Source organism: Aeromonas bivalvium (assembly GCF_046078285.1).
Taxonomy (GTDB): Bacteria; Pseudomonadota; Gammaproteobacteria; order Enterobacterales; family Aeromonadaceae; genus Aeromonas; species Aeromonas bivalvium.
Genome location: NZ_JBGXBV010000001.1, coordinates 230,378 through 1,140,541 on the forward strand (window position 1 = coordinate 230,378; position 910,164 = coordinate 1,140,541).

The window sequence follows — 910,164 nt, forward strand, 5'->3', positions numbered from 1 at the left end:
ATGTGCAGTTTTTACGTCAGCGATTCGGTGCCGAGCTCCACATGGAGAGTATCGAGCCCCTCAATCGCTGAATCAGGTGCGGGGAGTGCGCTCCCCGCTTGAAATGCCGCTCGGCCGTCCCCATCTAGGACAGACGAGCCTAACGCCCGGCCAGGTGCGCCGGATTTCAACGCGAGAGACGACATATGTTTGGTAAAGGTGGAATGGGTAACCTGATGAAACAGGCCCAACAGATGCAAGAGCGCATGCAGAAGATGCAAGAGCAGCTGGCCCTGATGGAAGTGACGGGTGAAGCGGGCGCTGGCATGGTCAAGGTCACCATGACCGGCAGCCACAGCGTGCGTCGCATCGAGATCGATCCCTCCCTGATGGAAGATGACAAGGAGCTGCTGGAAGATCTGGTGGCCGCCGCCTGCAACGACGCCGTGCGCCGGGTCGAAGAGCAGAACAAGAGCAAGATGGGCGAGCTGACCGGTGGCATGCAACTGCCCCCCGGCATGAAGCTGCCGTTCTAAGGCGCTTGCCAGTCGAGTCAAAGAGGGGCCCCTGTGGCCCCTTTTTCATTGGGCGCCGGCCATCATGGCGGGTGCAATCTGGCGCAGGATGGCTACAATAGCGCCCTCTCATTTTCCCCCTCAGGGAGCCCCTTGTGCTGGCCCAACGCTTCGAACGCCTCGATCACCTGCTGACCGTCTGTCGCCCCTGGTGGCAGTACCAGCCCTATCATCACCTGGCGATCGCCTTTGCCGGCGAGGCTCCCGAGCTGGCGGCCCTGCTCGACGGCCTGAGCCTGGAGGAGCTGAACCGGCTCGATGGCGACATGGCTGCCCTGGCCAGTCTGCTGGCCCCCTGGATCCCCCAGGGCGCCGAGTTGCAGGCCCTGAGCGAGTTGACCCGCTTTGAGGCCGACCCCGTCGAGTGCGGCAAGGCCATGGCATTGCACATGCCGGGTCGCAAGCAGGCCCAGATCGAGGCCTTCACCGGCTGCCTGCCCCCCCATGCGGGGCCCTACCTGGAGTGGTGCGCCGGCAAGGGACACCTGGGTCGGCTGCTCTCGGTTCACCGCCGTGCCGAGGTGACCAGCCTGGAGTGGCAGGGGGCGCTGTGCGAGGAGGGACGCAGGCTCGCCGAGCGGGACGGCGCCCGCATGCGCTTCATCGAGGCCGATGCCTTCGCCGCCGAGTCGGTGGCGCTGATCGCCCCAGAACATCACGCCATGGCGCTCCATGCCTGTGGCGAGCTGCATACCCACCTGCTGGAGGGGGTGGCGGCGCGCGGCGCCCGCGGCGTGACCCTCTCCCCCTGTTGCTATCACCTGATCCGGGGAACCCACTATCGCCCCCTCTCCGGGGCGGCCCGGGCCAGTACCCTGGGGCTGAGCAAGGCAGACTTGCGCCTGCCCCTGCAAGAGACGGTCACCGGCGGCGCCCGCATCGCCCGCTTGCGGGAGCTGGAGGTGGTGTGGCGCCTTGGCTTTGACTGCCTGCAGCGCCAGGTGCGCGGGGTGGATGCGTATCTGCCTGTGCCCAATATGCAAAAGAGCCTGCTCACCGGCAGCTTCGAGGCCTTCTGCCGCTGGGCCGCCGAGCGCAAGGGGATAGCCCTGCCTGCCGGGCTCGACTACGACGGCCTGCTGGCTCGGGGGGAGGCGCGTTATGGGGACGTCGCCCGCATGGAGCTGGTGCGCCACCTGTTTCGCCGTCCTCTGGAGATCTGGCTCGGGCTGGATCGCGCCCTCTTCCTGCAAGAGCAGGGCTACCGGGTGGAGCTTGGCGAGTTCTGCGCCAAGCCCATGACCCCGCGCAACCTGCTGATCCGCGCCGTGCGTGGCTGAGTCTGCCTTGGCCAGGCAGGCGGTGGGGATAGGGTGGCCCCCTGATTTTCTTGGTGTTTATCCCCTTGCCTCGCTCGGTTTAGCAGAGGGAAACCGTGCTGGCGGGGCGGCGCACAGCCTTCTTGCTGACAGAGTGATCAGGCAGTGAGTCGGCTCACAAATTCATCAGATTTCTTATTTTTCCCTGTAAATTTAGTTCTTGACCTGCCTATGCTCGGCTGAGTTTTCATCTGAGACAAGGACGGTTACCCATGTTGAACATCACCCGTTGCGCCTGGCTGGTGGCCGCGGCCTGCGCCCTGCCAGGCCACGCCGCCATGACTATCCAGCCAGATCCCGAGCTGGCCGGGGGCTATGTCATCGCCCAGGCCGATGTCGAGGCGCAGGCCCAGGCCAAGACGGCCAACCCCATGTATGCCCTCTGGTCCAAGGCGCTGGCGACCCGGTCCAACACGATCGTGGAGGCCATTTATCCCAGGGCGGCGAGCAATCCTGACAACGTCAAGCGGGTCGAACGGGTGTTCCCAGAGTCCGAATGGGACTTTCTGACCCAGATGGCGGCGCCGGAATACACCTATGAGCGTTTCTTGCGGGCGGTGGGCAAGTTCCCGGCGTTCTGCGGAGAGTACACGGATGGCCGCGACGCCGATGCCATCTGCAAGAAATCCATCATCACCGCCTTCGCCCACTTTGCCCAGGAGACCGGCGGCCACATCGCCAAGGAGAACGTCTCGGACAACCCTCTGGCCCTGGAGGAGTGGCAACAGGCCCTGGTCCATGTGCGGGAGATGGGCTGGGCCGAGGGGCAACTGGGCTACACCACGGGCTGCGGCCAGAATGACTGGCAGAACAAGAAGTGGCCCTGTGCCAGCGGACAGGGGTATTTTGGCCGCGGTGCGAAACAACTCTCCTATCACTTCAACTACGGCGCCTTCTCCGAGGCCATGTTCGACGGCGATGCCAGCGTGCTGCTGAACAACCCCGGGCTGGTGGCGGACTCCTGGCTGAATCTGGCTTCCGCCATCTGGTTCTTCCTGACCCCGCAGGCCCCCAAACCCGCCATGCTGCACGTGATCGACAGAACCTGGGTGCCTTCCCAGCGCGAGCAGGATGCGGGTATCGGCTACGGCTTTGGCACCACCATCAACGTCATCAACGGCGGCATAGAGTGTGGCGAGCAGAACAAGGACAAGGGGCAGCCGGTCAATCGCATCCGCTACTGGGAAGGGCTGGCCGCTCACTACCAGATCCCGGTCGCGAGCGACGAGAAGAACACCTGCTGGCAGCAGACCCCCTATGGCAGCCTGAACCTCAATGGCGCCACCGACGTGCTCTACACCAACTGGGACGGCAACTGGAAATACTACCCGGACAGACCCGGCGGCTATTCGTTCGAGTGCGAGCTGGTGGGATTCCAGACCGCCTATTCGGCCCTGGTGCCGGGGGATTACCAGAAGTGCGTCACCAACTTCTATGGCTCCCACGCCAACTGGCCCAAGGTGCGCATCGTGGCCGAGCTGACGCCGCCAACCGACCCCTCCACGCCCCCCGTCGGCGGCGTGGCGGCCTGGAGCGCGACCCAGGTCTATGTCGCCGGGGACAAGGTCAGCTTCCAGGGGGCTCTCTACCAGGCCAAGTGGTGGACGCAAGGCAACGAGCCCGGCCAGGGGGATCCCTGGGCCCTGATCCCCGCGAGTTGAATCGAGGGCAGGGGCGCTGCCTTCTCTGCCGTCCTCATGGGGCCGGACTCCGCCGGCAGGGAATGGGTGCCGGGCCCTCAATATGGTCAGTGGCATGGCAGGGGTGGCCATGCTACTCCTCTGTGAACCTGGGCCAGGCAAAGTGCCGGCCCGGATCAACCTCAAGGAGGCGTTATGCAAGGACGTTGTCTGTGCGGCGGGATCACCGTCTCGAGCGATGAACACAAGGAGATCAGCCTGTGCCACTGCACCATGTGCCGGCGCTGGTCAGGGGGGCCCATGTTCGCGGTCCATTGCGGCGGCGGGGTGCAGTTCAAGGGGCTGGCCCCTGTGGCCTACCGCTCCTCCGAGTGGGCGGAGCGCGGCTTCTGCCCCACCTGCGGCACCCATCTTTTCTACCATCTGCTGCCGACGGACGAGTACATCCTGTCCGCCGGTCTGTTCCAGACGCAGCACTTCGAGCTGGCCAGTCAGGTCTTCATCGACGAGAAGCCGGACTTTTATGAGCTCAAGAACGAGACGCCCACCCTGACCGGGCAGCAGGTGTTCGATCTGTTTGCCCCCAAGCCCTGAGCCTGTTGCCGTGTTGGCGCAAACCCCGAGGAGAGCCAGTGATGGATGAACAACAGAAGGTGAGGGGGCCTGCCTCCTATTTTCCCGCCATCGAGCAGGCCTACGGCCAGCCGATCGCCCACTGGCTGGCCCTGCTGGCGGGGCGGGAGGAGCGCAAACACATGGCCCTGGTGGCCTGGCTCAAGGCTGAACATGCCATGGGCCACGGCCATGCCAATGCCCTGGTGGCCCACCATCTGGCGCAGCCCGCAGCGCCTCGCGTGGTGTAACGGCGCGCCAGGATGGAGGCTGAACCCGGGCCTCACCCATAAAAAACCACCGCAGCCTGTCGGTGGTTTTTTCATGGCGCCCGCCCAGGGCAACTCCGGGCGGGGAAGGGGTCACTCCTCGATATCCAGCAGCACCAGGATGGCGCTCTCGCCCCCCCATTCCCGGGGGGCCTGATGGAAGGCTCGCACATTGGGATGCTGGGCCAGCCAGCCCGGGAGTCGCTGCTTCAAGATATGCTTGCCGATGCCGTGCATCACGGAGGCGACGTGAAGGTTCTCTTTTCGGCACAGGGTCAGCAGGGCTGACAGCTCCTGCTTGGCCTGATGCTGGTTCATGCCGTGCAGATCCAGATAAATCTCCGGCGGATAACTGCCGCGCTTGAGCTTTTTCAGCTCGAAGGTCGAGACGTCGGAACGGACGTAGCGGGTCGGGCCATCCTCTTCCAGATGGGGCTGATATTCATCGCTGAAAAAGTGGTCAACCCCAAGCTTTTCGCGGCTCTCACGCAATTCGCGTTTCTGCTTGACCGGGCGCAACTCGGCCCTTAAGGTATCTTGCTTGATTTTCCGGGTACCTTTGATCGCCTCGCGAAACAGCAGGCTCTCCTCGTCTGTGGGTGAGGGCGTTTTTTTCATCAGAGACTCATTTATCAGGTATGCATCTTGCCCACTATACAGGGGCTCGGGCCGGATATTACTCGACTTGGAGGTGGATTTGGACAAGATATTTATCGACGAGGTGGTTGCCGAGATGCACACCATCCAGGACATGTTGCGCTGGGCCATGAGTCGTTTCAACGACGCCGGTATCTTTTACGGCCATGGTACGGACAACGCCTGGGATGAAGCGGTGCAGCTGGTACTGCCTGCGTTGCATCTGCCGCCGGACGTGGATCCGGGCATGCGCCACTCCCGTCTGACCCCGACCGAACGCCATCGCATCGCCGAGCTCATCATCCGCCGGGTGCAGGAGCGGGTGCCCGCCGCCTACCTGACCAACAAGGCCTGGTATGCGGGCTGGGAGTTCTACGTGGACGAGCGGGTGCTCATTCCTCGCTCCCCCATCGCCGAGATGGTGGCCAACCGCTTCGCCCCCTTCCTGAAAGACGAACCGACCCGGATCATGGACTTGTGCACCGGTTCCGGCTGCATCGCCATCATCATGGCCCACGAATTTCCCCACGCGGAAGTGGATGCCATCGACATCAGCGTCGATGCCCTCAACGTGGCCGAGCGCAACATCAACGATCACGGGCTGGAGCAGCAGGTCATCCCCATCCGCTCGGATCTGTTCCGGGATCTGCCGGCCGGTGACAAGTACGATCTCATCGTCTCCAACCCGCCCTATGTGGACTCCGAAGACATGTCGGATCTGCCGGACGAGTTTCGTCACGAGCCGGAGCTGGCCCTGGCGTCGGGCTCAGACGGTCTCAAGCTCACCAAGCGCCTGCTGGCCCATGCGGCCGACTTCTTGAAGGATGACGGCGTGCTGGTGGTCGAGGTGGGCAACAGCATGATCCACCTGGAGGCCCAGTTCCCCGAGGTGCCCTTCACCTGGGTCGAGTTCGAGAACGGCGGCCACGGGGTGTTCGTGATGACCCGCGCCGAGCTGGTGCAGTATCAAGATCATTTCGCCATCTACAAGAACTAAGCAGGAGCAAGCATGGCAGGGAACAGTTTTGGCCAACTCTTTCGGGTCTCCACCTTCGGCGAGAGCCATGGTCCGGCGCTCGGCGCCGTGGTCGACGGCTGCCCGCCGGGGCTCGAGATAAGCGAAGCGGATCTGCAAATCGATCTGGACAGGCGCAAGCCCGGCACCTCCCGCTACACCACCCAGCGCCGCGAGGCGGACGAGGTGAAGATCCTCTCCGGGGTGTTCGAGGGCAAGACCACGGGCACCTCCATCGGCCTGCTCATCGAGAACACAGATCAGCGTTCCAAGGATTACTCGGACATTCAGGATCTGTTTCGTCCGGGTCACGCCGACTACACCTACCACCAGAAGTACGGTCAGCGTGACTATCGCGGCGGCGGCCGCTCCTCGGCCCGCGAGACCGCCATGCGGGTGGCGGCGGGGGCCATTGCCAAGAAGTACTTGAAGCAGGTGCATGGCATCGAGATCGTCGGTTTCCTCTCCCAGCTCGGCCCCATCAAGGCCGAGGCGTTCGAGCAGGATCAGATAGAGCAGAACCCCTTCTTCTTCCCCGATGCGGGCAAGCTGGAGGCGCTGGACGAGTACATGCGGGCCCTGAAAAAAGAGGGCAACAGCATAGGCGCCAAGGTGGCTGTGATCGCCCGCAACGTGCCGGTGGGCTTGGGGGAGCCGGTGTTCGATCGCCTCGACGCCGACATCGCCCACGCCATGATGGGCATCAATGCGGTGAAAGGGGTGGAGATAGGGGACGGCTTCGCCGTGGTGGAGCAAAAAGGCTCCGAGCATCGCGACGAGATGACCCCGGCCGGTTTTGCCAGCAACCATGCCGGCGGCATCCTGGGAGGCATCTCTTCGGGTCAGGATATCCTGGTGAGCATGGCCCTCAAGCCCACGTCCAGCATCACGGTACCGGGCAAGACCATCAATACCAGCGGCGAGGCCACCGAGATGATCACCAAGGGTCGTCACGATCCTTGTGTCGGCATCCGCGCCGTCCCCATCGCCGAGGCCATGCTGGCCCTGGTGCTGATGGATCACCTGCTGCGCCACCGAGCCCAGAATGCCGGGGTGCATACCGCCACGCCGCAGCTGCGCTGATCGCGCAAAGGCTAGGATGAGTGATCACCAGAGACGACAAGGCGACCCCAGGGTCGCCTTTTTCGTGGGACTGTGCCGGCCTCAGGGCGTCGATGGTGCTGGGAGTCGGGTCGCGTCAAGGTGGCAGCGGGGCGGCGCAAAGGCGGGATCCGGTGGGGGCAGGGCGGCGATGGCGGCATCGATGCGGGCGAATGTCTCCTCGCTCACCGCCTCCGTGGCGAACATCAGGCTGACCGGCTGTCGGTGCAACAGCAGCTGGCAGCGGATGAAGTCGTTGGCCCCCAGCTGAGTCAGCCGGTGATGGGCGTATTGCCACTCCATGATGACCCCATCGAGGCGCCGTGCCAGCAGGAGGGCGATCAGCCTGTCGTCCGAGTTGTATTCGCGGGCGGTCCCCAGGGTGGGACAGGGGTCGCCGAGGGGCAGGGGGCGGGTGCCCCTGAGCTTGCCAAGGCGCAACCCTGATTGCCGGCACAGATCCGCGAGGCTTGTTATCCCTTGCCAGGGGTCGGCGGCCTCTGGCGCAGGCTGATGGCCGAGCAGCACGAAATGGGCGCGCCGGTAGGGGATGGAGAAGCGGGCGAAGCGTCGGCGCTCCGGGGTATCCAGGGCCCCCATGGCCACATCCAGCTGACGGCGCTCGATCAGGTGCAGGGTGCGGGCCCAGGGGAGGTTGCGAAATCTAGGCTCAAGACCGGCCTTGCCGAGGATCTGGCGAGTCAGGGTCACGTCCAGGCCGCCGAGCTCGCCGTTGGCATCTATCTGGCTAAGGGGCGGCCAGTGGCTCCAGGCCACCGACAAGGGCTCCCTGGCGCCAAGGGGCAGGCTCAGGGCGAGCAGCAGACCGGGGCCAAGCGCGCGGCCAATGGTGATGTGTATCCCGAACAAGCAGACCTCCCTGTCGCTGTGTGCCTGGGCTCATCGTGGATCCATGGCGACAGTGATCCAATCCCGACGAGTGACATCATGGCCATTCTGTCTCGCCAGGGGCGGCTTTTCCAACCATGCTGGGAGGCCCATCACATTTTTCTCGTGTAACTGCGCCAACTCCGTTAGACTGCGCCTCTATTCTTTCCCCTTTGCTCTGCTCCCCGGGGAAAATCGTTGTTTTCTCAATAGGCCCAGATCTTGTGAGATGGCATCGGCTCGGCAGAGGAGCCCCACCACAAATCCCCGGCGCCCCAAATCCCTAGCAGGTAACTATGAGTTTTACTTCCCTCGGTCTGGCCGAGCCTTTGCTCCGTGCCGTCGCCGAACAAGGCTACGACACCCCGTCCCCCATCCAGCAACAAGCGATCCCGGCCGTCCTGGCTGGCCGTGACCTGATGGCGGCGGCCCAAACCGGGACCGGCAAGACCGCAGGCTTCACCCTGCCCATGCTGCAACGTCTGACCGAGAGCAAGCGCAAGGTTTCTCCGAACCGCATTCGTGCCCTGGTGCTGACGCCGACCCGCGAACTGGCCGCCCAGGTGGGCGAGAGCGTGCGCAACTACGGCAAGCATCTGCCCATTCGCAGCCACGTCGTGTTCGGCGGCGTCAGCATCAACCCGCAGATGATGGCAACCCGCCGTGGTCTGGACGTGCTGGTGGCCTGCCCGGGCCGCCTGATGGATCTCTACAACCAGAACGCCGTCAAGTTCGACGAAGTGGAGATCCTGGTGCTGGACGAAGCGGATCGCATGCTGGACATGGGCTTCATCCGAGACATCCGCCGCATCCTGGCCCTGCTGCCGAAGAAGCGTCAGAACCTGCTCTTCTCCGCCACCTTCGCCGACGAGATCCGCGAGCTGGCCACCGGCCTCTTGGACAACCCGGCGGTGATCGAAGTGGCCCCGCGCAACAGCACCGCCGAGCGTATCGAGCAGCTGGTGCACCCCTGCGACAAGGCCAACAAGATTGGCCTGCTGAGCCACCTGGTCACCAGCAACGACTGGCAGCAGGTGCTGGTATTCACCCGTACCAAGCACATGGCCAACCGAGTCGCCGAGACCCTGGACAAGAACGGCGTCAGCGCCGCCGCCATCCACGGCAACAAGAGCCAGGGTGCCCGTACCCGTGCCCTGGCCGGTTTCAAGGATGGCAGCGTCAAGGTGCTGGTGGCGACCGACATCGCCGCTCGTGGTCTGGATATCGACAAGTTGCCGCAAGTGGTCAACTTCGAGCTGCCCAACGTGGCGGAAGACTATGTGCACCGCATCGGCCGTACCGGCCGTGCCGGCGCCACCGGTCATGCCATCTCCCTGGTGGCGGCCGATGAAGGCAAGCTCATCAAGGCCATCGAGCGTCTGACCAAGCAGAACATTCCGTGCGAGCAGGTGGCTGGCTTCGAAGCTTCCCGCGAGACCCTGGACAACATTGCCCGTGGTATCGGCGCGCCCCTGCGCAAAGAGCCGCGCGATCCGAGCGAGCCGCGCCGTGCGCCCCGCCCGCAGGGTCAGGGCCAGCGTCAGGGTGCCGGCCGAGCCGGTAATGGCGGCGGTCGCTCCGCCGGTGCCGGTGGCCAGCGCTCCGGTAACGGCGCTCGTCCCGACGGCGCCGCTGCCGGCAAGCCGGCCCAGGCCCGTCGTCCCCGCCGCGCCAGCCACAACCAGTAAGCGGCCAGGGAGCCAGGCTCCCCGGCTGTCCGGTTGCTAAAAAAGCCCCGCCAATCTGGCGGGGCTTTTTCATGTCCGGGGCTTATATTCACTCCCCATAGAGCCTGATCTCCAGCACATTGGCGATGGCGCTGCCGTTCCAGTGGTACTCCAGGTGCCGGGTCTGATGGATCTTGGTGATGAGGCGGGGGCGGTAGAGCACGTAGCAGTCGTGGCCGTTGTGGCGCACCGAGCGGTAGTGGATGCCATCCCGGCTCTGTGCCTGCTGCTCCCTGGCAAACGCCTGGGACGGCCCATAGTCGGTAGCGTGATAGAGGGGGGAGGCGAGATAACTCTCTGCCCGGATATCGACGAGGCGGGCGCAGAACTCGGTATGGAGCACCCGCATCTGCAGCTTCTGGGCAGGCTCCCGGGTGTAGCCGAAGATGCGCTCCTGGTGATAGACGGTCTCTTTCACTGCGGTATCGAGCAGTGGGGCGCAGTAGTAACCGCCAAAATCTCCGGTGGTGAAGCGGGCCCCTTCAGGATGCAGGTGGGTGAAGGCGGCCATCACATAGCTGCTGCCGGCCAGCCCCACCAGCCAATCCTCTTTCGGCACCCGATCCAGTTCACCGGCCTCTTCCCGCAACCTGTCGTTGGTGAGGGCTTCCAGGGCCCAGACCGCTTCCAGCTCGTCCGCGTTGGCCACATCCTCATAGAGGCAGATGGGGGGATAGCGGCTTGGAATGATGCGAAAGGCCTGCTGATCGTCAAACTCGCTCAGGGGCGGGGCGGCTGTCATCAGGCCATGCCCCCACGCCAGGCGTGCAAGCGGGTTGCCACCTCATAGAGATCGGCCACCCGCCCTCCCTGCATGACATCCATGGCGCTGCGCCCGGCGAAGAAGGGGTGGCTGCTTGGCTTGCGTACCCAGCCGTAGATGCTCTCATCGATGCTGAACAAGAGGCGCAGGCTCTTGTGGATGTTGAGGATGTAGCTCATCCGCTCCTGCATATCCACACTCAGGCGAATACCGCCGCTCGCCTCCTTGTATTTGTTCAATGTTGAACGAGATGAGATGCCCAGCAGGGTCAGCTGCTCATCGGTCGTGCAGTGCCATTTCTCCAGGATGCGAAACACCACAGGCAGCGCCTTGCTGGGGTCGACTGCGCCATCTTTCACGGGGTGTTGTGCTGCGTGGGCCATATGTCCTCCTCGTTGCAGCCCCTCAACAAGGGCTGGTGCACACTGATTTCAGTGTAGGAGCCTTGCGTCTCAATGTACATATATGGACAGATTTCGCAGATTGGAACATTGATGTTTCAGCGTGCTGGCATGATTGGGGCATGGGGGGACGGGCCTGCTCCGCTCCACTGATGTAAGAAAGCCCCGCCAACGGGGCTGGCGGGGCTTTGTGCGGCTCGCTCGATGTCAGGTTCAATCAAAGGGCTGGCAGCAGGCCCAGGCTGACGCTCACCTGGACGCCGACGATCAGCACCCCCATGGCGCCGGCCAGACCGAGGGCGACCACGCCGCCCGGGGCGCGGTAGTGGTGAGCCTCGGCCTGCTTGCGGCTCTGCCACACCAGGGCCACCGGCAGCAGCACCGCCAGTATGGCCAGGGCGATGGCGGCGTAGCCAAGCGCCATGATGAAGCCTTGCGGGAAGTAGAGGGCAAACAGCAGGGGGGGGACGAAGGTGATGAGCCCGGTTTGCAGGCGCCCGCCGGCATTGTCCTTGCGCCGGGTCACCTTGGCCATGAAGTCAAACAGGCCCAGGGTCACTCCGAGGAAGGAGGTGGCCAGCGCCAGGTCGGCAAAGAGGTGCATCGCCTGATTGAAGGCGGGCCAGTTTACCAGCTTGCCGACGCTTGCCAGCAGGCTGTCCAGGGCGCCGCCGCTCTGGATCAGGCTCTGTTGCCCGAGCAGGCCCAGGATGGCCACCTGCCACAGCACGTAGAGGATGAGGGGCAGGGCCGAGCCCCACACGAACACCCGACGCAGCCGCTTGGGGCAATCCCCCAGGTAGAGCATCACGCTCGGGATGGAGCCATGAAAGCCGAAGGAGGTGAAGATGACCGGCAGGCCTGCCAGCAGCAAACCCTGGCCGAGGGGCAGGGAGAGCAGATGCTGTCCCTCGGCGCGGGGCAAGAGCAGGGCCAGCACCGCCACCATGATCAGCAGTTTCACGGCGAACATCAGCCGGTTGAGGTAGTCCACCTGTCTGGTGCCTACGCACACCATGCCGCCAAACAGCAGGGTGAAGATCCAGGCCGCCTGCTCCTGGCCAAGGTGCATGCCCGCATCCGCCAGGGCCTGGGCCAGCAGGCTGCTGCCGCCACTGATGTAGGCGGAGGCCAGCGAGTAGAACAGCATCAGGATGCAGAAAGAGGCGACCCCCTTGCCCCAGGGGCCGAGCAGTTGATCGGCGAGCTGGTGCAGGTACCACTTGCCGGTGGTGAGGCTGGCTTCCACCTGCAACATGGCGGTGAAGGCCATCAGGGCCCAGAGCCCCAGCATCAGCGCCAGGGTGGCGGGGCCGCCGAGGGAGGAGGAGGCGAGCGGCAGGGCCAGCATGCCTGCCCCTATGGTGGTGCCTGCGATGAGCAGGGTCGCGCCGAGCGTCTTGGTATTCATGGGTCCAGTCCGATATTGATGATAAGGGGGCCGCACGGGCGGCTGTGGCTAAACGGGATGGGGCGCCTCCGGGTCCGTCCGGAGGCTAGCAATATCGCAGCAGACGCATCTGTACTCAAAACCTGTCGTTTGTAAAAGTGAGTTGCCAAGCTAACGGATCAAAAAAGGGGAAACAAGCCCGTGATAGCGGGATATGCCATTTTCTTGCGAGATATCTGGAAATAAATAGTGACAGTCTGGCGCCGTGTGGTGAAAAACTCGGCGACAAGGTGGTCGGGTTGGCGGCGAACCCGCACCCTGCCTGGAGCAGGGGCGGGCGGGAGATCAGCGGCGGGTCTTGAGGCTGCGGCCTATGTAGTGCAGGCCGCACTGATAGTCGCCATGGATGGCTGAAAAGGCGAGCGACAGGGCCAGGGTGGCCAGGGCGTCGTGGCGCTGGGGCAGGGAGTTGATGCCAAAGGGGAGAAAATCGAGCAGGCGGTCATCGCCGAAGGTGGCCATGGCGAGGCGGCTCATGTCGGCCTCTTGCTCCAGCAGGTAGTCGAGCACCCCTTCCATCATGATGTAGGAGGTGGTGATCAGGGCCTGGGGCAGGGTGCCGAGGCGGCGATGCAGCTCGCCAATCAGGCGGTAGCCCTCGGCGCGGGAGAAGTGCTCCCCCTCGCACAGGTGCGGCGTTGCCTCGCTTGCGGCCAGGGCTTGCAGAAACCCCTGACGGCGCTCCTGGCTGATGGTGAGGGCCGGCAGGGCGCTGATCAGGGCGATGTGTGCCAGTCCCGGGCGCAGCAGGGAGGCGGTGAGCGCCTCGCACGCCTTGCGGTTTTCGCTGGCGACGCTGATGAAGCGGTCGGGGTCCATGGTCCGGTCGATGGCGATCACCTGGGTGCCAGCGGCCTGTTTCTCCTGATACCAGGAGTCTCCCCGGGGCAGGCAGCTGGCGACCAGCAGGGCATCCACATGGCGGCTGATCAGCATGTCGCACAGAGCCTTTTCCGTCTGGGGCTCATCTTCCGAGCAGACGATGAGCAACTGGTAGCCCTGGGCACGTGCCCCCTGTTCCAGCCGTTTGGCCAGCTTGGCATAACTGGCGTTCTCCAGATCAGGCAGGATGAAACCCAGGGTGCGGGTCTGGCCGCCGCGCAGGGAGGCGGCGCGGCTGTCGGGGCGATAGTTGTGGGCCTCGACCACCGCCATCACCTTGTCGCGGGTCGCCTGACTGATGCGATATTGGTCGGCCTTGCCGTTGATCACATAACTGGCCGTGGTGCGCGAGACACCGGCGAGGGCGGCGATTTCATCGAGTTTCATCTGGTTGGCCCTGTCTTGTTTGGCGTGCAAAGAGTGCAATATCCCACCCTCCTCATGCGGTCGTGACGCGAAAAGTGTGCGCCGGATCATATCATCGATGCAAGGGAAGTGCGGGGACTTGATCAAATGGCTGAAACGATTCAGTCTGAGTGTAAGTGAAACGATTCAGCTTGTCAGCAAGCAGAGCCAAATGGTTGATAAATCCCACAAAAGGATGCAACCGGGTCTATTGTGAAACAGGCAGGGCAGCACGCCCGGGCAATCATCAGCACCCATTATCATTGAGCGCAATCCAGGGGGCCAAGCGGGCCGCCTCAAGCGGATGGAGAGAGAGTATGTTGAAGTTGGCGCAAGAGCAGATCCTGTTGAACCAGGTCGCTACCAGCAAGGGAGAGGCCATCGCCCTGCTGGCCGGGCAGTTGACCGCGGCCGGTCTGGTGGAGGCGGGTTATGTGGAGGGCATGCTGGCCCGGGAGGCCCAGCACGCCACCTACCTTGGCAGCGGCATCGCCATTCCCCACGGCACCACGGATACCCGCCACCTGGTCAGACAGACGGGGGTGATGGTGGCCCAGTTCCCGCAAGGGATCGAGTGGGATGACGGGCAGATCGCCTATGTGGCCATCGGCATCGCCGCCAAGTCCGACGAGCACTTGGGCATCCTGCGCCAGCTCACCCAGGTCCTGGGTGACGAGCAGGCCGCCCAGTCCCTCAAGGAGGCCGGGGATGCCGCCACCATCATCGACATACTGACCGGGGCGAGTGCCCCGGCCGAGGTGCAGTACCTGACCCTCGCCGACTTCCCCGCCGACGATCTGGATCAGCTGCTGCTGGGGGCGGCCGCCCGCGCCAAGTCTGCCGGTTGGGGTGGCGCCGACATGGTGAGCGCCCTGATGGCGCGCGGCCCCTCGGCGCTGGGCCAGGGGGTCTGGCTGGCCAGCGCAAAGGCGCAGCAGAGTGGCTGGGTGCTGGCGACCCCGACCCGACCCCTCGGTGAGGGCGAACAGACGGTCAAGGCCCTGCTGCTGCTGTGTGGCAAGGATGAATCCCATCTCGCCCAGCTCGACAACCTGGCGGCCCTGGCGGGGGCCGGTCAACTCGATGCCCTGGCGGGCGGCGAGGGGCTGGCCCTGCTGCAAAACGGACCGGCCAAGGGGCTGGCCGACACCTTCACCATCATCAACCCCCATGGTCTGCATGCCCGTCCCGGCGCCATGCTGGTCAAGGTGGCCAAGGAGTATGAGGCCGATATCCGGGTCGCCAACCTGGATGGCAACGGGGAGGCCGTCTCCGCCAAGAGCCTGATGAAGGTCATCGGCCTGGGGGTCAAGTGCGGCCACCGACTCGAATTTCGCGCCGAAGGGGCGGACGCCGAGGCGGCCCTGCGCGGCATAGGCGCAGCCATTGCCGCCGGACTGGGGGAGGGGGCGCACTGATGAAACTCGTCACCATCACCCTCAACCCGGCGCTCGATCTCACCGCCGCCCTGGATCAGCTGCACCCCGGCGAAGTGAACCTGGTGGGGGAGGCTTCCCTGCGGGCCGCGGGCAAGGGCATCAATGTCGCCATTGTCCTGAAGGATCTGGGCCGGGACGTGAGCCTGACCGGCTGGCTCGGCGAGGACAACCAGCAGGCCTTCGTCGACCTGTTTGCCCACAAGGGGCTGGAGGACTGTTTCGTGCGCGTCCCCGGCAGCACTCGCATCAACGTCAAGGTGTCGGAGCGCTCCGGCCGGGTCACGGACCTCAACCTGCCGGGCCTCGCCATCGCCGAGGACGCCATCCTGGCCCTCGATGACGTCATAGAGACGCTGGCCCGCCAGGGGCAGTGGTTCGTGCTGGCAGGCAGCCTGCCCAAGGGGGTGGATACCGCCCTGGTGGCCCGGCTCATCACCGGCCTCAAGGCGCAGGGCAAGCAGGTGATCTTCGATTGCAGCGGCGCGGCCCTCGGGGCCGGGATCGCGGCGGGGCCCACCCTGATCAAGCCCAATCTGGAGGAGCTCAGCCAGTGGGCGGGTCGCCCCATCCTCACCCTAGAGGAGCAGGCCGAGTGTGCCCGCGCCCTGCAGGCCCGGGGAGTGAGCCAGGTGGTGATCTCCAATGGTGCAGAAGGGGTGATCTGGTTTGGGGAAGAGCAAATCTGGCAGGCCAGACCGCCGCGCATGCAGGTGGTCAGCACGGTCGGTGCCGGGGATTCCCTGGTGGCCGGGCTGGCGCACGGCCTCAGCCTGGGCTGGCCCATGGCGCAGACCCTGCGCCTTGCCACCGCCGCCTCCGCCCTGGCGGTGAGCCAGGTGGCGGTCGGCTTTGCCGACCCGGCGGCGCTGGAGCCCATTGCCGAACGAGTGACCATCACGCGGCTGGATGCCGAGGCGCCCCAGGGAGCCCATCAGGCCGATCGCAAGGACATGACATCACACACATCCACAGGAGATGCCCAATGAAAGCTATCTTGGTAACGGCCTGCCCGGCGGGCATCGCCACCAGTTTTCTTGTCGCCAAGCGGCTCACCCAGCAGGCCGAACAGGCCGGCTGGACGCTGATCGGCGACATTCACTCCACCATAGCGGCGCGCACAGTGCCGACGGCGGCCCAGATTGCCGAGGCCGAGCTGGTCATCGTGGTGGCCAGCGCCCCGGTCGACTTGGCCGCCTATGAGGGCAAGCGACTCTACCGCGCCGAGATGGACGCGGCGCTGCAAGATCCCGCCGCCGTGCTGAACGCCGCCGCGGCAGGCGCCAGCCCCTATCGTCACGAGGCGAGCGCCCAGGCACCGGCAACGAGCGGCGCGCGCAAGCGCATCGTCGCGGTCACCGCCTGCCCGACCGGGGTGGCTCACACCTTCATGTCTGCCGAGGCGCTGGAAAATACCGCCAGGCAGCTCGGTTACGAGATCCGCGTCGAGACCCAGGGCTCGGTCGGTGCGCAAAACGCCCTGACCGCCGAGGAGATTGCCGCCGCCGATCTGGTGTTCCTCGCCACCGATATCGAGGTGGACATGGCCCGCTTCGATGGCAAGCCCCTCTACCACACCAGCACAGGCGCTGCGCTCAAGAAGACCAAGAGCGAACTGGACAAGGCGTGGCAGCAGGCCAAGCCGTACCGTCACAGCGGCGGCGCTACCGTCAAGAAAGAGGAGAAGACCGGTCCCTACAAGCACCTGCTGACCGGGGTTTCCTTCATGCTGCCCATGGTGGTGGCCGGTGGCCTCATCATCGCCATCTCCTTCATCTTCGGCATCGAGGCCTTCAAGGAGGAGGGGACCCTGGCGGCGGCCCTGATGAAGATAGGCGGCGCCTCGGCCTTCGCCCTGATGATCCCGGTGCTGGCCGGCTACATCGCTTACTCCATCGCCGACCGGCCGGGCCTGGCGCCCGGCATGATTGGCGGTATGCTGGCCAGCTCGCTCGGGGCCGGTTTCCTCGGTGGCATCGTCGCCGGTTTCCTGGCCGGTTACAGCGCCAAGTTCCTCAGCGACAAGGTGCGTCTGCCGGTGACCCTGGAGGCGCTCAAGCCCATCCTCATCATTCCCCTGGTGGCGAGCCTGTTTACCGGTCTGGTGATGATCTACGTGGTGGGCGGCCCTGTGGCCGGCATCATGAATGCCATGACCGAGTTCCTCAACAACATGGGCTCGGCCAATGCCGTGCTGCTGGGGGTCATCATCGGCGCCATGATGTGCTTCGACATGGGCGGTCCGGTCAACAAGGCGGCCTATGCCTTCGGGGTCGGTCTGCTGGCCTCCAAGGCCTATGCCCCCATGGCGGCCGTGATGGCGGCGGGCATGGTCCCGGCACTGGGCATGGGCATCGCCACCTTCCTGGCGGGCAAGAAGTTCATCAAGACGGAGCAGGAAGCGGGCAAGGCCTCCTTCGTGCTGGGTCTGTGCTTCATCTCCGAGGGGGCCATCCCGTTCGCGGCCAAGGATCCGGTGCGGGTCATCCCGGCTTGCATGGTGGGCGGTGCCCTGACCGGCGCCCTCTCCATGCTGTTCGGCTGTGAGCTGGTGGCGCCCCACGGCGGCCTGTTCGTGCTCTTCATCCCCAATGCCATCAGCCATGTGTGGATGTACATAGTGGCCATCGCCGCAGGCTCATTGCTGACCGGGGTGAGCTACGCCATGCTCAAGCGGGCCGAGGCCCCGGCCAAGCTGGCCACGGCCTGAGCCCTGCGGCGGATGTGACGCCGGCGTAAGCAACGACAAAGGCGACCCTGGGGTCGCCTTTGTTCATCTGGGGGAGGGGAGATCAGAAGTCCCAGCCCGGCTGCTCCTGGGGCGCGGCGGCCTCCTCGGCCTTGCGCTTGGCCGCCAGCACCCGGGCCTTGCGACCCCGGCACAGGCGCATCACCTCCTGCTGCTGGCCCGGGGTCATGGCGAGCCAGTTGAAACGCTCCGCCCGGCTGCGAAAGCACCCCTTGCAATACCCCTTGTTGTTCAACTGACAGACCCCGATACAGGGGCTCTGCAGGGGAAAGATTTCCAGCTGTTCCATGCCCGGATCCTCATGCCTTGTTACCCTGTTATAACCCAGATGATAAGGATTGAAAAAATAGTCTGGCTCCGGGCCCCGGCCGTTTGCTTTCCACGGGTAAATTTGGCATCTTCCACGCCGGATCTGGCACTCGGTGTTAAATGAGGACTTATGAACAGACACGCATACTGGTTGGCCGCAACCGTGCTGGGCCTGGCCGGTTGTGCCGGCGAGCCGCAGCCGGCCCCTCTCCCCAAGCCAAAGGCCGCTGACGAGGCCTGTTTTCTCAACTGTGCCCCGGTGGAAAATCTGGGCAAGCAGTATCTCGATGGCACCCTGCCCAGCGATCTGGTGCACGTCACCCAGGTCAACAGCCAGGCATCCCGCGATTTCAGCCGCTTCCAGGCCCAGAGTCAGCTGGTGACCCAGCGTTCGAGCCGGATGGCGGCACGCTATGGCGAGCTCTATCGCCAGCTGTCGCGCTGGGTCGCCCAGGGGGGGGATCCCGCTCGCATCGGACAATATGGCATCAGCCTGGCCCAGATGGGGGGCGCCGATCGCATGGGCAACATACTGTTCACCGGTTACTACTCCCCTGTGCTGGAGGTGCGCCATCGCCCGGATCGCGAATTCAAGTACCCCCTCTACGCCATGCCCAACTGCGGCGGCCGCTGCCCCTCCCGCGCCCAGATCCACCGGGGCGCCCTGGCCAATCGCGGCCTGGAGCTGGGGTACAGCAAGTCCCTCATCGACAACTTCCTGATGGACGTGCAGGGGTCGGGTTTCGTCCACTACGGGGACGATGATCGCCTGCAATACCTGGGGTACAGCGGCAAGAACGGTCACGGTTACGTCAGCATTGGCCGGGTACTGATCGACAGAGGGGAGGTGGCCAAGGAGAAGATGTCCCTCAAGGCCATCAAGGAGTGGGCCAATGCCCAGCCGGAGGAGAGCGTCAAGGAGCTGGTGGAGCAGAACCCCTCCTATGTCTTCTTCGAGCGCCGCCCCACCAACGACGTGATCGGCTCGGCCGGGATCCCCCTGCTTGCCATGGCTTCGGTCGCCGCCGATCGCACCCTGCTGCCCATGGGCACCCCCATACTGGCGGAAGTGCCCCTGCTGGACGAGGCGGGCAACTGGACCGGCAAGCATCAGCTGCGCCTGCTCATCGCCCTGGATACCGGTGGCGCCGTCAAGCGCGGTCACCTGGATCTCTACCACGGCATGGGGGAGAAGGCCGGTGTGGCCGCCGGCCACTACAAGCACTTTGGCCGGGTCTGGAAGCTGGGTCTGGGCCATGGCCCGACGGCGGCCCCCTGGCTCTGAGCCCCCGGCGTCGCCATGGGGGCCCAACGTAATAGATATGCCATCAAACCGCCGTTTTTCGGCGGTTTTTTTTACCCCGCCGCTGGCAAAGCGGCCCGCCAGGGCTGAGCCTTGCGGGAGGACAGAAGAGGGAGGTGATCGCCATATGAAAATCAAACCTAGGATGGGGCCAGCCTGTCTGCTGCTGGGGCTGCTGACGTGTCCGGCACTGGCCGAGGTGAAGGTGATCACCGTCTTCGAGGCCGAGGCCATGGTGCGCAGCCTGCGGGATCTCTATCCGGCCCTGGGGGTGAGTGCCATGGGCAATCAGCTGGTGCTGAGCGGCACGGCGCAGCAGCTGCAGGAGGCCGAGGCGCTGGTTGCACGGCTCAATCAGCCGCCCGCCATGCTGCTCATCGAGTGGCGGGTGTCCCAGGGCAGCGATACCCGGAGGGCCAGCCTGGGGGCTAGGTCAGGTGGCGATGGGGATTGGCGGGCGGGGGTGGCCCTGGGCCAGGGGCGCGAGCAGGGAGAGCAGGCCTGGCAGGTCCGCGGACTCTCCGGGCGCCCCGTGCTGCTGCAGCTGGGCAGCTATCGCCCCGTCAGCTTCTATCGCTGGCGTGGCGATAGGGTGACGGCCCTGCTGCCCATTATCAGCGGCCTCTATGCCAGCGCCACCCTGGTGGGGGAGCGGGTGCGGATCCAGCTCGCCAGCGAACAGGCGAGCCTGGGTCAGGGTGTGCCTGAGCATGGTCAGAGCGCGACCGAACTGGACGTCGTCCCGGGTCAGTGGATTGAGGTGGGGGCCCTGGCAGACAGCCGGCAGAGTCAAGCCCTGGGGCTGGGGCGCACCCTGGGGGGGAGCCTTGCAGAGGAGGCGCGCCAGCAGACCCTGGCCATTCGGGTGACCCCCCTCGACTGATGTCTCGTCAGGGTGGGGATGGCCTGATCGCCAAGCAAAGAGCCTTCATGATCAGGGCAAGGCCACCCGCGTCAGGCATCCGGGCCATGGGGCCTGTCCGCCGCATATTCTCGCAGCTGACGGCTTCTTAGCAGATACCAGAGGCTCCACAGGCTGGCGATCAGCACCAGGGCGTTGAGCCAGCTGAATTGCCAGCCCAGGCTCATCAGCGCGTGGATCTGCATGGCGAGGCCGCCGAGGGCGGAGACGATCAGCAGCTGGGGGCTCAGGCGCCGCAGCCGCGCCCGCCAGCCATCCGGGCTGGCGAAGGTGCCGCCACAGGCGAGCAGGGCCAGCAGGGCGGGCAGGTCGGTGAGCAGGCTCAGATAGAGGCTCCAGCGTTCGGGGTAGAGCAGGGCCAGCAGTTCGCTGCCCCCCTGGCGGGTGGCGCCGGCCATCAGAAACAGCCAGACGGCGCGGGTCAGCAGCAGGGCGATGGGCCAGAACCAGAGGGGAGGGCGCAGCTGGCCATGGTCATCGTAGCGGTGGTCGGGATAGAGGGTCATGGGACGCCAGTTCGAGCAAGGATGTTGCTGATATGGGGACGACGGTTCGGCTTGCAAGAGGAGGGGGTGAAAAAGCGGGCCGTCTGGGGGCCTGGCAGGGCCGATAAAAACGAAGGGGCCCCTGGCCCCTGTCGCTGCTCATGAAGGGATTGGCGTCAGAGCCAGCCCTTGCGCTTGAAGAAGAGTCCGGTGCCCAGGGATGACATCACCATGAGTACCAGAGACATGGAGTAGCCATATTCCCATTGCAGCTCGGGCATGCGACCGAAGTTCATGCCGTAGATGCTGGCGATCAGGGTCGGCGGCAGGAAGATGACGGCGGCCACCGAGAAGATCTTGATCACCTTGTTCTGCTCCAGGTTGGTCACCCCCATGGCGGCCTCGAGCTGGAAGTTGATCTTGTCGAACAGGAACTGGGTGTGGGGCAGGAGGGACTCCACGTCGTGGAGCATCTCGTCGATCCACTTGTTCTGCTCGTTGCTCATCTTCTGGCGCAGGCTGCGCTTGAGGAAGCGCAAGGCACGCCGGGTATCGTGCAGGGAGAGACGGATCTGGCCGTTGGCCTCTTCCTGGGCCATCAGCTCCTTGAGCATGGGGTTGATCTGGTCGGGCTCGAAGATCTGATCGGCGGTGTTCTCCAGGGTCTTGTAGCCATCTTCGATGAGATCGGAGAGGTATTCGACCTTGAGGTTTTGCACCTCCAGCAGGATATCCAGGGCATCTTCCACCTCCAGCCTGTCCTGGCGCATATAGTGGCGCATCAGCCGCACCAGGCCGATGTCGTCCTCGCGAATGCTGATCAGCAGGTTGTTGCGCAGGGTGAAGGAGACGTGGACCCCCTTGGTGTCACGGCCGATGCGCTGGGGAAACAGGGAGTGGATGTGCAGGCCATCCGTGTCCCAGTAGAAACGGGCGGAGGCCTCGATGTCGTCGAGCTCTTCCTTGTCGGGGACCTCTTCCAGAAAGAGCCCCGTCAACCATTCTCGCTCCGCGCCGTCCGGCTTGTAGGCATCGAGCCAGACAGTGTTGTCGGGCAGGATGTCGTCAGGCCCGAGCGTGACGATGTCGAGCACCTTGTTGTTGAGGATGTAGGCGGTGATCATCTGTCCCCCTTAAAGTCTTGGGTGGGATGGTTGAACAGGTTCATGCGGCGTCGATCACGAGAAGGGGATCGTATGAAGCATAGCGGGGCCGATGGGCAACCTGACTGCGGCGAACTATACAGGCGCTCGCCGTCAATGTCAGGGCCTATTCAGCTGATATTCATCCTGTTTGTCCAAAAAACCGCCCTGGTCGGATCACATGTTGGGGTAGTTGGGACCGGATCCCCCCTGGGGCGGCGTCCAGACGATATTCTGGCTGGGATCCTTGATGTCGCAGGTCTTGCAGTGGATGCAGTTGGCGCTGTTTATCTGGAATCTGGGACGCTGCTCGGTCTCGACTATCTCGAACACCCCGGCCGGACAGTAACGCACCGCGGGCTCGGCCCAGGTGGGCAGGTTGACCTGGATGGGGATGCTGGCGTCCTGCAGCCGAAGGTGGCAGGGCTGATCCTCGTCGTGCTGGGTGTTGGCCAGATAGACGGAAGAGAGCCTGTCAAAGCCGAGCACCCCGTCCGGCTTGGGATAGTCGATGGGCTGGCAGCGATTGGCCGCCTTGAGGGCGCGGTAGTCTTCCTCCTTGTCCAGCAGCCTGAACCCGCCGCTCCCCCGCAGCAGGCGCTGCTCCAGCCAGTTGAAGGCGCCCCCCAGCAGGGGGCCGAATCTGTGCAGGGCGGCGCCGAAGTTGCGGGCGCCCTTGAGATCCTGGCCGAGCCAGCTGGCGGCCAGAGCCTGCTGGTAGTGGGCAAGGCTCAGGCCAGCGGCCATCCCGGGGGCCAGATGGGGGGCCAGGGTCTCGGCCGCCAGCAGACCGCTCTTCATGGCGCCGTGTATCCCCTTGATGCGGGAGAAATCCAGGGTGCCGGCGTCGCAGCCGAGCAGCAGGCCCCCGGGAAAATCCATGCGCGGCAGGGAGTGCCAGCCCCCCTTGGTGATGGCGCGGGCACCATAACCGATGCGCTCGCCGCCGCGCAGGGTGGCGGCGATGAGGGGGTGCTGCTTGAGGCGCTGAAATTCGTCGAACGGACTGAGCCAGGGATTCTGGTAATTGAGATCGACGATGAGTCCCACCGACACCTGCTGGTCCCCCTGATGATAGAGATAGAAGCCGCCATGGCTCTGATCCTGACCGCCGAGGGGCCAGCCACTGCCATGGAGCACCCGCCCGGGATGGGATTGCCCCGCAGGTACCTGCCACAACTCCTTGAAGCCGATGGCATAGTGCTGGGGCTGGAGGTGGCTGGCCAGGTCGAAACGGGCGATCGCCTGCTTGCCGAGGTGGCCACGGGCCCCCTCCGCCAGCAGGGTGTAGCGGCCGAGCAGGGCCATGCCGGGCACATGGTCCCCCTTGGGGTTGCCTGCCCGATCCAGCCCTAGATCCCCGGTGAGCACCCCCTTGACCACTCCGGCCTCCACGATGAGCTCGCTGGCGACGAATCCCGGGTAGATCTCGACTCCGAGGGATTCGGCTTCCCTGGCGAGCCAGCGACAGAGGTTGCCCAGACTGATGATGTGACAGCCCTGGTTGCTCATGCTGGGGGGCAGGGCCCAGTGGGGCAGGCGGCTGGCGCCGTCGGCACTGCGCAGCAGCCAGAGCTGATCATCCTGAACTTGGGTGCCAAGCGGTGCCTCTTGCCAGCGATCCGGCAACAACTCCTTGAGGGCGCGGGGATCGAGCAGGGCGCCGGAGAGGAGATGGGCGCCAACCTCGGCGCCTTTTTCCAGCAGGCAGACACTGCAATCCGGGGCGCGCTGCTTGATGGCGATGGCGGCACTGAGCCCGGCCGGCCCGCCACCGACGATGACCACATCGTATTCCATTGCTTCTCGTTCCATCTTGCCTCTGCTCTCGACTTGGCCTAGGGTAGTTGGTGTTAGTTTACGTAAACGTAAACCTGTCTGTAAACTCTCGGCACGCAATAGTTGATGGGGGGCGTATCTGTCGCCTCCCCGAGGAAACGCGGGATAAGGAGTGTTCGAATGAAGCTGCTGGTAGCAGTCAAACGGGTCGTCGATTACAACGTCAGGATCCGGGTCAAGAGCGATGGCTCCGATGTGGAGCTGGCCAACGTCAAGATGGGGATCAACCCGTTTTGCGAGATAGCGGTGGAGCAGGGAGTCCGGCTGCGCGAAGCCGGGGTGGCGAGCGAGCTGGTGGTGGTGACCCTGGGGCCGGAGGCGGCGGCGGAGCAGCTGCGCCATGCCTTGGCTCTGGGGGCCGATCGGGCGCTGCATTATGTTACCGACGAGCGGCTCGAGCCCCTGACCGTGGCCCGGGCGCTGCAAGGGATCTGCGAGCGGGAGCGGCCGGATCTGGTGCTGCTGGGCAAGCAGTCCATCGATTCCGACAACAACCAGGTCGGCCAGATGCTGGCGGCCCTCAGTGACTGGCCGCTGGCCACCTTCGCCTCGGCCATCGCACTGGACGGGGAGGAGCTGCGGGTGACCCGGGAGGTGGATGGCGGCCTGGAGACCCTCGCCATGGGGCTGCCCGCCGTGGTGACGGTGGACTTGCGTCTGAACGAGCCGCGTTTTGCCTCCCTGCCCAACATCATGAAGGCGAAGCGCAAGCCCCTGGAGAGCCAGCCCTTCTCGGCCCTGGCCATTGCACCCACCGACCATCACAGGCTGCTCGGGGTCATGGCGCCGCCGCCAAGGCGCGCCGGCATCCGGGTCGGCTCGGTGGACGAGCTGGTGGACAAACTCAAGCACGAGGCGAAGGTACTGGGATGAGCACACTGATCATTGCGCAGCAAACACAAGGTTCCCTCATCGCCAGCACGGCGCGTCTGGTGGGGGCTGCCAGCCTCCTGGGGGGAGAGATCCACCTGTTGCTGATTGGCCAGAATCCCGGCCAGGGCGCCGAGGAGGCGGCCCGTCTGCAAGGGGTATCGCGGGTGCTGCTGGCTGAGCTGGCTGAGGCGTGGTGCGACGGCCTGGACGAGCCCCTCGCGGCCCTGGCCCGGGATTATCACCATGTGCTGATGGCGGCGGGCACCGAGGCCAAGGATCTGCTGCCTCGGGTGGCGGCGCGCCTGGGGATGGAGATGCTCTCCGAGGTGACCGCCATCGAGGGAGCCGATACCTTCGTGCGCCCCATCTATGCGGGCAATGCCCTGGCCCGGGTGCAGAGCCGCGCCCCCATCAAGCTGATGACGCTGCGGGCCAGCAGCTTCGGCGCGGCGCAGCAGGGAGCCGAGAGTGCGCCGATTGAGACGCTGCCCCCCCTGGCCATAGCGGCGCGCACCCGGCTCGTCTCCCGTCAGGCGGTGGTGTCGAGCCGTCCCGAGCTCGGCAACGCCCGGGTGGTGGTCTCCGGGGGCAGGGCCCTGGGCTCGAAAGCGCAGTTCGCGCTGATCGAGGCCCTGGCGGACAAACTGGGGGGGGCGGTCGGCGCCTCCCGGGCCGCCGTGGATGCGGGATTCGTCGGCAACGATCTGCAGGTGGGTCAGACCGGCAAGGTGGTCGCCCCCGAGCTCTACATCGCCGTCGGCATCTCGGGGGCCATCCAGCATCTGGCGGGCATGAAGGAGTCCAAAGTGATCGTCGCCATCAACAAGGATGGGGAGGCCCCCATCTTCCAGGTTGCCGATTATGGCCTGGTGGGGGATCTCTTCACCCTGCTGCCCGAGCTGACCGCCAAGATCTAGCCGTCCGGCTATATTGGCCGGGCAAGCTGGGCCCCCTCGGCTCTGCTTGCCCGGCCCCTTGCTCCTCGGTGGGGCGCAGCGTCATGACATTTCATCAACCCGGCCCGGGGCAGGGGGCGCAAACCTTGACCCAGCTCCCAAAAAGCCTTTGCCGAAGGGGCGCTGTTTCGTGTAAAAACGGGGAAGTCTTCCACTCTTTACCACCTCACGGAAAGTGTCATGAGCAAACAGGTTTACAACTTCTGCGCCGGCCCAGCCATGTTGCCGGTCGAAGTCATGGCGCGCGCTCAGCGCGAATTTTGTAATTTCCAGGGATTGGGTGCCTCTGTCATGGAGCTTTCCCACCGTGGCAAACCCTTTATGGCGGTGGCCGAGAAGGCCGAGGCCGACTTGCGCGCGCTGCTCGCCATTCCCGCCAACTACAAGGTGCTCTTCATGCACGGCGGTGGCCGCGGCCAGTTCTCCGCCGTGCCCATGAACCTGCTGGGAGGCGCCAACAAGAAAGCGGATTATCTGCTGACCGGGGTCTGGGCCCAGAGCGCCGTGGACGAAGCCCACAAATATGGCGACATCCTGACCCATGCCGGCGTGGTCAAGACGGCGCAAGGGGTGAGCCAGCTGCTGCCGACCCCGGCGTTTCGCAGCGATGCCGCCTATGTGCACTACTGCCCGAACGAAACCATCGATGGCATAGAGATGTTCGACATCCCGGCCACGGGGGACGTGCCCCTGGTGGCGGATCTCTCCTCCACCATCCTCTCGCGCCCGATGGACGTGAGCCGTTTTGGCGTCATCTATGCCGGTGCCCAGAAGAATATAGGGCCATCGGGCCTGGCCATCGCCATCGTGCGGGACGACTTGCTGGCCCAGGCCAGGAGCGACGTGCCTGCGGTGTTTGACTATGCCCTGACCGCCAAGCACGACTCCATGTTCAACACCCCCCCCACCTATGCCTGGTACCTGGCCGGTCTGGTGTTCGAGTGGCTGCGCGAGCAGGGGGGACTAGAGGAGATCGAGGCGCGCAACCGTGCCAAGGCCGAGCTGCTCTACGGCTACATTGACGACTCCAGCTTCTACGCCAACCAGGTGGATACGGCCTGCCGCTCGCGCATGAATGTGCCGTTCCAGCTCAAGGATGACAGTCTGGACAAGCTGTTCCTGGCCGAGTCTGAGGCTGCCGGTCTGCTGGCGCTCAAGGGACACCGCATCGTCGGCGGCATGCGCGCCAGCCTCTACAACGCCATGCCCCTGGCCGGGGTCGAGGCGCTGGTGAGCTTCATGGAGCGCTTCGCCAAGCAGCACGGTTGAGTGCAAGGGGCATGCCCCTTACCGCCGCGCACCGGGCGCGGCACAGGCCAGTCATATGGGGCGGCGCAGCTCGGGGCGCCGCCTCGTCTCACCTTGAACCTTCCCTGCGGGCCGGCGAGGAGAGGGGCAAGCAAGAGCCTTGCCCTCGCTCTCCTTGGCTGTTAACGTCCGGGCAGGTGTTTTTTGATATCGGTACAGGAAGGCTATGAATTCGTTGCGTTTGGAACCTATTGCTCGGGTCGAGGGGGTGGTCAATCTACCCGGCTCCAAGAGCGTGTCTAACCGGGCCCTGCTGCTGGCGGCGCTGGCGCGGGGCACCACCCGCCTCACCAACCTGCTCGACAGCGATGACATCCGCCACATGCTGGCGGCGCTGACCCAGCTCGGGGTCAAGTACAAGCTCTCCGCCGACAAGACGGTGTGCGAGGTGCAAGGGCTGGGTCGCAGCTTTGCGGTCGCTGAGCCTGTCACCCTGTTTCTCGGCAACGCCGGCACCGCCATGCGCCCCCTGTGCGCCGCCCTGTGCCTGGGATCTGGCGAATACATGCTGACCGGCGAGCCGCGCATGGAAGAGCGCCCCATCGGCCACCTGGTGGATGCCCTGCGCGAGGCCGGTGCCCATGTGCAATACCTCAAGCGCGACGGCTTCCCGCCACTGGCCATCGATGCCAAGGGGCTGTGGGGCGGCGACGTGCACGTCGACGGCTCCGTCTCCAGCCAGTTCCTCACCGCCTTCCTGATGGCGGCCCCCATGGCGGCCGGGGATACCCGCATCCACATCAAGGGTGAGCTGGTTTCCAAGCCCTACATCGACATCACACTGCACATCATGAAGCAGTTTGGCGTGGTGATAGAGCACGACAACTACCAGACCTTCTACATCAAGGGCAACCAGAGCTATGTCAGCCCGGGTGACTTCCTGGTGGAGGGGGATGCCTCCAGCGCCTCCTACTTCCTCGCCGCCGGTGCCATCAAGGGCAAGGTGCGGGTGACCGGGATCGGCAAGCACAGCATCCAGGGCGACATCCACTTCGCCGACGTGCTGGAGAAGATGGGGGCCCGCATCACCTGGGGTGACGACTTCATCGAGGCCGAGCAGGCCCCCCTGCACGGCATCGACATGGACATGAACCAGATCCCGGATGCGGCCATGACCATCGCCACCACGGCCCTGTTTGCCGAAGGGCCCACCGCCATTCGCAACATCTACAACTGGCGGGTGAAGGAGACTGATCGCCTGCACGCCATGGCGACCGAGCTGCGCAAGCTGGGTGTCGAGGTGGAGGAGGGGCACGACTTCATCCAGGTGACGCCGCCAGCCCGCTTGCACCATGCCGAGATCGACACCTACAACGATCACCGTATCGCCATGTGTTTCTCCCTGGTGGCGCTGTCGGATACCCCGGTGACCATCAATGATCCGGGTTGCACCTCCAAGACCTTCCCCGATTATTTCGACAAGCTGGCCAGCATCAGCCAGGATGCCTGAGTCATCCGCTGATTGCGCAGTCTGATCACGACCCGTCGAGGCCCGCACCCTGCGGGCCTTCTTGATCTTGCCCCTCCCTAGCAGCATTCCTGTAACATGCAATCACTGGCCTAAAAATATTTTATCAGGGCATGTAATTTTCTATTTACACTCCCGGGCCCCTCGGGCTAGATTGGTGCAAGCAATGTGTCTAGCCAAGCAGGAAGCCGAAGTATGCAGCATCAAACCGATGACGTTCGTATTAGTGAAATCAAAGAGTTATTACCCCCGGTTGCGGTGCTTGAGAAGTTTCCGGCGACCGAGGCGGCCGTCTCTACCGTATTTGAATCCCGCCAGGCCATCCACCAGATCCTGACTGGTGAAGATCAGCGCCTGCTGGTGGTGATAGGTCCCTGCTCCATCCATGATCCGGTCGCGGCCGTCGAATACGGCAAGCGCCTCAAGGCGCTGCGCGAGCAGTACAAGGATCAGCTGGAGATAGTGATGCGGGTCTACTTCGAGAAGCCGCGCACCACGGTGGGCTGGAAGGGGCTGATCAACGATCCCCATCTGGACAACAGCTTCAAGATCAACGACGGCCTGCGCATCGGTCGCAAGTTGCTGCTCGAGCTCAACGATCTGGGCATGCCGACTGCCTCCGAGTTCCTCGACATGATCACCCCGCAATACGTGGCGGATCTGATGAGCTGGGGCGCCATTGGCGCGCGCACCACCGAATCCCAGGTACACCGTGAGCTGGCCTCCGGTCTCTCCTGCCCGGTGGGCTTCAAGAACGGCACAGACGGCACCATCAAGGTGGCGATTGACGCCATCGGCGCCGCCAGCGCGCCCCACCACTTCCTGTCGGTGACCAAGTACGGTCACTCCGCCATCGTCTCCACCGCCGGCAACCCGGACTGCCACATCATACTGCGCGGCGGCCGTGAGCCGAACTACAGCGCCGCCCATGTCGGCGAGGTGGTGACAGGGCTGGAGAAGGCGGGCCTGCCCCAGAAAGTGATGATCGACTTCAGCCACGCCAACAGCAGCAAGCAGTTCAAGAACCAGATGCGGGTGGCCGAGGATGTGGCGGGCCAGATCCGCGCCGGCAGCAAGGCGGTCTTCGGCGTCATGGTGGAGAGCCACCTGGTGGAAGGGCGCCAGGATCTGGTGGAAGGGTGCCAACTCACCTTCGGTCAGAGCATCACGGATGCCTGCATCGGCTGGGACGACACCGAGACCCTGCTGCGCACCCTGGCAGAGGCGGTGGCCGAGCGCAACGCAGCCTGATGGCAGCCTGGATCCAGTAAAAAAGCGCGACTCGGTCGCGCTTTTTTGTGGGCGTCGTGGCGTGCCAGGGTCCCCGGCCGGATCAGCGACGATAGGTCTTGAGCAGGGCCTCCAGGGTCTGGCACTGGGTGACCAGGCGGGCGCTGGCGAGGCTGGCCTCATGGGCCTGGCCGAGGGTGTCGTTCGAGCGGCTTCTGATCTCATGGACGGCGCCGTCCACCTCCTGGCAGACCCTGTCCTGCTCCTCGGCCGATTGTGCCATCTGGGCATTGAGATCATTGATGCTGGCGATGCGGGTGATGATGGCCTGCATCGCCGTCAGGGTATCCTCCGTCTTGCCTATGCTCTCCTTCGCCTTGACCCTGGCATCCCCTATCACGGCCACCGCGCTCTGGGCCTCTTTTAACAGGGCGGCTATCATGCCGGCAATCTCCTCGCTGGCGGTGCGACTGCGGCTGGAGAGGGCGCGCACCTCCTCCGCCACCACGGCGAAGCCGCGTCCCTGCTCCCCGGCCCGGGCCGCCTCGATGGCGGCGTTCAGGGCCAGCAGATTGGTCTGATCCGCGATCCCCTTGATCACCTCCAGCACCCCGTCCACGGCGAGGCAGCGGCTGTCGAGCTGCTGGATCACGGTATCCACTCTGGCTATCTCGGCCGCCATCTCGTCCATGTCCGTGATGGCATGGCGGGCGAGGCTGCTGGTGTGGGCCGCGTCCTCGTTGGTGAGGGCGGAGAGTTCGGCGCTATGGCGAGCGTGTTCGCGCACCTCGTGGGAGCTGGCGGCCAGCTCGCTCACCGCCGTGGCGACCTGGACCGTCATCAGCTCCTGCTGACGCGCCGCGTGCTCGGTGCGCGTCGCCCCCTCGCGGATCTGATCCGATCCCAGATAGAGCTGGGCGGTGGCCCCCTCTACCTCGGCCAGGCTGTGGCGAAAACCCTGCACCATCTCATCGACCGCCCGAGTCATCTGGCCCAGTTCATCCTGGCTGTGATTGACCAGGGGCAGGGAGAGATCCCGCTCCCTGGCCATCTGCATCATGGTGCGCTGCAACCGGTTGATGGGGCCCTTGACGTGCCGTTGCAGCACCCACCACAGCAGCCCGAACCCCAGGCTGAACACTGCCCCCAGGCAGCCGCTCAGCAGCCAGTTGTTGTGGCGGATCTCGGCAAAGATATGGCTCAGGTCATAGCTGATGCGCACGGCCCCCATGACGGTCCCCTCGGCCACCTGATGGCAGGTGAGGCACTGGGTGCCGCGGTACTCCTTGTAAGCCTTGAAGGGTTTTATCAGGGTGAGCTGGCTGCCTTTTTGCTCGAGGAGCGTCTCCCCCTGCTCAATGGCCCGCTTGTCCCACCCGTCGACTATCTGCTGATCAGCATGGCCCGGGCCAAACAGCGAGCTGACGGCGGGGGCGCGGATCAGGCGGGCCTCAGTGATGCCGGCCTCGCTCTTGATCTTGGTCTGCACCAGGGCCCGATTGGCAATGACCCCGGTCATCATCATGACGTTGAGCTGATCCATGTAGCTGTTGGCGGTACTCTCCACCTTCTCGCCCGCCAGGCGCAGGGCAAGATCCCGCTGCAACCAGGTGGAGAGCTCGAAGCTGAGGGTGAAGCTGGCCCCAATCACCAGGGCAAGGGGGAGGAAGATTTTCCAGTTGAGGGAGAGGTTTTTCATGGGTAACCGGATCCGTGCGGCAGAAAGGGGAGCCGAGCGGGCGGCTTGCCCGTCGGTGATGGTTCTCTATCGGCACACATTACCGCATCTTTAGTAAGGATTCTGTTAACGGGATCCAGCTGTGGCGTTAACCGCGGGTAGCCAGGTGTGGTTATTGATCTTCAGTTGATCTGGCGCAAGTCATTATGTGGTTGATAGTAATTATCATTATCGAAAACACCATGCTGGCAGACCCCTGATGAGACTGACTCCCACCATGACGGGGCTTTCCACCCCGGCCCCCCTCGCATTCGCCTTCACCGCCAAGACCTCGGCCCATGCCAGCCGGGGAGGGGCTGCCCCTCTCATGCTGGACGACGCCGGCTGGCGAGCCTGGTGGCAGCGGCCGAGCCAGGCCCAGGAGCGGGCGCTCTATATCCATGTTCCCTTCTGCCGCAAGCGCTGCAGTTTTTGCAACTTCTTCGAAAACGGCGCCAACCCGGCGCGCATGAGCCGCTACATGGCGGCCCTGTGCGATGACCTGCAACGGGCCGCCGAGTCTCCCTTTGGCCAGAGTCGCCCCTTCTCGGCGGTCTATGTGGGGGGCGGCACCCCGACCGACATGGCGGCGGGCGATCTCTCCCGCCTGGCCAGCGCCATTCGCCGATTTCCCCTGACCGTGGATGCGGAGCTGACCCTGGAGGGGCGGCTCAACGGCTTCGATGACGAGAAGTGGCAGACGGCCCTGGCGGGGGGCTTCAACCGCTTCTCGTTCGGGGTGCAGAGCTTCAACACAGCTGTGCGCCAGCAGGCGGCCCGTTTCGACGACAGAGAGACACTGCTTGCCAGGCTGAGGGCGCTGACCCGCCACGACGAGGCTGTGATCGTGGCGGATCTCATCTTCGGTCTGCCGGGGCAGGATGAGGCCGTGTGGCGCCAGGATATCGCGGATGTGATGGCGAGCGGGGTGCACGGGGTGGATCTCTATCAGCTCATCTCCATGGCGGGCACCAATCTGGAACGGGCGCAGGAGAAGGGCCGGCTCGGCTGGGCCGCCGATGGCCAGCAGCGGACGGCCATGTATGCCTATGGCGCCCACACCCTGGAGCAGGGGGGCTGGCAGCGGCTCTCCTGCAGCCACTGGCGGCGTACCGATGCCGAGCAGAGCCGCTACAACCAGATGGCCAAACGCGGCGCCGAGATCCTCCCCTTCGGCGCGGGGGCGGGGGGCAACATCCATGGCCACGGCCTCATGTATGGCCGGGATCTGGCAGCCTGGCACGAGGCGCTGGCGGCCGGTCAGCGTGCCCCCGGCATGGTGATGAGGCCCAACCCCGATGCCCGTCTCGACGGGCTGCTGCGAGGGGGGCTCGACTCCGGCTGGCTTGCCCTCGGGCGCTTGCCGCCTCCCTTGCGGGCGCATCTGCTGCCGCTCTTTGAACGCTGGCAACAGCACGGCCTGGCCGAGCGGATCGGGGAGACACTGGCGCTGACCCTGGCGGGGCGCTTCTGGAACGTCAATCTGCAGGCGGGTCTGTTCGAGTATCTGCAGTCAAATCCCCTGGGAGGGGAGGCGGCAACCCCTGCCGCTCATCCGGGCGGGGCCCGGCATCACTCGCGGGGGTAGCGGGCAGGGAGCAAAATGAGAAACGAAAGGGGGCCGCTTGATGGCCCCCTTTCGTTATTGGTTGTTCACGTCCTCCACCCGCACCCGCAGAACTCCCTCTGCGAGGGTGGTGACCAGTTGCTGGCCCGGGCTCACCTGGGCGGCGCGGCTGATGACCTCGCCACTGGGGGTGCGGGTGATGGAGTAACCCCGCCCCAGGGTGGCCAGCGGGCTGATCCCGTCGAGGCGGGCTCCCAGCATGGCGAGGCGGTGGCGGGCGAGATCCTGGCGTTTTGCGATGAGGGCATGGAGGCGCTCCTCGGCAAGCTGGTGACGACGTTTGCCGATGGCCAGCAGCTTTTCGGGGCTTCTGGCCTGCAGGCGCATGGCGAGGCCCGCCAGGCGCCGCTCCCCCTGGTGCAGGCGATCACGCAGGTGCTGCTGCAAGCGGCGGTCGAGCTCGTCCAGACGCTGGGACTGCTGCTCCAGCCGGCGCTTGGGATCCTGATGATCGAGCCGTTTTTGCAGCAGCACGAAGCCGTGGCGGGCGGCGGTCTGGCGCCGGGAGATGGCCTGCACCAGGCGCTGCTTGAGGTGCACCAGACGCTGGGCGCGGGTGCTCCTGTCCGGTGCCACCAGCTCGGCGGCGGCGGAGGGGGTGGGGGCGCGCAGATCGGCGGCGAAGTCGCTGATGGTGACGTCCACCTCGTGTCCTACGGCGCTCACCACGGGGATGGTGGAGCCTGCGATGGCCCGGGCCACCGCCTCCTCGTTGAAGCACCAGAGATCTTCGAGCGATCCGCCGCCGCGCCCGACGATGAGCACATCCACCTCGGCGCGGCGGTTGGCAAGCATGATCGCCGAGACGATCTGGGCGGTGGCGGCGCTCCCTTGCACCTGGGTCGGGTAGATGAAGACGGGCAAGTCCGGGGCGCGGCGTTCAAGCACCGTCAGCATGTCGTGCAGGGCGGCGCCGGTGGCGGAGGTGATCAGCCCCACGGCGCGGGGTTCCTGGGGCAAGGGGCGCTTGCGCCCTTCGTCAAAGAGCCCTTCGGCCCCGAGGCGACGCTTGAGCTCCTCGAAGCGCAGGGCCAGCATGCCATCCCCGGCGGGCTGCATGGACTCGATGATGAGCTGGTAGTCGCCGCGGGGTTCATAGAGGGAGACTCGCGCCTGCACCAGCACCTGCATGCCATCCTGGGGACGGAACGGCACCCGGCGGTTGTTGCCCTTGAACATGGCGCAGCGCACCTGGGCGGACATGTCCTTGAGGGAGAAGTACCAGTGGCCGGAACTTGGCATCGCCAGGTTGGAGAGCTCGCCGGTGAGCCACACCAGCCCCAGATCCTGTTCCAGGATCATGCGCACGGCGCTGTTGAGGCGGGTGACGGTAAAGATCTGCTGTTGTCTGCTCTGACTGGCGGGTTCGAGGTGATTCAAGGCTGGCCCTGCTGCTGTGTCCGCCGGGGCGGGAGAAACGATGGGGGTCATCTTACCCCAGTTCGGCCCATCCGCCGAGTCCGTGTCTGTGGCAGCAGCGGTGTCTGGCGCCAGTTTGCCTATACCATCTGCCGAGCCATGGGGCCCTCCAGATGACGCGAAGCCTAGGCTTGCGCCTTTGCCGGCTTGGCGGCCCTGCTCGGGCTCACCACCAGCCAGACCGCGAGGCAGACCACGGCGCCGCCGAACACGAAGCCGCCGGTGAGGGTTTCCCCCAGCACCAGATAGCCCCACAGGATGCCGAAGGGCGGAATGAGGAAGGTGACAGTGAGGCTTCGCAGGGGGCCGATGTCGGCGATCAGCCTGAAATAGAGCAGATAGGCGAAGGCGGTGCAGAGGAAGCCGACCGCCAGCACGCAGGCCCAGACCCCAGGCTGGGTCCAGTCGACGGCGGGGCCGGTCGCCAGGGTGTAGCCGAAGAAGGGAAGCAGGAAGAGGCAGGCACCGAGCTGGCTGCCAAAGGCCACCAGCTTGGCGTCCAGGCCCCCTCGCTCGCTGATCCAGCGCCGGGTGAGGAAGCCGGCGCAGCCATAGCAGGCGGTGGCGATGAGGCAGGCCAGCACCCCGATGGCCAGTTGGCCGCTCAGGTCGACTTCCCCCGTGGTGGTGATGAGGGCTATGCCCACCAGCCCCAGCATGACCCCGGCCCACTTGCGCAAGGTCAGTGCCTCGTGGAAGAAGGAGAAGCCGATGAGGGCCCCCATCAGGGGCGTGGTGGCGTTGAGGATGGCGGAATACCCCGCAGGCAGCCAGAGGGCCGCCACGGCATACATCAGGAAGGGGACGCCTGAGTTGATGATGCCAAGCACCATGATGGATTTGAGCTTGCCCTGAAACTGCATGGGGGTGCGCAGCAGCAACAGCATGGCGGCGAGCCCGACCAGGGCAAAGAAGACCCGCAGGAAGGTGGTGTTGACCGAGCCGAACGCCGGCGCCGCGATGCGCATAAACAAAAAGCTGGCACCCCAGATGGCCGCCAGCGCCAGCAATCTCCCGTAATCCGATGGTCTCATCGTCTCTCCCTGAATGAACCGCCCTGCTACCCGAGATGGCAAGGGGGATTGCATCATGGCGGCAAGCGTCCCCGATGGCAAATACCTCAAGTAAGGAAGCCCTGTCACAGGGTGCAGCGAGTCCGCCTTCGGGCCGGCTTTTTTATTCCGCCATTTGCCTGTGCCTGAATGGATGCCCCATCTTGAGGGGACTCTGGCTGCGGAGGGGCTGGTGGATGGGCAGGCCTGTGGACTAACGACTAACGCCTAGCTACTGGCGGACCCGTGGGAAGGGGGCTAGAGGGAAGGGGAGTGGCGTATCCCGGCGCCCGAGTCACTCCATGCTCTGCTCACAGCAGTGTTCATTGCAGTGAGCAAAGCGGTGCCCATACCGCCTCTGCGCCGCGCCGTAAGACAAACCCACGCCACCAAATTGCTCCACCTTGGTGCAATTGCCCTGAACTGGTGCATGCTATCCACATCCGTTTCTGAAACCCACCCCGAAGAAACACGCCGCATCGCCCCCTGGCTTCCCCCATGACGGGCATCATCCATGCTGCAAAGCAGCATTATGTCGGCATGATCCACCGAATAACCGGGTTAATCAGGGATGACAACGACATGTTTTTTGGTTGACTGGGTAAAGATGCTGAATCGGCCCGAGAGGCTATTCCCGGGTTGGTATGATCTATCTGTTTTTTGATGGTTAAGCGGAATTTAATTTCGATTATTGATTGTAGAGTGGACTCTTGTGTTGATTGGCGCTCTTTTTGCTGTGCCTTGTCATCCCCATGATGGCGACATCAGAGGGCGGGGAAGCGCAAGATTGGGGGGTGGGGACGGCAAGGTGAACGGGCCGCCGCTATCAGCCCCAAAACGGCCTGGTTGTCGGGCAACGGATGCCATCATCACGTCGGATCTAAGGAGTCATATGGAAGGTGAAATGACCATGCAGCCAGCGGCTGCGGGCAGGGGATTGGCCCACTCCGTCAAGGACGATGTCTACGGCATGGTGCTCGGTGTCATGTTTATCGCAGTCGGCCTCAACCTGCTCAAGTGTTCCGGCATGATCACCGGCGGCATCGCGGGCATCGCCCTGCTGCTCGCCCATGTCAGCAGCCTGCCCATCGGCGTGCTCTTCTTCCTGGTGAACCTGCCCTTCATGGTGTTCTGTTACTTCACCATGGGGCGCGCCTTCACCCTCAAGACGCTGATCGTCAACGTCGCCCTCTCGGCGGCCACCCAGGCGGTGCCGCTGCTCCTGACGGTGAGCTATGTCCATCCCCTGTTTGCCGCCCTGGTGGGGGGCACCTTCCTCGGCATGGGGGTCTTGTCTCTGGCGCGGCACAACGCTTCCGTGGGGGGCACAGGGGTGGTGACGCTCTGGTTGCAAAGGCGCACCGGCATCAATGCAGGAAAGAGCCAGATGGTGCTGGATGTGCTGGTGTTTGCGCTCTCCCTGCTCGCCCTGCCGCTTCCCTTGCTGCTCTGGTCTACCTTGAGCGCGCTCGCCATGAACGCCATGCTGATGAATTGGCACAAGCCGGGCCGCTATCAGGGGAATTGACAACAGACAACCGGCCAGGCAGCCGTGACAGGGTTGTCAGTGAAAAATGCTGTTTCAAGAGACTGGCGGCAGAAAGGAGCTCAACGGCAAAAAAGATCATTTTGTCGGGAAAAACGCCATGGTTGCGGTTGTATTGATGGGGTTTTTAGCGGGTTGGCCGTCTAAAAACGGGCTACGCCATCAAAAATTCAAAAATACTTCTTTACCAACCGGGAAACCATGAGTAAAATTTGTCGGCAATATTTTACACCCCCACTCCTCAACGGTGAGATATTGCCATGCTCAGGATTGCCAAAGAAGCGCTGACCTTCGACGATGTACTGTTGGTTCCAGCACACTCCACTGTTCTTCCGAATACCGCCGACCTGCGTACCAAGCTCACGTCTGCTATCTCCCTGAATATCCCGATGATTTCCGCTGCCATGGACACAGTGACCGAAGCCCGTCTGGCTATCGCACTGGCCCAGGAAGGCGGCATCGGCTTCATTCACAAGAACATGTCCATCGAGCAGCAGGCTGCCGAAGTGCGCAAGGTCAAGAAGTACGAGAGCGGCGTGGTCTCCGACCCCGTCACCGTACGCCCTGACATGACCATCGCCCAGATCAAGGAGCTGAGCCACAAGAACGGTTTCGCCGGTTACCCCGTGGTGACTGACGGCAACCAGCTGGTGGGCATCATCACCGGCCGTGATGTGCGCTTCGTGATCGATCTCTCCCAGACCGTTGAACAGATCATGACCCAGAAGGATCGTCTGGTCACCGTGCGTGAAGGGGCCCCTCGCGAAGAGGTGGTTGCCCTGATGCAGAAGCACCGCATCGAGAAGGTGCTGGTGGTCAACGCCGACTTCAAGTTGAAGGGCATGATCACCGTCAAAGACTTCCAGAAAGCCGAGCGCAAGCCGAACGCCTGTAAAGACGAGCGCGGCCGTCTGCGGGTCGGTGCTGCCGTCGGTGCCGGTGCCGGCAACGAAGAGCGCGTCGCCGCCCTGGTGGAAGCCGGTGTGGACGTGCTGCTGATTGACTCCTCCCATGGCCACTCCCAGGGCGTGCTGGATCGCATCAAGGCGACCCGTGAAGCCTACCCTGACCTGCAAATCATCGGCGGCAACGTCGCCACCGCCGCCGGCGCCAAGGCGCTGGTCGCCGCTGGCGTCAACGCGGTCAAGGTCGGTATCGGCCCGGGCTCCATCTGTACTACCCGTATCGTGACCGGTGTGGGCGTGCCCCAGATCACCGCCATCTCCGACGCCGTGGACGCCCTGGAAGGCACCGGCGTGCCTGTGATTGCCGATGGCGGCATCCGCTTCTCCGGTGACGTGGCCAAGGCCATCGCCGCCGGTGCTAGCTGCGTCATGGTGGGCTCCATGTTCGCCGGTACCGAAGAGGCGCCGGGCGAGATCGAGCTCTACCAGGGTCGCTCCTTCAAGTCCTATCGCGGCATGGGCTCCCTCGGTGCCATGTCCAAGGGCTCCAGCGATCGCTACTTCCAGACCGACAACGCTGCAGACAAGCTGGTGCCGGAAGGGATCGAAGGGCGCGTGCCGTACAAGGGCCGCCTGAAAGAAATCATCCACCAGCAGATGGGTGGCCTGCGCTCCTCCATGGGCCTGACCGGCAGCGCCACCATCGACGACATGCGCACCAAGGCCGAGTTCGTGCGCATCTCGGGCGCCGGGATGAAAGAGTCCCACGTCCACGACGTGACCATTACCAAAGAAGCCCCCAACTACCGGATGGGCTGATAAAACGGGGCCCTGCGCCCCGTTTTTCCACCATTTTTTTATCCCGTGCTTTTTGTGACAACATCAGCCTGATGCAGGAATAAAATGACTAAAGACATTCACGCCCACCGTATCCTTATCCTGGATTTTGGTTCCCAGTACACCCAGCTCATCGCCCGTCGCGTCCGTGAAATCGGCGTCTACTGCGAGCTGTGGGCCTGGGACGTAACCGAAGAGCAGATCCGCGAGTTCAATCCGAGCGGAATCATCCTCTCCGGCGGCCCGGAATCCGTGACCGAGGCGGGCAGCCCGCGCGCCCCCGAGTACGTGTTCAACGCTGGCGTGCCGGTGTTCGGCATCTGCTACGGCATGCAGACCATGTCCGAGCAGCTCGGCGGCAAGGTGCAGTCCTCCAACCTGCGTGAATTCGGTTATGCCCAGGTCGAAGTGCTGGGCCACTCCGGCAAGACCAGTGCCCTCTTGCGCAACATCGAAGACGCCATCGCCGACAACGGCAATGCCCTGCTGGATGTCTGGATGAGCCACGGCGACAAGGTCACCGAGATCCCCGCAGGCTTCACCACCATAGCCCAGACCGCGACCTGCCCCCATGCGGCCATGGCCGACGAGGCCAAGCGCTTCTACGGCGTGCAGTTCCACCCGGAAGTGACCCACACCCGTCAGGGTGCCCGCATGCTGGAGCACTTCGTCAAGGATATCTGCGGCTGCGAATGCCTCTGGACCCCGGCCACCATCATCGACGACGCCGTTGCCCGCATTCGCGAGCAGGTGGGTGACGACGAGGTGATCCTGGGCCTCTCCGGCGGCGTGGACTCCTCCGTGGTCGCCATGCTGGTGCACCGCGCCATCGGCGATCGCCTGACCTGCGTCTTCGTGGACAACGGCCTGCTGCGCCTGAACGAAGGCACCCAGGTGATGGACATGTTCGGCGATCACTTCGGCCTGAACATCATCAAGGTCGACGCCGAAGAGCGCTTCCTCTCTGCTCTCGCCGGCATCGACGAGCCGGAAGCCAAGCGCAAGACCATAGGCCGCGTCTTCGTCGAGGTGTTCGACGACGAGTCCAAGAAGCTGAAAAACGCCCGCTGGCTGGCGCAAGGCACCATCTACCCAGACGTCATCGAATCCGCTGCCAGCAAGACCGGCAAGGCCCACGTCATCAAGTCTCACCACAACGTCGGCGGCCTGCCGGAAGAGATGAAGATGGGTCTGGTAGAGCCCCTGCGCGAGCTGTTCAAGGACGAAGTGCGCCGCGTCGGCCTCGAACTCGGCCTGCCCTACGACATGCTCTACCGTCACCCCTTCCCGGGTCCGGGTCTGGGCGTGCGCGTGCTTGGCGAAGTGAAGAAAGAGTACTGCGACTTGCTGCGCAAGGCTGACGCCATCTTCATCGAAGAGCTGCGCAAAGCAGACCTCTACAACCAGGTCAGCCAGGCGTTCGCAGTCTTCCTGCCGGTGCGCTCCGTCGGCGTCATGGGCGATGGTCGCAAGTACGACTGGGTCATTGCGCTGCGCGCCGTCGAAACCATCGACTTCATGACCGCCCACTGGGCTCACCTGCCGTACGACTTCCTGGGGCACGTGTCGAATCGCATCATCAACGAGATCAACGGCATCTCCCGCGTGGTGTACGACGTCTCCGGCAAGCCGCCTGCGACTATCGAATGGGAATAAGCGGCTGACGCTTTCCTGCCGATAACGCAAAACTGTCAAAAAGGCGCCCTTGAGGCGCCTTTTCTTTTTCCAATCGTTTGCGCCTCACTTTTCCCCTCGCTAGCTGCTTTCTCGCCTCCCTGCCTCTGTCATATATGACAGGGGGTGTTTTATGGATCTCGCACTAGGCTCTGCCATGCCAATTGAGACCGACGCTGCGAGGCGGCGGTCGTGGCAGAAGGGGAGGGTGGCGACAGCAACGCCTTTATGTGCGCTGTCGTCATCGGGCATACCGATATCTGGTATGGCTCCCGGTGGAGTCCGGACACCACTTGAATAAACGGGGCGGAACCCGAACAGCCAAACGAGTAGGGATCATAGAGCACGGAGAGTTTGATATGTCAGAACAAGCAGTGTTGGTGGGTGGATGGACCGCATATCACAAGCTGACCGCCAAGGATCAGGCGGTATTTGATCAGGCGCTGAAAGGATTTGTCGGGGTGCAGTACGTACCCTTTGAAGTCTCCACCCAGGTCGTCGCCGGCACCAACTACCGTTTCAAATGCAAAACCACGGTGCCGCTGCCCAACCCCATCCACGGGGAAGCCGTGGTGCAGATCTTCCAATCCCTGGATGGATCGGCCCATATCACCTCCATCACCCCGATCTGATTGGGTTGCGGGTAAGGCGGGGAGGGCGTAGAGCGTCCAACCGGTTGGCCCCAACACCCACCAGTAAGAAAGACGCCTTAGGGCGTCTTTTATTGTTTATAAAACTCTGCACCTTAAAATATTTCACTGGGGTCATAGTCTAATACAATAGCTACACTGTAACGAGCACGAGTTAATGCCACGTATAGCTTAGCACGAGTGGCGGGTTTTAATTTTTCGGGTTGATCTGTGTGGCGAAACCAATCTGCCATATCATCTGTCGGATATATAATTGCACGGTCTACAGTGAGACCTTTAGACTCACCGAAATTCATTGAATCATAGGATTTATCTATTTTTGATGCTGAGTTCCAGCGTAACTGTATTGGCTTATATGTTCTTAAGTATTCAGGGCATAGTTTTTTTGAAACGATGAAGACTCCTTGGTGCTGAATGTTATCTTTACGGCAATCAACACACTCACATGCATCTACAGCAGGGAGTTGAGGGTAAAGTTTTGAGGAGAAATCACATATACTTTGGCAGCAACGATGAGATTTATTTAAAATCGTTTCATCTATCTGACATGTGATACGTTTTCCTAGCATTTTTTCAGATTTAACAAAATCTTTAATGTTTCCATTACTATACTCAGCATGTTTATTCGTATTATGGGTCTGATAAGTAACTTGCCTTGGATCTCCCACTATTATCACTTGGGAATTTGACTTGAAGAGGAGCTTTATTAACTCTAAGTCAAAACCAGCCAGATCTTGAACTTCATCTATGCATATAATGCTATACAGAGATGTAATTCTATTAACTACAGCTTGATTACTGGCTTTATTTGCTTCAAAAGCAAATTTTGAAATCTTGTCAGAATATAGTTTAAAGTCAGAGGTGAAATAATATTTATTGAAGTTGTTTTTATCTGACCAATAAACATTTTGCCCATTCTTATTTGTATACCTTAGTCCTGAACGCTGATTAACTAGAATAAAACCAATGCGTATTTTAGCTAAAGAGCTATTTAGTTGGCACTGGTATGGTCTAACCCAGTGCTTTAGGAGAAATGAAAACCATGTGGTAATAGTTACATTGGGTGGTACTGCGCCAACCTCAGATATGAATTTTCGTTTAATCTCTTGTTCATTTGACTCAGTGTAAGTTGTAATCAAAATTGATTCATTAGGCTTTTTTAACGCAATATCTACCAAATAAGTTGTTTTTCCAGAGCCCGCGGCTGCAATTATAAGACTATTATCTTTCATTGCACCACTCCACTGCGTTAGTGATGTATTGTGGATAATTAAAGGTTATTTTTGATTCGAAAACATTGAGAGCCCAGCTAGTTTTCTGTGTTTGTAGTTTTTCTGATAATAACTCAGCGGTATTAAATTTACCTATATCTAAACTAAGTGCTTTACATAATTCAATTAAATTATTTTTGTTTGCATCAACAAACTGTGGTTCAAGTGTGTTTAGGTGGTTTCGATTGTCTGAAAAGATTTTTATGTGAAGGCTGTCATGATAATCTCGATATTTTTTTATGATTTTCTCATCATGATTACCATCGTTATCTGTTATTACAGCTACGCTTTTGTTTATTTTTTTTGCAATTTCCAAAAAACGCTTGAATGTCAATTTCACAGAAATAACATCAATACCATGCTCAATAGGTAATGATCCAAGGTTTTTATCCATATAGGCTTTTTGAAATATGAGTTCATCTGAATCACCCTCAACAAGCACCGCTCTTCTACAAAGGAGAAGCCTTAATGTTTGGTAACCTGGTAGTTTTTTAAAAAAATCAAAAGTGTCTTTTGATAAATCAGTGAACTTTGTGACCTTGTGATCATTTAATAAAATTAAATTTTCAAGGCCAAGTTTATTGGCTACAAAACTACTGTGTGTTGAAATAATAACTTGTTTGTCAGCTGAGTTATCAACTATTGATTTTAACAAATGATTTAACTTGGAATGTGATAGGTGATTCTCAGGTTCTTCTATTAATAACAGACTAGCCTCTTTTGCTTTTTTGTGAGCTAGAGCAAGATTCGTTTTTATGATGCACTGATACCCTTTGCCTATTTGATGGAAAGGAATATCTCCCAAATAGGTCATTAAACTGGATTCCCAAGCATTTTGAGACCCTAAGTCAACGGAGATACGAAGATGATCACCTTGGACATTTGATTTACCATCAATTTTATTGTTAATTACTTTAACCGCATCATCTTCAGAAAAGCTATCTTTCATCTTCCTATATGCCTGAGATAGCTTAACTTTTTCACTATCGTCTAAGTCATTTTTTATAATTCTTGATATATATATATCAGAACCGTTTTGATACTTACTGGATGTTGAATCTATTAGAACAGATTTAATTGGAATGCTTCTTGATGTAACTGCGTCTCTATCGAAAGATGACCAAGATATTTTATAGTACTCTATTGGCAGTGTATTTATTTTCTCTCCACTGCGTATTAGCTCTGAATACTCATCAGTATAAGTGTCATCAAACTCGACTTTGAATGATACACCACATGCATCACTCCGTTCCTTGTTACCCGTGCCTTGTAATTTTGGTGCGGAAGCCTTTTCAAAAAAAACTTCTATACAAACTTCTGGTAAAAAACTCGGCTCGCGATTGTTAACTTTTTCTAAATATTCGGCAACAGCCTTGTTGTTGAATATATATTGGGTTAGTTCGTTTTTTTAAATACCTACCGTATAATATACCACTCAATGCTAAATGAGCTGCCTCAAGGATTGTTGATTTTCCAGAACCATTGTCACCGACAAGAATATTTACGCCTTTGTTAAAGTCGATTGAGAACTTGCTGTAATAGCATTTGTAGTTATAAATGTTAATCTTTTCTATTTTCATTGAATACTCCTATTTATATAGATATTAATTTGGAGGCTATGTATTTAAATTTGTTAGCCAGTGTACAATTATCCTTGGTGCTTTTTGAAGCACTACATGCTGAGTCTGTGAGGTCACAATACGTAATCCGATAGGAGTAACGTAAATTGCTCCGCGAATTTGATCTTTGGTCTCAGCCCAAAATCCGCTCAGCAAACGGTGCAATGCGCTGCGCTTATTGCACTCTACGTGTTTCGTCAATTCGCTGGGGTGGGGTGGTTAAGCGCCATTCCTCGCCAAAGCAACAAAAGGGGTGATCTGCGCCCCGATTCTTTTAATGCACCCGCTTTATATCACTGCCTGCTCGTTCAGCGTGACCTGATAGTCTGCTGACTCACTACCAATATTCCTGTTTTCCTCATCAGGTCGGGCGGAGAAAGCCACTTTCACTCATACCTCGCCGCTTCCCAGGCGTGTATCGCCTGTTTGCGGGTTTCACCCCAGTGATAGCCGCCGAGTTTGCCGTTTTGCTGGATGACTCTGTGGCAGGGGATCATCAAGGCGACGGGGTTGGCGCCCACCGCCAGCCCCACGGCGCGGGCGGCCTTGGGGTTGCCGATGGCGCTTGCCACCTGGGCGTAGCTCACCACCTTGGCTGGCGGGATCTCGAGCAGTGCCCGCCAGACGCTGATCTGAAAGTTGGTGCCGCTCACGTGCAAGGAGATGGGGCGATCCGGCGCCTTGCTGTCATCGAACATGGTGTGGATGACCCCTTGGGTGCGTGATGGCGCTTCTCGCAGCTCTGCCGCAGGCCAGCGCTGGGCGAGGGCGGCCAGGGGCGCCTCTGGAGCCTGGTCATCGAGAAACGAGAAGTTGCACACCCCCCGAGGGGTCAGGGCGACGAACGCCTGGCCGAAGGGGGTGTCGTGCACCCCGTGATCGATAACCAGCCCGGCCCCGCGCTGCTTGTATTCGCCTGGCGTCACCGCTTCGAGCTGCACGAAGTGATCGTAGAGCCGCGAGCCGCTGCTCAGGCCCAGGGTATCGGCCACCTCCAGCAGGGAGCGCGATTCGTGCAGCAGCGCCTTGGCCCGCTCCAGGGTCAGCACCTGCAGGTAGCGTTTGGGCGTCACCCCGGCCCAGCGGCTGAACAGCCGCTGGAAGTGAAAGGGGCTTAAGTGAACGTGCGCCGCTATCTCGTCCAGGGTGGGCTGGCGCGCCACCTGGCTTGCGATAAAACGGATGGCATCGGCGATGCGGGCGTAATCAGACATAGGGCGGTCTCACGATAAGTTTGCAGCCGCAGGATCTTGGGTGCGACAAGGTCATGTGCGACAAATAGATACCCCACCATCGGCCAGCAGGGCAATGCCGGTGGTAAAGCTGGAGGCATCGGACGCGAGATAGAGGGCCGAGCGGGCGATCTCCTCCGGTTGGGCCAGCCGCTTGAGGGCATGCATATGCTGCACAAAGGCGAGACTTTCCGGCGTATCGGTAAAGGCCCGCCCCATGGGGGTGTCGGTGCCCCCCGGCAGCAGGGCGTTGACCCGCACCCCTTGTGCCCCGAACTCCGCGGCCAGCACCTGGGTCAGGCCGATGAGGCCGGCTTTGCTCGCGGCATAGGCCGCCATGCCGGGCAGCCCCAGAGTATGGCCGACGAAGGTGGAGGTAAAGATAAGGGAGCCGCCCCCGCGCGCCACCATGGCGGGGATCTGGTACTTGGCCCCCACAAAGGCGCTGGTGAGGTTGGTGTCCAGGGTCTCATGCCACTGGATCAGTGCCATCTCCTGTACGCTGCCCGGCGCCCCCGTGGTGCCGGCGTTGTTAAAGGCGACATCGAGCCCGCCGAAACGCCCCACTGCCAGCTCCACCAGGGCGCTGGCGTAAGTCTCGCTTTTCACATCCCCCGCGAGGCTCACCGCCTGGCCCCCGAATTTCCTGATCTCCTCCACCAGGGCATCCAGCTCGGGCTGGCGGCGTGCCCCCAGCACGACGCTGGCCCCCTCCCGTGCAAACAGGATGGCGCTGGCGCGACCGATACCTGAGCTGGCTCCTGTGATGATGGCGATCTTGTTGGTCAGTAATGACATGGCAGTTCCCTCGCGAGATGTGCATGGCGCCAGGTGACGGCGCCCATGCAGGATTGGCAGACAAGTGGACGGGTTCAACCCCCTCCTGGTTCAAACCTCCTTTGGTTCAACCCCTTGAGGGGTCGAAAGCACTTTTGGTTTGAAAGCACTATGGCTGCGAACCTTCGTCACGACGACCCGGATCTTGCTCACTTGTGCCATCGGCGATGGGCCATCACGGCATCAGGAGATATCAGCGTTTTATGAAGGGAGTGGGAAGGAAGTGGGAAGGGAGCGGGGCTGTGGCGCCGCTTTCCCATATGGTGGTGTCATGGGTTTGCAAGGGCAGGGCGTGGAAAACAGTGCCACCGGAGTCGGCGGCACTGACGCAAGGCATGGTGGGATAACGCTCTTTTAGGGGTTATCAGGCCAGGGCGGGGCTGGATGTGGCGGCGCAGGGCAGGGCGGCCAACTGTGCAAGGTGCTCGCCCAGGGAGACACCGGCGCCGGTTGCGTTGACCGTCTCGAAGTAGTCGTGCCAGCCCGATGCGGCTATCCCCTGGACGAGGGCCTCGATGGCCGCGGCATCCGGCCCGCGCCAGATGGCGAAAAAGGGTTGGGATGCGCCATGGAGGGTGGCGGCATGGGTCTCGCCCAGGGCGATGGGCTCCACCCCGAGGGCGGCGAGGTTGGCCATGCCTGCGCCAATGGCCTCGAAGAACTGCTGACGGGCCGCCTGGCTCAGTGCCAGCCAGGCGGGAGTGGGGGTGTAGAGCTCTGCCAGATAGTGGGTCATAGGGGTTCCTTCGGGAGTTGGCCCTTGCGCAAGGTGCGCAAGGCGCGTTGACAAATCCGGGTTGTCGCGGAGCAGGGGCTTTCGCGAGACCAGCGCGCGCAGAGATCAGTGACCCACTGTGGCCTGTCTTTGCTCGCATCGTTCAGCCAGTTGGCGACGGAGTCCTGCACATAGGGGGCGGGATCGGCCTTGAGGGGCTCGAGCAGCACCAGGGCCTGCTCCGGCGCTTGTCGCAAGGACGCAAGATGGGTACACCAGACGCCGCGGGGGCGGGTCGCCTCGCTGGCAAAGCGTCGCAGCCGCTCGGACGGCTCCGCCGTCCAGGGCACCAGGGCGGCAATGGCCGCCTCCAGCTGCGCGGCAATGGTCGTTCGCATTGCGAGCCAGGCCCACTCGCGCACCCCGAAGTGCGGATCATCGGCGAGGGGGCGAATGAGGGCCAGGCGGTCGCTGAGCGACAGCCCCTCGCTCGCGCCCACCATGAAACAGGCCCAGCCCCGCACGGTATCGGAGGGATGACGGCTGAGCGCCGCAAGATCCCTCGTGCCGTTCTCGGTCAGGAGCAGCCTGGCGGCCAGTGCCATGCGCCGGGTAATGCCCTCCCCGGATGCGGCGTGCATCGACGCCAGCGCCAGGGGCCCGAGCGCAGGCAGGGTGCACTGCATCAGGGCGGCAAAATCCACCGCCAGGCATTCGGTCAGGTTGCTTGCCTCGATCTCTCCCCGGTTGAGCTGGGCGAGGCGTGAGGGGGCGATATCCGTGATACGGCTGCGTGTCATGGGTGCTCCTCTGTGGCGGCCTCAGTGCAGCCTGCCCGGGATGAGATGACGTTGAGCCAGGCTCGCTTGAGCAGGGCGCTCAGGGTCTCTCGCTCTGCCTGATCGAACCCGGCAAACAGGGAGCCTATCCACTGGCTGTGCTCATCGAGCAGGTGCTGCGCCAGGGCCTGGCCCTGCTCTGTCAGGCGCACCGAGATCTTTCGCCTGTCCTGGCTGTCGCTGTGGCGAGCCAGCAGGCCGTCCCGTTGCAGCCCGTCGAGCAGGCCGGTGATGGTGGCCCGTGTGACCCCCGCCTTGTCGGCAAGCTCGTGGGGGGCCAGCCCTTGTGGCAGGTCGCGCAGCAAAAACAGCAGCACGAACTTGCCTTCGGAGAGGCGGTGAGGGGCCAGGCGCGCCGCGCACGCCTGATCGATGGCTGCGGCGAGGGTCAACACCTCAAAGCAGACGCGTATGTTTTGGGTGTCCGCGTGTCCGCGGTGCTCTGCATCCTCGAGCAGGGCGAGGTGTTTCTGTTCCAGCGTGATCATGATGGTGAGTCTCGAATGACTTTATATGGCGCCATACTATATGGCGCCAACCAAATGATCAACCTCCCAAGCGCGCGACCCGAATGATCGATGGCAATGGGGCGTGGGTGTGTGGGGATGGGGGGCTTTGCAAGAGAAGGCCTTGCAAGAAAATCGGCCATCTTTGGCCGTCATTCCCTATAATGCCCCTCCTTTGTGGCCTGGGGGGAGTGCCCCGCAGTGAGCCACCGCAAGCCCGAATCTTGATAGAGACGATCCCATGCATACCCTGGAACAGCTGCGCGCGGGCGAACTGCTTGGCGCCCGCCACCTCAAACTTGCTGAAAACCTCGCTGTGTTCCCCCCCGAGATCCTGAGCCTCAAGGAGACCCTGGAGGTGCTGGATCTCACCGGCAACCAGCTGAGCGAGTTGCCTGACGAGCTGGCCGAGTGCAAGAAGCTGCGCATCCTCTTCTGCTCCGAGAACCGCTTCACCGAACTGCCCCAAGTGCTGGGGCGCTGCCCTGCGCTCACCATGGTGGGCTTCAAGGCCAACCGCATCGCGACCGTCTCGGCCGCCTCCCTGCCCGCTAGGCTGCGCTGGCTCATTCTGACCGACAACGAGATTGAGTCGCTGCCCGGCGAATTGGGTCAGTGCATTGATCTGCAAAAGCTGATGCTCTCGGGCAACCGGCTACATGAGCTTCCCGAGACTCTTGCCGGTTGCCACCGTTTGGAGCTTTTGCGCATCGCCGCCAACCGGCTGGAGGCACTGCCCGAGTGGCTGCTCGACTTGCCACGTCTGTCCTGGCTGGCCTTTGCGGGCAACCCCTTCTGTGATGAGCAGGCGTGCCTGAACGGCATATCGGAGTTCACTGCCGAGATCCCCTGGCAGGCGCTCTCACTGGAGGATGTGCTCGGGGAGGGGGCGTCCGGCGTCATTTATCGCGCCGAGTGGGCGAGGGCCGAAGGACCTAGGGCGGTGGCGGTCAAGCTCTTCAAGGGGGCCGTCACCAGCGACGGCCTGCCCCTGAGCGAGATGGGAGCGTCCCTGGCCGCCGGTCGCCATCCAAACCTGGTCGGGGTGATGGGGCGGGTGAGCGATCATCCCTCCGGCATCCCGGCACTGGTGATGCCTCTGATAGATCCCACCTTCGCTACCCTGGCGGGGCCCCCTAGCCTGGACTCCTGCACCCGGGATGTCTATCCAGCGGATCTCAACTTTACCCCGGCCCAGGTGATGGCCATGGGGCAGGGGGTGGCTGCGGCCGCCCGGCACCTGCACGAGCGGGGCATACTGCACGGCGATCTCTACGCCCACAACCTGCTGTACTCCTTGCAGCCCGCGATGCCTCATTCGCCGCAGGAGGCACAGGGGCAGGTGCTGCTCGGGGACTTTGGCGCCGCCTCCTGCTATGACCGCACCGACGGCGAGCTGGCCGGGCGGCTGGAGCGCCTGGAGGTACGGGCCTTTGGCTGCCTGCTGGCCGAGTTGCTGGCGCGCTGTGATGGGGGGGATGCCAATCTGGATGCCCTTCATCGTCTGGCCGGGGAGTGCCTCTTTGAGGCGCCCTCCCGGCGACCCGCCTTCGCGCAAATCCTGACCCGGCTGACAGGGATGGCGACAAGCCAGCCTGGGGTCGTGGCCTGAGGGGGGCCTGCCCGGTGTGAGTCCCGCTGGCTCCTTCCAAGTCTTGTCTTGCACAGGGGCGGGATCATGGGGCTTGCACCACTTAGATGAAGTTGTGATAGTGATGCACCATTGCAGATGACGAGAGGAAGATGATGGAAGCGGCGTTTTGGCACCAGAAGTGGAAAGAGAACCGGATTGGCTTTCATCAGGCAGATTTCAACCGCTGGCTGCAATCCTGGTGGTCGGCCCAGCAAGGGAGCGCCCCCGTGCTGGTGCCCCTTTGTGGCAAGTCCCGGGACATGCTCTGGCTGCGTGAGCAGGGGCATCCGGTGGATGGGTTCGAGCTCTCCGAGCTCGCCATTACCCAGTTTTTTGACGAGAACAAGCTGAGTGCAGAGAGAAGCGAGGTGGGCCCCTATCAGTGCCACCGCCACGAGGATCTACGCATTTATCAGGGGGATTTCTTCGCCGCCCCCGAGCTTGGGCAGCGTTATCGCCTGGTCTATGACAGGGCGGCCCTCATCGCCTTGCCGGGCGCCATGCGCCGCCAGTATGCCGCCCTGATGAGCCGCCTGGTGGAAGCGGGGGGGCAGGTGTTGCTGGTGACCCTCGAGTATCAGCCCGAGCAGCAGCAACAGCCGCCGTTCTCGGTGGGGGAGATGGAGGTGCGCACCCTGTTTGAGCGCGACTTTGGTGTCGAGGTGCTGGGCCGGGCGACGGAGCTGGATCACCCCAGGGTGCTCTCGGGGCAGCTCTCCTATTTCGACGAGGTGGCTTACCGGCTGATCCGCCGGGGCTGAGGGGCGTCTGCGGGTGGCCCCGAACGATGAACGCGCTGCGCGTCAGCCTACAAGAGGTGGAAGCCGTGATCCCGATCGGCAAACGGACAGCTTCCTGGCTCTTTGCTACCTCTTTTGATGTAGATCAACCGGCCTCTGCCGGGAGGGGGTAAGATGGTCTCGTTTCTCAATCACTGCTGGCATCGACCCGGTCGCGTGCCGTCCAGTGTCTGATTTTCACGCTCATGTTCACGTTTGGCGGCTCTTGCCGTCTTTATGGTGGTATTTCCAGCCGGCCTCTTTGGCCGGCTTTTTCTTGGGGGCGCATCAGCCATCGAAGGGCTGAGCGGTGAGGCGAAATGCCCCTGTGTCGTCGATGATCTGCCCTGTGATCCGCTCGTCGTGCTCATGGCCCTGGCCATAGCTGCAGAGGATGAGCCTGTCCGAGGTGCGGGATCTCAGTTGGGTGACAAAGCGCACCAGATCGGCGCGATTGAGCCTGCCCACCTCCTCGCAGACCCTTTCTCGCTGATCAAAGCCCAGATCCTTGTTGCCTATGCTGACCCAGAGCCGCTGACCGCGGCTGCGCAGGTTGGCATCCCGCTCGCTGAGCTGGGCCTGCAGCCCCGCCTTGCTCTCCTGCCATTGCTGCTCGCTGAACTCGAGCATGGCCAGGGGGAAGAGATCGATGAACTGCTCCACCGCATCGAGCAGCACCTGGGGCCCCGCCACCGGCGACTGGATATAAAAGATGAGGCCGGGGTGGCGATTGAGGGGCAGGTTGCCGGCTCCCACCACGTAGCCGAGCTGCTGACGGGTGCGCAACTCGTGAAAGAAGGTAGAGGACATGATGTGGTTGGCCAGGGTGAAGCAGGCGAGATCCCGCGCTCGGGTGGTGCGGGACTGGTAGTAGACCAGCAGCGCCGAGTCTTCGTGCTCGCAGCCGTGCTGGCGAATGAGGGTGCCTCTGTCCTGGATGGAGAGCAGGGGGCGGCGGGTCTCGCTGCCCGGCTGGCTGTAGGGCGCGAGATGGCGCTCGAGCAGGGCGGCCAGGGCCAGGGCTTCGCTCTCCTGCCAGTCGCCGTGCACCAGGGTCTCCACGTGCACCTCCCTGAACAGCTGGGCGACGAAGGCCGGCATCTCGCCAATCTCGACGCCGCGCAGATGGCGCAGCAACTGCTCGAAGGGCGGGTTGTTGGGTTGCAGCAGGCTGGTGAGCTGGTTGAACAGCTGGTTGATGGGACGGGTCTTGGCCTGGTTCTCCCAGTTGCGAACAAGCTGCTGCTTGATGGCCGCGAAGCGGGCCGGATCCGGATAGCCCAGGGTGCGATTGCCAAGGATCATGTCCAGCAGCAGGGCCTGCTTGTCGGAGAAGCCGCTCAGGGTGATGGTAAATCCCCCCTGGTGGGCATACATCTGATAGCCGAGGCCGGCGAGCTCGGCCGGGTAGGTGAGGGCGTTGAGGTGATCGCTAAGCAGCTCCACCGCGAGCCGGGCCATGGCGATGTGGCGCGGACTCTTGACCGCGTGTTCGCTGTCGATGGCGATGTAGAGGTTGCCCTTGGGGACCTTGAACTGGTGTTCATGAAGGTGCCAGAGCCGAAAGCCGGGCCTGTCTATCAGGCAGGCGGGCTGGTCGGCGGCGATCGCGGGTGTCCTGGGTTCCAGGCGACCGGCGATGAAGGGGTTGGGCTCGGGCAGGGCCAGGGCGCTATCGGGCTCGCACTGTTGCCAGCGGATCTTGCTGGCCTCCGGGATGGTGCTCACCTTGTAGGGGGTCTGATACCAGCGGGCGAGGCGATCCGTGACAAGCCCGGGGGCCACCAGGGTGACCCTCAGGTTGTGGGGGATCAGCTTGGCGAGCAGGCGTGCGATCAGGGGCTCGTCATACTCGCGCATCATGTAGTCGCCGTAGAGCAGATCCTCCGGGCGATAGAGAAAGAGGTTGAGCACCAGGCCCGCCACCGTGTCCTGGGCCTTGCCCCGCTCCTGGAAGCGAAACGCCGACTCGAGCACCTGCTGCTTCTCCACGTAGCGCCAGGGGGCGAGCCCCTGGCGCTGGATCAGCTTGAGATAGCCAAACAGCAGGCCGATGATCTCGTCCACATGATCGACCCCTGCCGGGGTCAGGCCGAAGTTGATGCCAAAATCCTTGAAGTTGCTGCCGCTCACGCCCCCACCGGCTGCCAGCTGATTGACCCATCCTTTCTCCTTGAGCAGGGAGAGCAGGCTGCCATTGCCCTCATAGCCGATGAGGTGGCTGAGGAAGGTGAGGGGTTTTCGATCGTAATAGGCATCGACCGGCGGCAGCGGGAAGGTCAGGCTCAGTCGGCGGCTCTCCTTGACCGGTACCAGATCGATGCGCAGCCCCAAATCCTCCTGCCGGTAGAGGGGCTCCGTCAGGGCGGGCTCCCCAAGATTGCGATCGACGATGGGGCCGAAGAAGTGTTCACACCAGGTTAATTGGGTCGCAATAGACTCGGGCGACAGCATCACCAACGCCATGCGATCCGCGCTGTAGTGGCGCTCGTAGAAAGCAACAAGGTCGCCATGCAGGCTGCGCCCCGGCAGATCCGCCAGGGTATCGAGATTGCCGACCGAGAACTTGGTGAAGGGGTGGGCCGGGTTGACCGTCTCCTTGTGTACCTGATAGCTGCGGCGCACATCGTCCATCAGCTTGAGGCGATACTCGGAATCGACCGCGTTGCGCTCCTTGTCGACCCATTCGGGCGCCAGGGTCGGGCAGATGAAGAACTGGGCGAACCGGGCCAGCCCCTGCTCGAAGTAGGCATTGTCGATATCGAAGAAGAAGTTGGTGAACTCGGTACCTGTCCAGGCGTTGTTGCTGCCGCCGTGACGATTCATGAACTGCTGATATTCGCCGGGTTTGGGGAAGGTCCGGGTACCGAGAAACAGCATATGCTCGAGGAAGTGGGCCATGCCCTGGCGATCGGCGGGATCGTCGAAATGGCCGGTATTGACCGCCAGGGAGGCCGCCGATTTGTCGGTCTCAGGGTCGCAAATGAGGAGCACCTTGAGCCGGTTGGCCAGCGTGAGGTAGTGATACTGCCTGTGGTCATTCGGGCTGGCATAGGGGCTCATAGGCGTTGACTCATGTTGGATTTATTTGAATTTAAAGATGATTATCGACCTCGGTTCCCGGTTGGGCAAACCCTTTTCTGAGAGGTCGCGCAATTGTTTCCCCGTGCGGGTCAAGGTAAGATCGCCCCGCCGTCAACGTCCAAACAGGCCCGACAGGGTGAGGTGGGAATGAAGATTTACATCATGCGTCATGGCCAGGCTGGCATGAATGCGAAAACCGATGAACAGCGTCCCTTGACCGAACAGGGGGTGGCAGAATCGCTGCACATGGCGCGTTGGCTCGCCCCCCAGTTGGACAATGGCCTGGGATTGGTGATCCACAGCAACTATCTGCGGGCGCGTCAGACCTGGCAGGGGATAAGCCAGGTGTTGCCGACCCCGAGCCGGGTCGAGGAGAGTGCGGAGATCACCCCTTACGGCGATCCGGCCCTGGTGGCCAGTTATCTCACCGCCCTGGCCGACCAGCACGACAGCATCCTCATGGTCAGCCACCTGCCCCTGGTGGGCTATCTGGTGCAGATGCTGAGCCCGGCGGCCGGTGCCCCCATGTTCGCCACCTCGGGTCTGGCCTGCATCGAGTGGCAGCAGGGTAAAGGCAACTTGCTCTGGCTGACTGGACCTCATACAATACCCATCGAAACAATTTGATAACATTCAGCTTTTTTAATGTTTGACCTTGTTGTTCATGGATGAATATCCAGTTTTCAGGGAACCGTTTCGCAGAAACTGCTGTCATACGGGGACAATGGCAAGAGGTTACAACGATGAGAGTATTTAAAAAATACCTGCCGCTGATGGTGGCAAAGCACGTCAAAACCTTCTTCAAGGGGCGCATTTATATCCATGGCCGTGGCCGCTTCGACTTTCAGTCCGGGCTGCTGCTGATGCCGAACCAGGCCGATCTGCCGCACCGCCAGACGGTGCTCGAGGTCAACGCCCTGATAGGTCGCCTGCACATGGATGCGGCGTAACGACGCCCCCCGCGTTGCCGCCATGCCGTGCCCCAGACCCTCTTCGGAGGGTCTGATTGTTTTGCCCCCGGGATATGGTCCTTGCTCCCGGCACCTGGCCTCCTGCAATGAGCGTTTTTTGCTGCGGATCTCATCCATCATGCCTCCATTGGCGGCGCTCTTTCCCTTCTCCTGCATGGCCTCTGGACCGGCGATGACATCGTCAGCAAGCTCGCGCTGGGGCAGTTCTCACTGGCAGCCATGGCGTGGTCATGCTGGCTGGTGGCCGTCCTCATCCTGACGCCCTTTCTTGCCAGGCGACCCTGACGGCAGCTAGCCCAGTCGATGTCAGATCCATCTTCAGTCGCAAGGGGACGCCCGCTTTCTCGTCCATAGGAAAACGGCCCCGCAATGGGGCCGTCTGTTATCAGGATCCGCCGTCGGGGCCTTACTGGGCGATCAGGTACATGTCCTTGGAATAGACCAGATCCTGGGGGTTGTGGTAGGGGTAGCCCTTCACGAAGGGCTTGAGCAGTCGGGACTTCACGTAGAAGTAGACGGGAGCGATGGGGGCTTCCTTATCGAGGATCTGCTCTGCCGCCTGATAAAGCTGGTTGCGCTCGGCCGGGCTCTGGGCATCGTGGGCCCTGGCGAGCAGGGCGTCATACTCCTTGTTGACCCACTTGCCACTGTTGGCCGAGCTGCTGGAGGTCATGATGTCGAGGAAGGTGGAGGCGTCGTTGTAGTCGCCGTTCCAGGAGTAGCGGCTCACCCCGAAGTCTCCCTCGTTGAGGGCGGAAACCATGGTCTTCCACTCCATGTTGTTGAGCTCGGATTTCACCCCCAGGTTGTGCTTCCACATGGAGGAGATGGCGAGCGCTATCTTCTTGTGGCCTTCGTTGGTGTTGTAGAGGATATCCACGCTCAGGGGCTTGTCCGGGCCATAACCGGCCTCGGCCAGCAGCGCCTTGGCTTCCCGGATACGTTGCTCCTTGCTCATCTGCTGGCTGCGGGAGGGCTTGAGCTCGAAGCCATCGACGATGGGCGGCGTGAAGCTGTAGGCCGAGATCTGCCCCTGGCCCAGGATCTTGCCTGTGATGGTGTCGCGGTCGATGGCCAGAGAGAGCGCCTTGCGCACCCTGGGGTCGTCAAAGGGTTTGCGCTGGGTGTTGAACACATAGTAATAGCTGGCCAGCAGCGGCACGTTGAGCAGTTCGTCCGGCGCCGATTTCTTCAGGACGGCGTATTGCTCCAGGGGATAGCTGGTGTAGTGCAGGCTGCCGGCCCGATAGCGATTGTAGGCGGCGGTGTCGGCCACTATCTCCAGATAGAGCACCTTGTTGATCACCGTATTGGCATTGTCCCAGTAATGGGGATTGCGTTCGGCCACCAGACGCTCGTTGGGGGTCCACTCCTTGAGCACATAGGCACCATTCGAAACGATATTGCCCGGTTTGACCCACTCCTGGCCAAACTTGGCGATGGTTGCCCGTGGCGCCGGGAAGGTGGTGTAGTGGGAGAGGGTCTTGAGGAAGAAGGGGACGGGGGCCTTGAGGCGGATCTGCAGGGTATGGTCATCGAGGGCCTTGATGCCGAGGGTATCCGGGCTTGCCTTGCCCGCCAGCACCTCGCTGGCACCGGTGACCCCGGTCAGCTCGATGAACCAGGCATAGTTCGATGCGGTCTTGGGATCCGCCGCCCGCTGCCAGCCATAGACATAATCTGCCGCCGTCACCGGCTCGCCGTTGGACCACCTGGCGTCGGGCCTGAGGGTGAAGGTGTAGAGGGTGCCGCTGGCATCCACCTCATAACCGATCGCGCCGGCCGGCTGCAGCTTGCCATTGCCGTCCACTGTATAGAGGCCCTCGAACAGATCGTTCACTATCTCGCTGCCCGAACTCTCCTCCACCAGCTGGGGGTCGATGGAGGCGGGCTCTGCTCCTATGTTGCGAATAAAGGTCTGCTGATCGGCGGGGAGCAATGTGGTGCCGGGTGGTACCTGTGCTGCCAGGGCGGGCAGCGCGAACAGGGCCAGCACGGCCCCGGCGATGAGGGTCTTCTTCATTGAATATCCTTATGTTTTTGTATGCTTCCAAAGCGATCCCAGTGTGCTGTATCCGCAAGGAAAGCTCAAGCGCGAGTCCGGCTCCCCCAAGGCATGGGCATCGTCAGGGAGGGGCGCAGGAGGAGGGGAGAGCGGCCTCTGGCGGCTTATCGAAGCGAATTAACTTCTCGAAAGTCCGGGGTGACCTCGGCACATCAAGCGCGAAATGGCCAGTGATGTGACTTTTTTGAACAGAAATTCAATGAGTTAATTCGCTGCAAAAACAAATTTTCAACGTTACATTGGGTTACATAACAACGATGCCGGGTCCGGCACTTTTTTTGTGCCGCCCTGCAAACGTTTTCAACGCCAACGGAAACGCTCAAAGGAAACACCATGAAGAACATGATCACCCTGGGTGAGTACATCGTCAAAAAACAGGCGGACTATCCGACCGCAACCGGCGAACTCAGCTCCTTGCTCAGCTCCATTCGCCTCGCTGCCAAGGTGGTCAACCGGGAGATCAACAAGGCCGGACTGGCCGACATCATGGGATCGGTGGGCTCCTCGAATGTGCAGGGTGAAGAGCAGCAGAAGCTGGATGTCTACGCCAACGAGCGCTTCAAGGCGGCCCTGGAGGCCAGGGGCGAGGTGTGCGGCATGGCCTCCGAGGAGGAGGAGGACTTCGTCGCCTTCGATTCGGCGCTCTCGGCTCACTCCAAGTATGTGGTGCTGATAGATCCCCTCGATGGCTCCTCCAACATCGATGTCAACGTCTCGGTCGGCACCATCTTCTCCATCTATCGCCGGGTCAGCGAGCCGGGCTCGCCGGTGCGCCTGGATGACTTCCTGCAGCCGGGCCACCGTCAGGTTGCCGCCGGCTACGTGGTCTATGGCTCTTCCACCATGCTGGTGTACACCACAGGCTTTGGGGTCAACGGTTTCACCTATGACCCTTCCATCGGCTGCTTCTGCCTCTCCCACGAGAACATCCGCATCCCGGAGGAGGGCAAGATCTACTCCATCAACGAGGGCAACTACATCAAGTTCCCGGACGGGGTGAAGAAATACCTGAAATATTGCCAGGAGCGGGATGAGGCGACCCACAGACCCTATACCTCCCGCTATATCGGCTCCCTGGTATCGGATTTTCACCGCAACCTGCTCAAGGGCGGCATCTATATCTATCCGTCCGGCACCAACTCCCCGAACGGCAAGCTGCGCCTGCTCTATGAGTGCAATCCCATGGCATTCCTGGTGGAGCAGGCGGGGGGCAAGGCCTCTGACGGTTTCCGTCGCATCATGGACATACAACCGACCGCCCTGCATCAGCGCACCCCTTACTTCGTGGGCTCAACCCGGATGGTGGAGCGGGCCGAGGGCTTCATGCGCGAGTTTTCCGCCCATGAAGAGGTGAAGGAGTAAGAGTTCATTCCCTTTCGACAAAAAGCAAAAAGGCCGCACAAGCGGCCTTTTTCCATGCACTCACGGCTCATTTGGCCGCTTGTTTGCTCACCAGTTCCAGCAGTTCGTAGCGAATGCTGGGGGCGTCTGCGGGGGGATTTTCCACCGGATGCTTGGCAATCTTCAACTCGTACAGGTAACCAGGTTCGAAGGTAAAGCCTTGAATTTGGCTGTAAAACAACGTCCAGTCCTGATCCTTGCTCTCCTTGACCTCCATGCACTGCATGGGGCCTACACCTGTGCAGGGCACCAGCTGGGTGTTGATGAAGAGGGTGTCGCCCTTAGGAGCGGGGGCCGGTTGACAGCCAGCGAGCGCCAGGGCGGCAGCGGCAAGGGGTAATTTCATGGGCATGGGCCTCGTTGATGAATTCAAGCGAGGATTAAAACGCGAAAGAAAAAGGCGGTCAATGACCGCCTTCTTGATCACTGTCTTGGCAACGGGCCGATCAGCGCTGTTCGAGCGGAGTGAACTCGCGCTCCGACGCGCCGACATAGAGTTGACGCGGGCGACCTATCTTCTGATCCGGATCGGACAGCATCTCGTTCCAGTGGGCAATCCAGCCGATGGTACGGGACATGGCGAAGATCACGGTGAACATGGAGACGGGGATGCCGATGGCCTTCATGATGATGCCGGAGTAGAAGTCCACGTTCGGGTAGAGTTTCTTCTCGATGAAGTAGGCATCGGACAGCGCGATGCGCTCCAGCTCCATGGCGACGGCCAGCAGCGGATCCTTGATCTGCAGCTCTTCGAGCACCTCGTGGCAGGTCTGACGCATGACCTGGGCACGGGGATCGTGGTTCTTGTAGACCCGGTGACCGAAGCCCATCAGGCGGAAGGGGTCGTTCTTGTCCTTGGCCTTCTCGATGAACTCGGGGATGCGATCCACAGACCCAATCTCCTCGAGCATCTTGAGGCAGGCTTCGTTGGCACCGCCGTGAGCCGGTCCCCACAGGGAGGCGATCCCGGCGGAGATACAGGCAAACGGGTTGGCACCGGAGGAGCCCGCCAGACGCACGGTAGAGGTAGAGGCGTTCTGCTCGTGATCCGCATGCAGGGTGAAGATGCGATCCATGGCCCGCTCGACGATGGGATTGACCTTGTACTCCTCGGTCGGCACGCCAAACATCATGTGCAGGAAGTTGCCGGCATAGGAGAGGCCGTTGCGCGGATGCATGAAGGGTTGACCGACCGAGTATTTGTAACTCATGGCGGCCAGGGTCGGCATCTTGGAGAGCAGGCGGAAGGCGCAGATCTCGCGGTGCTGCTCGTTGTTGATGTCAAGCGCATCGTGGTAGAAGGCGGACAGGGCACCGACCACACCGCACATGATGGCCATGGGGTGGGCGTCACGGCGAAAACCGCGGAAGAAGTAGACGATCTGTTCGTGCACCATGGTATGACGCATCACCATGCGCTCGAACTCGGCGTATTGCGCCTTGGTCGGGGCTTCGCCGTACAGCAGGATGTAGCAGACTTCCAGATAGCTGGCCTGGGTCGCCAACTGGGCGATGGGGTAACCACGGTGCAGCAAGACACCCTGATCGCCATCGATGTAAGTAATGGAGGATTTGCAAGAACCTGTGGCCATGAAGCCGGGATCGAAGGTGAAGTAACCCTGAGCGCCCAGCTTTCTGACATCAATCACATCGGGTCCCAGAGTACCGGACAGGATCGGCAATTCGACCGGCTCTTTTCCGGGTAAGTGTAGGGTGGCTATTTTATCAGCCATAGCACGTCTCCTTTGCTCTTTTATAATTTGTTCCAGTCGTACTCTATTACGAGATTCATGACTCAGGCACAAGGGTTTCTCACCCTTTTCTCACCCAGGGGGGCGGCTGGAGCGCCTTATTTGAACCAGAGTTCCCCACCCTTGTCAATTTTGCTGAATGATCATTAATGACCTGTTAAACAAGATGTGAGATCTGGTTTACGGTTTTGGGTTTTCTTTGTAGCTATTTGATTGTCATTGGTTAAGGCCGCCGATATACTGCGCCTCGTGGGTGATGGCTGTCGGTGTTTGAAACGCTTTCGCAAAGCCGGATGTGATATTGAAAATGTTGTTTTTGGCTTTCCTGAGTTGTTTTGGTAACAAAATCCTAACAAATGCCACTCCGTGCCCTCAATAGTTTGTGAAAACAATAACTAACGTGCTCAATGGAGCTGAGTGGGCAAAGCCGTGAAAAATAAACAGAGACCTGTAAACCTCGACCTACAGACTATCAGCTTTCCTGTCACCGCCATCGCTTCCATCTTGCATCGTGTCTCAGGGGTGATCACCTTTGTGGCGCTTTCCATCTTGCTGTGGATGCTTGGTACTTCCCTTTCCTCTCCCGAGGGTTTCGACACTGTCATGTCCATCCTGGACAACATCCTGGTCAAACTCGTGTTTTGGGGGATCCTGACGGCGCTCGCGTACCACATCGTTGGTGGTATTCGTCACCTGATCATGGACATGGGCTATTGGGAAGAGCTGGAATCCGGCTCACAGAGCGCCCGTGTGGCCTTCGTGATCACCGGTGTCTTGGCGGTATTGGCGGGAGTACTGGTATGGTAACCAATTCTGCAACCTTCGGGCGCAGCGGCGTTCACGATTACATCCTGATCCGTGCCACCGCCCTCATCATGACGTTCTACACCCTCTATCTGGTGGGTTTCATTGCCTTCAACGACATCACCTACCAGGTATGGGTCGGCTTCTTCGCCCAGACCTTTACCAAGGTGTTCACCCTGTTGGCGCTCTTCTGTGTGCTGATCCACGCCTGGATCGGCCTGTGGCAGGTGCTGACCGACTATATCAAGCCGGTTGCCGTACGGGGCTCTCTGCAATTTGCCCTGGTCGTGGTCTTGTTTGTCTATCTGATGACGGGTTTCGTCGTGCTGTGGGGTGTATAAGGTGACTATTCCAACTCGTGAATTTGATGCGGTGGTGATCGGTGCCGGTGGCGCCGGCATGCGTGCCGCACTGCAGATTGCCCAATCCGGCAAGAGCTGTGCTCTGCTGTCCAAGGTATTCCCGACCCGCTCCCATACCGTGTCCGCCCAGGGCGGGATCACGGTCGCCCTGGGCAATGCCCATGACGACAACTGGCAGTGGCACATGTACGACACCGTCAAGGGCTCCGATTACATCGGTGACCAGGAAGCGATCGAATACATGTGCAAGACGGGCCCGGAAGCCGTCTACGAACTGGAGAACATGGGCTTGCCCTTCTCCCGCTTCGACAACGGCCGCGTCTATCAGCGCCCGTTCGGTGGCCAGTCCAAGGATTTTGGCGGTGAGCAGGCGGCGCGTACCGCCGCGGCGGCCGACCGTACCGGTCACGCCCTGCTGCACACCCTGTATCAGCAAAACGTCAAGAGCAAGACCACCGTCTTCTCCGAGTGGTATGCCCTGGATCTGGTGAAGAACCAGGACGGCCACGTGGTGGGTTGTACCGCCATCGACATGGAGAGCGGCGAAGTCGTCTACTTCAAGGCCAAGGCCACCGTGCTTGCCACCGGCGGCGCCGGTCGCATCTACCAGTCCACCACCAACGCGCACATCAATACCGGTGACGGCGTCGGCATGGCGCTGCGCGCCGGTGTGGGCGTGCAGGACATGGAATTCTGGCAGTTCCACCCCACCGGCATCGCCGGGGCAGGGGTGCTGGTGACCGAAGGCTGTCGCGGTGAGGGCGGTTATCTGCTCAACAAGGACGGCGAGCGCTTCATGGAGCGCTATGCGCCCAACGCCAAGGATCTGGCCGGTCGCGATGTGGTGGCCCGCTCCATCATGATCGAGATCCGCGAAGGCCGTGGTTGCGACGGTCCCTGGGGCCCGCACATCAAGCTCAAGCTGGATCACCTGGGCAAGGACGTACTGGAATCGCGCCTGCCGGGCATCTGCGAGCTCTCTCGCACCTTCGCCCACGTGGATCCGGTCAAGGAACCCATCCCCATCATCCCGACCTGCCACTACATGATGGGCGGCGTGCCGACCAGCGTGAACGGCCAGTGCCTGACCCAGGATAAAGACGGCAACGACGTCCCCGTGGTCGGCCTGTTCGCGGTGGGGGAAATCGCCTGCGTCTCCGTGCACGGTGCTAACCGCCTCGGTGGCAACTCCCTGCTGGATCTAGTGGTGTTCGGTCGTGCCGCCGGCATGCACCTGGTCAACACCCTGGGGGAGATGGAGCATGGCCGCGCCGCCTCCGAAGCGGACATCGATGCCGCCCTGGCCCGTTTCAATCGCTGGGAGAACACCCGAGACGGTGAAGACCCGGCCCAGATCCGCCGGGATCTGCAACGCTGCATGCAGAACAACTTCTCCGTGTTCCGTGAAGGTGACGCCATGGCCGAAGGGCTGGCGGAGCTCAAGCTCATCCGCGAGCGCCTGAAGAACGCCCGTCTGGACGACACCTCCAAGGAGTTCAACACCCAGCGCATCGAGTGCCTGGAGCTGGACAACCTGATGGAGACGGCGTTTGCCACCGCGGTGGCGGCCAACTTCCGTACCGAGAGCCGGGGCGCCCACAGCCGCTTCGACTTCCCGGAGCGTGACGACGATAGCTGGTTGTGCCACAGCCTCTATCACCCGGACACCGAGTCCATGACCCGTCGCGCGGTCAACATGTCACCCAAGACCCGTGAGGCGTTCCCGCCCAAGGTCCGGACTTACTGATTGCGGAGCAAAGCACAATGAACGTCACATTCTCGGTATATCGCTATAACCCGGACGTTGATAACGCCCCACATATGAAGGATTATCGTCTTGATATTCCTGAAGGTTCCGACATGATGGTGCTCGATGCGCTGATCCAGCTCAAAGAGCTGGATCCCACGCTCGCCTTCCGTCGCTCCTGCCGTGAAGGGGTCTGTGGCTCGGACGGGATCAACATGAATGGCAAGAACGGTCTTGCCTGCATCACCCCGCTCTCCGATCTCTTGAAGAAGGGCAACAAGGTGGTCATCCGCCCCTTGCCCGGCCTGCCGGTGATCCGCGATCTGGTGATCGACATGACCCAGTTCTACACCCAGTGGGAGAAGGTCAAGCCCTTCCTCATCAACGACGAAAAATTGCCGCCCGTGCGTGAGCACCTGCAATCCCCTGAAGAGCGTGCCAAGCTCGACGGCCTGTACGAATGTATCCTCTGTGCCTGCTGCTCGACCTCTTGCCCCTCCTTCTGGTGGAACCCGGACAAGTTCATCGGCCCCGCCGGTCTGCTTGCCGCCTATCGCTGGCTGGCCGACAGCCGCGACAGCGCCACCACTGAGCGTCTGGGCAACCTGGATGATGCCTTCAGCGTCTTCCGTTGCCACGGCATCATGAACTGTGTGAGCGTCTGTCCTAAGGGCCTCAACCCGACCAAGGCCATCGGCCATATCAAGTCGATGCTGCTCAACCGGGCTGTGTAATACCCAGGGCCCCGCCGCAAGGGCAGGGGCCCGACCTCTGGATGGCCACTCGACCCCTGGAAGGGTGGCCGTTTAACCCCGACAAAGCTGCTTCGTGGCAGTGACAAGAAGTACAAGGGATAGACATGCATAACGGCGTGATGAAGGCCTGGTTGGAGTCATCTCACCTGGCTGGTGCGAATGCAAGCTATATAGAGGATTTGTACGAATCCTTTCTGGACGATCCCGATTCCGTTGCCGAGGAGTGGCGCAGCATCTTTGCTGAACTGCCCCAGGTCAATGGTCACGCGGTAGAACAACCCCACTCCCAGGTCCGCGATTATTTCCGTCGTCTGGCCAAGGACCCCTCCCGTTTCAGTGCCCCCGTTTCCGATCCCCAGGTGGATGCGAAGCAGGTGCGCGTATTGCAACTGATCAACGCCTTCCGTTTTCGTGGTCACCAGAATGCCAAGCTGGATCCCCTCGGTCTCTGGGCCCGTGAAACCGTTGCCGAGCTCGACCCGGCCTTCCACAATCTGCTGGGCGCAGACATGGAGGCCACCTTCAATGTGGGCTCCTATGCCATCGGTCGCGAGACCATGGTGCTCTCCGATCTCTACGCCTCGCTCAAGAAGACCTATTGCGGCTCCATCGGCGCCGACTATATGCACCTCACCTCCACCGAGGAGAAGCGCTGGCTGCAAGACAGGCTCGAGTCCATCGAAGGGAAGGGGACCTACACCCTCGAAGAGAAGACCCGCTTCCTCGAGAACCTGACCGCCGCCGAAGGGCTGGAAAAATACCTGGGGGCCAAGTTCCCCGGCGCCAAGCGCTTCTCCCTGGAAGGGGGCGATGCCATGGTGCCCATGCTGAAAGAATTGATCCGCCGCGCCGGTGAGCAGGGCTGCAAGGAGGCCGTGATCGGCATGGCCCACCGCGGTCGCCTCAACGTGCTGATCAACGTGCTGGGCAAGCGCGCCCAGGATCTGTTCGACGAGTTCGCCGGCAAGCACGGCGAATCCTGGGGCACAGGGGACGTGAAGTACCACATGGGCTTCTCCTCCGACTTCGCCACCCCGGGCGGCAACGTCCACCTGGCGCTCGCCTTCAACCCGTCTCACCTCGAAATCGTCAACCCCGTGGTCATCGGCTCCGTGCGTGCGCGCATGGACCGCCGCGGTGACAAGGACGGCTCCAGCGTCTTGCCCATCACCATCCACGGTGACTCGGCCATCGCGGGGCAGGGTGTCGTTGCCGAGACCTTCAACATGTCCCAGACCCGAGCCTATGGCGTGGGCGGGACGGTGCGCATCGTCATCAACAACCAGGTGGGCTTCACCACCTCCAACATGCGTGACGTGCGCTCCACCGAATATTGCACCGACATCGCCAAGGCGGTGCAGGCCCCCGTGCTGCACGTCAACGGGGATGACCCGGAAGCCGTGGTGCTGGTGACCCAGATAGCGCTGGATTATCGCAACACCTTCAAGCGCGACGTGGTGATCGAGCTGGTCTGCTACCGTCGTCACGGCCACAACGAGGCGGACGAGCCGAGCGCGACCCAGCCCTTGATGTACCAGAAGATCAAGCAGCATCCGACGCCGCGCAAGATCTACGCCGATCAGCTGGTCGCCGAAGGCAGCATCAGCCAGGAGCTGGCCACCGCCCAGGTCAATGAATACCGTGACGCCCTGGACAAGGGGGAGCGGGTGGTCAAGGAGTGGCGCCCCATGGAGCTGCACTCCGTGGACTGGACCCCGTACCTGGGTCACGACTGGGCCATGCACTATGACGCCAGCCTGCCCATGGAGCAGCTCAAGGCCCTGGGCGAGCGCGTCAGCCAGTACCCGGCCTCCCACGTGCTGCAACGTCAGGTGCAGAAGATCTACGAAGACCGCCGCATGATGGCCGCCGGCGACAAGCTGCTGGACTGGGGCTTCGCCGAGACCCTGGCCTACGCCACCCTGGTGGACAAGGGCGCCCGCATCCGTATCACGGGGCAGGATTCCGGCCGCGGCACCTTCTTCCACCGCCATGCCGTGCTGCACAACCAGAACGATGCCAGCACCTACACACCGCTGTGCAACATTCACGAGCAGCAGGGACCGTTCGAAGTCTATGACTCCGTGCTCTCCGAAGAGGCGGTACTGGCGTTCGAATATGGTTACGCCAGCGCCGAGCCAGCCGGCCTCACCATCTGGGAAGCCCAGTTCGGTGACTTCGCCAACGGTGCCCAGGTGGTGATCGACCAGTTCCTCTCCTCCGGCGAACAGAAGTGGGGCCGGATGTGCGGCCTGACCATGCTGCTGCCCCACGGCTACGAGGGACAGGGTCCGGAGCACTCCTCCGCCCGTCTGGAGCGCTATCTGCAGATGTGCGCCGAGCACAACATGCAGGTGTGTGTGCCCTCCACCCCGGCCCAGGTCTATCACATGCTGCGCCGCCAGGTGGTGCGTCCCATGCGTCGTCCGCTCATCGTGATGTCGCCCAAGTCCCTGCTGCGCCATCCGCTGGCGGTGAGCAAGCTCGAGGAACTGGCACAAGGCACCTTCCAGAACGCCATCGGCGAGATCGACGCCCTGGATCCGAAAGCGGTCAAGCGGGTGGTGTTCTGCTCCGGCAAGGTCTACTACGACCTGCTCGATGCCCGTCGCAAGGCCGAGCAGCAAGACGTGGCCCTTGTGCGCATTGAGCAGCTCTATCCCTTCCCCGAGGCGGAAGTGCGCGCCATCCTGGCCGATTATGCCCATGTCACCGATTTCGTCTGGTGTCAGGAAGAGCCGCAGAACCAGGGCGCCTGGTATTGCACTCGCCATCACTATGATGGGGTCCTGCCTGCCGGTGCCACCCTGCGTTATGCCGGTCGTTCGGCCTCCGCCTCACCGGCGGTCGGTTACATGTCCGTCCACGCCAAGCAGCAGAAAGCCCTGGTGGAAGACGCCCTTACTCTGGCCTAAGCCCTGAACAAGAAGTAACAAGGAACTGATTACATGACTATCGAGATCAAGGTACCGGACCTGCCGGAATCAGTGGCCGACGCCACCATCGCGACCTGGCACAAGCAGCCGGGGGATCTGGTTGCCCGTGACGAAGTGCTGGTCGACATCGAGACCGACAAGGTCGTACTGGAAGTGCCGGCGCCGGAAGCAGGCATCCTGGGTGACATTCTGCAGGCCGAAGGCGCCACCGTGCTCTCCCGCCAGCTGATCGCCATGCTCAAGGCCGCTCCGGTCGCGGGCGAAGAGACCAAGGAGAAGCCGGTTGAAGCCGCCGCCGAGAGTGGCGCGGCCGATGATCTGAGCCCCTCGGTGCGCCGTCTGGTGGCCGAGCACGCCATCGACGTGGCCAAGCTGACCGGTACCGGCAAGGGCGGTCGCGTCACCAAGGAAGACGTGGAAGCCTTCCTCAAGGGTGGCAGCAAGCCCGCCGCCGCCCCGGTTGCGGCAGCTCCGGCTGCGCCGATCGCCCCCCTGGCCGGTCGCACCGAGAAGCGGGTGCCCATGACCCGCCTGCGCAAGCGTATCGCCGAACGTCTGCTGGAGGCCAAGAACACCACAGCCATGCTGACCACCTTCAACGAGATCAACATGGCGCCCATCATGAAGCTGCGCAAGCAGTACGGCGAGATCTTCGAGAAGAAGCACGGCATCAAGCTCGGCTTCATGTCCTTCTACGTGAAGGCGGTAGTGGAATCCCTCAAGCGCTACCCGGAAGTGAACGCGGCGCTGGATGGTGACGACATCGTCTATCACAACTACTTCGACGTCAGCATCGCCGTCTCCACCCCCCGCGGTCTGGTGACACCTGTGCTGCGCGATTGCGACAGCATGAGCCTGGCCGACATCGAGAAGGCCATCAAGGAGCTGGCGGGCAAGGGTCGTGACGGCAAACTGACCGTGGACGAACTGACCGGCGGCAACTTCACCATCACCAACGGTGGCGTGTTCGGCTCCCTGATGTCCACTCCCATCATCAACCCGCCGCAGAGCGCCATCCTGGGGATGCACAAGATCCAGGACAGGCCCATGGCGGTGGACGGCAAGGTGGAAATCCTGCCGATGATGTACCTGGCGCTCTCCTACGATCACCGCATCATCGACGGCCGCGAGTCGGTCGGCTTCCTGGTTTCCATCAAGGAGCTGCTGGAAGATCCGACCCGTCTGCTGCTGGACGTCTGATCACCAAGAATATAGGGGCCTGTCCGGGCCCCTATCGCAGGGGCATTGAGAAACACCCCAACGGATATAACGACAACACGGATAGAACATCATGAATTTGCATGAATATCAGGCAAAACAGCTGTTTGCCCAGTATGGCCTGCCGGTCTCCGAAGGTTATGCCTGCGCAACCCCGCAAGAAGCTGCCGAAGCGGCAGACAAGATTGGCGGCAACATGTGGGTCGTCAAGTGCCAGGTGCACGCCGGCGGCCGCGGTAAAGCGGGCGGCGTCAAGCTGGCCAAGAGCAAGGACGAGATCCGTGCCTTCGCCCAGAACTGGCTTGGCAAGAACCTGGTCACCTACCAGACCGACGCCAACGGCCAGCCGGTCACCAAGATCCTGGTGGAATCCTGCACCGACATCGCCAAGGAGCTCTACCTGGGCGCCGTGGTCGATCGCAGCAGCCGCCGCGTGGTCTTCATGGCCTCCACCGAGGGCGGTGTCGAGATCGAGAAAGTCGCCGAAGAGACGCCGCACCTGATCCACAAGGCCGCCATCGATCCCCTGGTGGGCCCCCAGGCCTATCAGGCCCGCGAGCTGGCCTTCAAGCTGGGTCTGGTCGGCGATCAGATCAAGCAGTTCACCAAGATCTTCATGGGTCTGGGCAAGATGTTCCAGGATTGCGACTTCGCCCTGCTGGAGATCAACCCCCTGGTCATCACCGACAAGGGCAACCTGCACTGCCTGGACGGCAAGATCAACATCGATGCCAACGCCATGTACCGCCAACCCAAGCTGCGCGAGATGCACGATCCCTCCCAGGATGACCCCCGCGAGGCGCACGCCGCCCAGTGGGAGCTGAACTATGTGGCCCTCGACGGCAACATCGGCTGCATGGTCAACGGTGCGGGTCTGGCCATGGGCACCATGGACATCGTCAACCTGCATGGCGGCTCACCGGCCAACTTCCTGGACGTCGGCGGTGGCGCCACCAAGGAGCGGGTAACCGAGGCGTTCAAGATCATCCTCTCCGACACCAAGGTGCAGGCCGTGCTGGTCAACATCTTCGGTGGCATAGTGCGCTGCGACATGATCGCGGAAGGCATCATAGGCGCCGTGAAGGAAGTGGGGGTCAAGGTGCCCGTGGTGGTACGTCTGGAAGGCAACAATGCCGACCTGGGTGCCCAGAAACTGGCCGAGAGCGGCCTCAACATCATCGCCGCCAAGAGTCTGACTGACGCAGCTCAGCAAGTGGTTAAAGCAGCGGAGGCCAAATAATGAGCGTTCTGATCAACAAAGATACCAAGGTGATCTGCCAGGGCTTCACCGGCGGCCAGGGTACCTTCCACTCCGAACAGGCCATTGCCTACGGCACCCAGATGGTCGGCGGCGTGTCCCCGGGCAAGGGTGGCACTACCCACCTGGGCCTGCCGGTATTCAACACGGTGCGTGACGCCGTGGAAGCCACCGGTGCCACCGCCTCCGTCATCTATGTGCCGGCGCCCTTCTGCAAGGACGCCATCCTGGAAGCCATCGATGCCGGCATCCAGCTCATCGTCACCATCACCGAAGGCATCCCGACCCTGGACATGCTGGACGTCAAGGTGAAGCTGCAGGAAACCGGCGTGCGCATGATTGGCCCCAACTGCCCGGGCGTCATCACTCCGGGTGAGTGCAAGATCGGCATCATGCCCGGTCACATTCACCAGCCCGGCAAGGTGGGCATCGTCTCCCGCTCCGGCACCCTGACCTATGAAGCGGTCAAGCAGACCACGGACGAAGGCTTCGGCCAGTCCACCTGCGTCGGCATCGGCGGCGACCCCATCCCGGGCTCCAACTTCATCGACATCCTGGAGATGTTCCAGAACGATCCGCAGACCGAAGCCATCGTCATGATCGGCGAGATCGGCGGCAATGCCGAGGAAGAAGCGGCGGCCTACATCAAGGCCAACGTCACCAAGCCGGTGGTCTCCTACATCGCGGGCGTCACCGCGCCTCCGGGCAAGCGCATGGGCCATGCTGGCGCCATCATCGCCGGTGGCAAGGGTACCGCGGCCGAGAAGTTTGCCGCCCTGGAAGATGCCGGTGTGAAAACCGTGCGCTCCCTGGCCGATATCGGCAAGGCCCTGCGGGAAGTGACCGGCTGGTAAGTTAGCCTGTTCTCTCCGATAGCAAGATGCCGCCCCAGGGCGGCATTTTTTATGGCACTTAATCGGTATGGTGAGGGTATTCACCTGACCGTTGCCCTCAACCATTGCCCTCAAAGGGGAGTGGTCATACGGCTTCCAACCGGATGGCAGCATGGTGCCCAGTATGATTGGACCATACAGCCTTCACCTTGAAATATCGGGGGATAAGGGGTATAACCACGCGCTTTCCTGGTGTATTTAGCGAGCCTCTTATGCAAACTCCTTTTTGGCAGGCCAAGACCCTGCAACAGATGACCACGGCCGAGTGGGAGTCCCTGTGCGATGGCTGCGGCAAGTGCTGCCTCAACAAGCTGATCGACGCCGATACCGATGAGCTGGTGTTCACCAATGTGGCCTGCAATCTGCTCAATACCAGGAGCTGCCAGTGCTCCGATTATCACAATCGCTTCAAGCAGGAGCCGGACTGCCTGCAGATCACGGTGGACAAGATTGCCGAGTTCAACTGGCTGCCGTCAAGCTGCGCCTACCGTCTGCTGGCCGAGGGACAGAGCCTGCCGGCCTGGCATCCGCTCATCACCGGCAGCCGCTCCGCCATGCACCAGGCTGGCCAGTCGGTGCGTGGCAAGGTGATACACGAGCGCGAGGCGGGAGAGTGGGAGGATCACATCATCACCTGGGCGAGCTGAGCTGCCCATTGCCCCCTTTAAAAGAGAGCCACCTTGCGTGGCTCTCTTCGTTTCTGACGGGAGGTGAGCCAGTCGAGCCGATGGTGGAAGAACTGAAGGAGAGCCATTTGTGACGAGAGCAGGGGGCCCGAAAGCGCCTCTCTAAACGGTCCGCCTTGATGGTCACAGCCTCCAGGCGTGGAAGATGAGGGAAAAAGATAAGTGCCCGGCAAACCCGGGATAAAAAAAGAGCCGCAGATGCGGCTCTTTTTGGTGACGGGCGTTCCCCCTTAGGGACGACCGGCCGGGCTGTGGGCCTTGTTGACGGCTGCTGTGCTGCCTGCGTGACGACCCGAGCTGGCGACGTCACCGCGCACCAGGGGCGGGTAGTCGACAGGCTCGGCGGCCGGCAGGGCAGGGGCTTCAGCCGGGGTCGCCATGGGGGCGGAGGCTTTGCGGGCCTTGGCCAGCAAGCCACCGGTGGCGCGCGGCGCAGACTTGGCGGCCTCTACCTTGGCGGGGGCGCTGACGTCGGCACTTGGCGCGGCTGCCACCGGGGCCTCGGCGGCAGGGGCGATGGCCTCTGCCTCGGTGACCACGGGAGCGGTGTCGGCCACTGGGGCAGCTTCCACTTCGGTTGCTACCGGCGCCTGGGTCACGTCGGCCTGAGCCGGCTCAACGGGCGCAGCGTCAACCTGAACCAGGTCAACCGGCGCGGCGTCAGCCTGCACAGGGGCCGGGGCCGCTTCCACCACCTGAACGGGGGTATCGGCCTGGGCGGGCGCTTCAACCTTGGGCTCGACCAGGGTCGGCTCAACTGCGGGTTCGGCTGCGGTGACCACGCTGGCCTCTGCCTGCACGCTCGCGACCACAACCGCTTGCTCGACCTTCTGCTCGGCTTGCGGCGCGGAGTCGGCAACCGGAGCAACCGGCTCGCTGACAACCTTGCTGGTGTCGACGAAGGGCACTTCCGGCAGGTGGTGATCGGTATCCACGACGGCATGCTCGACCAGGGCGGCGGAGGCCTGGGTCGCGGCGGCGATGGCTTGCGGGCTCAGAGGGGCAACCAGGGGGGTCACGGGCTCATTGCTCTCGACCTGGGGCTGCTCCTCTTCGCGCTGGTTGCGGGTCTCTTCGTTGATGCGCTTGCGACGCTGACCTTCGCCACGCTGGCCACGGGGATTGCGACGGGAGCGGCGCTGGCCGTCCTGATCGTCACCCTGCTGGACATCGGCGCCTTCGGTGGCCACCACGGCGGCTACCGGCTGCTCGGCCTGGGGGGCGTCGACGCGGATCTGCTTGCGCAGTTGACGACGTTCGCGGCGCTCGGCGACGATCAGCTCCTTCTCCTGGTGAGCCTCGGCTTGAGTCTCTACCTGGGTCGGCAGCGCCTCGGCGGCGACCACGGCCTGCACCTGGGCTTCACGCTCGGCGCGTGGCTCGCGGGGCTGGCGCGGCTCACGCTCGCCACGGGGTTCCCGGGGCTGACGCGGTTCGCGGGGCTGACGGGGCTCACGCTCGGCGCGGGCTTCGTTGGCCTGACGGGGTTCCCGTTCGGTGCGAGGCTGACGGGGCTCGCGCTCGGTGCGCGCCTCGTTGGCCTGACGCGGTTCGCGTTCGGTACGGGGCTCACGTTCCTTGCGCGGGCGACGGGCACGGTTGTCACCCTGCTCGCCACTCTTGGCGTCACGGCGCTGTTCGCCACCTTCGTTGCGGTTGCGGTTGCCCTGACGCGAGCCACGGCGCTCGTCACGCTGATGGCGATGGCTCTCTTCCTTGCGGGCCTCGGTCTGGACCGGGGCGGCCGGTTTGGCCTCGGGAGTGGCTGGGCTCGCGGCGAAGATGCCGGCGATGGCCTTGAAGAACTTGCCGACCAGGCCAGCCTCTGCCACGGGGGCAGGGGTGACCGGAGCGGCAGGCTGAGGCGCAGCGGCCGCAGGCGCAGGCTGGGCCGGCTGGATGAAGCCTTGCAGCAGCGGCTGTTCCCGCTCGATGGCCTGGGCCTGCTTTGGCTGGTAGACGGGCTTGGCTATCTCCGTCTTCAGCTCGTAGCTCACCGCTTCGGGGATCTCATTCTTGCGAATGCGGGTCACCTCGTAGTGGGGCGTCTCCAGGTGCTGGTTCGGGATGATGTAGAGGCGCACGTCGTTGCGCTGCTCGAGGTTGGCGATGGAGCTGCGCTTCTCGTTGAGCAGGTAGGCGGCGACATCCACAGGTACCTGGGCATGGACCTGCTCCGTGTTGTCCTTCAGGGCCTCTTCTTCGATGAGGCGCAGGATGGACAGGGCGAGGGATTCGTTGTCACGGATCACCCCCTGACCCTGGCAACGGGGGCAGATGTGGCTGCTGGACTCGTTGAGGGAGGGGCGCAGGCGCTGGCGAGACATCTCCAGCAGGCCGAAGCGGGAGATCCGTCCCAACTGGATGCGGGCCCTGTCCTGATGCACGGCTTCACGCAGACGGTTTTCCACTTCGCGCTGATGGCGAACCGGGGTCATGTCGATGAAATCGATGACAATCAGGCCACCCAGGTCGCGCAGGCGCAACTGACGGGCAATCTCGTCGGCCGCTTCCAGGTTGGTCTGCAGCGCAGTTTCCTCGATGTCGCCGCCCTTGGTGGCGCGGGAGGAGTTGATGTCGATGGAGGTCAGGGCCTCGGTCGGATCGATGACGATGCTGCCGCCGGAGGGCAGGCGCACTTCCCGCTGGAACGCAGACTCAATCTGGCTCTCGATCTGGAAGTGGTTGAACAGGGCCACGTCCCCCTGGTACAGCTTGACCCGATTGAGGAAATCGGGGCGAACCAGTTCGATGTGCGCCTTGGCGCGCTCGAAGATGACGGGGTTGTCGATCAGGATCTCGCCCACATCGCGACGCAGATAGTCACGAATGGCGCGCACGATCACGTTGCTCTCCTGGTGGATGAGCACGGGGGCGGCACGCTGCTGGGAGGCCTTGTGGATGGAATCCCAGTGATTGAGCAGGACGTTCAGATCCCAGGAGAGCTCCTCGGGGGACTTGCCGACACCGGCGGTACGCACGATGAGCCCCATGCCTTCCGGCACGGTAAGACCCGACAGGGCTTCTTTCAGCTCGGTGCGCTCGTCACCCTCGATGCGGCGGGAAATGCCGCCGGCACGGGGGTTGTTGGGCATCAGCACCAGGTAGCTGCCGGCCAGGCTGATGAAGGTGGTGAGGGCTGCACCTTTGGTGCCACGCTCTTCCTTATCGATCTGGACGATCACTTCCTGGCCCTCGCGGACCACTTCTTTGATGTTGGGACGACCCTGATAGGAGTAACCGGAGGGGAAGTAATTGCGGGCGATCTCCTTTAACGGCAGGAAACCGTGGCGCTCGGCGCCGTAGTCGACAAAAGCAGCTTCGAGACTGGGTTCTACGCGGGTGATTTTGCCCTTGTAAATGTTCGCTTTCTTCTGCTCGTGTCCCGGACTTTCAATATCCAAATCGTAGAGCTGTTGTCCGTCAACCAGCGCTACGCGCAACTCCTCTTCCTGAGTCGCGTTGATTAGCATTCTTTTCATTGAGTTCTCATTATTTTGTCATTTTGATTTCCTCCACTGGATCCTGCCGGCGCCGGCCTCGGGTCTTCAGCATACTGGGGCAACCTCCCGGTTGGGGTATGCATGAGGCGCAAACTAAGGGCGCTCTGGTTCAGCCTTCTCGAGAAGGGATGAATAAAGGATGCCGGAGTGGAGACAAATAGCCGGTTCTGTTTGCGTTCTCCATGCGCTGTACCTCGCACCCGGGAACCGTCATGTTCTTGTATACACGGTGTTTCGGGATTGGGTGGCATACTTTTTGGCCACTTAGTACAAGGCTTGAACACAATGACAAAACCTTGTTTATTATCCCATTTAAACCGCTTTTATAGCAAGGTGCCATTTTTCAACAAAGCATGGAGCCAAGGGGCCCGTGGGGTGTTAAAATCCGCGCCATGACACAGATACATCAACAAGTGCAGCTGCTCACCATCGAAGCTGAGCATGAAGGGCAGCGCATCGACAATTTTCTCAAGACTCAGTTAAAGGGCGTCCCCAAGAGCCTGATCTATCGCATCCTTCGCAAAGGGGAGGTGCGCGTCAACAAGAAGCGCATCAAACCGGAATACAAGCTCTGCCCGGGTGACGAGGTGCGGGTGCCCCCCGTGCGCGTCGCCGAAAAGAATGAATTGCCCTCCGCCAACCTCGGCAGCATCCAGCGTCTGGAGAGCCAGATCCTGTTTGAAGACGAGGCCATGATAGTGCTCAACAAACCGTCCGGCATGGCGGTGCACGGCGGCAGCGGCCTGAGCTTTGGCGTCATCGAGGGGCTGCGGGCCCTGCGTCCGGAAGCCCGCTTCCTCGAGCTGGTTCACCGCCTCGATCGCGACACCTCCGGCGTGCTGCTGGTTGCCAAGAAGCGCAGTGCCCTGCGCAGCCTGCACGAGCAGTTGCGGGTCAAGACCATGCGCAAGCAGTACCTGGCGCTGGTGCGCGGTCAGTGGCAGTCCCACGTCAAGGTGGTCAATGCGCCCCTGCGCAAGAACGATCTGCAATCGGGCGAGCGGGTGGTGCGGGTCAGCAGTGACGGCAAGCCGTCAGAAACCCGCTTCCGGATTGCCCGCCAGTTTGCCGAGGCAACCCTGGTGGAATGCAGCCCCATCACAGGCCGCACCCACCAGATCCGGGTCCACACCCAGCATGCCGGTCATCCCATCGCCTGCGATGATAAATACGGTGAAGCAGCCTTTGATGAGAAAATGCGCAGCCAGGGGCTGAAACGGCTGTTCCTGCATGCCTGGAAGCTCACCTTTACCCATCCGGTGGATGGTCGTGAGGTGTTGATCGAGGCGCCGCTGGCCCCCGAGCTCGATACCTTCCTGAGCAGGCTGGCGCGCTGATGCAGGGCACCCGGCTCGCCATTTTCGACTGGGATGGTACGCTGATGGACTCCATCGGGCGCATCGTCAACTGTGTCGAGCTGGCCGCCGGGGAGTGTGGCCTCTCCCTCCCGACCCGGGAGCAGACCCGGCAGATCATCGGCCTGAGCCTGGAGGTGGGGCTGGCGAACCTGTTTGGATTGACGGCCGGGAGTGCGTCCTGCGCCCGTCTGGTCGCCTCCTATCGTCATCACTATCTTCATGACGATACGCCGAGTCCGCTGTTTGCCGGAGTCGTCGACTTGCTCCATGACTGGCATGGGCGCGGCATCTTGCTGGCTGTGGCGACCGGCAAGTCTCGCCGTGGTCTGGATCGGGTACTGGAGGAGACGGGTCTGGGGCCGCTGTTTGCCGCCAGCCGCGGCGCCGACGAGGCCCGTTCCAAACCCGATCCCCTGATGCTGAGTCAGCTGCTGAACGAGCTGGCAGTGCCGGTCGGCGAGGCGGTGATGATAGGGGATTCTGTCCATGATCTTGGCATGGCCCAGTCGCTGGGGATGGCCCGCATCGGGGTGACCTGGGGCGTGCACGGCAGAGAACGGCTGCTGGCCCATGATCCGGTCGCCATCGTCGATACCATGACCCAGCTAAGACGCAGCCTGGATTAGCGAATCGTTGATAAGGATGACAAAACGGGAGCCTGGGCTCCCGTTTTTTCGTGGCTGGCGTACCAAGGACGTCAGGGCAGATTGAGGCCGTGACGCCCCAGCAGCTCGATGAGGCCGATCAGGGGCAGGCCTATCAGGGCATTGGGATCGCGTCCCTCCAGCGCCTCGAACAACACGATTCCCATCCCTTCACACTTGAAGCTGCCGGCGCAATCGAGCGGTCGCTCTGCCTCGACATAGCGGCGAATGGCCGCTTCATCCAGGGTGCGAAAACAGACCGTGAAGGGCTCGACCAGTCCGTGGCATTGGCCCGTGGCGGCATCCAGCACGGTGAGGCCGGTATAGAAGGTGACGCTGCGCCCTTGTGCGGCCATGAGTTGCGCCACCGCATTGTCCACCGACCCGGGTTTGCCGAGGATCCGACCGTTACAGACACACACCTGATCGGAGCCAATGATCAATCCCCGCTCAACGGCGTCGGCAATGGCTAGTGCCTTGGCATGGGCGAGCCGCGTCACCAGCGCCTCGGCGGATTCGCCGGGCAGAGGGGATTCATCCACCCGGGGGGCCGCACACTCGAAGGGGAGGCCGAGTTTTTCCAGCAGGGCTTTGCGATAGGGGGAGGTGGAGGCGAGGATCAGCGGTGTCGACATCATGATATCCAGGTTCGTAGCAGTCAGCGGCCGATGGTATCGCCGTGCCATCGGCAGGGCAATGGTCGGTTGGGATGCGAGCCCCGCCATGGCATCCGGTATGACCTGGTCATGGCCGGCCGTATCAGGGCCATTGCCACAGGCGAACACTCATCTTGCCCACTGGATGAAGAACGCAGGATGCCATGAGTGGCACCTTGGCGAACATGCGAGGGCGCAAGGGGTGGACAGGATCCTGTGTCGGATCCTCCGCTTTGTGGCATAATCGGTCACCGATGAGCGCAAGCCCCGACATACTGGGGACTTGTGATGTTAAAATCATCGGCGGTAAGGACTTTTTCCTTTGACTATCCCCTGTTGGACCTATAATATTCGCGCCCTATGCAAAAGGTGAAGTTGCCCGTTAAGGTTGATCCAGTCCGTAGTGCCTTGAAGCTACTCGATTATGTCGGGATAGTTGAAAAGTCGCAGATGCCCAGGCTGGAGGCATCAACCGCAGGCTTGCGAAGTGATGTGGATGTGTCACTGCACTTTGGCAAAGATGTCCAGAAGTTGACCGTTATGAAAGGCACTGCCCATGCCGAGGTTGACCTGGTTTGCCAGCGTTGTGGCGAAACGTTCCAACACCTTTGTGAAGCTGAATTTATCTACACTCCGCTGTTCGAGAGAACAAACGAGGAAGAACTGCCGGAAGCTTATGAGCCCATTGAGTTGGACGAAAACGGCGAGATAGATCTTCATCAAATCCTGGAGGATGAACTCATCCTCTCGTTGCCTCAAGTCGCAATGCATCCCATGGATGCCTGCCCGAGAGGAAACATGGAGATGACCTGGGGTGATATCGAACCTGCTGATGAGCGGCCAAATCCCTTTGCAGTTCTTGAAGAGCTTAAACGTAAGTGAATCTAGGAGTTAGCCTACCATGGCCGTACAACAGAACCGTAAAACCCGTGCCAAGCGTGGCATGCGTCGTTCCCACGATGCACTGACCAGCGCTGCCCTGACTGTTGATCAGACCAGTGGCGAAATTCATCGTCGTCACCACGTGACTGCCGATGGTTTCTACCGCGGTAAAAAGGTAATCGCTTAAGGATTGCCTTTGTCTACGCTCAACGTCGCGCTAGACATAATGGGGGGCGATTTCGGTCCCTCGGAAACAGTGCCTGCCGCCGTGCAGGCACTGTCTCTTTTGCCCCAGCTCAATCTGATCCTGGTCGGTAACGAGACCAGCGTCACACCGCTTCTGCGCCAGCATGGCCTGCTCAATCATCCCCGCGTTCGTTTCGTACATGCCTCCCAGGTCGTCGGGATGGGCGACAAGCCGATCGTCGCCTTAAGAACCCTCAAAGACTCCTCCATGCGAGTCGTGCTGGATCTGGTCAAGAGCGGCGCCGCCGATGCCTGCGTCAGCGCGGGCAACACAGGGGCCCTGATGGCCATGGCCAAGTGCGTGCTAAAATCCTTGCCCGGTGTGGACAGGCCGGCCCTTATCAAGGCGCTGCCGACCGTGGCGGGCAAGCGCACCGTCATGCTGGATCTGGGGGCCAATGTCAGTTGCGATGCCGACACCCTGCTGCAATTTGCGGTCATGGGCTCGGTCGTGGCCGAACTGGTGGAGGGCATAGCGTCACCCCGTGTCGCGCTGCTCAACGTGGGGGAGGAGGAAATCAAGGGCAACGATCTGGTGCGCCACAGCGCCGAGCTGCTGCGCCAGTGCCCTGCCATCCACTTCGCCGGCTTCATCGAGGGAGACTGCCTGTTCACCGGCCAGGCGGATGTCATCGTCTGTGATGGCTTCGTAGGCAATGTGGCCCTGAAGACGGCGGAAGGGGTGGTGCGCATGATGGGTCAACTGGCCGGTTATCCGCGAAAAAAGCGCAGTTTTCTTGGGCTGATCGCCGGATTTATGCTCAAACGGCGTTTTTCTTACCTGAACCCCGACCAGTATAACGGTGCAAGTCTGTTAGGATTGCGCGGCATTGTGGTAAAAAGCCATGGGAGGGCCGAACGTCGCGCCCTCTCTACTGCGATCCTGCTGGCCGCGCAAGAGGCCAAGCATCAACTTCCATTGCAAATAGCAGATCGCCTTGAATCTGTCTTTTCCGACAGGGATCTATAAGAACTCTATGCATAGCAAAATTCTGGGTACTGGCAGCTACCTGCCAAGTTCAGTACGCACCAACGCCGATCTCGAACAGATGGTCGAGACCAGTCACGACTGGATCGTGGAGCGCACCGGGATCCATGAGCGCCGTATCGCGGGGGATGGCGAGACTGTCGCCACCCTTTCGCATCAGGCCGCCCTGCGTGCACTGGATGCCGCCGGCCTCCAGGCAAGCGATCTGGACATGATAGTGCTGGCCACCACCAGTGCCGAAAATGCCTTCCCGGCCGCCGCCTGCGAGCTGCAAAACCTGTTGGACGTGCCGGGGATCCCGGCGTTCGACATCGCCGCCGCCTGCGCCGGTTTCACCTATGCCCTCTCCATCGCCGATCAGTTCGTCAAATCGGGGGCGGCCCGCCATGTGCTGGTCGTCGGCGCCGATGTGTTGTCGCGCATGTGCGATCCGCAAGATCGCGGCACCATCATCCTCTTTGGTGACGGGGCAGGGGCTGTGGTCATTGGTGCCAGCGAAACCCCTGGCATCCTCTCCACCCATCTGCATGCCGACGGTCGCTATGGCGATCTGCTCAAGCTGCCTCAGCCCCGTCGCGGCCTGAGCGGCAGCGAGCTCGAAGCCTACATGTATATGAAGGGCAACGATGTGTTCAAGGTCGCGGTGACTCGCCTGAGCGAGATAGTGACCGAGACCCTGGCCGCCGCCAACATAGATCCGAGCGAGCTCGACTGGCTGGTACCGCACCAGGCCAACTACCGCATCATCAACGCCACCGCCAAGAAGCTCGGCATGAGCCTCGACCGCGTGGTGCTGACCCTCGACAAACACGGCAATACCTCGGCTGCCTCCGTTCCCATCGCCTTCGATGAAGGGGTGCGTGACGGTCGTATCCAGCGCGGTCAGCTGGTGCTGCTCGAGGCGTTTGGTGGCGGATTTGCCTGGGGCTCAGCCCTGGTTCGCTTCTAAGCTTTCACCACGAAGGAGCGTGGCCAGCCCTGCGCCAGCCACGTTTCTCATGTCGTTTCGCTTTAAAGGACATCATGATGACCCAATTTGCCATCGCTTTCCCGGGACAAGGTTCCCAGGCTGTCGGCATGCTGGCCGAACTGGCCGAACAGCACGCGATTATCAAGGAGACCTTCGCCGAGGCGAGCCAGGTGCTTGGTTATGATCTGCTGGCGCTGACCCTGCAGGGGCCGGCAGAAGAGCTGGGCAAGACCTGGAAGACCCAACCGGCCCTGCTGGCCGCCTCCGTCGCCCTGTGGCGCCTGTGGCAGCAGCAGGGTGGGGCGACCCCCGTCGTCATGGCCGGCCACAGCCTCGGCGAGTATTCCGCCCTGGTCTGCAGCGGTGCCCTGGCCTTTGCCGATGCCGTCAAGCTGGTCGAACTGCGTGGCCTGGCCATGCAGGAAGCCGTACCGGAAGGCACTGGCGCCATGGCCGCCATCATAGGCCTGGACAACGACACCATCGCCGCCAACTGCGAGAAGGCGGCAGAGGGGCAGGTGGTCTCCCCGGTCAACTTCAACTCCCCGGGCCAGGTGGTGATCGCCGGTCACAAGGAGGCCGTCGAGCGTGCCAACGTGTTGATGAAAGAATCCGGTGCCAAGCGGGCGCTGCCGCTGCCGGTTTCCGTGCCGTCCCACTGTGCCCTGATGAAACCGGCCGCCGAGAAGCTGGCCGCAGCCCTGGATGGGATCGAGATCAAGGTTCCATCCATCGCCGTCATCAATAATGTCGATGTCACCTGTGAACAGGATCCGGCCGCCATCAAGCAGGCGCTGGTGCGTCAGCTGTTCAGCCCGGTGCGTTGGACCGAGACGGTCGAGCGGATGGCCAATGAGGGCATCACCCTCGAGATCGAGATGGGCCCGGGTAAAGTGCTGACCGGTCTCGCCAAGCGTATCGACAAGCGGGTGGAAGGCATTCATGCCAACGATACCGCTTCATTCGAACAGGCGCTGGCCCAGATTAAGTAAACAGGAGTAGAGCATGAGTTTTACCGATAAGGTTGTATTGGTGACCGGCGCCAGCCGTGGCATCGGTCGTGCCATTGCCGAGACGTTCGTGGCCCGTGGCGCGAAAGTCGTGGGTACCGCGACCAGCGAGCGTGGCGCCGAGGCCATCAGCGCCTATCTGGGCGAGCATGGCTGCGGCCTGGCCCTGGACGTGACCAGCCCCGAATCCATCGAAGCCGTCTTTGCCGCCATCAAGGCGCGTTTTGGCGACATCGACATCCTGATCAACAACGCCGGCATCACCCGCGACAACCTGTTGATGCGCATGAAGGATGATGAGTGGAGCGAAATCATCGACACCAACCTCACTTCCCTCTATCGTCTGAGCAAGCCGGTGCTGCGCGCCATGATGAAGAAGCGTCATGGCCGCATCATCAGCATAGGTTCCGTGGTGGGTACCATGGGTAACGCAGGTCAGGTCAACTATGCCGCCGCCAAGGCTGGTCTGGTAGGCTTTACCAAGTCGCTGGCCCGTGAAGTGGCATCCCGTGGTATCACGGTCAACGCGGTGGCTCCTGGTTTCATCGAGACCGACATGACCAAGGCGCTCAATGAAGAGCAGCGGTCAGGTATCATGAACCAGGTGCCCGCAGCCCGTTTGGGTGATCCGAAAGAAATTGCCGCCGCTGTGGTATTCTTGGCATCTGATGACGCCGCTTACATCACTGGCGAAACCCTGCATGTTAACGGCGGGATGTACATGGTGTAATCAATTTGTCGTCAGTTCTGCTCAAATTTGCGATATTACGCCGAAGTTTGGCACATTTCGTGGTTTGACCAGCAGCAAGCTACTTGCAAACCAACGTCAATTGAATAAACTACCCCAACCAGACGCAATAGCGTATTTTTAAAGGAAAATTCAGGTCATGAGCAACATCGAAGAACGCGTAAAGAAAATCATCATCGAACAACTGGGTGTTAAAGAGGAAGACGTTAAGAACGCTGCCTCCTTCGTCGACGACCTGGGCGCTGACTCTTTGGATACCGTTGAACTGGTAATGGCGCTGGAAGAAGAATTCGATACCGAGATTCCGGATGAAGAAGCCGAGAAGATCACCACTGTTCAAGCGGCTATCGACTACATCACCGCTAATCAGGAATAAGTTCCTGTTCTGAAAGAAGCGGCCCAAGGGCCGCTTCTTTTATGTTTACCCCCTTTCAAAATACCTCTCGGAGACTAGCTCAGTGTCAAAACGCAGAGTCGTGGTAACCGGCCTGGGGATGCTTTCCCCTGTGGGCAACACTGCCGAAACCAGCTGGCAAGCCCTGCTCAACGGGCAGAGCGGCATTTCTCTCATCGATCACTTCGATGCCAGCGAATTTGCGACCCGTTTCGCAGGCCTGGTCAAAGAGTTCGATCCCGAACAGTACGGCATCAACCGCAAAGAAGCCCGCAAGATGGATCTCTTCATCCAATACGGCGTGGCGGCGGGGATGCAGGCGTTGGATGATTCCGGCCTCGTCATCAACGAAGAGAATGCGGAGCGGGTCGGCGTGGCCATCGGCTCCGGCATCGGCGGTCTGGGTCTGATTGAACAGAACCACAGCAGCCTTATCAACGGCGGCCCCCGCAAGCTGAGCCCCTTCTTCGTGCCATCCACCATCATCAATATGGTGTCCGGTCATCTCTCCATCATGAAGGGACTGCAGGGCCCGAACATCGCCGTGACCACGGCGTGTACCACGGGCACCCATGCTATCGGCATGGCCGGTCGCATGATTGCCTACGGCGATGCGGACGTGATGATCGCCGGTGGCACCGAGAAAGCTTCCACCCCCATGGGGATGGGCGGCTTCGCGGCGGCCAAGGCACTCTCTACCCGCAACGACGAGCCCACCAAGGCGAGCCGCCCCTGGGACAAGGATCGCGACGGTTTCGTGCTGGGTGACGGTGCCGGGGTGCTGGTGCTGGAAGAGTACGAGCACGCCAAGGCCCGTGGCGCCAAGATTTACGCCGAGCTGGTTGGCTTTGGCATGAGTGGCGACGCCTATCACATGACGGCGCCGCCTTCTGACGGCAACGGTGGCGCGCGCGCCATGAAGAATGCCATCAGGGATGCTGGCATCGCCCCCGAGCAGATCGGCTACATCAATGCCCACGGCACCTCCACCCCCCTGGGTGACGTGGCCGAGCTGCGTGGCATGAAAGAGGTGTTTGGCGACCATGCCAGCGCCCTGATGATCAGTTCAACCAAGTCGATGACGGGTCACCTGCTGGGAGCCGCCGGCGCCATCGAGGCGATCATTACCGTGCTGGCCCTGCGGGATCAGGTGGCACCGCCCACCATCAACCTGGACAATCCGGATGAGGAGTGCGATCTGGATCTGGTGCCCCACGTGGCCAAACCAGGCCAGTTTGAATACGCCCTCTCCAATTCCTTCGGATTTGGCGGCACCAATGGCTCCCTGATCTTCAAACGCGTATAATTCGCACCAGGGCAATGTTCAATAGGCCCGATACGAGCTCGTATCGGGCCTTTTTTATCGGAGGGATCCCGCTTGCTCATCAATGGTGTATCCGCAGAGTCGATATCGGCCCGGGATCGAGGGTTGGCCTATGGCGATGGGCATTTCACCACCCTGCTGATCCAGGAGGGGCGAGCCCGCTACTGGCCCGAGCATCTGGCGCGGCTGCAGCAGGGTTGCATGCGGCTCGCCATCTCGCCACCGTGCTGGACCACCCTGGCGGCCGAGCTCGACACCCTGATCGCCGATCAGGTGCTGGCCGTCGCCAAGATAGTGCTGACCCGAGGGGAGGGGGGGCGCGGCTATGATGGCACTGGCTGCCAGCAGACCAGCCGGATCCTCTCATTGGCGCCCTATCCCATGCACTATCAGGATTGGCAGCGGAGCGGCATCAGCATTGGGGTCTGCCAACAGCGCATTGGTGACAGTCCCATGTTAGCGGGGCTCAAGACCCTCAATCGACTGGAACAAGTTTTGCTTAAAGGCGAACTTGCCAAGCAAGGTGCGGTCGAAGGAATAGTATTGAATTGTCGAGGGTTTCTGGTGGAAGGGGTGAGTGCCAACCTGTTCTGGCGCCGGGGCAGCACCGTCTTTACCCCGGATCTTGGCCATGGTGGCGTGGATGGCATCATGCGTCGACAGGTGATGACGCTGCTGCGCCAGATGGGGATTGAGCTACGTATCGTCGAAGCGCCCCTGGAGTCACTCTGGCAGGCCGAGGAGGTCTGGTTGACCAATACCCTGATGGGCCTGGTACCCGTCACCCGTATCGAGCATAAAGAGTACGACTCACAGCAGGTGGTGCGTCGTCTACAGGAGCGATTGCTAATTGAAGTTTAATCGGCTTTACACCCTGATCGCGGGAGCGGCCCTGAGCGCCGCCCTGGCCGGTGGGTACGTCTATTACAAGTGGTATCAGGTGGATACCTTGACCAACAAGGGACCGACCCGCCTCTACACCGTCGCGAAGGGCTCCCATGCCGCCGGCCTCATCACGGAACTGGCCGACGGCGAGGTCACCCCTTGGGCGCTTCGGCTCTGGCTTCGCAGCCATCCGGAACTGGCTGCCATCAAGTCAGGCACTTACGAGATCCAGGAAGGGGCCCCCTTGAAGGAGACCCTTTCCCTGTTTGCCTCGGGCAAGGAGTTTCACTTAAGCCTGACCTTCGTCGAGGGATCCCGCTTCGAGGATTGGCAGAAGCAGCTCGCCAGCGCCCCATACCTGGAGCGGGTCACCCTGGAGCAGGACGAGACCGAACTGGCCCATGAGCTCGGCATCGACAATGGCAAGCTGGAAGGCTGGTTCCTGCCGGAGACTTACGCCTATACGGTTCATGCCAGCGATCTCTCCGTGTTGCGTCGCGCCCATCAGGAGATGGAGAGCGTCCTGCAAACCGCCTGGGAGAATCGCCAGGAGAACCTGCCCTACAAGACGCCCTATGAAGCCTTGATCATGGCCTCCATCATAGAGAAAGAGACAGGGGTCCCTGAGGAGCGTGCCGAGATTGCCGGCGTCTTTGTCAACCGGCTGCGCCTTGGCATGAAGCTGCAGACGGACCCGACTGTCATCTATGGGGTCAAGGATCGCTACGATGGCAACATTCGCCGCAGCGATCTCACCGATGTGAACCCCTACAACACCTATGTGATCGACGGCCTGCCACCGACTCCCATCGCCATGCCGGGCAAGGCATCCATCGAGGCGGCCCTCAACCCCAAGGCGAGCGATTTTCTCTACTTCGTCGCCAAGGGGGGCGGTGCCCATCACTTCTCCCGAACCCTCGAAGAGCATAACCGTGCGGTTCGCCAATACATTTTGAAGAAATCCTGATGTCCAAATTTATCGTGATCGAAGGGCTGGAAGGGGCGGGCAAGAGTTCCGCCGTCCAGTATGTCACCGACTACCTCAAGGCCCATGGCGTCTCGCGCATCGAGTGTACCCGGGAACCGGGTGGCACCCCATTGGCCGAGCGGATGCGGGCCATCGTCAAGGAGGTGCACGAGGAGCAACTCACCATCCAGGCCGAGCTGCTGCTGATGTACGCCTCCCGGGTGCAACTGGTGGAAACGCGGATCAAACCTGCTTTGCGCGAGGGGACCTGGGTGGTGGGGGACAGGCATGATCTCTCTTCCCAGGCCTATCAAGGGGGCGGGCGCGGCATAGACACCGGGCTCATTCATGCCATCAAGCAGGCGGTGCTCGGCGACTTCAAACCCGACCTCACCCTCTATCTCGACATCGATCCGGCCCTGGGATTGCAGCGGGCTCGCCATCGTGGGGAACTCGACCGGATCGAGCTGGAGCAGCTGAGTTTCTTCGAGCGGACCCGGGCCCGCTATCTCGAGCTGGCCGCCCAGGATGACAGCATCCTGGTGATCGATGCCAGCCAGACGCCGGATCGGGTCAAGGCCGCTATCGAACTCGCCCTGGATAGTCGCATATGTATCCCTGGCTGATCCCGGACTGGCAGGCTCTGAGCCAGAGTGCGGTTGCCGGACGGCTCGGCCATGCCTGGTTGCTGCTGGGGGAGGCCGGCCTTGGCAAAGAGCAGCTGGCGGAGCGGCTGGCACGGCTCCATCTGTGTCACCACCCCCAGCAGGGGGAGCCTTGCGGCCACTGCCATGCCTGCCAGCTGGCGGACAAGGGCAATCATCCTGATCTCTGCATCATCCCAGGTGACAGCAAGACCATAGGGGTGGATGCGGTGCGCGAGCTCGGTTCGCGTCTGCAGCGTTCCGCCCAGCTCGGTCACGGCAAGGTGGTGATCATTCCCGATGCCGAGCGCATGACGGAAGCGGCGGCCAACGCCCTGCTCAAGACCCTGGAGGAGCCGGCCGGCGACAGCCTGCTGCTGCTGATCGCCTCGCAGATCTCCCGTCTCCTGCCCACCATCCGCAGCCGCTGCCACAAACATGTCTGCCACATCCCCCCCGAGCCGGTCACCCTGAACTGGCTGGCCGAGCAGGGCCATCCGGCGACCCAGGCCCAGGTGCGGATCTGCCAGGGGGCGCCGCTGCGGGTGCTCGACTACCTGGCGCAGCAACAGGATAAGGCGCGTCAGGATCTCTTGGGGGGCTTCGTGCAGCTGAGCCAGGAACCGACCCGGATCACCGCCCTCTGCTCCCTGTTGGGGCAGGAGACCCAGACCCGGTTGCACTGGTTGCAACTGCTGCTGTGTGATGCCCTCAAGACCCAGGCTGGCTGCGGCCATCAGCAGTTGGCGATGCCGGATCTGGCCGGGCTCAGTCACGCCCTGGCCGAGGGCCACTCCAGCGAGCGGCTGCTCGATGCCGAGCAACGTCTCGTCAGCCTCAAAGAGGCCTGCCAACCGGGACAGCTCTCCAATCCGACCATACATCTGATGAACTGGCTCAGCCAATGGCTGTGAACAGAGGAAAAGATCCCATGTTATTCGTAGATTCCCATTGCCACCTGGACCGGCTTAGCTATGGCAGCAAGCAGACCGATCTGGCCGATGTGCTGGCCAAGGCGGCGGCGCGCCAGGTGGGCTACTTCCTGTGTGTGAGCGTAACCCAGCAGCAGTTTCCAGAGATGCTGACGGCGATCGCCCCCTATCCCCAGGTGTTTGCCTCCTGCGGGGTACACCCTCTCAACCAGGATCCCGGTGTGGACGCCCCCCTGCTGCTGGAGCAGGCCAAGGATCCCCGGGTGGTTGCCATCGGTGAAACAGGGCTCGATTACTTCTATAGCCCTGAGAATAAAGAGGTGCAGCAGCACTCGTTCCGGGAACATATCCGGGTGGCGAGAGCGCTGAACAAGCCCCTGATCATCCATACCCGGGATGCCCAGGAGGACACCTTGCGGATCATGGCCGAAGAGGGGGCGGATCAGGTGGGCGGGGTACTGCACTGCTTCACCGAATCCCTCGAGATGGCCGAGGCCGCCATGGCCATGGGCTTTTATGTGTCCATCTCCGGCATAGTGACCTTCAAGAGTGCCGCCGCCTTGCAGGAGGTGGTCAAGGCTCTGCCGCTGTCGCGACTGCTGATAGAGACGGACTCTCCCTATCTGGCGCCGGTGCCGCACAGGGGGAGGGAGAACGAACCCGCCTTCGTGGTGGACGTGGCTCAGTTCATCGCCGACCTGCGCCAGATCCCCCTTGCCGAACTGGCGCAAGCCACCAGCGACAACTTCTTCGCACTGTTCAAACTGGCCAGGCAGTGAGTCAGCAGGCCCCATCCAGAGGGGCCTGTTTCATTGAAATCCCCTTACACCCGCTCACATAATTTTAAAATTCACGTCCGTTATCTCTCACTGCACAAGCAATCAAGACAACACATCCAGCCCTGCCAGGCGGCTTGATAAAGCAACGAAAGGTGAGGGTTGAATCGGGTCTTTCTCGGATTTAAAGCTGATGTATCAAGTATCGATAATATTCATTATCGATACTTGATGATGATGCAGGATCCTGTAAGATCCCCTAAACTCCATATGAAATCATAGGGTTACCAGTGACTTCCGCTTTTTTGCCCCAGGCCGCTTCCCAGGGATTGCAGAGCGTCTTCGATGCCAGGCTCAACAGCCGTGCTCGCCGTTTTCTGCGCAGTGCCAAGGCCGATACCACCCTCAATGCCTATCAGGCGGATACCCGTATCTTCGTCCACTGGTGCCAGTTGCAGGGACTGGATCCCCTGGCCTGCAATCATCTCGATATCATGAACTTCCTGGCGGATCAGGCCGATGGGGTACTCGCCCACTGGGTCTGGCTCGACAAGACCCGGGGCAGGGGAGAGCTGCGCAATGGGGAGCCGAGAAAACCGGCCACCCTGGTGCGCCGTCTGGCTGGGATCCGTTACGCCTTTCGTCAGAAGGGGATCGATCCCATGCCCACCGAGCACAGCGAGATCAAGGAGATGATGCGGGGGATAGTGCGTCTGGGTGATACGCGCAAGCGCAAGACTGGGGCCTTGACCCTGCAACCTCTGGCCCGGGTGCTGGAGGCGATCGACACAGATAACCTGGCGGGCCTGCGAGACCATACCTTGTTGCTGCTGATGTTCAGCGGAGCCCTGCGCCGCTCCGAGGCTGCCCGTATCGAGGTCGAGGATCTCGACTTCGTCGGGCGCGGAGTCAGGCTGCGTCTCAAGCCGAGCAAACATCAGCTTCATGAGACTGAGATAGCCCTGATCCCAGGGAGGGAACATTGCCCCATCGCGGCCCTGCGCCACTGGCTGACCATGAGTGGCATCAGCCAAGGGGCCCTGTTTCGCCGCATGACCCGCTGGGGCCAGCTCACCCAGGAACCGCTCGGGCCGCAAGGCATCAACCTGATGATCAAGCGGCGCACCGGCATGGCCATCGACGATCTCTATGTCAGCGGCCACAGCCTGAGAAGGGGGTTCATCACCTCGGCGGTGACGGCCGGCAAGCCGATGAACAAGATCATCGAGGTCACCCGCCACAAGGACATGCGCACCCTGCAGGAGTACTTCGATGACGCCAACAAGTTCGATGACCATGCCCTGCAGGGTCTGCTGTGAGCCATGTGTTGTCACTGCGCGACGCAGTTTTTTATGTTAAATGAGCAAGTGTCATGGGCACAGTGGGGGGGAGTCTCTGCCAAAGTGGCCCTTCCTTCCCATCCCCTCAGCCTTTACCATGGTCGTCGGCTGGCCATGCAGGTGCCCGCCCGTCACTGCTCTGTTCCCCTGGAGAGTGAGTGAGAGATAACGAATGACTTTTCTGGAGAAATCAGCATCCCATGAGCCAACAAGAGAAGCCTGAAAAGCCCCTCGACAATGCCCAGCGCCAGCGCCAGCACGTGAAGCGCAAGCAGGAGAGCCACAGCCGGTTGCAGTGCTGGATCAGTCTGCGCCATGCGAGTCGGCTGGCCGAGCTGGGTCGCCGGCTCGAAGATAGCCAGGCCTCCCTCATCGAGCAGGCGATCGATCTGCTCTATCAACATGAATGCCAGCAAGAGAAAACACCGGAGCCAGAGCCGCGCCAGTCAGCGTCCGAGATAACACATCCACGGCGGGCCTTGGCCGACACTGTGACGGAGTGAGAGATAACGAATTGCTTTGATAAAAAAAGCCAGGTACGAATTCCATGTACCTGGCATAGGGGAATTGGCTCCTTGCAGAGCCGTGCGCTAACTGGTTGCGGATAAAATAAAGCTTAGCCAAGGGGGAAGGCTTTGCAAGATCTGGAAAAATTTTCAACCAGTGTGTAGGTTTTTAAGACTCAAACAAGTTCGTGTCACGGACCAGATCCCGGGGCAGGGCATTCTTGATCCGGCTGCCGACCCACTTGCCGAGCCCCAGGGCATAACCCTGATAACGCAGGATCACCTCGCCCTGACCGCTCTCTCCCGCCGGATGTAGATCCCGGCCCATCATGAATTCCCGCGCCTGATCGCTATCGAGCTCGACCCAGCCCTTGCTGGCCAGGTGGCCCTGGGCCAGTGCCCACTCGTGGGTGAGGCGATAGCCTTTCTTGTGGGTCTGCGCCAGCTTGAGACCGATACGGTCCAGCCGGATCTTGTTCATCAGCCGGGGGGCGAAGGGGAGGGGGAAGAGCCAGATCTCGTCATCGCGCACGAACAGGGCTCCCTCGGGGGCGATCCCATAATCGCGGATCAGCGCGTCTCTGAGGGAGGCTGCGTCGCGCTCCGCCATGGGGGTGAAGGGAAACTTGCCGAGGCGCCCCGGCTTGAACATGGGGTTGGCCACCGAGTGCAGCTTGCGCAACCTGGCGACGAAAAAGCCTTCACTGTCGTAGATCTGGGGCCAAACATGCAGGTATCCCTCCTGGGTACAGGCCTGCTCCGCACCGGGAAAGAGATCCCCCAGGGATTCGAAGCAGAGGGCATCTCCGAAGCGTTCGACCATGAAGCGGCAGATATCCTGGTTCTCTTCATGACTCAGGGTGCAGGTGGAGTAGACGATGACGCCGCCTGGCTTCAAGGCATGAAAGGCGCTCTCCAGCAGGGTGCGCTGCACCTTGGCAATTTCCCCTATGCTGGCCAGGCTCCAGTTGCGAAAGGCATCCTCATCCTTGCGCACCGTCCCTTCCCCCGAGCAGGGAGCATCGAGCAGGATGGCGTCGAAGGTTTCCGGCAACCACTGGCCGAACACCTTGGCATCGAAGTGGCTGAGCCCTATGTTGCTCACCCCGCAGCGCTGGATATTGGCCGCCAGCACCTTGACCCGGCTGCTGGAAAATTCGTTGGCGACCAGCATGCCGCGGTTCCCCATCAGGGCGGATATCTGGGTACTCTTCGAGCCCGGTGCCGCCGCCGCATCGAGCAACAGCTCGGCCTCGCTCACCCCGGCGGCGGCGAACAGGGCCGTCACCGGCAGCATGGAACTCGCCTCCTGGATATAGAAGAGACCGAGCAGGTGCTCCGCCGTGTTGCCAAGGGGCACGGTGTCGTCGGCCCGGGTCAGCCAGAAACCGGTTTCGCACCAGGGCACGGGATCCAGGGTCCAGCCCTTCTCGGCCATGCGGGCCTGAAAGTCGGCAACGGCGATCTTGAGGGTGTTGACCCGTATGCTGCGGCGCAGGGGGCGGCGGCAGCTGGCCACGAACTCCGCCATGGAGAGATGGGCAGGCATGATGGCGGCGATGTGGCTCAAAAACGCGTCGGGAAGTAGGGTATTGTCGTGCACTTGGCATCTCGCTGGCCCAAAAACAGGGGCGATATGTTAGCACATCTTGCCGGCATGGCAGAGCGTCATGGCGCCGCCCTGTCAGGAAAGGAGCGCCAAAAAGCAGCCCGGCACTGGGCCGGGCTGCTCGGAGGATGAGGATGGCTCAAGGGGTGAGCCGCGGACTCCAGCCGAGCCACTCCTCATCGGCCTTCTCATGGAGGGGGAAGCTCTGGCCGTTGCGCACCCTGGCCCCGGTGTTCTGCTCCGGGGTGGTGAAGGCGATCCCCCCCGCCACCAGACTCTGCAAGGTCTCCACCTGTATGGTGCCCCCGGTCAGGCCTATGTCGGCCTTGACCCCGGATACATTCCAGAAGCGGCTGTTGGCGCGCACCAGGTAGGCATAGTCAGGCTCCACCTGCACCTGGATCTGCACCTCGCTGCCATCGGGGGCTAGCGCCACCTGGCTCACGCTGCCCACCACCATCTTGCGAAACAGCAGGGGGCTGCCGACCGCCAGACCATTGAGGGCCGGGCTCTTGAGGGTGAGCATCAAGCCGGAGTGCGGCGACTCATGCAAGGGGAAGCGGGTCTTGCCCGCCCCCTGGCCAGGGGTCGCCTCGATGAAGGCCCCCTTCACCAGGGTATCCAGGTGCGTGACGCCGGCAAAGCCGAGCTTGGCCTGCACCAGGGTGAAGCTGGCCCCGGACTGAAGGAAGCGATCGGCGTACCTGGCCTCGAGTTCGGCCAGGAAGATCACTTGGCCCATGGCCGGATCCAGCGCCACCCCCTTGACCTTGCCTATGGTGACGCCGCGATAGCGGATGGCAGAGCCTTCACCCAGACCGGGATTGCGGGAGGCGACCAGGGTGAAGGGGCGCACCATGGCCTGGGCCTGCTCCCTGTCGTCGAACAGCTTGCCGTTGCCCTGACTGGTGGGGGAGTTGTCAAACTCTATCCCTCCCCGCAGCAGGGTGGCCAGGTTGCCCGCCTTGATGCGTACCCCGTCCAGCCCCACGTGAGTGTCGATGGCCGCCTTCTTCCAGAACTGGGTCTGGCTGCCCACCAGGGGGGCATAGACGGCATCTATCTCCAGGGCGATGCGCACCTCGCCGCCTTTCACCACCAGCTGGGTCACCTTGCCCGCCTGCAATCCCAGGTAAAACACCGGGGTGCCGATGGCGATGCCATCGGCCTGGCTCGCCCTCAGCCACCAGGTCTTGGCCACGGCCTTGGCCGAGCCGAGCAGGGCCAGCTGCTCATCGGGATAGAGCCGATCGATGCGCCCACCCTGACGGGCCTGCACCAGCTTGATGCCACCGGCCAGCCAGCTCGCTGCCGGGCTGGTTTCCACCTTGATGCCGCTGAGGTCGGCCTGGATCTGCAGCGGCGTCGCCCGATAGAAGCGAGCCCGCTCGAGCAGGGCACCATGGTTTCTTTCGATGAACACCCTGACCTTTGCGTTGCCGCCGGCATCCAGGGAGAGGGCGCGAATGCTGCCCACCTGCAATCCCTTGTACCAGACCGGCGCCCCCTCACTCAGGCCGGCGAGATCCTCCGTGGCCAGGGTCAGCTCCCGGCCCTTGGTCTCTGCCTGGGCACTGAGGATCAGGGTCTCGGCCCTGGGGCCCGCCACATAGTCGAGGCGGATGGCGGGGCCGGCCAGCAGACGATCGCCGTGCTCTATCCCCGCCAGGGAGAGCTTGACGCTCTCCCACACCAGACGGCTGTTGCGGGTGATGCGAAACGCCTGCTCAGGACTTATCAGGGCGCTCACCTCCCGCCCCTTGTCGGTCAGGCGAATGGGGTCGAGTCGACCAATCTCTATGCCCTCGTAGAGGATGGGCATCCCCTCCTTGACCGGCAGATCCCCCACCTGCAGCCTCACTCGCTCGCCCCGGGCGGCCTCGGCCAGTCCCTTGTAGAGGACGAAGGTGGCGCCGCGCTCGGCCACGGGCGATTCGGCGGGCGAGTCGAAGGCGATGCCGCCGCTCAGGATGGAGGCCAGGCTGCCCGCCTCCACGCTGACGCCGGCCAGGCTGAAGTTGCCCTTGATGCCGCTGATGTTCCAGAAACGGGTATCGGCCTTCACCAGGTGTTCGAAACGCGGCTCGATCACGATATCCAGCAGCACCTGCTTGTCCTCCTCGCCGAGCCGGGTATTGATGACGCTGCCCACCTCCAGGCCGCGAAAATAGAGCTTGGCCCCTATCCCCACCGAGCCGAGGGAGTCGGCGCTCAGGTGCAGGGTGCGCCCCTGGGCCTGATAACCGGGGGGAGGGCCGTCGAGGGCATCGAACTCGTTGGCGACGGGATTGCTTTCCCGCCCTGGCTGCACATTGATGTAGTTGCCAGAGACCAGGGTATCGAGACCGGAGATCTCGGTCAGCGACGCCTTGGGGCTGACCAGCCAGAAGCCGGTGCCCTTGCGCATCAGGGCCCGGGCCCGACTGTCCACCTTGGCGAGCACGGCAATCTTGCGGCCATCTTCGGCCAGCGCCAGATCCTGCACCACCCCGATGGCCACCCCCTGGTAACGCAGTTGGGTCTTGCCCGGCAAGATGCCGTTCCCCTGCTCGAAGTTGATGCGGATCTGCTCGCCGCTGTTCTGGTATTGCTGATAGAGAAAGCCCGCCGCCAGCAAGAGGGCGATGAGGGGCAGCAACCAGACCGGCGACAACCAGCGATGTTTCTTGATGACGGGTTCAGCCCCGACCATACCGACTCCTTATGGGGCGCTTGCGCGGCCCGCTGATCAGAAACGAAAAGATTAACGGGCCGCCTTGTCCCACAGCAGCCGGGTATCGAGCATGCGGGCCGAGAGCATGGTGAGCACCACCACCCCGGCGAAGGCCGTCGCCCCCGGGCCTGCTTGCACGTTGAGCAGCACGCCCCTATCGACCAGGGCGACCATGAGCGAGATCACAAACAGATCCAGCATGGACCAGCGACCGATGAAATCGATGATGCGATACATCACCAGCTGGCGCCGACGCCGCACCGGCTTGCGCCGCTGCAACTGCCAGCAGATCCAGCCCAGCCCCAGGATCTTCATGATGGGCACCACTATGCTGGCGGTGAGCACTATGGTGGCGATACCGGACATCTTGCTGCGATAAAGCGCCATGATGCCGCTGAAAATGGTGTCCGATTGCAGCAACCCCTTGTTGTAGAAATGGGTGATGGGCAAGAGATTGGCCGGCAGCAGCATGAAGGTCGCCAGGGCCAGCAGTCCCCATGACCAGCGCAGAGAGTGAGGGGTTCGCAGGTGAAGGGCGCCGTGACAGCGGGGACAGAGGCGATGGGGGACGAAGCGCACCAGCAGGCCGCAGTGATGGCAGCGACACATGCCGAGCTCGCGGGCGCTGATCAGCGTCTGCCCCCTTGCCATCTCATCTTCTCGCTCAGTTTCCCTCATCGGGCTCCCCCTCGGCAACCTGGGGATCCAGGGCGACCCGCTCCCAGTAAGGGGCCGGATTGAACAGGATCAGCAGGGTCATGTTGAGCAGCATCAGGATGGAGAGGCTGAGCAGGCCGCCCCCCAGGCGCACGTCGGCGATGTCGACCAGCTTGAACAGGGCGACCAGCAGGCTGACCAGATAGACCTCCAGCATGGCCCAGTGACGAAACACCTCCACCGCCTTGAGGGTCACGGGAATGACGCCAAGCCGGGTCGCCAGGCCAGAGGCCAGCAGCAGGATCCCCAGCAGCAGCCCGGTCGGCGCCAGCACGGCGCACCAGAACACCAGGGCCGAGACCCAGTACTCATGGGCCTGCCACAGCATCTGGATGCCGCGCAGCAACGTCGCCTGGGAGTTCTCGCCAGCCAGGCGCAGATAGAGCAGGGGTTCGAAAAACGCCGAGGGGAGCAGCAGCAGACCAGTGAGGGAGAGCGCCATCAACTGGGAGGGGCGAAACCCGTAACGACCATAGAGGTGCTGGTGGCAGCGGGGGCAATGGGCGTGACGGCGCAGGGGCAATAACTTGCGGGCGATCAGCAAGTCGCAGGCCGGACAGACGATCACGTTATTGGGATCCGACATACGTTTCAACCTGTTGAAGGAGTGGGTGAAATTTACCTTAAAACCGGCTGGCTGTCTTGCCTCTCTCCCCCAGTGCCACGAAAGTATGATTGACGTTAACGTAAAGGTAATATTAGATAATCAGACCCGACAAATGAAAGGAGTCATGATGTCCAGCCCAATCCCCTCGGCCGGTCGCCGTTTTCGCGATGCTCTCACCCAGGAAGCCCCGTTGCAGATCGTGGGCACCATCAATGCCTACATGGCGCTCATGGCAGAGCGCAGCGGTTTTCGTGCCCTCTATCTCTCCGGCGCCGGGGTGGCCAATGCCTCCTACGGCCTGCCGGATCTCGGCATGACCTCGATGAATGACGTGCTGATCGACGCCGAGCGCATCACAGCCGCCACCCGGCTGCCGCTGCTGGTGGACATAGACACTGGCTGGGGCGGTGCCTTCAACATAGCGCGCACCATTCGCGCGTTCGAGCGGGCCGGGGTGGCCGCCGTCCACATGGAGGATCAGGTCGCGCAAAAACGCTGCGGCCACAGGCCCAACAAGGCGGTGGTCAGCCAGGAAGAGATGGTGGACAGGATCAAGGCGGCGGTCGATGCCCGCCAGGACGCAGACTTCGTCATCATGGCCCGCACCGATGCCCTGGCAGTGGAAGGGATAGGGGACGCCCTGGAGCGGGTCGCCGCCTATGTGGCCGCCGGGGCCGACATGATCTTCGCCGAGGCGGTGACCGAGCTTGGCCAATACGATCTGTTTGCCAAGGCCGCCGGGGTGCCCATCCTCGCCAACATGACCGAATTTGGCAAGACAGAGCTGTTTGACAGGTCGCGACTCGCCGAACACGGGGTGGACATGGTGCTCTACCCCTTGAGCGCCAGCCGGGCGGCCAACCAGGCCGCCCTCAATGTCTACCAGCACATTCGCCAGGAGGGCCATCAGCGGGCCGTCGTGGAGAGCATGCAGACCCGGGAGGCCCTCTACGACTTCCTCGGGTATCACCACTACGAGCAGACCCTGGATCGTCTGTTCACCACCAAGGATTAGGAGGTTCGTCATGGGACAAGCAGCGAAAGAGCAAGGGGTGACCAAGCCCCTTGGCGGCGCCGGATTGCGCGGGCAGAGCGCCGGGGAGACCAGCATCTGCACCGTCGGCAAGAGCGGTACCGGGCTCACCTACCGGGGCTATGACATTCAGGAGCTGGCCAGGGAGGCCGAGTTTGAGGAGGTGGCCCATCTGCTGCTCAAGGGCGCACTGCCCAGCGCCGCCGAGCTCGCGGCCTATCAGGCCCGGCTGCGCGCCATGCGCACCCTGCCCGCGGCCCTGCGCGAGGTACTCGAGCTCATTCCCGCCGATGCCCACCCCATGGACGTGCTGCGCACCGGCTGTTCCATGCTGGGGGATCTCGAGCCCGAAGATGGCTTCGAGCACGAACACCATGTGGCCGATCGGCTGCTGGCGGCTTTTCCCGGGATCCTGCTCTACTGGTACAAGTTCAGTCACGAGGGAGTGCGCATCGACACGGATACCTCGGAAACCTGCATCGGCGGCCACTTTCTCGCCCTGCTGCATCAGGCCCCCCCCAGCGAGCTGGCACGCCGGGTCATGAACGTCTCCCTCATCCTCTATGCCGAGCATGAATTCAACGCCTCCACCTTCGCCGCCCGAGTCTGCGCCTCGACCCTGTCGGACATGTTCTCCTGCGTCACCGCCGCCATCGGTACCCTGCGTGGTCCGCTCCACGGCGGTGCCAACGAGGCGGCCATGGCCATGATCGCACCCTGGCAGGACGAGGCACAGGCGCGGCGCGAACTGCTCGCCAAGCTGGCCGCCAAGGAGAAGATCATGGGCTTTGGCCACGCCGTCTACCGCACCTCGGATCCCCGCAATGCCATCATCAAGGAGTGGGCCGCCAAGCTGGCGGAAGCGGCGGGGGATGACAGGCTCTATCGAGTCTCCTGCGAGGCGGAGCGGGTGATGTGGGACGAGAAGGCGCTCTTCCCCAATGCCGACTTCTTCCATGCCAGCGCCTATCACTACCTGGGGATCCCGACCAAGCTGTTCACCCCCATCTTCGTCTGCTCCCGGGTCACCGGCTGGTGCGCCCATATCATGGAGCAGCGCGAGCACAACCGCATCATACGCCCGAGCGCCGACTACATAGGTCCGGCTCCCCGGCATTTTGTCTCCCTGCAGCAACGCTGAGGGGAGGGGAGTACCCACCCGTCTCCCCACTCACCACAACGATAAGGAAATCATGATGTCCGCCAACGTCGACCTCAACCACAGACCCGAACCGGATCCCATCCTGGTCGAGATTGCCGATTACGTCTGTCACCAGCCCATCACCAGCCAGCTGGCCCTCGATACCGCCCGCTACTGCCTGCTCGACACCCTGGGCTGCGGCCTGCTGGCGCTGCGCTTTCCCGAGTGCACCAAGCACCTGGGCCCCATAGTGCCGGGCACCCAGGTGCCGCACGGTGCCCGGGTACCCGGCACCCAACTCTGCCTGGATCCGGTCAAGGGGGCGTTCGATATCGGCACCCTCATCCGCTGGCTCGACTACAACGACACCTGGCTCGCCGCCGAGTGGGGCCACCCCTCCGACAACCTGGGCGCTATTCTGGCCACCGCCGACTGGCTGTCCCGTACCCGGGTCGCCGAGGGCAAGGCGCCCCTCACCATGGCCGAGGTGCTCATCGCCATGGTCAAGGCCCACGAGATCCAGGGCATCCTGGCCCTGGAGAATGCCTTCAACCGGGTCGGACTGGACCATGTGGTGCTGGTCAAGGTGGCGAGCACCGCCGTGGTGACCCGGATGCTGGGGGGAAGCCGGGATCAGGTGATCGACGCCCTCTCCCAGGCCTTCGTCGATGGCCAGAGCCTGCGCACCTATCGCCATGCTCCCAACGCCGGATCCCGCAAGAGCTGGGCCGCCGGCGATGCCACCTCCCGTGCCGTGCGCCTGGCCCTCATCACCATGAGCGGTGAGATGGGCTATCCCGGGGTGCTCAGCGCCCCCAACTGGGGATTCTATGACGTGCTGTTTGGGGGCAACCGCTTCGCCGTCAACCAGCCTTTCGCCAGTTACGTGATGGAGAATGTGCTGTTCAAGATAAGCTACCCGGCCGAATTCCATGCCCAGACCGCGGTGGAATGCGCCCTCAAGCTGCACGCCGAGGTGAAGGACCGCCTCGACGAGATCGACAAGATAGTGCTCACCACCCATGAGTCGGCCATTCGCATCATCAGCAAGGTGGGCCCTCTCAACAACCCGGCGGATCGGGATCACTGCCTGCAATACATGGTGGCGGTGCCCCTCATCTTCGGTCGGCTGGTGGCCGAAGACTACGAGGATGACGTGGCGGCCGATCCCCGCATCGACGCCCTGCGCGCCAGGATGCTGGTGGAGGAAGACAAGGGCTACAGCCGCGACTACCTGGAATCGGACAAGCGATCCATCGCCAACGCCATCCAAATCTTCTTCAAGGATGGCAGCCACACCGCCAGGGTCCACGTCGCCTATCCGGTGGGTCATCAGCGCCGACGGGAGGAGGGGATCCCCCTGCTGCTGGCCAAGTACAGGGCCAATCTGGCGACCCGCTTCCCGGCCAAACGGGTCGAGGCCCTCTATCGTCTCGGCCAGGACAGGGAGGCGCTCGCCGCCATGCCGGTCAATCAGTTCATGGACCTGCTGGTGATCTGACGCCTCATCTTCCAATGCAATGCCCGCCACCCGGCGGGCATTTTGCTATGGGCGCCGCGCCCCCCATGCCCAGATCAGTGCCCGGATTTGCGATACTGTACGTTTATACATATACTTCTGCCATCATCAACAAGGAGGCAATCATGGCCGTTGAAATCAAATATGTCGTCATGCGTGGGGGAGTAGAGAAGATGACCTTTACCAGCAAGAAAGAGGCCGACGCCTATGACAAGCTGCTCGACACCGCCGACGAGCTGCTGCAGTTGCTGGTCGGGGCCCCGGTCGAGCTCGCCCCCGAGCAGCAGGAGAGCCTGGCGTTCTACCTGGCACAGCAGCGGGATCTGCTGCAGACCGTGCTGCGGGGCGGCAAGGCGCAGCCCCTTGTCCCGGAGACAGACAAGGAAGCGAACAAGGAGAAGAGTGCCAAGGAAAAACCCCTCAAGAGCGTGGCCTGAGGCAACCCAAGGGAGGGCAAGGGTCGGCTCGCGGGGCCAGGGGCGCTGCACCGCGCCGTTTGCCCCTTGGGTCTCACCCGTTCTTGTTGCGACAGGCAACACCATGACGGCAAGGCCGAACCATGGGGCTTCTAGTTATTGCGATGGCCACCGTGATGGCGAATGCCCTTGGCGACCTCGGCAATGACGAACTCGCCCTATTCAATCTTCATCCAGCAAACGTCAGTCAGCGGGCTAGGACAGGTTGCCATGGCTGCATCTGAGGTGCATCGAGCAGAGGCAGTGCCAGAGGAAAAACGGCATCTATTCAAACAAAAGCATAAGCAGTCGAATTTGAAAGTATTTCCCCGAGAATTTTCTAATAACAATGAATAATTAAGCAAACACCCGCATAACCAAGATGCATCTGGTACGCCAGGGCGCAACCGGGTGATCGCGGCAATGTGTCTGCGACCTATCATCCACTCCTGGCAATCACTCTATCTCAGGCAATCATCATGCACACCCAGATCCCGCTTCCCCCTGCCATGCCTCTGTTCGACGGACTCGCCCACCTGGAGGCGGGCAATGCCCAGGTCAATCACTACCTGGCTCAGCTCAGCCTAAATCGGGTACCGGATGCGGGCCTGGTGTACGAGCTGGCGGTCGACTGGCTGCTCGAGCAGCGTCACAGCGAGAACAACTACAAGACCTATCGCAGCGAACTCACCACCTTCCTGCATTGGTGTTTTGCCGAGATGGCCATCAGCCCGCAGGATCTGAGTCGCCGCATCATGATGCGCTACCTCGATTACTGCCAGGCACCGCCTCCGTCCCTGATCGCCTATCGCAACGTGGCCCAGTTCATCAGCGACAAGGAGTGGGGAGAGCGTTTGCCCAATCCCCAGTGGCGCCCCTTCCTTGGCAAGCGGGAGCTGGGCCGCGAGCTCCCTTATCGGCTGAGCGATCAGGCCATGAAGACCAAGCTCGCCATCCTCTCGGCCTTCTTCCAGTTCCTCATCCAGGAGGAGTACATGGACAAGAATCCGGCCCTGTTACTGCAACGGGCCAAGCGCCCCCTGGCACAGGAGCAGGATGACCAGGGCAAGGCATTCAGCCAGTTGCAATGGTCCTATGTGATGCAGGCGGCGGATCAGCTGGCCGAGGCACAGCCGAGCCAGCATGAACGCACCCGTTTCCTTGTCTGTCTCATGTATGCCTGTTACCTGCGCATCTCCGAGGTGGCGGCCCGGCCCGGTTTCACCCCCGTCATGAGCCAGTTTCGACGCGATGGCAAGACAGGGGTATGGGGCTATTTCATTCCCCGCAGCAAGGGAGGCAAGCGTCGCACCGTCGCCGTTTCCCAGGATCTGCTCGAGGCATTGACTCGCTACCGGCGCTTCCTCGGTCTCTCGCCGCTGCCGACCCCGGACGAACAGACCCCCTTGTTCGTGCGCCACAAGGCGGCGGCCCATGGTCGTGAGCAGGGAGAGCTCAATGCCAACCTCGGCATTCGCCAGCTGCGGGATCTGGTTGCCCTGGTGATAGAGGCGGGGGCCTCGCTGGCCGAAGCCGACGGTTTTACCCAGGATGGCGCCGAGATGCGGACCCTGACCCCTCACGCCATCCGTCATACCGGCATCACCCACGACATCAATCTCAATGGCCGTCCCCTGTCCCATGTCCAGGCCGATGCCGGCCACGACAGCATAGATACCACCTCGAAATACCTGCACACCGCCAACAGCGAGCGCCATGAGAGTGCCTCAGCCAAACGGCTGGATCCCCTGCTAGGCAGGTGAGAGATAACAGACGAGGGATATCAGGTTGGCTCGCCCATGGGTCTTGCTTTACTGATATCGGCTGAGCGGGTTTGAGAGTGGGCCAGACAGGCCCCCTTGTATCCACTCACCCCAGCAGGCAAGATCTGCCCCATTCATCGGCCGGGTTGTCATGGGGTTCATATGCCGCGTTATGAGAGTCATGGGCTGCACAGCGCACAGATTGTGGGTCAGGTGATCACGAGCAAGCTCAGCGGCTCGTTCAACAGGGAAGGCTGCCTCTCCTGGGTGACCAGGCTCAAGAGCCTCATCGAAGGCCTCGATGGCAGACCATTCTGCCTGCTGATCGATACCCGGGACTACGAGGGCGGGACCGATGAGGCGCTCGCACTCGCAAATGAATTCAACCGCTGGCTCAATACCCAGCCGCTGGTCGCCAAGGCGCATCTGATCACCTCCCAGGTCCTCCATGCCATCGCCGTCGAGCGCGTGCCCCAACTCCAATACCAGACCATCAAGACCTTCAAGTGCATCGACGAGGCCCAGGCCTGGCTCGCCTCCCAGTTGAGCCAGGCCCAAGAAACTTGTGCGGGGACATGGGGATAAAGCCGCCCAGCTCGCCAGGGCAGGGGCACGAGGGCCCATGAAACAGACGCTGCGATAACGAAGACATATTTGGGAGAGGGGAGAGCCAAACCCACCGATGAGCCTGTGGCACGCTGTCCCCCATCGTCATCGATTGGCACCATGACGTACCAGGCCTGAGCGCACTGATTGGCGGGTGGGAGAGGGGACAGGTTCCAGATCACGGGTAGACATCACGCCCGATGACAAGGTCGCCGGGTAGGGCGGAAGAGCGATGGGATGGAAGCGCCAGGGCGATAACGGGGCAGGGCGCCTTGGGCCAGCAGATATACGCCAACGTGTTAGCCCAAGAAAAATTTCCGACGTGCTGCGTGCTGAGTAATACGGGGGTAATTCAATCCTCACATGCTCGATACAGCAACGGGGCAGGGGGTATCTCTTACTTGATGCTTTTTTATCACCATAAGGTTGTTTTGCAACCTAAACCCCCAATATCCATATGGAGCATATAGCTCGAAGAGGGGATATACACATGGCCAAGAATATTCGTGGTAACAAGGATGGGCAGAATGGCGAAAATCAAACTTACACCATTCCTGGGCGGGGGACATTTCCTCGTGAAAAGCTTGTTGAAGAGATAAAGGAAGGAAAGCATCCTGACTTTCATATTTATGAGCGTAACAACGTCGAGTACGTGAGAGCTGATCCAGATAGTAATCAGCAGAACAACGTTGATAAGGACTAGGATTGATGCCGATAACCCTATTTATCGGCGTCTTGTCCCTGAGGAGGAATTTATGAACACTTTTGAGCTTAGGAGGCACGCTAGCGACTTTCGTGTGGCTTTGGAACGTTTAGACTGGGGTTCTATGCCAGCGAATTTCAGACAATTTCCGGCCGGGACGTGTGGGGATATCAGCGACATTCTCGCCGAATACCTTTATAAACAAGGAATTAATGACATCGATTACGTCAGCGGCTCAGCTGATAACCAGCAATCCCATGCTTGGTTAGAGGTCAGTGGATACATAATTGATATCACTGCAGACCAGTTTCCTGATTGTAGTGATCCAGTCATCGTGACTGATAACCACTCATGGCATCAACGCTTTGAAGAATCGACAAGAAGACAGGCTGGTTTTCTAGATGGATTTAAGTCAACCGACAATGTGACCCTGAACATTACTCGTGATCTGAATATCGTCTACAAAGCAACTCTCGCTTACCTCTAATTTTTGTTCTTCCAATGTCTAGATGGGCGGACGAACTTGAATCGCCGCCAGATGTACTGACAATAAGGTGAATGATCTTTAACTGTTGGTGGCATTGGGATCACACTGGGCCAACAGTTCTTCCAGTGTGTAGTTTGGCTGCGAGCACGCTCCACATCGTCAAACGCCGCCGTCAGCAGCGCTGGATCGCCATCTTCAAGAGCTGCTTGCAGATAGGTAACCATGTCGGCCTCAGTGACCAGGCCGTCAGCCGCATCAAAGCGGCTCCATTGTTCAGGTTTCTTCATTCCATCCTCCCGCACCCACCACTGCGCATAATGTATATTATGTTAAATCAGTTATTCCATTTCCTGTCACGCCTATACGAACTGTGTATAATGGCAACAATTGCTCCTCTCTCCGACCGGATGTCTTAAGTGGCTGAATTAACATCAGAACAACTGAAACCCGCTTTTGCGATTGACCTCTTTGCTCCCCTGAGCGAACTCGAACCCATTCCCTTTGCCGCCTTGCAACCCAGAGCCATTTCAGCCATCAAGCGTCTGGCCAGTTTCGACGGCGATTGCCCCGTGATGCTGATCAACGGCTTCCCCGGCGCAGACTACGAACAGGTATGCCGCACCCTGATCGCCGACACCCATGGCAAGGACGGCGATCTGTTTGACCTCTGCTACACCGAGAACCTCAACAATCCGTTCAAGCCCATCTGGCTGCGACTGCAACCTGGCACAGGGTTCGAATTTTGCGAGATGGTTGGCGAGCTGCTCAAGCTGATGAGCCACCATCTGGATGCCGAGCGCCTGGTGACCCGCATCATGCGCAAGCAGAAGGATGACCCCAAGATAGCCGACTTCCTGTCGGATCTGTCGGCCCATGTCGCCCTCGGCCTCGAGTTTCAGCACCCCGTGCTCATCAACCTGCTGATCCACCACGAAGATCAGCAAGCCCCCGTGATCTATGGCCGGGATCTGAACTGGGACACCCTGTTTGGCTCCATCAACTATCAGACCGAGCAAGGTTCGGTCTACGCCAACCAGCACCTGCTGGAGCCGGGTCTGATGCGTCAGGCCAATGGCGGCTATCTCATCTTGCAACTCGATGAGCTGCTGGATCAGCCCCACCTCTGGTTCAAGCTCAAGAACGCCATGCTCAAGGGCGAGCTGGACTGGAACGCCTACCAGGAAGGCAAGACCCTGACCCCCTTCTTCGCCCCGGAGGCGACGCCAATCCGTCTCAAGCTGATCCTGGTCGGCGATCGGTTGGAAGTGGCCGAATTCCAGATGCTCGATCGCGACATGTCGGAGCGGATCTTCCTGCGCGCTGACCTGGTCTCCGAGGTGGAAATTGACGATGAGCTGCCGGACTTTCTTGGCTACCTGGCCTGGATCCGCCAGCGCTGGTCCCTGCTGGATTTCACCCCGGCGGCTCAGGCGGCGCTCTGTCGTCACGCCAGCCGGCTGTGCGACCATCAGGAGTGGCTCTCCCTCTCCGAGGTGCAGCTGACCGCCCTGATGCGGCTGGCAGACAGCCTGGCCCGTGAACTGGAGGCCGACATCATCGATCAGGATCACATCGTCAATGCCCTGGCCGAGCAGGATTTCCGCTTGAATTACCTGGTTGAACAGTCCGATCAGGGGGTGATCGATGGCCAGATCCTGCTGCAGACCGAGGGAGAAGAGATAGGCCAGATCAATGGCCTCTCCGTGATCCAGGTCGCCGGTCACCCCTACGATTTTGGCGAGCCGGTGCGCCTCACCGCCACCGTTCATCTGGGGGATGGCGACGTGGCGGATATCGAGCGCAAGGCGGAGCTGGCCGGTCATATCCATGCCAAGGCGATGATGATCATCCACGGCTATCTCTCCAACAAATTTGGGGCTGAGAACCCCTCGCCCCTGTCGGCCAACCTGGTATTCGAGCAGTCTTATCACGAGATTGATGGTGACAGCGCCTCCCTGACCGGCCTGTGCGCCCTGCTCTCTGCCCTCGCCCGCCAGCCCATCTATCAGCATTTTGCCGTCACCGGCGCCGTCGATCAGTTCGGTAACGTGCAGGCGGTCGGCGGAGTCAACGAGAAGATCGAGGGCTTCTTCCGGGTGTGCCAGATCCACGGCCTCAACGGCAAGCAAGGCATTCTGTTGCCCGGCACCAATGCCCAGCAACTGAACCTCTCCGACGAGGTGATTGTCGCCGTCGAGCAGGGACAGTTCCACATCCACCCGGTGGACCATGTGGAGGAAGCCATCGAGCTGCTGACCGGCTGCGTGGCCGGGGAGCCGGATATGCCGGACACCCTGTTCTACCGGATCCAGCAGCGACTGGACGATCTCAACGGCACCCTGCCCAAAACGGGCATAATGCGCACCATTCTGGGCCGTCTGTTTGGCCATTAACAAGTGATCGGAGTTGTCTAGCGCACAGGTGTACGCTAGATTGGCTCCGCTTTGACTCATATGAAGGATACACAGCGTGACCCAAGATAAAACCGCCTCTGCAGCTCCCCTCTCCCTCTGTGAACAAGGCAAGACCTCGTTCTCCCGCGAGGAGCTGCTCGCCTGCAGCCGTGGTGAACTGTTTGGTGAGGGCAACAGCCAGCTGCCCGCCCCCAACATGCTGATGATGGATCGCATCGTCACCATCAACGATAACGGCGGCGAGCACGGCAAGGGCGAGATCCTGGCAGAGCTCGACATCACGCCGGACCTCTGGTTCTTCGATTGCCACTTCCCGGGCGATCCCGTCATGCCTGGCTGCCTGGGCCTGGATGCCATGTGGCAGCTGGTCGGTTTCTTCCTCGGCTGGAAAGGGGGTCCCGGCAAGGGTCGTGCCCTGGGCGTGGGTGAAGTGAAATTTACCGGCCAGATCCTGCCTACCGCCAAGAAGGTCACCTACAAGATCACCTTCAAGCGGGTCATCAACCGCAAGCTGGTCATGGGGATTGCCGATGGCGTGGTCGAGGTGGATGGTCGCCCCATCTACAGTGCCACCGACCTGAAAGTGGGCCTGTTCAAGGACACCACCAGTTTCTGATCTTGCCATGTCACGGCGAGCATCAACGCAAAGGGGCCTGTCGGGCCCCTTTCCTGTCTTTGAATGGTGATGAAGTGACTACTTCATGAAGAGTCCTGAACTCCGTCCTTCCATGGCTTCACGCCACCCCCCCAGCCATTGGCCGCGGGCGTCCAGACACTGGTACGGACAAGATTCGCTTTGTTTACCGACAACGCCAGCCTGATAACCGCGAGCGCGAGCTCTCTCCAGACGGTCCCGTTTTTGTCTCTTCATATTCAACGACCCTCTTCGTGGAACGAAAAAAGCGACCAGTTTTTCACCGGTCGCTTTCATCATTAACGCAAGGCCAAAGTCAGGTCAAACAAAACTTCCCATGCTAATCGGGCCTTGTGACACAAGGCACTGAACTGCATTACATTTTTATGACCCGCTTTTTTCAGCCACGGCGACGCAGCCAGGCGAAAGGCAGACCCAGCAGAGTCAGCCAGAACAGGCTGCCACCACCACCGCCGCCATCGCCATCCTGACCGGTCTGGTTGACGACCGGGGCATTGGCCACCACACGATTGGCGGCTATGCCTTCGTAGTTGGGACTGTCCGGGCTCAGCTTGACGCTGACCACGGTGGCATTGCTGCGGTTGTTGAGGTCGTTCTCGCTGGCGTAACGATAGGCGGTGGCTGCGACGGTACCGTCCGCGCTGATGCCGCTGGCATAGGCGATGTGGTAGTAGGCGCCATTCTGGCTGCAGCTCTTGCTGCCGGCATCGTTCAGGCCGCAGATGAGGTCGTTGAGATACCAGTTGTTGCCGTTGGCGGCGTTGAGCAGGAAGGCTTCCTGCATGCGGTTGGTCCCGCCGCTCACCGGTTGGGTCTGATGACGGGAGTCGCGCCAGCCGACCACCATGTTGTGATCGTTGATGGCCGCAGCTTCCGAGTTGGCACCGTTGATCGGGCTGTTCTTGAGGGGCACGGCGGCATTGCTGGTCGGGCTGTTCAGGTTGAACACGAACATCTCGACCGGGCGGTTCTGGCCCTTGTTGGTACCAAAACGCTGGTTGCCTATCACATAGCCGTTGGCATTGACGCCGTTGGCCCAGCTGGCACGCAGGCTGGCATCGCTGTCATCGGGCTTGCCGTCGGACAGGGGAATGGCCTTGGTGGCTCCGGCCGTCTTGCCGGTCAGGTCCAGGGTCCAGTAGGCGGCGAGATCCTGGCTGTGCTCCGCATACTCTTCGTCGGTGGCCGAATAACCGACCGCGACCCAGCTGCCATCCTTGAGCTTGGCCGCCTGGAGGGCGGAAGCGGTCTGCACCATGTTGGTGTCATCGTCGTAGTAGTTGGTTGGCTGGAACAGGGTGGCGGCGCCATTGTCCACCAGCCAGAAGGCGGCCTGGGTATCGACCCCCGGGCAGTAACGGTAGTCACCGAAGTTGTCGTCATCACCGCTGTAGCACTCCTTGTACTCGTCGGTGGTGACCTTGCGGTTCTTGCCGGTGGCGGCAGTCCCTGTCACCAGGTACTGGCTGCCACTGATCTGGGCCACGCTGGTGGCGCTGCTCAGCACATTGGTGCCGTTGACCAGGTAGCTGCCTTCCAGGGCGACCTGGTTGCCATTGTTGATCACGGCGAAGCCGGTCCGGCTGTTGGCCAGCCCATTGACCGCATTCTTGGAGGCCTTGTAACCCACATAGGTGCCGTTGTCCGGCCCCATGGCCACCGCCAGACCATCGGTCTCGCTGCCGGAAAGGCCCAGGTTGTCGCGCTGGGAACTGGCATCGAGGAAATCGCGGCGCCACTGGTAGCCAAAGTTGGCATTATCTTCCCAGAAGGCGTCACAGACGTCACCGGAGAGGATGCAATCCTGCTCGAAACGGAATCTGTCTACCAGAAAATCCGAGAAGGGGGCGGAGGAGAAGAAGCTGCCCGCATCGTTCTTCAGTTTCACCGCCAGCACGCTGTTGTCGGCGCTGATCCCGGTCGCATAGCCCTGCCCCACTTCGGTAATGGTGAAGAAGGGGCTCTGTGCCGCCTGCGCATTGAGGCTGGCGCCGACCAGTACGGCCAGTATGGATAATTGCTTTTTCATCTACGTCCTTAGTCCTGATGTTTCAACGCTTCCAACTCCTCCCAACGGGAGAAGGCCTGTTCCAGTGCCGCCTCGGCAGCACTCAGGGCATGTAGCTTCTGCTGTGTCTGCTCGGCACTGAGCGAGAAGAAGCCGGGCTCATTGATTTCGCCCTGCAATGTATCAAGTTCGGCCTCAAGTTGCTCCAATTTTGCGGGCAGAGATTCCAGCTCCAGTTGCAACTTGTAGGAGAGCTTGCGGCTCTTTTTGGCGGGTTCGCTCGTCGTCGCGACCGTCTCTGTCGCCACCTGGGCCTTGTTCGCCGACTTGGCCGACTGCGCTGCCTGCTGGGCGCGGGTCGCCATCATGTCGGCATAGCCCCCCACGTAATCGCTGATCCGCCCATCCCCTTCGAACAGCCAGCAGCCGGTCACCGTATTGTCGATGAAGCGGCGATCGTGGCTGACCAGCAGCAGGGTGCCGGGATAATCGGTGAGCAGCTCTTCCAAAAGTTCCAGGGTTTCGACATCCAGGTCGTTGGTTGGTTCATCCAGAATCAACAAGTTACTGGGCTTCAAGAACAGCTTGGCCAACAGTAGACGGTTTTTCTCGCCCCCTGACAAGGCCTTGACCGGGGTCCGCGCCCGTTTGGGCTCAAACAGGAAGTCCTGCAGGTAGCCCAGGATGTGGCGGGAGCGGCCGCGCACCATGACTTCCTGCTTGCCCTCCCCCACGTTGTCCACCACGGTCTGCTCGGGATCGAGCTGCTCGCGGTACTGATCGAAATAGGCCACTTCCAGGTTGGTGCCGCCCTTGACCCGCCCGCGGCTCGGCTCGAGCTGACCCAGCAGGAGCTTGATGAGGGTGGATTTGCCGCAGCCGTTGGGGCCGACCAGGGCAATCTTGTCGCCCCGCAGCACCTGCAGATCCAGCCCCTGGAACAGGGTGCGATCGCCAAAGTCCAGGCCCAGCCCTTCGGTCTCGAACACCAGCTTGCCGGAGCGGCTGACCTCGTCCAGTTGCAGCTTGGCCTTGCCTTGCAGCTCGCGGCGCTGAGAGCGTTCCCTGCGCATCGCCTCCAGGGCGCGCACCCGACCTTCGTTGCGGGTGCGGCGGGCCTTGATGCCCTGGCGTACCCACACCTCTTCCTGGGCCAGCTTGCGGTCGAACTCGGCATTTTGCAGCTCCTCGACCCGCAGCGCCTCCTCCTTGCCCTGCAGATACTCGTCGTAGTTGCCGGGCCAGGAGGTGATCACGCCGCGATCGAGATCGATGATCCGGGTCGCCAGCTTGTGGATGAACTCCCGGTCGTGGGAGATGAAGACGATGGCGCCGCGAAAGTCCTTGAGGAACTCTTCCAGCCAGTTGATGGCCTCGATGTCCAGGTGGTTGGTCGGCTCGTCCAGCAGCAGCAGATCCGGGTCGCAGGCGAGCGCCCGGGCCAGGGCCACCTTGCGCAGCCAGCCGCCGGAGAGACTGTCGAGGGTCACATCGGGATCCAGTCCCAGCAGGGTCAGCACCTGGCTGATGCGGGTCTCGAACTGCCAGCCGTTCTGATAATCGAGCTGCTCTTGCAACTCGCTCATCTTGCGGATGTTGGCATCCGAGGGATCATGGCCCAGCTCCAGGGAGATGTGGTGATACTGCTTGAGCAGCTCGCCGACACCCGCCAGCCCTTCGGCGGCATAGTCAAACACGGTGATCTCGCTCGAGGCCGGGGGATCCTGCTCGAGGCGGGTCACTTTCAAGTCCTGCTGCAGCACCAGACGACCGTCGTCCAGGGGCAGTTCGCTTGCAATCACCTTCATCAGGGTGGACTTGCCCGCCCCGTTGCGCCCCACCAGACAGAGGCGCTCGCCCCGCTCTATGGTCAGCTCGGCGTTGTCGAGCAGCGGGAAATCACTGAACGACAGCGAGGCGCCGTGCAATGTTAATAAAGCCATGTTCGTTCCTTATTGCGTATGAAAAAACGGGCGCCAGACTCTGCCCCCGATTTTTCGTCAAATCAGCACGACGCCTGACGCCCGGCCCAGGCCGTCAGCTGTGCCAGGGTGAAGGGCCAACCCAGTTCGCGGCCGGCGTCATCCCGCAGCACAGGAATGCGCACCCGGTAGGCTGCAAGCCAGTGCGCATCCTCCATGATGTCGCACTGGCGCGTGCTGGCGGCAAGGCCGGCCTGCTCCACCAGCGCCCAGGCCTGTTCGCACAGGTGGCAGCCGTCGGTGTGAAACAGGGTCAGCATCAGCCTTGCGTCTCGGCGTGGGTGATGATCCAGCAGTTGTGGATGTGCTGGTTGCGCTCGAAATCCTTGGGCCGGGTCTTGCCGGTGATGTTCTGGGCCTTGAGACCCGCGGCCTCGAGACCGGCCAGATCCATCTTGAAGTGGCGCTTGTTGTTGGAGAACACCAGGGTGCCGTCCGCCGCCAGCAGGCGTTTGAGGTGCTGCATCAGCAGCAGGTGATCCCGCTGCACGTCGAAGCTCTCGTCCATCCGCTTGGAGTTGGAGAAGGTGGGCGGATCGATGAAGATGAGATCGTATTGCTCGTCCGCTTCCGACAACCACTTCAGGCAATCGGCCTGGACAAACTTGTGCTGACGGCCCACCAGGGAGTTGAGTCGCATGTTGTCCTGCGCCCAGTTCAGATAGGTGTGGGACATGTCCACCGTGGTGGTTTCGCTCGCCCCGCCAAGGCCCGCGTGCACGGTGGCACTGCCGGTGTAGGCAAACAGGTTCAGGAAGCGCTTGCCGCGGGCCATCTGGCCCAGCATGCGGCGGGTCTGACGGTGATCGAGGAAGAGGCCGGTATCCAGGTAGTCGTAGAGGTTGACCCAAAGCCGCGCCCCGTACTCCTGCACCTCCATCCGGTGCTGCTCTTCGGAGAGCTTCTGGTACTGCTGCTTGCCTTCCTGACGCTCACGCACCTTCAGGATCACCTTCTCGCCGTCCATGCCGGTCACCTTGATGGCGGCCTGCACCATGTCCAGCAGACGCTGGCGGGTCTTCTGGGCGGGGATGTCCTTGGGCGCGGCGTACTCCTGCACCACCAGGTAATCCCGATAGCGGTCGATGGCGGCGTTGTATTCCGGCAGGTCGGCGTCATAGAGGCGATAGCAGTCGATCCCCTCCTTGCTGGCCCACTTCTCGAGGGTCTTCAGATTCTTGCGCAGACGGTTTGCAAAGTCCTGGGCCACCTCTTTCTGGGAGGCCACGGAGTCCAGCGCAATCTGGTAGTTGCGCAGCTGGCACTCCAGGGCCCCGTTGAACAGGCGATACTGCTTGTCGGCCCGCAGGCGCAGGCAGCTCAAAAGCTCAGGAGAGGCAGACAAAATGGTGACCTTCCAGCCCTGGAAGCTGCGGCGCAGGGCATCGCCTAGGGCCTGGTGCACTTCCAGCAGGGCCGGGAATTCCCCCAGACGCTCGCCATAGGGCGGGTTGGAGATGAGCATGCCGACTTGGCGCGCCTCCCCGTCTGCGGCAGGCATCGGCAGCGGGTTCTCGAGCGCGGTGACATCAGCCTGCTTGAAGGTGATGAGGTGGGCCACCCCGGCCGCCTTGGCGTTGTCACGGGCCTTCATCAGGACCCGGGTATCCGCATCGCAACCGAACAGCTTCACCTCGCAGCGCTGCATGCCGCGCTTGGCACGCACCTGGGCTTCCATCATCAGGCTCTGCCACAACTCGCTATCGTGTTGCAGCCAGCGATCGAAACCGAAGCGCTCCCGGCGCAGGGCCGGCGCCATGTCGGCGGCGATGAAGGCCGCTTCGATGAGCAGGGTGCCTGAGCCGCACATGGGGTCCATCATGGGCTCGCCGGCCCAGCCGCTGCGGGCGATCATGGCCGCCGCCAGGTTCTCTTTGAGCGGCGCCTCCCCTGTGCCCTGACGGTAGAAACGCTGGTGCAGCGCCGGGCCGGACAGGTCCAGGGTGATGTTGGCCTTGCCCTTGCCCAGGTGCGCCATGATGCGGATGTCCGGGGATTTCTTGTCCACGTCCGGGCGCACATGGCCACGCTTGGTGAAGCGATCGACGATGGCATCCTTGATCTTGAGCGCGCCGTACTGGGTATTGCGAATAGCGGGGTTGGTACCGGTGAAGTCCACGGCAATGGTGGCGGTACCGGAGAAGTGCTCTTCCCAGGGAATGGTGTGGGCGCCGAGATAGAGATCCAGATCGTCGTTCATCTGGAATTCGGACAGCACCAGCACGATGCGGGAGGCAAAGCGGCTCCACAGGCAGGCCTTGTAGCCGATGGCCAGTTCGCCCTTGAAGTGGACACCGGCCACGGTCTCACGGACCTGCTCCGCGCCCAGGTTGGTCAGCTCGACGGCCAACAGGTTTTCCAGCCCCTTGGGGCAGGTTGCAAAAAATTCTTTCATCACGCTCACGGGGAACCCATAAAAATAGGCCCGCATTATACCCCATTCGCGGCCGTCTTGGCTGCCCCGAACATCACCCACGCCCCTCAATTCACGAGCAAAGGGAGCACGCCGGATAAAAGTGGGGGGTGAACTGTCCCTCGCCCCCGCGATCCTGCCCCGGGATCAGTACCTTCTCTTGAAAAAGGCAGCAGCAATATGGGCGTCGGGAGGGAGAGTCGATGGGACAACGTCGGTCTGCCTGCCGGCAGGCAAGAGAGGGAAGAAAGAGAGTTCTGTGGGGATCAGCCGACCTGGCGCAGCTCGGGAGCGGCCCTGTGGTAGAGGCCGAAGCGGTTGTTCATCACCTTGATCACGGCAAACCTCGGCATCAGCTTGTTACCGCTCAGCATCAGCTCCTCGGTCAGATTGAGGCAGACGCTGGCTTGCTCCCCCGCCTCTATCACCATGAACACCCCTTCACCGTGCTGGGTGTGCATGACCACCAGCTCCCCCCGTTCCGGCATCAGCTGCTGACCCAGTTCAATGAAGAACCAGCTCTGGGGCATCAGGGGTTTATAAAAACGGCTCACCGCGATGGCATTTAATACCAGCTGCACCTGATGAGGAACGCTCCAATTGAGATCGGTGGCGTTGTCCATCAGCTGATAATAGAGGGAAGCATCATCGACACAGAAAGGCTGGGTAGTAAAAGAGGCAGGCACCAGCTGACGCCCTTGATATTCGGTCGCAAATATCATCTCATCGCTCAGTTCCAACATCAGACGGTCGGACTTCGCATCATAATGCCATTGCCATTGATCGTTCGGTTGGAGAAACATGAGACGCCCTTCCTTGCTGCAGTAATTCGACTCTATTCCAAGTCGATAATTTCGGCAACCTTAATTCCGGGCGTCTTTATATTAAATCGACCAGATACGTCAGATATTGGTCACTATCTCTTTCACCAGGGCCGGTCCCTTGTAAATAAAGCCGCTATATATTTGGACCAGAGTGGCACCGGCTTGCAGCTTCTCCCGGGCAGCCATGGCGCTGTCGACGCCCCCGACACCGATAATAGGAATGGCTCCTTTCAGCTCCTGAGCCAATAAACGGATCACCTCGGTGCTCTTGTGCTGAAGGGGTCTGCCGCTCAATCCCCCCGCCTCACCGGCATGGGGCATGTCATAGATCATTTCACGGGCGAGCGTGGTATTGGTGGCAATGACACCATCGATGCCATTTTTCAACAAGGATCCGGCCACCTGTTTAATTTCATCCAGGCTGAGATCCGGGGCGATTTTAATCGCCAGCGGCACATACTTTTTATATTGCGCCGCCAGCACTTGCTGACGCTCTTTGAGGGCGGCCAGCAGTTCGTCCAGTGCGTCCCCATACTGCAGCTGGCGCAGACCCGGGGTATTGGGAGAGGAGATGTTGACGGCGATATAACCGGCATGATCATAAACCTTGTCCATGCAGATCAGATAATCGTCTTTGCCATTCTCGATGGGAGTATCTTTATTCTTGCCGATATTAATGCCGATCACTCCCTGATATTTGGCGGCCTTGACCCGCTCCACCAGATGATCCACCCCAAGGTTGTTGAAGCCCATGCGGTTGATGATCCCCTCGGCCGGTACCACCCGAAACAGGCGAGGCTTGTCGTTGCCGCTCTGGGGCTTGGGAGTCACTGTGCCCACTTCAATGAAGCCGAATCCCATGGCTCCAAAGGCGTCGATGCACTCGCCGTCCTTGTCGAGCCCTGCCGCCAGACCGACCGGATTGGCAAAATTAAGCCCCATGCAGGTGACGGGGCGTTGGGGCAAGGATTGGCGGAAAAAGATATCGAGCGGTGTGCCATGAAGACGGGCGAGTTGCTTGAGGGAGAGCTCGTGAGCCTGCTCCGGATCCAGCTTGAACAATAAATGCCTGGCGAGGGGGTAAAACATCTTTGCTCCTTAAAAAAAGCCCCGGCAACTGGCCGGGGCTTTTGGGGTGATGATGCCACTCGATGTTATATCGAGGTTCGGCAATTCAACTGGAGCAGGTTCAACTCCCGCAAGGCCACCGAGAACTTGGCGAACTCGTGAGTGCTGGTGGTCTTGAAGTCGGCCAGCATATGGGTCCAACGGGACAAGAGTTGCTCATGCTCCGCAATCCAGTCGGCCAGTATGGTATCGCATTCTCCCTGATCTTTGCACCCTTCCAGCACGACGGAAGTGAGGCTGCGTTGCTGCCAGTCCAGATCCTCACGGAAGGAGGCCCTCGCCATCGCCTGCCAGTGGTTGCCCACCGGCTGATGGTTGATCTGCTCCAGGAACCAGTGCAGATCCAGCTTGGCACCGAGGCGATAGTAGACATTGGCCACCCGCAGTATGTCGCTCTGCTGATCCGCCGCAATCTGCGCCAGATCCAGGCAGGAGAAGAGGCTGCTCATGTGGGCCACCTGACGGGCGATGGCCTCTGGCACCTGCTTGTCCATCAGGGCGGCGACCGCCTGGCGGTGTTCGGCCACCTCTCCCTCGTCCATCACCTCGTAGAGGTGCTCGCTCAGGGTCTCGAAGGCGGGGCGGAAGAAGGCGATGTTCTCCCCTATGCTCCAGCCGCGGTTGCGGGCACGCAGGAACCAGCGGGTGGCGCGACGTACGATGCGGCGGCTGGCGAACATCAGCTCGAGCTGGGTCTCGGCGCTCACCCGGTTGTCCAGGGATTCGATGTCGCGCCACAGGGGATCGAAGCCGAACACTTCCCGGGCCATGGCGAAGCAGGCGGCCACCTCGGCCACGGAGGCGCCGGTCTCGTCGCGCATCCGGGTCGCAAAGTTGAGCCCCATGTCGTTGACCAGCATGTTGGCCACCCGGGTCGCGATGATCTCGCCCCGCAGCGGATGCTGGGCCAGAGCCTCGCCGAAGCGTTGCTGCAGCTGCTCGGGGAAGCTGGTGACCAGCATGCGGGCCAGGAAGGGCTCGTCGGTGATCTCGGGGCAGTTGAGCTGCTCCTTGAGCACCATCTTGCCGTAAGCCACCAGCACCGCCAGTTCGGGGCGGGTCAGGCCCTGCCCTGCCGCCATGCGCTCGGAGAGATCCTCGTCGGAGGGGAGGAACTCCAGCGCCCGATCCAGCTTGCCTTCGCGCTCCAGCCCCTGGATGAAACGCTGCTGCTCCTTGAGCTGATCGCCGCCACGGAACTGGGTGACAGAGATGGACTGGGACTGGCGATAGGCGTTGGTCAGCACTATGTCGGCCACGGCGTCTGTCATCTCGTAGAGCATCTGGTTACGCTGCTTGAGGGTCAGTTCCCCTGCGGCCACCAGCTGGTTCAGCAGTATCTTGATGTTGACCTCGTTGTCGGAGCAGTCCACCCCGCCCACGTTGTCGGTGAAGTCGGTGTTGATGCGGCCACCCTGGCTGGCGTACTCGATACGGCCCAGCTGGGTGAAGCCGAGGTTGCCCCCCTCGCCCACGATGCGGGCCCGCAGATCGCGACCGTTGACCCGCAGGGCGTCGTTGCTGCGATCCCCCACCTCGCCGTCGCTCTCCTTGTGGCTCTTGACGTAGGTGCCGATGCCGCCGTTCCAGAGCAGATCCACGTTCAGGCAGAGCAGCGCCTTGATCAGCTCGTTCGGGGCCATGCTGGCCTTGTCGGTGCCGAGCAGGGTCTGGATCTGCGGGCTCAGCTTGATGGACTTGGCAGAGCGCAGGAAGATGCCGCCACCGGCCGAGATAAGCTCACGGTTGTAATCGTCCCAGCTCGATCCCGCCAGCTCGAACAGGCGCTTGCGTTCGGCGAAGGTGCTGGCCGCGTCCGGCGTCGGGTCGATGAAGATGTGCATGTGGTTGAAGGCGCCCACCAGCTGGGTGTGCTCGGAGAGCAGCATGCCGTTGCCGAACACGTCCCCCGCCATGTCCCCTATCCCCACACAGGTGAAGTCGGTGGTCTGGCAGTCGATGTCCAGCTCGCGGAAGTGGCGCTTGACCGACTCCCAGGCGCCGCGCGCCGTGATGCCCATCTTCTTGTGGTCATAACCGACCGAGCCGCCGGAGGCAAAGGCATCGCCCAGCCAATGGCCATATTCCTGGCTTATCTCGTTGGCGATGTCGGAGAAGGTGGCCGTGCCCTTGTCGGCGGCCACCACCAGGTAGTAATCATCCTCGTCGTGACGCACCACGTCCCTGGGCGGGATCACCTCCCCTGCGATGATGTTGTCGGTGACATCGAGCAGGCCCCGGATAAAGAGGCGATAGCAGGCCTTGCCCTCCTCCTGGATCACGGCGCGGGCCGCCCCGGCCGGCATCTGCTTGCAGTAGAAGCCACCCTTGGCGCCGACCGGCACTATGACGGTGTTCTTCACCTGCTGCGCCTTCACCAGACCCAGCACCTCGGTGCGGAAGTCTTCCTTGCGATCGGACCAGCGCAGGCCGCCCCGGGCCACCTTGCCCCAGCGCAGATGCACCCCTTCCACCCGAGGCGAGTAGACGAAGATCTCGAATTTCGGCAGGGGCAGCGGCATGTCGCTGATCCCGGCGGGGGCCAACTTGAAGGAGATGTAGGGCTTGACCTCTCCCTCCTTGTCCAGCTGGTAATAGTTGGTACGCAGGGTCGCCTCTATCATCTCCATGTAGCGGCGGATGATGCGGTCGTCGTCCAGGTTGGCCACCAGATCCAGCTTGGCGGTGAGCTGCTCGTGCAGCTTGACCAGAGCCTTGGCATCCTGTTTGCCAGCCGGGTCCAGGCGCGCCTCGAACAGGGAGAACAGCAGCTGGGCCAGCTCGGGATAACGGGTCAGGGTCTCCTCGATATAGCTCTGGCTGAAGGAGACGCCGGTCTGACGCATGTATTTGGCGTAGGCGCGCAGCACAGAAACCTGACGGCCGGTGAGGCCGGCCCCCAGCACCAGGCGGTTGAAGCCGTCATCTTCCAGGGTCTTGTTCCAGACGGCGGCAAAGGCCTGCTGGAAGCGCTGCTGGCTCTGGGCCAGGCTGAAGGGCTGATCGCCGCGCAGCAGCATGGAGAAGTCGAGGATCCAGAACACGTCGCCGTTGGGGGTCTTGACCTGATACGGGGTCTCGCCGATCACCCTCAGCCCCATGTTTTCCAGCATGGGCAGCACGTCCGAGAGGTGGATGGGTTCGGCTCGGTGGAACAGCTTGAGACGGACCCGGCGATCGTCCTCCTCCTCCTGGGCGCGGTAGAACAACATGCCCAGCGGCTCGGCCTCGCTCAGGTTGTCCAGGGCCATGATGTCGGCCACGGCGGAGCCCGGCAGCACATCTTCTTTATAGGCGCGGGGGAAGGCGTCGTTGAAGCGGCGACCCAGCGCGTTGCCCTTGGCCTCGCCATAATGGGCCAGCAACACGGAGTCCAGGCGATCGTCCCAGCTGCGGGCCGCTTCAATCAGGTTGTTCTGTACTTGGTTCACATCCACATCCACGTTGTTATTGTTCACCCGGACTATGTAGTGAGTCCGGGCCAGCACGCCCTCGGAGAAGTAGACGTTGAATTCCACCTCTTCGCTGCTGCCAAAATATTTCTGCAATATCTCCTGGGTCTTGATCCGCAGCGCCGTGTTGTAGCGCTCCTTGGTGACATAGACCATGCAGGAGAAGAAACGACCATAGACATCCCGGCGCACGAACAGGCGCAGCATGTCCCGCTCCTGCATCGCCAGTACCCCCTGCCCCGTGGCCAGCAGCTCCTCTTCCCGGGCCTGGATCAGCTCGTCGCGGGGATAGGTCTCCAGCACGTTGAGCAGTGCCTTGTAGGCGTGGGAGCCCGTCTCAAAGCCGGAGGCCGCCATGATGTGCTCGAGACGGTGGCTGATGAGGGGGATCTGGGTGGCGCTGGTGTTGTAGATGGAGGAGGCGTAGAGGCCGATGAAACGATCCTCTCCCACCACCTTGCCATGCTCGTCGAAGCGCTTGATGCCGATGTAATCCACATAGGCCGGGCGGTGTACCCGGGACTTGCTGTTGGACTTGGTCAGGATCAGCAGATGGTTGGAGAGGGCGGCGTGACGGGCGCTGGCGGGCATGTTGCCCAGGCGCTGGCCCTCGTCCTTGATGGAGTTCTTCATCAGGCCCAGGCTCGACTCCGGCTGGGGCAGGATCTCGTGATCCCCCTCCACCGCCTTGACGTCGTAGCGACGATAGCCCATCAGGGTGAAGTTGTGGGCGGCGACCCACTTGAGGAAGGCGACGGTGGAGTCCACCTCCTCCTTGCTGACCGGGTTCTTGCGCTTGGGCAGCTCCTCGATGATCTCGTTCAGGCGCGCCAGCATGGGCTGCCAGTCGCCGACCGCCAGCGCCACCTCACCGGCCACCGAGTCGAGCTCGGCGGCCAGGGCCTGCATCTGGCTCTCTTCGGTCAGATGATCGATCTCGATGAGGAAGGCGGTCTCGGCCGATGTCTGCTGCGCCGTGTGCTCCAGATCCAGGATGGCCTCTATCTTGCCATCCTGGCCGCGAATGAGGTGCAGCGGTTGATGCAGCATCATGTGGGCCGTGATGCCCCGGCGCTTGAGCGCCATGCGGATGGAGTCCACCAGGAAGGGAGAATCCTGCAGGATGATCTCGACGATGGTATGGGGCGACTGCCAGCCGTGGCGGGTCAGCTCTGGGTTGTAGACCCGGATGTAGGGCTCGGTGCCGGTGCGCTGGTTGAGGGCGTTCCACAGGCTGAGGGCGGCGCCGTAGAGATCGCTGTCATTGCGATCGTGCAGATCATCGCTCGCCATGTTGCCGTAGAACTTGGCAACGAAGCGCTCGACCAGGGAAGCACTCTTTTGGGGTAACTTTTGATGGATCAGGCTGAGAACGTTTTCGAGCAGAACTGAGGTAGGGGCGTCTTTCAATGCCATTGCTAGTTTCCTTATCGGACCGACATCACCGACAGCGACATCCACCCTGGATGCCCGCTGGTACAGAGTTGTGCGAAGTGTAATGGGTCGGATCCGGGAAGGCGAGCGAAGCTGATAATGAAATGTTAAAAACTAGCGGCAGATCACGGCTCAGGCTGTCATTAATTTTGTCATTTTAGAAAAATGCAGAAAATATCACTGATAAACTCCGTTTTAACCCGATAGTTAGTGATATTAAGCAGATAATTACGCGGTTTGCTGTTTGGTTTTTGTTAATTTATGCGTTCCAGGCCGATGAAGCGGTGATCGTCCCCCGTCTTGAGCAAAAAACGGCCATGGACCCCGCTCTGACCGACGAAAGGACGGATCTTGTCCAGCCCCAGCTCCAGGGTCAGTCCCTGATCGCTGCGCACCACCAGACGGCGGGCATGGCCCTGATACATCAGCAATATCTCGTCACGGGACAGACTCAATCCAAAGGTAAACTGCTTCACTCCCTCTTCTCCTCCTGCAGGCCGCCGACCCGGGCCGGCTGGCATCAATGACAGGGCCGGGCTATCTGCCCGGCCCTGTTTCCCTTCATTGGCGCAAGGTTACTGGGCCAGGGCCTTGCTTACCTTCTCGTAGAGATCCCGGGCCAGGCTCGGCAATCCCTGCAACCTTGCCAGCTCGGCGCGGATCAGCCCCTTGCGTGCCTCGTCCAGCCGCTTGAACTGGATAAGCGGGGTAATGAGCCGCGACGCCACCTGGGGGTTGATGCTGTTGAGCTCGATCAGCAGATCGGTCAGGAAGCGATACCCGGACCCGTCCCTGGCATGGAACTGCACCTGGTTGTTCATGGCGAAGCTGCCCACCAGGGCCCGCAACCGGTTCGGGTTGCGGATGCTGAAGGTGGGATGGCTCATCGCCTGTTTCACCTCATCCAGCACGTCGGCGGCCGGCTTGGCGCCCACCAGCCGCAGCCAGTTGTCCAGCACCAGGCCATCCTGGGCCCATTTGCCTTCAAAGTCCGCCAGCAGCGCGGCGCGGCAAGGCAGCAGATGGCTGTTGGCCACCTGCAGCGCCGCCAGGGTATCGGTCATGTTGTCGGCCGCCCCGTACTGCTCGCGCACCAGGGCATCGGCGCGTTCTGCATCGAGCGCCGCCAGATAACCCAGCACCACGGCCTTGAGGGCCCGCTTGGCCATGTCGGCGTGCACCACCTGATAACCGGTCAGACGCAGGCTGTCATAGGTGGCCGCCAGCCGCGGGCCAAAGGCCTCGGCAAGACGGGTATGAATGGCATCCCGCACCCGATGGATGGCGTCTATGTCCACCACCTCGAACAGCTCGGCCAGGGTCGCCTCCCCCGGCAGCGTCAGGATCTCCGCCTTGAGGGCGGGATCGAGGCTGGCCTCGTCCAGGATGGCGACAAAGGCGGCCAGCAGGGTAGCGGAGAGTTCAACCTCCTGCCCTTGCTGCACCCGGGTGACACCGTCGAACACCGCCTTGTTGATCAGCATCTGGGCCGCATCCCAGCGGGCGAACTCGTTGCGGGCATGGCGCATCAGGAAGGCCAGGGCTTGCTCGCTGTAGTCATAATGCAGCTTGACCGGTGCGCTGAAGTCCCGCAGCAGGGAGGGCACAGGCCTCACCGGCACCCGATCGAACACGAAGGTCTGCTCTGCTTCCAGCACGTCGAGCACATTGCCGATGGCCTGACCCTGGTATTGCAACGGGATGACGGCCCCCTGCTCGTCATAGAGCTCGATGTCGAAGGGGATGTGGAGCGGCAGTTTCTGCGGTTGATCCTGGGTCGGCGGCGTGTGCTGGCGTACGTGCAGGCGATAGACGCCGCTGTCGCCATCGTAGTCGTCGGTCACGGTGAGCTCCGGGGTGCCGGACTGACTGTACCAGCGGCGGAAACGGCCGAGATCCCGACCCGAGGCATCTTCCATCGCCTGCACGAAGTCATCGCAGGTGGCGGCGGAGCCGTCGTGACGCTCGAAGTAGAGGCGCATACCGGCCTGGAAGGCATCTTCACCCAGCAGGGTGTGCAGCATGCGGATCACTTCAGCGCCCTTCTCGTAGACGGTCAGGGTGTAGAAGTTGTTCATCTCTATCACCACATCCGGACGGATGGGGTGGGCCATGGGGCCGGCATCTTCGGCAAACTGCGGGCCGCGCACGGTACGCACATTGTTGATGCGGTTGACGCCGCGCGAACCCAGATCCGAGGAGAACTCCTGATCCCGGAACACGGTCAGCCCCTCTTTGAGGCTTAACTGGAACCAGTCGCGACAGGTGACCCGGTTGCCGGTCCAGTTGTGGAAGTATTCGTGGGCGATGACCCGCTCGATGCCGTGATAGTCGCCATCGGTGGCGGTGGCCGGGTTGGCCAGCACGAACTTGGAGTTGAAGACGTTGAGCCCCTTGTTCTCCATGGCGCCCATGTTGAAGAAATCCACCGCGACGATCATGTAGATGTCGAGGTCATACTCGAGGCCGAAACGCTGCTCGTCCCAGCGCATGGCGTTGACCAGGCTCTCCATGGCGAAACCGGCGCGGTCCAGGTTGCCCTTGTCGACGAAGATCTCGAGGGCCACCTCGCGGCCGCTCTGGGTGGTGTAGTGGCTGCGCTCGACATCGAAGTCACCGGCCACCAGGGCGAACAGGTAGCTCGGCTTGGGGAAGGGATCCTGCCACTGCACGAAGTGGCGGCCACCGTCCAGATCGCCGCTGTCGACCTTGTTGCCGTTGGAGAGCAGGTAGGGATACCTGGCCTTGTCGGCGGTGATGCGGGTGCTGTAACGGGCCAGGATGTCGGGCCTGTCCAGGTAATAGGTGATGCGGCGAAAGCCCTCCGCCTCGCACTGGGTGCAGTAGGCATCACCGGACTTGTAGAGTCCTTCCAGCGCCGTGTTGCCGGCGGCGTCCAGATCCGTGACTATGGTCAGCACGCACTCGGCGGGCAGGTTGCTGAGTCGCAGCTGGTTGTCGGTCAGCTCGTACTGCTCGCACGCGACCCCGTCTATGCTGACGCTCACCAGCTGGAGATGCTCGCCATCGAGCGCCAGTACCTCATTGTGCTCGCCGTTGCGACGCACGCGGGAGATGGCGGTGACACGACAGAGAGGGTCCTGCAGCTGGAAATCGAGATCCAGGCTGTCTATCCAGTAGAGGGGGGCTTGATAATCCTGGCGATATTTGGCCGTCATGGCCTGGGAGTGATCGGTCATTATTATGTGGCTTCCACGCTTGTTATGGGCGTATCGAGGCTGTCACAAGGCCAACCCCGGGTCAAATGGTTTGCATTCAGGCAAGAGAAAGGGCGACTTGCGTCGCCCTTTTGTTCATGACTCGCCGAGCCTCACCTCAGTGGGGTGCCAGCTTGACCAGATCCGCCGTGATGTTGGCGGACTCCAGCAGGTACTCATCAGGCGCCTCAAAGTCGGCAGGCAACTCGTCCAGGCTCTTGATGGCAGGCTTGCCCATCCGCCCCAGGCGTTCGTTGGCCCGCTGCAGGGCCAGGGCATCCTGCTTGTCCTGTTCGGCGCGCCGCTGCGCTTCGTTCAGGGAGAGGGATTTCTTGTCCTTCTCGGCACGATACTCCTCTATGTCCTGCAGCACGTAGGCGAACTCGGGATCCGTCTTGATCCTGGCCTGGTGCGCCGCCTCCAGCTTGGGGATCAGGCTGGTGAAGTTGCCCAGGGTCTGATAATCCGCCGAGGCAATCTTGTCCCAGGGCAGCGCATGGAACTCACGGCTCTCCCCCGTCTCCTCCGGCGTGACCGGGGTCGGGAAGCTGATGTCCGGCGCGACACCCTTGTTCTGGGTACTGCCGCCATTGATGCGGTAGAACTTGGCGATGGTGTACTGCACGTGGCCCAGGGGCTGATCGTAGAAGTCGTACACCTTGGCCAGGCTGCGATGCTGCTGCACAGTGCCCTTGCCAAAGGAGTTTTCCCCCAGGATCAGGGCGCGGCCATAGTCCTGCATGGCGGCGGCGAAGATCTCGGAGGCCGAGGCGCTGTAACGGTCGATCAGCACCGACATGGGCCCGCCGTAGTAGACCTGGCCATCGTCATCGCCATTGACCGAGATCCGGCCCATGTGATCCCGGATCTGCACCACGGGACCACTGGCGAAGAAGAGCCCGCTCAGAGCGGAGGCTTCGGTGAGGGCACCGCCGCCGTTGCTGCGCAGGTCCACCACCAGGCCATCGATCTTCTGCTTGTTGAGGCTGGCCAGCTCCTTGATGACGTCGTCATGGAGGTTGACGTAGAAGCTCGGGATCTCGAGCACCCCAATCTTCTTGCCCTGGGTCTTGATCACCTTGGACTTGGCCGCCCTGTCTTCCAGGCGCACCTTGTCCCGGGTCAGCTCGACCTGTTCGGTCTTGACGCTGGCGCCCTTGCCACGCTGGATCTCGAGGCGCACCTTGCTGCCCTTGGGCCCCTTGATCAGCTCGACCACGTCATCCAGGCGCCAGCCGATCACATCGACTATCTTGCCATCCTCCTGCCCCACGCCGACGATCTTGTCATCGGGCTTGAGGTGGTTGGACTTGGCGGCGGGGCCACCCGGCACCAGGGAGCGGATCACGGTGAAGTCATCTTCCGCCTGCAACACGGCGCCTATCCCTTCCAGCGAGAGGTTCATCTCGGTGTTGAAGCGATCGGCGTTGCGGGGGGAGAGATAGCTGGTGTGAGGCTCGATGGCGCGCGAGAAGGAGTTCATGAAGAGCTGGAACACATCCTCGCTCTCGGTCTGGGACATCCGCTTGATGGCGTTGTTGTAACGCTTGCCGAGCAGCTCCTTGATCTCGGGCCACTCCTTGCCGCTGAGCTTGAGGCTCAGGGCATCGAACTTGACCCGCTGGCGCCACAGCTCGTTGAGCTCGGCTTCATCCCTGGGCCAGGGTGCCCCTTCCCGATCGAAGACATACTGGTCGGGCTGGGTGAAATCGAAAGGGGTATCGAGCAGTTGGAGGGCGTATTCGAACCGCTCATAGCGTCGCTGCTGACTCAGATTGAACATATCGTAAGCGGGCGCCAGACGGCCCCGCTCGAGATCGGTATCGAAGCCATGACGGTATTTTTCGAACCGCTTGATGTCAGAGGCCAAAAACAGGTTGCGGCTGAAGTCCAGATTCTCGAGATACTGATCGAACACCACCTCGGAGAAGGCATCGTCCAGCTTGAACTGCTTGTAGTGGGAGCGGGTAAACAGATTGGCAATTCGCTTGCTGGCCGTAGCATGTTGGCTCTCTTGAGCCAACACAGGCAAATCACTTTCCTTGAGCACCGGCTCGACGGCCTGTGCAAGCCCGGCAAGCGCCAGGCTACAGGCGACGAGGGAAAAACGAATTACGCCATGCTTCAACATTTGTCTCCTTAGAGAACCAGATGCTCGAATTTGACGCGCAGCATCATGCCGGTCTGCAGCTGAACCTGCACATCATCCTTGGTGATTTCCTTGATGGTCGCCGGGACCGGAGACTTGCCCAGCACCACGTTGACGGCTTGTTCCACTTTCAGCTCACCGGCCTGGGCCTGACGATACTGCTTGGGAGCAGCAGCGGCGGCATCCGGTTTGCGCGGGGCAGGACGACGGGGCTTCTTCGGTTTCTCTTCACGCTTGCCAGCGGCATCGGCCTTCACCTCGCCCTTGGACTCTTTCTTGTCGTCCTTGTTGCGACGGTTGGCAAAGACGCGGTCCTTGCTCTCCTTGAGCGCCTGCTTGGCGTGCTCGATGTGCTCTTCGGTCAACAAATCGCCCGGGTTACCATCGAGATCGACGCGAGCCTGGCCGGGCTTGAGGCCGTGCAGGTAACGCCAGCTGGAAGTGTATTGACGCAGGGCGGAACGCAGCATGGTCTTGGAGACCCTGTCATCGTCAGCAAGACGCTCGGCCAGATCCTGGAAGATGCCAATCTTGAGTGGCTTAGCCTCTCCTTCAGCGATGAAGCAGGCCGGGAATTTCTCGACCAGGTAGGCAACGATCTCTTTACTGTTCTTCAGCTTTTCAGTGTTTTCCATGTATAACCTTGGCTTTCATATAAACGCACGGGCAACCCCGAGCACAACAAAGGCCCCATTATAGAGAGCTTGGGACCTTTTGCGAACCATCTCGCACCTAACTTACAGCAGGCGTTCCAATATTTGGACCGTTTCTTCCAGCCCGAGCCGGTCAATCTGGTCAAAACGGTTGAAAACGGGACTGTCGATATCCAGCACCCCTATGATGACGCCATCACGGCGCAGCGGGATCACAATCTCCGAATTGCTGGCTCCGTCGCAGGCGATGTGCCCCTCGAACTGGTGCACATCGTCGATGAGCTGGGTCTGCCCCTCGGCCACCGCCGTGCCGCAGACGCCGCGCCCGACCGGGATGCGCACGCAGGCGGGTTTGCCCTGGAAGGGACCCAGTACCAGTGTCTCCCCCTGCAACAGATAAAAACCGACCCAGTTGATGTCGGTCAGCTCCAGGTTGAGCAGGGCGCTGAGGTTGGCCAACTTGGCGATGAGGTCGGGTTCCCCTTCCAGCAAGGCATGGGCCTGCTGGTTGAGCGTGCGATAAAATGCTTGTTTTTCAATCATGATGAAATGGTCTTGATTCTCAGATAACCAGTGCAAGGTACCGCCCTGCCTGAAAAATTCAAATTAAATTTGCGCCGCCCCCCTCAACGGGTCACCGACAGCGCCACCTGCTGCCGTTCACCATTGTCCCATTCGATGACCAGCAGCCACACCATGCGGTGACTGGTGCAGGCCCCGACCTGGGTGCTGGCCAGCCACTGCCCTTCCCCTTGTCGCTCGAAAAACACCGGGATGCGCCCCATGAACATCTCCTGCCCCTCCAGCCAGCTCTTGCTGGGCACTTGCCCCTGCGCCACCCCGTCAAGGCGTATCTGAAACGCCTGCTCTGCTCGCAGAGGAGGGTCGCTCAGGGCCACAGTGAGCGGCGCCCCCCCGACCAGGATCTGGCAGGGGGTGTGGGACAGATCACAGATCCGATCATTTTTCGCGTCCGCTCCCACCCCGTCCACACCGTCGAACCAGGTCCGATAGGCCATCAATCCGAGCAAAATAGTCAACACGATGAGCAGATGGGCAAATTTGCGTGAAGTGAGTCTCTCTTTCATTAAAAAACAACCTTGTAAGCTGGCTTTTAAATGCCATTTTCGTGATCTTGCGCATGGTAAAAATTGCGCGATGCGCCTGCGCTCGGAGCCAAATATATCACTGTTTATACTGTTATTTTACCTGTCACTTCAGTATCATTCCCATCGAATTTTCATTTAGCTACTTTTTGCTTTTCCTTTCGTTAACAGTCGTTAACAACTGGAAATGCAGTCGCTGATGAATTGAGTTGTCAGTCCCGGCCACCGGGCAAAAATCAAACAACAGCAGCATCGGAAGCGGAATACAACGATGAGCCATACAACAAACCACCCTGAGTACAACTACACGGTTGTCCGTCAGTTCACCATCATGACTATCGTCTGGGGAATTGTCGGCATGTCGGTAGGGGTACTGATCGCAGCCCAATTGATCTGGCCTGCCCTCAACTTCGATACCCCCTGGCTGACCTACAGCCGCCTGCGTCCCCTGCATACCAACGCGGTCATCTTCGCCTTCGGTTGCAGCGCCCTGATGGCGACCTCCTTCTACGTGGCACAGCGCACCTGCCAGACCCGGCTGTTCGGCGGTCCCCTGGTGGGCTTCGTGTTCTGGGGCTGGCAGGCCATCATAGTCGCCGCCGCCATCTCCCTGCCCATGGGATACACCACCTCCAAGGAGTACGCCGAGCTGGAGTGGCCCATCGACATCGCGATCGCCGTGGTCTGGGTCTCTTACGCCATCGTCTTCTTCGGTACCCTGATGAAGCGCACCACTTCCCACATCTATGTGGCGAACTGGTTCTTCGGCGCCTTCATCATCACGGTGGCCGTGTTGCACATCGTCAACAACATGGAAGTGCCGGTCAGCGGCATGAAATCCTACTCCATGTACTCGGGCGCCATGGATGCCATGGTGCAGTGGTGGTATGGCCACAACGCGGTCGGCTTCCTGCTCACCGCCGGCTTCCTGGGGATGATGTACTACTTCGTGCCCAAGCAGGCAGGCCGTCCTGTCTACTCCTACCGTCTCTCCATCGTGCACTTCTGGGCGCTGATCTCTCTCTATATCTGGGCCGGCCCGCACCATCTGCACTACACGGCGCTGCCCGACTGGGCCCAGTCCCTGGGGATGGTGATGTCCCTGATCCTGTTCGTCCCCTCCTGGGGTGGCATGATCAACGGCATCATGACCCTGTCCGGCGCCTGGCACAAACTGCGTTACGATCCGGTACTGCGCTTCCTGATCGTCTCCCTGTCGTTCTACGGCATGTCCACCTTCGAAGGCCCCATGATGGCCATCAAGACGGTCAACGCCCTCTCCCACTACACCGACTGGACAATCGGTCACGTCCATTCAGGTGCCCTGGGCTGGGTTGCCATGATCTCCATCGGCGCCGTCTACCATCTGATCCCGAACCTGTTCAATCAGGGCCGGATGTACAGCGTGCGTCTCATCAACATCCACTTCTGGCTGGCGACCGTGGGCACAGTGCTCTACATCGTTGCCATGTGGATTTCCGGCGTGATGCAGGGTCTGATGTGGCGTGCGGTCAACGACGACGGCACCCTGACCTACAGCTTCGTGGAAGCCTTGCAGGCCTCCTATCCCTTCTACTTCGTGCGCTTCCTGGGTGGCTGCTTCTTCGTCACCGGCATGCTGCTGATGGCCTACAACAGCTATCGCACCATCACTGCGCCCAAGGGTTCCCTCGAACCCGTCGCACAGCCAGCCTGATCTGAAGGGGTTAAAGCATGAGCAACAATAATCGTCACGAAATCTTTGAAAAAAGCGTCCCCATGCTGGTGATTGGCATCATTTTCGCCATCAGCCTGGGGGGCCTGGTCGAGATCACGCCGCTGTTCTTCCAGAAGCAGACCAACGAGCCGGTGGAGGGCCTCAAGGCCTACACCGCCCTGCAGATGGAAGGGCGTGACATCTATATCCGCGAGGGCTGCACCGTCTGCCACAGCCAGATGATCCGCCCGTTCCGAGCCGAGACCGAGCGTTACGGCCATTACTCGGTCGCCGGTGAGAGCGTGTGGGAACACCCCTTCCTGTGGGGTTCCAAGCGTACCGGTCCGGATCTGGCCCGGGTCGGCGGCCGCTATTCCGATGACTGGCACCGCGCTCACCTGATCAACCCGCGCGACGTGGTGCCCGAGTCCAACATGCCCAGCTTCCCCTGGCTCGAGACCAACATCCTGAGCGGCGAGCTGACCGGCAAGAAGCTGGCACTGTTCCGGGATCACTTCGGCGTGCCCTACACGAATGAAGACATCCAGGGTGCCGAGGCGGCAGTGAAAGGCAAGAGCGAGCTCGATGCCCTGGTCGCCTATCTGCAATCACTGGGTCATGCCCTGAAATAAGGAGTCGGGAGATGGATTACGGCACCTTTCGCGGACTCTATACCCTGCTGCTGATGCTGATGATGTTCGGCATCATCGCCTGGGCCTATAGCAAGCGCCGCAAGGCCTCCTTTGACGAGGCCGCCAACCTGGTTTTTGCCGATGACGAGCAACCCAGTGCTGATAACAAGAACGCAGGAGCGAAGCAATAATGAGCACTCTGTTAAGCATTTTTGTGACCTTGGTGTCACTGGGTACCATAGTGGGCTGCTTCCTGCTGCTCATGTGGTGCCGCAAGGACAAGATGGGTGTCGAAGAGGGCCAATCCATGGGCCACTCCTTCGACGGCATCGAGGAGATCAACAATCCGCTGCCCAAGTGGTGGAGCTACATGTTCCTCTTCATGATAGTGATTGGTCTGCTCTACCTGCTCGCCTTCCCGGGCCTTGGCAACTTCAAGGGCCTGCTGGGCTGGCAGAGCTCCCACCAGGACATCCGCTCCCTGGCAGAAGGCAAGGCAGCCATCGAGGCCGCCAGGCAAGAGGGCAGCGCCCCCGAGTATGACCGCGAGCTGGCCAAGGCCGACCAGGTCTATGGTGCCAAGTTCAAGGAGCTCACCTATCAGGCCGATGGCAAGAGCTACAAGGCCATCGAGCAGATTGCCGCCGACAGCGAGGCGCGCAAGGTAGGTCAGCGTCTGTTCCTGCAGAACTGTGCCCAGTGTCATGGTTCGGATGCCCGCGGTGGACGCGGTTTCCCGAACCTGACCGATGCCGAATGGCAATGGGGCGGTCAACCGGATCAGATCAAGACCACCATCATGAACGGCCGCCAGGGGGTGATGGCCGCCTGGGGTGAGGTGCTGGGCAAGGATGGGGTCAAGGAAGTGGCGGCCCATGTGCTGAGCCTGTCCGGCCGCAAGGTCGACATGGTGGAAGCGAAGAAAGGGGAAGCACGCTTTGCGGTGTGCGCCGCCTGTCACGGCCCGGATGCCAAGGGCGGCATCGCCGTCGGTGCGCCGGATCTGACCAACACCACCTGGTTGTACGGTGGCTCCCGTCAGGTCGTCGAGGAGACCATCACCCATGGTCGTCACGGCGTGATGCCCGCCTGGAAGGACATTCTGGGCGAAGACAAGGTTCACCTGCTCGCCGCCTATGTGTACAGCCTCTCCCATGGCGCAGAAGCGGCACAATAACAGCAGTAACATGTGATAAACACGTGATTACTCAGCAAAAAGCCTCGACTCTTCGAGGCTTTTTGTTATCTTGTGTCGCGCTGATTTCTCATTTTCGTTAATCATAGGTTTCACGGTAGTAGCACCATGACTCAACCCTGGTATCGCCAATTCTGGCCCTGGTTTCTCATCGCCCTCCCCGCCACCGTCGTCGTCGCCGCCATCGTCACCGCCATCATTGCCAGCAAGGATGGGGTCAATCTGGTGGCGGAGGACTATTACAAGCAGGGCAAGGAGATCAATCAGGATCTCAGCAAGTTTGACCGTGCCGAGGCGCTCCATATCCGCATCGCACTCCAGCAGCAGGATCAGGTACTGACCCTCAAGCCGGTGAGCGGAGATATGGTGCCCAACCAGGCGCTGCGCCTCTCCCTGTTCCACCCCACACTGGCCGGACGTGACAGCGAGCATCTGCTGACCAGCGATGCCAGCGGCACCTATCGCCTCCATCTGGATCAACCCCTCAGCGGCAAGTGGCACATTCGGGTCGATGCCTTTGACCACGAATGGCGTCTGCAAGAGACGGTGCATTTCCCCCTGGCCGAGCCGGTGGAGCTCGATCCCAAGGGGCGTTGACCCCAGGACGACCGGCGCTCTGCTTGCGGCCGGCCACATTATTACCATCATGCCCCGTTCACGGGCTCCCCCCCAAGGAGGGACATGCCATGTCCGGCTGTTTTCACTGTGGCGAGCCGGTGCTGGCCAACAGCCAGTATGCGTTTGAGATCAAAGGGATACTCAGGCCAATGTGCTGCCCAGGCTGCCAGGCGGTCGCCCAGACCATCATGGAGTGCGGCCTCTCCAGCTACTACGAACACCGCACCGCCCCGGGCGCCAAGGGGGAGATGATCCCCGCCGAGCTGGCCGCCCTCTCCCACTATGATCTGGCCGATGTGCAGCAGGAGTTCGTCACCGACACCGGCGCCCTGCGGGAGATCCAGCTCAGCGTGGAGGGGCTCACCTGCGCCGCCTGCGCCTGGCTCATCGAACGCCACCTCACCACCCTGCCCGGTCTGCGCTACATAGTGGTCAACACCACCACCCACAGGGCCCGCATCAAGTGGGATCCGGCCCTGCTCTCCTTGAGCGAGATCCTCAAGGGGTTCGCCCGCATCGGCTACCGGGCCTACCCCTTCCAGACCCATCAACAGGAGGCCCTCTACGCCCGCGAGGTGCGCCGCTACATGTTCCGGCTCGCCCTGGCGGGGCTCGGCTCCATGCAGGTGATGATGTGCGCCGTGGCGCTTTACATGGATCTCTTCATCAGCGTCGAGGAGGAGTTCATGATCTACTTCAAGTGGATAAGCCTGCTGCTCTCCACTCCCATCATGATCTACTCGGCCCAGCCATTTTACGCGGGGGCCTGGCGCAGCCTGCGCCAGGGCCAGCTATCGATGGATGTGTCGGTGTCGCTGGCACTGCTCGGCGCCTTCGCCGCCTCCATCTGGGCGACCGTCTTCAACACGGGTGAGGTCTATTACGACTCCATCACCATGTTCGTCTTCTTCCTGCTGCTGGGGCGCTTTCTCGAGTTGCGCGCCCGGCGCAAGGCGTCGGAGTCCAGCTCCAACCTGGCGCGGCAGGTGCCCATCATGGCGACCCTGGTCGATGAGCAAGGAGAGCACGAGGTGGCCGCCAAGACCCTCAAGGTGGGGGACAAGGTCCGGGTACTGGCCGGGGCCACCCTGCCCGCGGACGGCATCATCATGCAGGGGCGAGCCAGCCTCAACGAGGCCATGCTGACCGGGGAGCAGCTGCCGCTGATCAAGGGAGAGGGCGACGCCGTCTACGCCGGAACCATCAACACGGATGCACCGCTGCTGGTGCGGGTCAACCAGCCCGTCGCCCACTCGCGCATCGCCCAGATCATGCGCATGCAGGATGAGGCCCTCGCCGACAAGCCCGCCATCGCCGAGCTGGCCGATACCCTGTCGCGCCACTTCATCCTGGTGCTGCTCATCATCGCCGCCGCCGTCTGGACTTTCTGGCACTTCCATCAGCCGGAGCAGGCCTTCTGGGTCACCCTGGCGGTGCTGGTCGCCACCTGCCCCTGCGCCTTGTCCCTCGCCACTCCGACCGCCCTCACCTCGGCCACCGCCCACCTCACCCGCAGCGGCATACTGCTGCGCCGGGGCCATGTGCTCGACATCCTGACCCGGAGCAACCGGGTGGTGATGGACAAGACCGGCACCCTCACCACGGGGGAGATCCAGCTCGGCGCCATCCAGCTGCTGGGGGACATGGAAGAAGCCCAGTGTCTCGCCATTGCCCGGGCGCTGGAATCCCAGTCCGAGCATCCCATCGCCCGTGCCTTTCGTGCCCCCGGCGAAGTGGGTCTGGCCGTGCACGATATCCAGCCGGTCATCGGCCATGGCATCAGGGGCACGGTCGCAGGTCACCCCTATCGCCTCGGCAGCGCCGCCTGGCTCGGCATCGCTCCCGATGACACTCCCGGCCTGACCGTCTATCTCTCGGGGGAGCATGGCCCCCTCGCCCGCTTCCAGCTGGAAGACCGCCTGCGCCCCGACGCCCACGCCCTGATCGACGCCTTCAAGGCCGCCGGTCTCAAGACCACCATACTCACCGGGGATGGCTCGGCCCAGGCCGACGAGATTGCCCGCACCCTCGGGGTGGACGAGCTGATAAAAGGCGCCACTCCGGATGGCAAGCTGGCGTACCTCAAGACCCGGGAGGCGGCCGGGGATATCAGCATCATGGTGGGGGATGGCATCAATGACGCCCCCGTGCTGGCGGGGGCCCATGCCTCCTTTGCCATGGCAGGCGGCACGGATCTGGCCAAGAACAGCGCCGACGCCATCCTGCTGGGCGACAACCTAGCCCGCCTGCTGGAGGCACGCACCCTGGCCCTGCGCACCCGCAGGATCATCAAGGAGAACTTCGCCTGGTCCATCGGCTACAACCTGCTGGTGCTGCCACTCGCGGCCAGCGGCTGGCTGCCCCCCTATCTGGCGGCGGCCGGCATGTCCCTGAGCTCCCTCATCGTCGTCACCAACTCCATGCGCTTGAACCGGGATACCATCACTCGAGCATCCGGGGCGGCCCAGGCTGGCGAGCCTCCGGCAACAGGAAACGGGCATCCGCCGCTCGCCGGGCTATCATGACCCTCTTCACCACAAGGCCAGTGCCATGAACATCATCTTCGTCCTGATCCCCATCGCCATCCTGTTTGTGATCATCGCCGCCGTCGTCTTCTTCTGGGCCATACGCTCGGAGCAGTTCGAGGATCTCGACAGGCAGGGCTCCAACATACTGTTCGATGAAGATGACGCCCCAAGGCAAGGAGACAAGGACAGCAAAGATGATCGGCAACCTTGATCTGCTAGGCGCCCTGCTGGTGGGATTGGCCGGGGCCGGCCACTGCATCGGCATGTGCGGCGGCGTTTCCGCCGCTCTCTCCATGGCCATTCCGCCAGCAAGGCAACACTTCTGGGGACGCCTTGGCTACCTCCTGTACTACAACCTGGGGCGGATCTTGAGTTACGTACTGGCCGGCGCCCTGGTGGGGGGGCTGCTGGCCACCACGGGAGAACTGGGAGCGGGCAAGCACGCCATCGCCGGCCTTCGCCTCCTCGCGGCCCTGCTGATGATAGCCCTGGGCCTCTATCTGGCCGGCTGGTGGCAGGGAATATTGCTGCTGGAGCGGCTGGGGGCCAGAGTCTGGCCCCATATCCAGCCCCTGGCAGGCAAGTGCCTGCCTCTCGACGCGCCCTGGCAGGCCCTCCCCTTTGGCATGGTGTGGGGCTGGCTTCCCTGCGGGCTGGTCTACTCCATGCTGACCTGGAGCGCGGCGGCGGGCTCGGCCGGCAAGGGGGCCCTCATCATGCTTTGCTTTGGTCTCGGCACCCTGCCGACCCTGTTTGCCCTCGGCGGTCTGGCCGACAGACTGCGTTACTGGCTCACCCTGCGCAGCCTGCGTCTGGCGGGGGCTCTGCTGCTGATTGTTTACGGTCTGCATACCCTGGTGGTGGGATTTGCATCCCTTTGAAACCCTATCCAAAACGGATGGGTTGATGGTAGACTTGTTTGATATAAATCAATTATTCCAAATGAGCCTATGATCCCGGACAAGAAACCTGGCAGACGTATTCAGAGCGGTGGCTGTGCAATTCATTGCCAGGATTGCAGCATCAGCCAGCTCTGCATCCCCTTCAGCCTCAATGACAGCGAGCTGGATCAGCTCGACAGCATCATAGAGCGCAAGAAGCCGATCCAGAAAGGCGAAGAGCTGTTCAAGGCGGGCGATGAGTTGAAATCCCTCTACGCCATCCGTTCCGGCACCATCAAGTCTTATACCATCACCGAACAGGGTGACGAGCAGATCACCGCCTTCCACCTGGCTGGCGATCTGGTCGGCTTCGATGCCATCAACAAGCACAGCCACCCCTCCTTCGCCCAGGCGCTGGAGACCGCCATGGTGTGCGAGATCCCGTTCGATGTGCTCGACGAGCTCTCCGGCAAGATGCCCAAGTTGCGCCAGCAGATCATGCGGCTGATGAGCAACGAGATCATGGGGGATCAGGAGATGATCCTGCTGCTTTCCAAGAAAAATGCCGAGGAACGTCTGGCCGCATTTCTCAGCAACCTCTCCCAGCGGTTCAGCGATCGCGGCTTCTCCGCCAAGGAGTTCCGTCTCTCCATGACCCGGGGCGACATAGGCAACTATCTGGGGCTCACCGTCGAGACCATCAGCCGTCTGCTGGGTCGCTTCCAGAAATCGGGCCTCATCGGGGTCAAGGGCAAATACATTACCGTGCTCGATCAGGCCGCCCTCTCCGCCATGGCCGGCATCACCCGTCCCTGCGCCTGACACCTCCCTCCGGGGCCGGATCCCTTGCCCAATAATTTGATCCGGCCCACGTCATTCCCTCTGCTCCTGCGCTAAGCTGTAAAGGCTAAAGGCCTGTCATCATTGGTCTTTTGTCCAAGGAGGAGCACATGGTCAACTACCGAAAAATCCTGGTGGTCATTAACCCGGAGCAAGAGCGCCAAATCGCCCTCGAGCGTGCAGTCAAGGTGGCCGAGCTGGAAACAGACGCAGTGCTTACCCTGTTGCTCACCATCTACGACTTCTCGTACGAGATGACCGCCATGCTCTCGAGCGACGAGCGGGACGAGATGCGCGCCGGCGTCATCAGCCAGCGCCGGGAGTGGCTGGACGAGATCCTCACCCCCTATCGTGCCAGGGGCATGCAGTGCGAGGTCAAGGTCGTCTGGCACAGCCGTCCCTTCGAGTCCGTCATTCAGGAGGTGATCAACGGCAAGCATGATCTGGTGGTCAAGGCGACCCACCATCACAACTTCCTGCAGACCTTCATCTTCACCCCCACGGATTGGCACCTGCTGCGAAAATGCCCCTGCCCCGTCTTGCTGGTCAAGGAAGGGCACTGGCAGCGCGGTGGCAATATCATCGCCGCCATCAACTGCTCGAGCGACGACAAGGAGCAGCAAGGGCTCAACGATCGCATCACGGAAGAGGGGCTGGGGGTGGCCGATCTGCTCGGTGCCAGCCTCTATCTGGTCAATACCTTCCCGGGCACACCGGTCAATGTGGCCATCGAGTTGCCCGAGTTTGATCCCCACGCCTACAACGAGGCGATCCGCAAGCATCATGAATCCCTGCTGCTCAGCCATGCCGAGCGCTACCAGATCAATCCGCTCTGGACCCGGGTTGCCGAAGGCCTGCCGGAGGAGGTGTTGCCGGATCTGGCCGACGAGCTCAAGGCAAGCCTGATGATCATGGGCAGCGTCGGGCGCACCGGGCTCTCAGCGGCCCTGCTTGGCAACACGGCCGAGCAGGTGATAGACCGCCTGCCCTGCGACATCCTGATCCTCAAACCGGCCGACTATCAGTGTCCCGTCGAGGCCAAGTCGACGGAACCGTAACGGCGCCTTGCCCTCCCCCGGGACATGGCTATAATAAGCCGCTTATTTTTGTCCCGGGTTTGAGGTCATGGTGCAAGAGCTGAACGCCAAAGAAAAATACAGTTTCAACAAGCTGCAAAAGCGCCTTCGGCGCAACGTAGGTCAGGCCATCGCCGACTTCAACATGATTGAAGAGGGTGACAAGGTGATGGTCTGCCTCTCCGGTGGCAAGGACAGCTACGGTATGCTCGACATACTGCTGAGCCTGCAGGCCAGTGCCCCCATCCACTTCGATCTCATCGCCGTCAACCTGGATCAGAAGCAGCCGGGCTTCCCCGAGCACGTCTTGCCCGCTTACCTGAGCGAGCTGGGTGTTCCCTTCGAGGTCGTCGAGGAAGATACCTATGCCATCGTCAAGGAGAAGGTCCCCGAAGGCAAGACCACCTGCGCCCTCTGCTCACGGCTGCGTCGCGGCATCCTCTACCGCCGCGCCCAGGAGCTGGGCTGCACCAAGATAGCCCTTGGCCACCACAGGGACGACATCCTCGAGACCCTGTTCCTCAACATGTTCTATGGCGGCAAGCTCAAATCCATGCCCCCCAAGCTGGTGAGCGACGATGGCAAGAACGTGGTGATCCGCCCGCTCGCCTACTGCAAGGAGAAGGATCTGGCCCGCTATGCCGAGGTCAAGGCTTTCCCCATCATCCCCTGCAACCTGTGCGGCTCCCAGGAGAACCTGCAGCGCAAGGCCATCAAGCAGATGATGCAGGACTGGGATCGCCGCTTCCCGGGCCGTATCGAAACAATGTTCACCGCCATTCAGGACGTGGTGCCGAGCCACCTGCTCGATCACCAGCTGTTCGATTTCAAGAGCATCAACCGGGATTCCGGCATCATTGACGGTGGCGACAAGGCGTTCGATCCCCCCGAGCTGCCAAAAGCCCCCCTGCTCGACATCGACGAGATGGACATGCTGGACGTGATCGAAGTGCGCTGATGACGCCTTCGCCATGAAAAAGGAGCGCGCTGCGCTCCTTTTTTGATCTGGCACCCGCCGGGCTGGCGAGCAGGGTTCACCCCTTGTGCAGCCAGGGAGTCAGGCGCACCAGTCGCCCCGCCACCACCAGGGTCCCCCCCTCGAAGTCGGCCAGCTGCTGATTGTCGATGGTCAGGCTGCCCCCTTGCCAGGGCAGTGTCAGCTGCTGCGCCCCCTTGCGCAGGTAGGCATGACCGGACGCAGGCGTGAGGGAGAGCCGCACTCCGGCCTGGTCCGGGAGAAAATGCTTGCCTATCATGCCCGCCATCTTGTCGAGCAGGGCCTGCATCTCTGCCTGGGCCCCCAGCAGATCCGACACCGTCACCGCCCCATCCTCAGCTTGCGCGAGCTCGGCCATCACCTGCACCGAGAGATCGCAACGGCCATGGCGGTCCGCCATCTCCAGCAGCACCTTGCCCTTGTCCAGATAGACCTGCTCGTCAAAGGGCAGGATCAGCCCCCCATCCTCGGCCACGACGGCGGGCCTGTCCCGGTTGTCGCTGTGAATGCGCGCCGACTGGGCCAGACACGGCTCCCCCTTCTCGGGATCCATCAGATAGAAGCCGAGTCGGGCCCGGCCGAAATCGCCCTTCGCCTGGGTCTTCATGTGTCCGTAGAAGGTGCCGTAATCCAGGGCAAGGGGCTGCGCCATCAGGGCCCCCGGCAGCAGGGCGCCGGCCAGGATCAGGGGTTTGTACCAGAGCGTCATGTCACATCCTTATGCATTGAAATGATCCGGTGTCGTCGGCCCTTCGCTGACCTCCACCGCGATGCCGCACAGATCCCGATAGAGGATCCCCTTGCAGTTGAAGTAGAGGGGGGCAACCCAGATCAGCCCCAGTCCCATGGGGATCATGGCCAGCAGGCAGAGCCCCAGCAGTATGCCGTGCAGCAGCACCAGGGAGGGCCAGCCCCGGGCAAAGACCCGCAGCGAGACCAGGATGGCCTGGGCCGGGCTCAGGCCCCGCTCCAGCACCAGGGGCACGGTAAACACCAGCCCCATGCCCACCAGGGCGGAGGGGATGAAGGCGAGCACCACGGGCAGACCCAACAGGGCGAACAGGGGACCAAACAGGCTGGTCAGCAGGCTGCCGAGCAGGCTCAGGGTCCCCAGGCGCAGGAAGTGGCGGAAGAAATCAAAGACCTGACTGGCCCGGGCCCGCAGCCCGATGGCCTGGGCCAGCCCCAGCATGTCCAGGGCCGAACTCATGGGGGCCATGGCCACCGTCAGCAGCAGGCTGACGAACATGGCGCTGTCCACCCCCTCCTCGCTGCTGAGCAAGGGAGCGAGCAGCACATTGCTGAGCAGGATCCAGATCGCCATGACCCCCATGATGGCAAACAACAGGCCGAAGCCGTTGCTGCGCGTCTGTTGCCAGCTCTCCTGCAAGATGGCCCTTACATCGAGCCGATACCCCTTGCTCAGGGACTCCTCGAGGGAGCCGCCTATCCGCATTCTGTTGCTCACTAAATTGCCCACGCCCAGGTGAAAGAGAAATAACAAGGGGCGCATTATAGCGGTTCGAGGGGGGAAACCCAGTCTTTTTGCCTGGGGCCAATAGGGTAAAAAGTCTTTAAATTCATGGCATGGCGACCAAAAGGACCCCGGATTCTGCGCACAGGCCCCAGGCTGTATGGCTGCTCGTCCCACAGGCACCGCTCTTCTGCGCGCCATCACCCCATGCTTTCCCCCGAGGCAAGCGGTGAGCCATGGCAACCCCGGCAATGAGGGCCATCGCCGCTGCCCGGCAAGTCCGGTGCGCCCAGGGGCTTGATTGACCCCACGTCTTGCCCCGACCGCACCAATGTGGGGCTCAAGCTGAGATCGTTTTCACACTTTCGTCACCTGGGCATGGATCTTGGGGGCCCTTGCGCCTATGGTTCACGGCATACGCAACCGGTTGCGTAACCGGTTGCTCATCATGTCATCGGCCAGGATGAAGTGGCTGCATCCCCCGTCAGCGGGATCCAGCTCCCTTCGCCGAAGCGCCAGGAGAGAGAAGTATGAAACGAGGCAAGCTGCTCAACGCCCCCCTGAGTGCCCTGGTGGCACGGATGGGCCACACCGACGAGATCACCGTCTGCGACGCGGGCCTGCCCATCCCGGCCGGCCCCGAGCGCATCGATCTCGCCCTGATGGCGGGCACGCCGAGCCTTGAAACCGTGTTGACCGCCCTGCTCACCGATCTGGTGGTGGAGAAGGTGATCATGGCAAGCGAGATCAAACTGATCAGCCCCGATGCCCATCAGGCGCTGGTGGCGCAGATTGAGGAGCACGCAGCGGCACAGGGCAAGCCCATCGCCATCGAATACTGCCTGCACGAGGCGTTCAAGACCCGCTCCCACCAGAGCAAGGCCATAGTGCGCAGCGGCGAGGTGACCCCCTACGCCAACCTCATTCTCTGCGCCGGTGTGGCGTTCTAAGCCTTCAAGGAAGCTGCCAATGAGCATAACCTCCTCACCCATGCCGCACCTTGCCGGGGGCGCCAATACGCTCCCCTCGCCCATTCTGGCGCTCAGTGGGATCGTCAAGACCTTCCCCGGGGTGCGCGCCCTCGACGAAGCGGGCCTCAAGGTCTACCCGGGCCAGGTGATGGCCCTGCTCGGCGAAAACGGCGCCGGCAAGTCCACCCTGATGAAGGTGCTGACTGGCATCTATCAGGCCGATGCGGGCACCATCAGCTATCGCGGTCAGCCGGTGCACTTCAAGGGGCCCCGCGACTCCCAGGATCAGGGGATCAGCATCATCCATCAGGAGCTGAATCTGCTGCCCGAGCTCTCCATTGCCGCCAACATCTTCCTGGGCCGCGAGCCGCGCACCCGCTTTGGCAACATAGATCACAAGCAGTTGCGCGAGCGGGCAAGCACCCTGCTGGCACGCCTCGGCGTCAGACATGGCCCGGATACCCGGCTCGGGGACTTGTCGATTGGCGAGCAGCAGATGGTGGAGATCGCCAAGGCGCTGTCGTTCGATGCCAGCGTCATCATCATGGACGAGCCCACCGATGCGCTGACCGACACAGAGACAGAGCAGCTCTTCACCGTCATTCGCGAACTGCGCGAGCAGGGCTGCGGCATCGTCTACATCTCCCACCGCTTGAAGGAGATCTTCGAGATCTGCGACCGGGTCACAGTGCTGCGGGACGGCAAGTGGATTGGCGAACAGGCGGTGAGGGAGCTGGATGAAGACAGGATCATCGAGATGATGGTGGGCCGCCGGCTGGAGGAGCAGTACCCGCGCCTGGCGCGCGAGCTCGGCCCCGTCAGCCTGCAGGTGAAAGAGCTGGCCGGCCCCGGCGTGCGCGGGGTGAGCTTCTCCCTGCGTCAGGGGGAGATCCTCGGCTTCAGCGGCCTGATGGGATCCGGCCGCACCGAGCTGATGAAGCTCATCTACGGCGCCAGCCCCATCAGCAGCGGCGCTGTCGAGGTCGATGGCAAGGTACTGGTGCCGCGCACCCCGGCCGACGGTCTGGCCGCGGGCATCGCCTATATCTCCGAGGATCGCAAGGGAGATGGCCTGGTGCTGGAGCTCTCGGTGCGCGAAAACATGAGCCTGTGCGCCCTCGGCGAGTTCATCACTCACGGCAAGATTGACGGCAAGGCCGAGCGCCAGGCGGTGGGGGATTATGTGCGTCTGTTCAACATCAAGACCCCGAGTCAGGATCAGCTCATCAAGCTGCTCTCCGGCGGCAACCAGCAGAAGGTGGCCATCGCCAAGGGGCTGCTGACCCGGCCCAAGGTGCTGATCCTGGACGAGCCGACCCGCGGCGTCGACGTCGGCGCCAAGAAGGAGATCTACCAGCTCATCAACCAGTTCAAGAAGGAGGGGATGAGCATCATCCTGGTCTCCTCCGAGATGCCGGAAGTGCTCGGCATGAGTGACCGCATCCTGGTGATGCACGAAGGGCGCATCAGCGCCGAGTTCAATACCCGGGACGCCAATCAGGAGAAACTGATGGCGGCGGCCGTGGGTAAACAGTGGCAAGCAGAGCAAGAGGCAGCACAATGACAACCCAAACCCTTCCCCGCCGCGGCGTCATGAGCAAGGCATGGTGGATCGAGAACAAGTCCCTGGTGGCCCTGCTGGTGCTGATCGGCGTGGTCTCCTTCCTGAGTCCCAACTTCTTCACCGCCGACAACCTGCTCAACATACTGCGGCAGACCTCGGTCAACGCCATCATGGCGGTGGGCATGACGCTCGTTATTCTGACGGCCGGCATCGATCTGTCGGTGGGCTCCGTGCTGGCCCTGTGCGGCGCCCTGGCCGCCACCATGGTGGCCATGGAGCTGCCCATCGCTCTGGTCATCCCCCTCACCCTGGGGGCCGGCGCCCTGCTCGGCGGCATCAGCGGCCTCATCATCGCCAAGGGCAAGGTGCAAGCCTTCATCGCCACCCTGGTGACCATGACCGCCCTGCGCGGCGTCACCATGGTCTACACCGAGGGGCGCCCCATCTCCACCGGTTTTAGCGAAGGATCCGATCACTTCGCCTGGCTCGGCACCGGCTACCTGCTGGGTCTGCCGGTCCCCATCTGGCTGATGGCCATCGTCTTCCTGCTGGCCTGGTACCTGCTCAACCACACTCGCCTGGGTCGCTACATCTATGCCCTCGGCGGCAACGAATCCGCCACCCGCCTCTCCGGCATCAATGTGGACCGGGTCAAGCTCGCGGTCTACGGTCTGTGCGGCATGCTGTCGGCACTGGCCGGGCTCATCGTCACCTCCCGCCTCTCTTCGGCCCAGCCGACCGCCGGCATGGGATACGAGCTGGATGCCATCGCCGCCGTGGTGCTTGGAGGCACCAGCCTGATGGGGGGCAAGGGCCGCATCATGGGGACCCTCATCGGTGCCCTCATCATCGGCTTCCTCAACAATGCCCTCAACCTGCTCGACGTCAGCTCCTATTACCAGATGATCGCCAAGGCCAGCGTCATTTTGCTCGCCGTGATGATCGACAACAAAAGCAAATAACGACAACCACGCTCACCCATAACAAAGCACAAGGAATGAAACGATGAAAAAGCTCAATACCCTGCTCGCCGCCGCCATCATGTCCGTGCTGGGCACCGCCCAGGCCGCCGATCACTCCCTGGCCATGGTGGTCTCCACCCTCAACAACCCCTTCTTCGTCACCATGAAGGAGGGTGCCGAAGCCAAAGCCAAGGAGCTGGGCTACGAGCTGGTGGTGCTGGACTCCCAGAATGACCCGGCCAAGGAGCTTGCCAACGTGGAAGATCTCACCGTACGCAAGGTGAGTGCCATCCTGATCAACCCCACCGACTCCGACGCCGTGGGCAACGCCATCCGCCTGGCCAACAAGGCGAGCATTCCGGTGCTGACCCTGGACCGCGGCGCGGCCCAGGGTGAGGTCAAGGCTCACATCGCCTCCGACAACGTGGCTGGCGGCAAGCTGGCTGGCGACTTCATCGCCGAGAAACTGGGCAAGGGCGCCAAGGTGATCCAGCTCGAAGGGATCGCCGGTACCTCCGCCGCCCGGGATCGCGGCGAGGGCTTCGCCCTGGCGGTGAAGGCGCACCAGTTCGAGGTGCTGGCCTCCCAGCCCGCCGATTTTGACCGCACCAAGGGGTTGAACGTCATGGAGAACCTGCTGGCCGCCCACGGCGGGGTACAGGCGGTGTTCGCCCAGAACGACGAGATGGCGCTGGGGGCCATCCGCGCCGTGCAGGCGGCCGGCAAAGAGGTGATGATAGTGGGCTTCGATGGCACCGACGATGGCAAAGCCGCCGTGGCCCGTGGCAAACTGGCCGCCACCATCGCCCAGCAACCTGCGCTGATCGGTGCCATCGGTATCGAAACCGCCGACAAGGTGCTCAAGGGTCAGCCGGTGGAGCAGTCCATCCCGGTGCCGCTGCAAGTGGTCAGCCAGTAAACCATAGGGGGAGGTGCGCCTCCCCCTGCCTTTTTCTGCCAGTGCCGCCTGGCCTGGGCCCACCCAGACCAGGATGTACTCAACCAAGGGTGATAGGAATGAATCGTCTCTTAGTCCTCGGCAGCGTCAATGCGGATCACGTGCTGCGCGTCCCCCACTTTCCCCGCCCCGGTGAAACCCTGGCCGGCCACAGCTACCGGGTCGTTCCCGGTGGCAAGGGCGCCAATCAGGCGGTGGCCGCCGCCCGCCTCGGCGCCGCCGTCTCCTTCATCGCCCGCATCGGCGACGACGCCATCGGCCATCAGATGAAAACAGGCTTTGCCCAGGACGGCATCGACGTGAGCGCCGTCGAGCTAGACGACACCCTGCCCACCGGCATCGCCATCATCTATGTGAGCGACGAGGGGGAGAACAGCATAGGCCTCTCCGCCGAAGCCAACGGCGCTCTCACCCCGGCCGTGGTGAAAGGCCACGAGGCGATGATCGCCGACGCCCATACCCTGCTGCTGCAACTGGAAGTGCCGCTGGAGAGCGTGTTCGAGGCCGCCCGCCTGGCGAGATCCCACGGCACCCGGGTGGTGCTCAACCCGGCGCCCGCCCAGCCCCTGCCCGCCGAGCTGCTGGCGCTGGTGGACCTCATCACCCCCAACCAGACCGAGGCCGAGCTGCTGACCGGGGTCAGGGTGACGGACGAAGCCAGCGCCCGGGAGGCGGCCGCCCGCTTCCACCAGATGGGCATAGGTGAGGTGATGATCACCCTGGGGTCCCAGGGGGTCTATTGCAGCAAGGGGCAGCAGCAGGCGCTCATGGCTGGCTTTCGGGTCGAGGCGGTGGATACCACGGCGGCCGGGGACACCTTCAACGGCGCCCTGCTGGCGGCCGATCTGGCCGGCGCCAGCTTCCAGGACGCGGTGCGCTTTGCCCACGGCGCGGCCGCCCTCTCCGTCACCCGCTTCGGTGCCCAGAGCTCCATTCCGACCAGGCAGGAGGTCGACGCCTTCCTCCTTGAACAGACTGCGCAGGGGTACTGATGGCCAATATCAAGGAGGTGGCGGCGCGGGCGGGGGTGTCGACCACCACTGTCTCCCACGTCATCAACGAGACCCGCTTCGTGGCCGAAGAGACCCGTGAGCGGGTGTTCGCCGCCATGCGGGATCTCAACTATGCCCCCAGCCTGGTGGCTCGCAGCCTCAAGGTCAAAGAGACCCACAGCATCGGCATGCTGGTCACCACCTCCAGCAACCCCTTCTTCGCCGAGGTGGTGCGCGGGGTGGAGCGTTACTGCTTCGAGCAGGGTTACAACCTGATGCTGGGCAACACGGAGGGAGAGGCCCAGACGGCGCTCTCCTACCTCAAGATGATGCTCAGAAAACGCGTGGACGGCCTGCTCATCATGTGCAGCGAGGGGCAGCAGGAGGTATTCAACCAGCTCGACTGGCTGGGTACTCTGCCCGTGGTGGTGATGGATTGGGGGCTCGACAGCGACAGGGTCGACCTCATCGCCGACAACTCGCATCTGGGGGGCTATCTGGCCACCCGACACCTGATCGATCTCGGCCACAGGGAGATTGGCTGCATCATGGGGCCCGAGGGGCGCGCCCCCTCCACCCAGCGTCTGGCAGGCTTTCGCCAGGCGATGGCGGAGGCCGCACTCCCGGTGCGGCCCGAGTGGTTGCAGGGAGGGGAATTTGATTGCGCCAGCGGCTTTGCCGCCATGACCCGCCTGCTGGCCATGCCCACCCGGCCGAGCGCCCTCTTCATCTTCAACGACATGATGGCCATGGGGGCCATCAGCGCCGCCCACCAGGCGGGGCTCAGGGTGCCGGAGGATATCTCCCTCATCGGCTATGACAACGTCGAGCTGGCCCAGTACCTCTCCCCTCCCCTCACCACCATCAATCAGCCCAAGGAAGCCCTGGGCCGCCTCGCCGTGACCCGGCTGCTGGCGCGTATCCATGGCGAGCAGATAGCCAATCGCCTGATCACCCAGGAGCCCGATCTGGTGATCCGCCAATCCTGTCGCCGCTACTGAGCAAGGGTTCATCCGCTGCCACCCACGACAAAGAGGGAGCCCAAGGCTCCCTCTTTGTCGCTGGCGCCTGACCGGCGCCGGGTTGGAGCGCCCCCTCAGGCCTGCAAGCCGCTGGCGGGGCGGGTCACCTCTCTGAGCCGGGCCGGCCAGAGGGTGGTGAGCCCCAGAGCCTGCACCAGGGGTTGCAGGGCCGCCGCCTCCTCCTCGCTGGTGCGACAAGGGGTCCAGTAGACCAGGGGCCAGCCGCCCCTGGCCAGGGACATGGTCGCGCTCCCCACTTCCTCCAGCGCCAGCATCAGATCGGCCCGAAGCACCAGCGCCTTGAGCTCGGGATCCTCCTTGGCCAGAAACGGCAGACCGACGATGATGCGCCCGCTCGCCAGGTGGATCAGGGTGCTGCGCAGCAGGCGGGCGAGCTGGGGCTTGCTCATCCCCAGCAGCAGTGGCAGGGGGGTCATGGTGTAGGCCTGGGCCAGCACATGGGCCATCACCTCCTCCAGCAAGCCGGACTCTTCCAGCCAGGCGAGGGGGCAGCTCTCCCCATTGTGCCAGCTGAGGGTGAGTCGCATCGCCAGGGGAGAATGATGGGCCGCGACCATGGGCTCCAGATGTATCGCCAATGGCATGGCGGATCCCTGCTCCAGCCAGCGTTGCAGCCTCCACACCTGCTGATGGCGCTGTTGCAGCTGGCCGAGCATGGCGAGGCTGAACTGGACCAGATCCCCCTGTTGCCCCCCCTTGGCCTGATTGAGCGCCAATATGGTGTGGTCTATCAGGCTGTCACGGGTGTCCCCCTCCTCCGTCAGCGCCAGACCCAGACGGCAGCGCAGCTGAAAGCTGCTCTCCCGGGTGCGAAAATCGAACGCCAGCAGCGCCAGCAACTCCTCTGCCCGGCTGCGGCAGGCATGGGCATCGGGGCAATCCTCGATGACGCAGGCAAACTCGTCCCCTCCGAGCCGAAAGGCGTGGCCATGGGGCCAGCGCGTCAACTTGTCTGCCACTACCTGCAACAGGCGATCTCCCACCTGATAACCCAGTTGATCGTTGACCTGCTTGAACCGCTTGAGATCCAGGATCACCAGGGCCACCAGGCCCCCCCGACCCAGGCAGAGGTCGAGCTGCTCATGCAGGGCGAGCCGGTTGCCAAGCCGGGTCAGGGGATCGGTGCGTGCTTGGCGACGATTGAGCATGTTGGCCCGCACCAGGGCGCCGACCAGCAGCACACCGGCCACCAGCAGGGTCAGCTGCCACACCTGCAACAGCAGCATATTGCGGCGGATCTCGGTCACCGACGCCTCCCGCTCCTCCCCGGTGAGCACCACCCGGCTCACCTGCTCGAGCCGCTTGCTCGCCGCCCCCAGGCGCCGTTGCAGGCGATCGAGCTCGGGCCCCTCCAGCAGCGTCCCCGCATCCATCTGGGGTTCGATGGACTTGAGTTCATCAAACAGCTCATTGGCAATCTCGGCCAGGCCCAGCTGGCCACGCACCACCCGGGTCTCCTCGCTCACCAGGAAGATGTCGATGCGGTTCCAGAACAGATCGTATTCCAGGGAGAGCGCCTCCATGCTCCCGACCCCGCCCCGGTAGAGTTTCAGCTCATAGAGAAAGCGTTGGGAGTCGAGCAGCAGCTGGTGAATGTTCCAGTGAGAGCCGCGGTAGAAGTAATCCACCAGGCGCTCATGCTTTTGCTGCAGCATCAATCCCCACACGGAGGAGCCGATAAACAGCAGGCAGACCCCGATCAGCAGGGCGTTTTGCAGGGCGCGACGCCTCAATCGAGCACCTCTATCCGCACGATCTGCCACACCATGGAGGCCTGCACGTTGGGATCTTCCGCCAGTTTGGGTGCCGAAGAGAAGGGAAACAGCAGCCAGAAGGGGCCCTTGTTGCGGCGGGTCAGGGGCTTGCCATCCTCGCTCATGGCCAGGATCAGGGGGTAGCCTTCATAGTCCGAGAGGCGCACCTCATGGCTGTAGTTGTTCAGGGCGACCGCATTGACCCGACCGGCCTTGGGGCTGATCTGGCGGATCACGTCCCCCAGCAGCGGGCCGCGATAGCCATGCCGGCCCTGGGTCCAGGGGGTGCCCGTTTCGAAAGAGACCTGAGGCAGGGCCTCAAGCTCGCTGCGTTTGAGACTCTTGCTGCTCCCATCTGGCGCAACCAGGGTCAGTATGGTCGCCTCGCTGGCCTGGGCCCATGGCGCCATCAGACCGCCGAGCAAGACAGTGGTGGCAAGCCACCTGGTGATCGTCCGTGTCTGCATCCCTTGCCCCTCTATTGTGATATCCATCAGCACTGTCTCATTCGAGTTTGCTGTCTTATCAGGGAGAGTGCAACTGCCTTGCTCGGCAGGGGGTAGAAAGCGCCGCTATTGTACGCCCATGTGCTCGCTCAGGGGCAGACGACCAAGACTCAATGGCGTTCGCGCATCTCCATCCAGTTCTCCCCCTCCATTGACTTGGGTTGATGCACACCGCAGCGTTGCAGCAGCTCATCCACGAAGGCCGGCACCAGCAGGGAGGCGGGGCCGTAGCGCTTCTCGTCAAACTGGCTGCCGACCTCGCTCGGCTCCAGGTTGAGCTCCAGAGTATGGGCCCCATTGAGACCAGCTTCATGGATGAAACCGGCCGCCGGATAGACGGCCCCCGAGGTCCCGATGGAGATGAAGAGATCGCACTGGGCCAGGGCGCCGTAGATGCGATCCAGCCCCAGCGGCATCTCGCCAAACCAGACCACGTGGGGGCGCAGCGGCTGGGGAAACTGGCAGCAGGAGCAGAGTGCCTCCTGGCTCAGGTCGCCGCGCCACTCGATCACCTGGGCGGAGACGGGGCAGCGGGCCTTGAGCAGCTCGCCGTGCATGTGGATGAGCTGCTTGCTGCCCGCCCGCTCGTGCAGATCGTCGATGTTCTGGGTGATCAGGGTGACCTGGCCCGGATAGAGGCGCTCGAGTCGCGCCAGGGCGTAATGGGCGGGATTGGGATGGACGCTCTCCTGCTGCAGCTGATGACGGCGGGCATTGTAGAACCCCTGCACCAGGGCGGGATCCCTGGCATACCCCTCAGGGGTCGCCACATCCTCCACCCTGTGCTCTTCCCACAGGCCATCGCTGGCGCGAAAGGTCTTGATGCCGGACTCGGCAGAGATGCCGGCTCCGGTCAATATCACTATCTGTTTGGGCGCTTGCATGCACAACTCCTTGACGCAGCCGATGGGGAGACCTTAGCACAGCGCCTGGGAGGGGCCTATTCGCCCTTGGTATTAGGGATGAAGGGGATTTCACAGACAGGGGACACCTGGCTCGCTCCGGGGATAAAAGAGGCCCAAGCGGCCCTTGTTGCCCGGCCGCTCGCGCTGCGGGGTGGCCTATTCCCCTTCGAGATCAGGCGTGGCTGGCACCGCCGTGGCGGCCAGCAGCGGATCCAGGGCAGCGAGATCGAGGCGCACGAAGATGAGTTCGCGGCCGGTGACCAGGGTCAGGGGCAGCCCCAGCCCCTTGAGCAGCCCCAGCATGGGCCTGTTCTGGGCCAGCACCTCGGCGGTCCACTCGCCAATCCCCTCCCCCCGGGCCAGGATGGCCAGAGCCAGCAGCAGCCGACGTCCGGCCCCCTTGTGCTGAAAATGGTCGGCGACGATGCAGGAGAACTCGGCCCGATCCGGGTGCAGGCGGCGCCGAACCGACTGGGCCTGGGCCAGTGGCTCTCCCCCGGCGTCGCACAGCAGCAAGGAGATCTGCCGCTCTCTGGGATAGTCGAGAAAGAAGCTCACCTGCTCCGGGGTCGGGGGCTGCTTGGCTCGCATGAATCTGAGATAGACGCTCTGCTGGCTCAAGCCGGCGAACGCCTGCACGAGGCGCGCCTCATCCCCCGGCCCCAGCTCGTGCAGGGTACAGCGCTCCCCCGCCAGCACCATGGTGAGGGGCAGATCGCCACGGCGCCGGGCCGGCCGCCAGCCGGCCAGGCCACGGCGAAGGCGCGCCTCGTCCTGAGGCCAGCAGAGATAGCGCGCCATCTACCAGCGCCCCGCCGCGCCCAGCAGCCGCCAACGTTCCTCATCCTGCAGGTTGAGGCTGTCATCCAGATAGATGGCGATCCCCAGATCCCGCACCCGCCCCATGAAGCGGTCCAGCAGGGAATCCGCCGGGGCGCTCTCCCACTCCTGGGCCAGTCGCTGCCCCAGCAGCAGGTGCTGGAAGGGCAGGCGCTCGATCAGATCGAACGGCAGGTGTTCGCCATTGTCGAGCAGCAGGGCCAGCTTGACCCCCGCCAGGCTCGCCTGCAGCACCAGGGCAAAGGGCGCCTGGGCCGTGAGCAGCGCATCCCGGCGCTGGATCACCAGGGTCAGCGCCTGGGGAGCGCGCCCCAGCTCCTCGAGCCAGGCCTTCAGCTCGGGCCACTCCTGGCTGAGTCCGGCCAGGGGAAGCCAGAGCTCGCCCCCGGTCGGGGGATTAGACTGCAGGCTCAAGGTGCCCAGGCTCGCCCCCTGCCAGGTACGTATGGTGCGACGCAGCCCGTGGAGGCGACGCCGATGCTGGGGGCCCAGATAGATCACCTTGAGCTGGCGCAGCAGCTCCTCCTCCTGCAGTGGCTTGGCGAGGGCGGCGAGGACGTTGAAACCGGCATCGTGCAGCAGGCGACGGCTGCCGTCGATCAGGGTCTGCTCATGGGCGGAGAGCAGGATGAGGGGCAGCGATTGATATTGGGGGTTGGCCAGCAGAAGGCTGATGGCGTCCTGCTCCGCCAGGCTGAGGTCACACAAGAGCAGGCCTGTGTTGCCCTCGGCCAAGGCCTGCAGGCAGGCGGCCCCATCCTGCACCCAGCGGCACGGCAGACCGAGGGCCCGGAGCTGCAGCTGGAGCTGGGCCCCCTGAAAGGGGTGATCCTCGAGCAGCAGGATCTCAAGACCGGCCAGCCAGTCACCCCACTGCCGATGGCGCAGCGCCAGGGCATCCTGCCAGGGTTCGTCGAGCCGATACACGCCCTCCCCCTGCGACATGGCGGCCAGATAGTCCGCCCCCTGGTGGGCGGCGGGGTCAAACAGGGCGATGGCCCCGTTGGCAAACAGCCCGGCCCACTGCCAGCTGGCATCGGGCCGGGCACGCCACAGCTGGACATGGCTCGGCAGGCCGCTGGCCCTGGCGTGGTGATAGGCCTGGTTATCCAGGGCGTAGAGGGTCACGGCATGAAAGCCTGTGCCCTCCTCGGCCGGGGACTCCAGCAGAGCCATCAGCTCTTCCTCAGTGATGATCATTGTCTCTGTCTCTCGGTCAAGCGGCGCGCCGTCTCATCCAGCGCCAGGCGCAGCAAGGGGATCAGGGCTGGTGCAGGATCCTTGTGCCAATCGTCCATCGCCTGCAACAGGGGGTCAGCCGCCACCATTTTCGCCGCGCCCCGCATCTTGTGCAAATGGCTATTGATCTGGTTGCCGTCCCCTCTGGCCAGCGCCTGGGCCAGGGCCTCTATGTCCCGGCTCGTGCTCTCCACATAGAGGGCGATCAGGGCGTCGCTCAAGGCGGGCATGGTCCAGGGGGCAGACGCCACCTGGGCTGCGGATGGGGACTGGCCCTCCTCCGGGCGGGGGGATGCCCGCCGGATCCGGCGCAGCAAGGCGGCGAGATCCACCAGTCGCAGCGGCTTCTCAAAGCGGCCATCACAGCCGCAGGACGCCAGGCGCCGGGCCGCCAGCTCGCTCACATCGGCGGTGATGACGTAGACGGGCAGTGCACGATAGCTGGGATTGCCCTTCAATTGCTGGCAGAGCTCGGCCCCGTCCATCACCGGCATCTGCAGATCGGTCAGCACCAGATCCACCTCCTGTTCGGCCAGCACCGCCAGCGCCTGCTGCCCCTGGCTGGCGCACCAGACCCGGGCGCCGAGCTGGCCCAGCTGCATCCGTAGCAGGGCCCGGTTCATGTCATGGTCTTCCACCAGCAATACCCGCAGCCCCTCGCCCGCCTGCTGCAAGCGGCCCTGGCCATCGACGCTGCTCTCCTCTTGCAGCAGGCTCACCAGGGTGCCGGGTATCCAGCTCTTGCCCTGCCAGAGCCAGGTCAGCAGCCCCTGCTCATCCTGCTGCTGGGCCAGACAAGGCACCCCGTCCCCGGGCGCAACCAGGACCAGGTTGAGCCGACCGAACCAGGGCTGCAGCCGTGCCAGCTCGCCCTCGGGCAAGCGGGTCGTCAGGGTCGTGGCGGGCAACACCCTGACCGAGTCCGGCATGGAGGTCCCGAGGGGCAAGGTGGCGATGAAGCGACTGCCCCCGCCGGGGTTGGGGCTCACGGCGATGTGACCCCCCATCTGCTCGATCAGCTGGCGACAGATGGCCAGCCCCAGCCCTGTGCCCTGGGCCCTCAGTTGACCGCTCACCTCCCCCTGCTCGAACGGGGCGAACAGCCGGGGCATCAGCTCCTGAGCGATCCCTGGCCCCTCGTCATCGACGCCGATCCGCAGCCGCTTCTCGTCCCCGTCCTCGCGCAGATCTGCCCAGAGGCAGACGCTGCCACGATGGCTGAACTTGATGGCGTTGGAGAGCAGGTTGTGCAGCACCTGCCCCAATCGGTGGGGGTCCAGCTCGAGCTGGGCCGGCAACGAGGCGCAGAGATCCAGCCGCAATTGCAGGCCCTTGTTGCGGGCCTTGGGCCAGTGCACGGCGGCGACCCGCTCGCACAGCAGCACCAGATCCGTGGGCTGGGGAGTCAGGCTCAGCTTGCCGCTCTCGTTGCGGCTGAAATCGAGCACGTCATTGAGCAGCCCCAGCAACTCGTCCCCCGCCTGGCGCACGCTGGTCACGGCCCCCTGCTGCTCGTCGCTGAGGGGGGTGGCGGCGAGCCACTCCAGCCAGCCGAGGATGGCATTCATGGGGGTGCGGATCTCGTGGCTGATGGCAGCCAGGAAGCGCCCCTTGGCCTGCATCGCCTGCTCGGCCCTGGCGTGGGATCGCTGCAGCGCCAGCTCCTGCTCCACCTGCATGGTGGCATCCAGCACCACGCCATAGACACGCCACTCCCCTCCGTCGAGCCGCCGTCCGCGGCCGTGGAACTGCAACCAGCGCAGTCCCAGGGTCGGATGCCGGTAGCGCAGGGCGTGGGAGACCGGCTCCCCCGCCGCCAGCAGCCTGGGCATGCGCACCTGCAAGCGGCGCCGGTCGCCATCGTAGAGAGCGGCCAGGGCCTTGAGGGGCTCGCGCCGCAGCCGGTTGCTCGACACCCCGAGCAGGGCGAAGCTGCCCCGGCTGACGAATTCCATCTCCCCCAGCCTGCCGCCACGCAGCACAAACTGCACCACCATGCCCGGCACCGTATTGGTGAGGGCCCGCAGCCGTCGCTCCGCCTGACGGGAGAAGCGTTCGCGCTCGCGCAGTGAGCTGATGTCGGAGAGGGCGATAAGCTCCCCCGCTGGCCCCCGCTGATCGAGGCGCAGCGGGATCTGGGCATAGGAGAAGACTCGCTCCCCCAGGGTCAGCTCCCCTTCGGTGGCGCCTATCTCGGAGGGAGGCAGGGCGATGGGGCCGGGGTAGCGCGCCTCCAGCCGCTTGCCGCGCTTGTTGCGCTTGATGATGTCGCCATTGCCATCGCGCAGGAAGACCGGAACCGGCAGGGCCTGGAACAGGGATTCACGAAAGCGGCTCTCGATGGCCAGGGCCTGCTCGGCGGCGAGGCGCTGCGCCATCTCCTGGGAGAGCTGCTGGCGGGAGCGCCAGATCAGGGTGATCACAGCGGCACTGATCAGCAGGGCCAGCAGCACGGAACCGAACAGCACCCAATAGCTGACGCCACTCTGCTGGGTGAGGACGAGCCGATGCCAGCGCTGGGTCAGCTCCGTCATCTGCTCGTTGTTGAGGGTCATCAGGCCCTGATCCAGCACGTTGGCCAGCAGCTGGTGCTGCCGGTTGATGGCAAACCCCAGGGCGAATCTGTCATGCAGCTCGGTCACGTTGAGCCCGGCCAGCTGATTGCTGCGCAGGGGATATTGCAGCTGATAGAGCTCGCTGAGCAGCCAATCCGCCTTGCCGCCGCGCAGCTCGGCCAAGCCCTGATCCACATCCCTGACCCGGACCCAGGCCGCATTGCCGTAGCCGGACAACATGTCCGGATCGTAGAGACTGGTGGGCACCAGCACCCGCTCTCCCCTGAGCTCGGCGAGCCGTACAATCTTGCGATCCCTGGGGGAGACGAGGGCGAAGCGGTTCTCGGCGATGGTGCGGCTGAAGGCGAACTCCTGGCCCAGGCGAGGCGACTCGAGCAGACCCGTCATCATGTCCACCTCCCCATGCCTGAGTCTGGCCAGGGCCTCCTCCCGGCTGGCGGCCACCACTATGTCAAAGCGCAGCCCCGTCTGCTGGCCGACCCAGCGCAGCACGTCGCCGCTCCAGCCGGTCAGCTGACCCTGCTCGTCGACGCCGCTGTAGGGCATGAGATCCGGATTGACCGCCAGACGCACCCGGCTGCCCCGCCCCGCCAGCCAGGCCTGCTCCTCGTCGGTGAAATAGACGGGGTTGATGGTCTGCTTGCCATCGGCCAGATAACGCTCCAGATCCTGATAGAGGGCCCCCGGGGTCAGGTAGCGGATGCCGGTGTCGATCAGCCGCTTGAGTTCGGGCCTGTCTTTCATCATCAGGCGGTAGCCTATCACCCAGTCATCGTTGCGCAGCCGATGCAGCCGCAGCCCCTCCGCCGGGTTTTGCCGCATCAGGTGACGCAGTTGCAGGTAGTCGCCGAGATAGGCGCTGCCCTCGCCCGCCTTGAGCGCCTCGAACCAGCGCCCGGGATCGGCGAGGGGCTGCTGCCTCGCCTTGGGGTAGAGTCGGGATAGACGCGCCGACTGCTGCCACAGGGGCGAGGTGAGGAAGACGGCGTCATTGAGCTTGCCACGGTAGAGGATGGCGGACTCGGACTCCAGAACGGGACGACTGTAGAGCCGCCCCAGGGCCGCGGCCGGAGTGGGGCCTATGTGGGGCACCAGATCGCATCGGCCCGATTGCAGCCCCTCCCCGACCGCCTGCCAGTTCGGCAATCGCAGCGCGACCAGGGGCACCGGCAGTGTGCTGGCCAGCCTATCGAGCTGATCCATCAGAAAGCCGCCCTTCTCCTCCAGATAGGGAGGACGCACCAGCGCCGGATAGCAGAAGGTGAATTTGTCGTGGGAGGCCACGTAATGAAGAGTAGAGGGGGGCAGCGGCAGCACTATGGCCTGGGCCGTGCCGGCCAGCAGCCAGAAGCAGAGGGGAAGCAGACGGGTCATGGCATAGCAAAAGCCAGGCGGGTGCCTGGCTTTTCGTTACTCGTTTCAAGACTCATTGGGTTCTACCGTCTCGACCCTGGCCTTGAGTTTCTGGCCGGGGCGGAAGGTGACCACCCGACGGGCGCTGATGGGAATATCCTCGCCCGTCTTGGGGTTGCGGCCTGGACGCTGATTCTTCTCGCGAAGATCAAAATTACCGAAGCCCGAGATCTTGACCTGTTCGCCGCGTTCCAGCGCTTGTCGGATCTCCTCAAAGAAGGCTTCCACCATATCTTTGGCTTCACGCTTGCTCATCCCGAGCTGGGTGAACAGGTGCTCTGCAATATCGGCTTTGGTAAGCGCCATAGATCAATCCCTCAAGGATGCATTCAACTCTTCACCGAGGGCCCGTACGACATTGTCCACGGTCTCGGCAATCTCTTTCTCCTCCAGGGTGCGCTGGGTGTCTTGCAACGTGAGACTGATGGCCAGGCTCTTCTTGTCATCTGCCATACCAGCACCCTGGTACACGTCAAACAAGTTTATTCCAACTAACTGATTTCCGCCAACTTTTTTAATTACTGCCAGCACATCACCTGCCAGAACCTGACGATCTACCACCAAGGCGATATCGCGGCGGTTGGCCGGGAAGCGGGAAATTTCGGCAGCAAGCGGCACCTTGGCCGGCACCAGCTTGTTGAGCTCCAGCTCGAACAGCACGGCGCGGGTCTTGAGGCCCAGTTTCTTTTCCAGGTTCGGGTGGATCACGCCGATGTGGCCGATGGGCTCGCCATTGCGCAGCACCAGAGCGGTCTGACCCGGGTGCAGGGCGCTGTGTTCGCCCCGCTCGAAGCTGAAGCTGCCCCCCTCTGCGGTCAAGTCCAGCACGGCTTCCAGATCGCCCTTCAGATCGAAGAAGTCGGCACCCCGGCTCTTGACGTCCCAGTGCTCGTCGCTCTGATTGCCGGTGATGATGCCAGCCAGCATGGGCTCCTGACGGATGCCGTTCTCGGCATTCTCGTCCTTGATGAAACGCAGTCCCTGCTCGAACAGGCGCACCCGCGGCTGCTGGCGGTTCTGGTTGTACACCACTGCCTGGATGAGGCCGGTGAACAGGGAGACCCGCATCGCCGACATCTCGACTGAGATGGGGTTCGGCAGCACGATGGCATCGCTCTGGGGGAACAGGGTCTGCTGGGTCTTGGGATCGACGAAGCTGTAGGTGATCGCTTCCTGGAAACCTCGGGCAACCAGCAGATCGCGTACCCGCTTGATGGTCACCTGGCCTTCGGCCTGTTCCACCATGGCGAGCGACGCGGCCGGTTTGAGGTTCGGGATATTGTTGTAGCCGTAGATGCGGGCCACTTCCTCGATGAGATCTTCCTCGATGGCGATATCGAAACGCCAGGAGGGGGCCAGGGCGCTCCAGCCGTCGGCCTGGGTGGTCACCTGCATGCCGAGGCGGGTCAGGATCTCGACCACCTGCTCATCGGCGATCTGGATGCCGATCACCTTGTCCAGCTTGGCGCGGCGCAGGGTGATGGGGCTTGCCTTGGGCAGGTGCTCGTCGGATTTGACCTCGATGACCGGGCCGGCTTCGCCGCCGCAGATATCCAGCAGCAGGCGGGTGGCGCGGTCCATCACCTTGTGCTGCAGCTCGGGGTCAACCCCGCGCTCGAAGCGGTGGGACGAGTCGGTGTGCAGGCCATAGGCACGGGCACGGCCCGTGATGGAGAGCGGCGCGAAGAAGGCGCACTCCAGCAGGATGTCGGTCGTGGTCTCGGACACCCCGGTGCGATCGCCGCCGAAGATACCGGCCATGCAGGCAGGGCCTTTGCCATCGGCGATAACGAGCGTGGTCTCTTTGAGCTTCACCTCGTTGCCGTCGAGCAGAGTCATGGGCTCATCGGCATGGGCACGGCGCACCACCAGTTCCCCGTCCAGCTTGGCCAGATCGAAGGCGTGCATCGGCTGGCCGTATTCCAGCAGCAGGTAGTTGGTGATATCGACGATGGCGTCGATGGAACGGATGCCACCACGGCGCAGCTTCTCCTGCATCCAGAGCGGGCTCATGGCTTGCAGGTTCAGCCCCTTGATGACGCGACCGAGATAACGGGGGCAATCGGCCGGTGCTTCAACGCGGATCGGGAAGCTGGCGTCAATGGTGGCGGCAGCCGGGGTCCAGGTCGGTTCGACCACGTCCACGCTGTTGAGTACGCCGATCTCGCGGGCCAGACCCGCGATGCCGAGGCAGTCGGCACGGTTCGGGGTCAGATCCACGTCGATGCTGACGTCATCGAGGTTCAGATATTCGCGAATGTCGGTGCCAACCGGGGCATCCAGCGGCAGCTCTATGATGCCATCGGCTTCCACGTCGATGCCCAGCTCGCTGAAGGAGCAGAGCATGCCGTGGGACGGCTGGCCGCGCAGCTTGGCTTTCTTGATGGTGAAATCCCCCGGCAGGGTCGCCCCCACCTTGGCCACGCATACCTTGAGGCCGGTGCGGCAGTTCGGCGCGCCGCAGACGATGTCCAGCAGCTCGGCCTCGCCCACGTTGACCTTGGTCACCCGCAGCTTGTCGGCATCCGGATGCTGACCACATTCGACCACTTCACCCACGACCACGTTGTTGAACTGGCCAGCCACCGCTTCCACGGCGTCCACTTCCAGACCGGCCATGGTGATCTGTTCGGCCAGTGCATTGTCACTCAACTCGGTGCGGACCCACTCCATCACCCAGGATTTACTGAATTTCATGTTCTCTCGCCCTTACTTGAACTGCTTGAGGAAGCGCAGATCGTTTTCGAAGAAGGCACGCAGGTCATTGACCCCGTAACGCAGCATGGTGAGGCGCTCGACGCCCATGCCAAAGGCAAAACCGGAGTATTTTTCCGGATCGATGCCACCGGCGCGCAGCACGTTCGGATGCACCATGCCGCAGCCCAGCACTTCCAGCCATTTGCCGTTCTTGCCCATCACGTCCACTTCGGCGCTCGGCTCGGTAAACGGGAAGTAGGAGGGACGGAAGCGAATGGTGAGATCTTCCTCGAAGTAGTTGCGCAGGAAGTCGTGCAGTATCCCCTTGAGCTCGGTGAAGCTGGCATGCTCGTCGATCAGCAGGCCTTCGACCTGATGGAACATGGGGGTGTGGGTCATGTCGTAGTCGTTACGATAGACACGACCCGGGGCTATGATGCGAATGGGCGGCTGCTGCTTCTCCATGGTACGGATCTGCACCCCAGAGGTATGAGTGCGCAGCACCAGATCCGGGTTGAAGTAGAAGGTGTCGTGATCGGTACGCGCCGGGTGGTGGGCCGGAATGTTCAGTGCATCGAAGTTGTGGAAGCCATCTTCAATTTCAGGGCCGTGCGCCACCTTGAATCCCATCTCGCCAAACAGGCGTTCGATGCGCTCGATGGTACGGGTCACCGGGTGCAGGCCACCATTCTCGATGCGGCGGCCCGGCAGGCTGATGTCGATGGTCTCGGCCGCCAGCTTCTGGTTGAGCTCCTGGGCAGCCAAGTCATCACGACGGGCATTGAGCGCATCCTGCACCTGCTGTTTGGCCTGGTTGATCACCGCGCCCGCGGCGGGACGCTCCTCAGGGGACAGGGTGCCGAGGGACTTCATTTGCTCGGTAAAAAAGCCTTTCTTACCCAGATATTTGACCCGAATTTCGTCGAGCGTCGCTCCATCGCTGACGCTCTCAATCTCGGCCTTGGCCTGGCCTACCACTTCTTCAAGCTGTTGCATGTCTTCCTCGTCACCACTCCCAACAAGGGAGCCTGTATACGCTAAAAGGGGAAAGAGGAAGATAATACAAAAAAAGCGCAGGTGCTGACCATAGTTATGCCCTGCTTTTCTCCCGCAAAATCATTTTGTTACCCCTCCCCTGCTGCTGATGGGGTCAGAATGGCCCCGGCCATTCCCTCTAGATACAAGTTTGTTGGCATACTACATTCACTCGCTCACGGCCGAGGTGATAAACAGAATGTTGCAAGAGATGCGATGAAGGGGCGAGAGCATACAGCCAAATACCTGCCCCTCATTGATCAGGTATGTCGTCGGTTGGTGGCACCCGTCTCGACCAAGCAGAGAAGCAGAGAAGCAGAGAAGCAGAGAAGCAGAGAAGCAGAGAAGCAGAGAAGCAGAGAAGCAGAGAAGCAGAGAAGCAGAGAAGCCTGCGCCATAACTTGCGTGACGCCAACAAAAAAGGAGGCATGAGCCCCCTTTTCGTTTCATAACAGAACCGGATTAGACCAGTGCTGCTTTAGCCTTTTCAACCAGGGCGGTGAAAGCCACTTTGTCGTGAACGGCGATATCGGACAGGATCTTGCGATCGATCTCGATAGAAGCTTTCTTCAGGCCGTTGATCAGACGGCTGTAGGACAGACCGTTCTGACGGGCTGCCGCGTTGATACGGGCAATCCACAGTTGACGGAACTGACGCTTCTTCTGGCGACGGTCACGGTAGGCGTACTGACCAGCTTTGGTTACCGCTTGTACCGCTACGCGGTAGACACGGGAACGGGCGCCGTAGTAACCCTTGGCGGCTTTCATTACTTTCTTGTGACGAGCGCGAGCGGTCACACCACGTTTAACTCTTGGCATTTTTCACATCCCCCTTATGCGTACGGCAGACAGGCAACAACACGTTTGTGGTCAGCAGCAGAGACCATGAACTTCGGTCCCAGCTTGCGCTTACGCTTGCTGCTCTTCTTGGTCAGGATGTGACGCAGGTGGTTATGCTTGCACTTGAAGCGGCCGGAGCCAGTCTTCTTGAAGCGCTTTGCAGCACCCCGGTTGGTTTTCATCTTCGGCATTTTATACTCCGCATTGTGAGTGACAACAAAATCGCAAGGCGAACCGACTCATGGGACGAACCCATGAGTCAATTTCTTGTGGGCCTTAAGATTTCTTCTTAGGTGCGAGAACCATCACAGCTTGACGGCCTTCGACTTTCGGGAACGACTCGACTACGGCCAGCTCTTCCAGATCGTTCTTGACGCGCTCCAAGACCTTGATACCAAGATCCTGGTGGGCCATTTCACGACCACGGAAGCGCAGGGTGACCTTCGCCTTGTCCCCGTCTTCCAGAAAGCGAACCAGGTTGCGTAGTTTTACCTGATAGTCGCCTTCGTCTGTACCAGGACGGAATTTGATTTCCTTGACCTGGACAACTTTCTGCTTTTTCTTCTGTTCTTTGGTTGTTTTGCTCTTCTCGTAGAGGAATTTGCCGTAATCCATGATTCGGCAAACGGGCGGTTCAGCGTTAGGGCTGATCTCGACCAGATCCACTCCAGCTTCAACGGCTAAGTTCAATGCATCTTGGATACCAACGACACCCAAAGGCTCGCCATCTATACCAGTCAAACGAACTTCTTTCAGACGAATCTCGGTATTGATCCGGTGAGCGCGGGCTTGCGGTTGCTTGCCCAGTTTTTTTCCGCCTTTTATAGCTTATTCCTCCACTTTCTTTTGTCCGCGGGTCTGAACTTCCTGGGTCAACAGAGCAATCAGCTCTTCTACAGGATAAGTGCCCAGGTCAGCCCCTTTACGAGTCCGTACTGCAATCTTGCCAGCTTCAACTTCTTTGTCGCCGCAGACCAGCATGAAAGGTACTCGTTTCAAAGTATGCTCGCGGATTTTAAAGCCAATCTTCTCATTTCTCAAGTCCGCTTTTGCGCGAAGGCCCGCATCATTCAATGCTTTGGCCACTTTCACTGCATAATCGGCCTGATTATCCGTGATATTCATCACCACGGCCTGAGTTGGTGCCAACCAGGTCGGGAACAGTCCGGCGTACTCTTCGGTCAGGATGCCGATGAAGCGCTCGATGGAACCCAGGATGGCGCGATGTATCATCACGGGGACGTGACGCTCGTTGTCTTCGCCTACATAAGTGGCGCCAAGACGGCCCGGCAGGGCGAAATCGAGCTGCACTGTACCACACTGCCAGGCGCGATCCAGGCAATCGTGCAGGGTAAATTCGATCTTGGGTCCGTAGAAGGCCCCCTCACCCGGCTGCAGATCGTACTTCAGGCCGTTCACCTCGAGGGCTTCGGCCAGGGCGGCCTCGGCGCGATCCCAGGCTTCATCGGATCCGATGCGCTGCTCGGGACGGGTGGAGAGCTTGACCACGATGTTTTCGAAGCCGAAGGTACCGTAGACGTCATAGACCATGCGGATACAGGCGGACACCTCTTCCATCACCTGTGCTTCGCTACAGAAGATGTGGGCATCATCCTGGGTAAATCCGCGCACTCGCATCAGACCGTGCAGGGAACCAGACGGCTCGTTGCGGTGGCAGGAGCCAAACTCGGCCATGCGCAGCGGCAGATCACGGTAGGATTTCAGACCCTGGTTGAAGATCTGGACGTGGCCCGGGCAGTTCATCGGCTTGATGGCGTACTCGCGGTTCTCGGACTGGGTAGTGAACATGCCTTGCGCATATTTGTCCCAGTGACCGGATCGCTCCCACAAGACACGATCCATCATGGAGGGACCTTTCACCTCCTGATAGTCATACTCGCGCAATTTGGTGCGCATGAAGCTTTCCAGCTCGCGGAAAATGGTCCAGCCGTCGTTGTGCCAGAACACCATGCCCGGCGCTTCTTCCTGCATGTGATAGAGGTCGAGCTGTTTGCCGATCTTGCGGTGGTCGCGCTTGGCGGCCTCTTCCAGGCGTTGCAGATAGGCCTTGAGCTGCTTCTTGTCGGCCCAGGCGGTGCCGTAGATGCGCTGCAACATCTTGTTGCTGGAGTCGCCACGCCAGTAGGCACCGGACATCTTCTGCAACTTGAAGTGGTGGCAGTGACGCATGTTGGGCACGTGGGGCCCGCGGCACATGTCGATGTACTCTTCGTGATGATAGAGACCGGGCTGGTCATCACGGGCAATATTCTGATCCAGGATCTCGACCTTGTAGGTCTCGCCGCGGGCAGCGAACACGTCGCGTGCCTCCTGCCAGGAGACCTTCTTCTTGATGACGTCGTAATCCTTGCCTGCCAGCTCGAGCATACGCGCTTCGAGCGCAGCCATGTCTTCTTCCGTCAGGGTATGGTCAAGGTCCACATCATAATAGAAACCATTATCGATGACGGGGCCGATAGCCATCTTGGTCTGGGGCCAGAGCTGCTTGATGGCATGACCCAGCAAGTGAGCACAGGAGTGGCGCAGGATCTCCAGACCTTCTTCGTCTTTGGCGGTGATGATGGAGAGCTGCGCATCGGCTTCGATCAGCTCACAGGCATCCACCAGTTCACCGTTTACCCGGCCGGCAATGCACGCCTTGGCGAGACCGGGACCTATGTCCGCGGCCACGTCCATGACGGAAACGGCGTGGGCAAATTGACGTTGACTGCCGTCAGGCAGAGTAATGATTGGCATTGTGTGTTTCCTTATACAGTGGTGCCCCCTACCAAAGGGCACATGTAATAGTAAAAATTCCTTCAGATTCAAGCTCATCCCTCTGGTGTTTCACCGTAAACCAAACGGTTGGTACACAGAGAGATACCCAGGCTGTCGTGGGCCTCATGCTATCGCCTATCAGGATCCACCAGGGATTGTATCAGACGTGACAACTCAGACAAGTTACCCTGCCGATTTTGCATGCCCTGTCGGGCCTGGCGCCGCCGCACATGTGCACTCTGCCGATCGGTGCGCACACGATGACAATGCGCCTCGCTGACGACGGCCTCCTGGCGCCCTCGCCCCCTCCCTGTGCTACTTTCCAGGTAGGGACAGGCCCGAGAAGGAGAGCGCTATGTACACCTATGACGTATCGTTTGTGGAGCATGCGGAGAAGATCATTCACCCTGATCACCTGCTGACGACGCACTGCCCCGTTCATATCGGAGAGCTGGTGATCCTGAGCGATGGCAGTAAGCGGGAGGTATGCAGCATAGTGCACAGCGCCGATCGCAGTACCCTCTATGTCACCGACGTGACCCCAGGCAAGGTCAGCGCCAGTATCTGAGCCCCTAACCGGCACTCAGGAAGGCGTGAGCGTCGAAGTCGAAGGTGCCGCGCCCCTCCTCGGCCAGCGCCAGCTCCTGCAATACCGTGAGTGCCAACTTGTTGCCCTTTTGCGAGGCCTGATAGAGCCACTGCTTGGCCCTGGCCATGTCGACCCGACCGTTGACCCCCATCAGATGCAGCACCCCTACCTTCAGCATGGCGGGGACGTCGCCGTTTTGGGCGGCCTGCTCCATCCAGCGAAATGCCTCATGCAAATCCCGCGTCACCCCGACGCCACGCAGATAGAGCTCCGCCAGCCGATATTGACCAAAGGCATCCCCCGCCTCGGCGGACTGACGATAGAGGCGGATGGCCTGCGTCAGGCTCTGCTCGCTCCCCTGCCCCAGCTCATGGCTCCACCCCATCAGGGCCTGCGCCCTGGGTTGACCCTGCTCGGCCAGTGGCTGCCAGATACCGGTCGCCTGCTCGAAGTGGCCCACCCGCCAGGCGCGATTGGCCGCTGCCAGCTCCTGCTCGGTGGAGAGCGGGATCAGACGCCAGGCGACCAGGGCGATGACGGCGATAAACAGCCAGCGGTAAGTGGTGGGGCTCATGATGATTTCCGTGATCCGGTTCGCATTTTGTCTATGTAAACGAAATGTAGCGACAGTTCAAGCAGGAGATCCCGCTCTTTGGCCGAGTGAAATACGGGAAGGCTGGCCGGACTTGATGTTTGGCACTGTCCAGAGCAGAATAACTGTATGTATAAACAGCATTCGTTGGTGATGTGATGGCAGGACGAGGCGCTACCCACAATATCGAGCACCGCTTCAGCGGCCCGCAGATCGAAACCGTTGACGACGGCTGGAGCCAGAGCGACTGGGGCGCAGCATTTGCCGCCAGCGATCCCCGCACCGAGGTACGGGAGATAGAGGCTCGCAGCATCATCAGCCACAATCACTCGCCGGACGTCCCCTTCGGGCGCTCCATCAATCCCTATCAGGGGTGCGAACATGGCTGCATCTATTGCTATGCCAGACCCAGCCATGCCTACCTCGAACTCTCCCCCGGGCTGGATTTCGAGAGCAAACTGTTTGCCAAGATCAACGCCGCCGAACTGCTGCGCCGGGAGTTTGCCAAACCAGGCTATCAGCCGCAGACCATAATGCTCGGGGCCAATACCGACCCTTATCAGCCCATCGAGCACCACTATCGCCTCACCCGCGAGCTGCTGGAGGTGATGCTTGCCCATCGCCATCCGGTGGGGATCATCACCAAGAGCGCCATGATATTGCGCGATCTCGATCTGCTGACCGAGCTGGCCCGGGAAGGGCTCTGCCAGGTGATGGTGTCGGTCACCACCCTCAATGAAACGCTGAGGCGACAGCTGGAGCCCCGCGCCAGCACGGGGACTGGACGGATCAAGGTGATCGAGAAACTGGCACGGGCTGGGATACCTGCGGGGGTGCTGGCGGCCCCCATGATCCCGCGCCTCAACGAGCCCGAGCTGGAGCAGATCATCAAGGCCGCCGTCGACGCCGGGGCGGGCTGTGCGGATTACATCTTGCTGCGACTGCCCCACGAGCTCACCACCCTCTTTTGCGACTGGCTGGAGGAGCACTACCCTGGCCAGAAGGAGGCCATCTTGAACCAGTTGCGGGCAAGCAGAGGGGGGGCGCTCAACAGCCCCGCCTTCGGGACTCGTATGCGCGGAGAGGGGCAATTCGCCGACTTGCTCGCCCAGCGCTTTCGGCTCATCAGCAGGCGGCTGCAACTGGGCAAGCGCCATACCGCGCTCAACACCTCTGCCTTCATTCGCCCCAACGAGCAGCTGCGCCTGTTCTGAACGTCGCCGTCAGCTTCGTGGTCTTGGCGGACAGGTACTTGCCGGATGGCGCTGTACAATCAGCTCCGTCGGCAGACGCGATGGCTCGTGCGCCACCTCCTCCTCATCCACCCGAAGCCGCGCCTTCTCTTGCGATCCCCACATCCGGCTCCACCAGATCTCCCACATTGCCCAGCTCGTCATAACAGTGCTCCTGGCAGGCGATGCCTGCCTCTGTGGTGGTCTCATCCAACGCAGGCAGCATGGCTGGCCGTCATGACAGGGCCATGACAGCCGAGTGAAGAAACCGTGTTGATGACATGAGGCCATGCCCATCGCAAATCGGTATGGCGCCCTGGCATACCCCCAGACCATGCAAGGCCTGGGAGCTGACAGGTAAAAGGGAGAATGAACACCAGGATGGAGAGCGTCTGCAAGCAGGCGAGCCAATAAAAAGAGCGACCATCAAGGTCGCTCTTTTGCATCGGGTAAGGGGTGCGATTACTCGTCGCCCGCCTCCCCTGCATCGACGGCGCCGGCGTCCGCTGCGGTGTCTGTGCCTTCGGACACTTCACCCTCGGCGGCCAGGGCCTCGTTTTCCTCTTCGTCGCTCTCGGCGATGCGCTGCAGACCGACCACGGTCTCGTCTTCACCGGTACGGATCAGACGGACACCGCCGGTGTTACGGCCAATGACGCTCACCTCGGCAACGCGAGTACGGACCAGGGTGCCGCCGTTGGTGATCAGCATGATCTGGTCGGTATCTTCGACCTGGATCGCATCGATCACCTTGCCGTTGCGCTCGTCCACCTTGATGGAGCGAACGCCCTGGGTACCACGGCTCTTGGTCGGGTATTCGTCCAGTGCGGTACGCTTGCCGTAACCGTTCTCGGTGGCGGTGAGGATGGCACCGACCCCGCGTGGAACGATAAGGGAAACCACCTTGTCACCGGCGGCCAGCTTGATGCCACGGACACCGGCGGCGGTACGACCCATGGGACGCACGCCCTTGAAGGTACCCTTGCTTTCGGTGCCTTCAGTGCCTTCGCCGTTGTCGCTGCCATCATCGTCGTTGCCGGCGTCGTCGTCGGTCTCGACGTCATCGCTGGCATCCGCATCGGCTACATCGGCGCGACCGCTGCCTTCAGCGAAGCGAACCACCTTGCCCGCGTCGGAGAAGAGCATGATCTCGTTGCTGCCGTCGGTGATGTCCACCCCGATCAGCTCATCACCCTCTTTGAGGTTGATGGCACGGATACCGGAGGAGAGCGGACGGCTGAAGTCGGACAGGCTGGTCTTCTTCACGGTGCCGTTGGCGGTGGCGAAGAAGACGTACTTGTCGGCATCATATTCCTTCACCGGCAGTATGGCGGTGATGCGCTCACCCTCTTCCAGCGGCAGCAGGTTGATGATGGGACGACCACGGGCGCCACGGGACGCTTCCGGCAGCTGATAGACCTTGAGCCAGTAGACCTTGCCACGGGTGGAGAAGCACAGAATGGTGTCGTGGGTGTTGGCCACCAGCAGACGCTCCACAAAGTCCTCTTCCTTGATCCGGGTGGCCGACTTGCCACGACCACCGCGGCGCTGGGCCTCGTAGTCGGAGAGCGGCTGATACTTCACATAGCCCTGGTGAGACAGGGTGACGACCACGTCTTCCGGGGTGATCAGATCTTCGATGTTGATCTCGGCACTGGACATGCTGATCTCGGTGCGACGCTCGTCGCCATACTGCTCGCGCACAGCCAGCAGTTCATCGCGGATCACTTCCATCAGGCGTTCCGGGCTTGCCAGGATGAACAGCAGCTCGGCGATGAGATCCAGCAGAGATTGGTACTCTTCCAGGATCTTCTCATGCTCGAGGCCGGTCAGCTTGTGCAGACGCAGGTCAAGGATGGCCTGGGCCTGGATCTCGGTCAGGAAGTACTGCCCTTCACGGATACCGAATTCCGGCTCCAGCCACTCTGGCCGCGCCGCGTCGTCGCCCGCTTTTTCCAGCATGGCGGCCACGTTGCCGAGTTCCCAGCCCTTGGCAATCAGGCCCGCTTTCGCATCCGCCGGGGTCGCACTGTGGCGAATGAGTTCAATGATGGGGTCTATGTTGGCCAGCGCCACCGCCAGACCTTCCAAAATGTGCGCCCGATCCCGCGCCTTGCGCAGTTCGAACACAGTCCGGCGAGTCACCACCTCACGGCGGTGCAGCAGGAAGGCATCCAGGATCTCTTTGAGATTCATCACCTTGGGCTGGTTGTTATCGAGCGCCACCATGTTGATGCCGAACGTGGTCTGCATCTGGGTGTGCTTGTAGAGATTGTTCAGCACAATCTCGCCGGACTCGCCGCGTTTGATCTCGATAACGATGCGCATGCCGTCTTTGTCAGACTCATCGCGCAGGGCACTGATGCCCTCGACCTTCTTCTCTTTGACCAGCTCGGCGATCTTCTCGATCAGTCGAGCCTTGTTCACCTGATAGGGGATCTCGTGAACGATGATGGTCTCGCGACTGGTCTTCTCGTCCACTTCCACTTCAGCCTTGGCCCGCACATAGATGGAGCCACGACCGGTACGGTACGCCTGCACGATGCCGGAACGACCGTTGATAATGCCGCCGGTGGGGAAATCCGGGCCGGTGATGTAGGTCATCAGCTCGTCAATGGTGAGGTCGCCGTTTTCGATCAGCGCCAGGCAGCCATTGACAATCTCGGTGAGGTTGTGAGGCGGAATGTTGGTCGCCATGCCCACCGCGATACCGGAGGAGCCGTTGACCAGCAGGTTAGGAACCTTGGTAGGCATGACCGCCGGGATCATCTCGGTGCCGTCATAGTTCGGCACCCAGTCCACGGTCTCTTTGTCCAGATCAGCCAGCAGCTCGTGGGAGATGCGGGCCATCCGCACTTCGGTATAACGCATCGCCGCGGCGCTGTCGCCGTCGACTGAACCGAAGTTGCCCTGACCATCGACCAGCATGTAACGCATGGAGAAATCCTGCGCCATCCGGACAATGGTGTCATACACAGCGATATCGCCGTGCGGGTGATATTTACCGATTACGTCACCGACCACACGGGCCGATTTTTTATAGGGCTTGTTCCAGTCGTTCCCCAACTCGTTCATAGCAAACAGAACGCGGCGGTGAACCGGTTTCAAGCCATCACGCACATCCGGCAGAGCTCGTCCTACGATCACGCTCATGGCGTAATCAAGATAGGAACTCTTGAGCTCTTCTTCGATGTTGACCGGCGTGATCTCTCTGGCCAGATCGCTCATAGAAAGCCTTATCCCTAATTAGTTGTTCTTTGGCTTAAACAGCGCGACATGGTAACACACTGAGCCAAATACCTTAAGCCACAAATCGGGGATCAGATCGGGCTGGTGTGACAAAGTCCGTCCGTTATAATGCCCGCCAGGACAATAGATTGCGCCCATGACTCAGAAGCGGGCGCCCTGCCACAGGATCTTCGAAAAATGAACAGTGATGCCAATGTCGATCTGACAGAAATCGCCAAGTTTGACGCCATCGCCTCCCGCTGGTGGGACATGGAAGGTGAATTCAAACCCCTGCATCAAATCAATCCGGTACGCCTTGACTGGATCACCGACAAAAGTGGCGGTCTGTTTGGCAAGCGCATTCTCGATATCGGATGTGGTGGCGGCATTCTCTCCGAGAGCATGGCCCGCCGTGGTGCCAAGGTCACCGGCATCGATATGGGCAAGGAGCCCCTCGGCGTCGCCCGCCTGCACGCCCTTGAGCAGGGTGTCGAGCTCGAGTACCGCCAGATCACTGCCGAAGCCCATGCTGCCGAAGTGCCGGGCCAGTATGACGTGGTCACCTGCATGGAGATGCTGGAGCATGTGCCGGACCCCGCCTCCGTGCTGCGCGCCATCGCTACCCTGGTGCGCCCGGGCGGCCGGGTGTTCGTCTCCACCATCAACCGCAACCCCAAATCCTATCTGATGATGATCATCGGGGCCGAATACCTGATGAAGATGGTGCCCAAGGGTACCCACGATCACAAAAAATTCATCACCCCGGCCGAACTGTGTCGCATGGGGGAAGCAGCTGGCCTGCTGGTGCGGGACATGAGCGGCGTCCACTACGCCCCCCTCACCAACCAGTTCAAGCTCGGCAAAAATGTCGACGTCAACTATATGGTGGAGTTTGTCCGCCCGGAGCACGGTTGATGAGTGCCTCTCACCCTCTGCCCCTGCGCGGTGTGCTGTTCGATCTGGACGGCACCCTGCTCGACACAGCCCCGGATCTGGGTGCCGCCGTCAATCATGTGTTAATAAGCGAGGGCTTTGCCCCGCTGCCCGAGGCCATCATCCGCCAGACCACCTCCCACGGGGCGCTCGGGCTGCTCAAGGCGGGCCTGGGGGAGGAACTGCTGGAAGAGCTGGGGGCCACTCGCCTTCGCACCGCCCTGCTCGACCATTACGCAGCCAACCTCTGCGTCGGCACTCGTCCCTATGAGGGGATGCTGGATCTCATCGAATGGCTCGATGAGAAGAAGCTGCCCTGGGGCATAGTCACCAACAAGCCGGGCTTTCTCACCGAGCCGCTCTTGGCCGCCCTGCCGGCGCTGGCCAGCTGCGGGGTGACGGTCAGCGCCGATACCCTGCCGGTGCGCAAGCCAGACCCCGCCCCCATGTTCTTTGCCTGCGAGCGGCTCGGGGTCGAGGCGAGCCACTGCCTCTACGTGGGGGATCACGTGCGTGACATAGAGGCGGGGCGCAACGCCGGCATGCGTACCGCGGTGGCGGGTTGGGGCTATCTGAGCGATGACGAGGATACCGCCGACTGGGGCGCCGATCTGCAGTTCGACACCGTGCAGGCCCTCCACCATTGGCTGCGCTACGAGCTGACCTGAGACATCGCTGTCCGGGCAGGGGGTCATCATCCTCCTCCTGCCACCTCCTCCATCGGGCCCTGACTGCGCACCATCCGCCGCCGCCCCTCAACAACCGGCGATCTCCCCCGTCAGGGGCCCGGGTATGAGCAATTCCCTGCCCCCTGTTGCGATCACTTTTGGCGCGGATCGCACAGGGATTGTGCAAGGATCCGAGGGGCGATGGCGGCTAGTAAAAAGGGTCTGGTTTCGCAAGCAAAAAAAGTTATTTTAATTTTCCATCTTTGATCCCGGGGCACGGATTTCAGGGAGCGGACGAAGGAAAACCCGTTCGCTGTGAGTAGTCACTAACAGTTGCCATGACACCCACAATTTATCCACAGCCCTCTCCCCATCCATGCGTTGCAAAGCGGTGACGACCTCACTATCTTGTAGCTCGCATTCAAAATAACACTACATCTTGTGTCTCACCGCATATCGTCCCACTAGAAAAGAGGGGCGAGTCTGCTTGCTTGTCAAGCTTTGCGATGAGTTTTTCGGGAATCAACAAAAGGTCATCAGCCAATGAACTTGTTTGTGACGAAGCGTAACGGCCACAAAGAACCCATCGATCTGGACAAGATCCACCGCGTGCTCGACTGGGCCGCCGAGGGACTCGACAACGTGTCGGTCTCCCAGGTGGAACTCAAGTCCCACATCCAGTTCTATGACGGCATCCGTACCGCCGACATCCACGAAACCGTCATCAAGGCCGCTGCTGACCTTATCTCCGAGCAGAGCCCGGACTACCAGTACATGGCTGCCCGCCTGGCCATCTTCCATCTGCGCAAGAAAGCCTACGGCCAGTTCGAGCCGCCCCACCTCTACCAGCACGTCGCCAAGCTGGTGGACATGGGCAAGTACGACAAGCATCTGCTGGAGGACTACACCCAGGCCGAGTTCGAGGAGCTCAACGCCCACCTCGACCACTGGCGCGACATGGACTTCTCCTACGCCGCGGTCAAGCAGCTGGAAGGCAAGTACCTGGTGCAGAACCGCGTCACCGGCGAGATCTACGAGAGCCCGCAGTTCCTCTACATCCTGGTGGCGGCCTGCCTCTTCTCCAAGTATCCGAAAGATACCCGTCTGAGCTACATCAAGCGCTTCTACGATGCGGTCTCGACCTTCAAGATCTCCCTGCCCACCCCCATCATGAGCGGTGTGCGCACCCCGACCCGTCAGTTCAGCTCCTGCGTGCTGATCGAGTGCGATGACAGCCTGGATTCCATCAATGCCACCGCCAGCGCCATCGTACGTTACGTCTCCCAGCGTGCCGGCATCGGCATCAACGCCGGTCGCATCCGTGGCCTGGGCAGCCCCATCCGTGGCGGCGAAGCCTTCCACACCGGCTGCATCCCCTTCTACAAGTACTTCCAGACTGCCGTGAAGTGCTGCTCCCAGGGCGGCGTGCGCGGCGGGGCGGCCACCCTGTTCTACCCCCTGTGGCACACCGAGGTGGAGAGCCTGCTGGTACTGAAGAACAACCGCGGCGTGGAAGAGAACCGGGTACGTCACATGGACTACGGGGTGCAGATCAACAAGCTGATGTATCAGCGCCTCATCAAGGGCGGTGACATCACATTGTTCTCCCCCTCCGACGCCCCCGGCCTCTACGATGCCTTCTTCGCGGATCAGGACAAGTTCGAGCAGCTCTACGTCAAGTACGAGCAGGATCCGTCCATTCGCAAGAAGACCCTCAAGGCGGTGGATCTCTTCTCCCTTATGATGCAGGAGCGTGCCGGCACCGGTCGCATCTACATCCAGAACGTGGATCACTGCAACACCCACAGCCCGTTCGATCCGGCCGTGGCGCCGGTGCGCCAGTCCAACCTCTGCCTCGAGATTGCGCTGCCCACCAAGCCCCTCAACAACGTGGATGACGAGAACGGCGAGATTGCCCTGTGCACCCTCTCTGCCTTCAACCTCGGCGCCATCGAGAAGCTGGACGATCTGGAAGAGATGGCGGATCTTGCCGTGCGTGCCCTGGACGCCCTGCTCGACTATCAGGACTACCCGCTCAAGGCCGCCCAGAAAGGCAGCATGAACCGCCGCACCCTGGGCATTGGCGTCATCAACTACGCCTACTACCTGGCGAAAAACGGCGCCCGCTACTCCGACGGCTCCGGTCTGGCACTGACCCACCGCACCTTCGAGGCGATCCAGTACTACCTGCTGAAGGCGTCGGTGCAGCTGGCCCGCGAGTTCGGCCCCTGCCCGGCCTTTGGCGAGACCACCTATGCCCAGGGGATCCTGCCCATCGATACCTATAAAAAGGATCTGGACGCCCTGTGCAACGAGCCGCTGCAACTGGACTGGGAAGCGCTGCGCAACGATATCAAGACCGTGGGTCTGCGCAACTCCACCCTGACCGCCCTGATGCCGAGCGAGACCTCCAGCCAGATCTCCAACGCCACCAACGGCATCGAGCCGCCCCGCGGCCTGGTGTCGGTCAAGGCCTCCAAGGACGGCATCCTCAAGCAGGTGGTGCCCGAGTACGAGCGTCTCAAGGATCAGTACGAACTGCTGTGGAAGCAGCCGAGCGTCGATGGCTACCTGCAGCTGGTCGGCATCATGCAGAAGTTCGTGGATCAGGCGATCTCCGCCAACACCAACTACGACCCGGCCCGTTTCGAAGGCAACAAGGTGCCGATGAAGCAGCTGCTCAAGGACTTGCTGACCGCTTACAAATACGGCCTCAAGACCCTCTACTATCACAACACCCGTGATGGTGCGGACGACACCCAGACCGATCTGCAAGATGACGGTTGTGCGGGTGGGGCTTGCAAGATATAACCGCCAGCAAACATTGATTGACACCGAGCGGGAGCCAAGCCTCCCGCTTCCCCGTTTCTGCCTGTTAAGACATTGGATATCATGGCCTATTCAACTTTTTGCCAAACCCAGAACGACCAGCTCAAGGAACCTATGTTCTTCGGTCAATCGGTCAACGTGGCCCGTTACGATCAGCAAAAATATGACGTGTTCGAACGGCTGATCGAAAAGCAGCTCTCCTTCTTCTGGCGCCCGGAAGAGGTGGACGTCTCCCACGACCGCATCGATTACCAGGCGCTGCCGCCCCACGAGCAGCATATCTTCATCTCCAACCTGAAGTACCAGACCCTGCTGGACTCCATCCAGGGCCGCAGCCCGAACGTGGCCCTGCTGCCCCTGGTCTCCATCCCGGAGCTGGAGACCTGGATCGAGACCTGGGCCTTCTCCGAGACCATCCACTCTCGCTCCTACACCCACATCATCCGCAATATCGTCAACTCCCCTTCCCAGGTGTTTGACGATATCGTGACCAACGAGCAGATCCTGAAACGGGCCGGCTCCATCAGCCATTTCTATGACGATCTGATAGAGGCGACCGCCCTCTACAACCTGCACGGTGAAGGGACCCACACAGTCGCGGGCCGCGAGCTGACCATCAGCCTGCATGAGCTCAAGAAGAAGCTCTATCTGTGCCTGATGAGCGTCAACGCCCTGGAGGCGATCCGCTTCTACGTCAGCTTCGCCTGTTCTTTTGCCTTCGCCGAGCGCGAGCTGATGGAAGGCAACGCCAAGATCATCAAGATGATCGCCCGTGACGAGGCGCTGCACCTGACCGGCACCCAGCACATGCTGAACCTGATGCGCAGCGGCCAGGACGATCCCGAGATGGCCGAGATAGCGCAAGAGTGCGAACAGGCCTGCTTCGACATCTTCAAGGAAGCGGCGGAACAGGAGAAGGAGTGGGCCGAGTACCTGTTCCAGGACGGCTCCATGATCGGCCTGAACAAGGACATCCTCTGCCAGTACGTGGAATACATCACCAATCTGCGCATGGCTGCCGTCGGCCTGCAACCGGCCTTTGCCGGTGCCAAGCAAAACCCTATCCCCTGGATCAACACCTGGTTGTCCTCCGACAACGTCCAGGTCGCCCCGCAGGAAGTGGAAGTGAGTTCCTACCTGGTGGGTCAGATCGACAGCGAAGTGAGTCACGAAGATCTGGGTGACTTCGAGCTGTGAGGGAGTGCCTGCTGGCGCCGGCGCAACCCGGACAACGGAGTGAGGACGAGGCCAGGGGCCCTGCCCTCATCCATAGCCGGCACGGTGCCCTGGCGGCCCGACCGGGGGAGACCCTGCTCGATACCCTGGAGCGCCATGGCCAGCGGGTGGAATTCCAGTGCCGCAGCGGTTATTGCGGTGCCTGCCGCACCCCCCTGCTGGCGGGTCGGGTACACTATCCCGAGCCGCCCCTGGCCTTCGTCCCGCCGGGCCAGTGCCTGCCCTGCTGCTGTCACCCCCAGGGCAACGTCAGCCTGGATCTGGCTCACGGGACTGAGCCATCTTCATGAACCAAGAGCCCTCAGCCGAGGGCTTTCTCTTTTCTCTCTTCTTCTCTCCCCGGCCCCCTTTTAGCCTCGTCCCAGCGGCCCTAGGGTGCGTACACCCGCCATAAAAAATGCCCTCCGAAGAGGGCATGTTCCTTGTCGCACCAAGGGTGCCGAGTGTGGACTCAGACGTTGCGGCTGGTTGCAGGCTGCCCCTGCAGGCTCTCATCCTCGGCCATGCAGGCCGCGGCAGTGAACAGCACGTCGGTGGAGCTGTTGAGGGCCGTCTCGGCGGAGTCTTGCAGCACGCCGATGATGAAGCCGACCGCGACCACCTGCATGGCGACATCGTTGCTGATGCCAAACAGGCTGCAGGCGAGCGGGATCAGCAGCAGGGAGCCGCCAGCCACACCGGAGGCGCCGCAGGCACTGATGGTCGCCACCACGGAGAGCAGCACGGCAGTCGCGATATCCACCTGCAGACCCAGGGTGTGCACGGCCGCCAGGCTCAATACCGTGATGGTGATGGCTGCGCCGGCCATGTTGATGGTGGCTCCGAGCGGGATGGAGACCGCATAGGTGTCTTTGGGCAGCTTGAGCTTCTCGCACAGCGCCATGTTGACCGGGATGTTGGCGGCGGAGCTGCGGGTAAAGAAGGCGGTCACGCCGCTCTCTTTCAGGCAGGTCAGCACCAGGGGATAGGGATTGCGCTTTATCTTCCAGAACACGATGAGCGGGTTCACCACGAAGGCGATGAACAGCATGCAGCCGATCAGCACGGCCAGCAGGTGCGCATAGCCGAGCAGGGCATCGAATCCGGTCTCCGCCAGGGTAGAGGCGACCAGGCCCAGGATGCCGAGCGGGGCGAAGCGGATCACCAGCTTGACGATGGTGGAGATGCCACCAGACAGATCGGAGACCAGGGCCTTGGTGGTGTCACTGGCATGACGCAGCACGACGCCAAGGGCGATGGCCCAGCCCAGGATGCCGATGTAGTTGGCGTCCATCAATGCCTTGACCGGGTTGCTCACCAGGTTGAACAGCAGAGTCTGGAGCACTTCGGTGATGCCACCCGGGGGGGTGATATCGGCCGTGTTGGCGACCAGGTGCAGGCTGGAGGGGAACAGGAAACTGGCCAGCACAGCTACCAGGGCCGCCGCGAAGGTGCCAAACAGGTAGAGGCCCAGCAGCGGGCGAATATTGGTTTTCTGGCCCTGCTTGTGGCCCGTGATGGCGGCGATCACCAGCACGAAGACCAGGATGGGGGCCACGGCCTTGAGGGCTCCGACGAACAGGCCGCCGAGCAGGCCGGCGGATTTGGCCCACTCAGGCGCAAACAGTGCCAGCAGGATACCGGCAATCAGGCCGACCAGGATCTGGCTGACCAGGCTGGTACTATTTACCAAACGAAGGAGGGGGTGTTGTTGTGTCATCTATATAGTCCCTGTACACACGCGGTGTTTGAATCATTGAGTCCTGTGGCGACCATCTTCATTCGGAACTGACCGAACAAACCTCCTGCTGCGGGCAGACCTTCTCTTGATGGGGTCCGTATTCCAGGCGGGGTCGCACCAAGGGAATATCCCATCTACGACAGGTTTTTTCCACACATACACCACGAAAATCCCATTTTACATCACAAAAAACCACAACAATTGAGTAACGCAATATCAACACCCGGATAAAGAAGGCTAAATATTGCCCACTCGGCACCAGGTAGCCCCCGGGTCATGGGTCAGGTGGTATCATGGTCCCTTTACTCAGGATGGCGCCCCATGATCTCCTCTTTGCTGCAACAACACTTCGGTTTCACCCAGCTCAGACCAGGCCAGGAGGCGGTGATGGCGCAGATCCTGGCCGGCCGCAGCGCCGCCGCCATCTTCCCGACCGGCTCCGGCAAGTCCCTCTGCTATCAGCTGCCGGCCCTGGCCCTGCCCCACCTCACCCTGGTGATCTCCCCCCTCATCGCCCTGATGCAGGATCAGCTGACCTTTCTCAAGAGCAAGGGCATAGCAGCGGCGGCACTGGACTCGAGCCTGAGCCCGGCGCAGAGTCGGGAAGTGATGGCCCAGATAGGATCGGGCCAGCTCAAGATCCTGATGATCTCGGTCGAGCGGCTCAAGAACGAGCGCTTTCGCCGCTTCATCGCCACCGTGCCCATCTCCCTGATGGTGGTGGATGAAGCCCACTGCATCTCGGAATGGGGCCACAACTTTCGTCCCGACTACCTCAAGCTGCCCGAGCACAGGCGTGCCCTCAAGATCCCCCAGGTGCTGCTGCTGACCGCCACCGCCACCCGCGCCGTGATGCAGGACATGCAGCGCAAGTTCGACATCGACGATGACGGCCTGGTGGTGACCGGCTTCTATCGTCCCAACCTGGACTTGAATGTCTTGCCCATGGCGCCCGGGGCGCGAGACGCCTGGCTGACGGAGGAGATGGCGCGCGCCCCCTCGGATCCGACCATCGTCTACGTCACCCTGCAGCACACCGCAGAGGCGTGTGCCGACAGGCTGGCCAAAGCCGGCATCCGCGCCCGCGCCTATCACGCCGGACTTGGCGCCGATCTGCGCCAGACGATCCAGCACGACTTCATGAGCGGTCGACTCGACTGCATCGTCGCCACCATCGCCTTTGGCATGGGCATCGACAAGGCCGATATCCGCCGGGTCATTCACTACGACTTGCCCAAATCCATCGAAAACTACAGCCAGGAGATAGGGCGCGCCGGACGGGATGGGCAGCTATCCCGCTGTACCGTGCTGGCCAACCGCACCCAGTTGCCCGTGCTGGAGAACTTCGTCTATGGGGATACGCCGGACAAGGCCGCCATCGCCCAGCTGCTGGCCCAGCTCCCCCCGGCTGGCGAGGCCTGGGAGTTCGTGCTGCTGCGCCTCTCGAACGAGACCAACATCCGCCAGCTTCCCTTGAAGACCCTGCTGGTCTACCTGGAGCTCAATGGCATCTTGAGCCCGGCCTACAGCTACTTTGCCGAGTATCGGTTCAAGTTCATCGCCGACAGGGACGCCATACTCGCCCGCTTCGATCAGGGACGCCGTCACTTCCTCGAGGCCCTGTTCGCCAGCGCCCCCCAGGCCCGCAGCTGGTGCACCATGGATTTCGAGGCGCTCTGGCAGGGTTATCAGGGGGAGCGCGGCCGCGCGGTGACCGCCCTCGACTATCTGCAGCAGCAGGGCCTCATCGAGCTCGAGAGCAAGCAGATGACCGAGGTCTATCAGGTAAAGCGCACGCCCGCCTCCCTGGATGCCCTCGTCGACGAGCTCCATGGGCTGTTCGTGCAAAAAGAGCAGAGCGAGCTGGCCAGGTTGCAGGCCCTGCTCGCCTTCTTTACCTCATCGGCTTGCCTGAGTCAGACCCTGGCCCGCCATTTTGCCGATGAGCAGGCCCCCGCCCGCTGCGGCCACTGCTCGGTTTGCCGCGGTCAGGTGGCCCACTTGCCCCCAGAGCCGATGGCGCCACTGCCCAACGAGGCGGGGATCCGCGCCTGGTGCGATCCCCTGTCGAGCCAGTTGCCAAGCCCCGATCCCAGGATCCTGGCCCGCTTCCTGTGCGGGATCAGCACCCCCCTCACCACCCGCCTCAAGGCGGGCAAACTGGCCGGCTTTGGTCGGCTGGGCGACATCCCCTTCGCCCGGGTGCTCACCCTGGTCGCACAGGCCTATGGGCACCACGGCCCCCACTAGGCGCCACAGTGAGAATGGCGGCCCTCACACACTTGCCCCACCATCTAGCGTCCGCACAGGGCGCGTCTGCGCCATGACATCGATCGTCATCAGCGACACAGGGGATCATAAGAAGGGGGTCTGTGGCGCCCCCTGCATCGGCCTGGAGACGCTGAAAAAATAAGACCCTCGCGGATGCGAGGGTCAAGCCAACGGAAACGTGCTTAAACAGAGCTTTGTTTTCGATACCGAGACACTCTCTTGCTAAAGCGGCTCAGCACCGAACACAGGAGCCAATCTAGAGCAGCGAAAATGTAGCGTCAATGTAAAAATTAGAGCTTTAACACCAATTTACGCACCTTACGCTTACGTTCTCGTAAAGCATATTCCACTACCTAGGCGCCCCGTGCCAGAGCACGCCAGCCCTGGCGTCCTGCGATCCATCTGGGTTTGCCGCTCGTACTTCCCTTGGTAGTCATGCTGAAACATTTATTTTTATCTCTTTGACATTGCCCCGACTAACGTGGCAAAAATAATTTAACAGTCAGTAACATACAGACACCGCTTGCCTGGTGCCGCCCAAGGCGCCGGGATCCGGGCCAACCGATTTAAAGCCGTGCACTGTAATGGATTACTGGGGGCTGTTGACTAGGCTTAAGAGGAAAGCACAACAAGAGTGATAAACCGGTCATTTTAGGGTAAGCGACTATAACGAGGGCTAAGTTATGGGCATCTTCGAGCATTACCAACAACGTTACGAGCAAGCCAGGGAAGAGGAGTACAGCATTCAGGAGTTCCTGGACATGTGCAAACAGGACAAATCCTGCTACGCCTCCGCCGCCGAACGTCTACTGGTTGCCATCGGCGACCCGGAGATGGTTGATACCGCCACCAATCCGAGACTCAGTCGTCTCTTTTCCAACCGGGTCGTCGCCCGTTATCCCGCCTTCAAGGATTTCTACGGCATGGAAGACGCCATCGAGCAGATCGTCTCCTACCTCAAGCACTCCGCCCAGGGCCTGGAAGAGAAGAAGCAGATCCTCTATCTGCTGGGTCCGGTCGGCGGCGGCAAATCGTCTCTGGCCGAGAAGCTCAAATCCTTGATGCAGAAGGTGCCCATCTACCGGATCAAGGGATCCCCGGTCAATGACCACCCCTTCTGTCTGTTCGACATGGAAGAGGACGGCGAGCTGCTGGAGAAAGAGTACGGCATCCCGCGCCGTTATCTGCGCCCCATCATGTCCCCCTGGGCGGCCAAGCGCCTGACCGAATTTGGCGGAGACATCACCAAGTTCAAAGTGGAAAAGGTCAATCCTTCGATATTGCACCAGATCGCCATCGCCAAGACAGAGCCCGGCGATGAGAACAACCAGGACATCTCCTCCCTGGTCGGCAAGGTCGACATCCGCATGCTGGAGCACTATGCCCAGGACGATGCCGATGCCTACTCCTACTCGGGGGCGCTGTGCAAGGCGAACCAGGGCATGATGGAGTTCGTCGAGATGTTCAAGGCCCCCATCAAGGTACTGCACCCGCTGCTGACCGCCACCCAGGAAGGCAACTACAACGGCACAGAGGGGCTCTCCGCCCTCCCCTTCGACGGCATTCTGCTGGCTCACTCCAACGAATCCGAATGGCAGCACTTCAAGAACAACCGCAATAACGAGGCTTTCCTCGACCGTGTCTATATCGTCAAGGTGCCTTATTGCCTGCGGGTCTCGGAAGAGGTGAAGATCTACGAGAAGCTGCTCACCAACAGCGAGCTGACCGAGGCCAAATGTGCCCCGGGCACCCTGGAGCTGCTGGGACAGTTCTCCGTGCTGTCACGACTCAAGGAGCCGGAAAACTCCAGCCTCTACTCCAAGATGCGGGTCTATGATGGCGAAAGCCTCAAGGACACGGATCCCAAGGCCAAGAGCTATCAGGAGTACCGGGACTACGCCGGGGTGGATGAGGGGATGAACGGCCTCTCGACTCGCTTCGCGTTCAAGATATTGTCACGGGTCTTCAACTTCGACCATGCCGAGGTAGCGGCCAACCCGGTTCACCTCTTCTATGTGCTGGAGCAGCAGATAGAGCGCGAACAGTTCCCGCAGGAGATACACGATCGCTACCTGGAGTTCATCAAGGGCTATCTCACCCCGCGCTACGTGGAGTTCATCGGCAAGGAGATCCAGACCGCCTACCTCGAGTCCTACTCCGAATATGGCCAGAACATCTTCGATCGCTACGTCACCTACGCAGACTTCTGGATCCAGGATCAGGAGTACCGGGATCCGGAGACGGGGCAACTGTTTGACCGCGCCTCCCTCAACAGCGAACTGGAAAAGATTGAGAAACCGGCCGGGATCAGCAACCCGAAGGACTTTCGCAACGAAATCGTCAACTTCGTGCTGCGGGCCCGGGCCAACAATGCCGGTCGCAACCCGAACTGGACCAGCTACGAGAAGCTGCGCACCGTCATCGAGAAGAAGATGTTCTCCAACACCGAAGAGCTGTTGCCGGTCATCTCCTTCAACAGCAAGACCTCGGCGGAAGAGCAGAAGAAACACGATAACTTTGTCGAGCGGATGATGGAGAAAGGCTATACCCGCAAACAGGTACGGCTGCTCTCCGAATGGTATCTCAGGGTACGCAAGTCATCCTGATCCTGACGGCTTTGCCAAGGGGGAGTTATGGCGCACTTTATCGACCGCAGGCTCAACGGCAAGAACAAAAGCGCTGTCAATCGGCAGCGCTTCATCCGCCGCTACAAGAAGCAGATCAAACAAGCGGTCTCGGATGCCGTCTCCAAGCGCAGCATCCAGGACGTGGACAAGGGCGAGAGCATCAGTATCCCGACCCGGGACATCGGCGAGCCCCATTTTCATCAGGGGCATGGGGGCAAGCGGGAGATGGTGCATCCCGGCAATGATCAGTTCGTCTCAGGGGACAAGATAGACAGACCCAAGGGAGGCGGCGCCGGTCAGGGGGCGGGAGAAGGACAGGCATCCAACCAGGGGGAAGGGAGCGATGACTTCGTGTTCCAGATCTCCAAGGATGAATACCTGGATCTCCTGTTCGAGGATCTCGAACTGCCCCACCTGCAAAAGACCCAGCTCAACCAGCTGATGGAGATGAAGACCTACCGGGCCGGTTATACCTCCAATGGTGTACCGGCCAACATCAACGTGGTGCGATCCTTGCGCAATTCGCTGGCACGGCGCATGTCGCTGCAAGCCGGCAAGAAGCGCAGCCTGCGGGAGCTGGAGGAGCGGCTCCTGCTGCTGTCGAAAGACCCCAGCGAACACTTCGCCGAGATAGCGCTGCTGGAAAAAGAGATCCGCGACCTGAAAAAACGCATCGAAGCCGTGCCCTTCATCGACACCTTCGATCTCAAGTTCAACAACTTCGTCAAGCGGCCCGTCCCCTCCAGCCAGGCGGTGATGTTCTGTCTGATGGACGTCTCGGGCTCCATGGATCAAGCCACCAAGGAGATGGCCAAACGCTTCTACATCCTGCTCTATCTGTTCCTGAGTCGTACCTACAAGAATGTGGAGGTGGTCTATATCCGCCACCACACCCAGGCCAAGGAGGTGGACGAGCACGAGTTCTTCTACTCCCAGGAGACCGGGGGCACCATCGTCTCCAGCGCCCTCAAGATGATGAGCGACATCATGGATGAGCGTTATCCCACCAACCAGTGGAACATCTATGCCGCCCAGGCCTCAGACGGGGACAACTGGGCCGATGACTCGCCCCAGTGCCGCGAGATCCTGCTGCAGGAGATCATGCCGCGGGTGCGTTACTACTCCTATATCGAGATCACCACCCGGGCCCACCAGACCCTGTGGCACGAATACGAGTCGGTCGCCAGCCAGTATCCCTACTTTGCCATGGAGCACATTCGCAAGGTGGAGGACATCTACCCGGTGTTCCGGGAACTGTTCAAGAAACAAGCGGCCTAGGGGGGCATATGACGGAGACAGCCAACACCTTTGCGCCCTTCGATGACGGGCCTGACTGGAATTTTGACCTGCTGGAGATCTATCACCGGGAAATAGCGCGCGTCGCCAGGCACTACCGGCTCGATACCTACCCCAACCAGATAGAGGTGATCACCGCCGAGCAGATGATGGATGCCTACTCCAGCGTCGGCATGCCCATCGGTTATCAGCACTGGTCATTCGGCAAGCGCTTCATCCACACCGAGCGCAACTACAAACGTGGTCAGATGGGGCTCGCCTACGAAATCGTCATCAACTCGGATCCCTGCATCGCCTATCTGATGGAGGAGAACACCATGCCGATGCAGGCACTGGTGATGGCCCATGCCTGCTATGGCCACAACTCGTTTTTCAAGAACAACTATCTGTTCAAGACCTGGACCGATGCCTCCTCCATCATCGATTACCTGCTGTTTGCCAAGAACTACATCACCGAATGTGAGGAGAAGCACGGCATCGATGCGGTGGAGCGGCTGCTCGACGCCTGCCATGCCCTGATGAACTTCGGGGTCGATCGCTACAAGCGGCCCCAGAAGATCTCCCTGGCCGAGGAGAAGAGGCGCCAGAAAGCCCGGGAAGACTACCTGCAGACCCAGGTCAATGAGCTGTGGCGCACCCTGCCCCGGCAGCACAAGTCCGCCAACGTGGCGGATCGCCGCTATCCGCCAGAGCCCCAGGAGAACCTGCTCTACTTCATCGAGAAGAATGCGCCCCTGCTCGAGCCCTGGCAGCGGGAGGTGGTGCGCATCGTGCGCAAGATCAGCCAGTATTTCTATCCCCAGAAACAGACTCAGGTGATGAATGAAGGCTGGGCCACCTTCTGGCACTACACCATACTCAATCACCTGTATGACGAGGGAAAACTGAGCGATCGCTTCATGATGGAGGTGCTGCACAGCCACACCAATGTGGTCTTTCAACCCCCCTACAACAGCCGCTACTACTCGGGGATCAACCCTTACGCACTCGGTTTTGCCATGTTTGTCGATCTGAGACGCATCTGTGAGCACCCCACCGAGGAGGACAGACGCTGGTTTCCGGACTATGCCGGTACAAACTGGGTCGACACCCTTCACTTTGCCATGCAGAACTTCAAGGATGAGAGCTTCATCAGCCAGTTCCTCAGCCCCAAGGTGATGCGGGACATGAAGCTCTTTGCCATCGACGATGACGATCTGAAGAACTACCTCAAGATAGCCGCCATTCACAACGAGGAGGGCTATCACCTAGTGCGCAATGCCCTGTCATCCCAGTACAACCTCAGCAACCTGGAGCCGAACATCCAGGTCTATGACGTGGCGGTGAAGGGGGATCGCGCCCTGACCCTGCGTTATGTGCCCCATAACCGCATCCCCCTTGGTGACTCCTATCATGAGGTGCTCAAGCACGTGCATCTGCTGTGGGGCTTCGATGTGGTGCTGGAACAGGACAATGGCGAACTGCCAAGCGATCTCATCGGCCGCTGCCCGGAGCGGCGCCCCCTCCCTTGACCCTGCCCATGACGCCATAATGCAAAGAGCGCGCCCGAAGGCGCGCTCTTTATATCCTCTCGCTCTGGGCAGGGCCCGAGTCAGGACGTCATCAGTTATCGCACAGGTTGCTCGGCATGTCGGTGCGCAGACGGGTCCACAGCTTGCCGGACTCTATCCCGTACTGGCGCACCGTCTGGTACACCTCTTCGTGATTCTTGGTCTCGGCCAGTTTCAGCAGTGTCTTGTAGTAGGCATCTGCGGTGGCACGGGCCTGGGTGTCGGAGAAGTAGTAGCGCCCCACTCGACTGTAGAGCCCTTTGAAGCCATTGAGGATCAGGGCGTAGATGGGGTTGCCGGAGGCGAAGGAGAGCTGATGGTGCAGACGGTAGTCAAATTCGGCATAGGCTTCGGCGCTGTTCTCCACCTCGTCGGCACCCCGCAATATCTCTGCCGCCTGCTCCGGGTTGTTGCGGATCGCGCCCCGGATGAAGATGGTGCAGATGTTGGTGCGCGCCGACAGCAGCTGAGCCACCAGATCGGGCACCTTGTCCTGATCCAGGCGAGCCAGCGTCTCCAGAATGTTGAGTCCCGAGGTTTCCCAGAAGTTGTTGACCTTGGTCGGCTTGCCATGCTGTATGGTCAACCAGCCATCCCGGGCCAGACGTTGCAGCACTTCACGCAGCGTTGTGCGGGTCACACCGATTAATTCGGACAGCTCGCGCTCCGCCGGCAGTATGGATCCGGGGGGGAAGCGATTGTTCCAGATGGACTCGATGATATATTCCTCGGCAAACCCGGCTGGGCTCTGCGCTTTTATAACCATGAAGTGACTCGATTCTCGTGCGTAAAAAGGCTCCCGAATAATAGCAAAGCGAGGAGGTCTGGCAAGCAGAAGGTCGGTCCTCTGGTCACATAAACACGCAATTTTGTTACCAAATTGTATGTAAAACCACCAACCATCGAGTTCGAGACTCAGGATTGCCCCTTTTAATCCGCACCAGCCATGGGCAAGGCTCATTATGTAATTTATAGTTAGCCGCCCGTTTGATTAAAATCATGGGGGATCAAGCAAATAAGCGACAGCATCTTGGTATATGCCCACCTCAGGTTGTGGGTATGAACACAGCATCCAACCATAATTACTGAGACCCATTACTATGCCGATTAGTCTAGGGCAGGCCTTTGCGAAGAACTTTTTAGGGCATGCTCCTCACTGGTACAAGAGCGCCATCATTGCCTTCTTGATCATCAATCCCATCGCCTTTCATCTGGATCCCTTCTTTGCCGGCTGGTTATTGGTGGTGGAGTTTATCTTTACCCTGGCCATGGCCCTCAAGTGCTACCCGCTGCAACCGGGTGGCCTGCTCGCCATCGAAGCCGTGCTGATCGGCATGACCTCGGCCGAACAGGTCAAGCATGAGCTGGTGGCCAACATAGAAGTCCTGCTGCTGCTGGTCTTCATGGTGGCAGGCATCTATTTCATGAAGCAGCTGCTGCTCTATGTGTTCACCAAACTGCTGATCCGCATTCGCTCAAAGAGCCTGCTCTCCCTGGCGTTTTGCCTGGTGTCGGCCTTCCTGTCCGCCTTCCTGGATGCCCTGACCGTGATCGCCGTGGTGATCAGCGTCGCCACCGGTTTCTACGCCATCTATCACAAGGTCTCGTCAGGCAAGGAGTTTGGTCACGACCATGACCACACTGACGACCTGACCGTCGCCGAGCTCAACCGCCAGCATCTGGACGATTTTCGCGCCTTTTTGCGCAGCCTCATGATGCATGCCGCCATAGGTACCGCCCTCGGTGGCGTCTGCACCCTGGTCGGCGAGCCCCAGAACCTCATCATAGGGGAGCAGGCTGGCTGGCACTTTGGCGAGTTTGCCACCCGCATGTCGCCCGTGACCATTCCCGTGTTCTTCTGTGGCCTGCTCACCTGCGTACTGGTGGAAAAATGCCGCTGGTTCGGCTATGGCGCCCGCCTGCCCAACACGGTGCGCCGCATCCTGGAGGATTACAGCCGCTACGAAGATGAACGCCGCTCCCCCCAGGAGAAGGCCAAGCTCATCGTCCAGTCCCTCATCGCCGTCTGGTTGATCGTGGGTCTGGCCATGCACCTGGCCGCCGTCGGCCTCATCGGCCTGTCGGTCATCGTGCTGGCCACCTCCCTGACCGGGATCACCGAGGAGCATGCCCTCGGCAAGGCGTTCGAGGAAGCGCTGCCCTTCACCGCCCTGCTCGCCGTCTTCTTCAGCGTGGTGGCCGTCATCATCGATCAGCAGCTGTTCAAGCCTGTGATCCAGATGGTGCTCTCCGCCGATCCTGACGATCAGCTGGCCCTCTTCTATCTGGCCAACGGCCTGCTCTCCATGGTGAGTGACAACGTCTTTGTCGGCACCGTCTATATCAACGAGGTGAAGACGGCCCTGCTCAACAATGCCATCAGCCGGGATCAGTTCGACATGCTGGCGGTCGCCATCAACACAGGGACCAACCTGCCCTCCGTCGCGACCCCCAATGGTCAGGCCGCCTTCCTGTTCCTGCTCACCTCGGCCCTGGCCCCGCTGCTGCGTCTCTCCTACGGCCGCATGGTGTGGATGGCGCTCCCCTACACCCTGGTACTGGGGGGGGTCGGCTTCATCGCGGTGGAGTTCTTGCTCACTCCCCTCACCCACTGGTATTACGAACTGGGGTGGTTGATGCACCACTCCAGCGCCGCCAGCACAGTCCTGCCGCTGGCGCATTGAGCCAAGAGGGCCCCGGTGGGGCCCTTTTCTTTTATGGCTCGCTCTGCTCTAATCCGTTTCACCTTCCCCTTCAGGATCAATCAGATGATTGCATTTCTTCGCCATATCGCCTGCCAGCGCTGGGCCTGGGGGCTGCTCGCCGCCTCCGCCCTTTTCCTCGAGCTGTGCGCCCTTTTCTTCCAGCACATACTGGGACTGCACCCCTGTGTCATGTGCATCTATGAGCGCATCGCCATCCTGGGGGTGCTTGCCGCAGGCCTGACAGGCCTGGTCAATCCGCAGAAGTGGTACCTGCGCTGGAGCGCGCTGCTGCTGTGGGGCTTTAGCGCCGTACGGGGTCTGCAATTGGCGCTGCAACACGTGGATTATCAGCTCAACCCCTCCCCCTTCAACGTCTGCAGCCCCTATGCCGATTTTCCGAGCTGGCTGCCCCTCGACAGCTGGATCCCCTGGCTCTTCTTCCCGGATGGGGACTGCAGCGAGATCAGCTGGCAGTTCCTCGGCTTCTCCATGCCCCAGTGGCTGGTCGCCATCTTCGCCGCCTACCTGCTGGTGGCGACCGTGGTGATCATCGGCAACCTGGCCAGGGGACGCTGCTGCGACTGATGCGGCCACCCATCACCCAACGATGACAAAGAGGCGCCCATGGCGCCTCTTTTCATGGCCTTCCCAAGACCACGCCAGCCCGGTCAGCACCCAATGAAAAGCCGCCCGAAGGCGGCTTTTCATGGCATCCGTTACCCCAACAAGGCGTGGATGAGGACAAAGAGCCCGCCGGACAACAACATGGTCAGCGGCAGAGTCAGCACCCAGGCCATCAATATGGTCTTGATGGTCTGGCTTTGCAGGCCGGAGCGATTGGCCACCATGGTACCCGCCACCGCCGAGGAGAGAATATGGGTGGTGGAGACCGGCATCCCGGTCAGGCTGGCGATCCCTATCGAGGTCGCCGCCGTGATCTGGGCCGCTATCCCCTGGCTGTAGGTCATGCCGCTCGAGCCTATCTTCTCTCCCACCGTGTACACGATGCGCCGCCAGCCCACCATGGTGCCGCAGCCCAGGGCCAGGGCGATGGAGACGATGGCCCAGGTCGGGGCATATTCGGCGGTCGAGGTCAGATCCTTGCGCCACTTGGCGAGATCGGTCAGCTCCTTGGCGGGCAGAGGCAGCTTGGTGGCCTTGCGGGCGGTGTCATCGACGCAGAGCAGCAGACGACGCACCTCGCGCCGCTCCTCCTGGCTCAGGCCATCATAACTGCGCACCTTGCCCAGCCGATCGTCCAGGGTCGCCATCACGGAGAGGGCGGCTCCCGCCTCGCAGTGACTCACGGGGGCATGGTTCACCCGCACGGGGCGCTGGAAGTCGATAAGCCCGGTCAGTACCCCCTGGTTGCGCTGATAGATCTCGGTGATGCGCCTGTTGGCATCCTGGGTCCTGTCTATGTCGTAGGGGCGGCTGCCCATGTCGAGGGCAAAGTAGGCGGGGGCCATGCAGATCAGCACCAGCATCACCAGGCCTATCCCCTTCTGACCATCGTTGGAGCCGTGCACGAAGCTCACGCCCATGGCGGATGCCACCAGGGTCAGCCTTGCCCAGAAAGGCGGGTGTTTCTTGCCATCCACCAGCAACCGCTCCTCCGGGGTCTTGTGGATCTTGCTGCCCAGCCATACCCGCTTGAGGGCGAGCAGCAGACCGGCCGCGATGATGAACCCCAAGGTGGGTGAAACGATGAGCGAAAGCATGATGTCGATGGCCTTGCTCACATTGATCCCCTGGGTCAGGGGCTGATCGTTGATCCAGGCGTAGGCACCGCCCACTCCCAGGATAGAGCCAATCAGAGTGTGGGAGCTGGAGGCCGGGATCCCGAAGAACCAGGTGCCCAGATTCCAGACGATGGCCGAGAACAACAGGGAGAACTCCATGATCAGACCCTGGCTCGAGTCCATGCCCAGCAGCAAGTCGATGGGCAGCAGATGAACGATGGCATAAGCCACCCCCAGGCCGCCGAGCATGACCCCGGCAAAGTTGAACAATCCTGAGGCCACCACCGCCATGTGGGCCGGCATGGCCTTGGTGTAGATCACGGTCGCCACCGCGTTGGCGGTATCGTGAAACCCATTGATGAACTCATACGCCAGCACAAAGAGCACCGCCAGCGCCAGACCGATGAACCACCACACACCCAAACCGTTAATCATTTCCAGCATAAAGACGAACCTGTTGATGAGTTGCGCCGGATTATGCTCAGTTGACTCGGGGGGCAATAGCCATCACTGCAATATTTCAGTCATAAAAATAAAGGGTATTTTCCATAACCGGGCGCGAAACCAGGCGCCACGGGGCTATCAACAACTCGTTAAAAAAGGCCCTACATTGGCCTGTCGGGGCCATCTTTGGATTGTGCGAGCAAGATCGGCGATAGTGGCGCTATCGCGCGACAAAAATCGTAAAAAACCACTACTTTATTGCAAAAAATATCGGCAGGATGCGCTCCTGTTGCCGTCAATCTTCCGCCAGGAGAGACGCCCCCGGACCGGGGCCCCCATGCGCTGGCGAGGAGGCGCCACTGAATGCCTTGGCCTGCAAGGTCAAGTGACAAAAAAGGCGCCACGGGGGCGCCTCGAGCAACACGACAGGGGATCAGTCTTCGCTGATGCGGCTCGCCACCGCCCCCTGCTGGCTCTTGTACTTGGCGTTCTCACGCTTGTTGTAGGGCCGGGCGGCAGGGCCAGAGAGCATCTCGAAGTTGAGTGCCCCTATCTTCATCTTGGGACGCAGCGCCAGCGGCAGCTTGCCGCCGTTGTAGAACTCCAGCACGATGCGGCCGGACCAGCCCGGATCGATCCGGTGCGCGGTCACATGCACCATGAGCCCGAGGCGTGCCAGGGAAGAGCGCCCATCGAGCCAGCCGACGATGTCGGCGGGCAGGGTCACGGATTCATAGGTCACCGCCAGGGCGAGCTGGCCCGGGTGCAGATAGAAGGCCTCGCCATCGGGAATGTGGATCTCGTCGCTCATCACCCGATCGATGGCATCGGCCATCTCGCTGCCCGGGCCGCTCAGATCGATATACGGCGCCGTGTGGTCACGAAACACCCGAAACTCGTTGCCGAGCAGCACATCGACGCTGACTCCACTGATCCGCTCCACCCCGGGCCTGGGCTCGATGACAATCTTGCCCAGGTCCAGATGACGTTCGATATCGGTATCACAAAGACGCATTGCGCGACTCTCCTGACAAAAATGGCATGTAAAAAGAGCCGGGTCGTGACCCGGCTCCCTGATATGTGCTCAACCGACCAGCATGTGGCGGATGCGCGCCTTGAGCATGTCGATGGCGATGCGGTTCTTGCCGCCTCTGGGCACGATCACGTCGGCATATTGCTTGGACGGGTCGATAAACTGCAAGAACATGGGGCGCACCGTCTTCTGGTACTGCTTGAGCACGGAATCCATGGTACGACCCCGCTCCTGCACGTCACGCACCAGGCGACGCACCAGGCAGATGTCGAGGGGGGTATCCATGAAGATGGACGCATCCATCAGCTCACGCAGCCGGCTATCGGTCAGCAGCAATATCCCTTCGAGGATGATCACCTTGCGGGGCGCGAAGTGACGGGTCTCGCTCATCCGGGTGTGTTCGGTGTAGGAGTACTGGGGGATCTCGACGCCACTGCCCTTGATCAGCTGCACCAGATGCTCCACCAACAGGCTGTGATCCATGGCGCTGGGGTGGTCATAGTTGGTCTTGACCCGCTCTTCCATGGTCAGATGGGTCTGATCCTTGTAGTAACAATCTTCGGAGATCACCCCGATCTCACCCGCCCCCAGTTCGGCCACCAGCTCTTCATAGATGGTCTGGGCGATGAGGCTCTTGCCGGACGCGGACGCCCCTGCAATGGCGATGATCACACACGAGTGTTGAGTATCAGACATGACAAATACCTAAAAAAGAAGCGCTGCGGGAAAGGTTTAAACCGATCCATTATATGGAAAAGGGGGGGAGCTGCCCACCCCAAATCCCCACCGAACCGCCAACCGCCGATTATTCATCCACCGCCAGGGTGAACAGGGGGGTCGCAATCGGTTTTCCGCTGAAATAGAGGGCGGACGCCACCCTTCTGGCCAGCTTCATGTAGATCTGTGCCAACTCCCCCTCGGGGGCGAAGAAGACGGTCGGGCAACCATCGTCCAGGTGCTGGCGGATGTCGATGTGCAGGGGAAGCTGGCCAAGCAGCTCCAGGTGATACTGCTCCGCCATCTTCTGGCCACCGCCCGTGCCAAACAGGGGTTCATGATGTCCACAGGCGCTGCACACGTGGTAGCTCATGTTCTCTATGATGCCGAGCACGGGCACATTGACCTTGTTGAACATGGCGATCCCCTTGCGGGCATCGGCCAGGGCCACGTCCTGGGGGGTGGTGACGATGAGGGCCCCCGAGGTTGGCACCTGCTGGGCCAGGGTGAGCTGGATATCCCCTGTGCCCGGCGGCATGTCCACCACCAGATAGTCCAGCTCGCCCCAGCGGGTCTCGTGCAGGATCTGCGCCAGCGCCTTGCTCGCCATGGGGCCGCGCCAGATGGTGGCATCCTGCTCGGCCACCAGATAGCCGATGCTGTTGCTCTTGAGACCGCACGCCTCCACCGGCAACATGGTCTTGCCATCATGGCTGCTGGGGCGCTCCTGGCGCGAACCCAGCATGGTGGGAATGGAGGGGCCATAGATGTCCGCATCCAGGATGGCGACCCGCGCCCCCTCTTTTTGCAGCGCCAGCGCCAGATTGACCGCCGTGGTGGACTTGCCCACCCCCCCCTTGCCGGACGCCACCACCAGTATGTTGCGAATGCCCTGCACCGCATTGAGCTGCTGGGCGCGGGGCATGCTGGCCACCTCGATATCGCACTGCCACTCTATCTGCTGCGCGCCGGTCAGGGTGCGCAGTCTGGCGTCAAACTCTTCCTTGATCTGTTCAAACCAGGAGAGGCCGGCAAAGGGGAGCACCAGCCTGATCTGCAATGTCTGCTCCTGCTCGCTGACGGCGCGCACGAATCCGGCATCCACCAGATCCTTGCCCCACCCCATGGGTTTAAATTCGGCAAGTAGCTGTTTAACTGAATCAATCACCATGAAATCCCCATTCGACTGTCTTTATGCTGAGGGTGGCCAGGGCGCCCGATGCAAAAGGGCCGACCCCGTGCCCATCCAGGGCCACAGACCTAGGCAGGCTGCCCCCAATTCGGGTAACATGCACCGCACTGTATCATCCCAACAGGCACATCAAGAACGTATTATGGCAACTGATCCCCGTACCATGCTGGTAACCTGCGCCCTCCCCTACGCCAATGGCTCCATTCACCTCGGCCACATGCTCGAACACATCCAGGCCGATATCTGGGTTCGTTATCAGCGAATGCGCGGCCATCAGGTGCATTTCATCTGTGCCGATGATGCCCATGGCACCCCCATCATGCTCAAGGCGCAGCAGATGGGCGTGACCCCGGAAGCGATGATCGCGGCCGTCTCCCAGGAGCATCAGACCGATTTTGCCGGTTTCAACATCAGCTTCGACAACTATCACTCCACCCACAGCGACGAGAACCGCGAGCTGGCGGAGCTGATCTACGGTCGTCTGAAGGCGGGTGGCTTCATCAAGGGCCGCACCATCACCCAGTTGTTCGATCCGGAAAAGTCCATGTTCCTGCCGGACAGATTCGTCAAGGGTACCTGCCCCAAGTGCAAGTCCCCCGAGCAATACGGTGACAACTGCGACAGCTGCGGCGCCACCTACAGCCCGACCGAACTGATCGATCCCAAGTCCGCCGTCTCAGGCGCGACCCCTGTGATGAAGGATTCCGAGCACTTCTTCTTCGATCTGCCCCAGTTCGAGCAGTGGCTCTCTGGCTGGGTGCGCAGCTCGGGCGCCATCCAGGAAGAGATGGCCAACAAGATGCAGGAGTGGTTCGAATCCGGCCTGCAGCAGTGGGACATCACCCGTGACGCCCCCTACTTCGGTTTCGAGATCCCCGGAGCACCGGGCAAGTACTTCTACGTCTGGCTCGATGCCCCCATCGGCTATATGGCGTCGTTCAAGAACCTGTGCAACAAGCGCGGCGACATCGACTTTGACAGCTACTGGCGCAAGGACTCCAGCGCCGAGCTCTATCACTTCATCGGCAAGGACATCGCCTACTTCCACTGCCTGTTCTGGCCCTCCATGCTGGAAGGGGCGGGTTTCCGCCAGCCGACCAAGGTGAACGTACACGGCTATGTGACCGTCAACGGCGCCAAGATGTCCAAGTCCAAGGGCACCTTCATCAAGGCCTCCACCTACCTCAATCACCTGGATCCCGAGTGCCTGCGTTACTACTACGCCGCCAAGCTCAACAGCCGCATCGACGATCTGGACCTGAACCTGGATGACTTCGTGGCCCGGGTCAATGCCGACGTGGTCAACAAGCTGGTCAACCTGGCGTCTCGCAATGCCGGCTTCATCGCCAAGCGTTTCGACGGCAAGCTGGCCGCCACCTGCACCGAACCCGAACTCTACGCCGAATTCGCGAGCGCCCGCGCGTCCATCAGCGAAGCCTACGAGACCCGCGAGTTCAGCCGCGCCATCCGCGAGATCATGGCCCTGGCCGACAAGGCCAACCGCTACGTGGACGACAAGGCCCCCTGGGTACTGGCCAAGAAAGAAGGCATGGATGACGAACTGCAGGCGGTCTGCTCCGTCGGCATCAACCTGTTCCGGGTGCTGATGGCCTACCTCAAGCCCGTCATGCCCAAGCTGGCCGAGCGCGCCGAAGCCTTCCTGGGGGAGACCCTCAGCTGGGACGGTATCGCCGCGCCCCTGGTCAACCACACCGTTGCCCCGTTCAAGGCCCTCTTCTCCCGCATCGAACCGGCCAGGATTGAGGCCATGATCGAGGCGTCCAAGGAAGATCTGGCCAAGGAGCAGGCACCGAAAGTGACCGGCCCCCTGGCGGACGACCCCATCAGTGACACCATCAGCTATGAGGATTTTGCCAAGATTGACCTGAGGGTGGCCCTCATCAAGAAGGCAGAAGCGGTACCGGAAGCGGACAAGCTGCTCAAGCTGCAACTCGATCTCGGCGGCGAGACCCGCCAGGTGTTCGCCGGCATCAAGTCCGCCTACAACCCGGAAGATCTGGAAGGCAAGCTGACCGTGATGGTGGCCAACCTGGCGCCGCGCAAGATGCGTTTCGGCATGTCCGAGGGCATGGTGCTGGCGGCGGGCCCGGGCGGCAAGGATCTCTGGATCCTGGAACCCCAGGCTGGCGCCCAGCCTGGCATGCGGGTCAAGTGATCACGCCAGGGCAATAGCCATGAGATGACAAAGCGAGGGGCAGATGCCCCTCGCTTTTTTCATGCTTCCCCACGGCGCGCCCAGCTGGATGGTCGTGGGCCTCCTGTGCTACTCGTCCCCCTTGAGCATCAGCAGGCTGAGCCCCACCAGCTCGCCGCGCTGGCAGGAGAGCCGTTGCAACTGCCAGCGCCCCTTCTTGCGCAGGGCCCGCAACAGGCGCTGCTGCTTGGGGGTGCTCTTCTCCCGGCGCAGCCGCTTGTACCACTGCCGACCATCCTGCAACTGGCCGAGCTGCTCCTGCCAGCGTCCGAGCAGGTCGAGCCACTCGGGATCCCCCGCCCCCATGGCCACCAGCAACTCGGTGCCATAACGAATCTGCTTTATCTCCAGCCTGACCTTGTGCCACTGACGCAGCAGCTTGTCGTTGCTGAGCTTGCGGGATTTGGCGCTCTGCTCATCCTCTATCCGGTTGAGCAGCAGGCTCAGGCGCAGCCCAAGCTGGAGCCGATACCAGGGCAGTGGATCGAAACCGGCCGGCACCTGCGCCACCCCATCGAGCCACTCATCGAGGGAAACCGCCAGCATGGGCACCCTGGGCTGCGCCTGCACCATGGCTTGGGACACCCTGCCCGCCTTGCTCTGCTCCTCGCTCCTGGCGCCGGCCCGCTTGTGGACGAACTGGCTGGCATAGACCTGCTCATCGCGCAGGGCAGAGAGGCGAGTCACCGCCTTTTGCAGCCGACGCTCCAGCCTGGGATCATGGATGAGCGGGCGCCAGAGCGCCAACAGGGCATGGAGTCGACGGGCCGCGATGCGGTAGCCATGCACCTGCTCCATGTCGGCCTGCTGGCGCAGCGCCAGGGTCGAGGCCCAGTAGTGATTGATGAGGGTATGCGCCTGACCGAGCAGCCGCTCCCGCAAGGGGTCATCCATGAATCTCTCCTCTGCTTGTCCATGCTCGCCACCTCATCGGTCGGGATGGCGTCTAGTTGGTATGAAAGCCCGCTCGCACCTCTCCTTCATGGGGTTGGCATGAGATGTGACTCACCTCGGCGGTGCGGGGGCCATGTTCGAGCCAGCCGAGCATCATCTGAACCTGCTCGGCCGGGCCGCACAGCAGGACCTCCACCGACCCATCCTCCAGGTTGTAGGCATGTCCCCTCAGCCCCAGTTGCAGGGCCCGCTCCTGGGTGAAATAGCGAAATCCCACCCCCTGAACCCGCCCAAACACCCGGACGGAAAACGCTTGCTCTCCCATTTATCACACCTTTCGCTTTAGCAATGAGACAGGAGGCCGATAGTGATGGCCGACACTCTCTGTTGTGCAGGATGCAAATACCATTATGAAAGAAGTTAAGTTTCGTTGGGTTGACCGCTATCTCATTCATCTCACCATCAGTGAAAAATTCCTCATCACCTTCTGGTGCCCGCTCATCTTCATCGCCCTGCTCTCCTGGTATCTGCTCAGTCAGGGTCATGACAGCCAGATGGCGCTGCGCCTCGAAGCCCTCAAGAGCCGGGTCGAGACCACGGCGCAACTGGTGAGCCAGCAACCCAGCCTGAGCCTGCCTGCGGACTTGCGCCTTGGCGCGGCCACCGCCCCGGGCCTGAGCGAGCAAGGGGGGGTCTATCAGATCACCGCCAGCGCCGGCCAGGCCGGTTACCTCACCGGGACCCTGGATAGCCACCAGTTCTCCCCCTGGGATAACCAGGGCAGCACCCTCACCATCATAGCCCTGGTCGCCGCCCTGCTGGCCCTGATCACCCACTATCTGATGACCTTCGTCTCCGGTGCCCTCTACTCCACCAACAAGGCGCTGCAGACCGTGGCCGATGGCGACCTGACCCATCGTCTCAACTTCTTCCCGGTGCGGGACGAGTTCTCGGTGTTGGCGGGCAGCATAGACAGGTTCACCGACCGTCAGCACAAGATAGTGCAACTGGTGGAGGAGTCTGCCGAGGCGCTGGGCCTGGCCGCCGACGAGTTTCGCGAGCATGCCAGCGAGGGGGAGTCCCTCGCCATGGCCCAGCGCCAGCACATGGACTCCCTGGCCGCCGCCATGGAGCAGATGTCCGCCGCCATCCGTGAGGTGGCCCGCAACGCCAACGACTCCCTGAGCCAGACCCGCCAATCGAGCGAAGAGGCGGCTCAGGGGGCAGACAGGGTGGCGCGCACCATAGCGGCCATCACCACCCTCGCCACCGAGATTGGCAATGCCTCCGGCGCCGTGGAGCGGTTGACCCACAACGCCAATCGCATCAACGAGGTGATCGCCGTCATCAACGCCATCTCCCAGCAGACCAACCTGCTGGCCCTCAACGCCGCCATCGAGGCCGCCCGTGCCGGGGAGCAGGGCCGTGGCTTCGCCGTGGTCGCCGACGAGGTACGCACCCTGGCCAGCCGTACCCAGCAGGCCACGGTGGAGATCCAGCAGATGATAGAGGAGCTGCAGGGGGGGACCAACGCCCTCAACGACATCATGGAAAAGACGGTGGAGCGGGCCGAGCACAGCCAACGCCTCATCAGCGAGGTGGGGCTGGATATCGACAAGCTCAGCCACCACAGCAGCGCCGTGCTGGAGATGAGCACCCAGATAGCCACCGCCTCCGAGCAGCAGAGCTCGGTAGCAGAAGAGATCACCCGCAACCTGGATCAGGTGCGCCACGAGGCCAGCCGGGTGGAAGAGTCAGCCAGCGCCTCGGTCGCCGGCACCACTGGCCTCAAGGCCACCGCCACCGAACTCGGCCAGGCCATGACGGGCCTGCGGATCTGAACGCTCTGAGTTAGGATGGACCTGCATTCTTTTAACTTGCCCTGAGTCATCAAATTCCCCGATGTTTCGCATCGGGGAATTTTTTTAGCTCCTGCAGCAACCCACAATCCCCCGTATTTCGTTCAGCCGCTCGGCCGAGCGTCTTCAGACGCCTTAGTCGTGAATCTTTGGAGCTCTTGATCGTGGTTGACCACCTGACTAAGCCCACGTTTTGGATATCGCCTCTCACCAAACATTACACTAAGGTCACTGTGCCGCGATCAGGCTCACAACCAGAGCAATACCAATGAGGTTAGGGTATTACAGCTTTTATTCGGCAGAATCAGGACTGCAACAAACTCAGCGCCAATTTGGGGCGGCTATTGGCCTGGCTCAATATGCTGGTACTGGCCTGTTGCATGATTCGGGTCCGAACCATGCGCGCAGACTCACTCGCCATGTCGGCATCCCGGATCCGTGAGCGGGCAGCACTCAGGCTTTCATTGCTCGTGCTCAAATAACGTCCCCTTGCCTCCAGTAAATTGGCCTGAGCACCAATCTGAGAGCGCTGTACACCGAGCTGCTTCATGCCTGCATCCAGTGTCCTGATTGCACGACTGGCGTTGCTCTCGTTCAGTACATCTATGTTGTCGACCGTATACTTCTGCTTGTCTTGCAGGAAAAAGCCAAGGGAACCCAAAGTGTTACCTTCCATATCAATATTTGAATATTGAGTACCCGATGAGATGAGCTCAAGTTGTCCAATATAGGTCGTACTGCTCACATCCGTGAGCAAGGCTGAGAGTGACGGGTTGGCCGAGATAGGTGGAACTGGGGGGGCTGGGGGAGGTGGCTGGGGTGGTTGGGGTGGATGAGTAGTGCCATTCGCCAGAGTAAGACTATTGCCCTGAGAGCTAAAGATAGTGAGCTGATTATTGGCAGGATTGTTGTTATATGAACCACTGACGGAAAATCCAAGACCAGCGGATTGTGCCGCCATGTTGATCCGATGGACAACCGTTGCCATCAACCAACTATTCTCCGATGTCGGGTTCACAGGATCCCAGCCAGTCATGTCGATGCCCGTCGTCAAATCAACCGTCTGTCCTTCGATATCGATATAGGAAGGAAGAGTGGACAGATCGATTGACGACCTTACCGAAAATGGATGCTGTACAGCCTCTACCGGGCCCTGATTATTGGGAAAGCTGGTGCTATTGATGTCAGAGACAAAAGCCTCCAGCGACGGATAGTTCTTGTCAAACGTCACGCCATTGAGCGTGATAGGCTGCGCCCCAAGTTGTAAACCATCAATGCTGTGAGCACCGGGTTTGCTGCTGGCCGGGCTGCGGGACTGCCACACCATTTCGCCGAGATTTTTGGTCTGTGCATTCATATCCGTGATGACCATGTTTTGGCCTGCATAAGCCCCGACGGAAAATATCCCTTTATATGTCCCGGCCAATAGACTCTGTCCGGCAAAGGTCGTCTTGGTCGCGATGCGATCCATTTCCAGGCGCATCTGCTGGAATTCAGCATTGAGTGCGGCGCGGTCATCCGTCGAATTGATGCCACTGCCGGCTTGCAGAGCAAGCGTCCGCATTCGCTGCATGAGATTCATCGATTCATCCATCGCTCCATCGGCTACATTGATCACGGAGATGGCGTCGTTGACATTGCGAATAGCCCCATTGGTACCATTGATTTCGCTTGTCAGACGATTGCTGATCTGAAGTCCCGCCGCATCATCCGCTGCACTGTTGATACGCAGACCCGAGGATAAACGCTTGAATACAGAGTCAAAAGTACCCGATACACCACTGAGATTGCGCTGTGCCGTCATCGCAGAAACATTGGTACGAACAGAGAGTGACATTATGTGCCCACCGGAGAAGATAAGATTCAATTTGGTCTTCAATTACTATCGACATCACCATATGAATCTTTATTAAAAACTGACTGACAAGATGAAAAATGTTAAAAAAGTCCGTACTCTCAAGCACATGACACTCTGAGGCGAGATGAGAGCTGCTCATGACTAGCAGTACTACCCTTGCTGGTACCTTGAAGGATTCCTCACGTATTTTCCTTGCTATTGACCATATGCAATACCCGATCGTTAACCCTGCAAGCAAACTCTGGCTTAGCGAGGCCGTTGCACATAGAATGTGGCCCCTTTTCTTTCGACCATCTGGCAACTCCCATGAGCGCTTCCATCTATCTCGTCAAAGGCCGCGAAAAATCCCTGCTGCGCCGTCACCCCTGGATCTTCTCCAAGGGGATCGACAAGGTGCAGGGCCACCCCATCGATGGCGATACCGTCGAGATCTACTCAAACGATGGCAAGTGGCTCGCCCGGGGCGCCTGGTCCGGCAGCTCCCAGATCCGTGCCCGGGTCTGGACCTTCGACAAGGACGAGACCATCGATCTCGACTTCTTTATCCGTCGCCTCAAATATGCGCAGGAGTCCCGGGATCCGCTGATCAAGCGTCAGGGGCTCACCGGCTATCGCCTGTGCGCCGCCGAGTCCGACGGCCTGCCTGGCCTGACCATAGACCGTTACGCCGACTTCCTGGTGTGCCAAATTCTGTCTGCCGGCGCCGAGTTCCAGCGGGAACTCATCACCCAGGCCCTGCGTACCCTCTACCCCGAGTGCAGCATCTATGAGCGCTCCGACGTGGCGGTGCGCAAGAAAGAGGGGCTCAAAGAGCGCACCGGCGTCATCCATGGCGAGACCCCGACCGAGCCGGTGGTGATCGAGGAGAACGGCGGCGTCAAGATCCTGGTGGACATCCGCAACGGCCACAAGACCGGTTTCTATCTGGATCAGCGTGACAACCGCCAGGCGGCCGCCAAGTACACCGAAGGCAAGCGGGTACTCAACTGCTTCTGCTACACCGGCGGTTTTGGCGTCTATGCCCTCAAGGGCGGCGCCAGGGAAGTGGTCAACGTGGATCTCTCCCAGAATGCGCTGGATATCGCCCGCCAGAACGCCGAGCTGAACGGTCTGGATACCAGCACCACCCAGTTCGTGCGCCACGACGTGTTCAAGCTGCTGCGGGAATACCGCGAGAAGGGCGAGAAGTTCGACGTCATCGTGCTGGATCCGCCGAAATTTGCCGAGAGCAAGGCCCAGCTGCTGGGGGCCTGCCGCGGCTACAAGGACATCAATATGCTGGCGTTCCAGTTGCTGGCGCCGGGTGGCGTGCTGCTCACCTACTCCTGCTCCGGCCTGATGGAGCAGAGCCTGTTCCAGAAGATAGTGGCCGATGCGGCCCTCGATGCCGGTCGCGATGCCCAGATCCTGGAGCTCTTGTCCCAGGCCTCCGATCACCCCATCGGCACCGCCTATCCGGAAGGCTTCTACCTCAAGGGCTTGGTGGTGCGCGCCCGCTAAGGGGCGCCGGCCAAGGCTGGCCGCCCCTTATCCTGTACCAGAACAGGGCCGGGGTCGGCTCCACCGCCATACCATCAAGAGGCCCGCTATCCCTGGCGGGCCTTCTTATTAGGAGCAGCAAGAGAACCAAGGTCACGCATCCAGCCCCCTCATCGCCATCGCCCGCAGCCTGCCTTTAAGCTGGTTCCAGCTCATGGCCATTCACCCAGGGCCTGTGATACTCAATCCACCCGCGGGGAGACACGGGTAAGAAACCCATCGACAACCTCTCGCTGTCAGCTCTTTCCCCTTATCCTGAACCCGGTCATGCCCCCCCATGCCTGCTTGCGACACAACATCCTGGATTGGCCGCCTGTCGGGAACAAGCCGCCAGCAGCCCGGCTCAGTCACGGACCGGCGCCCCCAGGGGGAAGTAGTGGCGGTAGGGCCTCGCCTCATCCACCACCCGGACTATGGAGGGGTGAGCCAGCAGACGGGCACGGTAGGCACGCAGCCTGGTGAGTGAGTGCGGGATCTCATGGGCCCAGTCGGCATAGAAGAGCGAAGGGGCGGCGGCACAATCGGCCAGGGTGAACGCCTCCCCTGCCGCCCAGGTGCGTCCGGCGAGGCGCTCGTCCAGCCAGGGGTAGATCTTGTCCAGCAGCTCCCTGGCCTGGGCGACGCCGTAACCATCGTGATCCCCCGACGGGCGCATCCTGTCCAGCACCACCTTCTGCATCGGCGTCATCACATAGTTGTCGAACAGGCGATCGAGCATGTGAACCTCGATCCCCTCCTCCCCCGCGGGCACCAGACAACGGGGGCCGGGATGCGCGCATTGGAGATATTCGATGATGGTGCTGCTTTCTATCAGGGTGCGCCCCTGATCCACCAGCACGGGAAAGCGCTTGAGGGGCCAGAGGCTGGCGAGTTCCTCCTTCACTGTCGCCGCCTCCAGGTTGAGGTAATCGAAGGGGACATCATTCTCGTAGAGGGCGATCAGCACCTTCTGGCTGTAGGATGAGAAAGGATGGGCATAGAGTTTCATCGGGCGGGCTCCTTGCACTCAGAGGGATGACTTCCCTAGTCTAGATCCCCTCTTCACCTTCGATGCAGCGCTTATTCCGTGCTGGTTTTTGGATGATAAATGCACATTCATGACGAAAATCACACCCATATGACTCTCATTTTGCTACCTTGATCCCGCCTGTGACCGCCACGAGTCGAGGCTGCGGGCCCAGGGCCTGCACAACAACTAAATCGATGTCAGGCCAAGCTGAACATCGCAAGGGTCCCAACATGAATCAATCATTGCCGCTGTTGACGCCGCTGCGGGGCATCGCTGCCCTGATGGTGGTACTGTTCCACGCCCGATTGCTGCTCTTTCCCCAGTGGATGGAGTCCATCGCCGGCCACACCCAGCTCATCGAGAACGGCTACCTCTGGGTCGATCTCTTCTTCATCCTGAGCGGGCTGGTGCTGGCCCACGTCTATGGCAAAACCTTCACAGACTCTCACCGCCGCACCGTCGGCTACGGCCGCTTCCTCTGGCTGCGGTTGACCCGGGTCTATCCCCTCTATCTCGTCACCCTGTTGCTGCTGGTAGGCTGGGAACTTTACAAGGCCCGGCACGGGGTGGGCTTCTACGCCGGCCCCCTGTTCAAGATGTGGGAGTGGGAAGGGATGGCTCCCTTCGGTTCCCCCTTCACCCCAATCGAGGCGCTGCCGAGCGCCTTCCTGCTGTTGCAGGTGGTGACCGATCAGGGGCTGACCTGGAACTTCGCCGCCTGGTCGCTGAGCGTAGAGTGGATAAGCTATCTGCTGTTCCCGCTGCTCATTCCGCTCGCGGTGACCCGCAGCCGCTGGAGTCACCTCGCTCCCCTGCTGGCGCTGACGGTTCTGGCCTTTATCGTGCACAGCCGCGGCACCCTGGATGTCACCAGCGGCGCGCTGGCGGTGGGACGAGGGGTGAGTGAATTCGTGCTCGGACTCTGGCTGCTGCCCAGGGTCAAGACCGCCCGCCAGTGGCCCATGATGCAGCGGGACCTGCCACTGCTGCTCGCCTTTGTGCTGCCCTTCGTGCTGATGCAATTCACCATGACGCCGCCACTGACCCTGCTGCTGATCGGTGCCTACCTGTTGCTCATCTGGATTGCGGCTGCCCAAGGGGAGCGCCAGAGCCCGCTGCTGCGCCTGCTGGACAACCGTTTCACCAACTGGCTGGGAGATCTCTCCTACTCCATCTACCTGCTCCATGCCCTGGTGCTGCTCACCGGTTGTGAACTGATCCACTACCTGGCGCCCGAGTTCACCGCATGGTGGTATGGCCAGACCGACCCGCTGTTGGGGGTGGTGGCGACCCTGCTGATGCTGGGGGTACTGATCGCGCTCTCGGCGGTGAGTTACCACCTCTTTGAGCGGCCACTGCAGCGGCGCCTGCGCCGCGTTGGCCAGGCCCGCCAACCGGCGCTGGAGCAGGCCCTGTGATGGGCTGAGTCCAAACAACCTGGCCGGTTAACGCCGTTTATCCAGGCTGTTCATGACCCAGCCCCCGGGATGCTGGTCAATACCGAGGCGGGGGAGTCATCCACCGCCTCGGTGTTATCCAGCATGCCTCGAATGCTCGACACTGGATGCGTGGGGCGCCTGACTCCCACAAGGGCCTGCTTCCGTCACTGGAGGCAGGCCTCTGCCGTGATGGGATGATTGACCCCGGCATGATGTCCACTCGAACGCCTTGTGATGTGCCATCCATGACCCGTTTCTTGCGATAACCGGGTAGTGTGCCCAGCAATTGGTCATATCTGGCATGAATTCCTGTTCGAACCCCCTATCACCTTTGTGGCATAATGCCCCGTCCTGTGGCCCTTGACGGGGCTGCGCTGGCGCATCTGATCGCCCCCTTCTCCCCGTCCGGCTTGGCAGCCCTGTACGACTGCCTGCGGCGCCGCCTTTATGACAGCCGAGGCCATCCGTTTTTTGCGGTGCATTCCGCCCGTTTATCAAGACGCCCCACCGGGCGCCTGCACAAACAAGGGGTAATCATGTCTTCCATTCGTCTGACCCAGTACAGCCACGGCGCTGGCTGTGGCTGCAAAATCTCCCCCAAGGTGCTCGACACCATTTTGAAGAGCCAGATCCCGGGCTTTGACGATCCGACCCTGGTGGTGGGCAACAGCAGCAAGGATGACGCCGCCGTGGTCGATATCGGCAACGGCCAGGGCATCGTCTCCACCACCGACTTCTTCATGCCCATCGTCGATGACCCCTTCACCTTTGGCCGCATCGCCGCCACCAACGCCATCAGCGATATCTACGCCATGGGTGGCAAGCCCATCGTCGCCATCGCCATCCTCGGCTGGCCCATCAACACGCTGGCACCGGAAGTGGCCCAGCAGGTGATCGACGGCGGCCGCCAGGTGTGCCACGAGGCGGGCATTTCACTGGCTGGCGGTCACAGCATCGATGCCCCCGAGCCCATCTTCGGCCTCGCGGTGACCGGCATAGTGCCCCTGGGTGCCATCAAGCAGAACGACACCGCCCAGGTGGGTGACACCCTCTATCTCACCAAGCCCCTGGGCATCGGCATCCTCACCACGGCCCAGAAGAAGGGCAAGCTCAAACCCGAACACGAACAGCTGGCCCCCGAGGCCATGTGCACCCTCAACAAGATTGGCCAGCAGTTCGCGGCCCTGCCCGGTGTGCACGCCATGACGGACGTCACCGGCTTCGGCCTGGCCGGCCACCTGCTGGAGATGTGCGAAGGCTCGAAGGTGCGTGCCCGCCTCGACTTCCAGGCACTGCCGCTGCTCGATGAAGTGGATTACTACCTGAATGAGGGCTGTGTGCCCGGCGGCACCCTGCGCAACTTCGACTCCTATGGTGACAAGCTCGATGCCATGAGTGATCGCACCCGCAACATACTGTGCGATCCCCAGACCAGCGGCGGCCTGCTGGTGGCCGTCGGCAAGGAGAGCGAAGCCGAGCTGCTTGCCATCGCCCGCGACGCCGGGCTCTCGCTCTCCCCCATCGGCGAGATCCTGGCCCTCGAGGGCAACCGCTTCATCGAGGTCATCCAATGAGTGACTTGCCCCTCGCCACGGATCTTGCCGCCATCTTCCTCGAAGATGTGCCCCTCATCGATCTGCGGGCGCCCATCGAATTCAAGGAGGGCGCCTTCCCCACCGCCACCAGCCTGCCGCTGATGACGGATGAGGAACGTGCCCAGGTGGGGACCTGCTACAAGCAGCAGGGGCAGGCGGCGGCCATTGAACTCGGCCACCAACTGGTGGGGGGCGCCGTGCGCGCCGCCCGCATGGAAGGCTGGCTGGCGCAGATAGCGGCCGAGCCCGATGCCCTGCTCTACTGCTTTCGCGGCGGCCTGCGCTCGCAAACCGTGCAGCAGTGGCTGGCCGAGGCCGGCGTCACCCGCCCTCGGGTAGCCGGCGGCTACAAGGAGCTGCGCCGCTTTCTCATCGACACCCAGGACAAGGCCAGCGCCCAGTGCCACTGGAGCGTGCTGACCGGCATGACAGGCTCCGGCAAGACCCATATGCTGGCCGACATTGCCCAGGCGGTGGATCTGGAAGGACATGCCCACCACAGGGGCTCGTCGTTCGGCCAGCTGCCCGGCGGCCAGCCCAGCAACATCAACTTCGAGAACACATTGGCCATCGAGCTGCTAAAACGCCGCCACCGGGGTGAACAGGCGTTCGTGGTGGAGGACGAGAGCCGTCTCATCGGTCGCTGCTGCCTGCCCCTCTCCCTCTACGAGACCATGGGCCAAGCCCCCCTGGTGGTGGTGGAGGTGCCCCAGCACGATCGCGCCGAGCAGATCCGCGCAGACTATGTGCATGATCTCTGGCTGCGTTACCAGGCCATATTCGGCAGCGAGGCTGGCTGGCCCCTGTTTGCCTCCTACCTCACCGACGCCCTGGCCCGGCTCAAGCGTCGCCTCGGGGATCAAGCCCACCGCGAACTGGACGCCCTGATGCAGACCGCGCTCAAGGAGCAGGCTCTAAACGGTTCGACCGAACTGCATCTGGCCTGGATCCGCCTGCTGCTGACCCGCTATTACGATCCCATGTATCTCTATCAGCTTGGCAACAAGCGCGAGCGCATCGTGTTTCAAGGCGACAAGCAAGCCTGCCTCGACTACTTCGCCGAGCAGCACGCGGCGCAGCAGGCCGGCTGATCGACTCAGTCAATCAAGAGGACTCCCTATGTTGAAATTCGAGGTGATCCCGGTCACCCCTTTCGCCCAGAACTGCTCCCTCATCTGGTGTGACGAGACCCATGAGGCGGCCCTGATCGATCCGGGAGGCGAGGCGGACAAGCTGCTGGCTGCCATCGCCAGGCACGGCTTGACCCTGACTCACATCCTGCTGACCCACGGTCATCTGGATCACGTGGGCGCCGCGGCCGAACTGAGAGACAGAACCGGCGTCACCATCACGGGCCCCCACAGGGAAGATGCCTTCTGGCTCGACATGCTGCCCCAGCAGAGCCAGATGTTCGGCTTTGCCCACACCCCCGCCTTCACCCCGGACTGCTGGCTTGCCCAGGGTGACAAGGTGCAACTGGGCCGATGCGAGCTGGCGGTCTATTTCTGCCCGGGCCATACCCCGGGGCATGTGGTGCTGGTCAGCCATGAGGCCGGTCTCGCCTGGGTGGGGGACGTGTTGTTCGCCGGCAGCATAGGCCGCACCGATTTTCCTCGCGGCGATCATGCCACCCTGATCCGCTCCATTACCGAGACCCTGCTGCCGCTCGGGGACGACATCGTCTTCATCCCGGGTCACGGCCCCAGCTCCACCCTGGGACGGGAGAAGGCAAGCAACCCTTATCTGACCCAACCCATCTGGTAGCCAAGGTCGGCGGCGCATGAAAACAAAGAGGGCGACCCACTGGGTCGCCCTCTCGCATATCTGACCGCTCTTAGCGAAGGCCAGACAGCAAAAAGCCACTCCAAAGAGTGGCTTTTTCTCAACCGGATGGTCCACGATTAGACGCGAACGAAGTCCAGGTGAACCAGCTTCGGCTTAACCGGGTGACGCTGGATAGCCTTCACTTTTACGTTGACTTCTTCACCGTTGACAACCAGGGTCAGCACGGACTCGTAGAACTCCGGCTTGGCCTGGGCGATGATGAATTTGCTGTGGTCAACAGTGATGGATTGAGCTTCTTTGCCGGCACCGTAGATGATGGCAGGAACTTGGTCAGCGTGACGCAGGCGGCGGCTCGCACCTTTCCCCAGGTCAGAACGGACTTCAGCTTGGAATACGAAAGACATAGTAGTTATCTCATATGGATGAATTTATGGTGCTGACTGCGACCGGTCAGCACCTCGCAAAACGAGCGCGGATAGTAGCATGGCTGGCCGGGCAGAGACAAGCGGGTTACAGGCTGCCATCGAGCCGATTGAACAACTGATGTCGCTCCCCCGGGCTCAGCGCCTGATAACGGGCCAGCAGCCGGGGTGGCGGGCAGAGCAGGGCATCCCCCGTCTTGACCTGAGGCCTGGGTCCCAACCGCTGACGATTGACTTCATACAAGGCCAGCACATGGCTGTAGGTATCCCCTCCCTGTCCCTGGGCCAGGGTCGCGGCGATGCGCCACAAGGTCTCGCCGGGAGCCACCCTGTGGCAGATGCCTTCCCCGGACGCCCCGCTCCCCTCCCCTGCGGTAAGAGCCTCGGGCCGCCCCACAGATGCAGTCAGGAGACGCTCATGGACACCGGCAAGCGGCGACAGCAGGCCGTATTGATGGGGCAGACTGAACTCGGGCAACACGGGTACCGGCTGGTTGGGGCCAGCCCCTTGCCCCTCACCGTCGGCCTGGGGGACCAGTTGCACGCTGGCCACCCCATAGGCCATCTCGTCGATGCGCTCCAGCCTGGCCAGATAGGCACGGGAGAGCTGGGCTTCCCCCTCGAACAGATCGAAGGGGGGTACCAGGCGCGCCGGAAACAGGATCTGCCAGTGCCCCTTGTGTTGGCGACGGGCCAGGGGGGGATACTGGTTGCCGTGCCAGGCCGCGAAGATCGCCGGCGGTTCGCGGCGCAGTGGATAGTATTCCGGATTCAGACTGACCCACGTCTGCTCGGCAATGGGCTGATACCCACTGATGTTGACCAGGGCCATCCCTAACCAGAATCCCAGCATGTCTGCTCCTTTTTCTCGCAACGGATCAGGTGACAGCCGAGCCCGCCGGGGCTCGACTGTGTCAGGTTAGCACTGGGCGATGGCGCTCTGCACCCGTTTATCGGAGATGGGATAAGGGGTTCCCAGCTGCTGGGCAAAGAACGACACCCTAAGCTCCTCTATCATCCAGCGGATATTGGCCACCTCGGTGGGGATCGGCTGGGATTTGGGGAGCTTGGCCAGCAGCACCTTGTACTCGGACTCCACGCTGTGCACCTTGAGCATGTAGACCCTGTCCCGGTTGGGATCGATGGCGAGTTTCTCCAGGCGCCGCTCGATGGCCCGCAGGTAGCGCAAGAGATCCGGCAGCCGCTGCCAGCCAGTCTCGGTGACGAACCCCTTGTGGATGAGGTTGCCCAGCTGCTGCTGGATGTCCGACATGGCAAAGGCGGTATCGAGTTGCATCTTGCCCTTGAGGCGCTTCTTGATCTCATGGGACAGCGTCAGCACGGCTTCCACCTGTTTGGCCACCTCCACCACCGCATCGTTGAGCTCGGCGCGGACATACTCCTTGAGCGCCTCGAAACCGGCCTCGTCCCAGGCCATGCCGCCGTGCTGCTCGATGAGCTTGTCGCAGCCACAGGCGATGCAGTCGTCGATGAGATCGCTCACCTTGCCGAAGGGGTTGAAGTAGAGCCCGAGCTTGGCCTTGTTCGGCAGCTTCTCCTGCAGATACTTGATGGGAGACGGCACATTGAGCAGCACCAGCCGGCGCTGACCCGCCCACATCAGCTGCTGCTGGGCCACCGGGCTCTCCACCAGCTGGATGGCGACCGAGTCCTTCTGATCCACCAGGGTCGGATAGGCCTTCACCTCGAAGCCGCTGCGCTTCTGGCTGTACTCCTTCGGCAACTCGCCAAAGCTCCACAGGGTCAGGCCCGACTGCTCGATATCATCGTCCGCCACCTGGGAGAGGGTCTCCTGCACCTTGCCGCGCAGGGACTCTTTCAGTGCCTCCAGATCCTTGCCTTCCGCAATGGGCTTGTGCTTGTCGTCCACCACCCGGAAGGTGAGTTTCAGGTGATCAGGCACCGATGCCCAGTCCCAGGCTTCCCGGGGCACTGTGACACCTGTCATGCGGCGAAGTTGACGCTCCATCTCGTCCAGCAGCGGCCCCTGCTCGGGATTGAGGGTGGCAAGCAGCGCGTCGGCGTAGTTCGGCGCCGGCACGAAGTTCTTGCGCATCGGCTTTGGCATCGACTTGATGAGGGCGACCAGCAGCTCATGACGCAGCCCCGGGATCAGCCACTCGAACCCTTTGACCTCCACCTGGTTCAAGAGCGGCAGCGGGATATGCAGGGTCACACCGTCCGCCGCCTCACCCGGCTCGAACTGGTAGGTCAGCTTGAGCTTGAGGCGCCCCTGCTGCCAGAAGTTGGGGTAGTCGAGATCGCTGATGTGGGCGGCATCCCCCTTCATCAGCATCTCTTTTTCGAAGTTGAGCCGCTCGGGATCCTGCTTTTGCGCCTCCTTCCACCACTTGTCGAAGTGGCGGCTTGATATCACCTCCTCCGGCAGACGGGCATCGTAGAAGCGGAACAAGTCCTCGTCATCCACCAGGATGTCGCGCCGACGGGATTTGTGCTCCAGCGCCTCCACCTCGGCCAGGAGCTTGCGGTTCTCGCCAAAGAAGCGGTGACGGGTCTCGAAATCCCCCTCCACCAGGGCGCGGCGAATGAAGAGCTCGCGGCACTGGGCCGGATCGATGCGGCTGAAGTTGATGGTGCGCTCGGCAACCAGGGTCAGGCCATAAAGCGTCACCTTCTCCTTGGCCATGACGGCGCCGTTTTTCTTCGACCAGTGGGGGTCACTGTGGTGCAGCTTGATGAGGTGCGCCGCCAGCGGCTCCACCCACTCGGGTTCAATCCTGGCGTTGATGCGGGCGTAGAGGCGGGAGGTCTCCACCAACTCTGCGGCCATCACCCACTTGGGCGGCTTCTTGAACAGACCAGAAGCTGGGAAGAGGTGGAAGCGGCCGTTGCGAGCCCCGAGGAACTCGGGCTTCTCCAGATCCTTGTTGCCGATATGGCTCAAGAGGCCGGTCAGCAGGGCGCAGTGCACCGTCTTGAAATCCGCCGGCTCCTGGTTGGCTTTAAAACCAAGCTCTTTCACCGTCTGGCGCAGCTGGAAGTGGATATCCTGCCACTCGCGCACTCGCAGATAGGAGAGAAACTCCTTCTGGCACATGCGGCGGAACGGGTTGCTGCCAAGGAGATCCTGCTGCTCTTTCAGGTAGTTCCACAGATTGACGAAGGCGAGGAAGTCGGAATCCTTGTCCTCGAAGCGCCTGTGCTGCTCGTCGGCGGCCTGTTTTTTCTCCATGGGCCGCTCGCGGGGATCCTGGATACTGAGGCCCGCGGTGATCACCATCACCTCGCTCAGACAGCCGGTTTGCGCCGCACTGATCACCATCTTCGCCAAACGTGGATCGAGCGGAATGCGCGAGAGCTGGCGACCGGTCTCGGTCAGCTGCAACTTGCCCTCGCGATCGCCGGTGGCGGGCAGCTCGCGCACCGCCTCCAGCTCTTTCAAGAGGGTCAGGCCATCCTTGATATGACGCGACTCCGGCGGCTCGACGAAGGGGAATTCTTCCATGTTGCCAAGGCCGAGCGCCAGCATCTGCAAGATGACGGACGCCAGGTTGGTGCGCAGGATCTCGGGGTCGGTGAAGGCCGGACGATTGTTGAAATCCTCCTCGGAGTAGAGGCGGATACAGATACCGTCCGCTACCCGGCCGCAACGCCCCTTGCGCTGGTTGGCACTGGCCTGGGAGACCGGCTCGATGGGCAGGCGCTGCACCTTGGTGCGCCAGGAGTAGCGGCTGATGCGGGCCGTACCCGGATCGATGACGTAACGAATGCCCGGCACCGTCAGCGAGGTCTCCGCCACGTTGGTGGCCAGCACGATGCGCCGTCCGGCGTGTTGCTGGAACACCTTGTTCTGCTCGGCGTTGGAGAGTCGGGCGTAGAGCGGCAGCACCTCGGTGTCCCGCAGGTTGAGCTTGCGCAGGGCATCGGCGGTGTCGCGAATTTCCCGCTCGCCGTTCATGAAGATGAGGATGTCCCCCAGCCCTTCGCGGGCCAGCTCTTCCACCGCATCGAAGATCCCCTGCAGCTCGTCGCGCTCCTCCAACCCCTCGCTCTTGTCGCCGCTCTTTTTATCAGCGAACAGCGGACGATAGCGCACCTCCACCGGGTAGGTGCGCCCTGAGACTTCTATGATGGGCGCCTGGTTGAAGTGACGGGAGAAGCGCTGGGGATCGATGGTGGCCGAGGTGATGATCACCTTGAGATCGGGGCGCCTTGGCAGCAGCTGCTTCAAGTAACCCAGGATGAAATCGATGTTGAGGCTGCGTTCGTGGGCCTCGTCGATGATGATGGTGTCGTACTGGGTCAGCATGCGGTCGTGCTGGATCTCCGCCAGCAGGATACCGTCTGTCATCAGCTTGATGTGGGTCTGCTCGCTCACCTGATCGGTAAAGCGCACCTTGTAGCCCACGTAGTGGCCGAGCTCGGATTCCATCTCTTCGGCGATACGAGCGGCCACCGTGCGGGCCGCGAGGCGCCGCGGCTGGGTGTGGCCGATGTAGCCCTTGACCCCGCGCCCGAGCGAGAGGCAAATCTTGGGGATCTGGGTGGTCTTGCCCGAGCCGGTTTCGCCCGCGATGATCACCACCTGATGCTCTTGAATCGCCTTGGCGATCTCCGCCTGCTTCTGGCTGACCGGCAGATTCTCCGGATAGGTGACCCTGGGCACCCCCGCCAGACGGGACTGGTAGCGCGCCTCGGCCACATCCAGGTCGGCGGCTATGGTCTCGAGCACAGGTCCTTGCTTGCCTTGCGGCAGCTTCTTGACCCCGTGCAGACGGCTGGAGAGACGGCGGGCGTCGAGATTCATGCAGGCAGAAAGACGGCGGCGCAGCGCCTCGATAGAGAGAGACAAGGTAGGCATTCCTTAAAATAAGTGCCCAGAGGGGCCATATCGATAAGCTGGGAGCGATCCTAAAGAGCGAGCGGAGTCGGTGCAAGTATTAACGCCGTCAGCAAAAACAGGGAGAAAGGCAGGGAGACCCCCTGCCGTTTCGGGAGACTCAGGCGTGAGCCTGGGGAATGAAGCAGGTGTCGAGCTGGTTATGGATGGCCTTCATCACGTCGTGGCGACTGATGACCCCCACCAGACGCCCCGCCTCCAGCACGGGATACATCTTGGGCTTTTGCCCGATCATCATCTCGGCCAGCTCCAGGATGCTGGTCTGCGGGCTCACCGTCAGCACATCCTGGCGCATCACATCCTTGACCTGGGCCACCTGCTCGCAGTGATACGCCTCCTTGAGCATGACGGCGATGCAGTCCTGCTCCGACACCCAGCCGATGAGATGACCGTTGGCGTCGATGACGGGCCCGCCCAGTTGATTGCTGTTGACGAACTTGGCCACGGCAGATTGCACCATCATCTCCGCCTTGAAGGTGATGGGCCTCACCTGCATATAGTCCTTGGCAATTAATGCTTTCATCTTGAACCCCCTAAGGAACCTGGTTCAGCCGCCTTATGCTGGCGTCCTCGTTTCAAGCATAGCTCGCCCGCCTCAGGAGATGGATTGCAGCAAGAGCAGCAATTCGCTCTGACTGTGACAATCCGTTTTCTTGAAGACCCCCTTGAGGGTGGAACGCACGGTTTCCACCTTGACGCCGCGCAACTCGGCGATGTCGTTGCTGCTGTAGCCCTTGCTCATCAGCATCAGCAGCTCCTTCTCCCCCACCGTCAGGGGATAGAGGCTGGCCAGGGCTTCAATATCGGGATTGAAGGCGTGCTCGGGGTCACGCAGCACCAGCTCCACGAAACGTTCGTATCGCGTCAATCCGCTCATCAGGGTGCACTGGATCAATAAGGGCCTGAGATTGGCCTGACGGGGTACGCAAAGATAGGCACTGGCTCCCGGCAGCAGATAGGCGAAACCGGCGAGCATCTCTTTAAATTGACGCTGCTGATCCTTGCTCTGCAAGGAAAACAATCCGGACAGGGTACGCAATTCCACATTCTCATCCGTGATGCGGTTAAACGCCGTATTGGAATAATGGATATAGCCCTTGTCATCTATGATGGCGCTGGGTTTATTGTGATTGCGCACCAATTGTTGCAGTTGATAATTCTGGGTTTCCAGGGCCAGTAGATTCCAATAATGCTGACTCCAGGCGGCGAAACCGGCATACATGTCCGCCACCAGGTGTCGCTCTTGCACGGTGAAGTCGCTCTGGGCGCCACTGCGGTAGCCGCACAGGGAGCTCAGGCCATGATCCTTGACCCGGCACACGCCCCCCAGGGCGAACTGGGCACCGAAACTGGCCAGCAGCCCGGCGTTGTCGGAGATCTCATTGGCGCTGACCACCCCCTGGCAACCCTTGTCCAGATAATGATTGAACCAGACATCCTGGCGATGATGCTGCAGATAGAAATGCTGCTGCGCCTCACTCAAGCCACTGGCAAACAGCTTGAGCCCGTCGCTCTTGTCATCATCACGCAATAAAAGCAGGGTTGAACTGCCACCGAGATCGTAGCGAAACTTGTCTACGACCAGCTTAATGTCAGAATCATTAATACCACACTCATATAATTGACTTATATATGGCGATACCCTCTCGCTTACTAATGTTTTCACACCCGAACTCCTAATTCTTATTTTTATTGAGCAGGCATCTTACTCTGCATTGACTACAGCGAAAAGTAGTCAAATGAACAATTACCTTCCCCCTTGCGTCAATATATTCCCCCTTATGCTTGTATCAGAAATTCCTTATTTAATGCCTCGCCATCCTGAGGCGGCAACCCCTCTTCCTCTCCACCCACCTTATTGCTTCCCCATGGTTTCCCAGCCACTTCCGCTTCTGGCGGGCTCGCCTCGCACTGGCAGGCCTCCCATTGATACCGATCAGCCGGGGCAAGGAGCGAGCAGTAGATAAAACAGACAAGAGGGAAATAGTGGCTTTCAGTCGAGTTAACCCAGGCTGAACCGCAAAAATCAGTGTCGATGACAAGATTTGTCGGGCACCGCCCCCATTTCTTGCCCACTAAAACTGCAAAAATGAAAAGAGCGTCATTCAAGACCCATCAATAAACAACACGCCATTAAAGCCTAACGCCATGTTTTAATTGATAAAAAATTAATTTCCACTCGAAATGCTTTCTTGACAAAGCCGGTTAGCTCGCATTTCACTCACCAGTTTTAAAAAATGTCGCGTTGACGCACCAACATCAGAAAATGCGCCATTTATTACAAAATGACCATTGTTTTAATCTCCTTGTATGGTATCTTGTATCCATCAGCCGTCAGCCAGGGAGAAAAAGTATGACTGAGTTCTTAGTTACAGCCGTCTTCACCGTGTTTTTCACTCTGGTCGCAGTTTCTCTGCCTTCACTGTCCCAGTTTTGAGCCATGAGGGGCGCATGCCGCCCCACTGACTGACCAGACAACGACTGTTTTATCGACACCAACTGCGACTTTCTCGCCGTTGGTGTTTTTGTTTGTGGTTTCCCCCAATTTACCCACTCTTTCTCTCTTCCTTGCTGGCCCGGCGCCTCATCACACCGGGGATCTCGGCTGGCTCAGCCCTCCTCAGGCCCCCCTGGTCTCTGCTCTTGTCCTCCTCGAGTTCCCTCATGATCCATGAGCCGCACCCACGCCAGGCCAAAAAAAAGCAGGCAGCCCGAAGGCTGCCTGCTTGCTCAGTGGCGGTCACGCCGGGCGTGGCCAGCTTATCCCAGCACTATCTCGGCCAGGTGGCTGAAGTGGCGGATCTCATGGGTCGGCGCGCACTCCCCCTCCTGACCATGGGGGTTATACCAGCAGGTCGCCAACCCCATGGCGGCCGCACCGGCAATGTCCGTCTTGGGGTTATCCCCCACCATCAGCACCCTGGCAGGATCCGGGCGCCCCATCAAGGCTAGGCTCTGCTCGAAGATGGCGGCGGACGGCTTGGTGACCCTGACCTCGTCCGAGATGATCAGCGGCTCGAACCAATCGTGCCAGCCCAGCTTGGCCAGGCGACCGCGCTGGGGCAGGCTGAAGCCATTGGTGATGATCCCCATGCTCACCCTCTCTTTCAGGCTCAGCAGGGTATCGACCACCCCCTCCAGAGGCTGGCTCAGGGCGATGATCCGGGTGAGAAAGGTGTCATTCATGGCCAGGGGATTGACCCCGGCGGGGGCGAAGGGGGAGAAACGGGTCTGTTGCAGCTGCTCGGCATCGATCTCGCCACTGTTGTACTGACCCCAGAGTCTGTGATTGAGGGCCTGATACTCCTGCATCCGCTCCTCGCTGGCCACTATGCCGTGCAGTTGCAGGGTCTGCTCCAGGGCGCGGCTCACCGGGAAATCAACCAGAGTCTCATCGAGGTCAAACAGGACCCAGTCATAGCGTGGCGTCTTCATATCACTCCTTTACTGCATGAAAAACCCGAGGCGGCCCGCCCATATGGCGGACGGGACGCCATTATCGGTCAGGCGGGCGACGGGATCCAGTCAGGCATCCAGCTCGCCAGTCTGCCAACGGGCCAGCAAGCGCAGGGTAAAACGCACCCCGAAACCCGTCACCTCGCTGCCCACGACCCCATTGCCCCCCTTGTTGCGATAACCGGACAAATCCAGGTGCAACCAGGGCGTCGTGGCAGGCACGAAGCGACCGAGGAAGCGGGTCGCGTCTATGTGATCCGGCGAGGCCCCGGGGGCACACTGCAACAGATCCGCCCACTCGCTCGTCAGGTTGTCGTCATAATCCTCGTCATGGGGGAAGGGCCAGACCCGCTCCCCGCTCTCCTGTCCCAGGGCGATGAGGGGGAGCAGCCAGGCAGGCTGATTGGTGAAGGCGCCGCTGTAGCCACTGCCCAGCGCCCGCTTGCACGCCCCGGTCAGGGTGGCGTAATCGATGATGAGGGAGGGCTGGTCCCGGGCCGCCAGGGCCAGGGCGTCAGCCAGCACCATGCGCCCCTCGGCGTCCGTGTCCACCACCTCTATGGTGGTGCCATTGCAGGCGGTGACCACCTCTCCGGGACGATAAGCCCTGGGGCCTATGTGGTTCTCGGCGATGGCAAGCCAGCAGTACACCCGGACAGGCAGACGGGCACGGCTGATGGCAAGCAGGGTGCCCAGGGCCACCGCACTGCCCCCCATGTCCAGGTGCATGCCATACATGGATCCCCCCACCTTGAGGTTGTAGCCACCCGAGTCATGGCAGATCCCCTTGCCCACCAGGGCCAGGGTGCGCTCGGCAACGGCGGGTTCATAGCTCAGCTTGACGATGGCGCTCTGACCATCCTCGGATCCCCGGCTCACCGCAAGAAAAGCCCCGGCCCCCAGCGCCTGCAATGCGGCCTCATCATATTCCTGACACTGCCACCCCTCTTGTCGGGCCAGCGTTCGCACCCGCTGGCGATAACCAGGGGCATCGAGCACGGAGGCAGGCAAGACCCCCAGATGGCGAGCCAGGGCATTGCCCTCGGCCTCGGCGCACAGGCGCGCCACATCCAGAGGAAAGGCAGGCGAGCTGACGAGCCGCTCATAGGCGCACACCGCTTTGGCCTCCCGTTTCTGGCTCGGCAGGCTGACGTTGGCGGCCAGCAGACTGGCCAGCAGCGCCTCGCCAAGGCGGGCCGTCTCGTCGTCATCGAATCCTTCCAGATGCAGGGCCAGCAGAGTGCTCTGGTATGGCGCCAGGGGGGCAATCCACTGCCGGATCCGGCGATAGCGTCCATGGCCTTCGCCCAGGGCATCGCTGAATACCAGCAGCAGCAGCCCCTGCTCATCGGGAGAACCGATGATCGGGCACAGATAAGGGCCCTCCTGCCCCAGGGCCGACTGCAGGGCCGCCGGGGCCAGCTCGGGTCGCGCGAGCAGGGTCGCCTTGACACTCTGGTGGCAGATCAACAACTTGAGGGGGGCATTCAGCCCCATGAACTGATCAAGATCCCGGGGAACATTCTCTATCCCGGGGGCCTGGTAGCAAAAATCGAGCATGATGGCGCAGCCTCATCCATGAATACACAGCGAAGAAAACAGGAAGGCGAGATGATACTACCGAGGGAAAGGGATCACCATGGCGCCCTGCCATTCGGGTCGGCGGCGATGCACACAACCTGAGGCAAGGGCCCGCAGTTCAAGAGGCGACTGGGGTGATCAGATCGGGAGATAGAGAAAGAGAGAAAGCAGGATAACGAAAGGGAAAAGCAAAGTGGTTGCGGGGGCTGGATTTGAACCAACGACCTTCGGGTTATGAGCCCGACGAGCTACCGAGCTGCTCCACCCCGCGTCCGAATTGTCCCGATATGGCAGAGCAGATGCCATCCCGGGTGCGTCTTCCTGTTCACGGATGAACAGCAAGACTGTATGTGGTTGCGGGGGCTGGATTTGAACCAACGACCTTCGGGTTATGAGCCCGACGAGCTACCGAGCTGCTCCACCCCGCGTCCGAACTGTCCCGATATGGCAGAGCAGTTGCCATCCCGGGTGCGCCTTCCTGTTCACGGATGAACAGCAAGACTGTATGTGGTTGCGGGGGCTGGATTTGAACCAACGACCTTCGGGTTATGAGCCCGACGAGCTACCGAGCTGCTCCACCCCGCGTCCGAATTGTCCCGATATGGCAGAGCAGTTGCCATCCCGGGTGCGCCTCCCTGTTCACGGATGAACAACAAGACTGTATGTGGTTGCGGGGGCTGGATTTGAACCAACGACCTTCGGGTTATGAGCCCGACGAGCTACCGAGCTGCTCCACCCCGCGTCCGAATTGTGCCAACGAGACAGAGCAGTTGTCTGGTTGGGTACTGCCAGTATCAAGTTGCCATCGCCTTGCGATAATCATCTTGAATATCAGATGGTTGCGGGGGCCGGATTTGAACCGACGACCTTCGGGTTATGAGCCCGACGAGCTACCGGGCTGCTCCACCCCGCGTCTGAGGTCGCCAATAATAGGCGCCAGCGCAAATATTGCAAGCAAAAATCTTGATAAAGTTGAGTTTGTAGATTAATGCGGCGCTATCCGTCCCTTTTACCAGCAGGGCGATGGATTTTTATGCGATGAAACAATCCCTTGCCGTCTCTGCCAAGCCAATCCGGATGCAAGAAGGGCCCCACAGGGCCCTTCTTTAGTACGCGATGAAGCTGCCGACTCACAGCACCAGTCGTTGCAGCGCCCCCGTGGCCGCGATCTCGGCGATCAGCAGGCCGCACAGGGTGACCGAGAGCACCACGGGCGCCGTCTCCTGCTGACGATAGAGGGGGCTGAACCAGAGCAGCAGGGTGGCGATCAGCAAGCCGGCCTGGGTCAGGATCCAGGGCAGGAGATCTGCCAGCACGGCCTCGCTCGGCGAATGCACCAGCATCAAGGCGGCAAACCAGAGCAGGCTGGCCATGGCCGCCCCCAGCCCCGCCATGGGCAACAGGGTATTGAACGCCTGCAACCGATGGCGGGCGCGCAGCAGCATCAGGTGGGCGAAGGCGGCGCCCAGCAGCACCATTTGCAGCAGGCCGCTCACCCAACCGGTGCGCGTCAGCAAGCTCACCCCATACAGAGCCAGGGGCAAGGCCGGCAACCAGAGCCAGTGACCCGGGATGGCGCGTTTGCCCTCCAGCCTTGATTGCAGCAGGGAGACGCCGATGCCGAGCACCAGGGCGGCACCACCGAGCCAGATCTGCCACTGGGGCGCCTTGGCCTCCACCGCCAGCATGACGGAGAGCCCGGTGATGACCCAGACCGAGAAGCTCTGCTGGGTGATGCGCGAACGCTGACCCGGGCAGAGGTCGCCACGCCAGAGCACCAGAGCCAGCCAGGCCAGGGCGCCGAGGGCCATCAGGCCGCTCAGGGGATAGAGCCATAGGGGTAGTTGGGAAAACATGCACGCCTCCTGTGATAAAGGCGCCGAGTATACCCGCCCCGGGATCCAAACGCCTAGTCCTGCCCCGGCGGGCGATTCAGCCCTGCCCGCGCGCCTGGGCGACCACCCGCTTGAACATCTGGCGGATCACCAGGGGGATGTGCTCGCGCCCCAGCCGCTCCGCCTCCTCCACCACGGCCAGCGCCATGCCGGGCTTGCTGCGATGATGGATCGCCTTGTTGATGATGCGACTGGCGCTCAGGGAGGAGCGCCCACCCACCCCGGCCTCGCGCCGGTACACGGCCTCGAAGCCGTTGCGGTACAGGTAATGCTCTATGTCGGCGGCGGGCAGCTGGGTCAGCCGCTCCTGCTCGCGCTCCCCCTTGAGCAGGGAGCGGGCCGAGCTGGCGTACTTGGCACCGGCCTCGTCCCCATCGGTAAGCAGGTGCCACTCTATGCCAAAGTCCCGCGCCACCTTGATGAGGGGGGCATGACCGCACTGGGCGAACTCTATGATGCGCACCCCCTCCGCCCGCAGGCTGTAGCCGCAGATCTGGGCCAGCTCCGAGAGCAGCCAGATCTCCGTCTCCCCCTCCACCAGCAGCCAGCAGCGGGCGAACAGCGACATGGGTCGGTTGATGCGCACATGAAAGGCAATCTTGCGCAGATCCTCGCTGCTGTACCGCTCCCCGCCGAGCTGATGGCAGAGGATGTCCTGCTGGCGGCGCACCAGGCGACGTACCTGATTGAGGGGCAGGGAGGAGAGCAGATCCCCCGAATTGGTGGTGAGCAGCTTCTGGCCAGGCAGCTGCTCGAGCAGGCCCCAGGCCAGGGAGAGCATGGTGGGATGGAGCCGGCTCTCCGGATCCTCCAGTATCATGATGGGCCTGGCCCCCTGCTCCAGCTCCCGGTTGCCCCGGGCGTTGAGCAGGGCCCCGGCCATGCCAGCCATGGCCAGCTGCAACGCCCGGTTGTCGGCCCCGCGCAGCAGGCTTTGCAGGTTGCCGGGATTGCGCAGCGTCATGGGCCGGTTGATGATCTCCCGCTGGCTGCGCGGCTTGTACTTGATGGGGGCCAGGGCCTTGAAGTAGTGATCCGTGAGCTGACGCACGGCGCTGAGGGCCTCCTTGAGCTCCTCCTCGCCAATGCGCTGGGGCTCGTCCCCCAGCTTGGTCATCAGCTCGTCGAGGCGATGCTCGCTCAGCTCCTGCCAGGGCACCGCCTCCTGGCCGGTGCGGGCACTGCGGGCATCCCGCAGCCGAAACACAGGATTCATGGTGATAAGCAGACTCACCAGAGCCTTGCTGTCCACCCCCTCCAGCACCTTGCCGATGCCATCGAGAAAATCGTGACGACTCTGCACAGAGCCATCCTCTTGCAGCTCGGCGCTGGCGCGGTAGTGGATGCGGTGAAACTTGTCCTTGTGCCCGATCCAGACCGGGGCGAGCCGGGCCAGACGCTGGGAGCGCAGGCACATTTCCGGCCTGTGTTCGCTGAAGGTGAGCACCAGTTGCAGACTGCTGGCGGGGGCCAGCTCCGGATCCTCCGGCCGGTGAAAATCATCGGTGCCGAACTGATAGGGCTCCGCCTCCTGACCCAGCAGACACCAGAGCGCCCGCAGCAGGCTCGACTTGCCCCAGGCGTTCTCGCCGATGAGCACTATGGTGTTGTCCAGGCTGAGGGAGAGGCGATTGATGCCGCGAAAGCCTTTTATCTCAATACGTTCCAGAAACATAGTGCCCCATGACAGCAGTAAACGACTGAGGTCATAGTGGCAAAATTGACGCAAACTTCCTATGGCGGACGAGCAGATTTCAGCGGGAACTGTGAGGCACTGCGGGTTCGGGGGTGGCGGGAGCGGGGACAAACCAGCGGGGGGCGTTCCAGTGACTGAACCAGAGGTGGCGGCTGCGGGCCTGACGTTTGCTTTGTTTCAAGGGAGCTCCTTGGCTTGGGGTGACGGGATAACGGGATGAAATGCGCCCGTCGCAGTCGGGCGCATCCTCACTATCCCTGCCCCTCATGACACTCAGATGACAGTCGGCTGCGCCACTGCCCCGGGCTCAGTCCGAACTGGCCGCGAAAGCGGTTGCCAAGGTGCGCCGCCGACGAGAAGCCGCATTGGTTCGCCGCCTCCCCCAGGGAGGCACCGGCTGCCAGCAGCGCCTTGGCGCGGCGCAGCCTCAGTCCCAGCAGATAACGGTGGGGCGAGGTGCCCAGGGTCTGGCTGAACATGCGGCTGAAGTGAAACTCGCTCAGGCTGGCCTCGGCCGCCAACTCCCCCAGCAGCACAGGCTCGGCGAGGCGGGCGACCATGTAGTCATGGACTCGGCGGGCCACCGCCGGCGCCAGTCCCCCCTTGGGCAGCACCAGGGCGGGGGCCTCCCGGGTGTGGCGGGCGAAGGTGTGCAACAGCAGGGCGTTGCACAGCTCCCCCAGGGCCAGCCGGTTGCCCTCCTCCTGCCAGTCGAGGCGCGCCAGCCGGTTGGCCAGGGTCATCAGCACGGCGTCGTCGATGAAGGTCTTGTCGTCGAGGGCGAGGTGGCGCCCCTCCCTGTCACACCCCTCCTCGGCGATGCGCGTCAGGTGAGCCGGGCTGAAGTAGAGGTGGAAGAAGCGAAACTCCTCGCGCACCAGCCACTCCGAGCCGTGATGATCCGGCATCAGGCAGATCTTGCCCGCCCCGCCGTGGCCGCCAGGGCCGTCGAGGCGCTCGGTCTGCTCGCCCCCCTCCAGGTAGACGCTCAGGGTGTGGTGGCCTGGCCTGTGATAACGGGTCTGATCGAAACAGTTGCGCCAGCTCGCCAACCCGAGCCCGGGTTCGAGCCAGCGGCTCGCCTCGAGTCGCGCCCCCGTGCTCACCAGTGCCTCGAATACCCCTGCCGTCATCTCGCCTCCTCCATGTTGCCTCTTCCCTGCCGGGGGCCTAGGTGCAGCCCTTGTCCCGCTGTCCCAGTCTACCCCCGGCCCGGGCCAGATGGCAGCAACCACGCCGCCCCCAGACAAAAAAACCGCAAGATCCTGTAACCCCAGAGCCGAGGGAGGCGGTCATGCTAGGACCATCGGGTGCCGAGTCGCCCCGAGCACCCGCTTCTCTTTGTCGCTTCGAGGAACACATGATGAATCTGACGCTCTACCTCGCCACCGTGCTCATCTGGGGCAGCACCTGGATCGCCATCGCCTGGCAGCTCGGCCCCGTCCCCATCGAGGTCTCTGTGCTCTACCGCTTCGCCCTGGCGGCGCTGGCCCTGTTTGCCCTGCTCACGGTGAGCGGCAAGTTTCCCCGCCTGCCGAGGCAGGGACAGGGTTACGCCGCCCTGCTGGGGGCCCTGCTCTTTTCCACCAACTTCCTCTGTTTTTATCATGCCACCCAATATATCCCGAGCGGCCTCTCGGCCGTGGTATTCGCCTGCGCCAGCATCTTCAACGGCCTCAATCTCTGGCTGTTCGAGGGGCAAAAACCGAGCCGTCAATGGCTGCACGGCTCCCTGATGGGGCTGGTCGGCACCCTGCTGCTGTTCTGGCCCTCCCTGGCCTCGAGCGAGCTGGGGGCCCAGGCCTGGAAGGGGCTCGCCTTGGCCTGCGCCGGTACCCTCTGCTTTTCCCTCGGCAACCTGGTCTCGGCCCGGGGCCAGCGCCGCGGCTTCACCGTGCTGCAGATGGTGCCCTGGGGCATGGTGTACGGGGTCGTGCTGCTGCTGGGCTGGGTGCAGCTGCTGGGGCAGGAGCTGGTGTGGCCCCAGGATGGCCGCTACTGGGGCGCCCTCCTCTATCTGGCACTGTTTGGTTCCGTCATCGCCTTCACCGCCTATCTGACCCTGGTGGGACGCATTGGGGCCAGCAAGGCGGCCTATGCCACTGTGCTCTTCCCCCTGGTGGCACTGGGGCTCTCCACCCTGTTCGAGGGATTTGTCTGGCAACCCGTCTCCATGGTCGGCATGGCGGTCTGCCTGCTGGGCAACCTGGTGATCTTCGGCCTCCCCAGACGCCTTGGGCCACAAGCGGCCTGAGGTCCTTGCCTCCCGCGCCGCGAGTCCCTAAGGTGGGGACCACGGATCTTCGGGAGGCACCACATCATGTTACTGGAAGGGCTGGATACCCTGTTTCTGCTGGCGAGCGAGGGCACCATGGGCAAGGTGGCCAGCCGCCTCTATATCAGTCAGTCGGCGGTGAGCAAGCGCATCCATCAGCTGGAGCTGCGCCTTGGCAAGAAGCTGATCGAACCCGATGGCCGCCAGACGCGGCTCACCCCCCAGGCCCACGAGTTGCTGGCGCGTCTGGGCCCCACCCTGGCCGAGATGAAGGGGCTGCTGGCGGACAGCCAGACCCTGACCGATGCCCATCCCCTGCCCATCGCCTGCTCGGAGACGCTGCTGGCCGGTTATCTGGCTCCCTTCATGGCCGCCTATCTGCGCCAGGATCCCTATCTGCAGATCTCCACCCACCACACCCCGGTGATCCTGGCCCGGGTACGGGCCGGTGAGGCCCTGCTCGGCATCTGCGCCGGACGCCTGCCCCCCGGTCATGGCCTGTGCGCCGAGCTGCTGCGGGACGAACCCTTCTATCTGGTGGGGGATGAGGCGCCGGCCGGGCCCGGGGCCAGCCTGCTCACCATGGATCTGGAGAACCCGGTCAACCGCTACCTGGTGGCGCCTCTGGCCGAACTCGGCCTGACGCCCCGCATGCAGCTCGACTCCTACCTGGCCCTGATCGAGCTGGCCAGGGCGGGCATGGGGCCTGTGATGCTGCCCCAGGGGCTGCTGGCCCTGGTCGGCGAGCAGGGCCGGCGGGCCAAGCCACTGCCCGGCATCAGCCGCCCCCTTCACCTTATCTATCGCCCCAGCAGTCTGAAACGGGAGCGGGCCACCCGGCTGGTGCAGGCCCTGCTTCATCACTTCGCCGCCCTGGCCCCGCCCAGCCCATGAGCCGCCCCCTTCACCTTATCTATCGCCCCAGCAGTCTGAAACGGGAGCGGGCCACTCGGCTGGTGCAGGCCCTGCTCCATCACTTCGCCGCCATGGCCCCGCCCAGCCCATGAGCCGCCCCCTTCACCTTATCTATCCCCCCAGCAGTCTGAAACAGGAGCGGGCCACCCGGCTGGTGCAGGCCCTGCTCCATCACTTCGCCGCCCTGGCCCCGCCCGGCCCATGAGCCGGCTTCTGACCACCCAGCACAGGAGACGGGCCTAAGGGCAGGATCACCCTCAGGGCAGCCAGGCAAACAGCGCGGGGTACTGGCTCCACACCAGCTTGGCGGACATCAGCAGGGAGACGGTGACCAGCAGGGGCTTGATCAGCTTGACTCCCTTGGCCAGCACCAGCCGGGAGCCGACCCGGGCGCCGATGAACTGGCCCAGGGCCATGGACAGGCCGACGCTCCACACCACCTTGCCGCCGAGGGCGAAGAACAGCAGGGAGGCGATGTTGGAGGTGAAGTTGAGCAGCTTGGTGTGGGCCGTGGCCCGCGCCATGCCAAACCCGGCCAGGGCGACGAAGCCGATGGCGAAAAACGAGCCGGTACCCGGGCCGAAGAAGCCGTCATAGAAACCGACCCCGCCCCCCACCAGCAGGGCAAATGGCAGAGCAGAGAGTCTGCGCTGGCTCTCGGCATCGCTCACCCTGGGGGAGAAATAGAAGTAGCAGGCAAAGGCCATCAGCAGGAAGGGGAGCAGCCGCTCCAGGATGGCGGCGTCTATGGTCTGCACCGCCAGGGAGCCGATCGCCGCCCCGATGAAGGTACAGATCACCGCGGGCCAGATGATGGGCCACTCGATGAGCCCGCGACGGGCGTAGAACCAGGTGGCGGAGAAGGAGCCGAAACTGCTCTGCAACTTGTTGGTGCCGAGCACCAGGGCGGGGGGCATGCCGGTGGCCAGCAGGGCCGGTACCGTCAGCAGGCCGCCGCCACCGGCGATGGCATCGATGAAACCGGCGATCAGGGCGACGCCAAACAGCAGGATCAGGGTGGTGAGCTCAAACTCCATTTGTACCTCGGGCAGACAGAAAAGTGCTGTGCCCCTGCCCCCCGCGAAGGGAAGGCAGGAGCCGGATGCAGCTATCCTAAGGGGGAGTCACTCATTCGCATAACGAAACAATGGCAGTCAATCAATTCCCGATTTTCATCATTCCCGTTTCTGCCATGGCCAGCTTCGCCATGGGCCACCCCGGTAGCCATCAGCCTGTCTGCGCCGACGGCTCCGCCTGGGTTGATTCCTCCTTTTCATCATTTTCCGTACCACGGCAGAGGAAGGGCAGCAGCGCCCCTTGCAGGGCGGCATCCTCCTCCCCCGGCCAGCGATTGACTCGCCCGGCCATGTAACGGCTGCTGAACAGGTTGAACCAGAGCTGCAGCCCCAGGCCAGCCTGGGCCTCCCCCGCCACCTCCAGTACGCAGGCCGCCACCTCGGCGGTGCAGAGCTGATGCTCCCTGGGGGCCACCCGCATGCCGTAGGTGGAGAGGCTTTCGGGGCGCACCGCCAGCACGGGCAGGCCATCGAGATAAGGGCTCTTGTTGAACATCTTGCGCGCCTCGGGCCAGGTGCCGTCCAGCAGGATGAAGAGGGGGCGCTTGCCCGGCGCGGGCAGGAGCTGCTCGGTCAGGCGCGCCGGCGCCTTCTCGCAGGCGGGGAAGACCACATAGGGCTGCCAGGCGGGATCGGCCAGGAGCGCCAGCAACTCGGCGTGGGGTTCGGTGCGGGACCAGAGATAGGCCCAGGTGTTGCGGGGCAGCACGTCGGCGATGAGGCGCCCTGTGTTGGAGGGCTTCATGGGCTCGCTGTCATACATCAGCAGGCAGAACCCCGCCTCGGCCTTGAGCTCGGGGCGCCAGTGACAGGCGCACCAGTCCCGGCGCAGCTGGCAGGCCTCGCAGCGGGGCACGCTGCCGCCGCGGGCGAGGAAGGGGCGAGTGGAGACGCTCTTGCGCCACACCCGCAGGCGATTGACGGCGTGATCGGGGATTGGCTTCATGGGGACTCGGGACGGTTAGGCGCATTGGGGGCCGAGATTGTAGCGAGGGGGCCGCAAGGCGGCAAGGGCTCCCGGGTACCCCGAAAGCCCCTCTCTATACTCAGGGACGCGGCCGCCCCTCGGCGGCCCCTGGACAGGAGCAGGAGATGACGGAACAACGCAATGAGGAGGCCAGGGCCCACGCCCTGGCCGAAGGGTCCACCTTCACCTGGCACGAGCTCTATGTGGCCGACGGCGAGGCCGCCGTGCGCTTTTACGCCCAGGTGCTCGACTGGGAGAGCCAGCACCTGGAGATGGAAGGGGGCAGCTACCCCATGCTGGTGGCCAATGGCCGCCCCATCGCCGGGGTGCAAGCCACCCGGGACAACCCCCAGATGGCTGGTGTGCCGCCCCACTGGGCCATCTATGTCGCCGTGGATGACGTGGATGCCAGGCTCGCCAGGGTGACGGAGCACGGCGGCAGCATAGTGGTGCCCGCCATGGACATCCCCACCGTCGGGCGCATGGCGCTCATCGCCGACCCGCAGGGAGCCCACCTCTGGCTGTTCACTCCCTTTCCCGGGAAGTGCCAGCAAGCCTGAGAACGACAGAGGGGCCCACAGGGCCCCTCGCTTGTCGATGTGCCGGGTTGGCACTCCTCAGACGGGGCGCAGATTCTGCTCGAGGAAGGTCGCGAAGCTGTGACCGTGATGGGCCAGCAGTTTCGGGAACATGGAGATGGAGGTCATGCCCGGGAAGGTGTTGATCTCGTTGAGCAATATCTCGCCCTCTTCGGTCAGGAAGAAGTCGATACGCGACAGATGGGTCAGTTTCAGCTGACGAAACGCCTTGAGGGAGTATGCCTGGATGGCATCGGCCTGGGCCTGGGTCAGCCCCTCGGCACGCAGCGCAGTCTCGGTATGGCTGGCGGCGCTGTATTTCTCCTCATAGGTGTAGAACTTGTCCTGGGGCACGCAGATCTCCCCGGGATAGGTGGCCACCAGCTCGTCGCCATACTGGTAGACCGCCACTTCCAGCTCGCGGGGCCTGACCGCCTTTTCGATCAATACCTGCTCGGAGTAACCGAAGGCATCCTTGATCCCCTGCTCCAGCTCGGCGTCGTTGCTGGCGGCATAGCAGCCCACCGACGAGCCCTGGCAGGCCGCCTTGATGAAGACCTTGCCCCACTTGGCCAGCGCGGCTCTCGCCTCGCTCATGGCTGCCTCGCCCTGCTCGGTCAGGAACAGATAGGGGGTATTGGGGATGCCGATGGCGGAGAGCCACAGCTTGGTGCTGATCTTGTTGAAGCAGATTTTGCTCGCCTCGGCGTCGCAACCAAGATAAGGCAGCCCCGCCAGCTCGAGGAAGGATTGCAGATCGCCGGTCTCGCCCGGGTAACCGTGGATGCAGGGCACCACGTAATCCACCGGCCGCGCCACGCTGTCGAACGAGAGCAGCTTGTCCAGCCCCAGCTTGCACTCGCGGCCGTCGGCACTGAGCCAGCGGTCGGCAAACATCTCGACCCGGGTCACCTCGACCCCAGGCAAGAGACCAAGCTGTTGTTCGAGGAAATTGGCACTGCGCAGAGAGACTTCGTGCTCGGCGCCACCGCCGCCGCACAGCAGCAAGACATGCATCTTCTTCATTGATTGGGATCCCTTGGGAGAAGCGGCCCCGTCATCCTCGGTGGCGAACAGGAAACCAGCCACCGGACGTAAGCCAAGTGCGGCCAGTGTAGCAAGGGGGATCCCGCCTTGTCAGCTGATGGCAGGCCCCTTCCCCCACTGGGACCCGAAAAAAGGGTCCCCTGTGACAGATCTTTGAACAAAGGCCTCAGCGAGGGGGATCGACCCGACCCAGGCCGGTGCCATTGACCCGAAACCAGCCGGCGATACTGTAGCGCTCCTCCCGGGCGGGGAGCACCTCGTGGGGGAACTCCTCAGACAGAAACAGCACCAGGCGCCCCCCCATCGGCGAGACATCCATCAGGTGCTGCTCACCGTCGTCATAGACCCGCAGCAAGCCGCCATCGGCGGGCTGCCAATCCTGGTTGAGGTAGAAGACTGAGGTGAGGCGACGGTTGGATCGCCCGGCGAAGGCATCCCTGTGGGTGGCGTAGAAATCCCCGGGCCGGTAGCGGGCAAAATGGGCCTCATAGTCGAACAGCCCCAGCATCAACAGGCGATTGGCGGCGATACGCAGGGACTCCATGCGCGCCAGATAATCCGCCACCGGCGCCCCCAGCTCGGCATCGAGCCAATGGATCTGATCCCGGCGAATGTCGGCATTGCCCTGATGCAGCCCCTCACGACCGATCCCGGCCGGTTGCCATGCCGCCGGCAGGCAGGCCCGCAGGGCCGCCACCTCAGCGGGGGAGAGAAAATCATCCACTATCGCCCAGCCCCGGGCGTAGATGGCATCCATGACGGCGTTGTGATCCAAGGAAGTGGCTCGAAAAAGGGTGGTGGCGCTTTTTATCTGCTTTCAAGAGGGCCCACAAACCGGATTGCAACTCGATACGAGCCCCTGCATCGATATTGCCACCCCCTCCCCTTGCCCTGCCCTGCCGACTCGGCTAGCGTTGCCTCAAGGCCCTGCCGTGCATCGCCTGTCACTTGTCACTCATCATCCATGTCCCACCAAGAGCGAGCCCCATGACCCTGACCACACTGCGCCTCACCCGCCTCGACGGTACCGAGTACCCCCATGACCTGCTGCAAGACAGGGTCATTCTGGTGGTCAACGTCGCCAGTCGCTGCGGCTTTACGCCCCAATACACTGGCCTTGAGGCGCTTCATCGCGAATTTGGCCCCAGGGGGCTCACCATCCTCGGCTTCCCCTGCAACCAGTTTGGCGCCCAGGAGCCCGGGGACGCCCAGGAGATAGCCCGCTTCTGCTCCCTGGACTACCCGGTCAGCTTCCCCATCATGGCCAAGTGCGAGGTCAACGGTCCCCAGGCCCACCCCCTCTACCGCTGGCTCAAGGCCGAACAGCCGGGCTTGCTCGGCTCCGAGGCCATCAAGTGGAACTTCACCAAGTTTCTCATCAACCGTCAGGGGCAGGTGGTGGCCCGCTACGCCCCCCAGACCCGGCCCCAGGCCCTGGCAGCCGACATCCAGGCCCTGCTCTGAGCACAGCGCCTCCCCTTGCCCCGGCCCCTGACGCCCCCTTGTCGGCCGGGCGCCGTGATGGCGGCTGCCCTTGGCCGTGATTTCTGCTATATTGTTCGCCCACACAGGCCCGAGCCCCCAGGCTCCGGCCCTTTGTGTTTCTCGGTGGCTCATCTCACGGCGTCACCGTCATTGCCGTTTCTTCGGGGTAGATGGCGCGCCGCGCCGATCGCACCCCTTGAGCCAAGGCTCAATGCCAGGAGTTTCTCTCGAACATGTCATTCAATGAACTGGGTCTGTCACCGCACATACTGCGGGCCGTCAAGGAGCTGGGTTACGAACAGCCCACCCCCATCCAGCAGCAAGCCATCCCGGCCATCCTGGCCGGTCAGGATGTGCTGGGCGGCGCCCAGACAGGCACAGGCAAGACGGCCGGTTTCACCCTGCCCATGCTCCATCGGCTGCTGGCCAACCACGGCCGCGGCGGTCGCCGCCAAGTGCGCGCCCTGGTGCTGACCCCGACCCGGGAGCTGGCCGCCCAGGTGGGCGAGAGCATCATCAAATATGCCCACCACCTGCCGTTTCGCACCCTGATCGCCTACGGCGGTGTCAGCATCAAGCCGAACCTGGACGCCATCAAGCTCGGCGTCGACATCCTGGTCGCCACCCCGGGCCGTTTGCTGGATCTGCTGACCCAGGGGGCCCTGACCCTGACCCAGCTGGAAGTGCTGGTACTGGACGAAGCGGATCGCATGCTCGACATGGGCTTTATCACCGACATTCGCCGCATCATGAAGGCGCTGCCGGACACCCGCCAGACCCTGCTCTTCTCCGCCACCTTCTCAAGCGACATCAAGGCGCTGGCGGACGATTTACTCAGGGAGCCCACCCTCATCGAGGTGGATCCCAGCAACACGGCCGCCGATCAGGTGACCCAGCGCATCATCCAGGTCGATCGGGAACGTCGCCGCGAGCTGCTCTCCCACATGATTGGCCGCGGCAACTGGCAGCGGGTGCTGGTGTTCGTGCGCACCAAGCAGATTGCCGACAGGCTCGCCCAGCAGATGCAGAAGGATGGTCTCAATACGGTGGCCATTCACGGTGACAAGAGCCAGGGTGCCCGCAACCGGGCGCTGGCGGATTTTCGTGAGGGCAAGGTGCGGGTGCTGGTCGCCACCGACATCGCCGCTCGCGGCCTGGACATCGATCAACTGCCCCATGTGATCAACTTCGAGCTGCCCCAGATGGCGGAGGATTACATCCACCGCATTGGCCGTACCGGCCGTGCCGGCCGTGGCGGCGAGGCCATCTCCCTGGTGAGCCAGGACGAGCTGGGCCAGCTCAAGGATATCGAGGCGCTGATCGGCCAATCTCTGCAGGTGGAGATCCTGGACGGGTACGAGCCGAGCGGCAAGCCGAGCCGCCAGACCCTGCCAGGCAGCAAGCCGGTGCAAAACCCGCCCCGCGCTCGCGGCCATGCCAACGCCAAGGGGGGCAAGGGCAAACCCGCCGCCGGCAAGGGCAAGAGCGAAGGCAGCAAGAAGCCAGCCCCAGCCCGCAAGCGGGAAGTGGTGGGCGAAGACATCGGCTTCACCCCCATGCGCCGCCTGCCTAAGGCCCAGCGCGGCGACTTTCAGGACAACTCCAACGAGGAGTGAGACGGCGCGAGCCCTGCGTCCTGAACAACAAAAAACCGCCCGAGGGCGGTTTTTTTACTGGGCCTGTGTCACTGGCCTGTCAGTGCCATATGCAGCAACGGATAGGGCTTGCCCTGCCCGTCTTGCGCCGAGCGGCCCACCACCTCGAAGCCCAGGCGGCGATAAAAGCCGAGGGCCGGCTCATTTTGCTCGTTGACGTCCACCCGGCTCGCCCCCAGACGGTGGACGGCATCGGCCACCAGCAGGCGACCAATCCCGCGCCCTTGCGCCTCGGGGTCGACGAAGAGCATCTCGATATTGCCCTCGTGCACCCCGCAAAAACCGGTTATCCCCTCCCTGTCACGGGCGCAGGTGAGGGTCACCGCATCGAAGTAGTGGGCCAGGATAAGCTCGCGCAGGCTCGCTATCTCCTCCTCTGGCAAGAAATGGTGAGTGGCGCGCACCGACGCCTCCCAAAGCGCGATCAGGGTCGGGTAATCCCCGCGCCCTGCCTGTTCCAGTCTCATCGTCTGTTCACTCTATGGCTCCATGGTGCAGAGCCTGTCCAGCCGCCATGGCGTCGGCCTGCTTGATGACAAAACCCTTCTCGATGCCCGCCTTGAAGCCCAGCTTTTCATAGAGGCGGTGGGCCTCGTCTCGCCCCTCTCCCGACAGCAGCATCACCTTGTAGCAATCCAGCGACCAGGCCAGGGAGAGCGCCTGTTCAAGCACCTTCTGGCTCAACCCCTGGCGCCGAAACGCAGAGGCCGTCACCACATGCTCTATGATGGCGAAGGGCCTGCCGCCGTTGGTCAGGGTCGGGATCACCCCGAGCTGGCAGGTGGCGGCGAGCTGGCCCGCCACCTCGGCCACCAGGATCCGCACCCCGGGCGCGGCCAGCAGCTGACTGAGCGCCGTCCTCGCCACCGATGCCGTCAACACGGGATCCCGGGGCCTGAGCTCGGCGTAAAGGGTGAGCAAGCCCGCCAGATCCTGCTCCCTGCACTCTCTGATCACCACCATGGCAATCCTCCTGATCTTCTGGCCCCTCGCCCTATGCGGATCTGGGGGCAAACATGATGATGGCCATGCCGAGCAAGGCCACCCCGGAACCGACCCAGTCCCAGAGGGTGGGTCTGATGCCATCCACCGCCCAGAGCCAGAGGATGGCGACGAAGACATAGACGCCGCCATAGGCGGCATAGACACGGCCGGCGGCGGTGGGATGCAGGGAGAGCAGCCAGGCAAAGAGGGCCAGGCTCAATCCCGCCGGCAGCAGCAGCCAGACGCTGCGCCCCTGGGTCAGCCACAGGTAGGGCAGATAGCAGCCGACGATCTCGGCCACTGCTGTGATCAGAAACAGGCCGATCGTTTTGAACTCCAGCATCATGGGTCTCTAGCAAGGGGGCGACAAGGGCTGAATGTTAAAACAACTCATGGGGTTATGTCAGCACGGCGACGGCGCAGGCCAGGAGGAAGGAGATCCTTCCCCCACGGGCGCGGGGGAAGGGAGGCGTCAACGGACCCTGACCGCCTGCAGCAAGGCGGAGACATCCGGGCCAAAGGTTCGGCTGCCAATGGCCTCGCGAATATCCGCTTCCCCGTAACGGCTGGCGGGGTAGACCAGCACGCAGGCGGTGTCGCCGGGCATGAGGAAGTGAGTCTCGCCGAAGGGGGTGTAGCGGGTGGCGCCTATGCTGATGAGGGCGTGGGCCGGGCGCCCCGCCTGGGCCAGCAGCCCCTGGATATGCTCGGCCGGGCCTTCGTCCTGCTGATGGTTGAACCTGTCGATGGCCCAGTCGAGCAACTGCCGATGGAAGTAGCTGTAGTCCACCGCGGCGCTGTCGACGCCATAGGGGTGCAGCTCCCCATCGCGCTCCAGATAGCAGGCGATGCGGTAGTCATCAAGCTCGCAACCCGGGGCAAAGTGGGTCAGGGGCAGCAGTTTGGGGGCCAGTCCCTTGCTCTGCTCCCCCCAGTTCTTCTTCTCGCTGATCTTTTTGGCGTTGGGGCGACGGATGGAGCAGTCGTTGTAGGCGCCGAACGCCCTGGGATGGATGGCCACCACCTGCTCCCCCGCGTACTCCAGCTCGCACCAGAGCGCCACCTCGGGTTCAATCTGCACCTTCTCGTCCCCGCTCACCGCCGCCTCCGGCAGCAAGATGGCCTCGCCGCTCAAGGGAAAGACCCCGAGCTGGCCCGGATGGTTCGGCACATAGAAGGGGAACAGCGCCTTGGGGGCGACCTTGTCGTCAACCTTGACGGCGACGAAGTCCGCCGCCTCGCCGGCCTGCTCCAGATGGCCGGCGAAGTTGCCCGCCACCCCGAGTCCGATGAACTTGCTCTGTGCTGTGACTCGCATCTCTCTACATCCTCTCTTGTCGCACCCGGGAAATTCACGACCATGACGCCGGGCAACTACCGCTAAAGTGGCAGGAATTAAACCACAGCAGCCGGGCCCCGCCCAGTGCGGGGGCCCCATCCTGTGCGCCAGGGCGAACTTTGGGCACTCTCCGGCGGCGCCCCCTGCCCGGAAACACACTGTTTCCAGCCGGCCCCCGTCTTCCCCTTGGGCCGGTGCGCCAACTTTGTTAGGCTGCCCCTCATCCCCTGCCCCCATGGGCATCATGACTCAAGAGGAGAAGACCATGACCCAGATAGACAAGCTCGCCTGGTTGGCAATCCGGGATCGCCGCTTGCTGTGCGTGCGCTCCCACGGCAAGACGCTCTTTTATATCCCGGGCGGCAAGCGCGACCCCGGCGAGAGCGATCAGGCGGCGCTGCTGCGGGAGATCACCGAGGAGCTGACCGTGCGCCTCGCCCCCGCCTCCCTGCGCCTGGCAGGGGATTTCGAGGCCCAGGCCGATGGCAAGCAGGCGGGCGTCAGGGTGCGGCTGCGCTGCTTCTTTGGCGAAGGAGAGGGCACGCCCACCCCGGCCGCCGAGATTGCCGAGCTGGCCTGGCTCACGAGCCAGGATAGCCATCGCCTCTCCCCCTCCGCCGCCCTGGTGATGGCCTGGTTGCGGCAGCAGGATCTGATCGACTGACCTTGACCGCCCATCCTGGGCAAGGGCGCGCCTCCCTCGACAAGGGGAAGAGTGGCTTGTTATAACTGGCGTTTCCCGACGCGGCGCGCCATTGCGCGCCCCCAGCCACCACAGCCACCACAGCCACCACAGCCACCACAGCCACCACAGCCAAGGAGAGCATGGATGCCCGACCCCTCCTCAACCAGGACGATGCCTGCCCGGCATAGCCACCCGGCCGCACCCTGCCGCTGCGTGCCCCTGACCACCCTGACCGAATACGAGCCCGCCCTGATCCGGCTGCTGCAGGAGGTGGTCGCCGATGGCGCCTCCATCGGCTTTCTGCCGCCCCTGTCCGAGCAAGCAGCCAGGCGCTATTGGCAAGGGGTCGAGCAGGATCTGCAAGGGGGGCGTCGGCTCTGGCTGGCCCTGGCAGCGGCCGAGCAGGGAGGCGCCGTGCTCGGCACGGTTCAGCTCTCCCTGTGCACCAAGGCCAACGGCCGCCACAGGGCCGAGGTGGAGAAGCTCATGGTCTCCCCCACGGCCCGGGGGCTGGGGACAGGCCGCGCCCTGATGGCCGCCATGGAACAAGGTGCCCGGGAGGCCGGGCGCACCCTGCTGGTGCTGGACACCCGGGTCGGCGACATCGCCTCCCACCTCTACCGCAAGCTGGGCTACCTGGCGGCGGGACAGATCCCGGATTTTGCCATCAATGACGATGGCAGCCTGGCGGCGACCCAGTTCTTCTACAAGCCGCTCTGAGGGGCGAGAAGCCCAAAGGCCCGACGCAACAAGGCCAGCCCCAAGGCTGGCCTTGTGTATTGGCGCACTCACTGCTCAAATGACCCCTTCATCCGAAGACGGCAAGGAGCCCTCATGATATTGGAAGTCGCCCCGCTGCAGATCATCCCGGGCCAGGCTGCCGCCTTCGAGCTGGCATTCGCGCAGGCCCAGCGCATCATCAGCACCCTGCCCGGTTACGCCGGCCACCAGCTGCAACGCTCACTGACCGACTCACACCGCTACCTGCTGCTGGTCAACTGGCAACGGCTCGAGGATCATACCCAGGGCTTTCGCGGCTCCCCCCAGTACCAGGAGTGGAAGGCGCTGCTCCATCACTTCTACGATCCCTTCCCCACCGTGGAGCATTTTCAGGCGGTACAACCTTGATCAGCCAAGGATGAGCTTGGCCGATCACGGATGCCGCATCAGGCCAGCTCGCCAGCCAGGCGCTCGGCCTTGTGGACTATCCGGGGGTCGGTGAAAGCCTCCTGGGCCGCGATCAGCTGCAACTCGTAGGCATCCGCCTGCCAGGTCTGGCGCAGCACCGCATCGACCGCGGCATTGGTGCGCTCGAAGGCGACCACCGCATCAAACCCCGCCTGCAGGTTGGCCAGCATCAGGGCGCTGATGAGATCCCCCACCCCCACCGGCTGGCGGGCAAACTCGTAGAGCGGCCGGGCGATGAGATAATCCCCCTCGGGGGTGGCCAGCAGCATCTCGAAACGGCCGGGATCACTGGCGGCGCGCCCCAGGTGCTTGACCAGCACCATCTTCACCCCCTTGTCCAGCAACTGGTGGGCGGCGGCCCGGGTCTGGGCCAGGGTCGTCAGGCGGCAATCGCACAGGGTTTCCAGCTCCAGCAGGTTGGGGGCCAGGATGTCCGCCACCGGCAGCGCCTGCTCGGTGAGAAAACGGGTCACGCCGGGGGCGACGATGCATCCCTTCTCCGGGTGGCCCATCACGGGATCGCAAAAATAGATGGCCGCCGGATTGGCCGCCTTGACGGCCGCGACCACCGCCAGGATCTCGCTCCCCTGCTCCGCCGATCCCAGGTAGCCGCTCAGTACCGCATCGCAGTGCCCCAGCACCTCGATATCCATCAGCCCCTGGCAAAGGGCGCTGATATGGCCGGCGGGCATCGCCATCCCCTGCCACCCCGCCGCGTACTGGGTGTGATTGGAAAACTGCACCGTATTGACGGGCCAGACCTCCATGCCGAGACGGCGCATGGGAAAGACGGCGGCGCTGTTGCCGGCACAGCCAAATACCACGTGGGACTGGATAGAGAGAATTCGCTTCATGGCAAGACTCGAAGAGAGAGAAGAAGAGGGCGCAATATAACGGATGCAGGGTGCCTGCGGCCAGGGTCTGCGTGCCCGCCAGGGGACGCTCTTGTCTCTGGCGACTATTTATGAGGGCCCGACTCTGTGGTTTAATGGCGCCGCGCGCCCCGGGCGCCCCCTTACCGTCATCAATCGGAACGCTTATGTCCACACAGCAACACAGTGTCGAAACCCTGCTCAATACCGCCCTCGAACTCTTCATGGAGCTCGCCTCCGACAACCTGCCCGAGCACGAGATAGCCCTGTTCAATCAGGCGTTCAACGAGCGCGGCCTGCTGGCCGAGACCGAGCCCGGCGACGACTGGGACGGGGATGTTGGCTTCGAGGTGACGGACGCCGACTACGCCGAGATCTGGGTGGGTCTGGAGAACAGCGAGCAGGAGGTCGAGCACCTGTTCGCCCGCATGCTGATCGCCCGCGCCGTGGACGAGAAGTTCTGCCACATCGAATGGCTGCCTGACTGAGCTCTGGATGAAGCCTCCTCTCTCCCCTGACGCGAGCCTGCCATGCTGAGCTGGTTGTGGCGCATCCTGCTTGGCGCCCTGCTGCTGTCGGTGGCCCTGGTGGCCCTGCTGGGGTGGGTCGATCCCCCCACCTGGAGCTGGCGTATCCAGCGCGCCATCTCGCCGCCGGCCCCCATCAAGCAGGTGATGCACCAATGGGTCAGCCTGGACGCCATCTCCCCCCAACTGCAGCTGGCGGTGGTGGCGGCCGAAGATCAGCATTTTCCCGATCACAACGGCTTTGACATGGCCGCCATCAGCGCGGCCTGGCAGCACAACGAGCAGGGGGGGCGGGTGCGCGGCGCCAGCACCCTCAGCCAGCAGACCGCCAAGAACCTCTTCATGTGGGACGATCGCAGTTTCGTGCGCAAGGGGCTGGAGGCCTGGTTCACCCTGTTGATGGAGCTGGGTTGGGACAAGGCCCGCATCCTGGAGGTCTATCTCAACATCGTCGAGTTCGGCCCCGGCATCTATGGCGCCGAGGCCGCCGCCAGACACTACTTTGGCAAGCCTGCCATACGCCTCACCCGCTATGAGGCCTCCCTGCTGGCGGCGGCGCTGCCCAACCCCTGGCGTTATCGGGTCTCGCCCCCCTCCCCCTATGTGGCCAAGCGGGCGACCTGGATCCGTCGCCAGATGAGTCAGCTGGGTCAGGTCACCCTGAACCGGGTACACGAGGCGAACTGACTTCCCCCGGGGTCGGCTGCGCCGGGCTGGCCGGGCCCAGATGACCACCCACCGTATCCCGATGCAAGGGCAGATAGTGCCACCACCAGGTCTCTCGCCGCCGTCGGACACGCAACCGCTGACTTCGTCTCTTCATCATGCCGCTCCCGAGGGACACATTCTCCGGCTATTACCATAGCGCCAGGGCGACGCGGCAACCAGCATACCGCTGGTCGCCGCCATCTCGCCGCGTCATCATGGCCCCCTTGCCGATGTTCACGCCAACCCGGCGGGCCGCCCATCACAGCCCTGGCGCACTCGCCGCCAGCGCCATTCCTTGTTACAGTAGCGGGTCTCAAGCATCTGGAGTGATCTCATGGAACAACGTACCCCGGATCAGCTGGTCGAATGGGCCTATGATCAGTTTCTCGAACAGGCGGCCGACATGCTGGCCCCCGAACAGATCGTCGACATTACCCTGGAGTTCGAAAAGCGCGGCGCCGTGGAGGCCACACTGCCCAATGCCGACTGGTCCCGCGAGCTGGGGGTACCGGTGGATCTGGAGCGCTGGGCCGAGGTGTGGATAGGGCTGCTCGATCATCAGGAGGAGTTCGAGGTGATCTACGCCAGCTACCTGCTGCCTCGTCAACAGGACGAGCATGAGGTGCATGTGCGCTGGTTTCGTCACGAGCAGGCCTGATCTCCTCCCCTCGGGATCGAAAAAGGGCGCCGCAAGGCGCCCTTTTTGGCTCAGGGGACAGCAAGCCGCCGCTCAGCGAGCGTCTCTGGCCTCGATGGCCCTGACCAGGCAGGCCCGGCACCAACAGGCCGGGGCCTCGCTCATGGCGATCGCGGGCAACTGGCTGCACCAGCAATCGCCGATCCCCTGGCCCGCCGACAGGGCGCAATAGGCGGCTTCCCCGCACCCTGGACACAGATGGGTGCTCGCGGGCAGACCAGTCTCTGTGGATACCTCTGCTTGCGCACCTGTTCCTTGCGTCTGCGGCACCACCCTCATCACCCCCTGGCCTGTCGGCCGGGTCGCCAGGGTGGCCATGATGGCCAGCTGCTGCGCCTGGGTCAGGGTGGACCAGCTCGCTATCTCAGCGAGAGTGCGGCCACAGCCGAGGCAGCTATCTCCCTCCAGCTGGCAGCGTCCCACGCAGGGGCTGGCCATCTCAGTCCTGCTCGCCTTGGGGGGCGGGCTCACCGCTCTGGGCCCCGCCGACCAGCCGGATGCAGTTGGGTTCTATCTCGATCAGTCCCTGCTTGTAGAGGCCACCGATCGCCTTCTTGAAGGTGCCCTTGCTCATGGCCAACAGCTTGTAGATGAGCTCGGGTTCGCTCTTGTCCCCCAGGGCCAGCTCGCCGCCCTGCTTGCGCAGCCGCGCCAGAATGGCAGTGCCGGCATCGTCCATCCGCTCGGTGATCCCCGGCTTTTGCAGGGTCAGATCCAGCTTGCCATCGTCGCGCACCTGCTTGACCCAGGCAGTCTGGGGACGCCCCGTCATCACCCGGCCGAACACCTCGTTCTTGAACAGCATGCCGGGGTAGCGATCGTTGACCACCACCTTGATGCCAAGGGGGGTGTGCTCGCCGGGCAGAGCCGTCACCTGATCACCGACCTGGAAAGGGGGCCGCTCCTGGGAGAGGAAGCGTTCGATGCGGCTGGTCCCCACCATGCGCCCCTCGTTGTCGAGCATCAGGTAGACCAGGTAGACATGGCCCACCAGCATCGGCTTGTTCTGCTCCCGGGTCGGCACGAACAGATCTTTCTTCATGCCCCAGTCGAGGAAGGCGCCGATCTTGTTGGCATTGACCACCTTGAGACCGGCCAGTTGGCCCACCATGGCAAACGGCTTGTCGGTGGTGATCACCGGCTCGCAATCGGCATCCAGATAGAGGAAGACGGCCACCTCATCCCCCTCGGCCACCCCTTCCGGCAGTTGACGCTTGGGCAGCAGCAACTCGCCATACTCGTCCCCGGCGGCGAGCCAGGCGCCCCTCTCTTCGAGTTCGATCACGGTGAGGGTGTTCATCTTGCCAATCTGTATCATGGTGCTCTCTTGTCTCTCGTGTTCACGGACAGTCTGTCCCCGGACCGCGTCCGGCTGGGGACGCATCTTACCGCAAAGGGGCTCCCCCGGCCTAGTCTCTTGCGGGATCAAGGCGCCTTTCTTGCCTTGCCGAAGATACCCTCATCACAGTCGGGATCGTCATGGACATCGCCGCCAAATTGCCGAACATGGCGACCGTTAACCCCACACTTGCTGCATCTGACCCTCTTTTTGGTTAGACTGCGCCGCTATTTTCAGTCGCAACCGGTCCCTGGTACTCAGCCCAGCGGGCCTTTACGCCATCGTCAGAGGAGCCGTGATGAACCCAGCCAACCGCACCCGCCAACTCAATCTCTGGTTGCAGCAACACAGTGGCGAGGAGCTCAGCTACCCGGCCCTGCACGGCTTCCTCTGCGCCCGACTGGTGGGACCGGATGGCCCCGACTGGCAGGCTCCCCTGGTCGGCCTTCTGCCCCGGGATCCCGCGCTGGACGAGCGCAGCGCACAGGCACTGCACCATCTGATCGCCGAGCTGGAAGCCCAGGCAGACGAGGCCCAGCTGGCCCTGCCGAGCCAGTGCCGTCTCCCGAACGAGCAACCCGAGCAGGTGTTCGACATTCACCACCCCCTGGGCCAGTGGAGCCACGGTTTCAGCCTGGGGCTGGCCTGCTGGCCCAAGCCGAAGGATTTGAACGATCCCCTCACCCAGCGCCGCCTGCGCCTGGCCGCCGAGCTCTGCCTGTTTCGGGACTTGCCCCTGGCGCGCATGCTGCATCAGGCGTCGGCGAGCGAGCTGCCCTTCTTCGATTTTTGCAAGCGCCAGCGCCAGCAGATGAAGGGAGCGCTCAATGATCTGCTGCGGATCGAGGGCTGGACGCCACCCGGGGAGGCGCCACAAGAGCAGGAGAGCGAACAGGCCGCCCGCTGGCGGGGCTGGTTCGAACAGGCCAACGCCAGTCGCAGCCCGGGGGAGCGGTTGGTCTGGTTCGAACGTATCATCCAGGATGCCGAGCCGCTGTTCGATGCCCCCTTCTGGCAAGCACTGGATGGCCACGGCTGGAGCGCCAGCGAGGTCCGTCCCCTGCTCGCGGCCAGGGCGGGACGCGCCGATGCCCTGTTCGAGCTGGGGCAACTGCCCCAGGCCCGCCGCGAGTACGAGGCCCTGCTGACCCTGTGCCGCCAGGATGAGCCGGGTTGCCGCTACCCCCTGGCCAGTCTTTACGCCATCTGCCGGGAGTGGGATGCCCTCGCGGCGCTCCTCGCCCGCTTCGACGAAGCCTCCTGCGCCCTGCTCTACAGCCGTGCCCTGCTGCTGTTTGTCCGCCAGGGGGCTGAAGAGGCTGGGCCGGCCCTCGCGGCGGCCCTGGCCTGCAATGCCCATGTCCCGGCCTACCTGCTTGGTCAGCGCAAATTGCCAAGGCAGGCCCCCGGCTACTGGCAGAGCGGCAGCCGGGACGAGGCCGCCAGCTATGCCCTGCAGGGGCGCGCCGCCTGGCTCGCCGAGGGAGCCCTGCTCTGGCTGCGCAAGCGTTGAAGATCCAGGTGGCGCAAGGGGGACATGGCGGGATCCGCCATGGTCGGCAGATGGGACTAACCTTGCAGGAGAAGATTCCCGTTTGAGACGCTAACTCGGGAGGCGGGCCTGTCCGGTCGTGCGCCAGTGCACATTTTTCGGACCCTTGTTCAGACAAAGCTCCTTGAGTTACGTATCATCAGGTTAAAGTATCAAGAGAAACTGCATCCGATGCAGGACAACAGCAGGAGTTCATATGCAAAAACTCATCGGTCTGCTTGCACACTACCCCCCCTATCAGCTGGTGCACGCCGCCGAGATGGTGCGGGAGACCTTCGAGCAGTTCTATCAGGCCCGCTATCAGCTGACCGTACCTCAATGGCGCCTGATGATGGTGCTGGGGCCCAACTACCCCATCAGCCAGAAAGAGCTGGTGGAGGCGAGCGGCATGGACAAGGTGCGCATCTCCCGGGAGATCCATCGCCTCAGCGAGAAAGGCATACTCCAGGCCCAGAGCAGCGAGCAGGACAAGCGGGTCAGCCTGGTTTCCCTCACCGAGCAGGGCGAGGCCCTGTTCGCCCAGCTCAAGAGCGAGGCGAGCAGCTGGCAGCATACCCTGACCGACTATCTGCCTAGCGAGGCGCGCCAAAGCATACGCCAGCATCTGCGGAGCGTGAGCGAGGCCATGGAGCAGCTGCACAAGCTCGACCAGGAGCAACAGCCATGAACCTGCAACGCTTCGAGACCATGGACGTCAACATGCTGCTGAGCCTGGTCAACATGCAGCTGCGGGATCACTACCATGATCTGGACGATCTCTGCCGGGCCCAGGATATCGACAGAGGCGCCCTTGAAGCCCGTCTGGCCAGCGGCGATTTTCACTATCAGCCCCAGCAGAGGCAGTTCCGCTGATAAGGCCCCTTGCTCGCGCGGGCAAACCAGCTCCGCAGGGCGATCGGGATCACAGCCCTGAACGAGCGCAGATCCTGGCGCGAAAAAACTGCTAGGATGAGGCTCTCGTGGGCAGGCCTTCTGGAGGCCATGCCCGAACCGGCGCCATGCGGCTCGATGCACGGAAGCATCAAACTGTCATCTGCGGCGATTAACCTCATTCCTGTCCCACAAGGAGGTACCCCATGATCCCGACCCGACAGGCGAGCCTGATCACCCTCTGTGCCCTGCTGATGATCAGCCTGTTTACCCCCATTCTTCCCGACAGCACGGAGCAGTGGCTCAGCCTGCTGCTCATCGGCTCCCTGGCCGTGGTGCTCCTGCTGGTGGTGGGAGGGTGCCGCCGCTTCATCCTGGAGTAGCCCGCGCCAGCTCGCCCGCTCAGACATCCACACCATGCAGACAAAAAACGCAGCCAGAAGGCTGCGTTTTCGTCATGGGAGCGGGGCGCTGGCTGATCAGCTGGCCAGGGCATCGAGCTGGGACCTGGCCTCTTCGATCCCCTTGGCCTGGGCTTCCGGACCCATGCCCATGCCTTCGGCATAGATGAAGTCCACTTCCTTGATGCCGATGAAGCCGAGCACGGTACGCATGTAGGGGGTCACCAGGTCGGTGGCATTGCCCACGTGCATGCCGCCACGGGGGCTGACCACCAGGGCGCGGGTGTTCTCCACCAGGCCGACCGGACCGGTCTCGGTGTAGCGGAAGGTGACACCGGCACGGGCAATCAGGTCAATCCAGTTCTTCAGCTGGGTCGGAATGTTGAAGTTGTACATGGGGGCCGCGATGATCACCAGGTCGCTCCCCTTGAGCTCGGCGATCAGTTCGTCGGACTGGGCCAGCACGGCCAGCTGACGCTCGTTCAGGTTCTCGCCGCCGCGCAGGCCCATGGCCAGCTCGCCGTCCAGCACCGGCAGGTTCAGGGTCGCCAGGTCACGTACCGTGACGCTGTCACCCTGGCGCTCGGCTAGGTAGCCGTCGATCAGGGCGTTGGATTGGGAATACTGGCCCAGGATGCTGGACTTGAGAACGAGGATATTGGCCATGGTACACTCCATTTGCTTGTTAGTTGAACAGCCAGGCTGTCGATGGAGGTCACTATAAACACTGCGTTTGGGGCCTGATAGCGAAAATAGATGCTCAAGTCATTCAAAATTTTTGATGCCTGTGCATTTCCTCGGCACAAAGGGTCTCATCAAACTCCACGCCCTTGGCATGACAAACGATTGCCGTTATGATCCGCCGCACTTTTTGTACGTGATCCGGATCCCATGTCCTCTTCCCGCAGGCACTCCCCCTTTGCCGGCGCCGTCTGGATGATGGTGGCAGGCCTCTGCTTCGCCGCCGTCAACAGCCTGAGCCAGTATGTCAGCTTCACGCTTGGCCTTCCCTCGACCCAGGTCGCCTTTCACCAGTATCTGATCGCCCTGGTCTGCCTGCTGCCCTGGCTCGTTCGCCACGGTCTGCGCCAGTCCCTGATGACCAACCAGTTGCGCCTGCACCTGCTGCGGGTCGCCCTGGCGGTCATCGGCATCCAGTTCTGGCTCTGGGCCCTGGCGGTCCCCGTCCCCATCTGGCAGGGGATAGCGCTTTTGATGACCTCCCCCCTGTTTGCCACCCTGGGCTCTGCCCTCTTTCTCAAAGAGCAGGTGAGCCGGGCCCGCATCCTCGCCACCCTGGCGGGCTTTGTCGGCGCCATGCTGATCCTGGCCCCCTGGACCGATGACTTCAGCTGGGCCTCATTGCTGCCGGTGGCGGCCGCCCTCTTCTGGGCAGGCTACTCCCTGCTGGTGCGCTATCAGGCGGCGAGCGAGTCGTCCCACACCATCGTCGTCTACCTGCTCATCTTCAGCACCCCGTTCAACGCCATGCTGGCGATCCCCGAATGGCAGTGGCCGAGCGAAACCCAATGGCTGCTGGTGGCGGCCTCGGGCGTGCTGTCGGCCCTGGCCCAGATGTCCATCGCCCGCGCCTACAGCGTGGCGGAGGCCTCCTTCGTCCAACCCTTCGATTTTGCCAAGCTGCCCATGAACGTGCTGGCCGGCTGGCTGGTATTTGGCTGGGCGCCCCCCGGCCGATTGTGGCTGGGGGCCGCCATCATCATAGGCGCCATCACCCTGCTCACCCATCTGGAGCAGCGCGCCCACAAACCCGTTTCCTGAGGTACGCCATGCGTGCCTCTTTTTTTGCTCACCCGGATCAGCCCTGCTGACCACCGACCTCAGGAGAGATCAGATGTTTGGAACCGCCACCCGCCCCACTGCGACCCGTGCCCTGCTGCTGGGCTCAGGCGAACTCGGCAAGGAGGTCGCCATCGAGCTGCAGCGGCTCGGTATCGAGGTGATCGCCGCCGACCGCTACCCCCATGCTCCCGCCATGCAGGTGGCCCACCAGGCCCGCGTGCTGGACATGCTCGATGGCGCCGCCCTGCGCGCCCTGGTGACCGAGATCAAGCCCGACCTCATCATCCCCGAGATTGAAGCCATCGCCACCGATACCCTGGCAGAGCTTGAGCAGGAAGGGGTCAGGGTGGTGCCCAATGCCCGTGCTACCCAGCTCACCATGAACCGGGAGGGGATCCGTCGTCTCGCCGCCGAAGAGCTGGGCCTTCCCACCTCTGCCTACCGCTTTGCCCAGAGCAAGGAGGAGTTTGTGGCCGCCGTCGAGGCCATCGGCCTGCCCTGCGTGGTGAAACCCGTGATGAGCTCGTCGGGCAAGGGGCAGAGCCTTCTGCGCGATCTTGCCAGGCTGGACGAGAGCTGGACCTATGCCCAGGAGGGGGGCCGCGCCGGCCGTGGCAAGGTGATTGTCGAGGGGTTCGTACCTTTCGAATACGAGATCACCCTGCTCACGGTGCGCGCCGTCGATGGCATCCACTTCTGCGAGCCTATCGGCCATCGCCAGGAGGATGGCGACTACCGCGAATCCTGGCAGCCCCAGGTCATGAGCGAGCTGGCCCTGGCCCGTGCCAAGGAGGTGGCGGCCAAGGTGGTCGAGGCCCTTGGCGGCTACGGTTTGTTCGGGGTCGAGCTCTTCATCCGGGGTGACGAGGTGTGGTTCAGCGAAGTCTCTCCCCGCCCCCATGACACCGGCATGGTGACCCTGATCTCCCAGGATCTCTCCGAGTTCGCCCTGCACGTGCGTGCCATCCTGGGGCTGCCCGTCGGCACCATCACCCAGTACGGCCCGAGCGCCTCTGCCGTGGTGTTGCAAGAAGGCCACAGCCAGAACATCCGCTATCAGGGGATTGGCGAGGCACTGGCCCTGGTGCCGGGCGCCCAGCTGCGCCTCTTCGGCAAGCCGGAGATCGCAGGTCGCCGTCGTCTCGGGGTGGCGCTCGCCCGTGGGCTGGATTGCCAGGAAGCCGTGGAGCAGGCCAAGACGGTGGCAGCCCGGGTCGAGGTACTCTTCTAGGCAATCCGCTTTACCACGCAAAAACAAACGTTTATCTGCGTGATCCGGCGCAAGGGGCAGGTGACTGCCCCTTTCCCATGGAAGCGCCGGGCTTATAATCCCCCCTTCACCTATGTCAGGAGTACAAGATGTTAACTGCCGTGATCTTCGATATGGATGGTGTTCTGATCGACTCGGAACCCTTCTGGCAACGGGCCCAGATGGCCGTCTTCGCCGAGCTGGGCCACTTCCACACCGAGGAAGACTGCAACTCCACCATAGGGGTGCGCATCGATCAGCTGGTGGCCCACTGGTACCGGATCCGCCCCTGGAGCAGCCCGACCCAGGAAGAGGTGGTACAGCGCATTCTGGTTCAGGTGATAGCGCTCATCCTGCAAGAGGGGCAGCCCAAGGCCGGGGTGCTGGAAGCCCTCGACCTCATCGAGGCCCGTGGCCTCAAGATTGGCCTGGCCACCTCCTCCCCCTTTGCCATGGTGGAGGCGGTGCTCGGCAAACTCGGCATCCAGGATCGCTTCATGGCGGTGCACTCCGCCGAGGTGGAGCGCTTTGGCAAGCCCCACCCGGATGTCTATATCCACGCCGCCGAGAAGCTCGGCGTCGAGCCTGTACACTGTCTGGCCATCGAGGACAGCTTCACCGGCCTGCTGGCGGCCAAGGCGGCCTCCATGCAGGCGCTGATCGTGCCGGACCCGGCTCTGGTGGGCGATCCCCGTCTGGCCATCGCCGATCACCAGCTGCGCTCTCTTGCCGAGCTGGATGCGGACATGCTGGCCCGCTGGCTCAAATAGACAAGCAACCACCGCTCGCTCCATCAATCCGCCCGGCAGGCGATCCCCGTCTGGCCATCAGCGCCCTGGCGCGAGCGCAGCCCCTTGTCGGCCTGGCCCTGCGCAAAGGTGCGCTGGCTCCCGGTATGATGACGTCACACTAGCTAGACTCTGGGATATGGCCATGTACCCTTGGCCTTCGGGAGGTCACCATGATCGACTACATCAGCAAGCGTATCGTCTGCCCCCACTGCGGCCACCACACCCGGGTCGAGCTGGATGCGAGCCAGGGGGATCAGGAGTTTTACGAGGACTGCATGGCCTGTTGCAACCCCATCCATCTGAGATTGCACCGGGACGAGGTGCGCGACTGTCTGCAGCTGTTTGTGGATGCCGACGACGAGCAGATGTTCTGAATCGCCCTGCCCAGACACAGACAAAAACAAGCGGGACCCACAGGGTCCCGCTTGTTTTTGTGCCATCGTCAGCTTGGGTCACCCCTCCCTCAAACACGCCGCATTCGCCGACGTCACGGTCGGAACAAACTCCACCACCTGATAGTCGGCCGCCTCTGCCTGCTTGAAGGGATCCTCTGCCAGTATCGCCTCCAGGGCGTCTCGGCTCACTCCCTGCGCCAGTATGACGCCCCCGACCCGGGGTACCCGACGCCCGGACGCCAGAAAATGGCCTGCGGCATACTGCCGCTCCAGCCACGCAATGTGGGCCGGTATCAGGGCATCGATCTCATCCAGTGGTTTTACATAGGTCAATGTCACGACAAACATAGGGAAGTCTCCAAGGCTCAAAGGCGGTGCCTCTTCCACAAGAGGGCGCCTTTCCCGTGATGCCGCCCTCCTCTTCGTACCCTGGAGGCAGCGCTCAGGTGGTTACTGGCGCGCCGCCAGCACCCGCTCCACGGTGTCGACGATGGCCTGGGTCTGGGGATCGATCTCGATGTTGGTGTGCCAGCCGGCCTTGACCCAGCCCAGGTTGGTGCGGGCCAGGGTCTCGGGAATGAGGTTGACGCAAAACTCGTTGCCGCGCACCTCGCCCACGGTGAGGCTGATGCCGTCGATGCCGATGTAGCCCTTGGTCAGCACGTATTTCATGAGCTCGGGGGCGAGGCGATACCACACCTGGCGGTTGTTGGGGGTGTCGATGACAGAGGTCACCTCGGCCGTGCCCATGATGTGGCCGGACATGGCGTGACCGCCAATCTCGTCGCCAAAGCGGGCGGCCCGCTCCACGTTGACCTTGTCCCCCACCACAAGTTGCCCGAGGTTGGTGAGGCGCAGGGTCTCCTGCATCAGATCGAAGCTGACCCTATCCCCCTCCACCCGGGTGACGGTCAGGCAGCAGCCGTTGTGGGCCACCGAGGCCCCCAGCGCCAGCCCCTCGCCCCAGGCCGGGCTCGGCATACGGATCACATGGGTGCGAAAGTTGGGCAGATCTTCGATGGCCACCAGTTCGGCGGTCCCCTGTACTATACCGGTGAACATGGGTCTCTCCAGGCTGTGAAAATTGTCGGCAGGTTACCCCCGGCCACCTTGCAAGACAAGGGCGGCGGCTGACAAGGAGACCCCAGCTCGCTATAGTGACGCCATTCCAACCTGGCTTAACGAGGAAATAAAAATGCTGGTATATCAATGCTGTGAAGCCATTCGCATCGCCTACAACCAGATAGGGTCCGGGGAGCAGGGCTATGTGCCTCAGGCCATCGCCGCCAGCATCCGGGCCCTCGATGCGGTGGCCCGGGACGAGCGGGTACCCAGCGAGCTGCGCGAGCAGGCCGCCTACGCCGCCGCCAATCTCTTGATCAGCGACCACGAGGACAGCGAGATCAAAGGGTAAGCAACCCCATTGGGGGGCAAGGCGCACGCTATCGTTTCGTTTGTCTGGCCATTACGGCTAGAATGACTCCCTCGGTGCCCCGTTCTGGTGCACCGACCTTCTCTTTATCCATGTCATCATGCCAACCCTGGCTGTTCCCACCGGAGGTGTCAGTGCAACGTTATTGGTCCGAGGCGAGGCAACTCATTCGTCTTGCCAGCCCTATCCTGGTGGCGCAAGTCGCACAGATCGCGATGAACTTCGTCGATACCGTGATGGCCGGTCAGGTCAGCGCGGTCGATCTCGCCGCCGTGTCGGTCGCCTCCAGCTTCTGGCTGCCGGTGATCCTGCTGGTACAGGGGATCATCATGGCGCTCACCCCCATCGTCTCCCAGCTCAACGGGGCCCGCAAACGGGACCAGGTGCGCCCGGCGGTGCACCAGGGCTTCTGGCTGGCGCTCATGGTGACCCCCATCGCCATGGGGGCCCTCTATGTCAGCCCGCTGGCCTTGCAATTCATGGACGTGGATCCCGTGATGGCGGACAAGACCGCCGGCTACCTGCACGCCATCCTGTGGGGACTGCCCGCCTTCGTACTTTTCCAGGTGCTGCGCAACTTCAGCGAGGGGCTCTCCCACACCATGCCCACCATGGTGATCGGCTTCGTGGGGCTGGCGGTCAATATCCCGGCGAACTACATCTTCATCCATGGCCACTTCGGCATGCCCAAACTCGGCGGTGTCGGCTGCGGCGTGGCCACCGCCATCGTGCTCTGGGCCATGCTGCTGGCGATGATCCTCTATGTGAAGGTCTCCACCCACTTCAAGGAGATCGGGCTGTTCAGCCAGCTTGCCCGCCCCAACGGCAGCCGGATCTGGCGCCTGTTTCGCCTGGGGTTCCCCATCGCCATGGCCATCTTCTGCGAGGTGACCCTGTTCACCGTGGTGGCCCTGATGCTGGCGCCGTTTGGCGCGGAGACGGTGGCGAGCCACCAGATAGCGCTCAACTTCTCCAGCCTGGTGTTCATGCTGCCGCTGTCCATTGGCGTCGGCGTGACCATCCGGGTCGGCCACAGCATAGGGGAAGGCTTGCCTGATCATGCCAGGGTCGCGGCCCGCACCGGCCTGATGCTGGGCATCGCGGTCGCCGCCTGCACCGCCGCCCTGACCGTGCTGCTGCGCGAGCAGATCGCCGCCATCTACACCGATGATCTCCAGGTGATCACCCTCGCGGCCATCTTGCTGTTCTTCGCCGCCATCTACCAGATCTCCGATTCGGTGCAGGTGGTGGCCGCCGCCGCCCTGCGCGGCTACAAGGACACCCAGGCCATCTTCTACATCACCATCGTCGCCTACTGGGGACTGGGGCTGCCAAGCGGCATGATCCTGGGATTGACCGACTGGATTGTGCCCCGCATGGGGCCCCAGGGCTTCTGGATCGGCTTCATCGTCGGCCTGACCGGCGCCGCCCTGATGCTGGGTGCCAGACTCAGGGTGATCTACGGCCGCTTCGCCACCCGCTGAGGGGGGCGGGCAATCCATTGACCCGGGCGCAGGCAGCGCCAGCAAGGAGAGCGCGGATGGCAGTCAGAGGCACTGCCCTGGCCATGGTGCTGGCGACCACCCTGCTCGCCGGCTGCGAGCCCGGGCCCCAGTCGCAGTTTGATACCTATCAGACCCGGGTCTCCTCCGTGCTGGAGCGACCCGCCCCCGCCGCCGTGCCCGTCACCCCCATCCCCTTCCCGCCCCAGCGGGACCTGCAGCTGACCATCCCGGACCTGCGGGTCGGTCTGCTCGACATGCTGACCCTCAACCGATGCGGCCTCGGCGCCCTGGTGGCCGAGCGCAACAGCCCCCTGGGCCGCAGCGCCGACCACTTCAGCCGCCTCGATTACGAGTGGCAGCTGATCCAGCGACTCGATGCCTGTCACAGCGAGGACCCGCAGACCCGGCTCTGGCTCGCGGATCTCGCCAGGCAAAAACGCGCCGTGCTCAGCGCCAGGTTCTGGAATGCCCTGGTGAGCAGCCAGGAGCTGCGCCGCGCCCTCTCCCCCCGCCCAGCCCCCCTGGCGCCGGATGCCAGCCTGGTCGAGACCCGGCAGGCCCTGCTCACCCTGCTGCAGTGGCGAGATGGGGTGCTGGCGGCCGAGACGCCGCGGTCTAGCAAGGCGCTGCCATCCCTGCCGCCCCTGACCCCGGCCCTGGAGAGTCTCTACCGGGATCGGGGACTGGCGCGCCTGCTCTACTCCCTCGAACTCGCCACGGCCCGCCTCAACCAGAGCGCACAACAGATAGAGCAAGCCAGCCTGGATGACGCCTGCCCGGCCACGGACTCGAACCGGGCGGTGCGGCTGCGCGGTGCCCTTGGTCACTACTATGGCGGGGCGATCCAGCCCTGGCTCACCGGGCTGGATCGCCAGTTTCGCGCTACCGCTCCCCTGCTTGAACGCCTGCTGACCCCATTGACACCCCAACCCGCCCTCTCCCCCTGGCGCCAGCGCTATGGTCTGGGTCTGCAGAGCCAGGCCTGGCTGGCGTTTCGCGCCGCCAGCCTGCGCCACGCCCATGGCTGGCAGCGGATCCTGGCCGCCTGCGCCGCCCGCCACCCGGCCCCCTGACGAGGAGGCCGCCACCCCGACCGGCGGGGGCCAGAGCGCAGCTTTTGAACCGTCATGCCTGCAAAATCAACAGGCTGCGCAAGAACTGGGCAAACAGTCTCCTTTGTGCATGTCCCTTGTTGACAGCCTTGGGGGCCATGGGTAGTATGCCGTCCACGTCAGCACAGCTGGCGTGGTGAAGTGGGTTTGTCGCTCGGTTGGTCAGAGCATGACCTTGGCACGGTGAAGATTGTGTCGTCGGTTCGAATTCAACTCATCGAGTGGGTTTATAGCTCAGTTGGTTAGAGCACTACCTTGACATGGTAGGGGTCGTTGGTTCGAATCCAATTAAACCCACCACTTTCTGATATGCGATGCGTCCTTAGCTCAGCTGGTTAGAGCACCACCTTGACATGGTGGGGGTCGGTGGTTCGAATCCACTAGGACGCACCATTCAGCACACAGTTTTCGCGTCCTTAGCTCAGCTGGTTAGAGCACCACCTTGACATGGTGGGGGTCGGTGGTTCGAATCCACTAGGACGCACCATATTACTGCGATAGCAGCCGTGGGTTTATAGCTCAGTTGGTTAGAGCACTACCTTGACATGGTAGGGGTCGTTGGTTCGAATCCAATTAAACCCACCACATTTTGATGAAGATGCGTCCTTAGCTCAGCTGGTTAGAGCACCACCTTGACATGGTGGGGGTCGGTGGTTCGAATCCACTAGGACGCACCATTTATTCAGGATCCCGCCTCGTGCGGGATTTTTTGCTTTCCGCTCCCCGTGACCGCACTCCCCTGCCGCCGCCCGTGCCCTGTCCCAGCCAGGGCCAGGCGCCTTGACGCCCCGGGGATGGCCCCTTATTGTCCCTTGTCATCAGGCTGACATCTGAATGTCATCCAATGGGGCCGTCAGGGGCCGACCAGCCCCTCGGCTCATCGCCTTCGTCTCCCTTGCCTTCATCACAGGATCAGCCATGCACAGCCCGGCTCTTCATTATCAGATCATCAGTCAATCCATCGAGCAGGAGATCCTGGCCGGCCGCATCCAGGCCCAGGGCAAGCTGCCCGCCGAACGCCAGCTGGCCGACACCTTCGCCACCACCCGGGTCACCCTGCGCGAGGCGCTGGCACTGCTCGAGGGCAAGGGGCTCATCTATCGGGAGAATCGCCGCGGCTGGTATGTCTCCCCCCCCAGGTTGCGCTACAACCCGACCGAGCGCGCCAGCTTCAACGAGCTGGTGACGGCCCAGGGGCGCCTCGGTCATACCCGGCTGCTCGCCAGCCAGCTCGCCTACCCGAGCCCAGAGGCGGCCCAGACCATGGGGCTGCCCGCCTTCACCAAGAGCTGGAACCTGCAACGCCTGCGCAGCCTGGACGGACGCGTCGTGCTGCTCGAGGAGAACCATGTCTGCGCCAGCTGCTGCCCGGATCTCGGCCGCCACGACCTGAGCCAGTCCCTGACCCGCTTGTTCGAGGAGCACTACCAGTTGCACCTGGCGCGCACCCAGATCCAGTTCTATCCCGTCATCCTGGAGGGGGAGCGCGCCAGCCTGCTCGGCCTCACCCCCGGCTCTTCCGCCCTCTTCATCCGCCGCCTCAACTTCGATGAGGCTGGCCGCCTCTATGAACTCGATCACGAATACTGGCGCCATGACGCCCTGGTCATCGAGCTGGAGCGCATCAGCGCCCCCCCAGCCCGGCAGCCCTGAGCCGGGCCGCCCCCTTAGCCCACCGCTCTCCCGCTTGCCATCAGGCTGTCACCCTGGCGTCATGGCAACGTCATGGACGGCCCCCATACTGGCGCCTTTTGGTATAGACCAACAGGCGACCCATGACCCAAGAGACACTTCCCTTCTGGCTGGCCGAGGCCCTGGCCCGGGAACAACCGGCCGACCCCATCCCCCTCGGGCAACACATCGAGGCCGACATCGCCATCGTCGGTGGCGGCTACACAGGCCTGTGGAGCGCCATCAAATTGAAGCAGCAGGATCCGGCGCTGCGAGTGGTTATCATAGAGCGGGCCCTGTGCGGCATTGGCGCCTCCGGACGCAATGGCGGCTGCCTGCTCACCTGGTCCACCAAGTACCCCTCCCTGCGCCGCCTGTTTGGCGAGCAGGAGGCGACGCGTCTGGTACAGGCGTCCGAGCAGGCGGTCTTTGCCATCCGCGATTTTTGCCAGCATCACGGCATCGAGGCGCAGCTGCGCCTCGATGGCACCCTCTACACCGCCACCAGCCCGGCCCAGCAAGGGGGCATGGCCCCCGCCCTCGTCGCCCTCGAGCAGGCAGGGATCAGCCGCTGGCAATCCCTGTCCCCGGAAGAGGTGCAGGCCCGCGCCGGCTCCAAGGCTCACCTGGCGGGCCACTTCAGCCCGGCGGCGGGCAGCGTGCAACCCGCCCTGCTGGTGCGCGGATTGCGCCGGGTCGCCCTGGCCCTCGGCATTGTCATCCATGAACAGACCCCCATGACCCGGCTGGTGCACGGCGCCAGGCCCCTGCTCGAGACCCCCCTTGGCAGCGTCGGGGCCGACAAGGTGATCCTCGCCATCAACGCCTGGCTGCCGCGCCAGTGCCGCCAGCTCTCCCGCAACCTGATCCTGGTCTCCTCCGACATGGTGATCACGGATCCCGCCCCCGAGCGCCTGGATGCACTGGGACTGAGGGATGGGATCAGCGTGGTGGATGGCCGCACCTTCGTGCACTATTACCGCCGTACCCCGGCCGGTCGCCTCATGCTGGGCAAGGGGGGCAACCGCTTTGCGTTTGCCAACCGCCTCCACCCCTGGTTCGATCGCCCCAGCGCCTTCGCCGCCGATCTGCGCCGCCGCCTCGACGGCTTCTTTCCCTCCCTCGCGGATCTGCCCATCGCCGCCAGCTGGACCGGACCTTCTGATCGCAGCGCCACCGGTCTGCCCTTCTTCGGCCATCTCGAGGATCACCCCAATGTCCTCTATGGCGCCGGGTATTCGGGCAACGGCGTGGTGCAAAGCTGGATGGGCGGGGAGATCCTCGCCGCCCTGGCGCTGGAGCTCGACAACGAGTGGCGCCACTGCCCCCTGGCAAGGGGCCCCCGGGGCCAGTTCCCACCGGAGCCAATACGCTGGCTCGGCGCCAACCTGGTGCGCCGCGCCATCCTTCGCAAGGAGCAGGCCGAGGACGAGGGGCGCCCCGTGCCCTCCTGGGCTCGCCACCTTGCCCGCCTCGCCGATGCCGCCGGCAAGGCGGACAAGGGCTGAGTTCGCGCCACTCCCCCTTGGCGCCACCCCGCTTTGCCGGGGTGGCGCCTGGGCCCATGTCGGATGCAGGCAACAGCACGATGAGGTCGAGAAGCGGCTCTCAGGTGTCCATGGATTGCTTGTTTTCATCAGCCAGGATTAGTGTTTGCCCTTTCATACCGGCTCGCCCTTGCCCCCCTGTCATTGACAGCTCACCTCTTGTCTCGCCTCTGCAACCCAGCACTGCGGCTCCCTCTTCTGGCTCTGCTCCACTCGCGCCTCGCTGACCCGCAATAAACGCGGCGATCCTTTCGCCCTCGCCCCGCCCTGTCGACGGCCTGCTGCTGCGAGGTAGCAGGGTGCGGATCCTTGACTGACGATTCTTGTTTGATGGCATATGTGATGATTTTTCACTCCAGCAACCGCGTATCCCGGCGCTGATGCCCCTGATAGGGGACCAGGGCACTGCGCCCAAGGCCCATGGTGCGTGCGAAGAGAGCATGAGCGAGGGAAGAGAAGCCCGGCAAGGCGCCTGACATCGGATAGATTGGAAACAGAGCATCAAGCCCATGAGGGAGTGTGAGTCGCAGCCGGGCGCCCACAGGGCCAAGTCACGGGACGCAGCGGCCTGCTTGCATGCACGGCATCCGCAGACCGCCAGTTTGTCCCTCAGACGGTGAGGCCCGCAGCGCGGGCCTCTTGTCGTATGTGACGTGCTGACGGAACTGTGGCTCAGGGCTTCTCCCCCGCCTCCAGGCGGCGATTGATCTCGGCCACCACGGCGGGCAGGGAGGCCAGGGTGTCGATCAGATAGTGGGCCCCCGCCTGTTGCAACCTGGGAGCCGCCTTGGCGCGGCAAGCCGCCAGGGTCGCCGGGCTGGCGGCCTGATACTCGGCCAGGGTGAGGCCCGCCTCGTTGCCCGAGAGAGTCAGGCCGACCGTCCACATGCCGGCGTTGATCCCCTCCTCTATGCCGGGGGCCGCATCGTCCACCTTGATGCAGGCCTGCACCGAGCCCACCCCAAGGGCATTGACGTTGGCCAGCGCCATCCAGGGACCGGGCCTGCCCCCTGCGGGCAGATCGTCGGTGGCCACCACATGGTCCGGGCGATAACCCGCGTCCCTGGCGGCGGGCAGCAGGGCCTCCATCACGGTTCTCGGGTAGCCGGAGCAGGAGCCTATCTTGATGCCTCGCCCCCTCAACCAGGCGATGGTGGCCAGGGCTCCCGGGATGGGCTCGGCGAACTCGGCCACCTTGGCCCGCTGCAACGGCATGAAGGTGTGATAGAGGGTATCGACCTCGGCCTCGCTCATGGAATGGCCGAAGCGGGCGCGCCAGCGCGCATCCACCTCGGGCAGGCGACCCAGGGCCTGGATATGGTCCCACTTGCCAAGGCCCATGGGCACCCTGGCCTCGGCCAGGGTCACCTCGAATTCATAGGCGCGGGCGAACGCCTCGACGAAGATGCTGGTGGGGGCGAAGGAGCCGAAATCGACCACGGTACCGGCCCAGTCGAGGATCACGGCTTCCACTTGCTTGTTCACTGACTGCTTGTTCATTGTGCTCTCCTGGCAAGGGTGACCTTGCCGTCGTCATGGATGGATGCCCGGGCTGCGGGCACGCGAGGGATGGCAACCGCCGGCCCGCTCAGGCTTGCCAGTCGCTGTGGGCGGCCACGGCAGCCAGCAGGCGGTCCATGTCAGCGGGATAGACCTCCCCTATGTTGCCGATGCGAAAACAGTCGGCCCGGGAGACCTTGCCCGGATAGATGACAAACCCAGCCCCCTTGAGCCGCTCATAGAAGCGTTTGAAGTCGTAACCCGGCGCCGTTGGTGCCAGGAAGGAGGTGATGATGGGGGACATCAGCGCCTCATCGAGCAGGGGCTCAAAGCCCAGGGCCACCATGCCTGCCACCAGGCGGCGCTGGTTCTGGCAATAGCGGGCATGACGGACGGCGACGCCCCCCTCCTGCTCCAGCTCCAGCAGTGCCTGATGAAAGGCGCGCACCACATGGGTCGGGCTGGTGAAGCGCCACTTGCCGCCCCCCTGCTCCATCACCCGCCATTGATCGAACAGATCCAGGGAGAGGGAGCGGGCCTGCCCCTCGCAGGCCAGCAGGCGGCTGCGCCTGGCCAGCACCAGGCCAAAACCGGGCACACCCTGGATGCACTTGTTGGCCGAGCTGATCAGAAAGTCGATGCCGGCGCGCTGAAAATCGATGGGAATGCCGCCAAAGCTCGACATGGCATCGACGATGAAGCAGCGCCCCGCCTGCTGCACCACCCGGCCAACGGCCTCCAGGGGGTTGAGCAGGCCTGTGGTGGTCTCGCAGTGCACCATGGCCACATGGCTGATGGTGTCATCCTCGGCCAGCAGGCGGGCCAGCTCCTCGGGATCGGCCGGCTGGCACTCGTCCAGCTGGTAGACCCGATGGAGTATGTTGAGCCTGCGGGCTATCTCCACCATGCGGGCACCATAGGCGCCGTTGTCGACGATCAGCAGCTTGTGGTTCTGGCCGATCACGCTGCCCAGGCACGCCTCGACGCTGGCGGTGCCCGACCCCTGCATCAAGACGCTGCTGTAGAGATCCGGGTAGCCGGTCAGCGCCTCCAGCCGGGCACGGATGGCCTGCACCACCCCCAAGTTGTAGTCGTCATCCCAGGTACACCAATCCTTGAGCATGGCTTCACGCACGGTGCGGGAGGTAGAGAGCGGACCCGGGGTCAGCAGCAGATAGGGGTTGTCCTTGTTCATATGGCCTCATCGTCGGCAGCTAGGAGAGTGGTTATCGACACTGGTCTATACCATTTAGCGCCATGGTATGGGGCCCATCTGCGGGGGTAAAGCACCCGCCGCCAATCTTCATCAAAGCTTCACATAGCCCGCACACCATCCTTTTTCGGCGACAGACAAGGGTCACAGGATTGCCATGATGCCGTCATCCAACCGTCATTTTCCCTTCCTAGCATGCCAATCCAACCATCTGGTATGAACCAGATTGGCGGATCGGGTCTCCCGCTCCTGTCTCCCCACTCCACCGCAATAGGGAAAGTTCGATGAAGATGACCAAGCTCGCCGCCCTGCTGGGCATGATGACCCTCGCCACGACCGCCCACGCCAAGGAGGTGTTGACCGTCTACACGGCGTTTGAGACCGACATCATGGGGCCCTATCAGCAGGCCTTCGAACAGGCCCACCCCGACATCGAGATCAAGTGGGTGCGCGACTCCACCGGGGTCATCACCGCCAAGTTGCTGGCCGAGAAGGCAAGGCCCCAGGCCGATGTGGTGTGGGGACTGGCGGGATCCTCCCTCGCCCTGCTCAAGCAGGAAGGGGTGATCAAGCCCTACCTGCCCGCCGGTGCCGAGGCCCTGGATCCGGGTCTGCGCGACCCGCAGGCGAACCCGGCCTGGTATGGCAACGACGCCTTCTTCAACGCCGTCTGCTTCAACGAGGCCATGGGCAAGTCCCTCGGCATCCCGGCCCCCACCAGCTGGGAGGATCTGCTCAAGCCCGAGTTCAAGGGGAGGATCGCCATGCCCAACCCCGCCTCTTCCGGCACCGGCTTCATGATGGTCGCGGCCTGGTTGCAGAGCCTGGGGGATGACAAGGGCTGGGCCTACATGGAAAAACTGCACGGCAACATAGCCCAGTACACCCACTCTGGCTCCAAGCCCTGCGTGCAGGCGGCCCAGGGCGAGGTGCTGGCGGGCATCTCCATGAGCCTGCGGGGCGCCAAACTCAAGACCCAGGGGGCCCCCATCAGCGTGATCCTGCCCAAGGGCGGCATCGGCTGGGACACCGAATCCGTGGCCCTGGTCAACGAAGGATCCGCCGCCGCCAAGACCCTGGTGGACTGGTCCATCGGCGAGAGCGCCAACCACCTCTACAGCCAGAACTACCCCGTGGTGGGCATAGCAGCCCTGAGCAAACCTGTGCCCAACTACCCGGACGTGAAGCAGGCGATGATCCCCCTCGATTTCGCCAAGATGGCCAGGGAGCGCGCTCAGATCCTCGCCGACTGGAGCAGCCGCTTCGACGGCAAGTCCGAGGCCCAGTGATCCAAACTGCGGGCGGCACAACGCCCGCAGCCAGGACACAGCAAGAGCGGCGCCCAGGGGCGCCGCTCTTTTTATTTCGGCGGGCTCTTTTTCGCCCCGCCACCTCATTGTCATCAAGCTGCAACCTGGCGACGGGACAATCTGGTCTACACCAAGAAGGAGTCCTCTGATGAGCGCCTATCTGCAACTCGAACATATCTCCAAACACTTCGATGGCTTCACCGCCGTCAACCCCCTCTCTCTTTCCATCGAGGCGGGGGAGTTCGTCTGCTTCCTCGGCCCCTCCGGCTGCGGCAAGACCACCATGCTGCGGATGATCGCCGGGCTGGAGACCCCGAGCAGCGGCAGCATCCGCCAGGGAGGCCAGGATGTCACCCTGCTCCCCCCAGAGGCTCGCGACTTTGGCATCGTCTTCCAGTCCTATGCCCTGTTCCCCAACCTGACGGTGGCCGAGAACATCGCCATCGGCCTGCGCCAGCAGAAGCTGCCGAGCCGGACCATCGCCGCCCGGGTCGACGAGTGGCTGACCCTGGTCCATCTGGAGGCAGCCAAGGCGAAGTACCCGGCCCAGCTCTCCGGCGGCCAGCAGCAGCGAGTCGCCCTGGCCCGGGCACTGATCCTCTCCCCCGGCCTCTTGCTGCTCGACGAGCCCCTCTCGGCCCTGGATGCCAAGGTGCGGGTCCATCTGCGCGACGAGATCAAGCGCCTGCAGCGGCGCCTTGGCATCACCACCATCATGGTGACCCATGATCAGGAGGAGGCGCTCACCATGGCCGATCGCATCCTGGTGATGAACGCCGGGCGCATCGAACAGTTCGGCACCCCGGAGGAGATCTACCGGGCCCCGGCCAGTCGCTTCGTCGCCAACTTCGTCGGTCAGATGAACTTCCTGCCAGGCCAGCTCGCCTGCCCGGGGGAAGGGATAGGCGGCGAGCTCGGCATTCGCCCGGAGGCGCTGCGCCTCTCATCTTTGGGGGGACAACTGCCGGTCGAGGTCTCGGATTGCGCCTTCCAGGGCAATCACGTGCGGGTCGCCTGCCACCACGCGGCCCTGGCCGAGCCGCTGCAGGTCAATGTGCCTCTGCGGGAGGTGGCGGCGCTGGATCTCGCCCCAGGTCGCCGCCTGCATCTGGAGATCCCCCGGGATCAGCTGCACCATTTTCGCCCGGAGCCCACATGCCACGCCTGAATTCCCCTCGCCCCCAGTCTGAGCCTTTGCGCCTGTTCGGAGTCCCCATGCCGACCCTCTTCCTGTCCGAGCGCGCCCAGTGGCGTGCGGATCGCCTGCTGGCCCTGGTGCTCTTGCTCGCGGTCAGCCTCTTCCTGCTGCTGGGGCTGGCCGCCCCCTTGCTGGCCATGCTGCAAAAGAGCGTGCAGGATGCCGGCGGCCAGTTCGTCGGCCTGGCCAACTTTCAGCACTATCTCGCCGCCCCCCAGCTGCGCGCCTCCGCCGGTCACACCCTGCTGATCGGGCTCGCGGTGAGCGTCGGGGTGGTGGTGCTCGCCTTCGGCTACGCCTTCGCCCTGACCCGCAGCTGCATGCCGGGGCGGCGATGGTTTCGTCTCTTGGCCAACCTGCCGATCCTGGCCCCTTCCCTGCTGCCCGCCATCAGCCTCATCTATCTGTTCGGCAACCAGGGCATGCTTAAATCCTGGCTGATGGGGGAGTCCATCTATGGCCCCATCGGCATACTGCTCGGCCTGGGTTTCTGGTGTTTTCCCCATGCCCTCATGCTGCTCTGCACCACCCTGGGCACAGCGGATGCGCGCCTCTACGAGGCCGCACGGGTGCTCAAGCTGCCGAGCTGGCGCCGTTTCGTGCTCATCACCCTGGCCAATGCCCGTTACGGCATCCTCAGCGCCCTGGTACTGGTGTTCACCCTGGCGGTGTGCGACTTTGCCGTTGCCAAGGTGATCGGGGGTCAATATTCCCTGCTCGCCACCGACATCTTCAAGCAGGTGGTCGGCCAGCAGAACTTCACCATGGGCGCGGTCACCAGCGTCTTCCTGCTGCTGCCCGCCCTGCTCGCCTTCGGCCTGGATCGCTGGCTCGCCCGTCGCCAGCGGGGGCAGCTGGCCAGCAACGCCGTCATTTACCGCCCCGTCCCCCATGCCCTGCGGGATGGCTGCTGCCTGGTGTTCTGCTCCCTCATCGCCCTCTTCATCGTCACCCTGATAGGGGTCGCCATCTATGGCTCCCTGGTCAGCTTCTGGCCCTGGGATCTGGGGCTCAGCCTGCGTCATTATGATTTTGCCAGCACCACCCCCTATGGCTGGCAACCCTGGTTCAACTCCCTCACCCTGGCGGCCGGGGTCGCCCTGTTTGGCAGTGCCCTGGTGATGCTGGGCAGTTACCTGGTGGAGAAGGTGGACGGCTTTGGCTGGCTGCGCCGCCTCATCAGCCTGCTGGGACTGCTGCCCATGGCGGTGCCCGGCATGGTGCTGGGGCTGGGCTATATCTTCTTCTTCAACCAGCCAGGCAATCCCCTCTCCCTGCTCTACGGCACCATGACCCTGCTGGTCATCAACTCCCTGTGCCACTACTACACGGTCGGCCAGATGACGATGCAGGCCGCCCTCAAGCAGCTGCCGAGCGAGATAGAGACGGTGGCCAGCTCCCTCAAGCTGCCCCGCTACCTCACCTTCTGGCGCATCACGCTGCCGGTGTGCAGTCCGGCCCTGCTCGACGTCGCCATCTATCTGTTCGTCAATGCCCTGACCACCACCTCGGCCCTGGTCTTCCTCTACGCCCCCGATACCCTGCCCGCCGCCATCGCCATCCTCAACCTGGACGATGCGGGCCAGACCGGCAGCGCCGCCGCCATGGCCGTGCTCCTGCTGTTCACCGCCATGGCGGCCAAGGGGGTCTATTTCCTGCTGGCCCACCTCCTTGGGCTGCGCACCCAGCGCTGGCGTCAGCGTTGAATCAATGGCAAGCAAGAGACAGGGCCAGTTGGCCCTGTCCGTATCACTGAGTACATTGGAGTCCTATGTCCCCCCTCGTCTTCAGTCTGGTGCTCGGCTCGGCCCTGCTCCACGTGGGTTGGAATGCCCTGATCAAGGGCGCCCGCGACAAAAGCGCCATGACGCTGCTGGTCAGCCAGGGCTGCGCCCTCATCGCCCTGCCCCTGCTGCCCTGGCTGCCCCCGCCCGCCCCGGCCGCCTGGCCCTTTCTGCTGGTCTCGGCCCTGCTCCACGTCGGCTATTACCAGCTGCTGGCCCGCGCCTATGGGGCGGGATCCCTGGCCCAGCGTTATACCCTGATGCGCGGCGGCGCCATCCTGCTGCTGTTCATCCCCTCGCTGCTGCTCGAAGGCATGCCGCAGGGTACGGCCCTGGCGGGCATCGCCCTCATCGCCGCCGCCCTCATCCTGCTCGGCCTCAAGGGGATGGACAGGCAGGATCCCAGCGCCTGGCTGTGCGCCGGCCTCATCGCCTGCTACACCCTGGTCGATGGCATGGGGGCACGGGCCAGCGGCGATCAGCCGGTGGCCTATGTGCTCTGGTTGGTGGTGCTGGAGGGAGGCCTGATGCTGGCGCTGGCGCGCCGCGCCCTCGGGGTGGCGATCTGGCCGGTACTGAGGCGGGGCTGGCGCCTCGCCCTGCTGGGGGGCGCCTGCTCGACCCTGGCTTACGCCATCGTGGTGTGGGCCATGACCCAGGCGCCCCTGGCCCAGGTCAGCGCCCTGCGCGAGAGCGGCATACTCATCTCTTTCCTGATTGGCGCGGTCTGCTTTCAGGAGCGCCTCGGCCGTGGCAAATGGCTGGCTGCCCTCGCCCTGCTTGGCGGCGTCTTGCTGCTGCGGCTGGGCTGAAGACTAGGGCGAGCCTTGCACACAGCGTTGTGCGATCTGATAGCTGAGCGCATTGATTTGAGCTTGAGAGAAGAGCAAGGAACCCAGTCTCGGCAAGGTGGTCACCAACTGCTTGTGACTGATAACAGGAAAAGGCGGCCGGGATTGCAGCTTGATATACCAGCCAGGGAATACCAGTACAGGAGTCACTGGAATGGCCGAACCGACCGCCTTGCTCAACCATTGATGCACCCAGCAGGCCTGACGTTCGGCCTGACTCAGTGGTTCCGTCTCATACCAGGATGGAAACTGCAATCGCCCATCCCGAAACACTATCTCGTGATTCTTGCCACGCTGCCTGGCATCCCTCAGCCACTTGTGGCGCCCCTTGGTTTCGATGGCAAATACACCGTTGGCGCCAACCACCAGATGGTCAATGTTGAAGCCGTCGGCCTGAATATCATGAAAAACCTGATAACCCATCCCTTGCAAACGCAGCAACTCGGCAGCGGTTGCCAGCTCGGCGACATAACCGAGCCGATAGCGATTCAGCTGCTGCAAATTTTTCCAGGCTCTCAGGCAACAGCTGAGCAGACAAAGCAAGATCGCCAGCAAAATGAAATAAGGGGGCGTCTCTCTGGCCAACAGCGCCTTGGCCCCCACTCCGGCAAACGGCGCCGTGGTGATCAACACCGCCAGCAGCAGATAGCCGATCACATCCATCTGTCGATCTGATATCTGCTGCTGCAAGCCATAGCCCGGCAGCCTTAACAAGGCATCTCTATCGATAGGGAGCTTGACCGTTTGATCCCGGCGCTTCAACCAAAGCCAGAGAGTGGCGACAATGCCCCCCATCCCCAATAGCGGCAAGACCAGGATCCAGACCCCATCGATAATACCCTCCAGCAACCCCTGTATCACTGTCATGATGCCACCCTGCAGATCGTTTGAGTCTATCCAGCTTAGCCAGAAATCCTCAGCCAGTAGCAAGGGGCGGCTGGGTTAGCCGGTCAGGGAACGAAGTGGTAGACCCACCCCTCGTCCCGGGGGAAGTCGGCCGGAGGGGCCAGCAGGGGCGGCAGCGCGCCCACCGCCCCGTCCGCCGCATATTGCAGCGCCATCAGGGCGCACAGAGCGGCATCATAGGGATCCGTACCCGGGATGAGGGACGCCGGCAGATGGGGCTGCAGTGCGGGCCGCACCGCAGAGGCCTTGCCCCCCACCTTGGCAAGGGCGGGATAGACCTCCAGCACCGCGCGTTTGGCCTCCCTCACCTGCCTTGGCACCAGTTGCAGATCCCCGAGGCGCGGCAGCATGGAGAGGGCCAGGGTGGCGTTGTTGCCGAGCCGATCGAAAGTGGCCGAGAGCGGCTTCTTGCCATAACGCTCATGGAGCCAGCGCTCGCAATCCCGGTAGGCATAAGGATTGTCTATCTCCCGCTGGGGCACGGGAAAGTCGCTCCCCTGCCCCCCCAGCAACTCGGCGAGGGCGCGGGGAAAGGCCAGCGGCGCGTCGATGCCAAGCGCCAGTCGCGGGCAGGCCAGCACCTGCATCAGCGCCACCTCGTCTTGCAGGGCCGGGCGCAGCAGGGCATCCAGATCCGGCGCCACCCGGGAGCTCAGCCGAAATAGGGGGGAGATCCCGAGCCAGTGCAACTGCTGCGTGCGGGCCTGCCAGCCCACCACGGCCACCGCCTGGGCATTGCCCTGCCAACCCCTCACGTCCCAGCCGATGCCGATGGCGTCCATGTGTTCCCCTGTCATGCTCCTGTTACCTCTGTGCAGCCTTGATGGAGCACAGGGTACTGGCTGCCCCTCCTAAAGCAAGGGCAAGGTGACCCCTAGAAGGATTTCTTGAAGTTGATGAGGGGCAGTATGGGGAAGATGCCGTTCTCGGCGTAGTTGGCCAGACCTATCTGCAGGCCATCCAGGTGCTTGGTGGCATTGACGAAACCAATCTGGAAGCTGGTGCGCTCGGCATAGTTGACGAAGCCGACGTTGGCCAGGGCATTGCCACGGGCGATGTTGACCGCCCCCCAGTTGAGCCCCTGCACATTGTTGGTCAGGTTGACGAAGCCCAGGTTCACCCCTCTGTCCTGGCCGTCGTGCCAGTTGACGGCATTGATGGCAACCCCCTGGAACTGATCACGCACCCGGCCCGCGCCAAAGAAGATCCCCAGCTGCAGGCCGGTGAAACTGTTGACGTCCGAGAGGGCGAACACCGGCAGATCGATGCCCTTGACCTGGCCGGTGCGGCCATAGAGGAAGGAGGCCCGTGCCCCTTCCACCTGATTGGACGAGGGCAGATTGACCCCGGGCAGGGAGATCTGGATCGGGGTGCTGGCGTGGGCGATGCCGGCGAGGGCCAGGGAGGAGCAACCGAGCAGCAGGGCGAGAGGTTTCATCGGGGGATTCCTTGGGCGGTCTGAGAGAGGATATCAGCCTACCAGTGCACGGATCGGGAGACGAGGGCGTCCAGGATCCCGTGCGTCACCTCCCGTCCCTCCCGGCTGGCAGGCCTCTGTCATACGGAAAAATTCAAACAGAAATTAACATTTATGTCATTTACATCTGGTCGCCCTTGGTTGCAGAATGCTCAAACACGCGTTTGAACAGAGCCGATGACGCGTGAACAGGGATGATTCGCGGTACCCGACAAAGAGCCCAGGCTCGCAACGACACAGTTCCGCCAACATGGAGACGCATATGAACATAGATATCCTCAAGAGCTTTACCGAGCAGATGCAAGGCTTCGCCGCCCCCCTCACCCGCTACAACCAGCTGCTGGCCAGCAATATCGAGCAGTTGACCCGGTTGCAGCTGGCCTCCGCCAACGCCTACGCCGAACTGGGCCTCAACCAGCTGCAGGCCGTGAGCAAGGTGCAGGATGCCCAGAGCCTGGCGGCCCTCGGCACGGTGCAGCTGGAGACCGCCAGCCAGCTCTCCCGCCAGATGCTGGATGACATCCAGCAGCTGAGCGCCCTCGGCCAGCAGTTCAAGGAAGAGCTGGACACCCTGACCGCAGACGCCGTGAAGAAGAGCACGGGCAAGGCCTGATAACCCCTGGCTGCCCGGCCGGGCAGCCACATCTCCCCACGACTCGACGGTGCGGGCGCGTTCCCGCCCCGGGTGTGGGTGAAGGAGAGCACATGAGCCAACCATCTTATGGCCCGCTGTTCGAGGCCCTGGCCCACTACAACGACAAGCTGCTGGCCATGGCCAAGGCCCAGACAGAGCGCACCGCCCAGGCCCTGCTGCAGACCAATCTGGACGATCTGGGCCAGGTGCTGGAGCAGGGCAGCCAGCAACCCTGGCAACTGATCCAGGCCCAGATGAACTGGTGGCAGGATCAGCTCAAGCTGATGCAGCACACCCTGCTCAAGAGCGCAGGCCAGCAGAGCGAGCCGGTGATCACCCCGGAGCGCAGCGATCGCCGCTTCAAGGCCGAGGCCTGGAGCGAGCAACCCCTTTTCGATTACCTCAAGCAGTCCTACCTGCTCACCGCCAGGCACCTGCTGGCCTCGGTGGATGCCCTGGAGGGCGTCCCTGAAAAAAGCCGGGAGCGGCTGCGTTTCTTCACCCGTCAGTATGTCAACGCCATGGCCCCCAGCAACTTCCTGGCCACCAACCCTGAGCTGCTCAAGCTGACCCTGGAGTCCGACGGCCAGAACCTGGTGCGCGGGCTGGCCCTGCTGGCCGAGGATCTGGAGCGCAGCGCCGATCAGCTCAACATCCGCCTGACCGACGAATCCGCCTTCGAGCTCGGCCGGGATCTGGCGACCACCCCGGGGCGGGTGGTGCAGCGCACCGAGCTCTTTGAGCTCATCCAGTACAGCCCGACCACGGAGACGGTGGCCAGGACGCCGGTACTGATCGTGCCTCCCTTCATCAACAAGTACTACATCATGGACATGCGGCCCCAGAACTCCCTGGTGGCCTGGCTGGTCGCCCAGGGGCAGACGGTATTCATGATCTCCTGGCGCAACCCGGGGGTGGAGCAGGCCAACATCGACCTCGACGACTACGTGGTGGACGGCGTCATCGCCGCCCTGGACGCCGTGGAGGCGGCCACCGGCGAGCGGGAGGTGCACGGCATCGGCTACTGCATCGGCGGCACTGCCCTCTCCTTGGCCATGGGCTGGCTGGCGGCGCGGCGCCAGAAGCAGCGGGTGCGCTCTGCCACCCTGTTCACCACCCTGCTGGATTTCTCCCAGCCCGGAGAGCTTGGCATCTTCATCCACGAGCCCATCATAGCGGCGCTCGAGGCGCAAAATGAGGCCAAGGGCATCATGGACGGGCGCCAGCTGGCGGTCTCCTTCAGCCTGCTGCGGGAGAACAGCCTCTACTGGAACTACTACATCGACAGCTACCTCAAGGGCCAAAGCCCGGTGGCCTTCGATCTGCTGCACTGGAACAGCGACAGCACCCATGTGGCGGGCAAGACCCACAACAGCCTGCTGCGCCGTCTCTACCTGGAGAACCAGCTGGTGAAGGGGGAGCTCAGGATCCGCAACACCCGCATCGATCTCGCCAAGGTGAAGACCCCTGTGCTGCTGGTCTCCGCCGTGGACGATCACATCGCCCTCTGGCAGGGCACCTGGCAGGGCATGACGCTGTTTGGCGGCGAGCGGCGCTTCATCCTGGCGGAATCGGGCCACATCGCCGGCATCATCAACCCGCCTACCGCCAACAAGTACGGCTTCTGGCAGAGCGAGGCCGGGGCCGAGAGCCCGGAGCAGTGGCTGGCTGGGGCGACCCACCAGAGCGGCTCCTGGTGGCCCGAGATGATGGGCTTTATCCAGAGCCGTGACGAAGGGGTGGACCCTGTCCCCGCGCGAGTACCGGAGGAGGGGCTGGCCCCCGCTCCCGGCCACTATGTCAAGGTGCGGCTCAACCCTGTGTTTGCCCGCGCCACAGAGGAGGAACCTGCATGAGCGTACAACCCCTTGCCGTGGGCCAGAAGGCGAGCCTGACCAAGTGCTTCGGCCCGGCCGAGGTGGCGGCCTTCGCCGACCTGTCGGAGGATTTCAACCCCCTGCACCTGGATCCGGCCTTCGCCGCCACGACTGTGTTCGAGCGCCCCATCGTCCACGGCATGCTGCTGGCCAGCCTCTTCTCCGGGCTGCTGGGGCAACAGTTGCCCGGGAAAGGGAGCATCTACCTGGGCCAGAGCCTCAGCTTCAAGCAGCCGGTCTTTGTCGGGGACGAGGTGACGGCGGAGGTGGAGGTGATTGCCCTGCGAGATGACAAGCCCATCGCCACCCTGGCCACCCGCATCTTCACCCAGAGCGGCGCCCTCGCCGTGACGGGGGAGGCGGTGGTCAAGCTGCCCTGAGGGAAGGAGGCGCACAATCATAATCAGCCCGGCCCTGCCGGGCTGATGTTTTCCCCGCTCCTCTCGCCCCTTTTTCGGAGCAATTGGGCCCAGGCCCTTTCCCTGCCCTGGCTAACTGCCTAAAATGACCGCCCTGCCGTGTAGGCATTCATCCAGCTAGAGGATTTCCCATGGAGACGTTTTTGCTCGAAGGTCACCCCTTCGTTGCCTTGTGTGACCTGATCAAGCATCAGGGTTGGGCCGATTGTGGCGGCGCCGCCAAGGCGCTGGTGGCCGAGGGCCTGGTGGAAGTGGACGGTCAGGTCGAGACCCGCAAGCGCTGCAAGATAGTGGCCGAGCAGGTGGTCAACTTCAACGGCATGAAGGTCGTGGTGAAAGAAGGCGTCAGCCCCGAGATCCTCTAAGCCCGACACTCTGCCACGCAAGCGCTACCCAGCACAGTGACCGAGCAAGTGGTCAACTTCAACGGCATGAAGGTCGTAGTGAAGGAAGGCGTCAGCCCCGAGATCCTCTAAGCCCGAGATCTGCCTCCCAAGCTGCAAGCTGCCCAACACAGTCGCCGGGGAGTAGTAAAGGAAGGGCCCACCCCCGAGATCCGCGGACCCTTGCCCCCGCCCTGCCAGCACACTGTGGCGGGCTAGCTGGCCTTGATGGAGAGGGTCAGCACGAAGCGGGCCATGGCCTCATCCCCGTTGCGCGACGGACAGGTGGCCACCACCTGGATGGGGCGGTTGATACGCTGCCCCGTCGCCAGGGACTCGTCTATCATGGCGTCGATAAGCTCCCCCGCTTCGCAATCGAACTGCACGTCCCCCTCCGGGCGTTTCAAAAACTCCCCCTGCACATCCTTGAAGGCAAAATGCACCTTCTTGCGCCGCGCCCGCCCCTTCTCCATCACCAGCAGGCCCCCCACCAGATCGGCGCCGGTGGCGAGTGCCCCGAAGTACATGCTGCCCAGGTGGTTGCGGGTGCGCCAGCCCAGCGGAATGCGGATGCGCAGCGCCCTGGCGTTCATCTGCTCGATGACAGGGGCGCAAAAACCGATGACGGGGATATGGCGCCAGGCAAAGAGGCGCAGTGCCAGATTGGCTTTGAAGCGTTGCAGGTCCATTGCAAACTGATCCGATGAGTGAATGTAGCCGAAATGTTGCCAGCCCCCTGCCCAATAGACAAGCTCTCTTTTCCGCCTGCCATGAGGGATCACCCAGGCCGATGGCAGACTCACGCCCCAAGTAGCGAATCGACGTCGACCGCCACCACGGCAAGTTCAGCTCCGCCTGTGCCAGGGTCGAATTCGTCGACATCGACTTCAACTCCCCGTACGCCGCCAACGTGTTCGACTACGAGGCCCTCAACGACCCCGTCATCAAGCAGGCGTTCGGCGCCGTCATCCGAAGCCGCGCAAGGCGCAGAGCGAGGAGGCGGATACCTTCTTCAACGATGACTTCCCGCCCCAGCAGCCCAAGCTGATCGCACGGCACAAGGCCGCGGTCTGAGGCGCATCCCGATAAGAAAACAGCCAGCATCTGCCGGCTGTTGTCATGGGTTCAGGCTCAGGCCCGCTTCTCCTCCAGCCAGGCCCCCTGGCTCTGCATCTCGAACAGCTGGGCGTAATGCCCCTGCTCGGCCATCAGGCCCTGGTGCGAGCCCCGTTCGATCACCTGGCCGCGGGAGAGCAGCAGGATCTCGTCCGCATCGACGATGGTGGAGAGGCGGTGGGCAATGGCGATGGTGGTGCGACCGCGACGCGCCGCCGAGAGCGCCTGGGAGAGTGCGAGCTCGGTCTGGGAGTCCACGCTCGCGGTCGCCTCGTCCAGGATGAGGATGCGGGGATCCCCCACCAGGGCGCGAGCAAACGAAAGCAACTGGCGCTGGCCGGCGGAGAGGTTCTTGCCCCCCTCCTCCATCAGGGTATCCAGGCCATCGGGCAGGGAGCGTACAAACCGGGCCAGCTGCACCTCGTCGAGCGCCTGCCAGAGCTGGGCATCCATGATGCCCTCGCGTCCCAGGCGCAGGTTTTCCGCCAAGGTCCCGACGAAGATGAAGGGATCCTGCTGCACCAGACCTATGCTGCGGCGCACCGCGCTCAAGGAGAGGGTCGAGAGGGGGCGCTCATCGAAGCGTATCTCGCCGCCATCGATGGGATAGAACCCCATCAGCAGACTGATGATGGTGGATTTGCCGCTGCCGGTATGGCCCACCAGGGCCAGCATCTGGCCGGGTGCCACGTCGAAGCTCACCCCTTGCAGCACCGGCTGCTCCCCGTCGTAGGAGAAGTTCACCCCCTGGAAGCTGACCCGGCCGGCCAGCTCGGCACTGGCGCCCCGGGTGCTCTCGCGCGCCTCGTCTTGCAGGGCGAACACCCGCTCCCCCGCCACCATGGCCTGCTGCAACTGGTTGAGCTGGTTGGTCATCTCGATGAGGGGCTCTATCATGCGCCCCAGGTAGCTGATGAAGGCGTAGAGCACCCCCACCTGGATGGCGCCGCCCGTGCTCAGCCCCTCGTGGGCGAACAGGGCGAGCAGGCCGATGAGCACCATCATGTAGAAGAGATCGATGAGGGGGCGCAGCAGTATGCCGTTGATCTTCAGGCTCTTGAGCCGGGCGCGCCAGTGCTGCTGGTTCACCTCGGCAAAGGCATTGGCGAAGCGCACCTCCTGCACCATGGCCTGGATCACCGGCATCCCCTGCAGGGATTCGTTGAGCCGGCTGTTGATGTCCGAGAGCAGGCTGCGGGTCTCCCGCACCACGGGCACGCTCAGCTTCTGGTAGAGCCACATCACGGCGCCCACCGCCGGGATCAGGGCGGCGCACACCAGCATCAGGCGCACATCCAGCAGCGCCATGGAGACGAGGATGCCGCACAAGAGCACCAGCTTTTGCACCAGGAGCCCTATCACCTGGACATAGAGGTTCATGATCGCCTCTGTGTCGTTGGTGATGCGAGAGATGAGGGAACCCGAGCGATGCTGGTCGAAATAGCGGGCGGGCAGCCGGATGGCGGTGGCGAACACCTGCTCGCGCAGGCGCTGCACCACCGCCTGGGCGATGCGGTTGAAGCGCAGGGATTGCAGGTAGAAACCGGCGGCAGAGAGCACCTGCAACCCCAAATAACCGGCGGCCAGGGCGGCGATCACCGGCCAGTCCAGGTGGCGCGGCGCCAGATAGTCATCGATGAAGAGCTTGATGAGCAGGGGACCCGCCACCTCGGCCCCTGTGGCCAGCAGCAGGCAGACACCGGCCTGCACCAGCCAGACCGGGTAGTCGGCACAATAGGCAAGCAGTCGTTTGATCGTCGGGTTCACAGACTCACCTCACTGCCTGTTTCACTGAGAGACAAGGCGCACAACAGGCCACCCCATAACCGCTTGATAGTCGGGTTCACAGAGTCACCTCACTGCCTGTTTCACTGAGAGACAAGGCGCACAGCAGGCCACCCCATAACCGTTTGATAGTCGGGTTCACAGGCTCTCCTCCACGTCTTGTTCCAGGCGCTGGTAACGGACCATGTCCGCATACCAGCCCTGGTGAGCCATCAGGGTCTGATGATTGCCCCGCTCGGCGATCCGCCCCTGGGCCAGCACCAGGATCTCGTCGGCCTGCTCTACCGCCGTCATGCGGTGGCTCACCAGGATCAGGGTCCGTCTGTGCCCCTTGAGCGCCAGCAGTATCTGTTGCTCGGTATGGGCATCCACGGCGGAGAGAGCATCGTCAAGCACCAGTATGGGAGCCCCCAGCAGCAGGGCCCGGGCGATGGCAATCCGCTGTTTCTGGCCGCCGGAGAGGGTCACCCCCTTCTCCCCCACCTCGGTCTCATACCCCTTGGGGAAACGAACGATGTCATCGTGCACGCAGGCGATGCGGGCCACCCGCTCTATCTCCTGCTGGCTCGCCTGCGGACTGCCCAGGGCGATGTTGGCGGCGATGGTGGTGGAAAACAGGAACGGCTCCTGGGGCACGTAGGCAAACTGACGCCTGAGATCCCCGAGGGCCAGGGTCTCGATGGCCTGCTCCCCCATCCAGATACCCCCTGCCCCCGGATTGGTCAGGCGCATCAGCAGCTTGAGCAGGCTGCTCTTGCCGGCGCCGGTGCGCCCCACTATGCCGAGCATGGCCCCCTTGGCCAGGGTGAAGTCGATCTCCGCCAGCAGGGTGCGCCCCTGCTGGCCATAGCCCAGCCCCTGCACCCGCAGCGGCAAGGGGGTGACGAGGGGGGCGGGAGCCTCGGGTTCGCGGATCTCGCCGTGTTCGCCGAGCAGGTGCTCGATGCGCGAATAGGCGGCGCTGCCCCGCTCTATGATGTTGAACAGCCAGGCGATGGCGAACATGGGCCAGATGAGCTGGCCCAGATACATGGTGAAGCTGGTGAGCTGCCCCAGGGTCAGCTCATCCTGGAGCACCAGGGCGCTGCCGCCGGCCACCGCCAGGAAGTAGGAGCAGCCGATGCACAGGTAAATCACGGGGTCGAACTTGGCATCGATGCGAGCCACCGCCATGTTGCGCTCCCCCGCCTCCCGGGTCAGGGCGGCAAAACCCTGATCTTCCAGGGACTCCACCGCATAGGACTTGAGCACCCGCACCCCGGAGAGGGCCTCCTGGGTCTTGTTGTTGAGGCGGGAGAAGGCCCCCTGGGCCCCCTTGAACGCCTTGTAGATCTGCTTGCCGAAACGGTTCATGAAGTAGGCCATCACCGGCAGGGGCAGCAGGGAGAGCAGAGTCAGCTGCCAGGAGTACTGGCTGCACATGATGGTGAGCACCAGGGCCCCTACCATGATGGAGTCCACCAGGGTCAGCACCCCTTCCCCCGCCGTCATCTCCACCGCCTGGATGTCGTTGGTGGCGTGGGCCATCAGATCCCCGGTGCGATGGCGCTGGTAAAAATCCGGACTCATGCGGGTGAAGTGGGTGAACAGGCGGTTGCGCAACACATAGGCGAGCCGGTAGGAGGCCCCAAACAGCATGACCCGCCAGACGTAGCGCAGCAGATAGATGGTGATGCCAAGGGCGAGCAGGCCGAGCAGATACGTGGTCAGGCTGGCCTGATCGAGCCGGCCGCTGCCGATGCCATCGACCACCCAGCCCACGATTTTCGGGGGGATGGCCGTCAGCACGGCCACCAGCGCCAGCAGGGAGATGGCGATGAGATAACGCCGCCACTGCTCCTTGAAAAACCAACCCAGACGAAGAAATACGCTCACGCAAGATCCTTGATGATGAAGGCGGTGCCACAGGCAAGGGCCCGCTCGACGGGCAGAGAAGGTGCCCGAACGGGCATGGTCACAGCGCCAGCATGATAGCGCGAAGTGGTGACCATGAGAATAATTGCCATTTGATGTCCCCCCCTGCAACCGTCTCCAGATGAAAACAGGGAGGGGCCTGTCGGCCCCTCCCTGGCATTGACGGCCACTATGGCCGGGGCGATCGCCCCTCGTCCGCCTCCGACCTCTCCCTGTCATCTGCCACCAGCAGGCAGTGCGACACCCGCTCCCGGGTCTGGTTGAAGATGTGCTGCAACCGGGTCAGATCCGCTTCGCTCAGTGCCTCTGCCTGATGCAGTCGCCACTCTAGCTCGGCCGCCATCATGTGGAGACGGCGGGCCGAGAGGTTGGCCGAGACGCCCTTGAGGGTGTGCAGCAGCCGTATCGCCGCCTGCGGCTCCTGGCGGCGCAGGGCGCTGCGGATCTCCCACAGGTCATCCTTGTGTTCGGACATGAACAGCTTGAACAGGATATGCAGCGCCTCCCTGTCCTGATCGAGCCGGTGCAGGGCATCGGCCAGATCCAGCAGATCCATGGCCTCGGGGGGCTTGACCGTCACCATCTGCTCGCCCGGTGCCTGCTTGAGCCACTGGAGCAGGTTGTTGTAGAGATCCAGCTTGCTGACCGGCTTGGTCACATAGCCGTTCATGCCGACCCCCAGGCAACGCTCCCTGTCCCCCGGCATGGCGCTGGCGGTGAGGGCGATGATGGGCACGTCGTGCTTGTCCACCATCTTGCGGATCTGGCGGGTGGCATCCAGCCCGTCCAGCACCGGCATCTGCAAGTCCATCAGGATGACGTCGAACGGCTGCTCGGCGACCCGCTCCACCGCCTCACGGCCATTGGTGACCACGGTCACCTGCACTTCGACCCGCTTGAGGTATTCGATGATGAGCTGCTGGTTGACCCTGTTGTCTTCCGCCAGCAGCACCCGGGTGCCCCGCAGCAGTTCGTGGAAATTCTGCTGATCCCCCTGGGCCTCTGCCTGGCGCAGGTGGGCATCGAAGGAGCTGCCATTGAGCAGCTCATCCACCTTGGCCAGCAGGGCGTTCTCCGTCATGGGCTTGGCGAGGAAGTGGTGCAGGCCCATGCTCTCCATGCGCGCCTGCAATCCCTCCTTCGCCCAGGCACTGGTCATCATAAGGGGGATGAGCCGCCACTGGCTGTGCTGGCTCATCTCCAGCGCCAGATCCAGGCCATCCTCCTGGCCCATGCGCCAGTCGAAGATGGCCAGCTTGAGGTTGATCCCCTCCTCCCGCAGCACCTCGCGGGCGCGCGAGACGCTGTTGACCCCTATCACCCTGGCGCCGGAGCGGCTCAGCATGTCGCCGATGAGCTCCAGCACCAGCTCGTTGTCGTCCATGACCAGGATGAGGGGCTGCTGCTCGAAGAAGACCCGCCGTCCCGAGACGCCATACACCGCCTTGTTCATGGGGATCTCGAACTGGAACAGGGAGCCTACCCCTGGCTTGCTCTGCACCGAGATCTTGCCCCCCATCAGCTCCACCAGACGCTGGGAGATGTTGAGCCCAAGCCCCGAGCCGCCATATTTGCGGGTGTTGCCCGCCTCCAGCTGGGTGAAGGGCTGGAACAGCTGCGCCTGCTTCTCCTCGGCGATGCCGATCCCCGTGTCCCGCACGCTGAACCGCACCCGCATGGGGTCGGCGCTGGCCAGGGTGATGGCCACCTCCACCTCGCCGCGCTCGGTGAACTTGATGGCATTGTTGACCAGATTGACCAGCACCTGACCGAGGCGCAGGGGATCCCCGCGCAGAAAGTCGGGCACGGCGGGAGACTTGTTGATGATCACCTCGACCTGCTTGCGCTCGGCCAGATCGGCAAACATGCCCGCCAGGGAGTCTATCTGCTCGGCCAGGTCAAAATCGATCTCCTCCAGGCTGAGCTTGCCGGACTCGACCTTGGTCAAGTCCAGGATGTCATTGATGAGCAGCAGCAGGGTGTCCGAGGAGGACTTGATCTTGCCGAGGTAGTCCCGTTGCTGCTGGCTGAGAGGGGTCTGCAACGCCAGGGTGCTGAAGCCGATGATGGCATTCATGGGGGTGCGGATCTCGTGGCTCATGTTGGCCAGAAAGTCGCTCTTGGCCTGGGCCAGCAGGCCGGTCTCCCGAGAGAGCTCGCTCAGTTTCAGGTTACGGCGCCACAGGGTCAGGGCCACCAGGGAGAAGCAGATCAGGGCGCCGGCCAGCACCAACAGGAAGAAGCGGCTCTTGAGCTCGGACGCCTGCTGGATCTTGCTCTGTTTCCAGGCCACCAGGGCGTCGAGCTCGTGCATGTCGATCACCTGATTGCGCAGCTCATGGTAGCTGGCGACCTGCTCGCTCACGTCCTGGCTGAGCGCAATGAGGCTGCGCAGCGCCGGCACCCGCGCCGCCGAGCCGTTCAACTGCTGCAACAGCCGCTCAACGGCCTGACCGTCCGCCTGATCCCAGTTGCGCTTGAGGTAGTGCAGCCGCTGGGCCAGGGTACGTACCTGCCCCATCAGCTCGGCATCCGCTTGGTGATCCGTCAACACGGTTTTCAGCTGCTGCTGGAAGGGTTTTTCTATGTATTCGAGCCCCATCTCCATGGAGGAGAGACGGGTCAGGTCGTGCAGATAGCGTTCGATGTCATGGAGCAGGGTCTGGGCATGGGGGTTGGCGGCGGAGTCCGGATCCTGGCGCACCTTGCGCACGAACCGGTCCAGATTGGCGGAGAGCTGCTCCAGACGCTGCTGTACCTGTTCGTCATTGGCCTGCTCGCGCCCGAGCAGATAGACGGTGTCGGTATTGACCCGATTGAGGATGAGTTCCGCCGCCACACTCAGGTCGAAGGCCCGTTGCTGCTGGCTGAGCAGGCGCCAGCAATAGCCACTGAACAGCAGCAGAGTGACCATGACCAGACACAAGATCAGGCGGTTGGACCCTGTGTTATTATTCATCCCGTTTTCACTCCCATCTATGACGTACTCCCGCAAGACCCAAGGTATCAAGGTGCGCCCATGTTAGCGCCAGCGAGCCCTGAAAGTGAAATGGATGTGATAAATCAACGCATAACCGATGAAAGAGCGCCCAATGACCCTTATCACCACCTATTGTAGCCAGTGCCTGACCCGCAATCGGCTGCCCAGTGAGAAATTGCAGGCCGACGCCAAATGCGGCCGTTGTGGCCAGGCCCTGTTCGCCATTACCCCCGTCGAGGGCGATGCGGCCCGGTTCGAGCGCCTGATCCAGTCCGATCTGCCGGTGGTGGTCGACTGCTGGGCCAGCTGGTGCGGCCCCTGCCAGCAGTTCGCCCCCATCTTTGCCGAGGTGGCCCGGGAACTCGAGCCTGGTGTGCGCTTCATCAAGCTCGATACCGAGCAGGCCCCCGAGATCGCCGCCCGTTACGGCATCCGCAGCATCCCGACCCTGCTGCTGTTTCGCCGTGGGGAGCTTGTCGCCCGCCAATCCGGGTCCCTGCCCAAGATGGTATTCAGGCAGTGGCTGGCCCAGCATGGTGCGCCGAGTTGATAACAGCTTGTTTCATCTATGTTTCATTTTGGTGAGGGAGGCAAACAGCTCTGTGAGCCTCCCCAAAATTTGCGGATCTGCCCCTGTTTGAAACGCCATAACAGTCGTAACCTCGGCAACACAACAACAACCATAAATTAACCGAGACTACCCTATGCAACCCAATGTCGTCCCCGAGATCACCCCCGGGCACTCCCCCTCGCCACGCTGGTTCGATATCAAATCCGGCATCGTCATCGCCAACATAGTGCTGCTGGCAGCCATGCTCGCCTGGCTCCCGTTCGATCCCATGGTCAACAAGGGGCTCGGCATCCTGGTCTTCATCGCCATTCTCTGGCTGACCGAGGCGCTCCATGTCACCGTCACGGCCCTGCTCATCCCCCTGCTCGCCACCCTGCTCGGGGTGTTTGACATGGCCAAGTCCCTCACCGATTTTGCCAACCCCATCCTCTTCCTCTTCTTCGGCGGGTTTGCCCTGGCCGCCGCCCTCTCCAAGCAGGGGCTGGATCGGCTGATGGCCGCCAAGGTGATGCAGCTGGCCCGAGGTCATCTGATCTGGGGCGCCATCTTGCTGTTCACCATCACGGCGGCCATGTCCATGTGGATCAGCAACACGGCCACCGCCGCCATGATGCTGCCCCTGGGCATCGGTCTGCTGGCCCAGCTCGACAGCCAGCGGGATCGCCGCACCTTCGTGTTCGTGCTGCTGGGTATCGCCTACAGCGCCAGCATCGGCGGCATAGGTACCCTGGTCGGCAGCCCGCCCAATGCCATCGCCGCCGCCCAGATGGGGATCAGCTTCACCGACTGGATGAAGTTTGGCATGCCAGTGGTACTGATCCTGATGCCCTGCGGCATCGCCCTGCTCTATCTGGTCACCCGTCCCGACTTGAGCCACAGGGTCGAGAGCCAGCATGTCACCATTCACTGGAGCCGGGATCGCAAGGCCACCCTGGCCATCTTCCTGGTCACCGTCGTGCTCTGGATAGGCTCCCAGCCCATCTCCAAGGCCCTCGGCGGCATTCCCCAGTTCGACAGCCTGATCGCCATCGGCGCCATCATCGCCATCGCCATCAGCCGGGTCGCCAGCTGGGATGACATCAACCAGAACACAGACTGGGGCGTGCTGATGCTGTTCGGGGGTGGCCTGACCTTGAGCGCCATTCTCAAGGCGACGGGCACCAGCGCCTTCCTGGCCGAGCACCTCTCCGCCGTACTGGCCAATGCCAACCTCTTCATCATGCTGCTGATCCTCGCCGCCTTCGTGGTGTTCCTGACCGAGCTGGTCTCCAACACCGCCACCGCCGCCCTGCTGATCCCGCTGTTTGCCGGGGTGGCCGAGGCACTGGGGGTCTCTCCCGTGGTGATGTCGGTGCTGATCGCCATCGGCGCCTCCTGCGCCTTCATGCTGCCGGTCGCCACCCCGCCCAACGCCATCGTCTTCGCCAGCGGCCATATCCAGCAGCGGGAGATGATGCGCGCCGGCCTGGCCCTGAACCTGGTGTTCACCCTGCTGCTGGCCATTCTGGCCTTTTTCGTCGGCGACATCCTCTGAGTCGTCGCCGATCCGGCCCACCCAGGCCCCCGCCTCGCGGGGGCTTTTTTCGCGCGCCGCCAGCCATCCCTGCCGGGATCCTGCACCGGCGGACAGCCGCCAGTCTCATCCTGCGCCTTCCAGGACAGGGGGCTCCTCAGGCCCGGTTCCCGGTCGCAGCACACCGCCCAGGCCGCTCCGGCCCCCTGCTTCCGGCCAGCCCCCTCCACTGTCGGCTCCCACGCCGCCTGTGGCCTGGATGGCATCCCTTTCTTCTCTCTGACCTGGTTCCCACGGCAGGGCCTGGTTCAGCTCGCCCCGCCCAGGACGATCCCGACTCGCGCCCTCGCCAGGCGAGAGGCACAAAAAAGCCCCCGGGATGCGGGGGCCTGCGACATAGGGCGGTATCAAGCCACCTTGCAACGCTCGAGCTTCCAGATCCGCTCGACATAATCCTGGATGGAACGGTCCGAGTTGAACTTGCCCATGGTGGCCGAGTTGATGATGGCCTTCCTGGCCCACAGGGCCGGGTCGCGATACCAGGTGTCCACCAGCTTGTGCGCCTCGGAGTAGGACTCGAAGTCCGCCAGGGTCAGGTAGGGATCCCCCCCTTCCAGCAGGGAGCGCTTGATGGAGGAGAGTTCCCCCGGCTTGCCCGGCGTGAAGTAGTCGGTATCAAACCAGTCCAGCACCGCCTTGAGCTCCGAGTTGCCGTAGTAGAAGTCATAGGGGTTGTAGCCGCGCGCCTTGAGGGCTTTCACCTCGTCCACGGTCAGCCCGAAGATGGCGCAGTTGTCGGCCCCCGCCTCTTCGGCGATCTCGATGTTGGCCCCATCCAGGGTGCCTATGGTAATGGCGCCGTTCAGAGCCAGTTTCATGTTGCCGGTACCCGAGGCCTCGTAGCCTGCGGTGGAGATCTGCTCGGAGACATCCGCCGCCGGGATCAGTTTCTCCGCCAGGCTCACCCGATAGTTCGGCATGAACACCACTTTCAGCTTGCCCTGGATGCGGGCGTCGTTGTTGACCCGCTCCGCCAGCTTGTTGATGGCGTAGATGATGTCCTTGGCCAGCTTGTAACCGGGCGCCGCCTTGGAGCCGAAGATGAACACCCGCGGGTGCATGTCATAGTCCGGGTTCGCCAGCAGACGACGGTAGAGTGCCATGATGTGGATGAGGTTGAGCTGCTGGCGCTTGTACTCGTGCAGACGCTTGATCTGGATATCGAAGATGGCATTGGCATCCACGTCGATCCCGGTCTCGGCCTTGATCACCTTGACCAGCTTCTCCTTGTTGTGGCGCTTGATGGTCATGAACTGCTGCTGGAATGCCTTGTCATCGGCAAACTGGGTGACGGCACGCAGCTTGTCCAGTTGCAGCGGCCACTCCTTGCCCACCACCTCGTTGTAGAGGGCGGCCAGCTCGGGGTTGCAGGCCAGCAGCCAGCGGCGGGGGGTGACCCCGTTGGTGACGTTGCACATCTTCTCGGGCCAGAGGGCGGCAAATTCCGGGAAGAGATCCTCTTTCACCAGCTTGGAGTGGATCTCGGCCACGCCGTTGACCCTGGAGGAGCCGATGACGCACAGGTTGCCCATGCGCACCTTGCGCACATCCCCTTCTTCGATGATGGAGAGCTTGGCCTTGATGGCGTTGTCTCCCGGCCACTTGGGTTCCACCAGATCGCCGAGGAAGCGGGCGTTGATCTCGTAGATGATCTCCAGATGGCGGGGCAGCACCTTCTCGAACAGGCTGACATTCCACTTCTCCAGCGCTTCCGGCAGCAGGGTGTGGTTGGTGTAGGAGAAGACCTGATAGCAGATGGCCCAGGCGGCATCCCAGTGCAAGTCTTCCTCGTCCACCAGCACCCGCATCAGCTCGGGGATGGCCACGGTCGGGTGGGTATCGTTGAGCTGGATGGCAATCTGGGCGGCAAACTTGCCAAAATCGCTGCCGTGGACCCGCTTGTAGCGGCGCATGATGTCCTTGATGGAGCAGGCGCAGAAGAAGTACTGCTGGATCAGGCGCAGCTCTTTGCCTGCATCCGTCTCGTCATTGGGGTAGAGCACCTTGGAGATGGTCTCGGCCTGGGCCTTCTCGGCCTGGGAGTCGACATAGCCCCCGGCGTTGAACACGTCCCAGTCGAAGAATTCGGAGGCGCGGGACTCCCACAGCCGCAGTATGTTGACGGTGTGACCGCCAAAGCCCACCACGGGGATATCCCAGGGCACCCCTTTGATCTTGCGACCGGCATGCCACACCTTCTTGAGGGCGCCGCTCTCGCAGAAACGGGTCTCCACATAGCCATACAGGGGGATCTCCTGCACGGACTCGGGACGGCAGATCTCCCAGGGATTGCCATATTCACGCCAGGAGTCCGGACGCTCTATCTGGCGGCCATCCTGGATCTCCTGGCGAAACAGACCGTGCTCATAGTGCAGGCCATACCCCACCGCCGGGTAGTTCAGGGTCGCCAGGGAGTCGATGAAGCAGGCCGCCAGGCGACCCAGACCACCGTTGCCGAGGGCCATGTCCGGCTCCTGCTCGCACAGGTCGGTCAGCTCGATGCCAAGCTCGGCCAACGCCTCTTCGCACAGGGTATAGAGGGAGAGGTTGTGCAGGTTGTTGGAGGTCAGCCGCCCCATCAGAAACTCGGCAGAGAAATAGTGGATAGCCCGGGTATCCTCGCTGAAGTGGGTCTGCTGGGTACGGGTCAGGCGCTCGTATACCTGTTCGTTGACGGCGGCGGCCGTGGCCTTCCACCAGGCCTGGGGCGAGGCCTTCTGCTCGCTGGTACCCAGGGTGGAGCGCAGATGACGCACTATGCTCGCCTTGAGTTGGTCCTTGTTCAGTTGCAGATCCAGCTCTGTCTTCTTCTTGCTAGCCATAACGCTGTTTCCTTCGTTACTTAAATATTTTGATTACCCGCCAGGGGCCGATTTTTTTAGTTATCTGAGATTGGTATTCCGGCGGGGGAATATTAACTAATGCTGCAAACGTAAAAGTTAACTCACGTCACAGTTTAAGGTATGAAAGTGACAGTTTAACAATGAAAACCCTTTCCTGTCATCAGAGAGCAAAACCCATAAAAATCAGTCACTTTAAGTCTACAATCGTTATTTCCCCTCCTTGTTACACGGGAATGTGGTTTCACATTGAACCTGCTGAAGGCCTGGCTTGAAAATATCTGAAAATAAACCAAAAAATTGAAATCGTTTTCAAATACCAGTCATTCACAACGCAACAAAACAGCCGCCCATCGAGCGGCTGCTTTTCATCATCCAGCGTTAAAACAGACTCATAGCTGCCTGGATTTAAACTGATTGCTCACCCCATCGTACTGATAACCGATCTGTTCAAGGCGGGTCGCCAGCTGATCCTCGCTCATGTCGTAGTAGGCGAGCAGTTCATCGAGATTGTCACACTCCAGCCTCAGCTTCTCGTTGACGATTCCCAGCAAGATGTTGGCGTCCAATCGCTGCAAAGTCGTGGCATCCATGACATGGCTCCTCCTGTTAAACCCTGTATAACCATGGCCTCCCTGCCGGGTTTTGTCCATTTATCGGGCGACAAGCGTTCGAAGCCATGATGAAGAAACCAGCTAGGTATCAATGAGATGGCGTTTATCTTGGTTAGCTGCGTCACATTTTTGAGCAAAAACGACTTGTCGAATGCACTGGATAGAACTACTGTATGCCTATACAGCATGGTCATTCATACAGGAAACAGCAGATGAACCAGCCAATGAGCCGCCCCCTTGCCTCCCTGACCGCCGGGTTGACCCAACCCTGGCCGACTCGTCATCTGACACGCCGTCCAGGCGCATCCGCCATGACAATAGGCGATGGGGCCCAGCTGCTCGGCGCCCTGGGAGAGATAAGCCAAGCCAAGCGAGGCTGGATCCTGCTGATTGCGCCCCCCGGCCTGCCGGTCGCCGCCCAGCTGCGGGCCCATGGCATAGATCCGGCCCACGTGCTGGTGGTCCATGGCCACAAGATCAAGAACTGGCAGCGCACCCTGGAGCTGGCACTCGACCGCAGCCACTGCGCCGCCGTCGTCACCTGGTTGCCCGAGTCCATCAGCCTGGATACCGAACGCCTGTTGCGGCTGACCCAGGGCAAGGAGATGCTGACCCACTACTTCCAGCGCGAGACGAGCCAGGGGCCAGCCGTGAACTATGGCAACCAGGACGTCTACCTCAATCATTGAATCCGAGCCGCCGCTCACCCACGAGGGCGTGAGGATGTCGAGACATTGGAAAGGATTGAGCAGCTGGAGAGCTTGAAAGGCTTGCGTACCCTGAAAAGCCTGAGCGGTTTCAGCGGTTTGCCAGCTTGATCCCCCTGCCCCGCTCGCGCAAGGCACTGATCTGGCAAGAGCTCGGCAAGACGGCTGTTCAGCTCAAATGACTCAAATGAAGAGATACGCCAAAACAGAGCGGCGGCCCGAGGGCCGCCGCTTGTGATAACAGGGGGCAAGCGCCCCCGCCTGCTGGCTCAGGAGGAGAGCTTGCCATCGAGCTCGGCAATCTTGGCGGACCAGATGGCCGGGCCCGTCTCGTGGATATTGTTGCCCTGGGAGTCGACCGCCACTGTCACTGGCATGTCTTCCACCTCGAACTCGTAGATGGCTTCCATCCCCAGATCGGCAAAGGCCACCACCCGCGACTTCTTGATCGCCTTGGCCACCAGATAGGCGGCGCCCCCCACGGCCATCAGATAGACGGCCTGGTGCTGGCGGATGCTCTCGACGGTTTTCGGGCCGCGCTCTGACTTGCCTATCATGCCGATGAGGCCGGTGTCCCCCAGCATCATGTCGGTGAACTTGTCCATCCGGGTGGAGGTGGTGGGACCGGCCGGGCCGACCACCTCATCGCGCACCGCATCGACCGGGCCGACGTAATAGATGAAGCGGTTGGTGAAATCGACCCCTTCCGGCAGGCCCTCGCCATTTTTCAGCATGTCGGCGATGCGCTTGTGGGCGGCGTCGCGACCGGTGAGGATCTTGCCCGAAAGCAGCACGGTATCGCCACTCTTCCAGCTGGCGAGCTCGGCCTTGGTGATGCCGTCGACATTGACCCGGCGCACATTGCCACCGGACTCGCGGGTGATCTCCGGCCAGTCTTCCAGCCTCGGCGGAGTCAGCTCCGCCGGGCCTGAGCCATCGAGCTCGAAGTGGACGTGGCGGGTGGCCGCGCAGTTGGGGATCATCACCACGGGCTTGGAGGCGGCATGGGTCGGCGCCGATTTGACCTTCACGTCCAGCACAGTGGTGAGGCCGCCCAGACCCTGGGCACCTATCCCCAGCTTGTTGACCTGGTCATAGAGCGCGACTCGCAGCTTCTCTTCTGTGGTCTCGGGTCCGCGGGCGATCAGCTCCTGAATGTCGATGTGCTCCATCAGGGCTTCCTTGGCCAGCACGGCCGCCTTCTCTGCGGTGCCGCCGATGCCGATGCCCAGCATGCCGGGCGGGCACCAGCCAGCGCCCATGGTGGGCACCGTCTTCAAGACCCACTCGACTATGTCATCGGAGGGGTTGAGCATCGCCATCTTGGATTTATTCTCGGATCCGCCCCCCTTGGCCGCGATGCTCACCTCCACCTTGTTGCCGGGGACCATGTCGATGTGCACCACGGCCGGGGTATTGTCCCTGGTGTTCTTGCGGCTGCCGGCCGGATCGGCGAGCACGCTGGCTCGCAGCGGGTTGTCCGGGTTGGTGTAGGCACGACGCACCCCTTCGTCCACCATCTGCTGCACTGTGAGATCCGAGTCCCACTGCACCTGCATGCCGATCTTGACGAAGCAGGTGACGATGCCGGTATCCTGGCACAGAGGGCGATGGCCTTCGGCAGACATGCGGGAGTTGATCAGGATCTGGGCCAGGGCATCCTTGGCGGCCGGGTTGATCTCGCGGTCATAGGCGGCCTTGGCGGCCTGGACGAAATCGAGGGGGTGGTAGTAGGAGATGTACTGCAGGGCGCCTTCGACGGAATCGATAAAATCCTGTTTTCTTATGATGCTCATATCATCCTCACTGGTCCTTGTCTTTGCGAACGTCGGCAAAGCAAGGGCTTCCATGTTGGCCACGCCAGAGAGGGAAAGAGAGGGGCATGCAAGTCCCTTCCAACGTCAGGGCGCGGCGTGTTTTTTCTAACATTCGCGGCCACTATGATACCCTTGCCACCCCATACCGGCTAGGGACCAGCGCGCAAACTGTTGCCTGTGTAACAAAAAATGAAACCATCTCTGCACATTCATCCTCTCCCGGACACCGGCAGCGCGGCGACCCTGTTTGCCCGGCTGCAACACCTGCCCTGGGCCATGCTGCTCGAATCCATGGGACCCCTTGGCCAGGACAATCGCTTCGACATCATCACGGCCGATCCCCTGGCGACCCTCGCCACCGAAGGGGAGCTGACCCGGCTCTGCCAGGCAGGCGAGGAACAGCACCTGAGCGGGGATCCCCTCACCCTGCTGGCCGAGACCCAGCGCCGCCTGCTCGGCGAAACGCAGGCCTGCGACCACGACCTGCCCTTCATCGGCGGGGCGCTCGGGCTGTTTGGCTACGATCTGGGGCGCCGCTTCGAGCGTCTGCCGGTACAGGCCCAGGCGGATGTGGCCATCCCCGACATGGCGGTCGGCCTCTATGACTGGGCCCTCATCCATGACAAGGAGCAAGGGGGTTGGCAGCTGGTGCACTGGGGCCATGCCCCCGGGCTGGCTCGCCGCCTCGCCTGGTGGCAGGCCCAGGGGGAAGTGGCGCCCAGGGCGTTTCGCCTGCTCGGCCCCTGGCAGAGCAACATGAGCCGCGAACAGTATGCCGACAAGTTTGCCCGTATCCAGGCCTATCTGGCGGCGGGAGACTGCTACCAGATCAACCTGACCCAGCGCTTCCAGGCCCCCTACCAGGGGGACGAGTGGGCCGCCTATCTGCGGCTGCGCGCCGCCAATGGTGCCCCTTTCTCCGCCTTCCTGCGCCTGCCTGGCAGCGCCGTGCTGAGCCTCTCCCCCGAGCGCTTCCTGTTGCTGGACGGGCGCCATATCGAGACCAAGCCCATCAAGGGCACCCGCCCCCGCGCCGCCGATCCCCGCCAGGACGAGGCCAGAGCCCGCGAGTTGGCGAGCGCCGACAAGGACAGATCGGAGAATCTGATGATCGTGGATCTGCTGCGCAACGACATAGGCCGGGTGAGCCGGCCTGGCACGGTCAGCGTCCCCCAGTTGTTTGCGGTCGAATCCTTTCCCGCCGTCCATCACCTGGTCTCCACCATCCATGGCGAGCTGGATGCCCCCTGGCAGGGGGTGGATCTGCTGCGGGCCTGCTTCCCGGGGGGCTCCATCACAGGGGCACCCAAGATCCGGGCGATGGCGATCATCGAGGAGCTCGAACCCCACAGACGCAACGGCTATTGCGGCAGCATTGGTTACCTGAGCCAGCATGGGCGCATGGACACCAGCATCTGCATCCGGACCCTGCTGGCGGCCAGGGGGCAGCTCTACTGCTGGGCCGGTGGCGGCATCATCGCCGACTCCCGGGTAGAAGAAGAGTATCAGGAGACCTTCGACAAGCTGGCGCGGATCCTGCCACTGCTGGAGAACGAGCACCCATGACCCATGGCGACCTGTTGACCCGCTTCCTGCTGCAACTGCCAAGCCCCGCCCTGGTGCGCCCGAGCCGCCCCGGCCTTCATCCTGCCGCCGTGCTGATGCCCCTGGTGGCGCGCGCCGACGGCCTGCACCTGCTGCTGACCGAGCGCAGCCGCCACCTGCGCCACCACGCCGGGGAGATAAGCTTCCCCGGGGGGCGCCAGGATCCGGAGGATGAGAGCCTCTACCGGACGGCGCTGCGGGAAACCGAGGAGGAGATAGGGGTGCCCGCCAGCCAGATCCGCCTGCTCGGCCATCTGCCCAGGCTGCCGACCGTATCGCAATTCGAGGTGCTGCCCGTGCTCGGCCTGCTGGATCCGCACTACCGGCTCGGGCTCAACGAGAATGAGGTCAGCGCCGCCTTCGAGGTGCCCCTTCATCACCTGCTGGATCCTGCCCGCTACATCAGCATGACCCTGCAGCGTCAGGGGCGCCGCGATACCCTGTACTGGATCCCCTGGCAACACAGATACATCTGGGGCGCGACCGCCAGCATGATCCGGCAACTGGCCGCCCAGATCGCCATTTAACAGTGGCGTTACATTTTTGCGGGTGAAAATCGGGATTTAACATTCAAATAACACTGGAAATGATAAACAAAAATTGAAATTTTATTCTTTTGATCACGTTTCCATAAAAAAGTGCGGGTTTTGACGGTAAAAAAGTGAATTTGATCAACAAATTCACCCGCAAAGACAGTATCCTTGCGCCGGATTTATAAAAACCACACATCTGGGGTCAGACACATGTCAAATACCGTCACTCACGCACAGGACGCTGCGGTCACCAAGGAGCAAGGAACAAGCTCCGTTCAATCCCGTGGTTGGGGCAAACAGGATACTACCTGGGTCATCAGCCTGTTTGGTACCGCCGTCGGCGCAGGGATCCTGTTCCTGCCCATCAATGCCGGCATGGGTGGCTTCTGGCCGCTGGTCTGCATGGCGCTGCTGGTCGGCCCCATGACCTATCTGGCCCACCGCGGCCTGGCCCGCTTCGTGCTGTCTTCCAAGCAGCCGAACGCGGACATCACCGAGGTGGTGGAAGAGCACTTCGGCGTCGGCGCCGGCAAGCTCATCACCCTGCTCTACTTCTTTGCCATCTACCCCATCGTCCTCATCTACGGTGTCGGCATCACCAACACGGTCGAGAGCTTCATCGTCAACCAGTTGCAGATGACCGCCCCCCCGCGCTGGATCCTCTCCATCGTGCTGATCATGGGCATGATGTCCGTGATGCTGGCCGGTGAGAAGCTGATGCTCAAGGTGACCCAGTTCCTGGTCTACCCCCTGATCGCCGTCCTGGCGGGCATCTCCCTCTACCTGATCCCGGACTGGACCGGTGCCGCCCTGGCCCAGGTTCCCTCCGGCAAGGACTTTGCCACTACCCTGTGGCTGACCATCCCTGTGTTGGTGTTCTCCTTCAACCACAGCCCGGCCATCTCCAGCTTCGCCCTGGCCCAGCGCCGTGACCATGGCGACCAGGCCGTGGCCAAGTCCGATGCCATCCTGAAGCGCACCGCCATGCTACTGCTGGGCTTCGTGATGTTCTTCGTCTTCTCCTGCGTCATGAGCCTGACCCCGGCCCAGCTGGCGGAAGCCAAGGCCCAGAACATCGCCGTACTCTCCTATCTGGCCAACCAGCACGAGAGCCCGCTCATCTCCTACTTCGGCCCCCTGGTCGCCTTCGTGGCCATCGTATCCTCCTTCTTCGGTCACTATCTGGGTGCCCGTGAAGGTCTCAAGGGCCTGATCGTCCAGCAGATTCGCAGCGCCAACAAGGAGCCGAACCACAAGCTGATCGAGATGATCATCATCGGCTTCTTCATCCTTACCCTCTGGGTCGTCGCCGTGGTCAACCCCTCCATTCTGGGCATGATCGAATCCCTGGGTGGCCCCATCATCGCCACCATACTCTTCATCATGCCGATGTACGCCATCAAGCGCGTGCCCGCCATGGCCAAGTATCAGGGCCAGATCAGCAACGTCTTCGTGACCACCATGGGCCTGGTTGCCATCTCCGCCATCCTGTATCAGCTGTTCGGCTAAGCCGGACCGGATACCAACCCGCAAAGGGCTGCTTCGGCAGCCCTTTTTCATGGCGCCATCACATCCCTCACCTCCCCCCCTTCCCAACGACTACAAAAAATTTACAATGTTTAGACAAAACCCATAAGCGGAGTGATGTCATGATCAGCGTCTTCGACCTGTTTTCCATCGGAATAGGCCCCTCATCCTCCCACACGGTCGGCCCCATGCGGGCGGCTCACGCCTTCGTGACCCAGCTCAAGGCGCAGGATCTGCTGGCACGCACCCACAGGGTCGAGACCGAGTGCTACGGCTCCCTCGGCCAGACCGGCAAGGGGCACGGCACCGGCAAGGCGATCATCCTGGGGCTGGCGGGATTCGAGCCCGATACCGTCGATATCGAAGGGATCCCCGCCTTCCTCGCCGACGTGGAGCGCAGCCAGACCCTCACCCTGGCCGGCGAGCAATCGAGCGCCTTCCCCCGCAGTGGCGCCATCATCTTCAACCGCCGCAAGACCCTGCCCGCCCACTCCAACGGCATGACCCTGCGCGCCTATGAGGGGAGCGAGCTGCTGCTGGCCCAGACCTACTACTCCATCGGCGGCGGCTTCATCATAGAGGAGAGCCACTTCGCCAGCGCCCGGGAAGAGGCGGCAGCCTTCGAGGCGGCGCACCCCATCCCCTACCCGTTCGAGAGCGGCGCCCAGCTGCTGGCCCACTGCCAGGAGAGCGGTCTCTCGGTGTCCGGCTTGATGCTGGCCAACGAGAAGGTGTTTCGCAGCGAGCAGGAGATAGTGGCGGGGCTGCGCAAGATCTGGCACGCCATGCAGGGCTGTGTGACCCGGGGCTGCCAGAGCGAAGGGGTGCTGCCCGGCGGGCTCAAGGTGCGCAGACGGGCCCCCGCCCTGTTCCGTCAGCTCAGCTGCGAGACCAACTTCAACAAGGATCCCCTGATGGTGATGGAGTGGGTCGACCTGTTCGCCCTGGCCGTCAACGAGGAGAATGCCGCCGGGGGCCGGGTGGTCACGGCACCGACCAACGGCGCCGCCGGCATCATCCCCGCCGTGCTGCACTACTATGATCGCTTCGTGCGCACCGTGGATGACGAGCTGCTGGTGCGCTACTTCCTCACCGCCGCCGCCATCGGTATCCTCTACAAGAAGAATGCCTCCCTCTCCGGGGCCGAGGTGGGCTGCCAGGGCGAGGTGGGCGTGGCCTGCTCCATGGCGGCGGGGGCCCTGGCCGAGCTGCTCGGCGCCAGCCCCGCCATCGTCGAGAATGCCGCCGAGATCGGCATGGAGCACAACCTGGGGCTCACCTGCGATCCGGTCGGCGGCCTGGTGCAAGTGCCTTGCATCGAGCGCAACGCCATGGGGGCGGTCAAGGCGATCAACGCCGCCCGCCTCGCCCTGCGGGGTACCGGCGAGCACAAGGTCTCCCTGGACAAGGTGATCAAGACCATGTGGGAGACCGGCAACGACATGAAGACCAAGTACAAGGAGACGGCCCGAGGGGGTCTGGCGGTGAACATCACCGAGTGTTGACTCCCCAGAGCCAGCCCTTGCCAGGGAGACGCAAGGGGAGCGGCCCAGGGCTGGCGTGATGCGCACAGGCCATACGAATCCTATTTCTCCTCCAATACCCGGCCTCGCCGGGTATTTTTTCGCGAAACGTTTGCCAAACGATTAACAAAATGGATAAGCATCAAAATAAATTTTATACTCGCGGCCTTTGGTTCAACAAAAATAGACCTGTTTCAACTTTTTTTAAGGCAGACCGCGTTACACTGTCGTTACCAGGTCCAGGACCTTAGGGCGATGTCACGACGCAAGCGCCATGGATCACCCCCTTTTGCAAGCCGGCAAGGCGCCGGCTTCTACCCAGAGGTAACTACTAGATGATCAGCGTTTTTGATATTTTCAAAATCGGTGTTGGCCCCTCCTCCTCCCACACTGTGGGCCCGATGAAAGCGGCCAAGCAGTTCGTGGACGAGCTGCGAGCGAGCGGCAAGATCCGTGACATCACCCGGATCCAGGTCGATGTCTATGGCTCCCTCTCCTGGACCGGCAAGGGTCACCATACCGACACCGCCATCATCATGGGCCTGGCGGGCAACCTGCCGGAAAATGTCGATATCGACGGCATCCCCGAGTTCATCTCCCGGGTCGAGCAGACCGGTCGCCTGCCCATCGGCCTGCACTGCCACACCGTCAGCTTCCCGCGCGATGCCATGGTGTTCCATGACGAGGCCCTGCCCCTGCATGAAAACGGCATGACTCTGACCGCCTTCATCGAAGATGCCAAGGCCTACAGCAAGACCTACTACTCCATCGGCGGTGGCTTCATCGTCGACGAGGAGAACTTCGGCAAGGCCGACAGCGGCGACATGGCGGTCAACTACCCGTTCAAGAGCGCCGCCGAGCTCATCGCCCATTGCAGCCAGACCGGTCTCTCCATCTCCTCCCTGATGATGGAGAACGAGAAGTGCTTCAACACCCCGGAAGAGATCTACAAGAAGCTCGGCAAGATCTGGACCACCATGCGGGAAGGGATAGAGCGCGGCTGCCGCACCGAGGGTGTGCTCTCCGGGCCGCTGCGTGTACCCCGTCGCGCCGCCCCCCTCTATCGCCAGCTCACCACCAACGAGAGCCTGTCGAGCGACCCCATGAACATCATCGACTGGGTCAACATGTTCGCCCTGGCGGTGAGTGAAGAGAACGCCGCCGGTGGCCGCGTGGTCACGGCACCGACCAACGGCGCCGCCGGCATCATCCCCGCCGTGCTGGCCTACTACGACAAGTTCATCCAGCCGGTGGGCCGCGAAGAGTACACCCGCTTCTACCTGGCCGCCGCCGCCGTCGGCATGCTCTACAAGATGAACGCCTCCATCTCGGGGGCCGAAGTGGGCTGCCAGGGCGAGGTGGGCGTCTCCTGCTCCATGGCCGCTGCCGGCCTGACCGAACTGATGGGCGGCAGCCCGGAGCACGTCTGCGAAGCCGCCGAAATCGGCATGGAGCACAACCTGGGTCTGACCTGTGATCCGGTCGGTGGCCAGGTGCAGGTGCCCTGCATCGAGCGCAACGCCATCGCCTCCATGAAGGCGATCAACGCCTCGCGCATGGCCCTGCGCCGCACCTCCAAGCCGCGCGTGTCGCTGGACAAGGTGATCGAGACCATGTACATCACCGGCAAGGACATGGACTCCAAGTACCGCGAGACCTCCCGCGGCGGCCTGGCCATCAAGGTGATGCAGGTCGCCTGCGAATAAGCGGCAACGCCGTGTGGCAATGAAAAAGGCGGGATTTCCCGCCTTTTTGCTGCCCGCCTTTCGCTCGCCTCCCCGCCAGGCTGCGCCCCCTCCCTCCTCGCCTGCCCGGCGCCCCATGACGGGCATGCCCCTTGCCGCGCGCTTTCGCTACGCCCCAGGAGCCGGGTACTCAATCGCGCTCCCGCCATGCCTCTGGCATCCGGCGTCTCAATAAAGAACAGGGATGACACCTGTATATTTATACAAGTCTATCGCCGTTTGAAAATATATTTTCAAGGCTCATTCGAAGGCGAAAGACATTATCGTTCGCGGCAGATGGGGTATTTATCCAGGCCATGGCTGTCAGCCGGATAATTAGGGCAGGAAGGTGAGGCAATATGGGGGAAACAACCGAAGCCCGGGATGAAGGCGCCCCGGGGAGGGGCGACAGGGGGCGTCCGATAATATCAGGGGGCCTTGCGCCGGGTTTGCGCCAGCTTGTGCTGCTCGAGCAGGTTCTCCACCGGCGGCGGCACCTGCAGATAGAAGCCCTGCTGGCGCAGCGCCTCCATCACCCGGCTCACGCTCGCCATGCCCAGGGGCTTGTCCGGGGTGAGCCTGGTCATCAGCACCAGTTGCGGGGTGCCGAAGGTCTGCATCAGGGGAGATGGAACCCGGGAAAAATCATCTCTTTTTTCGACAAAGAGATAGGTGTCCGCTTTTTTGCGACTTTTATAGACTGCACACAACATGGAAATTGATATAATCCGCTGAGTTTATTGCCTCGGAAGTGGGCAAACTATAACATCAGGCAATCAATAACAATAACGGATTACCGTCTCTGTCTCGGGGAAAGTCATGGTTGAGCGCGATAACGAATTGAAAGGGACCACCTTCACTATTTCTGTGTTGCATATCAACGATGCCGCGCCGGACAAGATACGCCAGTTATTGGCCGCCAAGGTGGCGCTGGCGCCCCGTTTTTTCAATTGTGCCCCCCTGGTGCTCAATGTGGAAAAGCTCGCGCAGCAACCGGATTTTGACGAGCTCAAGGCCCTGGTCGAAGCGGAAGACTTCGTGCTGGTCGGCATCACTGGGACCAAGGATGAGGCCATGAAGACAGCCGCCAAGGCGGCGGGTCTGGCAGTGATGGCCTCGGGACGCAGCCGCAAGGCCGATGCCGAGCCAGCCGCCGAGATAACCCTGCCCGAGACCGCCACCGAGCTACCGCTGCCCACCCCTCTGCTCGCCAGCAAGGTCCATGTCGGCCCGGTGCGTTCCGGCCAGCAGATCTACGCGGCCGGCACCTCCCTGGTGGTGCTCGGCTCGGTGAGCCCGGGTGCCGAAGTCCTGGCCGATGACAGCATTCATATCTACGGGGCCCTGCGGGGCCGGGCAATAGCCGGGGCGCGCGGTAATGGCGATGCCCGCATCTATTGCCAGCAATTGCAGGCCGAGCTCCTCTCCATCGCGGGCACCTTTCAGCTCAGCGATGCACTGCCAGCCGGCCTGATACAGCAACCGGTCCATGTCCGGTTGGATAATGAACAACTCCGAATAGACCGCATCAAATAGAGTTACAAGGAAGCGAGAATGGCGCGAATCATAGTCGTTACGTCCGGCAAAGGTGGCGTTGGCAAGACCACAACCAGCGCGGCATTGAGTACGGGACTGGCCCAGCGGGGCCACAAGACGGTGGTCATCGATTTCGATATTGGCCTGAGAAATCTTGACCTCATCATGGGGTGCGAGCGGCGCGTGGTGTATGACTTCGTCAACGTCATCAATGGCGAGGCGAACCTCAACCAGGCCCTGATCAAGGACAAGCGCAGCGAGCACCTCTTCATCCTGCCCGCCTCCCAGACCCGGGACAAGGACGCCCTCACCAAGGAGGGGGTCGAGAAGATACTGGATCAACTGGCAGAGATGGGCTTTGAGTACATCGTCTGCGACTCCCCCGCCGGTATCGAGTCCGGCGCCCTGATGGCGCTCTATTTCGCCGACGAGGCCATCGTCACCACCAACCCGGAAGTCTCTTCCGTGCGCGACTCGGACCGGATCCTCGGCATCCTGGCCTCCAAGTCCCGCCGGGCCGAGCGCGGCGAGGATCCCATCAAGGAGCACCTGCTGCTCACCCGCTACTGTCCGACCCGGGTCAGCCGTGGCGACATGCTGAGCGTGCAGGACGTGCAGGAGATCCTGGCCATCCCGCTGCTCGGTGTCATTCCCGAGTCCCAGGCGGTGCTGCGCGCCTCCAACTCGGGCGAACCCGTCATCCTGGATAAAGAATCCGATGCGGGCAAGGCCTATGAAGACGCCGTTTCCCGTCTGATGGGAGACGCCACCGAGTTCCGTTTCCTGCAAGAAGAGAAGAAGGGCTTCTTCAGCCGTCTGTTCGGGAGTTAAGCATGTCTATTTTTGATTATTTTCGTTCCACCAAGAAGCAGACGACGGCCCAGACCGCCAAGGAGCGGCTGCAGATCATCGTCGCCCATGAGCGCTCGTCCAGAGGGGGGCCGGATTACCTGCCCCAGCTCAAGCAGGATATCCTGGACGTCATTCGCAAGTACGTGCAGATAGATCCCGAGAAGGTGACGGTGCAACTGGATCAGAAGAGTGATGAGCTGTCGGTGCTCGAACTCAACATCACCTTCGCCGATGACAAGAAGGGATGAGCCAGGCGCCCTATGCGTGACCCTTTCCCCCAATGAGACCGGATCCTGCCCCAGGATCCGGTTCTTTTTTGCCGCTGTTTTGCCCCGCTATGTCGCTTACACACGCCTGCCGATGCGTCAGACCAGCTCCCGCGCCTGCTTGCCGTGCAACACCTGGGGATCCAGGGTCACCTCGGCCTCGCCGTTGCTGATCCAGAGCTGACCGTCCGAGATGGTGCAGGTGAGCTGCATGGTGCGCTGGATCAGGGCCGCCAGCGGCAGGGTCTGGCTGTCGCTGAGCTCTATGATGCTGAGGTTGTCGTGGGCGGTGAGCTTGCCCTGGTTCTGTTTCCACCAGACGCTGGTGCCGCGCCCGCCGTACAGATAGAGCACCACCTGGCGCGAGCGGTTGCACGCCTTCTTGAGGCGGCGCTCGTCAGGCTGACCCAGTTCAATCCAGAGCTCAATCTCGTCGGAATAGTTCTTGCGCCACAGCTCTGGCTCATCGTCCGCCGACAGCCCCTTGGTGAATTCGAGTCGCTCGGCGGCATGCCAGGCAAAGGCGGCGAGGCGGATCATCATGCGCTCGTCGGTTTCGGAGGGGTGACGGGCCAGGGTGAGGGAGAAGTCCTGATAGAGCCCCCTGTCCATGTCGGAGAGGGAGATCTGAGCCTTGAATACGGTTGCCTTGAGAGCCATGAGAAACCTTATGGGAGACGAAACGGGAGGCCCGACGCGGGCTGGGCGCCAGTGTAATCAAATTTGCGGGCAGCTTCGAGCCCCTTGCACACCCCGCCCCGTATCAGGGGGGCCTACAACGAACAATGCCGGTCCTGGGACCGGCATGGCACAAGAGACGGGGGATGAGGGCCCTTGGCTCCGCGTCAGCCCCCTGGCCTCACTTCTCGGCGGATTGCACCCCGAACGCATTGAGCAACACGCAACAGGTCACCGCCACCGCCACGAAGCCGCTCAGGAAGATGAAGGGCATGACGCCATAGCCCAATACGGTCCAGATGGTTTGTTCAAGAAAGCTCATGATGTGTCCTTTGTCCATGGCGCGCCCCTGGCGCGACACACTGTCCTGGCCCAGGCTGCGCTGGGGTTCACTGTCGTTTCTATTGGAACCTAACTGGCCAGCCAAGCCTATGCCACCAAAGGAATATATAGGGGGCCACTTTGCGCCAGATCAATTTTTTGCGACAAATAATCCAGCCCGCCCACCAACAGCAGAGGCGACCCAGGGTCGCCTCTGCAGATCATCATGTCATGGCGCCAGCTCAGTAGAAGCTCAGCCCCTCTGCCGCCATCGCCTTGAGCCTGGCACAGGGGGCGTAGCGCTCACCCAGACGCTGCTGGTAGTGCTCCAGACGCGCCACCAGCTCGCCAATGCCGAGGCGATCCATGTAACGGAACGGGCCGCCGAGGAAGGGGGGGAAGCCGATGCCGAAGATGGCACCTATGTCGCCATCCCGGGCCGAGGCCACCACGCCGCCATCGAGCGCCATGGCCGCCTCGTTGAGCATAAGCAGCACGCAGCGCTCCACCAGCTCCCGCTTGGCGAGTCTGGCCTGGGGCTTGACCCCGAGCAGGGCATAGACGCTCTCGTCCACCGTCTTCTTGCCCTCCTTGCCGGTGAGGCGGTTGCGGGGCGCCGCCTTGCCGTAGAGGTAGAAGCCCTTGCCGTTCTTGCGCCCCTTGCGATCGTCTTGCAGCAGCTTGTCAAAGGCCTTGGGGGCCTGGAACTGCTCGCCGCCGAGCTCTTGCTCGAGGATGGGGGAGATCTTGGCCCCCACGTCGATCCCCACCTCGTCGAGCAAGGTGATGGGGCCCACCGGGAAGCCGAAGTCCTGCAGGGCGCCATCAAGCACCTCCACCGGTTCCCCTTCCAGCACCAGGCGCGCCGCCTCGTTCATGTAGGGGGCCAGGATGCGGTTCACATAGAAGCCCGCCTCGTCTTTCACCACGATGGGCGTCTTGCCCTGGGCCCGGGCGAAGGCCAGGGTGGTGGCCACCGTCTCGGCGCTGGTGCCGGCATGGGGGATGACTTCCGCCAGCGGCATCTTGTCCACCGGGCTGAAGTAGTGCAGACCCACGATCTTGTCCGGGCGGGCGGCCCCTTGCGCAATCTGGTGAATCGGCAGGGAGGAGGTGTTGGAGGCAAAGACGGTGTGTTCACCGCACTCGCGCTCCACGTCCTGCACCATCTGGTGCTTGAGGTTGATATCCTCGAACACCGCCTCCACCACCAGGTCCACCCGGTGGAAGCCGGAGTAGTCCAGGGTGCCGGTCAGCCGGCTCATCTGCTTTTCCAGCTCGCTGCGCAGGATCTGGCGGCGCTTGAGCCGCTTGGCCAGCAGATCATGGCTGTAGCGCATGGCGTTGCCGATGCCGGCGCTCGCCACGTCCTTGATCCGCACCGGCACCCCCGCCTTGGTGGCGGTGACATAGGCGATGCCGCCTCCCATCAGGCCCCCCCCCAGCACGGCGACATGGCTCACCTTGCGCGGCTCGGCCCCCTGATAGCTCACCTCCTTCTTCATCTGGGTAGTGGCGAAGAAGAGGGAGCGCAGGGCGGCGGATTCCGCCGTCATCACCAGCTCGCCAAAATGGCGGGATTCGGCGGCAAGGCCGGCCTGGATCCCCTCCTCCATGCCGATGCGCACCACGTCCAGGATGCGCTCCGGCGCCGGATAGTTGCCACGGGTCTTGGCCATGACCCCCTTGCGGGCCTGGTCGAACAGCACCTTGCGCCCCACCCCGCTGGTCTCCAGCAGCTTGCCCTGCAGATCCCGCTTCAGGCTGTGACGGGGCTTGCCCTTGTGGGCCAGCTTGATGGCGGCATCGAGCAGGATGGATGGGGGCACCACCTCGTCCACCAGCCCCAGTTTGCCCGCCTGCTTGGGCCTGACCTGCTTGCCGGTCAGCATCAGATCCAGCGCCTTGGCCACCCCGATGAGGCGTGGCAGACGCTGGGTGCCGCCGGATCCCGGCAGCAGGCCGAGCTGTACTTCCGGCACCCCCAGCACCGTCTTGCCATGGTCACTCGCCACCCGGCCATGGCAGGCGAGCGCCAGCTCCAGCCCTCCGCCGAGACAGGGGCCATGGATGGCGGCGATCACCGGGATGTCGAGCTGCTCGATCTCGGCGAATACCTCCTGCCCTTCCCGTGACAGGATCTGGGCATCCTGGGCGCTGGTGCAGGCATCCAGCATGCTGATATCGGCCCCGGCGATGAAGGAGTCCGGCTTGCCTGAGACGATCACCAGACCGATCAGATCCTTGTTGGCCCGCACCTGGGCCAGCACGGCGCGGATCTCGTCGGCGAAGGCCGCCTTGAGCGTGTTCATGCTCTCACCGGGCACGTCCATGGTGAGGATGCCGATGCCGTCTTTGCGAATATCCAGAGAAAATGTGTGCTCGTTCATCATTCCACCTCCAACACCATGGCCACACCCAGTCCACCCGCCGCGCAGGCGGTGTTGAGCCCCAATCCCCCACCCCGGCGGCGCAGCTCATGGAGCGTCTGGGTGATCATGCGCGCGCCGGTCGCGGCGAAGGGGTGACCATAGGCCAATGAGCCCCCCAGCACGTTGAACTTGTCCATGTCGATCTCGCCGATGGCGCCGTCACGGCCCAGCTTGTCCCGGGCAAATTCCGGGCTGGCAAACATCTTGATGTTGGCCAGGGTCTGGGCGGCGAAAGCCTCGTGCATGTCGATGAGCGTCAGATCGGCCAGGGTGATCCCGGCCCGATCCAGGGCGATGGGGGTCGCATAGGAGGGCCCCATCAACATGTCCTGCCACACGTCGATGGCGGAGAAGGCGAAGCTGCGGATGTAACCAAGCGGCTCCAGGCCGAGCTCCCTGGCCCGCCCCTCGCGCATCAGCAGCACGGCGGCGGCGCCGTCGGTGAGCGGGGTGGCGTTGGCGGCGGTGACAGAACCATGAACCCGGTCAAACACCGGCTTGAGCTTGGCGTAGCTCGCCAGATCCGAGCCTTCGCGGATGTTGTTGTCCCGCTCGAGCGGCGACTTGTAGGGGGGCACATGGGCGGTGAACACCTCGCCGCTCAGCTTGCCTTGTGCCCAGGCCTCTGCCGCCAGGGTGTGGGAGCGGTGCGCCAGGGCATCCTGCGCCTCGCGGCTGATCTGGTGGCTCTTGGCCATCTGCTCGGCGGTCTGACCCATGGAGAGGCCGGTGGAGTACTCGGCCACCGCCGGCGGTACCGGCAGCAGATCCCGGGCACCGAGCCGGCGCAGTATGGCAAATTTTTGCGCAAAGGTGCGCGCCTTGTTGAGATCGACCAGGGCGCGGGCCAGTTTCTTGCTCACCCCGATGGGCAATACGGAGGAGGAGTCGGCCCCGCCGGCGATGGCGATGTCCACCGTGCCGGCCATGATGGATTCGGTGACATTGGCCACCGCCTGGAAACTGGTGGCGCAGGCGCGCGACACGCTGTAGGCATCGGTGTGAACGCTCATGCCGGTGCCAAGCACTATCTCCCGGGCGATATTGGGGGCTTCCGGCATCTGCACCACCTGGCCGAACACCAGCTGATCGATGAGGGTGGGATCGAGATCCGTGCGGGCGAGCATCTCGCTCACCACCAGCTTGCCGAGATCCACCGCAGGCACGCCGTGAAAGGCGGTGGCCTGCTTGGCAAAGGGGGTTCGCAGCCCCGCCACGACGGCAATCCGTTCGCCCTGGCGAGTCGTCAGTTGTAAAGGCTGTTTCATCCTGGCTCCTTGGGTCAATGGGAAGAGGTCAGACCTCATCGCGCCACATCTTAACAATCCACTCACAAGTTTCATACAGCTGATTGAAACTAAATCCGCGACGGGCGGACTCGGTTCTCGCACCTTGCGGTCATCTGGAGTATAAAAAGATCAACTTCTATTAAAACAATAGGTTTATCCCATGGCCCTGGCCGAATTTCGACAAGTACGCGACCACATGACCAGCCAGATCCTGGGGCAGGGCGAACTCATCGACGGCCTGCTCATCGCCCTGTTATGTGAAGGCCATGTGTTGATCGAAGGCGCCCCCGGCCTCGCCAAGACCCGGGCGGTCAAAGTACTGGCCAGTGCCATCGAAGGGCGCTTCGCCCGCATCCAGTTCACCCCGGATCTGCTGCCCGCCGATCTCACCGGCAGCGAGGTGTTCCACCCCCAGGATGCCAGCTTTCAGTTCCAACCGGGCCCACTTTTTAACCACCTGGTGCTGGCAGACGAGATCAACCGCGCCCCGGCCAAGGTGCAATCCGCCCTGCTCGAGGCCATGGCCGAGCGCCAGATCACCGTGGGCAAGAAGAGCTGGCGTCTGCCCGGCCTCTTTATGGTGGCTGCCACGCAAAACCCGATAGAACAGGAGGGCACCTACCCCCTGCCCGAGGCCCAGCTCGATCGCTTCCTGTTCAAGCTGGAGGTCGGCTACCCGGGCCCGGCCCTGGAACTGGCCATCCTGCAGCTGGGGGAGCAGGGGGAGACCCTCCCCCCCTCGCCCTGCCTCATCGATCCCCAGACCCTGCAAGGGGCCCGCGATGCCGTACTGAAGGTGATGATGCAGCCCAGATTGGCCCACTACCTGGTGCAGCTGATCTGCGCCACCCGCCCCGGCAGCGGCATCGCCCCCGAGCTCGACCCCCTGATCGCCTTTGGCGCCAGCCCCAGGGCCACCCTGGGGCTGGCCCGCGCCGCCCGGGCCCGCGCCTGGCTGGCGGGACGGGACTATGTACTGCCCGACGACATCCAGCTGCTGGCCCCGGCGGTGTTGCGCCATCGGCTGTTGCCCAGTTACCAGGCCCAGGCCGAGGGGATCCCCACGGACGCCATCATCCAGCGCCTGCTGGAGTGGGTGCCATGCCCCTGAGAGGCGCCACGCCCGGGGGCACGACCACAGGGGAGCCGGCCACCCCCTGGCCCCCCGAGCTACATCTGCCCCTCGCCGACCTCATCGCCACCCGGCTGCTGGCCTCCCTGCCGCGACCACGCCGCCACGGCACCGCCGAGGGCGGCGCCCGTCGCCGCCAGCCTGGCCTCGACTTTCGCGAGCTACGCCCCTATCAGGCTGGCGACGAGGTGCGCCACATCGACTGGCGGGTGACGGCCCGGCTCGGTCGCCCCGTCACCCGCCTCTACGAAGAGGAGCAGGAGCAGCACCACTGGCTGCTGCTCGATCTCTCCCCGGCCCTCTATTTCGGTTCGGGCGACAGGCTCAAGGCCAGGCTCGCCTGCGAGCTGGCCGCCGCCCTGCTCTGGCAAGGGGCGCGCCACCCCCAGACCCTGCAGATCCATGGTCTCACGCCGCAGATCCTGAACCAGAAGGGGCCCCCCTTGCCCCTGCTGCACCAGATCTGCCGGCACTACCACGCCGGGCTGGCCCGTGCCCCCCTGCACGGGACCCTGACCGAGGCCGTGACCCTGCTGCGCGCTCGCCTCCCGGCCGGCGCCCGGCTCACCCTGATTGGCGATCATCAGGTCCCGCCGGATCCCCTCTGCCAGGCCCTCACCGCCCTCGCCGGGGCGCACCCCATCGACTACTGGCAGATCCGCGATCCCCTGGAAGCCGGGATCTGGGGTCAGGAGCGGTTGCCGGTGACGAGCCAGCAGGGCCCCGGCTGGCTCGATGCCATGAGCCCCTCCTTTAACCGTCGCTACCGGGAGGCAGCCGCCCGGCAGCACGCCCTCTGCCAGGCCTGGCTGCTGCCCCTGGTGCGGCGTCTGACCCTGCTCGATGGCAGCCAGTCCCTGCAGGCCCAGTGGGAGGCGTCATGAGTCAGGCCGCCACCCTCGCCCGCCAGATCCGCGACATCCACCCCGGCCCCCCGCTGCTGGACGACTGGCTGGATCCCCGCCTCCAGGCCCTGCTGCTATTGGCCCTGGCCCTGACGACCCTCATCCTCGTCGCCTGGCTGGGGCGACGGCTGTGGCGCTACGGTTGCTGGTGCCGGGCCCTGAGCCCGCCGGATAGAGGGGATCCGGCCCTCTGGCTGGATCGGCTGCACGATCGGCTGCGCCAGGAGAGCCTGACCCGCTGGCCCCACTGCCGATCCCTGCGAGGTGAACCCTGGCTCGGCTGGCTCGACCAGCAGGGCCAGACCGATTTTCGCCGCTGGCACCCCCAATGGGATGGCTGGCTCTATGGCGGCCAGCAACCGACCCTGACCCAGCGCCGCGCCCTCTATGCCGATTACCTGCGTCTGGGACGCCGCCTGCTGCTCGGTCGCCTCCTGGCGGGCAAGGCGACCCCATGAGCCTGGCCTGGCCCTGGTTCGCCCTCGCCCTGGTGCTGCCCCTGCTGGTGCGCTCCCTGCCGCCCCTGCGCCGTCACCGCCTGCACCACGATGGCTTCCCCCTGCTGGGGCCCCAGGGGGGCCTGCCCCTCTGGTACGGGATCCTGCTGTGGTGCACCCTGATCCTGGCCCTGTGTCGCCCCCAGCTGGTGGGCGAGCCCATCACCCAGTACCAGGGTAGCCGGGACCTGCTGCTGGCGGTGGATCTCTCCGACAGCATGCGCACCCCGGACATGTTCGATGGCAGCCAGCAGCAAGACAGGCTGACGGCGGTGCGCCAGCAAGTGAAGGCGCTCATTCTTGCCCGTCGGGGGGACAGGATTGGCCTCATCGTCTTTGCCGATCACGCCTACCTGCTCGCCCCCTTGAGCGAAGAGACCCAGGCGCTGCTGACCCTGGCCGACGAGCTGGATTTCGACCTGGTCGGGCGCACCACGGCGCTTGGCGAGGCCATCGCCCTGGCCCGCCGCCACCGGGATCCGGACCGTGAGACGGCCCTGCTGCTCATCACCGATGGTCGCAACACGGCCGGCAGTGCCGATCCCCTCACCCAGGCCAGGGCCGCCCGGGCCGAAGGCATCACCCTGTTTACCCTGGGGGTCGGCGCCGACCCCGGCAGCCAGGTGCTGACCCCGGCCCGGCCCGATCCCAGCGCCGAGCTCGACGAGCCCCTGCTCACCCAGTTGGCGGCCATCGGCCAGGGACGCTATTTTCGCGCCCGCACCCAGCGCGATCTCGTCGCCATGAACCGGGCCCTCGATACCCTGGCGCCGGGAGCCAGGCCGCTGCACAGTTACCGGCCCGTGACCGAGCTCTACCCCTGGCCCCTGGCCCTCTCGCTCCTGCTGCTCCTGCTGCCTGGGCTGATGGCGGCGGCAAGCCCATGGCGGCGACCCTGATGGAGCTCATGCTGCTGCGCCCCTGGTGGCTGCTCGCCCTGCTCCCCTGGCTCTGGCTCGGCTGGCGACAGCGCCGGCAAGCCCCCCTGCTCAGCCCCCTGATGCGCCGCTATCTGCTGCCGCGAAAGGGGACCACAGTGCCCTGGCGCTGGTGGGCGGCCCTGCCCGCCATCCTGGCCCTCTGCGGCCCCGTGCTGGAGCAGGGACAAGGGAGCCGGGTCGCCCCGCCTCTGGATATCTGGCTGCTGGATCTCTCCCGCTCCATGGCGGCGCCGGATCTGGCGCCGGATCGCGCCACCCGGGCGCGCCTGCTGCTCCAGGATCTGCTGGCCCAGAGCCAGGGGCGGCGCATCGCCCTCATCCTGTTTGCCGCGGATGCCTATCTCGCCATGCCCGCCACCCGCGACCGGGAGGCCATTGCCCGCCTGCTGCCGGACGTACGTCCCGACATCATGCCGCTGCAAGGTTCCAACCCTGTCCGCGCCCTGGCCCTGGGGCTGGCCCAGATCCCGCCGGGCCAGCGGGCGCGCCTGCTGCTGGTCAGCGACGGCCTGACGGCGCGCCAGGCCGAGGACATCGCCGCGCTCTGGCCCTGTCAGGGACGCTGGCAGTGTCTGCGCCAACCCGGGGCACCTCGCCTCGATATCCTGCTCGCCGCGACCCAGGCCCAGGTTCCCCTCGGCGGCGAGCTGGCGCTGGCCCTGGGACGAGCCAGCCTGCCACCGCCGGATCTTGCCCTGATGGCCGGGCTCGCCCGCCGCCTCGGCGGTCAGTTGCAGCCCCTGGGCGAGGGCCTGCCCACCTTTGCTCCCCTGCCCACGGATCTGGCGCCGGATCCCGCCGGGCGCCAGGAGCTCGGTCCCTGGCTGCTGCTGCCCCTGCTGCTGCTCTGCCTGCTGGCCCGGCGCGGCGCCCTCTGGCTGGCGCTGCTGCTCTGCCTGCCGCCCCAGATGCCGCTCCAGGCCGCCCAATACGATCCGGCCGCGGCGCTGCAGGCCTATGGCGATGGCGACTACCTCAAGGCAGCGCGGCTGTTTCAAGACCCGATCTGGCGCGGCAATGCCTGGTACCGGGCCGGCGACTTCGAGCGGGCCCTGGCCGCCTATGGGGAACAGTCAGGACCCACAGCTCACTACAATCGCGGCAATGCCCTGGTACAGCTGGGACGCATCGAGGAGGCCAGACTCGCCTACCTCGCCTGCCTGGCCCAGGATCCGGCCCATCAGGACGCCCGCTACAACCTGGCCCTGCTCGAACAAAGCGCCCCGCCTCCCCCCATGGGCGGGGCCCCCTCCTCGGACGAGACCAAGGCCAGTCCCCAGGGCACGGCGGATCCGGCCCCCCCCGTCATCCTGCTCAAGGAGCGCCTGCGCAAGGAGGCGCTGCGCCGGGGTCTGCTGGCCCGCCCGGAGGATCCGGGATGAGCCGGCGCCATCGCCAGCTGGCCCCCCCCTGGCTGCCGTGGTTGCTGGTGGCGCTGACCGCAGCCGGTTCGGCCCTGGGGACCGAGCCTTCCCTCCCCCGGCAGAAGGGGGGGCAGGGGGACGGGGCCATGATCTCTTCGCACCAGGCATCCCCGCCCCCCAGGGTCGAGATCCTGGCCGCTGAGCGGCCCGATGAGTGGCGCCTGATCATAGAGGCACCGGGGCGCTGGCCCGCCGGGGCCCTGATCATCACCCCCTTGCTGCGCCAGTTCGCGGTGGGGCGGGTCTCCCTGCAGCAGGGCATGGGCGAGGATGGCCCCTCGACTCGCTGGCTGATCCCGCTTCACGGTCAGCCCGCCCCCCTGCCCCCCCTGCCCCCCCTGCGCCTCGCCAACTGGTCCATCCCCCTGCCCCCCTTTCCCGCGAGGGAGGCGGACACGGCGCCACCTCCCCCCAGGGTGACGCAGCGGGCCAGACTCGCCCATGAAGGGCCCCTCTACCCGGGCCAACCCTTCGTCTATGCCCTGCACATCACTCTGCCAGACCCAGTCCGCCAGCCAGGGCTGGAGGAGCCCGCGCACCCGGACTTCACCATACGTCGCCTCGGGGAGGATGAGTGGCGCCCCGGTGCCCGCGCCGGCGAGCCCGGGGTGCTGATCCGCCGCTGGCTGTTCCAGGCCAGGAGGGCCGGGGATTTCACCCTGACCGCCCCCAGGTTGCAGGCCAGCTATCTGCTGGGGGACAGGCCCCAGCCTCTGGCCGGGCGGGCGGGCCCCCTCTCCCTGCATGTGGATGAGGCCCCAGTGCCCCTGGTGGCGCGCCGCCTCACCCTCAGCCAGCAGTTCACCAGCCGCCAGGCCACCCTGGGCGAGCCCATCATCCGCACCCTTCGCCTGCGTCTGGAGGATGGGGATGGCAGCCAGGTGAGCCTGCCCGAGGTGCACGTGGCCGGGCTCAGGGTGCAGGGCGACGGCAGCCAGCGCCGCGAGCGCTTCCTCGCCAATGGCCGGCTGCTGTACGAGCAGGAGTGGCGCCAGGCCCTGCGTGCCACCCAGCCCGGCGACTATCTGCTGCCCGAGATCCGCCTGCCCTGGCTCAACACCCGAAACGGGCGCATCGAGCAGCTGATCCTGCCCGGCCAGCGAGTGAGCTTCGCCCCCGATCCCGCAAGCCCGTCGGCCTCGGCGGCCCCCTCCGGCCCCCGCGTCCCTCTGCTCATCTGGGCCCTGCTGCCTCTCCTGCTGGTGCCCTGCCGCCCTCGCCTGGGTCGCTGGCTCGCCTTCTATCGCCTGCAACAGGCCCTGCGGCGGGGCGATGCCGAGGACAGTCGCCACGCCCTGCTGCACTGGCGACGCCGGCGCTGGCCCGGCCCCCTCTCTCCTGCCATCCTTTGGCCAGGGGAGATCCCCGTTTCGGCACCAATGGCGGCCGCCCTCGATACCCTGCAGGCGGCCTGCTTTGGTACACTGACTCACTTTGACGGCGCTCCCCTCGCCCTTGCCCTGTGCGCCTATGAGACGAGGGGGATCGCCGGCTTGCTCAGACGAGTCGCCTGGTTGGACGGCACTTATCGCCACAAGGATCACCACAAGGAGACTCAGTGATGGGGTTTTCGCTGTTTCGCAAGAAAACGGGAAAGGAACCTGTGCCATCCCCGGTCAATGAGGGTATGGCAGATAAACAGAAAAAATATGAAGCCCTGGTCCATGCCCTGCATGGGGACATCTATCGCTACGCCTACTGGTTGTGCCGGGATCCCCATGTGGCAGAGGATCTGGTGCAGGAGACCTACCTGCGCGCCTGGCGGGCCATCGACAGCCTGGTCGACGACAAGGCGGCCAAGCCCTGGCTCATCACCATACTGCGGCGGGAAAATGCCCGCCGCTTCGAGCGCAAGCGCTTCGATCTCATCGATCTGGACGAGTTTCCCCAAAGCGATGACGAGGCGCTGCACAGCGAGCAGGAGATGGAGCACGAGTGGCTGCGCCGCCATATCGCCAGATTGCCGGAGGAGTACCAGGAGCCCCTGCTGCTGCAAGTCATCGGTGGCTTCAGCGGCGAAGAGATAGCCCAGCAGCTGGGCCTGAATAAGAACACTGTGATGACCCGGCTGTTTCGGGCACGCAACCAGATCCGAGAGGCCATGGCGTCAACCGCACAACAGAGAGGACACGGGAATGGATGAGCTGGAGTTTCGCCGCCGGGCTGTCATCGATCCTCATGATACCCAGGACGCCTTCACCGACATGGCCAAGGCGTCCCCCGCCAACCGCAAGTGGCTCGAGGAGATGAAGCAGTTCGATCACAGGCTCAGCCAGGGGATGAAAGTGGACGTCCCCCCCGGACTCGCCGAGCGGCTGCTGCTCAGGCAGGCCATCGGCGCCGAATCGCCGCCGAGCCGCCCCCCGGCGCCCCGGGCATCGGGCTGGAAGCCTCTGGCCATCGCCGCCTCGGTCGCCTTCCTGATCGGGGTCAGCACCCGCTGGCTGCCCTGGCCGAGCAGCCCGCCAGCGCAGGCCTCTCTGGCCCAGGTGGCGCTGGCTCACGTCTATGGGGAAGAGCCCTTCATCGCCGGGGTCGACGAGCAGGTGTCGCTTCAGACCATCAACGCCAAGATGGAGAAGTACGGCGCCACCCTGATGAACATGCAGGACATGGCCAGGATCACCTATGTCAATCACTGTGCCTTCTATCAGGGCCCTGCACTGCACATGGTGCTGCAAGGCAAGATGGGGCCCGTCACCCTCTTCATGGTGCCCAAGCATGTGCCCCTGCGCCTGGACCCACGATTCGATGATGGCCGGCTCAAGGGGGAGGTGATCCCGCTCAAGGGGGCCAACCTGGTGTTGATCGGCGAGATGGACGAACCGCTTGATCCCCTCTCCAGGCAAATTGAGTCCCGCTTGCACTGGTCCATCTAGACCCCTTTTTAACGACGCCCCCACCCAGAGCTTGTCATGCTCTGTGTGGGGCTTCCCCCATTTTTCCGTCCGTTTCTCGCCCATTCCCGGCCGTTTCTCGTCAGCACACCAAAAAACTTCTCTGTCGCTTCAGGCCCTCAATGGCTGATTAATTAAACAATAAAGCCCGAATGCGCTCGTTTTTGCGCCGACATCAAACAAACCATTAACACAATAGAAACTTTTATGTATTCTGCTCTCACTGGTCTGATTTCTTACCTCCTACCAGATCCATAGAATCACGCCAGAAATCATTGGGAAGATGCGAACATAACAACAGATCTTGTCAGCTTTTGCGGCGATTACGCCGGGATAGCGCGGCAAAAAATCTGCCAAATAAAGAGAGAACACCATGACGACTGCCTTTTTCAAGAAGAGCCTGATTGCCGCTGCCATCACCCTGGCCAGCACCCAAACCTTCGCTGCAGCTTTCCAGCTCAACGAACATTCAGCCTCAGGCCTGGGCCGCGCCTTCGCCGGTGAAGCCGCCATTGCCGACAACGCCTCTGTGCTGGCCCGCAACCCGGCCGCCATGACTCGCTTTGACAAGATGGCGATCTCGGTCGCTGGCAGCTACATCCACCCGAGCGTGGACGTGGACGGCAAGATTGCCGGCGCCTATGACTCCAGCGAGAACAACATAGCCCCGGACGCCTTCGTGCCTGCCGCCTACTTCATCCAGCCCATCAACGAGCAGTGGGCCTGGGGCCTGGCCATGTTCTCCAACTACGGCCTCTCCACCGAATACTCGGACAACTTCTCCGGCGGCGCCGTCGCGGGCAACACCGAGTTGATGACCATCAACCTCAACCCCAACATCGCCTACCGCATCGACTCCCAGTGGAGCCTGGGCGCCGGTCTGAACCTGGTCTACGCCAAGGCGGAACTGAACCGCCGCGCCGGTGTCCTGGCCCCTGCGGTCAGCCAGCAGCTCGGCACCCAGGTCAGCCCGGACACCAAGCTTGCCCACCTGAAAGGGGATGACTGGGGCTGGGGCTGGAACCTGGGCGCCATGTATGAAGTGAACGAAGATCACCGCTTCGCCCTGACCTATCGCTCCCAGGTCGACATCACCTTCGAGGGGGACTATCAAGGGACCTCGTCGCGCATGCAGAAGGTGGATGGCAAGCTCCCCCTCGATCTGCCGGCCCAGGCCGAGTTCGCCGGTTACCACCGCCTGAACCCGCAATTCGCCGTGCACTACTCGGTCAACTGGACCGACTGGAGCGCCTTCAAGGAGCTCAACGCCACCAGCGACAGCTGTGTCAGCGCCGACGGTGCCGGGGTCTGCCTCTACAAGCCCGAGGAGTTCAAGGACTCGATGCGCTATGCCATCGGCGGCACCTGGTACGTCAATCCGTCCTGGGAAGCCCGCGTCGGCCTCGCCTATGACAACACCCCCATCGAGGCGGAATACCGCAGCCTGAGCATCCCTGACTCCGACCGTGTCTGGTACAGCGCCGGTGCCACCTACCACATCAATCCGGACATGAGCGTCGACTTCGGCATGACCTATATCGATGGCAAGTCCGTCGATGTCAACGAAGGCCTGACCGGCCACGACAGCCAGCTGCGCTGGAAGGGCACCTCCCACGGCGATGCCTTCCTGGCCGCTGCCCAGTTCAACATGATGTTCTGATCACCGCCTCACTGTGAGGGCGCCTGCGGGCGCCCTTTTTTTATACGACCGGCCAACTCCGCGTACAGCTGTAGCACACAGCTGTACGCTTTTCTTTCTTTATCAATCTGTTAGCCCACCCTTTGCCAGCATATCCTCCTCTTTTGCCTCCCCGCCGCCGCCATGGATTGCATTGCTGGTCGTACCATATAAAATCCCGCTCCCACTACAAAACCAAATAAAAATGCTGACATGAGTGTAAAAAATAGCGTGCGCCCCCACTTTTCCCTCGGACTGCTGCCCCTGCTGCTCTGCCCCACCCTGGTACAGGCGGCCGGCTTCCAGCTGGCGGAACAATCTGCCACCGGCATGGGCCGTGCCTTCGCGGGGGAGGCGGCCATCGCCGACAACGCCAGCGTGCTGTCACGCAACGCCGCCGCCATGACGCGCTTCGACGAGATCGCCCTCTCTGCCGGCGTCATCTATGTGCGCCCCGACGTCAACATAGAGGGGGAGACCCAGGTGCCGACCGCCCGTGGTCCCGTCACCCTGGATGCCAGTGCCCACGACATTGCCAACGCCGCCTGGGTACCCAACCTAGCCCTCATCATGCCCCTGGGGGAGGAGTGGCGTCTGGGCCTGTCGGCCGGATCCTACTTTGGCCTGGGGGTCGAGATGCCGGGCCGCTACAACGCCGGCCAGTTTGGCAATGTCTCCGACATCCGCACCCTGGATCTGGGGCTCTCCCTGGCGTATCGGCTCAACCGACACTGGTCGTTCGGCGCCGGCGTCAATGCCATCCAGGGCGAGGGGGAAGTGGGGGGCACCTTCCCCGCCAACGACATGGTCGCCAAGCATCTCAAGGGGGATGGCTGGGCCTTCGGCTGGAACCTGGGGACCCTGTATGAGCATTCAGAACAGACCCGGGTCGGCCTCGCCTACCGTCACGACGTGACCCTCACCCTGGCGGGAGATGCCATCGGCATCGACGAGCAGGGGCGCCCCTTCCAGGATAAGGGCGAACTGGACTTGATCCTGCCCGCCAGCGCCGAGCTGGCCCTGTTCCACCAGCTCACCCCGGCCCTTGCCCTCCATTCGAGCATCAACTGGACCAACTGGAGTCGCTTCACCCAGCTCGAGGCTCAACTGGACAAGCACGGCACCATGCACATCAAGGATGAGCAGTGGCGAGACAGCTGGCGCTATGCCCTGGGGCTCACCTACCGGCTCAGCCCGGACTGGCAGCTGAGATCCGGCATGGCCTACGACAAGAGCCCGGTGCCGACAGAGCGGCGCACCATCTCCATCCCTGACTCGGATCGCATCTGGTACAGTCTGGGCACGGGTTATCGCATCAGCCAGGCACTGAGCCTGGATCTGGGGCTCACCTTCATCGACGGCAAGCAGGCGGCGGTGCACGAGACCATGGAGCTCAGACCCGGTGTTGCGGCGACCCGCTCCACCTTCACGGGCAGCTCGGAAGGGGATGCCTGGCTCGCGGGGATGCAGCTTAACTACCTGTTCTGATGTGCCCACCAGGGCACGCAAGATTTACCACGGCGGCCCTGACCGGGGCCGTTTCAGCCCACGACGCCCGTAAACCAGCCAGATATTGACCATTCGGTCCCGATGACGGCCGCTTATTGTCCCCACCCACCCGGGTGAACTGGCATAGTGGCTCCCTTCGCCATACTATCAAGCCAATCTTCATCACGGAGCACGACATGTATTCCTACGTGGCCAGGCAACCCATACTCGACAGCAGCCTGCAAACTCATGCCTATGAGCTGCTGTTTCGCGATAGCCTGGAGAATGTCTTCCCCTCCATCTCGTCCCGGCAGGCCACCTCCCGCCTGGTGGTCGAACAGTTCTTGCAGCAGAACATCGACCAGTTGCTGGGCGGTCGCCCCTGCTTCATCAACTTTCCCCACGATGTGCTGCTGGAGGGGCTGGCGGAGTGCCTGCCTCCCAAGCAGGTGGTGATCGAGATCCTCGAGGATGCCCTCCCGGACGATGCCCTGCTGGCCAAGGTCCAGGAACTGCACCAGCTCGGCTATCGCCTGGCCCTTGACGATTTCACCATGTCCTCGGCCTGGGAGCGATTCCTGCCCTGGATCCACATCATCAAGTTCGACCTGCGCCTGAGCCCCCTGCCCAAGATAGCCTCCTTCATCCAGCGCCATCGCCACCTGCGCCTCACCTACCTGGCCGAGAAGGTGGAGAGCAAGCAGGAGTTCGAGCAGACCCAGGCCCTGGGCATCAGCCTGTTTCAGGGCTTTTTCTTCAGTCGCCCCGAGATGGTCAAGCGCGCCACCATGCAGCCGGCCCAGATGGTGGTGATCCAGCTGCTCAACGAGGTGAACCAGTCCGAGCCCAACCTGGTGCGCATCGAGCAACTGCTCGGCCAGGATGTCTCCCTCTCCCTCAAGCTGTTGCGCTATGTCAACAACCTCAAGGGGCGCAGCAAGCCCATCTCCTCCTTTCGCCAGGCGGCGATCTACCTGGGCCACACCCAGCTCAGGCGCTTCGTCACCCTGATCGCCACCAGCGGCGCCGGCCAGGGCAAAAGTGCCGAGCTCTACCAGATGTCCCTGATCCGGGCCCGCTTCTGCGAGCTGCTGGCCCTGGCCCATGCCTCCACCGCCCAGAGCCAGCAAGCCTTCATCGTCGGCCTCTTCTCCTTGCTCGATGTCTTGATGGAGCAACCCATGGCGACCCTGCTCGGCAGCGTGCCCATCACGGACGAGATCCGCCGGGCCCTGCTGGCGAAAGAGGGCAAACTCGGCTTCTATCTGACATTTTGTGAGGATTACGAGGCGGCGAACTGGCCCAGGGTGGCGATGCACACCGCCCGCCTGGGCCTGAATGAAGAGAAGGTCAGTCAGCTCTACCTGAGCGCCACCGCCTGGGTGAGCGAGCAGCTCAACGCCATGGATCAGCCCTAGATCAGCTCCAGCGCCAGGGCCGTGGCCTCCCCGCCCCCGATGCACAGGGCCGCCACTCCCCGCTTCAAGCCGTGGGCCCGCAAGGCATGGACCAGGGTCACCAGGATCCGGGCCCCGCTCGCGCCGAGGGGGTGTCCCAATGCACAGGCTCCCCCATGGACGTTGAGCCGCTCCGCCGGAATGGCACACCCCGTCATCGCCAGCATGCTCACCATGGCGAACGCCTCGTTCACCTCATAGAGATCCACCTGGTCGCTGCGCCAGCCCAGGCTCGCCAGCAGACGGTTGATGGCGGCCACCGGGGCCGAGACAAATTCGGCGGGCACGCCGGCATGGCTCACATAGCCCCGGATCCGGGCCAACGGCACCAGGCCTTCGGCCAGGGCCGTCTCTTCACGCATCAGCAGCAGGGCCGCGGCGCCGTCCGAGATGGAGCTGCTGTTGGCCGCCGTGATGGTGCCATCGGGGCGAAAGGCGGGCCTGAGGGTGGGGATCTTCTCCATGCGGGCCTTGCCGGGTTGCTCATCCTCGGCCAGCAGCACCCTGTCGCCCTGGCGCACCTCGGTCAGCTCCGCGGCGAAGCGCCCCTCTCGCTGCGCCCGCAAGGCCCGCTCCAGCGATCCCATGGCAAATGCATCCATCCCGGCCCGGCTGATCTGGGCCCTGTCGGCACTCGCCTGGGCATGGACCCCCATCAGCTGGCCATCGTAGGCATCTTGCAGACCATCGAGAAAGAGGCTGTCCTGGATCTGCTGGTGGCCCATGCGATAGCCGCCCCGCGCCTTGTCCAGCAGATAGGGGGCCCGGCTCATGCTCTCCATTCCCCCCGCCAGTATCATCTCCCCCTGCCCCAGGCGCAGGCTGTCGGCGGCCAGCATCACCGCCTTCATGCCAGAGCCACACACCTTGTTGACCGTGGTGCAAGGCACGCTCACCGGCAAGCCGGCCCCCAGCGCCGCCTGACGCGCCGGCGCCTGTCCCATGCCCGCCGCCAGCACATTGCCCATCAGCACCTCCTGGATCCTGTCCGGGCTTACCCCGACCTCATCGAGGGTGGCGGCCAGGGCGCATGCCCCCAGCTCGGCGGCGCTCAAGGTGGCGAGGGCCCCCTGAAAGGCCCCCATGGGGGTGCGTTTGGCCGCAACTATGACGATATCCATCTCTTTGCCTCTCCTGGTTACATATCGGTAACATAAGGTGCCAGGCCTTGAAGGACAAGCACTTGCGAGCAGGCAACGCTTTGGGTAAGGTGCCAGCCAGGATTGACAGCCAAGATGACAACCAGATGCCCTCCAAGGACGACACCCGCAGCTACAGCATCAGTGAGCTGGCCAAAGAGTTTGACGTGACCACCCGCAGCATCCGTTTCTATGAAGATCAGGGGCTGCTCACCCCCACCCGCCAGGGGCAGACCCGCATCTACAGTCGCCAGGACAGGGTGCGCCTCAAGCTGACCCTGCGCGGCAAACGGCTGGGGTTCAGCCTGGCGGACATTCGCGAGCTATTTGACCTCTATGATGCCGACAAGAGCAGCCGTACCCAGCTGAGCAGCATGCTCTCCCTCATCGAAGAGAAGCGCGAGACCCTGCATCAGCAGCTCGAAGACATAGAGATGGTGCTGCTGGAGCTGGACGCCGCCAAGCAGCGCTGCCAGCAGGCGCTGCACCAGCTGGCGGACGGTCGCACTACCCGGGAAGCGTAATGCCCCCGGAAAAACCATGAATAAAAAGAGGGGCCATATCGGCCCCTCTTGCTTGGCTGGGTGAGCAGGGCGCTATGCCTTGCCCACTCCCCGCTTATTTCTGCCAGCGGGCAGCATCGTAGTCCGGGCTGAACCTGTCCACTATGATGGCGCAGGCCGCATCCCCGGTGATGTTGAGGGCGGTACGGATCATGTCGAACAGACGATCCAGGGCGAACAGCAAAGGCAGCCCCTCGATGGGGATCCCGGCAGCCAGCAGCACGGCCACCACCAGGAAGCTCGGCCCCGGCACCCCGGCCTGGCCGATGGCGCCCAGGGTGGAGGTCAGTATGATGGCGACCCAGGCACCCAGGGAGAGATCAATGTTGAACACCTGGGCGAAGAAGATGGCGACCAGACCGTAATAGATGGCGTTGCCGCTCATGTTGATGGTCGCCCCCAGGGGCAGCACGAAGGCGGCGGTGCTGTTGCTGACTTTCAGCTCCTTCTCGCACACTTCCATGGTGACCGGCAGGGTCGCCATGGAAGAGGCGGTGGAGAAGGCCACGACCTGGGCCTTCTTCATGGCCGACAGGTACTTGAGCACAGGGGTATTGGAGAAGACGGCGATCAGCAGCGGATAGACGATGAAGCCGAACACCAGGATGGCGGCCACGTACACGGCAAACAGATTGAATACCAGGGAGAGGACATCGAAGCCGTAGGTACCGATGGCATCGGCCATCAGGCCAAAGACGCCAAACGGCGCTACCAGCATCACCTTGTTGATCATCCAGACGAAGGCGTCGACCAGGGTGTTGAGGCCATCCACCAGCGGCTTGGCACGGGCGGCCGGCTGCTTGGCCAGGGCGATGCCGAGGAACAGGCAGAACACCAGGATCTGCAGAATGTTCGCCTCGTTGAGGGACTGGAAGACGTTGGTCGGGATCATGCCAAGCAGGGTGGCGATGGCATCGGGCAGTTCACCCTTGTCGGCATACTCGCCGGAGAAGAGGGATTTCATCGAGCTGAGATCGACGCCGGCTCCCGGCTGGAACACCTGCCCCATCACCAGGGCCAGGAAAACGGCCAGGGCGGAGGTACCGAGGAAGAACAGCAGGGTGCTGCCCCCTATCTTGCCCGCCGCCGGGCTGGCACCCAGGTTGGCGGCACCCGAGATGATGGCCACCGCCACCAGGGGGATCACCAGCATCTTGATGAGCTGGATAAACAGACTGCCGAGGGGGGCAAACATGGCGGCTTGCTCGCCCATGAGCACACCGACCAACGCCCCCAGCAGCATGGCAACCACGACCTGGAAGCCAATGTTCTTAATGAGTCCTTTAGTTAACACAAAATGTTCCTTTCGCGAATAAATGTCACACTTTCCCAGTGCAATTAGCCAGACAGGGGAATGAACGCCTGCTCATTCCCCTGCCGGGCGGATTTATCTCATATTTATCTGCTGTTTTGAATCGCTAATTCATGACGCAGATATATTGATAAGTTTGCAATAAAGTTAAGATTCAAAAGAAACACGCCTAAAAAACACCATTTTGCTATGCACATAGACTGAATTCTGTGCTAGCTTGACCCGGTAACCGCATAAACAGGGATAGAAAGATGCTGAAAGTAAACGAGTATTTTGACGGAAATGTAAAATCCATCGGCTTTGATCAAAATGGTGAGCAATCCACGGTGGGAGTCATGGCCGCGGGGGATTACCTGTTCAACACCGGCGCCCCCGAGCGCATGACGGTGATCAAGGGCAACCTGACCATACAGCTGGCCGGATCCAGCGACTGGCAAAGCTATGATCAGGGGCAATCCTTCGAGGTGCCCGGCAACTCCTCCTTCTCCCTCAAGGTGAGCAGCCCCAGCGCCTATCTGTGCGAATTCCTCGGCTGAGCCGGCGCACCAGCACCCTGATATCGCGAGGGGCCATGGCCCCTCCTGTCATGACAAGCTCCCTGCCCCTTCTCTTTGCCCCCTTCCTTGGTTAAGCTGTCAGGCCGATACAAGGATTCAAACGAACGTCATGAGCATCCAGATCCGTTCCATCTCGCCACAGGATTGGCCCCAGATCATGGCCATTCAGGCCGAGTGCTATCACCAGCTGACCCCCGAGCCCCTCAGTGTCATGAGCAACAAGGCCGAGCTGGCCCCAGACTGCTGCTGGGTTGCTGAGTACCAGGGTCGGGTGCGCGGCTACCTGCTCTGCCACCCCTGGCGCGCCAACCAGCCGCCGTCACTCTCCGTCACCATGACAGCGCTGGCCGGGGCACAGGAGTTCTATCTGCACGATCTCGCCGTCTCGGCCGAGGTGCGCGGCATGGGGGTGGGCCAGCGGCTGCTCGCCACCGCCCTCACCTTTGCCAGCAACAAGGGGTACCAGCATGCCGGGCTGGTGGCGGTGCAGGATGCCCCGACCTTCTGGCGCAAGCAGGGCTTTGTCCCCTCTGCCACCGCAAAATCCCTGGCGGAGTATGGGGAAGGCGCCGTCTACATGCGCCTGTCCCTGACCGAGCCGGCCTGATCCCGCCCCGGTACCGGGAGTCATCAGCAGAGCCCAATAAAAAAGGCGCCTTTCGGCGCCTTTTTCTATGTCAATCCGGTGAGCATCAAGCCTTGAACTTGCTGAACACCAGGGAGGCGTTGGTACCGCCAAAGCCGAAGCTGTTGGACATGACGGTATTGAGATCGGCGGCTTCGCACTCGCGTACGATGGGCAGGCCCACGGCCTTCTCGTCCAGGTTCTCGATGTTGATGCTGGGGGCGATGAAGCCGTGTTCCATCATCAGCAGGGAGTAGACGGCCTCGTGCACGCCGGCAGCGCCCAGAGCATGACCCGTCATGGCCTTGGTGGCGGAGAGCTTGGGTGCCTTGCTGCCGAACAGGGTCTGGATCGCCTCCAGCTCCTTGGTATCACCGACCGGGGTGGAGGTGCCATGGGTGTTGATGTAGTCCACGGAGCCGACACCCTGCATCGCCATCTTCATGCAACGCACCGCGCCTTCACCGCTCGGGGCGACCATGTCGTAGCCATCGGAGGTGGCACCGTAACCTGTGATCTCGGCGTAGATGTGGGCGCCGCGGGCCAGGGCATGTTCCAGCTCCTCGACCACCAGGATGCCGCCGCCACCTGATATGACGAAGCCGTCGCGATCCGCATCATAGGTGCGGGAGGCTTTTTCCGGGTTGTCGTTGTACTTGGTGGAGAGTGCGCCCATGGCATCGAACTGGATGGTGGAAGACCAGTCCAGCTCCTCGCCGCCGCCGGCGAAGACGATGTCCTGTTTGCCCAGCTGGATCAGTTCCAGGGCGTGACCGATGCAGTGGGCAGAGGTGGCACAGGCGGAGCTGATGGTGTAGTTGACACCCTTGATCTTGAACGGGGTGGCCAGGCAGGCGGAGGTGGTGGAGGACATGGTGCGCGGCACCATGTAGGGACCCACGCGCTTGACCCCTTTCTCGCGGGCGATGTCCGCAGACTCGGAGGTGTTCTTGCCGGAGGCGCCGCCGGAGCCGACCACGATGCCGGTACGCTCGTTGGAGACCTGATCTTCGGGCAGGCCGGCGTCGGCGATGGCCTGCTCCATGGAGAGATAGGCGTAGGCCGCGGCGTCACCCATGAAGCGCATGACCTTGCGGTCGATCAGTTCGGACGGATCGAGTTTGATGTTACCCCAGACACGGCTGCGCAGGTTGTATTGTTCAAACTGCTCGGAATAGGTGATGCCGGATTTACCTGCTTTCAGGGAGGCCAGCACTTCTTCCTTGTTGTTGCCGATACTGGAGATGACGCCGATACCGGTGATCACTGCTCTTCTCATTAATTCATCTCGTCTGGAAAAACTGGCGCCAAGTCTACCCGCTTTCGGCTGCCAAACTGGTCTGCTTTCACGTAGAATGCCCGCGATTTGGTGACGCGAGCAGAGGAAAACGTGAGTCAAACATCCTTACATCATGCCCGATTGGACTGGAATGAAGCGGGAACTCCGGTTTCCAGCGACTTCGGGGATGTCTACTTTTCCAATGATAACGGTCTAAGTGAAAGCCGCTACGTCTTTTTGCTGCAAAATGGGCTACCGGCACGATTCTGCCACCACGACAGTGACAGTTTTGTGGTGGGTGAAACAGGTTTTGGCACCGGCCTTAACTTTCTCGCCACAATGGCTGCGTTTCTGGAACATGCCCCCCAACACGGCAACGGTTCCCGCCTGCACTTCATCAGCGTCGAAAAATTCCCCCTCACCCAGGCCGACCTTGGCAAGGCCCTGGCGGCCTGGCCCGAGCTGGCCCCCTTGAGCGCCGAGCTCATCGCCCAGTGGCCGCTGGCGGTCGCCGGCTGCCATCGGCTGCTGTTCGCCGCGGGCCGGGTGCGGCTCGATCTCTGGCTCGGCGACATCGAAGATGCCTTGCCCCAGTGGCCCTGCCCCGCCGAGGGCCTGGTCGACGCCTGGTATCTGGATGGCTTCTCCCCCGCCAAGAACCCCGAGATGTGGACCCAGGGGCTGTTTGACCATCTGGCCCGTCTCGCCCGCCCCAGCGCCAGCGTCGCCACCTTTACCTGTGCCGGCTTCGTGCGCCGGGGCCTCATCGCCGCCGGTTTCAGCATGGCCAAGGTGAAAGGCCACGGCAGCAAGCGGGAGATGCTGGCGGGCCATCGCCAGGACAAGCAGGCGGATGCCAGCCTGGCCCCCGCCTATCCACGCCCGGCGGGGCGTCCCGGCGAAGTGCTCATCATAGGCGGGGGCATCGCCTCGGCCATGACGGCCCTCTCCCTGGTGGAGCGGGGCCGCCAGGTTCGGCTGCTGTGCGAGGAGGGCGAGCCTGCCTGCGGCGCCTCTGGCAATCGCCAGGGGGCCCTCTATCCCCTGCTCAATGGCGAGCACGATGCCCTGTCGCGTTTCTATTCCCTCGCCTTCGGCTTTGCCCGTCAGCGGCTGCTGCACCTGGCCAAGCGACACCCCGTCGCCTTCGACTTGTGCGGCGTCACCCAGCTCGGCTACGACCACAAATCGGCCCAAAAACTGGAGAAGATGGCCCTGGGCCCCTTCCCCCCCGCGTTGATGCACCCACTCTCTGCCTCGGACGTTGAGCAGGTGGTCGGCCTGCCCTGCGGCCATGGTGGCGTCAGCTACCCCCTGGGGGGCTGGCTCTGCCCGGCGGATCTCACCCGCGCCGCCTTCGACGAGGCCCAGGCCAGCGGCCTGCTGCAGCTTGAGTACCACGCGCCGGTGAGCACCATCAGCGAGCTGGCGGACGGCTGGCGGGTGGAGAGCCAGGATGGCCGCCACTGGCAGGCCCCCAACCTGGTGGTGGCCGCCGGGCATCAGTTGCCCGCGCTGTTGCCCTTCGCCGAACTGCCGCTCTATCCGGTGCGCGGCCAGGTGAGCCATGTCCCCACCACGGCTAGCCTAAGCCAGCTGAAAACCGTGATCTGCTACGATGGCTACCTCACCCCGGCTCACGACGGCGCGCACTGCATCGGTGCCAGCTATGGCCGCAATCAGAGCAGCCTCGCATTCAATGCCGAGGAGCAGGCCCAGAACCGGGCACGGCTGCAAGCCTGCCTGCAGGAGCAGTCCTGGCCTGCCGAGGTGGATGTGAGCGGCGACCAGGCCCGCGTCGGCGTGCGCTGCGCCAGCCGGGACCATCTGCCCGTGGTGGGGCCCATCGTCCGGCTCGACGCCCTGCGCGCGCTGGATCAGCAGCCCCTCAAGGCGCGTCCGGCGCAGCCCCTGGCCACCTATCCCGGCCTCTTTGTGTTGGGGGCCCTGGGCTCCAGGGGGCTCTGCTCGGCGCCCCTGTGCGGCGAGCTGCTCGCCAGCGAGATAGTGGGCGATCCCCTGCCCCTGGCCTGGGATCTGCTGGCTGCCCTGCATCCCGCCCGCTACTGGGTGCGCAAATGGCTCAAGGGCAAGCCGGTCAGCTGAGCCGCGAGAGGCCAGGGCCTATAACGAGACGCCGCCAGTGGCTTGCCCCTGGCGGCGTCTTGCATTCATTGCCTCGCGTCGGCCGACGGAGGACCCTGCTCAAGGGGAGAGCGGCCAGCTCAGCCCCAGTTTGCGGCCATGATCCGTCTGCTCGGCGAGGCGGGCGAAGCGGGATTTGGCTTGCGCCAGCAGGGCACGCCCCTGCAGATCCCCCTGATGGCGCAAGGCGGCGCAGTCATTGCTTGGGGGAAGCTGGGCGAGCTTGTAGCCGATGGCGCTGGCGGTCTCCTGCACTATGTCCTTGTGGCGGCTCTCATAGTCGAGCATGGCGCCGAGCATGATGTTCCAGTTCTGCTGCTCCGCCACGCTCGCCCCTGACTTGTTGACCCACTCGGGCACCATCACCTTGATCCGGGTCCTGACCCTGACCTCCTTGAGGTCGCAGCGCCCCGCCAGGGGATAGGCCAGCATGGTCCAGTCGAGCCGGTAGCTGGCCATGCCGAGCCCCTGCTGACCGACGCTCCCCTTGGGACCGAGCCGCGCAGCCTGGGCCAGGGCGGCCTGCATGCTGGTCCCCTTCACCTTGTAGAACTGGAAGTCGACCCGGATATCCGGCTCTATCTTGACCCCGACGTAATGGGTCGGAGCGGCGCCGACCGCGGCGGCCCACAGCAGACTCACTCCCCAACCCAGGTTACCCAACTTGCCCATGGTGCTCTACGCCGCCTTATCGTTGTCATCTGACCGGTGAATGTCATGAATAATCAATATATTAATTAACTGACGCCCTGCGCAAGTCTCATCATGATACCCGGCGCGCATCTGCGCAAGTCGCCATGGCCCGGCGCGCAACCAGCATGGTCAGGGTCGGGGGGCCAGGGGCCTGCTTCTGGCCAGTCAGTCCCGCGCCTTCGCCTCGCCACCCCATGATTTGCTGACCTTAATCAAATCAACAGACCAATTTGCTGGTTACATTAGCATCCATCGCATAAATGGCTGCCGCAGCGCGAGCCAGCCCCACCGACTCTCCCTTGACCCACAGGATCCTGAATATGGTTGAACTCACGATTGGCACCCTGGTTACCCTCATAGTGGGTCGCTGCATCTTCAAGGGCTATTCGGCCACCGGCATACTGCTCAGCGGCGGCCTGCTGCTGCTGGCCATCACGGCGCTGCTCGGCAAGCCGGTGCTGCCAGAGAGCGTCCCCACCACGGGCAACGTGGTGACCGACATCTTCGAATACGTGCGCTTCCTGCTCAACAGCCGGGGCGGCGGTCTGGGCATGCTGATCATGGTGCTGTGCGGATTCGCCGGCTACATGAGTCACATCGGCGCCAACACCATGCTGGTCAAGCTCGCCAGCAAGCCCCTTGGCGTCATCAAGTCTCCCTACGTGCTGCTGGTGGCCGCCTATCTGGTAGCCTGCGCCATGTCGCTGGCGGTGAGCTCGGCCACGGGCCTCGGGGTCTTGCTGATGGCGACCCTGTTCCCCCTCATGGTCAACATGGGGATCTCCCGCGGCGCCGCGGCGGCGGTGTGCGCCTCCCCGGCCGCCATCATCCTCTCTCCCACCTCCGGGGACGTGGTGATGGCCGCCCAGGCCGCCAACATGGAGCTCATCGACTTTGCCTTCAAGCTGACCCTGCCCATCTCCCTGACCGCCATCGCCGCCATGGCCGTCACCCACTTCTTCTGGCAGCGTTATCTGGACAAGCGCTCCGGCGAGGTGAACGAGCGGGTCGCGGCAGGGGATCTCATCACCACTGCCCCCGCCTATTACGCCATACTGCCGTTTACCCCTATCATCGGGGTGCTGATCTTCGACGGCAAGCTGGGCCCCCAGCTCGATATCGTCACCATCATCGTCATGTGCCTGACCCTGAGTGCCCTGCTGGAGCTGGCCCGTCATCGGGATGGCAAGGGGCTGCTCGACGGTCTGCAGGTGTGCTGGCGCAACATGGCCGACGCCTTCGCCGGCGTGGTCATGCTGCTGGTAGGCGCCGGCGTGTTCGCCCAGGGGCTGATGACCATCGGCTTCATCGATACCCTGCTCGCCCACGCCCAGGATCTTGGCAGCGGCGGCGCCATCATGATGCTCTCCCTGGTGGTGATCACCACCCTGGCCGCCTTCACCACGGGTTCGGGCAATGCCCCCTTCTATGCCTTCGTGGAGCTGATCCCCAACCTGGCCAGCTCCCTGGGCATCAACCCCGCCTATCTGGTGATCCCCATGTTGCAGGCCTCGAATCTCGGCCGCACCATCTCCCCGGTCTCCGGGGTGGTGGTTGCCTGTTCCGGCATGGCCAACCTCTCGCCGTTCGAGGTGGTCAAGCGCACCTCGCTGCCGGTGGCCGTCGGCCTGGCCGTGGTGTTGATCGCCACCCAGATCATGGTTCCCGCCTGACGCACCTCCCCCGGCCTGGCCATGGGCCGGGCTGGTATCCCCGCCCGAACCTGAGGTAGACTCTTCGCCTTCTTTCCCCTAAAGGAGGACCGATATGAGTACGACGGTTCAACTTGCCCATTTCAGTGACTGTCACTCCCATTTCGATGGTGCCCAGGTGCGTTTTTCCCCCCCCGGCGAGACCCAATGGCTCTGCCAGAGCGGTGGTTATGCCCGCCTGATGACCCGTGTCCGTCAGCTCAGGGCCGAGGCGGCCGCGGCCGGCACCCCTTTCCTGCTGCTCCATGGGGGCGACACCTTCCAGGGCTCCCTCTACTTCAACCGTTTCAAGGGGCGCGCCAACGCGGATCTGCTGCGCCTGCTGGCCCCCGATGCCATGGTGCTCGGCAACCATGAGTTCGATCTGGGCAACGGCCCCCTGGTGGAGTTTCTGCGCCAGATTGATTTTCCCGTGCTCGCCGCCAACCTGGACAGCAGCCAGGAGCCCGTCGATACCCCCCTGCCCCTGCGGGGCCTGCCCGGGCTCCATGATGCCAGCCAGCCCTGGCTGGTGCGCACGCTGGGGAACGTGCGCTTTGCCCTGCTCGGCATCACACTGCCCCAGATGGCGGACATCGCCAACCCGGACGAGCACACCCGTTTTCATGGCGTGAGCCAGACCCTGACCCGCCAGCTGGACCAGATCCGCGCCGCCGGCATCCGCCACATCATACTGCTCAGCCACCTGGGGCTGGAGCAGGACAAGCTGCTGGCCGAGCGCTTCCCCGAGCTCAGCCTCATCATCGGCGGCCACACCCACAGCCTGCTCGGCGACCTTTCCCCCCTGGGGCTGCAAAGCGAAGGGAGCTATCCCCTGATGGTCAATCGGGTCGCCATTCTCCACGCGGGTCACAGCGCCCAGAGCCTGGGGGTGTGCGAGCTCGACTTCGATGAACAGGGCCGGGTCAGTCAGGGCCGGGGCCGCATCGAGTGGTTCCCCTGGCAACCCTGGCCCTATGCCAGCCCCGCCCCCGCCAACCTCCATTTCTGCGCGCCGGATCCCCTCATCGAGGATCACATGGCGCGCCGTTATCGCCCCGCCCTCGAGGAGATGGCCGCCAGGACGGTGACCCGGCTGCCCGAGCCGCTGCTGCACCAGCGGATCCCGGACGCCAGGTTGCCCCACGGCAGCCAGGTGGCGCCCCTGGTCGCAGCCGCCATGCTGGCCGGGGCCCGCGAGCAGGTGGGGCGGGTCGATTTCGCCCTGCACAATGGCGGCGGCGTGCGCTGCTCCCTCGAGCCCGGCCCCCTCACCGAGGCGGACATCGCCGGGCAGCTGCTCCCCTTCGCCATTCCCCTCACCCTCTATCGGGTGCATGGTCATGAGCTGGCAGAGGCCCTGGAAGGCGCCATCGACAACGCCACCGACAACGGGGTGACAGGCAATGGCAGCGGCAGCTTCCCCTACACCGCCGGGGTGCGCTTTCACTATCTGGCCGAACTTCCCAAGGGGCAGCGCATCCGCCAGCTGGAGTGGGAAGCCAGCCCGGGTCACTGGCAGCCGGTGGAGAAGGAGGGGGTCTATCGCGGCGTCTCCAGCGCCTATACCGCCTCCGGCAAGGAGGGATACACCGCCCTCACCCGCACCCTGACCCAGCACAACCAGGAGCTCGGCATCACCCTGGCCGATGCCTTCATCCGCTGGGCGCGCCAGCACCCGACCCTGCCGGCCCCCGCGCCCCTGATCCACTACCGGCCTCATCCCGGAGCTTGAATCGGCAAGCCTGGGGATGGCCGCCCCGTCGGGGGAGCGGCACTGCTTCGCGACAGGGGCGATAAGTGGCTGTTTTCAGTCCGGGAATAGCCCTGTGAGGGGCGCAGGGCGGGAATATTTGCATCCCGCCCTGCGCCCCCATTGCATCAAAGGCCCAGGCTCGGCAAGATAGGCCCGCTTTCGCATGCTCAGGCACAGGATCAGGCTTCATGAATCACTCCATCCGTTTCTCCTCTTCGCGCAACAATCCGCCGCTGCGTCCCCTTGCCATCCTGTTGACCGGCCTCATCGCCTGCCTGTTTTGCCTGCGCAATCCGCTCTTCTACGGCATGGCTCCCGGCTTCGATGCCTCCCTGTTCGCCGTCATGGGCAAGATGTGGTACGAGGGGGGGGTGCTCTATCGCGACATGATCGACATCAAGGGCCCCATGATTTTCGCCCTCGATGCCCTGGGTTACTGGCTGGACGGTTTTCGCGGCATCTGGCTGCTGGAGCTGCTGCTGTGCTGGCTCGGCCTGCTGGCGAGCTGGCAGGCCTTCAATCAGCTCGCCCTCTCCTTTCGCGCCCGCCTCGGCGCCATGCTGGCGGTGCTGGCCCTGTACGGCACCCGTTACTACTACGGCAACATGACGGAGGACTGGACGTTTCATCTGGCCCTGATCGCCCAGTGGGCCTTCATCACCCTGTTGCTGGACAAGGAGTTTCGCTGGTGGCCGGCCCTGGTGGCCGGGCTCGGCTTCGCCATCGTCGCCTGGATGCGCACCAACAACGGCGCCCTCTGGGGGGCCTGGTATCTGGTGCTCTTCTGCCAGTGGTGCCTGCGCGAGCAGTGGCGCGATGCCCTGCTGCTGCTGCTCTCCAGCCTGCTGGGTCTGGCCCTGATTGGCGGCCCCCTCTATGGCTATTTCCAGCACCATGGGCTGCTGGCCGAATTCAAGTACTACGCCTTCGACATCTTCTTCGAGGGGAGCTATGGCAATGGCTTCTCCGTCTATGTGGGGGCGGTCGGCCTGCTGCGCACCGGCCTCGTCATGCTGCTCCCCCCTTTCATCCTCCTGATGCTGAGCCGACGCCAGGAGTGGTATCTGCCCGCCCTGATCGCCACCCTGCTGGGGGTGCTGTTCACCCTGATTGCCAACTCGGTGTCGGGCCATGTGTTCGATCACTATGATGTGCTCTACCTGCCGCTGGGGCTGCTGCCGCTGACCTGCCTGCTCGATCGCAGCGAGCGCCAGAGCGATCTCATGGGCCTGTTTTGCATCTCCCTGGTAGTGCTCACCGCCAGCTGGCTGCTGGCCCAGCAGCTGATCTTTGGCTGGAGCAACAAGGAGTGGAGCCTGGAGCGGGTAAGCGAGGTGCTGGGGACCAGCCTGCTGTGGGCCTTGCCCGTGCTGATCCTGCTGCCCCTGTGGCGGGCCTGGGATGTGCGATCCGCCACCCCCTGGCTCGCCACCTTGGCCATGCTGGCCCTGATGATCAACAACGCCTGGGATGGCACCCAGAAGGGACGCCCTTTCAATGCCGCCGCCCAGGTGCGCGTCGATCGCATCCTGGCCGAGACCACCCCGAGCGACAGGATCTGGGTCGATGCCATCCAGCCCCAATATTATCTGTGGACCGATCGCCAGCCCGCCTCGGCCTATCTGTTCTTCGCCAACGTCAATCCCCCCTATGATGTGCGCGAGCGGGTGCTGCAGGATCTGCAGCGCCAGCCCCCCAAGTTCATCATCGCCAAGGCGGAGAAGGTCGCCCTGGGACGCCAGCCGTCCACCCCCCCCTCCACCCAGGCCTTCTACCGCTACCTGGAGACCCACTATCGGGAGGTCGAGCCCGGTCTCTACCGCCGGCAGTGATCCCGCCGTGGCCGCGAGCCCCGGCAAGACCCGGATATAAATCAGGCCCCTCATTGGCTACAATGAGGGGCCTCTTCGTTTCATCCCTTTTCATCCGGCAGGAGTCCCATGACGGCATTGACCTATCTCGGCGGCTATCCCGAGCCCCTCAAGGCCCAGGTGTTGCAGCTGATCGCCCACGGCAAACTCGGTGAATTTCTCGCCAAACGCTACCCGGACAGCCACCTCATTCAGAGCGACAAGGCCCTGCTCGCCTACACCCAGGAGCTCAAGAGCCGCTACCTCAAGAGCTCGGCCCCCCTCTCCAAGGTGATCTTCGATGGCAAGATCAACGTGATCAAGGATGCCCTTGGCCTGCACACCTATGTCAGCCGGGTGCAGGGCAACAAGCTCAAGGCCAAGAACGAGATCCGCATCGCCGCCCTGTTCAAGGCCGCTCCCCCGGCGTTTCTCAGGATGATAGTGGTCCATGAGCTGGCCCATATCCGGGAGAAGGAGCATAACAAGGCCTTCTATCAGCTCTGCCAGCACATGGAGCCGGATTACCACCAGCTGGAGTTCGATCTGCGGCTCTGGCTCACCTGGCGAGACCTGGAGAAGAGCGCGGGGTGAGGCTGCTCGCCTGTCTGCTGCTCCTGCCCGCCATGGCCGCCCAGGCCCGGGCGCACTGGCAGGAGGATGCCTATCTGATGGAAAGCTTCCAGCGAGTGGCCCTCGGGCGGGAATACAGGGATGCCGGGCCGGTCCGTTTCAACCGCTGGCGCGACCCCGTCAGGATCCACCTCGTCAACGAGGTGGGGGACAAGCCGCTGCAGGCCGAGGTGGTGCAGATCCAGGCGGCCCACCTGACCCGGATCACCGGCCACCCGGTCACCCTGGCCAAGGGCGCGGCGGGGGCCAACCTCACCCTGGTGATGACCCGCCGTGCCAAGGTGGCGCAATGGGCCGAGCGATTGATGGGCAAGAGCCCGAGTGTGAGCGCCGCCCTGGCCGATGGACTCTGCCTGGCCAACTTTGGCACAGACAAGGAGGGGGTCATTCGCCGGGCCAGCATCATCATCCCGGTGGACGCCAGCCGGGACAAGGGCCGCTTTCTCGATTGCGTGGTGGAGGAGCTGACCCAGGTGATGGGGCTGCCCAACGACTCGGATGCCGTCTTTCCCTCCGTGTTCAATGATCGCAGCACGGACAGCTTCCTGACCGGGCTCGACTACCTGCTGCTCAAGATGGCCTACCACCCGGCCCTGCATCCGGGCATGAGCCAGGCCGAGGTGGCCGCCGCCCTGCCCAGTGTGCTGCGGGATCTCAAGGCCGATGGCGAGATCCGCGCCGCCAGTCGCCGGGTCCAGACCCTCAGCCTCAAATCCTGGGCCGGGCTCTGAGCCGGCGAGATGACGCAAGGGCAAGCGGGCCCACCTCCCCTGACTCTGCGTGGGGGCATGGCCGCCCAAGGGGATGTTGGCGCCCATGCTGGCGCAGCCAACCCTTGTCAGGCGACGCTCGACTCCGGCATCCAGCTCTCGGCGTTCTCCCACACCTCCTGCACCAGCTCCTCCAGCAGCTCTTTTTCCTCCTTGCTGGCCCGGGTGATGTTCAGGGCCATGTTGCTGCCCCCCGCCACCCGTACCTGGATATCGGGGAAACGGCGACCCAGCTGCTTGAGCAGCTCCTGCTCCAGGGCCGCCATGATGTCGGGGGAGACCTGTTTTTTCCTGTCGATGATGATTTCCAGACGCATACGCACCTCCGCTGTTGATACTGTAATTTTATACAGTATTTTTATTCCCTGTAAAGGGGGCGAGCGGAAAAGTCAGCGCAGGGGCTGGACGCTGTTGCACAACCACTCATGGACCCTGTGTACCCCGGCTCGCTGACTGTCGGGGCGCATCAAGAGGGCATATTCGTGATCCGTGCTGAGCACGGGGGCGAAAGGGGCCACCAGCACGCCGCTCTCCAGCTCTTCGGCCACTATGGTGGGATCCCCGAGGGAGATGCCAAACCCCTGCAAGGCGGCATTCATCGCAAGATCCAGGGTATCGAACAGCTGGCCCCCCCTGGGGAGCCAAGGGGTTTCGACGAAGGCGGCGAACCAGTTGCGCCAGTCCCGACGATCCGCACTGGCATGGAGCAGCGGCAGCGTCAGCAGATCCGTGATGGGGCGCTCGAACAGTGCGTGTCTGGCGGCGAAGGCGGGGGCGCAGATGGGGGTGAGGCGCTCGCGAAACAGGGGCTGACTGTGGGGGGCTCGCCCCTGGCAGGGCTGGTAGACGATGGCGAGATCGAAGGGCTCCCGGGAAAAATCGATGCCGTGGCTGTGGCTGCCGCGCACCTCAACCGCCTCTCCCTCGCACGCCTGCAGCTGGCGCAGCAGCCAGCGGCTGGCGCAGGAGGGCACCTTGATGCTGATGGCCTGCTGCTGGGGCAGGGCTTGCAGGGCACTGAGCCCCTCCCCCATGCGGGCCAGTCCTTCGCTGACATAGGGCAACAGCTGCTCGGCGGCCGGGGTCAGGGCGAGGCAGCGGGTACCGCGCAAGAAGAGGGGGTGACCGAGGCGCGCCTCCAGCTGGGCGATCTGCTTGCTCACCGCGCCCGGGCTCACGCACAGCTCATCGGCCGCCAGGGTGAAGCTCAGGTGGCGGGCGGCGCACTCGAATACCTGCAGGCCGTACAGGGGCAATTGACTGCGAGGGGGGGACCATATCATGCAAGCCTCCATGCTTGAGATAAACTCACGCATACCATGCCGAATAATCCGTTGTCCGGCAAGGGTGCGAGGACTAAAAAGGGACATCATTCACACACATAGGTGATGGCCCCATGTCCTCTCCCCGCATCGTCAGCAAACTGCCCCAGGTGGGCACCACCATCTTCAGCGTGATCGGGGATCTGGCCGCCCGCCATCCCAGCATCAACCTCTCCCAGGGGGCGCCGAGCTTCCCCTGCGATCCCGAGCTCATCCGGGTGACCCACGAGGCCATGCTGGCGGGGGAGAACCAGTATGCCCCCATGACGGGGCTGCCCGCCCTGCGCGAGCAGCTGGCGGCCAAGATAGCGACCAGCTACGGCCATCACTATGACGCGGGCGAGGAGGTCACCATCACCGCCAGCGCCAGCGAAGCCCTGTTCTGCGCCATCACCGCCCTGGTTCACCCCGGCGACGAGGTGATCATGTTCGAGCCGGCGTTCGACAGCTACCGCCCCATGATCCAGCTGCAGGGAGCCACTCCTGTGGTGATCGCCCTCAAGGCGCCGGATTTTGCCATCCCCTGGGAGGAGGTGGCCGCACGCATCACCCCCCGCACCCGCATGATAGTGCTCAACACCCCCCACAACCCCACCGGCACCGTCTGGCAGGCAGGGGATCAGGAGCGCCTCGCCCGCCTGGTGCGCGGCACCGACATCCTGATCCTCTCGGACGAGGTGTACGAACACGTGGTGTTCGACGGCGCTCTGCACCAGAGCGTCATCCGCTATCCGGAGCTGGTGGAGCGCTCCGTCGCCGTCTTCTCCTTCGGCAAGACCTTCCACGTCACCGGCTGGCGGGTGGGCTACTGCGTGGCGCCCCGCCCCCTGATGGAGGAGATCCGCAAGGTGCACCAGTTCGCCATGTTCGCCGCCGACACCCCCATGCAGTACGGCTTCGCCCACCTGTTGCAGCAACCGGCCCACTATCAGGGGCTGGCGGCCTTCTACCAGCGCAAGCGCGACCTGCTGACCTCGGCCCTGGCGGATTCGCGCCTCACCCTGCTCCCCTCGGCGGGCAGCTTCTTCATGCTGGCGAGCTACGAGCGCATCAGCGACGAGCCGGACAGCCTGTTCGTGCAGCGGCTCATTCGCGATCACGGGGTCGCCACCATTCCGGTCTCCGCCTTCTATCACGACGGCACGGATCAGCGGGTCATCCGCCTCTCCTTCTCCAAGGATGACGACACCCTGCTGGCGGGCGCCGAGCGCCTGTGCGGCGTCTAGGAGGCACCATGGATTCACTGCGCGTTGCCGTCCTGCAGATGGTCTCCGGGGATGACCTCGACCACAACCTGGCCCAGGCCGAAGCCCTGCTGCGTCAAGCGGCGGCCGAGGGGGCCGAGCTGGCCCTGCTGCCCGAATACTTCTACCTGATGCCGGAAAATGAGCGGGCGCGAGTGGCCCTGGCCGCTCCCGTGAACAGTCACCCCCTGCTGGCCTGGGCCCGGAAGCTGGCCCGTGAGCTCGGAGTCTGGCTGCTGGCCGGCACACTGCCCCTTGAGAGCGACGAACCCGGCAAGATGCACAACAGCAGCCTGCTCATCGACCCCAACGGGGAGCTGGCGAGCCGCTACGACAAGCTGCACCTGTTTGGCTTTTGCACCGGACAGGAGCAGTATGACGAGGCCGCGACCATGAGCCCGGGCCAGGAGGTGGTGAGCCATCCCCTGCCCTGGGGCATGCTGCGCGTCGGGATCTGCTACGACCTGCGCTTCCCCGAGCTGTTTCGACTCGATCCAGCCCCCGACTTCATCGCCCTGCCCGCGGCCTTCACCCACACCACGGGGCTCGCGCACTGGGAGCTGCTGCTGCGGGCACGGGCGGTGGAGAACCTGGCCTTCGTGTTCGCCAGTGCCCAGGGGGGAGAGCACCCCGGCGGGCGGCGCACCTTCGGCCACAGCATGATCATCGATCCCTGGGGCCGGGTGCTGGCCCAGGTAGAGGAGGGTCAGGGTCTGGCCATCGCCACCCTGGATCTGGCGGCCCAGCGCACGGTGCGCAGCCAGCTGCCCGCCCTCACCCATCGCAAGATAGCCGTCGGCCCTTGAGGCCGGCACCCTTTAGCACGCTAGGAATGACACCACAACTCAAGGGACTGACCATGAAACTCAACACACTGATGATGCTGATGGCCCTGGCCACCGCCGGCCAGGCCGCCGCCAAACCCCTGGTGATCGCCACCGATGCCACCTATCCCCCGTTCGAGATGATCGACAGCAGCGGCAAGCTCGGCGGCTTCGAGGTCGATCTCGCCTATGCCCTGTGCGCGGCCATGAAGGCTGAGTGCGAGGTGATCAACCAGCCCTGGGATGCCCTGCTGCCCGGTTTGCAGGTGCGCAAGTACGACGCCATCATGTCCTCCATGAACATCACCGACGAGCGACGCCAGAAGGTCGCCTTCAGCCAGGTCTACTACATGATGCAGAACCGCTTCGTGGGGCGCAGCGACAAGGCGGGCGACTTTGCCGACACCCCTGAGCACTTCAAGGGCAAGGTGATCGCGGTGCAGGAGGGCACCCCCCAGGACAACTTCGTCACCGCCCGCTACGGTGAGGTGGCCAAGATCAAGCGCTACGTCAATGCCCAGTCCCCCATGCTGGATCTGCAGTCCAGCCGCGCCGACTACACCTTCGGCAACATGGTGCAGTTGAAGGTGGGCTTCCTCGACAAGGAGATGGGCAAGCAGTTCGCCTTCGTCGGTCCCCAGTTCAACGGCACCCAGGACAAGATCCTGGGAGAAGGGGTGGCGGTGGCCCTGCGCAAGAACGATGACAAGCTCAAGAGCCGGTTCGATGCCGCCATCGAGAGCGTCAAAGCCGATGGCACCTTCGACACCCTGCTCAAGAAATACCAGCTCGAAGACCTGCTCTGAGTCGGGACGGAGCAGCCATCATAGAAGAGGGGGCGATCGGATCGCCCCCTCTTCATGTATACCAGAACAGGTTACCCCTGGCGCGCCTTGAAACGCGGGTTGCTCTTGCAGATGACGAACAGCTTGCCGCGCCGACGCACCAGCTGACAGTCTGGATGGCGTGTCTTGGCGGATTTGAGAGAGGCGAGTACCTTCATGCCACCCCCTGCTTGCCGAGAAACGCGCCGAAACGCTGACCAAAGCGGGCCACCTGACCTTCACTGCCTACCTGCTTCTGCTTGCCGGTATAGAAGGGATGAGAGGCACTGGAAACATCCAGGGTCAGATAGGGGTACTCCTTGCCGTCCTGCTCCCACACCTGGGTGCGATCCGTCTTGAGGGTGGATCCCACCAGGAAATAGGTATTGGCCGTCACATCGTGGAACAGCACCTGACGGTAATCGGGATGGAGATCGGGTTTCATTATGGCCTCTAATGTTATGTTATAACTAAACTTAGGTTATCCCAATCAAGAACCATTATCAATAGCAGAACCGAAGTGGCGACAAGGCTACCTGCATGGGCCCTGCTCGCCCACGGATACGCGCACCAGATGGGCAACGCGTCGGCGTGAGGATTCGGCATGGCGAGAACAGTGGACATGGTGGGCAAGCAGTCAAGCGGAGGGCACCACAGGGGCAACGGATGCAAAAAGGCCCGTCATGGACGGGCCTTTTCGTGCCGGAGACTCCGGCTTGTCATCAGACATGGTGCGGAAGGAGAGACTCGAACTCTCACGCCTGGGCGCCAGAACCTAAATCTGGTGCGTCTACCAATTTCGCCACTTCCGCAAAGAGGTTCACTGCTCGCCACCGGCCAGCGGACCAGGCAAACAGAAAGAGATAATGGGGTGGCTGATGGGGCTCGAACCCACGACAACCGGAATCACAATCCGGGACTCTACCAACTGAGCTACAGCCACCACTGAAAAACACGAGTACCATGCTTGGCAAAGCAAGATGGCGCGCCCTGCAGGATTCGAACCTGCGACCCACGGCTTAGAAGGCCGTTGCTCTATCCAACTGAGCTAAGGGCGCATTTATCCAAGGATTTCATATCCACCGGGCTTGCCCTAGTGCCATGAAATGCATCGGTAAAATGGTCGGTGATAAAGGATTCGAACCTTTGACCCTCTGGTCCCAAACCAGATGCGCTACCGGGCTGCGCTAATCACCGAAATACATGTGCAAGGTTGCCAACAGCTTATCCGCGATAGGGCGGATGGGCAACGGGCGGGCATCATACCCAAGCGCCAAAGCCAGCGTCAACGAATTTTTCCGCCAATAAATTCAAGTGCCTACTTCTTGCCCGCCCGTGTCACGCCGCTAACACCCTGGCTAAAAAAATGCGACAATACGCACAGTTGAACCCATGGTGAGTGAAGAACGATGTCTGCCAAAATCATTGACGGAAAACAGGTTGCGCAAACGATTCGCAGCCAGGTGGCGAAAGAAGTCCAGCAGCGACTGGCCGCAGGAGAGCGTGCCCCCGGGCTCGCGGTGATCCTGGTGGGCGCGGATCCCGCGTCCCAGGTCTATGTCGGCAGCAAGCGCCGCGCCTGTGAGGAGGTGGGATTTGTCTCCCGCTCCTATGATCTCAGCGCCGAGGCGAGCCAGGCGGAGTTGCTGGCCCTGATCGACCAGCTGAACCAGGATGGGGACGTCGACGGCATTCTGGTACAACTGCCCCTGCCCGCCCACTTCGACACCACCCAGGTGCTGGAGCGGATCCGTCCCGACAAGGACGTCGATGGCTTCCACCCCTACAACGTCGGCCGTCTGGCCCAGCGTATCCCGGCCCTGCGTCCCTGCACTCCCAAGGGGATCATGACCCTGATCGAGGCCACCGGCGTCAAGACCCACGGCCTGCACGCCGTCGTGGTCGGCGCCTCCAACATCGTCGGTCGTCCCATGACCCTGGAGCTGCTGCTGGCCGGCTGCACCACCACCACCTGTCACCGCTTTACCCAGGATCTGGAAGCCCAGGTGCGCCGTGCCGATCTGCTGGTGGTCGCGGTGGGCAAGCCCAACTTCATCCCGGGCGAGTGGGTCAAGCCTGGCGCCCTGGTGATCGATGTCGGCATCAACCGCCTCGCCGATGGCTCCCTGGTGGGGGATGTGGAGTTCGAAACCGCCCGCAGCCATGCCGCCTTCATCACCCCGGTGCCGGGTGGCGTCGGCCCCATGACGGTCGCCAGCCTGATGGAAAATACCCTGATCGCCTGTCGCGATTACCACGGCTGATCCCGTCTGCCGCCATCAACCCACAAGGCAGGCTCAGGCCTGCCTTCTCGTTCTATCTCCTCCCCCTTTCCATGTTCGCCCCACAGCACCGCTCATCCCGGCCGTGACTGACGCCCACGCCCTCCCTGACCAAAATAGTCCTGCAACGCCGTCAACACCCGACGTACTTTCTGGGAAACCTCTCGCTCCGGGGTGATGGCATGGATAGCCATGGGGGCCATCCGGTAGGCGGGCAGCACCTCCTGCAAGCGCCCCAGGGCCAGATCCTCGCTCACCTCCGCCTCCGGCAGCAGGGCTATCCCCTGCCCTGCCAGGGCAAACTGGCGCAGGGGCAGCACATTGTTGCAGATGACCCGCCCCACGAGCGTCAGCCCGTGGGGCTCTCCCTTCTCGTCCCTCAGCCACAGGGCGCCATCAAGGGAGTCGGTCAGCAGCCAGTCATTGTCCGGCAATTCGGCCAGCTGCCTGGGTATCCCTCGCCTGGCCAGATAGGCGGGAGAGGCGCACAGCAGCATGGAGACCTCCCCGAGCCGGCGCGCCACCAGGCTGGAGTCAGCCAGGGTGCCGACCCGCAGCGCCACATCGATCCGCTCCTTGAGCAGATCCCGCTTGCCGTCATCGGCGATGATGGCGAAATGCAGCCCGGGGTGGGCCGAGAGCAAGGGGGCGAGCGCCTGGGCCAGCGGCAGCCCCGCCATGCCCACCGGCGCCGTGATCCGCACCTCCCCCACCAGGCTGTCGCGCAACTCACCGAGGCGCAGATCGATCTGATCCAGGGTCTGGCGCAATGTTTGGCACCCCTGCCAGACCAGCTCCCCCGCCTCGGTCAGGCTGAGGCGACGGGTAGAGCGATGCAGCAGGGTCAGGCCGAGCAGCTCTTCCAGCTGGCCGATATGTTGACTGACGGCGGAAGGGGTCATGCCAAGGGCCTTGGCGGCCCCCGTCATGGTGCCCGCCTCCACCACGGCGGCGAAGATGGCGTAACGCCTGAGCGGTTCCATTATTAAATCCAGCTTACAAGTGAATGTATTTTATGATGGATTATTAAATCACATCCGGGGGCGTAGGATGGCCCCATTCCCACAGTGAAGGAGAAGTCCCCATGAAAATAGCCCTGATCGGTGCCAGCGGTTTCGTCGGATCCGCCATCCTGAGCGAGGCCATCGGCCGTGGCCATCACGTCACCGCCATCGTCCGCGACGTCAGCAAGCTGGCCCCTCACCCGCAGGTCATCGCCGTCGCCGTGGATGCGCAGGATCCCCAGGCCCTGGCCGCCGTGCTCAAGGGGCACGACCGGGTGATCAGCGCCTACAACCCTGGCTGGAGTGCGCCGGACATCTACGACCAGTACCTCAAAGGGGCAAAAGCCATAGTCGCGGCGGCCGTGACCGCCCACAGCTGGTTGCTGGTGGTCGGTGGTGCCGGCAGTCTGGAAATCGCCCCCGGCGTGCAGCTGGTGGATACCCCGGACTTTCCGGCCGAATGGAAGCAGGGCGCCCTGGCGGCCCGCGACGGTCTGACGGCCCTTCGCCGTGAAACCGGCCTGGACTGGCGATTCGTCTCTCCTCCCGTGTTTCTGGAGCCCGGCGAGAAACGCGGCGGTTATCGTCTCGGTGGGGATCAGGTGCTGTTCCATGGCGACAAGCCCGCCGGGATCCGGGTCGGCGATCTGGCGGACGGGATACTCGCCGAGGTGGAACACCCGACCCACCTGCGCCAGCGTTTCACCCTGGGTTACTGATCCCCCCACAGCAAGCAGGGAGGCCATGGCCTCCCTGCTTGCTGACATCAGGCCAGGGGCGCCCAGCACCAGCGATGGCGTCCCTCCTGCTTGGCGCGATAGAGGGCGAGATCCGCATCGGCCAGCAGCTCGCTCAGGGTCTGCGCGCCCTGGGCCCGCCTCAAGCCGCCGCTGACCGTGATCCTCATCCCCTCCATCAGATGGGGCTCCGCCACCCCCTGGATCAGGCGTTCGGCCTGGGCCTGCAGCGCCTGCGGCTCCCCCGTCGGCAGCCAGACGGCAAACTCCTCTCCCCCCATGCGGCCGAGCAGGGCCCGGGGCGGCAACAGGGTCTCCAGTCGTCGGCAGAGCCTTATCAGCACCGTATCCCCGGTTGGGTGGCCGAACTCATCATTGATCTTCTTGAAATGATCCACGTCGATCAACAGCAGGGCGCCACCATGGCGGGCCATCCGTTGCTCGGCCTGCTCACAGAAGGCACCACGATTGAGCACCCCGGTCAGGTAGTCATGACTCGCCACCTGTTGCAGGCGCGCGAACAGCTGATCCCGCTCGGCCACGGCGCAGGCGGTGGTGATGGCGCTCAGCGCCAATATGGTGATGCCGGCCCGAAACGAATAGACGGTGGCCGCATCCTTGCTCCATTGGTGCAGCAGCTGCTCATCGAGCACGGTGAACATGTAGAGAGAGGCGGCACTGGTCGCCAGACAGGTGAAGAAGCGGTTGCCGGAGAGCGCCAGCCAGATGAGGGCGGGTACCGGCAGCACCAGCAGGCCCGGGCCACTCAGATACTGATGGAGCAGCGGCACCAGCAGGAGCAAGACCAAGGCAGGACCCAGATAATGGCGATCTCGCCACAGCGACTGGCGGCACTGGCGCCAGGAGTCCGGCAGGGTCAGCAGGGAGGGCAGCAAGACGGAGAAGTTAATCAGCTCGGCCAGATACCACATGATGGTGCTCTTCAGGCCGCTCGCGCCCCCCAGCCAGACCACGGCGGCACCGCCACACAGGGCACCGGCCAGGAGGGCGGGCTGGCAGCGCAGCATGAGCTTGGGAATGGCGGTGGCACTGATCAGCCCCTCTGGCCCCAGGCCCTGACGGCGCAGACTGAGCCAGGCGATGGCGACCGTGAGGATATTGGCACCATTGAGCAGCAGACTCTTGCGCCAGGGGGTGCCGTAACAGGCATCCACCAGCAGGAAACCCAGCAGGGCGATCAGCAGATGAAGCAGACCCGCCCTCGGGTAGAAACGCAGCAGTATCCCCACCAGGGCGGCGTTGGCGGGCCAGAGCAGAGAGAAGCTGGCACCGCTGCGCGCCACCACCCCGAGCCAGGTGAGCAAGACGCTGACAAGCAGCAGGCAGGCCAGAGAGGCGAGGAGTGGACCCACGCCCGGGTCGGTCTGGGATGAGGGGCCAGTGGCCCCAGGATCGAGAGTCAAAACAGTCTCCATGCGCAACAAATGAGCCTCGATAGTAAGGGAGTGACTCCCCCACTCCAAGTCCGGCGTGCCCCAATCTGGCTAACAGACAGAAAATGGACACAAAAATCGAACACTATTTCGATATTTATCTATAAGTAAGAATTATTTGTTGTTTTGATATATTTGTCCGAATGAATACTATTGCAGCCCATTCAGATGGCGGCCAACGGCGCCCCGGTGCCAGGAGGCGTCCCGCCGTGAGCCCCCTGGCGGCGAGCGCCCTCCCTGTGCCCTCTCCCCCTATGGTTGACCGCCACCGGGCAAGGGAGCGCCCCCAGTGTCCCCCGGCGCATCCCGCCCCAGGGGCATCCCCCATAACGATGAAGGGCCTATCGAATGGCCATGATGGAGACACGATGAAATTCAAGACCATGAGCGTACACAGCGGCCAACGGATCGATCCCCAGACCGGCGCCCTCACCACCCCGCTCTACCAGAGCAGCACCTTCAGCTACGTCAATGCCCAGGCGGGCAAGGAGCGCTTCGCAGGCCAGGCCCCGGGCTTTATCTACAGCCGCTTCGGCAACCCCACCACCGCCGAGCTGGAGCAGAAGCTGGCGGCGCTGGAAGGCGCCGACGAGGCGCTGGTGGTGGCAAGCGGCATGGCGGCGGTGAGCGCCATCCTGTATGCCCTGGCGGACAGCGGCGATGAAGTGGCCTATGTCGGCCCCCTCTACGGCGGTACCGATGCGTTCTTGAAGCAGACCTTCAGCCGCGCCGGCATCCGAGTCACCGGCTACCAGAGCGACCAGGATCTGCTGGCCAACATCAACCCGGCCACCAAGCTGGTGCTGTTCGAGACGCTGACCAACCCCACCCTCAAGGTGGTGGATCCGCGGGTAGTAGTGGAGGCGGCCCGCAAGGTGGGCGCCATCAGCGTGTGTGACAACACCTTCCTCACCCCCTATCTGCTGCGCCCCCTGGAGCTCGGGGTCGATCTGGTGATGCACAGCGGCACCAAGTATCTCGGTGGTCACGGCGACATCATCGCCGGGGTGGTGGCGGGTCGTCATGAGCTGATGAAAACGGTGCGCACCGTGGCCCTCAAGCACATCGGCTCCCCCATAGGCCCCCAGGAGGCCTACCTGCTGCAGCGCGGGGTCAAGACATTACCCCTGCGCATGGATGCCCACCTGCACAACGCCCAGAAGGTGGCCGAGTTCCTGGCCGCCCATCCGGCGGTGAAGCAGGTGATCTACCCGGGCCTTGCCAGCCATCCGGGCCATGATGCCCTCGGCGCCTTCGCCAGCGGCTTTGGCGCCATGGTGAGCATAGAGCTGGAAGGAGGCTTTGCGCGCTGTGCCACCCTGCTCGACAACCTGCAACTGTTCGTGCAGGCGGTGAGCCTCGGCGATCTCGAGAGCCTGGCCTGCCACCCGGCCAGCACCACCCACGCCGCCATGGACGAGGCGAGCCGCCTCGCCGCCGGGGTCAATGACGATCTCATCCGCCTCAGCATAGGGGTGGAAGACGCCGACGATCTCATCGCCGATCTGGCGGCGGCACTGGCCCTGATCTGAGGGCCAGCCTCCCGGCGCAGACGGCCTGGGCAGCAAAAAGGGAAGGCAGATGCCTTCCCTTTTTCGTTATCCGCCCCGTGCGCCGTTGATCGCAAGGGGCACGATAGAGGCACCAGGCCCCAGTGTCGACGAGCCCCCTGGCTCAACCCCGGGCCAGCAGGATGCGCAGCATGCGGCGCAGCGGCTCGGCGGCACCCCACAGCAGCTGGTCACCCACGGTGAAGGCCGCCAGGTACTCGGGGCCCATGTTGAGCTTGCGCAGGCGACCCACGGGGATATTGAGGGTGCCGGTCACCGCGGCCGGGGTCAGTTCCCGGGCGCTGATGTCGCGCTCGTTGGGGATCACCTTGACCCAATCGTTGTGGGCGGCCAGCAGGGCTTCGATCTCCGCCAGCGGCACGTCTTTTTTCAGCTTGATGGTGAAGGCCTGGCTGTGGCAGCGCAGGGCGCCGATGCGCACGCACAGGCCATCCACCGGAATGGCGGCGCCGTCGATCCCCAGGATCTTGTTGGTCTCCGCCTGTCCCTTCCACTCTTCCCGGCTCTGGCCATTGTCGAGCCGGGTGTCAATCCAGGGGATCAGGCTGCCGGCGAGCGGCACGCCGAAGTTGTCCACCGGCAGGGTGCCGGAGCGGGTCTTCTCGGTCACCTTGCGCTCGATATCCAGGATGGCGGAGGCGGGATCCGCCAGCTCCACCGCCACCTCATCGCGCAACATGCCCATCTGGGTCACCAATTCCCGCATGTGACGAGCGCCGCCGCCGGAGGCCGCCTGATAGGTGGCCACGCTCACCCACTCCACCAGATCGGCCTTGAACAGGCCGCCCAGGGCCAGCAACATCAGGCTGACGGTGCAGTTGCCGCCGACGAAGGTCTTGACCCCCTCGTTCAGGGCCTGCTCGATCACCTCGCCATTGACCGGATCCAGGATGATGACGGCGTCCTGCTCCATGCGCAGGGAGGAGGCGGCATCGATCCAGTACCCCTGCCAGCCGGCGGCTTTCAGGCGCGGATAGACATCCTTGGTGTAATCGCCCCCCTGGGCGGTGATGATGATCTCCTGCTCGGCCAGGGCCTCGATATTGAAGGCATCCTTGAGCAGACCGGCATCGACACCGAAGTTGGGGGCGGCCTCACCGGCCTGGGAGGTGGTGAAGAAGGTGGGCTGAATGTGCGCAAAGTCCTGCTCTTCCTGCATCCGGCTCATCAGCACGGAACCCACCATGCCACGCCAACCGACCAAACCTACTTTTTTCATAATGTCCTACCCTGGATAGCTGCTAAATAGTGCGGATCCTCTACCCATCCGGCCCGGGAGGGCCACCGCCACATGGCGAAGCCCGGGGCCTGACGGGTAAAATTCTGCTGCGAAAAATGTGTCTATCCACATTACGGATTGTGGCGAATGGCGCAAGTCGATTTATGCAATATTCTCTGCCAGTTGCTGCAATACCCGCCAACGGGGCCGGACAGACCCCCTGGCAGGGCCAATCCTGTTCTGGCAAGATGGCGCGACACGGCCCTTGGCCCGGCGGGGACGACCCCGTTGCCCACCACCTCGCAGGGACGACCCTGCCCCGTCTGGATGCACATCATGTCCTGGATCCTGCTACTCGTCGCCGGCCTGTTCGAGGTCGCCTGGGCCATTGGCCTCAAATATACCGAGGGTTTCAGCCGTCCCCTCCCCACCCTGCTGACCCTGGGCGCCATGGGGGTGAGCGTGCTGCTGCTCGCCATGGCGGTGAAACAGCTGCCCCTTGGCACCGCCTACGCGGTCTGGACCGGCATAGGCGCGGTCGGCACAGTGCTGATGGGGATCTGGCTGTTCAACGAACCGGCCACCCTGGCCCGGGTGCTTTGCCTGCTGCTGATCATCGGCGGTATCCTGGGGCTCAAGTTGATCGGCTGATAGTGATGGGGAGTGCCGCCACGGCACTCCCCATCACTGCGTATAAAAGCGGCCACCCAAGGTGGCCGCTGCGTCGTCTCATGAGCCTCCTGGGCTGGCTAGCAGTGCGCTCTCTATCCGGGCTGCCGGCATCATCTGCCTTAAGCCGTCCATCAGCCGATCCCCGGCCTCCTGCAGCGCCGCCAGCGGCATCTCGGGCAAGCTCTCCAAAATGAACCACATCTGCCCGGACTCGGCGCTGAGCCGGGTTCGGATCCCCTGGCGCCAATTCCAGCGCCGACAGGTCACGCCTCTGTCATCACACCAGACCACCTCGCCGGGCTCCGGGCGCTCCTGGCCAGGCACCCCTTCCTTCATGGTGTCAAACAGCTCGGTGCCATCGGCGATGATGAGGCGCGGCGCCCCCTCATAGGCGGCAAGATCCTCGCCACCGACCGGGATGGCGTATTCGACGCTGATGGCGTTGTAGAGATCGACCACGGGGTCGATGCTGGGCAGGCTTCCCTCCCGCAGCACCCGCTTGCGCAGCGCCTGTGCCGAGCAGGGGGTGCGCGATGGTTTGGCTCCGAAGCGCTTGAACACCTGGTCCCAGGCGGACAGATGCGCCTGCGCCCAGGGGGCCCCGCCCGCCGCCACGGACTGGCAGGCCCGGGCCAACGCTTGCGTGCCGACCCTGCGATCGACGATGGCGGCCCCCTCGACCCGGATGCTCAGGGCCCGAAATCCCGGGGCCAGGGCGACAACCCTGGGGTCAATCTGTGGTGTCATGAAGGGCATGGTCGCTCCTTGAGGGTGAATCGTGGCGACGGCGGAGGCGAGCAGGTGGCCATGGCCGACATGCGGGCATGGGCGCCTGCTCGCCCGCAGCCGTCAGAGCGGCCCATGATGGGCGATGGTCTGTGATAAAAAAATCTACTTTTTCTTAAGTCTGTTAAGAAAAACTGATGCTCCACTCCCTCCACGCCCGCAGGCCGCCCCCGGAGCGGGATTGTCCTGGCCGCTTTCCCCGCCACTCATGCTATTATCTGCGGCCGAACATGAGCCAATAAACATCAGGACATTGTGATGACCGACCACACTTTTATTCCCGGCAAGGACGCGGCACTGGAAGACTCCATCGAGCGGTTCCAGACCAAGTTGCAGGCCCTGGGCTTTGACATCGAGGAGGCCTCCTGGCTCAACCCGGTGCCCAACGTCTGGTCCGTGCACATCCGGGACAAGGAGTGCGCCCTCTGCTTCACCAACGGCAAGGGCGCCAGCAAGAAGGCGGCCCTGGCGTCCGCCCTGGGGGAGTATTTCGAGCGTCTCTCCACCAACTACTTCTTCGCCGACTTCTATCTGGGTGAACAGCTGGCGAACGGCGACTTCGTCCACTACCCGAACGAGAAGTGGTTCCCCATCGAGGGAGATCAGCTGCCGGCCGGTCTGCTCGACCCCTTCACCCGCAAGTTCTACAACCCGGACGGTGAAGTGACCGCCGACATGCTGGTGGATCTGCAGTCCGGCAACGAGGAGCGCGGCATCGTCGCCCTGCCCTTCGAGCGCCAGTCCGACCATCAGACCGTCTACATCCCGATGAACATCATCGGCAACCTTTATGTCTCCAACGGCATGAGCGCCGGCAACACCAAGACCGAGGCCCGCACCCAGGCACTGTCCGAGGTGTTCGAGCGCCACGTGAAGAACAAGATCATCGCCGAGGCCATCAGCCTGCCCGAGATCCCGAGCGAGGTGATCGCCCGCTACCCCGGCATTGCCGCCTCCATCGCCGCGCTGGAGGCCGAAGGCTTCCCCATCTACAGCTTCGATGCCTCCCTCGGCGGCCGCTATCCGGTCATCTGCGTGGTGCTGCTCAACCCGAACAACGGTACCTGCTTTGCCTCCTTCGGCGCCCACCCGCGCTTCGAGGTCGCCTTCGAGCGCACCGTCACCGAGCTGCTGCAGGGCCGTGGCCTCAAGGATCTGGATGTGTTCGTGCCGCCGTCATTCGACAACGAGCAGGTGGCGGATCACCACAACCTGGAGACCCACTTCATCGACTCGTCCGGCCTCATCAGCTGGGATCTGTTCAAGCAGGAGTCCGACTTCGAATTTGCCGACTGGGATTTTCGTGGCACCTCCCAGCAGGAGTTCGACCACCTGCTCGGCATCTTCCACGAGCTGGAGCAACCGGTCTACATCGCCGACTACGAGCACCTGGGCGTCTACGCCTGCCGCATCCTGGTGCCGGGCATGTCCGACATCTACCCGGCCGAGGACTTGCTGCTGGCCAACAACACCATGGGCGCCCACCTGAGGGAAACCATACTGGCCCTGCCCTCCCTGGAATGGGACGCAGAGCAGTACATGGCCTTCTATGACCAGCTGGAAGAGGAAGGGCACGACGAGCGTACCCGGGTGCGCGAGCTGCTCGGCATCGCCGCCGCCAAGGGCACCGCCCTGCACACCCTGCGGATCGGCGAGCTGAAAGCCATGCTGGCCCTGGCCGCCGGCGAGCTGGAAACGGCGCTGGATCTCATCAACTGGACCATGGAGTACAACCAGTCGGTATTCCCGGCCGATCGCGCCAACTACTATCGCGCCCTCAAGAGCTGTGTCGAGCTGTTCCTGGACACGGATCGCGACCCCGAGCAGTACCGCGCCGTCTTCACCCGCATGTATGGCGAGCAGACCCTGGCGCAGGCGTGGGCCCACGCCAGCGGCGAGGCCCGCTTCCACGGGCTGTCGAGCGCGGATCAATCCCTCAGCCAGTTCCCGCTGCACCAGAAGCTGCTGGCCGCCTATGAGAAGCTGCAAGTGGCCAAGGGTGCCGCCAATTGGCAGTAACCCTGAGGCAAACAAAAACCGGACCCACTATGGGTCCGGTTTTTTTATGGCCGGAGGATGGGCCGCGCTATTTCGACCTAGTCTGCTGCGCGATGGCCTGGCGCACCTTGGCCGGCAGGCAGGACTCCCACCCCCAGATGAGCCAGGCGAACAGGGTCAGATCGTCGAGCCAGCCGAACAGGGGGATGACGTCCGGCACCAGATCCAGGGGGCTGATGCCGTAGACCAGCACCAGCAGCGCCAGTCCCTTGGCCCAGAGGGGCGTATCCGGGTGGCGAAAGCCCAGATAGAGGCGGCGCAGTCTGGGCCCAATCCCCAGCAGGGTGCGCAGCGGCCTCAACTCTCGATCAACTCGCTGCGCAGCCGCTGGATCTGATCCCGCAGGGCGGCCGCCTGTTCGAACTCCAGATCCCGGGCATGCTGGAACATCTGCTCTTCCAGCCGCTTGATCTCCTTGGCGATCTCGTTGGCAGAGCGGGCATGGTACGCCTCTTGCGGCTCGGCAGCCTTGCGACTCCCCTTGCCAGCCTTGCCCGCCGTGCGGCTGCCCCCCATGTCCATCACATCGCCGATGGACTTGTTGAGCCCCTTGGGCACTATGCCGTGTTCCAGGTTGTGGGCATGCTGCAGGGCGCGGCGCCGCTCTGTCTCCTCGATGGCCACCTTCATGGAGTTGGTGATGGTGTCGCCGTAGAGGATGACCCGGCCGTTGAGGTTGCGCGCCGCCCGGCCAATGGTCTGGATCAGCGAACGGGTGGAGCGCAGGAAGCCCTCCTTGTCCGCATCCAGGATGGCCACCAGGGAGACCTCCGGCATGTCGAGCCCTTCCCGCAGCAGGTTGATCCCCACCAGCACATCGAACTTGCCAAGACGCAGATCCCGGATGATCTCCACCCGCTCCACGGTATCGATGTCCGAGTGCAGGTAACGCACCCGCACCTCGTGATCGGCCAGGTATTCGGTCAAGTCCTCCGCCATCCGCTTGGTCAGGGTGGTGACCAGCACCCGCTCCTCCACCGCCACCCGCTTGCGGATCTCCGAGAGCAGATCGTCCACCTGGGTGCTGACCGGACGCACCTCGATCTCGGGATCCAGCAGGCCGGTCGGGCGCACCACCTGCTGCACCACGTCGCCGCCGGATTTCTCCAGCTCGTAGGGGCCGGGGGTCGCCGACACAAACACCGTCTGGGGCATCAGGGCCTCGAACTCGTCGAACTTCAGCGGTCTGTTGTCGAGCGCGGAAGGAAGCCTGAAACCGTACTCCACCAGGGTCTCCTTGCGGGATCTGTCCCCTTTGAACATGGCGCCTATCTGGGGCACGGTGACGTGGGACTCGTCGATGATGAGCAAGCCATCCCCAGGCAGGTAGTCAAACAGGGTGGGGGGCGGCTCGCCAGGGGCGCGCCCCGAAAGGTAGCGGCTGTAGTTCTCGATGCCCGAGCAATAGCCCAGCTCCTGCATCATCTCGATGTCGAACTGGGTGCGCTGGCTGATGCGCTGCTCCTCCACCAGCTTGTTGAGGGAGAGCAGCTGCTCGCGGCGTCCCTTGAGCTCTTCCTTGATGTGATCGATGGCCCCGAGGATGGTCTCCCGCGGCGTGGCGTAGTGGGTCTTGGGGTAGATGGTGTAGCGCACCACCGTCTGCTCGATGGCACCGGTCAGGGGATCGAACTGGGAGAGCCGCTCTATCTCTTCATCAAACAGCTCCACCCGCAGGGCCAGCTTGTCCGATTCGGCCGGGTAGATATCGATCACCTCCCCCCGCACCCGGAAGGTGCCGCGCTGGAAGGCCATGTCGTTGCGGGTATATTGCAGCTCGGCGAGGCGGCGCAGGATATCCCGCTGGTTGATCAGAGCCCCCACCTTCAGGTGCAGCATCATGCTGAGATAGGCCTGGGGATCCCCCAGGCCATAGATGGCCGATACCGAGGCGACGATCACCACGTCTCGCCGCTCCAGCAGCGCCTTGGTGGCCGACAGCCGCATCTGCTCGATGTGATCGTTGATGGAGGCATCCTTCTCGATGAAGGTGTCCGTGGTCGGCACATAGGCTTCCGGCTGGTAGTAGTCGTAGTAGGAGACGAAATACTCCACCGCGTTGTCGGGGAAGAACTCCTTCATCTCGCCGTAGAGCTGGGCTGCCAGGGTCTTGTTCGGAGCCAATATCATGGTGGGTCGGTTGAGGGTGGCGATCACGTTGGCCATGGTGAAGGTCTTGCCCGACCCCGTCACCCCGAGCAGGGTCTGGTGGGCTAGACCGGACTCAATCCCCTCGAGCAGCTGACCGATGGCGGCGGGTTGATCCCCCGCGGGTGCAAATTGGCTGACGAGTTGAAACGACTTGCTCATGGCGACTCCGGACAAGAAAAGCAAAGCGCAAGTGTACCCCGACTTTCCCCGTGACGGGTATCGCTCTCCACCCCCGGGCGGCTATTGACCCGACGTGGCGCTATCTGTATAGTGCTCCTCCTTGCCTGATGTTCCCCCGTAGTTCAGTCGGTAGAACGGCGGACTGTTAATCCGTATGTCACTGGTTCGAGTCCAGTCGGGGGAGCCAATTCCTCACCATCTCGGTGCAAGTTATCCACTTTAGTGCCCCCCTCTGCCAAATTTAATGCACAAGTCATCTTGACTCGCGTTTCACTCCCCTTGCATCCCTTGCTCCCCCGTCAGTATTTTGTGCTGCCGCCATTAACTATTTGATTTTTATAGAAACATATTTTAGCCGGTATTTTTTGAACAGGGCTTCCAGGCCAGTAGCAGCAAGGGCTAGCGCCCCTTTTTCAATTTTCACGCACAGGGTTATCCACAGAATCTGTGGGTAAGTGCCCCAAGCCCAGACGGCGCCTGCGTTTGGCCCATTCAGGCCCTGCTTCCCCTCCCCCTCCCGGGTCAACCCGATTTTCTGCTGTTTTGCCGCCAGAGGCTGCGCGAGCAGAATGGCCTGGCTGCTCCACTTTTTTTGATGCCTGATTGGCGAGCCCAGATGCCATGGGTCAGCAGGGCATGGGGCCAGGTGGCCACGCCGCCCAGGGGGCGCTCCCCTGTGCCAATCCGGCAGCATCATGCTCTGTTATGGGGACGAAATCGCGCCCCGGGCAGCATTCTCTAAACGCCGCCTCGACCTGCGTCTCGCCGGGGGCCAGACAGCACGAATCACTCATTGACAGCGGCTCTGACAGACGGAAAAACTCGCTCTCTCACCCGAGAGGGTGAAAACCCCATGCCCCCGAACGGGGCACCCGCCCGAGATGCCGATTTGTCCCATCCGGCGCTTCTTTATTGGCGAGGGATCCGGCACAATACCGGCCCCACTTTTTTCCTCGGTTATTCCGGGCATGACCATAGATTTCGTGACACTGCTACACCAAAGCGACTCCCTGCTGCTGTTCGTGGTACTGGCCTTCGGCCTGCTGCTGGGCAAGGTGCGGGTCGGCAACTTCCAGATAGGCAACACCATAGGGGTGCTCTTCACCGCCCTGCTGTTCGGGCAGATGGGTTTCCAGTTCTCCGCCACCACGGAAAACCTCGGCTTCATGCTGTTCATCTTCTGCGTCGGCATCGAGGCGGGACCGCACTTTTTCAGCGTCTTCCTGCGCGACGGCATCCATTACATCACCCTGACCCTGGTGATCCTGCTGACCGCCCTGCTGCTCACCGTGGGGCTGGCCAAGTTCTTCAACCTGGGGCCCGGCATGGCCGCCGGCATCCTGGCGGGATCCCTCACCTCCACACCGGCGCTGGTTGGCGCCCAGGATGCCCTGCGCAGCGGATTGCTCAACCTGCCCCATGAGACCGACATGCGCGCCGTGCTCGACAACATGGGTATCGGCTATGCGCTGACCTATCTGGTGGGGCTGGTGGGGCTGATGCTGGTGGTGCGCTACCTCCCCGCCATGGCACGGCTCGATCTCAGCACCGAGGCCCAGAAGATCGCCCGCGAGCGGGGCCTGTCGGACAGCGAGAATCGCAAGACCTACCTGCCCATCATCCGCGCCTATCGGGTCGGCCCCGAGCTCGCCGCCTGGATAGGTGGCCGTACCCTGCGGGAAACCGGTATCTATCCCCACACCGGCTGCTATGTGGAGCGCATTCGCCGCAACGGCATACTGGCCAGCCCCGATGGGGACGCCGTCATTCAGGAAGGGGACGAGATCGCCCTGGTGGGCTATCCCGAGAGTCACGAGAAGCTGGACGTCAACTACCGCAACGGCAAGGAGGTGTTCGATCGCAACCTGCTTGACCTGCAGATCGTCACCGAAGAGATCGTGGTGAAGAACGATGCCGTGGTGGGCCGCCATCTGGTGGAGCTCAATCTCACCGAGAAGGGCTGCTTCCTCAACCGGGTGGTGCGCTCCCAGATAGAGATGCCGTTCGATCGCAACATCATGCTGCAAAAGGGCGACGTGCTGCAGATCAGCGGCGAGAAGCAGAGGGTCAAGCAGCTGGCCAACAAGATAGGCTTCATCAGCATCCACAGCCAGACCACGGATCTGGTGGCCTTCGCCACCTTCTTCGTGCTTGGCCTGCTCATCGGCTCCGTCTCCCTGGTGTTCGGCCAGATTGAATTTGGTCTGGGCAACGCCGTCGGCCTGCTGCTGGCGGGGATCCTGATGGGCTACCTGCGCGCCAACCACCCCACGGTCGGCTATGTGCCGCCGGGCGCCCTGCGCCTGGCCAAGGATCTGGGCCTCGCCGTCTTCATGGTGAGCACGGGCTTGAAGGCGGGAAGCGGCATCCTGGATCACCTGAGCCAGGTGGGGGCCGTGGTGCTCTTCTCCGGCATGCTGGTGACCACCTTGCCGGTGCTGGTGGGTTACCTGTTCGGGGTCTGGGTGCTCAAGATGAACCCGGCCCTGCTGCTGGGGGCCATCACCGGGGCCCGCACCTGCGCCCCGGCCATGGACGTGGTCAACGAGGCGGCCAACAGCTCGATCCCGGCGCTCGGCTACGCGGGCACCTATGCGGTGGCCAACGTCATGCTGACCCTGGCGGGCTCCTTTATCATCGGCTTCTGGTTCTAGCGCCCCGTGCCATCACGTCTCCCCAGGGAGACGTGTTCCTCTGCGGCGTCTCCTTGCGCGCCATGACAACAAAAAGGCCGCCCACGGGCGGCCTGTTGCCAGCTGGCGACTCAGCACATCTGCCATGCGACCCGCCCGGTCAACCGGGTCACCAGCTCGTAGGGAATGGTGCCTATGTGCTCGGCTACCCGCTCGACCGGCAACCCCTCCCCCCACAGCACCACCTCATCCCCCACCCGATCGGTCGCCGCCGGGCCGAGATCCACGGTCAGCATGTCCATCGAGACCCGCCCGACGATCGGCACCTCGCGACCATTGATGAGCATGGGCGTCCCGGTCGGCGCCAGCCTGGGATAACCGTCCCCGTAGCCGGTCGCCACCACCCCGAGCCGGGTGGCCCGGGGGGCATGCCAGTGGGCACCATAGCCAACGGGCGCCCCGGCCGGACAGTCGCGCACCGCCATCAGCCGGCTCTTGAGGGTCATGACGGGACGTAGCCCGCGATCCCGTCCGCTCTCACCGGCGAAGGGGGAGATGCCATAGAGCGCGAGCCCGGGCCGCACCCAGTCCCCCAGCGCATCGGCCCAGCCCAGTAGCCCGGCCGAGTTGGCCAGGGCCTTCTCCCCCGGCAGGTGGCGGGTCAGGGCATGAAAACGGGTGATCTGCTCGGCCGTCGCCTCGCAGTCAAGCTCGTCGGCGCGGCCAAAATGGGTCATCTGCCGCACCGGCTGCGTCACCCCAGGGCAGCGCGCGAGGCGCGCCAGCACAGCGGCCAGCTCCTCACCCCGGATCCCGAGCCGGTTCATCCCCGTGTCTATCTTGAGCCAGAGGGTGACGGGGCGGCTCGGCGCCGCCTGCTCCAGCAGCGTCACCTGTTCGTGGCAGTGCAGGGTCGTCTGCAATTCCCACTCGGCCATCTGGGCCAGCTGCTGCCCATCATGGAAACCGCCCAGCACCAGGATGGGCTGCCTGATGCCATGGCGGCGCAGCTGGACCCCCTCATCGACACGGGCCACGGCAAACGCCGGGGCCTCGGCCAGCGCCTGCGCCATCTGCACCATGCCGTGCCCATAGGCGTTGGCCTTGAGCACCGCCATGATCCGGCGATCCCCCGCCTGGGCCTGCAATACCTTCACGTTGTGCCGTAGCGCCGCGACGCTGATCTCCGCTCTCACTGGAACCTCCTGTTCACTCGCCGCTACCCGCGGCGATATCGGGCAAAACAACGCCGTTTCGCGATCCCTGTGGTTCGCAAAATTGGGAGACGGCTGATGATGGATCCCCGGCCTGCCAGGCTGGACGAAGGTTCGCCAGTGGGCCGGTTCACGATGGAGGCAGTATACGATAGGGGTTACAGCTTTTTTCGCTCTTTTAACAAGAAAAAAACATAATCAACAAAATAACAAACTACAAAAATGACATGTGATAGATATCATTACTGGTCATTCCATGCATATGTAAAACAATACCCCGCAAACAGCGCCACTACGCAGTCCATCGCGCTGCCATTGTGCTCCCCACCTGTCTTCCGCCATGAAAAAACCCCGCATGGCGGGGCTTTCGGAGAATAACGCGGCGGGAGGGATCAGGATTCCCACACCACGTTGCGATCGGCCGGCCACTGCTCCCCCAGCTCGGCATATTTCTGTTCCAGCAGATGACGGCGGATCTTCATGGTCGGCGTCAGCACCCCGTTTTCTATGTTCCAGGGGGTCTTGACCACCAGGATGCCCCTCAGCCTGGCATGGGCCTCCAGCTGGCCGTTGACCCGTTGCCGCGCCGCCTCCAGCTGAGCCTCTATCTCGGCATGCTCTCCCTGCATGGCCCGCTCGGCCAGCTGCACCAGAGCGATGGGCTGGGGCATGCCGTAACCGATGACACACAGCTGCTCTATGATGGGATCCTGTCCGAGCAGCCCCTCGATGGGCACCGGAGCCACGTACTTGCCCTTGGCGGTCTTGAACACATCCTTCATCCGCCCCGTGATGGTGAGATAGCCCTCGCTGTCGAGCTTGCCCATGTCCCCCGTGTGCAACCAGCCTTCGGTGTCGATGGCTTCACTGCTGTGCTCGGGATCCTTGTAGTAGCCCAGCATCATGCCCTCGCAGCGACAGAGGATCTCTCCTTCCGGGGAGATCTGGATGCGCACCCCGGGCCCCGCCTTGCCGACCGTGCCTATCTTGTCGGCCCGAAACGGGTAGTTGAGGGTGGCGTAGGCATGGTTCTCCGTCATGCCCCAGGCCTCTGTGATGTTGAGGCCTATGCTGTGGTACCAGGCCAGCAGTGCCGGGGCCACCGGAGCCGAGCCGCAGCCCAGCACCCTGGCCTGATCCAGCCCCAGTCCCTGTTGCAGCTTGCGCTTGATGAGGCCGGAAACGAGGGGGATCTTGAGCAGCAGCGCCAGCTTCTTCTGGGGCAGCTTCTCGTGGATCTTGATGCGGAACATGGCCCACAGACGGGGCACAGAGATGAAGACGGTGGGACGACAGCGTTTGACGTCGTCGATGAAGGTGTCGAGGGACTCGGGGAAGCTGATTTCGGCGCCGCTGAACAGGCTGCCGCCATAGATGTAGACCCGCTCCGTGATGTGGGCCAGGGGCAGGTAGGAGAAGCCGCGATCCTGCTCCCTCAGCCCCACCGCCTCCACCAGTTTCTCGCAGGACCAGGCGTAACGCTCGACGCTGAGCATGGCGCCCTTGGGCTTGCCGGTGCTGCCTGAGGTGTAGACCAGGCTCAGCAGATCCTCGCCACGCTGGGCAGGCAGATCCCGGGCCGGCTCGTGACTGGCCAGCAGGGCATCCCACTGATGCTGGGCCGGCATGGTGTCATAGGGCATGGCGATGCGCGGCAGATCCGCTGGCAGACCCGGCTCCTGGCTGCGCCAGTCGTCCAGCTTGCCGACGAACACGGCCCTGGCCTCGCTGTGACGCAGCACATATTCGATGGTATCGACGTTGGCGGTGGGATAGATGGGCACGCTGACATACTGGCCCATCTGCATCGCCAGATCGGCGATGAACCACTGGGCGCAGTTCTTGGAGAGCAGGGCAATCTTGTCCCCCGGCTCGAACCCCATGGCGCGCAGGGCCGTCACCAGGCGACGGGCCTCATCGGCCACCCTGGCCCAGCTGAAGTCGTGGTACTGACGGTTGATGGTCTGACGAAGGTAGATCCGATCCGGACAGTGCTGCTCCCAGTGATAGAGCATGTCGAGGGGCAATCGCTGGGCGATGGTGGAGGCGCTGGTCATGGTGCTTTCCCTGAAACAGATGAGGTTATTTATTATTAACCTTTTGTTAACTTTCGGGAAAGCGCCAATCTTAAACTTGTGTTTGAATTGTGTCTGGGATCAAGCTTCTGCCTGCAGTTGCAGCCGTTTCCACATACCCTGCACCAGGGTCTCATCCTGCTCCGACAGCTCCCCCTGCAGGATCGCCTCGTTGAGACTGCGCAGCACATAGCTCTTCACATCCCGCACCAGGGTCTTGCCTTCCAGCTCGGCCCGGGCCACCGCCAGCGAAATATGGCCTCGCAGATAGCCCCCGGCAAACAGCTCGTCATCGGTCGCCGTGGCCACCATGCTGTCTATCAGTTCCAACAACTTGTGCTCAAAATCATGAATCGTCATTTAACGCAGCCTCATTCGCCGGGGTGGCCGGCAAGATAACGTTGGGGTGGAGCCCAGGTCCGGTTGACCGGGCGCCACGGGGTCAGCCGCATCCTTGCAGTGCTATTGCGGGTTGGCCACCGGATAGATGACCTGATCCCGATATCCTGTGATGATGCGCCGATAACCACACAGCGCCCGATCCAGCGCCTCGTCACCGGTATCCACCAGCAGGGGGCGTCCGTCGAGCAGGGCCAGCTTGCGTTTGCTGGCCACTATCTGGATGTTGTCCAGACCGACCGCCCGGATCACCTCCGGGCTGAGCTGCTGATTACCGCGGCCAAACAGGTGTCCCTGACCGCCGATCAGGGTCACGATCAGCTGGCAGCGACGGCCCTGGATCCGGGTCAGGATCTCGCGGGCGCCCAGATCCTGCCCGATCAGCCGGCCATTTTCCACCAGATCCACACCGAGCAAGCTATTTTCCAGGCCAAGGTGCGCCATGCAGGCGGCAACCGTGCCCCCCGAGCCCATCAGGTAGAGGGTATCGGGTACCATCTGCTCCACTATCTCGGCGGCGATCTCCTCGAGCACCAGCTCCTCGCTCTCCCGGCCCCCCTGCTTGACCGCCTGCACGTAGCGCAGATCCCCCGGCACCTTGAGCTGGCCATAGTGGCGGGCACGCACCCTCCCCTCGCGAAAGGCCGCCTCGTCGATGTCCATCACTTCCCCCTCCATGAGGCTGAGCAGCTCCCCCTCTATCATGCGGGCAGCCACCCGGCCGCTGGCCTGGGGGGTCACGCCGTAGACACCGGAGTGGATCTTGCAACCGGCGGGGATGCCGAGCACATGGAGCCGCTCCCCCACCTCGGCGCAGATGTCCCGCGCCGTGCCATCCCCACCGGCGAACAGCAGCAGATCCACACCGGTCTCCAGCATACGCCGCGCCGCCGCCCGGGTATCCTCCGGGGTGGTCTGGGGGGCCGCTGGCCGATAGATGATGGTGTGGCTCAGGCCAAGCTCGGTCACCAGGCGCTCCCCCATCTCGCCGGCCACGGTCACCACCTCGAACGGGCGCGACAGTGCCAGCAGGGGTTGCAGTGCCAGGCGGGCCCGTTCATTGGCCCTCGGCACGGCCCCCCGGGCCAGGGCCTCGGCCAGCATGCCGTCGCTCCCCTTGAGGGCAACCTGACCCCCTATGCCGGCGACCGGGTTGATGATCACTCCTAGCCGAAACATGGCTCTTCTCCCTGCATCCTGTCCGATAGTGGCCGCTATTCTAACCAGCGCCCGCCCGGGCACAAGGGGCAAAAGCGCAGGCTCCTCCTGCTCGTCAACGACAAGAGGGGCGCCCCTGGGCACCCCTCTCTTGCATCACACACCGGCGCCCGGGCGCCACGGCCCCCGGTTACTGGCTGGGGACGACGATGGAGACTCGCCGGTTCTGGGCACGCCCCTCCCGGGTCTTGTTGTCGGCGATGGGCTCGACCTCTCCCCGCCCCTGGATGATCAGATCCCCGGGCTTCATGCCGGCGGCCACCATGACGTCCGCCACTGACTGGGCCCGGGTGAGGGAGAGCCGCTGGTTATAATCCGCCGGACCATTGGTATCGGTATGGCCCTCGATCCGCACCCGGTTCAGCCCCACCAGCTGCAGGCTGTCGGCCAGCTTCTCGACCGTGCCCCTGGTCTGGTCGCTGAGCCGGCCCACGTCATTGGCAAACAGGACACGATTGGAGAGATCCAGGGTCCAGCCCTCCTCAGTCAATCGAAACCCCTGCTCCTTGAGCATGGCGATCTGCTCGGCGCTCAGCCCTGTCTGGGCCGCGCAGCCACCAAGCAGCGCCAGCAGGACCCCGGCCAGGGCGGTGCGAATAACCATCTTCATTGCTTCTTTTCCTTTGTGGGTGTGTGAACCTTCTGTTGTCGGGCACGCCGTGCCTTGTCCTGACGCTTGGCCAGGTACATGGCGTGATCCGCATGTTGCAGCAGGGCCTCGGCCGTCTGGCCATCGGCAGGAAAATAGGCCGCCCCTATGCTGAGGGTGCAATCGAGGCGGTGACCATCGCTCAGGGCGACGGGTTCGACCATGGCCTGGCGGATCCGCATCATGATGTCGCTGACCTCCTGATCCGCCGAGATGGCGCTGAGCAGCACCACGAACTCGTCGCCCCCCAGGCGCGCCACCAGATCCTGGGGCCTGAGCTGGTGCTGCACCCGGCGGGCAATGGCCACCAGCACCTCATCCCCTGCGCCATGACCCAGGGTATCGTTGATCGGTTTGAAGTTGTCGCAATCGAGGTAGAGCAAGGCGAAGCGCTCGTCATGGCGCAGCCCCGCCAGCACCGCCTGCTGCAAACGGGCCTCGAACAGTGCCCGATTGGGCAACTCGGTCAGCTTGTCGTGGGTCGCCTGGTGCAGCAGGCTGGCGTTCTCCCGCTGCTGATGGGCCTGCCAGGCCTCCAGCTCGTCGAGCAGGGAGTTGAAGTCCTGACCCAGGGTATCGAGCTCGGTGATGCTCGCCGCCGGCACCCGCAGGGCGAGGGAGCGCTCCCGGCTCACCCCGTGCGCCACCCGCGCCAGGGAGCGCAAGGGGCTGGTGATGGAGCGCTGCATCAGGCGGGCGATGTAGAGGGCGCCCAAGGTACTGAGCAGCATGCAGATGAGCATGGCCGCCAGCACCTGGACCAGAAAGCTGAGCAGATACTGGCCATGGCCCACCAGCTTGATGGTGGCTATCTCGCGGCCGTTGTGGGCCATGGGCAAGATGATGGGACCGGGCAGCACCAGTTCCGCCAGCTGCCGCTCCAGGGCAAACCAGGGCTGGGAGGCGTGTCGGGTCCAGGTCGCCAGCACCTCTCCCGAGCTGAGCACTATGCTCACCTCGGCGACATCTTCCCGGGAGGCGATGTTCTGCAGCGCTTCGCGCGCCGCCTCGCCATCTTCGAACACCACGGCGGCTTCCGTGGTGTAACTGATGGCGCGGGCCACCAGGTCCAGGTTGTGATCCGTGTAGAAACGCAGGGAGAGCAGGGCCACGCAGGTGAGCAGGCCGCCAACCAGGCAGACCCCGGTCAGGGAAACCATCAGATGGGTACGGTCCAGGCTCTGACGCAGGGAGAGCCGCTGCTTGCCGAGCCGAAAGAAGGCGATCATGGCAGGCCCCCGGACCGGCCCAGCTTGAGCACGGCAGGATGAACCTTGACCCCGCTCAGGGCCAGAGCATCCAGATTGACGTTGAAGCGCACCCGATCGTCACTCACCCGCAGGCAGAAGACGCTGTTGGCAGCGTTGGCACCGCCCTGCTCGCTGACGCTGAGGATGGCGTACTCCCGCAGACGGGCGAACAGGGTCAGGCGCTCCTCCTCGGTCAGGGTGCCCAGGTAGAGCACATCGCACTGGGCCGGGATCAGGGGATCCCCGGCGCTGTAACGGCGCACGCTCACCACACGGCCATTGGCCTGGTGGCTGATCTGAAACAGGCCGTCGGCATATTCGGTGGGGCCCACCACACACATGCGCAAGACCGCAGGCTCCACCGGCCAGCGGGTATAGCTGAGGATGTCGAGCACCGTCTGGCGCACATGGTCAACCCGCAGCTCGGCCTGGTTGGCGATGCGATGGGAGGGCTGGGTGTCGGCCAGTGCCAGCGAACTCGCCAGCAGACAGAGGCCCCCCAGCAGCTGGAGCAGATAGGATAGATGCATAAAGTTGTTCATGTTAATAGCCGAACAGATCCTAACACGGCCCCGCAAGAGAGAGTTAGCCTGACGAAACCGCAGCCGGTCACCTTCTGTCAAATTTTCACCGCTTCCGCCGGCAAAAATGGTGGCCTCGCGGCTCCCGAGACTCTCCCGACCCAGGCCGGAGCAGACAAGACAAGGGGCCATGACGGCCCCTCTTCCTGTTTCCTGTCCACCCGGCGACGCGGCGCTATTTCTTGCCGATGCCATACTCCCGCAGCTTGTTGGCAATGGCGGTATGGGAGACCCCGAGCCGCTTGGCCAGCTGGCGGGTCGAGGGGAAGGCCGGGTAGAGGCGTGCCAGCAAGCGGCTCTCGAAGCGCTTGACCGCCTCGTCCAAGTCTCCCTCGAACCACTCGTCAATGAGCGGCATGGCCTCCTGGGCCACCGGCAGATCGATCTGCTCCGGGCCAATCTCGTCCCCTTCCAGCAGGGTCATGGCGCGGTAGAGGCAGTTGCGCAGCTGGCGCACGTTGCCGGGCCAGCGGTAGGCGGTGAGATACTCGGCCATGTTGCGGGTGAAACGCGGCTTGGGGCGCTGCAACTCGCTGGCGAAGCGGGCCACGAACTGCTGGGCCAGGGCCATGATGTCGGCCTTGCGCTCGCGCAGGGGCGGCAACCCCAGGCTCAGCACGTTGAGGCGATAGTAGAGATCTTCGCGAAACCTGCCTTCCGCCACAAGATCTAGCAGCTGCTTCTGGGTGGTGCAGATGAAACGCACATTGACCTTCACCTCCTGCTCGTCGCCGACCCGGCGAAACACCCCGTCTTGCAGCACCCGCAGGAACTTGGTCTGCAGATGGGGGGACATGTCGCCAATCTCGTCGAGCATCAGGGTGCCGCCACTGGCGAGCTCCAGCACGCCACGCTTGCCCTCGGTGTTGTTGCCAAAGGCGCCGGGGGCATAGCCGAACAGCTCGCTCTCGGCCACGTTATCGGGCATGGCGGCGCAGTTGAGGGCCATGAAGGGGTGGCTGGATCTCAGGCTGGCGCCGTGGCAGGCGCGGGCCAGCAGCTCCTTGCCGGTGCCGGTCTCGCCGACGATGAGCAAGGGGGCATCCTGCATCGCCAGCTTGCTGGCCTGGGCCAGCACCTGCTTCATCTTGGGGCTCTCGGCCTGAAGATGCTCGAAGCCCCCCACCTCGATGGCATGGAGGGCACTGAAATGCAGGCCGACCCGGCGGGCGGATTTCAGCACCACCACGGCGCCGGCCAGAGCCTGTCTGCCCTTCTCCTCGGCCACGAACAGCGGCATCAGATCCGCCAGGTACTCCTCTCCCCCCAGGCTCAGCTTGCAGGTCTGGGGCTTGATGTCCGCCGATTCCAGCCAGCGGGTGAAGGCAAACCCCTTGAGCAGGGAGCCCAGCGGCTGTCCCTTGACCTCCGCCAGCGGCAGATTGAGGGTGGTCAGGGCCGACTGGTTCACCTGGGTGATGCGGCCACGGCTGTCGAGGGAGAACACCAGATCCGGCAACGCCTTGAGCAGGGCGCGGATCTCGTGATGCTCCCGCTCCGAGGGCAGATAGGGGATGGTCTTGACGTCGTGCACCCCGGGGATGCGACGGATCTCCGGCATCAGATGCTGAAAGTCGCGAAACTCCAGCTCGGGGAAGTTGAGGTAGATGATGCCTGTGGTATCGATTTCGATGCCGCGCAGATCGATGTTGTGCTCCACCAGACGATCGAGCAATTCCCGGGTCAACCCCAGGCGGTCTTCACAGCTGACTTCAAGACGCATTCGAGACACACTTCCTGGCTAACTTCATGATGGGCGTGATAATAACGTCTCGCCCCCGCCAGCGCGAGACTTGCCCGGCAAAAATGCGGGCCCGCCCCGATTTGCTCCGGGCGGGCCCGCCGTCATGACGCCGCGGCACCGGGGCACGGCCCCGGCGACCTGGCCCTAGTCAAGCAGCGCGTCGGTGCGTGCCGCCATGATGAAGTCGTTGCGATGCAGGCCATGGATCTTGTGGGTCCACCAGCTCACCGTCACCTTGCCCCATTCGGTCAGTATGCCGGGGTGGTGAAATTCCGCCTCGGCCAGCTCGCCGACCCGGTTGGTGAAGGCCAGCGCCTCCTTGAAGTTGCCGAAGGTGAACTCCCGGCGCAGTTGCAGCGCCCCTTGCTCGCTCACCGGCTGCCAGTCGGGCAGGGCGCGCATCAACTCAGCCAGCTCCTCCTCGCTCACCCTGGGGGCATCGGCGCGGCATGCCTCGCAGTGCTGGTTTGCCAATTGGGACATCTTTCTCTCCTGTTTGCTATGACGAATACGACGTGACGGGGCGGCCCTAGCCGGCGGCCCTGCTCGGTTTGGGGGGATAGGCGGGGGCGAACAGCCCCAGCGCCCTCGCCTGCACCAGATTGGCCAGTATCTCCTCCCGGGTCAGCTGGTAGAGGCTGTCCAGGCTCGGCAGCACATAATAGATCGGCTGCATGATGTCGATGCGATAGGGGGTGCGCAGCACGTCCAGCAGCCGGAAAGGTACGAGGCGCGGCGCGCCTGACAGGGCATAGCTGGTCTCGCCGATGGAGGAGAGGATGCCGCCCCCATAGATGCGCAGTCCCTCCGGGCTCTGGAGCAGACCGAACTCCACGGTGAACCAGTAGAGCCGCGCCAGGAAGACCCGCTCCTCCTTGCTGGCCGCCAGTCCCAGCTGGCCATAGGTGTGGGTGAAGTCGGCGAAGGCGGGGTTGGTCAGCATGGCGCAGTGGCCGAAGATCTCGTGGAAGATGTCCGGCTCTTGCAGGTAGTCCAGCTCCTCCCGGCGCCGGATGAAGGTGGCCACCGGAAACTGGCGATGGGCGAGCAGTTCGAAGAAGCGATCAAACGAGATGAGCGCAGGCACCGCCACCACGGACCAGCCGGTGCAGGGGGTGAGCACGGCATTGATCTCGCCGAGCTGGGGAATGCGATCCCGGGGCAAGTCGAGCAGGCTCAGTCCGTCCTGGTACTCGGCACAGGCGCGCCCGGCGAGACAGGGCAGCTGGCGCTCGATCAGGGTCTGCCAGGTGGCATGCTCCTCCTGACTGTAATCGATAAACCCCCGGCCATCTGGCTGGTGGGCGCGGTAGTGAGTTCCCATGCTGGCATCCTGCTGCATCTGTGGCCATGGTGCCTCTCCCCCCCTACCTTCCTTGGCGCCGACTGGGTTATAGCGAGGGGGCGAAAGCGACACCTCATGGGATCACTGTAACGATTTGCCTCCTGAAAAAGCAGCCGACCCCAGGTCGACTGACCGCACCTGAATGTAAAGAAAATGTGACAGGGCGGTCTGTCAGGGGGCGGAGCGCTCGCCGTTGAGGTAACCCGCCAGCTTGCGCACCAGCCCCTTGCGCATCTCGGAGAGCCTGGGCTTCTCGTGCGCGCACCAGGGCAGCGGGCGGCAGGCCTCCATGGTGCGCAGGCCGAGCCTTGCCGTCAGCAGACCCGCCCCCACCCCCTGCGCCGCCCGGGCGGAGAGCTTGGCGGTGAGCTCGGCCCCCAGCAGATCCATGCCCACCTCGGTCACCAGCTCGGTGGCGCCGGCATAGAGCATGTTGCGAAATACCTGACGGATGAGGCGAATGCGGCTCCAGTAGCCCAGTTCGATGGCGTAGACATCGGCGATGTCCTCGATCATCCGCAGGTTGCGCCACAGCATCAGCATCATGTCGACGGTGGCGAGCGGGCTCAGGGCCACCAGCACGGCGGCTTCCCCCGACCACTTGGCGACCCGCGCCTGGGCCAGCTTGTCGCGCTCGGTCAGCACCAGCTGGCTGTAGAGGGTCAGCACCTCCCGATCGCTGTGGCTCTCGTCCTGCTGGGCCAGCCAGGTCTGATAGCCCTCCCGCCCCTTGTCGCCACTCTTTGCGGCCAGGGCCTCGCAGAAGGCCAGCCCCTGCCCCACCCCCTGGTGGGCCAGCAGATCCTCGGCCCTGGAGCGCACATCCTGGCGCCGCTTGAGCCTGCGCAGCCGCAGCCACTCGCGCCCCGCCACGGTGGCGGTGCCCGCCAGCACCAGGCCGGAGGCCAGCAGCCAGGCCCCGCCCCAGAAGGGGGAACTCAGAAAGCTGTCGTAGAGAAAGCGGCCAAACTGACCCAGGGACAACAGGCCGACCGCCCCCAGCCCCCAGGCCAGCAAGCGGTGACGACGGCGGGGCCGCACCGTCAGCGCGGGTGCCACTTCGGTCAGGGGATCCAGGGTTTCCAGGGCCTCGAAACTCTCCTCTTCCAGCAGGCGAGCCCGGGCCAGGGGCGCAGGTTCGGGGGAGGAGAGGCTCTCCTCCAGCACGACCCGGCCCTGCAATCCGGGCTTGTGGCTAGGTTCACTCATGATGATTCTCCTCGTGCCGCCTGGGACTCAGGGGCATGGATCCGGGGCGCCTTGCCCTGTCTATTCCAGCTTGTCGCCAAGCAGAAACTCCAGGGCGGCATCCAGTCGAATGTGGGGCATGGCCTGATGGGGGCTCATCGCCAGGGGGCGAAATGCCTGAAAGTCGAACTGCTGTCCCTGCCACCAGCCTGCGGACGGGATCTGGGCCGGCACCTCGCCCGGGAAGAGCAGCAGCGGCTCACCGGCCAGGCTGGTGCCCTTGATGGCGGGAAACTCGCGCCCGCCCGCCATGCCCCTGCCCGCCTCGGTCGCCTTGATGGACGCCAGGGCCAGACACTCGGTCGTGATCCCTTCGAAGCGGGCCTGGCCGCGCCCCTGCTGCACCAGGTGCTGCAACAGGGAGACCAGGGGGCCATGCTGCTCGGGGGTAACATGATCGGCCTTGCTCGCCACGAACAGCAGCTTGTCGATGCGCGGGGCGAACAGGCGCCGCCACCAGTTACTCTTGCCGTAAGCGAAGCTCTCCATGATGCGGGCGATGGACTGCTGCATGTCGGCGAAGCTCTCGGCCCCGGCGTTGAGGGGCGCCAGGCAATCCACCAGCACGATCTGGCGATCGAAGCCGGCAAAATGCTGCTCATAAAACCCCTGCACCAGATGCTGCTTGTACTGCTCGAAGCGGCGGCCCAGGGTGGCATAGAGGCTATCCTCGGCCGGGGTGCCCACGGGGGGATCCCAGACCCAGGGCACGAACTGGAGCATGGGCGCCCCCTGGTATTCGCCGGGCAGCACGAAGCGCCCCGGCTGAATGAGGTGCAGGCCAAGTTCGTCCTTGCAGGCATGAAGATAGGCGGTATAGCGCTCGGCCAGACGCGCCACCTCCCCCTCGTCGAAGGGGCGATCCGGGCGCCAGGGCTCCCCCTGCTCGGTCAGCTGCCAGGGGGCTGCCAGCGCCGCCAGGGCGGGACGCGTGAGCTGCTCGCGCACCTGCTGGCTCCACTGGTGATAGTTCAGCGCCAGCAGGGGCAGGTCCAGCAGCCATTCGCCGGGGTAATCCACCAGATCCAGGTAGAGGGTCGACACCTCGCCCAGGTGGCGACGCAGGGGATGGCGGGTGCGATAACGCAGCTCGAGACGCACCTCGGCCACGCCGCGGGTTGCCTCTGGCCAGGCCGGCGGCTCGGCGAACAGGGCGCCCAGGCCCCGTTCATAGGCAAAGGTGGGGATCTGGGGATTTTGCTGGGGAACCCGGCGGGCCCCCAGCAGCCGCCCCTGGCGGGCGGCATCCCACAGGGGCAGGCGGCCATCGATGGCGGCCCGCTCCAGCTGATGGACCAGGGCCGTGATGAAGGCGGTCTTGCCGCTGCGCGACAGCCCGGTCACCGCGAGTCGCAGGTGGCGGTCGCGTACCCGGTTGACCGCATCCTCGGCCTTGTGCTGCAAGGCCGAGAGCTTTCTCTCCAGTGTGCGTATCAAAGTTTGTTGAATTCTCGCTGCAGGGTGAACTCCTTGGAGGTCACCAGTTTCTCGATCTGCTGGACCCTGGGTTCGAGGGCGGCCAGCTCGCGACTCACCTTCTCTATGGCCTGGAGCGGCGTCATCCCCGCCTCCCAGCTATGGGATTTCATCCGGCTCTCCATGGGCGCCGGCTCCTGGGTCAGCAGCACAGGTTTCTTGTCGAGCAGGAACCAGGCCGCGATGTAGGCGGTGAAGGTGATGAAACCGGCGAAGATGAGGCCGCTGATGGCAAGCAGCCGCACTATCCAGATCTCGACCCCGAAATAGTCGGCAAGGCCGGCACAGATCCCGGCGATCCGCCCCTTCTGGGGGTCACGATAGAGGTTGCGGCGCTGTTCCTGTCCGAACGAATGGCTCATACCCGATTCCTCCAGCCGGGCACTTCGGCATCCAGAATGGACTCCAGTGCACCGACCCGCTCCTGCATCTTGTCTGCCGTTTGCAGCAGACCCTGCAACTGTTCGCGCTCGTTATCGGCAAGGCCGACCCCGATCCGCCCCTTGGCCCGGTAGTGCAGCACCAGCCAGATGGGCGCCACCACCACCATGAAGACGATGATGGGCGTCACGAATACCCCTAGAATGTCTTCCATCCATTACTCTCCCTGCTTGCCGTCACTGCCCTGGCCCATCTTCTGGCGCAGGGCTTCCAGTTCACGGCTGATCTGATCGTCCACTTCCAGCTCGGCAAACTGACTGGCCAGGGTCTTGTCGGACTGGCCCAGATCGGCCCGCGCCTCCATCTCGTCGATGCGGCGCTCCATGCGCTCGAACTTGTCGACCACTCCCTGGCTGCCGCCCCGGGCGACCTGGCTCTGCACGTTCAACCGGCTGCTGGCCGCCTCGCCACGGATCGCCATGGCTTTCTGACGGGCGCGGGCATCTTCGAGCTTGGCCTCGAGCTGGCGGATCTCCTCCCCCAGTTTCTCGATGCCGGCATCCACGGCCTCGCGCTCGCGATCCAGGTTGTCGCCAAGCTCTGCCTGCTTTTTCTTCTCGATGAGGGCGGCGCGAGCCAAATCTTCACGCCCCTTGGAGAGGGCCAGTTCGGCCTTGCCCTGCCACTCGTCGACCCGCTCCTGATGGCGGGCGACCTGGCGACCTATCTCTTTCTGCTCGGCCAGGAAGCGGGCCAGGTTGGAGCGCTCCTTGACCAGTTCGTCTTCCATCTCCTGGATGATGAGGCGCACCATCTTCTGGGGATCTTCCGCCTTGTCCAGCAGTGCCGTCAGGTTGGAGTTGATGATGTCGGCCAACCGGGAAAAAATGCTCATGATGAGACTCCTGTGATTGCATGAGTGAGTTACCAAGGGAATACAGCAACCATCATGCCAATCTTTTGAATCAAGTTAACTATATGATTTATATCGGCATACTATGTTACACCGACTCGAATGCAAACGGATAGGTGATAAAAATAGCCAACTCTTGGTAAGATTGACCAGCTTTTATCAATCACAGGGATCATCATGACCACGGCCACGGAAAGCCTGCTCGGCGTGTCGAACGCCTTCCTCGAGATCATCGAACAGACCTCGCGCCTGGCGCCCCTGCGCAAGCCCGTGCTCATCATAGGGGAGCGGGGCACCGGCAAGGAGCTGATCGCGCACCGCCTACATTATCTCTCGGCGCGTTGGGATCAAAGTTTTGTCACCATCAACTGCGCCACCTTGAGCGAGAGCCTGCTGGAAACCGAGCTGTTCGGCCACGAGGCGGGCTCCTTCACCGGCGCCGCCAAGCGCCATCAGGGCCGTTTCGAGCGTGCCGATGGCGGCACCCTCTTCCTCGACGAGCTGGCCACCACCAGCGCCCGGGTGCAGGAGAAGCTGCTGCGGGTCATCGAATATGGCGAGTTCGAACGAGTGGGCGGCGCCAAGGCGCTCAAGGTGGACGTACGGCTGGTGTGCGCCACCAACGAGGATCTGCCCGCCCTGGCCGAGCGCGGCGATTTTCGCCATGACCTGCTCGATCGGCTGGCCTTCGACGTCATCACCCTGCCCCCCCTGCGCGAGCGGCAGGATGACATACTGCTGCTGGCGGAACATTTTGCCCACGGCATGACCCGGGAGCTCGGCTACGAGCTGTTTGCCGGTTTCTCCCGGGAAGTGAAGGCCCTGCTGCACGACTACCCCTGGCCCGGCAACGTGCGCGAGCTCAAGAACGTGATCGAGCGCAGCATCTATCGTCAGGGCAACCCCAGGCTGGCCCTGGCCGAGCTGGTGCTCAACCCCTTCGACTCCCCCTGGCGTCCCGGGCGCGATCGCAAGCCCGCCGCCCCCCAGGCAAGCCCGGGATGGGAGACGGGTGAAGCGGAGACAAAAGAGCCCCATGATGCCGGGCTGCCGACCCTGCCTTGCGATCTGAAAACCCAGGTGGCGCGGGTCGAGATGGATTTACTCAAGCAAGCGATGCGACAATCCCAGTATAATCAGCGCAAAGCCGCCCAACTGCTGACCCTGAGTTACCACCAGTTTCGCGGCATGCTGCGCAAATACCAGCTGCTGGACGGGGACAATGACCCCGCCTGAGAGGCCGATGATCCCGGGTCATCCGCTTCACTAACCTGCTAACGACATGGTTTCATAATGAGAATGCTCACACCACTGCTGCTCGCCAGTCTCGTGCTGCTCGGCGGGTGCCAGAAACAGACGGAGGCCTCCAGGACGGGGCTCATCTACTGTAGCGAAGGGGCCCCCCAGACCTTCAACCCCCAGCTGGCCAATTCCGGGGCAACCCTGGATGCCAGCGCCCGCCCCCTCTACGATCGGCTGCTGGAGTCGGATCCCGCGACCCTGACCCTGCGCGGTGGCCTGGCGCTCGACTGGGCCGTGAGCGAGGATGGGCTCACCTATACCCTGAACCTGCGCCAGGATGTCTTGTTCCATCACACCGCCTGGTTCTCCCCCAGCCGCCCCTTCAATGCCGACGATGTGGTCTTCACCTGGCAGCGACTGCTCGACAACCTGCATCCCTATCACCACGTCTCCGGCGGCCAGTATCCCTATTTTTCCAGCCTCGGGCTGGATCAGCTGCTGCGCCAGGTTCGCGCCAATGGCCCCCATCAGGTGGTATTCGAGCTCAACCGCCCCGATGCCTCCTTCCTCGCCACCCTGGCGAGCGACTATGCCGTGGTGCTCTCCGCCGAATATGGCCAGGCCATGCTGGCCGCCGGGACCCCGGCCCTGCTCGACAGTCGTCCCATCGGCACGGGACCGTTTCGCTTCAAGGCCTATCGCCACAACGAATTCATCCGCTTCGAGCGCCATCCCGGCTACTGGCGGGGCCCGGCTCCCCTCGAGCAGCTGGTCTACGACATCACCCCCAAATCCTCCAAGCGCCTCGCCAAGCTGCTCACCGGCGAGTGCGACGTGATGAGCTACCCCTCCGCCAGCCAGCTGTCGGTGATCCAGCAGCATGATGATCTCACCCTGGCGGTGCAGCCCGGCATGAACGTGGCCTTCCTGGCCCTCAACACCCGCAAGCCCCCCTTCAACAAGGTGCAGGTGCGCCAGGCCATCGCCAGTGCCATCAATGTGCCCAACCTGTTGCAGGCGGTCTATTTCGGCACGGGCCAGGGCGCCAACAGCTTGCTGCCGCCGCGCTCCTGGGGATACGATCCCAGCTCCCCTGTCCGCAAGCAGGATCTGGCCCGCGCCCGCACCCTGCTGGAGGAGGCAGGCCTGCCGCAAGGCTTCGACATGCAGGTGCTGGTGGGGCCGGGCTCGCGCCCCTACAACCCGGATGCCTTGAAGACGGCCCAGCTTATCCGCAACGATCTGGCGGAGGTAGGCATACGGCTGCGCATCGTGCAGCAGGAGGATCCCGTGATCGAGCAACGCCTGCGCCGGGGAAACTACGACAGCCTGCTGTCGGGCTGGATGGCCGACAACGCCGACCCGGACAACTTCTTTCGCCAGCTGCTCAGCTGCAACGCCGTGGCCCAGGGCAACAACGACAGCCGCTGGTGCAACCCCGCCTTCGATCAGCTGCTCGATGACGCGGTAGGCAGCGGCCAGCTCTCGTTTCGGCTGCGCAACTACTATTACGCCCAGCGCATGCTCAACGAGCAGTTGCCGCTCATCCCCCTGGCCCACGCCCTGCGTATCCAGGCCAGCCGCAAGGATGTGCTGGGGCTGGAGTTGATGCCCTTTGGCGGCACCTCGTTCAACCAGGTGCACAGGAAATGACCATGGCCCTCTCTTGCCGCGCGCCGGGCTCCCCGCCCCGGTTCGCATGCTCCATCATCATCCACAGGCGGAGGGTCTAGCATGCTGCTCTACATAGTGCGCCGCATCAATCTGCTGCTCATCACCCTGCTGGCGCTGACCCTGGTCGCCTACCTGCTCGACTATCGCCTGCTCGGTCAGCAGCCCGGTTTCTGGGGGGGCTACCCCGACTTCCTGCGCCACATCTTCGCCGGGGATCTGGGGGTCTCCAGCGTCTCTGGGCGCCCCGTGCTCGACGAGATCTACCACTACTTCCCGGCCACCCTGAGCCTGTGCGTCGCCGCGTTCGCCATTTCCCTGCTGGTGGGCATTCCCCTCGGCACCCTGGCCGCCCTCTATCAGGGGCGCGGGCTGGATCTCTCCATCATGACCGCCGGCCTCATCGGTTATGCGGTGCCCGTGTTCTGGCTGGCCCTGCTGATGGTGATGTTCTTCTCCCTGGATCTGGGCTGGCTGCCCGCCTCCGGTCAGCTCAGCCTGCTCTATGACGTGCCGTCTATTACCGGGGTGGCCCTGGTCGATGTGCTGCTGAGCCAGGCGCCCTGGCGCGAGGCGGCGCTGCACGACGCCCTGCGCCACATGATACTGCCCTCCCTGGTGCTGGCCGTGGTGCCCACCACAGAGGTGATCCGCCACGTGCGCAGCTCCCTCATCGACGTGATGAAGCAGAACTACATCAAGGCCGCCGCCAGCCGCGGCCTCTCCCGCCGTCAGATCGTCTGGCGCCACGGCCTGAAAAACGCCCTGCCCCCCGTGCTGCCCCTGCTCGGACTGCAGCTGGGCAGCGTGCTCACCTCCGCCATGATCACCGAGGTGGTGTTCGACTGGCACGGGATCGGCCGCTGGCTCATCAACAGCATCGCCCTGCAGGATTATGCCGCCATCCGGGGAGCCACCCTGGTGGTCGCCGGTTTCGTCATCTTCATCAGCGTCAGCACAGATCTGCTGACCACGCTCATCTACCCGGCGCGGCGCAAGGAACTCTATGCAAAACAAGACTGAACGCGATCATGGCATGAGCTGGAGCGCCCTATCCCATGCAAGATAAAGCCAACCTCTACCCCGAGCTCAGGATCCTCTCGCCCCTGGCGCAGACCTGGGTCTCCTATCGGCGCAACCCCCTGGCCATGGCCGGGCTCTGGTGTTTCGCCGCCCTGCTGCTGCTCACCCTGATAGGGCCCCTGCTGGTGCCCTACGGCATGGATGAGCAACACAGCGAGCACCTGCTGCTGGCCCCCTCCTGGGCCAGCAGCGGCAACATCGACTATTTCCTCGGCACCGACGATCTGGGGCGCGACATACTGTCACGGCTGGTGATTGGCGCCCGACTCACCTTCGGTTATGCCCTGGGGGTGGTGGTGATCGCCATGGTGGTCGGCACCCTGATCGGCATGCTGGCCGGCATGAGCAAGGGGCTCAAATCGAGCGTGCTCCATCATCTGCTCGATACCCTGCTCTCCATTCCCTCCCTGCTGCTGGCCATCATCATGGTGGCCATCCTGGGGCCCGGCCTCGGCAACACCCTGATCGCCATCACGCTCGCCTTGATACCGCCTTTCATCCGTGCCACCTACAACGCGGTGCACACCGAGATGCAGAAGGAGTACATCATCGCCAGCCGCCTCGACGGCTCGCCCCCCTGGCGCATCATGCGTCTGGCGGTGCTGCCCAACATAGTCGAGACCCTGGTGGCCCAGACCACCCGTACCCTCTCCGCCGCCATTCTGGACATTTCGGCAGTGGGCTTTCTCGGGCTGGGCGCCCAGTCACCCCAGCCGGAATGGGGGGCCATGCTGGCCGATTCCAGCGATCTCATCTATCTCGCCCCCTGGACAGTGACCCTGCCCGGCATGGCCATCCTGTTCAGCGTGCTCATCACCAACCTGGTGGGGGAAGGGATCCGCGAAGCGCTCAAAGAGGGGAATGACTGATGATGTCCCTGCTCGATACCCACCCGCTCGCCCCGGCATGGAACCCGTGCCTGGCGGCGAGCCGCCATGAGGAGCACCACTGATGCCCCTGCTCGATATTCGCAACCTCACCATCGAGATAGACACCCCCCAGGGCAAGGTGAGGGCGGTGGACAAGGTGAGCCTCACCCTGAGCGAGGGGGAGATCCGCGGCCTGGTGGGGGAATCGGGTTCTGGCAAGAGCCTGGTGGCCAAGGTGATCGTCGGCATCCAGAAGGACAACTGGGTGGTGCGCGCCGATCGGATGCGGTTCAATGACATGGATCTGCTGACCATGGAGCCGAGGGAGCGGCGGCGCATCATGGGCCGCGAGATCGCCATGATCTTCCAGGATCCCACCAGCTGCCTCGACCCGTCCGAAGTGATCGGCACCCAGCTGGAGGAAGCCATCCCCACCAGCGCCTTCAAGGGCAAGTTCTGGCAGCGCTTCCAGTGGCGCAAGAAGCAGGCCATCGCCCTGCTGCACCGGGTCGGCGTCAAGGATCACCGCAAGGTGATGCGCGCCTACCCCCACGAGCTGTCCGACGGCATGTGCCAGAAGGTGATGATCGCCATGGCGATTGCCAACCAGCCACGCCTGCTGGTGGCGGACGAGCCCACCAGTGCCATGGAGTCCACCACCCAGTCCCAGATCCTGCGGCTGCTGGACAAGATGAACAAGCTGGGCAACACCACCATCCTCATCATCAGCAATGACATCGCCGCCATCGCCAACCTGACGGACAACATCAACGTCATGTATTGCGGTCAGATGGTGGAGGTGGGGACCCGGGAGCAGATCCTCACCTCTCCCCACCACCCCTATACCCATGCCCTGCTGCAATCGATCCCCGATTTTGACAAGCTGGTGCACCACAAGTCGCGGCTCGAGACCCTGCCTGGGGTCATTCCCCCCTTGCAGCACCTGCCCATCGGTTGCCGGCTGGGCCCGCGCTGCCCCCATGCCCAGAAGCTGTGCGTGCAGACCCCCTTGATGAGCAAGGTCAAGGGCCATCAGTTCAGCTGTCACTTCCCCCTCAACATGGAAGAGCCGAAGAAATGACGGGCCATCATGATCTGACTACCCCCGGGTTGCCCCCCTTTACTCCAGGGTGGGGAACCTGTCCCCGCCCTTATTGCCGACTTCGGAGTCATCGCCGTGCTGACTGAGCCCACTCATCCCCCCTCACTGCTCCAGGTCAGGTCGCTGAGCAAGACCTACCAGAACCGGACCGGTCTGTTTCGCTCCCGCGCCGTGCAGGCCGTCAAGCCGCTGTCGTTCGATCTCGAGGTCGGCCAGACCCTGGCCATCGTCGGCGAGGCAGGCTCGGGCAAGAGCACCCTAGCGCGGATCCTGGCGGGCATGATTGAACCCTCCAGTGGCGAGATCCACATCGAGGGCCAGCTGATGCGCCACGGGGATTACCAGACGCGCTGCAAGCTGCTGCGCATGATCTTCCAGGACCCCAACTCCTCCCTCAACCGCAAGATACGGGTGGGCCAGATCCTGGAGACACCGCTGCGGCTGAACACCGAGATGAGCGAGGAGGAGCGCCAGGAGAAGGTGATGCAGACCCTGCGCATGGTGGGCATGCTGGCGGATCACGCCTTCTTCTATCCGCAGATGTTGTCGGCGGGGCAGCAGCAGCGGGTCGCCCTGGCCCGGGCGCTGATCCTCAATCCCAAAATCGTGGTGGCCGATGAGGCCCTCTCGACCCTGGACATCTCGGTGCGCTCCCAGATCATCAACCTGCTGCTGGAGATGCAGGAGACCATGGGCCTGAGCTATGTGCTGGTGGCCAACGATCTCGGGGTGGTGAGCCACATCAGCGACGAGGTGCTGGTGATGCACGACGGCCAGGTGGTGGAGCGGGGCAAGACCCTCAAGGTCTTTGCCGATCCCCAGCACGAGGTGACCAAGAAGCTTATCCAGAACTACAACAACGAATATCGCCGCTGACCCCTGCCGCCCACCGCGGGCGGCGAACCCTTCCAAGTTTTTCCCCAAAAAAATCCCGGCACAGTGGCCGGGAATTGCGCTCAAAACTGCATGTGTCGCTCGTCGTAAGGAACCTTTGCAAGCATAGAGGGGCCTAGCAGGCAGCACCACTGTCAAGTCTGACAGGCAGGCCGCTGTGAAAGCGGAACTGCGAGTCGGGAGAGCGGATGAGATCCGCCTCCAGGGCGCCGAAGAAGGCGATGCGCTCATCTATGTTCTCCCCCGCGTATTGCTCGGCCAGGGCCAGATAATCCTGATAGTGACGGGCCTCGGAGCGCAGCAGCGAGGTATAGAAGCGGCCAAGCTCCTCGTCCAGGTGAGGGGCCAGCTTGGCGAAACGCTCGCAGGAGCGCGCCTCGATGAAGGCCCCTATGATGAGCTTGTCGACCACGGCGGCAGGCTCGTGGTGGCGCACATGCTGCATCAGGCCCCGTGCGTAGCGGGAAGCGGTGACAGGGCCATAATGAATGCCCCGCGCCGCCATCAGCTCGAGCACCTGCTCGAAATGGTGCAGCTCCTCCTGGATGAGACGCACCATCTTCACCAGCAAGTCGTTGCGCTCGAGCTCCTCGAACACTGTCCGCTCCTCCTCCCCCATGGTGCGCTTGCCCAGGATCTGCGCCTTCTCCGGCAAGGCATCGAGCTCGCGATAGAAATCAAGCTTGGGCAGCAGGTGGCGCTTGCCCTTGGGCAGGCAGTAACGGCGCACCAGGCTGTGGGCCGTCAGGGCGGCCTTGTTCTCGCAGTTGGCATGGTCGATGAGCAGGGTCGGCAGATGAGCGGGATCCCGTGCCACGGCAATCCACTCATCCGGGGTTTCACAGTGCAGAAATTGGCGAACTGGCGCGAGCAGGGCGTCCATCAAATGGCCTCGAAACGGGATGGGGGCGCCATGTTACCGGATCTTGGCGGCGAACTCGAGTCCGGCCCCCGCCTTGACGATTAACCGATCATTAACAATAACTAATGGCAAGGCAAACCAGCCGGGGTTCGCCATATTTAGGGGTAAATACCATGATCCTGAACCACATATGGGGGCTCTACGCCCACCCGAAAGATGAGTGGCACGACATAGACGACCACCAGGAAACCGTTAGTCACAGCCTCACCCATGTCGCCCTGATGGCGCTGATCCCCGCCCTCTGCTGCTACTTCTCGGCCGTGCATCTGGGCTGGCAGGTGGGGAACGGCGAGCCCATCATGCTGACCATGCGCAGCGGCATCTGGATGGCGAGCGCCATGTATCTGGCCCTCATCGTCGCCGTCGTCCTGCTGGCGGTGCTGGCCCTGTGGATGGCCCGCACCTTCGGCGCCGACCCCAACATGTCCCAGACCCTGGAGCTGGCGGCCTACACCGCCACCCCCCTGTTCATGACCGGCTTCGCCGCCCTCTATCCCGTGATGTGGTTCATCATGCTGGTGGGGCTGCTCGGCCTCGCCTGGTCCATCTATCTGCTCTACACCGGCATCCCCATACTGATGCACATCCCGGAGGAGCAAGGCTTCATCTACGCCAGTTCCATGGTGACCTGCGGTCTGGTGCTGCTGGTCTGCCTGATGGCAGGCACGGTACTGGTCTGGGACTGGGGGCTGGGGCCCGTCTTCACCAGCTAGTGTGACGGGACAGCCATAAAAAAACGGAGGCCATCGGCCTCCGTTCTCATTCATGCGCCGGGCGCAACCGGTAAAACGTTTAACTGCCTTCGTTAAAAATTTCCAGGTTGTTGGTCTCTTCATTCCACTCACGCACCGCCTTGCTGTCGTCGTTGCGCAGGGAATTGAGGTGATCCAGGTAGACCTGATCCACATCGGCGGTCACATAGTTGCCATTGAAGACCGAGGTCTCGAAGTGGCGCAGTTCGGGGTTGAGCTCGCGCACCGCCTCTTCCAGATCTTCCAGATCCTGGAAAATCAGGCCATCGGCGCCGATGAGCTTGCACACCTCTTCCACTTCACGGCCGTGAGCGATCAGCTCGTTGGCGGTGGGCATGTCGATGCCGTAGACGTTGGGGAAGCGGATCTCGGGGGCGGCGGAGGCGAAGTAGACCTTGGCGGCGCCGGCTTCCCGTGCCATCTGGATGATCTGCTCCGAGGTGGTGCCACGGACGATGGAGTCATCCACCAGCAACACCTTCTTGCCCTTGAATTCCGAGCTGATGGCGTTGAGCTTGCGGCGGACCGACTTCTTGCGCTGGGTCTGGCCCGGCATGATGAAGGTGCGACCTATGTAGCGGTTCTTCACGAAGCCCTGACGGTACGGCAACCCCAGGGTATGGGCGATTTCCAGCGCCACGTCGCAGGAGGTTTCCGGAATGGGGATGACCACATCCACGTCCAGATCGTCCCATTCCCGGGCAATCTTCTTGCCCAGCTTGCGACCCATGTTGAGGCGGGCGGCATAGACGGAGACCTTGTCGATGCAAGAGTCCGGGCGGGCGAAGTAGACATACTCGAAGATGCAGGGGTTGATCTGGGGGGCATCGCTGCACTGCTCGGAGAAGAGCTGGCCCTGCTCCGTGATGTAGATGGCCTCACCCGGGGCGACGTCGCGCACCGTCTCGAACCCGATGGCATCAAGGGCCACGCTCTCGGAGGCGAGCATGTACTCCAGCTGGCCCTGCTCGTCGACCCGGCGACCCAGGATCAGCGGGCGAATGCCGTTGGGGTCACGAAAACCGATGAGACCGTGGCCAATCACCAGGGAGACCACGGCGTAGGCACCACGGACCTGCTGATGGGTCTTGCGCACCGCGGCGAAGATGTCTTCCGGCCCCAGCGCCATCTTGTCGCACAGGTCCAGCTCGTGGGCCAGCACGTTCAGCAGCACTTCGGAGTCCGAGGTGGTGTTGATGTGGCGGCGGGCCACCTTGAACTGCTGCTCTTTCAGATCCTTGGCGTTGGTGAGGTTGCCGTTGTGGGCCAGCACCATGCCGTAGGGGGAGTTGACGTAAAAAGGCTGGGCTTCCGCGGCACTGGAGCTGCCTGCGGTGGGATATCTGACATGACCTATGCCGATATGCCCTTTCAGTCGCTGCATGTGACGCACTTCAAACACGTCCTTCACCAGGCCGTTGGCCTTGCGTTGCCGGAAGTTCCCACTGTCAATGGTCACGATCCCGGCGGCGTCCTGGCCCCTGTGCTGCAACACCGTCAAGGCGTCGTAGAGGGCCTGATTGACGGGGGTGGTGCCAACTATACCGACAATACCACACATGTCCTTGCTACCTCGAAGTCACTGTACCTGTTTAAGAAAACTCGATGAGTTCTGCATGAAATCAAAGAACCACTGGATGACCAACCCGAATTCGGGGATCAACCGGGACCCGGTCCACCAGTCCGCCTGGGGCAGGCTGGTGAAGGTATCCATAAAAAACAGCAGGGCGCTGACGATGAGCGCCCCGCGCAGGGCGCCGAAACAGACGCCGAGCACCCGATCCGTGCCGGAGAGCCCCGTCTTGCTGACCAGCTCCCCCACCACATAGTTGACGATGGCCCCCAGGATCAGGGTCGCCACGAACAAGGCGGCGATGGCCAGGCCATTGCGCAGCAGTTGATCCGTGATGGAGGTGAAGAAGACGGCGAGATCGGAGTAGAAGTTGCTGGCGATGAAGAAGGCAACAAACCAGGTGACGAGGGACATGGCTTCCTTGACGAAACCACGCACCAGGCTTATCAGTGCGGAGAGGGCCACTATGCCCAGAATTGCATAATCAATCCAAACCATGAGTCGTTCGTGTGTCCTGCAAAATTGCGGCGAAGTCTAACAAAAACGATTGCGAATTGCTTGGGAAACTTCTCGCCTCCCCCGCCAAAAGACGAAGGGGCGCCCAGTTGGCGCCCCTTCTTCCTTAACCTCCCACCGGGTAGAGGGTGGCCGCCCCCGGGCCCACCGGCAGGCCCAGCACGAACACCCAGCAGTAGAACAGCAGGCTCCAGCCCACCAGGAACACCAGGGTATAGGGCAGCATGGTGGCGATCAGCGTCCCTATGCCGAGGGATTTCTGATAGCGCACCGCCACCGCCAGGATCAGGCCGAAGTAGCTCATCATGGGGGTGATGATGTTGGTCACGGAATCACCGATGCGGTACGCCGCCTGGATCACCTCGGGAGAGTAGCCAATCAGCATCAGCATGGGCACGAAGATAGGCGCCGTGACGGCCCACTGAGCCGAGGCCGACCCTATCATCAGGTTGATGACGGCGCACATCAAGATGAAGCCGAAGAAGAGACCCGGGCCGGTCAGGCCCAGGGCCTGCAGGGCCCCTGCCCCCTTGACTGCAAACACGGTGCCGAAGTTGGTCCAGGAGAAATAGGCCACGAACTGGGCGGCGAAGAACACCAGCACTATGTACATGCCCATGGTGCTCATGCTGCTGGACATCGCCTGGATCACCTCCTTGTCGCTCTTCATGGTGCCCACCACCTTGCCGTAGACGAAGCCCGGCACGGCGAAGAAGACGAAGATGAAGGCGACGATGCCATGCAGGAAGGGAGAGCCCGCGATGGCCCCCGTCTCGGGATGACGCAGGATGCCATCCTCCGGTACCACCGTCAGGGCCAGCAGGCCGCTCACCACCAGCACGGCCACCAGGGCCGACCAGAGTCCGCGCTTCTCCCGGGCACTCAGGGCCTCGGCCTGCTGATCCAGCACCACGCTCGCCTCGCTGGGATCATATTTGCCGAGCTTGGGTTCGACGATCTTCTCGGTGACCCAGGCGCCAAGACCCGTGATGAGGAAGGTGCTGACAAACATAAAGTACCAGTTCACCTCGGGGCCAACCACATAGCCGGGATCTATGATGCGGGCGGCAATCTGGGTGATGCCCGCGAGCAAAGGATCCACGGTTCCGAGCAGCAGGTTGGCGGAGTAGCCGCCGGACACGCCGGCAAAGGCTGCCGCCAGCCCCGCCAGAGGGTGGCGTCCCAGGGAGTGGAAGATCATGGCAGCCAGCGGGATCAACACCACGTAGCCGAGCTCGGCCGCCGTGTTGGACATGATCCCGGCAAAGACGATGGTCAGCGTGACCATGCGGCGGGAGGCGCTCATCACCATGCCACGCATGGCGGCACTGAGCAGACCCGAGTGTTCGGCAATGCCGACCCCGAGCAGGGCCACCAGCACGGTCCCCAGGGGGGCGAAGCCGGTGAAGTTGGTCACCAGGTTGGAGACGATCCGTTGCAAACCTTCGGCGCTGAGCAGGCTGACCACAGTGATCATGCCGTCCGCACTGCGACCGGGCGCCCCTTCCGGGCGCGGATCCACCACGCTGACGCCGAACCAGGCGGCGATGCCGGAGGCCAGGATCAGGGTGAGGGAGAACAGGGCAAACAGGGTGATGGGGTGCGGCAGCAGGTTCCCGAGCCACTCAACACCGCTGAGAAAGCGGTTGAACAGACCTGGGCGTGCGGGTGCCAGCTGTGTCGTCCTCGACGTCATTCATTACTCCTTATCCATTTGAAACATGCTGTCGGCCGGTGCAGCCGATGCGCCTGCGTTTCTGATGAACTTGAGCAAGGACGGAGTGCACACCCTGATCACCGGACCGAGCCAATCCCTGATGAATTGACCGCGAGCCTTTTACCGTCAGTTAACTGAATGGAATATGAATGGGAATAGGAATAACAAAAAAGCCATGGCGAGCCATGGCTTTTAACATTCAATTGAGGCCAATCAGCCGATATGGGTCAGACCGCCCATGTAGGAGTGCAGCGCCTTGGGGATGGCGATGCGGCCATCGGCCTGCTGGTAGTTCTCGATGACCGCCACCAGGGTGCGCCCCACCGCCAGGCCAGAGCCGTTGAGGGTGTGGATCAGCTGGGGCTTGCCGTCGATGCGCACCCGCGCCTGCATGCGGCGGGCCTGGAAGTCGGTGCAGTTGGAGACGGACGAAATCTCGCGGTAGGTATCCTGGGCCGGCAGCCACACTTCCAGATCGTAGGTCTTGGCGGCGGCAAAGCCCATGTCACCGGTGCACAGCGCCATCACGCGATAGGGCAGTTCCAGCAGCTGCAGCACCTTCTCGGCGTGGCCCACCATCTCTTCCAGGGCATCCCAGGACTTCTCGGGGTGAACCAGCTGCACCATCTCGACCTTGTCGAACTGGTGCATGCGGATGAGGCCCTTGGTATCGCGACCGTAGGAGCCCGCCTCGGAGCGGAAGCAGGGGCTGTGGGCCGTCATCTTGATGGGCAGTTCCTGCTCGTCGAAGATCTCGTCGCGAGCCATGTTGGTCAGCGGCACTTCCGAGGTCGGGATCAGGGAGAGCTTGCGCTCCTTGCTGCCCTCTTCGGCGTCGGAGACGATGCCGGTGTTGAACAGATCCTCGGAGAATTTCGGCAGCTGGGTGGTGCCATAGAGGCTGTCCGGGTTCACCAGATAGGGCACATAGCACTCGGTGTAACCGTGCTGCTGGGTGTGCAAGTCCAGCATGAACTGCGCCAGGGCGCGGTGCAGGCGGGCAATCTGGCCCTTCATCACCACGAAGCGCGAACCGGACAGCTTGACGCCATTCTTGAAGTCCAGCCCCTTGATGGCTTCACCCAGATCCACATGATCGCGCACCTGGAAGTCAAACCCGCGCGGCGTGCCCCAGCGGCGCACTTCGACGTTGTCGTTCTCGTCACGGCCCACCGGGGTGGTGTCGCTCGGCAGGTTCGGCATGCCGTCGGCGATCTCCTTGATATCCCGCAACAGCGTCTCGAGCTCGACCTTGCTGGTTTCCAGCTCGTCGTTGATCTTGGTCACCTCGGCCTTGAGCGGCGCCACGTCTTCACCCCGACGCGCAGCCTCGCCGATGGACTTGGAGCGGGCGTTGCGCTCGGCCTGCAGCTCCTGGGTACGGGACTGCAGATCCTTGCGCTTCTCTTCCAGAGCATTGACCGCCGCTACGTCCAGGACGTAGCCACGTGTCGCCAGACGAGCGGCAGCGTCGTCAATCTCGCCGCGCAGATATTTGGGATCCAGCATGGTTTACCTACTTTTTTAAAATGGGATCTGGGCCCGGGTCATCATGATGGGGCAAAAACACAGATCCGGGAGTGAACATCGGTTGGCGCACCCCTATCGTCTTCACCATCGGGCATCGACATCGGCCCAAGAAATCAAGAAGATGGCGCAAGACCGAGACAAGCGGGGCCAGGGAGGCAGTGTATCAGACCGCCCCCCCGCCCGAACAGGGACTATTTGTGCCGTTTACGGGGGCTCTGTCGATCCAGCCCCTGCAAATACGCGAGTTTTTGCGCTATCTGCTTCTCAAGGCCACGCTCGGTCGGCTGGTAGTAACGCCTCCCGGCCAGCTCGGTGGGGAAATACTCCTCCCCGGCGGCATAAGCCCCCTCCTCGTCATGGGCGTAACGGTACTCGGCGCCGTAACCCAGCTCGCTCATCAGCCTGGTGGGGGCATTGCGCAGGTGCGGCGGCACCTCGAAGTCCGGCAGGTTCTTGGCGTCGTGAAGCGCCGCCTTCCAGGCGGTGTAGACCGCATTGCTCTTGGGGGCGCAGGCGAGGTAGACGATGGCCTGGGCGATGGCCCGCTCCCCTTCCGCCGGGCCGACGCGGTGGAAACAGTCCCAGGCCGAGAGCGCCACCTGCATGGCACGGGGATCGGCGTTGCCCACGTCTTCCGAGGCAATGGCCAGCAGGCGGCGGGCGATGTAGAGGGGATCGCAACCGGCACTCACCATGCGGGCATACCAGTAGAGGGCCGCATCCGGCGCCGAGCCACGGATGGACTTGTGCACCGCCGAGATGAGGTCGTAGAAGTGATCCCCCCCCTTATCGAAGCGCGCCACGTGCTCCCCCACCACGGCGGCGAGCAGGGCGCTGTCGATCACCTTCTCCCCTGCCCCATTGGCCTCGGCCATGTCGGCCAGCAGCTCCAGGTAGTTGAGGGATTTGCGCCCGTCCCCATCCACGGCTTTGGCCAGCGCCTCCTTCACCCCGGGGGCAAAGGTGAGGCTGGGGTCATTGAGACCGCGGGGGTCGGTCATCGCCTGATCGATCATGGCGAGGATGTCGCTCTCCTCCAGCCGCTTGAGCAGATAGACCCGGGCCCGGGAGAGCAGTGCGTTGTTGAGCTCGAACGAGGGGTTCTCTGTGGTGGCGCCGATGAAGGTGATGGTGCCGTCTTCGATATGGGGCAGAAACACGTCCTGCTGGCTCTTGTTGAAGCGGTGCACCTCATCGACGAAGAGGATGGTGCGCACCCCGCGCCAGCTGTTCTCTTTGGCCTTGTCGATGGCGGCGCGGATCTCCTTGATGCCGGAGGTGACCGCCGAGAGTCGCTCCACCTCTGCCTGGCAGTAGTGGGCCATCAGCTCGGCCAGCGTGGTCTTGCCGGTGCCGGGCGGCCCCCACAGGATCATGGAGTGGCAGTGCCCCGCCAGGACAGCCTTGCGCAGGGGTTTGTCGGGCCCCAGGATATGCTGCTGGCCTATGTACTGCTCCAGGGTTTGCGGCCGCATCCGGGCCGCCAGCGGACGAAAGTCCGACGAGAAATCCAGGGACAAGTTGCTCATCTGCATCGACCGCTCTGGGGTATGGCGACCGCCCACCCGGGGCGGCCTGACGAGGAATCCGCTGCCAGGCGGCCCATCAGCGTTGGTCGTCCAGCTGGGCCCCCTTGGGCATCTTGAACACGAACTCGCTCCCCTTGAGCGCCGGCTTGCGGTTGAAGCTGGTGAGAGTGAATTCGCTCCACTGCCCCTGGGCCTCTTTCACGTCGAAGCGATCTATGTTGTCCTGCCGATCGAAGCTGACCCGAAAGGAGGCGATCAGCTCATCCTGATTGCGGCTGGTGACGGTGAACACATTGCCCTGGCGCACCACGTCGTAGTGCTTCCAGTACTTGTCATCGCCGCTGGCGATCAGGATGAAGGGGGTATTGACCACGGCGTCCTGCAGCTTGAGGGCGGTGACCTGCTCGACGAAGGGATCATAGATCCAGACGTCCTTGCCGTCCGCCACGATCAGGCTCTCGTCCGGGCGCTGGGTATGCCAGTTGAAACGATTGGGCCGGGACACCAGCAGATCGCCGCTCGCTTTTTGCAGCTCCTTGCCCTTGCTGTCATAGACGGTCTGCTGGAATCGGGCGGAAAAAAGATTGACCGCCGCCAGCTTCTGCTTGAGATCGCTGGCCGCATCGGCCCAGGCCTGGCCGCTGGCGATGAGCAGCACAGTGCCCATCAGTAAGGTTTTTTTCATAGGGTCTCTCGCTAAAAGGCCACGCCCCGAGGGCATGGCCAGAATACCACTGCGGTTAATCGCGCACCGGGGGCGGTGCCAGCACGTCGCGCTGGCCGTTGCCGCCTGGGCTGCTGACGATGCCCTGGTTCTCCATCTGCTCGATGAGACGGGCCGCCCGGTTGTAACCTATCTTGAACTTGCGCTGCACGCTGGAGGTGGAGCCACGGCGGGATTCCACCACGAAGGCCACCGCCTCGTCGAACAGGGGATCCAGTTCCTCGTCGCCGCCGCCGTAGTCGCCACCACCGCTGCCCCCCTCTTCCGACTCGCCGGAGAGGATCTCGTCGATGTAGTTCGGCTCGCCCCGCAGTTTCCAGTCCGCCACCACCTTGTGCACCTCGTGGTCATCGACGAAGGCACCGTGGACCCGGGTCGGGTTGGAGGTGCCGGCCGGCATGTAGAGCATGTCCCCCATGCCGAGCAGGGATTCGGCGCCACCCTGATCCAATATGGTGCGGGAATCTATCTTGCTCGACACCTGGAACGAGATCCGGGTCGGGATGTTGGCCTTGATGAGGCCGGTAATGACATCCACCGACGGACGCTGGGTGGCGAGGATGAGGTGAATGCCGGCGGCCCGCGCCTTCTGGGCAATGCGGGCGATCAGCTCTTCCACCTTCTTGCCGACGATCATCATCATGTCGGCAAACTCGTCCACCACCACCACTATGTGGGGCAGTTTTTCCAGCTCCGGCGGCATCTGATCCATGGAGTCGCCCGGACGCCACAACGGATCGAGCAGGGGATCCCCCGCCTCGATGGCGGCCAGCACCTTGTCGTTGTACCCCTTGAGGTTGCGCACCCCGATCGCCGACATCAGCTTGTAGCGGCGCTCCATCTCGCCCACGCACCAGCGCAGGGCGTTGGCGGCATCCTTCATGTCGGTGACCACCTCGGTCAGCAGATGGGGGATCCCTTCGTAGACCGAGAGTTCCAGCATCTTGGGGTCGATCATGATGAAGCGCAGATCCTCGGGGGAGGATTTGTAGAGCATGGAGATGATCATGGTGTTCACCCCCACCGACTTGCCCGAGCCCGTGGTACCGGCCACCAGCAGGTGCGGCATCTTGGCCAGGTTCACCACCACGGGTTCCCCGGCGATGTCCTGGCCCAGCCCCATGGTGAGCGGATTGTGGCTGGCCGAGAAGGCCTCGCAATCCAGGGTCTCCCGCAGGTAGACGGTCTGGCGCACCCGGTTGGGCAGCTCGATGCCGACATAGGTCTTGCCCGGGATCACCTCTACCACCCGCACACTGCTGGCGGACAGCGAACGGGCGAGATCCCGCGACAGGTTGGTTATCTTGCTCGCCTTCATGCCAGGAGCCAGATCCAGCTCGAAGCGGGTGATGACCGGGCCCGGATAGACACCGACCACCTTGGCCTGCACGTTGTAGTCCGCCAGCTTGGCCTCCACCAGGCGCGCCATGCGCTCCAGCTCATCCGGGCTCATGGACTGGGTCTTGACCGGGGGACGATCGAGCAGTTCCAGGCTCGGCAACGGCGCCATGCCAGCCATGGCGGTGCGCCGGGAGACGGGGCGGGCGGCGGGGGCAGGACTCGGCGCCTCGTCCCCATTGTCCGCCCAGGGCAGATCCATCTCCTCTTCCCTGGCCATGACCACGGGCTGGCGGGCACGCGGGGCGCGCCTGGGCGGGGCCGGCCGATCGTCCTCGTCATCGAAATCGGGATCGAACTGGAAGGTATCCTCGTCGAGCTCGGGGAGCCAGTCATCGGACTTGGCCGCCTTGCTCCCCTTCGCCGGTCGGGACGCCTTGGTACGGCGCACCCAGCCGCCATGGGGCTCATCCTCCTCATCCTCCAGCGCCAGGGCGCCGGCGCTGCCTTCCAGCAAGGGGTCCGGCCCCTCAAAACGGGGCTGACGCCAACCACCGTTCAGCCAGTTGCCAAGGGTGGTGGGCAGGTGATAGAGCGCGGAAACAGCGCCGGTACAGGCACTGCCGAGCCGCTCGACGATGGTGAGCCAGGACCAGCCGGTAAACAGGGTGATGCCGGTGGCCACGAAGCAGAGCAGCATCAGGTTGGCCCCCACGCCGCCAAACAGCGGGATCACCGCGGAGGCGATCACATCGCCGACCAGGCCGCCGGCGGAGAAGTTCTGCATGTCGTTGAAATTCATGCTGGCAATGGCCGACATGCCAAGTACGGTCAGCAGGAAGCCGACGATGCGCACCGACAGGGTCAGGTAGTCCACGTCCAGCAGCCGGCTCGGCCGCCAGAACAGGCTCCAGCCCAGCAGCACCATCAGGGGGGGCACCAGATAGGAGAAAGCTCCGAAGGTGAACATGGTGATATCGGCAATCCAGGCGCCGGCGCTGCCCGCCAGATTCTTCACCTCCCCTTGCCAGGAGGTCTGGGACCAACCGGGATCGGCAGGGTGATAGGTGAGCAGGGCAAGCAAGAGGTAGGCGGCCAACAGCGTGATGGCGATCAAGACGGCTTCGAAGATCCGTTGGGTGCCTGATAATGGAGTAAACAGCTTTTTCTCGGCCAAACTCCGGCTCCTTTCTGAAAACATGGTAACGCATGGGACAAGGGGGCCCAGTATCCCTGAAAATCCTATCGCTTGTCAGCCTGCGTGCCCATTGACGCGACAAGTCCGACAAGCAGAAACGAGCGGACCTGCCGCTCGTTTCTGACGTTTATGATGCATCAATCGCTCGCTACATCACAGCACAAAATACTCTATCGGGTGCTGATCACCAGACGACTACTCTGTTTCACTTCCTCCATCACCACATAGGTGCGGGTATCGTTGACACCCGGCAGGCGCAGCAGGGTTTCCCCCAGCAGGCGGCGATAGGCGGACATGTCGCTGACGCGGGTCTTGAGCAGATAGTCGAAATCGCCGGAGACCAGATGGCACTCCTGGATCTCCTCGAGCACCTGAACAGCCTTGTTGAACTGCTCAAACACATCGGGGGCGCCACGATTGAGGGTAATTTCCACAAACACCAGCAGAGACGCGTCCAGATAATGAGGGTTCAGAATGGCGGCATACCCTTCGATATACCCTTGCCGCTCGAGGCGACGAACCCGTTCCAGACACGGTGTGGGACTCAGGCCAACTCGTTTGGACAACTCAACGTTCGAAATCCTGCCATCCTTTTGCAGTTCATTCAGAATGTTGCGGTCAATCCTGTCCAAATCCTTTAGCCGACTCTTAGCTTCCATCATTTAATTCCATCCTTTGGCTATTTTTTGGTAAGAATCACCAGTCATTTTATAATTATGGTCACAAATCCTGTCAATGCCTGAATAAAGAAGGTGCAAATGCCGCACTACATCAGGGCGACATGAAACACCGATCAATAGACGAGGGATAGCATGATTATCGGTGTACCTGAAGAAATAAAAAACCATGAATATCGCGTAGGCATGGTTGTGGCCAGTGTACGTGAACTGACAGCATGAAACCATACCGTTTTCGCCCAAAGCGGGTCGGGAAGCCCTGCAGGCTTCATCGGCGCAGATTATCACGCTGTCGCTGGCGCGATCCCGGCCTTCTCTGCCTATGTTTTCGCCATCCTTAGGGGCAACCATGATCGGGCAATGAAAGGCACCATGCCGCACCGTTCGCCCACCCGACCTTGGGCCCCAGAGGCCGGCGGCGGCGCCATCACCCTCGGGTCAGAGGCAGGGATCTGTCATCGGGGTGGCCTCGCCCTGCGGGACTCCCTCACCCGAAGCCGCGCGCATGTCTATGCAAATGGCCATCCACCGGCCAGCCCCTCATCAAAGAGCAATATGCTGGCTGGCACGCCCCAGGCCCCATGGCCTGAGTATCGAGGCCCCGCAAACCGTCTCTGGCCACTGCGTCGGCAGGCGCCTTGCCAGCCCGGGCGGCACTGCGCCAGGAGTTGTCATCCGTGCCCGGATCAGCGCCAGGGTACAATCCCATGGCACAGCTCAGGGCGGCCAAGGGAAGCCCCAATGAGTGCGCCGCCATATGGTCACGCTTCATTCCCCTCGCACGGCGCAGGCCATGGCGATACCGCCAAGCAGGGACACAGACGAGCGGCCCCCACCCGTTGACAGGCGGCCCCATTTCCATTGCGCCATAAGAGGGGCAACTCCCTGATCTTGAACCCGCCCCTCCCCTCTTCCCGGCAGTGCGAGAGCCCGAGGGCAACCGAGTCGGCAAGGATGCCGTCCGGGCGATTGGGACAATCGGCACGCCGCCCTTTGACCCCGGATCACGAATTCCCTACAATCGCGCAAACTCATTACCTCTCGGAAATCACACCATGAGCGAAGTCATTCACAGCAAATTGCTGATCCTGGGTTCAGGCCCCGCGGGCTACACGGCCGCCGTCTACGCCGCCCGTGCCAACCTCAATCCACTGCTCATCACCGGCATGCAACAGGGTGGCCAGCTGACCACCACCACGGAAGTGGAGAACTGGCCGGGTGATCCGGAAGGGCTGACCGGTCCGGCACTGATGGAGCGCATGAAGGAGCACGCGGAGAAGTTCGAGACCCGCATCTTGTTCGATCATATCAATGAGGTCTCCCTGACCCAGCGTCCGTTCCGCCTCAAGGGTGACAGTGGTGAATACAGCTGCGATGCCCTGATCATCGCCACCGGCGCTTCCGCCAAGTACCTGGGGCTGCCCTCGGAAGAGGCGTTCAAGGGCCGCGGCGTCTCCGCCTGCGCCACCTGCGACGGCTTCTTCTATCGCAACCAGGAAGTGGCCGTGGTCGGCGGCGGCAACACCGCCGTGGAAGAGGCGCTTTACCTGGCCAACATCGCCAAGAAGGTACATCTGATCCACCGCCGCGACGAGTTCCGCGCCGAGAAGATCCTGATCAAGCGCCTCAACGACAAGGTTGAGAGCGGCAATATCGTGCTGCACACCCACCAGACCCTGGACGAAGTGCTGGGTGACGACATGGGTGTCACCGGGGTTCGCCTGCGCAGCACCCGGGACGAGAGTACCTCCGAACTGCCGCTGATGGGGGTCTTCATCGCCATCGGCCATCAGCCGAACACCCAGATCTTCGAAGGCCAGCTGGCCATGGAGAACGGTTATCTCCAGGTGCGTGGCGGCCTGCAAGGCTTCGCCACCCAGACCAGCATCGAGGGGGTCTTTGCCGCCGGCGACGTGGCCGACCATGTCTACCGTCAGGCCATCACCTCGGCCGGGACAGGCTGCATGGCCGCTCTGGATGCCGAACGTTTCCTCGACGCCCAATAAGCGCGAGGTGATAAAGGGCATGCCAATTGGCATGCCCTTTTTCTTGGAAGTCCGATAAAGCGAAGAGAAGCAGGTGGCCTGGCTGGAGGTCGGGTGATGGACTATGTGATGCAGGTTCCACACCCTGCAAGATACCGTCGCTCCGGCGCATCGCCTCTACCTCAACCAGGGGATCGAAGTGCTGGCACTGGCTGATCCGCGCACCTCGCGACCGAAAGCAGCAACTCCCATCATCGTCATCCCGGTATCGAACAAGCACGGCCTCTCTAGCCTGCCTCAGACAGCGGGGACAATCACTTTCTCAACCGCTCTTTGAAGCAGAAGAGCTGCTGTGCAGAGCCAGCCACCATCTGAAGGCCCTTCCCACAGCCATGTCGTGTAGTGCAGCCCGTCACCCCTTGCGGCGGCAGCCGGGTAATTCTTCCCTCACAGCCTGCCTGTCTCTCTCTGCTTGCCCCGTCAGTAGGTCTTGTCGACCCGCACACCGTCATCAAAATAGAGGATCCGCACCTTGTCCCCCTGGGCGAAGACCATGGCCGAGTCAAAATCCTGGATCACATTGACCAGCGCCCCCTGATCGCTGCGAATGAGCAGCTCCACCAGCTTGTTTTCAACCACTTCGCCGCCGGACTGGTAATATTGCGCGGCCCCGGCGCCCGCCAACGCCCCCACTGCGGTGGCAATCTCCCGACCATGACCGCCGCCAAACTGGTTGCCAATCAGGCCGCCGATCAAGGCACCGCCCAATGTCTTCCAGCCCGACTGCGCCGACTCGATCACCTGGCGCTGGGTGATGTTGCGCATCGTCTCCACCTGGCCAAATACCACCTGGTTGACCGGCCGCGCCGTATTGCGCTGGTACACCTCGGCACCGGTCTGCGCCGTGACAAAGCACAGCAGGCTGGATACTATCAGGATAATGGCCTTCATCTACGAAACCCCTCGATGCTATGTCTTGCTACCTGACCCAACTGGATGATGAGCCGAACCGGTTCCCCCACCCCAAACACGCGCTGGATGAGCCCAACGGCCTGCTGGCGATCGGGGGGGATCTGTCCGCTCCCCGTCTGCTCGCAGCTTATCACAACGGGATCTTCCCTTGGAATGAACCCCATCAGGCCCTGCTCTGGTGGTCACCGGATCCCCGCGGGGTCCTGATCCCATCACGCCTGCATGTCGGTCGCAGTCTGCAGAAATTTTTACGCCGCCACACCTTCGATATTTCCATCAATCGTGCCTTTAATGAGGTGATCACGGCCTGCGCCGCCCCCAGGCCCGGCGCCAGTGGCACCTGGATAAGCGATGAGATGATCGCCGCCTATCAGACACTCCACCGCCTGGGCCACGCCCACTCGGTGGAGGTGTGGCAAGATGGTCAACTGCAAGCTGGCCTCTACGGCATCGCCGTCGGGCGTCTCTTCTGCGGTGAATCCATGTTCAGCCGGATCGACAACGGCGCCAAAGTCGCCATGTGGGCACTGTGTCGTCATTTCGAGTGCCATGATGGCGCCCTCATCGACTGCCAGATGCAAAACCACTTCCTGGCCACGCTGGGCATTGAGGAGTGGCCTCGCAGCCACTTCCTCTCGGCACTGGCGACGCTGCGACAACAAGCGCTCCGTGAGGGGTGCTGGCAAGCGAGGTTCATCAACCTATGACAGAAGAAGTGATCCTCAAGGTCGGCCTGACCCCCAAGCATGCCTGCAGCTATCTCGAACATCAGCAGGAGCAGTTGCTGGTGCTGATGGATAATGAACTGCTCAACGCCAATGGCTACGAGCGCCTGCTCACCGCCGGTTTTCGGCGCAGCGGCAACGACATCTATCGCCCCCATTGCCCCAGTTGCAGTGCCTGCCAGTCGCTACGCATCCACAGCGAGCAGTTTGTCCCCAGCCGCAGCCAGAAACGAATCTCGCAACAGAATCAGGATCTCAACCTGGTGCTGAGCTATGACGACAAGCCCGAGTATTACCAGCTGTACGAGCGCTATATCCGCCAGCGTCACCGGGATGGCAGCATGTATCCTCCCAGCCGCAGCCAATACAAGGGGTTCCTGCATTGCGACTGGATGCCACCCCTCTACCTGGAGATTCGTCTGGACAACCGCCTGATCGGGGTCGCCGTCACCGATCTCCTGCCCCACTCCCTGAGCGCCATGTACACCTTCTTCGATCCCGAATTTGCCGATCGCTCCCTCGGTACTTTTGCCATCCTGAGTCAACTGGATCTGGGGCGTAGAACCGGGCGCCACTGGCTCTACCTGGGGTACCAAGTGGAAAAATGCCGCAAGATGAAATACAAGAGCCGCTTCCTTCCCCATGAGCGTCTCATCCAGGGTGAATGGAAAAATATCGTCACCAGGCCCGAGTAAACTTTACACATTGGCTTAAATCCGGCATGATCCAGCGGATTTTTGTTGTGGCTTATCAAGAGGATTCAATGGCTAAAGAAGACAGTATTGAGATGCAGGGCACTATCTTGGAAACCCTGCCCAATACCATGTTCCGTGTGGAACTGGAGAATGGTCACGTGGTTATCGCTCATATTTCCGGCAAGATGCGCAAAAACTACATTCGTATCCTGACTGGAGACAAGGTGACAGTCGCTCTGACTCCCTACGATCTCTCCAAGGGTCGTATTGTTTTCCGCTCTCGCTAAGCCAGGAATTCAGCAAAAAACCCCAACCTGATGGTTGGGGTTTTTTGTCGTTTCATGGCGTTTGATCAGTGGGACACGGCTTCAACATCGACCTGAAAATCGAAGCTGAGGCTATCATTTACCCTCTCAACCTTGACGATACCCCCATCGACCAGTGAGCCAAACAGGATCTCATTGGCCAGGGGTTTCTTGAGGTGTTCCTGAATCACCCGGCCCATGGGTCTGGCTCCCATCGCCCTGTCATAGCCCTTCTCGGCCAGCCAGTGACGGGCTCCCTCCGAAATCTCCAGAGACACGCCCTTGGCATCCAGCTGGACCTGCAATTCAACAATGAACTTGTCGACGACCTGGTAGATCACCGCCATATCCAGGTGATTGAACCAGATGGTATGGTCGAGTCGATTGCGAAACTCGGGGCTGAAGGTCTTGTTGATCACCTCCATGGCATCATGACTGAGATCCTGCTGTTGGAAGCCGATGGACTTGCGCTGGGTCTCCTGTACGCCGGCATTGGTGGTCATCACCAGAATGATGTTGCGAAAATCGGCTTTTCGACCGTTGTTATCGGTCAGGGTCCCGTTGTCCATCACCTGCAGCAGCAGATTAAACACATCCGGGTGCGCCTTCTCTATCTCATCAAGCAGCAAGACCGCATGGGGATGCTTGATCACAGCGTCGGTCAGCAGCCCCCCCTGCTCAAAACCAACGTAACCGGGAGGAGCCCCGATCAGGCGTGACACCGTGTGCCGCTCCATGTATTCGGACATATCGAAACGCAACATCTCTACCCCGAGCGCCTTGCCCAGCTGCTGGGTCACTTCCGTCTTGCCCACACCGGTCGGGCCGGCAAACAGGAAACAGCCAACAGGGCGGTGTTCATTGCCCAGGCCGGAGCGAGCGAGGCGAATGGAGTCCGTCAACACAGAGATAGCCTTGTCCTGGCCGAACACCACCATCTTGAGGTTACGTTCCAGATTCTTGAGCACCTCTTTATCGGAAGAGGAGACCGATTTCTCCGGGATCCGCGCAATTTTTGCCACGATAGCCTCAATTTCGGCCACATTGATCACTTTTTTACGCTTGCTCGCCGGCAGCAGCCGCTGACCCGCCCCCGCTTCGTCGATCACGTCGATGGCTTTGTCAGGCAAGTGACGATCGTTGATATATTTCGCCGAAAGCTCGGCCGCCGCGCGAATGGCCTTGGCGGTATAACGGACGCTATGATGCGCCTCATAGCGACTCTTGAGCCCCATCAAGATACGGGTGGTGTCATCTATCGTGGGCTCGACGATATCGATCTTCTGGAAACGGCGCGCCAGTGCGCGATCCTTTTCAAATATCTGGGCATATTCCTGATAGGTGGTCGACCCCACGCAGCGCAACAAACCATTGGATAGCAAGGGCTTGATGAGGTTGGCCGCGTCCAGCTGGCCACCGGAGGCAGCTCCCGCCCCTATGATGGTGTGGATCTCGTCGATAAACAGGATGGCCCCTTCCTGGCGCTCGATCTGCTTGAGCAATACCTTGAGGCGCTTCTCGAAATCACCGCGATACTTGGTACCCGCCAGCAAAGAGCCCATGTCCAGGGAATAGATGGTGCTGTCGGCAATGACCTCGGGCACATCTCCCTTGACGATGCGATAGGCCAAGCCTTCGGCTATGGCCGTCTTGCCGACACCCGCCTCTCCGACCAGCAGGGGATTGTTCTTGCGACGACGGCACAATACCTGGATGGTGCGGCTCAGTTCCTGATCCCGACCGATGAGAGGATCGATCCTCCCCTCCAGTACCAGCTGGTTGAGATTGGTGGCAAAACTTTCAATCTGGGCGGCAGAGACCTCGTCGTCCGACTCGGCACTATTGGGCGGAGAGTCAGGCTTGCTGTCCTTACGGACCCCATGGGAGAGAAAGTTGACGACATCCAGCCGGCTGATGTCGGCTTTCTTCAGGAAATAAGCGGCTTGGGATTCCTGCTCGCTGAAGATGGCGACCAATACGTTGGCACCACTGACCTCGGTATGGCCCGAGGATTGCACATGGAATACAGCACGTTGCAGTACACGTTGGAAGCCCAGGGTGGGTTGGGTCTCCCGATCCTCGTCATCGGCAGCGATCAGCGGGGTCGTCTGGCTGATAAAGGCACCGATCTCCTTGCGCATCTGTTCCACATCCGCACCACATGAACTCAAGGCCTCATGGGCTGAGCTGTTATCCAGCAGGGCTAACAACAGGTGCTCGACGGTCATGAATTCGTGACGCTCATCTCGAGCGAGCTTGAAAGCCTCGTTCAGCGTCTTCTCTAACTCTTTGTTCAACATAGGCACCTCCCCTCAGTACAGCAACAATGTGGTGTCGTCTTGTCATCACGTCATGTCGTTTAGGCCTTTTCCATCGTACATAGCAGTGGATGTTCGTTATTACGTGAATAGGTGTTGACCTGGACCACCTTGGTCTCCGCTATCTCGGCGGTGAAGGTGCCACAGATCCCTTTACCACTATAATGCACACTCAACATGATCTGGGTTGCCTTCTCCAGATCCATCCGGAAGAACCGCTGCAACACCTCGACCACAAACTCCATCGGGGTGTAATCGTCGTTATTGAGCAGCACCTTGTACATGGGCGGTGGCTGCAACTTGGTCTTCTCAGACTCGGCAATCTCTTCATTAACAAAGAGTTCTTTTTGCTTACTCATGGCTGTGCTTGGGTACCTCTAGATTACTACCGTCCGCCGTCATGCTGTCAATAGAGTTGTTAACTGGATCACAGGGCTTGTTAACAACTTCTTGACTCGACTCTCAGTTGGACTAAATTGGTTACTTGCTAATCGGCGCCCCACCATTATTGGGTAGATATAGCTAGTTATAATGGGCTGGCGCAGGTTACTCAACGACTTCAGGGTAATCAATAAAAGGATGTAGAAGTATGGCAACCGGAACAGTCAAGTGGTTCAACAACGCAAAAGGATTTGGGTTTATCTGTCCGGAAGGGGGCGGTGACGATATCTTCGCCCACTACTCCACCATTCAAATGGAAGGTTATAAGACGTTGAAGGCGGGCCAGGCCGTGCAGTTTGAACTGCAGCAGGGTCCGAAGGGGAATCATGCCGCTGTTATTGTGCCAAACGAAGCGCAAAACATCTGAGTCAGGATGGATAAATAAAAAATCCGGCCTCATATCAGGCCGGATTTTTTATTTATTACCATGAAGAGCCTCAATAAGGTCCTCTTGTGCGAGTGACATCCCTCTTCCTGCCTGTTCTGGGTCTATGGCTGTTGCCACTGCGCACACAAGTGCTGCAGATAGCAAAAAACCGACCCTGAGGTCGGTTTTTCAAATTTGGCGGTGAGGGAGGGATTCGAACCCTCGATACGTTGCCGTATACACACTTTCCAGGCGTGCTCCTTCAGCCACTCGGACACCTCACCAAATTTTGGCCTGTGGTTTAACGTGTTCAGCCAACACGGTATTCACTGCGCTGTTGCGCTGGAACGGGGCGTAATTTAGGGGAAAGCCGCGCGCCCGTCAACGGCTTTCTGCCCACCTGACGACTGACCGCCCGATTAATGTACAGAGCCAGGTTCAACCACCATCTCCGGCAGATTGAGGAAGCCCAGGCGCTCGCACTCGGCAACCACTTCATGGGTGGCGGCGATGGTGCTTTGGACAAACAGGATGAACTGCTCGACGGTGAGACCCGCCTTGGTAAACACGGTATGCCCCACCACCAGGCGCGGCAGGTTGTCATCTATGATGTCGAGAAACACCTTGAGGGACGGGTACTGCATGTTGAGCCGACCGAGTTCGGCCACCAGAGGCAACAGGGCCGAGGGGCGAACTTCCAGCTCGGAGGAGAACAGCAGCCCCTCCTCCTCGACGAAGACGCGGCTCTCCTGAATGCCCTCCACGGACTGCAGGGAGACGATGTGGATGCCATGGCATTGATCGCAGACATAATGTTCAATGCGAGCCTGCTGCAACCAACGCATTATCATTTCGGAGCTGGGTGTATTCATCATGACGTTTCGAAACTCTGGATAGCGAGGGGCGCAGTCTAAACCAATTTGTGGCCAACCTGAAGCAGAGGCCCTCCCCTGCTGTGTTTGCGCTTCTTTTTGACACGAACAGTACCTTATACTCAGCCCACCCAAACGCCCGCCCTCCACCGAGTCACCATGACCATCCAAGAGAAATATCGCCTGCACCTCAAGTCGCTCTCCGACGAGCTGCTGGTGCTGCAAAAGCCGATCCGCATCTTGGACGCGATCAAGTGGCCTCATCGTATTGGCCATGACTTCCTGGCCAAGGGAGGGAAAACCCTGCCCGCCATTGACGCCGACTTCTATCAGCGGCTGGCCCTCGGTTTCGATCCGCGCAACAAGTACCTGGAGCTCAAGGAGCTCAGAGACAGGATCCGCAGGAAACTCGGCCCCCATGACGAGCTTGGCCGCATCCTCCAGGCCAACGTCGATCAATACATGGTGGTGATAGAGATGCTGCGCCAGCGCGGCCAACCTGACTTTTTGCGCTACAGCCAGCACCTCTATGGCTCGGCCCGCGACCACCTTCGCGGCGATCGCAAGACCCTGCGTGAGCTGGGGGAGCGATTGTGCGACATCTTCTCCCTGCCCGGCGCACGCCACCTGGTGCGCCCCTATCCCAAGGAGTTCGAGGGGCAAGCAGCCGTCGATCGGCTGCAAGAGAAGCTGTCCGGTTATTTTCGCGACGGCCAGGTGCAGGTCAAGCTGAGCGATGGCATCGTCTCGGACGCCGCCGCCGGGGGTGACTACATCAAGCTCAGCAGCCATGCCCGCTTCTCCGAGCTGGACTTGCAAGTGCTCGAGGTCCACGAGGGCTGGGTGCATGTCGGCACCACCCTCAATGGCCGCCAGCAACCCTATGCTACCTGGCTGAGCGCCGGCTCGCCGCGCATCACCGCCTGTCAGGAAGGGTTGGCTGTGCTGATCGAGACGCTCACCTTTAGCTCTTTCCCGGATCGGGCCAAACGCATCTCGGATCGGGTCATGGCCATCGACATGGCCGAGAATGGCGCCGATTTCATCGAACTCTATCGCCACTTCCTGGACAAGGGAGCAAGCGAGCATGATGCCTACAAAATCACCCAGCGAGTGTTTCGAGGCGGCATGGTGACTGGTGGCGCCTGCTTCACCAAGGATCTCTCCTACGTGAAGGGCTATGTGGAAACGGTCAACTTCATCCGCAGCGCCGTGCTGGAAGGGGTCCCCGAGATACTGCCCATGCTGTTTGTGGGCAAGGTGACCCTGGACGACATTCCTGTGCTCTATCAGCACTATCTGGAGGGACTGATCGCCGCCCCCCGATACCTGCCCCCCATGTTTCGCGATCTGACCGGTCTCTACGTCTGGTTCGGCTTCGCCTCCGGCATGTCGCTGGTCGACATCGGCCGGGTCCAGCAACACTTTCGGCAGCTGTTCCACCGCCTGCCGGTGGCGGATCCCATCATCACCCCGGTCGATTGCGAATTTGATTGAGCCAAGCTGGCCAAATCATCGGGCGCCCGCGCAATAAAAAAGGCCCAATAGGGCCTTCTTTACCTTGTCGCGTCGAGCGCCTCAGCGAAACGCCTGGCCAATCAGATAATGCTTGCGGCACAGGGAGACGTAGCGGGCATTGCCCCCAATTTCCACCTGGGCGCCGTCCCGCGCCACCTGGCCATCGGCATTGACCCTGGCATTCATGTGCGCCTTGTTGCCGCACCAGCAGATGCTCTTGAGCTCCTCCACCTTGTCCGCCAGACAGAGCAGATGGTACGAACCGGGGAACAGCTCGGCACGAAAATCTGTCTTGAGCCCGTAGGCGATCACGGGGATGTCCGCCTCGTCCACCACCCGTGCCAGCTGATAGACCTGCTCCTTGGTGAGAAACTGCGCCTCGTCGACGATGAACACATCGATGGGCTGTTCGGCATGACGTGCCTTGACCATCTCGAACAGATCGCAGCTGTCGCTGAACACTTCTACCTTCAACTCCAGACCGACCCGGGCGCTGATCACCCCGAGCCCGAACCTGTCATCGATGGCCGGCGTCATGGCGAGCGGGTGCATGCCGCGTTCGAGATAGTTGAAGTGCGCCTGGATCAGCTGGGTGGACTTGCCCGAGTTCATCGCGGCGAATTTGTAGTGTAATGAGGCCATGCTTGCTCCGATGCCAATTGATGGCGCGCATGCTAACGCAGGGAAGCGTCAAAAACAAAGGGGCCCGCAGGCCCCTCGTCATGCATCAGACGGTGACAGCCGTCTTCTGGTTTGCTCTGAGATAGAACAGGGTCACCCCGATGAACCAGGCGCAGCTGACCACCAGGCCGACGCCAACCGATTCAGTCATCCCCAGCGCCAGATAACCGGCGGCAGCCCCGACGGCGATGGTCAGCGCATAAGGCAGCTGGGTCATCACGTGATCGATGTGATGGCAACCGGCACCGGTGGAGGAGAGGATGGTGGTGTCCGAGATAGGGGAGCAGTGATCCCCAAACACGGCACCGGCCAATACCGCAGAGAGCATGGGCAGCATCATGCCGATCTCGCTGGCGGCGGCCATGTCACCGGCCAGGGGCAACATGATGCCGAAGGTACCCCAGCTGGTGCCGGTGGCGAACGCCATGGCGCCGGAGAGGCAGAACATCACCACAGGCAGCAAAGAGATGGGCAGGCCGCTCTGGGCCAGTGAGGCAAGATACTTGCCCGTCTCCACATCGCGGATCACGGCGCCAATGGCCCAGGCAAACACCAGAATGTAGATGGCGGGCAGCATGGCCATGACGCCGTGCTTGATGACCTCGAGCCAGGTGCGCAGGGCCAGGCCCATGCGCAGGGTCAGCACCACGGCCACCCCGAGGCCGCACAGGCCGCCATTGACCAAAGACGCCCCGACATCGGTATTTTCAAACGCGCCCAGCACCCCGAATGGCAGCCCCTTTTCTGTCAGGGCGGCGGCGCCGGAGGCCATCATGAAATAGACGGTCGACGCGGTCAGGGTCAGGATGGGCAGCACCAGATCGAGCACCCGACCACGGCTGGAGACGGGCAAATCCCCACTGCTGCCAGGCGGCACGCCCTTGGCCGGATCCCACAGCTGCCCCTCGAGCGCCCGTTGCTCATGACGACGCATGGGACCAATGTCGAGCTGGAACGCGATCACCACCAGCACCATGGCCAGGGTGAACAGGGCATAGAAGTTCATCGGTATCATCTGCACGAAGGCGGAAATGGGGCTCTGATCCTGGATGCCATGGGCCGTCAGAATGCCGCCGATGAGGGCGATGATATAAGCCCCCCAGGACGAGATGGGCATCAGCACGCAGACGGGAGCCGCCGTGGAATCCAGCAGATAAGCCAGCTTCGCGCGGGAAATATTGAAGCGATCGGTCAAGGGGCGGCAGATGGTCCCCACCGACAGGCTGTGGAAATAGTCATCGATGAAAAACAGGAATACCAGCAGCCCGGTCAGCAGCTTGGCGCCCCGCCGGTCTTTGATGCGTGCGGCGGCCCATTCGGCGAACGCCAGGGTCGCCCCCGAGACCGTCAGCAGGCTGATGATGCCTCCCAGCAATAGCAGGAACAGCAGTATGTTGACGTTCCAGCCATTGAGTGCGCCGTCAGACCAGACGATCCCCTTGGCAACCTGACCCAGGTACTGGGCGCTGGCCAGGGGGGCAAACTGGTTGACCAACAGGCAGCCCAGCACGATACCCACTCCGAGGGAGAGCAGCACCTTGCGGGTGGTCACGGCCAGCGCGACGGCCGCCAGGGGGGGAATGAGGGACCACGCCGAATCGGCGTAATGGGTAATGTCCATGATCTCTTGGCACCTATAACGAATAAGGTGGAGATCTACCGAGAGGATAAAGAAGAAAACGAGCCCGTGAGGGGTGACTCCTCCGCCCCTTCAGTAGCGCTCCATAGTGATTGACTATGGCAGTACTGCACCTGTTCGATGCAATCCCAGCGACCCTGCATGATGGCGTGATCACTTCGGCGCTGACTCCTTTCTCCATGCGTCGCAGGCATCACCCTCGGCATGAATAGTTATAGGCAGCGCGCCTCTACTTAAAAGGTATTCGGCGGGTATTTTATCGTGCCGCTATTTTATATCAAGTTTTTTGATTAAATACTCATTCGAATCGATATCTCCCCAGCAAAACCAGTACAAGACTTCATCCTGGTGTCGAGTGGCGAGATTTTAGTCTGATGACTCCTCCTTCAGGCCCCTGCAGCCAATTAACACAGCGACAGAGAGAGAAAATAATGTTCCAGAACCTTATGACTTGATTATTAATTATCGCAGCTTGACTTAATGACACCCTGACGTATAAATTACCTGAAAATAGCTATTCATATTTATCCCTTTTCTTGCTCGCATGGTAACCACTATGACTGAATTTTTGAAAGTATTGCTGAATATCCGTAGCCTGCGTGCCGCTTGCCGTGAGCTGACTCTGGAACAACTGGAAGAAGGGTTGGAGAAATTCTCCGCCATCGTTGCCGAACGTCAGGAAGATGAGGCTGCAGATCGTCAGGCTCGCGAAGAGCGTCAGCGTAAAATCAATGAATATACCGAAATGCTGAAAGCCGCAGGCATAGACCCGGCGGAATTGGTCAGCGCGGCCCCCAGCGCAGAGCCGGCAAAAGGCAGCAAGCGTGCGCCGCGCCCTCCCAAGTACCGTTATGATGACAACGGGGTTGAAAAAACCTGGACCGGTCAGGGCCGTATGCCTTCCGCCATCGCCAAAGCCATCGAAGAAGGTAAATCCCTGACGGATTTCGCCATCTGATAGGGTCAGGCCAAATCATTAAAAAAACCCTCGCGATGCGAGGGTTTTTTATTGGTCACGGCAGCAACATATCCCTACCCTATTACCTGTCCGCAGCCTTGACCCAGCACACTTCGGCCCTGCCCTCCTGGCGCAGCACGAAGCGTGCCAGGGTAAAGAACCAGTCACTGAGCCGGTTGACATATGGGATGACGGCAGGGTTTATCTGCTCCTGTTCGCTCAAGGTCAGCAATTGCCGCTCGCAGCGACGGGTCAGGGTGCGCACCACATGAGCCTGGGCCGCCGCCTCCGAGCCGCCGGGTAAAATAAACTGGCGCAAGGGAGGCAACTGCGCACTGTAATGGTCTATCTGGGATTCCAGCCGCGCGGTCCAGCCCTCATTGACTTGCCAAATAGCGCTCGACTGCGCCTCGCTCGAAAATGCCAGTTCTCCCCCAAGATCAAATAACTCCTGCTGAATAAGGGTCAGATCGGCTAATAGTTCAGGATGTGAATCGGCTATTTTTGCAGCGAGCAGACCTATATGAGAATTTAATTCATCTATATCGCCATAACTGGCCACGCGCTGATGATTTTTGGCGATGCGGGTCGCGTCAGCCAGACGGGTCATCCCCTTGTCCCCTTGCCGGGTATATATTCTCATCCTGATATCCTGTCGATGATGGGCACTATCATGGTTTCGAGCCCATTTAATTTGATTTCATAGGCCAATGCCAGGGATTGGCCCAGTGAACCGGCCGGGAACCCGCTCCTGGCCATCCATACCAGATAGGGCTCGGGTAAATCGATGATCCGCCTGCCACGATATTTCCCGTAGGGCATGGAATTGGCAAGGGTCAGCAATATCTGCTCGTCGGCCAGGGGGGTCATTTAATCGATATCCAGATATTTATGAGTCTGAATAGAGAGGCGCCAATTACGCTCGATGCAGACCGCCATGGCCAGCTCGGTTGCCCTGGGTTTCTGGCTGATGGGTTGCAGGGCAATGACCACATCTTCCCGCAAGCTGGCGCTGGCCAGCAAGGCGTCCAGCTCCTCCACATGGCGCATCATGGCCACGGGATGCTTGATCTCGTTGGCCCGTGCCAGGGCGCCAGGCAAGACACTCAGACCACCCTGCATGCCGATCTTGGGCGAGACAGTCACCCAGGTGGCCGGATGGGTCAGCACCTCGCTGGTGCCGCTGGTCTCGATCTGGAGCTGATATCCGGCCTGATGCAGGGTCTCGCTCAGCTCGGTGAGATCATAGAGACAGGGCTCCCCTCCCGTGATCACCACGTGTCTGGCCTTGTAGCCAAGCTCGGCAAAGCTGGCCACTATCTGGGCACTGCTCATTCCACTCCAACCATCGGACTCATTAGAACAATTGAGTACCTGGCTGATGGGCACCTCTCGCGCCGGATCGACCACCCAGGTGTGGCGTGTATCGCACCAGGGACAGCCAACCGGGCAGCCTTGCAGCCGCACGAAGATGGCGGGCAGGCCGGTGAAGACCCCCTCCCCCTGGATGGTTTGAAAAATCTCGTTTATCGGGTAGTGCATCATAAAACGACGGTTACCAATGGCTGTGACCCCGTTCGGGGTGAGAGGGGCTCAACGCCCCCGTTTGTGCTCGAGGCGCTGACGAACGCCCACCCGATCGGTCAGATACTGCTCCAGCCCGCGGCGACGCAGGATACAGGCGGGGCAGGTGCCGCAACCGTCACCGATCAGACCGTTGTAACAGGTGAGGGTCTGCTCGCGCACCAGTGCCAGCTGACCGAACTCGTCGGCCAGCGCCCAGGTCTCGGCCTTGTCGAGCCACATCAAGGGCGTCTCAAAGCGCAGCCCGCGATCCAGCCCGAGGGCCACCGCATGATTGAGCGCCTTGACGAACTCGTCGCGGCAATCGGGATAGCCGGAAAAATCGGTCTCGCACACCCCTGTGATCACCGCCTCGGCCCCGACCTGATAGGCATAGATGGCCGCCAGGGTCAGAAACAGTATGTTGCGCCCCGGCACGAAGGTATTGGGCAGGCCATTGTCCTGCAGCTCGGTACTGACCGGAATATGATCCCGGGTCAGGGCCGACACCGCCAGCTCTCCCAACAGGGTGACATCCATCACCTTGTGGGCCGCCACCCCCAATTGCGTGGCGAGGGCCCGGGCCGTCGCGATTTCGGCCAGATGACGCTGACCATAATCGAAGGTGATGGCGTGCACCTCATCATAATGGGCCTGGGCCTGCACCAGACAGGTGGTGCTGTCCTGGCCGCCACTGAACACGACAACTGCTTTTCTCACTGGATAGATCCTCTTAGGGGCGCCGCGACTCTGGCGTGCGCGTCGAATAGGAGAGCCACTGCTCGTTGAGACGATGGAAGAGGCTCAGCAAGGGGGCGTATCTGACGGCGTCGCCCTCCCATTGCGATAACAGATGATAGCCCGCCTCCAGGGTCGAGAGCGCCGTGGAGAAGGGCTTCTTGCGGATGAGGTACTGCCCCTCGGCCGTGGCGAGGGAGAGCCTTGGCAGGGCGGCGAGCGCCGGATTGAGGCGCAGCATCTTGTAGGCCTTGCGCCAGGTGCCGTCGAGCAGCACGAAGCAGGGCGGTGCCTCTGCATCATCGGGCAGACTGGCGCGCAGGCTGGCGAGCGATTGTGCCTGCTCATCTGGCCAAAGCAGATAGCAGCGCCGCTGTGCCAGCCAGCGGGCCAGTACGGCGTCTTCGCGAAAGTCCTCCCCGACCCGGATCTCGACATGGGCCAGGCTGGCTGCCAGCAGGGCCGCCGTTCCCTTGGGATGACCCACTTCGCCTGGATGTTGCAAGATGAGCAGGGGCACCCGATTGATAACGGGGTGAATATATTCACATAGACAGGCTTTGAGGGCGCGGGTACAGCGTGTACAGTAGCGACTGTCTTGATCGTTGGGTTGTTTCATGTCGTCAGTCACATCCGGGCTATTCTGGCTTATCACGCTCTCACTCGCCTGCCTGATCCTCTTCTTCACAGTGCCAAATGACCTCATCTCCTTCAACCGGGTCCTGATTGACCAGGGAGAAGGGTGGCGCATCATAACAGGCAATCTGGCTCACACCAATCTGTGGCACCTACTGCTCAATCTCTCGGGCCTGCTGGTACTCTACGCCCTGTTCTGCGATTACCTGCAGGATTGGGGCTTCCCGCTCCTGCTGGCACTGCTCGCCATCGCAGTCGGCCTCGGCATCTGGCTCTACTATCCGCACACCCAGTGGTACATGGGTCTCTCCGGCGTGCTGCATGGTCTCTTCGTCTGGGGCGCCATGGCGGATATCCGCCACCGCCGCCATTCCGGCTGGCTCATGTTGCTGGGGATTGCCATCAAGTTGTGGCTGGATCACTACACGGGGGGAGACAGCCCGGCCGCCATGCTGATCGGAGCCAGGGTTCACACGGGATCGCACCTGATTGGGGCGGGAGCAGGCCTGGTGCTCGGCCTGCTCACCGTTGTCATCAGCGGTTGGCGAGTTCGTCGTTGATTTCGCCAAGGGTCAGGGCCGGATCGGTCGCCTGGGTGATCGGACGACCAATGACCAGGTAATCGGCTCCCGCCGCCACCGCTTCGCTCGGAGTCATGACCCTGCGCTGATCGCCCTGGGCGGCGCCGGTCGGGCGGATCCCCGGAGTCACCAGCAAGAAAGCCTCCCCCAGCGCCCCCTTGAGCTCGCTCGCCTCGTTGGCGGAGCAGACCACACCGTCGAGTCCGGCATCCTTGGTCAGTCGGGCCAGACGCAGCACCTGCTCGGCCGGGCTGATATCCAGGCCGATCCCGGACAGATCCCCTTGCTCCATGCTGGTCAGCACCGTCACCCCGATGAGCAGCGGCGCCTTGTCACCATAAGGCAGCAGCGCCTCCCTGGCGGCCCGCATCATCCGCTCACCGCCACTGGCATGCACGTTTACCATCCAGACCCCCAGCTCGGCACTCGCCGCCACCGCCTTGGCAACCGTATTGGGGATGTCGTGGAATTTCAGATCCAGGAAGACATCGAAGCCCTTGGCCACCAGCTGGCGCACGAACTGGGGACCAAACAGGGTGAACATCTCCTTCCCGACCTTGAGGCGGCACTGGGAGGGGGAGACCCGGTCCACGAAGGCCAGGGCATCGGCTTCACGCTGGTAATCGAGCGCGACCAAGACTTTGGGATCTAACATCTCTCTTCCTATAGGTTATTCACCGTCCAGACCACGGATCGGCTTGATGGATCCCCACTGTCGACAGGAGGGGCATTGCCAGAACAGAGAGTGCGTGGCAAAGCCGCACTGACGACACTTGTGGGTGGATTTTATCTTGATCTGTTCACCAACCAGCTGCTGCAGCAGCTCCAGGCTCTCCTTGGCCGGGCCAGGCTCGGCACTGGCGAGCTGGAAGCCCACCAGCTGGTAGAACCCCTTCATCGAGGGGTGGCGACGCAGCTGGCGCAACACCAGGGTTCTGGCCTGGCTCAGACCATCGCGCTCCTCCACCAGCCTGGCCAGCGCCAGGGTCACACTCACCCCCGCATTCCCCTCCACCGCCTTTTCAAGCAGCGGGATCAGCTCCTGGCTGCGACCCAGCGCTTGATAGCACTGGTCCAGCAGCGGCATGGCCTCGGAGGCAAAATCGATATCCTGTTCGAATACCCGCAGCAGCTCTCGGCTCGCTTGCAGATACTCCCCTTGTGCCATCGCCAGGGTCGCCAGACGCAAGGACGCACGGGCACAGCTGGGATTGACCCCCAGCGCCTTCTTGAGCCGAGCCAGGGCCTCTGCCTCGTTGCCGTCCATCAGGGCCAACTCGGCCAGCTCGCAGTGAAAGTGTGAGATGGGCTCGGCCAGCTTCTTGCCGGGGAATTTTTGCAGGCGCTGGGCCACCAGGATGGCTTGCTGCCAATCACGCAGCTGTTGATGAATGATCAGCAACTGGGTCAGCGCCGTCTCCTCGAAATCCGCATCTTCGCAGAGCTCGACCCAGATGGCCTCGGCCCGATCGAGCAGACCGGCCGCCAGAAAATCCCGCGCCAGCTCCTGCAGGGCCAGCTGGCGTTGCTCTCGGGTCAGCTTACGGCTGACCAGATTCTGATGGATCTTGATGGCACGATCGACCTCGCCCCGTTGACGGAACAGATTGCCGAGGGAGAGGTGAGTTTCAATCGTATCGCTGTCAACTTCGAGCAGCTGGATGAAGAGATCGACGGCCTTGTCAGACTCGTCGGAGAGCAAATAGTTGAGCCCCGCCACGTACTGGCGGGAAAACTGATTGCTCTGTTTCTGGGTGTCCTGGCGAACACTCCTGCGCCCCATGTACCAGCCATAACCAGCGGCGATGGGCAACAGCAGGAAAAGCAGTTCAAGCATAGAGGAACGTTATTCCTTACCGGACTCCTTGTCCGATGCTGTGGCCAATTCCAGCTGGCGGGATTGCCGGCGCACGGTGCGATTCAGTGTACGATTTTGCAGCTTTATCCGCAGATAGAGCAGGCCGAATACCAGCCAGCCGAGGAGGAAACCCGTACCGAAGAAGAGACCCAGCAGCAGGGAGAGCGAGAACTCGCCTTGGGCAATCAAATAGTTGAATTGCACCAGCTGACCATTTTGTGATCCGAGGGCCAGGGTGAAGATAAAGACCAGTACCAGAGGGATAAGAGCCAAGACACGCTTCATGGGATCTTCCTGTCAGTATCGAAGAGACCCAGTGATTATCCTTAAAATCAGCCACAGACTCTAGAGAGAAAGGGAAAAGACTTTCAGAAACAGGCTAATTGACGCAATAGGGCGAGCAAAAACAAAAAAGGCATACTCAGGTATGCCGTTTTCTGCATTATTCAGCGAGATTGACACGCTCTCGCAATTCCTTGCCTGGTTTGAAGTGCGGCACATATTTGCCCGTCAGCTCCACTTTATCGCCAGTCTTGGGATTACGGCCTACGCGGGGTGCGCGATAGTGCAGAGAAAAGCTGCCAAAACCGCGAATTTCAATCCGATCGCCGTTTTGCAGAGTCGATGCCATCTGCTCAAGGATCTCCTTGATGGCGGCCTCAACATCCTTGGCCGGCATATGCATGCGGCTCGCAGCCAATTGTTCGATGAGATCTGATTTGGTCATAAGGTTAAATCTCCTTCCCCGATCACATGCAATATTCATTTTGCCAGGATAAAAAAGGGCGGCGTGAAGCCGCCCTTTTCTTGCATCAAGGATTACTCACCCTTGGCGGCTTTGAACGCTTCAGCCATGGCATTGCTGAACACAACTTCTTCTTGCTGGTTCAGAGAATCGATAGCAACACGCTCGTCAGCTTCGTCCTTGGCACGGACGGACAGGCTCACGGTGCGGTTCTTACGATCAACACCCATGAACTTGGCTTCCACTTCGTCACCAACAGACAGCACCAGAGTGGCGTCTTCTACGCGGTCACGGGCAGCATCGGAGGCACGCAGGTAGCCTTCAACACCGTCAGCCAGTTCGATCACGGCACCTTTGGCATCAACCTCGGTAACCTTACCCTTCACGATAGCACCTTTCTTGTTGTCAGACAGGTACTTGTTGAACGGGTCTTCTTCGATCTGCTTGACGCCCAGGGAGATGCGCTCACGCTCCGGATCCACTTGCAGAACAACGGCTTCGATCTCGTCGCCTTTCTTGAATTCACGCACGGCTTCTTCGCCCTGGTTGTTCCAAGAGATGTCAGACAGGTGAACCAGGCCGTCGATGCCGCCATCCAGACCGATGAAGATACCGAAGTCGGTGATGGACTTGATCTTGCCGGAAACACGGTCGCCTTTGGCGTGAGTTTCGGCAAACAGCTGCCACGGGTTGGATTTGCACTGCTTCAGACCCAGGGAGATACGACGACGCTCTTCGTCGATGTCCAGGACCATGACATCTACCAGGTCGCCAACGTTGACAACTTTGGACGGGTGGATGTTCTTGTTGGTCCAATCCATCTCGGAAACGTGTACCAGGCCTTCAACGCCTTCTTCGATTTCAACGAAGCAGCCGTAGTCGGTCAGGTTGGTCACGCGGCCAGACAGACGGGTGGTCTCCGGGTAACGCTTGGCGATAGCAACCCAGGGATCTTCGCCCAGCTGCTTCAGGCCCAAGGAGACACGGGTACGCTCGCGGTCGAACTTCAGTACCTTGACGGAGATCTCGTCGCCAACGTTGACGATTTCGGAAGGATGCTTAACGCGCTTCCACGCCATGTCGGTGATGTGCAGCAGGCCGTCAACACCGCCCAGATCTACGAATGCACCGTAGTCGGTCAGGTTCTTGACGATACCCTTGACTTCTTGACCTTCTTGCAGGTTAGCCAGCAGGCTTTCACGCTCGGAGGTGTTCTCGGTCTCGATCACGGCACGACGGGAAACGACAACGTTGTTGCGCTTCTGGTCCAGCTTGATGACCTTGAATTCGAGTTCTTTGTTTTCCAGGTGAGCGGTGTCACGGATCGGACGCACGTCAACCAGAGAACCCGGCAGGAAGGCACGGATGCCATTCAGTTCAACGGTGAAACCACCCTTGACCTTGCCGTTGATGATACCGATAACGGTAGCTTGCTCTTCGTAAGCCTTTTCAAGCTGCAGCCAGGCTTCGTGGCGCTTGGCTTTTTCGCGGGACAGCTTGGTTTCGCCGAAACCATCTTCGATAGAGTCCAGAGCTACGTCGACAGTGTCACCTACGTTGATTTCCAGCTCGCCCAGGGCGTTCTTGAATTCTTCGGCAGGAATGGCAGACTCGGATTTCAGGCCGGCGTCAACCAGAACGAAACCGTTCTCGATGGCAACGACGGTACCCTTGACGATGGAACCTTGACGGGTTTCAACGGAGTTCAGGGACTCTTCAAAGAGTTGAGCAAAAGATTCGATCATTGTTTGTGTCACAAATGAAACATCCACTAGCAATCCGGCACCAGCGGGGCTGTTTGAAATAATCTGCTCCATCCTTGGCGCAGACGACCGATGTCAGCGCGAGCCAACATCATTGAGTTGTTGCTTCGCATAGGATAGTACCGTTGCCAGCACTTCATCTATGGTCAGCGCGGTGGAATCCACCACCAGGGCATCTTCGGCCGGTTTCAAGGGGGCAACGGCACGATTGCGATCGCGATCGTCACGCTCCTGAATCTCGGTCAAAAGACGCTCAAAGTTAACATCAAAGCCCTTATCTTGCAACTGCTTATAGCGGCGCTGGGCCCGCTCCTCGGCGCTGGCGTCAAGGAAAATTTTGATCTCGGCATCGGGGAAAACCACTGTGCCCATGTCGCGGCCATCGGCGATGAGACCCGGGGTCTGGCGAAACGCGCGCTGACGGCGCAGCAGGGCCTCGCGCACACGGGGGAAGACGGCGACCTTGCTGGCGGCATCGCTCACATCCTGGGAGCGGATGGTACGGGAGACATCTTCCCCTTCCAGCACCACCTTTACCTGTTCGCTGTCGACCTGGAACTGCACATCCAGATTGGCGGCCAGGGGCACCAGGGCCGCTTCGGAATCGAGCTCCACATCATGGTGCAACGCAGCCAGGGCCAGCACCCGGTAGATGGCGCCGGAATCGAGCAGGTGCCAACCCAGCTCTGCGGCCAGCAGCTGGCACAAGGTGCCTTTACCGGCACCACTCGGGCCATCAATTGTCATCACGGGGGCCATATGGGGCATAAAATATCTCCTGCACTTGATGTTGCGCATCATCCCGATGGGATGAGGTAATGGCCGCAGAGTATACCCAAATGTGCCAAGCCTGGCAGTCGTCACCGCACAGTTCCGTACAAAAGCCGTCGTGAGTGGTTCTTTTGCGTACAGCCCCCCGCCCACCATGGCGCCGTGCATGACGGGTTCTGATGGTCGCAGAGGCCGAGGCGCGCTAAACTGGCCCCCTTTTTCGAGTCCTTGTCGTTAAGGAGTACCCCCATGAGTAGCATTACTCTCGTGGCCAAGTCCCAGTTGCCGACCCCCTGGGGCACCTTTACCCTGGTCGGTTTTCAGGAAGTTGGCACGGGGAAAGACCACGCCGCCCTGGTCATGGGCGATGTCAGCGGGGATGAGCCCGTCCTCGGCCGCATTCATTCCGAGTGTCTCACCGGCGATGCCCTGTTCAGCTTGCGTTGCGACTGTGGTTTCCAGCTGCAGGCCGCCCTGCAGCACATCGCCGCCGCCGGGCGCGGCGTCTTGCTGTATGTCCGTCAAGAGGGGCGTGGAATAGGCCTGCTCAACAAGATCCGGGCCTATCACCTGCAAGATCAGGGCGCCGACACCGTCGAGGCCAACGTGGCGCTGGGCTTTGCCGCCGACATGCGCGACTACACCATCTGCGCCGACATGCTCAAGGCGCTCGACATCAAGAGCCTGCGCCTGATGACCAACAACCCGCGCAAGGTCAAGGCGATGGAGAGTTTCGGCATCCCGGTGGCCGAGCGGGTACCCCTGCAAGAAGGGCGCAATCCCCACAACGAGTTCTATCTCTCCACCAAGGCGAGCAAGCTCGACCATATGCTGAAGAAATGAGTCGGTTGCGCCCATGAAAAACGCCTCCCATCGGGAGGCGTTTTTCGTTGTGGATGTACGGGGTTGCGTGTCGGTACCGTCCCCCGCATGCCATGGCGGCGGAGTCCCGCTTCCTCAGCGGATCGGCAGCTCTATGTCGGCAAACATGGCGTCCACGTCGTCGCTCGAGCGCATGGCGATGGCTTTTTCCACCACATCCCGCGTCAGATGCGGGGCAAAACGGGTCATGAAGTCATACATGTAGGTTCGCAGGAACGACCCCTTGCGAAACCCTATCTTGGTGGTGCTGTGGGCGAACAGATGACTGGCGTCCAGCGCCACCAGATCCGTGTCGGTCTGCTTGTCCAGCGCCATGGTGGCCATCACGCCGATGCCGACGCCAAGGCGCACATAGGTCTTGATCACATCCGCATCCGTGGCGGTGAAGACGATGTTGGGCTCGAAACCGGCGCGATTGAAGGCGGTATCGAGCTCGGAGCGACCGGTAAAACCGAACACATAGGTGACCAGGGGGAAGTGGGCAATGTCGGCGATGGAGAGCTTGCTGACCTGGGTCAGCGGGTGACCCCGCGGCACGATCACGCTGCGGTTCCAGTGATAGCAAGGCAGCATGATGAGATCTTCATAGAGGTGCAGCGCCTCGGTGGCGATGGCAAAATCCGCCATCCCCTTGACCACGGCCTCGCTGATCTGGGTCGGTGTGCCCTGGTGCATGTGCAGGGAGACCTTGGGAAAGCGCTTGATGAACCCCTTGATCACCTCGGGCAGGGCATAACGGGCCTGGGTGTGGGTGGTGGCGATGTGCAGGGTTCCCTGCTCCGGATGAGTATGCTGGCTCGCCACCGACTTGATGCCCTCCACCTTGCCGAGGATCTCGTTGGCTATCTTGATCACGTCGCGCCCGGCCGGGGTGATCTGGGTCAGATGCTTGCCACTGCGCTCAAATATCTGAATTCCCAGCTCATCTTCGAGCATGCGAACCTGTTTGCTGATCCCGGGTTGAGAGGTATACAGGCTCTCCGCCGTCGCCGACACGTTCAATCTGTGGTTGGCAACTTCCACGATATAACGCAATTGTTGGAGTTTCATGGTGTTAGGCTCTAAAGACGACTTCAACTAATACTAACAAACTTTTAGTTATTAGCCCTCGCTTCTTGCCGTTTCTGCCATGGGCTGCGCCAGCAGGAAATCCCGCAGTGCCCGATTGGCCAAGGAGAGGGGATCGCCACGGCGCCAGGCGACGCAAAGATCGAGAAAAATGGGCGGGTCGAACGGGATCCCCGCCAGGGCCTTGTCTTCTTCGACCACCATGCGTAGGAAGGTGCTGACCGCAAACCCCTGACGCACCACCGCCTTGAGCAGCGGGATGAGATTGCTCTCGAAGGCGATGGAGGGCTCGATGCCGAGCCCCTGGGCCAAGGTCTCCATGTGTTCCCTGTGATAGAAACCGCGGCGAAACACCGCCAGCTCCTGGCGAAAATACTCGGCCAGGGTGACCCGCTTCGCCCCGTAGAGGGGATGCTCCTCCCCCACCACCATCAGCATCTCTTCCCGCAGCAGCTGACCCCCTTCCAGGGCGGGGGGCAGGTCACTGGTGATCAGGATGGCCAAGTCCAGTTCTCCCGCCACCATGCGACTGAGCAGCTCCCGGGTGCCCGCCTCCTCGACCCGGATCTTCAGCCCCGGATACCTGTGCTTGAACGCCATCAGTATGGGGGGAAAGTAGTAAGAGCCCATCATGTAGGGGATCCCGATCCGCACTTCCCCCCGCTCCAACCCCTTGAGCTCGGCCATCTCCGCCTCCGCCTGGTGCATCTGCAACAACAGTCGCTCGGCATGGCGACAGAGCACCTCCCCCTCCGGAGTGAGACGCACCGACTTGTCCTGGCGATCGAACAGGCGCAGCGCCAGCCCCTGCTCCAGCTTGGCGATGGCCATGCTGACCGCGGGCTGGGCCACATGGAGCTGCTGGGCGGCCCGGGTGAAGGAGCCTGTGTCCCGCACCGCCAGCAGATAGCCGAGTTGCTTGAGGTCCATATCAATCCCAGTTATGAGTTGGATAACTTAAATATATTATATTTATGGACATGGGCCCACTACCCTAAGGAAAACCCTGGAGCATCCCATGATCGAAGTAGGAAGTCGCCCCTGGCTACGTGCCACCCTGGCCCTGAGCCTGGGCTCATTTCTGGTCTTTTTGAATCTCTACCAGAGCCATCCCCTGCTGCCCATGCTGGCGAATGAGTTCGCCATCAGTTCCCTCCACTCCGGCTGGACCCTGACGGGCTGCACCGCGGGGCTCGCCTTCGCCTTGCTGATCTGCGCCAGGCTGGCCGATCGCTTCGGCCGCCGCCGGGTCATGTTGTGGACCCTGACCGGCGCCATACTGCTCTCTCTGGTCGCGAGCGGGGTCGAGCAATTCGGTTCCCTGCTGGCCCTGCGCATCCTGCAGGGCATGCTGCTGGCGGGCCTGCCCGCCACCGCCATCGCCTACATGGGGGAGGAGTTCACGCGCCGCGCCCTCATCTCGGCAGTAGGTATCTATATCGCCGCCAACTCCCTGGGGGGGATCGCCGGCCGGGTGCTGGGCGGTCTGCTGGCCGGCTGGTTCGACAGCTGGCATGCCACCTTCCTCGGCATAGGCCTCATCAGCCTGCTGCTCCTGCCCCTGGTGGTCTGGCTGCTGCCGACCCAGCGCAACTTCACCCCCAGCCAGGCGAGCCCGGGCCAGCTCAGGCAGGCACTGGGAAGCCATCTGCGCAATCCCCTGCTGGTGGGGGCCTACCTCATCGGTGGCCTCAACTTCATGGTGTTTCTCAACCAGTTCAGCTACCTCACTTTCCTGCTCTCGGCCGAGCCCTTCTCCCTGCCGCCCCAATGGCTCGGCATGCTGTTTCTGACCTATCTGTCGGGCACCCTCGCCTCCTCCATCAGCGGGCGCTGCGCCCAGCATCTGGGGGCTGAGCGGCTGCTGCTCGTGGGGATCGCCTTGATGGCCCTGGGGGCCCTTCTGCTACTGGGGGCGAACCTGGCCGCCATCCTGGCGGGGCTGCTGGTGTCCAGCTTCGGCTTCTTCCTCGCCCATGCCTGCGCCAGTGCCTGGGTCGGCCAGCACGTGACCCACGACAGGGCACTGGCCTCGTCCCTCTATCTGGTGGCCTATTACCTGGGGGCGAGCCTGGGGGGATTTTATCTGCACCCCTTCTGGGTAGAGGGGCAGCTGGCGGGCATGGTGCTGGGGATCGAGCTGGTACTGCTGGTCACGGCCGCCCTCTCCCTCTGGCTGGCGCGCCAGAAGGCCCATCGCCAGCAGCCGCTGACCATATGAACGGGCCCCTGTCAGGGGCCCGGATTCAAGATTGGCGCGAGAAATAATCGGCCGGCACGGGCACCACGGCGTCGGTGGCCAGCTCCTCCTCGATGACGGCAGACAGGGGGCGCAGATGAAACTTCACCTGACCCGATGCCAGCATCAGGGCCACATCCGGGTTGCGAAGGCTCGCCATGTTGCCCGTCTTGAACGGGAGGGCGGGGTGCGCCGCCACCAGGGCCGCCAGATCGGCCACCACCAGCTCGATATGCTCAAGCCCCGCCTTGTGGCTGCGTCCCGGCTTGGGGGCCGCCAGCTCGATGCAGGGCACGCTGAGCGGCTCGCCCCGCCAGGCAAAGCAGAGGGGCTGGGCAAAGCGATAGGTGGCGATGGGGCGGCCCCCTATCATGCCCTCCACCAGCAGGCTGCCCGCCTCGGCCAGGATGCCGCGCAGGGCCAGGTATTCCTCCTGGCTGGCGGCGCGGTAGCAGAGGTGGTCGATCTCGGGCCGCGCCAGAGGGATGTCCAGGGCAGCGAGCTCATCGAGCAGGCCAATGGCAAAAGGGGCCATGGGCCCCAGTATGTCGTCCAGAGGATGGGTCATATCACCACTTCTTCTTGGGTTGGAACAGGACGTCGAGTTCGTCGGTCTCCTTGTCCTTGATGTTTTGCAGCTCGGATTCGCTCTGCTGGGCCAGGTGCTCGTCCAGGGATTTGAGCCCCTGACGCATCTCCTCTTCCCGGGCCAGCAGGTAGGCATCCTTGTCACTGATGTTGCCCACCGCCGCCAGTCCCTTGGTAAACAGCTGGCGACAGGTACCGTACTGCCCCTGGATCTGGGCATCCATGGCCCGCTTGAGCAGGTTGGCAATGTTGATCTTGAGCTGCATCAGCTCGAGGCGGCGATCCTCCTGGGCGAACCCCTGCGGATCTATCTTGCCCTTGTTGTGCTCGACCCGCAGCACGGCACGCATCTTCTTGACCAGCTGCAGCATCTGGATCGCCTGGCGATCGGACTCCGGGGTCTTGAAGTGCCCCTCATCGTGGGGGCTGTAGTTGTCCTGCACATTCTTGATCTGAGTCTGCACATCCTGGATCCGCTGCCGGATCTGGCCATTGCCCGGCATCACCTGGGCGATGGCGCGATAGGCATCCAGGATCCTGTGTTGCAGCAAGAGCACCAGGTTCTTGGAGAAGGGGACCAGGTTGACGTTGAGCAGCATCTCCTCCGTCTCATCGGCGATGGACTTGTGCTTGGCGATGGCCTGGCGCTTGTCGGCTTCCGCCTTCTGCTTATATTGCTGCACCACGTTGTAGGCGATCACCAGAAACAGGAGCGCGCCGATAGACAGCAATATCAGTGTTAAAATCATAGGCTTTATCCGTTCCTTCCCTATCCAATATCCTGATCCTACAGCAGCTTACCACCGGGGGATAGCCTGCAGGGCTCACACTCTCATCACGTCGTCACCCAGGGGACAGACCCTATCATATCGCCCGCCATCGCCATTTCTTGAATCGGGCCGACCACCTGGGTCGGCCTCCCCTCACTTCAGATTGAACCCCTGGGATTGCAGGAAGGCATCCATGAAGGGACGCGCCTCCTTGCCGAGGGTCCCCGCTATCTGGCTGCTCCAGGTTTGCACCTTGTTGTTGCTGCTGCGGGCCTGGTAATAGTCCTGGATCTGGCGATCGTAATCGGCCAGCAGCGCCTCGTCGAGCCGCTCGGGGTAGCGATTCTCGTGAACCACCATGGCCTGGGGCAGACGCGGCTTCTGCTCGGGTTGCTGGCTCGGGTGGCCCAGGCACAGACCAAACAGGGGGATCACGTGCCTGGGCAGGCCGAGCAGGGCCACCACCTCGGCGGGGTGGTTGCGAATGCCACCGATATAGACGCCGCCAAGGCCGAGGGACTGGGCCGCCAGCAGGGCATTCTGTGCCATCAGGGCGCCATCGATGGCCCCTATCAGCAGCTGCTCGACGAACCCGGTGTGCGCCGCCGGCACTATCTGCCGATGGCGATGGAAGTCGGCGCAGAACACCAGAAACTCGGCGGCCTGCGCCACATAGGGCTGGGGCCCCGCCAGCTCGGCGAGTTGCTGGCGGATCAGGGGATCCGTGACCCGCATGATGCTGTTGGCCTGCAGGAAGCTGGAGCTGGCCGCCGCCTGGGCGGCCTGCAAGATGAGGTCGAGCTGCTGGGGCTCGATGGGATCGTGTGTGAACTGGCGAATGGAGCGGTGGGAAAGAATGAGATCTATGGTCTGGTTCATGCTGCCTCCTGATGAGCAGGCCACTCTACCCCAAAAACGCGGCGGGCCCCAAGACCCGGCTAAGGGGATCCGTGACGCGGGAGCGTGAACTCCCCCACCTGGCTGTAGAGGGTGAAAGGGTTCTCCTCTATCTCGGCCACCGTCATCGGCCTGCCGAACAGGAAGCCCTGAAACACGTGGCATCCCTGGGCCCGCAGCGCCACCAGCTCATGCTCCTCCTCGACCCCCTCCGCCATGATGCCGAGGCCAAGCCCCGTCGCCATGGCGACCGTGGCGCGGATCACCGGCAGATTGAGTCCCACCACGAAGGAGCGATCCAGCTTGATGGTGTCGATGGGCAGCCGGTTGAGGTAGGCCAGGGAAGAGTAGCCGGTACCGAAGTCGTCGATGGCGATCTTGATCCCCTGCTCGCTCAGGCGATCCAGGATGCCGATGCAGCCGTTCATGTCGAGCATCAGCACCGTCTCCGTCAGCTCCAGGGTCAGCAGATGAGGCTCCACCCCGTGCTCCCTGAGGGAGGCGGCGACCTGTTCTGGCAAGGAGGGGGTAAGCTGAAAACCGGACAGGTTGACCGAGACCGGCACCTTGACCGCGAACTGGCGCTGCCACAGGGCCATCTGGGCCAGGGCCGTGTCCAGCACCCAGCCCCCTATCTCGCGGATGAGACCCATCTCCTCGGCCAGGGGGATGAACTCCCCCGGCGAGACCTGGCCAAGCACAGGATTGTGCCAGCGGATCAGCGCCTCGAACCCCAGCAGCTGCCGGCTTGCGGCATCGACCTGGGGCTGATAGCAGAGGCTGAGCTCCTGGCGACCGATGGCCTTGGCCAGAAACTGCTTGAGGGTCAGCTTGCGGTGCAGATTCTGCTGCATGCTGGGGGTGAAGCGCTGCCAGCGCAGGCGCCCCATCTGCTTGGCCTGGTACATGGCCATGTCGGCGCGGGTGATGAGGTTGTCCCCGTCATCGGCGTCGTCCGGGTAGACGGCGATGCCTATGCTGCCCCCTATGGTCACCTCGGGCAGGCCGCTCAGCTGCAGCGGCTTGCTCATCTGGGAGAGCATGAGGTCGGCGACCTCCTCGGCCCGCACGCTGCCGTGGTTCAGGGGCACCAGGGCGGTAAATTCGTCGCCGCCGAGGCGGGCCAGCTCCACGTCCCGGGGGCAGACCTGCTTGAGGCGACCGGCCACCCGCTCCAGCAGACGATCCCCAGCCTTGTGGCCATAGTTGTCATTGACCAGCTTGAAATTGTCCAGGTCCATGAACACCAGGGCGAAACGCCCCCCCATGCCACAATAGGCCTCGAGCGACTTCATCAGGCCATAGCGGTTGAGCAGGCCGGTGAGGGAGTCGTGCCAGGCGAGGTGGCGATGCTCCAGCTCCTCGAGCTTGCGATCCGTGATGTCCCGCATGGTGAGCAGGATCCGCTCCCCCTGCTGGATATGGCGGAACTGATACTGAAACCAGCGCATCCCTTTGCGGGTCAGACACTCCCCCTCGGTCACCACCTCGTCAAGCCGGGAGAGCCGCTGAAAGAAGGCGTCGTCGTTGCCGGAGAAGATCTGAGCCAGGGTGACGATCCCCGTACCGAAACAGGATTCGAAGTGGTGGTTGCCACTGACCAGCAGACCGCTGTCATCAAACAGGCAGGCCAGGGTATCCCCGGTGGCGAGGGAAGATTGCTGATGCAGGCTGTCGGCGTCGATCACCGCCTCCGTCATCATCATCAGGCGACCGGCCAGCTGTACCCCGGACAGGCGAAGATAGACCTGCTTCTTCACCCCCTTGGGGGAGAGGCTCCACCATTCGTTGTAGCTGCGCCCCTGCTGGAAGTCGCCAAGGTAGCGCTGAAGCAGCAGACTGATGGCGTCAGCCATGTCGGCCCCGAAGTCGCGCCCCTTGAGCTCGGTGAGGGAATCCGCCTCCCAGAGGGCGAGTGCGGCCTCATTGGCCCAGAAGATGCGATGATGGAGGATGTCATAGATCCAGATAGGCGTGTGCAGCACTTCGAAGTTGTCGAGGGTGCATTCGTCGAGTGTGTTCATCTGTTATGGCAATTCATCAGCATGTTCCTTGAGTGTGAGGAACGAGCGCCATCCACACCATATCTGCCTGACTGCAACACATCTTGATATGGGGCTTAGACTGAAAGAACAGGAAGAGCGGCAAGGTCATCCTCATATGCAAACACTTCACGTACAGCCCATGGTCAGAAGAAACGGACTCACTCTAGTATTGCTTGGCTCAATAATAACCATTGCCATGATTTCTATACTTTTTTTACTCGGTGAACAACCACTAATCCCCATCTACTGCGGGTTGCTGGCGGGGCTGATGACCCTCTTCATCGGCACCTTGAAGCTCAGAGAGCCTCATTTTAGTCTCTCTTTATGTCACGACTGTTTGCAATATCACCACAAGCATGGCGGCTGGGTGCTCAAATGGGTAAATATTCAGCGGATTGACCACCCGCGTATCCATATGGGGTGGGATCTGGTGGAGATCCCCTTCATCGGCTTGCGGATAAAAGATTACGACAGTTTTTTGACATTGATCACACCCCGGCTGGCGGTAGGGATACTGACGGAGCAGCGCGCCGTGCTGATGCAGGTGTTGCAAAGCGAGCAGACGGACTGCCCCACCGGCACCTGTGCCAGCCAGTTCGACGACCTGTTCGAGGAGAGCCACTATCGCTCCCGGGAGGGGGCCCAGTACGAAGGGGTGATCGCCATGCTGGCCAATCGCATGGCGAGGCTGAGAAGCCTCCTCGGCTACGATCTGCTGGTCCCCGTCGGCAGCCTGGACAGGGATCCCGCCGACTTCATCCGCCTGCTGCATCAATACCAGCGGGAGTCGAACCTAATCCAGATCAATTAAAGGCGTGATTGCCCTTGCCAAGGGGAGGCCCGCTTCTTAAGGTCACGGTTTGCCTCGAGTGCCACGCCTCCTATGAAGTACATCGAAGAGTTCTATCTATTCGTCAAGGTGGTACAGGAGGGGGGCTTCTCCCATGCCGCCAGCGCACTGGGCATGCCCACCGCCACCATCAGCCGCCGCATCTCCCATCTGGAAGAGATCCTGGGCCACCCTCTGCTGCACAGATCCACCCGCAAGATCCGCCTCACCGACGAGGGGCTGCGCTACTACGAGCGCCTCTGCACGCCCCTGGCCGACATAGAGCAGGCCACCGGCGAGATCCAGGGCAAAGAGGCCGATCTGGCGGGAGTGATCCGGCTGGCGGCCCCCGTCTCCCTCTCCAGTACCCTGCTCATCGACATGGTGACGGCCTTCTCCCTGCACCACGACGAGGTGCAATTTGACATCAGCCAGACCAACGACCACCAGCAGTTGCTCGAGGGAGACAGGGATCTGGTGTTCTTCAACGGCGAGCTGCCCCAGACCCAGCCCCACACCACCCTGCTCGGCCAGGTGAGATACGGGCTGTTCGCCTCCCCCCTCTATCTGGCGAAACGGGGATGCCCCGCCCACCCGGCCGCCCTCGACGAGCAGGATCTCATCTACTGCTGGCCCCACCAGCACTGGCAGCTCAGCAACCGGGAGGGAGAGAGCGCCAGGATCTGTCCCCAGGCCAAGCTGACCGTCAGCCAGGCCCAGGCTGCGCTGCGCGCCGCCGAGCAACACCTGGGCATCATCAATGTCCCCCGCTACCTGGTGCAGCAAGCGCTCCGGGAAGGACGGCTTCAACCGGTTCTGCCTGACTGGCAGACCCCGAGCCGTCCCTTCTATATGCAGCTGACCCAACCCAATTTTGCGCCGCTGCGTGTTAAGCTGTTCGCCGAGTTTGTCGAGAAATACTCGGAACCTTACCGGCAGGATCGCCCAGCCCCATAGCCCAGGCCGGCCGTGGTGGCGTACCGGACAGGCCGAGCCACACTTGTCTCCATGAAGCATTGAGAGGGCGGCCCCATGAATGTGTTGATCTGCGATGATTCGGGTTTTGCCCGCAAGCAACTGGCCCGGGCATTGCCCCGGGAATGGGACATTCGGCTGCATGAAGCCGGCGATGGCCAGGAGGGACTGGAGCAGATCCTTATGGGTCACGGCGATCTGGTGCTGCTCGATCTCACCATGCCCAGGATGGATGGTTATGACGTGCTCGAGACCCTGCAACGGGAAGGGATCCGCAGCAAGGTGCTGGTGGTCTCGGGGGACATACAACCCGAGGCCCACGCCAGGGTGATGGCGCTGGGAGCGCTGGATTTCATCAAGAAACCCGCCTCCCCCGAGACCCTGCACGCCTTCTTGCGCCAGCATGGTTTCTGGCAGCCCAGGGAAGAGAGCGTCACAGAGCCCCAGGCAAGCCCTGCGCCGGCTCCACAGCACGCCCCCCCGTCCGGCCCGCTGCTGACGCCCCAGTCCCGGGATCTCTATCAGGAGCTGGCCAACGTCGCCATGGGCCAGGCCGCCGATCTGCTGGCCCGCCTGCTCGGCGCCTTCGTGGTACTGCCCATTCCCAACGTCAATGTGCTCGAGGTCTCAGAGCTGCACATGGCCCTCTCCGCCGCCGCCGAGTCCGATACCCTCTCCGCCGTGTGCCAGGGGTTCATCGGAGCCGGGATCGCCGGGGAGGCCCTGCTCCTGTTCCATGACGCCAGCTTCGCCGAGCTGGCCCGGCTGATGAAACATGAGGGGGAACTCGACAGGGCCGCCGAGCTGGAGCTGCTGATGGACACGGCCAACGTGCTGATCGGCGCCTTCCTGCGCGGCTTCAGTGCCCAGCTCGACACCCACTTCAGCCAGGGGCATCCGGTGCTGCTGGGCCAGCACAGGCCCATCCACCAGCTGATCCAGACCAACCAGAGCCGCTGGCGGCGCACCCTGGCCATCGAGATCAACTACCGGCTGCAGGGCCACAAGGTGCAGTGCGATCTGCTGCTGCTGTTTACCGAAGATTCCATCGCCACCATGGATCACAAGGTTCAACATCTGCTCTAGGAGTGCACATGGAAATACGGGAATTTCACTGGCTGATGAACATAGTCCAGAACCTGGACGTGGGTCTCTTCGTGCTGGATCGCCAGTTCAGGATCCAGGTCTGGAACGGGTTCATGGAGAGCCACAGCGGTCGTCAGGCCGCCACAGTGCGCGATCGGGTGTTGTTCGAGCTGTTTGACGAGCTGGATCGGGCCTGGTTCGAGCGCAAGGCCAATCAGGTCTTCACCCTCAACAACCGCGCCTTCAGCACCTGGGAGCAGCGCCCCTATCTGCTGCGCTTTGACAACTACAGACCCATCACGGGGTCGGCCCCCTTCATGTACCAGAACCTGACCCTGGTCCCCCTGGCCGATTTCAGCGGCCAGGTCAGCCACCTCGGAGTCATGATCTACGACGCCACCGACGAGGCCATCCTGCTCGGCCAGGTCCGCGCCAGCCAGCAGGCCAGTGCCGGGACACCCGACTAGCGCCGCCATGCCCGAACTCCCCAGACGAAACAGCCCCCGCGATGCGGGGGCTGTGCCATGTGGCCAACAGGCTTATGACGCATCCGGCTGGCGTTCCGGCGCCGCCCTGACGAAGGCCTGCAACTGCTCGCAGTTGGCGACGATGCGTTGGATGGTGGGATACTCCTCCAGGCTCATCTGATAGCGGCGAGCGTTGTAGACCTGGGGTACCAGCATGCAGTCCGCCAGGGTCACCTCGTTGCCGACGCTGTAGACGCCGGCCGTGGTCATCAACAGCGGCTCCAGGGCCCGGAACGTCTCGTCAATCCAGTGACGATACCAGGCCTCCCTGCGGGGCTGATCCACCCCCAGCGCCTGCTCCAGATAGTTGAGCACCCGCAGGTTGTTGAGGGGGTGAGTATCGCAGGCAATCATGTTGACCACCTGACGCACCCGGGCCCGCGCCTGGGCGGACGAGGGCATCAGCGGATAGGCGGGGTAGGCCTCGTCGAGGTACTCCATGATGGCCACCGACTGACCCAGCTGCACATCCCCGTCGATGAGAAACGGCACCAGCCCCTGGGGATTGATCCGGTGAAACCCCTTCTCATGCTGCTCGCCCAGCCTCAAGTTGACCGGGTGGAACTCATAGTCGAGCCCCTTGAGCTGCATCAGGATCCGCACCCGATAGCTGGCCGACGACCGCCAATATCCAAACAACTGCAACATAATCTGTCCCTGTTCTGGCGAGCCTGTCTCCCCGCCGCTGCCCTACTCCGCCTGGGTTACCCGCTGAGAAATGGTCCCAAACAGTGCCAATCCGTTGCGATCCTGCATCGCGATGGACACTGTATCACCAAAGCGCAGAAAGGGTGTAGTGGCTTGACCTGACTCGATAATTTCCAACATCCGTCGCTCGGCGAGGCAGGAGGATCCCCGGCTTCTGTCGTAGTTGGAGACGGTGCCCGACCCTATGATGGTGCCGGCGGCCAGCGGCCTCGTCCTCGCGGCGTGGGCCATCAGCTCGAAAAAGTTGAAGGTCATGTCCACCCCCGCATCCGGCTCCCCGAACAGAGTGCCATTGAGGCGGGTCACCAGGGGCAGGTGCACCTTGCCATCCTGCCACGCCTCCCCCAGTTCGTCCGGGGTGATGGCCACCGGCGAGAAGGCGCTCGACGGCTTGGACTGGAAGAAGCCAAAGCCCTTGGCCAGCTCCCCGGGAATGAGGTTGCGCAGGCTCACATCGTTGACCAGCATCAACAGCTTTACGTGGCCCTCGGCCTCCCCGGAGTCGGTGCCCATGGGTACGTCGTCCGTGATGATGGCCAGCTCGGATTCAAAATCGATGCCCCACTCCTCGGAGCCCATCACGATGGGGCCATGGGGGGCGAGGAAGCTGTCCGAGCCCCCCTGATACATCAGGGGATCGTGCCAGAAGCTTTCCGGCATCTCGGCGCCGCGGGCCTTGCGCACCAACTCCACGTGGTTGACGTAGGCGCTGCCATCGAGCCACTGATAGGCGCGGGGCAGCGGCGAGAGGCAGGCGCCCTCATCGAAGGGGAAGGCGTCGGGGCAGGCGCCGTCGTTGAGGGCCTGATAGACGGCGGTCAGTCGGGGGGCGAGCTCGGCCCAGTCGTCCAGCGCCCCTTGCAGGGTGGGGGCTATGTCGGCCACGGCCACCGCCCGGCTCAGATCCCGGCTGACCACCACCAGGGCGCCATCGCGCCTGCCATTGTTCAAGGTTGCCAATTTCATGTCGAATTCCTTATTTGCCTGGGGTGGCGTCTGGCCGCTGCCAGCTGGACACATAACGGGGATCTTCTATCCCCTCGCAGATCTGGCCGACGCCCAGGGCATCCCGGGTGTCGAGCATCACGGCCACCTCGTCGGTGAAGGTCTTGGCATGGGCCTGGCCCGCCGCAAAGGCCTTGGGATGAGGGCCGTGGGTGAAGCCGGCGGGGTGGAAGGTGACCATGCCCCGCTCGATATTGTCCCGGCTGAAGAAGTCCCCGGCGTGGTAGAAGAGCACCTCGTCAAAATCATCGTTGCTGTGGTAGAAGGGCACCCGCAAGGCTCCGGGATCACTCTCTATGGGGCGCGGCACGAAGGTGCAGATGACGAAGCGGCTCGCCACGAAGGTGGAGTGGGCCGAGGGCGGCAGATGGTAGCGGTGGCTCATCAGGGGGCGAATGTCGCGCCAGTTGAGGCGCACCACGCACAAGTCCCCGTGCCAGCCCTGGGCATCCAGGGGGTTGAAGGGCCAGGTGATAACGGAGACCCGATCGTGGCGTTTGATCTGCAGTGACCAGGGGTTCTCGTCCTGCTGGGCCAGGAAGCGCTCGTTGATGGCGGGCACGTCCAGGGCCGCCGGATCGAAGATGGCGTGGTTGCCCACCAACCCCTTGTCCGGCAGCTGATAGCTGTCCTCGGTCGCCTCTATCATCAGGATGAACAGGGGCGCGGTGGGCTCGATGCGCCACATGGTGCCCCGGGGGATCACCACATAGTCGCCGTCCCGCAGGGTCAGATGGCCGTAGTCGCAGTAAAACTCGCCACTCCCCTCGTGGATGAAGAGCAGCTCGTCGCCGTCGGCGTTGCGCACCAGAAACGGCATCTTGTCCGCCAGGCGCCACATCCGGTAGCGGCAGTGGGGATTGCTGAGCAGATCCGGCATCACCCAGGGGGAGAGGGAGCTCACCTCCTCGCCGAGGGCGTTGAGATCGAACAGGCGTGGGCGCAGCGACCCCTCCCAGTTGACCCAGTCGGTGGGGGCATGCTTGTGGTGCATGTGGGTGGCCGGCCCGAAGAAACCGGAGCGGCCCAGTTCGCGCTCATAGATGGCCTGCTCGGGCAGGTCCGCATGGGCCTGGCGGGAGTGGGTCCCCTCCCGGTGGGGGAAACGTATCCAGTTACGCATGGCAGCCTCCTGCCCGAGGGAGAATAGGATGGTTACGCATCGTGCAGCTCCCCGTCCTTCTCGCCGTGGAGCACGCCGCGGCGGATCTGATCCAGCTCGATGGATTCGAACAGTGCCTGGAAGTTGCCCTCGCCAAAGCCTTCATTGCCCTTGCGCTGGATGATCTCGAAAAACACCGGGCCTATGACGGTGTCGGTGAAGATCTGCAGCAGGATGCCATCTTTCGTCGGCGAGCCGTCGATGAGGATGCGCAGCTCTTTCAGTGCCGCCAGATCCTCCTGATGTCCCTCGACCCGGCTGTCGACCTGCTCGTAGTAGGTGTCCGGCGTGGGCATAAAGCCGGTGCCGCGACCACGCAGGGTACGGATGGTCTGGTAGATGTCGCTTGAAGCGAGGGCTATGTGCTGGATCCCCTCCCCCTTGTACTGGCGCAGGTACTCCTCTATCTGGGACTTGTCATCGGAGGACTCGTTGATGGGAATGCGAATCTTGCCGCAGGGAGCCGTCATGGCACGGGAATGCAGCCCGGTCAGCTTGCCTTCGATGTCGAAGTAGCGAATTTCCCGGAAGTTGCCGATCCGCTCGTAGAAGTTGGACCAGACATCCATGTTGCCGCGCTGGACGTTGTGGGTCAGGTGATCGATCTCAAGGAGCCCCGCATCCACCTCGGCCATGCGCGCCTGCCAGTCGGGGTAGAAGAGGAAGTCCACGTCATAGATGGAGCCCCGCTCGCCGTAACGGTCGACAAAGGAGAGGGTGCTCTCGCCGATGCCGTAGATGGCGGGGATGTTGAGCTCCATGGGCCCTATCTTGCCGACGAACGGCTTGGCCCCCTTGGCGATGGCGTATTGCTGGGCACGGCCCGCATCGCTCACCCGAAATGCCATGCCGCACACGCTCGGGCCATGGTCGCTGGCAAACTGCTCCGCCTGGGAGTGGGGTTCGGCATTGACCACGAAGTTGATGTCCCCCTGGCGGTAGAGCCAGCACAGCTTGTGCTTGTGACGGGCCACCTCGGCAAAGCCCAGGGAGACAAACAGCGCCTTGAGGGCATCGATGCCGGCGGCGGTCGGCGCCGTGTATTCGACGAACTCGAAGCCGTCGGTGCCGAGGGGGTTGTGGGTCTGGGTCGTCGCCATGGTGCACTCCTTTGCATGAAATCAGGTTGAATGAAGGTGTTAACAACTTGTTTCATTAGATGCGTGGCGCGACGGGAAGAAAAGAGTCTGGGCCGAGATGGGCCTGGGCCAACGCGGCCCGGAAGATGTAAATGAAATGTGACATCACCATGACAGCTTCGGGGGACGGGCCTCCTTGCCCCCGGGGCTGTCCGTTTTTCGTTACAACCGGCAAAGGCCGGGCGACGCCGTCAGGGAGCGAGCCGGGCGATGGCCTGGGCCAGCTCGGGCGGGGTGAAGGCCTCCCCGAGATCCGGTGCCGGCTCGAAGGTGAAGGGATCGCCCCACAGGGTAAACGCCAAGCGCCAGGCATGCAGATAGCCGCGATCCGCCGCCGTGCCGCCGTAGCGCTCATCCCCCAGGATGGGCGCCCCTATGCTCTTCATGGCGACCCGGATCTGATGGGTCTTGCCGGTCTGGGGCTTGATGCGATAGAGCCGCAGTCCCTCGCGCACCGGGGTGGAATCAAACCAGCTGATGGCCGGGTTCTCCTGGCTACGGGCCAGCAACCAGCTGCCGCCGCGCCCCTTTTGCATGTCGCCCTTGATCCAGCCCTGCTTCTTCTTGGGCTTGCGATCCGACAGCGCCAGATATTGCTTGGCCACGGCCCGCTCGGCGAATCCCATGCTCAGGGCCCGGTTCGCCTCCGGAGTGCACGCCAGCAGCAGGAGCCCGGAGGTCATCTTGTCGAGGCGATGTACTGGGTAGAGGGCGAGCCCGGTCTCGGCACGCACCAGGCTCACCAGACCCGGCTCCCCTCCCTCGTCGTGCATGCCAATACCGGGCCCCTTGTCGATAACAAGGAAGTGTTCGTTCTGTGACAGGATGCGATACTTTGGCAACATTTTGGCGTATTCTCACGGTCAATGGCACTCAAATGTGCCCGAATAAACACCCCATCCCGGCTAACCAATGTGAAGACTCGCACGGATGATGAGATGCTTGATTTGCTTGTTCTTGTTCTGCCTTGACGTCATCGGCCAGGCTCAGGCTGGCGAAGAGGCCCCCCCGGGCGCGGACCGCGTCGTGCTGCAACTGCGCTGGCTGCATCAGCCCCAGTTCGTGGGCTATCACATGGCCAAGGCCAAGGGCTATTACGCCGAGGCGGGGCTGGATGTGGAGATCCTCCCCGGTGGCAAGGGGTTGAGTCCGGTGGCCGAGGTGCTGAGCGGGCGCGCCGATTTTGGCGTCGGCAATACCGAGGTGCTGACCCAGTTCGCCGAAGGCCAGCCCCTGCTGGCGCTGGCGGCCATCTTCCAGCACTCCCCTTCCGTCTTCCTCGCCCGGCGCGACAGCAATATTCTCACCCTTGCCGACATGCGGGGCAAACGGATCATGATGTTCCCTGGCCACCAGGATGCCGAGCTGCTGGCCACCCTCTTCTATCAGGGGATCCGCGAAGACGAGCTGATCCCGCTGCAGACCTCGGTCAACATCCACGATCTGCTGGAGCGGCGGGTCGACATCTTCAACGCCTACCTCAGCAACGAGCCCTTCTATCTGGAGGAGCTGGGGGTGCCCGTCTCCGTCATCAGCCCGCGCAACTACGGGGTGGATTTTTACAGCGACATCCTGTTCACCACCCAGGCCAATCAGGCCAAACACCCGGATCGGGTCGAACGCTTTCGCGCCGCCAGCCTGCGGGGCTGGCAATATGCCCTGGCCCATCCCCAGGAGGCGATCAGCCTGCTGCGCGAGCAATACGGGGTCAACCGCACTCAGGCCCACATGGAGTACGAGCTCCAGGTGAGCAAGGAGATGATACAGCCGCTTTATGTGGAGATTGGCTACATGAACCCGGCCCGCTTCGAGCACATCCTCAACCAGCTGGTGGAGATAGGCCTCATCAAGCGCAATGTCTCCCTGGCCAGCTTTCTCTACCATGTCCCCTCGGCGCAATGGGTATTCTGGCGCCCCTGGTTCATGCTGAGCCTGGCCGCCACCGCCCTGATCCTGGTGCTGGCCCTCTACCTCTGGCTGTGCAACGAGCGCCTGAGCCGGGAAGTTGCCCTGCGCAAGCAGCGCGAGCAGGAGATCCTGCAGCTCGCCCAGCGCGATCCCCTCACGGGTCTGCCCAATCGCCTCAGCCTGATGAACAAGCTGCGCCAGCAGATAGCCCAGCCCTCCCCCGGCTGCCTGCTGTTTTGCGATCTCGATGACTTCAAACGCATCAATGACAGCTTCGGCCACAGCCAGGGGGATGCCATCCTCTGTCAGCTAGCTCGCCGGATCAACGACGCCATCGCCCATCAGTGCTTCTTCGCCCGCCTGGCAGGGGACGAATTCATCCTGCTGCTGCCGGGCTACAACCTCAAGCAGGCCCATGACATGGCCGAACTGCTGCGGTTGGCCATGTCGGCCCCATTCGATCTGGATGGCCATCCCATCCAAGTGGGGATCAGCATAGGCGTCAGCCACTATCAGCGCGGCTGGAGCGCGGAGCAATGGCTCATCCAGGCCGATAGAGCCATGTATTGCGACAAGGGCGGCGCCATCACAGCCCTGGCCGAGCCCTCGGGCTGAGGCCGCGCCTTCGCCCCCTCGTTCATGCACAATACATGTTTGCCTTGCAATAGTGGGACCCGACACGGGTGGGGGGCCTTGAAATCAGCGCTCGTCATCCACACATTCAGTGCATACAATGCGTTAACGAAGCACAACCGATCGCTTCACCCCGGAACTCAAGAGGACATCAAGATGGATACCCGTTCTATCTACACCGGCACCCAGGGTGCCGTGCGCGACACCAACAAGGTGCTGCGCAATACCTATATGCTGCTCTCCCTCACTCTTGGCTTCTCTGCCGTGGTGGCCGGGGTTGCCACCGTCATGAACATGCCGCCCCTGCACTGGGCCATCTTCCTGGTCGGCGTCTATGGTCTGATGTTTCTGACCGAGAAGAACCGTGACAACGGCATGGGGCTGGTGTTCACCTTCGCCCTGACCGGCCTGATGGGCTACAGCCTGGGCCCCATCATCAACATGTACATGAACAACGGCGGCGGCGAGATAGTGATGACGGCCCTTGGCGGCACTGCCCTCACCTTCTTCGGTCTGTCGGCCTATGCCCTGACCACCAAGCGGGATCTCTCCTTCATCGGCGGCATGCTGTTCGTCGGTTTCTGGGTGCTGCTGGTGGCCATGGTCGCCAACATCTTCCTGCAGATGAGCGCCCTGAGCCTGGCCCTGTCCGCCATGTTCATGCTGTTCTCCTCCGGTGCCATCCTGCTGACCACCCAGCAGATAGTGCGCGGCGGCGAGACCAACTACATCTCCGCCACCGTCACCCTGTATGTCTCCATCTACAACATCTTCCTGAGTCTGCTGAGCCTGCTGGGCGGCAACCGCAACTAACTCAACAACCCCGCTTCGGCGGGGTTTTTTATGACTTGCCGGTGCGCGCCCTGATCCAAATCAGGGCCATTTGGTCACCGCTCCGGTACACTGACTGCCTCGACCGCCACAGAGACCGCTTCACCCCATGCCAGTGGAATATTCCGGCCTGCTGCGCCGCCTGCTCACCGACAGCCATGTCTACTTCGCCCTCAAGGTGCTCATCGCCATGGTGGGCCTGCTCGCCACCGCCCTCGGCACCGGCGATATCCAGCTCACCGTGCTGCTCTCCCTCGGGGTGGTGGCCGGAGCCATCGCCGAGACAGACGACAGCCTGTGGGGCCGGGTCAAGAACCTGGCCATGACGCTGGTCTGTTTCCTGTTTGCCTCCTTGTGCGTGCAGTACCTCTTTCCCACCCCCTGGCTGTTCGCCCTCGGACTGGCCAGCTCTACCTTCCTCTTCGTGATGGTGGGGGCGCTCGGACAACGTTACGCCACCATCAGCTTCGGCTCCCTGCTCGTCGCCATCTACACCATGCTGGGGGCCGCCAAGGCGCCGGATCTCTTCTACCAGCCCCTGGCGCTCGGTGCCGGCGCCCTCTGGTACGGGCTGGTGTCGCTGCTCTGGCTCTGGCTGCTGCCCTACAAGACCCTGCACGAGCAGCTCGCCCAGAGCTACTTCGCCCTCTCCCGCTATCTGGAGGAGAAATCCCGCTTCTTCCCGGCCGACGAGCACGGTGCCCAGGCCATCCGCCACAATCTGGCCCAGCTCAACATCAACCTGGTCGGCTCCCTGAATCTGGCCAAGACGGCGCTCAATGCCCGTCTCCATAGCCAGCGGGCCCAGGCCGCCCCCGAGCTGGCCGGTCTGCTGCGCCTCTATCTGCTGGCCCTGGAGATCCAAGAGCGGGCCACCTCCAGCCACTACCCCTACAGCCGGCTCGAGGCCGATCTCAAGCAAGGCAGAGTCATCGCAGGCTTTCAGGAGGTGTTGCAGCAGCTGGCCCAGGCGTGCCGGCAACTGGGTTACGCCATCCTGGTCCATGAGCCCTACCATCACCCCAAACGCATCCGCTGGGCCCTGGAGGCTCTGGAGGATCAGCTCGAATTCACCCACCTCAAGCAGCACTACCCCCAGAGCCTGCTGACGCCGATGAAGTTCCTGCGCCGCAACCTGGCCAGCATCAACGGGCTGCTGGCGAGCGCCGAGGAGCTGCAAAACCCGGCGACGGTGCCAATGCCGCTACCGCCCCTGGCCCGGCCGGCGCCCAGGCCCCTGCTGGCCCTGCTGCGCCAGCATCTGAGCCTGGACTCCATGGTGTTTCGCCACGCCCTGCGCCTCTCTTTGGGACTGGTGGTGGGCTACGGCATCTTGCAGACGTTCGAGCTGGACAAGGGCTACTGGATCCTGCTGACCGTGCTGTTCGTCTGCCAGCCCAGCTACAGCGCGACCCGGCGCCGCCTGATGCAGCGGATGCTCGGCACCTTCATCGGCCTGCTGATCGGGGTACCCGTGCTCTGGCTGCTGCCCAGCCTGCACGGCCAGCTGGTGGTGATGGGGCTCGCCGCCTTCCTCTTCTTCACCCAGGTGCGCAGCAACTACAGCGCCGCCGTCTGCTTCATCACCCTCTATGTGCTGATGGCCTTCAACCTGCTGGACGGTATCGGCTTCGCCATCCTGGGGCCGCGCCTGCTCGATACCCTGCTCGGCTGCCTGCTCTCCTACGCCCTGGTGGCCTGGCTGTGGCCGGATTGGCAATACAAGCGCCTGCCCCAGCTCATCGCCAACTCCCTGTCGGCCAACGCCAGGTATCTCTCGGCGGTGCTCGCCAGCCTGCACCTGCGCCGCGATGAGTCCCTGGCCTATCGCATCGCCCGCAAGGAGGCCCATCTGGCCGACAGCGAGCTGGCCATGGCCTGGCAGAGCATGCTGGTGGAGCCGAGCAAGCGCCGCCGCTTCCTCGACCTCTGTTTCACCCTCACCTGGCGCAACCACGCCCTGCTCTCCTACATCTCGGCGCTGGGCGCCCACCGGGATCAGCTTGAGCCCATCACAGGGCTGGCGCAGATCAGTCGCCACCTGAGTCATACCCTGACCCAGGCGGCGGGACAGCTGGCCGGGGAGGCCCCCCAGGAGGAGCAGGGCCCCTGCCCCCTGCCCGCTCCGGACAGCACGGAGGAGCAGCTGATGCTGAGCCAGCAGCTCACCCTCATCAGCCAGCTGGCGGACGAGCTGCTCGCCCTGGCCAACCAGAGCCGGTTGCTCACGGCGACCCAAGGCGCTACCATGCCGACCCCATCCTGAGTTGCCCCAAGGAGGCATCATGGCTGACAATCCGGTGCTGATTTTTGACGGGCGCACCATCGCGACCGATGCCAAGGGCTATCTGCTCAATGTGGACGACTGGAGCGAGGCGCTGGCGCCTGTGCTGGCCGAGCAGGAAGGCATAGTGCTGGAGGAGCCCCACTGGGAGGTGGTGCGCTTCGTGCGGGCCTTCTACCTGGAGTTCAACACCTCCCCCGCCATCCGCGCCCTGGTCAAGGCGATGGAGAAGCAGTATGGCCCCCAGAAGGGCAACAGCCGCTACCTCTACAAGCTGTTTCCGCAAGGACCCGCCAAGCAGGCCACCAAGATTGCCGGCCTGCCCAAGCCGGTGAAGTGCATCTGATGGGCTGACCGCCATGAAAAAGACCGCGCCAGGGCGCGGTCTTTTTCATGCAAAGCGAGGCGATTCAGGGGTTGTAGGCCACCACAGAACCGCTCAGCCCGGTCAACTGGCTCACCTTGCTCTGTATCCCCTGCAACTTGGCCCTGGAGACATCCGGCCCGATGAAGACCCGGTTGATCTGCCCCTGCACCGGGGTACGGGGCACTGTGTGGGCCGAATAACCCGCCGCCCTCAGCTTGCCCACCAGGGCATTGACGCTGTCCTTGTTGCGAAAGGCGCCGAGCTGGAGGATCCAGCTGCCCTGGGCCGGCTCGGGGGCCTTGGCCACCAGCTGCTTGCTCTGCAGCAGATCGTCCATGGTCTTGATCTGACCGGCCTGGCTCGCGGGCTTGGATTCCGGCTTGACTGCGGGCTTGGCGGCTGGTTTGGGCTCAGGCTTGACCGCGGGCTTGGGCTCCGGCTGCTTCGCCACCACCACGGGGGCGACGGCCTTGGTCTGGGTCTCGGGGGCTGCCGTTGATGACTGCCCCAGGGTGACTGTGTCCGGCACCTCCTCCACCTGCCACTGCTCGGCTTCGGCCGCCTGCTGCTGGCTCGCCGCGTGCTGCTCGGGCAAGGTGCTGGCAGCGGAGACCTGCAGAGCTGGCTTGGCGGGCTCGAGCTCGGGGCGCAGCGGTATGGTGGCGAACGATTCATCCTTCTGGGCAATCTTCTGGCCATCGAGCATGTCCGGCAAGAAGATCACCACCAGGGCCACCAGGATCACAGTGCCCACCAATCTGTTTTGGAACTTGGAAGCCAAACCTTACTCCTACCCTTGTGTTGCTGTCCGGTGCGTCGCCCTGGGGCGCTCAAACCGGCTGTATCGCCAAAATATCGGCGACAGTGTAAAACGAACCAAAGACAATGACCATATCACTGGGACTCGCGTCGGCCAGGGCCTTTCGGTAAGCCTCTGATACTGCATCATATTGCGCAGCTCCCGCCTGCCCCAGGGCATCGGCAAGCAGGGCCGCCGTCGCCCCGCGCGGGCCGCTCAGGCTAGCCAGATACCAGCGGTCGATGAGGCCATCGAGCTCGGCGAGCGATCCCGCCATGTCCTTGTCCTTGAGCATGCCGACCACGGCCAGGCGCCGCCCCTGACAGGGGATCTGGCGCAGCTGGCTGGCCAGGTAGGCCGCCGAGTGAGGATTGTGGGCCACATCGACGATGACCAGCGGCTCGTTTTGCAGCCGCTGCATCCGCCCCGCCAGCCTGGCGTTTGCCAGCCCTTCGCGGATGGCGGACTCGGGCAGCGGCAAGCCGAGGGACTCCAGGGCCGCCAGCACGGTCACCGCATTCATCAGCGGCAAGGTGGGTTTGGGCAGATCCCGCCACTGGTACAGACCCTGGTAATCCCAGCTGGTCTCATGCTCTTTGCCAGAGAAATCGACACCCACCTGACGCAAGCAGGCACCTATGCGCGCCGCTTCGCTCGCAATGGTCGACGGAGGCTTGGGCTCGCCGCTGATGGCGGGTTTGCCCGCCCGATAGACGCCGGCTTTTTCCACCGCCACCGCTTCGCGGGTATCCCCCAGCCAGTCGCAGTGATCCAGGGCGATGGAGGTGATCATGGCCACATCGGACTCCACCACATTGGTGGCATCGAGCCGGCCTCCCAGCCCCACTTCCAGCAGTACCACATCGGGGGCATGGCGGCGAAACAGCCAGAGAGCGGCCAGGGTGGCGAACTCGAAGAAGGTGAGGGCAATCTCGCCCCGGGCCGCTTCCACCTCGGCGAAGGCGGCGCAGTGCTCCTCCTCGGGCAGTTCGGCGCCATCGAGGCGAACCCGCTCGGTGAAGCGCAGCAGGTGGGGCGAAGAGTAGACCCCCACCCGGTAGCCCGCGGCCATCAGTATGCTGGCGGCCATGGCGCAGGAGGACCCCTTGCCGTTGGTGCCCGCCACAGTGAGCACCTTGCCGGGCAGCCGGGTCAAGCCCATGCGCCGCGCCACCTCACCGACCCGTGTCAGACCCATGTCGATGTTGACCGGATGGATCTGCTCCAAATAAGAAAGCCAGTCGACCAGCGACCGGCTTTGAGATTGTTGCATGTGCGAACTCATGTTCAGTCTTCGATGACCTGGGTGTTCATCAGCTTGGCCAGCAAGCTGGCCAGACGGTCCCGCATCTCGCGCCTGTCTACGATCATGTCGATGGCGCCCTTCTCCAGCAGGAATTCGGAACGCTGGAAGCCTTCCGGCAGCTTCTCGCGCACTGTCTGCTCGATGACGCGGGGGCCGGCGAAGCCGATCAGCGCCTTGGGCTCGCCCACGTTGATGTCACCCAGCATGGCCAGGCTGGCGGAGACGCCGCCCATGGTGGGGTCGGTCAGTACCGAGATGTAGGGCAGGCCCGCCTTGGTGAGCCTGTCGAGCGCCGCACTGGTCTTGGCCATCTGCATCAGGGAGAACAGGGCTTCCTGCATCCGCGCTCCACCCGAGGTGGAGAAGCAGACCAGGCCGCGGCCCTCCTTGATGCTCTCCTCGACGGCGCGCACGAAGCGGGCACCGACCACGGAGGACATGGAGCCGCCGATGAAGGAAAACTCGAACGAACAGGCGACGACCGGCACCCCCTTGAGGGTTCCCTTCATCACCACCAGCGCATCCTTCTCCCCCGTCTCTTTCTGGGCGGTGGACAAACGATCCTTGTAGCGCTTGGAATCCTTGAACTTCAATATGTCTTGCGGCTCCAGCTCGGCGCCGACTTCACTGCGACCTTCTACGTCGAGGAAACACTCGAGGCGGGCACGGGCGCTGATGCGCATGTGATGATTACACTTGGGGCACACCTCGAGGTTGCGCTCCAGCTCTGCCCGGTAGAGCACCTGTTCACAAGATCCGCACTTGGTCCACACCCCTTCCGGAATGTTGTGACGACGGGGGGTAGTGATCTTGCTCTTGGGAAGGATCTTCTCAAGCCAGCTCATGGAATTCCTTAATGCTTTTGTGCCTGACAAAACGCACCGAGCCTTGATTGTTCAATGACTTATCGGCTCGGTGGCAATAAACGACGGATCATTAAACCACAATTTTTCGGGCGCAGTTACTAAAAACTGGTCGTACCCGGTGCCGAGTCCGGCAGCCAGAGCGGGCCGAGCGGCAGCCGGGGCAGGCCCTGTTCGGCGGGATAATCGACGTCCACCAGATAGAGGCCGCCCGCCTTGGCGGTGGGCCCCGCCAGGTTGCGATCCTTGGCGGCCAGCACCTCGGCAATCCACTCCACGGGTTTTTGCCCCTGCCCCACCAGCAGCAGGGAGCCGGTGATGTTGCGCACCATGTGGTGCAAGAAGGCGTTGGCCTTGATGTCGAGCACGATATAGGGACCGGAGCGGCTGACACACAGGTGGGTCACGTTGCGCCAGGGACTCTTGGACTGGCACCCCACGGCGCGAAACGAGCTGAAGTCCCGCTCCCCGAGCAGGCTCTGCCCCGCCAGGTGCATCAGGTCGGCGTCCAGGGTCTCGTGGTAGTGGCTGACGCCGCTGCCGAGGATGGCGGGACGATAGTTGTGGTTGTAGATGACGTAACGGTAGCGACGGGCGGTGGCGCTGAAACGGGCATGGAACCCTTGGTCCACCTCCTTGACCCAGCGTACCCCTATGTCCGGGGGCAGGTTGGAGTTCATGCCCAGGGTCCAGGCGGATTCGCTGCGAACGGCATGGGTATCGAAATGGATCACCTGGCCGGTGGCGTGGACACCGGCATCGGTGCGCCCGGCGCACTGTATGGCCACCTCGTGGTTGGCGATGCGGCTGAGGGCCTTCTCCAGCTCCTGCTGGACGCTGATCACTTCTCGTTGGCGCTGCCAGCCAAAATACCGGCTGCCGTCATATTCAATACCTAGGGCAATTCGCATGGGTCACACTGTCTTTGAGAGAAAACGCGGCGAATTATACGCACACAGGGACAAATGTCCCAAAAAGAAGGGCGACCCCGGGGTCGCCCTGTTGGCATCCGGCGATCAGGCCAGCCGCTTGAGCAGCTTCTCGGCCTCGCTGCGCTGGTGATCGTTGCCCTGCTCGGCCGCCTCCACCAGCAGCTCGCGGGCACTCTCCTTGTCGTCGATCTCGAGATAGGCCCGGGCCAGATCCAGCTTGGCCCCCACCCCGCCGTCGTCGGCATCCACGTCGAAGCCACCAGACTCGGGCAACACCTCGGGGAAGCCATCCAGTCCCACGTCCAGGGAGAACCCCTGATAGGGCTCCTGCTCGCTCTGGTTCGCCTCGGCCTCCGCCAGCAGGCTGTCTATCTCGACGAAGTCATCGGCGGCTGCCTCGGCGCGGGGCTTGAGGGGTTGGCTAGGCTCGACATCGTCGAACGCATCCTCAAAGTCCGCCAGGGCCAGCTCGTTGGGATCCTTGGCAGGCGCTGGGGTATCCGCCGTCTCGGGGGCCATGCCCCACTCGGCCAGCAGCTCCTCCGCGCTGGGGGACGGCTTGTGCTCGCTCGGCGCCGGCTCGTCGTCCAGGCTGGTGTCGAAATCGCTGAAGTCGAGCTCGGGCAGGCTGTCATCCTCATCCCGCCCGGCCTCATCCCTGGCGCGGCGATCGTCTTCCCCATCGAGTTCGGCATTGAGATCGGCGAACAGGGCCGCCTGCAGCTCCTCCTCGCTCATCAGTGCCTCATCGGCGGCGGGGTTGAACTCGCCGGCCAGATCCATCTCTGGACGCTGGGGCCGCTCAAAGCGCTCGTCGGCGGCGAGATCCAGCTCGGGCACCAGATCCGGATCCCGCAGATCCCGCGCCTGCTCTCCCTCGTCGCTGAAGACCAGCTCCAGATCGTCCGGCATTTCGGTATCGGGGACGGAGGCGGGCGCAGGCTCGGGGCGGCTCAGCGGCTCTTCGTCGATGTCGGCGCCGATCAGCTGATCGAACTCGCTCGTCTCCTGGCCCATCACTACAGAGGTGGTCTCCGCCAGATTCTTCTCCTGCTCCTCCAGCTCCCGCCGCGCCCGGGCCCGCAGCCAGAGCGTCACCAGGGCCAGCACCAGCAGCACGGGCAGCAGGATGATCATGGCCAGATTGAGCGGAGAGGCGAGCAGGTCGGTCAGCCAGTTGCGGGGGGCGGGCGGCGCCACCACGGGGGGCACGGGATTGGCCCTGAGCTCGGCCACCTCTTTTTGCAGGGCCAGCTGATCTTGCAGCTGGGCCTTGAGGGTTTCCACCTCTTCGGTGAGGGATTGCAGCCGCAGCTTGAGCCTGTGGTTCATCTCGGTCACCTGACCGAGCTGGGCATTGGCATCTTCCAGGGCCAGGGCCATCTCGGTGCCCGGCTTGGCCTGCACCGTCTCGGTGGCCACCGGCAGGGGAGCCGGGGCGCTGCTGGCGGCGCTGGCCAGTACGGGGGCCGCCGCCAGGGCCGCTCCCGCAGCCTTGGCGGGAGTGTCGGTGGCCTTGGTCGGGGCTGCGCTCGGCAGCGGGGCGGCCTGCGCTGCGGGAGCCTTGGTGGCCGCCACGGCCTTGGCCGCGGCAACCTGCTGGGGAGCGGCCTTCACCACCGGCTTGCTGGCCGGTTTGGCGGGGACCGCGGGCTGGGCACTCTGTTTGCTGGCCAGATATTTGGGGCTCAGCCCCTTCCAGCTGGCGTTGTCACTGTTGAAGCGTTGCCGGGCCTGGGCATCCGTGTGGCGGCGCGCCTCGGCTTCGCTGGGCAGCGTGATGCTCGACCCCACCAGTATGTGGTTGATGTTGCCATCGGCGAAACTGGTCGGGTTCTTGTCATAGATGGCCACCATGGTCTGGTAGACGCTGACCCGGCTGCTGGGCCTGTGCCTGCTGGCGAGGCTCCAGAGGGTGTCGGTGGGACGGACCGGACCGTAACGCCGCCCGCTCTGCGTCTGGGCGGCCACGGGTTGCGGCTGACGCACCGGCTGGGACTGGGGCAAGGCCCTGGGGACGGGCTGGCTCGGCGATACGGGCTGGCTGACGGGTTCGTCAGGGCCCCTGAGTTCCACGAAGAAGGGATCCCGGCCTGCCTCCTCGGCAGTCGCAGAGGCGGTATTGAGCAGACCCAACGCAAGCAGCGTCGCCAGTGTTATGCGGGATTGTCCCATGTTCGTTCCTTCGTATGACGGCCTATCACATTGAAAAATCTGGATAGTTGCCTCAAAACAGTCGGTTCAATATAAATCAGGCTTGGGCGCCAAGCCAGTCATCCGACGCAATTAGCCCCAAAACGCCCCGAGTGTAAGGGCAAAGTTAATTAATTGATATTAAGGGGGAATGTCGGAGCCACTTCCTGCCACTCCGATCACACTCGGCCCCCCTTGTCGGGAGACCGAGCATCAATAGGAACTTACAGGTAGTCGCGGATCAGCAGCTCTGCGATCTGCACGCTGTTGGTCGCCGCGCCCTTACGAACGTTATCGGCCACGATCCACATATTTATACCGCTGGGGTGAGAAATATCCTGGCGGATGCGCCCCACCATCACCTCGTCCTGGCCGGTGGCGTCGCCAACCGGGGTCGGGTAGCCCTCCTCCTCGTCGAACAGACGCACCCCGGGGGCGGCCCGCAGCAGATCCTTGACCTGCTCGGCATCCAGGGGCTGGTGCAGCTCGACGTGCAGCGCCTCGGCGTGACCGTAGAAGACGGGGACCCGCACGCAGGTGGGGTTCACGGCAATGCTGGCATCCCCCAGGATCTTCTGGGTCTCCCACACCATCTTCATCTCTTCCCGGGTGTAGCCGTTGTCGGTGAACTCGTCGATCTGCGGGATGAGATTGAAGGCGATCTGCTGCGGGTAGAGGCTCGGCTCCACCGGCAGGCCGTTGAGCAGTTTGGCGGTCTGGCCGGCCAGCTCGCTCACCCCTTCCTTGCCGGAGCCCGAGACCGACTGATAGGTCGCCACATTGATGCGGGCAATGCCCACCTCGTCGTGCAGGGGCTTGAGGGCCACCAGCATCTGTATGGTGGAACAGTTGGGGTTGGCGATGATGTTGCGATTGCGAAAATCGGCCAGAGCATGGGGGTTCACCTCGGGGATCACCAGGGGTACATCCTCCTCGTAGCGGAAGCAGGAGGTGTTGTCGATGACGATGCAGCCGTGCTCGGCGGCAATCGGCGCCCACTTGGCGGAGACCTCGGCCCCGGCGGAGAAGAGGGCCAGCTCGACCCGGCTCCAGTCAAACTCCTCCACATCCAGGATGTCGAGGTTCTTGCCGCCAAAGCGCACCACATCACCGGCACTGCGGCTGGAGGCCAGGGGATAGAGGCTGGCCACCGGGAAGTTGCGCTCCTCCAGGATCTCGATCATGGCCTGGCCCACGGCGCCGCTTGCGCCCAATACCGCTACGTTGAACTGCTGACTCATTGCTCTCTCCTGTCAAAGGGGTAGGCGCCCCCGAAGGCACGCCCGTCGCAGGGATGATCCTGCCTGTTTCGTTAATCGTTGAGGGCCGCCCCTGGCATCAGGCCTGGGTGCGAAACCCCAGGGCCGCCAGGGCCGGATCCTCGCCAAAGGGGCCCGTCAGGCGCAGGGAGGAGAGCTCGCGCCGCTCCGGATATCCTTTGCGCTGCTCGTCGAAGCTGCCCGGGATGGCGAGGCGCGCCCGAAAGCGGGCATCGTCGCGGCGCACATCATAGATGAGGTGGACCAGCTGCTTGATCAGCGCCTGATCCGCCGCCCGCCCCGGGCTGAGCTCGGTCACGTCCGGCGCGGGCAGCAGCCGTTCCAGCTCGGCCCGGGGTTGGCGCCCCTCCTGCTGGCAGAGGGCCTGATAGAGCATCCAGGTGCCGCGCGCCTTGCCCTCCAGGCTGTAACCGGCGATGTGGGGGGTGGCCAGCTCGGTGTGGGGCACCAGGGCGGCCAGCACCTCGGGCTCCTTCTCCCACACGTCCATCACCAGTCGCAACGGAGCTGCCCCCTGCTGGCGGGCGAGCAGGGCCTCATTGTCCCACACCTCGCCACGGGAGGCGTTGATGAGGATCTGCCCCGCGGGACACCGGGCGATCTCCTTCGCCCCCAGCAGGTGGAAGCTGGCATCCTGCCCCTGCTCCGTGATGGGCACGTGGAAGCTGACGATGTCGGCCGAGAGCGCCGTCTGGTAATCGACAAAACCACTGGCCCCCTCCTGACGCGCCCGCGGCGGATCGCAGCGCAGCACCCGCATGCCGAGCGCCTGCGCCTTGCCCGCCACGCACTCCCCGGTATTGCCGGCACCGATGACGGCCAGGCTCATCCGGCCAAGGTCGAGCTCATGGCGCTCCGCCAGCACCAGCAGGGCGGAGAGGACATAATCCCCCACCGACACCTTGTTGCAGCCGGGGGCGCTGAAAAAGGGGATGCCGCGCTCGGCCAGCAGTGCCTGGTCCACATGGTCCGTGCCTATGGTGGCGGTGCCCACGAAGCGCAGCCTGGGGCAGTCGGCGAGCAGGGCCCTGTCCACCCGGGTGATGGAACGCACCATGAGGGCGTCCACCTCCTTGAGATCCGCCGCGCAGATCTGCCGTCCCGCCAGGGGGATCACCTCGCCAAATTCGGCAAACAGCGCCTGGGCATGGGGCATGTTTTCGTCGACCACTATGCGCATGGGAATTCGCATGGAACTTCTCCTGACTCTCACTCTCGATGGACCGCGGACACGGGCCCGCCCGGCGGGTCGGCCATTCTAGCCCAAAGCGCGTCAAGAGTTCAGCCCGATCTGCGCCCCGGGGCAGACGACGCCCCGCATTCGCTGCGGGCAGAGGCCTCGGCAACGGCAAGGGGGATGCCCTGACTGCCCGAAAAACTGTAACGGGAGATGACAAATGCCCCCGGCGCCTTGATCCTGATGCGTCGGCTGGCACAATGCCCCTTCACGGCAAGCCCGGGCGCAGATGCCGGCTCGCCCCCATGCCGCCCGCAGTGACGCGGGCAGGCCAGCCCACCTGACGCCGGTCCTTCGCCCATGCCCCATGCCTCCCTCTCCCCTCGCGCCGCACCGCCTTCATCCGGCCTCTGCCGCCGTGCCCTGCTCGGCCATGGCGCTCTCCTCTTCCTGCCCTTGCTGCTGCTGTGCGCCCTGCCGCCACTCTTCATGAGCAATACCCTGAGCGCCCCCTGGCTGCAACTGCCCTACTGGCTGAGCCGCAGCGTCGATCTGCCGGGCCTGGGGCTGACCCTGACGGGACTGCTGCTCATCAGCCGGCGCAAGCTCGCCCTCTCCCCCCCTGCCATGCTGGCCCTGGTCGCGGCGCTGCTGGCGGTGCTTGGCGCCGACTTCGCCCTCAAGAGCGGCCTCAAGCTCCTGACCCAGGAGCCGCGCCCCTACCTCATCTGGCTCCACGAACAGGGGTTGATCCCCGCCATGAGCCACTTCTACGGCGCCGATCAGGGGACCCGCGCCGAGCAGGTCTTCGCCGCCAGCCAGTGGCTGGCCCTGCCCGACTGGCTGGCCCGGCACTGGCGCCACGAGGTCAACTACGCCTTCCCCTCGGGGCATACCATAGCGGCCATGAGCCTGGCCCAGTTCTTCGGCCTCCTCTGGCTGGCTCGGGCGCCGCGCCTGGCCTGGCTGCTGCCGCTCTGGGCCCTGGCGGTCGCGCTCTCGCGCCTGTTGCTGGGCATGCACTGGCCCAGAGACCTGCTGGCCAGCGCCCTGCTCGGCGGCCTCACCGCCCTGCCGGCCGCCTGCTGGTGGTTGCGCCGTCATCCGCTCGTGGCCAGGGCCGCGCAATAGAAACGGGCACCCTGGGGTGCCCGTTCTCATCTTGCCCGCGCCAGCGCGGCGCTCACCCCTTGGCGGGAACCTGCCAGCCTTCGGGATACTTGTAGCCGACGAAACGCTTGGCGGCATAGGCCTTGAACTCGGGGGAGTTGTAGGCCGCCGCCACATCCTTGGCGAACGGCTTGTCCGCGTCGGCACTCTTGACCACCACCCAGTTGATGAAGTCATAGCTGCGCTCGAGGAAGAGCCCCTCGCTGAAGGGGATGCCACTGGACGCGGCATAGTTGCCGTTGATCACGGTGAAGTCCACGTCTTCGCGCGAGCGCGGCAGTTGCGCCGCCTCCAGCAACACCAGCTTGATGTCATGCGGGTTCTTCACCACATCGAATTCGCTCGCCTTGAGGGGGTTGATCCCCTCTTTGAGGGTGATCCAGCCCAGATCCTGCAACATCAGCAGGGCGCGGGCCTGGTTGCTGGGGTCGTTGGGAATGGCGACCGTGCTCCCCTCTTTCAGGGCCTTGAGATCCCCCAGCTTGCCGGCATAGAGTCCCATGGGACCGGTCGGCACCTGGGTGATGGGGGCCAGGGAGAGGCCCCGGTCTTTGGCGAAGCTCTCCAGATAGGGCTTGTGCTGGAAGCAATTCACGTCAAGCGAACCATCGGCCAGGGCGATGTTGGGGCTGACATAATCGGTGAACTCCACCAGTTTGACCTGGTAGCCCTTGGCTTCGAGCTGCGGCTTGATGGCGTCGGTCACCATGTCGGCAAAGTCGCCGACCGTGGTGCCGATGACGATCTCTTTCTTGGCCTCATCGATGGCAAAGGCGGACAACGGCAGGCTGCTGGCAAGCAGGGCAAGGGCGGAGAGGGTGAAGAAGGAACGACGCTGCATAGAAACTCCCTGTCAACATGATCATCAAAGCGGTGGGGCTGAGGATGTCATCCTGAAAGGTGACACTACAACCATCTAGCCATCCAAACGGCCAACTGAAGCCACCATAACAGAGCCTGGCGCCTTCGCCAAGCAGCAAAATAGGGCAAGCTTGGCCAAAAAGAGGCAAAGCCCATCCGCCCCCTGAATGAGAAATCTTTGACGGAGCACGCAGTTATGCGGCTTGCCCTCTCCCCGCTTGATGCAAAACCGGCTTATTGTGGTCATTCGATACCCATCTTCACGGGATCCCGTAAGGGTGCCGAGAGCCTGCTCAGCCCCCAGACAGCACAAGGAGTAGCCGTGTTCGATCATGTTGAAATCAAGGTTGTGCGCGTCGACGACTGCCGACGCTTCTATGAAACCGTGCTGGCCCCCCTCTTGATAGCACTCAAATGGGCAGACAAAGACGCCGCAGGTTTCGGCCGGGTTGGTCACGACAAGGTGGGCTTCCTGATAGAGCGGGGCCAGCAGGGTGCCCCCTGCCATCTCGCCTTCGCGGCAAGCAGCGCGGCGCAGGTGGATGAGTTTCACCAGGCTGGCGTCAGGGCCGGCTTTGCCTGCAACGGGCAGCCGGGGCTGCGCCCCCACTATGCCCCCAATTACTACGCCGCCTTCCTGCTCGATCCGGATGGCAACAACATAGAGGCACTGGCCTGTCTTGAGCCCTCCGAGATAGCGGACATATAGAGGCAATGTGCTACCCAGCAAAAGGCCCCGCATTTGGTCATGCGGGGCCTGAAAACTGCACGTAATGAGCCGAATTGGCTTATTCTTCGACCGCCCTGCTGGCATTCTCCATCGCCTGTTTTTGGGCGGTAGCACGGATGGCGGTCTGGCGATTCTGCTCTACCTGATAACAGGTGTCCCTGCTGATCCCCTGTGCCCGGCACTCGGCCATGCGTTGTGCCGGACTGGAGCAACCGGCGAGGAGACCGGCGAGCGAGACAAACAGAATTATCTTCTTCATGGTAATACCCATCGTTAATGAAAAGTCGTCCAACTAGGGTGAGTGGGCGTTCCCAGCACTGCTGGTGCTTTTATTGCCATATAGACTGCATGGGAACTGGGCTTCACGGCGCGCATCCTAACAATCCCCCAACCAGTCTGTCAGCCCATAATTTGTATCAAGATGTACGAGATAATGGCTCTCAAGATGACCCCATTTCTCATCCGCAACACAACAAGGAGAACACGATGCTGGACTATCACACCGGCCTGTTGGTCGTCGATATCCAGGGCAAGCTGGCCCGCCTGGTGGAGGGGAGCGAATCGCTCATCGCCAACACGGCCCGGCTGGTGCAGGGAGCCAAGGCGCTGGGCCTGCCCGTGCTCTGGCTGGAGCAGAACCCGGACAAGCTCGGGGCCACCGTGCCCGAGTTGCAGCCATTGCAGGGGGGTTATCCCGTGCTGACCAAGTACAGCTTCGGCGCCCTGGGGGAGCCGACGGTCGCCGATGCCCTGGCCGAGACCGGGGTCAGTCACTGGCTGGTGTGCGGCATCGAGGCCCATATCTGCGTCTACCAGAGCGTGCTGGGACTGCTGGCCAGCGGCGCCCGTGTCTCCCTGGTGGTGGATGCGGTGTCGTCCCGCAGCGCCGCCAACCGGGATCTCGCCATCGGCCAGCTGGCAGCCAGGGGCGCGGCCCTCACCTCGGTGGAGATGTGCCTCTACGAGCTGCTGGGGGATTGCCGCCATCCGGCGTTTCGGGAGATCCTGGCCCTGGTGAAATGAGGGCCAGGCAGCACTTATTAATCTCTGAATAAAAAGTTTGATGGCCCCCACAGATCCTGACGATGCTGCTTTTATGCACACCCCTCTCCATCTATCTTCATTTGGCGCCCATTTACTGGGCGTCAAATGGCAGCGATGGTGGCGTATGCCCGACCGGTTCCCATCGTGCACGGGAGCGGATCCGGTATCTGGACTCTCCCTGCCGCACCTAGCCAACACACAGCACAGGGATCAGCATGAAGACAGTGAAAGGACTCCTCCTGCTCGCCGCCATGGGGCTGGCCGCCGAGGCGCAGGCAGCCAGGATCGAAGCCACGGATCATCGCCTCAACTATGAGGGGCGCGTGGTGCGGGACTGGGTCAATCAGGATGTGCAATTCAACTGGCCGGCAACCCGGCTCTCCTTCCTCTTTCAGGGGCGTGAGCTGGCGATCGCCATGGATGGCCAGCAGAGCCAGTTCGATCTGCTGATCGATGGCCGGTTGCACGGCGTCATCAAGACCGGGCTCGGCATGCACACCTATCCCCTGCTCAGCCTCCCCACCTCCAGCACACTGCACGTCGAGCTGGTCAAACGCACCGAGAGCTATGACACCATGCTGACCCTGGATGCCCTGATCACCGACGGCGTGGTCAGTGGCCTCTGGCCCCACAAGCCCCACCTGCTGTTTATCGGCGACTCCATCAGCGCCGGCATGGGCAGCGAGTCGAACAAGCGGGACTGTACCTGGGAGGAGAACGTCAACAGCTCCAATGCCAGGCTCGCCTTCCCGGCCCAGACGGCAGCCCTGCTCGGTGCGACCCATACCCAGGTTTCTTACTCCGGGCTGGGACTGCTGCGCAACTGGGACGGCAACCAGCCCCATCATGCCCTGCCCCACTATCTGGACAAGGCGGGCGCCGTCTATCAGGGCGGCACGGATTTCGAGAGTCAGCATCCTGCCCTGGTGGTCATCGAGCTGGGCACCAATGATTTCAGCTCCGAGCTGCAACCCCATGAGCCCTGGCCGGATCAGGAGGCATTCCAGCAGGCCTGGGTCGATGGCTATGTGACCCTGCTGCGCGAGGTGCGCCAGCGCTACGACAACCCCCCCATCATCGTCATGGGCCAGTACCTCTGGCCCCACGACAGGCTCAACCTGGCCATCGAACGCCTGCAGCAGCAGCTGACCCTGCTGGGGGAGCCCCCCGTGCTGGTGGAGCGGATGCAGGCCGAGAACTCAGGCTGCCTCTGGCACCCGACGGCCGCCGAGCATGAGGGGATCGCTCGCAGCCTGGCCGGGCTCATCCGCCAGCAAGGGCTATTGCCTGAATAGGGGCAGCCTGCGACATCTCGTCAAGCAGACATAAAAACGGCGCCATGTGGCGCCGATTGGCTCACTGCACATGGATGAATAGCCGCCTAACCGGTATCACCCCTCCCCCAGCGATTGCTGCACATAATCATAACCGCCCCGATCATTTGCCACGAAGCTCAGCCGATGGCTGAGACCGGGGGGCGCATCCTCGGGATGGTGGGAGACGAACAGCAGCTGGGTGCCTTCCCCTATGAGGCGCACCACCATCTCCCGCACCAGATGGCGGTTGAGGGGATCCAGCCCCTGCAGGGGCTCGTCCAGAATGAGCAGCGGCGGGTGCTTGACCAGGGCCCTGGCGATCAGCACCAGGCGCTGCTGGCCAAAGGAGAGGGAATGAAACGGCTGCGTTCCCCGTCCCTCTAGCCCCAGCAAGGCCAGCCACTGGTCGGCGAGCACCCGCTGGCGATCCCCCGGGCGGGTATATAGCCCGATGGAGTCGTAGAAGCCCGAGAGGATCACCGTCTGCACCGAACAATGCACCCGATAGTCCAGGTGCAGCGCCGGGCTCACCAGGCCGATGTGGCGCTTGATCTCCCAGATGCTCTCGCCACTGCCCCGCTTTCTCCCGAACAAGTGAAGATCATTGCTGTACCCTTGCGGGTGATCTCCGGTGATGAGAGAGAGCAGGGTCGACTTTCCGGCGCCGTTGGGGCCCACCAGCTGCCAGTGCTCTCCCGCCGCTATGGTCCAGTCCAGCCCGTCGATCACCACCTGCTCCCCATAGGCGATCCTCAACTTGCGCATCTGCACGCGGGGGCCGACGGGCAGGGGCGCGGGCGCCTGGAGCGGGGGTGGCAGCTGTGGACTCTGCCCCTCGGCCCTGGCCAGCTGGGCCACCTCCTGGCTCCCCAGCACGGCATCGCGCTCCCCCGCCAGCAGCAGACGACACTCGCCGAGCAGGCCGAGGTGAGTGGCGAAGGGGGGAATTTCGTCGAAGCGGTTGACGATCACCACCAGCCGCGCGCCCTCGGCCATCAGGTTGGCCAGCAGGGACATCAGATCGGCGCGAGCGCCCTGATCCAGACCATCGAACGGCTCGTCCAGCACCAGCAGCTCGGGTTGCCCCAGCAGGGCGCGGGCCAGCAGCAACTTGCGCCCCTCCCCGCTCGACAGGTAACGGTAGGGGCGATCCCACAAGCCTTCGATGCCAAAGCGAGCCAGCAGCGAGCGGGCCTGCGCCTCCTCGCCCCCGGCCTCCAGCATCAGGGTCGACACCCGATAGCCCGCCTCCTCCTCTTCCCCCAGCATGTCGGTATTGCGCCGCCGCCAGTCCAGCTCCCCCAGTTGCTGCTGTGACTCGAACGAGAGACGCTCGGCCCTCACCCGGCCCGTCACCACGCCGCCGCGCACCGCCAGCTCGCCGCACAGTGCCGAGGCCAGCGCCGTCTTGCCGCTGCCGTTGCTGCCGACGAAGGCCCAGCACGCCAGGGGCGCCAGGCTGAGGTCGGGGATGAAAAGTGTCTGGTCGCCGTGAAGAGCCAAGCTGGCTGATTGCCACTGCAAAAGCGTCATGGGGTCGTCCTGAGTGCTGTCTTGCCCTTACCTTAACAGGGATTGCGACCAGCGGCAGCTAGGACAGGGGGTGAAGGACGCTTGACAACAAGCCTGCCTATAGACAAAAAGATCATTAGCAGTGAATGCGAATAACTCTCAATAAAACATCTAATTCCCCCCATTGATACCCCCATATGGGCTCAAATGAGATTTTTTTGAGCCCCTTCTCAACTCCGAATTGAGAGCCTTTTGAATCGTCTTTTCTCATGTATAGATGCCCGTCGCACCTCGGACGGTGCGCCCTTAAGATGGAGTCTATCAATGAGAAAAACATCGTCAGCATTGGCAATCACGGCCCTGCTCTCGGCCCTGCCTGTGGTCTCGGCTCAGGCTACCGAGCATTGCACCCCCCTCAGCGGCAAAGAGGTCGACATGGATACCGGTCGCACCAGCGCACAGCGCTGCCTGCCCGGCATCAACCCCTTGCAGGATCAGCAGTGGCACCTGCTCAACAGTGGCCAGCACGCCTTCAGTGCCCGTGGCGGCGCGGCAGGCAATGATCTCAATCTCTGGTGGGCTCATCGCACCGCCGTGCTCGGCCAGGGGATCAATGTGGCCGTGGTGGATGATGGCCTGGCCATCGCCCACCCGGATCTGGTGGACAATGTGCGACCGGGTTCGAAGAACGTGGTGACCGGCAGCAGCGACCCCACCCCAACCGCCCCCGACAGCGCCCACGGCACCTCGGTGGCGGGCATCATAGCGGCGGTTGACAACGGCATCGGCACCCTGGGCGTCGCCCCGGCGGCACAGTTGCAAGGCTTCAACCTGCTGGATCCTGCCAGCCAGCAACGGCAGCAAGACTGGCTCTATGCCCTGGGGGGCAACCGCGCCAGTGCCGACAACCGGGTCTTCAACCAGAGCTATGGCATGAGCCTGATAGCACCGCGCAGCAGCGATGATCTCAATCGGCGCCAGCTCGATGCCCTCTTCGAGCAGCAAACCCAGAAAGATCAGGGCGCTGCCTATATCAAGGCGGCGGGCAACGGCTTCAACCGGATAGCCTCGGGCAACTACCTCCTTAGCCGCACCGGCAACCGTCCCGCCCTGCCGTTTGAGAACAGCAACCTGGACCCGTCCAACAGCAACTTCTGGAACCTGGTGGTCAGCGCCAGCAACGCCGATGGCGTGCGTTCCTCCTACTCCAGTGTCGGCAGCAACGTCTTCCTCACCGCCCCCGGCGGCGAATATGGCACCGACTCGCCCGCCATGGTGACCACCGACTTGCCCGGTTGCGATCTGGGTTACAATCGCACGGCCCGCCAGGCCAGCAACCAGTTACACGGCAACCCGTTACTGGACGCAAGTTGTGACTACAACGGCACCATGAACGGCACCTCCTCGGCCACCCCCAACACCAGTGGCGCCATGGCGCTCCTGATGTCCGCCTATCCGGATCTCTCGGTGCGGGATCTGCGGGATCTACTGGCCAGAAACGCGACCCGGGTGGATGCCGGGCAAGGGCCTGTGACCCTGAGCTATACCGCGGACAATGGCCAGCTGCAGCAGCTGATCGGTCTGGAAGGCTGGGAGCGCAACGCCGCCGGTCTCTGGTTCAGTCCCACCTATGGCTTCGGCCTGGTGGATGTGAACAAGACGCTCGCCGCGGCGGCCACCCATACGCCCCTGCCACCGCTCGAACAACTGCCCTGGCAGCAGATCCGGGTAGATGCGGCCGCCGGTCTCGTTGCGGACGCAGGCAGCCGCCCAACCACCTCCAGCACCCAGGTCGATCAGCCCCTCACAGTGGAAGCCGTGCAGGTGAAGATCAACCTCAATCACCAGCGTCTCTCTGACCTGATGATCGCGCTGATCTCCCCGTCCGGTACCCGCAGCGTGCTGCTCACCCCCCACAACAGCCTGGTTGGCCAGGCGATGGAGAGACAGCAGTTCGGAGTGGTACGCACCCAGGGACTGAGCAACATGCGCATGCTCTCCCACAAGTTCTATGGCGAGCCGGCCCAGGGAGAGTGGCGACTGGAAGTGACCGATGTGGCCAGTGGCACCCGCCAGGTCGCCTTGGTGCATCGCAGCACAGGTGCCCGCTCCACCCTGACCGAACGCAACAATGCTCATCCGGGGCAACTGCTTGACTGGTCCCTGCGGGTCATCGGTCACCAACCCGCCCGCTCTTAATTTCACAGGAGTCACGACATGAAACATCTTCTATCCGGCCTCGCCCTGACTGGCCTGCTCTTCACCCTGCCTGCGCTGGCAACCGAGTCGGTGACCATTGACGGCAAGCAGTACCGCGCCGTCGAGGTGAACGGCCAGATCTATTTCACCCCGGACAACGGCAGCAAGAAGCGGGTTGCCCGCAGCCTGGATGCCCCCTCGGTCCAACCTGCCCTGCGCAGTGGCGACATCTTGCTGCAAGGCGCGGCCAGCCCCGAGCTCACCGTCAGCGGCATCCTGCTGGTGGCGGCCGATGACGCCAGCGCCAAAGCCCTGGCCAGGCGCCACGGCCTACTCTTCAAGCAAGGCAGTGGCGGTATCGCCTTGCTGGAAGCCCAGCCGGGTAGCGATCTCAACGCCATCGCCACCCGGCTCAAACAGGAAGGGATCGAGGTGCAGGTGGAGCTGGCGGGCGCCGAACAGCAACCAAGATAGCGCGCCAGGCCAGACAGATCATCATCAAGGGGCCCATGGCCCCTTTTCATTTGCCCTGCGCTTGCTCAGTTCCGCTGTCGGGGCCATTGGCGCAGGCCATGGACGTCGCCATGAAAAAGCGGCGCCCAAGGGCGCCGCGTGTCTCTTTCCTGCCAAGGGAGGCCACTCAGCCTGCCTTGTGCTGCTCGGCCAGATAGAGCCAGGTGTCGACCACGGTATCCGGGTTGAGCGACACCGAGTCGATGCCCTGCTCCACCAGCCAGGCGGCGAAGTCCGGATGATCCGACGGGCCCTGGCCGCAGATCCCCACGTACTTGCCCGCCTTGCGGGCGGCGGCGATGGCCATGGCCAAGAGCGCCTTGACCGCCTCGTTACGCTCGTCGAACAGGTGGGCGATGAGGCCCGAATCCCGGTCAAGGCCCAGGGTCAGCTGGGTCATGTCGTTGGAGCCGATGGAGAAGCCGTCGAAGTGCTCGAGGAACTTGTCCGCCAGCAGGGCGTTGGAGGGCAGCTCGCACATCATGATGACTTTCAGCCCGCGCTCGCCACGGCGCAGGCCGTTCTCCGCCAGGATCTCGATCACCTGCTCCGCCTCACCGACCGTGCGCACGAAGGGGATCATCACCTCGACGTTGGTCAGCCCCATCACATCCCGCACCCGCTTCATCGCCTCGCACTCGAGGGCAAAGCAGGGGCGGAAGCTGTCGGCGATGTAGCGCGACGCGCCACGGAAACCGATCATGGGGTTCTCCTCGTGAGGCTCGTAACCACGGCCCCCCACCAGGTTGGCGTACTCGTTGGACTTGAAGTCCGACATCCGCACTATGACCCGCTCCGGCCAGAAGGCGGCGGCCAGGGTGGCGATCCCCTCGGTCAGCTTGGCCACATAGTATTCCCGCGGGCTCTCGTAGCCGGCAATCATCTTGGTGATGGTGGCCTTGAGCTCCGGGCTCTGCTGGTCAAACTCCAGCAAGGCCTTGGGGTGCACCCCTATCATGCGGTTGATGATGAACTCGAGTCGCGCCAGGCCCACACCGGCGTTGGGCAGCTGGGCGAAGTCGAAGGCCCTGTCCGGGTTGCCCACGTTCATCATCACCTTGATGGGCAGGCGCGGCATGTTGCCCACCTCGGTCACCGCCACGTCAAAATCGAGCTTGCCGTCGTAGATGAAGCCGGTATCTCCTTCCGCGCAGGAGACGGTGATGAGCTGGCCCGGCGCTATGTGGTCGGTGGCATCGCCACAGCCCACCACGGCCGGGATGCCGAGCTCCCGGGCGATGATGGCGGCGTGGCAGGTGCGGCCACCTCGGTTGGTGACGATGGCGGAAGCCCGCTTCATGATGGGCTCCCAGTCCGGATCCGTCATGTCGGTGACCAGCACGTCGCCGGGCTGCACTTCGTCCATCTGGCTGATGGAAGAGATGACCCGGGCGGGGCCCGCACCAATCTTGTGGCCGATGGCGCGCCCCTCGATCAGCACCTTGCCCGATTGCTTGAGGGCAAAACGCTCGAGGGTGTTGGCCTCCTGGCGGCTGCGCACGGTTTCCGGTCGCGCCTGGACTATGTAGAGCCTGCCATCCTGACCGTCCTTGGCCCACTCGATATCCATGGGGCGGCCGTAGTGCTGCTCTATGATGAGGGCCTGCTTGGCCAGCTCCATCACCTCGTCGTTGCTGATGCAGAACTGGTTGCGCTCGGCATCCGAGGTGTCGACTATCTTCACCTGACGACCGTGACCGGCGTCATCCGAGTAGGTCATCTTGATGAGCTTGGAGCCGAGCGTCTTGCGCACCACGGCGGGACGCCCCGCTTTCAGGGTCGGCTTGTGAACATAGAACTCGTCCGGGTTGACCGCGCCCTGCACCACCATCTCCCCCAGCCCCTGGCTGCCGGTGATGAAGACCACGTCGTTGAAGCCGGACTCGGTATCCAGGGTGAACATGACGCCGGAGGCGGCCAGGTCGGAGCGCACCATGCGCTGGATGCCGGCAGAGAGGGCCACCCCCTTGTGGTCATAGCCCTGGTGCACCCGATAGGAGATGGCGCGATCGTTGAAGAGCGACGCGAACACGTGCTTGACCGCCGTCATGACGGCATCGATGCCGCGCACGTTGAGGAAGGTCTCCTGCTGGCCGGCGAAGGAGGCGTCCGGCATGTCTTCGGCGGTGGCGGAGGAGCGCACCGCGAACGACGCCTCGAGACCCGCGCTCAGGGTGTCATAGGCGGTGCGAATGGCCTGCTCCAGCTCCGGCTGGAAGGGGGCATCGATCACCCACTGGCGGATCTGGTTGCCGGCGGCGCCGAGGGCCGCGATGTCATCCACATTCAGGCTGTCGAGCAAGTCATGGATCTTGTCGTTGAGCCCGCTGCGGTCCAGAAACTCATTAAAAGCAAACGCCGTGGTGGCAAAGCCACCTGGCACGGATACGCCCGCTCCCGAGAGCTGGCTGATCATTTCACCGAGGGATGCGTTTTTGCCGCCAACTCGTTCTACATCTTGCATTCCGAGTTGCTCGTACCAGAGTACGTATTGTTGCACTTGCATGTCTCCAGGTTGGTGGGCATGGGGGCCGGGGCACCCTCTGCGCCTTGTTGTGTGCTTTTTGTTGGTTTGTTCCGTCGCCGCCCGCCGAGAAAACGTTTTCTCCTCCCGGTCAAAAAAATCCCCACGCAAGATTTGGGGATAGGCCGAATGACACAGTCATTCTACAATGCCAACACAAAAAGGTAACGATTCAGGTTTGCAACCTGGTTCACAACTTGGCAACGGCAGATCGGTTGACAATGGCCGTTTGGTATCGAGCGAAACTTTCTTCGCATCAAGCAAAAAGGGAGAAGGACGTGCACACGGTTTTTTATGTTTCAGATGGCACCGCCATTACCGCCGAGGTATTTGGTCACGCCGTGCTCAGCCAGTTCCCCATGATCTTCGAGCAGATCACCATTCCCTTCGTGGAGACCCTGGAGAAGGCGCGTCTGGTGCGGCAGCGCATCGACGAACAGTTCCGCCAGACCGGGGTGCGCCCCATCCTGTTCCACACCATCGTCGACCCCATGGTGCGGGAAGAGGTACTCAAGGCCCATGCCAGCAGCCACGATTTTCTCAACACCTTCGTCAGCCCCCTGGAGCAGGAGCTGGGGATCAAGGCCACCCCCCGCCTGCATCGCACCCACGGCATGGAGAATCGCAAGCTCTATGACGATCGCATCGAGGCGGTCAACTTCGCCCTTGCCAACGATGACGGCATCACCACCAAGGAGTATGACGAGGCGGACATCATCCTCATCGGGGTCTCCCGCTGTGGCAAGACCCCCACCAGCCTCTATCTGGCGCTGCAGTTTGGCATTCGCGCCGCCAACTACCCCTTCATCGAGCAGGACATGCAGGGTCTGACGCTGCCCAGCGCCCTCAAGGCCAATCGCCATAAGCTGTTCGGCCTCACCATCACCCCGGAGCGGCTGCACGAGATCCGCAACCAGCGCCGCGCCAACAGCCGCTACTCCTCCCTGGAGCAGTGCCAACAGGAGCTGGCGGCGGTGGAACGCCTCTATCGCCAGGAGGCGATCCGCTTCCTCGACACCAGCGCCCACTCGGTGGAGGAGATCAGCGCCAAGATCCTCGAAGGCACCGGCATGCGGCGCCAGCTCTACTGACCCCCGGTTTCTGGCCCCGGCCCGTGCCTGGGATATCGGCAAGGCGCCCCCATCGCCAAGAGCGGGACGCCTTGCTCCTGGACTGAAAATGGCAAGAGGGCGCCCGTCAGGGGCGCCCCTTATGCTCCCCGGCCGTCAAGCTCGCGGTTGCTCATCAGCTTGCCGTAGAAGGAGACCAAGCCATGACCATGGCGCACCCGCTCCGCCAGCCAGGCGCCCAGGAGCAGGCCCATGGCGCCCGCCCCCGCCATCACCCAGCCCCAATACGCCTGCGCCAGCAGCCCCAGACACAGGGCCGCCCCCAGGGCCAGCAGCAACAGCAGGGGAGCCAGACACAGCATCCCCCATAGCAGGGCCTGTATGACCCAGGCCACTATCTTCATCATTCCTGACTCCACTCTGTCCAACATGATGGGAGGGGCGCACCTGGAGGATGACAGTCCCCTCTCCTCTCAACGCACATCATGACACCCCATGGCCGCGCAGGGCCTCTCCCTCACAGCCCATCCCCTGGTGCCACGAATCGCCAACAGAGCCTCCTATGAGGCCCACCAGCATCAGGTCACGAACGGAATGAAAGGTCAAGCCAGCCCGATTCAGGCGAACAGATATTGAACAATTACTGGTGAAAGTGAGAAGAACATCAAGAAAAGGCTGCAAAATGGCGAAAAAGCCAGCGAATGATAGCAAAAACAGGTGCATTGCGGGTCGATTATCACTATTCTGCTGCGGTTGGTAGTCATTACAAAAAACAGTAAATGACACCCTGTAACGAAATAAGTACGGATTTTGTCACGTTTTCGGCACGACATGCCAAGCCATGGCACAGGAAGTGTCCTGGCCAACGGGGCGAGAGACGAGTGAACTCAGCGACGTAAGGAAGGAAGCATGGATCTTCAACAAGAGGGCCAGGAGCTCAAGCGCGGACTCAAGAACCGCCATATTCAGCTCATCGCCCTGGGCGGTGCCATCGGTACCGGCCTGTTTCTCGGCATCGCCCAGACCATCAAGATGGCCGGCCCCTCGGTGCTGCTCGGCTATGCCATCGGCGGCTTCATCGCCTTTCTCATCATGCGCCAGCTGGGCGAAATGGTGGTGGAAGAGCCGGTTGCCGGTTCGTTCAGCCATTTTGCCTACAAGTACTGGGGTGACTTTGCCGGTTTCGCCTCCGGCTGGAACTACTGGGTGCTCTATGTGCTGGTGAGCATGGCCGAGCTGACGGCGGTGGGCATCTATGTCCAGTACTGGTGGCCCGAGATCCCGACCTGGATGTCGGCGGCTTTCTTCTTCGTGCTGATCAACGCCATCAACCTCACCAACGTCAAGGCGTTTGGCGAGATGGAATTCTGGTTCGCCATCATCAAGGTGGTCGCCATCGTCGGCATGATAGGTTTTGGCGGCTACCTGCTGGCAAGCGGCAGCGGCGGCCCGGATGCCAGCATCAGCAACCTCTGGGATCAGGGAGGCTTCTTCCCCAATGGCATCAGCGGTCTGGTGATGGCCATGGCGGTGATCATGTTCTCCTTCGGCGGCCTGGAGCTGGTCGGCATCACGGCGGCGGAAGCGGATGATCCCCAGAAGAGCATCCCCAAGGCCACCAACCAGGTGATCTACCGCATCCTGATCTTCTACATCGGCGCCCTGGCCGTGCTGATGTCCCTCTATCCCTGGGGTAAGGTGGTGGAAGGGGGCAGCCCGTTCGTGATGATCTTCCACGCCCTGGACAGCAACCTGGTGGCGACCGTGCTCAACATGGTGGTGCTGACCGCCGCCCTCTCGGTCTACAACAGCTGTGTCTATTGCAACAGCCGCATGCTGTTCGGCCTGGCCAAGCAGGGCAATGGTCCCAAGGCCCTGCTCAAGACCAGCAAGAGCGGCGTGCCCGTGGCGGCCATCTCCGTCTCTGCCGCCGCCACCCTGCTGTGCGTGCTGATCAACTACCTGATCCCGGGCAAGGCATTCGAGCTGCTGATGGCCCTGGTGGTCTCGGCCCTGGTGATCAACTGGGCCATGATAAGCCTGGCCCACCTCAAGTTTCGCAAGGCCAAGCAGGCCGAAGGGGTGACCCCCAGGTTCAAGGCGTTCTGGCACCCGGTGGGCAACTACCTCTGCCTCGCCTTCATGGCCGCCATCCTGGTGATCATGTACCTGACCCCGGGCATCCAGATCTCGGTGCTGCTCATCCCGGTCTGGATAGTGGTACTGGCCATCGGCTACCAGTTCAAACGCAAGCGCCTGCTCGCCGCCGCGACGCAGACTGCCTGACGGATACGCACCAGGCCCGCCAAGAGGCCGAGTCAAACCTTAAGCAAAGAGGCGCCCCCGGGGCGCCTCTTTTTTATCCGTCTATCCGGATGGGGCCAGCCCCATCCACCTATTCATCGACCGGGGTAATGGCAAAGATCACCCGGCGCTTGGAGATCAGGGAGCTGCATCCCTGGCAGAAGTAGTCGACCGCGCCGCACGCCTGCAAGCGCTCCAGCGGCGCCCCGCAATCGGGACAGCTTGCCTCGAACCTCAGCTCGGCATGACAGCCAGGGCAACGCTGCTCGCCGTGGCGAGGATCCAGCGCTGCCGCGCAGAGGGGGCAGCAGGGGGTGGAATCATTCATGACATGGGTCCTCATTGGATGGCGTCGGCCCGGGCCGGCGCGCTGGTTCACCGCTATCAGCATGGGGGTGACGGCTGGCCCGGGTCAAGGTAACAGGGGCCAGGCCCCCGAACCTTGACCCCCATCAAGATAAAACGGCTGCCCTGAGGCAGCCGTTGTCATCACTTCTTCTTCATCTTGAGCAGGCGCTTGCGTTGGCGCTCCTGACTCAGGGTGAGGTTGTTCTTCTTGCCCTCGAACGGGTTGACCGACTCCTGGAACTCGACCCGGATCGGGGTGCCCATGATCTTGAGGGACTTGCGGAAGTAGTTGATGAGATAGCGCTTGTAGGAATCCGGCAAGTCGTTGAGCTGGTTGCCGTGGATCACGATGCGCGGCGGGTTGTAGCCACCGGCGTGGGCATACTTCAGCTTGACCCGGCGACCGTTCACCATGGGCGGCTGGTGATCTTCCTGGGCCATCTGCATGATGCGGGTCAGCATGGCGGTGCTGGTGCGACGGGTCGCGGACTGGTACGCCTCCTGGATGGATTCGAACAGGTGGCCGACACCGCTGCCGTGCAGGGCGGAGATGAAGTGGACCCGGGCGAAATCGATGAAGCCCAGACGACGGTCCAGCTCGTTCTTGACGTCCTCTTTCACCTTCTGATCCAGACCGTCCCACTTGTTCACCACCAGTACCACGGAGCGGCCAGTGTTGAGCACGAAGCCGAGGATGCTGAGATCCTGATCCGTGATGGTCTCGCGGGCGTCGATCACCAGCAGGCAGACGTTGGCATCTTCAATCGCCTTGAGGGTCTTGATGACGGAGAACTTCTCCACCGTCTCGTGCACCTTGCCGCGACGACGCACGCCGGCGGTGTCTATGATGACGTACTTCTGCTCGTCACGCTCCATGGGGATGTAGATGGAGTCCCGGGTGGTGCCCGGCATGTCGTAGACGATGACCCTATCTTCCCCCAGCATGCGGTTGGTCAGGGTGGACTTGCCGACGTTGGGGCGACCGACGATGGCAAACTTGATGGGCAGGTCGGCGAACGGGGTCTCCTTGGTGTCTTCCCGGGTGTCGAGATCACCGGCGGCCACCATGCGCAGCAGGGCCTCTTCGTCGAAGTCCTCTTCTTCCTCCACCTCTTCTTCGGCTTCGGAGGCGGCCTCGACCAGCTCCTCCAGATGGGGGGCCAGGGCCAGCTCCAGCAGGCTCAGTACACCACGACCGTGGGCGGCGGCGATCTGGTAAACCTCCCCCAGCGCCAGGGAGTAGAACTCGGACACGGCGGAGTCACCGTCGATGCCGTCGGTCTTGTTGGCGACCAGGAACACCTTCTTCTGGGACTTGCGCAGGTGTTCGGCGATGGCCTGATCCGCGGCGGTCAAACCCGCGCGCGCATCCACCATGAAGAGCACCACATCGGCCTCATCGATGGCTTGCAGGGACTGCTCGGCCATCTTCAGCTCGATCCCCTCCTCGGTGCCATCGATACCGCCGGTATCGACCACGATAAATTCCAGCTCGCCCAGCTTCGCCTGGCCGTACTTGCGGTCCCGGGTCAGGCCGGGGAAGTCTGCCACCAGGGCATCCCGGGTACGGGTCAGGCGGTTGAACAGGGTGGATTTCCCCACGTTGGGGCGGCCCACCAGGGCTACTACAGGAGTCATAAAAGCCTCATTCTCAAGACGACAAAGGCTCCGGGTCCGAAGACCAGGAGCCGGATAATCATAATGTCGGACGATCAGGGACGCTTCAGGGCGTACAACTTGCCGTCACGGCTCTGCACATACAGGGTATCACCGTCCACCAGGGGGGCGGCGTAGAGACCACTGCTGTCGAGCTGTTGCATCGCCTGTATGGTGCCGTCGCTACGATCCAGCCAATACAGGTAACCTTCCACATCGCCGACCACCACATAGTCACCGAAGATGACGGGGGCCGTGACGCTGCGATTTTCGAGCAGGGTGTTGGACCACAGCTCCAGACCGTTGCGACGGTCGATGGCAAACAGGTGGCTGCGGCTGTCGGTCAGCACGATGGCATTGCCGGTCACCGCCATGTCGCGATAGCCGGAATACTTGCGCTTCCACACCTCGTCACCCGTCATCAGCTTGCGGGCCATCAGCTGGCCATTGTAAGCGATGGCGTAGAGTTCATCGCCGGCGATGAGGGGAGCGGCATCCACGTCCACCATGCGATCCAGCTCGGTGGCGCCGCGCGGGTCGGCCACCTTGGACTGGCGCACCGGCTGGCCGTTGCTCAGCAGGGCGATGCCCACCTTGCCATCGGCACGGCCGTACAGCACGGCGCCATTGGTGATCACCGGTGCCCCCGTGCTGCGCAGGGTCAGCGGCGGCTGCTCCTCCGCCAGGGTCCATTGCAGCTTGCCCTCGTCGGTATCGAGCGCCACCAGGCGGCCCGAGGTGGTCAGCACCACCACGCGGCCATCCTCGACGGCGGGACTCGCCACCACTTCACCGGGCACATTGGTCTGCCACAGCACCTCGCCATTCTCCTCGGAGAGGGCGTAGACCTGACCGTTCTCGGAGCCGAGGAACAGCTTGCCGTAACGGGAGACCAGGCCGCCGGAGAGGCGGGCGCTGCGCTTGTCGGCGTTGACCGGCAGGTCCGCCAGATCCACGCTCCACAGCTCCTTGCCGCTGCTGCGCTCGAAGGCGGTGACATCCCCGTCGCGGGCGGCGGCATAGATGACATCATCCTCGACCGCGGGACGCAGCTGGGAGTAGAAGTTGCCTATGCCATCCCCGACCGAGCTGCGCCACAGGGTATCGGCCTGGAAGCTGGACTCCACCTTGGGCAGAGGCGCCATGGGGTTGAGATCTTCATCCTTGCTGAACAAGGAGCAGCCCTGCAGCACCACGGCGATGGCGGTGGCGAGCGCGACGCGCCTGAGGCCGCGCTGCGAAGTCAGATCACGCATCCGGAGCTCCTGCAGTGGCGGCGGCCGGCAGCGCCAGGTCGTCCATCTTCAGCTTGAGTTCCGGGCTTGCCTGCAGGCCGCCGGCATCGGCCGCCGCCTGATAGGCATCCCGCGCCTCTTCCGGCTTGCCCTGTTTGAGCAGCAGGTCGCCACGCACTTCCGCCACCTGGGCCTTGAAGGCGTCGTTGCTGATCTTGCCAAGCTGGGCCAGGGCCTCGTCAAACTTGCCCTGATCCCCCAGGATCCGGGCCAGACGCAGGGCGGCGATGGGCTGCACGCTCTCGTCCCCCTCGGCCACGACCTGACCCAGCTGGGCGACCGCCAGATCCAGCTTGCCCGCCTTGACGGCGGCGGCAGCCAGTTGCAGGGCGGCCAGCTCGCTGTAGGACTCGCCCTTGTGGTCGGCGATGAAGGTCTGGGCCTGGGCAAAGGCAGCATCGTCACCCTTGGCCAGGGTCTGGGTCAGCTGGTTGTAGGCCTGGGAGGCTGCCTCCTGGCTCGACTGCTGGTGTTCGTTGTAATAGCGCCAGCCAAACAGGGCCACCAGACCGATGACGGTCCCGGCGATGACCGAGGTGCCGTTCTCTTTCCACCAGTTCTTGATGACCTCAACCTGTTGTTCTTCGGTGGTATACACTTCCACGGCTTACTCTCCTTTGTCTGCCAGCAGGGCAATGACGGCATCGACCGGGGCGGTCTGTTGTTCCCCCTGGCCACGCAGATACTTGATGGTCACCTCGCCGTTCTGCGCCTCGGACTCGCCGAGGATCAGGGCGATGGCCGCGCCGCTCTTGTCGGCACGCTTGAGCTGTTTCTTGAAGTTGCCGCCGCCGCAATGGCTCATCAGGCGCAAGGAAGGCAGCGCATCGCGCAGCCGCTCCGCCAGGGCAAAACCGGCCGCTTCCACCCCCTCGCCCACCATGGCCAGGTAGACATCCACCGCAGGGTGGATGTCCCCATTGAGCTCCAGGGTCTCGAGCATCAGCACCAGTCGCTCCATGCCCATGGCGAAACCCACCGCCGGGGTGGCTTGACCGCCCAGCTGTTCCACCAGGCCATCGTAGCGGCCACCGGCCAGGACTGTGCCCTGGGCCCCCAGGCTGCTCGTCACCCACTCGAATACGGTGAGGTTGTAATAATCGAGACCGCGCACCAGCCGCTCGTTCACCTCGAACCGGATGCCGGCCGCGGTGAGCAGGCGCTTGAGCCCCTCGAAGTGAGCCAGGCTCTCCTCCCCCAGGTGATCGAACAGGCGCGGCGCCCCCACCAGGATCTCCTGCACCCGCGCGTTCTTGGAGTCGAGCACCCGCAGCGGGTTGCTGTACATGCGGCGCTGGCTGTCTTCGTCCAGCTCCTCCTTGTACTGCTCCAGGTAGGCGACCAGGGCATCGCGATAGGCGGCGCGCTCCTCGCTCTGACCCAGGGTATTGAGCTGCAGGGTGACGTGATCCTGGATACCGAACAGGCGCCACAGGCGGTGGGTCAGCATGATGAGCTCGGCGTCTATGTCCGGCCCATGGATGCCGAACAGCTCGACCCCGAACTGATGGAACTGGCGATAGCGCCCCTTCTGGGGACGCTCGTGGCGGAACATGGGGCCCATGTACCACATGCGGCGCTCCTGGTTGTAGAGCAGACCATGCTCGATACCGGCGCGCACGCAGCTGGCGGTGCCTTCGGGGCGCAGGGTCAGGCTGTCGCCATTGCGATCCTCGAAGGTATACATCTCTTTTTCGACCACGTCGGTCACTTCACCGATGGCACGCTTGAACAGATGGGTCTGCTCGACGATGGGCATGCGCACCTCGCTGTAGCCATAACTGGCGACAACCTGACGCAGGATCTGTTCCACTTTCTGCCATACCGGGCTCTGCTCCGGCAGGCAGTCATTCATACCGCGAATCGCTTGAATCTGTTTTGCCACGTTGCTACTCGAGAAAAGACGTGAAATTTGGCCGCATTATAGGGATTTTCGACCCCGAGGTAAAATCAGGGTGCCCGGATGCGGGATGTAAAATCAATAACCTAAAGCCGGGGCCACCCCAGGTGGCCCCGCTCTGGTCGAACCTTTACCGGTTCAACCCTTGTCTATCTGGATCTGGTTGGCGGGATCCAGCATGGCGGCGCGGGCACGGATGCGTCGCTCCAGGGTCGGCACCAGATCCTTGTTGTCGAGCCGGTCGACCCGCAGCCCCCCCTCGTAGAAGGCGCTCTTGTTGGCGGCGCCGGCGAGGCCGAGATCGGAGACCAGGGCCTCGCCCGGGCCGTTGACCACACAGCCTATGATGGAGACATCCATGGGAGTGATGATGTCTTCGAGTCGCTCTTCCAGGGCGTTGACCGTCCCTATCACGTCGAACTCCTGACGGGAGCAGGAGGGACAGGCGATGAAGTTGATGCCACGGGAGCGAATGCGCAGGGACTTGAGGATATCGAAGCCCACCTTCACCTCCTCCACCGGATCGGCGGCCAGGGAGATGCGCAGCGTGTCCCCTATTCCCTCGGTGAGCAGCATGCCAAGGCCGATGGCGGATTTCACCGCGCCGGCTCGGAACCCGCCCGCCTCCGTGATGCCCAGGTGCAGGGGCTGGTCTATCTGCCTGGCCAGCAGGCGATAGGCACCGACCGCCAGGAAGACATCGGACGCCTTGACGCTCACCTTGAAGTTGTCGAAGTTGAGGCGATCCAGGTAATCCACGTGACGCATGGCCGATTCGAGCAGGGCTTCCGGGGTCGGCTCGCCATACTTTTCCTGGATGTCCCGCTCCAGGGAGCCGCCGTTGACGCCGATGCGGATCGGAATGTTGTAATGACGGGCACAGTCGACCACGGCGCGCACCCGCTCTTCGTTGCCTATGTTGCCCGGGTTGATGCGCAGGCAGTCGGCCCCATACTCGGCCACTTTCAGGGCGATGCGGTAATCGAAATGGATGTCGGCAACGATGGGGATCCGGGTCTGCTGCTTGATGAGGCGAAAGGCTTCCGCCGCCTCCATGGTGGGCACAGAGACCCGGACGATATCGGCACCGACCCGCTCGATCCGCTGGATCTGCTCGACGGTGGCGGCCACATCCGTGGTCTTGGTATTGGTCATGGTCTGGACCGTGATGGGGGCATCGCCTCCCACCGGTACCTTACCCACCATGATCTGCTTGGACTTGCGACGAATGATCGGGGATACATGAGCGGACATGGGTACAACTTACTCCTGCGGCAACGCGAACTTGGCGGTCCGGCCGTTATTGTAACGGCTCATGTCGATGGACTGGCCTTCGAACTCAATCCGGACGGCCATGGGCGCGCCTACGATGAACTTCAGCGGTGCCGTTCCGTTCAGAACCAGCTCGTCATTGGCCTTCTTCAAGCCGCTGAACAGGGTCTTGCCGGTGGCGTCCTTCACGTCGAGCCAGCAGTCGGCGGTGAAGTTGAGCTTGAGCTGGGGCACGCTGACCGGCTCGGCGGCGGGCTCTGGCTGCGTGGCCACGGCCTCGCTGACCACGGGCTCCTCGGTCGGGGCCGTGGAGATGGCGGCGCTCGCGGCAGGCTCCTCGCTCACTGGCGCGGCGGCTTGTTCCGCCTCGGCCAGGGGCGCGGGTGCAACCAGGGAGAGCTCGCCTTCGGTGGTCTCACTCACCTCGGGGGAGGCAGAGGCGCCTATCTCGCTGGCGGCGAGGGCCTCCTCCCCGGCGGATCGCTTGGCCGTGCTCTGCCACCACCAGGCGACCGACAGGCCGATCAGGGCCAGGATCACCAGCCAGGTCACCAGCTTGAGGCGGCTGTCACTGGCCTGCTGACGGGAGCGACGGGAGAAGCTCTGCATGTCGATGTTGTCCGGGGGGGTCAGCCCCAGCCGGGTATAGGCGGCAAGCACAGTCTCCTCGGGCACCCCCACCAGCTTGGCGTAGGTGCGCAGGTAACCCCGGATGAAGGTATGAGAGGTGTGCTTGTCGTAAGTATCTGATTCGATAGCCGCAATCAGGGTAAGACGAAGATGAAGGCGTGACGCTACCTGCTCACGGGTCCAGCCAAGCTGTTCGCGAGCGGCGCGCAGCAGCTGGCCTGGGCCCGCTGCCTGAGATTCGTCTTGAGAGTCGTGTTGCTGTTCAATAGTCATTGGCTAAGTAACGCTTGGCTTGTGGCGAAGAGGGAAAGCGCTGTACCAGCTCAGTCCCGAATTGGTGAAGTAATGCCGGTTTGTCCATCGACTGGGCGAGACGCAGTCTCAGCCAGAGGCTCTGCTCGTTCTCCTCGGCCACGGCCGCATAACGAACGAGATAGTCCTGCGCATCGGTCAGCTTGTCATCTTTCATGGAAAGCTCGGCCAAGTCCAGCAATAACCCTGGATCGCGGGGATTATACCCCAAGGCCAGATGATAGTATTCGCTCGCCTTGTCTTTTCTGTTGTCTTGCAACGCACAGAGCGCCGCATTCTCGTAGGTGTCGGCGATCTTGACGTAGTCTGGCTGGGCGATGGCCTGGTTGAAGGCCTGGTCGGCTTCATCGAAACGGCCACGATTGCAGAGGAAGGCGCCGTAGTTGTTCATGGCGTCAGCATTGGTCGGATCCATGGCCAGGGCCTTACGATAGCTCGCCTCGGCCGCCTTGAAATCCTGCACCTGCTGGAAGAAATAGGCAAAACCTATCTGGATCTGGGGGTTGCCCGGGTCATATTGCAGCGCCTTGTCCAGATTGAACTTGGCCTGCTCGGCATTGCCCTGGCGCAGATATTGGATGCCCAGATCCAGTCTGGTCTGGGCAGCGGCCTTCAGATCGGGACCGACTTCCCGCTGTGTCGAGTTCGGGCCAACGTAGCTAGTCTCGGTCACGCAGCCGGACAGCGCACAGAGCGCTGCCACCATAATCAATTTACGTGTATCCATTTCCCTGACTATACAATGGCTTAGCGGTTACACCATTTTGACGGAAATCCCATCCTGTTGCATCCGCTTTTTCATGGTGCGTTTAGTGCGATCGATCACATCTCCGACCAACTGACCGCAAGCGGCATCGATGTCGTCCCCGCGGGTCTTGCGCACTATCACGGTCAGGCCGTATTCCATCAGCACCTTGGAGAAGCGGTCGATGCGACTGTTGCTCGGTTTGCCAAACGGGTTGCCCGGGAAGGGGTTGAAGGGGATCAGGTTGATCTTGCTCGGGGTATCTTTCAGCACCTGAGCCAGCTCGTGGGCATGCTGCATGTCGTCGTTGATATGATCGAGCAGCACATATTCCACCGTGACCCGGCCACCGTTGGCGTTGGACTTGGCCAGATAACGACGCACACCGGCGAGGAAATCCTCGATGTTGTACTTGTCGTTGATGGGCATGATCTCGGAGCGAAGCGCATCGTTGGGCGCATGCAGCGAGATGGCCAGGGCCACGTCTATCTGGTCCCCCAGCATGTCCAGGGCCGGCACCACACCGGAGGTGGAGATAGTCACCCGGCGCTTGGAGATGCCATAGCCGAAATCGTCCATCATCAGCCGCATGGCCGGGATCACGTTGGAGAGGTTGAGCAGGGGTTCGCCCATGCCCATCATCACCACGTTGGTGATGGGGCGCTTGCCACCGACCACCTTGGCGGCGCGCCACACCTGGCCGATGATCTCGGAGACCTTCAGGTTTCTGTTGAAGCCTTGCTGGGCGGTGGAGCAGAAGGTACAGGCCAGGGCGCAGCCGACCTGGGAGGAGACGCACAGGGTGGCGCGGTCCGCTTCCGGGATGTAGACGGTCTCGACTTCCTGATCCCCGACCTGCAGGGCCCACTTGATGGTGCCATCGGAGGAGCGCTGTTCGCGGCTCACTTCCGGGGCGCGGATCTCGGCGACCGCCTTGAGCCGCTCGCGCAGCACCTTGTTGACATTGTTCATCTGATCGAAATCGTCACAACCGAAGTGATAGATCCACTTCATCACCTGATCCGCCCGGAATGGCTTCTCGCCCAGTTCGACGAAGAAGGCACGCATGGCATCCCGATCAAGATCCAGCAGGTTGGTTTTTGTTTCGCTCATCAAAGGCCTCAGTCCACACACTACGAAATGATTGCTGACAGTCGTCAGGGGGCGGCATTGTACAAATAATGTGTCTGCCTTGCTACCCGCAGCATACGGAGTTATCCGGCTTTTCGCCAAATAACGAAAGGGAGCCGAGGCTCCCTTTGCTGGTGTTCACTGCCGGCGTCATCAGGCGCGCGGGCAGATCTCGTCATCGCCGAAGAAGTAGGCGATTTCACGGGCGGCAGAGGCCGGGGCATCGGAGCCGTGTACCGCGTTGCGATCTATGCTGTCGGCGAAGCAGGCGCGCAGGGTACCGGCCAGGGCATCGGCAGGATTGGTGGCGCCCATGATTTCGCGGTTGCGACGGATGGCGTCTTCGCCCTCCAGCACCTGCACCATGACCGGACCCGAGGTCATGAAAGCGACCAGGGCATCATAGAAGGGGCGTCCTTCGTGCTCGGCGTAGAAGCCGGCAGCCTGCTCGCGGCTCATGTGGATCATCTTGGCTGCGACGATGCGCAGGCCCGCGCTCTCAAAGCGGTTGTAGATGGCACCGATCAAGTTCTTGCTGACAGCATCCGGCTTGACGATAGAGAAGGTACGTTCGATAGCCATTAGATCTTCCTTAAACTACTGAGAATTAGGGTAAGAATTCATGTTCGGCGGCGATTATACGTAAACAAAAAGCGAAACAACATACAAAAAGGCAACTTTTTGTTAAACAAAGTCATCGTTAAAACAACATGCCAGCTCACCTTGCCGTAGCCTAACCCAAAAAAACGTGCGCTTGCCCACGTTTTTCTTATCAAATGCATGAAAATCAAGCTCTCCTCCCTCGCTCGAGCGGTTGCCTTGCGGCGGGAGATCGCCCGCCAGTGCGGATCTTGGCCATGAAAAAGGCGCCATCAGGCGCCTTCCTTGTTGCAATGGGATGAGCGCTTATCGCGTCTCGTCCAGCAGGGTGCGGGCCAGGGTACGCATTCCCAGGGTATTGGCCCCAGGAGCCCACAGGCTGTCGCCGTTCTCGCTGAAACAGGAGGCAAGATCCACATGCAACCAGCCCTGCCCTTCGTTGGCGACGAAGCGGGAGAGGAAACCGGCCGCGTTGGAGGCGCCCCCCGGGCCGCCACCCGGCACGGGACGGCTGTTGGCGGTATCGGCATAGTGGGACGGGCACTGGGTACGGTGCCAGGGCTCGAGGGGCAGCGGCCAGGCCGGCTCCTGCTCTGCCTCGGCGTAGGTCATGGCCCGACTCACCAGTCCCTTGTCCAGGCCGAACAGGGCGTTGTAACGTCCCCCCAGTGCCATCACGGCCGCCCCGGTCAGGGTGGCGGCATCCAGGATGAGGGGCGCGCCGCTGGCACAGGCCAGTTGCAGGCCATCGGCCAGTACCAGACGCCCCTCGGCGTCGGTGTTGACTATCTCCACCGTGGTGCCGTTCTTGTACGTGAGGATGTCACCCAGCTTGTAGGCGTGACCCGAGACCAGGTTCTCGGCGCAGCAGAGGATGAGCTTGACCCGCTTGTCCAGGCCCCGCAGCATGGCCAGCGCCAGGGCGCCGGTGACGATGGCGGCGCCCCCCATGTCATGCTTCATGGTCAGCATGCCCTGGGAGGTCTTCATGGAGTAGCCGCCGGAGTCGAAGGTGATGCCCTTGCCCACCAGGGCCGCGGCGACGGGGGCCTTGGGATCCTTGCCCGGATTGAAGTCCAGCTCCAGCATGACCGGCTCGCGATCGCTGCCCCGACCCACCTGATAGAGCCCCACCCAGCCCGCCTGGGCCAGGGCCTCGCCCTTGAGGATGCGGTGGCTCACCTTGTCCGGCGCCAGCTCGGTGATGAAGGCCGCCGCCTCCACCGCCAGATCCAGCGGTCCCAGCTGCTCCGGCGTGGCATTGGTCATCTCGCGCACCCAGCGCCCGCACAGCCAGCGCCCTTCCAGCTCGGCCCTGTCCTCCTCGCTGCAGGTGGCCCATTGCAGCTCCACCTCCACCTTGGGGGTTTGCAGCCCCTGGGCGAAGGCCCACTGCTGCTCCCTGTCCCAGTGACCGGCCAGGCTCACCCTGTGGATCCCCTGGCTGCAGAGGCGACGCGCCGCCTGCTGGATATCCTGCAGTGGACTCGCACTCACCAGATGGATCAGGGCGCCGTCGGCGCGATGGGATAACAGGGCGCCCTCCCCCCACTCAGGGGCGGCAAATTCACGACTCAGCCAGACATTCATACAGACACCTCTTCGAGACAGATCGCAATGGGGCCCCCCACGGCTAACACCAGGTAGCCGTGGTCATGATCCCCCTGTTTCAGGCAGGCGTTCATGCCGTCACCTCCTCGAGCCAGCGCGCGATGGTACGCAGGCCATGGCCCTTGGCCCCGGTGGCCCACAGCTCGTTGCCCGCCTTCTGGTAGGCACCGGCCAAGTCCATGTGCAGCCAGCCCCGCCCCTCGTCACGGACGAAGCGCGACAGGAAGGCGGCGGCCGTGGTGGCGCCGGCCGTGCCTTCGGCCGTGGCCACGTTGCTCATGTCGGCAAACGAGGAACCGAGCTGGCCCTGATGCCAGGTCTCCAGCGGCAGGACCCAGGCCTTCTCGTTTTCCGCCTTGGCGGCGGCCAGGCCACGGGCCTGCTCGGCCTCGTCCAGGGCGAACAGGGCATTGTAGTCACGGCCCAGGGCCATCTTGGCGGCACCGGTCAGGGTGGCGGCATCCAGTATGTAGGGAGCGCCGCTCTCGCTGGCCGTCAGCAGGCCGTCCGCCAGTACCAGGCGTCCCTCGGCGTCCGTGTTCTGGATCTCGACGCTGATGCCATTGCGATAGGTGAGGATGTCGCCGAGCTTGAAGGCATGGCCCGAGACCAGGTTTTCGGCGCAGCAGAGGATGAGCTTGACCCGCTTGTCCAGGCCGCGGGCGATGGCCAGGGCCAGGCCACCGGTCACCATGGCGGCGCCCCCCATGTCGGATTTCATCGGCAACATGCCATCGGACGATTTCATGCTGTAGCCGCCGGAATCGAAGGTGATCCCCTTGCCCACCAGGGCGGCGGCCACAGGGGCATCCGGGTTGCCGCTCGGGTTGTAATCGAGCTCCAGCAGCACGGGCTCGCGCTCGCTGCCACGACCCACCGACCAGATGCCGATGTGGCCCGCTTCCTTCAAGGCTTCGCCACTGGTGATGCGGGCGCTGACCTTGTCACCGGCCAGGCCGCGGATGAGCAGCAGGGCAGACTCCGCCAGGCTCATGGGGTAGATCTCTTCCGGACAGGCGTTGGTCACGTCCCGTACCCAGGCACTGGCCTTGAGCAGACCATCGAGGGCCTTGGCGTCCTGGGGCGACTGCTCGCCAAACGTCAGTGTCCGCTCTCCCTTGGCGGCATAGAAGCCCTGGGCAAAGGCGAAACGACGCTCCAGATCCCAGCCCTCACCGGCCAACCGCACCCGTTTGATGCCGGAGGACTCCAGGCGGCGGGCGGCCCGCTGGATGGCGCGCAGGGGCTCCTGATCAAGATGTACCCGGGCCTCGTCACCGTTGAAACTCAGCAGGGCATTTTCACCCCAGTGGGGGGCGGCGCCCTGGGTGGACAACACTACATTCATCATCTCAGCCATCTCTTCTTGCTTCCTTTTCTTTTTGGCAATGGGTCGGTCGGGGAATGGCGGCCATAAAAAAGGCCGTCTCCCTCTCGGGTCACGGCCTTCACCATATCACTTTTGCATCTGCACTGACTGCATGCTCGTTTGAACCGGCGCGGATCAGTGGCGCTCGGAGGCGAGGTTGAGGGTGTACTTGGGCAGCTCCACCACCAGGTCCTCGTCCGCCAGGCGCGCCTGGCAGCTCAGCCGGGATTCCGGCTCCAGGCCCCAGGCCTTGTCCAGCATGTCGTCTTCCAGCTCGTCGCTCGGCTCGAGGGAATCAAAGCCTTCCCGTACCACGCAGTGGCAGGTGGTGCAGGCGCAGGATTTCTCGCAGGCATGCTCTATCTCGATGCCGTTGCGCAGGGCGATGTCCAGTATGGTCTCACCGCTCGCCCCTTCCAGGGCCGCGCCCTCCGGGCAGAGTTCGGGATGGGGCAAAATGATCAGTTTCGGCATATCACACCTTGTTAACGTCTTGGCCGGTCAGCACCTTGCGGATGGAGGCATCCATGCGACGGGCGGCAAACTCGCCACTGGCAGCATCCGCCGCCTCGATGGCATCTTTGATTTGATTGGTCGAACCGGCCAGGCGCATCTGGGCGAGATGGGCGATGGCGGTATCGAGTTCGGCCCGCTCGGCGGCGCTCAGCAAGGTCTCGCCATCGGCGGCCAGGGCGGCATTGAGGCTCTCGATGACCCGATCCGCCTCCACCTGCTGCTCCGCCAGCATGCGGGCGGCCATGTCCTGCTCCGCATGTTCGATGGAGGAGGTCAGCATGGAGAGGATCTCCTCCTCGGCCAGGCCATAGGAAGGCTTGACCTGGATCTCGGCCTGCACCCCGGAGGACTTCTCCATGGCGCTGACCGAGAGCAGGCCATCGGCATCCACCTGGAAGGTGACCCGGATGTGGGCAGCCCCCGCCGCCATGGGCGGAATGCCGGTCAGGGTGAAGCGGGCCAGGGAGCGGCAATCCGCCACCAGCTCGCGTTCTCCTTGCACCACATGGATTGCCATGGCGGTCTGGCCATCCTTGAAGGTGGTGAACTCCTGGGCACGGGCCACCGGAATGGTGGTGTTGCGCGGGATCACCTTCTCGGCGAGGCCCCCCATGGTCTCAAGACCCAGGGAGAGCGGGATCACGTCCAGCAGCAGCATCTCGGCATCGGGCTTGTTGCCCACCAGGATGTCGGCCTGGATGGCAGCGCCTATGGCCACCACCTTGTCGGGATCTATGCTGGTGAGCGGGGTGCGGCCGAAGAAGTCGCCCACCTGATCCCGCACCAGAGGCACCCGGGTCGAGCCGCCGACCATCACCACCTCCAGCACCTCGTCGGCACCGAGTCCGGCATCTTTCAGGGCGCGGCGGCAGGCCAGCAGGGTGCGTTTGACCAGAGGCAGGATGAGGGCATCAAACCGGGCACGACTCACCTCCCCCTGCCAGCCGGCAAAGGTGCAGGGCACAGTATCGGCCTCGGTCAGGCCATGCTTGACCGCGGCCGCCGTGTCCAGCAACTCCCGTTGCAGGCGGGCATCGAGGGCGCCGGCCAGACCGGCCTGCTCCTTGATCCAGTCCGCCAGCAGATGATCGAAGTCATCGCCGCCCAGGGCCGAGTCGCCGCCGGTAGCCATCACCTCGAACACGCCGCGATGCAGGCGCAGGATGGAGATATCGAAGGTGCCGCCGCCCAGATCGTACACGGCGATCACCCCTTCCTGGCCCGAATCCAGACCGTAGGCGATGGCGGCGGCCGTGGGTTCGTTGAGCAGACGCAGCACGTGCAGACCGGCCAGACGGGCCGCATCCTTGGTGCCCTGGCGCTGGGCGTCGTCAAAATAGGCGGGCACAGTGATGACGACACCATCGAGATCGCCCCCCAGGGTAGCGGCACCGCGCTCGGCCAGGCTCTTGAGGATCTCGGCCGACACCTGCACCGGATTGACCAGCCCCTGACGGGTCAGGATCTGGGGCGAGCCGTTGTCACTGGCCACAAACTCGTAAGGCTGCTGGCGGGTGTCTATGTCCGCCAGGGCCTTGCCCATCATGCGTTTGACCGAAATGATGGTGTTGCGGGGATCGAGGGCGGCCTCGCGCTTGGCGTCAAACCCGACCCGGATGGCGTCGGTCTGGTAGTGCACGGCGGAAGGCAGCAGCACCCGCCCCTGACTGTCGCTGAGGGTATCGGCCTGGCCGCTGCGCACAGCGGCAACCAGCGAATTGGTGGTACCCAGATCGATGCCGACGGCACGTTTATGCTGATGAGGCGCGGCGCTCTGGCCGGGCTCGGCGATTTGCAGTAATGCCATGGGAGTGAAAATTCCAGCGTTAAGGGATCAAGACTCGAACAGCGAGTCTTCGAAACGTTCCAGCTCATCGAGCAGCTTGTCGACAAACTTGAGTTTGCGCACGCAATCGGCGGCCTTGAGATCGTCGCCAGCGGCGAGACTGTCGATCAGCAATTGCATCAGATGGCGGTGATCCTGCCCTATCTCCTGGCGAAAATCCGCGATGGCCGCCTCAGGTTGGGGATCGGACTTGAGATCCGCCAGCCGCTCGCGCCACTCCAGTTGCTGCATCAGGAAGGCGGTGTCTTGCAGGGTCTGCTGTTCGCCGCGGATCTCGGTGCCCCGCAAAGAGAGCAGGTATTCGGCACGGCGCAGGGGCGCCTTGAGGGTGGCGAACGCATCGTTGATGCGGGCCGCCTGCTGCACGGACGCCAGCCGCTCCCGTTCGGGAGCGGTGGCAAAACGGTCTGGATGGAACTGGGTTTGCAGCTGGCGGTAGGTCTCCCCCAGCTGGCGGGTATCGAGCTCGAACCCTGGTACCAGTCCAAACAGCTCGAAATGGTTCATGAGGTCCCCTTACACACTGAAGCTTTCGCCGCAACCACACTCGCCCTTGGCATTCGGGTTGTTGAACTGGAAGCCCTCGTTGAGGCCCTCCTTGACGAAATCCAGCTCGGTGCCATCCAGGTGGGCCAGGCTCTTGGCGTCGACGATGATCTTGACGCCCTGTTGCTCAAAAACCCGATCGCCGTCGCTGAGCTCGTCAACGAACTCCAGCACATAGGCGAGACCCGAGCAGCCGGTGGTCTTGACGCCGAGGCGCAGGCCCAGGCCCTTGCCGCGGTTGCTCAGGAAATTGGATACCCGCTCGGCCGCGGCTGCTGTCATGGTAATGGCCATACTGCTCTCCGAACCTTAAACGAGACCTTTCTTCTGCTTGTAGTCGGCGATGGCTGCCTTGATGGCATCCTCAGCCAGGATGGAGCAGTGGATCTTGACCGGCGGCAGCGCCAGCTCTTCGGCGATATCCGTGTTCTTGATACCGGCCGCTTCGTCCAGGGTCTTGCCCTTGACCCACTCGGTCACCAGGGAGCTGGAGGCAATGGCGGAGCCACAACCATAGGTCTTGAACTTGGCATCTTCGATGATGCCGGCGTCGCTGATCTTCAGCTGCAGCTTCATGACGTCGCCGCAGGCCGGCGCACCGACCATACCGGTGGCGATGCTGGGGTCGTTCTTGTCGAAACCGCCGACGTTACGGGGGTTTTCGTAGTGGTCTATTACTTTTTCGCTGTAAGCCATGATTAACTCCTGCTAATTCCGTTGTCGCCGCTGATCCTCAGTGATCAGTGGTGTGCCCATTCGACCGTGTTCAGATCGACGCCGTCCTTGTACATCTCCCACAGGGGAGACATCTCGCGCAGACGACCGATGGAGTCACGGATAAGCTTGATTGCGTAATCGATCTCTTCTTCCGTGGTGAAGCGACCCATGCTGAAGCGAATGGAGCTGTGTGCCAGCTCGTCGTTCAGGCCGAGGGCGCGCAGCACATAGGAAGGCTCCAGGCTGGCAGAGGTACAGGCCGAACCGGAGGAGACCGCCAGATCCTTGAGCGCCATGATGAGGGATTCCCCTTCCACATAGGCAAAGCTGACGTTGAGGTTGCCCGGCACGCGCTGATCCAGATCCCCGTTGACGTAGACGGCTTCGATGTCTTTCACCCCGTCCCACAGACGCTGGCGCAGGGCCATCATTCGCTGGCTCTCGCTCGCCATCTCTTCCTTGGCGATGCGGAACGCCTCCCCCATGCCGACGATCTGGTGGGTCGGCAGGGTGCCGGATCGCATGCCACGCTCGTGGCCGCCGCCGTGCATCTGGGCTTCCAGACGAACCCGGGGCTTGCGACGCACGTAGAGGGCGCCGATCCCTTTGGGGCCATAGACCTTGTGGGCGGACACGGAGAGCAGGTCCACCTTGAGGGCTTCAACATCCACCGGGATCTTGCCGGCGCTCTGGACCGCATCGACGTGCAGGAAGATTTTGCGCGAACGGCACAGGTTGCCGATGGCGGCGATGTCTTGCACCACACCGATCTCGTTGTTGACGTGCATGATGCTCACCAGCACGGTGTCATCGCGCAGGGCGCCTTCGATCTGCTCCAGGGTGAACAGGCCGTTGGGCATGGGCTCGAGGTAGGTCACCTCATAGCCTTCGCGCTCCAGCTGGCGGCAGGTGTCGAGCACCGCCTTGTGTTCGGTCTTGGAGGTGACGATGTGCTTGCCCTTGCTGGCGTAGAAGTGGGCTATGCCCTTGATGGCCAGGTTGTTGGACTCGGTCGCACCGGAAGTGAACACGATCTCGCGGGGATCGGCACCGATGAGCTCTGCCACTTGATTTCGGGCCAGATCGACCGCCTCTTCGGCCTGCCAGCCGAAACGGTGGGAACGGGAGGCAGGGTTGCCAAACAGACCATCCATGGTGAGGCACTGCATCATCTTCTCCGCGACCCTGGGGTCGACGGGGCAGGTTGCCGAATAATCAAGGTATATAGGCAGTTTCATCTTTTTCTCCGTTACAGACCGACCACACATCGGTTGGCTGTGGAAAGCACGTTTATAGTTGGACTTTCAGGCTCACATCGCCGCGTTCCGCCCGGTCAACCAGGGACAACACGGTTTTCATCTGTTCATCCTGCTTGTCGGCAATCCGGCGGACATCCGCCTGCCCGACCAGCTCGGCCAGGGTGATATCGCCAAGGAAGCTGGAGATACGTTCACTCAGATCGCGCCACAGGGAGTGGGTCAGACACTGGGTGCCGCCATGGCAGCCCCCTTTGCCGAGGCATTTGGTGGCATCGACCGACTCGTCGACGGCCGTGATCACCTGGCCGACCGAGATGGCAGCCGGGTCCAGGCCGAGGCGATAGCCGCCGCCGGGACCGCGCACGCTGCTCACCAGGCCATGCTTGCGCAGGCGGGCAAACAGCTGCTCAAGGTAGGACAGAGAGATGCCCTGGCGTTCGGAAATATCAGCCAGGGGCACGGGCCCTTGCTCGGCATGTAACGCCACGTCGAGCATGGCGGTTACTGCATAACGTCCTTTCGAGGTCAGTCTCATATCCGTTACCGTCTTGCGAACCAATTGGCAATTATGGTCACATACCCGACTAAAACAGTCAAGTTTATGGTTGACTGTTTTAGTCGGGATTAATCCTGGGGTCTCGGCTTCTGTACCGAGGTCAGAATGCCGCGCAAGATGTTGAGTTCCACCGCTTCTGGCCGGGCCCGGTTGAACAGGCGGCGCAGCTTGTTCATCACCTGTCCCGGGTGCTCCTCGCTGATGAAACCTGTCTTGAGCAGGGTCTGCTCCAGGTGCTGATAGAAACCATCGAGCTGAGCGGCGCTCGGGTAGACAGCCTCGTCTGCGGGCTCGGGGGACGGTTCCTGCTGCGCCAGCCAGTGCATGCGCACCTCGTAGCAGAGGGTCTGCACCGCCATGGCGAGATTGAGGGAGCTGTATTCGGGATTGGCCGGGATGGCCACATGAAAATGGCACTTCTGCAGCTCTTCATTGGTCAGGCCGGTACGCTCGCGGCCAAATACCAGGGCGACCGGGTGCCGGGCAGTCTCCTCCACCAGCCTGGCTCCCGCTTCGCGCGAGTCCAGCATCGGCCAGCTCAGGGTGCGTGAGCGGGCACTGGTGCCGATCACCAGACCACAATCGGCGATCGCCTCATCCAGGGTAGAAACGATACGGGCATTGGCCAGGATATCGCTGGCACCGGCGGCCAGGGCGATGGCGTTGCCATCGGGCAGCGCCTGGGGGTCAACCAGTACCATCTGGCTCAGGCCCATGGTTTTCATGGCCCGGGCGGCCGAGCCCATGTTGCCGGTGTGAGAGGTGTTTACCAAGACGATACGAATCTTATCCAACATGCCCGGTCAGTCTTTCGTGAAAAATGGCGCGCAATTGTAACATAGCCAATGCCCCTTTTGGCATCGTAAATGCCGATCCATTTCGAGGAAGCAGGGAACTTATTGGCCCATGCCCCGGGACTAACAAGATAGGTACCCCACACAGGTTGATGGCATGTTGCCACTCTGGTTGTATGAAAGCCTGCCCGCCGCCTCTCTGGGCGGGGGCCTCCTGTTGCTGCACCTTGGTGCTCACCCGCTCCTGCTGATGGGCGGCGCCCTGCTGTTTGGCTGTGGTGCCCTGCTCTGGATGATGCGCTCCAGCTATCGACGCACCGATCTGGTGGTCTATCCCAACCACTGGTGGTTTCGCCCCGAATGGTTCTATGAGGCGCAGCCCTTCCTCTGGCTGGGATTGGCTGCGGCCCTTGGCCGACTCGAGCAGGGCACTTGGCCGGCCCTGCTTGCCAGCGGGTGGGCCCTGCGCTGCCTCTGGGCCAGACACAGGCATCGCCATCATGCCGACGGCCTGGCGTCTCAGTTAAAGCGCAGCACCCTGCGCCGTCGCCACCGGCTGCTCTGATGCCTGTCCCTGCTCGATGAGGTGCGCCAGATCCAGCAACGGATATCTGAGCAGTGCAGGCAGGGCGGCCAGATCCAGGCTGTCTATCAGGTTCTTGAGCGCCAGCCCGAGTTCGGTGTCCCCTTCGATCTTGAGGCGACGCTGAAAGAAGAGGGTGTCGGGATCCTCCTTGCGTGCCGAGATGAGAATGAGATCGCTGCCGCTGCCGCTGAAGCTGACATCGACTCTGGGGGCGGCGTCGCTCACCAGCAGCGCCCCCTCCCGCTGACTGATGAACCAGCACAGTCCCAGATCCGTCACCTCCACCTTCAGCCACTTGTCCGCCAGAAAATCGAGATCCCCGTCCGCGATGGCCTCTCGGAACACCCGGGCCAGCAAGGGCTCCATCAGTCGACGTTGCAGGGCAAAGGGCACCATCCCCAGGGGACGGCGCAGCAGCTGGGGGGCCTGGGCGACCAGACGACGCTGTAGTGGTTGAAACACGGTACTCTCCTCCTCGGGTTTTGCGGCATTCAAGCACAGGCCGGCAAGACGGATCCTGTTGAAAATCAAACTTGTGCGCGGTTAACCCTTGCTGGGTAAAGCCACCGAAAACTGCCTCAGGTCAAAAAGCGCGGCCGCCGCCCTGCATACAATCGGGGCTCTTTTGCGTTATCGGAGCACAACCGATGGAATTACTCTGCCCGGCGGGGAGCCTGCCGGCTCTGAAAAGCGCCGTGGATAACGGCGCCGATGCCGTCTATATCGGCTTCAAGGACGACACCAATGCCCGTCACTTCGCCGGTCTCAACTTCGATGGCGGCAAGCTGGAGAAGGCAGTCGACTATGTGCACCAGCATGGTCGCAAGCTGCACATCGCCATCAACACCTTTGCTCACCCGGGCGGTGATGCCAGGTGGCAGCAAGCGGTGGACAAGGGGGTAGCCCTGGGCGCCGATGCCCTCATCGTCGCCGATCTCGCCGTGCTCGATTACGCCAGTCGCCGCCATCCCGAGATGGAGCTCCATGTGTCGGTGCAGGCCAGTGCCACCAATGCCGCCGCCATCCGCTTCTACCAACAGCACTTCAACGTCGGCCGTGTGGTGCTGCCGCGGGTGCTCTCCATGCATCAGGTCAGACAGCTGGCGCGGGAGACGGACGTCGGCCTCGAAGTGTTCGCCTTTGGCAGCCTCTGCATCATGGCCGAGGGGCGTTGCTACCTCTCCTCCTACCTGACCGGGGAGAGCCCCAACACGGTCGGGGCCTGCTCCCCCGCCAGGTTCGTCCGCTGGGAGGAGACCCAGCACGGGCTCGAATCTCGCCTCAACGAGGTGCTGATCGACCGTTACGGCCCGGGGGAAAACGCCGGCTACCCGACCCTGTGCAAGGGGCGCTTCGAGGTGGATGGCCAGACCTATCACGCCCTCGAGGAGCCCACCAGTCTCAACACGCTCGGCTTGTTGCCCGAGCTGTTTCAAAGCGGGATCCAGTCGGTCAAGATAGAGGGCCGCCAGCGCAGCCCCGCCTATGTGGAGCAGGTGACCCGGGTGTGGCGCGCCGCCATCGACAGCTACCTCGCCTCCCCCGAACGCTATGGCGTCAAACCCGAGTGGGATGCCCAGCTCGCCCGCGTCTCCGAGGGCAGCCAGACCACCCTCGGCGCCTATCACCGCAAGTGGCAATAAAAGGAACACATATGCAATTTTCTCTCGGGCCCCTGCTGTTCTACTGGCCCAAGGCCCAGACCCGTGCCTTCTACGAGGCGGCGGCCCAAAGCGAGGCCGATATCGTCTATCTGGGGGAAACCGTCTGTGCCAAGCGGCGCGAACTCAAGGTCGATGAGTGGATGGATCTCGCCAAGGCGATCGCGGCGAGCGGCAGGCAGGCGGTGCTCTCCACCCTGGCCCTCATCTCGGCGCCGTCGGAGCTCAAAGAGCTCAAGCGCCTCGTCGACAATGGCGAGCTGATGATAGAGGCCAACGATCTGGGGGCGGTCCAGCTCGCCCGGGAGGCGGGGGTGCCCTTCGTCTGCGGCCCCGCCATCAATGCCTACAACGCCGAGGTGCTGCGCCTGCTGCTCAAGCAAGGGATGCAGCGCTGGGTGATGCCGGTGGAGCTGTCGCGCGACTGGCTGGTGCAGCTGGCACAGGATCTGGGCAAGGAGCGTCAGCAGTTCGAGGTGGAAGTCTTCGCCTACGGCTATCTGCCCCTGGCCTACTCGGCGCGCTGCTTCACCGCCCGCTCCCTGGACAAACCCAAGGATGGCTGCGAGCTGGCCTGCATCCACTACCCTACCGGACGTCAGGCCCTGAGCCGGGAAGGGCAGCCCCTGTTCAACCTCAATGGCATCCAGACCCAGTCCGGCTACTGCTATAACCTCGGTAACGAACTGGCGGGAATGCAGGATCTGGTGGATGTGGTGCGCCTCTCCCCCCAGGGGATGGAGACCCTGGAGATGCTGGGCCGATTTCGGGCCAATCAGGAGGGGCTGGCGCCCCTGCCCCTCTCGGCGGAGCGCGAATGCAACGGCTACTGGCGCCAGATCCCGGGCATCCGGCTGGCGCAGTAACGGGCGTCCCCGCCAGAGACAAGAAAGGCCTCGCGATGAGGCCTTTTTCAGGGGAGAAAGGATCCCAGATCAGATGGCGGGCTGCTTGCCGTCCTGCTCGCGCCTGACCTCACCCCCCGGCTGCGCCGCCTTTCTCGCCATCAGCTCCAGCTCCAGCAGGGCGTACCTGTGCTCGATGAAGTCATAGACATTGTTCGCCAGCGCCAGCTTGAAGTAGCTGATCGCCTCCTTGCGGTTGCCCTTGGCCAGCTCGAACTTGCCCAGGTAGAAGTAGGCTTCGCACAGGCGCTCGGCCAGCTCGCGGTTGTCCTTCACCCCGGTCACCACGCTGGCCATCAGCTGGGTCGGCGTGAGGGTGCCGCTGTAAAGACGCACCAGATCCCAGTTCCAGGCGCTGTCACCGTGCTGGCGCAGGTGCTCGCGCAGATGGCTCATGGCACTCGCCTCGTCGAGCTTGCGCTCGGCCAGGTAGAGCCAGAGCACCCGGTAGGGATCTTCGGGCTGGGCATCGTAGAAACGCTTCATGTCCGAGACCGACAGGGAGGCCCGGTTGCCGTAATAGAGGGCGATGCCGCGGTTGAGGTAGGCATAGTCGTAATCCGGGGCCAGCTCCAGCGCCGAGTCGAACGCCTCGTAGGCCTCGTCATAGTTCTGCTGCTGTACCAGATAGACGCCGATGAAGTTGTACGCCTCGGCAAAGTCCGGCTTCTCCCGCAGGGCACGGTTGAAATCGAGCCTGGCGAGGGAGCGCAGCCCGACCCGGTCAAACACCACGGCGCGCTCGTAAAACAGCTCGGCCCGCTGCTCCGGGGTCAACTCCATCTCCCCCAGCATCTGGCCGAGACGGGCCAACGCCAGCTCACTCTGGTAAGAAACCTGCAAGGGGGTCGCCAGCACCAGCGAGGTGGGCTGTGGCACTACTTTAGGGGGCTCTACCTGACTACGACTGCTGCATCCCGACAGGGGCAGCAATACCAGGACACCGAGCAGGTATCCCATCCCTTTACTGACGCTCAATGAACACTCCGACGCAGACCCTTGACTGGCATATGGTAAAGAGGAAGTCCGCCTTTGTCATGTGGCTGACCCCTTTCCCGACAAATAAATCAGGATTCGACAGGGTATCCAGCATCGAGCCAGCCCCTAAAGCCCCCATCGACGCTGATCACATGCCGGTATCCCATCTGGCGCAGGGCATCCGCCGCCAGAATGGAGCGAAAACCGCCGCCACAATAGAGATAGAGCTGGGTATCCAGATCCGGGTAGTTGACCTCTATGTCCCGCTCTATGATCCCCTTGCCGAGGTAGCGAGCCCCCGGCAGGTGGCCACGGGCCCATTCGCTCTCCTCGCGGATGTCGATGAGGTGAAAGTGACGCCCCTCATCCTGCCATCCCTTGATCTGATGAACGTCCGTCTCTTCAACCCGGCCACGGGTTGCCTCGATCAGGGCCAGAAAGCGGGGACTGTGTTGCATGTGATGCTCCTTGTCTTGGGACGAATGGGCGAGGAAATGATTGCTGCGCAGTGACGATACGGGGTCTCGCCCCCTTTGTCACCCTGCCTGACGATGCCTGGCGATGCAAAACAAGAGAGCGCCCACAGGCGCTCTCTTCATTTCAGGATCAGGGGTGCCGATCAGGGCAGTACATCGGGCTGATCCGCCCCTTCCTTCTCGACCTGGGTCGGCATCATGTGCTCGCGCTTGATGCCGATGAACATGGCGAAGGCGCTCGCCACATAGACCGAGGAGTAAGTACCAAAGCCGATGCCGATCAGCAGGGCCGTCGCGAAGCCGTGGATCAGGGTGCCCCCCTTGAGGAACAGGGCCACCACCACCACCAGGGTCGTGCCTGAGGTTATCAGGGTCCGGCTCAGGGTCTCGGTCATGGAGGCATCCAGGATCTCGGCGGTATCGCCACGGCGCAGCTTGCGGAAGTTCTCCCGCACCCGGTCAAACACCACTATGGTGTCGTTCAGGGAGTAGCCCACCACCGTCATCACGGCCGCCAGCACCGTCAGGTCAAACTCCCACTGGAAGAAGGAGAAGAAACCCAGGGTGACGATGACGTCGTGAGCCAGCGCCAGCACGGCACCGGCCGAGAGTCGCCACTCGAAGCGGAAGCTGATGTAGGCGAGGATGCAGAGCAGGGCTACCAGGATGGCAAGCCCCCCCTGCTCGGCCAGCTCCTGACCGACCGCGGGACCGACGAACTCGACCCGCTTGATCTGGGCGCTGCCCAGGGTCTTGACCGCGGTCAGCACCTTGTCGCCCTGCTGCTGGGCCTGCAGCCCCTCTTCCGGTGCCAGGCGGATCAGCACGTCGCGGCTGGAACCGAAGTTCTGCACGGTCGCGCCCTCTATCCCCTGGCTCTCCAGCACCTCGCGAACCTTGGGCAGCTCGACGGTCTGCTCGAAGCCCACTTCGATGATGGTGCCGCCGGTGAAGTCCAGGCCCCAGTTCAGTCCCTTGGTGAACAGGCTGGCAAAGGCCAGGATCACGAACAGGATGGAGAGGGCGGAGGCCGGTTTGGCAAAGCGCATGAAGGGAATGGCTTTGTCGGTTTTCAATAACTCATGCATGGCGCTTCCCTCAGATCGGCAGCTTGTCGAGACGCTTGCCGCCCCAGGCCAGGTTCACGATGGCGCGTGTTCCCGTGATGGCGGTAAACATCGAGGCCAGGATACCGATGGCCAGGGTCAGGGCGAAGCCCTTGATGGCGCCGGTCCCGACCGCGAACAGTATGATACAGGTGATCAGGGTGGTGATGTTGGAGTCGGCAATGGTGCCAAACGCCTTCTCGTAACCCAGGTTGATGGCCTGCTGCACACCGCGTCCCGCCCGCAGCTCCTCACGAATACGCTCGAAGATCAAGACGTTCGCATCCACCGCCATGCCCATGGTCAACACGATGCCGGCGATGCCGGGCAGTGTCATGGTGGCACCCGGGATCATGGACATCAGCCCGATGATCAGCACCACGTTGACCACCAGCGCCAGATTGGCCACCAGGCCGAACTTGCGATAGTAGATGGCCATGAAGATGACGATGGCGAGCATGCCATAGCCCATGGCCTGCATGCCGGAATCTATGTTCTGCTGTCCCAGGCTCGGGCCTATGGTGCGCTCCTCCACGATCTGGATGGGCGCAATCAGGGCACCGGCACGCAGCAAGAGCGCCAGGTTGTGGGCCTCGTTGGCGTTGTCGATCCCCGTGATGCGGAACTGGCTGCCAAGGCGCGACTGTATGGTCGCAACGTTGATCACCTCTTCCTGCTTGCGGAACTTGCGCTTGCCATCGGGGCCGGGTTCACCGACCGGCTTGTACTCGATGAAGACGGTGGCCATGCCCTTGCCGACATTGTCCTTGGTAAAGTTGGCCATCTTGTTGCCACCCTGGCCATCGAGCTTGATGTTGACCTGGGGACGGCTGTACTCATCGAAACCGGACTGGGCACCCACTATGTGGTCACCGGTGAGTATGATGCGCTTTTGCAGCACCACGGGGCGGCCGTTGCGATCGGTATAGACCTTGGAGCTCGGCGGCACCCGCCCATTGGCGGCGGCCTGGAGATCGGCGGTCTCATCGACCATGTGGAACTCCAGGGTCGCGGTGGCCCCCAGGATCTCCTTGGCACGGGCGGTGTCCTGGATGCCGGGCAGCTCGACCACGATGCGCTCGGCACCCTGCTGCTGCACCAGCGGCTCGGCCACACCCAGCTCGTTGACCCGGTTGCGGATGATGGTGATGTTCTGCTCGAGGGCGTACTTCTTCACCTCCTTGACCTTGGCTTCGCTCAGGGAGGCCAGTACCAGGAAGTCATCCCCTTTCTGCTCGCTGTTGAACACCAGATCGGCATTCTGGCGGCGCAGATGGGCAAGCGCCTGCTCCTGATCCGCCTCGTCACGAAACAGGATCTCGACCCGATCGCCACTGCGACGTACGCCGGAGTAACGGATCTTCTGGGTGCGCAGCTCGGTGCGGAAATCCTGCACCATCTGCTCCTGCTGCTTGGTCAGCGCCTCGGCCATGTCCACTTCCATCAGGAAGTGCACACCACCGCGCAGGTCGAGACCCAGCTTGAGGGGATTGGCACCGATGGCCTCGAGCCAGGCCGGGGTGGAGGGGGCCAGGTTCAGCGCGGTGACATAATCGTCACCCAGCTTGGTCGCGACCAGATCGCGGGCCTTGAGCTGATCTTCGGTATTGGTGAAACGCACCAGGATCTGGCCGTGTTCGAAGGCGGCATGTTTGACCGGAATGGCGGCCTCATCCAGGATCGCTTTGACCTGGTCCAGCGTCTTGAGCTGAACCTCGGCACCGCGACTGGCGGAGACTTGCAGAGCCGGATCCTCACCGTACAGGTTGGGGGCTGCATATAGAAAACCGATGGCGATCACCAGGATCACCATCAGGTATTTCCACAGCGGATAGCGGTTTAACACGCTGTGCTCCTTGGGAGATTAAAGGGACTGGATAGAACCCTTGGGCAGAACGGCGGTGACGAAATCACGCTTGATGGTGACCTGGGTCTGCTCGTTCAGGGCCAGCACCAGGTAGTCGTTCTCGGTGGAGACCTTGACTATCTTGCCAACCAGACCGCCGGAGGTGAGCACTTCGTCACCCTTGGCCAATGAGCTCATCAGATTCTTGTGTTCCTTCACGCGCTTGGCTTGCGGACGGTAGATCATGAAGTAGAAGATGAGGCCAAACACGGCCAGCATGATGATCATTTCCATGCCGCCACCCTGGGGGGCCGCTTCACCGGCAGCATACGCTTTAGAGATAATGCTCATTTAACAACCTCTTATTGATGTAGATACAAGACACAACGCGCTGATACGTTGTTGTTATTACACGTTTTCTTCAGCTAATGGAGGCACGGCCTTCCCTTGCCGACGATAAAACTCAGTCACAAAGTCGTCTAATTTACCCTGCTCGATCGCGTCCCGCAAACCCTGCATCACCCGCTGGTAATAACGCAGGTTGTGAATGGTGTTCAAACGGGCACCCAGGATCTCGTTGCACTTGTCCAGATGGTACAGATAGCTGCGGGTGTAATTCTTGCAGGTGTAGCAGTCGCAGTCCGCATCCAGGGTGCTGGTGTCCTCGCGATACTTGGCGTTGCGGATCTTGACCACGCCGTCCGTGGTGAACAGATGGCCGTTGCGGGCGTTGCGGGTCGGCATGACACAGTCGAACATGTCGATGCCACGGCGCACCCCTTCCACCAGATCTTCGGGCTTGCCCACCCCCATCAGGTAGCGGGGCTTGTCGGCCGGGATTTTCGGGCAGACGTGATCCAGGATGCGGTGCATGTCCTCCTTGGGTTCACCCACCGCCAGACCGCCGACCGCATAGCCGTCAAAGCCGATCTCCAGCAGGCCGTCCAGTGACACGTCACGCAGCGGCTCGTAGACCGAGCCCTGAATGATGCCAAACAGGGCATTCTTGTTGCCCAGGGCATCGAACTTGTCGCGGGAACGCTTGGCCCAGCGCAGGGACATCTCCATGGACTTGCGCGCTTCTTCGTAGGTAGCCGGGTACGGAGTGCACTCGTCGAAGATCATTACGATGTCGGAGCCGAGATCGTACTGGATCTCCATGGACTTCTCGGGGTCGAGGAAGATCTTCTCGCCGTTGATGGGATGGCGAAAATGCACCCCCTCCTCGGTAATCTTGCGGATGTGACCCAGGCTGAACACTTGGAAACCGCCGGAGTCGGTCAGGATGGGTCCCTGCCAGTTCATGAAGTCATGGAGATCGCCGTGGGCGCGCATCACTTCCTGGCCCGGGCGCAACCAGAGGTGGAAGGTGTTGCCGAGCAGGATCTGGGCGCCGCTCTCGCGCACCTCTTCCGGGGTCATCCCTTTGACGGTGCCATAGGTGCCGACCGGCATGAAGGCCGGGGTCTGTACCGTGCCGCGCTCGAACACCAGCTGGCCGCGACGGGCGCGCCCATCTGTGGTTTTCAGTTCAAATTTCATTGCTACCTCTAATCAGTCAGAGAAACAGTCTGACAACAAAGGGCCCCACGGGCCCGGTAATGAAGAAGCCGGCCGGCATACTGACAAGCAGACCCTGAACGGCTTCTGAAGGGGCAGGCTCAAGCCTGTGCCCGGCGACGGGTGACGAACATGGCGTCCCCGTAGCTGAAGAAACGGTACTGTTCGGCCACCGCCACCCGGTAGGCCGCCATCACGTGATCGTACCCGGCGAAGGCACTGACCAGCATGATCAGGGTCGATTCGGGCAGGTGGAAGTTGGTGATCATGGCATCGACCAGCTGGAACTCGTAGCCCGGGAAGATGAAGATGTCGGTGTCGCTGAAAAACGGTGCCAGCGGCTTGCCCTGGGCCAGGGTCACCCTGGCGGCGCTCTCGAGGGATCGTACCGAGGTGGTGCCCACGGCAATCACACGACCGCCCCGGGCACGGGTCGCGGCAATGGCGTCAACCACCTCCTGGGGCACCTCGGCGTATTCCGAGTGCATGTGATGATCTTCAATCTTGTCCACCCGCACCGGCTGGAAGGTGCCCGCCCCCACGTGCAGGGTGACAAACGCCAGCTCCACCCCCTTGGCCCGGATCTGCTCGAGCAGGGCTTCATCGAAGTGCAGGCCGGCGGTGGGCGCCGCCACCGCGCCTGGTTTGGCGTTGTAGACGGTCTGGTAACGCTCTTTGTCCGCGTCCTCGTCGGGCCTGTCGATATAGGGGGGCAACGGCATGTGGCCGATGGCCTCCAGGATCTCCAGCACCGGGCGGGGGTCTTGGAAGTGGATCTCGAACAGGGCATCGTGGCGGGCGCGCATCTCGGCTTCCACCTTCTCCCCGTCGGGGCCGCCCTCCAGGATGAGGCGGGTACCTGGCTTGGGGGACTTGGAGGAGCGCACGTGGGCCAGCACGCTGTGCTCGTCCAGGATGCGCTCCACCAGCACCTCCAGCTTGCCGCCGCTGGCCTTCTGGCCAAACATGCGAGCCGGAATGACCCGGGTGTTGTTGAACACCAGCAGATCCCCTGGGTGGAGTCTATCCAGGAGGTCGACAAATTGGCCGTGGCGCAGGGCGCCGCTGTCGCCATCGAGTTGCAGCAGACGGCTGGCACTGCGCTCGCTCATGGGATAGCGGGCGATCAGGGCGTCAGGCAGCTCAAAGGAAAAATCGGATACTTGCATCGTGACTACTTGGCTTGGCAATAGGATCGGCGGCTAGTCTAGTTATCCCCCACAGGCATGGCAACCGAAAAGGCCAAAAACACAAGGGATACAAGGGGTAGAGGCCTGCCTGGCGCGGCGGTCCCCCTCAGCCGGCTATCCCCTTTCCCCTTGACCCCGATCATGTTGCAACCCGGGCCCCTGGGCTAGGGTGAACTCAGGCACATGACATCAGCCATTGGAGGCGCCCATGATGACCCTGAGCGAGATAATGACAGAGCAGCCCTTCACCCTGGGGCCGGACAACAGCGTCAAGCAGGCGATGGATCTGATGCAGCAGGAGCGGATCCGCCACATCCCCATCGTCGATGAACAGCAACAGCTGCTGGGGTTGGTGACCCTCACCGATATCCTGGCGACCCGGGAGTCCAAGTTGCTGCTGATAGACCCGGAGCGGGAGGCCGAGTTCACCGACAGCGTCCGCCTCGAGGAGATCATGACCCGCAAGGTGGCCAGCGTCAGCCCCCATGCCGGCATCAAGGAGGCGGCCCTCTATCTGCAACGCCACAAATACGGCTGCCTGCCGGTACAGGACAAGGGGGTGCTGATAGGCATAGTGACAGAGTCGGATCTCATCGCCGTGGCCATCAATTTGCTGGAACTGATGGAAGAGCGCGAGCCACCGACCTCGGACAGCCTGGATGAGGGCGAGTGGAACCGGACCTGAACAAAGTAATAAAATTACAGAAATAACCATAAAAAGGTCACTTAATCACCACCCCCCCCTGTTTATCGGCCTGTTATGGTAACAAAACAACAAAACAGGGTTGCAATGTGACCTTCGTCACACTATCATCCCCCCTGCAAAATTGCCGAGGGGATGCTGTGGTGTGTGCAGCCAATCAGCCTCCTCTCATCATCCGCACGTTTGCACACCCCAAGTCTTTATTTTTATTGCCATTCCTTGTTTTGATAGCCCGGCCCCTGCGCCGGGATTTTTTTATCTGCCACCCCCTCACCCCCTGCCCCCCTGATACGCTTCCCCCTTGCAACCGACCCCTAGCCACGAGCAGTATGTCTCTGGTTCCTCACCCGTCCCAGGCGAGCAAGGGTCTTCCTGCTTGCGGGGGAAAAGAGGGATGCAATATCTAGCTTATCTTTGTAAAACATATGTTTATTCATAATTGATCGGTATATTCATCCTGGGTACAGGCAGGATGGTTAATCTAAAAAACAGATTTGTCCGATTCATAATTGCCGCTTTAATCGATTGGGACATGCCCCTATCATGGCCCAAGTCAACTAACCCGGGGTCGCAAATCGTTGCACCAGGGATTCACAGGAGCAAATAGATGTCTACCTATATCAATACCGAGATCAAGCCGTTCACCGCTACCGCCTACCACAATGGCAAATTCGTTGAGGTTTCCGAACGTGACCTGAAAGACAAGTGGTCCGTGGTCTTCTTCTACCCGGCTGACTTCACCTTCGTTTGCCCGACCGAACTGGGTGACCTGGCCGACAACTACGCCGAATTCCAGAAGCTGGGCGTCGAGATCTACGCCGTATCCACCGACACCCACTTCACTCACAAGGCGTGGCACGATACCTCCGACACCATCAACAAGATCCAGTACCCGATGATCGGCGACCCGACCGGTGCCATCACCCGCAACTTCGGCGTCATGATCGAAGAAGCTGGCCTGGCTGACCGCGGCACCTTCGTCATCGACCCGAAAGGCGTCATCCAGATCGTCGAGATCAACGCTGGCGGCATCGGCCGTGACGCCCTGGAGCTGCTGCGCAAAGTCAAGGCTGCCCAGTACGTTGCCTCCCACCCGGGTGAAGTGTGCCCGGCCAAGTGGAAAGAAGGCGACGCCACCCTGGCCCCGTCCCTGGATCTGGTAGGCAAAATCTAAGCCTCCCGCTCCCAAGACCGGCCCGTTCAAGGGCCGGTCTGCTTTCTGGTCCTCTGTTTTCTGTATCCGTTCATAGTGCCGACCCGCATTCAGCAAGAAGGAATTCGACCATGTTAGATACCAACCTCAAACAACAACTCAACGGTTACTTGCAGTACATCGTCAATCCCATCGAGATCAGCGTGTCCGGCAATGACAGCGACAAATCCGCCGAGCTCCTGGCCTTGGCCAGCGAGATAGCCGAAATGTCCCCCAAGATTGCCATGACTGATGGCAGCAATGTCCGCAAGCCTTCCATGAGCATCGCGCCCCAGGGCCAGGCCCCGCGTGTGCACTTTGCCGGCATTCCCATGGGTCATGAATTTACCTCCCTGGTGCTCGCCCTGCTGCAAAGCGGCGGCCATCCCTCCAAGGCCGATCCGGCCGTGCTGGAGCAGGTGAAGAACCTCAAGGGCGAGTTCCACTTCGAGACCTATATCTCCCTCTCCTGCCACAACTGCCCGGACGTGGTACAGGCCCTGAACCTGATGGCCACCCTGAACCCCGGCATCAGTCACACCATGATCGACGGTGCCCTGTTCCAGGACGAGGTGAACGAGCGTCAAATCATGGCGGTCCCGAACGTCTATCTGAACGGTCAGCCGTTCAGCCAGGGTCGCACCTCCCTCGAAGAGATAGTGGCCAAGCTCGACACAGGCGCGGCCGAGCGCAAGGCGCAAGAGCTGAGCGAAAAGGCACCCTACGACGTGCTGGTGGTGGGCGGTGGCCCGGCCGGCGCCGCCGCCGCCATCTATGCCGCCCGCAAAGGCATTCGCACCGCCATCGTCGCCGAGCGCTTCGGCGGCCAGGTGATGGACACCGTCGGCATCGAGAACTTCATCTCCGTGCCCTACACCGAGGGCCCCAAGCTGGCCGCCAGCCTGGAGCAGCACGTCAAGCAGTACGGCGTGGAAGTGATCACCGAGCAGCGCGCCGCGGCCATCAGCAAGGATGGTTACGTCAACGTGGATCTCGCCTCCGGTGCCACCCTCAAGAGCCGCGCCGTGATCCTGGCGACCGGTGCCCGCTGGCGCGATCTCAACGTGCCGGGTGAACTCGAATACCGCACCAAGGGCGTGGCCTACTGCCCCCACTGTGACGGACCCTTCTTCAAGGGCAAGCGGGTGGCGGTGATCGGTGGCGGTAACTCCGGCATAGAAGCGGCCATCGATCTGGCCGGCATCGTCGAGCACGTCACAGTAGTGGAGTTCGCCGATACCCTGCGCGCCGACGAGGTGCTGCAGAAGAAGGCTCGCTCCATGGCCAACATCGACATCATCATGAGCGCCCGTACCACGGAAGTCATCGGCGACGGCAGCAAGGTGGTGGGCATGGACTACGAGGATCGCACCACAGGCGAGATCAAGCACCTGGCGGTGGCCGGTATCTTCGTCCAGATAGGCCTGGTACCGAACACCGAGTTCCTCAAAGGCAGCGAAATTGCCCTGACCCGCTTTGGCGAGATCGAGATCGACACCAAGGGTGCCACTTCCCTGCCCGGCGTCTACGCCGCAGGGGATGCCACCACTGTGCCATTCAAGCAGATCATCATCTCCATGGGGGCAGGTGCCACCGCCGCCCTGGGGGCGTTCGATTACCTCATTCGCACCCCTGAGCCCAGCCAGGTGGCGAGCGCGGAACCGGCCCTGGCCTGATCCCTCCCCCTCGATCGAAAACCGGTGCCCAGGCACCGGTTTTTTTATTGTCTTGCTGGCAGGGCGACCCCCACTCGCCCCCTTGTCAGGGCCCACTCCCCTGGCTCATGACCCGCCACCCGGTCTGCATGACGACCTCTTTATCTGGATGCTTCACGCGCCCGTCCCCCACCCCACCTATGTTGCCAAGGCCATCCGAGGCCTGTCACTGCTACAGGATCAGCTCGCCTCGCCCTGTGCCTGGGTCAGCTCAACATCGGGTCTGGGCTCCAGCTCGGCGGTCATGGGGGTGTTCGGGGGCACAGGGATGAACTGCTGATGCTCGGCCAGGGGCACCGGCGCCCGCACCCGCTGACGCCAGATCAGAAACAGGGTCAACAGCGCCCCGCACAGGCAGAAGTAGGCGAACAGGCCCTGAGGGCCGAACAGCTGGATGGCACTCGGCGCCAGCACAGGCCCTACCATGGCCCCCAGGCTGTAGGCGAGCAGCAGCCCCTGGTTGGCCCCCAGCACCTGATCCGGCTTGAGCTCGTCGCAGGCGTGGCTGAGGCTCAGGGGGTAGATGGAGAAGGCCAGGCCGCCAAACAGGAAGATGAGGCCCGTCGCCAGCCAGTCGGGCTGGGGCGCCGGCAGGATCACCATCAGCAGGGAGACCAGAGCAAGCAGCGCGCTCAGCAGGCCGATGACCAGGCGCCTGTCGAGGCGATCCGACACTCGCCCTATGGGGTATTGCAGGCACATGCCCCCCAGGATCACCACGGCCATCATGTTGGCGACCCGCTCCAGGCCATAGCCGTTGTCGGTGAAATAGAGGGGCAGCAGACCATAGATGGCCCCCAGGATGAGCCCTGAGCTCAGGCTGCTCCACATCCCGGCCGGAGTGAGGCGAAACAGCTCGAGGAAGCCCACCTGCTGGGGCTGGATCATGGTGGGCATGGCCACCCGGGAGAGGGCCAGGGGGATCACGGAGAGGGAGGCGGCCATGGCGCACAGGGCGAAGGGCGCCAGCACCATGGGATCGATCACCTTGAGCAGTAGCTGGCCGGCGGCCAGGGCCCCGTAGAGCAGTATCATGTAGAGGGACATCAGCTTGCCCCTGTCCCGCGGCGTGCTGGAGACCAGCATCCAGGATTCGAGCACCACGAACAGGCCCCCGGTGGCAAAGCCCCCCAGCAGGCGCAGCCCGGCCCAGACCCAGGGATCGACGACGAGGCCGTGGAGCAGGGTCAGGGTGCAGATGAGGGAGGCATAGGCCGCGTAGGCGCGGATATGGCCCACCTGTACGATGAGGCGCGCATTGACGAAGGAGCCGAGCACCAGACCGGCGAAATAGGTGCCAGAGACCAGCCCGATGGCCTGGGCATCCACCTGCTCGGCCGAGAGCCGCACCGTCAGCAGGGTACTCATCAGACCGTGACCCAGGATGAAGATCACCAGACTCATCAGCGGGGAGGCCACCCCTTGCCATCTCGTCGCCACCATATCCCGCTCCCTTTCTGCCGTGCCAAAACCATACAGGCTACGGACAAATGGCGGTGGCTTCAACCCGAAGCGGCCGCCACCGGGATCCGAGTGTCTGGCCACATCCGGGGCTTGCGCGCGACATCAATAAAAAAGGCCGCTCGATGAGCGGCCTCTTGGCAAGGGTATTAAGGCTTAGCTGTCGCGGCGCTTGCCACCGAACTTGCGATCCTTGTTGAAACCGCCTTCACGGCGATCCTTGTTGAAGGGGCGATCGCCGCCGGGACGACGGTCCTTGTTGAAGGGACGGTCATTGCGGTACGGACGCGGAGCCCCAGTGCTGCCACCGGCAGGCACTTCGGTGTAGCGGGTGATCTGCAGCGGACGCTGGCAGACCCGGGCCTTCTTGATCACTTCCAGCACGTCGGCAGTCATGCCCTTGGGCAGGTCGACGGTGGAGAAGTCATCGGCGATGTCGATGTTGCCGATGAAGCGGCTCTCGATGTTCGCCTCGTTGGCGATGGCACCGACGATCTGGCCCGGCTTGACGCCGTGATGGGCACCCACGTCGACGCGGTAGCGCTCCATCTCCACGTCCGGGTTGTCCTTGAGCGGACGCGGCTCCAGGGACGGCATGCGACGGGCCGGACGATCGCCACGGTCACCGAAGTCACGGCCACCGCGGTCGTTGAAGTCACGACGCTCGAAGCCACCGCGATCGTTGCCGGCGTTGAACACCGGATCCGGGATGGAGTCATCCAGCAGCAGCGGTTGGTCGCCCTGTACCAGCTTGGCCAGTGCAGCAGCCAGCTCCAGCGGATCGGCAGAATCTTCTTCGATCAGCTCGTTCACCAGGTTGTGGTAGATCTCGAGCTCTTCACCCATCATGGTTTCGCGGATGCGCTCCTTGAACTTGGCCAGACGGTGCTGGTTGATGTCCTCGGTGCTCGGCATCTTCATCGGCTCGATGGCCTGACGGGTGGCGTGCTCGATGGCGCGCAGCATGCGGCGCTCGCGCGGTGCCACGAACAGGATGGCTTCGCCCTTGCGACCGGCACGGCCGGTACGGCCGATACGGTGAACGTAGGATTCGGTGTCGTAGGGAATGTCGTAGTTCACCACGTGGGTGATGCGCTCGACGTCCAGACCGCGAGCGACCACGTCGGTGGCGATCAGGATGTCCAGCTGGCCCTGACGCAGCTTGTCAACGGTACGCTCACGCAGCTTCTGCGGAATGTCGCCGTGCAGCGCTTCACAGGCGTGACCACGGGCGGCCAGTTTGCCTGCCAGCTCTTCGGCCGCGTTCTTGGTACGTACGAACACCAGCAGGGCTTCGTAGGATTCCACTTCCAGCAGACGGGTCATGGCGTCCAGCTTGTGCAGACCGGTCACCTGCCAGTAACGCTGGCGGATGGTGGTCGCGGTCGCGGTCTTGGAGGCAATCTTAATCTCTTTGGGCTGCTTCAGGTGCTTCTGGGCAACACGACGGATCTGCTCCGGCATGGTGGCAGAGAACAGGGCAACCTGACGACCGGCCGGGCACTGATCCATGATCCAGTCCACGTCGTCGATGAAGCCCATGCGCAGCATTTCGTCCGCTTCGTCCAACACCAGGGCTTTCAGACCGGAGAGATCCAGGTTCTTGCGACGGATCAGGTCCATCACGCGGCCCGGGGTACCCACGACAACCTGGGCACCGCGACGCAGGGCGCGGGTCTGGGTTTCGTAGGAGGCGCCGCCGTAGATGGGCAGCACGTGGAAATCGGGCATGTGGTGGGCATAGCGTTGGCACGCCTCGGCCACCTGCAGGGCCAGTTCGCGGGTCGGCGCCAGCACCAGGATCTGGGTGTTGCGGTTACCGGCTTCCAGACGAGACAACAGAGGCAAGGCAAAAGCAGCGGTCTTCCCTGTACCGGTTTGCGCCTGCCCCAGCAGATCGTGTCCCGCCATCAGGTGGGGAATTGCTGCGGCCTGGATGGGGGACGGGCGCTCATAGCCCACGTCCTGCAGCGCTTTCAATACGGGCGCGGCCAGTCCAAGCTCACTAAAAAGGGGCAGTTGTTCGGTATCAGACATAGATTCTTCCAGATTAAGGCAGGCGGCTAAACACCGCGGAATAGCAAAAGGCGGCGATTATAGCGCCACTTTGTTCTGCTGTCTTGAAAAATGTGATAGGTGTCTCAAGACGTTGGCAATTATAGAGGGATCTCGCGACTATGGCTTGCTTATTTTTCACTCATGGTGCGTGATGGCGAGTCGGGCAGCGCCTTAACCCTTGTCCCGCTTGTGTTTGAGCACCGCCATGGTGAGTCGGCTGCTACAGAGCAAACGGCTTCGTTCGTCTCTTATTTCTATCTGCCACACCTGGGTGGTCGCCCCCAGATGGAGCGGCGTGCAGCGCCCCGTCACCACCCCTTCCCGCTTGGCCCTCAGGTGGTTGGCATTGACCTCCAGCCCCACACAATAGCTCTCCTCCCCCACCGCCATGTTGGCCGCCAGCGATCCCAGCGTCTCCGCCAGCACCACGGAGGCGCCGCCGTGCAACATGCCCAGCGGCTGATGGGTGCGGTGATCCACCGGCATGGTGGCCTCCAGCCAGTCGGGGCCAAAGGCGGTGTAGACGATATCGAGGTGGGCCATCAGGGTATTGCGGGAGCTGGCGTTGAGCCCCTCCAGGCTCATGGGCTTGCGCCAGATGGGGGCGTTTTCTTGATTCATGACGGGAAGACTCCTTCTTTGAACAATGGGTTATCAGGGGCCATGTCGCTTAAACAGCCGTGTCGGCGAGAAAGGTCGGAAAAAAGATGCCCACACAGGGCATCTTGTCTTGGAGTGAGGCTCACCAGGGGTAGGTCACCCCGGGCCACTCCATCCAGGGGACATCACGCCCCGGCAGACGCGGCTCGGACCAGCGCCACACCTTGCCAAGCCAGGCCCGCAGCTCGGCCTCCAGCTCGGCATCCGTGATGGGGGCCTCGGCCTGTTTCCAGAAGAAGAGCTCCACCTCCACCTCCGGCAGCACCGAAGGGTAGAGGTAGACGCCGCCCCAGAATTCGGGCTCCCTGTCCGGACTCCAGAGGCCATAGGCAAAGGATCGTTTGGCCAGAAACTCGGAGCGCTGCCACGCCAGATCGTCCTCGTGCTGGCTCAGGCTGAAACTATTGGAGGGCCAGAGGTCATCGGGTCGAAACAGCTGATGGAGCTGCTCCCGCTCGCGCAGCATGGCGACGAACTCCACCACCGCCTGACTCGGGCTGGCAGGCAGCAGCAGAAAGTGCGGGTGCCGATAGGCCTTTGGCACCCGAAATCCCTTGGGGAAACGCAGCATCAGAGCAGTTCCAGCAGGGCCTGCAGCGGGTGCTTGAGCTTCTCCCCCTCCATCCGCTTGACCTGGCTGCGGCACGAATAGCCGGTGGCCAGGCAGCGAGCCTTGGGCAGGCGTGCAAGAGGCTCGGCCCAGCTTAAGGAGTAGATCCCCTTGGAGTTCTCCACCTGCTTGGCGTCGTGGCCATAGGTGCCCGCCATGCCGCAGCAGCCCACCGACACCGGCTGCAAACGCGCACCGAAACGGCCGAACAGGGTGCTCCAGTCGCCGTGGGTAGTGGGCTTGGCAGTCTTCTCGGTGCAGTGGGCAAACAGATACCAGGGCTCTGCCTCGGCCTGCTCGACGGTGTCCCCCCTGGGGGCCGGCAGTGTTTCTGCTGGTACAGAGAGCAGCCACTCCTGGGGCAGCAGCACCTGGAAATCGCCGCGGGCGGGGCCCAGCGCCTTCACGTACTCGTCCCGGTAACAGAGCACCAGGGAGGGATCGACCCCCACCATGGGGATGCCCAGCGCCGCCACCTTGTTGAGGAACTGGGCGCTGCTGGCGGCGGTGCGGGCGAAGGCGCGCAGGAAGCCCTTCACGTGCTGGGGCTTGCCGTTGGGTTTGAAGGGCAGCAGGTAGGGCTGATAGCCCAGCTTGCTGGCCAGTTTCACCAGGTCACGCACCACAGGGGCGTCGTAGTAGCTGGTGAAGGGATCCTGCACGATGAGCACCACTTTTTGGCGCTGCTCTGGGCTCATGGCCTCCAGGCCCGGCAGATCGAAATAGCGGGCGCGGTGGTCGCGCAGCTCCTCGGCCAGGGTCGGCACTGAGAGCAGCGGCACATCCACCATGCCGATGCTCTTCTCGGTCGCCTTCTGGGCCCACTCTTTTTCGAGGAAGAAGTTGACCAGCTTGGGGGCCTTGGCCAGCAAGGGTGCATAGCTTTCCACCGTGCCGACGAAGTAATCCTTGGGTCCGCGCAGATAGCGGCTGTGATAGAGCTGCATGAAGCGGGCGCGGAAGGTGGGTACATCCACCTTGATGGGGCACTGGCTGGTGCATGCCTTGCACGCAAGGCACCCTTCCATCGCCTCCATCACCTCGTGGGAGAAGTCATACTGGCCGCGAGCGCGGGCCACCGTATTGCGGAACTTGTCGACTATCTGCTTGAAGCGCACACCACCGCTTTGCAGCGCCACCTCTTCTGCAAGAGGGTCGAAGCCCTGCTCCGACAACTGGCGCAGCCATTCACGCATCAATCCGGCCCGCCCCTTGGGGGAATGACGGCGATCGCGGCTTATCTTGACCGAGGGACACATGGGGGAGTCGGTCTCGAAGGTGAAGCACAGACCATTGCCGTTGCAATCCAGCGCCCGGGTGTAGCTTTCGCGCACCGCAATGGGGATCTGGCGGTCAAACTTGCCGCGCTTGGGCCCGTCCACCGACACCAGTTCGGCGCCGCTGCCGTAAGGCATGCAGATCTTGCCCGGGTTGATGCGATTGCCCGGATCGAACGCCCCCTTGACCCGTTGCAGCTCTTCCCACAATTCGCCAAAAAAAGCGGGGCTGTATTCGGAGCGAAAGCCCTTGCCGTGCTCCCCCCACATCAGGCCGCCATATTTGGCGGTCAGCGCCACCACCTGATCCGAGATGCGACGCAGCAGCACCTCCTGCTCCGGGTCACACAAATCGAGCGCCGGGCGCACATGCAGCACTCCGGCATCGACGTGGCCGAACATGCCGTAGTCGAGGCCGTGGCCGTCCAGCAGGGCGCGAAACTCCATTATGAAATCCGCCAGGGATTCCGGCGGCACGGCGGTATCTTCGGTGAAGGCCACCGGCTTCTTGCGCCCCTCGGCGTTGCCGAGCAGCCCCACCGACTTCTTGCGCATGCCATAGATGGTCTCGATGCTCGGCAGGTGGTCACACACCTGATAGCCGATGATCCCCGCCTCGCCCCTCGCCAGCAGGCCGTCGATGCGCCGGCACAGCTCGGTCACCTTGGCCTTGTGCGCAGCCTCGTCGGTGTCGGCAAACTCGACGATGTTGAGTCCCTGCAGATCCTTGCCCGGCACATCCTGGATGAGATCCTTCACCGAGTGCCAGATGATGTCGGCGCGGGCCAGCCCCAGCACCCGGGAGTCCACCGTCTCCACCGACAGGGCGTGGGCCTCCACCATAAAGGGGGCGTTGCGCAAGGCGGAGGGGAAGCTGTCGTACTTGACGTTGACCAGGGTGCGATAGCGCGGGATGGGGGTGATGTTGAGGCGAGCCTCGGTGATGAAGCCCAAAGAGCCTTCCGAGCCGCACAGCACCCGGCTCACGTCCAGGGTGTCGTTCTCTGGAATATAAAGATGCTTGAGATCGTAACCGGTCAAAAAGCGGTTGAGCTTGGGGAAGGTGGCCTCTATGTCGGCGCGCCGCTCGCGGCCGATGCGATAGAGGGTGCGGTAGATCTCCCCCTCGCGGCTCTCGAGGGCCAGCTTGTCCGCCAGGCGCTGGCCGGTCACCGGCTCGGTCGCCATGATGTCGCCGTTCTCCAGCACGGCCTTGAGCCCCAGCACGTGATCCGAGGTCTTGCCGTACACCAGGGATCCCTGCCCCGAGGCATCGGTGTTGACCATGCCGCCCAGGGTGGCGCGGTTGGAGGTGGAGAGATCCGGCGAGAAGAAGTAGCCGTGGGGTTTGAGGTAGGCGTTGAGCTGATCCTTCACCACCCCGGCCTGGGCCCGCACCCAACCCTCTTCCAGATTAATTTCCATGATCTGGTTCATATGGCGGGAGAGATCGACGATAATGCCGCCGCCCAAGGATTGACCATTGGTGCCGGTACCGCCGCCGCGAGGGAAGAAACTCAAGGTCGCGTACTCGGGCCCCTGGGCCAGCTTGAGCATCACCGCTATGTCATCCGCGCTGCGCGGATAGAGAACCGCCTGAGGTACGACCTGATAGACGCTGTTATCCGTCGCCATCGCCAACCGGCTTGCATAAGACTTTTCGATATCACCACGAAATGCTGATCGCGCCAGCAACTCAAGAAACTGCAGGGTTGTAGGTGACAAACTGTCCTGGTAATCGAGTCTCGGGATCATGAATCCTTGTTCCCATCCTTTGCTTGATGCCGGCATTCCGGCGACAACGACTGTTCGGGGCTGCCTCTTTGCGGGTGTCCGAACCAGTCCGCTCACATGTGAGCGGGCAGTATATCAGCTAGAAAACCGCTTGCGCGTTCAATCTTCACCATTTGAAAGGAGGACTTTTATGGCTCATTACAGCCATGTTATCAGTACGCTGGTTCGCACCGAAAAACAGGCGCTGACCCTGTCGCTGTTTGGTTGCATCACCTTTGCCATCTTCGGCATCGGCTATGGCCTGTTCGTCGGTTCCAACGCCATCATGCTGGACGGCATCTTCACCCTGTTCAGCATGGGCATGACGGGCCTGGGGCTCATCACCGCCTACCTGGTCACCCGCCCTTCCGATACCCGTTTTCAATACGGCTACGCCCACTTCGAACCCATCGCCAACGTCATCAACGGCGCCATCATACTGCTGCTCTGCCTCGGCGCCCTCTATGGCGGCATCACCTCCCTGCTCGAAGGGGGACGGGAGATAGACCTCGGCCACGCCCTCATCTATGCCGCCGTCTGCACCTTCTTTTGCGGCCTCATCTATCTCATCGAGGCTGACGTGGCCGAGCGGGTCAACTCCGAGCTGGTGCGGGTGGACTCCAAGGAGTGGCTGGTGGATACCCTGCTCAGCGCCACCCTGCTCGTCGGCTTTCTGGTCGCCATCGGCCTCGATGCCCTGGGTTACGGCCAGTACAACCGCTACATAGACCCTGTGCTGGTCTCTCTCCTGGCCCTGTGCGCCACTCTCATTCCCATCAAGGTGCTCGGTCGCAATCTGCGGGAAGTGCTGAAAATTGCCCCCAAGGGAGATGTCTCCCGGCTGGTGGCCAGCGAGGTCGAGGCCCTGCGTCAGCGCCATGGCATCGAGTGCTACAGTCATCTGGCGAAAAGCGGCCGCCGCTTCGATCTCGAACTCAACATTCTGGTGGCCCCCGGCCAGGAGTGGCCCGTCGAACGCCAGGATGCCCTGCGCCAGGAGCTCTGGTCCCGCCTCGGCGATACCCTGGGGGATGCCTGGCTCTCGGTCTGCTTCACCCGGGAAAAACGCTGGCTCTGATCCGGCACCTGCCATCCTGATGCAACGCGGGGCCCCGTCGCCCCGCGTGACAAGGGCTCCAGGCAAAGCCCCGGCAACCCGCCTGCCAGCTCCCCCTGCGTCACTCTTGCTGTCACTCTTGCTGTCATTCTCGCCGTCCCTCCCCTGCCCGTTATTTCTCTGCTTTTTTTAATCTTTAAACCATGGACAGGGAAAACCGTTTGCCGAGTCCCTTGAATCAATAACCATTTTCAACGGCACAAAACGTTACGAAAAATTCGTTGCTAAAATTAAGTCGGCCGGCTATTTGTTTTCGTCAAGGACAGACGGCAGACTGAGCGCCGAAATACAGTGATGTTGTTATTCAACGGACAATACAAACAAATGCACTTATTCCATTTTGTTAAACAGTTAAGGCAAGTCCCATGAAAAAGGTGTTGATCACAGTATTTGCATTGACCATGGCGGGCACGGCCAGTGCTGCCCTTCCCCAGCTGAATTACGAGTGCCCGGGCCGGATCCAGATGCACAGCGATGAGGGAGGTCCCGTCTATATCAATGGCAAGGAGGCCAAGCTCAAGCAGTTCAACGACAACTACTACGAAGCCAAGGGGGCTGGTGTCACCCTCTCCATCAGCAACACAGGGGGCCAGTACGATGTCTCCTACACCAGCAAGCAAGGCTCGGGCGTCTGCCACCCGGCAGCCACGTCAGCAGCGCCTGCGGCCTCGGCAAGCCCTGCCAGCCCTGTGGAGAAAGCCTGTCTGAAGGCGGTCTCAGAAAAGACGAACGTGCCCCAGGCCCAGCTTCAGGTCACTGACGTCATGGACTCCGAAGCCGGGGTCGGCGTCACCATCAAGGTGCCGGGTGCCGATGCGCCCTGGTCCTGCCTCAGTGACAAGCAGGGTCATGTCCAGGGCGCCGCCTACACGGGGCAATGACGCCAATCGCCCCATCACCCCAGCCAGTAACAGGGAGGAAAATACCTCCCTGCTTTATTTTCCTCGGTCGTCCATGACAGAGGGCGAAACATGGCGCGAAAAACGAAATGACGATTAAATCATTCCGTTTTATTTACAACGCCTCTTTTTATTTAACCTCGCACTCATCTTGTTTAATTGTCCCTCTCGTCTGTCGTGACAGGAAACACATGAAAGAGACGACAGCCGAGGAGATATTCTCCCCTCCCTGCTCCACATCAGCATATTGATAAACCAGCATGTTTCATCCCGGCCCGCCTCTGCTTCTGCCCATTGTTGTCATGAGCGCAGCACTCTTATGCAAATCCCTCCATTTATCTCAATGATGTCTGGCGCTAGAGTCGCACCATTCACCCGATGAGGAGTTCCATCATGAACCACGATCCCCTGTTCTGCCCGCTGCGCCTTGGCCAGCTGCACCTTGCCAACCGCATCGTCATGCCCCCCATGACCCGCTCCCGCGCCAGCCAGCCCGGGGACGTGGCCAACGCCATGATGGCGACCTACTACGCCCAGCGTGCCGGGGCCGGTCTCATCATCAGCGAGGGCACGCAAGTCGACCCCATGGGCAAGGGCTACGCCTGGACGCCGGGGATCCACAGCGCCGAGCAGGTGGCTGGCTGGAAGCAGGTGACCGACGCCGTCCACACCCAGGGGGGCATCATGTTTGCCCAGCTCTGGCATGTGGGCCGGGTCACCCATCCTGACAACATCGGTGGCGCCCAGCCCCTCTCCTCCTCCGCCATCCAGGCCAAAGGGGTGAAGGTGTTTGTCGACAATGGCAGCGATGCCCCGGGCTTTGTGGAGACGGCCACCCCGCGCGCCATGACCCAGGCCGACATCGACGCCGTGGTGGGGCAGTTCCGCCAGGCGGCCCGCAACGCCATGGAGGCGGGATTTGACGGCATCGAGCTGCACGCCGCCAACGGCTACCTCATCAACCAGTTCCTCGACTCCGAGTCCAATGCCCGCACCGACGGCTACGGCGGCGCCCTTGAGAACCGGCTGCGCTTCCTGAAAGAGGTGACCGAGGCGGTCAGTAGCGAAATTGGCGCCGACCGGGTCGGGGTGCGCCTCGCGCCGCTCACTACCCTCAACGGCACCGTCGATGCCAACCCCCAGGAAACCTATCTGGCCGCCGCCAGCATGCTCGGCAGCCTGGGCATCGTCTATCTGCACGTGGCCGAAGCGGACTGGGATGACGCCCCCCTGATGGCAGAGAGCTTCAAGCAGGGGCTGCGGGATGCCTTCCCCAATACCCTCATCTATGCAGGCAAGTACGATGGGGAGCGGGCCAGAGCCGCGCTGCAGGCGGGCTGGGCCGACCTGATTGGTTTCGGTCGCCCCTTCGTGGCCAACCCGGATCTGCCGAACCGGCTGCGCCACGGCTATCCGCTGGCCCCCCACGATCCCGCCACCCTGTTTGGCGGCGGCGAGAAAGGGCTGACCGACTACCCGAGCTATCAGGGGTCAAAAGAGCCGCAATCGGCCTGAGACCCGGCTAGAACGCCAACGCCCGCCATCTCTGGCGGGCGTTGGCGTATCATGTCGCCCGGCGCTAGGAGAGGACGACGCCGTGACAGGCGGCATGGCTTCGAATTTCCCGGGTCAGCCGCGCCTTGTCCGCCAGACTCAGCCAGCTCGCTTCGACGGCATTGAGTGACAAACGGCAGAGTTGGCTCATGGAGGCCCCCAGTTCATGAGCCAGGGCCTGGAAGTTGGCGTTCATGTAGCCGCCGAAATAGGCGGGATCGTCGGAGTTGATGGTGACGCACAGCCCCTGCTCCAGCAAATTCAGTACGTTGTGGTGGGCCATCTGGTCAAACACCTTGAGGCGGGTGTTGGAGAGGGGGCAGACGGTGAGGGGCAACCGGGTGTCGGCCAGATAACACAGCAATTCGGGATCCTCGGCGCAGCGTACCCCATGGTCGATGCGGCGCACCTGCAGCTCCCGGATGGCCTGCCATATGTAGTCCGCCGGCCCCTCTTCGCCGGCGTGGGCCACCACAGGCAACCCCAGCTCGCGGCAGCGGGCAAACACCCGGACAAACTTGGCGGGGGGGTTCCCCCTCTCCCCCGAGTCGAGGCCGATGCCATGGATGCGATCGAGCAAGGGCATGGCCTGCTCCAGGGTGGCGAAGGCTTCCTCCTCGCTCAGGTGACGCAAGAAGCTCATGATGAGGCGCCAGCTGATGCCAAGCTCCTTCTCCCCGGTCTGCAGCGCCCGTTCTATGCCGCCAAGCACGGTGGCGAAGGGAATGCCGCGGGCGGTATGGGTCTGCGGATCGAAGAAGATCTCCACATGGACCACCCCCTCCGCCGCGCAGCGCGTCAGATAGGCCCGGGTGAGGTCGAAGAAATCCTGCTCGGTAACCAGCACGCTGGCCCCCAGGTAGTAGAGCTCGAGAAACGATTGCAGGCCGTCAAACTCGTAGGCGGTGCGCACGCTCTTCTCATCGGCCCAGGGCAGCGATATGCCGTTGCGCGCGGCCAGGCGCAGCATCAGATCCGGCTCCAACGTACCCTCGATATGCAGGTGCAGCTCCAGCTTGGGCAGCCCAGCGATAAACTCGTCCATGATCGACTCCTTCTCTCTCTGCCTCAGCGCCTCGGCAAGGCCGACGCCCTGGCCGCGCCAGGCGCGAGGGGCTGTTTGACTCGATTGCTGTCACACCTTGTCATCAAAGGGGCATATAATGGCGCCACAAAAAACATAACCGATTGAAGACATGCAAGAATGTCTCTGCCTCATCCCTGCCCCTGAAGGAGTTTCCATGAAGAAAAACGTCATCTGTGACATCGACGGCGTCATTTTGCACAACAACGATCTCATCCCTGGGGCCGATCACTTCGTCCATCGCCTGCTGGAACAGGGGAGCAAGCTGTTGTTTCTCACCAACTATCCGGCCCAGACCCAGAAAGATCTGCAAAACCGCTTTCGCGCCGCCGGGATAACGGTGCCGGAGGAGAGCTTCTACACCTCCGCCATGGGCACCGCCGATTTCCTCAAGCGCCAGGATGGCAAGAAGGCCTACGTGATAGGGGAAGGAGCCCTGACCCACGAGCTCTACAAGGCCGGCTTCACCATCACCGACATAGACCCCGACTTCGTGGTGGTGGGGGAAACCCGCAACTACAACTGGTCCATGATGCAGCTGGGGGCCAAGTTTGTCGCCCAGGGCGCCCGCTTCATCGCCACCAATCCGGACACCCACGGCCCCATGATGTACCCGGCCTGCGGTGCCCTGTGCGCCCCCATCGAGCGGATGACCGGCAAAAAGCCGTTCTACGTGGGCAAGCCGAGCGCCTGGATCATTCGTGCGGCGCTCAACCGGATGGAGGCTCACTCCGACAACACCCTCATCATAGGTGACAACCTGCGCACCGACATCCTCGCGGGTTTCCAGGCCGGCCTGGAAACCGTGCTGGTGCTCTCAGGGGTGAGCAAGGTGGCCGACATAGAGCAGATGCCCTTTAGCCCCAACCACATCTTCAATTCCGTGGTCGATATCGACATCGTCTAGGTCGGCCGATGGCGGTGCGGCCCCTGCGGGCCGCCCATCCCTCATGTGTTGCGGGCCAAGGCCCGGAAGATGGTAATTGTATGGAACCTGTACTGATCGCCGTGGCGTTCGTCTGCGGCATGCTGGTCAACCTGATTGGCCTGCCCCCCCTGCTCGGCTTCCTCGCCGCCGGCTTCCTCCTCAATGGCATGGGGTATGAGAATACCCCTGCCCTGGCAGAGCTGGCGGATCTCGGGGTCACCCTACTGCTGTTCACCATAGGGCTCAAGCTGGATGTGCGCACCCTGCTGCGCCGGGATGTGTGGGGCACCGCCAGCCTGCACATGCTGCTCTCCACCCTGCTGTTTACCCTGGTGCTCCTGGTGTGCAAGGGGCTCGGCATGACGCTGGCCATGTCCCTGGGCTGGCAGCTCGCCGTGCTGCTGGGATTTGCCCTCTCTTTCTCCAGCACTGTCTTCGCGGTCAAGGTGCTCGAGGAGCGCAGCGACATGAATGCCCTCTATGCGCGCCTCGCCATCGGGGTGCTGGTGATGCAGGATATCTTCGCCGTCGCCTTTCTCGCCATCTCCAGCGGCAAGCTGCCGAGCATCTGGGCGCTCTGGATCCTGGGTCTGCCCCTCCTGCGCCCCCTGCTGTGCCGGCTGCTCGAACGGGCCGGCCACGGGGAGTTGCAGGTGCTGTTCGGGGTCTTCCTGGCCCTGGTGGTGGGGGCCGCCGGGTTCGAGGTGGTGGGGCTCAAACCGGATCTGGGGGCCCTCATCATCGGCATGATGCTGGCCTCCCACCCCGCCGCCGCCGGGCTGGCCAAGGCGCTGTTCACCCTCAAGGATCTCTTCCTCATCTGCTTCTTCCTGACCATAGGGCTCAACGGCCTGCCGACCCAGGATGCCATGTGGATAGCCCTGGCCCTGGTGCTGGCGCTGCCGTTCAAGAGCGCGCTCTATTATCTGGTTTACAGCGGCGCCCACCTGAGGGTGCGCACCGTGCTGCTCTCCACCCTGGCGCTGAGCAACTTCTCCGAGTTCGGCCTCATCGTCGCCGCCATCGCCGCCAAGGCGGGCTGGCTCTCCCATGAGTGGCTGGTGGCCCTCTCCCTGGCGCTGGCGGCCAGCTTCATGATCTCGGCTCCCCTCAATGGCCAGAGCGAACGGATCTACCACAGGTTCGGCAACTGGTTGCGCGGCCTGCAGGCCCGCGAGCTGCACCCGGAAGACAGGCCCATCGAGCTGGGCGACGCCAAGGTGATCATCCTCGGCATGGGCCGCATCGGCCAGGGCGCCTATTTCGAGCTGGAGCACAAGTACGGCCCCGTCATCCTGGGGGTGGAGAACGACCACGGCAAGCTGCCCGGGCTGCGCGAGCGCAACATGAACGTGATCGAGGGGGACGCAACCGATACCGACTTCTGGGACAAGGTGCTCATCTCCAACCAGATAGATCTGGTGCTGCTGGCCATGCCCCACCACTCCGGCAACCTCTATGCCATCGAGAAGCTGCGCAGCCACGGCTTCACCGGCAAGATAGCCGCCATCGTCCGCTTCGAGGACGACATCGACTCCCTGCGCGAGCAGGGGGTGGACGCCGTGTTCAACGTCTATGACGAGGCGGGCAGCGGCTTCGCCCGCCACGTGATCAGGGGGATGGAGGGGCGCGATGCCCTTGGCAAGACGGGGACAATCGTTTAGCGTATCTTGCTAGTCGTCAATTAAATCAAACAGGGCGCCATCGACTACCAGGAGGGAAGTCGATCCGCCCCTGGCCCCACTCCCCTGCCATGGAGGCATCATGCTGACACTCAAAGACTGGACCCTGCTCGACCGCCAGACGGTCACCCCCTCGCCACTCACCCCGGCCCCGGAGCGGATCCTGGCGGGCAACCCGACCCAGAGCGTCTGGAACCACTACTCGGACCCGAGCCAGCAGTTTCATGTCGGCTTCTGGCGCTGCGAGCCGGGGCGCTGGGCGGTGCACTACACGGAGCACGAATATTGCCAGCTGCTGGAGGGGGAGGTCTGCATCCACGATGACACGGGGAACCAGCTGCACCTCGGCCCCGGGGATCGCTTCGTCATCCCGGCGGGCTTCAGCGGGCAGTGGGAGACCCTCACCCCCTGTCACAAGCTCTATGTGATCTTCGAACCCAGTGCCGAGCCCGAGACGAGATGAGGCGGGGTGCGCCTGGCCCCATGACGCCCGCGTCAAGCTGCTTGACGCGGGCGTCATGGTTTTGAGCAAACAGGCTTAGGCCCAAGGGCCCGATTTTGTGCCATGTTGCCGCTTGCAAAAGGGGGTCGCGCTAGGCATTGTGAATGGCGAGGAATGTAAATGGAATTTCGAGCCCAAACGTGGGGGGCTCAATAAAAATTAAAGAGGATTTACATCAATGTGCTCAATTTTCGGCATTCTGGACATTAAATCTGACGCGGCAAGCCTGCGCAAATCGGCGCTCGAGATGTCCAAGCGACTGCGCCACCGCGGGCCTGACTGGTCCGGCGTCTACAGCTCTGACAAGGCCATTCTGGTCCACGAGCGCCTGGCCATCGTCGATCCGGGCAATGGCGCCCAGCCCCTCTACAACCCGGAACGCACCCACGTGCTGGCGGTCAACGGCGAGATCTACAACCACAAGGAGCTGGAGAAGACCCTGGCGGTGGACTTCCAGTTCCAGACCAAATCCGACTGCGAGGTGCTGCTCGCCCTCTACAAGGAGAAAGGGCCCGCCTTCCTGGATGATCTCAACGGCATCTTCGCCTTCATCCTCTATGACGCCGAGCAGGACGCCTATCTGATTGGCCGCGACCACATGGGCATCATCCCCCTCTACACCGGGCGTGACGAGCATGGCAACCTCTATGTCGCCTCCGAGATGAAGGCCCTGGTGCCGGTATGCAAGAGCGTGGAAGAGTTCCCGCCCGGACACTACCTGTGGAGCAAGGACGGGGTCCTGACCCACTACTACCAGCGGGACTGGCGCGAGTTTGACGCCGTCAAGGACAACCCCGCCTCGGTCGAGGAGCTGCGCGCCGCCCTCGAGGCCGCGGTCAAGCGTCAGCTGATGTGCGACGTGCCCTACGGCGTGCTGCTCTCCGGCGGCCTGGATTCGTCCGTCATCTCCGCCATCACCAAGATCTATGCCGCCCGTCGCATCGAAGACGATGGCAAGAGCGAGGCCTGGTGGCCCCAGCTCCACTCCTTCGCCGTGGGGCTGGAGGGATCGCCGGATCTCGCCGCCGCCCAGAAGGTGGCCGATCACCTGGGCACAGTCCATCACCAGATCCACTTCACGGTGCAAGAGGGCCTCGATGCCCTGCGGGACGTCATCTATCACCTCGAGACCTATGACGTCACCACCATACGCGCCTCGACCCCCATGTACCTGATGGCACGCTACATCAAGGCGATGGGGATCAAGATGGTGCTCTCGGGCGAGGGCTCGGACGAGCTGTTTGGCGGCTACCTCTACTTCCACAAGGCGCCGAGCGCCAAGGATTTCCACGAGGAGACGGTGCGCAAGCTCGACGCCCTGCACCTCTACGACTGCCTGCGGGCCAACAAATCCATGGCCGCCTGGGGAGTGGAGGGCCGGGTGCCCTTCCTCGACAAGGAGTTCATGGACGTGGCGATGCGCCTCAACCCTGCCGCCAAGATGTGCGGCAACGGCAAGATAGAGAAGCACATCCTGCGAGAAGCCTTCGAGGCCCTGCTGCCCCACGAGGTGGCTTGGCGCCAGAAGGAGCAGTTCTCAGACGGCGTGGGTTACTCCTGGATAGACAGCCTCAAGGCCATGGTCGAGGTCGAGGTGACGGATCAGATGTTCGAGGCGGCCTCCTTCCGCTTCCCCGTCAATACGCCCCTCACCAAGGAGGCCTACTTCTATCGCGCCATCTTCGAGGAGCACTTCCCGCTGGAATCCGCCGCCCGCTGCGTGCCCTACGGCAAATCGGTCGCCTGCTCCACCCCCACGGCGCTGGAGTGGGATGCCAAGTTCAAGGAGATGGCCGATCCGTCCGGTCGCGCCGTGCTGGACGTGCATCAACAGGCCTACTGAGCTGCGGATTTACCCGCCCCGATAACGCAAAAGCGCAGCCCAGGCTGCGCTTTTTGTTTGCTTGTTTGCTGGCGCCCGATTGGCGGGGCCCGCCTCCATGGCCGGAAGCTAGCGCCCCTGGCAGTATTCGGCAAAGGCGTCGATCACCTCGGCCACGTCATCGTCGGTGATCTGCAAGTGGGTGACCAGCCGCATCTCCCCATAACCGGAGAAGAGGATGCCCCGCTCCTTCATGAAGGCCAGCAGATCGCCGCTCTCCCCCTCGTCGAGCGTCAGGAACAGCATATTGGTCTGCACCTGCGCCAGGCTCAGCGTGATCCCCGGCAGGGCGGCCAGCCCTTCGGCCAGGCGGCGGGCCCGGCGATGGTCGTCCGCCAGTCGCTCGAACTGGTGCTCCAGAGCAAATTGCGCGGCGGCGGCGAGGAAGCCGGCCTGGCGCATGCCACCCCCCACCATCTTGCGCAGCCGTCTGGCCCGGGCAATGGTGGCGCCATCCCCCACCAGCACGGATCCTACCGGCGCCCCCAGCCCCTTGGAGAGGCAGAGGGAGACGCTGTCGAAGGGGGCGGCAATCTCCGCCAGGGAGACCCCGCTCGCCACGGCGGCGTTGGCGACCCGGGCTCCGTCCAGGTGCAGCTTGAGCCCGTGCTCATCGGCGAAGGTGCGCGCCTGGCGCAGATACGCGAGGGGCAGCACCTTGCCGCCGTGGGTGTTCTCCAGGCAGAGCAGGCGGGCCTGGGCGAAATGGGGGTCATCGGGCTTGATGGCCGCCGCGAGATCGGCAAAGGCCAGGGTGCCGTCGGCCTGCATGGGCACGGGATTGAGGGCCACCGAGCCCAGCACGGCGCTGCCCATGGCCTCGTAGCGGAAGATGTGGGCCCCCTGGCCGAGCAGCGCCTCCTCGCCGCGCTGGCAATGGGCCAGCACCCCCAGCAGGTTGGACATGGTGCCCGAGGGAACAAAGAGGGCGGCCTCCTTGCCCAGGCGCCCGGCGGCATAAGCCTCGAGGGCATTGACCGCGGGGTCTTCCCCGTACACATCATCCCCCACCTGGGCATGGAGCATCACCTGACGCATGGCGTCCGTGGGTTGGGTTACCGTATCACTTCTCAAATCGATGTAGCGCATCCTGTCCCTCCAATGGCAAGAGCCTGACGGTAAGCCAGCAGCCCCACCCTTGGCAAGGATCAGATGCGCCTGGCGCGCGGGGGCTCGCTCCCAGACCCGCGCAAGGGAGGCCGCGGCGCTTCAGGCCTCATCCAGGTGCTTGCCGAACTGGCGGGCCATGGCCAGATCGAGAAAGCCGTCGGCCCGCTTGTGGCTGCGCAGGAACTGGTAATAGGCGAGCAGCTTCACCAGGGTCTCCTCATCGGGCAGCACGGTGGCGGGCGCCTGTTCACGCAGCAATTCGCTCGCCCCCTGCAACGCGGCCCGATCCACCACCTCCGCCTGTCGATAGAGATAGCCGCAGCCGGTGGCGAGCCACTCCAGGGAGCAGTTGGCGGCCATGGCGATCTGATTTGCCTTGGCAAAGCCGGGCTCGGCGCCCTTGAGGTATTTGCGGATCAGCGCCTCACCCAGGCCCACCTTGCGGGCGAAGGCGCTCACGCTCATCTCCCCCATCAATATCCGCAGCCGCGTGGCAAACCCAGCGTCCATATGCCCTCCATCAGAACCAAAGTACGAATTGCACGGGGCGCCAATATTGCCTTAGCCGGGAGCAGGGGCCAAGATAGGCCCAGCATTTATTCCAAGGAGTGAGTTATGACCGTATCCCGCCTGCCTCTGCACCCCCAGGGTCCAGAGTTCTCCCGCCTCATCATGGGTTACTGGCGCCTGATGGAGTGGCAGCTCAGCCCGACGGCCCTGCTGGATCTCATCAAGTACCACCTGGACCTTGGCATCACCACCATAGACCACGCCGACATCTATGGCGGCTATCAGTGCGAGGAGGCCTTCGGCCGAGCCCTGCGCCTGGAGCCCGCCCTGCGCAGCCGCATGGAGCTGGTCAGCAAGTGCGGCATCGCCCTCACCGCCAAGCCCGAGCACGCCCTCAATCACTACAACACCAGCAAGGGGCACATCATCGCCAGCGCCGAGGCCTCCTTGCAAAAGCTCGGCACCGATCACCTGGATCTGCTGCTGATCCACCGCCCGGATCCCCTGATGGATGCCGACGAGGTGGCCGAGGCCTTCATCGCCCTCCGCCAGGCAGGCAAGATCCGACATGCCGGCGTCTCCAACTTCACCGCGCGCCAATTCGAGCTGTTGCAGTCGCGCCTGCCCTTCCCCCTGGTCACCAACCAGCTGGAGATCTCTCCCCTCAATCAGGATCTCACCCTGGATGGCACCCTGGATCAGTGCCAGCAGCTGCGTATCAAGCCCATGGCCTGGTCTTGTCTCGGCGGTGGCAGCCTGTTCCATGATGCCCGCCACGAGGGGCTTCGCCACGAGCTGGCGCGGATCCGTGAAGAGGTGGGGGCCCAGACCCTGGAGCAGGTGGTCTACGCCTGGGTCATGATGCTGCCGAGCCAGCCGCTGCCCATCATAGGCTCGGGCAAGCGCGAGCGGATCGCCAGCGCCGTCGCCTCCGAGCAGGTGCAGCTCAATCGCCAGCAGTGGTTTCGCATCCGCAAGGCGGCCCTGGGCTACGACGTGCCCTGAGCCCGGCCCAATGGGCCCGTTGGCACAAACAGAAACGGCATGGGAGAACCCATGCCGTTTTGCGTTAGCGAGGCCCCTTAACGATGACGCTGGGGGCGACCACGGGGTGCATCTGTCTTGGGCTTGGCCTGATTGACCGTGATGGTGCGGCCACCAATCTCGGTGCCGTGCAGCTCGGCGATCGCCTTCTCGGCGTCGCCATTGACCGGCATTTCAATAAAACCGAATCCCTTGGACTGACCTGTGTCGCGGTCGATGATGATATCGACCTTGTCCACCTGTCCAAACTGGCTGAATACGGTTGTCAGTTCGTCGGCCGTCATCCGGTACGACAGATTACCTACGTAAATCTTCATGCCATCCACTCTCGAGTCAGGGTGCCTTCACTATGCAATCACCGGCGCCGCAGCAAGGGCACAACCACCACGCCGGATTGACCCGGGCATCATGCCAGGGGCCTCCTCGCCTCACAGCCCAAGCCATTGATCTCTTGGACAAGTCAGGCGACAAGTTCAATGCGAATAACTGGCAGTATCTGAGCTTGCCCCCGGCTTGTCTAGAAATTAATCAGCTCGTGGTGGTACCAATTGCGTCAGCAATGCCCCCAGGGCGCGTCGACTGTGCCAGGCCCGTTTAAAGCCGAAGCGGTAGACGCCCGGGCTCACTTCATGGACGGGTTCCTCCCCCAGCCCCAGCAGCTCGACCACCTGGGTCAGCTCATCCTGGCCCAGGGCGAGGTCCAGGCTGAACTCGAGCCACTCTCCGTTGTGGCCGACCCGCCGCTCGCGGCCCACCTCCACCAGGGCGGACCGAGGCAGCGCCCTGACGCTGTCCTGCTGGCCGTTGACGAGATAGAGATGGTCCCTGTCCCAGGCGAGCTCCGCCATGCGCCAGGGCTGCCAGTGGCGGGGCACCAGCATCATCAGCAGCACTATGCCGCCAAAGATGACGCCGACCCAGGGCAGGAGCCCCATCTGGGGATACCCTTGCCAGAGCGACGCCCCGACCGCCACCAGACTCAGCACCAGCAGAGTGCCCATGGCGACATAGAAGCGCCCGGCCGGCGGTTGCAGCCAGCAGACCCCCGCCTTGCCGACCAGCTCACTCGCTTTCATCATCCTCTTCCCCTGTTCAGATACCATTGAGGGGCGCATTGTGGCAACAAGGCGGCGCCGGGCGCAAGGGCAAGCCAGGTGCTGGTCTCGCCCCCCGCTCTGTTGCTATGCTGGTGGCGCTCAAAAGACACCCTTTATCCCTGTTCGAGGCACATCATGCTTATCGCCACCCTGCTCTTGCTCGGCGCCACAGCACAACCCGAGGCCATCGGCGGTTACGCCGGCGGCTGCCTGAAGAATGGCATGGCCCTGCCCCTGAGCGGCCCTGGCTATCAGGTGATCCGCAGCAAGCGACTGCGCTACTACGGTCACCCCGACCTCATCGACTATCTCAAGGGGTTGGCAAGCCGCACCCGGATGGCCGGGCTGCCGGATCTCTACATCGCCGATCTCGCCATGAGCCGTGGCGGCCCCTTCCGCTCGGGACACCGCAGCCACCAGACCGGGCTCGACGCCGACATCTGGTTTCGCATGGCCAACCAGCCCATCCAGCGCTGGGAGCAGGATGCCCCCAAGGAGTGGGCCCTCATCGACGAGCCCAGCTATCGGGTGCTGCCGGGGCGATTCGGCCCCCAGCAGCTGACCCTGCTGCGCCTCGCCGCCCAGCCGGCGGAGGTGACCCGCATCTTCATCAACCCTGCCCTCAAGGCGGAGGTGTGCAAACGCAGCCCGGACGAGCCCTGGGTCGGCAAGCTCAGGCCCTGGGTCGGCCACTTCAGCCACTTCCATGTGCGGCTGCGCTGCCCGGCCGGCAGCCCTGACTGTCAGCCCCAGGCCCCCATACCACCGGGCAATGGCTGCGGCGCCGAACTCGCCTCCTGGCTCAAGGACAAGCCGCAGTTGCCCAGGGTCTCCGTCACCTATCGCAACCTGCCCCCGCTGCCTCGCCGTTGTGAGGGCTGAGCACAAGGGGTATGGTGTGCGGGCAAATATTGAAAATTCACTGGAGAACAACGAGATGGCAACGAGTATCTGGCGCCCCTTCACCCGGGCCTGCCTGCTGGCTTCCCTGCTGCTGACCCTGACCGGCTGCGGCATGAACACGATCCCGACCCTGGACGAACAGGTCAAGGCGAGCTGGGGCCAGGTGGAGAACCAGTATCAGCGCCGCGCCGATCTGGTCCCCAACCTGGTTGCCACCGTCAAGGGCTATGCCAGCCACGAGCAGGAGACCCTCAAGGCGGTCACCGATGCCAGGGCCCGGGTCGGCAGCCTGCAGGTGAGCGATCCCGCCCAGCTCAAGCAGTTCGAGGCGGCCCAGAACCAGCTCAGCAGCGCCCTCTCCCGCCTCATGGTGGTGGTGGAACGCTACCCGGATCTGAAAGCGGATCAGCAGTTTCTCACCCTGCAGGCCCAGCTCGAGGGCACGGAGAACCGCATTTCGGTGGCTCGCCGTGACTACATAGAGGCGGTGCGCCAGTTCAATACCGAGCTGCGCACCTTCCCAGGGGTCATCTGGGCCAAGCTGCTCTACTCGGATCTCGAGCCCAAGCCGAGCTTCAGTGCCAAACCCGGTGCCGACGAGGCGCCCAAGGTCGAATTTTGATGCCTCTACTCATTCGGCCCTGGCTGTTGCTGCTGGGGCTGCTCTGCTCCTTTTCCCTGCTGGCCGCCCCCCAGTTTCCGGCCCTGAGCGGGCGCGTGGTCGATGAGGCGCACCTGCTGAGCCCGGAGCAGGCCAGTCGCCTCACCCGCACGCTCGCGGCCTTCGAACAAGGGAGCGGCGTCCAGCTGGTGGTCGTCTCCCTCACCAGCCTGGAGGGAGAGACCATAGAGGAGTACGGCTACCAGCTCGGCCGTCACTGGGGCATTGGCCAGCAGGGCAAGAACAATGGCGTGCTGCTGATCATCTCCCCCGAGGATCGCAAGGTGCGCATCGAGGTGGGCTACGGCCTGGAGGGGGTGCTGCCCGACGCCATCGCCGCCAACATCATCCAGACCCGGATCCTGCCCGAATTTCGTCGGGGTGACATGGCCGCCGGTATTCTGGGCGGCAGCCAGGCCATCATGCAGGCCCTGGCCGGCGAGTATCAGGCCAAGGCTCCTCCCAAGAAGGACAAGGTCAACGGCCTGCTCATCTTCATCATCATGGTGATTGCCATGATAGTGCTGCACAACCTGCGCGGTGGTGGCGGAGGGGGAGGCGGCGGCCGGGGCCGCAGAGGCGCCATCTATACCGCCGGCGGATTCGGTGCCGGACGCTCGGGTGGCGGTTTTGGCGGCGGCAGCTTCGGCGGCGGTGGTGGCAGCTTCGGTGGCGGCGGCGCCTCCGGTGGCTGGTGATCCCGATACCTATTGAGATAAAGAGATGATATCAAAACAGTTTTTCCACACTCTCCAGGCCAGGGTCAAGCAGGCCGAGCAGGCCACTGACGCCGAACTGGTGACGGTACTGGCCCCGGCCAGCGACAGCTATCGCTACATCCCCACCCTGTGGGCGGCCCTGCTCGCCATGCTCACCCCCCTGCTGGTGTTCGAGCTGGGCTTCTGGCTCGGCTGGTACGAGATCCTGCTGACCCAGTGGGCGGTCTGGCTCGCCCTGACCCTGCTGTTTCACTGGACCCCCATCAAGATGCTGCTCATACCCAAAAAGGTGCGTCGCCACCGGGCGGCCCTGATGGCACGGCTGCAGTTTGTCGAGCAGGGACTGCACCGCACCCACGACCGGCTGGGGGTGCTGATCTTCGTCTCGGTGGCGGAGCACTATGTGGAGATCCTGGTCGATGACGGGGTCGCCCGGCACATAGAGAACGCCCAGTGGCAGGCGATCATCGACGACTTCACCGCCCGGATCCGCAAGGGTGAGGTGGAGCCCGGCTTCATCGAGTGCGTGACCCGCACCGGCGCCATCCTGGCCGATGCCTTCCCCCCCACCCATGACAAGAACGAGTTGCCCGACAGCCTGATCATGCTGGACACGCCATGAGGCGATAAAAGCGCCAGAGTCGGCACAAAAGCTGCGCAAACGGAAAAAGATATGAAAAACAAGGGGAAAAAAGGTTGACCCGTCACCGGCTTTCCCCTAAATTACGCCCCGTTCCAGCGCAACAGCGCAGTGAACACAGTGTTGGCTGAACACGTTAAACCACAGGCCAAAATTTGGTGAGGTGTCCGAATGGCTGCCCACCGACGAAGTCGGCAAGATGCGCGCGCAGCGTGCTCCGAAAGCCACTTCAAGAAGTAAAAATTTGGTGAGGTGTCCGAGTGGCTGAAGGAGCACGCCTGGAAAGTGTGTATACGGCAACGTATCGAGGGTTCGAATCCCTCCCTCACCGCCAAATTAAAAGAAACCGACCTAATGGTCGGTTTTTTTGCATCTGAAGCAGCACGCTACTCAGATGCCAATGGAGGGAGGGTGAGAACCCTCGTCCGGGTTCGAGCAGAGCAGCTTGCTGCGATGAACGGCCAAGGGCCGCCCCGAAGGAGTGAGCCACGCAGTGGCGAATCATCCCTCCCTCACCGCCAAATTGAAAAGAAACCGACCTCTGGGTCGGTTTCTTGCTTTTCGTCATGCCGCGCCTCCCTGCCCCCCTCCTCTTGTCTCTCACCCCTTGCCCGATCTCTTTCAGAGGACGCTGACCAGCGATCCCGCGCCTCCTGGGCCGGAGGGCCTTCGCCACTGCCAACGCCGCGCTCGGCCTCATTGGGCAGGCAGGGTCATAGCTCCTGTTTTGCGAATAAAAAAACCGGCCACATGGGCCGGTTTTCGCATGATGGGGTTGCCTGCATCAGCCGAGGCGAACCCGGGCGTTTCTGAACATGCGCATCCAGGCACCGTCCTCGCCCCAGTTGTCCGGGTGCCAGGAGTTGGCCACGGTGCGGAACACCCGCTCCGGGTGCGGCATCATGATGGTGGCGCGGCCGTCCCTGGTGGTCACGGCCGTGATGCCGTCCGGGGAACCGTTCGGGTTGGCCGGGTAGCCTTCGGTCACCTGACCCCGGTTGTCCACGAAACGCAGCCCCACCAGACCGCTGGCTTGCAGCGCGGCAAGGTGCGCGGCGTCCTGCACTTCCACCCGTCCTTCCCCGTGGGAGACGGCGATGGGCATCACCGAGCCCGCCATGCCGGCGAAGAAGGCGGAGGGGGACTCCTGTACCTGCACCAGGCTGAAGCGCGCCTCGAAGCGCTCGGAGCGGTTGCGCACGAAGCGCGGCCACAAGTCGGCCCCCGGGATGAGCTCGCGCAGGTTGGACATCATCTGACAGCCGTTGCACACCCCCAGGGAGAGGGTATCGCCACGCTCGAAGAAGCGCTGGAACTGCTCGCGGGCGTTGTCGTTGAACAGGATGGACTTGGCCCAGCCCTCCCCTGCCCCCAGCACGTCGCCGTAGGAGAAGCCGCCACAGGCCACCAGGGTCTGGAACTGGCCAAGCTCGATGCGGCCGCTGAGGATGTCGCTCATGTGCACGTCCACCGCGGTAAAGCCGGCACGGTCAAACGCCGCCGCCATCTCGACGTGGGAGTTGACCCCCTGCTCGCGCAGCACCGCCAGACGGGGGGACACCCCGCGGGCGATGTAAGGGGCGGCCACATCCTCGGACGGGTTGTAGCTCAGGCTGGCGTGCAGGCCCGGGTCGGTGGCGTCCTGGCGGGCGGCATGTTCCTGATCCGCGCACTCCGGGTTGTCCCGCAGGCGCTGCATCTGCCAGCTGGTCTCGCCCCAGAGGGTACGCAAGGCGGTGCGACTGGCGCGATAGACCTCCTGGCCGACCCGCTTCATCACCAGATCATCGCCGTCGTTGACGGTACCTATCACATGGGCGCAAGCCGCCAGGCCATGGCCCGCCAGCAGGGTCATCACGGCTTCCTTGTCCTCGCGGCGCACCTGGATGACGGCCCCCAGCTCCTCGTTGAACAGGGCCGGCAGCAGCTCGCCACCGACGCGGTCGAGCTGGATGTCGAGGCCGCAGTGGCCGGCGAAGGCCATCTCGGCCAGGGTCACGAACAGGCCGCCATCGGAGCGGTCGTGGTAGGCGATCAGCTTGCTGTCCGCCACCAGGGCCTGAATGGCGTTGAAGAAGCCCTTGAGCTGGGTCGGGTTGTCCAGATCCGGCGCGCTGTCACCGAGCTGGCGATAGACCTGGGCCAGGGCGGAGGCGCCCAGGCGCTGCTTGCCGTTGCCAAGGTCGATGAGGATAAGGTCGGTCTCACCCAGATCGGTGCGCAGCTGCGGGGTGACGGTATTGCGCACATCCTCGACCCGGGCGAAGGCGGTGATGAGCAGGGAGAGCGGCGAGGTGACGCTGCGCTCCTCGCCATCTTGCTGCCAGCGGGTCTTCATGGACATGGAGTCCTTGCCCACCGGGATGGTGAGGCCGAGTTCGGGGCAGAGCTCCTCCCCCACCGCCTTCACGGCGTCGTAGAGGCCGGCATCTTCTCCCGGGTGACCGGCGGCGGACATCCAGTTGGCGGAGAGCTTGACCCGCTTGATGGAACCGATATGGGCCGGCGCCAGGTTGGTCAGGGCCTCGGCCACCGCCATGCGGGCAGAAGCGGCGTGGGAGAGCAGGGCCACCGGGGTGCGCTCCCCCATGGACATGGCTTCGCCGTGATAGCTGTCGTAGGTGGTGGCGGTGACGGCGCAATCGGCCACCGGGATCTGCCAGGGACCGACCATCTGGTCGCGGTTGACCAGACCGGTCACGGTGCGATCGCCGATGGTGATGAGGAAGGATTTCTCCGCCACGGTCGGCAGACGCAGCACCCGCTCGGCCGCATCATTCAGGGTGATGCCGTCCAGTTGCAGCGCCTTGCCCTGGGCGGGCAGGCTCTGCACGTCCCGGTGCATCTTGGGCGCCTTGCCCAGCAGCACGTCGAGCGGCAGGTCGATGGGCTGGTTGTCAAAATGGGCATCGGAGAGGGTGAGGTGTTTCTCTTCGGTGGCGGTGCCGATGACGGCATAAGGGGCGCGCTCGCGCTCGCACAGGGCCTGGAACAGCGCCAGCTTCTCCTGGGGCACCGCCAGCACGTAACGCTCCTGGGATTCGTTGCACCAGATCTCCAGCGGGCTCATGCCCGGCTCGTCGCTGGCGATGGCGCGCAAGTCGAAGCGACCACCGCGCTCGCCGTCGTTGACCAATTCGGGCATGGCATTGGAGAGACCACCGGCACCCACGTCGTGGATGAAGGCGATGGGGTTGTCATCGCCCAGCTGCCAGCAGCGATCGATCACCTCCTGGCAGCGGCGCTCCATCTCGGGGTTGTCCCGCTGCACCGAGGCGAAATCGAGGTCTTCGGCAGACTGGCCGGAGGCCATGGAGGAGGCGGCGCCGCCCCCCAGGCCAATGTTCATGGCCGGGCCGCCCAGCACGATCAGGGCCGCGCCGACCGGGATCTCGCCCTTTTGCACGTGTTCGCTGCGGATGTTGCCAAGGCCGCCCGCCAGCATGATGGGCTTGTGATAGCCGCGCACCTCGACGCCGTTGTGGCTCGGCACCTTCTCTTCGAAGGTACGGAAGTAGCCGAGCAGGGCCGGACGGCCGAATTCGTTGTTGAACGCCGCGCCGCCGAGCGGGCCTTCCTGCATGATGTCAAAGGCGCTGACGATGCGGCTCGGCTTGCCGAAATCCTGCTCCCAGGGCTGTTCGAAGCCGGGGATGCGCAGGTTGGAGACGGAGAAGCCCACCAGACCCGCCTTGGGTTTGGCGCCACGACCGGTCGCACCCTCGTCGCGAATTTCGCCGCCGGAGCCGGTGGCCGCCCCCGGGAAGGGGGAGATGGCGGTCGGGTGGTTGTGGGTCTCCACCTTCATCAGGATGTCGACCCGCTCCTGGTGATACTGGTACTCCCCCTTGCTGCTCGGGAAGAAGCGGCCAGCCTCGCTGCCCTCCATCACGGCGGCGTTGTCTTTATAGGCGGACAGGACATGGTCCGGGGTCTGTTCGAAGGTGTTCTTGATCATCTTGAACAGGGACTTGGGCTGGGGTTGCCCGTCTATGGTCCAGTCGGCGTTGAAGATCTTGTGACGGCAGTGCTCGGAGTTCGCCTGGGCGAACATGTAGAGTTCGATGTCGTTGGGGTTGCGACCAAGGCGGGTGAAGTTCTCCACCAGGTAGTCGATTTCGTCATCGGCCAGGGCCAGGCCCAGGGCCACGTTGGCCTCGGCCAGGGCGGCGCGGCCACCGCCGAGCACGTCCACCTGGGTGAAGGGGCGCGGTTCATGGTGAGCAAACAGGGCGCTCGCCTGCTCGGGAGCCGAGAAGACGGTCTCCATCATGCGATCGTGCAGCAGGGCGGCCACTTCCGCGCGCTGGTCGGCGGTCAGCTCGCCTTCCACATAGTAGGCAAGGCCGCGCTCGAGCCGCTTGACCTGGGTCAGGCCGCAGTTGTGGGCGATGTCGCTTGCTTTGGAAGACCAGGGGGAGATGGTGCCGGGACGGGGGGTAACGAGGAAGAGCTGGCCGCTGGGGGCATGTTCCTGGATGGTCGGGCCGTAGCGCAGCAACCGTTCCAGTGTCGTTCGCTCGCCATCGGAGAGCGGCGCAGTCAATTCGGCAAAATGCACGTATTCGGCGTAGATACTGCTTATCTCGAGTCCTCTGTGCGCGAAGCTTTGCAGCAACTTGTTGATACGAAACTCAGACAGTGCAGGCGCACCTCGCAAGATTTCCATATGACCTTTCTCACCAAGTTTTAATGTGTGGGGGGATTTGAGACGCGCGTATTATAGGGATCCCGCCCCTGCCGGACAAACGTTTTTATCCTCGCCATCGATGTGACTCGCCTCCGACTCTCTGGTATAAAGAGGCCTGTTTCCCGACGATCGTCGATATTTTCAACAAGGGTATTCACCTACTTGCGCCCCATTGTTCGACTGCTGCTCGCCGTGACCATGACCCTGGCCCTCGCCAGTTGTGACTTTCACACCCCCTCCAGCCAGCTGGAACAGATCCGCCAACGGGGCGAGATCCGGGTCGGCACCCTGTACGGTCCCACCTCCTATTACCAGCGGGACGACACGGCCCTGGGCTACGATTACGAGCTGGCCCAGTCCTTCGCCGACTGGCTCGGGGTCAAGCTGACCATAGTGCCGGTCAACACCAGCGCCGAGCTGGTGGGCCTGCTGGAGCGGGGCAAGCTGGATCTCGCCGCCGCCGCCATCGTCGTCACCCCGGAGCGCCGCGCCCTGTTTCGTTTCGGCCCCGGCTTCTATCAGGTCTCCCCCAAGCTGGTCTATCGCAACGGCACCCGCCGCCCCCGCAGCCTGGCGGACATCGACGGCCAGTTGGTGGTGGCCCAGGGCTCCACCGGGGATGACCTGCTCAAGGCCTATGGCAAGCAGCACCCGACCCTGAGCTGGCGCGCGGACGCCAGGATGGACACGGAGGACTTGCTCAAGGCCGTGGCCAAGGGCGAGATCGACTACACCATAGTGCAGGACACAGTGCTGGCCCGCACCCAGCGCTACTACCCGGAGCTGGCCGAGGCGCTCACCCTCTCCGACAACCAGACGGTGGCCTGGGCCATGAACCGGCTGCCCGATGACAGCCTCTATGCCAGCGTCATCGACTTCTTCGGCCAGCGCTTCATGGATGGCGCCATTGCCAAGCTCGACGAGAAGTACTTCGGCCATGTGCAGAACTTCGACTTCGTCGATACCCGCACCTTCCTGCGCCGGGCCAAGGAGCGGCTGCCCAGGTACCAGTCCCTGTTCAAGCAGCACGCCCTGGACATCGACTGGCGCCTGCTGGCCGCCATCAGCTATCAGGAGTCCCACTGGGACCCCAATGCCCGCTCCTACACAGGGGTGCGCGGCATGATGATGCTGACGGAGAACACCGCCAAGGCCATGGGGGTGAAGGACAGGACCCACCCGGAGGAGAGCATCGAGGGGGGCGCCCGCTACCTCAAGCTGATGATGGACAAGGTGCCGGACTCTGTCCCTGAGGATGAAAAAGTGTGGTTCGCCCTCACCGCCTACAACATCGGCTATGGCCACATGATGGATGCCCGCCGCCTCACCAAGCTGCTTGGCAAGGATCCCGACAGCTGGGGGGACGTCAAGGAGGTGCTGCCGCTGCTGCAGCAATCCAGATGGCACAGCAAGGTACGCTACGGCTACGCCCGGGGCGGCGAGGCCCGCAATTATGTCAACAATGTGCGCCAGTATTACCAGAGCCTGCTCTGGCTCGACAACGAGCAGCAGAAGGCGCGCCGCCTCGAGGCCCTGGACGAGGATGACAGCGAACCGGTGAGCCAGGCGGCCCCCAGCCCCATCGCGGAGGCCGTGAGCCGGATCACGGGTGCCGAACAAGGCTGATATTCGCCCCTGTCTTAGCGCCAGCCGCCCTGCTATGATGCCGACACAGCGGATCCTGTCCGACACTGCGCCATTGCCCGGCAACCGGGCCCGCCATGGTCAATGGCAGTGTCAGCAGTGCCCCACCTTGAGTACCCATATGCAACATGAGGATCCCCCGGCTCGAGCGAGCAAGGGGGCAGGAGACCAAGATGCAAAAACGTAGAAGAATACGTCTGGTCAAGGCGACAAGGAGCGGCTGGAGCCCCAGACGCAAACTCAAGCTCAATGACACCAAACGCAAGATCTGGCGCCGCAACCGTTCCTATATCCTGCTCATCGCAGAGTAAGAGGGCAGTGCCAGTCACAACAAAGGCGCCATCGGGCGCCTTTGTTGTTTTCACCGTCGCCTGGGGCTATCACCACCAGCCGAGCAGATTGCGTCCCACCAGGGCGCCCCACACCAGCAGATTCAGCGCCAGGGCGATGAAGACGGCCGCCGAGCCCAGATCCTTGGCTCGCCCGGACAGCTCGTGGTGTTCGGATCCGATGCGATCCACCACCGCCTCCACCGCCGAGTTGAGGATCTCGACGATCACCACCAGCCAGCTCACCGCAATCAGCAGCAGGATCTGATCCAGGGAGTCGCCAATCCAGAAGGCGAGCGGCATCAACAGCAGGATCAGGATCAGCTCTTGCCGAAAGGCGGCCTCGTTGAGCCAGGCGGATCTCAGACCCTTGATGCTGTAACCGGTTGCCTTGATGATGCGGGTCAGGCCGGTCGCGCCAGGTTTTGCCACAAAAACTACCTCGGGTAGGGATAAAACGGGCTCACATCCTAGCAGAGCCAGCCAAGGTTTCAATCGACAGGATTTTGCTTTATTTTATCCCTTTGCTTTTTTTCGCCGCCTGTGGCCATGCCACCCACTCGAGACTTGAGTTTCTTATGTCCATTCACACCGATGAATTGCGCACCCGTCGCCTGGAGTCCCTCATCACCCCAAGCGAACTCGCCAGCGCCTTCCCCATTACCGACACGATCGCCCAGAACCTGCTCGATGCCCGCCGCGAAGTGGAAGCCATACTGACCGGTGAGGATCAGCGCCTGCTGGTCATCATTGGCCCCTGCTCCATCCACGATCCGGTCGCCGCCCTCGACTACGCCACCCGCCTCAATGTCCTGCGCGAGCAGTACAAGGAGAGCCTGTGCATCGTCATGCGCACCTATTTCGAGAAGCCGCGCACCATCGTCGGCTGGAAGGGGCTCATCAATGATCCCCGCCTCGACGGCAGCTTCGACGTCAACCAGGGTCTGCAGCTGGCCCGCAAGCTGCTGGCGGACATCAATGCCCTGGGCATGCCCACCGCCACCGAGTTCCTCGATATGGTGACCGGTCAGTATATCAGCGACCTCATCACCTGGGGCGCCATCGGCGCGCGCACCACCGAATCCCAGGTCCACCGCGAGATGGCCTCCGCCCTCTCCTGCCCGGTCGGCTTCAAGAACGGCACGGACGGCAACACCCGCATCGCCATCGATGCGGTGCGCGCCGCCCGCCACAGCCACATCTTCTATTCCCCGGACAAGGACGGCAAGATGACCATCTACCGCACCGCCGGCAACCCCTTCGGCCACGTGATCCTGCGCGGCGGTCACAGGCCCAACTACGACACCGCCAGCATCGACGAGGCGTGCGAAGCCCTCGCCCAAGTGGGCCTGCCCGAGCGGCTGGTGGTGGACTTCAGCCATGGCAACAGCATGAAGGATCACCGTCGTCAGCTGCTGGTGGCCCAAGACATCTGCGATCAGCTGCGCCGCGGCCGCACCGGTATCGCCGGCATCATGGCCGAGAGCTTCCTGGTGGAAGGTCGCCAGGAGGTGGAGAACGGCTGCGCCGCCACCTTCGGCCAAAGCATCACGGATGCCTGCCTGTCCTGGGAAGACACAGAGACCCTGCTGGCCATGCTGGCCGACGCCGCCCAGGTGCGCCTTGCCAAGCAGCAGGCCTGAGTGCTGATGACGAAGGCCGGCTGGCGGATAGTGCCCCTCGACGAGACACTGCTGGCGCAGTGGGCAACCCTGCGCCAGCAGCTGTGGCCGCACCACAAAATGGCGGCCCATCAGCAGGAAGGGGCCGAGCTGCTGGCCGCTGCCCATCTCAACGCATTTCTGGTGCTGGATGAGCAGAGCCAGGCGGTGGCCTTCGCCGATGCGGCCCTGCGCCACGATTACGTGAACGGCTGCGAGAGCAGCCCTGTGGTCTATCTGGAAGGGATCTATGTGCAGCCGGCCTCGCGCCGGCGCGGGTTGGCCCAGGCCTTGATTGCCCGAGTGGCCCAGTGGGGCCGTGAGCTCGGTTGTCGCGAGCTGGCCTCCGATGCCGCCATCGACAACCTTGCCTCCCAGCAACTGCACCAGCGACTCGGCTTTGCCGAAACGGAGCGGGTCGTCTTCTTCAAAAAGGCCCTCGGCTGACGCCAGGGCCTTGTTTGTCTCTCACAGGCTCGGCATAAACCAGACCCGGCCGCCCGCCTCGATCCGCGTCGTCTTGATCTGGAACACCCGCTCGAGCAGCGCCTCGTCGATGCTGTCGACGCCCCCCTCGCACACCAGCTTGCCCCCTTGCAGACAGAGCATGCGATCCGCCCAGTCGATGGCCAGATTGATGTCGTGGATGGCCATCACCACCAGCAGCCCCTGACGGCTGACCGACTTGAGCAGCCGCAGCAGCGCCAGCTGATGGTGCAGATCCAGCCCGGCCAAAGGTTCATCCAGCAGCAGCAGACGCCCCGCCGGATTGAGGCCGGGCCACACCTGGAGCAGGGTACGGGCGATCAGCACCCGCTGCTGCTCCCCGCCGGAGAGGCGACTGAAATCCCGGGCCAGCAGCGCATCGAGCTCCAGGGCCTGGCAGAGGGTCGCCATGGCGGCCCTGGCCGCCGGGCTCCCGGGGTCGCCCCCCCCCAGCCCCAGGGCCAGCACGGCGAAGACGGGGGTATGAAACAGATGGGGCTGACGCTGGGGCAGCATGGCGCGGCGCGCCGCCAACGCCTCCAGGCTCAGGGCGGCGATCTCCTCTTCCTCCAGCAGGACTTTGCCGCGGGCGGGCAACAGGCCGGCCAGGGAGGCGAGCAGGGTCGATTTGCCGCTGCCGTTCGGACCCAGCAGCGCCACCAGCTGGCCCCCGGACCAGCTCAGGTCGAGGGGGGCCAGGCGCTGGGCCAGGCTCAGATCACGGGCGCAGAGCCGCGCCTTGTCATCAATGGGGCTGGTCATGGGATTGCCTGAGCAGGAGATAGATAAACAGGGGAGCCCCCACCGAGGCGGTCACCACCCCGATGGGCAGCTCTCCCGCCGCCAGCAGGGTGCGGGCGCAAAGATCCGCCCCCAGCAGCAGGGCGCCGCCCCCCAGGGCCGAGGCGGGCAGCAAGAAGCGCTGATCGCTCACCCCGCACAGGCGCAGCAGATGGGGCACCACCAGACCGACGAAGCCGATGACACCGCACAGGGCCACCGCCAGCCCGGTGAGCAGGCAGACCGCCAGCACCAGTCGCACCCGCAGCCGCTGCACGTCCAGCCCCATCAATCTGGCCTGGGACTCCCCCAACAGCAGCTGTTGCAGCCCCCGTCCCTGGCGGATGAGCCAGAGCAGGGTCAGGGGCATGATCAGCCACCACCAGCCAAATTGCTGACTGCCATAGGCCAGACTGCCCATCATCCAGAACATGAATTCGCGCACCGAGCCGTCGTCGGCGAAATACATCAGCCAGGTCATGGCCGCATTGGTGAGGATGCCGATGGCCACCCCCAGCAGCAGCAGACGGGCGCTGCCCAGATGGGCGCGGCGGGCGGCCAGCAGCAGCAAGAGGGTCACCAGCAGGGCACCGGCGAAGGCGGCCAGGGAGAGGGCCCAGCCCGGCAACGCCATGTCGGCTCCCCTGGCCAGGGCCATGGCCACCATGGCGGCCAATCCGGCCCCGCTCGAGACGCCGAGCAGGCCGGGCTCGGCCACCGGATTGTGCAGCATGATCTGCAGCACGGCGCCGCCGCAGGCCAGAGCCGCCCCCGCCAGCAGGGCGAGCAGGGCCCGGGGCAGGCGCAGCTCCAGCAGGATCTGCTGCTCCAGGGGGCCAAGGGGCTGCCAGGGCAGCACCATGAAGGCGCCGACACTCAGGGAGAGCAGCAGCAGAAGCAGGGTCAGACAGAGCAGGCCGAGCAGCAGGCGGCGCTGCAGGCGGCGCTGGCGGGCGATCAGTGTGGTGAACAAGGCATGTCCCGAGCAAAGACCCTTGGGTCGAGATGAGAAGGGGCCAATGATAGCAAGGGAGGGGGTCATATGGTCAAGGCGCCGGGTCAGGAGAGCGGGTCCGTGCCCGGCGGCCGGGCTCAGGGGCTGGCGGGCCGGTAGTGCGCCGCCAGCCGCTCCACCTCGCCGCTGCTCACCAGCTCGGCCAGGGCCTGCTCCAGTCGCGCCTTGTACGCCTGGCCCGGTGACTGCTTGCTCATGCCAAGGTAGAGGGTGACCGCCTGATCCGGGCGATAGTGGGTCTTGATGAGCCCGGCCGGATTGGCGCGGCTCAGGGCATAATCGACCTGGCAGTCCGTGCCTATCATCAGCGGCAGATAGCCCCGCGCCATCATGCCCAGCAGCTGCCCCTCGGTGGCCACCCCATGCTTGTCGAGCCTGGCGTCCTCATCGAAGGGGGAGAAATAGACGGACTTGAGCACATACCCCACCTCATGGGGCAGCAGGTCCTGATAGCGGCGGATCTGGCTGGCGAGCAGGGGTTCGCCATAGAAGGCGGGGCGACACTGGTAGTAGGCCGGTTGCAGATAGTCGATATAGGCGGCGCGATCCCCGGTGCGCGCGAGCCCTATCATGAGATCGACCTGACCGCTCTGCATCCGGTGCAGCGCCCGTCCCCAGGGGTAGCGCTGCACGACAAGACGGATGCCGGTGCGCGCCTGCAAGGCGGCCAGGATATCCATATCCAGCCCGGTAAAACGGCCATCGGCCTGCAAGATGCGAAATGGCGGCCAGACATCGGTGGCCACCGTCAGGCGGATATCCTGCCCCTCTCCCCCCCTCGCCAGACAGCTCCACAACAGGACGATGGACAGCCAGCTCCACTTGAACATTCCCTGTTTTCCTCCTGGTCTCGGTCGGCTAAAAATACCTTGAAGAAGGGGTTCTGGATACGGTTTGACTGAGATATAACAGCAGCCTTCGACCAAGGAGCCGCTCATGACACCCTTTTTCCCCTCACCCGGATCCCTTCCCTCTTGCCACAAGGCGTCGCGGATGACACGCGCTTTCACTGACCCCAATCCCTTCCCCCTTGCCACAAGGCGTCGCGGATGACACGCGCTTTCACTGACCCCAATCCCTTTCCCCTTGCCACAAGGAGTCAAGCATGAACCCCATTTTCGTCAGCGTGGGCCTGCTGGTGTGCAGCAACGTCTTCATGACCTTCGCCTGGTATGCCCACCTCAAGGAGATGAACCACAAGCCCTGGATCATCGCCGCCCTGGTGAGCTGGGGTATCGCCCTGTTCGAGTACCTGTTGCAGGTGCCCGCCAACCGCATCGGCCACACCGTCATGACGGTGGCACAGCTCAAGATAGTGCAGGAGGTGATCACCCTCACCGTCTTCGTCCCCTTCGCCGTCTTCTACCTCAAGGAGGAGCTGAAGTGGGACTACCTCTGGGCGGCCCTGTGCATCATGGGGGCGGTGTTTTTTGTGTTTCGCGAGAAACTGGTCGGCGGATAAGGGGTACACTCTTCTCCATTCCCTGTTCACCATAAAACGAGGCCCATCATGGAGCTGCAAGCGATGCTGACCATACTGGCGAGCCAGGATGGCTCCGACCTCTATCTCTCCACCGGCGCCCCCCCTTGCGCCAAGTTTCAGGGGGCGCTGCGCACCCTCACCGACACCCCCCTCGCGCCGGGGGAAGTGGCCGCCATCGCCGCCGACATCATGGACGAGGAGCAGCGCCAGCAGTTCGACAAGGAGCTGGAGATGAACCTCGCCATCTCCCTGCCCCAGATTGGCCGCTTTCGGGTCAACATCTTCAAGCAGCGCAACGAGGTCTCCCTGGTGGCGCGCAACATCAAGACAGAGATCCCCCGCTTCGAGGACTTGAAGCTCCCCCCCGTGCTGCTCGACACCATCATGGAAAAACGCGGTCTGGTGCTGTTCGTCGGCGGCACCGGCTCTGGCAAGTCCACCTCGCTCGCGGCCCTCATCGACCATCGCAACCGCAACAGCGGCGGCCACATCATCACCATCGAGGATCCGGTGGAGTTCGTCCATCGCCACCAGAAGAGCATCATCAACCAGCGGGAAGTGGGGGTGGACACCCGCAGCTTCCATGCCGCCCTGAAAAATACCCTGCGCCAGGCGCCGGACGTCATCCTCATCGGTGAAATCCGCGACCGGGAGACCATGGAGCATGCCCTGGCCTTCGCCGAGACGGGTCACCTGGCCATCTCCACCCTGCACGCCAACAACGCCAACCAGGCGCTGGATCGCATCATCAACTTCTTCCCCGAGGAGCGCAGGCCCCAGCTGCTCAACGACCTTGGCAACAACCTCAAGGCCTTCGTCTCCCAGCGGCTGGTGAAGACCACGGACGGCGGGCGCCGGGCGGCGGTGGAGGTGATGCTCGGCACCCACACCATTCGCGACCTCATCAAGCGCGGCGAGTTTGGCGGCCTCAAGGAGGTGATGGAGAAGTCCCGGGCCCTTGGCATGGTCACCTTCGACGAGGCCCTGTTCGATCTGGTGGTGGAAGGGGTGATAGAGGATGAAGAAGCGGTGAAGAACGCCGATTCCCAGACCAACCTGCGCCTCAGGATAAAACTCTGGCGCGACAAGGGACAGATTGCCGCCAGCAGCGATGCCAGCGGCTGGAGCCTGGAACCCACCAGGGACCAGGGGGGGGATCCCTTCTAGGCGCTCCGGCTCATCACGGCGAAAAAAGGGAACCCGAGGGTTCCCTGCTTGTTGCCGTTCAGCCGCGCTGCACCAGCCCTATCCGGCCGGGTTCGCACCACTCGAACATCACCTCCTGACTCTTGCCGCAGCAACCGCCGCCGCACACCTGGCTCTCCCGCTTGGCGACCCGGCCCTTACGCATCCAGACCCCCAGCATGGCCTCGACGGCGTCCTCCGAGGTGTGGAAGTGGCGGGCCAGATCCCGCCGGCTCACCCTGCCTCGCTCGGCCAGATAGGCCCCCAGCTCCCGCAATATCATGGTGCTATCTCCTCTTGATATACCTTCGCCACCGTCACAGGGCCACCACCTTGCGAGCGGCGATGTCGCCACGGCGACGGCCGACCCACCACAGCAGCGCCAGGGAGAGGCCATAGCTCGCCACCCAGAGCAGGCTCTGCTCGGGATGGTCGGCGAAGGTGGCCAGCTGGTAGAAGAGGGTGGCACACAGGAAGGCCATGTAGTTGCACCAGGCGGCGGTCAGCAGGGCCCACTGGCGACCGGTTTCCCGCACCAGGGCGCCCATGGCGGCGGCGCAGGGCATGTAGAGCAGTACGAACAGCAGGTAGGCGAAGGCGCCGGCGGCCCCGTCGAAGTGGCTCTGCATGTTGCCGTAGGTTGACACGTCCACCTCCTGGGCGGCGGCGGCGGCTTGTCTGTCATCCAGCTCGCCGACCTGGATCCCCATGGGATCGGCGGGATCTATGGCGGCCAGATTGGCGGCCACGGCGTCGATGGCCTCATGGAAGCTGGCCACCAGGGAGAAGGTGCCCTCCTCTTCCTCCCCCGCCCCGCCTGCGTAGAGGCTGTTGAGGGTGCCGACCACCGCCTCCTTGGCGAAGATGCCGGTCACGATGCCGACCGTGGCCTGCCAGTTGTCGTCGCGCACCCCGATGGGATGCAGCACAGGGGTCACCGCCTGGCTCAGCTTGCTCAGCACGGAGCTCTCCTGCTCCTGATGGCCGAAGCTGCCGTCGGTGCCGAGGGAATTGAGTACGCTCAGCACGGCCACCACCAGCACTATGGTCTTGCCCGCGCCAAGGACGAAGGACTTGAGCTTCTGCCAGGTCTTGATCCCGACATCGATAGGGCGCGGCCATTCATAGTCCGGCATCTCCATCACCATGGCATCGCTCTTGCCCGGCAGCAGGGTACTGCGCAGCAACAGGCCGGTGAGCACCGCCACCAGGATGCCGATGAGGTAGAGGCCAAACACCAGGTTCTGGCCGGAAGCCGGGAAAAACGCCACTGCAAACAGGGCGTAGACCGGCAGGCGGGCACCGCACGACATGAAGGGGGCCATGGCCGAGGTCATCAGCCGTTCGCGCTCGGAATTGAGGGTACGGGTCGCCATCACAGAGGGCACTGTGCAGCCAAAGCCCATCAGCATGGGCACGAACGCCTTGCCCGGCAGGCCGAGGCGGCGCATCAGGGCATCCACCACGAAGGCGGCGCGGGCCAGATAGCCCGAACTCTCCAGCACGGCGAGGAACAGATAGAGGCAACCTATCACCGGGATGAAGGTGGCCACGGTCTGCAGGCCCACCCCGAAGCCGTCCGCCACAATGGCGCCGAGCCAGTCCGGCGCCTGGATCAGGCCCAGCACATGGTGCACCCCATCGACGAACAGGGCCCCCCCCATGATGTCGAAGAAGTCGATGAAGGCGCTGCCCACATTGATGGCGAACAGGAACATCAGGTACATCACCAGCAGGAAGAAGGGGATGCCAATCCAGCGGTTGAGCAGCGCCCTGTCCAGCCACTCGCTCTGGGCCAGGGTGAGCTTGCCCTTGTGCTGGCGCACCTGGCTCCCCCAGTGATGGATGTAGCCGTAGCGAACATCGGCCAGTTGCAGGTCGACATCCTGGGTCTGATGCGCACGGGCGACCAGGTTGGCGGCCGCCGCCCCTTGACCCGGCAGCAGGGTCTCCTCCATCGCCTCATCCTCTTCCAGCAGGCGCAGGGCCCGGCCGCGGGCGCTGAGGTGATGGGGGGCGAGCAGGGTCTCAAGTTCCGCCAGATCCTGCTCGAGGGGCTGGCCATAATCGAGGCGCAGGGCAGGCTGGTGCTGGCCTGTCAGGGCGGGGATCCGGCGCTTGAAGTCGGCCACCTGCTGGCGATTGTGGGCACAGAGGGCCACCACGGGGCAACCCAGCGCCTCGGCCAGCAGGGCTTCGTCTATCACTTCCCGCCGCTTTTGCAAGATGTCCATCTTGTTAAGCACCACCACCATGGGCAGCCCCAGCTCCCGCAGTTGCAGGGTCAGATAGAGGGATCGCTCCAGGTTGGCGGCGTCGATGACGTTGAGCACCAGATCCGGCTGCTGGCCCAGGGCAAAGCGGCTGGCGATCTGCTCGTCCAGGCTGCCATCCTCACCGGCCAGGCTATAGATACCGGGCAAGTCCATCAGCTTGCACTCATGATCGCCCGCCCGAAACGCGCCCATCTTCTTGTCGACCGTGACCCCGCTCCAGTTGCCCACCTGCTGGCGGGCCCCGGTGAGGGCGTTGAACAGCGAGGTCTTGCCGCTGTTGGGGTTGCCGACGGTAACCAGGGAGTAGTTCATACCGGTTTCACCTCTGTGTGCCCTTGGGCCGGGCGATGGTGTTGTGACAAGGCCTTCATGCCGGCTCCACTTCTATCTGCCGGGCGAGACTCTTTTGCATGGAGAGGCAGATCCCCTGGCACTGGATCTGGAGCGGATCCCCGAGGGGGGCGGCCCGCAGATAGAGGATCTCGGCCTGGGGCAACAGGCCCATCACCATCAGCTTGCGTCGCAGGCTGCGCTCAAGCTGGTTCATGTTTGTGATGCGAGCACTCTGCCCCGGCGACAACTGCGTGAGTACCATGACGGGCTCCTGAGGTTAAACAAGAATAATTCGCTTTTAGTGGGAGGATTATAAGCTGTGCCCCCAACATTAATTTGCGTAAAATCAAACTCCCCTCAGCTAATCCACAAAGAAAGACCATGACTCCAGACAACAACAGCCGCCTGGTTTACAGCACGGATGGCGGCCTCATCAAGGAACAGGCCAGTCCCCAGAGCGCCTCCCCCTTCCCCGCCGACGGTGTGGTGCGCATTCGCCGCGAGACCAAGGGGCGCAAGGGCGCCGGCGTCATCAGCATCCATGGCGTCCCCGCCGATCAGCAGAAGACCATCGCCACCCTGCTCAAGAAAAAATGCGGCACCGGCGGCGGCCTCAAGGAGGGGGTGATCGAAATCCAGGGGGACAAACGGGACCTTATCAAGGCCGAGCTGGAGAAGGCGGGCTTCATCGTCAAGCAGGTCGGCGGCTAGCCAACCCGCCCTTGCGCCTTGAAATGCCAAGGGAAGTTCCCTAGAATGCCCGCTCCCATCGAGGGGGAGTAGTCTCTGACGGGCGCAACAGCCCGCAGACCCTGATCAACATACTTGGTGCCAACTCACCATGGTCAGGGTGATCCGCAAGAGCAATGCCGGATTTGACAAGACCTTTGACGGGCCAGTGCCAATACCGGGGACGGATGGCGCAGGCTTGTCTCTGGTTTATAACAATTCCGTCCCCCGGTAATCTTTATGGAAGCCCTGTTAACCTCCACCCTGAGCGTGGCCATCGCCGAGATCGGCGACAAGACCCAGCTGCTCGCACTCCTGCTTGTCTGCCGTTTTCGCAAACCCTGGCCCATCATCGCCGGCATGCTGGCCGCCACCCTGCTCAACCACGCCGCCGCCGCCTGGATTGGCGAACTGGTCAGCCGCTGGCTCGACCCCAGGCTGATGGCCTATCTGGTGGCGGGTGCCTTCATCGCCATGGCGGTCTGGATCCTGGTGCCGGACAAGCTGGACGACGAGGAGAGTTCGCTGGACAAATACGGCCCCTTCCTCGCCACCTTCGTGCTCTTCTTCATCGCCGAAATGGGTGACAAGACCCAGATAGCGACCGTGCTGCTGGCCGCCAAGTACGACTCCCTCACCCAGGTGATCGCCGGTACCACCCTCGGCATGATGCTGGCCAACGTGCCCGTGGTGCTGCTCGGCAAGCTGGGGGCGGACAAGCTGCCCCTCAAGGGGATCCGCATCGGCTGCGCCATCCTGTTCGCCACCCTGGGCATCAGCACCCTGATCGTCACCCCCTGACCCCATCGCCGCCATGTCTCCTAGGCCCCCTCCCCGCGAGGGGGCCTGCCTTTATCTGACCCAGCCCGGCGCCATGGCCATTGCCTTGTTCACCCTGCGCCATGCCATGGCGCCGCCAAACGGCCCGGTACCGCAGCCAGAGCCCAGTTGCCTTGTTGACCCTGTGCTATGCCATAATGCGGCAAACTGCCCGGAGCCCGCCCATGCACCATCACGCCCGCCGCCCTCTGCTCGACTGGATCAAGCAAGGCCGACTCGCCCCCGACCGGCTCGCCGATGCCCTGCGTCTGGCCGAGCTGCCCCCCGCCCCCGACCGCTGGCGCCAGCTGTTCGATCGCCTGCTGCTGCTGCTCGGCTGCCTCTGCCTCGGGGCCGGCATCATCTTCTTCGTCGCCTTCAACTGGCAGGGGCTGGGGCGCCTGCCGCGCCTTGGCCTGGTCGAGCTGCCCCTGCTGGCCATGCTGCTGGTGCTGTGGCGCGTTCCCCTGAGCGAGGGGGCCCGCCAGGGGCTGCTGCTCTTGTGCGCCCTCAACCTCGGCGCCCTGCTCGCCCTGGTGGGCCAGACCTATCAGACCGGGGCCGATCCCTGGCAGCTGTTCGCGCTCTGGGCCCTGCTGCTGCTGCCCTGGGCCTTCCTGGGTCAGAGCCCCCTGCTCTGGACCCTGAGCTGGCTGCTGGGCCAGCTCGCCCTGGTGCTCTACTGGCGCCTTGGCATGTTCGACCTCTTCTTCTCCTTCGACGAGGAGGGGCTGGCCTGGTGCCTCGCCCTGCTCAACGCCCTGCTCTGGCTGCTGCTGTGGCGCCTGCCGGAACGCTACCGGCTGATGCCCGCCTACCTGCCGGCCCTGGCCGCCGGGCTCGGGGTCACCCTGCTGGTCCTGCTCAGCCTGTTCGATGCCGCCTCCCCCTGGGCCTGGCCCGCTTGGCTGCTCTGGCTCGGCGCCGCCTATGGCTGCTGGCACCACAGCTTCATCACCGGGCTCGCCATGGGGTGTCTGAGCGTCATCGCCGTGCTGCTGGCGGCGCTCGGCAAGTGGATGGAGCCCGACGTGAACGGCTTTCTGCTGCTCTGCATCATCGCCATCGGCCTGTCGGTGGCGGCGAGCCACTGGCTGCAACACCAGCGCCGGGAGGCCCGCCATGACAGCTGATACCCCTCACCACCACGCCGGGAGCCCCCATGTCCTCATCCTCTGATCTCTGGCAAACCCTGCGCTCGGCCTCCCTGGTCGAGGGGGAGATGCCCCAACACCAGGAGCCCCACTGGGCCACCCGTTTCATGCTGGGGGTGGTCGGCTGGCTCGCCGCCCTCTTCCTGCTGTTCTTCCTGTTTCTGAGCTTTGGGGATCTGGCCCGCAGCCCGGACCAGGCCCTGGCCATGGGGGCGGCCCTGCTGGCCGTCGCCCTGGTGCTCAACCGCCGCGCCCGCAGGAGCGATCTGTGGGATCAGTTTGTGCTGGCCCTGACCCTGGCGGCCGACGCCTGGCTCATCGCCGGGCTGGTGGATCGGATGGATCTGCACTCCTTCGCCGCCTGGGCCGGGCTGTGCGCCCTGGCCTTCGCCATCGCCTTCCTGTTCGAGCACTGGCTGATCCGGCTGTTTCATGCCCTGGCCGCCGCCCTGCTGCTGACCCTGGCCCTCGCCTGCCTCGGCTGGCAGGCCCTGGCCATGCCCCTGGTGATGGGGCTGCTCGCTGGCTGCTGGTTCTGGGCCGAGCGCAGAGCGCACCAGCATGATCGCTACGAGGCCATGGCCTTTGGCCTGGCGCTCTCCCTGCTGCTGCTCGGCCACCTGCATCAGCCCCTGCTCGGGGAGGTAAGCCTGCTCGAGGAGCTGGGCCAGCCGCGCCTGCCCCACTGGCTCAACCCCCTGCTGTGCGCGGCCGTGCTGCTGGCCTTGCTGCATCGGCTGCGCCTGCCCTGGCGTCAGGGGATCCTTGCCCTGCCCCTGGTGCTGCTGGCGGCCCTGATCCCCGGCATGGGGGCCGGGGCCCTGGTGCTCCTGCTCGGCTTCTATGCGGGGAGCCTGGGCATGATGGCCCTGGCCGCCCTGCTGCTGCTCGGCTTTGGCTCCCTCTATTACTACGATCTGGCGCTGCCGCTGATGACCAAGTCCTGGTTGCTGCTGGGCTCGGGCGCCCTGTTGCTGTTGATCCGCGCCCTCTTGCTACGCGTACGGAGCGTCTCATGAGAACCCTTGCCATCCTGCTCTGCGGCCTCGCCATCCTGCTGGGGGTCAATGTCGGCGTCTGGCGTGTCGAACAGGCCATCGAGACGGGGGAACCCGTGCTGCTGCGTCTGGCTCCGGTCGATCCCCGCTCCCTGATGCAGGGGGACTATATGCGGCTCAACTATGAACTGGCGCGGCACTGGGCCCAGGCCCATCCCGCCCCTGCCCGGGGGCGGCACACCCTGGTGGTCCGCCTCGACCAGCAGGGGGTGGCCCACTGGCAAGGGGAGCGGGATGACGCCAGGCTGGCGCCGGACGAGCGGCGGCTCATCCTCACCCGGGAAGAGGGGCAGTTGAGGATTGGGCCGGATGCCTACTTCTTCGAGGAGGGTCAGGGAGATCGCTTCAGCGCCGCCACCTATGGCGAGTTTCGCCTGCAACAGGATGGCGACGTGCTGCTGGTGGGGCTGCGGGACGCAGACCTGCGCCCCCTCGGTCCGATCCGGGGTCGCTGGTAGGGCTCGGGCGGATACACGGGGCCTGAGTCACTGGCGAAATCCCGCGCCTTGACAACACTCAAGGCTGACCGCAACGAGAGGAGAAGGCAGATGAGATCATGGATTGTCACCCTGAGCCTGCTGTTGACCATCATCATGCCAGCCGCCCAGGCCAACCCGGCCCTGGCGCAATTGCACTATCTGAGCGAGGAGTATCGCCCCTTCAACTACAGCGATGAGGCGGGCCAGCCCACCGGGCTCGCGGTCGAGCTGCTGCAACAGGTGTGGCAGCAGACCCAGACGCCCCCGCAGCCCGTCAGCATACTGCCCTGGGCCCGGGGCTACTACCTGCTGACCCAAAAGCCCAACGTGGTTCTGTTTGCCACCGCCCGCACCGAGGCGCGGGATCCCCTGTTCAAATGGGCCTGCCCCATCGGCTATGCCGAAATCGTGCTGCTGGGTCTGGCCAGCCGCAAGCTGAGCCTGCGACGGCTGGAAGAGGCCCAGCAATACACCATAGGGGCGGTGCGGGCCGACGTGGGGGAGCAGCTGCTGCTCAATCACGGCTTCGACGAGGGGAAGATCATGACCGCCAACCGCCTCGCCCAGACCCTCAAGATGCTGAGCTCGGGGCGGGTCGATCTGGTCTCCACCAACAAGACCACCTTCATGAGCCTGATTGCCGCACAGCAGCTCGAGCCTGCCGACTACCAGGTGGCCTGGACCCTGAGTTCGGAGCAGTTCTGCTTCGCCTTCAGCCAGGGGGTCGATGACGGCACCGTCAAGGCGTTCCAGGACGGCCTCACCCGGGTGCTGGCCAGCAGCGAATACCAGCAGATCCAGCGCAAGTACCTCCCCGCCCCCTGATCTCCCGGGCAAGGACCGCTACCCGGCCCTTGCCCGCCGCCGCACGCCTCCCCCTGACGAACCCGACGCTCGGCACAGGGGCATGGCAGGGCCTGCCCCCTTCCTCCTGCTCGCGCCAGGGCCATCGAGGTGCGCTGGCGCACGAAATCCACTTTATTTCACGCCCCCGGCCAATCAAGGGATGACGCGGACCGCCATGGGTCCGTAAGATGGCCGAGGGTGCCTGTTGGCCCTCCTGGCAGAGAGTCAGCAGCGCACTGTGGTAGCGACAGCCAGGGGCGGTAGCGTCCCTGGCGGATGCCCCCTCACCCAACACCTGTTTCACCAGGTCAGGATCGAGATGCACAACCTTGTCAAAGCCATGGCGGGCATGGCCCTCTGTGCCCTGCTGAGCGGCGGCGACAAGACCACGGGTCAGGCCTGTCTTGGGGCCAACCATGACACACTGGAGGAGGGTCTGCAGGGTCAGTACAAGGCAGGGGATGCCATTGCCACCAAGCATCCGGCCTACTTCTGCGATGTCAATGACGCCATCGCCGACAACGACTACCACTCGGCGTTCTGCATCTATGCCGGCACCCTCAAGACAGAAAGGGTCAAGGGCAAATCATGAGCGGCGCCGCCGTCTGGCGCGCAAGATCGCTGGTCGCAGCCTGGCTTGCAGCGCCAGGAGCGGCCAGAGAAACGGGCCGACCCGGCTATTTGACCCGCATCAGCCGATGGCTGGCGTCTCCCAACTCCAGCTGGATGACCTGGGAGCGGCCCATGGCCTCGACCCGGGCCAGCATCTCGGCGCTGTAGCCCTTGCGATGCATCCACTGCATGGGCTGCTCGAAGCTGCCTTCGTTGACGATAAAGGTATCCGTGTAGGTGTCGTTCACTATGCTGACCACCCAGATCCGCTGCTGAAACTCGCACAGAGCACCCACCCTGGCCGCGAGCCAGCGCCCTGCCTGCCCTGCTCTGTGTACTATCCGCTTGCTGTGACTGCTGACCAACCGGTTTGCCATGGCGACGCCTGATGTGATGGGGAAAGGCTGGCATCCTAGCATCCCGGGGGATGGGGCACCAAACGGCGGGAGAGTTCCCCTCCCCCTTCGGGCGAGACGTTGGAAGCAATAGGCACGTAGGGTGCAATAAGCGCAGCGCATTGCACCACGGCAACCATTCCCCCTCCCCTTGCGGGAGAAAGGCAGGGTGCCAATAAGCGTGTAGGGTCGATTAGCGAAGCGTAATCGTCCGCGGTAACAGTGCCCTCTCCCCTTGCGGGAGAGGCGTAGGGTGCAATAAGCGCAGCGCATTGCACCAAGGTAACCATTCCCTCTCCCCTTGTGGGAGAGGGTTAGGGTGAGGGGTCGGTAACGTCATTGCCTCGCGAATGCCGCCCCACGCCTCAATGGCACGGCTTCGCCGCGCAGGACACGAGGACTCCGTCCTCGACGGGGTTTCGCCGCCGCTGCGCGGCTTGGCGAGTGACTTTTCTTTGCGTGGCCAAAGAAAAGTCACCAAAAGAAAGGCCACCCCCACTTGTTCGCCCTCCTGCGTCGGGTGCCCTCTGCTCACCCGTTTGTCCTACGGCACGCGCCGATGGGCCATCCTTGGCCCAGCGGCGCTCGCTCGGCGTCCTGCCTCGCGGCCTGGACAAACGGGCTCACCTCGGCGAACAACAGGGGGCATAGCCCGGCCCGCAGCACCGAGGCCAGTTTGGTGTTTGCGGGGTAACGATCGGGGGGGTTGTTATCTCTGATCCAGCCCCTCCCCCACCCCATCGCGAGAGCAAATTGTCGCACCTATGCAACAGTTACCATCAACACGGTTGCATTGATGAAAAAATCATGGCGGTACAGCAGCAAGTAGCATACATCTCTATCCAGAAACGGCTTTATATTGAAGGCCCGATAGTGAATATTTCACTGTAATAAAATCTTATTTCTCGAATGTCCGATTACGCTTCGCTAATCGAACCTACAGCACTAATCAAGCATATATATTTTGGACATGAGTTTTAACATTGGAGGTATTGTGATAACGGATGATAAAGAATGGGGATGCAAACATAATAGGCTTCCAACAAGTGGAAATATAAAATCATGTTTAATAACTGTAAACGACCTAAGATGCATAGCCCAAAAACTAACTGAATCTGTTCTAGATACTTCATGGATGCTTTCCATGGACAAGGGAACAAAACGTTCTTATAGCTATACAGCTAATGATACTGCAGAAGCACTTGTCGCTATATTTAAAAAATTTCAAGACAGCAATGAAATTGGTTCTGAATTTGGTGAGGTAATGATCTCGATAGGTTCATCACGGGCCTTAGAGATAGTGTTTGAACACAAAGCATTACCTATAGCTGAAATTTGGAAGCCACAGAGAAAACAAAATGAAGGTTTCGACTTTCATACAGAATGTCCAGAAAACCTTATTAATTTTGGAGAGGCAAAATATTCTGGCTCAATCAACTCCCATATAAAAGCGATTCCACAAATAGAACGCTTTATAAATGAAGAGAAACATTTCAGAGATAGAGTTCACCTAAAAAATCTAGCAAGTGCTGAATCAATAAATAATTTGGATGATGATAACTTTGGTGTAATTGCTGCATTCTCGATAAATTCTGACAACCATGAATCTATAATGGACAATGCTCTTAATAGTATCTGTAACTCAAGTTTAGCCAAAGGTGCCACTGCAATATATTTAGTAGGTGTGATATGTTCAGCATAAAAAATATTAAAGAGTCAAGCAGTCCAGAAGATGACCTGCTTAAATTGATTGGGAAATTACACTCTGATGGCCCCATAGATAACAACATAATAGAAAACATAACTTACTATAAAATTTTCCACCCAGATACATTCACATTTTACGAAGAGAAAATAATTTCTACCCTAGGCCTATTTTATAAAAACACAGAGCCAAAAAACTTATACTCCTTCATCCTATCTAGCATTGGACATAACCACAAAAAAAGATTTGGTGAATACCTTACTCCCGTTCAAGCTAGTGTTAGAACAGCAGTAGAAAGAAAACAGTTTGTGTCTATATCTGCACCAACAAGTGCAGGAAAATCATTTTCTGTTCGAGATTATATTTTTGATCTTCAAGGTGACTGTGTCATTATCGTTCCATCTCGTGCATTAATTGCAGAATATATAAAAACAATGCGAGATAAGTTTAAAGATGATAAGAGTGTTATGATTTCATCTTTTGTTGATTATGTATTTACAAAAAGACAGCTAAGGCGAATATTCATTTTAACTCCTGAAAGAGCTAGGGAATTATTTACATCAAATATGAACCTAAATATATCCTTATTCTTTTTTGATGAAGCTCAAGTTTCAGAAGAAAAAGAACGGGGAGTTATATTTGATGTATTAGTGAGACGGATACAAAAGCATTATCCAGAGGCAAAATTAATTTTTGCACATCCATTTGTTGATAATCCAGAAGCTCAATTCAAAAAACACTCTATAAATGAAATAAGTTCATACTCAAGATCTTACCCTCACAACACCGTAGGGAAAATATTTGTTTTTGGCCATAAAAACCGCAAAGACTATTATTTTTCACCTTACATAGAAAAAGGTCATCGTCTAAATAATTGCATTGAGTTGGATAGTGATTTTGAAAGATTTGCATTTGATGGTAAAAAATCAGTTCTAGTCTTTGTATCGAAAGCATCTCTTTATCGTGGAGACTTCCTTGATAGCTTTAAGAAATTTGTTGACCACTACGATAAAATAACAAATAAAAGAGCGTTGGAAATAATTAAGGAGGTAGAAAATGTTCTGGGAGCAAATGACAACAATCATAAATCCAAGCTGGTTGAATTATTAAGGATTGGGGTTGTTATTCATCATGGTTCAGTTCCACTGAATGTAAGATTCTTGATTGAAGATTTCATTAGGGAAGGATTTGCTAAAATTTGTTTCGCGACTAGTACCTTAGCTCAAGGTATAAACATGCCATTTGATATTGTCTGGTTAGATAATATGAGGATGCAAGGTGAATCTGAAGAAGACAAATCTTTAGCATTCAAGAACCTAATTGGCAGAAGTGGCAGACTTTCAAAAAAACCTACTTTTGACTTTGGCTTTGTTTATACAAACAATGCCAAACTCTTATCTTCTAGAGTTAACAGCTCTTACCATCTATCAGAAACCTCTCTATTGGAATCAGATGCTGACGAATTTACAGATGAAAAAGAGCTGGTCTCATCAATAATCGACGGAACTTTCAATGAAGATATTAATCTACCTCAAACAAAGATAGAGCGACTATCTAATGAACATACTTTCAATATAATCAAACAAATTCTCGATTTAATTTATGGTGATGAGTTTGGTAAAAAAATATTTGGTCATGATAACAAAGAAAACCGAGACATCGTCAGAAAAAACCTACTCCTCATATATGAAGCCTCACTAGGGAGAGAATTATTTGACGGTGAGCTCAATGTATTTAACACAGCCATAGTGATTTTCTTTAACGTGATTAGAGGCCGGCCTTTCAAGGAAATAGTTGGGCTCCGGTATAACGATATATCTAACCGCGATGGTGATAGGAATGCATTTGCAAAATTTACACAGCCAGCGAATAAGTTACCAGACAGCACCTTAACAAAGGCATATTCATTGTTTCAAAACGGTACCAAGGCAAAAGATGTAAGCTATGATGCGATAGTTTTCGATACTTACGACTATCTCGATACGGTCATTGCATTCTCTCTATCGGATGTACTAATAGGTGCATTTTATATTTATCATAGTGCAACAAAAGATAGTAACGCATTGAAAATGATTGAGTTATTAAAGTATGGAACAAATAATACTACTCACACACTATTAATAAGATATGGGTTTCCACCAGATGATCTAAAAGAAATATCAGAGTATATCGATAAAATTTCTGAAGAAAATATATTGTTTAAGCCAGATGTGATTTTTAGTTCGCCACATATACAAGAATTAGTTGAGTGGTATTTACCTTAGCCATCTAAATAGCATACTTAAATCCTAATTACTACCCCCTTAAAATCCCACATTTATCTCAATAAAAAAACCGCAGCCTCGGCTGCGGTTTTTTTATTCCTGATTTCTATTTCCCCAACCCCTTGCACTGCTTTCCCCCTGCGGCGGGATAGGCGGCGCGCAGGCTGCCGGATTGGCAGAAAACGCAATTGCCGCCGGCGTCGATATCGGTGATGCGGGGGCCTTGCGCCTCCTTCACCAGATAGGTGCTGATAAAACGGTAGGTGCCACTGACGGCCTCGACCAAAACTGCGGCCGGAATCATCGGGACAAGAGCCGACATGAACCAACAACTTACCCTCATGGTTTCACCTCCTTCTGATGTCTTAGCCGCCAGCTACCCGAAGAGGTGTAGAGGCAATGACACAGCAGTCTGTGCAAACCGATCACTTCGTGCAAGCCTCTCAGGTAATCCTCGTTTGGAGATACATTGCAGTCTGTACTAGAATGCCGCCCTTCGATACCAAGCGCTTCAAGTGAAACCTGATTGGTCTCTGCATCATCGATATCCATGGTGGGCAGATGAACAATGCCAGACCTGAAGCAATCGGCTTTTCACCAAGAGACAAGGGAGTGGTTATGCGTGTGTTGGCTTGGGTGGTCTTGTGTCTGTCTCTCAGTGGATGTGCAACGATCACATCGAGAATGGGTGAAGATTCAACCTGGGGTCACCCCTACTCCAGTGTTCAGACTGCAGCAGATAATGGCGCCGAGTGCATAGTAGTGTCCGTACTTGGGGCTCCACCCCTGCTGCTCTTTGCCATCCCGATCACACTGGTGGATATGGGCAGCGCCTTGGTCGTCGACACCGTCATGCTGCCTATCGATCTGGCGATGACCCCCGATGATCCCGATCTTAAGACCCCTCGTTCCCTTGTGTGCCACTACGACTACAAAATCTGAGTCTGGGTGACCTATGACTGTGATGGCACACTCGCATTGCCTTGTAGTACAAGGGGTTGATGATCTAGTGATGAGGATCCCCCATTGAAACACCTTTATGCCCTGCTGCTGCTGACAACGACGATCACCCAGGCCAGCGAGGATTGCCGCGATCCTGTGACCCAGTCAGCCATGAACATCTGTGCGTTTCAGGATTACCAGCAGGCCGATGCCGCGCTCAATGCTGCCTACAAAAAGCGGGTTGCCACCCTGGACAAGGCGCAACTGGAGAGGCTGAGAACCGCGCAGCGCGCCTGGATCACCTTTCGCGATGCCCAATGCCGTTACGAGGCCGGCGTCTATGAAGGGGGCTCCATGGCGCCCCTGGTACACAGCAGTTGCCTCACCCTGTTGACCGAGCAGCGCACCAAAGATCTGATCGCACCGCTGGATCAGCCATAAGCAAGAGGCGCCAACCAGGTCAGGTACGAACCGGAGGGCAAGCAACAGACGGGCCGACACTCCGCTGGGAAATGACGTTAGCCCCCCTCACCCTGGCCCTCTCCCGCAAGGGGCGAGGGGATCAGAGCGCAGGCCACCGGGGCTAAAGCAGAGCCCGAGGCTAAGAGGCGTCGAAGGAAAAGGCACAAACAAAAACCGCAGCCCAAAGGCTGCGGTTTTTTTTATTGGCTCAACCGGTTGGCGCGAGCAGCGCCACCGGCCTTAGGCACGGCGCCAACTGGTCTTGCCGGCGCTGTCTTCCAGCACTATGCCCATCTCGGTGAGACGGTTGCGGGCGGCATCCGCCGCGGCCCAGTTCTTGTCGGCACGGGCCTGGTTGCGCTGGGCGATCAGTTGCTCGATTTCGGCCACTTCGTCGTCCGCTTCATTGCCCTTCAAGAAAGCATCCGGATCCTGTTGCAGGATACCGAGCACGGCGCCGAGTTCGCGCAGGCGGGCACCCAGGCCAGCGGCGACAGAGATGTCTTCGGCCTTCTGGCGGTTGATCTCGCGCACCAGATCGAACAGGGCGGAGTAGGCTTCCGGGGTGTTGAAGTCGTCGTCCATGGCATCCTTGAAGCGAGCCACCTGCTCCTCGCCACCGGCGGCGGCCGCCACCGGCAGATCGCGCAATGCGGTGTACATGCGCTCCAGGGCGGCGCGGGCCTGCTTCAAGTTGTCTTCCGAGTAGTTGAGCTGGCTGCGGTAGTGGCCGGACATCAAGAAGTAGCGCACGGTTTCGGCGTCGTAATGGGCCAAGACGTCGCGGATGGTGAAGAAGTTGCCGAGGGATTTGGACATTTTCTCTTTATCCACCATCACCATGCCGCTGTGCATCCAGGTGTTGACGTAGTCGCCACCGTGGGCGCAGCAGGACTGGGCTATTTCGTTCTCGTGGTGGGGGAACTGCAGATCCGAGCCGCCGCCGTGGATGTCGAAGTGGTTGCCAAGGTGCTTGGCGTTCATGGCGGAGCACTCGATGTGCCAGCCGGGGCGACCCGGGCCCCAGGGGCTGTCCCAGGTCGGCTCGCCGGGCTTGGACATCTTCCACAGCACGAAGTCCAGAGGGTTGCGCTTGGCATCCACCACCCCGACCCGGGCGCCGGCTTGCAGCTGCTCCAGATCCTGGCCCGAGAGCCTGCCGTAGTCGGCGTAGGAGTCGACGATGAACATGACGTCGCCGTTGTCCGCCACGTAGGCGTGATCCCGGGCGATCAGCTCCTCCACCATCTCGATGATTTCATGGATGTGCTGGGTGGCGCGGGGCTCTACATCCGGGCGTACCATGCCGAGGGCGTCGAAGTCCTGGTGCATGTCGCCGATCAGGCGCTCGGTCAGATCGTCGCAAGTCACGTGAGTTTCGGCGGCGCGCTTGATGATCTTGTCATCCACGTCGGTGACGTTGCGCACATAGTTGAGCTCATAGCCGCTGTAGCGCAGGTAACGGGCCACCACGTCGAAGGCGACGAAGGTGCGGCCGTGGCCGATGTGACAGTGATCATAGATGGTGACGCCACACACATACATGCCCACCTTGCCCGGGTGGATGGGTTTGAATTCTTCTTTTTGACGAGTGAGTGTGTTGTATATCTTCAGCATCGATGAACCACTGCCTGTGAGTGAAATGGCCTGACATTCTAACCGCATCCCCGCCAGAAAACGAGCCGGTTAAGCCCCTCGCCCGGCCCCTGTCATCAGGTGGGGGTCAGGTTCGCGGTTTGCCTCCTGCGGCGGCGCTGCGCCGCGTTTATCGCACCGATTGGCAAGCTGCCCTGACGCCACCGGGTCATGGCGCACTTTTTCGCCAATGGGCCCGGCGCGTCGGCAAAGTCGGTCTATCTCGCCCCGCGGCTTTGCCCGGCGGCGCCGATACGCTAGAATTGCCGCCATTGCCCGTATCACAGCCGCCATCGCGCGCTCGGGCTCGCTCCGGCACATGCCCCAGGTTTCACCCAAGAGAATGAAAGGACATATCATGGTCACTCTGCACACCAATCACGGCGACATCACCCTTACCCTGAATGCCGAAAAAGCGCCGCAAACCGTGGCCAACTTCCTGCAATACTGCCGTGACGGCCACTACGATGGCACCATCTTCCACCGCGTCATCGACGGCTTCATGATCCAGGGCGGCGGCTATGCCCCGGGCTTCGAAGAGAAAGAGACCCGCGCCCCCATTCAGAACGAAGCGGCCAACGGCCTCTCCAACAAGGTGGGCACCATCGCCATGGCCCGCACCATGGAGCCGCACTCCGCCAGCGCCCAGTTCTTCATCAACGTCAGCAACAACGACTTCCTCGACTTCAAATCCGCCACCACCCAGGGCTTTGGCTACTGCGTGTTCGGTGAAGTGACCGCCGGCATGGACGTGGTCAACAAGATCAAGGGCGTCAAGACCGGCAACTCAGGCCGCATGCACCAGGACGTACCGGTAGAAGACGTGGTGATCACCAAGGTGACCCTTGCCGACTGAGGCGAGTCCCCTGACCGATGAACTGACTGCGGCCCCGGCCGCAGTTTTTCCATCTGGCCATGATTGGCGCCGCCTGGACTATCTGGCCCTGGGCAACGGGCGGCAACGCTCGGCCCATGCCCTGCTGACGACGGCGCCCCTGTGGCGGCAGTTGCAGGGGCTGTGCCTGGACGTGGCGCTGGTGAGCACGGTCGCCATCGGCCTGGATCGGCCCGGCAGCGACCTCGATATCCTCTGCCAGCACCCGGATCCCGCCCGCCTCGCCGCTCTTCTCGGCGCGCAAGGCTGGGCAACCCGGGCCAGGGGAGACGGCGTCTGGCTGATGGAATACACCCTGACGGGCCCTGACCATCAGTGCTGGCCGGTGGAGCTGTACGTCACTCCCGCGCCCCTTGAGACCCTCAACGGCTGGCGCCATCTCACTCTGATGGCCGCTCTGCTGGCGCACCTTGGCGATGACTTTTACCGGGCGGTGCGCCGTCTTCGCCTCCTGCAAGGACTCAAGGGGGAAGCGGCCATCTGCCAGTTGCTGGCCCTGCCGGGGGACCCCTATCAGGCGCTGCTGGCCCTGGAGGGGACGGATTTCGCTCTGCTCCCTTGGCCGCCCCGTTCCGCTTCATCCCTTGACCCCATTTCTGCCAACGACAGGGCCCCATGAGCACCCTTTTTATCAGCGACATTCACCTCAGTGAGGCCCGTCCCGACATGACGGCCGCCCTGCTCCACTTCCTGCAACAAGAGGCCCCCGGGGCCGATGCCCTCTATGTGCTCGGCGATCTGTTCGAGTTCTGGATTGGGGACGACGACCCCAATCCCCTGCACCAGGAGGTGGCCGATGCCTTCCTGGCCCTCAGCAGGCGGGGCGTGCCCCTCTATTTCATCCACGGCAACCGCGACTTCCTGCTCGGCCAGGACTTTGCCAGGCGCGCCGGCATGACCCTGCTGCCCGACCCCTGCATCATCGATCTCTACGGCACCCGCACCCTGCTCAGCCATGGCGATCTGCTCTGCACCCGGGATCTGGGTTATCAGAAGTTTCGCCGCATCACCCAGCTCGGGTGGCTGCGCTGGATCTTCCTGCGCCTGCCCCTGGCCCGGCGCCGCAAGATAGCCGGCAAGCTGCGCGGCCAGAGCCAGCAGCAGAACGCCTACAAGGCCCAGGCCATCATGGACGTGACCCCGCAGGCGGTGGACGAGATGCTGCGCCAGCACGGCTGCCGCCTGATGATCCACGGCCACACCCACAGGCCCGCCATCCACGATGTCACCCTGGATGGGCGCGCGGCGCGGCGCATCGTGCTGGGGGACTGGTTCGAGCAGGGCTCCATCCTGATCTGCACCCCGGGCGGCCAGCGCCTCGAACAGCGCTCACTGCCCAGCGCGCCCCAGCCCATGGACTAGGCTCTCTAGGGGGATGAGTCCGACGATTTCTGGCTCACGCCCCCCTGACGGCCCTGTGCCAGGGTGGCATTCGGGCCTATAGTCTGACGTCCAATCATTGATGAGGGTTTCTCCATGGGTTTCTTCTCCTGGATAGTGCTGGGTCTGATCGTGGGCATACTGGCGAAGTGGATCATGCCGGGCAAGGATGGCGGCGGTTTCATCATGACGGTGGTGCTGGGGGGGGTCGGCGCCATGGTGGGGGGCTATCTCAGCACCCTGTTGGGCATGGGCACAGTGACCGGCTTCAATCTCTCCAGCCTGATCATCGCCGTGGCCGGCGCCCTGCTGGTGCTGTTTGTCTACAAGAAGATGCGCAGTTGAGCACGCTTCCCTGACCGACACGAGGGCGCCGCTGGCGCCCTCGCTCTTTCTTGCGCCCTGTTTCATCCCGGGCTTGCATCATTTCTAGATGGGGCGTCTAATAAGCCCCATGCAAACCAGTGACTCTCTTCCCCGTCGTCCCCGTGGCCGCCCCGCCCAGCACGGACAATCCTATGCCGATACCCGGGATCTGCTGATCCGCCGCGGCATGGAGCTGCTCACCGAGCAGGGCATCGCCGCCACTTCCATCGAACGGGTGCTGCAATCGACCCGGATCCCCAAGGGCTCCTTCTATCACTATTTCGCCAACAAGCATGACTTCACCCTGGCGGTCATGGATGCCTATCACCACTACTTTTGCCGCAAGCTGACGCGCCATCTGGGGGATGCCAGCCTGCCTCCCCTGGCGCGCCTGGGCGCCTTCGTCGAGAGCGCCTGCCGGGGCATGACCCGCTATGGGTTCCAGCGCGGCTGCCTGGTGGGCAACCTGGGTCAGGAGGTGGTACAGCTGACCCCGGCGCTGCGCCTTCGCCTCGAGCAGATCCTCTGCGATTGGGAAGCCCTGCTGGCCCTGTGTCTGGAAGAGGCGGTGGCGGCGGGGGAGCTGCCCCCGAGCTGCGACTGCCCCGCCCTCGCCCATCAGTTCTGGATCGGCTGGGAGGGGGCCGTGCTGCGGGCAAGGTTGGTGGGCAGTACCGAGCCCATGCTCTCTTTTCTTAACTTTTTCATGATGTTAGCCAGGTAATTTTTTCTACGCTTATTAATAATCAACCAGTCCAATTATTGGAGGAGACAAGATGTTCAAGGGTATCCTGATCGAAAAAGACGAGGCGGGTTATCGCGCCGCGTACCAGAGCATCCCGGAGGAGATACTGCCGGAGGGGGATGTGACCGTGGCGGTGGAGTGGTCATCCCTCAACTACAAGGACGGTCTGGCCCTCACCGGCGCCGCCCCCGTGGTGCGCCGCTTCCCCCTGATCCCCGGCATCGATTTTGCCGGCACTGTGCTGGACAGTCAGCACCCCGACTGGCGCCCCGGCGACAAGGTGGTGCTCAACGGCTGGGGCGTGGGTGAGACCCACAGCGGCGGGCTGGCCGAACGAGCAAGGATCAAGGGGGACTGGCTGGTCCCCCTGCCCGAGCGCTTCAGCGCCCGGGACGCCATGGCCATCGGCACCGCCGGTTACACCGCCATGCTCTGCGTGATGGCCCTGGAAAAACACGGCCTGCTCCCCGGGGATGGCGACATACTGGTGACCGGCGCCAACGGCGGCGTCGGCAGCGTGGCGATCGCCCTCCTGGCCAAGCTGGGCTACCGGGTCGTGGCCGCCACGGGACGCCTGAACGAGGCCGACTACCTCAGGTCCCTCGGCGCCGCCGAGGTGATCGATCGCGCCGAGCTGGCTGAGCCGGGTCGCCCGCTGGGCAAGGAGCGCTGGGCCGGGGTCATCGACACCGTCGGCAGCCATACCCTGGCCAATGCCTGCGCCACCACCCGCTACGGCGGCGCCGTGGCCGCCTGCGGTCTGGCGGGGGGCATGGATTTCCCCTCCACCGTCATGCCCTTCATCCTGCGTGGCGTCACCCTCTATGGCATCGACAGCGTGATGGCGCCACGCCCGCTGCGCCAGCAAGCCTGGCGCCGACTGGCCGAGGATCTCGATCTGAGCCGCCTTGGCCTCATCACCCGGGAGGTGCCCCTCTCGGAGGTCGTGGCCCTGGGGGATGCCTTCCTGGCAGGCCAGGTGCGCGGCCGGATCCTGGTCAACATCCAGGGAGAAGGCTGACGCCCCCTGAGCCAACGAGCCTCCCATTCCGAGGCGATCCCTCTGCGGCCATCCCCAGGCCGTCAGCTTAGCAAGGCCCCGATGGGGCCTTTTCTTCCTCTGCTCCCCACCGGGCAAGCCGCTTCCCTGGCGAAACGCTCGTGACAACCCCCTTTACCCCAGCGATCGGTGGCCGCAATCCGTGGGATCCCATGCAGCAAAGGAGGATGAGGGGTCAGCCCGCGACCCAGAACTCTGCGACGGCGCCCTCGAGGGACCCCTTGATATGGCGGCAGCGCAAGACTTCGGAGGATTGGCGGCGTTTCTGCGGTGTGCAGCGGAACATGAAACGCGGGCGGGAAGTTTTGCAGAGTCAAGACGTCGTTGCTGGCGGGAGTGGCTGAATAGAGAACCGCTGTCCCATCGAGCCCACAGGCCGGGCTGAGCCATCGGCCAGACCTCGGCGAGCTGCTGGCCGGGTGCCCGCCTTCTCGTTCAGCCATCTTGCCCAAGCAGGACGGCCCCCTTGCTGCGTCTGCCTGCCGCCACATAGATGAGTGCGCCTGTACTAAACTCAGCCTTGCCTCGTCCAGTTCGACCGACTTGTTCAGCCAGGCCGCTGGGCAAGGTGAAGCAGTAGAGGACATAGCAATGAGCACATGGAAAGTTTGTCTGATCACGGCCCAGCTGTTGCTGGCCGCCTGTGCGTCACCCGGGGGATCGAGCCCTCCCCCCACCGGGGATGGTGGCAGTAACCAAGGCGGTAGCAGCGGCGGAGGCGGGAGTCGCTACTTTACCCATTAGTCCCGTGAAATTGAGGGGGCGCCCGCTGTCAGCCGGCGCCCCCTGCCTTGTCCCAAACGTTACCCTTGTCAGAGCGGATCCCATCGCGAGACCAATACCGATGGCCAGCGGCCTTCTTGCTCATGGCACACCCGCGCTCGCCTTGCTTCGCCCCTTCCCACAAGGCCATTCTGCCAAAAAACAAAAAGGCCACTATTGCTAGTGGCCTTCGTAAGTCTTTGATTTATATGGTGCCCGAGGCCGGAATCGAACCGGCACGCCTCGAAAAGCGAGGGATTTTAAATCCCTTGTGTCTACCGATTTCACCACTCGGGCACCGCAATCGGTATCAAGCCCGCGAGGCGGGCTGGTCAATATGGAGGCACGTTCCGGAGTCGAACCGGACTAAACGGATTTGCAATCCGCTGCATAACCGCTTTGCTAACGCGCCATGCAAAAAAGAGACTGGGTACTCTCTCTTTCACTGCTCTGAACGAGCAAGAAACTGGAGCGGGAAACGAGACTCGAACTCGCGACCCCGACCTTGGCAAGGTCGTGCTCTACCAACTGAGCTATTCCCGCATTGGTCCGGCTGAGTGCCTGACTACGAGGACGCATTCTAGCGATGCTGGCCCGTCAGTCAACCCAAATTATTTAATACTCTGATCGTTCGACCGTTTTTTATGCTTTTTGTCTTTTTTCAGCGCTTGTTGCCCATCTGGCAAAGCAACCTGGGAAACCGTCACTCTTGCCCTCGCCCCGGTTCGAGCGAGGGCTCTCCCCTCAGAAGCGGGAATGGTAGCTCAGATCGCCCCAGGCCGCGCGCAGATACTGGAACATGGACCAGAAGGTGAGCACTGTGGCCACGTAGAGCAGCAGGTAGGAGCACCACACCATCCAGATGTCATATTGCCAGATGAGGCCGGTGAGCGAGGCCATCTGGATCATGGTCTTCCATTTGCCAATCCAGCTCACCGCCACGGCGGAACGCTTGCCAAGCTCCGCCATCCATTCGCGCAAGGCGGAGATGATGATCTCGCGCCCTATCATGGTCATGGCGGGGATGGTGACCCAGACGGTGTTGTAGTGCTCGACGATGACCACCAGGGCGGCAGCCACCATGATCTTGTCGGCAACCGGATCGAGGAAGGCGCCAAAGGCGGTGGACTGGTTCAGCTTGCGGGCGAGGTAGCCATCGAACCAGTCGGTGGCGGCGGCCAGGAAGAAGACGATGGCCGCGGCCAGATAGGACCACTGGTAGGGCAGATAGAACAGGACGACGAAGACGGGGATCAGCAATATCCGGAAAAACGTCAGTAAATTAGGAATATTTGTCATTATTTTCAGCCACTTCTTGTATACCGCTAGATGGTAGCCCCAGCCAGGTTGGCGTTGCAACCGGGCTGGCACCCGCCTTGGTTCATGAATCCATCAATAATCCTCAAAAGCCCGGGCATTATGGCATTTCGGCCCCCTCCCCGTCACGGCCCTTGTGCGGCAAAGCCCTCAATGACCGTGCAGGGACTCGAAGATGTGCTGGGCCAGCTCCTGGCTGATGCCGGGTACCCGGGCCAGCTCGTCCACGCTCGCCTTCTTGACCTCCTGCAGGCCGCCCAGGTATTTGAGCAGGGCCTGGCGACGCTTGGGCCCGACCCCCTGGATCTCTTCCAGGCTGCTGCTGGTGCGGGCCTTCGCCCGTCTTGCGCGGTGGCCCGTGATGGCGAAGCGGTGGGATTCGTCGCGGATGTGCTGGATGAGGTGCAGGGCCGGCATGTCCGCCGGCAGGTGCATCTCTTCGTGACTCTCACCCAGGATGAGCGTCTCCAGCCCCGCCTTGCGGGTCACCCCCTTGGCGATGCCCACCAGCAGCGGATGCTTGCCGCCGAGGAACTCCAGCTGGCGCGCCAGTATCTCCTCGGCGCGGCGCAACTGGCCGAGGCCGCCGTCGATGAAGAGCACGTCCGGCACCTTGTCCGGGGTCTGCTGCTTGCCAAAGCGGCGGGCCAGCGCCTGCTCCATGGCGGCGTAGTCATCGCCGCCCGTGATCCCCTCGATGTTGAAGCGGCGATACTCGGCGCTGAAGGGCCCCTCCCGGTTGAACACCACACAAGAGGCCACGGTGCGCTCCCCCATGGTGTGGGAGATGTCGAAACACTCCATGCGGGTGATGGGGGTGTCGAGCTCCAGCAGCTCCTCGAGCTGGGCCAGGCGGGCCGCCATGGTGCTCTTGTGGGCCAGGCGCGAGCGCAGCGCACTCTCGGCATTGATGGCGGCAAGTTTGATGAAGCGGGCCCGCTCGGCCCGGGTGCGACTCTGCACCCGCACCTTGTAACCTGCGGTCTGGCTCAGGGTGTCGGCGATGACGCTCTCATCTTCGAGCGCCACGTCCAGCAGCACCTCGCTCGGGATCTGCCGGCCCCCCTGGCCCGACAGGTAGAACTGTAGCAGGAAGGATTGCACCACTTCGTCGAGCGGGGTATCGGCGGGGACTTTCGGGAAGTAGCTGCGCGAGCCCAGCACCTTGCCCTGGCGGATGAAGAGCACATGGATGCAGGCGGTGCCCTGTTCGAACGCCACGCCGACCACGTCCAGTTCGTCCAGCACGTTGCCGCTCACCGACTGCTGCTCGGTGACCTTGCGCAGCGCCAGGATCTGATCCCGGTAGCGGGCAGCCTCCTCGAAGCGCAGATCGCCGCTGGCAGACTCCATCTTGCCCACCAGCTCCCCTATCACCTGCTGGTTCTTGCCCGCCAGAAACAGTCGGGCCAGCTCCACCTGCTGGGCATACTCGGCCTCGCTCACCAGCCCGGCCACACAGGGCCCGGCACAGCGCTTGAGCTGATATAGCAGGCAGGGGCGACTGCGGTTGGCATAGACGGCGTCCTCGCACTGGCGCACCGGGAAGATCTTCTGCATCAGGTGCAGGCTCTCGCGCACCGCCCCGCCCGAGGGGTAAGGACCGAAGTAGTCGCCCTTTATCTTGCGGGCGCCACGGTGGACGCCGATGCGGGGATGCTGATGGGCGGTGATGACGATCCAGGGATAGGACTTGTCGTCCCGCAGCAACACGTTGTAGCGCGGCTGGTACTGCTTGATGAGGTTGTGCTCGAGGATCAGCGCCTCTGTCTCGGTGTGGGTCACCGTCACCTGGATGTCGGCTATCTGGCGCACCAGGGTACGGGTCTTGATGCTGTCGACGTGGGTGCGAAAGTAGGAGGCGAGCCGTTTCTTCAGATCCTTGGCCTTGCCCACATAGATGACGGTGCCGCCGCTGTCGTACATGCGGTAGACGCCGCTCTGGTGGCTGACGGCACTCAAGAAGGCTTTGCTGTCAAAAAGGGGCTCGGGGGAGAGGGTCATCGGCAACTCGACTCAACGGATGAATGCAAAAAGACGGGGAGATCATACTGCGCTCGCTGCTTGAAAAGCAAAAGGCGGCACAGGCCGCCTTTGATGGCTTCGCGAGCCCGTCTACAGGGTATCCGCATCCAGCATGCCATAGCGAATGGCCAGATGGGTCAGTTCCACATCCCCATTGATGTCCAGCTTGCTGAACAGGCGATAGCGGTAGCTGTTGACCGTCTTCGGACTCAGATTGAGCTGCTCGGAGATCTCGTTCACCTTCTGCCCCTTGGTGATCATCATCATGATCTGCAGCTCCCGCTCGGAGAGGGACTTGAAGGGGTTCTCATCCGCCGACGCGAACTGGCTCAGGGCCATCTGCTGGGCGATCTCGGGGGAGATGTAACGCTGGCCCGAGTGCACCAGGCGAATGGCGTGGATCATCTCTTCCGGGGCGGCGCCCTTGGTCAGGTAACCGGCGGCGCCCGCCTGCATCACCTTGGTCGGGAAGGGATTTTCAGAATGAATGGTCAGCACTATGATGCGCACATCGGGGCGCAGCCGCAGGATCTTGCGGGTCGCCTCCAGCCCGCCGATGCCAGGCATGTTCATGTCCATCAGGATCACATCCGGGTGATGTTGACGGCAGAAGGTGACAGCCAATTCGCCACTCTGTGCCTCGCCCACCACCTTGATACCACGGACGTCTTCCAGAATGCGTCTTATCCCTGTACGCACCAACTCATGATCATCGACCAGGAATACATTTATCACCCAAACACCCCGTTTCTTATCTCGTTATGTGCCAGTTAGGGTTAACACGGCGTCTTGCATCATAACCAAACTGATCGATTTGGCAAATCATGGTGGGGAAAAGTTTGAAACAGCTTATAAATAAGCTTATTAATCAACAAATTATATAGAATTTAAATAAAAAACGGCGTCCTGAGACGCCGTTTTGACCGGATCCATCGCCATCAGGGACGCACCAGCAGGGCCCGCACCTTGTCGAGATCGGCCTGGGTATCCACCCCGACCGGGGGGGCCGCCAGGGCCTGGGCGACGTGGATCTTCTCCCCGTACCAGAGCACCCGCAACTGCTCGAGACATTCCACCTGCTCGAGCTGACTCGGCGCCCAGGTCACATAACGCTCGATGAAGCCGGCGCGATAGGCATAGATGCCGATGTGACGCTGGAACCAGGGGCCTATCTGCTCGCGGGAGACGGCGAAGCTGTCCCGCTCCCAGGGGATGGGGGCGCGGCTGAAGTAGAGGGCATAGCCATCCTTGTCGGTCACCACCTTGACCGCATTGGGGTTGAACGCCTCTTCCGCATCCAGGATGGGCACCGACAGGGTGGCCATGGGGGCGCTGGCCGCCGCCAGGTTGTCCGCCACCTGGCGGATGATGGCGGGAGGGATCAGGGGTTCATCCCCCTGCACGTTCACTATGATGGTATCGCTGGCGAAGCCGTAGTGACGGCACACCTCGGCCAGACGCTCGGTACCGGACTGATGATCCGGTGAGGTCATGCACACCTCGGCGCCGCTCGTCGCCGCAAACGGCGCCAGGGCCGCGCGCACCCGCTCGTCGTCGGTGGCGACGATGACCCGATCCGCGCCCGATTGCAGGGCCTTCTCCACCACGTGCTGCACCATGGGCCGACCCGCGATGTCGGCAAGGGGCTTGCCCGGCAGGCGGGTCGAGGCGTAGCGAGCCGGAATGACCACCACGAAGCTCATGAGGGCAGCTCGTCGCTGGTCAAGGTGCGGGCCCGGTTCTCAAGCAGTACCGGTATCCCCTCCTCCAGCGGATAGGCCAGCTTGTCGAAGCGGCAGATGAGCTCGCCCGCTTCCTTGTGGTATTGCAGTTTGCCCTTGCAGACGGGGCAGGCAATGATGTCGAGCAGCTTAATGTCCAGTGCCAAAACGAGACTCCTTCAGGGATTGCAACAGGGTGTCGAGCAGTGCCTGGGGCAGCTCGGCACTGACCGGCAGATACCACCAATCGGGCTGCGCGAAGGCGCGGCACTTGACGGCATCTTTCTCGGTCATTAACAGGGGACGATCGGCGAAGCGGGCGATCAGCTCGTCGCGATCGAAGGGGTGATGATCCGCATAACCCTGAGCCTGGCGCAGCCGGTAGCCCATCTCCCTCAGGGTCGCAAAGAAACGGGGGGGATGGCCTATGCCGGCGAGGGCATCCACCTCGGGCCCGATGGGCGCCTCGGCGATGGCGTCGTCCAGCACACGGCGCGGCGCGGCCGCCACCAGCGCCATGGCATATTCCCCGGGGCCGGGCTCGCCGCCGTTGCAGAGCACTGCATCGACCCCGGCGAGCCGGGAGAGAGGCTCGCGCAGCGGCCCCATGGGCAGCAGGCAGCGGTTGCCGAAGCGGCGCACACCATCCACCACCACCAGCTCGATGTCCCGCGCCAGGGCATAGTGCTGCAGGCCATCGTCTGTGATGATGATGTCGACCTCGCCACTGGCCTCCAGCAGGCGCACCGCCTCGCTTCGCACCGGCGCCACCACCACGGGACAGCGGCAGCGGTTGAAGATGAGCACGGGCTCATCGCCGGCCTCGGCCGTGGTGCTGGCCTCATCGAGACGATAGGGGTAACCGGGCGCCTTGCCGCCATAGCCGCGACTCACCACCCCGGGACGCCAGCCCCGGGCCTGCAGCTGTTCCACCAGCCAGACCACGACCGGGGTCTTGCCATTGCCACCCACAGAGAGGTTGCCCACCACGGCCACCGGCAGGCTGGCGCGATAGGCCTGCAGCCAGCCCCGGCGATAGGCCAGGCGGCGCAGGCCGCTGATGAGACCAAACAGCAGGGCGAAGGGGGCCAGCCACCAGCGCCAGCCACTCTGACCGTACCAGATACGCTCCAGCATCAAGCCGGGTCGCTCACGGGGGCATGATCCGGGTGGCCAAACTGGATGGCCCTCAGCTGGGCATAAGTGCCCCCATGTGCCATCAGGGTGCCATGGTCGCCACGCTCGACGATGCGTCCCTCATCGATCACCAAGATCTCGTCCGCCTTCTCGATGGTGGAGAGGCGGTGGGCGATGACCAGGGAGGTACGGGCCTTGCACAGCTCGTCGATGGCCGCCTGGATGTGGCGCTCGGACTCGGTATCCAGGGCCGAGGTGGCTTCGTCCAGCAACAGCACGGGGGCATCGCGCAGCATGGCGCGGGCGATGGCGATCCGCTGGCGCTGACCGCCGGACAGGGAGGCGCCATTCTCCCCCACCAGGGTGTCGTAGCCGTCGCTCATCTTGCTGACGAACTCATCGGCATGGGCCACGATGGCGGCATGGCGGATCTGCTCGCGATCGTAGCGATCCTCGGCGGCGTAGGCGATGTTGCTGGCGACCGTGTCGTTGAACAGGTGCACCTGCTGGGAGACCAGGGCGAACTGCTTGCGCAGCTCGCTCAGGCGGTACTCGCGGATGTTGACCCCGTCGAGCAGTATCTCCCCCTCGTCGATGTCGTAGAAGCGGGTCAAGAGGCTCGCGATGGTGCTCTTGCCGGAGCCGGAGCGCCCCACCAGGGCCACGGACTTGCCCGCCTCGACCTTGAAGCTGACGTTGTGCAGCGCCGGGGTCTGCTTGGTCGGATAGGTGAAGGTGACGTTGCGAAACTCGATCTCGCCCCGGGCCCTGTCCAGGGTGCGGGTGCCCGTGTCCTGTTCGGGGGCGCTGTCGAGCAGGCCGAACAGGCTCTGGCAGGCGGTGATCCCTTTCTGGAACTGGTTGTTGATGTCGGTCAGGCTTTTCAGCGGCTTGAGCAGCATCATCATGGAGGTGATCATGACGGTGAAGGTACCCGCGGTCAGGGTCTCGCGCACCCCGTCGATGGTCGCCACATAGAGGAACACCGCCAGGGCGATGGAGGCCACCGTCTGCACCACTGGGGTACCGATGGCATTGGCCGCCACCATCTTCATGTTCTGCTGGCGCATGTGGTTGCTGACCCGGAAGAAGCGCTTGGACTCCACCTCCTGGCCACCGAACATCAGCACCTCCTTGTGTCCCTTGAGCATCTGCTCGGTGGAGGTGGTGATATTGCCCATCGCCTTCTGGATCTGGCGACTGATGGTACGGAAACGGCGGCTGATGAAGCTGATCAGTACCCCCACCACTGGGCCCACCACCAGGAAGATGATGGAGAGCTGCCAGGAGTGCCAGAACATCAGGCCGAGCAGGCCGATGACGGTCGCCCCTTCCCGCACGATGGAGACCAGGGTGGAGCTGGCGGCAGAGGAGACCTGGCTCGCGTCATAGGTCACCTTGGAGAGCAGGGCGCCGGTATTTTGCCGGTCGAAGAAGCTCATGGGCATGGCCATCAGGTGGTTGAACACCTCCTGTTGCAGCTTGAGCACCACATGGTTGCCGACCCAGGCCATGCAGAAGTTGGAGAGGAAGGTGGCGACGCCGCGCAGGGCGACGATGCCCAGCACGAAGAAGGGCATCCAGGTCAGCACCGTCTTGTCGTTGCCATTGATGCCCTGATCGATGAGGGGCTTGATGGAATAGACGAAAGTGGTATCGACCGCCGCGTAACCCAGCATGCCGATGATGCCGCCGACCAGGCCCAGCTTGCGATCGCGGACATAGCCGAGCAACCGCTTGAACACAGGCCAGCTCTCTTGAGAGGTATCTTGTTGCATGAATCGCCGTTATAAATGGGAAATGACGGGCTATTCTAGCCAAAGCTGCGGTTTCCACCAAGCGCCGGCGCGTCTATACCAGGGGCCGGTCTCCCGCTCGGCCCGAACAACAAATCCATTTGACCCCACATCAAAGCGGATGGCCCCCGACACCCCGGTCTGCCACTGGCTGGGCGCCGAGGGTGCCTGATCATAGCGGGCGACCACCTCGGGGCGGGGAAATCCCCATCGATTCAGGAAGCCCGCACTGTGCACCACCCCCCTTGGCGCCACCGCGGCGACAAAACCCGGCGTCGAGGAGGTCTTGCTGCCGTGGTGCGGGCTGATCAGCAAGGTGCTCCGCAGCCCCTCCCCCTCCAGCGCCAGCAGGCGCGCCTCGGCCTCTTTCTCGATGTCGGCCGCCAGCAACACGCTCACCCGACCATCGCTGATGTGGAGCACGCAGCCATCGTTGTTGCGCCCGCCGCCGCTGCGCTCTGGCCAGAGCATGCGCAGGGACAGCCCCTGCCACTGCCACGTCTGGCCACGCCGGCACAACTGGGTACTGGAAGAAAAGGGGTAGGAGGAGATCTCCCGGGCCGTGGGCAGGGCCGCCAGCAGGGCCTCACGGTTGCCCGCATGGTCCCTGTCCCTGTGACTCAGGATCAGCATGTCCAGCTCGGCGATGGCGAGGCGGCGCAGCAGAGGCAGGATGACCGCATCGGCCATGTTGTAACCACCGGGATAACGGTCCCCGGTGTCATAGAGGAGGGCCCTCTCCCCCCGGGTCACCAGCACCGCCAACCCCTGCCCCACATCCAGCACCCGCACCTGCCAGCCGGGGGGCGCCGGCCAGCAGGCCAGCAGCGCCACCGCGAGCAGGGGCAGTCCCAGCCAGCGTCCGGCGGGCAGGCGCCAGGCGAGCCAGATCAGCAACAACAGGGCACTGGCGGGCAGGGCCCAGCCCGGCAGCGGCCACCAGAGCGACCACTGGCTGTCGAGCCAGGCAAGGGCCCCCAGCAACTGGCCGAGGGCGCCATCGGCCAGCCAGAGCAGGCCGTGCCCCAGGGGAAGGGAGAAGAGACTCGCCAGCACACCGAGCAGGGCCAGGGGAATGATGAAGAGGCAAAAGAGCGGCAGGGCCAGCAGGTTGATGAGCAGGGCCAGGGGCGCCACCCCCTCGAACAGGGCCAGTTGCAGCGGCAACAGGCCGAGCAGCAAGATCCCCTGCAACCGCAGCAGGCTGGGTCGCCCGTACAGATAGCTGGCTCCCATCAGCAACGCCACCGCCAGGAAGGAGAGCCAAAAACCGGCGGCAAACAGCGCAAAGGGATCCCAGAGCACGATGGCGACAAAGGCCAGCAGCCAGATGCGATAGGGGGGCCAATCCCGGCGCCAGAGCCGCAGCAGACTCCAGATCAGCACCATGATCAGGGCGCGCTCGGTCGCCACCGCGAACCCCGCAAGCCAGCTGTAGGTGGCGGCAAACAGCAGGGAAACCAGCAGGGCTCCGCGCTGCCCGGCAAGGCGCCCCAGCCACCAGCCCAGCACGGCCACCAGGGCGATGTGCTGCCCCGAGATGGCGATGATGTGGCTCAGTCCGGCGCCGCGAAACAGATCCCACTGGCGATCCGTGATCCCCCCCTGTTCGCCGAAGGTGAGGGCCGCCAGCAGCGGTGCCTGGGCCAATCCCTGCCAGGCCTCGCCGGCCCGGGTCAGCCAGCGCGCCCGCAAGCCCGGGGGCGCGGGCGCCACCTCGATGATCCGCCTCAGATTGCCGGTGGCGCTGATCCCCTTGCCCAGCAGCTGGCGCCTGCCATCCATGCCCGCCTCGTTCGCCAGGCCGTGGGCCGGTTTGAGGGAGGTCACCAGGGTCAGGGTCGAGCCCGCCGTCAGCGCGGGCAACGCCTGGTAAGCATTGATGCGCACCAGAGGGGAGAGGGGCAGGCTGGCGCCGTTCAGTGTGATGATCTTGAGCCGCAGCCGCGTAAATTTATCGTCTTGAGGCTCTGCACTTTGCAGCTGTGCGGTTATGATGTGGCTCGCCTGCTCACCCAGGGCGTCCAGCCAGGAGAGCCGAGCCTGCATGTTGAGCTGCATCCAGAGGATACCCAGCACCAGAAACAGCAGCCGCCAGGCACGCATATAACAGAAGGGGATCAGCAAGGACAGCCATAATCCCCCCCATTGGAATGAAGGCAACCATGGCCAGAGCAGACAAGAGCTTGCCCCCAGGGCAAACGACAAGAGACGCAGATCCATGGAGCAAGTATTTAGCAAGGTTTCATTATGCCCAAACATCTCATTAAACGCTGGATGCCGGATCATAAAACGCTCAAGGAACACAAGCACTTACGCCTTTTTGGCGACCTGTTGCTCGATGGCAACCTCTGGCACCTGAATCGCCGATCCGCCGCCGGCGCCTTCGCCGTCGGCCTCTTCATGGCCTGGATCCCCGTCCCCTTCCAGATGCTGCTGGCCGCCGGTGGTGCCATCTTCTGCCGGGTCAATCTGCCGCTGTCGGTTGCCCTGGTCTGGCTCACCAATCCCATCACCATGCCGCCGCTGTTTTACGCCGCCTATGTGGTGGGCTGCCACCTGCTCGGTCGCCCTCATCAACACGTGGAGATAGAGTTTACCTGGACCTGGCTGGTTTCGGTGTTCGAGACCATAGCCCCGCCTCTGCTGCTGGGTTCCCTGGTGCTGGCCATCATCAGCTCCGTCACCGGTTATGTGGTGGTGCGCAGCCTGTGGCGCCTGAGCATAGTGCGCCAATGGCGCAATCGGGGTGCGGGCAAGTCATGATCCCCCCTTGGCGCAGCCGACTGCGGCTGACCCCGGAGCAGCTGCGCCAGCAGAAATGGTTCTCCCTGTTTGGCGATCGCCTGCTCGCCCCGGCGCTGTGGCAGTCCAGCCCCCGCGCCCTCTGCGGCGCCTGCGCCGCCGGCCTGTTCGCCGCCTGGATCCCCCTGCCCATGCACAGCCTGGTCGCCGTCGGCCTGGCGCTGCTGTTTGGCTTCAACCTGCCCCTGGCCCTGCTGGCGGTCTGGTTCAACAACCCCCTCACCCTGCCCCTGATGTATCTGTGGGCCTATCGCACCGGTTGTGTCCTCCTGCACCAGACTCCCCTCCCCTTCCATCCCGAATGGTCTCTGGCCTGGTTCGAGCAGGAGGCGCAGAGCCTGCTGCCCCCCTTTCTGCTCGGCAGCCTGCTGCTCGGCCTGCTCAGCGCCTTGCTGGGAGCCCTGATCTGCGCCCTGATCGTGCGCTGCTGGCCCCGCGTCCGCTGATCACTGCCCGCCTCCCCCACGCCCTTGTCAGCGGGCGACCTTGACGCCACACTGAGTACAATCAATCAGTTGCTACCCGAACCCGTCGCAAGGAGTCCCCATGGCCCATCCCATCATCCTCGCCTATGCCGGCAACGATCCTCTCTCGCTGCTCCCCGCCAAGGCCAACCGCCACGGCCTCATCACGGGGGCGACCGGGACCGGCAAGACGGTCACCCTGCAGGTAATGGCGGAAGGCTTCTCCAAGCTGGGGGTCCCCGTCTTTCTGGCCGATGTGAAAGGGGATCTGAGCGGCCTGGGCGCCCCGGGTACCTCTTCGGCCAAGCTGGAGGAGCGCCTCGGCCAGATGGGCATTGAGGCCCCCACCTTTTGCGCCAGTCCCGTGGTGTTCTGGGATCTCTATGGCGAGCAGGGCCACCCGGTGCGCGCCACCATCTCCGACATGGGCCCCCTGCTGCTCTCCCGCCTGCTCGGTCTCAACGACACCCAGAGCGGCGTGCTGGAGCTGGTGTTCAAGGTGGCGGACGACGAGGGGCTCTTGCTGCTCGATCTCAAGGACCTGCGCGCCATGGTGCAGTTTGTCGGGGAACACGCCAAGACCCTCACCACCCGCTACGGCAATGTCTCCAGCGCCTCGGTGGGGGCCATACTGCGCAACCTGCTGACCCTGGAGCGGGCCGGGGCCGATCACTTCTTCGGCGAGCCCATGCTCGACATCCAGGATCTGCTGCAGACCGACGAGCAGGGGCGCGGCCACATCAACATACTGGCGGCAGACAAGCTGACCCAGTCGAGCCGGCTCTACGCCTGCTTCCTGCTCTGGCTGCTCTCCGAGCTGTTCGAGCAGCTGCCCGAGGTGGGGGATCCGGACAAGCCCAAGCTGGTGTTCTTCTTCGACGAGGCCCACCTGCTGTTCAACGACACCCCCAAGGCGCTGCTGGAGAAGATAGAGCTGGTGGTGCGCCTCATCCGCTCCAAGGGGGTGGGGGTCTACTTCGTCACCCAGAGTCCGGCGGACATTCCCGCCAGCGTGCTGGGCCAACTGGGCAACCGGGTGCAGCATGCGCTGCGCGCCTTCACCCCCCAGGATCAGAAGGCGGTGCGCATCGCCGCCGACACCCTGAGGGCCAATCCGGCCTTCGACGCCGCCGGCGTCATCACAGAACTTGGTGTCGGCGAGGCCCTGGTCTCCACCCTGGACGAGAAGGGGCGCCCGAACGTGGTAGAGCGGGCCCTGATGGCCCCCCCCGCCAGCCGGATAGGCCCCCTCTCGGCGACCGAGCGCCAGGCCCTGATCCAGGGGTCCCTGCTGTTTGGCCAATACGAACAGATCCTGGACAGGGAGTCCGCCTTCGAACGGCTGCAAGGAGCACCAGACGCGGACCAGGACGCTCCCGCCGCCCCGGGCAAGGGGGCCAAGGGCAGCACACAGGCGGAGGATGAGGGCGGCCTGCTTGGATCCCTAAGTGAGATACTGTTCGGTCGCACCGGCCCCAGGGGCGGCCAGCATGATGGGGTGGTGCAGACGGCGGCCAAGAGCGTGGCCCGCACCCTGGGCAGCGAGGTGGGGCGTCAGCTGGTGCGCGGGGTGCTCGGCTCCCTGCTCGGCGGCAGCAAGCGCCGCCGCTAGGGTGAGAGACCATATGAAGAGGGGCCCGCCATGGCGGGCCCCTCGCATTTCAGGGCTGGACGCGGCAGGCCGCGCCAGGCAACCGGGCTCAGAGCACCCTGGCGATGGCCTCGCACAGGGGATCTATGTTGGCATGGGTGATCCCCGCCACGCTGATGCGGCCAGACCCCACGATATAGATGCCGAACTCCTGCTTGAGCCGCTCCACCTGGGCCTTGTCCAGCCCGGAGAAGGAGAACATGCCGTTCTGCTCGCGAATGAAACCGAAGTCCTGGGCCACGCCCAGGGCCGCCAACTTCTCCACCAGCAGCTCGCGCATCTCGCGAATGCGTACCCGCATCTCTGCCACCTCGTCCACCCACTCGGCGTACAGCGCAGGATCCTGCACTATGGTGGTCACCACGGCGGCGCCATGGGAAGGGGGGTTGGAGTAGTTGGCACGGATCACCGTCTTGACCTGGGTAAAGGCCACGTCGGCTATCGCCTTGCTGGCACACACCAAGGTGAAGGCGCCGACCCGCTCGTTGTAGAGGCCGAAGTTCTTGGAAAACGAGCTGGCCACCAGCAACTCGTCATGGCAGGCGGCGAAGATGCGCAGCCCCTCGGCATCTTCCTCGATGCCACGGGCAAAGCCCTGATAGGCGAAGTCGAACAGCGGCAACCAGCCGGCGGCCACGCTCTGCTCGGCCAGGGCCAGCCACTGCTCCCGGGTAGGGTCGATGCCGGTCGGGTTGTGACAGCAACCATGGAGCAGCACCAGATCCCCCGCCTTCGCCTCACAGAGGGATGCCTGCATGGCGGCAAAATCCAGTCCCTTGCTGGCCGGATCATAGTACTTGTACCACTTCACCTCGAGGCCGGCGGCCTGGAAAACGCTGACGTGGTTGGCCCAGGTCGGATCCGAAATCCAGACGGTCTTGCTGAGGTTGTTGCGCGCCACAAACTCGGCGGCGATGCGCAGGGCACCCGTGCCCCCCGGTGCCTGGGCCGTCTTGACCCGGCCGCTGTTGATGATCTCGGCGCCCTTGCCAAACAGCAATTGCTGCACGATGGCGCCGTAGGCGGCCGTGCCTTCGATGCCGAGGTAGTTCTTGCTCAGCTCATCGCCGAGCAGGCGCTGTTCTGCCTTCTTGACACTGCGCAGAATAGGAGTGGCACCAGATTCATCCTTGTAGATCCCGACCCCGAGATTGATCTTGTCGGTACGAGGATCGGCGCGGAAGGCTTCGGTCAGGCCCAGAATCGGATCCGCTGGGGCGGCAACAACCTTTTCAAACATGGTTTTCCCTGTGTTCCATTGATTTTATTGGGGGGCGTCCTGGATGGTAAACACCGCGCCCCTTGGGCGGCGCGGCGCCTTCCTTTATACCACCCGTCATCTTGTGGGAAAACCGCTTTTTCGCCTCCCGTTTCACCGGGTCAACCGAGCGCCTGCCACGTCAGCGCCAGGGCCATCACCTCGGCCCCCAGCCCTTGCTGCGCGGCGATCAGAGGATGGCAGGCGCGGCACAGTGCCTGGGGCAGCTGACTCGGCTCCCAGCCGCGATGATCGGCCAGCGAAGTGGCATAGGTCGCCATGAAAGGCGCCAGATCCCGGGGCAACCACCAGCTGGCTGGGCGAGCGAAACGCGCCGCCAGGGCCTGCACCCGGGCGGCGCCGGCGGGGTCCAGATCCGTCACATGATGCCAGCTCACCCCGGGGGGCAAGGCGGCCAGCAAGGGCGCAAGCAGATGAAGCGCCTCGCACGGAGCCCACGCCAGCAAGGCATCGTCGGGCAGGGCCAGTTCGGCAAACACCCCGAGGCACTCGGTGGTGATGAGGCGGGCAGGCTCATCGCCGGGCCAGATCAGCTTGCCAAGCCCGGTCAGGCTGCGCTCGGGCAGGCTCACCTCCCCGAGGGTCTGCAACCAGGGGCCGGCATCGAGCAGCTGTCCACCCTGCAGAAACAGGCTGAAGGGGCGACTAGCCCTCAGCCTGAGTGCGGCATCGGCGCACAGCCCTACCCCCTTGTCTTCGAAATCGATCTGCTCGGCCGCGCTGAAGGGCTGACCCCCCTTGCGATAGAGGGCGGCGAGCACATCCCGATTGACCCTCTCCTTGAGCTGCCAGCCCTGGCCGTGGATCCACTCCTCCGGACTCGGCGGGGCGCAGGCCAGGCTGGCCAGGGTCAGCTCCCGCTGCAGGTAGCGCCGTCCCGCCGGGGTGAGCTCGACCTGCTGGCCGCCAAGGGAGTGAAGCAGTTGATTGTCCCGAAGCAGGGCGACCAGAGGCTGAAGATTGCGATCGCGCACCCGCACCCGCGCTTGCGCCAGCAGCTCTCTTGCGAATGCCTGCCATGCAGGATGAGTGAAATCAATCAAGGCCCGCTCCTTCCCTGTCGGGGCAACAAGCTGATTAATCTAACGAATATCGATGGCGATACCAAGCCGATGAGGTTGGCAATGTGATGCGGCGCAGGCCGCCAGGGGCAGGGCAGAAAAGCACAACGGCCAAGCAAGCTTGGCCGTTTCATCAACTCTTTCAAACGTCCCTACGAGAGGGAGGCGTGATTAGAAGTTGTATTGCAGGGCAACAGTCCACTCGTCGTCGCGGTCGTCGATACCCTGGATCTTGTACTCGGTGTAGGCCTTGAACTTGGAAGTGAAGTTGTACTGAACGCCCAGCAGGGTTTCGTCAACTTGATCTTCGTAGCTGCTGCCGTTGGCCTTGGTTTCGGTGAAGTTGTAGCCAGCCAGGAAGGTCCAGGCGTCTACGTTGTAGGAAGCAGCCAGCTCGTAGCCACGACCCCTGCCATCCCAACCGGTGTTGTCGTTGTCAACTTTACCCTGGGTGTACATACCGGCAAAGTAGAAGCCGTTGATGGCGTAGTTGGCACCGATGGCCCACTCGTCCTTGTCACCCTTGTCACCGGTGGTTTTGTTTTCCAGCTCGGAGGTGGAGTAGGCGGCGTCGAAGCCCAGACCGAAGTCGAAGTCGTAACCGGCAGCGGCGGCGAAGCCGTAGTTGCGCTTGACTTCCGGACCAAACAGGTCGGTCTCTTTGATGCCACCACCGACGTCGGTCACTTTCACAGCAACGTCATCGTTGGTCTGGTAGGACAGCTTGCCGGAGAAACCACCGAAGCTGTTGGAGTAGATGATCTGGCCTTCCTGACGACCGTCGTAGAAGTTACCTACGTCACCCCATTCGTTGAAGATATCGGTCGCTTCCAGAGCGTCGTAGAAAGCGGTGTCGGTCTGACCGAAGATGATCTTACCGTACTGGCTGCCGTCCAGACCTACGTAGATGTGACGGGAGTTGAATTTGTTGTCGGAGTTCTCGGCAGAAACCTGCCACTCGGTCTTGGCGATACCAGACCAGGTGTCGTTCAGGGCAACTTTACCGGACCAACCCAGACGGGAAGAACCAACCAGCTCACCATCGGCGTCATCGTGCTCACCGTAGTAGTTAGCCTGAACACGGCCGTAAACGTCAAAAGAGGTACCGTCTTTGTCATAGATGACAGCAGCGTTAGCGGCGGATGCGAACAGAGCCGGGATAGCAATAGCCAGAATTGTCTTTTTCATAGTTTCCAATGCCTACTGTAATTAAACACTAAGTTGTTGTTATTCCCTGTGTTAGCGATGTTCTTTGCATCACTATGGGGCCCGAGACTAGCACCGGGTTTTGCAATCCGCAATGAAAAAACTTGGAACTTTCTGGCGGATCCATAGTCATAGGGGAAAAAATGTGATCCTCCTCTCATCTCTTTCCCCTTGCCAAGGGAAAACGTTTACAGCGAAAAACGCTGCTTTTTTATGCTCGCTGAGGGGAGTCGTCCACCCCCAACCGCTGTGTTGGCATATTTGGCGGCAGCCATGGCAAGGGGGTCTCATCCCTGCCTCGACCCGGGCGCCGGGTTGCGGGTATCCTGTCACCCCAACCCCAGCCATGATCTGCCAATCCATGTTATCGACCCGTCTCAAAGCCAGTATTCGCGCCACCTATCGCCAGATAGCCGACGGCCTGCCCGGCTTTATGCCCCGCAGGGAGCAGAACTTCCTGGTGGCCGAGATAGCCAAGACCCTCACCGGGGAGTACGACAGGTCTCGCCGCATCCTGGTGGCCGAAGCGGGCACCGGGATAGGCAAATCCCTCTCCTATGCCCAGGGCGCCATCCCGGTGGCGCGGCTCACCCAGAAGAAGCTCATCATTTCCACCGCCACTGTGGCGTTGCAAGAGCAGCTGATCCACAAGGATCTGCCCTTCTATCATCGCCACAGCGAGCTGCCGTTTCGCTTCATGCTGGTCAAGGGGCGCCAGCGTTACTGCTGCGAGCACCTGCTGGAGCAGGCGGCCAGCGGCGCCGACATGAGCAACTTCGAGTTCGACTTCGAGGCCTTGAGCAAACACAAGCCAAGTGCCGGAGATCAGCGCCTCTACCAGGCCCTGTGGCAGGCCTACACCGACGGCAAGTGGGACGGAGACAGGGACAACTGGCCAGACCCCATTCCGGATCCGGGCTGGCTGCGCATCGCCGCCGACCGCCACACCTGCAACAAGGCGCTGAGTCACCATCAGCACTGCCCGTTTCATCGCGCCAGGAACGACATGGAGGCGGCCGATGTGCTGGTGGTCAATCATGCCCTGCTGCTTTCCGACCTCACCATGGGAGGGGGCATCATTCTGCCGAGCCCGGACGAGTGCCTCTATGTGCTCGACGAGGCCCATCACCTGCCCACCATAGCCCGGGATCACGGCGCCGCCAGCGCCAACATCAAGGGATCCCGCCGCTGGCTGGAGAAGCTGGCCCAGAGCAGCGGCAAGCTGGCCCGGGCCCTCAACAAGGAGAGCCTGCTCGATCCCCAGCTCAAGCTGCAAGACGCGCTCGCTTCCCTGCAACCGGATCTCAAGGCCCTCGAGCAGTGGCTCGCCGCCCACGAGGGCTTGCTGAGCACGGAGGGACAGCACAGGTTCGAGGGCGGGATACTGCCCGATCCGCTGCCCATGCTGGCCGAAAACCTGAAAGAGGCGAGCAAGAAGGCGTTGCGGGCGCTGGACAGGATGCAGGGCGCCATCGGCGAGGCCCTCAAAGATGGCGAGATCCGCCGCAAGGAGGCCGAACCCCTGCTGGCCGAGACCGGCTTTCACCTGCAGCGGCTGGAGAGTTTCACCGCCCTGTGGGAGATGCTGGGTCGCCATGTTCCCGAGGGCAAGACCCCCCTGGCCCGCTGGATGGTCAGAGGCGAAGATGGGGACACCTGGCTGCACGCCTCCCCCATCGAGGTCGGCTATCTGCTGGAGGAGTGGCTCTGGTCCCGCTGCATCGGCGCCGTGCTGGTCTCGGCCACTCTCACCGCCCTCTCCTCTTTCAGCTACTTTCGTCATCAGGTGGGGCTCAAGGAGCACGACGGCACCCGCTACCTGCGCCTGCGCTCTCCCTTCGACTACCAGAGGGCGGAGCTCTACCTGCCCAGGATGGCCAATGACCCTGGCGCCCCCGGCTTCACCCAGGAGCTTGTCGAGGTGTTACCTCGGCTGGTGGCCGGCAAGGAGGCGAGCCTGGTGCTGTTTTCCTCCTACCGGCAGATGAACGAGGTCGCCCAGGGGGTGAGGGCCAAGGGGCTCTCTTTGCTGGTGCAGGGGGAGGCGTCGCGCCATGCCCTGCTGACCCTGCACAAGCAGAAATGCGACGGCGGCCAGGCCAGCATCTTGTTCGGCACCGGCAGCTTCTCGGAAGGGCTGGACCTGCCCGGCCATTACCTCACCAACCTGGTGATCACCAAGCTCCCGTTTGCGGTGCCCAACTCCCCGGTGGAAGAGGCGACCGCCGAATGGGTCGAGCAGCGCGGCGGCAACCCCTTCCTCCAGCTGACAGTGCCGGAGGCGTCCCGCAAGCTGATCCAGGCCTGCGGCCGTCTCATCCGCAAGGAGACGGATCTGGGCCGGGTGACCATTCTCGATCGCCGCCTGCTCACCAAGCGTTACGGCAAGGGGCTGCTCGATGCCCTGCCGCCCTTCACCCGCCGCATCGAGTGACGGCGGCCGCCCCGCTATTGAGAAACAGAGGAATAGAGGAGGCCCGGCCCGGGCTCGAATCGGCACCCCTTGGCTATTGCCGCCCACGGCCAAACCTGTAAAAATGGCCCCTGTTTTCAGCAGGCCATCGCCTGACTGTTCAAGGAGAAGAAATGAAACTGACTGTTCTGGTGCCGGCTCTGGCTGGTCTGTTGTGGGCCGGCAGCGCCCTGGCCAATGTCCAATTGGAAGTCACCCCACCCTATGTGGTGCAGTTGATCGATGGCGCCTCTATCAATCCCAAACTGCTCGACAAATCCAACAGCTTCCCGCTTGAGGCGGGGGATCATCAGCTGGTGGTCGCCTTCGAAGGCAACTACTCCAGCCGCAGCGACACCAAGTTCGTGACCGCAGAGCCCCTGGTCATCAACTTCACCGCCGAAGACAACCAGCGCCTGACCCTGGACTACAAGAAGCCGCGCAACGAAGCCGAAGCGCAGCAGTTCATCAAGACCCAGCAAGTGGTACTCAAGGACAAGGTGAGCGGTCAGCCCGTCAAGAGCGAGCAGTTCGTGCTGCCCAAGGTTGAAGGGTTCCAACTGACCCGTGACTATCAGCAGGAGCTGATCGCCATGGGCAAGGCCTTCAACCAGCCGACCACGGTCGCCGTCTCCACCGCCGCCGTCATGGCCGCCGCCAGCGCCCCTGTCCAGGTGGCCCCGAGCAAGGCCCTGAGCAACCCGGAAGCCCTGACCCAGCTGCAAAGCTGGTACAACAAGGCTGACGCAGAGACGCGCAAAGCCTTCCAGATCTGGGTGATCCAGCAGCAATAAGGGCGCAGCGCGTCGCTTTATGCAAGAGTCGCTTTATGAAAAAAGGGGAGCCAGGCTCCCCTTTTTTCATTTCAGTTCAGGCCGATAACCATGTCCCTGCGCATCTTCTACCACCCCCATTACTCCTCCCTGACGCTGCCCGAGCGTCACCGCTTCCCCCTGGCCAAGTACCAGGCGCTCTACCAGCATCTGGCAGCACTGGGCTATCCGCTGGCAGAGGCCCCTGCCGCGAGCCGCGAGCAGATAACACGGGTCCACGACGCCGACTATGTGGCAGCGGCCCTTGCCGGCACCCTGGATGAGGGTGCCATCCGAAGACTCGGCTTCCCCTGGTCACCCATGCTGATTGAGCGCACCTTGCGCTCGGTCGGGGCCACCCTGGCCGCCAGCCGCCACGCCCTCGAGCAGGGCTGCGGCCTGCAGATCTCCGGCGGCTATCACCACGCCCATCGGGACTTTGGCAGCGGCTTCTGCCTGTTCAACGATCTGGTGATCGCGGCCAGGGCCTGCCTCGACGAGGGGCGCTGCGAGCAGGTGCTCATCGTGGATCTCGATGTCCATCAAGGGGATGGCAGCGCCGCCCTGTGCACGGGAAACCGGGACATCATCACCCTCTCCCTGCACGGCGAGCACAACTTCCCCCACCACAAGCCCGCCTCCCACCTGGACTTTGCCCTGCCAAGCGGCATGGAGGACGACGCCTACCTCGAGACCCTGGCCCAGGCGCTCTCTCTGGCACTGCGCCTCTACCGCCCCGACCTCATCCTCTATCAGGCCGGGGTCGACGTGCACCAGGCCGACGAGCTCGGCTACCTCTCCCTGAGCGACGCCGGGGTGCGCCAGCGGGACGCCATGGTGTTTGACTGTGCGATAAGCCACGGCCTGCCCATCGCCGCCGTCCCGGGAGGCGGTTATCGCCGTGACTGGCGGCAGTTGATCCCGTTGCACCTCTCCCTGTTCGAAGAGGCGAAAAAACGCCATGGCTAGCGCCTTCCCCCTCGCCAGCCCCAGATAACAACAAGGCGGCCCCGGGGCCGCCTTGTTGTTATCTGGCACCATCAGGCCATTCGAAGCCGATCACCTGAGCCCCGTCAGGACATGGGCCTTCGCCTGTTCATCAGACATGGGCCACCGGCGTCGGATGTTCCCCCATGGGGCGCCGCAGCATCAGCAGATAGATGAAGGAGACGCTGGCGATCATGATAAACAGCAGATGGTCCGAGTAGTGTTGCATCAAGAGCGCGGTATAGGCAGGGCCGAGCAGGCTGCCCAGGGTGTAGCTCAGCAGCAGCGCCTGATTCATCGCCACCAGTTGATGTTGCTCGACCTTCTCGCAGGCCCAGGCCATGGCCACCGGATAGAGGGTAAAACCGGCGGCGCCCAGGATGAAGAGCGCCGGGCCCATCCCGACAGCGCCGAGCATCGCCAAGGCGCCCAGAATGACCACCAGCACCTGCATCCGCAGTACCGGCAAGCGGCCGAACCTGTCCGCCAGACGGCCGGCGGGCCACTGCCCCAGGATGCCGGCGCTCACCATCACCGCCATCCAGTAGCCGATACCGGCATCACTGACCCCCTGATGGTTCAGGTAGAGCGGCATCAGACCATAGAGCGATCCCAGCACTATGCCGGAGATGATGCAGCCATTGACCCCAAGGCGTGCCTGACGCAGGCGCAGCATGGACCACACCCGGGTTTCCCCCTGTACCTCACCCTGCACGTTGGCAATCCTGGTGAACAGCAGCGGCAGGATGGCAGCCGCGACCAGGCCAGTCACCCAGGGCAGCACATCCATCAGACCGGTCGGCAACGTGCTGACCAGCAGTTGCCCGAGCACAGTCCCCAGGTAATAGACCATCATGTAGGCGGCGAGCAGGCGCCCCCGGTTGCGCGCATTGCCGCTGCACATCAGCGCACTCTCCACCACCACCCAGATCATGGCGCAGCCGATACCTGCGATGAAGCGCCAGCCGAGCCAGCTCCAGAATCCCAGGGTGAGTCCTAGTCCGACACAGGCGGCGGCAAAGAGGGCTGACGCCAGGTAGTAGCTGCGGTTGAACCCGGCGCGCCTGATCAGCGCTCCCGCCAGCAGGGTCCCCAGCAGGTTGCCGCAAAAATAGGCGGAGCCGACCATGCCCACCTGCCAGGTCGGCAGCTTGTCATGGGCGAGCCAGAGCGGCACCAGGGTATTCAACACTGCGATGGCCAGGATCAACAGCAGCAGGCCACAGAGCAATGACAGCACTGGCCGGGAGTATGTGGTCATGGATAAAACCGTGGGGAGAGTCAAAATGCGAGCGCATCATGCCACCGCCAAAGCCATTGTCAATCGGCGCTGAACGAACCGCTGCCAGGTTTTGCTTGGCACAGCCCTGGCGCCGCGGTACTGCCCCCTGCAGCGCCTGCCCGGCAACAGGATGAAGCCACGGACCAAGCGGGCCTTGGACTAGCAGGGATAGAGCCGGATGGGGATCTTCATCCCGCTGTGAGCGACGTCATCAAGGTGACCCGGGGCTTCTCCCCCTCTTCTGGATGCGCGACTCTTTGCCTCACCCCGGCCATCAAGGCCATAACTGAAGAGGCGACCCCGGGGTCGCCTCTTCTTGATGCCTGGCACAATGCCGGTTATTTCTGACGCTTTTTGGCATACTTGCGACGGGCCCGCGCCTGGCGCTCCTCTTCCCGCTCGGCCTTCTCCCTGGCCTTCTGCTCCGCCTCTTCGGCCGCCGCCACTATCTCCTCGCTCACCATCTCCGGGGTCTCCAGGGTGATGCGGCCAAGCAGGCCTGAGCGGAACTCGTTGACCAGGATCTCCGAGGCCTTGTGCAGATCCGCCAGGCCCCCTTTGCGCACGAAGGCGCGCTGGCGGGCGATGAGCTCCAGCAGCTCGATCTCGGTCTCGGGCAGATCGCTAATCTGATAGCGGGCCTTGATGCGCTCCGGGTAGGCCTTGATGAAATAATCGGCGGCGAACATGGCGATGTCGGCGTAGTCGAAGACGGTGTCCTTGATGGCCGCTGTGATGGCCAGCCGGTAGCCGCAGGAAGGGGGGTTGAGCTTGGGCCAGAGGAAGCCAGGGGTATCGGTCAGGATGACGTTGTTGTCGAGCTTGATCCGCTGCTGGGACTTGGTCACCCCCGCCTCGTTGCCGGTCCGGGCTATGGTACGCCCCGCCAGGGTATTGATCAGGGTGGACTTGCCCACGTTGGGGATGCCCATGATCATGGCGCGCACCCCGCGCAGGTCGAAGTTGCGCTCCGGCAGCATCTGGTGGCACAGGGTCAGCAGGCTCTTGATCTCGTCGGGCTGCTGCTGGGTCAGGGGCAGCGCCTTGATCCCCTTCTCCTGCTCCATGTGGGCCACCCAACGCGCCGTGATCTCGGGATCGGCGAGATCCGCCTTGTTGAGCACCTTGATGACGGGGGTGTCACCCCGCAATTCCGGCACCAGGGGGTTCTCGCTGGAGAAGGGGATCCGGGCATCGAGCATCTCTATGATGACATCGACCTGGGGCATGACCTCGGCGATCTCTTTACGGGCCTTGTGCATGTGACCGGGGAACCAGTTAATCGACATTCTCTCTCACCTTCTCTGCTCGGAACGGGGCGCATTTTACCTGCTTTTCCCCACATTGACAGACTCTTGTCTCACCGGGGGCCACTCTCCCTCCCATCGGCACCCCCTGGCACGGCACCACAATATTAACCACATGATTGATAAACGGATTTTCCACCGGTTTAACACTAGTGTCATCTGGGTTCATTCAAACCGTCATCTTGACTCCTTAGCCTTCACCTCGGTTTTACAAGGAGCGAACCCATGAAAAAAATGACGGGAATGGCACTCATGATCAGTGCCGCCCTGGCCGCCGGCTGCCATTCCAGCAACGACGACAACAGCAGCAGTGACAAGGGCGAGGCCAACACCCGCGCCAAGAACGTGATCTTCTTCCTCGGCGATGGCATGGGGATCAACACCCTGACCGCCGCCCGCATCTACGGGGTGGGCGAGGAGGGGGAGCTCACCATGGACACATTGCCAGAGACGGCCTTCATCAAGACCTTCTCCCACGACGCCCAGGTGACCGACTCGGCGCCTTCCATGGCGGCCTACATGACGGGGGTCAAGAGCAACAACGGCGTCATCAGCATGGATGGCGAGGCAACCCAGCAGGACGACTGCAGCAAGAGTGCCGGCAAGCCGGTCACCACCTTGCTGGAGCTGGCCAAGGCCGATGGCCGCGGCACCGGCGTGGTCACCACCACCCGCATCACCCACGCCACCCCGGCCGATACCTATGCCCACCTCTGCAACCGGGATCTGGAAGCGGACATCGCCGTGCAACTGGTACCGGGCGGCGCCGGCTACAACCCTGCCCTCAAGGATGGCATCGACGTGGTGCTCGGCGGCGGCAGCAGCTTCTTCCTGCCCACCGCCGACAAGGGCAAGCGGGAGGATGGCCGCAACCTCATCGAGGAGATGAAGGGCCAGGGCTACCAGTTCGCCAGCACCCTGGGCGAGTTGCAGGGAGCCGAGGCAGGCAAGCCACTGCTGGGTCTGTTTGGCGCCAGCCACATGAAGTACGAGCTCGACAGGCCCGCCAGCGAGCCCTCCCTCACCGACATGACCCTGGCCGCCATCAAGCAGCTCAAGGACAAGGAGCAGGGCTACTTCCTGATGGTGGAAGGGGGGCGCATCGACCACGCCCTGCATGACACCAATGCCAAGCGCGCCCTGCAAGACACCCTAGCCTTCGACAACGCCATCCAGGCCGCCATCCTTGAGGTGAAGAAAACCGATCCCGAGCTGAAAAACACCCTGATAGTAGTGACCGCCGACCATGACCATACGCTAGTGCTGAACGGTTATGCCAAGCGCACCGGCAAGACCACGGACAGCAACCCCGGGGTGCTGGGGCTGGCGAAGAACTATGTCAGCGGCGACAACCTGCTCGACAGCGACGGCATGCCCTACACCATCATCGGCTTTGGCAACGGCTACAACCGGGTCGACGGTTCACGGGCCAGCGTGGCACCGCTTGACGATGCCACCGTCTCCGCCGACGACTATCACCAGGAGGTGGTGGTCAAGGTGGGTGAACTCGGCAGCGAGACCCACGGCGGCACCGATGTGTTCCTCGGCGCCATCGGTCAGGGAGCGGATGGTTTCCATGGCTCTCTGGATAACACCGCCGTGTTCGGCAAGATCAAGGCTGCGGCCCAGCTCTAAGGAATGGCACCATGAAGACTCGATTCAAGACCTCACAGATCTGCACCGCCCTGACCCTGGCCACCCTGACCCTGGCCTCCCAGGCCCAGGCCAGCGACGCCAAGAACGTCATCCTCTTCATCGGCGACGGCATGGGCCCCACCGTGCTCACCGCCACCCGGCTGTTCAAGGTGGGAGAAGAGGGCAATCTGGAGATGATGAAACTGCCGCGCACGGCCCGCATCAAGACCTTCTCGAACGATGCCCAGACCACGGACTCGGCCCCCTCCATGGCGGCCTACACCACGGGCGTCAAGATGAACAACGAAGTGATCGCCATGAGCAGCGACACCCAGGCCGTCGCGCCGTCCAAGGACGCCAACGGCAACAAGGGCATCAACAACTGCAGCGCCGACAACGGCACCCCTGTGCCCACCCTCCTCGAGCTGGCCAAGGCGGCGGGCAAGTCGGTGGGGGCCGTCACCACCACCGAGCTGACCCACGCCACCCCGGCGGCCACCTACTCCCACATCTGCCACCGGGATGCCGCCTACGCCATCGCGGCCCAGGCAGTGCCGGGCGGCGCCGGGTTCAACAGCGCGCTGGGGGACGGAGTGGACGTGCTGATGGGTGGGGGTGCCAACCACTGGACCCCTTACGACAGCGCCAGCAACAAGGGAGGCCGGGCCGATGGCCGTGACCTCACCGCCGAGCTCGGTGCCAAGGGCTATCAGTACGTCACCACCCAAAGCGATCTCGCCAAGGTCGAGAGCGGCAAGGTGCTGGGCCTGTTCAGTGCCAAGTCCCACCTCGACTACGAGCTGGATCGCGTCGCCAAGGGCGCCGCCAATACCCAGCCGTCCCTGTCCGAGATGACGGCCAAGGCCATCGATCTGCTCAGCCAGAACGGTCAGGGTTACTTCCTGATGGTGGAAGGGGGCCGCATCGACCATGCACTCCATGGCACCAATGCCAAGCGGGCCCTCACCGATGCGGTCGCCCTGGACGACGCGGTCAAGACGGCCCTGGGCAAGGTCGATTTGAACGAGACCCTGATCGTGGTCACCGCCGACCATGACCACACCATGACCATCAACGGCTATGCCGCCAAGGGCAATCCCGTGCTGGATCTGGTGAAAAATGGCGACGGCTCGACCCAGACCGACGTGGATGGCAAGCCCTTCACCACGCTGGTGTTCGGCAATGGTCCGAACCGGGCCGATGTGCGCCCCACCCTCACCAGCACAGAAGTGATGGCGGATGACTACCTGCAGGAGACCGGCATCAAGCTCGGCTCCGAGACCCATGGCGGCGGCGATGTCATGCTGTTTGCCGATGGCGCCGGCAGCAGCCGCTTCAAGGGTACCCTGGATAACACCCGGGTATTTGGCAAGATAAAAGAGGCTCTGGGCCTCTGACTCGCCCTCAGGGAGAGGGTCCCGGGCCGGGGCCCTCTCCTCCCTTTCTATTCCTGCCGGGCGAGCCCCGGCAGACCAGCCCAGACAGAGACCCCATGAGAGAGACGCCCCTTCCCCTGCCCGCCCGGATCAGCGGGCCCCGTACCCTGGCCCCCGCCGGTCTCCTGCTGACCCTGCTCGGCCTTGCCCTGTTCTGCTCCCCCCGGGCCCTGGCCCTTGAGGCCGAGGCGCCGGATCTCGCCGCCCGCATCCAGTACGAGGACCGCAGCACGGGCGCCGACGGCGTGGTGCGCGAGAGCCGCTGGCAGGAGCGCTGGCAGCGCCGTGGCGATCACATCTGGAGCGAGCGGCTCATCCCGCTGCCCATTGCCCGCGCCTACCACCTGCGCCACGACAATCAGCCCGGCCACAAGCACTTCACCCACCAGATGGCGGCCCGCTGGGTCAGCCTGGCGCCCGGGGATCTGCAACTGCGCTACGCCGACCGCTACCACAACCAGCTGGTGAGCGTGCCCCCCGAGGAGTATGGCCAGGTCGCCTTCACCCCCAACCCGGCCAAGGTGCGCTTCCTCATCGATCCCGCGCTGCTGGCCACCATGGATCCCCTCGATGACGAGGCGCCAGCGGGGGCCCGCTGGTATGCACACCAGAGCCCCCATGAGCGCACCCGCATCCTCTGGTCCGAGCGCCTGCAGGTGCCCCTGAGCGTGGAATCCGGCTCCCTGGACGGCTATCGCAGCTATCGCATGACCCTCACCCCCACCCGGCTCGCGGCCAGGGCCCCCTGGCTCGATCTTGCCGGCTATCAGCAGCGGGACATTCGCGACTTCTTTGACTGAGCAGGGCCTGGCTGCGGCGAAGATGATACACTTGACGCCTTCGCCACCCAGATGAAGCGCCATGCCCCTGATCCTGTGCCTGCTGCTCGCCCTGCCCAGTCCCTTCGCCCTGGCCGTCACCCTGCTGGCGGCCGAGGTGCCCCCCTATGTGATCCGCGCCCAGCAAGGGGCGCCGACCGGCATGGCGGTGGAAGTGGTCGAAGAGGCGGCCCGTCGGCTGCGCGAACCCCTCACCATAGAGCTCATGCCCTTCGCCCGTGCCCTCGTGGAGGCCCAGCACAGGTCCGGGGTCTTGTTGCTGCCCCCGGTGCGCAGCCAGGATCGCGAGACACGCTTGCAATGGATAGCCCCCCTGCTCGAGGAGTCCTTCGTGCTTGCCAGCGATCGGCGCCATCACGACGAGCCGCTCACCCTGGCCGAGGCGAGGCGGCTCAAGATTGGCGTGCTGCGCCACTCCCTCAGCCACAGCCTGCTGCAGGCCAGGGGCATGCCCGAGCTGGAGAGCGTCGGAGCCGAGCGCGGCAACGCCGACAAGCTGGCGCGGGGGCGGATCCAGGCCTGGGCCGCCGCCTGGAATACCATGCGCTACGCCCAGCAGGAGGCCGGCCTCCCCCTCACTCGCCTGATCAAGGGGGAGACCCTGGCCAGGGTGCCGCTCTATCTGGCCGCCAACCTGGATTTTCCCGCCGAGGAGGCGGCGCGCTGGCGCCACACCCTAGCCGAGATGGCGGCCGACGGCAGCCTGGATCGCATCCTGCTGCAATACGACTACCAGGCTCCCTGAGTCCGGGTCAGCGATTGCCAAGCCAGGGCAGAATGGTTATGGTATCCCCATGAAAACCAATCTGATTTTCCCCATCCTGCTCACACCCAGCTGAGCCCCCGCCCGCGTCTCGTCCCGAGTCGCCCGGGGGCCGCACGCACCTGTATCCGTTTTATCCGCTATTCAACCCGGCCCCTGTGGCCCAGTTCATCCCATTGCATGAGGATCTATGCCATGACAGCACCCCATCTCATCATCTCCAGCCTGGATCTGGACCGTATTGAACCCCTGCTGGGCCACTCGCCCCAGCACAAGGCCCTGCAGGAGGAGCTGGATCGCGCCGAAATCCGCGAGCCCGCCGACATGCCGCCGGACGTGGTCACCATGAACAGCACGGTGCGCTTCAAGATGCAAAACAGCGATGCCCCCTTCTGCCTGACCCTGGTCTATCCCAAGGATGTGCAAGGGGATGAGTCCAGGATATCTGTGCTGGCCCCCGTGGGCAGCGCCCTGCTGGGGCTCAAGGTGGGAGACAGCATCAACTGGCCGGGCCCGGCCGGTCGCAACATCGCCGTCGAAATTCTGGAGGTGGTCTATCAGCCCGAGCGCGCGGGCGAACTGCACCGCTGACGCCGCCACGACCCGGATCGCCCGGGTCGAGGGCCGCCCCGCCCCATCAAGGGAGGCTCACAGGCGGGACGACTCCCGGGTCTCTTGCCAGACACAGACCCGGTTCTTCCCCTCCCGCTTGGCGCGATAGAGGGCCCCGTCGGCCCGGTGCAGTGCCTGCTCCAACCCCTCGCCGGGCCAGAGCCAGTCCAGTCCCATGCTGATGGTGATGCGGATCCCGTCCACCTCCAGGGCCGCTATCTCCCGGCGCAGCTGCTCGCACCGCTCATGAGCCTGACTCTGCTGCCAATTGGCCAGCAAGACGAACTCCTCGCCGCCAAAGCGCCCCACCAGCAGATCCGGCTGATCCTTCAGGTAGCGCCCCACCTCCCTGAGCACCCTGTCCCCCATCTCATGGCCGAAGCCGTCATTGATCTGCTTGAAGTCGTCAAGGTCGACCATGGCCAGCAAGACAGGCCCCTTGCCGAGCAAGGGGGCCAGGTGGTGATGCAGCCCGCGCCGATTGTAGACCCCGGTCAGGGGATCCTGGGTAGCCAGCTGGCGCAGGGCCAGGGCACGGTACTGGGTACAGAGCAGCAGCACCCCGAAGGTGGAGAGGTAGTTGCCCATCAGCATGGAGAGAAAGGGCAGCACATTGACCACGTGCTGATCCATCAGCACCCGTACCTCGCCGTCCAGCAGGGCCGCCATCCGCACCAGATTGAAGCCGTAGAGCAGTATGTTGACCACGGTAAACACCAGCACGGCGGGCAGGTAGGCCGGATAGCCGTGCCGCCAGACGAGAAAGACGATCACCGCCCCCAGCACCATGTAGCTCAGACAGGCCAGCAGTACCCGAGGCGCCATCTCGTCGTTGAACAGCACGCTCCAGCAGAGCAGCAACAGGTAGATCAGCATGAAGAGGGCGAAGGCGCGCCAGCTTGGCGGCTCCCCGAAGAAACGCTGCAAGGCCAGCGGCATCAGCGCAATGCAGAAGGTGATGAGCAGGTTGGCCAGCCAGATCCCGGCGATGTGGGGGGAGAACGCCTGCAGGAAGAAGAGCGACTGGGCCGCCAGGGCGCACAGACTGGACCACCACCAGAACCCGAGACCGGGGATCTCCCTGTGGGTCGACCAGATGATGGAGAGGGTGATGAAACCCAGGCTGTAGCCTCCGAGGGCCATCAGCATCAGGGTGAATACATCCAGATTGAGCAGTATTGAGGTGTCCATACCCGAGCCTTGCTGTGGGGATGGCTGAGTATATGGGAAGGCCATGACAAGACACAGAGGGAGCCCTCTGTCGTACTCAAATATTTCCCCGCCCCGGCCGCAGCCAGCCTCTTCTGCCCTGCGTTGCCGAAAAAAGCGCCGCCTGAGCCCGGATTATCTGTGCAGGTGACGGCAACATGCCTGCCGAATATTTTTGCACTTGAACCCACGCCATTAGATAGATATGTTGTTTTCTTGTGGTTTTATGAGCAAGGCCGCGAGGAAAAAGTCCCACTAACTTATTGAGTCTTCTGGCACAATCAACTTTTGGTACATTTTTCACTCAAGTTGCCATTCATAGAATCTCATATGGGGCTTTCGCCCCGACCAAGACAATAATCCTGTCTTGCCTGCTGCCGGATGCAGCAGTCTCTTGTGCCATGGAGTCGCACGGGAGCAGGTTCAAGGCCGAACACACTTACGACAGAGACGTCACCTATGATAAAAAAATTGATCCTTTCCACCCTGCTGGCCTGCGGGCTGGCCAACGCGGCCCCCACTGCCTCTCCCTCCACCCTGGATGCCATCCTGGATCGCGGCGTGCTGCGGGTCGGCTTCGATGCCGGCTATCAACCCTTCGAGATGACCAACAAGCAGGGCAACTACATCGGCTTTGATGTGGATCTCGCCAAGATGGTGGCCAAGGAGATGGGCGTGAAGGTGGAGTTCGTCAACACCGCCTGGGATGGCATCATCCCCGCGCTCTTGACCGACAAGTTCGACGTCATCATGGGCGGCATGACGGTCACCCCCCAGCGCAACCTGCGCGTCAACTTCGCCGATCCCTACATCGTCGTCGGCCAGACCATAGTGCTGCGCAAGGAGCTGGCGGGTGCCATCAAGTCCTATCAAGATCTGAACGATCCCAAGTACAAGATCGCGGTCAAGCTCGGCACCACGGGCGAGCAGGCCGTCAAGCGCATGATCCCCAAAGCCACCCTGCTGCAGTATGAGACCCAGGACGACGCCAAGCTGGAAGTGGTCAACGGCAAGGTCGATGCCTTCATCTATGACCTGCCCTACAACGCCATCTTCGCCTCCGAAAACAAGGCGGCCGTGGTGCACCTGGCGACGCCCTTCACCTTCGAACCCCTGGCCTGGGCCATTCGCAAGGGGGATCAGGACACCCTCAACTGGATGAACAACTACCTGCGCCAGATCAAGGGCGACGGCAGCTACGATCGCCTCTATCAGAAGTGGTTCGAGTCCAACGACTGGTTGAAACAGCTCAAGTAAACCTCCCGAGGGCGCGGCCAGACCGCGCCCCTCACGCAGACCCCACACAATAATGAAAGAGGTTGTCGACTGTGCTCAATCCGAGACCCATCAAGCAGATGGAAAAACAGCCCAGCTCACTACTCTGGCACGGCATTTTCGTGCTGATGATGCTGCTCGCCGTATTCGGCATCTACAAGGCCGTGCAATCGGTCGATTACACCTGGCGCTGGGAACGCATCCCCCAGTACATCGTCTATCAGGCCCAGCAACACAACTACGCCGAGTTTGACGGCACCGTCGTGGCCGAACAGGGCACCCTGGTGCTGCAAGACGATCTGGACGCCAGCCATCGCCAGGCCATCGCCGCCACCGGCTCCAACCTGAGCGAAGGGGACACCGTCTTTCGCGGCGATGTGCTAGATACCCAGCTGAAGTGGACCCCGGGTCCCATCGCCTTCGGCATCTGGGTCACCATCAAGCTCTCCCTGGTGGCCGGGGTGTTCGCCATCCTGCTGGGCACCCTGGCGGGCCTGGCCCGTCTCTCCCCCAACCCGGCCCTGCGCAATCTCGCCGGCTGCTATGTGGAGCTCATTCGCGGCACGCCGCTGCTGGTGCAGATCTTCATCGTCTACTTCTTCATCGGGACCGTGCTCAACCTCGACAGGTTCACCGCCGGGGTGGCGGCGCTGGCCGTCTTCACCGGCGCCTACGTGGCCGAAATCGTGCGCGCCGGCATCGACTCCATCCACAAGGGGCAGATGGAGGCGGGCAGAAGCCTTGGCCTCACTTCGGCCCAGACCATGCGCTACATCATACTGCCCCAGGCGTTCAAGCGGGTGCTGCCGCCCCTGGCCGGCCAGTTCATCAACCTCATCAAGGACTCTTCCCTGGTCTCGGTCATCTCCATCACGGATCTCACCAAGGCGGGGCGCGAGGTGGTCAGCTCCACCTTCAGCCCGTTCGAGGTCTGGTTCACCGTGGCCCTGCTCTATCTGGTGCTGACCGGTACCCTCTCCTTCCTGGTGCGACGTCTGGAGGTGAAATATGCGCGCAGCAACTGATCCCATTATCAAGTCGCAACCGAGGTCGAGCAGTTCTGCCATCATCGGTACCCCCTGCCCCTTCCCGGTGCGTCGTCTGGAGGTGAAATATGCGCGCAGCAACTGATCCCATTATCAAAGCGAGCGGCGTGGAGAAGTTCTACGGCACCCAGGTGCACGCCCTCAAGAACGTCAGCACAGAGGTGGCCGAAGGGGAAGTGGTGGTGATCGTGGGCCCGAGCGGCTCGGGCAAATCCACCTTCCTGCGCACCCTCAACCAGCTCGAGACCATCAACGACGGCCAGATCCTGGTCGATGGCATCAGCCTCACCGAGCCCGGGGATGTCAACAAGCTGCGGGAAGAGGTGGGCATGGTGTTCCAGTCCTTCAACCTCTTCCCCCACCTCAGCGTGCTGGACAACATCTCTCTCGCCCCCCAGAAGGTGCGCGGCCTGCCCCGCCAGGAGGCCGAGGAGCGGGCCAAGGCCCTGCTGCTGAAAGTGGGCCTCTCTGACAAGGCCCAGAGCTACCCGTCCCAGCTTTCCGGCGGCCAGCAGCAACGGGTGGCCATCGCCCGGGCGCTGGCCATGCAGCCGCGCATCATGCTGTTTGACGAGCCCACCAGCGCCCTGGACCCCGAGATGGTAGGGGAGGTGCTGGATGTCATGAAGGGGCTGGCGCGCGAGGGAATGACCATGGTGGTGGTGACCCACGAGATGGGCTTTGCCCGGGAAGTGGCGGACCGGGTGCTGTTCATGGAGCGCGGCGAGCTGCTGGTGGATGACAAGCCCGCCGATTTCTTCGACAACCCCGCCTCCCCCCGTCTGCGCCAGTTCCTGAGCCAGGTGCTCTAGCGCGAGGAGGCCCATCGGATAGCGAAAAAGGGGAGCCATTACGGCCCCCCTTTATCTTATCGCTTGGCGTGGGCCTGGCCCCTCTCCCGTCAAATCTGGTGGGTGAAGGACCAGAGCGCCGGTACCAGGGCCACCAGGGTGACACCGGCCAGCAGCCGTTCGCGCCCGCTGAGCCGCTGATCCGCCCCGAGCTGACGGCGGCTGTAGAGAAACAGCAGCAGACCCGGCCCGTAAAGCAACAAGGAGAGCAGCAGGTACTCCACCCCGGCGGCGTAGAGCAGCCAGAGACCGTAACCGCTCGATACCAGGGCCACCGCCCGCACCCGACCATTGCCCTCTCCACTCAAGGAGAGCTTGAGCAGGAACAGGCCGATGAACAGATAGGGCACCAGGATCATGGAGGTGGAGATGAGCAGCAGGTTGGTGTACCCCTTGCCGAGCAGCCACACCAGCAGCAGACAGCCCTGCACCGTCAGGCTGGTGAGCCAGAGGGACGCTATGGGGGTGCCGCTACGGTTCTGGCGCCGGAAGATGACCGGGAAGGCGCCGTGGCGCGCCGCGCTGAACGGCACCTCGGCCGAGAACAGGGTCCAGCTCACGTAGGAGGCGAGCACAGAGACGATGAGGCCGACGCTGATGAGCACCTTGCCCCAGGAGCCCGTCATCTGGGCCATCAACCCCGCCATGGAGGGGTTGGGCAGGGCCGCGAGCTCGGGGCGACTCAATATCCCGAGCGCCAGCACAGAGATGAGCACATAGAGCAGCAGCGCCAGCACCACGCCGAGCACTGTGGCCGTGCCCACGTCCCGCCTGTTTCTGGCCCGGGCCGAGAGCACAGCCGCCCCCTCGATGCCGGTGAAGACCCAGAGGGTGATGAGCATGGTGTTGCGCACCTGCTCGGAGACCGGCACCGCCAGGGTGCTGCCCTGCTGATCCGCCGCGAAGGTGACAGGATCGAACCAGTAGCAGGCGAACAGGATGAACAGCAGCAGCGGCAGGCTCTTGGCCAGGGTCGCCACCAGGTTGAACAGGGCCGCCTGCTGCACGCCGCGGGCCACCAGCAGGTGCACCGCCCAGAGGATGCAGGACTCGCCGACAAAAGCCGCCAATGTGTTGCCGTCACCAAACCAGACATTGTCAGGGGTGTCGACGAAACTGCCCAGCGCCGCGAAGGCGATCACCAGATAGCCCACCACGCCGATGGTGGCGCAGAGCCAATAGCCCCAGGCGGAGAAGAAGCCCACCAGATCGCCAAAGCCGGCGCGGGCATAGCTGTAGATGCCGCCGTCGAGCTCGGGTTTAAGCCGCGACAGATAGAGAAAACTCATGGCGAGCGCCAGGATGCCTACTCCGGTCACGCCCCAGCCGATCAGCACGGCGCGGGCCCCGGCCACCTCGGCCATGTTCTGGGGCAGGCTGAAAATGCCGGCCCCCACCATGGAGCTGAACACCAGGGCGGTAAGGGACCAGAACCCTATCTTGCTCTCTTTCATGGGCTCTCCCTAACGCAGCCGGTTGGCCAGCGCCTCGATGTGTTCCGGGCCTATGCCGCAGCAGCCGCCGATGAGAGAGGCCCCGGCCGCGCGCCAGCGCTCGGCCCAGCCGAGGTAATCCAGCGGCCCCAGATCGCCACGGATCTCGTCCAGGCCGTCGTTGGCGGTGGCCTCCTTGGGCTGGGGCGGGAAGGCGTTGGCATAGGCGCCGAGGCGAATGCCGCTGCGCCCCAGGGCCTGCAAGCCGGCGCTCGCCACCTTGAGCGCCCCTTCAATCACCTCGGGCTGGCAGCAGTTGAACAGGATGGCGTCCACCCCGGCCGACGCCAACGCGGTCACGGCATCGGCCACCCGCTCCCCGGAGCGCAGTCTGGGCTCGCTGCCCGGCGCCTCGTCTTCCAGGGTGAAGGAGACCCAGAACGGCTTGCCGTCCTCGGGCAGCAGGGCCTTGAGGGCCAGGGGCTCGGCGATGAGGCTCATGGTTTCGGCCAGCCAGAGATCCACATGGGGTGACAGGGCCCGGACAAGCGGGGTCGCCAGCTCGCTCACCCGATCGGCTTGATAGAGATCCGCGCGATAGGAGCCAAAGAGCGGTGGCAAGGAGCCGGCCACCTTGACGGCCCTCTTCTGTTCGTCGGCCACCTCCCGCGCCAGTTGCCCGGCCAGGGCCGCAAGTCGCTCGCCATCCGCGGCGAAGCGTGCGTCACCGATATGAAACGGCACCAGGGCATAGCTGTTGGTGGTGATGACCCGGGCACCGCTCGCCGCGAAGGCCCGGTGCACCTCGCGCACCGTCTCTGGCGCCTCCATCAGGGCCAGGGCCGACCACTCCGGCTGGCGAAAGGGTGCACCACGGCGCGCCAGCTCGCGGCCCATGCCGCCATCCAGTACCCACAAATCCTGTTTTTCCATCTCTGTCTCTCTGCGTGTCCCCGTCATGGCGGGTGTTTATTGTGTGAAGTCACATTAAAGCCATCAAAACATCTAGACGGCTAGAAATCCGTGACATCATGCCCCAAAGCACAGAGGGACGCAATCGGGAGCGACGAACAAATCCGGGCAAACGCAAGATGAGGGCGGTAAAGGACGGCGCACAGAGCGAGTCCTCGTCATGGAAAGGCCAGAATGGCAAGAGGCCACCCCAGGGGGTGACCTCTTGCCTTGCATGGTGGGTGAATGGCCCGGGCTCAACGCCCCGCCAGCACCCGCTTGAGCTGCTTGCTCCAGTCGGATACCCGGCCCTGGCGCGGCAGCCCCTGCCAGATCCCCTGCCAGCGGGCCTGGCTCAAGGGATGGCCGAGACGGCGCTCGACCCCGGCTCTCAGGTAGTCATGGGCCAGCTTGCTGGCCTGGGGAGAGCCGAGGAACTTGGACACGGGATCGCTCATGCGCACGTCGCGCATGCCGAGCAGGGGATAATCGGTCTGCACCGCCGCCAGCATGGTTTCACGCATGGCGGATTCGATGTAGCCACGGGCGAACAGGGCCGTCACCGACTCCAGCGACCCCTGATCCGGGCCATGGTACTCCTCGTCAAAGGTAGGGGCAGGCTGAGCGGCATCGCTCTGCACCACGGCATCGGGATCCGGTTGCGGCGCTACCACCGCCGCCTTGGGGGTCACCGGCTTGGGGGCGACAACCGGCTTGCGAGGGGCGCTCTGGCTGCAGGCCCCCAGCGCCAGGGCGAGGACCAAGCAAGCGAACGCACGAGAATAAGACGGCATCTTCATGACTCCTGATGAACTCCTTTACGATTCCTGGGCGGGCTTCTCGGCCGGTGCGGCCTCTACCCGGGTGACCAGCAGTTGATCAATCTTGTAGCTGTCGATGTCGACGACTTCGAACTTGTATCCGGCGTATTTGACCGAGTCGGTCCGCTTGGGGATCTTGCGCAGCATGAACATGATGAAACCGGCGATGGTCTCGTAGTTCTGGCTCTCCGGGAACTCCTCGATGTCGAAGGCCCGCATCACGTCCGAGATGGGAGTGACGCCGTCCACCAGCCAGGAGTTCTCGTCCCGCTGGACTATCTGCTCTTCCACCACGTGGGTGGCCCACTCCCCCATGACGGTGCTCATCAGATCGTTCATGGTGACGATACCCACCACCAGGGCGTACTCGTTCATCACCACGGCGAAATCGCCACGATGATTCTTGAAGTACTCCATGGCCTCGTAGAGGTTCAGGGTATCCGGGATGATGATGACGTTCTGCACCAGGTTGCCGCCGATGAGGTCTATGCTCTGGCCGCCGATGACGCGGATCAGCAGCTCCTTGGCATCGACGAAGCCCTTGATGCTGTCGAGGTTGTGGTCGCACACCAGGAACTTGTTGTGGGGATGCTCGGCTATCTTGGCCTTGATGCTCTCTTCGCTCTCTTGCAGGGTGAAGTAGATGAGGCTTTCGCGCGCCGTCATGGCGGAGGTGACGCCGAGGGACTGGAGCTCGAACACGTTCTCGATGAGTTGATGCTCCTCGCGCTGCAACACGCCGGCAGCGGCCCCCGCGTCCATCACCGCATAGATGTCGTCCGAGGTGATCTCGTCGTTGCGCACCATGGAGACCCGCAGCAGGCGGAACAGGGCATTGGCCATGCCGTTGAAGAACCACACCAGGGGCATCCACAGCACCACGAACAGCATCATGGGGCGCACCACCACCACGGCGATCCGTTCGGGCATGGTCATGGCCAGGCGCTTGGGCATCAGATCCGCCAGCAGAATGAACATGCCGGTGACAAAGACGAAGGAGGCGATGGAGCTGATTTCCCCGAGCCAGGGCCCCTGATAGATGGCGGCGATCAGCCCCTTGATGGCGGGATTGAGGGCGGACTCGCCCAATATGCCGCCCAGAATGGCGACGGTATTGAGGCCTATCTGCACCACGGTAAAGAAGTTACCCGGCTGGGCCTGCAAGGCCAGCACCTTGGCGGCCTGGCGGTTGCCCTCGTCGGCCATCACCTGCAATTTTATCTTGCGGGAAGCGGCGAGGGAGATCTCGGAGAGGGAAAAGAACACGCTGCCGGCAACCAGCAGCAGCAGTAAAAACAGACTATCGGCAAAACTCATGATTGACCTATTGCTACAGCCGCCTTGACACAAGACGGCAAACTGGGCCCGGGAAACCGGACCGTGAGTCCATCCGGGACTCACACAGGGGCCGTATTCTAGCAGAAAAGCGCCCCTTTGGGCGCGCTATCTCAACTTGTCGCGCAATGCAATAAAAAAGGCGCTCAGCGCGCCTTTTTATTCATTTCATCAGGGTTTGCCCAGCAGGTCGTTGATCTCGTCCACCTTGGTGTGGCGCACGTCCTTGCCCTTGACGAAGTAGATGATGTATTCGCAGATGTGCTGGCAGCGGTCCCCCACCCGCTCGATGGCCCGCGCCGCCCACAGCACGTTGAGTACCTGGGGGATGGTGCGGGGATCTTCCATCATGTAGGTCATCAGCTCGCGGATGATGGACTCGTACTCCCGGTCGACCTTGTCATCTTCCTTGTAGACAGTGATGGCCGCCTCCAGATCCATGCGGGCGAAGGCATCGAGCACGTCGTGCAGCATCTTGATGGTGCGACGGCCCATGTTTTCAAGCGACACCAGGGGCGGCTGCGGCTTGTTGGCGTTGTCGGTGAGCATGCGGGCTATCTTGTCCGCCACATCGCCGATGCGCTCCAGATCCGTGATGGTCTTGATGATGGCCATCACCAGGCGCAGATCGGAGGCTGCCGGCTGACGCTTGGCGATGATGCGGGTGCACTCCTCGTCGATGGCCACTTCCATGGCGTTGACCTTGTGGTCGTTGGCCACTATCTTGCGCGCCGCCTCCAGATCCTGACCATGAATGGCGGCGATGGCGTCGGTCAGCTGCTGCTCCACCAGGCCACCCATCACCAGCACCTGATTGCGCACGCTCTCGAGCTCGGCATTGAACTGACCGGAGATGTGTTTGTTGAGATTCATATTGTCCATACCAATAATCCTTGTTGCTCCGATTATGCCTTAGCCGTTGAACCGACCGCCAATCTGTTTATTGATGCTCATCTTGTTCATACCAATGATCCTTGTTGCACCAAGCATGCCTTAGCCGTAACGACCCGTGATGTAATCTTCGGTCTTCTTCTTGGCCGGGGTGGTGAAGATGGTGTTGGTGTCGGCGTATTCGATGAGCTCGCCCATGTACATGAAGGCGGTCTGGTCCGATACCCGCGCCGCCTGCTGCATGTTGTGGGTGACGATAACCACGGTGAACTGGCTCTTGAGCTCGTTGATCAGCTCCTCGATGGTGAGGGTCGAGATGGGGTCCAGCGCCGAGGTCGGCTCATCGAGCAGCAGCACTTCCGGCTCGATGGCGATGGCCCGGGCGATCACCAGCCGCTGCTGCTGACCGCCGGAGAGGCCGAACGCATTGTCATGCAGGCGATCCTTCACCTCGTCCCACAGGGCCGCGCCGCGCAAGGAGCGCTCGGCCGCCTCGTCCAGCTGGCGCCTGTCGTTGATCCCCTGCAGACGCAGGCCATAGACCACGTTCTCGTAGATGGACTTGGGGAAGGGGTTCGGGCGCTGGAACACCATGCCGACCCGGCGACGCAGGGCGGAGACATCCACGCTCTTGTCATAGATGTTGTGGCCATGCAGCTGGATTTCCCCCTCGATGCGGCAGATCTCCACCAGATCGTTCATCCGGTTGATGCAGCGCAGCAGGGTGGATTTACCGCAACCGGACGGGCCGATGAAGGCGGTCACCTGGCCTTTGGGGATCTTCATGTTGACGTTGAACAGCGCCTGTTTGCTGCCGTAGTACAGGTTGAGATCCTTGACCTCGAGTGCGGTCTGCTCCGGGGTCAGCTTGTTCAGATCCAGGGACTTGTGCAGGGTCGGAGTCGGCGTCACGTTGATCATCTGTTACCTCTAAATCTTGTCTGGGGTGGCCGGGCGCTTGCCAGCGACCCTCATGTCATTGGTGCAGAAGATGGCGACCCCTCTCGGGCCGCGCATCTGCTACCTCACTCTTGTCTCTCTGGCCAGCCGTATCAAGGTGCCAGAGAGCGGCATGTCTCACGCAGGTGGTTGCGAATACCTGTGATGTCGGTCGGCTTGATGTCGTTCATATCTTGTCTCGACATCAGTCCAGGCCGCCGCATCAATGTTCCAAAGAGCGGAATTCCTCACGCAGGTGGTTGCGGATACCTGTGATGTCGGTCGGCTTGATGCCGTTCATATCTTGTCTCGACATCAGTCCAGACCGCCGTATCAATGTTCCAAAGAGCGGAATTTCTCGCGCAGGTGGTTGCGAATACCGATGGCCGTCAGGTTGAGGCCGACGATCACCGTCACCAGCAGGAAGGAGGTGGCATAGACCAGGGGCCGCGCCGCCTCCACGTTCGGGCTCTGGAAGCCCACATCATAGATGTGGAAACCCAGGTGCATGAACTTGCGCTCCACGTGTAGATAGGGGAAGTTGCCATCCATCGGCAACGTGGGAGCAAGCTTCACCACCCCCACCAGCATCAGGGGCGCCACTTCACCTGCCGCACGCGCTATCGCCAGGATGAGGCCGGTCATGATGGCCGGGCTCGCCATGGGCAGCACGATGCGCCACAGGGTCTCGGCCTGGGTGGCCCCCAGGGCCAGGGAGCCCTGGCGTACCGTGCTCGGGATCCGGGCCAGCCCCTCCTCGGTGGAGACGATCACCACCGGCAGGGTCAGGATGGCCAGGGTCAGCGCGGACCAGATGACGCCAGGGGAGCCAAAGGTCGGGCTCGGCAGCGCTTCCGGGTAGAACAGCTGATCCAGCGAACCACCGAGCGTATAGACGAAGAAGCCCAGGCCGAACACGCCGTAGACGATGGAGGGCACACCCGCCAGGTTGATCACCGCGATGCGAATGAGCTTGGTCAGGCCGTTCTTGCCCGCGTACTCGTGCAGGTAGACGGCGGCAACCACCCCGAGCGGGGTCACTATGATGGCCATCAGTATCACCATGAAGACGGTGCCGAAGATGGCCGGGAAGACGCCGCCCTCGGTGTTGGCCTCACGGGGTTCGCCACTGACGAACTTGCCTATCTGATGGAACCAGTGACCTATCTTGCCCAGCAGGCTCATGTCGTTGGGCCAGACCACATCCAGCACCCTGGACATGGGCATGGTCACCTGCTCGCCACGCATATCCTTGACCGTGATGGCGTCACGATCCGCCTGGCGCCTCAGCTCAAACAGCTCTTTTTCCAGCACCTGATAGTCGGCGTTGAGGGCATCCCGCTGGCGGGCGAGATCCGCCTTGACCTCATCGGTCAGCTCATCGTCCAGCTCGGCCTTGCGCTCCTTGAGGCGCAGCTTCTCGAGCTGATAGTTGATGCTGCCTATCTTGCCCTTTTGCAGATCATTGGCCTGCTCGGAGAGCCGGTTGCTGCGATCCAGCATCCGCGCCACGACCTGATGCAGATCCTGGTCTATGACCTTGCCATCCTCGCGCACCGAGCTGATGTAGCCATAGAAGTTGCCATTGGTGCTGCGCTCGAGCACCGCCAGCTCCTTGGGCTGGCTGCGGGAGAGGATGTCGGTCTCCAGCAACCAGCGAAAATCCAGCCCCACGAACTCGCGGTTGCCGGTCTTGACCAGATAGCGAGTCAGATCGGTGCGCTCCTCGCCGGCCAGGGCCAGGCCGGAGGCGCGCAGACGCTCCACCGGCACCAGCTCGCGATCGTTGATCTCGCCGATCAGCACGCTCTTGCTGCCGTCGGCACCCTGCACCTGCCACTCATAGATGGGGTGCGGCCAGAAGTAGACCAGACCACGCCAGCCGATGAGCAACAACAGACCCAACACGGCGACCAGACTCAGGCTGACGGCACCGCCCGTCATCCAGATCCAGGGGGCCCCTGATTTAAACCACTTACCCATTGTCGATTCCTTCACTACAGGGAACTGTATTTTTCACGCAGACGCTGGCGGACGAACTCGGCCAGGGTATTGACGAGAAAAGTGAACACAAACAGCACGAAGGCCGCGAGGAAGAGCACCCGATAGTGGGAACTGCCCACTTCCGACTCCGGCATCTCCACCGCTATGTTGGCCGCCAGGGTGCGCAGCCCCTGGAACATGGAGAAGTCCATGATGGGGGTATTGCCGGTGGCCATCAGCACTATCATGGTCTCGCCCACGGCGCGGCCAAGGCCCATCATCACCGCCGAGAAGATGCCCGGACTCGCGGTCAGGATCACCACCCGGGTCAGGGTCTGCCAGGGGGTGGCCCCGAGCGCCAGGGATCCCTGGGTGAGATGCTTGGGCACAGAGAAGACAGCGTCTTCGGCGATGGAGAAGATGGTCGGGATGACCGCAAAGCCCATGGCGATGCCAACCACCAGGGAGTTGCGCTGGTCAAACTTGATGCCCATCTCGTTGGTGAGCCAGCTGCGGGTATCGCCACCGAAGAAGGCATGCTCCACCGCCGGGCTCAGGGTCAGGGCCAGCCAGCCGATGAAGAGCACCACAGGAATGAGCAATACCGCCTGGCTCCCTTCCGGCACGCACTGCTTGAGCTTGCCCGGCAACCCATGCCAGGCCAGGGCGGTCAGCAGCATGCCCAGGGGCAGCATGATGAGCATCATGAAGATGCCGGGCAGATAATCCTCGACGATGGGGGCGAGCCACAGACCGGCCAGGAAGCCCAGGATCACGGTGGGCAACGCCTCCATGATCTCCACCGTCGGCTTGACGAACTTGCGCATGCCGGCGGACATGAAGTAGGCGGTATAGATGGCCCCCGCGATCCCGAGCGGCACCGCGAACAGCATGGCGTAGAAGGCCGCCTTCAGGGTACCGAACGAGATGGGGATCAGGCTCAGCTTGGGCTCGAAGTCGTTGCTGGCGGAGGTGGACTGCCAGACATACATGGGCTCGGGATAGCCTTCGTACCACACCTCCTGCCACAGGGCGGACCAGGTCACCTCGGGGTGCTCGTTCTCGACCGAGAAGGTCTTGATCTTATTGCCCTGTTGCAGCAGCAACAGGTTGTTGCGGGGGGAGATCGCCAGGCCGTTGAAGGCACCGCCGTCAATCTTCTCGCCGAGCAACCTGGATTCACCGGTGGCGTGGAAGAAGTTGATGGCGCCATCCTGGCTGCCGGCGACAAACCCCTTGCGAAACAGCTCGGGGGTGAGCTGCGCCACGGCGCCGTCACTCTTGAAGTCGCGGATGTAGGTGAACTCGCGCTTGCCCCCCTTGGCCACCTCGAACCACTGGGAGATGACGCCGTTGTCATTGCCCACCAGGATGGAGGAGGCCCCCGCCAGCAGCGCCAGCTGGGTGACGTTGGCATCCGGGGCATTGATGTCGAGCACGCTGCGCAGCTGGATGTCATTGAGGTTCTGGATGTCATAGACGGAGAGACGGTTGCCCGAGCGCACCAGCAGGATGCGCAGGTTGGGGGTCAACAGCATCTGATCCACCTGACGGGGCAGCGCCGGGATCGGGTAGCTCTGGCTGGTCCACTCCACCTCGCCCGAGATGAAGTTCTCCTCGCCGCTCAGCACCGCCATCACGCCACGGCCATCCTGGGTCAGTGCGGCCGCCACCATCTTGTCCTTGGCTGCCTCGAACACCAGCTGGCTCAGGGGCTTGCCCTCGGGATCCACCGTGATGGGCGCCTCACCGAACGGATAGGAGAGCTGAGGCTCAATCAGCCGCACGTCCCCCGGGTAGCTCACCTTGAACCTGGGCTCCACCACCAGGGCCTTGCCATCGCTGAAACCATAGGCGAGGTAGGCCTTGCCCGGGGTCGGGATCGCCACCGCGCTGATCTCGCCCGGCACCTGGGCCTGAGCGATGGCCTGCCCCACCTTGAAGCGGGCATCGTCTTGCAGCGCGAAGAAGTTGACCTCCCCCTTGTCGCTGAAGCGATAGCCTATCTCGTTTTGCTCCTCGACCCCAATCCAGGCGGTCTTGTCCTTGACGGGCAAGGAGAAAGTGGCGAGCGGCTCCATGGAGGCACCATTGAAGATGGGTTTCACCACATAGAGCAGATAAAAGAAGATGAGCAAGAGCGCCACCAGGACCAGGGTTCCCCCCGTGGTGACGCCATATTTGGCCAATGTGTCCTTGATCCGGCGCTTTCTGCTGCCCGCCATGATCAGGTGAATCGATTCCGATGACATGCAAAACCTCAATGTGAGCTAGGCTTGGCGGCATTATATGGCGGTTGCATGACAGTTTTGTTACATTGGGCGGGAGTTTATTGCGGCTGGAAAGCCGAGAGTGAAACGGTCAACTGGCTGAATAACAACATGAAATTGATGTTTCCTCCCCGATGACCACCCAGGGAGGAAAGCAGATGAGCCCCTCACCCCTGCCCGGGGGGGAGCCCTTCGACAGAGGGCCGGCTCCTTGCCGCCTTCTGCTCGGCGCGGCGGCGCTTGAAGAAGGCGGAGAGCTGGGCGGAACACGCCTCGGCCAGTACGCCACCGCACAGCGCCACCCTGTGGTTGTGGCGGGGGTCTTGCAATATGTTGAACACGGATCCCGCCGCCCCCGTCTTGGGATCCGTCGCCCCGAACACCACCCGCTTGACTCGGCTGTGGATGAGGGCGCCGGCGCACATGCAGCAGGGCTCCAGGGTCACATAGAGGGTGGTATCGAGCAGACGATAATTTTGCAGCCGCACGCCGGCAGCCCGGATCGCCATGATTTCGGCATGGGCGCAGGCATCGTGGCCGGTGATGGAGCCATTCCACCCCTCTCCCACCACCTCATCCCCCAGCACCAGTACGGCGCCGACCGGGATCTCCCCCATCTCCTCCGCCCTGGTGGCCAGGGCCATGGCGTGTCTCATCCAGATTTCATCCTGTGCAGACATCTCGGCGTCCAACGTCGCTCCCCTTTTTGAAAACAGCCAGTGTGAAAAAGATTGCTCGACAACCGGTCCGCAAGGCCGGTTGAAATGGGGGGCGATTATGCCAAATCCCCCCGGATTGCCCAAGAAACATCTGGGTTGCGCAATAAAGAAGCAGTCGGCATCTCTCTGATAAAAAAGGACTTGCGCCGAAAGGACCATCTCATTAGACTTCACCTCCGTCAGCCAAGGTTGACGCAGTCGGCGTGTAGCGCAGCCAGGTAGCGCACTGTCATGGGGTGTCAGGGGTCGGAGGTTCGAATCCTCTCACGCCGACCATCATTCCCCGAAAATAGCCCAGTCTCGCGACTGGGCTATTTTTTTGCCCGCATCAACGCGCCTCGATGAGCCGGAGCCACACCCGTAATACGGTGATCACTTCCCCCTTAGTGGATAGTCGCATCAAGGTCGGGCCACTTTTTGTACAGAACCGCTTGAGCCTTTGCCAATTAGCCGCTAGGATATGCGCCTTTGTGCCGGCACGCGCTGCAGGGATGCGGAAAAATTCGGGGTAAGGAAGCTCCCCACCGGCTTGCAATCTACCCAGAGGCAAGCAGACATGACCACCCAGCATCCCCCCCATACCCCCGCCCAGGAACCCGATGATGAACAGGTCGTTCGCCTCGACATCATAGATCTCGCCGAGCCCGATGAAGAGTATTGAGGGGACACGCCATCTCCCTTCACCCCCTTCTCGCCCCCCATTGCGGGGGTGCCCTTAAAAAAGTGTTATCTGTTGCATTAACGTGAAATAACAGTTCATCCTACTGATGCCGCCGTGCCTGGGCCCAAGACGTCCTCGCTGGCATCCGATACAAACCTACGTTATTGCGCTCCAATTCCGGACTTGTCCCAACGTCGGCTCCACCCGAGCGTCTTCCCCTCCCCCAGTTTTAAACAGAGCCTGTTTTCCCTTGCCAGACAAGCCCCTGGTCGGCCCGTGCCCGAGGCGACCCCATTCATACAGCCGTTTACTTTCAGCCTGGAGTCGAGTCGGGATCTCCCCTTGCATATGTAATAAAATTACGTAATTAGCAACAAAATCACCTTGACCAGGCACCCCAGCAGAGCAGTCGGCAACCGCCCCTCTCGCGAGAGCATATCCATCTAGCTTGAGCTTTTGCTCAACTCATTCAATCCCATAAAAAACATCAACTTAACCACCACATGAAAACATGCGTTTAAAAAAACAAGTTGACGTTACTGATTATTTTCAGCACCGTAACATCCATGTTACTTGCCTCTCTCGCAAGAACACTGAACAGGGATTCGACTTTAGTCGTAGTTATTGAGTTCTAAATGTAACTTTTCACAGGAGTGACCCCATGTCGGCACCGGCCCAGCCCCTCTGCAGCGATCGCCTTCGCATCCAAGGCCCCATGCAACCCGAGTATGCACAGATAGTGACGCCGGAAGCGGTGGCCCTGGTGTCGGAGCTGGTGGAACATTTCGCTCCCCAGCGTGAGGCCCTGCTCAAGCAACGCATCGCCCGCCAGGCCCGTATCGATGGTGGCGAGTTGCCTGACTTTTTGCCCGAAACCGCCCATATTCGCGATGGCGACTGGACGGTGCGCAGCATTCCCGCCGATCTGCAGGACCGCCGCGTCGAGATCACGGGGCCGGTCGAGCGCAAGATGGTGATCAACGCCCTCAACGCCAACGTCAAGGTGTTCATGGCCGACTTCGAGGACTCCCTGGCACCGGCATGGAACAAGGTGATCGAGGGTCAGATCAACCTGCGCGATGCGGTCAATGGCACCATTGCCTACCAGAGCCCGGAGGGGAAATCCTATACCCTGAACCCCAATCCCGCCGTGCTCATCTGCCGGGTCCGTGGTCTGCATCTGCCGGAGAAGCACGTCACCTTCGACGGTGAGCCCATCCCCGGCGGCCTGTTCGACTTCGCCCTCTATTTCCTGCACAACCACAAGGCGCTGCTGGCCAAGGGTTCCGGTCCCTACTTCTACATACCCAAGCTGCAGAGCCATCTGGAGGGGCGCTGGTGGAGCGAGGTGTTCGCCTGGACCGAAGACAGGTTCGGTCTGCCCCGCGGCACCATCAAGGCCACCGTCCTCATCGAGACCCTGCCGGCGGTATTCGAGATGGACGAGCTGCTCTATCAGATGAAGGATCACATAGTCGCGCTGAACTGCGGCCGCTGGGACTACATCTTCAGCTACATCAAGACCTTGAAGAACCATCCTGACCGGGTGCTGCCGGATCGCCAGGTGGTCACCATGGACAAGCCGTTCCTCTCCGCCTACTCGCGCCTGCTCATCAAGACCTGTCACAAGCGCGGCGCCCTGGCGATGGGGGGCATGGCCGCCTTTATTCCGGCCAAGGATCCTGCGGTGAATGAACAGGTATTTGCCAAGGTGAAGGCTGACAAGCAGCGTGAGGCCGACAACGGCCACGACGGCACCTGGGTGGCCCACCCCGGTCTGGCCGATACCGCCATGGCGGTGTTCAACGCCGCCATGGCGGTGGGCGCCAGCAACCAGATCGGCGTGCTGCGCGAGCAGGATGCCCCCATCACGGCCGCCGATCTGCTGGCCCCCTGCGAGGGGGAGCGCACCGAGGCGGGCATGCGTACCAATATCCGGGTCGCCCTGCAATACCTGGAAGCCTGGATAGGCGGCAACGGCTGCGTGCCCATCTACGGCCTGATGGAAGACGCCGCCACCGCCGAGATCTCCCGTACCTCCATCTGGCAGTGGATCCGCCACGGCAAGACCCTCTCCAACGGCCAGGCGGTCACCAAGGCGCTGTTCCGCCAGATGCTGGCCGAGGAGCAGGAGGTGGTCAGACGCGAAGTGGGCGAAGCCCGCTGGCAGGCCGGGCGCTTCTTGGAAGCGAGCGAGCTGATGGAAGAGATCACCTGCGCCGATACCCTGATCGATTTTCTGACGCTGCCCGGTTACGAGCGGCTCTGAATCACGGGCCCCGGAGGGGGCTCGCCAATAACAAGTCAATGGACACGTGAAATCAATGAAAGAGGGAACTGATATGGCACTGACCCGTGAGCAACAGATCCAGGCTATCGAGAAAGACTGGGCAGAGAACCCCCGCTGGAAAGGGATCAAACGCGGCTACAGCGCCGAGGACGTGGTGAACCTGCGCGGCAGCTTGCAACCGGCGCACACCCTGGCCCAGCGCGGCGCCGACAAGCTGTGGGAGCTGATCAACGGCGGCGCCAAGAAGGGCTATGTCAACTGTCTCGGCGCCCTGACCGGCGGCCAGGCGGTGCAGCAGGCCAAGGCCGGCATCGAAGCCATCTACCTCTCCGGCTGGCAGGTGGCGGCGGACAACAACCTCTCCTCCACCATGTACCCGGATCAGTCCCTCTACCCGGCCAACTCGGTCCCCTCGGTGGTGGAGCGCATCAACAACTCCTTCGCCCGCGCCGACCAGATCCAGTGGGCCAACAAGGTGGGGCCAGAGGACAAGGGCTTCATCGACTACTTCCTGCCCATCGTCGCGGATGCGGAAGCCGGTTTCGGCGGCGTGCTGAACGCCTTCGAGCTGATGAAGGGGATGATTGAAGCGGGCGCCGCCGGCGTACACTTCGAAGATCAGCTCGCCTCGGTGAAAAAATGCGGCCACATGGGCGGCAAGGTGCTGGTACCGACCCAGGAGGCGGTGCAAAAACTCGTCGCGGCGCGCCTGGCGGCTGACGTCTGCGGCACCACCACCCTGGTGATCGCCCGCACCGATGCCAACGCGGCGGATCTGCTGACCACGGATGCGGACCCCTACGATGCCGGCTTCCTGACCGGCGAGCGCACCAGCGAGGGCTTCTACAAGGTGCAGGCCGGCATCGAGCAGGCCATCTCCCGTGGCCTGGCCTACGCCCCCTATGCCGACATGGTGTGGTGCGAGACCGCCAAACCGGATCTGGACGAGGCGCGCAAGTTTGCCGAGGCCATCAAGGCCCAGTACCCGGACAAGATCCTGGCCTACAACTGCTCGCCGAGCTTCAACTGGAAGAAGAACCTGGACGATGCCACCATCGCCCGCTTCCAGCAGGAGCTGTCCGACATGGGCTACAAGTACCAGTTCATCACCCTGGCGGGCATCCACAACATGTGGTTCCACATGTACGAGCTGGCCTACCAGTACGCCCGCGGCGAGGGGATGAAGCACTACGTCGAGATGGTGCAGCAGCCGGAGTTCGCCGCTGCCGAGCGGGGCTACACCTTCGTGGCGCACCAGCAGGAGGTGGGGACCGGTTACTTCGACAAGGTGACCACCGTCATCCAGGGCGGCCAGTCCTCGGTGACCGCGCTGACCGGCTCCACCGAAGAAGACCAGTTCCACTAAGGTGATGGCTGGAGTGGTGTCGACAAGGTGACCCCTTCAGCCAGCGATCCAGGGCGGTTAGTCCTCGGTGACCGCATTAACGGGTTCCACCGAAGAAGACCAGTTCCACTGATCGCCCCATGACGCGAGCCATCTCGCTCGAGCAAAAACCCCGGCCTGGTGCCGGGGTTTCTTTTTGCTCGCCCCTCAAGGAGACGACACAGACAGGTAATCACCGTGGGCTCAGAGTTCGAGGATCTCTTTGACAAAGGGGATGGTGAGCTTGCGCTTGGCGCGAAAGGAGGCATTGTCGAGCTGATTGAGGGTGGTGAGCAGGGTGCGCATGTCCCGGGACAGGCGATTGAGCAGAAAACGGCCCACGTCGATGGGCAGTTTGAAGCCACGCAGCTCGGCCCGCAGTTGCAGGGCACTGAGCTTGCCTTCGTCGTCGAGCTCGTCGAGGTGGAAACTCACCCCCCAATCGAGGCGGGAGGCGAGATCCGGCAGTTGCAGCCCCAGCTTGCGCGGTGCGCTGCAGCCGGTGACCACCAGGGTTCCTTCCCCCTTCTCCTGCCAGCGATTGTAAAAATCGAACAGGGCCCGCTCCCACAGCGCGTTGCCGGCGATGGCCTCCAGACTGTCGAGGCAGACCAGGGGCAGGCTTTCCAGGGCATCGAGCATGCTGGGGTCGAGTTGCTCGAACTGGTCGAGGGAGAGGTAGGCGGCGGCGGCATCCCGGGCATTGACCTCGGCGCAGGTGGCATGGAGCAGGTGAGAGCGGCCCGACCCCTTGGCGCCCCAGAAATAGAGGAAAGGCGCACCCTGACCGATGGCGGCATTCTTGAGGGCCGTGATCAGATGGGCGTTGTTGCCGGGATAGAAACTGACGAAGGTTTCATCATCCGGGAGTTGTACGGCTAAAGACAGTTGGGCCGGTTGCTTCACTCGTTGGGCTTTGACTGTGACATTTGCGGGCTAGTGTAACATTGCCCGGCCCGATAGAGAACCGCCGGGCCCACGTCCGGCGGCCTCTGGGTCAGCGCTGCGACCATTGGTAGCGCAGGCTTCCCTCGGCAGGCAGAGGCTGCAACCTGGGCTCCAGCTCCAGGCTGCGGACGAGATCGGCCTGCTCCCCCTGCAAGGTGAGGGAGAAGTTCACCTTGTCCCCATCGAGCTGGCCTATGGTGACCTGGCTGACACTGGCCATGCCCTGCAGCAGCTTCTGCAGGCTGATCATCTCATCTATGCCCTGCACCCCTTCCACCAGCAGGGTCTGGGTCGAGCTGGTCGCCCCCAGGCGAGCGCCGTACTGCTCTACCAGCCAGGCAGCCAGGCCGTCGACAAGCTGGCTGGCCACCTCCTCCCGGGAGCCTTGCGCCTCCCCCCGGGTCAAGGGTTCGGCCGCGCCCGACTTGGGACCATAGAGGGTCCAGCTCAGGCTCCACCCCTCCTCCCTGGCCACCAGCTGGCCCAGCAACACCATCTCGGCGCCGTAACGCTGGCTGGCCTTGAGGATGGGACCGGCGAAGCGGCCCCAGACATCGGTGGCACTGACCGCCATGCTGTCATCCAGATCCATCAGCGGAATGCTGACCGGCAGTCCCAGCATCCGGGCCTGGCTGCGCAGCGCCGTTGACCAGCCATCGCCGGACTGATCCGAGATGATGCGCCGCTCGGCGCCATCTTCCACCAGCCAGAGCGCCAGCTGCGGCCGGGCCGGGCCCAGCAGGGCGTAGTCGCTGGCCGCGATCAGGGCATTGACCTTGGCCGGGATGAAGCTTGCCTTGAGCAGCTTCACCTCCCCCTCGTCCTGATAGCCATAGCGCTGCACGAAGGCCTTGGGATCCGCCAGCGCCTTGACCACCTCGGGCTTGTCCACTATGTCACGCTTGCCGCTCACCTTGATCAGCACCTGGGCCAGGGCCTGACCCTGAGCCGCCTGCATGTCGCCGCTGGTGGGCGCCACTCCCTGATAGAGATCATCGAGCTGGGCGGCCCCCACGGCGCAGGCAAACAGGGCACCACAACAGGCGAGCAGGAATTTGAACATGGGCAAGGACTCTCTGGCAAAGATGGAATAGCGCCATGGTAGCGGCAAGCCACGCCTGCCAGCAAGTCGGGCGCCCGCAATGAGACCGGCAAGACGCTCAAGAACGCGCCGCAAACGACGAAGCCGACCCAGGGGTCGGCTTCGCAATTGGCACGGGAATGCGCCTGGGCTTACTTGGTACCGAAGATCTTGTCCCCGGCATCCCCCAGACCCGGGACGATATAGCCCTTCTCGTTCAGGCCATCATCGATGGCGGCGCAGTAGACCTCCACGTCCGGGTGGGCCGCTTCCAGGGCCTTGAGCCCTTCCGGGGCGGCGACCAGCACCAGCACCTTGATGGAGTGGCAGCCCTTCTTCTTGAGCAGGTCGATGGTGGCGATCATGGAACCGCCGGTGGCCAGCATGGGGTCGATGACCAGGGCCAGACGCTCCTCGATGTTGCTGACGATCTTCTCGAAGTAGGGCACCGGCTGCAGGGTCTCTTCGTCGCGGTAGATGCCGACCACGCTGACCCGGGCGCTCGGCATGTGCTCGAGCACGCCGTCCATCATGCCCAGACCGGCACGCAGGATGGGCACGACTGTCACTTTCTTGCCCTTGATCTGGTCAACTTCCACCGGACCATTCCAGCCGTCGATGGTGACCTTCTCGGTTTCAAAGTCAGAGGTGGCTTCATAAGTCAGCAGGCTGCCGACCTCCTTGGCCAATTCACGGAAGCGTTTGGTGCTGATGTCGCCTTCGCGCATCAGACCAATCTTGTGTTTGACCAGGGGGTGCTTGGCTTCGATGACCTTCATTATTATCTCCTCTAACTGCCGCAAGAAAAATCGCGGAATCATACAACAAAAAGCGCCATCTGTAGAGCATTTCCCGGCAAAAACGCGCAAACGATTTCCTTTCAGGTTTTCGGCACCGGCTGGTAGAATACGCCCCGAATTTTACCCTCCACCTCTATACATGACGGGGACTACTCGCGTGACTGACAAAACCTCACTGAGCTACAAGGATGCTGGCGTTGATATCGATGCCGGCAACGCACTGGTTGAACGCATCAAGGGCGTGTCCAAGCGCACTCGTCGTCCTGAAGTCCTTGGTGGTCTTGGCGGCTTTGGGGCCCTGTGTCAAATTCCTGCGGGCTACAAGGAGCCGGTACTGGTCTCAGGTACCGACGGGGTGGGCACCAAGCTGCGCCTGGCCATCGATCTCAAGAAGCACGATACCGTGGGCATCGATCTGGTGGCCATGTGCGTCAATGACCTGATAGTGCAAGGCGCCGAACCCCTCTTCTTCCTCGACTACTATGCCACCGGCAAGCTGGACGTGGACACGGCCGCGGCCGTGGTCACAGGCATCGGCACCGGCTGCGAACAGTCAGGCTGTGCCCTGGTGGGCGGCGAGACCGCCGAGATGCCGGGCATGTATGAAGGGGAAGACTACGACATCGCCGGTTTCTGCGTCGGTGTGGTGGAGAAGAGCGAGATCATCGACGGCAGCAAGGTCGGCGAAGGGGATGCCCTGATCGCCCTGGCCGCCAGCGGCCCCCACTCCAACGGTTTCTCCCTGATTCGCAAAATCCTGGAAGTCTCCCAGGCCGACGTGCATCAGCCCCTGGGTGACACCACCCTGGCCAACGCCCTGCTGGAGCCGACCCGCATCTACGTCAAGCCCGTGCTCAAGCTCATCAAGGAGTGCGAGATCCACGCCCTGTCCCACATCACCGGCGGCGGCTTCTGGGAGAACATCCCCCGCGTGCTGCCTGCCAATACCCAGGCGGTGATCGACGAGCAGAGCTGGCAATGGCCGGCGGTGTTCAGCTGGCTGCAGCAGGCCGGCAACGTCACCCGCCACGAGATGTACCGGACCTTCAACTGCGGCGTCGGCATGATCATTGCCCTGCCCGCCAGCGAGCTGGACAAGGCACTGACCCTGCTCAAGGCAGAGGGCGAGCACGCCTGGCACATCGGCCACATCGCCAAGGCGGCCGATGGTGAGGAGCAGGTCATCATCCGATGAGCCGTCCCATGACCCGTATTCTGGTGCTGATCTCCGGCAGCGGCAGCAACCTGCAGGCCATCCTGGATGGCTGCGCCCAGGGCAGGATCGACGGCCAGGTTGTGGCCGTCATCAGCAACAAGGCCGATGCCTATGGTCTGGTACGGGCCGAGCAGGCCGGGGTGGCAACCGAGGTGCTGTCCCACCAGGGCTTCGACAGCCGAGAGGCCTATGATGCCGCCCTGATGGCCCGCATCGACAGCCACCAGCCCGATCTCATCGTGCTGGCCGGCTTTATGCGGATCCTGACCGGGGACCTGGTGCGTCACTATCAGGGGCGGATGCTCAACATCCATCCCTCGTTGCTGCCGAAATACCAGGGATTGCACACCCACCAGCGCGCCATCGATGCCGGTGATGACGAGCACGGTGCCAGCGTCCACTTCGTCACCGAAGAGCTGGATGGCGGCCCCGTGGTATTGCAGGCCCGGGTGCCCATCTTCCCGGAAGACGAGGCGGCGGATGTCGCTGCCCGGGTCCAGACCCAGGAGCACAGCCTCTACCCCCTGGTGGTGCAGTGGTTCTGTCAGGGACGGCTGCGCTGCGATGGCGAGGGCGCCTGGCTCGATGACGCCCTGCTGGGCCCGGCTGGCCATGCCAGCGACGAGGTCTGAGCCGCGCGCAGGCAGCAGGAAAGCAAGAGGGAGGCCCATGGGCCTCCCTCTTTTATTGGGTGACGTTTTACCTGGCGCCCTCAGACGATGCCGGCACCGCCCCGTGACACCAGCTCGCCGAGACGGAACAGGCAATGCTCCCCCGCCACCATGGGTTGCCAGGATTCGTTGCCGGTCAGGGGCCGGGTCGCAATCAGGGTGACCACATCGTTGGGCGTGGTTTCGCTCTGAAAGTCGATGGCCACGTCCTCGTCGAGCAGGCGCGCCTCGCCGAAGGGAGCCCGCCGGGTGAGCCAGTGCAGATTGTTGCTGCAATAGGTCATCACGTACTCCCCATCGGAGAGCAGCATGTTGAACACCCCCAGGGCGCGCAGCTCGTCGCACAGGCTTGCCAGATGGCGGAACATGGCCGGGAAGTTGGCGGGGCGACGGGGGTATTTGTGCTCCAGCCTGTCGAGCAGCCAGCAGAAGGCGTGCTCGCTGTCGGTGTCGCCAATGGGCCTGTGTCGCCCGGTCGCCAGCTTCTTGTAGCCGGTGAGCTGGCCGTTGTGGGCGAAGGTCCAGTTGCGGCCCCACAGCTCCCGGGTAAAGGGATGGGTGTTCTCCAGCGAGACGCAGCCCCGGTTCGCCTGACGGATATGGCTCACCACGGCGCGGCTCTTGATGGGCAGCGCCTGTACCAGCCTGGCGATGGGGGACTCTGCGCTGGGCTGCGGATCCTTGAAGGTGCGACACCCCTTGCCCTCGTAGAAGGTGATGCCCCAGCCATCCTTGTGGGGCCCCGTCTTGCCGCCCCTCAGCATCAGCCCGGTGAAGCTGAAGCAGATATCGGTCGGCACATTGGCACTCATGCCGAGCAGTTCACACATGTTCTTCCCCTCTCCACCCGGGCAACGTCGGACTCAGCGGTCGTGGCATGGCGTCCGCCCTTACTCGGCCATCTCTTTTTCGACCAGCTGGATCAGGATGTGGATCACCTTGATATGGATCTCCTGAATGCGGTCGGCGTAGCCGAAATGGGGCACCCGGATCTCGACATCGGCCAGGCCCGCCATCTTGCCGCCATCCTTGCCGGTCAGGGCGATTACCTTCATGCCCTTGGCATGGGCCGCCTCGATGGCCTTGAGGATGTTGCCGGAGTTGCCGCTGGTGGAGATGCCGAGCAGCACATCGCCACGACGGCCGACCGCCTCCACATAGCGGGAGAAGACATGGTCATAGCCAAAGTCGTTGGAGACGCAGGAGAGGTGGCTGGGATCCGAGATGGCGATGCCGGGATAACCGGGACGATTCTCGCGGTAGCGGCCGGTCAGCTCCTCGGCAAAGTGCATGGCATCGCAATGGGAGCCACCGTTGCCACAGGAGAGCACCTTGCCCTCTTGCTTGAAGGAGTCAGCCAGCAAGCGGGCGGCCGCCTCGATATTTTTCAGATTCTGCTCATCGGCCAGGAATGCCTGCAGCACACCAGCCGCCTCGGTCAGTTCATTGCGGATCAAGTCTTGGTACATGATATCTCTTCCAAAATGTCGTCGCGGCCATTCTCGCACAAGCAGGGCAAGGAGTCGCCCCCGGCCAGGCAGTGGCTGCGTCAAATTGCGTTATGGCGCTCACATCGCCAAGGTAACAAGCTTGTAAACGGCTTGATAATTTTTTGCCCATGGATTACAACAGAGGCCATATCCAACAGGTCAGACCTCTGGATGAGTTAAGCCAATTTGGCATTACATCACGCAAGGAGCAAGCAATGACGACGACCCTCACTCTGCTTGGGGTGATCCTGGTTATCGGCGCCCTGGCTTATCGCCGGGTGTCCCTGTTTATCTCGACCCTGACAACCCTGGCCGCCCTGGTGCTCGGCACCCTGTTTGGTCATGTGCCCCTGCTGGTCTGGGCCCTGTTCGCCCTGATAGCCCTGCCCCTCAATCTGGTGGATTTTCGCCGAAGCCAGCTGACCAAACCGCTGTTTCGACTCTATAAATCCATCATGCCTGAGATGTCCCGCACCGAGAAGGAAGCCATCGAAGCGGGCACCACCTGGTGGGAAGCGGACTTGTTTGCCGGCAACCCGAACTGGAAGAAACTGCACGCCATTCCGGTCAGCACTCTGTCCGCCGAAGAGCAGGCCTTCATGGACGGCCCGGTGGAAGAAGTGTGCCGCATGGTCGATGACTGGGAAGTGACCCACGAGCGGGCGGATCTCTCCCCCGAGGTGTGGCAGTACCTCAAGGACCACAAGTTCTTCGCCATGATCATCAAGAAGAAGTACGGTGGCCTGGAGTTCTCCGCCTACGCCCAGTCCTGCGTGCTGCAAAAGCTGTGCGGCGCCAGCGCCGTGCTCGCCTCCACCGTCGGCGTGCCCAACTCCTTAGGGCCGGGCGAGCTGCTGCAACACTACGGCACCGAAGAGCAGAAAGACCACTACCTGCCCCGCCTGGCGGTCGGCAAGGAGATCCCCTGCTTCGCCCTGACCAGCCCGGAAGCGGGCTCGGACGCGGGCTCCATCCCCGACTTCGGCATCGTTTGCAAGGGCGAATGGGAAGGGGAAGAGGTGCTCGGCATGCGCCTGACCTGGAACAAGCGCTACATCACCCTCGCCCCCATCGCCACCGTGCTGGGGCTGGCCTTCAAGCTGCGCGACCCGGATCACCTGCTGGGCGAGGAAGAGGAGCTCGGCATCACCTGCGCCCTGATCCCCACCGACATCGACGGGGTCGAGATAGGCCGTCGCCACTTCCCCCTCAATGTGCCGTTCCAGAACGGTCCGACCCGGGGCAAGGATGTGTTCGTGCCGCTGGACTTCATCATCGGCGGCCCGGCCATGGCCGGTCAGGGCTGGCGCATGCTGGTGGAGTGCCTGTCGGTCGGTCGCGGCATCACCCTGCCCTCCAACAGCACGGGCGGCGTCAAGATGCTGGCCCTGGCCACCGGTGCCTACAGCCGCATCCGTCGCCAGTTCAAGCTGCCCATCGGCAAGATGGAAGGCATCGAAGAGCCCCTGGCTCGCCTGGGGGGCAACGCCTACATCATGGGCGCCGCCGCCAAACTGACGGTGACCGGCATCGATCTCGGCGAGAAGCCGTCTGTCATCTCCGCCATCGTCAAGTATCACCTCACCGACCGCGCCCAGAAGTGCATCATAGATGCCATGGACATCCACGGCGGCAAGGCCATCTGCATGGGCCCGAACAACTACCTGGCCCGCGGCTACCAGGGTGCCCCCATCGCAGTGACGGTGGAAGGGGCCAATATCCTGACCCGCAGCATGATCATCTACGGTCAGGGCGCCATCCGCTGCCACCCTTACGTCCTGCCCGAGATGCTGGCCGCCAGCCATCCGGACAAGGAGCAGGGACTCAAGGACTTCGACAAGGCGATGTTCCGCCACGTCGGTTTCGCGGTCAGCAACCTGGTGCGCAGCTTCAGCCTGGGCATCACGGGAGCACGCATCGCCGGCGCCCCCTTCAAGGACGCCACCCGCGGCTACTATCAGCAGCTGACCCGGCTCTCCGCCAACCTGGCCTTCCTGTCCGACATGGCCATGGGGACCCTGGGGGGCGAGCTCAAGCGCAAGGAGCGGGTCTCCGCGCGTCTTGGCGACGTATTGAGCCAGCTCTATCTCGCCTCCAGCGCCCTCAAGCGCTTCGATGACGAGGGTCGCCAGCAGGCGGATCTGCCGCTGCTGCACTGGGCGCTGCAAGATGCCCTGTTCAAGGCGCAAGAGGCCATCGACGAGTTGCTGCGCAACTTCCCGAACCGCTGGATTGGCCTGGCCCTGCGCGTCATCGTGTTGCCGCTTGGCCGCGACCTGAAGCGCCCCTCCGACAAGCTCGACAGCCAGGTGGCCCGTCTGCTGCAAGTGCCGAGCGCCACCCGCAGCCGTCTGGCCGAAGGCCAGTACCTTACCCGCGAAGAGGGCAACCCCTTCGGGCTGCTGGAGCAGGCCCTAGACGACGTGCTGGCCGCCGAGCCGCTGTTTGACAAGGTGTGCAAGGCAGAGGGCAGCAAGCGCCCCTTCACCCAGCTCGACCAGGTGGCGGACGCCGGCCTGGCACTGGGGGTCATCAACCAGAGCGAGGCCGACCTGCTGCGCCGCGCCGAGGCGAGCCGTCTGCGCACCATCAACGTCGATGACTTCGATCCCATCGAACTGGTGGCCAACAAGGCGCTGTTCGAGGCATCCGCCTATCACAGGGCGGCATGAGCCGGCAGCTGACACCCACGCCTCCCATCGGGAGGCGTTTTTTTTATCCCCATTGCGGCCCCTCGCCCCCGGCCTGTCCTTCTCCCCCATCACGGGCCCAGTCCGCCCCGCCCGGCCGAAGCCGATCGAGTTCGCTATTTGTATTTCAATGAGTTTCCTAACCCAGGCGAAGCGGTTAAGGTAGGCAGAAGGTGAAACACAGGATCCGGATATGGATGATGACATCCTGATTATCGATGACGAGCTGATGCCTCTTCAGGATAAACAGCAGACAGGCTGGAAGGTGATGATAGTAGACGACGAACCGGAAGTTCATCGCATCACCAAGCTCACCCTGAACAAATTTGAGTTCGATGGCAAACCCATCGCCTTCCTGGATGCCTACTCGGCCGCCGACGCCAAGAGCCTGCTCGATCAGCACCCGGACGTGGCCCTGCTGCTGCTGGACGTGGTGATGGAAGCGGACGACGCCGGCCTGGAGGTGGTGCGCTACGCCCGCGAGGTGTGCCACAACAAGCTGGTGCGCATCGTGCTTCGCACCGGCCAGCCGGGCCAGGCGCCGGAAGATGACGTGGTCAACAACTACGACATCAACGATTACAAGGACAAGACGGAGCTCACCTCCCAGAAGCTGCGCACCCTGCTGCGCGCCAGCCTGCGCTCCTATCGCGACATCTGCGCCCTCGAGAGCCATCGCCAGGGGTTGGAGAAGGTCATCCAGGCCTCCAAGGGCATCTTCGACAAGCTGGCCCTGCGCCAGTTCGTCGAGGGGGCCCAGGCCCAGCTCTGCACCCTGCTCAACCTGGAAGAGTCGCAGATCTACAACGTCAGACAGTCCACCTATGAGCTCAAGGATCAGATGCTGGTGCCGCTCTTGCCCGGCAAGGAGCCGATACGGCTGCACGACGCGCCCGCCATTTTGCAGGAGGCCATGAGCCGTTCGGCCAACATCTACCAGGGCCACGAGATGGTGCTCTATTGCCAGAATCGCAGCCATCACCTGCTGTTTCACATCGAGGCCCACCGGCCCTTGAGCCAGATGGACACGGGCCTGCTCAGCCTGTTTACCGAAAACATCATAGTGGCGCTGGAAAACATCCGGCTCAACGAGCTGCTCGCCGACAACGAACGCGAGATCATCTACCGCATCGGTGAACTGGTGGAATCGCGCTCCAAGGAGTCGGGCCTGCACGTCAAGCGGGTGGCCCTCTATACCGAGCTGTTCTGTCAGCTGCTGGGCATGGATGAGGAGCAGAGCGAACTCATCAAGCGTGCCTCCCCCCTGCACGACATCGGCAAGGTCGGCATTCCCGATGCCATCTTGCACAAGCCAGGCAAGCTGGAGCCGGCGGAGTGGGAGATCATGAAGACCCATGCCCAGCTCGGCCACGACATGCTGAGCAGCAGCAAGCTGGCCCTGTTCCAGATTGGCGCCACCATCGCCGGCAACCATCATGAGAAGTGGAACGGCAGCGGCTATCCCAGGGGCCTGGCCGGGGACGCCATCCCCCTGGTGGGGCGCATCGTCGCCCTGGCGGACGTGTTCGATGCCTTGGGTTCGGATCGCTGCTACAAGCAGGCCTGGCCGCTGGATGAGGTGCTCGCGCTCATCCGCCGGGAGCGGGGGGAGCATTTCGATCCTCAGCTGGTCGATCTGATGATGGCCAACCTTGACGGCTTCCTGGCCATTCGCGACGCCTACCGGGATCCCTTCATCGGCGCCCGTTAGCCAGGGCCGCCATGCCCATGACAACGAAGCCGCCGTCCCCAGGGGACGGCGGCTTCGTCTTTGCTGCAAGGGGCCGGGCTTTACTGTTCGGGCAGATTGAGATCCAGCACGGGCTCTGGCTTGCTCTCGGCCGCCTGCTGGGCCGCCATGGCCCGCTTGAACGCCCGCCGCTTCTGCCACAACATGAAGCCCATCCCGGCCAGCACCAGGGCCAGGGTCCCGAGACCTGCGCTCAGCCAGACCCACAGGGGGGTGCCAGGATCCTCTTCAAATGCCGGGGCGGCCACCGCCTCGCTCACCACAGGGGCAAGGGGCTCGGGGGCCAGGGCCGGATAGATGTCAAACGACTTCTCCGGCAGGGCGATGCGCAGCTCGCGGCCGCTGCGGCTGGTGGCAAACAGCTCGGCGCTGATCCTGTATTTGCCCACCTGGGTCAGCCGGGAGAGATCCACCTTCAACTCCCCTTCCCCTCCCTGACCCGTGAAGGGGGTGTGGGCTCCGGTGTTGCTGGTCACCTCCCCCCTGATGGCGACGCTGGCCGGATCCAGCTCATCCTCGTCTATCTGCAATACCAGACTCGGGCCCTGTCGCTCCCCCTGGCTCTGCACCCGGTATCCCACCGGCAGCGGATAGAGCAGCACCTCCTGGCCCCGCGCCCGCACGAACACCTGATTGCCCGTGCTGATGAGGGCCCGATACTTGCCTGCGGGGGCATCCAGCTTCGCCTCGGCGGTGAGCATCCCATCGGCAGGCACCTCGTCGAGCCCCTTGCCATCGTCGAGGTAACGACCGAGCTCGGTCTCGAACACCGGCTCCCCCTGCTGCTGCGGATCGTTGAACGCCTGCAGACGCACCGTCATGCCAAGGTCGGTCAGATAGTAAGAGCGGTCTGGCACGGCGCCATCGATGCGCAGCCGGGCCCCGAGCTTGAGGTACTCTCCCTGATAGAGCCGCTGCGGCAGGGGCTGCATCTCCAGCTGCACGTCGCTGAGCAGCCGCACCCGATTGGCGGGATCCACCGCGCCTATGGCCTGCCAGGGCCCCGCCATGGGGTGGCGTATGGTGATCACATCCTGATCGTCGAGGGAGAGCCAGCCCACCTCGGGCGACTGCACCCGACCGGCATAGAGCTTGCTGCCATCGGGGCGCACCAGGATCACCGAAGGCGTGCCGGGTTGGCGCTTGATGATGAAGGAGATCTCCTTTACCCCGTAATCGATGCGAAAGCGATTATCGAGCAAGGGCACATCGGAGGGGCCAAACACCTCGCTGGCCTGGGCGCTGAACGGCATGGCGCCCGCCAGCAGCCAGAGCGCCACGCCGATCCCGACTCCGCTTCTCACTGACGCCACAGGCAGCTGCCTCCCTTTTTCTGCACCAGATCCAGCCGGCTTTCATGGCACTCCTGGGTCTCGGCACTCGCCCGGATCACCTTGAGAGCAGGCCGGTTGCTGTCGAGCCGACGAATGCCGGTGTCCTTGTTGTTGTCATCCCCGCTCTCGGCCGCCAGATTGAGCTTGGTCTGACCGCCCGTCATCAGCAGGTAGACGTCCGCCAGTATCTCCGCATCGAGCAAGGCGCCGTGCAGTGTCCGATGAGAGTTGTCTATGCCGTAGCGATCGCACAGGGTATCGAGGTTGTTGCGCTTGCCGGGAAAGAGATCCCGCGCCAGCGCCAGGGTATCCGTGATGGTGCAGATGTCCGCGGTCTTGAGGGAGAGACCCAGCTTGCTGAACTCGTAATCCATGAAGCCCACGTCGAAGGGGGCATTGTGGGCCACCAGTTCGGCGCCGCGAATAAAGTCGATGAACTCGTCCGCCACCTGGCTGAACATGGGCTTGTCCGCCAGGAAGGCGTCCGTGATGCCATGAACCCGGATGGCCTCGGGGTCCACCAGCCGATCCGGCTTGAGGTAGACATGATAGTGATTGCCGGTCAGACGGCGGTTGATCACCTCCACGCAGCCGATCTCTATGATGCGGTGACCCAGATAGTGCGGGCCGCCGCCAAAGTTCATGCCGGTGGTTTCAGTATCCAGAATGATCTGGCGGTTGGCTTGGGCTGTGTTCATGTTCCAATCTATGTCAAACTTCGGTTTTGCTCGCTAGTTTACCCCAAGCCTCATGTTAAAACAGATTGATTGCTCATGTTGAAACAGATTGATTTATATACGGATGGTTCCTGCCTCGGTAATCCGGGCCCGGGCGGCTATGGCGCCGTCATGGTTTATGGCAAGCACCGCAAGGAGCTGGCGGGCGGTTATCGCCTGACCACCAACAACCGCATGGAGCTGATGGCCGCCATCGTCGGGCTGCGCACCCTGAGCGAGCCCTGCCAGGTACGACTCACCACCGACAGTCAGTATGTGCGCCAGGGCATCACCCAGTGGATCATCGGCTGGAAGAAGAAGGGCTGGATGACCGCCAGCCGTCAGCCGGTCAAGAATGTGGACCTGTGGAAACAGCTCGATGCCGAGGTGGCTCGCCATCAGATAGAGTGGCTCTGGGTCAAGGGACACTCGGGTCACCCGGAGAACGAACGCTGCGACGAGCTGGCCCGGGATGCCGCCAGCGGCAAGCAACTGGCCGAAGACACTGGCTACCAGCCCTGACGGGCCATGCCGGACGCCGTCACCTGCCTGGTCAAGGACCAGGATTGACGCACCGGGATCAAGGGGAAGCGCCGCTTGCGAGCGGCGATCACATAGACGGAGGCGAACGGGCGCAGGTGATCCCGGCCCAGGCTCTCCCGCCACCAGCCGATGCGGCTGCGCGGCCCCATCATGGCATAGCCAAACCTGTCATCATGCATCACCTCAAACCCCAGCAGCTGCAGCCAGTCGGTGACCCTGGCCGGACTGAACATGCGCGCCGACCAGGGCAGCCTGCGCCGGTACCAGGGCAGCAGATGACCCAGCCCTGCCAGGCTCAGGGGATTGTAACCGCTCAGGATCAGCCAGCCATCGTCGGTCAGCACTCGCTCGGCCTCACGCAGCACCTGATGGGGATCCGGACTGAAGTCGAGCACATGGGCCAGCAGGCAGGCATCGACGCAGTTCTCCCTGACAGGCAACGCCAGAGGATCCCCGATGCAGTCGAGCAGCCGTCCCGCCCGGGCCAGACCAATCTGATGACGGATGCGGGAGTGGCCGCAGGAGAGTTCGGCGCTCAGGCTGCCTATCTTGAGCAGGTGATAGCCGAACAGCTGGGGGCACCAGCTGTCGAGTCGCTCCTGTATTTCGGCAGCGACCCAGTCCCCCAGCGGGATCTCGGCCCAACTGGTCGGGATCGCAAGCTGTTGTTCGGTACGGGCCAGCTGCATAATAGGACTCAACCTCGGGAACATGGGTGACACGCCCTCCAGTTATATAAGATCCCCTTCATTAAGAGAACATAAAGAGGCCTGTGCCATGTATCCAGTGATCACGATACCCGCTTTCAATGACAACTATATATGGTTGATCCGACACGAAAACCATTGCCTGGTGGTCGACCCGGGTGATGCGGCCCCCGTGCAGACCCGCCTCGACGAGCTGGGGCTCGAGCTCGATGCCATCCTGCTCACCCATCACCATCACGACCATGTCGGCGGGGTCGATGCCCTGCTCAAACGCTACCCCAAGGCACGGCTTTATGGTCCCAAGCTGAACCCTCTGCCCGATCAGCACGGCCAGTGGCTCGACGAAGGGGACAAGATAGGCTGGCACGGTCTCACCCTCACCGTCATGCATGTGCCCGGCCACACCCTGGGTCATATCGCCTACCATGGCGACGGCATGCTGTTTTGTGGCGACACCCTCTTCTCCGCTGGCTGTGGTCGCATGTTCGAAGGAACCCCGGCCCAGATGCACGACTCCCTGATGCGTCTGGCGGCATTGCCAGATGACACTCAAGTCTATTGCGCCCATGAATATACCCTGGCCAACCTGCGTTTTTGCCTGGCGGTGGAGCCAGACAACCCGGCGCTGCACGCGCGGATAGGTCAGGTCAGCAAGCTGCGCCAGCAGGGCCTTCCGAGTCTGCCAACCCGCCTCGGCGACGAGCGGGCATTCAACGTTTTTCTGCGCTGCGATGAGCCAAACGTAAAATTTTCTGCTGAAAAGCACGGGATGAAATGCTTGGAAAATCCAGTAGATACCTTCGCCGTGCTCAGGCGCTGGAAGGACACTTTTTGAACAAACCTTGATCGGTCTGATTTTGCCGCATATGATGCGTGCTGATTTTCTACCAAGATGACCTGCGTGAGATGAAGTTACGAACGGCCTTATTGGCGACGCTGATCCTCAGTGGATGCCAAAACCTGAGCCATCAGGATGACCGGGCGCTAACGGCAAGTGAGCCGATCAAGTCCCCACAAGTCAGCAAAAAACTGCATAAAAAGCATGCCTCCCGTTTTCTGTTCAATGATGATCAGCTGGACGAGAGCACTGATACGGGCAACCTCTGGGTGCGTATCAGCGATGACATGCAACTGGATTTCCCCGATAACCAGCGCATCCGCCAACAGCGGGCAACGATTTTACGCAGTGACAATCATCTGGCCACCATTGCCAGTCGTGCTGAACCCTACCTCTACCTTATCGTCGAGGAGATCGAACGGCGCGGGCTGCCAATGGAGCTGGTGACCATCCCTATGATAGAGAGCATGTTCGATCCCCATGCCCGCTCGCGCAGCAACGCGGTCGGCCTGTGGCAGTTCGTGCCCCAGACGGGTCGTAACTTCGGCCTGCGTCATGACAGCTGGTATGACGGGCGCCGCGACGTGCTCGCCTCCACCAATGCCGCCCTCGACTACTTCGAATATCTGAACCGTTTCTTCGACGGTGACTGGTTGCAGACCATCGCTGCCTACAACGCAGGCGAAGGTCGGGTGCGCAATGCCATATTGCGCAACCAGAAGCGGGGACGTCCCACCGATTACTGGTCGCTGGATCTGCCCCGCGAGACCCGCATGTATGTGCCCAAGGTGCTCGCCATGGCCGATGTGCTGAGCAACCCCGAGAAGTACAACGTGACCCTGCCCACCCTGGCCAACGAGCCCAAGCTGCGGGTCGTCAATACCGAGGGGCAGATAGATCTCCACGTGGCGGCCCAGCTCGCCGGCCTGCGTCCGGCCGATCTCAAGGAGGTCAATCCGGCCCTGAGCCGTTGGACCACTTCCCCCAGGGGGCCTTACCGCCTGCTGGTGCCGGTGGAGTACGCCGACAGCCTGGAGCTGGCCCTGGCAGACCTGCCCAAGCGTGAGCGCATCCCGACTCGCTCCTATCGGGTGGTCTCTGGTGACACCCTGTCACGGATCGCCATGCAGAACGGGGTCAGCGTCAACCAGCTCAAGGTGGCCAACAACCTGCGCGGCAATACCCTGCGCCGTGGTCAGACCCTGGCGATCCCAAGCGATGGCAAGCCGGTGGCTGCCGCCCCGGCCGTGCGCCAGCCCCAGAGCAAACCGACCCGGATCGCCGCCACCACTGGCAGCAAGCGCCACTACAAGGTGCGTTCGGGAGACACCCTCTGGAACATCAGCCGCGCCCATGGGGTGACCCATGGCGAACTGGCAAAGTGGAACGGCCTCAATGCCAAGTCGGCCCTCAAGCCTGGCATGCAGCTGGTGATCTGGCCCAAGAGCGCTGCCAGCCGCGACAAGTCCATGGTCTATCAGGTGCGTCGGGGCGACTCCCTCTCCTCCATCGCCGCCCGGTTCCAGGTCGCCGTGGTGGATGTGATGCGCTGGAATCAGCTCGACAAGAGCGGCTATATCAAGCCGGGCCAGGAGCTGACCCTGTTCGTGAACAACAACAGCTAAGCCAGATACCGGATACAAAAAAACCACCCGCAAGGGTGGTTTTTTTTATCCGATGACGGCCCGTGGGGATGTCGCCATCGCCTAGACCGGCAAGCCCAGGCTCGCCGTGCTCAAGGGGTCAGGGTCTGGGCGGCGAAACGGGCCATGATGGGGTTATGATCCGAGGCCTGCGTGGCCGGGCTCGTCACCTCGACCAGATCCAGATCTCGATAGTAGAGGTGATCCAGAGGACGGCCGAAGGCACGACGGCGCAGATCCGGTGACGGGATCGCCTCCTGCAGCCCCAACTCCTCCACCAGCTTACCGAGCCAGTACTCGCGCTTCTCGCTCCAGGTATTGAAATCACCGGCCAGGATCACGGGGCCCTGATGACGGTGTACCAGGGCGGTCAGATCGTTGAGCTGCTCCCGGAAGGTGGCCATGCCGAGCTCGAAGTTGACCGCATGCAGGTTCACCACCAGGACACCGTCGGGATCCCCCTGCAGGGGGTAGAGGCTCACCAGCCCGGACTTGGGAATGCGCACCAGCGGCTCGGGGGAGCGCACGCCGCAGACGAAGGCCTGGGGCGTCTTGGCCACCGTCATCACCCCGAACGAGACGCCGCCCTGGGTGAAGGCTTGCAGCTGCTGCCACTGGAAGCGACCTGCCTGCAACCAGGCAAGCATCTCGGGACGGGTCGCAGACTCTTGCAGCAGCAGCAGATCCTGATCCCTGGCGAAGGCATCCATCCCCTCGCGCCATTGCTTGCGCTGGCCCTTGTAGAGATTCCAGACGGTGACGCCGAATTCCCTGGGCAGCGCCTCGGCGGCCAGTGCCACCAAGGGCGGTTGATGACAGCTCAGATTGGGCACTATGCCTTGGGCCGTCACCAGGTGATCCTTGGACGGCACCTCGAAACAGCCAACCAACCCCAGGGTCAGCAGTGAGGTTCCCAGAATGCGGTAACTATTTTTCATTGATTAACAACCATCTGCCTTTTCTTTGCATACAGCTTCAACAAAACATCACGGCTGCCGACTAGGCTGAACATTCGCGCCCAAAACCGAGCAACAGCGGAGAGCAGCATGTCCAGACAACAGCAATACCGAGTGACCTTCTACGATCAGCAGGGCAATTGCCATCAGGTTGAGTTGTCCACCCGATATCAGATCAGGCGAGACCCGCAGTGCGATCTCTGTGTGTTCGACACGAACCAGTGCGTGGGGTCTGAGGAGATGCTGGAGAGCATGATACGGCAAAAAACCGGGTTTGAGCAGGAAATCTCCATCATCAACGCCCGGCTGATCTGATGCCCGATCACACGGGGACGGCGCGCGGCTTGCCCTGATCGTCGATGGCGACGTAGGTAAATACCCCTTCGGTGACGCAGTAGCGCTGGGCATCATTCTCCCGCAGCACCGGCTTGACCCAGACCTCCAGCTTGAGGCGCATCGAGCTGCGCCCCACCTTCAGACAGGTGCCGTAACAGCAGACCACGTCGCCCACCTTGACCGGACTGTGGAAGGTCATGCCCTCCACCGAGACGGTACAGATCCGTCCCTTCGCCAGCTCCTTGGCCATGATGCCGCCCCCTATATCCATTTGGGACATGATCCAGCCACCAAAGATATCCCCGTTGGGGTTGGTGTCTGCCGGCATGGCCAGGGTGCGCAGCAAGAGCTCTCCCTCGGGGTGACGCTCACTGGCGGTATGTCTGGCGGCGGGCTTGGCGGTATTGGTATCGACCATCATTACGACTCTCTATGACTGGAATGGCGGCATGATAGGGGCCAGCCCCGCCCTTGGCAAACCCAATGGCGGTTCGCCGTCCCCTGACGCCCCCGCCTCAGGCCAGGGCACCCGCCTCGCTCGCCAGCCAGGCCAGGGGATCCGGCACCCCGTAGACGAACCCCAGTTCACGGCAGATGCGCTCCCCATGCAGGGGGAGAAACTCGCCGTCCGGCTCGACAAAGCAGGGAGCCGCCAGGCCAAGACGCAGGGCCGCCGCCCGGTAAAACGCGCCTCGGGAGGGGTGACCCGGGGCACTCAGGGTGTAACACTGACCCCCTTCCCCTCTGGCCAGCAACAGCTGGCAGGCGGCCACCAGATCCTGCTGATGCACCAGGTTGACCGCCTGGGCCGCGCCGCTGACCGTCTTGCCGGCGAGGAAGCGACCCGGGTGACGCCCAGGACCATAGAGGCCTGCCGGGCGCACTACCAGCGTGCTCTCTATGCCGGCGGCCAGCACGGCCCGCTCCGCCGCCAGCATCCGCAGCCCTCGCTCGCTCCGGGGCGCCGCCGCTTCTTCTTCCCCCTGGCCCGGCCCCCATACCGAGGTGGCACTGACAAACAGCAGGCGCCGCACTCCCCCTGCCTTCGCCAGGGCGCACAGGCTGGCCATGGCGGCCGGATAATCATCCACCTTGCCTGGCGGCACACAGACCACCAGCGCTTCGACCCGCAGGGGCCAGGGGGCATCCATCTGCGCCGAGATCAGCAGCGGATGGGCGTCCAGCCCCTCCCCCGTCAATCGATCGCACTTCTCCTGACTGGTCGCCGTCACGGCCACCTCCCACCCTTCCTCCCGCCAGGCGCGGGCCAGGGGCAGACCGAGCCAGCCGGCCCCCACTATGCCAATCCTGGCGCTCTTACCTTGCTGTCGTGGCATGTACTCTGTCATCGATCACCTCTGCTGGCCCAATGGTACCCCGCCACCTCCTGGGTCGGCGGTGAAAAAGGCAAAAAAAAACGGCCATCCATGATGACCGTCGAAAGTAACGAAGGAAATAGCTGGATAACCAGTCATCTCCCACAGCGGGAAAATCGGGAGCCGAGGCCCCTAATTCGTGGAGCCCATGCTAGTGATCTGCCGTGTAAAAAGCTATGAAGCAGATCACAGTTGAAAGGGATTTCTGAAAACGCTTTCAATTTTGAGAGGAAGAATGGCCCACATGGGGCCATTTTACCGCTCGATCAGGCGACCGACTCCCGGGGGATCAATTCCGCCTCGAACTTGAGGGTCAGCCCGGTGACGGGCTTGTGATCCAGCAGGCTGAGAGCCAGTTCCGCGGCCCTGCCCCCCATGGCCTCTATCGGATAACGCACCGTGGTGAGCTTGGGATAGATGTAGCGGGCATAGGGGATGTCATCGAAGCCGACCACGGAGATCTGCTGGGGGATCTTGTAGCCCCGCTCCAGCAGGCAGGAGATGGCGCCCGCCACCATGGCATCGTTGAACCCCAGCACGGCGGTGAAGTCGACACCCCGGCCCAGCAGCTCCGTCATGGCCACATAGCCGCCGTTCTCGTCGGCGAAGGCGCGGCCAATCAGGTCGGGATTGACCTCGATCCCCGCCCGCTGCAGGGCATGGGTATAGCCCGCCATCCGCTGCTGGCCGTCGACGAAGGCCTCGTCGTCGGAGGTAACGAAGGCAATCTTGCGGTGACCCGCATCCAGCAGGTGCTGACAGGCGGTGGTGATGCCTGCCTGGTTGTCCAGCCAGACGCAGCGATCCTCCGCCCCCGGCACCTGGCGGTTGATGAAGACCACCGGGGTCGGCCCCGCCACCAGCTCGCTCAGCTCCTCGTCGGGGAGCGCCTTGCTGTGCAGGATCAGGGCGTCGCACTGGCGCTGCAGCAGCGCCTGGATGGCGTGGCGCTCCCGCGCCGCATCGTGGTTGCCCGACATCACTATGGTGAACTTGTCGGCACGGTCGACCACGGTTTCGATGCCGCGCATCATCTGGGCGAAGAAGGGACCGCCGCAAAGATCCCCCACCAGAACGCCGACACAATTGGAACGTTTGCTCACCAGGGCCTGAGCAAAGCTGTTGGGGCGAAAATTCAGCTCCTTCATGGCCGCCAGCACCGCCTCCTTCTTGTCGGGGGCGACCTGAGCCGTGCTGTTGATGACACGGGACACAGTCGAGATGGAGACATTGGCCAATCGGGAAACGTCTTTAATCGTTGCCACTCTCAATTCCTTTCTTTGGGGGGTTCACCGCGCAGGGCCCGCCATTATAGCGGTTCGCTCAATCCACGTTGCTGCGCCCGATCACCTGGCAGGTATCTATTTGTAACAAAAGGTTGCCCCATGATACCCCCATCCAGGGCGGATGGGGATCCCATCTCCCTCCTCGGTCAATATTGATGGCGCAGCTCACGCTCCGACAGGAACCTCAGGGGCTGCCTGAGTCTGTGCTGATAGATGAGGTCGAACGACAGCACGTTCTGCACATAGTTGCGGGTCTCCCGATAGGGAATGCTCTCGACCCAGACATCCATCGGCTTGTCGGTGTGGGCATCGCGCCAACGTTTGACCCGACCGGGTCCGGCGTTGTAGGCGGCAGCGGCCAGGATGCGGTTGCCGTCATACACGTCCAGCAAGCGCTTGAGGTAGGCGCTGCCGAGGCGAATGTTGAGCTGGGGATCGAACAGCTGCTGGGGATCCCGGTAAGGCACCCCCAGCTTGCCGGCGGTCTCCTTGGCCGTGGCCGGCATCAGCTGCATCAGGCCCCGCGCCCCCACCGGCGACTGGGCCAGCGGATAGAGGGCGCTCTCCTGGCGGGAGATGGCATAGAGCAGGCTGGTGTCCATGGTGCGCTCGCGCGCCATCTGGGAGAAGGTGCGTTGCAGCGGCAGCGGGAAGCGCAGATCCAGGGCATCCCAGGCCTCGGCCCGGATACTGGCGAGGATCGCCAGTTCGTGCCAGCCCTGATTGAGGGCGACGTGGCCAAATTCGATACGCTGGGCCACGGGGTTGCGATCCATGTTATGGATCCACTCGGCGCGCGCCGCCGCCACCTCGTTCATGGCGAGCAGCTCCTTGACCCGGGAGAGGAAGGGCCAGCGCCGGGCCGCACTGCGCCAATCCGGGGCCCTCATCTGTGGCTCGTTCTTGAGGCGATAGGGCACACCGCTGCGCTGGGCAGCCAGGAAACCATAGAAACCTCGCAGCCCTGCGGTCTCACGATAGAGGGTTTGCGCCGGTTGCTGCTGACCCTGCGCCTCCTGGGCCCGGGCCAGCCAGTAACGCCAGCGATCCTCTTTTTGCAGCGCCATCGGCATCTGTTTGATCCAGCCGGACAGGCCACGCCAATCCTGCTCCCAGACCGCGAGGCGCGCCCTCAGCTCCACCAGATCCGGCTGCGCCTTCACCTGAGTGTCGACCCAGGCCCGCTGCTGCGGGGCCCTGTCCAGCAGGTAACGGCGGGCGATGGCATGCTCCACCGGCCTGAGTTCCTGTGCGGTCAACCCGAAACGGCTGCGGTAGCTGGTCAATGTCCCCAGCACCCGATCCGGCTCGCTGTTGGCATAACGGGCCAGCCCCAGCAGCAGCAACTGGCGCGAGTGGCGTTCACCATTGAAATAGACGGGGTTCATCACCTTGGCTGGCTGACTCAGCAGGCTCGCCATCAGGGTGCCATGGGGCTTGAGTCCGGTCCCCAGCTGGTTGGCAAGATGGGTCACCAGGCTGCCATTGCCGGCCTCGAAGGCGAGCATCATCCGTGACCAGACCGCCTCCTGGGTGCGCAGTCCGGCCCCTTGCCAGAGGCTGAACAGGGGATCGCAGGCATCCGGGCGCGACTCGCCGCTCTGCCACAGCTTGCCCGCTTCACGCAGCGCCTCGTCACGATGGCCCGTGTAGTAGCGCGCCTGATAGTGCATGCAGCGCAGATCGGTGGAGTTGGGCAGCTTGGGATAGAACTGCAGGAAGCGGGACCACTGACCGCTCTGGGCAAGATGGGTCAGATAGCTGCGCTCGAGCCGGTTGGACTGGGGGGTATCGCCATGGTCACGGATGAAACGGGTCACCTCGCCATAATCGGCCCCCCCCGGGCGAAACGCGAGCCGGTAGTAGTCCAGATAGGGCAGCAAGGGGTAGTGGCCAAGCTGGCTTCTCAGGGTCTGGAAGCGGGCCATGTCGTTGGCACGAACCGCGTCATAGGCCTGGCGATAGCGCAACTGATCCATGGTCTGCGCCATGGCCCCCGGCACCAGGAGGGCGGATAGCAGGATTCCCCAGACGACTCTCACTCGATTTCTCCCTAAAATCGGGCGCCCAATGGCGCCCTGACGAACCCTCATTCTACCCCTAAACCAGACGGGCTACAGCTCCGGGATCAGGGTATTTCTCACCTCGTGGCGCCCGCCCACCCGCCGGACATAACGCTCCAGATAGGGCACAGGCAGCGGCTTGGAGGCCAGATAGCCCTGATAGAAGTGGCACCCCTGTGCCCGCAGAAACTCCAGTTGCTGGCGCGACTCCACCCCTTCCGCCGTCACGTTGAACCCCATGTGGCGCGCCATGGCGATCACCGCCTCGACGATGGCCATGTTGTCGCCATCCCGGGGAATGTCCTGGATGAAGGAGCGGTCTATCTTCAGCTCGTCGGCAGGCAGGCGCTTGAGGTAGCTCAGGGAAGAGTACCCGGCGCCGAAATCGTCGATGGCGAAGCTGATGCCCAGCTGCTTGAGCTCGGCCATCTTGTTGATGGTGTCCTCCGCATGGCCCAGCACCACGGACTCGGTGATCTCCAGGTTCAGGCATGCCGGATCCATGCCTGTCTTCTCCAGCACATCATGGATGCACTCGACGAAGTCGTGGGCGTGAAACTGCTTGGCACTGACGTTGACCGACAGCTGGGGAATGTGGATGCCGCTCTCCTCCCAGCTCACATACTGGCTGCACGCCTCATGGAGCACCCAGTTGCCGATGTCGACGATAAGATCCGTCTCCTCGGCGATGGGGATGAACTCGGCGGGGGAGACCAGGGCTCGCCCGGGCGGCTGCCAGCGGATCAGGGCCTCGACCCCGATGAGCTCGCCCCCGGCCACCAGATGCTGGGGCTGGTAGTGCAGGGTCAGTTCCCCTCCCGTCAGGGCGCTGCGCAACTCGTTGTGGATGAGCAGGCGCCTGTCCGCCTGATGCTGCATGGCGGCATCGAAGAAGCGGCGGGTCTTGCGACCGGCCGACTTGGCCTGGTACATGGCGGTGTCCGCCTGCTTGAGCAGATCATCCACCCCCTGATCCCGTCCCGGGAACAGGGTGATGCCGACGCTGGCACCTATGTGCAGCACCTGGCCTCCCTGATGGTAGGGGGCGGCAATCTCGCCGATCAGCCGCTCGGCGATGAGATCGGCCTGCATCTCCGCCTGGGGCGGGCTACTGGAGAGGGCCGGTAGCAGCAGCACGAACTCGTCCCCCCCGAGGCGGGCCAGGCAATCCCCCTGGCGCACCAGGCGCCGCAGCCTGGTCGCCACCTCCTTGAGCAGCCAGTCTCCGCTGGCGTGGCCGAGGGAGTCGTTGATGGTCTTGAAGTGATCGAGATCGATGAACAGCAGGGCGCCGACCAGGTGATCCCGGTTCGCCTGACTGAAGGCCTGGCTGAGGGTCTCATGCAGCTGACGCCGGTTTGGCAGGCCGGTCAGCTCGTCGTAATAGGCGAGATCCTGGATGCGGCGCTCGGCGGCCTTGCGCTCGGAGATATCCTCGAAACAGATGACGAAATGGCTGATCCGCCCCTTGTCATCCTGGACCGGGGTGACTATCTCCCACTGGGGATAACCATGGCCACGGGCGTGGCGACGCTGGGTCTCTCCCTGCCAGCGGCTCAGGTTGTCGAGCTCATAGCCCAGCCCCCCCTGGCTCGGCCACAGATCCCCCAGCCGCTTGCCAAGCACGGCCTGGCTGTCAAAACCGGTGATCTGGCCGAAGGCGTGGTTGACCCGCAGGATCTTGTAGTCGGGATCCGTGATGATGATGCCTTCGTGGGTCTCGAACGCCACGGCAGAGAGCCGCAGCTGGGCTTCGCTCTTGAGCCGTTCCAGCTCGGCCACCATGCGCACCGAGAAAATGGTCAGCACGGCGGCCAGGTTCGGGATGGCGACGGAGCCGGAGAAGAGCAGGGCCAGATGCCCCAGGATCTGGCCATGGCGATCGCACAGGGGATGGCCGTGGTAGGTCTGTCCCGCCGCCAACCAGGGGTGTGCCGGCAGCGGCGCCTCGAGCACCCGGGTACAAGCCCGGCGCGTTTCGTAGAGATGCCGGCATGGCATCTCCTCCAGCCGGTAATGACCCAGGGTGGCGCCATGGCTGGCGATCACCCTCAGCTGCTGCAGCTCGCCCAGCTCCGCCAGCCAGACCGCATCGGCGTCGAGGATCTCGGCCAGTTCGTGGGTTAGGGTGTCAAAAAAGTCCATCCCCGTCTTGGCGGAGAGAGCCTGGGCCAGCTGGGCCAATAGGGGGTCTTGCACCAGCAGGGGGGAGCGTTCGCCATTGAGCCGCACCGGAAGAGAGGGCTGGCTGGCAACCTCGATGGGGCTGACCCAGCCGCAGCAGAGGCCCTGATCCGCCAGATACTGGCCGCGCCAGAGGAAATGATGGGCCTGGCCTGACTCGTCGTGGAGGTGGCCGATGAACTGCCCCGGCTTGTCGCCCTGTTGCAAGGTGTCGACGAACCGGGCGAAACCCGCCTCGTCGGCAGGATCCAGATTATCGCTCCAGGGGTGGGCCCCCTCCCCTTGCCAAAGCTGGTTGGAGGCATGATCCGAGACCCGCCACTGGCCCTGGGCCGGCTCATAAAACCACATCATCTGAGTGGCCTGCTGCTTCATGTACGACTCCACCTGTAGTCCCTGTCCCGAGTCTGTCAGGATACCGAGATCACCCTCGCCTTCCCGATACTAGCGGCAAACAAGAAGAAAGGAGGGGAGACAATGGGTGAAACCTGATTTCAAATCGACAGACTGCGCTGCCAGAAGGGACAGATACGATCCAATTCGCCCATACTGCCTGCCCACTTCACACAGCTCAAGTGCTTTTTGGTGCAGAAGCCGAAAAGATCACAATTTACCGTGTGATGAACAACAAAGGGTCGTTAATGTGATCCAGATCACGTTAATGGCCCTCCCCATGGGTATTCTGGAGGTGAAGAGACAAGCAAGACGACCCGAAGGGGGCCTATATGAAAATTGAAATCACCAGTAAAATCATTGAGATCACCCCGGCAATCCGCGAGCGCATCGAATCTCGCTTCAACAAGCTCGAACGTCTGCAGGTGCCGCTCATCACTCCCCATGTGATCGTCTCCAAGGAAAGGTTGATGTTCAACATCGAAGCCACGGCAGGTATTCCCAACGGCAAGTTGTTTGCCCAGGCCGAGCATGAGGACCTCTACGCCGCCATCAATGATCTGGGACAGAAACTCGAGCGCCAGCTCAATCGTCACACAGAAAAACCGCTGGCTCGCCGCGCGCAGTCTCCCCTCAGGGAGCAGGCCGAGCCCCAGGAGGCAGATGCGGAAGTTGACGCTTGATATGACAAAATAGTCAGTTGGAGAGAAAAAGGCGGCTTGACCGCCTTTTTCTATGGTTATCATTTAGCATTTCCCTGAGGAGCCGTGCCTGGCGTCCCTCAGCTCTGCCAGTGCAGAGCCGCATCCACCCCCTCGGCCAGCCGGTCGAGCAGAGGCAGCATCACCAGGGGCCGGGCCTCGCGCCCCTTGTTTGGCAATGACCACCCGGCCTGCAGCCGCTCGCGCCCCAGGGCACTCAGGTTGTCGTACACCGCCGGATCCAGCAGCGGTCGCCGACCCGCCAGCGGCTGGGGATGGAGGGCGAGCCAGAGTCTGGCATCCGCCATGCTTCCCCCCTGTTGCAACCGCTCGGTGAGGTGGGCACTGCTCGCCGGCGTGTCGCTGTGCAGGGGGGTGGCCGGTGCCAGGCCGAGCCGGGCCCGCCAGTCAATCTCCTCCCTGGGGAGGCTATCGGCCTCATCGAACCAGGGCTGCTCCTCCACCGCCTCGGTGAGCAGGGCCAGGTGCAGGCGAAAGTCGGCGCGATCGCCGCGCAGCAGATCCTGATTGAGGCGCTGATCGAGCTGGCTCTCATCGACCAGCAGACGTTCACGGATGGCGTTGGGTAACATGGCGCGTCAGGCAAGGGACAGGTTCCCTGTTATCGGCCCGCCCTGGCCAAAGTTGAGAAGAGATGACCGGCGCGTCGGACCATGCCCGCAGTCCGGCCCCCCGAGGCAAGAGTGCCACAGACAAGAGGGGAGGCCCTGGCCTCCCCTCTTGTCATCCTGGCTCCCTGGTTAGAGGGTGAAGCGGTAGAAGATATCCACCGCCTGGGCCACCCCGCTCATGGCCTGCAGATAGAGCCTCGGCAGCACCTCGTAGCGCAGCTTGAATTCGGCGATGGGGCTGAACACCCCGACGCCGTACTGGAACTGCAGACCGGGCAGCAGGTAGGCCGAGAGCGTGACCTGGGTGTCATCGCCGCTCCCCTCGGTATCCAGGGAGACATCGCTCATGCCCAGCGATTCGCCGATATCGGAGACCACACCGCCCACCTGGCCGACCGCCCCCGCCACCAGCAGGCCATTGAAGCCGCCATCCTCGCCGCCGGTCTGCAGCCCCTTGCCCCGCAACAGGTAGGAGAGCTGCTCGGACTGAGGCATCTGGGGCTCTGAATAGACGGCTATCTTCGGCTTGGCCGCCGGTCCCGTCACCCGGACCCCCACGGTGACATTGTCCTCGATGGTATCCGGATCCCGGTAGGTCTCGATATTGAGATAGGGCTTGTCCAGCGGCCCGGAGAAGATGATGCGCCCCTCCTTGATGATCAGATTCTGGCCATAGGCCTTGAAACGACCCTCCTTGAGTTCCAGCTGCCCGTTGCCAGACAGGGGCTTCTCCGGCTCCTGATTGAGATTGATGCCGCCGGTGACCCGGGTCTTGAGTCCCATGGCCTCGAGGCGAATGTCATCGCCGAGCACCACGGCCACCTTCATCTCGAGGGGTAAGGCCGTCGGCTCCACCGGCGGCGCCAGCTCGTCATAGATGATGGTGACGTCGTCCGAGCGCGCCACCGCACTCTCCGGCAGGTTCTTCACCAGGATCCGCGCCCAGGGAATGGTGATCTTGCCGGTCACCCGGGTCTGCTCTCCCAGGCTGATGGCGAGATCCGGCGTGACCCGCACCCGGCCCATGCCGGGGTACTGCGCCTCCAGATCCTTGCCCTGTATGGTCAGGCTGCCCTCGATGGGCGCCTTGGCCCAGCTCAGCCAGCCCCCCAGGGCGAGCGGCCCCTTGCCCACCAGCATGCTGCCATCGAGCTCGGCCCGGTTGCCCTCGATCTTGAGGCGGGTCTTGAGTTGTTTGAGGGTCACCATGTCGGTGTGGGTCTGCACCTCCCCCTCCACCAGATTGAGCTGACCAAACAGCAAGGGGGTCTTCAGGGTGCCATCGAAGCGGGCATCGGCGCTGATCACCCCTTGCAGGGAGCGCACCTCCGGGATCAGCGGCGCGAACGGGCTCAGCTTCAGTCCGTTGAACTTGAGCTGACCGGACAAGGCGCCACGACCGCTGGGATCCAGGATGACGAGATCCGTGTCTATGGTGCCTATGTCGGCGGAGACGAAATCGAGGCGCAGATTGGCCTGTCTGGGCTCAAGGTCGAAACCGACGGCGAGCTGCTGATAGGAGGTCTTGACGGCATCGGCGACGAAGGTGCCCGGGGTGGTACGCAGGGTGGCATGCACCCTGGGTTGATCCCCCTTCCAGCTGGCACGCCCGTCGGCCGACAGCACCGCCTGCCACTTGAAGTTGTCCGGCAGCCAGGGACGCAGGCGCTTGAGGTCGAACTCGGTCAAGGCAAACGCCAGTTCCCCCTGGGCGGCCGAGACCTGGCTGCCCTTGACGCACAGGCTCGCCTGCTGGGAGCCGAGGCAGAGATCGCTCATGGCCAGCCGCTGCTTGTCGAGGTCGAGATCCAGGTTCCAGGGTGCCTTGAGCTGCCAGCGCTTCATGGGTGTTCTGATGTTGAGCTCGGTCAGTGCGCCGCGCCAGTGGGTCTGCTGCACGCCGCCATTGAGCCGCAGCCTGGCCGCCAGGGGATCGCCCTTGCTGTCGAAGGAGAGCTGGTGACGGCTGAGGTCCCCATCGAGATCCAGCTTGAGGGCCTTGAGGAGGGTGCTGCCCTGGGTCAGGGTGGCCACCGTCAGGGCCAGCTTGCCGGAGGGCACCTCGCCTATCACTGCGTTGCCGTTGAGGGCGATCTCCTTGAGATCCGTCCCCTCGAAGAAGAGACGGTTCGAGCTCAGGGCCGCGCTGATCCTGGGGACCTGCTGGTTGCCCCCCAGCGCCAGGGTGCCGCGAAGATCCCCGCGCAGGCCGGGGTAAATGCCGGAGAGATCCGGGGCGGCCAGGCGGGCGTCGAGCTGCCACAGGGCCTGGCTGAGCTTGCCCCTGGCCTGCAACTGGTTGGGGCCGGTCTGCAGCGCGAAGGCGGGGATCTGCCAGTTCATGGCGTCATCACCGCTGAGCTGGCCTGTGATGGCGAGGGGATACTTGTTGATCTTGCCGTCCACCTTGAGGGCAGGCACCTTGAGCTGCCAGTGTCCGTCGTCCCCCAGCGCAAATTCGCTCTCCACCCGGCCGGCCAGGGAGCCTTTGATCTCGGGCACCAGCTCGGCGGGGTCAATCCCCTTGAAGCTGGTCACCCCCTGCCACTGTACGCCCTTGCGCCAGGCGAGCTTGCCATCGAGCTTGAGCTCCCCCTGCAGGGCATTGAGCAGCAGGTCGATGTTGCTGAGCTGCTCCAGGTTGCCCTTGCCCTTGAGGGCCAGCTTGAAGGGAGGCACATCCGTCCCCTGGCCCGAGGTATTCAAGGCAAACTGGTAGCCAGACAAGGCCCCCTTGGCCGTCAGACTCCCCTTCTTCAACTGGTAACTGGGTTCGTCTTCCGCCGGCTTGTGTAAGGGCCACTTGAGGCCTGGCCAGTTCAGCTTCACATCGAAGGGCAGGTCCGGATCCAGGGCCTGCAGTGTCCCCTTGAGGGTGGCCGCCACCGGCCCCTTGGCATTGAGCGCCAGGGCCAGCTTGCCCACCGAGCCCCCCAGGGTCAGGGTCGCCTGCTCCCCCTTGAGCTGGTTGTCGAGCAGGGCCTTGCGCGCCTTGGCGGTCAGGGTCAGGTCGAGGGGATAATCATCTTGCAGGCTGATCTGGCCCTTGAGATCGAGATCGGCCATGGCATGGCGCAGGAAGAACTGCTCGATCTCGATGCGCTCCCCCTCCCCCGAGACCGAGAGCTGCAACTTGTCGATGGCCTCCTTGAGCTCCCCTTGCCGGTAACTGAAGTCGGTGAGCAGCAGCCCCTCGAGGCGCAGGGGGAAGGGCAGGGAGATCTTGGGCAGTTCGATGGCGATGTCGCCCTGGGGCGAGCTGGCCACCAGGGTGGTGCTGTCGGAGGCCGGCTCGGGCGCCGCGCCCTTGGCAGCAACCTGCTCGCCCGGCGCCGGCGGGGGCGCATCGGCCAGGGTGATGGCCACGCCGTCCAGCACTGGGCCGCGCACCGTCAGACCCTGCCGGTCCAATCTGGCGCCGATATCGAGATCCTTGAGTGCCAGCTTGAGCCCTGGCACGTCCACATCCAGGGCGCTGACCTTGAGGGCGTCTATCTGGATGCGCAGGGGCAGCGGGCGCCAGACGAAGGGCTCGCCGGGCGGCTCGTCACTGGGCGCCGACTCGACCACCTTGACCACGGGGTGAGTCAGGGTCAGGGAGCGGATCCAGAGCTGGCCTTGCAGCAGCTTGCCCAGATCCCAGTCGAGCACGGCGCGCTCGACCCTGGCATCCACCAGCTCGTCCTGCCAGCCGACCCCTTCCAGGGTCCAGCCGTAACCGAGCTGGCCCGATACCAGCTCCCCCTTGAGGGCAGGCAAGGCCGCCCTGGCCTGCTGCCAGATCCATTTGTTGCCCTGATGGGTGAAACCGAGCAGGCTGATGCCGATCAGCAGCAGGAAGATGAGCCCCATCAACCAGAGGAAGAGTCGCTTTAACCAGATCATAATTCAGGCCCCAGGGCAAAGTGCAGGCGCAGGGGTTTGTCCTCCTCCGAGATGCCCACCGCCAGATCCAGCCTGACCTGACCGATGGGGGTGACCCAGCGCACCCCGACCCCGGTGCCTATCTTCCAGGCCTCCTGGTAGTCGTCGGTGGCGGTGCCGCCATCCACGAACAGGGCCCCCAGCCACTTGTCGCTGAAGCGGTAATTGTATTCGCCGCTGACGGCCGTGGTGTAGCGTCCCCCCAGCAACTTGCCGTCCGCATCCCGCGGGCCTATCTCTTCGTAGCCATAGCCACGCACCGTCTGATCGCCGCCGGTGAAGAAACGCAGGGAAGGCGGCACCAGGGAGAAGTCATCCCCTATGATGGCCCCCTGCTCGGCCCGAAACAGGAAACGGTTGTTCTCCCCCAGGGTACGCAGCCACTTGGTGCGTCCCCAGGCGCGCATGAAGCGGATATCCGAGCCCCAGGTGGGATCGGAGAACTCCAGGGTCAGCTGTTGCCTGTCCCCCCAGTCCGGCACCAGGTTGCCACGCAGCCGCAGCCGCGACCAGGAGACCCCGGGGATCAGCAGCAGGCTGTTGCCCGCATCCGAGCCCTGCTCGTAGCGTTCGTTCTCCAGACGCACGAACACGTCCCTGTCCCAGGCGTCCGGGCGCCGCTTCCAGCGGTGAACCCCGAAGGTGGTCAGGTCGGAGCGGGTGTCGTTGTTGTTGGTGTAGCGATAACCGGCCTGCAGCGAGTAGTAATCTTGCAGCGGATTCTTGCCAATGACGGGGATCTGGTAATCGAAGCTGAGGTCGGCCTGGGGCGCTGACACGTTGGCGGTGGCGTTGAGGCGGTGGCCGTAGCGGTTGATCCAGGGCTTCTCCCAGGTGGCGCTCACCCTGGGGCCCACGTCGGTGGCATAGCCTATCCCCGTCTCTATCTCGTGCTGGGTGCGCGGCGCCAGCGTCACCTGAATGGGGACCTGGTTGCCCTCTGCCTCGCTGATCAGGGGCTTGAGATCCACCTGCTTGAACAGCTTGGTCGAGGAGATGTCCTGGGAGGTCTCCGCCATCTTGATGGCGAGGTAGGGGTCGCCGCGCTTGATGCTGACCAGGGGCTTGATGAGGCGCAGCTCCTCCGGGGTGGCGCTGTAGCGCACCTCGCCGAAGTGGTAGCGGGTGCCGGAGCGAAACACTATGTAGATCTCGGCGGTGCCCTTCTCGGGATAGACCCGGACCTGGCTCCTGCTGATGCGGGCGTTGAAGTAGCCCCGGGCCAGCGCCAGGCTGCCCAGATCCGCCTTGATGGATTCATATTTGCCGTGATGGAGCGGCTCGCCCTCCTTGAGGGGCAGCTTGTCCAGCAGCTCGCTGTAGATCTCGTCGCTGCCCGCATCCCCCTCCAGCAGAACATCCAGCCGGGAGATGAGCACGGGCTCTCCCGCCTCCACCGTCACCGTCACCTTGGAGGGGGTCTTCTTGTCCCGGCTCAACTTGACCTTGGGCTGGTAATAGCCGTAGACCTGCAGCGCCTGCTCGGTACTCTCGATGATCTTGGCCCTAGCGGGTCTGTATTGCCGCTCCTGATAGACGGGCAGGGCGTTGAGATAGGCTTCGACGTTCTCTTTATTGTCGCCCTTGAGCCCCTTGACCTGGTAGGTCAGCTTGGCCGCCATGGCGGGAGAGGCCAGGCAGCCGAGGCAGAGCGTCAGCCAGAGCCAGGCACGCACCCGGCGGCACGGCTGCGATTTACCCGCAGGTATGGGCAGATTGCATCCTGTCAAACGTCAACTTCCCCGAATTCATGCTCAAGCGAACGATGCTGGTCTCATCGCGGTGATCGTGGCCGCGCCGAGGGCGAGGCGCAGCCATCCTACCATAGTCGTTGGCGGGATTCAGACCCATCAGCGACCTGGATTTGCCATAAAACAGAGCCCTTTGGCGATAAATTAACCCCGAGTGATGAAATTGACACCTCATCTGACCAATTGCTGCGCAGCCTGGCGTCATTCGCGCATGGGTCGATACGACAGAAACTGTCGGCGTCAACAGGCGCAATATTGAGTCCTCATCTGGCCATGATGTCCCGGGCAGAAAAGCAAGCCATGGCTGGCCTCCCCTCCCCCTCCCTCAGTCTGGTCGCCCCCAGTGAATGATGATTTAACCATTGTTAATCAATTGGTTATAAAACAGAAACGAGGCACTCGCTCGCCCTAATCTATTTATCCCGCTCACTCGCCACCCTGGATTGCGCCACACTGCCCCCATCATCCATGAGGAGTCACCCCATGACAGCACGCAGCGAACAACTGGCCGACCACATCGCCGAGCGACTCGAGTTCATCACCTTCCTCGCCTGCTGCAGCGCCCTGCTGGCCCTGTTGTGCGGCATGACGGGGCAGCAGGCCCTCGCCTTCACCGCCCTGAACCTCCCCTTTGGCCTCGCCATCCTGCTCGGCAGCGCCCTGCTGGCTCCCCTGGCCCCCCACTGGCGCCTGCCGCTCACGGCGGCGCTGCTGCTCGGCTGCGCCCTCACCAGCCTGCAGCTGGGGGGCGAATGGCTCGATCCCGTGGCGCTCTGGAGCCTGCACGGCCTGCTCGGCCTCGAGCTGCTGTGGCAGTCCCGCCACCCCAGAGCCAGGATCCCGGCTGACGAGGGGCAGCAATTGCGCTAATCTTGCGCCCCAGCCGGCCGGGCCCCTGAGCCATCCCAGGTGAGACTCACCCCGGCCGCCCCGCAAGATGCAACGAGGAGAACCCATGAACAAGGCATGCGCCCAACACATTCTGGTCAAGACGGAAAAGGAGTGCCTGGAGATCAAGAGCAAGATCGACAAGGGCGCCGACTTTGGCCAGATGGCCAAGCGCCACTCCACCTGCCCCTCCGGCAAGCGCGGCGGCGATCTGGGGGAGTTCAACAAGGGGGACATGGTCAAGGCGTTCGATGATGCGGTGTTCAAGGGGGAGCTGCTCAAGGTGCTCGGCCCCATCCGCACCAAGTTCGGCTTCCACCTCATCAAGGTGCTCTACCGCAGCTGACGCCCCAGGGGCGGCTCCCCCGTCGCCCCTTCTCTCCCTTATCCTGTCCGCTAAATCTAAAAATAAATTAACCTTATCAGTTAATTAGGTTTATCCTTTGGCCAGTTTTCCAAGGGTTATCCCATGCTGCCCCTCCCACTGCTTCCCCTGCTGGCCTGGTTGCTGCCACTCTCTGGCGCCCTGGGCAGCCGTGTCGCCCTCTGGCCCTGGTGGGTCGGCTTCCTCCTCTGCCTGGCCGGGGCCCTCGTCGCCCTCTGGCTGCTGCTACGCCTGCCCTGGCATCCCAGACGATACTGGGCCGCCGTCGGTGCCCTGCCCCTGCTGCTGCCCGTCGGATTCCTGACCCTGGCGCTGCGCGCCCCCTTGCTCAACGACGTCAGCACGGACCCCCTCCATCCCCCCAGGCTCGACTGGGCGCACCAGCTGCGCAGCGACGCCGATCTGCCCGTCAATGAGGCTCCCCTGAAATTTTCCGGCGACAACCCCGCTCCTATCTATACCCGGGCCAGCCGGGAGCGGGTGCTCACCGAGGCAGCCAGCCTGATGCAGGCATCGGGCTGGCAGATCAGGGCGAGCCAGGAGGGACTGGAGGCCGTGGTGACCAGCCCCTGGTTCGGCTTTCAAGACGATGTGGCGCTGCGCCTGTTCGAGGGGCCCAGGGAGCTGCGCATCGACATGCGATCCGCCTCCCGCCAGGGCCGATCCGATCTGGGAGCGAATCGGGCCCGGATCCAGACGTTCCTCGCCCGGCTGCAAGCCCGCCTGGCGGCCCCCTGATCCCACAAAGAGACGCCACGCCCCATGGCGCGGCAAGAGCAGCAGAGGAGCAGTATGCGCATCCAGCTCAAAGCAGACCGGGACTATGCCTGGTTCATCAAACCCTTCTTCTGGTTGCAGCGACGCAACTATGGCCAGGTACTGATCCCGGGCAAGTGCTGGGGCCGATCCCCCCGTCTGTTCGCCGCCGTTGCCACCCTGTACGGGGTCATCAACCGCAAGCGCTCCCCCATAGACCCCGTGCTGCGCTCCCTGGTCACGGTGCGGGTCTCCCAGCTCAACTGGTGCCGCTTTTGCGTCGACATCAATGCCATGACCCTGGTCAAGCGGGCCGGCTCCGGCGAGAAGGTGGAGGCCCTGGCCCAGTGGCGCACCAGCCCCTTGTTCGATGCCCGCGAGCAGGCGGTGCTCGATTACACCGAGGCCATGACCGGGCTCGACGGGGTGAGGGACGAGCAGGTTGCGCGCCTCAAGACCTGGTTCGATGACGATGCCCTGGTGGAGCTGACCGGTCTCATCGCCTTTCAGAACATGTCGGCCAAGTTCAATGCCGCCCTCGACGTGCCCGCCCAGGGCTTTTGCCAGCTCCCGGTCCAGCCGGACGCCGGCGACCCACCCCCCCGGGAGGAGAACCCCTCATGAGACGCACCAAGCTGGGATTGCTGCTGCTGATGGCCCTGCTCATCGGCGCCTTCTTCGCCCTGGATCTGGATAGCTACCTGACCCTCTCCGCCCTGCAGGCGCGCCAGAGCGCGCTCGAGGGCTGGGTGGACGCTCACTTCTGGCAGGCCAGCGCTCTCTTCTTCGCCGTCTATGTGCTGAGCACAGCCCTCTCCCTGCCCGGGGCCAGCCTGCTGACCCTGTTTGGCAGCGCCATCTTCGGGGTCGGCTGGGGGCTGCTGCTGGTCTCGTTTGCCAGCACCCTGGGCGCCAGCCTCGCCTTTCTCAGCGCCCGCTTCCTGCTGCGGGACTGGGTCCTGCGCCGCTTTGGCGACAAGCTGTCGCTGGTGGATGCGGGCATGGCCAAGGATGGCCCCTTCTACCTGCTGAGCCTGCGCCTCATCCCCCTGTTCCCCTTCTTTCTCATCAACTTGCTGATGGGGCTGACCGCCCTGCCCCTGCGCACCTTCTACTGGGTGAGCCAGCTCGGCATGCTGCCCGGCACCCTGGTCTATGTGCTGGCGGGCAGCCAGCTGGCCCAGCTCACCAGCACGGGCAACATCCTCTCCCCCGGGCTCATCGCGGCGCTCTGTCTGCTCGGGCTGCTGCCCTGGCTGGCCCGCGCCGGCCAGGGCCTGCTCGCCCGGCACAGGCTCCATGCCCGGTTTCGTCGGCCCGACCACTTCGACTACAACCTGGTGGTGATCGGCGCCGGGGCCGGTGGCCTGGTGACCAGCTATATCGCCGCCGCCGTCAAGGCGCGGGTGGCTCTCATCGAGCAGCACAAGATGGGGGGGGACTGTCTCAACACCGGCTGTGTCCCCTCCAAGGCGCTGATCCGAAGCGCCCGCTTCGCCGCGCAGCAGCGCCAGGGAGCGGAGCTTGGCTTTCGCGAGAGCCAGGCCCGTGCCGATTTCGCCGCCGTGATGGCGCGGGTGGCCCGGGTGATCACCGAGGTGGCGCCCCACGACTCGGTCGAGCGCTACGAGGCCCTGGGGGTGGAGTGCATCCAGGGAGAGGCGCGCCTCGTCTCCCCCTGGGAGGTGGAGGTGGGCGGCAGGCGCCTTGCCAGCCGCCATATCGTGCTCGCCACCGGCGCCAGGCCCCTGGTGCCCGATCTGCCGGGGCTCTCCGAGGTGCCCTATCTCACCTCGGATAATCTGTGGCAGCTGCGCGAGCCCCCCCGCCACCTGCTGGTGCTCGGCGGTGGCCCCATCGGCTGCGAGCTGGCCCAGAGCCTGGCCCAGCTCGGCATCCGGGTTTCCCTGATCGAGCTGGCGGATCAGCTGCTGCCCCGGGAAGAGGCCGAGGTCGCCGCCCTGCTGCAGCAGCAGATGACCGAGGATGGGGTCCATCTGCTGCTCGGCTGGCACGCCGAGCGGGTGGAGCCCCTGGCGCAGGATCAGATCCGCCTGCACCTGCGCCGGGGGGATGAGACCTGCCGGCTAGAGGGCGATCGACTGCTGCTGGCTCTGGGCCGGGTCGCCAATGTCGGCGGCTTTGGTCTGGAGGACTTAGGGGTCGAGCTCACGGCGCGGGGCACGGTCGCCGTGGATGGCTTCCTCGCCACCAACTACCCCAGCATACTGGCGGTGGGGGACGTGGCCGGCCCCTACCAGTTCACCCACTTCGCCGCCCATCAGGCCTGGTACGCCGCGGTCAATGCCCTGTTCGGCCAGTTCAAGCGATTCAAGGCGGACTATCGGGTGATCCCGGCCGCCACCTACACCAGCCCCGAGGTGGCCAGGGTCGGCCTCAATCGCAAGGAGGCAGAGGCCCAGAGCATCCCCTTCGAGGCGACCCGCTTCGAGCTCAAGAAGCTGGACAGGGCCATCGCCGACGGCGAGACCCAGGGCTTCATCGAGGTGCTGACCCCGCCAGGCAAGGACAGGATCCTCGGCGCCACCATCGTCGGCCCCCACGCCGGGGAGCGCATCGCCGAATTCACCCTCGCCATGCGCCATCGACTCGGCCTTGGCAAGGTGCTCGCCACCCTTCACGCCTACCCCACCCTGATGGAGGGCAACAAGTACGTGGCCGGCCAATGGCGCCAGGCCCACCAGCCCAAGGCCCTGCTGCCCTGGCTGGCGCGCTACCACCACTGGCGCCGCCGTGGCAAACTGGAGGCCAGACAGCATCCGCTGCAAACGGGTCCCGCCGCTAACCCTCACAAGGAGTCATGATGCCCATTCGCCACCTCCCTGCCCTGGCCGTCACCCTGCTCCTGCTCTGGGGCGGCCAGGCCCGGGCCGAGAGCCCGTCCCCCTGGCAGGCGATCCAGGCCGAGGCCAGGGGAGAAACCGTCTACTTCAACGCCTGGGGCGGCAGCCCCGAGATCAATCGCTACCTCGCCTGGGCGGCCGGAGAGCTGGCCCGTGACCATGGCGTCACCCTGGTCCAGGTGAAGGTGGATGACATCGCCCAGAGCGTCAGCCAGCTGCTCGCCAACAAGCAGGCGGGAAAGCGCCAGGGGGGCCCCATCGACCTGCTCTGGGTCAATGGCGAGAACTTCAAGGCCCTCAAGGACAAGGGCCTGCTCGGCGCCCCCTTCAGCCAGGGGTTGCCGAACATGGCCCTGGTGGACCTGAGCCTGCCGGTGAGTGAGGACTTCACAGTGCCGGTGGAGGGGCTGGAGGCCCCCTGGGGGCTGGGCCAGCTCAACTTCATGGTCGATAAGGCCCAGGTGGCCGCGCCGCCACGCTCGGCCCAGGCGCTGCTGGCCTGGGCCCGGGCCAACCCGGGCCGCTTCAGCTACCCCAAGCCGCCCCAGTTTCATGGCTCCAGCTTCCTCAAGCAGATGCTGCTGGAGTTGACCCCGGATTCTGCCCCCCTCTACCAGGCGGCGGATCAGGCCGCGTTCGATCGGGTCACGGCGCCGCTCTGGGCCTGGCTCAATGCCCTGCATCCCCACCTGTGGCGTCAGGGGCGGGCCTTCCCCGCCAGCGCCGCCGAGACCCGGCAGCTGCTCGACGATGGCGAGCTGGCCATGGCCATCAGCTTCAATCCCCAGGAGGCCATGGGGGCGGTGGCCAATGGCAGCCTGCCCGCCTCCGTCACCGCCATCGCCATGGAGAAGGGGGCGCTCACCAACAGCCACTTCCTCGCCATCCCCTTCAATGCCAATGCCCGGGCCGGGGCCCAGGTGGTGGTCAACTTCCTGCTGAGCCCGGCCGCCCAGGCCCGCAAGGCCGATCCCGCCTTCTGGGGCGATCCCAGCGTGCTCAGGCAGGAGAGCCTGCCGCAGGGCACGGCGCCAGCCCTGCGCTTCAAGGCTAGGCCTGAGCCCCATCCCAGCTGGCAGCTGATGCTGGAAACGGCCTGGGCCGAGCGTTACGGCCACTAGATGCACCGGCTGATCCTGACAGTGACGGGGCTGCTGCTCTGGCTTCCCCTGCTCGCCGGCCTGCTGCTCCTGCTGGGCCAGGGGCTGACCCCGGCCCCCTGGCTTCGACTCCTTGCCCAGCCCGGGCTCTGGACCTCCATCGGCCTCAGCCTCTGGACCGCCCTCGCCTCCAGCCTGATCAGCCTGCTCCTGGTCGCCCTCCTGCTGGCCCACGGCGAGGGGCGCGGCCTTGCCCTGCTGCGCCGCCTGCTCTCGCCGCTGCTGGCCATGCCCCACGTCGCCTTCGCCATCGGCTTTGCCTTCCTCATCGCCCCCTCCGGCTGGTTGCTGCGGCTTATCTCCCCCGCCCTCACCGGTTTTGTGCTGCCGCCGGACTGGCAGACCCTGCACGACCCCTGGGGCCTGGGTCTCATCGCCCTGCTGGTGCTCAAAGAGACTCCCTTCTTGCTGCTGATGGCCCTCGGCGCCCTCGATCCTGCCCTGACCGCCCGCCAGCAGTGGCTGGGGCAGAGCCTGGGGTTTCGGCCGCCCCAGATCTGGTGGCGCCTGATCCTGCCCAGCCTCTGGCCCAGCCTGCGCCTGCCCCTCTACGCGGTGGCGGCCTATGGCCTGGCGGTGGTGGATCTGGCCCTGCTGCTCGGCCCGACCCAGCCCGCCCCCCTGGCGGTGCGACTCTGGCGCTGGTATCAGGACCCGGATCTCCATTGGCGACCCCTGGCCAACCATGGCGCCCTGCTGCTGTTTGGCCTCAATCTGCTGCTGCTCGCCCTCCTGCGCGCCCTGGAGTGGGCGCATCTGCACTGGGGCAAGGGGCTCATGCTCGATGGCCGGCGCCAGACCAGTCCTTCCCGGCTGGCCCCCGCCCTGGCCCTGGTCCTGACCACCCTGCTGCTGGCGACAAACCTGCTGGTGCTGGCGGCCCTGCTGCTCTGGTCCCTCACCCGGCGCTGGCCCTTTCCCGCCCCCTGGCCCAGCCAGTGGAGCGGCCACCACTGGCAGCAGGCCATGGCAGAGCTGGCCCAGCCCCTTACCCACAGCGCCTGGCTCGCCCTGCTCAGCGCCCTGCTGGCCCTGGTGCTGGTGGTGCTCGCCCTGGAGGCCCAGCGGGGTCGCCGCCCCTGGCCACTCTGGCTCATCTGTCTGCCACTGCTGCTGCCCCAGGCCAGCCTGCTGTTCGGCGTCAGGCTCGGGGCAGACTGGCTCGGGCTGCCGGTGGGCATGGGGCTGGTGTTCTGGAGCCAGCTGCTGTTCGTCTACCCCTATGTCTACCTCTGCCTGTACGGGCCCTATCGCCAGTTCGACGATCGCCTGACCCAGGCGGCGGCCACCCTGGGCGCCCGTCCCTGGCAGGCCTGGTGGCGGGTCAAGGGACCCCTGCTGCTGCGCCCCCTCGCCTTCGCCTGCGCCGTGGGGGCCACCGTCAGCCTGGCCCAATACCTGCCCACCCTGCTGTTTGGCGCCGGGCGCGTCATCACCCTCACCACGGAGGCGGTGGCCATCGGCTCCGGCCTCAACCGCCGTCTCGCCAGCCTCTACGGCCTGCTGCAACTGGCACTGCCGCTGCTGATCTACGCCCTGGCGCTCTGGCTGCCCCACAGGGCCGAACGCGCCTCCCATCAACTGGAGCCAACCCCATGACGGAGCCCCTGCACCTGGCCCCTCTCACCCTCAGCCTGCATGGCAGGCCCTTGCTGCAACTGCCCCCCTGCCACATCGCCCCCGGCGAGGTGCTGACCCTGATGGGGCCAAGCGGCTGCGGCAAGAGCTCGCTGCTGGCCGGAATAGCCGGGGTGCTGCCCAAAGGCGGCCCCCTCGCCCTGCACGGGGAGATCCGCCAGGGCGAGCGGCTGCTCTCGCCCCTGCCCGCCTACCAGAGACGCGTCGGCATCCTGTTTCAGGAGGATCTGCTGTTTGCCCATCTGACGGTGGCCGAGAACCTGATGTTTGGCATGCCCGCCCACATCAGGGGGAAGGAGCGCCGCGCCCGGGCCCTGGTGGCGCTGGCCAGGGTCGAGCTGGCGGGCTTTGCCGAACGCCATCCCGCCGCCCTCTCCGGGGGGCAGAAGGCAAGGATCAGCCTGCTGCGGGCCCTGCTGGCCGAGCCCGCCGCCATCTTGCTCGACGAGCCCTTCGCCCGGCTGGACAAGCCGCTGCGAGCCGCCTTTCGCGCCCTGGTGTTCGGCGAGATAGCGGCCCGCGCCATCCCGGCCATCCTGGTCAGCCACGACGAGGAGGATGCCCCCGCCGCCATACTGGATCTCGGCGCCCTGGCGGCGGATGCGGGCAGGGGCAGTCCTTGCTGATCCGCCGCCTTATGATCCCTGTGTTCCCTGATCCTGAAAGGAGGATCCCTTGCTAGATCGCTACGCCATCGTGCTGATCCGTCGCCCCCTCAACGCCCTCGCCAGCCCCCTGGCCCGTCTGGGGGTCAGTGCCAACCAGATCAGCATCACCGGCTTTGTCATCGGCATGCTGAGCCTGCCCCTGCTCGCCCTTGGCCAGTTCGAGGCGGCCCTGGTCTGCATCTTGCTCAATCGCATCATGGATGGTCTGGATGGCGCCATCGCCCGCCTCAAGGGCATCACGGATTGCGGCGGCTTTCTCGACATCACGCTGGACTTTATCTTCTATGCCGCCGTGGTGCTGGGCTTCGCCCTGGCCGATCCCGCCAACCATGCCCTGGCCGCCGCCACCCTGCTGTTCGCCTTCATGGGCACGGGCTCGAGCTTCCTGGCCTTCGCCATCATGGCGGGCAAGCGGGGCATAGAGAACCCCGTCTATCACCACAAGTCCCTCTATTACCTGGGCGGCCTGACCGAAGGCAGCGAGACCATAGGGGTGTTCGTGCTGATGTGCCTGTGGCCCCACTGGTTTGCCCCCCTGGCCTACGGTTTTGCCGCCCTGTGCCTGATCACGGTACTGACCCGGCTCTGGAGCGGTTACCACACCCTCAAGTCCTGATCCGGGCCATGGTGGTGCTTGCGCATCGCCATGGATCCACTACCATGGCGGCATCCCGTTTTTGTGCCGTTGGAAGCCCTATGCATCGTTTCATCCCCCTTGTCCTTCTCCTCCCCCTGATCTCCGGGTGCAGCAGCGCCGCCAACACGCCGGCACAGGCGCCAGCCCCCAAGGCAAAAAGCGGCGGCAGTTTCCTCATCACGCCCCCGCCCAAGCAGACGGCCGGGGTGCTGGCGGGGGATTTCGCCACCAATCCGGCAGTGGATCAGTTCATCGCCATGATGGTCAGCAAGCATGGTTTCGACCGTGCCGAGCTGCACCGGGTGCTCTCCCAGGCCTCTCGCGAGCAGTGGATCATCAACCTGATGGATCGTCAGGCCCCGGTCTCGACCGCACCAAGCGGCCCGAACGGCGCCTGGAACCGCTACCGTGCCAAGTTCATCACCCCGGACAATGTGCAAAACGGTGTCAACTTCTGGCGCGAGTATGAGACCGAGCTCAATCGTGCCTCTGCCCAGTACGGTGTCCCCCCCGAGATCATCGTCGGCATCATAGGGGTGGAGACCCGCTGGGGTCGGGTGATGGGCAAGACCCCCATTCTGGATGCCCTGGCGACCCTGGCGTTCGACTACCCGCGCCGTGCCACCTTCTTTCGCGGCGAGCTGGAGCAGTTCCTGATCATGACCCGCAACGAGGGAATAGACCCGAGCGAGCCGACCGGCTCCTATGCTGGCGCCATGGGCTATGGCCAGTTCATGCCGTCCAGCTTCCACGGCTATGCGGTGGATTTTGATGGCAACGGCCACACCAACCTCTGGGATCCGGTGGATGCCATCGGCAGCGTGGCCAACTACTTCAAGGCCCATGGCTGGCGCAAGGGGGATCAGGTGGCGGTGCGGGCCCAGGGCCAGGCGCCCGGCTTCGAGACCGGCTTCCAGACCAGCTATAGCCTGGATACCCTGCGCCGGGCCGGCCTCTCCCCCATCGCGCCCCTCGGCGCCCACAGCAAGGCCAGCCTGCTGCGCCTGGACGTGGGCAAGAGCTACCAGTACTGGTACGGTCTGCCGAACTTCTACACCATCACCCGCTACAACCACAGCACCCATTACGCCATGGCGGTGTGGCAGCTGGGGCTGGCGGTCAAGGCCGCCCGCGGCTACTGAGTGCTCTCTGCCAATGCAAAACGGGCCCGACGGGCCCGTTTTGCTATTCGTTTTCCAGCAGCCAGCGTTTGAGCAAGGCGGCCAGCTGCCCCTGCTCGGCCTGGGTCAGCGGGGCCAGCAGGCGCCGCTCGTTGGCCACGTGGCGCTCCACCGCATGGTCCACCAGCTCCCGCCCCGGCTCCGTCAGGCAGACCAAGAGGCTTCGCCTGTCATCGGGGGCCGCCTGCCGCACGATGAGGCCGCGCTGCTCCAGCTTGTCGAGCCGGGCCGTCATGGCCCCCGAGCTCAGCATGGCGGATTGATAGAGGGCGGTCGGGGTCAGCGGCTCGCCGGCCCGGCGCAGGGTCGCCAGTATGTCGAAGTCCGAGCCCAGCAGGCCGCACGCCTTGAGCTCTTCGCTCACCTCGCGCCCGGCGATCACCGCCATGCGCGCCACCCGCCCCAGCACCCCCATGGGGGAGCAGTCGAGATCCGGTCGCTGCCGCGCCCACTGGGCCAGCAAGAGGTCTACATGATCACTATCCATTCCGGCTCCATTATCTTTACGAAAAGATACTTGATAATAAACCAACTCGCGGCTAAGTTATCTTTACTTGAAGATACTTTATTGCGAGACAACCATGCCACTGCTGATCGCCCTGCTCGCCCCCCTGCTCTGGGGCAGTACCTATGCCGTCGTCAGCCTCTATCTGACTGACTACTCCCCCTACTGGGTGGCCGTGTGGCGCGCCCTGCCAGCCGGGCTCCTGCTGCTGCTGTGCCATCCCCGCAGGCCACCGCTCACCTGGAACCGGCAGTTCCTGCTGGCGTTTTGCAACATCACCGCCTTCTTCGCCCTGCTGTTCGTGGCGGCCTATCGCCTGCCGGGCGCCGTGGCGGGCACCCTGGGCGCCACCCTGCCCCTCGTCCTGATGGGACTGGCCTGGGTGCAGGACGGCGTCAGGCCGACCCTCAAGTGGCTGCTGCTGGGGCTGATGGGACTCGCCGGTGTGCTCCTGCTGCTCAACCCCTCCGCCAACCTGGATCCCGTCGGCGTGGCGTGCGCCCTGCTGGCCACCCTGCTCATCGGTCAGTCCAGCCGCTGGATGCAGCGCTGGCCGGTGAGCGATCTGCTGGCGCTGACCGCCTGGCAGCTGCTGCTGGGGGGCCTGATGCTGATCCCGCTGGCCTGGTGGCTGGCAGGCCCCATGCCGCTGCCGCAGCCGGCTAGTGCCCCCGGGCTCATCTGGCTTGTCCTGCTCAACACGGCACTGGCCTACTGGGCCTGGCTGTGGGGGCTCAAGCGCCACGGCCCCGAGGTGATGGGCATGCTGGCCCTCACCAACCCCATGGTGGCGGTCTCCTTCGGTGTGCTGCTGGTGGGAGAGGCCCTGGACGGCCGCCAGTGGCTCGGCATCGCCGTGATCCTGCTCTCCCTGTTCCTGATGAAGCTGCCGACCCGGCCCCTCTTCAAGGACAGGCAGACAGCCAAGGCTTGCCCCGACCAGCCGGGAAATGGCTGATCGGGCACCAGATCCCCGCCAGGCACACAGCAAAAAGGAGCCAATATGGCTCCTTTTTCTGCGCTGCGGTGACGGGTATCAGGCTCAGACGCCAGCCTTGGCCAGGGCCGCGGAGACGATCTGCTGGGCCTCCTGCTGAATCAGATCCAGGTGCGCCTCGCCCTTGAAGCTCTCCATGTAGATCTTGTAGATGGATTCGGTACCCGAGGGGCGCGCCGCGAACCAGCCGTTCTCGGTCACCACCTTGAGGCCGCCGATGGCGGCGTCGTTGCCGGGAGCCCTGGTCAGCTTGGCAAGGATGGGCTCGCCGGCGAGCGTTGAGGCTTCCACCAGGGCCGGATCCAGCTTGGAGAGCACCGCCTTCTGGGCGCTGTTGGCGGGAGCGTCGATGCGACGGTAGCTGGAGCGACCGAACCTGGCTTCCAGGGCATCGTAGTGGGCCTGGGGATCCTTGCCGGTCACGGCCAGGATCTCGGCGGCCAGCAGCGCCAGGATGAAGCCATCCTTGTCTGTGGTCCAGACGGTGCCGTCCTTGCGCAGGAAGGAGGCGCCCGCGCTCTCCTCGCCGCCAAAGCCGAACTCGCCGCTGAAAAGACCATCCACGAACCACTTGAAGCCGACCGGCACCTCTTTCAGGGTGCGGCCGATCTCGCCGGCAACCCGGTCGATCATGGACGAGGAGACCAGCGTCTTGCCGACGGCGGCCGTCTTGGGCCAGCCGGTTCTGTGGGTGAACAGATACTGGATGGCCACCGCCAGGTAGTGGTTCGGGTTCATCAGCCCCGCCTTGGTGACGATGCCGTGACGGTCGTAGTCAGGGTCGTTGCCAAGGGCGATGTCGAACTTGTCTTTCAGGGCAATCAGGCCCGCCATGGCGAAGGGGCTGGAGCAATCCATCCGGATCTTGCCATCCTTGTCCAGGGTCATGAAGGAGAAGGTCGGGTCGACCTTGTAGTTCACCACCTCTATGTCCAGACCATATGTCTTGGCGATCACGTCCCAATAGGCCACGCCTGAGCCGCCCAGGGGATCGACACCAATCTTGATGCCGGCGCGCTTGATGGCCGCCAGGTCCAGCACGTTCTCAAGATCGTCCACATAGGGGGTGACATAGTCGTGCTCGACCACGAACTCACTGGCCAGGGCCTCGGCGAACGGCATCCGCTTCACGCCGGCCAGACCGGCTTCCAGAATGGCGTTGGCTCTGTCTTCCACCCACTTGGTGATCTCCCCTTCGGCAGGACCGCCGTGGGGGGGGTTGTACTTGAAGCCACCGTCTTCCGGCGGGTTGTGGGACGGGGTGATCACCACGCCGTCCGCCAGGGCCGCCGGCTTGCCGGCGTTGTGGCGCAGGATGGCGTGGGAGATGACCGGGGTCGGCGTGAAGCCGAGGCCTGCCTGGATGCGGGTCTCGACGCCATTGGCCGCCAGCACTTCCACCGCGCTGGAGAAGGCGGATTCAGAGAGGGCATGGGTATCCATGCCCACAAACAGCGGGCCCGTGATGCCGGCCTGCTGGCGATACTCCACCAGCGCCTGGGTCACCGCCAGGATGTGGGATTCGGTGAAGGCGTTGTGCAGGGCGCTGCCCCGGTGGCCGGAGGTGCCAAAGGCTACCCGCTGCTCGGGGCGGCTCATGTCCGGCTTGTTGAGGTAGTAGGCGCTGACCAGACGGGGAATGTTGGTCAGGTCACTTAAACGAGCCGGCTGACCGGCGTGAGCATGCTGTGCCATGGCGTATTCCTTGCTTGCTAACTGCTTGACGAAACAGGCCCGGGTGAGGGCCCCGCGCATTCAAAGATCAGAATCCATTGAGCCCATGGCTCCTCATCACACCAGGGCGCAGGCCTCTGCAATCAGGGCCTCGTCATAGCCCATGCTGGCCATCAGCTGGGCCACCATGTTCTGCTTGCGGCTGGTATTGGTATTGGTGATGACCCAGAAGGGGGTCTCGGGCACCGGCTTGGGTTTGGTGGTGCTGCCGCTGGCGCGCAGGGCTTCCGGATCCTGGGAGAAATAGACGCGCTTGCGCCCCTTTATCTCGGTAGCCTGGGTGAAGCCCGCCGGATCGTCCCGGTAGAGGGTGCTGAGCAGCAGCATGAAACGATTGATGGACTTCTCCTCCTGCTGCAATGCACCCGAGGCCAGCAGGCGCGTCAGCGCCTCGCTCCCGGCGGCCACGGGCTGCGGATCGGCGGGGGTGACATCGGCCAGGGCGGATGCTGGCGGTATCGCCTTGATGCGGGCGGGCTGCTCCAGCAGGCGGCGCAATATGTCGGAGGCACTCTCACCTATGTGGCGGGTCTGGCTGGCGATATAGAAGTAGAGATCGTCATCAAGTTCGATGGTTTTCATAGGGTTGGCGCTGGACTCACGGAAAGTGGGATGGGGCGATTATACATAGCCAGACCCGACGGCCCAAGCGGCCCGTCAGATGTGCATGAAACTCCACGAGAATACGGCATAATGGCGGGCCAAGTGTGTGATCCCCCGCACTGAGTAGCCTATTCGGGGCCATTTTTTTGGAAAAAAACCACAAAAAAATCCCCACCAAGGAATGAAATCCTTTTCTTTCAGTGCATTAAAAAACAGGCGAAACAGCCCACGACCGACAAGGTGTCATTTTGCAACAACACTCATTATTGAACTTCAAGGAGCAGGGCCAGGGCCCGGCCGTGGTGCTGATCCATGGCCTGTTCGGCAGCCTGGACAACCTGGGCCTGCTGGCCCGCCCCCTCGGCGAGCAATACAGGGTCATCAGCCTGGATCTGCGCAACCACGGCGCCTCCTTTCACTCAGACGAGATGAGCTACCCACAGCAGGCGGCGGACGTGCTCGCCCTGCTGGATCATCTGGCGCTGGACAAGGCAGCCCTGATCGGCCACTCCATGGGGGGCAAGGTGGCCATGCAGGTTGCCAAGCTGGCTCCCCACAGGGTCAACCAGCTGGTGGTGGCCGACATGGCCCCGGTGGCCTATCCCCATGCCCGCCACCAGAACGTGTTCGCCGGCCTGAACGCCACGCTCACGCGCGCCCCCCAAAGCCGCAGCGAGGCAGAAGCCATCCTGGCCGAACATATCGAGATCGCCGGCGTGCGCCAGTTCCTGCTCAAGTCTTTTGCCAAAACCGAGACGGGCTGGGGCTGGCGCTTCAACGTGCCGGCCCTTGAGCGCAACTACGCCAACATCATGGGTTGGCCCGATGCCGACGCCCGTTTCGAGGGGCCGACCCTGTTCATCAAGGGCGGCGAGTCGGACTATATGCTGCCCGCCTATACCGAGACAGTGATGGCGCAATTCCCCGCCGCAAAGGCCCGGGTCATCGCCGGAACCGGCCACTGGCTCCACGCCGAGAAGCCGGTTTTGTTCAACAAACTGGTTGTGGATTTCCTGTCTACAGGCGGTTAACAGTTTCAAATCCTTTGTGATATAGTGCCGCCCGTCATAAGGAGTGTGCGCAATCCATGTTGAGCCAACATATTGAACTGATCGAGAGTCTGGGCCTGAAACTGTTTTTCGTGGCCGTTTTTCTGTTGATTGGTCTGGCTATCCAGGACGTACTCAAACGCGGCAATGTGCCCCGTTTCGGTCGCTTCATCGTCTGGCTGGTACTGTTTTTAGGTTGCGCGGGTTTTGTCGCCAAGGGGCTGATCGAACTGAGCTGGGAAGGCTCGGGTCTCGGCTAACTGCTCATAGATGAAGTATGGCCAAACAGCAAACTGATCGAACAACACTGGATCTGTTCGCAAATGAGAAGCGCCCCGGCAGGCCAAAGACCAACCCACTCCCCCGCGAGACCCAGCTCAAGATCAACAAGCGCAATCAGCTCAAGCGCGATCGGGAGAATGGACTGAAGCGGGTAGAGTTAAAGGTGGAGGCCGAGTTGCTGGAGCGCCTGAACCAACTTGCGCTGCAACAGAACGTCAGCCGCGCCGAGCTGATCCAATCTATCCTGAAGCAACAGATCGACTCTGCCCTCGTGGCGGGTCAGCTGATCTGACCGTTAAGCATCAACACCAAATACGGGTAACTAAACACTATGGCAAGTGTAGGTCTGTTTTTCGGCAGCGATACCGGTAATACCGAAGCTGTCGCCAAGATGATCCAGAAAGAGCTGGGCAAACAACTGATTGAAGTCCGTGACATCGCCAAGAGCAGCAAGGCCGACATCGACAGCTTCAGTCTGCTGATGTTCGGCATCCCGACTTGGTACTACGGCGAAGCCCAAGCCGATTGGGACGACTTCTTCCCGGAACTCGAAGAGATCGACTTCACCGACAAGCTGGTCGCCATCTTCGGTTGCGGCGATCAGGAAGACTATTCCGAGTACTTCCTCGACGCCATGGGCACCCTGCGTGACATCGTCGAGGCCAAGGGCGCCATCATCATAGGCCACTGGCCAACCGCAGGTTACGACTTCGAGGCCTCCAAGGCCCTGGTCGATGACAAGCACTTCGTCGGTCTGGGGATCGATGAGGATCGCCAGCCCGAGCTGACCGCCGAGCGCGTCAAGGGCTGGTGCAAGCAGATCCATGAAGAGATGTGCCTCGCCGAACTGGAGTGAGACATGTCTGTTGAAAAACGGCCCGATCGGGCCGTTTTTTTATGGCATTTTTCTGTCGGCAGACGCCGTCATGCCCCCTGACGCCCCTGTGTTCCCGTTTCCCTGTGCTCCTTGCGCTGGCGCACATAGAGGGTGCGCCTGATCTCGGCCACCAGCTCGCCCTTCTGATCCAGGACCAGCACATCGAACTCGGGAAAATGCTTGTCCCCCTGGCGCGTCGCCGCCGCTATCTCGGTCAGCTTGGCCTCGGTCAGATTGAACTCGGCGATGAGCTTGCCCTTGCCCGGCTTGATGTAGTTGATGCTGCCCGCCTTGTCCCAGACGTAGTAGTGGTTCTTGAAATACCCCATCAGCATCAGCGGGTAGATGGGATCCGTCATGGCGAACATGCTGCCGCCAAACTGGGTCCGGTTGGCATTCTTGTTCCACCAGCGGGACTTCAAGGTCACCCGGCAGAACCGGAAGTCATCGCTCAGGGTTTCTATCTTGATGCCGGCACCCCAGAAAGGAGGCCAGGCGTTGAGGGCGCGGCGCACCCAGGCCGCATTGTCAAAAAGCCAATCCATGGATCTCATCCGACCAGATAAACAGGTGTTACATCTTAACAACAATTCGAAGGCAGGCAAGGGGAGCAAAATAATCCAATCCCAGTCTTTCGACGGAAAATAGATGCTAAACCCTTTGAATTACTGGGTTTATTTTATGTGACCGTACGACCTATAATGACATTGGATCTGAGTTCAAGGTTGCCATTCCCGCGCCAGTCACTCAGAATAACCCCACCTTCGAGAATGCGAATAAGTTGAATATGCCAGACAATAATCAAGCGTTAAAAAAGGCCGGGCTCAAAATCACCCTGCCGCGCGTCAAGATCCTCGAGATCCTGCAGCAGCCGGAATGCCAGCACACCAGTGCCGAAGACCTCTACAAACGACTGATCGATCATGGTGAAGAGATTGGTCTGGCGACCGTGTACCGCGTTCTCAACCAGTTTGATGATGCTGGCATCGTCACCCGTCACCACTTCGAGGGCGGCAAGTCCGTGTTTGAGCTGTCGACCCAGGAGCACCACGACCACCTGGTCTGCCTCGACTGTGGCAAGGTGATCGAGTTCTCCGATGAAGTGATCGAACAACGTCAGCGCGACATCGCCAAGCATCACAACATCCGCCTGACCAACCACAGCCTCTATCTGTATGGCCACTGTGCCAACGGGGACTGCAAGCACGACGAATAACGCCGCCGACCGCGAGCAGCCATGAAAAAGCCAGCATGACGCTGGCTTTTTTTGTGTCCGCAATCCGGACCAGAGTGGCAGGGTCTCCCCTGCCCTCTGCCGCCAAAGGCGATTTGTCAGGCTTCGGCCTTGCCCCAGACGTCACGCAGGGCGACGGTGCGGTTGAACACCAGGTGCTCAGGGCTGGAGAGCTTGCTGTCGGCACAAAAATAGCCTTCGCGCTCGAACTGGTAGGCAAACTCCGGCTTGGCGTCCTTGAGGGAAGCCTCGACCCGGGCCCCTTCGATGACAACCAGAGACTCTGGATTGAGGGCCCCTTCGAAGTCGTCCTCGGCACCCGGGTTCGGTACCTTGAACAGACGGTCATAGAGACGCACTTCGGCCGGCAGGGAGTGGGTGGCGCTGACCCAGTGGATCACCCCTTTCACCTTGCGACCGTCGGCCGGATCCTTGCCCAGGGTCTCGGGATCGTAGGAGCAGTAGATGCAGGTAACCTTGCCGTCCGCATCCTTCTCGACTCGCTCGGCCTTGATGACGTAGGCGTTGCGCAGGCGCACTTCCTTGCCCAGTACCAGACGCTTGAACTGCTTGTTGGCTTCCTCTTTGAAGTCCGCCTCGTCGATGAAGATTTCGCGGGTGAAGTTCAACTCGCGGGTGCCCATCTCGGCATTGTTCGGGTGAGCCGATGCGGTCAGCACCTCGTCGGCCGCCAGATTCTCGATGACCACCTTCACCGGATGCAGCACCGCCATGGCGCGGGGAGCGTGCTCGTTGAGGTCATCGCGAATGCAGGCTTCCAGCATGCTCATCTCGACGATGTTGTCCTGCTTGGTCACGCCGATGCGCTTGCAGAACTCGCGGATGGACGCCGGGGTATAGCCACGGCGGCGCAGCCCGGAGACGGTCAGCATGCGCGGATCATCCCAGCCATTGACGTGCCCCTCGGTCACCAGCAGGTTCAGCTTGCGCTTGGACATGACGGTGTATTCGAGGTTCAGGCGGGAGAACTCGTACTGACGGGGGTGGCAGTCGATGCTGATGTTGTCCAGCACCCAGTCATACAGGCGGCGGTTGTCCTGGAACTCCAGGGTGCACAGGGAGTGGGTGATCCCCTCCAGGGCGTCCGAGATGCAGTGGGTAAAATCATACATGGGGTAGATGCACCACTGGTCACCTGTCTGGTGATGGTGGGCAAACTTGATGCGATAGATGACGGGGTCGCGCATCACCATGAAGGGGGATGCCATGTCGATCTTGGCACGCAGGCAGGCGCTGCCCTCGGCAAATTCGCCGTTCTTCATCTTGGCGAACAGGGCCAGGTTCTCTTCCACGCTGCGATCGCGGAACGGGCTGTTCTTGCCCGGCGCGGTCAGGGTGCCGCGGTACTCGCGCATCTGCTCGGCAGAGAGCTCGTCCACATAGGCCAGCCCCTTCTCGATGAGCTCGACGGCGTAGCCGTGCAGCTTGTCGAAATAGTCGGAGGAGTAGCGGATCTCGCCGCTCCACTGGAAGCCCAGCCACTGCACGTCCCGCTTGATGGACTCGACGTACTCTATGTCTTCCTTGACCGGGTTGGTGTCATCGAAACGCAGGTTGCACTGGCCCTGGTAGTCACGGGCGATGCCGAAGTTCAGGCAGATGGACTTGGCATGGCCGATATGGAGATAACCGTTCGGCTCGGGAGGAAAACGGGTCTGCACGCTCTTGTGCTTACCGCTGGCCAGATCCTCATCGATGATCTGACGAATAAAGTTGCTCGGGCTGTTCGCCTCAGTCATGGCTCACCTCAAAATGCGCGTCACTGGCGAGGGGCGAGCCACTGGCTTCGATCCCCCGCCGTCAAGCCGGGTATGATCCCCTATTCGGGCGCGCGCCTCAACCGGAATTTTGTCCCTTTCGGCCCAGGTGGCGGCCATGATGGACAAAGCGGCGTCAGGGAGGGTGGGCACCCGGCCCCGCTCCCCTGTCGCGGGGACCGTCTCGGCCGCCAGGGGGACAAGGTTGCGCCCCCGTGCTGCCCTGCAGACAAAAAAAGACCCCGCACCAGGCGGGGTTGAAGGTGATGACAACATCAAAACAGACTCACACACAACAAAGGTTCACACGCAGAGTCAACCTTTCCCAAGGCTGGCGACGCCGGCCTTGGGAAAGGCGGGTCTTGCGACCCACCTTGCGTTATCAATCGCGAGCCATCAGTTCAGCTCGGTGACGCGGCTGGTGCGCTTGCCATCGAAGCTGGTGGTACGCAGCCAGACCTTGCCGTTGACGGTCGGCTTGGCCGCCGCGTCATAGGCGGTCCAGGTGGTGCCGTCCAGGCTGTACTGGATGGGCAGACCCGGCAAGTCCACGTTCGCTTCCAGCTTGCCGTTCACCACCTTGGCGCCCGGCACCGAGAGACGGTACTCGACACCGGCCTGATCCAGCTTGGGCAACTGGCGCTGGGCCAGGGCGTTGGCAAACTGGTTCCACTCCTGGTTCAGGGTGGCCTTGTTGACGTGCTTGGTGGTGCCTGAGAACTCGCGGCCCTTCACGTAGTCGAGCTCGAAGCCGCCCTTGTGCCAGGCGCGCTCGGCCACGGAGAAGATGCGCGGATAGACCATGTACTCGTACTGGGCATCGGTGCGCACGGTTTCGCTCCACAGCTGGCCTGAGATCCCCTTGAACTTGACCGGTTCCTGGTCGCCCTTGGCCACGAAGGCATTGCCATCACGGTCCACCGAAGTCTCGGCGTTCTGAGGCAGGTTCTCCGGGGCGAAGGCGAACACCTTGCGGGTGTCGTTGAAGCGGGTCGCCCAGTAGTAGCCGCGCTCGGCCGGATGCACCTCGTTCGGGAAGTCGAAGTAGAGGTAATCGGGGTTGGAGAGCACCACCTCATAGCCCTTGTGCGCCCACTTCATCGCCTCGTTGAAGCCACCCCAGTAGAGGGTCTCCCAGAAGTTGACCCGGGTGTTGTCGGTGGCGAAGTCCTTGGCGCCGCTGGCGTATTTCAGACCATCTTCCCAGGCTTGCAGGGTGGAGAAGCCGTGGCCCTTGACCATCTCGCTCACTTCCTTGGCAAAGTACACAGGCAACTCGCCCACTTCCTTGATCTTGCCCTCGTCGATCATCTTCTGGCACAGGGGGGACTTGCCGAACGGCTTGTCCTGCTTGCTGGAGTCGACGTTGCCCTTCCAGGCGACCAGATCGGCGGCCGGGGTAACGGCCGGATCCTGATAGCCGCCGCCCTGCATGATGTTCTTCGCCTCGTCACCACCGTAGTGCCAGGCGGTCAGGGGCTGACCGGCGGCCTGGTGCATCTGGGCCACTTCGTCCATGACCTTGGCCACGAAGGTGGCGGCGCCCGGCTGGCAGGGGTTGATGAAGGACATCTTGTCGTAGAACTGCACCGAGGTGACGTTGGAGGTATCATCCGGGTCGGTCAAACGGAACTGGTTGGCTTCCGCTTCTTTGCCTTCCGCCATCAGACGCTGGTAGCGCGCCTCCATGGAGACCACGGCGGCACGGGCGTGGGCCGGCATGTTGATCTCGGGGATCACGGTCACGCCGCGAGCCTTGGCATAGCGCACCAGATCGATGTAATCCGCCTTGCTGTAGAAGCCGGAGCCCTGGTTGTCGCTGCCAGGACCTGAGCCCAGTTGCGGCATCAGGCACTGGGTCTCGGACTCGTCATGGCAACGCTGGCTGCCCACCTCGGTCAGCTCCGGCAGACCCGGGATCGCCAGGCGCCAGCCCTCATCGTTGGTCAATCCCAGGTGCAGCACGTTGAGCTTGGTGGCGGACATCTGGTCAACCAGCTTCTTCAGGGTCTCGGGGCTTCTGAAGTGACGGGCCACGTCGGTCTGCATGCCGCGGTATTCGAAGCGCGGCGCATCCTCGACGCTCATCTGGCTCACCCGCTTGTCATCCACCCCCAGGAGGGAGATCAGGGACTGGGCACCCCAGAAGGCGCCAGCGATGTCGCGACCCTGAATGACGGTGCCCTTCTGGCCTATGGTCATATCGTAGCCTTCGGCCTGCTTGACCTTGCTGCCGAGCTTGATGGTGACCGGATAGCCGGTGTCGGAGAGGGTAACACCCAGCCTGGTCAGTTGCGCCTTGATGGCATCGGCACGGTCGGTCGGCAGGTCGAGGGCATCGAGCTTGATGGTGGAGAGATCCACCTGGGGGCCCGCCTTGACCACCTGCTTGAGTGGGGTCGGCAGGATCTTGCTGTCCACCTTGGCCGCCGGCAGCAAGGTGCTGGTCTGGTTGGCGGCGAAGCGGGTTTCGCTGTTCATCAGGACGTTGTTGTCGTCCTTGGTGCGCTTCCAGCCGTCAGCCGGCATCGGCTTCTCGTAGCTGCTGGCATCGTCGATGTTGCTCATGCTGGCGATCACCTTGGGCTCGGCACCCTTGGCGGAGACATACCAGTTCGGCATGATGTCAGATTCGAACAATACCCAATACTCCACCACTAGGGGCACCTCGACCGTGGCATCCTTGGCAAAGCCCTGGAACTTGTCGGTCGGGGTCAGGCGATAGAGGTCACCGGTCAGGTGGGTGATGACGAACTGATCGTTGTCCACCCGCTGGATGCGGCGAATGGAGGAGACATAGATGCTCCAGTCCTTGGACGTCACGTCTGCACCGGTATTGGTCAGGTGCAGCTTGGCAACGCCGCAGCTCGCCCACTCGGCGCCCAGCGCCTGACAGTCGAGGCCGGCGCCGGCACCGTCGTTGGTGACGACTTCGTACTTGACGACGAGGTTGCTGGCGAGGGAATCGACCACGGCTTGTTTGGCGGCATCGGCGGCCAGTGCAGGGCCTGCGAAAACGGTAGACATGGCAATGGCTAACAGAGAATGTTTCAAGTTCATAACTGCTGCTCTCGTTTGAAGTAAAGGTTGGATTTTCTTGGCTTTTTTTATATGGGGCCCCAAGGCGGGGCCCTCAGTTATGTCAACAATGGACTTAGGCTTGAACGGACGGGCAGGGACAGACGCCCGTCCGGGTAACACTTAACGCAGGGCTTTCATCTCACCGGCAATGATCTCGGCCAGGGGGCCAAGGATGACTTGCAGGTTCTGCTCACCCAGCTTGACCACACCGGCGGCGCCCAGGGCCTTGAGCTGGCGCTCGTCGACGATGCTGCGGTCTTTCAGGGTCAGACGCAGGCGGGTGATGCAGGCATCGATGGTGACCAGGTTGTCATGACCACCCAGCACTTCCAGGTACTGCTTGGCCAGCTCGGTACGGTCGGTGGTTTGAGCCTGAGCCGGTACAGCCTCGTCATCTTCACGACCCGGGGTTTTCAGACCCAGTTTGGCAATGACGGCGCGGAAGACCACGTAGTAGAGGCCGAAGAACACCAGACCCTGCGGGATCAGCATGTACCAGTTAGTCGCCAGCGGGTTGCGGCTGGAGAGCACCATATCCACCAGGCCTGCACTGAAGCCGAAACCAGCCATCCAGTGCATGCTGGCGGCGATGAACACGGAGATACCGGTCAGGAACGCGTGGATGACGTACAGTACCGGCGCCACGAACATGAAGGAGAACTCGAGCGGCTCGGTCACCCCGGTAAAGAAGGAGGCAAAGGCGGCGGCGATCATGATGGACGCAACCTTGTCCTTGTTCTCTTTCTTGGCAGAGTGGTAGATGGCCAGTGCGGCACCCGGCAGACCGAACATCATGATCGGGAAGAAGCCGGCCTGGTACATGCCGGTCACACCGGCGACAGCCTTGCCGGCGTCGATGGAGGACTGACCGCCCAGGAAGTTCGGGATGTCGTTGATGCCGGCCACGTCGAACCAGAACACGGAGTTCAGGGCGTGGTGCAGACCAATCGGGATCAGCAGACGGTTGAAGAAAGCGTAGATGCCGGCGCCGGTGGAACCCAGGTTGACGATGGATTCACCAAAGCTCACCAGACCACCGTAAATGACCGGCCAGACGGCCATCAGCACGAAGGCGACCACGATCATCACCACGGAGGTCACGATCGGCACCAGACGACGGCCGGAGAAGAAGGCCAGCGCCTTGTGCAGTTCCACACTGCTGAAGCGGTTATAGAGCTCGGCCGCGATCACACCGGTCAAGATACCGATGAACTGGTTCTCAATCTTGCCAAACGCAGCAGGCACCTGGTCCAGCGGGATCTGCTGGATTTGGGATACCGCGCCCGGGCTCAGCAAGGTGGTCACCACCAGATAACCGACCAGACCGGCCAGCGCGGCAGAACCGTCTTTGTCTTTGGACATGCCATAGGCAACACCCACGGCAAACAGGATGGCCATCTTGTCGATGATGGCGGAACCCGCCTTGATCAGGAAGGCGGCCAGCGCGCTGTCACCACCCCAACCGTTCGGGTCAATCCAGTAACCAATCCCCATCAGGATCGCTGCGGCAGGTAAGACCGCTACCGGCACCATCAGGGCACGGCCGATCTTCTGTAAATAACCGAGAATGTTCACGGCTCCTCTCCTTAGTTAATGTTTTGCTAGAAATTAAGTGCTTATTACGTTTGACGCATAAGCCATCAAGGCTTGATTGGCAGTCTAGGTCTTTTATTTCGCTGCGCAAATTAATAAAGCCACAATCGTGATCATTGTCACCCAAATGAGATAAAGGCAGTCGATACATGTGGCTTAGTTCGCAATCTTTATTTACGCTATAAAACAACTAGGAACCCGCTACCGCGCCCATGCCGGTAACAACCGAATAGAGGTACTCGAAATGCGCCTGATCCCCCTCAAGTCTGCCAACCAGGTCGGTCTGTGGTCTGCCCGTTACATCGTCGACCGCATCAACGCCTTCCAGCCGACTGCCGAGCGCCCCTTCGTGTTGGGCCTGCCCACCGGCGGCACCCCGCTCAACACCTACAAGCGCCTGATTGAGCTGCATAAGGCCGGTGAAGTGAGCTTCGAGCACGTGGTGACCTTCAACATGGACGAGTACGTCGGCCTGGCCGAGAACCATCCTGAGTCCTACCACAGCTTCATGTACAACAACTTCTTCAATCACGTCGACATTCGCCCGGAAAACATCAACATCCTCAACGGCAACGCCGAGGACCTGGTGGCAGAGTGCAAGCGTTATGAGGACAAGATCAAGTCCTACGGCAAGATCCACCTGTTCATGGGCGGGGTCGGCAACGACGGTCACATCGCCTTCAACGAGCCGGCCTCTTCCCTGGCCTCCCGCACCCGGGTCAAGACCCTGACCGAGGACACCCGCATCGCCAACTCCCGCTTCTTCGGCGGCGATATGGAACAGGTGCCCAAGCTGGCACTGACCGTGGGCGTCGGCACCCTGATGGATGCCGAGGAGATACTGATCCTGGTCACGGGTCACGGCAAGGCGCTGGCCCTGCAGGCGGCGGTGGAAGGCTGCGTCAACCACATGTGGACCATCTCCACCCTGCAGCTGCATCCGAAGGGACTCATGGTATGTGACGAACCCTCCACCATGGAGCTGAAGGTCAAGACGGTGCGCTACTTCCAGCAGCTGGAAGCCGACAACATCGGCCGTCTGTAAGGAGGCAACATGTACGCATTGACCAACTGCACCCTCTACACCGGCAGCGATGTGTTGACCGGGCACGGGGTGCTCATCGATGGCGACCGGATCGTCGCCATCAAACCCCTGGCGGACTTGCCCCGGGACGTGGCTCGCCACGACCTGAACGGTGCCAACCTGAGTGCCGGTTTCATCGACCTGCAGCTCAACGGCTGTGGCGGCGTCATGTTCAACTCGGCGATCACGGTCGAAACCCTGGCCACCATGCAGGCGGCCAACCTCAAATCCGGTACCACCAGCTTCCTGCCGACCCTGATCACCAGCCCGGATGCAGACATGAAGCAGGCGGTCGCCGTGACCCGCAGCTACATGCAGGCCCGCGCCAACGAGGTGCTGGGGGTGCATCTGGAAGGGCCCTACACCAACCTCAAGCGCAAGGGCATACACCCGGCGGATCAGATCCGCCAGCCCGCCGACGAGATGATCGACTTCTTCTGCGCCAACGGTGACGCCATCGCCAAGATCACCCTGGCCCCCGAGCGCAACAACCCGGAGCACATCCGTCGCCTGGTGGAGGCCGGCATCCTGGTCTCAGCGGGTCACACCGCCGCCAGCTACGAGCAGGCCATGGCCGGGTTTGACAGCGGCATGCGCTTTGCCACCCACCTCTACAACGCCATGACGCCGACCGTCAATGGCCGCGAGCCGGGCGTGGTCGGTGCCATCTACGACAGGGATGACGTCTATACCGGGGTCATCGTCGATGGTCATCATGTGCACTGGGCCAATGTGCGCCTCGCCCACAAGGTGCTGGGGGAGCGACTGGTGCTGGTGACCGATGCCACCGCCCCTGCCGGTGCACCGGAAGGCTTTGAGAAATTTGATTTTTGTGGCGCCACCGTCTATTTCCGTGATGGTCAGTGCGTCGATGAGAATGGTACACTCGGCGGTTCTGCCCTCACCATGATCGAAGGGGTGGAGAATCTGGTCAAACAGGTGGGGCTGCCCCTCGCCGAAGCGCTGAGAATGGCCACCCTATACCCTGCACGCGCCATTGGATGGGACTCACGTCTCGGTAGTATCCAGGTCGGCAAGATAGCCAACCTCACCGTCTTTGATCAGGACTTCAGGGTCCTCGGGACCGTGGTTAACGGACACTACACACAACAGTGACATCATGACTGGCGGACAAATAGCAAACGTAGATCTCATCAAGCAGGTAAACAGCGCGGCCGTGTATCGGCTCATCGACCTGCAAGGCCCCATCTCCCGGGTCAAGATTGCCGAATTGAGTCACCTGGCCCCGGCCAGCGTGACCAAGATCACCCGGCAACTGATCGAGCATGGCCTGATCAAGGAGACCTCGCCCCAGGCCTCGACCGGCGGACGGCGCGCCATCTCCCTGACCACCATCAAGAGTCGGTTCCAGTTTGTGTCCGCCAAGTTGGGTCGGGGCTACCTGCACCTCTCCTTGTACGATCTCGACGGCAAGGAGCTCGATCAGCACATCACGGAGGTGACCGAGATCGACCAGCAACCCGTGGTCGACATGCTGCTGCGGGAGATTGGCGCCTTCATCGATGCCCATCAGGAGCGCAATCGCAACCTCATCAGCATCGCGCTCACCATGCCGGGCCTGGTCAACCCGGAATCGGGCATGGTCATCTACACCCCCAAGTACCAGATCCGCAACCTGGCCCTGGCCAAGCTGCTGGAAAACCACTTCAACCTGCCCTGCTACGTCGGCAACGACACCCGCTCCCTGGCACTGGCCGAGCACTTCTTCGGCGAATCCCGTGACTGCATGGACTCCATTCTGGTGAGCGTTCACCAGGGGGCGGGTTCTGGCATCATCACCAAGGGCAAGGTGTTCCTCGGCCAGAACCGCAACGTCGGCGAGATTGGTCACATCCAGGTGGAGCCGCTCGGCAAGCGCTGCCACTGCGGCAACTTCGGCTGCCTGGAGACCATTGCCTCCAACGAGGCCATCGTCGACAAGGTGAAGGAGCTCATCAGCCGCGGCCACCAGAGCAGCCTGCAGGACAAGTACATCAGCATCCAGGAGGTCTGCAAGGCCGCCCTGGCCGGGGATGAGCTGGCCCGCAGCGTGATCGAGAACGTGGGGGAACATCTGGGACGGGCGGTGGCCATCACGGTCAACCTGTTCAACCCCCAGAAGGTGCTGATCGCAGGCGAAATCACCGAGGCCGAGGAGATACTCTTCCCCGCCATCCGCCGCTGCGTCGAGCATCAGTCCCTGCCAAGCTTCCACCGTGGCCTGCCCATCGTGAAAGCCCGCTTCCAGAACCAGCCCACCATAGGCGGCTTCGCCCTGGTGAAGCGGGCCTTGCTGGAAGGGGATCTGCTGCAGATCATCATGGAGCAGAAGTAAGGCCAGGGCCTTGCGAGACAACAACGGCAGCCACTGGCTGCCGTTTTTTATGCTCTTTTTGCCGGATTACCCCGCCCGGCACGGCTTGAACCGCTCCAGCTTGCCGTCATAGGCCTGGGTCTGCACGTCCATAATGCCGAGCATGGCGCGGGGCAACGGGTTGTCGCCTTCCATCAATCCGACTCACCCCGCCCCGCACTGTTTGAGCAGATCCAGCTTGCCGTCATAGACGGTCTGCACATCCATGATGCCGAGCATGGTGCGGGGCAACGGGTTGTCGCCTTCCATCAATCCGGCTCACCCCGCCCCGCACTGTTTGAACAGACCCAGCTTGCCGTCATAGACCTGGGTCTGCATATCCATGATGCCGAGCATGGCGCGGGGCAACGGGTTGTCGCCTTCCATCAATCCGACTCACCCCGCCCTGCACGGCTTGAACAGGTCAAGCTTGCCGTCATAGACCTGGGTCTGCACGTCCATGATGCCCAGCATCGAGTGGAACAGGTTGTCGTGGGAGAAACGCTTGCTGGCCGCCTCCTGCTGCAGGCAATCCAGATTGAGCTGGCGATCCGCCTGCAACTGGGGAGAGAACCAGGTCAGCAGCGGCACCCGGGTCTGATCGTCCGGGGCGAACTTGTAGGGGGTGCCGTGCAGATAGAGCCCCATGGCGCCGAGGGATTCGCCGTGATCCGACAGATAGACCAGCCCCACGTTGTACTGGCTCTCCAGGCTCTTGAGCTTGTCGATGAGCCGGGCCAGCACCTTGTCGGTGTAGCGAATGGTGTTGTCATAGGTGTTCACCAGCTCTTCGTTGCTGCAATTCTCGATGTCGCTGCGCGGGCAGTCCGGCAGGAAGACGCGATCGGCGGCCGGATAGCGGCGATAGTAGGTCGGGCCATGGCTGCCCATCAGGTGGAAGGCCACCAGCTTGCTCCCCTCCCGGCTCTGCATCCCGGCGATCTGCTGATCCAGCCCCTGCAACAGCACCTCGTCATGGCAGGCATCGCCCGAGCAGTATGCAGGGAACGCCTTGGGCTTGATCTCGATGGTGGGGACGTTTTTGCACACTCCCTTGCAACCGCCGTCGTTCTCCTTCCAGAGTACCGATATCCCGGCATGCTGCAGCACATCCAGCAAGCCGTCCTGGGAGTGGGCCCTGGCCTCGTCATAGCCGCGCCGGGTCAGGTTGGAGAACATGCAGGGCACGGAGAGCGCGGTGGCGGTGCCGCAGGAGCGCACGTTCCTGAACGAGACGACATTGGCCTCCTGCTCGGTGAAGCCGTTGGTCTGCTTCTGGTAGCCGTTGAGGGAGTAGTTCTGGCTGCGAGCCGTCTCCCCCACTACCAGGAACATCAGGGTCGGCTTCTCATGCTGGCCGACCACCCTGGCATCGGTGCCGATCTGCTGGTAGGGGATGGGGGTGGCGAAGACCACATCCCGGGCGTACTTGTAGAGCCCGTGCACATAGTTGGCGGGCACTATCTCCTTGCCGAGGGACTTGTTGTTGCGCCCCACGGAGGCGTAATCCTGGTAATAGAGGGCGGCTGTCCCCACCAGGAACAGCAAGGAGAGGGCGATGGATCCGAGCCGCAGGCCCAGCCCCTTGTACCAGGGAGCCGGGTACTCCACCTTGATCCAGAGCAGGGCACACACCGGCAGCACGGCGGTGAGCAGGAACCAGAGCACCACTGAGCCGTTGAGATAGGAGCCCGCCTCCCCGCTGTTGGTCTCGAAGATGTTCTGCACCATGCCCACATCGAAGATGATGCCGTATTTGAGCATGGCGTAGCTCGCCAGGGAGCCGGTCATGATGAGCAATATGAAGAAGGGCTTGAGCAGATAGCGGAAGGTAAAGGGCAGGAACACCGCGTTGAGGGCGGCCACCAGCACCAGGGGGATGGAGAGGACAAACCCCGCCTTCACATGCTCGAGCGCGGTGAGAATACGATAAAAGTGCAGGAAAATGGGCCAGTTGAACACCAGTGCAAACAGCAGCACCAGCAACAGATTGACCTTCATCACTCCCAGAGTGAGGCGCATAGAGAGACTCCGACAAACCAGTGGAACTGAAACCTGCCAGCAGGCTTCGAGGTGACCATCCCGGCGCTCGGCCCTGAAAAACAGGACAAGAGCCAGGGAGGTCCAGATACGGGTCATCCTAGGACGGCAAACTTAAGCGGACATTAAGAGAGGGCATAGAACCACAAGGGGGAAGGGGCACGACCTGGCAGATAAAAAAACGGCAGCCTGGGCTGCCGTTTTTGCGGGGGCGAACAGAGCGTCGCCACCTGTGTGTTCACGGACCTGGTGAGGGTCGCCGCGCGCTCGACGGAGCCGGGGGAAGAGGACCCTTGTGGTCGCCCTCCCCTTTGCCCTGGTAGATCACAGGGTCGCGGCAATCTCGTCGGAGCCGGAGAAGAGGACTCTTGTGGTCGCCCTTGCTCTGGGAGATCACAGGGTCGCGGCAATCTCGTCGGAGATGGAGCCGTTGTGGTACACCTCCTGCACGTCGTCCAGATCTTCCAGCATGTCGATGAGGCGCATCAGCTTGGGCGCGGTCTCGGCATCCAGCTCCGCCTCGGTGGAGGGGATCATGGTCACTTCGGCGCTCTCGGGCTTGAAGCCGGCCGCTTCCAGACCGTCCAGCACGGTACCGAAGTCGTTCGGGGTGGTGTAGACCTCGATGGTGCCATCCTCTTCGGTCACCACGTCGTCGGCCCCCGCTTCCAGGGCAGCGTCCATCAGGGCGTCTTCATCGGCGCCCACGAAGGTCAGTACCCCTTTCTTGGTGAACAGATAGGCCACGGAGCCGTCGGTCCCCAGGTTGCCGCCGCACTTGCTGAAGGCGTGACGCACTTCGGCCACGGTACGGTTGCGGTTGTCGGTCAGGCACTCCACCATGACGGCGGAACCGGCCGGGCCGTACCCTTCGTAGACTATGGTCTCGAGCTGTTCGCCGTCACCGCCGCCAGCCCCACGGGCGATGGCGCGGTTGATGGTGTCACGGGTCATGTTGCTGGTCAGGGCCGCCGTCACCGCCGCACGCAGGCGCGGGTTGTTGGCAGGATCCGCATCACCCAGACGCGCGGAGGTGGTGATTTCGCGGATCAGCTTGGTGAAGATCTTGCCACGCTTGGCGTCTTGCGCCGCCTTGCGGTGTTTGATGTTGGCCCATTTACTGTGACCTGCCATAAAAACTCTCCGTTATATTTTTAATATCAATAAGATAACACCATGATGGGCGCGAGGCTCAGGGCCCCGCCCCTCTTCATCAGGCTTCCCCTTGGGCCTCGGCCTTGGCAACGGTGGCGATGGCCAGCTCACCCAGCTGGGCCGGGTTGGCAAAGCTCGGGGCATCTGTCATCAGACAGGCGGCCGCCGTGGTTTTCGGGAAGGCGATGACATCCCGGATGTTGTCGGTGCCGGTCAGCAGCATGCTGAGGCGGTCCAGACCGAACGCCAGACCGGCGTGGGGCGGGGTGCCGTATTTCAGGGCATCCAGCAGGAAGCCGAACTTGAGGCGCTGCTCGTCCGCCGTGATCCCCAGGATGTCGAACACGGTGGACTGCATCTCGCTGTTGTGGATACGCACAGAGCCGCCACCCACTTCGTAGCCGTTGATCACCATGTCGTAGGCGTTGGCGTAGGCACCCAGAGGGTTGGCCTTGAGCTCGCCCGGGCCCAGGTTGCTCGGTGCGGTGAAGGGGTGGTGCATGGCGGCCAGACCGCCTTCGCCATCTTCCTCGAACATGGGGAAGTCGATGACCCAGAGCGGCTTCCAGACGTTCTCCACCAGGCCCAGATCGCGGCCCACCTTCAGGCGCAGGGCGCCCATGGCGTCGCACACCACCTTCTTGGAGTCGGCGCCGAAGAAGAGGATGTCGCCGTCGGCGGCGCCGGTGCGGGCCAGGATCTCGCGCACGATCTCGTCAGAGAGGAACTTGGCCACCGGGGACTGTACCCCTTCGATGCCGTTGGCCGCATCGTTGACCTTCATCCAGGCCAGGCCCTTGGCACCGTAGATGCCGACGAACTTGGTGTACTCGTCGATCTGCTTGCGGGAGAGTTCGGCGCCGCCCGGCACCTTCAGGGCCGCCACGCGGCCTTTGGGGTCGTTGGCGGGGCCGGCGAACACGGCGAATTCCACCGCGGTCAGCAGGTCTGCCACATCCACCAGCTCCATGGGCAGGCGCAGGTCCGGCTTGTCGGAGCCGAAGCGGCGCATGGCTTCGTCGAAGGTCATGATGGGGAAATCCCCCAGATCCACGTTCAGGATGTGCAGCCAGAGCTTGCGGATCATCTCCTCCATGATTTCACGCACCTGGGGCGCGGTCATGAAGGAGGTCTCCACGTCGATCTGGGTGAATTCCGGCTGGCGGTCGGCACGCAGGTCTTCGTCGCGGAAGCACTTGACGATCTGGTAGTAGCGATCGAAGCCGGACATCATCAGCAACTGCTTGAACAGCTGCGGGGACTGCGGCAGGGCGTAGAACTTGCCCTTGTGCACCCGGCTCGGCACCAGGTAGTCGCGGGCCCCTTCCGGGGTCGCCTTGGTCAGCATGGGGGTCTCGATGTCGAGGAAGCCCTGCTCGTCCATGAAGCGGCGCACGAAGGCACTGGCCTTGGCGCGGGTCTTCAGGTACCTGGCCATCTCGGGGCGACGCAGATCCAGGTAGCGGTACTTGAGGCTCACCTCTTCGCTGTTGACCTGGTTGAAGTCCAGCGGCAGCGGCTCGGCACGGTTGATGATGGTGAGCTCGTGGGCGAACACCTCGATGGCGCCAGTGGCCATGTCGCTGTTGCGCTGTGAGTCCGGACGGGTACGCACCACGCCGGTCACCTGGATGCAGAACTCGCCGCGCAGCTCGGAGGCCAGGGCGAAGGCGTCCGGCTTGTCCGGATCGAAGAACACCTGCACGATGCCCTCGCGGTCGCGCATGTCGATAAAGATGAGGCCGCCCAGATCGCGACGACGATGGACCCAACCGCACAATGTAATGGTCTGCCCGGCATGGGCCTCATTGACCTGTCCGCAATAGATAGAGCGCATGGACTTCTTCCTTCGAAATTGTATGAGAGACGGTTTACCTTGAGTCGCCGGGCACGATTGGCAAGCACCGTCTGTCTCGCAGCTGGCCATATTCTCGTTCTTACCCGGTGTGAAATCAGTCTCGTACCATCCGGCCCCCTGGCGCCGGAAGCGTGCCGCCGATCCAGGCGTGCGACGGCCAGGCAGTCGGTCGGCGGAGCATCGGAGAGCACTCGCAGTCTTGCCAATTGATGATATCCGCACTGGCGCCCTCGGCGTCATCCTGTGCTGTCATCAAAAATTGAAAAACAAAAGGGCTGGCATTATAGAGGAAAACTCCCATACGGGTAAAATGACCTGCCCCCTCCTTTGCCCTGTTTTTTAGCTCCCGGGACAAAAAAGGGGGCCAAACGCGAGAAATCTGTCGACAGGAAGCCTCATGAGCCTCTATTTGGGCCTGCCCCAATGGTCCCACCCCGTCTGGCCCGGCCAATTACTCGGCCAGGGCGCCAAACCCGCCGAGCACCTGGCTCACTATGCCAGCGTGTTCAATACGGTGGAGGGCAACACCACCTTCTACGCCCTGCCGACCCAGGAGACGGTGCGGCGCTGGCGCGCCGCCGTGCCCGACGGATTTCGTTTCGCCTTCAAGTTTCCGCAGACCATCAGCCACCAGAGCGATCTGGTGAGCGTGGATCGGCAGGTGACGGACTTCATCGCCCTGCTCGAACCCCTGCACGACACCCTGGGGCTGCTCAAGCTGCAACTGCCCGCCCGCTTCGGTCCCGACGGTCTGCCCCGCCTGCAGGCCTTCCTCCAGCGGCTGCCGAAGGATTTCTGCTATGGCCTCGAGGTTCGCCATCCCGACTTCTTCGCCAAGGGGGAGGCGGAGCGGGCCCTCAACCGGATGCTGATGGCGCTGGGGGTGAACCGCATCATGCTCGACAGCCGGCCGCTGTTCTCGGTGCCCGCCACCTCAGCAGCCCTCATCGATGCCCAGGGCAAGAAGCCGAGGCTCCCGGTGCACCTGCTGGCCACGGGGGACGCCCCCGTGGTTCGCCTGATAGGTCTTCCTCACCCCGAGGACAACCACCCCTTCCTGCCGCCCTGGCTGCCCCGCTGGCAACAGTGGCTCGCCGAGGGCAAGGATCTCTATCTCTTCATTCACACCGCCGACAACACCCTGGCCCCGGAACTGGCGCGTCAGGTCAGCCGCCTGCTCGGTCAGGCGATGGCCCCCTGGCCGGGGGAGAAGGACCGCGCCCGCCAAGGGGTGCTGATGTTTTAGTCAGCAGAAAAAAAAGCCGAAAATTTGCAGCCCCCCGCCTGCCCCGTTCAAGACAAATGAGCGGCAATCCTCTACACTAGCGCCCCAATGACGGGTCAGCAGGATGGCCCGTGCGAGCGGCCCGACCATCAGGAGTTTCCTGGTCCTTGTCGCCGTTCGTCAGTCGATGGCATCCGGCACCCTCCGGCCGCCATCCAACACCTACATTGAACAACACAGGGGCATGCTCTCCCCTGCCGGGTTGCACCACATATGCATGATCAGATCTTTGCCGCCCCCATCGCCCAACTGGGCGATTTTTGCTTTGACGAGCAGGTCGTCGATGTCTTTCCGGACATGATCCAGCGCTCCGTGCCTGGCTACAGCAACATCATCTCCGCCATCGGCATGATGGCCGCCCGCTACGCCCAGCCCCACAGCCGCCTCTACGATCTCGGCTGCTCCCTGGGGGCGGCGACCCAGGCGATGCGTCGCAGCCTGACGCAGCCGGGCTGCCAGATCACGGCGGTGGATCTCTCCCGCCCCATGATAGAGCGCGCCCGCGCCCACCTCTCGGGCTTCAAGTCCGAGGTACCGGTGGCGCTGGTGGAGGCGGACATCTGCGACGTCAGTATCGAGAACGCCTCCGTGGTGGTGCTCAACTTCACCCTGCAGTTCGTCGACCCCGAGAAACGGGCAGCCCTCATCGCGCGCATCCATGATGGCCTGCGCCCCGGCGGCATCCTCATCCTGAGCGAGAAGTTTCGCTTCGAGGACGAGCAGGTCAACGAACTGCTCATCGACTTGCATCTCGACTTCAAGCGGGCCAACGGCTACAGCGAACTGGAGATCAGCCAGAAGCGCACGGCGCTGGAGAACGTGATGCGCACCGACACCCTGGCGGTGCACAAGGCGCGCCTGCGGGACGCCGGTTTCGCCCATCAGGATCTCTGGTTCCAGTGCTTCAACTTCGGCTCCATGATCGCCATCAAATCAAGCGAGCCCGCCCAGCCATGATCGACTTCGCCAATTTTTACCAGCTGATCGCCAAGAATCGCCTCAGCCACTGGCTGCACACCCTGCCCGCCCAGCTGCACGCCTGGCAGCATGACAACCTGCACGGCGACCTGCCGCGCTGGAGCCGGGCCCTGGGCAAGCTGCCGGCAGTCGCCCCCGACAAGGTCGAGCTCAAGAGCCGGGTCGAGATAGGCTCGGCCGAGAGCCTCGGCGAAGGGGAGCGCAAGAAGACCGAGAGCCTGCTGCGCCAATTCATGCCCTGGCGCAAGGGGCCTTTCACGGTACACGGCATCCACATCGACACCGAGTGGCGCTCCGACTGGAAGTGGGATCGGGTGCTGCCCCACATCAGCCCCCTCGAGGGACGCTACGTGCTGGACGTGGGCTGCGGCAGCGGCTATCACCTCTGGCGCATGGTGGGGGAAGGAACCCGGCTCGCGGTGGGCATAGACCCGAGCCCGCTGTTTCTGTGCCAGTTCGAGGCCATTCGCCACTTCGCAGGCAACGACCAGCGCGCTCACCTGCTGCCCCTTGGCATCCAGGAGCTGCCTTGCCTGCGCGCCTTTGACACCGTCTTCTCCATGGGCGTGCTCTATCACCGCAAGTCCCCCATCGAGCACATAGAGCAGCTGCGCAACCAGCTGCGCGATGGCGGCGAGCTGGTGCTGGAGACGCTAGTGGTCGACGGCGATGTCAATCAGGTGCTGGTGCCGGAGGATCGCTACGGCAAGATGCGCAACGTCTGGTTCATCCCCTCAAGCCTGGCCCTCAAACGCTGGGTGGAACGCTGCGGCTTTACCGATGTCAGGATCGTTGATGAAAATGTCACCAGCACCGACGAACAGCGTCGTACCGACTGGATGGTCAACGAATCCTTGTCCGATTATCTAGACTCGTCCGATCCCACGTTGACCGTGGAGGGGCTGCCAGCCCCCAAACGCGCCGTCCTGATTGCGACCAAGGCCAAGGACTAGCCGGGGGCAGCCCAGGAAGTTACACTGATTCAATTCCAGGAAGCACAGCTAAATGAATGACATGAAAAGCAAATTGAAAGGAATGACCCTGCTCTCTCTGCTCAGCCTCGGCGGGTGTGCCCAGTTGGAACCGGCACCCGTGGTGCCGCCCCTGACCCTGGCCGATCTGCGGACCGAGTTGAGCCTGAACGAGCAGAAGGTTCAACTCGCCATGGCGCAACAAGAGCGCCAGGCCGCGCAGCAACAACAACTGTTGACCCAGCTCAACGCCGATGTCGCCAAGATGAAAGATTCCGTGAAGAAAGTTGATAGCAAGCTGGCGACACTGCCCGCAGAGCCGCCCAAGCCCATGGCCATCCCGACCGAGCAGTGTGCCGCTCCGGAGGCGGGTCACACCGTCGACGGCAAGCTGCTGGTAGGTGAAGCCGAATGGCTCTGGGTCGATGCGGCCAATGACGCCTTCCAGGCCCGGGTCGATACCGGCGCCACCACCTCCTCCATCAGCGCCCAGGAGATCACCATCTTCGAGCGCAACGGCAAGAACTGGGTGCGCTTCTTCCTGAGCCATCAGGACTTGGATGACAAGATCCAGATAGAGGCGCCCCTGGTGCGCCACGTGCGGGTGCGTCAGGCCTCCGCCGACGATCTGGACCGCCGCCCCGTGGTGCGCCTCGCCGTGCGCATCGGCGACATGACGGAGAAGGCCGAATTTACCTTGAAAGATCGCAGCGACATGACCTTCCCCGTGCTGCTGGGTCGTGAATTCTTGAAAGATATCGCCGTGGTCGACGTGGCCCGCGAATATATCCAACCCAAACCCAAGCTCAAGGATGTGAAATAATCCATGGTTTCCCGTAAGCCGTTCTATTTGCTGGTTGCCCTGCTGTTCATCGTCGGCATGGGGATGACCATCTATCACCATATCGCCCTGGACGTGCCCTTCACCCCGGGGGAGAAGCGCCAGATCTGGTCCATCGAGGCCAAGCTTGAGTTCGATGCGAGCGGGGAACCCGTCATCGCCTCCCTGGCCATCCCGGGTACCCAGCCGGGTTACACCCTGATGAACGAGAATGCGGCGAGCCCGGGCTATGGCCTGTCGTTCGTGGAGAAGAACGGGGATGCCCGCGCCGAGTGGTCCATTCGCACCGCCACCGGCCGTCAGGAGCTCTACTACCGGGTCGACATGATGGCCGATGCCCATGCCAAGCCGGCTGCCTTGGCCCAGCCCCCCGCCATCGAGAAACAGATCGAGAGCGAGCCCTATGCCACCGCCATGAAGCAGATCCTGGAACGCGCCCAGGAGCGTTCCGCCGACGGCTACACCCTGACCCGCGAGATCATCAAGGAGATCGAGAAACAGGAGCAGAACGCCGAGCTGCTCAAATCCCACAAGAGCCGCGCCAACCTGATCGCCGAGCTGCTGAGCAACGCCGATGTGCCGGCCCGGGTAGTCCATGCCCTGAGCCTGGAAGATGGTCGCCGCCGCCAGGAGCTGGTGGATTACCTTCAGGTGTTCAACAGCCCCACCGACTATCAGCTGTTCAATCCCCAGACAGGGGAACAGGGCCGTCCGGCCAACCTGCTGCTGTGGGAGTACAACTCCGGCGCCCTGCTGGACGTGACCGGCGGCCACAACTCCAAGGTCACCTTCTCGATGATCGCCCAGGAGCAACCGGTGAGCGTGGCCCTGGCGCAGAAGTTCGAGCAGTCCGACATGATGAACTTCTCCATCCACGGCCTGCCCCTGGAAGAACAGGCCCTGTTCAAGGGGCTGCTGCTCATCCCCATCGGCGTGCTCATGGTGGTGTTCCTGCGGGTCATGGTGGGCATCAAGACCTCGGGTACCTTCATGCCGGTGCTGATCGCGGTCGCCTTCATCCAGACCCAGCTCATTACCGGCCTGGTCGGCTTCCTGCTCATCGTCGGCACCGGCCTCATCATCCGCTCTTACCTCTCGAGGCTGAACCTGCTGCTGGTGGCCCGCATCTCGGCGATCATCATCATGGTGATCTCGATGATCGGCCTCTTCTCCGCGCTGGCGTTCAAGCTGGGGCTGACCAGTGGCATGAAGATCACCTTCTTCCCGATGATCATCCTCTCCTGGACCATAGAGCGGATGTCGATCCTGTGGGAGGAAGAGGGCTCCAAGGAGGTGTTCCGTCAGGGTGGCGGCTCCCTGCTGGTGGCGGTCATCGCCTACCTGGCCATGGACAACGAGCTCATTCGTCATCTCACCTTCAACTTCCTCGGCCTGCAGCTGGTGCTGATGGCCACCGTGCTGGTGATGGGCAACTACACGGGTTACAAGCTGAGCGAGCTCAAGCGCTTCAAGCCGCTGGTGGACGAGATGAAGTCCGGTGTCACCATGGGTAAGGACAAGTAACAGATGTGGTTCTGGGAAAAATACACCAGCCCGTGGAGCCTGGCCCAGTCAGGCATCCTCGGCATGAACAAGCGCAACCACTCCTATATCAGCCGCTACAACCCGCGCAACCTCTATCCCCTGGTGGATGACAAGTTGCAGACCAAGAAGATAGCGCTCGATGCCGGCGTCACCGTGCCCGATCTCATCGGCACCATCCGCGAGCAGCACGACGTGACCCGCATCGCCGAGATGGTCAGGGAGTGGCCGGGCTTTTGCATCAAGCCGGCCCGGGGCTCGGGGGGCAAGGGGATCCTGGTGATCCTGCGTCAGGAGGATGGCCTCTTCTACAAGCCCAACGGCAGCGCCTCGACCGTGCAGGATCTGGAGCGCCATGTCTCCAACATCCTCGCCGGTCTCTACTCCCTTGGCGGCAAGCCCGACGTCGCCCTGGTAGAGGGGCTCATCAACTTCGATGACGTGTTCGACGGCTACTCCTTCGAAGGGGTGCCCGATTCCCGGGTGATCATCTTCAAGGGCTTCCCTGTGATGGCCATGATGCGCCTCTCCACCGCTGCCTCGGACGGCAAGGCGAACCTGCACCAGGGCGCCGTGGGGGTGGGATTGTGCCTGCGCACCGGCCGCGCCCTGCGGGCGGTACAGTTTGGCACCCCCATCCGTCACCACCCGGATACCGGCCTGGACCTGTACGATCTCAAGGTGCCCCACTGGGATACCCTGCTGACCCTGGCGGCCTCCTGCTACGAGATGTCGGGTCTGGGCTACATAGGCACCGACATGGTGCTGGACAAGTTCCGCGGCCCCATGCTGCTGGAACTCAACGCCCGCCCGGGCCTCGCCATCCAGATCGCCAACGGCCGCGGCCTGGTGCCCAATCTCAAGACCATAGAGAAGCTGGGTCAGGTCAAGATGACGGTGGCCCAGCGGGTCGCCTTCTCCAAGGAGCACTTCGGCATCTTCGAAGAGTGACGGCGCGCCAAAACGCGACTCAACAGCGCGCCTTCGGGCGCGTTTTTTTATGCCAACGCCAAGCCCCTGACCCAGTCCCAGCCCCCTTGCGCCGTTTTATTAGAGCGACAAGCCAGGGGGGCGATGTTAGATTACTCAAATCAAATTAAGTAGATAGAAGGGATCAGGTCTTCCTATGCAACGCTGGCCCAGCCTGAAACAGCTCCAATATCTGATAGCGCTCGACGAGCACAAGAACTTCAATCGCGCCGCCAAGGCCTGCCATGTCAGCCAGTCCACCCTGAGTACCGGGATCCAGACCCTGGAGGACATGATGAATCTGCAGCTGGTGGAACGCGACCACAAGAGCTTCATCATGACCCCCATCGGCCTGGAAGTGGTCGAGCGGGCCCGCAACCTGCTCTCCGACGCCCGGGATCTGATGGAACTGGGCCAGCAGCAGGGGGGCGCCATGCAGGGCACGGTGCGCCTGGGCTGCATCCCCACCATAGCCCCCTTCCTGCTGAGCCAGCTGGTGCAAAGCTGTGCCCAGACCTATCCCGAGCTGGAGCTGCTGCTGCGGGAAGACACCACCACCAATCTGCTCAAGCAGCTGGAACAGGGGCAGCTCGATCTGCTGATCCTCGCGCTGCCCATCGAGATCGGCGGCTTCCACTGCAAGGCAGTGGGCCAGGATCCCTTCCACATGGTGATGCCCAGCACCATGGCGGCCGGACTGCACATGCCGTTCGACTACAAGGAGCTGCCCAGCCAGAGCATCTTCCTGCTGGAGCGGGAGCACTGCCTGACCGAACATGCGGTGAGCGCCTGCCGGTTGCGGGACAAGAGCAAGATCAACCCCTTCGCCGCCACCAGCCTGCATACCCTGGTGCAGATGGTGGGCGCCGGGCTCGGCACCACCTTCCTGCCCCAGATGGCCATAGAGGCCGGGATCCTGGACAACACGGATCTGGTGGCTATCCCCCTGCCCGGGGAGCAGGCCTACCGGGAGATAGGCCTGGTGTGGCGCCCCAGCACCACCCGGGTACAGACCTTCTACAAGATTGCCGAGCTGCTGACGCCGCTCATCAACCCCAAGCCTGCGGGGTGATCCCGGTGGCCGCCCCCCATATCGGGGCCTGGCCACCCGTCAATGCCTTCGTCATTCAGGTTCCAGGCAGGATCATCGTCTATGATGAACCCCGTGCCCTATCAAGGAGTTGAGATGTTTCGCACCTTGCTGACGCCCCTGCTGGCCCTACTGCTGGCCGCCTGCTCCAGCACGCCGGAGCCCCCACCCCCCTCGCCGCCGAGCACGGCGTTCGACGGCTTCTTCCAGCAATGGCGCGGCGTGCCTTATCGCATGGGCGGCAGCAGCCGGGCGGGCCTCGACTGCTCCGCCTTCACCCAGCTCGCCTACAGCCAGGTACTGGGCTTTGACCTGCCCCGCACCACGCAATCCCAGGCCAGTCTGGGCACCTCGGTGCCGCGCAGCGAGCTGCGCCACGGGGATCTGGTGTTCTTCAAGACCGGCTGGCAGCAATACCACGTCGGGGTCTATACCGGGGCCGGGGAGTTCATCCACGCCTCCACCAGCAAGGGGGTGATCCGCTCGCGGCTCGACAACGTCTACTGGAACAGCCGCTACTGGCAGGCCCGCAGGCTGATCCAGTAGCAGAACCCGTCACATCAAAACGAAAAGGCCCCGCGGGGCCTTTTCGTCATCCACACCTCAGTGCTTGCGGTGCCAGCGGGGGGAGGTGGCGCGCTCCCCCCAGGGGGTCACGCAGGGCAGCAAGGCCCCCTCGATGACGCCGTCATGGCTCGCCAGCGCCAGGGCTATCTTCTCGTGAAGCAGGCGCAGCAGGTTCTGCTCCTGATCTGCCAGGGAGTGGCCCGCGGCGAAATACTCCCGCTGATGCTGCAGTGCCAGCTTCTGGGCAAACTCATAGGTGGTGAAGCTGTCCGGCATGCGTGCGATGACGTCATCCAGCCGGGCCAGCAGGCTGTGCAATTCCCTGGTCATGTGCGGTTCTCCCTCCGAGTCGATGGGTCACAATTACCCCTTATTGGATACAAGACCAATCCGGATGCCCCAGAAATGGGAGCCCGAGCACAGTTCCGGGCAACACCTCTCACCTCAAGCTTCCCTGAGCCAGCGCCTTGTTTACAAGCTGATAACGAGTCGCTAGATTTGGACCGACCAATCAGTCGGTTGTTTTTTGTGCGGAGCCCATCATGGATACCACCTTCCCCCCAGCGGACAAGTTCTCCCTGCCCGATCAGCTGATCCGCCTCAGGCAGACTTGCCAGGCACACCCCATGCCAAGCCTGGCACAGCGCCGCAGCGGCCTCACCCAACTCAAGGGCGCCCTGCTCGGCCACAAGCAGGACCTGTGCGATGCCCTGGCCCGGGACTATGGCCAGCGCAGCGACTACGACAGTCTGATTGCCGACATACTGCCCTGCGTCATGCAGATCAACTACACCCTGAAGCGGCTCAAGGGCTGGATGAAACCGGAGCGCCGTCATTCCGGCCTGCTGCTGGCCCCCGCCAGGGTCGAGGTGCACTACCAGCCCCTCGGCGTGGTCGGCATCATGGTGCCCTGGAACTTCCCGGTGATGCTGAGCCTCGGCCCCCTCATCGGCGCCCTCGCCGCCGGCAATCGCGCCATGATCAAGCTCTCCGAGTTCACCCCTCACACCAACGCCGTGCTGCGCACCCTGCTCGATGAGGCCCTCGGCGGTGACGAGGTGGTGGTCCTTGAGGGGGACGCCGAGCTCGCGGCCGCCTTCAGCGCCCTTCCCTTCGATCACCTGGTGTTCACCGGCTCCACGGCGGTGGGTCGGCTGGTAATGGCTGCCGCCGCCCCCCAGCTCACGCCGCTGACCCTGGAGCTCGGCGGCAAGAGCCCCTGCCTCATCGCCCCCGACATGCCCCTGGCCCTGGCGGTGGAGCGGATGATCTTCGCCAAGAGCCTCAACGCCGGCCAGATCTGCGTGGCCCCGGACTATGTGCTGCTGCCGCGAGGACAGGAGCAGGCCTTTATCGAGGCCTATCAGGCCCATTTTCGCCGCCTCTACCCCCAGGGACTCGAGAGCCCGGATTATGGCGCCATCATCAACCCCCCCCAGTACCAGCGGCTCACCGCCTGGCTCGACGAGGCCAGAGAGGCCGGCGCCCAGATCCACCCCTGCGGCACGCCCGCCCGAAATGACGCCACCCGCAAGCTGGTGCCCCACCTGCTGACCGAGGTGCCCGGCCACTGCCAGCTGATGCAGCAGGAGATCTTCGGCCCCCTGCTGCCCCTGGTGCCCTATGACGACATAGAGGAGGCCCTGGCCTATGTGGCGGCCCGGCCGCGCCCCCTGGCGCTCTATCTGATGAGCCTGGACGAGCCCCTGCAGCGCCGCCTCATCCGGGAGACCCACGCCGGAGGCATGGCCATCAACGAAAGCCTGTTCCAGGTGGCGGCGGACGATGCCCCCTTCGGCGGCATCGGTCCCTCCGGCATGGGCCACTATCACGGCCGCGAGGGCTTTCTCGCCTTCTCCAAGGCGAAAACCGTGCTGCGCCGCGGGCGCTTCAGCACAGGCGCCCTCATTCACCCCCCCTATCGACGCTGGTACCAGCGGCTGATGATGGCCCTGTTCCTGCGCTAGGAGGCGAGATGCGAGAGACCATGACCGACAAACGCCGCCAGATCCTGGATGCCGCCCTGGCCCTGTGCGCCGAGGATGGCCTGCAAGGCGCCGCCACCGCCCGCATCGCCAAGGCGGCCGGGGTGGCCAATGGCACCCTGTTTCACCACTTTCCCAGCAAGGAGCTGCTGATCCAGAGCCTCTATCAGGAGATCAAGGCGCGCCTGGGGGCCGCCATCAGCGAGGCGGACCCCGCGATCCCCCTCGAGGTGCAGGCCCGCCACTACTGGCACCAGGCGATGGGCTGGATGCAGGCCCACCCCCGTGAGCTCAGGTTCGTGCTGGGCTTTTTCCACTCCCCCCTGCTGGCCCGCCCCCTGCGCAGCCAGATCCTGGCGGAGACCTTGCCTTTTCTGCCGAGCCTGCTCGCCCGGGGCCAGACCAGCGGCGAGTTGATGTCGGCCCCGCCAGCCCTGATGCTGGAGGTGTGCCAGGGCCAGTTCCTGGCCTGCGCCTCCCTCTTTGTCGATCAGCCCGAGCTTGGGGAAGACCCCCACTGGCAGGAGAGCGCCTTCGCCCTGTTCTGGTCCGCCATCAGCGGAGGTCCCCATGCGCCCTGACCCCCTGCTTGCCACCGGCAGGCGCCTCTGGATTGGCAGCCTGCTCTGGATCATCGGCCGCACCCTGTGCCGCGCCGCCCGGGTCGACGAGGCGGTGCGCCGCGAGCTGGCCCCCCTGCCGGACGGCCTCACCATCAGGCTGGCGGTGAATGGCCTGGCGGGCGGGCTGACGCTGCACAAGACGGCTGGACGCTGGCGCACTGGCGCGGCCCCCGAGCCGCGCCCGGGGGAAGCCGCTTCCCATTCGCTGCGGGTGCACTTCAAGCACCCCGCCGTCGCCTTTCGCGCCCTCAGCTTTCGCCTCGGCATCAACCAGGCCTTTTGCGAAAACCGGCTGCTGGTGGAGGGGGATCTCGACGCTGCCATGCACCTGGTGCGGGCGCTTGAGCAGTTGCAGAGCCTGATCCTGCCCGCCTTCATCGCGCGGCCCCTGCTGCGCCACTATCCCGACCCGCATCGCAAGCTCGCGCGGGCCTGCCACATCTATCTGGGTCTGCTGACCGGTTGAACACGAGGAGAACGCGATGAGCCGTTATTACGATTTTTTCTGCCCGGTCAAGCTGATGGCGGGGGAGCAGGCACTGGAGCAGTTGCCGGATGCCTTGAGGGGATTGGGGGCTAGCCGCCCGCTGCTGCTCACCGACAAGGGGGTCAGCGGCAGCGGGCTCGCCACCCTGCTGGCCGATGTGATGGCCGAGGGGGCCTTGCCGGTCGCCGCCATCTGGGACGAGATCCCGGCGGACTCCTCCACCGCCGTGGTGGAGCGGATCGCCCGCCACTACCGGGCGCTGGGCTGTGACAGCCTGCTGGCCCTTGGCGGCGGCTCCGTCATCGACACCGCCAAGGCGGTGAACATACTGGCGACCCTGGGGGGCGAGCGGCTGCTCGACTATGCCGGAGCGGATTGCCTGACCCGTCCCCTCAACCCCCTGGCGGTGGTGCCCACCACGGCGGGGACCGGCTCCGAAGTGACCCTGGTGGCGGTCATCAAGGACGAAGGGAGCGGGCGCAAGGTGCCCTTCACCTCCCCCTTCCTGCTGCCCCGGCTGGCGGTGCTGGATCCCCGCCTCACCCTGGGGCTGCCGCTGCCCATCACCGCCGCCACCGCCATGGATGCCATGACCCACGCCATCGAGGCCTTTATCGGCAACGGCAAGAACCCGATCAGCGACGCCCTGGCCCTGATGGCGGTGGAGAAGATCGCCAGCGCCCTGCCCAGGGTGCTGCTGGCCCCCGAGGACAAGCACCTGCGGCTGCAACTGGCGGAGGGCTCCACCCTGGCGGGCATGGCGTTTTCCAACTCCATGGTGGGGCTGGTGCACGCCCTGGGCCACAGCCTGGGGGCCCGCTGCCACCTGCCCCACGGCCTCTGTATGAACCTCTTCCTGCCCGCGGTGCTCGACTACAACCGGCCCGGCATCGACCCCGAGCTGGCCCGCCTGCTGCTGCCCCTGGTGGGGCCGGAGCGCTTTGCCGCGACCCCGGCCGAGGGGCGACCCCAGGCCGCCATCGAGGCGTTGCAGGCACTGCGCGATACCCTGTGGCAGACGGTCAAGCTGCCCCGCACCCTGCGAGAGGCGGGCCTCAGCGACAAGGCGCTGCTGCCCGGGATCCGGGATCTCGCCATCAACGACGGCGCCCTGCTCTACAACCGCAAGGATGCGGACAGGGCGCAACTGTTGGCACTGCTGGAGCGGGTGTGGGAATAGCGGGCCGCAGGACCCGCCCGGGCGTCAGGAAGCCGGGTCGAAGACCCCGGTGGAGAGGTAGCGATCCCCGCGATCGCAGATGATGGCCACCACCACTCCCCGCTCCAGCTCGGCCGCTATGCGCAAGGCACCGGCCACCGCGCCCCCCGAGCTCACGCCGCAGCAGATCCCCTCCTCCCGGGCCAGACGGCGCATGGTGCTGAGCGCCTCCTCCTGGGTCACATCCAGCACCCGATCGACCCGCGCGGGTTCGAAGATGGCGGGCAGGTAGGCGGCGGGCCAGCGGCGAATACCGGGGATCTGGCTCCCCTCGGCCGGTTGCAGGCCAATCACCTGCACCGCCGGGTTCTGCTCCTTGAGGTAGCGGGAGACCCCCATGATGGTGCCCGTGGTGCCCATGGCCGAGACGAAGTGAGTGACCGCCCCCTCGCTCTGGCGCCAGATCTCGGGGCCCGTGCTCTGATAGTGGGCATCCGGGTTGGCAGGATTGTTGAACTGATCCAGCACCAGCCCCTCCCCCCGCGCCTGCATGGCCAGGGCAAGGTCTCGGGCCCCCTCCATGCCATCGTCGACCAGTACCAGCTCGGCCCCATAGGCCTGCATGGCGACGCGTCGCTCCTGGCTCATGTTGCTCGGCATGATGAGGCGCATCCGGTATCCCCGGCTGGCCGCCACCATGGCGAGCGCGATGCCGGTATTACCCGAGGTGGCCTCGATGAGACGGGCCCCGGGAGCGAGGTGACCGCTCGCCTCTGCGTGCCTGATGAGGTTCAGGGCCGGTCTGTCCTTGACCGAACCTGCCGGGTTGTTGCCCTCCAGCTTGACCAGCAGGGTCACGGCGGGGTTGGGATTGAGGCGCTTGAGGCGTACCAGCGGGGTGTTGCCTATCAGATCGTCTAGGGTGGCAAAGGCCATCTTGGCTTCCTGTGCAAATGCGCGGATGAGTTGGCGCGGCTAACGTGGCATCATGGCGGGAGGCCAAGGCACGGCCCTCGGCCCTGTCCCGTCACGGGATGGCCAGTGTAAGCGAGCCATGACCACAGGCAAAGGGACACAGGACCCGACGGCCCATTTTGCGAACAGGAGTTGCCATGACAGACATCATTCATGATCCCCAGCAGCAGGCTTTCCTCTGTGTGGTGGACGGCCACGAGGCGCGCCTGCGCTACCGGGTACTCGATCAGCATCAGGTCGATGCCTACAGCACCTTCGTCCCCGGAGAGCTGCGCGGCCAGGGGCTGGCGGACAAGCTGGCCCGGGCCTTCTTCGACTGGACCCAGGCCCGGGGTCTGACAATCATCCCGAGTTGCAGCTATATAGAGACCTGGTTGCGCCGCCATGCCGGTTGACCCCGCACGCGAGGCCAGATGGTCTCTCACTGACACGGCTGCTGAGTCCCCCTCCCGGGTGGCCCTGCACGCGAGGCCAGATTGGCGCACTGGCCGCGGCTGCGCATCCCGGACTCGGCCATCCAGCCCTGCCACACCCTCGGAAAAACGATAAAAAGCCGCTATGGCACAATAACTTAACTAAAGTGACTGATATAAAGTGGCTTTCATAATACGAGTTTCATGATGCGCGACTTCTTCTCCCTCGAGCGCTGGCTGCCCGGTTTGGCGGCCCTGTTGCACTATCAGCGAGCCTGGCTGATGCCCGATGTGCGGGCCGGGCTGTCGGTGGCCGCGGTCGCCCTGCCGGTCGCCATCGCCTACGCCGAGCTGACCGGGGTCGGCGCCATCGTCGGCCTCTACTCCTGCATACTGCCCATGATGGTCTATGCCCTGTTTGGCACCTCGCGCCAGCTCATCGTCGGCCCGGACGCCGCCACCTGCGCCGTCATCGCCGCCGTGGTGACGCCGCTCGCCGCGGGGGATGCCACGCGCCACTGGCAGCTGGTGATGACCATGACCGCCATGACCGGTTTCTGGTGCCTCATTGCCAGCCGCTTCAAGCTGGGGGTGTTTGCCGATTTCCTCTCCCGCCCCATCCTGATGGGGCTGCTCAACGGGGTGGCCATCACCATCATGGTGGGTCAGCTCTCCAAGATCCTCGGCTTCACCTTCGACGAGCGTTACCTCATCGAGCGGGTGCTCAGCGGCAGCAACTACCTGGCCCAGACCCATCTGCCCACCCTGGCCATGAGCCTGTTCACCCTGCTGGTCCTGCTGCTGAGCCGGCGCTACCGGCCGGGTTGGCCCTCCTCCATGGTGGCCATGGTGCTCACCGCCGCCCTGGTCTGGATCTTTGGCCTGGACCGGTTCGAGATAGCAACCCTGGGAGCCATCGGCTCCGGCCTGCCCGCCTTCCAGGTGCCGGAATTTCCCCCCGGCCTGCTGCGCGAACTGGTGCTGCCCGCTTTGAACCTGGCCATGGTGAGCTTCGTCTCCATGATGCTCACCGCCCGCAGCTTCGCCGCCAAGAATGGCTACGAGATCGATGCCGACAACGAGTTCCGGGCCCTGGGCATGGCCAACCTGGCCTCGGCCGTCTCCCAGGGGTTCGCCATCAGCGGCGCCGATTCGCGCACCGCGGTCAACGATGCCAATGGCGGCAAGAGCCAGCTGGTCTCCATCATCGCCGCCGTCATCATCGGCTTCATCGCCTTCTACCTGACGGCGCCGCTGCAGTTCATCCCCACCGCCGCCCTCGGGGTGGTGCTGGTGATGGCCTCCTTCTCCCTGCTCGACCTCAAGGGACTGTGGGGGTTGAAAGACTCGGATCGCGCCGCCTTCTGGCTCGCCCTCGTCACCTTCGTCAGCGTGCTGGCCATGGGGGTGATCCCCGGCATCACCCTCGCCGTCTTGCTGGGCCTGTTCCAGTTCCTGCGCAACGTGATGCGCCCCACCGATCAATTGCTCGGCATGGACGGGGACGGGGTGGTGCGCACCCTGGGGGACAACGAGCAGGCCAAGGCGATCCCGGGGATCCTGGTCTATCGCTTCAACTCGCCGCTCACCTACTTCAACGCGCCCTATTTCAAGCGGCGGGTATTGGCGCTGCTGGTGCAAGACCCCCACAGTCCCAAGTGCCTGGTGGTGGATGCGGTCGCCTGCTTCACCCATCAGGACATCAGCGTGATGAGCATGGTGGGCGAGCTGCACCGGGAGCTGCGCCGACGAGGCATCCACATGGTGATGGCGGGTCGCCACGGCCAGCTCAGCCACTGGTTCCGCCAGGCGGGGATCCGGGTGGGCGACGAGGGCATCATCCTCTGCCCCGACATGTACCAGGCCCTGCGCATGACCCGCTGCTACCGGGAGCCCCTGTTCAAGGACGAGGCGCCCGAGCCGCAAGCCATGGCGCCAGGCGAGAGCGAGCAGGAGGCCAGCGGCGCAATTGCGTGAAGGGGGCGCTTGGTGTTAAATGCCACTCCTGCGGCGACCCCAGGGCCGCCTCCCTCTGTCGTTGCTGGACATGTCACTCATGCACACTCAAGCCCAAGCGGGGCCAGGTTCCCTCTTCTCCCTGACCTGGCCGCTGTTTATCGACCTGGCCCTGCACTTTCTGACCGGGGCCCTCAACACCTTCATGGTGGGACACGTCTCCTATCAGGGGGTGGCGGCGCTGGCGGTGGGCAACCAGGTGTTCGATCTGGCCATCACCCTGTTCAGCTTCGTCAGCATAGGCACCAGCGTGGTGATCACCCAGTACCTGGGGGCCGGCGATAGGGAGAAGGCCCGCGTGGTCATTCACACCGCCATCGGCTTCAACCTGCTGGTGGGGCTGGTGGCCGCCGTCGGGGTCATGGCCGGGGCCGGCACCATGCTGGCGCTGATGAACCTACCCGACCACCTGATGGGGGACGCCAGACTCTACCTGCAGATCATCGGGCTCTGCCTGCTGCCGGAGGCAGCGGCCCTCTGCCTGGCCGCCACCCTACGCGCCCACGGCCACACCCGTCAGGCCATGTACGTGACCCTCATCGTCAACCTCATCACCTTCGCCGGCAACCTGCTGCTGCTCTACGGCTGGTTCGGCCTGCCCCAGCTCGGGGTGGCCGGGGTCGCCATCAGCACGGTGGCGGGCCGGGTCGTCGGCGTGGTGCTGCTGGTGGGCCTGGTGGCGCGCAAGACCGGCATCCGGTTGCGCCTGCCCGAGATAGTCCGTCCCAGCAAGCCGATGCTGGGCAAGGTGCTGCACATAGGCCTGCCGGCGGCGGGGGAGAACCTCTCCTGGATGCTGCAATTCATGGTGGTGACGGCGTTTGTCGGTCTGCTGGGCGACAAGGCGCTGGCAACCCAGAGCTACTTCTTCCAGATCTGCCTGTTCATCCTGCTGTTCGGCCTCTCCATAGGCCTTGGCAACGAGATCATCATCGGCCACCTGGCCGGGGCGCGCCGTTTCGATCAGGCCTATGCCCAGCTGCTGCGCAGCCTGAAACTCGGCCTCATCGTCACCGCCCTGATCGCGGTGGCCGTGGCCATCAACGGCCGGTCGATCATCAGCCTGTTCACCACGGATGGCGACATCATCGACATGGTGGCCCAGCTGTTTCTCATCAGCCTGATCCTCGAGCCCGGCCGCACCTTCAATCTGGTGGTCATCAACGCCCTGCGCGCCACCGGGGATGCCCGTTTCCCGCTCTACATGGCACTCCTGTCCATGTGGGGCATCGCCGTTCCCCTTTCCTATTACCTTGGTATCATGCAAGGCTATGGACTGGTCGGCATCTGGCTGGCGCTGGCCTGCGACGAGTGGGTCCGCGGCCTGGCCATGTTCTGGCGCTGGCGCAGTCGTCGCTGGCAACACAAAATTCTTGTCGAAACATAAGCGGAATCACAATGAAGAAAATCGGACTCTTGCTGGCGGCCATCCTGCTCAGCCCCCTGGCACAGGCACAAACCGCCCCGGCGGCCCCCAAGGCACAAGCCCCCCAGACCTGGTATGTGGCCCCCATCGTCATCGACGAGACCAGCGAGGCGCAGAAGGCCCTGACCAAGCAATTCATGGCCCAGATGATCAAGACCATCAAGATCAACGAGTACCAGACCGGCAAGGCCCTGGGCAAGACCCAGGATCCCAAGTGGCTGATCCGCACCAGGCTGATGCCCGCAAGCACCGAGCCCCTGGTCGGCAAGAAGCACCCCCAGGGGCTGACCTACGGCAAGGGGATCCCCACCCAGGAGATCGTCGGCGAGCTCATCATGGATGGCACGCTTGTGGCTCATGTGGGTCAGGGTTGGCGTGAGCCCATCGTCCCGGGTACTCCGGTGGCCGAGAAGCTCTCCATCACCAACTACCGCTATGCCATCGGCAACGAGGCCAAGGCGGGGGATCTGGAGGAGCTGGCTGCCCAGATTGGCTTCGAGGTGGGCAAGGTGATCGCCAGAGGCGGCAAGCCCCTGCCCGAGAAGGTCACGAAGAAGAAGTGAGCCGGGCGGCACGCCTGCCATGGGAAGGGGCCTTCGGGCCCCTTCTGCTTTTCGCTCCCCCGCCCCCGATTTGTGACGCCAGTCGCATTTAGCACCAAACTCCCCGCGCCACGAAATAAAGACCACGCCAATTCAGCCACTTATGACGGCTTCATGACGACGTGGCGAGCGGGGACGATAAGTGGGATCCCGATCACATCTCTCCCGCGTCCCAGGGTGTAGCTTGAGAGGTGTCGGCACACCCAAGCGCAACAAGGAGGCGACATTACATGTTCCCAGAGTACAGAGACCTCATCTCGCAACTGAAGAGCAGTGATGACCATTTCCACGAGAAGTTTGCCTTACACAACGAGCTGGACGGGACCATCAGAAAACTGGAAAAACATCATGCCAGCGACTTCAGTCCTGAGTTGAGAGATCTGAAAAAACAGAAACTTAAACTCAAAGAGGAGATATACGACATCCTCAAACAACATCAGCCTCATTGATTGCCCAGAACATTGACTGCGTTAACGCACGGATAAGCAATTTATCCCCCAGCCCGGCTCAAAGCCGGGCTTTTCATTACCTGCTCATGACGGCGCGGCGCAGGCCACTCCCGGCCTGCGCCGAAACTCGCTCGGCGTCTGGCCGGTATGGCGACGAAAGGCGGTATTGAAGGTGGACTTGCTGTTGAATCCCGCCTGATAGCAAACGCTGGCCACCGTCTCGTCGCTCTCCTGCAGCAGGCGCTTGGCCTCCTCCACCCGATGGCGATTGAGCCAGTCATAGAAATTTCCCCCCGAACACCCATTGATGGCACTGGAGGCCTGATGGGTACTGAGGCCGCACAGCTGTGCCAGCTTGCCAAGGGAGAGGGCGGGATCCCGGAAGGCGCCCCGCGCCAGGGCGCGCTCCAGCTCCTCGAACAGCGGTTGCAGCGAATCATCCCGCATCGGCTCTGCTACCCTGTCGGCGGCTTGCCCAGACGCCTCCCCCCTGCGCCCCTGCTGCGGCAACCGGGCGTGAGCCAGCACCAGCAGCAACAGATAGGCGGTGACGGGGGCCTGCAGATAGACGGCGGAGAGGGACCAGCCAAACCCGCTCAGGGCGATACGCCCCAGCAGCAGGGCAACCAGCAGTTGCAGGCCCTGCAACCGGGTGACCCAGGTTCGCAGCGCCGGTTTGCGGCTTTCAAGGCCGGTTCTGTGTTGTTGCCACCAGTAGACCAGCCCAAGCAGGGCGATACAGGCGAGATAGCGGTTGCCATAGAGGGTCATGCCGGGCCAGAGCGCCTCCCCCTGCTTGCCAAGCAGGATCCAGCGCACCTTCTCATCCCCCGGCAACAGCCAGTAAGGCATGGCCAGGGCGGCCACCAGCAGCAGGGGCAAGCCGTGTACCAGGGCCGCGCGCCAGCTGCCGAGCACCTTCTCCCCCTGCAATGCCCGGATGTAGCCGTAGAGACAGAAGGGCAGCATCACCACCAGGGGATCCGCCAGCTTGAGCAGGTGGGGCCAGGCCAGAAACCACTGCTGCTGATGATAGAGATACTCCAGCGCCTGCAAGCCGCTCAGGGCGAGCAGGGCCAGCAGATAACCGGCGGCCCCGTCCCGGCGCGAGCGTCGCAGCCAGCCGATGGTCGCCAACACCAGCATGCCGGCCAGGCCCAGGCTGAGCACGGCGGCCACATCTTCCCACTGCATACCACTTCCTCCTGCGGGTACGGCTCCATCGAGACATACCTTTTCATCCTTGTTTTTATTGCACTTTTAGTTCCATGACCGACTCCATCCAGTCGGGCGACCCCAGATGTTCGCTGGGATTGAATATCGTCTGCACCGGCCAGACGGCAACAAAACCATAACAAATCACCCTCACAGAAGGAACCAAGATGCGAACACCTCTTCCCCTTTACCTTGCCCTGTTCGGCAGCCTGGCGCTGGCCGGTTGTCAGGAAAATGACAGCGAGCCGGATCCCGCCAGCCACTACGACGTCACCCTCACCTACACGGAGCAGGGGGTTCCCCACATCAAGGCGGCCGACTACGTCAGCCTGGGCTTCGGGGTGGGTTATGCCCACGGCGAGGAGAACCTCTGCACCCTGAGCGAGCAGATCATGAAACTGCAAGGCGACAAATCCCGTTGGCTGGGGGCGGGTGAACAGCAGCGCAACCTGCTCTCCGATCTGGGGTATCGCTCCCTGGATCTGCCCGGCCAGGCCGCCAGCCTCTATGACAAGCTGACGCCGGAGGCTCGCGATCTCATCGAAGGCTATGTGGCGGGCTTCAACCACTCCCTCGCCGGGCGGACCAGTCCGGCGGACTACCCCTCCCCCTGCCGCGAAGCCGAGTGGGTCGAACCCATCACCCCGGTCCAGCTGCTGGCCTATCACCTGGATCTTGCCCAGCTTGCCAGCGGCCGCAGCTTCATCAGCGCCATGGCCAGTGCCCAGCCCCCCACAAACGGGACGCTGGCCCGCGCCGCCCTGCCCGCCCCCGAGCTGGATCCCGTCTCACTGCTCACCTCGGAGGGGATCGGCAGCAACGGCTGGGCGCTGGGGGCGGATCGCAGCAGCAACGCCAACAGCCTGCTGCTCGGCAACCCCCACTTCCCCTGGGATGGCGAGCTCAGATTTTTTGAACAGCACCTGCAGATCCCGGGCAAGCTCAACGTGACCGGCGCCACCATGATGGGCTTTCCCGCCATCCTGATCGGCTTCAACGAGCGGCTGGGCTGGACCCACACCGTCTCCCAGTCCAAGCGCTTCACCCTCTATCAGCTCACGCTGGATCCTGACAACCCCTTGCGTTACCGCTATGGCGACCAGTGGCGGGAGATGAGCCAGAAGGAGATCACAGTGCAGGTGCGCCAGGCCGACGGCAGCCTGCAGCCCCATGTCCAGACCCTCTATGGCAGCCACTTCGGCCCCCTGGTCAACCTCGCCTCCCTCTCGCCAACCCTGGGCTGGACCCGCAACAGTGCCATCAGCCTGCGCGACGCCAACGCCGGCAACTACCGGATGCTGGAGCAGTGGCTGGCCATGGCCAAGGCCCAGAGCACCCCGGCCTTCTTCAATGCCCTGGCCGCACATCAGGGGGTGCCCTGGGTCAATACCCTGCTCGTCGACAAGAGTGGCCAGGCCAGCTACGTGGATGCCACCCAGGTGCCCCGCCTCGGCGCCAGGGCCGAGGCCTGGTGGCGGGCCGCCTCCCAGACCCCGCAGCTGGCACCCATCTGGCAAGATGGCGAGGGCAGCGTGCTGCTGCCGGGCAATGACCCCGATTTCGAGTGGATGGACAGCGGCCAGACCCGCACCCCGGGCCTGGTCCCCCTGAGCCAGGCCCCCCGCCAGATCCGCAGCGACTACGTCTACAACGCCAACAGCAGCCACTGGCTCACCAACCTGGCCGCGCCGCTGGAGGGCTACTCCATCCTCTACGGCCCGGAGCAGACGGTGCGCAGCCCCCGTACCCGCTACAACGCCCAGCTCATCAGCACCCCCGATGCCATGGGGCTGACCGGGGCCGATCGCCGCTTCACCCTGCAGACATTGCAACAGGTACTGACCCACAACGGCTCCCTGTTTGCCCGTGAGCTCAGAGAGCCCCTGCTGGCACGCTGCGAGGCCCATCCGCAGATCCTGCTGACCGGCGGCCCGCTGGACTTGACCCCGAGCTGCAACGCCCTCGCCAACTGGGATGGCGAATATCAGCTTGAAAGCCAGGGGGCCCACCTGATGCGCGAGTGGCTGACGGCGTTTCGCACCAGCGGCCACAGAGACATCAAGGATGAACTGTTCGCCATCCCCTTCAATCCGGCTCAGGCAGCCACCACCCCGAACGGGCTGGCGCCCTGGCGCGGCGCACCGGATCAAGACCCGGCCCTGCTGGCACTGGCCCAGGCCCAGCAGCGCTTGCAGGCGGCCGGTATCGCGCCGGATGCCGCACTCGGCACTCTCCAGTTCGTGCAAAAAGCGGCCGGGCTCAGCCCCATACCGCTGCCGGGGGGCCACTCCTTCGAGGGGCTGTTCAACATGGTGCAGACCAACCTGCCCTCGCGCAGCACCTCGAGTCTCGCCAATATCGTGACCGGCAAGGCCGTGCCAGGCACCACGCTGCGCAGCCTGGATGACGACGGTGACGGCCAGGCCGAGCTGCGCTATCGCGCCAACTACGGCTCCAGCTTCGTGCTGGCCCTGCAGTTCGATCCCAACGGCCCCAGGGCGGAGCGCTTCCTGAGCTATGGCCAGTCCCACGACCCAGAGAGTCCCCACTTCACCGATCAGACCGAGCTGTTCGCCCGCCAGCAGTGGCAGCCGATGCGCTTCACCGACGAGGAGATAGCGGCCCATCGGGAGCGTACCCTGCACCTCAAGGTGCCGCGCGTGGCCCGGCCCTGATCCCGGCGGCAGGGATTGTCATCATGAAGACGCGGGCCGAGAGGCCCGCGTTGTCATCTGGTCGCTGGGTGCCTTTGTGACGGGATCGGCGCTGTCCCCACCACGGCTTCGGGCTGACCCTTTCTGTTCCCCCCATCGTGAAGAGGGCAGGCATTCCCCCCATCATGGGGGGCAGGCAGACATTGCCGCCCGCGGCAGGAATCGTTATCTTCCCCTCTTCACAGGAAACGCCACAGCACAAGGACCCGGACATGCCGACCCTCGCCAGCATACATCTCTATCCCATCAAATCGACGGCGGGCATGGCGCCAACCCGCGCCAGGGTGACCCTGGAGGGGCTCGCCGGGGATCGCCGCTACATGGTGGTCAAACCCGACGGCACCTTCATCACAGCCCGCACTCACCCCCAGTTGCAGCAGGTGGTGGCCACCCCGGTGGAGGGCGGCCTGCAACTGCGTTACCCGGGCCAGGAGATGCTCACCCTGCAGCCGCAGGATTTCAGCCTGATCCCCCAGAGCACGGGCGTCTGGGGTGACAGCTTCCATGCCCTGCGCACCCATGAGCAGGCGGATCTGTGGCTGAGCTGGGTGGCGGGGGAGCCGGTTCGCCTGCTCTGGCTGGGGGAGGAGTCCAACCGCTTTCGGGAAAAGACAGGCACCCGGGTCAGCTTTGCCGACGGCTATCCCCTGCTGCTCATCAGCCAGGCCTCCCTTGCGGATCTCAACCTGAGATCCGACGCCCTGCACCAGATGAGCCAGTTTCGCACCAACCTGGTGGCAAGCGGCACCCGCCCCTTCGAGGAGGACGGCTGGAAACGCATTCGCATCGGCGAGGTGGAATTTCTGGTGGCCAAGCCGTGCAGCCGCTGCATCATGACCACGGTGGAGCCCGGCACCAGCCGCTTCAATGCCCTCAAGGAGCCGCTCGCCACCCTGGCTCGCTACCGGCGCGGCGAGGACGGCGATGTCTACTTTGGCCAGAATCTGGTGGCCCTGAACGAAGGCTGGATCGAGGCGGGCAGCGAGATAGAGGTGCTGGAGCGGGTGCGCCCCCTCGTCTATGGCAATGGCGCCCCGAAGAAGCGGGCGCTGGTGTGCGTGGCCCGGGGATCCCTGGCCCGGGATCTGGAGACCTTCTGGTTCGAGGCCGAGGATGGCGAGCCCCTGCCCGACTATCAGCCGGGCCAGCACCTGCCCCTCTTCGTGGACATCAAGGGCGAGCGGGTGCAGCGCCGCTACACCCTCTGCTCCAGCCCGGATGAAGCGGGCCGCTACGCCATCTCGGTCAAGCGTCAGGCCGATGGTCGCCTCTCCTCCTGGCTGCACCGCCACCTCAAGGTAGGGGATCGGGTGCTGGCGGCCGACCCCGCCGGCGAGTTCCAGCTTGGTCGCGAGCGCCGCCTGCTGCTGCTCTCGGCGGGATCCGGCGTCACCCCCATGCTCGCCATCGTCCGCACCCTGGCCCTGCGCGGCGAGCTTGGCGAGGTTCACTTCATGCACCAGTGCCGCAGCCAGGCCGACATCCCCGCCCCCGAGGAACTCCACGCCCTGACCCGGCAAGGCATGCAGCTGACCCTTATCCTGAGCCAGGCCGACGAGAGCTGGCAGGGGCTGCGCGGCCGACTCGGCAAGGATCACCTCGACCGTGTCAGCGGCCTTGGCGAGCGGGAAGTCTTCCTCTGCGGCCCCCAGGGGTTCATGGCCGCGGCCATCGCCCTGCTCGGCGCAGCCGGGGTGAGCCGGATCCGCCAGGAGAGTTTTGGCGGCGCCCCCCTCATCACCGACCGGCCCCATCAGGCCCTGGCCCTGAGCATCGCGGGCAAGCGCTTCGCCGGCAACAATCAGGGCACCATCCTCGATCAGGCCAGCAAACAGGGGATTGAGCTGCCCTGGAGCTGCCGCGCCGGGATCTGCGGCAGCTGCAAGCAGACCCTGAGCGCGGGGGAAGTGGACCAGCCTGATGCCCCCGCCCTCAGCGAGGCCGAGCGGGCCCAGGGCAAGATCCTCACCTGCTGCGCCGTGCCCCTGACCGACATAGAGATAGCCTGAGCAGGGACAGTCCGGGTTTACCACGAACAGAGATAAAAAAAACGGCTGCCGAGGCAGCCGTTTTCAATGGTCTCTCATCAGCCCTGACGCAGCGCCTGGATGCGCTGTTCGATGGGCGGGTGGCTCATGAACAGCTCGCTCACCGAGCGCTTGCCGTTGATGCCAAAGGCCATCATGGCCCCTTCCATCTGCGGCTCGGCACCACGGGAGAGGCGCTGCAGCGCCGCTATCATCTTGTCGCGGCCAGCCAGCTTGGCGGCGCCCGCATCGGCGCGGAACTCGCGCTGGCGGCTGAACCACATGACGATGATGGAGGCCAGCACCCCGAAGATCATCTCCAGCACGAACACGGTGATCATGTAGGCGAAACCACCCGAGCTGCTGCTCTCCTCGTCGCTGTTTGAGCTGAAGACATTGCTGATGACCCCGGCCACGATGCGGGCGAAGAACATCACGAAGGTGTTCACCACCCCCTGGATCAGGGTCAGGGTCACCATGTCGCCGTTGGCCACGTGGCTCACCTCGTGGGCCAGCACGGCTTCCGCCTCGTCCCGGCTCATGCTGTAGAGCAGGCCGGACGACACGGCGACGAGGGAGTCGTCGCGGCGGGCACCGGTGGCGAAGGCGTTCATATCGGAAGACTCATAGATGCCCACTTCCGGCATCTTGATCCCGGCCTCGCGGGCCTGACGGGCCACGGTACTGACCAGCCAGTGCTCGGTCTCGTTGCGGGGTTGCTCGATGACCTGGACACCATAGCTGCGCTTGGCCATCCATTTGGACATCAGCAAGGAGATAAAGGAGCCCCCAAAACCGAACACGGCGCAGAAGATCAGCAAGCCAGAGATACTGGACTTGTTGATGCCAAGCACCGAGAACAGGATATTGAGTACCACCCCCAGCACCAGCATGACGGCCAGGTTGGTCACCAGGAATAGCATGATTCGCTTCATATAGACTCCTTGTGAGAATGAAAGGGGCCCGTGCCGGTCAACCGACCCACGCCCACCTGCCACACATAGTAGCGGTTATCTATGAATGCTCCCTGAATACCTGGCCCGGCGCAACAGTGAAATATTGATATATTCCCGTAAGTTAGCGCTGTCTGGGTCACTCAGGGTCGGAATTTCACCCAGCAGGGGAGCGGGCAGACGCTGGCGCAGGGTCGCCAGATTCTCCTCGTAGCAACTCATGCCACAGGGCAGCCGGTTCATCACCCAGCCCGCCAGGGACAGGCCCGCCTGCTCGATGGCAGCCAGGGTGAGCAGGGCATGGTTGAGACACCCCAGCTTGGCCCCCACCACCAGCACCACAGGCAGGCGCTGCTGCGCCACCCAGTCCGAAAGCAGCCTGTGCTCGTTGAGGGGCAGGTGCCAGCCCCCCGCCCCTTCCACCAGCACCCAGTCGGCACCGCTGCCCTCGAGACGGCGCAGACCGGCCGTGATCCCCGCCTCATCGATGGGCTGCCCCGCCTGGGTCGCCGCTATGTGGGGCGCAATGGGGGGGGCATAGGCGAAGGGGTTGACCCACTCATAGGGCAGCGCGACGCTGGCCGCCTGTTGCAGCAGCAGGGCATCCCTGTTGCGCAGCCCCTCTGGGGTCGACTCACAGCCCGCCGACACCGGCTTGTAGCCGGCGCATGCCAGCCCCTCGGCGCTCAGCCCCTGCAACAGGGCGCGGGTGACCAGCGTCTTGCCCACATCCGTGTCCGTGCCCGTAATAAAGAAAGTCGCCATCTCAGCTCCTCGTCGGATGATTGTTCGCCCTGTCAGCGCCGGGCTCAGGCCCGCTGCAGCTGCACCAGGGCCACGCGGTAGCTCGCCTCGAGCAGGCCATCGCCACGGCGAAAGCGCTCATAGGCCTGGGTGAGGCGCACCAGCCGGGCCCGGCCCCCCAGGCCCTCCTGTCCCCCTTCGTTGACCTGGCTCGCCCCTATCCCCTTGAGATCGCGCAGCAGTTCGGCCAGCTGGCCATACCCCAGGTGCCAGGGGCGCACCTCGATAATTGGGGTCTCAAAGCCTGACTTTTCAAGGGCCTCCCTGAGCCGGGTTTGTCCGAGGAAGCGATTGATGTGGGGTTTGCCATCCACCGCCTGCCAGGCCTGGGCCAGTTGCCAGAGCGAGCCATCCAGCAGGGTGGAGAAGAGGACCCGCCCCCCCGGTCTCAGCACCCGGTGCAATTCGGCAAAGGCCTGCTGCGGGCATTCGCACCACTGCAGGGCCAGGCTGGAGAAGACCAGATCCAGACTGGCATCGGCCAGGGGCAGGGCCTCGGCATCGCCACACAGCAGGCGGGCGCCGCTGCCCCGCCTCGCCGCCTGGGCCAGCATGCCGGGGGCGAGATCCAGCCCGTGCAACTGCTGGCAGCGCGAGGCCAGCGCCGGCAGAAAGAAGCCGGTGCCGCACCCCAGATCCAGGGCATCTCCCCACTGCCCCTGGGGCAACTGGGCCAACAGCGCCTGCCCCACCTCCTGCTGGAAACGGGCGTGGGCGTCGTAGTGGCGGGCCGCCGCCCCGAAGCGACGGGCGAGCTGCGCCTTGTCCACCGCCTGAAAACGCTCATGGAGCATGGGCGCCTCCTCTCTCGTCAGTGGATGGGCGAGGCCCCAGGGCCTCGAGCAGGCGATCCACGTCAGCTTCGCCGTGGGCGGCGCACAGGGTGATGCGAAGGCGCGCCGTGCCGACCGGCACAGTGGGCGGGCGGATGGCGCTCACCCAGACACCGCGATCGCGCAGCCGTTCGGCCAGTTGCAAGGCCGCACTGCTCTCCCCCACCAGCAGGGGCTGGATGGGGGTAGCGCTTGCGCCCAGCGTCCAGCCGAGCGCCTGTGCCCCCTGGCGAAAACGGGCGACGAGCTCGGCAAGATGGGCACGGGCCTCGTCGGCGGCGCGCACCAGCTCGATACTCTTGCTCACCGCGCACGCCTGCGCCGCCGGCATATGGGTGCTGTAGACATAGTGGCGGGCAAAATTGACCAGATACTCCACCAGCTCGCGGCTGCCCCCCACAAACGCGCCAGCCACCCCGAGCGCCTTGCCAAAGGTGCCCATCTGGATGTGTACGCTGGCAGGAGCAACCCCTTGCGCCGCCAGGGTGCCGCGCCCTTGTGGCCCCAGCACGCCGATGCCGTGGGCATCGTCGAGCATCAGCCAGTTGCCGCTCTGGGCGGCCAGTTGGCTCAGCTCGCGCCAGGGGCCCTGATCCCCGTCCATGCTGAACACCCCTTCCGAGACGATCAGGCCCCGGTTTGGCTCAAGCAGCCGTTCAAGGGCTTCCATGTCGTTGTGGCCAAAGCGCCTCATCCTGCAGGGGAGCTGGCTGCCCATCTCCTGCAGGGAGGCGTGGTTGAGCCTGTCCTGCCACAGCAGGTGATCCTTGCCAAGCAGGGCCTTGAGCACCGCCTGATTGGCCGAAAAGCCGCAGTTGAACAGCAGTACCGCCTCCAGCCCGAGCCACTCGGCAAGCGTCTCTTCCAACTGCTGGTGAGCGCGGCTGTAGCCGGTCACCAGGGGCGAGGCGCCAGCGCCCGTGCCATGGAGGTCGATCCCCTCCTTGAAGGCGGCCTTGATGGCGGGATGCTCGGCGAGCCCCAGGTAATCGTTGCCGGAGAGGTTGAGGTAGTCGCGTCCCCCGACCCGGATCCGCCCGCCGCTCGCCACATCCACAGGGGTGCGGCGGCGCAGCAGGGCGGCCTGCTCACGTTCGGCCAGGGCCTCCCCCAGGGCGAAGGGGGAGTTCATCGTCCGGCCTTGGGCTGGCTGGCATCATAGAAGAGATCGCCCCCCACCGGCTGGCTGGCCACCCGTGCCAAGAGCTCCTCTTCTTGCACCTGATCCGGCTTCTGGGCCCGCTGGGCGGGACGAATGCCGAGGCGCTTGAACAGCTGCATGTCGCTGTTCTCGTCCGGGTTCGGGGTGGTCAGCAGCTTGCAGCCGTAAAAAATCGAGTTGGCCCCCGCCATGAAGCACATGGCCTGCATCTGCTCGTTCATCTTCTCCCGCCCGGCGGAGAGGCGCACGTGGGAAGCAGGCATCATGATGCGCGCCACGGCTATGGTGCGGATAAACTCGAACGGGTCCAGGTTCTCCTGGTTTTCCATGGGCGTCCCCTTCACCTTGACCAGCATGTTGATGGGCACGCTCTCCGGGTGGCGCGGCAGGTTGGCGAGCGCCATCAGCAGGCCCGCCCGATCCTTTGCCTGCTCCCCCATGCCGACGATGCCGCCGGAGCAGACCTTCATGCCGGCGCCGCGCACGTGCTCCAGGGTGTCCAGGCGGTCCTGATAGGTGCGGGTGGTGATGATGTCGCCGTAGAACTCCGGCGAGGTGTCGAGGTTGTGGTTGTAGTAATCGAGGCCGGCGGCACCCAGACGCGCCGCCTGATCCGCAGTCAGCATCCCTAGCGTCATGCAGGTCTCCATGCCGAGCCCGCGCACCTCCTCGACCATGCGCAGGATATAGGGCATGTCCCTCTCTTTCGGGTTGCGCCAGGCGGCCCCCATGCAGAAGCGGGACGAGCCGTTGGCCTTGGCCTCGCGGGCCCGCTCCAGCACCTTTTCCACCTCCATCAGCCGCTCGGTCTCGAGCCCGGTGTGGTAACGGGCGCTCTGGGGGCAGTATTTGCAATCCTCCGGGCAGGCGCCGGTCTTGATGGAGAGCAGGGTGCTCACCTGCACCTCGTTCGGGTCGAAATGGGCGCGGTGTACCGTCTGGGCCTGGAACAGCAGATCGTTGAATGGCAGGGCAAAGAGAGCCTGCACCTCGGCGAGGGTCCAGTCGTGGCGAAGGGCGTGAGCGCCCGCGGTGAGAGCATTCATACATGGCTTCCGGTTGTGATAGGTGGGATCCTGCGCCGCGCTCATCGAGAGATGGCGGCAAGACCCGCCAGCTGGACCCTGCGACGCCAGGGCGTACGCGAAGCCAAGTGGCTGAAATGGTTGGCTAGTGTAGAGAGCGCGCGTAGACTGTCAACACCGACCAGATCAAATCAATTGACAACAGAACATAAAATGACCAACCAAGAATTCGACCTGCACCACGTCTGGCACCCCTATACCTCCCTCACCCATCCCCTGCCCTGCTATGAAGTGGCCAGCGCCAAGGGGGTGACCCTCACCCTCAGCGACGGCCGCGAGCTGGTGGACGGCATGAGCTCCTGGTGGGCCTGCGTCCACGGTTATCAGGTGCCGGAACTCGATGCCGCCGCCACCGCCCAGCTCGGCAAGATGTCCCACGTGATGTTTGGCGGCCTGACCCATGCTCCTGCGGTGGCGCTGTGCCGCAAGCTGGTGGAGATCACGCCAGAGGGACTGGATCGGGTCTTTCTGGCGGATTCCGGCTCGGTGGCGGTGGAGGTAGCCCTCAAGATGGCCCAGCAGTACTGGCACGCCAAGGGTACGCCTCGCGCCAAGTTCGTCTCCCTTAGGGGCGGCTATCACGGGGACACCTTCGGCGCCATGAGCGTCTGCGATCCCGATGGCGGCATGCACGAGCTCTACCAGGGCTTCCTGCCGGAACACTTTTTCGTCACCGCCCCCAGCTGCCGCTTCCATGCCCAGTGGGACGAGAGCTGCGTGGTGGAGCTGGCGACCCTGGTGGCGGATCATCACGAGGAAATCGCCGCCATCGTGCTCGAACCCATCGTCCAGGGGGCGGGGGGCATGCGCTTCTACCACCCCCGCTACCTGCAGTGGGTGCGCGCCCTGTGCGACGAGTTCGGTCTGCTGCTGATTGCCGACGAGATCGCCACCGGCTTTGGCCGCACCGGCCAGCTGTTTGCCTGCGACTGGGCGGGGATCAGCCCCGACATCATGTGTCTGGGCAAGGCGCTCACCGGGGGTTACCTGACGCTGTCGGCGACCCTGACTACCGAGCATGTGGCTCGCACCATCTGTGACGGCAAGGCGGGGGTCTTTATGCATGGCCCCACCTTCATGGGCAACCCGCTTGCCTGCGCCGTGGCCAACGCCTCCATCGAGCTGCTGCTGGCCTCACCCTGGCAGGAACGGGTGCAGGCCATCGAGCATCAGCTGCGCACCGAGCTGGTGGAGCTGACCCTGCACCCGGCGGTTGCCGACGTGCGGGTGCTCGGCGCCATCGGGGTGGTGGAGATGAAGGAGCGGGTGGACGTGGCGCGCATCCAGCGCAAGTTCGTGGAACTGGGGGCCTGGATCCGCCCGTTCGGCAAGCTCATCTACCTGATGCCCCCCTTCGTCATCACGCCCGAAGAACTGCGGGTATTGACCGGCGCCATCCACGAGGCCATCACCAGCGGCGAATTCTGAGTCTCGATGAATAGGTCCTGCATGAGAACGCAGGGCCTTTTGGCGTTTTTTCGCCAGAATGTGAGCAAGACACCAAAACCCGTCCGGCGAGGAGAGTAGACTGCGCGGGTTTTACCCAACAGATGTACCTTTCCCATGCGCCTCTCCATTGCCGCCAAATTCAACTTCTTCCTGCTGTTCATCTTCTCCATGGTGTTGGTGTTCTCGGCGTCCTATCAGGCGGTGCGCGAGCGCGACCTCATCCTGACCCTCATCAAGGAGCAGAGCCGCGAGCAGACCGAGGCCTACTTCGACGGTCTCAACATGCTGATGCTGACCAACAAGATGGCGGCCCGCGACACCCTGAGAAACAAGTTTCTCGACCACGCCCATGTGGAGGATGCCCGCATCGTGCGCGGCGAGGCGGTGAACAGCCAGTTCGGCCCAGGCTATGACAACGAGCAGCCCAGGGACGAGTTCGACAGGCTGGCGCTGGCGGGCAAGGGCAGCATTGAGGTGGTACACGACGGTCAGCACAGCCGGCTGGTGGTGACCCGTCCCCTGCTGGCCCAGCGCAACTTTCGCGGCACAGACTGCACCAGCTGTCACCTGGTGCCGGAGAACAGCGTGCTGGGGGCGGTGCGCTTTGACTACTCCCTCGACTCCCTCTTTACCCGGGTGGAGCAGAACATCCTCACCTCGGCCCTGAGCCTCACCCTCATCTTCGGCCTGGGGCTCCTGCTCACCCTCTGGGTCATCCGCACCTGGATTGTCAGTCCCCTCAACCGACTGACCCGCGCCATGGAGGAGGCCACCGACCGACGCGACTTCGGCCACCGGCTGGAGGGGGATGAGGGGGACGAGATAGGCCGGGTGGCGCTGGCCTACAACCAGATGCTCGACAGCGTGGAGCGCCAGCTCGGCAAGCGCAGGGGCAAAGAGCCTGAGTCGCGTCAGCCGAAATAACGGAGCCAGGGCTGGCTCGCAGCGACCGACGCAGCACGGCAGCAAACCTCAGAGGCCGGACAGCCGACATAGCACAACACAAGGCTGGTTCGGCGCGACAGACTCTTCAGGGGCCGGATCAGCCGAAGTAGAACAGCAGCAGGCTGGCGGTCAGGATCAGCAGCAGCAGGATCAGGGAGGCGCCATAGCCATCTTCTTCCCGGCGACTGCGCCGGTATTGCAGTGCCAGTACCAGCAGGGTGAAGGCGGCGCAGCCCCACAGGCTCTGCTCCAGCCAGGGGGTGAGCGCCGGATCCCAGTGCTCGCGCACCTCGATGCCGCCGTAACGCAGGAAGCCGTAGGCTATCTCGGGCCTGGCATAGTGATAGAGGGTGAGCAGCACCAGGACACAGGCCCAGCAGAGGAGAGCCAGCCAGTGCAGCAGCACTATCCATCCATCCGGTCCGCGTCGTCGCTCCATCCCGCTTCGCCCCTCATGTCGATCGGCCCTTGCTCCCCCAGCGTCTGACATTTTTGCTTGTTTATCAAACCTGCGCGGGTAAGATTGACGGCTTAGTCTGCCATGGTGGGCCATCTGTGCCCGGGTCAGACCCCTAGTGTTGCAAATAGCGCTGCAAGAACAAGCTGGAGACAATATTTCGATGACGCACGCATCCGTAGTTGATGTGCTGGCCGGTAAGTATTCGGTTGGCACCACCCAGACAGTGAAAGGGTGGATCCGGACCCGCCGCGATTCCAAGGCGGGGATCTCATTTTTGGCCATATCCGATGGCTCCTGTTTCCATCCGGTGCAGGCCGTCGTTCCCAATACCCTGGCCAATTACGAGAATGAAGTGCTGCGTCTGACCACCGCCTGCTCCGTGGAGGTGACCGGTGTGGTCGCCGCCTCCCAGGGCAGCGGCCAGGCGTTCGAGCTGCAGGCCACCGAGGTCAAGGTCGTCGGCTGGGTCGAAGACCCGGACACCTACCCCATGGCCGCCAAGCGCCACAGCATCGAATACCTGCGTGAACAGGCCCACCTGCGCCCGCGCACCAACATCGTCGGCGCCGTGACCCGGGTGCGCAACTGCCTGGCCCAGGCCATCCACCGCTTCTTCCATGAAGAGGGCTATCTGTGGATTGCCGCCCCCCTCATCACCGCCTCCGACACCGAAGGGGCCGGCGAGATGTTCCGCGTCTCCACCCTGGATCTGGAAAACCTGCCGCGTACCGACGCCGGCAAGGTGGACTACGACAAGGACTTCTTCGGCAAGGAGACCTTCCTGACCGTCTCCGGCCAGCTCAACGTCGAGACCTATGCCTGCGCCCTGTCCAAGGTCTACACCTTCGGGCCCACCTTCCGCGCCGAAAACTCCAACACCAGCCGCCATCTGGCGGAGTTCTGGATGGTGGAGCCGGAAATCGCCTTCGCCAATCTGGAAGACAACGCCGCCCTGGCCGAAGCCATGCTCAAATACGTCTTCAACGCCGTGCTGGCGGAGCGCCGCGACGATCTGGAGTTCTTCGCCCAGCACGTGGACAAGGATGCCATCGGCCGTCTGGAGCGCTTCGTTGCCTCCGACTTCGCCCAGATTGACTACACGGATGCCATCGAGATCCTGAAGAACTGCGGCAAGAAGTTCGAGTTCCCTGTCTCCTGGGGTATCGACCTCTCCTCCGAACACGAGCGTTATCTGGCCGAGGAGCACTTCAAGTCTCCCGTGGTGGTGAAGAACTACCCCAAAGACATCAAGGCCTTCTACATGCGCCTCAACGACGACGGCAAGACAGTTGCCGCCATGGACGTGCTGGCCCCGGGGATCGGCGAGATCATCGGCGGTGCCCAGCGTGAGGAGCGCCTCGAGGTGCTGGATCAGCGCATGGCCGAGATGGGCCTGAACAAGGAAGATTACTGGTGGTACCGCGACCTGCGTCGCTACGGTACAGTGCCCCACGCAGGCTTCGGCCTGGGCTTCGAGCGCCTGGTGGTCTATGTGACCGGCATGGGCAACGTGCGCGACGTCATTCCCTTCCCGCGCACCCCCCGCACCGCCGAGTTTTAAGGCGACAGCCTGCTCGCACCGTGCAAAAGCCGACCCTTGGGTCGGCTTTTTTGTTTGCCGCCTCTGCTGCGCACACTCCTCGGCCACTCCCTCGCCCGCCTCCCCTTGCCGCCCTGTCCAGAGGCACAGCCGTAGTTTTTATGCACTTAAATCGGAAAAGAGCCCGTTATTGAACCACCTCAATTTTTTACCCCTTTAGGGGTGTAAGAATACCCGCTGACCCATTAGGGGCAAATAACCACAACAGATGCTCCCGGGCCCCAGGGCCAGTGCGGACATGGATTCAATCACACGAGGTAATGGAATGATCTTGATGGAGTTTTTGGTGGTGCTCGGCTGCTTGCTGCTGGGGACCCGATTTGGAGGCATGGGGCTTGGCCTCATCAGTGGCATAGGTCTGTTCCTGCTGACCTTCGTGTTCGGACTGACCCCGGGCGAGCCCCCGGTGCAGGTGATGCTGACCATACTGGCGGTGATAGGGTGCGCCTCCGTGCTCCAGACCGCCGGCGGCCTCAACCTGATGATGCAGATAGCCGAGCGCCTGCTGCGCCGCCATCCCCAGTACATCACCATACTGGCCCCCCTCACCACCTGGACCCTCACCTTCCTGTGCGGCACCGGCCACGTGGTCTACACCATGTTCCCCATCATCAGTGACATAGCGCTGCAGAAGAACATACGTCCGGAGCGGCCCATGGCGGTGGCCTCCGTCGCCTCCCAGATGGCGATCTGCTCCTCCCCCGTCTCGGTGGCCGTGGTCTCCCTGGTCTCCATCCTGGCGGCCGGTCACGGCATAGGCGAGGCCTACGGCCTGCTCGACATCCTGATGATCTCCATCCCGGCCTCCCTGTGCGGCGTGCTGGTGGCGGCCCTGTGGAGCCTGCGCCGTGGCAAGGATCTGGACAAGGACGAGGAGTTCCAGGCCAGATTGCAGGATCCGGAGCAGCGCGCCTTCATCTATGGCGGCAACCAGACCCTGCTCGATCACGCGTTCCCGAAAGAAGCCTACTGGTCCACCTGGATCTTCTTCGCCGCCATCGCCGCCGTGGTGGTGCTGGGGGCCAACGAGGGACTGCGACCCGTGTTCGAGATCAAGGGCAAGACGGGTCCCCTCTCCATGAACCTGGTGATCCAGATGATGATGCTGATCGCCGGCGCCATCATACTGATGCGCTGCAAGGTCAAGCCGAGCGAGATCTCGAACGGCCCCGTGTTCAAGGCGGGCATGGTCGCCATCTTCTCGGTGTTCGGGGTGGCCTGGATGAGCGACACCTTCTTCATCAGCCACATGGATGCCCTCAAGGAGAGCCTCTCCCACGTGGTGCAGTCCCAGCCCTGGACCTATGCCCTGGTGCTGTTCCTCATCTCCAAGCTGGTGAACAGCCAGGCGGCGGCGCTCACCGCCATCGCCCCCATGGGGCTGGCCCTGGGGGTGGAGCCCAAGCTGCTGATCGCCTTCCTGCCGGCGAGCTACGGCTACTTCGTGCTGCCGACCTACCCGAGCGATCTGGCCTGCATCGGTTTCGACCGCTCCGGCACCACCCGGATTGGCAAGTTCATCATCAACCACAGCTTCATCCTGCCCGGGCTCATCGGGGTGGGTACCGCCTGTACCCTGGGCTACCTGCTGACCAGCCTGCTGCTCTGAGACGGGCAAGCCAGACCATAAAAAAAGCGGGAGGCCATCGGCCTCCCATGTCATCTGCCCGGGCCGCACCCGGGGTGAACCTTTCCCGCAGCCGCATCATGGGCGCGGCCATCCGGCCCGCGGCGCCAGAGGCTCATACGCCACCAGCCCTGCCTAATTGCCTGCAAACATCATAAAATCATCAAAAACCAACAGTAATCACTGAAAATTAAATAAAATTAAGTTTTTTAAACTAACGCCGACGTTCTAGAATTCCCGCCGATAGACAGGGGGAGATTAATGACCCGCTTTTTGCGTTGGATCAAGACTCGCCACGACCAAGCTGCCAAGATCGGCACCGATACCCAGCGACCATTTCGCACCGGAGAGAGCTATGACAAACCAGGCCACCGCAAGCATGACAACCTGCGACTACAAGCTGTGGGATATTCTCGTCGCGTCGGCAAAGGAACGCTCAACCATTCGTTACTCCAAGCTGGCCAAGATGGCCGGGCTGGAGACTTGCCAGGATGAGCTGCGCACCCTGCTGCAACGCATCCGCATGTACTGCACCGAGCACCAGCTGCCCGTGCTCTCCACCATAGTGGTGGACGATGTGGGCAAGTACGCCGGGCTCAGCTCCGGCCTGCCGGAAGCCCCCTGGGAGCGGGCACGGGTCTTCGATTATCAATGGCCCGTCGCTCCCTGACTCCCTTCCCGCAAGATAAAACGCGCCTCGATGGCGCGTTTCGTCTATCTGGCCCGTGACCTTGCCAAAAAAAACCCGCCATGATGGCGGGCAGACAAGCAAGCAACACTCTGGTTGGCAGAGTCAAAACGTGCTCGCGTCGTCGCCACCCCTGGCACCACGCGAAGAGGGCGGCGGATGGCACTGGCCATGACCGGCGCCGACATGGACGCGAGACGGCCAGCAGACTAGAGCAAAGACTCTTTCCAAGGAAATGTTTTGTTGCCATTGCATGATGGCCCATGATGCATGCCCTGCATTGGGGCTCTTCCCTTCAGCCACCACGGGCTCGGCCTGCCTGGCGCCAGCAAGAGATGGCCCAGGTCGTTGCCTTGCAACGGCCACAATGCCAGAATCTGGCCTTCGTTGAATTCAGGGCCCAGGCCCGCAGACAAGAGACAAGGACCCCCCATGGCCGTCACCCTCTATGGCATCAAGAACTGCGACACCATCAAGAAGGCGCGCAAGTGGCTCGCCGACGCCGGCGTCGATTACCGCTTCCACGACCACAGGGCCGATGGCCTGGATCCGGCCCAACTGGATGGCTGGCTGGCACAACTGGGCTGGGAGGCGCTGCTCAACAGCCGCGGCACCAGCTTCCGCGCCCTGCCGGAGGAGGCCAAACAAGGGCTCGACACCGCCAAAGCCCGCGCCCTGCTGCTGGAGCACCCCGCCATGATCAAGCGCCCCCTGCTGGATCTGGACGGCGAGCTGCACCTGGGTTTCAAGGCAGACCAGTATCAATCCCTCTTCCCCCGTTAACCTCTTCTTTTAAGGAATGCCGATGTCGGATGTCATCGCACTGGCCAAGGATCTGATCCGCCGCCCCTCCGTTACGCCGCAAGATGAAGGGTGCCAGACCCTGATGGCGGAGCGCCTCGCGCGCCTGGGCTTCGTCATCGAGCCCATGGTGTTTGAAGACACCACCAACCTCTGGGCGCGCCGCGGCAGCGAGGGCCCCCTGTTCTGCTTCGCCGGTCACACCGACGTGGTGCCCGCCGGGCCGCTGGACAAATGGCACACCCCGCCGTTCGAGCCGACCATCCAGGATGGCATCCTCTATGGCCGCGGCGCCGCCGACATGAAGGGGTCGCTGGCCGCCATGGTGGTGGCCACCGAACGCTTCGTGGCCGCCCACCCGGATCACTCCGGCTCCATCGCCTTTCTCATCACCTCCGACGAAGAGGGCCCCTTCATCAACGGCACCACCCGGGTGATCGACACCCTGGAGGCGCGCAACGAGAAGATTCGCTGGTGCATCGTCGGCGAGCCCTCCTCCACCACCGAAGTGGGAGACGTGGTGAAGAACGGCCGCCGCGGCTCCATCACCGGCGATCTGCTGGTGCGCGGAGTGCAGGGCCACGTGGCCTACCCCCATCTGGCGGACAACCCCATTCACAAGGCGGCGCCGGCCCTGAGCGAGCTGGCCGCAACCGTGTGGGATCAGGGCAACGCCTTCTTCCCTCCCACCAGCTTCCAGATAGCCAATATCCAGGGGGGCACTGGCGCCTCCAACGTCATCCCCGGCGAATTGCACGTCCAGTTCAACTTCCGCTTCAGCACCGAGCTCACCGATCTGGCCATCCGCGAGCGGGTCGAGGCACTGCTGGACAGGCACGGTCTGGACTACGAGCTCAAGTGGACCCTCTCCGGCCAGCCCTTCCTGACCGATACCGGCGCCCTGCTGGAGGCCACCGTCGCCGCCGTGGCCGAGGTCAACGGCCAGCGGCCTGCCCTGCTCACCACGGGGGGCACCTCGGACGGCCGTTTCATCGCCCCCACCGGGGCCGAGGTGATCGAGCTCGGGCCCGTCAACGCCACCATCCACAAGGTGAACGAGTGCGTGAAAGCCGGCGATCTGGATCTGCTGGCGGACATGTATCAGGGTGTGCTGACCCGTTTGCTGCCATGAAGCCTGCTGCGGGAGGAGACACAGTGCTGACCCAGACACAACTGCTTGGCCAGGATGAGGGGCACCTCAGGGTGCTCGGGACCGGGCCTCATCGCCTCACCCCGGCCGCCGCCGACGCCTTTCACGCCATGCAGCTGGCCGCCGCCGCCGCGGGCCACAATCTGCAGCCCGCCTCCAGCTGGCGCAGCTTCGAGCGTCAGCTGGCCATCTGGAATGGCAAGTGGCGCGGCGAGCGGCCGCTGCAAGATGGCGACGGTCAGCCCCTGGATGCCTTGCTGCTCAGCGAGGTCGACCGGCTCCATGCCATCCTGCGCTGGAGCGCCCTGCCGGGCACCAGCCGCCACCACTGGGGCACGGATCTGGACGTCTATGATCCGGACTGCCTGCCCGCCGGTACCCGGCTGGCCCTGGAGCCCTGGGAGTATGCCGCGGGAGGCTGGTTTGCCGAGCTGGCGGGCTGGCTCGACGCCCATATGGGCGACTTCGGGTTTTTCCTGCCCTATGACCGGCATGATGGCCAACCCCTGGGCAGGGAGGTCGCCTTCGAACCCTGGCACCTGAGCTTTGCCCCCCAGGCACAACATCAGCGGCTCGATGCCGGGGCGCTGGCGCTTTGCCTGCAACAGGCGGATATTGAAGGTAAGCAGACGATCCTGACCCACCTCGACGAGATACTGGCCCGCTACGTCTTACCCCAGCGCACAGACCATGACAGCGTCCATGACATCAATAGGAGCACCCCATGAGTCTCTGGTTGTTAATCGGTTTGCCACTCCTGTTTCTGCTTGGTGTATTTCTTAATGCGATCAAGGACATGAAACGGATCGAGAAAGAGTTGCCCAAGTACAAGGACAAGATCCGCGAAGTCAAGGATGACGAGGACGACTACTGACAAAAAAAGCCCCGAAAGGGGCTTTTTTTCATCCGACGCCGCCGGTTTCTTTCCCCTCCTCCCCCCTGGCCATGACCCGCTGGCAGCGATGGCCGCCCGTGACGCAAGATGTCGTAAATTGCAAAATAATGCACAAATAGCCCACACAAGCAGGGGGTAAATGCATATAATGTGCCTGATTTGCGTTTTGACAGAAGGAGTTCGCCATTGGATGCAGTGACCATCAACAGTTTCTTTCTTATCGGTGCCCTGTTGGTGGGAGCCAGTGTCCTGTTAAGCGCACTCTCGTCCCGGCTCGGGATCCCCATTCTGGTGATCTTCCTCGCGGTCGGCATGCTGGCGGGGGAAGATGGCCCCGGCGGCATTCACTTCGCCGATTACTCGGTCGCCTACCTGGTGGGCAACCTGGCGCTGGCCATCATATTGCTCGATGGCGGCATGCGCACCCGGGTCTCCTCGTTTCGGGTCGCACTCTGGCCCGCCCTCTCCCTGGCCACGCTGGGGGTAGCCATCACCACGGGCCTGACCGGGTTGATGGCGGCCTGGCTGTTTGACCTCAATCTGATGCAGGGCATGTTGATCGGCGCCATCGTCGGCTCCACCGATGCCGCGGCAGTCTTCTCCCTGCTTGGCGGGCGCAGCCTCAACGAGCGTGTCGGCGCCACCCTGGAGATAGAGTCGGGCAGCAATGACCCCATGGCGGTCTTCCTCACCATCACCCTGATCGAGGTGCTGGCCACCGGCCAGCAGGGGCTGGACTGGTCCTTCCTGCTCCAGCTGCTGCAACAGTTCGGCCTGGGGGCGGGCCTTGGGCTGGGGGCCGGCTGGTTGTTGTGGAAGCTCATCAACACGGCCCGCCTGGCGCCCGGACTCTACCCCCTGCTCACCGTCAGCGGCGGCCTGCTCATCTTCGCCCTCACCACGGCGCTGGGGGGCAGCGGCATCCTCGCCATCTACCTGACCGGCCTCTTGCTGGGCAACCGGGTGATCCGCAGCCGCAGCACCACCCTCTCCGTGCTGGACGGACTCACCTGGCTGAGCCAGATAGGCATGTTCCTGGTGCTGGGCCTGCTGGCCACCCCGAGCAACCTCATGCCCATCGCCTTGCCGGGCCTGGCCCTGGCCATGTGGATGATACTGATAGCCCGCCCGCTGTCGGTCTGGATCGGGCTGCTGCCCTTCAAGAACTTCGCCCCCCGCGAGCGCTGGTTCATCTCCTGGGTGGGCTTGCGCGGCGCCGTGCCCATCATACTGGCGGTCTTCCCCATGATGGCCGGGCTGCCCAATGCCCAGCTCTATTTCAATGTCGCCTTCTTCGTGGTGCTGGTCTCCCTGATCCTGCAGGGCAGCTCGCTGCCGCTGGCCTCACGCCTGGCGCGGGTGGAGGTGCCGGCGCCCCCCTCCCCCATCAACCGCGCCGGGCTGGAGATCGATCTCGACAGCCAGTGGGAGACCTTCGTCTATCGGCTCGGCTCGGAGAAGTGGTGCATCGGCTCCCCGCTGCGGGATCTCAAGATGCCGGCGGGCACCCGGGTCTGTGCCCTGTTTCGCGGCCAGGATCTGCTCCACCCCTCCGGCAGTACCTGCCTGCAGGCCGATGATATTCTCTGCGTCATCGGCCACGAACACGACCTCACCGCCCTCGGCCAGCTGTTCAGCCAGGCCCCGGAGCAGGATCTGGGCCCCCGCTTCTTCGGGGACTTCCTGCTCGATGCCTCGGCCCGCCTGATCGATCTCGCCCCCCTCTATGGCCTGGATCTTGGCGAGCTGGACGAGCCGGAGCAGAGCCTGGGCGACTTCCTTGCGGGGCGCTTGGGCGATAATCTGGTAGTGGGTGACCAGTACCCATGGCAGGGCATGATCTGGACCGTGGCCGAGATGGATGAAGACGAGGCGAGCAAGATAGGCGTGCGCTTCCTCGACGAAGACCCGGTCTGATCGCCCCTTGACGGAGCAATACATTATGTCTGAGCACAGCCTGATGGCGGGCATCGGCGCCCCCAACCCCCACCTCGGTCTCATCGAGGGCTTCTTTGGCAAGGGCTGGAGCTGGGACGCCCGCGCCCGCTACGCCCAGTGGCTGCCCCGCCACGGCTATGGCTTCTACCTCTACGCCCCGAAAGAGGATGGCTATCTGCGCAAGCACTGGGCCCTGCCCTGGCCCGAGGATCAGCTGAACGCCCTGCGCCAGTTTGCCGGGCAGTGCCGCGCCAATGGCCTGGATTTTGGCATCGGTCTGAGCCCCATGGGCGCCCATCACGACTACGAACGCCAGCGCCCCGCCCTGCTCGAGAAGCTGAAGGTCATCGATGCCGAGCTGGCCCCGGACATGCTGGCCGTCCTGTTCGATGACATGGTGGGCGACAGCCCCGAGCTCGCCCCCCTGCAGATCCGGATCGCCCACGACATCGCGGCCCACAGCCGCGCCCGCCGCCTGCTGTTCTGCCCCAGCTACTACAGTACGGATCCCGTGCTGGAGAAGGTGTTCGGCGCCATGCCGGCCAACTACCTCCAGGATCTGGGCCAGGGACTGGATCGGCGCTTCGACATCTTCTGGACCGGCCCCAGGGTCTGCTCCACCGAATACCCGGCCGCACACCTCGAGCAGGCTGCCGACTGGCTGCAACGCAAGCCCTTCCTCTGGGACAACTACCCGGTCAACGACGGCAGCAAGGCGAGCAGCTTCCTGCACCTGCGCGCCTTCGAGAACCGGCCGGCCGAGCTTGCGGCACTCACCTCGGGCCACGGCGTCAACCCCATGAAGCAGGCGGCGCTCTCGGCCCTGCCGCTGGCCTCCCTGCCCATGAGTTATCGCCTCGGCAAGCGTTACGATCCGGACAAGGCGCTGCACGACGCCCTCCATGCCACCTGCGGCCCCCAGATCGCCGCCATGATTGGAGCCGATCTGCCGCTGTTTCAGGACATTGGCCTGGCCCAGCTCACGCCGGAACAGATCGGCACCTTGCGACGCCGTTACCTGCCGTTTCGGGATCAAGCCTGCGTCGACGAGATAGTGCGCTGGCTCGATGGCGAATACGCATTCGACCCCGACTGCCTCACCGACTGAGGGGAGCATCATGGAGACGACCCTGCTCTACCAGAACCTGGCCATCCTCGCCGCCTTCCTGCTGATCTACAGCCTGATAGCGGGTCGATTTGAATCCAAGCTCATCAATGGCCCCCTGCTGTTCCTGCTGGCAGGAGCCCTGCTCGGCCCGGGCGGGGTCGGCCTGCTCAGCCTGGAGATAAATCACGAGGGGATCCGGCTGCTGGCCGAGCTCACCCTGGTGATAGTGCTGTTCACCGATGCCGCCAACACCGACTGGCGGGTGCTGCTGGCCAACCGCAGCCTGCCGATCCGCCTGCTGCTGATCGGCCTGCCACTCACCCTGGTGCTGGGTACCCTGTTCGGTCGCTGGCTGTTTCCACAATTGCCCCTGCTCGAACTCGCCATCCTCGCCACCATTCTCGCCCCGACGGACGCCGCGCTGGGCAAGGCCGTGGTCAGCAACCCCGCCGTGCCCGCCCCCATTCGCGAGGGGCTCAACCAGGAGAGCGGACTCAACGACGGCATCTGCGTGCCCGTGCTCTTGCTGCTGCTGGCCCTCATCGCCCCGACCGAGCAGCATCAGGGCACGGGCGCCCTGGCCCTGACCCTGATGCTCGAAGAGATTGGCATAGGGATCGCGGTGGCCCTGGCCCTGAGCCAGGTCACCCTCTGGCTCCTCAGACGCTCCTATCTCAATGGCTGGCAGCTGCCGCTCTGGCGTCAGCTCACCCTGCCGGGGCTCGCCCTGCTCTGCTTCGCCCTGGCCCAGACCCTGGGGGGCAGCGGCTTCATCGCCGCCTTCGTCGGCGGGCTCTTGATAGGCCACCGCTTCGGCGAGCACAAGCATGAGTACCTCGACAGCTGCGAGGGATATGGCGACCTGCTCTCCGTGGTCATCTGGATGGTGTTTGGCGCCACCCTGCTCCCTGTGCTGCCGGATCTGCTGCACTGGCAATACTGGCTCTATGCCCTCGCCAGCCTCACCCTGCTGCGCATGGTGCCGGTCTGGCTCTGCCTGGTCGGCTCCGGGCTCAGGCCCGAGCTCAGGCTGTTCGTCGGCTGGTTCGGGCCCCGCGGCCTGGCCAGCATCGTCTTCGCCGTCATGGTGCTGCAACACAGGCCGGCCCTGCTCGGTCAGGGGCCCATCATCAAGACGGTGCTCTGCACCATACTGCTCAGCGTGATCCTGCACGGCATCAGCGCCAACCCCTGGGTCAGGCGCTTCAAATCCAGCTAATCCCGACGTACCCCCATAAAAAATGCCACCCCCTGTGCAGGGGGTGGCATGTTTGCCCGACCCAGGCGCTCAGCCCAAGGCCAGCCAGACCCCGACAAACAGCATGAGCGAACCGGCGATGCGGTTCATCAGGGCCACGTTGCCGCTCTTGGCAAGGAAATGGCGCAGGGTGCGGCCACCGCTCGCATAGAGCAGCATGCAGGCGAACTCGATGAGCAGGATCAGGGTCACCAGGGCGCCTATCTGCGGCGTCATCGGCTTGGCGGCATTGATGAAGGGGGGCAGCAGGGAGACCATGAAGGCCCACCCCTTGGGATTGGCGATGGCGGTGACAAACCCCTGCATGGCCAGCCCCATGGCGCTGGTCTGCTGGCCGGCCGAGAGATCCGCCGGGATCGCCATCTTGCCCTTGGCCTGCCACATCTGGATGCCGAGCCAGATGAGGTAAGCGCCCCCCACGTACTTGAAGGCCGAGAACAGGGCCGGGTAGTTGAGCATGACGGCCGCCACCCCCACCACAGAGAGCACGGAGACCAGCCCCACCCCAATCAGCTCTCCCCACATCATGGAGAGGGTGCGACGCACCCCCAGACTCATGCCCAGGGTCATCGCCAGGGTCATGCACATGCCAGGGGTCACGGAGACAAAGAAAAACGTGGGAATAAACAGCGCCAAGATGGCGGGATCAATCCAGTCGGACACACTACACCTCCAGGGTTACAGGCAGACGATCTTGCCTATCACACTCTTTTAACACAAGAAAAACCATTTCCTTCAGCAAGATTTCAGCATTAAAAACCCTGTGACAAGAGTTGTCGCGCCTGTGTAAGATGCCGCCTCACTCCTCTTCCGGGCCAAGATCTTTCATGTCGTTGAATAACCTCTCCATTCGTCTGCAAGTGCTCATCCCCCTCCTGCTGGCCAGCCTGCTGATGCTGCTGATGGCCGTGATCAGCAAGCAGGAGATAGACGGTGCCATCTCGGACATGAACGAATCCACCGCCAGCGTCACCCGCCACAAGGACGACATTGCCGCCCTGATCCACGCCAGCTACCGGCTGCGCACCAACGCCATCTATGGCCTCTACGATGAGGCCCGCTTCGCCGAGCTGCCCGCCACCCTCAACGGGGCCGAACAGGAGCTGGGAACCATCTTGTCCCGGCTGGCCATCCCCGGTGCCGAGCAGGACAACCGCCAGGTGGCGGCGGCCCTGCAGGCCTACTTCACCCATACCCGCGCCACCATGCTGCCGCTCTTGTCCCAGCGCTTTGCCGGCAGCGGCGATCCCGTCGCCTACGAACAGGCCAGGCTGCACTTTCGCGACCTGGGGGAGCGGCTGATCAAGCAGATCGACACCCTCTCTGCCCAAATCAACCGACTGAGCCAGCAGGAGATAGCCCAGGAGCAGGCCCACTATCGCGCCACCCTGCTGCAGACCCTGCTGCTGATGAGTGCCACCCTGGTGGCGGCCCTTTGTGGTGGCTGGTGGCTCTCCGGTCGCATCGTCCAGCCCATCGGTCAGTTGCAGGAGGTGATGCACGCCGTCGCGAAGGGTCGCTTCAACGTGCGCGCCAAGGCCGAAGGCAGCAACGAACTGGGCCAGCTCGCCAAGGACATCAACCTGACCCTGACCCAGCTGGGCAGCACCCTTCATGCCCTGACCGGCATCAGCGGCAACGTGGCCTCCGCCGCCACCGAACTGGCCGCCGTCATGACCCAGTCCGAGGCCAACGCCCAGCAGCAGCGCAGCGAGACCGAGCAGGTTGCCTCCGCCGTCACCGAGCTGGCCAGTACCGCCGACAACGTCAACCACAACGCAGCCCTGGCCGACGAGCTGGCGCGGGACGCCCACAGCCGGGTCGAGCAGGGGCTGACCCTGTTTGCCGAGAGCATCCAGGCCAACGATCGCATGGCGGGCAGCCTGGAGAGCGCCGCCAGCGTGGTGGCGAGGCTCAAGTCCCAGTCAGAGCAGATCGGCAAGGTGATCGAGGTGATCCAGAGCATCTCGGAGCAGACCAACCTGCTGGCCCTCAACGCCGCCATCGAGGCCGCCCGCGCCGGGGAAACCGGCCGCGGCTTTGCGGTGGTAGCGGACGAGGTACGCCTGCTGGCGGCGCGCACCCAGGACTCCACCAAGGAGATCCAGGTCATCATCGAGCAGCTGCAGAGCCAGAGCCAGTCCGCCAACGACGGCGTGCAGGAGACCCTGGAGATCCTCGGCCGCAACCAGCGCCTCTCCGCCGAGGTACAGGATCTGCTGGGGGGCATCACGGCGGCGGTCACCCAGATCAATGGCGCCAATGCCCAGGTGGCCACCGCCGCCGAGGAGCAATCCTGCGTCACCGCCGACATCAACCGCAACCTCACCAACATCTACGAGATAGTGCACCAAAACGCCGCCGGCATCAGCCAGAGCGCCGCCGCCAGTCACGAGCTGTCACAGCTCGCCGAGCAGCAGCGCAGGCAACTGGCCCAGTTCCAGTTGTGATCCCCGACCTCCCGGCCGGACGAGAGGCCCCGCCTGCGCGGTCTCTCGTCCGATACAGGGCGTCATTGGTCATTGTTTTAAACGACCTTTTTACAATCTGGCTTCATTGGGGGCTGTGCCTGACCGGCAAATATGGGTATGGTAGAGGCACGCCAACTCCCCCCTTATGAGAGCACCATGAATCTGAAGCTCAGGAAACCCGCCTTCATCACCCTGGGATTGATCGCCCTGCTGTCCGCCATCTGGCTCGACTACTACCTGCCCGAACACACCATCGCCACCATCACAGGGGTGGAGGTGAAGCGCACCGACAAGGATGGCCCCATCAGCAAGAACAACCCCGCCGACGGGCCCACCACCGATGTCTATTACATCTATACCGAGCGCCCCGGCGAGAAGATCCGGGTATTTCGCAACGAAGACACCGGCTGGGGTTTTCCCTTCTACTTCAAGTTTGATGCCGCCGACGTCCAGGCCAAGGCCAAGTCCATGGAGTTCGAGAAGAAGCTGGCCATCATCACCTCCTACGGCTGGCGCGTGAACATGTTCTCCCTGTTCCCGAACGTCACCAAGATCAAGACCACGGAGGCGGATGCCTCCAGCTGGAGCTTCTTTCGCTGGTTCTGGTTCGGCATCTGGGCCCTGGTGATGGGCAAGGCCGCCATCGCCCTGTGGCGCTACTTCGAGCGTATCGAGGACGAAATATGAGCAAGGCGCAGGCGCCGGGGATCAGCAAGACCCGCACCAGCTTCTACCGCCGTCTCTATCTCGCTCACCTGATCGACAGCGGCACCAACACGGTGGCGGCCATCATGGCCGCCACCGGCATGCCAAGGCGCACCGCCCAGGATACCCTGGCCGCCCTGGCCGAACTGGATCTGGTGTGTGAATTCGAGCAGACCCCGGGGGCGCGCCACCAGCAGGGCGGCTATCGCATCAGCGACTGGGGCCCCATAGACCCGGCCTGGGTCGCCCGGCATATCAACGAGATACGAGAGACCCTCGGCTACCCCTAGGCTGCCCCTCCCCTGCTCCTGCCGCTCACTCCTCCCCCTCGTATGCCTCTGGCGTCTCCTGCTCGCTCCCGTCGTCCCGGGTACAATCGAGGATGGAGCGCTTGGGGTTGTTGGGGTCGCGCAGCAGCAGCGGCGCCTCGCCCGCCTGGTGGCGCGCCTCATCGGAGAAGTCATCGCCATAGCGCTCCAGCAACAGCTGGCGGGCGTTGGCGATGGGGGCATCGATGAAGAGGGCATGGACCTCGAAGGTCGAGGTCGGGATCAGGAAGCCGCTGATAGGCAGCTCCCCCAGCTGGGTGCGGGTACGATACCAGGCAAAGCCATTGTTCACCTTGTAGGGGGTGAAGCCGGCCAGGTCGGGATGGCCCGGCTTGAGAGTGTCGGCATCGAGCGAGAGTCCGTCGAACTGGCACTCGGCCACCCCTGCCCACAGTCGCTCGAACGGGGTGCTGCACCCGGCAAGGGGCAGACAGAGCAGCAACAGCATTGGCATCCGGCGCATCACTGCCCTCCTTACGGGTCAAACCGCCGGGCTCATCCGGGCAGGTGTCATCCCATACCTTAGCAAGGGATGCGGAGGCTATCCCCCATATCGGTCACAGGATTGACCAGGGCGCGCTCCGCCTCCCCTGCCAGGGTCAGGATCCGACGCAAGGCAGAGCGCGGCCGGACGTGCCTGAGACGGCGCCCGGGTGTATCATGCCCACCCCATTCGACCCGAGCCCTCGCCGCCCCATGCAGCCCAGTCCAGATGAGTTCATCGCTCCCCCGTGCCAGGCATCGATCCGCATCCTCTACGAGGATGAGGCCCTGTTGCTGATCGACAAGCCCTCCGGCCTGCTCAGCCTCTCCGGCAAACATCCGCAGAACCTGGATTCGGTCCATCATCGACTGGTGCAGGATTTCCCCGGCTGCACCCTGGTCCATCGCCTCGACTTTGGCACCTCGGGCCTGATGCTGGTCGCCCGCAACAAGGCGGTCAACGCCGCCCTCTGCCGCCAGTTCAGCGAACGCACCGTCGGCAAGGAATATCTGGCGCTGCTGCTGGGTCATCTGGCGGAGGATGAGGGGGTGATGGACTTTCCCATCGCCAAGGATCCCCCCAACTTCCCCCTGATGAAGATCTGTGACCGGGAGGGCAAGCCCGCCCGCTCCCGCTATCGGGTCCTGGCGCGGGAACAGTGGCCCCATGGCGCAGGGAGCCTGGCCGTCAGCCGGGTGTCGCTGCGGCCGGAGTCGGGACGCACCCATCAGCTGCGCATCCACAGCCAGCGACTGGGTTACCCCATGCTGGGGTGCGATCTCTATGGCGGGCAGGCCCATGCCCTGGCCGGGCGCCTGATGCTCCACGCCCATCGCCTCGACTTCCATCATCCCCAGAGCGGCAAGCCCATGGCGGCGGTGTGCGACTGCCCCTTCTAGGGCGCGGACAAAAAGATGGGGGCCGCGCTTTCGCAACGGCCCCCACCCCCCACTCTTTGTGGTGCTATCAGATCAGCTTGCGGGCGGCGCCCAGCACTATCTTGATGGCATCAGATTCGGTTCTCGCCATGGTTTCGGCGTTTGGGATTTCCTGCTGGGTACGGTTGACGATGACACCGGCCACCATGCCGGCGCGCAGGCCCTGGCTGGAGCACATGGTCAGCAGGGTGGCGGACTCCATCTCGTAGTTCAGCACGCCCATGGCTTGCCACTCTTTCATGGAACCCTGGAAACGGCTCACCACACGGCCTGAGACGGTGTCGTAACGCTCCTGACCCGGGTAGAAGGTATCGGAAGAGGCAGTCACCCCTACGTGCAGGGTGGAGCCCAGCTCCTTGGCGGTGTTGACCAGCGCCGTGGTGCAGTCGAAGTCGGCCACGGCCGGGAATTCCATCGGCGCGAAGTGCAGGCTGGCACCGTCGAGACGCACGGAACCGGTTGTCACGATCACGTCGCCCACGTTCAGGTGCGGCTGGATGGCGCCCGTGGTGCCGATGCGCAGGAAGGTGCGGATACCCAGCTGGGCCAGCTCTTCCACCGCGATGGAGGTGGACGGGCCACCGATACCGGTGGAGCAGATGATCACGGCCTTGCCGTCCATCTCGCCACGCCAGGTAGTGAATTCACGATGGCTGGCCAGGTGCACCGGGTTGTCCAGCAGCTCTGCGATGCGCTTCACGCGCTCGGGGTCACCGGGAACGATCGCCAGGGTGGCGCCCTGCAGATCCGCTTTTTTCAAACCCAAGTGGAAAACATCAGACATAGTGGACTCCTGGTTGCGCCCCGCCGCCGGACGGCCGAGTGCAGTTAAGGTGATTCTTCAGGGTACTTTCAAGCATGGATCCCCTCATTCGGGGAGGCGCCAACTATGGTCGAAAGCGCTTTCCAATTCCTTGATGCGCCTCACACTTCCACGCATCAAGTGCGGTGAAAAAACCGCGAAACGTTTGCTAACCCGATGAATTTCCTGAAAAACGTTTTTCTCCACCTGGAGCGCTTCCCGCCCTTGTCAAGGGGAAAACCCCCTCGTTTGAGTGGTACGTGATCGAGTCCATAAAGTTGTAAAACAGATACCTTTGACCCCTTTTCCTCCCCGCCGGGAGTGCTATGTTGGCACTCGAGTACCACTTAATGGTTAATCATACGGAGTCCATCATGGCGACATTCAAGTTCTACATTCCCGCAATCAACCTGATGGGGGCCGGCTGCCTGCAAGAAGCGGCGGCCGATATCCAGGGTCATGGCTATCGCAAGGCGCTGATCGTCACCGACAAGGTATTGAACCAGATAGGCGTGGTCGCCCGGCTCAGCGCCCTCTTGGCCGAGCATGGCATCGAGAGTCTGGTGTTCGATGAAACCCGGCCCAATCCCACCATGGGCAACGTCGAAGCAGGCCTGGCGATGATCAAGGCCCACGGCTGCGACTGCGTCATTTCGCTCGGTGGCGGCTCCCCCCACGACTGCGCCAAGGGGATCGCCCTGGTGGCCGCCAACGGCGGCAGCATCCAGGATTACGAAGGCGTCGATCGCTCCGCCAGGCCGCAGCTGCCCCTCATCGCCATCAATACCACCGCCGGCACCGCCTCCGAGATGACCCGCTTTTGCATCATCACCGACGAGGCTCGCCACGTGAAGATGGCCATCATCGACAAGCATGTCACCCCGCTGATGTCGGTCAACGACCCCGAGCTGATGCTGGCCAAACCCGCCGGTCTCACCGCCGCCACCGGCATGGACGCCCTGACCCACGCCATCGAGGCCTATGTCTCCACCGCCGCCACCCCGGTGACCGATGCCAGCGCCGTGATGGCGATCCAGCTCATCGCCAAACACCTGCGCACCGCCGTCAATCAGGGGGATGATCTGCACGCCCGCGAGCAGATGGCCTATGCCCAGTTCCTGGCCGGCATGGCCTTCAACAACGCAAGCCTGGGTTACGTGCACGCCATGGCGCACCAGCTCGGCGGTTTCTACGATCTGCCCCACGGGGTCTGCAACGCCGTGCTGCTGCCCCATGTGCAGGCCTACAACGCCCGGGTGTGCGCTGGCCGTCTCAAGGATGTGGCCCGTCACATGGGGGTGGACGTGAGTGCCATGAGCGACGTGCAGGGGGCCGAGGCGGCGATTGCCGCCATCAAGCAGCTGGCGCTGGATGTGAAGATCCCGGCCGGTCTGGAGCAGCTCGGGGTCAAGGCCGATGATTTCGACGTGCTGGCCAAGAACGCCCTGAAAGATGCCTGCGGCTTCACCAATCCGGTCCAGGCGAGCCATGCCGAGATAGTCGCCATCTTCCGCGCCGCCATGTGAGGGCGCAATCTTTGTCGGGGCCGCCATGCGGCCCTTTTTATTGGCAGGAGGATCAATGGTTTTTTACTTCCGCACGGGGAGTGGGTATGATTTGCCGAGCTAAAAAAGACTGTATGGATGACTTGAACCCGATATGCGGATGAAACACCTGATTGCCGCGGCGCTGACCGCCCTCACCCTCTCTGGTTGCAGCCTGGTCTATCGCATCGATATTCCCCAGGGCAACTATGTGGAACAAAAACAGGTCGACAAGCTGCGTCAGGGCATGACCCGCGAGCAGGTCGAGTTCGTGCTGGGCTCCCCCATGATGCGCGACAGCTTCGATCCCGACACCTGGTACTATCTGTATGAGTTCCAACCTGGCCGTGGCGACAAGGAGCGCAAGGAGCTGACCGTCAAGTTTCTCGGCGACAGGCTGAGCACGGCCAGTGGCGACTTCCCGCTGCCTGCGGCCTTCACCACCCCGCTCTGATCCCCTCCACAAAACCGGCCTTGGGCCGGTTTTGTCTTATCTCCTTCAGCCACAGAGGCGCCTGGCAGATGGACGACCCTTGTCCGATGCTGAAATGCGTCCAATGCCATGACACAGGGAGAGCCTCATGAGCAGGATCCTGATAGCCGGTGCCACCGGCCTCGTCGGCCGCCAGCTGCTGCGGCAATTGCCCGCAGAGCATGAGCTGCTCCTGCTCTGCCGCACACCGGACGTCGAGCAGCCTGCCCGGCACTGGCTACCGGTCGATTTTGATGATCTGGCCAGCGTCACCTTGCCCCAGCCAGTCACCCTCGCCTTCTGCTGCCTCGGCACCACCCGCAGGGAGGCAGGCTCGGCTGCCGCATTTCGCCGGGTCGATCTGGATTATGTGCTCGCCTTCGCCGAGCTGGCCCGTCGCCATGGCTGCCGACGGCTGGTGGTGATCTCCAGCATGGGGGCCAATGCCGCCTCTCCCCTGCTCTACCCCCGCACCAAGGGCGAGATGGAACTGGGCCTGCAAGCCCATGACTGGCAGCGCCTGGCCATACTGCGTCCCGCCATGCTGCTCGGCCATCGCCAGTCGCCACGCCTCTCGGAGCAGTGCTTTCAAGGGATCTACCCGCTGCTGCGCCCCCTGCTGCTGGGCAAGTTGCGCCGCTGGCACGCCATAGAGGCGAGCCAGGTGGCCAGCGCCATGGTGCTCCTGAGCGAGGGGGATGGGGTCGAGGTGGTGGAAAACGAGCGGCTGCTTGACCTGTAAACGGGCCCCATACGCAGAAGAGGCGCCATGGCGCCTCTTCTGGTATCGAGTCTTGATGGCTGCGCCGAGGGCGACTGGTCGCCGCCTTCAGCTCCCCTCAGCCTCGTCGCGCTTGCGACTGGCATTGGGACGACCCCCTGTGACCACATCGGCACGGCCCTCCTCCTTGGCCTTCTCCGCTCGCTTCTTGCGCATCTCCTTGGGATCGGCGGTAAGCGGGCGGTAGATCTCGATGCGATCCCCGTCCTGAAGCAGATCAGTCGCCTTGGCCAGGCGGCTGTAGATGCCGAACTTGTTCACCGAGAGATCGATCTCGGGATGCCTGGCCAGGATGCCGGACTGCTCGATGGCCGCCTGCACGCTGGTGCCTGCCCCGACCCTCAGCGTCAACACCGTCTGGCGATCCGGCAGGGCGTAGACCACCTCTATCGTCAAGGAATCAGGCACCGTAGACCTCCTTGGCCCGGTTGGAGAAGGCGAGCACCATGGAACCCACCAGATCCCGGAAGATCTGGCCAAAGGCCAGCTCGATCAGCTTGGAGGTAAATTCGAAGTCCAGATCGAACTCCACCTTGCAGGCGTCCACATCCAGGGGGGTAAAGGTCCACCAGCCGGCCAGCTTGCGAAACGGGCCATCGACCAGTTCCATCCTGATCTGACGGTTGGCATCGAGCTGGTTGCGGGTGGTGAAGGTCTTGGCGATGCCCGCCTTGGCCACATCCACCGACGCGGTCATGAAGTCGTCGCCACTCTCGTGGACCCGACTGCCGACACAGCCGGGCAGGAACTCGGGGTAGGCATGAACATCGTTGACCAGCCGGAACATCTGTTCCGCGCTGAACATCACCAGGGCACTGCGGGTAATACGGGGCATGGGGTTTCCTCATCCAATCCCCGGGATTTTATCACCATATCCCCGAAAATCACCGCCGAAACTGCTCACAAAGTCGCCACTCGAACGACTGCGCGTTTTACAGCCGCCGCCACCCACGTATAATGCGCCTTCCACGTCATCGCCGAAGGCGCCCGTCATGAGCAAAAAAAACAGTAAAAACAAAGCCGGGTCCAGCACCATTGCCCTCAACCGAGCCGCGCGCCACGAATACTTCATCGAAGAGAAGGTCGAAGCGGGCCTGGCGCTGCAAGGGTGGGAAGTCAAATCCCTGCGGGCGGGCAAGGCCAACATCAGCGAAGCCTATGTCATCTTCTTGCAGGGAGAGGCCTTCCTGTTCGGCGCCAGCTTCCTGCCGCTCAATGCCGCCTCCAGCCATGTGGTGTGCGACCCGACCCGTACCCGCAAGCTGCTGCTGAGCCGCCGCGAGATAGACAGGCTCGAGAGCCTGACCGCCCGTCAGGGCTACACCATAGTGCCCCTCTCCCTCTACTGGAAACAGTGCTGGGTCAAGGTCGAAATCGGCCTGGTGAAGGGCAAGAAAGAGCACGACAAGCGGGAAGACACCAAGGCCCGCGAATGGGACCGCGAGAAGTCCCGCATCATGAAGAACAAGCGCCTGGGCTGATTGCCCTGCCCAGGTCAGCGCCTTGCTGCCACGCCGGACCTTGGGTCCGGCGTGCTGCTTTTGGCGCCGCGCCATGAGAGACGGGGGTTCCACTCCCCCCCAGCACGGCCCGGACCCGCCATAGCGAATAATAAATCGGCAAACGACCGGCCAATTTGGCTCATTGCCGGCCAACGCCTTGCCATAGCTGGTTTTTTGCGTACAATCCCTCTTAACAACTTGGGGCTGATTCTGGATTCGACAAGATTCACGAAACCCAAGGTGCATGCCGAGGTGCGGTAGGCCTCGTTAATAAACCGCAAAAAAATAGTCGCAAACGACGAAAACTACGCACTCGCAGCTTAATAACCTGCGCTGAGCCCTTCTACCCTAGCTTGCCTGTGTCCTAGGGAATCGGAAGGTCATCCTTCACAGGATCGTGTGGAAGTCCTGCTCGGGGCGGAAGCATTAAAACCAATCGAGCTAGTTGATTCGTGGCGTGTCTCTCCGCAGCGGGTTGGCGAATGTAAAGAGTGACTAAGCATGTAGTGCCGAGGATGTAGTAATTTTGGACGGGGGTTCAAATCCCCCCAGCTCCACCAAACAATGTTCCGGCCGGGAACGAAGAAGTACAGAAACCCGCAAGATTCAACGTCTTGCGGGTTTTTTGTTGTCCGCAGTAGTCCGAGCAAGTCGCCTAAATCCAGCCATAAGAGTAACATCTACGGTCACATTGGTTTTGTAACACCGGTTTTGGTGTTACTACTGGGGGGATGTGCCGTGAGTAAAGACAAGCTGACCGACTCAAAGCTGAGAACCGCCAAGCCTGAAGCCAAGGAATACAGCTTGGGTGACGGTGACGGGCTTTACCTAAGGGTTAAGCCGAATGGTGCGAGGCTCTGGGTGTTCAACTACTACAGGCCGAGCGACAAGAAGCGCGCCAACATCAGTTTTGGCCCCTACCCTGATGTTACTCTTGCCGCAGCTCGAGAACGGCGGCGAGAGGCTCGTGCCCTATTGGCTCAAGCAATTGACCCCAAACGCCATAAAGAAGAGCAGATCGCCATCGTTCAGGCTCAGCAAGAGGCCTGCTCCAACACGTTCGAACGAATGGCTGCCAAGTGGCTGGAACTGAAACGGCACGACGTAAGCGAAGCCTATGCCGCCGATTCGTGGCGCTCCCTTGAGCTGTATGTGCTGCCTTTCATCGGCTCCATGCCCATCGACCAGATACGCGCCCCCCTGGTGATCGAACTACTTCGCCCTATTGAGGCAGATGGCAAGCTGGAGACAGTGCGCCGGCTGTGTCAGCGGATAAACGAGATCCTCGACTACACCGTTAACCACGGCCTGCTTGATGCCAACCCCTGCTCCGCCATTCGCAAAGTGTTCAAGAAGCCCGCCAAGAAGCATATGCCTACGCTCAAGCCGGAGGAGTTACCACTGCTGATGTCCGACATTGCCAACGGTAGGCTAGACCACACTACCCGCTGTCAGATTGAATGGAGCCTGCACACCCTGGTTCGTCCTGGTGAGTCAGCGGGCACCCGCTGGGATGAGATAGACATGGAGGCCAAGGTTTGGAACATCCCCGCTGACCGGATGAAGATGGAGCGCCCCCACCGGGTTCCGCTGACCCCACAAGCGTTGGCCCTGCTGGAGCGGATGAAGCCGATCAGCGGCCACCGCCCCTTCGTGTTCCCCGGCTACCGTGATCCGCTCGGCCATATCAACGACCAGAGCGCGAATGCTGCCCTTAAGCGGCTGGGCTACGGCGGACGACTGGTGGCCCACGGCTTGCGCTCGCTCGGCAGTACCACCCTCAACGAACAAGGGTTCAATCCTGACGCCATTGAAGCGGCGCTGTCTCACGCCGACGATAACGAGATCCGCCGCGCCTATAACCGCAGCGACTACTACGAGCAGCGGGTGATCATGATGAGCTGGTGGAGCAACCACATAGAGCAGGCCAGCCAGGGGAACCTGTCTCTGGCTAGCGGCTTTAAAGCATTGAAGGTGGTGGGAGAATAACCCCAGCCTAACGACTTGCCGGGCCTATCTCGACGGAGAGAAAAGTGGGATACCTTGCCTGCCTGACCCGGCATCAATTCAAGGAGCGTGAGAAGGTGACGCATGAAACCCAAGGCTGCTTTTACCCAATACGCGGTTCAGAAGGAGTTGACTCTTCAAACCGCAGCCCATCTGTTGTGCGGGTTGCTACCTAGCAGCCCCTTAGATTCCGAAGAGTTCTGTTCTATCCAGACCGTCGTTTTCGCTCTTTGTGAATCGATTGAGAGCGGCCACTTATTTGCGAGTGGTTTCAAATCTCCAAAAAATGGATGGTGGGAAGCTGAAGGCATGATCAGTAATACTGATCTCAGCCAATGGGCAAAAGTCAGAAACTTCTGTTGGCCACCAGTCGGCGGTGCGTCCGATAACCAATGGCTTGTAAAGTGCCTTGCGTCTGTGAGCCCTACAGAACGGATGAACACACTCCAAGAGCCGGGATATTTGAAAAGTCAGAAGGATGTGGATCTAGCCAAGCATGCTGCAGAACTATCAAAACAACTGCTGCAAGCTGAAGTAGAAATCAGCGCCCTCAAGTTAAAGGCCCCTGCCTTTCGTCACATGACCCCATTACTTGAGCTAGTGGCCGAAGTGCAAGAGCGGTATTGGGGAGAAAACTGGGATCGGAATGATCCCGACACAACAACCAAACAAGATGACATTATCGAGTGGGTTAGAAGAGATCCGCGCTGTAGCTCTAAGAAGAGAGCTGAAATAGTCGCGATAGCTGCTCGCCCTGTAATTTAGCTCACAGCTAGACAACCCCATCCCCAGATAGGGCCTGCACCCTATCCCCCTCGACTAAGACTTTACCCTAAGGGTATTCAGCCCTGTATTGGCGCGGCTTTCAGGAACCCTGAGGGTATTCAAAAACCGGAACCCTCAGGCTTGAGGGTATTGCCCTGAGGGTTGGCCACCGTGTTTCCATTGCCCCGTCAACAACGACCGAGGCAAACCAATATGGAACAACATTTTTCCTCCTCAACCCCCGCACTGCGCTTTATTCGAGTACGGGAGGCGATCAAGAAAACCGGCCTGAGCAAGTCCAGTATTTACGACCTGATGGCCCAGGGCCAATTCCCACAAACCATACGTCTGGGTGGGCGTTCAGTGGCATTCGTCGAGGCAGAAGTTGATGCCTGGATGGCAGAGCGTATCGCAGCTCGCAACGTGGCAGCATAGGGGGGTGGGTATGCAAAAAGAAAAAGGCCGTACCGCGAACGGCACGACCCAGCTTGAGCAGGGTCAGAATATCACCAAGTACGAATTGGTCGCCACCCACCTGCTGGAGCAGGGAGCCCTGGGCGTCAGCGCCTTGTCTGGCCTGGCTGGGCTCCATGACCTCAACTTGCGCAACAGCATTGGCCTGCTCCGCCGAAACCATGGGGTAGCTATCACAGATGCTTTTTTTGAGCACCAGCATAGCGGTGGTGGGACCACTCGCTTCAAGCGCTATTGGCTGGCCGACCGTGAGCAAGCCCATAAGCTGGTGGCTCTGATCAACCACTGGCGACACCAGCGCCAGGCTGCCCCACTGGCAGATGACTACGCCGCCATTCTGTGCGCTCGCACGCCGGCAGTCACTCCCCTCCCTCCCGCCGCCTAACCCCGAGGTATGCCATGAAAGAACAATATGGGCTCACTGCCCAGGGCGAAGCCTTGCCCAAATTCCAAGGGGTGGGCTTGTCCCACAACGTCCAACAGAGTACGATTCTTCTCGCAACGGCAAAATCCGCTGCCGAGATTGGCGTCTCGATATTCAGACTGGAGCCGACCCACGCTCTCGCGTGGTTTTTTGTCGGTACTCGATCCCCATTTCTTGGGGCGCTGCTGGCCTACCTGGTTGGCGGTGCCTGCCGTGTTATGGCGGTTCGGGCGAGGGCTCCGCAAGGGGCGCTGGGTTCCTTTCTGACCAGTTACGCCAACCTCGTCCGGGCTGCCACCAGTTGGAGATTGGCGTCTTCCTGTGGCAGAGACAATCTGACCAGAAAGGAGGCTGCCATCATGGCTACTGTCCCCACCCCTGCTTTACCCAAAATCTTCACCTTCCTGATCCAGCGTACTCGCACTTGCCGCCTGGCCGAGCTTCGGCGTATCCGCACTATCACCATCATCGCCAATAGCGAGGCTCAAGCCCGCGCCAACTTGCCTGGCTTGTCGTTGGTGTTTATGTCCCGCACCCCTAGCAAGGGGGTGGTCGCATGACCCAGTCCACTCCATCCCGCCTAGAGGCACTGCTCGAGCAGTTTGCTGACGCCCTGGAACAAACCGACCTGTGCCTGCAAGAGCGGGCGCAGTTCAACGCTTTGCTCGATGCCCTACGCATAGAGATAAGGCTCTGCCAGGAGGTGCTGGCATGACCTATTTCGCATGGGCCAACGGCAGCGAGCCGACCACCTTCATTGGCCCCACTCACCCCCGTACCGGGCAACGTTCACAGCAGGGCAGCCTCAGCGCTTTCCTGTGGCGAAGCGATCGGGACCGTTTCATTGCACAGACCAAGGGCGCCGCGGTGGCCGTTACCGCCAAGGAAGCTCGAGAGCTGAAAGCCGGATTGGATGATCGGGCGTTCAAGGAGCTGGTTGCCGTTCTGCTGGGAGGGACACGCCATGAGTAATCGACTGATCAACACCCTGAATGGCCGCATGTGGCGCGAGCTATCACGCAATCCACTGCGCCCCGCGGTACTGCGGGAACTCTTCAAGCGGGTGACCAAGACCCAGAAACAACCAGGCGAGCGCAATGCAACAGGGGGTTGCCATGACCGAGATAAATAAGCTGGTGGAGCTGTTAGCCCAGGCCTACTTGGCCGCCCGGGGCAATGTGTTTACTCACCTGGGGATCCAGCTTCCCCTTGCTGCTGAGTCACTGACGATGGCCATTCATAACAGCATCGTGGGCGCTCACCTCGAAAACGCCGGGGCGCAGCAGGGGCAGGCCGATGCCTTGCTCATGCTGCGGCACATGGTGGTGAACGGGACTTTGACCCCTCTGGGCGCCTTGGTGGTGGATCAGATGTATTGCGCCTTCTGCGCCGATGTTCACCAGATGCTCGAAGAGGGAAAGGATCCCGTGGTTGAGCTGGCGAGTGAGAGCAAGCGGAGGGCGATGCAATGACAGCGATACACCAAGGGGCAGCAGGCCCCGGTCATCAAAGCAGCCCGCCATCCCGGGCCGGCGCCTTCATCAAGTTTGCGGACCTGGACAATCTGCAGGTGGTCGTGATCCACACCGGCGAGCAAGCAAGTCGGGATGCCGGCATCAGGGCTACCCTGCAGCGCGCACACAACGAGGCGGTGGCCACAGACAACCCGATTGACCCAGAGGTGGAACCAGAACAGGCGCTGTATGTGGGGCCCACTCAGTTGGATGACGGCGCCAGGCTCTACAAGATGGCCGATCGGGATGCCACCAAGAGGGTCATCGTTCACCAGTTCGGCAACCTCGCCCCCGAGAAGGCCAAGCGGCTGATCGTGGCTCTGCGCAAGCAAGCCCCCAAGGCCGAGCTCTACCGCGGCAACCCTGGCCATAATGCCGAACCCTGGCAGTTGGTGGATGTGGTGGCCTTCGAGCAGACACTGGCGGCAGACACCACACCGGGCGAGGCGCCCTGGCCAGACAATGTGGCTCCGCTCCATCTGGTGAAAAGCAGCCCAGAGGAAGGGCCAGAGCTACCGGCAGGGTTCGAGGTGCGGGGCTCGCGCCTGTGCGCCCTGATGACAGTGGGCCGGGGTGAGGATGCCCGGCAAGAGTGGGTACCCATTGCCAGCCCAGTTCATGTGTTGGCAGAGACCGCTGACGAGCAGGGCCGAGGCTATGGCCGCTTGTTGGAGTGGCGGGACAGCGCCGGGCGGGTGCGCCAGTGGGCCATGCCGGTGCGTTCCCTGGTCCCGCGCAACGGTGAGGAGGTGTTTGCCGCGCTGCTGGATGCGGGGCTGCCCTTTATCGAGCTGAGCCATAAACGCAGGCTGGCGGCCTACCTGATGAGCTGCCAGCCCAAGCGCCGTATCACCTGTGTCGAGCGCACAGGGTGGCATGGCCATGCCTATGTGCTGCCCGGTGGGTCCATTGGGCCGGATGCCGAGGGGGTCATTCTGCAGACCGCTGGCTACACCGCCAGCGACTTTACCGAGCGAGGTACCCTGGCCGGCTGGCAACAGGGGGTTGCAGGACTGGCCGTGGGCAACTCTCGGCTTTGCTTTGCGCTGTCCCTCGCCTTTGCCGCTCCCCTGCTTTCTCTGGTAGGCATGGAGGGTGGTGGCTTCCATCTCAAGGGTGAGAGTACCGACGGCAAAACCACGGTGATGAAGGTGGCTGCCAGTGTCTATGGTCACCCGGACCGCTATGCCCAAACCTGGCGCGCCACCGGTAATGCCATCGAGGGGATCGCCAGCCGGCGCAATGATGCCCTGCTCTGTCTGGATGAACTGGGCGAGCTGGACGGCCGGGAGGCAGGGCAGACCGCCTACATGCTGGCCAACGGTCAAGGCAAGGGGCGCAGTAAACAGGATGGCGAGCTGAGAGAGCGCAAGGCCTGGCGGTTGCTGTTCCTCTCCACTGGTGAGTTGAGCCTCGAGGATCATGCCGCCAGTGCCGGGAAGAGTACCCAGGCCGGGATGGAGGTAAGGACAATCCAGATCCCCAGCGATACCGGACACCATGGCGCCTTTGAGTGGCTGCATGGCATGGATGGAGGCCGCAGCTTTGCCGATGCCCTGAAAATCAACTCAGAAGCACATCACGGCGTCGCTTTTCGCACCTATGCCCAAGCCCTGACTCAGACCATGGATGAGCAGAGAGAGCGGCTAAGGGCTGAGATTAAGCAATTGGCAGCCGAATTGACTCCTAAGGGCGCGGGTAATCAGGTTGGCCGAGCTATCAACCGGTTTGCGCTGGTGGCCGCAGCCGGGGAGCTGGCCACCCGATTGGGGGTGACCGGCTGGCCAGAGGGGGAAGCCATCAGGGCGGTGAGGGTTTGCCTCAAAGCTTGGCTGGCAGAACGGGGGCACCTGGGCAACCAGGAGGACGCAGCCACCTTGATGCAGGTACGTGGATTTGTCTTTGCCCACCAGTTCACACGCTTTGCCGACTGGTTCGACTCTAGCCATCGTCCTGCCAACATGGTGGGCTTTCGCAAGGTGGAGTCGGATGGGGTGAGCTTCTTTGTGCTGCCCCAGGGCTGGCTTGAGATCACCAAGGGGCGTGATCCCAAGCGAGCGGCCATCTTGTGCCTTGAGGCTGGCTATTTGCTGACAGGCAAAGACAAGAAGCGGCTCCAGCGACAGGTCAGATTGCCAGGCATGGGTAAGGGGATGAGGGTCTATGTGCTGGGTGAGCGAGTATTGGGTGATGAAGGGGATGGCTTGGAGGATGAATAACCTCAGCCAACAGGAACCAGAGGGCCACCGAGTGTGGCCCTTGCCTTTTCTGCCTCAGGCGCGCGCGTGAAAGAAGAAACAAAAATGGTGGCTACAGTGGCTACACCACAACGAAACACCTCTGCAGGCCTTATGTATCAAAGGATAGAGGTGTAGCCACTAGGCTGATTTTTAGTGGCTACACATTGGCTACAGTGGCTACAAAAGGGGGCTGTAGCCACCGAGTAAGGGGTGTGTAGCCACCTGTAGCCACCACCTTTTTGGGTAGTGGCTACACGACAAACCCAGCAATGGCGCGGTCTAGAGGGGAGTTGTAGCCGCGTAGCCGCTGTAGCCACCGTTTTTTTCATATATAGAGTGCAGACAGCCGATCGAGATCACACTTTTACTGCAACAGGGGGTTGCCTTGAGATTGACCAACGAACAACGAGAGCAGGTGCTCGAACTGCGCCGCCGTCATTCACTGAGTGAGGTTGCCGAGATAACCGGTCTGCCATTGGGTACCGTGAAGTCCATCATCAGCCGGTCGGGGCTGTTTGCCGATAACCCAAGGCTCCGGGCCATGTTCACCCTGCCTCCACGACAAAGCTGCAGGGAGACCTTGCCGGCGGCTCCTGAGCTGCCACCCCAGCAGGTGGTGACCGGAGATAAGGAGATTGATGCCCTTCTCTGGCTGCGCCAGGTGATTGAGACTGGTGACCCGGGCCGCATTGAACAAGCCAAGGAGGCGGCATGCCGGATATCCACCTCACTCGATGAACTGGAAACGCGCTACGGTAAGTGGCTGGTGGCCAGTGCCGGGCATATCATGGCGGGCCTTGGCAGCATCGGCTTTGCCAATCTTGATAGCCTAGTTGAGCGCATCATCAAACGACGAGCCCGGGAGGCCGAGGCGATCGGGCGCTTTGGGGATGAACTGTGGGATGACACGCCGGCGGAGATATTTTGTCTGGAGAGTCTGCGAACAGTTGAGCGGGTGAAATGGGACTACCCGCCGGAACAAGTGGCCGATCGGTTCAAAGCTCTGCCCGAACTGATGCCGCACACTTTGAGTGACTGCCTTCACGAGCTGGCCTACTGGAATGACCTTCACTACCTGCGAAAGGCCTGTGATACCAGTGGCGATTACGAGCACCGCATGGAGTCGTCTGCCCGAGACTGGTTCATCTTCGGTCAGCTGGCAGAGCTACGGCCGCGGACCCGGGATGAAGCCAAGGACACCCTCCGCTACCTGACGGTCAGCGATCGCCAAGGTATGCCAGAGGCGGACCGGATCCTGGAAAACCTCGTCAGCTAGTGGGGGTCAGTAATGCTTGGGGACCATGTCGTCCCAAGGCGTCTCAATTAGTATCCTTAATGAGTCCAAGATCAACCAAATTTGGCTGATTCTATGAGATGATTTCGACTAATTCTGTCCCGTATACGGAAATCACTCATGGCCGAGATCAACAAGGCAACCCTCACCGAAGCCGACATCATCTCCAAATACCTGTTGCCTGCTATCAAGGCCGCGGGTTGGGATGACCTGACCCAGATCCGCCAGGAGGTGAAACTGCGGGACGGTAAAGTGGTGGTACGAGGCCAGATGGCGGCCCGCAAGAAGGTGAAATCGGCCGATATCGTGCTCTATCACAAGATGGGCTTGCCATTGGCGGTTATCGAGGCCAAAGCCAACAAGCATGAGATCGGTAAGGGCATGCAACAGGGGCTCGACTATGCCCGCATGCTGGATGTGCCCTTTGTCTTTGCCAGCAACGGTGACGGTTTCATTTTCCATGACAAAACTAATGGTCAGCAGCTGGAGACAGAGGTCTCGCTAGTTGATTTCCCCACCCCCGATCAGTTGTGGGACAAGTTCTGTTCCTGGAAAGGTTACACATCAGCTCAACTACCCATGATCAGCCAGGATTATTACTCGGATGGTAGCGACAAGAGCCCCCGTTACTATCAACTGCAGGCTATAAACAAAACCATAGAGGCTATCTCTGCCGGCGAGGATAGAGTGCTGTTGGTGATGGCTACCGGTACCGGCAAGACCTATACCGCGTTTCAAATTATCTGGCGCTTGTGGAAGGCCAAAGCCAAGAAGCGCATCCTTTTCCTTGCAGACCGTAATATCCTGGTGGATCAGACTAAGCAGAACGATTTTCAGCCCTTTGGCTCAGCGATGACCAAGGTGACGGGTCGCACCGTCGATCCAGCTTTTGAAATTCATCTTGCCCTCTACCAAGCGCTGACTGGACCAGAAGAGGCGCAGAAAGCTTTCAAACAAGTCTCTCCGGATTTCTTCGATCTCATCATCATCGACGAGTGTCACCGCGGCAGTGCTGCCGAGGATAGTGCCTGGCGCGAGATCCTAGAGTACTTCTCATCGGCCACACAGATTGGCCTGACAGCCACGCCCAAAGAAACCGAGACCGTCTCCAGCACCGATTACTTCGGTGACCCCGTCTATACCTATTCTCTGAAAGAAGGGATTGAGGATGGTTTTCTTGCCCCTTACAAGGTGGTGCGGGTCGATATCGACGTGGACCTGCAGGGGTGGCGGCCCACTAAGGGGCAGTTGGATAAACAGGGTAACGAGATAGTAGATCGCATCTACAACCAGAAGGACTTTGACCGTACCCTGGTGATCGATGAGCGTACTCAGCTGGTGGCCGAGACCATAACGAACTACCTCAAGAAAACCGATCCGATGGCAAAGACCATTGTCTTCTGTAACGACATCGATCATGCCGACAGGATGCGACGGGCGTTGGTCAATCTCAATCCAGAGCAGATGGCCAAGGACGAGCGCTACGTGATGAAAATCACCGGTGATGATGATCTTGGCAAGGCCCAGCTCGATAACTTCATCAACCCCAAGAGGGCATATCCTGTCATCGCCACGACTTCCGAGCTGATGAGCACAGGGGTGGATGCCAAAACGTGTAAGCTGGTAGTGCTGGATCAGAACATTCAGTCCATGACTAAGTTCAAGCAGATTATTGGCCGTGGAACCCGCATAGACGATAAGTACGGCAAGCTCTGGTTCACCATCCTCGACTTCAAGAAGGCCACGGAGCTGTTTGCCGATCCTCGTTTTGATGGTGATCCTGTACGAGTCATCGTTACCAAGCCGGAAGCCATTAATGACCCAGATGATGGCCTTAGTGACATCATCGATGGTGCAGACCCCTTACCAGCAGATGAGGGAGGTGATGGAAGTGAGCCGGGAGCGGCTGGCAATACTGGGGAAGGAGAAGGAACCTATACCACAGGTAGCGCGGGTGGTAGCCAGGGTGGCCCCTTTGACCCGACAGGCGATCCTCAGTCGGAAGTCCGCAAGTTTTTTGTCAATGGGGTTCCTGTCAGTATCATTGCCGAGCGGGTGCAGTATTACGATGCCGATGGCAAGCTGGTGACCGAGTCGTTCAAGGATTACACCCGTAAGACCCTGCTCAAGGAGTGCGCCACCCTTGATGACTTCACTAGACGTTGGCAGGCTGCTGAGCGCAAGCAGGCCATCATGGATGAGCTGGCCCAGGCTGGGGTGTTGTGGGAAGTCCTGAGTGCCGAAGTGGGTCAAGAGCTCGACCCGTTCGACCTTATCTGCCATGTGGTATACGATCAGCCGCCGCTGACCCGCCGCGAGCGGGCCGACAACGTCAAAAAGCGTAACTACTTCACCAAGTACAACGAGACCGCTCAGCAAGTGCTGACCAATCTGCTCGACAAGTATGCTGACCAAGGTGTTACCGAAATCGAAACTAAGGACGCGCTCAAAGTCGCCCCCTTTACCGAGCTGGGGCGCCCGCTGGAGTTGGCCAAGAAAGGCTTTGGTGGTCCCCAGCAATTTGAGCAGGCCATCACTGAGCTGGAACAAGAGATCTACCGCGAGCAGCAACGCGCCTGACGATCTCCCGGCAATAGAACCGTAACCCGAGTGGCCATACAGACTATGGCCACTCGTTTTTATCGATGTTTCTGACGTCTTCGCAAGAAAGAGAAAACCATGTCATCCATCAGCTCTGTCATCAAATCTATCCAGGACATCATGCGCAAGGACGCCGGTATCGACGGCGATGCCCAGCGCCTAGGCCAGCTCTCCTGGCTGCTGTTTCTTAAAATCTTCGATGCCCAAGAAGAGGAGTTGGAATTTGAACAGGGCAGTGAATATCGCCACCCCATTCCCGAGCGCTTCTTATGGCGCAACTGGGCAGCCGATGGTGAAGGGATCACTGGTGATGAACTGCTCGACTTCATCAACGACGATCTGTTTGATAGCCTGAAAAACCTGCCTGTCAGCATCAAACTCAATCCCCGTGGCTTTGTGGTGAAAGAGGCGTTTTCTGACGCTTTCAACTACATGAAGAACGGCACTCTGCTGCGCCAGGTGATCAACAAGCTCAACGAAATCGACTTTACCGACAGCAGTGAGCGCCACCTGTTTGGTGATATCTACGAGCAGATCCTGCGTGACCTTCAGAGCGCTGGTAACTCCGGTGAGTTTTACACCCCACGCGCAGTGACCCGCTTTATGGTCAACCGTATCGACCCCAAACTGGGGGAGAGGATCATGGACCCGGCTTGCGGTACCGGCGGTTTCCTGGCTTGTGCGTTTGACCATGTAAAAGAGCGTTACGTTCAGTCGGTCGGCGACCACCAAACTCTGCAGCAACAGATCCTGGGGGTGGAGAAGAAGCAACTGCCACACCTGCTTTGCACCACCAATATGCTGCTGCATGGAATTGAGGTGCCGGTTCAGGTCCGACATGGTAATACCCTCAACCAACCGCTCTCCAGTTGGGACAGTGACATCGATGTCATCCTGAGTAACCCACCATTCGGTGGCACAGAAGAGGATGGCATCGAGCAGAACTTCCCTGCAGACATGCGCACCCGTGAGACTGCCGACCTCTTCTTACAACTCATCATCGAGGTACTGAAACAAGGCGGCCGCGCCGCCGTGGTGCTGCCCGATGGCACCCTGTTTGGCGAAGGGGTCAAGACCAAGATCAAGCAACTGCTCACCAGCGAGTGCAACCTGCACACCATAGTGCGCCTACCCAACGGCGTGTTTGCCCCCTATACCGGCATCAAGACCAATATCCTATTCTTCACCAAGGGCCAGCCAACCAAAGATATCTGGTTCTATGAGCATCCCTACCCGGCCGGGGCCAAAAGCTACAGCAAGACCAAGCCGATGAAATTTGAGGAGTTTGAGACCGAGATCGCTTGGTGGGGTGACGAGGCAAATGGCTTTGCTGCCCGAGTAGAGACCGAGCAGGCCTGGAAGGTCAGTATCGACACCATCATCGAGCGCAACTTCAACCTCGATATCAAAAACCCCCATGTCGGTGAGCAGGTCAGCCACGATCCGGATGAGTTGTTGGCCAGCTATGCCAGCCAACAGGCTGATATCCAGACCCTGCGCGACCAGCTAAAAGCCATCCTGAGCGAAGCGCTGGGCAAGGGCGCGGCCAAACAGGGGGAGCAGGCGTAATGGCGATCGAGAACTTGATTACCGACCACCTGGACCTATGGACCTCCGCCGTACGCCCCAAGAGCAGTGCCGGCCGTGGCAGTAACAGCAAGCTAGAACTCACCGGCATCAAAAAGCTGCGTGAGCTGATTCTGGAGCTGGCCGTGCGCGGCAAGCTGGTGCCGCAAGACCCCAATGATGAACCGGCCTCGGTGCTGCTGGCGCGCATTGCCGCCGACAAAGCACAGTTGGTAAAAGCAGGAAAAATTAAAAAGGAGAAACAGTACTCAGCGATCACGAAAACTGAGCTGCCTTCTCACATGCCTAATGGATGGGTCTTCGAACGCTTCGGAAATGTTCTAATAAACCGAGATTTCGAACGTATCCCACTTGCTGTTTCTGATAGAGAGAAAAGAAAAGGACCATATGATTACTATGGTGCTTCAGGAGTCATTGACCATATTGATGAGTACCTATTTGATAAACCATTGCTATTGATAGGTGAGGATGGCGCTAACCTTATTAATAGGTCTACTCCAATAGCATTCATGGCGCGAGGGAAGTACTGGGTCAATAATCATGCCCACGTTTTAGATGGGTTAAATGAAGAGCTATTGTTGTATGTTTGTTTGCATATTAATGCCATCTCTTTGGAACCATATATTACTGGTACTGCTCAGCCAAAAATGAATCAAGCCAAGATGAATGAAATCATACTTGGTATTCCGCCAGCCTCCGAACAACACCGCATTGTTGCCAAAGTCGATGAGTTAATGGCCCTCTGCGATCAGTTGGAACAGCACAGCGAATCACAGCTGGCGGCCCATCAGACTTTGGTGGAGGCATTGCTCGCTACGCTTACAGATAGCGTAGATGCCGAGGAACTGGCGCAAAACTGGGCGCGGTTAAGCACTCACTTCGATACTCTCTTTACCACCGAGGCGAGCATAGACGCCCTCAAAAAGACCATCCTACAACTAGCGGTGATGGGTAAGTTGGTACCGCAAGATCCCAGCAATGAGCCAGCGTCTACTCTGCTGGAGCGTATTGCCGCCGAAAAATCACGGCTGGCCAAAGAGAAAAAAATCAAGAAAGAGAAACTATTGCCTGCTATTAGCCAAGAGGAAAAACAATTTGAATTGCCCCAAGGCTGGGGTTGGTTCAGACTCTGTGAACTAGGTGTTTTTTTTGGTGGAAAAACACCTAGTAAAATGAAACCTGAATATTGGGGTGGAGATATTCCTTGGGTGACACCAAAGGATATGAAAGTTGACTACATAATTAATTCAGAGGATTACGTAACAGAACTGGCAATTTCAGATGGATTGACTTTGGTAGAAAGAGGTTCGTTGTTGTTTGTTGCAAGAAGTGGGATTTTGAGAAGGAAATTTCCAGTTGCAATTGCTACAGTTACATGTACTGTCAATCAAGATTTAAAGGTCTTGCGGCCAATTGATGATAGGCTGACACCGTATATTCATTTAATGATGAAGGGATTTGAAGAGTACATTTTGAAAAACTTAACGAAAGTTGGAACTACCGTGGAAAGTTTAGTTTTTGATGAATTTTCAATACATCCATTTATGTTACCTCCGCTATTTGAACAAAACAGTATCGTAGCCAAAGTTGATGAACTGATGATCCTCTGTGACCAACTTAAATCTTGCCTCCAAACTAGCCAGCAGACCCAGCTTGCCCTGACAGAGTCGCTGGTGGAGGGCGCCCTGGCCTGACCGCTGGCATTGCGCCTACTCTCTCATGTCGCCCAATGCGGCAGTCATCAAACAACAACCCCGGCGTAAGTTGCAAGCAACCAAGCGGCCGGGGTCATGTTGTGGGCAACCATAGAGCGAAGTTCCAAATCCAGTCAAATATTTTGCCCCATTTTGTGACGGATCAGCTGGTAGTCGTGTGGGTATTCAAGCAGGATCTCGAAGGCTTTTCTCCGTGGAGAGAGCCTGCCTGAAATATCGATATGACAAGGAGTTGAGATGCTGCATGCCATTTTGCATGGCAAGGCCGGGAGAGTTGAACAAGGTGGCCAGTCTCTCCGCTGGCGTGAGCTGTTCAAGCGCAATGAAGACCTGCTCACAGCCACCTTCTTTGGGCGACTCCCCTACTTATCAAATGATGCTTTCGAAGCCGTGCTGGGTTGCCTGATTGGAGTTGAGCAGGCAAAGCGGCTAGCACCTACCTTCATTGAAATTGAACTCTGGTCTCGCCTCACCGAGTGGGAAGAGCGTGGCTATGTCGAGCCCGATGTGATTCTGCGTTTTGAGAATGAGCTGGTGATGATTGAGGTCAAGCCTCCTTTCGGCGGTGGCCAGTACCAAGACCAGTGGCAGGCACAGATGACGGCGTTAAGTGTCGAAACTGAGTATCTGGAATACGAGCAGATTCACTTCGTTGCTCTCGGCAATACCCTGCCAGTCCCTTTGCCCATAGATGAACACCCCAAGCGCTTTACCCCTATGACTCAACTGGAGTGGAACGATCTTCGTCGCTTACTGCAGAACAACTCTATGTTTACCAGTTGCCGGCAAGACGAAGCGATCTGTCAGGACTGGATGGAGGCTTTCAGCCTATTTGGCATGTTGCCATCTGCTCCAAGTTGGCAACCCCTATTGGATTATGCCAGTGCGCCCTCATTGGACCTGGCCGTCGCCTGTCAGCAGTTGTCATTGAGCGTCAAGATGCCAGCTCAGGATAACTGGGCTCCCCTGATGAGCTTCGCCAACGGTTTGACTTTGGATCACCACCTGCTGGCCGCCAGTATTCAATAAGTTGCTTTCACTATCACAGGTCAGATTGACCGATTAAGGATTTTCGGATGACTCATGAAATAGCCCAGGCAGAACGATTGGTCGAACAGTTGGGGCAAGCCCACCGCCTGGCGGCCGGTTTCTACCAGCGGATCTTGCCGCTGTTTGATCAGATTGCCCAAGAGTCTATTGATGCCACATTCTGGTATTGGAAACCCAGTGAGAATGGCCGCCCTTGTTCAGGCAGCTCCAGGCCTTCCAGTTCCTGGGTATGGGACTACATCCCGCTGTTTGCCTCCACTCATGGTTACCGTACTTGGGATGGTGATAAGGCCCGTGCTGGTGATATGACTTTGGCACTGCGGCTCTATATTGATGACGCCTTCAAGAAGGGCTCATCTCAGAGAGGGAATAGCAAAGGCATGCCAGATCCCTTGGAGCTGAAAATGGGGAAGGCTGTAGTGGAGGTGAACCTGTTCCGTTGTACTCAGGATAGTGAGCTTCATTTCGATGAGCTGTGGAGCGATATTCCTTGGCCTGAGCCAACAGAACAGTGGACTACCGCAGCCCAGCACCAAGAGGTTGAGTATTGCGTGCGCCATGTGTCACTAGCTGAGCTGTTGGCCGACCCAGCAGTGGTTACTGGGTGGCTCAAGGGTCGGTTGGGCTAGCCCCCCTGTAGGACTGCAGCCCTTTATGTAATGAGCCCAGAGGGTCAGATAAGGCTGAAGTTCATCGGCCAGCACAATTGAGGAAGAATACTTCAGCCAAATTCGGCTATGCTCCCTTCCGCCACCTGGTGGGCTCCGTTCTTGCGGCGCAATTCCCTGGCCATTAGCTGTGCTCACCAGGTGGCTCTCTGAATCGGCTGTGTCGTGGTTTCCCTAATACGGCCATGCTCCACCGCTCCGATAGCGGTAACTCCGCACCTAACTCGACGGGGCTCCGTTACACCCGGCACCGCCACTGGCCACACACTCCTCGGCTAAGCCTGTAGAAAGCCAAGGGGGTGATGGAGCGCTCCTGCCACGGCAGTTGAAGCAATGCCCCACTGCTACCGGATGAACCATCCCGCCTGGGCCGGCCACTTGCCCCTATCAGTACCTGCGCAATCCCCTCTGAACTGCGCACTACAAACTGCGCAAATTGCGCACTTCTCTGCGCACAAGCCGCTGTGCAAAATCGAAAAACAATGGTGATGAAATATTGGAGGAGCCAGGTTTGGTAAGGGCTGGAGGAGTAGGTGGAAGCTTGGAGAGTGCGCAATTGCGCAGAAATGCGCAAAACGAATTACATCGGCGCGAAGAACAACACGGTGAGTATGAATCGTGGGATCCGGGTCATAGGGATTTGAACCCGCATCCCGAAAAGTGCGTCGCGAGCGCTCGAAGTAGCCGGAGACCTGGCCGGCTTTTTCGCGGGGTAGACCGGTACGCCTCAATGGCAAAAATGTGGGGTGGCTTATTCACCAGTAACACCAATAGCAACACCGCCGCCCAGGTACATACAATTAAATCATTTAAAATCAACAACATGATTTATTGATTCAGACTCCCCCAGCCCACCACATACCGGTCCAACAGTGACCAACGAAGTCCAAAAAACCCGCATAGCATAAGGCTTTGCGGGTTTTTTGTTGCCTTGTGCTGTCCAATGGGGTGCGTTGCCATCCAGCCCTTTTAGGCATATCGTTAGGCATATCATTTTGTATGCCTTCCGGAGCGTATGCCTATGCCTCGTATCACCCGCCCCTTGTCCCCAACCGAGATCAAAGCAGCCAAGCCCAAAGAGAAGGAATACACCCTCTGTGACGGGGCTGGTCTTGAGCTCGTCATCAAGCCCAATGGCTCCAAGTTGTGGCGCCTCCGTTACTACCGTCCCCTAACTAAACAGCGAAACATGATCAGCTTTGGCTCATGGCCGGAGATGTCGTTGGCTGACGCGAGAGAGAAGCGCTCCGAAGCTAAAACGTTGCTGCAACAAAACATCGATCCCCAACACCATCGTGACGAGCAGGCATCCGCCGCGTTATCGCTGAGCGAGCATACTTTTGAGGCTGTCGCCAAGCGCTGGTTTGATGTCAAACGCTCTTCCGTCACCCCAGCCTATGCCGAAGATCTCTGGCGTTCGCTCGAAATGTATCTGTTCCCCGAGATCGGCACTGTGCCCGTGATGGAGATAAAGGCGCAGAGAGCTATCAAGATCATCGAGCCAATCGCTGCTGCTGGAAAACTTGAAACCGTGCGTCGCCTCACCCAGCGGGTGAACGAGATCATGACCTTTGCCGTTAACTCCGGCCTGATCGATGCCAACCCTTGCTCGGGGATCAGCAAGGTGTTTCAACGGCCAGCCAAACAGCACATGCCTAGGCTGTGTTCTTAAAGTGATGAAGATATAATCTCACCCCTTCTCAACAGCTTAAGACCTATGTAGTGTCCCGTCGCTATCAGTTAACCGATGCACAATGGGGGCTTATCGAGCCCTTGTTTCCACATCACCGCATAAGCGGACGCCCTACTCGTGAGCCACGCCAAATGCTTGATGGCATTCTCTGGATACTTCACACCGGTGCACCTTGGCGAGATCTGCCAGAACGTTTCGGCCCATGGAACTCGGTCTACAACTCCTTTCGACGTTGGCAAAGCACAGGCCGCATCGATGCCATCCTTGCGGCGCTGCAACTGCATCTCAATGAAGAAGGGCTTATCGACTTCGACCTGTGCTGCATTGACGGCTCCAATGTCAGGGCATCCAAAGATGCTGCCGGAGCGCGTAAAAAAACACTCCGGTGAATCAAGCTCTTGGTCGCTCTCGTGGTGGTTTTGGCAGCAAAATTCATTTGGTCACTGATGGTAATGGTTTACCGCTGGGGTTCTGCCTTTCGCCGGGGCAATCAGCGGAAATCAGATATGCGACAAGTGCGTTGACCATGGCAAGGATCCCGACTTCATCAGGCCGTTATCGCACGCGGCCAACGCATCTGGCCGCAGATAAGGCTTATAGCAGCAGGGCTCTGCGGGCAGAACTCCGACGTAGAAAGATAAAAGCGGTTATCCCGCAACGCAGCGACCAGCAACGGCACCATAAGGGACGTCCACTGGTGTTAGACAAAGCTCGTTATCGTAGGAGAAATGTGGTCGAACGGTGCTTCGGATGGCTGAAGAAGTTTCGCCGATTCTCAACGAGGTATGAAAAACTGGCGGGAAGTTTTGCAGCCTTTATCAAGCTGGCTTTCTGCCTTCGTTACTTACGGGAACTATTGGTGGACAGAAAACCAGCATTTTGAGAACACAGCCTAGCTTATGCGGTCGGCATCGTCGCACACAATCTTGTGACATATAAGCCTGATTATGAAATCGTGAAGCATATTGTCGATAAATCAATCAGCGTGCTTTACAAAAAATAACCATCGAAGGGCCATACCGGAACCATCGTGTTGACGATGGGCGAGACCCTATCCCCCAACCATCACCGACCCATCGAGGAGGCATTTGCCTCCTCTTTTCATTTCTGCCATTCACCCACTCTTGAAGGAGATACACTATGCCCCCCTGTATTCCCCCCGAATGCGAGCCGTTCGATCACCAAGGCTTTTGGCACAAACTCTGGGTCTTTGCCAAACGTGCCGGTCGGCCCTTTATCGAGACCTGCTTGCTGCTCTACTACACCAGCCAGAAGGATGATCTGCCGCTTTGGGCCAAACTGCTGATCTACAGTGCGCTGGCTTACTTTATCTCACCGATTGATGCGATCCCGGATGTGTTGCCGATGGGACTCACCGATGACATCGCGGCACTGAGTGCAGCTCTCGCCAGCATTGCCGCCTTTATTGATGAACAGATCCGTGCCCGTGTGGCCAGAAAAATGCGCGAGCTGTTTGGCCAAGATTAACCCCCACAAGGAGAACACCATGACCATTCCCTTTTTCCGGGACGGCTTTGCCCTGCCCGTAGCCCAAGCATTGTTAGTTCTGCTCAACCAGGAAATCGCTAAAACCGAGCTCAATATCGAGCGCTTAACCCAACTGACCTTCAACTTTCGCAACCCCGGCTACAGTGCCGAGCAAGGCGGCGTGCACCCAGTCGAGATCCGGCTGATCCGTGGGCTCGATGGCTGGATGTTCGATTACGTCACCGACTTCAGTTATCAAGGGCTGGGGCTGGATGCCGAGCTCTGCAAGGAGCTCGATTTCAACTTCCTCGATGGCGAACACACCATGTTGGGCTGGGGACCGCTAAGGCTGGCTGAGGCGCGGGAGTTGTTCGACATCTGGCAGAGCAACTTCATTGCCTACTGCCGCTTGGAATGCTTCAGCGTCACGGTCGCAGGAGATTAGGAGGACACGATGCCCCATGAATTAGCTCTCTCCCACTACTCACGCCAGTGGCTGGGACGAATCGCCACCAGCGCCAAGCTAACCCCCACTCGCAGTGGTCAGCGTTGGCTGCTGCACCTGACACCGGATAGCCCACCAGCCCGCACAGTCACCTTACAAGTGCGCTGGTTTGGTGTGCAGTGGCAACTGCTCTCCATCACCAATGCCGATGACTGGCGCACCATGAGCCAAACGGTGGATGAGATCTGTGTGGACCCCAAACGTCGCTGTTTCTGGCGCAGTCAAGCAGGCCCCGTGCCACTCACCGAGCAACCCCGCGTGCTGGCAAGCTTTCTGGCTGACCTGCAGCGTACCTGCATTAATCGCGGCTATGCCGTGGAGAGTGACCACATCCCCGACAAGGAGATTGAAGATGATTAATGCTGTGCTCGCCATCGAGCTAGAGGCTTACCTTGAACGTAATGGCCTGGTTGAAGCAGTGCATGACCAAGGCTAACCAGTGGACGGTTATGCCCTCTGCCTGCGCTCTGAAAATGAACGGTGCGATGCGCTGCCGCAATGGCTATGCGACAACTCGGATCACCACTGACCCACCCAGCTAGGCACCCTGCTAGCAACCAGTTACCACATTCCACTGCACGACTACCCCCCGCACACCTTGGCGGCCTGAACACCGCCAACCAAGCCTGCGGTCACACCCCATACAGTAACCTATTAACCAACTACCTCGCCTACCCTGCCGCGTCCAACGCGGTGGGGCGATGGCGTATGGAGCCTAATCATGTTGCATCACAAACTGATCGCCGGGGAGATCCCCGGCACCTATCTCGTCACCGAGCTGATTAACGAAGAGGACCTGTTGGCTATCGCCAACCAGATTGCTCGTCAGAAGCTAGCCAAAGGAGAAGCTATTACTGACAAATACTTGGCTCAAAAGGCACTACAAGCAATATTGCAGACCAGGGAACGAGAAGTGTTTGTCGCTCTTTTTCTCGATAACCAGCATCGACTGCTGGCTTACGAAGAGCTATTTTTGGGCACGTTAGGTGCTGCGACTGTACATCCCAGAGAAGTTCTTAAAAGCGCACTCAAACATAATTCAGCTGCAGTACTACTGGCTCACAACCATCCTTCCGGCTACGCGGAGCCCAGCTCAGCCGACCTGCAGATCACCGAGCAGTTAAAAGGCGTATTACAGCTAGTGGAGATACGCCTGTTAGATCATGTGATCATCACCGCACATACATGTGTGTCGCTCGCAGAGCGTGGGTGCTGTTGAGCACCATCAGACCACGGCAAGGATACTTGCCGTGGTACCCTTCAAGCTTGTTTTTTTGATTGAACACACGAGTTTTACACGCTCACAGTTGGAACCCGCAGACAGCTGTGTGAAACTAACAGACCTATCTATTGACCACACAGATCCCCTATTCATGACAGCCAAAGCCGACTCTTTGCGACAAAAAGTTAATGCCATCCTCACAGGAAAAAAATTACACGATCATCAACGTATCGCAGCACAAAAAACATTCGATGCACTGAGTGGTAATGTCCGAGCAGTTATCACTGCGGCAGAGATGCAAGCTGGTAAGTCTGGTGTGGCACTCGCTCTTTGTTGTTTGCAGCGTCTGTCACTGACTGATGCAGATATCTGCGACCGAACTAAGCTCAAAGACACTCTATATTTGGTAACCATGCCTGACGTTGCCTTGTTAGAGCAGGCAGAAATAGATCTGACTGATGCCAAAAATGTTGTTGTGAGTAACTTTATTCGATTCGACCAAGATTTAGAACGAAGCTTTAAAGGCAATCCGCCCAAACTGATCCTGATCGACGAGTGTCACTATGGCTCAAATGCGGCAGCTATTCGGTACTGCAAGGTTTTTGATTACCTCGAAACAGAAAATAAAGATTGCAAAGTAGTGTTTATCTCTGCGACGCCATTTGGGGCTCTCTATGCGGCAGAGACTGAATATGATGTTGCCAAGCACGAAGAAGAAATAGCAAAGCATAATCACAGAGAAAAAGAGGCTATCGAAGCTGCAGCAGCAGCCGAAGAGGCAGCTCGCAACTCAATTTTACGGCGTGATTTTAATACCAAATTGGTATTCCATCGCACCAGTAACGAATACTACGGTGTTCGGGAAATGCTGCGCTACAATAAAGTCACAGGATTGGATTCTGACTCGAGGAATATTCTCAATGATTCGCCTGCTAAAGAAAAACTACTGAGCTTACTTGAACAACATGAAGGTGCTGGATGGGTTTTGGTTAGGGTGCCACCAGGTGCCGCAATGGAGGCAAAAAATGGTTTTATTCAAGCAGGATTTTCAGATCAGAATGTTCACATTCTTGGGAAAGATCTCAGTGGTGTCCCAGAAGACCAATTAACTACCATCGAGCGATTTAAAAAAGAGTTCGATGAGTGCATCGACTTTGATGAAAAGCTTATTGCTATTACTGTAGCAGGCTGTCGCGCAGGGATTAATTTTGGTCAAGATATGAAACAGCGGCTAATTGCCACCTGGGACAGTACAGTAACCAGTGTCGCAGCAGTGGTACAAGCTAACATTGGCAGAGCCTGTGGGTACCATGACAATCGAGAAGCACATCACTTCACAAGTCTTAATGCGGCACAAGCCTATGGGGCAATCCTGGATTACCTTGATAAACATACCAGTGAACACGCCGCTTCTGATTTTTATGGTCTCAAAGAATTTTTTGAAGATGTATGCCAAGAATTTAATGTCAATGGTTTGGATGTCGGATTAACCGTCAAAAACAAGCGGCGTCGACCCATAGGTGATGTTGAAACATACATGACCGATAGCTACGTTGCCGTGCCAGCCAAGCTGATTGAGCCTGATTACGACTTCACACAACACACAGAGGATAAATTAATCCTGCAGGCCATAGCATTGCTACGTGAAGAGCTACTCAGAGATTCTGGTCCTTCGGTAAAGTCGTCTCGTGCCATGCGTGGCGCCAAGAAGAACTGGGTGAAAGCACAATGGGTCAATGGCGATACTTATGATAATAAAGAAAAAGCCCTAAAAGAGGGTACGATGAAAGCAAGGACTCTAAAGTTCACGAAACAACTAGATGATAAATCACCACTAGAGTTCAATACTATTGTCATGCCCGGTTCTGGTGAATACACAGAGCAAAAGCTCGTCACAGCAACCATATTTAGTATTTATAACATGTCTCGACGCAACAATGTCAGCAAATGGGTCATGACTGAAGATGATGTTCACGAAATGTGTGATCATTTTGGTATAGAGCACGATGACACCATGTTCGTACTCTATAAGCGTGGGGAATATAATGCCGAGGCAAGCCGTATGAAGGCTGCCGCTAATGAACTGCCAGAAAATGAAACAATCATCCATGATGAATCGCAATTTTCTGAGCAACAGCGCAACGTTTCAGTGAGTTAAACAATCACATGAACAATCAGGTAACACGGCATAGAGAAAAAGTTGCATCAGTACTATCTGGTAATACCTTCTCACATCAGATAAATGCGGCGCAGCGTGCTTTTCGTCATTTCGATAATGGATCAAGAGCTGTCGTTATCGCGGCAGAGATGCAATCAGGAAAGTCTGGTATTGCCTTAGCACTTAGTTGTCTGCAGCGGAATTCATTATCTGACAGTGATTTATGTGATCGTCGCAAGTTAAAGGATACCTTGTACTTGGTCACGATGGCTGACCTTGCGCTGTTAGAGCAGGCCAAATCTGACTTCGCTGCATGCCCCAACATGGTCGTGAGTAATTTCACGAATTTCCGGCTTACCCTGGCATCCGAGTTTAAGCATCAACAGCCACAATTGATCATCATTGATGAGTGCCATTACGGCACTCATCAAGATGGCGTTCGCTACAGTGATGTATTCAATTACCTTGATAGTGAAAATAGTGCTTGTAAGATTGCATTTATCTCTGCAACTCCTTTTAGCGCTCTCTATGCCGCTGGCGCTGACTCAATTCTAAAACATCAGTACCACACTCAACTGGTATTTCACAAAACAAGCTCCGACTACCACGGTATTCGGAGCATGCACAAGCATCATCAGATCGTGAAGCTCGATCCGACACAGAGAGATTTTTGCCAAGACTCGCTATTGCGAAGACGATTTATCAGACAATTTCTTGAACATCAAGGCCCAGGTTGGAGCCTCGTTAGGGTACAAAGTGGCGCAGCTGCTTCAGTAAAGGCCATACTGCTTGAGCAAGGCATTGCAGAAGATCAAATTTTTATTATTGGCCAAAAACTAGCTGGCGTCGAAGAACATGAAATTAGCTCGATTCATGACTTCAAATACGCTTATGATGGCGCCAGCCTCTTTGATGATAAACTCATTGCTATTACTGTTGCTGGCTTTCGAGCAGGAATAAACTTCGGTTCAAAAATGAAAGAGGAGCTGATTAACAGCTGGGACAGCACCATTTCAAATATAGCGGCAATCGTCCAAGCAAATATTGGTCGAGCATGTGGCTACCATAATAACATCAAAGCAATTCATTATACTAACCTTGATGCGATAGGTGCATATAGTGAATTACTTGATCATCTTGAGTCTCAATCTGAGCACTGTGACTTTTCAGCCTTACACGCTCAGTTTGAACATATCTGCCAACGCTATGATGTCGCAGGTTTTGACCGTGGTCTCACCATTGGCAGTAGTGTCGAGCACTCCGTAAAAACCACTATCCAGCCAGACCAATTTATCTATTTAACTGATCGTTATCGCATAGTCCCAGCAAAACTGCATGAAATTGAGCCAGACTTTAGCGACTACAAACTCGATAACGATGAATTAGAAGCTATCAGACTTATTCGAGATGAGTATCTTAAAGACGGCGGACCGTTTATAAAAAGTGGCCGGGCTTTACGAGGGGAACATCAAAACTGGATCAAGGCACAGTGGGTCAATGGAGCCACCTACAATGACTTTACCGATAGTTGTGCCAAAGCACGAACTTTATCATTTATTAGAACTATTGATCAGGATGAGCCATTAGTATTTAACCAGGTCGTCAATCCTGGTGGCGGTGAGAGTACAGATAGTAAGCGATTGATGGCGACAATTTTCAGTGTATATAACTTATCACGGCAACAGAGTGCCTATAAGCGCACCATGGATGAAGATGACCTTATTGAATTATCTGCGTCCCTAGAGATTGACTATGATGATACCATCATCGTTTTGTTTAAGCGGGGAGAAATTCAAGATGCAAGCGATGGAAACAAAAATAGTAATATCACTGAGTCACGAATAACCAACCAATCAATCTTTAGATAAAATTAGGCAGAGAGCTATCTCTGCCCTCTTAAATATCATGTTTTGCAGCATCTTTTATATTTTTTACCTGAACCACATGGACATGAATCATTTACACCAATCTTTCGCCCCCCCACAAAACCAGCGAACTTACTACCAGTCAAAGATCCTTTGCTTAATATATCTAGAATGTTACTAAATTCATCAGCCAATATTTTAGGAAGATCGTTTTCTATAAACATTTTGCTATATGTAGTCGCTTGTTTATCCCCCATCTTTGTTGCTTTTTTTATCAATTCATTGCCTTTTATCTTATCTGGCTTTACATTATTCCCTTCGATTAAATTCCTACCATAGGCATACATCGTCTGAGTACATCCGAGTTCAATTGCCTTCTCAGCATACTCAGTTGCCAATATCATATCTTTAGGGCAGGCCTTGCCTTCACTATAATAAAAATATAGTTGTCTCAATGCCAACAAGTCACCATCTAGACTTGCTGGCTTTAGTAAATCGAAGGATTCAACATAAGCCCCAGAATTGTATAAAAGAGCCCCGAGTAACGCTTGAGAAGGTTGATGATTTCTCCTTGCAGCAGACCTTAGTGCGCTGAATGCTCTCTGCTTATAGGGGTCATCATCCGGCCTGTCGGCAACTAACAACGCAAATTCATAGTTGTATTCAGACCTTGCTCTAGCATGAACCAGCTCTTCTCTTTCTTTTTGGTTACACCACAAATTGACTGACACTTTATCTAATTCGGCATCCAGTTCAATCGCAGCCAAATACAATTGCAAGGCAATTTCATCATGACTCGAAAGATGAATGTTTTGACGTTCAGTTACAAACGTAGTGGGTAGCTTTTGAAAGTATACATCATGAAGAGCACTTATTGCCTTCCCACCTAAAAACTTATCTTTTGCATTGTCAGAAAAAAATGCCTTATATATTACTTCTTTTTCCTCAACAGCTCTTAATTCACCCTCAATAATTACCACGTTAGTTGGAGAAGATGAGAGTAATGCAGATAAGTCCGTTAACAATGAACTAAAAAATGATCTTGCCTGAACGAATGCCGATATTAGTTCATTACGTTGCCTATCATGCGGCAACTCTTTATTAGCATGCACTGCATTATTTGCTAATTGCCTTACCTTATGTAGCTTATCCTTTATTTCTCGAGTAAAGATGCGCTCACTGTACAGAAAGTCGATAAAGTCACGTAGTGTTAAATCGTCTGTTCCATTGAGATTGTTCTTCTTCGCTAGTTCTGCGCACCACAGCTCCAAAATTTGCCTGAAACGCGTCAGAGACACGTCTGGCAGTACCCGTTGATACTCAATAGCCTCCTTATAAAGGTTTGCAATCTTAGTACCAAAGACAGAGACAAAGTCCGTATCAAAAACCGTATTGCACTCTTTGTTCATAAAATCCCTTTGTCTCTGTTCATTGTTATTTATTGTTGTTAGATACCATAAGCTCTGGCGTTAAACACTCCTGCAGACTCACACCGCCGTGATTGTAGTAATCCCCCGCCTGGAACAAACTGATCCCGGGGGCCATCACTACTCGCACGGCGGGGTTCCAATGCCAGGGGCATTGCAGGTAGTCACTCTGGCCATTACCTTTCAAAATGGCGCAGCGTGGCGTGCGCAGCTCCGTCATGTGTTTGGTCAGCTCAGCTTTAGGTAGCTTCTCTGGGCTCCATAACCAACCGTGGTCAGTGACCACATGTACCCTCGCCCACCCGGCATCCAACAGACTTACGATTCGCTCAACCACCCCCTTTAAGGCATGATCGATAAATTTCGGCAAGCTCTGCTGACGCTCGTGTCCAAGATTATCCAGGTCACCACACTGTACCCAAGCCTTACCTTGTTCTGGCTCACCACAGTCGTGCCCTTCCAGATATTGCCAACCCGCTTGGTCTAGCCCTTTCTTGAAATGATGGCTAGAAAAAACCGCGCCACCGTCAGAAAATTGCGGCACAAAATCGTCGTTTTCAAGATGACCAGTCAACAGTGGGCTAAGAGGCGTCACTGCCGCTTTCGCTGTCGCCGTCAGACTAGGGAGTGCGCTCCAGCGGGTTTTCAAGCTGGCATGGAGGTTAGCCTGCGCCAAAAGATGCATAAGACGATGGCCCATATCAAGACGCAACCCATCGACAAAAAAGAGTACGGTACTGGCCCCCTGGTATGCTCCGACCGGCTCTTGCACCCCCTGGCCACCCGGATAACCCTGGTTCTTCACCAAGTGCTGGAAGTGCAGGGTCACAGCTTCCAACCAAGGGGTATAGAGTTTGCCAAGCAGCGCGGCGGCTACCTGCTCCATAGCGCTATCACTCGCCAAGGCCATCACTTGCAGGGCAAGATCATCGGTCTGCCATACCTTCTCCTGGTAATAGCTGGCCATGGTCTCGATATCCGGCCCACCCAGTGGCTGTCGTGTCAGTTCACTCAGCTGGCTTAACGGATCAAGCAACATTGCCCAGGGTGAGAGCCCGAGCCCAGCCCACAACCACTCACGCCGGGCTGCATGCTCAACGTTAAGCGACGCCAGGTGGGTACGAATGGTTGCTACCTCCTCGTTAACCAAGGTGGTGAGCGTCTGCGCCAGCCGTTGCTCTTCATGCTCATTGCAAAAGGGGTAGCGGGCTGGCTCAGAGAGCAATTCGCTGGGCTGCACCTGATACAGTGCCTTAATCAATGAAGAGTGGTGTGCGGCGGTGTCGCTAAAACGCTCCCACACCGCTTGCCAGGGCCCCTGTGCATCGCACAGCAGCGGCAACAACGACGAGATCTCAGCATTGGCAGGGTCAACACCAAACGCATCTTGGCTCTGACCACAGAAGTGCTGCCAGCGGTTGCTCTGCTGCCACTCCTTTTGGATGGCCTCAGGCTCATTGAGCCAAGCCAGCATATTGCGGATTGGGTCGCCCCCCGCCAACGCATAGAGATCGCTAGTTTCTAACCGTTTGCCCTGCAAACTAACGGCCTGGGCTTCAAGCAGATCAGGCAACACCTCTAGCAACGCTTGCTGGGTTTTACCATCTTTGGCGACATCAAGCTGCAACCCCACTTTAGGATTACTTAAAAAAGAGCCCACGCTCCAATCCCGACCGGCAGTGTTATAGGCCCACCAGCAGCCGCGATACTGCAACTCGGCAAGGGGTTGCAGGGCAAGCGAGCATTGGTCGATGGCCCGCAGATCTTTGCGACTGACCCCGGGCAAATAGAGGATCGGGATGGCATCAGCAGGGAGGGATTGCTCTGGCGTAGTGCCTGCGACAGTACCTGCAATCATGCACTTTAGCCAAATGGCAGGACCGGTACGCTCAGTGGGTCGATACTCCCCCAGCTCGAGTAGCTCGGGTAAATAGCGCTTGATAATCGGCATCGCAGCTTGCCACTGCCGGGTTTCATCGGTCCAGAGCACCACTGCGGGCGGTACCTGCACCTGAGAGTTATAACGCGCGCTGTCGCGCAATTGAGTAACCAGATAGTCGATAACTTGCATGGAATTCTCGATTCTGTTTCGCGCCTTAAGGCTTAAGCCAACCCCTGGCGGATCAGCTCGCCATGAACAAACGGAGAGTGGCGTTGTAAAAAAGCGAGCGAACAGTCATTTTTCAAGTAGTTGTCATAATGCCGGGCGCGCATCTGATTATGCTCCGGGCTATCGAGCTTGAGACGGGTAATGGTCTCGGCGGCGGCATCGGCATGCGGTGTTCCGGCAGGATAGCGCGCATGGTTGACCGCTATCTCGCCATTGGCAAAGTTGATGATAAAGGTCTCAGGGGCCAAACCGATGGGGTCTAGCACATCATCAAACTTATTCTTATTGCGGTTCGGACCAAGGGCGCTTAAACGGTAGTTATCCCACTCATAGGCATCCCCGGCATTCTGTGATTTGGCCACAAAGTGATCGGTTGAGGCCGCGCCAATCACCCACTCAAAATAGATCGCCAGATAGGCGCAAACACCACTGTAGGTATCCCACAACTGCTTGTTAGAGCGTGTCCAATAGTTAGGTAACTTGGATGCATCCGGCGGTGGAGCATTGAGCGCTATGCCATTTGTGGCTAACCAATCGAGCCCTGGCTGGCGCACTCTGTCATCAAAATCGGCAGGCTCAGGTTGCAATGGCACCGGGATCATAACGGCCAGCCCTTCTTATCGCAGATAGCACGCCAGCGAAACAGGAACTCATCGGTCGGCTTTAACGCGAGCAGCAAATTCTGATACATGGCAGCGAGCGCCTGGGGATCCGGAGCCGCTTGTCCCAAGAGCGCCGATGCCTGCTTGATCAACTGTTCGTACTCTTTGGGTCGCCCACTGGGTAAGTCAAAGGCATCGCTGGTTAACCAACTGGTGACATCCCCCTGCTTTTCAAAATCGCGCCGGGTGAGCGTCACCTCGCCTTGGGCCAAATCCAGATCAAACCAGGCATCTTGGCTGGCATCAAACAGCGGCTCAACCGATGCCATTACCAAGGGGGAATGGGTCGCGGTGATCAACTGCACTTTGGCCTGTTTATCAAGCAACCCCATGACGCCGAGCAAGGTGGGCACTATGCTGCGCTGCCAGCTGGGGTGCAGGTGAGATTCAATCTCGTCGATCAAGAAGGTGATCTGGGGGGTCACCGGTTCACCCAGTTGCTTGGCCGCCTGCTGATGCTCTTGCCAGGCCCACACCAACAGATAGGCCAGGGCAAGAATACGCCGCATCCCTGATGAGGCATGCACCACCGGAACATCTTTTTGGTACGGCATGCGGATGGTCGGGATATCCCGCGCATCATCCAGGCTGATCCGGGTCAACTCCCCCAGGGTCAGGATCTCATCAGGAGAAGGGGAGAGCGCCTTAAGTACCGCTTTCAGGTGTTTAAATGCGGCCCCTTTCTCTTTTTGCCAGCTGGCTAGATCGCGAATAAGGCCATTACACAACCAACTGCCATCGCCACTGGCCAGGCCATCCCATACTTCACTGGGGCTTAAGACATAGGCGGGCAGACGCTCTTGAATATCGAGCTCTCCCTGGGTGCGCCAGTAGTTACGGTGCGGATCCCACAGCGCGAAACTCCCGTCAGCCATGGCATAGAGCACCAGGCCAGGGTTGGCAGGCCGCCCGGGGCGGCCGGTCCAGCTCTGTTCACGGCGGGCAAAGGTACTCTGGTACTCTTCACGTTTACTCTTGGCGGTAAATGAAAAGCTGATGCTCGCCTCCCCAACCTCACTGGGCAGGGCTTTACGCCCTGTGGTGAGCTTAGGGTTGATCTCAGCTGGCCAGCGGCGAGTCAGCGCCCACCAGGCGATATCCAGCAAAAAGCTCTTACCCAAGCCATTATCGCCGGTGAGCAGATTGAGCCGCTGGCCAAAGGCCAGCGACAAGGTAGGGGCAGGGCCAACATTGACCGTCTTGAGCGTATCGATCATAGGGCTTCCATCATTTGGGTTGGTTTGCTCTGGCGGCGCGTTTGTCTTCTAGCGACAAGTGGTGATCGTTAATACGCGCGCCCTCTTTTTCGCCATATTGCAGGCCCAGAGTGTACCAAGGGGCTAAGGCAACGTCGTTACCGCGATCCTTGTTCCAGTTGATATTCGGCTTAAAGCGCAGGATACCGGCGCCTTTTTTGCCGACATCGGCCGCTTTGAGGAAGGGACGAATATTGAGGCGCACACCATCGTTAAGGTCCGGCTCCCAACCGATGGGTTGTTCGGCCAGGGGCTTCCAGCGTACAAAGATATCGAGCCCTTTTTCACCGGCCAAGATGGCCTCGAGGCGCTGTTGCAGGTTTTTGGCGGCGGTGAGGCGCTCTTCGGCACCATCACGCGCTTCTTTTACTCCCTGCTCCTGGATACGGATCCAGTCACCCAGGTAGGTGTAGATCAGGCGCTCCAGCCCAGAGCGGTCGAGCTTGTGGTAGTTGACCAGGGCAGAGAAGCCATCTTTTAGGCCGTCCCAGATATGCCAGATAAAGGGTCTATGTTGGAACAGTTTGCAGTGCTGCTCGAAGAACTTATCGCGCAGCCAAAGCTCCAGACTCTTGCTGCCCACGGCAGTCAGCAGCTTATCCAGGGCACCGTTTTTCCAGTCATCCTCGTAAGCCGCCACCAACAATTTTTCCAACCGGGTATGGGCCGGAGCTTCACCGCGCACGGCAGGGAGGCAAACGATGCCATCTTCATCGGCAAAGGCGTTAAGCTTGGCAACCTCATCGACCAGCTGACGCTGTTCATCGGCCAGCTCCATCTCTTTGTCCAGCTCGGCGGGCCACTGATAGCCCAGCAAGCGCACTACCGCCACTTGCAGTACAGTCTCATCAAAGCGTACCGGCCCCTCTTTGGTCCATTTGCTCTCTTCGTCCCACACGACTGAGGCGCAGGGGTGACCATGGAAGATCCATTGAGTGGGGTCATTGGTGTAAGGTTTGGGGAGTCCTTGGGGGTATTGTTCTGCGGCAACCTTTTGCCAATACTGTAGATCAAATGGAACTTTAACTAGTGTTGCATTAGTCACTTTTAGTGACTGATCTACTTTACGAACTTCCTCACCAAATACATCTGAAGAACAAAATGCCCAGATTGCCTCCAGGTATTCCTGCCCTTTAGGAATAATTGTCGCTACGTTCTGATGGAAACGCTCTTGACTGTAGTGGTATGCAAATAATTGCCCCATGCGATGAACTGCAATCCCATCGATACCAACAGCCTTTAAACCTTTGGAAGGGTATGCTGTGGGTGATGCATGCAAATGCCCCTTTCCTTGCTCCCAACGAACGAGCCAAGACTGACCATCGAACCTTGCAAACTTGTCAGGAGTAGCTTGCAAGTACTCCCATACTTTTTTGTCTATTTCTTCAACTTCCCAAAACCCAGCCATGTACATCGGATCATCACTGCTTTGCATTCCGACCAATCCATCGGCATATTCACTTAACAAGCTAAAATTGCTCTCTTGCCCTAAGGAAATCCTTGCATCAGGATTCTCTAGCTGCTTCGCTTGCGTCACACTCTTTGGCGGCTCTATAAGCAGTTGTGCGACTTTGTCTGCGGCAGTTTTCAGGCCGGAGACATCAAGGCTATGGAGCAAAGCTCCGGGTGCAGCCTCGCCTTTGCTGAGAGTGATTAATATGGCTTGCACCACCTCACCGGAGATAGTTTCAAAGGCTCTAGGCCCAAGACGCGCAATCAGGTTCCAGGTTTGCTCAGCTAATAATTTTTCGCGGAATTTCTTATAGCTGGTCAGAAATAGCCAGTTCTGCGGTAAGACAATAGTTGCGCTGCCACCCTGAGGATTAAAGTCGAGACAGCGCTCTAAAAAGACGATAGCCAGATCGGCTTTGGCTTCCGGGTAGTACTCGTCACAAAAATCTTGCAGCTCGGCGCACTGCTTACCGCGCCCCAAGTAAGGCACGTTGGTGGCCACTAGATGATAACTCCCCGCCAGCAACTTAGCTGCCAGGGCCAAGCCTTGGGCAGCGACGCTGGCATCTTTACTTTCATCATCACTTTGGGCTTGGGCATCGAGCAGTTGCTGCCAGGGGGCCGGTGCACCGTCGCCCTTGCCTTCATAGTGTGCACGTTTGATATCAATAAGGCTGCCGAGCACTGGGGCATCGCTAAACTGTCGCATCAACCAAGCAAGGGCGTGCTCAAGCTCCGGATTTTGTTTGGCGAGCTGCTGCCACTCATTGCTGGCGGCCAGCACATCTTGCCCAGAGCAGGCGAGCTGCAAGGTAGGCAATGGCCGATAACCACCGGCATTGGGGAAGCGCCAGGCTTCCAGCGCTAGGGTAAAGGCGGCGATCTCGATACAGCGGCCATCGAGCTCCAGGCCATGCAGGTTTTGGGTGATCACCCGCTCGATGGCGGTATTGGCATCACACCCTTCCAGCTGCATGCGCATCGGCACCAGCATCAAAAAGAGCGCCACCAGGAAGTGGCCAGAGCCGCAGCAAGGGTCGAGGGTTTTTAGCTCGCTGATATCTTCAGGCCAGGCGTCATACCAACCACCGGCCGGTTGCCAGCGCTCCCCTTGGGTATCCGTCACTTTAACAAAGCGCAGGTAAGTAAGCGGCACGCCGTCGATGGCAGCGCGCTCACGTAATTCCTGCTCATCGCTGGCATGACGCAGGTGATCATCGGTGAGACGACGTTTGGCCCACCAGGCACCCAGGGCGTTATCCAAGAGGAACGAGACCATATAGGGTTCGGTAAAGAGCTGGGTGACCGGGCTCAGCTCATCGGCCCCGATGGGCACGCCGGACTTGTTGACCTCCTCTTTACGCTTACTTTGCCAGAACTGATAACACCAACCCAGACTGTCTTGTGCCTCGAACACCGCCGGTGACACGGCCATGATCAAGCCTTCTAGGGTGCGCTGATGGTTGATGGGCATGCGTACCGCCAGCACGGGGGAATCCACCCTAAACACCTGGGGTAACATCTTGGCCGCCAGGCGCCCCGCCAACTCCCAGGCGCTGGCGCAGTCGGGCTCTTCTTCTAACAGCTCTGCGCACTCATCCAGGGTGACCGGGGTATAAGCGTCATACATCAACAGGTTGTTTTGCTCGAGAAAACGGGCAAACAGCATGCGGTGCCACTGCTCGTAGGCCATCTCGGCCAGCAGGTGAGCTGTCTCTTGCTTGCCATTATCGTGAAGCGGGTCGCCCAGTTGGCGAGCGTGGGCTCGCAGGCGGTTACGCAGCTTGCGCTGAGCGTCGTTAAGAAAGGCAGGCACTGTGGCATCAGCCACCCCTAAGCGCTCAATCTCTTCCCGGCAGGCGGTTTCAACTACCTCACGGGCGGCAAGGACGGTGCTTTCCAGCTGGGTTCTGAGAGTCTTATCCAGGGCTTGTCTCATGGTGTTAGCTCGATATGTGGAAGATGGGTGACCCCATGTTCCTTAAATAGAATGCAGGGATTGGGCTAAGCGCCGATGCGGCAAGTCTGCCGCATCGGCCTTATTGTTTCTCTTTTGTTCAGCGCACTAGCTGACGCGTACCGGGTTACCTTGGGCCAGTTCGCTGCGCACCTGATCTTCTACCTGGGCCAGCCAGGCTTTCAGATCTTGTTCTGATTCAATCAGCGGCTTGGGCAGCGAAATATGGCGTACCTTGGGTTTAAGCTGCGACACTGCATCATTGAGTGCCTTGGCAAAGTAAGAGGGCAAGGCGGCAATGCGATCGTTCCACCCCTGCCAGGAGCAGTTATCCAGGCTCTGTTGCACCTCTTGCAAGCTACCCAGTTTGAGTGCTGGCAACTTGGCAATACCGTGCTTGGTGAGCAGTTGGCTCTGCTGATCGCCGGTGAGCTTGGCCCAGCTGGGGTCACTGTCGAGTTCCCGGTAGCAGGCCTGGTACTCCTGCTCATAGCGGTCACAGTGCGCCATGATGGCATTACGCAACGCATCTATGGCTTTGTTGAGTAGCTGCTTCACCGGGGAAGGGCTTTGCAGCAGGGTACGACCGACACGCAGGGCCTCGCACTCTTGATTCAGCTCGCCAGAGACCGCAAGTTCACGGCAGTAGGGCAGCAGACCTTGCAGGTTGTTCCACTGTTCTTTGCGCTCGGCTACCAGCTCAAGCTGCGCTTTCCAGCTCTCGTATTCTGCTTGCAGCGCCTCTTTGCCTTCAAAGGCGGCGAGCAGTTGATCATTGCCCGAGAGAATGAGCAGCTCATCGAGTCGCTGGGTTGAGGGGGGGAGTGGCAAGGGCGCATCGCCCCCCAGACTGCGAGCCAGCGCCTTGGCCTGTTGTAGTGCGTCGGCAAGCTTGCTGCTCTCCTCCCCGGCGTTACAACTCACCCCCAAGCTGTTGATCAGGCTGCGCACCTTGATCAGTTGAACTTTACCGATGGTGGCCGTTTCGGGGCGGAACTGGGTCGGGCCGACCTGGGCGCGCTCCAGGCTGCGCGCATCAGTGGCATTAAGCTTGGCATCGCTGGCTTTGAGTACGCCAGCAGCCAACATGGCAAACAGTGCGCCATCGATGGCGTCGCGGGACCAGCCGTAAGGGGCTTTACCAAAGTGTTCGCGCACTTCGCTGCCGGTTTTCATCACCCCGATAAACTTTCTGATCTCACGGCAAACCGGGTGGTTTTGTGCCTCGCCCTGGTGGCCAATGGCTTCTAGCGCATCGGCATCCCCCTGGCTGGCACGGGTGTAGACCTTGGCCCACTCCTTGTGATCGGCCATATCGAAGTTGCGATAAAGGCGCACGCAGGCCGTTTCTGCCCCAGCTTGCAGTTGCGCCACCAAGGTATCGCCCCCCACTTCACTGCCACCGGAGAGGCGCAGCCACATCATTCCTTCCATCTCAGCGGTCAGGCGTTTGACCTCAGCTTCGGCATTGCGCTGGCTCGACATCATGGCTGCGCGCGCCTCTTTGCCCGCTTCGGTCATCACCGCATTTTGTTTGACGTCCAGGGTCATGGTCGCCGCCTGTTTATCAACGATGGCGGCGTTTAGCGCGCTCTTGCGATCAGAGGGGATGTAAAGGTAAAGGGTCCCATTATCTGCGCTATCGGCACGCGCCAGCTCTTGGAGCTGCCGCTCTGGCAAGGCTGGTGCCCAGACATAGAGCTTCTCTTGTGCATCTTTAGGCAACTCATCATCGAACGCGACATTCAGGGTACGCCCCTCTGCCACCTGGCCTTGGGTAAGGCGCACTTGGCTGACCAACTTGCGCACTATGGTGTGCACCAGTTGATTACGCAGGCCATCGAGCCTGGCTGGATCGGCACGGAGCTCCGCTTGCTGCTGACGATACATGTCATACCAAGCCTGGCTCTCGGCCGTTTGCAGGCGATACTCAACGCCACTTGCAGACTGCACCGCCATGATCAGCGAAGCCTTTTCCAACGCCTGCAGCGCCGCATTGACTCGTGGCCGCAGATCGTGCTTCTCATTCTCCAAATCTTCGATCAGCAAGTCAGCTAGGGTTTCTGCACTGGCGTGAATGCCGTAGTCAATTTCGCTTGGCAATTTGCTGACCATCAGGATGAGGGAGAGGATCCGCCCCTGCAGTATCTCTTCGGGCGAGCCATCTTTGAGCTTGCCAATTGCGGCATAGATCTCTTGTCCCACCACGCCACTATTAACCAGATCGTTAACGATTTGATCGTAAATAAAATCGGCAGGGATCAGACAGCCCAACGGCTTTTCTGCCCCGTAGCGGGTTGCCTCATGGGTGATACGCAGCTGGTTACGTAGCTGTGAGCCGGTGCCTGTTTTATCCAAGGCGGGCAGTAACTTTTCCCAGAAACGGCGGCGCACCGGCAGCAGTGGATAGTCGGCCACCATCCACTGTTCGTCATCGCGCTGATGTTCAAACGTGGAACCACGCAGATGACGGCTAATCTCACCCAGGTTTTTCTGGATCAGATCCCCGACAGCGCCCTTGGCACTCTCTTTTTTCTGCAGGATCACTTTGCGAATAACAGCATCTACATCGTTCTCTTGTAGTTGCACCTTGATCACAAAACGCCCCATCAAACGTTGCAGGTTCGGGATATCACTGAGAGCACTTTGTCCCGTGGCTACGAACAGCATCTTCGATTTAAAAGCACTGTTCGTACAGCAGGTTTCAATGACCTCCTGTACTACATGGGCTCGCTCTTCATCGCTACCAATAAACTGCTGAACTTCATCGAGCACGATCAGAGTCAGCGGCAATTTCCCGTTCTGAGCCAAAGCATCCATAACCGCATCAACCATCTCACCATTTGTGATGGTTGAGACATTGGGGTATTGGGCACTCAGGGTTTTCCCTACTTCGGCAGCTGACGGCGCCAGATTAGGAAAAACCTGCAGCAAAGCCGAAGCCAAGATCGGCGAAACATATAGATTTCGAAGCTCTTTTAGCCATGGGTCTTGTCCGCCAGTGGACTTGGAATGCTGGCGGACATACTCTTGCACCTGTTTCAATACACCTTCTGCTTTTAACCAAATAACAAAACGCGCTAGATGGTACTGCTCCGGTAGGCCGACTGACTTGAAGATAATGGACAAGAACGCCAGACGTACATCACCACGCATGCCCGCCCCCAGGGTACCAGAGACAGCATGCAAGCCATGATTATGTTGGGAAAGCTGATCAAGCTTGGCAAACTGCTCGCGGATGCCTGCAGGGAGATCGGCCAGGCTCAAGGGATCTGCACCATCAGAGAAGCGTTGATTGGTCCAGAAGGTGCGCAACATCTTGGCCAAGTGAGATTTACCCGATCCGTAGAAACCGCTGATCCAGACCCCTGACTGCTCAACCTTGGCTTCTAGCTTACTCAGATAGGCCGCGAGAATTTTCTGCATACCCGCCTCATAGGCGCCATCACAGACAAAGGTTTTAAGCTCATAACGCAGAGTGGCGAAGGACTCGGCACTCCTGTCATCGTTGACGACTGCCACACCGTTGTTGGCCAACTCAGATTGCAGCGGATCGTTGCTGTAAATCTCTCTATTTAGCATCCCGTAATTCCTTGTTGTTATTCGTTATGGTGACAGATGGCGGTTGCGTGGTATCCCCACCCATCCTTGGCATCTAACAGACTAAAGTTGTTGTCGTGATATTCGCCGGGGAAGAAGACCACCAGCTTGCCCTTTACCACAGGAGAAAGCGCCTTCACCAGCTCAGAGACAGAGGCAAAACCAAACAACGTGCCAGTACCCAGCAGGGCCACTACATCGTTGCTTCCCAGGGTTTTATCGATCTCCTCTTTCAGGCGCTCGGCCAGCTCCTCGGCAAAAAATTCATAACTGCCCACCAGCAGCTCAGGCTCTGCGAAATAGGCTTCTGAATAATCGTGCTCACCCATCCACTTGGGGAATGCATCTGTGATATCCAGCAACTGCCAGCGGTGGCCATGTTGTTCTACCGCCAGTTGGAACTCTGGCACGCGGGCACGCAGCTTGAGCTCATCCTCTTTGTGATACACAACGAAGACGGCACGTTCTTCGGCGGATAGCACGGAACGCCAGGGCACCGATATATAAGTGGTAAAACGCTTAATCAGTTTTGAGAGGCGATCACTCATGCCCTCGTTCTCCTCAAGATGCTGGTGCTATTGACCAGAGGGGGAAGCGGATTTCGACAATGCCACTAGCCTGCTTGTAGCTAATTACGCCATGCAGCGATGCCATGTAGGCCAACTCATACCCCTCTGCCGGATCCAGGCCTAGCAGTTGAAACCAGGGAGTCTGAAACAGCCCTTGCCCGGCCCGCCCTTCACAGTGACCGAGAAAGAGTGCAAATGCCGCGTTGACATAGGTCACTACCGGACTGGTTCTCACCTTTTTGTATTTGCCTTGCAGGAACCCGGCGCGCGTCCAACTGCCGTTGATATTCTGGGCAAACGAGCGCAGGGAAGCCGGGCTGAAACGGTCAGGGTCGGGGGCGGCTAAAACGTGTTCCACCTGTTCACGTTCCAGTACGTCTCCCAACGGGGTCGTACTAATCAACGACTGGGTCTGCCTTAATAACGGGTCCCTGGCCAGCGCAAGTTGCAGGGTCAACAGAGGTTGAGCCTCTTCACTTCGCTCCCATAGCTGGCGAAACACGTGAAACAAAGGGATCTCAGGGGAGATACCATACAGATCGACCAGGTGTCGGAACGTCAACTTGCGGGCATTGTCGCTGCTTTTATGCAGCACATTGTAAAGCTCGATATCTTGCTGATAGTCATGCCGGGTTGCCTGCTCAGGGCGACCATCCAGCAGCGTTTTTAGCTCGCTATACATCAAGCTTCTAGCCGAGTGGGCCCCATTTTTACCAAATTTAAAGCCCAGCTGAACCAGGTGTTCTTCGCTACTCATAAATGCTCTATTGACCCTAACGGCGCTCAGTTCATGCTATCAAAGGAGCGTCATTCTACCCCTCAGAGGGCAATTGCTCTATGAAGCCAGGTCACCAAAATCACTTATTTCTATTGTTCGACCAAAATGCATCCAACAGGCAGGTTTCCAGCTAAACCTCGCGCAAATAGAGTGATCATTTCCCCATCAACAACGGTGGAGGTCTGCTATCACCGGTACACTTCAGACGCGCCAACGCATCGACTCTGCAAACTGTGCCGTCGGACGCTCGCAGATTACCGAGGCTATTCTCACGCCAAGTTACTCGCTCACCGGTTTTGAGGTTGCTGCCGCGTACATTGCCCAAAGTGTCTTCACGGTAGGTCGTGCCATCACTCCCTTTGAGGTTACCCAAGGAATCGGTGCGCCAGGTGATGCCCGTGATCGAATCTTTGATATTGCCGAGCGCATCCTCACGCAAGGAGCCCTGCTTGCCATCGTTACACTGATAGCGGGTATGGCCCAACGCATCTGCCCGATAGATGCAGTCGGCAGCAAATGCAGTTGATTGCAGCAGGCCCAGCAGCAGAGCAGCCAGCGGCCATTGGCGTACTGCTACCCGAAACCCGGTTCGGTTACTCATCGAATACTCTCTCTGATGTGAGCTCGACTGACTATACCGGGCCTGCCGCGCAGCTTCGATACTGAGGTTTTGAACATGTCGTGTTTTCAGGCAGGAATGCGACTCACCATCTCCATTCAGGTCTTGAAGTGAGATCGTGAATGGTGGTGATCTGCCCATCAACCTCGGTAAAGGGGTAACCGGTCTCCAGATCCATGCCCAGCGCATAAACATCGCAACACGGACAGATCGCATAAACATCCCTGCCCTTTGCCAGTACACTTGCAGGAATTGATTTAATCGATGGGTGAAGCTCACGTTGAATCTCGAGTAGAGTGGACTGCCCCCCACGACAGTAGATATTTCCTACCGGGGGATTGGCTGCCCTGACCCGAAGGCACAAGTACCGACTGCTTTGGCTTGCGCCGTCAGACAGCCATCAATAGTACATCAACCGCCAAGCCTGCATTCATGCGTGGCTTCATCGCCCAACAGACGATCTGGCGAGAGAACAGGTCGAGTACCATCGCCAAGTAGAGCTACCCTTCTTGAGTGCGGAATACCATCTCCATACATGGGCGTGAATGTCCGTTTTAGTAATCCCCCTGAAAACAGAGGGACTAGCCCATTTAAATGACACTAAATAAACCATTATAAATCAGCTGTTGTTAACAGCTGCAACATGGCATCATCATAGCTTTCAGTCTCAGACAGGCGAATCGCCTGCTTCAATAACATAGACTCAAATAAATTTCTGGCAAGACGGCCATTTGCGAACTTGTCGGTGGAATTTCTGCAATTTGAAAACTTATCAAGCAATGCTATTTCCAGCTCTTTCTCTATTAAATAGTCATTTTTTTCAGCCATTACCTTGACTATTCTGACTAATTCCTCGTCATTGTAATCATCGAACTCAATGAAAAAGTTGAACCGAGACTTAAGGCCAGGGTTCATATTCAAAAACTGCTCCATTTCGTCTTTATAACCTGCAACAATAATCACAATATCGTCACGATACTTCTCCATGGCAACCATGAGAGTTTCAATTACGACCTTGCCGAAGTCATTCTTTTCGCCAGCTAAAGCATATGCTTCATCAATGAAGAGAACCCCGCCCTTGGCTTCTTCCAGAATTTTACTGGTAGTTTTTTCTGATTCTCCAATGTATTCTCCGACGAGATCTGAACGCTTAACCTCTCTGAATCCTCCTTGGCTCACCAATCCATAAGCTTTGAATAACCTGCCAATAATTCCAGCTACTGTTGTTTTTCCTGTTCCTGGGTTACCCGTGAAAACGATATGTCTACCAACTGAAACCGACTCCAGACCCAAATTTTTTCTTTTCTGTTGAATAGCACTGAAGGCAATGAGTTCTTTTATTTTACCTTTAACGCCAGCCAAACCGACAATATCATTTAACTCATTCTTAATTGATGATATTTCATCATGTACAAAATCGGCAACCTTATTTGTATCAGATGATGCGCCACATAAATTACAGAGTGCTGTTATAGATGCCTGTTTGCCCTGATACCTTATATTGAAAAATGAGCACAAGGTTTTAACATCAGTAAAGGTTAGGCTATTTAAAGCTTGCGACAGAGATAGCGAACTGAGCACTCGATCAATTAATTCATGCTTATTTCCGGTACCAGTGAAGCCATTCGCCCTAAGAATAAATTGCAGGTCAGATTTATGGAGTTGCTCTAACAGTTCAAAAGAAACCATATAACTTCCTTATTTGTGAATGTGATTACATAGAAGTCGAGATGTACGCATATTTATCAGGTCCAATTGGCATACATTACTGCTCATGGTATCGTTTTTCAATAACAGTAAAAAAACATTTAAATATCTAAGAATGAACGCTTTGGTTGACATTTTTTCTAACTGAGAGGCAGCAAGCAGAGCGTGCCCACTTGCCCCATGTCAAGATTGGTTTAGCCTTGGCAAACCATCGAACTACCCTGCAAAAAGCCTATCGGCTTGGCATTACCACGCTCTCGGCCTGCGATCAGTTTCTTCAGGATCCGCAGAATTTCGGCTGCTCCCAGCTTGCGCCTTTGCAGGCGCTGGCGGCGCTTGAGAACGGCTATATCACCGAGGGTCACGGCCCCCAGACCGGGCAGGGATGAGCCGATCTCGCGCAGGGTCGCTTTATCGACACAGCCTTCCAGTGCGCCATGGAGTTGGGCCGGCAGCAGCGGACAGAGTTCAAGCTGGTAGTCAAAGCGCCGGGCAACCGCCGTATCGAGACGGTCGAGAAAGTTGCTTGCCACCACCAGCATGCCGTCGAAGTGCTCAATCTGCTGCAACAGCTCGTTGACCTGACTGGTTTCCCAGCCCTGGTGATGGCTGCGGCGGTCCGTCAACAGGCTGTCTACCTCATCGAGAAACAAGATGGCGTTACGCTCTCTGGCCTCGGCAAATGCCTGCGCCATCGCCTGTTCGGATTCACCCACATATTTGTGTAGCAGTTCCGACCCCAGCCTCTGTACCACCTCGCAGCCAAGCTGTTTGCCCAGGTGATGAACCAGCGCCGTTTTGCCGGTGCCCGGCAGGCCGTGCAACAAGATCCTGCCCTCTCTTGACTGTTTGAGTGATGCCATCAGCTCGGCGATATCGATATCCTGCTGGAGCTGGCCGTCACGCCCTCGCAGGTTGAGCAGTCCTGCGTCAAATTCGCCCTCCATCCGGTAAGCGCAAGCCGCCTCTTTTGTCTGAGATTTTCCCCCTGCCCTTTTGCCAATCGGATTGCCAGGACACTCATCCGACTCGATGTTAAAGGCCCGCTCACGCTGATCCAGCCAGTGCTCAATGGCATCTGCGGCATCCTTGCGCTTGAGCCCGAGACTGCGCATCAGACTGGCCACTCTCTGGATATCGGCCTGTGACAACCAGGTACGCTCAGCCCAGTGCGCGATCTGCTGCCGGGTGATCCCGAGGCCCCGCACTGCCTTGGTAAACAGGCGGATGCGGGTGTCAGGATTTGGAAACTCGAATTGCTGCAACCAGTTGAAGCGGCGCAGACAGGCGGCATCAATACTCGCCACATCATTGGTGGTCCAGATAACCGGGACCGGGTTATCTTCCAGCAATTGGTGGCGCCTGTTTTTGGCGATGGTGCCGCTCATCAGGAGATCGTCTCCCTCATCGACCAGCAACATGCAGCTACCATTGCGCCCAAGCAGGCGCTGCGCCAGCAACAGTTCACTCACCCGGCTCTGCATACCGTTTCGGCGAAAGGTGTTGGCATCCTCTTCGCTGCGCAACGTGTAGAGTGTCAGGTTGGCCAGCCCTGCCAGTAGACAGGCAAGCTGCGTCTTGCCGGTGCCCGGTTTTCCCCATAACAGGGCATTCCAGCCTGACAGCATCTGCTATTCGAGCACACTGGTATGCTCGACAAGAGCGCCAAGCTGCATATGGCCGTAATCGTCCAGCGTCAGCTGGCTGGGGGGCATCTCCTCGAGCACATCGGAGATCAACTCAACCGGTTTTTCCAGCGTCTGGGTCAGCAGCTTTTCGGCCAACAGCAGATCCATGTTGATACTCACCCCCAACAAAGAGTCCGCCTCATGATGGAAAAAGGCGATCTCTCGCATCCAGTTGGCACCGCTGAGGTAGTGACGCAGTGCCTCTGGCGAAAAGCCTATCATCGCCGCCAGCAGCGGCAAGCGGCTACCCTGCCTGTCGGCATCACCAGCCTCTTCAATCATCTGCTGCAGACCAGGATGCAAGGTGTAAATAGCGATAAAGCGCAAGAGGGCCAGGCTGAGGGGCGAATTTTCACCGACCTGCCGATCGAGCAACTCGCAGTTGTGCCAGAGACAGACGGGTTTGGGAGCGGCGGCACGGGTCTTGAGCAACTTCAGCAGAGCCTGCCGGCTGGCGAGATCCTGGGGGCTCAGCTCAAACTGCTCAAGTTGGCGGGGCTCCATCTCGCGCATCTGCGGATACACGGAGGGAATGGTGCGCAGCAGTTGCCACAGATACCCGCACGCAGCCCCATTTAAGGCCGAACTTTTTTTGATTGCTGTCATGATATGCCTCTTTCACCAACCGACGCTGCCAGATGACCGCTCTGGTGCCCATTAAAGCGCGCACCAGGGCAATGGACGATACTGAACGTATAAACATGTAACAAAAACAGGCACATCCCTCGTTTGCATCTGCAATCGGGGCCTTGACCTATTCAGGGGGCGGGTATCAAGCCCGCAGGCTTAAGGGGTGAGTCGAAAGATGGCGATACAAGCGGCGCACCCAGTAGCGGGACACCCGCCCCACCTTGGGGCCTGTGACCTCAATCAAGGCAGTGAACGCAGGTTGATCGGGGGCGGGTTGCGCAAGCGATAGTCGCACCCAGCAAAGCGTTTTCTTCCGCCGAGGCGAACAGAGCCGAAACAGCGCCTGCCGTCCACGCAAGATGTCATTGAGCATGGTCAGCGACCAGAGTTCGCATCTGCGCGGGTTCATTCGTGCGCAGGCAGCATCCAGCTCTGGCCAACTCGCCACCTGCTGTAACCAGGGCGTTTGCAAGTGGCTCAGTCGCTTGGCGGCGTTTGGCAAAGGGTGCTGTTCGTCCAGCTTGAGTCGCTCACACAGATACTGAAACTGGCGAGATCTATCATCTGCCTGCTCCACCTTCAGGATCGTAGCTGCAACCTCTGTCAGATCCGCCATATTCCGCAACGCCTGCCAGTCGCCAGGAAAGCGCCCCGCTCGAGCCAACGCTAGGGCTGGGTTGAGCGGGTCGAGTAGACGACTGAGCCATAACCCACCGTCATCATGATGTGGTAACGAGCGGATCAGTACGCTGCCGGTAAGCTCAGGCGCATGAAATAGCAGGAACAGCTGCACGGGGCCAATTCTCGGCTCATGACGCAGGGCCAGATAGGCCTCGGGTTCCTCATATAGAAAGAGCCGTAGATAATCACGCTGCCATTCGATGGCAAGATTGAGCCGCAGGCGGTCAAGAAAACGGAGCAAACTGCGGCGCGGCGCCAACCCCATAGCGTGCAACAACGCACGCTGCCCACAGGCTGCGTGTTTCACGATGGGTAAATTGTCTTGCGGCCAATATAGCGCCGCCAAAAACAGCAAGATGGGCCTGAGTTTGAGCAGCTCAGCACAAGACGCATGCTGTCGTGCCAACGACAAGAGCCGCAAGGCCAGCTCGCCATAAGGGGCTGCCGCCCCCTTTAGCTCATCGGGTATGCCGGCCAGAAAATGATCTGGTAGATGGGAGAGTGGCAGCGGCAGATGGGCATCCTGATATTCCGCATTTCCTGCACTCTGGCTGAGGCAGCGCAGCCCCGCCTGCCAGTTTTCGACCAACAAGCTGGTACCAATTTCCTGAATTTCATATCGCAATTCCATACGCCCCCCTCCCTTTCCTCACCCGAAACAACCACCTTGTCGCGTATCCACTCATACCCGGCCTTTGAAGCCAGTTCGATTGCCAATAATGATGTCAGTCACCCTCAAACAAGGTTGGTGGTGTGCTCTGCACATCACACCTGAGAAGACCCTGGGAGTTGGTGCGGCAAACGGTGCCATCAGAAGCGCGCAGAGTCCCGAAGCTGTCTTTGCACCAAGTGATGCCGATGCCAGAGTCTTTGATATTGCCGAACGCATTCTCGCGCTAGGCACCGCGCTTGCCATCGTCACACTGATAACGAGTATTGCCCAATGCATCTTCCCGATAGGTGCAACTGGCTGCCAGCACCGCCAGGGGCAATAGCCCGAGCCGCAGCGCCACCAACAATACCCGGCGCACAGCTCCCGGTAAGCAAGTTTGACCGTTCATCATCCAACTCCTCCCTTAGGTGGAGGAAGTCAGCTTGACTATACCCATCCCCCCTGGCTGCTTCGATACTGGGATTTTGCACATGTCGTGTTTTCAGGCAGGCGCTATACCTCGTTAAGATCTGTGAGAACAGCGACACTCATCAAGATTCAGGCATGGTATGCTGGACCAAAATGGAACTTGTTTTAGTTTGAGGAATGCCATGCCAATTCCCCCGCCTCCGACGACATTTCGCTGCCCTCAATGCGGCTGGCACAAGACGGTTGCCCCCAAGAGTGACGTACTGGTACGCGGCCATAGCTGGTTCGAAACATGCCCCGAGTGTAACCATGCACCACCTGAGCAAGCGCCGGCCACCCTGGTGGATCTGACCATCGCTAAGCTGAAGGATGTCATCCGAAAGTAACCGCTGTTATTACCCCTTGCTATTCCAGCCAGTTCGTCACAAGCCCGTTGAGGTCGCAGAGATGCCGTGTGCTGGGGTCATGGTTACAGAAGCTAGCTATTCATCTGATTGAGAAGGAGATCGTCATTGAATTTTGAACAGTTGAAAACTCGTCACCGGGCGCTGCGTGAACACTCACCTGCCAACCTAAAGTTGCGTGTGCATCGCGCATTGAGCTGGCTGCAGCGGGCGGAGATGGCAGAAGATGAAGATGGCCGCTTCATCTTTCTCTGGATTGCGTTCAACGCCGCTTATGCTACCGAAATCGATGACAATCGCCGCTTGTCAGAGCAGGAAACCTTCAAAGGCTTTCTGGAAAAACTGTGCGAGCTGGATGAGCACAGGCAGATCGAGCAGCTCGTGTGGCAGGAGTTTTCTGGGAGTATCCGTATTTTGCTGGATACCCCTTTTGTACTACAAGGCTTCTGGGATTTTCACAGTGGCAAGATAAGCGAAACACTGTGGAAGGAACGACTGGCACTGGGCAAGAAAATGGCATCCCAGGCACTGGCAAGCGGCAATACACCGCAGTTGCTGGGTGTCGTTTTTAACCGTCTCTATACTCTGCGCAATCAATTAATGCATGGCGGCGCCACCTGGAATAGTTCGGTCAATCGCAAGCAACTTAAAGATTGTGCAAACCTGTTAGGCAAGCTTATCCCGGTGATCATCGCGCTGATGATGGCCCATCCACAAACCCTGTGGGGGGACGCCTGTTATCCAGTGGTGGAAATGACGAATTAATCCGTCACTAAGGGGTTACGGAGCTTGGCCTAATCCGCCAGGTAAAAGGCCCCCGCCAACATGCCATAAACAACACGCACTCGGATATCTGCACCCAGCAGTGCACCAAGCAGGGCTTCGCCATCTTGCAGGGTGTCGCTATGCCAAAAACACCAGAGCGCCGCTTCGACCACATCGAGCCAATTGCCTCGGCCAAGCTGATTACGTGATTTTCGGCGCCAGCTCCCCCGCACCACAGCACCGGTGTTAGGGGACTGGGCGGCCAGCGCTCTTTGCTCCATCACACTGAGGGTTAACCCGTCCAGTTTGGCCTGTGCGCTGCCACGGCCTCCCCTCAACAGCTTGTCGAGCTGCAATGCCAGTAACCGCATGGCATCACCACATGCAAGCGTCATATCGTCATCCAGCAATGCGGCGGCCCCTGCCATGAGTTGCTCCCGCCCTTGATAGATGGGCAGAACCGTGCGGTCCAACCGATGCCGATCAATATGCAAAGCCAAACGTGCCAATCTGCGCAGTTCAGTACAGGGACGCGATCCCCCGGTTTCCTTCAATGGCACAGCACCCAACCGACCCTGTTCTTCTGCGATCAGGGTAGCAAGTTCGCCCGCCTGCCCGGCTGGCAACAGGCAACAGATCCCTTTGATCAGCGGCATGGCCGACTGACCCGATATCAGCGTTGAATTCATAGAACCTCAGTGACGATTGCGTTTGAAATGAGTCATGCCGTTGCTGACACACCACCCGGCAGCTCAGGTAGTGGCAATGCTGGCATTAGCACGTTGGGGGTATCAGATAACCTTCTGTTTGCTGCTGCCTGGACGCTGTGGGCTCGAACGGTTGAAGTAACCAGCCATGAGCAGGGCGCCTTTGGCTGTGGCGACAATCCCCCTCAATGGCATATGGCACATGGCACATGGCACATGGCACAAGGATTGACACGGATAGGTGATAACCTGCTTGCCATTCATGACATACTCTCTTGACGCCGTTTTATATGGACTCATTATATGTAGCCTGTATACTCATGCCGATACTGGTTACATACACATGTCGCATTTTGGAGCACATATGGCACCCAAAGAGCTCACCTGGGATCAAACCCTGCGTTTTCGTCTGCTGGAAATCGTGTTGCAGTGGGAGGGACGGCTGACCACCAATCATTTGATGACCGCCTTCAGTATCGGCCGCCAACAGGCATCACGGGATATCAACCACTACCTGACCCACTACTCGCCGGAGGGGTTGGTCTATGACAAAAGCCTGAGGGGATATAAACCCACTGAGCAATTTGTGCCCCGCTTTAGTGAAGGCAAAGTGAATGAGTATCTGATGCTGCTGCACCGGGAGAAGCAATATCAGCGCCAGCACGAATCAGGGGTTCTGACCCTACCCTTGATGGACCTGCGCTACGGCCACATAGAGATCCTGGATGTGCCAAACCGCCATATTGACCCGAAGATCGTACGTGGTTTGGTACAAGCGGCTCGAGGCCAGTTACGAGTAGATGTGGACTATGTCTCACTGAGTTCAGAAGAGCAGAGCGGCCGCAATATCGTGCCTCACACCCTGGTCTATGACGGGATCCGCTGGCATGTGCGGGCCTACTGCGAGAAGAAAGGGGAATATCTGGATTTTGTGATGAGCCGTTTTCGCGGAGAACCGGATCTGCTTGATGCCTCTCCTCACGGCCGTGATCAGGACATAGAGTGGAATACCCGAGTCACTGCAGTGGTCATCCCCAACCCAGGTCTCAGCGAAGGGCAGCAGGCCATCATTGCCAAAGACTATGCAATGACCGGGTACAAGCTGTTGATCAACCAACGCATACCCTTAGCACATTACGCGCTGGAGCGAATGCAGGTGAGCTACAACGGCGAGCATGAGCTCCATCCCCTACTTTACCCACTGGTGCTGGCAAATCGGGATGAGCTCATCCAGCAAGGCTGTACCTTCAAGCTCAAGAGTGCGGATCTGCAGGTATTGCCACGTTAGCCCTGGCACCGGGATTCCCAGACATCCGCATATTCGGCAAAGATAGATGTAAATAAGAAAGGCTCCCGGCATGGCGGGAGCCTTGACTCAATGATCCAACCCAAAATGTCAGGATCTGGTGAATAACATGAACAACCAGGATTGAGGAACCACAGGATATCACGGCACCTCACTCCCTATTCAGCTTGTCATCAACCCAGTATCCAAATCGAGCTTTTGATGAGCAATAGTATTGTTCGGCAGCGCCGACTCATCCTGTGCGGCGGCCAGCTCTATGATTCCGGGCTGGAGCGCTCGCACAAAAATCTTGGCGCCAAGTGGTGCAGCAGGAAAATCAATACGCCTAGTCATCAGCTCGGGATCCCCCTCGGCCATCCCGCCCCTAGCCCGCGGGCTCTGGCTATAACAAAGCTTGAACACCTTTTGGGGCATAGCCCCCAATAATGTCCAACCTTCCCGGTCACAGGTAGGGGTAAGCTTGGCATCAAACTGTCCGCGGCGAACCCCACCGACATAATAGCGAAAGGGTGCCTCATCACTGCAGGATGATCGAACTCGGTCTATCAGCTTGACCCCCTCACCGGGGCACAGACGCAGCAAGCCGAGGGCTACCCCGGTTTTGGCCGTGGGTGAGTGGTGATCCTTTTCATTGATAGGCAGTGGTGGGTGGATCTCAAGCGTGGGCGGCATCTCACCAAACACGTCAACCAGCAGCAATTGCAACACATTCACTTCGAGCAGTTTGGCAAGATGACGGGAACGGCTACCATTACCGGCCAGCAATACATGCACTGTCTTACCGGTAAACTGATCGACAACATGCGCCAGCTCTTGCAGAAAGGCTCTTAGGCCTCGAACGATGCGCTCCGCCAGTAACAAGTCCAGCTTCTTTTTATCAAGAATCAACTCACATTGCCGTGGTTGGCCATCCACATCCAGCAACTTAATCTTCAACTGATCTTTGAGCTCGCCATCCCCCCCTTCCATAAAGGGGCGCAGCTCAGCGGCCAGCATCACTGTATTGGTCTGTGCAGCCTGGGTCGGTTGAACAAAAGCTTCATCCCCCGCAAAGCGCTCACCATCCAAGGGGCGGGTGAAGTGGATCTTGTGTGTGCGGCATATATCCAGATTTTGCTGGAAGGTGGTATAGACCAAATGCTCCAGCAGGTTCTCCCCACCGAGGAAGTTGTCGCCAGAAGAGTGGAGCGACTCAAACACCTGCTCATAACCCTCAGCCTCCTCCTCTTCATTGGCCCAGCGCCAAAGACCAAAGTCAAAGTCGGTGGTGCCGCCGCCAAAGTCAAACACCGCATAGGCGATCCCCTCATCGTCGAGCGTCAACTCGAGCTGGGGCAGCGCGGCAGCGGCATAGGCCGCAGGTTCTGAGGCCAGCTCGCGCACCTCAAAGTGCCGCAAGATCTCGGTCTGGTTGACCATCGTGTTCGGCAGACTGCGCTGCAGACCGCGCCGAAAGCTGGCGAGGATCTTGTCTTTGGTGGCACGCTCGTACTTGGCCGGGAAGGTCATATGGTACTTGAGGTAGAGGCCGCGTTCGCGCCAGTTGATGGCCATCCCCAGATACCAGGCATAGAGCTCGACCGGGTCAAAGGGGTATTGTTCATTGACCTGCATCACTTCGCCCGCGACCGGATTACGCTCGGTGAGGGCCGGTAGCACCATTTCCCGCCCCTGATAGTCACTCAGGCGCAACCGCTCCTTCTCCGAACGCATCGCCCATTGTTTGATACGCGGCAAAATACTAGCAATTACCCGCGTGTCGCCGGGGTTGCTTCTAAAGCTCTCCCTCGCCTCGTGGGATGCGCGCAGCCAGCTCCAATCCAGTGCCGGGCGATAGGCCTGCTGTTGCCATATAGCAATAAACTGCTGATAGTCGAGGAGTTCCAGCACGGTCGGATTCTCGTAGTGACTCGCTTCAGGCACCTGATAAAAGTCCCGCACCCCGATCCGCAATAATTGGCGGGCGCCGTGTTCGTCACAATAAGCAACCACAGTGCTGCTGGTGCCAAAGTCGATAGCCACATTGTGCAGCTTGATATCGCGAGCAGGGTCGCGCGCCACCAGCCCTATGGTATCGAGTTCTGACTTGTCCACCCCCCAAAGCTCCCAGAGCCCCTTATTGGGGTCTGACAGGCGCGGTGTTTCCAGCTCAGGCAAACGGCATGGCGTCCAGTCCAGTCGATAGAGTTCGTTAATGGGATGACTGAACTGTTTTTGGATATCCACCCCTTTCAGGCTGAATTCCTCGTCATAAATCGCACGCAGCAGCGCCTCATGGCTCAACGACTGCCAACTCTTATCTGCGGTCGGTGCAAAATAAGTATTGGTATTTGGGGTTTGTAGACAATGTTGCAAACTGACCAAAGCAGCCATCACTTTGGCTGTTGATAGTTGCGGCCACTGGTCACAACAAGAATAGACTCTACCCTCAGCCCAGTTGACATTCCTTTGTGCCCAGTCATCTAGATCAATGTAATATTCAGTAGTAAACCAACCATACAGGCTATGTAAACGATTCCCAGTTCGATGCGGATTGCCAGGCCGTGCCCAGAAGGCTTTAAACTCTTCTGTTGATGGTATCTTCCAGTCGCTTAATCCCAACGCTTTATTTTTTTTTATCTTCTCACTGAGTGTTGAATACTGTGAAGCTTGATCATCATAGTGCCAAAGCAAACGACTTTTCGCTTCAAAGGTCGCCACCAGCTTCCGCTGATGATCGATCACTAATAAAAATGGAGCATTATTGCTCTTGATAAAGGCTTCCAGCTGATGCAGTGGCGGATATTTTAGCCCGGTTTCGGCATCAAATAGGCCGCAAGGCTCTTCACTGTTTAGCGGGCAGATATGCCAGAAGCGATGTCGGCCGAGCGAGTTGGTAAAATCGACAAGCACATCTTGATAGTGCGCAATAAAGTCAGGCTGATGCCTAGACGGGGTAGTCACATCGTTGTTCATAGTGATTGATATCGCATAACGTTAAATGGATGAGTTAAATGCGGGGCCGTTAGCCGGTGACCACCAGCGCTTTTTTTTGCATACGGCCGGCGTGATCACTGATGCCGGGTAACCAGACCCCGCGCAGTGACTCACCAGAAGGGGGCGTGCCCAGCGCGCGCTGCGCTTTATTAAAGTCAAAACCGCTAGCCAAGGCTGGCTGATAGAGCTGATAGGGTTTTTGCCGCCAGTTGTGGTTATGCCATGCTAGGGCACTGCCAAGCAGCGCCAGCTCACCATCGCTGGCAGGGCGCAACTGCTGTTCGCAACGCGCTTTTAGCAGATCCCAGAGCTGCCTGATGGTGTCGAGCTGCGAGAGCACGGCAACACAGCGCACCAGGTCGGCACTCCCATCCGCCCCCATGCCATCGAGCCCCAGGTCAGTGGCCAGGCTGACATCCTGACAGAGCAACGTGACTACGGGAGATTGCCCCGACTGGCGCAGCGCATCCAGCTCGGCATGATGGCGTTGCTGTTGCTGTTGCAATTGCTGCAGTGTCTGCTCTAGTCGCTGGCATTGCTGCTGCGAGTGCGACAGGTGGCTGGTAGCGTCACTGAGTTTGTTTTCGAGCTGGGTTCGCAGGTCACGTTCCTGTTGCAACAGTGCCGCCAACTCATCCCGTTGATCCGGATTAACAGATGTAGCTTCTTGGGCTAGGGATAGGGTTTCATCGCCATAAGCGGTTGATACAGGCTGCCTGACGTCCGTTTGCACAGGATCCCCACTTACGGTCAGCTGGCGGATCAGTTGTTGCAATGGTGCGAAATGCTGTAGCAACAAATGCAAATCACTAAGGCTGAAACCACTAAAAATACCTTTGCATTCAGCTTCCCAATCTTTAGCTAACTCATCCAACCGTTTTTGTTGTTTGCCAGATAAGCCTGGTTTAGCCATAGGATTAGCTTCTTCCATTTAGTACCTCGTTCTCCAGTTCATGCACCAGCACCCGCATCTCTGCACGAGGCCTTAAAAGTTGTCGCTGCGGTAATCCGGCCATAAATTCGACAATCTGTGCTTGCTGTTCATGGGGAAGCGCCCTGAATTTGCGCTGCAATACGAAGAGGCTCTCTTCACTGGGCTCTGGATAAGGGTTGGGTAGCGCATAAGGCTCTATGCGTCCGGTCAACAGGGCCAGATCCCGGCCATTGAGCACACTAAACACACGAGGGAAAAGTGCTGGCAGAAAGGTGATCAAACGCTCGGCATCGACAGTTCGTAATGCAGCTATCTGTCTTCGCAGGATTTCGTTCTCTCGCTCCAGGCTCTGTCGCTCCTGCTGCATTTGCTCACTCAGTGACTCATGCTGATGACGGGTGACCTCTTGCAGGCGCTCACGCTCATTAACGTCATCAGCCGCCAGCAACATGGGCAGCAGTTGCTCAGCAATCCAGTCGCGGGGTGGCAAAGCAGCTTCTGGCTGGCTGATAGCAAAACGTTTGCGCAACTTGTCATATGAGACGACCTGCCAATTACGCCCTTTGAGCTGAGAGACCAACTGAGGCAACGCCGCTTCCAGCATGGGCTGGCTGACTGCATCGTAAATCAACAGCAGGGGGAGTTGGCACCCGATCCGTTCATCCAGATCGGCAAGTGACTGGGGCAAGCTGTTGGCCCGGGCATGGGTTGGCAACCAGTTTTTCTCCCCTTCAATCGGTAGATCGTGCACGGGTTCTTGCGGCACGGCCTGCCAGGCCGCCAAATGGTGCTGCAGCAACAACAACACCAAGGTGCCCGTAGCGGGGCTGTTATTTGACATCATGCTTATCGTTTCCAATGGTCGGCAAAGAGGAGAGCTCAATCTCCTCCTGTTCAATACCAGCTTCGAGATCAAAAGATTTCAAGCGAGCAACGGTCTCGTCGAAGTCACTAAAGAAGGCCTCTTCTTCACTGATAAGAGGGGGATCAGGCCGACGTTGCAAGATAGATATCACCTCGCTAGTTGTTAGGTCGGGCTGACGTAGCAAGTTAGATAAAGCCTCAACGTAAGGTGATACTGGTGACTTGAATCCCATCGTTAACCCCCTATTTTTCGTTTTTTTGTGCCAGTTTAGCCTGAATATCAGCCCAACCATCACAGGCTTGGTCAAGGGCTTGGAACAACGTCTGCTTATCTCCATTACCACCTGCATTCGCCAGTGCGGTTTCGAAGCGATGACCCTCGCCCACGCTGAGACGACGCTCCAGATAGGCATGGATATCCCCACTAAATTTTCCCCCTCTCACCAGATCCCCCACCCGTGCAGCGGTAAAATATTCCGGGTTGGCAAGCGGCAGTAACCAGATGCCATTGAGGGAGCCCGGTTCCAGCTCAAACTTTTTCTCAAGTGCAACAGTGCCAACGCCAATGCCCGCAGACAGCTTTTCTGCACGGCTACGCTTGTCCGCTTTATCCGGATCCAGCTCAAAGCTGCGCAAGGCGGCCACATAGTCATCGAAGTCGTCGAATTTATCGGCCGTGATCCCCTGCTCTGCCGCCTGCAAGGCTCTTTCTCCTTGCTCCTCGATGTCTTCATCAGGTTTGAGGATACCCAGCCCCTTCAGCAAAGCATTGGCAAACTGACCAAGAGCCTCACCCAATTTCGGTAAAGCGCTGCTGATAGCCCCGATCACGGCGCTGATCCCGTTGGCAAACGAGGAGAGCGCGCTACCCAGACTGCTGAGCCCTGAGGCAAATGAACTCACTACGCTACTTACAAAACTCCAAACCATACGATTTTCCTTTTAAGACTGATTACTGATAAAAACGAAGCACATCAAGCATCTTGCTCAAGTCACGCGAAGAGGTTTTATTCAGCTGGGTCACAAACTCATTCGCATTGCTTTTGGCAAGCAGTTCAAATAACTCATCGAGTGCAGCGCACCAGAATGGCATTTCATCCCGTGGAAAAGGCCAGGGCATCTCAATTTTGGCGTTGGTGCGGACAAGGGGATTGGCATCTTGCATCACCGCCAGCATCATGGCGGTTAAGGGTTGACCAGGTTTGACGCACTGCCCCCACTTATCCCACTGTTCGTCAGTGACAGGGCGGTTGATGGCCAGAGGTTGCCAATATTCGAGCCAATGCTTGAACGCCCTAACCTTATATTGCTGCTGGAGAGGCATCTGTTTCCCGGCTGTCATCACCTTCGGATTCACAGAGAGCAGCAGTTGGAACGCCTTGCGCGTTGATCGCGCAAAGTCGGCAAAAAGTACCTTGTCTTCCTCACGATTCAACCAACCCAGGTGGGTCAAGCTTGGGTAATACCTGGCCCGCTCACGCCACAGCAGATCAATCGCAAGTACTTCCACATCCTCATCAGACAGTAGCTGTCCATCAGTCTGAGCCAAGTCGGCACGGATCATCGCGTGGGTCGGGCCATGCCAACCACCACAGAAAATGACGGCTTCGCCGGTGGCAAGATTGGGCAGATAGTCACGTTGATCATCATCCATCATCATCGCCTCACCCATGGCGCGGCGGTCATCTTCGGCAAAGAGACGATGGACGATCTTGGTGTGGGTATTCTTGATAACATCGGGCACCAGCTTGGCCGGGATCTGATCTGCGATGATCAATCCTTCACCGTATTTGCGTACCTCTGCCAGCAGATCAGAGAATGCATCGACCGCCATGGCGCGAGCCTTGTCGCCAGGTTCGGGACGAGAGAGCAACCGGTGAGCCTCTTCGACCAGAGTCAAATGGCGAAAGGCACTCTCTTTGCCATGACGATAGCGAATGGCCTCACTGATAGAGCCAAGCAACAGCGCCATCATCAAGGCCTTGCCTTCACCATCTTTGATCTCCTCCAGCTCGACCACCACGTTACGCGTCAGCAGATCCTCGAAATCTAGCGATTGTGGTACATCGAGAATATCGCCCAACACGCCATGGGTCAGACTGGTCAGCCGCGATACCAGCGAACCGCGATACTTCTCTTCAAACTCTTTGCCCATTCCCTGTTCCGGGATCAGCGTATCGAGTTGACGGATCATGTCACTCATGGTCGGCCAGGCACGCAGGGCGGGATCAAACGGATTGTCTCCCAACAGACAGCTGTTATCGGACAGATCCCACCCTTTCTCTTCATAGGCGCGCAAAATGGCTTGCTCGACCAGATAGGGCATGGAAGCCTCCATCGGGAACACTGCGGCAAAAACATTGCGCAAAAAAGAGGCGTGACTTTTGATTTTCTGTTTCGGATGAACCAGTGCAAAGGGATTGAGCCGCAGGCAACGGTGTTCATCACCATTCGGACGGTAGTAATCAACCTTGCGAGGCATGTATTGATGCAGCGCTCGGTACTCTGTCTTGGCAGGCTCGATTACCAAGAAAGGCAATGCCGACTCAATCAACAAGTTTAAACAGGTTGTGGTTTTACCGGCCCCCGTCACACCGGTGACAAAGATATGCTTGTTGAAATCGGCCTTGTTAAGGCTTACACGGTTGGTGCGTTGTCTGCGCCCCCGGTCGATCACTTCACCCAGGTCGAGGGCATCACTGGTATTGATACGAGGTAGATCAACGATGAATTCCACCGTTTTGCGCCGCCGCAGACCCGGTAATTCATGACGTGGCAAACCGGCAATCAGCGCCAACTCATCTGTGGTCAGCAGGTTGCCAAATGGTGTTGATTTACTTCCATTCACGCTGTGAAACAGCGCCGCTTTAGGATCGATATCCTCTGCCAAGTGCGGTAATTGCAGCATCTGTGCTGCACTGGCCGACTTTAGATCAAGCACCTCTAGCGGACTGACTGTGATTTTCCCCCCTTGATATGTCGCACACAGCGTGTTTTTTAGGCGACGATAGGTTGAGGCGGTATCCGCCGTCACATAGATAGCTGAACTAAACAACCCTTTGGTCACCCCTTTTTGCAAGCGGGGGATCAAGGACTTTTCGATATGGTCCAACAGATGCTGAGCGCGTTTGTCGGTGACCTCTTTCGTCACCCCCAGATTGTTGCCTGAGGTGTAATTCAGGCTGTGCGAGTCATTTTGCGTGGAGGAAGAGCTAGTGCCGACTGTCTTGGTTACGCTGGTATTGCTACCCCAATTTTTGCCTTCTGCTTTGCTACTATTGGTACCTGAAGAGCTGGAAGATGAGTTTGTACCAATATTTTTACCGTAAGTTCTCGTATCAGATGCTCCTTCACTTTTACCTTGGGTATCGGTGCGCCCCGTATTGGTGCCCTCCGTCGTTCCAACGCTAGTACTCACCCCTTTCTGCTCGCTATTATTGCTACCTGCCTGCACACTGGTTTTGACCAACAGAGAAAGTTCGCTGGCAAGATCATAAGCACCGTCCAGATAGGTACGAGCCATATCGCGGGTCAGCGGCTGAGTGACGACCGCCATCTGCCAACGAGCCGAATTCTGTGTATCAGATTTGCTACCAACCAGAAGAGTACGCACCAGTCGTTCGATCCCTTGAAAATCCTCTTCTTGCTGACCTTGTTCTTCAGAATGTCCTGTTGGTATACCAAGCACTACCCCTTGGTAACGACTCTGTTGTAGACGTTCAATAAGGCAATCATGGTTAGTCAGGCTGGATAGATTGATGCCAGGCAATTGACCCTCCAGCGCACCTCTGAAGTTTTTCAATGCCTCATGACCATCAGCATTTTGCTGTAACTGACTGACACCAAAATAGAGTGATACTCCGTCCAAGCTGCAATCCAGCAGATAAACAAACTGAATTCCCTGCTCATACTCAAGAGTCGCATAAACATTTGCCAATGCACTGCGATAGGCGCTGGTCTTCTCGTCGTTGATCTCTTCGACCCTCATCAAGCGCAGATTAGGTAGCAATAATGGGATTTGTGCCAAAGCTGGTGCGGATAGCGACTTGATGTCCTGCAATAAGTAGCTTCCTGAGCCAAGAATAACATCCGTCATTTTCATCATGGTCTCTTGAGACATGCGATTACCTTTTTTGAAACCTCAGACAGAGAAATCTGCAAAATAGCCTCATCATGAATGAGCTACTCACGAACAACTGCGTGTCGCTATCACTTTTCGATAACCCAAAAAGCGTCTAGTGGAACCATCATACAGAGGATGCCTGCCCCTTTTAAGGGTGTATAAATTCACATGTCACATTTTCAGGCAGAAGTTGGCCAAACGTACCACTACGATATCTGGGTGAGTAATACGCCAGCAAATCTGAGCCTGTGCCACGCCACTCAATGGGGGTCAAATCCAAAAACCATCACCTGCAGGTGATGGTTTCCTAGGCTCGTAGGATAGGCAAATTTGGATGGGAAACTTTTTTCCAATCGAGGAACTGATACAACAGAGGGCGCCAACTTTCGCAAGAGGCAGTTACCTTTTGAGAAAGGTAAGAGTTAAAATTTCCTTCACTGCCAATGGGCCATTCCAGCCCAGATAACACTATGTTACTGCAGAAGTTCTGATGTTAGGCATACGCTTAGGCATATTGAAATTTTCTGAATTGGTAGTTTTTATTTAAAATCAAATAACTAACCGTCAGATTCAACATCCCCCAGCCCAAACGTTTGGAAAGGGCCGCTTCGCAAGAAGTGGCCCTTTTTCTATGGCGCCATGCCTATGATGCTGAGGCTATGGGTGCGCTGACCCCACAAAAAAAGAGGGAGGCCAGGCCTCCCTCTCTTGCATCTGCTATTCACGGCTTCACGCGCCGGCTCACGCCTGCTTGCTCGCTCTGGGCAGGGTCTCGCCCTCTTCATCCTTTTTCTGCTTGGTGAAATAGCGCATCACCAGCACGAAGAACAGCGGGACGAAGAAGATGGCGAGCACGGTGGCACTGATCATGCCGCCCATGACGCCGGTGCCGATGGCGTTGCGGCTGCTCGCCCCCGCCCCGCTGCTAATGACCAGCGGCAGTACCCCGAGGATGAAGGCCAGGGAGGTCATCAAGATGGGCCGCAAGCGCAGGCGCGCCGCCTCGACCACGGCTTCACCCAGCCCCATCCCCTTGTCATACAGCTCCTTGGCGAACTCGACGATGAGGATGGCGTTCTTGGCCGACAGCCCGATCGTAGTGAGCAGGCCCACCTGGAAGTAGACGTCGTTTTCCAGACCCCGCAGGGTGGCGGCCAGAATGGCCCCCAGCACCCCGAGCGGCACCACCAGCATGACGGAGAACGGAATGCTCCAGCTCTCGTACAAGGCCGCCAGACACAGGAACACTACCAGCAGCGAGATGGCATAGAGTGCCGGCGCCTGGGAGCCAGCCTGGCGCTCCTGGAAGGAGAGTCCGGTCCACTCGATGCCGATCCCCTCCGGCAGCTGGGCCACCATGGCCTCGATGGCCGCCATGGCGTCACCGGTACTCTTGCCGGGGGCCGCCTCACCGACGATCTCCATGGCGGGGACGCCGTTGTAACGCTCCAGACGGGGTGAACCATAGCTCCACCGGGTGGTGGCGAAGGCCGAGAAGGGCACCATCTTGCCCTCGCCGTTGCGCACGTACCACAGCTTGAGATCTTCGGGGTTCATCCGAAACGGCGCATCCGCCTGCATGTAGACCTTCTTGACCCGGTTGCGATCCATGAAGTCGTTCACATAGGACGAGCCCCAGGCCGCCGACAGGGTGTTGTTGATGTCGCTGATGGAGAGCCCCTGGGCCAGCGCCTTCTCGTAGTCGATCTGGATGTCGAGCTGGGGGGTATCTTCCATCCCGTTCGGGCGCACCCGCACCAGATTGGGATCCTGCGCCGCCATGCCGAGCAACTGGTTGCGGGCTTCCATCAGCTTCTCGTGCCCCAGACCACCGCGGTCTTGCAGGAAGAAGTCAAAGCCGGTGGCCGTGCCCAGCTCAGGGATGGGAGGCAGGTTGAAGGCGAAGACCTGGGCCTCCTTGATGCTGAACAGGTAGCCCATGGCGCGGCCTATGATGGCATTGGCGCTGCGCGCCTCCCCCTGACGCTCGTCCCAGTCTTTCAACTTGATGAAGGCCATGCCGCTGTTCTGGCCGCTGCCGGCGAAGCTGAATCCCGCCACCGTCAGCACGGACTCCACGTTCTCCTTCTCGGTCTCGAGGAAGTAGTCGCGCATCTCGGCCAGCACCGCCTCGGTGCGCTGTTTGGTCGCACCGACCGGCAGCTGCACCATGGACATGATCACACCCTGATCCTCTTCCGGCAGGAAGGAGGTGGGCAGGCGCAGGAACAGGACGGCGAGCACCGCCAGCATCCCCAGATAGATGATGCCGTAGCGAACTCCCTGCTTGATCACCTTGCCCACGCCGCGGCGATAACGCTCGGCACTGGCGTCGAACATGCGGTTGAACCAGCCGAACAGGCCACGATGGCTGGCGTGTTCGCCGTGCTTCATCGGCTTGAGCAGGGTGGCGCACAGGGCCGGGGTCAGGATCAGGGCCACCAGCACAGAGAGCACCATGGCCGAGACGATGGTCAGGGAGAACTGGCGATAGATGGCGCCGGTAGAGCCGCCGAAGAAGGCCATGGGCACGAACACGGCGGAGAGCACCAGGGCGATGCCCACCAGGGCCCCGGTGATCTGATCCATGGACTTGCGGGTCGCCTCCAGGGGGGAGAGCCCCTCCTCGCTCATCAGGCGCTCCACGTTCTCCACCACCACGATGGCGTCATCCACCAAGAGGCCGATGGCCAGCACCATGCCGAACATGGTGAGGGTGTTGATGGAGAAGCCGAACGCCGCCATGATGCCGAAGGTACCGAGCAGCACCACGGGCACGGCGATGGTCGGGATCAGGGTCGCGCGGAAGTTCTGCAAGAACAGATACATGACGCAGAACACCAGGAAGATCGCCTCGACCAGGGTCTGCACCACCTCCTCGATGGAGATCTGCACGAACGGCGTGGTGTCGTAGGGATAGACCACCTTCATGTTGCTCGGGAAGTAGCGGGAGAGCTCCTCTATCTTGCCCTTCACCTCTGCGGCGGTATCCAGGGCGTTGGCGCCGGTCGCCAGCTTGATGGCGACCGCCGAGGTGGGCTGACCGTTGTAGAGCGCGTCGGCGTCATAGTTTTCGCCCCCCAGCTCGACCCGGGCCACGTCCTTGAGCAGCACCTTGGAGCCGTCCTGGTTGACCCGCAGCAGTATGTCGTTGAACTGCTCCACGGTGGAGAGCCGGGTCTGGCCCATGATGGTGGCGGTAAATTGCTGATCGCTCACCGAAGGGGTGCCCCCCAGCTTGCCGAAGGCCACCTGGGCGTTCTGGCTCTGGATCGCCGCCTTCACGTCGGTCGGGGTCAATTGCACCCGGTTGAGGCGATGGGGGTCCAGCCAGACCCGCATGGAGTACTGGCTGCCGAACAGGGTGATGTCCCCTACCCCGTCCAGGCGGCTCAGAGGCTCCTTGATGTTGGAGACCACATAGTCGGAGAGGTCATCGTTGCTCATCTTGCCGTCGGTGGAGATGAAGCCCGCCACCATCAGGAAGCTGCTGGAGGTCTTCTGCACCCGTATGCCTTGCTGTTGCACCTCTTGCGGCAGCAGCGAGGTGGCCTGTTGCAGCTTGTTTTGCACCTGCACCTGGGCGATGTCCGGATCCGTGCCCGGCTTGAAGGTCAGGGTGACCGACACATTGCCGGCAGAGTCGGACTGGGACGACATGTAGAGCAGGTGATCCAGCCCCGTCATGTTCTGCTCGATGATCTGGGTGACCGAGTCTTCCACCGTCTTGGCGGAGGCGCCGGGGTAACTGGCAGAGATACCCACCGCAGGCGGCGCTATGGTGGGGTACTGGGAGACCGGCAGCGTCAGGATTGCCAGGCCCCCCGCCAGCATGATCACCAAGGCGATCACCCAGGCAAATATGGGTCTATCTATGAAAAATCGTGCCATGAGGCGACTACTCCATCCTACTTGTTGGCCGGGGCGACTTGCGCCTGCACCGGTTGCTCGCTGGGGGCGACATCGGCGCCGGGTCTGACCTTCTGCAAGCCGGCGACGATCACCCGTTCACCCGCCTTGAGACCGGACTCCACCACCCAGTTGCTGCCGATGATGCGGCTGATCTGGATGTCCCGCAGTTCCACCTTGTTATCCGCCGTCACCACCATCACATTGGCACCGCCATTGGGGGTGCGGGTCACCGCAGTCTGCGGCACCAGCAGGCCCTGGCTGCGCTCCCCCTCTTTGAGGGTGGCACGCATGAACATGCCGGGCAGCAACAGCTGATCCGGGTTCGGCACTATCACCCTCAGGGCCACCATGCCGGTGGTCTCGTCCACGCTGACGTCGGAGAACTGCAGCTCGCCGGATTCGCCATAGCGGCTGCCATCCTCGAGCTGGAAGCTCACCCTGGCGTCATCGGACTGGCCGGCGCTCAGCTTGCCCGCCGCCACCTGGCGCTTGAGGCGCAGCAGATCGGCGGTGGATTGGCGCACATCCACATACATGGGGTCGAGCTGCTGTATGGTGGTCAGGGCGCTGGCCTGCTGGGCCGTCACCAGGGCCCCCTCGGTCACCGCTGAGGTGCCGATACGGCCGCTGATGGGCGCCGTGATCCGGGTATAACCCAGGTTGATCTCTGCGGTGCGCTGGGCGGCCTTGGCGGCCATCACCTCTGCCTGGGTCTGCTTCCAGCTGGCCAGGGCATCGTCATAGTCCTGACGGCTGATGGACTTGACCTTGAGCAGGGATTCGTAGCGCTTGGCCTTGAGCTGGGCGGTGCGTTCATTGGCCTGAGCCTTGGCGACATTGGCGCGGGCGGAGGCCAGCTCGGCCTCATACAGGGAGGGATCTATCTGGTAGAGCAGATCGCCGGCCTTGACGTCGGATCCCTCGGTGAAAAGACGCTTGAGCACTATGCCGTTCACCTGGGGCCTCACCTCGGCCACCCGCAGCGGTGCGGTGCGACCGGTCAGCTCTGTGGTGAGTTGCAACGGGCCCGTGTGCAGGGTAACCACCTCGACCGAGGTCGGAGGCATCTGCCCCGGCGCCTCGGCAACCCCCTTCTCACCACAGCCCGCCAGCATGGCGGCGGCCAATAAGGCTAGCCCGACTGAACGGGCGATTTTATTTTTATGCATGGAGCACCTGATCCTCTGTCTGCTTGCGAATAACCAGGGGGCAACGCGGGGTCCCCTTGGTAAAATGGGCTAAGTTGGGGCAATATACATACATTCACGAATGTATGTATATTGGTTTTTGTTATTAACATCACTCTTTTGGAACTGAGCGAAACGAGATGGTCAGACGCACCAAAGAAGAAGCCCAGCAGACCCGCTGCCACATCATGAACACGGCACTGGATCTGTTCTGCCGCCAGGGGCTGGCCAAGACCAGCCTCACCGACATCGCCCGGGTGGCGGACTTGACCCGGGGTGCCATCTATTGGCACTTCAAGAACAAGGAGGAGCTGTTTATCGCCCTGTGGGAAGAGCTGTGCGCCCCCCTCTCCCACCAGCTCGATGCCAGCCTGGATCCCCAGGAGCCCGACCCCCTGGGACGATTGCGTACCTTCCTGCACAGCGCCCTGATCAAGATCACCCGGGATCCCGGCCATCGCCAGATGTTTGCCATCATGTTCAGCCTGGAGACCATAGAGGGAGAGGCCCTCTTCCTGCGCGAGCACACCCGCCAGCAGTCCCAGGGGTTCACCCAGGATCTGGAGCGCTCCCTCGCCAACGCCGTGCGCCGCGGCCAGCTCCCGGCCAGCCTGGATCTGGCACGGGCCGCCACCCTGCTCCACTGCACTCTGGATGGCTATATCCTCAACTGGCTGCATTTTCCCGAACGCATCGACCTGGCCGGTGAGGCCGATTATCTGCTCGACTGTCTGTTCATCCAGCTGCGCCACATGCCCCCCACCCGCCCGCGTGACGCCGGGTGACAACCCCCTCTGGCATGGCCGCCCCCGGCCTTGCTAACATGCGTCCCCGCCTCCAGCCCAGGATCCCACAGATGCCCATGCCAGACGTCGCCGACCTCCACGCCCTCAGCACCGCGCGCGCCCCCCTCTATCGCGCCTTCCTGGCCGAGCTCCCGCCCGGGGCCCATCTGCTGGATGCGGGCTGCGGCGAGGGGCAGGATGCCCGCCATTTTCAGCAGGAGGGCCATGTGGTCAGCGCCATCGAGCGGGATCTGGCCGCTGCCCGGCGCGCCTCCCGCCATGGCGGGCTGCCGGTGCGGGTCGGCGACATCCTGACCCTGACCACGGTCGTGCCCTTCGACGGCATCTGGGCCTGCGACCTGCTGCCAGGCGGTGAGCACGAGCCGGCGCTGCTGGCGCAACTGGGCGCCCTGCTCAAGGTGGGCGGCCTGCTCTACTGCAACCTCCCGGCGCCCCTCGGCCCGGATGAGAACCTGCCCCGGTTTGCCGCCCATGGCCTTTACCAGACGCGCCGCTGGCTGGCGCCCCTGCCCCGTCTGACCTCTCCCGCCCCCGGCTCGCCGCAGGCACCCTGGCTGCATCTGCTGCTGCGAAAAACCGCCCTCTGATCGTTCGAGTCGACGCGCCACTCCCTTGCCCACCCTGCTGATGGCGGCGCGCCAGGGCCTGCCCTGCCGGAGGGCGGGCGGCGCCACACAATATTTAACACTGAGATAACAAGGCGTAGACAGACATAACGCTGAATATGTGTTAAAAAGCCGCACTAAATTCAGAATAAGATAACAAATCAGACACTCACACCGGATCTGCCCCATGAAACTCGTGCTCAAACTCCTCGCCGGCATCCTCGCCGGCCTGCTGCTCGGCCTCTATGCCCCGGAATGGGTCGCCCGCCTGCTGTTCACCGCCAAGACGGTGATCGGTCAGCTGATTGGCTTCACCATCCCCCTCATCATCCTGTTCTTCATCACCAGCGGCATCGCCAGCCTGCCGAAGAACTCCGGCAAGCTGCTGGGCAAGACGGTGGCCCTGGCCTATGGCTCCACCATTCTGGCGGGCACCTTCGCCTTCACCCTGGCCCGCCAGCTGATCCCGACCCTGACCGAGGCCGCCAGCGCCAGCGCGGATCCCGCCAGCAAGCTGGTCTCCTACATCGGCATGGAGATACCGCCGCTGTTCGGGGTCATGTCGGCCCTGGCCGCCGCCTTCATCTTCGGCATCGGCATCAGCGCCAACGAGGCCACTGACCTGCGCCGCATCGCCGATCAGGGTCGCGACATCATCGACCGTCTGCTGGCCCGGGTGATCATTCCCCTGCTGCCCATCTACATCGCCGGTGTCTTCATCGAGATGACGGTGGAGGGCACCGTCTTCGCCACCCTCAAGACCTTCGGGGTGGTGCTGGTGATGGCCATCGTCATGCACTGGATCTGGCTGTGCCTGCTCTTCCTCGGCACAGGGCTGGCGCTCGGCCGCTCGCCGCTCCTGCTGCTGAAGAACATGCTGCCCGCCTATTTTACCGCCCTGGGCACCATGTCCAGCGCCGCCACCATACCGGTCGCCCTGCGCGCCAGCCGCCAGAACGGGGTGAGCGAGGGGATCGCCAACTTCACCGTGCCCCTGTGTGCCACCATCCATCTGTGCGGCTCCACCATCACGCTAGTGACCTGCACCACCGCCGTCATGTATCTCTCCGAGCACCTGGCCATCCCGGGCTACGGCACCATGCTGCCCTTCATCATGATGCTCGGCGTCATCATGATAGCGGCGCCCGGCGCCCCGGGGGGCGGCGTCATGTCGGCCCTCGGCCTGCTCACCTCCATGCTGGGGTTCGGCGAAGCCTCCATCGCCCTGATGATCGCCCTCTACCTGGCCCAGGACAGCTTTGGCACCGCCTGCAACGTCACCGGGGACGGCGTCATCGCCCTGTGGGCCGATCGCTTCGCCCAGGGGGAGCAAACCCAGCTCGTCTCCGAGCGTAAAACGGCCTGATCGCCGACCTCGAAAAACAAAACGGGAGCCAGTGGCTCCCGTTTTTCATGGCTGACATCCGACCTCAAGTGCGGCGACGGATCACACCTTCTTGGGCCGTGCTCGCCACCAGCACGCCGTCACGGGTGAAGAACTGACCGCGTACCAGGCCGCGCCCTGCGCTGGCGCTCGGGCTGTCCACCACGTAGAGCAGCCAGTCATCGAGCCGGAACTCCCGGTGGAACCACATGGAGTGGTCTATGGTGGCCACCTGCATGTCCGGCTCCCAGTACGACACCCCGTGGGGCTGCAGGGCGGTAAACAGGAAGTGGAAATCCGAGGCGTAGGCCAGCAGGTACTTGTGGACCCGCTGATCGTCGGGCATCTGGCCGTTGGCCTTGAACCAGACGTGGCGCAGGGGCTGGTGCACATCGGGACGTATGGGGTCGACCAGGGTCACCGGGCGGATCTCGATGGGCTTCTCGCACAGGATCTTGTCCCGCAAAGCCGGCGGGATCTGCTGCTCGTAGGGACGCACCAGCTCCAGCTCGCTCTTGAGCTGCTCGGGGGGCAGGATCCCCGCCGGCATGGCAATCTGGTGCTCGAAACCCTCGGCCTCCACCTGGAAGGAGGCATTGAGGTAGAAGATGGGCTTGCCGCCCTGGATGGCCTTGACCCGGCGGGTGGAGACGGTCTGGCCGTCGCGGATGTTCTCCACGTCATAGATGATGGGGCGATTGGCATCGCCGGGACGCAGGAAATAGGAGTGGAAACTGTGCACCTGGCGATCGCTGGCCACCGTCTGCTTGGCGGCCGACAGGGCCTGCCCCATCACCTGCCCGCCAAACACGGCCCGCAGGCCGAGATCCTGGCTCTGGCCCCGAAACAGGCCCTCCTCGATTTTTTCGAGCGCCAGCAGTGCCAGCAGCTCATCCAGTACCTTGCTCATTGGTTTCTCCTGTATCAATGTCGCTGAGGCTAACAAGGAGGCCTGGCCGAGGCAACCATTGCCACGCCCTCAGTGGGTCGTTCCCCCGGAGATCCGCAGGTCCCGCTCGTGATGCAGCGCCGCATCGAGGCCGACCTCCAAGCCGCGCACTATCTGGCTCAGGCTCATCGAGGGCGTGCCCGCCGGATGGCGCGCCGCCTGCTCGGGCAGATAGGGAATGTGCAGGAAACCGCCCCGGCAGCCCGGCCTGCCCCGCCCTATCTCGTGCATCAGGCCGTAGAAGAGGTGGTTGCAGACATAGGTACCGGCGCTGTGGGAGACGGCGGCGGGCAGGCCCGCCTCACGCAGGGCCGCCACCATGGCCTTGATGGGCAGGGTGGTGAAATAGGCCGCAGGGCCATCCGCCACTATGGGGCTGTCGATGGGCTGTGCCCCGGCGTTGTCAGGGATGCGGGCGTCATCGAGATTGATGGCGATCCGCTCCAGGCTGAGCTCGCTGCGTCCCCCCGCCTGACCCACCGCCAGCACCAGCACCGGCTGGTGCTGCGCCAGCGCCGCCTCAAGCTCCGTCAGGGCCTGGCCGAAGGCGCAGCTCAGCCGCACCGCCCGGATCTGATGATCGCCACGGCGCTGGCCATCGAGTTGCCGCACGGCCTCCCAGGAGGGGTTGAGCGGCTCGCCGCCAAAGGGTTCGAAACCTGTCAGTAAAATGGTCTTCATGGCCATCTCCTTCTGTTTATCCCGACGCGCGGCCAGCGGGTACGGGGAGGGGCGAGGGCAGGCCCAGGCGGGCTACCCCCGTCATGACCACATCAGCGAAACGCCAGGAAGTACATCAGCAAGATGTTGCAGACCAGCATCATGAGCGCGGTGGGGATCTGCACCAGGATGACCTGATACTTGTTGTCCAGCTCCAGCAGGGCGGCGGGCACTATGTTGAAGTTCGCCCCCATGGGGGTCATCAGGGTGCCGCAATAGCCCGACAGCATGCCGATGGCCACCACGGCGGCGGGATTGCCATGGGCTCCCATGATAAGAAACGGGATGGCGATCCCCGCCGTCATCACCGGGAAGGCCGCAAACGCATTGCCCATGATCATGGTGAACAGCGCCATGCCCACGCAGTAGATCACCACCATCAGGAACAGGTTGTCGGGGGTGACGAACAAGTCCACCACCGCCTTCACCGACTCCCCGGTCTGGGCGACCACGAAGACCCCGCCCAGCATGGCGAGCATCTGCGGCAAGATGGCGGCCCAGCCGATGGCATCCACCAGACGTCTCGACTCGCGCACCGCCTGCAAGGGGGTGCCGCCGGTCAGCTTCCAGCCCAGCAGCAGGGCCGCCAGGGTGCCGATGGCCAGGGAGGTCAGGGTGACGTTCTTCTGATCCAGCACGAAGTAATCCCCCAGGCTGGCATGGCCCAGCAACAGGGTGCTGAGCACGGTCGCCACCGGGATCATGACCGCCGGCAGGAACAGGCGGTTGCCCAGTTTGGCCGCCGACCCTTGCCGCTCGGCGTCGCTGCGCTGGGCGTAACGTCCCATCGCCAGCTGACCGGTGCCGGCCAGCAGGGCCATCAGGATCACCAGGCCTCCCACGATCCGGTAGGCCATCTGGCTGCCCAGCTGGCTGACCAGCAGATCGCCGAACAGGAAGATGGCGCCAAAGCAGCACCAGAACAGGGCCGTCGTGAGGCGCTTGGGGTTATGGCGGTCAGAGAGCGTCATGCCCACCAGCAGCATGACGACGAGGCCGATGAGGTAATAGATGTCGTTGATGGTGATCAGACTGTTCATCATGCACGCTCCAGTACGGCTTGGTCGGCCGCTCCGGCCTGCTCCCTTGCCTGCCAGGCGGCAAGGTCACGGCCGATGCTGGCATCCAGCATGAGCAGACGCCCCATGTGGATCAGCAGGGCGCACAGAGCGGTCGGAATGCCCCACAGGCCGATGTAGAGCGGTTCGATATCGGTGATCCCGTTCTCCTGCAGGAAGGCACTCATCAGCAAGACGGCCCCGAAGGCGAGGAAGACGTCTTCGCCGAAGAACACCGCCACATTGTCACAGGCGGCCGCATGGGCCCGGATCTTGTCGCGGATTGGCTTGGGCAGATCCCCGTGGCGATGCACCGCGGCCCCCTCCGCCATGGGGGCGATCAGCGGACGCACCGTCTGGGCGTGGCCCCCCAGGCTCAGCAAGCCCAGCATGGCCGTGCCCTGGCGCAGCACGAAATAGAGCATCAGGATGCGCGCCGAGGTCGCCTTGCGGATGCTGGCGATCCAGCTCTGGGCCCGCTCCTTGAGCCCGTACTGCTCCAACAGGCCGATCACCGGCAGGATCAGGATAAAGGTGGCCAGCTGCCGGCTGTTGAGAAACTTCTCGCCGAAGGTCTCCAGCAGCGCGACCAGCGACATGCCGCTCGCCAGACCGGTCGCCAGCCCCGCCGTCGTCACCACCAGCAGCGGGTTGAACCTGAGCGCAAACCCCAGCACCACCACGGGGATCCCTATCAGGGGCAATAACAGACTTACATCCATATGAGCTTCTCCATTCCATGTGAAGGCCGCGCGGCCTGAATTCGCCCCTTCAATGAGGCCTTATCGATATCCCGTTTGCGATCAGGGCCTCCCGCAGGCGCCGGGCAAAGGCGACGGCATGGGCGCCATCCCCGTGCAGGCAGATGCTCTGGGGGAGCAGCGCCAGCCGTTGTCCGTCCAGAGTCTGCACCTCTCCCCGCGTCACCAGGCTCAGGGTCTGGCTCAGCGCCCTGGCCTCGTCGTCGATGACGGCGCCCGGCTGGCCCCGCGGTGCCAGGGAGCCGTCGGCCAGATAGGCGCGATCGGCGAAGACCTCCGCGATGGGGGTCAGACCATGGCGCCGGGCGGCGGCAATCAGCTCGCTGCCCGCCAGACCCATCAGCTTGAGGGAAGGATCCAGGCTGGCGACGGCACTGGCGATGCCATCGGCCAGGGCGCCATCCCGGGCGGCCTGGTTGTAGAGGGCGCCGTGGGGCTTGACGTGGGCCAGCCTGCCACCGGCCGCCTTGGCCAGGGCGGCCAGGGCCCCCACCTGATAGAGCACGTCGGCATAGACCCTGGCCGGCTCCCGCGCCATGGGCGCCCGCCCGAAGTGCTCCCGATCCGGGAAGCTGGGGTGGGCACCGATGGCAACCCCCTTGGCCAGCGCCAGTCGGACCGTCTCGACCATCAGGGACGCATCCCCGGCGTGCCAGCCACAGGCGATGTTGGCGGAACTGACAAGGTCCAGCAGCAGGGCATCCGAGTCGTAGCCCTCCCCCAGATCGGCGTTGAGATCAATGTGTCTTTCCATAAGCCATCCATTCGAAACGATAGAGGTGTTGCTGCCATTCGCGCCGCGCCGCCAGGGCCTGCTCCCGCGTCACGGGGGAGAAACGCAGCCGCGTCCCCGGCCGCAACTGGGCCAGCTTCCAGAGATCCGCGTCGATGACGCAGCCGATGCGCGGGTAGCCGCCCGTGGTCTGGCCATCGGCCAGCAGCACGATGGGCTGGCCGCCAGGGGGCACCTGGATGACGCCGGGCAGGACGCCGTGGGAGGCCAGCTCCCGGCCATGGCTGCGCACCAGCGTCGGCCCGTCGAGGCGAGCCCCCATCCGGTTGCTGGCGGGGTTGAGCCGCCACTCCCCCTGCCAGAGCGCCGCCACGGCGGCCGGTTCGAACTCGTCAAGCTCGGGGCCGGGCAAGACGCGCAGACAGGCGTCGGACTCGCGCAGCCGGGCGCCGAGGGGGCCGTCATGGGCCAGCGGTGCCCCCAGGGGCAGGCGATCACCGGCCAGCAGGGCTCGCCCCTGATGGCCCCCGAAGCCGGCCTGCAACTCGGTGGCGCGCGATCCCATCACAGGGGCCACGGCCAGGCCCCCATCCAGCGCGAGATAGGTGCGCATGCCATGGCGGGGGGCCGACAGGCGCAGGTGCTGACCCCGGCGCACCCGCCAGCGCCAGCCATGCCAGACAGGTTCACCGTCCAGGGTGGCGGCGCAGTCGGCACCGGTCAGCGCCAGCCAGCCATCGCGCAGCAGGCGAAACTCGGCCGCCCCCAGCACCAGCTCTATCCCCGCCGCCCCGGCGGGGTTGCCCACCAGGCGATTGGCCAGGATCAGCGCCTCCCTGTCGAGGGCGCCCCCCTGGGCGATACCCAGATGGCGCACACCGGCGCGGCCGAGATCCTGGACTGTGCTCTGGAGCCCGGGGCGGATGACCTCTAGCATGGGGAACCTCCCAGGGGGACGAAGCGCACCCGATCGCCGGGCAGCAGATAGGAGGGCTCGTCACGCCTTGGGTCGAACAGCGTCAGATCCGTGCGCCCGATGAGCTGCCAGCCGCCGGGGCTCGCCGCCGGGTAGATGCCGGTCTGGGCCCCACCGATGCCGACGCTGCCGGCGGGGACCTTCAGCCTGGGCTCCCTGCGCCGCGGCACGGCCAGCGCCGGCGCCAGCCCCCCCAGATAGGCGAAGCCGGGCTGGAAACCGAGGAAGTAGACCCGGTAATCGCCGCCGCTGTGACCCGCCACCAGCTCGGCCGGTGTCAGGCCGCAGTGGCGGGCGGCTTCCTCCAGATCGGGGCCCCATTCACCGCCGTAGTGCACCGGGATCTCCCGCTCCCGCGGCCGGTAGTCGAGCTCCTCCCCCTGGCGCCACAACTCGGTCAGCCACAACCCGAGAGAGGTGGGGTCCGTTACCTCGGGATCGAACACCAGGGTCAGGTTGTTCATCCCCGGCACTATCTCCTCCAACCGCTCGCCCCCGCCCTGCTCGCGCAGACGCTGTGCCAGCCACCAGACTCGCCGCTGGCCGATCAGATCGGCCCCCAGACCCGTCTCCAGCACCAGGGCCCGCTCTCCCAGCGGGTAGAGGCGACACTCACTCGATCCCATACAGCCCCCAAAGCAAAAACATTTGATTAACATACAGCAAAGATATCAACAAAACATCGATAATTTATCTACAATACGTCATCACAGGACACGCCGGCCGTCTCGCTGGCCTCTCATCAGGAAAGGAGTCTCCATGACCAAGTCCCCCTCCATCGTCTCATCGGCCCACCTCGTCTCGGCTCAGGCCCCCGCCCTCTCGGAGCTGGAGTTCGGCCTGACCGTGCTCAACAACTCCTTCCACCGCTGGGTCGTGCGCTGCATGGGGGCCGCCGGCGAGAAGGGGCTGACCGCGCTGGAGGTATTGCTCATCCACCACATCAACCACAGGGATCGTCCCAAGCGGCTCGCCGATATCTGTTTCGTGCTCAACATCGAGGATACCCATGTCGCCACCTATGCCCTGAAGAAGCTGGTGACCCTGGGGTATGCGGCGCGCACCAAGGTGGGCAAGGAGGTGCATTTCAGCACCACGCCGACCGGCGCCGCCCTGTGCCACCAATACAGCGAGATCCGCGAACAGTGTCTGATCCAGGTGATAGTGGAGAGCGGTCTGGCCGGAGCGAACGCCTCGGCCGCGGAAATCGCGCAGCAGCTGCGACTGTTTGCCAGCCTCTATGATCAGGCGTCTCGCGCCGCCGCCTCCCTGTAGTGGCGAAGGCCCAATAAAAAGAGCCTGCCCCTTGCGGGGCAGGCTCTTTGGCGATGACGACCGGAATTACTTGCTGCCGGTTCCGGAATTGCGGGTGGAGGAGGTCGGCTTGCGACGGGCGCTCGCACTGCGGGCGCGGGGCTCCTTGCCCTGCATCTCCTTGTGGCGCTTGACGGCGCGACGGATCTGGGCGGCCTGCTTGTGGCGGCTGCTCTTGCCATCCTGCTGCAGATCCACCTTGGATTCGGTCTCGTTGTTCAAGTTCACCAGGCCGCGCAGGTAGTTCACCTCGGGCAGTTTCAGCTCCATCCAGCCACCGCGGGGAATGGTGCGGTCCAGCTTGACGTCGCCGTAGCGGATGCGCATCAGACGGCTCACCTGCACTTCCTGGGATTCCCACAGGCGGCGCACCTCGCGGTTGCGTCCCTCGGTCAGGGTGACGTTGAACCATTGGTTCAGCCCCTCGCCGCCGGCGGGCTTGATCTTGTTGAACTTGGCCATGCCGTCTTCCAGCTGCACGCCCTTGCGCAGGCGCTGCAGCATGGCTTCGGTGATCTCGCCAAAGACCCGCACCGCGTATTCCCGCTCCACCTGATGGCTCGGGTGCATCAGGCGGTTGGCCAGCTCGCCGTCCGTGGTGAACAGCAGCAGGCCGGAGGTGTTGACGTCCAGGCGCCCCACCGCTATCCAGCGGGCCCCTTCCATCTTGGGCAGGCGATCAAACACGGTGGGACGGCCTTCGGGATCATGACGGGTACACATCTCCCCTTCCGGCTTGTGATAGGCCAGTACGCGGCAGATCTGCTCTTCTGCGGCACGGGTCTTGACCTGGTGGCCATCCACCCGGATCACGGCGTTCACTTCGACGCGATCCCCCAGTGTGGCGACCTTGCCATCCACACTGACCCGACCTGCGGTGATCAGGGCCTCCATCTCACGACGGGAGCCGTGACCCGCGCGGGCCAACACTTTTTGCAGTTTTTCACTCATCGGGGTTACCTGATTGTTGATCCCTGCCCGGCACCCCGGGCAAGGGTAACGACGGCGGGGAGCCCGATTCGGGCCCCGCCATCATGATTGAGGTGCCATCCCGTCACGGGGGCACTCATGGATTGTCCTGACCCTCGCCCGCCATGGCCGGCAAGGGGGATTGCAGTAACGTGTCCAGCTCGGGGAGCTGCTCCAGGCTCTGCAAGTTAAAGTAATCGAGAAATTCACGGGTGGTGGCGAGCAGCTCGGGGCGACCCACCACCTCCTTGTGGCCTATGCTGCGCACCCAGCCACGTTCTTTCAGGGTATTCACTATCTGGCTCGAGACCGCCACCCCGCGGATCGCTTCGATCTCGGCCCGGGTGATGGGTTGACGGTAGGCAATCAGCGTCAGGGTCTCCAGCACGGCCCGCGAATAGCGGGGCGCCCGCTCGCTCCACAGGCGAGAGAGTTCTTCGGCATACTCCTGGCGGGCCTGGAAGCGCCAGCCGGAGGCAACCTCCTTGAGCTCCACTCCCCGCTCGCTGTAATCCTGCCGGATCTCCGCCAGCAGCAGCTGGACGTAGCGGCTGGTGACGGGATAATCCGCCAGCACGCTCCCCTTGAGCTCGCTCACCGTCAGCGGGCGCCCGGCGACAAACAGCGCCGCCTCGAGCAGGGTCTTGAGCCGCTCAGCGGGCAGGGCCATGGCTCACCTCCTGCGCGCCCGCAACCAGGATCCGGCCGGGCCGGCACCCTGGCTCAAAATCGCGGGGCGCAGCATACCACAAGTTCGCTGGCGAATTAATGAACTCACGCCCTTTGCACGCGCAAGGGGCACTGGTGTCACTGGACATGGGGGGGCGTCTCCTCTGTCTGGCTGGCCAGGGCGAAGTGGATGGGTCCCAGGGGCTCGGCCTGCAGGATCCAGATCAGCTGCTCCTTGCACAGCTCGAGCAGGGCCAGGAAGGTGACCAGCACCCCCATGCGCCCTTCCTCGGCCCGCAGCACCTGCTCAAGGCGCAGGGTCTGCCCCAGGGAGAGCAGGGCGAGGATCTCCGCCATCCGCACCCGGGTCGGGATCTGCTCGCGGCGGATCTGGTGATGTTCAAAATGCGTCGCGCGTTTTACCACACTTTGCATATAGAGGGCGAGCTCCACCAGGGAAACATCGGGGGAGAGCGGCTTGAGGGCACCGAAATCCGGCGGCAAGGCGCTGGCGACGAAGATCTCCCGCTCCAGCCTGGGCAGCGCGTCCATCTGCTCGGCGCCGACCTTGTAGCGCTCGTACTCCTGCAGGCGGCGAATGAGGGTGACGCGTGGGTCTTCCCCCTCCTCTTCCTCCGCCAGCTCGGGGGACTTGGGCAGCAGCATCCGGGATTTTATCTCGGCGAGCCAGGCCGCCATCAGCAGGTATTCGGCCGCCAGCTCCAGGTTGAGCTCCTGCATCAGCTCCACATAGCCCATGTACTGGGTGGTGATCTGCAAGATAGGCAGGTTGAGGATGTCGAGTTGCTGGCGCCGGATGAGATAGAGCAACAGATCCAGCGGCCCCTCGAAGGTCTCGAGGAACACCTCGAGTGCATCGGGGGGGATGAAGAGATCCTGGGGCAGCTCATGATAGGGCTGCCCCAGCACGGTGGCGATGGGCGCGGCCATCACCGTCATCGTCTCCATCTCGCGAGATGGCGTGCCGACCTCACTCAAACGGCGTGGGGTCCCCGGCGCCGCGGCGACGCACCACGGGCTCGTCATCGGAGAAATCCACCACAGTGGTCGGCTGCTCGCCCAGATAACCGCCGTTGAGCACCAGATCCAGCTGTTTGCCCAGCTTGTCGGCGATCTCTTCGGGGTCGAACTCCGCCATCTCGGAACCCGGCAGGATCAGGGTGGTGGAGAGCAGGGGCTCCCCCAGGGTTTCGAGCAGGGCCAGAGCAATCTTGTTGTCCGGCACTCGGATGCCTATGGTCTTCTTCTTCTCGTTCATCAGGCGACGGGGCACCTCCTTGGTCGCCTTGAAGATGAAGGTATAGGCCCCTGGGGTATTGCTCTTGAGCAGGCGAAACGCCGTGTTGTCGACCTTGGCATAGGTGGAGATCTCGGAGAGATCCCGGCACACCAGGGTGAAGTCATGATTCGGGTCGATGCGGCGGATGCGGCAGATGCGCTCCAGGGCGCCCTTGTCGCCCATCTGGCAGCCCAGGGCATAGCCGGAATCGGTGGGATAGACGATGACGCCACCGTTTTGAATGATCTGCACCGCCTGATTGATGAGACGGGCCTGGGGATTGTCTGGGTGTACGTAGAAATGCTGACTCATATATTCCTCCCGGAATAGGGCAGGCTCATCCTGCCATCAAAACAATAGCCACTTTACTACAGGCACGGGGACCTGTGCGGACGCCGCATCAGCCTGCACGGCTGGCAAGCAGGGTCTGATGTTCCTCGCGGCTGAGGCCAAAATGGTCGGGATGGGCCAGCCAGAGCGGCATCCCCTCCTTGGGCAGCCAGAGATGGCGGCCCAGCTCGGTCCAGCTGGACGGGAAGTGAAAATCCGATCCCACCGAGATGCAGAGGTCGTGCTCCCTGGCCCACTGACCCAGGTTGGCCCGCTCCTGGGGGCTCTGCTGGGGCAACGAGACCTCCATGGCGTCACCACCGGCCGCCTTGAAGGCCACCAGCAGCCGCTTGATCCACTTTGCCGTGAGGTCATAGCGGCTGGGATGGGCCAGCACCGCCAGCCCGCCGGCGGCGTGAATGGCGCTGATGGCCTCCCCCATCTCTGGCCACTCGGCCGGAGCATACCCCTTGTTGCCACGGCTCAGGTACTTTTTGAATACCTTCTGCATGGTGTCGGCCACCCCGCGCGCCATCAGCACCCGGGCAAAATGGGCCCGGGTCACGGCGGCATCGCCGGCCAGGGCCTTGGCCTCTTCATAGGTGCCCGGGATCTGGCACTTCTCCAGACGGCGGCCAATTTCCAGGGCGCGGGCCTCCCGGCGGGCCCGCTGACCGGCCAAAAAGGCCACCAGCTGCGGATTTTTTTCATCCACCCCCAGGGCCACTATGTGGATCTCGTGGTGCTCCCAGCCGGTGGAGATCTCGACCCCGCTCACCAGGCGCAGCGGCAACTGCTCGGCGCGGATGGTGGCTCTCACCTCGTCAAGCCCGTCGAGGGTGTCGTGGTCAGTGACCGCCAACACCTCCACCCCTTTCTCGGCGGCGCGGCGCACCAGCTCCCCGGGTGTCAGCACACCGTCCGAGGCGGTGGTATGGCAGTGCAGATCGAATCGCATCGGTATCTCGCTCGCATGGTTCAGGGCGAATTGGCAAAAAGCGACTTGACTTGGCAGCCGCTTTATCGTTTTCTGTAGGCACTTCATTGCAAACAGCTTTTTACAGGACTCAATCATGCAAACGACTTCCATCCTGACCATCTGGTGGTGGCACACTCCCTGACATGCGGGCGTGTGGTCGTTGCTGTACCTGTAATCTGACAGCAAATTAAGAACCCAAAGAAAAAGCCCGCTGACCCCAGCGGGCTTTTTTATTATCCGGCAAATGGACCCGTGATGAAACCGAGAATTCAGATAAGGGCGCAGACATGGCGATGGCAACCCCATCGACCCGGCCAACACCCATTCATATTCAAGAGATACAACATCATGAACATCGGTAATTTCCATCACATGCAAGGGACAGCATCATGACAGGCAGCACCACCCCCTTATCCCTTGGCGAATTTGATGCGATCGCGCTCAACGCCCCCTATGTGGCCGATCCTCTGGCCCTGTTCACCCGGCTTTGCCAGGATCGCGCCAACACCCTGTTGCTCGAGTCCGTGGAGATCGACTCCAAGGCGGGCACCCAGAGCCTGCTGCTGGTGGATGCCTGCCTGCGCATCGAGTGCCGCGGTCGCACCGTGCGGGTGCGCCCCCTCACCGACAATGGTCTGGCCCTGCTGGCCCTGCTGCGGGCTCGCCTGCCTGCCGCCATCGAGCGCCACGACGAGCAAGCCGAGCTGGTACTGACGGTGCCCGCCTCGGACAGGGCGCTCGATGAAGACAGCCGCCTCAAGGGCTGTGGCGTGCTGGACGTGCTGCGCACCCTGCAGCGGGAGCTGCAATGCCAGGCGGGCAAGGCAGCCCTGTTCATGGCCGGCACCTTCGCCTATGACCTGATCGCCTCGTTCGAAGACTTGCCCGAGGTGCCGGATGGGAGCAACGACTGTCCCGACTACTGCTTCTACGTGGCCGAGACCCTGATCACCATAGATCACATCAAGCAGAGCACTCAGCTCAGCGCCTGCCTGTTCGGTGGCGAAGGAGACCTGGACGAGCGCTGTGCCCGGCTGACCGACCGCTTGGCGGCTCTCAAGCTGGCCTGCCAGCAGGACCTCGCCGTCACGCTGCCCGCCCCTGTGCTGACGACAGGCATGAGCGTGGACAAGGGAGACAAGCAATTCTGCGCCGAGGTGGAAAAACTCAAGGGCTTCATCCGCCGGGGCGACATCTTCCAGGTGGTGCCGTCCCGCAGCTTCTCCCTGCCCTGCCCGAGCCCGCTCGCCGCCTATCGCCGCCTCAAGCAGACCAACCCCAGCCCCTACATGTTCTATGTGCAGGACGAGGGCTTCACCCTGTTTGGCGCCTCCCCCGAGAGCGCGGTCAAGTTCTGTGCCAGGAGCCGGGAGGTGGAGATGTACCCCATCGCCGGCACCCGCCGCCGTGGCCTCAACCCGGACGGCAGCATCAACCTGGATCTCGATGGCCGCATCGAGCTGGAACTGCGCCAGGACGAGAAGGAGGTGGCCGAGCATCTGATGCTGGTGGATCTGGGTCGCAACGACATCGCCCGCATCTCCGAACCCGGCACCCGCTATGTCAAAGATCTGCTGAAAGTGGATCGCTACAGCCATGTGATGCACCTGGTCTCCCGGGTGGTGGGTACCCTGCGCTCGGATCTGGATGCCCTGCACGCCTACCAGGCCTGCATGAACATGGGCACCCTGACCGGCGCCCCCAAGCTGCGGGCCAGCGAGCTCATTCGCGAGGTGGAAGGGCGCAGACGGGGCAGCTATGGCGGCGCCGTGGGCTATCTGAACGGCGCAGGGGAGATGGATACCTGCATCGTCATCCGCTCCGCCTTCGTGAAGAACGGCATCGCCCATGTCCAGGCCGGTGCCGGCGTGGTCTATGACTCCAAACCCCAGGCCGAGGCGGACGAGACCCGTGCCAAGGCGGCCGCCGTGCTGGCCGCCATCGCCGCCAGCCATGGCACCTCTTTGCAGGCCCTCAGCGCCCAGCAGGAGCAACATAAGGACGTGCGCCCATGAGTACCGCATCAACAGCCACTAACATCTTCCTGCTCGACAACTTCGATTCATTTACCTACAACCTCGTCGACCAGTTCCGCTCCCTCGGCTACCCGGTGCGCATCTATCGCAACAGCCTGCCGGCGAGCCGCATCATGGCGCAAATCGAGTCCTGCGGCGGCGATGCCGTGCTGGTGCTCTCCCCCGGGCCCGGCGCCCCGGTCGATGCGGGCTGCCTCATCGATCTCATCAAGCTGGCCCGGGGCCGGGTGCCCATCCTCGGCATCTGCCTCGGTCATCAGGCCCTGTGTGAAGCCTATGGCGGCACCGTCGGGGCGGCGGGGGAAATCGTCCACGGCAAACGCTCTCTCATCGAGCACAACGGCCACGGCGCCTTCGCCGGCCTGCCGAGCCCGCTGCCGGTGGCTCGCTACCACTCCCTGGTGGCCACCTATGTGCCACAAGAGCTGACTGTGATTGCCCACTATCAGGGCATGCCCATGGCCGTCGAGCAGGGGGACGATCGCGTGCTGGGATTCCAGTTCCATCCGGAATCCATCATGACCAGCGAAGGGGCCCGCCTGCTGACCCAGGCCCTCGCCCACATCACCCGTCCCGAAAGCCACGTGCGTTAAGGTAAGGAGACCCCATGCATCATCATCTCAACACCCTCTATCAGGGACAGTCTCTCACCCGCGACGCCGCCCGCGATGCCTTCGGCCAGGTGGTGCGCGGCGAAGTGGACCCCATAGTGCTGTCCAGCCTGCTCACCGCCCTCAAGCTCAAGGGCGAGACCCCGGAGGAGATAGCCGGCGCCGCCGAGGCCCTCCTGGCCGAAGCGCGCGACTTCCCGCGCCCGGACTATGCCTTCTGCGACATCGTCGGCACAGGGGGCGATGGCCTCAACACCATCAATGTCTCCACCACCTCGGCCCTGGTGGCCGCCGCCTGCGGCCTGAAAGTGGCCAAGCACGGCAACCGCTCGGTATCGAGCAAGTCGGGTTCCAGCGATCTGCTGGACAAGATGGGGATCAGGCTCGACATGAGCCCGGCCCAGGCCCGCCGCTGTCTGGACGAGCTCGGCATCTGCTTCCTGTTCGCCCCCCAGTACCACGCCGGGGTGCGCCACGCCATGCCGGTGCGCCAGGCCTTGAAAACCAGGACGCTATTTAACGTCTTGGGGCCACTCATCAACCCCGCTCGTCCCAGCTATCAGCTGATGGGAGTCTATGCCCCCGAGCTGGTGCGCCCCATCGCAGAAACCCTGCTGGCGCTGGGTCTGAAAACCGGTATGGTGGTACACGGCGCGGGCCTGGACGAGATCGCCATTCACGGACCGACCCAGGTGGCCGAGATCCGCGACGGCGAAATTCGCGAGTACTTGCTCACCCCGGCGGACTTTGGTCTGCCGACCTACCCGGTCAGTGCCATCCAGGGCGGTGAGCCGGAAGAGAACCGCGCCATCACCGCCGCCATCCTGGCCGGAGAAGGCACCCCGGCCCACAACGCCGCCATCGCCGCCAACGTGGCGCCGCTGCTGGTGATGGCGGGCAAGGCCCCGGACTTCAAGCAGGCGGCCGCCCAGGTGCTGACGGTGCTCGCCAGCGGCGAGACAGCTCGCCTCGCCCGGGATCTCGCCGCCCTGAGCCATCAGGAGGCATGATGTCAGCCACCACCCAAGACAGTACCCAGCTTCGCAAGGATAACGAGATGTCAGAGCTCATTGCCCCTCACCCCTTTCTGAACATGGCCTCCCTCAGCCAGACCATTCTCGGCAAGATCGTGGCCGCCAAGCAGGCGTGGGTGGCGGCCCGCAAGCTGGCCCAGCCCCTGGAAAGCTTCCAGGGCGCGCTCACTCCAAGCGATCGGGATTTCGAGGGGGAGCTGCGGGCAGGCTCCACCCGCTTCATTCTCGAATGCAAGAAGGCCTCTCCCTCCAAGGGCTTGATCCGGGACGACTTCAGCCCGGAGGCCATCGCCGACGTCTATGGCCACTACGCCACCGCCATCTCTGTGCTGACCGACGAGCCGTTCTTTCAGGGGGATTTCGCCTTTTTGCCGCGGGTGCGCAGCCGGGTCCGGCAACCGGTGCTGTGCAAGGATTTCATGATTGACCCCTATCAGGTCTATCTGGCCCGCCACTATCAGGCGGACGCCATCCTGCTGATGCTCTCCGTGCTCACCGACGAGGGCTATCGCGCCCTGTTCAAGGTGGCCAAAGAGCTGGGTCTAGGGGTGCTCACCGAGGTGAGCAACGAAGAGGAGCGGGATCGCGCCATTGCGCTCGGCGCCCCCGTGATTGGCATCAACAACCGGGATCTGCGGGATTTGAGCGTCGATCTCGCTCGCACCCAGCAGCTGGCGGCCGACATTCCCGCCGATCGGGTGGTGATCAGCGAGTCCGGCATCAAGCACCGTGCCCAGGTCGCCGAACTGCGCCAGCATGCCAAGGGCTTCCTGGTGGGCTCCTCCCTCATGGGTGAGCCGGATCTGGAGGCCGCAGTGCGCAAGCTTGTGCTGGGCCAGAACAAGGTATGCGGCCTGACCCGGGCCGAGGATGCCGCCGCCGCGCACCGCGCCGGCGCCGTGTTCGGCGGCCTCATCTTCGTGGCGAAGAGCCCGCGCTACGTGGATATCCCGAGTGCCCGCGCCCTGATGGCGGGGGCGCCGCTCTCCTATGTTGGGGTGTTTCGCAACGCTCAGCCCCAAACCATCGCCAAGACGGTGGCGGCGCTCGGCCTTGCCGCCGTGCAGCTGCACGGGGAGGAGGACGCCGCCTATATCGAGACCCTGCGCCCCCTGCTGCCAGCGGGCTGCCACGTCTGGAAGGCGGTCGGCATGACGCTCGGCGAGCCCCTGCCCTCTCTCGACTACCCGGCGGATCGCCTGCTGCTCGATACGAAAGTGGGCAGCCAGAGCGGCGGCACCGGCCAGGCGTTCGACTGGGCCCTGCTGGCCGGGCTCGACAAGTCCCGCCTGATGCTGGCCGGGGGCCTCAACCCCGACAACGCCTTGCAGGCCGCCCGGGTCGGTTGCCTCGGCCTTGATTTCAATTCAGGGGTGGAAAGCGCCCCGGGCCAGAAGGATGCCCACAAGCTGGCGGCCGCCTTTGGCGCCTTGCGCCAACTGTGAGAGTGCCAGTGACTCATTCAACAAATTAATGAACTGCGTTTGCACATCAGCACAAGGAATAATGTATGACCCTGCTCAACCCGTTTATTGGTGAATTTCGTCGATGACATGTATGTGCCCCAGCCATACGCCTCAGCCCGCCAAGGCTCATACCTGAACTCAATTGCAGAATGTAAAGGAAGATAACCATGACCCTGCTCAACCCGTTTTTTGGTGAATTTGGCGGCATGTATGTGCCCCAGATCCTGATGCCCGCCCTGCTCCAGCTGGAGAAGGCCTTCGTCGATGCCAGGGAGGATGCCGCCTTCGTAGCCGAGTTCCAGACCCTGCTGACCGAGTATGCGGGCCGCCCCACCCCGCTCACCCTGACCCGCAATCTGACCAAGGGCACCAGGACCCGCCTCTATCTCAAGCGTGAAGACCTGCTGCACGGCGGCGCCCACAAGACCAACCAGGTGCTGGGCCAGGCCCTGCTCGCCAAGCGCATGGGCAAGCACGAGATCATCGCCGAGACCGGCGCCGGTCAGCACGGCGTGGCCACGGCGCTGGCCTGCGCCCTGCTCGGCCTCAAGTGCCGGGTCTACATGGGCGCCAAGGATTGCGAGCGCCAGAAGCCCAACGTGTTTCGCATGAAGCTGATGGGCGCCGAGGTGATACCGGTGCATTCCGGCTCCAGCACTCTGAAAGATGCCTGCAACGAGGCGCTGCGCGACTGGGCCGCCAACTACGAGACCGCCCACTACCTGCTCGGCACCGCCGCCGGCCCCCACCCCTTCCCCACTATCGTGCGGGAGTTCCAGAAGATGATCGGGGAAGAGGCCAAGGTGCAGTGCTTCGAGAAGGAAGAGCGCCTGCCGGATGCGGTGATCGCCTGCGTCGGCGGCGGCTCGAACGCCATCGGCATGTTTGCCGACTTCATCCCGGATGAGGGGGTGCGCCTCATCGGCGTCGAGCCCGGTGGCCACGGCATCGAGAGTGGCGAGCACGGTGCGCCGCTCGGTCACGGCAGCAAGGGGGTCTTCTTTGGCATGCACTCCTACCTGATGCAGGACAAGCAGGGGCAAATTCAGGAGTCCTACTCCGTCTCGGCGGGTCTGGACTTCCCCTCCGTCGGCCCCCAGCACGCCCACCTGGCCGCCATTGGCCGCGCCGAGTATGTCTCCATCACCGACAAGGAGGCCCTGGACGCGTTCCAGGAGCTGGCCAGAAGCGAGGGCATCATACCAGCGCTGGAATCCTCCCACGCCCTGGCTCACGCCCTCAAGATGGCCCGCAGCGAGCCGGAAAAGGAGCAGGTGCTGATCGTCAACCTCTCCGGCCGTGGCGACAAGGACATCTTCACCGTTGCCGATATTTTGGAAACAGAGAGCTTCGAAAAAGAAGGAACCCGCAAATGAATCGCTACGCACAACTGTTTTCCCGTCTGGAACACGCCAAGCAGGGCGCCTTCGTCCCCTTCGTGATGCTGGGTGACCCCACTCCCGAGTTGTCGCTCGCCATCGTCGATGCCCTGGTCGAGGGGGGCGCCGATGCCCTGGAGCTCGGCATTCCCTTCTCCGATCCGGTCGCCGACGGTCCCACCATCCAGGGGGCCGCGCTGCGGGCCTTTGCCAGCGGCACCACCCCGGATGGCTGCTTCCAGCTGCTGACCCGCATTCGGGCCAAGTATCCCCAGATGCCCATTGGCCTGCTGGTCTACGCCAACCTGGTCTATGTGCGCCACATCGACGGCTTTTATGAAAAATGCCAGCAAGCCGGGGTGGACTCGGTGCTGGTGGCGGACGTGCCGGTGCAGATGTGTGCCCCCTACAAGGCGGCCGCCGACAAGTTCGGCATCGACAGCATCTTCATCGCCCCGCCCAACGGTGACGCCGAGACCCTCAAAGCCGTGGCCGAGCTGGGCTCTGGCTATACCTACCTGGTGAGCCGCGCAGGGGTGACCGGCGCCGAGACCAAGGCGGGCATGCCGGTGGAGGGATTGATCAATACCCTCAACGAATTCAAGGCCCCCCCTGCCCTGCTCGGCTTTGGCATCAGCGATCCCCAGCAGGTGAAGGAGGCCATCAAGGCGGGCGCCGCCGGCGCCATCTCCGGCTCCGCCGTGGTCAAGATCATCGAGACCCATCAGCAGGATCCCGACCGCATGCTCATTCGCCTGAAGGAGTTTGTGCAAGGGATGAAGGCGGCGACCAATAAGTAGGGGCAGGTATAGGGTCACATGCCGTTGACCCTGACCAGCCAGCCAGCCAGCCAGCCAGCCAGCCAGCCAGCCAGCCAGCCAGCATAAAGGGAGCCCACTTGGGCTCCCTTTTCTATTTATCTCTTTTGCTTCCTATATCTTTATCCCCTCTCCCTTCGGGAGAGGGCCAGGGTGAGGGGAGTTTTCGCACTCTCTATCAGCCCTGAGCCCACTAAAAGCAGCGGTTGCTCACTAATTGGTTGAACCCGCTCAGGTTTTTATCATCCTCCTCTTCCCATGCCTCAATCAGGCCCCTTATGATAGCCAAACGACAATCAACCTCTGGGGAGAGCGTCATGGCAGCGATGGATGCTATCTCGCAGGTGAAAAGCAGCGAACTGGGGGCTGTAACTCAGGGGCGGTAGCTTTGCTGGAATTTGCCGTAGCCGGCCCATGAACTGTTTCTTTATAGAGAGAGGGGCAATGGTAGCTTTAAACGAGGACGCCAAGCGAATACATCCAAGTATCAGAGGTAGACGGGTAATATTTTTATTTAATTTGTTTTTTCGTGGCAACTATCAGGGCAGAGCAGAGTTCTATGGAAAGCTCTGCTATCGGATTAGCACCGCCTTCTGTCTAATCACGGTTGAAGGCCTATGCGGTAACTAAAATAAAAATAGCAATGGAAGATATAGATTTTTATTCACTCGAAGATGATCTGAAAGTGTTAATGCTTTCAGAAACTTTAAAAGGCGACACAGTATGCGTGGCAAAAACGTCTGGTATGGCTGGAGATATTTACATTTTCGATCAAGGTAAAAATGTGGTACCTAGGTATGTGTGCATTAAAGCCCCCAAATTAAGAAAAGGAATATCTAAGGATGAAATTGCCAAGCGATTTATTCAAGAGCTTGAGAATCAACTTGATTACTACCATAACTCACTTGTAAATTGGGCGTTTAATTTCAAGGTAGTAATGGGTGTTCCAGTAGCACTATTTCGTTATTGGGGTAGTGACTTAGATAAAGTTATAAAATGTGGTGCAACGTCAGAAATAGAAAAACTGTCTTTGGTATATTACATATGTCTTGGTTTAACGCACTGCTATGAAAATGGACTAATCTGCCATCAAGACCTGAAGCCGGGAAATATTTTTATCAGAGACCTCAGAGAGAGCCTTCGTCTTCCTCCAAATTTAGACGTCTATAAATTTGCAATGGTAGCTGATTTTGGGTTAGCAAATGCATTTATAAAACATAGTTATTTTGAAGGTACAAGGCCTTATATAGCACCAGAACAGTGGAATAAAGAAGCCTTGTCACCAAAAACTGATGTGTTTGCATTGGGGGTTATATTCTATGAGTTACTTAGTAATGGTTGTCACCCTGTGGGAATCAAACTAGCTGATTACTGGCCTGAACCTTTGGAAGGGAATAGTAAAAAATGGTTAAGAAGTAATGACTGGAAGGCATGGGTTCATAGCGGATGTCAGATTAAGGGCGAAAATGAAAATGTGAGTGAAGAGTTTAAGATTTTTATACAAAGAATGCTTTCTATCACTCCATCCGAGCGACCAGATGTTCACGAAGTAGAATCTTTCCTGCTTGAGAAGATTAAAGAAAGGTGTGTAGATAGCCACTCTCAAATTATAGCTATTAAGCGTCGACTAGGATCTTCTGGGAAATGTGAACCCCTAGAGTCATTCCATCCACAGTTACACAATGTTTGGACAAGTTTCAAGTCTAGGTTTGATGAACTCTCTGGAAAGGGAATTTAACAAACCAAAAATAATTGGGACATCCACCATTTTGAACAGGCCTTGGTGTGACTGGCTGTGGTTGCTGTGATGGCACCCTGATTGAGGGCTTGTGGCCAGGATGGAGGAAAGCTCGAGATTTTGGCTTGAAAAGCAGGTATAACAAGCGCCTCAGAGGGACTGTCAACCCGTGGCGTTTCCCGTCCCATTGAGCCGTAGTGGTTACGGTTGTTTTGCTTGAGTTAGCGTTATGCGCTGTCAGCCCTTTAGGTGGGCGTTATACCTCACAAGGAATCAGAAAGTGTACGAAAGTAAAGAACTGGAATTTAAGTTTAAAAAGCCATCAAGCAAAGAAGAATACTTAGCTGCACTTTACGAAGAGATTTCCGAGAACGAAAAGTCAAACAGTGGTGTTAACACATTAAAAACTTACGTTTATGAAATTCTTGAACGGCAGAGGGAGGAAGATTGGAAACGAAAGAATGAATCAGAACAAAAAGACTTCAATCTTAGCTGGTCGCTTGGCTTATTGGCATTTGTAGCACTAGTGCTAATTATCAACGGCTCCAGAGAAAGTCATGACTTTAATTGGTTGCAACAAAATAGCTTTACCATAAAAATTTGGGGTATTTTTCTAGCTACATTGTACATTGGGGTATCAATTGAAAATTTTTCAATTTTTCGTAATCTGTGGCAATTTGGATTTACTAAGCTAGTTGCATCAGTTGCAATTTCAGGGCTAATTGTCTTTTCTACAGGAAAAGCAGCTGGCTCTATAAATTCTGTATTTGGCGTTGATGCATCAGCATTTCCGTTTACTTTAACTTTTACATCTGGTTTGTTTTTCTTTCATTACGTACTCCCATTCCTAGCCTTAGTGGGCATCGTTGCGATATTTTTTGCATTCGATGCCATTGGTTACATTAAGTCTAAGTTCAGCAATGACAGGAACTACAAGTTACCCCCCGTTCATTCATTTGCATTTCCTATATTGGCAACTATATTGTTAGTAGTCTTCTGGGGGTGGTCGAATAACGACCTAAGTGAGGAGGTTTTACCATCGAAGATATACAAACTGGCTCACATGTTAGACTTCAACAATAAAAATGAATGCGCCAACATTCGCTCAGGGGTGCCGGTTGTTTACTTGGGACCATCACAATCAACAGTGCTGGCAGATATAAAAGCTACAAGTGTAGAAAATCTAAAGTCTTTTTTTGAAAGGGAGGTTGAGGTTCCACAAAAATTCTATCGTTTAAGCTGCGAGTTATCGGAATATCAGAGTAAATAGGTATAACAAAGCGCTACGCGCGGATAAATTACTCGCTACGCTAATGATTTATCGGTGAGCGCAGCGTTAGGGAAAATTCAGAAAAAATTATTGGGACATCCACCATTTTGAGCAGGCCTTGGTGTGACTGGCTGTGGTTGCCGTGATGGCACCATGATTGAGGGCTTTGGGCCAGGAAGGAGGAAAGCTCGAGATTTTGGCTTGAGAAACGGCTTTTCAGCCAGCACCAGCAAAGCTCTCTAGCATCTGTATATTCTTACAATCAACGAGTGTCAGGCGGAGCTAGACCAGCCTCCGTAATTGAGGACGCAAAGGTCATAAATCTCAAAGCATCAGAATTTGTTGCGGTTTACGAAGCCTTTGTTCGTTTATGCCGCACAAAACTCAGCTCCAACCTCTAACAACTGGTTCAAACCGTTCGCTTCGCTCTCTGGGACGGGCTAAAGCCCGCCCCTTAACCAAACGTTATGTGTTTTGATATCGAACAAGGAAGTCAGCATGAGCAAAGTGAAAACTTTTAGTGGGTCATGCCACTGTGGAGCGGTTCAATTCGAGATCGATACCGATCTTCCTGAATTAACTACTTGTGATTGCTCTATTTGTGCCCGTAAAAACGCTTTAATGGTTAAAGTTCATGAAACCTCTATGAGAGTTTTGTCTGGTATGGAGTCATTAACAACATATCAATTCCATACAAACACCGCACAGCACTATTTTTGTAGTGTTTGTGGCATTTATCCATTTCATCGAAAACGTGTTACGCCAGATTATTTTGGCGTTAATGTGTTTTGCTTAGATAATTTTGATCCAACGGGTATTCCCGTTCGTGCCACAGTCGGTGCGGGCATGAAATAATAGTGCACTGAGTTAACACATAACAAAGCGTTCAAGAGGGACTCCTAACGCTTGGTTTTTTTTGTTTGAATTAGTTTTAGTGTTTACGGCGCAATGGCTGCGCTTGGGCGGTTTAGCGTAGTCGCCCCTTAACGCGGCGTTATGCCTTACCATGAGGAAAGAGCGCCTATGTTCAAATTAGAAACCGAGCATTTGATCCTGCGTGATATGAGACTCAGTGATGAAAATGCTTTTGTGGCGATGTCCCAAGATAATAAGTATCAGCGTTTTTACAGTGAGTCAGATTGTGATTCTGACAAGTATCGTCAATTGATAAAGCTGTTTGTAGAGCAAGCACATGAAGTTCCGCGCAAGTTTTATCAGTTGGCAATAGAAAGTAAATTGACGGGTGAGTTTATCGGTACCGTTTGTCTGCGTCTTGAACCTGATAATCAAGCATCGATGGGCTGTGGCATTGAGCGGAAATCTCAAGGTCAAGGCTTGATAGAGGAAGCGGTTAGAGAACTAGCGGATTTTGGCTTTAATGAACTGGATGTGCATCGCATCTATGCCGAAACCATAAGCAAAAACCTGGCTGCGATAAAACTTTGCAAGTCGTTGGGAATGAGGCAAGAAGGGTATTTTCGTGAACATCGCTTTTTTAAAGGGCAATGGTGGGATACGGTCGTCTTGGCTATTCTGCGCAGTGAATGGCCACTGGCATAACAAACGCCTCAGAGGGACTGTCAACCCGTGGCGTTTCCCGTCCCATTGAGTCGTAATGGTTACGGTTGTGTTGGTTTAGCTTTGTGTTAATACGCTGCCAGCCCCTTGGGCGGGCTTTAGACATAAGAATGGAGGATGCGTGTCGAAAGAGTTATTTTCCCCAGTCATTGAAACCGAGCGGCTAACCATCAGAGCCTTGATGGCCCATGATGCTGAGAGCCTGCTAGAGATATTTTCTGATCCTGAGGTCATGCGTTACTGGAATACGGCGCCGTGGACTTCCATTGAAGACGCCCTGGACTTCATTGCACAGAGCAGCGGTGCGATGCAACGTCAAGAAGCCATCATCCTCGGCATGTATCTGAAGTCCACAGGCAAGCTGGCTGGAAAATGCATGCTCTTTAGCTACGACAGCGCATCCAGGCGTGCCGAGATCGGCTTTGGCTTGAGTCGCGCTTGCTGGGGAAAGGGTTATATCAATGAGGCAGGGGAGGCCTTGATCCAGTACGGCTTCAATGTATTGGGATTGAGACGAATCGAAGCAGAGATAGACCCAGACAACCAGTCGTCAGCGAAAGCATTAGAGAAACTCGGATTTTCCCGAGAGGGACTGCTAAGGCAGCGTTGGGAAGTGAATGGCACTGTCTCCGATTCAGCCATGTATGGACGACTGGTCAGTGACCATCCAGCGCAGCATGGCCAGCACCCAGAAAGCTGAGCCTAATGCCTGAGAGTAAGGTAATGGTATATAGACGCTTTGAAGAAACCGATTTTGAGTGGTACTCAGATTGGTATAAGCATGCTGCCATCAGCAAATGGCTTGGCCCTGTGTTAGACCCGAATTGGTTGACCTGTGTACTGAGTGATGATTCTCCAGCATATGTGTTGCACAGTGAAGGCACGCCTATTTGTGTCATTGGCATTCAACTTGATGATGGCATCCATGGTTTTAATGTGATCACCGACATCGCCGTGAATCCACACCATCAAAAGATGGGTCATGGGAGAAGAGTCATCTATGACGTCGTATCAGGGAATTTCCCTATCAAAAGGGCCAAATGGGCTGTGTTTGTCGACAATGAAAACGACATGGCCAAGGCTTTGTTTTCTCATTATGCAACCAGCATATCAAGCAATAGCGACAACATGACCGAGTACCATATTGACTCAATCATGTAAACACCTGGTGCCGAGGTGGTATTCAATCACTTGCGAGCATACAAAATTTGGTGCGATGGATGAGCTGTAAATTCAGTCCCCACCTTGCTGATCTCGTCTGCATCATCAATAGATAAAGGCAGATACCTCTGTGTATACACACTTGCCCCATCAAAAAACAATCCATGGAGAAAGAATGCATTTTCACAAGGCGTTTCAATATAAGAAATGGGCAAACAATGAGCTGCTTGATTTGGGAGAAAGGCAGTTTTCACAACTACCCGAAAGCGATGCCACCTTTTTCATTCGGATTTTAAATCACACCACGGTAGTTGACAGTCTTTTCATTAGCCGTATTTCAGGTGAGCCGGAGAAATACAGTGGGGACAATACCCTTGACACGCCATCATTATCGACATTACGCCAGACGATGGAACAGCACGACGCCTGGCTTGTTGATTTCACGCAAGCCGTGACCGCTGACGAGCTACAGCGTAATGTGACGTTTCGATTTATCGATGGTGGTATTGGGCAGCTGAGCGTAGAGGAGATTTTGCTGCACTTGCTGACCCATGGCAGCAATCATCGTGGCATGGCCTCAAGAGTGCTGGCAGAACATGGTCTTGAACGCCCGAAAGACACGTTTACCCGTTACTTACACGAAACAGAGCCGACAAGAAGAGAGAACATCGGCATCTGACCATCGGTTAAAGACAGAAATTAGGACACCCACCTTTCTGAGCAAGACGCTACATAGCCAAGCCACAAAAAGGTGGGGATCCCAATGTTATTATTTAAACATTATGAGTAAGAAAGTTATCATGACAGGACCGTTATTCATTTCCACATTACTACTCTATAGTGCTGTCAGCTATGCTGAACAGCAAGAAACTACATCTAAAAACATCGAGAATATAATTCTAGGTGAATGGGAAGCTCACGTTTCAGGAACTAAGTGCTATGAGAGACATAATTTCAAGCCTGATGGCATTTTATATTCCCATGCATCGGAGCAAGTTTTAACATCGAAATACAATATCACCTCCACACCATCTCCATCCGGTTTTTACACTTTAGAGGAACATATTCTAACTGACAATGGTGGCACTGATTGCCTTGGTATGCCAATGCCAGACATGAGTGACTATACGTTTCATTTAGTATTTTCATCATCTGGAAACGAACTTTTAATGTGCTTGGAGGAAAAGTATGACTCATGTATTGGCCCCTATACTAGAGTGTTGAATAGAGAAAAATAAGAGTAATAAAAGAGCACAACAAAGATATTTATCTTCGCTCGGTCATTACATTCTCTATAGGCATCAGGAAATTATGTCCCCTACCTTTTTGATATCGTCACTGCATAGCCAAGCCACAAAAGTGCGGGTGTCCCAGTACTTTCTCCATCTGACCCTGGCGGAATGACAAATATCAACCTAAAAACAAAACGATTGGCCATCCTTTGCACCTTCCTGTTTCTGATCCGACTCGCATTTCGTGCCTTTGGCTATGACCTGCTTTATCACAATCCGAATGATCCCTACGGTATATCGGATTTGATTGAAGTGGCGTTAGCCCTCACATATCTGGTGAGCCTGGGTCTCTGCATAGTGCATGCGTTGCGGATATTGCTACTGCACTGGGATCAAGGTGTCTTGGGGGCATTAGCCTTGCTCTCTCTCTGTACCGTGCAGTGGCACAGTTATGACTATCTTCACCACCTGGCCGCCAGTCTCAGCATCCACTGAAGCAACAAATCAGGACACCCACCTTTCTGAGCAAGACGCTGCATAGCCAGCACACCAAAGTGTGGGTATCCCAGTGTTGGATTTTTCACTCGCGGGAATGGACTAAAGCCTACCCCTTAACCAAACCTCATGCACATACAAGGAGTTTTTCGTGATCACAAAATACTTATACATCGCAGGCTGTATACCATTCCTTGTACTTGGTATTCTGCATACGGTCTACACAATCACCGACACATTTAACCCCAAGAAATTAATACCATATCAATCTGATGTGATGGGGCTTATGAAATCGTCATCCCTGGCCATCACAAAAGAAACAAATATGTGGCGTGCATGGGTTGGATTTAACATCAGTCACGGTATTGGCATGCTGTTTTTCTCCGTCACTTATTTATACTTATCCACTTTCTATATACCCTTCCTGGAAGCTTCTGTCTTTTTCATGAGTGCGGCGCCAATCATTGCATTGATCTATCTTGCATTGTCTAAAAAATATTGGTTTAGCATTCCCACCATAGGGTCAACGATCGGTCTGCTGTGTTTCGTTGCAGGGACATTGGCACAGTTATATAAATAGCAAGTGGTTCAGGCCGTTCGCTTCGTTCACTCGTAACAGGCTAAACCCGCCTCTTAACCAGACGTTATCATTCAAGCCAGAAACAGGAACGCCTCATATATGGAAGTCAGCTGTAGCTCACTGAATGAAGTCCGCGAGCATATCGACAAGATAGATAGTGAAATCGTGGCATTGCTTGCAAGGCGCGGCGCCTTTGTCGCCAAGGCCGCGCCCTTCAAGAAGACGACAGAGGAAGTAAAAGCCCCCAACCGGGTAGAGCAGGTCATCGCCAAAGTCATCTCCCTTGCACAAGAACAAGGCGCCAATCCAGAGGTGGTGGAAAGGGTTTATCGCGCCATGATTGCTGCCTTCATCGACGCTGAACTTAACGAGCATTCACGGCTTAAGGAAAATAACGTAAAGCCCTGACAACTAGTTCAAATCGCTCGCTCTACTTATTGGGACTGACTAAAGCCAGCCCCTTAATGCGAACGGCATATCCAGTCGTCAGCGCGGGACGCAGCCCAGCCTTGAGCCCATGGCGGGCATTGCCTACAATGACCCACTTTTTATCACACTCAGGTAAATAAAATGAGCGACAACAAACCGGCACTGCCCGACCGTCTGGCGGCCAACCCGCGCAGCCCGCACCATGTGGCGGAGTGCTTCGAGCACGAGATCGGCATTCGCGTGAACGGCAAGGAGCGTACCAATGTCGAGGAGTACTGCATCAGCGAAGGCTGGGTGAAGATCCCCTCCCCCAAGGCCAAGGATCGCTACGGCAACCCCATGCTGATCACCGTCAAGGGCACCGTCGAAGCCTTCTACGCCTAAGCAGCGTATGGCCGCGATGCCCCGAGCAGGGGCGCGACCCTGTTAATTCAAAGCACCGGCCTTGCGCCGGTGTTCTGCTTTTGAGGGCGACCCAGGATTACAGGCGGCCTCTCTTTCTTTGTTCTCCTTTGCCTTCCTTTTTCTTCCTTTTCCTTTCCTTCGCCTTTCCCTTCCGCCAGGGCCCTGATCTGGCTGGCCGTTGCCGTCAAGACAAGGGCGGCGCGCTTGTCACCCGTCTCTGGGTGTCGCCACGCCAGTGCCCCTCATGGCGTGGGGCGCGCCTTGCCGGCCTGCCAGCGTTGCAGCGCGGCCCCTGTCAGCACCAGCAGGATGCCAAGCAGATCGCTCGCGGCCAGCCGTCCGGCCAGGGCATCGAGCAGGGCGCCTCCCGCCAGCTGGCCCGTGACGATGAGCAGGGCGCAGGCCAGGGCGCCGACCCGGCCGATGGCCCAGCTGCTGATGGCGACGAAGAGCGCCCCCAGCACGCCGCCGAGCAGCAACCAGGGATCGAGCCCGGCGAGCCGCTCCCAGGGGGCCCCTTTGAGGATGAGCAGGGCGCCGAGCAGCGCGAAGCCGAGCAGGTGGTTGGCGAGCGACGCCGTCATGGCGCCACGGGCGCTGGCGAGGCGGCCATTGAGGGTGCGCGACAGGCTCACCGCCACGCCGTTGAGCAGTCCCAGCAGGATCAATAGGGTCATGGTGTTTCTCCTAACCAAGTACGATAAGCAGGGCGCCGGCCAGCACCAGCAAGGCGGCGAGCGCGTCCATACCCGAGGGGCGGCGCCGGGCCAGCCCGAGCCAGCCGAGGCCGTCGCACAGGGCACCAAACAGCAGCTGGCCGAGCAGCAGCAGGGCCAGGGTGCCCGCCATACCCAGGGGGGAGTTGAGGCACAGGGCCGCCAGCACCACGGTGAGCGCCCCCGGCAGGCCGCCAAGCCAGGCCCATCGCGGGGCCGCCTCCGGCGTCGGGGACCTTGGGGAGAGCCACCACAGGAGCGCGGCCACCAGGCTGCCGACCCCGTGGGCCAGCCAGCTCGCGAGCCAGGGGTCGGTGGCGCGGGCCAGGGCGCCGTTCTGGGCGATCATCAGCGCCAACAACAGGCCGGCAACGAAGGCGGCCAGGGCGCCTATGCTCTGGCCGAGTGCCTGGCCGAGGGCGAGGCGGCCGGGGCTGCGGTCAACAAGAGGGGGGATCATGGCTTGCTCCTTGGTTGAACTGACGAGCAGGGTAAATTGTTTTTGATTTGCGGATAATCTACCCTTTTGGAACAACATTGCTTCCACATTAAGAACAGCATGAACCAGGATGCCTTCGCCCTGCTCCCCGCCTTCGTCGCCGTGGTGGAGTCGGGCAGTTTCTCCGGCGCAGCCCGCCAGCTCGGCCTCAGCAAGTCGGTGCTGAGCAAGAAGGTGAGCCAGCTCGAACAGGCCCTCGGCTGCCAGCTCCTCTATCGCACCACCCGCTCCCTCACCCTCACCGAGGCGGGGGAGCGCTACTTCGAGACGGTGCGCCATGCGGTGCGTCTGGCCAGCGACGGGGAAGATGCCATCGGCGCCCTGCAATCGGCGCCGCGCGGCCTGCTGCGGGTGACTGTGCCCATGGTCTATGGCCGGCGCCACATCGCCCCCCTCATCCCCGAGTTTCTCGCCCGCCACCCGGAGGTGCAGTTGCAGCTCGAGATGAGCGACGCCCAGCAGGATCTGGTGGCCGAGGGGTTCGACGTGGCGCTGCGCATCGGCGAGCTGGAGGATTCGAGCCTGATCGCCCGCCGCCTCGCCCCCTGTCACAGCACATTGTGCGCCGCCCCCGCCTATCTGGCGCGGGCTGGTACGCCCCGCACCCCGGCCGATCTCGAGCGCCACAACTGTCTCTTCTACTCCCTGTTTCGCGGCGGCACCCGGTGGCGGCTGCACGGGCCCGAGGGGGAGGTGGCCATCACCCCCAGGGGCAATTTCGAGGTCAACAACAGCGACGCCATCCACACGGCGCTGCTGGCGGGGCTCGGTATCGGCAACATGCCTGACTTCATCGTGGGCGAGGATCTCGCCGCAGGCCGCCTGCTGCCCCTGCTGCCGGGCCATGCCCTGCCCGAGCACGGCGTCTGGTGCGTCTATCCCCGCCGACGCCACCTGCCCGCCAAGGTGCAGGCCTGGCTGGCGTTTCTTGACGAGCGCCTGGGCCAGGCCGGAGGCGAGCCATCCCGATAGTCGAAACGGTTCATGTTTTTCCAGCGGGAAGGGGAAGAGTCAGGACAGACCAGGCATCCGCTTTTAATGAAAACGCGCTCTGGTAACCTGCCATGACGGGTGCCCCTCACCCCAGGAGGAACGCCATGATGATGAAGAAAACCGCGATTGCCCCGACCCTCACCAGCCTGCTGGCGCTGCCAGCCTGCACTGCCCGATCGTCTGGCGGCCAACCCGCGCAGCCCGCACCCTGTGGCCGAGAGCTTCGAGCACAAGAGCGGCATTGGCGTGAATGGCAAGGCGCGCACCAATGTCGAGGAGCACTGCATCCGCGAAGGCTGGGTGACGATCCCCTCCCCCAATGCCAGGGAGTGCTACGGCAACCCCATGCAGATCACCGTCAAGGGCACGGTCGGGGCGTTTTACGCCTGAGACCCAGGGCCGCCGCCCCCGATCCGGGGCGAAGCCTTGGGGCAGCTCTCGTTATGCCAAGACACCGGCCTCGCGCCGGTGTCTCCGTTTTTCGGCTGGCAAACGCCCGGGCGCTGCGCCGCCCTCTGCGCATTTTCTTCCCTGATTTGTTCCCCTGCTCGACTCCCCCGAGGGGCTTGCCATTGGTTCCCGGGCTCGGCATGATCGCTGCATTTGGCGTCGTTTGAACACAGGAATACCATGAAAACACGGATCTGGCTCCTCGCCTTGCTGCTACCTGGCGTGCTGCCTGGGCATGCACTCGCACAAGCGGCCAGGGCCACCGCGCAGGACCCCCTCGATTTCATTCCTGAAGGCTATGTGCTCTTTGAGAAGATGGAGGGGGATCTCAATCGGGATGGCCAGGCGGATACTGTCCTCATCATCAAGGGCACGGATCCGGGCAAGCGGCTGGTGGACGAATACCGTGGCGCGCTGGATCGCAACCGGCGGGGCCTCATCATTGCGTTCAAGCAGGGGGATCACTACGCCTTGGCGCTGGAAAACCTGGCCTGCTTCTCCTCGGAGCAGGAGGATGGCGGCGTCTATTTTGCCCCCGAGCTCTGGCTGTCCATCGACAAGGGGATATTGCACATTCACTACGGTCACGGGCGCTATGGTGACTGGTCCTACAAATTCAGGTATCAGGACGCCGGCTTCACCCTGATTGGGTACGACGACAGTGATAACCGGGGCCCCCTGATCGAGCGGATGACCAGCATCAACTTCTCGACCCGCAAGGTGCTGATCCGGGAAAACATCAACCGGGATGCGCAGGGAAATGGCGATGAAGTCTTCAGGGAGACCTGGCAAGGCTTCACTCTGCCGGCCCCCTTGCGGCTCGATGCCATCGCGGATTTTGATGGTTTCTATCACGACAAGCTGTATCCGCTGATCCAGTAACAATGGAGGCTGTGGATGGCGATACGCGCAAGCAGCCTGTGCCGAGGCAGGCGGTGTGCTTGCCGACCATGCTGACCGAGTGCATCACCGCGCGGTCTCCCCCGGCAAGGGGCGCTCGACAACAAGATTCCCTGACCGAAAATGGCCAGCATCGGCGCGCGCAATGGCTATCATGGCGCTTTCACTCGACAGGATGTTGCCATGAATACCGACTTCATCATCCAGGCTCTCGACAAGGGTCTGTTTGCCCGCTTCATGAACATGGAGGAGAAGGCGCTCGACGCCGTCAATGGCCGCTGGCTCGTCGCCGACGCCAGCCCGGGCTATCCCTGCCGGGTCTCCCTGCGAGAAGCCAGTGTGGGGGAAAGGGTGCTGCTCATCCCCTTCCCCTATCACGACGTCGACTCCCCCTATCGCGCTTGTGGCCCCGTGTTCGTGCGCCAGCAGGCCGATACCGCCGAGCTGGACGTCAATGAGATACCCGACATCTTGCCGGGACGGCTGCTCTCTGTCCGGGCCTATGACAGTGCGCACATGATGATCCATGCACAGACCATCCAGGGCACCCAGTTCGAGCAGGCGGTGCGCAGCCAGTTTTCAAGCGAGGCGGTGAGCTACCTGCAGATCCACAATGCCAACCCCGGCTGTTTCAGCTGCTCCGTCCACCGCGCCAATGCCCGCACCTGAAAAAGAGAGGCCCACCAGATGGCGGGCCTCTCTTTTATTCAAGGGTGCGTCAATCAGCCGTTGAGTTCGAGCACAGGGCTGAAGCCGCCGAAGATCATGCGGGCACCATCGAAGGGCATGACCTGATTGGCCGGGTTGCCCGGATCCATCCTGGGATCTTCCATCATTCTGGCCATGGCCTGATCCCGGGTGGCCTTGTCCGGCCACTCCACCCAGGAGAAGACCACGGTTTCATCCTCCTTCGCCGCCACCGCCCGGTAAAAGTCGGTCTGCTTGCCGTGGGGCACGTCGTCCCCCCAGCACTCCAGCACCCGGGTGGCGCCATATTCGAGAAAGATGGGATCGAACTGGCGGGCATGTTCGATCAGGGCCTGCTTGTTGGCCGTGGGCACGGCGAGCACGAATCCGTCCACATATGACATGAGACTCTCCTCCTTGGTTGAGGAGTTCAGCATAGCAAACCCGTGTCGATGGCTCCGTCATGCCAACCCAGCAGGTCAGCTGGCCACCAGCTGCTCCAGATCGCTGCGCTTGATGCGCCGGGAGTCCACCTTGACGTAGAGGGAGCGCTCGGCGCCGTCCAGCAGCACATCGCTCACCCCCTCCCGGGCCCGTACTTTTTGCTCAAGAGCCGGGGTGGCCTCCACCCCTGCCGGCAGCAGGATGCGCAGGCTGCTGACATAGGGCGGCTCTTTCATGGTGAGGCTGAGCCCGAGCCAGAGCAGCGCCAGCAGGGCGCAGCTGCCAAACACCAGGGCCGCCCCCCCCTCGCCATAGAGGAACCCCCCCAGGCTGCCGCCGATGGCCACGCCGAGGAACTGGCTGGTGGAGTAGACCCCCATGGCGGTGCCCTTGTAACCCGGCGACGACTCCTTGCTGATGAGAGACGGCAGCAGTGCCTCCATCAGGTTGAAGCCGATGAAGAACAGCTGCAAACCGGCCAGTATGCCCCACAGCTGCAAGCCCGATTTCCACAGCACCACCTCGGCCCCGAGCATGGCCAGCACGCAGAGCTGGAACACCCGCTTCATGCGCCTGCGTTTCTCGGCATAGATGATGACGGGCACCACGCTCACGAAGGCGATCAGCATGGTGTAGAGGAACGCCTGCCACTGCTGGTCCCGGGGCAGACCCGCTTGTTCCAGCAAGGGGGGCAGCGCCACGAAACTCGACATCAGCAGGGTGTGGACACAGAAGATGCCGACGTTGAGCTTGAGCAGACGGGGGTTGCCCAGCACCCGCTTGAAGCCCCCCTTCACCATGCCGGATTCGCGATTGAGCAGGTGCGCCTCGGGCGCCGGCACCCACCACAGCAGGATGGCGATGCCCCCGAGCGCCAGCAGGGCGATGAGCCAGAACAGGCCTGAGAGGCCGATGGCCTGGGTGATCAGGGGGCCGGTCACCATGGCGATGGCGAAGGTGATGCCAAAGCTGATGCCGATGAAGGCCATCGCCTTGGTGCGGTTCTGCTCCCGGGTGAGATCCGACAGGAGCGCCATGATGGCGGCCGAGATGGCGCCGCTGCCTTGCAGGGCACGCCCCAGGATCACCCCCCAGATGGAGTGGGTCAGGGCCGCAATCCCGCTGCCCAGGGCAAACAGCAGCAGGCCGCCGACGATGAGGGGCTTTCTGCCGATGCGATCCGAGAGCAGGCCGAACGGGATCTGCAGCAGGGCCTGGGTCAGGCCATAGATGCCGATGGCAAGGCCGATGAGCGCCTCGGTGGCGCCGGCCAGGGACATGCCGTAGGTGGTCAATACCGGCAGCACCATGAACATGCCGAGCATGCGCAGGGAGAAGAGGGAACCGAGCGCCCAGGTGGCGCGCAGCTCGCCCCGGGTCATCTTGAAATCATGCATGACGGCCTCAGTGCGATAGAAACGGAGTGAAAAGAGTGGGGCACGAAGGGCCTTGGCAGGCGAAGCGCCCGGGTGGTATCCGGAAAGCCTCTTCGGCGCACCGGCTCAGATGGCAACAGAGCCGGGACTGTGCCCGGCTCTGGATTTTACGCATTTTCGGGGCGAGATGAAGCCGCCGAGTCCCAAACCCTGAGCCAGCCCCCATCTTGGCGGGCCTGGCTCGGGCAATAGGGCCATCAGGGCAACATGCTGACCAGCACTGCGGAAGCCACATCCGGCTGCCCATCCACCGACATCATCACGCTCAGACAGGTGATGGTGACAATCGAGAACATGAACAGCTTGCGGGCCCAGAGGGAGTCATCCACCGCCTGCTTGTAACCGGACAGCGCCATCCCCAGCCACCAGACGCTGACCGCCGTGGCCACCACCAGGTACTTGTAACCGGCGTAGCCGCCGAGAAACAGCATCATGGTCGGCACCATGAAGGCCAGGATGTAGAGGGTGATGTGGTGCTTGGCCACCGAAATCCCCTTCACCACCGGCAGCACGGGAATGCCCGCCGCCTGGTAGTCCTTGAAGCGGAAGATGGCGATCGCATAGGAGTGCGGCATCTGCCACAGGCTGAAGATCGCCAGCAGGATAAGCGCGCCCGAGTCGAACTGACCGCTCACCGCGCAGTAGCCGATGACCGGCGGCGCGGCGCCGGAGAGGCTGCCTATCAGGGTGCCGTAGACCGAGTGACGCTTCATGTAGAGGCTGTAGACCCCCACGTACACGATGAAGCCGAGCACCGCCAGCAGCGCCGCCAGGGGGTTGGCGGCAAAGTAGAGCAGCGCCACCCCGGCAAGGCCCAGGGCCGTCGCATACCAGAGGGAGACGCCGGGGGCGATGAGCCCCCTCACCAGGGCGCGGTGCTTGGTGCGCTCCATGATGCAGTCGATGTCCCGGTCGATGTAGTTGTTGAACACGCAACCGGACGCCACCACCAGGGAGACCCCCACCATGGTCAGGATGAAGAGGGGCAGATCCAGGTTCCCCTTGGCGGCCAGCAGAAAACCGCCGATCACCGAGATGAGGTTGCCGAAGATGATGCCCGGCTTGGTCACTTGCAGGTATTGCTTCATCATCACGCCGCTCAACTTGGCATCATGTTGATGTTGAGGTTGTACATGATCCACAGGGATCCCCCCACCACGATGGCGATGATGAGCACGGTAAACACCAGGGCCACCAGGTTCCAGCGCTCCTCGGACGAGGTGTTCATGTGCAGGAAGTAGGCCAGGTGCACGAAGATCTGCACCACGGCAGTGGCGACCACGGCCCCCAGGATGACGCCATGGGAGGCGGTGCCCTCCATCACCAGCCAGAACGGGATGGCGGTCAGGATCACCGACAGCACGAAGCCAATCAGATAGCTCTTGGCGCTGCCGTGGCTGGCACCGTGATTGTCAACGGAATGAGTGCTCATTTACATGACCCCCTTCAGATAGGTTCTGACACTGTCGTGGCTGGCACAGTCAATATTGTCAACAGAATGACTCATTTACATGACCCCCATCAGATAGACCACGGTAAACACACAGATCCAGACCACGTCCAGGAAGTGCCAGAACAGGCTCAGGCACATCAGGCGGGTACGGTTGCGCTCGTTGAGCCCCTTCTTGGATATCAGCACCATCATGACGATGATCCAGATAAGACCACTGGTGACGTGGATACCGTGGGTGCCGACCAGGGTGAAGAAGGCGGAGAGGAAACCGCTGCGCTGGGGACCGAAGCCTTCGGCGATCAGATGATGGAACTCGTAGATCTCCATGGCGATGAAGCCGGCGCCCAGCAAGAAGGTCACCAGCAGCCAGGTGTTGACCGACGCCACCTTGTCCTTGTTCATGGCCAGCATGGCAAAGCCGAAGGTGATGCTGCTAAAGAGCAGCAGCATGGTCTCGGCAAACACGAACGGCAGTTCGAAAATGTCCTTGCCGGTGGGGCCGCCCGCGGTGCCGGTCACCAGTACCGCATAGGTGGCAAACAGGCAGGCGAACAGGATGCAGTCACTCATCAGGTAGATCCAGAAGCCGAACACCTTGTTGGCGCCGGCATCATGGTGCCCGTCGTGGGCACCCTGATGGTGGGAGTGTTGCAGAATATCAGTAGCCATATCGGTTCTCATGCCACCTTGCTGATGTTGTCGAAATGCTGACCTTCGATGCGCTCGATCTCGTCGACCTGCACGTAGTAGTCCACATCATCGTTGAAACTGTGAATGATCCAGGTCCCTATCATGCCGACGAAGCCGACCAGGGCCATCCACCAGATGTGCCAGATCATGGCAAAGCCAAACACCACGCTGAAGGCGGCAATGATGACGCCGGCCCCCGAGTTCTTGGGCATGTGGATGGGGGCATACTTGGCCGGCTGCTTGTAAGCGCTGCCGTCAGCCTTGGCTTCCCAGAACGCATCCAGGCTCTTGATCGTCGGCTCGATGGCAAAGTTGTAGAAGGGCGGCGGCGAGGAGGTGGCCCACTCCAGGGTACGGCCACCCCAGGGGTCACCGGTCAGATCCCGGTTCTTCTCCCGATCGCGAATGCTCACTACCACCTGGACGAGCTGGCACAGCACCCCCAGGGCGATGAGGCCGGCACCGACCGCCGCCACCACCAGCCAGGGGTGGAAGGCGGGATCAATCTGCTGGCTGACGCGACGGGTCATGCCCATGAAGCCCAGCACGTAGAGCGGCATGAAGGCGACGAAGAAGCCGACGATCCAGCACCAGAAGGCACGCTTGCCCCAGGTCTCGTCCAGGGTGAAGCCAAACGCCTTCGGGAACCAGTAGGTGATGCCGGCGAAGCAGCCGAACACCACGCCGCCGATGATGACGTTGTGGAAGTGGGCGATGAGGAACAGGCTGTTGTGCAGCACGAAGTTCGCCGCCGGCACCGAGAGCAGCACCCCTGTCATGCCCCCTATGGTGAAGGTGATGATGAAACCGACGGTCCACAGCATGGGCGAGGTGAACGCGATGCGACCCCGGTACATGGTGAACAGCCAGTTGAAGATCTTCACCCCGGTCGGGATCGAGATGATCATGGTGGTGATGCCGAAGAAGGCATTGACGTTGGCGCCCGAGCCCATGGTGAAGAAGTGGTGCAGCCAGACGATGAAGGAGAGCACGGTAATGGCCACGGTCGCCCACACCAGGGAGGTGTAGCCAAACAGCTTCTTCTTGCTGAAGGTGGCGACCACCTCGGAGAAGATGCCAAACACCGGCAGCACCAGGATATACACCTCGGGGTGACCCCAGGCCCAGATCAGGTTGATGTACATCATCATGTTGCCACCCATGTCATTGGTAAAGAAATGGGTACCCAGGTAGCGGTCTGCGGTGAGCAGGGCGATGGTGACGGTCAGGATCGGGAAGGAGGCGATGATCAGGATGTTGGCGCACAGGGCGGTCCAGGTGAACACCGGCAGGCGCATCATGGTCATGCCAGGGGCCCGCATCTTGATGATGGTGGCGAAGAAGTTCACCCCGGTCAGCAGGGTGCCCAGCCCCGATATCTGCAGGCTCCAGATCCAGTAATCCACCCCGACGCCCGGGCTGTACTCCAGACCCGACAGGGGCGGATAGGCCAGCCAGCCGGTCTGGGCGAACTCACCCACGGCGAGGGAGACGTTGATCAGCACCACGGCAGCGGCGGTAAACCAGAAGCTCAGGTTGTTCAAGAAGGGGAAGGCCACATCACGGGCACCGATTTGCAGCGGCACCACTATGTTCATCAGGCCGATCACCAGGGGCATGGCCACGAAGAAGATCATGATGACGCCGTGGGCGGTGAAGATCTGATCGTAGTGATGGGGCGGCAGCACCCCTTCCCCACCGGCCGAGGCCATCACCTGCTGGGTCCGCATCATGACCGCATCGGCGAAGCCGCGCAGCAGCATCACCATCCCCAGGATGAGATACATGATCCCGAGGCGCTTGTGATCCACCGAGGTGAACCACTCCTGCCACAGGTATTGCCACTTGCCGTAGTAGGTGATGAGGGCGGCGATCGCAAGCCCGCCCAGAATGATGGCCGCCACCGTCACCATGATGATCGGCTCATGGTATGGGATGGCGTCGAGCGTTAATTTTCCAAACATCAGTTATTCCTCGGATCCCGCGTTCACAGAGTGGTCACCCATCGGCATATGCCCGGCATGATCCCCTTGGCTGTCATGGGCCATGGCGGCATGGTTCATGGCCTGGTGCTCTCCCTCCTGGCCAGGGGTCGCGCCGTGCGCCATCCCTGCATGACTCCCGTGGTTCATGTCACCCATGAACTTGTTGATCACCTTGGTGAACAGCACGGGGTCGGCCGCGGAGAAATACTCCACCGGATGGTATTGGGTCGGCTTGGCCAGGGCGTCGAACTCTGCCATGGTGGTCAACACCTTGGGCGCGGCTTTCACCTTGGCAACCCAGGCGTCGAAACCGGCTTGATCCTGGGTCGCGATGGCCTTGAATTTCATGCCCGAGAAACCGGCGCCGCTGTAGCTGCTGGAGATGCCGTCATACTGCCCCGCCTCATTGGCGATGAGGTGCAGCTTGGTCTGCATCCCGGCCATGGCATAGATCTGTCCACCCAGACGCGGAATGAAGAAGGAGTTCATGACCGAATCCGAGGTGATGCGGAAATTGACCGGTGTATGGGCAGGGAAGGCCAATTCATTGACCGAGGCGATGCCCAGCTCGGGATAGACAAACAGCCATTTCCAGTCGAGCGAAATCACATCGACCTGGATCGGTTTGACATCGGAGGTGAGCGGCTTGTAGGGATCAAGCTCGTGGGAGGTCTTCCAGGTGATCACGGCCAGAATGGCGATGATAATCACCGGCACTGTCCAGACCACGACTTCAATCTTGTTGGAGTGGGCCCAATCCGGTGCATAGGTCGCACTGGTATTGGAGGCTCGATATTTACGGGCAAATACCACGGCCATGATAATGACCGGGATCACCACGATTAACATTAAATAAAGCGCAGTTAATATCAGCGACTTCTCTTCCAGACCAATCTGGCCCTTGGGATTCATTAATGCCATATCGCAGCCACTCAACAAGCCAGTGACGGCGATTAATAACAAAGCTCCCAAGCCCCTCTTATAGTCAAAAGGTCTCATGCTACTTCCTTTCTCTTGCAAGGCGTAAAGCTATAAATAAAACGCATCATTCTGGGCAAGAGACACCCGGCTAAACAACATGAAAAATTAATCCCGGCAGAGGGTTGGGTGTTGGGGATGGGACTGGGGGCTCACACTAATCAATCCCGGTCTGATACCAATTAATTAACAGCCTCATACAAGACCAATAAAAAGCCGTCATCAAGTAGAATGAACAATTCCTGAACGCATAACATTAATAAATAGAGGGGTAATGGCATGGGGTCGTCGGGCGGGAAATAAGGGCAAGGCCGCGGCCAGCGGGCATTTCCTGATATGATTAATTATATTTTATACACTCAGGTACCTGAAGAAATTCCAATGGCGCCATGCATTAACAATACATTTACATTATTTAAAAATAAATAACCAGAACAGCCAGCCAAGGCAACAAATAAGGGCAGTGGCCTGGCCCCTGCCCTGACAACACCGCTTTCTAGCCTGCCGCTCCATCCCCTCGGGGGTCAGGAGTGCCCATGCTCCATCCGGGTGGCGACCGCGATCCGGTTCCAGGCATTGATGGTGACTATCTGCATCAGGCATTGGGCCAGCAGGGTCTCGCCCAGCAGCCCCAGGGCCCGCTGGTAGGTCTCCTCGCTGAGCCCTTGCTCGTCGAGCCGCGTCACCTCGTCGGTGAGGGCCAGCACGGCGCGCTCCCGCTCATCAAATAGCGGGGATTCACGCCAGGCGGCCAGGGCCAGCAGACGCTGGGGACTCTCCTGCTCGGCCATGGCGGCCTCGGCGTGCATCTCGATGCAGTAGGCACAGCCATTGATCATGGAGGCCCGCAACTTGATGAGCTCCTTGAGGATGAAGGGGATGTCCGTGCCACCGAGATAGGACTCGAGGCCCATCATGGCCTTGACGGCGGTGGGAACCAGGTTGGCCAGTTGGATACGTGCTGACATGGGATGCTCCTGTGCAAGAAACGCCCGGCTTGGGCAAGAACCTCATTGTTCATCTTCGCAACCGAAAATAGAATACCGCCGTAAACTGCAACAGTTTTGCATTTATCGCAAAGGAGTATCCATGCTGGATCGCATTCGTATCCTGGCCCAGGTGGTGGAGTCGGGCAGCTTCTCCCGCGCCGCCCGCGCCCTCAGCCTGGCCCCCTCCTCGGTGACCCGCACCATCGACAGCCTGGAGGCCCAGCTGGGGGTGCCCCTGTTCAAGCGCAGTACCCGTCAGCTGGTGCTCACCGAGCAGGGGGACTATTTTCTCGCCCGCTCGGTGCGCCTGCTGGAGGAGGCCGATCAGCTGGTGCAATCCCTCCAGCCACTCCATGAGGCGCCAAGCGGCCCGCTGCGCGTATCGGTCTTCGAGAGCTTCGGCGCCGCCTGCCTCTCGCCCCTGCTGCCCGAGTTCCTGGCCCGCTACCCGGGGATACGGCTCGAGATAGGGTTCGACAACCACCTGGTCGATCTCGATGCCGACAACGTGGATGTGGCGATCCGCATCGGACGCCCGACCGACAGCGGCCTTCATGCCCGCACCCTGCTGACCAACCGCTCCCTGCTGGTCGCCTCCCCCGCCTATCTGGCCCGCCATGGCGTGCCCGGGACGCCGGAGGAGATCGCCGGCCACAACTGCCTCATCCGCGGCCAGGGTCGTCAGCGCCAGCACTGGTACTTTCGGCAAGGGGCGCAGCAGCGCGTCCGGGTTCCGGTGCAGGGCAATCTCACCTCCATTGGCGGCACCCCGCTGCTGGAGGCGGCCCGGGCCGGTTGCGGCCTGCTGCTGCTCTCGAGCTGGATGGTGCAGTCCAGTCTGGATGAGGGGAGCCTGCTGCCCGTGCTGCCCCTGTGGCGAGCCTCCCCCTACGAGCACAGCGACGACCAGATCCTGGTGGTGTTTCGCGGTGGCCGTTTCCTGAAGCCCCAGAGCCGCGCCTTCATCGACTTCCTGGTCGAGCGGATCCCGCCCCTGCAAACCCGAGAGCCCGGCTGGCCGGAATAGGGGCGACGCCCGCAACAAAAGCCAGTAACAGCAAGGCCCGCCGGGAGGGCGGGCCTTGTCATGTCAGCTGGCCTTGGGATCTTCCCCGAAGCGGTTGGGGCCCGCCTGTCCCTCGCACACCATGAAGTAGAGGAAGACCAGGGTGCCGACGATGGGGATCAGGTTGATGAGCAGCCACCAGCCGCTGCGATCCGTGTCGTGCAGGCGCCGGGCCCCCACCGCCAGGCTCGGCAGCAAGACCAGCAGGGAGTAGAGGTTGGCGATCTGCTCCTTGAGCCCGATCAACTGGCCAAGCAGACCCAGCAGCAGGGCTATCCCCAGGTTGCAGAGCACGAACATCCAGTACTCCTTGCGCCTCGCCCGCCCGGCAAAGACGGCATATTTCCTCATCACGGCCAGATACCACTCCATATCGACTCCTTATCAACAATGAAATAAATGAGATGAATCCAGGATCCCCGCGCTAGTCGCTCCCCTTGCCCCAGGCCACCAGGGTGTCCCGATAGAGGGCCAGCAGGGCCTGATCCCGCACCGCCACCCCGACCCGCTGCGCCGGGCAGCCTGCCCACCCGTCATGGGGATGGCGTCTGTCGTCAAACTTCTGCAGGGTGTGGCCGATGGCGGGGCCGTCCGTGACGACCCGCACCGGCCCCTCTCTCAGGGTAAACAGGGTCGGATCGATCACATAGGCGATGGCGGAGGGATCGTGCACATGGCAGCCATCCAGGCCGATACGCTCGGAATAGAACCTCAGATAGAAGCGGCTGACATCCCACAGGAAGCGGCCGGGCTCCCCCGCCTCGTCTCGCAGGGCATCGAGGTAGGCGCCGCTGAAGAAGCTCTGCTGAGTCACGTCCAGCCCGATGATCACCAGAGGCCAGGGGGCGGTGAAGACCCTGTCCGCCGCCTCGGGATCGTCGTGAATGTTGGCCTCGGCATAGGGGGTCACGTTGCCGCGATGGCCATTGACGCCAAAGGCGCCCCCCATCACCACCACCTGCTTGACCTGGGTGACTATCTCGGGGGCATGCGCCAGCGCCAGGGCCAGGTTGGTGAGCGGCCCTATGGTCACCAGGGTGATCTCGCCGGGGTTGGCCTGCACCGTCTCGACCAGGTATTGCCAGGCCGGACGGGGATCCGGCGCCAGGGTCACCTCCCCCGCCGCCACATCGCCCAGCCCGCTCGGGCCGTGCACCACTGTGGTCGGCCCCACGGGCTCGCGCACCAGGGGCGCGGCGGCCCCCATGGCCACGTCGGCCCTCATGCCATATTTTTGCTTGAGCCAGAGGGCATTGCGGGTGCCGTTCTCTATGGTGGCATTGCCAAAGACGGTGGTGATCCCCACCAGATCGATGTCGGGGTGTGCCTCGGCGAAGAGGATGGCCATGGCATCGTCGATGCCGGGATCCGTGTCCAGGATGATCTTGCTGGTCATGATAAGGTTCCATTGAGAACGAAAAGCCAGTGTAGCGCGTTGCCGCCCCTGCGTCAGGATCCCCTTCACAGGATGAGTCCGGGGAGGCATTTCCAGACCCGATCCCGTTTTTATCGCCCCCGGCCTGTTATAGTCGACAGGGCGTGGCGCCGGTTTGATGACGGGCAGCCCCAGGCTAAAGCCGACTCTCTTTCTCCCAATCAGGTGAACAGCTTATGGATACCAGACTCTCCCTCGCCGCCCTGCTCACCCTCTCCCTGCTCTGTCCGGTCCAGAGCTGGGCCGTGCCGGTGCGCAGCCTGCAATCTGAATCGGATTACGGCCAGCTCATCAGCAAGCGCCAGGTGGTGGATCAGCTGCTCGGTGAAGCCAGGCAGATCTATGACTCCCCCGCCCGCGTCTCGGATGCCGGCTTCACCGCCAAGATGCCGAGCAACATGGAGCTCGTCACCTCCCGGCTGCTGGAGGCCTATCAGCTCGAGCCCTATCGCACCGATCTGCTCATCTCGGCCGCCAATGCCCAGATCTACAACGGCAAGCTGGACAGGGCCATCGCCCTGCTCAACCAGGCCCTGACCGCCGCCCCCGATGATGTGGATCTGCTCTCCTATCTGGCGGTCTGGCTGCGCGTCAAGGGCGACGAGGGGGGGTCGAGCCAGTATCTCGACCGGGTCAAGGCCCGCAACCCGGGGCGAGAGGCCGATCTGCGCCGCCTCTTTGCCACCATAGACAGGGTGGTCACGACGCCGCTCAAGGAGCGGGCAGGGCGGGATCAGGACAAGACGGGGCGGCGCGCCATCGTCACCCTGGGCTATGCCCTGAACCCCGATGGTTCCATGAGCGACATACTGCTGGGGCGACTCGACACCACCCGAGCCCTGGCCAAGGCCGATCCCCAGGCCCTCATCATAGTGAGCGGCGGCGTGCCCCAGAATCGCAAGACAGAAGCCAGTGTCATGGCCGACTGGCTGGTGAGCAAGGGGATCAGCCGATCGCGGATCATAGAGGACAACTATGCCACCAGCACGGTGGAAAACGCCCTCAACACCGCCTGGGTGCTGGCCCGTCACCAGATAGACAAGGCCACCCTGGTCAGCTCGGCCAGCCATGTGCGCCGTGGTCAGACCCTGCTCGAGATTGCCTGCTGGCAAACCGGTCCGGCCAACATTCGCATCGACAGCGTCAGCTACCCGGACAAGCCCGTCTCCAGCCTGGCCCGGGTCGAGGCGGGCGAGCTGCTCGGCATCTATCGCGATGCCCTGCGCACCTATGGCATGTGGAGCTATCGCTCCCCTCCCCTGCTGGCACGCTGATGCCCCACCCACCAAGGAGGCGTCCCCGGCAGCGGGGGCGCCTTCTTGTCATGGGGCGGGATCAGCGGCGCCTGTGGCCCGAAGGCGGGCCAGGCTGCTGGCCGCGATAGTCGGCGTAAGGGAAGACGTTGCGCACCCGTTGGGCGATGGGCTCTGGGATGGAGCGGGAGAAGACCAGGCGCACCCCCTTGCCATCCCGCAGCCCCTGGATGCGGCCGCGCACCGGCTCGTGCTTGAGGATCTGCCGCACCTGTTCGATGAAGGCGGGGGGCAGGCTGCCCCTTTGCACCACCAGCTTGCCCGGGGCAAGCCGGATCTCGAACAGGGGGCCGCGCCCCAGCTTCAGCAACCACCAGATGAGGGCCACCCCCACCAGCAAGGATATCCAGGCCATCGTCGCTCTCCTTGACGTCATTGATGCCCTTGAGCATCACTCCGGCAGCATAGCGCCATCCGGGATGCTTGCCACACGCCAGTAGGCCGCACTTTATTTTAGAAGAGAATCAAATCATTCGATTCATCACCAAAACCATGATGCGTGTCTCATACAGCACCAAAAAATGCAAAAAGGATCTCACTCGGAACTCATTTATGAAAATGACGGCTACTCTTTGTTCGCTTTGATAATTAACCAACGACAAGGAGAAGTGAAGCATGACCCACAAGCTGTCTCTGCTGGCGAGCGCCCTCGCCCTGGCGCTGAGCACGCCCGCTCTGGCGATGACCCAGTCCCAGCTCGATGCCCTGGGAGCCGGCATCGCGCTCGGCTACCAGGTGGTCGACAACAGTCAGGACGAGTGGCGCACCTTTCGCGGCCAGATAAGCCTCACCAACCAGGGAGCCGTGCCCTTGCCCGCCACCGGCTGGGCCATCTGGTTCAGCCATATCCGGGACATCAAGGCGCTGGATACGCCCCAGTTCAAGGTGACCCACGTCAATGGCGACATCTTCAAGCTCGAACCCACCGCCAGCTTCGTGCCCCTCAATCCGGGGGAGAGTCTCAGTTTCCAGTTTGACGGGGATGCCTGGCAAGTCTCCAAGAGCGACGTGATGCCGAACTGGTATTTCGCCTCGACCCATCAGGGCCAGCCCATCTCGGCGCTGATCCAGAGCACCAGCAACCGGATCCAGGGTGCCGTGCCGACCGCCCCCTCGGACGAGTTGCCGTTTGTGGCTGACTTCACCTCCCCTTCCCAGTGGAAACGCTATGACAGCCCGGCCCTGACCGATCACTATGACCCCTTCACGGCAGCGGATCGCTACGCCCGCAATCAGGGCCTGGCCCCCCTGCCTCACCCCGTCGGCGTGATCCCGACTCCGGCCGAACAGACCCTGGGGCAAGGCAGCGTCCAGCTTGGCAGCGACTGGACCGTGGTCTATGACAATGGCTATCAGGAGCAGGCCCAATACCTCGCCGCCCAGCTCGGCCTGGCCGCCGCGCCCTGGAGCCCCAGTACCAGCAAGGTGATCAAGGTCGGCTGGGGACCAGTCAGCCTGGATGGACAGTCAAAATGGCAGGAGGCCTATCGCCTCAAGGTCGATCCGGCCCTCGACCTCATCACCCTGGCCGCCGTCGACCAGGCAGGGGCCTTCTATGGCGCTCAATCCCTGCTGCAACTGCGCCAAGGCAGCCAGGTACCCGCCATCGAGATCACCGATGCCCCCCGTTTCGCCTATCGCGGTTTCTCCCTCGATGCGGTGCGCAACTTTCGCAGCAAGGATGCCGTGCTGGCCCTGCTCGACCAGATGGCTCGCCTCAAGTTGAACAAGCTGCACTTGCGGCTGGCCGACGATGAGGGCTGGCGCATCGAGATTGCCGCCCTGCCGGAGCTGACCGAAGTTGGCGCCAGACGTTGCCATGACCCCGACGAACGCAGCTGTCTGCTGCCCTTCCTGGGGGCGGGCCCCGATGGCACCCCGGAATCGGACGGTTATTACACTGCCAGCGACTATGGCGCCATCCTGGCCCACGCCCAGCGGCTCAATATCGAGGTGATCCCCGAGATAGACATGCCGGGTCATGCGCACGCCGCCATCAAGGCGATGGAGGCCCGATATCACAAGCTGATGGCGGCAGGCCAGCCGCAGCAGGCCCAGGAGTACCTATTGTCGGATCTGGCGGATCAGAGCGATTACCTGTCGGTGCAGATGTTCAAGGACAATGCCATCAACGTCTGCATGGCATCGAGCTTCCACTTCATCGACACCGTCATCGCCTCCCTGGTCGACCTGCACGCCGCGACCCAGCCCCTCACCCGTTTCCATTTCGGCGGTGACGAGGTGGCGGGGGCCTGGCGCGATTCACCCGCTTGCCAGCAATTTTTTGCCAGCAATACCCAGGGCATCACGGACCCATCCCAGCTCAGCCAGTATTTCGTGGAGCGGGTGGCCAGCCTGAGCTCGGCCCGCGGTCTCAACCTGGGGGGCTGGGAAGATGGCCTGATGCACAACAACCTGGTCTACCCCAGGGCCAACCTGGCCAACGCCAGCGTCTCGGGCAACGCCTGGCAGAATATCTGGGAGTGGGGAGTGGCGGATCGGGCCTACAACCTGGCCAACAGCGGGTATCAGGTGATCTACAACCAGGCGACCCACCTCTATTTCGATCATCCGTATGAGCCAGACCCGAACGAGCGCGGCTACTACTGGGCGCCGCGCTTCACCGATACCCGCAAGACCTTCGGCTTCATGCCCGATGATCTGTTCGCCAATGCCGATTACACCCGGGCGGGGGCCCCCATCAGCAAGGAGCAGGTGCTGGCCGGTGCCGGGGTCAAATCCCTGGAGCGGCCGGAGAATGTGCTGGGGCTGCAGGGATCCCTCTGGTCAGAAACCGTGCGTACCGACGATCAGTTCGAGGGCATGGTCTTCCCCCGGGTGATAGCCCTGGCGGAGCGCGCCTGGCACAAAGCGGGCTGGGAGGCCGACGACGCCAGCGCCAAGCCCCTGGATGAGACGGCGCGCACCCAGGATTACAACCGCTTCGCCAACCTGCTCGGCCAGCGCCTGCTCCCGGCACTGGAGCAAGATGGCATCGCCTTCAACCTGCCGGTACCGGGCGCCATGCTGGAGGCGGGGGTATTGCGCGCCAACATCAGCCTGCCAGGGCTCACCATCCAGTATTCGCAGGATGGCGGCGCCAGCTGGCAAACCTATGATGACGCCAACCCGCCCTCGGTCTCGGGTCAGGCACTGGTGCGCAGCGTCTCGGGCCTGCGCGCCAGTCGCAGTGCCAGCGTGCAGTGACCACATCACCAGGACCGCAGCGCTCGTCATGAGTCTGCGGGCCTGGTGAAACCAGGAGGCCTGATCTGGCTCCATTCGCCCCAGGCCCTGGCCTGGGGCACTCTTTTGCGGCCAGGGGCCAGGCCCGCCCCCTGGCAACAAGCGCTGGAAAAAGCCGCACTCGCACCAGGCGGGCTTGTCCTCAGGGCGGGGGGAGTGGTATCTCTGGGGCCAGACTCACCATGAGGGAACCCAGTGTACCAACTCATCACAGTGGCCCAGCAGCGCCAGATGCCCTGGAAAAATGGCAAGGGCAGCACCGCCGAGATAGTGATTGCCCCGGCGGGCAGCACCCTGGCCAGGCTCGATTTCGACTACCGCCTGAGCTCTGCCCCCATCAAGGAGGCGGGCCCCTTCTCCCGCTTCCCCGGCTATGACCGCATCCTGCTCCCCATCGGCGGGGCCGGTTTCGTGCTCAACGGCCACCCCTACGCCACCTTCGAGGCGGCCCATTTCAAGGGGGACGACGAGACCCACTGCGAGCTGCTCAAGAAAGAGGTGACGGATCTTGGCCTCATCTATGACCCCGACAGACTCGGTGCCAACGTGCGGGTGCTGACCCTGCCCTTCTCCCTCTCTCTCACCCTCATCCCGGCCCACACCTATCTCATCACCCTGCTGGAGGGGAGCCTGACGGTGGCCCAGCATGCACTCGCCCGGGGAGATACCCTGGTGGTCACGGCCGAGGAGGACATCCGATTCGAATGCAGCAAGAAGGCCAGCATCGCCTTCTTTACCCTGCAATCCAGATAGGCACCAGGCGCACGGGCCCGATCCGATTCAGCGCTTCGGGGCGCGGCCCCCGCTGGCGAGGCAGGCCTGCATGGTGTCGTAGGGGATGTAGTGCTTGGTGCGACTGTAGTAGGTACCGCCCTTGGGATGGCAGATGCCGTTGCGGCTCTTCTTCACCGGGGGTTCTGCCGCCAGTGCGACGGCGCACATCAGCAGCAGGCAGACAGTGACTCCCCATTTCACTATGTTCATCACGGCGTTTCATTCCTCTCGATCGAGGCAGCAAGGTTCAAAAGACGCCTATTCTATTGTCTCGTCACACCGCTCACCCGGCGCTGGATCATGAAACGAGGGGATCCCTTGCCGCCCCATGACTGCGGGCCACAAAAAAGCCGGGCATGCCCGGCTTTTTCATCTTTTGATCGTCGAGATCAACCGACCTTGAAGCTGCCCTTCATCATGGCCCAGTGGCCGGGGAAGGAGCAGAAGAAGGTGAGATCCTTGCCCGCCAGCCCCTCGATCGGGAAGCTGATACTGGTGGTTTCACCGCCGCCGATGAGCTTGGTGTGAGCCAGTACCCGGGCATCATCCTTGGGCAGATAGTTGTTGTCCGGGCCCGCCCCCATGCCGGCGGTCGCCACGTCCTGGAAATCGGCCGTGCTGGTCAGCACCCAGTTGTGGCCCATGGCAGCGACCGGCAGCTTGCCGGTGTGGGTCAGGGTGAGGGTCACCTCCTTGCAGGTCGCGGGCACGCTCAACGCCTTGGTGTTGAACTGCATGGCATCGTTCGCCTCGACCGTCAGGGTGCACTCATCGGCGAAGGCGGGGGCCGCCAGGGCGCTCAGAAACAACAGGGACATTACCTTTTTCATCATCCTCTCCTATGGGTTGCCAGGGTTGGCGACAGGATTGTCTGGCCCGCAGCCGCGAGCCAGACAAAGGTGCTATTTGAATCGACCTTATTGTACTCATATGCGCTCGGTCAACCAGGGTTTACGGCCAAGCCTGCGGGCCAGATCACTCCCTTTCCGATGCCAGCCCCCCTGAGGCCGGCCTGGCGCCCCCCTTTGCCAATTGCCTGATCCCGAACTTTGGTGGCACACTGGCGCATCGATGCCCCAAGACCCAGAGCCATGCCGACCCAGGATCCCGCCCTCCCCTCTGCCGCTGGCGATGCCGCCCCCAAGCCTGCCCCCGTCAAGCCGCTGCGCCTGCTGCTGGTCGATGATCAGCGCGCCTTTCAGGTGATGATGAAGGCCATGCTGCAAAACATCGGCATCAACCGCATCAACTTTGCCAACAGTGCCGAGGAGGCCCGTCGCCGCTGCCAGAAGGAGAGCTTCGATGTCTATCTGTTCGATTACGATCTGGGCGGAGGGGAGAACGGCCGCCAGCTGCTGGAGAGCCTGAGGGACAAGGGGCTGATCCCGCCCCTGAGCGTGGTGATCATGGTCAGCAGCGACAACTCCCGCGCCATGGTGTTGAGCGCCCTGGAAGTGGAGCCGGACGAGTACCTGATGAAGCCCTTCTCCCAGGAGCAGTTCAAGTTTCGGCTGCGCCGGGCCCTGGCTCGCCGCCGGGCCCTGGAGAGCGTGTTCCGGGCCCTGGCCGAGGACAAGCCCGAGCAGCTGATCCACGCCTGCGCCGAGCGGGCCGACGCCATCCCGCGCTTTGCCAACTTCTGCCGCTGTCTGCAGGCCGACACCCAGCTCAAACTGGGTCAGGCCAAGGAGGCCCGCAGCCTGATGCGCCAGCTGCTGGCGGGCCAGGAGAACGGCTGGGCCCGGCTCACCCTGGGCAAGGCGTGCCATACCCTGGGACTGAACGAGGAGGCGGTGAGCCACCTGCAGGCGACCCTCAAGCACAACCCCCTGATGGTGGAGGCCCACCGCTGGCTGGCCGAAGCCCAGCTGGCCCTGGGGGAAGAGGAGACGGCCCAGCGCGAGCTCAAGCGGGCGGTGGAGATCTCTCCCCAGTCGGTGCTGCTGTCGCGCCGCCTGGCGGAGGTGTGCCTGCAGCGCCACGACTATGCCCAGGCCAGGGATGTGCTCCTCTCCCTCATCGAGCTGGCGCGCAACTCCATCCACCGGACTCCCCACTACCTGGGGGCCTATATCCAGTGTCTCACTCTCTACGCCCTCAACAGCAATGACGGTTATCACATCGCCAACCTGCAAAAACAGGTCAACTCGGCCCTGTCGCGCATTCGCGACTCCCTGATGGTGAGCGAGTTCAATTACCCCGTGTTCGAGCAGATCTGCCAGGCCAGGGTGCAGATCGCCCTGGGCCAGCTGCTCAAGGGCAAGAAGATGCTCTATCGCGCCAACCAGCCCTGGCTGGATCAACCGGCCAGCATGCCGGGCACCCTGCTCGGCGAGACGGTGCTGGCCCTCTACCAGCTCGGGGAGTTCGAGTATGCCGAGAGCCTGCAGGAGCACCTGACCGAAGATGGGGACAGGCTGCTCACCATCTGCATCCAGGCGACCCGCAACGACAAGACGGTGCAGGAGCGGCGCCAGCGCTATCAGCAGCTCAACGAGCTCGGCATCAAGGCCTATGAGGGGGGCCAGCTCGAGCAGGCCCTCACCCACTTTCGCGAGGCCCTGCGCCGCGCCCCCGCCAACACGGGGGCGGCGCTCAACAAGATCCAGGTGCTGCTCAAGCTCATCGAGAAGCATCGCAAGAACCCGGACTTTCCGAGCGAATGCAAGGAGACCCTGGCCATACTGGAGGGGATCCCCCTCAATCCGGCCCAGCAGGAGCGCTTTCGCAAGCTGCGCCAGGAGTTCAGCCAGAGCCAATGAGCCTGCGGCTTGCATCGACCCGGGATTCCTAGTCCAATAGCCACCTATAAAAACGACATGAGCACATCGACATGAAGATCATCTCTTTCAATATCAACGGCCTGCGCGCCCGTCTTCATCAGTTGCAAGCCATCATCGACAAGCACCAGCCGGACGTGATCGGCCTGCAGGAGATCAAGGTCCACGACGAAGCCTTCCCCCTGGCGGACGTGGAGGCCATGGGCTATCACGTCGAGTTCCACGGTCAGAAGGCCCACTACGGGGTGGCCATCATGAGCAAGAACAAGCCCCTCGAGGTGCAAAAGGGCTTCCCCACGGATCCCGAGGACGCCCAGCGCCGCATGATCATGGCCAGTTTCCAGCGCGAAGACGGCTCCGTCATCAAGGTGATGAACGGCTACTTCCCGCAAGGGGAAAACCAGGATCACGAGACCAAGTTCCCGGCCAAGCAGAAGTTTTACGAGGACTTGCAGCACTACCTCGAGACCCACCACAGCCCGGACGACCAGATTGCGCTGATCGGGGACATGAACATCTCTCCCACGGATCTCGACATCGGCATCGGCGAGGCGAACCGCAAGCGCTGGCTGCGGGATGGCAAGTGCTCCTTCCTGCCCATCGAACGGGAATGGATGGCCCGTCTGGAAGGGTTTGGCCTGACCGACACCTTCCGCGCCGCCAACCCCACCGAGTGCGAGCGCTTCTCCTGGTTCGACTACCGCTCCAGGGGCTTTGACGAGAACCGGGGTCTGCGCATCGACCTCATCATGGCGTCCAATGCTCTCAAGGACAAGGTGACCGAGACCGGCATCGACTACGAGCTGCGCGGCATCGACAAGCCCTCGGATCACGCCCCCATCTGGACCTGCTTCGCCTGATCCCGGCGCCAGGCTCGCCCTCGCAAAGAGACCCGGCCCCCGCCCATGCGGGGGCTTTTTTTGTTCACTGCCCCGCCCTTTCTTAATCCATGTCAATTCGCCAGCAGACGGCCCTTGCCAGGCCTTGACCTTCTCCTTTCGGCAAGGTTTACATTCGGCCCATCCGTCACAGGGAAACCGCCCATGCTCTCATCGAGATTGCCCACAGTGCTCATCGCCCGGCTGTTGCTGGCGCTGCTGCTCGCCTGCAATCTCAGCCTCTGCCTCGGCTGGCTGGGCAGCCATGCCATGGCATCCCCCCAGGCCGCGCACCACGGCGCAACCGCAATGGGTCATGGAGAGATGGATGCCGCCGCCATGCAGGTGCTCTCCTGCCACGATGGTGGTGGCAGTGCTGCCACCGACCTCCATCAGGACGAGTGCCAGATGCACGGCGGTCTCACCTCGTCCACCGGCGTCGGTCTGCCGCTGCTGGCCGCCCTGCTGACCCTGCTCGCCCTGCCCCTGTTGCTGCTGCCCCCAGGGACGACCGGCAGCACACTGGACAACTGGCTGCGGGACCCCTTCCTGCGATCCCGCGGTGCTCACCCTCCCTCCTGGCCACGTCGACACCTGATGCTGTCGGTGCTGCGCCACTAGAAAGCCCTTCTCTCACGGCGGCGGCAAGTCTTGGCTTGCCCGTTTCCTGCCGCCTTGCCTGACCCTGCGCCCTGGCCAAACCGGCCCGCTCGCAGGGGGCCGTGCGCACGCTGACCATTCAGCCGCGCCCCGTTTGCCGCCCGCCCGTGATGCCCTGCCCATCACCCGCCCGGCGGCCTGCACAAGAGAAGACGTACCATGTCACTTGCCCATTTTTCTCCCGCCAGGGTTGCCGCCTTCGCGGGCGCCCTGTCCTCCAGCCCTGCCCGCGCCGGAGGCTTGTCATGAACAAGACGCTGCTGATGTCCGCCCTGCTGCTGGCCCTCGGCGCCGGTGGCGGCTACTGGGCCGCCAAACAGACTGGCGACGGTGCAACCGCCAAAGAGAAGACGCCCCTCTACTGGGTCAACCCCATGGATCCTCGCGACAAGCGCGATGGCCCCGCCAAGGACAACATGGGGATGGACTTCATTCCCGTCTATGAGGAGCAAAAAAGCGGCTCGCCGGGTACCGTCACCATCAGCCCCGAGATCCAGCAGAACCTGGGGGTGCGGCTCGCCAAGGTAGAGAAACTCTCCGTCCACCAGCAGATCGAGACGGTGGGCTATGTCGGCTATGACGAGGACAGGCTGGAGGCGGTCAACGCCCGCATGGCGGGCTGGATCCGCACCCTCGCCATCAAGAGCGAGGGGCAGCAGGTGGCCAAAGGCGCCCTGCTCTACGAGCTCTATGCCCCGGATCTTGTCAACGCCCAGCACGAGTATCTGCTGGCGCTCAACACCGCCAACCCGCTGCTGCTGCGCGCCGCCGAGGGCAAGCTCAAATCCTTGCAGGTGCCATCAGATCAGATTGCGGCCCTCAAACGCAGCCGTCAGGTGCGCGAAACCATTGGCATCTATGCCCCCAGCAGCGGTTATGTGTCAGAGCTGAAAGTGCGCGAGGGCCAGTATGTTGAGCCCGCCGCCGCCCTGTTCAACATCGGCACCCTCAAGCAGGTGTGGGTGAGCGCCGAGGTGTTCGAGCGCCAGGCCGCCCAGCTCAAGGTGGGGGATCCTGTCACCATGACCCTGGACTACGCCCCCGGCCGCAGTTGGCAAGGTAAGGTGGATTACCTCTACCCGACCCTGGATGCCGCCACCCGCACCCTCAAGGTGCGCCTGCGCTTCGCCAACCCGGACGAGTTTTTGAAACCCAACATGTTCGCCAAGGTGAGCATTCGCACCGGACAGGGGGAACCCCGGCTGGTGGTGCCGAGCGAAGCGGTGATCCGCACCGGCAGCCAGGACAGGCTGGTGCTGGCGCTGGGGGATGGCAGCTTCAAGTCGGTGGCCGTCACCCTGGGCCCCCAGTTTGGCGACAAGGTGGCCATCAGGGAGGGAGTCGAAGCGGGGGACAGCATAGTCCGCTCGGCCCAGTTCCTGCTCGATTCGGAATCGGCCATCGATTCTGACTTCCAGCGCATGACGGCGGTGCGCCCCGCCCAGGTGTGGACTCAGGGCGAGGTTGAAAGCATCGATCTGGCCAACCGCACCCTGACGGTCTCCCACCAGCCCATCCCAGAGTGGCAGTGGCCCGCCATGGAGATGGAGTTCACCGTGGCGGACGGGGTGGACATGAGCAAGCTGACGGAGGGGCAGACCCTCCATCTGCAAGTAATGCAGGAGGGTGACGAGTACCGCATCACCAGCATCCATCAGGAGAAGGCACCCGCTACTGACGGCGACGCCAAGCCTGCGGCGGATGAGATGGGGAAGATGGAAGGCATGGACCCTAGCCAGCACGATATGGGAGCCAAGCCATGATCCCTTCCATCATTCGCTGCCTAGCAGGCAACCGCTCTTCACTCTCTGCACTGCATGAGCAAGGAGCCAGATCATGATCCCTGCCATCATTCGCTGGTCCGTGGGCAACCGCTTTCTGGTACTGCTGTTGACCCTCATGCTTACCGCCTGGGGGCTCTGGTCGGTCAAGCAAACCCCGGTGGATGCCCTACCGGATCTCTCCGACGTGCAGGTGATCATCAAGACGGCCTATCCGGGCCAGGCGCCCCAGGTTGTGGAGGATCAGGTGACCTACCCGCTCACCACCGCCATGCTGGCGGTGCCGGGGGCCACCACGGTGCGCGGCTACTCCTTCTTCGGCGACTCCTTCGTCTACGTGCTGTTTGACGACAGCACGGATCTTTACTGGGCCCGCGCCCGGGTGCTGGAGTATTTGAGCCAGGTGACCCCCAACCTGCCCGCCTCCGCCCGCCCCCAGCTCGGCCCCGATGCCACCGGGGTGGGCTGGGTCTACCAGTACGCCCTGGTAGACAGAAGCGGCAAGCATGACCTCAGCCAGCTCACCTCCCTGCAGAACTGGTTTCTGAAATACGAGTTGCAGACGGTGGAGGGGGTCTCCGAGGTCGCCACCGTCGGCGGCATGGTGCGCCAGTACCAGGTACGGGTCGATCCGGACAAGCTGCGCGCCTACGGCATCCCGCTCTCCCTCATCGAGACCGCCATTCAGCAGGGCAATCAGGAGACCGGCGCCTCCGTCATCGAGATGGCGGAAGCGGAGTACATGGTGCGCTCCAACGGCTATCTGAAAAGCGTGGAGGACTTAAAACAGATCCCGCTTGGCACCAATGTGCGCGGCGCGCCCCTGTTGCTGGGTGACGTGGCGGATGTGGTAACCGGCCCCCAGAGTCGACGCGGCGTCGCCGAGCTCAACGGCGAAGGGGAAGTGGTGGGCGGCATCATAGTGATGCGCTACGGCGAGAATGCCCAGCACACCATAGACGGGGTCAAGGCGCGGCTAGCGGAGCTCAAAAGCAGCCTGCCGGAGGGGGTGGAGATCGTCACCGTCTACGATCGATCCGATCTTATCGCCCGCGCCATCGACAACCTCTTCGGCAAGCTGGTGGAGGAGTTCGCCGTGGTGGTGCTGGTGTGTCTGGCCTTCCTGTTCCACCTGCGCTCGTCCCTGGTGGTGGTCATCACACTCCCTATCGCGATTCTGACCGCCTTTATCGTGATGCATCTGCAGGGGATCAACGCCAACATCATGTCGCTGGGGGGCATCGCCATCGCCATCGGCGCCATGGTGGATGGTGCCATCGTGATGATAGAGAACGTCCACAAGCATATGGAGCGGGAGGCGCTCACCGACAAAAACCGCTGGCGCATCATCACAGAGGCGAGCATAGAAGTGGGGCCCGCCATCTTCTTCTCCCTGCTCATCATCACCATCAGCTTTTTGCCGGTGTTCGCCCTGGAGGCGCAGGAGGGACGGATGTTCCACCCCCTCGCCTACACCAAGACCTACGCCATGGCTGCTGCGGCCGCGCTCGCCATCACGCTGGTGCCGGTGATCATGGGCTACTTCATCCGTGGCAAGGTGCTGGCCGAACAGGCCAACCCGCTCAACCGCTGGCTAAGCCAGGGTTATGTGCCGTTGCTCAAGGCCGTCTTGGCCCGTCCGAAAACCACGCTCGCCGCCGCACTGCTGGTGACGGTGGCGGGCTTCTGGCCGCTCAAGTACCTGGGATCCGAGTTCATACCGCCGCTCGATGAAGGGGACATCATGTACATGCCCACCACGGCGGCCAACATCTCGGTGGGCAAGGCGCGAGAGATCTTGCAGCAGACCGACAAGCTCATCCGCACCGTCCCCGAGGTGCAGAACGTGTTCGGCAAGGCGGGGCGCGCCGACACCGCCACCGATCCCGCCGATCTGGTGATGATGGAGACCAGCATACAGCTCAAGCCCCGGGATCAGTGGCGCCCCGGCATGACCCCGGAGAAGCTCAAAGAGGAGCTAGACTCCCTCATCCGCTTCCCCGGCCTCACCAACGCCTGGGTGCCCCCCATCAAGACCCGCATCGACATGCTGGCCACCGGCATCAAGACCCCGGTGGGCATCAAGATAGCGGGGCCCGATCTCAAGGTCATTCAACAACTTGGCAAGCAGCTGGAGCAGATCATCGGCAAGGTGGAAGGCGCCTCATCGGTCTACGCCGAGCGGGTGGCCGGTGGCCGCTACGTCAAGGTGGATATCGACCGGCTCAAGGCGGCCCGCTACGGCCTCAATATCGCCGACGTGCAAGGAGTGCTCGCCACCGCGGTGGGCGGCATGGAGGTGGGCCAGACCATAGAGGGGCGCGAGCGCTACCCCATCAACCTGCGCTATCCCCAGAGCTATCGCGACTCGGTGGCCAGCCTCGAGCTGCTGCCCCTGGTCACCCCAGGCGGTGCGCGCATCGCCCTGGCGGACGTGGCCCGGGTCTACATCAGCGACGAGGCCCCCATGCTCAGAAGCGAGAACGCGCGGCTCAATGGCCTGGTCTACATCGACATTCGCGATCGGGACATCGGCTCTTTTGTGGCGCAGGCCAAGGCCGAGGTGGCCAAGCAGCTGGTGCTGCCGCCGGGCTATGCCCTCAGCTGGTCCGGTCAGTTCGAATACATGGAGCGGGCCAAGGCGCGTCTGGCCTACGTGGTGCCATTGACCGTCGCCATTATCGTGCTGCTGCTCTATCTGGCGTTTCGCCGCGTCCAGGAGGTGCTGCTCATCCTCACCACTCTGCCGCTCGCGGTAGTGGGCGGGATCTGGACCCTCTGGCTGCTCGACTTCAACCTCTCGGTGGCGGTGGGGGTGGGCTTTATCGCCCTGGCCGGGGTAGCGGTGGAGACCGGCGTCCTGATGCTGGTCTACCTCAACCACGCCTGGGATGACCTGGTGGCCAGCGGCAAGCCGGACAAGGCGGGCCTGCACCGGGCAGTGATCCACGGCGCCGCCCTGCGCCTGCGCCCCAAGATGATGACGGTGGTGACCATCATCGCGGGCCTGCTGCCCATCATGTGGAGCCAGGGCACGGGTTCTGAAGTGATGCAGCGCATCGCCGCCCCCATGATTGGCGGCATGGTCAGTGCCCTGGTGCTGACCCTGCTGGTGCTGCCCGCCGCCTTCTATCTGTGGAAAAGCCGTGCCCTGAAGACCCTCGACCACACGACTGCGCAGACGGATATCCCAACTGCACCCTGATCAACCGGACAACCCAAACAAGGAAACCAAGATGAACTACAAGACACTCACTTTGACCCTGCTGCTGGGCCTTGCCACCCACACCAGCCTGCAAGCTGAAGAGATGATGAGCCATGAAGGCCATGACATGAACCAGATGGGTGACATGCAGCAGATGGAGGGGATGAAGGAGGGGGTGATGACCAAGGGGATTATCACCCGCATCGACGAGGCCAACGGCAAGGTGGGCATCAAGCACGAGGCCATCGCGAACCTCAAGATGCCCCCCATGACCATGGTGTTTCGGGTGGCCGACCCGGCCCTGCTCAAGGATCTGAAGGTGGGGGATGCGGTGCGCTTTCACGCCGAGAACCCGGCTGGCAAGCTCACAGTGACCGCCATCCAGCGGGGATAAGGGGCTCAGGCGGCAAGAAAACGGCGGGACAATCCCGCCGTTTCACGTTCGGCGCCGTCGGGCACCATGCGCAAGCATGGCCGCCCCCATCATCCCATCAGCGCAGCGCCCCCTGCAACCAACAGGAGAGCTCATCGAGCTCGGCGTGCCGGGCCGGGAAGTCGCCCTTCAACTGCCCCAGCAGCGCGGCGATGGCGTCACTGCGATAGGCCACGCCCACCAGCCTCTGGGCCAGGGTATCCAGGGGCGCCGGATCCAGGCTGTCGCTGAAGATCTGCGCCCGCCCTATCACGCCCTTCTCCACATCGAAGTGCAGCTCCACCCCGCCCCAGCCGAAACGCTCGTCCAGCTGATGGCTGAACGCAGGGGCATGGCCGAAGTTCCACTCCCAGCTGCGCTGGCGGGCGAAGGTCTCGGCAAAGCCCGGCAGGGCGGGCAATTGGGCCGGCGAGATATGCTCGGGGGAGACGCGCGCGCCGTAGTGGGCAAAGAAGGCCTCCACGAGGGCGTCATTCACCTGCTGATGATCTATCCCCGGCAGGAGATCGCACAGGTTCGCGACCCGGCTGCGTACCGAGCTGATCCCCTTGGCCGCCAGCTTCTTGGGATCGGGGTTGAGGTAGTGAGCGAGGCGACCGAGGTCGGCGTCCAGCAGCAGGGTGCCATGATGAAAACCGCGATCCTGGGTCTCCCGATAGGCCGAGCCCGACACCTTGCGATCCCCGTCCGCCGTGGCCACCAGCAGATCGTTGCGCCCCGAGGCAAAGGCACTCACCCCGAGCCGCACCAGGGCATTGAGCACGATGGAGGTGGAGACGCTCTTGTCATAGCCGGGCTTGCCCGCCATGAAGGTGAAGCAGCTGTTGCCAAGGTCGTGAAACACGGCGCCGCCTCCGCTGCTGCGCCGGGCGAGCGTCACCCCGTCCTCTTCCATGCGGCGGGTGTTGCACTCCTTCCAGGGATTCTGGGCCCGACCTATCACCACCGTATTGGCGTTTCGCCACAGGAACAGCACCCGCTGGGTCGGGTCCATCTGGCGGAAGATGCACTCCTCCACCGCCAGGTTGAACAGGGGATCGTGGGAGTCGGAGACGAGCAGGCGCAAGGGAGACATGGCAGGACCTCATGGTGGACGCAAGAGAGCACAATACCATTCCTGGGACCGAGTCTCATGGGGGGACTCAAAAAAGAGCAACCATGAGCAGGAGGCAGAGGCACAAGGGCGGGGATCATGGCGGGAGGCGGGGCCCACCCTGACGGTCAGCCCCGGGCCACGCCCCTCCTGGGCTCAGGCGGCATGAGGGGAGCGAATCTTGTCCCGCCACCGGACCCAGACCCTGTCCACCAGCAGGATCCCGGCCACCATGGCCGCGATGAAGAGCAATATCATGGGCTGACCGCTGGATATCAGGCTCAAGGCCGGCCCCGGGCAGATGCCCACCAGTCCCCAGCCGATGCCGAACAGGGCGGCGCCCCCCAGCAGGGGTCTATCCAGCACGGAGGGCGGCACGGCGACGATGGGCTCACCCAGCAGGCTCCGACTGCGGGGCTTCACCAACAAAAAATAACCCGGCATGAAGACCACCAGGGCGCCCCCCATCACGAAGGCGAGGCTGGGATCCCAGGCGCCGGCCAGATCGAGAAAACCGGTGACCCGGGCGGGGTCTATCATGCCGGAGATGGCCATCCCCAGCCCGAACAGCAGACCCGCGAGCAAACTTGTCAGCAATCTCATGGCAATCACCCCGTCAGAGAATGTGGTGAGTGAAAAAGACGGTGATGAAACCCACCGCCATAAAGGTCAGGGTGGCGGCGATGGATCGCACCGAGAGCCGCCCCATGCCGCAGATGCCGTGACCGCTGGTGCAGCCATTGCCAAGGCGGGTGCCTATGCCCACCAGCAAGCCGGCCAGCAGCACCACAGGCCAACCGGGCAAGGTGGTCAATGCGGGCATGCTGGCCCAACCCAGGGTCAGCGCCAGCCAGGCGCCCGTCCCCAGCCCCAGCAGAAACAGCAGCCGCCAGGGTGCTTTCTGTTGCAGGGCGCCGGCCAGAATGCCGCTGATCCCGGCCACCCGGCCGTTGAACAGCATCAGGATCAGGGCCGACAGCCCCACCAGCATGCCGCCCCCGAGGGAGAGCAGCCATTGGCTTTCCATCATCGAATTTCCTCATCTGAGTGACAAAAATGGGTTTGCAGCCCCAGGGCCCAGCGGTTTGTCCCGTCGACCCGATACAGGGATAAATTAGCAACTCCTGATATTAACGTCATTGTATGAAATGACATTAAATTAGCAACATCTAAATAAAGATGGGGAAGCGCAGTGGCCGCGACGCGAGGCGGGAGCCGTTCACCGGCGTCTGTCCCGCCGCCATGCTCGGGCGGATGGGCCCGGCATCACCCAGGCCTGCTCATCAAACGGGGGCCATTGGCAGCATATTGGAAAAATCTCATATTGTTTCAATATTTTGCTGTCAGGGCGCCAAGGTTTACCCCGATCGCCGCATCGGCTACCATGTCGCCTCTTTATCACTAGCGGAGACCATAGGTGGGCAACTCATCAAGTGACAGACGCACGCCGACCCTCGTCGTCGGCACCCAGGTCGCGAGCTAGCCGCAGCTATTTTTCTGCCGCGACTCGCCACCCGGCGAGAAGTGGATCCCTCTTCTTCCCCGCTTTTCACACTTGACGTCAGGTGACGCGGACTCATCCCCGGCACCTTGCCTGCATAGTTTCTGCTTCCCACAAGGAGGCTGCTATGCGCTTGATTTCAAACAACCCTGTCGCTGACAAATCCCCTTCCCTGCTGAGCAGACTGGGACGGAGCCTGCGACCGCTCTGGCAAGGCGGCAGACGACGTCAGCACCTCTATCGGCTGCACATCCGCTGCGAGGACAGAGCCGACATGGAGCAGGTGCTGGCGGCGGTGAGCCACACCCTGCAACCGGCCGGACTCAGCCCCATGCAGGCCATGAAGCCCGGGCGCGGTGAAAGGCGTGTGCTGGTACTGAGCCTCTACTGCACGCCGCCCCAGCGCCGCTATCTGGTGCAGTTCATCCACCTGGTAGCGGTTGTGCGCCCGGTACGCTGGGAGCTGCGCCCCCGCGCCGGGGACGACGCCACCAGCCATTGACCCTCGAACGAGGCGAGGTCCTTCCCGGGCCACCGTGAAGGGCCTGCTCCCTGTTTGCACCGTCCCGCCCCGTCAGGAGGCGGGTCGCGCCCCTGCATTCACCAGGATGCCGACCTTGTCCCGTCTCTCACGCAAGCCGGGGGGCGAGGGCCGGCCGGCATCCCCAGAAGGAGTCACCCATGAGAATGTGGCAACAACTCGATTTTCTCGCCCTGGCGGACACCCTGGCCAGCCTGCTGCTCGCCTTCGTGCTGGGCAGTCTGGTCGGGCTGGAGCGCCAGTACCGCCAGCGCACCGCCGGCCTTCGCACCAACGTGCTGGTCGCCGTGGGGGCGGCACTCTTCGTCAACCTGGCCCAGCGCATCTATGACCTGCACGGCGGCAGTTACGGCGTGGTCCACGTGGTGGCCTACATCGTCTCCGGCATCGGTTTTCTCGGCGCCGGCGTCATCATGCGGGAATCCGGCAACATCCGCGGCATCAACACAGCCGCCACCCTGTGGGGTGTGGCCGCGGTCGGGGCCGCCTGCGGCGCCGGGTTCGCCCTGGAAGCCATCCTCGGCGCCCTCTTCGTGCTGGCCGCCAACACCCTGCTGCGCCCCCTGGTCAACCAGATAAACCGTGATCCGGTGGACAATATGGACACCGAAGTGACCTATCACGTGACCGCCCTCATCGGCCGCGCTCACCAGAAGGAGGTGCTGCCCTGGCTCGAGCAGATGCTGGAGCAGGCCCACTACCCCCTGAGCGAGCTCGACATCACCCCCTTCGGCGATCAGGATCTCGAGATCTCGGCGGCGCTGCTCGCCAGCGCCATCGATGGCACCAAGCTCGATGCCCTGATGAACACGCTCGGAGAGCATCCCCACATCAAGCAGATCTTCTGGCGAGCCAGCATTACCGATTGACGCCCTCGCCCCGGGCGCAGCACAAAAAGCCCCGCCGGATCCGGCGGGGCTTTTTCACAGGAAAGGGAACCGCGTGCCTAGCGGCGGCTGCGCCAGCGCACCCTGGGGTTAATCACCTGGGCGGTCTGGGCAGGGGGATTGCCCGCAATGAGCTGCTGCATCAGCTCGAAGGCGGCCCGGGCCAGGGCCGGGCAATCCTGGGCCACGGAATCGATGCGCATGGGGATGCAGTCGAGCAGATCGTGATCGTCGAAGGTACACAGGCGCATGCCGGTCTCCATCAGCCCCGCCTCGTTGAGGTAGCGCAGCACCCCCTCCAGCAGGGTGAAAGAGGCGGTAAACAACCCCTTCGGCGGCGCCCCCAGCTCGGCCACCAGCTCGGCCATCAGCTGATAGCCGGAGCTTGGCTGATAGTCGCGATGGCGTACCTGACTCTCTGGCGCCTCCAGCCCGGCCCGATGCAGCCCGAGCTCGTAACCCGCCAGCCGGTGGCGGCTGGGGGAGAGATCCAGCAGGCCGCCGAAGTAGTAGATCTCCTCGCCGCACTCGCGGGCCATGTCCTGCACCAGCTCGGCGGTGGCCTTGCAGGCGTCCGAGATCACCATGGGCAGGCGCGACTCCCCGATGTGGCGGTCGAGCTGCACCACGGGCAGACGGTCGTGGATGCGGGCATAGATGTCGTCGCTATGGCCACTGGAGGCGACGATGAGGCCATCCACCTGACGACTGATGAGGTTGTCCACCACCCGCTGCTCCAGGGTGGGGTCATCTTCTGAACAGGCGATCAGCAGCTGGATCCCCGCCTCCCGACAGCGGGCCTCCAGGGCACGGGCGATGCTGGCGAAACCGAAGTTGGTGAGGTCGGGGATCACCAGCCCCCAGGTGTAGCTGCGGCTCTCGCGCAGGGAGCGGGCATGGATGCTGGGCTGATAGTGGCACTCGTCCGCCACCGCCTGGATCCGCTTGCGGGTATCGTCGGCGATGCGGTATTCCGCACTCTTGCCGTTGAGTACCAGGCTGGCGGTGGCCTTGGAGACCCCCGCGAGCTCGGCTATCTGGGCAATCGTGATCCGTTTCTTCTTCTCCACCTGACCTCCCGGCACACTGAGACCGGGCTATTGTACTAGGCAGGTCGCCAGCGGCCAGTGATCCAGGCAAATTTTGCTGCCATCAGCGCCCTTACCCGATGAAAGTTGAGGCTTTTCACCGGGGAAGTAGCGGGTCGACAGGCTCTGGCGCCCGCCATCGACGAAGCACTCCAGACTGGAGCGATCGCACAGGACGGTGATCTTGCCTCCAAGCCAGGGGCAGCATCGCTCCTCCCAGGCCCCGCTCTGCCAGTTCTGGCGCCGCAGGACAAGGCGCCCCGGCTGCCACACCAGCTCGGCCACGGCCCCGAACCAGAGGCTCCCCTCCCCGCTCAAGGCCAGATCGAGCCAGGCCGAGTCGATGGCCAGCCCCGGAAACTCACCGAGCCCCCCCTCGAAGCGGGTCTGCTCCCCCTTGAGGGCGACCAGCTCTGCCACCGGCCGCTGGCAGAGCCAGTCGCCTTGCCAGAACAGCTCCCGCGGGCAGCTCATCTGGTGGATCCAGCCATAGGGGATGGTGGGCTGGCTCATCTCGTTCTCCTCCGGCAGCCCCAGCCAGCCAAACAGCAGGCGCCGCCCCTGGCGGTCCTGGGTGGTTTGCGGCGCATAGAACTCGAAGCCCCAGTCCAGCTCGTGGAAAGCCCCGTGCTCGAAGCGCATCCCGTCGAAGTTGCCCGCCAACCAGCCGCACTGATAGAGGTTGCGATAATCGTCCCCCAGCGGAGCAATCCCCTGGGGACAGCTGATGAGCACATGACTATCCCCCAGGGGGAAGAGGTCCGGGCACTCCCACATATAGCCAAAGTCCCCCAGCCCCCCGCGCCCGCTACCGGCGATGGGGCCCACCAGCGTCCAGGCATCCAGGGTGTCACCGCGATAGAGCAGCACTTCTCCCTTGTCATCCAGGGTGCGGGCTCCCAGCACCATCAGCCACTGTCGACCGTCGTGCCACACCTTGGGGTCGCGCACATGGCCGCTGTAGCCTTGGGGCAGATCCAGCACAGGCCCCAGCTTGGCAAAACCGCCCTCACCGTCGGCGCGGGCCAGACACTGGTAGGCGGTGCGGCTGCCGTCCGGGTATTTGACGTTGCCGGTGTAGATAAGGGTCAGACGCCCCTGCTCGTCGCTCACCGCCGAGCCCGAATAGCAGCCGTGGCTCTCATAGGCCTCGGTGGGCAGCAGCGCCACCGGCTCGTGCTGCCAGTGCAGCAGATCGGTGGAGGTGACATGCCCCCAGCCCTTGTTGCGGTGCTCGCAACCGAGCGGGTTCCACTGGTAGAAAAGATGGTAGCGCCCGTCGTGCTCGATAAAGCCGTTGGGATCGTTGAGCAGCCCCACCGGGGCTGCCAGATGCCAGCGGGGCCGATGGGGATCGGCCGCCGCCTTGAGCTGTCCGGCCAGCAGGGACCGGACAACCAGGTTCAGGAGATGGCTTTCCTTCATCACTCCACCTTGTACTTGAGCAGGTAGGAGGCGGCGAAAGCGGCGCCAAAGGCGATCACCAGACCGATGACATAGTGGATGAGGCTCATGGGCTGGACGATGGCCATGCCCGGGATGCCGGTCAGGCCCACCGCCGTCATGCCGACCTTGGCCGCCACCACGTAGGCGCCGCCGCAGGCCCCGCCGAACAGACCGGCCAGGAAGGGCTTGATGTAGCGCAGGTTGACCCCGAAGATTGCCGCCTCGGTGATGCCGAGCAGGCAGGACATGGCCGCCGGCACCGTGATGGCCTTGATCTTCACGTCCCGGGTCTTGAAGTAGACCGCGAGGCAAGCCCCGCCCTGGGCCACGTTGGCCATGGCCCAGATGGGCAGCAGGAAGTTGACGCCGATGGCAGGGTTGGCCAGCAGCCCCGCCTCGATGGCGTGGAAGCTGTGGTGGATGCCGGTGATGACGATAAGGGAATAAGTCCCGCCAAACACCAGACCCGCCAGCCAGCCTGCCTGCTCATAGAGGGCGCTCAGACCGAACGAGATGCCATCCCCCAGCACCCGCCCGGCGGGGCCGATGAAGAGCAGCGCCACGAAGCCGGTGATGATGACGGTCAAAAACGGGGTGAGGATGAGATCCAGGGCATCCGGGATGCGCCTTCTCAGCTGTTTCTCCAGGTGGGACATGAACCAGACCGCCAAGAGCACCGGGAAGACGGTGCCCTGGTAGCCGATCATGGCCACGTCCAGCCCGAAGAAGTCCATGGTCTTGAAGCCACCCGCCACGCCCCAGGCGTTGGTCAGGGCCGGGTGGGTGAGAATGCCGCCCAGGGTCGCTCCGAGGTAGGGGTTGCCGCCAAACTCCCGCGCCGCCGTGAAGCCGATGAGGATCGGCAGTATGATGAAGGCCGCCGAGCTGAACATGTCGAGCATGACGAACAGGGCGCTGTCGGCGTTGACCCAGCCGTAGGTGCGCACCATGCCGAGCAGCCCCATCAGCAGGCCGGACGCGACGATGGCCGGAATGATGGGCACGAAAATGTTGGAGAGGGTCCGCGCCAGGCGCTGGGCCACATTGAGCTTGGCCGTCGCCATGTCGGTCAGCTCCGCCTTGCTGGCGGTGCCTGTCCCGGTCAGGGTGACGAACTCCGCATAGACCTTGTTGACCAGGCCAGTGCCGAAGATCACCTGAATTTGGCCGGCATTGCTGAAGCACCCCTTGACCCCCTCCAGCTTGTCGATGGCGGCCTTGTTCACCTTGCTGTCGTCCGCCAGCACCAGCCGCAGCCGGGTGGCGCAGTGGGCGGCGCTGACGATGTTCTCCCTGCCCCCGAGCAGGGGCACCAGATCCTGGGCTATCGCACTGATATTCATAATCTTCCTCTTATGACCCGCCAGCTGGCGGGCCCTTGTCACATGAGAGTAGGGGCTGTCGAGCCGGGCTTCTAGCCGCAGATCAACGGCCGCTTGCGCCCGATCGCAAAAATTCATCCAGCCGGGTGCGGGTGGGCAGCGCCGTCATGGCCCCCTTGGCGGTGGTGGCGAGCGCCCCGCAGCCGTGGGCCCGGGCCAGGATGGCGGGCAGCTCATTCAGAGCGGGCAGCGAGGTCCGTTCGGCCAAGGCCGCCAGCAGACCGGCGACGAAGGCATCCCCCGCCCCCGTGGTGTCGATGGGCGTCACTTTGGGCCCCACCCACTCCAGTTGCTCGCCCCCCAGACGGGCCACCACACCGGCCGCCCCCCGGGTCACCAGCACCAGTGCCGGCCCTGAAAGGGTGGCAAGCCCCGCGGCCAGATCGTCCAGACCGCTCAGCAGTTGCAGCTCCTCCACCGAGAGCTTGACCACGTCCGCCTGCCCGATGGCCTCGCGCACCACGGGCAGCATCTCGGCGGGATTGCCCCACACCTCGGGCCTCAGGTTGGGGTCGAAGCAGACCCGTCCCCCGACGGCCCGGATGGTCGCCATGGCTTGCAGGCAACTGCCGCGCACCGGCTCGTTGGCAAGCGCAATGGAGCAGGTGAGCAGCCACTGCCCGGCCTGGAAGACCGGCAGATCGGCGGGGCTCAGGAACTGGTCGGCACTGGGGCGCACCATGAAGGTGAAGCTGCGCTCCCCCTCGGCGTCGAGTTCCACCAGCACCGTGCTGGTTCGGTGGGCGGGATCCGTCCGCAGACAAGCGGTATCCACCCCTTCCCTTGCCAGGGTATCGGCCATAAAGCGGCCAAAGGGATCCGCGCCGACCCGGCCGATAAAGGCCGACTCACCGCCAAGCCGGGCAACGCCTACCGCCACATTGGCCGGTGCTCCCCCCGGACACCTGAGGTAGTGCCGCTCCCCTTCCGGGATGAGATCCACCACCGCATCCCCCATTACCCACACACGATTCCCCACCTTGCTACTCCACTGCTGCACAGGATTTGCCGGAGCCAGGCTCCGAGTTCTTGGTCCGCATTATCAGCTAAACCGTTTTAGCTAACCAAGAGATCCCGAGATCGGCTGCCATTTTTGTGATCGGGATAACGAACTAGAACCAGGTTTCCATCTGCACGCCAAAGTTCCACTCGCCACCGGCGGTGAAGTCGCTCTGGCCCATGGCATCGGTACTGGCGTAGTTGTCGAGATCGGAGGACCAGTCCATCCAGGTGGCGAATACCCGCAACTCCGGCCGCTCGAAGAAGCCGACGGTCTGCGCCTTGAAGGTGGGGGCGAAGGTGAGCTTGGCAAAGTCGCCACTCGCCGCCTGACGGCCTTTGTAGCCCTTGGGATCGAGATCCATGTACTGCCAGGTGGCCTCGTAGATCAGCTCGACGTTCTGGCTCAGCACCTGGGCCACCCGGGTGTTGAGGGTCAGCCACTGATACTCGTCCCCCTTCACGTAGCGATCCTGGCTGTGCTCGGCCAGCAGGGCCGGGGCGATACGCCAGCGCGGAGTGATATCGGTGGCGCCAAACACGGCGATGCGTACCGCGTCCGCATCCGGCAGCAGCTCGCTGTCGGATCCCAGTCCCTTGAGCTCGGCCCCCAGGCCATGGCCGTACAGCACGGCCGCCTTGGAGAAGCCGGGGTTGATGCCAAAGAAGCTGTCCGCGTGGTAGGCCAGCAGGGTGTGCACCCCCTTGTTTGCCGCTTCGCTGCCCGCGCCGCCGTCGTTGATGCGCGCCTCGTTGTCCTTGGCAGACAGACCGTTCAGCATCCACTGCCAGTTGCCGACGCGGTTGTTCATGGTGAGGATGTAGCTCTCGATGTCGGACAGACCGCTGGCGCTGATGTCGCCGTAGTCGCGCCCGTAGAGGGAGAAGTTCGCCTTCCAGCTGTCGGCCAGCTGCACGTCGTAGACGCCGCCGCCGGTGCCGGCCAGGAAGACCACGTCCGAGTCGAGCCAGTGGATGTCGAAGTTGTCCCTATCGAAGCGCTTGCCCGCCCAGAGCACCGAGTGCTGGAAGGGGCCGCCAAAGCTCGCCAGATCGCCGATTTCGGCAAACACCTGGCGGGTGTTGAGGCTGGAATCGCTGGCGGTCCAGTCGTTGCTGGTCTCCACCCCGTCCGCCAGCATCAGCTTGTAGCGGGCCCAGCTGCCATCGTCGAAGGTCTGGGTCTTCAGCAGGTTGGCCTCCATGTAGGTGTCGTCTTCGTTGCCAAGGCGCCCCACGGCGCCGCCCACAGAGCCGGCCGGGGTGATGTAGGGGCCACCGCGCCCGCCGTTGCCATTGCCGTTGACCAGAAGGCCGGAGCGGGCATAGCCGTGGAACTCGAAGCCCTGGGCGCCGGCGGTCTGCTTGTCCACCTTCTCGCTCCGGGCCTTGGCCACCACGGCGGTCTCCCGGGCCTCGCTCGCCTTGCTCTGGGCCTCATCGGCCCGCGCTTCGGCGGCGGCGGCGCGCGCCTCTGCCGCCTGCACCCGCGCCTCCAGCGCCGCCAGACGGGCCTCTATACCGCCCTCGGCCGCCCACAGTGGGCTGCTCATCCCCAATCCCAGCGCCACGGCCAGCGCCAACTTGCTCTTGAACATCGTCATCTTCCTCACCTGTCATCTGCCGCCCGTCCGGGCGCTGTTGTTATGGACGAGCAGAGCATAGCTAAACCGCTTTAGCTAACTCAATATGCCAGCTAAACCGTTTCAGCTACTCTGTGAGCGAGGTAGCATTTGCGCAGCAAGCCTTGCTGGAAGTTGTGAAGCGGATCCCTCATCGGGATCCACTCAATAGGGCGAGTCCGGGCCGAACGACAGGCAAAAAAAGAGCCGGCACAAGGCCGGCTCTGTCTATCTGGGTCGCAAAAATCAGCTGGTCAGATCGTCGAAGAAGCGTTTCACCCCTTCGAAGAAGCCTTCGGATTTCGGCTTGTGGGTCTTGGCGGCGGCGCCGCTGAAGGAGTCGTCCAGCTGGCGCAGCAGATCCTTCTGGGTCTCGGTCAGCTTGACCGGTGTCTCGATCACCACCTTGCACATCAGATCCCCCACCTGGCCGGAGCGCACGGACTTGACGCCCTTGCCGCGCATGCGGAACATCTTGCCGGTCTGGGTCTCGGGGGTCACCTTGAGCTTGACCCGGCCATCCAGGGTCGGCACTTCGATTTCGCCACCCAGGGCCGCCGCGGTGAAGCTGATGGGCACCTCGCAGTAGAGGTTGTTGCCGTCACGCACGAAGATCTCGTGCTCCTTGACGTGCACCTGTACGTAGAGATCCCCGGCCGGCGCGCCGGCCTCCCCCGCTTCCCCTTCGCCGGAGAGACGGATGCGATCCCCGGTGTCGACGCCCGCCGGAATTTTCACCGACAGCGTCTTGGTCTTCTGGTAGCGGCCCTCGCCATGACACTTGCGGCACGGATCCTTGATGATCTTGCCGCGACCGTGACAGTGGGGACAGGCTTGCTGCACCGCGAAGAAGCCCTGACGCATCTGCACCTGACCGGCGCCATGGCAGGTCGGGCAGGTCTGGGCAGAGCTGCCGGTGTGGGCACCGGAGCCGTTGCAGACCTCGCAGTGGACCAGGGTCGGCACCTTGATCTCCTTGGAGACACCGCGCACAGCCTCTTCCAGGGTCAGCTCCATGGTGTAGCGCAGGTCGGAGCCCCGGGCCGGGCCGCGACGACCGCCGCCACGGCTGCCACCGAAGATGTCACCGAACACGTCACCGAAGATGTCACCGAAATCGGCACCACCGCCGAAGCCGCCGTGACCGCCGCCCTGGCTCTGATCCACCCCGGCATGACCGTACTGATCGTAACGGGCGCGCAGGTTCTCGTCGGTCAGGACCTCGTAGGCCTCCTTGACCTCTTTGAACTTCTCTTCGGAGGCGGCATCACCCTGGTTGCGGTCCGGGTGATACTTCATGGCCAGACGCTTGTACGCCTTCTTGATCTCGCGCTCGTCGGCACCCTTGGCCACCCCGAGCACTTCATAGAAATCGCGCTTCGACATACTCATCCTATTGGGTTTTCAGCAGTTATGCAGACGGGCGTTGGTTACCCAACGCCCGTGAATTCATAGACTCAAGCCGATGGGCGAAGGGAACTTCGCCCATCTGGGTAAGGCTTACTTCTTGTCGTCTTTCACTTCTTCGAACTCGGCATCGACCACGTCGTCGTCCGCCTTGGCAGAAGAGGAGGACTGACCGGCATCGGCACCGGCGCCTTGCGCCTGAGCCTGCTGCTGGGCAATTTCCATCAGCTTCTGGGAGGCTTCCATCAGCGCCTGTTGCTTGGCTTCGATGGCGGCCTTGTCGTCGCCCTTGATGGCGGCTTCCAGCTCGGACAGTGCAGTCTCGATCTTGGTCTTGTCGTCGGCAGGCAGGGCGTCACCGGCTTCGGTGACCTGCTTGCGTACCGAGTGGACCAGACCGTCAGCCTGGTTGCGGGTCTGCACCAGCTCTTCGAACTTCTTGTCCTCGGCCGCGTTGGCTTCCGCCTCGCGTACCATGCGTTCGATCTCCTCATCAGACAGACCGGAAGAGGCCTGGATGGTGATCTTCTGCTCCTTGTTGGTCTCCTTGTCTTTGGCGGAGACGTGCAGGATGCCGTTGGCGTCGATGTCGAAGGTCACTTCGATCTGCGGCAGACCGCGCGGCGCCGGACGGATGCCTTCCAGGTTGAACTGGCCCAGGGACTTGTTGTCGCTGGCGCGCTTGCGCTCACCCTGCAGCACGTGAATGGTCACGGCAGACTGGTTGTCTTCGGCAGTGGAGAACACCTGGGACTTCTTGGTCGGGATGGTGGTGTTCTTCTCGATGAGCGCAGTCATCACGCTGCCCATGGTCTCGATACCCAGAGAGAGCGGGGTCACGTCCAGCAGCAGTACGTCTGTCTTGTCACCGGACAGGACGGCACCCTGGATGGCGGCACCCATGGCCACGGCTTCGTCCGGGTTGACGTCTTTGCGCGGCTCTTTGCCGAAGAACTCGGCAACAGTCTTCTGCACCAGCGGCATACGGGTCTGACCGCCCACCAGAATCACGTCGTCGATCTCGCCAACCGCCAGACCGGAGTCTTTCAGAGCGACACGGACCGGCTCCAGGGAGTCTTTCACCATGTCTTCCACCAGGGATTCCAGCTTGGCGCGGGTCACCTTGATGTTCATGTGCTTGGGACCGGTGGCATCTGCGGTGATGTACGGCAGGTTCACGTCGGTCTGCTGGGCAGAAGAGAGCTCGATCTTGGCCTTCTCGGCGGCATCTTTCAGACGCTGCAGGGCCAGCTGGTCGTTGCGCAGGTCAATGCCCTGCTCACGCTTGAACTCTTCAACCAGGTAGTTGATGACGCGGTTGTCGAAGTCTTCACCACCCAAGTGGGTGTTACCGTTGGTCGCCAGCACTTCGAAGGTGGTTTCCCCTTCCACTTCGTCGATCTCGATGATGGAGATATCGAAGGTACCGCCACCCAGGTCATAGACGGCAACCTTGCGCTCACCCTTGACCTTGTTCACGCCGTAAGCGAAAGCAGCCGCGGTCGGTTCGTTGATGATGCGTTTTACATCCAGACCGGCGATGCGACCGGCATCCTTGGTAGCCTGACGCTGGGCGTCGTTGAAGTAGGCCGGAACAGTGATGACGGCTTCGGTTACCGGCTCGCCCAGGTAATCCTCGGCGGTCTTCTTCATCTTTTTCAGCACTTCGGCAGAGATCTGCGGCGGTGCCATCTTCTTGCCCTTCACTTCAACCCAGGCGTCGCCGTTGTCGGCCTTGGCGATGGCGTACGGCATGATCTTCAGGTCACGCTGCACTTCTTCATCTTCGAAGCGACGGCCGATCAGACGCTTGATGGCGAACAGGGTGTTCTTCGGGTTGGTGATGGCCTGACGCTTGGCAGGCTGACCAACCAGGATCTCGCCATCATCGGCATAGGCAATGATGGACGGAGTAGTACGGTCGCCCTCTGCGTTCTCGATCACGCGAGCAGTGTCGCCATCCAGAATGGCGACGCAGGAGTTGGTAGTACCCAGGTCAATACCGATGATTTTACCCATTTGACGAATCTCCAAATACTTAGATTAAACAGGCGAATCGCTCGCCTTAATGCGTTAACGGCTAGGTGGGGGCTTCGCGAGTCGCTTTCAAGCTCCCGACAGTAAATTTTTACTGCCACCGTGCCTTGTCACCTATATGGGGCCGGGCCAGATGGCTTCAAGGGCACCATGCAAAAAACGCGGGGTTTTGTTGCACGCCGGCCCGAAAAAACGCCACCTCGACCAACAAAAAGCCCGCCGAGCGGCGGGCTCAGCACTGGGATGGGGCTCAGGCCGGTGCCTTGGAGACCATCACCATGGCCGGACGAATGACGCGGCCGTTGAGCTCGTAGCCCTTCTGCATCACGGCGATGACGGTGTTCGGGGCCACCTCGGCGCTCGGCACCATGCTCATGGCCTGATGGGCATTGGGGTCGAACGGCTGGTTGGTGGGGTCCAGGGCCACCAGGCCAAACTTGGCGACACCGCTCTGCATGGATTTGAGGGTCAGCTCCACCCCTTCGATCATGGGCTTGAGGGCTTCGCTCTCCTTGTCGGCCAGTTCGATGGCACGCTCCAGATTGTCCAGCACCGGCAGCAGTTCGCCTGCGAACTTCTCCAGGGCGAACTTGTGGGCCTTCTCCACGTCCTGAGCGGCGCGGCGACGCAGGTTTTCCATCTCGGCGACGGCACGCACGGCACGCTCGCGCTCTTCCTGGCATGCCAGCAGGGCGGCCTCCAGCTGCGCCTCCAGCTCGGCGATACGCACCTGCTCGGCTGTCACTTCACTGTCTACATCGGTCGGCTCGACTGGCTGGACTTCCACTTGCTCCATCGCTTCAACCTTTTGCTCTTCGTGGTTCATGACATCTCCAATGTTCAGGGTTGCTTGTAAGGGGTTGCTGAGGCTCAGGCAGGGGACGACGCCTCAGCAGCCCCTGTGTTGGCGCTATTATGGGGACGCAGCCCCGGCTTTCAAGGGGAAAAGCCCATGTCGTGGGCAATGGTGCCTGCCAACCGGCCATTTTGCCGCGCTTCAGAGCCGATTGCGCCAACTGCCATGGAGACAGACAAATCCCCGGCAAAGCGCGGTATACTCCCCCCAATACTCACCCAGACCCGATAAGCCATGGATTCTCCGTTCAAAACCGTCGCCCTGATTGGCAAACCCCATCACGAAGGGGCCAACCAGACTCTGACCGGCTTGCACCACTACCTGACCACCCGGGGTTTCCGGGTGCTGGTGGAGAGCCGGGTCGCCCATACCCTCGGCATCCTGGATGAAAACGTGATGGATCTGGTGCAGCTGGGCGAGCAGGCGGATCTCGCCATCGTGGTCGGCGGGGATGGCAACATGCTGGGGGCGGCCCGGGTGCTGTCACGGTTCGATGTGGCCGTGATAGGGGTGAACCGGGGCAACCTCGGCTTTCTCACCGATCTCTCGCCCCAGGATTACCTGATGCCCCTGGAGCAGGTGCTCTCCGGCCACTTCAAGAGCGAACACAGATTCTTGCTGGAGGCCGCCGTCTATCGCCATGGCGAGCGCAAGGCGAGCAATCTGGCGGTGAACGAGGCGGTGCTGCACCCGGGCAAGATAGCCCACATGATAGAGTTCGAGGTCTATATCGATGGCAGCTTCATGTACAGCCAGCGGGCGGACGGCATCATAGTGGCCACCCCCACCGGCTCCACCGCCTATTCCCTCTCGGCCGGTGGCGCCATCCTCACCCCCAAGCTCAACGCCATCACCCTGGTGCCCATGTTTCCGCACACCCTGAGCAGCCGTCCCATCGTACTGGACGCCGACAGCGAGGTGCGGCTGCTGGTCTCCCCGGACAACCAGGACGATGCCATGCAGGTGAGCTGCGATGGTCAGGTCACCCTGGCGGTGCACCCGGGGGACGAGATCCTCATCAAGAAGAGCCAGCACAAGCTGCACCTGGTGCACCCGCTCGATTACAGCTACTTCCACGTGCTGCGCAACAAGCTCGGCTGGGGCAGCAAGCTGTTCTAGCCCAGATCCCGGACAAGAGGCCCTTCTGGTCAGCGGCAGGCGCTAACCGGAACAGGGAACAGGCTAAATCTCGCCCCCTTCGACCAGCCGCAGCGGCTCGGAGTCGGGCTGGAAATGGATGCCGTTTCGCCCCGCTGCCTTCACCCGGTACATGGCCTCGTCGGCCCGGGTCAGCAACTGCGCCAGCCCGGATCCCCCCCGGGCGCAGATCCCCCCCACGCTGACCGTCACCCCCTCGCACGGCGGACAGGCACCCTCGCGGGTGCCTGTCTCTATCTGGCGGCGGATCCGGTCGCAAATGGAGTGCGCCATCTCGCCGCTCACCCCCTCCATGATGATGGCGAACTCCTCGCCACCGATGCGCCCCACCAGATCGTCCTTGCGCACCTCTGTCACCAGCACCCTGGCCACGTAGCGGATCACCTCGTCACCGCAGCCGTGACCGAATCTGTCATTGACGCGCTTGAAGTGGTCTATGTCGAGCACCACCACGCAGCGCATCTGCCCCGGCAGCGCCCGCTCCCCCAGCCTGAACAGGCCGCGCCGGTTGAGCACCCCGGTGAGGGGATCCCGCTCCGAAAGCGCCAACAGCGCCTGCTCCGTCTCCACATAGGCCACCAGGGGCAACAGCAATACCGAGCCTATGGTCAGCACCATGTGCATGAAGAAGATGCCGTCCAGCAGCCAGTGCCCCTGCGCCTTGGCCAGCAACAACACCCCCTGGCTCAGCAGGATCGCGAAATGAAGCAGGTAGATGACAGAAACCGTATAGAGCACCCGCTTCTGGTGCTGGCTGAGGGAGACGATGAGACAAGCGCACCAGAGGTAGAGCGCGGATTCCATCAGCGCCAACACCAGCCGCACGTCCACCAGGCTCGACAGCCCCAGATAGGCAAGCAGCAACAGGGCAACCCCTGCCCACAGGGGGCGGGGTCGCCATGGCAGACCATAGAGGGCATAAAAACCGGCCAGCAACAGCAATATGCTCATGAGGGAGACCAGACCACCGACCCGCATGCCCAGGGCCGGGTGCCCGGCCAACACCCCCAGACTGAGCAGCAAGATGGAGAGGGAGAAGAGAAAGGCCGACAGGGACCAGAGCAGGAAATTGCGCCGACCGGGCTTGAGGGTGTGGATGAACAGCATGAGCAGCGCCGACATCAGATTGATTGCCAGGGAGATCAACAGCAGGGTCGGGGTGTGGATCATCTTGACGCATCCTTGGTGAGGGCAGAAGAGCCTGCCCCGGCTCAACCTGAGCCAGGCCTGTCTCGAGTGTGTCTCAGCCACCCCGACTCCACAAGGTCCCCCCTCGACAAGCCCCGCAGGAGGCGAGCGATCCCGAGCCAGGACCCCTTCCTTTGCGCCCCTCTCCCGGCTCATCGCGCTCTTTGTCCGGAAAAATCTCTCTCGGCATACTTTACTGTATATAAGACCAGTATATACTGGATGCATACACAGTAATGTTGACCCATACAGGATGAGACCATGCTGACCCAGCTGACCGTCAACAACTTCGCCATCGTCAAGTTTCTCGAGCTCGATCTGCAACCCGGCATGACCTGCATCACGGGTGAGACCGGGGCGGGCAAGTCCATCGCCATCGACGCCCTCGGCCTGTGCCTCGGCGAGCGGGCCGAGGCCGCCATGGTGCGCCCAGGCAGCGACAAGACTGAGGTGAGCGCCCGCTTCCTGCTCGACGGCAATCCCCTGGCCCGCGCCTGGCTCGCCGGCAATGAACTCGAGAGCGAAGGGGAGTGCATAGTGCGGCGCGTGGTCTCGGCGGAAGGGCGATCCCGCAGCTATGTCAACGGTGTCCCCGTCCCTCTGACCCAGTTGCGCAACCTGGGGCAGCTGCTGGTCAACGTCCACGGCCAGCACGCCCACCAGCTGTTGCTCAAGCCCGACTATCAGCTCGCCCTGCTGGACGGCTACGCCGGCCACCATCTGCTGCTGGCGGACGTGCGCCAGCACTATCAGCAGTGGCGTCAACTGCAAAACGAGCTCAACCGCCTCAAGGCCGAGCAGCAACAGCGGGAGGCCCGCCGCCAGCTCATCGAATATCAGGTGCAGGAGCTTGACGAATTTGCGCTGCAACCGGGCGAGTTCGAGGCCATCGAAGAGGAGCACCAGCGCCTGGCCAACGGCACCGAGCTGATGCAGGAGTGCGGCTTCTGCCTCGACCTGCTCCATGACAACGAAGAGACCACCATCGCCGGCCTGCTCCAGGTGGCGGTGGACAGGGCGGAAGGGCTGGTCGCCATGGATGCCCGCCTCGCCCCCGTGCTGGAGATGCTGAACGAATCCCTGATAGGGGTGCAGGAGAGCCACAGCGAGCTGCGCAGCTACCTGGATCGGCTGGAGCTCGACCCCGAGCGCTTCAACGAGCTGGAGGCCCGTCTATCCAAGGCGATCAACCTGGCCCGCAAGCACCATGTCAAACCCGCCGAACTGGCCCAGTTCCACCAGGATCTGGCCAGCGATCTCGCCCGCCTGCACTCAGATGAGGAGCGCCTCGAGGGGATGGAGAGCGAGCTGGCCCAGGCCCGCACCGCCTTCCTGCAGGCTGCCGAGGCCCTGAGCCAGAGCCGGCAACGCTACGGCGCCGAACTGGCCACCCAGGTCACCGCCAGCATGCAGGAGCTCTCCATGGCCGATGGCCGCTTCGCCATCGAGATCAAGCCGGATGCCAATGCCAGCCTCTCCCCCCTCGGCATCGATCGGGTGGAGTTCATGGTCACCACCAACCCGGGCCAGCCCATGCAGCCGCTGGGCAAGGTCGCCTCCGGCGGCGAGTTGTCTCGCATCAGCCTGGCCATAGTGGTGATCAGCGCCCGCAAGGTCGCCACCCCCACCCTGATCTTCGACGAGGTGGATGTGGGGATCAGCGGCCCCACCGCCGCCGTGGTGGGCCGCCTCTTGCGCCAGCTCGGCGAATCGACCCAGGTGATGGTGGTCACCCACCTGCCCCAGGTGGCGGGCAATGGCCACCAGCACCTGGTGGTGAGCAAACACACGGACGGCAAGACAACCGAGACCCGCATGAGCGCGCTTGACGACAGGGCCCGTCTCAATGAACTCGCCCGCTTGCTCGGCGGCGACCAGATAACCGACAACACCCTGGCCAACGCCCGCGAACTGTTGCAAGCCTGATCCGAAGCCAGGGGCTGGCGGTGAAACAAGCGGCCACCCTGCTGCGCAGCCCCGAGCGGGCGCGACGATAGAGGCAAGCAGCCACAGTGCCGATCTGTCTCCATACGCCGCCGCAACCGGGTGTGAAGCAAAGAGCCGGACCAGCCGCCGCCGGCTGCCCTAGCCGACGGGATGGCAAGTCCGGGCCTTGGCGACGGCAGGCGGCAAGCAGCAAGCAGCAAGCAGCCATCCAAGGAGAACACGCCCTCAGCCGCCACCCATGGTGCGCCAAGCGAGGCAGATAAACCGCCGCCCTGCATGCAGGCCAGTGCCCATACGCTTTCGCAACAGGGCGCGAGGCGGCTAGACCGCCAGAGCCCCTCAGGCCCCGGCTCCTCGGGCTCCAGCCCAATATGCCCTCGACGCCTCTCTCTGGCCCCTGTGTCCCCGGCCAGGCCCGGTATTCCCTGCCCTGGCACACAGACTCTCTGCCCCCTGAACCCCGCAATAATGAGTCCCCATCGCTTGCCTCGGCTGTTATGCTGATGCCCCTGCATCCCGTGCCCGACCCATCTCATCCGGAGGCCTTCATGATCCACGTATTCGGTCATCGCAATCCAGACTGCGACAGCATCTGCTGCGCCCTGGTGCTGGCGGACTGGCTCAATGGCCAGGGTCGCCCCGCCACCCCCTGGCGCCTGGGAGAGCTGCGCACCGAGACCCGCTTCATTCTCGCCCGTGCCGGCGTGGCGCCCCCCGCTCTGCTGGCGCGGGAGGTCAGCGGGCTGGACGTCTGGTTGGTGGATTTCAGCGAGCTAGAGCAGGGGCCAGAGGGACTGGCCAGGGCCAACGTCATCGGCCTGGTGGATCACCACAGACTGGGTTCCCTGCGCACCGAGGCGCCGCTCGATGCCTGGATCCGCGCCGTGGGCAGCTCGGCCACCATAGTGCTGGATCTCATCGGCGAGCCGACCCGCGCCCAGGCCCGCCTGCTGCTCGGCGCCATCCTGAGCGACACCCTCTGCCTCCGCTCCCCCACCACCACGGCCCAGGACGAGACGGCCTGCCAGCGGCTCGCCCCCCTGGCCGGGCTCGACCTGGCCGAATTTGGCCAGCAGTTGCTGGCGGCCAAGACGGATCTCGATGGACTGGACGCCGCCCAGCTGCTGCGCCAGGACGAGAAGGGCTACCAGCTGGCGGGGCGCAACCTGGTGATGAGCCAGATAGAGGTGGCCGGCCTGGGGCAGATAACCCCCCTGCTGGCGGCCCTCGAGGCCGAGATGGCGCGCCGGGTTCGGGAGGAGAACCTGGATGCCTATGTGCTGATGGTGACGGACCTTGGCGCGAAGGAGAGCCGGATCTCGGCCTGCACCCACCCGGATCGCCCGGATCCCCGCCTGCCGTGCCAGCCCGTGACCCTGGCCGGCGTGGTGAGTCGCAAGAAGCAGGGGCTGCCCTGGCTCGGCGCCCAGCTGACCCGGGAGTGACCCGGGCGCCCCGGTCGAAGGGCCGCGAGCGGACCAGGGCGACAAACTTTGTTACACCTTGGCGGCTGTCTTTTGGCCGCCATTTACTGCAGGATATTTCCTTTTGTCTCTTCCTCTTGTGTGGATGTCAGCAAAATCATGAAGATGCCCCTTACTCCCAGGCTGCGCTGGCTGCTCGCCGCCCTGCTGCTGGCCCTGACTGTCTGGCTGCTCTGGCCGGCCAAGGCCCCCTCCCCCCAGCTCAGTGCCCCCGTGACCCGTGAGGACATAGAAGATGCGGTGCTCGCCAGCGGCGTGCTGGAGGCGGTGGAGCAGGTCGATGTAGGCGCCCAGGTCTCGGGCCAGGTGACCCGCCTGCTGGTGGAGAATGGCCAACGGGTCAAGCAGGGAGAACTGCTGGCCGAGATAGATCCCCTCATCGCCCAGAACGACCTCAAGACGGCCCAGGCCGAACTCGCCAGCAGCCAGGCCCAGCTCAAGATCAAGCTGGCCCAGCTCACGCAGTTCGAACTCGCCTGGCGCCGCCAGCAGCAGATGTTCAGCCAGCAGGCAAGCTCGAGGGCCGATCTCGAGAGCGCCGAGGCCCAGCTCGCGGTGACCCGGGCCGAGGTGCAAAATGCCCAGGCCAACATCGACAGCGCTACCATCAAGGTCGAGCGTGCCCGCACCCAGCTCGGCTACACCAAGATCCTGGCCCCCATGGATGGCACCGTCATCGCCATCGTCACCCGTCAGGGTCAGACCCTGGCCGCCACCCAGACGGTGCCCACCCTGCTCAAGCTCGCGAACCTGGACACCATGACGGTCAAGGCCCAGATCTCCGAGGCCGATGTCAGCAAGGTCCATGCCGGCATGCCGGTCTATTTCACCCTGATAGGGGATCCCGACACCCGCTACCAGGCCAGGCTGCGCACCGTGGAGCTGGCCCCCACCAACATCAACGATCAGACCACCAGCACCAGCGGCACCAATGTTGCCGTCTACTACTATGCCCTGTTCGACGTGGCCAACCCCGACCATGCCCTGCGGGTCGCCATGACCACCCAGGTCACCATAGTGCGCGACCGGCGCCAGGGGGTCCTCACCATCCCCAGAACCGCCCTCGGCAAACGGCTGGGGCCGGGGGAATACCAGGTGCAACGGCTCACTGGGGACGTCCCCCAGACCCTCACCATCAAGACCGGGCTCCAGGACGAGATCAAGGTCGAGGTGCTGGCCGGGCTCGAGGAGGGTGACCGGGTGGTGATAGGCCAGGCACCGGCGGGCAATGGCGCCCCGGATGAGGCTGACGAGGACGAGCCGTCATGAACCAGGCCTCTATCGACGCCCCCCTCATCGAACTCGAGGGAGTCAGTCGCCGTTACCTGAGCGGGGAGCAGGAGGTGACTGTGCTGCACCCCCTGAACCTTGCCATCCAGGCCGGGGAGATGGTGGCCATCGTCGGCGCCTCGGGCTCGGGCAAGTCCACCCTGATGAATCTGCTGGGCTGCCTGGACAGGCCGAGCGAGGGTCACTACCGCTTTCGCGGCCAGGAGACGGCAAGCCTGGACGCCCTGGCCCTGGCCAGGCTACGCTGCCACCACTTCGGCTTCATCTTTCAGCGCTATCACCTGCTGCCGCACCTGGATGCCGCCGCCAACGTGGAGATCCCCGCCGTCTATGCCGGCATGGCCAAGGCGGATCGCCATGCCCGCTCCCGGGCCCTGCTCACCCGACTGGGTTTGAGTGATCGCAGCCACCACACCCCGGGTCAGCTCTCCGGTGGCCAGCAACAAAGGGTCAGCATCGCCCGGGCCCTGGCCAATGGCGGCGAAGTGATCCTGGCCGACGAGCCGACCGGCGCCCTCGACAGCCAGAGCGGCAAGGAGGTGATGGCCATCTTGAAGGAGCTCCATGGCCTGGGCCACACTATCATACTGGTGACCCACGACATGGCGGTGGCGGACCATGCCGACCGCATCATCACCCTCAAGGATGGCCGGGTGCAGAGCGACAGCGGCAGCCCCGCCTCTCTACCTCCGCCACCGACCCCTGCCGCCATCCCCAAGGGCAGCCAGGGGCTGGATCGCTACCGCGAGGCCGCGCGCATGGCGCTGCACGCCATGCTGGCCCATCGCATGCGCACCTTCCTCACCATGCTCGGCATCATCATCGGCATCGCCGCCGTGGTGAGCGTGGTGGCGCTGGGCCAGGGGGCCCGCGCCAAGGTGATAGGCGAGATCAATGCCATGGGCACCAACACCATCGACATCTTCCCCGGCAAGGACTGGGGCGACGAGAAGGCCGCCAGCATCCGCACCCTGAACGAGGGAGATCTGCGTGCCCTCCAGGGCCAACCCTATCTGGAGGGGGCCAGCCCCCAGCTCTCCACCTCGGCGCAGCTGCGCTATCGCAACCAGACCAAGAGCGGCACCGTGAACGGGGTGAGCAGCGACTTCTTCCGGGTCAAGGGGATGACCCTGGTCGGCGGTCGCCTGTTCAGCGAGCGGGACAGCCTGGATCGGGCCCCCCTGGCCGTGGTCGACGCCGACAGCATCAAGGGGCTGCTCGGCGACGAGGATCCCATCGGCAAGGTGCTGCTCATCGGCACCCTGCCGGTGCGGATCATCGGCCTCATCAAGGAGGAGACCGGCTTTCGCCAGCCGAGCCAGTCGGTGAGCGTCTGGCTGCCCTACCGCGCCGTGATGAGCCGCCTCATCTCCCAGAGCCACTTCAACCAGATAACCCTGAGGGTGCGCGATGGCGTCCAGCCGGCCCTGGCGGAGCGAGAGGTCATCGCCCTGCTGCGCCAGCGCCACGGCAGCAAGGATTTCTTCACCTTCAGCAGCGACAAGATATTGCAGTCGGTGGAGAAGACCACCGCCACCCTGACCCTGCTGGTCTCCGCCATCGCGGTGATCTCCCTCATCGTCGGCGGCGTCGGGGTCATGAACATCATGCTGGTCTCGGTGGTGGAGCGCACCCGGGAGATAGGGATCCGCATCGCGGTCGGCGCCCGCCAGTCCGACATCTTGCAGCAGTTTCTGATCGAAGCCGTGATGGTCAGCCTGCTGGGGGGCGTACTCGGGGTCGGGCTCGCCCTCCTCATCGGCCTGCTGTTCTCCTCCCTGGTCGATGCGATGCAGATGCAGTTCTCCCTCTTCTCCATCCTGATGGCGTTTGCCTGCTCCACCCTGATCGGCATCCTGTTTGGTTACCTGCCCGCCCGCAACGCCGCCCGCCTCGACCCCGTGGTCGCCCTGGCCAGGGAGTGATGATGAGACTCGCAATGGTGAACATGAAAAGACTCAGACTGCCCTGGTTCGGCCTCGCCCTGCTCCTCGGGGCCTGCGCCCAGCCAAGCCCCTATCACAGGGAAGATTATGCCCTGCCCGCCCAGTGGCAACAGCAAGATGCCCTGGCCGCGGCCCCGTCGTCCGGTCCCTGGTGGCGAGGCTTTCACGACCCGGCCCTCGACGCCCTGGTCGAGGCGGTGCTCGCCGCCAACACGGATCTCCACGTGGCGGGACTCAGGCTCAGGGGAGCACGCCTCGCCGCCGATCAGGCCGACACCAACCTGACCCCAGGGGTCAATGCCAGTCTGGATGCCAACGGCAACAAGAACCTCAAGAGCGGCGTCAGCAGCCACAGCATGGGCCCCACCCTGACCGTCAGCTATGAGCTGGACTTGTGGGGCAAGCTGGCGGCGGTGCGGGATCAGGCAAGCTGGGAGGCAGCCGCCAGCGCCGAGGATCTCGCCGCCACCCGCCAGAGCCTGATCCGCCAGGCCCTGCAGCAATACTGGCAACTCGGTTATCTCAATAGCGCCATCACCCTGGGGGAGCGTCAGCTCGCCAATCTCAGCGAGACACTGCGCCTGACCCGCGTCAAGTATGAGGCGGGCGCCGTGCCGCGCCTGGATCTGGTGCAGGCCAGCGCACAGCTCGCCGGCAAGCAGGCGGCCCAGGCCAGCCTGCGCAGCCAGAGGGTCGCGGCCAGCAATGCCCTGCTGCAGCTGCTCGGTCGCAACCGCGGGCCGGTGCCGTTCGAGCCAAATGGCCTGCCCCTGACCCCGATCCCGGCCATCGCCGTCGGCATCCCGGCCGATCTGCTGGCCCGACGCCCGGACGTGAAGGCCGCCGAGCTGCGCCTGCGCAAGACCCTCGCCAGGGGGGATGAGGTGCGCACCAGCTTCTACCCGGCCCTGACCCTGACCGGCAGCGCCAGCACCGCCTCGGACAGGCTGGCCCAGGTGCTGGAAAATCCGGTAGGCAGCCTGGGGGCCGCCCTGACCCTCCCCTTCCTCGAGTACAACAACAACCGGATCGCCGTCGCCAGCAGCGAGAACGACTACCAGATAGCCCAGGCCGAGTTTCGCCAGCGACTGTTCGATGCCCTGTTCGAGGTGGAGAACGCCCTGGCCGCCCGCCGCTATGGCGAGGCCCAGCTGACCCGTCTCACCCAGCAGCAAGGCTACGCCATCGAGGCGGATCGCCTGGCCCGGGTGCGCTACGAGGCGGGCAACAGCCCGGGACAGGAGTGGCTGGACGAGCAGAATCGCCGCTGGGATGCCGAGCTGGCCCTGCTCGCCCAGCAGCAGAGCCAGCTCAACACCATGGCGGATCTCTACCTGGCCCTGGGGGGGCGCGATGACCCCGCCAGGGACGCCACCGCTCAGGCGCAGGCGGCCACCCCCTGACCGTGGCGGCTCGGCCCTCAGGGATCAGCCTCTGTGCCTCAGCGCCTCGAGCAGCAGCGAAAACGCGGGGGATGCCTGCAATCGGCTGGTGTAGTAGAGGTGATAACCGGGATGCACCATGTTGTATCCGGCCAGCACCTCCTCCAGCCTTCCCGCCTGCAGATGGGGCTCGGCCATGCTCTGGGGGACATAGGCCAGCCCGTAGCCAGCCAGGGCGGCGTCCAGCACATTGCCTATGCTGTTGAACACCAGTGGCCCCTCCCCCCTGATCTTGAGCTCCCGCCCGCTCTCCATGAAGCTCCACGAGAAGAAGCCGCCATGGGTGGGCAGCCGCAGATTGATGCACTGGTGATGATTGGCCAGCTCCTGGGGTCGCTTGGGATGGCCCCTGAGTTGCAGGTAGTGAGGTGCCCCCACCACCATCATCTTGATGTCACCGCTGATGGGGATGGCAATCATGTCCCTGGCGATGAGCCCGCCCCGCCGGACACCGGCGTCGTAGCGCTCCGCGACTATGTCTACCCGGCCATAGTCCGTGGTCAGCTCAATCCGGATATCCGGATATTGATGCAGGAAGCCTTTGATCTTTGGCCAGAGCACCGCATTGATGGCGTACTCGTCCGCCGTGATGCGTATGGTCCCTGCCGGCTTGTCTCGCAACGCGGCAATCTGGGCCAGGCCGGCATCGAGCTGCTCCAGGGCCGGCCCCACCAGAGCCATCAGGCGTTCACCGGTTTCGGTGGGGGTGACGCTGCGGGTGGTGCGGGAGAGCAACTTGAGCCCCAACCGCTGTTCCAGGTTTTTCACCGTTTGACTGATCGCCGACTGGGAGGTATTCAGCTTGCCTGCGGCCCGGGTGAAACTCTGCTCCCGTGCGACCGCCATGAAGGCGGCCAGTTCATTGAGGTTTTCTTTCATGATTGATAAGAAATGAAGATAGAAGACTTCTGATTATATCCATCAACCGATTCATCACCGCACTCTGAAGCGCGGTGCAATGGCCCGGGCCAGTCCCCAACAACCTCTCCATATCCGAACCAGCTCCCCCTGCCCCCGATTGCCTGACGCCAAAAGCACGGGACATCTGCGCTATCGCGCGCCTCACCGGCGAGGACCATGCCATCATTGATAAGAAATCAGTATTAAAGCATTCAGATTATCCTGGCTAATCAGATCACCCTCGGGGGGATATGCTCCCTTCACTGCCAATCGATGGCGTTTTGTCCACCCGAGGAAAAACTGATGCATGCAGTCCGCTTTGCCAATCCCCCGCTCGTCATGGCCGGTCATCTCCATATGCCAGCCAGCCTTCAGCCCGGTGTCCGCTACCCGGCCATCGTCTGCGTCCACCCCTCTGGCGGCGTCAAGGAGCAGACGGCCGGGCTTTACGCCGCCAGGCTGGCCGAGGCCGGTTTCATTGCCCTGGCCTTCGACGCCAGCTACCAGGGTGAAAGCGGCGGTGAGCCAAGGCAACTTGAAAATCCCTATGCCCGCGTCGAAGACATCAGCGCGGCCGTCGATTACCTCACGACGCTGGAGTGGGTCGACAGCGGCCGCATCGGGGTCATGGGCATCTGCGCCGGTGGGGGCTATGCCGCCCACGCCGCCATGATGGATACCCGCATCCAGGCCATCGGCACTGTCAGCGCAGTGAACTACGGCCAGATGTACCGACAGGGCTGGGAAAACAGCGCCAAGCCACAGGAGTGCCTGGCGCTGCGCGACCTGGCGATGGCGGCCCGCACCGCAGAGGCCAATGGTGAAGCGATCCAGTATCTGCCCACCACGCCCGAGCGCCCCGAGGATGCCCCGCACCCCGATCTCGCCGAAGCGTTCGACTACTACCGCACCGACCGTGCCCGACACGGCAATGCGCCCAGCAAGCTGCCCACCCGCAGCCTGGCACAACTGGTGACCTACGATGCCTTCAGCAAGGTGGAGCTGTTCCTCACCCAGCCACTGCTGGTCATCGCCGGCAGTGACGCAGGCACCCGCTGGATGAGTGAAGCGCTGCACCAAAGGGCCGCCAGCCAGGAGAAGGAGCTGCTGATTGTCGAGGGCGGTACCCACATCGGCATGTACGACCTGCCGCACCTGGTCGAGGCTGCCATGGACAAACTGGCGCCTTTCTACAAGACACACCTGTAACCCCATATCCCTGAGAGGAGAACCCCATGACGACGATGCAATCCGTTACGTTCAAGAACCGCACCTGGGATCTGGCCGCCACCCTGCGCCTGCCCGAGGACTTCGATGCCGGCAAGCAGTATGCGGCCATCATCTGCGCCCACCCCATCAGCAGTTGCAAGGAGCAAACCGCTGGCGCCATCTATGGCGAAGCACTCAGCAAGGCGGGTTTCATTACCCTGGCGTTTGATGCTTCCACCCAGGGCGCCAGCGGCGGCGAGCCGCGCTTTAGCGAAGACCCCGCCACCCGCGTCGAAGACTTTCGCTGCGCGGTGGACTACCTGGTTACCCTGCCCTACGTCGATGAGGAGAGGATCGGCGTACTGGGGGTGTGCGGCGGCGGCGCCTATGCGGCCAATGTCGCCATGACAGAGAAACGCATCAAGGCCGTGGGCACTGTGGTTGCCACCAACTACGGCCGCATGATGCGTGACGGCGACACTTCACCCGATGCCGCCCTCAAGACCTTGGCGCTCATCGGCAAGCAGCGCACCGCCGAGGCGCGCGGCGCCGACCCCCTGATAGTGGGTTACATCCCCTTCGCCAACCGGGGGGAGTGCGAGCGGGCAGGCATCAAGGACGTGGACATGCTGCAAGCCATCGACTACTACCTGACGCCGCGCGGCCAGCAGCCGGGCTCCCCCAACAAGCTGCGCCTCACCAGTGCGGGTGCTGCCCTGGGCTGGGATGCCTTCCACCTGGCCGAAGTGCTGCTGACCCAGCCCCTGCACGTGGTCTTTGGCGCCGTGCCTGGTGCCTTCGGCTCTTATGCCGATGGCCAGGAGCTGTATCGCCGCGCCCGCTCGGCGCACAAGACGATGCAGATGGTGCCCGGGGCCAGCCATTACGATCTGTACGACCAGCCCGAGGCCACCGGTCAGGCCCTGGCGCAACTGGTGCCCTTCTTCCAGCAGCATCTGGGCGCGTGATAGGGTGGCCGCCCGAGTCCTGTTCTGGACCATGTAGACAGGCGTGCTGATCTTGAGCCGTCATATCCTGTTGCCCCCATCGTTTGGGGGCGACAGATCTCGCCCTGGCGTTCGACGGGCGCTTTCACAATCCGCGCCCTGCTGGCCCGGGCGGCATGTCACGAGGCGGTTCAATCAACGGCAGGAGATGAACGAATGGCCGTCCAGACCAGACAGCGGCTGGCTCCTCAGACGGGTCTGCACATCAGGTTGCCATTTAGCACTTGATGCTGTTGGCGCTTAGTGATAGTTAAATAATCAGAAAAATCAATCATGTCGGACACATGACCACGCCAGCGACCTCGATGCCGAGCGGCAGGGGAGCACCATCCCGGACACAGGCAAGCCGCCAGAGCCGGGGTGATACAGGATCAAGGAGCGATCAGTGAGGGAGAGGCGTTATCAGGGCGGGTTGCCGCGCAGGGTCATGACATGCTTGTTATCCGCCCTCTGGGGGGGGCTCTTGTGCATCGCCACCCTGGCCCATGCCGCAGCGGAGCCGGCCAGCCCAGGTCAGCTCCCTCGGCTGGCCGCCAAGGCCGAGGGCTATGCCGCCGAGGCGAGCTGCCTTGGCTGTCACGACAGCCAGGTGGCCCAATGGAAGGGGTCCGACCATGCCTGGGCCATGCGCCACGCCACCCCTGACAACGTACTGGGGGATTTCAACGACGCCCATTTCGACGAGGCTGACGTCAAGGCCCGCTTCTTTCGCAAGGGAGAGGACTATTTCGTCAATCTCGAGGGGGAAGATGGCAAGCCGGTTGACGTCAAAATCCTCTACACCTTCGGCCATGATCCCTTGCAGCAATACCTGGTCGCCCTCTCCCGCGGCCGCCTGCAAGCCCTGACCCTGGCCTGGGACAGCCGCCCGAAGGAGGAAGGCGGACAACGCTGGTTCTCCCTCTATCCCGGCCAGCGCTTTGCCACCAGCGATCCCCTGCACTGGACTGGCCGCTACCAGAACTGGAACGCCATGTGCGCGGATTGCCACTCCACCGCCCTCGACAAGGGCTACGACGACAAGAGCGACAGCTTCACCACCACCTGGCACGAGCAGACCGTCGGCTGCCAGGCCTGCCACGGCCCGAGCCAGAGCCATGTGACCTGGGCCAATCAGCACAAGGCGGGCGGCAGCGCCAAGGCACCGGATGATCACTATGGTCTCGGCGTCGACACCAGAGCGCTCGACAGCAAGGGGCAGGTGGAGCAGTGCGCCTTCTGCCACAGCCGGCGTCAAGGGCTGGGGACCGGTCAGCAGCCGGGTCATCCGCAACTGGATCAGAGCCTGCCCACCACGCTGCGGGCCTCCCTCTATCATGCGGATGGCCAGATAGATGGCGAGGTTTACGAGTTTGACTCCTTCGTGCAGAGCAAGATGTCCGCCGCCGGGGTGGGCTGCACCGATTGCCACAATCCCCACACCACCAAGATCAAGCTGGAGGGTAACGGCCTCTGCCTCCAGTGCCACAACCCCCAGCCCCCGGCGAGCCGCTTCCCGAGCCTGCAGGCCAGGGAGTACGACAGCAAGGCCCACCATCACCATGAGCCAGGCAGCGCCGGGGCACAGTGCGTCAACTGCCACATGCCGACCAAGACCTACATGGTGGTCGACCCGCGCCGTGACCACAGCCTGCGCATCCCCCGCCCCGATCTGGCGGCCAGGACAGGAAGCCCGGATGCCTGTACCGCCTGTCATCAGGACAAGGAGCCCGCCTGGGCGGCCAAGGCCATCGACACCTGGTATGGCAAACCCAAACGCCCACCCCACTACGGGGAGAGCTTCCATGCCGTGCGTAGCGGCCAGGGCTCCCCCCTTGCCCTGCTCCCTCCCTTGCTGGCGGACAAGAGCAAACCTGCCATAGTGCGGGCCACCGCGGCCGAGCAGCTGGCCGATCTCGGCTTGCCTGCCATCCCTGAGCTGCGTCTCGCCCTCAAGGACGACAGTGCCCTGGTGCGGGCCTATGCCGTCTCTGGCTTTGCCAACACGCCCCCCATGGCGCGACTCGACGACCTCCTGCCCTTGCTGCGGGACCCGACCCTGGCGGTGCGGGACGAGGCCATTCGGGCTCTCGCCGACATACCGCCGGAGCGCTTGCCCGAGGCCGAGCGGGCAGGATTCCAGCACCTGCTTGCCGACTATGAGCGGCGCCTGCGTGGCAATGCGGATCTGCCGGGTGGTCGCCTCAATCTGGCGGTGCTGCTCTCGCGCCAGGGGCGCCAGCAGGAGGCGATGGACGAGTATCGCCAGGCCCTTAGGATGGATCCCTACTTCGTGCCGGCCCGGGTCAATCTGGTGACCCTCGCCAGCGCGGCCCAGCAGCTGGATGAAGCGGAAACCCTGCTGCGCGACGGCGTCGCCCTGGACAAGATGCCGGTCGCCGACCATGGCAATCTCGCCTACATGCTGGCGCTGCTGCTGGTGGAGCGGGGCAAGGCCGAAGAGGCGGTCGACTGGCTGGACAAGGCCGCCGCCGAACTGCCTGGCAACGTGCGGATCCGCTACAACCAGGGTCTGCTGCTCTCCCAGCTGAACCGGCGCGAGGAGGCGCTGGCAGCCCTGCGGGCGGGGCTGGCGCAGGCGCCGGACGATCCCGACTTGCTCTACACCCTGATCTACCTCCATGCCATTGCCGGTGAACAGGAGGAAGCCTTCGGATACGTCAAGCGGATGCGCAAGGCAGCCCCGCAGGATCCCAGGCTGCTGGCCATCGAACCCTACTGGACCAAATGATCCTCGAAATGGGGAGCATTCGTACCCCATTTCGCGCCCCCCTGGCGACCTGGCCTGGCGCAAACCAGGCATCTGCGTCAGCACTTGGCGTCACAAATGGGTAATTGAGAAACGGTAATGTTCTCACTACGATAGCGCCGAGATGCTGTGTTATGGTTGTTCAGTTGTTAACAAAAAGCTTGTTAGTCTGGATCTGACGGATCATCGCGCCGCCCCATGGGGATGCCGTCGATGAGCGAACCTCACTCTGCCAAGGAATGCAATGGTGACGACACGCGAACAGATTGCCCAGCTGGAGGCCAATGTCGCCGAGCTGGTATTCGGCCAGGCCGATACCATACGCCACGTGCTGCTTGGGCTCCTGGCCAACGGCCATGTGTTGCTGGAGAGCCTGCCCGGGCTCGCCAAGACCCGCACCGTCAAGGCACTGGCGACCCACCTTGATGCGCAGATGAGCCGCATCCAGTTCACCCCGGATCTGCTGCCCTCTGACATCACAGGGGGCGAAATCCTCCAGCAAACCCCCAGCGGCAACCAGATCCGCTTCCAGCAGGGCCCCTTGTTTGGCAACGTCATCCTGGCCGACGAGATCAACCGCGCCCCCGCCAAGGTGCAGGCCGCCCTGCTCGAAGCCATGGAGGAGCGCCAGATCACGGTGGCGGGGCATAGCTACCCCATGCCTTCTCTGTTCATGGTGCTGGCCACCCAGAACCCCATAGAGCAGGAGGGTACCTATCCGTTGCCGGAGGCCCAGATGGACCGCTTCCTGATGAAGCTGCAACTGGACTATCCGAAGGTGGAGGACGAGATCCGCATCCTGCGCCTGATCCGGGGCGAGGATCGGCAGCAGGCGGGGGAACATCCCCAACCGAGCCACCTGCCCCAGGAGGTCATCTTCGCGGCGAGGCGCGAGGTGGCAGCCATCCATGTCTCCGAGGCCATCGACACCTACCTGATGGCCCTCATCAATGCCACTCGCCACCCGGCCGAGGTGGATGCCGACCTCGCCCGCTGGATCGCCATCGGCGCCAGCCCGCGGGGCGGGATCAGCCTGGACAGGGTCGCCCGGGCGCAAGCCTGGCTGTCAGGGCGCGACTTCGTCTCGCCCGATGACGTTCGCGCCGTGGTGCACCCTGTGCTGCGCCACCGGCTGCAGCTCTCCTACGATGCCATCGCCGACGGGGTCAACGGGGATGATGTCATCGACCGACTGCTCGACAAGGTGGCCATTCCGGCCTAGGGAGCACCATGACAGCAGAGACGGACCTGCGCTCGCCAGATGGCTTCGTATATGCCTCCCTTCCCCAGCTAATGGCGCTGGAGCACCACAGCCGCGGGCTCAGCTTCCTCTCCCGCCAGCCCCTGTCGAGCATTCTCTCGGGTGCCCATGCCTCCCGCCTGCGGGGGCGCGGTCTGAGCTTCGACGAGCTGCGCAACTACACCCCGGGGGATGATCTTCGTCACCTGGACGCACGCGCCACCCTGCGTTACGGCAAACCCTTCGTGCGCACCTTTACCGAGGAGCGCGACCGCCCGACCCTGCTGCTGGTGGATCAGCGGATGAACATGTATTTCGGCTCCCGTCACTGCTTCAAGTCGGTGGCGGCGGCCCAGCTGGCCTCCCTCTGCGCCTGGATGGCATTTCATGCCGGCGACAGGGTCGGCGGCCTGGTCTTTGGCGATGAGACCCTGGAGCATATCCGCCCCCAGCGCAGCCGCGCCCGCATCGAAGCCCTGTGCGCCGCCGTGATCCGTGCCAATCACGCCCTCCATGCCGCCCTGCCGGAGGCCGGCCAGCCGGACAGGCTAGATACGGTATTGCGCCACTGCCTCGCCAGTGCCGGCCACGACCACCTCATCTGCATCATCAGCGACTTCGCCGGTGCCGGCGATCAGACCTTGCAGCTGCTGCGCCAGCTCAGCGCCCACAACGACGTGATCGCCATGCAGGTCTATGACCCCATCGCCCTGCAATTCCCCGACAAGGGCAGGATCACCATCACCCAGGGCTCGGTACAACGGGAGCTGCAGGTGGACAAGCGCCAGGTGCACGGGCCGCTCGGCGACTTCCTCTCCGGTCGCCTGCGGGACGTGGCAGAGCTGCTGCGTCGCAGTCGGGTGCCCCTGATGATGTTCAGCACGGGGGAGGAGGTGCTGGGGCAATTGCGCCTGGAGCTCGGCCGCCTGACCGGGAGCGCGCGATGACGGCCCAGATCCCCAGCATCAGTCAACTCAAGGAGCTGGCCATCCCCACGCCCCCGGTCAGCTATCTGCCCCAGACCTGGGGCTGGCTGCTGTTGCTGCTGATCGTCCTCTCCCTGCTCCTGCTCTGGGGAGGGCGCCGCTGGTGGCAATGGCGGCGCGATCGCTACCGCCGGGAGGCGCAGGCACGGCTAGAGGCGCTGCGTCTTTCCCTCGCCGACCCCCAATCCCGCCTGGCGGCCCTGCGGGCACTGCCCGGTCTGCTCAAGCGGGTGGCGATCTCCATGCCCGGCGGCGAGGGCGCCCGGCCGCTCGGTGGCGACGCCTGGATGGCATTCCTGACCCGCAGCGCCCCCTTCCCCCTGCCCTCCCAATTTGCAGAGGATCTGTTTACCCTGGCCTATGCCCCGTCCAGCCGGGTGCTGGACATCCCCCACGGCCGCATCGATGAGATCTTCCAGCTCAGCCGACGCTGGATAGGAGAGCATCATGTGGCAGTTTGACGCCCCCTGGGCACTGCTCCTGCTGCCCCTGCCCTGGCTGGCCTACCGCTATCTGCCCCCCTATCGCGCCGCCCGCAGTGCCCTGCGCGTGCCCTTCTTCGCCGCCATGGATCAGGCCCTTGGCCAGTCTCCCCGCACCCTGGGCGGGGGACGCTGGCAGCTTGGTCTCAACCTGCTGGTCTGGGCGCTGCTGGTGACGGCCTGCGCCCGCCCCGTGCTGATCGAGCCCCCCATTCGCCATGACAGCCCCACCCGCGACATCATGCTGGCCATCGACATCTCCCAGTCCATGGAGACCCGGGATTACACCACCCCGGATGGCCGCCAGAGCGATCGCCTGAGCGCGGTGAAGGGGGCGGTGCAGGACTTCATCCAGCGCCGCAAGGAGGATCGCCTCGGCCTCATCGTCTTTGGCACCGGCGCCTACCCCCAGGCGCCGCTGACCCTGGATCACGCCAGCCTGCAACTGCTGCTCGATGAGGTCGGCATCGGCATGGCGGGCCCCAATACGGCGCTCGGGGATGCCATTGGCCTGGCCATCAAGCTGCTGGAGAAGACCCGGGAGCAAGAGAAGGTGCTGATCCTGCTGACGGACGGCAATGACACCGGCAGCGCCATCACCCCGGTCCACGCCGCCCAGCTGGCCCGCGACCGGGGGATCAGGGTGCACACCATTGGCATAGGCGATCCGGCGGCCAGCGGCGATGCCAAGGTCGACTTGCAGGTGCTGATGGAGATCGCCAACACCACGGGCGGGCGTTTCTTCAGGGCCGACGATCGCCAGGCACTGCACGCTGTCTATGCCGCCCTGGACGAGCTGACCCCCCATAGGGTGAAGACCTTCAGCCACCAGCCCAAGCGCGACCTGTTCTGGTGGCCCCTGGGGGCCAGCCTGCTGTTGCTGCTGGTGTGCCACCTCCTGGCCGCCCTGCTCGGCAGGCGCATGCCCCCCTCCCGTATCGAGGAGGAGTCATGACAATCGATCTGGCGGCCTTCCATTTCCTGCGCCCCCTCTGGCTGCTGCTGATGGTGCCGGGGATAGTGCTGCCGCTGCTCTGGCTGCGTCGCCACGACATCAAGCGGCAGCTGCGCGGCATCATAGCCCCCCATCTGGTGGCATCCCTGGTCATCACCCCGGCAAGGGAGCGTACCCTGCACCCCATACACCTGCTGGCCAGCCTGCTGGTACTGGGGGGGCTGGCCGCCGCCGGCCCCACCTGGCAACAAGATATCCCCGATTTCCTCGACGATCGGGCCCCGCTCATCCTCGCCGTGGATCTCTCCGCCTCCATGGATGCCGATGACGTACCGCCGACCCGGCTCGCCGCCATCCGCCACAAGCTGCACGACCTCATCCAGCGCCGGGCCGGTGCCCGCACCGCCCTCATCGCCTATGCCGGCAGCGCTCACCTGGTGTTGCCCGCGACCGAGGATCCCGCCCTGCTGGACACCTTCGTCCAGGCGCTGGCCACCGATCTGATGCCCAGTCCCGGCAAGGACGTGCTGGGGGTGATCGATGAGGCCCAGCGCTTGCTGGCCGCCGAGCACTCCCCCGGCACCCTGGTCCTGCTGACCGATGGCGCCGACCCCAGCCAGTTTGATGCCATCGGCAAGCGCCTCGCGGGCAGCCAGCTTCAGGTGCTGGTCCTGGCGGTGGGCAGCCAGGATGGCACCCTGCTCCGCGATGCGAAGGGTCAGCCCCGCACAGGGCCTGACGGCCGCCCCCTGGTGAGCCGCTTCGACGAGGCCGCCCTCAAGGGGCTGGCCAGCGCCGCCAATGCCCCCCTGGGCAGCCTGACCCTAGGCGATGACGATCTCGACTGGATTGGGCTGCACGCCCAGCAGCATTTTCAGGCGGCCCAGGGAGATGATCAGCAGATCCACTGGCAGGATGCCGGTTACTGGCTGTGCTGGCCCCTGGCACTGATCGCCCTGTGCTGCGTGCGCCGGGGCTGGCAGGTGCACTGGCTGGGGGGCGTGTTGCTGATGCTGCTCCTGGGCGCAGCCCCGGCGCCAGCGCACGCCAACGCCCTGGCCGACGCTTTCTTCACCCCGGATCAACAGGGCCGCTGGGCCTTCGAGCAGGGCCACTACCCCGAGGCGGCGGCCCATTTCAAGGACCCCTACTGGAAAGGGCTCTCGGCCTACCTGGCCGCCGACTTCGATCTCGCCCAGGCCAGCCTCGCCCGGCTGGACACGGCCAATGCCTATTTCTACCTCGGCAACACCTATGTAAAGCTGTTCAAGTTCCCGGAGGCGATCCTCGCCTATCAGCAGGCCCTGAAGCAGCAACCCGACTTCCCCGAGGCCAAGGCCAACCTGGCGTTGGCCCGGGCGCTCCAGCAGGATCACCAGGATCAGCAGGAGGCCGGCACGCCGGATGAGAAGGCCGACCAGACCCTGGAGGACCAGACCCCTTCCAAGGGCGGCAAGGCGCAACAGCAGCAGACCCCCCAGGCCAGCTCGGATCAGCTCTGGCTCGACAACCTCAGCACCTCGCCGGCCCAGTTCCTCAGGCGCAAGTTCCTGCTGCAGGATGCGGCCAGCACGCGCACGCCGGAGCCTGCCCCATGAGAGCCCTGCTGATCATCCTGCTGCTCGGCCTCGGTGCCCTTGCCCAGGCAGCCGAGCCCGAGGTCCGCATTCGGAGCAGGCTGGTGCCCGCCGACGGCGTGAGCGTGGGCGGCACCCTCAAGCTTGAAGTGGATCTGCTGGTGGACACCTGGTTTACCGCCGCCCCCGTGCTGGCCCCCCTCCAGCTGGCGGGGGCCGTGGTTGCTCCCCCCAGCAGCGAGGCCAGCCATCTGACCGAGCAGATCGATGGCAAGACCTTCTTTGGCATGAGGTTCACCTACCGCATCACCCCTCAGCTTGCCCAGACATTCGAGATACCCCCCCTGCAGTTCCAGGTTCAGCCCGGGCAGGGCACGGGGCCGGTCAGCCTCGGCAGCCCCGCCCTGAGCTTCCAGGCCAGGGCCCTGCCTCATGGGGGCAAGACACCCCAGCTGGTCGCCAACGAGGTGCGCTTCACCCAGCAGATCCAGCGCTCTCACACCCCGCTGCGGGTGGGTGACAGCGTGCAGCGTCAGCTGCGCATCGAAGCGGAGGGGGCCCAGGCCATGTTGCTGCCGGTGCCGCACTTCGCGGCGGTGAAGGGGCTCAGGCGTTATGTGCAGACCCCCAGTGTGATGGCCATGGACGACGGGCGCGGGACCACCACGGGGGGCGTGCGCGAGGACAAGGCCACCTATGTGGTCGAGCAGAGCGGCCACTTCACCCTGCCCCCCATCCGGCTTATCTGGTGGGATGCAGGCAGCGGCCAGTCCCGGGAGCTGACGATCCCCGAGGTCGCCCTGAGCGCGGCGGCGGGCACCTATCAGGCCCCCTTCTCCATCAGCGAGGATCTGCACGCCCTGGGGCAACAGGCCCGCATCACCCTGGCCGGTCAGGGAGCGCTGCTCGCTGGCCTGGGTCTGATGGCGGTCGCCCTCCTCTGGCTGGGGCGGCCCCGGCTGCAAGTATTGTGGCACCGCCTCCAGACATGGCGAACACATCGCCGGCTCGCCTGGCTCGACTCCCCCGACTACGCACTGCGCCTCGCACGCACCCAGTTGCGGCAGCAACCCGCCGAGCTGGGCGGACTCTATCTCTGGGTGAGGCGGCGCAGCGGGCTGCTGGCCATTGCCCCCTTGCTGAAGAGCGGCCCGACGAGTCGCCTCCACCCTGTGCTAGCCTTCTTCAGACTCAACTACGGCCTTGACAACAAGCCCTCGGGAGTGGACGCCACCGCCGACCTCGCCGAGCAGATAGTGCCGGCCCTCGAAGGGGCCATGATGGAAGCAACCGATCGCCGATCCCGGCCCCATGCCTTGCAACCACTGAATCCTGGGCTGGATGAACCGGATCATCGTCGTCATACAAGGAGGTCATAATGCGTCATCCCCCCATGCTGTCGTTCATGCGCTGGTGTGCCTTGCTGCTGCTCGTACTGCCCTTGCTGGCACGGGCCGCCGATCCGCTCCCCTCCTGGCAGGATGGCCCCTCGCGCCAGGCCATCGAGGCCTTCGTCACCGCGGTGACGACGGAAGGGGGCAAGGATTATGTGGCCCCCGCCGAGCGGATCGCCGTGTTCGACAATGACGGCACCCTGTGGAGCGAGCAGCCCGCCTATTTCCAGGTGCTGTTTGCCCTGTCCGAGCTCAAGCGGATGGCGCCTGAGCACCCGGAATGGAAACAACAGCAGCCCTTCAAGGCCGCCCTGGAGGGGGATCAGCAGACCCTGGCCAAGAGCGGCATGGCGGGCCTGCTCCAGATAGTGCTCGCCACCCACAGCGGCATGAGCTCGGCGCAGTTCATCCAGAATGCCCGGCATTGGCTCGACACCGCCCGCCACCCCACCACGGGGCGCCGTTTCACCGAGATGGTGTTCCAGCCCATGCTGGAGCTGCTCGATTACCTGCGGGCCAACGGCTTCAAGACCTACATAGTGTCGGGGGGCGAGGTGGTCTTCATGCGCGCCTTCGCCGAGGAGGTGTACGGCATCCCCCCCGAGCAGGTGATAGGCACCACCCTCGGCAGCCGCTTCGAGGAGAAGGCGGGTCGCCTCAGCATCCAGCGTCTGCCCAAGCTGGTGCACAACGACGATGGGGTCGGCAAGCCGGAGAGCATAGACCGCATCATAGGTCGCCGCCCCCTCTTCGCCTTTGGCAACTCGGATGGCGACCTGCAGATGCTGCAATGGACCATGGCGGGGCCAGGCAAGCGCTTCGCCGGTCTGGTGCATCACACCGATGCCAAACGGGAATGGGCCTATGACAGGAACAGCAAGGTTGGACGCCTGGACAAGGCGTTGAGTGCAGCGAACAGGGGTAACTGGACCGTCGTGGACATGGCCAGAGAGTGGCGCCGTGTCTATCCGTTCGAGTCGCCCAGGTAGCGTAAGGAAGTGCAAGCAGAAAGGGCCGCAGGATGTCTCGGGATGACACGCCGTCATCAGCTTTCCGGCACTCGCCGTCGCGGACAAGGAATGTAGCGTGATATGGAGAAACAACTATGACATTTGCAAGAAAATGGATGCCCGGGCTGGCACTGTCCATCGCGACGGCCCTGGGGGCCTCGGCCGCCATGGCGGCAGACAAGCCCAACATCCTGGTGATCTTCGGTGACGACGTTGGTCAGACCAACATCAGCGCCTATGGCAAGGGGGTCGTCGGTTATCAGACTCCCAACATCGACCGCATCGCCAAGGAAGGCATGATGTTCACCGACTATTACGCGGAGAACAGCTGCACGGCGGGACGCTCGACCTTCATCACGGGTCAGACCATCTTCCGGACCGGTCTGTCCAAGGTGGGTCTGCCCGGCGTGCCTGTCGGATTGCAGGCCCGTGATGTCACCATAGCCCAGGCCCTCAAGTCCCACGGCTACGCTACCGGCCAGTTCGGCAAGAACCACCTGGGGGATCGTGACGAGTACCTGCCGACCGCCCATGGCTTCGACGAGTTCTTCGGCAACCTCTACCACCTCAATGCCGAGGAAGAGCCGGAGCGCGAGTGGTGGCCAAAGGATGACGAAAAATTCGTCAAGAGCGCCTCGCCGCGTGGGGTCATCCACTCCACCGCGGACGGCAAGATCGAGGACACGGGTCCGCTGAACAAGAAGCGCATGGAGACCATAGACGACGAAACCACCCAGGCCGCCATCAACTTCATGGAGAAGCAGGTCAAGGCCGACAAGCCCTTCTTCGTCTGGATGAACACCACCCGCATGCACCTCTTCACCCATGTCCGGGACTCCATGAAGGGGCAGAGCGGCATGCCGGGCAACGAGTATGCCGACGGCATGATCGAGCACGATGGCCATGTGGGGCAGATCCTCAAGGCGGTGGACGACCTGAAGATCGCGGACAACACCATAGTGGTGTACACCACGGACAACGGGCCGAACCAGTTCTCCTGGCCGGATGCCGCCACCACGCCGTTCCGCAACGAGAAGAACTCCAACTGGGAAGGGGCCTACCGGGTACCCGCCATGGTGCGCTGGCCGGGCCACATCAAGCCGGACACTGTCTCTACCGAGATGTTCTCCGGTCTTGACTGGTTCCCGACCCTGCTGGCCGCTGTGGGTGACACCGACATCAAGGAGAGACTGCTCAAGGGTACCGATCTCGGTGGCAAGAACTTCAAGGTGCACCTGGACGGCTTCAACCAGCTGGATTACATCACCGGCAAGGCCGACAAGGGGGCTCGCGACGAGTTCTACTACTTCAACGACGATACCGACCTGGTGGCCATGCGCTTTGGCAACTGGAAGGTGGTGTTCTGCGAGCAGCGCATCCCGGGCGGCATGAGGGTATGGAGCGAGCCTTTCGTCTGCCTGCGCTTGCCGAAGATCTTCAACCTGCGCATGGATCCGTACGAGCGGGCCGACATCGTCTCCGATCAGTACTATGACATGCTGACCAAGAACGTCTTCATCACGGAACAGGCGACCCAGCGGGCCGCGGCCTTCCTGCAGACCTTCGTGGACTACCCGCCCAGCCAGCGTCCTGCCAGCTTCAGCATCGACCAGATCCGCGCCAATGTGGACAAGCAGATCGAAGCCAAGATGAACCAAAAACAATAAGTATCGTGCCAGGTGCCCGCCCCGGCGGGCACCTTTTTCTCTCTTCTGCTCGTGCGGAATAGTCCCGCCCGATAAGGCTCATTCGATGTCCAAAGCCGCCCATTCCCCCGTTGCCAACCGCCGTGACAAGGTGGAAGTCTCCTCCCGTCAACGGGCCTCTTTGAAAATGCTGCTTCCCGCCGCTCTCCTGTTCGCCTCCGGCGGTGCGGCCCTGATTTACCAGGTACTCTGGGTCAAACAACTCTCTCTGGTGGTGGGGGTGGAGGTCTATGCCGTCACCACCGGCATCAGTGCCTTTTTTGCCGGCCTTGCCCTCGGTGGTCTCTATTTCGGTCGCAGAGCCGACCGGCTGCAGGATCCGGTGCGCCTCTACGCCTGGCTCGAGCTGACCGTGGCGCTGCTCGGCGTTGGAGCCACCTTGGCCCTCTCCCACGTGGCCGAGCCGTTCGCTCGCCTGGAAGCGAGTCTGGGCCTGCTCGCCTGGGTGCTGCCCTTCGTGCTGGTCGGCCTGCCCGCCGTGCTGATGGGGGGTACCCTGCCGGTCCTGGTGCGTGCCCTGACCCCTGCCAGTGACAGGGTGGCGAGCGCCGGGGGCGGCCTCTATGCGGCCAACACCGCAGGGGCCATCCTCGGCACCCTGCTGACCGCCTTCCTGCTGCTGCCCTGGCTCGGTGTCCATGGCAGCGCCTTCGCCGCCGCCACCCTGAATCTGCTGGCCGCCCTCGGGGCCTGGCTCTGGTGTCGCAAGGCGCGCTCGCCCCTCCCCCTCGCCCCGCCCCAGGACAGCCCCTCACCCCGGGCCAGAGTGGCCATCGCCCTCTATTGCGTGGCCGGGGGCATAGCCCTGGGCTACGAGGTGGTCTGGAGCCAGTCCATAGTGCAGTTCATGAGCACCCGCACCTTTGCGTTCGCCGTGGTTCTGGCCACCTATCTCACCGGCCTGATGCTCGGCAGCGCCCTCTATGCGAGGCGAGCCGAGCGCATCCAGAACCCCTGGGGCCTGTTTGGCCTGCTGATCACCGCGGCCGGCCTGCTGGCGCTGTTGCAGGTGGCCGGCCTCGGCCGCTGGCTCGTGATGGCCCAATCCCAGATGGAGCTCTGGGCCCTGCAAGTGACCGGCAACGAGCTGGCCGGCATGTGTGCCCGCTTCCTCACCGTGGCCCTCTCCACCGTCTTCCTCCCCACCACACTGCTCGGCGCCGCCTTTCCACTGGCCCTGCGGCTGGCGGCCACCAGCTCGCAGATAGGGCGGGACGTGGGCACCCTGGTGGCCCTCAACACCCTGGGGGGCATCGCCGGGGTCGCCCTGACCGGCTTCCTGCTCATCCCGAGCCTTGGTCTGGTGCGCACCCTGGCACTCCTGGCCGTGCTGGCGGCCCTGCTTGGCTGCATTGCGACCTGGCAGAGCCCGGCTCCTCGCCGCTACCTGGCCGGGGCCACACTGGCCATGACGCTGATGACGATCCTCCTCGGCGCGCTCACACCACCACAGCGGCTGGCCGAGCTGTTGCCCGGGGCCAGAAACGGACACCTTGCCTACTACCATGAGGGCAAGGGGGGCACTGTGGCCGTCGTCACCCAGGGGCAGGGGGATCGCCGCTTCCAGCGTCTCTACATTCAGGGGGTCTCGAACACCGGGGATGCCATGCCCTCGCTGCGCTACATGCGGCTGCAAGCCTTGCTGCCGCTGCTGATCCACGGCCAGCAGCCGGATTCGGCCCTGGTCATCGGGTTTGGCACCGGCATCACGGCCGGCGCCATGCTGCGCGACCCCGGCCTAACCCGCCCCGTGGTGGCCGAGCTGCTGCCTGAGGTGCTGGAAGCCGCCCCCATCTTCAAGGGCAACTACGATGCCGTCCATGATCCGCGCCTCGACATCAGGCTGCGGGACGGGCGACGGGAGCTGCTGCGCAGCGACGAGCAGTACGATCTCATCACCCTGGAGCCGCCACCCCCCTCGGCGGCCGGGGTGGTGAACCTCTACTCCCGTGACTTCTATCAGCTGGCCGCCCGGCGCCTGCATCGGGGGGGCATGGTGGCCCAGTGGTTGCCGCTGCCCACCCAGAACAGCGAGGAGAGTCGCTCCCTGGTGCGCAGCTTCGTGGAGGTCTTTCCTCACGCCACCCTGTGGACGACCGAGTTTCACGAGATGCTGTTGATAGGATCCCTCGACCCGCTGGCGCTGGATGTCCCCCGGATAAGGGCGCGCTTCGCCGAGCCCGGGGTGACCGCGGCCCTGGCCGACGTCGGCATAGACACACCCGCCGCCCTGCTGGCCACCTGGGTCACGGACAGGGATGGCCTGCTGCGCTTTGCCGGTGATGCCCTGCCGGTCACCGATGACTGGCCGCGCATCGAATACGCCCCCTGGGTCAGGCGCAACGAGATCACCCGGGTGCTGCCCGAACTGCTGGCGCTGCGCTCACCGCCCCCGCTACAGCAGGCAGATGCGGCCTTCAAGGGAGAGGTCGAGCGCCAGTGGCAGTCGCTGGATCACTTCTACTCGGTGGCCTTCTATGCCTATCAGGGAGACAGGGGCGCCTGGGCGCGCGGGGTCGGCCAGATGACCCCAGAGGAGCGGGCCAACCCCTACTACCGCTGGTTTATCGGTCACTGACCCTCAGGCCAGTCCGTCGGGCTGGCCTGCTCTGGACACAGCCCTGCCTGACCCTGTGCGGCCCGATCAGGGCGCCGGATCAGCCTCGTTTTTTGTGATGGTGACGACACGACAACCCCGGCCATGGCGTAGCCTGGAGAGTCGCTGCAGCCGCGTAGCGCACCATAGCCACCTCTTCTTTGATACGGACGGTTCAACCGGCCGATCGAGGTTACGCTTTGGCTGCGATGGGGGTTGCCCTGAGACTGGCCAACAAGCAGCAGGTGCTTGACGTGCACACTGTCACTGCGCAGACACGAGACACGACGGTGATCCCATGCTGGAGTGGCAAGGCCCGGGAAGAGGGGGCGCTCTGAACCGGTGTGGAGGCTCAGATGAATTTCGCTGCTGTGTCACATTGGAGCAGGGCATATCCTTGTATATTCAGCATATTCCCTTCACAACGCGCCTGATTGGACAACTGCGGTGAGCCATCCCAGTGACCTGTCGGCATGGAGCATGTCACATGAACATCACCCCTATCGCCATCGCATTGCTGGCGGCCAGTTCGGCCCATGCCGCCAGCCCAGCCAACTCCACCGCCCAGACCATTTATCTCGGTGGCGATATCGTTACCGTCAATGATGCGGCGCCGACGGCGCAGGCGCTGGCCATCAGGGATGGCCGCATTCTGGCGCTGGGCAGCGAGCGCGACATCCTCACGCTGCGTGATGGCGAAACCCGGGTAGTCGACCTGCAGGGCAAGACCCTGATCCCGGGCTTTATCGATGCCCATGGTCACGTGTTCAACACCGGGATCCAGGCGCTCTCCGCCAATCTGCTGGCCCCGCCGGATGGAGCAGTGACCAGCATTGCGACCCTGCAACAATCGCTGCGAAACTGGGTCGCCAAACCGCAAAACAGGGAGCACGGGATCATTCTGGGTTTCGGTTATGACGACTCCCAGCTCAAGGAGGGGCGCCACCCCACCCGTCAGGAGCTCGATGCCGTGTCGCAAGAGCTCCCGGTGCTCATCATCCATCAGTCTGGCCACCTTGCCACCCTCAACAGCAAGGCACTGGCGCTGGCCGGATTCGGGCCCGACAGCCAGGATCCAGAAGGGGGCAAGATCCGCCGTGAAGCGGACGGCAAGACGCCCAATGGGGTACTGGAGGAGACGGCCTTCTTTGGCACCTTGCTGCCGATGTTCGCCAACTTGAACGACAGGGAAAACGAGGCGATTTTCAAGGCAGGCATGACACTCTATGCCAGCTTCGGTTACACCACGGCCCAGGAGGGGCGCGCCTCCACCTCAGCGGTCAAGACCATGTACCAGCTGGCCCAGAAAGCCAGGCTGCCCCTGGATGTCGCGGCCTATCCCGATATCCAGATTGCGCGGGATGTCATCGCCCCGCCCTACTACTCCAGCCACTACCTGAACGGGTTCCGGGTCGCGGGAGCCAAGCTCAACCTCGATGGCTCCCCTCAGGACAAGACCGCCTGGCTGACCCAGCCCTATTTCGTGCCCCCTGCCGGACAAAAGGCCGATTACAAGGGCTATCCCAGCATGAGCGACGAACAGGCAGCCCACTACATCGAACTGGCCCAGCGCAACGGTTGGCAGCTGCTCACCCACGTCAACGGTGATGCGGCCATCGATCAGCTGCTCAAGGGGATTGAGGCCAGCGAGAAGCAACATGGCAAGCCGGATCGCGGCTTTGTCGCCATCCATGCCCAGACCGCCCGCAAGGATCAGGTCGCCTCGTTCCAGCGACTCGGCATCTTCCCCTCCTTCTTTCCGATGCATACCTTCTACTGGGGGGATTGGCACAGTGACTCCGTGCTTGGCAAGGAGCGGGCACAGCATATCTCTCCCACCGGATGGGCGCGCGAACTGGGGATGATCTTCACCTCGCACCACGACTCCCCCGTGGCGTTGCCTGATGCCATGCGGGTCTATTATTCGACCGTCAACCGGATCAGCCGTACCGGACGCCCCATCGGGCCGGATCAACGGGTCTCCGCCCTGGATGGACTGAAGGCCCAGACCCTGTGGGCGGCGACCCAATACAAGGAGGAGCACGACAAGGGGTCGCTGGAAGTCGGCAAGCTGGCGGACATGGTGGTGCTCTCGGCCAATCCGCTCAAGGTCAAGCCCGAGACTTTGGCCGATATCCGGATCGAAGAGACGATAAAGGAGGGGGTCTCCATCTACCAACGTGACGGGCAGAGCGCTCAGGAATCGACCGCCTGCACGGATTCCACTCGCTGCAGCGCTGTCGCTACCACTGCCATGGTGGCCGCAGGCCTATTGCATCATCAGCCACACTAGGCCGGAGCATGGCCTGATGCTCAGATACGCTGGGCCATGGCTTGGCCAAGCCAGAGCAAGAAATGCAAAAGGCCCGGTCGAGTCATCGACCGGGCCTTTTCAAAAGATGGCGGAGAGACAGGGATTCGAACCCTGGGTGGCATTGCTGCCACAATTGATTTCGAGTCAATCCCGTTCGGCCACTCCGGCATCTCTCCGTGGCGGCTATTCTGACTCACTCCCGGCGCGAAGATCAATCTCAATCTCTTTGAAGATCAACCGACTGGATAGAAATACGCCATCCTGGGCGGCTCGCTGCGCCAGGGCCTCTTCCCTCGCCAGACGACAAGCTTGACCTGACTGGCTCCCAACTCGGCCCGGGCAGGGGCGCCCCCTCCCCGCCTCGACTGCCGGGCTGGCTTTCACGGCCCGATTGGTTGACAATTTCGACCTCAATTTCCCCTCCCAGAGGGACCCGTTTCGACGACTTGGACTCATGATGCTCAACTTGCGTATTCTGCTGCCGCTCCTGACCGCCTGCTGGGCAGGCTCTGCCCTCGCCACCCGTTATCCCCTGCCCGAGGCCAACAGCCGCCTCATCGGCGCCCCCGAAGACTACATAGTGCAACAGGGGGATCACCTGGAATTGATCGGGGCACGCACCCAGACAGGTTTCCTCGCTCTGCTGGAGGCCAATCCCGGGGTCGACCCCTATCTGCCCAAGCCAGGCACCCGCCTGACCCTGCCGACCCAGATGCTGCTGCCGGACGTACCGCGGGAGGGGATCGTCATCAACCTGCCGGAACTGCGGCTCTATTACTTCCCCAAGGGCAAGGCAGAGGTAGTGGTGCTGCCCATCGGCATAGGCGACATAGGCCGCGAAACCCCGGAAATGACCACCACAGTCATCGCCAAAAACCCGAATCCCACCTGGACCCCCGGCCCCATGGTGCGCAAGTCCTGGCTGGAGCAAAAGGGCATAGACCTGCCCGCCGTGGTGCCCCCCGGCCCGGACAATCCCCTTGGCAAATTCGCCATGCGATTGGGGTATGGCAACAAGGACTACCTCATCCACGGCACCAACAAGGCGTTCGGCGTGGGGTTGAGGGTCAGCGCCGGCTGCATCCGGCTGCGTCCCGATGACATCGAGTCCCTGTTTGCCATGGTGCCGCTCGGTACCCAGGTTCGCGTCATCAACCAGCCGGTCAAGGGTGCCATCGAGCCCGACGGCAGCCGCTGGCTGGAGGTGCACTCCCCCCTGTCTCGCACCGAACTCGAGCTGGAGCAAGGCGCCCCCCTGGTGCTGAGCCCGGCGGTCAAGGGCTTTATCGACGCCCCCGAGGTCGATGCGGGTCAGGCCAGCCTGGCGCTGGAACGCAAGATCGGCATGCCGCTGCTGGTGGGTGGCTGAGCCGCGCCATGATGAACTCTGTGACCCGGCTGCGGCCCCTGCTCATTCTCTGCCTCCTGCTGGGGGCCTGCCCGCTCCATGGCGCCGACATCCTCTGGATGCACAACGGCGATCGCCTGAGCGGCAAGGTCGAGGAGATGACCGACAAGATGGTGCGCATCAAGCTGCCCTATGGCCAGCCCCTCACCATAGAGCGCAGCGCCATCATGCGCTGGCGGCTCGACAAGCCCTACAAGCCCAAGCCGACCGCCAAGGGGGGGATAGACTTCAGCCCCCTCGGGAATGCCGAGCGCACCTGGCACATGACGGGCAACGGCGACGTCAACATCAAGCTCAAGAGCAACACCAGCAGGAGCAATGACGTCAACCTCAAGGGCAATCTGGAGGTCGCCAACATGGATTGGCGTTACACCCTGGAGGGGGAATACAACTACGAAACCACGGACGGCAAGACCGACAACCATGACTACCAGCTCAAGCCCATCGTCGATGTTTTCTTCGATCAGAACTGGTTCTGGCGCAGCTCGCTGGATTACGAGTACGACCTGATCGACACCAACTACCTCTCTCTGGACCTTGGTTCTGGCCCGGGCTACCGCTTCTGGAACGACAAGAAGCGCCGCCTCGAACTCATCGCCCAGGGCGGGGTACGTCACGCCTATTGGAGTGATGACAACGACGCCATCATGGAACTGTTTGGCAAGCTGCACGCCTCCTACCCCTTCGCCAACCTCGGCTGGGACTATCGCCAACCTGTCTGGAACGAGCAGGTCGAACTGTTTAGCAAGGGCACCTATATCAAGTACCTGGATCAGGACACGCCGCTGTTTACCCTCAACCAGAGCGTCAACGGCAGCATCGGCATGCGCTACTACTTCAACGACAACGTGCGCCTCTCCTGGTCCAGCGAGCTCGACTGGGACGACGCCTGGTTCAATGGGCCCGATGGCCGGATTGGCATAGATGGCAAGGAGTGGCGGCAATACATCAGCCTGGGGGCCAGCTTCTAGGGGCGCCGCCCCTCATCCGGGCAGCCGCCATGAACCTCTGTGGTCGAGACGGCGCGCGTGCCGAGCTCGCCCCAGACGTTGTGCTCAGCCGGTCTTGACCCAGGTCTGGATGAAGCGCCGTTGGCCGCTCCCGCCAGCCTCGGCCCCCCATCCAGACAGGCTGGCTTCCCCTTCTCTCCCGCCTAGCGGGATCTGCAAAAAACGCCAATGTTAGTTTTATCAGTAGCGAGATGCAATTCGGCTGGATAGATTCTGGGGCGTGGCCGTAAACCGGGTGGTGTATCAGACGAGCCCCCCAGATCAAGCGTCCACGCCCCTTATCATTTCTGGCTGGAGAGACACTATGAGTAGCTTTGCCTTAACCCTGAATGACATGCGCGATCACTACAAAAGCAATATCAAGGCGGGTCGGCAGTCTCGCTACCATCCGAAGCAAGAGCACGTAGTCTTCTTCCAAAGCCAGGCCAGGACGAGCCTCAGCGACAACGGCCAGGACGTGGTGCAAGGGCTCGAACGCTATGCCCAAAGCCTGGGCCAGGAAGAGTGCGCAACCATAGAGACCGGCATTACCGCCGAGACCCAGACCCTGAAAAATGACAAGGTCTCCACCGCCGCCCAGGATGCCTTCAGGGCTGCCCTTGAGAGAAAAAGGATCGAGGCCAAGGAGCAGGCGGCCAAGAACGTCGATCGGATCTACGATGAGGCGCTGCGTATCGGCGAGGCCCACCCCGAGGCTCAGGGGGCCATCCTCGGCGTGCTGGAATCCGTCGGCACCTTCTTCCAGGCGCTGTTCGACAAGATAGTGACCTTCATCTCGAAGATCGTCGCAAACATACTCGAATGGGTAAAAAATGCCTGGGAGAGCATCAAGAGCACCTTCAATGCCATCAGCGCCTGGGTATCGGGCTGGTTTGGCTGATAGCGCCGAGCCGGGAAGCCAGTCGCGCGCCCTCGTGGCCGCCATCACCACCATCCCCCGACCTGGGGGATGGTCTTTTTATGCCATACCCTCGCCCGCCAGCCCCACCGCCATCCATGGGTTTTGCCGTTGGTTCGCCTCCCCATGGTGGCTGAACATGTCAGTCACATGGCGATGGACGGCCTGAGCAGGGCGGCACTCTCCCGTCACCAGAATGAGACAGACCCCGCAAGACGGGGTCTGTGGCTGGAGGATGACGCTCATCGTCAGCGGCGCACGGCCTGGCCCAAGGCGTCGGACTGACCCAGGGGCAGGAAGAACATCAGGTAGCGCAGCGCCACGTAACCCACCACCAGGGTGGCCACCCCCAGCTCCAGATAGGCCAGTTGATGGAGCTGCTCGGCATAGCGGGCCGCCTCTGGCCACTGCGACAGCAGCTGGCTCACCTTGAACAGGGCGGTGGCGCCGATCACCAGGGGGAAGGTGAAGGCGGCATAACCCGGCGAGAACGGCAGGCGCAGCAGCTTGATGAAGGCCAGGTAGATGATGCCGGTCATCAGCACGGCGATCCCCAGCAGCACCGCCACCAGCAGCAGGGAGGGATCCTGGCTCACGGTGAGGTAGCCGGCCAGTGACAGGCTGGCCGGGGCCGCCAGGATGGCGATGGTGGGCTTGGCGGCATCCGGCACCTCGTGACTGAAGATGAGGCGATAGAGCATCAACGGCAGCATCAGGCCGTAGCAGGCCATGCCGAACCAGAGCAGGCCATTGGCCAGGGCCGCGAAGGGACCGCCCGGGTAGGCGACGTCCGCCACTATGATCCCCACCGGTGGCACGAACCAGCTCGGCACCATGTGGTGAATTTCAAACGCCTTGGCCCTGTGCCAGACGAAGGTGGCGAGGAATACCAGGTGAATGGCCACCGCAAACAGCCAGAGCCCCTGCCCCAGGGTCGGGACCAGCAGCCCCACCGCCTTGGAGACCACCATGGTCCCCATGGCATAGGTGGGCACCACGCTGCCCACCACGGGGTGGGCGAGATCCTGCCACAGCAGACGCGGGTGCAGCAGGAACTTGAAGGTGAGGACGAGGAGCAGCACGGCGGCGATGGCGGCCCCCAGCAGTTGCAGGCGGCCATCGAACTGACCGGCATTTTCCCAACACCAGCCGAGGCTGGCGATCCCGAGTGCCAGACCGGCCATGGGGGTCGGGGCGGCGGCCAGGGAGCGACGGGTGCGTGCGATCATGACGGATACCCTCTTGTTGATGACGATGTGTATAGGATAAAGAGGGTCTATCGTTTACGATATCTAAATGAATTGAACTAAGCGTTTAGGAAAATCAAACGACATGAAGCTGACCCTGCAACAACTCAAGGTGTTCGCCACCATAGCCCGCCACGGCAACCTGGGGGGCGCGGCGAGCGAGCTCTGCCTCAGCAAGGGGGCCGTCTCCCAGTCGTTGCAGGAGCTGGAGCGCCAGCTCGCCACCCCGCTGTTCGATCGGGTGCATCCCAGGCTCCAGCTCAACGGCGAGGGACGCCTGCTGCAACCGGCCGCCGAAGAGTTGCTGACCCGGATGCAGGAGATAGAGCAGCTGTTTCGCCCTGACGCCGAGCCGAGCGGCAAGCTGCGCCTGGGGGCCAGCCAGACCATAGGCAACTACCTGTTGCCCACCCTGCTGGCGGGGAGTGCCCAGGCCCTGGGCGCCGCCCCCAGGGTCACCATCGCCAACACCCATCTCTTGTGCCATGCCCTGGCCCACTTCGAACTGGATCTGGCCCTCATCGAGGGGGAGAACCACCACCCGGATCTGGTGAGCGAGCCCTGGCTCGAAGACGAGATGCTGATCATCGCCCCCCACCACCACCCCCTGGCGGGGCAGCGGGAGTTGCCCCTTTCCCTGCTCGCCGATGAGACCTGGGTGCTGCGCGAAGCGCAGTCAGGCAGCCGAGAGCAGTTCGAGCAGCAGCTCCAGCCCCACCTGCCGCGCTGGCAGGCGGGGCTCGAGCTCAACACCCTGGAGGCGGTGATGCTGGCGGTGGAGAAGGGGCTCGGCATCTCCTTCATCTCCCGCCTCGCGGTCTCCGATCGCCTGCACAGCGGCCGTCTGGTGGCACTCACCCCGAGCCAGAGCTTCCCCCGCCAGCTCTTTCTCGCCTGGCACAAGCAGAAGTTCCACTCCGCCGCCCTGCGCCGCTTCCTCACCTTCTGCCGCGCCCAGTCCCTGCCCGCCCCCTGAACCGGGCAAACCGGGGCAGCATCACCCTGCTCGGCGACAGCCCCCAGGCAGAGGTGATCGCGCATATCTGCGCCATCAACAAACCACATCCCGCTTGCCTGTCAGTGCGCGCCGTGTCTCGCCGTCACCGAAAGCTTGAAAGGGGGTAGCCAACGTCTGATTTGACAAACAACTCCCCCTCTTTTGCGCACATGGCCCTATAGTGTCTTGAGTCCCACTACCCCAAGGTGTCCCATGACCGCACCCCGCCCCCCCAGATGTACCCTGTCATTGCCCATCTTCATTCCCGGCCTGCTGTTCATCCTGGCGCTGCTGGCCGTCTGTTCCCTGGCGCCGGAGGCGGCCGCCCGCTTCTTCGGCGACGGCCAGAGCTGGATAGCCCAGCACTTCAGCTGGTTCTATGTGCTGGTGGTCGGCATGTTCCTGATCCTGCTGCTGGTGCTGGCTTTCAGCAGCTACGGCAACATACGGCTCGGACCGGACGACGCGCGCCCCGAGTTCAGCTTCACCTCCTGGCTCGCCATGCTGTTTGCCGCCGGCATGGGGATAGGGCTCATGTACTTCGGGGTGGGCGAGCCCATGACCCACTTCGTCTCGCCGCCCCAGGCGACGCCCCTGACCCCGGTGGCCGCCCGCGAGGCCATGGTCACCACCTTCTTCCACTGGGGCTTTCACGCCTGGGCCATCTACGCCATCGTCGGCCTGGTGCTGGCCTATTTCGGCTTTCGCTACAACCTGCCCCTGACCATACGCTCGGGTCTCTACCCCATCTTCAAGGAGAGGATCCACGGGCCGCTCGGCCACGCCGTGGACGTGTTCGCCCTGGTGGGCACCATCTTCGGCATCGCCACCACCCTCGGTTACGGGGTCTTGCAACTGTCGGCGGGGATCACCCGGCTCACCGGGATGGACACCTCGGGGGAGCTGTTTCGCTTCGGCCTCATCGGCGTCGTCATCGCCCTCGCCGGCATCTCTGCGGTGACCGGGCTCGACAAGGGGGTCAAACGCCTCTCAGAGCTCAACCTCTTCCTCGCCATCGTGCTGCTGCTGTTCGTGCTGGTGGCCGGCCCCACCCAGTACCTGCTGGGGGCCCTGTCCGAGAACATAGGCAACTATGTCTCCTCTTTAAGCCAGCTCACCTTCCGCACCTTCACCTACAGCGAGACCCGCCAGGCGGGCTGGTTTGGCAACTGGACCCTGCTCTACTGGGCCTGGTGGATCTCCTGGTCCCCCTTCGTCGGCCTCTTCATCGCCCGCATCTCCCGCGGGCGCACCCTGCGCGAGTTCATCCTCGGCGTCCTGTTCGTGCCCACCGCCTTCAACCTGCTGTGGATGACGGTGTTCGGCAACGCCGCCATCTGGGCCAGCCAGCAGGCGGGGGGTCAGACCCTCATCGACTCGGTCGGCAACATAGACACCCTGCTGTTCAACTTCTTTGACCTCTTGCCGGGGGCCGACATCACCTCGGCGCTGGCGGTGATCCTCATCAGCGTCTTCTTCGTCACCTCCGCCGACTCGGGGGCCTTCGTCATCGACAACATCGCCACCCAGGGCAAGGCGCACTCCCCCATCTGGCAGCGTCTGTTCTGGGCCCTGCTGCTCGGGGTCACCGCCGGCACCCTGATGAGCACCGGGGGCCTGGCGGCGCTGCAATCCATGACCCTCATCGCCGCCCTGCCGTTCGCCCTCATCATGGTGCTGCTCTGCCTCGGCCTGGTGCGCGGCCTCATCGCGGACAAGGAGCACTCGGCCAGGCGCCTCTCCCCCGCCACCGATTTCTGGAACGGCAAGCAGTGGCGCACCCGCATGGATCACCTGCTGCGCCCCTCCACCGAAGAGGAGGCCAGCAACTTCCTGCGCGACATAGCACTGCCCGCCCTCACCGCCCTGTGCCGGGAGTTCGAGACCCGTGGCCTCGCCAGCCGGGTCGAGCAGGATGCGCAGCAGTGCCACCTGCTGGTGCCCCAGGAAGGACGGCGCGACTTCTGCTACGGGGTACGCATCGAAGCCCGCCCCGCCCCCGCCTTCAACCCCCTGGAGGCGGCCCACAACCATGATCCCGAGGCCCGCATCTTCGAGCCCATCACCTTCTTCGCCGATGGCCGCGCCGGGTATGACGTTCAGTACCTGACCCGGGACGAACTGAGCGCCGATGTGCTGCGCCAGTACGAACGCTATCTGATGCTGAGCCAGGATCAGGGGCAGGATCTGCTGAGCGGCGCCCCCGAGCATACCCCGCCCGAAACCGGGGCCTGATGGCCCGTCGGGTGGCCTGCCAGGCCGCCCTTGCAAAAGAGAAAGGGGCCCATGGCCCCTTTCTCATCACTGCCTCAACCGGCGCTTGTTTCTCTGCCGAAACCGGCTCAGGTGGTTTTCACGCACTTCTGGATAAAGCTGTTCCTGGCTGCCCCGGCGAGCTTTTTATCCGCCGCCGCCTGCTCGCACTGGCTCGCCTTGTCGGCGGCCCCATCCGTCTTCAGGCACTTTTGCACGAAGCTGTTCTTGGCCGCCCCCGCCAGCTTCTTGTCGGCCGCCGCTTTCTCACACTGACTCGCCTTGGCACTGGCGGAGGCATCCTTGACGCACTTGCCCACAAAGCTGGTCTTGGCAGCGCCCGCCAGCTTTTTGGCCGCGGCCTGGGCCTCGCACGCCTGCTGCGCCCCAGAGCCATCGCTCGCCATCGTCGCGCTCTGGGCCACCCCCATGCCCATCCCCATCACAGTCGCACACAGACTCAACACCATCAGGATCCGCTTCATATGTCACACTCCCATCCATCTCTATCCATTGTGGTTAGCCCCCACTCACGCGGGTCAAACGAGGCACCCTCGCCTCGCTGCACTATAGTCCCCCTGTTCACTCCCACACAGCCCCACCAGGAGACGAGATTGGTGAGCTGGCGCAAAAAACGCAGAACTTCCTGATAGTTGCGTCACTTTTTGACTGGTGAGACCAGATTCGATTGGCTTAACATAGCAATCCGGTGCCTATTCATCAGTGATGGGCTGCTGCCCTCGCTGGTTAATGGAGCATATTGGAAGCTGTAATCCACGGGCGGTAGCGTGGGCCTTAAACAGTGATTGATGCAATTCGTAGGTTGGCGCTGAGCGCAGCCCAGCAAATGGGAAATATAATTTCCAAAACAAGCTGAATTTTGATCATATAAAATAAACAACCAAATAAAATTAGCTTCCACGGTAAACTTTGGGTTTTACTTTGTTAAACACCAACCTCGAACTCTAACCCAACATACGCGATTCTTCAGCAATAACTTACAGAAATTAGAACAACATAAGAGATGGATAGTTTAGATGAATAGTATTGACAGGAAGGTTATTGTTGTAGCGTCCAAAAGTGGGCTTATAAAAATGATCTCTAAGGCATATGCAAAATCAACTGTGCACAATATTTTACCTATACCTTTTTTTAAAACAGACACAATAATTAAACAATTTCTAGACGTTTATTATAAAAATAAAAGCCTTGATGAGGTTGCCAGCGACCTCTATAGAATCATAGATTTAGACACAGAAATAAAATTGTTTAGCCCGCGTGATGCAGTTAATTACTTTAAATTTAATGTAGGTCTAACTCCACCAGATGGCTCTATATACATACAGCATCCAATACAACAACAGCGATATATAGTGCCAGAGGAATTTAGTATTGTACTATCAAGAGAAAAAGAAGCTGCTTTTAGACTACTTGCCTCCTCTTTAGGTGCAAAGAAATTATCGTTAATTCATGCCGAGGTTAGAACAAAAAGAGGGATAATGGGGGGAACAATACCAATTTCAGAAGCTGCAAGTGAAATCGGTATCAAAGCGTCATTTGGCAACTCAAACAGTATAACAAGGAGTGTATATTCAGAGTTTGGATTACCTAGGCACCCTCCTCACGTACCAGAAGATCTAAAACCATGGGTTGAAATGGACCCAGACCTTAGAACTATGGCCCATGATAGAGTTAATGGTAATCTTCTGAAAAACATTATTAAATTAGAGTTTAAAGAGGACTTGGGAATAGGGGGGAACATAGCATCAAAAATTTCAAGCTATGACATTAACTCGTCAATAAAATACAAAGCTCTTAGTCACAGCATATGGTCATTCGAAGTGGAATATCACCCTATAAACATCTAACAAAATTCTCTTCTCCACCTCACTTTTGCTTGCCATGGCTAAAAATACGAATATCTTGGACACCCACATTTCTGAGCCAGCCATTACCCGGCTGGCTACATCTCCCATCACACACGGCTCCTCCAAGAACCCGCTAGGTGTGATCTCTCTGTAGGTTGTTCACTCGGAGCATTCCCGGAGAATTGGAGGCGCCAACCAAACCAATCATCCGAGGTGCCCGAGTGAACAAAATCTAGGACACCCACCTTTCTGAGCCAGCCGTTACCTGGCTGGCTATATCTCTCATCACATACTGATCTTCCTGGAACCCGATAAATATCTTGTACACCAGCGACATTTACCCGGTGGGGTCGCGTGTTCAGACATGGCAATGCCTGACACCAAACAAATGCCAAGGGAGTAAAACGAGATCTATCGGATTAAAGAACATCTAGGACACCCACCTTTCTGAGCCAGCCATTACTCGGCTCAAGAATCTGGGACACCCACCTTTCTGTGCCAGCCATTACTCGGCTGGCTAACTCTCTCATAAAATCTGGGACACCCACCTTTCTGAGCCAGCCATTACCTGGCTGGCTATCTCTCTCATCACACATATTTCCTCCAAGAACCCGCTAGAGATTGGGTAAGCAAGCGATTTTTACCTGGTGGCCGCGCGTTCAGACGTGGTAATGCCTGACACCACACAAATGCCAAGGAAAACCTGGGACACCCACCTTTCTGTGCCAGCCATTGCTCGGCTGGCTATCTCTCTCATCACACATATTTCCCCCAAGAACCCGCTAGAGATCGGACAAGTAGAAATCTAGGACATCCACCTTTCTGAGCCAGCCACTGCTCGGCTGGCCATCTCTGCAATCATGAATACTGACCCCAGGAAAACAGTAACAGTTGGGCCAGCGAGCTGGTTTTTACCTGACAAACCGTTTGTGCAAACGTGGTAATGCCTGGCACAGGAACATATGCCTAAAAAAATCTAGGACACCCACCTTTCTGAGCCAGCCATTACTCGGCTGGCTAACTCTCTCATCACACACATTTCCTCCAAGAACCCGCTAGAGATTGGGTAAGCAAGCAATTTTTACCTGGCGGGCCGCGTGTTCAGACGTGGTAATGTCTGACACCACACAAATGCCAAGGGGGGTAAAACGGGATCTAACGGATTAACAAGGTGGCTGATGGCATCGTCGCTGGCCGCAGTGCCAGGCAAACTGCTGGCAGTGGTCTTTGTCACCCACCACTCTGATGCCCTGGCGCCTGAAGAGTGTCACTTGTTTCAACCAACGGGCACCATCAAGGCCCAATCGCGCCAGAATGGGAGCCAGGTGAGCAGGAATATAGCCCCGCTTGTCAGCTCTTATCGCGCGACCTGTCCAATCCACCAGCATTAGATAATCGGTAAAGGCATAAGGCAGGCCCTCCGGTTGGGCTTGGCTTGCGAATGGCAGCAATAAAGGTGGCAATGGCGCGTCTGGTTGCTCTCCCTCAAAGCGTTGCTTGATGCTGGTGTAATCGCTCTCCTCAGGTCGCTCAGCCAATGCCGCCCGTATAGGGTTGAGGTCAACGTAGGCCATGCAGGCCAGCAGGGCTGGCTCGGTGAGCAGAGCCTGACTCTTGAAGCGCCCTTCCCAGAAATGGCCCTTGCAGCCATCTTCCCGATTCGCCTGCCGTGCCAGGTTTTCATTGAGCAGCCGCACAAACCAGCTGATGGAATGAAGCCTCTCCCGCCACTGCTCTATCAGTTGTTGCACCACAGTCCGCTCGGGCTCAATCAGGGATTCCCCCTGATACCAGCGCCGCACCAACAGCGGCCACTGGAACAACGCAGCCCAACGTTCGGCCACCTCCCGCTCGCTCCAACTGGCGGCGGTATCCGGCTCGACCTTGAGCACCAGGTGATAGTGATTGCTCATCACCGCATAGGCACAAACACCGATGGCAAACAGTCGCGACAATTGGCCCAACTTGTCCACCACCCACTGGCGCCGATGCTCGTAACTCTGGCCGGAATGGGCATCTTCCCCGCACAGAAACGCCCGCCGCACACAGCGACTGACCACGTGGTAGTAAGGCGTATCCTGCAAACTGATTTGACGTGAACGGGCAATGGTCATGGCTCACCCCCTGGGCAGTGACACCTCAAGCCAAGTACAGGGCTACGTCGCTGTCAAAAAGGTGGGTGTCCCGATTTAGGGTGTCCCGCCATCAGGCCACGTGCGGGGTGAGCAAGTCATGGCTGCGCAAGTGCTGATGCCCCCAGAAAGCCATCAGCAGTACTAGGGCACCGGCACATATAGCAACGAAGAAACCGGCCCGGACGCCCCCTTCATCCACGACCTGACCAGATACCGCCGCCCCCAGGGCAACCCCGACGTTCAGTCCGGCCAGCAGCCAAGTCATGCCCTCGGTCAGACGATGCTCAGGGACCAGACGTTCGACCAGGGACATCGCCACTATCATGGTGGGGGCAAAAAACAGTCCGGCGATCAGCACGGCAACCGCCAGCGCGGGAATGCTGCCCACCAGCAGCAGCGGCAGCGTGGTGATGGACGTCGCCAACCCGCCCAACAGCAGCAGGCGATGCAACGGGGTTTGCAGCTTGAGTGCCCCAAACAGCAGCCCCGCCAGACAAGAGCCTATGGCATAGACCGACAGCACCAGACTGGCCGCCGCCGGTTGACCCCGTTGCTCTGCAAAGGCCACGCTGACGATGTCCACTGTGCCGACGATGACCCCCATCGCCATCATCAGCAACACCAGCAAGCGCACACTCACCAGCCGGATCACTGTGCCCGAATCTTCGGTGGTGGCGCCTTGCACCTCGATCGGCGGCTCGGTTTCGCGCTGCACGACCAGGGCGGAGACCCCCAGCATCAACAGCAGCGCCGCCGCCAGCGGGCCAGCCTGAGGGAACAAGATCACGCAAAGCCCCACCGACAATGGTGGCCCGGCGATGAAGGTGACTTCATCAAGTACGGTTTCCAGCGCATAGGCGGTCTGCAAGCTCGGCTGTTCCCGGTAGATGGCCGTCCAGCGTGCCCGTATCATGGCCGACATGCTTGGCATGAAGCCGGCAAGCAAAGCGCCGATGAACAGGGTCCAGTAGGGGGCTTGCCACCATGCGCTGACGAGCAGGAGCAACAAGCCGATGACGCTGATGGCAGTGGTCACAGGCAGCACCCGACCCTGCCCAAGCCTGTCCACCAGCCGTGAAATCTGCGGCGATAACAGGGCATAAGTCAGCACAAACGCCGCCGACACGGCCCCCGCCAAGGCATAGCTGCCACGCAGTTGCGCCAGCATGGTGATGATGCCGATACCTGTCATGGGCAATGGCAGCCGGGCCAGCAAGCCCGCCAGGGCAAAGCCCTTGCTACCGGGGGCGGTAAAAAGGGTGCGATAAGGGTTGGTCATCTCGATTTCTCCATAGGGTTCTGCTTGTCACGGCATCGCTGTGCCGTGACAATACATACATTGCGTATGAATAAAAACATACATACGCACTGAATGTAAACAAAGATACGCATCGTATGTAAGGAGAAGACTATGGCTCGTCGCACCCGCGCCGACATGGAAGCAACCCGCGCCACCTTGCTGGCGACGGCCCGCAAGGTGTTCAGCGAACATGGCTATGCCAGCACTTCGATGGACGATCTCACCGCACAGGCCAATCTCACCCGAGGTGCGCTCTATCATCATTTCGGCGACAAGAAAGGATTGCTGGCGGCGGTCGTTGTGCAGATCGATGCCGAGATGGATGCCCGCCTGCAGTCCATCTCAGATAGCGCCGAGGATCCCTGGGACGGCTTCTGTGCACGCTGCCGAGCCTATCTGGAAATGGCACTGGAGCCCGAGATCCAGCGCATAGTGCTGCGTGATGCCAAAGCGGTGCTGGGGGGAACCACACCGGAAGCGCAGCGCCACTGCATCGCCTCGATGCAGCAGCTAATCCACCGATTGATCCAGCAAGATGTGGTGGTCGAAGCCGACCCTGAGGCGCTGGCATCGCTGATCTACGGCAGTCTGGAGGAGGCGGCGTGCTGGATTGCCGAAAGTGAAGAAGGCAGTGTGCGCCTGGCTCGAAGCGTGGCAGCCCTGGAGTTGCTGCTACGCGGGTTGCGGGTCAGGCAGGGATCTGGGACACACAGCTTTGTCAGTGTCAAAAATGTGGGTGTCCCAACTAACCCCTCCTCCTCCAACTTATCCTTCCCAACTTCCCCCTAATCGTTTGCAGGCCGATCGCCGGGCTGCTGCGCCGCCAGCAGCGTGGTGCCGTAGGAGTTGTCTATGGTGCAGCGCCACTGCCCATCCGCCTCCTTGCGAAACACATAGGTAGCGCGTCTGTTTTCATCGGTCCAGCCGCCTTGCCCGTCCGGGTAGCGCAGCCGGGTTTCCATGATCACCAGGGCGTTGTCGGCCCCCTCTATCACCTCCATGGCCCCCTGGGTCACCTCAAGCTGGCCGTCAAAATAATCGGAAATGGCGGTGAAGGCGCGGCGGATGGCGGGAATGCCGCGCGCCACCATGCCGGGTTTGACCACCAGGGCGGCGTCCTCGGCATAGAAGGCCATCAGGGCCTCGAAGTCGCGCCGGGAGATGGCGGCGTCGCAGGTCTCGATCAATGTGCGAAGGGGATGCTGGCTCATGCCGTGCTCCTTGTTTCAGGGGGATCATCCAGGGCGGGGTTTCCCGCCTTATGCCGGACATAAAAAATCCCCCGCTTTCAATATAAAAGCGGGGGATCGTCAGCGCCTCATGGCGGCTTAACCGAGCAGGAAGGCCTTGAGGCGGCCAAAGTCTGCGGGCAGATCGTGGGAGAGCAGCGGCAGCGCGGCGTGCTTGGCGAGCGGGCCGGGCAGCGGCACATCCAGACTCAGGATCTCGTCCACCGACTCCTTGAACTTGGCAGGATGGGCGGTGCAGAGGAACACCCCCACTTCATCTTCTGCCAGCTGCTCGTTCAGCAGATCCCAGGCGATGGCGCCGTGGGGCTCGCACAGGTAATCGAGCTGATGCAGGCGCTGCAACGCATCGCGAGTCTGGGCATCGTCACGCATGCCGGACCCCAGGGTCTCCAGCGCCCAACCGTTGCGACGGCACAGCTCCTCTACCCGCGGCCAGTTGTTGGGGCGGCTCACGTCCATGGCATTCGACAGAGTTGCCACCGTCTGGTGCGGCTCCCACTGGCCGGTTTTCAGGTAGCGCGGCACTGTGTCGTTGGCGTTGGTGGCGGCGATAAAGCGCTTCACCGGCAGCCCCAGCGCCTTGGCGATAAGGCCCGCGGTGAGGTTGCCGAAGTTGCCGGACGGCACGCTGATGACCGCCTTGGCACGATCGGCTTTCGGCAACTGGGCCACGGCCTCGAAGTAGTAGCAGACCTGGGCCAGCAGGCGGCTGATATTGATGGAGTTGGCGGAGTTAAGGCCAATCGCCTTCTTCAGCGCCTCGTCGTCGAAGGCATCTTTGACCAGCGCCTGGCAGGCATCGAAGTCGCCGTCGATGGCGATGGTGCGGATGTTGCCGCCCAGGGTGCAGAACAGCGCCTCCTGCAACGGGCTTATCTTGCCCTTGGGGTAGAGGATAACCACCTCAATCCCCTCCAGGCCGTAGAAGGCGTGGGCCACGGCGGCGCCGGTGTCGCCCGAGGTGGCGGTGAGTATAGTGATCTTGTCGTTGGTCCTGAACGCAGCGAGGCACTGGGCCATGAAGCGGCCGCCGAAGTCCTTGAACGCCAGGGTCGGGCCGTGGAACAGCTCGAGGGCATAGGTGCCGTCTTTCAATTTGACCAGGGGCGCAGGGAAGGTGAAGGCGGCGTCGATAAGCTCGCTCACCTTAGGCTTGGGCACTTCGTCACCCAGCAGGTGGCTGATGATGCGCGCCGAACGCTCGGCCAGCGGCAGCGCCAGCAGGGCGTCCACGTCGGCCAGCGGCTCGAGCTGCTCGGGGAAGAAGAGCCCCTGCTCGCGGCCCAGACCCTGACGCACCGCCTGGGCGAAGCTCACCTGTTCACTCTTGTCCTTGATGTTGTAAAGATTCATAGCTCGCTTCCTGTTACCCGTGCCCCGGCCATGTCCAGTTTGCAGACCCGGGCAAATCCATCTTCATTGCGCACTAAGTGCGCCTCCATCCACTCTTTCATGCGTTCGGCCTGGGCCAGATCCTTCATCACCACGAACACGGTGGGACCGGACCCCGAGATGCCGGTGGCCAGCGCCCCGTTCTGGGCCCCCTGGGTCCGCACCTCGTTGAAGCCTTCAATCAGGGCCGCGCGGTAAGGCTCGGCGATCACGTCTTTCAGCACGCTGGCGGCCAATCCCTCCTGACCCGTGTAACTGGCGTGCACAAACGCAGCCAGCCGACGGCCATAGGTGAGGCAGTCCTGGCGGCGATACTGGGCCGGCAGGATAGCGCGGGCGGCGGCGGTAGAGACCACAGTGCCCGGGTAGCAGACTACCCAGTACCACTGCTCGAACACAGGTATGCCCTGGCTGATGACGCCCCCCTCCTCCAGCACCAGCTGCATGCCCCCCAGATAACAGGGGGCCACGTTGTCGTAATGGACGGAGCCGGAGATCTTGCCTTCCATCTCCCCCATCAGGAGCAGCAGGTCGTGTTCATTGAGAGGAGCGCCGTGGAAGGCGTTGAGGCCTTCGAGTGCCGCCACCACGCTACAGGCACTGGAGCCGAGACCCGAGCCCACCGGCAGGTTCTTCTCAAGCACCATCTCCAGCGGCTTGAGTGTCAGGCCGCGCTTCTCCAGGGCCTCGCCGTAGACGAGCCAGCAGTCATAAAGGATGTTCTTCTTCGGATCGTCCGGCAGCTTGTGGGCATAGCGGCCCACACAGGAGAGGGCAAAAGGCACATCGGCCGCCTTTACCTGGACGCGATCCCCAAGCAGGGAGCCATCCACGGGGGCGAGCGCCGCCCCCAGTACATCGAAGCCCACACTCAGGTTGGCGCTGGAGGCCGGGGCATAGGCGACCACACTGCCGCCCTGCGCCATGGCATCTTGTTCAAAATCGGGGTTCATCGCTGAACTCATGTTACAGCTCCTGCTTCCAGTTCTGGGTGCGCAACACGTCGGCGAAAACGCCGGCGGCAGTCACTTCGGTTCCTGCGCCGTAGCCGCGCAGCACCAGCGGAATGGGCTGGTAATAGGTGGAGAAGAAGGCGAGCGCGTTCTCCCCGTCTTTGACCTTGAACAGGGGCTCGTCAGCGCCGACCGCCTTGATGGCGACCTTGCACTTGCCACCCTCGATGGAGCCGACGTAGCGCAGCACCTTGCCCTCACGCTGCGCAGCCGCAAACTGGTCGCGGAACCAGCCATCGGCCTCGGGCAGGCGGGCCATGAAGGCATCCACATCACCGCTGACATCAAAGCCCGGCGGCAGCGCCTGCTCCACCTCCACGTCGGATAGCTCCAACGCCATGCCGGCCTCCCGGGCCAGGATGAGCAGCTTGCGGGCCACGTCCATGCCGTTGAGATCGTCGCGGGGATCCGGCTCGGTGAAGCCGTTGCCGCGGGCAATGCCGGTAGCCTCGCTAAACGACATGCCCTCGTCCAGCTTGCCGAAGATAAAGGAGAGGGATCCGGACAGGACGCCGTCGAAGGCACGCAGCTTGTCACCGGCCTTGATGAGATTCTGCAGGTTCTCGATGACCGGCAGGCCCGCGCCCACGTTGGTCTCGTACAGGAACTTGCGGCGGGTCTGGCGGGCGGTGCGGCGCAGCGCCTTGTAGTAATCCAGCGACCCGGTGTTGGCCTTCTTGTTCGGGGTGACCACGTGGAAGCCGGCAGCCAGGAAGTCAGCATACTGGACGGCGACCGCCTCGCTCGAGGTACAATCGACGATCACCGGGTTGATGAGGTGACTCTCTTCCACCAGCTTTTTGACCGCCTCCAGGCTGAAGCTGCCTTGCGCTTCCACCAGTTGTTCACGCCAGTTGGCGAGGCTCAGGCCATCCTTGTTGGCAACCATCTGGCGGCTGTTGGCGATGCCGACCACCCGCAGGCCGGTGCCCTGCTCCGCCAGTACCGGTTGCTGGCGAGCAATCTGATCCACCAGGGCCGCACCGACGCCGCCCACCCCGACCACGAAGAGATCGATGAACTGCTGGCTGCCGAAGAAGTTCTGATGGCACGCCTTGATGGCCTCAGCCACCTTGCCAGAGCGCACGACCGCGGAGATGGATCGCTCGCTCGAGCCCTGCGCGATGGCGACTATGTTGATGGAGGCCTGAGCCAGAGAGGTAAAGAAGCGGGCGGCCATCCCCTTGGCCGTGCGCATGCCATCGCCGATGAGGGAGATGATGGCGAGATCCTGCATGATCTCGAGCGGGTCCAGCAGCTGGTTCTTGAATTCCAGTTCGAACTCGCGCTCCAGCACCTTGCGGGTCTTGTCGCAGTCATAGCTGTGGATACAGAAGCTGACGCTGTACTCGGAAGATGACTGGGTGATGAGGACGATACTGACCCCGGCGCGGGAGACGGCGGAAAAAATGCGACCCGCCATGCCGACCATGCCCTTCATGCCGGGGCCGGAGACGTTGACCATGCACATGCCGGACAAGTCCGAGATGGCCTTCACCTTCAGATCATCATCCCCCTGCTCGGCGCCGATGAGGGTGCCCGGCCCCTGGGGATTGAAGCTGTTCTTGATGAGACAGGGGATGTGGAACTGGGCCACGGGGGCGATGGTTTTCGGGTGCAGCACCTTGGCACCGAAATAGGAGAGCTCCATCGCCTCTTTATAGGAGAGGGTTTTGAGCAGGTAGGCATCCGGCACCAGGCGCGGGTCGCAGTTGTAGCAACCTTCCACGTCGGTCCAGATCTCGCAGCATTCGGCATCCACGCAGGCAGCCAGCACGGCGGCGGAGTAATCGGAGCCGTTACGGCCCAGCAGCACGGTTTCGCCCTTGTCGCTGCCGCCGGTGAAGCCCGGCATCAGGTAGAGACAGTCGGTACGCAATCCCTTGGCGGCGAAACGCACCCGGGAGGCCTCGATGTCAACATGGGCTTCCAGGTAGCCGCCGTCGGTCACCAGCAGCTGCTCCGGCACGATGAGATCCAGCTCGAGATCGCGCACCCGCAGCAGCTCGTGCATGAAGGCGATGGAGAGGTTCTCGCCACGGCTCAGGATATGGGCCTGGACATTGTCCGGACACTGGCCCAGCAAACGGATGCCCTGCATCAGTCGCTCCACCCGATCCAGTTCGGCGGTGAGGCGAGCCTGCAGCGCCTTGTCATCCAGCGCCGGCCAGGCTGCCTTCAAGCCCGCCAGCAGGCGGGAGAAGATGCCGTTGATCTCGAACAGGGTATTGCTGGCATCCATGCCGCGGCTGGTCTGCTCCACCAGGGCCACCAGGTGATTGGTCACCTTGGCCGGAGCCGACAGCACCAGGGCCACCTGGGACTGACCATGGGTATTGACCGCGATATCGGCTACCCGCAAGAAACGCTCTGCATCGGCCAGTGACGACCCGCCAAACTTCAACACTCTCATTGCTTTCTCTCCCTGTAAATTGCGCAACAAAAAGGCCCGTACTGGGTGGGTACGGGCCTTTTTCTGATTTCTGTGCTTGTTCGTCAGCGCATCAACCGGCCCCAGTCCCACCTGTGGTGGTACCGGTAATAATGGTGGTGGTGATGACGTTGGTGAATAGCGGCATGACGAACACTCTTGAACGAAGCTGGCTTTTAGCAATACCCCGCCGGGCCTTGAGCTGTCAACCTAAACCTCACGACTCCTTGCGTTCAAACCGGCGAACGAGGTCTTTGCAGAGCAGATGCAGCATATTCAAATCCCGTTGCGGCAGCATAGGTACCCGGTCCATCACCCATTGGTGCAGCTTTTCATCCTGAGAAACACCGAGTTCTTCAAGTATTTCTGCTGTTTTGCTCTTTAGCACTCGAACCTGACCACTGCTATCAATATTTTCTGCTACCGCTTCGGGCTCGTCGAGCAGGGGACTCAGTTCGTAGGCATACAGCATGATCGCCTGTCCCAGGTTCAAGGAGGGATAACTCACCTTGAGGGGCAGATAACTGAGCAGGTCGGCCTGGGCGAGCTGCTCGTTGGAGAGGCCCGACTCCTCGCAGCCAAACAGGATGGCCACCTTCTCAAGGGAGGGCTTGGCGCGGATCTGATCCCGCACCTCCCCCGGGGTGAGGTAGTGCTGGTAGCGGCCACGCTGGCGCGCCGTGGTGGCGATCACCAGATCCATGTCCGCCAGGGCCTCTGGCAAGGTATCGAACGCCTCGGCATTGGCCAGGATCTCCTGAGCGCCGTGGGCGACCCAGCTCGCCTCCTCCTCCTGATGGACACGGCTCGCCACGACCCGCATGGCGTCAAAGCCCATGGTCTTCATGGCGCGGGCGGCCGCCCCGACATTCTGTGGGCGGGCGGGCGCCATCAGGACAAAATAGAGCTTCATGGGTACTTCCTCGCGGGCAGGGCTGCAAAGGGGCGAAATCTACCGCTTATCCCCGAAAAATGCCACTTGAACAGATGTTTTAATGTTGCCATAGTGGCCGTGAACGTCGGTGAAATCAGGGGCAGATGGGGCCGAACAACCACAAGGAAGGTGGCAATGGAAACAACATTGGGACAGGCGGTGGCGGAGACCATACTGCAGCGGTTCGAATCATTTTACAGCCGGTTTCTCGAGATAACCCAGGGCAGCAAGAGCCGCTTCGAGAACGGGGACTGGCTCGGCGTCCAGCTCGCGGGGCGCGAGCGCATCCGCCTCTATGATCACCATGTCGGCGCCACCACGGCGCAGATCAAACAGATGATGGGAGAGCAGTTGCCGACCCAGGCCCTGCTCAAGCAGGTGAAGGGGGCCTTCAGCGATCTGCTGCCGGGCTGCGCCAACTTCGAGGTGGCGGAGTCCTTCTTCAACTCCGTCTACCGGCGCATCTTCCGCCATCGCAACATCCGCGACGAAAATCTCTACATACACCCGTTTCGCAGTCGCGGCGAGCACCCGGATCTGTCGGCCCTTCTGCGGATTTATCCCAGCAGCCAGGCAGAGCTGCCCCAGACCCTGCGTCAGCTGTTTGCCGATTACCCCTTCACCCTACCCTTTGAGGACAAGGAGCGCGACCTCGGTGACATCTGTCGCCATCTCCACGACCATGGCCCGGCACAGATGCGCGAGGGCCCCTTCACCCTGGAGCTGCTGCGCGAGGTGTTCTATCGCAACAAGGGGGCCTATCTGGTGGGGCTCGTCAGGGCCGGGGATCGAGTGTTTCCCTTCATACTGCCCCTGCTGAGCACGGGGCAGAGCATCTATGTGGACACCGTCATCTTCGAGCCCGAGCTCGCTTCCATCGTATTTGGCTTCGCCCGCGCCTACTTCATGGTCTATGCCCCTGAGCCTGCGCTGGTCGTCGCCTTCTTGCGCCAGATCCTGCCCCACAAGCCGGACTATGAACTCTACAACGCCATCGGCTGCCAGAAGCACGGCAAGACGGAGTTCTATCGCCATTACCGCCAGCATCTGGCCATGAGCCGGGATAGCTTCGTCATCGCGCCTGGCATCAAGGGGATGGTGATGAGCGTGTTCACCCTCCCCTCCTACGACGTGGTATTCAAGGTGATCAAGGACGAGTTTACTCCCCCCAAGGATGTGAGCCACGAGCAGGTCAAGGCGAAGTACCGGCTGGTCAAACAGCACGACAGGGTCGGCCGCATGGCCGATACCCAGGAGTTCACCAACTTCGAGTTTCCCCTGGAGAGGATTTCCCCCGAACTGCTGGGCGAGTTGCAACGGGTTGCACCTTCAGCACTGACCCTCACCGCCGACAAGCTGGTGATCAAGCACCTCTACACGGAGCGCAAGATGATCCCCCTCAATCTCTATCTGGATCAGGCGGACGAGCAGCAGACCCGACTGGCCCTTGAGGAGTACGGCAACGCCATCCGCCAGCTGGCGGCGGCCAACATCTTCCCCGGCGACATGCTGTTCAAGAACTTCGGAGTGACCCGCCACGGCCGGGTAGTCTTCTACGACTACGACGAGATCTGCTACATGACGGAGTGCAACTTTCGCCAGATCCCGCCGCCACGCTACCCGGAAGATGAACTCAGCGCCGAGCCCTGGTATTCGGTGGCCCCCAACGACATCTTTCCCGAAGAATTCGCCACCTTCCTGCTGCAAAAACCCCAGGTGAGAAGCATCATGATGTCGCTGCACAAGGAGCTGTTCGATGCCAGCTACTGGCAAGGGCTGCAACGCAACATCCAGGGGGGGGCCTTCGAGGATGTCTACCCCTATCGGCGCAAGAAGCGCTTTCGCTACCAGCAAGGAGAGGGTGAGCCAGCGGCGGAGCCATCCAGAACGGGGGCTGCCAAGCCCTGAGCCCGAAAATGCAGAGGGGCGCCGCGGCGCCCCTCTCTTTTGCTCAGGCAAAAGTCAACCCTGAGCCATGAAAGCATCAGACCAGGTAGCGGACGCGACAGACTCTGACCCGCCACGGCGTGTCACTGAGCCGGTCTGGCCTCGAAGGTGAGCAGGGTCGTCTGGCTCGCATCCTTGAGCACCAGCTGATTGGCGCTGACCTGGTAGCTGGCAACCTGGCTCAGCTTCTGGAAATAATCCCCCTCCCTGGCCATCAGATCCCCCGGACACATCATGCGGGTTGCTCCCATGCCCGTCAGGGTCAGGGCCTGCTCATCGAGCTGGGTGATCCCGCCAAAGTAGCGGTTGCACCCGCCCTTGCCGGCGACCTTGCCTTCGGAGACCTGCAGGGTAAAACCATCGCCATCGGCCCCTTGCAGCTGCCAGGGGTGTGCCTGCAGTTGTGCCGTGTTGGAGCCGGATGTCATGGCGCAGCCTCCCAGGGCCAGGGCGGCCAGCAGTATCAGATTCTTGTTCATGGGATCCCCTCTCGGTTGTGTGCAATAAAATGGACGGCTCTGTTTACCATGCTGAACGCGCAAAGCAAACCCCTTCAATTTTGAATGAGTCCCTTTACAGCATGCTGGCATGTGCCATGCTTGTGATCCTGTTCGGGACCCATGGAGGGGGAATGAATGGCTAACTCACTCATCTGTCTGCTGTTATCTGCTTGTAGCCTCAACTGCATCGCCGCCGACTGGGATCTGCTCGACCAGGACCCCGGTGAGGGGGAGGTCTATCTGAGGAGCTATTCGGGAATACTGCAAGACCCCAGAGGAGATGGCAGAGCAGATCCCTTCGATACCTGGCTTATCAACACGGGTTACCAGTACAACATCATGGATGATGTCACTCTCTTCATGGAAGGAGGGCCGGCCGGCTCGACCGATACCCGTAAGGCCGGGTTCAACCTGGCCTCGGGATTACGTTACCAGCTAAGCCCGCAACTCCATGTCGGCAGCCAGCTCAGCCAGCGTGAGCTGGGCAGCGCCACCACCCAGCTCGAACTCAACAGCCGACTGCAGCTCCCCTACCTGGCGCTGACCGCCAACTATGGCATCAGCCCCCTCACGGCCGAGCAGTCGCTGAGCATCGGCATGGGGTTTCATTTCTGATGATCAGATGAGGCGACTGGCACTGACCACGACGCCATTGAGATCCGCATAGACGAAATCCCCAGGCGATATTGTGACCCCGGCGAAATGCAGGACAGCCCCTTCCGTACCCATGCCACGTTTCTCGGTTTTGACCGGACAGGCCGCCAGCGCCTTGACGCCGAGGGCCAGTGTGTTGAGGGTAGCCACATCCCGCACGGCGCCATGAATGATAAACCCGGCCCACCCGGAGTCGACCGCCTTGATGGCAAGCTGATCCCCTAGCAGGGCACGCCGCACCGAACCACCGCCATCGATGACCATGACGCGGCCATGGCCGGGCCGGGCCACCAGATCCCGCACCAGGCTGTTGTCCTCGAAGCAGGAGAGGGTCACCGCCTCACCATAGAAGATGGCGTTGGCGCCAAAGTGTTGAAACAGGGGCTCTGCCACTTGCAAGGCATCGCCATGCTCGTCGCAAAGATCCGGCAGCAGATCCAGCATGATTCACTCCTCTCCTTGGATATGGTGTTGCTCATTGTTTCATCAAGCTCAGGTATGAACAAGACTGAACGAGTCTCCTCGCAGCGCACTCCTGCTGGCGATCCCCTGCTGGCGAAGAGCCCCGCCATTCATCTCCCTGGCGCTGTCATCGCACTCTGGCGCCAGAATGAGCCTATCTCCCCCAGGCAGACGGCGGGTCCGTCCAGCAAGACGGGTTGCAACCAGAGTTGGCCCTGCTCGACCCGATAGAGCGCATTCTGACCGAAACGCGCCGCCAGGGCATGTCCCTCCTCGGCGGAACATACCAGGGCCAGCGACCACTCCTGCCAGTGCATCTCGGGATCACCGGCCTGGATCGGAAAACGATGTTCCCATCCGGTGACGGCCCGCAGCAGAGCGCGGGTGCGCCGCCCATTGCGCCTCTCCCCCACCGCCAGGCTGGCGGGGTTGCAAGCGGTCAAAATGGTGTAACCAGGCCAGGTTGGCGCGGAAAACGGGGCGATAAAGCAGATATTTCTGTAGTTTTCCCACAAAATCATGTCAATCATATGTTACATTTCATTACATAAATAAGTGGCGAAAAGCGGGTGCAGCCCCACTATTATGCTGCCAGGTCAGGGTTTGACCTATATCAAACCAGAGTTAAAAAGTTGCTATCTGACAGCAAAGACTGTTGTTATGCGCCTGTTAACTGATAAAATGCGGCAACTTTACGTAATGGACTACCTTTCCGGCTTCTCTCTCCCGCCAGGGTTGAGAGCCTTCAGATGGCGCAGGGATGTTGGCCAGCATTGATACCAAATTCGTGATTACCCGATCCTAAGCTCATACCCAGGATGACGTAATAAATTTTCAGGCTCCGTCCTAGACGGCTCGGGTAACGCCAAAAGTGTTAAAATTTAGCTAATTAACTGATAAGAATCTGGGAAAACTCATGCAAACACCACATATTCTGATCGTCGAAGACGAGCTGGTTACCCGCAATACCCTCAAAAGCATCTTCGAAGCTGAAGGCTACGTCGTGCTGGAAGCCAATAACGGTGACGAGATGCACCAGGCCCTGACCAGCCACACCATCAATCTGGTGATCATGGACATCAACCTGCCGGGCAAAAATGGTCTGCTGCTGGCCCGCGAATTGCGCGAGGATGACAACATTGCCCTGATGTTCCTGACGGGTCGGGATAACGAGGTGGACAAGATCCTGGGGCTGGAGATTGGCGCTGACGACTATATTACCAAGCCGTTCAACCCCCGCGAGCTGACCATACGGGCACGCAATCTGCTGAGCCGCACCATGAATGTGCTGCCCGGTGGTGAAGACAAGAAGCAGGTCGAACGCTACCTGTTCAACGGCTGGGCTCTGGACATCAACAGCCGGGCCTTGGTCAGCCCGACCGGCGACATGTTCAAGCTGCCCCGCTCCGAGTTTCGCGCCATGCTGCACTTCTGTGAAAACCCGGGCCAGATCCAGACCCGTGCCGAGCTGCTCAAGAAGATGACAGGCCGCGAGCTCAAGCCCCACGACCGCACCGTGGACGTGACCATACGCCGCATCCGCAAGCACTTCGAGAGCGTGGGGGATACCCCAGAGATCATCGCCACCATCCATGGCGAAGGCTACCGCTTCTGCGGCGAGCTCGAGCAGGAATAAGCGAGCAGACGGATAAGGAAGAGGCGCCACCCAGGCGCCTTTTTGCTGCCCGGGCGCGAGGCAGGACGGACCTGGGTTCGCGATTCAGGCCAGGCAAGCAGACAACAAAAAGCCCACTCGCAGGAGTGGGCTTTTTGCATGAAAGCTGGAGCGGGCAGCGGGAATCGAACCCGCATCATCAGCTTGGAAGGCTGAGGTAATAGCCATTATACGATGCCCGCCTGGCATCAGAGAGAACGGTGCATCTGTCGATGTCACCACGGCCTGGAAGCGCTTGGCTCCACATGCCTTGAATGTGGAGCGGGTGATGGGAATCGAACCCACGTATGCAGCTTGGGAAGCTACCGTTCTACCATTGAACTACACCCGCGTCAGGGCCTCTACTATATGCATTTTGTCGCCAAGCGCAATGGCACATTTCCCCTTTTTTACAGTAAATCAAGCTGTTCGACCAACGAATGAGCAGGTCGTTGCTTTTTACAGCACCTCGCCTCATCTCCCGAGATCGACAAGGTTGCCAAGGCCAGGGGCCGAGGATAGTCTTGCGCCACTCGAAGCGAGGAAGCTGGTAATGGATAAGAAAACCCAAACACGTCTTTATGGCTGGTTGCGCAAGCAGTCGAGTCACGGCCGCCGCTGGATCGGTCTCTCCATTTTGTGCGGACTGGGTCAAGGGAGCCTGATGGTGGCTCAGGCCTGGCTGCTGGCCACCCTGTTGCACGGCTTCATCATGGCGGGGATCCGACCCGAGCAGCAGATCCCCCTGTTCATCGCCCTGCTGCTGGTCACCCTGGGCAAGGCGCTGCTCGCCTATGGCCGGGAGGTGACCAGCTTCAAGGCCGGCGCCGCCGTGCGCCAGACCATCAGGGCAGTGGTGCTGACCCGATTGAGCCGCCTTGGCCCCGCCTATATCCAGCGCCGACCGGCGGGGAGCTGGGCCAGCCTGTTGCTCGAGCAGATAGAGAACATGCAGGAGTTCTTCTCGCGCTACCTGCCACAGATGGCCATCGCCGTCTTCATCCCCGTGCTGATCCTGGTGGCCGTCTTCCCGATCAACTGGGCCGCCGGCATCATACTGCTCGGTACCGCCCCCCTGATCCCGCTGTTCATGATCCTGGTAGGGGTGGGCGCCGCCGACGCCAACCGGCGCAACTTCCATGCCCTGGCCCGCCTCTCGGGTCATTTCCTCGATCGCCTCAAGGGGCTGCGCACCCTGCAACTCTTCATGCGCACCCAGGCCGAGGGCAAAGAGATTGAGGAGGCGTCGGAAGATTTTCGGGTGCGCACCATGGAGGTGCTGCGTCTAGCCTTCCTGAGCACGGCGGTGCTGGAGTTTTTCGCCGCCCTGTCGGTGGCGCTGGTGGCGGTCTACTTCGGCTTCTCCTATATCGATCACCTCAACTTTGGCAGCTACGGCGTCAAGGTCACCCTGTTTACCGGCCTGTTCGTGCTGTTTCTCGCTCCCGAGTTCTATGCCCCGCTGCGGGAGCTGGGCGCCCACTATCACGCCAAGGCCCAGGCCATCGGCGCCGCCGAGCAGCTGCTCGAATTTCTGGAGGCCGAGGTCGCCGAGCCCGCCAGCGGCAACCAGCCCTTTGCGGCCACCCGCCCGATCCGGGTCGAGGCCCGGGGCCTGGAGGTGCTGAGCGCCGAGGGCAAGGTGCTGGTCGGCCCCCTCGATTTCACCCTGGCGCCCGGCTCGCGCACCGCCCTGGTCGGGGTCAGCGGGGCGGGCAAGAGCTCCCTGGTCAACGCCCTGCTCGGTTTCGCCCCCTATCGCGGCGAGCTCAAGGTCGATGGCCAGGAGCTGGCCAGCCTGGACATGAGTCAATGGCGTCTGAGCCTGGGCTGGCTCTCCCAGAATCCGCAACTGTTTCATGCCTCCTTGCGCGACAACCTGTTGCTGGCCAGACCGACGGCCAGCGACCGCGAGCTGGAAGAGGCCCTCAAGGGCGCCCAGGCCTGGGAATTTGCCAGGGAAAAGGGGCTCGACTATCCCCTCGGCGATCAGGCCGGTGGTCTCTCCGTCGGTCAGGCCCAACGCCTGGCCCTGGCCCGCACCCTGCTCAAGTCCACCCAGCTGATGGTGCTGGATGAGCCCACCGCCAGCCTGGACCGGCTTTCGGAGCGGGCCATCATGGCGAGCCTGGAGCAAGCGATGGCGGATCAGACCCTGCTGATGATCACCCACAGACTCGATCAGCTCAGCACCATGGATCAGATCCTGGTGCTGGCCGATGGCAACTTGGTCGAGCAGGGTCACTATCACACCCTGAGCGAGGGGCAGGGTCCCTTCGCCCAGCTCTTGTCCCAACGCGCCGGGGGATCTCTCGATGACTGATTTATTGCCGTTTCTGCGTCTCTATCGCCAGCACTGGCTGAGCCTCTCCCTGGGCTTGCTGCTCGCCCTGGTCACCCTGGTGGCCGGCATGGGGCTGCTCTCCCTCTCCGGCTGGTTCCTCTCTGCCGCCGCCGTGGCCGGCATGGCAGTCGCCAGCCGCGATACCTTCAACTACATGACCCCGGCCGGGGGAGTACGTTTTTTCTCCATCGTCCGTACCGCGGGCCGCTGGGGGGAGCGAGTGGTCAGCCATGATGCCACCTTCCGGGTGCTGACCCGGCTGCGGGTCTGGTTCTGGCAAAAGCTCTCCCCGCTCTCCACCGGCGCCCTGGCCGGTTTTCGTCAGGCGGATCTGCTCAACCGACTGGTGGCCGACATCGACGCCATGGACCACGTCTACCTGCGCCTGCTCACCCCCATAGGGGCTGCTCTGCTCAGCACAGCCGGTCTGGTCTTCTTCCTGTCGTTCTTTGACGGGCGCCTCGCCCTGATCCTGGGTGCCATCCTGCTGTTTGGCATGCTGGCCCTGCCCCTGGTCTTCTATTTTGCCGGGCGCGCGCCGGGCCGCCAGCTCATCGCCGAGAAGTCCAACCTGCGTACCCGCATGGTGGACTATCTGGACGGCCAGGCCGAGTTGCAGATGTTCGCCGCCGCCCCCCAGTCCCTCGCCGAGCTGCAAGAGGCCGAGCAGGCCCTGATCCGCGCCCAGGCCCGCATGGCCCGGGTGAGCGGCCTGGCCAATGCCTCCGTGCAGCTGCTCAGCGGCTGGACCCTGACCCTGATGCTCTGGCTCGCCGGCCATGGGGTGGGGGGCGCGGTGCCGGATCCCAAGACGGCCCTGATGGTGTTCGCGACCCTGGCAAGCTTCGAGGCTCTGCTGCCCCTGGCCGGTGCCTTCCAGCACCTATCCACCAGCCTGGCCTCGGCCCGCCGCCTCAACGAGATACTGCAAGATGCCCGCCCCCCCGTCTGGGGGTCGCACACCCGGCGCGCCGAAGGGGGAGCCTTGCAGCTGAGCGAGCTCCACTTCGCCTATCCTGGCAACCCCCAGCCCGTGCTGCACGGCTGCTCCCTCACCTTGCAGGCCGGCGAGAAGCTGGCGTTGCTGGGTCAGACGGGTTGCGGCAAATCCACCCTGATGGGACTGCTGACCCGGGAGTGGACGCCCCAGTCCGGCCAGATCCTGCTGGCCGGGATCCCGCTCACCGACTACAGCGAGGAGGCCCTGCGCGCCTCCCTCTCTGTGGTAAGCCAGCGGGTGCATCTGTTTGCCGCCACCTTGCGAGACAACCTCACCCTGGCGGCGCCCGATGCCAGCGATGCACGGCTCACCGAGGTGCTGCAACAGGTCGGGCTCGATGCCCTGCTCAGGGATGAAGCCGGGCTGGATGCCTGGCTCGGGGATGGCGGTCGTCCGCTCTCCGGTGGGGAGCGCCGCCGGATCGGCATCGCCCGCGCCCTGCTGCACGATGCCCCGCTCTGGCTGCTGGACGAGCCCACCGAGGGCCTCGACAGCCGGACCGAGCGCGATATCATGGCGCTGCTGATGAGGTTGGGGTCCGATCGGGCCATATTGCTCATCTCCCACCGCCTGACGGGTCTGGAGCAGATGGACAGGATAGCCCTGATGGAGCAGGGCCAGATCCGGCTTTGCGCCCCTCACCAGGCGCTGCTGGCCGACGATTACTACCAGAGTCTGTATCGGCGGCTGGCCCCGGCCTGATCGCCATCCGCCATGGCCCGGCTCCCCGGGCCGCCAGATAAAATAGGGGCTGGTCGCCGGTGGCGACTGGCCCCTATAATGTTGCCCTCACTGATCAACAAGATGCCGATATGAAACCCCTGATCCTGATGATGCCCCTGCTCGCCTCCGGCTGTGCCAACTTCGCCTTCAACAGCAACCTGGACAAGGAGAACTTCGATGAGTACTTCAAGCCGGGCCGTGTGACCATCTATGATCAGGCCGACCTGGCCGAGCTCAACTACCTCTACCTCGGCACAGTGGAAGGGGAATCTTGCCAGAGCGATGCCAACCAGCCGGTCCCCAATGCCGGGGAGGCCCGTACCCTGGCCCGGCGCCGGGCGGCCGACATGGGGGGCAACGGCATCACCATCGACAAGTGCGCCGAGTACAGCGATGTCCCTGGCTGCCTCAAGCAGATCATCTGCTACGGTCAGGCCCTCAAGGTCGCCGAACAAAAATAAGTCCCGACCCCGGCCTGGCCGGGGTGCTTGTTTCTGCCTCCCCCCGTACCAGACCCGTCGCCCCGGTTGACCCGCCCCCTCTGCCGGGGGCAGGATGAGGACAACCCGTCCCATGTCCGTCATCAGGAGGCAAGATGAGCATTCATATCGTGCGCCTCGGCAGCCCGCGCCAGCCGGGAGAGGGGCTGCGCATCGGCACGGTACGCCGCCCGCCCCGCGGCGTGCCCAGGCAGGCGTTTGCCAGCCAGGATTGGTATGACGTCTGGTATCCCGACCTCGCCCCCAGCAACGACACCATGAAGCTGGGTCGGGGAGCCACCAGTCAGGCCCAGTGGGCGCACTTCGTGCGTCAATACAAGAAAGAGATGAACAGCCCCCAGGCGAGACACAGCCTGGCCCTGCTCGCGGCCCTCTCCCACCATACGGATATCGCCATCGGCTGCTACTGCGAGCAGGAGGCCCACTGCCACCGCGCCGTGCTGCGCCAGCTGCTCGTCGAGCTGGGGGCCAACCTGGCCTGATACCGTGCCTACCAGAGATCGATCAGGGTCAGCAGCAAGATCCCCAGGGCCGCCCCCAGCATGCTGGTGAAGGTGAGCACCATGCCCAGGATCCGGAACCTGAACTCCTCTTTGGGCTGACTGATGCCATAGGCATGCAGGCTGCGGCCACACAGCAGAAGAAGTGACAGCCCGTGCACCAGGGGGATGGGGCCGCCCAGACCGTCGAAGAAGAGGATGAGCAGCAGGCACAGGGGCACGTATTCTGCGAAGTTGCCATGGGCACGGATGGCGCGGGTGAGCCGCGGCTCCTGCCTGTCCCCCACCGCCACCTGAAGCTGGCGACGCAGACGCACCACCCTCAGGCTCAGATAGACAAACAGGCAGGCCAGCAGGGCGGCATAGGGGGCGACTATCATAGGGATTCCTCCAGATGGGCGGGGACGATCAGTGGCAGCACTATAGCCGCACCGCTCTCCCCTGGCGATGGCGTCCGCCTCGGCCCGCTCATGCCTTTTGCAGGGAACTGTGCTAGATTGCCCCCGATTTTCTACCCTCTCCATTCTGCTTGGGCCGCGCCGCGTGAAATTCGACATCGATACCCTGGGGGTGATCCACTCCCCCTACAAGGAGAAGTTTGCCATCCCTCGCCAGCCCGGTCTGGTCACCGCCAGCCGCGCCCGGCTCGAGTTGCTGCCCCCCTACGATCAGCCCGACGTGCTGCGGGGCATAGAGCAATTTTCCCACCTCTGGCTCAGCTTCGTGTTTCACCAGACCATGGAACAGGGCTGGCACCCGACGGTGCGCCCGCCGCGCCTGGGTGGCAACGAGCGGGTCGGCGTGTTCGCCACCCGCTCCACCTTTCGCCCCAACCCGCTGGGTCTGTCGGTGGTGGAACTGCTCGGCGTCGGCCGCGAGCGTGGCAAGTTGTGGCTGGATCTGGGTGCCGTGGATCTGCTGGACGGCACCCCTGTCGTCGACATCAAGCCCTACATCCCCTACGCCGACAGCCTGCCCCACGCCCGGGGTGGCTTCGCCCCCCAGGCCCCCACCCCGCCGCTCACCGTGCGTTTCAGCCCAGAGGCGGAGCAGCAGCTGCAACCCTGGCACCAGGCCCACCCCGAGCTGCGTCAGCTGGTGAGCGAGGTGCTGGCCCAGGATCCTCGCCCCGCCTACAAGCAGGGCAAGCCGGACGACAAGGTCTACGGGGTTCGCCTGTTCGACCTCAATGTGCGCTTTCGCATCCGGGAGCCCGAGTGCGAGGTGCTGGCCATAGAGCCCGCCTGACTCGGCCGTACCGAGGCAGTGGCGTCCCATCCTGTCGCCAACAAAAAAAGGGCTCATTAAGATCCCTTTTTGCTGACTTGCTCCCGACGGCAAGAGGTCGCTTCACCCTCGCTCGAGCAGCAGGCTGCCGATGGAATAACCGGCCCCGAACGAGCAGAGCACGCCGCGAGCACCGCTCGGCAGATCCTGTTGATGCAGATGGAAGGCGATGATGGAACCGGCCGAGCTGGTGTTGCCGTAACGGTCCAGGATCACCGGGGCCTCCTCCTGGCTGGCGTCGTGGCCCAGCAGCTTGCGGGCGATGAACTGGTTCATGGTGAGGTTCGCCTGATGCAGCCAGAGCCGGCTCAAGCCATCGACGCCCCAGCCCTGGGCGGCCAGCTGATCGGCTATCTGGTCGCACACCAGGGGCAGCACCTCCTTGAACACCTTGCGTCCCTGCTGGCGAAACAGCTTGTCGTCGGCAAAGCGGGTGCGGGGGCTGAGCCGGTTGAGGAAGCCGAAGTTGTTGCGAATGTTGTTGGAGTATTGGGTCGTCAGCTTGCTGGCCACCAGATGCCAGGGCTTGGCCACCTTGCAATCCTCAGCACGCTCCAGCAGCACGGCGGTACAGGCGTCGCCGAAGATGAAGTGGCTGTCCCTGTCACGAAAATTGAGATGGCCCGAGCAGATCTCGGGGTTCACCACCAGCGCCAGTTTCGCCGTACCCGCCGCCAGCAGGTCCGCCGCCGTCTTGATGCCGAAGGTGGCGGATGAGCAGGCCACGTTCATGTCAAACGCCATGCCGGCCGCCCCCAGATAGTGCTGCAGTTCGATGGCCAGCGCCGGATAGGGACGGGGCATGTTGGAGGCCGCGACCATGACCAGATCGATCTCCTCGGGCCTGCGCCCGGCCGCGAGCAGCGCCTGCTCGGCGGCGGCGACCGCCATCTCCACCATGATGCTGGGCTGCTCGTCGGGGCGCTCCGCCAGCAGTGGCTGCATGATATCCGGATCCAGCACCCCCTCCTTGCTCATCAGATAGCGACTCTTGATGCCGGATGCCTTCTCGATGAAATCGCTGCTGGAGTGCTGCCTGGCCGCGAGCTGACCGGCATCGATGGCGGAAGCATTCTCCTCGTTGTAGAGGTCCACATACTGGTTGAAGGCATCCACCAGCTCCTGGTTGCTGACGGCAAAAGGCGGGGTATAGAGGCCACTGCCGCTGATCACTATCTGGGTCATCTTTGCTCCTGTGCCGGGTTGGTTCCCGGCTTATCGGGGGTCGAGGCGGACGGGACGGCGACAGGCGAGTCGCAGGCCCGCCCCGGCGCCGCCGTGGCCCAAGGGGTCGTTATAACCGGGCACCCGGTGTGGGTCGGCGATTAATTCAGACGAGAGGGTATAAACCCTATATCTTGTAATAACATATTGTTATAACAAAACGTCACTTCTCATTCAGGAATCTCAGAGTAATCTTGTTTCATCGCCGTAACAAACAGGGATAGCACCATGAGCAAGATTTTTGAGGACAACAGCCAGACCATAGGTCAGACCCCGCTGGTTCGTCTCAACCGTGTTACCAAGGGCCGCGTGCTGGCCAAGATCGAGAGCCGCAACCCCAGCTTCAGCGTCAAGTGCCGCATCGGCGCCAACCTGATCTGGGATGCCGAGAAGCGCGGCGTCCTGACCCAGGGCAAGGAGATCATCGAACCCACCAGTGGTAACACCGGCATTGCTCTGGCCTTCGTGGCGGCCGCTCGTGGCTATCCCATCACCCTGACCATGCCGGCCACCATGAGCCTGGAGCGTCGCAAGCTGCTCAAGGCGCTCGGTGCCAACTTGGTGCTGACCGAAGGGCCGCTGGGCATGAAGGGTGCCATCGCCAAGGCCAACGAGATCCTCGAATCCGAGCCGGGCAAGTATGTGCTGCTGCAACAGTTTGAAAACCCCGCCAACCCCGAAATTCACGAGCAGACCACGGGTCCCGAGATCTGGGACGCCACCGACGGTGACGTGGACGTGTTCGTGGCAGGCGTTGGCACCGGCGGCACCATCACAGGGGTCTCCCGCTACATCAAGCAGACCAAGGGCAAGGCCATTGTCTCCGTGGCGGTCGAACCCTCCGAGTCCCCCGTCATCAGCCAGAAACTGGCGGGTGAAGAGATAAAGCCCGGCCCCCACAAGATCCAGGGCATAGGCGCCGGCTTCATTCCGGGCAACCTGGACCTGACCCTGCTGGACAGGGTCGAGCAGGTGAGCAGCGATGAGGCCATCGAGATGGCTCGCCGCCTGATGGAAGAGGAAGGCATCCTGGCCGGTATCAGCTCGGGCGCCGCCGTGGTGGCTGCCGCCCGTCTGGCCGAGCTGCCGGAGTTCGCAGACAAGACCATAGTCGTCGTGCTGCCGAGCGCCGCCGAACGCTACCTCTCCAGCGCCCTGTTCGCCGGCGTATTCAGCGAGCAGGAACTGCAACAGTAAGTGATGCTGGTTTCCGTAAAAATGGCGCCCCGGGTGGGCGCCGTTTTTTTTTACGCTAAACTTGTCGCCAAACAGTGCCAGTCGACCCCCTTATTTTTTGGGGTAAAATAACAAGGAGTGCTGCCACAAAAAAAGCAGACATTCTGTGATAAATCTCATATCCTGTGCGGCGTAACGCACCTTTTGCGGGTCAGGTATCACAAAGTAACAAAGTGTTATTTTTCGTTATAAAATAACGAAGAGCCAGATACAGCGCGGCTTGCGACACTTTGTTTCGGGAAATCTGACAGAGACTGCAAATACTGAACAGAAAGTTGACCTGGATTAAGCTCTTGCGGGTCTGATTTCGTTACTTTACAACATATGCATACTTAAACGGTCGAATAGCGCGGCGTCAAAGCGGCCTGATTGACCATAAAATATCAATAATATGGGGTGAACCATGTACGAGAAGTCTGTTGTTATCACTGCTGAAAACGGCCTGCACACCCGTCCGGCAGCGCAATTCGTAAAAGAAGCCAAAGAATTCCAAAGCGAGATCACTGTGGTCTCCGGTGGCAAGTCCGCCAGCGCCAAGAGCCTGTTCAAGCTGCAGACCCTGGGCCTGACCAAGGGCACCAACGTCACCATCCAGGCCGATGGCCCGGATGCCAAGCAAGCCGTTGACAAGCTGGTTGCCCTGATGGACGAGCTGGAGTAATCCGGCTCACACTCCTCCCCCACAGTCGTTTTAATAGGAAGGATTATGATATCTGGCATTCTTGCGTCCCCCGGTATCGCATTCGGTAAGGCGCTTCTTCTGAAAGAAGATGAAATCGTTATCAATCAGGGCAAGATTTCTGTTGACCAGATTGACGCCGAGATCAACCGCTTCCTCGAAGCGCGCACCAAGTCAGCCGCTCAGCTGGAAGCCATCAAAGAGATGGCCGGTCGCACCTTCGGTGAAGAAAAAGAGGCCATCTTCGAAGGCCACATCATGCTGCTCGAAGATGAGGAGCTGGAAGGGGATATCAGATCCTTCATCAAGGACAACAAGGCCACCGCTGACAAGGCCATCTATGAGGTCATCGAGCAATACGCCAAGATGATGGCCGACCTGGATGATCCCTATCTGCGGGAGCGCGCCACCGATTTTCGTGATATCGGCACCCGTCTGGTGAAGAACGCGCTGGGCATCGCAGTGGTCAATCTGAGCACCATAGACGAAGAAGTCATCCTGGTCGCCAACGACCTGACTCCGTCCGAAACAGCTCAGATCAACCTGAAATACGTGCTGGGTTTCGTCACCGACATCGGTGGCCGCACCTCTCACACCTCCATCATGGCCCGCTCCCTGGAGCTGCCGGCCATCGTGGGCACCAACGACATCACTCGCCGTGTCAACAATGGCGATCTGCTGTTGCTGGATGCGATCAACAACCAGGTCGTCATCAATCCGAGCCCCGAGCAGCTGGCCAAGTTCAAAGAACTCCAGGCCCAGTTCCAGGCCGAGAAAGACGAGCTGGCCAAGCTCAAGGATCTGCCCGCCATCACCCTGGATGGCCATCAGGTCGAGGTGTGCGCCAACATAGGTACCGTCAAGGATACTGAAGGTGCCATCCGCAACGGCGCTGAAGGCGTGGGTCTGTACCGTACCGAGTTCCTGTTCATGGACCGCGATGCGCTGCCGACCGAAGACGAGCAGTTCAAGGCCTACAAAGAAGTGGCAGAGGCCATGCCGGATCAGCCGATCATCGTCCGCACCATGGACATCGGCGGCGACAAAGAACTGCCCTACATGAATTTCCCGAAAGAGATGAACCCCTTCCTGGGCTGGCGTGCCGTGCGTATTTTCTTCGATCGCGAAGACATCATGCACGCCCAGCTGAAGGCCATCCTGCGTGCGTCTGCCTTCGGCAAACTGCGCATCATGTTCCCGATGATCATCTCCGTCGAAGAGTTCCGCAGCCTCAAGGCCACAGTGGAGCAACTCAAGGCTGAACTGCGCGCCGAAGGTAAAGCCTTTGATGAATCCATCGAAGTGGGTATCATGATCGAGACCCCGGCCGCCGCCGTGATGGCTCATCATCTGGCCAAGGAAGTGGATTTCTTCAGTATCGGTACCAATGACCTGACCCAGTACACCCTGGCGGTCGACCGTGGTAACGAGATGATTTCCGCCATGTACAACCCGCTGTCACCCTCCGTCCTGACCCTGATCAAGATGGTGATCGATGCGTCCCATGCCGAAGGCAAGTGGACCGGCATGTGTGGTGAACTGGCTGGTGACGAACGCGCCACCCTGTTGCTGCTGGGCATGGGTCTGGATGAATTCTCCATGAGCGCCATCTCTGTGCCGCGCATCAAGAAACTCATTCGCAACACCAACTTCGAAGATGTGAAGGCCATGGCCGAGCAAGCATTGAGCTATGCCACCGCCGCCGAAATCGAAGCCTGTGTAGATAACTTTATAAAGCAGAAAGCAGTCTGCTAAGATCGGCTGCAAACAGCGACAATCATCTTTAGGAGCTTTTACTATGGGTCTGTTCGATAAACTGAAGAAGCTAGTTTCCGATGACAGCTCTGACACCGGCGGCATCGAAATCTTTGCCCCCCTGTCTGGCGAAATCGTCCCCATCGAAGATGTGCCTGACGTGGTATTCGCCGAGAAGATCGTGGGTGATGGCATCGCCATCAAGCCGGCTGGCAACAAGATGGTCGCACCGTGCGACGGCACCATCGGCAAGATCTTCGAGACCAACCACGCGTTCTCGCTGGAATCTGACACTGGCATCGAGCTGTTCGTTCACTTCGGTATCGACACCGTCGAACTGAAAGGCGAAGGCTTCACCCGTATCGCTCAGGAAGGCCAACAGGTCAAGAAAGGCGACACCATCATCGAGTTCGATCTGGCCCTGCTGGAAGAGAAAGCCAAGTCTACCCTGACCCCGGTTGTCATCTCCAACATGGATGAGATCAAGGAGCTGATCAAGATGACCGGCGCCGTGACCGTGGGCGAGACCCCGGTGATCCGCATCAAGAAATAAGACGCCTCTGGCCCTGTGCCAGTGACCGCGATAAAAAACCGAAGCCTGGTGCTTCGGTTTTTTTATGGGCAACACCTTAGGTCCACCTGCTCTCAACCATCAGGGGCTGGCTAGTTCCCTGACCGGACAAGGGCACTCCGATGCAAAAGCGCGGTCGAGATCAAGGCATTGCCCGACAAGCCTTGTAGCATGGGTGTGGAGACCACGGGATCCCGGCGCCGTGCGTGACGGGATGGACCAGGGCGATGCAACGCGCCCTCCGGAAGGAGATAAAGATGCTGCAGAATACGGAACAAGGTTATGGCAGCCTGAGCATAGGGTTGCACTGGCTGACCCTGCTGCTGATAGTGGCCGTCTATGGGCTGATGGAGTTCAGGGATATTTTTCCCAAGGGCTCGGCCGGACGCGATCTGATGAAGGAGTACCACTTCATGGTGGGCTTGCTCATTCTGGCGCTGGTGATGGTGCGCCTGCTGGTGCGCTTTGGCAGCCCCTCACCGCGCATAGTGCCCGCCCCCTCGCCCCTGATGCTCAAGCTCGGCCACCTCGCCCATCTGGCCCTGTACGGCTTTTTGATCCTGACGCCGCTGCTAGGATGGCTGCTGCTGAGCGCGGGTGGCAAGCCCATCCCCTTCTTCGGATTTGAGTTGCCCGCGCTGATAGGACCGGATGATGGCCTGAAAGGGACCATCAAGGATCTGCACGAAACGCTGGCCAACCTGGGTTATACCCTGATTGCCCTGCACGCAGGGGCCGCTCTCTATCACCACCATGTGCTCAGGGACAGCACCCTGACCAATATGTTGCCCGAGCGAAAATAAGCACCCGCCTTGAACACGCCAACAAAAGGCCCCTTTGAAGGGGCCGTTGTCATGACTCAATCGATACCATCAGGGCAATACCACCCGGCTCTCCCCCCCGCCGAGGGCCTCGACCCTTATTTGCACACCGATCCGCTCCACCAGGGTCTGCACGTGGGAAATGACCCCGATCTGGCGGCCCGCCGCCTGCAGGGAATCGAGGCTGGCGAGCGCCAGATCCAGGCTGTCGGGATCCAGGGTGCCAAAGCCCTCGTCGATGAAGAGCGACTCTACCTGGGTCTGGCGCGACGACAGACTGGAGAGAGCCAGAGCCAGGGCCAGGGAGACCAGGAAACTCTCGCCGCCGGAGAGGGAGTCCACGGAACGCACCTCGTCCCCCATGTCGAGATCCACCACCTGCAGCGCCAGATCCGTGCCGGGCACCCGCTCCAGCCGATAGCGCGGCGACAACTCGGCGAGCTGGGCATTGGCCTCCAACAATAGACGTTCGAGCGTGAGGCTCTGGGCGAAGGTGCGCAGCTTGGCGCCGCTGGCGGAACCAATCAGATCGGACAGGCGCTGCCAGTGATCCGCCACCCCTTGCTGGGCGATCAGCGCCTCCTGCAGCGCTCCCGCCTTGAGGGCCGCCGCCTCGGCCTGCGCCAGGGTGCTCTTGCACTGGAACAGCTGCTCGTCGAGGGCCCGGCAGCGTGACTCGCAGTCGTCCAGCGCCACGGCAAGGGCCTCGACCGTGAGGGCGCTCAGGGCCTCATGATGTTCCCGATAGTGCGCCAGCTTGCTCTGCTCCTGGGCCAGCGCCCGCTGCCGCTCGGTCAGCCGGGTGCGGGCCTCGGCCAGGGCATCGTCCAGCCCCTGCAGGGCGGCGCGACGAGCCCTGAGCTCGTCCGGTGTGATGGCCAGCAGACGGCGCAGATCATACTCGGCGATCCCGAGCGCAGTGACGTGCGCCGCCCAGCGCGCCAGCGCCTCGCGCCGCCCCTGGCTGCTCCTCTGCCGCTCCTGGTCAAGGTGAGTCAAACGGGCCTTTAGTTCGGTCTGCTGCTCCCTCGCCGTGGCCAGGGCCGCCACGGCCTCCTCGTACTGGCTGGCGGCCAGCTGCAGCCGTTGCTGCCACTCCTGTTCGACCTGGGCGACGGCTCGGCCTCCGAGGCAGGCCTCCCGACTGGCCAGCAGCCTCTGACGCTGCTGCTCGGCCTCCTTGTACTCCTGCTCGAGGCGTTGCAGCTGCGCATTCTGGCTCTGCACCCGCGCCTCCTGGGCGCTCAAGGCGGGAGTCAGGCTGGCTAGCTCGTTGCCAAGCTGCTCCCACTCACTCTGGCCACGCAGATAGTCTTCGCAGATCTGCTGCCACTCCTGCCACTGCCGGCTACCGAGCCACTGGCGCCAGTGCTCGGCCCCCATCTGCTCGTCGAGGCGGGCCTCCCCCTGTGCCAGACGCTGGCGCAGGGCGGTCTCCTGTTCGGCCAGCGCCTTGAGCTCCGCCTCCCAGGCTATCTGCTGGCGCTCGGCCTCCTGCCACTGCTGCTCGCCCTGCTGCTGGCGGGTGGTCAGCTCCCCCAACTGCTCCCGCAGCGCCATCAAGGCCTGCATCCCCTGCTGGGCCTGCTGCAACTGCCGCGCACCGACCGCCAGCGCCTGCTCCAGCGCCTCCCCTTGCGCCACCAGCTGTGTCAGCAGGCCGGTCCACTGTGCCGGCGCCTGCTGCAAGGGCAGCCCCTGACCCAGCAGGCTCTCCCCCCCCAGCTGCGACCAGCGTAGGGCAAGCTGCTCGGATCTGGCCTCCAGATCGGGAATATGCTGCTGGCGAATGGCCAACTGACGGCTCAGTTCGGCCCGCTCCCCCTCCCCTTGAATGTGTTGATGATTGAGCCGCTCCCACTCCAGATCCAGCTGGCTGACCCGCTCGGCCAGTTGCGTCAGGATGCCGGCCACCTGGGGCTGATGCCGGGTGTAGGGATGCTCCTCGGCGCCGCACAGCGGGCACGGGCAGCCCTCTTGCAGCTCGTGGCGATACTGCGCCAGGCTGGCCACGGCCCGGGCCTGCTCCAACCCATGGCGCGCCTCGTTTCGCTGAAGCACAAGGCGCTCGAGTGCCGGGACCAGCGTCTCATGTTGTTCGGTGAGCCGGGCAAGCTGCTGCGCAAGCTGCGCCATCTCCTGCTGCAACCGCGCCTGCTGCTCGCCGTGGTTGCGGCCCGCCTGGGCCAGCTCAAGGAGCTGACCCAGGCGGGCGAGTTGCTCTGTCCGGGCCTGGCGCAGCTCCTGCTCCCTGGCGACCTCGGCGTCCCACTCCTGAGCCTGCAACTCGTCGTGCCGCTGTTGCAGGCGTGCGCGGGCCTGCTGCAAGGCGTCGCGCTCCTGCCGCCCCTTTGCCAGGCGGCCATTGAGATCCTCCAGGGCATGGCCCTTGTGTTCGCGGCTTTGCAGTACGCGTTGCAACAGCTCCCCGTCCGCGGCCCAATCCTGCATGGCCGTCAGCAAGGGCTGCCACTGACGTGCCAGCGGGGCCAGTGCCTTGTGCTGCTCGAGCCAGAGCGCCCACTGCTGGCGGCGCGCCATCAGTGCCGCCACCTTGTCGGCCTGCTGCTGCCACGCCTGCTGCAGCGCCAGTTGCGCCGTGCGGGCCTGGGTCCCCTGCTGCTGGATCTCTTGC

821 protein-coding genes, 24 tRNA genes, 2 other RNA genes, 3 pseudogenes, 1 riboswitch and 1 other annotated feature (2 of these 852 only partly in view) are annotated in these 910,164 nt (G+C 62.2%); of the genes and pseudogenes, 448 read left to right on the forward strand and 402 right to left on the reverse strand.

Annotated features, from left to right (window positions below; translation table 11 throughout):
* The 6 genes from dnaX to ACEUCR_RS00965 all read left to right on the forward strand — a co-directional run.
* Positions 1-71 carry the 3' portion of a DNA polymerase III subunit gamma/tau gene (gene dnaX, locus ACEUCR_RS00940; RefSeq protein WP_408787549.1) on the forward strand. The gene continues 2,599 nt to the left of window position 1, outside the view, so only the last 71 of its 2,670 coding nucleotides appear in the window; its start codon lies off the left edge, out of view; the stop codon is at positions 69-71.
* A gap of 114 nt (positions 72-185) precedes the next feature.
* Positions 186-515 carry a YbaB/EbfC family nucleoid-associated protein gene (locus tag ACEUCR_RS00945; protein ID WP_041997156.1) on the forward strand — a complete coding sequence of 110 codons (330 nt, stop codon included), beginning with the start codon at positions 186-188 and terminating at the stop codon, positions 513-515.
* 134 nt (positions 516-649) lie between these two features.
* On the forward strand, positions 650-1,834 hold the full coding sequence (locus ACEUCR_RS00950; protein ID WP_408787551.1) for a methyltransferase: 1,185 nt from the start codon (positions 650-652) through the stop codon (positions 1,832-1,834).
* 251 nt (positions 1,835-2,085) lie between these two features.
* Positions 2,086-3,534 (forward strand): chitinase, encoded by a 1,449-nt coding sequence (locus ACEUCR_RS00955; RefSeq protein WP_408787553.1) that lies wholly within the window; start codon positions 2,086-2,088, stop codon positions 3,532-3,534.
* Between the two features lie 174 nt (positions 3,535-3,708).
* A complete protein-coding gene (locus ACEUCR_RS00960) occupies positions 3,709-4,107 on the forward strand; it encodes a GFA family protein (protein ID WP_041997163.1) in 399 nt (132 codons plus the stop codon).
* Positions 4,108-4,148: 41 nt separating this feature from the next.
* The gene (locus ACEUCR_RS00965) at positions 4,149-4,376 is read left to right on the forward strand and encodes a DUF4287 domain-containing protein (protein WP_408746662.1); all 228 of its coding nucleotides are present in this window, start codon (positions 4,149-4,151) and stop codon (positions 4,374-4,376) included.
* 111 nt (positions 4,377-4,487) lie between these two features.
* Here the strand turns inward: ACEUCR_RS00965 and smrB are convergent, their stop codons facing one another.
* Positions 4,488-5,012: an endonuclease SmrB gene (gene smrB, locus ACEUCR_RS00970; RefSeq protein WP_041997169.1), complete on the reverse strand. Its 525-nt coding sequence runs from the start codon at positions 5,010-5,012 to the stop codon at positions 4,488-4,490.
* Positions 5,013-5,091: 79 nt separating this feature from the next.
* Here smrB and prmB point away from each other — a divergent pair, with 79 nt between their 5' ends.
* Complete coding sequence (prmB, locus tag ACEUCR_RS00975) at positions 5,092-6,027, forward strand: 50S ribosomal protein L3 N(5)-glutamine methyltransferase (protein WP_041997246.1); 936 nt, start codon at positions 5,092-5,094, stop codon at positions 6,025-6,027.
* Positions 6,028-6,039: 12 nt separating this feature from the next.
* A complete protein-coding gene (gene aroC, locus ACEUCR_RS00980) occupies positions 6,040-7,128 on the forward strand; it encodes a chorismate synthase (protein ID WP_111872680.1) in 1,089 nt (362 codons plus the stop codon).
* Positions 7,129-7,209: 81 nt separating this feature from the next.
* Here aroC and ACEUCR_RS00985 read toward each other — a convergent pair whose 3' ends face one another.
* Complete coding sequence (locus ACEUCR_RS00985) at positions 7,210-8,016, reverse strand: substrate-binding periplasmic protein (protein ID WP_408787555.1); 807 nt, start codon at positions 8,014-8,016, stop codon at positions 7,210-7,212.
* A 314-nt stretch (positions 8,017-8,330) separates the two neighbouring features.
* Between ACEUCR_RS00985 and ACEUCR_RS00990 the strand changes: the two genes are divergently transcribed.
* A complete protein-coding gene (locus ACEUCR_RS00990) occupies positions 8,331-9,722 on the forward strand; it encodes a DEAD/DEAH box helicase (RefSeq protein ID WP_111872682.1) in 1,392 nt (463 codons plus the stop codon).
* 88 nt (positions 9,723-9,810) lie between these two features.
* Here the strand turns inward: ACEUCR_RS00990 and ACEUCR_RS00995 are convergent, their stop codons facing one another.
* The 4 genes from ACEUCR_RS00995 to cra all read right to left on the reverse strand — a co-directional run bounded on the left by ACEUCR_RS00995 (position 9,811) and on the right by cra (position 13,644).
* Positions 9,811-10,503 carry an RES family NAD+ phosphorylase gene (locus ACEUCR_RS00995; RefSeq protein ID WP_041998161.1) on the reverse strand — a complete coding sequence of 231 codons (693 nt, stop codon included), beginning with the start codon at positions 10,501-10,503 and terminating at the stop codon, positions 9,811-9,813.
* Positions 10,503-10,907 (reverse strand): MbcA/ParS/Xre antitoxin family protein, encoded by a 405-nt coding sequence (locus ACEUCR_RS01000; RefSeq protein WP_041998159.1) that lies wholly within the window; start codon positions 10,905-10,907, stop codon positions 10,503-10,505. Before ACEUCR_RS01000 ends, ACEUCR_RS00995 begins: the two co-directional genes overlap by 1 nt.
* A 235-nt stretch (positions 10,908-11,142) precedes the next feature.
* Positions 11,143-12,336, reverse strand: a complete 1,194-nt coding sequence (locus tag ACEUCR_RS01005) for an aromatic amino acid transport family protein (RefSeq protein ID WP_041998157.1) — start codon at positions 12,334-12,336, stop codon at positions 11,143-11,145.
* Positions 12,337-12,660: 324 nt separating this feature from the next.
* On the reverse strand, positions 12,661-13,644 hold the full coding sequence (gene cra, locus ACEUCR_RS01010; RefSeq protein ID WP_408787557.1) for a catabolite repressor/activator: 984 nt from the start codon (positions 13,642-13,644) through the stop codon (positions 12,661-12,663).
* A 335-nt stretch (positions 13,645-13,979) separates the two neighbouring features.
* Here cra and fruB point away from each other — a divergent pair, with 335 nt between their 5' ends.
* From fruB to fruA, 3 genes are read left to right on the forward strand one after another with little or no spacing between them, the layout of a single operon-like run.
* Positions 13,980-15,080 carry a fused PTS fructose transporter subunit IIA/HPr protein gene (gene fruB, locus ACEUCR_RS01015; protein WP_408787559.1) on the forward strand — a complete coding sequence of 367 codons (1,101 nt, stop codon included), beginning with the start codon at positions 13,980-13,982 and terminating at the stop codon, positions 15,078-15,080.
* Positions 15,080-16,087, forward strand: a complete 1,008-nt coding sequence (pfkB, locus tag ACEUCR_RS01020; RefSeq protein WP_408787561.1) for a 1-phosphofructokinase — start codon at positions 15,080-15,082, stop codon at positions 16,085-16,087. Before fruB ends, pfkB begins: the two co-directional genes overlap by 1 nt.
* The gene (fruA, locus tag ACEUCR_RS01025; RefSeq protein ID WP_111872686.1) at positions 16,084-17,808 is read left to right on the forward strand and encodes a PTS fructose transporter subunit IIBC; all 1,725 of its coding nucleotides are present in this window, start codon (positions 16,084-16,086) and stop codon (positions 17,806-17,808) included. Before pfkB ends, fruA begins: the two co-directional genes overlap by 4 nt.
* 82 nt (positions 17,809-17,890) lie before the next feature.
* Here the strand turns inward: fruA and ACEUCR_RS01030 are convergent, their stop codons facing one another.
* Positions 17,891-18,136, reverse strand: coding sequence for a DUF1289 domain-containing protein (locus tag ACEUCR_RS01030; protein ID WP_392441014.1), 246 nt, complete (start codon positions 18,134-18,136; stop codon positions 17,891-17,893).
* A gap of 150 nt (positions 18,137-18,286) precedes the next feature.
* Between ACEUCR_RS01030 and mltA the strand changes: the two genes are divergently transcribed.
* On the forward strand, positions 18,287-19,441 hold the full coding sequence (mltA, locus tag ACEUCR_RS01035) for a murein transglycosylase A (RefSeq protein WP_408774594.1): 1,155 nt from the start codon (positions 18,287-18,289) through the stop codon (positions 19,439-19,441).
* Between the two features lie 145 nt (positions 19,442-19,586).
* A complete protein-coding gene (locus ACEUCR_RS01040) occupies positions 19,587-20,342 on the forward strand; it encodes a hypothetical protein (RefSeq protein WP_408787564.1) in 756 nt (251 codons plus the stop codon).
* A gap of 71 nt (positions 20,343-20,413) precedes the next feature.
* Here ACEUCR_RS01040 and ACEUCR_RS01045 read toward each other — a convergent pair whose 3' ends face one another.
* The 3 genes from ACEUCR_RS01045 to ACEUCR_RS01055 form a co-directional block, all read right to left on the reverse strand.
* Positions 20,414-20,887 carry a DUF2919 domain-containing protein gene (locus ACEUCR_RS01045; RefSeq protein ID WP_041992174.1) on the reverse strand — a complete coding sequence of 158 codons (474 nt, stop codon included), beginning with the start codon at positions 20,885-20,887 and terminating at the stop codon, positions 20,414-20,416.
* Positions 20,888-21,042: 155 nt separating this feature from the next.
* Positions 21,043-21,990: a magnesium/cobalt transporter CorA gene (gene corA / locus ACEUCR_RS01050; RefSeq protein WP_041992177.1), complete on the reverse strand. Its 948-nt coding sequence runs from the start codon at positions 21,988-21,990 to the stop codon at positions 21,043-21,045.
* Positions 21,991-22,185: 195 nt separating this feature from the next.
* A complete protein-coding gene (locus ACEUCR_RS01055) occupies positions 22,186-23,823 on the reverse strand; it encodes an electron transfer flavoprotein-ubiquinone oxidoreductase (RefSeq protein ID WP_041992180.1) in 1,638 nt (545 codons plus the stop codon).
* Between the two features lie 144 nt (positions 23,824-23,967).
* Here ACEUCR_RS01055 and ACEUCR_RS01060 point away from each other — a divergent pair, with 144 nt between their 5' ends.
* The 5 genes from ACEUCR_RS01060 to aroG all read left to right on the forward strand — a co-directional run bounded on the left by ACEUCR_RS01060 (position 23,968) and on the right by aroG (position 29,703).
* Positions 23,968-24,720 carry an electron transfer flavoprotein subunit beta/FixA family protein gene (locus ACEUCR_RS01060; RefSeq protein WP_408774599.1) on the forward strand — a complete coding sequence of 251 codons (753 nt, stop codon included), beginning with the start codon at positions 23,968-23,970 and terminating at the stop codon, positions 24,718-24,720.
* Positions 24,717-25,637, forward strand: coding sequence for an electron transfer flavoprotein subunit alpha/FixB family protein (locus tag ACEUCR_RS01065; protein WP_408787566.1), 921 nt, complete (start codon positions 24,717-24,719; stop codon positions 25,635-25,637). Before ACEUCR_RS01060 ends, ACEUCR_RS01065 begins: the two co-directional genes overlap by 4 nt.
* Positions 25,638-25,856: 219 nt before the next feature.
* Complete coding sequence (gene serC, locus ACEUCR_RS01070) at positions 25,857-26,945, forward strand: 3-phosphoserine/phosphohydroxythreonine transaminase (RefSeq protein WP_041992189.1); 1,089 nt, start codon at positions 25,857-25,859, stop codon at positions 26,943-26,945.
* 205 nt (positions 26,946-27,150) lie between these two features.
* A complete protein-coding gene (gene aroA / locus ACEUCR_RS01075; RefSeq protein WP_392441032.1) occupies positions 27,151-28,434 on the forward strand; it encodes a 3-phosphoshikimate 1-carboxyvinyltransferase in 1,284 nt (427 codons plus the stop codon).
* Positions 28,435-28,647: 213 nt separating this feature from the next.
* Positions 28,648-29,703: a 3-deoxy-7-phosphoheptulonate synthase AroG gene (gene aroG, locus ACEUCR_RS01080; RefSeq protein ID WP_111872695.1), complete on the forward strand. Its 1,056-nt coding sequence runs from the start codon at positions 28,648-28,650 to the stop codon at positions 29,701-29,703.
* An 82-nt stretch (positions 29,704-29,785) separates the two neighbouring features.
* Here aroG and ACEUCR_RS01085 read toward each other — a convergent pair whose 3' ends face one another.
* The gene (locus ACEUCR_RS01085; RefSeq protein ID WP_408787568.1) at positions 29,786-31,381 is read right to left on the reverse strand and encodes a methyl-accepting chemotaxis protein; all 1,596 of its coding nucleotides are present in this window, start codon (positions 31,379-31,381) and stop codon (positions 29,786-29,788) included.
* 238 nt (positions 31,382-31,619) lie between these two features.
* Here ACEUCR_RS01085 and hutW point away from each other — a divergent pair, with 238 nt between their 5' ends.
* Positions 31,620-32,987, forward strand: coding sequence for a heme anaerobic degradation radical SAM methyltransferase ChuW/HutW (gene hutW, locus ACEUCR_RS01090; protein WP_408787570.1), 1,368 nt, complete (start codon positions 31,620-31,622; stop codon positions 32,985-32,987).
* Between the two features lie 54 nt (positions 32,988-33,041).
* Here the strand turns inward: hutW and xseA are convergent, their stop codons facing one another.
* Positions 33,042-34,406: an exodeoxyribonuclease VII large subunit gene (gene xseA, locus ACEUCR_RS01095; protein WP_408787572.1), complete on the reverse strand. Its 1,365-nt coding sequence runs from the start codon at positions 34,404-34,406 to the stop codon at positions 33,042-33,044.
* A gap of 164 nt (positions 34,407-34,570) precedes the next feature.
* Positions 34,571-35,479 carry a DMT family transporter gene (locus ACEUCR_RS01100; protein WP_408787574.1) on the reverse strand — a complete coding sequence of 303 codons (909 nt, stop codon included), beginning with the start codon at positions 35,477-35,479 and terminating at the stop codon, positions 34,571-34,573.
* 910 nt (positions 35,480-36,389) lie between these two features.
* On the opposite strand from ACEUCR_RS01100, the gene ACEUCR_RS01105 reads away from it, so the two are divergent.
* From ACEUCR_RS01105 to ACEUCR_RS01125, 5 genes are all read left to right on the forward strand, one after another.
* Positions 36,390-37,025 (forward strand): YitT family protein, encoded by a 636-nt coding sequence (locus ACEUCR_RS01105; RefSeq protein ID WP_408787576.1) that lies wholly within the window; start codon positions 36,390-36,392, stop codon positions 37,023-37,025.
* Between the two features lie 46 nt (positions 37,026-37,071).
* Entirely contained in the window at positions 37,072-37,248 is a 177-nt protein-coding gene (locus tag ACEUCR_RS01110; protein ID WP_408787578.1) for a hypothetical protein, read from the forward strand.
* 55 nt (positions 37,249-37,303) lie between these two features.
* Positions 37,304-38,767, forward strand: coding sequence for an IMP dehydrogenase (guaB, locus tag ACEUCR_RS01115; RefSeq protein WP_041992212.1), 1,464 nt, complete (start codon positions 37,304-37,306; stop codon positions 38,765-38,767).
* 84 nt (positions 38,768-38,851) lie between these two features.
* The gene (gene guaA, locus ACEUCR_RS01120) at positions 38,852-40,441 is read left to right on the forward strand and encodes a glutamine-hydrolyzing GMP synthase (protein ID WP_408787580.1); all 1,590 of its coding nucleotides are present in this window, start codon (positions 38,852-38,854) and stop codon (positions 40,439-40,441) included.
* Between the two features lie 377 nt (positions 40,442-40,818).
* Positions 40,819-41,091 carry a hypothetical protein gene (locus ACEUCR_RS01125; protein ID WP_111872701.1) on the forward strand — a complete coding sequence of 91 codons (273 nt, stop codon included), beginning with the start codon at positions 40,819-40,821 and terminating at the stop codon, positions 41,089-41,091.
* A 113-nt stretch (positions 41,092-41,204) separates the two neighbouring features.
* Here the strand turns inward: ACEUCR_RS01125 and ACEUCR_RS01130 are convergent, their stop codons facing one another.
* The 8 genes from ACEUCR_RS01130 to ACEUCR_RS01165 all read right to left on the reverse strand — a co-directional run bounded on the left by ACEUCR_RS01130 (position 41,205) and on the right by ACEUCR_RS01165 (position 48,110).
* On the reverse strand, positions 41,205-42,341 hold the full coding sequence (locus ACEUCR_RS01130; protein ID WP_408787582.1) for a UvrD-helicase domain-containing protein: 1,137 nt from the start codon (positions 42,339-42,341) through the stop codon (positions 41,205-41,207).
* On the reverse strand, positions 42,331-43,767 hold the full coding sequence (locus ACEUCR_RS01135; protein ID WP_408788998.1) for an ATP-dependent nuclease: 1,437 nt from the start codon (positions 43,765-43,767) through the stop codon (positions 42,331-42,333). The genes ACEUCR_RS01130 and ACEUCR_RS01135 overlap by 11 nt, the downstream gene beginning before the upstream one ends.
* A complete protein-coding gene (locus ACEUCR_RS01140; RefSeq protein ID WP_408787584.1) occupies positions 43,724-43,960 on the reverse strand; it encodes an AAA family ATPase in 237 nt (78 codons plus the stop codon). Before ACEUCR_RS01140 ends, ACEUCR_RS01135 begins: the two co-directional genes overlap by 44 nt.
* A gap of 425 nt (positions 43,961-44,385) precedes the next feature.
* On the reverse strand, positions 44,386-45,213 hold the full coding sequence (locus ACEUCR_RS01145; RefSeq protein WP_408787586.1) for a bifunctional transcriptional activator/DNA repair enzyme AdaA: 828 nt from the start codon (positions 45,211-45,213) through the stop codon (positions 44,386-44,388).
* Positions 45,214-45,264: 51 nt separating this feature from the next.
* Complete coding sequence (locus ACEUCR_RS01150) at positions 45,265-46,029, reverse strand: SDR family oxidoreductase (protein ID WP_408787588.1); 765 nt, start codon at positions 46,027-46,029, stop codon at positions 45,265-45,267.
* A 403-nt stretch (positions 46,030-46,432) separates the two neighbouring features.
* Positions 46,433-46,804, reverse strand: a complete 372-nt coding sequence (locus ACEUCR_RS01155; RefSeq protein WP_408787590.1) for a DUF6616 family protein — start codon at positions 46,802-46,804, stop codon at positions 46,433-46,435.
* Positions 46,801-47,583: a HEAT repeat domain-containing protein gene (locus ACEUCR_RS01160; protein WP_408787592.1), complete on the reverse strand. Its 783-nt coding sequence runs from the start codon at positions 47,581-47,583 to the stop codon at positions 46,801-46,803. Before ACEUCR_RS01160 ends, ACEUCR_RS01155 begins: the two co-directional genes overlap by 4 nt.
* A complete protein-coding gene (locus tag ACEUCR_RS01165; protein WP_408787594.1) occupies positions 47,580-48,110 on the reverse strand; it encodes a MarR family winged helix-turn-helix transcriptional regulator in 531 nt (176 codons plus the stop codon). Before ACEUCR_RS01165 ends, ACEUCR_RS01160 begins: the two co-directional genes overlap by 4 nt.
* A gap of 259 nt (positions 48,111-48,369) precedes the next feature.
* Between ACEUCR_RS01165 and ACEUCR_RS01170 the strand changes: the two genes are divergently transcribed.
* A complete protein-coding gene (locus ACEUCR_RS01170) occupies positions 48,370-49,740 on the forward strand; it encodes a leucine-rich repeat-containing protein kinase family protein (RefSeq protein WP_408787596.1) in 1,371 nt (456 codons plus the stop codon).
* Positions 49,741-49,874: 134 nt separating this feature from the next.
* A complete protein-coding gene (locus tag ACEUCR_RS01175; RefSeq protein ID WP_408789001.1) occupies positions 49,875-50,522 on the forward strand; it encodes a thiopurine S-methyltransferase in 648 nt (215 codons plus the stop codon).
* Positions 50,523-50,828: 306 nt separating this feature from the next.
* Here ACEUCR_RS01175 and ACEUCR_RS01180 read toward each other — a convergent pair whose 3' ends face one another.
* Entirely contained in the window at positions 50,829-53,603 is a 2,775-nt protein-coding gene (locus ACEUCR_RS01180; RefSeq protein WP_408746624.1) for an insulinase family protein, read from the reverse strand.
* A 168-nt stretch (positions 53,604-53,771) separates the two neighbouring features.
* On the opposite strand from ACEUCR_RS01180, the gene sixA reads away from it, so the two are divergent.
* From sixA to ACEUCR_RS01195, 3 genes and pseudogenes are all read left to right on the forward strand, one after another.
* Positions 53,772-54,251 carry a phosphohistidine phosphatase SixA gene (gene sixA / locus ACEUCR_RS01185; RefSeq protein ID WP_041992242.1) on the forward strand — a complete coding sequence of 160 codons (480 nt, stop codon included), beginning with the start codon at positions 53,772-53,774 and terminating at the stop codon, positions 54,249-54,251.
* Between the two features lie 116 nt (positions 54,252-54,367).
* Positions 54,368-54,574 (forward strand): DUF1107 domain-containing protein, encoded by a 207-nt coding sequence (locus tag ACEUCR_RS01190; protein WP_041992245.1) that lies wholly within the window; start codon positions 54,368-54,370, stop codon positions 54,572-54,574.
* 139 nt (positions 54,575-54,713) lie between these two features.
* Positions 54,714-54,874: pseudogene (locus ACEUCR_RS01195) on the forward strand (EamA family transporter); the annotation flags it as partial.
* 127 nt (positions 54,875-55,001) lie between these two features.
* On the opposite strand, the gene ACEUCR_RS01200 reads toward ACEUCR_RS01195, so the two are convergent.
* Positions 55,002-56,618 carry a peptide ABC transporter substrate-binding protein gene (locus tag ACEUCR_RS01200; protein ID WP_408787599.1) on the reverse strand — a complete coding sequence of 539 codons (1,617 nt, stop codon included), beginning with the start codon at positions 56,616-56,618 and terminating at the stop codon, positions 55,002-55,004.
* 375 nt (positions 56,619-56,993) lie between these two features.
* Between ACEUCR_RS01200 and fbp the strand changes: the two genes are divergently transcribed.
* On the forward strand, positions 56,994-58,022 hold the full coding sequence (gene fbp, locus ACEUCR_RS01205) for a class 1 fructose-bisphosphatase (protein ID WP_041992254.1): 1,029 nt from the start codon (positions 56,994-56,996) through the stop codon (positions 58,020-58,022).
* Between the two features lie 67 nt (positions 58,023-58,089).
* Here fbp and ACEUCR_RS01210 read toward each other — a convergent pair whose 3' ends face one another.
* Positions 58,090-58,407 (reverse strand): DUF4377 domain-containing protein, encoded by a 318-nt coding sequence (locus tag ACEUCR_RS01210; RefSeq protein WP_408787601.1) that lies wholly within the window; start codon positions 58,405-58,407, stop codon positions 58,090-58,092.
* A gap of 100 nt (positions 58,408-58,507) precedes the next feature.
* Positions 58,508-59,794 (reverse strand): citrate synthase, encoded by a 1,287-nt coding sequence (locus tag ACEUCR_RS01215; RefSeq protein ID WP_041992257.1) that lies wholly within the window; start codon positions 59,792-59,794, stop codon positions 58,508-58,510.
* A 435-nt stretch (positions 59,795-60,229) separates the two neighbouring features.
* On the opposite strand from ACEUCR_RS01215, the gene sdhC reads away from it, so the two are divergent.
* The 9 genes from sdhC to ACEUCR_RS01260 all read left to right on the forward strand — a co-directional run bounded on the left by sdhC (position 60,230) and on the right by ACEUCR_RS01260 (position 70,432).
* Positions 60,230-60,619 carry a succinate dehydrogenase cytochrome b556 subunit gene (gene sdhC, locus ACEUCR_RS01220; RefSeq protein WP_041992260.1) on the forward strand — a complete coding sequence of 130 codons (390 nt, stop codon included), beginning with the start codon at positions 60,230-60,232 and terminating at the stop codon, positions 60,617-60,619.
* The gene (gene sdhD, locus ACEUCR_RS01225; protein WP_041992263.1) at positions 60,613-60,957 is read left to right on the forward strand and encodes a succinate dehydrogenase, hydrophobic membrane anchor protein; all 345 of its coding nucleotides are present in this window, start codon (positions 60,613-60,615) and stop codon (positions 60,955-60,957) included. Before sdhC ends, sdhD begins: the two co-directional genes overlap by 7 nt.
* A gap of 1 nt (position 60,958) precedes the next feature.
* A complete protein-coding gene (gene sdhA, locus ACEUCR_RS01230; RefSeq protein ID WP_041992266.1) occupies positions 60,959-62,725 on the forward strand; it encodes a succinate dehydrogenase flavoprotein subunit in 1,767 nt (588 codons plus the stop codon).
* A 17-nt stretch (positions 62,726-62,742) separates the two neighbouring features.
* Positions 62,743-63,459 carry a succinate dehydrogenase iron-sulfur subunit gene (locus ACEUCR_RS01235; RefSeq protein WP_041992269.1) on the forward strand — a complete coding sequence of 239 codons (717 nt, stop codon included), beginning with the start codon at positions 62,743-62,745 and terminating at the stop codon, positions 63,457-63,459.
* A 125-nt stretch (positions 63,460-63,584) separates the two neighbouring features.
* Positions 63,585-66,395, forward strand: a complete 2,811-nt coding sequence (gene sucA / locus ACEUCR_RS01240; RefSeq protein WP_408787603.1) for a 2-oxoglutarate dehydrogenase E1 component — start codon at positions 63,585-63,587, stop codon at positions 66,393-66,395.
* A gap of 33 nt (positions 66,396-66,428) precedes the next feature.
* Complete coding sequence (odhB, locus tag ACEUCR_RS01245) at positions 66,429-67,616, forward strand: 2-oxoglutarate dehydrogenase complex dihydrolipoyllysine-residue succinyltransferase (protein ID WP_111872713.1); 1,188 nt, start codon at positions 66,429-66,431, stop codon at positions 67,614-67,616.
* Positions 67,617-67,707: 91 nt separating this feature from the next.
* A complete protein-coding gene (sucC, locus tag ACEUCR_RS01250) occupies positions 67,708-68,874 on the forward strand; it encodes an ADP-forming succinate--CoA ligase subunit beta (RefSeq protein WP_111872714.1) in 1,167 nt (388 codons plus the stop codon).
* Positions 68,874-69,746, forward strand: coding sequence for a succinate--CoA ligase subunit alpha (sucD, locus tag ACEUCR_RS01255; RefSeq protein WP_041992280.1), 873 nt, complete (start codon positions 68,874-68,876; stop codon positions 69,744-69,746). The genes sucC and sucD overlap by 1 nt, the downstream gene beginning before the upstream one ends.
* A 251-nt stretch (positions 69,747-69,997) precedes the next feature.
* The gene (locus tag ACEUCR_RS01260) at positions 69,998-70,432 is read left to right on the forward strand and encodes a YcgN family cysteine cluster protein (RefSeq protein ID WP_408787605.1); all 435 of its coding nucleotides are present in this window, start codon (positions 69,998-70,000) and stop codon (positions 70,430-70,432) included.
* A gap of 269 nt (positions 70,433-70,701) precedes the next feature.
* Here the strand turns inward: ACEUCR_RS01260 and rne are convergent, their stop codons facing one another.
* Positions 70,702-73,953: a ribonuclease E gene (gene rne / locus ACEUCR_RS01265; protein ID WP_408787607.1), complete on the reverse strand. Its 3,252-nt coding sequence runs from the start codon at positions 73,951-73,953 to the stop codon at positions 70,702-70,704.
* A gap of 413 nt (positions 73,954-74,366) precedes the next feature.
* Here rne and rluC point away from each other — a divergent pair, with 413 nt between their 5' ends.
* Both rluC and ACEUCR_RS01275 read left to right on the forward strand, forming a co-directional pair.
* Complete coding sequence (rluC, locus tag ACEUCR_RS01270; RefSeq protein ID WP_216823784.1) at positions 74,367-75,311, forward strand: 23S rRNA pseudouridine(955/2504/2580) synthase RluC; 945 nt, start codon at positions 74,367-74,369, stop codon at positions 75,309-75,311.
* Positions 75,311-75,958, forward strand: a complete 648-nt coding sequence (locus ACEUCR_RS01275) for an HAD family hydrolase (RefSeq protein ID WP_408787609.1) — start codon at positions 75,311-75,313, stop codon at positions 75,956-75,958. The genes rluC and ACEUCR_RS01275 overlap by 1 nt, the downstream gene beginning before the upstream one ends.
* A gap of 71 nt (positions 75,959-76,029) precedes the next feature.
* Here the strand turns inward: ACEUCR_RS01275 and ACEUCR_RS01280 are convergent, their stop codons facing one another.
* Positions 76,030-76,611: a Maf family protein gene (locus tag ACEUCR_RS01280; RefSeq protein WP_408789003.1), complete on the reverse strand. Its 582-nt coding sequence runs from the start codon at positions 76,609-76,611 to the stop codon at positions 76,030-76,032.
* Between the two features lie 381 nt (positions 76,612-76,992).
* On the opposite strand from ACEUCR_RS01280, the gene yceD reads away from it, so the two are divergent.
* The 15 genes from yceD (at position 76,993) to ACEUCR_RS01355 (ending at position 89,241) form a co-directional block, all read left to right on the forward strand.
* A complete protein-coding gene (gene yceD / locus ACEUCR_RS01285) occupies positions 76,993-77,514 on the forward strand; it encodes a 23S rRNA accumulation protein YceD (RefSeq protein ID WP_084205223.1) in 522 nt (173 codons plus the stop codon).
* A gap of 19 nt (positions 77,515-77,533) precedes the next feature.
* Entirely contained in the window at positions 77,534-77,701 is a 168-nt protein-coding gene (rpmF, locus tag ACEUCR_RS01290; protein ID WP_005311492.1) for a 50S ribosomal protein L32, read from the forward strand.
* Between the two features lie 9 nt (positions 77,702-77,710).
* Complete coding sequence (plsX, locus tag ACEUCR_RS01295) at positions 77,711-78,730, forward strand: phosphate acyltransferase PlsX (RefSeq protein WP_408787611.1); 1,020 nt, start codon at positions 77,711-77,713, stop codon at positions 78,728-78,730.
* A 7-nt stretch (positions 78,731-78,737) separates the two neighbouring features.
* Positions 78,738-79,697: a beta-ketoacyl-ACP synthase III gene (locus ACEUCR_RS01300; protein WP_041992300.1), complete on the forward strand. Its 960-nt coding sequence runs from the start codon at positions 78,738-78,740 to the stop codon at positions 79,695-79,697.
* A gap of 77 nt (positions 79,698-79,774) precedes the next feature.
* Entirely contained in the window at positions 79,775-80,710 is a 936-nt protein-coding gene (gene fabD, locus ACEUCR_RS01305; RefSeq protein WP_408789005.1) for an ACP S-malonyltransferase, read from the forward strand.
* 13 nt (positions 80,711-80,723) lie between these two features.
* Complete coding sequence (gene fabG, locus ACEUCR_RS01310) at positions 80,724-81,458, forward strand: 3-oxoacyl-ACP reductase FabG (protein ID WP_041992306.1); 735 nt, start codon at positions 80,724-80,726, stop codon at positions 81,456-81,458.
* 157 nt (positions 81,459-81,615) lie between these two features.
* Positions 81,616-81,852, forward strand: coding sequence for an acyl carrier protein (acpP, locus tag ACEUCR_RS01315; RefSeq protein WP_005300909.1), 237 nt, complete (start codon positions 81,616-81,618; stop codon positions 81,850-81,852).
* A gap of 82 nt (positions 81,853-81,934) precedes the next feature.
* Positions 81,935-83,176, forward strand: coding sequence for a beta-ketoacyl-ACP synthase II (gene fabF / locus ACEUCR_RS01320; protein ID WP_111872721.1), 1,242 nt, complete (start codon positions 81,935-81,937; stop codon positions 83,174-83,176).
* 72 nt (positions 83,177-83,248) lie between these two features.
* Positions 83,249-84,055 (forward strand): aminodeoxychorismate lyase, encoded by an 807-nt coding sequence (gene pabC / locus ACEUCR_RS01325; protein WP_408787613.1) that lies wholly within the window; start codon positions 83,249-83,251, stop codon positions 84,053-84,055.
* Entirely contained in the window at positions 84,045-85,046 is a 1,002-nt protein-coding gene (mltG, locus tag ACEUCR_RS01330; RefSeq protein ID WP_041992319.1) for an endolytic transglycosylase MltG, read from the forward strand. Before pabC ends, mltG begins: the two co-directional genes overlap by 11 nt.
* Positions 85,046-85,672 carry a dTMP kinase gene (gene tmk, locus ACEUCR_RS01335; protein WP_408787615.1) on the forward strand — a complete coding sequence of 209 codons (627 nt, stop codon included), beginning with the start codon at positions 85,046-85,048 and terminating at the stop codon, positions 85,670-85,672. The genes mltG and tmk overlap by 1 nt, the downstream gene beginning before the upstream one ends.
* On the forward strand, positions 85,657-86,604 hold the full coding sequence (holB, locus tag ACEUCR_RS01340) for a DNA polymerase III subunit delta' (RefSeq protein ID WP_111872724.1): 948 nt from the start codon (positions 85,657-85,659) through the stop codon (positions 86,602-86,604). Before tmk ends, holB begins: the two co-directional genes overlap by 16 nt.
* Before the next feature lie 17 nt (positions 86,605-86,621).
* Positions 86,622-87,401 carry a TatD family hydrolase gene (locus ACEUCR_RS01345; RefSeq protein ID WP_408787617.1) on the forward strand — a complete coding sequence of 260 codons (780 nt, stop codon included), beginning with the start codon at positions 86,622-86,624 and terminating at the stop codon, positions 87,399-87,401.
* Positions 87,402-87,775: 374 nt separating this feature from the next.
* Complete coding sequence (locus tag ACEUCR_RS01350) at positions 87,776-88,717, forward strand: tyrosine-type recombinase/integrase (RefSeq protein WP_162625751.1); 942 nt, start codon at positions 87,776-87,778, stop codon at positions 88,715-88,717.
* Between the two features lie 221 nt (positions 88,718-88,938).
* Positions 88,939-89,241 carry a RepB family protein gene (locus ACEUCR_RS01355; RefSeq protein WP_111872726.1) on the forward strand — a complete coding sequence of 101 codons (303 nt, stop codon included), beginning with the start codon at positions 88,939-88,941 and terminating at the stop codon, positions 89,239-89,241.
* Positions 89,242-89,413: 172 nt separating this feature from the next.
* Here ACEUCR_RS01355 and rsmF read toward each other — a convergent pair whose 3' ends face one another.
* The 4 genes from rsmF to ACEUCR_RS01375 form a co-directional block, all read right to left on the reverse strand.
* On the reverse strand, positions 89,414-90,847 hold the full coding sequence (rsmF, locus tag ACEUCR_RS01360; protein ID WP_408787619.1) for a 16S rRNA (cytosine(1407)-C(5))-methyltransferase RsmF: 1,434 nt from the start codon (positions 90,845-90,847) through the stop codon (positions 89,414-89,416).
* A 145-nt stretch (positions 90,848-90,992) separates the two neighbouring features.
* Complete coding sequence (locus ACEUCR_RS01365; RefSeq protein ID WP_408787621.1) at positions 90,993-93,545, reverse strand: MlaD family protein; 2,553 nt, start codon at positions 93,543-93,545, stop codon at positions 90,993-90,995.
* 51 nt (positions 93,546-93,596) lie between these two features.
* The gene (locus ACEUCR_RS01370) at positions 93,597-94,217 is read right to left on the reverse strand and encodes a paraquat-inducible protein A (RefSeq protein WP_111872729.1); all 621 of its coding nucleotides are present in this window, start codon (positions 94,215-94,217) and stop codon (positions 93,597-93,599) included.
* A 13-nt stretch (positions 94,218-94,230) separates the two neighbouring features.
* Positions 94,231-94,869 (reverse strand): paraquat-inducible protein A, encoded by a 639-nt coding sequence (locus ACEUCR_RS01375; protein WP_111872730.1) that lies wholly within the window; start codon positions 94,867-94,869, stop codon positions 94,231-94,233.
* Between the two features lie 148 nt (positions 94,870-95,017).
* Between ACEUCR_RS01375 and prpB the strand changes: the two genes are divergently transcribed.
* The 8 genes from prpB to ACEUCR_RS01415 all read left to right on the forward strand — a co-directional run bounded on the left by prpB (position 95,018) and on the right by ACEUCR_RS01415 (position 102,597).
* A complete protein-coding gene (prpB, locus tag ACEUCR_RS01380) occupies positions 95,018-95,905 on the forward strand; it encodes a methylisocitrate lyase (RefSeq protein ID WP_392441101.1) in 888 nt (295 codons plus the stop codon).
* 10 nt (positions 95,906-95,915) lie between these two features.
* Positions 95,916-97,064, forward strand: a complete 1,149-nt coding sequence (prpC, locus tag ACEUCR_RS01385; RefSeq protein WP_408787624.1) for a bifunctional 2-methylcitrate synthase/citrate synthase — start codon at positions 95,916-95,918, stop codon at positions 97,062-97,064.
* Between the two features lie 55 nt (positions 97,065-97,119).
* Positions 97,120-98,565 (forward strand): bifunctional 2-methylcitrate dehydratase/aconitate hydratase, encoded by a 1,446-nt coding sequence (locus tag ACEUCR_RS01390; protein ID WP_041992353.1) that lies wholly within the window; start codon positions 97,120-97,122, stop codon positions 98,563-98,565.
* 143 nt (positions 98,566-98,708) lie between these two features.
* A complete protein-coding gene (locus tag ACEUCR_RS01395) occupies positions 98,709-99,020 on the forward strand; it encodes a YebG family protein (RefSeq protein ID WP_408787627.1) in 312 nt (103 codons plus the stop codon).
* Between the two features lie 527 nt (positions 99,021-99,547).
* The gene (locus tag ACEUCR_RS01400) at positions 99,548-100,801 is read left to right on the forward strand and encodes a tyrosine-type recombinase/integrase (protein WP_408789010.1); all 1,254 of its coding nucleotides are present in this window, start codon (positions 99,548-99,550) and stop codon (positions 100,799-100,801) included.
* 162 nt (positions 100,802-100,963) lie between these two features.
* Positions 100,964-101,386, forward strand: coding sequence for a hypothetical protein (locus tag ACEUCR_RS01405; RefSeq protein ID WP_408787630.1), 423 nt, complete (start codon positions 100,964-100,966; stop codon positions 101,384-101,386).
* A 511-nt stretch (positions 101,387-101,897) separates the two neighbouring features.
* On the forward strand, positions 101,898-102,110 hold the full coding sequence (locus ACEUCR_RS01410) for a DUF3892 domain-containing protein (protein ID WP_408787633.1): 213 nt from the start codon (positions 101,898-101,900) through the stop codon (positions 102,108-102,110).
* A gap of 52 nt (positions 102,111-102,162) precedes the next feature.
* Positions 102,163-102,597 (forward strand): hypothetical protein, encoded by a 435-nt coding sequence (locus ACEUCR_RS01415; protein WP_408774652.1) that lies wholly within the window; start codon positions 102,163-102,165, stop codon positions 102,595-102,597.
* On the opposite strand, the gene ACEUCR_RS01420 is transcribed toward ACEUCR_RS01415, so the two are convergent.
* The gene (locus ACEUCR_RS01420) at positions 102,594-102,884 is read right to left on the reverse strand and encodes a helix-turn-helix domain-containing transcriptional regulator (RefSeq protein ID WP_408774653.1); all 291 of its coding nucleotides are present in this window, start codon (positions 102,882-102,884) and stop codon (positions 102,594-102,596) included. The genes ACEUCR_RS01415 and ACEUCR_RS01420 overlap by 4 nt on opposite strands.
* Positions 102,885-103,013: 129 nt before the next feature.
* Here ACEUCR_RS01420 and ACEUCR_RS01425 point away from each other — a divergent pair, with 129 nt between their 5' ends.
* On the forward strand, positions 103,014-104,990 hold the full coding sequence (locus ACEUCR_RS01425; RefSeq protein ID WP_392441110.1) for a Lon protease family protein: 1,977 nt from the start codon (positions 103,014-103,016) through the stop codon (positions 104,988-104,990).
* Positions 104,991-105,066: 76 nt separating this feature from the next.
* Positions 105,067-105,627: a 3-hydroxyacyl-[acyl-carrier-protein] dehydratase FabA gene (gene fabA / locus ACEUCR_RS01430; protein ID WP_041992363.1), complete on the forward strand. Its 561-nt coding sequence runs from the start codon at positions 105,067-105,069 to the stop codon at positions 105,625-105,627.
* A 78-nt stretch (positions 105,628-105,705) separates the two neighbouring features.
* On the opposite strand, the gene rmf is transcribed toward fabA, so the two are convergent.
* The 14 genes from rmf to ACEUCR_RS01500 form a co-directional block, all read right to left on the reverse strand.
* Positions 105,706-105,882 carry a ribosome modulation factor gene (gene rmf, locus ACEUCR_RS01435; RefSeq protein ID WP_084205227.1) on the reverse strand — a complete coding sequence of 59 codons (177 nt, stop codon included), beginning with the start codon at positions 105,880-105,882 and terminating at the stop codon, positions 105,706-105,708.
* A gap of 163 nt (positions 105,883-106,045) precedes the next feature.
* Positions 106,046-107,695, reverse strand: a complete 1,650-nt coding sequence (locus ACEUCR_RS01440) for a DUF3466 family protein (protein WP_408787638.1) — start codon at positions 107,693-107,695, stop codon at positions 106,046-106,048.
* Between the two features lie 8 nt (positions 107,696-107,703).
* Positions 107,704-109,617 (reverse strand): ATP-binding cassette ATPase Uup, encoded by a 1,914-nt coding sequence (gene uup, locus ACEUCR_RS01445; protein WP_408787641.1) that lies wholly within the window; start codon positions 109,615-109,617, stop codon positions 107,704-107,706.
* A gap of 62 nt (positions 109,618-109,679) precedes the next feature.
* Positions 109,680-109,916 carry a glutaredoxin family protein gene (locus ACEUCR_RS01450; protein WP_041992371.1) on the reverse strand — a complete coding sequence of 79 codons (237 nt, stop codon included), beginning with the start codon at positions 109,914-109,916 and terminating at the stop codon, positions 109,680-109,682.
* Positions 109,916-112,087: a bifunctional 23S rRNA (guanine(2069)-N(7))-methyltransferase RlmK/23S rRNA (guanine(2445)-N(2))-methyltransferase RlmL gene (gene rlmKL, locus ACEUCR_RS01455; RefSeq protein ID WP_162625747.1), complete on the reverse strand. Its 2,172-nt coding sequence runs from the start codon at positions 112,085-112,087 to the stop codon at positions 109,916-109,918. The genes ACEUCR_RS01450 and rlmKL overlap by 1 nt, the downstream gene beginning before the upstream one ends.
* Positions 112,088-112,335: 248 nt before the next feature.
* Positions 112,336-112,872, reverse strand: coding sequence for a cell division protein ZapC (locus ACEUCR_RS01460; protein ID WP_041992376.1), 537 nt, complete (start codon positions 112,870-112,872; stop codon positions 112,336-112,338).
* 99 nt (positions 112,873-112,971) lie between these two features.
* Positions 112,972-113,982 carry a quinone-dependent dihydroorotate dehydrogenase gene (pyrD, locus tag ACEUCR_RS01465; protein ID WP_408787643.1) on the reverse strand — a complete coding sequence of 337 codons (1,011 nt, stop codon included), beginning with the start codon at positions 113,980-113,982 and terminating at the stop codon, positions 112,972-112,974.
* A 65-nt stretch (positions 113,983-114,047) separates the two neighbouring features.
* Positions 114,048-118,889, reverse strand: coding sequence for an NAD-glutamate dehydrogenase (locus tag ACEUCR_RS01470; protein ID WP_408787646.1), 4,842 nt, complete (start codon positions 118,887-118,889; stop codon positions 114,048-114,050).
* Positions 118,890-119,161: 272 nt separating this feature from the next.
* On the reverse strand, positions 119,162-119,383 hold the full coding sequence (locus ACEUCR_RS01475; RefSeq protein ID WP_041992385.1) for a DUF2835 family protein: 222 nt from the start codon (positions 119,381-119,383) through the stop codon (positions 119,162-119,164).
* A 99-nt stretch (positions 119,384-119,482) separates the two neighbouring features.
* Positions 119,483-122,107, reverse strand: coding sequence for an aminopeptidase N (pepN, locus tag ACEUCR_RS01480; protein ID WP_408787649.1), 2,625 nt, complete (start codon positions 122,105-122,107; stop codon positions 119,483-119,485).
* Between the two features lie 136 nt (positions 122,108-122,243).
* Positions 122,244-124,256: a carboxy terminal-processing peptidase gene (gene prc, locus ACEUCR_RS01485; protein WP_041992391.1), complete on the reverse strand. Its 2,013-nt coding sequence runs from the start codon at positions 124,254-124,256 to the stop codon at positions 122,244-122,246.
* A gap of 8 nt (positions 124,257-124,264) precedes the next feature.
* A complete protein-coding gene (proQ, locus tag ACEUCR_RS01490; protein ID WP_408787652.1) occupies positions 124,265-124,909 on the reverse strand; it encodes an RNA chaperone ProQ in 645 nt (214 codons plus the stop codon).
* Positions 124,910-125,011: 102 nt separating this feature from the next.
* Positions 125,012-125,470, reverse strand: coding sequence for a GAF domain-containing protein (locus ACEUCR_RS01495; RefSeq protein ID WP_111872745.1), 459 nt, complete (start codon positions 125,468-125,470; stop codon positions 125,012-125,014).
* A gap of 83 nt (positions 125,471-125,553) precedes the next feature.
* Positions 125,554-126,015, reverse strand: coding sequence for a hypothetical protein (locus ACEUCR_RS01500; protein ID WP_408787655.1), 462 nt, complete (start codon positions 126,013-126,015; stop codon positions 125,554-125,556).
* Positions 126,016-126,304: 289 nt separating this feature from the next.
* On the opposite strand from ACEUCR_RS01500, the gene ccoN reads away from it, so the two are divergent.
* From ccoN to ttcA, 11 genes and pseudogenes are all read left to right on the forward strand, one after another.
* Positions 126,305-127,729: a cytochrome-c oxidase, cbb3-type subunit I gene (gene ccoN / locus ACEUCR_RS01505; RefSeq protein WP_041992403.1), complete on the forward strand. Its 1,425-nt coding sequence runs from the start codon at positions 126,305-126,307 to the stop codon at positions 127,727-127,729.
* A 17-nt stretch (positions 127,730-127,746) separates the two neighbouring features.
* Entirely contained in the window at positions 127,747-128,361 is a 615-nt protein-coding gene (gene ccoO, locus ACEUCR_RS01510; protein WP_408787658.1) for a cytochrome-c oxidase, cbb3-type subunit II, read from the forward strand.
* 11 nt (positions 128,362-128,372) lie between these two features.
* Positions 128,373-128,552, forward strand: coding sequence for a cbb3-type cytochrome oxidase subunit 3 (locus ACEUCR_RS01515; protein WP_041992409.1), 180 nt, complete (start codon positions 128,373-128,375; stop codon positions 128,550-128,552).
* Positions 128,552-129,538 (forward strand): cytochrome-c oxidase, cbb3-type subunit III, encoded by a 987-nt coding sequence (gene ccoP, locus ACEUCR_RS01520; protein WP_041992412.1) that lies wholly within the window; start codon positions 128,552-128,554, stop codon positions 129,536-129,538. The genes ACEUCR_RS01515 and ccoP overlap by 1 nt, the downstream gene beginning before the upstream one ends.
* A 126-nt stretch (positions 129,539-129,664) precedes the next feature.
* A complete protein-coding gene (locus ACEUCR_RS01525) occupies positions 129,665-130,153 on the forward strand; it encodes a FixH family protein (protein ID WP_408759386.1) in 489 nt (162 codons plus the stop codon).
* Positions 130,154-130,242: 89 nt separating this feature from the next.
* A pseudogene (locus ACEUCR_RS01530) lies at positions 130,243-132,609 on the forward strand (heavy metal translocating P-type ATPase); the annotation flags it as partial.
* Between the two features lie 115 nt (positions 132,610-132,724).
* On the forward strand, positions 132,725-132,913 hold the full coding sequence (ccoS, locus tag ACEUCR_RS01535) for a cbb3-type cytochrome oxidase assembly protein CcoS (protein ID WP_041992418.1): 189 nt from the start codon (positions 132,725-132,727) through the stop codon (positions 132,911-132,913).
* Positions 132,897-133,583 carry a sulfite exporter TauE/SafE family protein gene (locus tag ACEUCR_RS01540; RefSeq protein WP_408759388.1) on the forward strand — a complete coding sequence of 229 codons (687 nt, stop codon included), beginning with the start codon at positions 132,897-132,899 and terminating at the stop codon, positions 133,581-133,583. Before ccoS ends, ACEUCR_RS01540 begins: the two co-directional genes overlap by 17 nt.
* Before the next feature lie 69 nt (positions 133,584-133,652).
* Positions 133,653-134,405 carry an FNR family transcription factor gene (locus ACEUCR_RS01545; protein ID WP_041992423.1) on the forward strand — a complete coding sequence of 251 codons (753 nt, stop codon included), beginning with the start codon at positions 133,653-133,655 and terminating at the stop codon, positions 134,403-134,405.
* A gap of 128 nt (positions 134,406-134,533) precedes the next feature.
* Entirely contained in the window at positions 134,534-135,481 is a 948-nt protein-coding gene (gene uspE / locus ACEUCR_RS01550; RefSeq protein ID WP_041992426.1) for a universal stress protein UspE, read from the forward strand.
* Positions 135,482-135,548: 67 nt separating this feature from the next.
* Positions 135,549-136,457 (forward strand): tRNA 2-thiocytidine(32) synthetase TtcA, encoded by a 909-nt coding sequence (gene ttcA / locus ACEUCR_RS01555; protein WP_041992431.1) that lies wholly within the window; start codon positions 135,549-135,551, stop codon positions 136,455-136,457.
* Between the two features lie 76 nt (positions 136,458-136,533).
* On the opposite strand, the gene ACEUCR_RS01560 is transcribed toward ttcA, so the two are convergent.
* Together ACEUCR_RS01560 and ACEUCR_RS01565 are read right to left on the reverse strand one after the other, a co-directional pair.
* Positions 136,534-137,205, reverse strand: coding sequence for a DUF2987 domain-containing protein (locus ACEUCR_RS01560; RefSeq protein ID WP_408759391.1), 672 nt, complete (start codon positions 137,203-137,205; stop codon positions 136,534-136,536).
* A 9-nt stretch (positions 137,206-137,214) separates the two neighbouring features.
* A complete protein-coding gene (locus ACEUCR_RS01565; RefSeq protein WP_408789012.1) occupies positions 137,215-137,952 on the reverse strand; it encodes a DUF2189 domain-containing protein in 738 nt (245 codons plus the stop codon).
* Between the two features lie 548 nt (positions 137,953-138,500).
* Here ACEUCR_RS01565 and rbsD point away from each other — a divergent pair.
* From rbsD to ACEUCR_RS01595, 6 genes are all read left to right on the forward strand, one after another.
* Positions 138,501-138,920 carry a D-ribose pyranase gene (rbsD, locus tag ACEUCR_RS01570; RefSeq protein WP_111872751.1) on the forward strand — a complete coding sequence of 140 codons (420 nt, stop codon included), beginning with the start codon at positions 138,501-138,503 and terminating at the stop codon, positions 138,918-138,920.
* A 19-nt stretch (positions 138,921-138,939) separates the two neighbouring features.
* Positions 138,940-140,505: a ribose ABC transporter ATP-binding protein RbsA gene (gene rbsA / locus ACEUCR_RS01575; RefSeq protein WP_408787662.1), complete on the forward strand. Its 1,566-nt coding sequence runs from the start codon at positions 138,940-138,942 to the stop codon at positions 140,503-140,505.
* The gene (gene rbsC / locus ACEUCR_RS01580) at positions 140,502-141,467 is read left to right on the forward strand and encodes a ribose ABC transporter permease (RefSeq protein ID WP_392441142.1); all 966 of its coding nucleotides are present in this window, start codon (positions 140,502-140,504) and stop codon (positions 141,465-141,467) included. Before rbsA ends, rbsC begins: the two co-directional genes overlap by 4 nt.
* Positions 141,468-141,510: 43 nt before the next feature.
* Complete coding sequence (gene rbsB / locus ACEUCR_RS01585) at positions 141,511-142,386, forward strand: ribose ABC transporter substrate-binding protein RbsB (RefSeq protein ID WP_041992448.1); 876 nt, start codon at positions 141,511-141,513, stop codon at positions 142,384-142,386.
* 98 nt (positions 142,387-142,484) lie between these two features.
* Positions 142,485-143,417: a ribokinase gene (gene rbsK / locus ACEUCR_RS01590; protein ID WP_408787665.1), complete on the forward strand. Its 933-nt coding sequence runs from the start codon at positions 142,485-142,487 to the stop codon at positions 143,415-143,417.
* On the forward strand, positions 143,417-144,418 hold the full coding sequence (locus tag ACEUCR_RS01595; RefSeq protein ID WP_408787668.1) for a substrate-binding domain-containing protein: 1,002 nt from the start codon (positions 143,417-143,419) through the stop codon (positions 144,416-144,418). The genes rbsK and ACEUCR_RS01595 overlap by 1 nt, the downstream gene beginning before the upstream one ends.
* Positions 144,419-144,513: 95 nt before the next feature.
* Here ACEUCR_RS01595 and ACEUCR_RS01600 read toward each other — a convergent pair whose 3' ends face one another.
* From ACEUCR_RS01600 to thrS, 13 genes are all read right to left on the reverse strand, one after another.
* The gene (locus ACEUCR_RS01600; protein WP_408787671.1) at positions 144,514-146,193 is read right to left on the reverse strand and encodes a diguanylate cyclase domain-containing protein; all 1,680 of its coding nucleotides are present in this window, start codon (positions 146,191-146,193) and stop codon (positions 144,514-144,516) included.
* Positions 146,190-146,708 carry a hypothetical protein gene (locus tag ACEUCR_RS01605; protein WP_408787674.1) on the reverse strand — a complete coding sequence of 173 codons (519 nt, stop codon included), beginning with the start codon at positions 146,706-146,708 and terminating at the stop codon, positions 146,190-146,192. The genes ACEUCR_RS01600 and ACEUCR_RS01605 overlap by 4 nt, the downstream gene beginning before the upstream one ends.
* A gap of 122 nt (positions 146,709-146,830) precedes the next feature.
* The gene (gene cobB, locus ACEUCR_RS01610; RefSeq protein WP_392441152.1) at positions 146,831-147,604 is read right to left on the reverse strand and encodes a Sir2 family NAD+-dependent deacetylase; all 774 of its coding nucleotides are present in this window, start codon (positions 147,602-147,604) and stop codon (positions 146,831-146,833) included.
* A gap of 177 nt (positions 147,605-147,781) precedes the next feature.
* Positions 147,782-148,426 (reverse strand): GNAT family N-acetyltransferase, encoded by a 645-nt coding sequence (locus tag ACEUCR_RS01615; protein WP_111872757.1) that lies wholly within the window; start codon positions 148,424-148,426, stop codon positions 147,782-147,784.
* A complete protein-coding gene (locus ACEUCR_RS01620) occupies positions 148,427-149,665 on the reverse strand; it encodes a response regulator (RefSeq protein WP_408787676.1) in 1,239 nt (412 codons plus the stop codon). It lies immediately after the preceding gene.
* Positions 149,662-153,654 (reverse strand): ATP-binding protein, encoded by a 3,993-nt coding sequence (locus ACEUCR_RS01625; protein ID WP_408787679.1) that lies wholly within the window; start codon positions 153,652-153,654, stop codon positions 149,662-149,664. Before ACEUCR_RS01625 ends, ACEUCR_RS01620 begins: the two co-directional genes overlap by 4 nt.
* Positions 153,655-153,699: 45 nt before the next feature.
* Entirely contained in the window at positions 153,700-153,999 is a 300-nt protein-coding gene (ihfA, locus tag ACEUCR_RS01630; protein ID WP_005908994.1) for an integration host factor subunit alpha, read from the reverse strand.
* Positions 154,000-154,002: 3 nt separating this feature from the next.
* A complete protein-coding gene (gene pheT, locus ACEUCR_RS01635; protein WP_111872759.1) occupies positions 154,003-156,390 on the reverse strand; it encodes a phenylalanine--tRNA ligase subunit beta in 2,388 nt (795 codons plus the stop codon).
* A 12-nt stretch (positions 156,391-156,402) separates the two neighbouring features.
* Entirely contained in the window at positions 156,403-157,386 is a 984-nt protein-coding gene (pheS, locus tag ACEUCR_RS01640; RefSeq protein WP_041992474.1) for a phenylalanine--tRNA ligase subunit alpha, read from the reverse strand.
* Positions 157,387-157,887: 501 nt separating this feature from the next.
* Positions 157,888-158,244, reverse strand: a complete 357-nt coding sequence (gene rplT, locus ACEUCR_RS01645) for a 50S ribosomal protein L20 (protein ID WP_041992476.1) — start codon at positions 158,242-158,244, stop codon at positions 157,888-157,890.
* A 14-nt stretch (positions 158,245-158,258) separates the two neighbouring features.
* Complete coding sequence (gene rpmI, locus ACEUCR_RS01650; protein ID WP_005315535.1) at positions 158,259-158,456, reverse strand: 50S ribosomal protein L35; 198 nt, start codon at positions 158,454-158,456, stop codon at positions 158,259-158,261.
* An 85-nt stretch (positions 158,457-158,541) separates the two neighbouring features.
* Positions 158,542-159,090 (reverse strand): translation initiation factor IF-3, encoded by a 549-nt coding sequence (gene infC, locus ACEUCR_RS01655; protein ID WP_041992478.1) that lies wholly within the window; start codon positions 159,088-159,090, stop codon positions 158,542-158,544.
* Between the two features lie 3 nt (positions 159,091-159,093).
* Complete coding sequence (thrS, locus tag ACEUCR_RS01660) at positions 159,094-161,022, reverse strand: threonine--tRNA ligase (protein ID WP_111872760.1); 1,929 nt, start codon at positions 161,020-161,022, stop codon at positions 159,094-159,096.
* Between the two features lie 376 nt (positions 161,023-161,398).
* Here thrS and ACEUCR_RS01665 point away from each other — a divergent pair, with 376 nt between their 5' ends.
* The gene (locus ACEUCR_RS01665; RefSeq protein ID WP_041992482.1) at positions 161,399-161,611 is read left to right on the forward strand and encodes a hypothetical protein; all 213 of its coding nucleotides are present in this window, start codon (positions 161,399-161,401) and stop codon (positions 161,609-161,611) included.
* A 4-nt stretch (positions 161,612-161,615) separates the two neighbouring features.
* On the opposite strand, the gene ACEUCR_RS01670 is transcribed toward ACEUCR_RS01665, so the two are convergent.
* Positions 161,616-162,206: a tetratricopeptide repeat protein gene (locus ACEUCR_RS01670; RefSeq protein WP_408759405.1), complete on the reverse strand. Its 591-nt coding sequence runs from the start codon at positions 162,204-162,206 to the stop codon at positions 161,616-161,618.
* 176 nt (positions 162,207-162,382) lie between these two features.
* Here ACEUCR_RS01670 and ACEUCR_RS01675 point away from each other — a divergent pair, with 176 nt between their 5' ends.
* The gene (locus ACEUCR_RS01675) at positions 162,383-163,438 is read left to right on the forward strand and encodes a PA0069 family radical SAM protein (protein WP_408787682.1); all 1,056 of its coding nucleotides are present in this window, start codon (positions 162,383-162,385) and stop codon (positions 163,436-163,438) included.
* 103 nt (positions 163,439-163,541) lie between these two features.
* On the opposite strand, the gene ACEUCR_RS01680 is transcribed toward ACEUCR_RS01675, so the two are convergent.
* Both ACEUCR_RS01680 and gyrA read right to left on the reverse strand, forming a co-directional pair.
* Positions 163,542-163,682, reverse strand: a complete 141-nt coding sequence (locus ACEUCR_RS01680) for a hypothetical protein (RefSeq protein WP_162625748.1) — start codon at positions 163,680-163,682, stop codon at positions 163,542-163,544.
* 236 nt (positions 163,683-163,918) lie between these two features.
* A complete protein-coding gene (gene gyrA / locus ACEUCR_RS01685) occupies positions 163,919-166,684 on the reverse strand; it encodes a DNA topoisomerase (ATP-hydrolyzing) subunit A (protein ID WP_408787685.1) in 2,766 nt (921 codons plus the stop codon).
* Between the two features lie 198 nt (positions 166,685-166,882).
* On the opposite strand from gyrA, the gene ubiG reads away from it, so the two are divergent.
* The 5 genes from ubiG (at position 166,883) to yfaE (ending at position 172,640) form a co-directional block, all read left to right on the forward strand.
* Entirely contained in the window at positions 166,883-167,599 is a 717-nt protein-coding gene (ubiG, locus tag ACEUCR_RS01690) for a bifunctional 2-polyprenyl-6-hydroxyphenol methylase/3-demethylubiquinol 3-O-methyltransferase UbiG (RefSeq protein ID WP_201932054.1), read from the forward strand.
* On the forward strand, positions 167,599-168,285 hold the full coding sequence (locus tag ACEUCR_RS01695) for an HAD family hydrolase (RefSeq protein ID WP_408787689.1): 687 nt from the start codon (positions 167,599-167,601) through the stop codon (positions 168,283-168,285). Before ubiG ends, ACEUCR_RS01695 begins: the two co-directional genes overlap by 1 nt.
* A 543-nt stretch (positions 168,286-168,828) precedes the next feature.
* Positions 168,829-171,096: a class 1a ribonucleoside-diphosphate reductase subunit alpha gene (gene nrdA, locus ACEUCR_RS01700; protein ID WP_408787692.1), complete on the forward strand. Its 2,268-nt coding sequence runs from the start codon at positions 168,829-168,831 to the stop codon at positions 171,094-171,096.
* An 81-nt stretch (positions 171,097-171,177) separates the two neighbouring features.
* The gene (nrdB, locus tag ACEUCR_RS01705) at positions 171,178-172,311 is read left to right on the forward strand and encodes a class Ia ribonucleoside-diphosphate reductase subunit beta (RefSeq protein WP_041992502.1); all 1,134 of its coding nucleotides are present in this window, start codon (positions 171,178-171,180) and stop codon (positions 172,309-172,311) included.
* Positions 172,308-172,640 carry a class I ribonucleotide reductase maintenance protein YfaE gene (gene yfaE / locus ACEUCR_RS01710; protein ID WP_408787695.1) on the forward strand — a complete coding sequence of 111 codons (333 nt, stop codon included), beginning with the start codon at positions 172,308-172,310 and terminating at the stop codon, positions 172,638-172,640. The genes nrdB and yfaE overlap by 4 nt, the downstream gene beginning before the upstream one ends.
* Positions 172,641-172,801: 161 nt before the next feature.
* Here yfaE and sstT read toward each other — a convergent pair whose 3' ends face one another.
* Entirely contained in the window at positions 172,802-174,049 is a 1,248-nt protein-coding gene (gene sstT, locus ACEUCR_RS01715; RefSeq protein ID WP_041992505.1) for a serine/threonine transporter SstT, read from the reverse strand.
* A 342-nt stretch (positions 174,050-174,391) separates the two neighbouring features.
* On the opposite strand from sstT, the gene ACEUCR_RS01720 reads away from it, so the two are divergent.
* From ACEUCR_RS01720 to ACEUCR_RS01735, 4 genes are all read left to right on the forward strand, one after another.
* On the forward strand, positions 174,392-176,320 hold the full coding sequence (locus ACEUCR_RS01720; RefSeq protein WP_408787698.1) for a RecQ family ATP-dependent DNA helicase: 1,929 nt from the start codon (positions 174,392-174,394) through the stop codon (positions 176,318-176,320).
* 704 nt (positions 176,321-177,024) lie between these two features.
* Entirely contained in the window at positions 177,025-178,947 is a 1,923-nt protein-coding gene (locus tag ACEUCR_RS01725; RefSeq protein WP_111872767.1) for a PrkA family serine protein kinase, read from the forward strand.
* Between the two features lie 27 nt (positions 178,948-178,974).
* Positions 178,975-180,246, forward strand: a complete 1,272-nt coding sequence (locus tag ACEUCR_RS01730) for a YeaH/YhbH family protein (protein ID WP_041992514.1) — start codon at positions 178,975-178,977, stop codon at positions 180,244-180,246.
* A gap of 8 nt (positions 180,247-180,254) precedes the next feature.
* On the forward strand, positions 180,255-181,775 hold the full coding sequence (locus ACEUCR_RS01735) for a SpoVR family protein (RefSeq protein ID WP_041992517.1): 1,521 nt from the start codon (positions 180,255-180,257) through the stop codon (positions 181,773-181,775).
* A gap of 91 nt (positions 181,776-181,866) precedes the next feature.
* Here ACEUCR_RS01735 and fadR read toward each other — a convergent pair whose 3' ends face one another.
* On the reverse strand, positions 181,867-182,580 hold the full coding sequence (gene fadR / locus ACEUCR_RS01740) for a fatty acid metabolism transcriptional regulator FadR (protein WP_111872768.1): 714 nt from the start codon (positions 182,578-182,580) through the stop codon (positions 181,867-181,869).
* Between the two features lie 334 nt (positions 182,581-182,914).
* Between fadR and nhaB the strand changes: the two genes are divergently transcribed.
* A complete protein-coding gene (nhaB, locus tag ACEUCR_RS01745; protein ID WP_041992523.1) occupies positions 182,915-184,498 on the forward strand; it encodes a Na(+)/H(+) antiporter NhaB in 1,584 nt (527 codons plus the stop codon).
* Positions 184,499-184,582: 84 nt separating this feature from the next.
* On the forward strand, positions 184,583-185,104 hold the full coding sequence (dsbB, locus tag ACEUCR_RS01750; protein ID WP_041992526.1) for a disulfide bond formation protein DsbB: 522 nt from the start codon (positions 184,583-184,585) through the stop codon (positions 185,102-185,104).
* A 131-nt stretch (positions 185,105-185,235) separates the two neighbouring features.
* Here dsbB and ACEUCR_RS01755 read toward each other — a convergent pair whose 3' ends face one another.
* The 4 genes from ACEUCR_RS01755 to apbC all read right to left on the reverse strand — a co-directional run bounded on the left by ACEUCR_RS01755 (position 185,236) and on the right by apbC (position 189,626).
* Positions 185,236-186,705 carry an inorganic phosphate transporter gene (locus ACEUCR_RS01755; RefSeq protein WP_408787701.1) on the reverse strand — a complete coding sequence of 490 codons (1,470 nt, stop codon included), beginning with the start codon at positions 186,703-186,705 and terminating at the stop codon, positions 185,236-185,238.
* A 433-nt stretch (positions 186,706-187,138) separates the two neighbouring features.
* Positions 187,139-187,720: a dCTP deaminase gene (dcd, locus tag ACEUCR_RS01760; protein WP_041992532.1), complete on the reverse strand. Its 582-nt coding sequence runs from the start codon at positions 187,718-187,720 to the stop codon at positions 187,139-187,141.
* 69 nt (positions 187,721-187,789) lie between these two features.
* The gene (gene udk / locus ACEUCR_RS01765) at positions 187,790-188,434 is read right to left on the reverse strand and encodes a uridine kinase (RefSeq protein WP_041992535.1); all 645 of its coding nucleotides are present in this window, start codon (positions 188,432-188,434) and stop codon (positions 187,790-187,792) included.
* Between the two features lie 109 nt (positions 188,435-188,543).
* Positions 188,544-189,626, reverse strand: a complete 1,083-nt coding sequence (gene apbC / locus ACEUCR_RS01770) for an iron-sulfur cluster carrier protein ApbC (RefSeq protein ID WP_041992538.1) — start codon at positions 189,624-189,626, stop codon at positions 188,544-188,546.
* A gap of 163 nt (positions 189,627-189,789) precedes the next feature.
* On the opposite strand from apbC, the gene metG reads away from it, so the two are divergent.
* A complete protein-coding gene (gene metG, locus ACEUCR_RS01775) occupies positions 189,790-191,823 on the forward strand; it encodes a methionine--tRNA ligase (protein ID WP_041992542.1) in 2,034 nt (677 codons plus the stop codon).
* 108 nt (positions 191,824-191,931) lie between these two features.
* Here the strand turns inward: metG and ACEUCR_RS01780 are convergent, their stop codons facing one another.
* Complete coding sequence (locus ACEUCR_RS01780) at positions 191,932-192,756, reverse strand: CHAD domain-containing protein (RefSeq protein WP_408759418.1); 825 nt, start codon at positions 192,754-192,756, stop codon at positions 191,932-191,934.
* Between the two features lie 52 nt (positions 192,757-192,808).
* The gene (gene yccX, locus ACEUCR_RS01785; RefSeq protein WP_041992547.1) at positions 192,809-193,081 is read right to left on the reverse strand and encodes an acylphosphatase; all 273 of its coding nucleotides are present in this window, start codon (positions 193,079-193,081) and stop codon (positions 192,809-192,811) included.
* 85 nt (positions 193,082-193,166) lie between these two features.
* Here yccX and ACEUCR_RS01790 point away from each other — a divergent pair, with 85 nt between their 5' ends.
* Positions 193,167-194,597, forward strand: coding sequence for a methyl-accepting chemotaxis protein (locus tag ACEUCR_RS01790; protein WP_408787704.1), 1,431 nt, complete (start codon positions 193,167-193,169; stop codon positions 194,595-194,597).
* A 322-nt stretch (positions 194,598-194,919) separates the two neighbouring features.
* Here the strand turns inward: ACEUCR_RS01790 and ACEUCR_RS01795 are convergent, their stop codons facing one another.
* Complete coding sequence (locus ACEUCR_RS01795; protein WP_408787707.1) at positions 194,920-196,494, reverse strand: flagellin N-terminal helical domain-containing protein; 1,575 nt, start codon at positions 196,492-196,494, stop codon at positions 194,920-194,922.
* Positions 196,495-196,779: 285 nt separating this feature from the next.
* Between ACEUCR_RS01795 and ACEUCR_RS01800 the strand changes: the two genes are divergently transcribed.
* Positions 196,780-197,973, forward strand: coding sequence for a class I SAM-dependent methyltransferase (locus ACEUCR_RS01800; protein ID WP_408787709.1), 1,194 nt, complete (start codon positions 196,780-196,782; stop codon positions 197,971-197,973).
* Positions 197,974-198,355: 382 nt separating this feature from the next.
* Here the strand turns inward: ACEUCR_RS01800 and ACEUCR_RS01805 are convergent, their stop codons facing one another.
* The gene (locus ACEUCR_RS01805; protein WP_111872775.1) at positions 198,356-199,000 is read right to left on the reverse strand and encodes a glutathione S-transferase family protein; all 645 of its coding nucleotides are present in this window, start codon (positions 198,998-199,000) and stop codon (positions 198,356-198,358) included.
* A 251-nt stretch (positions 199,001-199,251) separates the two neighbouring features.
* Here ACEUCR_RS01805 and ACEUCR_RS01810 point away from each other — a divergent pair, with 251 nt between their 5' ends.
* The 4 genes from ACEUCR_RS01810 to ACEUCR_RS01825 all read left to right on the forward strand — a co-directional run bounded on the left by ACEUCR_RS01810 (position 199,252) and on the right by ACEUCR_RS01825 (position 203,819).
* Positions 199,252-200,439: an acyltransferase family protein gene (locus tag ACEUCR_RS01810; protein ID WP_408787712.1), complete on the forward strand. Its 1,188-nt coding sequence runs from the start codon at positions 199,252-199,254 to the stop codon at positions 200,437-200,439.
* 554 nt (positions 200,440-200,993) lie between these two features.
* Positions 200,994-202,034, forward strand: coding sequence for a selenide, water dikinase SelD (gene selD / locus ACEUCR_RS01815; RefSeq protein WP_408759533.1), 1,041 nt, complete (start codon positions 200,994-200,996; stop codon positions 202,032-202,034).
* Positions 202,031-203,146, forward strand: coding sequence for a tRNA 2-selenouridine(34) synthase MnmH (gene mnmH, locus ACEUCR_RS01820; protein WP_408787715.1), 1,116 nt, complete (start codon positions 202,031-202,033; stop codon positions 203,144-203,146). The genes selD and mnmH overlap by 4 nt, the downstream gene beginning before the upstream one ends.
* Positions 203,147-203,174: 28 nt before the next feature.
* The gene (locus tag ACEUCR_RS01825; protein ID WP_111872779.1) at positions 203,175-203,819 is read left to right on the forward strand and encodes an MBL fold metallo-hydrolase; all 645 of its coding nucleotides are present in this window, start codon (positions 203,175-203,177) and stop codon (positions 203,817-203,819) included.
* Positions 203,820-203,956: 137 nt separating this feature from the next.
* On the opposite strand, the gene rplY is transcribed toward ACEUCR_RS01825, so the two are convergent.
* From rplY to ACEUCR_RS01905, 16 genes are all read right to left on the reverse strand, one after another.
* Entirely contained in the window at positions 203,957-204,244 is a 288-nt protein-coding gene (gene rplY, locus ACEUCR_RS01830; RefSeq protein ID WP_041992577.1) for a 50S ribosomal protein L25, read from the reverse strand.
* 106 nt (positions 204,245-204,350) lie between these two features.
* A complete protein-coding gene (locus ACEUCR_RS01835) occupies positions 204,351-205,115 on the reverse strand; it encodes a hypothetical protein (protein WP_408787718.1) in 765 nt (254 codons plus the stop codon).
* A 66-nt stretch (positions 205,116-205,181) separates the two neighbouring features.
* Entirely contained in the window at positions 205,182-209,096 is a 3,915-nt protein-coding gene (gene hrpA / locus ACEUCR_RS01840; RefSeq protein WP_408787720.1) for an ATP-dependent RNA helicase HrpA, read from the reverse strand.
* Positions 209,097-209,244: 148 nt separating this feature from the next.
* Positions 209,245-209,667, reverse strand: a complete 423-nt coding sequence (locus tag ACEUCR_RS01845) for a CBS domain-containing protein (protein WP_041992586.1) — start codon at positions 209,665-209,667, stop codon at positions 209,245-209,247.
* Positions 209,668-209,739: 72 nt separating this feature from the next.
* The gene (locus ACEUCR_RS01850; RefSeq protein WP_041992589.1) at positions 209,740-210,810 is read right to left on the reverse strand and encodes a helix-turn-helix transcriptional regulator; all 1,071 of its coding nucleotides are present in this window, start codon (positions 210,808-210,810) and stop codon (positions 209,740-209,742) included.
* Positions 210,811-211,904: 1,094 nt separating this feature from the next.
* Positions 211,905-212,579 (reverse strand): pyrimidine 5'-nucleotidase, encoded by a 675-nt coding sequence (gene yjjG, locus ACEUCR_RS01855; protein ID WP_041992592.1) that lies wholly within the window; start codon positions 212,577-212,579, stop codon positions 211,905-211,907.
* 90 nt (positions 212,580-212,669) lie between these two features.
* Positions 212,670-214,163, reverse strand: a complete 1,494-nt coding sequence (locus ACEUCR_RS01860; RefSeq protein ID WP_408789014.1) for a M17 family metallopeptidase — start codon at positions 214,161-214,163, stop codon at positions 212,670-212,672.
* A gap of 212 nt (positions 214,164-214,375) precedes the next feature.
* Positions 214,376-214,452: transfer RNA gene (locus tag ACEUCR_RS01865), tRNA-Met, on the reverse strand.
* 80 nt (positions 214,453-214,532) lie between these two features.
* Positions 214,533-214,609 (reverse strand) — tRNA-Met (locus ACEUCR_RS01870).
* A gap of 80 nt (positions 214,610-214,689) precedes the next feature.
* A tRNA-Met gene (locus tag ACEUCR_RS01875) sits at positions 214,690-214,766 on the reverse strand.
* Positions 214,767-214,846: 80 nt separating this feature from the next.
* A tRNA-Met gene (locus tag ACEUCR_RS01880) sits at positions 214,847-214,923 on the reverse strand.
* A gap of 94 nt (positions 214,924-215,017) precedes the next feature.
* A tRNA-Met gene (locus ACEUCR_RS01885) sits at positions 215,018-215,094 on the reverse strand.
* Positions 215,095-215,311: 217 nt separating this feature from the next.
* Entirely contained in the window at positions 215,312-216,037 is a 726-nt protein-coding gene (locus ACEUCR_RS01890; RefSeq protein ID WP_392442787.1) for a hypothetical protein, read from the reverse strand.
* 76 nt (positions 216,038-216,113) lie between these two features.
* Complete coding sequence (locus tag ACEUCR_RS01895; RefSeq protein ID WP_041998499.1) at positions 216,114-217,751, reverse strand: ATP-dependent endonuclease; 1,638 nt, start codon at positions 217,749-217,751, stop codon at positions 216,114-216,116.
* Positions 217,752-217,830: 79 nt separating this feature from the next.
* A complete protein-coding gene (locus tag ACEUCR_RS01900) occupies positions 217,831-217,953 on the reverse strand; it encodes a hypothetical protein (RefSeq protein WP_280136488.1) in 123 nt (40 codons plus the stop codon).
* Between the two features lie 70 nt (positions 217,954-218,023).
* On the reverse strand, positions 218,024-218,905 hold the full coding sequence (locus ACEUCR_RS01905) for a helix-turn-helix domain-containing protein (RefSeq protein WP_408787723.1): 882 nt from the start codon (positions 218,903-218,905) through the stop codon (positions 218,024-218,026).
* A gap of 230 nt (positions 218,906-219,135) precedes the next feature.
* Between ACEUCR_RS01905 and ACEUCR_RS01910 the strand changes: the two genes are divergently transcribed.
* Entirely contained in the window at positions 219,136-220,026 is an 891-nt protein-coding gene (locus tag ACEUCR_RS01910) for a DMT family transporter (RefSeq protein ID WP_041998508.1), read from the forward strand.
* Positions 220,027-220,092: 66 nt separating this feature from the next.
* Positions 220,093-220,941: a LysR family transcriptional regulator gene (locus ACEUCR_RS01915; RefSeq protein WP_041998510.1), complete on the forward strand. Its 849-nt coding sequence runs from the start codon at positions 220,093-220,095 to the stop codon at positions 220,939-220,941.
* 278 nt (positions 220,942-221,219) lie between these two features.
* Here ACEUCR_RS01915 and ACEUCR_RS01925 read toward each other — a convergent pair whose 3' ends face one another.
* Together ACEUCR_RS01925 and ACEUCR_RS01930 are read right to left on the reverse strand one after the other, a co-directional pair.
* Positions 221,220-221,999, reverse strand: coding sequence for a TSUP family transporter (locus ACEUCR_RS01925; protein ID WP_041998512.1), 780 nt, complete (start codon positions 221,997-221,999; stop codon positions 221,220-221,222).
* 190 nt (positions 222,000-222,189) lie between these two features.
* Positions 222,190-222,984: a tRNA-uridine aminocarboxypropyltransferase gene (locus tag ACEUCR_RS01930; protein WP_408787726.1), complete on the reverse strand. Its 795-nt coding sequence runs from the start codon at positions 222,982-222,984 to the stop codon at positions 222,190-222,192.
* A 146-nt stretch (positions 222,985-223,130) separates the two neighbouring features.
* Between ACEUCR_RS01930 and ACEUCR_RS01935 the strand changes: the two genes are divergently transcribed.
* Positions 223,131-223,565: a VOC family protein gene (locus ACEUCR_RS01935; protein WP_408787729.1), complete on the forward strand. Its 435-nt coding sequence runs from the start codon at positions 223,131-223,133 to the stop codon at positions 223,563-223,565.
* Between the two features lie 57 nt (positions 223,566-223,622).
* Here the strand turns inward: ACEUCR_RS01935 and ACEUCR_RS01940 are convergent, their stop codons facing one another.
* Both ACEUCR_RS01940 and ACEUCR_RS01945 read right to left on the reverse strand, forming a co-directional pair.
* On the reverse strand, positions 223,623-224,609 hold the full coding sequence (locus tag ACEUCR_RS01940) for a D-alanine--D-alanine ligase (RefSeq protein WP_041998519.1): 987 nt from the start codon (positions 224,607-224,609) through the stop codon (positions 223,623-223,625).
* A 187-nt stretch (positions 224,610-224,796) separates the two neighbouring features.
* Complete coding sequence (locus ACEUCR_RS01945; RefSeq protein WP_392442780.1) at positions 224,797-225,405, reverse strand: 2OG-Fe(II) oxygenase; 609 nt, start codon at positions 225,403-225,405, stop codon at positions 224,797-224,799.
* A gap of 212 nt (positions 225,406-225,617) precedes the next feature.
* On the opposite strand from ACEUCR_RS01945, the gene ACEUCR_RS01950 reads away from it, so the two are divergent.
* The gene (locus ACEUCR_RS01950; RefSeq protein WP_041998521.1) at positions 225,618-226,094 is read left to right on the forward strand and encodes a glutathione peroxidase; all 477 of its coding nucleotides are present in this window, start codon (positions 225,618-225,620) and stop codon (positions 226,092-226,094) included.
* Between the two features lie 254 nt (positions 226,095-226,348).
* Positions 226,349-227,731, forward strand: coding sequence for a DEAD/DEAH box helicase (locus ACEUCR_RS01955; protein WP_041998524.1), 1,383 nt, complete (start codon positions 226,349-226,351; stop codon positions 227,729-227,731).
* Positions 227,732-227,799: 68 nt separating this feature from the next.
* On the opposite strand, the gene ACEUCR_RS01960 is transcribed toward ACEUCR_RS01955, so the two are convergent.
* From ACEUCR_RS01960 to ACEUCR_RS01975, 4 genes are all read right to left on the reverse strand, one after another.
* Positions 227,800-228,237, reverse strand: a complete 438-nt coding sequence (locus tag ACEUCR_RS01960) for an acetyltransferase (RefSeq protein ID WP_408787732.1) — start codon at positions 228,235-228,237, stop codon at positions 227,800-227,802.
* A gap of 7 nt (positions 228,238-228,244) precedes the next feature.
* Complete coding sequence (locus tag ACEUCR_RS01965; RefSeq protein ID WP_408787735.1) at positions 228,245-228,733, reverse strand: GNAT family N-acetyltransferase; 489 nt, start codon at positions 228,731-228,733, stop codon at positions 228,245-228,247.
* Between the two features lie 31 nt (positions 228,734-228,764).
* Positions 228,765-229,097 carry a YnfA family protein gene (locus ACEUCR_RS01970; protein WP_111872836.1) on the reverse strand — a complete coding sequence of 111 codons (333 nt, stop codon included), beginning with the start codon at positions 229,095-229,097 and terminating at the stop codon, positions 228,765-228,767.
* Positions 229,098-229,226: 129 nt separating this feature from the next.
* Positions 229,227-230,072, reverse strand: a complete 846-nt coding sequence (locus ACEUCR_RS01975) for a DUF5718 family protein (RefSeq protein WP_408787738.1) — start codon at positions 230,070-230,072, stop codon at positions 229,227-229,229.
* A 286-nt stretch (positions 230,073-230,358) separates the two neighbouring features.
* Here ACEUCR_RS01975 and ACEUCR_RS01980 point away from each other — a divergent pair, with 286 nt between their 5' ends.
* From ACEUCR_RS01980 to ACEUCR_RS01990, 3 genes are all read left to right on the forward strand, one after another.
* Entirely contained in the window at positions 230,359-230,757 is a 399-nt protein-coding gene (locus ACEUCR_RS01980; RefSeq protein ID WP_392442768.1) for an NUDIX hydrolase, read from the forward strand.
* A gap of 192 nt (positions 230,758-230,949) precedes the next feature.
* Entirely contained in the window at positions 230,950-231,498 is a 549-nt protein-coding gene (locus tag ACEUCR_RS01985) for a GNAT family N-acetyltransferase (RefSeq protein WP_408789016.1), read from the forward strand.
* 114 nt (positions 231,499-231,612) lie between these two features.
* Entirely contained in the window at positions 231,613-231,906 is a 294-nt protein-coding gene (locus ACEUCR_RS01990) for an antibiotic biosynthesis monooxygenase family protein (protein ID WP_408787742.1), read from the forward strand.
* Between the two features lie 38 nt (positions 231,907-231,944).
* On the opposite strand, the gene pdxY is transcribed toward ACEUCR_RS01990, so the two are convergent.
* On the reverse strand, positions 231,945-232,820 hold the full coding sequence (pdxY, locus tag ACEUCR_RS01995) for a pyridoxal kinase PdxY (RefSeq protein ID WP_408787745.1): 876 nt from the start codon (positions 232,818-232,820) through the stop codon (positions 231,945-231,947).
* A 185-nt stretch (positions 232,821-233,005) separates the two neighbouring features.
* On the opposite strand from pdxY, the gene ACEUCR_RS02000 reads away from it, so the two are divergent.
* The 3 genes from ACEUCR_RS02000 (at position 233,006) to ACEUCR_RS02010 (ending at position 234,731) form a co-directional block, all read left to right on the forward strand.
* The gene (locus ACEUCR_RS02000) at positions 233,006-233,326 is read left to right on the forward strand and encodes an HI1450 family dsDNA-mimic protein (protein WP_041998547.1); all 321 of its coding nucleotides are present in this window, start codon (positions 233,006-233,008) and stop codon (positions 233,324-233,326) included.
* Between the two features lie 42 nt (positions 233,327-233,368).
* On the forward strand, positions 233,369-234,052 hold the full coding sequence (gene mtgA / locus ACEUCR_RS02005; protein ID WP_041998549.1) for a monofunctional biosynthetic peptidoglycan transglycosylase: 684 nt from the start codon (positions 233,369-233,371) through the stop codon (positions 234,050-234,052).
* 355 nt (positions 234,053-234,407) lie between these two features.
* Positions 234,408-234,731 (forward strand): HI1450 family dsDNA-mimic protein, encoded by a 324-nt coding sequence (locus ACEUCR_RS02010; RefSeq protein WP_041998552.1) that lies wholly within the window; start codon positions 234,408-234,410, stop codon positions 234,729-234,731.
* A 72-nt stretch (positions 234,732-234,803) separates the two neighbouring features.
* Here ACEUCR_RS02010 and ACEUCR_RS02015 read toward each other — a convergent pair whose 3' ends face one another.
* Together ACEUCR_RS02015 and ACEUCR_RS02020 are read right to left on the reverse strand one after the other, a co-directional pair.
* Positions 234,804-235,208, reverse strand: a complete 405-nt coding sequence (locus ACEUCR_RS02015) for a DUF1289 domain-containing protein (RefSeq protein ID WP_408787747.1) — start codon at positions 235,206-235,208, stop codon at positions 234,804-234,806.
* A 1-nt stretch (position 235,209) separates the two neighbouring features.
* Complete coding sequence (locus ACEUCR_RS02020; protein WP_408787750.1) at positions 235,210-236,154, reverse strand: CvfB family protein; 945 nt, start codon at positions 236,152-236,154, stop codon at positions 235,210-235,212.
* 253 nt (positions 236,155-236,407) lie between these two features.
* Here ACEUCR_RS02020 and ACEUCR_RS02025 point away from each other — a divergent pair, with 253 nt between their 5' ends.
* From ACEUCR_RS02025 to ACEUCR_RS02040, 4 genes are all read left to right on the forward strand, one after another.
* Positions 236,408-237,622: a UPF0149 family protein gene (locus ACEUCR_RS02025; RefSeq protein WP_408787752.1), complete on the forward strand. Its 1,215-nt coding sequence runs from the start codon at positions 236,408-236,410 to the stop codon at positions 237,620-237,622.
* Positions 237,623-237,857: 235 nt separating this feature from the next.
* The gene (locus tag ACEUCR_RS02030; RefSeq protein ID WP_408787755.1) at positions 237,858-238,328 is read left to right on the forward strand and encodes a MarR family winged helix-turn-helix transcriptional regulator; all 471 of its coding nucleotides are present in this window, start codon (positions 237,858-237,860) and stop codon (positions 238,326-238,328) included.
* A complete protein-coding gene (locus tag ACEUCR_RS02035; RefSeq protein ID WP_041998566.1) occupies positions 238,325-238,513 on the forward strand; it encodes a DUF4250 domain-containing protein in 189 nt (62 codons plus the stop codon). Before ACEUCR_RS02030 ends, ACEUCR_RS02035 begins: the two co-directional genes overlap by 4 nt.
* Before the next feature lie 224 nt (positions 238,514-238,737).
* Positions 238,738-238,914 carry a hypothetical protein gene (locus ACEUCR_RS02040; RefSeq protein WP_084205461.1) on the forward strand — a complete coding sequence of 59 codons (177 nt, stop codon included), beginning with the start codon at positions 238,738-238,740 and terminating at the stop codon, positions 238,912-238,914.
* Positions 238,915-239,010: 96 nt separating this feature from the next.
* On the opposite strand, the gene ACEUCR_RS02045 is transcribed toward ACEUCR_RS02040, so the two are convergent.
* Positions 239,011-239,598, reverse strand: a complete 588-nt coding sequence (locus tag ACEUCR_RS02045; protein ID WP_392442747.1) for an FMN-dependent NADH-azoreductase — start codon at positions 239,596-239,598, stop codon at positions 239,011-239,013.
* Between the two features lie 225 nt (positions 239,599-239,823).
* On the opposite strand from ACEUCR_RS02045, the gene ACEUCR_RS02050 reads away from it, so the two are divergent.
* From ACEUCR_RS02050 to ACEUCR_RS02065, 4 genes are all read left to right on the forward strand, one after another.
* On the forward strand, positions 239,824-240,714 hold the full coding sequence (locus ACEUCR_RS02050) for a DMT family transporter (RefSeq protein ID WP_041998572.1): 891 nt from the start codon (positions 239,824-239,826) through the stop codon (positions 240,712-240,714).
* A gap of 73 nt (positions 240,715-240,787) precedes the next feature.
* Complete coding sequence (gene purT, locus ACEUCR_RS02055; protein ID WP_408787758.1) at positions 240,788-241,966, forward strand: formate-dependent phosphoribosylglycinamide formyltransferase; 1,179 nt, start codon at positions 240,788-240,790, stop codon at positions 241,964-241,966.
* 128 nt (positions 241,967-242,094) lie between these two features.
* A complete protein-coding gene (gene hxpB, locus ACEUCR_RS02060; RefSeq protein ID WP_408787761.1) occupies positions 242,095-242,754 on the forward strand; it encodes a hexitol phosphatase HxpB in 660 nt (219 codons plus the stop codon).
* A 191-nt stretch (positions 242,755-242,945) separates the two neighbouring features.
* Positions 242,946-243,149 carry a CPXCG motif-containing cysteine-rich protein gene (locus tag ACEUCR_RS02065; protein WP_041998580.1) on the forward strand — a complete coding sequence of 68 codons (204 nt, stop codon included), beginning with the start codon at positions 242,946-242,948 and terminating at the stop codon, positions 243,147-243,149.
* Between the two features lie 78 nt (positions 243,150-243,227).
* Here ACEUCR_RS02065 and ACEUCR_RS02070 read toward each other — a convergent pair whose 3' ends face one another.
* Together ACEUCR_RS02070 and ACEUCR_RS02075 are read right to left on the reverse strand one after the other, a co-directional pair.
* A complete protein-coding gene (locus tag ACEUCR_RS02070) occupies positions 243,228-243,518 on the reverse strand; it encodes a YciI family protein (RefSeq protein WP_408787763.1) in 291 nt (96 codons plus the stop codon).
* A gap of 102 nt (positions 243,519-243,620) precedes the next feature.
* Positions 243,621-244,232, reverse strand: coding sequence for a riboflavin synthase (locus ACEUCR_RS02075; protein ID WP_041998585.1), 612 nt, complete (start codon positions 244,230-244,232; stop codon positions 243,621-243,623).
* Between the two features lie 133 nt (positions 244,233-244,365).
* Between ACEUCR_RS02075 and ACEUCR_RS02080 the strand changes: the two genes are divergently transcribed.
* The 10 genes from ACEUCR_RS02080 (at position 244,366) to ACEUCR_RS02125 (ending at position 250,398) form a co-directional block, all read left to right on the forward strand.
* Entirely contained in the window at positions 244,366-244,584 is a 219-nt protein-coding gene (locus ACEUCR_RS02080) for a YaeP family protein (protein ID WP_041998587.1), read from the forward strand.
* Between the two features lie 152 nt (positions 244,585-244,736).
* On the forward strand, positions 244,737-246,086 hold the full coding sequence (locus tag ACEUCR_RS02085) for an MATE family efflux transporter (protein WP_041998590.1): 1,350 nt from the start codon (positions 244,737-244,739) through the stop codon (positions 246,084-246,086).
* A gap of 56 nt (positions 246,087-246,142) precedes the next feature.
* Complete coding sequence (locus ACEUCR_RS02090; protein WP_408787766.1) at positions 246,143-247,180, forward strand: DUF3080 family protein; 1,038 nt, start codon at positions 246,143-246,145, stop codon at positions 247,178-247,180.
* A 262-nt stretch (positions 247,181-247,442) separates the two neighbouring features.
* Positions 247,443-247,519 (forward strand) — tRNA-Val (locus ACEUCR_RS02095).
* 16 nt (positions 247,520-247,535) lie between these two features.
* Positions 247,536-247,612: transfer RNA gene (locus ACEUCR_RS02100), tRNA-Val, on the forward strand.
* A gap of 17 nt (positions 247,613-247,629) precedes the next feature.
* Positions 247,630-247,706: transfer RNA gene (locus tag ACEUCR_RS02105), tRNA-Val, on the forward strand.
* Between the two features lie 21 nt (positions 247,707-247,727).
* Positions 247,728-247,804, forward strand: a tRNA-Val gene (locus ACEUCR_RS02110).
* Positions 247,805-247,819: 15 nt separating this feature from the next.
* Positions 247,820-247,896: transfer RNA gene (locus tag ACEUCR_RS02115), tRNA-Val, on the forward strand.
* Between the two features lie 241 nt (positions 247,897-248,137).
* Positions 248,138-248,872 carry a UTRA domain-containing protein gene (locus ACEUCR_RS02120; RefSeq protein WP_041998593.1) on the forward strand — a complete coding sequence of 245 codons (735 nt, stop codon included), beginning with the start codon at positions 248,138-248,140 and terminating at the stop codon, positions 248,870-248,872.
* A gap of 122 nt (positions 248,873-248,994) precedes the next feature.
* Positions 248,995-250,398: an FAD-dependent oxidoreductase gene (locus ACEUCR_RS02125; protein WP_408787769.1), complete on the forward strand. Its 1,404-nt coding sequence runs from the start codon at positions 248,995-248,997 to the stop codon at positions 250,396-250,398.
* Between the two features lie 711 nt (positions 250,399-251,109).
* Here the strand turns inward: ACEUCR_RS02125 and phnX are convergent.
* Both phnX and phnW read right to left on the reverse strand, forming a co-directional pair.
* The gene (gene phnX, locus ACEUCR_RS02130) at positions 251,110-251,937 is read right to left on the reverse strand and encodes a phosphonoacetaldehyde hydrolase (RefSeq protein WP_041998598.1); all 828 of its coding nucleotides are present in this window, start codon (positions 251,935-251,937) and stop codon (positions 251,110-251,112) included.
* An 88-nt stretch (positions 251,938-252,025) separates the two neighbouring features.
* Positions 252,026-253,132 carry a 2-aminoethylphosphonate--pyruvate transaminase gene (phnW, locus tag ACEUCR_RS02135; protein WP_408787772.1) on the reverse strand — a complete coding sequence of 369 codons (1,107 nt, stop codon included), beginning with the start codon at positions 253,130-253,132 and terminating at the stop codon, positions 252,026-252,028.
* 302 nt (positions 253,133-253,434) lie between these two features.
* Here phnW and ACEUCR_RS02140 point away from each other — a divergent pair, with 302 nt between their 5' ends.
* From ACEUCR_RS02140 to ACEUCR_RS02155, 4 genes are all read left to right on the forward strand, one after another.
* Positions 253,435-254,439 carry a putative 2-aminoethylphosphonate ABC transporter substrate-binding protein gene (locus ACEUCR_RS02140; protein ID WP_408787774.1) on the forward strand — a complete coding sequence of 335 codons (1,005 nt, stop codon included), beginning with the start codon at positions 253,435-253,437 and terminating at the stop codon, positions 254,437-254,439.
* Positions 254,440-254,608: 169 nt separating this feature from the next.
* Positions 254,609-255,628, forward strand: coding sequence for a putative 2-aminoethylphosphonate ABC transporter ATP-binding protein (locus ACEUCR_RS02145; protein WP_408787776.1), 1,020 nt, complete (start codon positions 254,609-254,611; stop codon positions 255,626-255,628).
* 47 nt (positions 255,629-255,675) lie between these two features.
* The gene (locus tag ACEUCR_RS02150; protein WP_408787779.1) at positions 255,676-257,364 is read left to right on the forward strand and encodes a putative 2-aminoethylphosphonate ABC transporter permease subunit; all 1,689 of its coding nucleotides are present in this window, start codon (positions 255,676-255,678) and stop codon (positions 257,362-257,364) included.
* A gap of 65 nt (positions 257,365-257,429) precedes the next feature.
* On the forward strand, positions 257,430-258,254 hold the full coding sequence (locus ACEUCR_RS02155; RefSeq protein WP_111872808.1) for an EamA family transporter: 825 nt from the start codon (positions 257,430-257,432) through the stop codon (positions 258,252-258,254).
* A 3-nt stretch (positions 258,255-258,257) separates the two neighbouring features.
* Here the strand turns inward: ACEUCR_RS02155 and ACEUCR_RS02160 are convergent, their stop codons facing one another.
* From ACEUCR_RS02160 to ACEUCR_RS02170, 3 genes are all read right to left on the reverse strand, one after another.
* Positions 258,258-259,160, reverse strand: coding sequence for a nuclease-related domain-containing protein (locus ACEUCR_RS02160; RefSeq protein ID WP_408746506.1), 903 nt, complete (start codon positions 259,158-259,160; stop codon positions 258,258-258,260).
* Between the two features lie 83 nt (positions 259,161-259,243).
* Positions 259,244-259,996, reverse strand: a complete 753-nt coding sequence (locus ACEUCR_RS02165; protein ID WP_408787782.1) for a DUF429 domain-containing protein — start codon at positions 259,994-259,996, stop codon at positions 259,244-259,246.
* 77 nt (positions 259,997-260,073) lie between these two features.
* A complete protein-coding gene (locus ACEUCR_RS02170) occupies positions 260,074-260,637 on the reverse strand; it encodes a VC2662 family protein (RefSeq protein ID WP_408787785.1) in 564 nt (187 codons plus the stop codon).
* Positions 260,638-260,938: 301 nt separating this feature from the next.
* Between ACEUCR_RS02170 and ACEUCR_RS02175 the strand changes: the two genes are divergently transcribed.
* The 4 genes from ACEUCR_RS02175 (at position 260,939) to ybcJ (ending at position 263,971) form a co-directional block, all read left to right on the forward strand.
* Positions 260,939-261,289: a phasin family protein gene (locus ACEUCR_RS02175; protein ID WP_408787787.1), complete on the forward strand. Its 351-nt coding sequence runs from the start codon at positions 260,939-260,941 to the stop codon at positions 261,287-261,289.
* Positions 261,290-261,381: 92 nt separating this feature from the next.
* Positions 261,382-263,166: a class I poly(R)-hydroxyalkanoic acid synthase gene (locus tag ACEUCR_RS02180; RefSeq protein ID WP_408787790.1), complete on the forward strand. Its 1,785-nt coding sequence runs from the start codon at positions 261,382-261,384 to the stop codon at positions 263,164-263,166.
* Positions 263,163-263,567 carry a MaoC family dehydratase gene (locus tag ACEUCR_RS02185; protein WP_408787793.1) on the forward strand — a complete coding sequence of 135 codons (405 nt, stop codon included), beginning with the start codon at positions 263,163-263,165 and terminating at the stop codon, positions 263,565-263,567. Before ACEUCR_RS02180 ends, ACEUCR_RS02185 begins: the two co-directional genes overlap by 4 nt.
* 170 nt (positions 263,568-263,737) lie before the next feature.
* Positions 263,738-263,971 carry a ribosome-associated protein YbcJ gene (gene ybcJ / locus ACEUCR_RS02190; RefSeq protein ID WP_010674882.1) on the forward strand — a complete coding sequence of 78 codons (234 nt, stop codon included), beginning with the start codon at positions 263,738-263,740 and terminating at the stop codon, positions 263,969-263,971.
* A 233-nt stretch (positions 263,972-264,204) separates the two neighbouring features.
* Here ybcJ and ACEUCR_RS02195 read toward each other — a convergent pair whose 3' ends face one another.
* On the reverse strand, positions 264,205-264,678 hold the full coding sequence (locus tag ACEUCR_RS02195) for a DUF4442 domain-containing protein (RefSeq protein WP_041998626.1): 474 nt from the start codon (positions 264,676-264,678) through the stop codon (positions 264,205-264,207).
* Between the two features lie 128 nt (positions 264,679-264,806).
* On the opposite strand from ACEUCR_RS02195, the gene ACEUCR_RS02200 reads away from it, so the two are divergent.
* Positions 264,807-265,037 (forward strand): hypothetical protein, encoded by a 231-nt coding sequence (locus ACEUCR_RS02200; protein WP_408789018.1) that lies wholly within the window; start codon positions 264,807-264,809, stop codon positions 265,035-265,037.
* Positions 265,038-265,120: 83 nt separating this feature from the next.
* Here ACEUCR_RS02200 and ACEUCR_RS02205 read toward each other — a convergent pair whose 3' ends face one another.
* The 3 genes from ACEUCR_RS02205 to ACEUCR_RS02215 form a co-directional block, all read right to left on the reverse strand.
* The gene (locus tag ACEUCR_RS02205) at positions 265,121-266,872 is read right to left on the reverse strand and encodes an ABC transporter transmembrane domain-containing protein (protein WP_408759463.1); all 1,752 of its coding nucleotides are present in this window, start codon (positions 266,870-266,872) and stop codon (positions 265,121-265,123) included.
* 156 nt (positions 266,873-267,028) lie between these two features.
* On the reverse strand, positions 267,029-268,765 hold the full coding sequence (locus tag ACEUCR_RS02210; RefSeq protein ID WP_408787797.1) for an ABC transporter transmembrane domain-containing protein: 1,737 nt from the start codon (positions 268,763-268,765) through the stop codon (positions 267,029-267,031).
* Positions 268,766-268,973: 208 nt separating this feature from the next.
* Complete coding sequence (locus ACEUCR_RS02215) at positions 268,974-271,763, reverse strand: hybrid sensor histidine kinase/response regulator (RefSeq protein ID WP_408787800.1); 2,790 nt, start codon at positions 271,761-271,763, stop codon at positions 268,974-268,976.
* 133 nt (positions 271,764-271,896) lie between these two features.
* Here ACEUCR_RS02215 and trxC point away from each other — a divergent pair, with 133 nt between their 5' ends.
* Both trxC and ACEUCR_RS02225 read left to right on the forward strand, forming a co-directional pair.
* The gene (gene trxC, locus ACEUCR_RS02220) at positions 271,897-272,334 is read left to right on the forward strand and encodes a thioredoxin TrxC (RefSeq protein ID WP_041998636.1); all 438 of its coding nucleotides are present in this window, start codon (positions 271,897-271,899) and stop codon (positions 272,332-272,334) included.
* Between the two features lie 154 nt (positions 272,335-272,488).
* Positions 272,489-273,889, forward strand: a complete 1,401-nt coding sequence (locus ACEUCR_RS02225) for an SLC13 family permease (RefSeq protein WP_408787803.1) — start codon at positions 272,489-272,491, stop codon at positions 273,887-273,889.
* Positions 273,890-274,275: 386 nt separating this feature from the next.
* Here the strand turns inward: ACEUCR_RS02225 and ACEUCR_RS02230 are convergent, their stop codons facing one another.
* Together ACEUCR_RS02230 and ACEUCR_RS02235 are read right to left on the reverse strand one after the other, a co-directional pair.
* On the reverse strand, positions 274,276-276,750 hold the full coding sequence (locus ACEUCR_RS02230) for a glycogen/starch/alpha-glucan phosphorylase (RefSeq protein ID WP_041998642.1): 2,475 nt from the start codon (positions 276,748-276,750) through the stop codon (positions 274,276-274,278).
* 410 nt (positions 276,751-277,160) lie between these two features.
* On the reverse strand, positions 277,161-277,361 hold the full coding sequence (locus tag ACEUCR_RS02235; RefSeq protein ID WP_041998645.1) for a DUF4250 domain-containing protein: 201 nt from the start codon (positions 277,359-277,361) through the stop codon (positions 277,161-277,163).
* Positions 277,362-277,594: 233 nt separating this feature from the next.
* Here ACEUCR_RS02235 and ACEUCR_RS02240 point away from each other — a divergent pair, with 233 nt between their 5' ends.
* Positions 277,595-278,071, forward strand: coding sequence for a cell division inhibitor (locus ACEUCR_RS02240; protein WP_408787807.1), 477 nt, complete (start codon positions 277,595-277,597; stop codon positions 278,069-278,071).
* Between the two features lie 287 nt (positions 278,072-278,358).
* Here ACEUCR_RS02240 and ACEUCR_RS02245 read toward each other — a convergent pair whose 3' ends face one another.
* Entirely contained in the window at positions 278,359-279,885 is a 1,527-nt protein-coding gene (locus tag ACEUCR_RS02245) for a fumarate hydratase (RefSeq protein WP_408787810.1), read from the reverse strand.
* A 210-nt stretch (positions 279,886-280,095) separates the two neighbouring features.
* Here ACEUCR_RS02245 and pabB point away from each other — a divergent pair, with 210 nt between their 5' ends.
* The 5 genes from pabB to ACEUCR_RS02270 all read left to right on the forward strand — a co-directional run bounded on the left by pabB (position 280,096) and on the right by ACEUCR_RS02270 (position 286,800).
* A complete protein-coding gene (gene pabB, locus ACEUCR_RS02250; protein WP_408787813.1) occupies positions 280,096-281,472 on the forward strand; it encodes an aminodeoxychorismate synthase component I in 1,377 nt (458 codons plus the stop codon).
* The gene (locus tag ACEUCR_RS02255) at positions 281,469-282,038 is read left to right on the forward strand and encodes a CoA pyrophosphatase (protein ID WP_041998653.1); all 570 of its coding nucleotides are present in this window, start codon (positions 281,469-281,471) and stop codon (positions 282,036-282,038) included. The genes pabB and ACEUCR_RS02255 overlap by 4 nt, the downstream gene beginning before the upstream one ends.
* A 216-nt stretch (positions 282,039-282,254) precedes the next feature.
* Positions 282,255-283,553, forward strand: coding sequence for a serine/threonine transporter (locus tag ACEUCR_RS02260; RefSeq protein WP_041998655.1), 1,299 nt, complete (start codon positions 282,255-282,257; stop codon positions 283,551-283,553).
* Between the two features lie 140 nt (positions 283,554-283,693).
* On the forward strand, positions 283,694-285,076 hold the full coding sequence (locus tag ACEUCR_RS02265; protein WP_111874593.1) for an L-serine ammonia-lyase: 1,383 nt from the start codon (positions 283,694-283,696) through the stop codon (positions 285,074-285,076).
* 353 nt (positions 285,077-285,429) lie between these two features.
* Positions 285,430-286,800 (forward strand): L-serine ammonia-lyase, encoded by a 1,371-nt coding sequence (locus ACEUCR_RS02270; protein WP_041998660.1) that lies wholly within the window; start codon positions 285,430-285,432, stop codon positions 286,798-286,800.
* Between the two features lie 446 nt (positions 286,801-287,246).
* Here ACEUCR_RS02270 and ACEUCR_RS02275 read toward each other — a convergent pair whose 3' ends face one another.
* The gene (locus ACEUCR_RS02275) at positions 287,247-287,531 is read right to left on the reverse strand and encodes a YcgL domain-containing protein (RefSeq protein ID WP_111874594.1); all 285 of its coding nucleotides are present in this window, start codon (positions 287,529-287,531) and stop codon (positions 287,247-287,249) included.
* Positions 287,532-287,637: 106 nt separating this feature from the next.
* Between ACEUCR_RS02275 and minC the strand changes: the two genes are divergently transcribed.
* The 3 genes from minC to minE are packed head-to-tail and all read left to right on the forward strand — an operon-like array spanning position 287,638 to position 289,454.
* Positions 287,638-288,354 (forward strand): septum site-determining protein MinC, encoded by a 717-nt coding sequence (gene minC / locus ACEUCR_RS02280; RefSeq protein WP_408787817.1) that lies wholly within the window; start codon positions 287,638-287,640, stop codon positions 288,352-288,354.
* Between the two features lie 18 nt (positions 288,355-288,372).
* The gene (gene minD / locus ACEUCR_RS02285) at positions 288,373-289,185 is read left to right on the forward strand and encodes a septum site-determining protein MinD (RefSeq protein ID WP_041998669.1); all 813 of its coding nucleotides are present in this window, start codon (positions 288,373-288,375) and stop codon (positions 289,183-289,185) included.
* Between the two features lie 2 nt (positions 289,186-289,187).
* Entirely contained in the window at positions 289,188-289,454 is a 267-nt protein-coding gene (gene minE, locus ACEUCR_RS02290; protein ID WP_041998671.1) for a cell division topological specificity factor MinE, read from the forward strand.
* 117 nt (positions 289,455-289,571) lie between these two features.
* Here the strand turns inward: minE and ACEUCR_RS02295 are convergent, their stop codons facing one another.
* The 4 genes from ACEUCR_RS02295 to fadI all read right to left on the reverse strand — a co-directional run bounded on the left by ACEUCR_RS02295 (position 289,572) and on the right by fadI (position 294,171).
* Positions 289,572-290,132, reverse strand: coding sequence for a YaeQ family protein (locus tag ACEUCR_RS02295; protein ID WP_111874596.1), 561 nt, complete (start codon positions 290,130-290,132; stop codon positions 289,572-289,574).
* 199 nt (positions 290,133-290,331) lie between these two features.
* Complete coding sequence (locus ACEUCR_RS02300; RefSeq protein WP_005895982.1) at positions 290,332-290,472, reverse strand: TIGR02808 family protein; 141 nt, start codon at positions 290,470-290,472, stop codon at positions 290,332-290,334.
* Positions 290,473-290,713: 241 nt separating this feature from the next.
* Positions 290,714-292,861: a fatty acid oxidation complex subunit alpha FadJ gene (fadJ, locus tag ACEUCR_RS02305; RefSeq protein ID WP_111874597.1), complete on the reverse strand. Its 2,148-nt coding sequence runs from the start codon at positions 292,859-292,861 to the stop codon at positions 290,714-290,716.
* Entirely contained in the window at positions 292,861-294,171 is a 1,311-nt protein-coding gene (gene fadI / locus ACEUCR_RS02310) for an acetyl-CoA C-acyltransferase FadI (RefSeq protein ID WP_392442678.1), read from the reverse strand. Before fadI ends, fadJ begins: the two co-directional genes overlap by 1 nt.
* A gap of 181 nt (positions 294,172-294,352) precedes the next feature.
* Between fadI and ACEUCR_RS02315 the strand changes: the two genes are divergently transcribed.
* The 11 genes from ACEUCR_RS02315 (at position 294,353) to ACEUCR_RS02365 (ending at position 306,572) form a co-directional block, all read left to right on the forward strand.
* On the forward strand, positions 294,353-295,303 hold the full coding sequence (locus ACEUCR_RS02315; protein ID WP_111874599.1) for an AAA family ATPase: 951 nt from the start codon (positions 294,353-294,355) through the stop codon (positions 295,301-295,303).
* Positions 295,294-296,208, forward strand: coding sequence for a DUF58 domain-containing protein (locus tag ACEUCR_RS02320; protein ID WP_408787820.1), 915 nt, complete (start codon positions 295,294-295,296; stop codon positions 296,206-296,208). Before ACEUCR_RS02315 ends, ACEUCR_RS02320 begins: the two co-directional genes overlap by 10 nt.
* Positions 296,205-296,687, forward strand: coding sequence for a DUF4381 family protein (locus ACEUCR_RS02325; RefSeq protein WP_408746493.1), 483 nt, complete (start codon positions 296,205-296,207; stop codon positions 296,685-296,687). Before ACEUCR_RS02320 ends, ACEUCR_RS02325 begins: the two co-directional genes overlap by 4 nt.
* Positions 296,684-297,625, forward strand: coding sequence for a VWA domain-containing protein (locus tag ACEUCR_RS02330; protein ID WP_408787823.1), 942 nt, complete (start codon positions 296,684-296,686; stop codon positions 297,623-297,625). The genes ACEUCR_RS02325 and ACEUCR_RS02330 overlap by 4 nt, the downstream gene beginning before the upstream one ends.
* Positions 297,625-299,049, forward strand: a complete 1,425-nt coding sequence (locus tag ACEUCR_RS02335) for a VWA domain-containing protein (RefSeq protein ID WP_408789020.1) — start codon at positions 297,625-297,627, stop codon at positions 299,047-299,049. The genes ACEUCR_RS02330 and ACEUCR_RS02335 overlap by 1 nt, the downstream gene beginning before the upstream one ends.
* Entirely contained in the window at positions 299,046-300,653 is a 1,608-nt protein-coding gene (locus ACEUCR_RS02340) for a BatD family protein (protein ID WP_408787826.1), read from the forward strand. Before ACEUCR_RS02335 ends, ACEUCR_RS02340 begins: the two co-directional genes overlap by 4 nt.
* Complete coding sequence (locus ACEUCR_RS02345; RefSeq protein WP_111874604.1) at positions 300,653-301,234, forward strand: sigma-70 family RNA polymerase sigma factor; 582 nt, start codon at positions 300,653-300,655, stop codon at positions 301,232-301,234. The genes ACEUCR_RS02340 and ACEUCR_RS02345 overlap by 1 nt, the downstream gene beginning before the upstream one ends.
* Positions 301,227-301,970, forward strand: coding sequence for a DUF3379 domain-containing protein (locus tag ACEUCR_RS02350; protein ID WP_111874605.1), 744 nt, complete (start codon positions 301,227-301,229; stop codon positions 301,968-301,970). The genes ACEUCR_RS02345 and ACEUCR_RS02350 overlap by 8 nt, the downstream gene beginning before the upstream one ends.
* Positions 301,971-302,361: 391 nt before the next feature.
* Positions 302,362-303,648 carry an outer membrane protein transport protein gene (locus tag ACEUCR_RS02355; protein WP_041994048.1) on the forward strand — a complete coding sequence of 429 codons (1,287 nt, stop codon included), beginning with the start codon at positions 302,362-302,364 and terminating at the stop codon, positions 303,646-303,648.
* Positions 303,649-303,879: 231 nt separating this feature from the next.
* Complete coding sequence (locus tag ACEUCR_RS02360) at positions 303,880-305,154, forward strand: outer membrane protein transport protein (RefSeq protein ID WP_408787829.1); 1,275 nt, start codon at positions 303,880-303,882, stop codon at positions 305,152-305,154.
* A 197-nt stretch (positions 305,155-305,351) separates the two neighbouring features.
* Positions 305,352-306,572, forward strand: coding sequence for an EAL and HDOD domain-containing protein (locus ACEUCR_RS02365; protein ID WP_041994054.1), 1,221 nt, complete (start codon positions 305,352-305,354; stop codon positions 306,570-306,572).
* Here the strand turns inward: ACEUCR_RS02365 and ACEUCR_RS02370 are convergent.
* Positions 306,569-307,732, reverse strand: coding sequence for a thiolase family protein (locus tag ACEUCR_RS02370; RefSeq protein ID WP_392442656.1), 1,164 nt, complete (start codon positions 307,730-307,732; stop codon positions 306,569-306,571). The genes ACEUCR_RS02365 and ACEUCR_RS02370 overlap by 4 nt on opposite strands.
* A 125-nt stretch (positions 307,733-307,857) precedes the next feature.
* Here ACEUCR_RS02370 and ACEUCR_RS02375 point away from each other — a divergent pair, with 125 nt between their 5' ends.
* Positions 307,858-308,274, forward strand: a complete 417-nt coding sequence (locus ACEUCR_RS02375) for a MerR family transcriptional regulator (protein WP_041994060.1) — start codon at positions 307,858-307,860, stop codon at positions 308,272-308,274.
* Between the two features lie 94 nt (positions 308,275-308,368).
* Here ACEUCR_RS02375 and ACEUCR_RS02380 read toward each other — a convergent pair whose 3' ends face one another.
* Positions 308,369-309,607 carry a dicarboxylate/amino acid:cation symporter gene (locus ACEUCR_RS02380; protein WP_041994063.1) on the reverse strand — a complete coding sequence of 413 codons (1,239 nt, stop codon included), beginning with the start codon at positions 309,605-309,607 and terminating at the stop codon, positions 308,369-308,371.
* 269 nt (positions 309,608-309,876) lie between these two features.
* On the opposite strand from ACEUCR_RS02380, the gene ppnP reads away from it, so the two are divergent.
* Both ppnP and ACEUCR_RS02390 read left to right on the forward strand, forming a co-directional pair.
* Positions 309,877-310,161 (forward strand): pyrimidine/purine nucleoside phosphorylase, encoded by a 285-nt coding sequence (gene ppnP, locus ACEUCR_RS02385; RefSeq protein ID WP_408772833.1) that lies wholly within the window; start codon positions 309,877-309,879, stop codon positions 310,159-310,161.
* A gap of 130 nt (positions 310,162-310,291) precedes the next feature.
* Positions 310,292-310,789: a GNAT family N-acetyltransferase gene (locus ACEUCR_RS02390; RefSeq protein WP_392442651.1), complete on the forward strand. Its 498-nt coding sequence runs from the start codon at positions 310,292-310,294 to the stop codon at positions 310,787-310,789.
* 85 nt (positions 310,790-310,874) lie between these two features.
* On the opposite strand, the gene fabB is transcribed toward ACEUCR_RS02390, so the two are convergent.
* Entirely contained in the window at positions 310,875-312,086 is a 1,212-nt protein-coding gene (gene fabB / locus ACEUCR_RS02395) for a beta-ketoacyl-ACP synthase I (RefSeq protein WP_111875183.1), read from the reverse strand.
* Between the two features lie 90 nt (positions 312,087-312,176).
* Here fabB and mnmC point away from each other — a divergent pair, with 90 nt between their 5' ends.
* On the forward strand, positions 312,177-314,192 hold the full coding sequence (mnmC, locus tag ACEUCR_RS02400) for a bifunctional tRNA (5-methylaminomethyl-2-thiouridine)(34)-methyltransferase MnmD/FAD-dependent 5-carboxymethylaminomethyl-2-thiouridine(34) oxidoreductase MnmC (RefSeq protein ID WP_408787832.1): 2,016 nt from the start codon (positions 312,177-312,179) through the stop codon (positions 314,190-314,192).
* 99 nt (positions 314,193-314,291) lie between these two features.
* Here mnmC and ACEUCR_RS02405 read toward each other — a convergent pair whose 3' ends face one another.
* Positions 314,292-314,903 carry a DUF922 domain-containing protein gene (locus ACEUCR_RS02405; protein ID WP_041994079.1) on the reverse strand — a complete coding sequence of 204 codons (612 nt, stop codon included), beginning with the start codon at positions 314,901-314,903 and terminating at the stop codon, positions 314,292-314,294.
* A 341-nt stretch (positions 314,904-315,244) separates the two neighbouring features.
* Between ACEUCR_RS02405 and dcuC the strand changes: the two genes are divergently transcribed.
* The 5 genes from dcuC to ACEUCR_RS02430 all read left to right on the forward strand — a co-directional run bounded on the left by dcuC (position 315,245) and on the right by ACEUCR_RS02430 (position 321,585).
* Positions 315,245-316,597 carry an anaerobic C4-dicarboxylate transporter DcuC gene (dcuC, locus tag ACEUCR_RS02410; protein ID WP_111874626.1) on the forward strand — a complete coding sequence of 451 codons (1,353 nt, stop codon included), beginning with the start codon at positions 315,245-315,247 and terminating at the stop codon, positions 316,595-316,597.
* A gap of 94 nt (positions 316,598-316,691) precedes the next feature.
* Complete coding sequence (locus ACEUCR_RS02415) at positions 316,692-318,350, forward strand: bifunctional metallophosphatase/5'-nucleotidase (RefSeq protein WP_408787833.1); 1,659 nt, start codon at positions 316,692-316,694, stop codon at positions 318,348-318,350.
* Positions 318,351-318,559: 209 nt separating this feature from the next.
* Positions 318,560-320,203 (forward strand): hypothetical protein, encoded by a 1,644-nt coding sequence (locus tag ACEUCR_RS02420; RefSeq protein ID WP_408787836.1) that lies wholly within the window; start codon positions 318,560-318,562, stop codon positions 320,201-320,203.
* Between the two features lie 108 nt (positions 320,204-320,311).
* Positions 320,312-320,815 carry a M48 family metallopeptidase gene (locus tag ACEUCR_RS02425; RefSeq protein ID WP_041994086.1) on the forward strand — a complete coding sequence of 168 codons (504 nt, stop codon included), beginning with the start codon at positions 320,312-320,314 and terminating at the stop codon, positions 320,813-320,815.
* 32 nt (positions 320,816-320,847) lie between these two features.
* Positions 320,848-321,585: a DUF2927 domain-containing protein gene (locus ACEUCR_RS02430; protein ID WP_408789023.1), complete on the forward strand. Its 738-nt coding sequence runs from the start codon at positions 320,848-320,850 to the stop codon at positions 321,583-321,585.
* A 107-nt stretch (positions 321,586-321,692) separates the two neighbouring features.
* Here ACEUCR_RS02430 and ACEUCR_RS02435 read toward each other — a convergent pair whose 3' ends face one another.
* Entirely contained in the window at positions 321,693-321,941 is a 249-nt protein-coding gene (locus tag ACEUCR_RS02435; RefSeq protein WP_111874629.1) for a DinI-like family protein, read from the reverse strand.
* A 72-nt stretch (positions 321,942-322,013) separates the two neighbouring features.
* Positions 322,014-322,907, reverse strand: coding sequence for a LysR family transcriptional regulator (locus ACEUCR_RS02440; RefSeq protein ID WP_041994090.1), 894 nt, complete (start codon positions 322,905-322,907; stop codon positions 322,014-322,016).
* 113 nt (positions 322,908-323,020) lie between these two features.
* On the opposite strand from ACEUCR_RS02440, the gene ACEUCR_RS02445 reads away from it, so the two are divergent.
* The 3 genes from ACEUCR_RS02445 to ACEUCR_RS02455 are packed head-to-tail and all read left to right on the forward strand — an operon-like array spanning position 323,021 to position 325,820.
* Complete coding sequence (locus ACEUCR_RS02445; protein ID WP_319913785.1) at positions 323,021-324,172, forward strand: methionine aminotransferase; 1,152 nt, start codon at positions 323,021-323,023, stop codon at positions 324,170-324,172.
* Positions 324,173-324,180: 8 nt separating this feature from the next.
* Positions 324,181-324,996: a carbon-nitrogen hydrolase family protein gene (locus ACEUCR_RS02450; protein ID WP_408787839.1), complete on the forward strand. Its 816-nt coding sequence runs from the start codon at positions 324,181-324,183 to the stop codon at positions 324,994-324,996.
* 53 nt (positions 324,997-325,049) lie between these two features.
* The gene (locus ACEUCR_RS02455; RefSeq protein WP_408772851.1) at positions 325,050-325,820 is read left to right on the forward strand and encodes an ABC transporter substrate-binding protein; all 771 of its coding nucleotides are present in this window, start codon (positions 325,050-325,052) and stop codon (positions 325,818-325,820) included.
* Between the two features lie 71 nt (positions 325,821-325,891).
* Here the strand turns inward: ACEUCR_RS02455 and ykgO are convergent, their stop codons facing one another.
* From ykgO to ACEUCR_RS02485, 6 genes are all read right to left on the reverse strand, one after another.
* Positions 325,892-326,017 (reverse strand): type B 50S ribosomal protein L36, encoded by a 126-nt coding sequence (ykgO, locus tag ACEUCR_RS02460; RefSeq protein ID WP_005909330.1) that lies wholly within the window; start codon positions 326,015-326,017, stop codon positions 325,892-325,894.
* Positions 326,014-326,283, reverse strand: coding sequence for a type B 50S ribosomal protein L31 (locus ACEUCR_RS02465; RefSeq protein WP_111874632.1), 270 nt, complete (start codon positions 326,281-326,283; stop codon positions 326,014-326,016). The genes ykgO and ACEUCR_RS02465 overlap by 4 nt, the downstream gene beginning before the upstream one ends.
* Before the next feature lie 284 nt (positions 326,284-326,567).
* Positions 326,568-326,650: transfer RNA gene (locus ACEUCR_RS02470), tRNA-Leu, on the reverse strand.
* Between the two features lie 55 nt (positions 326,651-326,705).
* Positions 326,706-326,781, reverse strand: a tRNA-His gene (locus ACEUCR_RS02475).
* A 38-nt stretch (positions 326,782-326,819) separates the two neighbouring features.
* A tRNA-Arg gene (locus ACEUCR_RS02480) sits at positions 326,820-326,896 on the reverse strand.
* 62 nt (positions 326,897-326,958) lie between these two features.
* Positions 326,959-327,035, reverse strand: a tRNA-Pro gene (locus ACEUCR_RS02485).
* A 212-nt stretch (positions 327,036-327,247) separates the two neighbouring features.
* On the opposite strand from ACEUCR_RS02485, the gene folD reads away from it, so the two are divergent.
* Positions 327,248-328,102, forward strand: a complete 855-nt coding sequence (folD, locus tag ACEUCR_RS02490) for a bifunctional methylenetetrahydrofolate dehydrogenase/methenyltetrahydrofolate cyclohydrolase FolD (RefSeq protein WP_041994102.1) — start codon at positions 327,248-327,250, stop codon at positions 328,100-328,102.
* 92 nt (positions 328,103-328,194) lie between these two features.
* Here folD and ACEUCR_RS02495 read toward each other — a convergent pair whose 3' ends face one another.
* Positions 328,195-329,103: a LysR family transcriptional regulator gene (locus ACEUCR_RS02495; protein WP_408787842.1), complete on the reverse strand. Its 909-nt coding sequence runs from the start codon at positions 329,101-329,103 to the stop codon at positions 328,195-328,197.
* 101 nt (positions 329,104-329,204) lie between these two features.
* Here ACEUCR_RS02495 and ACEUCR_RS02500 point away from each other — a divergent pair, with 101 nt between their 5' ends.
* Positions 329,205-329,843 (forward strand): NAD(P)-dependent oxidoreductase, encoded by a 639-nt coding sequence (locus tag ACEUCR_RS02500; protein WP_408787844.1) that lies wholly within the window; start codon positions 329,205-329,207, stop codon positions 329,841-329,843.
* A 47-nt stretch (positions 329,844-329,890) separates the two neighbouring features.
* On the opposite strand, the gene ACEUCR_RS02505 is transcribed toward ACEUCR_RS02500, so the two are convergent.
* Positions 329,891-331,285 carry a GGDEF domain-containing protein gene (locus ACEUCR_RS02505; protein ID WP_408787848.1) on the reverse strand — a complete coding sequence of 465 codons (1,395 nt, stop codon included), beginning with the start codon at positions 331,283-331,285 and terminating at the stop codon, positions 329,891-329,893.
* Between the two features lie 398 nt (positions 331,286-331,683).
* On the opposite strand from ACEUCR_RS02505, the gene ACEUCR_RS02510 reads away from it, so the two are divergent.
* Positions 331,684-332,847, forward strand: coding sequence for a trans-sulfuration enzyme family protein (locus tag ACEUCR_RS02510; protein ID WP_408787852.1), 1,164 nt, complete (start codon positions 331,684-331,686; stop codon positions 332,845-332,847).
* Between the two features lie 142 nt (positions 332,848-332,989).
* Here the strand turns inward: ACEUCR_RS02510 and asd are convergent, their stop codons facing one another.
* Positions 332,990-334,105: an aspartate-semialdehyde dehydrogenase gene (gene asd / locus ACEUCR_RS02515; RefSeq protein ID WP_111874636.1), complete on the reverse strand. Its 1,116-nt coding sequence runs from the start codon at positions 334,103-334,105 to the stop codon at positions 332,990-332,992.
* 336 nt (positions 334,106-334,441) lie between these two features.
* Here asd and sugE point away from each other — a divergent pair, with 336 nt between their 5' ends.
* Positions 334,442-334,756 carry a quaternary ammonium compound efflux SMR transporter SugE gene (gene sugE, locus ACEUCR_RS02520; protein WP_041994117.1) on the forward strand — a complete coding sequence of 105 codons (315 nt, stop codon included), beginning with the start codon at positions 334,442-334,444 and terminating at the stop codon, positions 334,754-334,756.
* A gap of 78 nt (positions 334,757-334,834) precedes the next feature.
* Here sugE and ACEUCR_RS02525 read toward each other — a convergent pair whose 3' ends face one another.
* A complete protein-coding gene (locus ACEUCR_RS02525) occupies positions 334,835-335,533 on the reverse strand; it encodes a B3/B4 domain-containing protein (RefSeq protein ID WP_041994119.1) in 699 nt (232 codons plus the stop codon).
* Between the two features lie 288 nt (positions 335,534-335,821).
* On the opposite strand from ACEUCR_RS02525, the gene ycaO reads away from it, so the two are divergent.
* Complete coding sequence (ycaO, locus tag ACEUCR_RS02530; protein ID WP_408787856.1) at positions 335,822-337,582, forward strand: 30S ribosomal protein S12 methylthiotransferase accessory factor YcaO; 1,761 nt, start codon at positions 335,822-335,824, stop codon at positions 337,580-337,582.
* 67 nt (positions 337,583-337,649) lie between these two features.
* On the opposite strand, the gene ACEUCR_RS02535 is transcribed toward ycaO, so the two are convergent.
* Positions 337,650-337,922: a YkvA family protein gene (locus tag ACEUCR_RS02535; RefSeq protein ID WP_084205272.1), complete on the reverse strand. Its 273-nt coding sequence runs from the start codon at positions 337,920-337,922 to the stop codon at positions 337,650-337,652.
* Complete coding sequence (uvrB, locus tag ACEUCR_RS02540) at positions 337,919-339,931, reverse strand: excinuclease ABC subunit UvrB (RefSeq protein ID WP_408787860.1); 2,013 nt, start codon at positions 339,929-339,931, stop codon at positions 337,919-337,921. The genes ACEUCR_RS02535 and uvrB overlap by 4 nt, the downstream gene beginning before the upstream one ends.
* Positions 339,932-340,063: 132 nt before the next feature.
* Between uvrB and ACEUCR_RS02545 the strand changes: the two genes are divergently transcribed.
* Positions 340,064-340,139: transfer RNA gene (locus ACEUCR_RS02545), tRNA-Asn, on the forward strand.
* 781 nt (positions 340,140-340,920) lie between these two features.
* Positions 340,921-342,606 carry an aspartate:alanine antiporter gene (locus tag ACEUCR_RS02550; protein ID WP_041994127.1) on the forward strand — a complete coding sequence of 562 codons (1,686 nt, stop codon included), beginning with the start codon at positions 340,921-340,923 and terminating at the stop codon, positions 342,604-342,606.
* Positions 342,607-342,716: 110 nt separating this feature from the next.
* On the opposite strand, the gene alr is transcribed toward ACEUCR_RS02550, so the two are convergent.
* The 15 genes from alr to pspA all read right to left on the reverse strand — a co-directional run bounded on the left by alr (position 342,717) and on the right by pspA (position 357,060).
* On the reverse strand, positions 342,717-343,781 hold the full coding sequence (gene alr / locus ACEUCR_RS02555) for an alanine racemase (protein ID WP_408787863.1): 1,065 nt from the start codon (positions 343,779-343,781) through the stop codon (positions 342,717-342,719).
* 410 nt (positions 343,782-344,191) lie between these two features.
* Positions 344,192-345,856 (reverse strand): AMP-binding protein, encoded by a 1,665-nt coding sequence (locus ACEUCR_RS02560; protein ID WP_111874642.1) that lies wholly within the window; start codon positions 345,854-345,856, stop codon positions 344,192-344,194.
* Positions 345,857-345,955: 99 nt separating this feature from the next.
* Positions 345,956-346,234, reverse strand: coding sequence for a YfcL family protein (locus ACEUCR_RS02565; RefSeq protein ID WP_041994133.1), 279 nt, complete (start codon positions 346,232-346,234; stop codon positions 345,956-345,958).
* Between the two features lie 102 nt (positions 346,235-346,336).
* The gene (locus ACEUCR_RS02570; RefSeq protein ID WP_408787866.1) at positions 346,337-347,452 is read right to left on the reverse strand and encodes an ATP-NAD kinase family protein; all 1,116 of its coding nucleotides are present in this window, start codon (positions 347,450-347,452) and stop codon (positions 346,337-346,339) included.
* 169 nt (positions 347,453-347,621) lie between these two features.
* Complete coding sequence (locus ACEUCR_RS02575) at positions 347,622-348,101, reverse strand: OmpA family protein (RefSeq protein ID WP_111874644.1); 480 nt, start codon at positions 348,099-348,101, stop codon at positions 347,622-347,624.
* On the reverse strand, positions 348,098-349,369 hold the full coding sequence (locus tag ACEUCR_RS02580) for a diguanylate cyclase domain-containing protein (RefSeq protein ID WP_408787869.1): 1,272 nt from the start codon (positions 349,367-349,369) through the stop codon (positions 348,098-348,100). The genes ACEUCR_RS02575 and ACEUCR_RS02580 overlap by 4 nt, the downstream gene beginning before the upstream one ends.
* Complete coding sequence (locus ACEUCR_RS02585; protein ID WP_392442595.1) at positions 349,366-349,920, reverse strand: YfiR family protein; 555 nt, start codon at positions 349,918-349,920, stop codon at positions 349,366-349,368. The genes ACEUCR_RS02580 and ACEUCR_RS02585 overlap by 4 nt, the downstream gene beginning before the upstream one ends.
* 226 nt (positions 349,921-350,146) lie before the next feature.
* The gene (gene tyrR, locus ACEUCR_RS02590) at positions 350,147-351,694 is read right to left on the reverse strand and encodes a transcriptional regulator TyrR (RefSeq protein WP_041994145.1); all 1,548 of its coding nucleotides are present in this window, start codon (positions 351,692-351,694) and stop codon (positions 350,147-350,149) included.
* 165 nt (positions 351,695-351,859) lie between these two features.
* Entirely contained in the window at positions 351,860-352,198 is a 339-nt protein-coding gene (locus ACEUCR_RS02595; protein WP_041994149.1) for a 4a-hydroxytetrahydrobiopterin dehydratase, read from the reverse strand.
* 46 nt (positions 352,199-352,244) lie between these two features.
* Positions 352,245-353,039 (reverse strand): phenylalanine 4-monooxygenase, encoded by a 795-nt coding sequence (gene phhA / locus ACEUCR_RS02600; protein WP_111874659.1) that lies wholly within the window; start codon positions 353,037-353,039, stop codon positions 352,245-352,247.
* 192 nt (positions 353,040-353,231) lie between these two features.
* A complete protein-coding gene (locus tag ACEUCR_RS02605) occupies positions 353,232-354,269 on the reverse strand; it encodes a YcjF family protein (RefSeq protein ID WP_408787873.1) in 1,038 nt (345 codons plus the stop codon).
* Positions 354,270-354,329: 60 nt separating this feature from the next.
* Positions 354,330-355,745, reverse strand: a complete 1,416-nt coding sequence (locus ACEUCR_RS02610; protein WP_111874647.1) for a YcjX family GTP-binding protein — start codon at positions 355,743-355,745, stop codon at positions 354,330-354,332.
* On the reverse strand, positions 355,742-356,146 hold the full coding sequence (pspC, locus tag ACEUCR_RS02615; protein WP_408787876.1) for an envelope stress response membrane protein PspC: 405 nt from the start codon (positions 356,144-356,146) through the stop codon (positions 355,742-355,744). Before pspC ends, ACEUCR_RS02610 begins: the two co-directional genes overlap by 4 nt.
* Positions 356,143-356,379: an envelope stress response membrane protein PspB gene (gene pspB, locus ACEUCR_RS02620; RefSeq protein WP_041994160.1), complete on the reverse strand. Its 237-nt coding sequence runs from the start codon at positions 356,377-356,379 to the stop codon at positions 356,143-356,145. The genes pspC and pspB overlap by 4 nt, the downstream gene beginning before the upstream one ends.
* A gap of 3 nt (positions 356,380-356,382) precedes the next feature.
* Positions 356,383-357,060 carry a phage shock protein PspA gene (gene pspA, locus ACEUCR_RS02625; RefSeq protein ID WP_041994163.1) on the reverse strand — a complete coding sequence of 226 codons (678 nt, stop codon included), beginning with the start codon at positions 357,058-357,060 and terminating at the stop codon, positions 356,383-356,385.
* 195 nt (positions 357,061-357,255) lie between these two features.
* Between pspA and pspF the strand changes: the two genes are divergently transcribed.
* The 6 genes from pspF to ACEUCR_RS02655 all read left to right on the forward strand — a co-directional run bounded on the left by pspF (position 357,256) and on the right by ACEUCR_RS02655 (position 363,921).
* Positions 357,256-358,314, forward strand: a complete 1,059-nt coding sequence (pspF, locus tag ACEUCR_RS02630; RefSeq protein WP_111874648.1) for a phage shock protein operon transcriptional activator — start codon at positions 357,256-357,258, stop codon at positions 358,312-358,314.
* Positions 358,315-358,377: 63 nt separating this feature from the next.
* On the forward strand, positions 358,378-359,973 hold the full coding sequence (sapA, locus tag ACEUCR_RS02635; RefSeq protein WP_162625835.1) for an ABC transporter substrate-binding protein SapA: 1,596 nt from the start codon (positions 358,378-358,380) through the stop codon (positions 359,971-359,973).
* Positions 359,974-360,054: 81 nt separating this feature from the next.
* Positions 360,055-361,014 carry an ABC transporter permease gene (locus ACEUCR_RS02640; RefSeq protein ID WP_041994172.1) on the forward strand — a complete coding sequence of 320 codons (960 nt, stop codon included), beginning with the start codon at positions 360,055-360,057 and terminating at the stop codon, positions 361,012-361,014.
* Between the two features lie 35 nt (positions 361,015-361,049).
* On the forward strand, positions 361,050-361,943 hold the full coding sequence (locus ACEUCR_RS02645) for an ABC transporter permease subunit (protein WP_041994175.1): 894 nt from the start codon (positions 361,050-361,052) through the stop codon (positions 361,941-361,943).
* Between the two features lie 82 nt (positions 361,944-362,025).
* Positions 362,026-363,024, forward strand: a complete 999-nt coding sequence (locus tag ACEUCR_RS02650; protein ID WP_041994178.1) for a peptide ABC transporter ATP-binding protein — start codon at positions 362,026-362,028, stop codon at positions 363,022-363,024.
* 96 nt (positions 363,025-363,120) lie between these two features.
* A complete protein-coding gene (locus tag ACEUCR_RS02655; RefSeq protein WP_162625831.1) occupies positions 363,121-363,921 on the forward strand; it encodes a peptide ABC transporter ATP-binding protein in 801 nt (266 codons plus the stop codon).
* Positions 363,922-364,054: 133 nt separating this feature from the next.
* Here the strand turns inward: ACEUCR_RS02655 and miaE are convergent, their stop codons facing one another.
* On the reverse strand, positions 364,055-364,822 hold the full coding sequence (miaE, locus tag ACEUCR_RS02660; protein ID WP_041994181.1) for a tRNA isopentenyl-2-thiomethyl-A-37 hydroxylase MiaE: 768 nt from the start codon (positions 364,820-364,822) through the stop codon (positions 364,055-364,057).
* A gap of 152 nt (positions 364,823-364,974) precedes the next feature.
* Between miaE and ACEUCR_RS02665 the strand changes: the two genes are divergently transcribed.
* Complete coding sequence (locus tag ACEUCR_RS02665) at positions 364,975-365,574, forward strand: Yip1 family protein (RefSeq protein WP_041994182.1); 600 nt, start codon at positions 364,975-364,977, stop codon at positions 365,572-365,574.
* Between the two features lie 79 nt (positions 365,575-365,653).
* Here the strand turns inward: ACEUCR_RS02665 and purF are convergent, their stop codons facing one another.
* The 8 genes from purF to lrp form a co-directional block, all read right to left on the reverse strand.
* Positions 365,654-367,174 carry an amidophosphoribosyltransferase gene (gene purF / locus ACEUCR_RS02670; protein ID WP_041994185.1) on the reverse strand — a complete coding sequence of 507 codons (1,521 nt, stop codon included), beginning with the start codon at positions 367,172-367,174 and terminating at the stop codon, positions 365,654-365,656.
* A gap of 18 nt (positions 367,175-367,192) precedes the next feature.
* Positions 367,193-367,684: a CvpA family protein gene (locus ACEUCR_RS02675; RefSeq protein ID WP_041994188.1), complete on the reverse strand. Its 492-nt coding sequence runs from the start codon at positions 367,682-367,684 to the stop codon at positions 367,193-367,195.
* A 124-nt stretch (positions 367,685-367,808) separates the two neighbouring features.
* The gene (locus tag ACEUCR_RS02680; protein ID WP_111874649.1) at positions 367,809-369,398 is read right to left on the reverse strand and encodes an AbgT family transporter; all 1,590 of its coding nucleotides are present in this window, start codon (positions 369,396-369,398) and stop codon (positions 367,809-367,811) included.
* Positions 369,399-369,632: 234 nt separating this feature from the next.
* Complete coding sequence (gene serS / locus ACEUCR_RS02685) at positions 369,633-370,928, reverse strand: serine--tRNA ligase (protein WP_111874650.1); 1,296 nt, start codon at positions 370,926-370,928, stop codon at positions 369,633-369,635.
* Between the two features lie 212 nt (positions 370,929-371,140).
* Positions 371,141-372,484, reverse strand: coding sequence for a replication-associated recombination protein A (locus tag ACEUCR_RS02690; RefSeq protein WP_408787878.1), 1,344 nt, complete (start codon positions 372,482-372,484; stop codon positions 371,141-371,143).
* Between the two features lie 70 nt (positions 372,485-372,554).
* The gene (lolA, locus tag ACEUCR_RS02695; RefSeq protein WP_041994200.1) at positions 372,555-373,163 is read right to left on the reverse strand and encodes an outer membrane lipoprotein chaperone LolA; all 609 of its coding nucleotides are present in this window, start codon (positions 373,161-373,163) and stop codon (positions 372,555-372,557) included.
* 55 nt (positions 373,164-373,218) lie between these two features.
* The gene (locus tag ACEUCR_RS02700; protein ID WP_408787882.1) at positions 373,219-375,717 is read right to left on the reverse strand and encodes a DNA translocase FtsK; all 2,499 of its coding nucleotides are present in this window, start codon (positions 375,715-375,717) and stop codon (positions 373,219-373,221) included.
* 191 nt (positions 375,718-375,908) lie between these two features.
* Positions 375,909-376,400 (reverse strand): leucine-responsive transcriptional regulator Lrp, encoded by a 492-nt coding sequence (gene lrp, locus ACEUCR_RS02705; protein ID WP_005300047.1) that lies wholly within the window; start codon positions 376,398-376,400, stop codon positions 375,909-375,911.
* A gap of 1,070 nt (positions 376,401-377,470) precedes the next feature.
* Here lrp and trxB point away from each other — a divergent pair.
* On the forward strand, positions 377,471-378,421 hold the full coding sequence (gene trxB / locus ACEUCR_RS02710; protein WP_111874652.1) for a thioredoxin-disulfide reductase: 951 nt from the start codon (positions 377,471-377,473) through the stop codon (positions 378,419-378,421).
* A 459-nt stretch (positions 378,422-378,880) separates the two neighbouring features.
* Here trxB and ACEUCR_RS02715 read toward each other — a convergent pair whose 3' ends face one another.
* Positions 378,881-379,351, reverse strand: coding sequence for a glycine zipper 2TM domain-containing protein (locus tag ACEUCR_RS02715; RefSeq protein WP_408787885.1), 471 nt, complete (start codon positions 379,349-379,351; stop codon positions 378,881-378,883).
* A 20-nt stretch (positions 379,352-379,371) separates the two neighbouring features.
* Between ACEUCR_RS02715 and aat the strand changes: the two genes are divergently transcribed.
* The 3 genes from aat to infA all read left to right on the forward strand — a co-directional run bounded on the left by aat (position 379,372) and on the right by infA (position 381,079).
* A complete protein-coding gene (gene aat / locus ACEUCR_RS02720; protein WP_111874654.1) occupies positions 379,372-380,079 on the forward strand; it encodes a leucyl/phenylalanyl-tRNA--protein transferase in 708 nt (235 codons plus the stop codon).
* Positions 380,076-380,792, forward strand: coding sequence for an arginyltransferase (locus tag ACEUCR_RS02725; RefSeq protein WP_041994218.1), 717 nt, complete (start codon positions 380,076-380,078; stop codon positions 380,790-380,792). The genes aat and ACEUCR_RS02725 overlap by 4 nt, the downstream gene beginning before the upstream one ends.
* Before the next feature lie 68 nt (positions 380,793-380,860).
* The gene (gene infA / locus ACEUCR_RS02730; RefSeq protein ID WP_005300033.1) at positions 380,861-381,079 is read left to right on the forward strand and encodes a translation initiation factor IF-1; all 219 of its coding nucleotides are present in this window, start codon (positions 380,861-380,863) and stop codon (positions 381,077-381,079) included.
* Positions 381,080-381,144: 65 nt separating this feature from the next.
* Here the strand turns inward: infA and clpA are convergent, their stop codons facing one another.
* Together clpA and clpS are read right to left on the reverse strand one after the other, a co-directional pair.
* A complete protein-coding gene (clpA, locus tag ACEUCR_RS02735; protein ID WP_041994221.1) occupies positions 381,145-383,397 on the reverse strand; it encodes an ATP-dependent Clp protease ATP-binding subunit ClpA in 2,253 nt (750 codons plus the stop codon).
* A 59-nt stretch (positions 383,398-383,456) separates the two neighbouring features.
* Positions 383,457-383,774, reverse strand: coding sequence for an ATP-dependent Clp protease adapter ClpS (gene clpS, locus ACEUCR_RS02740; protein WP_041994230.1), 318 nt, complete (start codon positions 383,772-383,774; stop codon positions 383,457-383,459).
* Between the two features lie 230 nt (positions 383,775-384,004).
* Between clpS and cspD the strand changes: the two genes are divergently transcribed.
* Positions 384,005-384,223: a cold shock-like protein CspD gene (gene cspD, locus ACEUCR_RS02745; RefSeq protein ID WP_041994233.1), complete on the forward strand. Its 219-nt coding sequence runs from the start codon at positions 384,005-384,007 to the stop codon at positions 384,221-384,223.
* 196 nt (positions 384,224-384,419) lie between these two features.
* On the opposite strand, the gene ACEUCR_RS02750 is transcribed toward cspD, so the two are convergent.
* Positions 384,420-384,507: transfer RNA gene (locus ACEUCR_RS02750), tRNA-Ser, on the reverse strand.
* A gap of 135 nt (positions 384,508-384,642) precedes the next feature.
* A complete protein-coding gene (locus ACEUCR_RS02755) occupies positions 384,643-385,098 on the reverse strand; it encodes a type III secretion system chaperone family protein (RefSeq protein ID WP_084205273.1) in 456 nt (151 codons plus the stop codon).
* A gap of 156 nt (positions 385,099-385,254) precedes the next feature.
* On the opposite strand from ACEUCR_RS02755, the gene ACEUCR_RS02760 reads away from it, so the two are divergent.
* Positions 385,255-386,592, forward strand: coding sequence for a flavohemoglobin expression-modulating QEGLA motif protein (locus ACEUCR_RS02760; protein WP_408787888.1), 1,338 nt, complete (start codon positions 385,255-385,257; stop codon positions 386,590-386,592).
* Between the two features lie 81 nt (positions 386,593-386,673).
* On the opposite strand, the gene ACEUCR_RS02765 is transcribed toward ACEUCR_RS02760, so the two are convergent.
* Together ACEUCR_RS02765 and ACEUCR_RS02770 are read right to left on the reverse strand one after the other, a co-directional pair.
* Complete coding sequence (locus ACEUCR_RS02765) at positions 386,674-387,255, reverse strand: thymidine kinase (protein ID WP_041994243.1); 582 nt, start codon at positions 387,253-387,255, stop codon at positions 386,674-386,676.
* An 85-nt stretch (positions 387,256-387,340) separates the two neighbouring features.
* Positions 387,341-388,915 (reverse strand): Na+/H+ antiporter NhaC family protein, encoded by a 1,575-nt coding sequence (locus ACEUCR_RS02770; RefSeq protein WP_408787890.1) that lies wholly within the window; start codon positions 388,913-388,915, stop codon positions 387,341-387,343.
* Between the two features lie 86 nt (positions 388,916-389,001).
* Positions 389,002-389,173: riboswitch (Lysine riboswitch) on the reverse strand.
* 316 nt (positions 389,174-389,489) lie between these two features.
* Here ACEUCR_RS02770 and ACEUCR_RS02775 point away from each other — a divergent pair.
* Positions 389,490-389,891 carry an H-NS family histone-like protein gene (locus tag ACEUCR_RS02775; protein WP_041994249.1) on the forward strand — a complete coding sequence of 134 codons (402 nt, stop codon included), beginning with the start codon at positions 389,490-389,492 and terminating at the stop codon, positions 389,889-389,891.
* Between the two features lie 82 nt (positions 389,892-389,973).
* Here ACEUCR_RS02775 and ACEUCR_RS02780 read toward each other — a convergent pair whose 3' ends face one another.
* From ACEUCR_RS02780 to ACEUCR_RS02800, 5 genes are read right to left on the reverse strand one after another with little or no spacing between them, the layout of a single operon-like run.
* Positions 389,974-390,534 (reverse strand): cob(I)yrinic acid a,c-diamide adenosyltransferase, encoded by a 561-nt coding sequence (locus ACEUCR_RS02780; protein WP_041994252.1) that lies wholly within the window; start codon positions 390,532-390,534, stop codon positions 389,974-389,976.
* Complete coding sequence (locus ACEUCR_RS02785; RefSeq protein WP_041994256.1) at positions 390,531-390,761, reverse strand: DUF3820 family protein; 231 nt, start codon at positions 390,759-390,761, stop codon at positions 390,531-390,533. Before ACEUCR_RS02785 ends, ACEUCR_RS02780 begins: the two co-directional genes overlap by 4 nt.
* On the reverse strand, positions 390,762-391,433 hold the full coding sequence (gene queE, locus ACEUCR_RS02790) for a 7-carboxy-7-deazaguanine synthase QueE (protein WP_041994516.1): 672 nt from the start codon (positions 391,431-391,433) through the stop codon (positions 390,762-390,764).
* Positions 391,434-391,484: 51 nt separating this feature from the next.
* Complete coding sequence (gene queC, locus ACEUCR_RS02795; protein ID WP_408787892.1) at positions 391,485-392,174, reverse strand: 7-cyano-7-deazaguanine synthase QueC; 690 nt, start codon at positions 392,172-392,174, stop codon at positions 391,485-391,487.
* Between the two features lie 13 nt (positions 392,175-392,187).
* Positions 392,188-392,811, reverse strand: a complete 624-nt coding sequence (locus ACEUCR_RS02800) for a tRNA-uridine aminocarboxypropyltransferase (RefSeq protein WP_041994519.1) — start codon at positions 392,809-392,811, stop codon at positions 392,188-392,190.
* On the opposite strand from ACEUCR_RS02800, the gene rrtA reads away from it, so the two are divergent.
* Entirely contained in the window at positions 392,810-393,388 is a 579-nt protein-coding gene (rrtA, locus tag ACEUCR_RS02805) for a rhombosortase (protein WP_408787895.1), read from the forward strand. The genes ACEUCR_RS02800 and rrtA overlap by 2 nt on opposite strands.
* Here rrtA and pyrF read toward each other — a convergent pair.
* The 6 genes from pyrF to cmk all read right to left on the reverse strand — a co-directional run bounded on the left by pyrF (position 393,363) and on the right by cmk (position 398,543).
* Entirely contained in the window at positions 393,363-394,064 is a 702-nt protein-coding gene (pyrF, locus tag ACEUCR_RS02810) for an orotidine-5'-phosphate decarboxylase (RefSeq protein WP_041994265.1), read from the reverse strand. The genes rrtA and pyrF overlap by 26 nt on opposite strands.
* Positions 394,065-394,079: 15 nt before the next feature.
* Positions 394,080-395,246, reverse strand: a complete 1,167-nt coding sequence (lapB, locus tag ACEUCR_RS02815) for a lipopolysaccharide assembly protein LapB (RefSeq protein WP_408787898.1) — start codon at positions 395,244-395,246, stop codon at positions 394,080-394,082.
* Between the two features lie 9 nt (positions 395,247-395,255).
* Positions 395,256-395,552, reverse strand: a complete 297-nt coding sequence (locus tag ACEUCR_RS02820; protein ID WP_041994271.1) for a LapA family protein — start codon at positions 395,550-395,552, stop codon at positions 395,256-395,258.
* Positions 395,553-395,709: 157 nt separating this feature from the next.
* A complete protein-coding gene (gene ihfB, locus ACEUCR_RS02825) occupies positions 395,710-395,994 on the reverse strand; it encodes an integration host factor subunit beta (protein ID WP_041994274.1) in 285 nt (94 codons plus the stop codon).
* Positions 395,995-396,086: 92 nt separating this feature from the next.
* Positions 396,087-397,757, reverse strand: coding sequence for a 30S ribosomal protein S1 (rpsA, locus tag ACEUCR_RS02830; RefSeq protein ID WP_041994277.1), 1,671 nt, complete (start codon positions 397,755-397,757; stop codon positions 396,087-396,089).
* A 93-nt stretch (positions 397,758-397,850) separates the two neighbouring features.
* Positions 397,851-398,543, reverse strand: a complete 693-nt coding sequence (gene cmk / locus ACEUCR_RS02835) for a (d)CMP kinase (RefSeq protein ID WP_408787901.1) — start codon at positions 398,541-398,543, stop codon at positions 397,851-397,853.
* A gap of 252 nt (positions 398,544-398,795) precedes the next feature.
* On the opposite strand from cmk, the gene ribA reads away from it, so the two are divergent.
* Positions 398,796-399,389: a GTP cyclohydrolase II gene (gene ribA / locus ACEUCR_RS02840; RefSeq protein WP_041994283.1), complete on the forward strand. Its 594-nt coding sequence runs from the start codon at positions 398,796-398,798 to the stop codon at positions 399,387-399,389.
* 114 nt (positions 399,390-399,503) lie between these two features.
* On the opposite strand, the gene cysB is transcribed toward ribA, so the two are convergent.
* On the reverse strand, positions 399,504-400,478 hold the full coding sequence (gene cysB, locus ACEUCR_RS02845; protein WP_041994286.1) for an HTH-type transcriptional regulator CysB: 975 nt from the start codon (positions 400,476-400,478) through the stop codon (positions 399,504-399,506).
* A 51-nt stretch (positions 400,479-400,529) separates the two neighbouring features.
* Complete coding sequence (locus ACEUCR_RS02850; RefSeq protein WP_041994289.1) at positions 400,530-401,426, reverse strand: LysR family transcriptional regulator; 897 nt, start codon at positions 401,424-401,426, stop codon at positions 400,530-400,532.
* Between the two features lie 88 nt (positions 401,427-401,514).
* Here ACEUCR_RS02850 and ACEUCR_RS02855 point away from each other — a divergent pair, with 88 nt between their 5' ends.
* The gene (locus ACEUCR_RS02855; protein WP_408787904.1) at positions 401,515-402,717 is read left to right on the forward strand and encodes an MFS transporter; all 1,203 of its coding nucleotides are present in this window, start codon (positions 401,515-401,517) and stop codon (positions 402,715-402,717) included.
* Between the two features lie 25 nt (positions 402,718-402,742).
* Here the strand turns inward: ACEUCR_RS02855 and ACEUCR_RS02860 are convergent, their stop codons facing one another.
* From ACEUCR_RS02860 to ACEUCR_RS02875, 4 genes are all read right to left on the reverse strand, one after another.
* Positions 402,743-403,303, reverse strand: coding sequence for a VOC family protein (locus tag ACEUCR_RS02860; protein WP_408787907.1), 561 nt, complete (start codon positions 403,301-403,303; stop codon positions 402,743-402,745).
* Position 403,304: 1 nt separating this feature from the next.
* The gene (locus ACEUCR_RS02865; RefSeq protein ID WP_041994298.1) at positions 403,305-404,072 is read right to left on the reverse strand and encodes a hypothetical protein; all 768 of its coding nucleotides are present in this window, start codon (positions 404,070-404,072) and stop codon (positions 403,305-403,307) included.
* Between the two features lie 174 nt (positions 404,073-404,246).
* The gene (nfsA, locus tag ACEUCR_RS02870) at positions 404,247-404,972 is read right to left on the reverse strand and encodes an oxygen-insensitive NADPH nitroreductase (protein ID WP_408787910.1); all 726 of its coding nucleotides are present in this window, start codon (positions 404,970-404,972) and stop codon (positions 404,247-404,249) included.
* 59 nt (positions 404,973-405,031) lie between these two features.
* On the reverse strand, positions 405,032-407,014 hold the full coding sequence (locus ACEUCR_RS02875; RefSeq protein ID WP_041994304.1) for a putative bifunctional diguanylate cyclase/phosphodiesterase: 1,983 nt from the start codon (positions 407,012-407,014) through the stop codon (positions 405,032-405,034).
* Positions 407,015-407,303: 289 nt separating this feature from the next.
* Here ACEUCR_RS02875 and ACEUCR_RS02880 point away from each other — a divergent pair, with 289 nt between their 5' ends.
* From ACEUCR_RS02880 to ACEUCR_RS02895, 4 genes are all read left to right on the forward strand, one after another.
* Positions 407,304-407,846: a DUF2982 domain-containing protein gene (locus tag ACEUCR_RS02880; RefSeq protein WP_244463675.1), complete on the forward strand. Its 543-nt coding sequence runs from the start codon at positions 407,304-407,306 to the stop codon at positions 407,844-407,846.
* A 72-nt stretch (positions 407,847-407,918) separates the two neighbouring features.
* Entirely contained in the window at positions 407,919-408,821 is a 903-nt protein-coding gene (locus tag ACEUCR_RS02885; protein WP_041994310.1) for a LysR family transcriptional regulator, read from the forward strand.
* A gap of 75 nt (positions 408,822-408,896) precedes the next feature.
* Positions 408,897-409,925, forward strand: coding sequence for a response regulator (locus tag ACEUCR_RS02890; protein WP_408787913.1), 1,029 nt, complete (start codon positions 408,897-408,899; stop codon positions 409,923-409,925).
* Between the two features lie 8 nt (positions 409,926-409,933).
* Positions 409,934-410,392, forward strand: coding sequence for a PAS domain-containing protein (locus ACEUCR_RS02895; RefSeq protein ID WP_162625830.1), 459 nt, complete (start codon positions 409,934-409,936; stop codon positions 410,390-410,392).
* Positions 410,393-410,464: 72 nt separating this feature from the next.
* Here the strand turns inward: ACEUCR_RS02895 and maiA are convergent, their stop codons facing one another.
* From maiA to ACEUCR_RS02920, 5 genes are all read right to left on the reverse strand, one after another.
* Positions 410,465-411,100: a maleylacetoacetate isomerase gene (gene maiA, locus ACEUCR_RS02900; RefSeq protein ID WP_041994320.1), complete on the reverse strand. Its 636-nt coding sequence runs from the start codon at positions 411,098-411,100 to the stop codon at positions 410,465-410,467.
* 42 nt (positions 411,101-411,142) lie between these two features.
* Positions 411,143-412,126 (reverse strand): fumarylacetoacetate hydrolase family protein, encoded by a 984-nt coding sequence (locus ACEUCR_RS02905; protein ID WP_408787916.1) that lies wholly within the window; start codon positions 412,124-412,126, stop codon positions 411,143-411,145.
* A gap of 10 nt (positions 412,127-412,136) precedes the next feature.
* Positions 412,137-413,288, reverse strand: coding sequence for a homogentisate 1,2-dioxygenase (locus tag ACEUCR_RS02910; RefSeq protein ID WP_408787919.1), 1,152 nt, complete (start codon positions 413,286-413,288; stop codon positions 412,137-412,139).
* 32 nt (positions 413,289-413,320) lie between these two features.
* The gene (hppD, locus tag ACEUCR_RS02915) at positions 413,321-414,427 is read right to left on the reverse strand and encodes a 4-hydroxyphenylpyruvate dioxygenase (protein ID WP_041994326.1); all 1,107 of its coding nucleotides are present in this window, start codon (positions 414,425-414,427) and stop codon (positions 413,321-413,323) included.
* 230 nt (positions 414,428-414,657) lie between these two features.
* Entirely contained in the window at positions 414,658-415,311 is a 654-nt protein-coding gene (locus tag ACEUCR_RS02920; RefSeq protein WP_408787922.1) for a TIGR01621 family pseudouridine synthase, read from the reverse strand.
* An 85-nt stretch (positions 415,312-415,396) separates the two neighbouring features.
* Here ACEUCR_RS02920 and ACEUCR_RS02925 point away from each other — a divergent pair, with 85 nt between their 5' ends.
* The 4 genes from ACEUCR_RS02925 to ACEUCR_RS02940 all read left to right on the forward strand — a co-directional run bounded on the left by ACEUCR_RS02925 (position 415,397) and on the right by ACEUCR_RS02940 (position 420,468).
* Positions 415,397-416,989 carry an ABC transporter substrate-binding protein gene (locus ACEUCR_RS02925; protein WP_408787925.1) on the forward strand — a complete coding sequence of 531 codons (1,593 nt, stop codon included), beginning with the start codon at positions 415,397-415,399 and terminating at the stop codon, positions 416,987-416,989.
* A gap of 174 nt (positions 416,990-417,163) precedes the next feature.
* Positions 417,164-417,820 carry a Bax inhibitor-1/YccA family protein gene (locus ACEUCR_RS02930; protein WP_111874565.1) on the forward strand — a complete coding sequence of 219 codons (657 nt, stop codon included), beginning with the start codon at positions 417,164-417,166 and terminating at the stop codon, positions 417,818-417,820.
* A 127-nt stretch (positions 417,821-417,947) separates the two neighbouring features.
* The gene (gene yccS / locus ACEUCR_RS02935; protein ID WP_408787928.1) at positions 417,948-420,104 is read left to right on the forward strand and encodes a YccS family putative transporter; all 2,157 of its coding nucleotides are present in this window, start codon (positions 417,948-417,950) and stop codon (positions 420,102-420,104) included.
* A gap of 19 nt (positions 420,105-420,123) precedes the next feature.
* Positions 420,124-420,468: a TusE/DsrC/DsvC family sulfur relay protein gene (locus tag ACEUCR_RS02940; protein ID WP_408787931.1), complete on the forward strand. Its 345-nt coding sequence runs from the start codon at positions 420,124-420,126 to the stop codon at positions 420,466-420,468.
* A gap of 64 nt (positions 420,469-420,532) precedes the next feature.
* Here the strand turns inward: ACEUCR_RS02940 and dedD are convergent, their stop codons facing one another.
* The 7 genes from dedD to ACEUCR_RS02975 all read right to left on the reverse strand — a co-directional run bounded on the left by dedD (position 420,533) and on the right by ACEUCR_RS02975 (position 429,042).
* Positions 420,533-421,270 carry a cell division protein DedD gene (dedD, locus tag ACEUCR_RS02945; RefSeq protein WP_408787934.1) on the reverse strand — a complete coding sequence of 246 codons (738 nt, stop codon included), beginning with the start codon at positions 421,268-421,270 and terminating at the stop codon, positions 420,533-420,535.
* A gap of 49 nt (positions 421,271-421,319) precedes the next feature.
* Positions 421,320-422,573: a bifunctional tetrahydrofolate synthase/dihydrofolate synthase gene (folC, locus tag ACEUCR_RS02950; RefSeq protein ID WP_408787937.1), complete on the reverse strand. Its 1,254-nt coding sequence runs from the start codon at positions 422,571-422,573 to the stop codon at positions 421,320-421,322.
* Between the two features lie 2 nt (positions 422,574-422,575).
* Positions 422,576-423,439, reverse strand: a complete 864-nt coding sequence (accD, locus tag ACEUCR_RS02955) for an acetyl-CoA carboxylase, carboxyltransferase subunit beta (protein WP_041994349.1) — start codon at positions 423,437-423,439, stop codon at positions 422,576-422,578.
* A gap of 119 nt (positions 423,440-423,558) precedes the next feature.
* Positions 423,559-424,368, reverse strand: coding sequence for a tRNA pseudouridine(38-40) synthase TruA (gene truA, locus ACEUCR_RS02960; protein WP_408787940.1), 810 nt, complete (start codon positions 424,366-424,368; stop codon positions 423,559-423,561).
* A gap of 105 nt (positions 424,369-424,473) precedes the next feature.
* Positions 424,474-426,564 (reverse strand): FimV/HubP family polar landmark protein, encoded by a 2,091-nt coding sequence (locus ACEUCR_RS02965; protein WP_408787943.1) that lies wholly within the window; start codon positions 426,562-426,564, stop codon positions 424,474-424,476.
* 242 nt (positions 426,565-426,806) lie between these two features.
* Positions 426,807-427,823 (reverse strand): aspartate-semialdehyde dehydrogenase, encoded by a 1,017-nt coding sequence (locus ACEUCR_RS02970; protein WP_111874559.1) that lies wholly within the window; start codon positions 427,821-427,823, stop codon positions 426,807-426,809.
* A 97-nt stretch (positions 427,824-427,920) separates the two neighbouring features.
* Positions 427,921-429,042 carry a 4-phosphoerythronate dehydrogenase gene (locus ACEUCR_RS02975; protein ID WP_408789026.1) on the reverse strand — a complete coding sequence of 374 codons (1,122 nt, stop codon included), beginning with the start codon at positions 429,040-429,042 and terminating at the stop codon, positions 427,921-427,923.
* A gap of 357 nt (positions 429,043-429,399) precedes the next feature.
* Here ACEUCR_RS02975 and ACEUCR_RS02980 point away from each other — a divergent pair, with 357 nt between their 5' ends.
* Positions 429,400-430,170 carry a phosphatase PAP2 family protein gene (locus ACEUCR_RS02980; RefSeq protein WP_392442511.1) on the forward strand — a complete coding sequence of 257 codons (771 nt, stop codon included), beginning with the start codon at positions 429,400-429,402 and terminating at the stop codon, positions 430,168-430,170.
* Between the two features lie 52 nt (positions 430,171-430,222).
* Here ACEUCR_RS02980 and ACEUCR_RS02985 read toward each other — a convergent pair whose 3' ends face one another.
* Positions 430,223-431,050 carry a MetQ/NlpA family ABC transporter substrate-binding protein gene (locus tag ACEUCR_RS02985; RefSeq protein WP_408772951.1) on the reverse strand — a complete coding sequence of 276 codons (828 nt, stop codon included), beginning with the start codon at positions 431,048-431,050 and terminating at the stop codon, positions 430,223-430,225.
* Positions 431,051-431,392: 342 nt separating this feature from the next.
* Between ACEUCR_RS02985 and ACEUCR_RS02990 the strand changes: the two genes are divergently transcribed.
* Positions 431,393-431,779, forward strand: a complete 387-nt coding sequence (locus ACEUCR_RS02990) for a VOC family protein (protein WP_408787946.1) — start codon at positions 431,393-431,395, stop codon at positions 431,777-431,779.
* 79 nt (positions 431,780-431,858) lie between these two features.
* On the opposite strand, the gene ACEUCR_RS02995 is transcribed toward ACEUCR_RS02990, so the two are convergent.
* Positions 431,859-432,059 carry a hypothetical protein gene (locus ACEUCR_RS02995; protein ID WP_408787949.1) on the reverse strand — a complete coding sequence of 67 codons (201 nt, stop codon included), beginning with the start codon at positions 432,057-432,059 and terminating at the stop codon, positions 431,859-431,861.
* Positions 432,060-432,286: 227 nt separating this feature from the next.
* Between ACEUCR_RS02995 and ACEUCR_RS03000 the strand changes: the two genes are divergently transcribed.
* A complete protein-coding gene (locus ACEUCR_RS03000) occupies positions 432,287-432,823 on the forward strand; it encodes a hydrolase (protein ID WP_408787952.1) in 537 nt (178 codons plus the stop codon).
* 236 nt (positions 432,824-433,059) lie between these two features.
* Positions 433,060-434,139, forward strand: coding sequence for an SGNH/GDSL hydrolase family protein (locus ACEUCR_RS03005; protein ID WP_408787955.1), 1,080 nt, complete (start codon positions 433,060-433,062; stop codon positions 434,137-434,139).
* 96 nt (positions 434,140-434,235) lie between these two features.
* Here ACEUCR_RS03005 and modF read toward each other — a convergent pair whose 3' ends face one another.
* The gene (gene modF / locus ACEUCR_RS03010) at positions 434,236-435,693 is read right to left on the reverse strand and encodes a molybdate ABC transporter ATP-binding protein ModF (RefSeq protein WP_408787958.1); all 1,458 of its coding nucleotides are present in this window, start codon (positions 435,691-435,693) and stop codon (positions 434,236-434,238) included.
* Positions 435,694-435,996: 303 nt separating this feature from the next.
* Between modF and asp the strand changes: the two genes are divergently transcribed.
* Complete coding sequence (asp, locus tag ACEUCR_RS03015) at positions 435,997-437,871, forward strand: serine protease Asp (protein WP_408787960.1); 1,875 nt, start codon at positions 435,997-435,999, stop codon at positions 437,869-437,871.
* Positions 437,872-437,889: 18 nt separating this feature from the next.
* On the forward strand, positions 437,890-438,345 hold the full coding sequence (locus ACEUCR_RS03020) for a hypothetical protein (protein WP_408787963.1): 456 nt from the start codon (positions 437,890-437,892) through the stop codon (positions 438,343-438,345).
* 166 nt (positions 438,346-438,511) lie between these two features.
* Here the strand turns inward: ACEUCR_RS03020 and ppsA are convergent, their stop codons facing one another.
* On the reverse strand, positions 438,512-440,890 hold the full coding sequence (gene ppsA, locus ACEUCR_RS03025; RefSeq protein WP_162625828.1) for a phosphoenolpyruvate synthase: 2,379 nt from the start codon (positions 440,888-440,890) through the stop codon (positions 438,512-438,514).
* Positions 440,891-441,186: 296 nt separating this feature from the next.
* Here ppsA and ppsR point away from each other — a divergent pair, with 296 nt between their 5' ends.
* A complete protein-coding gene (gene ppsR, locus ACEUCR_RS03030; protein ID WP_041994386.1) occupies positions 441,187-441,999 on the forward strand; it encodes a posphoenolpyruvate synthetase regulatory kinase/phosphorylase PpsR in 813 nt (270 codons plus the stop codon).
* Between the two features lie 119 nt (positions 442,000-442,118).
* Here the strand turns inward: ppsR and ACEUCR_RS03035 are convergent, their stop codons facing one another.
* Complete coding sequence (locus tag ACEUCR_RS03035; RefSeq protein WP_052448020.1) at positions 442,119-442,385, reverse strand: hypothetical protein; 267 nt, start codon at positions 442,383-442,385, stop codon at positions 442,119-442,121.
* 502 nt (positions 442,386-442,887) lie between these two features.
* On the opposite strand from ACEUCR_RS03035, the gene ACEUCR_RS03040 reads away from it, so the two are divergent.
* A complete protein-coding gene (locus ACEUCR_RS03040) occupies positions 442,888-444,264 on the forward strand; it encodes an amino acid permease (RefSeq protein ID WP_041994393.1) in 1,377 nt (458 codons plus the stop codon).
* A 109-nt stretch (positions 444,265-444,373) separates the two neighbouring features.
* On the opposite strand, the gene ACEUCR_RS03045 is transcribed toward ACEUCR_RS03040, so the two are convergent.
* The 20 genes from ACEUCR_RS03045 to trmJ all read right to left on the reverse strand — a co-directional run bounded on the left by ACEUCR_RS03045 (position 444,374) and on the right by trmJ (position 463,388).
* Complete coding sequence (locus ACEUCR_RS03045; protein ID WP_041994396.1) at positions 444,374-444,610, reverse strand: zinc ribbon domain-containing protein; 237 nt, start codon at positions 444,608-444,610, stop codon at positions 444,374-444,376.
* Between the two features lie 161 nt (positions 444,611-444,771).
* Positions 444,772-446,268: a ribosome biogenesis GTPase Der gene (gene der / locus ACEUCR_RS03050; protein ID WP_111874551.1), complete on the reverse strand. Its 1,497-nt coding sequence runs from the start codon at positions 446,266-446,268 to the stop codon at positions 444,772-444,774.
* Positions 446,269-446,342: 74 nt separating this feature from the next.
* On the reverse strand, positions 446,343-447,542 hold the full coding sequence (bamB, locus tag ACEUCR_RS03055) for an outer membrane protein assembly factor BamB (protein WP_408787966.1): 1,200 nt from the start codon (positions 447,540-447,542) through the stop codon (positions 446,343-446,345).
* The gene (locus tag ACEUCR_RS03060; RefSeq protein WP_111874549.1) at positions 447,535-448,185 is read right to left on the reverse strand and encodes a YfgM family protein; all 651 of its coding nucleotides are present in this window, start codon (positions 448,183-448,185) and stop codon (positions 447,535-447,537) included. The genes bamB and ACEUCR_RS03060 overlap by 8 nt, the downstream gene beginning before the upstream one ends.
* 3 nt (positions 448,186-448,188) lie before the next feature.
* Entirely contained in the window at positions 448,189-449,466 is a 1,278-nt protein-coding gene (gene hisS, locus ACEUCR_RS03065) for a histidine--tRNA ligase (RefSeq protein ID WP_408787968.1), read from the reverse strand.
* A 153-nt stretch (positions 449,467-449,619) separates the two neighbouring features.
* Complete coding sequence (gene ispG / locus ACEUCR_RS03070; protein WP_041994411.1) at positions 449,620-450,735, reverse strand: flavodoxin-dependent (E)-4-hydroxy-3-methylbut-2-enyl-diphosphate synthase; 1,116 nt, start codon at positions 450,733-450,735, stop codon at positions 449,620-449,622.
* Positions 450,736-450,744: 9 nt separating this feature from the next.
* The gene (locus ACEUCR_RS03075) at positions 450,745-451,656 is read right to left on the reverse strand and encodes a RodZ domain-containing protein (RefSeq protein WP_408787972.1); all 912 of its coding nucleotides are present in this window, start codon (positions 451,654-451,656) and stop codon (positions 450,745-450,747) included.
* Entirely contained in the window at positions 451,646-452,422 is a 777-nt protein-coding gene (pilW, locus tag ACEUCR_RS03080; RefSeq protein WP_408787975.1) for a type IV pilus biogenesis/stability protein PilW, read from the reverse strand. The genes ACEUCR_RS03075 and pilW overlap by 11 nt, the downstream gene beginning before the upstream one ends.
* 27 nt (positions 452,423-452,449) lie before the next feature.
* The gene (locus ACEUCR_RS03085) at positions 452,450-453,553 is read right to left on the reverse strand and encodes a bifunctional tRNA (adenosine(37)-C2)-methyltransferase TrmG/ribosomal RNA large subunit methyltransferase RlmN (RefSeq protein ID WP_041994420.1); all 1,104 of its coding nucleotides are present in this window, start codon (positions 453,551-453,553) and stop codon (positions 452,450-452,452) included.
* A 171-nt stretch (positions 453,554-453,724) separates the two neighbouring features.
* On the reverse strand, positions 453,725-454,153 hold the full coding sequence (ndk, locus tag ACEUCR_RS03090; protein ID WP_041994423.1) for a nucleoside-diphosphate kinase: 429 nt from the start codon (positions 454,151-454,153) through the stop codon (positions 453,725-453,727).
* Positions 454,154-454,477: 324 nt separating this feature from the next.
* Positions 454,478-455,761: an aminopeptidase PepB gene (pepB, locus tag ACEUCR_RS03095; protein WP_041994426.1), complete on the reverse strand. Its 1,284-nt coding sequence runs from the start codon at positions 455,759-455,761 to the stop codon at positions 454,478-454,480.
* Between the two features lie 91 nt (positions 455,762-455,852).
* Positions 455,853-457,142, reverse strand: a complete 1,290-nt coding sequence (gene pepB, locus ACEUCR_RS03100; RefSeq protein WP_111874545.1) for an aminopeptidase PepB — start codon at positions 457,140-457,142, stop codon at positions 455,853-455,855.
* Between the two features lie 144 nt (positions 457,143-457,286).
* Positions 457,287-457,625 (reverse strand): ISC system 2Fe-2S type ferredoxin, encoded by a 339-nt coding sequence (gene fdx, locus ACEUCR_RS03105; protein ID WP_005907038.1) that lies wholly within the window; start codon positions 457,623-457,625, stop codon positions 457,287-457,289.
* Position 457,626: 1 nt separating this feature from the next.
* Positions 457,627-459,474, reverse strand: a complete 1,848-nt coding sequence (gene hscA / locus ACEUCR_RS03110) for a Fe-S protein assembly chaperone HscA (protein WP_408787978.1) — start codon at positions 459,472-459,474, stop codon at positions 457,627-457,629.
* Between the two features lie 27 nt (positions 459,475-459,501).
* A complete protein-coding gene (hscB, locus tag ACEUCR_RS03115) occupies positions 459,502-460,020 on the reverse strand; it encodes a co-chaperone HscB (protein WP_041994440.1) in 519 nt (172 codons plus the stop codon).
* A gap of 9 nt (positions 460,021-460,029) precedes the next feature.
* Positions 460,030-460,353, reverse strand: coding sequence for an iron-sulfur cluster assembly protein IscA (iscA, locus tag ACEUCR_RS03120; RefSeq protein ID WP_041994443.1), 324 nt, complete (start codon positions 460,351-460,353; stop codon positions 460,030-460,032).
* Between the two features lie 15 nt (positions 460,354-460,368).
* Positions 460,369-460,755 (reverse strand): Fe-S cluster assembly scaffold IscU, encoded by a 387-nt coding sequence (gene iscU, locus ACEUCR_RS03125; protein ID WP_005907033.1) that lies wholly within the window; start codon positions 460,753-460,755, stop codon positions 460,369-460,371.
* A gap of 44 nt (positions 460,756-460,799) precedes the next feature.
* Positions 460,800-462,014, reverse strand: a complete 1,215-nt coding sequence (locus tag ACEUCR_RS03130) for an IscS subfamily cysteine desulfurase (protein ID WP_041994450.1) — start codon at positions 462,012-462,014, stop codon at positions 460,800-460,802.
* Between the two features lie 52 nt (positions 462,015-462,066).
* Positions 462,067-462,570: a Fe-S cluster assembly transcriptional regulator IscR gene (iscR, locus tag ACEUCR_RS03135; RefSeq protein ID WP_041994452.1), complete on the reverse strand. Its 504-nt coding sequence runs from the start codon at positions 462,568-462,570 to the stop codon at positions 462,067-462,069.
* A gap of 89 nt (positions 462,571-462,659) precedes the next feature.
* Complete coding sequence (gene trmJ, locus ACEUCR_RS03140) at positions 462,660-463,388, reverse strand: tRNA (cytosine(32)/uridine(32)-2'-O)-methyltransferase TrmJ (RefSeq protein ID WP_392442476.1); 729 nt, start codon at positions 463,386-463,388, stop codon at positions 462,660-462,662.
* Between the two features lie 154 nt (positions 463,389-463,542).
* Between trmJ and ACEUCR_RS03145 the strand changes: the two genes are divergently transcribed.
* Entirely contained in the window at positions 463,543-463,950 is a 408-nt protein-coding gene (locus ACEUCR_RS03145) for a hypothetical protein (protein WP_408746202.1), read from the forward strand.
* Here the strand turns inward: ACEUCR_RS03145 and ubiT are convergent.
* Positions 463,909-464,433, reverse strand: a complete 525-nt coding sequence (gene ubiT, locus ACEUCR_RS03150; protein ID WP_408787980.1) for a ubiquinone anaerobic biosynthesis accessory factor UbiT — start codon at positions 464,431-464,433, stop codon at positions 463,909-463,911. The genes ACEUCR_RS03145 and ubiT overlap by 42 nt on opposite strands.
* Before the next feature lie 185 nt (positions 464,434-464,618).
* Here ubiT and ubiU point away from each other — a divergent pair, with 185 nt between their 5' ends.
* The gene (gene ubiU, locus ACEUCR_RS03155) at positions 464,619-465,614 is read left to right on the forward strand and encodes a ubiquinone anaerobic biosynthesis protein UbiU (RefSeq protein WP_111874541.1); all 996 of its coding nucleotides are present in this window, start codon (positions 464,619-464,621) and stop codon (positions 465,612-465,614) included.
* 11 nt (positions 465,615-465,625) lie between these two features.
* Positions 465,626-466,498, forward strand: a complete 873-nt coding sequence (locus ACEUCR_RS03160) for a U32 family peptidase (RefSeq protein WP_392442466.1) — start codon at positions 465,626-465,628, stop codon at positions 466,496-466,498.
* Positions 466,499-466,567: 69 nt separating this feature from the next.
* Here ACEUCR_RS03160 and nlpI read toward each other — a convergent pair whose 3' ends face one another.
* From nlpI to queA, 7 genes are all read right to left on the reverse strand, one after another.
* A complete protein-coding gene (nlpI, locus tag ACEUCR_RS03165; protein WP_280136465.1) occupies positions 466,568-467,515 on the reverse strand; it encodes a lipoprotein NlpI in 948 nt (315 codons plus the stop codon).
* Between the two features lie 89 nt (positions 467,516-467,604).
* The gene (locus tag ACEUCR_RS03170; protein ID WP_408787984.1) at positions 467,605-467,973 is read right to left on the reverse strand and encodes a rhodanese-like domain-containing protein; all 369 of its coding nucleotides are present in this window, start codon (positions 467,971-467,973) and stop codon (positions 467,605-467,607) included.
* Positions 467,974-468,134: 161 nt separating this feature from the next.
* Positions 468,135-469,079, reverse strand: a complete 945-nt coding sequence (gene secF / locus ACEUCR_RS03175) for a protein translocase subunit SecF (protein ID WP_111874538.1) — start codon at positions 469,077-469,079, stop codon at positions 468,135-468,137.
* Between the two features lie 10 nt (positions 469,080-469,089).
* Positions 469,090-470,943, reverse strand: a complete 1,854-nt coding sequence (gene secD / locus ACEUCR_RS03180; RefSeq protein WP_041994476.1) for a protein translocase subunit SecD — start codon at positions 470,941-470,943, stop codon at positions 469,090-469,092.
* Between the two features lie 18 nt (positions 470,944-470,961).
* A complete protein-coding gene (gene yajC, locus ACEUCR_RS03185) occupies positions 470,962-471,294 on the reverse strand; it encodes a preprotein translocase subunit YajC (RefSeq protein WP_041994478.1) in 333 nt (110 codons plus the stop codon).
* Between the two features lie 57 nt (positions 471,295-471,351).
* Positions 471,352-472,485, reverse strand: coding sequence for a tRNA guanosine(34) transglycosylase Tgt (gene tgt, locus ACEUCR_RS03190; protein ID WP_408787987.1), 1,134 nt, complete (start codon positions 472,483-472,485; stop codon positions 471,352-471,354).
* Positions 472,486-472,604: 119 nt separating this feature from the next.
* The gene (gene queA, locus ACEUCR_RS03195; protein ID WP_041994481.1) at positions 472,605-473,672 is read right to left on the reverse strand and encodes a tRNA preQ1(34) S-adenosylmethionine ribosyltransferase-isomerase QueA; all 1,068 of its coding nucleotides are present in this window, start codon (positions 473,670-473,672) and stop codon (positions 472,605-472,607) included.
* A 229-nt stretch (positions 473,673-473,901) separates the two neighbouring features.
* Between queA and ACEUCR_RS03200 the strand changes: the two genes are divergently transcribed.
* The 3 genes from ACEUCR_RS03200 (at position 473,902) to ahpF (ending at position 477,264) form a co-directional block, all read left to right on the forward strand.
* A complete protein-coding gene (locus ACEUCR_RS03200) occupies positions 473,902-474,378 on the forward strand; it encodes a CBS domain-containing protein (protein ID WP_041994483.1) in 477 nt (158 codons plus the stop codon).
* 625 nt (positions 474,379-475,003) lie between these two features.
* A complete protein-coding gene (ahpC, locus tag ACEUCR_RS03205) occupies positions 475,004-475,570 on the forward strand; it encodes an alkyl hydroperoxide reductase subunit C (protein ID WP_041994485.1) in 567 nt (188 codons plus the stop codon).
* A 110-nt stretch (positions 475,571-475,680) separates the two neighbouring features.
* On the forward strand, positions 475,681-477,264 hold the full coding sequence (ahpF, locus tag ACEUCR_RS03210; protein ID WP_408746207.1) for an alkyl hydroperoxide reductase subunit F: 1,584 nt from the start codon (positions 475,681-475,683) through the stop codon (positions 477,262-477,264).
* 219 nt (positions 477,265-477,483) lie between these two features.
* Here the strand turns inward: ahpF and ACEUCR_RS03215 are convergent, their stop codons facing one another.
* From ACEUCR_RS03215 to ydiJ, 5 genes are all read right to left on the reverse strand, one after another.
* Positions 477,484-478,746: an MFS transporter gene (locus tag ACEUCR_RS03215; RefSeq protein ID WP_408787991.1), complete on the reverse strand. Its 1,263-nt coding sequence runs from the start codon at positions 478,744-478,746 to the stop codon at positions 477,484-477,486.
* Between the two features lie 174 nt (positions 478,747-478,920).
* A complete protein-coding gene (locus tag ACEUCR_RS03220) occupies positions 478,921-480,801 on the reverse strand; it encodes a DEAD/DEAH box helicase (RefSeq protein WP_041994492.1) in 1,881 nt (626 codons plus the stop codon).
* Positions 480,802-480,993: 192 nt separating this feature from the next.
* A complete protein-coding gene (locus ACEUCR_RS03225) occupies positions 480,994-481,443 on the reverse strand; it encodes a hotdog fold thioesterase (protein ID WP_408787994.1) in 450 nt (149 codons plus the stop codon).
* 121 nt (positions 481,444-481,564) lie between these two features.
* A complete protein-coding gene (locus ACEUCR_RS03230) occupies positions 481,565-482,053 on the reverse strand; it encodes a hypothetical protein (protein WP_408787997.1) in 489 nt (162 codons plus the stop codon).
* On the reverse strand, positions 482,053-485,124 hold the full coding sequence (ydiJ, locus tag ACEUCR_RS03235; RefSeq protein WP_408788000.1) for a D-2-hydroxyglutarate dehydrogenase YdiJ: 3,072 nt from the start codon (positions 485,122-485,124) through the stop codon (positions 482,053-482,055). Before ydiJ ends, ACEUCR_RS03230 begins: the two co-directional genes overlap by 1 nt.
* Positions 485,125-485,293: 169 nt before the next feature.
* Between ydiJ and ACEUCR_RS03240 the strand changes: the two genes are divergently transcribed.
* From ACEUCR_RS03240 to ACEUCR_RS03250, 3 genes are all read left to right on the forward strand, one after another.
* On the forward strand, positions 485,294-486,220 hold the full coding sequence (locus ACEUCR_RS03240; protein WP_111874530.1) for a cation diffusion facilitator family transporter: 927 nt from the start codon (positions 485,294-485,296) through the stop codon (positions 486,218-486,220).
* Between the two features lie 404 nt (positions 486,221-486,624).
* Positions 486,625-487,140: a hypothetical protein gene (locus tag ACEUCR_RS03245; RefSeq protein WP_408788003.1), complete on the forward strand. Its 516-nt coding sequence runs from the start codon at positions 486,625-486,627 to the stop codon at positions 487,138-487,140.
* A 411-nt stretch (positions 487,141-487,551) separates the two neighbouring features.
* Entirely contained in the window at positions 487,552-488,673 is a 1,122-nt protein-coding gene (locus ACEUCR_RS03250) for an alkene reductase (RefSeq protein ID WP_408788006.1), read from the forward strand.
* Positions 488,674-488,737: 64 nt separating this feature from the next.
* On the opposite strand, the gene ACEUCR_RS03255 is transcribed toward ACEUCR_RS03250, so the two are convergent.
* The gene (locus ACEUCR_RS03255; RefSeq protein ID WP_408788008.1) at positions 488,738-489,757 is read right to left on the reverse strand and encodes an adenosine deaminase; all 1,020 of its coding nucleotides are present in this window, start codon (positions 489,755-489,757) and stop codon (positions 488,738-488,740) included.
* A 196-nt stretch (positions 489,758-489,953) separates the two neighbouring features.
* Here ACEUCR_RS03255 and ACEUCR_RS03260 point away from each other — a divergent pair, with 196 nt between their 5' ends.
* The 4 genes from ACEUCR_RS03260 to asnB all read left to right on the forward strand — a co-directional run bounded on the left by ACEUCR_RS03260 (position 489,954) and on the right by asnB (position 494,751).
* Positions 489,954-490,703 (forward strand): HAD-IIA family hydrolase, encoded by a 750-nt coding sequence (locus tag ACEUCR_RS03260; RefSeq protein WP_041994691.1) that lies wholly within the window; start codon positions 489,954-489,956, stop codon positions 490,701-490,703.
* A gap of 80 nt (positions 490,704-490,783) precedes the next feature.
* On the forward strand, positions 490,784-492,388 hold the full coding sequence (locus ACEUCR_RS03265) for a cation:proton antiporter family protein (RefSeq protein ID WP_041994688.1): 1,605 nt from the start codon (positions 490,784-490,786) through the stop codon (positions 492,386-492,388).
* A gap of 100 nt (positions 492,389-492,488) precedes the next feature.
* Positions 492,489-492,869 (forward strand): cupin domain-containing protein, encoded by a 381-nt coding sequence (locus ACEUCR_RS03270; protein WP_408788011.1) that lies wholly within the window; start codon positions 492,489-492,491, stop codon positions 492,867-492,869.
* Between the two features lie 217 nt (positions 492,870-493,086).
* On the forward strand, positions 493,087-494,751 hold the full coding sequence (gene asnB, locus ACEUCR_RS03275) for an asparagine synthase B (RefSeq protein ID WP_111874525.1): 1,665 nt from the start codon (positions 493,087-493,089) through the stop codon (positions 494,749-494,751).
* A 108-nt stretch (positions 494,752-494,859) separates the two neighbouring features.
* Here asnB and ltaE read toward each other — a convergent pair whose 3' ends face one another.
* Both ltaE and ACEUCR_RS03285 read right to left on the reverse strand, forming a co-directional pair.
* On the reverse strand, positions 494,860-495,879 hold the full coding sequence (gene ltaE, locus ACEUCR_RS03280) for a low-specificity L-threonine aldolase (RefSeq protein ID WP_041994679.1): 1,020 nt from the start codon (positions 495,877-495,879) through the stop codon (positions 494,860-494,862).
* A 120-nt stretch (positions 495,880-495,999) separates the two neighbouring features.
* Positions 496,000-496,410: a helix-turn-helix domain-containing protein gene (locus tag ACEUCR_RS03285; protein WP_111874523.1), complete on the reverse strand. Its 411-nt coding sequence runs from the start codon at positions 496,408-496,410 to the stop codon at positions 496,000-496,002.
* A gap of 105 nt (positions 496,411-496,515) precedes the next feature.
* Between ACEUCR_RS03285 and ACEUCR_RS03290 the strand changes: the two genes are divergently transcribed.
* The gene (locus tag ACEUCR_RS03290) at positions 496,516-497,415 is read left to right on the forward strand and encodes an aldo/keto reductase (protein WP_408788015.1); all 900 of its coding nucleotides are present in this window, start codon (positions 496,516-496,518) and stop codon (positions 497,413-497,415) included.
* Between the two features lie 77 nt (positions 497,416-497,492).
* On the opposite strand, the gene ACEUCR_RS03295 is transcribed toward ACEUCR_RS03290, so the two are convergent.
* On the reverse strand, positions 497,493-497,771 hold the full coding sequence (locus tag ACEUCR_RS03295) for an RNA recognition motif domain-containing protein (protein ID WP_162519307.1): 279 nt from the start codon (positions 497,769-497,771) through the stop codon (positions 497,493-497,495).
* Positions 497,772-497,978: 207 nt separating this feature from the next.
* Positions 497,979-498,530, reverse strand: a complete 552-nt coding sequence (locus tag ACEUCR_RS03300; protein ID WP_111874585.1) for a hypothetical protein — start codon at positions 498,528-498,530, stop codon at positions 497,979-497,981.
* A 156-nt stretch (positions 498,531-498,686) separates the two neighbouring features.
* Here ACEUCR_RS03300 and mepA point away from each other — a divergent pair, with 156 nt between their 5' ends.
* The 6 genes from mepA to ACEUCR_RS03330 all read left to right on the forward strand — a co-directional run bounded on the left by mepA (position 498,687) and on the right by ACEUCR_RS03330 (position 501,995).
* Positions 498,687-499,433, forward strand: a complete 747-nt coding sequence (gene mepA / locus ACEUCR_RS03305) for a penicillin-insensitive murein endopeptidase (RefSeq protein ID WP_084205287.1) — start codon at positions 498,687-498,689, stop codon at positions 499,431-499,433.
* A gap of 55 nt (positions 499,434-499,488) precedes the next feature.
* Entirely contained in the window at positions 499,489-500,076 is a 588-nt protein-coding gene (locus ACEUCR_RS03310; RefSeq protein ID WP_111874520.1) for a LemA family protein, read from the forward strand.
* Positions 500,076-500,813, forward strand: coding sequence for a TPM domain-containing protein (locus tag ACEUCR_RS03315; protein ID WP_111874519.1), 738 nt, complete (start codon positions 500,076-500,078; stop codon positions 500,811-500,813). The genes ACEUCR_RS03310 and ACEUCR_RS03315 overlap by 1 nt, the downstream gene beginning before the upstream one ends.
* 25 nt (positions 500,814-500,838) lie before the next feature.
* Entirely contained in the window at positions 500,839-501,456 is a 618-nt protein-coding gene (locus ACEUCR_RS03320; protein ID WP_041994662.1) for a TPM domain-containing protein, read from the forward strand.
* A gap of 264 nt (positions 501,457-501,720) precedes the next feature.
* Positions 501,721-501,808: transfer RNA gene (locus ACEUCR_RS03325), tRNA-Ser, on the forward strand.
* A 57-nt stretch (positions 501,809-501,865) separates the two neighbouring features.
* A non-coding RNA gene (locus ACEUCR_RS03330) (RtT sRNA) lies at positions 501,866-501,995 on the forward strand.
* 263 nt (positions 501,996-502,258) lie between these two features.
* Here the strand turns inward: ACEUCR_RS03330 and purL are convergent.
* Positions 502,259-506,143 carry a phosphoribosylformylglycinamidine synthase gene (gene purL / locus ACEUCR_RS03335; RefSeq protein ID WP_408788018.1) on the reverse strand — a complete coding sequence of 1,295 codons (3,885 nt, stop codon included), beginning with the start codon at positions 506,141-506,143 and terminating at the stop codon, positions 502,259-502,261.
* Between the two features lie 183 nt (positions 506,144-506,326).
* Here purL and mltF point away from each other — a divergent pair, with 183 nt between their 5' ends.
* Both mltF and ACEUCR_RS03345 read left to right on the forward strand, forming a co-directional pair.
* Positions 506,327-507,790 carry a membrane-bound lytic murein transglycosylase MltF gene (gene mltF / locus ACEUCR_RS03340; protein WP_041994631.1) on the forward strand — a complete coding sequence of 488 codons (1,464 nt, stop codon included), beginning with the start codon at positions 506,327-506,329 and terminating at the stop codon, positions 507,788-507,790.
* Between the two features lie 191 nt (positions 507,791-507,981).
* Entirely contained in the window at positions 507,982-508,119 is a 138-nt protein-coding gene (locus tag ACEUCR_RS03345; RefSeq protein ID WP_157438619.1) for a hypothetical protein, read from the forward strand.
* A gap of 69 nt (positions 508,120-508,188) precedes the next feature.
* Here the strand turns inward: ACEUCR_RS03345 and ACEUCR_RS03350 are convergent, their stop codons facing one another.
* On the reverse strand, positions 508,189-508,569 hold the full coding sequence (locus ACEUCR_RS03350) for a diacylglycerol kinase (protein WP_041994625.1): 381 nt from the start codon (positions 508,567-508,569) through the stop codon (positions 508,189-508,191).
* Positions 508,570-508,715: 146 nt separating this feature from the next.
* Between ACEUCR_RS03350 and ACEUCR_RS03355 the strand changes: the two genes are divergently transcribed.
* Together ACEUCR_RS03355 and aac(6') are read left to right on the forward strand one after the other, a co-directional pair.
* Positions 508,716-509,780 (forward strand): 3-deoxy-7-phosphoheptulonate synthase, encoded by a 1,065-nt coding sequence (locus ACEUCR_RS03355; protein WP_408788021.1) that lies wholly within the window; start codon positions 508,716-508,718, stop codon positions 509,778-509,780.
* A gap of 6 nt (positions 509,781-509,786) precedes the next feature.
* Entirely contained in the window at positions 509,787-510,245 is a 459-nt protein-coding gene (gene aac(6'), locus ACEUCR_RS03360) for an aminoglycoside 6'-N-acetyltransferase (RefSeq protein WP_408746460.1), read from the forward strand.
* Between the two features lie 21 nt (positions 510,246-510,266).
* On the opposite strand, the gene ACEUCR_RS03365 is transcribed toward aac(6'), so the two are convergent.
* From ACEUCR_RS03365 to ACEUCR_RS03375, 3 genes are all read right to left on the reverse strand, one after another.
* Positions 510,267-511,046, reverse strand: a complete 780-nt coding sequence (locus tag ACEUCR_RS03365; RefSeq protein WP_408788024.1) for an ATP-binding cassette domain-containing protein — start codon at positions 511,044-511,046, stop codon at positions 510,267-510,269.
* Positions 511,030-512,037 (reverse strand): vitamin B12 ABC transporter permease BtuC, encoded by a 1,008-nt coding sequence (btuC, locus tag ACEUCR_RS03370; RefSeq protein WP_041994617.1) that lies wholly within the window; start codon positions 512,035-512,037, stop codon positions 511,030-511,032. The genes ACEUCR_RS03365 and btuC overlap by 17 nt, the downstream gene beginning before the upstream one ends.
* Positions 512,038-512,156: 119 nt before the next feature.
* The gene (locus ACEUCR_RS03375; RefSeq protein WP_408788027.1) at positions 512,157-512,909 is read right to left on the reverse strand and encodes a substrate-binding periplasmic protein; all 753 of its coding nucleotides are present in this window, start codon (positions 512,907-512,909) and stop codon (positions 512,157-512,159) included.
* Positions 512,910-513,184: 275 nt separating this feature from the next.
* Here ACEUCR_RS03375 and ACEUCR_RS03380 point away from each other — a divergent pair, with 275 nt between their 5' ends.
* Positions 513,185-513,541 carry a DMT family protein gene (locus ACEUCR_RS03380; protein ID WP_041994611.1) on the forward strand — a complete coding sequence of 119 codons (357 nt, stop codon included), beginning with the start codon at positions 513,185-513,187 and terminating at the stop codon, positions 513,539-513,541.
* Between the two features lie 48 nt (positions 513,542-513,589).
* Positions 513,590-514,729, forward strand: a complete 1,140-nt coding sequence (gene tapW / locus ACEUCR_RS03385; protein ID WP_408788030.1) for a type IVa pilus ATPase TapW — start codon at positions 513,590-513,592, stop codon at positions 514,727-514,729.
* 58 nt (positions 514,730-514,787) lie between these two features.
* On the opposite strand, the gene ACEUCR_RS03390 is transcribed toward tapW, so the two are convergent.
* Genes ACEUCR_RS03390 through ACEUCR_RS03400 form a run of 3 tightly spaced genes read right to left on the reverse strand, consistent with a single transcriptional unit; the run spans position 514,788 to position 517,618 of the window.
* Positions 514,788-515,030: a FeoC-like transcriptional regulator gene (locus tag ACEUCR_RS03390; protein ID WP_041994605.1), complete on the reverse strand. Its 243-nt coding sequence runs from the start codon at positions 515,028-515,030 to the stop codon at positions 514,788-514,790.
* 34 nt (positions 515,031-515,064) lie between these two features.
* Entirely contained in the window at positions 515,065-517,335 is a 2,271-nt protein-coding gene (gene feoB, locus ACEUCR_RS03395; protein ID WP_408788032.1) for a Fe(2+) transporter permease subunit FeoB, read from the reverse strand.
* A gap of 55 nt (positions 517,336-517,390) precedes the next feature.
* On the reverse strand, positions 517,391-517,618 hold the full coding sequence (locus ACEUCR_RS03400) for a FeoA family protein (RefSeq protein ID WP_041994599.1): 228 nt from the start codon (positions 517,616-517,618) through the stop codon (positions 517,391-517,393).
* A 119-nt stretch (positions 517,619-517,737) separates the two neighbouring features.
* Between ACEUCR_RS03400 and ACEUCR_RS03405 the strand changes: the two genes are divergently transcribed.
* From ACEUCR_RS03405 to ACEUCR_RS03435, 7 genes are all read left to right on the forward strand, one after another.
* On the forward strand, positions 517,738-518,067 hold the full coding sequence (locus ACEUCR_RS03405) for a translation initiation factor (RefSeq protein ID WP_408788034.1): 330 nt from the start codon (positions 517,738-517,740) through the stop codon (positions 518,065-518,067).
* 258 nt (positions 518,068-518,325) lie between these two features.
* On the forward strand, positions 518,326-518,886 hold the full coding sequence (locus ACEUCR_RS03410; protein ID WP_408788036.1) for a TMEM165/GDT1 family protein: 561 nt from the start codon (positions 518,326-518,328) through the stop codon (positions 518,884-518,886).
* A 203-nt stretch (positions 518,887-519,089) separates the two neighbouring features.
* Positions 519,090-520,037, forward strand: a complete 948-nt coding sequence (locus tag ACEUCR_RS03415) for a DUF2157 domain-containing protein (protein ID WP_392442390.1) — start codon at positions 519,090-519,092, stop codon at positions 520,035-520,037.
* A gap of 29 nt (positions 520,038-520,066) precedes the next feature.
* Positions 520,067-521,077 (forward strand): DUF4401 domain-containing protein, encoded by a 1,011-nt coding sequence (locus tag ACEUCR_RS03420; RefSeq protein WP_408746243.1) that lies wholly within the window; start codon positions 520,067-520,069, stop codon positions 521,075-521,077.
* Complete coding sequence (locus ACEUCR_RS03425; RefSeq protein ID WP_392442388.1) at positions 521,074-521,574, forward strand: GDYXXLXY domain-containing protein; 501 nt, start codon at positions 521,074-521,076, stop codon at positions 521,572-521,574. Before ACEUCR_RS03420 ends, ACEUCR_RS03425 begins: the two co-directional genes overlap by 4 nt.
* 90 nt (positions 521,575-521,664) lie before the next feature.
* Positions 521,665-522,420 (forward strand): substrate-binding periplasmic protein, encoded by a 756-nt coding sequence (locus ACEUCR_RS03430; RefSeq protein WP_408788038.1) that lies wholly within the window; start codon positions 521,665-521,667, stop codon positions 522,418-522,420.
* A gap of 340 nt (positions 522,421-522,760) precedes the next feature.
* Positions 522,761-523,033, forward strand: coding sequence for a hypothetical protein (locus tag ACEUCR_RS03435; protein WP_408788041.1), 273 nt, complete (start codon positions 522,761-522,763; stop codon positions 523,031-523,033).
* An 85-nt stretch (positions 523,034-523,118) separates the two neighbouring features.
* On the opposite strand, the gene ACEUCR_RS03440 is transcribed toward ACEUCR_RS03435, so the two are convergent.
* On the reverse strand, positions 523,119-523,430 hold the full coding sequence (locus ACEUCR_RS03440; protein ID WP_041994578.1) for a hypothetical protein: 312 nt from the start codon (positions 523,428-523,430) through the stop codon (positions 523,119-523,121).
* 1,162 nt (positions 523,431-524,592) lie between these two features.
* On the opposite strand from ACEUCR_RS03440, the gene ACEUCR_RS03445 reads away from it, so the two are divergent.
* On the forward strand, positions 524,593-525,150 hold the full coding sequence (locus tag ACEUCR_RS03445; protein WP_197069445.1) for a hypothetical protein: 558 nt from the start codon (positions 524,593-524,595) through the stop codon (positions 525,148-525,150).
* Positions 525,138-527,417 (forward strand): DEAD/DEAH box helicase, encoded by a 2,280-nt coding sequence (locus ACEUCR_RS03450; RefSeq protein WP_408788045.1) that lies wholly within the window; start codon positions 525,138-525,140, stop codon positions 527,415-527,417. The genes ACEUCR_RS03445 and ACEUCR_RS03450 overlap by 13 nt, the downstream gene beginning before the upstream one ends.
* Before the next feature lie 106 nt (positions 527,418-527,523).
* On the opposite strand, the gene ACEUCR_RS03455 is transcribed toward ACEUCR_RS03450, so the two are convergent.
* On the reverse strand, positions 527,524-527,739 hold the full coding sequence (locus ACEUCR_RS03455) for a hypothetical protein (RefSeq protein WP_408788047.1): 216 nt from the start codon (positions 527,737-527,739) through the stop codon (positions 527,524-527,526).
* A 239-nt stretch (positions 527,740-527,978) separates the two neighbouring features.
* On the opposite strand from ACEUCR_RS03455, the gene ACEUCR_RS03460 reads away from it, so the two are divergent.
* Both ACEUCR_RS03460 and ACEUCR_RS03465 read left to right on the forward strand, forming a co-directional pair.
* The gene (locus tag ACEUCR_RS03460) at positions 527,979-528,359 is read left to right on the forward strand and encodes a YceK/YidQ family lipoprotein (protein ID WP_408788050.1); all 381 of its coding nucleotides are present in this window, start codon (positions 527,979-527,981) and stop codon (positions 528,357-528,359) included.
* A gap of 84 nt (positions 528,360-528,443) precedes the next feature.
* Complete coding sequence (locus tag ACEUCR_RS03465) at positions 528,444-528,800, forward strand: lysozyme inhibitor LprI family protein (protein ID WP_392442376.1); 357 nt, start codon at positions 528,444-528,446, stop codon at positions 528,798-528,800.
* A gap of 261 nt (positions 528,801-529,061) precedes the next feature.
* On the opposite strand, the gene cysS is transcribed toward ACEUCR_RS03465, so the two are convergent.
* Positions 529,062-530,438: a cysteine--tRNA ligase gene (gene cysS, locus ACEUCR_RS03470; RefSeq protein ID WP_408788052.1), complete on the reverse strand. Its 1,377-nt coding sequence runs from the start codon at positions 530,436-530,438 to the stop codon at positions 529,062-529,064.
* A gap of 376 nt (positions 530,439-530,814) precedes the next feature.
* Here cysS and ACEUCR_RS03475 point away from each other — a divergent pair, with 376 nt between their 5' ends.
* From ACEUCR_RS03475 to acuI, 6 genes are all read left to right on the forward strand, one after another.
* A complete protein-coding gene (locus ACEUCR_RS03475) occupies positions 530,815-531,312 on the forward strand; it encodes a peptidylprolyl isomerase (protein ID WP_111873532.1) in 498 nt (165 codons plus the stop codon).
* Positions 531,302-531,970, forward strand: coding sequence for a DUF4269 domain-containing protein (locus ACEUCR_RS03480; RefSeq protein ID WP_408788054.1), 669 nt, complete (start codon positions 531,302-531,304; stop codon positions 531,968-531,970). Before ACEUCR_RS03475 ends, ACEUCR_RS03480 begins: the two co-directional genes overlap by 11 nt.
* Entirely contained in the window at positions 531,967-532,713 is a 747-nt protein-coding gene (gene lpxH / locus ACEUCR_RS03485; protein ID WP_111873534.1) for a UDP-2,3-diacylglucosamine diphosphatase, read from the forward strand. The genes ACEUCR_RS03480 and lpxH overlap by 4 nt, the downstream gene beginning before the upstream one ends.
* A 114-nt stretch (positions 532,714-532,827) precedes the next feature.
* The gene (locus ACEUCR_RS03490) at positions 532,828-533,076 is read left to right on the forward strand and encodes a GlsB/YeaQ/YmgE family stress response membrane protein (RefSeq protein ID WP_408788056.1); all 249 of its coding nucleotides are present in this window, start codon (positions 532,828-532,830) and stop codon (positions 533,074-533,076) included.
* A 109-nt stretch (positions 533,077-533,185) separates the two neighbouring features.
* Complete coding sequence (gene acuR, locus ACEUCR_RS03495) at positions 533,186-533,821, forward strand: acrylate utilization transcriptional regulator AcuR (RefSeq protein ID WP_111873535.1); 636 nt, start codon at positions 533,186-533,188, stop codon at positions 533,819-533,821.
* A gap of 52 nt (positions 533,822-533,873) precedes the next feature.
* Positions 533,874-534,863 carry an acrylyl-CoA reductase (NADPH) gene (gene acuI / locus ACEUCR_RS03500; RefSeq protein WP_408788059.1) on the forward strand — a complete coding sequence of 330 codons (990 nt, stop codon included), beginning with the start codon at positions 533,874-533,876 and terminating at the stop codon, positions 534,861-534,863.
* Positions 534,864-535,874: 1,011 nt separating this feature from the next.
* On the opposite strand, the gene ACEUCR_RS03505 is transcribed toward acuI, so the two are convergent.
* The 11 genes from ACEUCR_RS03505 to ACEUCR_RS03555 all read right to left on the reverse strand — a co-directional run bounded on the left by ACEUCR_RS03505 (position 535,875) and on the right by ACEUCR_RS03555 (position 545,883).
* A tRNA-Leu gene (locus tag ACEUCR_RS03505) sits at positions 535,875-535,961 on the reverse strand.
* Positions 535,962-536,002: 41 nt separating this feature from the next.
* Positions 536,003-536,076, reverse strand: a tRNA-Cys gene (locus tag ACEUCR_RS03510).
* Between the two features lie 55 nt (positions 536,077-536,131).
* Positions 536,132-536,207 (reverse strand) — tRNA-Gly (locus ACEUCR_RS03515).
* Positions 536,208-536,408: 201 nt separating this feature from the next.
* A complete protein-coding gene (pgsA, locus tag ACEUCR_RS03520) occupies positions 536,409-536,963 on the reverse strand; it encodes a CDP-diacylglycerol--glycerol-3-phosphate 3-phosphatidyltransferase (RefSeq protein WP_041998207.1) in 555 nt (184 codons plus the stop codon).
* Between the two features lie 168 nt (positions 536,964-537,131).
* Positions 537,132-538,985 (reverse strand): excinuclease ABC subunit UvrC, encoded by a 1,854-nt coding sequence (gene uvrC / locus ACEUCR_RS03525; protein ID WP_408788062.1) that lies wholly within the window; start codon positions 538,983-538,985, stop codon positions 537,132-537,134.
* Between the two features lie 111 nt (positions 538,986-539,096).
* Complete coding sequence (gene uvrY, locus ACEUCR_RS03530) at positions 539,097-539,741, reverse strand: UvrY/SirA/GacA family response regulator transcription factor (protein WP_041998212.1); 645 nt, start codon at positions 539,739-539,741, stop codon at positions 539,097-539,099.
* Between the two features lie 203 nt (positions 539,742-539,944).
* Positions 539,945-540,709 (reverse strand): 3-deoxy-manno-octulosonate cytidylyltransferase, encoded by a 765-nt coding sequence (gene kdsB / locus ACEUCR_RS03535; RefSeq protein WP_408788065.1) that lies wholly within the window; start codon positions 540,707-540,709, stop codon positions 539,945-539,947.
* Positions 540,706-540,894, reverse strand: coding sequence for a Trm112 family protein (locus ACEUCR_RS03540; protein ID WP_408746264.1), 189 nt, complete (start codon positions 540,892-540,894; stop codon positions 540,706-540,708). The genes kdsB and ACEUCR_RS03540 overlap by 4 nt, the downstream gene beginning before the upstream one ends.
* On the reverse strand, positions 540,878-541,864 hold the full coding sequence (gene lpxK / locus ACEUCR_RS03545; RefSeq protein ID WP_408788068.1) for a tetraacyldisaccharide 4'-kinase: 987 nt from the start codon (positions 541,862-541,864) through the stop codon (positions 540,878-540,880). The genes ACEUCR_RS03540 and lpxK overlap by 17 nt, the downstream gene beginning before the upstream one ends.
* Positions 541,864-543,642 carry a lipid A ABC transporter ATP-binding protein/permease MsbA gene (msbA, locus tag ACEUCR_RS03550; RefSeq protein WP_392442355.1) on the reverse strand — a complete coding sequence of 593 codons (1,779 nt, stop codon included), beginning with the start codon at positions 543,640-543,642 and terminating at the stop codon, positions 541,864-541,866. The genes lpxK and msbA overlap by 1 nt, the downstream gene beginning before the upstream one ends.
* Before the next feature lie 30 nt (positions 543,643-543,672).
* On the reverse strand, positions 543,673-545,883 hold the full coding sequence (locus tag ACEUCR_RS03555) for a DNA internalization-related competence protein ComEC/Rec2 (RefSeq protein ID WP_408788072.1): 2,211 nt from the start codon (positions 545,881-545,883) through the stop codon (positions 543,673-543,675).
* A 27-nt stretch (positions 545,884-545,910) separates the two neighbouring features.
* On the opposite strand from ACEUCR_RS03555, the gene ACEUCR_RS03560 reads away from it, so the two are divergent.
* From ACEUCR_RS03560 to ACEUCR_RS03570, 3 genes are all read left to right on the forward strand, one after another.
* Positions 545,911-546,426 carry a DUF2062 domain-containing protein gene (locus tag ACEUCR_RS03560; protein ID WP_041998224.1) on the forward strand — a complete coding sequence of 172 codons (516 nt, stop codon included), beginning with the start codon at positions 545,911-545,913 and terminating at the stop codon, positions 546,424-546,426.
* On the forward strand, positions 546,423-546,911 hold the full coding sequence (locus tag ACEUCR_RS03565; protein WP_041998226.1) for a DUF2062 domain-containing protein: 489 nt from the start codon (positions 546,423-546,425) through the stop codon (positions 546,909-546,911). The genes ACEUCR_RS03560 and ACEUCR_RS03565 overlap by 4 nt, the downstream gene beginning before the upstream one ends.
* A 100-nt stretch (positions 546,912-547,011) precedes the next feature.
* Positions 547,012-548,541 (forward strand): helicase HerA-like domain-containing protein, encoded by a 1,530-nt coding sequence (locus ACEUCR_RS03570; RefSeq protein WP_408788075.1) that lies wholly within the window; start codon positions 547,012-547,014, stop codon positions 548,539-548,541.
* Positions 548,542-548,629: 88 nt separating this feature from the next.
* On the opposite strand, the gene ACEUCR_RS03575 is transcribed toward ACEUCR_RS03570, so the two are convergent.
* From ACEUCR_RS03575 to ACEUCR_RS03585, 3 genes are all read right to left on the reverse strand, one after another.
* Positions 548,630-549,820, reverse strand: a complete 1,191-nt coding sequence (locus ACEUCR_RS03575) for an amino acid aminotransferase (protein WP_408788078.1) — start codon at positions 549,818-549,820, stop codon at positions 548,630-548,632.
* Positions 549,821-549,960: 140 nt separating this feature from the next.
* Positions 549,961-550,902: a hypothetical protein gene (locus ACEUCR_RS03580; protein WP_041998232.1), complete on the reverse strand. Its 942-nt coding sequence runs from the start codon at positions 550,900-550,902 to the stop codon at positions 549,961-549,963.
* 189 nt (positions 550,903-551,091) lie between these two features.
* On the reverse strand, positions 551,092-552,108 hold the full coding sequence (locus ACEUCR_RS03585; protein WP_111873545.1) for a porin: 1,017 nt from the start codon (positions 552,106-552,108) through the stop codon (positions 551,092-551,094).
* A 379-nt stretch (positions 552,109-552,487) separates the two neighbouring features.
* Here ACEUCR_RS03585 and dinG point away from each other — a divergent pair, with 379 nt between their 5' ends.
* The 3 genes from dinG to ACEUCR_RS03600 all read left to right on the forward strand — a co-directional run bounded on the left by dinG (position 552,488) and on the right by ACEUCR_RS03600 (position 556,359).
* Positions 552,488-554,560: an ATP-dependent DNA helicase DinG gene (gene dinG, locus ACEUCR_RS03590; RefSeq protein ID WP_408788081.1), complete on the forward strand. Its 2,073-nt coding sequence runs from the start codon at positions 552,488-552,490 to the stop codon at positions 554,558-554,560.
* Between the two features lie 152 nt (positions 554,561-554,712).
* A complete protein-coding gene (locus ACEUCR_RS03595; protein WP_111873547.1) occupies positions 554,713-555,372 on the forward strand; it encodes a YccT family protein in 660 nt (219 codons plus the stop codon).
* Between the two features lie 90 nt (positions 555,373-555,462).
* Positions 555,463-556,359, forward strand: a complete 897-nt coding sequence (locus tag ACEUCR_RS03600) for a histone deacetylase family protein (RefSeq protein WP_408788082.1) — start codon at positions 555,463-555,465, stop codon at positions 556,357-556,359.
* A 130-nt stretch (positions 556,360-556,489) separates the two neighbouring features.
* On the opposite strand, the gene ACEUCR_RS03605 is transcribed toward ACEUCR_RS03600, so the two are convergent.
* Positions 556,490-557,638, reverse strand: a complete 1,149-nt coding sequence (locus ACEUCR_RS03605) for an MFS transporter (RefSeq protein WP_408788084.1) — start codon at positions 557,636-557,638, stop codon at positions 556,490-556,492.
* Positions 557,639-557,997: 359 nt separating this feature from the next.
* Positions 557,998-558,948, reverse strand: a complete 951-nt coding sequence (gene ylqF, locus ACEUCR_RS03610) for a ribosome biogenesis GTPase YlqF (RefSeq protein WP_041998243.1) — start codon at positions 558,946-558,948, stop codon at positions 557,998-558,000.
* Positions 558,949-559,191: 243 nt separating this feature from the next.
* Between ylqF and ACEUCR_RS03615 the strand changes: the two genes are divergently transcribed.
* From ACEUCR_RS03615 to rnk, 5 genes are all read left to right on the forward strand, one after another.
* Entirely contained in the window at positions 559,192-560,601 is a 1,410-nt protein-coding gene (locus ACEUCR_RS03615) for an alkaline phosphatase (RefSeq protein ID WP_408788087.1), read from the forward strand.
* An 11-nt stretch (positions 560,602-560,612) separates the two neighbouring features.
* Positions 560,613-561,998 carry an alkaline phosphatase gene (locus ACEUCR_RS03620; RefSeq protein WP_408788090.1) on the forward strand — a complete coding sequence of 462 codons (1,386 nt, stop codon included), beginning with the start codon at positions 560,613-560,615 and terminating at the stop codon, positions 561,996-561,998.
* A gap of 95 nt (positions 561,999-562,093) precedes the next feature.
* A complete protein-coding gene (locus tag ACEUCR_RS03625; RefSeq protein WP_408788092.1) occupies positions 562,094-562,837 on the forward strand; it encodes a hypothetical protein in 744 nt (247 codons plus the stop codon).
* A gap of 61 nt (positions 562,838-562,898) precedes the next feature.
* Positions 562,899-563,621 (forward strand): substrate-binding periplasmic protein, encoded by a 723-nt coding sequence (locus ACEUCR_RS03630; RefSeq protein WP_392442319.1) that lies wholly within the window; start codon positions 562,899-562,901, stop codon positions 563,619-563,621.
* Positions 563,622-563,834: 213 nt separating this feature from the next.
* Entirely contained in the window at positions 563,835-564,230 is a 396-nt protein-coding gene (rnk, locus tag ACEUCR_RS03635; RefSeq protein WP_041998251.1) for a nucleoside diphosphate kinase regulator, read from the forward strand.
* Positions 564,231-564,287: 57 nt separating this feature from the next.
* Here rnk and ACEUCR_RS03640 read toward each other — a convergent pair whose 3' ends face one another.
* Positions 564,288-565,442: a GGDEF domain-containing protein gene (locus ACEUCR_RS03640; protein ID WP_041998253.1), complete on the reverse strand. Its 1,155-nt coding sequence runs from the start codon at positions 565,440-565,442 to the stop codon at positions 564,288-564,290.
* A gap of 477 nt (positions 565,443-565,919) precedes the next feature.
* Between ACEUCR_RS03640 and ACEUCR_RS03645 the strand changes: the two genes are divergently transcribed.
* The 3 genes from ACEUCR_RS03645 to ACEUCR_RS03655 all read left to right on the forward strand — a co-directional run bounded on the left by ACEUCR_RS03645 (position 565,920) and on the right by ACEUCR_RS03655 (position 568,593).
* Entirely contained in the window at positions 565,920-566,717 is a 798-nt protein-coding gene (locus tag ACEUCR_RS03645; protein ID WP_041998255.1) for a transporter substrate-binding domain-containing protein, read from the forward strand.
* Positions 566,718-566,788: 71 nt separating this feature from the next.
* The gene (locus ACEUCR_RS03650; RefSeq protein WP_408789028.1) at positions 566,789-567,760 is read left to right on the forward strand and encodes an amino acid ABC transporter permease; all 972 of its coding nucleotides are present in this window, start codon (positions 566,789-566,791) and stop codon (positions 567,758-567,760) included.
* Positions 567,761-567,849: 89 nt separating this feature from the next.
* Entirely contained in the window at positions 567,850-568,593 is a 744-nt protein-coding gene (locus tag ACEUCR_RS03655; protein ID WP_041998257.1) for an amino acid ABC transporter ATP-binding protein, read from the forward strand.
* Between the two features lie 89 nt (positions 568,594-568,682).
* Here ACEUCR_RS03655 and ACEUCR_RS03660 read toward each other — a convergent pair whose 3' ends face one another.
* From ACEUCR_RS03660 to tadA, 9 genes are all read right to left on the reverse strand, one after another.
* Complete coding sequence (locus tag ACEUCR_RS03660; RefSeq protein ID WP_408788096.1) at positions 568,683-570,086, reverse strand: basic amino acid/polyamine antiporter; 1,404 nt, start codon at positions 570,084-570,086, stop codon at positions 568,683-568,685.
* Positions 570,087-570,095: 9 nt separating this feature from the next.
* Entirely contained in the window at positions 570,096-570,998 is a 903-nt protein-coding gene (locus ACEUCR_RS03665; protein ID WP_408788099.1) for a homocysteine S-methyltransferase family protein, read from the reverse strand.
* 275 nt (positions 570,999-571,273) lie between these two features.
* Entirely contained in the window at positions 571,274-571,816 is a 543-nt protein-coding gene (locus ACEUCR_RS03670) for a hypothetical protein (protein WP_408788103.1), read from the reverse strand.
* A gap of 18 nt (positions 571,817-571,834) precedes the next feature.
* Positions 571,835-573,154, reverse strand: coding sequence for a hemolysin family protein (locus ACEUCR_RS03675; RefSeq protein WP_041998265.1), 1,320 nt, complete (start codon positions 573,152-573,154; stop codon positions 571,835-571,837).
* A 189-nt stretch (positions 573,155-573,343) separates the two neighbouring features.
* On the reverse strand, positions 573,344-574,054 hold the full coding sequence (phoU, locus tag ACEUCR_RS03680; RefSeq protein ID WP_041998267.1) for a phosphate signaling complex protein PhoU: 711 nt from the start codon (positions 574,052-574,054) through the stop codon (positions 573,344-573,346).
* Between the two features lie 111 nt (positions 574,055-574,165).
* Positions 574,166-574,984, reverse strand: coding sequence for a phosphate ABC transporter ATP-binding protein PstB (pstB, locus tag ACEUCR_RS03685; RefSeq protein ID WP_392442303.1), 819 nt, complete (start codon positions 574,982-574,984; stop codon positions 574,166-574,168).
* Positions 574,985-575,335: 351 nt separating this feature from the next.
* A complete protein-coding gene (pstA, locus tag ACEUCR_RS03690; RefSeq protein ID WP_041998271.1) occupies positions 575,336-576,985 on the reverse strand; it encodes a phosphate ABC transporter permease PstA in 1,650 nt (549 codons plus the stop codon).
* Positions 576,986-576,999: 14 nt separating this feature from the next.
* Entirely contained in the window at positions 577,000-579,237 is a 2,238-nt protein-coding gene (locus tag ACEUCR_RS03695; RefSeq protein WP_408746290.1) for an ABC transporter permease subunit, read from the reverse strand.
* A gap of 185 nt (positions 579,238-579,422) precedes the next feature.
* On the reverse strand, positions 579,423-579,935 hold the full coding sequence (gene tadA / locus ACEUCR_RS03700; protein WP_392442820.1) for a tRNA adenosine(34) deaminase TadA: 513 nt from the start codon (positions 579,933-579,935) through the stop codon (positions 579,423-579,425).
* Between the two features lie 238 nt (positions 579,936-580,173).
* Between tadA and ACEUCR_RS03705 the strand changes: the two genes are divergently transcribed.
* From ACEUCR_RS03705 to aceA, 3 genes are all read left to right on the forward strand, one after another.
* A tRNA-Pro gene (locus tag ACEUCR_RS03705) sits at positions 580,174-580,250 on the forward strand.
* A 1,046-nt stretch (positions 580,251-581,296) separates the two neighbouring features.
* Entirely contained in the window at positions 581,297-582,904 is a 1,608-nt protein-coding gene (gene aceB, locus ACEUCR_RS03710; protein WP_408788106.1) for a malate synthase A, read from the forward strand.
* 73 nt (positions 582,905-582,977) lie between these two features.
* Positions 582,978-584,291: an isocitrate lyase gene (aceA, locus tag ACEUCR_RS03715; protein WP_111873563.1), complete on the forward strand. Its 1,314-nt coding sequence runs from the start codon at positions 582,978-582,980 to the stop codon at positions 584,289-584,291.
* Positions 584,292-584,513: 222 nt separating this feature from the next.
* Here the strand turns inward: aceA and hda are convergent, their stop codons facing one another.
* The 3 genes from hda to upp all read right to left on the reverse strand — a co-directional run bounded on the left by hda (position 584,514) and on the right by upp (position 587,117).
* Positions 584,514-585,215 carry a DnaA inactivator Hda gene (gene hda / locus ACEUCR_RS03720; protein ID WP_041998276.1) on the reverse strand — a complete coding sequence of 234 codons (702 nt, stop codon included), beginning with the start codon at positions 585,213-585,215 and terminating at the stop codon, positions 584,514-584,516.
* Positions 585,216-585,306: 91 nt separating this feature from the next.
* Positions 585,307-586,320 carry a DUF2066 domain-containing protein gene (locus ACEUCR_RS03725; protein WP_408788109.1) on the reverse strand — a complete coding sequence of 338 codons (1,014 nt, stop codon included), beginning with the start codon at positions 586,318-586,320 and terminating at the stop codon, positions 585,307-585,309.
* Between the two features lie 170 nt (positions 586,321-586,490).
* Positions 586,491-587,117, reverse strand: coding sequence for a uracil phosphoribosyltransferase (gene upp / locus ACEUCR_RS03730; RefSeq protein ID WP_041998280.1), 627 nt, complete (start codon positions 587,115-587,117; stop codon positions 586,491-586,493).
* Between the two features lie 178 nt (positions 587,118-587,295).
* Between upp and purM the strand changes: the two genes are divergently transcribed.
* Both purM and purN read left to right on the forward strand, forming a co-directional pair.
* Positions 587,296-588,333 carry a phosphoribosylformylglycinamidine cyclo-ligase gene (purM, locus tag ACEUCR_RS03735; protein ID WP_111873565.1) on the forward strand — a complete coding sequence of 346 codons (1,038 nt, stop codon included), beginning with the start codon at positions 587,296-587,298 and terminating at the stop codon, positions 588,331-588,333.
* 8 nt (positions 588,334-588,341) lie between these two features.
* Entirely contained in the window at positions 588,342-588,986 is a 645-nt protein-coding gene (gene purN, locus ACEUCR_RS03740) for a phosphoribosylglycinamide formyltransferase (protein ID WP_408788112.1), read from the forward strand.
* A gap of 80 nt (positions 588,987-589,066) precedes the next feature.
* Here purN and ACEUCR_RS03745 read toward each other — a convergent pair whose 3' ends face one another.
* Positions 589,067-589,855, reverse strand: a complete 789-nt coding sequence (locus ACEUCR_RS03745; protein WP_408788115.1) for a class II glutamine amidotransferase — start codon at positions 589,853-589,855, stop codon at positions 589,067-589,069.
* A 60-nt stretch (positions 589,856-589,915) separates the two neighbouring features.
* Positions 589,916-590,494 (reverse strand): D-sedoheptulose 7-phosphate isomerase, encoded by a 579-nt coding sequence (gene lpcA / locus ACEUCR_RS03750; protein WP_111873568.1) that lies wholly within the window; start codon positions 590,492-590,494, stop codon positions 589,916-589,918.
* 236 nt (positions 590,495-590,730) lie between these two features.
* Between lpcA and fadE the strand changes: the two genes are divergently transcribed.
* Together fadE and ACEUCR_RS03760 are read left to right on the forward strand one after the other, a co-directional pair.
* The gene (fadE, locus tag ACEUCR_RS03755) at positions 590,731-593,187 is read left to right on the forward strand and encodes an acyl-CoA dehydrogenase FadE (RefSeq protein ID WP_408773106.1); all 2,457 of its coding nucleotides are present in this window, start codon (positions 590,731-590,733) and stop codon (positions 593,185-593,187) included.
* A gap of 211 nt (positions 593,188-593,398) precedes the next feature.
* Positions 593,399-594,916, forward strand: coding sequence for an HD domain-containing phosphohydrolase (locus ACEUCR_RS03760; RefSeq protein WP_408788117.1), 1,518 nt, complete (start codon positions 593,399-593,401; stop codon positions 594,914-594,916).
* A gap of 80 nt (positions 594,917-594,996) precedes the next feature.
* Here the strand turns inward: ACEUCR_RS03760 and ACEUCR_RS03765 are convergent, their stop codons facing one another.
* Both ACEUCR_RS03765 and dnaQ read right to left on the reverse strand, forming a co-directional pair.
* Positions 594,997-596,208, reverse strand: a complete 1,212-nt coding sequence (locus tag ACEUCR_RS03765) for a TIGR03503 family protein (RefSeq protein ID WP_392443472.1) — start codon at positions 596,206-596,208, stop codon at positions 594,997-594,999.
* Positions 596,209-596,255: 47 nt separating this feature from the next.
* Positions 596,256-596,987 (reverse strand): DNA polymerase III subunit epsilon, encoded by a 732-nt coding sequence (gene dnaQ / locus ACEUCR_RS03770; RefSeq protein WP_041998293.1) that lies wholly within the window; start codon positions 596,985-596,987, stop codon positions 596,256-596,258.
* Between the two features lie 75 nt (positions 596,988-597,062).
* On the opposite strand from dnaQ, the gene rnhA reads away from it, so the two are divergent.
* Positions 597,063-597,527: a ribonuclease HI gene (gene rnhA, locus ACEUCR_RS03775; RefSeq protein WP_041998295.1), complete on the forward strand. Its 465-nt coding sequence runs from the start codon at positions 597,063-597,065 to the stop codon at positions 597,525-597,527.
* Here rnhA and ACEUCR_RS03780 read toward each other — a convergent pair.
* A complete protein-coding gene (locus ACEUCR_RS03780; RefSeq protein ID WP_392442837.1) occupies positions 597,515-598,237 on the reverse strand; it encodes a class I SAM-dependent methyltransferase in 723 nt (240 codons plus the stop codon). The two genes, rnhA and ACEUCR_RS03780, sit on opposite strands and share 13 nt — an antisense overlap.
* Before the next feature lie 88 nt (positions 598,238-598,325).
* Here ACEUCR_RS03780 and gloB point away from each other — a divergent pair, with 88 nt between their 5' ends.
* Positions 598,326-599,090 (forward strand): hydroxyacylglutathione hydrolase, encoded by a 765-nt coding sequence (gene gloB, locus ACEUCR_RS03785; RefSeq protein WP_041998299.1) that lies wholly within the window; start codon positions 598,326-598,328, stop codon positions 599,088-599,090.
* Between the two features lie 71 nt (positions 599,091-599,161).
* Positions 599,162-600,718: a LysM peptidoglycan-binding domain-containing protein gene (locus ACEUCR_RS03790; protein ID WP_408788120.1), complete on the forward strand. Its 1,557-nt coding sequence runs from the start codon at positions 599,162-599,164 to the stop codon at positions 600,716-600,718.
* Between the two features lie 110 nt (positions 600,719-600,828).
* Here ACEUCR_RS03790 and ACEUCR_RS03795 read toward each other — a convergent pair whose 3' ends face one another.
* Complete coding sequence (locus ACEUCR_RS03795; protein ID WP_041998301.1) at positions 600,829-601,674, reverse strand: endonuclease/exonuclease/phosphatase family protein; 846 nt, start codon at positions 601,672-601,674, stop codon at positions 600,829-600,831.
* Positions 601,675-601,782: 108 nt separating this feature from the next.
* Between ACEUCR_RS03795 and ACEUCR_RS03800 the strand changes: the two genes are divergently transcribed.
* Positions 601,783-602,007, forward strand: coding sequence for a hypothetical protein (locus ACEUCR_RS03800; protein ID WP_041998303.1), 225 nt, complete (start codon positions 601,783-601,785; stop codon positions 602,005-602,007).
* Between the two features lie 7 nt (positions 602,008-602,014).
* Here the strand turns inward: ACEUCR_RS03800 and yciA are convergent, their stop codons facing one another.
* The 5 genes from yciA to ACEUCR_RS03825 all read right to left on the reverse strand — a co-directional run bounded on the left by yciA (position 602,015) and on the right by ACEUCR_RS03825 (position 609,312).
* Positions 602,015-602,449, reverse strand: coding sequence for an acyl-CoA thioester hydrolase YciA (yciA, locus tag ACEUCR_RS03805; protein ID WP_408788122.1), 435 nt, complete (start codon positions 602,447-602,449; stop codon positions 602,015-602,017).
* A 94-nt stretch (positions 602,450-602,543) separates the two neighbouring features.
* The gene (locus ACEUCR_RS03810; RefSeq protein WP_408788125.1) at positions 602,544-603,365 is read right to left on the reverse strand and encodes an NAD-dependent epimerase/dehydratase family protein; all 822 of its coding nucleotides are present in this window, start codon (positions 603,363-603,365) and stop codon (positions 602,544-602,546) included.
* Between the two features lie 305 nt (positions 603,366-603,670).
* Positions 603,671-604,669 carry a LacI family DNA-binding transcriptional regulator gene (locus tag ACEUCR_RS03815; protein ID WP_408788128.1) on the reverse strand — a complete coding sequence of 333 codons (999 nt, stop codon included), beginning with the start codon at positions 604,667-604,669 and terminating at the stop codon, positions 603,671-603,673.
* Positions 604,670-604,836: 167 nt separating this feature from the next.
* The gene (locus ACEUCR_RS03820) at positions 604,837-606,732 is read right to left on the reverse strand and encodes a transglycosylase SLT domain-containing protein (protein WP_392442850.1); all 1,896 of its coding nucleotides are present in this window, start codon (positions 606,730-606,732) and stop codon (positions 604,837-604,839) included.
* A gap of 72 nt (positions 606,733-606,804) precedes the next feature.
* Positions 606,805-609,312: a putative bifunctional diguanylate cyclase/phosphodiesterase gene (locus ACEUCR_RS03825; RefSeq protein WP_408788131.1), complete on the reverse strand. Its 2,508-nt coding sequence runs from the start codon at positions 609,310-609,312 to the stop codon at positions 606,805-606,807.
* A 350-nt stretch (positions 609,313-609,662) separates the two neighbouring features.
* Between ACEUCR_RS03825 and hpf the strand changes: the two genes are divergently transcribed.
* Positions 609,663-610,013, forward strand: coding sequence for a ribosome hibernation-promoting factor, HPF/YfiA family (gene hpf / locus ACEUCR_RS03830; protein WP_041998314.1), 351 nt, complete (start codon positions 609,663-609,665; stop codon positions 610,011-610,013).
* 98 nt (positions 610,014-610,111) lie between these two features.
* Here hpf and ACEUCR_RS03835 read toward each other — a convergent pair whose 3' ends face one another.
* The 3 genes from ACEUCR_RS03835 to tamA form a co-directional block, all read right to left on the reverse strand.
* Positions 610,112-610,624 carry a VC2046/SO_2500 family protein gene (locus tag ACEUCR_RS03835; protein WP_408773122.1) on the reverse strand — a complete coding sequence of 171 codons (513 nt, stop codon included), beginning with the start codon at positions 610,622-610,624 and terminating at the stop codon, positions 610,112-610,114.
* 168 nt (positions 610,625-610,792) lie between these two features.
* Positions 610,793-614,548: an autotransporter assembly complex protein TamB gene (gene tamB / locus ACEUCR_RS03840; RefSeq protein WP_408788134.1), complete on the reverse strand. Its 3,756-nt coding sequence runs from the start codon at positions 614,546-614,548 to the stop codon at positions 610,793-610,795.
* Positions 614,545-616,317, reverse strand: coding sequence for an autotransporter assembly complex protein TamA (gene tamA / locus ACEUCR_RS03845; protein WP_041998320.1), 1,773 nt, complete (start codon positions 616,315-616,317; stop codon positions 614,545-614,547). The genes tamB and tamA overlap by 4 nt, the downstream gene beginning before the upstream one ends.
* A 504-nt stretch (positions 616,318-616,821) precedes the next feature.
* Between tamA and ACEUCR_RS03850 the strand changes: the two genes are divergently transcribed.
* From ACEUCR_RS03850 to mltB, 10 genes are all read left to right on the forward strand, one after another.
* On the forward strand, positions 616,822-617,208 hold the full coding sequence (locus tag ACEUCR_RS03850) for a hypothetical protein (protein WP_041998321.1): 387 nt from the start codon (positions 616,822-616,824) through the stop codon (positions 617,206-617,208).
* A gap of 85 nt (positions 617,209-617,293) precedes the next feature.
* Entirely contained in the window at positions 617,294-617,572 is a 279-nt protein-coding gene (locus ACEUCR_RS03855) for a peptidylprolyl isomerase (protein ID WP_041998322.1), read from the forward strand.
* Between the two features lie 123 nt (positions 617,573-617,695).
* Positions 617,696-618,349 (forward strand): DUF1499 domain-containing protein, encoded by a 654-nt coding sequence (locus ACEUCR_RS03860; RefSeq protein WP_408788138.1) that lies wholly within the window; start codon positions 617,696-617,698, stop codon positions 618,347-618,349.
* 54 nt (positions 618,350-618,403) lie between these two features.
* Positions 618,404-618,991 (forward strand): carboxymuconolactone decarboxylase family protein, encoded by a 588-nt coding sequence (locus tag ACEUCR_RS03865; protein WP_111873579.1) that lies wholly within the window; start codon positions 618,404-618,406, stop codon positions 618,989-618,991.
* Positions 618,988-621,192, forward strand: a complete 2,205-nt coding sequence (locus ACEUCR_RS03870; RefSeq protein ID WP_408788141.1) for an FAD-dependent oxidoreductase — start codon at positions 618,988-618,990, stop codon at positions 621,190-621,192. The genes ACEUCR_RS03865 and ACEUCR_RS03870 overlap by 4 nt, the downstream gene beginning before the upstream one ends.
* The gene (locus ACEUCR_RS03875) at positions 621,189-622,352 is read left to right on the forward strand and encodes an ABC transporter substrate-binding protein (RefSeq protein WP_408788144.1); all 1,164 of its coding nucleotides are present in this window, start codon (positions 621,189-621,191) and stop codon (positions 622,350-622,352) included. The genes ACEUCR_RS03870 and ACEUCR_RS03875 overlap by 4 nt, the downstream gene beginning before the upstream one ends.
* Positions 622,353-623,990: an ABC transporter permease gene (locus tag ACEUCR_RS03880; protein ID WP_408788146.1), complete on the forward strand. Its 1,638-nt coding sequence runs from the start codon at positions 622,353-622,355 to the stop codon at positions 623,988-623,990.
* Entirely contained in the window at positions 623,987-624,655 is a 669-nt protein-coding gene (locus tag ACEUCR_RS03885) for an ATP-binding cassette domain-containing protein (protein ID WP_392442874.1), read from the forward strand. Before ACEUCR_RS03880 ends, ACEUCR_RS03885 begins: the two co-directional genes overlap by 4 nt.
* A 49-nt stretch (positions 624,656-624,704) precedes the next feature.
* Entirely contained in the window at positions 624,705-625,313 is a 609-nt protein-coding gene (locus ACEUCR_RS03890; protein WP_392442877.1) for a CDP-alcohol phosphatidyltransferase family protein, read from the forward strand.
* An 80-nt stretch (positions 625,314-625,393) separates the two neighbouring features.
* Positions 625,394-626,476: a lytic murein transglycosylase B gene (gene mltB, locus ACEUCR_RS03895; RefSeq protein WP_111873585.1), complete on the forward strand. Its 1,083-nt coding sequence runs from the start codon at positions 625,394-625,396 to the stop codon at positions 626,474-626,476.
* Between the two features lie 43 nt (positions 626,477-626,519).
* On the opposite strand, the gene ACEUCR_RS03900 is transcribed toward mltB, so the two are convergent.
* The gene (locus ACEUCR_RS03900; RefSeq protein ID WP_041997756.1) at positions 626,520-627,002 is read right to left on the reverse strand and encodes a MarR family winged helix-turn-helix transcriptional regulator; all 483 of its coding nucleotides are present in this window, start codon (positions 627,000-627,002) and stop codon (positions 626,520-626,522) included.
* A 94-nt stretch (positions 627,003-627,096) separates the two neighbouring features.
* Between ACEUCR_RS03900 and ACEUCR_RS03905 the strand changes: the two genes are divergently transcribed.
* A complete protein-coding gene (locus ACEUCR_RS03905; protein ID WP_408788150.1) occupies positions 627,097-627,978 on the forward strand; it encodes a DMT family transporter in 882 nt (293 codons plus the stop codon).
* A gap of 84 nt (positions 627,979-628,062) precedes the next feature.
* Here ACEUCR_RS03905 and pgm read toward each other — a convergent pair whose 3' ends face one another.
* Positions 628,063-629,712: a phosphoglucomutase (alpha-D-glucose-1,6-bisphosphate-dependent) gene (pgm, locus tag ACEUCR_RS03910; RefSeq protein ID WP_408788153.1), complete on the reverse strand. Its 1,650-nt coding sequence runs from the start codon at positions 629,710-629,712 to the stop codon at positions 628,063-628,065.
* 96 nt (positions 629,713-629,808) lie between these two features.
* Positions 629,809-630,333, reverse strand: a complete 525-nt coding sequence (seqA, locus tag ACEUCR_RS03915; protein WP_408788156.1) for a replication initiation negative regulator SeqA — start codon at positions 630,331-630,333, stop codon at positions 629,809-629,811.
* Between the two features lie 287 nt (positions 630,334-630,620).
* On the opposite strand from seqA, the gene ACEUCR_RS03920 reads away from it, so the two are divergent.
* From ACEUCR_RS03920 to fldA, 4 genes are read left to right on the forward strand one after another with little or no spacing between them, the layout of a single operon-like run.
* Complete coding sequence (locus ACEUCR_RS03920; protein ID WP_408789032.1) at positions 630,621-631,385, forward strand: alpha/beta fold hydrolase; 765 nt, start codon at positions 630,621-630,623, stop codon at positions 631,383-631,385.
* Positions 631,386-631,441: 56 nt separating this feature from the next.
* The gene (locus tag ACEUCR_RS03925) at positions 631,442-631,663 is read left to right on the forward strand and encodes a DUF2788 domain-containing protein (RefSeq protein ID WP_005894863.1); all 222 of its coding nucleotides are present in this window, start codon (positions 631,442-631,444) and stop codon (positions 631,661-631,663) included.
* A 17-nt stretch (positions 631,664-631,680) separates the two neighbouring features.
* Entirely contained in the window at positions 631,681-631,977 is a 297-nt protein-coding gene (ybfE, locus tag ACEUCR_RS03930) for a LexA regulated protein (protein ID WP_041997752.1), read from the forward strand.
* A gap of 39 nt (positions 631,978-632,016) precedes the next feature.
* Positions 632,017-632,541 carry a flavodoxin FldA gene (fldA, locus tag ACEUCR_RS03935; protein ID WP_041997751.1) on the forward strand — a complete coding sequence of 175 codons (525 nt, stop codon included), beginning with the start codon at positions 632,017-632,019 and terminating at the stop codon, positions 632,539-632,541.
* 68 nt (positions 632,542-632,609) lie between these two features.
* Here fldA and ACEUCR_RS03940 read toward each other — a convergent pair whose 3' ends face one another.
* The gene (locus tag ACEUCR_RS03940) at positions 632,610-633,107 is read right to left on the reverse strand and encodes a DUF4442 domain-containing protein (protein ID WP_041997750.1); all 498 of its coding nucleotides are present in this window, start codon (positions 633,105-633,107) and stop codon (positions 632,610-632,612) included.
* A 242-nt stretch (positions 633,108-633,349) separates the two neighbouring features.
* On the opposite strand from ACEUCR_RS03940, the gene fur reads away from it, so the two are divergent.
* Positions 633,350-633,778, forward strand: a complete 429-nt coding sequence (gene fur / locus ACEUCR_RS03945) for a ferric iron uptake transcriptional regulator (RefSeq protein ID WP_005894855.1) — start codon at positions 633,350-633,352, stop codon at positions 633,776-633,778.
* Positions 633,779-633,894: 116 nt separating this feature from the next.
* Here fur and glnS read toward each other — a convergent pair whose 3' ends face one another.
* The 3 genes from glnS to nagE form a co-directional block, all read right to left on the reverse strand.
* Positions 633,895-635,556 carry a glutamine--tRNA ligase gene (gene glnS, locus ACEUCR_RS03950; protein ID WP_408788161.1) on the reverse strand — a complete coding sequence of 554 codons (1,662 nt, stop codon included), beginning with the start codon at positions 635,554-635,556 and terminating at the stop codon, positions 633,895-633,897.
* A 414-nt stretch (positions 635,557-635,970) separates the two neighbouring features.
* Complete coding sequence (locus tag ACEUCR_RS03955) at positions 635,971-638,634, reverse strand: beta-N-acetylhexosaminidase (protein WP_408788164.1); 2,664 nt, start codon at positions 638,632-638,634, stop codon at positions 635,971-635,973.
* Positions 638,635-638,775: 141 nt separating this feature from the next.
* A complete protein-coding gene (gene nagE / locus ACEUCR_RS03960; RefSeq protein ID WP_408788167.1) occupies positions 638,776-640,230 on the reverse strand; it encodes an N-acetylglucosamine-specific PTS transporter subunit IIBC in 1,455 nt (484 codons plus the stop codon).
* Between the two features lie 262 nt (positions 640,231-640,492).
* Between nagE and nagB the strand changes: the two genes are divergently transcribed.
* Genes nagB through nagC form a run of 3 tightly spaced genes read left to right on the forward strand, consistent with a single transcriptional unit; the run spans position 640,493 to position 643,667 of the window.
* Entirely contained in the window at positions 640,493-641,293 is an 801-nt protein-coding gene (gene nagB / locus ACEUCR_RS03965; RefSeq protein ID WP_041997745.1) for a glucosamine-6-phosphate deaminase, read from the forward strand.
* A 9-nt stretch (positions 641,294-641,302) separates the two neighbouring features.
* The gene (nagA, locus tag ACEUCR_RS03970; RefSeq protein ID WP_041997744.1) at positions 641,303-642,448 is read left to right on the forward strand and encodes an N-acetylglucosamine-6-phosphate deacetylase; all 1,146 of its coding nucleotides are present in this window, start codon (positions 641,303-641,305) and stop codon (positions 642,446-642,448) included.
* 4 nt (positions 642,449-642,452) lie between these two features.
* The gene (gene nagC / locus ACEUCR_RS03975; protein ID WP_162625761.1) at positions 642,453-643,667 is read left to right on the forward strand and encodes a DNA-binding transcriptional regulator NagC; all 1,215 of its coding nucleotides are present in this window, start codon (positions 642,453-642,455) and stop codon (positions 643,665-643,667) included.
* A gap of 414 nt (positions 643,668-644,081) precedes the next feature.
* Here nagC and ACEUCR_RS03980 read toward each other — a convergent pair whose 3' ends face one another.
* The 3 genes from ACEUCR_RS03980 to aspS form a co-directional block, all read right to left on the reverse strand.
* A complete protein-coding gene (locus tag ACEUCR_RS03980) occupies positions 644,082-645,707 on the reverse strand; it encodes a phosphoethanolamine transferase (protein WP_408746322.1) in 1,626 nt (541 codons plus the stop codon).
* Positions 645,708-646,118: 411 nt separating this feature from the next.
* Positions 646,119-646,859, reverse strand: coding sequence for a YebC/PmpR family DNA-binding transcriptional regulator (locus tag ACEUCR_RS03985; RefSeq protein WP_408788170.1), 741 nt, complete (start codon positions 646,857-646,859; stop codon positions 646,119-646,121).
* A 79-nt stretch (positions 646,860-646,938) separates the two neighbouring features.
* Positions 646,939-648,717: an aspartate--tRNA ligase gene (gene aspS / locus ACEUCR_RS03990; RefSeq protein WP_111873592.1), complete on the reverse strand. Its 1,779-nt coding sequence runs from the start codon at positions 648,715-648,717 to the stop codon at positions 646,939-646,941.
* 418 nt (positions 648,718-649,135) lie between these two features.
* Here aspS and ACEUCR_RS03995 point away from each other — a divergent pair, with 418 nt between their 5' ends.
* The 8 genes from ACEUCR_RS03995 to ACEUCR_RS04030 all read left to right on the forward strand — a co-directional run bounded on the left by ACEUCR_RS03995 (position 649,136) and on the right by ACEUCR_RS04030 (position 656,960).
* Complete coding sequence (locus ACEUCR_RS03995; protein ID WP_408788172.1) at positions 649,136-649,984, forward strand: DUF72 domain-containing protein; 849 nt, start codon at positions 649,136-649,138, stop codon at positions 649,982-649,984.
* Between the two features lie 252 nt (positions 649,985-650,236).
* Positions 650,237-650,980 carry a carboxy-S-adenosyl-L-methionine synthase CmoA gene (gene cmoA / locus ACEUCR_RS04000; RefSeq protein WP_408788175.1) on the forward strand — a complete coding sequence of 248 codons (744 nt, stop codon included), beginning with the start codon at positions 650,237-650,239 and terminating at the stop codon, positions 650,978-650,980.
* A complete protein-coding gene (gene cmoB, locus ACEUCR_RS04005) occupies positions 650,977-651,954 on the forward strand; it encodes a tRNA 5-methoxyuridine(34)/uridine 5-oxyacetic acid(34) synthase CmoB (protein WP_408788178.1) in 978 nt (325 codons plus the stop codon). Before cmoA ends, cmoB begins: the two co-directional genes overlap by 4 nt.
* Before the next feature lie 52 nt (positions 651,955-652,006).
* Positions 652,007-652,795, forward strand: a complete 789-nt coding sequence (locus tag ACEUCR_RS04010; protein ID WP_041997735.1) for an ATP-dependent zinc protease family protein — start codon at positions 652,007-652,009, stop codon at positions 652,793-652,795.
* Between the two features lie 3 nt (positions 652,796-652,798).
* The gene (locus ACEUCR_RS04015; protein ID WP_041997734.1) at positions 652,799-654,337 is read left to right on the forward strand and encodes an inactive transglutaminase family protein; all 1,539 of its coding nucleotides are present in this window, start codon (positions 652,799-652,801) and stop codon (positions 654,335-654,337) included.
* 3 nt (positions 654,338-654,340) lie between these two features.
* Positions 654,341-655,306, forward strand: coding sequence for an alpha-L-glutamate ligase-like protein (locus ACEUCR_RS04020; RefSeq protein ID WP_041997733.1), 966 nt, complete (start codon positions 654,341-654,343; stop codon positions 655,304-655,306).
* A 175-nt stretch (positions 655,307-655,481) separates the two neighbouring features.
* The gene (locus tag ACEUCR_RS04025; RefSeq protein WP_408746330.1) at positions 655,482-656,396 is read left to right on the forward strand and encodes a hydrogen peroxide-inducible genes activator; all 915 of its coding nucleotides are present in this window, start codon (positions 655,482-655,484) and stop codon (positions 656,394-656,396) included.
* Positions 656,397-656,510: 114 nt separating this feature from the next.
* Positions 656,511-656,960 (forward strand): C40 family peptidase, encoded by a 450-nt coding sequence (locus tag ACEUCR_RS04030; protein ID WP_111873597.1) that lies wholly within the window; start codon positions 656,511-656,513, stop codon positions 656,958-656,960.
* Positions 656,961-657,017: 57 nt separating this feature from the next.
* Here ACEUCR_RS04030 and ACEUCR_RS04035 read toward each other — a convergent pair whose 3' ends face one another.
* Complete coding sequence (locus tag ACEUCR_RS04035; RefSeq protein WP_408773169.1) at positions 657,018-657,311, reverse strand: hypothetical protein; 294 nt, start codon at positions 657,309-657,311, stop codon at positions 657,018-657,020.
* Positions 657,312-657,523: 212 nt separating this feature from the next.
* Between ACEUCR_RS04035 and ACEUCR_RS04040 the strand changes: the two genes are divergently transcribed.
* The 4 genes from ACEUCR_RS04040 to ACEUCR_RS04055 are packed head-to-tail and all read left to right on the forward strand — an operon-like array spanning position 657,524 to position 661,256.
* Complete coding sequence (locus ACEUCR_RS04040) at positions 657,524-658,948, forward strand: coniferyl aldehyde dehydrogenase (RefSeq protein WP_408788181.1); 1,425 nt, start codon at positions 657,524-657,526, stop codon at positions 658,946-658,948.
* An 8-nt stretch (positions 658,949-658,956) separates the two neighbouring features.
* On the forward strand, positions 658,957-659,547 hold the full coding sequence (locus tag ACEUCR_RS04045) for a TetR/AcrR family transcriptional regulator (RefSeq protein ID WP_111873600.1): 591 nt from the start codon (positions 658,957-658,959) through the stop codon (positions 659,545-659,547).
* The gene (locus ACEUCR_RS04050; RefSeq protein ID WP_408788184.1) at positions 659,537-660,055 is read left to right on the forward strand and encodes a hypothetical protein; all 519 of its coding nucleotides are present in this window, start codon (positions 659,537-659,539) and stop codon (positions 660,053-660,055) included. The genes ACEUCR_RS04045 and ACEUCR_RS04050 overlap by 11 nt, the downstream gene beginning before the upstream one ends.
* 16 nt (positions 660,056-660,071) lie before the next feature.
* On the forward strand, positions 660,072-661,256 hold the full coding sequence (locus tag ACEUCR_RS04055) for an iron-containing alcohol dehydrogenase (protein ID WP_408788187.1): 1,185 nt from the start codon (positions 660,072-660,074) through the stop codon (positions 661,254-661,256).
* 24 nt (positions 661,257-661,280) lie between these two features.
* Here the strand turns inward: ACEUCR_RS04055 and cysM are convergent, their stop codons facing one another.
* The gene (cysM, locus tag ACEUCR_RS04060; protein ID WP_041997726.1) at positions 661,281-662,171 is read right to left on the reverse strand and encodes a cysteine synthase CysM; all 891 of its coding nucleotides are present in this window, start codon (positions 662,169-662,171) and stop codon (positions 661,281-661,283) included.
* Between the two features lie 176 nt (positions 662,172-662,347).
* On the opposite strand from cysM, the gene ACEUCR_RS04065 reads away from it, so the two are divergent.
* From ACEUCR_RS04065 to ACEUCR_RS04085, 5 genes are all read left to right on the forward strand, one after another.
* Positions 662,348-662,605 carry a GNAT family N-acetyltransferase gene (locus tag ACEUCR_RS04065; RefSeq protein ID WP_041997725.1) on the forward strand — a complete coding sequence of 86 codons (258 nt, stop codon included), beginning with the start codon at positions 662,348-662,350 and terminating at the stop codon, positions 662,603-662,605.
* Between the two features lie 225 nt (positions 662,606-662,830).
* The gene (locus ACEUCR_RS04070; protein WP_392443476.1) at positions 662,831-664,600 is read left to right on the forward strand and encodes a SulP family inorganic anion transporter; all 1,770 of its coding nucleotides are present in this window, start codon (positions 662,831-662,833) and stop codon (positions 664,598-664,600) included.
* Positions 664,601-664,679: 79 nt separating this feature from the next.
* Positions 664,680-666,026: an MATE family efflux transporter gene (locus tag ACEUCR_RS04075; RefSeq protein ID WP_041997724.1), complete on the forward strand. Its 1,347-nt coding sequence runs from the start codon at positions 664,680-664,682 to the stop codon at positions 666,024-666,026.
* Positions 666,027-666,037: 11 nt separating this feature from the next.
* A complete protein-coding gene (locus ACEUCR_RS04080) occupies positions 666,038-666,628 on the forward strand; it encodes a hypothetical protein (RefSeq protein WP_041997723.1) in 591 nt (196 codons plus the stop codon).
* Positions 666,629-666,897: 269 nt separating this feature from the next.
* Complete coding sequence (locus tag ACEUCR_RS04085) at positions 666,898-667,116, forward strand: YdcH family protein (RefSeq protein ID WP_041997722.1); 219 nt, start codon at positions 666,898-666,900, stop codon at positions 667,114-667,116.
* Between the two features lie 84 nt (positions 667,117-667,200).
* Here the strand turns inward: ACEUCR_RS04085 and ACEUCR_RS04090 are convergent, their stop codons facing one another.
* On the reverse strand, positions 667,201-668,310 hold the full coding sequence (locus ACEUCR_RS04090) for a helix-turn-helix domain-containing protein (protein ID WP_408788192.1): 1,110 nt from the start codon (positions 668,308-668,310) through the stop codon (positions 667,201-667,203).
* A gap of 188 nt (positions 668,311-668,498) precedes the next feature.
* Between ACEUCR_RS04090 and ACEUCR_RS04095 the strand changes: the two genes are divergently transcribed.
* On the forward strand, positions 668,499-671,006 hold the full coding sequence (locus tag ACEUCR_RS04095; protein WP_408788194.1) for a penicillin acylase family protein: 2,508 nt from the start codon (positions 668,499-668,501) through the stop codon (positions 671,004-671,006).
* Between the two features lie 251 nt (positions 671,007-671,257).
* Complete coding sequence (locus ACEUCR_RS04100) at positions 671,258-673,054, forward strand: MOSC N-terminal beta barrel domain-containing protein (protein WP_408788197.1); 1,797 nt, start codon at positions 671,258-671,260, stop codon at positions 673,052-673,054.
* 77 nt (positions 673,055-673,131) lie between these two features.
* On the opposite strand, the gene htpX is transcribed toward ACEUCR_RS04100, so the two are convergent.
* The 5 genes from htpX to bioB form a co-directional block, all read right to left on the reverse strand.
* Entirely contained in the window at positions 673,132-674,007 is an 876-nt protein-coding gene (gene htpX / locus ACEUCR_RS04105) for a protease HtpX (protein ID WP_041997718.1), read from the reverse strand.
* 75 nt (positions 674,008-674,082) lie between these two features.
* Positions 674,083-674,790 carry a dethiobiotin synthase gene (gene bioD, locus ACEUCR_RS04110; RefSeq protein WP_408788200.1) on the reverse strand — a complete coding sequence of 236 codons (708 nt, stop codon included), beginning with the start codon at positions 674,788-674,790 and terminating at the stop codon, positions 674,083-674,085.
* Between the two features lie 44 nt (positions 674,791-674,834).
* Positions 674,835-675,623, reverse strand: a complete 789-nt coding sequence (gene bioC, locus ACEUCR_RS04115) for a malonyl-ACP O-methyltransferase BioC (protein ID WP_408788203.1) — start codon at positions 675,621-675,623, stop codon at positions 674,835-674,837.
* Complete coding sequence (bioF, locus tag ACEUCR_RS04120) at positions 675,613-676,794, reverse strand: 8-amino-7-oxononanoate synthase (protein ID WP_408788206.1); 1,182 nt, start codon at positions 676,792-676,794, stop codon at positions 675,613-675,615. Before bioF ends, bioC begins: the two co-directional genes overlap by 11 nt.
* Positions 676,791-677,870 carry a biotin synthase BioB gene (gene bioB / locus ACEUCR_RS04125; protein WP_041997714.1) on the reverse strand — a complete coding sequence of 360 codons (1,080 nt, stop codon included), beginning with the start codon at positions 677,868-677,870 and terminating at the stop codon, positions 676,791-676,793. The genes bioF and bioB overlap by 4 nt, the downstream gene beginning before the upstream one ends.
* A 192-nt stretch (positions 677,871-678,062) precedes the next feature.
* Between bioB and bioA the strand changes: the two genes are divergently transcribed.
* Positions 678,063-679,337 (forward strand): adenosylmethionine--8-amino-7-oxononanoate transaminase, encoded by a 1,275-nt coding sequence (gene bioA, locus ACEUCR_RS04130; protein ID WP_408788208.1) that lies wholly within the window; start codon positions 678,063-678,065, stop codon positions 679,335-679,337.
* A 135-nt stretch (positions 679,338-679,472) separates the two neighbouring features.
* Positions 679,473-680,282: a HAMP domain-containing protein gene (locus ACEUCR_RS04135; RefSeq protein ID WP_408788211.1), complete on the forward strand. Its 810-nt coding sequence runs from the start codon at positions 679,473-679,475 to the stop codon at positions 680,280-680,282.
* A 118-nt stretch (positions 680,283-680,400) separates the two neighbouring features.
* On the opposite strand, the gene ACEUCR_RS04140 is transcribed toward ACEUCR_RS04135, so the two are convergent.
* Positions 680,401-680,742, reverse strand: coding sequence for a hypothetical protein (locus tag ACEUCR_RS04140; RefSeq protein ID WP_041997711.1), 342 nt, complete (start codon positions 680,740-680,742; stop codon positions 680,401-680,403).
* Between the two features lie 181 nt (positions 680,743-680,923).
* Between ACEUCR_RS04140 and asnS the strand changes: the two genes are divergently transcribed.
* From asnS to ACEUCR_RS04190, 10 genes are all read left to right on the forward strand, one after another.
* Entirely contained in the window at positions 680,924-682,324 is a 1,401-nt protein-coding gene (gene asnS, locus ACEUCR_RS04145; protein ID WP_041997710.1) for an asparagine--tRNA ligase, read from the forward strand.
* Between the two features lie 304 nt (positions 682,325-682,628).
* Complete coding sequence (locus tag ACEUCR_RS04150; protein WP_041997708.1) at positions 682,629-683,972, forward strand: anaerobic C4-dicarboxylate transporter; 1,344 nt, start codon at positions 682,629-682,631, stop codon at positions 683,970-683,972.
* 373 nt (positions 683,973-684,345) lie between these two features.
* Positions 684,346-684,660, forward strand: a complete 315-nt coding sequence (locus ACEUCR_RS04155; RefSeq protein WP_041997705.1) for a hypothetical protein — start codon at positions 684,346-684,348, stop codon at positions 684,658-684,660.
* A gap of 450 nt (positions 684,661-685,110) precedes the next feature.
* Entirely contained in the window at positions 685,111-685,461 is a 351-nt protein-coding gene (locus ACEUCR_RS04160; RefSeq protein WP_041997703.1) for an ArsC family reductase, read from the forward strand.
* Positions 685,462-685,483: 22 nt separating this feature from the next.
* Positions 685,484-686,611, forward strand: a complete 1,128-nt coding sequence (dapE, locus tag ACEUCR_RS04165; protein ID WP_111873616.1) for a succinyl-diaminopimelate desuccinylase — start codon at positions 685,484-685,486, stop codon at positions 686,609-686,611.
* Between the two features lie 26 nt (positions 686,612-686,637).
* Entirely contained in the window at positions 686,638-687,357 is a 720-nt protein-coding gene (locus tag ACEUCR_RS04170; protein ID WP_408789035.1) for a M15 family metallopeptidase, read from the forward strand.
* Positions 687,354-687,503, forward strand: coding sequence for a hypothetical protein (locus ACEUCR_RS04175; RefSeq protein WP_084205416.1), 150 nt, complete (start codon positions 687,354-687,356; stop codon positions 687,501-687,503). Before ACEUCR_RS04170 ends, ACEUCR_RS04175 begins: the two co-directional genes overlap by 4 nt.
* Positions 687,504-687,710: 207 nt before the next feature.
* Positions 687,711-689,441 carry a potassium/proton antiporter gene (locus ACEUCR_RS04180; protein WP_111873617.1) on the forward strand — a complete coding sequence of 577 codons (1,731 nt, stop codon included), beginning with the start codon at positions 687,711-687,713 and terminating at the stop codon, positions 689,439-689,441.
* A 25-nt stretch (positions 689,442-689,466) separates the two neighbouring features.
* On the forward strand, positions 689,467-690,570 hold the full coding sequence (locus tag ACEUCR_RS04185) for a beta-N-acetylglucosaminidase domain-containing protein (RefSeq protein ID WP_408788214.1): 1,104 nt from the start codon (positions 689,467-689,469) through the stop codon (positions 690,568-690,570).
* Between the two features lie 10 nt (positions 690,571-690,580).
* Positions 690,581-691,789, forward strand: a complete 1,209-nt coding sequence (locus ACEUCR_RS04190; protein ID WP_408758626.1) for a cation:proton antiporter — start codon at positions 690,581-690,583, stop codon at positions 691,787-691,789.
* A 69-nt stretch (positions 691,790-691,858) separates the two neighbouring features.
* On the opposite strand, the gene ACEUCR_RS04195 is transcribed toward ACEUCR_RS04190, so the two are convergent.
* Positions 691,859-692,491, reverse strand: a complete 633-nt coding sequence (locus ACEUCR_RS04195; RefSeq protein WP_041997694.1) for a LysE family translocator — start codon at positions 692,489-692,491, stop codon at positions 691,859-691,861.
* Positions 692,492-692,655: 164 nt separating this feature from the next.
* Here ACEUCR_RS04195 and ACEUCR_RS04200 point away from each other — a divergent pair, with 164 nt between their 5' ends.
* The 3 genes from ACEUCR_RS04200 to ACEUCR_RS04210 all read left to right on the forward strand — a co-directional run bounded on the left by ACEUCR_RS04200 (position 692,656) and on the right by ACEUCR_RS04210 (position 695,294).
* Positions 692,656-694,278 (forward strand): methyl-accepting chemotaxis protein, encoded by a 1,623-nt coding sequence (locus ACEUCR_RS04200; protein ID WP_408788218.1) that lies wholly within the window; start codon positions 692,656-692,658, stop codon positions 694,276-694,278.
* A 177-nt stretch (positions 694,279-694,455) separates the two neighbouring features.
* Entirely contained in the window at positions 694,456-694,986 is a 531-nt protein-coding gene (locus ACEUCR_RS04205) for a DUF1523 family protein (protein ID WP_041997692.1), read from the forward strand.
* Positions 694,983-695,294, forward strand: coding sequence for a winged helix-turn-helix domain-containing protein (locus tag ACEUCR_RS04210; protein WP_111873621.1), 312 nt, complete (start codon positions 694,983-694,985; stop codon positions 695,292-695,294). Before ACEUCR_RS04205 ends, ACEUCR_RS04210 begins: the two co-directional genes overlap by 4 nt.
* A gap of 25 nt (positions 695,295-695,319) precedes the next feature.
* On the opposite strand, the gene ACEUCR_RS04215 is transcribed toward ACEUCR_RS04210, so the two are convergent.
* Positions 695,320-695,796: a hypothetical protein gene (locus ACEUCR_RS04215; RefSeq protein ID WP_408788220.1), complete on the reverse strand. Its 477-nt coding sequence runs from the start codon at positions 695,794-695,796 to the stop codon at positions 695,320-695,322.
* Between the two features lie 194 nt (positions 695,797-695,990).
* On the opposite strand from ACEUCR_RS04215, the gene ACEUCR_RS04220 reads away from it, so the two are divergent.
* Positions 695,991-696,716: an RluA family pseudouridine synthase gene (locus ACEUCR_RS04220; protein ID WP_392443480.1), complete on the forward strand. Its 726-nt coding sequence runs from the start codon at positions 695,991-695,993 to the stop codon at positions 696,714-696,716.
* Between the two features lie 67 nt (positions 696,717-696,783).
* Here the strand turns inward: ACEUCR_RS04220 and udp are convergent, their stop codons facing one another.
* Complete coding sequence (gene udp, locus ACEUCR_RS04225) at positions 696,784-697,539, reverse strand: uridine phosphorylase (RefSeq protein WP_025326293.1); 756 nt, start codon at positions 697,537-697,539, stop codon at positions 696,784-696,786.
* A gap of 392 nt (positions 697,540-697,931) precedes the next feature.
* On the opposite strand from udp, the gene yiaY reads away from it, so the two are divergent.
* From yiaY to ACEUCR_RS04240, 3 genes are all read left to right on the forward strand, one after another.
* Positions 697,932-699,083, forward strand: coding sequence for an L-threonine dehydrogenase (gene yiaY / locus ACEUCR_RS04230; protein WP_408788223.1), 1,152 nt, complete (start codon positions 697,932-697,934; stop codon positions 699,081-699,083).
* 133 nt (positions 699,084-699,216) lie between these two features.
* Complete coding sequence (locus ACEUCR_RS04235) at positions 699,217-699,555, forward strand: outer membrane protein assembly factor BamE (protein WP_041997680.1); 339 nt, start codon at positions 699,217-699,219, stop codon at positions 699,553-699,555.
* A gap of 127 nt (positions 699,556-699,682) precedes the next feature.
* Positions 699,683-700,315: an NAD(P)H-binding protein gene (locus ACEUCR_RS04240; protein ID WP_408788226.1), complete on the forward strand. Its 633-nt coding sequence runs from the start codon at positions 699,683-699,685 to the stop codon at positions 700,313-700,315.
* 87 nt (positions 700,316-700,402) lie between these two features.
* On the opposite strand, the gene ACEUCR_RS04245 is transcribed toward ACEUCR_RS04240, so the two are convergent.
* On the reverse strand, positions 700,403-700,762 hold the full coding sequence (locus tag ACEUCR_RS04245; protein ID WP_041997677.1) for an RnfH family protein: 360 nt from the start codon (positions 700,760-700,762) through the stop codon (positions 700,403-700,405).
* The gene (locus tag ACEUCR_RS04250; protein WP_041997676.1) at positions 700,755-701,189 is read right to left on the reverse strand and encodes an SRPBCC family protein; all 435 of its coding nucleotides are present in this window, start codon (positions 701,187-701,189) and stop codon (positions 700,755-700,757) included. Before ACEUCR_RS04250 ends, ACEUCR_RS04245 begins: the two co-directional genes overlap by 8 nt.
* Before the next feature lie 157 nt (positions 701,190-701,346).
* Here ACEUCR_RS04250 and smpB point away from each other — a divergent pair, with 157 nt between their 5' ends.
* The 26 genes from smpB (at position 701,347) to ACEUCR_RS04380 (ending at position 727,129) form a co-directional block, all read left to right on the forward strand.
* Complete coding sequence (smpB, locus tag ACEUCR_RS04255) at positions 701,347-701,835, forward strand: SsrA-binding protein SmpB (RefSeq protein ID WP_041997675.1); 489 nt, start codon at positions 701,347-701,349, stop codon at positions 701,833-701,835.
* Positions 701,836-702,056: 221 nt separating this feature from the next.
* Positions 702,057-702,416, forward strand: a transfer-messenger RNA (tmRNA) gene (gene ssrA, locus ACEUCR_RS04260).
* Between the two features lie 178 nt (positions 702,417-702,594).
* Positions 702,595-703,845 (forward strand): integrase domain-containing protein, encoded by a 1,251-nt coding sequence (locus tag ACEUCR_RS04265; RefSeq protein ID WP_201903220.1) that lies wholly within the window; start codon positions 702,595-702,597, stop codon positions 703,843-703,845.
* Positions 703,846-703,947: 102 nt separating this feature from the next.
* Complete coding sequence (locus ACEUCR_RS04270) at positions 703,948-704,628, forward strand: hypothetical protein (protein ID WP_408788230.1); 681 nt, start codon at positions 703,948-703,950, stop codon at positions 704,626-704,628.
* A 213-nt stretch (positions 704,629-704,841) separates the two neighbouring features.
* Positions 704,842-705,063 (forward strand): helix-turn-helix transcriptional regulator, encoded by a 222-nt coding sequence (locus tag ACEUCR_RS04275; protein WP_100860379.1) that lies wholly within the window; start codon positions 704,842-704,844, stop codon positions 705,061-705,063.
* Between the two features lie 10 nt (positions 705,064-705,073).
* On the forward strand, positions 705,074-705,487 hold the full coding sequence (locus ACEUCR_RS04280) for a hypothetical protein (RefSeq protein WP_201354437.1): 414 nt from the start codon (positions 705,074-705,076) through the stop codon (positions 705,485-705,487).
* A 14-nt stretch (positions 705,488-705,501) separates the two neighbouring features.
* On the forward strand, positions 705,502-706,086 hold the full coding sequence (locus tag ACEUCR_RS04285; protein ID WP_201354439.1) for an ash family protein: 585 nt from the start codon (positions 705,502-705,504) through the stop codon (positions 706,084-706,086).
* Entirely contained in the window at positions 706,083-706,241 is a 159-nt protein-coding gene (locus ACEUCR_RS04290) for a hypothetical protein (RefSeq protein ID WP_201354442.1), read from the forward strand. Before ACEUCR_RS04285 ends, ACEUCR_RS04290 begins: the two co-directional genes overlap by 4 nt.
* On the forward strand, positions 706,238-706,498 hold the full coding sequence (locus tag ACEUCR_RS04295; protein WP_201354443.1) for a hypothetical protein: 261 nt from the start codon (positions 706,238-706,240) through the stop codon (positions 706,496-706,498). Before ACEUCR_RS04290 ends, ACEUCR_RS04295 begins: the two co-directional genes overlap by 4 nt.
* Entirely contained in the window at positions 706,491-706,658 is a 168-nt protein-coding gene (locus ACEUCR_RS04300; protein ID WP_162540572.1) for a hypothetical protein, read from the forward strand. Before ACEUCR_RS04295 ends, ACEUCR_RS04300 begins: the two co-directional genes overlap by 8 nt.
* Positions 706,642-706,998 (forward strand): hypothetical protein, encoded by a 357-nt coding sequence (locus ACEUCR_RS04305; RefSeq protein WP_201354444.1) that lies wholly within the window; start codon positions 706,642-706,644, stop codon positions 706,996-706,998. The genes ACEUCR_RS04300 and ACEUCR_RS04305 overlap by 17 nt, the downstream gene beginning before the upstream one ends.
* The gene (locus ACEUCR_RS04310) at positions 706,995-709,259 is read left to right on the forward strand and encodes a DUF927 domain-containing protein (protein WP_201354445.1); all 2,265 of its coding nucleotides are present in this window, start codon (positions 706,995-706,997) and stop codon (positions 709,257-709,259) included. Before ACEUCR_RS04305 ends, ACEUCR_RS04310 begins: the two co-directional genes overlap by 4 nt.
* A gap of 406 nt (positions 709,260-709,665) precedes the next feature.
* The gene (locus ACEUCR_RS04315) at positions 709,666-710,556 is read left to right on the forward strand and encodes an RNA polymerase sigma factor (protein WP_408788237.1); all 891 of its coding nucleotides are present in this window, start codon (positions 709,666-709,668) and stop codon (positions 710,554-710,556) included.
* A gap of 138 nt (positions 710,557-710,694) precedes the next feature.
* Entirely contained in the window at positions 710,695-713,154 is a 2,460-nt protein-coding gene (hsdR, locus tag ACEUCR_RS04320) for an EcoAI/FtnUII family type I restriction enzme subunit R (RefSeq protein ID WP_201354446.1), read from the forward strand.
* Between the two features lie 99 nt (positions 713,155-713,253).
* Positions 713,254-714,744 (forward strand): N-6 DNA methylase, encoded by a 1,491-nt coding sequence (locus tag ACEUCR_RS04325; protein ID WP_201354447.1) that lies wholly within the window; start codon positions 713,254-713,256, stop codon positions 714,742-714,744.
* Complete coding sequence (locus tag ACEUCR_RS04330; protein ID WP_408788242.1) at positions 714,744-716,456, forward strand: restriction endonuclease subunit S; 1,713 nt, start codon at positions 714,744-714,746, stop codon at positions 716,454-716,456. The genes ACEUCR_RS04325 and ACEUCR_RS04330 overlap by 1 nt, the downstream gene beginning before the upstream one ends.
* Before the next feature lie 258 nt (positions 716,457-716,714).
* Entirely contained in the window at positions 716,715-717,506 is a 792-nt protein-coding gene (locus tag ACEUCR_RS04335) for a hypothetical protein (protein WP_201354449.1), read from the forward strand.
* 47 nt (positions 717,507-717,553) lie between these two features.
* A complete protein-coding gene (locus ACEUCR_RS04340; protein WP_201354450.1) occupies positions 717,554-718,156 on the forward strand; it encodes a hypothetical protein in 603 nt (200 codons plus the stop codon).
* Between the two features lie 1,060 nt (positions 718,157-719,216).
* Complete coding sequence (locus tag ACEUCR_RS04345) at positions 719,217-719,867, forward strand: phage integrase central domain-containing protein (protein ID WP_408788247.1); 651 nt, start codon at positions 719,217-719,219, stop codon at positions 719,865-719,867.
* Positions 719,868-719,917: 50 nt separating this feature from the next.
* Positions 719,918-720,771 (forward strand): IS5 family transposase gene (locus ACEUCR_RS04350; RefSeq protein WP_408788250.1). Its coding sequence is split into 2 segments (ribosomal slippage): positions 719,918-720,260 and positions 720,260-720,771, totalling 855 coding nucleotides; the frame shifts between segments, so codons are not numbered across the junction.
* 257 nt (positions 720,772-721,028) lie between these two features.
* The gene (locus ACEUCR_RS04355; protein WP_408788253.1) at positions 721,029-721,376 is read left to right on the forward strand and encodes a YkvA family protein; all 348 of its coding nucleotides are present in this window, start codon (positions 721,029-721,031) and stop codon (positions 721,374-721,376) included.
* Between the two features lie 19 nt (positions 721,377-721,395).
* A complete protein-coding gene (locus ACEUCR_RS04360) occupies positions 721,396-721,821 on the forward strand; it encodes a DUF2787 domain-containing protein (protein WP_408788256.1) in 426 nt (141 codons plus the stop codon).
* A gap of 9 nt (positions 721,822-721,830) precedes the next feature.
* Positions 721,831-722,241, forward strand: a complete 411-nt coding sequence (locus ACEUCR_RS04365) for a hypothetical protein (RefSeq protein ID WP_408788259.1) — start codon at positions 721,831-721,833, stop codon at positions 722,239-722,241.
* Between the two features lie 361 nt (positions 722,242-722,602).
* Positions 722,603-723,100: a RadC family protein gene (gene radC, locus ACEUCR_RS04370; protein ID WP_408788262.1), complete on the forward strand. Its 498-nt coding sequence runs from the start codon at positions 722,603-722,605 to the stop codon at positions 723,098-723,100.
* A 154-nt stretch (positions 723,101-723,254) separates the two neighbouring features.
* The gene (locus tag ACEUCR_RS04375; RefSeq protein ID WP_408788265.1) at positions 723,255-725,261 is read left to right on the forward strand and encodes a DEAD/DEAH box helicase family protein; all 2,007 of its coding nucleotides are present in this window, start codon (positions 723,255-723,257) and stop codon (positions 725,259-725,261) included.
* An 8-nt stretch (positions 725,262-725,269) separates the two neighbouring features.
* Positions 725,270-727,129 carry a DEAD/DEAH box helicase family protein gene (locus tag ACEUCR_RS04380; protein WP_408788268.1) on the forward strand — a complete coding sequence of 620 codons (1,860 nt, stop codon included), beginning with the start codon at positions 725,270-725,272 and terminating at the stop codon, positions 727,127-727,129.
* A gap of 35 nt (positions 727,130-727,164) precedes the next feature.
* On the opposite strand, the gene ACEUCR_RS04385 is transcribed toward ACEUCR_RS04380, so the two are convergent.
* The 15 genes and pseudogenes from ACEUCR_RS04385 to ACEUCR_RS04455 form a co-directional block, all read right to left on the reverse strand.
* Positions 727,165-728,535 (reverse strand): SEC-C metal-binding domain-containing protein, encoded by a 1,371-nt coding sequence (locus ACEUCR_RS04385; protein WP_408788270.1) that lies wholly within the window; start codon positions 728,533-728,535, stop codon positions 727,165-727,167.
* Between the two features lie 25 nt (positions 728,536-728,560).
* Positions 728,561-730,624 (reverse strand): BREX-1 system phosphatase PglZ type B, encoded by a 2,064-nt coding sequence (gene pglZ / locus ACEUCR_RS04390; RefSeq protein WP_408788273.1) that lies wholly within the window; start codon positions 730,622-730,624, stop codon positions 728,561-728,563.
* Positions 730,625-730,656: 32 nt separating this feature from the next.
* The gene (locus ACEUCR_RS04395; RefSeq protein ID WP_408788276.1) at positions 730,657-731,265 is read right to left on the reverse strand and encodes an HNH endonuclease family protein; all 609 of its coding nucleotides are present in this window, start codon (positions 731,263-731,265) and stop codon (positions 730,657-730,659) included.
* Positions 731,262-732,542 carry an AAA family ATPase gene (locus ACEUCR_RS04400; RefSeq protein ID WP_408788278.1) on the reverse strand — a complete coding sequence of 427 codons (1,281 nt, stop codon included), beginning with the start codon at positions 732,540-732,542 and terminating at the stop codon, positions 731,262-731,264. The genes ACEUCR_RS04395 and ACEUCR_RS04400 overlap by 4 nt, the downstream gene beginning before the upstream one ends.
* Before the next feature lie 10 nt (positions 732,543-732,552).
* On the reverse strand, positions 732,553-735,972 hold the full coding sequence (locus ACEUCR_RS04405; protein ID WP_408788281.1) for an Eco57I restriction-modification methylase domain-containing protein: 3,420 nt from the start codon (positions 735,970-735,972) through the stop codon (positions 732,553-732,555).
* A gap of 126 nt (positions 735,973-736,098) precedes the next feature.
* Complete coding sequence (gene brxC, locus ACEUCR_RS04410; RefSeq protein WP_408788282.1) at positions 736,099-739,572, reverse strand: BREX system P-loop protein BrxC; 3,474 nt, start codon at positions 739,570-739,572, stop codon at positions 736,099-736,101.
* Positions 739,573-739,589: 17 nt separating this feature from the next.
* On the reverse strand, positions 739,590-740,138 hold the full coding sequence (locus ACEUCR_RS04415) for a BREX protein BrxB domain-containing protein (protein ID WP_408788285.1): 549 nt from the start codon (positions 740,136-740,138) through the stop codon (positions 739,590-739,592).
* Between the two features lie 13 nt (positions 740,139-740,151).
* Entirely contained in the window at positions 740,152-740,916 is a 765-nt protein-coding gene (locus ACEUCR_RS04420) for a hypothetical protein (RefSeq protein ID WP_408788288.1), read from the reverse strand.
* A gap of 175 nt (positions 740,917-741,091) precedes the next feature.
* Positions 741,092-741,538, reverse strand: coding sequence for a hypothetical protein (locus tag ACEUCR_RS04425; protein WP_408788291.1), 447 nt, complete (start codon positions 741,536-741,538; stop codon positions 741,092-741,094).
* Between the two features lie 338 nt (positions 741,539-741,876).
* Positions 741,877-742,074 (reverse strand): annotated as a pseudogene (locus tag ACEUCR_RS04430) (DDE-type integrase/transposase/recombinase); the annotation flags it as partial.
* A gap of 94 nt (positions 742,075-742,168) precedes the next feature.
* Positions 742,169-743,245 (reverse strand): AAA family ATPase, encoded by a 1,077-nt coding sequence (locus tag ACEUCR_RS04435; protein ID WP_408788294.1) that lies wholly within the window; start codon positions 743,243-743,245, stop codon positions 742,169-742,171.
* 212 nt (positions 743,246-743,457) lie between these two features.
* On the reverse strand, positions 743,458-744,891 hold the full coding sequence (locus tag ACEUCR_RS04440) for an AAA family ATPase (RefSeq protein WP_408788297.1): 1,434 nt from the start codon (positions 744,889-744,891) through the stop codon (positions 743,458-743,460).
* A 3-nt stretch (positions 744,892-744,894) separates the two neighbouring features.
* A complete protein-coding gene (locus ACEUCR_RS04445) occupies positions 744,895-745,557 on the reverse strand; it encodes a hypothetical protein (protein ID WP_408788300.1) in 663 nt (220 codons plus the stop codon).
* 166 nt (positions 745,558-745,723) lie between these two features.
* Positions 745,724-746,893, reverse strand: coding sequence for a hypothetical protein (locus ACEUCR_RS04450; RefSeq protein ID WP_408788303.1), 1,170 nt, complete (start codon positions 746,891-746,893; stop codon positions 745,724-745,726).
* A 265-nt stretch (positions 746,894-747,158) separates the two neighbouring features.
* On the reverse strand, positions 747,159-747,326 hold the full coding sequence (locus tag ACEUCR_RS04455) for a hypothetical protein (RefSeq protein WP_282684465.1): 168 nt from the start codon (positions 747,324-747,326) through the stop codon (positions 747,159-747,161).
* Positions 747,327-747,855: 529 nt separating this feature from the next.
* Here ACEUCR_RS04455 and ACEUCR_RS04460 point away from each other — a divergent pair.
* Positions 747,856-748,512, forward strand: coding sequence for a hypothetical protein (locus ACEUCR_RS04460; RefSeq protein WP_408788306.1), 657 nt, complete (start codon positions 747,856-747,858; stop codon positions 748,510-748,512).
* 29 nt (positions 748,513-748,541) lie between these two features.
* Here the strand turns inward: ACEUCR_RS04460 and ACEUCR_RS04465 are convergent, their stop codons facing one another.
* The gene (locus ACEUCR_RS04465; protein WP_408788309.1) at positions 748,542-749,201 is read right to left on the reverse strand and encodes an ADP-ribosylglycohydrolase; all 660 of its coding nucleotides are present in this window, start codon (positions 749,199-749,201) and stop codon (positions 748,542-748,544) included.
* Positions 749,202-749,210: 9 nt separating this feature from the next.
* Here ACEUCR_RS04465 and ACEUCR_RS04470 point away from each other — a divergent pair, with 9 nt between their 5' ends.
* Positions 749,211-749,498: a hypothetical protein gene (locus ACEUCR_RS04470; protein ID WP_408788311.1), complete on the forward strand. Its 288-nt coding sequence runs from the start codon at positions 749,211-749,213 to the stop codon at positions 749,496-749,498.
* A gap of 85 nt (positions 749,499-749,583) precedes the next feature.
* Positions 749,584-750,507, forward strand: coding sequence for a WYL domain-containing protein (locus tag ACEUCR_RS04475; protein WP_408788313.1), 924 nt, complete (start codon positions 749,584-749,586; stop codon positions 750,505-750,507).
* Between the two features lie 180 nt (positions 750,508-750,687).
* Here ACEUCR_RS04475 and ACEUCR_RS04480 read toward each other — a convergent pair whose 3' ends face one another.
* From ACEUCR_RS04480 to ACEUCR_RS04515, 8 genes are all read right to left on the reverse strand, one after another.
* Entirely contained in the window at positions 750,688-753,480 is a 2,793-nt protein-coding gene (locus ACEUCR_RS04480; RefSeq protein WP_408788316.1) for a hypothetical protein, read from the reverse strand.
* Positions 753,481-753,529: 49 nt separating this feature from the next.
* The gene (locus tag ACEUCR_RS04485; protein ID WP_408788319.1) at positions 753,530-754,432 is read right to left on the reverse strand and encodes a hypothetical protein; all 903 of its coding nucleotides are present in this window, start codon (positions 754,430-754,432) and stop codon (positions 753,530-753,532) included.
* Positions 754,419-755,279 carry a hypothetical protein gene (locus tag ACEUCR_RS04490; protein ID WP_408788322.1) on the reverse strand — a complete coding sequence of 287 codons (861 nt, stop codon included), beginning with the start codon at positions 755,277-755,279 and terminating at the stop codon, positions 754,419-754,421. The genes ACEUCR_RS04485 and ACEUCR_RS04490 overlap by 14 nt, the downstream gene beginning before the upstream one ends.
* Positions 755,266-755,532 (reverse strand): hypothetical protein, encoded by a 267-nt coding sequence (locus ACEUCR_RS04495; RefSeq protein WP_130632501.1) that lies wholly within the window; start codon positions 755,530-755,532, stop codon positions 755,266-755,268. Before ACEUCR_RS04495 ends, ACEUCR_RS04490 begins: the two co-directional genes overlap by 14 nt.
* Positions 755,533-755,542: 10 nt before the next feature.
* Positions 755,543-756,229, reverse strand: coding sequence for a hypothetical protein (locus ACEUCR_RS04500; RefSeq protein ID WP_408788325.1), 687 nt, complete (start codon positions 756,227-756,229; stop codon positions 755,543-755,545).
* A gap of 22 nt (positions 756,230-756,251) precedes the next feature.
* Positions 756,252-759,419, reverse strand: coding sequence for a hypothetical protein (locus tag ACEUCR_RS04505; protein ID WP_408788327.1), 3,168 nt, complete (start codon positions 759,417-759,419; stop codon positions 756,252-756,254).
* Between the two features lie 744 nt (positions 759,420-760,163).
* On the reverse strand, positions 760,164-763,313 hold the full coding sequence (locus tag ACEUCR_RS04510) for an efflux RND transporter permease subunit (RefSeq protein ID WP_408758652.1): 3,150 nt from the start codon (positions 763,311-763,313) through the stop codon (positions 760,164-760,166).
* A gap of 17 nt (positions 763,314-763,330) precedes the next feature.
* Positions 763,331-764,503 (reverse strand): efflux RND transporter periplasmic adaptor subunit, encoded by a 1,173-nt coding sequence (locus ACEUCR_RS04515; protein ID WP_392442969.1) that lies wholly within the window; start codon positions 764,501-764,503, stop codon positions 763,331-763,333.
* Positions 764,504-764,661: 158 nt separating this feature from the next.
* Here ACEUCR_RS04515 and ACEUCR_RS04520 point away from each other — a divergent pair, with 158 nt between their 5' ends.
* The 3 genes from ACEUCR_RS04520 to ACEUCR_RS04530 all read left to right on the forward strand — a co-directional run bounded on the left by ACEUCR_RS04520 (position 764,662) and on the right by ACEUCR_RS04530 (position 767,298).
* A complete protein-coding gene (locus ACEUCR_RS04520) occupies positions 764,662-765,306 on the forward strand; it encodes a TetR family transcriptional regulator (RefSeq protein WP_111873682.1) in 645 nt (214 codons plus the stop codon).
* 71 nt (positions 765,307-765,377) lie between these two features.
* Positions 765,378-765,914 carry a class I SAM-dependent methyltransferase gene (locus ACEUCR_RS04525; protein WP_408788330.1) on the forward strand — a complete coding sequence of 179 codons (537 nt, stop codon included), beginning with the start codon at positions 765,378-765,380 and terminating at the stop codon, positions 765,912-765,914.
* A gap of 205 nt (positions 765,915-766,119) precedes the next feature.
* A complete protein-coding gene (locus tag ACEUCR_RS04530; RefSeq protein WP_408788333.1) occupies positions 766,120-767,298 on the forward strand; it encodes a dicarboxylate/amino acid:cation symporter in 1,179 nt (392 codons plus the stop codon).
* A gap of 64 nt (positions 767,299-767,362) precedes the next feature.
* Here the strand turns inward: ACEUCR_RS04530 and tesB are convergent, their stop codons facing one another.
* From tesB to pxpB, 7 genes are all read right to left on the reverse strand, one after another.
* A complete protein-coding gene (tesB, locus tag ACEUCR_RS04535; RefSeq protein ID WP_408788336.1) occupies positions 767,363-768,226 on the reverse strand; it encodes an acyl-CoA thioesterase II in 864 nt (287 codons plus the stop codon).
* Positions 768,227-768,295: 69 nt separating this feature from the next.
* Complete coding sequence (gene pcp / locus ACEUCR_RS04540; RefSeq protein WP_392442979.1) at positions 768,296-768,946, reverse strand: pyroglutamyl-peptidase I; 651 nt, start codon at positions 768,944-768,946, stop codon at positions 768,296-768,298.
* Positions 768,947-769,038: 92 nt separating this feature from the next.
* Positions 769,039-770,028, reverse strand: a complete 990-nt coding sequence (locus ACEUCR_RS04545; RefSeq protein WP_216823805.1) for a DUF979 domain-containing protein — start codon at positions 770,026-770,028, stop codon at positions 769,039-769,041.
* On the reverse strand, positions 770,025-770,765 hold the full coding sequence (locus tag ACEUCR_RS04550) for a DUF969 domain-containing protein (protein WP_111873688.1): 741 nt from the start codon (positions 770,763-770,765) through the stop codon (positions 770,025-770,027). The genes ACEUCR_RS04545 and ACEUCR_RS04550 overlap by 4 nt, the downstream gene beginning before the upstream one ends.
* A 49-nt stretch (positions 770,766-770,814) precedes the next feature.
* Positions 770,815-771,558 (reverse strand): 5-oxoprolinase subunit PxpA, encoded by a 744-nt coding sequence (gene pxpA / locus ACEUCR_RS04555; RefSeq protein ID WP_408788339.1) that lies wholly within the window; start codon positions 771,556-771,558, stop codon positions 770,815-770,817.
* Positions 771,542-772,474, reverse strand: coding sequence for a 5-oxoprolinase subunit C family protein (locus ACEUCR_RS04560; protein WP_408788341.1), 933 nt, complete (start codon positions 772,472-772,474; stop codon positions 771,542-771,544). The genes pxpA and ACEUCR_RS04560 overlap by 17 nt, the downstream gene beginning before the upstream one ends.
* Positions 772,468-773,139 (reverse strand): 5-oxoprolinase subunit PxpB, encoded by a 672-nt coding sequence (gene pxpB, locus ACEUCR_RS04565; protein ID WP_111873691.1) that lies wholly within the window; start codon positions 773,137-773,139, stop codon positions 772,468-772,470. Before pxpB ends, ACEUCR_RS04560 begins: the two co-directional genes overlap by 7 nt.
* A 133-nt stretch (positions 773,140-773,272) precedes the next feature.
* Here pxpB and ACEUCR_RS04570 point away from each other — a divergent pair, with 133 nt between their 5' ends.
* Complete coding sequence (locus tag ACEUCR_RS04570) at positions 773,273-773,788, forward strand: winged helix DNA-binding protein (RefSeq protein ID WP_408788344.1); 516 nt, start codon at positions 773,273-773,275, stop codon at positions 773,786-773,788.
* A gap of 66 nt (positions 773,789-773,854) precedes the next feature.
* On the opposite strand, the gene rluB is transcribed toward ACEUCR_RS04570, so the two are convergent.
* From rluB to rnm, 5 genes are all read right to left on the reverse strand, one after another.
* Entirely contained in the window at positions 773,855-774,778 is a 924-nt protein-coding gene (gene rluB, locus ACEUCR_RS04575) for a 23S rRNA pseudouridine(2605) synthase RluB (protein WP_041998183.1), read from the reverse strand.
* Between the two features lie 115 nt (positions 774,779-774,893).
* Positions 774,894-775,466 (reverse strand): SMC-Scp complex subunit ScpB, encoded by a 573-nt coding sequence (scpB, locus tag ACEUCR_RS04580; RefSeq protein WP_408788347.1) that lies wholly within the window; start codon positions 775,464-775,466, stop codon positions 774,894-774,896.
* Positions 775,467-775,603: 137 nt separating this feature from the next.
* Positions 775,604-776,425: a segregation and condensation protein A gene (locus ACEUCR_RS04585; RefSeq protein ID WP_408788350.1), complete on the reverse strand. Its 822-nt coding sequence runs from the start codon at positions 776,423-776,425 to the stop codon at positions 775,604-775,606.
* 31 nt (positions 776,426-776,456) lie between these two features.
* A complete protein-coding gene (locus tag ACEUCR_RS04590) occupies positions 776,457-777,077 on the reverse strand; it encodes an L-threonylcarbamoyladenylate synthase (RefSeq protein WP_041998178.1) in 621 nt (206 codons plus the stop codon).
* An 88-nt stretch (positions 777,078-777,165) separates the two neighbouring features.
* Positions 777,166-778,053 (reverse strand): RNase RNM, encoded by an 888-nt coding sequence (gene rnm / locus ACEUCR_RS04595; RefSeq protein ID WP_111873693.1) that lies wholly within the window; start codon positions 778,051-778,053, stop codon positions 777,166-777,168.
* Between the two features lie 410 nt (positions 778,054-778,463).
* Here rnm and ACEUCR_RS04600 point away from each other — a divergent pair, with 410 nt between their 5' ends.
* The 18 genes from ACEUCR_RS04600 (at position 778,464) to ACEUCR_RS04685 (ending at position 794,285) form a co-directional block, all read left to right on the forward strand.
* A complete protein-coding gene (locus tag ACEUCR_RS04600; protein ID WP_408788353.1) occupies positions 778,464-780,089 on the forward strand; it encodes an anthranilate synthase component 1 in 1,626 nt (541 codons plus the stop codon).
* On the forward strand, positions 780,086-780,703 hold the full coding sequence (locus ACEUCR_RS04605) for an aminodeoxychorismate/anthranilate synthase component II (RefSeq protein WP_041998171.1): 618 nt from the start codon (positions 780,086-780,088) through the stop codon (positions 780,701-780,703). The genes ACEUCR_RS04600 and ACEUCR_RS04605 overlap by 4 nt, the downstream gene beginning before the upstream one ends.
* Positions 780,704-780,717: 14 nt before the next feature.
* On the forward strand, positions 780,718-781,731 hold the full coding sequence (gene trpD, locus ACEUCR_RS04610; RefSeq protein ID WP_408788355.1) for an anthranilate phosphoribosyltransferase: 1,014 nt from the start codon (positions 780,718-780,720) through the stop codon (positions 781,729-781,731).
* A 47-nt stretch (positions 781,732-781,778) separates the two neighbouring features.
* A complete protein-coding gene (trpCF, locus tag ACEUCR_RS04615; RefSeq protein ID WP_408788358.1) occupies positions 781,779-783,200 on the forward strand; it encodes a bifunctional indole-3-glycerol-phosphate synthase TrpC/phosphoribosylanthranilate isomerase TrpF in 1,422 nt (473 codons plus the stop codon).
* A 188-nt stretch (positions 783,201-783,388) separates the two neighbouring features.
* The gene (gene trpB, locus ACEUCR_RS04620) at positions 783,389-784,597 is read left to right on the forward strand and encodes a tryptophan synthase subunit beta (protein WP_408772011.1); all 1,209 of its coding nucleotides are present in this window, start codon (positions 783,389-783,391) and stop codon (positions 784,595-784,597) included.
* Positions 784,594-785,400: a tryptophan synthase subunit alpha gene (gene trpA / locus ACEUCR_RS04625; RefSeq protein WP_042000765.1), complete on the forward strand. Its 807-nt coding sequence runs from the start codon at positions 784,594-784,596 to the stop codon at positions 785,398-785,400. The genes trpB and trpA overlap by 4 nt, the downstream gene beginning before the upstream one ends.
* 661 nt (positions 785,401-786,061) lie before the next feature.
* Complete coding sequence (locus ACEUCR_RS04630; protein ID WP_408788361.1) at positions 786,062-787,156, forward strand: protein kinase domain-containing protein; 1,095 nt, start codon at positions 786,062-786,064, stop codon at positions 787,154-787,156.
* A 280-nt stretch (positions 787,157-787,436) separates the two neighbouring features.
* Complete coding sequence (locus ACEUCR_RS04635) at positions 787,437-788,426, forward strand: hypothetical protein (RefSeq protein ID WP_408788363.1); 990 nt, start codon at positions 787,437-787,439, stop codon at positions 788,424-788,426.
* 498 nt (positions 788,427-788,924) lie between these two features.
* The gene (locus tag ACEUCR_RS04640) at positions 788,925-789,281 is read left to right on the forward strand and encodes a GFA family protein (protein WP_408788366.1); all 357 of its coding nucleotides are present in this window, start codon (positions 788,925-788,927) and stop codon (positions 789,279-789,281) included.
* Positions 789,282-789,449: 168 nt separating this feature from the next.
* A complete protein-coding gene (locus ACEUCR_RS04645) occupies positions 789,450-789,986 on the forward strand; it encodes a GNAT family N-acetyltransferase (RefSeq protein ID WP_408788369.1) in 537 nt (178 codons plus the stop codon).
* Between the two features lie 139 nt (positions 789,987-790,125).
* Complete coding sequence (locus tag ACEUCR_RS04650; RefSeq protein ID WP_408788372.1) at positions 790,126-790,704, forward strand: GNAT family N-acetyltransferase; 579 nt, start codon at positions 790,126-790,128, stop codon at positions 790,702-790,704.
* Positions 790,705-790,709: 5 nt separating this feature from the next.
* Positions 790,710-791,165, forward strand: coding sequence for a GNAT family N-acetyltransferase (locus ACEUCR_RS04655; protein ID WP_052448082.1), 456 nt, complete (start codon positions 790,710-790,712; stop codon positions 791,163-791,165).
* A 175-nt stretch (positions 791,166-791,340) separates the two neighbouring features.
* Positions 791,341-791,844: a DinB family protein gene (locus ACEUCR_RS04660; RefSeq protein ID WP_408788376.1), complete on the forward strand. Its 504-nt coding sequence runs from the start codon at positions 791,341-791,343 to the stop codon at positions 791,842-791,844.
* 121 nt (positions 791,845-791,965) lie between these two features.
* Entirely contained in the window at positions 791,966-792,403 is a 438-nt protein-coding gene (locus ACEUCR_RS04665; protein WP_408788378.1) for a hypothetical protein, read from the forward strand.
* A 162-nt stretch (positions 792,404-792,565) separates the two neighbouring features.
* Positions 792,566-792,892, forward strand: coding sequence for a hypothetical protein (locus ACEUCR_RS04670; protein ID WP_408788381.1), 327 nt, complete (start codon positions 792,566-792,568; stop codon positions 792,890-792,892).
* A 151-nt stretch (positions 792,893-793,043) separates the two neighbouring features.
* Complete coding sequence (locus ACEUCR_RS04675) at positions 793,044-793,472, forward strand: LIC_13387 family protein (RefSeq protein WP_408788384.1); 429 nt, start codon at positions 793,044-793,046, stop codon at positions 793,470-793,472.
* 99 nt (positions 793,473-793,571) lie between these two features.
* Positions 793,572-793,880, forward strand: coding sequence for a chorismate mutase (locus ACEUCR_RS04680; RefSeq protein ID WP_408788387.1), 309 nt, complete (start codon positions 793,572-793,574; stop codon positions 793,878-793,880).
* A gap of 162 nt (positions 793,881-794,042) precedes the next feature.
* On the forward strand, positions 794,043-794,285 hold the full coding sequence (locus ACEUCR_RS04685) for a DUF3297 family protein (protein ID WP_010673692.1): 243 nt from the start codon (positions 794,043-794,045) through the stop codon (positions 794,283-794,285).
* A gap of 263 nt (positions 794,286-794,548) precedes the next feature.
* Here ACEUCR_RS04685 and ACEUCR_RS04690 read toward each other — a convergent pair whose 3' ends face one another.
* Positions 794,549-794,983 carry a DMT family transporter gene (locus ACEUCR_RS04690; protein WP_408788390.1) on the reverse strand — a complete coding sequence of 145 codons (435 nt, stop codon included), beginning with the start codon at positions 794,981-794,983 and terminating at the stop codon, positions 794,549-794,551.
* 10 nt (positions 794,984-794,993) lie between these two features.
* The gene (locus ACEUCR_RS04695; RefSeq protein ID WP_408788393.1) at positions 794,994-795,482 is read right to left on the reverse strand and encodes a DMT family transporter; all 489 of its coding nucleotides are present in this window, start codon (positions 795,480-795,482) and stop codon (positions 794,994-794,996) included.
* Between the two features lie 99 nt (positions 795,483-795,581).
* Between ACEUCR_RS04695 and ACEUCR_RS04700 the strand changes: the two genes are divergently transcribed.
* From ACEUCR_RS04700 to ACEUCR_RS04715, 4 genes are all read left to right on the forward strand, one after another.
* Positions 795,582-796,493, forward strand: coding sequence for a LysR family transcriptional regulator (locus ACEUCR_RS04700; protein ID WP_408788396.1), 912 nt, complete (start codon positions 795,582-795,584; stop codon positions 796,491-796,493).
* A gap of 147 nt (positions 796,494-796,640) precedes the next feature.
* Positions 796,641-796,904, forward strand: coding sequence for a DUF3297 family protein (locus ACEUCR_RS04705; protein WP_408788399.1), 264 nt, complete (start codon positions 796,641-796,643; stop codon positions 796,902-796,904).
* A gap of 240 nt (positions 796,905-797,144) precedes the next feature.
* On the forward strand, positions 797,145-797,846 hold the full coding sequence (locus ACEUCR_RS04710) for a hypothetical protein (RefSeq protein ID WP_408788402.1): 702 nt from the start codon (positions 797,145-797,147) through the stop codon (positions 797,844-797,846).
* A 201-nt stretch (positions 797,847-798,047) separates the two neighbouring features.
* Positions 798,048-798,533: a DUF1203 domain-containing protein gene (locus ACEUCR_RS04715; protein ID WP_408788405.1), complete on the forward strand. Its 486-nt coding sequence runs from the start codon at positions 798,048-798,050 to the stop codon at positions 798,531-798,533.
* 53 nt (positions 798,534-798,586) lie between these two features.
* On the opposite strand, the gene ACEUCR_RS04720 is transcribed toward ACEUCR_RS04715, so the two are convergent.
* The 8 genes from ACEUCR_RS04720 to ACEUCR_RS04755 form a co-directional block, all read right to left on the reverse strand.
* A complete protein-coding gene (locus ACEUCR_RS04720; protein ID WP_042000815.1) occupies positions 798,587-798,955 on the reverse strand; it encodes a DUF1428 domain-containing protein in 369 nt (122 codons plus the stop codon).
* A 75-nt stretch (positions 798,956-799,030) separates the two neighbouring features.
* Positions 799,031-800,392: an MFS transporter gene (locus tag ACEUCR_RS04725; RefSeq protein ID WP_408788407.1), complete on the reverse strand. Its 1,362-nt coding sequence runs from the start codon at positions 800,390-800,392 to the stop codon at positions 799,031-799,033.
* A 236-nt stretch (positions 800,393-800,628) separates the two neighbouring features.
* Positions 800,629-801,525: a heme o synthase gene (gene cyoE / locus ACEUCR_RS04730; RefSeq protein ID WP_408789038.1), complete on the reverse strand. Its 897-nt coding sequence runs from the start codon at positions 801,523-801,525 to the stop codon at positions 800,629-800,631.
* 5 nt (positions 801,526-801,530) lie between these two features.
* Positions 801,531-801,863, reverse strand: a complete 333-nt coding sequence (locus tag ACEUCR_RS04735; protein WP_042000821.1) for a cytochrome o ubiquinol oxidase subunit IV — start codon at positions 801,861-801,863, stop codon at positions 801,531-801,533.
* Between the two features lie 75 nt (positions 801,864-801,938).
* The gene (locus ACEUCR_RS04740; RefSeq protein ID WP_408788410.1) at positions 801,939-802,553 is read right to left on the reverse strand and encodes a cytochrome o ubiquinol oxidase subunit III; all 615 of its coding nucleotides are present in this window, start codon (positions 802,551-802,553) and stop codon (positions 801,939-801,941) included.
* Positions 802,554-802,561: 8 nt separating this feature from the next.
* Positions 802,562-804,538, reverse strand: a complete 1,977-nt coding sequence (gene cyoB, locus ACEUCR_RS04745; RefSeq protein ID WP_408788413.1) for a cytochrome o ubiquinol oxidase subunit I — start codon at positions 804,536-804,538, stop codon at positions 802,562-802,564.
* Between the two features lie 3 nt (positions 804,539-804,541).
* Positions 804,542-805,558, reverse strand: coding sequence for a cytochrome o ubiquinol oxidase subunit II (cyoA, locus tag ACEUCR_RS04750; RefSeq protein ID WP_111873710.1), 1,017 nt, complete (start codon positions 805,556-805,558; stop codon positions 804,542-804,544).
* A gap of 503 nt (positions 805,559-806,061) precedes the next feature.
* Entirely contained in the window at positions 806,062-806,505 is a 444-nt protein-coding gene (locus tag ACEUCR_RS04755) for a carboxymuconolactone decarboxylase family protein (protein ID WP_111873711.1), read from the reverse strand.
* 121 nt (positions 806,506-806,626) lie between these two features.
* Between ACEUCR_RS04755 and ACEUCR_RS04760 the strand changes: the two genes are divergently transcribed.
* Positions 806,627-807,553 carry a LysR family transcriptional regulator gene (locus ACEUCR_RS04760; protein ID WP_408788416.1) on the forward strand — a complete coding sequence of 309 codons (927 nt, stop codon included), beginning with the start codon at positions 806,627-806,629 and terminating at the stop codon, positions 807,551-807,553.
* A gap of 63 nt (positions 807,554-807,616) precedes the next feature.
* Here ACEUCR_RS04760 and ACEUCR_RS04765 read toward each other — a convergent pair whose 3' ends face one another.
* Together ACEUCR_RS04765 and ACEUCR_RS04770 are read right to left on the reverse strand one after the other, a co-directional pair.
* Positions 807,617-807,964 carry a DUF805 domain-containing protein gene (locus ACEUCR_RS04765; protein ID WP_042000836.1) on the reverse strand — a complete coding sequence of 116 codons (348 nt, stop codon included), beginning with the start codon at positions 807,962-807,964 and terminating at the stop codon, positions 807,617-807,619.
* 52 nt (positions 807,965-808,016) lie between these two features.
* A complete protein-coding gene (locus ACEUCR_RS04770) occupies positions 808,017-808,988 on the reverse strand; it encodes a nucleoside hydrolase (protein ID WP_408788419.1) in 972 nt (323 codons plus the stop codon).
* Between the two features lie 215 nt (positions 808,989-809,203).
* Here ACEUCR_RS04770 and ACEUCR_RS04775 point away from each other — a divergent pair, with 215 nt between their 5' ends.
* Positions 809,204-810,301 (forward strand): YdcF family protein, encoded by a 1,098-nt coding sequence (locus tag ACEUCR_RS04775; RefSeq protein ID WP_042000842.1) that lies wholly within the window; start codon positions 809,204-809,206, stop codon positions 810,299-810,301.
* Between the two features lie 61 nt (positions 810,302-810,362).
* Here the strand turns inward: ACEUCR_RS04775 and ACEUCR_RS04780 are convergent, their stop codons facing one another.
* A complete protein-coding gene (locus ACEUCR_RS04780; RefSeq protein ID WP_042000845.1) occupies positions 810,363-810,695 on the reverse strand; it encodes a DUF3634 family protein in 333 nt (110 codons plus the stop codon).
* A 260-nt stretch (positions 810,696-810,955) separates the two neighbouring features.
* Between ACEUCR_RS04780 and ACEUCR_RS04785 the strand changes: the two genes are divergently transcribed.
* Positions 810,956-813,547, forward strand: a complete 2,592-nt coding sequence (locus tag ACEUCR_RS04785) for a family 20 glycosylhydrolase (RefSeq protein WP_408788423.1) — start codon at positions 810,956-810,958, stop codon at positions 813,545-813,547.
* 270 nt (positions 813,548-813,817) lie between these two features.
* Complete coding sequence (locus ACEUCR_RS04790; protein ID WP_392443484.1) at positions 813,818-814,339, forward strand: HutD family protein; 522 nt, start codon at positions 813,818-813,820, stop codon at positions 814,337-814,339.
* A gap of 27 nt (positions 814,340-814,366) precedes the next feature.
* Here ACEUCR_RS04790 and ACEUCR_RS04795 read toward each other — a convergent pair whose 3' ends face one another.
* Both ACEUCR_RS04795 and azu read right to left on the reverse strand, forming a co-directional pair.
* Positions 814,367-814,570, reverse strand: coding sequence for a hypothetical protein (locus ACEUCR_RS04795; protein WP_408788425.1), 204 nt, complete (start codon positions 814,568-814,570; stop codon positions 814,367-814,369).
* A 179-nt stretch (positions 814,571-814,749) separates the two neighbouring features.
* Positions 814,750-815,190 carry an azurin gene (gene azu, locus ACEUCR_RS04800; RefSeq protein ID WP_408789039.1) on the reverse strand — a complete coding sequence of 147 codons (441 nt, stop codon included), beginning with the start codon at positions 815,188-815,190 and terminating at the stop codon, positions 814,750-814,752.
* A 261-nt stretch (positions 815,191-815,451) separates the two neighbouring features.
* On the opposite strand from azu, the gene ACEUCR_RS04805 reads away from it, so the two are divergent.
* The 6 genes from ACEUCR_RS04805 to ACEUCR_RS04830 all read left to right on the forward strand — a co-directional run bounded on the left by ACEUCR_RS04805 (position 815,452) and on the right by ACEUCR_RS04830 (position 824,058).
* Positions 815,452-817,122, forward strand: coding sequence for a response regulator (locus ACEUCR_RS04805; RefSeq protein ID WP_408789042.1), 1,671 nt, complete (start codon positions 815,452-815,454; stop codon positions 817,120-817,122).
* Between the two features lie 71 nt (positions 817,123-817,193).
* The gene (gene xthA / locus ACEUCR_RS04810; RefSeq protein ID WP_042000861.1) at positions 817,194-818,000 is read left to right on the forward strand and encodes an exodeoxyribonuclease III; all 807 of its coding nucleotides are present in this window, start codon (positions 817,194-817,196) and stop codon (positions 817,998-818,000) included.
* Positions 818,001-818,183: 183 nt separating this feature from the next.
* Entirely contained in the window at positions 818,184-818,639 is a 456-nt protein-coding gene (locus tag ACEUCR_RS04815; RefSeq protein WP_408788428.1) for a hypothetical protein, read from the forward strand.
* Between the two features lie 284 nt (positions 818,640-818,923).
* The gene (locus tag ACEUCR_RS04820; RefSeq protein WP_408788429.1) at positions 818,924-820,441 is read left to right on the forward strand and encodes an efflux RND transporter periplasmic adaptor subunit; all 1,518 of its coding nucleotides are present in this window, start codon (positions 818,924-818,926) and stop codon (positions 820,439-820,441) included.
* Between the two features lie 73 nt (positions 820,442-820,514).
* A complete protein-coding gene (locus ACEUCR_RS04825; RefSeq protein ID WP_408788432.1) occupies positions 820,515-823,664 on the forward strand; it encodes an efflux RND transporter permease subunit in 3,150 nt (1,049 codons plus the stop codon).
* Positions 823,665-823,695: 31 nt separating this feature from the next.
* Complete coding sequence (locus ACEUCR_RS04830; RefSeq protein ID WP_408788435.1) at positions 823,696-824,058, forward strand: copper-binding protein; 363 nt, start codon at positions 823,696-823,698, stop codon at positions 824,056-824,058.
* 97 nt (positions 824,059-824,155) lie between these two features.
* On the opposite strand, the gene ACEUCR_RS04835 is transcribed toward ACEUCR_RS04830, so the two are convergent.
* The 3 genes from ACEUCR_RS04835 to ACEUCR_RS04845 form a co-directional block, all read right to left on the reverse strand.
* Complete coding sequence (locus ACEUCR_RS04835; RefSeq protein WP_408788438.1) at positions 824,156-825,172, reverse strand: lipoate--protein ligase A; 1,017 nt, start codon at positions 825,170-825,172, stop codon at positions 824,156-824,158.
* A 174-nt stretch (positions 825,173-825,346) separates the two neighbouring features.
* A complete protein-coding gene (locus tag ACEUCR_RS04840) occupies positions 825,347-825,793 on the reverse strand; it encodes a YeeE/YedE family protein (RefSeq protein ID WP_162625774.1) in 447 nt (148 codons plus the stop codon).
* 13 nt (positions 825,794-825,806) lie between these two features.
* Positions 825,807-826,220, reverse strand: coding sequence for a YeeE/YedE family protein (locus tag ACEUCR_RS04845; protein WP_162625775.1), 414 nt, complete (start codon positions 826,218-826,220; stop codon positions 825,807-825,809).
* A gap of 598 nt (positions 826,221-826,818) precedes the next feature.
* On the opposite strand from ACEUCR_RS04845, the gene ACEUCR_RS04850 reads away from it, so the two are divergent.
* Both ACEUCR_RS04850 and ACEUCR_RS04855 read left to right on the forward strand, forming a co-directional pair.
* Entirely contained in the window at positions 826,819-827,193 is a 375-nt protein-coding gene (locus ACEUCR_RS04850; protein ID WP_111874981.1) for a hypothetical protein, read from the forward strand.
* 179 nt (positions 827,194-827,372) lie between these two features.
* A complete protein-coding gene (locus tag ACEUCR_RS04855; RefSeq protein WP_111874982.1) occupies positions 827,373-828,101 on the forward strand; it encodes an MgtC/SapB family protein in 729 nt (242 codons plus the stop codon).
* Positions 828,102-828,178: 77 nt separating this feature from the next.
* On the opposite strand, the gene ACEUCR_RS04860 is transcribed toward ACEUCR_RS04855, so the two are convergent.
* The 8 genes from ACEUCR_RS04860 to grpE form a co-directional block, all read right to left on the reverse strand.
* Entirely contained in the window at positions 828,179-829,189 is a 1,011-nt protein-coding gene (locus ACEUCR_RS04860) for a substrate-binding domain-containing protein (RefSeq protein WP_042000079.1), read from the reverse strand.
* Positions 829,190-829,216: 27 nt separating this feature from the next.
* Positions 829,217-830,632 carry a glycoside hydrolase family 32 protein gene (locus ACEUCR_RS04865; protein WP_408788441.1) on the reverse strand — a complete coding sequence of 472 codons (1,416 nt, stop codon included), beginning with the start codon at positions 830,630-830,632 and terminating at the stop codon, positions 829,217-829,219.
* The gene (locus tag ACEUCR_RS04870) at positions 830,632-831,996 is read right to left on the reverse strand and encodes a sucrose-specific PTS transporter subunit IIBC (protein ID WP_408788444.1); all 1,365 of its coding nucleotides are present in this window, start codon (positions 831,994-831,996) and stop codon (positions 830,632-830,634) included. Before ACEUCR_RS04870 ends, ACEUCR_RS04865 begins: the two co-directional genes overlap by 1 nt.
* Positions 831,997-832,078: 82 nt before the next feature.
* The gene (locus ACEUCR_RS04875; protein ID WP_408788447.1) at positions 832,079-833,035 is read right to left on the reverse strand and encodes an aminoimidazole riboside kinase; all 957 of its coding nucleotides are present in this window, start codon (positions 833,033-833,035) and stop codon (positions 832,079-832,081) included.
* 112 nt (positions 833,036-833,147) lie between these two features.
* Entirely contained in the window at positions 833,148-834,638 is a 1,491-nt protein-coding gene (locus ACEUCR_RS04880; RefSeq protein ID WP_408788450.1) for a carbohydrate porin, read from the reverse strand.
* Positions 834,639-834,902: 264 nt separating this feature from the next.
* Entirely contained in the window at positions 834,903-836,042 is a 1,140-nt protein-coding gene (dnaJ, locus tag ACEUCR_RS04885; protein ID WP_042000064.1) for a molecular chaperone DnaJ, read from the reverse strand.
* Between the two features lie 114 nt (positions 836,043-836,156).
* Positions 836,157-838,082, reverse strand: a complete 1,926-nt coding sequence (gene dnaK, locus ACEUCR_RS04890; RefSeq protein WP_042000062.1) for a molecular chaperone DnaK — start codon at positions 838,080-838,082, stop codon at positions 836,157-836,159.
* Positions 838,083-838,350: 268 nt separating this feature from the next.
* Positions 838,351-838,926, reverse strand: coding sequence for a nucleotide exchange factor GrpE (gene grpE, locus ACEUCR_RS04895; protein WP_408758682.1), 576 nt, complete (start codon positions 838,924-838,926; stop codon positions 838,351-838,353).
* 264 nt (positions 838,927-839,190) lie between these two features.
* Between grpE and nadK the strand changes: the two genes are divergently transcribed.
* Entirely contained in the window at positions 839,191-840,075 is an 885-nt protein-coding gene (nadK, locus tag ACEUCR_RS04900; RefSeq protein WP_042000056.1) for an NAD(+) kinase, read from the forward strand.
* Positions 840,076-840,138: 63 nt separating this feature from the next.
* On the opposite strand, the gene ACEUCR_RS04905 is transcribed toward nadK, so the two are convergent.
* Entirely contained in the window at positions 840,139-841,284 is a 1,146-nt protein-coding gene (locus ACEUCR_RS04905; RefSeq protein WP_408788453.1) for a GGDEF domain-containing protein, read from the reverse strand.
* A 279-nt stretch (positions 841,285-841,563) separates the two neighbouring features.
* On the opposite strand from ACEUCR_RS04905, the gene recN reads away from it, so the two are divergent.
* The 5 genes from recN to ACEUCR_RS04930 all read left to right on the forward strand — a co-directional run bounded on the left by recN (position 841,564) and on the right by ACEUCR_RS04930 (position 849,372).
* A complete protein-coding gene (gene recN / locus ACEUCR_RS04910; protein ID WP_042000049.1) occupies positions 841,564-843,228 on the forward strand; it encodes a DNA repair protein RecN in 1,665 nt (554 codons plus the stop codon).
* A 569-nt stretch (positions 843,229-843,797) separates the two neighbouring features.
* Positions 843,798-844,694: a DHH family phosphoesterase gene (locus ACEUCR_RS04915; protein WP_408788455.1), complete on the forward strand. Its 897-nt coding sequence runs from the start codon at positions 843,798-843,800 to the stop codon at positions 844,692-844,694.
* Positions 844,695-844,838: 144 nt separating this feature from the next.
* Positions 844,839-846,002 carry an efflux RND transporter periplasmic adaptor subunit gene (locus ACEUCR_RS04920; protein WP_408789045.1) on the forward strand — a complete coding sequence of 388 codons (1,164 nt, stop codon included), beginning with the start codon at positions 844,839-844,841 and terminating at the stop codon, positions 846,000-846,002.
* Positions 846,003-846,013: 11 nt separating this feature from the next.
* Positions 846,014-847,948 carry a MacB family efflux pump subunit gene (locus ACEUCR_RS04925; RefSeq protein ID WP_408789048.1) on the forward strand — a complete coding sequence of 645 codons (1,935 nt, stop codon included), beginning with the start codon at positions 846,014-846,016 and terminating at the stop codon, positions 847,946-847,948.
* 23 nt (positions 847,949-847,971) lie between these two features.
* Positions 847,972-849,372: an efflux transporter outer membrane subunit gene (locus tag ACEUCR_RS04930; RefSeq protein WP_408788458.1), complete on the forward strand. Its 1,401-nt coding sequence runs from the start codon at positions 847,972-847,974 to the stop codon at positions 849,370-849,372.
* A 24-nt stretch (positions 849,373-849,396) separates the two neighbouring features.
* Here ACEUCR_RS04930 and ACEUCR_RS04935 read toward each other — a convergent pair whose 3' ends face one another.
* Positions 849,397-850,290 carry a LysR family transcriptional regulator gene (locus ACEUCR_RS04935; RefSeq protein ID WP_042000043.1) on the reverse strand — a complete coding sequence of 298 codons (894 nt, stop codon included), beginning with the start codon at positions 850,288-850,290 and terminating at the stop codon, positions 849,397-849,399.
* Positions 850,291-850,614: 324 nt separating this feature from the next.
* Between ACEUCR_RS04935 and ACEUCR_RS04940 the strand changes: the two genes are divergently transcribed.
* The 13 genes from ACEUCR_RS04940 to ACEUCR_RS05000 all read left to right on the forward strand — a co-directional run bounded on the left by ACEUCR_RS04940 (position 850,615) and on the right by ACEUCR_RS05000 (position 869,515).
* On the forward strand, positions 850,615-851,520 hold the full coding sequence (locus ACEUCR_RS04940; protein ID WP_408788461.1) for an alpha/beta hydrolase: 906 nt from the start codon (positions 850,615-850,617) through the stop codon (positions 851,518-851,520).
* Positions 851,521-851,546: 26 nt separating this feature from the next.
* Positions 851,547-852,488, forward strand: coding sequence for an alpha/beta hydrolase (locus tag ACEUCR_RS04945; RefSeq protein WP_408788464.1), 942 nt, complete (start codon positions 851,547-851,549; stop codon positions 852,486-852,488).
* Positions 852,489-852,954: 466 nt separating this feature from the next.
* A complete protein-coding gene (locus ACEUCR_RS04950) occupies positions 852,955-855,258 on the forward strand; it encodes a tetratricopeptide repeat protein (protein WP_408788467.1) in 2,304 nt (767 codons plus the stop codon).
* 262 nt (positions 855,259-855,520) lie between these two features.
* Positions 855,521-856,498 carry an AAA family ATPase gene (locus ACEUCR_RS04955; protein ID WP_456319338.1) on the forward strand — a complete coding sequence of 326 codons (978 nt, stop codon included), beginning with the start codon at positions 855,521-855,523 and terminating at the stop codon, positions 856,496-856,498.
* 8 nt (positions 856,499-856,506) lie between these two features.
* Positions 856,507-857,463 (forward strand): DUF58 domain-containing protein, encoded by a 957-nt coding sequence (locus tag ACEUCR_RS04960; RefSeq protein WP_408788470.1) that lies wholly within the window; start codon positions 856,507-856,509, stop codon positions 857,461-857,463.
* Complete coding sequence (locus ACEUCR_RS04965) at positions 857,460-857,963, forward strand: DUF4381 domain-containing protein (RefSeq protein ID WP_408788473.1); 504 nt, start codon at positions 857,460-857,462, stop codon at positions 857,961-857,963. Before ACEUCR_RS04960 ends, ACEUCR_RS04965 begins: the two co-directional genes overlap by 4 nt.
* The gene (locus ACEUCR_RS04970) at positions 857,950-858,939 is read left to right on the forward strand and encodes a vWA domain-containing protein (RefSeq protein WP_408788475.1); all 990 of its coding nucleotides are present in this window, start codon (positions 857,950-857,952) and stop codon (positions 858,937-858,939) included. The genes ACEUCR_RS04965 and ACEUCR_RS04970 overlap by 14 nt, the downstream gene beginning before the upstream one ends.
* Entirely contained in the window at positions 858,936-860,537 is a 1,602-nt protein-coding gene (locus ACEUCR_RS04975) for a VWA domain-containing protein (RefSeq protein ID WP_408788477.1), read from the forward strand. The genes ACEUCR_RS04970 and ACEUCR_RS04975 overlap by 4 nt, the downstream gene beginning before the upstream one ends.
* Complete coding sequence (locus ACEUCR_RS04980; RefSeq protein ID WP_408788480.1) at positions 860,534-861,895, forward strand: hypothetical protein; 1,362 nt, start codon at positions 860,534-860,536, stop codon at positions 861,893-861,895. The genes ACEUCR_RS04975 and ACEUCR_RS04980 overlap by 4 nt, the downstream gene beginning before the upstream one ends.
* Positions 861,895-862,899, forward strand: coding sequence for an HAD family hydrolase (locus tag ACEUCR_RS04985; RefSeq protein ID WP_408788482.1), 1,005 nt, complete (start codon positions 861,895-861,897; stop codon positions 862,897-862,899). The genes ACEUCR_RS04980 and ACEUCR_RS04985 overlap by 1 nt, the downstream gene beginning before the upstream one ends.
* Before the next feature lie 116 nt (positions 862,900-863,015).
* Positions 863,016-864,587 carry an arylsulfatase gene (locus ACEUCR_RS04990; RefSeq protein WP_111875001.1) on the forward strand — a complete coding sequence of 524 codons (1,572 nt, stop codon included), beginning with the start codon at positions 863,016-863,018 and terminating at the stop codon, positions 864,585-864,587.
* A gap of 85 nt (positions 864,588-864,672) precedes the next feature.
* Positions 864,673-867,204 (forward strand): fused MFS/spermidine synthase, encoded by a 2,532-nt coding sequence (locus ACEUCR_RS04995; protein WP_408788484.1) that lies wholly within the window; start codon positions 864,673-864,675, stop codon positions 867,202-867,204.
* A 505-nt stretch (positions 867,205-867,709) separates the two neighbouring features.
* Positions 867,710-869,515 (forward strand): amidohydrolase, encoded by a 1,806-nt coding sequence (locus ACEUCR_RS05000; protein WP_408788486.1) that lies wholly within the window; start codon positions 867,710-867,712, stop codon positions 869,513-869,515.
* Positions 869,516-869,622: 107 nt separating this feature from the next.
* Here ACEUCR_RS05000 and ACEUCR_RS05005 read toward each other — a convergent pair.
* Positions 869,623-869,712: transfer RNA gene (locus tag ACEUCR_RS05005), tRNA-Ser, on the reverse strand.
* 281 nt (positions 869,713-869,993) lie between these two features.
* On the opposite strand from ACEUCR_RS05005, the gene ACEUCR_RS05010 reads away from it, so the two are divergent.
* The 3 genes from ACEUCR_RS05010 (at position 869,994) to ACEUCR_RS05020 (ending at position 872,834) form a co-directional block, all read left to right on the forward strand.
* The gene (locus ACEUCR_RS05010; RefSeq protein WP_408789053.1) at positions 869,994-870,905 is read left to right on the forward strand and encodes a L,D-transpeptidase family protein; all 912 of its coding nucleotides are present in this window, start codon (positions 869,994-869,996) and stop codon (positions 870,903-870,905) included.
* 8 nt (positions 870,906-870,913) lie between these two features.
* Positions 870,914-871,915 (forward strand): DUF481 domain-containing protein, encoded by a 1,002-nt coding sequence (locus ACEUCR_RS05015; RefSeq protein WP_408788488.1) that lies wholly within the window; start codon positions 870,914-870,916, stop codon positions 871,913-871,915.
* Positions 871,916-872,258: 343 nt separating this feature from the next.
* Entirely contained in the window at positions 872,259-872,834 is a 576-nt protein-coding gene (locus ACEUCR_RS05020) for a hypothetical protein (protein ID WP_408788489.1), read from the forward strand.
* A 266-nt stretch (positions 872,835-873,100) separates the two neighbouring features.
* On the opposite strand, the gene ACEUCR_RS05025 is transcribed toward ACEUCR_RS05020, so the two are convergent.
* Entirely contained in the window at positions 873,101-874,081 is a 981-nt protein-coding gene (locus ACEUCR_RS05025; protein WP_111875003.1) for a TDT family transporter, read from the reverse strand.
* A gap of 103 nt (positions 874,082-874,184) precedes the next feature.
* Here ACEUCR_RS05025 and ACEUCR_RS05030 point away from each other — a divergent pair, with 103 nt between their 5' ends.
* Both ACEUCR_RS05030 and ACEUCR_RS05035 read left to right on the forward strand, forming a co-directional pair.
* Positions 874,185-875,075 carry a LysR substrate-binding domain-containing protein gene (locus tag ACEUCR_RS05030; RefSeq protein WP_408788491.1) on the forward strand — a complete coding sequence of 297 codons (891 nt, stop codon included), beginning with the start codon at positions 874,185-874,187 and terminating at the stop codon, positions 875,073-875,075.
* Between the two features lie 234 nt (positions 875,076-875,309).
* On the forward strand, positions 875,310-877,331 hold the full coding sequence (locus ACEUCR_RS05035) for a BCCT family transporter (RefSeq protein WP_392443134.1): 2,022 nt from the start codon (positions 875,310-875,312) through the stop codon (positions 877,329-877,331).
* A 107-nt stretch (positions 877,332-877,438) separates the two neighbouring features.
* On the opposite strand, the gene ACEUCR_RS05040 is transcribed toward ACEUCR_RS05035, so the two are convergent.
* Positions 877,439-877,834 carry a hypothetical protein gene (locus tag ACEUCR_RS05040; protein WP_408788493.1) on the reverse strand — a complete coding sequence of 132 codons (396 nt, stop codon included), beginning with the start codon at positions 877,832-877,834 and terminating at the stop codon, positions 877,439-877,441.
* A 552-nt stretch (positions 877,835-878,386) separates the two neighbouring features.
* Here ACEUCR_RS05040 and ACEUCR_RS05045 point away from each other — a divergent pair.
* Positions 878,387-879,217 carry a hypothetical protein gene (locus ACEUCR_RS05045; RefSeq protein ID WP_408788495.1) on the forward strand — a complete coding sequence of 277 codons (831 nt, stop codon included), beginning with the start codon at positions 878,387-878,389 and terminating at the stop codon, positions 879,215-879,217.
* 1,163 nt (positions 879,218-880,380) lie between these two features.
* Here the strand turns inward: ACEUCR_RS05045 and ACEUCR_RS05050 are convergent.
* Together ACEUCR_RS05050 and ACEUCR_RS05055 are read right to left on the reverse strand one after the other, a co-directional pair.
* Entirely contained in the window at positions 880,381-881,331 is a 951-nt protein-coding gene (locus tag ACEUCR_RS05050; RefSeq protein WP_408788498.1) for a transposase, read from the reverse strand.
* 91 nt (positions 881,332-881,422) lie between these two features.
* A complete protein-coding gene (locus ACEUCR_RS05055; protein ID WP_408788501.1) occupies positions 881,423-882,631 on the reverse strand; it encodes an MFS transporter in 1,209 nt (402 codons plus the stop codon).
* Between the two features lie 132 nt (positions 882,632-882,763).
* Here ACEUCR_RS05055 and ACEUCR_RS05060 point away from each other — a divergent pair, with 132 nt between their 5' ends.
* Positions 882,764-883,441 (forward strand): TetR/AcrR family transcriptional regulator, encoded by a 678-nt coding sequence (locus ACEUCR_RS05060; protein WP_408788503.1) that lies wholly within the window; start codon positions 882,764-882,766, stop codon positions 883,439-883,441.
* Here the strand turns inward: ACEUCR_RS05060 and ACEUCR_RS05065 are convergent.
* From ACEUCR_RS05065 to ACEUCR_RS05085, 5 genes are all read right to left on the reverse strand, one after another.
* Positions 883,438-883,863 carry a YybH family protein gene (locus tag ACEUCR_RS05065; RefSeq protein WP_408788506.1) on the reverse strand — a complete coding sequence of 142 codons (426 nt, stop codon included), beginning with the start codon at positions 883,861-883,863 and terminating at the stop codon, positions 883,438-883,440. The genes ACEUCR_RS05060 and ACEUCR_RS05065 overlap by 4 nt on opposite strands.
* Positions 883,864-883,980: 117 nt before the next feature.
* A complete protein-coding gene (gene thrC / locus ACEUCR_RS05070; RefSeq protein ID WP_408788507.1) occupies positions 883,981-885,255 on the reverse strand; it encodes a threonine synthase in 1,275 nt (424 codons plus the stop codon).
* Complete coding sequence (thrB, locus tag ACEUCR_RS05075; RefSeq protein WP_408789055.1) at positions 885,252-886,220, reverse strand: homoserine kinase; 969 nt, start codon at positions 886,218-886,220, stop codon at positions 885,252-885,254. The genes thrC and thrB overlap by 4 nt, the downstream gene beginning before the upstream one ends.
* Before the next feature lie 40 nt (positions 886,221-886,260).
* Positions 886,261-888,720 carry a bifunctional aspartate kinase/homoserine dehydrogenase I gene (gene thrA, locus ACEUCR_RS05080; RefSeq protein ID WP_041999980.1) on the reverse strand — a complete coding sequence of 820 codons (2,460 nt, stop codon included), beginning with the start codon at positions 888,718-888,720 and terminating at the stop codon, positions 886,261-886,263.
* Positions 888,721-888,745: 25 nt separating this feature from the next.
* Positions 888,746-888,880, reverse strand: a sequence feature (Thr leader region).
* A 75-nt stretch (positions 888,881-888,955) separates the two neighbouring features.
* On the reverse strand, positions 888,956-889,651 hold the full coding sequence (locus tag ACEUCR_RS05085) for a tRNA/rRNA methyltransferase (protein ID WP_111874825.1): 696 nt from the start codon (positions 889,649-889,651) through the stop codon (positions 888,956-888,958).
* Between the two features lie 156 nt (positions 889,652-889,807).
* Between ACEUCR_RS05085 and aceK the strand changes: the two genes are divergently transcribed.
* A complete protein-coding gene (aceK, locus tag ACEUCR_RS05090; protein WP_408788510.1) occupies positions 889,808-891,580 on the forward strand; it encodes a bifunctional isocitrate dehydrogenase kinase/phosphatase in 1,773 nt (590 codons plus the stop codon).
* Positions 891,581-891,702: 122 nt separating this feature from the next.
* Here the strand turns inward: aceK and ACEUCR_RS05095 are convergent, their stop codons facing one another.
* Entirely contained in the window at positions 891,703-892,098 is a 396-nt protein-coding gene (locus tag ACEUCR_RS05095; protein WP_408788512.1) for an META domain-containing protein, read from the reverse strand.
* A 156-nt stretch (positions 892,099-892,254) separates the two neighbouring features.
* Between ACEUCR_RS05095 and ACEUCR_RS05100 the strand changes: the two genes are divergently transcribed.
* Positions 892,255-892,734, forward strand: a complete 480-nt coding sequence (locus ACEUCR_RS05100; RefSeq protein WP_041999969.1) for a hypothetical protein — start codon at positions 892,255-892,257, stop codon at positions 892,732-892,734.
* A gap of 3 nt (positions 892,735-892,737) precedes the next feature.
* On the opposite strand, the gene ACEUCR_RS05105 is transcribed toward ACEUCR_RS05100, so the two are convergent.
* Together ACEUCR_RS05105 and ACEUCR_RS05110 are read right to left on the reverse strand one after the other, a co-directional pair.
* The gene (locus ACEUCR_RS05105) at positions 892,738-893,217 is read right to left on the reverse strand and encodes a putative 4-hydroxy-4-methyl-2-oxoglutarate aldolase (protein WP_041999967.1); all 480 of its coding nucleotides are present in this window, start codon (positions 893,215-893,217) and stop codon (positions 892,738-892,740) included.
* A gap of 128 nt (positions 893,218-893,345) precedes the next feature.
* Positions 893,346-893,765, reverse strand: a complete 420-nt coding sequence (locus ACEUCR_RS05110) for a DUF3293 domain-containing protein (RefSeq protein WP_111874828.1) — start codon at positions 893,763-893,765, stop codon at positions 893,346-893,348.
* 386 nt (positions 893,766-894,151) lie between these two features.
* On the opposite strand from ACEUCR_RS05110, the gene arcA reads away from it, so the two are divergent.
* Positions 894,152-894,871, forward strand: a complete 720-nt coding sequence (gene arcA, locus ACEUCR_RS05115; protein ID WP_041999962.1) for a two-component system response regulator ArcA — start codon at positions 894,152-894,154, stop codon at positions 894,869-894,871.
* Between the two features lie 146 nt (positions 894,872-895,017).
* Here the strand turns inward: arcA and ACEUCR_RS05120 are convergent.
* Together ACEUCR_RS05120 and ACEUCR_RS05125 are read right to left on the reverse strand one after the other, a co-directional pair.
* Positions 895,018-895,092: transfer RNA gene (locus tag ACEUCR_RS05120), tRNA-Gly, on the reverse strand.
* Between the two features lie 75 nt (positions 895,093-895,167).
* Positions 895,168-895,241: transfer RNA gene (locus ACEUCR_RS05125), tRNA-Gly, on the reverse strand.
* A gap of 201 nt (positions 895,242-895,442) precedes the next feature.
* Here ACEUCR_RS05125 and cydD point away from each other — a divergent pair.
* From cydD to ACEUCR_RS05145, 4 genes are all read left to right on the forward strand, one after another.
* Complete coding sequence (gene cydD / locus ACEUCR_RS05130; RefSeq protein ID WP_408788516.1) at positions 895,443-897,212, forward strand: heme ABC transporter permease/ATP-binding protein CydD; 1,770 nt, start codon at positions 895,443-895,445, stop codon at positions 897,210-897,212.
* Entirely contained in the window at positions 897,205-898,935 is a 1,731-nt protein-coding gene (gene cydC, locus ACEUCR_RS05135; RefSeq protein WP_408788519.1) for a heme ABC transporter ATP-binding protein/permease CydC, read from the forward strand. Before cydD ends, cydC begins: the two co-directional genes overlap by 8 nt.
* 110 nt (positions 898,936-899,045) lie before the next feature.
* Entirely contained in the window at positions 899,046-899,417 is a 372-nt protein-coding gene (gene rcsF / locus ACEUCR_RS05140; RefSeq protein WP_041999952.1) for an Rcs stress response system protein RcsF, read from the forward strand.
* Positions 899,418-899,551: 134 nt separating this feature from the next.
* Positions 899,552-899,938 (forward strand): DUF488 domain-containing protein, encoded by a 387-nt coding sequence (locus ACEUCR_RS05145; protein WP_408788522.1) that lies wholly within the window; start codon positions 899,552-899,554, stop codon positions 899,936-899,938.
* An 8-nt stretch (positions 899,939-899,946) separates the two neighbouring features.
* Here ACEUCR_RS05145 and ACEUCR_RS05150 read toward each other — a convergent pair whose 3' ends face one another.
* Positions 899,947-900,336, reverse strand: a complete 390-nt coding sequence (locus tag ACEUCR_RS05150; protein ID WP_041999946.1) for an MAPEG family protein — start codon at positions 900,334-900,336, stop codon at positions 899,947-899,949.
* Between the two features lie 163 nt (positions 900,337-900,499).
* On the opposite strand from ACEUCR_RS05150, the gene tsaA reads away from it, so the two are divergent.
* Positions 900,500-901,204 (forward strand): tRNA (N6-threonylcarbamoyladenosine(37)-N6)-methyltransferase TrmO, encoded by a 705-nt coding sequence (gene tsaA, locus ACEUCR_RS05155; protein WP_408788526.1) that lies wholly within the window; start codon positions 900,500-900,502, stop codon positions 901,202-901,204.
* Between the two features lie 102 nt (positions 901,205-901,306).
* Here tsaA and ACEUCR_RS05160 read toward each other — a convergent pair whose 3' ends face one another.
* Positions 901,307-902,428 carry a beta-ketoacyl-ACP synthase III gene (locus ACEUCR_RS05160; RefSeq protein ID WP_041999940.1) on the reverse strand — a complete coding sequence of 374 codons (1,122 nt, stop codon included), beginning with the start codon at positions 902,426-902,428 and terminating at the stop codon, positions 901,307-901,309.
* Positions 902,429-902,695: 267 nt separating this feature from the next.
* Between ACEUCR_RS05160 and cysK the strand changes: the two genes are divergently transcribed.
* The 5 genes from cysK to ACEUCR_RS05185 all read left to right on the forward strand — a co-directional run bounded on the left by cysK (position 902,696) and on the right by ACEUCR_RS05185 (position 907,511).
* Entirely contained in the window at positions 902,696-903,664 is a 969-nt protein-coding gene (cysK, locus tag ACEUCR_RS05165; protein WP_111874833.1) for a cysteine synthase A, read from the forward strand.
* A 442-nt stretch (positions 903,665-904,106) separates the two neighbouring features.
* Positions 904,107-904,364, forward strand: coding sequence for an HPr family phosphocarrier protein (locus tag ACEUCR_RS05170; protein WP_041999934.1), 258 nt, complete (start codon positions 904,107-904,109; stop codon positions 904,362-904,364).
* A 45-nt stretch (positions 904,365-904,409) separates the two neighbouring features.
* The gene (gene ptsI / locus ACEUCR_RS05175) at positions 904,410-906,137 is read left to right on the forward strand and encodes a phosphoenolpyruvate-protein phosphotransferase PtsI (RefSeq protein WP_041999931.1); all 1,728 of its coding nucleotides are present in this window, start codon (positions 904,410-904,412) and stop codon (positions 906,135-906,137) included.
* 43 nt (positions 906,138-906,180) lie between these two features.
* Positions 906,181-906,690, forward strand: a complete 510-nt coding sequence (gene crr, locus ACEUCR_RS05180) for a PTS glucose transporter subunit IIA (RefSeq protein ID WP_041999928.1) — start codon at positions 906,181-906,183, stop codon at positions 906,688-906,690.
* Between the two features lie 275 nt (positions 906,691-906,965).
* Positions 906,966-907,511, forward strand: a complete 546-nt coding sequence (locus ACEUCR_RS05185) for a cytochrome b (RefSeq protein ID WP_408788529.1) — start codon at positions 906,966-906,968, stop codon at positions 907,509-907,511.
* A gap of 69 nt (positions 907,512-907,580) precedes the next feature.
* Here ACEUCR_RS05185 and ACEUCR_RS05190 read toward each other — a convergent pair whose 3' ends face one another.
* Positions 907,581-910,164: the 3' portion of an AAA family ATPase gene (locus tag ACEUCR_RS05190; protein ID WP_408788532.1), read on the reverse strand. Its footprint extends 1,169 nt past the window's final position; the window shows 2,584 of its 3,753 coding nt (coding positions 1,170-3,753); its start codon lies off the right edge, out of view — the gene reads right to left on this strand; it ends in the stop codon at positions 907,581-907,583.

What these genes read in the sequence shown, in the direction of transcription:
- ACEUCR_RS03170 (WP_408787984.1), bottom strand. Translation starts at nt 467,973, where the DNA reads ATGCAACACAGTCCCCGCTTTCTGGCCCTGATCGAGGCAACCCGTGGC.
- fbp (WP_041992254.1), top strand. Translation starts at nt 56,994, where the DNA reads ATGAAGAACATGATCACCCTGGGTGAGTACATCGTCAAAAAACAGGCG.
- cydC (WP_408788519.1), top strand. Translation starts at nt 897,205, where the DNA reads ATGACTGATTTATTGCCGTTTCTGCGTCTCTATCGCCAGCACTGGCTG.
- rlmKL (WP_162625747.1), bottom strand. Translation starts at nt 112,087, where the DNA reads ATGCGGGCCTATTTTTATGGGTTCCCCGTGAGCGTGATGAAAGAATTT.
- ACEUCR_RS02880 (WP_244463675.1), top strand. Translation starts at nt 407,304, where the DNA reads ATGACCCTCTTCATCGGCACCTTGAAGCTCAGAGAGCCTCATTTTAGT.
- ACEUCR_RS03320 (WP_041994662.1), top strand. Translation starts at nt 500,839, where the DNA reads ATGATATCAAAACAGTTTTTCCACACTCTCCAGGCCAGGGTCAAGCAG.
- ACEUCR_RS04235 (WP_041997680.1), top strand. Translation starts at nt 699,217, where the DNA reads ATGCGGATGAAACACCTGATTGCCGCGGCGCTGACCGCCCTCACCCTC.
- trxC (WP_041998636.1), top strand. Translation starts at nt 271,897, where the DNA reads ATGACCCTTATCACCACCTATTGTAGCCAGTGCCTGACCCGCAATCGG.
- ACEUCR_RS02015 (WP_408787747.1), bottom strand. Translation starts at nt 235,208, where the DNA reads ATGGCCAGCCCCTGCGTGGGACGCTGCCAGCTGGAGGGAGATAGCTGC.
- ycaO (WP_408787856.1), top strand. Translation starts at nt 335,822, where the DNA reads ATGACCGACCACACTTTTATTCCCGGCAAGGACGCGGCACTGGAAGAC.
- ACEUCR_RS03020 (WP_408787963.1), top strand. Translation starts at nt 437,890, where the DNA reads ATGAAACATCTTCTATCCGGCCTCGCCCTGACTGGCCTGCTCTTCACC.
- ACEUCR_RS04725 (WP_408788407.1), bottom strand. Translation starts at nt 800,392, where the DNA reads ATGCATGATTTCAAGATGACCCGGGGCGAGCTGCGCGCCACCTGGGCG.
- recN (WP_042000049.1), top strand. Translation starts at nt 841,564, where the DNA reads ATGCTGACCCAGCTGACCGTCAACAACTTCGCCATCGTCAAGTTTCTC.
- bioD (WP_408788200.1), bottom strand. Translation starts at nt 674,790, where the DNA reads ATGGCGACTTTCTTTATTACGGGCACGGACACGGATGTGGGCAAGACG.
- ACEUCR_RS01540 (WP_408759388.1), top strand. Translation starts at nt 132,897, where the DNA reads ATGATCGGCAACCTTGATCTGCTAGGCGCCCTGCTGGTGGGATTGGCC.
- ccoN (WP_041992403.1), top strand. Translation starts at nt 126,305, where the DNA reads ATGAGCCATACAACAAACCACCCTGAGTACAACTACACGGTTGTCCGT.
- ylqF (WP_041998243.1), bottom strand. Translation starts at nt 558,948, where the DNA reads ATGTCGATTAACTGGTTCCCCGGTCACATGCACAAGGCCCGTAAAGAG.
- ACEUCR_RS01955 (WP_041998524.1), top strand. Translation starts at nt 226,349, where the DNA reads ATGTCATTCAATGAACTGGGTCTGTCACCGCACATACTGCGGGCCGTC.
- ACEUCR_RS04765 (WP_042000836.1), bottom strand. Translation starts at nt 807,964, where the DNA reads ATGGAGTGGTATCTGGCCGTGATGAGGAAATATGCCGTCTTTGCCGGG.
- ACEUCR_RS03780 (WP_392442837.1), bottom strand. Translation starts at nt 598,237, where the DNA reads ATGCAGCTGGCCCGTACCGAACAACAGCTTGCGATCCCGACCAGTTGG.
- ACEUCR_RS01235 (WP_041992269.1), top strand. Translation starts at nt 62,743, where the DNA reads ATGAACGTCACATTCTCGGTATATCGCTATAACCCGGACGTTGATAAC.
- ACEUCR_RS02075 (WP_041998585.1), bottom strand. Translation starts at nt 244,232, where the DNA reads ATGTTCACCGGTATAGTACAGGGGACCGCCGAACTGGTGGCCATCGAA.
- sucA (WP_408787603.1), top strand. Translation starts at nt 63,585, where the DNA reads ATGCATAACGGCGTGATGAAGGCCTGGTTGGAGTCATCTCACCTGGCT.
- fur (WP_005894855.1), top strand. Translation starts at nt 633,350, where the DNA reads ATGCCAGACAATAATCAAGCGTTAAAAAAGGCCGGGCTCAAAATCACC.
- ACEUCR_RS04955 (WP_456319338.1), top strand. Translation starts at nt 855,521, where the DNA reads ATGGTGACGACACGCGAACAGATTGCCCAGCTGGAGGCCAATGTCGCC.
- ACEUCR_RS04785 (WP_408788423.1), top strand. Translation starts at nt 810,956, where the DNA reads ATGACCCACAAGCTGTCTCTGCTGGCGAGCGCCCTCGCCCTGGCGCTG.
- ACEUCR_RS01190 (WP_041992245.1), top strand. Translation starts at nt 54,368, where the DNA reads ATGAGAGTATTTAAAAAATACCTGCCGCTGATGGTGGCAAAGCACGTC.
- cyoA (WP_111873710.1), bottom strand. Translation starts at nt 805,558, where the DNA reads ATGAGACCTTTTGACTATAAGAGGGGCTTGGGAGCTTTGTTATTAATC.
- cyoB (WP_408788413.1), bottom strand. Translation starts at nt 804,538, where the DNA reads ATGTTTGGAAAATTAACGCTCGACGCCATCCCATACCATGAGCCGATC.
- cydD (WP_408788516.1), top strand. Translation starts at nt 895,443, where the DNA reads ATGGATAAGAAAACCCAAACACGTCTTTATGGCTGGTTGCGCAAGCAG.
- htpX (WP_041997718.1), bottom strand. Translation starts at nt 674,007, where the DNA reads ATGAAGCGAATCATGCTATTCCTGGTGACCAACCTGGCCGTCATGCTG.
- cra (WP_408787557.1), bottom strand. Translation starts at nt 13,644, where the DNA reads ATGAAACTCGATGAAATCGCCGCCCTCGCCGGTGTCTCGCGCACCACG.
- ACEUCR_RS04075 (WP_041997724.1), top strand. Translation starts at nt 664,680, where the DNA reads ATGCACACTCAAGCCCAAGCGGGGCCAGGTTCCCTCTTCTCCCTGACC.
- ACEUCR_RS03130 (WP_041994450.1), bottom strand. Translation starts at nt 462,014, where the DNA reads ATGAAACTGCCTATATACCTTGATTATTCGGCAACCTGCCCCGTCGAC.
- ACEUCR_RS03270 (WP_408788011.1), top strand. Translation starts at nt 492,489, where the DNA reads ATGCTGACACTCAAAGACTGGACCCTGCTCGACCGCCAGACGGTCACC.
- udp (WP_025326293.1), bottom strand. Translation starts at nt 697,539, where the DNA reads ATGTCTGATGTTTTCCACTTGGGTTTGAAAAAAGCGGATCTGCAGGGC.
- ACEUCR_RS04755 (WP_111873711.1), bottom strand. Translation starts at nt 806,505, where the DNA reads ATGTCAGCACGTATCCAACTGGCCAACCTGGTTCCCACCGCCGTCAAG.
- ACEUCR_RS03240 (WP_111874530.1), top strand. Translation starts at nt 485,294, where the DNA reads ATGGCTCATTACAGCCATGTTATCAGTACGCTGGTTCGCACCGAAAAA.
- pepB (WP_111874545.1), bottom strand. Translation starts at nt 457,142, where the DNA reads ATGGCTGAGATGATGAATGTAGTGTTGTCCACCCAGGGCGCCGCCCCC.
- ACEUCR_RS02445 (WP_319913785.1), top strand. Translation starts at nt 323,021, where the DNA reads ATGTCCTCTCCCCGCATCGTCAGCAAACTGCCCCAGGTGGGCACCACC.
- ACEUCR_RS02940 (WP_408787931.1), top strand. Translation starts at nt 420,124, where the DNA reads ATGGCTGACAATCCGGTGCTGATTTTTGACGGGCGCACCATCGCGACC.
- ACEUCR_RS05025 (WP_111875003.1), bottom strand. Translation starts at nt 874,081, where the DNA reads ATGATCGCACGCACCCGTCGCTCCCTGGCCGCCGCCCCGACCCCCATG.
- ACEUCR_RS01500 (WP_408787655.1), bottom strand. Translation starts at nt 126,015, where the DNA reads ATGAAAGAGAGACTCACTTCACGCAAATTTGCCCATCTGCTCATCGTG.
- ACEUCR_RS02800 (WP_041994519.1), bottom strand. Translation starts at nt 392,811, where the DNA reads ATGAAACAACCCAACGATCAAGACAGTCGCTACTGTACACGCTGTACC.
- ACEUCR_RS01695 (WP_408787689.1), top strand. Translation starts at nt 167,599, where the DNA reads ATGAGTGCCTCTCACCCTCTGCCCCTGCGCGGTGTGCTGTTCGATCTG.
- ACEUCR_RS04570 (WP_408788344.1), top strand. Translation starts at nt 773,273, where the DNA reads ATGACCAAGTCCCCCTCCATCGTCTCATCGGCCCACCTCGTCTCGGCT.
- kdsB (WP_408788065.1), bottom strand. Translation starts at nt 540,709, where the DNA reads ATGAGCTTCGTGGTGGTCATTCCGGCTCGCTACGCCTCGACCCGCCTG.
- ACEUCR_RS02390 (WP_392442651.1), top strand. Translation starts at nt 310,292, where the DNA reads ATGAGCATCCAGATCCGTTCCATCTCGCCACAGGATTGGCCCCAGATC.
- ACEUCR_RS04525 (WP_408788330.1), top strand. Translation starts at nt 765,378, where the DNA reads ATGCCCATGCCAGACGTCGCCGACCTCCACGCCCTCAGCACCGCGCGC.
- ACEUCR_RS01155 (WP_408787590.1), bottom strand. Translation starts at nt 46,804, where the DNA reads ATGACCCACTATCTGGCAGAGCTCTACACCCCCACTCCCGCCTGGCTG.
- ACEUCR_RS04670 (WP_408788381.1), top strand. Translation starts at nt 792,566, where the DNA reads ATGACAAATATCAACCTAAAAACAAAACGATTGGCCATCCTTTGCACC.
- ACEUCR_RS02170 (WP_408787785.1), bottom strand. Translation starts at nt 260,637, where the DNA reads ATGAAACCTCTCGCCCTGCTGCTCGGTTGCTCCTCCCTGGCCCTCGCC.
- ACEUCR_RS04530 (WP_408788333.1), top strand. Translation starts at nt 766,120, where the DNA reads ATGAAACTCGTGCTCAAACTCCTCGCCGGCATCCTCGCCGGCCTGCTG.
- ACEUCR_RS01440 (WP_408787638.1), bottom strand. Translation starts at nt 107,695, where the DNA reads ATGAAAAAGCAATTATCCATACTGGCCGTACTGGTCGGCGCCAGCCTC.
- ACEUCR_RS00965 (WP_408746662.1), top strand. Translation starts at nt 4,149, where the DNA reads ATGGATGAACAACAGAAGGTGAGGGGGCCTGCCTCCTATTTTCCCGCC.
- rbsK (WP_408787665.1), top strand. Translation starts at nt 142,485, where the DNA reads ATGAATCGTCTCTTAGTCCTCGGCAGCGTCAATGCGGATCACGTGCTG.
- aceK (WP_408788510.1), top strand. Translation starts at nt 889,808, where the DNA reads ATGGAAACAACATTGGGACAGGCGGTGGCGGAGACCATACTGCAGCGG.
- ACEUCR_RS01040 (WP_408787564.1), top strand. Translation starts at nt 19,587, where the DNA reads ATGAAAATCAAACCTAGGATGGGGCCAGCCTGTCTGCTGCTGGGGCTG.
- ACEUCR_RS04400 (WP_408788278.1), bottom strand. Translation starts at nt 732,542, where the DNA reads ATGATCGATACGCTCAAGACGGTCAATGTTGGCCCTGCCCCTACCTTG.
- pabB (WP_408787813.1), top strand. Translation starts at nt 280,096, where the DNA reads ATGAAACCATCTCTGCACATTCATCCTCTCCCGGACACCGGCAGCGCG.
- asnS (WP_041997710.1), top strand. Translation starts at nt 680,924, where the DNA reads ATGACGCACGCATCCGTAGTTGATGTGCTGGCCGGTAAGTATTCGGTT.
- ACEUCR_RS03410 (WP_408788036.1), top strand. Translation starts at nt 518,326, where the DNA reads ATGGAAGCCCTGTTAACCTCCACCCTGAGCGTGGCCATCGCCGAGATC.
- ACEUCR_RS05045 (WP_408788495.1), top strand. Translation starts at nt 878,387, where the DNA reads ATGAATAGTATTGACAGGAAGGTTATTGTTGTAGCGTCCAAAAGTGGG.
- cysB (WP_041994286.1), bottom strand. Translation starts at nt 400,478, where the DNA reads ATGAAACTCCAACAATTGCGTTATATCGTGGAAGTTGCCAACCACAGA.
- ACEUCR_RS01725 (WP_111872767.1), top strand. Translation starts at nt 177,025, where the DNA reads ATGGGCATCTTCGAGCATTACCAACAACGTTACGAGCAAGCCAGGGAA.
- ACEUCR_RS04550 (WP_111873688.1), bottom strand. Translation starts at nt 770,765, where the DNA reads ATGGATGTAAGTCTGTTATTGCCCCTGATAGGGATCCCCGTGGTGGTG.
- ACEUCR_RS02335 (WP_408789020.1), top strand. Translation starts at nt 297,625, where the DNA reads ATGGAGCTCATGCTGCTGCGCCCCTGGTGGCTGCTCGCCCTGCTCCCC.
- ACEUCR_RS01935 (WP_408787729.1), top strand. Translation starts at nt 223,131, where the DNA reads ATGACGGAACAACGCAATGAGGAGGCCAGGGCCCACGCCCTGGCCGAA.
- ACEUCR_RS04210 (WP_111873621.1), top strand. Translation starts at nt 694,983, where the DNA reads ATGAGCAAGGCGCAGGCGCCGGGGATCAGCAAGACCCGCACCAGCTTC.
- ACEUCR_RS03645 (WP_041998255.1), top strand. Translation starts at nt 565,920, where the DNA reads ATGATAAAAAAATTGATCCTTTCCACCCTGCTGGCCTGCGGGCTGGCC.
- ACEUCR_RS04340 (WP_201354450.1), top strand. Translation starts at nt 717,554, where the DNA reads ATGACTCATGAAATAGCCCAGGCAGAACGATTGGTCGAACAGTTGGGG.
- ACEUCR_RS02140 (WP_408787774.1), top strand. Translation starts at nt 253,435, where the DNA reads ATGAAGATGACCAAGCTCGCCGCCCTGCTGGGCATGATGACCCTCGCC.
- aat (WP_111874654.1), top strand. Translation starts at nt 379,372, where the DNA reads ATGTCTTGCTACCTGACCCAACTGGATGATGAGCCGAACCGGTTCCCC.
- ACEUCR_RS04160 (WP_041997703.1), top strand. Translation starts at nt 685,111, where the DNA reads ATGGCCGTCACCCTCTATGGCATCAAGAACTGCGACACCATCAAGAAG.
- ACEUCR_RS04945 (WP_408788464.1), top strand. Translation starts at nt 851,547, where the DNA reads ATGACGACGATGCAATCCGTTACGTTCAAGAACCGCACCTGGGATCTG.
- ACEUCR_RS02925 (WP_408787925.1), top strand. Translation starts at nt 415,397, where the DNA reads ATGATGAGATGCTTGATTTGCTTGTTCTTGTTCTGCCTTGACGTCATC.
- ACEUCR_RS03880 (WP_408788146.1), top strand. Translation starts at nt 622,353, where the DNA reads ATGCACCGGCTGATCCTGACAGTGACGGGGCTGCTGCTCTGGCTTCCC.
- ACEUCR_RS03825 (WP_408788131.1), bottom strand. Translation starts at nt 609,312, where the DNA reads ATGAAGCAGCAGGCCACTCAGATGATGTGGTTTTATGAGCCGGCCCAG.
- ACEUCR_RS01110 (WP_408787578.1), top strand. Translation starts at nt 37,072, where the DNA reads ATGCTGTTTCAAGAGACTGGCGGCAGAAAGGAGCTCAACGGCAAAAAA.
- ACEUCR_RS05020 (WP_408788489.1), top strand. Translation starts at nt 872,259, where the DNA reads ATGAGTAGCTTTGCCTTAACCCTGAATGACATGCGCGATCACTACAAA.
- ACEUCR_RS01460 (WP_041992376.1), bottom strand. Translation starts at nt 112,872, where the DNA reads ATGTTTCTCCAACCGAACGATCAATGGCAATGGCATTATGATGCGAAG.
- ACEUCR_RS02355 (WP_041994048.1), top strand. Translation starts at nt 302,362, where the DNA reads ATGACGACTGCCTTTTTCAAGAAGAGCCTGATTGCCGCTGCCATCACC.
- folD (WP_041994102.1), top strand. Translation starts at nt 327,248, where the DNA reads ATGTCTGCCAAAATCATTGACGGAAAACAGGTTGCGCAAACGATTCGC.
- ACEUCR_RS02245 (WP_408787810.1), bottom strand. Translation starts at nt 279,885, where the DNA reads ATGAGCATCATAAGAAAACAGGATTTTATCGATTCCGTCGAAGGCGCC.
- tesB (WP_408788336.1), bottom strand. Translation starts at nt 768,226, where the DNA reads ATGAGCAAGGTACTGGATGAGCTGCTGGCACTGCTGGCGCTCGAAAAA.
- ACEUCR_RS04325 (WP_201354447.1), top strand. Translation starts at nt 713,254, where the DNA reads ATGTCATCCATCAGCTCTGTCATCAAATCTATCCAGGACATCATGCGC.
- rplT (WP_041992476.1), bottom strand. Translation starts at nt 158,244, where the DNA reads ATGCCAAGAGTTAAACGTGGTGTGACCGCTCGCGCTCGTCACAAGAAA.
- ihfB (WP_041994274.1), bottom strand. Translation starts at nt 395,994, where the DNA reads ATGACCAAATCAGATCTCATCGAACAATTGGCTGCGAGCCGCATGCAT.
- ACEUCR_RS03885 (WP_392442874.1), top strand. Translation starts at nt 623,987, where the DNA reads ATGACGGAGCCCCTGCACCTGGCCCCTCTCACCCTCAGCCTGCATGGC.
- brxC (WP_408788282.1), bottom strand. Translation starts at nt 739,572, where the DNA reads ATGCTAAATAGAGAGATTTACAGCAACGATCCGCTGCAATCTGAGTTG.
- ACEUCR_RS01910 (WP_041998508.1), top strand. Translation starts at nt 219,136, where the DNA reads ATGAATCTGACGCTCTACCTCGCCACCGTGCTCATCTGGGGCAGCACC.
- ptsI (WP_041999931.1), top strand. Translation starts at nt 904,410, where the DNA reads ATGATATCTGGCATTCTTGCGTCCCCCGGTATCGCATTCGGTAAGGCG.
- ACEUCR_RS02375 (WP_041994060.1), top strand. Translation starts at nt 307,858, where the DNA reads ATGCCCTCCAAGGACGACACCCGCAGCTACAGCATCAGTGAGCTGGCC.
- ACEUCR_RS05040 (WP_408788493.1), bottom strand. Translation starts at nt 877,834, where the DNA reads ATGAAGCGGATCCTGATGGTGTTGAGTCTGTGTGCGACTGTGATGGGG.
- ACEUCR_RS01150 (WP_408787588.1), bottom strand. Translation starts at nt 46,029, where the DNA reads ATGTCATTACTGACCAACAAGATCGCCATCATCACAGGAGCCAGCTCA.
- ACEUCR_RS04445 (WP_408788300.1), bottom strand. Translation starts at nt 745,557, where the DNA reads ATGACAGCAATCAAAAAAAGTTCGGCCTTAAATGGGGCTGCGTGCGGG.
- ACEUCR_RS03790 (WP_408788120.1), top strand. Translation starts at nt 599,162, where the DNA reads ATGAAGTTACGAACGGCCTTATTGGCGACGCTGATCCTCAGTGGATGC.
- mtgA (WP_041998549.1), top strand. Translation starts at nt 233,369, where the DNA reads ATGCTGAGCTGGTTGTGGCGCATCCTGCTTGGCGCCCTGCTGCTGTCG.
- hpf (WP_041998314.1), top strand. Translation starts at nt 609,663, where the DNA reads ATGAAAATTGAAATCACCAGTAAAATCATTGAGATCACCCCGGCAATC.
- ACEUCR_RS02010 (WP_041998552.1), top strand. Translation starts at nt 234,408, where the DNA reads ATGGAACAACGTACCCCGGATCAGCTGGTCGAATGGGCCTATGATCAG.
- trmJ (WP_392442476.1), bottom strand. Translation starts at nt 463,388, where the DNA reads ATGTTGGATAAGATTCGTATCGTCTTGGTAAACACCTCTCACACCGGC.
- ihfA (WP_005908994.1), bottom strand. Translation starts at nt 153,999, where the DNA reads ATGGCGCTTACCAAAGCCGATATTGCAGAGCACCTGTTCACCCAGCTC.
- ACEUCR_RS04815 (WP_408788428.1), top strand. Translation starts at nt 818,184, where the DNA reads ATGCTCTCATCGAGATTGCCCACAGTGCTCATCGCCCGGCTGTTGCTG.
- ACEUCR_RS05150 (WP_041999946.1), bottom strand. Translation starts at nt 900,336, where the DNA reads ATGATAGTCGCCCCCTATGCCGCCCTGCTGGCCTGCCTGTTTGTCTAT.
- ACEUCR_RS01990 (WP_408787742.1), top strand. Translation starts at nt 231,613, where the DNA reads ATGATATTGGAAGTCGCCCCGCTGCAGATCATCCCGGGCCAGGCTGCC.
- ACEUCR_RS01835 (WP_408787718.1), bottom strand. Translation starts at nt 205,115, where the DNA reads ATGCTGGGATTCTGGTTAGGGATGGCCCTGGTCAACATCAGTGGGTAT.
- thrA (WP_041999980.1), bottom strand. Translation starts at nt 888,720, where the DNA reads ATGAGAGTGTTGAAGTTTGGCGGGTCGTCACTGGCCGATGCAGAGCGT.
- ACEUCR_RS02910 (WP_408787919.1), bottom strand. Translation starts at nt 413,288, where the DNA reads ATGCGTAACTGGATACGTTTCCCCCACCGGGAGGGGACCCACTCCCGC.
- ACEUCR_RS02605 (WP_408787873.1), bottom strand. Translation starts at nt 354,269, where the DNA reads ATGAGTGAACCTAGCCACAAGCCCGGATTGCAGGGCCGGGTCGTGCTG.
- ACEUCR_RS04505 (WP_408788327.1), bottom strand. Translation starts at nt 759,419, where the DNA reads ATGTCTCAAGAGACCATGATGAAAATGACGGATGTTATTCTTGGCTCA.
- ACEUCR_RS04970 (WP_408788475.1), top strand. Translation starts at nt 857,950, where the DNA reads ATGTGGCAGTTTGACGCCCCCTGGGCACTGCTCCTGCTGCCCCTGCCC.
- iscU (WP_005907033.1), bottom strand. Translation starts at nt 460,755, where the DNA reads ATGGCTTACAGCGAAAAAGTAATAGACCACTACGAAAACCCCCGTAAC.
- ACEUCR_RS01960 (WP_408787732.1), bottom strand. Translation starts at nt 228,237, where the DNA reads ATGAGACTGGAACAGGCAGGGCGCGGGGATTACCCGACCCTGATCGCG.
- ACEUCR_RS02565 (WP_041994133.1), bottom strand. Translation starts at nt 346,234, where the DNA reads ATGACGATTCATGATTTTGAGCACAAGTTGTTGGAACTGATAGACAGC.
- ACEUCR_RS02785 (WP_041994256.1), bottom strand. Translation starts at nt 390,761, where the DNA reads ATGACCCCCCTGGCCGACGAGCAGATATTGCTGACCCTTGCCAATTCC.
- ACEUCR_RS02145 (WP_408787776.1), top strand. Translation starts at nt 254,609, where the DNA reads ATGAGCGCCTATCTGCAACTCGAACATATCTCCAAACACTTCGATGGC.
- pyrD (WP_408787643.1), bottom strand. Translation starts at nt 113,982, where the DNA reads ATGTTTTACCCCCTCGCCAGGCATTTATTGTTCAAGCTGGATCCGGAG.
- ACEUCR_RS02365 (WP_041994054.1), top strand. Translation starts at nt 305,352, where the DNA reads ATGTATTCCTACGTGGCCAGGCAACCCATACTCGACAGCAGCCTGCAA.
- ACEUCR_RS03855 (WP_041998322.1), top strand. Translation starts at nt 617,294, where the DNA reads ATGAACAAGGCATGCGCCCAACACATTCTGGTCAAGACGGAAAAGGAG.
- ACEUCR_RS04520 (WP_111873682.1), top strand. Translation starts at nt 764,662, where the DNA reads ATGGTCAGACGCACCAAAGAAGAAGCCCAGCAGACCCGCTGCCACATC.
- ACEUCR_RS01665 (WP_041992482.1), top strand. Translation starts at nt 161,399, where the DNA reads ATGTACACCTATGACGTATCGTTTGTGGAGCATGCGGAGAAGATCATT.
- ACEUCR_RS01755 (WP_408787701.1), bottom strand. Translation starts at nt 186,705, where the DNA reads ATGCTGGAAATGATTAACGGTTTGGGTGTGTGGTGGTTCATCGGTCTG.
- ACEUCR_RS01620 (WP_408787676.1), bottom strand. Translation starts at nt 149,665, where the DNA reads ATGATCATCACTGAGGAAGAGCTGATGGCTCTGCTGGAGTCCCCGGCC.
- cmoA (WP_408788175.1), top strand. Translation starts at nt 650,237, where the DNA reads ATGCATGATCAGATCTTTGCCGCCCCCATCGCCCAACTGGGCGATTTT.
- ACEUCR_RS04740 (WP_408788410.1), bottom strand. Translation starts at nt 802,553, where the DNA reads ATGGCTACTGATATTCTGCAACACTCCCACCATCAGGGTGCCCACGAC.
- ACEUCR_RS02120 (WP_041998593.1), top strand. Translation starts at nt 248,138, where the DNA reads ATGCACAGCCCGGCTCTTCATTATCAGATCATCAGTCAATCCATCGAG.
- ACEUCR_RS04020 (WP_041997733.1), top strand. Translation starts at nt 654,341, where the DNA reads ATGTGGTTCTGGGAAAAATACACCAGCCCGTGGAGCCTGGCCCAGTCA.
- ACEUCR_RS02225 (WP_408787803.1), top strand. Translation starts at nt 272,489, where the DNA reads ATGCAACCCAATGTCGTCCCCGAGATCACCCCCGGGCACTCCCCCTCG.
- ACEUCR_RS00945 (WP_041997156.1), top strand. Translation starts at nt 186, where the DNA reads ATGTTTGGTAAAGGTGGAATGGGTAACCTGATGAAACAGGCCCAACAG.
- ACEUCR_RS02370 (WP_392442656.1), bottom strand. Translation starts at nt 307,732, where the DNA reads ATGGATATCGTCATAGTTGCGGCCAAACGCACCCCCATGGGGGCCTTT.
- hxpB (WP_408787761.1), top strand. Translation starts at nt 242,095, where the DNA reads ATGTTAACTGCCGTGATCTTCGATATGGATGGTGTTCTGATCGACTCG.
- ACEUCR_RS04735 (WP_042000821.1), bottom strand. Translation starts at nt 801,863, where the DNA reads ATGAGCACTCATTCCGTTGACAATCACGGTGCCAGCCACGGCAGCGCC.
- ACEUCR_RS03460 (WP_408788050.1), top strand. Translation starts at nt 527,979, where the DNA reads ATGAACAATGCCAGACCTGAAGCAATCGGCTTTTCACCAAGAGACAAG.
- ACEUCR_RS04660 (WP_408788376.1), top strand. Translation starts at nt 791,341, where the DNA reads ATGCATTTTCACAAGGCGTTTCAATATAAGAAATGGGCAAACAATGAG.
- ACEUCR_RS03380 (WP_041994611.1), top strand. Translation starts at nt 513,185, where the DNA reads ATGAACCCCATTTTCGTCAGCGTGGGCCTGCTGGTGTGCAGCAACGTC.
- ACEUCR_RS00995 (WP_041998161.1), bottom strand. Translation starts at nt 10,503, where the DNA reads ATGACAGCCGCCCCGCCCCTGAGCGAGTTTGACGATCAGCAGGCCTTT.
- ACEUCR_RS01560 (WP_408759391.1), bottom strand. Translation starts at nt 137,205, where the DNA reads ATGACGCTCTGGTACAAACCCCTGATCCTGGCCGGCGCCCTGCTGCCG.
- thrB (WP_408789055.1), bottom strand. Translation starts at nt 886,220, where the DNA reads ATGGCGCAGGGCGGCAGTGTGGTCGCCTATGCCCCGGCCTCCAGCGCC.
- ACEUCR_RS01405 (WP_408787630.1), top strand. Translation starts at nt 100,964, where the DNA reads ATGCCGCGTTATGAGAGTCATGGGCTGCACAGCGCACAGATTGTGGGT.
- ACEUCR_RS02820 (WP_041994271.1), bottom strand. Translation starts at nt 395,552, where the DNA reads ATGAAGCGTGTCTTGGCTCTTATCCCTCTGGTACTGGTCTTTATCTTC.
- serS (WP_111874650.1), bottom strand. Translation starts at nt 370,928, where the DNA reads ATGCTGGATCCCAAATATCTGCGCGGCGAGATTGACGACGCTGCCGCT.
- ACEUCR_RS04695 (WP_408788393.1), bottom strand. Translation starts at nt 795,482, where the DNA reads ATGATCCCCCCTCTTGTTGACCGCAGCCCCGGCCGCCTCGCCCTCGGC.
- ACEUCR_RS02920 (WP_408787922.1), bottom strand. Translation starts at nt 415,311, where the DNA reads ATGTTGCCAAAGTATCGCATCCTGTCACAGAACGAACACTTCCTTGTT.
- nrdB (WP_041992502.1), top strand. Translation starts at nt 171,178, where the DNA reads ATGGCCTATTCAACTTTTTGCCAAACCCAGAACGACCAGCTCAAGGAA.
- ACEUCR_RS02270 (WP_041998660.1), top strand. Translation starts at nt 285,430, where the DNA reads ATGATCAGCGTTTTTGATATTTTCAAAATCGGTGTTGGCCCCTCCTCC.
- ACEUCR_RS03085 (WP_041994420.1), bottom strand. Translation starts at nt 453,553, where the DNA reads ATGAGCGAAACAAAAACCAACCTGCTGGATCTTGATCGGGATGCCATG.
- ACEUCR_RS04365 (WP_408788259.1), top strand. Translation starts at nt 721,831, where the DNA reads ATGCCCCATGAATTAGCTCTCTCCCACTACTCACGCCAGTGGCTGGGA.
- fruB (WP_408787559.1), top strand. Translation starts at nt 13,980, where the DNA reads ATGTTGAAGTTGGCGCAAGAGCAGATCCTGTTGAACCAGGTCGCTACC.
- fabG (WP_041992306.1), top strand. Translation starts at nt 80,724, where the DNA reads ATGAGTTTTACCGATAAGGTTGTATTGGTGACCGGCGCCAGCCGTGGC.
- ACEUCR_RS02065 (WP_041998580.1), top strand. Translation starts at nt 242,946, where the DNA reads ATGATCGACTACATCAGCAAGCGTATCGTCTGCCCCCACTGCGGCCAC.
- lpxH (WP_111873534.1), top strand. Translation starts at nt 531,967, where the DNA reads ATGAGCACCCTTTTTATCAGCGACATTCACCTCAGTGAGGCCCGTCCC.
- ACEUCR_RS05060 (WP_408788503.1), top strand. Translation starts at nt 882,764, where the DNA reads ATGGCTCGTCGCACCCGCGCCGACATGGAAGCAACCCGCGCCACCTTG.
- sugE (WP_041994117.1), top strand. Translation starts at nt 334,442, where the DNA reads ATGTCCTGGATCCTGCTACTCGTCGCCGGCCTGTTCGAGGTCGCCTGG.
- ACEUCR_RS04780 (WP_042000845.1), bottom strand. Translation starts at nt 810,695, where the DNA reads ATGGCCTGGATATCCTTGCTGGTGGGGGTGGCCCTCATCTGGTGGTTG.
- ACEUCR_RS02575 (WP_111874644.1), bottom strand. Translation starts at nt 348,101, where the DNA reads ATGAAGATGGTTATTCGCACCGCCCTGGCCGGGGTCCTGCTGGCGCTG.
- ACEUCR_RS02315 (WP_111874599.1), top strand. Translation starts at nt 294,353, where the DNA reads ATGGCCCTGGCCGAATTTCGACAAGTACGCGACCACATGACCAGCCAG.
- ACEUCR_RS02050 (WP_041998572.1), top strand. Translation starts at nt 239,824, where the DNA reads ATGTCCTCTTCCCGCAGGCACTCCCCCTTTGCCGGCGCCGTCTGGATG.
- ACEUCR_RS04150 (WP_041997708.1), top strand. Translation starts at nt 682,629, where the DNA reads ATGATCTTGATGGAGTTTTTGGTGGTGCTCGGCTGCTTGCTGCTGGGG.
- mepA (WP_084205287.1), top strand. Translation starts at nt 498,687, where the DNA reads ATGCTTATCGCCACCCTGCTCTTGCTCGGCGCCACAGCACAACCCGAG.
- ACEUCR_RS03555 (WP_408788072.1), bottom strand. Translation starts at nt 545,883, where the DNA reads ATGGATCTGCGTCTCTTGTCGTTTGCCCTGGGGGCAAGCTCTTGTCTG.
- ACEUCR_RS01675 (WP_408787682.1), top strand. Translation starts at nt 162,383, where the DNA reads ATGGCAGGACGAGGCGCTACCCACAATATCGAGCACCGCTTCAGCGGC.
- dapE (WP_111873616.1), top strand. Translation starts at nt 685,484, where the DNA reads ATGTCGGATGTCATCGCACTGGCCAAGGATCTGATCCGCCGCCCCTCC.
- mltB (WP_111873585.1), top strand. Translation starts at nt 625,394, where the DNA reads ATGCATCGTTTCATCCCCCTTGTCCTTCTCCTCCCCCTGATCTCCGGG.
- folC (WP_408787937.1), bottom strand. Translation starts at nt 422,573, where the DNA reads ATGAGTTCGCACATGCAACAATCTCAAAGCCGGTCGCTGGTCGACTGG.
- mltA (WP_408774594.1), top strand. Translation starts at nt 18,287, where the DNA reads ATGAACAGACACGCATACTGGTTGGCCGCAACCGTGCTGGGCCTGGCC.
- ACEUCR_RS03435 (WP_408788041.1), top strand. Translation starts at nt 522,761, where the DNA reads ATGCACAACCTTGTCAAAGCCATGGCGGGCATGGCCCTCTGTGCCCTG.
- phhA (WP_111874659.1), bottom strand. Translation starts at nt 353,039, where the DNA reads ATGGGAACTCACTACCGCGCCCACCAGCCAGATGGCCGGGGGTTTATC.
- ACEUCR_RS03250 (WP_408788006.1), top strand. Translation starts at nt 487,552, where the DNA reads ATGAACCACGATCCCCTGTTCTGCCCGCTGCGCCTTGGCCAGCTGCAC.
- ACEUCR_RS04190 (WP_408758626.1), top strand. Translation starts at nt 690,581, where the DNA reads ATGGAGACGACCCTGCTCTACCAGAACCTGGCCATCCTCGCCGCCTTC.
- ACEUCR_RS03980 (WP_408746322.1), bottom strand. Translation starts at nt 645,707, where the DNA reads ATGCGCCTCACTCTGGGAGTGATGAAGGTCAATCTGTTGCTGGTGCTG.
- ACEUCR_RS04935 (WP_042000043.1), bottom strand. Translation starts at nt 850,290, where the DNA reads ATGAAAGAAAACCTCAATGAACTGGCCGCCTTCATGGCGGTCGCACGG.
- uvrB (WP_408787860.1), bottom strand. Translation starts at nt 339,931, where the DNA reads ATGAGCAAGTCGTTTCAACTCGTCAGCCAATTTGCACCCGCGGGGGAT.
- tamB (WP_408788134.1), bottom strand. Translation starts at nt 614,548, where the DNA reads ATGATCTGGTTAAAGCGACTCTTCCTCTGGTTGATGGGGCTCATCTTC.
- odhB (WP_111872713.1), top strand. Translation starts at nt 66,429, where the DNA reads ATGACTATCGAGATCAAGGTACCGGACCTGCCGGAATCAGTGGCCGAC.
- ACEUCR_RS02325 (WP_408746493.1), top strand. Translation starts at nt 296,205, where the DNA reads ATGAGTCAGGCCGCCACCCTCGCCCGCCAGATCCGCGACATCCACCCC.
- rrtA (WP_408787895.1), top strand. Translation starts at nt 392,810, where the DNA reads ATGTCGTCAGTCACATCCGGGCTATTCTGGCTTATCACGCTCTCACTC.
- rbsB (WP_041992448.1), top strand. Translation starts at nt 141,511, where the DNA reads ATGAAAAAGCTCAATACCCTGCTCGCCGCCGCCATCATGTCCGTGCTG.
- aroC (WP_111872680.1), top strand. Translation starts at nt 6,040, where the DNA reads ATGGCAGGGAACAGTTTTGGCCAACTCTTTCGGGTCTCCACCTTCGGC.
- ACEUCR_RS04500 (WP_408788325.1), bottom strand. Translation starts at nt 756,229, where the DNA reads ATGGTTTGGAGTTTTGTAAGTAGCGTAGTGAGTTCATTTGCCTCAGGG.
- ACEUCR_RS05100 (WP_041999969.1), top strand. Translation starts at nt 892,255, where the DNA reads ATGGCTAACTCACTCATCTGTCTGCTGTTATCTGCTTGTAGCCTCAAC.
- ACEUCR_RS04275 (WP_100860379.1), top strand. Translation starts at nt 704,842, where the DNA reads ATGGAACAACATTTTTCCTCCTCAACCCCCGCACTGCGCTTTATTCGA.
- ACEUCR_RS04850 (WP_111874981.1), top strand. Translation starts at nt 826,819, where the DNA reads ATGCGCTTGATTTCAAACAACCCTGTCGCTGACAAATCCCCTTCCCTG.
- ACEUCR_RS02500 (WP_408787844.1), top strand. Translation starts at nt 329,205, where the DNA reads ATGAAAATAGCCCTGATCGGTGCCAGCGGTTTCGTCGGATCCGCCATC.
- ACEUCR_RS04030 (WP_111873597.1), top strand. Translation starts at nt 656,511, where the DNA reads ATGTTTCGCACCTTGCTGACGCCCCTGCTGGCCCTACTGCTGGCCGCC.
- ACEUCR_RS05000 (WP_408788486.1), top strand. Translation starts at nt 867,710, where the DNA reads ATGAACATCACCCCTATCGCCATCGCATTGCTGGCGGCCAGTTCGGCC.
- ACEUCR_RS03045 (WP_041994396.1), bottom strand. Translation starts at nt 444,610, where the DNA reads ATGAATGATTCCACCCCCTGCTGCCCCCTCTGCGCGGCAGCGCTGGAT.
- ACEUCR_RS01140 (WP_408787584.1), bottom strand. Translation starts at nt 43,960, where the DNA reads ATGAAAATAGAAAAGATTAACATTTATAACTACAAATGCTATTACAGC.
- pheS (WP_041992474.1), bottom strand. Translation starts at nt 157,386, where the DNA reads ATGCAACAGCTTGAAGAAGTGGTAGGCCAGGCCAAGGCCGAGATTGAG.
- ACEUCR_RS02415 (WP_408787833.1), top strand. Translation starts at nt 316,692, where the DNA reads ATGAGTACGACGGTTCAACTTGCCCATTTCAGTGACTGTCACTCCCAT.
- ACEUCR_RS02440 (WP_041994090.1), bottom strand. Translation starts at nt 322,907, where the DNA reads ATGATATGGTCCCCCCCTCGCAGTCAATTGCCCCTGTACGGCCTGCAG.
- ACEUCR_RS04435 (WP_408788294.1), bottom strand. Translation starts at nt 743,245, where the DNA reads ATGGTTTCTTTTGAACTGTTAGAGCAACTCCATAAATCTGACCTGCAA.
- purF (WP_041994185.1), bottom strand. Translation starts at nt 367,174, where the DNA reads ATGTGTGGTATTGTCGGTATAGTTGGCACCACCCCCGTCAATCAGGCC.
- ubiU (WP_111874541.1), top strand. Translation starts at nt 464,619, where the DNA reads ATGGAATTACTCTGCCCGGCGGGGAGCCTGCCGGCTCTGAAAAGCGCC.
- ACEUCR_RS01915 (WP_041998510.1), top strand. Translation starts at nt 220,093, where the DNA reads ATGTTACTGGAAGGGCTGGATACCCTGTTTCTGCTGGCGAGCGAGGGC.
- ACEUCR_RS01065 (WP_408787566.1), top strand. Translation starts at nt 24,717, where the DNA reads ATGAGCACACTGATCATTGCGCAGCAAACACAAGGTTCCCTCATCGCC.
- ACEUCR_RS04715 (WP_408788405.1), top strand. Translation starts at nt 798,048, where the DNA reads ATGAATACCGACTTCATCATCCAGGCTCTCGACAAGGGTCTGTTTGCC.
- fadJ (WP_111874597.1), bottom strand. Translation starts at nt 292,861, where the DNA reads ATGAACGAGCACACATTTTCTCTGGATATTCGCAAAGACGGCATCGGC.
- dcd (WP_041992532.1), bottom strand. Translation starts at nt 187,720, where the DNA reads ATGCGTCTTTGTGATACCGATATCGAACGTCATCTGGACCTGGGCAAG.
- sixA (WP_041992242.1), top strand. Translation starts at nt 53,772, where the DNA reads ATGAAGATTTACATCATGCGTCATGGCCAGGCTGGCATGAATGCGAAA.
- yjjG (WP_041992592.1), bottom strand. Translation starts at nt 212,579, where the DNA reads ATGAAGACGCCACGCTATGACTGGGTCCTGTTTGACCTCGATGAGACT.
- ACEUCR_RS01625 (WP_408787679.1), bottom strand. Translation starts at nt 153,654, where the DNA reads ATGACCCGTCTGCTTCCCCTCTGCTTCTGGCTGCTGGCCGGCACGGCC.
- ACEUCR_RS01260 (WP_408787605.1), top strand. Translation starts at nt 69,998, where the DNA reads ATGCAAACTCCTTTTTGGCAGGCCAAGACCCTGCAACAGATGACCACG.
- ybcJ (WP_010674882.1), top strand. Translation starts at nt 263,738, where the DNA reads ATGGAGACGTTTTTGCTCGAAGGTCACCCCTTCGTTGCCTTGTGTGAC.
- ACEUCR_RS02975 (WP_408789026.1), bottom strand. Translation starts at nt 429,042, where the DNA reads ATGCGCATAGTGGTCGACGAAAACATGCCCCATGCCCAGGCGCTGTTT.
- purL (WP_408788018.1), bottom strand. Translation starts at nt 506,143, where the DNA reads ATGGAAATCTTGCGAGGTGCGCCTGCACTGTCTGAGTTTCGTATCAAC.
- infA (WP_005300033.1), top strand. Translation starts at nt 380,861, where the DNA reads ATGGCTAAAGAAGACAGTATTGAGATGCAGGGCACTATCTTGGAAACC.
- lpcA (WP_111873568.1), bottom strand. Translation starts at nt 590,494, where the DNA reads ATGTACCAAGACTTGATCCGCAATGAACTGACCGAGGCGGCTGGTGTG.
- ACEUCR_RS05160 (WP_041999940.1), bottom strand. Translation starts at nt 902,428, where the DNA reads ATGACCCAGATAGTGATCAGCGGCAGTGGCCTCTATACCCCGCCTTTT.
- ACEUCR_RS04590 (WP_041998178.1), bottom strand. Translation starts at nt 777,077, where the DNA reads ATGAGTCAGCATTTCTACGTACACCCAGACAATCCCCAGGCCCGTCTC.
- ACEUCR_RS04655 (WP_052448082.1), top strand. Translation starts at nt 790,710, where the DNA reads ATGCCTGAGAGTAAGGTAATGGTATATAGACGCTTTGAAGAAACCGAT.
- phnW (WP_408787772.1), bottom strand. Translation starts at nt 253,132, where the DNA reads ATGAACAAGGACAACCCCTATCTGCTGCTGACCCCGGGTCCGCTCTCT.
- ACEUCR_RS03985 (WP_408788170.1), bottom strand. Translation starts at nt 646,859, where the DNA reads ATGGCAGGTCACAGTAAATGGGCCAACATCAAACACCGCAAGGCGGCG.
- proQ (WP_408787652.1), bottom strand. Translation starts at nt 124,909, where the DNA reads ATGGAAAACACTGAAAAGCTGAAGAACAGTAAAGAGATCGTTGCCTAC.
- ACEUCR_RS03600 (WP_408788082.1), top strand. Translation starts at nt 555,463, where the DNA reads ATGTCCCTGCGCATCTTCTACCACCCCCATTACTCCTCCCTGACGCTG.
- ACEUCR_RS02320 (WP_408787820.1), top strand. Translation starts at nt 295,294, where the DNA reads ATGCCCCTGAGAGGCGCCACGCCCGGGGGCACGACCACAGGGGAGCCG.
- ACEUCR_RS02275 (WP_111874594.1), bottom strand. Translation starts at nt 287,531, where the DNA reads ATGTTGTGTGCAGTCTATAAAAGTCGCAAAAAAGCGGACACCTATCTC.
- hscB (WP_041994440.1), bottom strand. Translation starts at nt 460,020, where the DNA reads ATGAACCATTTCGAGCTGTTTGGACTGGTACCAGGGTTCGAGCTCGAT.
- ACEUCR_RS01680 (WP_162625748.1), bottom strand. Translation starts at nt 163,682, where the DNA reads ATGCTGCCTGCGTTGGATGAGACCACCACAGAGGCAGGCATCGCCTGC.
- ACEUCR_RS04045 (WP_111873600.1), top strand. Translation starts at nt 658,957, where the DNA reads ATGCGAGAGACCATGACCGACAAACGCCGCCAGATCCTGGATGCCGCC.
- ACEUCR_RS02150 (WP_408787779.1), top strand. Translation starts at nt 255,676, where the DNA reads ATGCCGACCCTCTTCCTGTCCGAGCGCGCCCAGTGGCGTGCGGATCGC.
- fabD (WP_408789005.1), top strand. Translation starts at nt 79,775, where the DNA reads ATGACCCAATTTGCCATCGCTTTCCCGGGACAAGGTTCCCAGGCTGTC.
- ACEUCR_RS01215 (WP_041992257.1), bottom strand. Translation starts at nt 59,794, where the DNA reads ATGGCTGATAAAATAGCCACCCTACACTTACCCGGAAAAGAGCCGGTC.
- ACEUCR_RS02875 (WP_041994304.1), bottom strand. Translation starts at nt 407,014, where the DNA reads ATGAACACACTCGACGAATGCACCCTCGACAACTTCGAAGTGCTGCAC.
- ACEUCR_RS02040 (WP_084205461.1), top strand. Translation starts at nt 238,738, where the DNA reads ATGATCCCGACCCGACAGGCGAGCCTGATCACCCTCTGTGCCCTGCTG.
- ACEUCR_RS02080 (WP_041998587.1), top strand. Translation starts at nt 244,366, where the DNA reads ATGCTGGTATATCAATGCTGTGAAGCCATTCGCATCGCCTACAACCAG.
- ACEUCR_RS02215 (WP_408787800.1), bottom strand. Translation starts at nt 271,763, where the DNA reads ATGAATAATAACACAGGGTCCAACCGCCTGATCTTGTGTCTGGTCATG.
- ACEUCR_RS04090 (WP_408788192.1), bottom strand. Translation starts at nt 668,310, where the DNA reads ATGCAGTGGGAAGATGTGGCCGCCGTGCTCAGCCTGGGCCTGGCCGGC.
- ACEUCR_RS02165 (WP_408787782.1), bottom strand. Translation starts at nt 259,996, where the DNA reads ATGACAGGGGAACACATGGACGCCATCGGCATCGGCTGGGACGTGAGG.
- asnB (WP_111874525.1), top strand. Translation starts at nt 493,087, where the DNA reads ATGTGCTCAATTTTCGGCATTCTGGACATTAAATCTGACGCGGCAAGC.
- ACEUCR_RS03200 (WP_041994483.1), top strand. Translation starts at nt 473,902, where the DNA reads ATGATGACCCTGAGCGAGATAATGACAGAGCAGCCCTTCACCCTGGGG.
- pspA (WP_041994163.1), bottom strand. Translation starts at nt 357,060, where the DNA reads ATGAGCATTTTTTCCCGGTTGGCCGACATCATCAACTCCAACCTGACG.
- upp (WP_041998280.1), bottom strand. Translation starts at nt 587,117, where the DNA reads ATGAAGGTCATCGAAGCCAAGCACCCCCTGGTCAAACACAAGATTGGT.
- azu (WP_408789039.1), bottom strand. Translation starts at nt 815,190, where the DNA reads ATGAAAAAGGTAATGTCCCTGTTGTTTCTGAGCGCCCTGGCGGCCCCC.
- hutW (WP_408787570.1), top strand. Translation starts at nt 31,620, where the DNA reads ATGAGACTGACTCCCACCATGACGGGGCTTTCCACCCCGGCCCCCCTC.
- ACEUCR_RS04600 (WP_408788353.1), top strand. Translation starts at nt 778,464, where the DNA reads ATGACAGGCAGCACCACCCCCTTATCCCTTGGCGAATTTGATGCGATC.
- sapA (WP_162625835.1), top strand. Translation starts at nt 358,378, where the DNA reads ATGCTCACACCACTGCTGCTCGCCAGTCTCGTGCTGCTCGGCGGGTGC.
- ACEUCR_RS04285 (WP_201354439.1), top strand. Translation starts at nt 705,502, where the DNA reads ATGAAAGAACAATATGGGCTCACTGCCCAGGGCGAAGCCTTGCCCAAA.
- ACEUCR_RS01925 (WP_041998512.1), bottom strand. Translation starts at nt 221,999, where the DNA reads ATGGAGTTTGAGCTCACCACCCTGATCCTGCTGTTTGGCGTCGCCCTG.
- smrB (WP_041997169.1), bottom strand. Translation starts at nt 5,012, where the DNA reads ATGAAAAAAACGCCCTCACCCACAGACGAGGAGAGCCTGCTGTTTCGC.
- ACEUCR_RS05030 (WP_408788491.1), top strand. Translation starts at nt 874,185, where the DNA reads ATGAAGCTGACCCTGCAACAACTCAAGGTGTTCGCCACCATAGCCCGC.
- yajC (WP_041994478.1), bottom strand. Translation starts at nt 471,294, where the DNA reads ATGAGCATTATCTCTAAAGCGTATGCTGCCGGTGAAGCGGCCCCCCAG.
- trpD (WP_408788355.1), top strand. Translation starts at nt 780,718, where the DNA reads ATGCATCATCATCTCAACACCCTCTATCAGGGACAGTCTCTCACCCGC.
- ACEUCR_RS01950 (WP_041998521.1), top strand. Translation starts at nt 225,618, where the DNA reads ATGACCCTGACCACACTGCGCCTCACCCGCCTCGACGGTACCGAGTAC.
- ACEUCR_RS02550 (WP_041994127.1), top strand. Translation starts at nt 340,921, where the DNA reads ATGACCATAGATTTCGTGACACTGCTACACCAAAGCGACTCCCTGCTG.
- ACEUCR_RS04040 (WP_408788181.1), top strand. Translation starts at nt 657,524, where the DNA reads ATGGATACCACCTTCCCCCCAGCGGACAAGTTCTCCCTGCCCGATCAG.
- ACEUCR_RS02595 (WP_041994149.1), bottom strand. Translation starts at nt 352,198, where the DNA reads ATGTCCCAATTGGCAAACCAGCACTGCGAGGCATGCCGCGCCGATGCC.
- ACEUCR_RS03490 (WP_408788056.1), top strand. Translation starts at nt 532,828, where the DNA reads ATGGGTTTCTTCTCCTGGATAGTGCTGGGTCTGATCGTGGGCATACTG.
- ACEUCR_RS04645 (WP_408788369.1), top strand. Translation starts at nt 789,450, where the DNA reads ATGTTCAAATTAGAAACCGAGCATTTGATCCTGCGTGATATGAGACTC.
- ACEUCR_RS02125 (WP_408787769.1), top strand. Translation starts at nt 248,995, where the DNA reads ATGACCCAAGAGACACTTCCCTTCTGGCTGGCCGAGGCCCTGGCCCGG.
- ybfE (WP_041997752.1), top strand. Translation starts at nt 631,681, where the DNA reads ATGGCCAAACAGCAAACTGATCGAACAACACTGGATCTGTTCGCAAAT.
- ACEUCR_RS03765 (WP_392443472.1), bottom strand. Translation starts at nt 596,208, where the DNA reads ATGCCGTTCAGCGCCCAGGCCAGCGAGGTGTTTGGCCCCTCCGATGTG.
- ACEUCR_RS03415 (WP_392442390.1), top strand. Translation starts at nt 519,090, where the DNA reads ATGCACCATCACGCCCGCCGCCCTCTGCTCGACTGGATCAAGCAAGGC.
- ACEUCR_RS03430 (WP_408788038.1), top strand. Translation starts at nt 521,665, where the DNA reads ATGAGATCATGGATTGTCACCCTGAGCCTGCTGTTGACCATCATCATG.
- holB (WP_111872724.1), top strand. Translation starts at nt 85,657, where the DNA reads ATGTATCCCTGGCTGATCCCGGACTGGCAGGCTCTGAGCCAGAGTGCG.
- pdxY (WP_408787745.1), bottom strand. Translation starts at nt 232,820, where the DNA reads ATGAAGCGAATTCTCTCTATCCAGTCCCACGTGGTATTTGGCTGTGCC.
- ACEUCR_RS03260 (WP_041994691.1), top strand. Translation starts at nt 489,954, where the DNA reads ATGAAGAAAAACGTCATCTGTGACATCGACGGCGTCATTTTGCACAAC.
- ACEUCR_RS01980 (WP_392442768.1), top strand. Translation starts at nt 230,359, where the DNA reads ATGACCCAGATAGACAAGCTCGCCTGGTTGGCAATCCGGGATCGCCGC.
- ACEUCR_RS04375 (WP_408788265.1), top strand. Translation starts at nt 723,255, where the DNA reads ATGACAGCCAAAGCCGACTCTTTGCGACAAAAAGTTAATGCCATCCTC.
- ACEUCR_RS03230 (WP_408787997.1), bottom strand. Translation starts at nt 482,053, where the DNA reads ATGCTGCGTTTCCCCAAGGGATTTCGGGTGCCAAAGGCCTATCGGCAC.
- fabB (WP_111875183.1), bottom strand. Translation starts at nt 312,086, where the DNA reads ATGAGAAGAGCAGTGATCACCGGTATCGGCGTCATCTCCAGTATCGGC.
- ACEUCR_RS02865 (WP_041994298.1), bottom strand. Translation starts at nt 404,072, where the DNA reads ATGATTTTAACACTGATATTGCTGTCTATCGGCGCGCTCCTGTTTCTG.
- aceB (WP_408788106.1), top strand. Translation starts at nt 581,297, where the DNA reads ATGTCGGCACCGGCCCAGCCCCTCTGCAGCGATCGCCTTCGCATCCAA.
- ACEUCR_RS03455 (WP_408788047.1), bottom strand. Translation starts at nt 527,739, where the DNA reads ATGTCGGCTCTTGTCCCGATGATTCCGGCCGCAGTTTTGGTCGAGGCC.
- pspB (WP_041994160.1), bottom strand. Translation starts at nt 356,379, where the DNA reads ATGGAAGACATTCTAGGGGTATTCGTGACGCCCATCATCGTCTTCATG.
- ACEUCR_RS03905 (WP_408788150.1), top strand. Translation starts at nt 627,097, where the DNA reads ATGCCACTGCTGATCGCCCTGCTCGCCCCCCTGCTCTGGGGCAGTACC.
- prc (WP_041992391.1), bottom strand. Translation starts at nt 124,256, where the DNA reads ATGTTGAAGCATGGCGTAATTCGTTTTTCCCTCGTCGCCTGTAGCCTG.
- ACEUCR_RS01800 (WP_408787709.1), top strand. Translation starts at nt 196,780, where the DNA reads ATGAGCGCTTCCATCTATCTCGTCAAAGGCCGCGAAAAATCCCTGCTG.
- ACEUCR_RS04295 (WP_201354443.1), top strand. Translation starts at nt 706,238, where the DNA reads ATGACCTATTTCGCATGGGCCAACGGCAGCGAGCCGACCACCTTCATT.
- ACEUCR_RS02240 (WP_408787807.1), top strand. Translation starts at nt 277,595, where the DNA reads ATGAACCAGCCAATGAGCCGCCCCCTTGCCTCCCTGACCGCCGGGTTG.
- ACEUCR_RS02645 (WP_041994175.1), top strand. Translation starts at nt 361,050, where the DNA reads ATGCAAGATAAAGCCAACCTCTACCCCGAGCTCAGGATCCTCTCGCCC.
- ACEUCR_RS03760 (WP_408788117.1), top strand. Translation starts at nt 593,399, where the DNA reads ATGGATGATGACATCCTGATTATCGATGACGAGCTGATGCCTCTTCAG.
- msbA (WP_392442355.1), bottom strand. Translation starts at nt 543,642, where the DNA reads ATGCAACAAGATACCTCTCAAGAGAGCTGGCCTGTGTTCAAGCGGTTG.
- ACEUCR_RS03850 (WP_041998321.1), top strand. Translation starts at nt 616,822, where the DNA reads ATGACAGCACGCAGCGAACAACTGGCCGACCACATCGCCGAGCGACTC.
- asd (WP_111874636.1), bottom strand. Translation starts at nt 334,105, where the DNA reads ATGAAAAAAGTAGGTTTGGTCGGTTGGCGTGGCATGGTGGGTTCCGTG.
- prpB (WP_392441101.1), top strand. Translation starts at nt 95,018, where the DNA reads ATGTCCAGCCCAATCCCCTCGGCCGGTCGCCGTTTTCGCGATGCTCTC.
- ACEUCR_RS01085 (WP_408787568.1), bottom strand. Translation starts at nt 31,381, where the DNA reads ATGAAAAACCTCTCCCTCAACTGGAAAATCTTCCTCCCCCTTGCCCTG.
- ACEUCR_RS04880 (WP_408788450.1), bottom strand. Translation starts at nt 834,638, where the DNA reads ATGACGATGTTCAAGAGCAAGTTGGCGCTGGCCGTGGCGCTGGGATTG.
- ltaE (WP_041994679.1), bottom strand. Translation starts at nt 495,879, where the DNA reads ATGCGCTACATCGATTTGAGAAGTGATACGGTAACCCAACCCACGGAC.
- ACEUCR_RS01390 (WP_041992353.1), top strand. Translation starts at nt 97,120, where the DNA reads ATGTCCGCCAACGTCGACCTCAACCACAGACCCGAACCGGATCCCATC.
- minC (WP_408787817.1), top strand. Translation starts at nt 287,638, where the DNA reads ATGGTTGAGCGCGATAACGAATTGAAAGGGACCACCTTCACTATTTCT.
- pepN (WP_408787649.1), bottom strand. Translation starts at nt 122,107, where the DNA reads ATGACCGATCACTCCCAGGCCATGACGGCCAAATATCGCCAGGATTAT.
- udk (WP_041992535.1), bottom strand. Translation starts at nt 188,434, where the DNA reads ATGTCTGATACTCAACACTCGTGTGTGATCATCGCCATTGCAGGGGCG.
- ACEUCR_RS02580 (WP_408787869.1), bottom strand. Translation starts at nt 349,369, where the DNA reads ATGATCGCCTTCTTTCGGCTCGGCAAGCAGCGGCTCTCCCTGCGTCAG.
- ACEUCR_RS02970 (WP_111874559.1), bottom strand. Translation starts at nt 427,823, where the DNA reads ATGAGTCAGCAGTTCAACGTAGCGGTATTGGGCGCAAGCGGCGCCGTG.
- pheT (WP_111872759.1), bottom strand. Translation starts at nt 156,390, where the DNA reads ATGAAATTCAGTAAATCCTGGGTGATGGAGTGGGTCCGCACCGAGTTG.
- ACEUCR_RS00990 (WP_111872682.1), top strand. Translation starts at nt 8,331, where the DNA reads ATGAGTTTTACTTCCCTCGGTCTGGCCGAGCCTTTGCTCCGTGCCGTC.
- ACEUCR_RS03630 (WP_392442319.1), top strand. Translation starts at nt 562,899, where the DNA reads ATGCCCCTGATCCTGTGCCTGCTGCTCGCCCTGCCCAGTCCCTTCGCC.
- ACEUCR_RS04950 (WP_408788467.1), top strand. Translation starts at nt 852,955, where the DNA reads ATGACATGCTTGTTATCCGCCCTCTGGGGGGGGCTCTTGTGCATCGCC.
- minE (WP_041998671.1), top strand. Translation starts at nt 289,188, where the DNA reads ATGTCTATTTTTGATTATTTTCGTTCCACCAAGAAGCAGACGACGGCC.
- uup (WP_408787641.1), bottom strand. Translation starts at nt 109,617, where the DNA reads ATGGCTTTATTAACATTGCACGGCGCCTCGCTGTCGTTCAGTGATTTC.
- thrS (WP_111872760.1), bottom strand. Translation starts at nt 161,022, where the DNA reads ATGCCAATCATTACTCTGCCTGACGGCAGTCAACGTCAATTTGCCCAC.
- ACEUCR_RS04185 (WP_408788214.1), top strand. Translation starts at nt 689,467, where the DNA reads ATGTCTGAGCACAGCCTGATGGCGGGCATCGGCGCCCCCAACCCCCAC.
- ACEUCR_RS02000 (WP_041998547.1), top strand. Translation starts at nt 233,006, where the DNA reads ATGTCCACACAGCAACACAGTGTCGAAACCCTGCTCAATACCGCCCTC.
- ACEUCR_RS04960 (WP_408788470.1), top strand. Translation starts at nt 856,507, where the DNA reads ATGACAGCAGAGACGGACCTGCGCTCGCCAGATGGCTTCGTATATGCC.
- ACEUCR_RS02090 (WP_408787766.1), top strand. Translation starts at nt 246,143, where the DNA reads ATGGCAGTCAGAGGCACTGCCCTGGCCATGGTGCTGGCGACCACCCTG.
- corA (WP_041992177.1), bottom strand. Translation starts at nt 21,990, where the DNA reads ATGATCACCGCCTACATCCTCAACAACAAGGTGCTCGACATCGTCACG.
- ACEUCR_RS03620 (WP_408788090.1), top strand. Translation starts at nt 560,613, where the DNA reads ATGAAGACTCGATTCAAGACCTCACAGATCTGCACCGCCCTGACCCTG.
- ACEUCR_RS01000 (WP_041998159.1), bottom strand. Translation starts at nt 10,907, where the DNA reads ATGGCCCACGCAGCACAACACCCCGTGAAAGATGGCGCAGTCGACCCC.
- ACEUCR_RS04100 (WP_408788197.1), top strand. Translation starts at nt 671,258, where the DNA reads ATGCCGACCCTCGCCAGCATACATCTCTATCCCATCAAATCGACGGCG.
- ACEUCR_RS02340 (WP_408787826.1), top strand. Translation starts at nt 299,046, where the DNA reads ATGAGCCGGCGCCATCGCCAGCTGGCCCCCCCCTGGCTGCCGTGGTTG.
- ACEUCR_RS04065 (WP_041997725.1), top strand. Translation starts at nt 662,348, where the DNA reads ATGACAGACATCATTCATGATCCCCAGCAGCAGGCTTTCCTCTGTGTG.
- ACEUCR_RS02570 (WP_408787866.1), bottom strand. Translation starts at nt 347,452, where the DNA reads ATGTTTCGGCTAGGAGTGATCATCAACCCGGTCGCCGGCATAGGGGGT.
- aspS (WP_111873592.1), bottom strand. Translation starts at nt 648,717, where the DNA reads ATGCGCTCTATCTATTGCGGACAGGTCAATGAGGCCCATGCCGGGCAG.
- pxpB (WP_111873691.1), bottom strand. Translation starts at nt 773,139, where the DNA reads ATGGGATCGAGTGAGTGTCGCCTCTACCCGCTGGGAGAGCGGGCCCTG.
- lpxK (WP_408788068.1), bottom strand. Translation starts at nt 541,864, where the DNA reads ATGCTGGAGCGTATCTGGTACGGTCAGAGTGGCTGGCGCTGGTGGCTG.
- ACEUCR_RS01055 (WP_041992180.1), bottom strand. Translation starts at nt 23,823, where the DNA reads ATGGAACGAGAAGCAATGGAATACGATGTGGTCATCGTCGGTGGCGGG.
- purN (WP_408788112.1), top strand. Translation starts at nt 588,342, where the DNA reads ATGACCCGTATTCTGGTGCTGATCTCCGGCAGCGGCAGCAACCTGCAG.
- ACEUCR_RS01545 (WP_041992423.1), top strand. Translation starts at nt 133,653, where the DNA reads ATGATCCCGGACAAGAAACCTGGCAGACGTATTCAGAGCGGTGGCTGT.
- ACEUCR_RS02045 (WP_392442747.1), bottom strand. Translation starts at nt 239,598, where the DNA reads ATGGCCAATATCCTCGTTCTCAAGTCCAGCATCCTGGGCCAGTATTCC.
- ACEUCR_RS04515 (WP_392442969.1), bottom strand. Translation starts at nt 764,503, where the DNA reads ATGCATAAAAATAAAATCGCCCGTTCAGTCGGGCTAGCCTTATTGGCC.
- ACEUCR_RS03405 (WP_408788034.1), top strand. Translation starts at nt 517,738, where the DNA reads ATGACTCCAGACAACAACAGCCGCCTGGTTTACAGCACGGATGGCGGC.
- ribA (WP_041994283.1), top strand. Translation starts at nt 398,796, where the DNA reads ATGAGTAGCATTACTCTCGTGGCCAAGTCCCAGTTGCCGACCCCCTGG.
- ACEUCR_RS02640 (WP_041994172.1), top strand. Translation starts at nt 360,055, where the DNA reads ATGCTGCTCTACATAGTGCGCCGCATCAATCTGCTGCTCATCACCCTG.
- ACEUCR_RS04940 (WP_408788461.1), top strand. Translation starts at nt 850,615, where the DNA reads ATGCATGCAGTCCGCTTTGCCAATCCCCCGCTCGTCATGGCCGGTCAT.
- pspC (WP_408787876.1), bottom strand. Translation starts at nt 356,146, where the DNA reads ATGAGCCATTCGTTCGGACAGGAACAGCGCCGCAACCTCTATCGTGAC.
- queE (WP_041994516.1), bottom strand. Translation starts at nt 391,433, where the DNA reads ATGCACTACCCGATAAACGAGATTTTTCAAACCATCCAGGGGGAGGGG.
- ACEUCR_RS05105 (WP_041999967.1), bottom strand. Translation starts at nt 893,217, where the DNA reads ATGCTGGATCTGCTGCCGGATCTTTGCGACGAGCATGGCGATGCCTTG.
- ACEUCR_RS02420 (WP_408787836.1), top strand. Translation starts at nt 318,560, where the DNA reads ATGAATCACTCCATCCGTTTCTCCTCTTCGCGCAACAATCCGCCGCTG.
- ACEUCR_RS03860 (WP_408788138.1), top strand. Translation starts at nt 617,696, where the DNA reads ATGCTGCCCCTCCCACTGCTTCCCCTGCTGGCCTGGTTGCTGCCACTC.
- ACEUCR_RS03660 (WP_408788096.1), bottom strand. Translation starts at nt 570,086, where the DNA reads ATGAAAGAGAGCAAGATAGGGTTCTGGTCCCTTACCGCCCTGGTGTTC.
- ACEUCR_RS03000 (WP_408787952.1), top strand. Translation starts at nt 432,287, where the DNA reads ATGCTGGACTATCACACCGGCCTGTTGGTCGTCGATATCCAGGGCAAG.
- grpE (WP_408758682.1), bottom strand. Translation starts at nt 838,926, where the DNA reads ATGAACCACGAAGAGCAAAAGGTTGAAGCGATGGAGCAAGTGGAAGTC.
- pgsA (WP_041998207.1), bottom strand. Translation starts at nt 536,963, where the DNA reads ATGACAAATATTCCTAATTTACTGACGTTTTTCCGGATATTGCTGATC.
- yccS (WP_408787928.1), top strand. Translation starts at nt 417,948, where the DNA reads ATGCCAGTGGAATATTCCGGCCTGCTGCGCCGCCTGCTCACCGACAGC.
- ACEUCR_RS01130 (WP_408787582.1), bottom strand. Translation starts at nt 42,341, where the DNA reads ATGAAAGATAATAGTCTTATAATTGCAGCCGCGGGCTCTGGAAAAACA.
- ACEUCR_RS01375 (WP_111872730.1), bottom strand. Translation starts at nt 94,869, where the DNA reads ATGTCGGATCCCAATAACGTGATCGTCTGTCCGGCCTGCGACTTGCTG.
- rmf (WP_084205227.1), bottom strand. Translation starts at nt 105,882, where the DNA reads ATGAAGAGACAAAAACGGGACCGTCTGGAGAGAGCTCGCGCTCGCGGT.
- ACEUCR_RS03595 (WP_111873547.1), top strand. Translation starts at nt 554,713, where the DNA reads ATGAAACTGACTGTTCTGGTGCCGGCTCTGGCTGGTCTGTTGTGGGCC.
- ACEUCR_RS01355 (WP_111872726.1), top strand. Translation starts at nt 88,939, where the DNA reads ATGAGCCAACAAGAGAAGCCTGAAAAGCCCCTCGACAATGCCCAGCGC.
- ACEUCR_RS03145 (WP_408746202.1), top strand. Translation starts at nt 463,543, where the DNA reads ATGTTGCCACTCTGGTTGTATGAAAGCCTGCCCGCCGCCTCTCTGGGC.
- ACEUCR_RS04380 (WP_408788268.1), top strand. Translation starts at nt 725,270, where the DNA reads ATGAACAATCAGGTAACACGGCATAGAGAAAAAGTTGCATCAGTACTA.
- ACEUCR_RS02465 (WP_111874632.1), bottom strand. Translation starts at nt 326,283, where the DNA reads ATGAAACCCGATCTCCATCCCGATTACCGTCAGGTGCTGTTCCACGAT.
- cspD (WP_041994233.1), top strand. Translation starts at nt 384,005, where the DNA reads ATGGCAACCGGAACAGTCAAGTGGTTCAACAACGCAAAAGGATTTGGG.
- dnaQ (WP_041998293.1), bottom strand. Translation starts at nt 596,987, where the DNA reads ATGAACACAGCCCAAGCCAACCGCCAGATCATTCTGGATACTGAAACC.
- ACEUCR_RS02890 (WP_408787913.1), top strand. Translation starts at nt 408,897, where the DNA reads ATGAATGTGTTGATCTGCGATGATTCGGGTTTTGCCCGCAAGCAACTG.
- ACEUCR_RS03040 (WP_041994393.1), top strand. Translation starts at nt 442,888, where the DNA reads ATGGATCTTCAACAAGAGGGCCAGGAGCTCAAGCGCGGACTCAAGAAC.
- ACEUCR_RS05085 (WP_111874825.1), bottom strand. Translation starts at nt 889,651, where the DNA reads ATGAAGCTCTATTTTGTCCTGATGGCGCCCGCCCGCCCACAGAATGTC.
- ACEUCR_RS01200 (WP_408787599.1), bottom strand. Translation starts at nt 56,618, where the DNA reads ATGAAGAAGACCCTCATCGCCGGGGCCGTGCTGGCCCTGTTCGCGCTG.
- ACEUCR_RS04215 (WP_408788220.1), bottom strand. Translation starts at nt 695,796, where the DNA reads ATGCGCCGGATGCCAATGCTGTTGCTGCTCTGTCTGCCCCTTGCCGGG.
- ACEUCR_RS03295 (WP_162519307.1), bottom strand. Translation starts at nt 497,771, where the DNA reads ATGAAGATTTACGTAGGTAATCTGTCGTACCGGATGACGGCCGACGAA.
- uspE (WP_041992426.1), top strand. Translation starts at nt 134,534, where the DNA reads ATGGTCAACTACCGAAAAATCCTGGTGGTCATTAACCCGGAGCAAGAG.
- guaA (WP_408787580.1), top strand. Translation starts at nt 38,852, where the DNA reads ATGACTAAAGACATTCACGCCCACCGTATCCTTATCCTGGATTTTGGT.
- ACEUCR_RS01145 (WP_408787586.1), bottom strand. Translation starts at nt 45,213, where the DNA reads ATGTCTGATTACGCCCGCATCGCCGATGCCATCCGTTTTATCGCAAGC.
- ACEUCR_RS04050 (WP_408788184.1), top strand. Translation starts at nt 659,537, where the DNA reads ATGCGCCCTGACCCCCTGCTTGCCACCGGCAGGCGCCTCTGGATTGGC.
- phnX (WP_041998598.1), bottom strand. Translation starts at nt 251,937, where the DNA reads ATGAACAAGCAGTCAGTGAACAAGCAAGTGGAAGCCGTGATCCTCGAC.
- ACEUCR_RS01415 (WP_408774652.1), top strand. Translation starts at nt 102,163, where the DNA reads ATGAACACTTTTGAGCTTAGGAGGCACGCTAGCGACTTTCGTGTGGCT.
- ACEUCR_RS02455 (WP_408772851.1), top strand. Translation starts at nt 325,050, where the DNA reads ATGAAACTCAACACACTGATGATGCTGATGGCCCTGGCCACCGCCGGC.
- ACEUCR_RS03245 (WP_408788003.1), top strand. Translation starts at nt 486,625, where the DNA reads ATGAAAAAGGTGTTGATCACAGTATTTGCATTGACCATGGCGGGCACG.
- ACEUCR_RS04835 (WP_408788438.1), bottom strand. Translation starts at nt 825,172, where the DNA reads ATGTCTCCCTTGCGCCTGCTCGTCTCCGACTCCCACGATCCCCTGTTC.
- maiA (WP_041994320.1), bottom strand. Translation starts at nt 411,100, where the DNA reads ATGTTGCAGTTGTTTGGATATTGGCGGTCGTCGGCCAGCTATCGGGTG.
- ACEUCR_RS03870 (WP_408788141.1), top strand. Translation starts at nt 618,988, where the DNA reads ATGAGACGCACCAAGCTGGGATTGCTGCTGCTGATGGCCCTGCTCATC.
- ACEUCR_RS04300 (WP_162540572.1), top strand. Translation starts at nt 706,491, where the DNA reads ATGAGTAATCGACTGATCAACACCCTGAATGGCCGCATGTGGCGCGAG.
- ACEUCR_RS02180 (WP_408787790.1), top strand. Translation starts at nt 261,382, where the DNA reads ATGAGCCAACCATCTTATGGCCCGCTGTTCGAGGCCCTGGCCCACTAC.
- nhaB (WP_041992523.1), top strand. Translation starts at nt 182,915, where the DNA reads ATGCCGATTAGTCTAGGGCAGGCCTTTGCGAAGAACTTTTTAGGGCAT.
- ACEUCR_RS03675 (WP_041998265.1), bottom strand. Translation starts at nt 573,154, where the DNA reads ATGAGTTTTGCCGATAGTCTGTTTTTACTGCTGCTGCTGGTTGCCGGC.
- ACEUCR_RS03285 (WP_111874523.1), bottom strand. Translation starts at nt 496,410, where the DNA reads ATGGACGCTGGGTTTGCCACGCGGCTGCGGATATTGATGGGGGAGATG.
- ACEUCR_RS01210 (WP_408787601.1), bottom strand. Translation starts at nt 58,407, where the DNA reads ATGAAATTACCCCTTGCCGCTGCCGCCCTGGCGCTCGCTGGCTGTCAA.
- ACEUCR_RS03795 (WP_041998301.1), bottom strand. Translation starts at nt 601,674, where the DNA reads ATGAAAAATAGTTACCGCATTCTGGGAACCTCACTGCTGACCCTGGGG.
- ACEUCR_RS03075 (WP_408787972.1), bottom strand. Translation starts at nt 451,656, where the DNA reads ATGACTATTGAACAGCAACACGACTCTCAAGACGAATCTCAGGCAGCG.
- ACEUCR_RS04855 (WP_111874982.1), top strand. Translation starts at nt 827,373, where the DNA reads ATGAGAATGTGGCAACAACTCGATTTTCTCGCCCTGGCGGACACCCTG.
- ACEUCR_RS01395 (WP_408787627.1), top strand. Translation starts at nt 98,709, where the DNA reads ATGGCCGTTGAAATCAAATATGTCGTCATGCGTGGGGGAGTAGAGAAG.
- ACEUCR_RS04385 (WP_408788270.1), bottom strand. Translation starts at nt 728,535, where the DNA reads ATGAACAAAGAGTGCAATACGGTTTTTGATACGGACTTTGTCTCTGTC.
- fdx (WP_005907038.1), bottom strand. Translation starts at nt 457,625, where the DNA reads ATGCCGAAACTGATCATTTTGCCCCATCCCGAACTCTGCCCGGAGGGC.
- ACEUCR_RS04680 (WP_408788387.1), top strand. Translation starts at nt 793,572, where the DNA reads ATGGAAGTCAGCTGTAGCTCACTGAATGAAGTCCGCGAGCATATCGAC.
- trpA (WP_042000765.1), top strand. Translation starts at nt 784,594, where the DNA reads ATGAATCGCTACGCACAACTGTTTTCCCGTCTGGAACACGCCAAGCAG.
- ACEUCR_RS02725 (WP_041994218.1), top strand. Translation starts at nt 380,076, where the DNA reads ATGACAGAAGAAGTGATCCTCAAGGTCGGCCTGACCCCCAAGCATGCC.
- ACEUCR_RS02995 (WP_408787949.1), bottom strand. Translation starts at nt 432,059, where the DNA reads ATGAAGAAGATAATTCTGTTTGTCTCGCTCGCCGGTCTCCTCGCCGGT.
- ACEUCR_RS01905 (WP_408787723.1), bottom strand. Translation starts at nt 218,905, where the DNA reads ATGACGGCAGGGGTATTCGAGGCACTGGTGAGCACGGGGGCGCGACTC.
- ACEUCR_RS04480 (WP_408788316.1), bottom strand. Translation starts at nt 753,480, where the DNA reads ATGAACAACGATGTGACTACCCCGTCTAGGCATCAGCCTGACTTTATT.
- ACEUCR_RS04965 (WP_408788473.1), top strand. Translation starts at nt 857,460, where the DNA reads ATGACGGCCCAGATCCCCAGCATCAGTCAACTCAAGGAGCTGGCCATC.
- lapB (WP_408787898.1), bottom strand. Translation starts at nt 395,246, where the DNA reads ATGCTTGAACTGCTTTTCCTGCTGTTGCCCATCGCCGCTGGTTATGGC.
- ACEUCR_RS03695 (WP_408746290.1), bottom strand. Translation starts at nt 579,237, where the DNA reads ATGTCATCGGAATCGATTCACCTGATCATGGCGGGCAGCAGAAAGCGC.
- ACEUCR_RS03565 (WP_041998226.1), top strand. Translation starts at nt 546,423, where the DNA reads ATGATCCCCCCTTGGCGCAGCCGACTGCGGCTGACCCCGGAGCAGCTG.
- ACEUCR_RS01845 (WP_041992586.1), bottom strand. Translation starts at nt 209,667, where the DNA reads ATGAAAGCATTAATTGCCAAGGACTATATGCAGGTGAGGCCCATCACC.
- ahpC (WP_041994485.1), top strand. Translation starts at nt 475,004, where the DNA reads ATGTCTACCTATATCAATACCGAGATCAAGCCGTTCACCGCTACCGCC.
- ACEUCR_RS04490 (WP_408788322.1), bottom strand. Translation starts at nt 755,279, where the DNA reads ATGATGTCAAATAACAGCCCCGCTACGGGCACCTTGGTGTTGTTGTTG.
- ACEUCR_RS01160 (WP_408787592.1), bottom strand. Translation starts at nt 47,583, where the DNA reads ATGACACGCAGCCGTATCACGGATATCGCCCCCTCACGCCTCGCCCAG.
- gloB (WP_041998299.1), top strand. Translation starts at nt 598,326, where the DNA reads ATGTATCCAGTGATCACGATACCCGCTTTCAATGACAACTATATATGG.
- ACEUCR_RS04270 (WP_408788230.1), top strand. Translation starts at nt 703,948, where the DNA reads ATGAAACCCAAGGCTGCTTTTACCCAATACGCGGTTCAGAAGGAGTTG.
- ACEUCR_RS01275 (WP_408787609.1), top strand. Translation starts at nt 75,311, where the DNA reads ATGCAGGGCACCCGGCTCGCCATTTTCGACTGGGATGGTACGCTGATG.
- ACEUCR_RS04240 (WP_408788226.1), top strand. Translation starts at nt 699,683, where the DNA reads ATGAGCAGGATCCTGATAGCCGGTGCCACCGGCCTCGTCGGCCGCCAG.
- trpB (WP_408772011.1), top strand. Translation starts at nt 783,389, where the DNA reads ATGACCCTGCTCAACCCGTTTTTTGGTGAATTTGGCGGCATGTATGTG.
- ACEUCR_RS02690 (WP_408787878.1), bottom strand. Translation starts at nt 372,484, where the DNA reads ATGCAGATGAGCAACTTGTCCCTGGATTTCTCGTCGGACTTTCGTCCG.
- ACEUCR_RS05065 (WP_408788506.1), bottom strand. Translation starts at nt 883,863, where the DNA reads ATGAGCCAGCATCCCCTTCGCACATTGATCGAGACCTGCGACGCCGCC.
- ACEUCR_RS02525 (WP_041994119.1), bottom strand. Translation starts at nt 335,533, where the DNA reads ATGCCCTTCATGACACCACAGATTGACCCCAGGGTTGTCGCCCTGGCC.
- glnS (WP_408788161.1), bottom strand. Translation starts at nt 635,556, where the DNA reads ATGACTGAGGCGAACAGCCCGAGCAACTTTATTCGTCAGATCATCGAT.
- ACEUCR_RS03420 (WP_408746243.1), top strand. Translation starts at nt 520,067, where the DNA reads ATGTCCTCATCCTCTGATCTCTGGCAAACCCTGCGCTCGGCCTCCCTG.
- ACEUCR_RS01105 (WP_408787576.1), top strand. Translation starts at nt 36,390, where the DNA reads ATGGAAGGTGAAATGACCATGCAGCCAGCGGCTGCGGGCAGGGGATTG.
- rpmI (WP_005315535.1), bottom strand. Translation starts at nt 158,456, where the DNA reads ATGCCGAAGATGAAAACCAACCGGGGTGCTGCAAAGCGCTTCAAGAAG.
- ACEUCR_RS01125 (WP_111872701.1), top strand. Translation starts at nt 40,819, where the DNA reads ATGTCAGAACAAGCAGTGTTGGTGGGTGGATGGACCGCATATCACAAG.
- ACEUCR_RS03345 (WP_157438619.1), top strand. Translation starts at nt 507,982, where the DNA reads ATGCAAAAACGTAGAAGAATACGTCTGGTCAAGGCGACAAGGAGCGGC.
- aceA (WP_111873563.1), top strand. Translation starts at nt 582,978, where the DNA reads ATGGCACTGACCCGTGAGCAACAGATCCAGGCTATCGAGAAAGACTGG.
- ACEUCR_RS04465 (WP_408788309.1), bottom strand. Translation starts at nt 749,201, where the DNA reads ATGAATTCAACGCTGATATCGGGTCAGTCGGCCATGCCGCTGATCAAA.
- ACEUCR_RS02760 (WP_408787888.1), top strand. Translation starts at nt 385,255, where the DNA reads ATGACCATCCAAGAGAAATATCGCCTGCACCTCAAGTCGCTCTCCGAC.
- ACEUCR_RS03265 (WP_041994688.1), top strand. Translation starts at nt 490,784, where the DNA reads ATGGAACCTGTACTGATCGCCGTGGCGTTCGTCTGCGGCATGCTGGTC.
- phoU (WP_041998267.1), bottom strand. Translation starts at nt 574,054, where the DNA reads ATGGACAATATGAATCTCAACAAACACATCTCCGGTCAGTTCAATGCC.
- ACEUCR_RS01450 (WP_041992371.1), bottom strand. Translation starts at nt 109,916, where the DNA reads ATGCTGACCCTGTTTCACACCGACGGCTGCCACCTGTGCGAACAGGCC.
- ACEUCR_RS01470 (WP_408787646.1), bottom strand. Translation starts at nt 118,889, where the DNA reads ATGGCATTGAAAGACGCCCCTACCTCAGTTCTGCTCGAAAACGTTCTC.
- dnaK (WP_042000062.1), bottom strand. Translation starts at nt 838,082, where the DNA reads ATGGGTAAAATCATCGGTATTGACCTGGGTACTACCAACTCCTGCGTC.
- dinG (WP_408788081.1), top strand. Translation starts at nt 552,488, where the DNA reads ATGTTATCGACCCGTCTCAAAGCCAGTATTCGCGCCACCTATCGCCAG.
- ACEUCR_RS03745 (WP_408788115.1), bottom strand. Translation starts at nt 589,855, where the DNA reads ATGTGTGAACTGCTCGGCATGAGTGCCAATGTGCCGACCGATATCTGC.
- ACEUCR_RS02195 (WP_041998626.1), bottom strand. Translation starts at nt 264,678, where the DNA reads ATGGACCTGCAACGCTTCAAAGCCAATCTGGCACTGCGCCTCTTTGCC.
- nadK (WP_042000056.1), top strand. Translation starts at nt 839,191, where the DNA reads ATGGATTCTCCGTTCAAAACCGTCGCCCTGATTGGCAAACCCCATCAC.
- ACEUCR_RS04830 (WP_408788435.1), top strand. Translation starts at nt 823,696, where the DNA reads ATGAACTACAAGACACTCACTTTGACCCTGCTGCTGGGCCTTGCCACC.
- ACEUCR_RS01605 (WP_408787674.1), bottom strand. Translation starts at nt 146,708, where the DNA reads ATGGATATCACAATAGAGGGGCAAGGGATGCAGACACGGACGATCACC.
- ACEUCR_RS04825 (WP_408788432.1), top strand. Translation starts at nt 820,515, where the DNA reads ATGATCCCTGCCATCATTCGCTGGTCCGTGGGCAACCGCTTTCTGGTA.
- ACEUCR_RS02350 (WP_111874605.1), top strand. Translation starts at nt 301,227, where the DNA reads ATGGATGAGCTGGAGTTTCGCCGCCGGGCTGTCATCGATCCTCATGAT.
- nagA (WP_041997744.1), top strand. Translation starts at nt 641,303, where the DNA reads ATGTACGCATTGACCAACTGCACCCTCTACACCGGCAGCGATGTGTTG.
- ACEUCR_RS01670 (WP_408759405.1), bottom strand. Translation starts at nt 162,206, where the DNA reads ATGAGCCCCACCACTTACCGCTGGCTGTTTATCGCCGTCATCGCCCTG.
- pilW (WP_408787975.1), bottom strand. Translation starts at nt 452,422, where the DNA reads ATGGATACACGTAAATTGATTATGGTGGCAGCGCTCTGTGCGCTGTCC.
- ACEUCR_RS01805 (WP_111872775.1), bottom strand. Translation starts at nt 199,000, where the DNA reads ATGAAACTCTATGCCCATCCTTTCTCATCCTACAGCCAGAAGGTGCTG.
- ACEUCR_RS03875 (WP_408788144.1), top strand. Translation starts at nt 621,189, where the DNA reads ATGATGCCCATTCGCCACCTCCCTGCCCTGGCCGTCACCCTGCTCCTG.
- ACEUCR_RS04920 (WP_408789045.1), top strand. Translation starts at nt 844,839, where the DNA reads ATGCCCCTTACTCCCAGGCTGCGCTGGCTGCTCGCCGCCCTGCTGCTG.
- ACEUCR_RS04395 (WP_408788276.1), bottom strand. Translation starts at nt 731,265, where the DNA reads ATGATCCCGGTGCCATTGCAACCTGAGCCTGCCGATTTTGATGACAGA.
- ACEUCR_RS03375 (WP_408788027.1), bottom strand. Translation starts at nt 512,909, where the DNA reads ATGTTCAAGTGGAGCTGGCTGTCCATCGTCCTGTTGTGGAGCTGTCTG.
- ACEUCR_RS04640 (WP_408788366.1), top strand. Translation starts at nt 788,925, where the DNA reads ATGAGCAAAGTGAAAACTTTTAGTGGGTCATGCCACTGTGGAGCGGTT.
- nagB (WP_041997745.1), top strand. Translation starts at nt 640,493, where the DNA reads ATGCGCCTGATCCCCCTCAAGTCTGCCAACCAGGTCGGTCTGTGGTCT.
- ACEUCR_RS02715 (WP_408787885.1), bottom strand. Translation starts at nt 379,351, where the DNA reads ATGAAGGCCATTATCCTGATAGTATCCAGCCTGCTGTGCTTTGTCACG.
- pgm (WP_408788153.1), bottom strand. Translation starts at nt 629,712, where the DNA reads ATGGCACAGCATGCTCACGCCGGTCAGCCGGCTCGTTTAAGTGACCTG.
- ACEUCR_RS01985 (WP_408789016.1), top strand. Translation starts at nt 230,950, where the DNA reads ATGCCTGCCCGGCATAGCCACCCGGCCGCACCCTGCCGCTGCGTGCCC.
- bioC (WP_408788203.1), bottom strand. Translation starts at nt 675,623, where the DNA reads ATGCTCCATGAGCGTTTTCAGGCGGTGGACAAGGCGCAGCTCGCCCGT.
- ACEUCR_RS03450 (WP_408788045.1), top strand. Translation starts at nt 525,138, where the DNA reads ATGTTCAGCATAAAAAATATTAAAGAGTCAAGCAGTCCAGAAGATGAC.
- pglZ (WP_408788273.1), bottom strand. Translation starts at nt 730,624, where the DNA reads ATGCAAGTTATCGACTATCTGGTTACTCAATTGCGCGACAGCGCGCGT.
- ACEUCR_RS03585 (WP_111873545.1), bottom strand. Translation starts at nt 552,108, where the DNA reads ATGAAAAAGACAATTCTGGCTATTGCTATCCCGGCTCTGTTCGCATCC.
- cysK (WP_111874833.1), top strand. Translation starts at nt 902,696, where the DNA reads ATGAGCAAGATTTTTGAGGACAACAGCCAGACCATAGGTCAGACCCCG.
- ACEUCR_RS04335 (WP_201354449.1), top strand. Translation starts at nt 716,715, where the DNA reads ATGCTGCATGCCATTTTGCATGGCAAGGCCGGGAGAGTTGAACAAGGT.
- ykgO (WP_005909330.1), bottom strand. Translation starts at nt 326,017, where the DNA reads ATGAAGGTACTCGCCTCTCTCAAATCCGCCAAGACACGCCATCCAGAC.
- ACEUCR_RS02965 (WP_408787943.1), bottom strand. Translation starts at nt 426,564, where the DNA reads ATGGGACAATCCCGCATAACACTGGCGACGCTGCTTGCGTTGGGTCTG.
- yciA (WP_408788122.1), bottom strand. Translation starts at nt 602,449, where the DNA reads ATGATGGTCGATACCAATACCGCCAAGCCCGCCGCCAGACATACCGCC.
- ACEUCR_RS04985 (WP_408788482.1), top strand. Translation starts at nt 861,895, where the DNA reads ATGCGTCATCCCCCCATGCTGTCGTTCATGCGCTGGTGTGCCTTGCTG.
- ACEUCR_RS04250 (WP_041997676.1), bottom strand. Translation starts at nt 701,189, where the DNA reads ATGCCCCGTATTACCCGCAGTGCCCTGGTGATGTTCAGCGCGGAACAG.
- tapW (WP_408788030.1), top strand. Translation starts at nt 513,590, where the DNA reads ATGGAGCTGCAAGCGATGCTGACCATACTGGCGAGCCAGGATGGCTCC.
- ACEUCR_RS01895 (WP_041998499.1), bottom strand. Translation starts at nt 217,751, where the DNA reads ATGTTTCTGGAACGTATTGAGATAAAAGGCTTTCGCGGCATCAATCGC.
- acuI (WP_408788059.1), top strand. Translation starts at nt 533,874, where the DNA reads ATGTTCAAGGGTATCCTGATCGAAAAAGACGAGGCGGGTTATCGCGCC.
- ACEUCR_RS04475 (WP_408788313.1), top strand. Translation starts at nt 749,584, where the DNA reads ATGGCACCCAAAGAGCTCACCTGGGATCAAACCCTGCGTTTTCGTCTG.
- ACEUCR_RS04995 (WP_408788484.1), top strand. Translation starts at nt 864,673, where the DNA reads ATGTCCAAAGCCGCCCATTCCCCCGTTGCCAACCGCCGTGACAAGGTG.
- iscA (WP_041994443.1), bottom strand. Translation starts at nt 460,353, where the DNA reads ATGGCCATTACCATGACAGCAGCCGCGGCCGAGCGGGTATCCAATTTC.
- ACEUCR_RS04010 (WP_041997735.1), top strand. Translation starts at nt 652,007, where the DNA reads ATGAATGACATGAAAAGCAAATTGAAAGGAATGACCCTGCTCTCTCTG.
- ACEUCR_RS00960 (WP_041997163.1), top strand. Translation starts at nt 3,709, where the DNA reads ATGCAAGGACGTTGTCTGTGCGGCGGGATCACCGTCTCGAGCGATGAA.
- ACEUCR_RS02175 (WP_408787787.1), top strand. Translation starts at nt 260,939, where the DNA reads ATGAACATAGATATCCTCAAGAGCTTTACCGAGCAGATGCAAGGCTTC.
- ydiJ (WP_408788000.1), bottom strand. Translation starts at nt 485,124, where the DNA reads ATGATCCCGAGACTCGATTACCAGGACAGTTTGTCACCTACAACCCTG.
- ndk (WP_041994423.1), bottom strand. Translation starts at nt 454,153, where the DNA reads ATGGCTATCGAACGTACCTTCTCTATCGTCAAGCCGGATGCTGTCAGC.
- ACEUCR_RS01970 (WP_111872836.1), bottom strand. Translation starts at nt 229,097, where the DNA reads ATGCTGGAGTTCAAAACGATCGGCCTGTTTCTGATCACAGCAGTGGCC.
- ACEUCR_RS02185 (WP_408787793.1), top strand. Translation starts at nt 263,163, where the DNA reads ATGAGCGTACAACCCCTTGCCGTGGGCCAGAAGGCGAGCCTGACCAAG.
- ACEUCR_RS04980 (WP_408788480.1), top strand. Translation starts at nt 860,534, where the DNA reads ATGAGAGCCCTGCTGATCATCCTGCTGCTCGGCCTCGGTGCCCTTGCC.
- pstA (WP_041998271.1), bottom strand. Translation starts at nt 576,985, where the DNA reads ATGGGTAAGTGGTTTAAATCAGGGGCCCCCTGGATCTGGATGACGGGC.
- ACEUCR_RS04930 (WP_408788458.1), top strand. Translation starts at nt 847,972, where the DNA reads ATGAAAAGACTCAGACTGCCCTGGTTCGGCCTCGCCCTGCTCCTCGGG.
- hppD (WP_041994326.1), bottom strand. Translation starts at nt 414,427, where the DNA reads ATGGCGACGACCCAGACCCACAACCCCCTCGGCACCGACGGCTTCGAG.
- ACEUCR_RS01410 (WP_408787633.1), top strand. Translation starts at nt 101,898, where the DNA reads ATGGCCAAGAATATTCGTGGTAACAAGGATGGGCAGAATGGCGAAAAT.
- ispG (WP_041994411.1), bottom strand. Translation starts at nt 450,735, where the DNA reads ATGTCCGCTCATGTATCCCCGATCATTCGTCGCAAGTCCAAGCAGATC.
- ACEUCR_RS04175 (WP_084205416.1), top strand. Translation starts at nt 687,354, where the DNA reads ATGAGTCTCTGGTTGTTAATCGGTTTGCCACTCCTGTTTCTGCTTGGT.
- ACEUCR_RS01005 (WP_041998157.1), bottom strand. Translation starts at nt 12,336, where the DNA reads ATGAATACCAAGACGCTCGGCGCGACCCTGCTCATCGCAGGCACCACC.
- ACEUCR_RS03900 (WP_041997756.1), bottom strand. Translation starts at nt 627,002, where the DNA reads ATGGATAGTGATCATGTAGACCTCTTGCTGGCCCAGTGGGCGCGGCAG.
- accD (WP_041994349.1), bottom strand. Translation starts at nt 423,439, where the DNA reads ATGAGCTGGCTTGAGAAGATCCTTCCCAAGAGCAAGATCACTACCCCC.
- ACEUCR_RS02155 (WP_111872808.1), top strand. Translation starts at nt 257,430, where the DNA reads ATGTCCCCCCTCGTCTTCAGTCTGGTGCTCGGCTCGGCCCTGCTCCAC.
- ACEUCR_RS02430 (WP_408789023.1), top strand. Translation starts at nt 320,848, where the DNA reads ATGGCCGCCCAGGCCCGGGCGCACTGGCAGGAGGATGCCTATCTGATG.
- ACEUCR_RS03310 (WP_111874520.1), top strand. Translation starts at nt 499,489, where the DNA reads ATGGCAACGAGTATCTGGCGCCCCTTCACCCGGGCCTGCCTGCTGGCT.
- rbsA (WP_408787662.1), top strand. Translation starts at nt 138,940, where the DNA reads ATGAGCATAACCTCCTCACCCATGCCGCACCTTGCCGGGGGCGCCAAT.
- ACEUCR_RS05095 (WP_408788512.1), bottom strand. Translation starts at nt 892,098, where the DNA reads ATGAACAAGAATCTGATACTGCTGGCCGCCCTGGCCCTGGGAGGCTGC.
- ACEUCR_RS02025 (WP_408787752.1), top strand. Translation starts at nt 236,408, where the DNA reads ATGAACCCAGCCAACCGCACCCGCCAACTCAATCTCTGGTTGCAGCAA.
- ACEUCR_RS01300 (WP_041992300.1), top strand. Translation starts at nt 78,738, where the DNA reads ATGCATAGCAAAATTCTGGGTACTGGCAGCTACCTGCCAAGTTCAGTA.
- ACEUCR_RS04700 (WP_408788396.1), top strand. Translation starts at nt 795,582, where the DNA reads ATGAACCAGGATGCCTTCGCCCTGCTCCCCGCCTTCGTCGCCGTGGTG.
- dsbB (WP_041992526.1), top strand. Translation starts at nt 184,583, where the DNA reads ATGATTGCATTTCTTCGCCATATCGCCTGCCAGCGCTGGGCCTGGGGG.
- fadE (WP_408773106.1), top strand. Translation starts at nt 590,731, where the DNA reads ATGACGACGACCCTCACTCTGCTTGGGGTGATCCTGGTTATCGGCGCC.
- ACEUCR_RS04870 (WP_408788444.1), bottom strand. Translation starts at nt 831,996, where the DNA reads ATGAATATCAGTGCGATAGCCCAGGATCTGGTGCCCCTGCTCGGGGGC.
- ACEUCR_RS04820 (WP_408788429.1), top strand. Translation starts at nt 818,924, where the DNA reads ATGAACAAGACGCTGCTGATGTCCGCCCTGCTGCTGGCCCTCGGCGCC.
- metG (WP_041992542.1), top strand. Translation starts at nt 189,790, where the DNA reads ATGGCAACTGATCCCCGTACCATGCTGGTAACCTGCGCCCTCCCCTAC.
- ACEUCR_RS04630 (WP_408788361.1), top strand. Translation starts at nt 786,062, where the DNA reads ATGGAAGATATAGATTTTTATTCACTCGAAGATGATCTGAAAGTGTTA.
- ACEUCR_RS01735 (WP_041992517.1), top strand. Translation starts at nt 180,255, where the DNA reads ATGACGGAGACAGCCAACACCTTTGCGCCCTTCGATGACGGGCCTGAC.
- ACEUCR_RS03255 (WP_408788008.1), bottom strand. Translation starts at nt 489,757, where the DNA reads ATGGACGAGTTTATCGCTGGGCTGCCCAAGCTGGAGCTGCACCTGCAT.
- minD (WP_041998669.1), top strand. Translation starts at nt 288,373, where the DNA reads ATGGCGCGAATCATAGTCGTTACGTCCGGCAAAGGTGGCGTTGGCAAG.
- ACEUCR_RS02030 (WP_408787755.1), top strand. Translation starts at nt 237,858, where the DNA reads ATGCAAAAACTCATCGGTCTGCTTGCACACTACCCCCCCTATCAGCTG.
- nrdA (WP_408787692.1), top strand. Translation starts at nt 168,829, where the DNA reads ATGAACTTGTTTGTGACGAAGCGTAACGGCCACAAAGAACCCATCGAT.
- mnmH (WP_408787715.1), top strand. Translation starts at nt 202,031, where the DNA reads ATGAGTGACTTGCCCCTCGCCACGGATCTTGCCGCCATCTTCCTCGAA.
- ACEUCR_RS02765 (WP_041994243.1), bottom strand. Translation starts at nt 387,255, where the DNA reads ATGGCCTCATTACACTACAAATTCGCCGCGATGAACTCGGGCAAGTCC.
- ACEUCR_RS04585 (WP_408788350.1), bottom strand. Translation starts at nt 776,425, where the DNA reads ATGACGGTGATGGCCGCGCCCATCGCCACCGTGCTGGGGCAGCCCTAT.
- ACEUCR_RS04095 (WP_408788194.1), top strand. Translation starts at nt 668,499, where the DNA reads ATGCGAACACCTCTTCCCCTTTACCTTGCCCTGTTCGGCAGCCTGGCG.
- der (WP_111874551.1), bottom strand. Translation starts at nt 446,268, where the DNA reads ATGACTCCTGTAGTAGCCCTGGTGGGCCGCCCCAACGTGGGGAAATCC.
- rbsC (WP_392441142.1), top strand. Translation starts at nt 140,502, where the DNA reads ATGACAACCCAAACCCTTCCCCGCCGCGGCGTCATGAGCAAGGCATGG.
- ACEUCR_RS02450 (WP_408787839.1), top strand. Translation starts at nt 324,181, where the DNA reads ATGGATTCACTGCGCGTTGCCGTCCTGCAGATGGTCTCCGGGGATGAC.
- ACEUCR_RS04760 (WP_408788416.1), top strand. Translation starts at nt 806,627, where the DNA reads ATGCTGGATCGCATTCGTATCCTGGCCCAGGTGGTGGAGTCGGGCAGC.
- ACEUCR_RS04455 (WP_282684465.1), bottom strand. Translation starts at nt 747,326, where the DNA reads ATGATGAACGGTCAAACTTGCTTACCGGGAGCTGTGCGCCGGGTATTG.
- fadR (WP_111872768.1), bottom strand. Translation starts at nt 182,580, where the DNA reads ATGGTTATAAAAGCGCAGAGCCCAGCCGGGTTTGCCGAGGAATATATC.
- ACEUCR_RS02295 (WP_111874596.1), bottom strand. Translation starts at nt 290,132, where the DNA reads ATGGCTCTCAAGGCAACCGTATTCAAGGCTCAGATCTCCCTCTCCGAC.
- ACEUCR_RS03005 (WP_408787955.1), top strand. Translation starts at nt 433,060, where the DNA reads ATGAAGACAGTGAAAGGACTCCTCCTGCTCGCCGCCATGGGGCTGGCC.
- ACEUCR_RS04070 (WP_392443476.1), top strand. Translation starts at nt 662,831, where the DNA reads ATGCGCGACTTCTTCTCCCTCGAGCGCTGGCTGCCCGGTTTGGCGGCC.
- ACEUCR_RS05035 (WP_392443134.1), top strand. Translation starts at nt 875,310, where the DNA reads ATGACCGCACCCCGCCCCCCCAGATGTACCCTGTCATTGCCCATCTTC.
- acpP (WP_005300909.1), top strand. Translation starts at nt 81,616, where the DNA reads ATGAGCAACATCGAAGAACGCGTAAAGAAAATCATCATCGAACAACTG.
- ACEUCR_RS03390 (WP_041994605.1), bottom strand. Translation starts at nt 515,030, where the DNA reads ATGATATTGCGGGAGCTGGGGGCCTATCTGGCCGAGCGAGGCAGGGTG.
- ACEUCR_RS02585 (WP_392442595.1), bottom strand. Translation starts at nt 349,920, where the DNA reads ATGCATCTATCCTATCTGCTCCAGCTGCTGGGGGGCCTCTGTCTGCTG.
- ACEUCR_RS02850 (WP_041994289.1), bottom strand. Translation starts at nt 401,426, where the DNA reads ATGGACCTCAAGCAACTCGGCTATCTGCTGGCGGTGCGGGACACAGGC.
- ACEUCR_RS03925 (WP_005894863.1), top strand. Translation starts at nt 631,442, where the DNA reads ATGTTGAGCCAACATATTGAACTGATCGAGAGTCTGGGCCTGAAACTG.
- ACEUCR_RS01030 (WP_392441014.1), bottom strand. Translation starts at nt 18,136, where the DNA reads ATGGAACAGCTGGAAATCTTTCCCCTGCAGAGCCCCTGTATCGGGGTC.
- ACEUCR_RS01940 (WP_041998519.1), bottom strand. Translation starts at nt 224,609, where the DNA reads ATGAAGAAGATGCATGTCTTGCTGCTGTGCGGCGGCGGTGGCGCCGAG.
- aroG (WP_111872695.1), top strand. Translation starts at nt 28,648, where the DNA reads ATGCAGCATCAAACCGATGACGTTCGTATTAGTGAAATCAAAGAGTTA.
- ACEUCR_RS02860 (WP_408787907.1), bottom strand. Translation starts at nt 403,303, where the DNA reads ATGACCCATCCTCTGGACGACATACTGGGGCCCATGGCCCCTTTTGCC.
- ACEUCR_RS03365 (WP_408788024.1), bottom strand. Translation starts at nt 511,046, where the DNA reads ATGACCAGCCCCATTGATGACAAGGCGCGGCTCTGCGCCCGTGATCTG.
- ACEUCR_RS01495 (WP_111872745.1), bottom strand. Translation starts at nt 125,470, where the DNA reads ATGATTGAAAAACAAGCATTTTATCGCACGCTCAACCAGCAGGCCCAT.
- tadA (WP_392442820.1), bottom strand. Translation starts at nt 579,935, where the DNA reads ATGTCTGCACAGGATGAAATCTGGATGAGACACGCCATGGCCCTGGCC.
- nagC (WP_162625761.1), top strand. Translation starts at nt 642,453, where the DNA reads ATGACTGGCGGACAAATAGCAAACGTAGATCTCATCAAGCAGGTAAAC.
- ACEUCR_RS02780 (WP_041994252.1), bottom strand. Translation starts at nt 390,534, where the DNA reads ATGAGAATATATACCCGGCAAGGGGACAAGGGGATGACCCGTCTGGCT.
- scpB (WP_408788347.1), bottom strand. Translation starts at nt 775,466, where the DNA reads ATGGCCCTGCCCGCTGAGCGGCTCAAGACCCTGCTCGAGGCGGCGCTG.
- ACEUCR_RS04915 (WP_408788455.1), top strand. Translation starts at nt 843,798, where the DNA reads ATGATCCACGTATTCGGTCATCGCAATCCAGACTGCGACAGCATCTGC.
- sucC (WP_111872714.1), top strand. Translation starts at nt 67,708, where the DNA reads ATGAATTTGCATGAATATCAGGCAAAACAGCTGTTTGCCCAGTATGGC.
- ccoS (WP_041992418.1), top strand. Translation starts at nt 132,725, where the DNA reads ATGAACATCATCTTCGTCCTGATCCCCATCGCCATCCTGTTTGTGATC.
- uvrC (WP_408788062.1), bottom strand. Translation starts at nt 538,985, where the DNA reads ATGACCCTCTCCCCCGAGCCCCTTTTTGACAGCAAAGCCTTCTTGAGT.
- ACEUCR_RS01525 (WP_408759386.1), top strand. Translation starts at nt 129,665, where the DNA reads ATGACTCAACCCTGGTATCGCCAATTCTGGCCCTGGTTTCTCATCGCC.
- ACEUCR_RS04035 (WP_408773169.1), bottom strand. Translation starts at nt 657,311, where the DNA reads ATGACCAGGGAATTGCACAGCCTGCTGGCCCGGCTGGATGACGTCATC.
- ACEUCR_RS02255 (WP_041998653.1), top strand. Translation starts at nt 281,469, where the DNA reads ATGACCCATGGCGACCTGTTGACCCGCTTCCTGCTGCAACTGCCAAGC.
- ACEUCR_RS03605 (WP_408788084.1), bottom strand. Translation starts at nt 557,638, where the DNA reads ATGACCACATACTCCCGGCCAGTGCTGTCATTGCTCTGTGGCCTGCTG.
- ACEUCR_RS02235 (WP_041998645.1), bottom strand. Translation starts at nt 277,361, where the DNA reads ATGGATGCCACGACTTTGCAGCGATTGGACGCCAACATCTTGCTGGGA.
- ACEUCR_RS04440 (WP_408788297.1), bottom strand. Translation starts at nt 744,891, where the DNA reads ATGCTGTCAGGCTGGAATGCCCTGTTATGGGGAAAACCGGGCACCGGC.
- ACEUCR_RS01180 (WP_408746624.1), bottom strand. Translation starts at nt 53,603, where the DNA reads ATGAGCCCCTATGCCAGCCCGAATGACCACAGGCAGTATCACTACCTC.
- pfkB (WP_408787561.1), top strand. Translation starts at nt 15,080, where the DNA reads ATGAAACTCGTCACCATCACCCTCAACCCGGCGCTCGATCTCACCGCC.
- queA (WP_041994481.1), bottom strand. Translation starts at nt 473,672, where the DNA reads ATGCAAGTATCCGATTTTTCCTTTGAGCTGCCTGACGCCCTGATCGCC.
- ACEUCR_RS02675 (WP_041994188.1), bottom strand. Translation starts at nt 367,684, where the DNA reads ATGGTTTGGATTGATTATGCAATTCTGGGCATAGTGGCCCTCTCCGCA.
- ACEUCR_RS02980 (WP_392442511.1), top strand. Translation starts at nt 429,400, where the DNA reads ATGCCCCATGCCTCCCTCTCCCCTCGCGCCGCACCGCCTTCATCCGGC.
- ACEUCR_RS02425 (WP_041994086.1), top strand. Translation starts at nt 320,312, where the DNA reads ATGACGGCATTGACCTATCTCGGCGGCTATCCCGAGCCCCTCAAGGCC.
- rcsF (WP_041999952.1), top strand. Translation starts at nt 899,046, where the DNA reads ATGAAACCCCTGATCCTGATGATGCCCCTGCTCGCCTCCGGCTGTGCC.
- pstB (WP_392442303.1), bottom strand. Translation starts at nt 574,984, where the DNA reads ATGATCAACGTGACGCCGACTCCGACCCTGCACAAGTCCCTGGATCTG.
- ACEUCR_RS04085 (WP_041997722.1), top strand. Translation starts at nt 666,898, where the DNA reads ATGTTCCCAGAGTACAGAGACCTCATCTCGCAACTGAAGAGCAGTGAT.
- ACEUCR_RS01280 (WP_408789003.1), bottom strand. Translation starts at nt 76,611, where the DNA reads ATGTCGACACCGCTGATCCTCGCCTCCACCTCCCCCTATCGCAAAGCC.
- pcp (WP_392442979.1), bottom strand. Translation starts at nt 768,946, where the DNA reads ATGAAGACCATTTTACTGACAGGTTTCGAACCCTTTGGCGGCGAGCCG.
- ACEUCR_RS01345 (WP_408787617.1), top strand. Translation starts at nt 86,622, where the DNA reads ATGTTATTCGTAGATTCCCATTGCCACCTGGACCGGCTTAGCTATGGC.
- ACEUCR_RS04135 (WP_408788211.1), top strand. Translation starts at nt 679,473, where the DNA reads ATGCGCCTCTCCATTGCCGCCAAATTCAACTTCTTCCTGCTGTTCATC.
- yiaY (WP_408788223.1), top strand. Translation starts at nt 697,932, where the DNA reads ATGGCGACATTCAAGTTCTACATTCCCGCAATCAACCTGATGGGGGCC.
- yccX (WP_041992547.1), bottom strand. Translation starts at nt 193,081, where the DNA reads ATGGGAGAGCAAGCGTTTTCCGTCCGGGTGTTTGGGCGGGTTCAGGGG.
- ACEUCR_RS00955 (WP_408787553.1), top strand. Translation starts at nt 2,086, where the DNA reads ATGTTGAACATCACCCGTTGCGCCTGGCTGGTGGCCGCGGCCTGCGCC.
- ACEUCR_RS04485 (WP_408788319.1), bottom strand. Translation starts at nt 754,432, where the DNA reads ATGGAAGAAGCTAATCCTATGGCTAAACCAGGCTTATCTGGCAAACAA.
- ACEUCR_RS02265 (WP_111874593.1), top strand. Translation starts at nt 283,694, where the DNA reads ATGATCAGCGTCTTCGACCTGTTTTCCATCGGAATAGGCCCCTCATCC.
- ACEUCR_RS04405 (WP_408788281.1), bottom strand. Translation starts at nt 735,972, where the DNA reads ATGAGACAAGCCCTGGATAAGACTCTCAGAACCCAGCTGGAAAGCACC.
- ACEUCR_RS03220 (WP_041994492.1), bottom strand. Translation starts at nt 480,801, where the DNA reads ATGTCTGATACCGAACAACTGCCCCTTTTTAGTGAGCTTGGACTGGCC.
- ACEUCR_RS03865 (WP_111873579.1), top strand. Translation starts at nt 618,404, where the DNA reads ATGCGCATCCAGCTCAAAGCAGACCGGGACTATGCCTGGTTCATCAAA.
- ACEUCR_RS02035 (WP_041998566.1), top strand. Translation starts at nt 238,325, where the DNA reads ATGAACCTGCAACGCTTCGAGACCATGGACGTCAACATGCTGCTGAGC.
- ttcA (WP_041992431.1), top strand. Translation starts at nt 135,549, where the DNA reads ATGGTGCAAGAGCTGAACGCCAAAGAAAAATACAGTTTCAACAAGCTG.
- bioA (WP_408788208.1), top strand. Translation starts at nt 678,063, where the DNA reads ATGACCAACCAAGAATTCGACCTGCACCACGTCTGGCACCCCTATACC.
- ACEUCR_RS03570 (WP_408788075.1), top strand. Translation starts at nt 547,012, where the DNA reads ATGGCCCATCCCATCATCCTCGCCTATGCCGGCAACGATCCTCTCTCG.
- ACEUCR_RS03640 (WP_041998253.1), bottom strand. Translation starts at nt 565,442, where the DNA reads ATGGACACCTCAATACTGCTCAATCTGGATGTATTCACCCTGATGCTG.
- prpC (WP_408787624.1), top strand. Translation starts at nt 95,916, where the DNA reads ATGGGACAAGCAGCGAAAGAGCAAGGGGTGACCAAGCCCCTTGGCGGC.
- cmoB (WP_408788178.1), top strand. Translation starts at nt 650,977, where the DNA reads ATGATCGACTTCGCCAATTTTTACCAGCTGATCGCCAAGAATCGCCTC.
- ACEUCR_RS02855 (WP_408787904.1), top strand. Translation starts at nt 401,515, where the DNA reads ATGATCGAAGTAGGAAGTCGCCCCTGGCTACGTGCCACCCTGGCCCTG.
- hsdR (WP_201354446.1), top strand. Translation starts at nt 710,695, where the DNA reads ATGGCCGAGATCAACAAGGCAACCCTCACCGAAGCCGACATCATCTCC.
- ACEUCR_RS03940 (WP_041997750.1), bottom strand. Translation starts at nt 633,107, where the DNA reads ATGGATTGGCTTTTTGACAATGCGGCCTGGGTGCGCCGCGCCCTCAAC.
- ACEUCR_RS04685 (WP_010673692.1), top strand. Translation starts at nt 794,043, where the DNA reads ATGAGCGACAACAAACCGGCACTGCCCGACCGTCTGGCGGCCAACCCG.
- ACEUCR_RS04200 (WP_408788218.1), top strand. Translation starts at nt 692,656, where the DNA reads ATGTCGTTGAATAACCTCTCCATTCGTCTGCAAGTGCTCATCCCCCTC.
- lolA (WP_041994200.1), bottom strand. Translation starts at nt 373,163, where the DNA reads ATGAAAAAAACCTTACTGATGGGCACTGTGCTGCTCATCGCCAGCGGC.
- rluC (WP_216823784.1), top strand. Translation starts at nt 74,367, where the DNA reads ATGACACAGATACATCAACAAGTGCAGCTGCTCACCATCGAAGCTGAG.
- ACEUCR_RS01170 (WP_408787596.1), top strand. Translation starts at nt 48,370, where the DNA reads ATGCATACCCTGGAACAGCTGCGCGCGGGCGAACTGCTTGGCGCCCGC.
- ACEUCR_RS03655 (WP_041998257.1), top strand. Translation starts at nt 567,850, where the DNA reads ATGCGCGCAGCAACTGATCCCATTATCAAAGCGAGCGGCGTGGAGAAG.
- ACEUCR_RS02885 (WP_041994310.1), top strand. Translation starts at nt 407,919, where the DNA reads ATGAAGTACATCGAAGAGTTCTATCTATTCGTCAAGGTGGTACAGGAG.
- ACEUCR_RS04155 (WP_041997705.1), top strand. Translation starts at nt 684,346, where the DNA reads ATGACAAACCAGGCCACCGCAAGCATGACAACCTGCGACTACAAGCTG.
- ACEUCR_RS03575 (WP_408788078.1), bottom strand. Translation starts at nt 549,820, where the DNA reads ATGTTTGAAAAGGTTGTTGCCGCCCCAGCGGATCCGATTCTGGGCCTG.
- fruA (WP_111872686.1), top strand. Translation starts at nt 16,084, where the DNA reads ATGAAAGCTATCTTGGTAACGGCCTGCCCGGCGGGCATCGCCACCAGT.
- ACEUCR_RS04280 (WP_201354437.1), top strand. Translation starts at nt 705,074, where the DNA reads ATGCAAAAAGAAAAAGGCCGTACCGCGAACGGCACGACCCAGCTTGAG.
- dcuC (WP_111874626.1), top strand. Translation starts at nt 315,245, where the DNA reads ATGGTTGAACTCACGATTGGCACCCTGGTTACCCTCATAGTGGGTCGC.
- cysS (WP_408788052.1), bottom strand. Translation starts at nt 530,438, where the DNA reads ATGCTGAAGATATACAACACACTCACTCGTCAAAAAGAAGAATTCAAA.
- ACEUCR_RS03215 (WP_408787991.1), bottom strand. Translation starts at nt 478,746, where the DNA reads ATGGTGGCGACGAGATGGCAAGGGGTGGCCTCCCCGCTGATGAGTCTG.
- ACEUCR_RS04975 (WP_408788477.1), top strand. Translation starts at nt 858,936, where the DNA reads ATGACAATCGATCTGGCGGCCTTCCATTTCCTGCGCCCCCTCTGGCTG.
- fldA (WP_041997751.1), top strand. Translation starts at nt 632,017, where the DNA reads ATGGCAAGTGTAGGTCTGTTTTTCGGCAGCGATACCGGTAATACCGAA.
- ACEUCR_RS02405 (WP_041994079.1), bottom strand. Translation starts at nt 314,903, where the DNA reads ATGGGCAAGTTGGGTAACCTGGGTTGGGGAGTGAGTCTGCTGTGGGCC.
- ACEUCR_RS03160 (WP_392442466.1), top strand. Translation starts at nt 465,626, where the DNA reads ATGCAATTTTCTCTCGGGCCCCTGCTGTTCTACTGGCCCAAGGCCCAG.
- xthA (WP_042000861.1), top strand. Translation starts at nt 817,194, where the DNA reads ATGAAGATCATCTCTTTCAATATCAACGGCCTGCGCGCCCGTCTTCAT.
- ACEUCR_RS01420 (WP_408774653.1), bottom strand. Translation starts at nt 102,884, where the DNA reads ATGAAGAAACCTGAACAATGGAGCCGCTTTGATGCGGCTGACGGCCTG.
- ubiG (WP_201932054.1), top strand. Translation starts at nt 166,883, where the DNA reads ATGAACAGTGATGCCAATGTCGATCTGACAGAAATCGCCAAGTTTGAC.
- cobB (WP_392441152.1), bottom strand. Translation starts at nt 147,604, where the DNA reads ATGCAAGCGCCCAAACAGATAGTGATATTGACCGGAGCCGGCATCTCT.
- ACEUCR_RS01165 (WP_408787594.1), bottom strand. Translation starts at nt 48,110, where the DNA reads ATGATCACGCTGGAACAGAAACACCTCGCCCTGCTCGAGGATGCAGAG.
- dnaJ (WP_042000064.1), bottom strand. Translation starts at nt 836,042, where the DNA reads ATGTCGAAGCGCGATTTCTATGAAGTGCTCGGGGTGGCCAAGGGTGCC.
- ACEUCR_RS04345 (WP_408788247.1), top strand. Translation starts at nt 719,217, where the DNA reads ATGCCTCGTATCACCCGCCCCTTGTCCCCAACCGAGATCAAAGCAGCC.
- ACEUCR_RS04845 (WP_162625775.1), bottom strand. Translation starts at nt 826,220, where the DNA reads ATGATGGAAAGCCAATGGCTGCTCTCCCTCGGGGGCGGCATGCTGGTG.
- ACEUCR_RS01595 (WP_408787668.1), top strand. Translation starts at nt 143,417, where the DNA reads ATGGCCAATATCAAGGAGGTGGCGGCGCGGGCGGGGGTGTCGACCACC.
- ppnP (WP_408772833.1), top strand. Translation starts at nt 309,877, where the DNA reads ATGCTGAAAGTAAACGAGTATTTTGACGGAAATGTAAAATCCATCGGC.
- pxpA (WP_408788339.1), bottom strand. Translation starts at nt 771,558, where the DNA reads ATGGAAAGACACATTGATCTCAACGCCGATCTGGGGGAGGGCTACGAC.
- ACEUCR_RS04905 (WP_408788453.1), bottom strand. Translation starts at nt 841,284, where the DNA reads ATGATCCACACCCCGACCCTGCTGTTGATCTCCCTGGCAATCAATCTG.
- yceD (WP_084205223.1), top strand. Translation starts at nt 76,993, where the DNA reads ATGCAAAAGGTGAAGTTGCCCGTTAAGGTTGATCCAGTCCGTAGTGCC.
- ACEUCR_RS04990 (WP_111875001.1), top strand. Translation starts at nt 863,016, where the DNA reads ATGACATTTGCAAGAAAATGGATGCCCGGGCTGGCACTGTCCATCGCG.
- ACEUCR_RS02665 (WP_041994182.1), top strand. Translation starts at nt 364,975, where the DNA reads ATGATCCTGAACCACATATGGGGGCTCTACGCCCACCCGAAAGATGAG.
- ACEUCR_RS03290 (WP_408788015.1), top strand. Translation starts at nt 496,516, where the DNA reads ATGACCGTATCCCGCCTGCCTCTGCACCCCCAGGGTCCAGAGTTCTCC.
- bioB (WP_041997714.1), bottom strand. Translation starts at nt 677,870, where the DNA reads ATGAATGCTCTCACCGCGGGCGCTCACGCCCTTCGCCACGACTGGACC.
- ACEUCR_RS04015 (WP_041997734.1), top strand. Translation starts at nt 652,799, where the DNA reads ATGGTTTCCCGTAAGCCGTTCTATTTGCTGGTTGCCCTGCTGTTCATC.
- rne (WP_408787607.1), bottom strand. Translation starts at nt 73,953, where the DNA reads ATGAAAAGAATGCTAATCAACGCGACTCAGGAAGAGGAGTTGCGCGTA.
- fadI (WP_392442678.1), bottom strand. Translation starts at nt 294,171, where the DNA reads ATGAAACAGCCTTTACAACTGACGACTCGCCAGGGCGAACGGATTGCC.
- ACEUCR_RS01365 (WP_408787621.1), bottom strand. Translation starts at nt 93,545, where the DNA reads ATGGTCGGGGCTGAACCCGTCATCAAGAAACATCGCTGGTTGTCGCCG.
- ACEUCR_RS05015 (WP_408788488.1), top strand. Translation starts at nt 870,914, where the DNA reads ATGATGAACTCTGTGACCCGGCTGCGGCCCCTGCTCATTCTCTGCCTC.
- ACEUCR_RS01810 (WP_408787712.1), top strand. Translation starts at nt 199,252, where the DNA reads ATGAATCAATCATTGCCGCTGTTGACGCCGCTGCGGGGCATCGCTGCC.
- ACEUCR_RS01730 (WP_041992514.1), top strand. Translation starts at nt 178,975, where the DNA reads ATGGCGCACTTTATCGACCGCAGGCTCAACGGCAAGAACAAAAGCGCT.
- ACEUCR_RS03355 (WP_408788021.1), top strand. Translation starts at nt 508,716, where the DNA reads ATGTCCATTCACACCGATGAATTGCGCACCCGTCGCCTGGAGTCCCTC.
- ACEUCR_RS04770 (WP_408788419.1), bottom strand. Translation starts at nt 808,988, where the DNA reads ATGACCAGCAAGATCATCCTGGACACGGATCCCGGCATCGACGATGCC.
- ACEUCR_RS02510 (WP_408787852.1), top strand. Translation starts at nt 331,684, where the DNA reads ATGAAATTCAAGACCATGAGCGTACACAGCGGCCAACGGATCGATCCC.
- ppsA (WP_162625828.1), bottom strand. Translation starts at nt 440,890, where the DNA reads ATGCAAGTGCAACAATACGTACTCTGGTACGAGCAACTCGGAATGCAA.
- cysM (WP_041997726.1), bottom strand. Translation starts at nt 662,171, where the DNA reads ATGGCCTTTGCCACCCTAGACGATCTGATAGGCAACACCCCGCTGGTA.
- ACEUCR_RS02435 (WP_111874629.1), bottom strand. Translation starts at nt 321,941, where the DNA reads ATGCGTCTGGAAATCATCATCGACAGGAAAAAACAGGTCTCCCCCGAC.
- ACEUCR_RS05010 (WP_408789053.1), top strand. Translation starts at nt 869,994, where the DNA reads ATGCTCAACTTGCGTATTCTGCTGCCGCTCCTGACCGCCTGCTGGGCA.
- ACEUCR_RS02680 (WP_111874649.1), bottom strand. Translation starts at nt 369,398, where the DNA reads ATGACGTCGAGGACGACACAGCTGGCACCCGCACGCCCAGGTCTGTTC.
- ACEUCR_RS02985 (WP_408772951.1), bottom strand. Translation starts at nt 431,050, where the DNA reads ATGCAGCGTCGTTCCTTCTTCACCCTCTCCGCCCTTGCCCTGCTTGCC.
- ACEUCR_RS01370 (WP_111872729.1), bottom strand. Translation starts at nt 94,217, where the DNA reads ATGGCAAGGGGGCAGACGCTGATCAGCGCCCGCGAGCTCGGCATGTGT.
- ACEUCR_RS01930 (WP_408787726.1), bottom strand. Translation starts at nt 222,984, where the DNA reads ATGAAGCCAATCCCCGATCACGCCGTCAATCGCCTGCGGGTGTGGCGC.
- ACEUCR_RS01975 (WP_408787738.1), bottom strand. Translation starts at nt 230,072, where the DNA reads ATGCGAGTCACAGCACAGAGCAAGTTCATCGGACTCGGGGTGGCGGGC.
- ACEUCR_RS02895 (WP_162625830.1), top strand. Translation starts at nt 409,934, where the DNA reads ATGGAAATACGGGAATTTCACTGGCTGATGAACATAGTCCAGAACCTG.
- ACEUCR_RS03315 (WP_111874519.1), top strand. Translation starts at nt 500,076, where the DNA reads ATGCCTCTACTCATTCGGCCCTGGCTGTTGCTGCTGGGGCTGCTCTGC.
- ACEUCR_RS05110 (WP_111874828.1), bottom strand. Translation starts at nt 893,765, where the DNA reads ATGATTGACATGATTTTGTGGGAAAACTACAGAAATATCTGCTTTATC.
- ACEUCR_RS05050 (WP_408788498.1), bottom strand. Translation starts at nt 881,331, where the DNA reads ATGACCATTGCCCGTTCACGTCAAATCAGTTTGCAGGATACGCCTTAC.
- bioF (WP_408788206.1), bottom strand. Translation starts at nt 676,794, where the DNA reads ATGAACTCCCCCTTCGCCCTGGGGGAGGCCCTGGCCGAACGTGAGCAG.
- ACEUCR_RS04790 (WP_392443484.1), top strand. Translation starts at nt 813,818, where the DNA reads ATGCCCTGGAAAAATGGCAAGGGCAGCACCGCCGAGATAGTGATTGCC.
- ACEUCR_RS03725 (WP_408788109.1), bottom strand. Translation starts at nt 586,320, where the DNA reads ATGTTCAAATTCCTGCTCGCCTGTTGTGGTGCCCTGTTTGCCTGCGCC.
- tgt (WP_408787987.1), bottom strand. Translation starts at nt 472,485, where the DNA reads ATGAAATTTGAACTGAAAACCACAGATGGGCGCGCCCGTCGCGGCCAG.
- hscA (WP_408787978.1), bottom strand. Translation starts at nt 459,474, where the DNA reads ATGGCATTACTGCAAATCGCCGAGCCCGGCCAGAGCGCCGCGCCTCAT.
- ACEUCR_RS03670 (WP_408788103.1), bottom strand. Translation starts at nt 571,816, where the DNA reads ATGAAGATGCCGTCTTATTCTCGTGCGTTCGCTTGCTTGGTCCTCGCC.
- arcA (WP_041999962.1), top strand. Translation starts at nt 894,152, where the DNA reads ATGCAAACACCACATATTCTGATCGTCGAAGACGAGCTGGTTACCCGC.
- ACEUCR_RS03665 (WP_408788099.1), bottom strand. Translation starts at nt 570,998, where the DNA reads ATGGAAAAACAGGATTTGTGGGTACTGGATGGCGGCATGGGCCGCGAG.
- ACEUCR_RS04055 (WP_408788187.1), top strand. Translation starts at nt 660,072, where the DNA reads ATGAGCCGTTATTACGATTTTTTCTGCCCGGTCAAGCTGATGGCGGGG.
- pepB (WP_041994426.1), bottom strand. Translation starts at nt 455,761, where the DNA reads ATGAATGTCTGGCTGAGTCGTGAATTTGCCGCCCCTGAGTGGGGGGAG.
- rplY (WP_041992577.1), bottom strand. Translation starts at nt 204,244, where the DNA reads ATGTCTTTCGTATTCCAAGCTGAAGTCCGTTCTGACCTGGGGAAAGGT.
- gyrA (WP_408787685.1), bottom strand. Translation starts at nt 166,684, where the DNA reads ATGAGCGATCTGGCCAGAGAGATCACGCCGGTCAACATCGAAGAAGAG.
- ACEUCR_RS04080 (WP_041997723.1), top strand. Translation starts at nt 666,038, where the DNA reads ATGAAGAAAATCGGACTCTTGCTGGCGGCCATCCTGCTCAGCCCCCTG.
- secF (WP_111874538.1), bottom strand. Translation starts at nt 469,079, where the DNA reads ATGCATGAGTTATTGAAAACCGACAAAGCCATTCCCTTCATGCGCTTT.
- ahpF (WP_408746207.1), top strand. Translation starts at nt 475,681, where the DNA reads ATGTTAGATACCAACCTCAAACAACAACTCAACGGTTACTTGCAGTAC.
- ACEUCR_RS01400 (WP_408789010.1), top strand. Translation starts at nt 99,548, where the DNA reads ATGCCTCTGTTCGACGGACTCGCCCACCTGGAGGCGGGCAATGCCCAG.
- apbC (WP_041992538.1), bottom strand. Translation starts at nt 189,626, where the DNA reads ATGGTGATTGATTCAGTTAAACAGCTACTTGCCGAATTTAAACCCATG.
- ACEUCR_RS03625 (WP_408788092.1), top strand. Translation starts at nt 562,094, where the DNA reads ATGAGAGAGACGCCCCTTCCCCTGCCCGCCCGGATCAGCGGGCCCCGT.
- rpsA (WP_041994277.1), bottom strand. Translation starts at nt 397,757, where the DNA reads ATGATCGAATCTTTTGCTCAACTCTTTGAAGAGTCCCTGAACTCCGTT.
- cmk (WP_408787901.1), bottom strand. Translation starts at nt 398,543, where the DNA reads ATGCCCCATATGGCCCCCGTGATGACAATTGATGGCCCGAGTGGTGCC.
- ACEUCR_RS01060 (WP_408774599.1), top strand. Translation starts at nt 23,968, where the DNA reads ATGAAGCTGCTGGTAGCAGTCAAACGGGTCGTCGATTACAACGTCAGG.
- iscR (WP_041994452.1), bottom strand. Translation starts at nt 462,570, where the DNA reads ATGAGACTGACCTCGAAAGGACGTTATGCAGTAACCGCCATGCTCGAC.
- ACEUCR_RS03560 (WP_041998224.1), top strand. Translation starts at nt 545,911, where the DNA reads ATGCCCAAACATCTCATTAAACGCTGGATGCCGGATCATAAAACGCTC.
- ACEUCR_RS04415 (WP_408788285.1), bottom strand. Translation starts at nt 740,138, where the DNA reads ATGAGTGATCGCCTCTCAAAACTGATTAAGCGTTTTACCACTTATATA.
- ACEUCR_RS01565 (WP_408789012.1), bottom strand. Translation starts at nt 137,952, where the DNA reads ATGCGGATAGGCGGCTCCCTCGAGGAGTCCCTGAGCAAGGGGTATCGG.
- crr (WP_041999928.1), top strand. Translation starts at nt 906,181, where the DNA reads ATGGGTCTGTTCGATAAACTGAAGAAGCTAGTTTCCGATGACAGCTCT.
- rnm (WP_111873693.1), bottom strand. Translation starts at nt 778,053, where the DNA reads ATGCGATTCGATCTGCACTGCCATACCACCGCCTCGGACGGTGTGCTG.
- rbsD (WP_111872751.1), top strand. Translation starts at nt 138,501, where the DNA reads ATGAAACGAGGCAAGCTGCTCAACGCCCCCCTGAGTGCCCTGGTGGCA.
- ACEUCR_RS01615 (WP_111872757.1), bottom strand. Translation starts at nt 148,426, where the DNA reads ATGGCGCGCTATCTCTGCTGGCCTCAGGACGAGGCGCGCCTTCGCCGT.
- ACEUCR_RS02650 (WP_041994178.1), top strand. Translation starts at nt 362,026, where the DNA reads ATGCCCCTGCTCGATATTCGCAACCTCACCATCGAGATAGACACCCCC.
- sdhD (WP_041992263.1), top strand. Translation starts at nt 60,613, where the DNA reads ATGGTAACCAATTCTGCAACCTTCGGGCGCAGCGGCGTTCACGATTAC.
- ACEUCR_RS02755 (WP_084205273.1), bottom strand. Translation starts at nt 385,098, where the DNA reads ATGATGAATACACCCAGCTCCGAAATGATAATGCGTTGGTTGCAGCAG.
- ACEUCR_RS04450 (WP_408788303.1), bottom strand. Translation starts at nt 746,893, where the DNA reads ATGGAATTGCGATATGAAATTCAGGAAATTGGTACCAGCTTGTTGGTC.
- ACEUCR_RS01175 (WP_408789001.1), top strand. Translation starts at nt 49,875, where the DNA reads ATGGAAGCGGCGTTTTGGCACCAGAAGTGGAAAGAGAACCGGATTGGC.
- trpCF (WP_408788358.1), top strand. Translation starts at nt 781,779, where the DNA reads ATGTCAGAGCTCATTGCCCCTCACCCCTTTCTGAACATGGCCTCCCTC.
- ACEUCR_RS01825 (WP_111872779.1), top strand. Translation starts at nt 203,175, where the DNA reads ATGTTGAAATTCGAGGTGATCCCGGTCACCCCTTTCGCCCAGAACTGC.
- radC (WP_408788262.1), top strand. Translation starts at nt 722,603, where the DNA reads ATGTTGCATCACAAACTGATCGCCGGGGAGATCCCCGGCACCTATCTC.
- miaE (WP_041994181.1), bottom strand. Translation starts at nt 364,822, where the DNA reads ATGGACGCCCTGCTCGCGCCAGTTCGCCAATTTCTGCACTGTGAAACC.
- pyrF (WP_041994265.1), bottom strand. Translation starts at nt 394,064, where the DNA reads ATGTTAGATCCCAAAGTCTTGGTCGCGCTCGATTACCAGCGTGAAGCC.
- seqA (WP_408788156.1), bottom strand. Translation starts at nt 630,333, where the DNA reads ATGAAAACCATCGAACTTGATGACGATCTCTACTTCTATATCGCCAGC.
- ACEUCR_RS04560 (WP_408788341.1), bottom strand. Translation starts at nt 772,474, where the DNA reads ATGCTAGAGGTCATCCGCCCCGGGCTCCAGAGCACAGTCCAGGATCTC.
- ACEUCR_RS04690 (WP_408788390.1), bottom strand. Translation starts at nt 794,983, where the DNA reads ATGACCCTATTGATCCTGCTGGGACTGCTCAACGGCGTGGCGGTGAGC.
- ACEUCR_RS04710 (WP_408788402.1), top strand. Translation starts at nt 797,145, where the DNA reads ATGAAAACACGGATCTGGCTCCTCGCCTTGCTGCTACCTGGCGTGCTG.
- ACEUCR_RS03035 (WP_052448020.1), bottom strand. Translation starts at nt 442,385, where the DNA reads ATGATGAAGATAGTGGCCTGGGTCATACAGGCCCTGCTATGGGGGATG.
- ACEUCR_RS02360 (WP_408787829.1), top strand. Translation starts at nt 303,880, where the DNA reads ATGAGTGTAAAAAATAGCGTGCGCCCCCACTTTTCCCTCGGACTGCTG.
- ACEUCR_RS04310 (WP_201354445.1), top strand. Translation starts at nt 706,995, where the DNA reads ATGACAGCGATACACCAAGGGGCAGCAGGCCCCGGTCATCAAAGCAGC.
- ACEUCR_RS03835 (WP_408773122.1), bottom strand. Translation starts at nt 610,624, where the DNA reads ATGTTACCCAACGCCATCCGTGAACGTCTGCTGGTCGATGAGAGCCAG.
- ACEUCR_RS01965 (WP_408787735.1), bottom strand. Translation starts at nt 228,733, where the DNA reads ATGGTGGTGATCAGAGAGTGCAGGGAGCAGGATCTGGCGGGCTTGCTC.
- ACEUCR_RS01515 (WP_041992409.1), top strand. Translation starts at nt 128,373, where the DNA reads ATGGATTACGGCACCTTTCGCGGACTCTATACCCTGCTGCTGATGCTG.
- thrC (WP_408788507.1), bottom strand. Translation starts at nt 885,255, where the DNA reads ATGAATCTTTACAACATCAAGGACAAGAGTGAACAGGTGAGCTTCGCC.
- ACEUCR_RS02020 (WP_408787750.1), bottom strand. Translation starts at nt 236,154, where the DNA reads ATGCGTCCCCAGCCGGACGCGGTCCGGGGACAGACTGTCCGTGAACAC.
- feoB (WP_408788032.1), bottom strand. Translation starts at nt 517,335, where the DNA reads ATGAACTACTCCCTGGTTACCGTCGGCAACCCCAACAGCGGCAAGACC.
- ccoP (WP_041992412.1), top strand. Translation starts at nt 128,552, where the DNA reads ATGAGCACTCTGTTAAGCATTTTTGTGACCTTGGTGTCACTGGGTACC.
- ACEUCR_RS04795 (WP_408788425.1), bottom strand. Translation starts at nt 814,570, where the DNA reads ATGAACATAGTGAAATGGGGAGTCACTGTCTGCCTGCTGCTGATGTGC.
- ACEUCR_RS02775 (WP_041994249.1), top strand. Translation starts at nt 389,490, where the DNA reads ATGACTGAATTTTTGAAAGTATTGCTGAATATCCGTAGCCTGCGTGCC.
- ACEUCR_RS02230 (WP_041998642.1), bottom strand. Translation starts at nt 276,750, where the DNA reads ATGGCTAGCAAGAAGAAGACAGAGCTGGATCTGCAACTGAACAAGGAC.
- ACEUCR_RS04420 (WP_408788288.1), bottom strand. Translation starts at nt 740,916, where the DNA reads ATGAGTAGCGAAGAACACCTGGTTCAGCTGGGCTTTAAATTTGGTAAA.
- clpA (WP_041994221.1), bottom strand. Translation starts at nt 383,397, where the DNA reads ATGTTGAACAAAGAGTTAGAGAAGACGCTGAACGAGGCTTTCAAGCTC.
- rpmF (WP_005311492.1), top strand. Translation starts at nt 77,534, where the DNA reads ATGGCCGTACAACAGAACCGTAAAACCCGTGCCAAGCGTGGCATGCGT.
- ACEUCR_RS03475 (WP_111873532.1), top strand. Translation starts at nt 530,815, where the DNA reads ATGGTCACTCTGCACACCAATCACGGCGACATCACCCTTACCCTGAAT.
- ACEUCR_RS01890 (WP_392442787.1), bottom strand. Translation starts at nt 216,037, where the DNA reads ATGTTTTCCCAACTACCCCTATGGCTCTATCCCCTGAGCGGCCTGATG.
- ACEUCR_RS04025 (WP_408746330.1), top strand. Translation starts at nt 655,482, where the DNA reads ATGCAACGCTGGCCCAGCCTGAAACAGCTCCAATATCTGATAGCGCTC.
- ACEUCR_RS03225 (WP_408787994.1), bottom strand. Translation starts at nt 481,443, where the DNA reads ATGAATCAAGAAAACGCCCCCATCTGGCGCAAGCCCATGAGCCTGGAG.
- ACEUCR_RS02930 (WP_111874565.1), top strand. Translation starts at nt 417,164, where the DNA reads ATGGATACCCGTTCTATCTACACCGGCACCCAGGGTGCCGTGCGCGAC.
- ACEUCR_RS01045 (WP_041992174.1), bottom strand. Translation starts at nt 20,887, where the DNA reads ATGACCCTCTATCCCGACCACCGCTACGATGACCATGGCCAGCTGCGC.
- smpB (WP_041997675.1), top strand. Translation starts at nt 701,347, where the DNA reads ATGAGCAAAAAAAACAGTAAAAACAAAGCCGGGTCCAGCACCATTGCC.
- ACEUCR_RS04840 (WP_162625774.1), bottom strand. Translation starts at nt 825,793, where the DNA reads ATGAGATTGCTGACAAGTTTGCTCGCGGGTCTGCTGTTCGGGCTGGGG.
- ACEUCR_RS03615 (WP_408788087.1), top strand. Translation starts at nt 559,192, where the DNA reads ATGAAAAAAATGACGGGAATGGCACTCATGATCAGTGCCGCCCTGGCC.
- ACEUCR_RS02495 (WP_408787842.1), bottom strand. Translation starts at nt 329,103, where the DNA reads ATGGAACCGCTCAGGCGTTACGCCATCTTCGCCGCCGTGGTGGAGGCG.
- ACEUCR_RS02300 (WP_005895982.1), bottom strand. Translation starts at nt 290,472, where the DNA reads ATGAGCTTTCTTGAACAAACCATCTGGACCGTATTGGGCTATGGCGTC.
- ACEUCR_RS05170 (WP_041999934.1), top strand. Translation starts at nt 904,107, where the DNA reads ATGTACGAGAAGTCTGTTGTTATCACTGCTGAAAACGGCCTGCACACC.
- ACEUCR_RS04330 (WP_408788242.1), top strand. Translation starts at nt 714,744, where the DNA reads ATGGCGATCGAGAACTTGATTACCGACCACCTGGACCTATGGACCTCC.
- ACEUCR_RS02560 (WP_111874642.1), bottom strand. Translation starts at nt 345,856, where the DNA reads ATGACCAGCGCCTCCACCATCGCCCAGCGATTGCCCCTCGACATGCTC.
- ACEUCR_RS04290 (WP_201354442.1), top strand. Translation starts at nt 706,083, where the DNA reads ATGACCCAGTCCACTCCATCCCGCCTAGAGGCACTGCTCGAGCAGTTT.
- trxB (WP_111874652.1), top strand. Translation starts at nt 377,471, where the DNA reads ATGAGCGAAGTCATTCACAGCAAATTGCTGATCCTGGGTTCAGGCCCC.
- asp (WP_408787960.1), top strand. Translation starts at nt 435,997, where the DNA reads ATGAGAAAAACATCGTCAGCATTGGCAATCACGGCCCTGCTCTCGGCC.
- ACEUCR_RS03445 (WP_197069445.1), top strand. Translation starts at nt 524,593, where the DNA reads ATGGACAAGGGAACAAAACGTTCTTATAGCTATACAGCTAATGATACT.
- ccoO (WP_408787658.1), top strand. Translation starts at nt 127,747, where the DNA reads ATGAGCAACAATAATCGTCACGAAATCTTTGAAAAAAGCGTCCCCATG.
- clpS (WP_041994230.1), bottom strand. Translation starts at nt 383,774, where the DNA reads ATGAGTAAGCAAAAAGAACTCTTTGTTAATGAAGAGATTGCCGAGTCT.
- ACEUCR_RS03400 (WP_041994599.1), bottom strand. Translation starts at nt 517,618, where the DNA reads ATGGTACTCACGCAGTTGTCGCCGGGGCAGAGTGCTCGCATCACAAAC.
- ACEUCR_RS04140 (WP_041997711.1), bottom strand. Translation starts at nt 680,742, where the DNA reads ATGGAGCGACGACGCGGACCGGATGGATGGATAGTGCTGCTGCACTGG.
- ACEUCR_RS03425 (WP_392442388.1), top strand. Translation starts at nt 521,074, where the DNA reads ATGAGAACCCTTGCCATCCTGCTCTGCGGCCTCGCCATCCTGCTGGGG.
- ACEUCR_RS04720 (WP_042000815.1), bottom strand. Translation starts at nt 798,955, where the DNA reads ATGTCATATGTGGACGGATTCGTGCTCGCCGTGCCCACGGCCAACAAG.
- rnk (WP_041998251.1), top strand. Translation starts at nt 563,835, where the DNA reads ATGACAGCACCCCATCTCATCATCTCCAGCCTGGATCTGGACCGTATT.
- ACEUCR_RS02905 (WP_408787916.1), bottom strand. Translation starts at nt 412,126, where the DNA reads ATGAAATTGGCAACCTTGAACAATGGCAGGCGCGATGGCGCCCTGGTG.
- ACEUCR_RS02330 (WP_408787823.1), top strand. Translation starts at nt 296,684, where the DNA reads ATGAGCCTGGCCTGGCCCTGGTTCGCCCTCGCCCTGGTGCTGCCCCTG.
- ACEUCR_RS02160 (WP_408746506.1), bottom strand. Translation starts at nt 259,160, where the DNA reads ATGACAGTGATACAGGGGTTGCTGGAGGGTATTATCGATGGGGTCTGG.
- purT (WP_408787758.1), top strand. Translation starts at nt 240,788, where the DNA reads ATGTTTGGAACCGCCACCCGCCCCACTGCGACCCGTGCCCTGCTGCTG.
- ACEUCR_RS04665 (WP_408788378.1), top strand. Translation starts at nt 791,966, where the DNA reads ATGACAGGACCGTTATTCATTTCCACATTACTACTCTATAGTGCTGTC.
- pspF (WP_111874648.1), top strand. Translation starts at nt 357,256, where the DNA reads ATGACCACGGCCACGGAAAGCCTGCTCGGCGTGTCGAACGCCTTCCTC.
- rnhA (WP_041998295.1), top strand. Translation starts at nt 597,063, where the DNA reads ATGTTGAAACAGATTGATTTATATACGGATGGTTCCTGCCTCGGTAAT.
- ACEUCR_RS02345 (WP_111874604.1), top strand. Translation starts at nt 300,653, where the DNA reads ATGGGGTTTTCGCTGTTTCGCAAGAAAACGGGAAAGGAACCTGTGCCA.
- ACEUCR_RS04360 (WP_408788256.1), top strand. Translation starts at nt 721,396, where the DNA reads ATGACCATTCCCTTTTTCCGGGACGGCTTTGCCCTGCCCGTAGCCCAA.
- nfsA (WP_408787910.1), bottom strand. Translation starts at nt 404,972, where the DNA reads ATGAACCAGACCATAGATCTCATTCTTTCCCACCGCTCCATTCGCCAG.
- aroA (WP_392441032.1), top strand. Translation starts at nt 27,151, where the DNA reads ATGAATTCGTTGCGTTTGGAACCTATTGCTCGGGTCGAGGGGGTGGTC.
- ACEUCR_RS02070 (WP_408787763.1), bottom strand. Translation starts at nt 243,518, where the DNA reads ATGTTTGTCGTGACATTGACCTATGTAAAACCACTGGATGAGATCGAT.
- sstT (WP_041992505.1), bottom strand. Translation starts at nt 174,049, where the DNA reads ATGACACAACAACACCCCCTCCTTCGTTTGGTAAATAGTACCAGCCTG.
- sucD (WP_041992280.1), top strand. Translation starts at nt 68,874, where the DNA reads ATGAGCGTTCTGATCAACAAAGATACCAAGGTGATCTGCCAGGGCTTC.
- ACEUCR_RS02770 (WP_408787890.1), bottom strand. Translation starts at nt 388,915, where the DNA reads ATGGACATTACCCATTACGCCGATTCGGCGTGGTCCCTCATTCCCCCC.
- rluB (WP_041998183.1), bottom strand. Translation starts at nt 774,778, where the DNA reads ATGAGTGAAAAACTGCAAAAAGTGTTGGCCCGCGCGGGTCACGGCTCC.
- ACEUCR_RS05185 (WP_408788529.1), top strand. Translation starts at nt 906,966, where the DNA reads ATGCTGCAGAATACGGAACAAGGTTATGGCAGCCTGAGCATAGGGTTG.
- ACEUCR_RS04605 (WP_041998171.1), top strand. Translation starts at nt 780,086, where the DNA reads ATGAGTACCGCATCAACAGCCACTAACATCTTCCTGCTCGACAACTTC.
- modF (WP_408787958.1), bottom strand. Translation starts at nt 435,693, where the DNA reads ATGACGCTTTTGCAGTGGCAATCAGCCAGCTTGGCTCTTCACGGCGAC.
- ACEUCR_RS04355 (WP_408788253.1), top strand. Translation starts at nt 721,029, where the DNA reads ATGCCCCCCTGTATTCCCCCCGAATGCGAGCCGTTCGATCACCAAGGC.
- lrp (WP_005300047.1), bottom strand. Translation starts at nt 376,400, where the DNA reads ATGATGGAAGCTAAGAGTCGGCTAAAGGATTTGGACAGGATTGACCGC.
- ACEUCR_RS03995 (WP_408788172.1), top strand. Translation starts at nt 649,136, where the DNA reads ATGAGCCTCTATTTGGGCCTGCCCCAATGGTCCCACCCCGTCTGGCCC.
- bamB (WP_408787966.1), bottom strand. Translation starts at nt 447,542, where the DNA reads ATGCGTGATCTGACTTCGCAGCGCGGCCTCAGGCGCGTCGCGCTCGCC.
- ACEUCR_RS04205 (WP_041997692.1), top strand. Translation starts at nt 694,456, where the DNA reads ATGAATCTGAAGCTCAGGAAACCCGCCTTCATCACCCTGGGATTGATC.
- ACEUCR_RS04510 (WP_408758652.1), bottom strand. Translation starts at nt 763,313, where the DNA reads ATGGCACGATTTTTCATAGATAGACCCATATTTGCCTGGGTGATCGCC.
- ACEUCR_RS01790 (WP_408787704.1), top strand. Translation starts at nt 193,167, where the DNA reads ATGAAAGAAGTTAAGTTTCGTTGGGTTGACCGCTATCTCATTCATCTC.
- ACEUCR_RS02260 (WP_041998655.1), top strand. Translation starts at nt 282,255, where the DNA reads ATGTCAAATACCGTCACTCACGCACAGGACGCTGCGGTCACCAAGGAG.
- ACEUCR_RS01720 (WP_408787698.1), top strand. Translation starts at nt 174,392, where the DNA reads ATGATCTCCTCTTTGCTGCAACAACACTTCGGTTTCACCCAGCTCAGA.
- serC (WP_041992189.1), top strand. Translation starts at nt 25,857, where the DNA reads ATGAGCAAACAGGTTTACAACTTCTGCGCCGGCCCAGCCATGTTGCCG.
- ACEUCR_RS03440 (WP_041994578.1), bottom strand. Translation starts at nt 523,430, where the DNA reads ATGGCAAACCGGTTGGTCAGCAGTCACAGCAAGCGGATAGTACACAGA.
- ACEUCR_RS03800 (WP_041998303.1), top strand. Translation starts at nt 601,783, where the DNA reads ATGTCCAGACAACAGCAATACCGAGTGACCTTCTACGATCAGCAGGGC.
- ACEUCR_RS04425 (WP_408788291.1), bottom strand. Translation starts at nt 741,538, where the DNA reads ATGAGTAACCGAACCGGGTTTCGGGTAGCAGTACGCCAATGGCCGCTG.
- ACEUCR_RS04545 (WP_216823805.1), bottom strand. Translation starts at nt 770,028, where the DNA reads ATGATGAACAGTCTGATCACCATCAACGACATCTATTACCTCATCGGC.
- ACEUCR_RS05055 (WP_408788501.1), bottom strand. Translation starts at nt 882,631, where the DNA reads ATGACCAACCCTTATCGCACCCTTTTTACCGCCCCCGGTAGCAAGGGC.
- guaB (WP_041992212.1), top strand. Translation starts at nt 37,304, where the DNA reads ATGCTCAGGATTGCCAAAGAAGCGCTGACCTTCGACGATGTACTGTTG.
- acuR (WP_111873535.1), top strand. Translation starts at nt 533,186, where the DNA reads ATGCAAACCAGTGACTCTCTTCCCCGTCGTCCCCGTGGCCGCCCCGCC.
- ACEUCR_RS04775 (WP_042000842.1), top strand. Translation starts at nt 809,204, where the DNA reads ATGGATACCAGACTCTCCCTCGCCGCCCTGCTCACCCTCTCCCTGCTC.
- ACEUCR_RS03810 (WP_408788125.1), bottom strand. Translation starts at nt 603,365, where the DNA reads ATGCCACGACAGCAAGGTAAGAGCGCCAGGATTGGCATAGTGGGGGCC.
- ACEUCR_RS04865 (WP_408788441.1), bottom strand. Translation starts at nt 830,632, where the DNA reads ATGAAGGAAAGCCATCTCCTGAACCTGGTTGTCCGGTCCCTGCTGGCC.
- ACEUCR_RS04805 (WP_408789042.1), top strand. Translation starts at nt 815,452, where the DNA reads ATGCCGACCCAGGATCCCGCCCTCCCCTCTGCCGCTGGCGATGCCGCC.
- ACEUCR_RS05145 (WP_408788522.1), top strand. Translation starts at nt 899,552, where the DNA reads ATGAGCATTCATATCGTGCGCCTCGGCAGCCCGCGCCAGCCGGGAGAG.
- tyrR (WP_041994145.1), bottom strand. Translation starts at nt 351,694, where the DNA reads ATGCGTCTTGAAGTCAGCTGTGAAGACCGCCTGGGGTTGACCCGGGAA.
- truA (WP_408787940.1), bottom strand. Translation starts at nt 424,368, where the DNA reads ATGCGAATTGCCCTAGGTATTGAATATGACGGCAGCCGGTATTTTGGC.
- ACEUCR_RS01780 (WP_408759418.1), bottom strand. Translation starts at nt 192,756, where the DNA reads ATGGATGACCCCTTGCGGGAGCGGCTGCTCGGTCAGGCGCATACCCTC.
- ACEUCR_RS04495 (WP_130632501.1), bottom strand. Translation starts at nt 755,532, where the DNA reads ATGGGATTCAAGTCACCAGTATCACCTTACGTTGAGGCTTTATCTAAC.
- tmk (WP_408787615.1), top strand. Translation starts at nt 85,046, where the DNA reads ATGTCCAAATTTATCGTGATCGAAGGGCTGGAAGGGGCGGGCAAGAGT.
- ACEUCR_RS03300 (WP_111874585.1), bottom strand. Translation starts at nt 498,530, where the DNA reads ATGAAAGCGAGTGAGCTGGTCGGCAAGGCGGGGGTCTGCTGGCTGCAA.
- ACEUCR_RS04305 (WP_201354444.1), top strand. Translation starts at nt 706,642, where the DNA reads ATGACCGAGATAAATAAGCTGGTGGAGCTGTTAGCCCAGGCCTACTTG.
- ACEUCR_RS01100 (WP_408787574.1), bottom strand. Translation starts at nt 35,479, where the DNA reads ATGAGACCATCGGATTACGGGAGATTGCTGGCGCTGGCGGCCATCTGG.
- ACEUCR_RS03955 (WP_408788164.1), bottom strand. Translation starts at nt 638,634, where the DNA reads ATGAACTTGAAACATTCTCTGTTAGCCATTGCCATGTCTACCGTTTTC.